The organism is Clostridium pasteurianum DSM 525 = ATCC 6013, from assembly GCF_000807255.1.
Lineage (GTDB): Bacteria > Bacillota > Clostridia > Clostridiales > Clostridiaceae > Clostridium_I > Clostridium_I pasteurianum.
The window spans coordinates 461,373-1,384,118 of the sequence record NZ_CP009268.1 but is presented as its reverse complement, the minus strand read 5'-3'; the positions used below and the strand labels follow the sequence as shown (position 1 = coordinate 1,384,118).

Annotated in this window: 850 protein-coding genes, 17 pseudogenes, 1 CRISPR repeat array and 3 riboswitches (2 of these 871 running past the window's edge); of the genes and pseudogenes, 204 read left to right on the top strand and 663 right to left on the bottom strand. The window is 30.4% G+C overall.

The annotated features are described in order from the left end of the window. On the top strand, positions 1–773 hold the 3' portion of the coding sequence (locus CLPA_RS06200) for a GerAB/ArcD/ProY family transporter (protein ID WP_003446172.1). It extends 319 nt beyond the left edge of the window; only the last 773 of its 1,092 coding nucleotides appear in the window; its start codon lies beyond the left edge, outside the window; its stop codon occupies positions 771–773. Between the two features lie 98 nt (positions 774–871). On the opposite strand, the gene yjbM is transcribed toward CLPA_RS06200, so the two are convergent. Continuing rightward, entirely contained in the window at positions 872–1,669 is a 798-nt protein-coding gene (gene yjbM / locus CLPA_RS06195; RefSeq protein ID WP_003446170.1) for a GTP diphosphokinase, read from the bottom strand. A gap of 325 nt (positions 1,670–1,994) precedes the next feature. Between yjbM and CLPA_RS06190 the strand changes: the two genes are divergently transcribed. After that, positions 1,995–2,876, top strand: a complete 882-nt coding sequence (locus CLPA_RS06190) for a DUF2225 domain-containing protein (protein ID WP_003446168.1) — start codon at positions 1,995–1,997, stop codon at positions 2,874–2,876. Between the two features lie 17 nt (positions 2,877–2,893). On the opposite strand, the gene CLPA_RS06185 is transcribed toward CLPA_RS06190, so the two are convergent. From CLPA_RS06185 to CLPA_RS06165, 5 genes are all read right to left on the bottom strand, one after another. Then, entirely contained in the window at positions 2,894–3,586 is a 693-nt protein-coding gene (locus CLPA_RS06185) for a metallophosphoesterase (RefSeq protein ID WP_003446166.1), read from the bottom strand. A 71-nt stretch (positions 3,587–3,657) separates the two neighbouring features. Beyond that, positions 3,658–3,939 (bottom strand): EscU/YscU/HrcU family type III secretion system export apparatus switch protein, encoded by a 282-nt coding sequence (locus CLPA_RS06180; protein WP_003446164.1) that lies wholly within the window; start codon positions 3,937–3,939, stop codon positions 3,658–3,660. Between the two features lie 29 nt (positions 3,940–3,968). Next, positions 3,969–5,357: a hypothetical protein gene (locus tag CLPA_RS06175; RefSeq protein WP_003446162.1), complete on the bottom strand. Its 1,389-nt coding sequence runs from the start codon at positions 5,355–5,357 to the stop codon at positions 3,969–3,971. Positions 5,358–5,595: 238 nt separating this feature from the next. Continuing rightward, positions 5,596–6,816 carry a tyrosine--tRNA ligase gene (gene tyrS, locus CLPA_RS06170; RefSeq protein WP_003446160.1) on the bottom strand — a complete coding sequence of 407 codons (1,221 nt, stop codon included), beginning with the start codon at positions 6,814–6,816 and terminating at the stop codon, positions 5,596–5,598. Between the two features lie 115 nt (positions 6,817–6,931). Further along, a complete protein-coding gene (locus CLPA_RS06165) occupies positions 6,932–8,017 on the bottom strand; it encodes a sensor domain-containing diguanylate cyclase (protein WP_003446159.1) in 1,086 nt (361 codons plus the stop codon). Positions 8,018–8,293: 276 nt separating this feature from the next. Between CLPA_RS06165 and CLPA_RS06160 the strand changes: the two genes are divergently transcribed. Next, positions 8,294–8,458 carry a zinc-ribbon domain-containing protein gene (locus CLPA_RS06160; RefSeq protein ID WP_003446158.1) on the top strand — a complete coding sequence of 55 codons (165 nt, stop codon included), beginning with the start codon at positions 8,294–8,296 and terminating at the stop codon, positions 8,456–8,458. A 37-nt stretch (positions 8,459–8,495) separates the two neighbouring features. Here CLPA_RS06160 and CLPA_RS06155 read toward each other — a convergent pair whose 3' ends face one another. Further along, a complete protein-coding gene (locus CLPA_RS06155; protein WP_003446157.1) occupies positions 8,496–9,065 on the bottom strand; it encodes an ECF transporter S component in 570 nt (189 codons plus the stop codon). 477 nt (positions 9,066–9,542) lie between these two features. Between CLPA_RS06155 and CLPA_RS21110 the strand changes: the two genes are divergently transcribed. Continuing rightward, positions 9,543–9,698, top strand: a complete 156-nt coding sequence (locus tag CLPA_RS21110) for a hypothetical protein (protein ID WP_155760361.1) — start codon at positions 9,543–9,545, stop codon at positions 9,696–9,698. Positions 9,699–9,737: 39 nt separating this feature from the next. Here the strand turns inward: CLPA_RS21110 and CLPA_RS06150 are convergent, their stop codons facing one another. The 27 genes from CLPA_RS06150 to CLPA_RS06030 form a co-directional block, all read right to left on the bottom strand. Beyond that, entirely contained in the window at positions 9,738–10,598 is an 861-nt protein-coding gene (locus tag CLPA_RS06150) for a GHMP family kinase ATP-binding protein (RefSeq protein ID WP_003446156.1), read from the bottom strand. 190 nt (positions 10,599–10,788) lie between these two features. Continuing rightward, positions 10,789–11,529, bottom strand: a complete 741-nt coding sequence (locus CLPA_RS06145) for an AIR synthase related protein (protein WP_003446155.1) — start codon at positions 11,527–11,529, stop codon at positions 10,789–10,791. Further along, positions 11,520–12,005 (bottom strand): ECF transporter S component, encoded by a 486-nt coding sequence (locus CLPA_RS06140; protein ID WP_003446153.1) that lies wholly within the window; start codon positions 12,003–12,005, stop codon positions 11,520–11,522. Before CLPA_RS06140 ends, CLPA_RS06145 begins: the two co-directional genes overlap by 10 nt. Before the next feature lie 21 nt (positions 12,006–12,026). After that, positions 12,027–12,362, bottom strand: a complete 336-nt coding sequence (locus CLPA_RS06135) for a YnfA family protein (RefSeq protein WP_003446151.1) — start codon at positions 12,360–12,362, stop codon at positions 12,027–12,029. A gap of 17 nt (positions 12,363–12,379) precedes the next feature. Further along, positions 12,380–13,153: a cobalt-precorrin-6A reductase gene (locus CLPA_RS06130; protein ID WP_003446149.1), complete on the bottom strand. Its 774-nt coding sequence runs from the start codon at positions 13,151–13,153 to the stop codon at positions 12,380–12,382. Continuing rightward, positions 13,150–13,866: a precorrin-3B C(17)-methyltransferase gene (cobJ, locus tag CLPA_RS06125; protein ID WP_003446147.1), complete on the bottom strand. Its 717-nt coding sequence runs from the start codon at positions 13,864–13,866 to the stop codon at positions 13,150–13,152. The genes CLPA_RS06130 and cobJ overlap by 4 nt, the downstream gene beginning before the upstream one ends. A gap of 259 nt (positions 13,867–14,125) precedes the next feature. After that, positions 14,126–15,178: a cobalt-precorrin 5A hydrolase gene (gene cbiG / locus CLPA_RS06120; protein WP_003446145.1), complete on the bottom strand. Its 1,053-nt coding sequence runs from the start codon at positions 15,176–15,178 to the stop codon at positions 14,126–14,128. Beyond that, positions 15,150–15,926, bottom strand: coding sequence for a precorrin-4 C(11)-methyltransferase (gene cobM / locus CLPA_RS06115; protein WP_003446143.1), 777 nt, complete (start codon positions 15,924–15,926; stop codon positions 15,150–15,152). Before cobM ends, cbiG begins: the two co-directional genes overlap by 29 nt. Positions 15,927–16,068: 142 nt before the next feature. Further along, complete coding sequence (locus CLPA_RS06110) at positions 16,069–16,734, bottom strand: cobalt-factor II C(20)-methyltransferase (RefSeq protein WP_003446141.1); 666 nt, start codon at positions 16,732–16,734, stop codon at positions 16,069–16,071. A gap of 256 nt (positions 16,735–16,990) precedes the next feature. Next, positions 16,991–17,557, bottom strand: coding sequence for a precorrin-6Y C5,15-methyltransferase (decarboxylating) subunit CbiT (gene cbiT, locus CLPA_RS06105; protein WP_003446139.1), 567 nt, complete (start codon positions 17,555–17,557; stop codon positions 16,991–16,993). Beyond that, a complete protein-coding gene (gene cbiE / locus CLPA_RS06100; RefSeq protein ID WP_003446137.1) occupies positions 17,538–18,155 on the bottom strand; it encodes a precorrin-6y C5,15-methyltransferase (decarboxylating) subunit CbiE in 618 nt (205 codons plus the stop codon). Before cbiE ends, cbiT begins: the two co-directional genes overlap by 20 nt. 84 nt (positions 18,156–18,239) lie before the next feature. Next, positions 18,240–18,380, bottom strand: coding sequence for a hypothetical protein (locus CLPA_RS21105; RefSeq protein ID WP_155760360.1), 141 nt, complete (start codon positions 18,378–18,380; stop codon positions 18,240–18,242). After that, positions 18,373–19,464 (bottom strand): cobalt-precorrin-5B (C(1))-methyltransferase CbiD, encoded by a 1,092-nt coding sequence (gene cbiD / locus CLPA_RS06095; RefSeq protein WP_003446135.1) that lies wholly within the window; start codon positions 19,462–19,464, stop codon positions 18,373–18,375. The genes CLPA_RS21105 and cbiD overlap by 8 nt, the downstream gene beginning before the upstream one ends. 14 nt (positions 19,465–19,478) lie before the next feature. Further along, on the bottom strand, positions 19,479–20,105 hold the full coding sequence (locus CLPA_RS06090; protein ID WP_003446133.1) for a precorrin-8X methylmutase: 627 nt from the start codon (positions 20,103–20,105) through the stop codon (positions 19,479–19,481). A gap of 61 nt (positions 20,106–20,166) precedes the next feature. Then, on the bottom strand, positions 20,167–20,874 hold the full coding sequence (locus CLPA_RS06085; protein WP_003446131.1) for a flavodoxin family protein: 708 nt from the start codon (positions 20,872–20,874) through the stop codon (positions 20,167–20,169). Positions 20,875–20,993: 119 nt separating this feature from the next. Further along, the gene (locus tag CLPA_RS06080; RefSeq protein ID WP_003446129.1) at positions 20,994–22,328 is read right to left on the bottom strand and encodes a cobyrinic acid a,c-diamide synthase CobB; all 1,335 of its coding nucleotides are present in this window, start codon (positions 22,326–22,328) and stop codon (positions 20,994–20,996) included. A 4-nt stretch (positions 22,329–22,332) separates the two neighbouring features. Further along, positions 22,333–22,872, bottom strand: a complete 540-nt coding sequence (locus tag CLPA_RS06075; protein WP_003446127.1) for a cob(I)yrinic acid a,c-diamide adenosyltransferase — start codon at positions 22,870–22,872, stop codon at positions 22,333–22,335. A gap of 172 nt (positions 22,873–23,044) precedes the next feature. Beyond that, a complete protein-coding gene (locus CLPA_RS06070) occupies positions 23,045–24,094 on the bottom strand; it encodes a pyridoxal phosphate-dependent aminotransferase (RefSeq protein WP_003446125.1) in 1,050 nt (349 codons plus the stop codon). Positions 24,095–24,168: 74 nt separating this feature from the next. Continuing rightward, positions 24,169–24,267 carry a DUF4829 domain-containing protein gene (locus tag CLPA_RS20390; RefSeq protein ID WP_236900413.1) on the bottom strand — a complete coding sequence of 33 codons (99 nt, stop codon included), beginning with the start codon at positions 24,265–24,267 and terminating at the stop codon, positions 24,169–24,171. 34 nt (positions 24,268–24,301) lie between these two features. Continuing rightward, the gene (cbiB, locus tag CLPA_RS06065) at positions 24,302–25,294 is read right to left on the bottom strand and encodes an adenosylcobinamide-phosphate synthase CbiB (RefSeq protein ID WP_003446123.1); all 993 of its coding nucleotides are present in this window, start codon (positions 25,292–25,294) and stop codon (positions 24,302–24,304) included. After that, positions 25,291–26,850: a cobyric acid synthase gene (locus tag CLPA_RS06060; RefSeq protein ID WP_003446118.1), complete on the bottom strand. Its 1,560-nt coding sequence runs from the start codon at positions 26,848–26,850 to the stop codon at positions 25,291–25,293. The genes cbiB and CLPA_RS06060 overlap by 4 nt, the downstream gene beginning before the upstream one ends. 3 nt (positions 26,851–26,853) lie before the next feature. Next, complete coding sequence (locus tag CLPA_RS06055; protein ID WP_003446116.1) at positions 26,854–27,699, bottom strand: sirohydrochlorin cobaltochelatase; 846 nt, start codon at positions 27,697–27,699, stop codon at positions 26,854–26,856. An 86-nt stretch (positions 27,700–27,785) separates the two neighbouring features. Continuing rightward, positions 27,786–28,754, bottom strand: coding sequence for a porphobilinogen synthase (gene hemB / locus CLPA_RS06050; protein WP_003446113.1), 969 nt, complete (start codon positions 28,752–28,754; stop codon positions 27,786–27,788). A 267-nt stretch (positions 28,755–29,021) separates the two neighbouring features. After that, the gene (locus CLPA_RS06045) at positions 29,022–29,852 is read right to left on the bottom strand and encodes an energy-coupling factor ABC transporter ATP-binding protein (protein ID WP_003446111.1); all 831 of its coding nucleotides are present in this window, start codon (positions 29,850–29,852) and stop codon (positions 29,022–29,024) included. Positions 29,853–30,016: 164 nt separating this feature from the next. Beyond that, positions 30,017–30,784 (bottom strand): cobalt ECF transporter T component CbiQ, encoded by a 768-nt coding sequence (gene cbiQ / locus CLPA_RS06040; RefSeq protein WP_003446110.1) that lies wholly within the window; start codon positions 30,782–30,784, stop codon positions 30,017–30,019. Next, positions 30,781–31,080, bottom strand: coding sequence for an energy-coupling factor ABC transporter substrate-binding protein (locus CLPA_RS06035; protein ID WP_034829638.1), 300 nt, complete (start codon positions 31,078–31,080; stop codon positions 30,781–30,783). Before CLPA_RS06035 ends, cbiQ begins: the two co-directional genes overlap by 4 nt. A 23-nt stretch (positions 31,081–31,103) precedes the next feature. Next, positions 31,104–31,850, bottom strand: coding sequence for an energy-coupling factor ABC transporter permease (locus CLPA_RS06030; RefSeq protein ID WP_003446104.1), 747 nt, complete (start codon positions 31,848–31,850; stop codon positions 31,104–31,106). Between the two features lie 328 nt (positions 31,851–32,178). Further along, a riboswitch (cobalamin riboswitch) is annotated at positions 32,179–32,417 on the bottom strand. A gap of 237 nt (positions 32,418–32,654) precedes the next feature. Here CLPA_RS06030 and CLPA_RS06025 point away from each other — a divergent pair. Next, positions 32,655–33,629 (top strand): phosphatase PAP2 family protein, encoded by a 975-nt coding sequence (locus CLPA_RS06025; RefSeq protein WP_003446103.1) that lies wholly within the window; start codon positions 32,655–32,657, stop codon positions 33,627–33,629. Between the two features lie 133 nt (positions 33,630–33,762). Here CLPA_RS06025 and CLPA_RS06020 read toward each other — a convergent pair whose 3' ends face one another. Together CLPA_RS06020 and CLPA_RS06015 are read right to left on the bottom strand one after the other, a co-directional pair. Further along, a complete protein-coding gene (locus tag CLPA_RS06020; protein WP_003446101.1) occupies positions 33,763–35,352 on the bottom strand; it encodes a peptide chain release factor 3 in 1,590 nt (529 codons plus the stop codon). A gap of 269 nt (positions 35,353–35,621) precedes the next feature. Continuing rightward, positions 35,622–36,032 (bottom strand): hemerythrin domain-containing protein, encoded by a 411-nt coding sequence (locus tag CLPA_RS06015; protein ID WP_003446099.1) that lies wholly within the window; start codon positions 36,030–36,032, stop codon positions 35,622–35,624. A 292-nt stretch (positions 36,033–36,324) separates the two neighbouring features. On the opposite strand from CLPA_RS06015, the gene yidA reads away from it, so the two are divergent. Together yidA and CLPA_RS06005 are read left to right on the top strand one after the other, a co-directional pair. Continuing rightward, positions 36,325–37,131 carry a sugar-phosphatase gene (yidA, locus tag CLPA_RS06010; protein ID WP_003446098.1) on the top strand — a complete coding sequence of 269 codons (807 nt, stop codon included), beginning with the start codon at positions 36,325–36,327 and terminating at the stop codon, positions 37,129–37,131. Positions 37,132–37,268: 137 nt separating this feature from the next. Next, positions 37,269–38,921, top strand: coding sequence for a sensor histidine kinase (locus CLPA_RS06005; protein ID WP_034829421.1), 1,653 nt, complete (start codon positions 37,269–37,271; stop codon positions 38,919–38,921). 187 nt (positions 38,922–39,108) lie between these two features. Here CLPA_RS06005 and trpS read toward each other — a convergent pair whose 3' ends face one another. Beyond that, positions 39,109–40,125 carry a tryptophan--tRNA ligase gene (gene trpS / locus CLPA_RS06000; RefSeq protein ID WP_003446090.1) on the bottom strand — a complete coding sequence of 339 codons (1,017 nt, stop codon included), beginning with the start codon at positions 40,123–40,125 and terminating at the stop codon, positions 39,109–39,111. Between the two features lie 224 nt (positions 40,126–40,349). Next, entirely contained in the window at positions 40,350–40,724 is a 375-nt protein-coding gene (locus CLPA_RS05995; protein ID WP_003446088.1) for a desulfoferrodoxin, read from the bottom strand. A gap of 227 nt (positions 40,725–40,951) precedes the next feature. Between CLPA_RS05995 and CLPA_RS05990 the strand changes: the two genes are divergently transcribed. Beyond that, complete coding sequence (locus tag CLPA_RS05990; protein WP_003446086.1) at positions 40,952–41,143, top strand: hypothetical protein; 192 nt, start codon at positions 40,952–40,954, stop codon at positions 41,141–41,143. Positions 41,144–41,266: 123 nt separating this feature from the next. Here the strand turns inward: CLPA_RS05990 and CLPA_RS05985 are convergent, their stop codons facing one another. The 11 genes from CLPA_RS05985 to CLPA_RS05940 form a co-directional block, all read right to left on the bottom strand. Continuing rightward, positions 41,267–49,903 (bottom strand): GH36-type glycosyl hydrolase domain-containing protein, encoded by an 8,637-nt coding sequence (locus CLPA_RS05985; RefSeq protein WP_003446083.1) that lies wholly within the window; start codon positions 49,901–49,903, stop codon positions 41,267–41,269. 256 nt (positions 49,904–50,159) lie between these two features. Beyond that, entirely contained in the window at positions 50,160–50,972 is an 813-nt protein-coding gene (locus CLPA_RS05980) for a Cof-type HAD-IIB family hydrolase (protein ID WP_003446082.1), read from the bottom strand. Between the two features lie 159 nt (positions 50,973–51,131). Continuing rightward, a complete protein-coding gene (locus CLPA_RS05975) occupies positions 51,132–51,887 on the bottom strand; it encodes a DeoR/GlpR family DNA-binding transcription regulator (protein WP_003446081.1) in 756 nt (251 codons plus the stop codon). Positions 51,888–52,275: 388 nt separating this feature from the next. After that, the gene (locus CLPA_RS05970; RefSeq protein ID WP_003446080.1) at positions 52,276–52,890 is read right to left on the bottom strand and encodes a DeoR/GlpR family DNA-binding transcription regulator; all 615 of its coding nucleotides are present in this window, start codon (positions 52,888–52,890) and stop codon (positions 52,276–52,278) included. Positions 52,891–53,082: 192 nt separating this feature from the next. Next, a complete protein-coding gene (locus tag CLPA_RS05965; RefSeq protein WP_003446079.1) occupies positions 53,083–53,856 on the bottom strand; it encodes an SDR family NAD(P)-dependent oxidoreductase in 774 nt (257 codons plus the stop codon). A gap of 18 nt (positions 53,857–53,874) precedes the next feature. After that, positions 53,875–55,176, bottom strand: coding sequence for a diaminopimelate decarboxylase (lysA, locus tag CLPA_RS05960; RefSeq protein WP_003446078.1), 1,302 nt, complete (start codon positions 55,174–55,176; stop codon positions 53,875–53,877). A 281-nt stretch (positions 55,177–55,457) separates the two neighbouring features. After that, positions 55,458–56,660, bottom strand: a complete 1,203-nt coding sequence (locus tag CLPA_RS05955) for an aspartate kinase (protein WP_003446077.1) — start codon at positions 56,658–56,660, stop codon at positions 55,458–55,460. A gap of 114 nt (positions 56,661–56,774) precedes the next feature. Continuing rightward, positions 56,775–56,921 (bottom strand): hypothetical protein, encoded by a 147-nt coding sequence (locus CLPA_RS21100; protein ID WP_155760554.1) that lies wholly within the window; start codon positions 56,919–56,921, stop codon positions 56,775–56,777. Further along, positions 56,899–58,077, bottom strand: coding sequence for an ABC transporter substrate-binding protein (locus CLPA_RS05950; protein WP_003446076.1), 1,179 nt, complete (start codon positions 58,075–58,077; stop codon positions 56,899–56,901). Before CLPA_RS05950 ends, CLPA_RS21100 begins: the two co-directional genes overlap by 23 nt. 27 nt (positions 58,078–58,104) lie before the next feature. Next, positions 58,105–58,902 carry an ABC transporter ATP-binding protein gene (locus tag CLPA_RS05945; RefSeq protein ID WP_003446073.1) on the bottom strand — a complete coding sequence of 266 codons (798 nt, stop codon included), beginning with the start codon at positions 58,900–58,902 and terminating at the stop codon, positions 58,105–58,107. A gap of 7 nt (positions 58,903–58,909) precedes the next feature. Then, complete coding sequence (locus CLPA_RS05940; protein ID WP_003446071.1) at positions 58,910–59,971, bottom strand: FecCD family ABC transporter permease; 1,062 nt, start codon at positions 59,969–59,971, stop codon at positions 58,910–58,912. A gap of 697 nt (positions 59,972–60,668) precedes the next feature. On the opposite strand from CLPA_RS05940, the gene CLPA_RS05935 reads away from it, so the two are divergent. Continuing rightward, positions 60,669–61,634: a hypothetical protein gene (locus tag CLPA_RS05935; protein WP_003446067.1), complete on the top strand. Its 966-nt coding sequence runs from the start codon at positions 60,669–60,671 to the stop codon at positions 61,632–61,634. Between the two features lie 284 nt (positions 61,635–61,918). Here CLPA_RS05935 and yyaC read toward each other — a convergent pair whose 3' ends face one another. Then, positions 61,919–62,419 carry a spore protease YyaC gene (gene yyaC / locus CLPA_RS05930; RefSeq protein ID WP_003446064.1) on the bottom strand — a complete coding sequence of 167 codons (501 nt, stop codon included), beginning with the start codon at positions 62,417–62,419 and terminating at the stop codon, positions 61,919–61,921. A gap of 41 nt (positions 62,420–62,460) precedes the next feature. Continuing rightward, positions 62,461–63,768: a M18 family aminopeptidase gene (locus CLPA_RS05925; RefSeq protein WP_003446055.1), complete on the bottom strand. Its 1,308-nt coding sequence runs from the start codon at positions 63,766–63,768 to the stop codon at positions 62,461–62,463. Positions 63,769–64,103: 335 nt separating this feature from the next. Here CLPA_RS05925 and CLPA_RS05920 point away from each other — a divergent pair, with 335 nt between their 5' ends. Beyond that, positions 64,104–65,285 (top strand): cation diffusion facilitator family transporter, encoded by a 1,182-nt coding sequence (locus tag CLPA_RS05920; protein WP_003446053.1) that lies wholly within the window; start codon positions 64,104–64,106, stop codon positions 65,283–65,285. Positions 65,286–65,557: 272 nt separating this feature from the next. Then, positions 65,558–65,701, top strand: a complete 144-nt coding sequence (locus tag CLPA_RS21095) for a hypothetical protein (RefSeq protein ID WP_158380939.1) — start codon at positions 65,558–65,560, stop codon at positions 65,699–65,701. A gap of 121 nt (positions 65,702–65,822) precedes the next feature. Here the strand turns inward: CLPA_RS21095 and map are convergent, their stop codons facing one another. Beyond that, complete coding sequence (map, locus tag CLPA_RS05915; RefSeq protein WP_003446049.1) at positions 65,823–66,572, bottom strand: type I methionyl aminopeptidase; 750 nt, start codon at positions 66,570–66,572, stop codon at positions 65,823–65,825. Between the two features lie 744 nt (positions 66,573–67,316). Between map and CLPA_RS05910 the strand changes: the two genes are divergently transcribed. Then, positions 67,317–67,502 (top strand): hypothetical protein, encoded by a 186-nt coding sequence (locus tag CLPA_RS05910; protein ID WP_003446048.1) that lies wholly within the window; start codon positions 67,317–67,319, stop codon positions 67,500–67,502. A gap of 113 nt (positions 67,503–67,615) precedes the next feature. Here CLPA_RS05910 and CLPA_RS05905 read toward each other — a convergent pair whose 3' ends face one another. The 28 genes from CLPA_RS05905 to ftsH all read right to left on the bottom strand — a co-directional run bounded on the left by CLPA_RS05905 (position 67,616) and on the right by ftsH (position 101,491). Next, on the bottom strand, positions 67,616–68,341 hold the full coding sequence (locus tag CLPA_RS05905; RefSeq protein ID WP_003446046.1) for a protein kinase domain-containing protein: 726 nt from the start codon (positions 68,339–68,341) through the stop codon (positions 67,616–67,618). Further along, positions 68,338–68,592, bottom strand: coding sequence for a hypothetical protein (locus CLPA_RS05900; protein WP_003446045.1), 255 nt, complete (start codon positions 68,590–68,592; stop codon positions 68,338–68,340). Before CLPA_RS05900 ends, CLPA_RS05905 begins: the two co-directional genes overlap by 4 nt. A gap of 489 nt (positions 68,593–69,081) precedes the next feature. Continuing rightward, positions 69,082–71,859: a cation-translocating P-type ATPase gene (locus CLPA_RS05895; RefSeq protein ID WP_003446044.1), complete on the bottom strand. Its 2,778-nt coding sequence runs from the start codon at positions 71,857–71,859 to the stop codon at positions 69,082–69,084. 445 nt (positions 71,860–72,304) lie between these two features. Further along, entirely contained in the window at positions 72,305–73,246 is a 942-nt protein-coding gene (locus tag CLPA_RS05890) for a DMT family transporter (RefSeq protein ID WP_003446043.1), read from the bottom strand. Positions 73,247–73,344: 98 nt separating this feature from the next. Then, a complete protein-coding gene (locus tag CLPA_RS05885; protein WP_003446042.1) occupies positions 73,345–74,049 on the bottom strand; it encodes an MIP/aquaporin family protein in 705 nt (234 codons plus the stop codon). Between the two features lie 187 nt (positions 74,050–74,236). Further along, complete coding sequence (gene dhaK / locus CLPA_RS20385; RefSeq protein ID WP_003446040.1) at positions 74,237–75,997, bottom strand: dihydroxyacetone kinase subunit DhaK; 1,761 nt, start codon at positions 75,995–75,997, stop codon at positions 74,237–74,239. Then, complete coding sequence (locus tag CLPA_RS05875) at positions 75,997–77,139, bottom strand: glycerol dehydrogenase (protein WP_003446038.1); 1,143 nt, start codon at positions 77,137–77,139, stop codon at positions 75,997–75,999. Before CLPA_RS05875 ends, dhaK begins: the two co-directional genes overlap by 1 nt. A gap of 367 nt (positions 77,140–77,506) precedes the next feature. Then, entirely contained in the window at positions 77,507–78,544 is a 1,038-nt protein-coding gene (locus tag CLPA_RS05870) for a PocR ligand-binding domain-containing protein (RefSeq protein WP_003446035.1), read from the bottom strand. Positions 78,545–79,042: 498 nt separating this feature from the next. Next, positions 79,043–79,417, bottom strand: coding sequence for a L,D-transpeptidase (locus CLPA_RS05865; protein WP_003446034.1), 375 nt, complete (start codon positions 79,415–79,417; stop codon positions 79,043–79,045). A 63-nt stretch (positions 79,418–79,480) separates the two neighbouring features. Then, positions 79,481–80,503 (bottom strand): metallophosphoesterase family protein, encoded by a 1,023-nt coding sequence (locus tag CLPA_RS05860; protein WP_003446028.1) that lies wholly within the window; start codon positions 80,501–80,503, stop codon positions 79,481–79,483. A 271-nt stretch (positions 80,504–80,774) separates the two neighbouring features. Beyond that, on the bottom strand, positions 80,775–80,981 hold the full coding sequence (locus tag CLPA_RS05855) for a DUF1657 domain-containing protein (RefSeq protein WP_003446026.1): 207 nt from the start codon (positions 80,979–80,981) through the stop codon (positions 80,775–80,777). Between the two features lie 181 nt (positions 80,982–81,162). After that, the gene (gene spoVAE, locus CLPA_RS05850) at positions 81,163–81,516 is read right to left on the bottom strand and encodes a stage V sporulation protein AE (RefSeq protein ID WP_003446025.1); all 354 of its coding nucleotides are present in this window, start codon (positions 81,514–81,516) and stop codon (positions 81,163–81,165) included. Between the two features lie 37 nt (positions 81,517–81,553). Further along, positions 81,554–82,555 (bottom strand): stage V sporulation protein AD, encoded by a 1,002-nt coding sequence (gene spoVAD / locus CLPA_RS05845; RefSeq protein ID WP_003446023.1) that lies wholly within the window; start codon positions 82,553–82,555, stop codon positions 81,554–81,556. Next, positions 82,556–83,035, bottom strand: a complete 480-nt coding sequence (gene spoVAC, locus CLPA_RS05840; protein ID WP_003446022.1) for a stage V sporulation protein AC — start codon at positions 83,033–83,035, stop codon at positions 82,556–82,558. A 17-nt stretch (positions 83,036–83,052) separates the two neighbouring features. Further along, positions 83,053–83,913, bottom strand: coding sequence for a DUF421 domain-containing protein (locus tag CLPA_RS05835; protein ID WP_003446020.1), 861 nt, complete (start codon positions 83,911–83,913; stop codon positions 83,053–83,055). A 71-nt stretch (positions 83,914–83,984) separates the two neighbouring features. Then, a complete protein-coding gene (locus CLPA_RS05830) occupies positions 83,985–84,191 on the bottom strand; it encodes a DUF1657 domain-containing protein (RefSeq protein WP_003446019.1) in 207 nt (68 codons plus the stop codon). A 502-nt stretch (positions 84,192–84,693) separates the two neighbouring features. After that, entirely contained in the window at positions 84,694–85,989 is a 1,296-nt protein-coding gene (locus tag CLPA_RS05825) for an IS110 family RNA-guided transposase (RefSeq protein WP_003440352.1), read from the bottom strand. Between the two features lie 382 nt (positions 85,990–86,371). Beyond that, entirely contained in the window at positions 86,372–86,572 is a 201-nt protein-coding gene (locus tag CLPA_RS05820; RefSeq protein WP_034829431.1) for a hypothetical protein, read from the bottom strand. Positions 86,573–86,587: 15 nt separating this feature from the next. Beyond that, complete coding sequence (locus tag CLPA_RS05815; protein ID WP_034829433.1) at positions 86,588–87,814, bottom strand: IS91 family transposase; 1,227 nt, start codon at positions 87,812–87,814, stop codon at positions 86,588–86,590. A gap of 250 nt (positions 87,815–88,064) precedes the next feature. Continuing rightward, positions 88,065–88,700: an HAD family hydrolase gene (locus CLPA_RS05810; protein ID WP_003448078.1), complete on the bottom strand. Its 636-nt coding sequence runs from the start codon at positions 88,698–88,700 to the stop codon at positions 88,065–88,067. 51 nt (positions 88,701–88,751) lie between these two features. After that, positions 88,752–89,798 (bottom strand): aldolase catalytic domain-containing protein, encoded by a 1,047-nt coding sequence (locus tag CLPA_RS05805; protein WP_003448080.1) that lies wholly within the window; start codon positions 89,796–89,798, stop codon positions 88,752–88,754. Positions 89,799–90,592: 794 nt separating this feature from the next. After that, a complete protein-coding gene (locus tag CLPA_RS05800) occupies positions 90,593–91,513 on the bottom strand; it encodes an aldo/keto reductase (RefSeq protein WP_003448082.1) in 921 nt (306 codons plus the stop codon). A gap of 517 nt (positions 91,514–92,030) precedes the next feature. Then, complete coding sequence (locus CLPA_RS05795) at positions 92,031–93,125, bottom strand: amidase domain-containing protein (RefSeq protein ID WP_003448084.1); 1,095 nt, start codon at positions 93,123–93,125, stop codon at positions 92,031–92,033. 272 nt (positions 93,126–93,397) lie between these two features. Continuing rightward, positions 93,398–94,321, bottom strand: a complete 924-nt coding sequence (locus tag CLPA_RS05790; protein WP_003448087.1) for a M15 family metallopeptidase — start codon at positions 94,319–94,321, stop codon at positions 93,398–93,400. Between the two features lie 262 nt (positions 94,322–94,583). Then, positions 94,584–95,510 (bottom strand): DUF2935 domain-containing protein, encoded by a 927-nt coding sequence (locus tag CLPA_RS05785; RefSeq protein ID WP_003448089.1) that lies wholly within the window; start codon positions 95,508–95,510, stop codon positions 94,584–94,586. 159 nt (positions 95,511–95,669) lie between these two features. Next, positions 95,670–97,238, bottom strand: coding sequence for an FAD-dependent oxidoreductase (locus tag CLPA_RS05780; RefSeq protein ID WP_003448091.1), 1,569 nt, complete (start codon positions 97,236–97,238; stop codon positions 95,670–95,672). Between the two features lie 312 nt (positions 97,239–97,550). After that, complete coding sequence (locus tag CLPA_RS05775; RefSeq protein ID WP_087946555.1) at positions 97,551–99,641, bottom strand: HelD family protein; 2,091 nt, start codon at positions 99,639–99,641, stop codon at positions 97,551–97,553. A gap of 14 nt (positions 99,642–99,655) precedes the next feature. After that, positions 99,656–101,491 carry an ATP-dependent zinc metalloprotease FtsH gene (gene ftsH / locus CLPA_RS05770; protein ID WP_003448095.1) on the bottom strand — a complete coding sequence of 612 codons (1,836 nt, stop codon included), beginning with the start codon at positions 101,489–101,491 and terminating at the stop codon, positions 99,656–99,658. 427 nt (positions 101,492–101,918) lie between these two features. Between ftsH and CLPA_RS05765 the strand changes: the two genes are divergently transcribed. Both CLPA_RS05765 and hydG read left to right on the top strand, forming a co-directional pair. Continuing rightward, on the top strand, positions 101,919–102,164 hold the full coding sequence (locus tag CLPA_RS05765; protein ID WP_003448097.1) for a TM1266 family iron-only hydrogenase system putative regulator: 246 nt from the start codon (positions 101,919–101,921) through the stop codon (positions 102,162–102,164). Positions 102,165–102,213: 49 nt separating this feature from the next. After that, positions 102,214–103,635, top strand: a complete 1,422-nt coding sequence (gene hydG, locus CLPA_RS05760; protein ID WP_003448099.1) for a [FeFe] hydrogenase H-cluster radical SAM maturase HydG — start codon at positions 102,214–102,216, stop codon at positions 103,633–103,635. Between the two features lie 196 nt (positions 103,636–103,831). Here hydG and CLPA_RS05755 read toward each other — a convergent pair whose 3' ends face one another. From CLPA_RS05755 to CLPA_RS05590, 34 genes are all read right to left on the bottom strand, one after another. Continuing rightward, positions 103,832–104,743, bottom strand: a complete 912-nt coding sequence (locus tag CLPA_RS05755; RefSeq protein ID WP_003448101.1) for a ketopantoate reductase family protein — start codon at positions 104,741–104,743, stop codon at positions 103,832–103,834. 344 nt (positions 104,744–105,087) lie between these two features. Then, complete coding sequence (locus CLPA_RS05750; protein ID WP_003448103.1) at positions 105,088–106,284, bottom strand: trans-sulfuration enzyme family protein; 1,197 nt, start codon at positions 106,282–106,284, stop codon at positions 105,088–105,090. Positions 106,285–106,420: 136 nt separating this feature from the next. Further along, the gene (locus CLPA_RS05745; RefSeq protein WP_003448105.1) at positions 106,421–107,143 is read right to left on the bottom strand and encodes an amino acid ABC transporter ATP-binding protein; all 723 of its coding nucleotides are present in this window, start codon (positions 107,141–107,143) and stop codon (positions 106,421–106,423) included. Further along, positions 107,140–107,796, bottom strand: coding sequence for an amino acid ABC transporter permease (locus CLPA_RS05740; RefSeq protein ID WP_003448107.1), 657 nt, complete (start codon positions 107,794–107,796; stop codon positions 107,140–107,142). The genes CLPA_RS05745 and CLPA_RS05740 overlap by 4 nt, the downstream gene beginning before the upstream one ends. A gap of 78 nt (positions 107,797–107,874) precedes the next feature. Further along, the gene (locus CLPA_RS05735) at positions 107,875–108,681 is read right to left on the bottom strand and encodes a basic amino acid ABC transporter substrate-binding protein (protein WP_003448109.1); all 807 of its coding nucleotides are present in this window, start codon (positions 108,679–108,681) and stop codon (positions 107,875–107,877) included. 248 nt (positions 108,682–108,929) lie between these two features. After that, a complete protein-coding gene (locus CLPA_RS05730; protein WP_003448111.1) occupies positions 108,930–109,826 on the bottom strand; it encodes a DMT family transporter in 897 nt (298 codons plus the stop codon). Between the two features lie 121 nt (positions 109,827–109,947). Next, a complete protein-coding gene (locus CLPA_RS05725; RefSeq protein WP_003448113.1) occupies positions 109,948–110,883 on the bottom strand; it encodes a 3-hydroxyacyl-CoA dehydrogenase family protein in 936 nt (311 codons plus the stop codon). Positions 110,884–110,897: 14 nt separating this feature from the next. After that, a complete protein-coding gene (locus tag CLPA_RS05720) occupies positions 110,898–112,271 on the bottom strand; it encodes an aspartate aminotransferase family protein (RefSeq protein WP_003448116.1) in 1,374 nt (457 codons plus the stop codon). Next, on the bottom strand, positions 112,261–113,034 hold the full coding sequence (locus CLPA_RS05715; protein ID WP_003448118.1) for a tetratricopeptide repeat protein: 774 nt from the start codon (positions 113,032–113,034) through the stop codon (positions 112,261–112,263). Before CLPA_RS05715 ends, CLPA_RS05720 begins: the two co-directional genes overlap by 11 nt. A 33-nt stretch (positions 113,035–113,067) precedes the next feature. Next, positions 113,068–113,808: an epoxyqueuosine reductase gene (locus CLPA_RS05710; protein WP_003448119.1), complete on the bottom strand. Its 741-nt coding sequence runs from the start codon at positions 113,806–113,808 to the stop codon at positions 113,068–113,070. A 155-nt stretch (positions 113,809–113,963) separates the two neighbouring features. Further along, positions 113,964–115,163 (bottom strand): trans-sulfuration enzyme family protein, encoded by a 1,200-nt coding sequence (locus CLPA_RS05705; protein WP_003448121.1) that lies wholly within the window; start codon positions 115,161–115,163, stop codon positions 113,964–113,966. A 161-nt stretch (positions 115,164–115,324) separates the two neighbouring features. Further along, positions 115,325–116,125, bottom strand: coding sequence for a MerR family transcriptional regulator (locus CLPA_RS05700; RefSeq protein ID WP_003448123.1), 801 nt, complete (start codon positions 116,123–116,125; stop codon positions 115,325–115,327). A gap of 349 nt (positions 116,126–116,474) precedes the next feature. Continuing rightward, positions 116,475–116,942 (bottom strand): hypothetical protein, encoded by a 468-nt coding sequence (locus CLPA_RS05695; RefSeq protein ID WP_003448125.1) that lies wholly within the window; start codon positions 116,940–116,942, stop codon positions 116,475–116,477. A 145-nt stretch (positions 116,943–117,087) separates the two neighbouring features. Further along, complete coding sequence (locus CLPA_RS05690) at positions 117,088–119,529, bottom strand: glutathionylspermidine synthase family protein (protein ID WP_003448127.1); 2,442 nt, start codon at positions 119,527–119,529, stop codon at positions 117,088–117,090. A gap of 20 nt (positions 119,530–119,549) precedes the next feature. Continuing rightward, entirely contained in the window at positions 119,550–119,918 is a 369-nt protein-coding gene (locus CLPA_RS05685; protein WP_003448129.1) for a hypothetical protein, read from the bottom strand. A gap of 30 nt (positions 119,919–119,948) precedes the next feature. Further along, on the bottom strand, positions 119,949–120,563 hold the full coding sequence (locus CLPA_RS05680; RefSeq protein ID WP_003448131.1) for a hypothetical protein: 615 nt from the start codon (positions 120,561–120,563) through the stop codon (positions 119,949–119,951). After that, positions 120,560–120,868 (bottom strand): hypothetical protein, encoded by a 309-nt coding sequence (locus CLPA_RS05675; protein WP_236900388.1) that lies wholly within the window; start codon positions 120,866–120,868, stop codon positions 120,560–120,562. Before CLPA_RS05675 ends, CLPA_RS05680 begins: the two co-directional genes overlap by 4 nt. 167 nt (positions 120,869–121,035) lie before the next feature. Continuing rightward, a complete protein-coding gene (locus tag CLPA_RS05670; RefSeq protein WP_003448136.1) occupies positions 121,036–122,520 on the bottom strand; it encodes a flotillin family protein in 1,485 nt (494 codons plus the stop codon). A 246-nt stretch (positions 122,521–122,766) separates the two neighbouring features. Continuing rightward, entirely contained in the window at positions 122,767–123,327 is a 561-nt protein-coding gene (locus CLPA_RS05665; protein ID WP_003448138.1) for an NfeD family membrane protein, read from the bottom strand. A gap of 373 nt (positions 123,328–123,700) precedes the next feature. Further along, complete coding sequence (locus CLPA_RS05660) at positions 123,701–124,816, bottom strand: ribose-phosphate pyrophosphokinase (RefSeq protein WP_003448140.1); 1,116 nt, start codon at positions 124,814–124,816, stop codon at positions 123,701–123,703. 370 nt (positions 124,817–125,186) lie between these two features. After that, complete coding sequence (locus tag CLPA_RS05655; protein WP_003448142.1) at positions 125,187–125,807, bottom strand: hypothetical protein; 621 nt, start codon at positions 125,805–125,807, stop codon at positions 125,187–125,189. 17 nt (positions 125,808–125,824) lie between these two features. Next, positions 125,825–126,256: an NUDIX hydrolase gene (locus tag CLPA_RS05650; RefSeq protein ID WP_003448144.1), complete on the bottom strand. Its 432-nt coding sequence runs from the start codon at positions 126,254–126,256 to the stop codon at positions 125,825–125,827. A 42-nt stretch (positions 126,257–126,298) separates the two neighbouring features. Further along, positions 126,299–126,718 (bottom strand): GNAT family N-acetyltransferase, encoded by a 420-nt coding sequence (locus CLPA_RS05645; RefSeq protein ID WP_003448146.1) that lies wholly within the window; start codon positions 126,716–126,718, stop codon positions 126,299–126,301. A gap of 443 nt (positions 126,719–127,161) precedes the next feature. Then, on the bottom strand, positions 127,162–127,680 hold the full coding sequence (locus CLPA_RS05640; RefSeq protein WP_003448148.1) for a GNAT family N-acetyltransferase: 519 nt from the start codon (positions 127,678–127,680) through the stop codon (positions 127,162–127,164). A gap of 71 nt (positions 127,681–127,751) precedes the next feature. After that, positions 127,752–128,465, bottom strand: a complete 714-nt coding sequence (locus CLPA_RS05635) for a methyltransferase domain-containing protein (protein ID WP_003448150.1) — start codon at positions 128,463–128,465, stop codon at positions 127,752–127,754. A 563-nt stretch (positions 128,466–129,028) separates the two neighbouring features. Beyond that, entirely contained in the window at positions 129,029–129,454 is a 426-nt protein-coding gene (locus CLPA_RS05630; RefSeq protein ID WP_003448151.1) for a GNAT family N-acetyltransferase, read from the bottom strand. A gap of 104 nt (positions 129,455–129,558) precedes the next feature. Next, on the bottom strand, positions 129,559–130,320 hold the full coding sequence (locus CLPA_RS05625; RefSeq protein ID WP_003448152.1) for a Cof-type HAD-IIB family hydrolase: 762 nt from the start codon (positions 130,318–130,320) through the stop codon (positions 129,559–129,561). A gap of 134 nt (positions 130,321–130,454) precedes the next feature. Beyond that, a complete protein-coding gene (locus tag CLPA_RS05620; RefSeq protein WP_003448153.1) occupies positions 130,455–130,952 on the bottom strand; it encodes a hypothetical protein in 498 nt (165 codons plus the stop codon). Positions 130,953–131,026: 74 nt separating this feature from the next. After that, positions 131,027–131,455, bottom strand: coding sequence for a hypothetical protein (locus CLPA_RS05615; RefSeq protein WP_003448154.1), 429 nt, complete (start codon positions 131,453–131,455; stop codon positions 131,027–131,029). Continuing rightward, positions 131,430–131,648, bottom strand: coding sequence for an isochorismatase family protein (locus tag CLPA_RS05610; protein WP_003448155.1), 219 nt, complete (start codon positions 131,646–131,648; stop codon positions 131,430–131,432). The genes CLPA_RS05615 and CLPA_RS05610 overlap by 26 nt, the downstream gene beginning before the upstream one ends. Before the next feature lie 56 nt (positions 131,649–131,704). Next, positions 131,705–132,394 (bottom strand): HAD family hydrolase, encoded by a 690-nt coding sequence (locus CLPA_RS05605; RefSeq protein WP_003448156.1) that lies wholly within the window; start codon positions 132,392–132,394, stop codon positions 131,705–131,707. Between the two features lies 1 nt (position 132,395). Continuing rightward, positions 132,396–132,887 (bottom strand): class I SAM-dependent methyltransferase, encoded by a 492-nt coding sequence (locus CLPA_RS05600; protein WP_003448157.1) that lies wholly within the window; start codon positions 132,885–132,887, stop codon positions 132,396–132,398. 136 nt (positions 132,888–133,023) lie between these two features. Then, positions 133,024–133,494: a GNAT family N-acetyltransferase gene (locus CLPA_RS05595; RefSeq protein WP_003448158.1), complete on the bottom strand. Its 471-nt coding sequence runs from the start codon at positions 133,492–133,494 to the stop codon at positions 133,024–133,026. A 49-nt stretch (positions 133,495–133,543) separates the two neighbouring features. Next, positions 133,544–134,053, bottom strand: coding sequence for an HD domain-containing protein (locus CLPA_RS05590; protein WP_003448159.1), 510 nt, complete (start codon positions 134,051–134,053; stop codon positions 133,544–133,546). Positions 134,054–134,524: 471 nt separating this feature from the next. Between CLPA_RS05590 and CLPA_RS22095 the strand changes: the two genes are divergently transcribed. The 3 genes from CLPA_RS22095 (at position 134,525) to CLPA_RS05575 (ending at position 137,380) form a co-directional block, all read left to right on the top strand. After that, positions 134,525–135,097 (top strand): DUF6431 domain-containing protein, encoded by a 573-nt coding sequence (locus CLPA_RS22095; protein WP_051803906.1) that lies wholly within the window; start codon positions 134,525–134,527, stop codon positions 135,095–135,097. A 198-nt stretch (positions 135,098–135,295) separates the two neighbouring features. Continuing rightward, a complete protein-coding gene (locus tag CLPA_RS05580; protein WP_243444608.1) occupies positions 135,296–136,558 on the top strand; it encodes a DDE-type integrase/transposase/recombinase in 1,263 nt (420 codons plus the stop codon). A gap of 15 nt (positions 136,559–136,573) precedes the next feature. Beyond that, positions 136,574–137,380, top strand: a complete 807-nt coding sequence (locus CLPA_RS05575) for an ExeA family protein (protein WP_003448320.1) — start codon at positions 136,574–136,576, stop codon at positions 137,378–137,380. 347 nt (positions 137,381–137,727) lie between these two features. Here CLPA_RS05575 and CLPA_RS21630 read toward each other — a convergent pair whose 3' ends face one another. The 7 genes from CLPA_RS21630 to CLPA_RS05550 form a co-directional block, all read right to left on the bottom strand. Next, entirely contained in the window at positions 137,728–137,883 is a 156-nt protein-coding gene (locus CLPA_RS21630; RefSeq protein ID WP_236900387.1) for a hypothetical protein, read from the bottom strand. A gap of 25 nt (positions 137,884–137,908) precedes the next feature. Then, the gene (locus CLPA_RS21625; protein ID WP_003444380.1) at positions 137,909–138,232 is read right to left on the bottom strand and encodes a hypothetical protein; all 324 of its coding nucleotides are present in this window, start codon (positions 138,230–138,232) and stop codon (positions 137,909–137,911) included. 210 nt (positions 138,233–138,442) lie between these two features. Next, positions 138,443–138,901, bottom strand: a complete 459-nt coding sequence (locus CLPA_RS05565) for a GNAT family N-acetyltransferase (RefSeq protein WP_003444382.1) — start codon at positions 138,899–138,901, stop codon at positions 138,443–138,445. Between the two features lie 27 nt (positions 138,902–138,928). Further along, positions 138,929–139,054, bottom strand: a complete 126-nt coding sequence (locus tag CLPA_RS21880; RefSeq protein WP_003444384.1) for a hypothetical protein — start codon at positions 139,052–139,054, stop codon at positions 138,929–138,931. Beyond that, positions 139,044–139,508 carry a GNAT family N-acetyltransferase gene (locus CLPA_RS05560; protein WP_003444385.1) on the bottom strand — a complete coding sequence of 155 codons (465 nt, stop codon included), beginning with the start codon at positions 139,506–139,508 and terminating at the stop codon, positions 139,044–139,046. The genes CLPA_RS21880 and CLPA_RS05560 overlap by 11 nt, the downstream gene beginning before the upstream one ends. Before the next feature lie 19 nt (positions 139,509–139,527). Further along, positions 139,528–140,574, bottom strand: coding sequence for an FMN-binding protein (locus tag CLPA_RS05555; protein WP_003444387.1), 1,047 nt, complete (start codon positions 140,572–140,574; stop codon positions 139,528–139,530). Positions 140,575–140,817: 243 nt separating this feature from the next. Beyond that, the gene (locus CLPA_RS05550) at positions 140,818–142,176 is read right to left on the bottom strand and encodes an MATE family efflux transporter (RefSeq protein ID WP_003444389.1); all 1,359 of its coding nucleotides are present in this window, start codon (positions 142,174–142,176) and stop codon (positions 140,818–140,820) included. 268 nt (positions 142,177–142,444) lie between these two features. Between CLPA_RS05550 and CLPA_RS05545 the strand changes: the two genes are divergently transcribed. After that, positions 142,445–142,831 (top strand): MerR family transcriptional regulator, encoded by a 387-nt coding sequence (locus CLPA_RS05545; RefSeq protein WP_003444391.1) that lies wholly within the window; start codon positions 142,445–142,447, stop codon positions 142,829–142,831. Between the two features lie 299 nt (positions 142,832–143,130). Here CLPA_RS05545 and CLPA_RS05540 read toward each other — a convergent pair whose 3' ends face one another. Both CLPA_RS05540 and CLPA_RS05535 read right to left on the bottom strand, forming a co-directional pair. Next, positions 143,131–143,673 carry a YdhK family protein gene (locus CLPA_RS05540; protein ID WP_236900386.1) on the bottom strand — a complete coding sequence of 181 codons (543 nt, stop codon included), beginning with the start codon at positions 143,671–143,673 and terminating at the stop codon, positions 143,131–143,133. Between the two features lie 667 nt (positions 143,674–144,340). Then, entirely contained in the window at positions 144,341–146,215 is a 1,875-nt protein-coding gene (locus CLPA_RS05535; RefSeq protein ID WP_003444396.1) for an APC family permease, read from the bottom strand. A 483-nt stretch (positions 146,216–146,698) separates the two neighbouring features. On the opposite strand from CLPA_RS05535, the gene CLPA_RS21090 reads away from it, so the two are divergent. After that, the gene (locus CLPA_RS21090) at positions 146,699–146,845 is read left to right on the top strand and encodes a hypothetical protein (protein WP_155760358.1); all 147 of its coding nucleotides are present in this window, start codon (positions 146,699–146,701) and stop codon (positions 146,843–146,845) included. 116 nt (positions 146,846–146,961) lie between these two features. On the opposite strand, the gene CLPA_RS05530 is transcribed toward CLPA_RS21090, so the two are convergent. The 4 genes from CLPA_RS05530 to CLPA_RS05515 all read right to left on the bottom strand — a co-directional run bounded on the left by CLPA_RS05530 (position 146,962) and on the right by CLPA_RS05515 (position 152,390). After that, positions 146,962–148,950, bottom strand: coding sequence for an ABC transporter ATP-binding protein (locus CLPA_RS05530; RefSeq protein WP_003444398.1), 1,989 nt, complete (start codon positions 148,948–148,950; stop codon positions 146,962–146,964). Further along, positions 148,947–150,677: an ABC transporter ATP-binding protein gene (locus CLPA_RS05525; protein WP_003444400.1), complete on the bottom strand. Its 1,731-nt coding sequence runs from the start codon at positions 150,675–150,677 to the stop codon at positions 148,947–148,949. Before CLPA_RS05525 ends, CLPA_RS05530 begins: the two co-directional genes overlap by 4 nt. 14 nt (positions 150,678–150,691) lie before the next feature. Next, a complete protein-coding gene (locus tag CLPA_RS05520) occupies positions 150,692–151,150 on the bottom strand; it encodes a MarR family winged helix-turn-helix transcriptional regulator (protein WP_003444402.1) in 459 nt (152 codons plus the stop codon). A 421-nt stretch (positions 151,151–151,571) separates the two neighbouring features. Further along, on the bottom strand, positions 151,572–152,390 hold the full coding sequence (locus CLPA_RS05515) for a nitroreductase family protein (RefSeq protein WP_003444405.1): 819 nt from the start codon (positions 152,388–152,390) through the stop codon (positions 151,572–151,574). A 282-nt stretch (positions 152,391–152,672) separates the two neighbouring features. Here CLPA_RS05515 and CLPA_RS05510 point away from each other — a divergent pair, with 282 nt between their 5' ends. Beyond that, positions 152,673–152,876 (top strand): hypothetical protein, encoded by a 204-nt coding sequence (locus CLPA_RS05510; RefSeq protein WP_003444406.1) that lies wholly within the window; start codon positions 152,673–152,675, stop codon positions 152,874–152,876. Between the two features lie 182 nt (positions 152,877–153,058). On the opposite strand, the gene CLPA_RS05505 is transcribed toward CLPA_RS05510, so the two are convergent. The 4 genes from CLPA_RS05505 to CLPA_RS05490 form a co-directional block, all read right to left on the bottom strand. Beyond that, positions 153,059–156,613 (bottom strand): FMN-binding protein, encoded by a 3,555-nt coding sequence (locus CLPA_RS05505; RefSeq protein ID WP_003444407.1) that lies wholly within the window; start codon positions 156,611–156,613, stop codon positions 153,059–153,061. A 342-nt stretch (positions 156,614–156,955) separates the two neighbouring features. Continuing rightward, complete coding sequence (locus tag CLPA_RS05500) at positions 156,956–157,915, bottom strand: FAD:protein FMN transferase (protein WP_003444408.1); 960 nt, start codon at positions 157,913–157,915, stop codon at positions 156,956–156,958. 277 nt (positions 157,916–158,192) lie between these two features. Beyond that, the gene (locus CLPA_RS05495; protein WP_236900411.1) at positions 158,193–158,582 is read right to left on the bottom strand and encodes a DUF4405 domain-containing protein; all 390 of its coding nucleotides are present in this window, start codon (positions 158,580–158,582) and stop codon (positions 158,193–158,195) included. A 184-nt stretch (positions 158,583–158,766) separates the two neighbouring features. Further along, positions 158,767–159,159 (bottom strand): FMN-binding protein, encoded by a 393-nt coding sequence (locus CLPA_RS05490; RefSeq protein ID WP_003444410.1) that lies wholly within the window; start codon positions 159,157–159,159, stop codon positions 158,767–158,769. A gap of 299 nt (positions 159,160–159,458) precedes the next feature. Between CLPA_RS05490 and CLPA_RS05485 the strand changes: the two genes are divergently transcribed. After that, a complete protein-coding gene (locus tag CLPA_RS05485) occupies positions 159,459–159,941 on the top strand; it encodes a spore coat protein (protein WP_003444411.1) in 483 nt (160 codons plus the stop codon). A 174-nt stretch (positions 159,942–160,115) separates the two neighbouring features. Here the strand turns inward: CLPA_RS05485 and mreB are convergent, their stop codons facing one another. Together mreB and CLPA_RS05475 are read right to left on the bottom strand one after the other, a co-directional pair. Continuing rightward, complete coding sequence (gene mreB / locus CLPA_RS05480; protein ID WP_003444412.1) at positions 160,116–161,129, bottom strand: rod shape-determining protein; 1,014 nt, start codon at positions 161,127–161,129, stop codon at positions 160,116–160,118. 390 nt (positions 161,130–161,519) lie between these two features. Continuing rightward, positions 161,520–161,870, bottom strand: coding sequence for a hypothetical protein (locus CLPA_RS05475; RefSeq protein ID WP_003444413.1), 351 nt, complete (start codon positions 161,868–161,870; stop codon positions 161,520–161,522). Positions 161,871–162,205: 335 nt separating this feature from the next. Here CLPA_RS05475 and CLPA_RS05470 point away from each other — a divergent pair, with 335 nt between their 5' ends. The 4 genes from CLPA_RS05470 to CLPA_RS05455 all read left to right on the top strand — a co-directional run bounded on the left by CLPA_RS05470 (position 162,206) and on the right by CLPA_RS05455 (position 165,677). Then, positions 162,206–163,189, top strand: coding sequence for a phosphodiester glycosidase family protein (locus tag CLPA_RS05470; protein WP_003444415.1), 984 nt, complete (start codon positions 162,206–162,208; stop codon positions 163,187–163,189). 14 nt (positions 163,190–163,203) lie between these two features. Then, entirely contained in the window at positions 163,204–163,749 is a 546-nt protein-coding gene (locus CLPA_RS05465; protein WP_003444416.1) for a hypothetical protein, read from the top strand. Between the two features lie 36 nt (positions 163,750–163,785). Further along, positions 163,786–164,238: a hypothetical protein gene (locus CLPA_RS05460; RefSeq protein WP_003444418.1), complete on the top strand. Its 453-nt coding sequence runs from the start codon at positions 163,786–163,788 to the stop codon at positions 164,236–164,238. A gap of 401 nt (positions 164,239–164,639) precedes the next feature. Further along, complete coding sequence (locus CLPA_RS05455; RefSeq protein WP_003444422.1) at positions 164,640–165,677, top strand: substrate-binding domain-containing protein; 1,038 nt, start codon at positions 164,640–164,642, stop codon at positions 165,675–165,677. A 5-nt stretch (positions 165,678–165,682) separates the two neighbouring features. On the opposite strand, the gene CLPA_RS05450 is transcribed toward CLPA_RS05455, so the two are convergent. Continuing rightward, a complete protein-coding gene (locus CLPA_RS05450; protein ID WP_003444426.1) occupies positions 165,683–166,618 on the bottom strand; it encodes a substrate-binding domain-containing protein in 936 nt (311 codons plus the stop codon). A gap of 574 nt (positions 166,619–167,192) precedes the next feature. Here CLPA_RS05450 and CLPA_RS05445 point away from each other — a divergent pair. Further along, positions 167,193–168,257 carry an AbrB family transcriptional regulator gene (locus CLPA_RS05445; RefSeq protein ID WP_236900385.1) on the top strand — a complete coding sequence of 355 codons (1,065 nt, stop codon included), beginning with the start codon at positions 167,193–167,195 and terminating at the stop codon, positions 168,255–168,257. Between the two features lie 40 nt (positions 168,258–168,297). Then, entirely contained in the window at positions 168,298–169,323 is a 1,026-nt protein-coding gene (locus CLPA_RS05440; RefSeq protein WP_003444429.1) for a type I glyceraldehyde-3-phosphate dehydrogenase, read from the top strand. A gap of 73 nt (positions 169,324–169,396) precedes the next feature. On the opposite strand, the gene CLPA_RS05435 is transcribed toward CLPA_RS05440, so the two are convergent. The 7 genes from CLPA_RS05435 to CLPA_RS20775 form a co-directional block, all read right to left on the bottom strand. Next, a complete protein-coding gene (locus tag CLPA_RS05435; RefSeq protein WP_236900384.1) occupies positions 169,397–169,636 on the bottom strand; it encodes a hypothetical protein in 240 nt (79 codons plus the stop codon). A 156-nt stretch (positions 169,637–169,792) separates the two neighbouring features. Then, positions 169,793–170,536 carry an AAA family ATPase gene (locus CLPA_RS05430; protein ID WP_003444433.1) on the bottom strand — a complete coding sequence of 248 codons (744 nt, stop codon included), beginning with the start codon at positions 170,534–170,536 and terminating at the stop codon, positions 169,793–169,795. Between the two features lie 217 nt (positions 170,537–170,753). Next, complete coding sequence (locus CLPA_RS21620; protein ID WP_003444435.1) at positions 170,754–170,930, bottom strand: hypothetical protein; 177 nt, start codon at positions 170,928–170,930, stop codon at positions 170,754–170,756. A 57-nt stretch (positions 170,931–170,987) separates the two neighbouring features. Continuing rightward, positions 170,988–171,533, bottom strand: coding sequence for a sugar phosphate isomerase/epimerase family protein (locus tag CLPA_RS05425; RefSeq protein WP_003444437.1), 546 nt, complete (start codon positions 171,531–171,533; stop codon positions 170,988–170,990). A 176-nt stretch (positions 171,534–171,709) separates the two neighbouring features. Beyond that, entirely contained in the window at positions 171,710–172,315 is a 606-nt protein-coding gene (locus CLPA_RS05420; protein ID WP_003444439.1) for a histidine phosphatase family protein, read from the bottom strand. A gap of 242 nt (positions 172,316–172,557) precedes the next feature. After that, on the bottom strand, positions 172,558–173,286 hold the full coding sequence (locus tag CLPA_RS05415; protein WP_003444441.1) for a sugar phosphate isomerase/epimerase family protein: 729 nt from the start codon (positions 173,284–173,286) through the stop codon (positions 172,558–172,560). 252 nt (positions 173,287–173,538) lie between these two features. Beyond that, positions 173,539–174,462 carry an IS3 family transposase gene (locus tag CLPA_RS20775; protein WP_257786246.1) on the bottom strand — a complete coding sequence of 308 codons (924 nt, stop codon included), beginning with the start codon at positions 174,460–174,462 and terminating at the stop codon, positions 173,539–173,541. 427 nt (positions 174,463–174,889) lie between these two features. Here CLPA_RS20775 and CLPA_RS21875 point away from each other — a divergent pair, with 427 nt between their 5' ends. Then, entirely contained in the window at positions 174,890–175,018 is a 129-nt protein-coding gene (locus CLPA_RS21875; RefSeq protein ID WP_257786232.1) for a hypothetical protein, read from the top strand. A 94-nt stretch (positions 175,019–175,112) separates the two neighbouring features. Here CLPA_RS21875 and nifH read toward each other — a convergent pair whose 3' ends face one another. Together nifH and CLPA_RS05400 are read right to left on the bottom strand one after the other, a co-directional pair. Beyond that, positions 175,113–175,934 carry a nitrogenase iron protein gene (gene nifH, locus CLPA_RS05405; RefSeq protein WP_003444445.1) on the bottom strand — a complete coding sequence of 274 codons (822 nt, stop codon included), beginning with the start codon at positions 175,932–175,934 and terminating at the stop codon, positions 175,113–175,115. A gap of 349 nt (positions 175,935–176,283) precedes the next feature. Further along, the gene (locus CLPA_RS05400) at positions 176,284–178,191 is read right to left on the bottom strand and encodes a sensor histidine kinase (protein ID WP_003444448.1); all 1,908 of its coding nucleotides are present in this window, start codon (positions 178,189–178,191) and stop codon (positions 176,284–176,286) included. A gap of 872 nt (positions 178,192–179,063) precedes the next feature. Here CLPA_RS05400 and CLPA_RS05395 point away from each other — a divergent pair. The 3 genes from CLPA_RS05395 to guaD all read left to right on the top strand — a co-directional run bounded on the left by CLPA_RS05395 (position 179,064) and on the right by guaD (position 182,928). Beyond that, positions 179,064–179,759, top strand: a complete 696-nt coding sequence (locus CLPA_RS05395) for an ABC transporter ATP-binding protein (RefSeq protein WP_003444451.1) — start codon at positions 179,064–179,066, stop codon at positions 179,757–179,759. A 3-nt stretch (positions 179,760–179,762) separates the two neighbouring features. Further along, positions 179,763–181,358: a putative ABC exporter domain-containing protein gene (locus CLPA_RS05390; protein ID WP_003444454.1), complete on the top strand. Its 1,596-nt coding sequence runs from the start codon at positions 179,763–179,765 to the stop codon at positions 181,356–181,358. 289 nt (positions 181,359–181,647) lie between these two features. Then, positions 181,648–182,928 carry a guanine deaminase gene (gene guaD, locus CLPA_RS05385; protein ID WP_003444459.1) on the top strand — a complete coding sequence of 427 codons (1,281 nt, stop codon included), beginning with the start codon at positions 181,648–181,650 and terminating at the stop codon, positions 182,926–182,928. Between the two features lie 145 nt (positions 182,929–183,073). Here the strand turns inward: guaD and preA are convergent, their stop codons facing one another. From preA to CLPA_RS05345, 8 genes are all read right to left on the bottom strand, one after another. Next, positions 183,074–184,273: an NAD-dependent dihydropyrimidine dehydrogenase subunit PreA gene (preA, locus tag CLPA_RS05380; protein WP_003444461.1), complete on the bottom strand. Its 1,200-nt coding sequence runs from the start codon at positions 184,271–184,273 to the stop codon at positions 183,074–183,076. Between the two features lies 1 nt (position 184,274). Next, complete coding sequence (locus CLPA_RS05375) at positions 184,275–184,601, bottom strand: hypothetical protein (RefSeq protein WP_003444468.1); 327 nt, start codon at positions 184,599–184,601, stop codon at positions 184,275–184,277. A gap of 801 nt (positions 184,602–185,402) precedes the next feature. After that, the gene (hydA, locus tag CLPA_RS05370) at positions 185,403–186,767 is read right to left on the bottom strand and encodes a dihydropyrimidinase (protein WP_003444475.1); all 1,365 of its coding nucleotides are present in this window, start codon (positions 186,765–186,767) and stop codon (positions 185,403–185,405) included. Between the two features lie 333 nt (positions 186,768–187,100). Then, the gene (locus CLPA_RS05365; RefSeq protein ID WP_003444477.1) at positions 187,101–188,579 is read right to left on the bottom strand and encodes an NCS1 family nucleobase:cation symporter-1; all 1,479 of its coding nucleotides are present in this window, start codon (positions 188,577–188,579) and stop codon (positions 187,101–187,103) included. A 484-nt stretch (positions 188,580–189,063) separates the two neighbouring features. Then, the gene (locus tag CLPA_RS05360) at positions 189,064–190,290 is read right to left on the bottom strand and encodes a Zn-dependent hydrolase (protein ID WP_003444479.1); all 1,227 of its coding nucleotides are present in this window, start codon (positions 190,288–190,290) and stop codon (positions 189,064–189,066) included. A gap of 322 nt (positions 190,291–190,612) precedes the next feature. Further along, positions 190,613–191,971 carry an aminotransferase class III-fold pyridoxal phosphate-dependent enzyme gene (locus CLPA_RS05355; RefSeq protein WP_003444481.1) on the bottom strand — a complete coding sequence of 453 codons (1,359 nt, stop codon included), beginning with the start codon at positions 191,969–191,971 and terminating at the stop codon, positions 190,613–190,615. Positions 191,972–191,994: 23 nt separating this feature from the next. Then, positions 191,995–193,143 carry an iron-containing alcohol dehydrogenase gene (locus tag CLPA_RS05350; protein ID WP_003444483.1) on the bottom strand — a complete coding sequence of 383 codons (1,149 nt, stop codon included), beginning with the start codon at positions 193,141–193,143 and terminating at the stop codon, positions 191,995–191,997. 149 nt (positions 193,144–193,292) lie between these two features. Next, the gene (locus tag CLPA_RS05345) at positions 193,293–194,516 is read right to left on the bottom strand and encodes a PucR family transcriptional regulator (protein ID WP_003444485.1); all 1,224 of its coding nucleotides are present in this window, start codon (positions 194,514–194,516) and stop codon (positions 193,293–193,295) included. A 180-nt stretch (positions 194,517–194,696) separates the two neighbouring features. On the opposite strand from CLPA_RS05345, the gene CLPA_RS05340 reads away from it, so the two are divergent. Both CLPA_RS05340 and CLPA_RS05335 read left to right on the top strand, forming a co-directional pair. Beyond that, complete coding sequence (locus CLPA_RS05340; RefSeq protein ID WP_003444487.1) at positions 194,697–195,224, top strand: PadR family transcriptional regulator; 528 nt, start codon at positions 194,697–194,699, stop codon at positions 195,222–195,224. Positions 195,225–195,322: 98 nt separating this feature from the next. Further along, complete coding sequence (locus CLPA_RS05335; protein ID WP_003444489.1) at positions 195,323–197,014, top strand: MFS transporter; 1,692 nt, start codon at positions 195,323–195,325, stop codon at positions 197,012–197,014. 357 nt (positions 197,015–197,371) lie between these two features. Here CLPA_RS05335 and CLPA_RS05330 read toward each other — a convergent pair whose 3' ends face one another. The 11 genes from CLPA_RS05330 to CLPA_RS05280 form a co-directional block, all read right to left on the bottom strand. Further along, on the bottom strand, positions 197,372–198,511 hold the full coding sequence (locus tag CLPA_RS05330; RefSeq protein WP_003444507.1) for an acyl-CoA dehydrogenase family protein: 1,140 nt from the start codon (positions 198,509–198,511) through the stop codon (positions 197,372–197,374). Positions 198,512–198,541: 30 nt separating this feature from the next. Further along, a complete protein-coding gene (locus CLPA_RS05325; RefSeq protein ID WP_003444508.1) occupies positions 198,542–200,098 on the bottom strand; it encodes an acyl CoA:acetate/3-ketoacid CoA transferase in 1,557 nt (518 codons plus the stop codon). Positions 200,099–200,367: 269 nt separating this feature from the next. Next, a complete protein-coding gene (locus CLPA_RS05320) occupies positions 200,368–201,144 on the bottom strand; it encodes an enoyl-CoA hydratase-related protein (RefSeq protein ID WP_003444509.1) in 777 nt (258 codons plus the stop codon). Positions 201,145–201,224: 80 nt separating this feature from the next. After that, positions 201,225–202,814, bottom strand: coding sequence for a solute:sodium symporter family transporter (locus CLPA_RS05315; protein ID WP_003444523.1), 1,590 nt, complete (start codon positions 202,812–202,814; stop codon positions 201,225–201,227). A gap of 111 nt (positions 202,815–202,925) precedes the next feature. After that, on the bottom strand, positions 202,926–203,822 hold the full coding sequence (gene iolE, locus CLPA_RS05310) for a myo-inosose-2 dehydratase (protein WP_003444525.1): 897 nt from the start codon (positions 203,820–203,822) through the stop codon (positions 202,926–202,928). A 29-nt stretch (positions 203,823–203,851) separates the two neighbouring features. Continuing rightward, on the bottom strand, positions 203,852–204,865 hold the full coding sequence (gene iolG / locus CLPA_RS05305) for an inositol 2-dehydrogenase (RefSeq protein ID WP_003444533.1): 1,014 nt from the start codon (positions 204,863–204,865) through the stop codon (positions 203,852–203,854). Between the two features lie 57 nt (positions 204,866–204,922). Further along, positions 204,923–206,857 carry a 3D-(3,5/4)-trihydroxycyclohexane-1,2-dione acylhydrolase (decyclizing) gene (gene iolD, locus CLPA_RS05300; protein WP_003444535.1) on the bottom strand — a complete coding sequence of 645 codons (1,935 nt, stop codon included), beginning with the start codon at positions 206,855–206,857 and terminating at the stop codon, positions 204,923–204,925. A 41-nt stretch (positions 206,858–206,898) separates the two neighbouring features. Next, on the bottom strand, positions 206,899–207,687 hold the full coding sequence (locus tag CLPA_RS05295; RefSeq protein ID WP_003444537.1) for a 5-deoxy-glucuronate isomerase: 789 nt from the start codon (positions 207,685–207,687) through the stop codon (positions 206,899–206,901). 68 nt (positions 207,688–207,755) lie between these two features. Next, positions 207,756–208,772 carry a 5-dehydro-2-deoxygluconokinase gene (gene iolC, locus CLPA_RS05290; RefSeq protein ID WP_003444539.1) on the bottom strand — a complete coding sequence of 339 codons (1,017 nt, stop codon included), beginning with the start codon at positions 208,770–208,772 and terminating at the stop codon, positions 207,756–207,758. A 13-nt stretch (positions 208,773–208,785) separates the two neighbouring features. Continuing rightward, entirely contained in the window at positions 208,786–209,631 is an 846-nt protein-coding gene (locus tag CLPA_RS05285) for a class II fructose-bisphosphate aldolase (RefSeq protein WP_003444541.1), read from the bottom strand. A gap of 173 nt (positions 209,632–209,804) precedes the next feature. Next, positions 209,805–210,959 carry an iron-containing alcohol dehydrogenase gene (locus CLPA_RS05280; protein ID WP_003444543.1) on the bottom strand — a complete coding sequence of 385 codons (1,155 nt, stop codon included), beginning with the start codon at positions 210,957–210,959 and terminating at the stop codon, positions 209,805–209,807. A 752-nt stretch (positions 210,960–211,711) separates the two neighbouring features. On the opposite strand from CLPA_RS05280, the gene CLPA_RS05275 reads away from it, so the two are divergent. Together CLPA_RS05275 and CLPA_RS21085 are read left to right on the top strand one after the other, a co-directional pair. Continuing rightward, positions 211,712–212,485: a DeoR/GlpR family DNA-binding transcription regulator gene (locus CLPA_RS05275; protein WP_003444547.1), complete on the top strand. Its 774-nt coding sequence runs from the start codon at positions 211,712–211,714 to the stop codon at positions 212,483–212,485. A gap of 228 nt (positions 212,486–212,713) precedes the next feature. After that, complete coding sequence (locus tag CLPA_RS21085; RefSeq protein ID WP_155760357.1) at positions 212,714–212,872, top strand: hypothetical protein; 159 nt, start codon at positions 212,714–212,716, stop codon at positions 212,870–212,872. A gap of 186 nt (positions 212,873–213,058) precedes the next feature. On the opposite strand, the gene CLPA_RS05270 is transcribed toward CLPA_RS21085, so the two are convergent. From CLPA_RS05270 to CLPA_RS05235, 9 genes are all read right to left on the bottom strand, one after another. Continuing rightward, positions 213,059–214,150 carry a GerAB/ArcD/ProY family transporter gene (locus CLPA_RS05270; protein ID WP_003444549.1) on the bottom strand — a complete coding sequence of 364 codons (1,092 nt, stop codon included), beginning with the start codon at positions 214,148–214,150 and terminating at the stop codon, positions 213,059–213,061. An 87-nt stretch (positions 214,151–214,237) separates the two neighbouring features. Then, the gene (locus CLPA_RS21080; protein ID WP_155760553.1) at positions 214,238–214,402 is read right to left on the bottom strand and encodes a hypothetical protein; all 165 of its coding nucleotides are present in this window, start codon (positions 214,400–214,402) and stop codon (positions 214,238–214,240) included. A 111-nt stretch (positions 214,403–214,513) separates the two neighbouring features. Continuing rightward, on the bottom strand, positions 214,514–215,692 hold the full coding sequence (locus CLPA_RS05265) for a Ger(x)C family spore germination protein (RefSeq protein WP_003444552.1): 1,179 nt from the start codon (positions 215,690–215,692) through the stop codon (positions 214,514–214,516). Between the two features lie 30 nt (positions 215,693–215,722). Next, positions 215,723–217,327, bottom strand: coding sequence for a spore germination protein (locus CLPA_RS05260; protein WP_003444553.1), 1,605 nt, complete (start codon positions 217,325–217,327; stop codon positions 215,723–215,725). A gap of 202 nt (positions 217,328–217,529) precedes the next feature. Further along, positions 217,530–217,748, bottom strand: coding sequence for a GyrI-like domain-containing protein (locus CLPA_RS05255; protein WP_003444555.1), 219 nt, complete (start codon positions 217,746–217,748; stop codon positions 217,530–217,532). After that, positions 217,726–219,879 (bottom strand): glycoside hydrolase family 68 protein, encoded by a 2,154-nt coding sequence (locus CLPA_RS20050; RefSeq protein WP_051803907.1) that lies wholly within the window; start codon positions 219,877–219,879, stop codon positions 217,726–217,728. Before CLPA_RS20050 ends, CLPA_RS05255 begins: the two co-directional genes overlap by 23 nt. Before the next feature lie 137 nt (positions 219,880–220,016). Next, on the bottom strand, positions 220,017–220,736 hold the full coding sequence (locus CLPA_RS05245) for a DUF554 domain-containing protein (RefSeq protein WP_003444558.1): 720 nt from the start codon (positions 220,734–220,736) through the stop codon (positions 220,017–220,019). Between the two features lie 255 nt (positions 220,737–220,991). Continuing rightward, positions 220,992–222,428, bottom strand: a complete 1,437-nt coding sequence (locus tag CLPA_RS05240; RefSeq protein ID WP_003444560.1) for an MDR family MFS transporter — start codon at positions 222,426–222,428, stop codon at positions 220,992–220,994. 12 nt (positions 222,429–222,440) lie between these two features. Then, entirely contained in the window at positions 222,441–223,307 is an 867-nt protein-coding gene (locus tag CLPA_RS05235) for a TetR/AcrR family transcriptional regulator (RefSeq protein ID WP_003444562.1), read from the bottom strand. A 384-nt stretch (positions 223,308–223,691) separates the two neighbouring features. Between CLPA_RS05235 and CLPA_RS05230 the strand changes: the two genes are divergently transcribed. After that, entirely contained in the window at positions 223,692–223,904 is a 213-nt protein-coding gene (locus CLPA_RS05230) for a hypothetical protein (protein ID WP_003444564.1), read from the top strand. Positions 223,905–223,924: 20 nt separating this feature from the next. Here the strand turns inward: CLPA_RS05230 and CLPA_RS05225 are convergent, their stop codons facing one another. From CLPA_RS05225 to CLPA_RS05210, 4 genes are all read right to left on the bottom strand, one after another. Further along, positions 223,925–225,067, bottom strand: a complete 1,143-nt coding sequence (locus tag CLPA_RS05225; protein WP_003444566.1) for a CheR family methyltransferase — start codon at positions 225,065–225,067, stop codon at positions 223,925–223,927. Between the two features lie 18 nt (positions 225,068–225,085). Then, positions 225,086–228,289, bottom strand: coding sequence for a response regulator (locus CLPA_RS05220; protein ID WP_003444568.1), 3,204 nt, complete (start codon positions 228,287–228,289; stop codon positions 225,086–225,088). Positions 228,290–228,321: 32 nt separating this feature from the next. Next, positions 228,322–229,281 (bottom strand): substrate-binding domain-containing protein, encoded by a 960-nt coding sequence (locus CLPA_RS05215; protein WP_003444570.1) that lies wholly within the window; start codon positions 229,279–229,281, stop codon positions 228,322–228,324. A gap of 84 nt (positions 229,282–229,365) precedes the next feature. Beyond that, positions 229,366–230,628, bottom strand: a complete 1,263-nt coding sequence (locus tag CLPA_RS05210; RefSeq protein WP_003444572.1) for a hybrid sensor histidine kinase/response regulator — start codon at positions 230,626–230,628, stop codon at positions 229,366–229,368. Positions 230,629–231,297: 669 nt separating this feature from the next. On the opposite strand from CLPA_RS05210, the gene CLPA_RS05205 reads away from it, so the two are divergent. Next, the gene (locus CLPA_RS05205; RefSeq protein ID WP_003444576.1) at positions 231,298–231,504 is read left to right on the top strand and encodes a TOBE domain-containing protein; all 207 of its coding nucleotides are present in this window, start codon (positions 231,298–231,300) and stop codon (positions 231,502–231,504) included. A 137-nt stretch (positions 231,505–231,641) separates the two neighbouring features. On the opposite strand, the gene CLPA_RS05200 is transcribed toward CLPA_RS05205, so the two are convergent. The 8 genes and pseudogenes from CLPA_RS05200 to CLPA_RS05175 all read right to left on the bottom strand — a co-directional run bounded on the left by CLPA_RS05200 (position 231,642) and on the right by CLPA_RS05175 (position 236,862). Beyond that, on the bottom strand, positions 231,642–232,628 hold the full coding sequence (locus CLPA_RS05200) for a serine hydrolase (RefSeq protein ID WP_003444578.1): 987 nt from the start codon (positions 232,626–232,628) through the stop codon (positions 231,642–231,644). A 353-nt stretch (positions 232,629–232,981) separates the two neighbouring features. After that, the gene (locus tag CLPA_RS05195) at positions 232,982–233,881 is read right to left on the bottom strand and encodes an aldo/keto reductase (protein WP_003444580.1); all 900 of its coding nucleotides are present in this window, start codon (positions 233,879–233,881) and stop codon (positions 232,982–232,984) included. Positions 233,882–233,899: 18 nt separating this feature from the next. Then, entirely contained in the window at positions 233,900–234,112 is a 213-nt protein-coding gene (locus tag CLPA_RS22090; protein WP_143756659.1) for a DUF2178 domain-containing protein, read from the bottom strand. Next, a complete protein-coding gene (locus CLPA_RS05190) occupies positions 234,109–234,288 on the bottom strand; it encodes a hypothetical protein (RefSeq protein WP_003444582.1) in 180 nt (59 codons plus the stop codon). The genes CLPA_RS22090 and CLPA_RS05190 overlap by 4 nt, the downstream gene beginning before the upstream one ends. A gap of 165 nt (positions 234,289–234,453) precedes the next feature. After that, positions 234,454–235,149, bottom strand: a complete 696-nt coding sequence (locus CLPA_RS05185; RefSeq protein WP_003444584.1) for an ABC transporter permease — start codon at positions 235,147–235,149, stop codon at positions 234,454–234,456. Positions 235,150–235,216: 67 nt separating this feature from the next. Next, positions 235,217–235,935 (bottom strand): annotated as a pseudogene (locus CLPA_RS05180) (LytR/AlgR family response regulator transcription factor). A 73-nt stretch (positions 235,936–236,008) separates the two neighbouring features. Beyond that, positions 236,009–236,104, bottom strand: a pseudogene (locus CLPA_RS21615) (helix-turn-helix transcriptional regulator); the annotation flags it as partial. Further along, complete coding sequence (locus CLPA_RS05175; RefSeq protein WP_003444586.1) at positions 236,104–236,862, bottom strand: Fic family protein; 759 nt, start codon at positions 236,860–236,862, stop codon at positions 236,104–236,106. The gene CLPA_RS05175 and the pseudogene CLPA_RS21615, both read right to left, overlap by 1 nt. Before the next feature lie 233 nt (positions 236,863–237,095). On the opposite strand from CLPA_RS05175, the gene CLPA_RS05170 reads away from it, so the two are divergent. Continuing rightward, on the top strand, positions 237,096–237,371 hold the full coding sequence (locus CLPA_RS05170; RefSeq protein WP_003444588.1) for an RNA polymerase sigma factor: 276 nt from the start codon (positions 237,096–237,098) through the stop codon (positions 237,369–237,371). Positions 237,372–237,485: 114 nt separating this feature from the next. Here CLPA_RS05170 and CLPA_RS05165 read toward each other — a convergent pair whose 3' ends face one another. The 4 genes from CLPA_RS05165 to CLPA_RS05150 all read right to left on the bottom strand — a co-directional run bounded on the left by CLPA_RS05165 (position 237,486) and on the right by CLPA_RS05150 (position 242,190). After that, positions 237,486–239,432 (bottom strand): molybdopterin-containing oxidoreductase family protein, encoded by a 1,947-nt coding sequence (locus CLPA_RS05165; RefSeq protein ID WP_003444590.1) that lies wholly within the window; start codon positions 239,430–239,432, stop codon positions 237,486–237,488. Between the two features lie 247 nt (positions 239,433–239,679). Further along, positions 239,680–240,075, bottom strand: coding sequence for a YkvA family protein (locus CLPA_RS05160; protein ID WP_003444591.1), 396 nt, complete (start codon positions 240,073–240,075; stop codon positions 239,680–239,682). Positions 240,076–240,301: 226 nt separating this feature from the next. Next, entirely contained in the window at positions 240,302–240,493 is a 192-nt protein-coding gene (locus CLPA_RS05155; protein WP_003444593.1) for a hypothetical protein, read from the bottom strand. A 419-nt stretch (positions 240,494–240,912) separates the two neighbouring features. Then, positions 240,913–242,190 (bottom strand): cation:dicarboxylate symporter family transporter, encoded by a 1,278-nt coding sequence (locus CLPA_RS05150; RefSeq protein ID WP_003444595.1) that lies wholly within the window; start codon positions 242,188–242,190, stop codon positions 240,913–240,915. A 488-nt stretch (positions 242,191–242,678) separates the two neighbouring features. On the opposite strand from CLPA_RS05150, the gene CLPA_RS05145 reads away from it, so the two are divergent. Together CLPA_RS05145 and CLPA_RS05140 are read left to right on the top strand one after the other, a co-directional pair. Beyond that, complete coding sequence (locus CLPA_RS05145) at positions 242,679–243,959, top strand: ATP-binding protein (RefSeq protein WP_003444598.1); 1,281 nt, start codon at positions 242,679–242,681, stop codon at positions 243,957–243,959. Between the two features lie 4 nt (positions 243,960–243,963). After that, a complete protein-coding gene (locus CLPA_RS05140) occupies positions 243,964–244,878 on the top strand; it encodes a response regulator (protein WP_003444600.1) in 915 nt (304 codons plus the stop codon). A gap of 152 nt (positions 244,879–245,030) precedes the next feature. Here the strand turns inward: CLPA_RS05140 and CLPA_RS05135 are convergent, their stop codons facing one another. Beyond that, positions 245,031–245,231, bottom strand: a complete 201-nt coding sequence (locus CLPA_RS05135; protein ID WP_003444602.1) for an alpha/beta-type small acid-soluble spore protein — start codon at positions 245,229–245,231, stop codon at positions 245,031–245,033. Positions 245,232–245,573: 342 nt separating this feature from the next. Between CLPA_RS05135 and CLPA_RS05130 the strand changes: the two genes are divergently transcribed. Together CLPA_RS05130 and CLPA_RS05125 are read left to right on the top strand one after the other, a co-directional pair. Then, the gene (locus CLPA_RS05130) at positions 245,574–245,987 is read left to right on the top strand and encodes a hypothetical protein (RefSeq protein ID WP_003444605.1); all 414 of its coding nucleotides are present in this window, start codon (positions 245,574–245,576) and stop codon (positions 245,985–245,987) included. A 377-nt stretch (positions 245,988–246,364) separates the two neighbouring features. Beyond that, positions 246,365–248,920, top strand: coding sequence for an FAD-dependent oxidoreductase (locus CLPA_RS05125; protein WP_003444607.1), 2,556 nt, complete (start codon positions 246,365–246,367; stop codon positions 248,918–248,920). Between the two features lie 268 nt (positions 248,921–249,188). On the opposite strand, the gene CLPA_RS05120 is transcribed toward CLPA_RS05125, so the two are convergent. From CLPA_RS05120 to CLPA_RS05085, 8 genes are all read right to left on the bottom strand, one after another. Beyond that, complete coding sequence (locus CLPA_RS05120) at positions 249,189–250,478, bottom strand: L-cysteine desulfidase family protein (protein WP_003444609.1); 1,290 nt, start codon at positions 250,476–250,478, stop codon at positions 249,189–249,191. Between the two features lie 293 nt (positions 250,479–250,771). After that, positions 250,772–251,494, bottom strand: a complete 723-nt coding sequence (locus tag CLPA_RS05115) for a gamma-glutamyl-gamma-aminobutyrate hydrolase family protein (protein ID WP_003444611.1) — start codon at positions 251,492–251,494, stop codon at positions 250,772–250,774. A 250-nt stretch (positions 251,495–251,744) separates the two neighbouring features. Then, positions 251,745–253,772, bottom strand: a complete 2,028-nt coding sequence (locus CLPA_RS05110) for a sigma 54-interacting transcriptional regulator (RefSeq protein WP_003444613.1) — start codon at positions 253,770–253,772, stop codon at positions 251,745–251,747. Between the two features lie 474 nt (positions 253,773–254,246). After that, positions 254,247–255,884: a peptide ABC transporter substrate-binding protein gene (locus tag CLPA_RS05105; RefSeq protein ID WP_003444614.1), complete on the bottom strand. Its 1,638-nt coding sequence runs from the start codon at positions 255,882–255,884 to the stop codon at positions 254,247–254,249. 34 nt (positions 255,885–255,918) lie between these two features. Beyond that, entirely contained in the window at positions 255,919–256,896 is a 978-nt protein-coding gene (locus CLPA_RS05100) for an ABC transporter ATP-binding protein (RefSeq protein ID WP_003444616.1), read from the bottom strand. A 4-nt stretch (positions 256,897–256,900) separates the two neighbouring features. Then, a complete protein-coding gene (locus CLPA_RS05095) occupies positions 256,901–257,884 on the bottom strand; it encodes an ABC transporter ATP-binding protein (protein WP_003444618.1) in 984 nt (327 codons plus the stop codon). A gap of 9 nt (positions 257,885–257,893) precedes the next feature. Next, positions 257,894–258,817, bottom strand: a complete 924-nt coding sequence (locus CLPA_RS05090) for an ABC transporter permease (RefSeq protein ID WP_003444620.1) — start codon at positions 258,815–258,817, stop codon at positions 257,894–257,896. Between the two features lie 13 nt (positions 258,818–258,830). Beyond that, positions 258,831–259,748 carry an ABC transporter permease gene (locus CLPA_RS05085; protein ID WP_003444621.1) on the bottom strand — a complete coding sequence of 306 codons (918 nt, stop codon included), beginning with the start codon at positions 259,746–259,748 and terminating at the stop codon, positions 258,831–258,833. A 1,401-nt stretch (positions 259,749–261,149) separates the two neighbouring features. On the opposite strand from CLPA_RS05085, the gene CLPA_RS05080 reads away from it, so the two are divergent. After that, entirely contained in the window at positions 261,150–262,523 is a 1,374-nt protein-coding gene (locus CLPA_RS05080; protein WP_158380938.1) for a glycosyltransferase family 39 protein, read from the top strand. Here CLPA_RS05080 and CLPA_RS05075 read toward each other — a convergent pair. The 6 genes from CLPA_RS05075 to CLPA_RS05055 all read right to left on the bottom strand — a co-directional run bounded on the left by CLPA_RS05075 (position 262,509) and on the right by CLPA_RS05055 (position 271,095). Further along, complete coding sequence (locus CLPA_RS05075) at positions 262,509–263,765, bottom strand: MFS transporter (RefSeq protein ID WP_003444623.1); 1,257 nt, start codon at positions 263,763–263,765, stop codon at positions 262,509–262,511. The two genes, CLPA_RS05080 and CLPA_RS05075, sit on opposite strands and share 15 nt — an antisense overlap. A gap of 519 nt (positions 263,766–264,284) precedes the next feature. Next, on the bottom strand, positions 264,285–264,407 hold the full coding sequence (locus CLPA_RS21870) for a hypothetical protein (protein ID WP_257786230.1): 123 nt from the start codon (positions 264,405–264,407) through the stop codon (positions 264,285–264,287). A gap of 301 nt (positions 264,408–264,708) precedes the next feature. Continuing rightward, on the bottom strand, positions 264,709–266,034 hold the full coding sequence (locus CLPA_RS05070) for a nitrogenase component 1 (protein ID WP_003444624.1): 1,326 nt from the start codon (positions 266,032–266,034) through the stop codon (positions 264,709–264,711). 52 nt (positions 266,035–266,086) lie between these two features. Then, the gene (locus tag CLPA_RS05065) at positions 266,087–267,592 is read right to left on the bottom strand and encodes a nitrogenase component 1 (RefSeq protein ID WP_003444626.1); all 1,506 of its coding nucleotides are present in this window, start codon (positions 267,590–267,592) and stop codon (positions 266,087–266,089) included. Positions 267,593–268,094: 502 nt separating this feature from the next. Continuing rightward, positions 268,095–269,483 (bottom strand): nitrogenase component 1, encoded by a 1,389-nt coding sequence (locus CLPA_RS05060; RefSeq protein WP_003444628.1) that lies wholly within the window; start codon positions 269,481–269,483, stop codon positions 268,095–268,097. 112 nt (positions 269,484–269,595) lie between these two features. Then, positions 269,596–271,095: a nitrogenase component 1 gene (locus CLPA_RS05055; RefSeq protein ID WP_003444630.1), complete on the bottom strand. Its 1,500-nt coding sequence runs from the start codon at positions 271,093–271,095 to the stop codon at positions 269,596–269,598. A gap of 608 nt (positions 271,096–271,703) precedes the next feature. On the opposite strand from CLPA_RS05055, the gene CLPA_RS05050 reads away from it, so the two are divergent. The 4 genes from CLPA_RS05050 to CLPA_RS05035 all read left to right on the top strand — a co-directional run bounded on the left by CLPA_RS05050 (position 271,704) and on the right by CLPA_RS05035 (position 275,171). Continuing rightward, positions 271,704–272,402 (top strand): response regulator transcription factor, encoded by a 699-nt coding sequence (locus CLPA_RS05050; protein ID WP_003444632.1) that lies wholly within the window; start codon positions 271,704–271,706, stop codon positions 272,400–272,402. 1 nt (position 272,403) lies between these two features. Next, positions 272,404–273,318: a sensor histidine kinase gene (locus CLPA_RS05045; RefSeq protein WP_003444633.1), complete on the top strand. Its 915-nt coding sequence runs from the start codon at positions 272,404–272,406 to the stop codon at positions 273,316–273,318. Positions 273,319–273,538: 220 nt separating this feature from the next. Continuing rightward, positions 273,539–274,453, top strand: coding sequence for an ATP-binding cassette domain-containing protein (locus tag CLPA_RS05040; RefSeq protein WP_003444635.1), 915 nt, complete (start codon positions 273,539–273,541; stop codon positions 274,451–274,453). Further along, complete coding sequence (locus tag CLPA_RS05035; RefSeq protein WP_003444637.1) at positions 274,446–275,171, top strand: ABC transporter permease; 726 nt, start codon at positions 274,446–274,448, stop codon at positions 275,169–275,171. Before CLPA_RS05040 ends, CLPA_RS05035 begins: the two co-directional genes overlap by 8 nt. Before the next feature lie 40 nt (positions 275,172–275,211). Here CLPA_RS05035 and CLPA_RS05030 read toward each other — a convergent pair whose 3' ends face one another. The 3 genes from CLPA_RS05030 to CLPA_RS05020 form a co-directional block, all read right to left on the bottom strand. Further along, positions 275,212–275,847, bottom strand: coding sequence for a hypothetical protein (locus CLPA_RS05030; protein WP_003444639.1), 636 nt, complete (start codon positions 275,845–275,847; stop codon positions 275,212–275,214). A gap of 165 nt (positions 275,848–276,012) precedes the next feature. Then, complete coding sequence (locus tag CLPA_RS05025; RefSeq protein ID WP_003444641.1) at positions 276,013–276,840, bottom strand: YihY/virulence factor BrkB family protein; 828 nt, start codon at positions 276,838–276,840, stop codon at positions 276,013–276,015. Positions 276,841–277,004: 164 nt separating this feature from the next. Then, positions 277,005–277,514, bottom strand: a complete 510-nt coding sequence (locus CLPA_RS05020; RefSeq protein WP_003444644.1) for a VanZ family protein — start codon at positions 277,512–277,514, stop codon at positions 277,005–277,007. A gap of 177 nt (positions 277,515–277,691) precedes the next feature. On the opposite strand from CLPA_RS05020, the gene CLPA_RS05015 reads away from it, so the two are divergent. Beyond that, positions 277,692–278,504, top strand: a complete 813-nt coding sequence (locus CLPA_RS05015; RefSeq protein WP_003444648.1) for a metallophosphoesterase — start codon at positions 277,692–277,694, stop codon at positions 278,502–278,504. Between the two features lie 104 nt (positions 278,505–278,608). On the opposite strand, the gene CLPA_RS05010 is transcribed toward CLPA_RS05015, so the two are convergent. The 8 genes from CLPA_RS05010 to fdhF all read right to left on the bottom strand — a co-directional run bounded on the left by CLPA_RS05010 (position 278,609) and on the right by fdhF (position 286,073). Beyond that, entirely contained in the window at positions 278,609–279,043 is a 435-nt protein-coding gene (locus tag CLPA_RS05010) for an MOSC domain-containing protein (protein WP_003444651.1), read from the bottom strand. 121 nt (positions 279,044–279,164) lie between these two features. Beyond that, entirely contained in the window at positions 279,165–280,121 is a 957-nt protein-coding gene (gene moaA, locus CLPA_RS05005; protein WP_034829467.1) for a GTP 3',8-cyclase MoaA, read from the bottom strand. 166 nt (positions 280,122–280,287) lie between these two features. Then, positions 280,288–280,923, bottom strand: a complete 636-nt coding sequence (gene mobA / locus CLPA_RS05000; RefSeq protein WP_003444660.1) for a molybdenum cofactor guanylyltransferase — start codon at positions 280,921–280,923, stop codon at positions 280,288–280,290. 3 nt (positions 280,924–280,926) lie between these two features. After that, complete coding sequence (locus tag CLPA_RS04995) at positions 280,927–281,499, bottom strand: 4Fe-4S dicluster domain-containing protein (protein WP_003444663.1); 573 nt, start codon at positions 281,497–281,499, stop codon at positions 280,927–280,929. A gap of 40 nt (positions 281,500–281,539) precedes the next feature. After that, entirely contained in the window at positions 281,540–282,115 is a 576-nt protein-coding gene (locus CLPA_RS04990; RefSeq protein WP_335617770.1) for a 4Fe-4S dicluster domain-containing protein, read from the bottom strand. Positions 282,116–282,126: 11 nt separating this feature from the next. Next, positions 282,127–282,654 (bottom strand): molybdopterin-guanine dinucleotide biosynthesis protein B, encoded by a 528-nt coding sequence (gene mobB / locus CLPA_RS04985; protein WP_003444669.1) that lies wholly within the window; start codon positions 282,652–282,654, stop codon positions 282,127–282,129. Continuing rightward, positions 282,632–283,840 carry a molybdopterin molybdotransferase MoeA gene (locus tag CLPA_RS04980; RefSeq protein ID WP_003444672.1) on the bottom strand — a complete coding sequence of 403 codons (1,209 nt, stop codon included), beginning with the start codon at positions 283,838–283,840 and terminating at the stop codon, positions 282,632–282,634. Before CLPA_RS04980 ends, mobB begins: the two co-directional genes overlap by 23 nt. 100 nt (positions 283,841–283,940) lie before the next feature. Continuing rightward, the gene (gene fdhF, locus CLPA_RS04975; protein ID WP_003444675.1) at positions 283,941–286,073 is read right to left on the bottom strand and encodes a formate dehydrogenase subunit alpha; all 2,133 of its coding nucleotides are present in this window, start codon (positions 286,071–286,073) and stop codon (positions 283,941–283,943) included. A gap of 572 nt (positions 286,074–286,645) precedes the next feature. Here fdhF and CLPA_RS04970 point away from each other — a divergent pair. Continuing rightward, positions 286,646–287,140 (top strand): MogA/MoaB family molybdenum cofactor biosynthesis protein, encoded by a 495-nt coding sequence (locus CLPA_RS04970; protein WP_003444677.1) that lies wholly within the window; start codon positions 286,646–286,648, stop codon positions 287,138–287,140. A 192-nt stretch (positions 287,141–287,332) separates the two neighbouring features. Here the strand turns inward: CLPA_RS04970 and CLPA_RS04965 are convergent, their stop codons facing one another. Further along, the gene (locus tag CLPA_RS04965) at positions 287,333–287,743 is read right to left on the bottom strand and encodes a hypothetical protein (RefSeq protein ID WP_003444680.1); all 411 of its coding nucleotides are present in this window, start codon (positions 287,741–287,743) and stop codon (positions 287,333–287,335) included. Between the two features lie 333 nt (positions 287,744–288,076). Continuing rightward, positions 288,077–288,676 (bottom strand): type II toxin-antitoxin system PemK/MazF family toxin, encoded by a 600-nt coding sequence (locus CLPA_RS04960; RefSeq protein ID WP_003444681.1) that lies wholly within the window; start codon positions 288,674–288,676, stop codon positions 288,077–288,079. Positions 288,677–288,824: 148 nt separating this feature from the next. On the opposite strand from CLPA_RS04960, the gene CLPA_RS20375 reads away from it, so the two are divergent. Next, positions 288,825–288,989, top strand: a complete 165-nt coding sequence (locus CLPA_RS20375) for a YvrJ family protein (protein WP_003444684.1) — start codon at positions 288,825–288,827, stop codon at positions 288,987–288,989. Between the two features lie 247 nt (positions 288,990–289,236). On the opposite strand, the gene CLPA_RS04950 is transcribed toward CLPA_RS20375, so the two are convergent. Next, positions 289,237–290,079, bottom strand: a complete 843-nt coding sequence (locus tag CLPA_RS04950) for an aldo/keto reductase (RefSeq protein WP_003444686.1) — start codon at positions 290,077–290,079, stop codon at positions 289,237–289,239. 459 nt (positions 290,080–290,538) lie between these two features. Between CLPA_RS04950 and CLPA_RS04945 the strand changes: the two genes are divergently transcribed. The 7 genes from CLPA_RS04945 (at position 290,539) to CLPA_RS04915 (ending at position 297,377) form a co-directional block, all read left to right on the top strand. Beyond that, the gene (locus CLPA_RS04945; protein WP_003444687.1) at positions 290,539–291,459 is read left to right on the top strand and encodes a zinc ribbon domain-containing protein; all 921 of its coding nucleotides are present in this window, start codon (positions 290,539–290,541) and stop codon (positions 291,457–291,459) included. Positions 291,460–291,624: 165 nt separating this feature from the next. Next, positions 291,625–293,031 carry a zinc ribbon domain-containing protein gene (locus CLPA_RS04940; RefSeq protein WP_003444690.1) on the top strand — a complete coding sequence of 469 codons (1,407 nt, stop codon included), beginning with the start codon at positions 291,625–291,627 and terminating at the stop codon, positions 293,029–293,031. A 158-nt stretch (positions 293,032–293,189) separates the two neighbouring features. Continuing rightward, the gene (locus CLPA_RS04935; RefSeq protein ID WP_003444692.1) at positions 293,190–293,885 is read left to right on the top strand and encodes a response regulator transcription factor; all 696 of its coding nucleotides are present in this window, start codon (positions 293,190–293,192) and stop codon (positions 293,883–293,885) included. An 88-nt stretch (positions 293,886–293,973) separates the two neighbouring features. Then, positions 293,974–294,897, top strand: a complete 924-nt coding sequence (locus CLPA_RS04930) for an ATP-binding cassette domain-containing protein (RefSeq protein ID WP_003444694.1) — start codon at positions 293,974–293,976, stop codon at positions 294,895–294,897. Then, positions 294,890–295,777 (top strand): ABC transporter permease, encoded by an 888-nt coding sequence (locus tag CLPA_RS04925; RefSeq protein ID WP_003444696.1) that lies wholly within the window; start codon positions 294,890–294,892, stop codon positions 295,775–295,777. The genes CLPA_RS04930 and CLPA_RS04925 overlap by 8 nt, the downstream gene beginning before the upstream one ends. A gap of 122 nt (positions 295,778–295,899) precedes the next feature. Beyond that, positions 295,900–296,412 carry a DUF1648 domain-containing protein gene (locus CLPA_RS04920; protein WP_003444698.1) on the top strand — a complete coding sequence of 171 codons (513 nt, stop codon included), beginning with the start codon at positions 295,900–295,902 and terminating at the stop codon, positions 296,410–296,412. Between the two features lie 62 nt (positions 296,413–296,474). After that, a complete protein-coding gene (locus tag CLPA_RS04915; RefSeq protein WP_003444701.1) occupies positions 296,475–297,377 on the top strand; it encodes a sensor histidine kinase in 903 nt (300 codons plus the stop codon). A gap of 181 nt (positions 297,378–297,558) precedes the next feature. Here the strand turns inward: CLPA_RS04915 and CLPA_RS04910 are convergent, their stop codons facing one another. The 7 genes and pseudogenes from CLPA_RS04910 to CLPA_RS04885 form a co-directional block, all read right to left on the bottom strand. Further along, the gene (locus CLPA_RS04910; RefSeq protein ID WP_003444703.1) at positions 297,559–298,167 is read right to left on the bottom strand and encodes an NUDIX hydrolase; all 609 of its coding nucleotides are present in this window, start codon (positions 298,165–298,167) and stop codon (positions 297,559–297,561) included. A gap of 454 nt (positions 298,168–298,621) precedes the next feature. Further along, on the bottom strand, positions 298,622–299,731 hold the full coding sequence (locus CLPA_RS04905) for a stage II sporulation protein P (RefSeq protein WP_034829684.1): 1,110 nt from the start codon (positions 299,729–299,731) through the stop codon (positions 298,622–298,624). Between the two features lie 161 nt (positions 299,732–299,892). Continuing rightward, positions 299,893–301,014: an RNA-guided endonuclease InsQ/TnpB family protein gene (locus tag CLPA_RS04900; protein ID WP_003444707.1), complete on the bottom strand. Its 1,122-nt coding sequence runs from the start codon at positions 301,012–301,014 to the stop codon at positions 299,893–299,895. Between the two features lie 24 nt (positions 301,015–301,038). Further along, positions 301,039–301,302: pseudogene (locus tag CLPA_RS20370) on the bottom strand (MerR family transcriptional regulator); the annotation flags it as partial. A 170-nt stretch (positions 301,303–301,472) separates the two neighbouring features. Beyond that, the gene (locus CLPA_RS04895; protein WP_003444709.1) at positions 301,473–302,282 is read right to left on the bottom strand and encodes a nitroreductase family protein; all 810 of its coding nucleotides are present in this window, start codon (positions 302,280–302,282) and stop codon (positions 301,473–301,475) included. Between the two features lie 32 nt (positions 302,283–302,314). Continuing rightward, a complete protein-coding gene (locus CLPA_RS04890) occupies positions 302,315–303,499 on the bottom strand; it encodes an MFS transporter (protein ID WP_003444711.1) in 1,185 nt (394 codons plus the stop codon). A gap of 16 nt (positions 303,500–303,515) precedes the next feature. After that, positions 303,516–304,151 carry a flavodoxin family protein gene (locus CLPA_RS04885; protein WP_003444713.1) on the bottom strand — a complete coding sequence of 212 codons (636 nt, stop codon included), beginning with the start codon at positions 304,149–304,151 and terminating at the stop codon, positions 303,516–303,518. Positions 304,152–304,339: 188 nt separating this feature from the next. Between CLPA_RS04885 and CLPA_RS04880 the strand changes: the two genes are divergently transcribed. Then, the gene (locus CLPA_RS04880) at positions 304,340–304,921 is read left to right on the top strand and encodes a TetR/AcrR family transcriptional regulator (protein WP_003444716.1); all 582 of its coding nucleotides are present in this window, start codon (positions 304,340–304,342) and stop codon (positions 304,919–304,921) included. Positions 304,922–305,297: 376 nt separating this feature from the next. Here CLPA_RS04880 and CLPA_RS04875 read toward each other — a convergent pair whose 3' ends face one another. Beyond that, entirely contained in the window at positions 305,298–307,586 is a 2,289-nt protein-coding gene (locus tag CLPA_RS04875; RefSeq protein WP_003444718.1) for a hydratase, read from the bottom strand. A 317-nt stretch (positions 307,587–307,903) separates the two neighbouring features. Here CLPA_RS04875 and CLPA_RS04870 point away from each other — a divergent pair, with 317 nt between their 5' ends. Next, positions 307,904–308,773, top strand: a complete 870-nt coding sequence (locus tag CLPA_RS04870; RefSeq protein ID WP_003444720.1) for a LysR family transcriptional regulator — start codon at positions 307,904–307,906, stop codon at positions 308,771–308,773. A 42-nt stretch (positions 308,774–308,815) separates the two neighbouring features. Here CLPA_RS04870 and CLPA_RS04865 read toward each other — a convergent pair whose 3' ends face one another. Next, the gene (locus CLPA_RS04865; protein WP_003444721.1) at positions 308,816–310,423 is read right to left on the bottom strand and encodes a putative polysaccharide biosynthesis protein; all 1,608 of its coding nucleotides are present in this window, start codon (positions 310,421–310,423) and stop codon (positions 308,816–308,818) included. 338 nt (positions 310,424–310,761) lie between these two features. Here CLPA_RS04865 and CLPA_RS04860 point away from each other — a divergent pair, with 338 nt between their 5' ends. Together CLPA_RS04860 and CLPA_RS04855 are read left to right on the top strand one after the other, a co-directional pair. Then, complete coding sequence (locus CLPA_RS04860; RefSeq protein WP_003444729.1) at positions 310,762–310,956, top strand: DUF3606 domain-containing protein; 195 nt, start codon at positions 310,762–310,764, stop codon at positions 310,954–310,956. Positions 310,957–311,025: 69 nt separating this feature from the next. Continuing rightward, complete coding sequence (locus tag CLPA_RS04855) at positions 311,026–311,253, top strand: hypothetical protein (protein ID WP_003444731.1); 228 nt, start codon at positions 311,026–311,028, stop codon at positions 311,251–311,253. Positions 311,254–311,380: 127 nt separating this feature from the next. On the opposite strand, the gene CLPA_RS04850 is transcribed toward CLPA_RS04855, so the two are convergent. The 6 genes from CLPA_RS04850 to CLPA_RS21865 all read right to left on the bottom strand — a co-directional run bounded on the left by CLPA_RS04850 (position 311,381) and on the right by CLPA_RS21865 (position 317,116). Beyond that, positions 311,381–312,211: a 4Fe-4S binding protein gene (locus tag CLPA_RS04850; RefSeq protein WP_003444732.1), complete on the bottom strand. Its 831-nt coding sequence runs from the start codon at positions 312,209–312,211 to the stop codon at positions 311,381–311,383. Positions 312,212–312,541: 330 nt separating this feature from the next. Next, complete coding sequence (locus tag CLPA_RS04845; protein WP_003444742.1) at positions 312,542–313,426, bottom strand: LysR family transcriptional regulator; 885 nt, start codon at positions 313,424–313,426, stop codon at positions 312,542–312,544. Between the two features lie 40 nt (positions 313,427–313,466). Then, the gene (locus tag CLPA_RS04840; RefSeq protein ID WP_003444746.1) at positions 313,467–314,306 is read right to left on the bottom strand and encodes a pentapeptide repeat-containing protein; all 840 of its coding nucleotides are present in this window, start codon (positions 314,304–314,306) and stop codon (positions 313,467–313,469) included. Between the two features lie 82 nt (positions 314,307–314,388). Beyond that, entirely contained in the window at positions 314,389–315,366 is a 978-nt protein-coding gene (locus tag CLPA_RS04835; RefSeq protein ID WP_003444748.1) for a magnesium transporter CorA family protein, read from the bottom strand. 152 nt (positions 315,367–315,518) lie between these two features. Further along, on the bottom strand, positions 315,519–316,811 hold the full coding sequence (locus CLPA_RS04830) for a B12-binding domain-containing radical SAM protein (RefSeq protein WP_003444750.1): 1,293 nt from the start codon (positions 316,809–316,811) through the stop codon (positions 315,519–315,521). A gap of 170 nt (positions 316,812–316,981) precedes the next feature. Beyond that, positions 316,982–317,116: a HepT-like ribonuclease domain-containing protein gene (locus CLPA_RS21865; RefSeq protein WP_335617779.1), complete on the bottom strand. Its 135-nt coding sequence runs from the start codon at positions 317,114–317,116 to the stop codon at positions 316,982–316,984. Between the two features lie 220 nt (positions 317,117–317,336). Here CLPA_RS21865 and CLPA_RS04825 point away from each other — a divergent pair, with 220 nt between their 5' ends. After that, positions 317,337–317,543, top strand: coding sequence for a hypothetical protein (locus CLPA_RS04825; RefSeq protein WP_003444753.1), 207 nt, complete (start codon positions 317,337–317,339; stop codon positions 317,541–317,543). A 123-nt stretch (positions 317,544–317,666) separates the two neighbouring features. Here the strand turns inward: CLPA_RS04825 and CLPA_RS04820 are convergent, their stop codons facing one another. After that, positions 317,667–318,752 (bottom strand): helix-turn-helix domain-containing protein, encoded by a 1,086-nt coding sequence (locus tag CLPA_RS04820; RefSeq protein WP_003444755.1) that lies wholly within the window; start codon positions 318,750–318,752, stop codon positions 317,667–317,669. A 322-nt stretch (positions 318,753–319,074) separates the two neighbouring features. Here CLPA_RS04820 and CLPA_RS04815 point away from each other — a divergent pair, with 322 nt between their 5' ends. Then, positions 319,075–320,424: an alkaline phosphatase family protein gene (locus CLPA_RS04815; RefSeq protein ID WP_003444757.1), complete on the top strand. Its 1,350-nt coding sequence runs from the start codon at positions 319,075–319,077 to the stop codon at positions 320,422–320,424. Then, on the top strand, positions 320,417–321,709 hold the full coding sequence (locus tag CLPA_RS04810; protein ID WP_003444759.1) for an MFS transporter: 1,293 nt from the start codon (positions 320,417–320,419) through the stop codon (positions 321,707–321,709). Before CLPA_RS04815 ends, CLPA_RS04810 begins: the two co-directional genes overlap by 8 nt. Positions 321,710–321,778: 69 nt before the next feature. Here the strand turns inward: CLPA_RS04810 and CLPA_RS04805 are convergent, their stop codons facing one another. The 24 genes from CLPA_RS04805 to CLPA_RS04690 all read right to left on the bottom strand — a co-directional run bounded on the left by CLPA_RS04805 (position 321,779) and on the right by CLPA_RS04690 (position 343,825). Beyond that, entirely contained in the window at positions 321,779–322,021 is a 243-nt protein-coding gene (locus CLPA_RS04805) for a DUF2164 domain-containing protein (RefSeq protein ID WP_003444771.1), read from the bottom strand. Positions 322,022–322,260: 239 nt separating this feature from the next. Further along, positions 322,261–324,753: an ABC transporter permease gene (locus CLPA_RS04800; protein ID WP_003444773.1), complete on the bottom strand. Its 2,493-nt coding sequence runs from the start codon at positions 324,751–324,753 to the stop codon at positions 322,261–322,263. 16 nt (positions 324,754–324,769) lie between these two features. Beyond that, entirely contained in the window at positions 324,770–325,414 is a 645-nt protein-coding gene (locus CLPA_RS04795; RefSeq protein ID WP_003444775.1) for a cysteine hydrolase family protein, read from the bottom strand. A gap of 111 nt (positions 325,415–325,525) precedes the next feature. After that, the gene (locus CLPA_RS04790) at positions 325,526–326,323 is read right to left on the bottom strand and encodes an EFR1 family ferrodoxin (RefSeq protein WP_003444776.1); all 798 of its coding nucleotides are present in this window, start codon (positions 326,321–326,323) and stop codon (positions 325,526–325,528) included. A 103-nt stretch (positions 326,324–326,426) separates the two neighbouring features. Further along, positions 326,427–327,308 carry an MBL fold metallo-hydrolase gene (locus tag CLPA_RS04785; RefSeq protein ID WP_003444777.1) on the bottom strand — a complete coding sequence of 294 codons (882 nt, stop codon included), beginning with the start codon at positions 327,306–327,308 and terminating at the stop codon, positions 326,427–326,429. Positions 327,309–327,331: 23 nt separating this feature from the next. After that, entirely contained in the window at positions 327,332–327,703 is a 372-nt protein-coding gene (locus CLPA_RS04780; RefSeq protein WP_003444779.1) for an MmcQ/YjbR family DNA-binding protein, read from the bottom strand. Positions 327,704–327,929: 226 nt separating this feature from the next. After that, complete coding sequence (locus CLPA_RS04775) at positions 327,930–329,093, bottom strand: acyltransferase family protein (protein WP_003444781.1); 1,164 nt, start codon at positions 329,091–329,093, stop codon at positions 327,930–327,932. Between the two features lie 102 nt (positions 329,094–329,195). After that, entirely contained in the window at positions 329,196–330,560 is a 1,365-nt protein-coding gene (locus tag CLPA_RS04770) for an AAA family ATPase (protein WP_003444784.1), read from the bottom strand. Between the two features lie 372 nt (positions 330,561–330,932). Next, the gene (locus tag CLPA_RS04765) at positions 330,933–331,439 is read right to left on the bottom strand and encodes an AAA family ATPase (protein WP_003444786.1); all 507 of its coding nucleotides are present in this window, start codon (positions 331,437–331,439) and stop codon (positions 330,933–330,935) included. 10 nt (positions 331,440–331,449) lie between these two features. Continuing rightward, a complete protein-coding gene (locus tag CLPA_RS21860) occupies positions 331,450–331,572 on the bottom strand; it encodes a hypothetical protein (protein ID WP_257786229.1) in 123 nt (40 codons plus the stop codon). A gap of 194 nt (positions 331,573–331,766) precedes the next feature. Continuing rightward, entirely contained in the window at positions 331,767–332,069 is a 303-nt protein-coding gene (locus CLPA_RS04760) for a hypothetical protein (protein WP_003444788.1), read from the bottom strand. Between the two features lie 312 nt (positions 332,070–332,381). After that, positions 332,382–334,235 carry an FtsX-like permease family protein gene (locus CLPA_RS04755; RefSeq protein ID WP_003444789.1) on the bottom strand — a complete coding sequence of 618 codons (1,854 nt, stop codon included), beginning with the start codon at positions 334,233–334,235 and terminating at the stop codon, positions 332,382–332,384. Continuing rightward, a complete protein-coding gene (locus tag CLPA_RS04750) occupies positions 334,225–334,980 on the bottom strand; it encodes an ABC transporter ATP-binding protein (RefSeq protein ID WP_003444791.1) in 756 nt (251 codons plus the stop codon). Before CLPA_RS04750 ends, CLPA_RS04755 begins: the two co-directional genes overlap by 11 nt. A gap of 15 nt (positions 334,981–334,995) precedes the next feature. Next, positions 334,996–335,847 carry an undecaprenyl-diphosphate phosphatase gene (locus tag CLPA_RS04745; RefSeq protein ID WP_003444797.1) on the bottom strand — a complete coding sequence of 284 codons (852 nt, stop codon included), beginning with the start codon at positions 335,845–335,847 and terminating at the stop codon, positions 334,996–334,998. 166 nt (positions 335,848–336,013) lie between these two features. Further along, positions 336,014–337,000 carry a sensor histidine kinase gene (locus tag CLPA_RS04740; RefSeq protein WP_003444798.1) on the bottom strand — a complete coding sequence of 329 codons (987 nt, stop codon included), beginning with the start codon at positions 336,998–337,000 and terminating at the stop codon, positions 336,014–336,016. Positions 337,001–337,011: 11 nt separating this feature from the next. Further along, positions 337,012–337,704, bottom strand: a complete 693-nt coding sequence (locus CLPA_RS04735; protein ID WP_003444799.1) for a response regulator transcription factor — start codon at positions 337,702–337,704, stop codon at positions 337,012–337,014. Between the two features lie 375 nt (positions 337,705–338,079). Next, the gene (locus CLPA_RS04725; RefSeq protein WP_003444801.1) at positions 338,080–338,616 is read right to left on the bottom strand and encodes a GNAT family N-acetyltransferase; all 537 of its coding nucleotides are present in this window, start codon (positions 338,614–338,616) and stop codon (positions 338,080–338,082) included. 120 nt (positions 338,617–338,736) lie between these two features. Next, on the bottom strand, positions 338,737–339,477 hold the full coding sequence (locus CLPA_RS04720) for an HAD-IA family hydrolase (RefSeq protein WP_003444802.1): 741 nt from the start codon (positions 339,475–339,477) through the stop codon (positions 338,737–338,739). Positions 339,478–339,617: 140 nt separating this feature from the next. Beyond that, complete coding sequence (locus CLPA_RS04715; protein ID WP_003444803.1) at positions 339,618–340,040, bottom strand: GNAT family N-acetyltransferase; 423 nt, start codon at positions 340,038–340,040, stop codon at positions 339,618–339,620. An 81-nt stretch (positions 340,041–340,121) separates the two neighbouring features. Next, entirely contained in the window at positions 340,122–340,703 is a 582-nt protein-coding gene (locus tag CLPA_RS04710) for a YdcF family protein (protein ID WP_003444805.1), read from the bottom strand. Between the two features lie 39 nt (positions 340,704–340,742). Further along, a complete protein-coding gene (locus CLPA_RS04705) occupies positions 340,743–341,108 on the bottom strand; it encodes a VOC family protein (RefSeq protein ID WP_003444807.1) in 366 nt (121 codons plus the stop codon). 317 nt (positions 341,109–341,425) lie between these two features. Further along, complete coding sequence (locus CLPA_RS04700; RefSeq protein ID WP_003444809.1) at positions 341,426–342,658, bottom strand: MFS transporter; 1,233 nt, start codon at positions 342,656–342,658, stop codon at positions 341,426–341,428. Positions 342,659–342,732: 74 nt separating this feature from the next. Next, positions 342,733–343,272, bottom strand: a complete 540-nt coding sequence (locus tag CLPA_RS04695; RefSeq protein WP_003444811.1) for a MerR family transcriptional regulator — start codon at positions 343,270–343,272, stop codon at positions 342,733–342,735. Positions 343,273–343,360: 88 nt separating this feature from the next. Further along, positions 343,361–343,825 carry a GNAT family N-acetyltransferase gene (locus CLPA_RS04690; RefSeq protein ID WP_003444812.1) on the bottom strand — a complete coding sequence of 155 codons (465 nt, stop codon included), beginning with the start codon at positions 343,823–343,825 and terminating at the stop codon, positions 343,361–343,363. Between the two features lie 513 nt (positions 343,826–344,338). On the opposite strand from CLPA_RS04690, the gene CLPA_RS04685 reads away from it, so the two are divergent. After that, positions 344,339–344,758 (top strand): MarR family winged helix-turn-helix transcriptional regulator, encoded by a 420-nt coding sequence (locus CLPA_RS04685; protein ID WP_003444813.1) that lies wholly within the window; start codon positions 344,339–344,341, stop codon positions 344,756–344,758. A gap of 63 nt (positions 344,759–344,821) precedes the next feature. Next, positions 344,822–346,009: an MFS transporter gene (locus tag CLPA_RS20355; RefSeq protein ID WP_003444814.1), complete on the top strand. Its 1,188-nt coding sequence runs from the start codon at positions 344,822–344,824 to the stop codon at positions 346,007–346,009. Here CLPA_RS20355 and CLPA_RS04680 read toward each other — a convergent pair. Then, the gene (locus CLPA_RS04680) at positions 345,989–346,570 is read right to left on the bottom strand and encodes a response regulator transcription factor (protein WP_003444815.1); all 582 of its coding nucleotides are present in this window, start codon (positions 346,568–346,570) and stop codon (positions 345,989–345,991) included. The genes CLPA_RS20355 and CLPA_RS04680 overlap by 21 nt on opposite strands. Positions 346,571–347,007: 437 nt before the next feature. On the opposite strand from CLPA_RS04680, the gene CLPA_RS04675 reads away from it, so the two are divergent. Together CLPA_RS04675 and CLPA_RS04670 are read left to right on the top strand one after the other, a co-directional pair. After that, positions 347,008–347,283, top strand: a complete 276-nt coding sequence (locus tag CLPA_RS04675; protein WP_003444816.1) for a CD3324 family protein — start codon at positions 347,008–347,010, stop codon at positions 347,281–347,283. A 302-nt stretch (positions 347,284–347,585) separates the two neighbouring features. Beyond that, complete coding sequence (locus CLPA_RS04670; RefSeq protein ID WP_236900381.1) at positions 347,586–348,044, top strand: DUF1062 domain-containing protein; 459 nt, start codon at positions 347,586–347,588, stop codon at positions 348,042–348,044. A gap of 34 nt (positions 348,045–348,078) precedes the next feature. Here the strand turns inward: CLPA_RS04670 and CLPA_RS04665 are convergent, their stop codons facing one another. From CLPA_RS04665 to CLPA_RS04635, 7 genes are all read right to left on the bottom strand, one after another. After that, positions 348,079–348,558, bottom strand: a complete 480-nt coding sequence (locus tag CLPA_RS04665; protein ID WP_003444820.1) for an isochorismatase family protein — start codon at positions 348,556–348,558, stop codon at positions 348,079–348,081. 54 nt (positions 348,559–348,612) lie between these two features. After that, positions 348,613–350,196, bottom strand: coding sequence for an AAA family ATPase (locus CLPA_RS04660; RefSeq protein WP_003444821.1), 1,584 nt, complete (start codon positions 350,194–350,196; stop codon positions 348,613–348,615). Positions 350,197–350,319: 123 nt separating this feature from the next. Then, complete coding sequence (locus CLPA_RS04655) at positions 350,320–350,844, bottom strand: hypothetical protein (RefSeq protein ID WP_003444824.1); 525 nt, start codon at positions 350,842–350,844, stop codon at positions 350,320–350,322. A gap of 108 nt (positions 350,845–350,952) precedes the next feature. After that, complete coding sequence (locus CLPA_RS04650) at positions 350,953–351,174, bottom strand: hypothetical protein (protein WP_003444826.1); 222 nt, start codon at positions 351,172–351,174, stop codon at positions 350,953–350,955. Then, positions 351,171–351,800, bottom strand: coding sequence for a CatB-related O-acetyltransferase (locus CLPA_RS04645; RefSeq protein WP_003444828.1), 630 nt, complete (start codon positions 351,798–351,800; stop codon positions 351,171–351,173). Before CLPA_RS04645 ends, CLPA_RS04650 begins: the two co-directional genes overlap by 4 nt. 106 nt (positions 351,801–351,906) lie before the next feature. Further along, positions 351,907–352,257, bottom strand: a complete 351-nt coding sequence (locus CLPA_RS04640) for a hypothetical protein (RefSeq protein ID WP_003444829.1) — start codon at positions 352,255–352,257, stop codon at positions 351,907–351,909. A gap of 78 nt (positions 352,258–352,335) precedes the next feature. Further along, positions 352,336–352,743: a GNAT family N-acetyltransferase gene (locus tag CLPA_RS04635; RefSeq protein WP_003444830.1), complete on the bottom strand. Its 408-nt coding sequence runs from the start codon at positions 352,741–352,743 to the stop codon at positions 352,336–352,338. Positions 352,744–353,569: 826 nt separating this feature from the next. On the opposite strand from CLPA_RS04635, the gene CLPA_RS04630 reads away from it, so the two are divergent. Next, positions 353,570–355,459: an endonuclease MutS2 gene (locus CLPA_RS04630; protein WP_003444832.1), complete on the top strand. Its 1,890-nt coding sequence runs from the start codon at positions 353,570–353,572 to the stop codon at positions 355,457–355,459. Between the two features lie 447 nt (positions 355,460–355,906). On the opposite strand, the gene CLPA_RS04625 is transcribed toward CLPA_RS04630, so the two are convergent. Beyond that, positions 355,907–357,202, bottom strand: a complete 1,296-nt coding sequence (locus tag CLPA_RS04625; RefSeq protein WP_003440352.1) for an IS110 family RNA-guided transposase — start codon at positions 357,200–357,202, stop codon at positions 355,907–355,909. A gap of 407 nt (positions 357,203–357,609) precedes the next feature. Between CLPA_RS04625 and CLPA_RS04620 the strand changes: the two genes are divergently transcribed. Beyond that, entirely contained in the window at positions 357,610–359,064 is a 1,455-nt protein-coding gene (locus CLPA_RS04620; RefSeq protein WP_003444833.1) for a Sapep family Mn(2+)-dependent dipeptidase, read from the top strand. A gap of 81 nt (positions 359,065–359,145) precedes the next feature. Here the strand turns inward: CLPA_RS04620 and CLPA_RS04615 are convergent, their stop codons facing one another. The 3 genes from CLPA_RS04615 to CLPA_RS21850 all read right to left on the bottom strand — a co-directional run bounded on the left by CLPA_RS04615 (position 359,146) and on the right by CLPA_RS21850 (position 360,144). Further along, on the bottom strand, positions 359,146–359,697 hold the full coding sequence (locus CLPA_RS04615) for a GNAT family N-acetyltransferase (RefSeq protein ID WP_003444834.1): 552 nt from the start codon (positions 359,695–359,697) through the stop codon (positions 359,146–359,148). A gap of 65 nt (positions 359,698–359,762) precedes the next feature. After that, a complete protein-coding gene (locus tag CLPA_RS21855) occupies positions 359,763–359,996 on the bottom strand; it encodes a DUF454 family protein (protein ID WP_169316248.1) in 234 nt (77 codons plus the stop codon). Next, complete coding sequence (locus tag CLPA_RS21850) at positions 359,962–360,144, bottom strand: DUF454 family protein (RefSeq protein WP_003444835.1); 183 nt, start codon at positions 360,142–360,144, stop codon at positions 359,962–359,964. The genes CLPA_RS21855 and CLPA_RS21850 overlap by 35 nt, the downstream gene beginning before the upstream one ends. Positions 360,145–360,509: 365 nt before the next feature. On the opposite strand from CLPA_RS21850, the gene CLPA_RS04605 reads away from it, so the two are divergent. Genes CLPA_RS04605 through CLPA_RS21075 form a run of 3 tightly spaced genes read left to right on the top strand, consistent with a single transcriptional unit; the run spans position 360,510 to position 362,438 of the window. Next, positions 360,510–361,181: a response regulator transcription factor gene (locus CLPA_RS04605; RefSeq protein ID WP_003444836.1), complete on the top strand. Its 672-nt coding sequence runs from the start codon at positions 360,510–360,512 to the stop codon at positions 361,179–361,181. Then, positions 361,178–362,260: a HAMP domain-containing sensor histidine kinase gene (locus CLPA_RS04600; RefSeq protein WP_003444839.1), complete on the top strand. Its 1,083-nt coding sequence runs from the start codon at positions 361,178–361,180 to the stop codon at positions 362,258–362,260. The genes CLPA_RS04605 and CLPA_RS04600 overlap by 4 nt, the downstream gene beginning before the upstream one ends. 34 nt (positions 362,261–362,294) lie before the next feature. Continuing rightward, on the top strand, positions 362,295–362,438 hold the full coding sequence (locus CLPA_RS21075; protein ID WP_155760356.1) for a hypothetical protein: 144 nt from the start codon (positions 362,295–362,297) through the stop codon (positions 362,436–362,438). 149 nt (positions 362,439–362,587) lie between these two features. Here CLPA_RS21075 and CLPA_RS04595 read toward each other — a convergent pair whose 3' ends face one another. Continuing rightward, a complete protein-coding gene (locus CLPA_RS04595) occupies positions 362,588–362,857 on the bottom strand; it encodes an SIR2 family protein (RefSeq protein ID WP_003444843.1) in 270 nt (89 codons plus the stop codon). Between the two features lie 15 nt (positions 362,858–362,872). Then, positions 362,873–364,099: an IS91 family transposase gene (locus tag CLPA_RS04590; protein WP_003444845.1), complete on the bottom strand. Its 1,227-nt coding sequence runs from the start codon at positions 364,097–364,099 to the stop codon at positions 362,873–362,875. Positions 364,100–364,472: 373 nt separating this feature from the next. Between CLPA_RS04590 and CLPA_RS04585 the strand changes: the two genes are divergently transcribed. The 10 genes from CLPA_RS04585 to CLPA_RS04545 all read left to right on the top strand — a co-directional run bounded on the left by CLPA_RS04585 (position 364,473) and on the right by CLPA_RS04545 (position 374,306). Beyond that, the gene (locus tag CLPA_RS04585) at positions 364,473–365,078 is read left to right on the top strand and encodes a hypothetical protein (protein ID WP_003444848.1); all 606 of its coding nucleotides are present in this window, start codon (positions 364,473–364,475) and stop codon (positions 365,076–365,078) included. 382 nt (positions 365,079–365,460) lie between these two features. Then, positions 365,461–366,786, top strand: a complete 1,326-nt coding sequence (locus CLPA_RS04580; RefSeq protein WP_003444851.1) for a hypothetical protein — start codon at positions 365,461–365,463, stop codon at positions 366,784–366,786. Between the two features lie 337 nt (positions 366,787–367,123). After that, positions 367,124–368,251 carry a tyrosine-type recombinase/integrase gene (locus tag CLPA_RS04575; RefSeq protein ID WP_003448282.1) on the top strand — a complete coding sequence of 376 codons (1,128 nt, stop codon included), beginning with the start codon at positions 367,124–367,126 and terminating at the stop codon, positions 368,249–368,251. A 1-nt stretch (position 368,252) separates the two neighbouring features. After that, positions 368,253–368,900 (top strand): hypothetical protein, encoded by a 648-nt coding sequence (locus CLPA_RS22010; RefSeq protein ID WP_340140107.1) that lies wholly within the window; start codon positions 368,253–368,255, stop codon positions 368,898–368,900. 185 nt (positions 368,901–369,085) lie between these two features. Beyond that, on the top strand, positions 369,086–370,204 hold the full coding sequence (locus tag CLPA_RS22005; protein WP_340140106.1) for a tyrosine-type recombinase/integrase: 1,119 nt from the start codon (positions 369,086–369,088) through the stop codon (positions 370,202–370,204). Further along, positions 370,204–370,578 (top strand): DUF6262 family protein, encoded by a 375-nt coding sequence (locus CLPA_RS04565; protein WP_003448280.1) that lies wholly within the window; start codon positions 370,204–370,206, stop codon positions 370,576–370,578. The genes CLPA_RS22005 and CLPA_RS04565 overlap by 1 nt, the downstream gene beginning before the upstream one ends. A 92-nt stretch (positions 370,579–370,670) precedes the next feature. Beyond that, positions 370,671–371,201 (top strand): hypothetical protein, encoded by a 531-nt coding sequence (locus CLPA_RS04560; protein WP_003448202.1) that lies wholly within the window; start codon positions 370,671–370,673, stop codon positions 371,199–371,201. A gap of 29 nt (positions 371,202–371,230) precedes the next feature. Next, entirely contained in the window at positions 371,231–372,595 is a 1,365-nt protein-coding gene (locus CLPA_RS04555; RefSeq protein ID WP_003448201.1) for a radical SAM/SPASM domain-containing protein, read from the top strand. A gap of 405 nt (positions 372,596–373,000) precedes the next feature. Beyond that, entirely contained in the window at positions 373,001–373,288 is a 288-nt protein-coding gene (locus CLPA_RS04550) for a putative quinol monooxygenase (protein WP_003448200.1), read from the top strand. 136 nt (positions 373,289–373,424) lie between these two features. Further along, entirely contained in the window at positions 373,425–374,306 is an 882-nt protein-coding gene (locus CLPA_RS04545; protein ID WP_003448199.1) for an SPL family radical SAM protein, read from the top strand. Between the two features lie 210 nt (positions 374,307–374,516). On the opposite strand, the gene CLPA_RS04540 is transcribed toward CLPA_RS04545, so the two are convergent. Both CLPA_RS04540 and CLPA_RS04535 read right to left on the bottom strand, forming a co-directional pair. Continuing rightward, the gene (locus CLPA_RS04540; protein ID WP_003448198.1) at positions 374,517–376,109 is read right to left on the bottom strand and encodes a P-loop NTPase family protein; all 1,593 of its coding nucleotides are present in this window, start codon (positions 376,107–376,109) and stop codon (positions 374,517–374,519) included. 648 nt (positions 376,110–376,757) lie between these two features. Next, positions 376,758–377,294 carry a flavin reductase family protein gene (locus CLPA_RS04535; RefSeq protein WP_003448197.1) on the bottom strand — a complete coding sequence of 179 codons (537 nt, stop codon included), beginning with the start codon at positions 377,292–377,294 and terminating at the stop codon, positions 376,758–376,760. A 104-nt stretch (positions 377,295–377,398) separates the two neighbouring features. Between CLPA_RS04535 and CLPA_RS04530 the strand changes: the two genes are divergently transcribed. After that, positions 377,399–377,719 (top strand): winged helix-turn-helix transcriptional regulator, encoded by a 321-nt coding sequence (locus CLPA_RS04530; RefSeq protein WP_003448196.1) that lies wholly within the window; start codon positions 377,399–377,401, stop codon positions 377,717–377,719. A gap of 95 nt (positions 377,720–377,814) precedes the next feature. Here CLPA_RS04530 and fabG read toward each other — a convergent pair whose 3' ends face one another. The 20 genes and pseudogenes from fabG to CLPA_RS04440 all read right to left on the bottom strand — a co-directional run bounded on the left by fabG (position 377,815) and on the right by CLPA_RS04440 (position 389,100). Continuing rightward, on the bottom strand, positions 377,815–378,570 hold the full coding sequence (gene fabG / locus CLPA_RS04525) for a 3-oxoacyl-[acyl-carrier-protein] reductase (RefSeq protein WP_003448194.1): 756 nt from the start codon (positions 378,568–378,570) through the stop codon (positions 377,815–377,817). 56 nt (positions 378,571–378,626) lie between these two features. Beyond that, positions 378,627–379,583: an amidohydrolase family protein gene (locus tag CLPA_RS04520; RefSeq protein WP_003448192.1), complete on the bottom strand. Its 957-nt coding sequence runs from the start codon at positions 379,581–379,583 to the stop codon at positions 378,627–378,629. A gap of 38 nt (positions 379,584–379,621) precedes the next feature. Continuing rightward, positions 379,622–380,032, bottom strand: a complete 411-nt coding sequence (locus tag CLPA_RS04515; RefSeq protein ID WP_003448191.1) for a cytidine deaminase family protein — start codon at positions 380,030–380,032, stop codon at positions 379,622–379,624. Between the two features lie 262 nt (positions 380,033–380,294). After that, positions 380,295–380,645, bottom strand: coding sequence for a GNAT family N-acetyltransferase (locus CLPA_RS21600; RefSeq protein ID WP_003448190.1), 351 nt, complete (start codon positions 380,643–380,645; stop codon positions 380,295–380,297). 106 nt (positions 380,646–380,751) lie between these two features. Continuing rightward, positions 380,752–381,219, bottom strand: coding sequence for a VOC family protein (locus CLPA_RS04505; RefSeq protein WP_003448189.1), 468 nt, complete (start codon positions 381,217–381,219; stop codon positions 380,752–380,754). A gap of 108 nt (positions 381,220–381,327) precedes the next feature. Next, the gene (locus tag CLPA_RS04500; RefSeq protein ID WP_152414189.1) at positions 381,328–381,687 is read right to left on the bottom strand and encodes a hypothetical protein; all 360 of its coding nucleotides are present in this window, start codon (positions 381,685–381,687) and stop codon (positions 381,328–381,330) included. Positions 381,688–381,829: 142 nt separating this feature from the next. Then, positions 381,830–382,006, bottom strand: a complete 177-nt coding sequence (locus CLPA_RS21070; protein WP_155760355.1) for a hypothetical protein — start codon at positions 382,004–382,006, stop codon at positions 381,830–381,832. Between the two features lie 202 nt (positions 382,007–382,208). Beyond that, entirely contained in the window at positions 382,209–382,424 is a 216-nt protein-coding gene (locus CLPA_RS04495) for a hypothetical protein (RefSeq protein WP_003448187.1), read from the bottom strand. Between the two features lie 210 nt (positions 382,425–382,634). Beyond that, entirely contained in the window at positions 382,635–382,817 is a 183-nt protein-coding gene (locus CLPA_RS04490; protein ID WP_003448186.1) for a hypothetical protein, read from the bottom strand. A 31-nt stretch (positions 382,818–382,848) separates the two neighbouring features. Beyond that, entirely contained in the window at positions 382,849–383,415 is a 567-nt protein-coding gene (locus tag CLPA_RS04485) for a flavodoxin family protein (protein ID WP_003448185.1), read from the bottom strand. Positions 383,416–383,451: 36 nt separating this feature from the next. Beyond that, positions 383,452–383,946 (bottom strand): hypothetical protein, encoded by a 495-nt coding sequence (locus CLPA_RS04480; protein WP_034829492.1) that lies wholly within the window; start codon positions 383,944–383,946, stop codon positions 383,452–383,454. A 95-nt stretch (positions 383,947–384,041) separates the two neighbouring features. Beyond that, positions 384,042–384,782 carry a class I SAM-dependent methyltransferase gene (locus CLPA_RS04475; RefSeq protein ID WP_003448182.1) on the bottom strand — a complete coding sequence of 247 codons (741 nt, stop codon included), beginning with the start codon at positions 384,780–384,782 and terminating at the stop codon, positions 384,042–384,044. A 464-nt stretch (positions 384,783–385,246) separates the two neighbouring features. Beyond that, entirely contained in the window at positions 385,247–385,711 is a 465-nt protein-coding gene (locus tag CLPA_RS04470) for a GNAT family N-acetyltransferase (protein ID WP_003448180.1), read from the bottom strand. 43 nt (positions 385,712–385,754) lie between these two features. Continuing rightward, positions 385,755–385,898 (bottom strand): annotated as a pseudogene (locus CLPA_RS04465) (VOC family protein); the annotation flags it as partial. A 140-nt stretch (positions 385,899–386,038) separates the two neighbouring features. Then, the gene (locus CLPA_RS04460; protein WP_003448176.1) at positions 386,039–386,422 is read right to left on the bottom strand and encodes a VOC family protein; all 384 of its coding nucleotides are present in this window, start codon (positions 386,420–386,422) and stop codon (positions 386,039–386,041) included. Positions 386,423–386,517: 95 nt separating this feature from the next. Beyond that, the gene (locus CLPA_RS04455; protein ID WP_003448174.1) at positions 386,518–387,177 is read right to left on the bottom strand and encodes a GyrI-like domain-containing protein; all 660 of its coding nucleotides are present in this window, start codon (positions 387,175–387,177) and stop codon (positions 386,518–386,520) included. Between the two features lie 46 nt (positions 387,178–387,223). Continuing rightward, positions 387,224–387,370: a DUF4177 domain-containing protein gene (locus tag CLPA_RS21340; RefSeq protein ID WP_003448173.1), complete on the bottom strand. Its 147-nt coding sequence runs from the start codon at positions 387,368–387,370 to the stop codon at positions 387,224–387,226. A gap of 28 nt (positions 387,371–387,398) precedes the next feature. Further along, entirely contained in the window at positions 387,399–387,917 is a 519-nt protein-coding gene (gene lepB, locus CLPA_RS04450) for a signal peptidase I (RefSeq protein WP_003448171.1), read from the bottom strand. 39 nt (positions 387,918–387,956) lie between these two features. Then, on the bottom strand, positions 387,957–388,136 hold the full coding sequence (locus CLPA_RS04445) for a hypothetical protein (protein ID WP_003448170.1): 180 nt from the start codon (positions 388,134–388,136) through the stop codon (positions 387,957–387,959). Between the two features lie 229 nt (positions 388,137–388,365). After that, positions 388,366–389,100, bottom strand: coding sequence for a class I SAM-dependent methyltransferase (locus CLPA_RS04440; protein WP_003448169.1), 735 nt, complete (start codon positions 389,098–389,100; stop codon positions 388,366–388,368). A gap of 581 nt (positions 389,101–389,681) precedes the next feature. Between CLPA_RS04440 and CLPA_RS04435 the strand changes: the two genes are divergently transcribed. Continuing rightward, a complete protein-coding gene (locus tag CLPA_RS04435; protein WP_003448168.1) occupies positions 389,682–390,173 on the top strand; it encodes a hypothetical protein in 492 nt (163 codons plus the stop codon). A 187-nt stretch (positions 390,174–390,360) separates the two neighbouring features. Here CLPA_RS04435 and CLPA_RS04430 read toward each other — a convergent pair whose 3' ends face one another. After that, positions 390,361–391,650, bottom strand: a complete 1,290-nt coding sequence (locus tag CLPA_RS04430) for an MFS transporter (RefSeq protein ID WP_003448167.1) — start codon at positions 391,648–391,650, stop codon at positions 390,361–390,363. Between the two features lie 468 nt (positions 391,651–392,118). On the opposite strand from CLPA_RS04430, the gene CLPA_RS04425 reads away from it, so the two are divergent. Continuing rightward, entirely contained in the window at positions 392,119–392,688 is a 570-nt protein-coding gene (locus tag CLPA_RS04425; RefSeq protein ID WP_003448166.1) for a Uma2 family endonuclease, read from the top strand. Positions 392,689–392,868: 180 nt separating this feature from the next. On the opposite strand, the gene CLPA_RS04420 is transcribed toward CLPA_RS04425, so the two are convergent. From CLPA_RS04420 to CLPA_RS04410, 3 genes are all read right to left on the bottom strand, one after another. Continuing rightward, positions 392,869–393,102 carry a DUF4351 domain-containing protein gene (locus CLPA_RS04420; protein WP_003448164.1) on the bottom strand — a complete coding sequence of 78 codons (234 nt, stop codon included), beginning with the start codon at positions 393,100–393,102 and terminating at the stop codon, positions 392,869–392,871. 74 nt (positions 393,103–393,176) lie between these two features. Next, on the bottom strand, positions 393,177–394,511 hold the full coding sequence (locus CLPA_RS04415) for a chloride channel protein (RefSeq protein WP_003448163.1): 1,335 nt from the start codon (positions 394,509–394,511) through the stop codon (positions 393,177–393,179). Between the two features lie 176 nt (positions 394,512–394,687). Beyond that, the gene (locus CLPA_RS04410) at positions 394,688–395,605 is read right to left on the bottom strand and encodes a DUF4351 domain-containing protein (RefSeq protein ID WP_003448162.1); all 918 of its coding nucleotides are present in this window, start codon (positions 395,603–395,605) and stop codon (positions 394,688–394,690) included. 428 nt (positions 395,606–396,033) lie between these two features. Here CLPA_RS04410 and CLPA_RS22085 point away from each other — a divergent pair, with 428 nt between their 5' ends. From CLPA_RS22085 to CLPA_RS04395, 3 genes are all read left to right on the top strand, one after another. Further along, complete coding sequence (locus tag CLPA_RS22085; protein ID WP_051803905.1) at positions 396,034–396,606, top strand: DUF6431 domain-containing protein; 573 nt, start codon at positions 396,034–396,036, stop codon at positions 396,604–396,606. 198 nt (positions 396,607–396,804) lie between these two features. Continuing rightward, on the top strand, positions 396,805–398,067 hold the full coding sequence (locus CLPA_RS04400) for a DDE-type integrase/transposase/recombinase (RefSeq protein ID WP_243444607.1): 1,263 nt from the start codon (positions 396,805–396,807) through the stop codon (positions 398,065–398,067). A gap of 15 nt (positions 398,068–398,082) precedes the next feature. After that, positions 398,083–398,889, top strand: coding sequence for an ExeA family protein (locus tag CLPA_RS04395; RefSeq protein ID WP_003448320.1), 807 nt, complete (start codon positions 398,083–398,085; stop codon positions 398,887–398,889). Between the two features lie 275 nt (positions 398,890–399,164). On the opposite strand, the gene CLPA_RS04390 is transcribed toward CLPA_RS04395, so the two are convergent. The 14 genes from CLPA_RS04390 to CLPA_RS04325 form a co-directional block, all read right to left on the bottom strand. After that, a complete protein-coding gene (locus tag CLPA_RS04390; RefSeq protein ID WP_003447114.1) occupies positions 399,165–399,764 on the bottom strand; it encodes an ABC transporter substrate-binding protein in 600 nt (199 codons plus the stop codon). Positions 399,765–399,920: 156 nt separating this feature from the next. Then, the gene (locus CLPA_RS04385) at positions 399,921–400,754 is read right to left on the bottom strand and encodes a class I SAM-dependent methyltransferase (protein ID WP_003447112.1); all 834 of its coding nucleotides are present in this window, start codon (positions 400,752–400,754) and stop codon (positions 399,921–399,923) included. A gap of 725 nt (positions 400,755–401,479) precedes the next feature. Further along, positions 401,480–402,253, bottom strand: a complete 774-nt coding sequence (locus CLPA_RS04375; RefSeq protein ID WP_003447110.1) for a GNAT family N-acetyltransferase — start codon at positions 402,251–402,253, stop codon at positions 401,480–401,482. Between the two features lie 121 nt (positions 402,254–402,374). Further along, positions 402,375–402,923, bottom strand: a complete 549-nt coding sequence (locus tag CLPA_RS04370) for a hypothetical protein (protein WP_003447109.1) — start codon at positions 402,921–402,923, stop codon at positions 402,375–402,377. A gap of 90 nt (positions 402,924–403,013) precedes the next feature. After that, a complete protein-coding gene (locus tag CLPA_RS21845) occupies positions 403,014–403,142 on the bottom strand; it encodes a hypothetical protein (protein ID WP_257786295.1) in 129 nt (42 codons plus the stop codon). 228 nt (positions 403,143–403,370) lie between these two features. Beyond that, on the bottom strand, positions 403,371–404,120 hold the full coding sequence (locus tag CLPA_RS04365) for an alpha/beta fold hydrolase (RefSeq protein ID WP_003447107.1): 750 nt from the start codon (positions 404,118–404,120) through the stop codon (positions 403,371–403,373). Positions 404,121–404,674: 554 nt separating this feature from the next. After that, a complete protein-coding gene (locus CLPA_RS04360) occupies positions 404,675–404,968 on the bottom strand; it encodes a hypothetical protein (protein ID WP_003447103.1) in 294 nt (97 codons plus the stop codon). Between the two features lie 84 nt (positions 404,969–405,052). Next, the gene (locus tag CLPA_RS04355; RefSeq protein WP_003447101.1) at positions 405,053–405,457 is read right to left on the bottom strand and encodes a hypothetical protein; all 405 of its coding nucleotides are present in this window, start codon (positions 405,455–405,457) and stop codon (positions 405,053–405,055) included. 45 nt (positions 405,458–405,502) lie between these two features. Beyond that, positions 405,503–405,949: a hypothetical protein gene (locus CLPA_RS04350; RefSeq protein ID WP_003447099.1), complete on the bottom strand. Its 447-nt coding sequence runs from the start codon at positions 405,947–405,949 to the stop codon at positions 405,503–405,505. A gap of 71 nt (positions 405,950–406,020) precedes the next feature. Further along, entirely contained in the window at positions 406,021–406,506 is a 486-nt protein-coding gene (locus tag CLPA_RS04345; RefSeq protein ID WP_003447097.1) for a ribosomal L7Ae/L30e/S12e/Gadd45 family protein, read from the bottom strand. 534 nt (positions 406,507–407,040) lie between these two features. After that, entirely contained in the window at positions 407,041–407,229 is a 189-nt protein-coding gene (locus tag CLPA_RS04340) for a hypothetical protein (protein ID WP_003447096.1), read from the bottom strand. Positions 407,230–407,411: 182 nt separating this feature from the next. Further along, positions 407,412–408,104, bottom strand: coding sequence for a reverse transcriptase domain-containing protein (locus tag CLPA_RS04335; RefSeq protein ID WP_003447095.1), 693 nt, complete (start codon positions 408,102–408,104; stop codon positions 407,412–407,414). 692 nt (positions 408,105–408,796) lie between these two features. Next, on the bottom strand, positions 408,797–409,468 hold the full coding sequence (locus CLPA_RS04330) for a flavodoxin family protein (protein WP_003447094.1): 672 nt from the start codon (positions 409,466–409,468) through the stop codon (positions 408,797–408,799). Continuing rightward, positions 409,461–410,042 carry a flavodoxin family protein gene (locus CLPA_RS04325; RefSeq protein ID WP_003447093.1) on the bottom strand — a complete coding sequence of 194 codons (582 nt, stop codon included), beginning with the start codon at positions 410,040–410,042 and terminating at the stop codon, positions 409,461–409,463. Before CLPA_RS04325 ends, CLPA_RS04330 begins: the two co-directional genes overlap by 8 nt. A 225-nt stretch (positions 410,043–410,267) precedes the next feature. On the opposite strand from CLPA_RS04325, the gene CLPA_RS04320 reads away from it, so the two are divergent. Further along, positions 410,268–410,864 carry a TetR/AcrR family transcriptional regulator gene (locus CLPA_RS04320; protein WP_003447092.1) on the top strand — a complete coding sequence of 199 codons (597 nt, stop codon included), beginning with the start codon at positions 410,268–410,270 and terminating at the stop codon, positions 410,862–410,864. Between the two features lie 33 nt (positions 410,865–410,897). Here the strand turns inward: CLPA_RS04320 and CLPA_RS04315 are convergent, their stop codons facing one another. After that, positions 410,898–411,245, bottom strand: coding sequence for a winged helix-turn-helix transcriptional regulator (locus CLPA_RS04315; RefSeq protein ID WP_003447091.1), 348 nt, complete (start codon positions 411,243–411,245; stop codon positions 410,898–410,900). A gap of 112 nt (positions 411,246–411,357) precedes the next feature. Between CLPA_RS04315 and CLPA_RS04310 the strand changes: the two genes are divergently transcribed. The 4 genes from CLPA_RS04310 to CLPA_RS04295 all read left to right on the top strand — a co-directional run bounded on the left by CLPA_RS04310 (position 411,358) and on the right by CLPA_RS04295 (position 415,014). Further along, positions 411,358–412,554: a Bcr/CflA family efflux MFS transporter gene (locus CLPA_RS04310; RefSeq protein WP_003447090.1), complete on the top strand. Its 1,197-nt coding sequence runs from the start codon at positions 411,358–411,360 to the stop codon at positions 412,552–412,554. A gap of 237 nt (positions 412,555–412,791) precedes the next feature. Then, the gene (locus tag CLPA_RS04305) at positions 412,792–413,178 is read left to right on the top strand and encodes a hypothetical protein (RefSeq protein WP_003447089.1); all 387 of its coding nucleotides are present in this window, start codon (positions 412,792–412,794) and stop codon (positions 413,176–413,178) included. Between the two features lie 453 nt (positions 413,179–413,631). Next, positions 413,632–414,345 (top strand): CoA transferase subunit A, encoded by a 714-nt coding sequence (locus CLPA_RS04300; RefSeq protein WP_003447087.1) that lies wholly within the window; start codon positions 413,632–413,634, stop codon positions 414,343–414,345. A gap of 15 nt (positions 414,346–414,360) precedes the next feature. Continuing rightward, positions 414,361–415,014 carry a 3-oxoacid CoA-transferase subunit B gene (locus tag CLPA_RS04295; protein ID WP_003447084.1) on the top strand — a complete coding sequence of 218 codons (654 nt, stop codon included), beginning with the start codon at positions 414,361–414,363 and terminating at the stop codon, positions 415,012–415,014. A 99-nt stretch (positions 415,015–415,113) separates the two neighbouring features. Here CLPA_RS04295 and CLPA_RS04290 read toward each other — a convergent pair whose 3' ends face one another. Then, on the bottom strand, positions 415,114–415,587 hold the full coding sequence (locus tag CLPA_RS04290; RefSeq protein ID WP_003447082.1) for an HPP family protein: 474 nt from the start codon (positions 415,585–415,587) through the stop codon (positions 415,114–415,116). A 166-nt stretch (positions 415,588–415,753) separates the two neighbouring features. Here CLPA_RS04290 and CLPA_RS04285 point away from each other — a divergent pair, with 166 nt between their 5' ends. Beyond that, positions 415,754–416,635: a LysR family transcriptional regulator gene (locus tag CLPA_RS04285; protein ID WP_003447080.1), complete on the top strand. Its 882-nt coding sequence runs from the start codon at positions 415,754–415,756 to the stop codon at positions 416,633–416,635. A 116-nt stretch (positions 416,636–416,751) separates the two neighbouring features. Here the strand turns inward: CLPA_RS04285 and dapA are convergent, their stop codons facing one another. After that, complete coding sequence (gene dapA / locus CLPA_RS04280) at positions 416,752–417,651, bottom strand: 4-hydroxy-tetrahydrodipicolinate synthase (RefSeq protein WP_003447077.1); 900 nt, start codon at positions 417,649–417,651, stop codon at positions 416,752–416,754. A 104-nt stretch (positions 417,652–417,755) separates the two neighbouring features. Further along, a riboswitch (Lysine riboswitch) is annotated at positions 417,756–417,925 on the bottom strand. A 270-nt stretch (positions 417,926–418,195) separates the two neighbouring features. Between dapA and CLPA_RS04275 the strand changes: the two genes are divergently transcribed. Further along, a complete protein-coding gene (locus CLPA_RS04275) occupies positions 418,196–418,921 on the top strand; it encodes a YoaK family protein (RefSeq protein ID WP_003447074.1) in 726 nt (241 codons plus the stop codon). 40 nt (positions 418,922–418,961) lie between these two features. Here the strand turns inward: CLPA_RS04275 and CLPA_RS20035 are convergent, their stop codons facing one another. The 7 genes from CLPA_RS20035 to CLPA_RS04240 all read right to left on the bottom strand — a co-directional run bounded on the left by CLPA_RS20035 (position 418,962) and on the right by CLPA_RS04240 (position 425,824). Next, the gene (locus CLPA_RS20035) at positions 418,962–420,125 is read right to left on the bottom strand and encodes an ABC transporter permease (RefSeq protein WP_003447072.1); all 1,164 of its coding nucleotides are present in this window, start codon (positions 420,123–420,125) and stop codon (positions 418,962–418,964) included. Positions 420,126–420,137: 12 nt separating this feature from the next. After that, positions 420,138–421,328, bottom strand: a complete 1,191-nt coding sequence (locus tag CLPA_RS04265) for an ABC transporter permease (RefSeq protein WP_003447070.1) — start codon at positions 421,326–421,328, stop codon at positions 420,138–420,140. A 10-nt stretch (positions 421,329–421,338) separates the two neighbouring features. Further along, positions 421,339–422,280, bottom strand: coding sequence for an ABC transporter ATP-binding protein (locus CLPA_RS04260; RefSeq protein WP_003447068.1), 942 nt, complete (start codon positions 422,278–422,280; stop codon positions 421,339–421,341). A gap of 150 nt (positions 422,281–422,430) precedes the next feature. Further along, entirely contained in the window at positions 422,431–423,090 is a 660-nt protein-coding gene (locus tag CLPA_RS04255) for a response regulator transcription factor (protein ID WP_003447066.1), read from the bottom strand. Then, positions 423,059–424,303: a sensor histidine kinase gene (locus CLPA_RS04250; protein WP_003447064.1), complete on the bottom strand. Its 1,245-nt coding sequence runs from the start codon at positions 424,301–424,303 to the stop codon at positions 423,059–423,061. Before CLPA_RS04250 ends, CLPA_RS04255 begins: the two co-directional genes overlap by 32 nt. Positions 424,304–424,408: 105 nt before the next feature. Then, positions 424,409–424,774, bottom strand: a complete 366-nt coding sequence (locus CLPA_RS04245) for a DUF4180 domain-containing protein (protein WP_003447062.1) — start codon at positions 424,772–424,774, stop codon at positions 424,409–424,411. Between the two features lie 72 nt (positions 424,775–424,846). Further along, positions 424,847–425,824, bottom strand: a complete 978-nt coding sequence (locus CLPA_RS04240) for an aromatic acid exporter family protein (RefSeq protein WP_003447060.1) — start codon at positions 425,822–425,824, stop codon at positions 424,847–424,849. Positions 425,825–426,700: 876 nt separating this feature from the next. On the opposite strand from CLPA_RS04240, the gene CLPA_RS04235 reads away from it, so the two are divergent. The 3 genes from CLPA_RS04235 to CLPA_RS04225 all read left to right on the top strand — a co-directional run bounded on the left by CLPA_RS04235 (position 426,701) and on the right by CLPA_RS04225 (position 430,895). Next, positions 426,701–428,938, top strand: coding sequence for a HelD family protein (locus CLPA_RS04235; RefSeq protein WP_003447057.1), 2,238 nt, complete (start codon positions 426,701–426,703; stop codon positions 428,936–428,938). 97 nt (positions 428,939–429,035) lie between these two features. Beyond that, positions 429,036–429,509 carry a MarR family transcriptional regulator gene (locus tag CLPA_RS04230; protein WP_003447055.1) on the top strand — a complete coding sequence of 158 codons (474 nt, stop codon included), beginning with the start codon at positions 429,036–429,038 and terminating at the stop codon, positions 429,507–429,509. Positions 429,510–429,659: 150 nt separating this feature from the next. Further along, positions 429,660–430,895: an MFS transporter gene (locus tag CLPA_RS04225; RefSeq protein ID WP_003447053.1), complete on the top strand. Its 1,236-nt coding sequence runs from the start codon at positions 429,660–429,662 to the stop codon at positions 430,893–430,895. Between the two features lie 163 nt (positions 430,896–431,058). Here CLPA_RS04225 and CLPA_RS21425 read toward each other — a convergent pair whose 3' ends face one another. From CLPA_RS21425 to CLPA_RS04175, 10 genes are all read right to left on the bottom strand, one after another. After that, positions 431,059–431,238 carry a GNAT family N-acetyltransferase gene (locus CLPA_RS21425; RefSeq protein WP_003447051.1) on the bottom strand — a complete coding sequence of 60 codons (180 nt, stop codon included), beginning with the start codon at positions 431,236–431,238 and terminating at the stop codon, positions 431,059–431,061. 172 nt (positions 431,239–431,410) lie between these two features. After that, positions 431,411–432,259 (bottom strand): dTDP-4-dehydrorhamnose reductase, encoded by an 849-nt coding sequence (rfbD, locus tag CLPA_RS04215; protein ID WP_003447047.1) that lies wholly within the window; start codon positions 432,257–432,259, stop codon positions 431,411–431,413. Between the two features lie 259 nt (positions 432,260–432,518). Continuing rightward, on the bottom strand, positions 432,519–432,965 hold the full coding sequence (locus CLPA_RS04210) for a GNAT family N-acetyltransferase (RefSeq protein ID WP_003447045.1): 447 nt from the start codon (positions 432,963–432,965) through the stop codon (positions 432,519–432,521). 94 nt (positions 432,966–433,059) lie between these two features. Beyond that, positions 433,060–433,632 (bottom strand): DJ-1/PfpI family protein, encoded by a 573-nt coding sequence (locus tag CLPA_RS04205; RefSeq protein ID WP_003447043.1) that lies wholly within the window; start codon positions 433,630–433,632, stop codon positions 433,060–433,062. A 117-nt stretch (positions 433,633–433,749) separates the two neighbouring features. Beyond that, positions 433,750–434,115: a VOC family protein gene (locus CLPA_RS04200; RefSeq protein ID WP_003447041.1), complete on the bottom strand. Its 366-nt coding sequence runs from the start codon at positions 434,113–434,115 to the stop codon at positions 433,750–433,752. Positions 434,116–434,185: 70 nt separating this feature from the next. Next, positions 434,186–434,563, bottom strand: coding sequence for an OsmC family protein (locus tag CLPA_RS04195; protein ID WP_003447039.1), 378 nt, complete (start codon positions 434,561–434,563; stop codon positions 434,186–434,188). A gap of 555 nt (positions 434,564–435,118) precedes the next feature. Then, on the bottom strand, positions 435,119–435,643 hold the full coding sequence (locus CLPA_RS04190) for a VanZ family protein (RefSeq protein WP_003447037.1): 525 nt from the start codon (positions 435,641–435,643) through the stop codon (positions 435,119–435,121). A gap of 395 nt (positions 435,644–436,038) precedes the next feature. Further along, a complete protein-coding gene (locus CLPA_RS04185) occupies positions 436,039–437,217 on the bottom strand; it encodes an acetyl-CoA C-acetyltransferase (RefSeq protein ID WP_003447036.1) in 1,179 nt (392 codons plus the stop codon). Positions 437,218–437,369: 152 nt separating this feature from the next. Next, on the bottom strand, positions 437,370–437,948 hold the full coding sequence (locus tag CLPA_RS04180) for a TetR/AcrR family transcriptional regulator (protein WP_003447033.1): 579 nt from the start codon (positions 437,946–437,948) through the stop codon (positions 437,370–437,372). A gap of 375 nt (positions 437,949–438,323) precedes the next feature. Further along, complete coding sequence (locus tag CLPA_RS04175; RefSeq protein ID WP_003447031.1) at positions 438,324–438,995, bottom strand: transaldolase family protein; 672 nt, start codon at positions 438,993–438,995, stop codon at positions 438,324–438,326. Between the two features lie 328 nt (positions 438,996–439,323). On the opposite strand from CLPA_RS04175, the gene CLPA_RS04170 reads away from it, so the two are divergent. After that, entirely contained in the window at positions 439,324–439,887 is a 564-nt protein-coding gene (locus CLPA_RS04170) for a DeoR/GlpR family DNA-binding transcription regulator (protein WP_003447029.1), read from the top strand. Between the two features lie 77 nt (positions 439,888–439,964). Here CLPA_RS04170 and CLPA_RS04165 read toward each other — a convergent pair whose 3' ends face one another. Then, the gene (locus tag CLPA_RS04165; RefSeq protein WP_003447028.1) at positions 439,965–441,173 is read right to left on the bottom strand and encodes a MerR family transcriptional regulator; all 1,209 of its coding nucleotides are present in this window, start codon (positions 441,171–441,173) and stop codon (positions 439,965–439,967) included. Between the two features lie 700 nt (positions 441,174–441,873). On the opposite strand from CLPA_RS04165, the gene CLPA_RS04160 reads away from it, so the two are divergent. From CLPA_RS04160 to CLPA_RS22195, 4 genes and pseudogenes are all read left to right on the top strand, one after another. Then, positions 441,874–442,683: a MerR family transcriptional regulator gene (locus CLPA_RS04160; protein WP_003447026.1), complete on the top strand. Its 810-nt coding sequence runs from the start codon at positions 441,874–441,876 to the stop codon at positions 442,681–442,683. Positions 442,684–442,776: 93 nt separating this feature from the next. Further along, on the top strand, positions 442,777–442,998 hold the full coding sequence (locus CLPA_RS04155; protein WP_003447024.1) for a hypothetical protein: 222 nt from the start codon (positions 442,777–442,779) through the stop codon (positions 442,996–442,998). A gap of 233 nt (positions 442,999–443,231) precedes the next feature. Next, a pseudogene (locus CLPA_RS22200) lies at positions 443,232–443,544 on the top strand (transposase); the annotation flags it as partial. A 27-nt stretch (positions 443,545–443,571) separates the two neighbouring features. Beyond that, entirely contained in the window at positions 443,572–443,979 is a 408-nt protein-coding gene (locus CLPA_RS22195) for an iron chelate uptake ABC transporter family permease subunit (protein WP_003447020.1), read from the top strand. Between the two features lie 17 nt (positions 443,980–443,996). Here CLPA_RS22195 and CLPA_RS21585 read toward each other — a convergent pair. Beyond that, a pseudogene (locus tag CLPA_RS21585) lies at positions 443,997–444,737 on the bottom strand (alpha/beta hydrolase); the annotation flags it as partial. Between the two features lie 765 nt (positions 444,738–445,502). Between CLPA_RS21585 and CLPA_RS04140 the strand changes: the two are divergent. After that, positions 445,503–446,123, top strand: a complete 621-nt coding sequence (locus CLPA_RS04140) for a nitroreductase family protein (protein WP_003447015.1) — start codon at positions 445,503–445,505, stop codon at positions 446,121–446,123. Between the two features lie 302 nt (positions 446,124–446,425). Here CLPA_RS04140 and lepB (CLPA_RS04135) read toward each other — a convergent pair whose 3' ends face one another. From lepB (CLPA_RS04135) to CLPA_RS03980, 32 genes are all read right to left on the bottom strand, one after another. Beyond that, complete coding sequence (gene lepB / locus CLPA_RS04135; protein WP_003447013.1) at positions 446,426–446,938, bottom strand: signal peptidase I; 513 nt, start codon at positions 446,936–446,938, stop codon at positions 446,426–446,428. 156 nt (positions 446,939–447,094) lie between these two features. Next, the gene (locus tag CLPA_RS04130; RefSeq protein WP_003447012.1) at positions 447,095–447,832 is read right to left on the bottom strand and encodes a DJ-1/PfpI family protein; all 738 of its coding nucleotides are present in this window, start codon (positions 447,830–447,832) and stop codon (positions 447,095–447,097) included. A gap of 106 nt (positions 447,833–447,938) precedes the next feature. Further along, on the bottom strand, positions 447,939–448,328 hold the full coding sequence (locus tag CLPA_RS04125; RefSeq protein ID WP_003447011.1) for a VOC family protein: 390 nt from the start codon (positions 448,326–448,328) through the stop codon (positions 447,939–447,941). Between the two features lie 51 nt (positions 448,329–448,379). After that, a complete protein-coding gene (locus CLPA_RS04120) occupies positions 448,380–449,570 on the bottom strand; it encodes an ABC transporter permease (protein WP_003447010.1) in 1,191 nt (396 codons plus the stop codon). Then, positions 449,563–450,291: an ABC transporter ATP-binding protein gene (locus CLPA_RS04115; RefSeq protein WP_003447008.1), complete on the bottom strand. Its 729-nt coding sequence runs from the start codon at positions 450,289–450,291 to the stop codon at positions 449,563–449,565. The genes CLPA_RS04120 and CLPA_RS04115 overlap by 8 nt, the downstream gene beginning before the upstream one ends. 394 nt (positions 450,292–450,685) lie before the next feature. Then, on the bottom strand, positions 450,686–451,216 hold the full coding sequence (locus tag CLPA_RS04110) for a CDP-alcohol phosphatidyltransferase family protein (RefSeq protein WP_003447006.1): 531 nt from the start codon (positions 451,214–451,216) through the stop codon (positions 450,686–450,688). A 575-nt stretch (positions 451,217–451,791) separates the two neighbouring features. Then, the gene (locus CLPA_RS04105; protein WP_003441259.1) at positions 451,792–452,061 is read right to left on the bottom strand and encodes an SIR2 family protein; all 270 of its coding nucleotides are present in this window, start codon (positions 452,059–452,061) and stop codon (positions 451,792–451,794) included. Between the two features lie 15 nt (positions 452,062–452,076). Next, on the bottom strand, positions 452,077–453,303 hold the full coding sequence (locus tag CLPA_RS04100; protein ID WP_003444845.1) for an IS91 family transposase: 1,227 nt from the start codon (positions 453,301–453,303) through the stop codon (positions 452,077–452,079). Positions 453,304–453,511: 208 nt separating this feature from the next. After that, positions 453,512–454,036, bottom strand: coding sequence for a hypothetical protein (locus tag CLPA_RS04095; protein ID WP_003447003.1), 525 nt, complete (start codon positions 454,034–454,036; stop codon positions 453,512–453,514). 384 nt (positions 454,037–454,420) lie between these two features. Next, entirely contained in the window at positions 454,421–454,909 is a 489-nt protein-coding gene (locus CLPA_RS04090; protein WP_003447002.1) for a GNAT family N-acetyltransferase, read from the bottom strand. A gap of 80 nt (positions 454,910–454,989) precedes the next feature. Further along, positions 454,990–455,394 (bottom strand): DUF6483 family protein, encoded by a 405-nt coding sequence (locus tag CLPA_RS04085; protein ID WP_335617769.1) that lies wholly within the window; start codon positions 455,392–455,394, stop codon positions 454,990–454,992. 16 nt (positions 455,395–455,410) lie between these two features. Then, on the bottom strand, positions 455,411–456,067 hold the full coding sequence (locus CLPA_RS04080; RefSeq protein WP_003447000.1) for a flavodoxin family protein: 657 nt from the start codon (positions 456,065–456,067) through the stop codon (positions 455,411–455,413). 138 nt (positions 456,068–456,205) lie between these two features. Beyond that, the gene (locus CLPA_RS04075; protein WP_003446999.1) at positions 456,206–456,460 is read right to left on the bottom strand and encodes a TfoX/Sxy family protein; all 255 of its coding nucleotides are present in this window, start codon (positions 456,458–456,460) and stop codon (positions 456,206–456,208) included. Positions 456,461–456,690: 230 nt separating this feature from the next. Beyond that, positions 456,691–457,740 (bottom strand): calcium/proton exchanger, encoded by a 1,050-nt coding sequence (cax, locus tag CLPA_RS04070; RefSeq protein WP_003446998.1) that lies wholly within the window; start codon positions 457,738–457,740, stop codon positions 456,691–456,693. A gap of 198 nt (positions 457,741–457,938) precedes the next feature. Beyond that, positions 457,939–458,352, bottom strand: a complete 414-nt coding sequence (locus CLPA_RS04065) for a CGGC domain-containing protein (protein ID WP_003446997.1) — start codon at positions 458,350–458,352, stop codon at positions 457,939–457,941. Between the two features lie 873 nt (positions 458,353–459,225). After that, a complete protein-coding gene (locus CLPA_RS21065) occupies positions 459,226–459,396 on the bottom strand; it encodes a hypothetical protein (RefSeq protein ID WP_155760353.1) in 171 nt (56 codons plus the stop codon). Positions 459,397–459,727: 331 nt separating this feature from the next. After that, the gene (locus CLPA_RS04055) at positions 459,728–460,174 is read right to left on the bottom strand and encodes an aminoacyl-tRNA deacylase (protein ID WP_003446995.1); all 447 of its coding nucleotides are present in this window, start codon (positions 460,172–460,174) and stop codon (positions 459,728–459,730) included. Between the two features lie 30 nt (positions 460,175–460,204). Then, entirely contained in the window at positions 460,205–460,492 is a 288-nt protein-coding gene (locus CLPA_RS04050; protein WP_003446994.1) for a chorismate mutase, read from the bottom strand. A 732-nt stretch (positions 460,493–461,224) separates the two neighbouring features. After that, complete coding sequence (locus CLPA_RS04045; protein ID WP_003446992.1) at positions 461,225–462,199, bottom strand: serine hydrolase domain-containing protein; 975 nt, start codon at positions 462,197–462,199, stop codon at positions 461,225–461,227. A gap of 21 nt (positions 462,200–462,220) precedes the next feature. Further along, complete coding sequence (locus tag CLPA_RS04040; protein WP_003446988.1) at positions 462,221–463,045, bottom strand: MerR family transcriptional regulator; 825 nt, start codon at positions 463,043–463,045, stop codon at positions 462,221–462,223. 293 nt (positions 463,046–463,338) lie between these two features. Next, entirely contained in the window at positions 463,339–463,575 is a 237-nt protein-coding gene (locus tag CLPA_RS04035; RefSeq protein WP_003446987.1) for a DUF2442 domain-containing protein, read from the bottom strand. An 11-nt stretch (positions 463,576–463,586) separates the two neighbouring features. Beyond that, positions 463,587–463,853 carry a DUF4160 domain-containing protein gene (locus CLPA_RS04030; protein ID WP_003446986.1) on the bottom strand — a complete coding sequence of 89 codons (267 nt, stop codon included), beginning with the start codon at positions 463,851–463,853 and terminating at the stop codon, positions 463,587–463,589. Between the two features lie 134 nt (positions 463,854–463,987). Beyond that, positions 463,988–464,761 carry a class I SAM-dependent methyltransferase gene (locus CLPA_RS04025; protein WP_003446984.1) on the bottom strand — a complete coding sequence of 258 codons (774 nt, stop codon included), beginning with the start codon at positions 464,759–464,761 and terminating at the stop codon, positions 463,988–463,990. A 396-nt stretch (positions 464,762–465,157) separates the two neighbouring features. Further along, positions 465,158–465,637 carry a recombinase family protein gene (locus tag CLPA_RS04020; RefSeq protein ID WP_003446982.1) on the bottom strand — a complete coding sequence of 160 codons (480 nt, stop codon included), beginning with the start codon at positions 465,635–465,637 and terminating at the stop codon, positions 465,158–465,160. A 677-nt stretch (positions 465,638–466,314) separates the two neighbouring features. Next, positions 466,315–468,033, bottom strand: a complete 1,719-nt coding sequence (locus tag CLPA_RS04015; RefSeq protein WP_003446980.1) for an acyl-CoA dehydrogenase family protein — start codon at positions 468,031–468,033, stop codon at positions 466,315–466,317. Positions 468,034–468,437: 404 nt separating this feature from the next. Continuing rightward, positions 468,438–469,082, bottom strand: a complete 645-nt coding sequence (fsa, locus tag CLPA_RS04010; protein ID WP_003446977.1) for a fructose-6-phosphate aldolase — start codon at positions 469,080–469,082, stop codon at positions 468,438–468,440. A gap of 149 nt (positions 469,083–469,231) precedes the next feature. Further along, positions 469,232–470,161, bottom strand: a complete 930-nt coding sequence (locus CLPA_RS04005) for a transketolase family protein (RefSeq protein ID WP_003446976.1) — start codon at positions 470,159–470,161, stop codon at positions 469,232–469,234. Between the two features lie 102 nt (positions 470,162–470,263). Beyond that, entirely contained in the window at positions 470,264–471,079 is an 816-nt protein-coding gene (locus tag CLPA_RS04000) for a transketolase (RefSeq protein ID WP_003446974.1), read from the bottom strand. Between the two features lie 153 nt (positions 471,080–471,232). Then, entirely contained in the window at positions 471,233–472,078 is an 846-nt protein-coding gene (locus CLPA_RS03995; RefSeq protein ID WP_003446972.1) for an L-ribulose-5-phosphate 3-epimerase, read from the bottom strand. 317 nt (positions 472,079–472,395) lie between these two features. Beyond that, positions 472,396–473,085, bottom strand: coding sequence for an L-ribulose-5-phosphate 4-epimerase (gene araD, locus CLPA_RS03990; RefSeq protein ID WP_003446969.1), 690 nt, complete (start codon positions 473,083–473,085; stop codon positions 472,396–472,398). 64 nt (positions 473,086–473,149) lie between these two features. Continuing rightward, the gene (locus tag CLPA_RS03985; protein ID WP_003446967.1) at positions 473,150–474,187 is read right to left on the bottom strand and encodes a hypothetical protein; all 1,038 of its coding nucleotides are present in this window, start codon (positions 474,185–474,187) and stop codon (positions 473,150–473,152) included. 87 nt (positions 474,188–474,274) lie between these two features. Continuing rightward, the gene (locus tag CLPA_RS03980; RefSeq protein WP_003446965.1) at positions 474,275–474,568 is read right to left on the bottom strand and encodes a PTS sugar transporter subunit IIB; all 294 of its coding nucleotides are present in this window, start codon (positions 474,566–474,568) and stop codon (positions 474,275–474,277) included. A gap of 407 nt (positions 474,569–474,975) precedes the next feature. Between CLPA_RS03980 and CLPA_RS03975 the strand changes: the two genes are divergently transcribed. Continuing rightward, on the top strand, positions 474,976–476,271 hold the full coding sequence (locus tag CLPA_RS03975) for an IS110 family RNA-guided transposase (protein WP_003440352.1): 1,296 nt from the start codon (positions 474,976–474,978) through the stop codon (positions 476,269–476,271). A gap of 150 nt (positions 476,272–476,421) precedes the next feature. Here the strand turns inward: CLPA_RS03975 and CLPA_RS03970 are convergent, their stop codons facing one another. From CLPA_RS03970 to ulaG, 3 genes are read right to left on the bottom strand one after another with little or no spacing between them, the layout of a single operon-like run. After that, positions 476,422–477,864, bottom strand: a complete 1,443-nt coding sequence (locus CLPA_RS03970) for a PTS ascorbate transporter subunit IIC (RefSeq protein WP_418219444.1) — start codon at positions 477,862–477,864, stop codon at positions 476,422–476,424. Between the two features lie 40 nt (positions 477,865–477,904). Continuing rightward, a complete protein-coding gene (locus tag CLPA_RS03965) occupies positions 477,905–478,366 on the bottom strand; it encodes a PTS sugar transporter subunit IIA (RefSeq protein ID WP_003446961.1) in 462 nt (153 codons plus the stop codon). A 54-nt stretch (positions 478,367–478,420) separates the two neighbouring features. Next, positions 478,421–479,485 (bottom strand): L-ascorbate 6-phosphate lactonase, encoded by a 1,065-nt coding sequence (gene ulaG / locus CLPA_RS03960; RefSeq protein ID WP_003446959.1) that lies wholly within the window; start codon positions 479,483–479,485, stop codon positions 478,421–478,423. Positions 479,486–479,847: 362 nt separating this feature from the next. Here ulaG and CLPA_RS03955 point away from each other — a divergent pair, with 362 nt between their 5' ends. Then, entirely contained in the window at positions 479,848–480,669 is an 822-nt protein-coding gene (locus tag CLPA_RS03955) for a DeoR/GlpR family DNA-binding transcription regulator (RefSeq protein WP_003446956.1), read from the top strand. 96 nt (positions 480,670–480,765) lie between these two features. Here CLPA_RS03955 and CLPA_RS03950 read toward each other — a convergent pair whose 3' ends face one another. The 5 genes from CLPA_RS03950 to CLPA_RS03925 form a co-directional block, all read right to left on the bottom strand. Further along, a complete protein-coding gene (locus tag CLPA_RS03950; protein ID WP_003446955.1) occupies positions 480,766–482,475 on the bottom strand; it encodes an HD-GYP domain-containing protein in 1,710 nt (569 codons plus the stop codon). A 242-nt stretch (positions 482,476–482,717) separates the two neighbouring features. Then, positions 482,718–482,805, bottom strand: a riboswitch (cyclic di-GMP riboswitch). Between the two features lie 420 nt (positions 482,806–483,225). Then, the gene (locus CLPA_RS03945; RefSeq protein ID WP_003446952.1) at positions 483,226–484,068 is read right to left on the bottom strand and encodes a [formate-C-acetyltransferase]-activating enzyme; all 843 of its coding nucleotides are present in this window, start codon (positions 484,066–484,068) and stop codon (positions 483,226–483,228) included. 81 nt (positions 484,069–484,149) lie between these two features. Further along, complete coding sequence (locus tag CLPA_RS03940) at positions 484,150–486,444, bottom strand: formate C-acetyltransferase (protein ID WP_249762090.1); 2,295 nt, start codon at positions 486,442–486,444, stop codon at positions 484,150–484,152. 216 nt (positions 486,445–486,660) lie between these two features. Beyond that, the gene (locus CLPA_RS03935) at positions 486,661–487,341 is read right to left on the bottom strand and encodes a fructose-6-phosphate aldolase (protein WP_003446950.1); all 681 of its coding nucleotides are present in this window, start codon (positions 487,339–487,341) and stop codon (positions 486,661–486,663) included. A gap of 278 nt (positions 487,342–487,619) precedes the next feature. Further along, positions 487,620–488,594, bottom strand: a complete 975-nt coding sequence (locus CLPA_RS03925; RefSeq protein ID WP_003446949.1) for a sugar-binding transcriptional regulator — start codon at positions 488,592–488,594, stop codon at positions 487,620–487,622. Between the two features lie 304 nt (positions 488,595–488,898). Between CLPA_RS03925 and CLPA_RS03920 the strand changes: the two genes are divergently transcribed. Further along, positions 488,899–489,801: a glycyl-radical enzyme activating protein gene (locus tag CLPA_RS03920; RefSeq protein ID WP_003446948.1), complete on the top strand. Its 903-nt coding sequence runs from the start codon at positions 488,899–488,901 to the stop codon at positions 489,799–489,801. Positions 489,802–490,099: 298 nt separating this feature from the next. On the opposite strand, the gene CLPA_RS03915 is transcribed toward CLPA_RS03920, so the two are convergent. The 3 genes from CLPA_RS03915 to rarD form a co-directional block, all read right to left on the bottom strand. Next, positions 490,100–492,535 (bottom strand): glycyl radical protein, encoded by a 2,436-nt coding sequence (locus CLPA_RS03915; protein WP_003446947.1) that lies wholly within the window; start codon positions 492,533–492,535, stop codon positions 490,100–490,102. A gap of 249 nt (positions 492,536–492,784) precedes the next feature. After that, positions 492,785–493,537 (bottom strand): DeoR/GlpR family DNA-binding transcription regulator, encoded by a 753-nt coding sequence (locus tag CLPA_RS03910; RefSeq protein ID WP_003446946.1) that lies wholly within the window; start codon positions 493,535–493,537, stop codon positions 492,785–492,787. Between the two features lie 89 nt (positions 493,538–493,626). After that, positions 493,627–494,529: an EamA family transporter RarD gene (gene rarD, locus CLPA_RS03905; protein WP_003446945.1), complete on the bottom strand. Its 903-nt coding sequence runs from the start codon at positions 494,527–494,529 to the stop codon at positions 493,627–493,629. Positions 494,530–494,867: 338 nt separating this feature from the next. On the opposite strand from rarD, the gene CLPA_RS03900 reads away from it, so the two are divergent. The 3 genes from CLPA_RS03900 (at position 494,868) to CLPA_RS03890 (ending at position 499,518) form a co-directional block, all read left to right on the top strand. Further along, entirely contained in the window at positions 494,868–497,561 is a 2,694-nt protein-coding gene (locus CLPA_RS03900; protein WP_003446943.1) for a YhgE/Pip domain-containing protein, read from the top strand. A 340-nt stretch (positions 497,562–497,901) separates the two neighbouring features. Next, positions 497,902–498,849 carry an AEC family transporter gene (locus CLPA_RS03895; protein ID WP_003446940.1) on the top strand — a complete coding sequence of 316 codons (948 nt, stop codon included), beginning with the start codon at positions 497,902–497,904 and terminating at the stop codon, positions 498,847–498,849. A 159-nt stretch (positions 498,850–499,008) separates the two neighbouring features. Next, positions 499,009–499,518 carry a flavin reductase gene (locus CLPA_RS03890; RefSeq protein WP_003446938.1) on the top strand — a complete coding sequence of 170 codons (510 nt, stop codon included), beginning with the start codon at positions 499,009–499,011 and terminating at the stop codon, positions 499,516–499,518. 228 nt (positions 499,519–499,746) lie between these two features. On the opposite strand, the gene CLPA_RS03885 is transcribed toward CLPA_RS03890, so the two are convergent. Then, positions 499,747–502,713, bottom strand: coding sequence for a cation-translocating P-type ATPase (locus tag CLPA_RS03885; RefSeq protein WP_003446935.1), 2,967 nt, complete (start codon positions 502,711–502,713; stop codon positions 499,747–499,749). 530 nt (positions 502,714–503,243) lie between these two features. Here CLPA_RS03885 and CLPA_RS03880 point away from each other — a divergent pair. The 4 genes from CLPA_RS03880 to CLPA_RS03865 all read left to right on the top strand — a co-directional run bounded on the left by CLPA_RS03880 (position 503,244) and on the right by CLPA_RS03865 (position 506,672). After that, positions 503,244–503,738, top strand: coding sequence for a hypothetical protein (locus tag CLPA_RS03880; RefSeq protein WP_003446934.1), 495 nt, complete (start codon positions 503,244–503,246; stop codon positions 503,736–503,738). A gap of 27 nt (positions 503,739–503,765) precedes the next feature. Then, positions 503,766–504,038 (top strand): hypothetical protein, encoded by a 273-nt coding sequence (locus tag CLPA_RS03875; RefSeq protein WP_003446933.1) that lies wholly within the window; start codon positions 503,766–503,768, stop codon positions 504,036–504,038. 160 nt (positions 504,039–504,198) lie between these two features. Beyond that, positions 504,199–504,432: a hypothetical protein gene (locus CLPA_RS03870; protein WP_003446932.1), complete on the top strand. Its 234-nt coding sequence runs from the start codon at positions 504,199–504,201 to the stop codon at positions 504,430–504,432. Between the two features lie 32 nt (positions 504,433–504,464). Then, positions 504,465–506,672 carry a heavy metal translocating P-type ATPase gene (locus tag CLPA_RS03865; protein ID WP_003446931.1) on the top strand — a complete coding sequence of 736 codons (2,208 nt, stop codon included), beginning with the start codon at positions 504,465–504,467 and terminating at the stop codon, positions 506,670–506,672. Positions 506,673–506,846: 174 nt separating this feature from the next. On the opposite strand, the gene CLPA_RS03860 is transcribed toward CLPA_RS03865, so the two are convergent. The 5 genes from CLPA_RS03860 to CLPA_RS03840 all read right to left on the bottom strand — a co-directional run bounded on the left by CLPA_RS03860 (position 506,847) and on the right by CLPA_RS03840 (position 512,457). Further along, positions 506,847–508,295 carry a fascin domain-containing protein gene (locus tag CLPA_RS03860; protein WP_003446929.1) on the bottom strand — a complete coding sequence of 483 codons (1,449 nt, stop codon included), beginning with the start codon at positions 508,293–508,295 and terminating at the stop codon, positions 506,847–506,849. Positions 508,296–508,342: 47 nt separating this feature from the next. Then, on the bottom strand, positions 508,343–508,549 hold the full coding sequence (locus CLPA_RS03855) for a hypothetical protein (RefSeq protein ID WP_003446927.1): 207 nt from the start codon (positions 508,547–508,549) through the stop codon (positions 508,343–508,345). Between the two features lie 70 nt (positions 508,550–508,619). Next, positions 508,620–509,561 (bottom strand): UTP--glucose-1-phosphate uridylyltransferase GalU, encoded by a 942-nt coding sequence (gene galU / locus CLPA_RS03850; RefSeq protein ID WP_003446925.1) that lies wholly within the window; start codon positions 509,559–509,561, stop codon positions 508,620–508,622. A gap of 238 nt (positions 509,562–509,799) precedes the next feature. Next, a complete protein-coding gene (locus tag CLPA_RS03845) occupies positions 509,800–511,095 on the bottom strand; it encodes an MFS transporter (RefSeq protein ID WP_003446923.1) in 1,296 nt (431 codons plus the stop codon). Between the two features lie 798 nt (positions 511,096–511,893). Then, entirely contained in the window at positions 511,894–512,457 is a 564-nt protein-coding gene (locus tag CLPA_RS03840) for a class I SAM-dependent methyltransferase (RefSeq protein WP_003446922.1), read from the bottom strand. A 378-nt stretch (positions 512,458–512,835) separates the two neighbouring features. On the opposite strand from CLPA_RS03840, the gene CLPA_RS03835 reads away from it, so the two are divergent. The 5 genes from CLPA_RS03835 (at position 512,836) to CLPA_RS03815 (ending at position 516,318) form a co-directional block, all read left to right on the top strand. After that, positions 512,836–513,225, top strand: a complete 390-nt coding sequence (locus CLPA_RS03835) for a phage holin family protein (protein WP_003446920.1) — start codon at positions 512,836–512,838, stop codon at positions 513,223–513,225. 149 nt (positions 513,226–513,374) lie between these two features. Further along, the gene (locus CLPA_RS03830; RefSeq protein ID WP_003446918.1) at positions 513,375–513,599 is read left to right on the top strand and encodes a DUF1659 domain-containing protein; all 225 of its coding nucleotides are present in this window, start codon (positions 513,375–513,377) and stop codon (positions 513,597–513,599) included. A 33-nt stretch (positions 513,600–513,632) separates the two neighbouring features. Continuing rightward, a complete protein-coding gene (locus tag CLPA_RS03825; RefSeq protein ID WP_003446916.1) occupies positions 513,633–513,872 on the top strand; it encodes a DUF2922 domain-containing protein in 240 nt (79 codons plus the stop codon). A 112-nt stretch (positions 513,873–513,984) separates the two neighbouring features. After that, positions 513,985–514,698 (top strand): peptidoglycan recognition protein family protein, encoded by a 714-nt coding sequence (locus CLPA_RS03820; RefSeq protein WP_003446914.1) that lies wholly within the window; start codon positions 513,985–513,987, stop codon positions 514,696–514,698. A 453-nt stretch (positions 514,699–515,151) separates the two neighbouring features. Next, positions 515,152–516,318: an aminotransferase class I/II-fold pyridoxal phosphate-dependent enzyme gene (locus CLPA_RS03815; RefSeq protein ID WP_003446912.1), complete on the top strand. Its 1,167-nt coding sequence runs from the start codon at positions 515,152–515,154 to the stop codon at positions 516,316–516,318. Positions 516,319–516,562: 244 nt separating this feature from the next. Here CLPA_RS03815 and CLPA_RS03810 read toward each other — a convergent pair whose 3' ends face one another. Then, on the bottom strand, positions 516,563–517,435 hold the full coding sequence (locus tag CLPA_RS03810) for a pirin family protein (protein ID WP_003446910.1): 873 nt from the start codon (positions 517,433–517,435) through the stop codon (positions 516,563–516,565). A gap of 506 nt (positions 517,436–517,941) precedes the next feature. Here CLPA_RS03810 and CLPA_RS03805 point away from each other — a divergent pair. Next, positions 517,942–519,213 carry a M14 family metallopeptidase gene (locus tag CLPA_RS03805; protein ID WP_003446908.1) on the top strand — a complete coding sequence of 424 codons (1,272 nt, stop codon included), beginning with the start codon at positions 517,942–517,944 and terminating at the stop codon, positions 519,211–519,213. A 180-nt stretch (positions 519,214–519,393) separates the two neighbouring features. Here the strand turns inward: CLPA_RS03805 and CLPA_RS03800 are convergent, their stop codons facing one another. Together CLPA_RS03800 and CLPA_RS22000 are read right to left on the bottom strand one after the other, a co-directional pair. Beyond that, on the bottom strand, positions 519,394–519,714 hold the full coding sequence (locus CLPA_RS03800; protein ID WP_003446907.1) for a hypothetical protein: 321 nt from the start codon (positions 519,712–519,714) through the stop codon (positions 519,394–519,396). 261 nt (positions 519,715–519,975) lie between these two features. Continuing rightward, a complete protein-coding gene (locus CLPA_RS22000; RefSeq protein ID WP_335617768.1) occupies positions 519,976–520,074 on the bottom strand; it encodes a DUF4130 domain-containing protein in 99 nt (32 codons plus the stop codon). A 169-nt stretch (positions 520,075–520,243) separates the two neighbouring features. Between CLPA_RS22000 and CLPA_RS03795 the strand changes: the two genes are divergently transcribed. Continuing rightward, on the top strand, positions 520,244–522,637 hold the full coding sequence (locus CLPA_RS03795; protein WP_003446905.1) for a PAS domain-containing sensor histidine kinase: 2,394 nt from the start codon (positions 520,244–520,246) through the stop codon (positions 522,635–522,637). Between the two features lie 50 nt (positions 522,638–522,687). Here the strand turns inward: CLPA_RS03795 and bioA are convergent, their stop codons facing one another. From bioA to CLPA_RS03755, 8 genes are all read right to left on the bottom strand, one after another. Next, a complete protein-coding gene (bioA, locus tag CLPA_RS03790) occupies positions 522,688–524,052 on the bottom strand; it encodes an adenosylmethionine--8-amino-7-oxononanoate transaminase (protein WP_003446903.1) in 1,365 nt (454 codons plus the stop codon). A 254-nt stretch (positions 524,053–524,306) separates the two neighbouring features. Continuing rightward, positions 524,307–525,026, bottom strand: a complete 720-nt coding sequence (gene bioD, locus CLPA_RS03785; protein ID WP_003446902.1) for a dethiobiotin synthase — start codon at positions 525,024–525,026, stop codon at positions 524,307–524,309. A 22-nt stretch (positions 525,027–525,048) separates the two neighbouring features. Continuing rightward, positions 525,049–525,594: a biotin transporter BioY gene (locus CLPA_RS03780; RefSeq protein ID WP_003446899.1), complete on the bottom strand. Its 546-nt coding sequence runs from the start codon at positions 525,592–525,594 to the stop codon at positions 525,049–525,051. 349 nt (positions 525,595–525,943) lie between these two features. Beyond that, positions 525,944–527,173, bottom strand: coding sequence for a GGDEF domain-containing protein (locus CLPA_RS20020; protein WP_003446896.1), 1,230 nt, complete (start codon positions 527,171–527,173; stop codon positions 525,944–525,946). A 42-nt stretch (positions 527,174–527,215) separates the two neighbouring features. Further along, positions 527,216–528,775 carry a hybrid sensor histidine kinase/response regulator gene (locus CLPA_RS03770; protein WP_003446894.1) on the bottom strand — a complete coding sequence of 520 codons (1,560 nt, stop codon included), beginning with the start codon at positions 528,773–528,775 and terminating at the stop codon, positions 527,216–527,218. Positions 528,776–529,460: 685 nt separating this feature from the next. Continuing rightward, a complete protein-coding gene (gene rfbG / locus CLPA_RS03765; RefSeq protein WP_003446891.1) occupies positions 529,461–530,531 on the bottom strand; it encodes a CDP-glucose 4,6-dehydratase in 1,071 nt (356 codons plus the stop codon). 27 nt (positions 530,532–530,558) lie between these two features. After that, on the bottom strand, positions 530,559–531,599 hold the full coding sequence (locus CLPA_RS03760; RefSeq protein ID WP_003446889.1) for an NAD-dependent epimerase/dehydratase family protein: 1,041 nt from the start codon (positions 531,597–531,599) through the stop codon (positions 530,559–530,561). A 266-nt stretch (positions 531,600–531,865) separates the two neighbouring features. Then, positions 531,866–532,606: a sugar phosphate nucleotidyltransferase gene (locus CLPA_RS03755; RefSeq protein ID WP_003446886.1), complete on the bottom strand. Its 741-nt coding sequence runs from the start codon at positions 532,604–532,606 to the stop codon at positions 531,866–531,868. Positions 532,607–533,012: 406 nt separating this feature from the next. Here CLPA_RS03755 and CLPA_RS03750 point away from each other — a divergent pair, with 406 nt between their 5' ends. Continuing rightward, complete coding sequence (locus CLPA_RS03750) at positions 533,013–535,307, top strand: hypothetical protein (protein WP_003446884.1); 2,295 nt, start codon at positions 533,013–533,015, stop codon at positions 535,305–535,307. A gap of 317 nt (positions 535,308–535,624) precedes the next feature. Here the strand turns inward: CLPA_RS03750 and CLPA_RS03745 are convergent, their stop codons facing one another. Beyond that, positions 535,625–536,089 carry a hypothetical protein gene (locus tag CLPA_RS03745; RefSeq protein WP_003446881.1) on the bottom strand — a complete coding sequence of 155 codons (465 nt, stop codon included), beginning with the start codon at positions 536,087–536,089 and terminating at the stop codon, positions 535,625–535,627. 408 nt (positions 536,090–536,497) lie between these two features. Here CLPA_RS03745 and CLPA_RS03740 point away from each other — a divergent pair, with 408 nt between their 5' ends. Further along, positions 536,498–537,793, top strand: coding sequence for an IS110 family RNA-guided transposase (locus CLPA_RS03740; protein WP_003440352.1), 1,296 nt, complete (start codon positions 536,498–536,500; stop codon positions 537,791–537,793). 606 nt (positions 537,794–538,399) lie between these two features. Here the strand turns inward: CLPA_RS03740 and CLPA_RS03735 are convergent. The 15 genes from CLPA_RS03735 to CLPA_RS21580 form a co-directional block, all read right to left on the bottom strand. Continuing rightward, positions 538,400–538,681, bottom strand: a complete 282-nt coding sequence (locus CLPA_RS03735; protein ID WP_003446334.1) for a hypothetical protein — start codon at positions 538,679–538,681, stop codon at positions 538,400–538,402. A 332-nt stretch (positions 538,682–539,013) separates the two neighbouring features. Continuing rightward, positions 539,014–539,832, bottom strand: a complete 819-nt coding sequence (locus tag CLPA_RS03730; protein WP_003446336.1) for an alpha/beta fold hydrolase — start codon at positions 539,830–539,832, stop codon at positions 539,014–539,016. A 217-nt stretch (positions 539,833–540,049) separates the two neighbouring features. After that, complete coding sequence (locus CLPA_RS21995) at positions 540,050–540,472, bottom strand: DUF4351 domain-containing protein (RefSeq protein ID WP_003446338.1); 423 nt, start codon at positions 540,470–540,472, stop codon at positions 540,050–540,052. A 159-nt stretch (positions 540,473–540,631) separates the two neighbouring features. Further along, positions 540,632–541,405: a hypothetical protein gene (locus tag CLPA_RS03720; RefSeq protein WP_003446340.1), complete on the bottom strand. Its 774-nt coding sequence runs from the start codon at positions 541,403–541,405 to the stop codon at positions 540,632–540,634. 96 nt (positions 541,406–541,501) lie between these two features. Beyond that, positions 541,502–542,356, bottom strand: a complete 855-nt coding sequence (locus tag CLPA_RS03715) for a hypothetical protein (RefSeq protein ID WP_003446342.1) — start codon at positions 542,354–542,356, stop codon at positions 541,502–541,504. Positions 542,357–542,703: 347 nt separating this feature from the next. Then, positions 542,704–543,351 carry a DUF2625 family protein gene (locus CLPA_RS03710; protein WP_003446344.1) on the bottom strand — a complete coding sequence of 216 codons (648 nt, stop codon included), beginning with the start codon at positions 543,349–543,351 and terminating at the stop codon, positions 542,704–542,706. Positions 543,352–543,377: 26 nt separating this feature from the next. Beyond that, a complete protein-coding gene (locus CLPA_RS21060) occupies positions 543,378–543,515 on the bottom strand; it encodes a hypothetical protein (RefSeq protein WP_155760351.1) in 138 nt (45 codons plus the stop codon). Between the two features lie 205 nt (positions 543,516–543,720). Further along, complete coding sequence (locus tag CLPA_RS03700) at positions 543,721–544,065, bottom strand: hypothetical protein (protein ID WP_003446346.1); 345 nt, start codon at positions 544,063–544,065, stop codon at positions 543,721–543,723. 159 nt (positions 544,066–544,224) lie between these two features. After that, positions 544,225–544,578 carry an immunity 53 family protein gene (locus CLPA_RS03695; protein WP_236900378.1) on the bottom strand — a complete coding sequence of 118 codons (354 nt, stop codon included), beginning with the start codon at positions 544,576–544,578 and terminating at the stop codon, positions 544,225–544,227. Positions 544,579–544,618: 40 nt separating this feature from the next. Next, a complete protein-coding gene (locus tag CLPA_RS20015; protein ID WP_472297988.1) occupies positions 544,619–545,563 on the bottom strand; it encodes an RHS repeat-associated core domain-containing protein in 945 nt (314 codons plus the stop codon). Between the two features lie 222 nt (positions 545,564–545,785). Then, on the bottom strand, positions 545,786–546,133 hold the full coding sequence (locus tag CLPA_RS03685; RefSeq protein WP_003446349.1) for a hypothetical protein: 348 nt from the start codon (positions 546,131–546,133) through the stop codon (positions 545,786–545,788). Continuing rightward, positions 546,102–546,548, bottom strand: a complete 447-nt coding sequence (locus tag CLPA_RS03680; protein WP_003446350.1) for a DUF2691 family protein — start codon at positions 546,546–546,548, stop codon at positions 546,102–546,104. The genes CLPA_RS03685 and CLPA_RS03680 overlap by 32 nt, the downstream gene beginning before the upstream one ends. Positions 546,549–546,660: 112 nt before the next feature. Further along, on the bottom strand, positions 546,661–547,542 hold the full coding sequence (locus tag CLPA_RS03675; protein WP_003441126.1) for an IS3 family transposase: 882 nt from the start codon (positions 547,540–547,542) through the stop codon (positions 546,661–546,663). Positions 547,543–547,586: 44 nt separating this feature from the next. Next, positions 547,587–547,916, bottom strand: a complete 330-nt coding sequence (locus tag CLPA_RS03670) for a transposase (protein WP_003441125.1) — start codon at positions 547,914–547,916, stop codon at positions 547,587–547,589. Positions 547,917–547,941: 25 nt separating this feature from the next. After that, positions 547,942–548,421, bottom strand: a complete 480-nt coding sequence (locus CLPA_RS21580; protein WP_257786242.1) for an RHS repeat-associated core domain-containing protein — start codon at positions 548,419–548,421, stop codon at positions 547,942–547,944. Here CLPA_RS21580 and CLPA_RS20325 point away from each other — a divergent pair. Next, positions 548,411–548,644 carry a transposase gene (locus tag CLPA_RS20325; protein WP_076719172.1) on the top strand — a complete coding sequence of 78 codons (234 nt, stop codon included), beginning with the start codon at positions 548,411–548,413 and terminating at the stop codon, positions 548,642–548,644. The two genes, CLPA_RS21580 and CLPA_RS20325, sit on opposite strands and share 11 nt — an antisense overlap. 189 nt (positions 548,645–548,833) lie before the next feature. Here the strand turns inward: CLPA_RS20325 and CLPA_RS03660 are convergent, their stop codons facing one another. From CLPA_RS03660 to CLPA_RS03560, 22 genes are all read right to left on the bottom strand, one after another. Further along, on the bottom strand, positions 548,834–549,175 hold the full coding sequence (locus CLPA_RS03660; RefSeq protein ID WP_003446352.1) for a hypothetical protein: 342 nt from the start codon (positions 549,173–549,175) through the stop codon (positions 548,834–548,836). Further along, on the bottom strand, positions 549,165–550,028 hold the full coding sequence (locus CLPA_RS21575) for an RHS repeat-associated core domain-containing protein (RefSeq protein WP_236900406.1): 864 nt from the start codon (positions 550,026–550,028) through the stop codon (positions 549,165–549,167). Before CLPA_RS21575 ends, CLPA_RS03660 begins: the two co-directional genes overlap by 11 nt. A 439-nt stretch (positions 550,029–550,467) precedes the next feature. Then, positions 550,468–551,151 (bottom strand): hypothetical protein, encoded by a 684-nt coding sequence (locus CLPA_RS03650; protein WP_003446354.1) that lies wholly within the window; start codon positions 551,149–551,151, stop codon positions 550,468–550,470. Between the two features lie 15 nt (positions 551,152–551,166). Next, a complete protein-coding gene (locus CLPA_RS03645; protein WP_003446355.1) occupies positions 551,167–552,237 on the bottom strand; it encodes an RHS repeat-associated core domain-containing protein in 1,071 nt (356 codons plus the stop codon). A gap of 308 nt (positions 552,238–552,545) precedes the next feature. Further along, complete coding sequence (locus CLPA_RS03640) at positions 552,546–552,905, bottom strand: hypothetical protein (RefSeq protein ID WP_143756614.1); 360 nt, start codon at positions 552,903–552,905, stop codon at positions 552,546–552,548. Continuing rightward, positions 552,905–553,357, bottom strand: a complete 453-nt coding sequence (locus CLPA_RS03635; RefSeq protein WP_003446357.1) for a hypothetical protein — start codon at positions 553,355–553,357, stop codon at positions 552,905–552,907. The genes CLPA_RS03640 and CLPA_RS03635 overlap by 1 nt, the downstream gene beginning before the upstream one ends. Before the next feature lie 35 nt (positions 553,358–553,392). Further along, the gene (locus CLPA_RS03630; RefSeq protein WP_003446358.1) at positions 553,393–553,713 is read right to left on the bottom strand and encodes a hypothetical protein; all 321 of its coding nucleotides are present in this window, start codon (positions 553,711–553,713) and stop codon (positions 553,393–553,395) included. Between the two features lie 3 nt (positions 553,714–553,716). Further along, entirely contained in the window at positions 553,717–554,976 is a 1,260-nt protein-coding gene (locus tag CLPA_RS03625) for an RHS repeat-associated core domain-containing protein (protein WP_003446359.1), read from the bottom strand. Between the two features lie 307 nt (positions 554,977–555,283). After that, entirely contained in the window at positions 555,284–555,595 is a 312-nt protein-coding gene (locus tag CLPA_RS03620) for a hypothetical protein (protein WP_003446360.1), read from the bottom strand. 449 nt (positions 555,596–556,044) lie between these two features. Continuing rightward, positions 556,045–556,398 (bottom strand): immunity 53 family protein, encoded by a 354-nt coding sequence (locus CLPA_RS03615; RefSeq protein ID WP_236900377.1) that lies wholly within the window; start codon positions 556,396–556,398, stop codon positions 556,045–556,047. A gap of 40 nt (positions 556,399–556,438) precedes the next feature. After that, positions 556,439–557,392, bottom strand: a complete 954-nt coding sequence (locus CLPA_RS20000; RefSeq protein WP_472297987.1) for an RHS repeat-associated core domain-containing protein — start codon at positions 557,390–557,392, stop codon at positions 556,439–556,441. Between the two features lie 297 nt (positions 557,393–557,689). Beyond that, positions 557,690–558,190, bottom strand: a complete 501-nt coding sequence (locus CLPA_RS03605; RefSeq protein ID WP_004455405.1) for a hypothetical protein — start codon at positions 558,188–558,190, stop codon at positions 557,690–557,692. A 39-nt stretch (positions 558,191–558,229) separates the two neighbouring features. Continuing rightward, positions 558,230–559,849 carry an RHS repeat-associated core domain-containing protein gene (locus CLPA_RS21570; RefSeq protein WP_080751510.1) on the bottom strand — a complete coding sequence of 540 codons (1,620 nt, stop codon included), beginning with the start codon at positions 559,847–559,849 and terminating at the stop codon, positions 558,230–558,232. Further along, on the bottom strand, positions 559,806–565,115 hold the full coding sequence (locus tag CLPA_RS19995) for a DNRLRE domain-containing protein (RefSeq protein WP_004455407.1): 5,310 nt from the start codon (positions 565,113–565,115) through the stop codon (positions 559,806–559,808). The genes CLPA_RS21570 and CLPA_RS19995 overlap by 44 nt, the downstream gene beginning before the upstream one ends. Positions 565,116–565,479: 364 nt before the next feature. Beyond that, positions 565,480–566,046: a Uma2 family endonuclease gene (locus tag CLPA_RS03590; RefSeq protein ID WP_034829544.1), complete on the bottom strand. Its 567-nt coding sequence runs from the start codon at positions 566,044–566,046 to the stop codon at positions 565,480–565,482. A gap of 253 nt (positions 566,047–566,299) precedes the next feature. Continuing rightward, a complete protein-coding gene (locus CLPA_RS03585) occupies positions 566,300–566,542 on the bottom strand; it encodes a hypothetical protein (RefSeq protein ID WP_004455410.1) in 243 nt (80 codons plus the stop codon). Between the two features lie 6 nt (positions 566,543–566,548). Next, positions 566,549–567,034: a DUF3990 domain-containing protein gene (locus CLPA_RS03580; RefSeq protein ID WP_004455412.1), complete on the bottom strand. Its 486-nt coding sequence runs from the start codon at positions 567,032–567,034 to the stop codon at positions 566,549–566,551. Continuing rightward, positions 567,031–567,258, bottom strand: a complete 228-nt coding sequence (locus tag CLPA_RS03575) for a DUF3791 domain-containing protein (RefSeq protein WP_004455414.1) — start codon at positions 567,256–567,258, stop codon at positions 567,031–567,033. The genes CLPA_RS03580 and CLPA_RS03575 overlap by 4 nt, the downstream gene beginning before the upstream one ends. Before the next feature lie 165 nt (positions 567,259–567,423). Beyond that, positions 567,424–571,248 carry an InlB B-repeat-containing protein gene (locus CLPA_RS03570; protein WP_004455415.1) on the bottom strand — a complete coding sequence of 1,275 codons (3,825 nt, stop codon included), beginning with the start codon at positions 571,246–571,248 and terminating at the stop codon, positions 567,424–567,426. Positions 571,249–571,634: 386 nt separating this feature from the next. After that, a complete protein-coding gene (locus CLPA_RS03565; RefSeq protein ID WP_196771755.1) occupies positions 571,635–573,620 on the bottom strand; it encodes a Tn3 family transposase in 1,986 nt (661 codons plus the stop codon). Then, on the bottom strand, positions 573,617–574,576 hold the full coding sequence (locus CLPA_RS21470; protein WP_196771754.1) for a DUF4158 domain-containing protein: 960 nt from the start codon (positions 574,574–574,576) through the stop codon (positions 573,617–573,619). Before CLPA_RS21470 ends, CLPA_RS03565 begins: the two co-directional genes overlap by 4 nt. Beyond that, positions 574,573–575,187, bottom strand: a complete 615-nt coding sequence (locus CLPA_RS03560) for a recombinase family protein (protein ID WP_004455416.1) — start codon at positions 575,185–575,187, stop codon at positions 574,573–574,575. Before CLPA_RS03560 ends, CLPA_RS21470 begins: the two co-directional genes overlap by 4 nt. Before the next feature lie 137 nt (positions 575,188–575,324). On the opposite strand from CLPA_RS03560, the pseudogene CLPA_RS22075 reads away from it, so the two are divergent. Beyond that, positions 575,325–575,537, top strand: a pseudogene (locus CLPA_RS22075) (group II intron reverse transcriptase/maturase); the annotation flags it as partial. Between the two features lie 169 nt (positions 575,538–575,706). Here CLPA_RS22075 and CLPA_RS03555 read toward each other — a convergent pair. The 5 genes from CLPA_RS03555 to CLPA_RS19990 form a co-directional block, all read right to left on the bottom strand. Next, positions 575,707–576,114, bottom strand: coding sequence for a type II toxin-antitoxin system RelE family toxin (locus tag CLPA_RS03555; protein WP_004455417.1), 408 nt, complete (start codon positions 576,112–576,114; stop codon positions 575,707–575,709). 5 nt (positions 576,115–576,119) lie between these two features. Beyond that, entirely contained in the window at positions 576,120–576,422 is a 303-nt protein-coding gene (locus CLPA_RS03550; protein ID WP_071167494.1) for a prevent-host-death family protein, read from the bottom strand. A 154-nt stretch (positions 576,423–576,576) separates the two neighbouring features. Then, entirely contained in the window at positions 576,577–577,155 is a 579-nt protein-coding gene (locus CLPA_RS03545; protein WP_004455424.1) for a site-specific integrase, read from the bottom strand. 291 nt (positions 577,156–577,446) lie between these two features. Beyond that, positions 577,447–577,926 (bottom strand): hypothetical protein, encoded by a 480-nt coding sequence (locus CLPA_RS03540; protein WP_004455426.1) that lies wholly within the window; start codon positions 577,924–577,926, stop codon positions 577,447–577,449. 382 nt (positions 577,927–578,308) lie between these two features. Next, positions 578,309–579,505, bottom strand: coding sequence for an amidase domain-containing protein (locus tag CLPA_RS19990; protein ID WP_004455428.1), 1,197 nt, complete (start codon positions 579,503–579,505; stop codon positions 578,309–578,311). 786 nt (positions 579,506–580,291) lie between these two features. Here CLPA_RS19990 and CLPA_RS03530 point away from each other — a divergent pair. The 3 genes from CLPA_RS03530 to CLPA_RS03520 all read left to right on the top strand — a co-directional run bounded on the left by CLPA_RS03530 (position 580,292) and on the right by CLPA_RS03520 (position 583,932). Continuing rightward, entirely contained in the window at positions 580,292–581,122 is an 831-nt protein-coding gene (locus CLPA_RS03530; protein WP_004455430.1) for a methyl-accepting chemotaxis protein, read from the top strand. A 125-nt stretch (positions 581,123–581,247) separates the two neighbouring features. Continuing rightward, positions 581,248–583,242, top strand: a complete 1,995-nt coding sequence (locus tag CLPA_RS03525; protein WP_004455431.1) for an oxidoreductase — start codon at positions 581,248–581,250, stop codon at positions 583,240–583,242. 306 nt (positions 583,243–583,548) lie between these two features. Next, the gene (locus CLPA_RS03520; protein WP_004455432.1) at positions 583,549–583,932 is read left to right on the top strand and encodes a DsrE family protein; all 384 of its coding nucleotides are present in this window, start codon (positions 583,549–583,551) and stop codon (positions 583,930–583,932) included. A gap of 203 nt (positions 583,933–584,135) precedes the next feature. On the opposite strand, the gene CLPA_RS03515 is transcribed toward CLPA_RS03520, so the two are convergent. Together CLPA_RS03515 and CLPA_RS19985 are read right to left on the bottom strand one after the other, a co-directional pair. Then, the gene (locus CLPA_RS03515) at positions 584,136–584,819 is read right to left on the bottom strand and encodes a hypothetical protein (RefSeq protein ID WP_004455433.1); all 684 of its coding nucleotides are present in this window, start codon (positions 584,817–584,819) and stop codon (positions 584,136–584,138) included. 412 nt (positions 584,820–585,231) lie between these two features. Next, entirely contained in the window at positions 585,232–585,954 is a 723-nt protein-coding gene (locus CLPA_RS19985) for a DUF6973 domain-containing protein (RefSeq protein WP_004455434.1), read from the bottom strand. A gap of 166 nt (positions 585,955–586,120) precedes the next feature. Here CLPA_RS19985 and CLPA_RS03505 point away from each other — a divergent pair, with 166 nt between their 5' ends. The 3 genes from CLPA_RS03505 (at position 586,121) to CLPA_RS03495 (ending at position 590,258) form a co-directional block, all read left to right on the top strand. Then, the gene (locus CLPA_RS03505) at positions 586,121–586,513 is read left to right on the top strand and encodes a hypothetical protein (RefSeq protein WP_004455435.1); all 393 of its coding nucleotides are present in this window, start codon (positions 586,121–586,123) and stop codon (positions 586,511–586,513) included. 194 nt (positions 586,514–586,707) lie between these two features. Then, a complete protein-coding gene (locus tag CLPA_RS03500) occupies positions 586,708–587,262 on the top strand; it encodes a recombinase family protein (RefSeq protein ID WP_004455436.1) in 555 nt (184 codons plus the stop codon). Positions 587,263–587,294: 32 nt separating this feature from the next. Next, positions 587,295–590,258 (top strand): Tn3 family transposase, encoded by a 2,964-nt coding sequence (locus CLPA_RS03495; protein ID WP_004455437.1) that lies wholly within the window; start codon positions 587,295–587,297, stop codon positions 590,256–590,258. A gap of 43 nt (positions 590,259–590,301) precedes the next feature. Here the strand turns inward: CLPA_RS03495 and CLPA_RS03490 are convergent, their stop codons facing one another. The 3 genes from CLPA_RS03490 to CLPA_RS03480 all read right to left on the bottom strand — a co-directional run bounded on the left by CLPA_RS03490 (position 590,302) and on the right by CLPA_RS03480 (position 592,595). Beyond that, complete coding sequence (locus CLPA_RS03490) at positions 590,302–590,637, bottom strand: glycosyltransferase (RefSeq protein WP_004455438.1); 336 nt, start codon at positions 590,635–590,637, stop codon at positions 590,302–590,304. Between the two features lie 136 nt (positions 590,638–590,773). Beyond that, positions 590,774–591,448 carry an ABC transporter ATP-binding protein gene (locus tag CLPA_RS03485; RefSeq protein ID WP_004455439.1) on the bottom strand — a complete coding sequence of 225 codons (675 nt, stop codon included), beginning with the start codon at positions 591,446–591,448 and terminating at the stop codon, positions 590,774–590,776. Next, positions 591,441–592,595, bottom strand: a complete 1,155-nt coding sequence (locus CLPA_RS03480) for an ABC transporter permease (protein ID WP_004455441.1) — start codon at positions 592,593–592,595, stop codon at positions 591,441–591,443. Before CLPA_RS03480 ends, CLPA_RS03485 begins: the two co-directional genes overlap by 8 nt. Positions 592,596–593,049: 454 nt before the next feature. Here CLPA_RS03480 and CLPA_RS03475 point away from each other — a divergent pair, with 454 nt between their 5' ends. Further along, positions 593,050–593,403, top strand: a complete 354-nt coding sequence (locus CLPA_RS03475; protein ID WP_004455443.1) for a DsrE family protein — start codon at positions 593,050–593,052, stop codon at positions 593,401–593,403. Positions 593,404–593,670: 267 nt separating this feature from the next. On the opposite strand, the gene CLPA_RS03470 is transcribed toward CLPA_RS03475, so the two are convergent. The 31 genes and pseudogenes from CLPA_RS03470 to CLPA_RS03320 form a co-directional block, all read right to left on the bottom strand. Continuing rightward, positions 593,671–594,948 carry an O-antigen ligase family protein gene (locus CLPA_RS03470; RefSeq protein ID WP_004455444.1) on the bottom strand — a complete coding sequence of 426 codons (1,278 nt, stop codon included), beginning with the start codon at positions 594,946–594,948 and terminating at the stop codon, positions 593,671–593,673. A gap of 150 nt (positions 594,949–595,098) precedes the next feature. Then, positions 595,099–595,488 (bottom strand): annotated as a pseudogene (locus tag CLPA_RS03465) (HoxN/HupN/NixA family nickel/cobalt transporter); the annotation flags it as partial. 195 nt (positions 595,489–595,683) lie between these two features. Continuing rightward, complete coding sequence (gene hypD, locus CLPA_RS03460) at positions 595,684–596,769, bottom strand: hydrogenase formation protein HypD (RefSeq protein ID WP_004455448.1); 1,086 nt, start codon at positions 596,767–596,769, stop codon at positions 595,684–595,686. 85 nt (positions 596,770–596,854) lie between these two features. Further along, complete coding sequence (gene hypF / locus CLPA_RS03455; protein ID WP_004455449.1) at positions 596,855–599,134, bottom strand: carbamoyltransferase HypF; 2,280 nt, start codon at positions 599,132–599,134, stop codon at positions 596,855–596,857. 10 nt (positions 599,135–599,144) lie between these two features. Next, positions 599,145–600,152, bottom strand: coding sequence for a hydrogenase expression/formation protein HypE (gene hypE, locus CLPA_RS03450; RefSeq protein WP_004455451.1), 1,008 nt, complete (start codon positions 600,150–600,152; stop codon positions 599,145–599,147). 146 nt (positions 600,153–600,298) lie between these two features. Continuing rightward, the gene (locus CLPA_RS03445; protein WP_004455453.1) at positions 600,299–600,523 is read right to left on the bottom strand and encodes a HypC/HybG/HupF family hydrogenase formation chaperone; all 225 of its coding nucleotides are present in this window, start codon (positions 600,521–600,523) and stop codon (positions 600,299–600,301) included. Positions 600,524–600,547: 24 nt separating this feature from the next. Further along, on the bottom strand, positions 600,548–601,291 hold the full coding sequence (gene tatC, locus CLPA_RS03440) for a twin-arginine translocase subunit TatC (RefSeq protein ID WP_004455455.1): 744 nt from the start codon (positions 601,289–601,291) through the stop codon (positions 600,548–600,550). Positions 601,292–601,314: 23 nt separating this feature from the next. Then, positions 601,315–602,067 carry a twin-arginine translocase subunit TatC gene (gene tatC / locus CLPA_RS03435; protein WP_004455457.1) on the bottom strand — a complete coding sequence of 251 codons (753 nt, stop codon included), beginning with the start codon at positions 602,065–602,067 and terminating at the stop codon, positions 601,315–601,317. Between the two features lie 13 nt (positions 602,068–602,080). Beyond that, complete coding sequence (gene tatA, locus CLPA_RS03430; RefSeq protein ID WP_004455459.1) at positions 602,081–602,287, bottom strand: twin-arginine translocase TatA/TatE family subunit; 207 nt, start codon at positions 602,285–602,287, stop codon at positions 602,081–602,083. A gap of 97 nt (positions 602,288–602,384) precedes the next feature. Continuing rightward, positions 602,385–603,050: a hydrogenase nickel incorporation protein HypB gene (gene hypB / locus CLPA_RS03425; protein WP_004455460.1), complete on the bottom strand. Its 666-nt coding sequence runs from the start codon at positions 603,048–603,050 to the stop codon at positions 602,385–602,387. 3 nt (positions 603,051–603,053) lie between these two features. Further along, entirely contained in the window at positions 603,054–603,395 is a 342-nt protein-coding gene (hypA, locus tag CLPA_RS03420; RefSeq protein WP_004455462.1) for a hydrogenase maturation nickel metallochaperone HypA, read from the bottom strand. Between the two features lie 9 nt (positions 603,396–603,404). Continuing rightward, positions 603,405–603,878, bottom strand: a complete 474-nt coding sequence (locus CLPA_RS03415; protein ID WP_004455464.1) for a HyaD/HybD family hydrogenase maturation endopeptidase — start codon at positions 603,876–603,878, stop codon at positions 603,405–603,407. 2 nt (positions 603,879–603,880) lie between these two features. Continuing rightward, positions 603,881–605,296: a nickel-dependent hydrogenase large subunit gene (locus CLPA_RS03410; protein ID WP_004455466.1), complete on the bottom strand. Its 1,416-nt coding sequence runs from the start codon at positions 605,294–605,296 to the stop codon at positions 603,881–603,883. A 39-nt stretch (positions 605,297–605,335) separates the two neighbouring features. Next, the gene (locus CLPA_RS03405) at positions 605,336–606,220 is read right to left on the bottom strand and encodes a hydrogenase small subunit (protein ID WP_004455468.1); all 885 of its coding nucleotides are present in this window, start codon (positions 606,218–606,220) and stop codon (positions 605,336–605,338) included. 78 nt (positions 606,221–606,298) lie between these two features. Beyond that, positions 606,299–610,459: a metallophosphoesterase gene (locus tag CLPA_RS03400; RefSeq protein ID WP_004455470.1), complete on the bottom strand. Its 4,161-nt coding sequence runs from the start codon at positions 610,457–610,459 to the stop codon at positions 606,299–606,301. A gap of 496 nt (positions 610,460–610,955) precedes the next feature. Continuing rightward, positions 610,956–611,183: a 4Fe-4S dicluster domain-containing protein gene (locus CLPA_RS03395; RefSeq protein WP_004455471.1), complete on the bottom strand. Its 228-nt coding sequence runs from the start codon at positions 611,181–611,183 to the stop codon at positions 610,956–610,958. Further along, a complete protein-coding gene (locus tag CLPA_RS03390) occupies positions 611,176–613,026 on the bottom strand; it encodes a fumarate reductase/succinate dehydrogenase flavoprotein subunit (RefSeq protein WP_004455472.1) in 1,851 nt (616 codons plus the stop codon). The genes CLPA_RS03395 and CLPA_RS03390 overlap by 8 nt, the downstream gene beginning before the upstream one ends. A 17-nt stretch (positions 613,027–613,043) precedes the next feature. Next, a complete protein-coding gene (locus CLPA_RS03385) occupies positions 613,044–613,826 on the bottom strand; it encodes an ABC transporter ATP-binding protein (RefSeq protein ID WP_236900376.1) in 783 nt (260 codons plus the stop codon). Between the two features lie 9 nt (positions 613,827–613,835). Then, on the bottom strand, positions 613,836–614,615 hold the full coding sequence (locus tag CLPA_RS03380) for an ABC transporter permease (protein WP_004455474.1): 780 nt from the start codon (positions 614,613–614,615) through the stop codon (positions 613,836–613,838). A gap of 14 nt (positions 614,616–614,629) precedes the next feature. After that, the gene (locus CLPA_RS03375; protein ID WP_004455475.1) at positions 614,630–615,736 is read right to left on the bottom strand and encodes an ABC transporter substrate-binding protein; all 1,107 of its coding nucleotides are present in this window, start codon (positions 615,734–615,736) and stop codon (positions 614,630–614,632) included. A 160-nt stretch (positions 615,737–615,896) separates the two neighbouring features. Beyond that, entirely contained in the window at positions 615,897–617,105 is a 1,209-nt protein-coding gene (locus tag CLPA_RS03370; protein ID WP_004455477.1) for an ROK family transcriptional regulator, read from the bottom strand. A gap of 461 nt (positions 617,106–617,566) precedes the next feature. Then, positions 617,567–618,577 (bottom strand): DUF7743 domain-containing protein, encoded by a 1,011-nt coding sequence (locus CLPA_RS03365; RefSeq protein WP_004455478.1) that lies wholly within the window; start codon positions 618,575–618,577, stop codon positions 617,567–617,569. A 127-nt stretch (positions 618,578–618,704) separates the two neighbouring features. After that, positions 618,705–619,709 (bottom strand): cohesin domain-containing protein, encoded by a 1,005-nt coding sequence (locus tag CLPA_RS03360; RefSeq protein WP_004455480.1) that lies wholly within the window; start codon positions 619,707–619,709, stop codon positions 618,705–618,707. Positions 619,710–620,114: 405 nt separating this feature from the next. Next, the gene (locus CLPA_RS03355; RefSeq protein WP_004455481.1) at positions 620,115–620,330 is read right to left on the bottom strand and encodes a hypothetical protein; all 216 of its coding nucleotides are present in this window, start codon (positions 620,328–620,330) and stop codon (positions 620,115–620,117) included. A gap of 12 nt (positions 620,331–620,342) precedes the next feature. Continuing rightward, positions 620,343–622,337, bottom strand: coding sequence for a serine/threonine-protein kinase (locus CLPA_RS03350; RefSeq protein WP_004455482.1), 1,995 nt, complete (start codon positions 622,335–622,337; stop codon positions 620,343–620,345). 31 nt (positions 622,338–622,368) lie between these two features. Next, a complete protein-coding gene (locus tag CLPA_RS03345) occupies positions 622,369–623,079 on the bottom strand; it encodes a hypothetical protein (RefSeq protein ID WP_004455483.1) in 711 nt (236 codons plus the stop codon). 93 nt (positions 623,080–623,172) lie between these two features. After that, the gene (locus tag CLPA_RS03340; protein WP_004455484.1) at positions 623,173–623,934 is read right to left on the bottom strand and encodes a PP2C family protein-serine/threonine phosphatase; all 762 of its coding nucleotides are present in this window, start codon (positions 623,932–623,934) and stop codon (positions 623,173–623,175) included. A gap of 14 nt (positions 623,935–623,948) precedes the next feature. Then, complete coding sequence (locus CLPA_RS03335) at positions 623,949–624,617, bottom strand: FHA domain-containing protein (RefSeq protein WP_004455485.1); 669 nt, start codon at positions 624,615–624,617, stop codon at positions 623,949–623,951. A gap of 54 nt (positions 624,618–624,671) precedes the next feature. Then, positions 624,672–627,002 (bottom strand): FHA domain-containing protein, encoded by a 2,331-nt coding sequence (locus tag CLPA_RS03330; RefSeq protein WP_004455486.1) that lies wholly within the window; start codon positions 627,000–627,002, stop codon positions 624,672–624,674. 36 nt (positions 627,003–627,038) lie between these two features. After that, positions 627,039–628,136 (bottom strand): leucine-rich repeat domain-containing protein, encoded by a 1,098-nt coding sequence (locus tag CLPA_RS03325; protein ID WP_004455487.1) that lies wholly within the window; start codon positions 628,134–628,136, stop codon positions 627,039–627,041. Positions 628,137–628,312: 176 nt separating this feature from the next. Next, complete coding sequence (locus CLPA_RS03320; RefSeq protein ID WP_144311756.1) at positions 628,313–631,642, bottom strand: InlB B-repeat-containing protein; 3,330 nt, start codon at positions 631,640–631,642, stop codon at positions 628,313–628,315. An 845-nt stretch (positions 631,643–632,487) separates the two neighbouring features. On the opposite strand from CLPA_RS03320, the gene CLPA_RS19980 reads away from it, so the two are divergent. From CLPA_RS19980 to CLPA_RS03300, 4 genes are all read left to right on the top strand, one after another. Beyond that, positions 632,488–633,333, top strand: coding sequence for a conserved phage C-terminal domain-containing protein (locus tag CLPA_RS19980; RefSeq protein WP_004455489.1), 846 nt, complete (start codon positions 632,488–632,490; stop codon positions 633,331–633,333). Then, a complete protein-coding gene (locus CLPA_RS03310; protein ID WP_236900375.1) occupies positions 633,245–634,117 on the top strand; it encodes an ATP-binding protein in 873 nt (290 codons plus the stop codon). The genes CLPA_RS19980 and CLPA_RS03310 overlap by 89 nt, the downstream gene beginning before the upstream one ends. 54 nt (positions 634,118–634,171) lie before the next feature. Further along, on the top strand, positions 634,172–634,738 hold the full coding sequence (locus CLPA_RS03305; protein WP_004455492.1) for a sigma-70 family RNA polymerase sigma factor: 567 nt from the start codon (positions 634,172–634,174) through the stop codon (positions 634,736–634,738). 132 nt (positions 634,739–634,870) lie between these two features. Next, a complete protein-coding gene (locus CLPA_RS03300) occupies positions 634,871–635,086 on the top strand; it encodes a helix-turn-helix transcriptional regulator (RefSeq protein ID WP_004455494.1) in 216 nt (71 codons plus the stop codon). Positions 635,087–635,255: 169 nt separating this feature from the next. On the opposite strand, the gene CLPA_RS03295 is transcribed toward CLPA_RS03300, so the two are convergent. The 7 genes and pseudogenes from CLPA_RS03295 to CLPA_RS03270 all read right to left on the bottom strand — a co-directional run bounded on the left by CLPA_RS03295 (position 635,256) and on the right by CLPA_RS03270 (position 641,663). Further along, positions 635,256–636,101 (bottom strand): RpnC/YadD family protein, encoded by an 846-nt coding sequence (locus CLPA_RS03295; protein WP_004455495.1) that lies wholly within the window; start codon positions 636,099–636,101, stop codon positions 635,256–635,258. Beyond that, positions 636,092–636,202: pseudogene (locus CLPA_RS20705) on the bottom strand (Rpn family recombination-promoting nuclease/putative transposase); the annotation flags it as partial. The pseudogene CLPA_RS20705 and the gene CLPA_RS03295, both read right to left, overlap by 10 nt. 289 nt (positions 636,203–636,491) lie before the next feature. Further along, on the bottom strand, positions 636,492–636,755 hold the full coding sequence (locus CLPA_RS03290; protein ID WP_004455497.1) for a DUF2442 domain-containing protein: 264 nt from the start codon (positions 636,753–636,755) through the stop codon (positions 636,492–636,494). Positions 636,756–636,859: 104 nt separating this feature from the next. Then, positions 636,860–637,045 (bottom strand): DUF4160 domain-containing protein, encoded by a 186-nt coding sequence (locus CLPA_RS03285; RefSeq protein WP_004455498.1) that lies wholly within the window; start codon positions 637,043–637,045, stop codon positions 636,860–636,862. A gap of 347 nt (positions 637,046–637,392) precedes the next feature. Beyond that, entirely contained in the window at positions 637,393–638,688 is a 1,296-nt protein-coding gene (locus CLPA_RS03280; protein ID WP_004455500.1) for a methyl-accepting chemotaxis protein, read from the bottom strand. A 229-nt stretch (positions 638,689–638,917) separates the two neighbouring features. Next, the gene (locus tag CLPA_RS21465; RefSeq protein ID WP_004455501.1) at positions 638,918–640,339 is read right to left on the bottom strand and encodes an N-acetylmuramoyl-L-alanine amidase; all 1,422 of its coding nucleotides are present in this window, start codon (positions 640,337–640,339) and stop codon (positions 638,918–638,920) included. A 550-nt stretch (positions 640,340–640,889) separates the two neighbouring features. Beyond that, the gene (locus CLPA_RS03270; RefSeq protein WP_004455503.1) at positions 640,890–641,663 is read right to left on the bottom strand and encodes an acetoin reductase; all 774 of its coding nucleotides are present in this window, start codon (positions 641,661–641,663) and stop codon (positions 640,890–640,892) included. A 706-nt stretch (positions 641,664–642,369) separates the two neighbouring features. Here CLPA_RS03270 and CLPA_RS03260 point away from each other — a divergent pair. Further along, the gene (locus CLPA_RS03260) at positions 642,370–644,358 is read left to right on the top strand and encodes a glycoside hydrolase family 68 protein (RefSeq protein ID WP_004455504.1); all 1,989 of its coding nucleotides are present in this window, start codon (positions 642,370–642,372) and stop codon (positions 644,356–644,358) included. 244 nt (positions 644,359–644,602) lie between these two features. On the opposite strand, the gene CLPA_RS03255 is transcribed toward CLPA_RS03260, so the two are convergent. Beyond that, positions 644,603–644,854 (bottom strand): hypothetical protein, encoded by a 252-nt coding sequence (locus CLPA_RS03255; RefSeq protein ID WP_004455506.1) that lies wholly within the window; start codon positions 644,852–644,854, stop codon positions 644,603–644,605. 494 nt (positions 644,855–645,348) lie between these two features. Between CLPA_RS03255 and CLPA_RS03250 the strand changes: the two genes are divergently transcribed. Further along, entirely contained in the window at positions 645,349–646,296 is a 948-nt protein-coding gene (locus CLPA_RS03250; RefSeq protein WP_004455508.1) for an Rpn family recombination-promoting nuclease/putative transposase, read from the top strand. A gap of 342 nt (positions 646,297–646,638) precedes the next feature. Here the strand turns inward: CLPA_RS03250 and CLPA_RS21055 are convergent, their stop codons facing one another. The 10 genes from CLPA_RS21055 to cps2T form a co-directional block, all read right to left on the bottom strand. After that, a complete protein-coding gene (locus CLPA_RS21055; RefSeq protein ID WP_004455510.1) occupies positions 646,639–648,912 on the bottom strand; it encodes an Ig-like domain-containing protein in 2,274 nt (757 codons plus the stop codon). A 318-nt stretch (positions 648,913–649,230) separates the two neighbouring features. After that, positions 649,231–650,004: a tyrosine-protein phosphatase gene (locus tag CLPA_RS03240; RefSeq protein ID WP_004455512.1), complete on the bottom strand. Its 774-nt coding sequence runs from the start codon at positions 650,002–650,004 to the stop codon at positions 649,231–649,233. A 178-nt stretch (positions 650,005–650,182) separates the two neighbouring features. Beyond that, complete coding sequence (locus CLPA_RS03235; protein WP_004455513.1) at positions 650,183–651,622, bottom strand: lipopolysaccharide biosynthesis protein; 1,440 nt, start codon at positions 651,620–651,622, stop codon at positions 650,183–650,185. Beyond that, entirely contained in the window at positions 651,619–652,818 is a 1,200-nt protein-coding gene (locus CLPA_RS03230; protein ID WP_004455514.1) for a glycosyltransferase family 4 protein, read from the bottom strand. The genes CLPA_RS03235 and CLPA_RS03230 overlap by 4 nt, the downstream gene beginning before the upstream one ends. Before the next feature lie 19 nt (positions 652,819–652,837). Further along, complete coding sequence (locus CLPA_RS03225) at positions 652,838–654,148, bottom strand: O-antigen ligase family protein (RefSeq protein ID WP_004455515.1); 1,311 nt, start codon at positions 654,146–654,148, stop codon at positions 652,838–652,840. A 79-nt stretch (positions 654,149–654,227) separates the two neighbouring features. Continuing rightward, complete coding sequence (locus CLPA_RS03220) at positions 654,228–655,088, bottom strand: beta-1,6-N-acetylglucosaminyltransferase (RefSeq protein ID WP_004455516.1); 861 nt, start codon at positions 655,086–655,088, stop codon at positions 654,228–654,230. Positions 655,089–655,109: 21 nt separating this feature from the next. Then, entirely contained in the window at positions 655,110–656,075 is a 966-nt protein-coding gene (locus CLPA_RS03215) for a glycosyltransferase family 2 protein (RefSeq protein ID WP_004455517.1), read from the bottom strand. Then, positions 656,065–657,063, bottom strand: coding sequence for a glycosyltransferase family 2 protein (locus CLPA_RS03210; RefSeq protein WP_004455518.1), 999 nt, complete (start codon positions 657,061–657,063; stop codon positions 656,065–656,067). Before CLPA_RS03210 ends, CLPA_RS03215 begins: the two co-directional genes overlap by 11 nt. A gap of 16 nt (positions 657,064–657,079) precedes the next feature. Further along, positions 657,080–658,426 (bottom strand): glycosyltransferase, encoded by a 1,347-nt coding sequence (locus CLPA_RS03205; protein ID WP_004455519.1) that lies wholly within the window; start codon positions 658,424–658,426, stop codon positions 657,080–657,082. Positions 658,427–658,526: 100 nt separating this feature from the next. Beyond that, the gene (gene cps2T, locus CLPA_RS03200; RefSeq protein ID WP_004455520.1) at positions 658,527–659,681 is read right to left on the bottom strand and encodes a beta 1-4 rhamnosyltransferase Cps2T; all 1,155 of its coding nucleotides are present in this window, start codon (positions 659,679–659,681) and stop codon (positions 658,527–658,529) included. A gap of 370 nt (positions 659,682–660,051) precedes the next feature. Here cps2T and CLPA_RS03195 point away from each other — a divergent pair, with 370 nt between their 5' ends. Beyond that, positions 660,052–662,100, top strand: coding sequence for a DUF4962 domain-containing protein (locus CLPA_RS03195; RefSeq protein WP_004455521.1), 2,049 nt, complete (start codon positions 660,052–660,054; stop codon positions 662,098–662,100). Between the two features lie 86 nt (positions 662,101–662,186). Here the strand turns inward: CLPA_RS03195 and CLPA_RS03190 are convergent, their stop codons facing one another. The 16 genes from CLPA_RS03190 to CLPA_RS03115 form a co-directional block, all read right to left on the bottom strand. Then, positions 662,187–662,891 (bottom strand): CpsD/CapB family tyrosine-protein kinase, encoded by a 705-nt coding sequence (locus CLPA_RS03190; protein ID WP_004455522.1) that lies wholly within the window; start codon positions 662,889–662,891, stop codon positions 662,187–662,189. Positions 662,892–662,905: 14 nt separating this feature from the next. Next, on the bottom strand, positions 662,906–663,586 hold the full coding sequence (locus CLPA_RS03185; RefSeq protein ID WP_004455523.1) for a YveK family protein: 681 nt from the start codon (positions 663,584–663,586) through the stop codon (positions 662,906–662,908). Between the two features lie 164 nt (positions 663,587–663,750). After that, positions 663,751–664,986 (bottom strand): glycoside hydrolase family protein, encoded by a 1,236-nt coding sequence (locus CLPA_RS03180; RefSeq protein ID WP_004455524.1) that lies wholly within the window; start codon positions 664,984–664,986, stop codon positions 663,751–663,753. Between the two features lie 549 nt (positions 664,987–665,535). Beyond that, positions 665,536–665,787, bottom strand: coding sequence for a hypothetical protein (locus CLPA_RS21050; protein ID WP_004455525.1), 252 nt, complete (start codon positions 665,785–665,787; stop codon positions 665,536–665,538). A 720-nt stretch (positions 665,788–666,507) separates the two neighbouring features. After that, positions 666,508–667,512: an acyltransferase gene (locus CLPA_RS03170; protein ID WP_158380936.1), complete on the bottom strand. Its 1,005-nt coding sequence runs from the start codon at positions 667,510–667,512 to the stop codon at positions 666,508–666,510. A gap of 14 nt (positions 667,513–667,526) precedes the next feature. Next, positions 667,527–668,963 (bottom strand): flippase, encoded by a 1,437-nt coding sequence (locus CLPA_RS03165; protein WP_004455528.1) that lies wholly within the window; start codon positions 668,961–668,963, stop codon positions 667,527–667,529. After that, positions 668,960–670,066, bottom strand: coding sequence for a UDP-galactopyranose mutase (glf, locus tag CLPA_RS03160; protein WP_004455529.1), 1,107 nt, complete (start codon positions 670,064–670,066; stop codon positions 668,960–668,962). The genes CLPA_RS03165 and glf overlap by 4 nt, the downstream gene beginning before the upstream one ends. A 475-nt stretch (positions 670,067–670,541) precedes the next feature. Next, positions 670,542–671,825 (bottom strand): O-antigen ligase family protein, encoded by a 1,284-nt coding sequence (locus CLPA_RS03155; protein ID WP_004455531.1) that lies wholly within the window; start codon positions 671,823–671,825, stop codon positions 670,542–670,544. A gap of 55 nt (positions 671,826–671,880) precedes the next feature. Further along, entirely contained in the window at positions 671,881–672,801 is a 921-nt protein-coding gene (locus tag CLPA_RS03150) for a glycosyltransferase (protein WP_004455533.1), read from the bottom strand. 169 nt (positions 672,802–672,970) lie between these two features. Continuing rightward, positions 672,971–673,978, bottom strand: coding sequence for a glycosyltransferase family protein (locus CLPA_RS03145; protein ID WP_004455535.1), 1,008 nt, complete (start codon positions 673,976–673,978; stop codon positions 672,971–672,973). A gap of 14 nt (positions 673,979–673,992) precedes the next feature. Continuing rightward, the gene (locus tag CLPA_RS03140) at positions 673,993–675,036 is read right to left on the bottom strand and encodes a glycosyltransferase (RefSeq protein ID WP_004455537.1); all 1,044 of its coding nucleotides are present in this window, start codon (positions 675,034–675,036) and stop codon (positions 673,993–673,995) included. A gap of 43 nt (positions 675,037–675,079) precedes the next feature. Continuing rightward, positions 675,080–676,288, bottom strand: a complete 1,209-nt coding sequence (locus tag CLPA_RS03135) for a glycosyltransferase family 4 protein (protein WP_004455539.1) — start codon at positions 676,286–676,288, stop codon at positions 675,080–675,082. 12 nt (positions 676,289–676,300) lie between these two features. Next, complete coding sequence (locus CLPA_RS03130; RefSeq protein ID WP_034829769.1) at positions 676,301–677,413, bottom strand: glycosyltransferase family 4 protein; 1,113 nt, start codon at positions 677,411–677,413, stop codon at positions 676,301–676,303. A gap of 14 nt (positions 677,414–677,427) precedes the next feature. Beyond that, entirely contained in the window at positions 677,428–678,477 is a 1,050-nt protein-coding gene (locus tag CLPA_RS03125; RefSeq protein ID WP_004455541.1) for a mannose-1-phosphate guanylyltransferase, read from the bottom strand. 25 nt (positions 678,478–678,502) lie between these two features. Continuing rightward, positions 678,503–679,810, bottom strand: a complete 1,308-nt coding sequence (locus tag CLPA_RS03120; RefSeq protein WP_004455542.1) for a UDP-glucose dehydrogenase family protein — start codon at positions 679,808–679,810, stop codon at positions 678,503–678,505. A 37-nt stretch (positions 679,811–679,847) separates the two neighbouring features. Then, positions 679,848–680,516 (bottom strand): sugar transferase, encoded by a 669-nt coding sequence (locus CLPA_RS03115; protein WP_004455543.1) that lies wholly within the window; start codon positions 680,514–680,516, stop codon positions 679,848–679,850. 594 nt (positions 680,517–681,110) lie between these two features. Between CLPA_RS03115 and CLPA_RS03110 the strand changes: the two genes are divergently transcribed. Then, entirely contained in the window at positions 681,111–682,091 is a 981-nt protein-coding gene (locus tag CLPA_RS03110; protein WP_004455544.1) for an LCP family protein, read from the top strand. 80 nt (positions 682,092–682,171) lie between these two features. On the opposite strand, the gene CLPA_RS03105 is transcribed toward CLPA_RS03110, so the two are convergent. Then, a complete protein-coding gene (locus CLPA_RS03105; RefSeq protein ID WP_004455545.1) occupies positions 682,172–683,344 on the bottom strand; it encodes a C40 family peptidase in 1,173 nt (390 codons plus the stop codon). A 236-nt stretch (positions 683,345–683,580) separates the two neighbouring features. Beyond that, positions 683,581–684,140: a CRISPR direct-repeat array (repeat unit 30 nt; unit sequence ATTTAAATACATCCTATGTTAAGGTTCAAC). Positions 684,141–684,344: 204 nt separating this feature from the next. Here CLPA_RS03105 and CLPA_RS22065 point away from each other — a divergent pair. The 5 genes and pseudogenes from CLPA_RS22065 to CLPA_RS20700 all read left to right on the top strand — a co-directional run. Further along, positions 684,345–684,917, top strand: a complete 573-nt coding sequence (locus tag CLPA_RS22065; protein WP_051803905.1) for a DUF6431 domain-containing protein — start codon at positions 684,345–684,347, stop codon at positions 684,915–684,917. Positions 684,918–685,116: 199 nt separating this feature from the next. Further along, positions 685,117–685,680, top strand: coding sequence for a helix-turn-helix domain-containing protein (locus tag CLPA_RS21555; RefSeq protein ID WP_243444606.1), 564 nt, complete (start codon positions 685,117–685,119; stop codon positions 685,678–685,680). Further along, entirely contained in the window at positions 685,640–686,380 is a 741-nt protein-coding gene (locus CLPA_RS21550; protein ID WP_340140108.1) for a DDE-type integrase/transposase/recombinase, read from the top strand. Before CLPA_RS21555 ends, CLPA_RS21550 begins: the two co-directional genes overlap by 41 nt. Positions 686,381–686,395: 15 nt before the next feature. Beyond that, entirely contained in the window at positions 686,396–687,202 is an 807-nt protein-coding gene (locus CLPA_RS03090; RefSeq protein WP_003448320.1) for an ExeA family protein, read from the top strand. A gap of 230 nt (positions 687,203–687,432) precedes the next feature. Further along, positions 687,433–687,591 (top strand): annotated as a pseudogene (locus tag CLPA_RS20700) (GntT/GntP/DsdX family permease); the annotation flags it as partial. 230 nt (positions 687,592–687,821) lie between these two features. Here the strand turns inward: CLPA_RS20700 and CLPA_RS03085 are convergent. From CLPA_RS03085 to CLPA_RS03070, 4 genes are read right to left on the bottom strand one after another with little or no spacing between them, the layout of a single operon-like run. Beyond that, complete coding sequence (locus CLPA_RS03085) at positions 687,822–688,127, bottom strand: STAS-like domain-containing protein (protein WP_004455390.1); 306 nt, start codon at positions 688,125–688,127, stop codon at positions 687,822–687,824. Then, a complete protein-coding gene (locus tag CLPA_RS03080; protein ID WP_143756617.1) occupies positions 688,128–689,399 on the bottom strand; it encodes a hypothetical protein in 1,272 nt (423 codons plus the stop codon). Positions 689,400–689,407: 8 nt separating this feature from the next. Continuing rightward, complete coding sequence (locus CLPA_RS03075) at positions 689,408–689,605, bottom strand: hypothetical protein (RefSeq protein WP_004455387.1); 198 nt, start codon at positions 689,603–689,605, stop codon at positions 689,408–689,410. Beyond that, positions 689,593–690,195 (bottom strand): hypothetical protein, encoded by a 603-nt coding sequence (locus CLPA_RS03070; protein ID WP_004455386.1) that lies wholly within the window; start codon positions 690,193–690,195, stop codon positions 689,593–689,595. Before CLPA_RS03070 ends, CLPA_RS03075 begins: the two co-directional genes overlap by 13 nt. A 267-nt stretch (positions 690,196–690,462) precedes the next feature. Between CLPA_RS03070 and CLPA_RS03065 the strand changes: the two genes are divergently transcribed. The 3 genes from CLPA_RS03065 to CLPA_RS03055 all read left to right on the top strand — a co-directional run bounded on the left by CLPA_RS03065 (position 690,463) and on the right by CLPA_RS03055 (position 692,857). Continuing rightward, on the top strand, positions 690,463–690,942 hold the full coding sequence (locus CLPA_RS03065) for a hypothetical protein (RefSeq protein WP_004455385.1): 480 nt from the start codon (positions 690,463–690,465) through the stop codon (positions 690,940–690,942). A 70-nt stretch (positions 690,943–691,012) separates the two neighbouring features. Beyond that, on the top strand, positions 691,013–691,720 hold the full coding sequence (locus tag CLPA_RS03060) for a hypothetical protein (RefSeq protein ID WP_004455384.1): 708 nt from the start codon (positions 691,013–691,015) through the stop codon (positions 691,718–691,720). Positions 691,721–691,831: 111 nt separating this feature from the next. Then, complete coding sequence (locus CLPA_RS03055; protein ID WP_004455383.1) at positions 691,832–692,857, top strand: LCP family protein; 1,026 nt, start codon at positions 691,832–691,834, stop codon at positions 692,855–692,857. Positions 692,858–693,183: 326 nt separating this feature from the next. On the opposite strand, the gene CLPA_RS03050 is transcribed toward CLPA_RS03055, so the two are convergent. The 3 genes from CLPA_RS03050 to CLPA_RS03040 form a co-directional block, all read right to left on the bottom strand. Further along, positions 693,184–693,543, bottom strand: a complete 360-nt coding sequence (locus CLPA_RS03050) for a hypothetical protein (RefSeq protein WP_004455382.1) — start codon at positions 693,541–693,543, stop codon at positions 693,184–693,186. Positions 693,544–694,144: 601 nt separating this feature from the next. Next, positions 694,145–695,857, bottom strand: coding sequence for a methyl-accepting chemotaxis protein (locus CLPA_RS03045; protein WP_004455380.1), 1,713 nt, complete (start codon positions 695,855–695,857; stop codon positions 694,145–694,147). Positions 695,858–696,392: 535 nt separating this feature from the next. Continuing rightward, positions 696,393–697,391 (bottom strand): aldo/keto reductase, encoded by a 999-nt coding sequence (locus CLPA_RS03040; protein ID WP_004455379.1) that lies wholly within the window; start codon positions 697,389–697,391, stop codon positions 696,393–696,395. A 207-nt stretch (positions 697,392–697,598) separates the two neighbouring features. Between CLPA_RS03040 and CLPA_RS03035 the strand changes: the two genes are divergently transcribed. Then, on the top strand, positions 697,599–698,594 hold the full coding sequence (locus tag CLPA_RS03035) for an LCP family protein (RefSeq protein WP_004455377.1): 996 nt from the start codon (positions 697,599–697,601) through the stop codon (positions 698,592–698,594). 21 nt (positions 698,595–698,615) lie between these two features. Here the strand turns inward: CLPA_RS03035 and CLPA_RS03030 are convergent, their stop codons facing one another. From CLPA_RS03030 to CLPA_RS03005, 6 genes are all read right to left on the bottom strand, one after another. Further along, positions 698,616–699,347, bottom strand: a complete 732-nt coding sequence (locus tag CLPA_RS03030; RefSeq protein WP_152414170.1) for an STAS-like domain-containing protein — start codon at positions 699,345–699,347, stop codon at positions 698,616–698,618. 283 nt (positions 699,348–699,630) lie between these two features. Next, positions 699,631–700,746: a 4-hydroxybutyrate dehydrogenase gene (locus CLPA_RS03025; protein WP_004455373.1), complete on the bottom strand. Its 1,116-nt coding sequence runs from the start codon at positions 700,744–700,746 to the stop codon at positions 699,631–699,633. A 257-nt stretch (positions 700,747–701,003) separates the two neighbouring features. Continuing rightward, positions 701,004–702,674, bottom strand: coding sequence for an acetolactate synthase large subunit (locus CLPA_RS03020; protein WP_004455371.1), 1,671 nt, complete (start codon positions 702,672–702,674; stop codon positions 701,004–701,006). Between the two features lie 57 nt (positions 702,675–702,731). Beyond that, positions 702,732–703,451, bottom strand: coding sequence for an amino acid ABC transporter ATP-binding protein (locus tag CLPA_RS03015; RefSeq protein ID WP_004455370.1), 720 nt, complete (start codon positions 703,449–703,451; stop codon positions 702,732–702,734). After that, positions 703,448–704,098 (bottom strand): amino acid ABC transporter permease, encoded by a 651-nt coding sequence (locus CLPA_RS03010; RefSeq protein WP_004455369.1) that lies wholly within the window; start codon positions 704,096–704,098, stop codon positions 703,448–703,450. Before CLPA_RS03010 ends, CLPA_RS03015 begins: the two co-directional genes overlap by 4 nt. 10 nt (positions 704,099–704,108) lie before the next feature. After that, positions 704,109–704,882 carry a transporter substrate-binding domain-containing protein gene (locus CLPA_RS03005; protein WP_004455368.1) on the bottom strand — a complete coding sequence of 258 codons (774 nt, stop codon included), beginning with the start codon at positions 704,880–704,882 and terminating at the stop codon, positions 704,109–704,111. 362 nt (positions 704,883–705,244) lie between these two features. Here CLPA_RS03005 and CLPA_RS03000 point away from each other — a divergent pair, with 362 nt between their 5' ends. Continuing rightward, complete coding sequence (locus CLPA_RS03000) at positions 705,245–706,354, top strand: GerAB/ArcD/ProY family transporter (protein ID WP_004455367.1); 1,110 nt, start codon at positions 705,245–705,247, stop codon at positions 706,352–706,354. A 9-nt stretch (positions 706,355–706,363) separates the two neighbouring features. Here CLPA_RS03000 and bioB read toward each other — a convergent pair whose 3' ends face one another. The 14 genes and pseudogenes from bioB to CLPA_RS02930 all read right to left on the bottom strand — a co-directional run bounded on the left by bioB (position 706,364) and on the right by CLPA_RS02930 (position 725,724). Further along, positions 706,364–707,329: a biotin synthase BioB gene (gene bioB, locus CLPA_RS02995; RefSeq protein ID WP_004455366.1), complete on the bottom strand. Its 966-nt coding sequence runs from the start codon at positions 707,327–707,329 to the stop codon at positions 706,364–706,366. 352 nt (positions 707,330–707,681) lie between these two features. Then, positions 707,682–709,394: a methyl-accepting chemotaxis protein gene (locus tag CLPA_RS02990; protein WP_004455365.1), complete on the bottom strand. Its 1,713-nt coding sequence runs from the start codon at positions 709,392–709,394 to the stop codon at positions 707,682–707,684. 617 nt (positions 709,395–710,011) lie between these two features. After that, positions 710,012–710,914 (bottom strand): glycerophosphodiester phosphodiesterase, encoded by a 903-nt coding sequence (locus CLPA_RS02985; RefSeq protein WP_004455363.1) that lies wholly within the window; start codon positions 710,912–710,914, stop codon positions 710,012–710,014. Positions 710,915–711,260: 346 nt separating this feature from the next. Further along, the gene (locus tag CLPA_RS02980) at positions 711,261–713,021 is read right to left on the bottom strand and encodes a methyl-accepting chemotaxis protein (RefSeq protein ID WP_004455362.1); all 1,761 of its coding nucleotides are present in this window, start codon (positions 713,019–713,021) and stop codon (positions 711,261–711,263) included. 296 nt (positions 713,022–713,317) lie between these two features. Then, positions 713,318–715,030: a methyl-accepting chemotaxis protein gene (locus CLPA_RS02975; protein WP_004455360.1), complete on the bottom strand. Its 1,713-nt coding sequence runs from the start codon at positions 715,028–715,030 to the stop codon at positions 713,318–713,320. A gap of 320 nt (positions 715,031–715,350) precedes the next feature. Further along, on the bottom strand, positions 715,351–716,598 hold the full coding sequence (locus CLPA_RS02970; protein WP_004455358.1) for an ArnT family glycosyltransferase: 1,248 nt from the start codon (positions 716,596–716,598) through the stop codon (positions 715,351–715,353). 190 nt (positions 716,599–716,788) lie between these two features. Continuing rightward, positions 716,789–717,286: a GerAB/ArcD/ProY family transporter gene (locus CLPA_RS21985; RefSeq protein WP_004455356.1), complete on the bottom strand. Its 498-nt coding sequence runs from the start codon at positions 717,284–717,286 to the stop codon at positions 716,789–716,791. A 10-nt stretch (positions 717,287–717,296) separates the two neighbouring features. Beyond that, positions 717,297–717,863, bottom strand: coding sequence for a GerAB/ArcD/ProY family transporter (locus tag CLPA_RS21980; RefSeq protein ID WP_004455355.1), 567 nt, complete (start codon positions 717,861–717,863; stop codon positions 717,297–717,299). 206 nt (positions 717,864–718,069) lie between these two features. After that, a pseudogene (locus tag CLPA_RS21975) lies at positions 718,070–718,647 on the bottom strand (MFS transporter). A gap of 187 nt (positions 718,648–718,834) precedes the next feature. Next, positions 718,835–720,547: a methyl-accepting chemotaxis protein gene (locus CLPA_RS02950; RefSeq protein WP_004455352.1), complete on the bottom strand. Its 1,713-nt coding sequence runs from the start codon at positions 720,545–720,547 to the stop codon at positions 718,835–718,837. 256 nt (positions 720,548–720,803) lie between these two features. Continuing rightward, a complete protein-coding gene (locus CLPA_RS02945; protein ID WP_143756643.1) occupies positions 720,804–721,814 on the bottom strand; it encodes a HoxN/HupN/NixA family nickel/cobalt transporter in 1,011 nt (336 codons plus the stop codon). Between the two features lie 206 nt (positions 721,815–722,020). Next, complete coding sequence (gene larB, locus CLPA_RS02940; RefSeq protein ID WP_004455344.1) at positions 722,021–722,767, bottom strand: nickel pincer cofactor biosynthesis protein LarB; 747 nt, start codon at positions 722,765–722,767, stop codon at positions 722,021–722,023. Between the two features lie 220 nt (positions 722,768–722,987). Continuing rightward, complete coding sequence (gene larC / locus CLPA_RS02935) at positions 722,988–724,388, bottom strand: nickel pincer cofactor biosynthesis protein LarC (RefSeq protein WP_004455340.1); 1,401 nt, start codon at positions 724,386–724,388, stop codon at positions 722,988–722,990. 190 nt (positions 724,389–724,578) lie between these two features. Continuing rightward, positions 724,579–725,724: an aldo/keto reductase gene (locus CLPA_RS02930; RefSeq protein WP_004455333.1), complete on the bottom strand. Its 1,146-nt coding sequence runs from the start codon at positions 725,722–725,724 to the stop codon at positions 724,579–724,581. A gap of 788 nt (positions 725,725–726,512) precedes the next feature. On the opposite strand from CLPA_RS02930, the gene CLPA_RS02925 reads away from it, so the two are divergent. The 3 genes from CLPA_RS02925 (at position 726,513) to CLPA_RS02915 (ending at position 729,627) form a co-directional block, all read left to right on the top strand. Then, complete coding sequence (locus CLPA_RS02925; RefSeq protein ID WP_004455332.1) at positions 726,513–727,508, top strand: acyltransferase family protein; 996 nt, start codon at positions 726,513–726,515, stop codon at positions 727,506–727,508. Positions 727,509–727,742: 234 nt separating this feature from the next. Continuing rightward, positions 727,743–728,987, top strand: coding sequence for an AAA family ATPase (locus CLPA_RS02920; protein ID WP_004455331.1), 1,245 nt, complete (start codon positions 727,743–727,745; stop codon positions 728,985–728,987). Next, a complete protein-coding gene (locus CLPA_RS02915) occupies positions 728,971–729,627 on the top strand; it encodes an RloB family protein (RefSeq protein WP_004455329.1) in 657 nt (218 codons plus the stop codon). Before CLPA_RS02920 ends, CLPA_RS02915 begins: the two co-directional genes overlap by 17 nt. A 113-nt stretch (positions 729,628–729,740) precedes the next feature. On the opposite strand, the gene CLPA_RS02910 is transcribed toward CLPA_RS02915, so the two are convergent. Next, positions 729,741–730,580 (bottom strand): YecA family protein, encoded by an 840-nt coding sequence (locus tag CLPA_RS02910; protein WP_004455327.1) that lies wholly within the window; start codon positions 730,578–730,580, stop codon positions 729,741–729,743. A gap of 185 nt (positions 730,581–730,765) precedes the next feature. Between CLPA_RS02910 and CLPA_RS02905 the strand changes: the two genes are divergently transcribed. Further along, positions 730,766–731,326 carry a nitroreductase family protein gene (locus CLPA_RS02905; RefSeq protein WP_004455326.1) on the top strand — a complete coding sequence of 187 codons (561 nt, stop codon included), beginning with the start codon at positions 730,766–730,768 and terminating at the stop codon, positions 731,324–731,326. 109 nt (positions 731,327–731,435) lie between these two features. Here CLPA_RS02905 and CLPA_RS02900 read toward each other — a convergent pair whose 3' ends face one another. From CLPA_RS02900 to CLPA_RS02890, 3 genes are all read right to left on the bottom strand, one after another. Further along, the gene (locus CLPA_RS02900) at positions 731,436–731,717 is read right to left on the bottom strand and encodes a YmaF family protein (RefSeq protein ID WP_004455325.1); all 282 of its coding nucleotides are present in this window, start codon (positions 731,715–731,717) and stop codon (positions 731,436–731,438) included. 139 nt (positions 731,718–731,856) lie between these two features. Next, on the bottom strand, positions 731,857–732,498 hold the full coding sequence (locus CLPA_RS02895; RefSeq protein ID WP_004455324.1) for a GTP-binding protein: 642 nt from the start codon (positions 732,496–732,498) through the stop codon (positions 731,857–731,859). Between the two features lie 96 nt (positions 732,499–732,594). Next, the gene (locus tag CLPA_RS02890; protein WP_004455323.1) at positions 732,595–733,566 is read right to left on the bottom strand and encodes a CobW family GTP-binding protein; all 972 of its coding nucleotides are present in this window, start codon (positions 733,564–733,566) and stop codon (positions 732,595–732,597) included. 570 nt (positions 733,567–734,136) lie between these two features. Here CLPA_RS02890 and galE point away from each other — a divergent pair. After that, positions 734,137–735,123 carry a UDP-glucose 4-epimerase GalE gene (gene galE / locus CLPA_RS02885; protein ID WP_004455322.1) on the top strand — a complete coding sequence of 329 codons (987 nt, stop codon included), beginning with the start codon at positions 734,137–734,139 and terminating at the stop codon, positions 735,121–735,123. 465 nt (positions 735,124–735,588) lie between these two features. Here galE and dgoD read toward each other — a convergent pair whose 3' ends face one another. The 7 genes from dgoD to CLPA_RS02850 all read right to left on the bottom strand — a co-directional run bounded on the left by dgoD (position 735,589) and on the right by CLPA_RS02850 (position 743,408). Beyond that, positions 735,589–736,734, bottom strand: coding sequence for a galactonate dehydratase (gene dgoD / locus CLPA_RS02880; protein WP_004455321.1), 1,146 nt, complete (start codon positions 736,732–736,734; stop codon positions 735,589–735,591). 171 nt (positions 736,735–736,905) lie between these two features. Beyond that, positions 736,906–738,156: a PTS galactitol transporter subunit IIC gene (locus CLPA_RS02875; protein ID WP_335617778.1), complete on the bottom strand. Its 1,251-nt coding sequence runs from the start codon at positions 738,154–738,156 to the stop codon at positions 736,906–736,908. A gap of 147 nt (positions 738,157–738,303) precedes the next feature. Beyond that, on the bottom strand, positions 738,304–738,582 hold the full coding sequence (locus tag CLPA_RS02870) for a PTS sugar transporter subunit IIB (RefSeq protein ID WP_004455312.1): 279 nt from the start codon (positions 738,580–738,582) through the stop codon (positions 738,304–738,306). 212 nt (positions 738,583–738,794) lie between these two features. Beyond that, complete coding sequence (locus tag CLPA_RS02865; RefSeq protein WP_004455311.1) at positions 738,795–739,265, bottom strand: PTS sugar transporter subunit IIA; 471 nt, start codon at positions 739,263–739,265, stop codon at positions 738,795–738,797. Beyond that, the gene (locus tag CLPA_RS02860; RefSeq protein WP_004455310.1) at positions 739,255–739,896 is read right to left on the bottom strand and encodes a bifunctional 4-hydroxy-2-oxoglutarate aldolase/2-dehydro-3-deoxy-phosphogluconate aldolase; all 642 of its coding nucleotides are present in this window, start codon (positions 739,894–739,896) and stop codon (positions 739,255–739,257) included. Before CLPA_RS02860 ends, CLPA_RS02865 begins: the two co-directional genes overlap by 11 nt. A gap of 50 nt (positions 739,897–739,946) precedes the next feature. Beyond that, positions 739,947–742,742 carry a sigma 54-interacting transcriptional regulator gene (locus CLPA_RS02855; RefSeq protein ID WP_004455309.1) on the bottom strand — a complete coding sequence of 932 codons (2,796 nt, stop codon included), beginning with the start codon at positions 742,740–742,742 and terminating at the stop codon, positions 739,947–739,949. Positions 742,743–743,243: 501 nt separating this feature from the next. Then, positions 743,244–743,408: an IS200/IS605 family transposase gene (locus tag CLPA_RS02850; RefSeq protein ID WP_004455307.1), complete on the bottom strand. Its 165-nt coding sequence runs from the start codon at positions 743,406–743,408 to the stop codon at positions 743,244–743,246. 202 nt (positions 743,409–743,610) lie between these two features. On the opposite strand from CLPA_RS02850, the gene CLPA_RS02845 reads away from it, so the two are divergent. Beyond that, the gene (locus CLPA_RS02845) at positions 743,611–744,501 is read left to right on the top strand and encodes a hypothetical protein (protein WP_004455306.1); all 891 of its coding nucleotides are present in this window, start codon (positions 743,611–743,613) and stop codon (positions 744,499–744,501) included. 17 nt (positions 744,502–744,518) lie between these two features. Here CLPA_RS02845 and CLPA_RS02840 read toward each other — a convergent pair whose 3' ends face one another. Together CLPA_RS02840 and CLPA_RS02835 are read right to left on the bottom strand one after the other, a co-directional pair. Continuing rightward, positions 744,519–745,649, bottom strand: coding sequence for a DNA cytosine methyltransferase (locus CLPA_RS02840; RefSeq protein ID WP_004455305.1), 1,131 nt, complete (start codon positions 745,647–745,649; stop codon positions 744,519–744,521). A gap of 596 nt (positions 745,650–746,245) precedes the next feature. Then, complete coding sequence (locus CLPA_RS02835; protein WP_004455304.1) at positions 746,246–746,854, bottom strand: LysE family translocator; 609 nt, start codon at positions 746,852–746,854, stop codon at positions 746,246–746,248. A gap of 261 nt (positions 746,855–747,115) precedes the next feature. On the opposite strand from CLPA_RS02835, the gene CLPA_RS21045 reads away from it, so the two are divergent. Then, positions 747,116–747,574, top strand: a complete 459-nt coding sequence (locus tag CLPA_RS21045) for a hypothetical protein (protein WP_004455303.1) — start codon at positions 747,116–747,118, stop codon at positions 747,572–747,574. A gap of 415 nt (positions 747,575–747,989) precedes the next feature. Here the strand turns inward: CLPA_RS21045 and CLPA_RS02825 are convergent, their stop codons facing one another. Both CLPA_RS02825 and CLPA_RS22060 read right to left on the bottom strand, forming a co-directional pair. Next, positions 747,990–748,259 carry an SIR2 family protein gene (locus tag CLPA_RS02825; RefSeq protein ID WP_003444843.1) on the bottom strand — a complete coding sequence of 90 codons (270 nt, stop codon included), beginning with the start codon at positions 748,257–748,259 and terminating at the stop codon, positions 747,990–747,992. A gap of 15 nt (positions 748,260–748,274) precedes the next feature. Then, a pseudogene (locus CLPA_RS22060) lies at positions 748,275–749,503 on the bottom strand (IS91 family transposase). A 218-nt stretch (positions 749,504–749,721) separates the two neighbouring features. On the opposite strand from CLPA_RS22060, the gene CLPA_RS02815 reads away from it, so the two are divergent. Continuing rightward, a complete protein-coding gene (locus CLPA_RS02815) occupies positions 749,722–750,186 on the top strand; it encodes a helix-turn-helix domain-containing protein (RefSeq protein WP_004455301.1) in 465 nt (154 codons plus the stop codon). A gap of 45 nt (positions 750,187–750,231) precedes the next feature. On the opposite strand, the gene CLPA_RS02810 is transcribed toward CLPA_RS02815, so the two are convergent. Beyond that, positions 750,232–752,004, bottom strand: a complete 1,773-nt coding sequence (locus CLPA_RS02810) for a DUF2207 domain-containing protein (protein WP_004455299.1) — start codon at positions 752,002–752,004, stop codon at positions 750,232–750,234. 388 nt (positions 752,005–752,392) lie between these two features. Here CLPA_RS02810 and istA point away from each other — a divergent pair, with 388 nt between their 5' ends. The 3 genes and pseudogenes from istA to CLPA_RS02795 form a co-directional block, all read left to right on the top strand. Further along, positions 752,393–753,946: an IS21 family transposase gene (gene istA / locus CLPA_RS02805; RefSeq protein ID WP_004455297.1), complete on the top strand. Its 1,554-nt coding sequence runs from the start codon at positions 752,393–752,395 to the stop codon at positions 753,944–753,946. Between the two features lie 80 nt (positions 753,947–754,026). Then, a complete protein-coding gene (locus CLPA_RS02800) occupies positions 754,027–754,215 on the top strand; it encodes a hypothetical protein (RefSeq protein WP_034830274.1) in 189 nt (62 codons plus the stop codon). A gap of 85 nt (positions 754,216–754,300) precedes the next feature. Beyond that, positions 754,301–754,966: pseudogene (locus CLPA_RS02795) on the top strand (ATP-binding protein); the annotation flags it as partial. Here CLPA_RS02795 and CLPA_RS21530 read toward each other — a convergent pair. Further along, positions 754,877–755,197 (bottom strand): tyrosine-type recombinase/integrase, encoded by a 321-nt coding sequence (locus CLPA_RS21530; protein WP_004455294.1) that lies wholly within the window; start codon positions 755,195–755,197, stop codon positions 754,877–754,879. The pseudogene CLPA_RS02795 and the gene CLPA_RS21530 sit on opposite strands and share 90 nt — an antisense overlap. Before the next feature lie 480 nt (positions 755,198–755,677). On the opposite strand from CLPA_RS21530, the gene CLPA_RS02790 reads away from it, so the two are divergent. Continuing rightward, complete coding sequence (locus CLPA_RS02790) at positions 755,678–756,013, top strand: PadR family transcriptional regulator (RefSeq protein WP_004455293.1); 336 nt, start codon at positions 755,678–755,680, stop codon at positions 756,011–756,013. After that, the gene (locus CLPA_RS02785) at positions 756,006–756,680 is read left to right on the top strand and encodes a hypothetical protein (protein ID WP_004455292.1); all 675 of its coding nucleotides are present in this window, start codon (positions 756,006–756,008) and stop codon (positions 756,678–756,680) included. Before CLPA_RS02790 ends, CLPA_RS02785 begins: the two co-directional genes overlap by 8 nt. A gap of 91 nt (positions 756,681–756,771) precedes the next feature. On the opposite strand, the gene CLPA_RS02780 is transcribed toward CLPA_RS02785, so the two are convergent. The 4 genes from CLPA_RS02780 to CLPA_RS02765 form a co-directional block, all read right to left on the bottom strand. Continuing rightward, entirely contained in the window at positions 756,772–757,617 is an 846-nt protein-coding gene (locus tag CLPA_RS02780) for a hypothetical protein (protein WP_004455291.1), read from the bottom strand. Between the two features lie 209 nt (positions 757,618–757,826). Beyond that, positions 757,827–758,582 carry a DUF4304 domain-containing protein gene (locus CLPA_RS02775; RefSeq protein ID WP_004455289.1) on the bottom strand — a complete coding sequence of 252 codons (756 nt, stop codon included), beginning with the start codon at positions 758,580–758,582 and terminating at the stop codon, positions 757,827–757,829. Between the two features lie 151 nt (positions 758,583–758,733). After that, a complete protein-coding gene (locus CLPA_RS21040) occupies positions 758,734–761,286 on the bottom strand; it encodes a peptidoglycan-binding protein (protein WP_004455287.1) in 2,553 nt (850 codons plus the stop codon). 94 nt (positions 761,287–761,380) lie between these two features. Further along, complete coding sequence (locus CLPA_RS02765; protein ID WP_034845862.1) at positions 761,381–762,124, bottom strand: GH25 family lysozyme; 744 nt, start codon at positions 762,122–762,124, stop codon at positions 761,381–761,383. On the opposite strand from CLPA_RS02765, the gene CLPA_RS02760 reads away from it, so the two are divergent. Continuing rightward, positions 762,123–762,623 carry a DDE-type integrase/transposase/recombinase gene (locus CLPA_RS02760; protein WP_004455282.1) on the top strand — a complete coding sequence of 167 codons (501 nt, stop codon included), beginning with the start codon at positions 762,123–762,125 and terminating at the stop codon, positions 762,621–762,623. The genes CLPA_RS02765 and CLPA_RS02760 overlap by 2 nt on opposite strands. Here CLPA_RS02760 and CLPA_RS02755 read toward each other — a convergent pair whose 3' ends face one another. From CLPA_RS02755 to CLPA_RS02740, 4 genes are all read right to left on the bottom strand, one after another. Then, positions 762,624–763,508, bottom strand: coding sequence for a hypothetical protein (locus CLPA_RS02755; RefSeq protein ID WP_004455280.1), 885 nt, complete (start codon positions 763,506–763,508; stop codon positions 762,624–762,626). A 376-nt stretch (positions 763,509–763,884) separates the two neighbouring features. After that, complete coding sequence (gene adhE, locus CLPA_RS02750; RefSeq protein WP_004455278.1) at positions 763,885–766,491, bottom strand: bifunctional acetaldehyde-CoA/alcohol dehydrogenase; 2,607 nt, start codon at positions 766,489–766,491, stop codon at positions 763,885–763,887. A gap of 701 nt (positions 766,492–767,192) precedes the next feature. Then, positions 767,193–767,522, bottom strand: a complete 330-nt coding sequence (locus tag CLPA_RS02745) for a DeoR/GlpR family DNA-binding transcription regulator (protein ID WP_257786240.1) — start codon at positions 767,520–767,522, stop codon at positions 767,193–767,195. Then, the gene (locus CLPA_RS02740; protein ID WP_004455274.1) at positions 767,522–768,307 is read right to left on the bottom strand and encodes a Cof-type HAD-IIB family hydrolase; all 786 of its coding nucleotides are present in this window, start codon (positions 768,305–768,307) and stop codon (positions 767,522–767,524) included. The genes CLPA_RS02745 and CLPA_RS02740 overlap by 1 nt, the downstream gene beginning before the upstream one ends. 166 nt (positions 768,308–768,473) lie before the next feature. On the opposite strand from CLPA_RS02740, the gene CLPA_RS02735 reads away from it, so the two are divergent. Next, entirely contained in the window at positions 768,474–769,238 is a 765-nt protein-coding gene (locus CLPA_RS02735) for a DeoR/GlpR family DNA-binding transcription regulator (protein WP_004455272.1), read from the top strand. A gap of 314 nt (positions 769,239–769,552) precedes the next feature. Then, entirely contained in the window at positions 769,553–771,025 is a 1,473-nt protein-coding gene (locus tag CLPA_RS02730) for a glycoside hydrolase family 68 protein (protein ID WP_004455271.1), read from the top strand. 113 nt (positions 771,026–771,138) lie between these two features. On the opposite strand, the gene CLPA_RS02725 is transcribed toward CLPA_RS02730, so the two are convergent. Next, on the bottom strand, positions 771,139–772,332 hold the full coding sequence (locus tag CLPA_RS02725) for a galactokinase (protein WP_004455270.1): 1,194 nt from the start codon (positions 772,330–772,332) through the stop codon (positions 771,139–771,141). Between the two features lie 584 nt (positions 772,333–772,916). Here CLPA_RS02725 and CLPA_RS02720 point away from each other — a divergent pair. Then, positions 772,917–774,326, top strand: coding sequence for a glycoside-pentoside-hexuronide (GPH):cation symporter (locus CLPA_RS02720; protein WP_004455269.1), 1,410 nt, complete (start codon positions 772,917–772,919; stop codon positions 774,324–774,326). Between the two features lie 285 nt (positions 774,327–774,611). Here CLPA_RS02720 and CLPA_RS02715 read toward each other — a convergent pair whose 3' ends face one another. Continuing rightward, positions 774,612–775,601, bottom strand: coding sequence for a LacI family DNA-binding transcriptional regulator (locus CLPA_RS02715; RefSeq protein ID WP_004455268.1), 990 nt, complete (start codon positions 775,599–775,601; stop codon positions 774,612–774,614). Positions 775,602–775,997: 396 nt separating this feature from the next. Further along, complete coding sequence (gene galT, locus CLPA_RS02710; RefSeq protein ID WP_004455267.1) at positions 775,998–777,488, bottom strand: UDP-glucose--hexose-1-phosphate uridylyltransferase; 1,491 nt, start codon at positions 777,486–777,488, stop codon at positions 775,998–776,000. A gap of 539 nt (positions 777,489–778,027) precedes the next feature. Here galT and CLPA_RS02705 point away from each other — a divergent pair. Next, complete coding sequence (locus CLPA_RS02705; protein ID WP_004455266.1) at positions 778,028–778,807, top strand: helix-turn-helix transcriptional regulator; 780 nt, start codon at positions 778,028–778,030, stop codon at positions 778,805–778,807. A gap of 289 nt (positions 778,808–779,096) precedes the next feature. Here CLPA_RS02705 and CLPA_RS02700 read toward each other — a convergent pair whose 3' ends face one another. Both CLPA_RS02700 and CLPA_RS02695 read right to left on the bottom strand, forming a co-directional pair. Further along, positions 779,097–780,434 carry a 6-phospho-alpha-glucosidase gene (locus CLPA_RS02700; RefSeq protein WP_004455265.1) on the bottom strand — a complete coding sequence of 446 codons (1,338 nt, stop codon included), beginning with the start codon at positions 780,432–780,434 and terminating at the stop codon, positions 779,097–779,099. A gap of 265 nt (positions 780,435–780,699) precedes the next feature. After that, complete coding sequence (locus CLPA_RS02695; RefSeq protein WP_004455264.1) at positions 780,700–781,425, bottom strand: MurR/RpiR family transcriptional regulator; 726 nt, start codon at positions 781,423–781,425, stop codon at positions 780,700–780,702. A 390-nt stretch (positions 781,426–781,815) separates the two neighbouring features. On the opposite strand from CLPA_RS02695, the gene licT reads away from it, so the two are divergent. From licT to CLPA_RS02680, 3 genes are all read left to right on the top strand, one after another. Next, positions 781,816–782,646 (top strand): BglG family transcription antiterminator LicT, encoded by an 831-nt coding sequence (gene licT / locus CLPA_RS02690; RefSeq protein ID WP_004455262.1) that lies wholly within the window; start codon positions 781,816–781,818, stop codon positions 782,644–782,646. A 290-nt stretch (positions 782,647–782,936) separates the two neighbouring features. Further along, positions 782,937–784,835, top strand: coding sequence for a beta-glucoside-specific PTS transporter subunit IIABC (locus CLPA_RS02685; RefSeq protein WP_004455261.1), 1,899 nt, complete (start codon positions 782,937–782,939; stop codon positions 784,833–784,835). A gap of 369 nt (positions 784,836–785,204) precedes the next feature. Then, positions 785,205–786,413 (top strand): FprA family A-type flavoprotein, encoded by a 1,209-nt coding sequence (locus tag CLPA_RS02680; protein WP_004455260.1) that lies wholly within the window; start codon positions 785,205–785,207, stop codon positions 786,411–786,413. A gap of 322 nt (positions 786,414–786,735) precedes the next feature. Here the strand turns inward: CLPA_RS02680 and CLPA_RS02675 are convergent, their stop codons facing one another. From CLPA_RS02675 to CLPA_RS02665, 3 genes are all read right to left on the bottom strand, one after another. Beyond that, positions 786,736–787,563: a carbohydrate ABC transporter permease gene (locus tag CLPA_RS02675; RefSeq protein WP_004455259.1), complete on the bottom strand. Its 828-nt coding sequence runs from the start codon at positions 787,561–787,563 to the stop codon at positions 786,736–786,738. A 19-nt stretch (positions 787,564–787,582) separates the two neighbouring features. Continuing rightward, complete coding sequence (locus tag CLPA_RS02670; protein WP_004455258.1) at positions 787,583–788,500, bottom strand: carbohydrate ABC transporter permease; 918 nt, start codon at positions 788,498–788,500, stop codon at positions 787,583–787,585. 173 nt (positions 788,501–788,673) lie between these two features. Further along, positions 788,674–789,951: an ABC transporter substrate-binding protein gene (locus CLPA_RS02665; RefSeq protein WP_004455256.1), complete on the bottom strand. Its 1,278-nt coding sequence runs from the start codon at positions 789,949–789,951 to the stop codon at positions 788,674–788,676. A gap of 743 nt (positions 789,952–790,694) precedes the next feature. On the opposite strand from CLPA_RS02665, the gene CLPA_RS02660 reads away from it, so the two are divergent. Then, entirely contained in the window at positions 790,695–791,636 is a 942-nt protein-coding gene (locus CLPA_RS02660) for a DUF5107 domain-containing protein (protein ID WP_004455255.1), read from the top strand. A 195-nt stretch (positions 791,637–791,831) separates the two neighbouring features. On the opposite strand, the gene CLPA_RS02655 is transcribed toward CLPA_RS02660, so the two are convergent. Further along, on the bottom strand, positions 791,832–792,116 hold the full coding sequence (locus CLPA_RS02655) for a hypothetical protein (RefSeq protein WP_004455253.1): 285 nt from the start codon (positions 792,114–792,116) through the stop codon (positions 791,832–791,834). Positions 792,117–792,306: 190 nt separating this feature from the next. Here CLPA_RS02655 and CLPA_RS02650 point away from each other — a divergent pair, with 190 nt between their 5' ends. Next, on the top strand, positions 792,307–793,023 hold the full coding sequence (locus CLPA_RS02650) for a ferric reductase-like transmembrane domain-containing protein (RefSeq protein WP_004455251.1): 717 nt from the start codon (positions 792,307–792,309) through the stop codon (positions 793,021–793,023). Between the two features lie 96 nt (positions 793,024–793,119). Here the strand turns inward: CLPA_RS02650 and CLPA_RS02645 are convergent, their stop codons facing one another. Beyond that, complete coding sequence (locus CLPA_RS02645) at positions 793,120–793,962, bottom strand: AraC family transcriptional regulator (protein ID WP_004455250.1); 843 nt, start codon at positions 793,960–793,962, stop codon at positions 793,120–793,122. A gap of 436 nt (positions 793,963–794,398) precedes the next feature. Between CLPA_RS02645 and CLPA_RS02640 the strand changes: the two genes are divergently transcribed. Then, entirely contained in the window at positions 794,399–796,591 is a 2,193-nt protein-coding gene (locus tag CLPA_RS02640; protein ID WP_004455248.1) for an alpha-galactosidase, read from the top strand. Between the two features lie 75 nt (positions 796,592–796,666). Here the strand turns inward: CLPA_RS02640 and CLPA_RS02635 are convergent, their stop codons facing one another. The 9 genes from CLPA_RS02635 to CLPA_RS02595 all read right to left on the bottom strand — a co-directional run bounded on the left by CLPA_RS02635 (position 796,667) and on the right by CLPA_RS02595 (position 806,727). Next, complete coding sequence (locus tag CLPA_RS02635; protein WP_004455246.1) at positions 796,667–797,929, bottom strand: multidrug efflux MFS transporter; 1,263 nt, start codon at positions 797,927–797,929, stop codon at positions 796,667–796,669. 206 nt (positions 797,930–798,135) lie between these two features. Continuing rightward, entirely contained in the window at positions 798,136–798,885 is a 750-nt protein-coding gene (locus CLPA_RS02630) for a glycerophosphodiester phosphodiesterase (protein WP_004455244.1), read from the bottom strand. 184 nt (positions 798,886–799,069) lie between these two features. Next, the gene (locus tag CLPA_RS02625) at positions 799,070–800,422 is read right to left on the bottom strand and encodes an ABC transporter substrate-binding protein (RefSeq protein ID WP_004455242.1); all 1,353 of its coding nucleotides are present in this window, start codon (positions 800,420–800,422) and stop codon (positions 799,070–799,072) included. 138 nt (positions 800,423–800,560) lie between these two features. Continuing rightward, a complete protein-coding gene (locus CLPA_RS02620; protein ID WP_004455241.1) occupies positions 800,561–801,382 on the bottom strand; it encodes a carbohydrate ABC transporter permease in 822 nt (273 codons plus the stop codon). Positions 801,383–801,408: 26 nt separating this feature from the next. Then, entirely contained in the window at positions 801,409–802,344 is a 936-nt protein-coding gene (locus CLPA_RS02615) for a carbohydrate ABC transporter permease (RefSeq protein ID WP_004455239.1), read from the bottom strand. Between the two features lie 173 nt (positions 802,345–802,517). Beyond that, entirely contained in the window at positions 802,518–803,078 is a 561-nt protein-coding gene (locus CLPA_RS02610; protein WP_004455238.1) for a nitroreductase family protein, read from the bottom strand. Between the two features lie 1,079 nt (positions 803,079–804,157). Next, positions 804,158–804,958 carry a TIGR03943 family putative permease subunit gene (locus tag CLPA_RS02605; RefSeq protein ID WP_004455236.1) on the bottom strand — a complete coding sequence of 267 codons (801 nt, stop codon included), beginning with the start codon at positions 804,956–804,958 and terminating at the stop codon, positions 804,158–804,160. A gap of 10 nt (positions 804,959–804,968) precedes the next feature. After that, complete coding sequence (locus CLPA_RS02600; protein ID WP_236900373.1) at positions 804,969–806,126, bottom strand: permease; 1,158 nt, start codon at positions 806,124–806,126, stop codon at positions 804,969–804,971. Between the two features lie 238 nt (positions 806,127–806,364). Next, complete coding sequence (locus tag CLPA_RS02595; protein ID WP_004455233.1) at positions 806,365–806,727, bottom strand: PilZ domain-containing protein; 363 nt, start codon at positions 806,725–806,727, stop codon at positions 806,365–806,367. A gap of 460 nt (positions 806,728–807,187) precedes the next feature. Here CLPA_RS02595 and CLPA_RS02590 point away from each other — a divergent pair, with 460 nt between their 5' ends. Further along, positions 807,188–808,246, top strand: a complete 1,059-nt coding sequence (locus CLPA_RS02590) for an HD-GYP domain-containing protein (protein ID WP_004455232.1) — start codon at positions 807,188–807,190, stop codon at positions 808,244–808,246. Positions 808,247–808,349: 103 nt separating this feature from the next. Here the strand turns inward: CLPA_RS02590 and CLPA_RS02585 are convergent, their stop codons facing one another. The 3 genes from CLPA_RS02585 to CLPA_RS02575 form a co-directional block, all read right to left on the bottom strand. Beyond that, positions 808,350–809,102: a 7-carboxy-7-deazaguanine synthase QueE gene (locus tag CLPA_RS02585; protein ID WP_004455231.1), complete on the bottom strand. Its 753-nt coding sequence runs from the start codon at positions 809,100–809,102 to the stop codon at positions 808,350–808,352. 172 nt (positions 809,103–809,274) lie between these two features. Further along, positions 809,275–809,646, bottom strand: coding sequence for a 6-carboxytetrahydropterin synthase QueD (queD, locus tag CLPA_RS02580; protein WP_004455230.1), 372 nt, complete (start codon positions 809,644–809,646; stop codon positions 809,275–809,277). A gap of 65 nt (positions 809,647–809,711) precedes the next feature. Continuing rightward, positions 809,712–810,056, bottom strand: a complete 345-nt coding sequence (locus CLPA_RS02575) for a hypothetical protein (protein WP_004455229.1) — start codon at positions 810,054–810,056, stop codon at positions 809,712–809,714. A gap of 604 nt (positions 810,057–810,660) precedes the next feature. Here CLPA_RS02575 and CLPA_RS02570 point away from each other — a divergent pair. Beyond that, a complete protein-coding gene (locus CLPA_RS02570; RefSeq protein ID WP_236906090.1) occupies positions 810,661–811,800 on the top strand; it encodes an AI-2E family transporter in 1,140 nt (379 codons plus the stop codon). Between the two features lie 267 nt (positions 811,801–812,067). On the opposite strand, the gene CLPA_RS02565 is transcribed toward CLPA_RS02570, so the two are convergent. The 5 genes from CLPA_RS02565 to CLPA_RS02550 all read right to left on the bottom strand — a co-directional run bounded on the left by CLPA_RS02565 (position 812,068) and on the right by CLPA_RS02550 (position 815,634). Further along, complete coding sequence (locus tag CLPA_RS02565) at positions 812,068–812,547, bottom strand: Fur family transcriptional regulator (RefSeq protein ID WP_004455226.1); 480 nt, start codon at positions 812,545–812,547, stop codon at positions 812,068–812,070. Between the two features lie 212 nt (positions 812,548–812,759). Then, on the bottom strand, positions 812,760–812,900 hold the full coding sequence (locus tag CLPA_RS20280) for a FeoB-associated Cys-rich membrane protein (protein ID WP_076719202.1): 141 nt from the start codon (positions 812,898–812,900) through the stop codon (positions 812,760–812,762). A gap of 1 nt (position 812,901) precedes the next feature. After that, on the bottom strand, positions 812,902–815,058 hold the full coding sequence (gene feoB, locus CLPA_RS02560) for a ferrous iron transport protein B (protein WP_004455224.1): 2,157 nt from the start codon (positions 815,056–815,058) through the stop codon (positions 812,902–812,904). A gap of 54 nt (positions 815,059–815,112) precedes the next feature. Then, on the bottom strand, positions 815,113–815,334 hold the full coding sequence (locus CLPA_RS02555) for a FeoA family protein (protein WP_004455223.1): 222 nt from the start codon (positions 815,332–815,334) through the stop codon (positions 815,113–815,115). 87 nt (positions 815,335–815,421) lie between these two features. Further along, a complete protein-coding gene (locus CLPA_RS02550; protein ID WP_034830278.1) occupies positions 815,422–815,634 on the bottom strand; it encodes a FeoA family protein in 213 nt (70 codons plus the stop codon). An 836-nt stretch (positions 815,635–816,470) separates the two neighbouring features. Between CLPA_RS02550 and CLPA_RS21835 the strand changes: the two genes are divergently transcribed. Next, the gene (locus tag CLPA_RS21835; RefSeq protein WP_004455220.1) at positions 816,471–817,427 is read left to right on the top strand and encodes a polysaccharide deacetylase family protein; all 957 of its coding nucleotides are present in this window, start codon (positions 816,471–816,473) and stop codon (positions 817,425–817,427) included. Positions 817,428–817,589: 162 nt separating this feature from the next. Here CLPA_RS21835 and CLPA_RS20275 read toward each other — a convergent pair. After that, positions 817,590–817,700: pseudogene (locus CLPA_RS20275) on the bottom strand (helix-turn-helix transcriptional regulator); the annotation flags it as partial. 180 nt (positions 817,701–817,880) lie between these two features. Between CLPA_RS20275 and CLPA_RS02540 the strand changes: the two are divergent. Together CLPA_RS02540 and CLPA_RS02535 are read left to right on the top strand one after the other, a co-directional pair. Further along, positions 817,881–818,165 carry an ArsR/SmtB family transcription factor gene (locus tag CLPA_RS02540; protein WP_004455219.1) on the top strand — a complete coding sequence of 95 codons (285 nt, stop codon included), beginning with the start codon at positions 817,881–817,883 and terminating at the stop codon, positions 818,163–818,165. A 152-nt stretch (positions 818,166–818,317) separates the two neighbouring features. Beyond that, positions 818,318–820,783, top strand: a complete 2,466-nt coding sequence (locus tag CLPA_RS02535; RefSeq protein WP_004455218.1) for a CoA-disulfide reductase — start codon at positions 818,318–818,320, stop codon at positions 820,781–820,783. A gap of 119 nt (positions 820,784–820,902) precedes the next feature. Here the strand turns inward: CLPA_RS02535 and CLPA_RS02530 are convergent, their stop codons facing one another. Then, the gene (locus tag CLPA_RS02530; protein ID WP_004455217.1) at positions 820,903–821,760 is read right to left on the bottom strand and encodes a YitT family protein; all 858 of its coding nucleotides are present in this window, start codon (positions 821,758–821,760) and stop codon (positions 820,903–820,905) included. Positions 821,761–822,004: 244 nt separating this feature from the next. Next, positions 822,005–822,430: a CBS domain-containing protein gene (locus CLPA_RS02525; protein ID WP_004455216.1), complete on the bottom strand. Its 426-nt coding sequence runs from the start codon at positions 822,428–822,430 to the stop codon at positions 822,005–822,007. 440 nt (positions 822,431–822,870) lie between these two features. On the opposite strand from CLPA_RS02525, the gene CLPA_RS02520 reads away from it, so the two are divergent. Then, on the top strand, positions 822,871–823,683 hold the full coding sequence (locus CLPA_RS02520; protein WP_004455215.1) for a PPK2 family polyphosphate kinase: 813 nt from the start codon (positions 822,871–822,873) through the stop codon (positions 823,681–823,683). 231 nt (positions 823,684–823,914) lie between these two features. On the opposite strand, the gene CLPA_RS02515 is transcribed toward CLPA_RS02520, so the two are convergent. Beyond that, entirely contained in the window at positions 823,915–825,132 is a 1,218-nt protein-coding gene (locus tag CLPA_RS02515) for an MFS transporter (protein ID WP_004455213.1), read from the bottom strand. Between the two features lie 476 nt (positions 825,133–825,608). Between CLPA_RS02515 and CLPA_RS02510 the strand changes: the two genes are divergently transcribed. The 6 genes from CLPA_RS02510 (at position 825,609) to CLPA_RS02480 (ending at position 832,393) form a co-directional block, all read left to right on the top strand. After that, positions 825,609–826,865 (top strand): hypothetical protein, encoded by a 1,257-nt coding sequence (locus CLPA_RS02510; RefSeq protein WP_004455212.1) that lies wholly within the window; start codon positions 825,609–825,611, stop codon positions 826,863–826,865. Positions 826,866–826,877: 12 nt separating this feature from the next. Further along, positions 826,878–828,146, top strand: coding sequence for a hypothetical protein (locus CLPA_RS02505; RefSeq protein WP_004455211.1), 1,269 nt, complete (start codon positions 826,878–826,880; stop codon positions 828,144–828,146). A gap of 431 nt (positions 828,147–828,577) precedes the next feature. Next, complete coding sequence (locus tag CLPA_RS02495) at positions 828,578–829,303, top strand: ABC transporter ATP-binding protein (RefSeq protein ID WP_004455210.1); 726 nt, start codon at positions 828,578–828,580, stop codon at positions 829,301–829,303. Next, positions 829,290–830,042: an ABC transporter permease gene (locus CLPA_RS02490; protein ID WP_004455209.1), complete on the top strand. Its 753-nt coding sequence runs from the start codon at positions 829,290–829,292 to the stop codon at positions 830,040–830,042. The genes CLPA_RS02495 and CLPA_RS02490 overlap by 14 nt, the downstream gene beginning before the upstream one ends. A 66-nt stretch (positions 830,043–830,108) precedes the next feature. Next, positions 830,109–831,539, top strand: a complete 1,431-nt coding sequence (locus CLPA_RS02485; protein WP_004455208.1) for a sensor histidine kinase — start codon at positions 830,109–830,111, stop codon at positions 831,537–831,539. Positions 831,540–831,697: 158 nt separating this feature from the next. Beyond that, positions 831,698–832,393, top strand: coding sequence for a response regulator transcription factor (locus CLPA_RS02480; protein ID WP_004455207.1), 696 nt, complete (start codon positions 831,698–831,700; stop codon positions 832,391–832,393). 373 nt (positions 832,394–832,766) lie between these two features. Here the strand turns inward: CLPA_RS02480 and CLPA_RS02475 are convergent, their stop codons facing one another. Then, the gene (locus CLPA_RS02475; protein ID WP_004455206.1) at positions 832,767–832,964 is read right to left on the bottom strand and encodes a cold-shock protein; all 198 of its coding nucleotides are present in this window, start codon (positions 832,962–832,964) and stop codon (positions 832,767–832,769) included. Positions 832,965–833,209: 245 nt separating this feature from the next. Beyond that, on the bottom strand, positions 833,210–833,887 hold the full coding sequence (locus CLPA_RS02470; RefSeq protein ID WP_004455205.1) for a manganese catalase family protein: 678 nt from the start codon (positions 833,885–833,887) through the stop codon (positions 833,210–833,212). Positions 833,888–834,364: 477 nt separating this feature from the next. Between CLPA_RS02470 and CLPA_RS02465 the strand changes: the two genes are divergently transcribed. Continuing rightward, the gene (locus CLPA_RS02465; RefSeq protein ID WP_004455203.1) at positions 834,365–834,928 is read left to right on the top strand and encodes a spore coat protein; all 564 of its coding nucleotides are present in this window, start codon (positions 834,365–834,367) and stop codon (positions 834,926–834,928) included. Positions 834,929–834,960: 32 nt separating this feature from the next. Beyond that, positions 834,961–835,128, top strand: a complete 168-nt coding sequence (locus tag CLPA_RS20270; protein ID WP_004455201.1) for a CDIF630_02480 family spore surface protein — start codon at positions 834,961–834,963, stop codon at positions 835,126–835,128. 188 nt (positions 835,129–835,316) lie between these two features. Here the strand turns inward: CLPA_RS20270 and nifJ are convergent, their stop codons facing one another. The 3 genes and pseudogenes from nifJ to wsfD form a co-directional block, all read right to left on the bottom strand. Further along, the gene (nifJ, locus tag CLPA_RS02460; protein WP_004455199.1) at positions 835,317–838,844 is read right to left on the bottom strand and encodes a pyruvate:ferredoxin (flavodoxin) oxidoreductase; all 3,528 of its coding nucleotides are present in this window, start codon (positions 838,842–838,844) and stop codon (positions 835,317–835,319) included. 129 nt (positions 838,845–838,973) lie between these two features. Continuing rightward, positions 838,974–839,321 (bottom strand): annotated as a pseudogene (locus tag CLPA_RS02455) (glutathione-dependent formaldehyde dehydrogenase); the annotation flags it as partial. Positions 839,322–839,449: 128 nt separating this feature from the next. Next, positions 839,450–840,937, bottom strand: coding sequence for a glycan biosynthesis hexose transferase WsfD (gene wsfD, locus CLPA_RS02450; RefSeq protein ID WP_004455195.1), 1,488 nt, complete (start codon positions 840,935–840,937; stop codon positions 839,450–839,452). Positions 840,938–841,587: 650 nt separating this feature from the next. On the opposite strand from wsfD, the gene CLPA_RS02445 reads away from it, so the two are divergent. Beyond that, complete coding sequence (locus CLPA_RS02445) at positions 841,588–841,983, top strand: metal-dependent transcriptional regulator (protein WP_004455194.1); 396 nt, start codon at positions 841,588–841,590, stop codon at positions 841,981–841,983. A 68-nt stretch (positions 841,984–842,051) separates the two neighbouring features. Here CLPA_RS02445 and CLPA_RS02440 read toward each other — a convergent pair whose 3' ends face one another. Together CLPA_RS02440 and mtlD are read right to left on the bottom strand one after the other, a co-directional pair. Next, positions 842,052–842,408 (bottom strand): hypothetical protein, encoded by a 357-nt coding sequence (locus CLPA_RS02440; protein WP_004455192.1) that lies wholly within the window; start codon positions 842,406–842,408, stop codon positions 842,052–842,054. Between the two features lie 328 nt (positions 842,409–842,736). Further along, positions 842,737–844,929, bottom strand: a complete 2,193-nt coding sequence (gene mtlD / locus CLPA_RS02435) for a bifunctional mannitol-1-phosphate dehydrogenase/phosphatase (RefSeq protein ID WP_004455191.1) — start codon at positions 844,927–844,929, stop codon at positions 842,737–842,739. Positions 844,930–845,820: 891 nt separating this feature from the next. Between mtlD and cooS the strand changes: the two genes are divergently transcribed. After that, the gene (cooS, locus tag CLPA_RS02430; RefSeq protein WP_004455190.1) at positions 845,821–847,704 is read left to right on the top strand and encodes an anaerobic carbon-monoxide dehydrogenase catalytic subunit; all 1,884 of its coding nucleotides are present in this window, start codon (positions 845,821–845,823) and stop codon (positions 847,702–847,704) included. After that, positions 847,700–847,897, top strand: a pseudogene (locus CLPA_RS22055) (NAD(P)/FAD-dependent oxidoreductase); the annotation flags it as partial. The gene cooS and the pseudogene CLPA_RS22055, both read left to right, overlap by 5 nt. A gap of 154 nt (positions 847,898–848,051) precedes the next feature. On the opposite strand, the gene CLPA_RS02425 reads toward CLPA_RS22055, so the two are convergent. From CLPA_RS02425 to CLPA_RS02415, 4 genes are all read right to left on the bottom strand, one after another. Next, positions 848,052–849,209 (bottom strand): DUF362 domain-containing protein, encoded by a 1,158-nt coding sequence (locus tag CLPA_RS02425; protein ID WP_004455189.1) that lies wholly within the window; start codon positions 849,207–849,209, stop codon positions 848,052–848,054. A 234-nt stretch (positions 849,210–849,443) separates the two neighbouring features. Beyond that, a complete protein-coding gene (locus CLPA_RS02420) occupies positions 849,444–849,632 on the bottom strand; it encodes a hypothetical protein (RefSeq protein ID WP_004455188.1) in 189 nt (62 codons plus the stop codon). After that, positions 849,629–849,763, bottom strand: coding sequence for a hypothetical protein (locus tag CLPA_RS21830; protein WP_257786228.1), 135 nt, complete (start codon positions 849,761–849,763; stop codon positions 849,629–849,631). The genes CLPA_RS02420 and CLPA_RS21830 overlap by 4 nt, the downstream gene beginning before the upstream one ends. Before the next feature lie 765 nt (positions 849,764–850,528). Then, positions 850,529–850,972 (bottom strand): Lrp/AsnC family transcriptional regulator, encoded by a 444-nt coding sequence (locus CLPA_RS02415; protein ID WP_004455187.1) that lies wholly within the window; start codon positions 850,970–850,972, stop codon positions 850,529–850,531. 372 nt (positions 850,973–851,344) lie between these two features. Here CLPA_RS02415 and CLPA_RS02410 point away from each other — a divergent pair, with 372 nt between their 5' ends. Beyond that, positions 851,345–852,049, top strand: a complete 705-nt coding sequence (locus CLPA_RS02410; RefSeq protein WP_004455186.1) for an LrgB family protein — start codon at positions 851,345–851,347, stop codon at positions 852,047–852,049. A gap of 927 nt (positions 852,050–852,976) precedes the next feature. On the opposite strand, the gene CLPA_RS02405 is transcribed toward CLPA_RS02410, so the two are convergent. From CLPA_RS02405 to CLPA_RS02385, 5 genes are all read right to left on the bottom strand, one after another. Continuing rightward, positions 852,977–853,516 (bottom strand): DUF2812 domain-containing protein, encoded by a 540-nt coding sequence (locus CLPA_RS02405; protein WP_004455185.1) that lies wholly within the window; start codon positions 853,514–853,516, stop codon positions 852,977–852,979. After that, the gene (locus CLPA_RS02400; protein WP_004455184.1) at positions 853,513–853,830 is read right to left on the bottom strand and encodes a PadR family transcriptional regulator; all 318 of its coding nucleotides are present in this window, start codon (positions 853,828–853,830) and stop codon (positions 853,513–853,515) included. Before CLPA_RS02400 ends, CLPA_RS02405 begins: the two co-directional genes overlap by 4 nt. Positions 853,831–854,011: 181 nt before the next feature. Beyond that, entirely contained in the window at positions 854,012–854,509 is a 498-nt protein-coding gene (locus CLPA_RS02395; RefSeq protein WP_004455183.1) for a GNAT family N-acetyltransferase, read from the bottom strand. A gap of 176 nt (positions 854,510–854,685) precedes the next feature. After that, positions 854,686–855,519 carry an arsenite methyltransferase gene (arsM, locus tag CLPA_RS02390; RefSeq protein ID WP_004455181.1) on the bottom strand — a complete coding sequence of 278 codons (834 nt, stop codon included), beginning with the start codon at positions 855,517–855,519 and terminating at the stop codon, positions 854,686–854,688. Between the two features lie 13 nt (positions 855,520–855,532). Then, positions 855,533–855,973 carry a MarR family winged helix-turn-helix transcriptional regulator gene (locus tag CLPA_RS02385; protein ID WP_004455179.1) on the bottom strand — a complete coding sequence of 147 codons (441 nt, stop codon included), beginning with the start codon at positions 855,971–855,973 and terminating at the stop codon, positions 855,533–855,535. Positions 855,974–856,490: 517 nt separating this feature from the next. Between CLPA_RS02385 and CLPA_RS02380 the strand changes: the two genes are divergently transcribed. Next, a complete protein-coding gene (locus CLPA_RS02380) occupies positions 856,491–857,696 on the top strand; it encodes an acetylornithine/succinylornithine family transaminase (protein WP_004455178.1) in 1,206 nt (401 codons plus the stop codon). 1,065 nt (positions 857,697–858,761) lie between these two features. On the opposite strand, the gene arsA is transcribed toward CLPA_RS02380, so the two are convergent. The 3 genes from arsA to CLPA_RS02365 are packed head-to-tail and all read right to left on the bottom strand — an operon-like array spanning position 858,762 to position 861,283. Beyond that, positions 858,762–860,507, bottom strand: a complete 1,746-nt coding sequence (arsA, locus tag CLPA_RS02375; RefSeq protein WP_004455177.1) for an arsenical pump-driving ATPase — start codon at positions 860,505–860,507, stop codon at positions 858,762–858,764. Between the two features lie 20 nt (positions 860,508–860,527). Further along, positions 860,528–860,902 (bottom strand): arsenite efflux transporter metallochaperone ArsD, encoded by a 375-nt coding sequence (gene arsD, locus CLPA_RS02370; RefSeq protein ID WP_004455176.1) that lies wholly within the window; start codon positions 860,900–860,902, stop codon positions 860,528–860,530. Positions 860,903–860,959: 57 nt separating this feature from the next. Continuing rightward, positions 860,960–861,283, bottom strand: a complete 324-nt coding sequence (locus CLPA_RS02365; protein ID WP_004455175.1) for an ArsR/SmtB family transcription factor — start codon at positions 861,281–861,283, stop codon at positions 860,960–860,962. A gap of 524 nt (positions 861,284–861,807) precedes the next feature. On the opposite strand from CLPA_RS02365, the gene CLPA_RS02360 reads away from it, so the two are divergent. Together CLPA_RS02360 and CLPA_RS02355 are read left to right on the top strand one after the other, a co-directional pair. Next, positions 861,808–863,097 carry a transposase gene (locus CLPA_RS02360; protein ID WP_004455633.1) on the top strand — a complete coding sequence of 430 codons (1,290 nt, stop codon included), beginning with the start codon at positions 861,808–861,810 and terminating at the stop codon, positions 863,095–863,097. Between the two features lie 619 nt (positions 863,098–863,716). Continuing rightward, positions 863,717–865,387 (top strand): ribonuclease J, encoded by a 1,671-nt coding sequence (locus CLPA_RS02355; protein ID WP_004455173.1) that lies wholly within the window; start codon positions 863,717–863,719, stop codon positions 865,385–865,387. Between the two features lie 256 nt (positions 865,388–865,643). Here the strand turns inward: CLPA_RS02355 and CLPA_RS02350 are convergent, their stop codons facing one another. The 12 genes from CLPA_RS02350 to CLPA_RS21030 form a co-directional block, all read right to left on the bottom strand. Further along, positions 865,644–868,346 carry a cation-transporting P-type ATPase gene (locus CLPA_RS02350; protein ID WP_004455172.1) on the bottom strand — a complete coding sequence of 901 codons (2,703 nt, stop codon included), beginning with the start codon at positions 868,344–868,346 and terminating at the stop codon, positions 865,644–865,646. 465 nt (positions 868,347–868,811) lie between these two features. Next, positions 868,812–869,948: a YibE/F family protein gene (locus tag CLPA_RS02345; RefSeq protein ID WP_004455171.1), complete on the bottom strand. Its 1,137-nt coding sequence runs from the start codon at positions 869,946–869,948 to the stop codon at positions 868,812–868,814. 117 nt (positions 869,949–870,065) lie between these two features. Beyond that, positions 870,066–871,637, bottom strand: a complete 1,572-nt coding sequence (locus tag CLPA_RS02340) for an alkaline phosphatase (RefSeq protein ID WP_004455170.1) — start codon at positions 871,635–871,637, stop codon at positions 870,066–870,068. A 252-nt stretch (positions 871,638–871,889) separates the two neighbouring features. Further along, the gene (locus tag CLPA_RS02335) at positions 871,890–873,542 is read right to left on the bottom strand and encodes an FAD-dependent oxidoreductase (protein ID WP_004455169.1); all 1,653 of its coding nucleotides are present in this window, start codon (positions 873,540–873,542) and stop codon (positions 871,890–871,892) included. Positions 873,543–873,762: 220 nt separating this feature from the next. Then, positions 873,763–874,818, bottom strand: coding sequence for an ACR3 family arsenite efflux transporter (gene arsB / locus CLPA_RS02330; RefSeq protein WP_004455168.1), 1,056 nt, complete (start codon positions 874,816–874,818; stop codon positions 873,763–873,765). 155 nt (positions 874,819–874,973) lie between these two features. Continuing rightward, positions 874,974–875,357, bottom strand: coding sequence for an ArsR/SmtB family transcription factor (locus CLPA_RS02325; protein ID WP_004455167.1), 384 nt, complete (start codon positions 875,355–875,357; stop codon positions 874,974–874,976). 421 nt (positions 875,358–875,778) lie between these two features. Next, the gene (locus CLPA_RS02320; protein WP_004455166.1) at positions 875,779–876,255 is read right to left on the bottom strand and encodes a hypothetical protein; all 477 of its coding nucleotides are present in this window, start codon (positions 876,253–876,255) and stop codon (positions 875,779–875,781) included. Between the two features lie 223 nt (positions 876,256–876,478). Continuing rightward, positions 876,479–877,960 carry an ISLre2 family transposase gene (locus tag CLPA_RS02315; RefSeq protein ID WP_004455165.1) on the bottom strand — a complete coding sequence of 494 codons (1,482 nt, stop codon included), beginning with the start codon at positions 877,958–877,960 and terminating at the stop codon, positions 876,479–876,481. A 368-nt stretch (positions 877,961–878,328) separates the two neighbouring features. Further along, complete coding sequence (locus tag CLPA_RS02310) at positions 878,329–879,153, bottom strand: hypothetical protein (RefSeq protein WP_004455164.1); 825 nt, start codon at positions 879,151–879,153, stop codon at positions 878,329–878,331. Between the two features lie 116 nt (positions 879,154–879,269). Continuing rightward, positions 879,270–880,310, bottom strand: a complete 1,041-nt coding sequence (fni, locus tag CLPA_RS02305; RefSeq protein WP_004455163.1) for a type 2 isopentenyl-diphosphate Delta-isomerase — start codon at positions 880,308–880,310, stop codon at positions 879,270–879,272. A gap of 66 nt (positions 880,311–880,376) precedes the next feature. Next, complete coding sequence (locus CLPA_RS21035) at positions 880,377–880,538, bottom strand: hypothetical protein (protein WP_155760350.1); 162 nt, start codon at positions 880,536–880,538, stop codon at positions 880,377–880,379. A 152-nt stretch (positions 880,539–880,690) separates the two neighbouring features. Continuing rightward, positions 880,691–880,858 (bottom strand): hypothetical protein, encoded by a 168-nt coding sequence (locus tag CLPA_RS21030; RefSeq protein ID WP_155760349.1) that lies wholly within the window; start codon positions 880,856–880,858, stop codon positions 880,691–880,693. Between the two features lie 633 nt (positions 880,859–881,491). Here CLPA_RS21030 and CLPA_RS21970 point away from each other — a divergent pair. Then, entirely contained in the window at positions 881,492–881,818 is a 327-nt protein-coding gene (locus CLPA_RS21970) for a hypothetical protein (RefSeq protein WP_004455162.1), read from the top strand. Between the two features lie 461 nt (positions 881,819–882,279). Here the strand turns inward: CLPA_RS21970 and CLPA_RS21025 are convergent, their stop codons facing one another. From CLPA_RS21025 to CLPA_RS21015, 6 genes are all read right to left on the bottom strand, one after another. Further along, a complete protein-coding gene (locus CLPA_RS21025) occupies positions 882,280–882,420 on the bottom strand; it encodes a hypothetical protein (protein WP_155760348.1) in 141 nt (46 codons plus the stop codon). A 75-nt stretch (positions 882,421–882,495) separates the two neighbouring features. After that, positions 882,496–882,636, bottom strand: a complete 141-nt coding sequence (locus tag CLPA_RS21020) for a hypothetical protein (protein ID WP_155760347.1) — start codon at positions 882,634–882,636, stop codon at positions 882,496–882,498. 214 nt (positions 882,637–882,850) lie between these two features. Next, positions 882,851–884,011 carry a zinc metalloprotease gene (locus CLPA_RS02295; protein ID WP_004455161.1) on the bottom strand — a complete coding sequence of 387 codons (1,161 nt, stop codon included), beginning with the start codon at positions 884,009–884,011 and terminating at the stop codon, positions 882,851–882,853. Continuing rightward, a complete protein-coding gene (locus CLPA_RS02290) occupies positions 884,011–885,375 on the bottom strand; it encodes a radical SAM/SPASM domain-containing protein (RefSeq protein ID WP_004455159.1) in 1,365 nt (454 codons plus the stop codon). Before CLPA_RS02290 ends, CLPA_RS02295 begins: the two co-directional genes overlap by 1 nt. Next, positions 885,365–886,198, bottom strand: a complete 834-nt coding sequence (locus CLPA_RS02285) for a class 1 isoprenoid biosynthesis enzyme (RefSeq protein ID WP_004455157.1) — start codon at positions 886,196–886,198, stop codon at positions 885,365–885,367. Before CLPA_RS02285 ends, CLPA_RS02290 begins: the two co-directional genes overlap by 11 nt. Positions 886,199–886,717: 519 nt before the next feature. Then, positions 886,718–886,900, bottom strand: coding sequence for a hypothetical protein (locus CLPA_RS21015; RefSeq protein ID WP_152414168.1), 183 nt, complete (start codon positions 886,898–886,900; stop codon positions 886,718–886,720). A 371-nt stretch (positions 886,901–887,271) separates the two neighbouring features. On the opposite strand from CLPA_RS21015, the gene CLPA_RS21010 reads away from it, so the two are divergent. After that, on the top strand, positions 887,272–887,784 hold the full coding sequence (locus CLPA_RS21010) for a hypothetical protein (RefSeq protein ID WP_004455154.1): 513 nt from the start codon (positions 887,272–887,274) through the stop codon (positions 887,782–887,784). Here CLPA_RS21010 and CLPA_RS22050 read toward each other — a convergent pair. From CLPA_RS22050 to CLPA_RS21825, 7 genes and pseudogenes are all read right to left on the bottom strand, one after another. Continuing rightward, entirely contained in the window at positions 887,749–887,994 is a 246-nt protein-coding gene (locus CLPA_RS22050; protein ID WP_418219442.1) for an accessory gene regulator B family protein, read from the bottom strand. The two genes, CLPA_RS21010 and CLPA_RS22050, sit on opposite strands and share 36 nt — an antisense overlap. A 13-nt stretch (positions 887,995–888,007) precedes the next feature. Continuing rightward, positions 888,008–888,193, bottom strand: a pseudogene (locus tag CLPA_RS22045) (transposase); the annotation flags it as partial. Positions 888,194–888,235: 42 nt separating this feature from the next. Then, a complete protein-coding gene (locus tag CLPA_RS20250; RefSeq protein WP_257786239.1) occupies positions 888,236–889,153 on the bottom strand; it encodes an IS3 family transposase in 918 nt (305 codons plus the stop codon). Then, a complete protein-coding gene (locus CLPA_RS02265; protein ID WP_003442347.1) occupies positions 889,126–889,419 on the bottom strand; it encodes a transposase in 294 nt (97 codons plus the stop codon). The genes CLPA_RS20250 and CLPA_RS02265 overlap by 28 nt, the downstream gene beginning before the upstream one ends. 61 nt (positions 889,420–889,480) lie before the next feature. Continuing rightward, the gene (locus CLPA_RS21005) at positions 889,481–889,633 is read right to left on the bottom strand and encodes a hypothetical protein (protein ID WP_155760346.1); all 153 of its coding nucleotides are present in this window, start codon (positions 889,631–889,633) and stop codon (positions 889,481–889,483) included. Positions 889,634–889,642: 9 nt separating this feature from the next. Further along, positions 889,643–889,882 (bottom strand): accessory gene regulator B family protein, encoded by a 240-nt coding sequence (locus tag CLPA_RS22040; RefSeq protein WP_076719208.1) that lies wholly within the window; start codon positions 889,880–889,882, stop codon positions 889,643–889,645. Between the two features lie 17 nt (positions 889,883–889,899). Then, entirely contained in the window at positions 889,900–890,034 is a 135-nt protein-coding gene (locus tag CLPA_RS21825) for a hypothetical protein (RefSeq protein WP_004455151.1), read from the bottom strand. A 144-nt stretch (positions 890,035–890,178) separates the two neighbouring features. On the opposite strand from CLPA_RS21825, the gene CLPA_RS20670 reads away from it, so the two are divergent. Then, the gene (locus tag CLPA_RS20670; protein WP_087946535.1) at positions 890,179–890,322 is read left to right on the top strand and encodes a cyclic lactone autoinducer peptide; all 144 of its coding nucleotides are present in this window, start codon (positions 890,179–890,181) and stop codon (positions 890,320–890,322) included. Here CLPA_RS20670 and CLPA_RS02260 read toward each other — a convergent pair. Next, on the bottom strand, positions 890,319–891,638 hold the full coding sequence (locus tag CLPA_RS02260; protein WP_236900371.1) for a sensor histidine kinase: 1,320 nt from the start codon (positions 891,636–891,638) through the stop codon (positions 890,319–890,321). The genes CLPA_RS20670 and CLPA_RS02260 overlap by 4 nt on opposite strands. 13 nt (positions 891,639–891,651) lie before the next feature. Next, positions 891,652–892,386, bottom strand: coding sequence for a LytR/AlgR family response regulator transcription factor (locus CLPA_RS02255; RefSeq protein WP_004455147.1), 735 nt, complete (start codon positions 892,384–892,386; stop codon positions 891,652–891,654). A 337-nt stretch (positions 892,387–892,723) separates the two neighbouring features. Between CLPA_RS02255 and CLPA_RS02250 the strand changes: the two genes are divergently transcribed. Beyond that, complete coding sequence (locus tag CLPA_RS02250) at positions 892,724–893,899, top strand: macrolide family glycosyltransferase (RefSeq protein WP_004455146.1); 1,176 nt, start codon at positions 892,724–892,726, stop codon at positions 893,897–893,899. Positions 893,900–894,783: 884 nt separating this feature from the next. Here CLPA_RS02250 and CLPA_RS21325 read toward each other — a convergent pair. The 7 genes from CLPA_RS21325 to CLPA_RS02215 all read right to left on the bottom strand — a co-directional run bounded on the left by CLPA_RS21325 (position 894,784) and on the right by CLPA_RS02215 (position 899,899). After that, positions 894,784–894,927 carry a hypothetical protein gene (locus CLPA_RS21325; RefSeq protein WP_004455145.1) on the bottom strand — a complete coding sequence of 48 codons (144 nt, stop codon included), beginning with the start codon at positions 894,925–894,927 and terminating at the stop codon, positions 894,784–894,786. A gap of 163 nt (positions 894,928–895,090) precedes the next feature. Further along, positions 895,091–895,855 (bottom strand): MerR family transcriptional regulator, encoded by a 765-nt coding sequence (locus CLPA_RS02245; protein ID WP_004455144.1) that lies wholly within the window; start codon positions 895,853–895,855, stop codon positions 895,091–895,093. A gap of 97 nt (positions 895,856–895,952) precedes the next feature. Then, a complete protein-coding gene (locus CLPA_RS02240; protein WP_004455143.1) occupies positions 895,953–897,245 on the bottom strand; it encodes an RNA-binding domain-containing protein in 1,293 nt (430 codons plus the stop codon). A gap of 209 nt (positions 897,246–897,454) precedes the next feature. Next, a complete protein-coding gene (locus CLPA_RS02235; protein ID WP_004455142.1) occupies positions 897,455–898,117 on the bottom strand; it encodes an ABC-2 transporter permease in 663 nt (220 codons plus the stop codon). Beyond that, on the bottom strand, positions 898,117–898,977 hold the full coding sequence (locus tag CLPA_RS02230) for an ABC transporter ATP-binding protein (protein ID WP_004455141.1): 861 nt from the start codon (positions 898,975–898,977) through the stop codon (positions 898,117–898,119). Before CLPA_RS02230 ends, CLPA_RS02235 begins: the two co-directional genes overlap by 1 nt. Positions 898,978–899,070: 93 nt before the next feature. After that, a complete protein-coding gene (locus CLPA_RS02225; protein ID WP_004455140.1) occupies positions 899,071–899,445 on the bottom strand; it encodes a GntR family transcriptional regulator in 375 nt (124 codons plus the stop codon). Positions 899,446–899,713: 268 nt separating this feature from the next. Next, positions 899,714–899,899, bottom strand: a complete 186-nt coding sequence (locus CLPA_RS02215; RefSeq protein WP_004455136.1) for a hypothetical protein — start codon at positions 899,897–899,899, stop codon at positions 899,714–899,716. A 145-nt stretch (positions 899,900–900,044) separates the two neighbouring features. Between CLPA_RS02215 and CLPA_RS02210 the strand changes: the two genes are divergently transcribed. Beyond that, entirely contained in the window at positions 900,045–900,221 is a 177-nt protein-coding gene (locus CLPA_RS02210) for an H-type small acid-soluble spore protein (protein ID WP_004455134.1), read from the top strand. 102 nt (positions 900,222–900,323) lie between these two features. Here CLPA_RS02210 and CLPA_RS02205 read toward each other — a convergent pair whose 3' ends face one another. Further along, positions 900,324–900,509, bottom strand: a complete 186-nt coding sequence (locus tag CLPA_RS02205; protein ID WP_004455132.1) for a hypothetical protein — start codon at positions 900,507–900,509, stop codon at positions 900,324–900,326. Positions 900,510–900,695: 186 nt separating this feature from the next. Between CLPA_RS02205 and dcd the strand changes: the two genes are divergently transcribed. Next, the gene (dcd, locus tag CLPA_RS02200; protein ID WP_004455130.1) at positions 900,696–901,214 is read left to right on the top strand and encodes a dCTP deaminase; all 519 of its coding nucleotides are present in this window, start codon (positions 900,696–900,698) and stop codon (positions 901,212–901,214) included. Positions 901,215–901,492: 278 nt separating this feature from the next. On the opposite strand, the gene CLPA_RS02195 is transcribed toward dcd, so the two are convergent. Next, entirely contained in the window at positions 901,493–902,122 is a 630-nt protein-coding gene (locus CLPA_RS02195; protein WP_004455128.1) for a DUF5105 domain-containing protein, read from the bottom strand. 296 nt (positions 902,123–902,418) lie between these two features. On the opposite strand from CLPA_RS02195, the gene CLPA_RS02190 reads away from it, so the two are divergent. After that, positions 902,419–903,357: a thermonuclease family protein gene (locus CLPA_RS02190; RefSeq protein ID WP_004455127.1), complete on the top strand. Its 939-nt coding sequence runs from the start codon at positions 902,419–902,421 to the stop codon at positions 903,355–903,357. A gap of 120 nt (positions 903,358–903,477) precedes the next feature. On the opposite strand, the gene CLPA_RS02185 is transcribed toward CLPA_RS02190, so the two are convergent. The 13 genes from CLPA_RS02185 to CLPA_RS02125 form a co-directional block, all read right to left on the bottom strand. Then, a complete protein-coding gene (locus CLPA_RS02185; RefSeq protein WP_004455126.1) occupies positions 903,478–904,287 on the bottom strand; it encodes a HesA/MoeB/ThiF family protein in 810 nt (269 codons plus the stop codon). Positions 904,288–904,655: 368 nt separating this feature from the next. Beyond that, positions 904,656–905,342, bottom strand: a complete 687-nt coding sequence (locus CLPA_RS02180; RefSeq protein ID WP_004455125.1) for a DNA alkylation repair protein — start codon at positions 905,340–905,342, stop codon at positions 904,656–904,658. Positions 905,343–905,361: 19 nt separating this feature from the next. Next, positions 905,362–906,195, bottom strand: coding sequence for a deoxyribonuclease IV (locus CLPA_RS02175; protein WP_004455124.1), 834 nt, complete (start codon positions 906,193–906,195; stop codon positions 905,362–905,364). Positions 906,196–906,388: 193 nt separating this feature from the next. Next, positions 906,389–906,850: a methylated-DNA--[protein]-cysteine S-methyltransferase gene (locus tag CLPA_RS02170; RefSeq protein ID WP_004455123.1), complete on the bottom strand. Its 462-nt coding sequence runs from the start codon at positions 906,848–906,850 to the stop codon at positions 906,389–906,391. A gap of 173 nt (positions 906,851–907,023) precedes the next feature. Next, positions 907,024–907,851 carry an alpha/beta fold hydrolase gene (locus tag CLPA_RS02165; RefSeq protein ID WP_004455122.1) on the bottom strand — a complete coding sequence of 276 codons (828 nt, stop codon included), beginning with the start codon at positions 907,849–907,851 and terminating at the stop codon, positions 907,024–907,026. Between the two features lie 96 nt (positions 907,852–907,947). Beyond that, positions 907,948–908,418, bottom strand: coding sequence for a siroheme decarboxylase subunit beta (gene ahbB, locus CLPA_RS02160; RefSeq protein WP_004455121.1), 471 nt, complete (start codon positions 908,416–908,418; stop codon positions 907,948–907,950). Positions 908,419–908,423: 5 nt separating this feature from the next. Next, a complete protein-coding gene (gene ahbA / locus CLPA_RS02155) occupies positions 908,424–908,876 on the bottom strand; it encodes a siroheme decarboxylase subunit alpha (RefSeq protein WP_004455120.1) in 453 nt (150 codons plus the stop codon). Further along, a complete protein-coding gene (gene nirJ2, locus CLPA_RS02150) occupies positions 908,876–909,877 on the bottom strand; it encodes a putative heme d1 biosynthesis radical SAM protein NirJ2 (RefSeq protein ID WP_004455118.1) in 1,002 nt (333 codons plus the stop codon). The genes ahbA and nirJ2 overlap by 1 nt, the downstream gene beginning before the upstream one ends. A gap of 55 nt (positions 909,878–909,932) precedes the next feature. Continuing rightward, a complete protein-coding gene (gene nirJ1, locus CLPA_RS02145; RefSeq protein WP_004455117.1) occupies positions 909,933–911,117 on the bottom strand; it encodes a putative heme d1 biosynthesis radical SAM protein NirJ1 in 1,185 nt (394 codons plus the stop codon). A gap of 211 nt (positions 911,118–911,328) precedes the next feature. Then, positions 911,329–912,777, bottom strand: a complete 1,449-nt coding sequence (locus CLPA_RS02140; protein WP_004455116.1) for an amino acid permease — start codon at positions 912,775–912,777, stop codon at positions 911,329–911,331. A gap of 288 nt (positions 912,778–913,065) precedes the next feature. After that, positions 913,066–913,248, bottom strand: a complete 183-nt coding sequence (locus tag CLPA_RS02135; RefSeq protein WP_004455115.1) for a hypothetical protein — start codon at positions 913,246–913,248, stop codon at positions 913,066–913,068. A 256-nt stretch (positions 913,249–913,504) separates the two neighbouring features. Then, positions 913,505–915,178 carry an alpha-keto acid decarboxylase family protein gene (locus CLPA_RS02130; RefSeq protein ID WP_004455113.1) on the bottom strand — a complete coding sequence of 558 codons (1,674 nt, stop codon included), beginning with the start codon at positions 915,176–915,178 and terminating at the stop codon, positions 913,505–913,507. A gap of 264 nt (positions 915,179–915,442) precedes the next feature. Continuing rightward, the gene (locus CLPA_RS02125) at positions 915,443–915,934 is read right to left on the bottom strand and encodes a hypothetical protein (protein ID WP_004455111.1); all 492 of its coding nucleotides are present in this window, start codon (positions 915,932–915,934) and stop codon (positions 915,443–915,445) included. 168 nt (positions 915,935–916,102) lie between these two features. On the opposite strand from CLPA_RS02125, the gene CLPA_RS02120 reads away from it, so the two are divergent. Further along, entirely contained in the window at positions 916,103–916,327 is a 225-nt protein-coding gene (locus tag CLPA_RS02120; RefSeq protein ID WP_004455110.1) for a cytochrome b5 domain-containing protein, read from the top strand. Between the two features lie 152 nt (positions 916,328–916,479). On the opposite strand, the gene CLPA_RS02115 is transcribed toward CLPA_RS02120, so the two are convergent. The 6 genes from CLPA_RS02115 to ilvD form a co-directional block, all read right to left on the bottom strand. Then, positions 916,480–917,643 carry an iron-containing alcohol dehydrogenase gene (locus CLPA_RS02115; RefSeq protein WP_004455109.1) on the bottom strand — a complete coding sequence of 388 codons (1,164 nt, stop codon included), beginning with the start codon at positions 917,641–917,643 and terminating at the stop codon, positions 916,480–916,482. A 450-nt stretch (positions 917,644–918,093) separates the two neighbouring features. Then, positions 918,094–919,152: a sulfate/molybdate ABC transporter ATP-binding protein gene (locus CLPA_RS02110; protein ID WP_004455108.1), complete on the bottom strand. Its 1,059-nt coding sequence runs from the start codon at positions 919,150–919,152 to the stop codon at positions 918,094–918,096. 1 nt (position 919,153) lies between these two features. Further along, positions 919,154–919,981, bottom strand: coding sequence for a sulfate ABC transporter permease subunit CysW (gene cysW / locus CLPA_RS02105; protein ID WP_004455106.1), 828 nt, complete (start codon positions 919,979–919,981; stop codon positions 919,154–919,156). Positions 919,982–919,993: 12 nt separating this feature from the next. Beyond that, positions 919,994–920,812 carry a sulfate ABC transporter permease subunit CysT gene (gene cysT, locus CLPA_RS02100; RefSeq protein ID WP_004455104.1) on the bottom strand — a complete coding sequence of 273 codons (819 nt, stop codon included), beginning with the start codon at positions 920,810–920,812 and terminating at the stop codon, positions 919,994–919,996. Positions 920,813–921,221: 409 nt separating this feature from the next. Next, positions 921,222–922,280 carry a sulfate ABC transporter substrate-binding protein gene (locus CLPA_RS02095; protein ID WP_004455103.1) on the bottom strand — a complete coding sequence of 353 codons (1,059 nt, stop codon included), beginning with the start codon at positions 922,278–922,280 and terminating at the stop codon, positions 921,222–921,224. Between the two features lie 446 nt (positions 922,281–922,726). Beyond that, positions 922,727–922,746, bottom strand: the 3' portion of a protein-coding gene (ilvD, locus tag CLPA_RS02090) for a dihydroxy-acid dehydratase (protein ID WP_004455101.1). 1,642 nt of this gene lie beyond the right edge of the window; 20 of the gene's 1,662 nt are visible here — the last part of the coding sequence; its start codon lies off the right edge, out of view; the stop codon is at positions 922,727–922,729.

Below are 922,746 nucleotides of genomic sequence, written 5' to 3'. Positions count from 1 at the left end.
TAAACATGTTAGCCAACACACCACCTTGGTTTTTCACTATATTTTTTGCAATTCCAGCCATCTATACATTCAGCAGAGGAAAGAACGCAATAGTAATTGTATCAATAATAGGCATGACCTTTGTAAGTATTTCAGGAACAAATTTGGCTATACTTACATCAAAATATAAAAATTTTAATTTTTTACTGCCTATCATGGAAAAAGGAGTGACCCCAAACTTCATTATGGCAATAGTAAAAAGTTTGGGATTTTTCAGCTTTTTTTCTATGATACTGCCATTTTTAACTGAAATCAAAAATAAAAATACACTGAAAAAAAGTATTTTCATAGCTCTATTATTTATTATTCAAATGGAAGTAGTTTCTACCATGGGTATTATAAGCACTTTTGGAGCATTAAGAGGAAATATAATATATTATCCAAAACTAATTCAGACTCAACTTATAAATTACTGGGGATTTCTTGAAAGTGGAGAATTGTATGTATTACTGCAAGTAATTGCTGGTTGGTATATAAAATATGTATTAACTCTTTTCTCCATGAAACTAATATTGAAGAAATTAAATATTGATAACAGATTTTATATTTATTGTGTAACTTTATTGGTTTTAATATCATCATTTTTCTTATCTAAAGATATTAAATTACTTTTTAAATCACTAAACATATTTATATATATAGCACTTGCTAATTTTATTATTATACCAACTATAGTATACATAACATTTCACATAAGAAACAAAAAAACTTTAGAAAAAATAAACCCAATGTAATTTTTCCATATACATGAATTTTTGTCCAATAAAAAAACACAGCATACTTGACTTATGCTGTGTTTTCCATATATTCAAATAAATAACTACGAATTTTTCTAATACTTCCTAAACTCATAAATGGATTTTTCTATAGAATCTAATAAATTACTTAGTTCAAATTCGTCTCCCTCTTCAAGAAGTTTATTTAATCGGCTTTTATAATAAGATACCTCAGATAATTTATTCATGGAAGACAATACAAGAATATTATTTACAATATCTGAAATTAAATTTGACTTAACTTCGAATAATTTTTGAGCATCTTTTATTTCATCTTTTATTTCAAGCATCTGTCCATCTAACTGAAATGCAGCATCTGCAGCATTTTTCAACTTGTTTCTTATCTCTATAGGTATATCATGCTTATATTTATAATTTAAAGAATGTTCTATAGTTGCCCAGAAATTCATTGCCAAAGTCCTTATCTGTATTTCTGCTAGTATTTCTTTTTTACCCTCTGCTAAATTAATAGGATATTTTATAATCATATGATAACTTCTATATCCACTTTCCTTTACATTATCTATATAATCTTTTTCATTTATTACAAGCATATCTTGCCTTTGTCTGATTAATTCTGCCACTCTTTCAATATCATCTACAAACTGACACATTATTCTTATTCCAGCTATATCTTCCATAAAGCTGTCTATTTCATCCAAAGTTAAATTTAATTTTTTGGCCTTTTCAAGAATACTTGAAATTTCCTTTACTCTTCCAGTAACAAACTCAATTGGGGAATACTCATTCTTTTTTCTATATTCTTTTCTTATATTTCTAATTTTTACTTTTAATTCATCTACCGCCTGACTATAGGGAATTAAAAATGTCTTCCATTTAATCATCATAGCCATAAAATCATCCTTTTCAATAAAAATTTGTTTAACAATTAATTGCCCTTTAGACTATAATAAAAAATAACAATCCAACTACTCCAATTAATTTATTTAGTATAGTTCTATTAAATACTTTAATATACGGAATTTTATCTCCAATAAGTTATTATAATATTATATGTTATATTTTTCAATTACATAAAATTTCTTTTATATATACTATTTAGACATATTTCACCAAAATCAAACAAATAAAATAAATTATTTTAAACTTTTTTATGTAATCACCTCATTTTTTTGATATAATAAAAATTAGTTATTTTACAGATTGGGGGGTAGCTTTATGGATAATAATATATTTTCAGATTTAGATGATCTAGGATTTAAAGATATTGACAAATTAAATATATACGAAAAAGAGGGCCAAAAGATTAAAAAAACAGCTGAAGATAATAATAAAATTTCTCATGCTGACCTCTTATATGACAGAACCATTACCTGCCCTGTATGCGGAAGTACTTTTAAGGCTAGATCTATTAAAACATCCTCCTATAGAATAATAAAAAAAGATAGTGATTTTTTTATAAACTACAATATAATTAATCCATACTTTTATGATGTATGGATTTGTAATGACTGTGGATATGCTTCTATGAAAACCGATTTTAATAAAATAAAAAACTCTCAAAAAGATATGGTAAAGAACAAAATCAGTACAAAATGGAAGGGGAAAATTTATCCCGCTGTATATGATGTAAATATAGCTATAGAAAGATATAAGCTCTCTCTTTTAAATTATACCATCATAGAATCCCCATCCAGTAAAAAGGCTATGAATTGTTTAAAATTATCTTGGATGTATAGAATACTTTCACAAAGTGAAAATGAAAATCTATTTATGAAGTACTCTCTTTTAGGTTTTAAGAAAGCCTACAATAATGAGGATTTTCCTATATATAGCATGGACAAATTTACTACCATGTATTTAATTGGAGAACTAAGCAGACGTATAGGTGATTCTGATGAAGCACTACTTTGGCTCGGAAATGTTATAACAAATCCGAAGGCCAATCAGAAAATTAAAGATAAAGCAAGAGATCAAAAGGATTTAATAACTCTCAGTAAAGAAAGTATAGAAGTTTCCTCTAATTCTAGCCTTGACAAAAATATAGAAATTAAAAAGCCAAAGAAAAAAGGCAAAGGTTTTTTTTCAAAATTCTTTTAAAATTACTCCAATAAAAATCATTCTAAAATTTTTATTGGAGTAAAATTTATATAATCACAGGATGTAATTATATATTCTAAATTATTTTTATTGATCTTATCTTTTATTCTTTGAAGCGAACTACCATGCAAATGTCCATAAATAACTTTTTCCACTGGATATTCTTCCAGTAAATTTGTCATATCATTTTCCTCCTCTTTCTCGGAAAAAGGAGGAAAATGAACCATTACTATTATTTTATTAAATCCATTTTTAACAGCAGTCTCTAAAGATAATCTTAACCTTATAAGTTCTCTCCTATATATTTTTTCATCATGCTCGGTAAAATTTTCAGATTTAGGATTATTCCATCCTCTAGTTCCACAAATAGCATAATCTCTATAGGTATAAAAATTATTTTGTATAAAATTCATATCTTCATAAAGTTCATTTAACTTAGTTATGGAAGTCCAAAAATAATCATGATTTCCTTTAATAAATATTTTTGTTCCAGGAAGACTATGAATCCATTCCAAGTCTTTTATCCCCTCTTCCATATGCATAGACCAAGATATATCTCCTGCAATGAGTACTGTATCTTTTTCTGAAATAATATTTATCCAATTATTTTTTATTTTTTCATCATGCCTATACCAATTATCACCAAATATATCCATTGGCTTATCTCCACTCAATGCCAAATGGAGATCTGATATAGCGTATAAAGCCATTAATTTCCCCCCTTTATAAAACATACAACTATAAAATAAATCATAAAATATTAACAGTATCCTTTTAGATGTTATTTCTTATTAGATTCTTTATTTATATTATCATCTATATCAATAACATAATTTATTACCTCTGCAACTACCTCATACAGCTCTTCTGGTATACTGCTGCCTATATCTACATTTAATAATAAATCTGCTAACTCCTTATTATACACTATAGGGACTTTATTTTCATCAGCTTTTTCTATAATTTTATCTGCCAAAGCCCCAACACCTGCAGCTGTAACTATTGGAGCTTCATATCCTGTATCATATTTTAATGCTGCTGCTTTTTTTCTTTTATAAGACATTTATACCTACCTCCAATAGATTAATTATCTTATACCCTCTTATCTAAATTATAAATATATTCATTATTAAAAAAGCTTCTGCTGTTTAATATATTAACTTCATTTTCTTTAGGCTTTACATAAACATTTACTGCATATCCCATTTGTTCTATTTTATTTAGCAGCCTATTTTTAGATACTTCCAAAATTCTAGTCCATTTTTCTTCTGATTTTATATCTATATTTAAATTTTTATTGTTTACAGTTATAAAAGCATCTATTGTTCCCATATTAACAGTTTTAACAGAAGCTATGAATTTAACATCTTTTGAATCCACTTTCTTTCCGCTCTTTCTGTCATCTTTAAGAATAAGTTTAAAATTATACTCACTATTTTTAAAATTCAAAGGTATATCAAGATAATAATATGCTTGTGATATATCATTGAATACTTTTATATCATTTATACTCTTACCTAATGTACTTAATATTTTATCCAAACTTTCTTTATTAAGATTATCACTAGAAATCATATTCCTAATAATATTTTTCATTTCATCAATTTTAGAATTTATTTCACTAATTATTACTTTATTTAAATTATTTTCTGATAATTTATTATCTATTTCTTTATGGTCAACTGAACTATTTAAAGATTTAGTAAGTATATTCTCTCCTGCTTGTCTTTTCAATGAATTTGTACTGTCATCAAAAATATTGGGATTATATATTTCCTCTTTTATATTTTCCAATAATTTATAAACTTCAGAATTCTGTTTAAAAATTTTATTAAAACTTTCTATGTTATCTCCATCAACACCTATTCCATTTTCCATAAAGAAAGCAATTTCTTCCTGACTTATATTCTTTAATTGTGTAAAAAGCTTTTCTAATAATTTTTTTACCTCCTTTCCCCTGACACTATTTACATCTATATTATTATTTTTCATGTAATGTAATATAAATTCATCCGCTTTATCCGGATTTTCAATTATACTGTCTTTAAATTTCATTAAGGATTTTACATTTAAGATATTCTCTTTAGTAAGTGGGATATTATGGTCCATCAAAGATTTTAATATATTATAATCTTCCTTAGTATAGGTATTATTTATATAATTTTTTAAAATACCCTCTTGAGAATTTATTACATTTTCACTATTACCTTTATCTGAAGAAAACATCTTTATTTTTATTTTACCATCTTCATATCCATCTACTATAAATTTATTGAGAACATTGGTATTGTAATTTATGCTGCTAACAAGCTTTGCGCTAAATTTCCATCCATTAGTTAATTTCAATACAACTTCATTCTTGCCTACATTTTCATCTACTATTCTAGCAGAAAATATTTCACCTATCTCAAAACTTAATTTACGAACTAATTTCCCAGTACCATATTGCATAGGATTATTAATATTTGATATTCCAGCCATATAATCCCCCCTTTTATAAGAGTAATTCTTATAGTTAGACAAGGTTTTTATTAAATCTTATACTATATATATTATCGTTAATTTACTATATTTTTTCAGTAAAGTCATGTAAATTCAATTTTTTAATATAAATTTATTATTTATTTTAAAGTTCATTACATAAAAATAATAAATTTTCTTTAAACTAATACTTAGCTAAAAAATACTGTACCAAATTCAGCTGGTACAGTATTTCTACTTATTCAATAACTATTTTATAGAATTTTTTCTTTCCCCTCTTTAAAAGTATACTTCCATCCTTAAAATCACTTTCACTGATAATCACATTTACATCCGTTACCTTCTCATCATTCAATACAATTCCACCCTGTTGTATAAGTCTTCTGCCCTCTGACTTTGAAGGTATTATCTTTGTATAAGCTAGTGCATCTAAAAGTGATCCTTCAAGCATTTCTCTAGTCATAGCTACTGTTGGTACATTGCTCATATCCTTACCGCCAGAGAAAAGAGCTTCAGCTGCTTTTTCTGCCTTTTTAGCTTCTTCTTCTCCATGTACAAGCTTTGTAACCTCAAAAGCCAATATTTTTTTTGCTTCATTTATGGCAGCATCTTTTAAACTTGCAAGCCTTTTAACTTCATCAATTGGAAGGAAGGTTAAAAGTGAAAGACATTTTTCTACATCTGAATCAGCTACATTTCTCCAATATTGATAGAAATCATAAGGAGTAGTCTTTTCGGGGTCCAGCCATATAGCTCCACTTTCAGTCTTACCCATTTTCTTACCTTCACTATTTGTAAGAAGAGTAGCTGTCATAGCGTAGGCAGGTTTCCCTTCCTTTCTCCTTATGAGTTCTACACCAGAAATCATGTTGGACCATTGGTCATCACCGCCAAGTTCCATAACGCAGTTGTATTTTTTATTAAGCTGCAGGAAGTCATATCCCTGCATAAGCATATAGTTAAACTCCAAAAAAGTAAGTCCTTTTTCCAGTCTTTGCTTATAACATTCCGCTGTAAGCATCCTATTTACAGAAAAATGCACTCCTACTTCTCTTAAAAAGTTTATATAATTTAGATCCATTAACCAATCAGCATTATTTGCTAAGATAGCCTTATTATCAGTAAAATCTATAAATCTGCTAACCTGTGCCTTTATACATTCTACATTGTGGTCTATATCCTCTTTTGTAAGCATCTTTCTCATATCTGTTTTTCCTGAAGGATCACCAATCATGGCAGTTCCCCCACCCATAAGTACTATAGGTCTGTGTCCTGCCCTTTGCATATGCGACATAAGCATAAGTGCAAGAAAATGACCTATATGTAAACTATCTGCTGTTGGATCAATACCTATGTAAAAAGTTATTTTTTCCTTTTCAAGAAGTTCTTTTATTTCCTCTTCATGTGTAAACTGTTTTATAAATCCACGTTCTATTAAAGTATCTACTACACTTGACAATTAAATCACTCCATAAAGCTAAATTTTTACCTATTTTATTAGTATATATGTAAATTTAACAATTATCAATAATAACCTCATATAAACTTATTTTTAAAATAAAATTTTATTGAATTTAGACAGTGATAACCCTATTTCTGCCTAAATTTTTGGCTTCATAAAGCATGGCATCTGCTACACTTAATACTTTTTGCACTGTATCTCCATTTTGAGGATAATAACTTATTCCAAAACTGGCAGATATGGATTTTCTATTACCATCATATTCAACAACATTTCCACAAATTTTCTTTCTTATTTCTTCTATTCTGTTAAAAACAAGCTGATGATTATAGGCTTTATTTATATAAATTACTATTTCTTCTCCACCATATCTTGCAACACAATCATTTTCTTCCAAGCCGTCTTTTAATATTTCACCTATAGAAATAAGTGCCTTATCCCCAAATTGATGTCCATAAGTGTCATTAAATTTTTTAAAATTGTCTATATCCATCATGACAATTGCAAATTCTTCTCTTGAATTTTCTAAAACCTTCTTCTCTAAAAATTCGAAAAAGTATCTTCTATTATATATACCCATAAGTGGATCTTTAATAGAAGCCTCCTTAATCTGATTATATAAAAAGTTATTTTCGAGAGCTATGGCTATTTGATTTGCAATAGATGATATAAATGTTATATGATCGTGACTAAAAAAATTCAAGAGCGTATGTTCTACTATTATATATCCTCTAAACTCATTTCTAAGATATATAGGTACACCTATTATAGAATGTATATTTACCTTTGTATCACATCCAAGTAGCATTGGATCTTTACAGTTCAATACAAAAGGCTGCTCATTATTGAGGTTCTTGAAAAATTCATCTTCCTCAAAATTTAATTTATTACTTTTAATATTTGTAGCCTTTACTATTAAATGATTTGTGTTTTTATCTATAAGACAGATAGAAGAATATGTAACTCCTAATATTCCAATAATCATATCATTAATCATAGTTATAAGATTGTCAGCACTTATGTTAGAATTAATATACTTACTTATCTCTATGATATTTGTCAATGAGTCTAACTTTTTCTCCAGTTGAGTATTTTTCTCATTCATCATTTGAATAGTGCTTTCAGCAAAATTTTGATAAGTTTCAAACTCCTCTTTAAGCTTTAAAAATTCTGATTGAATATCATCTTTTCTATCCATAAATCTACACTTTCCCTTTTATATGATATATATTTAACCATACTAATTATATTTCAAAATATGAAAAAAATAAATGCTAATATTGATTGTTAAAATAAATAAGCCAATAATATTGAATTTTACACTTCATATGATATAATAATCCTTAGAGTATACTTACTCATAATCAAGTAGGTTAATTATCAAGGTGATTTCAACTCCTCTTTTTTATCATAGGAGAAAGTTAATTATCAAGATACATTATTCCTATGATATTTTCAAGGAGGGTTTTTTATAATGGCCGATAAGACAATCGTATGCAAAGACTGTGGAAAGGAATTCATCTTTAGTGAAGGTGAACAAGCATTCTACAAAGAAAAAGGATTTGAAAATGATCCAGTTAGATGTCCTGAATGCAGAAAAGCTAGAAAAGCTAACAGAAATAATTTCCATAGAGATTAATAATAAAAGAGAGGTGTTTAACCTCTCTTTTATTATTCTATTTATTTATAATCTTTTTAATATTACTTCTTCTAAGCATTTCACTTATTGGTACCGCTATAAGTATTCCAACTATAACCTGTGCAATATCCCCTGGCATATGAGTAGATTGTATAATTATTGCCTGATTTAAGGGAACATTAGTATAAAAATGCTGTACAAATATCCCAGCAATAAAATAGCCTATATTCATCCATATTCCAGCAACTATAAATGCAAAAATATTGTTTACTATATTTTCACCCTTGTAATTTCCTCTGTAGGCAATCACTGCTGCGATATATGCCATAATGCCTTTTATAAAAAAAGTATAGGGTGCCCATATTGAATATGGAGATAGTAAATCAAATAAACTCATTCCTATAGCAGCTGCTAAAGCAGCTTTCTTTTTTCCAAGGAGTACTGCTGCAAGAAATACCATACTATCTCCTAAATGAACAACACCTTTATAACCAATTCCAACAGGTACATTAATCATAGCTGTGGCTACATATACTATTGCTGCCATAAAAGCTACCTGCACCATATCGATAGTACGAACCTTGTGTTTTGTTTGCTTAAGTTCCATTTCAATTCCTCCAAATATTAATAATTATAATTTCAAGACTTGCTTTTATATTAATATCAATTATAAATAAAATATATATTAATGCAAATGTACCCATACAATCATGTTGTGTATTTTATGATTATCTTTTCTCCTATAAGCAAAAATAAGTATCAATAAGGAAAAAATTAGAGATCAATATTTAGTTTAGTAATATATTAAAATGAATATTAACTGTTATTTTGGACATAATATAATAGGAATTTCACTACTACGCTGATTATTTGTGAGTTTTATTAATTAAAATATAATTAAGGCACATTCAAATAAATAACTAGTCAGTAGCTAGCCTATTTTGAATCCTACTACGTCAACAGAATCCTCAGATAGCTCACTATCCTGGTCACCTGTTTCCTTGTACGATTCAAAATATCCCTCGCATCTTTGACTTTCTATTTATTTTCATATGCCTAAGTTAGATTAATTTGGAGGAAATATATGAAATTTCTACGTTGGATAGTAAGTCTTTTTTTATTATTATTCATGACAAGTATAATATTTAAAGCTGGAAGTAATTTTATAAATTTAGTTTTAATTCTTTCTGGCCTTTTATTGGCGTTAGATCTATTTCTTCAAAGGAGAAGATCTATGTAAAACATTTTAAAATTATAAAAGAACTCTATCCCACACTTTTTAGAATAGAGTTCTATATCTAAAATCATCAATACCTTTTATAGTCCTAAGCAAATATGTACTGTAATTTTTTAAGCAACTATAATTTTTATATTTGTAATAATTAAACTTTTCTACATCCTCTAATATTATCCCCAAAAAGTTTCCACTATGAGCACCTAATATGCCAATTCCCTCAACTTTATCCATTATACTGAGAATGTCTTCTAAAAAATCGTATTTGAGCCTATGCTGATTTCTGATTATACTTTCCGTAGCACACCAGGCTAATTTTCTTAAATTTTTACTTCTTACTCCATCAATTAAATGTGGAATAAGATCTGATATATCTTTGTGTTCAGGAAGTTTTCTTCTATTAAATTCTACGGTATTAATTCTGGTTTTACCTTCAAATATCAATAGATGAAATTCAAGATACTCACCTATAGTTTTATTAAACGCCCCATTTTTATAGTCAAATAAGGTCATCTTATCAAATATTATACTATCTGTAGGTTCTATTTTTAAACATTCATCCATAAGCTCTTTTTCATCGAAATTTCTCCTGAAAAGTTTAGTTAATGCATTGTAAAGTGCGCATAAATCTGCAGTACTGCTGGCAAATCCTTTCCCTATGGGAATATAGGAATTTATATATATCTTAAGGGTACTTCCAAAGGATTCATAACCCCATCTTTTTAATATATTAAACATAAATTTATAAGTCTTAGAATTTCTGTAATAATTATTTATATTGCTGTTTTCAAATACTTTAACTTTAGTATATAAATTAATAGGACAGGATGTTAATACATCTATACCTTGGACATTGCCTTGTACTATTTCCCCTGCACTTCCTGGATAACAAGCTGAAGCTTCCATTTGTCCTCTCCTCTATAATTGTTCTAAATTAATTATACTATCATAATTATAAAAAAGCGACAAAATAACTTTTACTTAAATCTACAGTATGATAAATTATGGTAAAAAATTCATTGCAATATATAGCTAAAAAGCTGTATCACAATGAAAGCATACATATACATTCATTGTGACACAGCCACTCTTAATCTTATACCATTAATCCTATTACATTTACCTTTTTAAAATCTTTTTTTAAATCATTAATTTTTTCTTGATTTACAGCTGCGATAATACAGGTAGAAGGTCCTGCAGATTTATTTACGTCTACTAAAATATTATCTTTAAAATTCAATTTATGTCCATTATTTTTTGCAAGTTCTTTTGCCTCATAGGCGATTCCCTTGGAACCTACAGGTACTATTTCATAGACATCTTTGTGCTTTAAAAGTCTATATATAGTACTATAATCTACAATACTATTATCTTTAACAAAATCTATTTCAGCTCCAACCTTTGGAATACCAATACTTATTAGTGCCGCTTCACCTGCAGCGGAATTCACTTTCACTTCATCTTTAGAAACCATTCCTATAGCGGTTATTCCAATACCCGTAGAAATAGTCTTAAAATTTTCTTCAGTACTTCCCGTAAGCACTACAGAATCTATTTCTGCCATTTTTAATTCTTCTTTTATTCCCTTGATTACCTCTATACCTGTATTATTCATTTCATTACACACTGCATTGGTAATAGTAACAATTTCAGCTCCAGCACAGATCACTTCCATAATGGCAACCCTGACAGCAAACCTAGCCACATAAACTGTTGGAACTTTAAAAGTATCTCCTTCCTTCATTCCTATACCTCCACAGCTATCACAGGCTACAACCATAGTATACTCTTTATCTATATCAATCAAAGTCAAATCTCTAATCTTTTTTATTTCCATGACTTTTCATTCCTAGATAAAAATTTATATAATATGTATGCTATTAAAATATTAAAAAAGGCAGCTAAACATAATATAGGAATCATAGCAACCATGGCTTTTCCCATAATCGGTAAAAGTATTAGAATTGATATAGGTCCATTTATCAATATTCCAACAATTGAAGCTATAACTATACTTAAATATTTGTTTATCTTACAGAGATTATTATATATTATTCCAAATAAAAACATAGTCACTGCCATATCTGCCATAACAATGAGATGCACAGGAAGGCTGTAAGGAAAGCCACTGGTAGCAGCTGTTAAAAAATGGCCTAAAGCTCCTATGATAGCTCCATATACCGGTCCCAAAATTAAAGCCCCTAAAAATCCAGCCATGGAATCAAAAGCTATACTACCCATTATCTTTATATTGGCACCTAAAAAACTTATGGCAATAAAAAGTGCCATTATGACTAATTTTTTTGTCTTCATAAATTTACCTTCTTTCTACAACTATCCTCGTGGATAATACATAATTATAAGTACTCCAATAAGTGCAATAAATCCTCCAATTAAATCGAATTTGTCTGGGACAACTTTATCTATTTTCCACCCCCAAAGAATTGAAAGAACTATAAATATTCCACCATAGGCTGCATATACTCGTCCAAAACTAGAGTTTGGCGGCTGAAAAGTAGGAACTACTCCATATATTAGCAAGCTCAAGGCTCCTGCTAAACCATACCATATGCTTTTACCATCTCTAAGCCATAACCATACAAGATATCCTCCTCCTATTTCAAATATCCCAGCTAATACAAAGTAAAATATTGATTTGAGTATGCCCATGAGTAACACCTTCTTTCTTATATTAATGATAATTTATCAACTATAAAATCAACCGCTTCTTTTTCACTGCTAAAACTGTTCTGTGCCTTTATATTATGCCTTTCAATTACAAAAGCCTTTATTCCCATATCTACAGCGGCTTTCAGCTTTTCTCCTGTTCCCCCCTGAACTCCGCTATCTTTGAGAATCATTGCTTTTACATCATATTCTCTTATAAAACCGCAGTTAAGTTCATAGCCTATAGGGCCCTTTATAGCTATTATATTTTCTGTAGATACTCCCAGTTTAAAACATTTTTCCATGACTTTAGTGGAAGGCAGAACTCTATGTATTATTCTATTTTCTAATTTCATGTCTATAAATTTTTCAATGTTATTACTGCCTGTAGTATTTAAAATAGTTCCATTTATATGTGAAATTTTTTTCTTAAGTCCATTATAATTTCTAAGTGTAATTATATTATTATTTTCCTTAAAATTATCAAGAACAGATTTTCTTTCATATCTCATATAAGTTATGCCCAGTTTTTTACATGCTTTTATGGCATTTTCAGTGATTACTACAGCATAGGGATGAGATGCATCAAGCAAAAGTTTTACTCTATTTTTCTGTAAAATTTCTATAAGTTCCGTAAGTTCAAGAGGTCTAGTATTTATAGCCCTAAATTTAAATTTCTTTAATAACTCACCACCATAATCCGTAGCGGTACTTACAAAAATATCATCTGTATATTTATTGAGTTGTGAAAGTATATTTTTCCCTTCTGCAGTTCCAAGTATGAGTCCTATCATAGTTTATAGCCTCTTGGAGTTATAAATACTCCATTCTTTACAAAGCTTTGACTATTTCCAATCAAAACAACTGACAGCATATCAACATTACTGTCATCAAAGGAATCTAAAGTAAATATTTCATATTCCTGCCCTTCTCTTAGTGCATTTTTAACTACTGCCACTGGTGTATTGCCATTTCTATATTTTTTTATTGTTTCTATATTTTCTTTAAGATAATGAGGTCTGCCTTTGCTCTTTGGATTATAGAGAGTTATAACAAAATCTGCCTGTGCAGCAGCCTCAACCCTCTTCTTTATAAGTTCATAAGGTGTCATTAAATCACTAAGACTTATATTGCAGCTGTCATGCATAATTGGAGCACCTAAAATAGATGCAGCAGCTGAGGAAGCTGTAACTCCAGGGACTATTTCTACCTGTTCATTTTCTATCAGTTCCAAGACAAGCCCTGCCATGCCATAAATACCTGCATCTCCTGTACTAATGATAGATACTATCTTGTCCTTTGACAGTCTTAAAGCTTCCCTGCACCTTTCTTCTTCCTTCATCATTCCCGTAGAGAATACTTCTTTATTCTCAATCAGGGGAGCTATAAAATCAATATATTTTGTATATCCTACTATAACTTCACTTTCCTCTATAACTTGTCTTGCCCTTACAGTCATGTGCTGAAGTCCTCCAGGTCCTATACCCACTACATACAATTTTCCCATTAAAACTTCTCCTTTCAGATATTAAATTGAAGCAAGTTCTTAATTCAGGTGGGGATTTTTTTACCCCATCTGAATTTTAGAACTGCAATGCCTGGCTTACTTGGCGTAGAGCTTCCACTTGAAGAAAAGTAGAGAGCCCAAATTTTAATTTGGTGTCAGGACTGTACAGAGTGCGTGGGAGACTTACGCCAAGTTAGTCAGGTTGAAATGAAATTTCCCTTATATTTTTTAACTATAGATGTCAAATTAAAATGTAATTTCAAATTTTCCCCATGCATAAAGTCATTCCAGAAAGACTTATTTTTTCTGTAAAAATGTCAGCTCCGCTAAGCTCTACACAGGGTTCACAGACTGCTCTTATACCTATGCTTTTCTCCACAAAATCACTGCCCTTATATTGATGTTGTATTTCTCTTATATCATCTTTTGTAAAAATTTTTAATTCTGATTTCAAAAATTGATTTAATTCTAAAATAGCTCTTTCATTCTTTTTTATCTCCACAGTAGCTACATATTTTACTGCTCTTCTATCTATGTTTAATTCCTCTAAGCTTTCACAGACTTGCTTTATCATTATTTCAGGGAGATAATTTTTTTTACACCCTACACCAAGTACAACATCTTTTCTTATAAGCTTTAACTGCTTGAGTTCAGTGCAGGGATATTCTTTTAAACTAGATACATTGGATTTATTAGTTACATATACAATGCCCTTGAGCTTTTCTAATAAGCTGTAATTCTGTACTAATATTTTCTCAAATTCACAACACTTCTGAATATCTGCTAGATTAACATATGCTTCTGGCACAGAAATTCTATTTTTCTCATCTATAAAAGCTACTTTCTCACCATCCACCAGTAAAGCAGATATATTTTTAGCATCTTTTAAATTATCTATTATAAGATTATTTTCCGTTGCAATAATATCTGGTGCCTTAATTTTCAACATATCTGTAGCGGTAGTTATTACGGGAATTGCATCTATTATATTGGCAAGTTTTAGAGAAAGATAGTTAGCACCTCCCAGATGACCACTGAGAAGACTTATAACATGCTTTCCCAGTACATCTATAACTATCACAGCAGGATCTTTGTCTTTAGACTTTATGTATGGAGCAATAGCTCTTACGGCAATTCCTGTAGAAGATAAAAATACTAGAGCCTGATATTTTTGCATAAGTTCTTCAGTAATAGACTTAACATTAAACTCTGCAATTTTATTCTTAGAATATATATCTATATCAATATTATCAGCTATAGTACTAGCTATATTATCACCTTTCTCATTTAGACTTACTACTGCTATCCTCATCTATACCCTCTCTAAACATGTGGGTAAAGCTTTTATCATAAAGCTTACTTTTTTCATATTCACAATCTATAAAATCTCCCACTAGTATCTGTGCACATTTAGTTATATTTGCTTTTTTTACCTTCTCAGAAATATCATCTAAAGTACCAATAATAGTCCTTTCATCTTCCCAAGTGGCTCTTTCTACTATTGCAACTGCTACATTTCTGCCGTAGCCCTTTTTTAGTTTTTCTACTACTTTATCAATCATACTAACAGATAAAAAAATTGCCATAGAAGCTCCTATCTTTGCTAATTTTTCAAGGTCTTCTCCCTCTGGTACCGGCGTTCTGCCTTCTATTCTTGTAAGTATTACCGTTTGACTAACCTTTGGAAGAGTAAATTCCCTTTTAATTGCCGCAGCGGCTGCAGTAAATGAACTTACTCCAGGAACAACTTCATAACTTATATTAAACTCATCCAATATATCCATTTGCTCTTTTATAGCTCCATATATAGCCGGATCTCCTGTATGAAGTCTTACTATAATTTTATTTTCAGCACTGCCTTCTTTAATAACTTCAATTACCTCATCCAAATTCATAGATGCAGAATTATAAATTTTTACATCTTCTTTACAAAAATTCATATGCTCCTTACTTACTAGGGACCCTGCATAAATAACTATATCAGCTTTAGCTAAAGTATCTCGTCCCTTCACTGTTATAAGATCCACATCTCCCGGACCTGCTCCTATAAAATAAACCATATATTCACTTCCTCTAAAGTATTTTAGTATCTTTATGCATTTGATTAGCCATAACTAGTTTTAATTATAGCTAATTAAAAGTTATTTAACTGCATTATATCACTATAAGAATCTATACTCACACATAAACTTTATATTCTATCTATTTTCTATTTGCTATAATAAGAGACATATATTCTCTATTGTTTAATATGTCCTCTCTTCTCCTTAAAATTTCCTGACCTTCCCTGCCAGCTCTTTTTATGTATACATAGTTAAAATCTTTTTCTTCCAGAACATTTAGTATTTCTTCTTCCATTTTATATACTTTCATTATAACCACGTATTTTTCCTCTTTAATAGTATTTACTTTATCTCCTGGAACTATAAGAAGTGATTCATTACCAATTACCAAGGGTTCCTTTGCAAGACTGGCACAGGCACAAAAGGAAGTTATTCCAGGTACTGTTTCTGTTTCGTAGCCCCTCTCCTCTATATATTTTAAAAGATATATGTAAGTACTATATACAAAAGGATCCCCAATGGTTAGAAAAGCTACATCGCTGCCTTCTTTAAGCTTTTCCTCTATAGCCTTAAAAGCCTCATATATTTTTTCTTCCTGATCCTTACCTCCCATTGGAAAGTATTTTACTATTATCTCAGCATCTTTATCTATATAATCCTCTGCTATTTCAAGGGCTATACTTCTCCCTCCTGCCATACCGCTGGGTACCACTACCACAGGGCAGTTTTTCATCCTCCTAACTGCTTTAAGAGTAAGCAGTTCCTTGTCTCCTGGTCCAACCCCTATACCGTATAGTTTAGCCATATTTTTACCTCCTGTATTTTTATAATATTATTTAATTTATCTATGGAGAAAAGTGCGAAACACTTTTCTCAGTTGAAAGTTGATAGTAGAAAGTGGAGAGTTAAAAGAGTTCAGATATCAAAGTTCAAAGAACAGATTTATTTAATTAAGAGTTAAGAATTAAGAGTATTTGATATTTGTTCTTTGAACTTTATACTTTGCTTCTTAGTTAGTCCTTTTCCCCTAATAAGAATTTATTATATTACCTAAATTAAATCTAATATTTCTTTACCGCTGTTAATATGAAGATAGGATTATTTGCCACCAGCATACAGCTCTTTCCCTTACCTCTATTCACTGATACTTGAATTAAATCTACATCATATTCAAGATTTTTAAGTGTATGCATAGCCCTATATACATTATCAATAGTAATAAAATTCAGCACCATATTTTTTTGCAGTTTCAGCTTTTCTCCATACCTTTTTATTATACTCTCTATATCTCCACCACTGCCTCCAATAAATACCGCATCAAATTTTTCATTTATATTATTTTCTACCTCTAAAGCTTCTCCTTCTACAATACTAATATTATGAGCATTAAATTTCTCTTTATTTTTCTCTATTAAGTCTATTGCTTCAATATCTTTTTCAATAGCTGTAATATGGCCTTCATAACATACTTTACTCATCTGCACAGATACTGAACCAGTTCCAGCACCTACATCAAGCACCTTAAAATCCTTTTCCAAATTGAGCTTAGATATACTTAGTATTCGTATTTCTTCCTTCGTCATAGGAGCTTTACCCCTTATAAATTCTTCATCCCTTATGTATTTCATTTTCTATTACCACCACCGCTAAATCATAAAATTCTATATGCATAAATTCTTCTGGTTTTCCAATTAGAATTTTCTCATCACTGTAAGACAAGTTTTCTCCTACATAAACTTTAACTAAGAGACTTTCCTTAAATAAGCTTTTACAAATTTCCTTTGGAGAATTCACCTTATCCGTAAGCCATATGGAAATTTTATTTTTTTTAACCTTCTCTATAAAATCTTCTTCTCTGCCATGAAGACTTCCAAGGTAAGCTCCTTGCCAAGATTTATTAAGTTTCGCCATAAGATACTGAAAGGAACTTACACCTGGTATTGTAACTAAATCACCTTTGTAATTCCTATTTATGTAATCTGAAATTCCATAGAAACAGGGGTCTCCAGAAGCCACAATAGAAATACTCTTATCCGCATCATTATTTATTATATCCAGTATTTCTTTTAAATTTTTTACTACAACCTTATTTTCACCTTTAATAAAAGCAATACTCTCCATTGCTCTTTTAAAGCCTATAATAATATCTGAATTTTCTAAAACATCTATAGTTTTAACTAGCATATATTCTCTACTGCCTGGTCCAAGACCAACTATGTAAATCATATTTTAATCCTCACAATATTAAACATATTAAGTTGATTTGCTTTAAAGTATTCTTTCTAATTATTGGTCATATAAATCCTCCTACTAAGTTACTAAAACAAATTTGTATTCATCATATTTATTTTTACATCTTAGGAGAAAAGGACGAAGCTTTTCCACATTTGATATTTGTTCTTTGAACTTTATACTTTGCCTTGACCTTCGTCCTTTCCCACTACTACGCATTAATGTCACCTCTACTATCATAGATCACTCCCCTTCTCATAGAAAACATAATTAACTCTGTCTCTAATTGATTATAGGAAAACTGCTGAATTCTCTGCTTTATCTTCTCTCCTATTCTTTCATAAAGCTGCTGATAATTATCTCCTAAAAGATTAACTGCCCCTTCTGTGGTCTTCTGCTCATATACTTTTTGTACAATTTTCCTACTCTCCCCCATAAGTGCCAGTTCAAGGGCTATTACTTCAAGTCTTACATCACAAATTCTGCTATGTGTATTAAAACAGCCTGCTGCCACTTTGCAAATTTTCCCTATGTGACCTATAATCGTAATTTTTTTTATTCCCTTTTCAACGCAGCTATTTAATGCAAAGCCCACATAATTGGACATGGATACTATTTTTTTAGGGTCAATTCCTAGCTCTCTAGCTTTGTCCTCTCCCATATTTCCAAAAACTAAAACTAGTTCCTTATAACCCAATGCAGCTTTTTGGTTTATCTCCAGCTTTATAGATTCCTTTAGTGCTTCTTCAGACATAGGCACTACTATTCCCGTTGTACCTAGTATGGAAATGCCGCCTTCTATATTAAGCCTTGGATTAAAGGTCTTTTTAGCTATTTCTTCTCCCTTTGGTACAAATATAGTTATTTCTATTCCTTTATCCTTAGGTAAGACCTCTCTTACCTCTCTTTCTATCATATTTCTTGGCACTGGATTTATGGCTGGTTCGCCTTTTTTTACATATAATCCTTCACCTTTAACTACACCTACGCCTTTCCCAGCTTTTAAAGTATAACCATTACTCTTCTTCTCCGCTCTAGCCCATATTTCCAGTCCATGAGTTACATCCGGGTCATCTCCAGCATCTTTTACAATGCAGCACTCTACATAATTTTCACCTTTAATAACTTTCTCCACTTCTAATAAAAGCTCTATTCCCTTAGGGGTATCTATTCTTATTTCATCTAATTCCTTACCATAATAAAGCATGATAGCCGCCGCCTTAGCTGCAGCGGCTGCACAGGATCCTGTAGTATAGCCACATCTAAGCTTTTTTCCATCACAATTTATATATAAATCAAGCATTATTTATCTTCCTTTTAACTTCTTTCTATAAGCATATACATAAGAGAATTTACAATAGCAGCGGCTACTGAACTTCCACCTTTTCTTCCTCTTATAGTTATCATTGGTAAATCAAGCTTTTCTATTTCAATTTTCGAATCAGCAGCCCCTACAAAACCTATAGGTGCTCCCACTATAAATCTAGCATCAGCCTTTCCTTCAACTATAAGCTCTTTAAGTCTATACAAAGCCGTTGGTGCATTACCAAATACAAAGAACTGTACTCCTTCCTCCACAGCTTTTTCTACTGCTGCCATTGAACGAGTAACCTTTCTCTCCTTAGCCTCCTCAGCTACATCCTCTCTAGATACAAAACACTCTACTTTGCAGTTTAGCTCCTTAATTGCCTTCTTATTTATTCCTGATAGTGCCATATTTGTGTCAGTATAAATAGTGACACCTTCTTTTAATAATTCTAAGGCACTATTAATGGCATTTTCTCTTATATACATTAAATCCTTATATTCAAAATCAGCTGTAGTATGTATAACTCTTTTTACTATACTCAATTCTCTTTGGGAAAAATTATGCTCACCCATTTCTTCCCCTATTATTTCAAAGCTTCTCTTCTCTATATCCATAGGCATTTTTATATAATCCATAAACATTTTTAGTGAGTCACAATAAATATCAAAACTCACTAAGTCCTCACTTCCCTTCCTATTACAATCTCTTCCAAGGACGTTTGTGTCCGAGCCACCCCTGACTTTCCCAATATTCTTTATCTACAGCATTAATAGTAAATCTTTTTTGAACAAGTCTCATAATATAAAATAGTTTTTTTACTTTTAGGCTAGGTTTTATATTACCAAATCTTGATAAAATTTTGGCAGCTATTCTTTCCACATCTCTATTTATCTCTATCTTTTTCTTTTCACTTACACCTTCCCAATTTATAGCTGCAACAGCTTTGCCATAGGTAAATATTTTACCTACTCCCCAAAAGTTCATACTATCTTTAATATCTTTATTAGTAGATTTCATTCCGCCGCCAGCTGCTGTGGATATAATTAAAGCCATTTTTGAAAACATGGTTTTATTAGGACGATGTACCATCCATTGAAATCCAAAATGATCAAGAAAAGCTTTCATTTGACCGCTTGCATGAAACACATATACAGGACTTGTGAGAATCATTAAGTCTGCTTTTTCCATTGCTTCTTTTATGGGATTTATTCTGCTATAATGAGGACATAATTTTTCGCTTACAGTAAAACATTTTGCACATCCTACACAAAAATAGGGCATATCCTTTGGAAGAAAAAATTCTACAACTTCTTCTGGCTTAGATCTTAATTTTTCCAAAAATAATTGAGAGATATTATAAGTGCTGCCTCTATGCTCTGTGCCGTAAATCACCACAATTTTCATAAAATTGTCCTCCTAAAAATATGGTTAGTATAGAAATTTCAGCTATAAAATATACTTGAATTATAGCATATTTTTCAATGGAATTGAGTTATCTTCCCGTCATCTCTATTTAAATATTATTATATTGAAAATGGCTTAGATGATATTAAATATTTAAACATTTCTAGATTTCCAAAGAAATGTACATGAGCATAATTTGCCAAAGTATTGCCTTTTACATAACCACAATTCCATTTTTTTATGGAATCATCATAGTTAGCTTTATCAAACTCATATATATACCTTTTCTCTAAACTCACCTTGGATTTATGAAATTCATGGCAATTAAAACTTATCCCCACTGGCAATATGGAATTTTCATTAATTACCTTTGCCTGTGCATAGCCAAAATTCTGCAGCTTGTTAGTCATCTGAGATTCACCTTTAAAAAATCCTACTGTCTCTTTCCCATCTATTGCTTCCGTAAGATACATAAGTCCGCCGCACTCTGCATAACATCTTAAACCAGCATTTAATTCATCTCTTATACTTTTCAGCATAGTTTTATTTCTGCTTAGTTTATCTATGAATATCTCAGGATATCCTCCCCCTATGTATAAAAAATCTACGTCTTGTGGAATTTGTCTATCCTTGATGGGACTGAAAAACTGTACTTGTCCTGCTTCCTCAAGAAGTTCGATATTTTCCTTATAATAGAAACAAAAAGCTTTATCATAAGCTACTGCTGATTTTAATCCCATATTTTTTACGTGAAGATTATCAATATATTTATTACAATCTATATGAGAGTCTTCAAAACATTTCAGCAGTAAATCAATATCTATATACTTCTCCATTAATGCTGCACATAGTTCAACCTTTTCATTTAAATCTTCAATTTCGCTGCTTTGTATAAGCCCTAGATGCCTGCTTTTTAAAGAAAGTCTTTCATCACTTGGAACATATCCAAACACTTTAATATTGCAGTGTTTTTCCACAGCTGCTTTTAATAAATTATAGTAGCTTTCCTTTATATTATTAAATATTATTCCTGCTATTTTTACATTTTCAAAGTTCATCAATCCCTTTATCTCTGCACATAAAGTGGCTGCTTTAGCCTTTGGAGACAATACTAAAATCACAGGTAAATTAAGCAGTTTTGCCACATGAGCAGTGGAATATTTTGTACTTATACCCTTGCCATCATAAAGTCCCATAACCCCTTCTACTACTCCATAGTCACCACTGCCTCTGGAAAAACTAGCTTTAACTCCATCTTCTCCCATAAGGTACAAATCAAGATTTCTTGCTGGAACTTTTGTAATGTATTCATGAAAATCAGGATCTATATAATCCGGCCCTACCTTATAACTCTGCGGTTTGATCCCTCTATTTTTAAGTACTTTTAACAATCCCATAGTTATGGTGGTTTTGCCTCCAGTACTACCATTGGAGGATATAATAATATTTTTCATATAATTAATACTCTATCCCTTCTCTAGCAGGAACTCCTTTTTCAAAATAATGCTTTATTTCTCTCATTTCCGTAACCAAATCTGCCTTATTTACTATTTCTTCTGGTACATTTCTTCCCGTTAGTACGAGTTCCATATTATCTGGTTTAGCCTCTATAAGCTGTAAAACTTGTTCCTTTGAAACAAGTTCATTTGATATGGCTCCCATAATTTCATCCATAATTAGAACGTCACATTTATTATTTTCTAAAGCATCTAAGCAAAATCTATAGGCGGCTTGTATTTCCTTCTTTAATTCTGCTTTTTCGCTGTCATTTAAAGTCCAAAAAAACCCTCTTTTCTTTTCAAATCTAAAAATCCGAAAATCAGGTTCAAGCTTTTTTATGCTTTCAAGTTCTCCAGTGAAACCAGATTTTAAAAATTGTACCAGAAATACATTGTATCCATCTCCAGCTGCTCTCACACCTAGCCCTACAGCAGCAGTAGTTTTACCCTTGCCATTACCAGTGTATACTTGAATGTATCCTCTAGTTAGTTTACCCATAAAATACCTCTTTTCTTATATTTAATATGTCAATTATACCTTTCCACTTAACTATTTTCTCATAATAAATACTTTAATATATAATTAAATATTGCTAATTATAAATGTATTTTAAAGACTTTATTTTAAAATCATAAATTTATAATTAAACGTTTTAAAAACTATAAGCATTCTAAGAACTAACATCTCTTAGCACTTTAATTAATCTCTTATTAGAATTCCTATCCTTTACAGCAAATCTTACATAGCTATTGTCTAACCCTCTGAAATCACCTGCTTTTCTGATAATTATTCCATTTCCAAGGCAATATTTATATAATTTCTCTTCATCTATATTCTTTAGCTTGCAAAGCACAAAATTTGAAAAACTTTTAAAAGTTTTCTCTATGCAGCGAATCTCATTAAGTCCACTTATAAAAAATTTTCTCTCTTCCTCTATCCACTGAAGGGATCTTTTAATATACTCTTCATCTGCAAGTGAATACTTAACTGCTAATTCTGCAAAACAGTTTATATTCCAAGGATTTTGCTTCTTTCTTATATTGTTTAATAGTTCTTCATTACTGCTTATACCATAGCCAAACCTAACCCCCGGCATGGCAAAGAATTTAGTAATAGCTCTTATAATAAAGATAGATCTATTACCTTCTATTTTATCTATGAAGCTGTTTTTTATACTGCCTGTGAATTCTATAAAGGCTTCATCTATAATTATTATTTTACCTTTAGCTTCACAAATTTCTATAATAGTCTGAAATTTAGCCTTATCTATGATGTTACCATTAGGATTATTAGGATTGCCTATTATAAGCGCTTCAACGGCATCGAGCTTATTCTCAATATCTTCATAGTCAAAATTCATATTATCTTGTAACTTGGAATACTCTATGTGGCATCTCCACTTCTTAGCATTTATTTCATATTCCACAAAAGAAGGCACTACTATCAATATACTCTTAAAATTACTTATAACTAAATCTATAATTTCTGCTGCACCATTACCCATAACAAAATTTTTCTTTAAAATACCAGTATAATTTGAAAGACTTTTAAGAACTTCTCTATATTTAATATCAGGGTATCTGGTTACATTGTTTAATGCTTCATCTATGTTATTTTTAAACCCTTTTGGCACTCCAAGAGGATTTATGTTAGAGCTGAAATCCAGAAGTTCTTTTCCTTTAAAAATACCGTCTGTATATATGTCTCCGCCGTGAATCATAGATTAAGTCCTCCTTTACTTTCAACTATACAATTATTGATTATTGTTTCCCCTAGATAATATAATATTAATACTCAACCTTCTCCAAACTCATCAATTAACCAAGGTGAATTTTCATCTTTTCTAATAACTGTAAACCACCAAAGTTTCTTTCCACTATTCTGTGAACTAATCCTATCATTTTTATATTTAACTTCATATTCAACTCTATAAACTATTACAATTTATTAAGTATAAAAATAGATTCTTACTAATCAAATAAACTACAATAATATATACAATCACCAACAGTATTTCTGCCCCATACATGAGCCTGATAACTTCTTTTATATGTCTTTTATCTAAATCTTGCTTTCCATCCCCTAAGGTAGGCTTGTAGACAAGTTCTCCAAAATAGCTATTAGTTCCACCCAGCTGCACCTTCATTGCACCTGCAGCTGCAGCCTCGGGATATGCACAATTTGGACTCTTATGATTTTTCCTATCCCTAATCATTATTTTGAAACTCTCTAAAATATTTCCCTTCACCAAAGGAGAAATCAGTGCTATAAGTACACCTGTAATTCTGGCAGGTATTAAATTGAATAGATCATCTATCTTTGCTGGGAAAAAACCTATATAGTAATATCTCTTATTTTTGTACCCAAGCATAGAATCCATGGTATTAACAGCTTTATACAACATGGCTAAAGGTACTCCTCCTATCATGGCAAATATAAGCGGTGCTATGACTCCATCAGAAGTATTTTCAGCCACAGTTTCTACATCTGCCCTTATTATTTCTTCCTCTGAAAGTTCTTTTGTGTCTCTTCCTACAATATGGGAAAGCTTTATTCTGGCATCCTCTATATCATTATTTTCAAGAGAAGTATATACCTTCATTGCCGCTATATTCAAACTCTTCGCTGCTAGTGTAGTCCAGATTATAAGTATGTTGAGTATGTGATATACTACTGCAAAGGGCTTTACAATTTCTAATAAACAAAAGGGAATAATAAAACTAATAAATCCTGTAATTATCACAATTACGGCACCTGATAATCTTAACCTACTATCACTCTCCGCTAATTTTCTTGCCTTATTCTCCAAAAAACTTATTAATTTTCCAATGTATATTATAGGATGGGGCAGCCACCTAGGATCTCCTAATATAAAGTCTAAAATTACTGCTAAAAGTATATCTAGAGCTATATATATCATCTTTTCAATCCCATAATCTTATATATACTATCCATATCCAGAGCTCTTCTGACTATGTCTGCTAATCTATCCAATTCTCTTTCTCTGAGCTTTTCATATTCCTTGGATTTTTTAAGAGCAATACCTTTTTTACTTCTTAGCAGATTCACTATGTACTCTCTAAAGTAAATACTGTCAAATATTCCATGAATATAGGTACCCATAATATTTCCTCTTTTATTGATTGCTCCATCACTATAATTTACTTTAAGTCCATTTTTATCTACTATATTGAAAAGCGGCTTTGAGTTTTCTCCGTATTTGCATATGCCCATATGAATCTCATAACCATAGACAAATTTATCTCTGCTGATGATTTTTTCAACTTCTTTTGCTTTAACATTCTCATAATTTACTATATATTTATTAATATCATGAAGCAAATTCTCTGAAGATATAATTGCCTTTACCCTTGTTGTAACTTTTTCTTCTTCAAAAACAGTATCCATATCTAATAACTTCATTCCCTCGGTGTGCAGATTATCTGTTTCTACTCCATAGGGATCTTTAACAGAGTTACCTAACATCTGATATCCACCGCATATACCTATGACAATTCCAGTTTCACTATATTTCTTTATCTTTAATTCCAATCCATTTTCGCGAAGTTTTAATAAATCCTCTATGGTATTCTTGCTTCCAGGTATAATTATCATATCCGGATTGCCAAATTCTTCTGCACTAGTTATAAATCTTACAGATACATCTTCTTCAGCTTTAAGTGCATCAAGATCTGTAAAATTAGATATATGAGGCAATTTAATAACTGCTATATCTATAGACTCATGAGTTTTCTTTTCAAATTCTACTGCCCCATCCTCATCTTCCAGCTGTAAATTAAAATGAGGAACTACTCCCATAGAAGGTATTTTTATTATGCTCTGTAGCATATCAAGCCCTGGTTTTAGTATATCTATGTCTCCTCTGAATTTATTTATAATAGTTCCTTTAACTCTTTTTTTCTCTTCTTCTTTTAATAAAAGCATAGTACCTGCAATTGAGGCAAACACTCCTCCTTTATCGATATCTCCCACAAGTATTACCGAAGCATCTACCAGTTCTGCCATTCCCATATTTACTATATCTCTATCCCTTAGATTTATCTCAGCGGGGCTTCCTGCCCCTTCCATAACTACTATATCAAATTCCTGTTCCAGCTTTTCAAATTGTTTTCTTAACATATCTCTAAACACAGGTTTCATATTGTGATATTCCATAGCCGTATAGTTTCCATATACCTTTCCATTGACTATAACTTGAGATTTTTTATCTGAGGTTGGTTTAAGCAGTATGGGGTTCATATATACCTCTGGTTCCATGCCGCAGGCATAGGCCTGAAGCACCTGTGCTCTTCCCATTTCCTTTCCATCTAAAGTTATATAGGAATTTAAAGACATATTCTGAGACTTATAAGGCACCACTCTGTACCCATCCTGCTTAAAAATTCTGCATAAAGCCGTTACAAGAATACTTTTACCTACAGAAGAAGCTGTACCCTGTATCATTAACTTTGCCATCTTTTAATTCCCCTTTTTTGTTACTCCTATGTTTTTATATCTATCTGTAATGGCATCTTCCACATGCTTTACAAATATCTCTCTGAATAGGGGATTTTCTCCCAATCCATGCATATATAAATTAACCTTGAATCCCTCTTTTTCTAGAACTTTCTTCCAGGAATCTTCCTCCTCTGAAGCCATATCATTATTACAATGATCTCCAGCTACCACCATAAGAGGCATTAATGTAACTTCCTCTACACCATCTGTTTTTAGTGTATTCACTATATTATCTAAAGAAGGATAGCCTTCTACAGTTCCAACATATACATTATTTATCTGATGATCTCTAAAAACCATCTGAAGGCAAGCATAGCAGGAATTCGCAGGATGAGTGGTTCCATGTCCCATGAACACTGTAACCCCTTCCTTTGGAAGCTGACACTTCAATGCCTCTACCACTACAGAATAATCATCATAAAGCTCACTACCGTCTCCTTTAAAATATAGTATTGGTCTTCCAAGTTCAATTTTATCAAATATATCCTTTTGTCTATAACTTTCCACTACATTACATACATAATCATATTCTACTCCAGGAATTATGTGAAGAGACTGAACTATGACTTCCTTATAGCCTTCTTCTGCTATCTTGCTCAAAGCTTCTTCTGGAGTATCTACAATATAGCCATCTCTTTTTTTAAGCGATTTTATTATCATATGTGAAGTAAACGCTCTCTTTATATCGTAGTCTTTAAATCCATCCTCTATACATTTTTCAATGCTTTCTATAGTTAATTTTCTGGTTTTTTCATAGGTAGTTCCAAAACTTACCACAAGTATTACCTTATCCCTTTTTTTCTGCAAGGACCTCTCTCCTTTTCAAATCTTGTTTTTAAGTAATTTTTTCTTTATCAATAACCCTTTTGAACCTTGCAAAACGGCTTTTAAAACTACTGACCTCTAAGCCAGCGGCAGGCATCCAGTGCAAAGTAGGTAATTATTATGTCTGCTCCAGCTCTCTTTAAAGATATTAACACTTCTAAAGCAGTAGCCTTTTCATCTATAACACCCAGTTTTCCAGCAGCCTTAATCATGGCATATTCACCACTGACACTGTAAGCTGCCACAGGATAATTGTACTTATCTCTGGCCCATCTTATTATATCAAGGTAAGACATAGCAGGCTTTACCATTATTATATCTGCTCCTTCATTTATATCATCCTCAATTTCCAGCATAGCTTCTCTTATATTGGCAGGGTCCATCTGATAACCCTTTCTGTCACCAAATTGAGGAGCTGAATCAGCAGCTTCTCTAAAAGGTCCAAAAAAGGCAGAAGCATATTTTGCACTGTAGGCCATTATGGATACATGTTTATATCCATTTTCATCTAAAATATTTCTTATAGCTTCTACTCTCCCATCCATCATGTCTGAAGGTGCTACCATATCTGCACCTGCCTTAGCATGGGATAGAGCAATTTTTGCTATATATTTTATGGTTTCATCATTGTCTACTCTCTTATTCTTTAGTATTCCACAATGACCATGACTTGTATATTCACACATACATACGTCTGTAATTAGCAGTAAATCAGGGGCAAGTTCTTTAATTTCTCTTAATGCCTTTTGAACTATTCCATCTTCTTCAAAAGCAGAGGTTCCAACTTCATCCTTATGATCCGGAAGTCCAAATACCATTATTCCCTTTACTCCAGCTTTTTCTACCTGAGCAACTAATTCATGAAGTCTGTCTATTGACCAATGATAATTATCCGGCATGGATTCTATTTCCCTTTTTATATTTTCTCCTTCAGTTACAAATATAGGATAAATAAAGTCATTAGGAGTTAATACTGTTTCTCTTACTAATCCTCTTATAGTTGAATTTTCTCTAAGTCTTCTATGTCTTCTAAACATATCAATCCCGTTAGGCATTTTTAAGCTAAATAACAAAATACCTTATAACGGTTTTCACCATCCCTTCTCTATTAAACTTAATTATATTTAATTTCTTTCAATGTGAATTACTCATCTTAAGTCCTTCTTTAAGAATGTTTATCCGATAACAGCCACACATTCTTGAATAATTCATCTAAATTTTTTACTTTCATTGTGTTAAAAGATCAAATATTACAATTAATATTTTAAATAATTATATTATACCAGTAAATGGCTTTATTTATTTTAATTTATTATTTCTAAAAGTTCTTTTTTATTTCTTGGAATTTTAACAGAAGCTTCTAATTTTCCACTAGCAAGCATATTTTCATATACTTCTAAAATTAATGGTTTCTGAAGATAACAACTTTCCAATAATTTATCATCAGAAAAAATTTCATAGGGACTACCTTCTTTCTCTACTTTTCCATCCTTCATAACAAATATATAATCTGCCCAGGAATAGGCTAGTTCTACATCATGAGTAGAAATAATAACTGTCATTCCATCTCTATTTATATTATCAAATATATCTACAAGTTCTAAAGAATGTTTAGGATCAAGACTTGAAGTTGGTTCATCAAATACTATCACTTCTGGTTCCATTACCAATATATCTGCAATAGAAACCCTCTTCTTCTGTCCATAACTCAAAAAATGTACAGCTTTATCCTTATAAGAATATACATCTGTATCTTTAAGGGCTTTGTCTACTCTTCTTATAACTTCTTCTTTAGTCAGCTTTAGATTCATGGCTCCAAAAGATACCTCCTGATACACACTGGCAGAAAATATTTGATTTTCGGGATCCTGAAATACGATACCTATAGATTTTCTAATATTATTTAATTCTCTCTGATTGTATTTAATTTCTTTTCCCTTAAATATTACATTTCCCTCACTTGGTTTTAATACTCCATTTAAATTTAAAAACAAAGTAGATTTTCCCGAGCCATTAACTCCGATAAAAGCTATTTTCTTACCCTTTTTTATTTTTAGATTTACATTTTTTAATGCTTTTGTTCCATCTGAATATTCAAAACTTAAATTTCTTGTTTCAATTATATATTCAGCCATTAAGCAAAATCCTCCAATCAATTTTTTCTATATAAATATGTGCATACTGCCACTTAAGTAGATATCATACTATAGAATAATTAGCTTATAAAATTATTCATCTAAATTTATTGCATTACTAATAGCTTTAAATTTAAATGAATTAATCTTTAAGTTGATAAAAATTATAAAATAACTCCAACTACAATTAGAATTAATTCCAAAATTACAATCAAAACTATATTTTTATGTGAAATTTTATAATCATATTCAATTAAGTTTATTTCCCCATCATAACATCTTGCTTCCATACTGGTATACATATCTTGTGAACGCTTATAAGAACTCACAAATAGAGAAGTAATTAATGTACCAATAGACTTATATCCTATTTTAATATTTGAATATCCCAGTCTGCAGTTTTGAGATATAAAAATCATATTTGCCCTATCCATTAATATAAAAATAAATCTGTACATGAGACCCATGAGCTCTACAAATAGTTTAGGTATTTTACATCTTCTAAGCACTATTAAAATTTCAAACAGTGGAGTAGTCAATGTAAGAAAATATAAGCATGAAACAGAAGCTAATGCTTTAAAAAATATATTTCCTGCTGTTATCAAACTTTTTTCCGTAACTCCCAATTTAAAGCCCAATACTATAAAACTTAATATAACAGCATTATTGTTGTTGAGCACATTTATTGCTATTGTTAAAATCCCCATAATCAAAAAGGATACCGGCAGCAGTATTAATTTAAAATATATATTTAATGGTATTTTTCCTTTTACTACTATAAAAAAGGTCATAGTAGTGAATATTATAACTGATATGACTATTTTATTTAAAGCTATACAAAGAATCATTGTAATAATGGAAAATATAAACTTCTCCATAGGATTAGTCTTTCTAAGATCAGAAGTATAGGCTAATTTATCTATGGAAATCATGATTTTTTACTCTCATTTTTTCTACTGATTTTTCCCTTTTGATATCCAAAATAATATCCTATAACACCAGCTCCAAGAGCTGCCTGTGAGGAAAATAGAAGACTTTCTATTTCTCCACTTGGCGGTTCCCAGATAGATGAAAACCATGGCTTATAATTTTTATCTATGTTGGTAATTTCAGCTTCAGCTTTATCATCTGAGCCTCCAAATTCAGCTCCCTTCACAAATATCAGCGGAACTACCGCTATAAGTATTACAATCACACCTAATATTAAATTTTTTTTCAGTAAACTCATATGACTCTTTTTTACTTCCACAATTATTTCTCCTTTCCAGGTAAGATAACTTTTAGTTGTTTCAGATCATCTAAATTATAATTAGTAAGAAGATTGAAAACTATAACTGTAAGTATTCCTTCACTTATGGCAAGGGGAATTTGTGTTATGGCGAATATACCCATAAATTTCACTGCTGATACCATAAATCCACCTGTTGCATCAGGAAAAGCCATTGCAAGTTCAATAGAAGTAGTAACATAAGTCATTAAATCTCCAAGCATTGCTGCAGTAAATACAGCAATAGAAGTAGATACATTTTTCTTTACTAAAAGTTTGTAAACAACATAAGATACTATAGGTCCTACAATTGCCATAGAAAAAGTATTGGCACCTAAAGTAGTAAGCCCTCCATGAGCTAAAAGCAATGCTTGGAAAATAAGTACTATGAGACCTACAACACTCATAATAGTAGGTCCAAATAAAATTGCACCAAGTCCTACCCCTGTAGGATGAGAACAACTGCCGGTAACAGAAGGTATCTTTAAGGCAGATAAGACAAAAGCAAAGGCCCCTACCATAGCCAGCAGTAGTTTCATTCTTGGATTTAATTGTATTTTTTCCTTTATAGAAAAAAATCCCACCACCACAAAGGGTATACATATAACTCCCCAGGCAATAGCCCATTTAGGCGGAAGAAATCCCTCCATAATATGCATAGCATATACATTCTTAGGAATAAATATAAGCATCAGCAATACAGCTAATAAAATCTGCTTTCTTTTAGACATAATAAACTCTCACTTTCTAATAATTAAGATTTAACTTTTCACCTGACTAACTTGGCGTAAGTCTCCCCCTTCTTCAAGTGAGAGTTCAACGCCAAGTAAGCCATGCATTTGCAGTTCTAAATTTCAGATGGGATAGAAGAATTCCCACCTGAATTAAGAACTTGCTTCAAAACAGATATTTTATACACTATATGGAACTAAATATTCCATTAAATACAAAAAAATAAATCCTTTCAACATAAGTGTTAAAAGAATTTCTTACATGCTTAATTATTATAAAATTAACAAGAGCACTTTCATATTAACACCTCCCTATCGCTCGTAGAGACCATGGCGAAAAATACAGGCAGGTATCCTGACTAAAGATTCATCATTTAAATACACCTTCCCAGTTTCCCAGTGGTTTATATGGAGATAAATAAAGTACTAATAAAATTTGTACAACTATTTATTCTCTATATATTGTATTTAAACTCTTCTATTACAGTGGCGGGACCGTTCAGGATTTTAACCTGATTCCCTTTTAATTAATTACAAAATAATTAAACCTGTATCTTATTATTAAATTTTCAATTGATACAAATAAAATTTGACTTCATTACATTTACTTGTATACTTTTAATAAAATAGCTATTTACTTAAGTTTACGATTATAATTAAATTATGTCAATATAAAATTATTTAAACAAAATATATTTGGAAATTCTCTATATATTAAGAAAATATATACTATTAATTCCATATTAATTTTATGTAAAATTTATGTTATAATTTATGTCATAATTTAATTTGATGGAGGATTTTATGGAATTTATAAAAAATTTATATACAAAGGCCGTAATATCGAAATTTATAGACTTTTTAAATGAATATTACACTTTAATTATTGGCAGTATATTATTTATAATTGTAATACCTATTTATTTCAGCAACTATAGTATTAATTATAAAATAGTTGCTTCACTGTATTGGTTTGCAGCCATTACTGCTTTTCGTGATGCTAGAAAGGATGTAAAATGGCTTTCTTTCTTAATATTATGTGTGCCATTTTTTATTTTCTTAATTTACATTAATACTCATGGTTATGAAATCTGGGGCAAAATTTTAAAATGGCAGATTGCCAGAGGTATAGTAATAGATTTAAATCCAATATTCAGCAAGATACCTTTTAATAATTCATCTTTTGCAAGAATTTATAAAAATGAAACTCTCACTTGGTTTATGAGATTAGTTTATAACAATGGTTTCGTAATGACTGCCATAATTCCAATACTTAGATCTGGTATAGCAAAAGACTTTAAAAAAATGTGTAAATACCTCTGTTCTGCACACGTATTTCAAATATTTTTAATAAGTCCTTTCTATTTGATGTTTCACCTTCAAGAAGTATGGTTCGTACTAGGTCATCCTGATGGACTAGCTCGTAATTTTACTAAAATCCAAGCAGCAGGATGGACTATAAATTGTTTTCCATCTATGCATACCTCAATCTCCTTTGCCATGTTTCTGCTTGTGCTAAGGGAAAAGGACAAGATATTTAAATGGGTTTGGGGATTTTTCTGCCTTAGTGTAATATATTCTACAATGTATTTAGAAATACACTGGTTTATTGATGTAATTGCAGGGCTTCTTTTAGCCTATGGTACTGTAAAATTAGTAGATTTCTTATTTTCAAAATTAGAAATACCATTAAAAAAATATTTTAGCAGATTTTATTATAAAAGCAATTTTAAAAATGACAACTTAGTAGTAAAAGAAAATGATACTGTAAATATGTAAAAATATAAAAGTCTATCAAATCTTTAGTTAATGATTTGATAGACTTTTTTAGTTGAAAGCTGATAATAGTATACAACAAACCTTATTTCATAATTTCTCAATAGTATCCACTAAAACCAAATAAATACATCAACTATGATTTAGAAATATCTGATAATACCAATCCCTTATTGTGTTCCAGCACCCAACCGATGGACCACTCACTCTGGAATAGCAAAAGATTTCTATCATTTAGGTCTTTGACAAACTTTGAATCTGAAGTTATAACTAAACTTTTAGGATCTACATCCTCATTTTCTATCCATCTTATGCTCTTAAAGCCCAATCTATCCATCTTTATATCTACATTGTATTCATTTTTAAGTCTATACTCCAACACTTCAAATTGAAGTACACCTACTACTCCAACAATAAGCTCTTCTACACCAATATTCACTTCTTTGAATACCTGTATAGCACCTTCTTGAGAAATTTGAGTTATTCCCTTTATAAATTGTTTTCTTTTCATGGTATCTACAGTTCTTACTCTGGCAAAATGTTCTGGTGCAAAAGTTGGTATACCTTCAAATTTAAATTTATCTGTACTTTCACACAGAGTATCTCCTATGTTAAATATACCTGGATCAAATACTCCTATAATATCTCCGGCATAGGCCTTATCAATTATTTCCCTGTCCTGTGCAAGAAATTGCTGTGGCTGAGTTAATCTTACTTTATTTCCCTTTTGAACATGAAAGACTTCCATGCCTTTTTTAAATTCTCCAGAACATATTCTCATAAAAGCAATTCTATCTCTATGTGCTTTATTCATATTTGCCTGAATTTTAAATATAAAAGCCGAAAAATCCTTTCTGAAAACATCTATTTCACCTTGATCAGAATTTCTAGCCAAAGGTGGCGGTGTTAATTTTAAAAATGACTCCAAGAAAGGCTTAACTCCAAAGTTTGTAAGGGCGCTTCCGAAAAATACAGGAGTTAATTCACCCTTTCTTAATTTTTCAATATCAAACTCATCTCCAGCTATATCCAAAAGTTCAATATCTTCAATTAATTTATCATGAAGATCATCACCAAGCAAATCCCTAAAAACACTGTCATCTACATTTCCTTCTATGGTTTCTACTTCCGTTTGACCATGATTTCCACCATCAAAAACCTGTATAACCTTGTTATCTCTTTCATAGACTCCTTTAAAATTCTTTCCTGAACCTATAGGCCAATTTACAGGATAGGTTTTTATACCAAGTTCATCTTCCAATTGCTGCATTAATTCAAAAGGATCTTTACTTTCTCTATCCATTTTATTTATAAAGGTAAATATAGGTATACCTCTAAGACTGCAGACATTAAACAGCTTTCTTGTCTGAGCTTCTATACCTTTAGCGGCGTCTACTACCATTACTGCACTATCTGCCGCCATTAAAGTTCTATAAGTATCTTCACTAAAGTCTTGGTGTCCTGGTGTATCCAATATATTTATACAATAGCCCTCATAATTAAACTGCATTACAGAAGATGTTACAGAAATACCTCTTTGCTTTTCTATTTCCATCCAATCTGATACTGCATGTTTTGAAGCCTTTCTAGCTTTAACAGAACCTGCCATTCTTATAGCTCCACCATATAAAAGAAGCTTCTCTGTAAGTGTTGTCTTACCCGCATCTGGGTGAGATATTATAGCAAAGGTTCTTCTTTTTTCTATTTCATTTATAAAATCAGCCAATTAACTTCAAGTTACTTAAAATTTATAAAATCCATGAAAAAATTCTATTATTTTCTCATGATAATTTTAAGATCTTACAATGTTACCTATTTTAAGTAACTCTTCCCTCCTTTAGTTCCTTCATATTGTTGTAGTACTTAACGCTGTAACCTGCGTTATTTGTTAATTTTAATATTTAAAAGGTCTGCGAAACCACAGACCTAAAAAAAGCTAAACCCCTTTAATTATATCATCTATATAAAATTTTTCAACAAATACGCAGATTTAAACTACTTTATTAAAGGATATAATTTTTCATCCTCACTATTTAATCTGTTTTTTAATAATTTAAATATGTCATTTGTCTCTACAACAAATTTATCTATAGAGGCTTTAAACTTGTTTTCTGTATTGAATTTATCTTTATATTTTTGAAACCTTTCACTTATGTTTCCCATATCATTTATATATTTCTTGGCCAAATTTTTCATATTTGTATCTCCATTCTTTATAAGATAGGGATATAAAAATTTATCTTCTGACTGCAGATGTACTTTTAATTTTCCTGAAAGTAGATTTATAGATTTAGTTATATATTTTATATTCTTATTAAAATCTTTTTCTTTTATATAATTCTCTATTTTATTCATTTCATCAACTATACCTAAATGCTGTCTTTCTAAATTATTAATATAAAACATATTATAACCTCATTTCCAAATCAAAATACTTTACATTATTGAACATATGTAGTATTTTAATCTTATTATTATATGTTTTTATAATATATTATTATTGATAAATATTCAGTGATGTTAATCACTTTAAAATTTATAATATTACTTATATAAACAGAGTTATTAATATTAGTACTTTCGACTTAGAAATCATTATCCTTTAGAATAACAGATCTCATCCCCCATTTTGATATAATATAAGAGTATTATGGCTGATAGTCATTGGATAAAAATTATAAATAACAGGAGGACAATTATGTACAAGCTTATAGCACTGGATATGGATGGAACATTATTAAAAGACAATAAAACAATATCAAAAGAAAATTTTGATGCTCTAAAAAAAGCTCGTGAAAATAATATAAAAATAGTATTAGCCACAGGCAGACCAATCAAAGGAATTGAGAAATATCTTAAGGAACTTGATCTAATAGGTGAAGATGAGTATGCCGTTACTTTTAATGGTGCCATGGTTAAAACTACTAAAGGAGATCACATAGTTGCACAAACAGTTATGACCTTAGAAGATTTAGATTATCTTTATAAACTCAGCAAAAAATTAGAGGTAAATATACATGCTCATACCAATGAGGAATGTATTACCCCAAAGCCAAGTAAATACAGCATACTAGAAGCTGATCTCAATTCAATTCCATTAACCCAAGTGGATTTTGATAATATTGATAAAAACACAATAATAGTTAAAATAATGTTTATTGATGAACCAGAAATTCTAGATAGAGTGATACAAGCTTTACCAAAGGATTTATATGAAAAATATACTATACTTAGAAGTACTCCTTATTTTCTAGAATTTTTAAATAAAGAATCCAATAAAGGCACTGGAGTAAAATTACTAAGTGAAAAACTTGGAATAAAAAGAGAAGAAATTATATGTGCAGGTGATGCAGACAACGACAAGCACATGATTGAATATGCCGGATTAGGTGTTGCTATGGCCAATGCCGACGATGATGTAAAGAAAATAGCTAATTTTGTTACTAAATCCAATGAAGATAACGGTATAGCCTATGTAATAAATAAATTCGTATTCGATAAATAACTTAATGAAAAAGGTCAAAAGACCTTTTTTTTGTTTAAATTATATTGATTTTTAGAAGGATTTTTAAATAAAATGTAGAAAACATCAATTATATTAATAAATACATCTCTGTATTTATTGGAGAGGAGTGTGATTTTATGTGTGGATATATAACTTCAAACATTAGTAAAATTACTAACAAAAAGATTCAAACCACAAAATCAACAATTAAAGATATAAAAACAGTTTATGAATGTTATAACCTATTACCTCAACCTATTCTAATAACTAAAAAAGATATTATCATTTATGCAAACTCTGAAATTTATAGTATATTAGGTATTAAACATAGTAAATCTGTTATAGGTAAATCAATTTTCAAATTAATATACTTTATTGATAGCTCCGATGAGGACAAGTATATGAAAGAATTAAAAGAATATTGTAAAAATAGATTTAATTGCAAAATAAAATGTAACAACAATGGCTTTTTAAATATATATTTAAACGTAAACATAACAACTATTGATTCAGTAATTTATAATTTTATTACAATAGAAAATAAATCAAAAATACAACCTCCCTCAACGGAAACTGATGTGGGTAAAGAATTATATAAAAAATTAATAAATATTTCTCCAGATGCAATTTGCCTTCATGATGGAGATAATTTTTGTTTTTCTACTGATGCATTAGTAAATATGTTAAAATATAATAATCAGTTAGATATTATAGGGAAAAACATATTTGATATATTACCTTCTGAATATCATTATTCCTTTGCTCATAAAATGGAACAAGTTACAAGTTCAGATGAAATACTTCCAGAATCACAATATAAATTTATAACAAAGGAAAATAATTTAATTGACGTGGAATGTAAATCTGCAAGACTTTTTTACAATGGTAAATATTTAATTATAACTTCTATAAGAGACATAACAGAGAAAAACAAACTTAAAGAACTAAATTTAAAGGCAGAGGAAAATAAAAAATTATTGGAAAAGGCCATCGAATACGATCGATTGAAAACTGAATTTTTTTCCAATATATCTCACGAACTTAGAACACCTTTAAATATTCTTTTAAGTTCTCTGCAGGTATTAAATTTATACTTAAATAAGAAACCTTGTGATATAAAATCTTCTCAAAAATACACTAATATTATGAAACAAAACTGTTTTAGATTATTAAGGCTGATAAATAATCTTTTAGATATAACTAAAATAGATTCTGGTTTTTATCAATTAAACCTCTATAATCATGATATTGTAAGTATAGTAGAAGATATAACTCTTTCTGTTGCAGATTACTTAAAAGATAAAAAAATCAATATAATTTTTGATACTGATATTGAAGAGAAAATAATTGCCTGCGATGAAGAAAAAATAGAAAGAATAATACTAAATCTTCTTTCTAATTCTATAAAATTTACAGATGCTAATGGAACTATAAACATAAATATTTATGATGGCAAAGATTCCATAAAAATATGTGTAAAAGATGATGGTATAGGCATACCTAAAGAAAAGCTGGATACTATTTTTAATAGATTTATTCAAGTAGACAAATCACTTACAAGAAATAATAAAGGTACCGGTATAGGTTTAGCTCTAGTTAAATCCCTAGTAGAACTGCATAATGGAAAAATCTACGTACAAAGTGAATATGGAAAAGGAACCGAATTTACAATTTTACTACCTAATACTATAAAAAACAATTGCAATTTATATGACTCAAGCCAAAAAAATTGTCCTCAAAACGGCAAAATAGAAAAAATGGATATAGAATTTTCAGATATCTATTTTTAATATTTTTTATATATTTAAATATAATTTAATTTTATATATTTATATAAAATAAATCTTAACATTATTAAAGCTTATAAAATATCTCTATTCTATTTAATATAAAAACCTTAGCATATATATATCAATTCGATAAATACTAAGGTTTTTTTAAGATATTTCTATATTTAATTTTAATGCAAATCAATTTTTATTTAGATACAGGTATAAAACCAATCTTCTTCTGAGTTTTTCTTAGAGTCTTATTGGCTATGTAACTTGCCTTGTTGGCTCCAGCTTTATAGATTGATTCAAGATAAGTTTTATCATTTAAAATATTTTGAACTTTATCTTGAATAGGTTTGAGTTCATTTACAATAGCTTCTGCTACATCCTCCTTAAATTTAGCATAACCTTGACCTTCATATTTCTTTTCTATAGATTCTATACTTTTACCTGTCAATGTATTTAATATAGTCATAAGATTTTTAACTCCTGGCTGATTATCACTATACTTTACTATCCCTATACTATCAGTAACAGCTCTTGAAATTTTCTTTCTTATAATTTCAGGAGGGTCCATAATTAAAATAAAACTATTAGGGTTGTCAGAGGACTTAGACATCTTTTTTTCTGGTTCTTGAAGACTCATTATCTTTGCACCTTTTTTCGGTATATAAGGTTCTGGAATCTTAAATGTGGGACTATAAGTGTTATTAAATCTTTCTGCCAAATCTCTTGTCAATTCTAAATGCTGTTTTTGATCTATCCCTACAGGTACAAGATCTGTCTGATATAATAATATATCTGCTGCCATTAACACTGGGTAATTTAAAAGCCCTGCTGAAACACTAGTACCATACTTACTGGATTTATCTTTGAACTGAGTCATTCTATTAAGTTCGCCTACATAACTGTAGCAATTTAAAAGCCAAGCTAATTCAGTATGTTGAGGTACATGGGATTGAATAAAAATTGTACTTTTCTCAGAATCTATTCCAGCTGCTATGTAAATTGCCATAACTTCCAGTGTTCTTCTTCTTAAATCCTTTGGTTCCTGTCTTACAGTTATAGCATGGAGATCTACTACACAAAAATAGCATTCATATTCATGCTGAAGCTTAACCCAATTTTTTAAAGCTCCTAAATAATTTCCTAAAGTTAATTCTCCTGAAGGCTGAATTCCACTAAATATAACTTTTTTATTTTGTTGTAAATTTTCTACCATAAATTTTCACCTCATATTGGTTGCTAAAAGTTCTCAAGTCGTATTTTATAAAACAACTAATAACTAGATCTTAATATTTAATTCGTTATTTATTTTTAAATGCATGAAATTTTTTACATGATTATTATTATACTCTAAAATTCATTTATATTAAATAAAAAATCCTAAATAAAGCAAAAACTCTACCTCATTTAGGATAATATTATATACTATTAATATTTAATCTATTTTTTCCATAGACCGTGAATATTACAATATTCTCTTACTGATACTATAGCTTCATCGATTTTAAAGGTTGCTTCTGGTTTATCTCCTGGTTTTAGATACTTTCTATATAGTTTATTTTCAGTAATTACTTCAATCCATTGAATATAATGAGTATCAATCATTGGATGTTCAACTTCTCCAACTTTTACAAACACCTCTTCACCCTTTTGCTCAACTACAGGAACATGTTTTTCCAGTGCTGCGTCCTGAGTATTTTCAGTAATTAACTCCATAGGTTTTCCACAACAGACTAAAGTTCCACCTGCTTTGCTAACAACCTCTACGATATTTCCACATATAGGACATTTGTATACTTGTTTTAATTCAGTCATTTTATATCCCTCCCATGATTATTATAAATAAGTAAATTCAATATTATTATTTAGTTAATACTAAACATTATTATTAACTAACATTTATTTCAATTATAACATTAATGCTGTAATTAATAAATTGTTTTCAATAAATTTTACATAAAAATTCTAAGATTAATTTAAGTTTTTAAGAGCATACTACCTTATAAAGACTTTTCACAAAAGTTTTTAAAGGAGGTTTTATTATGTCAAAAAAAATACCTTATTTGCCAAGAGAAAGAGGATATTTAGATGCAGAACCCAAAGAAATAAGAGCTTATTCAGAAAGGGATTATACAAATCTTCCTGATCCTGTAACAGATCCCATAGTTACAAATAATATTTCTAATGTGGAATTTGATTACACCTATGATCCTATAGCTGATGACTTAGATTAAATTTTACTATAATTAATCAGACTATAATGTATTACAACAATATGTCACATTATCTATACAAATAATATTTAGTAAGTAAGCAGTCATTTTTATATGGCTACTTACTTATTATTTTGTTAAATATTATAATTTAATTTCCACCTTATGTGTCCCCTCTTCCATAAATGGAATTATTCCATCTTGTACTGCTTCTCCATTTACAGTTATGGACCTATTATCCTCAGATCTCTCAATTTTTATATTGTAAACACAATTTTTATGTCTATAATTTATTTCATACTCTTTCCATTCTCTTGGAACACAAGGATTTATTCTAAATCCTTTTCCTTCAACCAGTGATAATCCTAAAATTCCTTCTATACCAACTCTATACATCCATCCGGCAGTACCTGTGTACCAAGTCCATCCACCTCTTCCTGTATGAGGTTCTCCAGCATATACATCTGCAGCCATAACATAAGGTTCTACCTTATATATTTCACTTTCTTCCTTAGTTTTAGAATGATTAATTGGATTTATCATATTAAACAGCTTCCAAGCCTTATCTGTTTCACCAAGTTTGGCCATAGCTAGTATTACCCAGGTTGCTGCATGAGTATACTGTCCTCCATTTTCTCTTACACCAGGTACATATCCTTTTATATAACCTGGTTCTAGTTTTGAATTATTAAAAGGCGGAGTCAATAATAAAATCATTCTTTCATTTTCTTTAACTAAATATTTTTCCAGTGATTCCATAGCCATTTTTGCTCTATCAGGACTGGCTGCTCTTGAAATAACTGCCCAAGATTGAGATAATGAGTCAATTTTACATTCATCATTTTCAGAAGATCCCAGTGGTGTTCCATCGTCAAAATATGCTCTTCTATACCAATTTCCATCCCAAGCATTTTTTTCCATATTTTCCTTTACAAAATCACTTAATTCAGAATATCTTTGACTTCTATATTCATCCTGTTTATTTTTGCATATAATCTTAAAATCTCTTAAAATACTGTATACAAACCATCCAAGCCAAACACTTTCTCCTTTCCCTTGATTTCCAACAGTACTCATGCCATCATTCCAATCACCACTGCCCATAAGAGGTATATTGTGAATACCAAATTTGAGTCCCTTTTCCAAAGCCTTTATACAATGTTCATATATAGTTCCTCGCTGTTCAGACTTTTTAGATATGCTATATCTTTCATCTTCTCCTTCTTTTAAAGGTTCATCTTGAAGATATTCTACGGACTCCTCTAATATACTGTAATCTCCTGTATTTTTTATATAATCACTAGTCACATAAGGAAGCCATAGTAAATCGTCAGAGAATCTAGTTCTTATACCACTATCTACTACAGGATGCCACCAATGCTGTACATCTCCCTCAAGAAATTGTCTTGAGGCACTTATAATAATCTGCTTTCTTGTCATTTCAGGTTTTAAGAAACTTAAAGGCATAACATCCTGAAGCTGATCTCTAAACCCGTAAGCACCTCCAGATTGATAAAATGCAGTTCTAGACCATAATCTACAAGAAATAGCCTGATACATAAGCCAGCCATTAAGCATTATATTCATAGTTTTATCAGGAGTTTTAACAGTGATTTTAGTTAGCATATCCTTCCAGTAAGCTTTTGCATGATGAAATTCTCTAATTACATTATCATATATTGAATACTGCTTAACTATTTCTTTTACTTTTTCCAGACTTTCATCTTCTCCGAATATAATCCATACATTTTTTTCTTCTCCGGGCTCTAAAATTATTTTAGAGTTTTGAGCCATACAAGGATCGAGACCTGCTCCTACATTATTGGAAAGAGAGACCTTTTTAAGTGCTTCAGGTAAATTCAAACTTTCTCCTCTTCCAATAAATTCTTTTCTGTTTCCTGTAAAACTCTCTTCTCCTCCTCCAATAATTTTCAAATATGCATAATAACCTCCAAAATTTTGGCTGTATGGATTTCTAGCATATATGAAGTTATTATCTTTATCAATATCAGTAAATATGTGTATTCCTGTATGGCTAGGGACAACTCCCAGTACAATTTGGCTATAATAAGTTACTGATAGTTTTCTCTTAATATCAGATATATTTTTAAGTCCAATATTAATTATTTTAAAACTTTTCTCAATGGATGCGAACATTGTCATCTTTCCGTATATACCATTGACTGTGTGTTTAAAATTAGAATATCCAAAACCATGTTCTATAATATATTTTCCTGAATCTCGTATAGGTTTCGGAGATATACTCCATGCCTTCCCATCTTCTTCATCTCTTATATATATTGCTTCTCCTAATTTATCAGTAATATAATCATTAGACCAAGGTGTTATTTTATTTTCTCTACTGTTTTTAAACCAGGTATAAGCACTGCCGGATTCAGAAACATGAAAACCAAACTTATCATTAGATATAACATTTATCCAAGGTGCAGGAGTATTCTTATAATTATCCAAAGTTATGATATATTCATTTGTATCTTCATCGAATCCTCCATAACCATTGTCATAAATGAGTTTTCTATCAGGATAATTAAATTCTGATAAGTTGTAATTTAAATCCTTCACATGAATATATTTCGAGTTTTCCTCCAGTTTTATACTGCTCTTTATCTGACTTACTAAAAGTCCTTTATTAGAATCTATAACTAACCTGCTTATTCCAATTAAAAACTTTATATCTTCCTCACTCATAGTTGAATTATTGTATAAAAAAACTCCTGCAGGTTTATTTTGTTTATCACGAGAATGATTTGATTCAATTGCATCCTCCAAAGAGCTTTCCAATTGCTGCAAATACGAATTAGCTTTCATATTTATTATTACAAAATCAACTTTCAAACCCTTCATTGACCAGTATTCATGTGCATTTAACATCTGTTTTACCAAATCTACATCTGATTCATTCCTTACAATTAGTAAAACTATAGGTAAATCCCCGGATATACCATATGCCCATAGTGCACTTTGTGATTTAGAAACTTCTTTAATATAGTACTCTCTTTCCCTCACCATGGTATTTATGAATAAAATCTTTGAAGCCATAAGCTGATATAAATTTGCCTGATTTGGTTTAATGCCAAGATAATTTAATTCAAACTGACTTTGACTAAAAGAAAGTTCAAAAACTCTATCTATATTCTGCAATTGTCTATATTTCACAGCCATATTCAGTGCATCTTCTCTAGAATCACTAATAGAATTTACAAAAACTATAGTACAAGAAGTATGTGGCTTTATCTTTATTACTTTTTTAATACTTATTATAGGATCCAGTATATTTCCCACTGTATTCAGAAACTCCTTATTATCATTTATACTTATAGGATTTGTAAGATTTCTCCCTCTGCCTAAAAAGTTTAATCTGCTGGTTTCATATTGAATGTTGTCATTATCCCTTTCACCATCTATATAAATAGTCTGCATTAACCAAGGTTTATCTTGATTTTTAGCTCTAGGTCTTCTATTGGCTAAGATACACATAGGATCTTCTACAAATTCTGTTCTTATAAATAAATTGCTAAAAGCAGGATGTACTTCATCTGCATTTCGTGGAGCTAAAGTTATTTCTGAATAACTTATCAATTCTATAACCTTTTCGTTATTTCCATTATTTTTCAATGTAATTCTTCTTATTTCAGCATTATCTTCATTAGAAACAGCTATTTCAGTGCGAGTTTCTACATCCCCATCGCTTCTTTTAAACTCTACTTTATCTAAAGCAAAAATTGTCTCATAAGAATCACCTCGGGTTTTACTAGGCTCATAAGCTGCACTCCAAACTTTATTATCTGTAATATCTTTTATATAGAAAAACAATCCACTGTCATCGGTAGTTACATCTTCATTCCACCTATAAAGCATCATATCATTTTTCTTACTATATCCACTTCCACTATTTGATATCATCATGGAATAAACTCCATTTGATAATATATGAGTTTCAGGTATTTCGGTTTTGGGATTACTATAGGTCCTGACAATGAAATTACTTCTATCATTTTTCTTATTCTCTACAAATTCAAACACCTGATTTCTATCATAAACCACTCTCTTAGGCACTCTTTCCTGTAATAATAATTCTGTAGCCTTAACTCTTGGAAGAGCATGAAATCTCTTTTGGAGAACAAAACTATTTATTATATTATCTAACGCCATAAGACTCATGCCCTCATGATGTACCATGAAACACCTTATAATAGATTTTTTTGTTCCCTCCGGTAATCTATTTTTTGTATAGTCTACAGCCTCGTAAAAACCATATTTGCCTTCCATACCTTCTGATATAAGTCTCTTTATATTACTCAAAGCACTGCTTATATCTTGCTGCATAGCCAAAACTGTTGAATATGGAGATATTACCAATTCATCTGCTAATCCTCTCTTCAATCCTATACCAGGTACACCAAAAGCTTTATATTGATAATTAGAAGCTATGTCAAATTTATAAAAAGCTGATTCCGATATTCCCCAACAAGATAACTTTCTCTTTTTAATATACTTTTTCTGTCCTTCTACTACACTTTTATAGGTTTCCTTTAGGAGAGTATCATCATAATTTTTCATTATAAGCAAAGGCATAAAGTACTCAAACATAGTTCCACTCCAAGATACAAGACCTTTTCCTTTACCCATAAAAGTCATAGATCTTCCAAGCTTAAACCAATGGATTTGATCTATATCTCCTTTGGCTATTGCTACAAAACTGGCTTGCCTTGATTCCGAAGCCAATAGATCATAATAGCAGTTTGAAATAATATTTGTTTCCATATCATAACCAATAGAAAATAACTGCCTTTTTTCATCAAATAATATTTTAAAATCAGTTTCTTCTGCCATATTATTTAATCTTGTTCTGATATTTTCCACCCTGTTAATAAAATTTTGTATTTCAAATTTACTATTTTTAAGAATATTAATGAGCTTATCTATCCAATTCATGTCATTTCCAAAAGTATCGTCACTTACAGTAAAATTGCTCATTATATTATCTATTTCTTTTGGAATATCCTTAAAGGCTATCTTAGTTGATAAATTTTTTATTGATATAGCTTTATCATTTATCATTTCATCTCTTTTTGAAACTATATCTGTCCATGGGAAAATTTTGTCTATTTCATATAAATATTGTTCTATTTGATGTTTTGCTTTAGAATTCCAATATAAAGGTATTTTTTTATTATTCTTCTCAAATCTTTCACAATCACTTAAAATATCATATAAAATCTTTTTCCATGAAACCACTTCTATATTTGGATTTTCTAATTCAGCTATGACATTATTGTAGTGATTTTTAACTGAAAATGAATTCTCTATTTCCTCATTTGAAAGCCTCAAAATATCACAAAGTCCCCTTGTGTATCTTCTGCCAATTAAAGGTTGATTTATATATTCTTCTAATGCCTTTGATGTTAACCACAAATATCCAACTAAATTTCCGCTATCTACAGTAGAAATATATCTAGGATGCAATGGTAATTTTGACCTTGTGTCATACCAATTATAAAAATGCCCTTTGTATTTTTCCAATGATTCCATATTGGTAAGTATTTTATCCAATCTGTCTAAAAGTTCCTCTAAGGTTATATATCCTAAATCATACCCCACTAGATTAGATGTAATCCCCATTCCCATATTAGTGGGTGAGGTCCTGTGAGCTACTCCCTTTAAAGGATCCTCCTGGTAATTATCTGGAGCCAGCCAATTTTCCTCATCATTTACAAAGTCCTCAAAATAAGCAAAAGTTTTTCTACCTATTCTTCTTAGTAAATTCCTTTCTTCATCGGAAAGCTTCATACTAAATCTCTTTCTATACTTGCTAATAAGACAAGCTATAATAGGACTTATAAACCAAAGGACACAAGATGGAATGAGAACATACCCTACAGGATTATGTACTCTATAGGCCATAACCGCTATGACTGCCGCTATACCACTTGCCATCCACATACTAGATAAATATCCTGTAAATTTTTTATTTATATTTGATTCTATATAAGCTGCAGTCTGCCATTCCAATAATTTTTTTCTACTTATAGCAATCCTATATAAAGTTCTAAAAATTGCATCTAGAGATAAATATGCATTATAAGGAAGAAAAGTAAATATTAAAAATATTTGTTCAATAACATTCTTATTGCTGCTCATCTTTCCAGATATACTTATACCTCTCATAGGTGAAACTACAATTTCTGATACATCAAAAAGCCAAGGACATATTAATGATATAAAAATTAAGCTCATCCATTTATCAACACCATCAGGAACAATTGTAAGAGAAAATAGTAATAAAATAATAATTGATGGTGCTAAAATACTTCTTCTTAAATTATCTATCATTTTCCATCGTGATATAGCACTTAATGAAGAACTTTTAAAAATATATGGCAGCAGTTGCCAATCACCTCGTATCCACCTATGCAGTCTTTTACTAGCTGAGTTAAAATAAGCTGGATATCCATCCATAAATTCAACGTCAGTTACCAAAGCACATCTTGCATATTCTCCCTCTAACAAATCATGACTCAGCACTGAATTTTCCTTTATATTCCCTGTAATCGTATTTTGGAATATATCTACCTCATAAATCCCTTTACCTGTATATATTCCTTCTAAAAACAAGTCCTGATAGATATCCGAAACAGCCATACTATAAGTATCTATGCCAGTTTCTCCAGAGAATATCTTTGAATAAAAAGTTCTATTAGCACTTACTGTATCTATACTTATTCTAGGTTGCATAATGCCATAGCCTCTTTTAATTTCCTTGTTATCATCAATAACAGCTTTATTTAAAATATGAGTCATCGCCCCTATTAATTTTTTTGCTGTATCTCTTGGCAGTTGAGTATCTGAATCCAGTGTTATAACATATTTTACATCCTGAAGCTCCATTACAGAACCACTTGTAACATTATAACTTGTTTCACGGTTTCCTCTTAAGAGTTCATTAAACTCCATAAGTTTTCCACGTTTTCTCTCCCAACCAAGCCAAAGTCCTTGGTTTTTATTGTACATTCTAGATCTGTTAAAAAAATAAAAAATATCCTTTTTTCTTTTATACTTATCATTGAGAATTTTTGCATCCTTTAATCCAGCTTCATTGATCTTATTATCTTCTTCTTCATTTTCAGTACTACTATCTTTAAAATCTCCCAATAGAGCAAAATAAAGATTATCCTCTTCATTTGCCAAATAGTACACTTCAAGCTTATTCATAAGATTATGAACAGTTTCTTCATTGTTTAGTATTGCTGGTATAACTACAATTGACTTACAATCCCCTGGTATTCCCTCTGTAAGATCTATTTTAGGTACAAATTTGGGTGTAGTAAGATGATTTATACTCCAATTTAAAATAGAATTTATAATCTCGCTGCAAGGTATTACTATAGCTATTCCAGATACTATATACTTCCACAAAATAAAATTAGTATCATCTGCTAAGCTTCTAGCTATTATAAAAGCAACTAATCCAGCAGTACCAGCTAAATTTAATAATATGTACCAAAAAGCTTTATGCTTTTTTAAAAATGATACTGAAGACCTGTGTTTTATTTTTTTATTAATACAATTTACTCCATCATCTATTATGTAATAACCTACATGCTTTTCATATTCCTTCTCTTCTCCTCTATCTTCAGCATCCATTGCACATCGAACACATAATTTAGCTAAATAGGATTCAGGTAAATTCATCTTTTTAGCCATTTTTTCTAAATTGTGTCTATAATAATCTCTAGACTGAAAATCCATTTTTGAATAGATGCCACTAGGATCCTGTCTCAATATTTCTTCCATATAACTTAATTTTTCAAAAGATTGACTCCAATTTAAAGCCTCTACTTCTCTTATAGAATTAATACAATTTCCCATGGAAAGTTGAAATCTAATTTCCCTTTGATGCTCAACTATTACTATCTTTTCACTATTGCTTTCAATAGCTGCTAAATTATTTTCTATCCAATCATATATACTTTTATCTTCTATTCCATTATCTCTTAAGTCTTTTAAAAGTCTTCCTGCAAAATGTATTGTAAATTTGATTTTTTCCGAAGTTATGTTATTTAATTTTTCCTCTAATACTCCATTATTAACTGCATTTATTAGTTCATCTGATATTTTATCAGCTCTTGTTTTTTCTCTCTGAACAGTTACTATTTTGTTTGTAATGCTGCCTATGTTATGAAGCAATGCTATTCTAAGCATATTTGGAAGAGCCCATAACTCAGCATTAGTAAGCACAGTCTGTTTTTGATAGCTTTCTATAAAAGACACTATAGTGTTTTCATCAATTTTCCCATCAGCATGGGATACTATTTCCATTGCAATATGATATATTCTTGGATATCCTTTAAACAATCCTTTATTTATAGCAGGTAAGCTTTTATAGCAATATTCTGGTAAATTATGTTTTATATCCTTATATTCCTTTTCTATTAAATAAAGATTATCCATCAGCCATTCTGCTGCAGGTACAATATCTTTATTGCGTCTAATATCTCCATCTATATACTCATATCCCTTAATTATATCTCTATAATCTTTATCAATACTTTTCATTATCTTTCTCTTACCATTTGTAGTTTTTGCTCTCCCATGATAATCTGACACATAAGCAGCATGACTATTTACATCATCTCCTTTTAAATTAATTGGAGGCAATTGTTCTAAATAATCATACCTATGTCTTATTTCAAAAGCAACTACTATAAATATTGATAAAATTAAAATTACAATACTGACTTGCATGTATATATAAGGCATAAATGACCGTCCTTTCTTTAAAATGTTAATTTTTTATGTAAATTATTTTTTTAAATTTCATATTAAGTTCTAAAGTTTTATATTATTTATGATGCTTAATTTATTATTCCCATATTTTTAAAAATTTAATCAAATAATTAGAATTAATAGAAAAAAAGTCAGAAGGTATGATTAGTACCTGCTGACTTTTTTACTTGAAGATTTAACCTTAACTTTATTCATAAAAAATAATGATCTTATGATGTTAAAACTATTACTAATCATCGCCAAAAACAAACTCCCTAATAGCCTCTGCCACCCCATCTTCATCATTAGTTAAAGCTATTTTATTTGCACATTCTTTAACTTTATCTGGAGCATTTCCCATAGCAATACCAAGCCCTGCATATTCTATCATATCCATGTCATTATAATTATCTCCCATAGCAAGTATTTCTTCTTGTTTTATATTAAACTTTCTTCTAAGGACATCAATGGCAGAGGTCTTTGAAGCTTCCTTAGGCATAATCTCAAGATAGGTTGGTTTTGAAGGATATATGTTTAAATCATAATCTCCTATCTTTTCTTTTAATGAATTTATCCTACCAGCCTCTGACATACATAAAATCTTATTAGGACCTGTCCTTTCTTTCTTCCAAAGCTTAATAAGCTCACTAAAATCAACAATATTTGGAGTAATGTTTGTTATATCACTCTCCTGTTTAGCCCAGTAGTCCATGCCTTCTATATACCATTCATCATCCTTATACAAGCTCATGTGAACCTTTTCACACTGAACCAACTTATATAATTTTTCTAAGTCATAAACAGATATAATCTTTTTCGACAAAACATCTCTGCTTTCATCTAAAATCAAAGCTCCGCTATAACATATAATAGACTGTTTTATCTGCAACTCTTCCTGTAAAAACAATATCCCCTTAGGCATTCTTGCAGACACTAATATTACTGGAATTTTTTTATCATTTGAAACAGTTTTAATTACTTCTTTAGTTATCTTTGAAATCTGGTGTCTGGAATTTAAAAGTGTTCCATCGATATCAAGACATATCATTTTAATCTTACTCATTAATACAACCTCCTGCTAATTTATAATTTGGAAGAAAAATCTCCATCACTTTCAATTGTCAACTATGCACTTATTAAGTCAATTTACTACCATCACTTTCCCCATTTGATATTTGTTCTTTGAAAACTTTACACTTTAATTTTACTTCGTCTCTTCCCACTATTCAGCAATAATCAGCTGAATATTTTCTTTCTGAATAATATCCATAAAATTCTTAGGTGGTTTATCATCTGTAATTATAATATCTATCTGATTCCAATTTACTCCTTTATAATAACTAGAGTTCTTAAACTTTTTACAATCTGTAAGTATAATGACTTTATCAGATTTTTTTATAGCTGACTGCTTAATAAAAGCATCTTCCTCATCATCATAGTATATTCCATCTTCGCTCACAGACGCTGCCCCTATAAACGCTGTATCAAACCTCATACCTTTAATTAGATCTTCACATCCTGGTTTATAAAAGAATCTATTCTTATTATTAAGTAATCCTCCAACAGAATTTACATAAATATCTTTTTTTTCTGAAAGTATTTCAATATTATCTAGTGAATGGGTTACTATAGTAACTCTCTTATTTAAATATTCTGCTAAAAAGCTGATGGTTGTAGAAACATCAAAAAAATAATGTTCTTTTTCATTGATAAATTCCAAAGCCTTTTTTGCAATATACTTTTTTTCCTTTGAATAATATTTAAGTCTTTCTCTATAGGCCTCAATAGTATTTCTAAGCACTGGAAGAGTAATCCCTCCATGAGTACGAATTGCAGTTCCCTGCTCTATAAGTTTTATAATATCTCGTCTTGCAGTATCCCTTGAAACATTAAACATTGTACAAATATCATGAATAGACATTGTATTGTTCTCTTTTAAATAATGAAGTATTTTCAAAAGTCTTTCTTCTTGATACATTCAACCAATCCTATCTTTTAATTTTCAAACTATTTTACATTAATTGAAGTAAGTTCTTAATTCATGTGGGGATTCTTTTACCCCATCTGAATTTTAGAACTGCAAATGCACGGCTTACTTGGCGTCGAACTCCACTTGAAGAAAAGCAGAGAACCAAAATCTTCTTTTCGATTTTGTGTGAATCGCTTTCACAGAGTGCAAGCAGAGAACCAAAATCTTCTTTTCCATTTTGTGTGAATCGCTTTCGCAGAGTGCAAGCAGACAAAACAAAATTTATTTTGTATTTGGTGTGAATAGCTGTACAAAGTGCAAGCAGAGAGCCCAAATTTTAATTTGGTGTGAATCACTTGCACAGAGTGATTCGGAGACTTACGCCAAGTTAGTCAGGTTAAATTATAATTAAACTGTGGGGATCAATATTAATGTTTTGAGATACTATTATATCTACAAAAGAATTACTAGCTATTGGATCAACTATAATAATATCTATATTCTTTAAATCCAATCCTTTATAGTAAGAAATATTTTCATACTTTTCATGTTCTGCCAATAAAATAACTGTTTTGGACTTTTTAGCAGCCTCTCTTTTAATAACAGCATCTTCTTCATCGTCATAGTATATTCCATCTCTAGTTATAGCTGTAGCACCTAAAAAAGCTACATCAAATTCTATTCCTTTAAAATAATCTTCCTTATCATTTTTATAAAAAAATCTATTCTTTCTATTAAAATTTTCTCCAATAGAATACAATGAAACTTTCTCTTTATCTGAAAGAATATATAGATTATCTAAAGAATGTGTATATACCGTAATCTCCTTATCTACAGCCTTAGCTAGGAATTGAATACTTGTAGACACATCAAAGAAATAGGTTTTTCCATCTTTAATAAACATTGAAGCTTTTTCAACCATTTTCTTTTTTTCCTCAGAGTGCATACTAAGTCTCTCTTCATAAGAATGATTACAGTGTCTATAATATTCCATCTGATTATCTTTCACCATGTAATCCCCCCTAATTCCATTATAAGTATTTATAAGTATTTTTTCAACATTTTTAAGTAATTAATTTTTAAATTTTTATATGATAAAATACCTACAACTACTAAAAGTTTTCATTAATAAAAAAGAGACCTTACTATGCTGTAAAAAAACATTGTAAAAGATCTCTTAATTTTTAAATAATTCTATTAAATTTTATTTGCTTAACTTTGCTAACTTCTTTTGATATTTAAAAACCATATTGCTTATGAAATTTCTTGGAAGCATTACTAGAATTTTATTTGCAAGTCCAGGAATAATTAATTTCTTATTATTCTTTAATCCCTTATAAGCTATTCTTGCCACTTTATCCGGCATCATAGCTATGGATGAATTTTTTCTTCCTGCACTTTTTGCAAAATTTGTTCTAGTAGCTCCTGGACATAGAGTTGATACTGTTATATTATAAGGTTTTAATTCCCTATAAATAGCCTCAGAAAATGATAATACATAAGCTTTCGTAGCATAATAAACTGCTATAAAAGGACCTGGAGCAAAGGAACCAGTAGATGCCACATTTAAAATCTTACCATAACCTCTCTCTATCATTTTTTTAGAAAAAAGCTTTGTAATTTCAGTTAAAGTGACTATATTAAGCTGCAACATTTCTATATCTTTTTCCATTTTCATATGATGAAACAACCCTACGGCACCTATTCCCGCATTATTTACAAGAATATCCACTTGTAAATTTCTATCAATCACCTCATGAAACAACTCCTGTGCAGCACCTGTCTTTGATAAATCCTGTGCTATTACATGCACTTTTATTTTGTATTTATTCGTTAATTCTTTTGCCAATTTTTTCATTTTTTCAACACTTCTTGAAACTAGTACAATATTGTATGTATGGGAGGCAAATACCTTAGCCAGCTCAAAGCCTATACCACTGGAAGCTCCCGTTATTAACACTGTGTCTGAGGTTTTCATAGTATTACTCCCTTATTATTATAGCAATAGAAGCTCATTTCTTAATACATCCTCATAAGACTCTCTTCTGCAAATAAGTCTTGCATGGCCATCCTTCACCAGCACTACAGCTGCCTTTGGTATTTTATTATAATTATTAGCCATAGAATAACCATAAGCTCCAGTATTAGTAACAATCAATATATCTCCACTTTCAACCTTAGCTATATCCACGTCCGTTAAAAGTATATCTCCAGATTCACAACATTTTCCTGCAACTGTTACCTTTTCATTGGTTCCATTATTTAATTTATTTGCTATAGCACATTCATATTCTGCCTGATACAGTGAAGGTCTTATATTATCTGTCATTCCACCATCTACAGAAATATATTTTCTGATTTCGGGAATATCTTTAATGGAACCTACGGTGTATAAAGTAGTCCCAGCATTCCCTATAATAGATCTGCCTGGTTCTATTATTAATGTTGGTAAAGTTATATCTATTTCTTTTGCTTTACTTTCTGCCCTCTTTAATATAGCACTACAGAACTCCTCAGCTTCTCTTGGTTTATCTGCTTCTGTGTAGTATATACCAAAGCCTCCTCCAAGATCCAGCTCTTCTATTTCATAATTAAGTTCGTCTTTAATAGTTTTTATTATATCAAGCATTATATCTACTTCTTCTTCGTAAGGCTTTATCTCAAATATCTGAGATCCTATGTGACAATGAAGTCCCATCAATTTTATATTTGGAAGAGATATGGCTTTTTTAACTGCATTTATTGTTTCGCTGTTTAACAGAGTAAATCCAAATTTTGAATCTACCTGTCCTGTTTTTATATAATCATGAGTATGTGCTTCAATTCCTGGAGTTATTCGAAGTAGTATTTTCTGAATTTTGTCATCTTCTTTAGCTATTTCATTTATTTTTTCCAGTTCATAAAAATTGTCCACAACGAATCTTCCAACATTAAAATTTATACCCATTTTAATCTCATCTATAGTCTTATTGTTACCATGGAACAATACTTTTTCCATAGGGAAACCAGCTTTATGGGCAGTATAAAGTTCTCCTCCAGATACTACATCTAGGTTAAGCCCTTCTTCATCTATTATCTGGCACATTGCAGTTGGCAAGAAAGCTTTTCCTGCATAGGCAACTTTATTTTTTCCCTCTTTAACATTAAAATTTTCACAATAATCTCTACAATTTTTTCTAACTAACTCTTCATCTATAACATAAAGAGGAGTTCCAAATTCCTTACATAAATTTGTAGTGCTAATTCCTCCTATATATAATTCATTTTCCTTTGCTTCCATAGTACCAAACAGCTTCATCAAATTTCACCTCTAAATTTTTTAGTTAAAATATCTCACAAAATTATTATAAATATAATTAAAAAATATATACTCTTTTTGGCAAATACTTACTTTTATCTATAATAAAAGTATAATTAATATAATTAATTATACTAGATTACACGCCATAAGCAATACTTTATAAAAAACTATTAATTTTATTCTTTTTTGAATATTTTTAATCTTAATAATTCAAAAATCACCTCTTCTAAAATTTGTTATATCATAGAAATTAAATTAATATATCTATAAGAAACCATCTATTGATGCCTAAAATTCTTTATAACTAAATCCACTGCTTTCTGTTTGTCGCTTTGTTTAATAGCACAAGTTATCCTTATCTGAGAAGTAGTTATCATTTTTACTTCTATACCATTGTCACTAAATAATTTAAACATTCTAGCTGCAACTCCAGAGGTAGATTTCATTCCTATGCCTACCACTGAAAACTTATCTATATCTTTATCTACATATACATTTTCCCTTTCAGCAAAATCATCAATTATATTAAGACACGTTTCTATATTTTCCTTTGGAATGGTAAAAGATACATTAACCCTTCCATCTATAGGTGCTGTCTGACTTATCATGTCTACATTAATTTTTTTACTGGCTAAAGCTTCAAAAAGATTTGATATGATATTTATGTCACTATATATGTCTTTAATAGTAACCGCCACATCTTCATCACTGGTGGCAATGCCTGTTATAGGTTTACTCTCCATATTCATAGTATTTACCTCCTTAATAACTGTTCCTTTTACATCACTAAAGCTCAGTCTTACATGTATGGGAATTTTATATTTTTGTGCAAGTTCTATGGCTCTTAAATGCAGAAGCTGAGCCCCAAGGCTGGTAAGCTCAATCACTTCCTCATAATCAATTTCTTCTAACTTTCTAGCATATTTATACTCTCTAGGATCTATATCATATATACCATCTGCATAAGTGTATATTTCACAAATTGCATTTAATTTTACGGCTATAGCCACTGCAGTAGTGTCCGATCCCCCTCTTCCAAGAGTTGTTATATCTCCAAGCCAATTAATTCCTTGAAATCCAGCTATTATTACAACTTTGTCCTTTCTGAGACTCCTATTTATTGCCCTATCATCTAAATCCGCAATGAGAGAATTACCATAATCCCCTACAGTTCTCATTCCAATCTGATAGGCAGTATAACTTACGGCATCGCATCCCATTTCCTTTATAGTCATAGCCAGCAGTGAAGCCGAAGCCATTTCTCCTGTAGATAATAATACGTCCAATTCTCTTTTATCTGGCTCATCCGAAATTTTCTTCGCCAGATTTATAAGTCTATCTGTGGTATTATTCATTGCCGAAACTACCACTACAACTTTATTTCCCTCTTCTTTCTTATTAACAACAGCTTCTGCCACCTTCTTCATCTTATCTATAGTGGATAAAGAACTGCCACTATATTTCTGTACAATTACCGGCATGCCGTTACCTCCTATTTTTATTAAACATTATTACATTTCTTAAAAATCAATAATCCTGTAAAATACAAAAACGACAAAGGAATACCTTTGCCGCCTTATATCATTATAAACATCTTAATTATAGCATATAACCTTAAGCATTTCAATATTATTTCCATATAGCCTCAGGTCAAAAGCATAAATCAATCTCTTTCTAAAATTCTTTTTCATGAGTTTTTTTAAAAATTGAATATAACCATTACTTATCTTTCCAGTCTTCAAAAAATACTCCTGAATATTTAATAGGCATATATTCAGAAAAGAATTGTTTTAAATCTGCTTCTGGATCAACATCTTTAAATTGTTCTGGCCATAATTGCTTTGCAATATACTCAATCATTGCAAAGTCAAAAGGATACTTAGCATAGTTAAAATGAAATCCGTATAATCTGCCATTTTTGATAGCTGAAAGATCGCTCCAACCAGGTCGTTTTGTATATTCTTCTAGATGCTTTTTAGATTGTTCTTCAGTGATAAAATAACCAAATCTCATAATGTTGGAAGTTGGGTTCCAATTTGCTCCACCTATCATAATCATATCAGGATTTGAATTTAAAACTACTTCAGGATTTAGAGCATCCATTCCATGTCCTTCTCCTATATTTACAGCTCCTAATCTTTTAAGTAAAGCTCCAAGTCCGCCAGAAGTATCTCCTCTAGTAGCTCCAATTTCCTGAGGCGTTACATTCCCTAATTCAAAATAAACAGATGGTTTTTTTGAATTCTCTTTTATAGCTTTACTAGTAATTTTTAATACATTATCAATTTTATTTCTTGAATATTTCACCATTTTATCCGTCTTTTCTTTGTACCCTAACATATCACCTAACATAGACATACTATCAAGCATACTATATAATGAATCATTTTTAGGATTGGAGTCATCCGAATCAATAAAAACTACAGGCAATCCAACCTCAATCAATTTTTTAACACTACTCTTTTGTATAAAAGCATAATCTACAATAATAACGTCCGGATCAAGATCTAACAGTTTCTCACTGCTTACTGAATCATCATATACACTTCCACATTCCACCATTTTACCCATATCAAAAGTTTGTGAAAATTTATTGTACAAATCTATATCATTAGTTTTTAAATCTTGTCCTAAAGATATTACTTTCTTATCAAAATCTTTACCTAATATAGCACCCAACATGTTTGTTTCCATATATCTTAGCGTAACAATTTTCTTAATATTAGTTGATAATGTTACTTTCCTTCCTGCCATATCCGTATATATTTTTGTTTTAGCTGTAGTTGCAGCTGTAGCATTCACTGCTTCATTCTTTGCTGAAGTTGTACCACACCCCGAAATTGATACTAAAACAATGACAACCAGCAATAAACTTAAAACCACTTTCTTAATTCTCATTTTGATTCCTCCTATGTATATTAAATTTTAATTTTGGGATACTATTTCATATTTTTCTGCGTCATCTGCAATATTAACAAACTCAATAACCTGCTTACCTTGCTTATTTACATATATTTCACTATCAATTTTATATATTTCTCTTATCATTTCTTTTGTTAAGACTTCCTCAGGGGTTCCACTAGAATAAACGTTACCATCTTTCATAACAACAATATTGTCAGCATATCTTGAAGCTAGATTTATATCATGCATTACAATTATTACAATCATTTTCTTCTCATGTGCTAACTTTGATACTATATTAAGCAGCGAGAATTGACGATGTATATCCAGATTATTTAACGGCTCGTCCAATATTAAAATTTCTGGCTCTTTAATTATTGATTGAGCTAATAACACCATTTGGAGCTGACCGCCGCTTAATTCATTAATTTTACTTTTAGCTAAGTGCTGCAATTCAAAAGTATCTAAAATGTCATTAACCTTCTGTTCCTGATTTTTACTAATCTTAAGAGTTAGTGTGTTCATAAGACCCAAAAGCACTGCCTCAAAAACAGTAATTGAAGCATCATTTTGGGATGTTTGCGGCAAATAGCCTATTTTTTCTTTAATAAATTCTTTTTTCCTTTTAAGACTTTCACCATCATAATACATTTCACCATCACACTTATATATATTTACAATACATTTAATGAGTGTAGACTTTCCTGAACCATTGGGGCCTATGATTGCAGTTATATTATTTTTAAAAGTCAAACTAATATTATTTAATGAAAATTTAGAAGAATGTTTATAATTAATTTTATGTATTTTAAAATTCATTTTCTTATCACCTATCTTCTCTTAAAATAAGTATCAATAAAAATGGAATACCGATAATTGAAGTAATTATTCCTAATGGAATCTGCACTCCAGCTATAGCAACCTTGCTTAGTACTGATGAAACTGATAACATAAACGCTCCAGTCAACATAGATGCTGGAATAAAAAATCTTTGTTCTTCACCTACTAAAGACTTTGCTATATATGGTGCAACTAGTCCAATAAAACCTATAGTTCCAGCAAAGCAAACTGCAATGGATGTTATCAATGAAGACAATATCAAAATCTTTGTTCTTAACTTTTCTACATTAATTCCTAATGCTGTTGCAGTATTTTCTCCCATACATAATGATGTTAGTTTCCATGATTCTCTAAAGAGAATTGGTGTCACTATTACAAGTACTACAAAAACTATTGTATCTTGCTGCCATGAAGCTCCTAAGATAGATCCCTGTGACCAATTATTTATACCCCTTAAAATTTCATCAGGTACAAAATATGTAAGTATAGAATTTAATGCAGTAAACATAAAACTTATTGCAATACCAGCTAAAATTATGGTTCCCCTATCCTTTTTTATCTTTCCAATAGTATAAATGAAAAATGATGATATTAATGAAAAAGCAAAAGCAAATATAGGGGTAGCATAGTTACTCATGGATTTTGGTAAAAATGCATATCCAAAAATCAAAGATAATGATGCTCCAAAAGATGCTGCTGCTGATATTCCCAGTGTATATGGACTAGCGAGACTATTATTAAGTATAGTCTGCATTTCCATACCTGCAACAGCTAATCCAGCACCACTTAATAGTGCCATAATTGCTATTGGTAATCTAATTACTCTAACAATTATATTTACTTTTTTACTTAATGACTCAGGATTTGTTAATGAAGCAATTACATCGAAAATATTTAACATTGCTGGTCCAGTTGACAGATCAATTATAAAGCTACTTAATACAAGCAATAGTAAAATCGTCAAAGCTATTACTTTTCGCATAATAACTAACCTATAATTTTGAGACTTTTCCATGATAATTTTTTTAGAGTTTATATTTTTATCCATAGTTCCTCCCTTTTAAACTGATTTTCATTTAATAACTACCATCCATAATGCTGCTATCTTCTATTTCATAAAAACTTTTAGTGACCTCCATGGACAATGATGTTAGTATTTTATCAATAAAATTTCTACTACCCGTTATTCCCTATGGATAATTGACAGATATCCACGGAGTGCCAAATTTTCCCTCCAGCATTTCTCCAACAGACTCAAACCCAGATAACACAACATTTAGCATAGGCGGTGATATTTTCATAATATTCCGATAATTTTCACAAAGAAAAATTGCATTTTAAAATTTCATTACATTTTCCACTATTGCCTCCATTTCACCCTTCATATTAATACCATTAATAATAAAACTATATAAAATTATGTAAAATGTATTATTACGGTATATATATCATTGTGTAAAACTATACAAAATATGTTATAACTCATTATAATGAAATTTTATAACTATTACAATATTTTTTTGATATTTTATCAATAAATTATACAATTTTCTTAAAAATTATTTATTTTTGTTAGAAATTATTATTTGTTTATAAATTACAAAACTATTATCTATTTATCATATTTTAATAAAACCATATTTTATTATGAATATTGACATAAAATTTATTATTGGATACAATTAAATTAATTTTTAGAATTTATCAATAAATAATATTTATTATATTATTGGGAGGAATAAATTATGGAAAAATTAAGTACCAAATATGGTATTATTGAGGGCATATCTTCCCTAGATTATTATGGGAACGGTAATCCAAGAGATTGTATTATAACCAAAACAGTAAATGAGTTAAAAACTTCCTATGGAATCCTTATTCCACAATATGAAAGTGGCAGTGAAAGACGCAAACATGTAAAATCTCTTTCTTTTTATGATGATGGAAATCTACAAAGTATATATTTACAAAATCAAACTAAAATAAATACACCTGTAGGAACTTTACCTGCAGAATTAATTACATTCTATAAGAGCGGAAAAATCAAGCGAATTTTCCCTCTAAACGGACAGATTACAGCTTATTGGTCAGAACAAGATGAATATAATCTTGCAGAAGATATTTCTTTAGATCTATCTGTCGGAAAAATTGAAAAGAAAATTATATCTATAAATTTCTATGAAAATGGAGTAGTAAAAAGCGTTACCTTTTGGCCTACTAATCCTGTAGAAATAGATTCACCTATTGGAAAAGTTATGTCCCGTATAGGTTTTGCCTTTTATAACAGCGGCAAATTAAAATCCTTTGAACCATTAAGACCAACTAAAATAAAAACTCCAATAGGTGAAATAAATGCCTATGATGTAGATGCATTAGGTATTCACGCTGATTTAAATTCTGTAAATTTCTTTGAAGATGGAAATATAAAATCACTAACAACCTCTTCTGACAGCGTAGAAATAACTACAAATACTGGTGAAAAGAAAATATATAAACCAGGTCTAAAAATCAGTGTAATCAACGATGAAGTCAAAGATATAGTCCCACTAACTATAAATTTTGACAATGATAAAGTTTATTTTAATGGGGATATTAACAATAGCTATTCATTAAAAGCTTGTTCTTTTAATGTAAAATATATCCCCCTTCAAGTTAAGTCACCTTGTGCAGGCTGTTCCAGTGACTCCAGCTGTGATGGAGAATGCTGCTAATTTTGTATTCCCTTGAAGCAAGTTCTTAATTCAGGTTGGGATTCTTTTACCTCATCTGAATTTTAGAACTGCAAATGCATGGCTTACTTGGCGTTGGGCTCCCACTTGAAGAAGCTGGAGACTTACGCCAAGTTAGTCAGGTTAAAATTAATCTTGCTCTAATCAAATAAAATTTAATCATCACATAACTAATGGCTGTTATCTTTAAATTCATAGAGATAACAGCCACAGTTTTTGTATAATTTATTTAGACAACTCTTATATTTCAAGCAATTAGTCTCATTTTAAAGCGAAGCTGCAATTATAGACTTTGAAATAACCTGTGCCATATTATATACAGTATTTAATCTAGTATTTTGAAGTACCATAAACTCCTTATCATCAATCACATTTACCACCCCAATTATACTTAAATCACCTACCGCCTGCAATTTCTTATTTAATGCAACTCCTGGAACTATAGGACTATCTTTAACTATAATTTTACCCACATCTTTAGCATTTCCAAGACAAGCATCTATGACAATTATATAGGGGTTATCATAAATTAATTTTATATTTTTTATACTTTTAGACAAATTTTTAGCATGTATTGGATTTTCCAAAGTTCCATAAACATTGTCAATTCCCTTTAAAAAAGTGCCCACCAAAGGTCCAAGACTGTCACCCGTACTTCTATCTGTTCCAATACACAATATTACTATATTATTTTTATCTACTATTCTTTTATCAATTTCTTCACTTATCCTTTTATGAGCATCTTTCTCCCCGTAATAAATTTCCATATGCATATCCCCCATATTTTAGATATTCTCTATTCCTTAATTTATGAATTTTCGTTGTAAAATTCTTTTAAGGATCTTTTAACATAAATATGATCCTGAACACCACATAGCTCTCTTATAGAATGCATAGCCAAAAGTGGAGTTCCCATATCCACTGTTCTTATTCCAACATGAGTAGAGGATATTGGTCCTATTGTACTCCCACCTAATTCGTCAGATCTGTTGACAAATTTTTGTACAGGTACCTTTGCTTTTTTACATATAGCTTCATAGACTGAAATAGTATTGCTGTCAGAAGTATATTTTTGATTTGCACTTATTTTTATAACTGGCCCTTTGTTAATAATAGGTCTATTAGTAGGATCACTTTTTTCTCCTCTATTAGGATGAACAGCATGAGCAGCATCCGCTGAAATCATAAAGCTCTTGTAAAGCGCTCTGAAATAATCTTCCCTGTCTCCGCCAAAAGATATGACAATTCTCTCAAGAGTTCCTGCAAGAAATTCTGAATCAGCTCCCTGTTTCGTAGAGCTTCCAATTTCTTCATTATCAAAGCAAGCTAGAACATTAGTAGCATCTGTAATGTCAGCCTCTGTAAAAGCTGCAAGACTTGCATGAATCATTTCTAAATCATCTAATCTGCTGCTTGAAATAAATTCATTATTAAGTCCTATTATATTTCCTTTATTGTATTCATATAAAAAAAGATCAAAATCCAATATTTCCTCTGGTTCTATATTAAACTCCCTTGCTATAGTTTTAACCAAAAGATTATCCTTTTCTAAAGTATCATTTATAAGTCCTAATAAAGGAAGTACATCCAATTGTCTATTTAATTCTACCCCTTTATTAATTGACCTATTCATATGTATAGCTAAATTTGGAATAATCATTATAGGCCTTTTTATATTTACCAATGCTGCTTCTGGATAAAGTATGCCCTTACCTTTTACAGTAATTCTTCCAGCCACAGAAAGTGGTCTATCTAACCAAGTATTTAAAATAGGTCCTCCATATACCTCTGTATTTAATTTTATATAACTTTTTTCTACAGCCATTTCAGGAGATGGTTTAATTCTAAAACTTGGAGAATCTGTATGTGCTCCAATAATTTTAAATCCTTTTTTTGCTATAATTCCATTTCCAATATTAAAAGCTATAATAGCAGAATCATTTCTAATGACAAAATATTTTTCCCCCTTTTGTAATTCCCATCTTTCACCTTCATTAAGTTCAGTAAATCCCTTTTTAATAAGTATTTTTTTAATATTTTTTACTGTATGAAAAGAAGAAGGACTTTCATATATAAAATCTATAAGATCTTTAGCTAATTCTATTTCAGTATTCATATCTATAAAACCTCCAAGTTTGTATTGTTTAGACATATAAAGTATATCAAAAAATAGCTTTATTTTTCCATAATACCTGAAAAATAAATTGCATAAACTATAATTAATGTTTTTTACTTTATAATAGTGGAAAAAGACGAAACAAGCATCAAAGTGTAAAGTTGAAAGAACAAATATCAAATGGGGGAAAGCTTAGTCCTTTTTCCTATATTCAATTAAGAGATTAAGAGTATAATTACTATACTATTTAATCAAAATACCGTATAATAGAAGTTAAAATATTAAATACTTTTAGTAAATAATTGCTAAAAGATTTTATTTAAGGAGTGTTTTAAATGACTGGAAAATTTATAGTATCGCGTTTTATAAAAGACTACGATAATATAAATGACAAAAATGTAAGAGAAAAATATGGATTTTTAAGTGGGATAATAGGAATAATAATTAATTTAATATTATTTACAATTCAAATAGTACTAGGTTTAATTACTAACAGTATAGCTATAATTGCAAATGCCATTAATAATCTTACAGATGTAACCTCTTCTTTGGTAACTCTAATTAGTTTTAAAATGGCAAACAAACCTGCAGATAAAGAACATCCTTTCGGACATGGGAGAATAGAATATATTTCTGCTTTTATAGTTTCATTTTTAATACTAATGGTAGGTTTTGAATTTGTTAAAAGTTCCTTCGAAAGGATAATGCATCCAGAGCCTCTAAAATTCAGCATAATTACATTAATAATCATGCTGATCGCTATTCCTCTAAAACTTTGGTTAAGTCATTTTAATAAAGGTCTAGGTAAATTAATAAATTCTTCTACTATTAGTGCCACTGGTACCGATTCTTTAAATGATGCTATAATACTTATAGGCTTGGTATTCTCTATATTAATATCATATTTTCTCAACATATCAATAGACGGCTATGTTGGAATGATAATAGCCATATTTATATTACTGTCTGGTATTTCATTTTTAAAAGAAACTCTTAATCCATTGCTTGGTGAAGCCCCAGATCCAACTTTGATAAAAAAGCTTAAAAACGGCATATTAAGTTACGATAATATTTTAGGCGTACATGATATAATAATACACAATTATGGACCTGAGAAAATAATGGCATCACTTCATGCGGAAGTTCCCTGTAATATATCCATTATGAAAATTCACGATATAATTGATACCGCTGAAAAAGAACTTTCTGAAAAACTGGATATCTTTATAGTTATACATATGGATCCCATATGTAATAATTCTGCAGAAATAATCTCAACTAAAAATACAGTTACAGAACTATTAAAAAATTTCCCTATTATAAAATCAATTCATGATTTTCGAATAATCGGTGATGGCAAGTGTAGGAAGATATTATTTGATGCAGTTGTAAGTTTTGATGATAAAATATCTGAGAGGGAAAAAGAAAATCTAAAAAAAAGTGTAATTGAGTCTATTAAAAAAGCTTATCCATGTTATGATGCTATTATAACTATTGATCAAGACTATACTCAATAATGTCTCATAATAGTGGGAAAAGACGAAACAAACATCAAAGTATAAAGTTCAAAGAACAAATATCAGATTTAGAAAAGTGATAGTAGTAAATTCACCTAATAAGTGGATAGTTGACAGTAGAAAGTGAATAGTGGTGGGAGATAATCTTGTATAACGATTTCTAAGTATAGAAAATATCGATATTTAGATTCCTAGAAACTATACTTTAATGGCATATTAATGTTTAGACAATTATTTGAAAGCTAAGGGCTGCAGCTGTTATCTCCAACAAGATGGTGGTAGCAGTTGCAGCTTCCTCATATAATTCATCTAAAATAGCTCCAGTTTGGCCAGATTTATTAACAACAGGGTCTTGTTGGCAGGTTAACAAAATTGATGGATATAGTAATTATAGCTTGAAAATTTTATATTTTTAAGTTAGTTATCATAACCGACCTACTGGTCTAAAAACCCATATTGCCATTTAAAAAAGCTGTACCTGTTAATGAGCTGAAACATACGCTTATCACTACACTAACATAAGATTTACTTTGTCCTTTAATCCTGTTCTGTTAAAATTATTGGTCCATCTTCTGTTATTGCAAGTGTGTGTTCATATTGAGCAGAAAGGCTGCCATCAGCAGTACGTGCTGTCCATCCATTGCTGTCTTCTACAGTTTCATAAGTTCCTATATTTATCATAGGCTCTATTGTTATTACCATTCCCTCTCTAAGTTTTATCCCTCTTCCAGGCCTTCCATAGTGAGGTACAGCTATATCATCATGCATCTTTTTACCTATACCATGTCCTGTATAATCTCTTACTACAGAATATCCAAGGGATTCAGCATAAGTTTGTATTTCATAACCTATATCACCTATGTGATTTCCAGGAACAGCTTTTTTTATTCCTCTATAAAGACATTCTTTTGTAACTTTCATAAGATTTTCTGCTTCTTTTGATATTTTTCCTATAGCATAAGACCATGCAGAATCAGCTAGCCATCCATTTAAATTTACCACCATGTCTATAGTTACAATATCACCTTCTTTTAAAGGTTTCTTAGTCGGAAATCCATGGCAGATTTCATCATTTACTGAAGCACATGTAGCATAAGGATATCCCATATAACCTTTTTCTTCTGGAGTTGCATTGTACTTTTTTAAAAATTTTTCCACAAAAGCGTCTATTTCCATGGTAGTTATACCAGGCTTTATCATTTTTTTAATTTCTTTATGACATGCTGCCAGTATTTTACCTGCTTCTCTCATATATTCTATTTCTTGTTTTGTTTTTATTTCTATCACTATTTACCCCTTCTATTCTTAGCCTTAATTTTTTTATTATTATACTAATTATTTTACCTTAAATCAATTTATTATTTACAATTATATTATATTGACAATAAAAATTATTGATTATATGTAAATTAAAATTTATCATATAAAATTCTATAATTAATATAAATAACTTTTGATTAATTACTCCTAATTATACCATAAGCTATTAACTTATCAATCCGTATAACTATTAATATATTGTATAAAATATATATTGTTAATTAAAATTAAATGCAAAAATGATTTAATCATGGAATACAATCTTATGGATTGTTAGCATTATATTGAGAATAAAAAATAAAGCTGATAAATATTAAGAAAGGAGAGAGTTGACATCTCGTAAATTGAAGCAAGTTGTTAATTCAAGTGGGGATTCTTTTATCTCATCTGAATTTTAGAACTGCAAATGCATGGCTTACTTGGCCGAACTCTCACTTTCACAGCGTGCAAGCAGATAAAACAAAATTTATTTTGTATTTGGTATGAATCGCTGTACAGAGTGCAAGTAGAGAGCCCAAATTTTAATTTGGTGCGAGGACTGTACAGAGTGCAAGCAGAGAACCAAAATCTTTTTTTTGATTTTGTGTGAGAGCTGTACAGAGTGCGTGGAAGTCTTATGCCAAGTTAGTCATGTTAAAAACTATTAAGTATTTACGAGTATATAGGGAATAAATCTTATAAATCTATAAGATTTTGTCAACCACATATAAAATGGCAAATTTTAATTCACTAAACAGTTCAAAAGCTAATCAAAAGAGTGTAGAAGATCATAATGAAAATGCAGAAACAGCCATGGAAGGACAAATTAAAGAAGTAAAGCAGTTTTCAATGGATAAATATAATGTAAATGGTCAAACTCAGAGAGGTTATAATAGACATAAGGATGATAGACAATAATTTTAGGCATGAAAAAATTTAGGCGGGGGTATCCTGCCTAAATTTAAAAACTATAAAATATAATTATGTGTAATTAAAGCAACCATCTATACTTAATAATTTTCTATAACTAACTATACTTTATCGAGTTTTAAATTCAAAAATTCTCTTTCTAATTCATAAATATCTTGGTATTCTTTCTCTATTCCAAGTAGTCTTTTTAAAAATTTTAATTCATCAAAGGATAGCTGTAACTCCTCATACCAGGGTCTTGACTTTCTGTTGTTCTTTGTAAAAGATGAGTAATATAAATGAATTAATAAATGACCCAAATATAAAAAATCATCATAAATACTGTATTTTTTATTATCAATAAATCGTGCTAATCCAAAATCTATAAGATAAACATTTTCTTCATCAATAATTACATTTGGTATTCTTATATCTCTGTGAACAATATTTCTTTTCTGCAAGTATTTTATTATATCTATCAATTTAATCCCTATATTATAAATTTCAGAACTAGCAAATTTATGACCATACCCAAAAATCATATCCTCAATTGTCTTTCCATTTTTATATTCTAATATATAAGCATATATATTGTCTCTTTTTATAGTATGAATTAATTTAGGAACAGCAGGATTATCAATAGAAGAAAGTATCTGTTCTTCAAACATAACCTTTTCACCACTTTTTTTAAGGGATTTAGGTTTTATTTCTTTTAAAATATATAATTTATTATTTATCTCAACCAAGTAGCATTTACCAAAACGGCCTTCCCCTATTAAGCTTATAATTTTGTACCCATCAAGTAAATAACCTGATGGGTATTGTTTTTTAAAAAAACGTGAAATCATGACCAGGAACTTCTATACTTTTTTCTACGATAATTTCTATCATGATAATTATCTCTATAAGAATCATCTGAATAGTGATTATAATGTCTTCTCCTATCTGAATCATGATAACGATTATCGTATCTTCTTCCTGAATGAGAACCTGAGCCAACCATATTTAGTATACGATCAAAGAATCCCTGTCTCTTATAGTAGCCGCTGCCACGATGACTGCTATCTCCTCTTCCAAATAGTCTTGAAAAAAAACCCATAGTATCATCCTCCTATTCTTTTAATTTACAGAATGTAATAATTGTTGTAAAAGTAACTTATAAATTATAATTAATCTTTTATTGGTATAGCAATATTATCATATTTAAATTAGTTAAAAAATTTATATATAAAACTAGAGTTTAATTCCATTATATTTTTAATTATTAACAAATTGTAGAATAATAACCTTTACCATTGTATAATATCATATAATTGTGAACATATCAAATTTTCTAACTATTTAATGTGTTTTACTTTTTAATTTATTGAAACCACAATTAAGAAATACTATACCAATTAATCTAACTTAATGAATATTTTTATATTCTAAATGAGTTTAAATAAATTATCTATACAACACTATAATGTTATTTCCATTGTTAAAAATTAAATATTAAAAGCACTAATTACCAGATAAATTCATAATATAGTGTTGTAATAATTTATGTAAAAATTATTACAACATCTAAATTATTTAAATTATCTTTTTAGAAGGAAAAAGTTCTTCTTAAAAATCTTACTATCTCAGAAAATACCACAACAGAGAAAGTATATGCTATAACTTTTAACCACATTACAATAGACAATGGTGCTGTTCTAAAGACTTCTCCACCAAATTGAGTTATTATTATCTGCAATACAAAAGTCAAGCCTATCATCAATATCATAGTTTTATTTTTGAAAATATTTTTAAATATACTATCGTTCTCTAATTCTCTTGAGTTAAAAGCATTAAACAACTGGAACATTACAAAACTTGTAAAGACTATGCTGCTTTGCTGCTCTGTAGTTCCACCTAAAACATTGTTGTTTATGAGAAGCATCATCATAATTACTATGAATATACCATTTACTATTATACGTGAAAGCATAGTTTTAGTTATTATACTGGCATCTCTTTTAACTGGCTTCTTCTCCATAAGGTGGCTTCTTAAAGCTTCAAGTCCTAGTGATAATGCTGGCGGACCGTCCATTATAAGATTTACCCATAACAATTGTATAGTAGTAAAAGGAAGATCTTTCCCAATTATTTCACAGATAATTACTGTAAGTACGGCAATTAAATTTACTGTTAACTGGAACTGTATGAATCTTTGGAAGTTTTCATATATTCCTCTTCCCCACTCTACAGCTTCTACAATAGTTGAAAAAGAATCATCCAAAAGAATAATATCACTGGCTTCCTTTGAAACTTCTGTACCAGTTATACCCATAGCAATTCCTACATCCGCATTTTTTAAAGCTGGAGCATCATTGATACCATCTCCAGTAACGGCTACTACATTACCAGTCTTTTTCAAAAGATTTACTATTCTCATTTTAGTAAGAGGCTTACTTCTTGCAATTACAACAATTCTATGCAGTATTTTCAAAAGCTCATCATCGGACATTTCATCAATTTCCTGCGCTTCAATAACTATACTGTCTTCCTTAATCATATTTAATTGCTGTGCAATGGATTTAGCTGTTACAATATTATCTCCCGTTAACATCTTTATATCTATACCAGATTTCTTACATTTATCTATTGCATCATATACATCATCACGAAGAGGGTCTGCTATGGAAACAAATCCATCAAAAATCATCCCTTGCTCAAGATCACCTTGTATCTCATTCCATTCTCCACTTACTTCTTTCACATCCCTATGAGAGAATCCAAGAATCCTTTTTGCCTGCTTTTGCAGTTTTACAATTTCATCATTTACTTTTGATTTTATATCTTCAGTAAAATCTACTATTTTATCATTGATTATTATCTTATCACATAATGATATAACTTTCTCTGGACTACCTTTTGTATATACATTATATGATGTATTTCCCTTAACTACAGTAGTCATGGACTTCTTTTCTGAGCTGAACGGATACTGATACACCACATCAGCAGAATTTCTTATATCCGTATAATCCACTGCCACTTCATCGTCATCACCAGAAATATAATCACGACATTTTGCTTCACAAATAGTTCCTTTAGAAGAATAATTAGTACACTTCGCTGGTTCTCTTGAACAGTCTGTTTCTCCATAGGCCTTTAGCAGCGCACATTCTGTAGGATTACCTATAAATTTTACACTACCTTCTTGTACATTAATATCCGCTGTACTATTTATAGTAAAATTTTCAATCATAAATCTACTCTTTAAATCAGAAGGTTTTAATAGTTCACCATTATTCCATATATCTATAACTGTCATTTGATTTTTAGTAAGGGTTCCTGTCTTGTCAGAACAAATAACATTTATTCCTCCTATAGTTTCACAGGCCACCAGTTTTCTTACAAGAGCATTACTTTTTGCCATTTTAATTATGTTTAAAGCTAGTGTTATGGCAACTACTGTTGGTAATCCTTCTGGTACAGCTGCTACTATAAGAGCTATACTTGTCATAAATGCATTCTGTACTGTATCAAAAGATAATGTATTACTAGTATAGATTTTAAACAACTCATAGGTAAATATTACAACAGCTGAAATCATTCCTAAAACGCTTATGGACTTAGCAAGTTTATCTAGCTTTTCCTGAAGAGGTGTAGATTTAGTTTCAGTGCTTTTAAGTTCCGTGGCAATATTTCCCATTTCAGTTTTATCACCTATAGAAGTAACAACTATAGTTCCCTGACCATAGGTTACAAAAGTACCTGAAAATATCATATTTTTACGTTCTGATAAACTGGTTTTAGGATCTGTAATATTAATATCAGGATTTTTATCTACAGGAATACTTTCACCTGTAAGCATAGATTCATCAACTTTTAACTGTAAACTCTCAATCAATCTACCATCTGCTGGGACCTTATCTCCTGTATCAATTTTAATGATATCCCCTACTACCACATCTGTTTTTGATATATATTGGATATCTCCATTTCTTACTACTTTAACTTTTATATCATCATTTATATTATTTAAGGTGTCAAAAGCTTTTTGTGATCTTCCCTCCATAACAATATTAATTCCTACAGAAAGAGCTATAGCAACCAATATACCTATACTTTCAGTGAATTCAGCATGAAGCCCCTGAAAATACTTATATGAATTCATACCAATAGTTATAAAAGCCGCAACAAGAAGAATAAATACCATTGGTTCTTTAAGAGCTTCTAGTATCTTTCTTATAAGAGATACTTTTTCAGATGGTGAAAATTGATTTTTACCATGCTTTTTTTCACTTTCTAGTACTTGGTTATCATCTAACCCCCTAGAAGGATCCACTTTAAATCCATCTAGAATTTCCTTGATTGATTTTTGAAAAATCTCCATTTTTCCCCCTCCATCAAATATTAATAAATTTTTATTTATGATTTTTGTATTAAATATAACTTATTATTACTTTTTTCAAATTTAGAATTTATATACCTCCTGACATAATCTTTTGTAAAATTTTAAAAATATATCAGCCCTATTTAAATGTATTTGAAATTTAAATAGGCTAATAAAAAAAGACTTTTAACACAACCAGACACCTATAGTGCGTTGTGTTAAAAGTCTTACATTGACAAACGTCATGATAAAGCCAGGCTATAGAAACCAGGATGTTGACTTTATCTCCCTTACGGGTAGTTACTCCCCTTTAACAATTTCATTAACTAATTTATACTATTTTTTAATATGTTTAAAATTATAATAGCAAAATTATAAATTGTCAATATATAATATGAATTTTTATATTATATTGTAAAAAATACCTTATAATAAACAGAATTTTTCATTGTATCTTCGTTTGAATTTTATTATCTACTTCCACATCTTTATTATGAATAACACTTATTAATACACCCACAATAATTAGCCCTGCACCAATAACAAAGTTTATATTAATACTTTCTCCTAAAAACAACCACCCCAAGAAAACTGACATCATTGGTTGTATAGGATAAAATAGAGAACAGGAGCCTGCTTCTATCATGGACAAACTTTTATTCCATGTAAAATGAGCCAGAGCAGTACAGACTACACCTATATATATTAAAGAAATTACCACTGTCCAATCAATCTGAATATTAGGAGTTATTACAAATTCTCCAATTGAAAAAGGCAAAGTACTTATTGCTGCAATAATAATTCCATAAGTAGTGATTTGGATAGGATCATATTTTTGAGTAACTCTTCTAACTATAACAGATACAATAGACCAGGATATAACTGCAAATAATGAAATTAAAATCCCAATTAATTCTCCACTTTCATTTGAGCCACCAATAATAGTATGTACTCCTACAACGGCTAAAATAATGCAAATCACCTTTTTTAAAGTTAGCTTTTCCTTAAGTATAATTGCCGCAAATAGCATAATAGCAATGGGATTAACTGAATTAACCAAAGAGGCAAGAGAGGCATTAGAAAATTTTACACCTATTAGTTGTGCTACTGTGGCTATAAAATAGCCTACAAATCCTATTAAAAAAATATATTTATAATCCTGTTTTTCAATTTTCTTAGGTTTCATTTTTTTCATTATAAAAAATAGTATTATTCCTGCAATTATATATCGCACAGAGGAAATCATAAACACTGGAACTTTTCCCATTACAAATTTACCAACTACATAAAGACTACCCCAGGCACAAAAGGTTATAATTAGATATAAATAAGCCAATTTTTTATTTTTCATTTTATTCTTTAGTGAGAAACTATTATAATTACTCACTAAAATTAGCCACCTTTCCTTTAAATTATATTCTAATAATAGTTTATTAATACTATTTTATCACATAATTACAATAGCTTAGAATAGATGATATAAAATTAAAATATTAGTTTATACAATAACGCACCTACAATACCTCCACAAATAGGAGCTGCTACAGGAATCAATGCATATTTCCAATCTGAGCTTCCCTTGTCCTTTATGGGTAAAATATAATGTGCTATACGGGGGCCCAGATCTCTTACTGGATTAATAGCATAACCTGTCGTTCCACCTAATGTAAGACCAATTGCCCAAATAATACCTCCAACCACTATGGGAGACAAACCATTGATCATTTTAGTATTTCCTACACCTAATATAGCAAATACTAGTATGAAAGTACCAATAAATTCACAGATAAAATTTGAATATATATCCCTAATGGCCGGTTGTGTGCAAAATACAGCAAGTTTTGCCTCTTTATCCTCAGTAGCATTAAAATGGGGCCTATAATATATCCATACAATAATAGCACCAAGAAAAGCACCTATTAACTGAGCAGCTATATAGATACCTACATTACTCCATGGAAAACTTCCTATAAATGCCATTCCAATGGTTACTGCAGGATTGAAATGTGCTCCACTAATATTGCCAAATATAAAAACAGGTATGGTAACTGCTAATGCCCATCCTGTTGAAATAACCATCCATCCAGAGTTTTCTGCCTTTGTCTTTTTTAAAACCACATTGGCAACAACTCCATCACCTAAAATGATTAGAATCATTGTTCCCAGCATTTCACTTACAAATCCTTCCATATACTTCTTCCCTTCATGGTTTTTTATAAATAAACAATCCGTGTTTCAATCGTTTACAAATAATACTACTAGCTAAATAAATATTCCTATAAATTTTAAGATATATGTGCTTGATTAATGTGCAATCACATATATCTTAAAATTGTTTATTATTAATTTAATTATAATATTTCTTTAAACATTCTAACTACTTTATAACCTCTGAAATCTCTGTGAATATTACACCCAATCCATATGCCCCTGCATCTGGATATCCAATACTTCTGTCTCCGACTGTTCCTGCACGACCCATACGTGCTACAATTTTTTCTGTGTTCTTAGCACCTTCAACTGCTGCTTCTGCTGATAATTTAAAAGCTTCTTTAAAGTCAGCATTTAATTTTGCACAATCTGTCCAAGCATCGGCACAAGGCACTAAGGCATCTACTAATGTTTTATCTCCTACTACAGCCCCTCTTCCAAAAGAACGCTCTCCTGTAGCTTGAACTCCTTTAACTGCTGCTTGCATCATTTCTGCAAATTCAGAAATAGTGAGCTCTGTCTTTGCTCCTACTTGTCTTCCTGCAGCTCTAAAAGCCGATCCCCATATTGGTCCTGAAGCTCCGCCGCAATGCTCCATTATTACTAATGAACATGCATTTAAGAAAGCTCCAATATTTTTATATTGTTCTAAAAGAATCTGTTTCCATTCTCTTTTTAATTGCTTAAATCCTTTAGCTACACTCATTCCAAAGTCTCCATCTCCAGCATGAGAATCTAATTCACAAAATGGTATTTCATTTTTGATAATGACTTCACTCATCTTATCCACAATGTAAATTATATTATTTAAGTTTATTTTTTCATTATTAATGCGTGAAAATTTTTCATCAGTTTCTATTCCAAAAGAGACTTCCTTTTCTATATCCTTATTCTCTTCTAAACTTACATATTCACCCACTCCTGCAGGACCTGAAACCTTAAAGGCAGGAGTATCACTTTCTTTTGATAATAATGTCTTAAGTTCTTCATCCAATTTCATTATAGATACAGAAGCTCCTTGCATATCTATACTTGTCATATAGTTTCCAACGAAAATTCTAGATATTTTAATATTTTTCTTTACAAGCTCTGCTGTAACAGAATTATTAAACAAATATAACTCCTGTAGTGGAGTTCCTCCAAATCCATTAATTAATACTGCAACTTCTTCAGTATTTTTATCATCAATTTTTATATCCTCTAAAATAGAATCTACAATTCTCTCAGACAATTCATCTGCTATAGCTATTTTTTCTCTTTTAATTCCAGGCTCTCCATGAATTCCAACACCAAATTCCATTTCATCTTCTGCTATTTGAAAAGTAGGAGTACCTTTAGCTGGTACAGTACAAGAGGAAAATGCAAATCCTAAACTTCTAACATTTGAAACAGCTTTTTCAGCAACTTTCTTAACTTCTTCTAGAGATAGTCCCGATTCTGCTGCTGCACCTGCTATTTTATGCACTAAAACAGTTCCAGCAACTCCACGCCTTCCAACAGTATATAAACTGTCTTTAACTGCGATATCATCATCTACCTTGACATAATCAACTTTAATTCCATCTTCGCTTGCAAGATACGCTGCATTTTTAAAATTCATCATATCTCCACTATAATTTTTTATAATAAGCAGAGTTCCCTTTTTGCTGGCAGTAGCTCTTATTGCCTGATAGACTTGAATTTGAGAAGGTGAAGCAAATACATCTCCACACACTGCTGCATCTAACATTCCCCTTCCTATAAAGCCCGCGTGAGCTGGTTCATGACCACTTCCTCCTCCGCTTATTAAACTTACTTTTTCTTGATTTATATTTTTCTTTTTCATTATTTTATATTTTCTTATGAACTCTAGCTCCGGATGTGCAATGGCTATGCCATTACACATCTCCATTACTACAGTTTCTGGTTTATTTATTATCTTTTTCATTATTTACACATCCTCTTCTTTTCCTTATAATCTCTACCTATTTTATCTGCTGTTATAATTGCTGCTGCTACTGCTTCAACAGTTATTGGGAATGGCATAGAATAAATTGATTCTTCTTCAATACATGATTTTTTAGAAACTTCTATAAGTTCCTCTTCTGTAATACTATCTACCCCAATATCTGATAGGCAAACAGGTAATCCTACTTCCAAACAAAAATCTAACACTTCATTTAACTCTTCTGTAGGTGCATTTTCCAGTATTAACTGTATAATTGTACCAAAGGCAACCTTTTCACCATGAAAATATTTATGAGTTCCTTCCAGTATAGTTAATCCATCATGAATTGCATGAGCTGCAGCTAGGCCACCACTTTCAAAACCAATACCAGATAGAAGAATATTTGTTTCTATTATATTTTCTAATGCTGGTGTAACTAAATTACAATCTGAAGCAGCTTTTGCCTTAGCTCCATCTTTAATAAGAGTTTCATAACATAATTTTGCAAGTGCTAATGCAGTATTAGTTCCTTTTGCCTCACCACAGCTTCCTTCCCTATATCCGCAAGGTAAACCTGCATTTACTTTAGAATAAGAATTTGAAGTTGCTCTTGCTTCAAAATATGTTGATAATGCATCTCCCATTCCTGAAACCAAGAAACGAGTTGGTGCCTTTGCAACTACTGTAGTATCTATTAAAATTACACTTGGACTTTGTTTAAAGTAAGCATAGTCATCAAAAGCCCCTTCTGGTGTATAAAGTACAGCAGAATGACTTGTTGGTGCATCTGTAGCAGCTATAGTTGGAACTATAATTAAAGCCTCTCCTTCTGCAACACATTTAGAAGTATCAATGGCCTTACCTCCACCAAGGCCAATTGTACAAGCACATTTGTTTTCCTTGGAAACCTCTTGTAATCTAGCTACTTCTTGTCTAGAACATTCTCCTTTAAATCCACTTTCTACAAAAGTAATTCCAAATTTTTCAGCAGTTTTATCTAATTTATCTTTAACACGTGACACATCATCTTTATGGGCTATTAATAAAGCTGATTCTCCAAAAGTTTTAACAAAATATCCTAAATTTAAAATTTCATCTTCACCTTGTACATATTTAGTTGGACAAATAAATGCTTTTCTCATATTACTTTCCCCTTCTCTTATAAAATTTTTTTTATTTTTAACTTATTTTCATTATAATATCGTTTACATAAAAAATCATTGGACTACCATGACATAAAAATACAATCTAAAACCGTAATTTTTTGTCATGAAATCGATTTATTGTATTTTTTTATTGTATTTATTCTAATAAATGAATAAAACCTATCTCCACCTGTAAAAATGAATTAAATTAACTATTTAAAAATTAAAAACTTATGGTTAAAGAATTTTAGACGTCAAATTTCACAGAATAAATAAAATTTCCGTTCTTATCATAATCAAAAATATAAAAAAGCTGCTTAAAAATGAATCAATTCACTTTCAAGTAGCTTTAAATTTCTAATGATTATTCTTTCTTACAATACTTCATATACAAAAATGGCGTTACACCTTCATATTTTTTAAATATTTTTATAAAATATCCTGACTCACTGAATCCAAGCTCATCACTAATTTCATTAACTTGCATATCCGTTTCTTCAAGCAAACTCTTTGCCCATTCAATTTTTAATTTAGATACATAGTTTGAAAAATTTTCTCCAGTTTCTTTTTTAAATAATCTACTGAAATAACTTGGACTAATATGACAAATCTTAGCCATTTTCTCTAGTTTAACGTTTTCACTCTTATGATCATAAATGTACTCTATTGCCGGTTTTAGAATGTCAGTGACTTTAATATCTTGCCTATCACTGGAAATCTTATCTTCAACATAAGCATTTATCATAGTATTCGACATTTCCTTTTTTACATTTTCAATATTTTTCATTGTATAACCCGTCAATATATTTGAATCTATTCCTGTATGATTTTTTATAGTCTTTTTATATATATCCAAAATTAAATTTTTTTCTAATGCTTCTTCTACTAAATAGTTACACATTGCAAATAACATATTTGCAATTTTCTTTACTTGGTAATAAGATAAAACAGGTAATTCATCATAATAAGTTTTAAAATCATCTAAAGCTTTTTCAGCTATAGAATTTTTAGACAAAACTGCTATTTTCTCTAGCACATCTTCAACATTATTATCTGACAATTTTACTTGACCTGCCATAACTGCTCCAATATATTTACCATCAATCATTATGGGAATAGCTATATCTATTATATTGTAATGACATAAATATATATATGGTTCATTTAAACGAACTGCCTCAATACCACCTCTTGAATCACATTTTTGACAATACTTCACAAGATTGGGATTGCTTCTTACCTCTTTGCAAAATCTATTACAACCACTATGCTTAGTAACTGGATTTCCTTTGTAATCGACGATTATTATTGCTACCCTTGTAACTTCCGCAAGTGAATCCTGTAAATTGTCCCATTTTTTTAAATCTATAAGTTTATTTAAATTAAAATTATCTTGTGACAATTGCTTACTACTCCTTCCCTATATTCATATTTATATCTATACCTTATTTTATCATATTGTAAGTATCTATAGATGATAAAATTTTTATTAGCCTCATGGGCTTTTCTTCATTATTATGAATCATATGTAAAAAACAAATTTATTCTATAACTAATCACTGTAAAACTCCAACTAAGTAAGATATTTATAAGATTTAAAAAGATATTCCACAATGCATGGATATACATTATGAAACATCACTATATTTTTTTAACCTGACTAACTTGGCGTAAATCTCCCACGCACTCTGTACAGTCCTCACACCAAATTAAAATTTGGGCTCTCTACTTGCACGCTGTGAAAGCGATTCACACAAAATCAAAAACAAGATTTTGGTTCTCTGCTTTTCTTCAAGTGGGAGTTCGATGCAAAGTAAGCCATGCCTTTGCAGTTCTAAAATTCAGATGGAGTAAAAAAATCCCCATCTGAATTAAGAACTTGCTTCAATTGAGTCAACTACTAAATAATTTTCACTACAGTGCCAACAGGTACTAAATTGCTAAGTTCAATTACATCCTTATTGTACATACGTATACATCCATGAGAAACAGGACCTCCTATAGAGCCAGGTCTATTTGTTCCATGGATGCCAATCCCACGAGCACTGAGTCCCATCCATCTTGCACCATAGGGGCCTCCAGGGTTATTTTGTTTGTTTATTATCTTAAAAGTTCCTGCTGGAGTTGGAGTAGATCCTTTACCAACTGCAACTGGATAAATTTTATAAAATTTATTGTCTTTATATAAAATTAAACTTCGTGCATTTCTATTTATTGTAATTGTATATGTTGCTCTATAATATCCTTCACTATACCTAACTGGATAAAAAAACATCTTTTATCTCCTAAAAATTACTATATAAATCATTATATTAATATATATATTGGTAAGTGAATATTATTCTGATTTTACATAAGTTTTAAACTTTTCTGTATTATTTTCATTTATTATAAATATTCTTGCACCTCTTTTAAAATTTTTGTTTCCATAACCTCCATTGCCAGTGCATCTTCCATAACCTAGTGCAATATCTTTAATCGTTGCCAAATAATCGTTAGCATGATCATGACCTACAAACACTCCTTTAACATCTCCCATTTCTAGCAGTGAAGAAAATAACCCTTTATCAGAGTTTTGAGGACATTCTAACTCATTTCTATTTCCTGCAACTTTTCCATTTTTCCATGCTTCATAATGCTGCTGCAGTGGAATATGAAAAAACATAAGTGATGGAATTCTATAACCATATTCTTTCTTCAATTTATTTGACATTTCTCTATACCAATTTATCTGCTGCTTTTTTATATATCCATATCCTCCCAAACAGTAATAACCAGAATCAATCATATAAATATTAAATATGGGCTTTATATTTCTAGAATCTTTTATGAGAATATTATAATCTCCTGCTCTTCCCGCTACCGTTGAATAATCTTGACTTAAATTATATTCATAAGACATATATATTTTCATCTGCCCTTTTCTGCTTACCTTTGAAAATTCATTATCGTGATTTCCCAGTACCACTGCCCAAGGAATTTTTCTGTCTTCCATAGGTTTTGCAATATCATCAATAGCTTTTTTAACACTATTTTTAGACCAGCAATATTTACCTTCTATATTATCTCCTGTTAAAATCACAAAGTCTGGTTTTTCAGTATTTAATATATCTTCCATAAATCTTATATTTTTTTCATTTTTTAAATATGTTTCATGTATATCTGTAAATTGTATAATTTTAAAAGTTCCATTTGAATTGAATTTAAGATTGATTTTTTGCACTTTCCCTCTATAATCGGTTTGAAATATAATCATTATCATTAAACTGCTCAAGAATACCTTCAGTAATATTTTATTATGAATTATATATTTGAATATATTTATACTATATTCTTTTTCTTTAGATCTTTTAATTTTCATATCTTCCGCCACACCTATTAAATATTATTTAAAATATATTTTCAATATTAGGTTTTCCTCTGCAGTATTTATTATTCTTTAGTTTATAAGTATTACAATCATCTATAATATCCACCTAATTGTTATATGTAATTTAATATAAAACAAATAATTCGGCAGTTAATTTTATGATTAATCACATATGTATACTTTCTAATATAAGATAAGTATAATAATTATTATGAATAATCCAAATTAATTAACTGCCGAATCATAGATTAAAATTCAGATTTTATTGTTGTTTATATTGAGGCTCTTCTTCTTCAATATGCTTTAATCTTCCATTTAATAATTGTAATGCATCTTCAAAAGTTTTAGATAATTGCTGAAAATCTTTTTTAGCAGCTTGATTATCTGTATCTAATGCAAAAGTCTTCATTGTTGCTGCTGCTGTTTCAATACCAGCTATAGCTTGCTGCATTTTTGTTCCTACTGTCATAACACTCACCTCCCTTCAATATTTTATATAAAGCCCTAAAAATTATACCTGTTTAATTGTTCCAAAATTCAAATAAACTTTTCAAATTTATATAGATAAAGCTATATTAACAATATGACCACATATAATTTTACTTTTTGAAAACTAAAAATAATTATAAATATTCGCTGTTTTGCTAGTATTAACCTTTAGTTTTAAATATTAATGATGCCAAAAATCCAAAAATTATAGCAGAAGAAATGCCAGCACTGGTAATTTCAAATATTCCAGTGAGCACCCCTATAATCCCATATTCTTTATATTCCATCAAAGCACCTTTAACCAATGAATTTCCAAAACTGGATATAGGTATGGATGCACCTGCACCTGCAAATTTTACTATAGGGTCATATAATCCAAAACCTCCAAGTATAGCTCCTATTACTACAAATGTAGTCATAGTATGTGCAGGGGTAAGCTTAAACACATCCATCATTATTTGCCCTATAACACATATAGCTCCACCTATAATAAATGCCCAAATAAAAATACCCAATCTATTAACACCTCACTTTATATATAAAAGGGAATTTCTATATTTCTATGGATACTGCATGTGCAATACAAGGTATGCTTTCCTTTTGTTGATAGGAAAGAGGAGATAACAGTGCCCCAGTTGCTACAATAAGTACCTTCTTTAATTCTCCTTTTTTCATTCTCTTTAAAATATGACCATAAGTAACAGAAGCTGAACATCCGCAGCCACTTGCTCCAGCTATTACAGGCTGATCTTCTCTATAAATCAGCATTCCACAATCAGTAAATATACTTTGTGGAATTTTTAAATTGTGTTTAGCTAATAGATCACTGGCAATTCTATGACCAACTTTACCCAAATCTCCTGTAGCAATAAGATCATAATAAGATGGTTCTATATTCATATCTCTAAAATGTGCTTCTATTGTATCTACAGCTGCTGGAGCCATAGCAGATCCCATATTATAGGGATCAGTAATTCCCATATCTACAACTCTTCCCACAGTAGCACAGTTTATTCTTGGGCCTTCTCCTTCCCTGGCTAGTAAACAAGCCCCTGCAGCTGTTACTGTCCATTGAGCAGTTGGAGGTTTTTGTGCTCCATATTCTGTAGGATATCTAAATTGTTTTTCCACAGTAACATTGTGACTAGAAGCACCTGTTACAACATAATTTGCTGATTTACTGTCGACTAATAAGGAAGATAGTGCAAGACCTTCCATAGAACTGGAGCAAGCACCAAAGACACCAAGAAAGGGCATTCCAAGTGTACGTGCAGCAAAGCTGCTGGATATGATTTGATTCATTAAATCTCCACTTATAAAGAATTGTACATCTTCTTTTTCCATATTTCCTTTAGTAATTGCAGTTTCACAGGCTTCTTCTAGTAATTTCTTTTCTGCTTTTTCACAGCTGTCCTGTCCTAACCATATATCTTCATGTAGTATATCGAAATCATCAGCTAATGCTCCTTTACCTTCAAAGGGTCCTCCAACAGCAGCTGAAGACAATATTACTGGTTTAGAATCAAAAACCCATGTTTGATGTCCTTTAAGCATTTACATCCCACCTAACCATATAACAGTTATTTTTACTAATGCAACTAGAAAAGCCGAAAACACACCAAAGGCAATTACTGATCCAGAAAGTTTAAACATGTTTCCTCCTACACCAAGTACATAACCTTCTGTTCTATGTTCAATAGCAGCAGAAGCAATAGTATTTGCGAAACCTGTGATAGGTACTGCAGTTCCAGCACCAGCCCATTGTGCAAGATGATCATAAATTCCTAAACCTGTAAAAAGAGCAGAAGCTATTATCAAAATAGCAGCCGTAGGATTTCCTGCAGTTTTTTCAGTAAAATTAAAATAGGTTATAAAAAACCATTGAAGTCCCTGGCCTATTGTACATATGATACCTCCCACAATAAAAGCTCTTAAACAATTTTTCACTACAGGTCTTTTAGGCTCTCTTTCAGAAGCAAAATCCTGATATTCTTGTTCTATAGGAGTTAATTTTTTCTTTTTCTTATTAGACATACTATTACCACCTTCTTTTACCGCAGCAAATACGGCTCTAATTCATCCATCATTTTTTTAATTTTATCAGCATTATGTGAATACATCTTTTTTATTTGAGGATTATTTGTTTCCAAAGAAAAAGTAAATAAATCTGCCTGAACCTTTGAAATACTTGCATACAGTAATTCTTTAACCTGAGACTGCTGAATTTGTATACTATCATCAAAAGTATCTATAAAAATGTCTCCAGAAGAATCTACCTGAGCAATAAATACATTATCTAAAGATACTCCAAAATTTGATAGTTGAGCCTTTAACCATTCTCTGGTTAATCCTCTGTTCTTTAAAGATTCATCTAGGATATTACCATCTAATACTACAGTTTCCGGTTCATCTGCCGGTGCAACTTTTCTTTGAAGATCATGAGAAGTTATGGGTTGCTTTTCAGATTTTAATAATACATTTACTTCTCCTGTTGACTCCATTACTGCGAACTCAACATCGGCTAAATTGAATGCATTTTTAGATCTTAATTCTCTGAGTAATTCTTCACCTGTATATCTAACACCCATGAGATTATCTTCCATAACCTTTCCATCTTTCATCAATATAGTTTCTCTTCCATTTATAAAATCATGTATAAACTTACTTTTTATTGACAAGTAATCAATAGCCAAGGAAAGTAAAAACCAAACTGCCAAAGCTAAAATTCCAAATACTATATTGCCTATTAATCCCAAAGAAATAGCAGCAGAAATAATGGCAATTATCATATAAGTTACAAATTTAAATGGAGTCATTTTTGCCAAGTTTACTTTTCCAATAATTCTTACTATTACTAAATTTAAAAAAAATAAAATCATAGTTCTAAATACTACTATAATCCAATTCTGCATAATCTCTTCCCTTCCAACTATAATTAGTTATATTAATTGCAGATAGCAATTTTTATATTATCCGTAATTAACTAATTTCCTTTGTATTGAGGTTCCTCAAACTCTAGTCTTTTTATCCTATTTTCTATACTCTTTATAACTGATTCTGTAGTCTTTAAAGCTTCTTTATAAACTTTTATCTCTTCTTTATTTTTACTTTGAACAGAATAAATTCTTAAAGTGCTTTCAATTCCTTTTAATCCAGCTAAAGTTTGCTTTACTTTGCTTCCTACTGTCATAATAATCAACTCCTTGAACATGTTACTAAATCTATTATTATCAAAAATTCACAAAAATATTACGATTTTTATCTTTAATATACTTTTAATTAGAAATGATTCTATTACATATCTAAAGCCCGATAAATATTTAATTATATAATAAAAAAGCGGCCACAGCCGCGTTATTTCGCTTCGCTCAACTTCTTTTGGGCGAAGCCCTTTAATTAGACCCATTTCTTAGCATATCTATTTCATAATATTTTTATAAAGCTAAAACCTTTGCGAAGCATATTGATGCTCCGCATTTTAATACTCATAAGTTATACCATGAACTCCGTCATATTTTCTTGGTCTCATTATAGCTCCGCATTTCTCGCAACTAAATGTAGACCAGCTAGTAAAAGTCAATAAAAATTAAAAAAATAATTTATGAGTAAAAATTTGCATAGCAAATAATCCATTGAAAAAGCACGAACAATGGAATTAATTGTAAGATGATTAGTCTTTAAGTTTTTAGCCGTTAGGCTGCTGTAGTAGAACCATTATTAAGATACATTTTAATATGTATTTTAGGATCACGTATTTCATACTCTTTTTGGTTCCTTAGGACGGAGAATATGTAATTAACAAGTTTATGCATTATTGCCACTAAAGCAACCTTTTTGCTTTTACCATTTAGGTTTTCTTTATAGTAGGTAAGTAAAACTTTGTTTATAGGTTCACCGCTTCTACTGGTTCGTATGGATGCTAATGCCACAGCATATAAGGCTCTTCTGCCTATTCTGGTACCACGTTTAGACATAGTATTTTTATTACTGTTAAACTTACCAGATTGATTGACAGATGGGTCAATACCAAAGTAAGCAACTAAATGTTTAGCTTTTACAAAACCTTTAATATTGCCTATTTCACTCATTATTGTGATGGCAGTTAATTCACCAATACCTGGTATTGAGTAAATCAATTGAACATTTTTCTTAAATTGCTCTGAAATCCTATTGCTTTTCATCAATGAATGAATTTCATTTAATAAATTGTTAAGCTGATTTTCTAAAGTTTCTATTACAGAAATTGTGTTCATGATTTTTACAAACAGGCTAGGCGATTTAAGACCAATGTAAATAGCTTCTTCAGCAGCATCAATTAGCTTTTTATAGATTTTTTCACTATATGTTAGTCCTTTTCTTGAATGACTGCGAATAAGATCTATTAACTCATTTTTATCAGCATTTAAGATAGCTTTAGGACTTGAATATTCTTTTAAAATTGCTATTGATGTTTTGCAAGTAATGTTTGAAAAAACAGAGCTATAGCTAGGAAAAATAATTTTTAAGTCGGTAGAAAGCTTTTTCTTAAAAGTAGATTTACTATCAGTAAACTTATAGTAATCTCTACAGAGAGCTTTTAAGGTATAAATTTCAATATCAAATGCAGAAGTATATTTAACATTTTGAAATTTGCCTATTTTAGCAATGGTTAATGCATCTTTTTTATCATTTTTCACTTTTCTTATGTCTCCATTCTTGTTACAATTAGTAATGAGTGGATTTAAGATACATGTTTCAAATGTATCCCTAAGAAAGTGGAAAAGAGTAAGATGGTATACACCAGTAGATTCCATGAAAATTGCCGTTTTCATGTTAAACTCTTCTTCCGCTTTTTTTATTTGATCTACTAGGTAATCAAAACCATTTCTATTGTGCTTAATTTTAAAAGGCTTTCTATAAACTTCACCGTCAGGTGCTAGTATAGCAACTACTGAAAAGTCTGCTGATACATCGATTCCAACTATTGGTCTATAAAAAAATTTACTCATAAAATAATATCTCCTTTGCTTTGTGAGATAGAATAGATATTCCATTTCTATCAGTAATTCTATAACCTTGTTTGTGACACGGGTAATTCCCAAAGGGAAACCCAACCAGCTAAACATAGAACTCTCACTGATGGAATGATACGCTAATTTTCGGGTATCAATGACTCGTTAGAGTTACTTCCCAGGAGGAATACATCTATCTTCTATTCAGGAGATATTATACATCAATATTTACTAGTATGGATTCCCACTTGGGAAAAATAGAAAACTAAGTTAGATGAGATTAGTACACCCTATCGGGTAGAAAATCTTCGAATAAATTAAAAGAAATGAGTTGTAATGTTCGTTAGAATTCAAGATAGTTTTCTATTGAATGTTATGACTACATTATACAAGGAGGTTCAATTACATTTTCATCATCTATTTCATCAAACATCTCAACTACATCCCTTGGTATATATTCTTCCACTCCACATTCTGTACATATATATAAGACTCCGTCTTCTTCAATTAAATTTTCTTTCAATTTAGCTTTATATTTTGCCCTTTGTTTATCTTTTATTTTTTTATTCTTTTTAGCCATAATAACTACCTTCCTTTATACATATAATGGCTCTATTTTATCACGAATTATCCCCTTAATCACACCATAATTGTACATTATCTCTTCAATTTTTCTTTTGTTTTCACCTATTATTTTCTCTTTAAATTTTTCTCTTACACTTACATTTTTATAGTATATATCATGAAATTTCATCTGTATTCCACACTTTTCACATTTTAATGGATTCACTCCAAATGTAAGAAGTATTCTTGTTTGCCAATTATTAATTTTTCTTTTGAACTCAGCAACTTTTTCATTTACCAACTTAAAAAATTTATTTTTATGTCTTGTGTTTTTAGCATATATTCCATAATATCTTATCATCTTAAAATTCTTTTCTGGTATGTGTCTTATTACTCTACCTATAAAATCAATAACATCTATTTCCTCTACAACTTCTTCACCATCTTCATGTCTTTCATAACGAAAAGTTACTTTTTTACCATCATACTTTATTATTCTTGATTCAGCGATAGCTGGTCTTGCTGTATATCTTCCAACATACTTTCCTGCTTGCTTTGCTGTTTTTATTTCACCTTTTCCATATACATAAAATCCATTCTCTAACCTTTTATATAGCTTATTTTTTAATTTTTTAAATTCTTTTTTTCCACTTTTAAGATTAATTCCTATTTCGTCTAACAATATTTTTTGCCATCTTTTCCTTAGTGCTGTATAATTTATATGTTTTGTATTCCTCCAAATTGTAATTTCTCCAGCACCACCTTCGGTGACAATTAAGTGGACATGTGGATTCCATTTTAAGTCTCTTCCAAAAGTATGAATTACTGAGATTATTCCTGGTGTAAAACATTCTTTTTTATTTAAATCTCTAAACCAGCTCATAATTGCTTTTGCTGAACATTTAGGTAATAATGATAATAGTTTTCTATCCCTAGCAAAATATATTCTAAGTTCCTGTGGAATTGTAAATACCATATGTCTATGCTTTGAGTTAATAAGTCTTGCCACCATTTCATCAGACCATTCTTCAGATTTTTTCTTACCACATGAGGTACAAAATCTACTTTTACAGCTAAATCCAACTCTTTTTATATGACCACAATTTTCACACTTAAACTCAATAAATCCATTATCTAAGGATTTACAATTAATCATCTTATCAACTTCTCTACTTATGTTAGCTCTAATTTTCCCTTTATATATCTCACTGAATTTTTCCCAATTATCCACAAATATTTGTTTTATAACACCTTGCATAATCATCACCAATCACTAAATTTGCTAATAATTATATCAAAAATCCTATTCCAAAATATTACTTGTAATATTTTCCTCAAACTTCTAACATTAGATTTTTCAAGCCCTGCCGGGCAATATTTTTATACAAAAAATTTTTAAATTCCTAATATAAAATAAAATCAGCAATTAGCCTTCATAAGCTAATTGCTGATCAATTTATTAATATTTATTTTGTTCTATTATTCAATTATTATTGACTATTATAGTATTATCCCATGGTTACTAAAAATTTATCTACATAATTACAAGAAAATTCTTTTAATGATAGATTATTATAACCAATAAAATCTATTTCATTTACTTTAGCGGCCTCATAATCATTTATTGAATCTCCTATTAATACTACTTTTGACATATCATATTTATTATTTTTTAAGATATTCTTAACTATCTCGTTTTTATGAGTTGGAGAACCATAAATCTCAATAAAATAATCGCTTATACCCAATTCTTTGCATAGATAATTTAATTCCTTATTTTCCGAACCAGAGGCAATATACATCTTTTTTGTACCTTTATTGCTTTTTATAAAATCTACAGAATCTTTAATAATATACTGTGGATTAATTAATTCTCTTTTCATTATTTCTGTAAACTTTTCTGCATATTTATTTATCAACTCTTCCTCTATATTCAATTTTAATATTTCTTCGTAAAAATATTTAATTTTATGGAATCTAGATAAGCCACCATTTTTTCTATTATATCTAACAAGCTCTTCCACTGCCTCATTGTCAAATTCAGAAAAGATATTTCTAAATCCACTATCTCTTACTGACATGGAATCCACTATAACACCGTCAAAATCAAATATAATTACTTCATATTTATCAAAATTAATCATTTTGTCCCCCTGTTCTAAAAATTCAAAATTTATTATCTATTTACAATACTTTTATCCTTGAATAACTTTATTCAAAAGTTCATAATTGTAGTCCATATATTTTTGTGACATATACTGACTGTATAATCTTTCTATATAATTTTTGTCAAATTTGTGTTTCTTTTCTTCAAATATATTTTTTATTATATTCTCCATATCCTTTGCTGTAAGATCCTCTTTATTTGCCAAATAGGTAGAATAATTTGGGTGACAATTATAAATTGCAGATATATAATGAGCTGGTGAATACCCCCAATAATTTTCTTTATGAATTACATTTAAAGAAGTATCTATTATATCCAGTAAAGGCTGTATTTCATATTTTTTATCACAATTTCTTATTAGGTGATTGGCAAATAATTCTGTATTTAAATTTCCTGCTCCTCTTCCCATTCCAAGTACAGATGAATCGATTATCAAATCTCTGTTTTCAATAGTCTGAACTAAAGTTATAGCGTTTGAAAAGGCAAGTTGAAGATTGTTGTGAGCATGAAGACCTAATTTTACATTACTGTTTAAATTATTATCTACTAAAGAAGCCAATCTTAGAATGTCATGATTTTGCATGGAACCAAAACTATCCACTATATAAAAAGCATATATATCCAGTTTATTGAACTCATTTATAACTTCTAAAAGTTCTTCTTCTGTATAAGATAAAGCCACCATGGGCTGAACAAATACTTTAAATCCCTTATTTATTATCTTTTCAGCTTCTAATAAAGCTTTTCTCCAATCCTCTTTACGGAAAGCCAGTCTTATACCAAATATATTTGGATTATATTCTATATTATCTATGTTGAAATCTCCTAAATTCATCATTACAAGATAATTAGCACTATAATCAGTTATTATATTATCGATGCACTCAACATTGCTGAACATAGTAGTATCTCTGCACTTATCACTTTTTTCACTTATATAACCCAATTCTATAAATTCAATTTTAGCTTGTATTAAAGAATCAATGAGATTTGAAGCTGTATGGTCTGAAAATGACCAATTATTTACATAACCTCCGTCTCTAAGTGTGCAGTCCAAAATATTTATATTTCTCATTAAAATCACCTCTTATAAAATTTATTCTAATACCCATGAAAATTTATATATAGTATTTGATTTAATAGTTATCATAAGTTAATAAATTCAAAATTATTGTAGAATTTTTATTAAAGATTTATTATAATTTGTAAGGTACAACTTTCATATATTGTCAAGTTGTATGTTTATTATATTATATTATAACGCAAAATACAATATAAATTTTTAAATATTCAGTAAATTAAATAAAATTATTTATTTTCATATGCCTAAAACCACCAACTAGCTTGTGTACTAACTAATTGGTGGTTAAGCAACTCTATATCTTAATATATTTATTTTTTAACTGATAAGTACAATTAAAATAAGAGTTATTAATAGAAAAATCTAGCCTCTAGTATATCTAGTCAGCTGATTATATATTATATAATTACCATATTTATATTTTTTATACCTTTTAATTTTAGTATTTTTCTTTTAAAATTCATATTAATTATATCTATAACACTCATTTTAATGTCCATCTCCTTAATCATATTTTTTAATTAATCCTATTTTTAAAAACTTTAATTTGAATAACAGATAAGGAATAATTTATATAATTATTATTTTTACTTTTATATTTATATAGTATTATATAAATATAAATTTGTAAATAATTATTATTTAATAATTATTATTGATTTTTAAATATAATAAAAAGCACCATAAATTATTTATGGTACTTTTCTATTATTATTTACATGTAAAATGTAAAGTACAATTTTAGTTAGATAAATATTAATTATATATTCATAAATTCAACTAATATATTATGGCAATTTATTACCCGCTGCTCTGTATATTTCATACCATTCCTGTCTTGAAATTTCTACTCCAGAAGCCTTACATATATCTTTAAGACGCTGCATATTCATTGTACCAACTATAGGCTGCATCTTAGCAGGATGTCTTAAAAGCCACGCAATAGCTATTGCTGTATTAGATACCCCTTTAGCTTCTGCCAATTCATCTATTTTTTTATTTAGTTCTGGGAACTTATCATTGTCAAGAAATACCCCTTCAAAAAATCCATACTGAAAAGGAGACCAAGGCTGAATTGTTATATCATTTAAACGACAATAATCTAAAATACTTCCATCACGATCATTCGAAGAATCTATTTTCATATTTACATTAATCCCTGCATCAATCATACCCGTATGCATAATGCTTAGTTGAAGCTGATTAATGATGATTTCCTGATTCACATATTTTTTAAGTAGTTCTATCTGATAGGGATTTTGATTACTTACTCCAAAATACTTGACCTTTCCACTACTATGTAGTATATCAAAAGCTTCTGCAACCTCTTCCGGCTCTACAAGTGCATCAGGGCGATGCAATAGTAAAACATCCAAATAATCTGTTTTCAATCTTTTTAAACTTCCATCTACTGCATTTAAAATATGTTCTTTTGAAAAATCAAAATACCCTTTTCTAATGCCACATTTTGATTGTATTATAAATTTTTCTCTTACGCTGGGTTTCATATCAACTGCTTGTGCAAAGAGCTCTTCACATTTTCCATCACTATATTTATCCGCATGATCAAAAAAGTTAATTCCTTCTTCCAAAGCTGTATTTATAAGCTTAGAAGCATCACTTACACTAAGTTCAGTAAGTCTCATACATCCTAGAGAGACTTCAGAAGCCCCTGTAATTTTTCCATTCCCAATATTAATCTTTTTCATAACTACACCCCTTTTTTATGCAACCTTCAATTGAAGCAAGTTCTAAAATTCAGGTGTGGATTCTTTTACCCCATCTGAATTTTAGAACTGCAAATACATGGCTTACTTGGCGTCTAACTCCCACTTGAAGAAAAGTAGAGAGCCAAAATTTTAATTTGGTGCGAGGACTGTACAGCGTGCAAGCAGAGAACCAAAATCTTTTTTTGATTTTGTGTGAGGGCTGTACAGAGTGCGTTGGAGACTTACGCCAAGTTAGTCAGGTTAAAACCTTTACTGTAAATATTTTAACTCTAAGATGATGTAAATGTCTACATTGTTTTGTTAATTTTCTTTTAATAAATAATATTATATACAAGAAATAATTATATAAATGTTCTTAAAATTCGAAAAGTATAAATAATTATTTTGAATATCATAAAAGCTATATCACAATTTATAGATATAAAATAATACCCTGTAGAGCAGATAAATATTTTCTTATCTTACAGGGTATATTTTATTTATTAAAAAATATTCTTTAATGATTAACATGTACCAGCCAAAATTTTATTTTTTTATCACTCCAGCCTAAATCCCAAGGTACATTATTTCTATCTGCATTATGACAGGTTACCAGTGAATAGCCTTTTGAATCCACTCCTGTTACTACAGATATATGTGTTATATCTCCCTTTTTTTCATAGGCTACAAAATCACCTGGCAATAATTTATAAGAAGCTTTATATACTTTTTCATAACTTCCATGAGCTATTACAGAAGCTCTGCCACTGCCGACCCAATAATTTTTAAATTTATCTGCATTGAGCCATGGACCTGTAGCACCTTTTCCATCATAATTCCATGCTCCATTTTTTTTGAATTTAGCACCTTCAAATAGTATTTGTGATGCAAAGTTAGCACAATTTCCTCCTTGTGGATTATAATCTCTATATTTTTTATTATATTTAAATCCATACTTTTCTTCACTAGCTGCACCGCAATATTTATTAGCATATTCAATAGCATTTTTTCGTCTTTCCTCTATATTAGATAGATCTCTGGTTTCCTGGGAAATTATATACTGCTTTATATCATCTGCCTTTATATTGTCTAAATTTAGAGAATCTCCAAAGGGATCTTTATACCATTCTTTAGTAATTATCCACTGTCCATCCCTATTTTCAAGTTTTAAGGTATGATAAGTTCCTATACGTGATGTATTAATAACATCTTCTTCATTTTCATAAGAATATTTATATTCTGTAGAACATATTAAATTAGCAGAATATTTGCCATCACCGCCTCTAATTCTTCTGACAATGACCTTAGGCTTTATCTCTTTAAATTTTACCCCTTGCTTTTCTGCCCAATTGTGAATATATTTTGACTTTTTAACCTCATATTCATAAGCCCAGGTTCCATATTTAGTATTCATATCATATATAGATTGTATATATTCTAGATCCTTATCTATTAGTGCTTTATTTCTCTTGTTAAAAATTTCTTCTATAGCTTTTGTAACTTCTGCTTTTTCATCTTCCTCTAACTCCTCTATCACCGTTGCTCTAGCTAAATTAGAGGGTAAGAGTACCAAGCAAAGTAATAATATTAAAAGCTTTGATATACACTTCATAAGCTCTACTCCTTTTTCTCACTTTATACCTTAGGCATATTCAAATAAATAACTAGTCAGTATGCTAGCCTATTTTGAATCCTACTGCGTCGGCAGAACCCTCAGATAGCTCACTATCCTCGGAACCTGCTTCCTTGTATGATTCAAAATATTCGTCGCATCTTTGACTTATTATTTATTTTCACATGCCTTACTGAATTGAAATTTGCCTATTATAGTGTTTTTAGTATTACCAATAAATCATAATTTTTTTCTGTAAATTTAAACCAGAACTATTTTAGAGCATTTTCAATTTTTTCAATAGAATTTTTAATATTTTCTTCTTCTAAAGGCACACCAGCATACCAAGGTTTATCACTTTCTTGTTTATCCCCAAAATATTTAGCTTTTAGTATGATTTCAGGTCTGTACTCAAAGTGAAGTATATCAAAGTGACCCCATTTTCCACCCCAGACAAAATTATTCTTTTCAAATACCTCTACTACATCTTTTGAATAGGATAAAAGTCTTGTTTCTCCCTGTTCTCTAGTAGCCCATTTCCAGTAATCCCTTCTATCACTAGCCAAATCTATAGCTGTTCCAAAGGCATGAGGACTTAATCTTCCAGTTCCAGCAATTATTCTATAATTGAAAGTACCACTGCAAGGAGACAAAAATCCTGAAATTTTTCTATTTTCTTTAGCTCTTTCTGAAAGTTCCTTAAAGGCATTTCCTAAGGATTCTCCGGCGTTATTATTTTTATTAAATTGAAAAGATCCATAATTTGTATGCACCATCATAAGATTTTTTTCTATTTTTCCCCTTGAATTCCCATATACCTCTCCTGTAAGTGCATATACTCTTGAACGCCCTGGATCAAAATTTGTGTCCATTAGCTTTGTTACCGTTCCTAAGGGATAAATCTGCTCCAGCATATCTTGTAAATCTGGATTGTTTAATTTTTCTTCATGATTTTTTTCTCTCTTATCATCATAAATAATTTTTTTACCCGATTTCATTACAATACATACATTCTCATTTTCATCTTTAGCAATATTGTCTACGTACTCAGGATAAGACATCATTAACACTAAAAGATCCTGTTTCATAGTTCTGTTATAATTATCATCCTCTGAAATTTTATTTAAAGCTTTAGTATTACAGCCCATACTGAAAACAACCAAAATTGTTATTAAAATTATAATTATCTTTTTCATAGAATTCACCTTTCAAATATATTAAAAAATGTTTTATATATATTTTGGGCATTACTTACAAGAGTATGTGAAACAAATTTTAACATATATTTTTTGATGCAGCATTGAGCATAAAAGCACTATTAAAATCACTGGTGTGATTTTAATAGTGCTTTTATGAATTTTATTGTTTAAAAGTAAATCAAAATAATTATTTATATGATTTAAACTAATTGTTTAAATCTAATATAGAGATTTAAGATATGAATATAATGATAATGTATTATGCACTCTTTTGAAATATCTTTAATAAACGTAAATAGTGATTTGCTTCACGTAAAGTATGATCACCTAACAAAGGTATTATTATTGATCTAATTTTACATTCTACTAGTCCTTGTGTACCTTGTGCTTTAAATTTACTTATTTCTGTAGTGGCTTTAAGACTGTCATCTGTAACTTTTGAAATTGGTATTGTCTTATCCATAGCTGCTTTTGCCTCTTTTGTCAATTCATCAAACTCGTTTCCAAAGTTATTTGCAGTATTTATGAGCTGCTCCTCAGTTGGATCAAGAAGTCCACGAATAAATTTTGAATGTTCAGCCATAATTCTATTCCAGAATGTTTCTTGCTCATAAGCCTCTTGTTCCAAATTGATTTCTTCACGATTCTGCAATCTTTGAACTATGGAAAAATAAAACTTTGCTTCTCTCATAATATGGTCTATAAGCAGCGGATAATTAACTGTAAATATCCTACAGGATATAACGTCTGATAATATCCTAGCCTTAAACTGTATCAACGCTCTGATTAACTCCTGAGATCTTTCATTAAGTATATATACTCTTCTCTCCAGCACAGGATTATCTACAGCTAAGCTGTCACCCCTTAATCCCTTTTCTGCTTGTGTCAAACCAGTGGCAATATTTATGCCTGTAAAATAGGATGAAGCCATTTCAGCTTTTAATGTAAAAGGAGTTATTACTTCACCAGATTGTAAAACACTAGGACTAACGACACCATTAGAAAGTGATATAACATCTGCTAAAAATCTGTCAAAGGCCCTTCTAAAGTCATCTGCTTCATCTATAAATCTTGAATTCTTCGGTGTAAAACCTGCTTCCAAAAAAAATGAATGTTCTTTCATAATTCTTCCGAAAAAAAGATGCAGTTCAAGAGATTGTCGTATAAAATTAATACTTGATAACATAATTTACCTCTCTTAATATAATATCATTAACTGCTAATTAATATATTAATTAAATTTATAAAATGTTACCAATTATTTATTATCTATAATGTATAGTGATACTCAATTGATTTTTTACAACTGCATCTTTAATAATTACTTTATATTTATAACTTATATTCAAAGTATATTTGCATCTTTTTTGTTTGGCCATTCTCCTCTATGCTTAAGAGTATTAAATGCAGGTCCTTCCACATTGCTGCCATCATAGCTGAACCTTGAACCATGACAAGGACAATCCCAGGTTTTTTCCGCTTCATTCCATACTAACTCACAGCCTAAATGGGTACAGGTTATATCAACCATATGCAAATTACCCTTTTCATCCCGATAGGCTCCAACTCTTTCACCATCAACAGTAATTATTTTATCCTCTCCAATATTAATTTCTGCATCTTTAGGTGCTGGAGCAATTTTACCCTTTATAAGTTCTCCTGCCACATCCACATTTTCACATACTAACTTAGCACCTGAAGCAGCTATATCAAATCTAGATGGATTATATACAGGTGACCATGGACTTTCTCCCTTGGTAATCAAATCCATCAATATGTGTGCGGCGGCTGTACTATTTGTCATTCCCCACTTTCCAAAACCTGTAGCTACAAATATATTTGAAGTATTAGATGCACAATAGCCTACATAGGGAACATCATCTACAGTCATACAATCCTGTGTAGACCATCTATATAGTACTTCCTGTAAATCAAAAGATTTCCTTGCAAAATCACCTAAATTTTTATAATGTATATTAGTTTTACTCTCGCTGCCTGTTTTATGCTTTCCTCCGCCTACCAGAACAATTTCACCATCTCCATACTTTTGAGAGCGAAGAGAATGCACTGGATCCTCAGCTGTTATGAACATGCCTTCTGGAAATTTTTCTTTAATCTTAACGCCAAGTACATAGGATTTTTCTGCATATAGCCTTGCAAAATACATAGATCTTCCATCATAGCAGGGAAAATGAGAAGCTATAATAACTTTATTAGCAGTTACCCTTTTTCCACTTTCTGTTATCACCGTGCATTTTTCTCCATCTTTAATATCCACAACCTTAGTATTTTCAAAAATTTCACTTCCATCACCCGGTATTTCTTTAGCTATTGAAAGCAAGTATTTTAAAGGATGAAATTGAGCCTGATTATCAAATTTAATAGCAGCCCTTATATTAAAAGGAAGTGGGATATGGTCTTCATAGGATGCCTTTATTCCAAGACTTGAAGCCGCTTCCACCTCTTTTTCAATTTTTTCTATGTACTCTTCAGATTGAGTATATACATAGGCAGGACGCCAGCAAAAATCACAATCAATATTTTTTTCCTTTACAAGATCTGCAATAAAATGAATAGCTGATTCATTAGCTTCTGCATATTGCCTTGCTTTTTCTTCTCCAAATTTGGATATTATTTTATCATAAATCAAATTATGCTGTGAAGTTATTTTAGCAGTTGTATGCCCTGTAGTTCCATGCGCAATTTTGTCAGCTTCCAATACAGCTACCTTTAAGCCTTTATTTTTTAAGAGGAATGCTGAAGTTATTCCAACTAATCCTCCACCAACTATAGCAACATCAATCTTTGTATCCTCTTTTAAAGCAGGATACTCTCTTCTCTCTGTAGATGTAATCCAATATGGCTCATGAATACTAGAAAAAACATCTGAATTATACGATTCTATACCTTCCATTTGTATCCTCCACATTTAAAATTTTTCACTATATTGTCTGCTTAAATGTGATAGTTTATACTTCATAATTTCCATACTTATTATATAAATGTTTATCCTTGAAAACAGTTTTACTAAGCTATAAATACTTCTTACCCAATTCAATATAAAAGCACTATGAAAATCACTTATATGAATTTCATAGTGCTTCTATATAATAACTAATGAATAATATAATCACCTCAGTGAAAGTCTTTCTATCCTTAATTTATTACTTTTCTTAGTATGAAAAATTAATCATTAAAGTTGTTTATCTATAACAAAAATTTTACTTTAGTACATTGCATTTACTACTGCAAGTTCATGAAGGGCTCTTGTAGCCATTACATACATAAATTTATCTTTTTCGGTGTATTTTCCATCTTCTACAATTATAACCGCATCAAACTCAAGACCTTTGGCAAGATAGGAAGGAATTACAACTGTTCCACCCTGATAGATCATGTCCTCCCTATCTATAATCTTTAGAGAATTATTTTTACTCAAAAACTTTCCGTATCTATCGGTACTATTCAGATCCCTGCAAACTACAGCTATACTGTCAAATTCTTTTTTTGTGTAGTCTTTAACTGTATTATCTAAAGTCTCAATAAATTCTTCTTCTGATTTTGGATTAAGTATTTTAACAACTTCTCCATTTCTTACTAGTGGAACTATTGCATCTTCTCCTAAGAATTTATTTGCATACTCCATTATTTCCTTTGTAGATCTATAACTTTTATTAAGCTTAAAATGCTCTGTCTCTGTATTTTTTATTAAGTCATCAAGTTCATTAAAAGGCACTTCTCCTTCTAAAGGTATAAGTCTTTGGTTACCGTCTCCAACTATAGTCATACCATTACAGCCAGTTAATTCCCTTATAACTTTAAAGGCAAGCTTACTGTAGTCCTGAGCTTCATCTATAACTACATGTTTTATTTCCCGGTTAATAGTTAAACCTTCAAATTTTATGGATAGATAAAGAAGAGCAGTTAAATCATCTATAGTATAAGGTTTTTCACTAATTTCTTTTCTATACAATTCTTCTATAGAAGGTTCTCCAAGCCAAGTTAGTCCCTTTTTTACATCTATAAGAAGTTTTATAGTTTCCCTTATTTTTAGTTTTCTCTTGTAGTCCAGCGAAGTACCTTGAAGCTTTAACTCATCTTCACTCAATTTACTTATAGTTTCTCTATAATCCTGTTGTATCTTTCTTATTATATTGTCTCTTTCATCCTTAAGTTTTGAGAAAATTATCCTCTTAAGCTTTTTTACTCTTCTAAATAAAGGCATATTATTGTAGTATTTTGTATACATTTCTTCAATTTCTGATTTTTTAACTACAACTTTATTATTATAAATTACATCTTTAAATTGATAATTATTTTTTTCTACCTGTTCAATTAGCTTATGCAAATCCTCTATAAATTTATCACTATTTTTATAGGCAACACTTTCAATAAACTTATTATCACCTTTTAGAATTCTCTCCATATATTCCTTAGTGGTCATAATATCACGCTGTCTTATATCTAGAAGTTCTGTAGCAAAATCTCTATAAGTTTTTTGATTGACACCTACTTCACCAAGGCTTGGCAGTACAGAGGATATATATTCCATAAATATAGGATTTGGTCCTAAAATAAGAACTTTATTCTGTAGTATATCTCTATGATTATATAGAAGATAGGCTACTCTATGAAGAGCTATAGTAGTTTTACCACTGCCTGCTACTCCATTTACCACTACTATTTTATTTCTTGGCTGCCTTATTATATTATCCTGCTCCTGCTGTATGGACATTACAATATCCTTAAGCTTTTCTCCTGCATTTTTACTTAACACCAGCTGCAGTATATCATCCTTTACATCCATAGAGGAGTCAAATAAACCTATAAGCTTTTTCTTCTTAATTATATATTGCCTCTTTTTAATTATATCTGCCTCTACATTACCTAAAGGAGCAGTATATGTATTTTTACCAAGACTGCTGGTATAAAACAAGGCAGAAACAGGAGCTCTCCAGTCTACAATAAGTGGTTCATAGGCATCTTCTGGAGTAACTCCAAATCGTCCTATATATATCCTTTGGTCTTCATCCTCTTCTTTAAAATCAACTCTTCCAAAGTAAGGTGATAATTCCATTATTATAAGTTCTTTCAATCTCCTATCTATAGTTTTAAAAGCTTCTTCTTTTACAAATCTTTCATGATCAAAATATTCTATTATCTTATCTTCATCATCTTCAAATTCTTCTACATTCTTCTTTCTGCTGTCCAATATATATTTAGTTATATCTTTTCTCTTTTGTATATAGCTGAGTATTTCTCTATTTATTATATCTATCACTCCAGCAAGCTTTATCCTTTCCTCCTGGAGCTCCATTTCTTCATCTCTATTTAAATATTCTGTTCCTTCCAACTCGCACTCTCCTTTACAAGTTTCATAAATTCATCACCCATAAGTGTTTCTTTTTCAAGAAGTATGCCAGATATATTTCTAAGAAGTTCTATATTTTCTTTTAATAAATTTCTAGCCTTATTATGTGCTTCTTTTATAATGCTTAAAGTTTCTGTATCAATCAATGTAGATGTTTCAGCACTACAATTTTGCACTGGTCTTCCGTCTAAATATCTGTTTTCCACTGATTCTAGGGCCATCATATCAAACTTTTCCGTCATTCCATATATGGTTATCATGTTTCTAGCCATTTTAGTTGCTCTTTCAATGTCATTTGCAGCCCCAGTAGATATAGAATTAAACTCAACTTCTTCTGCCGATCTTCCTGCCAGCATGACAGTTATTTCATCCATCATTTCTTCTTTAGTCACTAAGTATTTCTCTTCCTCTGGCAGCTGCATGGTATATCCTAAAGCTCCCATAGTTCTTGGAACAATAGTAATTTTGTGTACTGGATCAGTATGCTTTAACAACGCCGCTGCCAAAGCATGACCTACTTCATGAAAGGCAACTTGTTTCTTTTCCTTGTCAGATAGAATTCTATCCTTTTTCTCCTTACCTGCTATTATAACCTCAACTGCCTCTTCTAAATCATTTTGTGCTATTTCTTTTCTTCTATTTTTAACAGCTAAAAGTGCAGCTTCATTAACTATATTGGCAAGATCTGCTCCCACTGCTCCTGGAGTTGCCTTTGCTATTGCTTCCATGTCAACTTCTTTAGAAATTTTTACATCTTTAGAATGTACTTTCAATATAGATTCCCTTCCCTTTAAATCAGGTCTATCTACAATTACTCGTCTGTCAAATCTTCCTGGCCTTAAAAGAGCCTTATCCAAAACCTCTGGTCTATTAGTAGCAGCTAAAATAACCACACCCTTTGAAGAGTCAAATCCATCCATTTCAGCCAAAAGCTGATTCAAAGTCTGTTCTCTCTCGTCATTTCCTCCACCTATGGCATTATCCCTGCTTTTACCTATGGCATCAACTTCATCTATAAAAACTATGCAGGGTGCCTTTTCCTGAGCCTGTTGAAATAAATCTCTTACTCTTGCTGCTCCCATACCTACAAACATTTCAACAAAATTTGAACCGGACATGGAGAAAAATGGCACTTTAGCTTCTCCTGCTACAGCCTTTGCCAAAAGTGTTTTACCAGTTCCCGGCGGTCCAACAAGCAATGCTCCCTTTGGAAGCTTTGCTCCTATTTCAGAATATTTTTCCGGATAATGAAGAAAGTCAACTATTTCAATTAAAGACTCTTTAGCTTCTTCTTGCCCAGCTACATCCTCAAAAGTTACTCCTGTTTCACTTTCTGCATAGAGCTTAGCATTATTCTTACCAAAAGACATAACCCCGCTGCCAAGTTTTTTATCCAATCTTCCAAATAAAAACCTGCCTACTGCTAAAAATATTATTACTGGAATAACCCAATTAATAATAAAATTTTTTATGGGATCATCCGTACCAGAAGGTGCTGTTATCTGTGCACCGGAATCTCTAAGTTCTTGTTTTAAATCAGGATCATCAATTCTTCCTGTATAGAGTATCTTTTTATTTATTCCACTATTTTCAGTAGGAATTATAGTTATTCTAGTAGGAGTAACCTGAACTTCAGATACTTTTTTTTGTGCTAGTAGATCCAAAAACTTGTTATAGGTTATCTGTTCTGTTTTTATACTTACCATTAAATAATTTAATATAAGTACTAAGATAATAGCTCCTATAGAATAATAGGCCGCATATTTAAATTTTTTATCTTTAAAGTTATTAAACATATTTAGACTTTCCTCCATTTCTTAATATTAAGTTTAACATTAAATGTCCATTTTTTCTATTATGGCTTTTAATATTTTTAATAATTCAATATATACTCTATTTTATAGTTATTCAATAGATTATTATAATATAATGTAACAAAATTTTATAGTTCTATTGATATATAAATTTATTTATGAGAAAATAAAATTGTATTCAATTTACGAGAGTATTCTTTTAAATTGGATGTTGTGATTAGCATGATTTTCTGATTGCAAAGTAATTCTGAGCAAAAGGAAGGATATAAAATTATTAACTTAGCCTTCCCATTTTTTGAGAGGGCTTTTTTATTTTATTAGTTTTTGTTTATCAACAAAGCATCTTAAAATTAGTGCCAATCTAACAAATCTTATATTTTGTATTAAAAATAGACTCGAGGTGAACTTTTTGGATAAAAGATTAGGCGTCATTGGAATTATAGTTGAAAACATAGAAAATGCACATATTGTTAATGAAATTCTCCATAATTTTAGTGATGTTATAGTGGGCCGTATGGGAATACCCTATAAGGAAAAACGTGTATCTGTTATTTCCATAATAGTGGATGGCTCTATGGATAGTATAAGTGCCATGACTGGAAAACTTGGAAATATAAATGGTGTAAGTGTCAAATCTGCAATATCCAGAAAATAAAAACTCAAAAAACTTAGCAATAATATAAAGATTATAGGAGGATAATTATATGAGTGCTGTAGAAACTGAAAAGGCGGATTTTATACAGGATAAAGTTATACGAGAACACCTAACCAAAGGAACTGAACTGGCTAAAGATAGAAATTATATTGAAAGCCTCATATCCAAAGCTTCTGAAGGCCACGGATTAAGCATCGATGAAGTCTCTGCCCTTTTACATGTAGAAGATGATGATCTTTTGGATAAAATATACCAGGCTTCAATAAAAATTAAACAAGAAATTTATGGTAATAGAATAGTAATGTTTGCACCATTATATGTAAGCAGCTATTGTGTAAATGGATGCAAATATTGCGGTTATAAATGTACAAATAAAGAAACCAGAAAAAAACTTTCAAAAGAAGAGCTTATGAGAGAAGTAGAACTTATTGAAGATCTTGGCCACAAGAGAATAGTAATTGAAGCTGGTGAAGATCCTGTTAACTGTCCTATCGATTATATAACTGATTGCATGAAAACCATATACAGCGTGAAAAAAGGAAATGGTTCTATAAGAAGAATTAATGTAAACATAGCAGCCACTACTGTAGAAAATTATAAAAAATTAAAAGAAGCAGGCATTGGTACTTACACTCTATTTCAGGAAACCTATCATAGAGAAACTTATGCAAAACTTCATCCTACAGGTCCAAAGCATGACTATGATTATCATACTACAGCTATGGATAGAGCTATAGAAGCTGGTATTGATGATGTGGGTATTGGTGTCTTATATGGTCTCTATGACTATAAATATGAAACTATAGGCATATTCCTTCATTCGAAACACTTAGAAGAAAAATTTAATGGAGTAGGTCCTCATACAATATCTGTTCCAAGGTTAAGACCGGCAGAAGGAGTAAACTATGAAAATTTCCCATACTTGGTTTCAGACCATGATTTTAAAAAGCTCGTTGCCATAATAAGATTGGCTGTGCCTTATACTGGAATGATTCTTTCCACAAGAGAGGAGCCTAATTTCAGAGAAGAAGTTATAGCTGTAGGTATTTCTCAAATAAGTGCTGGTTCTTGTACAGATGTAGGCGGCTATGAAGATGAATATGGTGAAGCTCCTACTCCAGCAGCTTCTCAGTTTGTAGTAAGTGATCATAGAACTCCTATTGAAATATTAAAACTTTTATGCAATAACGGCTATATTCCAAGTTATTGTACTGCCTGTTACAGACAAGGCAGAACTGGTGAAAGATTTATGAGCCTTGCAAAGACTGGTAATATTCACAACTGCTGCCTTCCAAATGCTATTATGACTTTTAAGGAATTTTTACTGGATTATGCCGATGATGAATTAAAGAAAATTGGTGAAAAAACCATAGAAAAGAATCTTCAGGATATAACCTCTGAAAAGGCTAAAGAAGAAACCATAAAAAGATTAAAGAGAATAGAAGCTGGAGAAAGAGATCTTTATTTTTAAAATAAGATTTAGTTATGAAGTTAAAATATATAAAGACAGGAATATAGTTTTTAGGCTATATGCTCTGTCTTTATATAAAAATTTAAATATATTGGCGAATTAAAATATACTTATTAATCTGGACTTAAGCTTCAATGTACAAGATTTTGTTTTAAATATCTTAACAATAAATTTTTTTTAATTAGCTACCAATATTTTAATAGTCAAAATGCTGTGCTATTTTTCTGTAACATGGAACTTCAATTCCATTTTTTTCGGCGATTCTCACTATATCAAATATGAGTTCATCTTTTTCACTTTGTCTGCCTCTTTTTATGTCCTTCTGCATAGAAGCTGTTATATTTGGATCAAGCCCATCTAAAATCTTCAGATTTTCTTCTACTAAATCCCATGTTAATTTAATATTTAAAATCTTAGCAATTTGCTCCAATTCTTTAAGAAGATCTATAAACATATCCCTATATTTTTTCTCCTTTTGGATTTTACCTACATTAATATCAAAATAGGCACCAATAGATGCAAGAGGGGAAGTAAAGGAAAACTTTTTAAAAGTATCCTTCTTTATGTTATCTGATACAATGGCATCGATTTGACATTCTTTTAGATCTTTTTCTATTTTCCTTAATAACTTTATATCTGATTCTCCGCTCTCCATAGGTCCAAATACAACTCTAAAGAGCATCTCTCCTTGAGTAATTTCCCCTGGTGCAGATACATATCCACTTACATAAATACAGCCATCTAATACATTTACCTTTGGTAAAGCCTTTTTTAGCTTTTGGCCTGCAGTTAATGTATTCAAAATTGGAATTACTACAGTTTTATCTTTAGAGGCCTTTTTCACTATTGGAATTATTTCATCTATGGAGTATCCTTTGACGCATACAAATATCACATCAAACGTTCCAATATCATCGCTGCCATTTGAACATTTAACATCTTTTAAATTTATTTTACCCTTTCGTGAAGAATGAATTATAAGACCATTTTGCTCCATGGCCTTTAAATGAGCACCTCTGGCAATAAATGTAACATCCTTTCCACAACTTGACATATATCCTCCAAGACACCCGCCAGTTCCCCCTGTTCCTACTATTAAGTACTTCATAGCCTATTCACTCCTTCTATATATAATCATCATAAATAGAGTAGTAAGTATACTTATTTTCGATACTTTCAACTCTCTATCCTAATAGCAACCTTTATCTCCCACTTTCACAGCGTAGAAGGGAGTATTAAGGTTGATAGTCATAAGATAAAATCTTAATTTAAGTATACACCTGTACAATATATTTCTCTATATAGATTATTTACTATAGTAAATCAACTTTAAGAGTAATCTCATTTATTAATTATTGTAATAATAAAAACTGCCTTACAACACAAAATATGCATTGCAAAGCAGTTTTATATATTGGAATATATTAAACTCTACAAATTAACAGTTTTATTTTATTCAGCAAAAGCCTCTAATGCCTGCAGAAAATCCTCCACTAAATCATCAGCATTTTCAATTCCTACAGATATTCTTAAAAGACCATAAGTTATGCCCATTTTAAGCCTCTCTTCTTCAGGTATATCATAATGGGAGGACATAACAGGATGAGAAATGGTAGTACGATATCCTCCTAAAGTCATGGCATAATGGGCCAAGTTCAATTTTCTCATAAATTTATTGATCTTTTCTTTGTTATCTGGAAGTACAAAGCTTAACATACCTCCGTATGTATCCTTAAACAAATTCTTTGCCAATTCATGCTGTGGATGACTTTCAAGACTTGGATGATTTACTTTTAATACATAAGGTGATTCTTCCAGTGCCTTTGCAAGCTTTGCAGCATTGGACATTTGTTTTTCAACACGAAGGGACATTGTACGCATTCCTCTTTGTACAAGCCATGAAGTAAAGGCATCTGCTGAAGTTCCAAGCAGCACTTGAAGATTATATGCCTTTTGAATTAAATCTGCTCTCCCAGTAAGAGCACCGCATACAGCATCACTATGACCATTTGCAAATTTGGTTAAACTATTAACAGTAAGATCTGCTCCATGCTCTATTGGCCTGAATGCCACTGGTGTCATAAATGTATTATCAACTATTAATACAGCATCATTGGCATGAGCAATATCTGCTACAGCATCAATATCCACTACTGTAATCATTGGATTGGATACTGTTTCCGTATACAATATTTTTGTATTTTCTTTTACCGCAGCTTTTACCTGATCCAAGTCCGTAAAATCTACATAAGTAACGTCAACTCCATATCCAGAAAGCACCTTACTGAATATATCAATAGTTTCCCCATAAAGGGTCTGATCTGAAAGAATATGATCTCCCTGCTTTACTATTGATAAAACTGCTGTAGATATAGCTGCCATACCTGAACTGCATATAATAGAATTTTCTCCCTTTTCAAGATAAGTCATTAGCTCAATTAATGTACTTCTATTTGGATTTCTATTTCTATTGTAGCAAAATCCTTTTACATCATATCTTGCCTGCAAATCATCAAGATCTTCTACATTAAATGCGGTTGTCAAATAAATTGGGGCAGTTTCAGGATTAGCGGCAAGTTCACGAATATATGCTCCCTGTTTTAATAATTCTGTCTCAAATGAAAATTCCTTTTCGCTTTCTTTAAACATGTAATATCTCCCTTCAAAGCTATACTTAAACTCTATATAAATATATGGATATATGTCCTTTTGACTATACATCTTCAATATAATATTAGCTATTTAAACTATCTAAGTAACTTCTCTAATTTATTAATATTAAAAACTACAATACTTTACTCAAAAATTCTTTTGTTCTGTCCATTTTAGGATTATTGAATAACTCATCTGGTGAACTTTCTTCAACTATATATCCACCATCCATAAATAAAATCTTATCTCCCACTTCTCTTGCAAATCCCATTTCATGGGTAACAACAACCATAGTCATTCCATCTTTAGCCAGCTGTTTCATAACATCCAGCACTTCACCAACCATCTCTGGATCTAATGCTGAAGTAGGTTCATCAAAAAGCATTATCTTAGGTTCCATAGCAAGAGCCCTTGCTATAGCTATTCTCTGTTTTTGTCCTCCTGATAGGGAATCAGGATATGCCTTTGCTTTTTCCTCAAGTCCTACCTTTTTTAGTAGTTCAATTGACTTATCATAGGCCTTTTCCCTCGAAATTTTTTTCACTTTTACAGGTGACAGCATAATATTTTCAATTACAGTTAAATGAGGAAATAAATTAAACTGCTGAAACACCATTCCAACTTCTTCCCTTATTTTATTAATGTTTGTCTTCTTATCCGTAATATCAACATTTTCAATGTATATATTACCATCTGTTATAGTTTCCAAAAGATTAATACATCTCAAAAATGTAGATTTTCCAGCTCCTGAAGGTCCAATAACAACTACTACTTCCTTCTGATTTATCTTAACGTTAATATCCCTTAAAATATGATTATCTCCAAAGGATTTTTTCAGATGCTCAACTCTAATCATTTTTTGTACATCCTCCTTTCAAGGCAGCCTAAAATATGTCCCATAGAAACAGTAAGTATAAGATAAATAAGCGCCGAGGTTAAATACGGCTCCCAAACACGATAATACTGTGCATTCATGGCTTGAGCCCAATACATAAGTTCTGGAGTAGCAATAGTGGATGCCAGTGAAGAATCCTTTATAAGACTTATAAATTCATTACCAAGGGGAGGTAATATTCTCTTAATGGCCTGAGGAAGAATTACATGTCTCATAGCCTGAACGTGAGTCATTCCAAGGGATCTTGCAGCCTCCATCTGGCCTTTATTTATTGATTGTATACCAGCTCTAAAAGTTTCCCCTATATATGCACCTGCATTTAATGACAGTGCCACTATAGCTGCAACGATTCCATTTGCCTCACCCAGTATTGCTGGAATAACACCAAAGTGAATAACTAAAAGTTGTACCAATAACGGTGTTCCCCTAAAGAAGCCTACATAACAGGCAAAAGGAAGAGCCACCCACTTATTTCTTATCATCTTGCCAAGACCCATTATTAAACCTATTATTGTACCAAAGAAAACTCCTGCGATTGATAGACCAATTGTCAGCAAAGTTCCCGTTAGAAAGAAGTTAGCGTATTCTTTTATGATATCAAATCGAAAATCCAATGAAGATTCCTCCTTTAGACCTGAATTTTATATAATGATAAATTTTAGGTCTTTTTTCATTGCACATGCCTTTTAATATTACTTTTCCTGTGCTTTTAATTCATTAATGTCTGGATCTACCTTAAACCATTTTTGATATATCTTAGTGTAAGTTCCATTGCTATATAATTTATCTAATGCCTTATCAAAATCTGCTTTTATTTTACTGCCTTTTGGATAAATAATACCAAAGTATTCAGGTGCAAATGAATCTTTATCTTGAATTATCTTCAAATCTTGATTTGAATTATTTTTAAGGAATTCCTTATTGCTTGTATCATCACCCACTACAGCATCAGCATCACCATGCATAAGTTCCATATAGGATAAACCGCTTTTCAATTTTTTAATATTAGGATTATCTTTTCCAATAAGTTTTTCTACAGCTTCTTGACCAGTTGATCCATTTTGAACAGCTATAGTTTTGTCCTTTAAATCTGCTCCTGACTTAACAGTGCTTGTATTTTTAACTACAATACTCTGTCTTGATATAAAATATGGAACTGAAAAATCATAAGTTTGTTTTCTTGCATCAGTAATTGTAACTCCAGATATACCCAAGTCAGCTTTATTACCTTTTATCTGATTAAACATTGCATCCCATCCGGAATTTTTAATATCATATTTATAACCTGCTTCATCTGCTAATGCTTTAATTAAATCAATATCAAAACCAACTAATTGTCCTTTATCTAAGTATTCAAATGGATTCCAGTTTGCATAAGTTAGTATAGTAAGTTTTTTCTTTTCGCTTGTATTGCTTTCACTAGCTGAACTCTTTCCACAGGATGAAAGTAACAGTATAATAACTAAAAGTATAGAAAAAAGAGATAGTTTTCTTTTCATTTCATTAACACTCGCTTTCCAATTTTATATTTTTTTTGATTAGTTTTTAATAATAGTCAATAATAAGCGCTTATTTATTATTAAAATTTTATAAATACGTCTTTAAATTTGTTTATATAATAAACTCTATACTTATTATAGAGTCAACCTGTTTTTTTTAATTTATCAAAAAAATCAGTTAAATTTTTTTAATTTAGAAAATTATACAATTAAAATTTCCTCAATTTCGTTATGCACTTTTGATCTTGTCAAACAGCTACATCATCATTTTTTGAAATTTTAGCTTGAGATAAAAGCATTCCAATAAGCATTAATGCACAACCTAAAATACCTTTAACACCTAAATGTTCCTTTAAAATTATAAATCCTCCAATGGTCCCAAAAAATGCTTCCATACTGAGAATTATAGCTGCATGTGATGGTTCCGCATGCTTTTGTGCCACAATTTGCAGTGTATAAGCAATACCAACAGAACAAATACCACCATATATAATAGGTATTGATGCTTGTAAAATTCCGTTTATTGTTATATTTTCAAAGGATATTGCTGTTATTAAGCTTAGAATTGAGCAGGTTGAAAATTGAAAAAAAGCTAGTTTTAATGTATCAACCCTTTGAGAAAGGTAATCTATTACTAAAATATGAATTGCAAAGAAAAAGGCACATAATAGTTCAAGAAAATCACTATAGGATATTGACAATTTTTCCGTTACACACAAGAAATATAATCCCATAATGGCAATGATGGCTCCAGCCCACGAATTAATACCTATGTATTGTTTTAAAAAAATCCCCATAATAGGTACAAACACTATATATAAACCTGTTACAAAAGCTGCCTTTCCAGCAGTAGTACCTAAAAGTCCTACTTGCTGCAGTGATGCAGCTATAAAAAGAAGAATTCCTGCTAAAACACCTGCTGTAAAGACATGCTTTAAATCCCCTTTTTTATTCTTTAAAGTATTTTTGTTATTATAAAAAAGTATTAGCGGAATAAGTGAAATGCTTCCTAATGCAAATCTCACAGCATTAAAGGTAAAGGCTCCTATATATTTCATTCCTACCCTCTGAGCTACAAAGGCAAATCCCCATATAGCTGCTGCAAGTAAAAGTAATAAATTAGCTTTAACTACCTGTTTTTTCATTCTTTTCTCCTTAAATAAATAATTGAGGAAATTACACAATTATAATTTCCTCAATTATAATTTTTAATTGTTTGCTTTATTAAAAAGTATAAGAAATTTAATCAATTTTCAAATATACTGCCTAAAATTCAAGGATTTTAATCATTTTTTTGTCTCTTTGTTCCTCTTCTTTCAATGCACTTTCTTCTGTATATTGGTAAAAACCCTGTCCATTGGATATTCCATTGTAATCTTTTTCAGCCATTTCATTTAATAATTTACATACTTCTGTTTCTTTACTTAAGACTGGAAACAGATACTTAGCTACATTATTGAATACTTCAATTCCGCCTAAATCCACAATTTTAAAGGGACCAGAACAAGCATATCTTATTCCATTACCATATTTCAAAGTATTATCTATATCTTCTGGAGTAGCTACATCATTTTCTACAAGATAGGCTGCCTCTCTTAGTAGTGCAAACTGTAATCTATTAGATAAAAATCCTTTTATATCCTTTTTAAGCACAACGGGTTTTTTATTGATGCTTTTCATTAGAGTTAACAGTGAATCAACTACCAATTCAGCGGTGTTATTGCTCTTTACAATCTCCACTAAAGGTATAATATGAGGTGGATTTAACCAATGGGTTCCACAAAATCTCTGAGGATTAGATATGTTTTCTGCTAGATCATTAATAGAAATTGCTGAAGTATTAGTGGCAACTATAGAATCTTCAGGTATTATATCTGAAATTTTTCTAAAGAAATCAACTTTGATTTCAAATACCTCTGGTATTGCTTCAATTATTAAATCAGCCTCTTTAAAAGCAGTTTCTAAGTCAGTAGTATAAATTATGCTTTTCTGAACTTCCTGTGAAAGTTTATCAGCTATAATATTGTTTTCAATCAGTGTATTTTGGCAGTTAGCTATAATCTCTTTTGCCCTTTGAAAATCCTGTTCTCTATTACTATATATGGTGGTTTCATATCCATATTGTGGAAATATTTGTGCTATGGAAGCACCCATAAGTCCCGCACCTGCTATAACAATTTTTTTAAATGTCTTTTCTTTCACACTATCACCTCTTTTTATAGATAATTTTCATCTTTTATTACACATCTGCATATACTTTGTTCTAGAATTTCAAGCCCTGCCCGAAGCTGTTCATCAGTCATCACAAGAGGTGCTAAAAATCGTACAACATTTCCATAAGTCCCTGCATTTTCAATTAAAAGGCCATGCCTTGCAGTATCTTGTATCAAATTTGAAACAAGTTCTGTATTAGGTGCTTTAGATTCTTTATCCTTTACAAATTCGATGCCTATCATTCCGCCCATACCACGTACATCACCTACAACTTCGTACTTATCTACCCATTTATTGAAAACTTCTCTGCATTTTTCACCTATTATTCTGGAACGTTCACATAGTCCATCCCTTTCTATAATTTCAATTACCTTTAGGGCTGCAGCACAGGAAACTGCATTTCCTCCAAAAGTTCCTCCAATTACACCCCTTGGAACAGCATCAAATATTTCACTTCTAGCTGTAACTGCACTTAAAGGCATTCCTCCAGCAATAGATTTTGCAGAAGTTATAATGTCAGGTAAAAATCCTGCTTCTTCCCAATAATTGCAGGCAAACATCTTCCCAGTTCTACCAAAGCCAGACTGAACTTCATCTGCTATTAATAATATGCCTTTTTCATCACATATTTCTCTTACTGCTTTTACCCATTCAATAGGTGCTGGTATAAATCCACCTTCCCCTTGTAAAGGTTCCAGTACAACAGCTGCCACAAATTCAGCTGGTGAAGATTCTTCAAACACTCTTCTTAATTTTGAAATATAATAATCTATGGCTTCACTATCACTCATATCGCTTGGTTTTCTATACATGTAAGGATATTCTGCACGATATACTCCATCAGGAAATGGTCCCATGCCAAAGGAATAAGCTTTTTTTGATGTCATGGCCATAGTCAGCATAGTTCTACCATGAAAAGCACCAGAAAAAACTATTATATTTGGTCTCTTTGTGTATGCTTTAGCTATTTTTACTGCATTTTCATCTGCCTCTGCGCCGCTATTTACAAACATTGTCTTCTTCTCTTTACCCTTTATCGGCACAATTTCATTCATTTTTTCTGCAAGTTTAACATAGCCTTCATGAGTTACTACATTAAACATACCATGAAGATACTTTTCACTTTGCTTCTGAATTGCTTCCACCACTTCTGGATGAGCATGTCCTACATTTAACACACCAACTCCACCTATCCAATCAAGGAATTTGTTGCCATCTACATCTTCTATAATTGCCCCCTGTGCTTTATTCATTACACAAGGATAGCCACAATGAATAGCATCTGGTGTAGCAATTCCACGTCTCTCTATTATCTCTTCTCCTTTAGGCCCTGGTAAATTTTCAGTTATTATTTTTGGTAATTCTCTATTTAACATTACTTATCCCTACCTTCTTATAATATTTTTGTGCTTTACTGCGAAATCTCTCCAATTTTTCTCCAGTATCTCCTGGATATCCCCTGTAATAAAAATCCGCCAAGCGAAGGATATATTCCCTGCAGGGGTTAAGTTCAGCTACTCTCATCAACTGTCCAAGTTTAAAACTATAGGCTTCCTTAATTTCTCTTATATATGGAAAATGAGAAAATTCACCTTTAAACATATAAAATAAAGCAAAAATAGCATCTTCGTAAAAACCATCATAAGCCTTACGAAGATATTGCCTTGCCTTCTCTTTATTTACTGCATAGCCAACTTTTCCATCTCTATATATAAGACCTAACTCGTACATGGCAGCTGCACTTTCATTTTCAATCTTTCTAAAATATGAAACTGCTTTTTTGTGATCTGATTCCACACCATAACCATAGTTATAGCACATACCAAGCCTGTAAATACTTTCTGTCTGTACATGCTTCTTATCTTCATTTATTACTTTTTTAAAAAGCTCATTTTCAATCTCATAATCAGAATAAATTCCCAAATTATTTCTCATACAATAGGCTAGTTTATACATAGCAGGAATATAAAACTCTTCTGCAGATTTTTTATACCATACTACAGCTTCAATATAATCCTTTAGATTATATTGATATTCTCCATAATAATACTTTTCTTCCTTTGTAATAGGCTCCTTACTCATCCAATATAAGGTCTCTTTCAGTTCCTTTTCATGTTCCCTATCTGTATAAGTGCTCAAAGAAATTCCTCCAATCCTTATATATAATTATTTCTATATGAATCCTTTTGCTGCACAAGGTCCGGAGCTACACATGCCGCATCCCTGCTGTAAATCATGGATGTTCTTTCCATCTAAATAGGCATTACATCGAAATCTATCAAAACCATCTGTAGATAAGGCTCCGGAGGGACATTTCTCAACACATACCTTACATTTTCCCGTTTTATAATAAAGACAATAAGAACTTTTATCATCTCGCTTAGTTGGCTCAATCTCCTCATTTATTATTAAGCTGTTTAAGCGTCCTGCTGTACCACTCTTGGTTATTAAAAGTCTATTCAATCCAAAAGTTCCAATTCCAGCAATAACTGCAGAAGACTTATGTGCCCATTTGGCATTTAATTGTATAGGGTCATAGTTATTAGTAGGAGGTTCTGTGGCAACGGAAATTCCTCTGTTGGTCAATTCATTTTTTAATATATCACTGATTCTGCCAAGTAGTATATTTGTACTTGTATAATTATCTGACCACTCCTGAACTATATTTTTCTGCCCTTGAATCTTTTTAATAATTTCCAGAGAAAATGGAATAAAGTATACAATTATTGTTTTTGCATCAGCCATTATATCTTTTGGATGCAGCTGCTTATTACCTATAATTTGACTTAATTGACTATACAAAGGATCTTCAGCACTGGCAAAACCCAAAATGGGTTCACGAAATCGAAAATTTTCTTTATGATTTTTAACTTCATCTTTAACAATTTTTTCAACAACTTCTGATAACTCCATTGATGAATCCTCCTCTAATCAACATATATTTCTAATCTTCTCATAATCAAAAGTAAAAATTCAAATATATATTGGTTATAAATATCTATATATTTATAGCTGCTCCCCCTGAAAGGCTCAGGGCTCAGCAGCTAGTTATAGAATAAAAATCTAAATTATTGGAATACCTCTAAAGCATAATTAAAGTCTGAAATTAAATCTTCTATATCCTCAATCCCCACAGAAATTCTCATAAGTCCATAGGAAATCCCCATTTTGTCTAGATCTTCCTTAGGCACATGATGATGAGAAGAATGTAATGGATGTGAAAGTGTAGTACGAATTCCTCCAAGTGTTGGTGCATAATGAGCTAGAGAAAGTCTATCCATAAATTCATTGATTTTCTGCCTGTCATCTGGCATTTCAAAGCTTAGCATGCCTGTCATGGTCTCTTTATTCTTGAACAATTTTTTAGCAAGTTCTGCCTGTGGATTGCTATCAAGAGATGGGTGATTTACTTTTAAAACAGCTGGATGATCCTCTAAGGATTTTGCAAGTAATGCAGCATTTTTCATCTGTTTTCTTACACGTAAATCCATTGTATGGATACCTCTATAAACTGTCCATGCACTAAAAGGACATCCAGAAGTTCCAGTAAGCATTCGTATAGTATGAATTTTATCAAATATTTCTTTATCATTAACTGTAATTGATCCAGCCAATGCATCGCTATGTCCATTTATAAATTTAGTCAAGCTGTTAATTACTATATCTGCTCCCAAAGTCATAGGCTTGATTGCAATTGGAGTTGTAAAGGTATTATCAACCATCAGCATTGCACCATTTGCATGAGCAATCTTTCCCAATTCCTCAATATCAGAAAGACGATCTGTAGGATTGCTTGCAACTTCTGTATATATCATTTTAGTATTTGGCTTTATTGCTGATTTTACTGCTTCTAAATTTGTAAAATCTACATAATCAACTGATACACCATAATTTACAAGCAATAAATTAATTGCATCAAAAGTTTCTCCATAGATATTTTCATTAGCAATAAAATGATCTCCTGGTTTTAATACTGAAAAATAGGTTGTTGTAATAGCACCCATTCCAGAAGAAAAGATAAGGCTATATTTACCTTTTTCAAGAAATGAAATTGCTTCTGCTAAAGAATTTCTATTAGGATTACGGGTACGAACATAAGTATATCCTTTTTCATCATAAGTATTTTGTACATTTTCTAAATTTCCCATAGTAAAAGCTGTAGTTAAAAATATAGGAGCAGACTCTGGTGTAAGGTCACAGCCATTTATCTTTTCCCCTTCATATAAAAGTTCTGTAGCTTCACTAAATTTAATATTTCTCTTTTTCATATTATTGCCTCCATAACATATAATAAAAATACTCTGAGTATTATTTTTAATTATTTTTATATATAAACAAAATATATAAATTCAACTTAAGCTGATTATATAGTCTATATTTATTACAGAGTCAATAATTTTTATGGGATGTTTTTATCTTTTTTATAATTTTATTCACTTTTTTTTATTAATGTTTGTATTTCATAAGGACACTCATGATATTCTGACAAATTGTCTTCATGCTCATTTGCTATAACATAGGTTGGTTTTTTATGATCTTTAAAATAAGCTGCTACCATAGACGGATTCCAGTCATCTGTACAAATTTTTCCGCGAAAACATAAATATTCACCTGCTGGCAGTTCCATAAACCAATCTGCTTCCTTTGTTGGTTTTTCTTTAAGGTAAATAAAATATTTTTGAGGAACAAATTTCTTTTTAATTAAATTATCAAAATCTGCAATGTAGCCATATTGCCTTCTATATTTTAAATCCTGTTTATTCTTAAGTCCTGCAAGCCTTGTTTCTACTGTTTCTACTGTATCATCTTCAAAATGATTTACATACATAATATATCTTGTGTCAAATTTAAGTACATAGGGAATATTATCAAAATGATATTCATTAAGATGTTCAAAATAACCTATATACCATTTTATATCCTCATAAGTTTCTCTAAGCTTGTTCAATTCTTCTGCAATTCTTTTCTCCTGTAATTCAAGATAAGATAACATTTTATCTGGTTTACCATCATCTAAAATTTCTTCTATTTCAGACAGTGAAAGACCTAATGATCTTAAATATTTAATTCTATCTATGTAGTGAAATTGTTTAAAAGAATAGTAACGATAACCTGTATAATCATCAATATATTGTGGTTTTAATAATTGTAAATTAGAATAGTTTCTAAGAGTTTGAACAGAAATGCCCATAAGTTTTGCTGTCTCACCAATTGAATATAATTCTTTCATATATACCTCCCAATATTATTGTAATATACAAAAATTAGTATGTATGTATTATATAAGGTATTAAATACATATATATTTAATGTAATTTTAATTTAATTATAATTTACCAACAAAATATAACACGATTTGATATCATCTGTCAATTACACATGATTTTATTATTATTTGTGATAATATTAATATATCATTATAGATATCCAAATTCATAATTAAATGTAGATACTCATAAATAGCCTGAGTAACTTGATATAAAAAATCTAAATTTATATTTCAAGTTATATATCTATAATGTAAAAATCTCCCGAAAATTGACAGGAGATTTTTGTAATGTGTTTATTATAAAATTTTATTAATCCTTATCAAAATCCTTTATCTTATCTTTCTTAACCATAATTTCATATTCATACTTAGTAAAAATCCCCCCATTATCATCTTTATAAGAAGCTGCGAAGACAGTTACTGTATTTTCATTTCCCAGAATATTTTTAAAAATATTCATAGATTCTTTCGATATGGACTTATTAGCTTGCTTTAATATATTTTCCTTTTCTTCTTTAGTATAATTATCCTTTATCTTAACTCCATCAGTAACATCTATATTATCCGATAATGTATCAGAGTTATCTATAGGTTCCGTCTGAAAAATATATTCCATTTTATCATCTTCATTAGTTCCCTTGCCTAGATAATATCCATCTACCTCATGTAATTTATAAGTTCCCACGTAAGATCTGCTCACCAATTTATCTCCACAGGCTGTAAATAATAATGAAAGTGATACTATTATTACAACAGCTAAATTTTTTATCTTTTTCATATCTATACCACCTTAAATAAAAAGAGAAAATTTACTATACGCCTTACCATAAATTTCATATTTAAATACTATATTTCCCTTAAATAGCTATTATTCAACTAGTATTCATTAAATAAACAACATTAATTACAATATCTACAAAGGTTTAGTCAATATAGAGAGGCATATATACACAATTTTCTTTAGTTATAAAATCACCTAGTCTGCAATAGACTCCCATAAACTCATTTTTACTATAGAAACATCCCAGTATAGGAAATAAATTCACTTTTTTCTGATTATAAGTTGAATTAGAGATGTATCTTAAAGGCCTTATATTTATCCTCTCCTGAAATATATAATTTTCCATATTTTCCAAATAAAAATCAGACAACTCGCAACTTCTGTATATGCCATTACCTTCTCTTTCAAGCAAAGGCTTACAAATGTAATCTACAGTTTTCATGGATCTATAACTTAAATCTGTATAAGGTATATATTTTAATATTATATTTTTTTCATTATCCATAAAGAAATCTGTCTTTATCATTTCATATATAACAGCAAATAATGCTTTGCTTTGTGCTATCATAGTAGCAGGCTGATTTATACAATTTCTATTATTTATCCATTTTCCAACTTCCTGAAGATTAAATTTATCAAACCAATTTAGAGGAAAGTACCTATAAATCATATCTATGTTTTCATTGAAATAATACAATTTATCTTTTTCAACTCTTAAATTATATATATTACCTTTTAATACTTTCGCATTATATTTACCAGCAATATTTTTTACCATATTAAAAATAATGTCTATATTATAATAATCCTCATAATAACAAGTGCTAAATACTCCTATAGTCTTTGGAGAATATTTTACTATGTACCTTTCTATGTTTCTAGGCAAAATATTATAAAAGTTCTCATTGGGATTTTCTACATCTCGTTTATACCTTTTTATAAGATAGTCATTCACTATGGATGCTTCATATAAACCTGCAGGAGTTTCATTATTAAGCTCCATTAACTTTAAATTATTATCTATATCCAAAGCCCAGTCCATTCTTCCTAAAATACTCAAATAATTAAAGTCCTTTTTAGAATATATACTTTTATCCATATTTTCTATACCTAAAATTTGGTCAAACCATCCTTTATTTTCATAGATAAATTCAGAGACTTTATTAAATATTTTCAAAATTTCTTCTGAGGCATACTTCAATTCTAAAAACTTATCTTTGCTCAAATGGAGCTCATCTAAAGCTATATACTCTCTTGCATTATTGTAAGCTCCTAAAAATCCAGACTTAACCAGTTCCAAATTTATAGTTTTGTACTCTTTATTCTTGTCTTTTATGTATTTATTATGTTTAATCTCCAAAGCATTATCCTTTATTCCAATGGGTGTAACAAAGGTAGTGCTGTTTTCTGTAATATAATCATAATTCCATCTTGAACAAATTCCCGTAACTTCATTGCAGCATAAATATACACCAAAATTACAGAAAGCATCTACATTGTATGGATATCCTCCTTTTATCTCAATGATGTTGTCCCTTCGTATGTTCCTAAATTCCTGTAAAATATAATGTTCTGTATTGTTTTCAATACTTTTTATTATATCTTCCCATTCCTCATGAGAGTATAACTTTCCTATAAATACCTCTTCACTATAACGCCCTAGTACAGGTTTTATTACGTATTTATCTTTATTTTCTCTGGCTTTACTTATAATTTCCCTAGATAATACTTCTGTATAGGGTATACACTCTTCTACTATATTTGCAGTATTCCTATCCAGCCTTTCTTCTTTTAGTAATTTATGAAAATAAGCAAAGATACTTTTACTTTGAAGAATTATCATTCTAGGATCATTTATTATAAGTACTTTATTTTCCTCATATAATTTTAATACAGTTTCTATATTATTAACTTCATATAGATTTTCAGCAGGAAATTGCCTCAATATAATGTGAATAGGCTTTTCAAAACAATATACTTTATCATCTCTTACATATATATTATTGCTTCCACCTAAAATTACATTTATATTACTATCTTCAAGCCATTCTCTGTACAGCATTGACAAATGTACTTCCTCGTAATGACAGGGATCTGCTAATATTAAAATATTGATTTTTTTATTACCATAGTATTTATCCACAATTAATTTAAATTTATATTTGAAATTTTCCACAAACTTCTTATTTACATTATTATCACAGTTAAAATATTCACCTATTGCAAGCTCTCTTTGAGCACAAGGTTTGTCGTAATTACCTTCACTGAAAAATACTTTATTATTATCCTCAATGAAACAATCGTATCTCACCCAAAAAACCTCAGAAACTTCTCCTGATAAATTTAAAATTTTATCCTTAAGAGGAAAGTCAGGAAGCATATCCTTATAATCCTCATATTTATTGTCTATATTATTCAATATATCTAAAGACAATTTGTGTATTCTCTCTGTAAAAAATTTAATTTTTCTATACTCTTCTCCTGAAAGATAAAAAGGATAAGGGGAATAAATATCCCCCTTTCGTCTGCAATGTATAGAATAATAATCAAAAAGTAATTTATCTACTACATTATTGTATTTCATTTTTTAAACAGCCCTCCTGTTTAGCCTGTAGCACTGCCTCCATGAACTCCACTATAATGGGAACTGCTGGTACTGCCGTCAATGGAGGTAACTCCTCCTTTAGTTCCTTTAATACTAGTACTTGAATTTGTGTAGGGACTATTTACTTCAGTACTAGAATTAGTCCAGCTGTGCCATCCAAAAAAATCCACATTTGACTTCACACCATTATTTACAGTATATCCTCTAAAAAAAGAATTGGGATAGTATGTAAATGGAGCACTGTAACCAGATTGCTGCTGCTCTGCTTCTTCCTTATCCTTATCCGTTATACCATTTTGACATCCATATAGGGGACTGGCAACCAACATGGAAACTACCAAACCTAATGCTATTTTCTTTTTGTCCATAACAAATTTAACTCCTATCCTCTTAATAGACTAAGATTTTGTGATTGAATCAACATATTTAATATCTACATTTATATTGTTGAATTTAAGATAATTCAAATATGCTGCTATATCCTCTTTAATCTTATGGGGACATATATACGAAACAGTTTTTATATCTAAAAATTTTATCATTTCAACTTCTGGTAAATCTTCTTCTGTAACCTCATATTGATTATTGTATTCATTTATATTTTTTATCTCAACATTTTTGTAGCGATTATAATCTAATACAATCATATACTTATCAGCAACTTTTAAATTTACATCCTTAAATAAAGTAAGTTTTTCCAGTATAGGCTTACTTTTCACTATTCCAAAATCATGACATACCATATTAAAATCAGGTATTATAGTATACTCACCTCTATATTTATATGCATAATTCAGCCCTTTTTCAGCTGATATATCCATTATAATTAAATCTTCTTTTATCAACTCCAGTTTTAAGGAAGATGATTTCTGTTTTATTTCTAGATTTAAATTTTGCATGTTTATTGCTGAAACAAAGGGAAGTGATTTAACAAAACATGACATTATACCTGCATTTAAATAAAATTTTTTATATAAATCATAATAATATTGTTTAATAATTCTATCTATCAATATCTGCTTCCCCCATAAGCTTCAACCACAAAAGAGAAGCATTTATCCACATTAATACGATGAATAATATTATTCTCGTCCTTTAGGTCTATAAAATTACCATCTATTTTTTCTAAAGTTACTCCTTCTAATATCACTTCAGCTTTTTCATTATTATAATCTTTAATATTAGTATAAATATATACTTTTACTTTAGAATATAAGTATTGTTCTAATCCATTCATTAGGTCCACCTCTATATTACAATTTATTAATGGCTGCACAGCACATACCATTCTGAATTCATTGTTTAACATTACTTGCATTGCAAACCATAATATTACAGTGCACTTCATTATACCATAACATTATTTTTGATTGCATAAACACAATATAAGATTAAAGATTAAAAATCCTCCAAACACTAGTAGAGGATTTTTATAGTATGTTTATTATAAAATTTTAACCCTATAAAATAATACTTGCACAACTGTTATTTTGAAGTTTCTTTTTCTTCTTTATCATCCTTAGAAACTTTCTTTGACAGAAAATCCAAAATATTCACTCCCGTTAGAGCTTCAACGGTTTCTGGGAGCTGAGATACAATATCATTCACATATCCAGTAACTTTTGCTGCTCCCTTACCATTTCCTTCTCTACTTCCATTATCCACAATTACAATTTTTTCTGTTTTTGATAGTGGTTCAGCTACTGCTTTTGCAATTTCAGGCAGTTTTTCTATTATCATTTGAGTCATAGCAGCATCATTGTACAATTTAAAAGCTTCTGCTTTTTTCATCATAGCTTCCGCCTCTGCTTTACCTTTTTCTCTTATTATATCAACCTCTGCCATACCTTGAAGTCTTAAGGCCTCTGATTTTGCTTTACCTTCCAGTTCAATGGATTTTGCTCTTGCTTCTGCATCTGCAATTTCTTTATATCTTACTGCATCAGCCGTTTGAAGCTGACTATACTTATCTGCTTCTGCCTGTTTCTTCACAGTAGCTTCTAATTCTCTTTCTTTTCTAAGTGCTTCTTTTTCAGCTAATTCTATTTCTCTATCTTTTTTGGTAAGCTCTACCTGAAGTGCTGCTTCTGCCAATTCTCTTTCTTTCTGTTTCTTAGTTATTTCAACTTGTACTTGTGTTTCTGTAACTTCTTTCTTTGCCTTATTGGCTTCTATTTCATAGGACAAATCAGATGCAGCTTTTGCTTTTTCCTGTTCACTTCTATAGGATTGTACTTTTAATTCCTTTTCTTTAGAGGATTCAGCAATTTGAGTTTCAGATAAAATTTTTGCAGCTTCCCCTAATCTATTTGCCTCAGCAGTTCTTATCTTTGTTTCCTTTGCAGCTTCTGCCTCTGCAATAAGTGCATCTCTCTTAACAGCGGCTATTCTTGGCTTACCAAGAGCTTCTAAATATCCATTTCTATCGGATATTTCTTTAATAGTCAATACCTTAAGTTCCAATCCCATTTGTGAGAGATCAATAGCCGCAACTTCCTGAACATGGGAAGCAAACTTTTCTCTGTCCTTGTAAATTTCCTCTATAGTCATCTTTGAAACAATTTCTCTAAGTTTACCTTCAAGAACATTTTTAGTGGTGTGTTCAATAACCTGAAGTGTATGTTGAAGTCCATTGGAAGTGTTAAATTGTTCTGCTGCGGATAAAATAGAATCTGTATCTGATTTTACCTTTACTACGGCAACTCCATCAGCCATTATTCCAACACCTTGTCCAGTTAATGCCCCGTCAATCCTTACTTCAATCTCCATATTTTCAAGAGAAATCTTATCTGTTCTTTCAAGAAGAGGTATTACAAATCCACCACCTCCGGTGATTACTCTCTTTTTCATACCTGTTACTACTAAAGCTTTGTCCTGAGGTACTCTTTTCCACATGGAAAAAACACCTGCTATTAATAATATAATTACAACTACAATTATGCCTGGAACAATCAATATACTGAAATCCATATCTTCCCTCCCACTCGTATTAATTATATAATACCTATTGCCTTTAACATACCATATATGAGCATATTTCTCAATAACTTTTCCAAATATGATTTATTTATACATTTCACCTGACTAACTTGGCGTAAGTTTCCCAGTTCGACGCCAAGTAAGCCATGCATTTGCAGTTCTAAAATTCAGATGGGGTAAAAGAATCCCTACCTGAATTAAGAACTTGCTTCAAACAAATAAAATACATTATATTTACTAAGAACCTTTTTTATAATCACTATTTAAGGGTTCTACATAAAATACATTGTTTTTTATTTCATAGATAAGTACTTCTTGTCCTTGTTTTATCTCTTCTTTTCCCACATGCTGTGCTGGTGCATTATATTTACTGCCGTTAACAACATAAGCTATGGTACCGAATCCATTCTTCAGTATTGGGGATATAACCGTCGCTGTCATACCGATAAGTTTCTCCTGATAAACTGCACTTGTATTTTGAGCTCTATACAGAGGAATTACTATAAATCTATATAATAACCACGAAACTATAAGCCCTAAAATTATTGCTATTATAAGTATGACTATCCAATTAAATTTATAATGAGTTCCAATAATACCTATTCCTCCAAATACAGTAATAAAGGAAACTATAGTTATAGGTTTTAATGGAAGTATAAAAGGACTGCTGCCATCTAAAGATGTATCAATATGTGCATCCAATCCAGCGTCAATAATACCTAAAAGACCTCCAAATAAAAAGGTAACCACTGTATAAATAACTCCCACAAAAAATATAATTGTGTATACTCGTTCCATAGGATTCCCCCTAAATTTCTTGTTTAGCATTACCTACATTACAGACCATAATATTACAGTATACTTAATTATATCATAATACTATTTTATATTGTATTGATATATTACAAAGCTGTAATTGATTATTAATCAATTTTCCATCTAACAGTGTAATTATATATACATTATAATTGAAAAAGTATTTTTAATATTGTAAAACTTTTAAACAAAAATAATAGGCTATTTAATACACCTATTGTATTAAATAACCTATTGTCAATATACTATATTTAAATTATTGTGACGCTTAGAATATATTTATCCTAATAGAATATATATTTTTCAAATAAAAATAGGATTTTCATTCACAAATTATATTAAGTAAAGCATACTACTAATTTTCATTTCTTATAAGTTCATGTATTACATAAGTAGCATCCATAAATTTAGCAATGGATTGTTCTCTGTTTAATCTATTTATTATTATTGCTAAAAGCTCTGACATATCAACTGGTCTAAACCATTCAGTTTTCTCAAGTTCAGGTGATATATAAGTCAAATTTGTAGAGTAAACTCTAGTTATTATATTATCATCATAATATTTTTGGAACTTTTCCAATCCTTCTGTAAAGAAGGCAAAAGTAGTAGCAACATAAACATTTTTAGCTTTCTTCAATTTTAATTCCTTTGCTATATCAAGTACAGATTCTCCTGAGGCAATCATATCATCAACTATTAAAACATCTTGATTTTCAACATCTCTGCCCATATATTCATGTTTAACTATAGGATTTTTACCATTTACGATTGTGGAATGATCTCTTCTCTTATAGAATAATCCAACATCCACACCAAGAACACTTGAATAATATATAGCTCTATCCATAGCGCCTGTATCAGGACTTATAACAAGCATATCTTTTTTAGGTATTTTTATACCCTTTTCTTCTTTAATAATAGTTTTAAGAATATCATATGTAGGGTATAAATTTTCAAAGGACAATAGTGGAATTGCATTTTGAACATTGGGGTCATGAGCATCGAAAGTCAATATCTCCTGCACTCCTAAACGTTCTAATTCCTGAAGAGCTAGTGCACAGTCTAAAGACTCTCTTCCCTTTCTTCTATGCTGTCTTGATTCGTAAAGTAGGGGCATTATAACAGTTATTCTTTTAGCCTTTCCCCTTATAGCAGATACAGTTCTCTTAATATCTTGAAAGTGCTCATCTGGTCCCTTGTGATTTTCTATACCAAACATGTTATATGTACAACTGTGGTTTCCTATATCGCAAAGTATATAAATATCTTTCCCTCTAACTGATTCTGAAAGTTTTACTTTACCTTCACCATTAGAAAAACGTATTTCATCTACAGGTAACAAAAAATTATCATCTACATTTCGTCTTTGTTGAATGTGTTCATTAATTTTTACTCCCAATTCTCTAAAACTCTCTAAAACAATTAGACCCAATTCTCCATTATTATGGGTGAAAACTTGATTGTTGCTCATTCTTCTCCTCCATACATCATTTTAAATTCATACAATAATAATAAATTTTTATACATTTTTCGAGTATTTACTTAATTAATTTTAGATATAGAAGGCGCTTATGTCAATGGTAATTTCATGATTATAAGGTTTCTGCTTGAAATTTATGTATTAAAAATAAGTTTTCACCTGACTAACTTGGCGTAAATCTCCAAAGCACTCTGTACAGCCCTCACACAAAATCAAAAAGAAGATTTTGGTTCTCTGCTTTTCTTCAGTTGGAATTCCAACGCCAAGTAAGCCATACATTTGCAGTTCTTAATTCAGATGGGGTAAAAGAATCCACACTGAATTAAGAACTTGCTTCAATGTAAGTTATGTATAAAATTCACTATAATGGAGATGGTCTTACTATATTTTTATTAAAATCATCAGCATTTTCTTTTTTAACATCAATATTAATTTCTCCAATTAGATTATTGTCTATATAAACACTTAATTTCCAAGTGCCTTCTGCTGAAAGCTTTATATTTAACTGCTCTACTGCAGTAGAAGTAGTATTTTCTCTAGCAGATGGCTCTGGGGCATGTCCTTCTTTTTTTATCTTAAATCCGTCAACAATATCTATAACATTTCCCTGACTATTTGAAGCAGTTATTTTTAAATTTTTGTTTAATATATTGTCTTCATCTCCCCAAAGGTAAAGATTTGTATAGCTAAAATTATTTGCATAATAATTATCCTCTGTAAAGCCAAATTTTCCTCTAACTCCAATTAATTTTATTATATTCATGTTATCTTTTTTAACATAAAAATAGAATTTATCATCATCATTAATGTTGGAGACATCTATATTTTTTTTAACTTTGATTTCATTTATATCTATAGCTGTTATGAATTTATCTCTCTTAGAATAATTTTTTTCATTTATATATTTAACAAAGAAAATACCGCTTAAAGCTATTAGAACTACTGACAATAGTATAAAACATAGTTTTATCTTGCTTTTCAAAATATTATTCATCTCCATTAGTTAAATATTTTCAATACTTTCTCATGTAAAAAGGGTTGGATTAAAGGATATGTTAAATTCTCCGGTATATTATCAAATAGTTTTATTTCATTTATCTCAAAATCAGGTAACTTATCTAATGTTTCTATTTCTGCATAAAATAGCTGTCCAAAAGATTCAGTGTAATCCTTAGCTCCATCTCTATCTACAGAATAAATACATATTGGAGTTATATTAAACTTTTTTGCTCCTGTTTCTTCAAATAATTCTCTTGAAGCTGTAGAATCTATAGTTTCATTTTTTTCTCTATGTCCACCAGGGATTTCCCAAGTATTTCTCTTTTTGTGTTTTACATAAATCCATTTTCCATTATATTTGGCCATTATCACAGCAAATAATAATTTACTATCTTCTATTGTATTCAATCTATAAAAGTTTACTTTTATCATATGATTTAGATACTCCCTTATTTAATTTATAATATAAGAAATTTATGCTTTAACCATCATGAACATTCCTGCACCATCACATTGGCAAGGTCTTTCTTCAAAGCCAAATTTACTATAGAATGGTTCTTTTCCCGTTGAACTAATAAGTTCAACACTTACTTTATATCCTTTAGGTAACTGTTGTTTTATAAATGAAATCATATGATTCATTAATGCTTTTCCTAATCCATTCCCTTGATAATCAGGTAGAATTACAAAATCTTTTACATAATAACTCATAGCACTGTCACCAAGGAGTCTTGCCATACCTACAAGATTATCTTCTTTATAAATAGCAAATGTACAAAGCGAATTTTTTAGTGCAGTTTGAGTTTGTTCTTTACTTGGTGAGTCCCACCCAACAGAATTAAAAAGCATATTAAACTGATTTGCTGTTAAAATATTCTCTCTGATTATTGTCATCTAAATTCCTCCACTAAGTTACTAAAACAATTTTTTTATTCATCATATTTTACTATTGAAAAATAAAATCAATATGAGTGAGTATGTTATACTGACAAATATGTGTAAGCTTATAATATACATAAATAGTATAATAGATTTTATAGATTATCAACTAATATTTAGTATAACATTGAAAATATATCCATTATACCTATTTTATCTGTAAAATTTTAACCTGACTAACTTGGCGTAAGTCTTCCACGCACTCTGTACAGTCCTCGCACCAAATTAAAATTGGGGCTCTCTGCTTGCACTCTGTACAGCCCTCACACAAAATCAAAAAAAAGATTTTGCTTCTCTGCTTTTCTTCAATTGGGAGTTCCACGTCAAGTGATCCATGCATTTGCAGTTCTAAAATTCAGATAGGGTAAAAGAATCCCCACCTGAATTAAGAACTTGCTTCAATTTATATCTATAGTTCCATTTATATTTTTCAGTGCTCCCACTGTTAATTCACGTACCATGCACCATTCTGCTTTCTTTGAGCGGTCATTGATATGAAATATATAAAATTCATAGGTTGGTCTAAAACCAATTTTGTGATAAAAATCTGGATTCCCACAAAGGAAAACAGCAGAATACCCCATTTTTAGGGCTATTTTGAATGCTTCTTCCATCATTGCACATGCAATACCTTGACGAAAAAAATCTGGGTGCACAGATATGGGAGATAAAAGTAATTCAGTGATTTTTCTATCCAATAAAGTAATAATTGTTTTATACAAAACAACTTGTCCAATCAGTTTTCCATCATGATTTTCTACAACCAAAGAAAGTTCAGGAATAAATGAATCTTTTTTGCGAATCTCATTCAAATAGTCTGGCTCCGTACCATCAGCATGAGAAGATGTTGCAAAGGATTTTTTTACAAGCTCATAAACTTCTAAATAATCATCTGGTTTTTCTTGTCGTATTTTCATAACAATCCCCCCTGTTATCTGAATAATTTTATATCAAATATTTTACTAGCATAAATTAGATATGAAAGTGTTTATTTCTTCTTACCAATAATTGAAATTAAATTCATGTATCTTCCCCCATCTGCTTTAAGCATAGCTCTATCACCAATTGCAAATTCATTTTCACATGCTAACCAATCATTCCAGGGTTCTTTAAATCCTATCATTTCTTTTATTGAACAAATATCTATATTTTCCGATTGTTCAAATATCTTTTTCCACCAATTGCAAGAATTCCATGTAGCTAAGGCTTCTTCTGGCCAATAGGGCTTCATTTCCTCCGGTACTTCACCAATAATCTCCTTTTTCATCCCTGGTATTCCAATTGCAATAGTTCCACCTTTTTTAATAAGAGGTGCTAGATAACTATCAAAATATTGATTATTACTTCCAAAATAATGATATGCATCAACACTAATCACTGCATCAAAATACTCATCTGCAAAAGGTAATTTAGTAGCATCTGAATGTATTGGAATTATTGAATTTTCTAATTCCAATTTTTTGAATCGATTATAATTGTCGGTTGCTGATATCCATAAATCAGCAGCAAAAACTTGAACTCCAAATTCCTTTGCTAAGAATATAGATGTTAAGCCCCTTCCACAGCCTAAGTCTAAAACTCTCATATCACTTTTTAGATTAACTTCATTCATTAATTCTTCTAAAATCTTTATAGAATTTGGTCCCATCATATTTTCTCTTATAAATTTAGTATCATATTTTTTACTTTTTAAATATTTCACTATTCTTTCCCTCCATATCAATCAATCTTACTTAGTTGAAGTTTGTACTCCAACTAAGTTTAGATGAATTACCCATGAACCTGTCGCTGTTATCTCCACCTTCTTATATAATGGTGGAGTGTTACAGCAGCTAGTTATCGGATAAATATTTTTAATAGCTGCCTTACAGAAGAAAAGAAAAGTAGGTATAGCAAAACCATACCTACTGATAATCCGTATAGGGTCAGTCTGATATCTTCTGCAAGGCATTTTAGGCACACAAAACAGAAGCAATTTTTGCTTTGTATATACCTATAAAAAATAAATGCTCATTACAGAATCACTATCAAACAGACACCACCTTTTCTAACAATTTAACATAATTATAGATGTATTAACAACGATTGTCAATGAAATTTGACATTATAAAGTAAAATTTAACTTTTTACTCCATTATCAAATAAGTCTATAGTTCTGATATTTACTCCTTGTATATCAGAACTATGACTATCGCCAAGCTTATTTAATAAATGGCTTATTGTCATTGTTTAAGAAATATAAGATTTATATTTCAACTTGAATATCTATATTTGTATGTTTATCATCATTCCGTTACCTTCTTTTTCATTGGGACGAATTCTAAATCCTAGCTTTTGGTAGAATCCTTCTTTACCTTTTGCTGCCATTAACCCGACTGTAACCCTTGAATTTGGTATACTATTATTTTTAATATAATCAAGTAACTTTTCAATAATCAACTTTCCAATTCCTTTTCTTTGAAACTCTGGCTTGACACAAACATCTTGTATATAAAATATCCTTGCACCATCTCCAACCAATCTACCCATTCCAATAACTTCTTCTTCTATATTTACAGAAATAGAATATATACTATTTTTAATAGCCTTCTCACTTTGCCTAATATTTTGTCTTCCAAAGCCTACCGCTTCCTCTAAATTACAAAATTGTTCCGCAGTTAATTTGTTTTCTAATAATACAATATTACCCATTCTATTATTTAAGCCTCCTTGAAAAGTATTGATTACCCTTATAGCTTAATGAAATTAATTCTATTTCTTGCGAATTTTAGGAAGAATGTAAATTATTTTTTATATTATAATCTATTTAAGAAAACTGCAATTCCATCTTCTTCATTGCTTGATGTTATATAATTTGCAGCATCTTTTACCTTTGCGACTGCATTTCCCATTGCTACTCCTATACCACTTTCTTTTATTAGTTCAATATCATTAATATCATCACCAAAAAACATTACTCTATCAATACTTGTACTGAGTTTATTAAGAATATATCTTAATGCATTTAATTTATTTACTCCATGAGCCATAATCTGCCCCAATTTCCCATTATCAGTTATAATTAGATTGCAATCTAAAGGTATTTTCAATCTAAAAGCATCAATATTATGTATATTGCTCATATCTATTAGAATTTTCGCAGGAGATTTCAACTGAAAAATATTTAAATTAATGGTTTCAAACTCAGTAGTTCCAAAAATACTATTATTTTTAAAATTAGTGTACAATTTATTATTAATTTCAAAGCCTATCTTACATTCGCTATAATCCTGTAATATTAAATCTTTGATATTTTTGGCCGAAGCTAAAGATATATTTTCGCTATATATCCTTTTATTATTATGGTAAATTTCTGCTCCATTATAAAATATCATGAATTCTCGTTGTAATTCCACTGGAAGTTTTATTGGTTCCAATCTGGGAGGTCTTGCTGTAACAATAACTATTTGCCTACCTAACTTTTCATGCTTTTTCAAAGTTCTTATTGTTTCTTCTGAAACTGTTTTATCATTTTTTAATAGCGTTCCATCTAAATCAAGAGCAATTACATCAAACATTAGTTATTTTCCTTTCTAATTCTTATTTAACAAGAGATTCTATATCATCCTCTTCCGTTGATTTCCTTATAATCATTTTACTCCCCCCAAAATAGTCTTATTAATATTAATATTTTCTTTAAGAATTTTGTGAGCTATTCAAAATACTTATTTCCAACATTCTTATTTAATAATCCATTAACTCTTGGCCATTTTCCCGTTTCACTAATTGCAGAGGAATTTATGATTCCAATATGACACATAAAATGACGATATTGCCCTAACACTAAGGCTAATCTGTTATATTCACATTTTTCAGGTTTTTCATATAACATATTATCTGTTAATCCGCTCAAATATTTATTAATCTTGATTTTTATGCCCTCAAAATATTCAATCAATTCTTCCTTAGTGAGACTTGTATCACTCTTAATATCAAGAGAATTTAGATTTTCCTTGTGAAAAGCAGGTTCATCATATATTCCCGGATTAATAAACCATTGATCAAGAGAATGAAGTGTATGATACAAGTGCTTCCAAATAGGCATTTCACAGATAATGGCATTTAAGTTACAGGTGTGTAATGTTATCGTCATATTAGAAAACATAATATCAGTTTGTTCAATAATGGTGTTAACTAATGCTCTTTTCATTTTTATCCTCCTATTTATTTCATTTTAATTTACTGTTTTACTATTGCATTCTTTTAAAAAGTTACAAATTAATTTTACTTTTTACACAGTAATAATCCATGATTACTCATTCCCAAAATACTTTTTTCTCTGCAACTATTTAAACTATAATGAAGCCATGTAGAATATTCCTCATCATTCATATTGTCTACAAAATCTTTTAAGAGTGGACTTAACCCATCAGTTCCCACATGATCAATGATTTCAGTATTAAATTTTTTAACAAATGATTCCATTTCCATTGGAGTTGTAAAAAAAGTATCTGTCCAAAAGCACTCTTTTTCTCCTTCTTTAATTACTCCTTTATTCAAAACTTTCTCAATAAAGTTATATGTAAGAAATTTTTTATCTCTTGTCATAATTGAATTCAATACAAAATGTTTGTTTATGTATGCAATTGCTAATATACCACCCTTTTTTAATACTCTTAAAGATTCCTTAATGCACTTTTCCCTTATCAACATTGGAAGCATCTTCTTTATAAATTCGAATAACATGTATAATTGGTACATTGTTTTCTCTACAGGTATTCAATATTTTAGCTATATTGGGTAAGACATCATATGCGGCAACTGCTCCAGGTAAACTAAAATCATTTTGAGTATCAATAGTTATAATCGCTGCTTTTTTCAGATTAGGTCTTATATATTTATCCATTATCCAACCTCCATTATAATTATGTGTACTTTAATTTTTTAAGCGTTAAATAGTTCTCAATAATTTACTATATCAATAATTTCTTTAAAATCTTCTATATAATAATCTGCAAATTTCTTTATTGCATTATGTTCTTTTTCTTCCTTTTTTAATAAGTATCCTGTTAATATAGTTTTTATTCCTAATTCTTTTGCACCTTTTAGTTCATCAGAACCACCATCTCCAACAAAAATACATTTTTGTGGAATAGCATTCATCCTTTTTAATGCAATATGGTATATTTCAGCTTGTGGTTTTAAATATCCTACTTTATATGAAAATATCGTATCATCAAACAAATTATTTAGAGGAGACTCTTTCCAATGCATTACATCAATTATGTCTGCATTACTAATCAAACATATCTTTTTCCCATTTTTCTTTAAATCTATAAGAACATTAAGAATTATAAAGTCTATATCTATTAAAGATTTTTTAAATCTCTCTTCTCTTAATTTTAAAATTTCTTGTTTTTCATTTTCGCTAACTTCTCTTTTCATTTTTTTGACAATACTTTCAATTATCTTCTGAGGATTTTTTTCCTTTCCAATTGCTCTATGTAAGTATAATTCATTATCTTCTGCATATTTTTCCCATTCCTTTTGTGTTATCTTTAATACATCATTTTCATTTCTAAAATCACTATATCTGGGTGTTATCAATGTGTGGAACAAGTCAAAGAATACAACATCTACATCATTTTTCATATTAACCTCGCTTTAAAAAATCATCTAATTTATATTTACCATAATTTTTATCATCTATTGAAACATAATCAATAACTACTACCCCATTAGGTTTTAATACTCTGTATATTTCATTTACATTTTTACGAGAATCCTCTAATGTGCCATGGCCTGTTGTCCATAAGCATAAAATGCCATCAAATAAATTATTATCAAAAGATATATTTCTCATATCATGTTGTTTAAATTCAATATTGTTCAAATTCAATTTTTCAGCCTTTGATTTAGTTATTTCTAATCCTGTTTCAGAAATATCTGTAGCATATACTTTGAAACCTTGATTGGCAAGATATATTGAATGTCTTCCTGTACCACATCCTAAATCCATTACACTCTTGCAATTGTTTTTCTTAAAAATATCCATAGCTACTTTTACAGTTGGCAGTACATCAGATTGAACTTCTCCCTGTTCTTTATATATTTTATCCCATTGCTGTTCCCACTTAATCTCCATTATTCTCACCCTTTTTATTCACATTTCTCACTGTAATTATAAATATTGTCTCCACTATAACAAAGTAATTTTACATTAATTTGAGAGATAAATTTTCAAAATAAATTTGATTGTGATAAATAAGTCCTATTTTACATTATGATATATTCATAGTCATCCATGTAATTTCATCTAATTTATCATTTTGAATACTGTCCTCAATAAATCCCATTTTTTTATAGAATTCAATTCCATTTCTACTGCTTGGCACATGCAAAAATTTTACTTTACTATCTCTTACAAGCTTCAATATATATTTAAAAAGGATTTCGCCTACGCCCTTATTTTGATTTTCAGGTTTTACAAAAAAATTTGATATATAATATTTAGGATAAGTATTATCCCCAAAATTAGCTAATGCACCTGTAGCGATAACTTTTCCATTATCCTCAACTACAAAAATTTGCTTCCATTTCATTTGCTTTTCCCAATCTTCAAAAGTATTGTGCTTTTTAAATCTGTCCAATACATCTTTTGAATGTACCCCTATCATTACCTCATCATAGTTTCTATTAATAATATCTATAACTTTATTAATATCACCTTTTACCATTTTTCTTGTATGCATTTTTCAATACCCCCATAGATTTGCAATATAAGAATATTATTAATCAAATTTATTCAATACCTTCTATTTCTGATTTTAATCTATTAAAATATTCTTTCATAAATTCAATCCTTTTTTGTCCAATTTCTTTTGCTTTTGCTGTGTAGAGTTTACTAGGAATTTTTTTAAACTTTATTTCATATTCAATAAAAGGTGTATGTTTTGAAACATCTTTTAATCTTCCATTTTCAACAGTATTATTTTCTAAATAATTATCAAGTGATTTTTCCCAATTTAATCTTTGACCAAATTGTCCTGCTAACATAAAAGTACGTGCAATGCCACTGGCGCCGATAACATCGAGTTTATCTGAATCAAAAAGTATTTTTGCTTCTATTGTTTTAGGTATATTACCAGTTCTAAATCTATGAGCTACAATACAATGCTTTATCTTCTCAATTTTGTCATTTTCATATTCTAATTTTCTTAATATACCTTCAGCAATTTTACTACCTAGAACAGCATGATCAATTTCGCCAGTTCTATCATTGCTTTCTTCTACTCTTGCGATATCATGCAATAAAGCAGCTGGAATTGAAGCAAGTTCTTAATTCAGGAGGGGATTCTTTTACCCCATCTGAATTTTAGAACTGCAAATGCATGGCTTACTTGGCGTCGGACTCCCACTTGAAGAAAAGCAGAGAACCAAAATCTTTTTTTTGATTTTGTGTGAATCGCTTTCACAGAGTGCAAGTAGAGAACCCAAATTTTAATTTGGTATGAATCGCTGTACAGAGTGCGTGAGAAACTTACGCCAAGTTAGTCAGGTGAAAATTTCTGAGTCTACATCTTTCTCATATTTTGAAATTAATAAACATAAATTATATGTTATTAGGCATTTTACTTAAGCTAAAAAACATTCAAAAAAGTCAAATTATTATAGACTTAATTTATAGGTCAAATTAAATAATCTGACTCAAAAAGAATAAGATTATTTAATCTGACAATAATTAGTAAGGAGAAAATTTTTTAATTATGAGAAGAAATAATAATGATAAATATAGTAAAAATGCCTTACGGCATAAAAAAATACAATAAACTTTGTAAGTTTAATCAATTTCCAAATAAATATGGATGCGAAGCATGTGGATTTGAAGGTAAGCTGTACAGACATGGATTTTATTATAGAAACTTAATTACCCTTAAAGGTGCATACAAGATAGTCATCCTGCGTTGTAAATGTCAATCCTGTGGTAAAACCTATTCTCTTATACCCAGCTTTATTATTCCTTATAGGCAATATGCTTATGAAGTTATTCTAACTTCCATTATTATGATGCTAAAACTAGGTTATTCCTTTAGTAAAATATTAACTCTTATAAAATCTCTTAATATTAACTACTCATCTCTTAATACAACAGATCTATCATTTTGGAAAAATAGGCTAGCAAGCTCATTATCGAGTATTCGTTTATTTTTTGCACAGTATAAATTCTATAATTCTAATATAAATAGCAAATTACCTATTGATATCATAAAAAAAATTATTATCTTTTGCCGTTTAAGGCACGATTTTAACTTGGATTATTTTTTACACATGCCTAAGTATTTCTTTTGTAAATGATAATTTAATAGGTACAAATTAGATTTGTCTTTTTTATCAAATTAAATACTTCACACTTTTTTAATGTCTTTTTATATCAATCTTGTCCTCATTTCTCTTGTTTTATCTAAAATTTTTGTATAATTCCACACAACCTTTAACGGTTTAAATATCGATTTTAAGTCATAATTATTAATAAAAATAGGAGGTTGATAATCAATGATATTAAAAGAATTTAATCAAAAGATAGCATTATTTCGTTATTCTCTGATTGCACCCATTATAACCAATACATTTACCCAGGCTTCTGTAAAAGATTATTTAGCAGAAATCGCAGCAAAGTCTTATACACTGCCTAACGGCAAGAAAAAAGAGTACTCTCCTGCAACAATCAAAGGATGGCTAGTTCAATATAGGAAATATGGTATTGATGGTTTATATCCAAAATCAAGAGCTGATAAAGGTACTTCCAGAAAAATTTCAAATGAAACCAAAGAATTTATTATAAACAGTAAATTAAATTCACCGAAAAAAACTGCCAAGTACATATATCATGAAGTTATAGCTAAAGGTTTTGAAAGTGAAACTAGTATTTCTCTGTCAACAGTAACTAGATTTATAAATAAGGCTAAGATAGGTTCTAAAAAGCTTGTACCTGATGATAGAAGAGCCTTTGAATTTGAGTTTTCCAATGAATGCTGGCAATCTGACGTATCTGTAGGTCCTTACCTTACTATAGAAGATAAAAAATTCAAGACTTATATTATAGCTTTTTTAGATGATTCCAGTAGAGTCATTGTAGGATGCAAAGCATTTTTTAAAGATGATCTTTTATCTCTTATGTCTGTATTTAAAGATGCGGTAGCATCAAAGGGAATTCCTAAAAAAGTTTTCGTTGATAATGGAAAGATATATAAAAGTGAGCAATTTCATTTGATTTGTGCAGCTCTTGGTAGTATTTTAAGTTTTGCAAGACCATATTCCCCTCAATCTAAGGGCAAAATTGAAAGATGGTTCCAAACTATGCAAAAACAATGGATGAATTCAATTAATTGGAATGATTTTAAATCTATAGACCTTTTAAATGAATCCCTGTCGGGTTATGTTAACAGTTATAACAACACTATACATTCCTCAATAAACAAAAAACCAATTGATAAGTACATGTCTAATGCTGAAAATATAAGATTTATTGATTCTAAAACTGAACTAGACTATTTATTTTTATATAAAGTACTCCGTACTGTAAAAAATGACTCCACAGTATCTATAGGTACAAAAATATTTGAAGTACCACTAAAATATGTTGGTGACAAAATAAATATACGCTATGATCCATCATCTATTGATAAAGCTTATATTTTTTCACAGGATGGTAAACTTGAAGATACTATTTTCCCTGTTAAAAAAATTGATAATTCAAAAATCAGAAGAACTAACAATACTAATTCTGTTGATTTTTCTGCCTTTGAAGCTAACTAACCGGAGGTTGATATTATGTATAAAGCTTTTTATGGCTTAACTTTTGATCCTTTTGATAAAAATCTTGACTTAAAATACAGTTTTAAATCTGAGGATTTCTCTAAAGCAATGAATAGATTAGAATTTTTAAAATCTGTTTTAGGGATTGGCGTTATTACTGGAGAGCCTGGAGTTGGTAAGTCTTTCTTGCTCCGCAATTTTGTAGATTCACTAAATCCAAATTTATATAAGTGCGTATACATTCCTATTTCCACTTTAACTGTTATGGACTTCTATAGAGCATTATGCGATGGTCTTGGAATAATTCATGCTCAGAAAAAAGTAACTATGTTTAAGCAAATACAAGAGTCTATATACACTTATAGCCACAGTAAAAATGTAATTCCAGTTATTATAATTGATGAATGTCAATTTTTAAGCAATTCCATTCTTGATGATTTAAGAATAATATTTAATTTTCATATGGACTCAAAGAATTATGCTATGTTAATTCTTTCAGGTCAACCTAATTTTTTACTTCAACTCAGCAGGCAGGTCCATGAAGCACTACGTCAACGAATCATAATGAATTATTGCTTAAAAGGGCTAACGCATGATGAATGTAAGCCCTACATAACTTCTATGCTAAAAGCCGCAGGCTGTTCAGAACCAATTTTTACTGATGATGCTTTTGAACTCATTTATTCAAGCACTAATGGAGCTATAAGACCACTAAATTCTCTAACGAGAATGTGCCTTATCTCTGGTGCTAATGAAAGACTTACTTCTATTAATTCAGATACAGTTTATAAATCTCAGAGTGAAATTGATCTTACAATTTAAAATTTTTTACACTGCTTATTCTGAGCAGTGTTTTTCTATGCCTATATTTATTGACCAATTTTAGAATTTTATACATTGTGGATATTGTGGAGAAAGGGTTATTTAATTTGATTTTTGAGACTTAATTTGCCATTAGTAAGATTATTTAAACTGATTTTTTACCACATTATTACTAATTTTAGGCTGAAATAATTTGACTTTTTAAGGATTAAATAATTTGACACGTAACAATTATAGACTCTAAATACATGGTCTAAATTATGGGCCGAACAAGTCAATTTATTTTTAACAACTTCTATAATTTTTTTGTGCTTTTCATCTATATTCATAAGTTCCGCTCCTCCTACTTACAAATCATATTCCCCACTGAATACTATGCCATTATTTTTTTCATATGATGATTTATGTTTCTCAGCTTCATTTAAAAAATCTTGATTACTAAAATTTTTATAGTAATATTCTTTCATCAGCTCCAAATCATTCTTATATTTTTCAACTTGCATAGCAATAACTCGCATAAATAACAATCTATCTAAATGAAACTACAAATGCAAATTCTACATCAATTGCATCCTTTTTATAAAAATTATAGTCCAAGAGTGCAATGCTTCTCCATATTTCAAAGGGGCCAATCACTACACCCAGATCCCCATATATATCCTTTCTCTTTTCAGGCATTGTATTTGCAAGTAGCTGATAATCTTCATTACAGATGACTAAATCAATATCTTTTCCTGATTTACGCATTCCGTAATATTCCATTGCCATTCCACCAATTAGTATCGGCTTCTTTGTAAATGTTAGATTATATTGTTTTAGTTTATCATCAAGCAAATCAATTATTTCACTCATAGAGTAGCTCCTCCCTGTACTATATAAATTATTAATATTTCCCAATACCTCATAATTGTCTATCAAATAAATTTTATTGAAGCAAGTTCTTAATTCAGGTGGGGATTCTTTTACCACATCTTAATTTTAGAACTGCAAATGCACGGCTTGCTTGGCGTAAGTCTCCCACTTTCACAGAGTGCGTGGGAGACTTACGCCAAGTTAGTCAGGTTAAATTTTTAAAATCATATCATTTTCTATGTCTCTAAATCCAAGCTTTACATATAATGATTTTCCTGCTTCAGAGGCATGAAGTCTAATAACTGTATATCCCTGTTCCTTTGATATTACTATCATCCTCTGAATGAGATTTGTTGCCAACCCTCTTTTTCGATAAGCTGGCACAGTATATATAGACGTAAGGTAAGCAATTTTTCCTGATGGATTACCGAAGGAAGGAGGTAATCGGAAAAAGCATAATCCACTTGTGGCAACTATTTTTTCTTCGGCAATTGCTATCCAAGAAATATAACGATCTGTTTTGATATTTTGTTGAAAATAACTTTTTATCTCATTAAAAATCATTTCCTTATTTTCATTTTTGAGAGAATATCCCTCATCAATAAGTTGTCTAATTCTTAATTTCACAAGAGATTCTGTATCAGCCTCTGTTGCTTTCCTTATAATCATTTTACTTCACTCCATTAAACATCAAATTTATTCAATACCCTCTACTTCTGATTTTAATCTATTAAAATATTCTTCCATAAATTCAATTCTCCTTTGTGCAATTTCTTTTGCTTTTACTGTATAGAGTTTATTAGGAATTTTTTCACTTTTCATAAAACACTAAAGTTAATTTATCATTTACTAATTGTGTTTTTCCAATTTTTTTATAGCCTAATTTTTCATATAAATAACAATTACTTTTTTCTTGTAAAATAGTTTCAAGTTTCCATCTGCTTGCGTTTTTATAGATAAATTCAATAGTTTTTAAGGTCTTCTGTGCTATTCCTTTATTTTGATATTCTGGCAACACAAATATTGGACTAACTCTATAGACATTATCTTTCAATGAGACAATTCTAATGGCTCCAACAATCTTATCTGCTAAATTTATATAATAGTAATCTGTATAAGGTTGATTTAGCCTTTCTATTATTTTATCAATACTTTCATTGGCAGGATTAGTTTCAAAGTCTTGATATTTTTTTAATAATGGAATAAATGCTTTCACTTGCATTTTGTGTATATTTTCAGCATCCTTTAAATTTGCCTTTGTAAGTGTAATATCCATTGCTATCCTCCTATAAATTCTACCAATCCTTTGCATTCCTCAATGCATCCTTAACTGCAATTATCAATTCATTACTGGACTTGGTTGCTCCTGATACTGCATCTACTTCTGCCAATTGTTTTTTTACAATTTCATCTGCTATACTGTTACCTGCCTTTTTTAGATATTCTGAATTTTCATCATTAATTTTTAAATCAAGCTTTTCTATTTTATTATTCTTTACAGTTACTTCAACTACGGGATTCCCTTCCTTATCTTTCCCCACATATTTTCCGTCCTTAAAAGGAGGTATAATCTGATCTTTTGATGGATATGTACTCACAGCCCCCAAGGTTTCTGCCTTTGATATACCATTGTACACTGCATTAATTATTCCATTACTTGCATAGGTTGCCCCAGTTACTGCATCTACCATTGTAGATTGACTTTTAATTATTTTATTGGTAACATTTGTCCATGCTTTATCAAATTCAGGTATTTCATCCTGAGATATTAAATCTAATTTATCTATTTTTCCTTTTTTAATTATTACATTGACATTTACAAATTTATTTGTGGTATATTCAATTCCTTTACCATTATAAGTTCCATCTTTATAAGTTGCCTTTAGCAGTGCATTCTTAACTGCTGCTTTAACTCCATTACTTGTAGTAGTAGCACCAGATACTGTATCTACATCAGTACTCTGGGCTGATATTATTTTGTCACTTATTGGTATAGCAGCTTGTTTTACATATTCTATTCCATCTTCGTAACTTATAATATTTATGTCAGTAACCTTATTATCTTTAACTGTTACATCTAGAATAAAATTATCTTTATAACCCGCTGATGTACCTGTGTATCTTCCATCTTTATATAGATTTTTTATAGACTCAGCTTTTAGTTTTTGAGAATTAATGCTGCTATTTGATTTTGCTTCTTCACCTTTAAATATAATTGTACTATTTGATCTAAGAGCTATTTTACCCTGGGATTTTATAAACTTACTTCCAAGTAATAAAAGTACAATTACTAAAGAAATAACTATAGCATAAAAATAACTTTTAAATTTTAATCTTTTCAATAGAGATACACTCCTTTACAGTTTATATTTAGCTATAGAATATATATAATATAAAAACAACTGGATATCTGTTGATAATCAATAGATATCCAGCCTCCAGTTTTCTGGTAAACCAGTAATATGTCTTAAATCGTTTTATAGTATTTAAATATAATTAATATGGTAATATTATTACATTCTTACAGTATTGTCAATATACTCTCATCAACTATCAGCTGTAATTATATTAAAATTTTCAACGAATTATTTCTCGGATACAAAGACAGTCTCACTAATTCTATTCAGTTTTTTCATAGTTACATAGTAAGCAATCATTAAAGGTACACAAGAACCAATCCAGGCCAGTGGATTAGCAAGACAAACACCAAAAAATTCTAAATTTTTTGATAAAATAATAGCAGCAAACATTCTCATCACAAGCTCCATAATGCCTGCTATTGTTGGTACAAAACTCTGTCCTAAGCCTTGAAGACTATACCTATAAACAAATAACATTGCCAGCAGAAAATAAGTGACGCCATTGACGTTTAAATATGTCTGTGCAAGAGAAACCACTTCATTCTGACCATTCCCTACAAATAACTTGATCAGCCATGATCCAGCTAAAATATTTGTTGCTCCAACAATAATACTGATAGTTATAGACATCATATTGCATTTTCTTATACCAATACGAATTCTATCAATATTATTGGCTCCATAGTTTTGTGCTACATAAGTTCCCATAGTAATTCCAAAACATAACATTGGCTGAACGGCAACAGCATCAATCTTTTGTGCTGCTGTATATGCAGCCACAGGCAAAGCACCTAAATCATTAAGAGCAAATTGAATAATAATAGCACCTATAGCGATAATAGAAGCCTGAAATCCCATAGGAAGACCTATTCTTAAATGTTCTAACAGCACCTCTTTTGTTATGTGCCAATCCTCTTTATGCAGCTTTAAAATTGGTACCTTTTTAGCAATATAAACGATACATAATACAGCGGATACTCCCTGAGATATTGTAGTAGCAAAAGCTGCTCCAGAAACCCCTAGAGAAAAATGTAAAATTAATACAAAGTCTAATACTATGTTTAAAATAGAAGTAATAATCAAAATTATTAAGGGTGTACGGCTATCACCTAATGCCCTTATAACATTAGAAAATAAGTTAAACATCATAGCTGTTATAATACCCCAATAAATTATAATAATAAAATCATAGGCTTCTTTTATAATTTCTTTTGGGGTATTCATTATATTTAAAATTGGTCGTGCTAATACAACACTTATAATTGTTAGCACTACTGTGATTAAGAGGCTTAGTATAATACTTGCTACATAACTTTGCCTAACTCCCTGTTCATCCTTAGCTCCAAAACGCTGAGCAGTAATTATAGAAAATCCTGCAGTAAGTCCCTGAGCAAATCCTATAATTAGAAACATAATACTTGCCGTACACCCTACCGCTGCCAGAGCATTTATTCCAAGTATACGTCCAACAATCAAAGTATCTGCTATACTGTAAAACTGTTGAAAAAGATTCCCAATAATCAATGGAATTGTAAAAAGAATAATGATTTTAGCTGGATTCCCAGTGGTTATATCTCTTGTCATAAAAAATTACCTTCCTTATACAAAAAATTCTTGCATTATAAAACATATGATTGATGATACCTATACAAAACTAAATTATGTATTGGCACACAAATCATATATTAATACTTAAAGCGGACTTTAAGTCAATAGCTTTTTTGAATTTTTGTAACCATTTACAATTCCATAGATATTTTTCTTATATTTAGTGTATTGACAATTTTCTTTTCACAAAGTAAGCTTTATATGAATCTACTTCATAGTATCTTTATTTTAGGAGATGAATCCAATGAATTACAGTATTTCAGAAGCCGCTAAAAAATTTGATTTAGAAACACATACACTTCGTTATTATGAAAAAGAAGGTATTATATCTCCACATAAAACAGAACGTGGAATTCGTTACTTTACAGACTCGGATTTAGAAGAACTTGGAATGGTATGTTGTCTAAGAAGTACTGGTATGCCTATAAAAGACATAAAAAAATACTTTGATCTCTGTTCAAAAGGAGATACAACATTAGAAAATCGTATGAAAATATTTACTTCTCATAGAGAACATATTCTGCAGGAAATTGAAGAACTTCAAAAACACCTTTTAAAAATTGAGGAAAAAATAAAGTGGTATAGCGGATATATAAAATGCAAAGAATATAAGGCATATTCAAATAAATAACTAGTCAGTATGCTAGTCTATTTTTAATCCTACTACGTCAACGGAACCCTCAGATAGCTCACTATCCTCGGAACCCGTTTCCTTGTAGGATTAAAAATATCCGTTGCATCTTTGACTTACTATTTATTTTCATATGCCTAAATAGATTCTGTACCTATGATAGACAAATTTATTTTAACTTTACATATTGTATAAAATTTTGAATAAAAATATAACCACCAATTAGCTTTATATACAAACTAATTGGTGATTACGCAATGCCTAATTCATTTGAATTCTTTGATTCTAGATCAACACTTTTATTTAGCAGCTTCTAATTCACTTTCAATTACCCATTGATGATTTTTAACCTCTTTACTACCATCTGTAGGTTTATAATCTACCATATATACTGGACCTTCAACTACTTGAACAATTTTCGCTTTTACACCTTTTCCTCCCATACTGCTCATGTGGCCATTTTTTAATGTAACTTCATCACCTACAACATAAGTTTTATTTTCACTATCCTCTAATTCCTCTTTTATTACCCATTTATGATCTTTTACTTCTTTACCACCGTCAGAAGGAGTATAATCCACAGCATAAACTGTTGTATCATATACACCAGAAACAGTTCCCTCTGCTCCTTTCATTCCCTCCATATGATCAGTAGTTATAGTTATATTTGTTCCAAGAGGATACTTAGGATTTTCGGCTTTTTTAAGATCCTCTACAGAAGTCATAGATTCTCCATGTCCTGAAGAATTATTAGTACTACTTTTAGTTGAACTGCAGGCACTTACTACAGCAATCATCATTAGTGACATGATTACTATTATTATTTTCTTCAAAGATATCATCCTTTCTTTTATAGTTATACCATAACTAGTATCTGTAACAAACTATCTTTTAAAATAAGTTAACATTACTAGCTGGCTAAATAAGTATTCAGAATTATAGAGAGTATAATATACTCTCAAAAGTAAAATCCATTTGTATACTTATTATTAAATAATAGTAATTATACAAAAAACTTATGTAGATATTATGAAGATTTCTAAATTTTTATCCGATGACCATCATCCGTAGTGGGAGATAACGGCTGTTACATCCCTAGATAACGAGTTCTAAGTATCTAAAATACAGATACTTAGAACTCCGTTTACAATACTATATAAATAAGAGGATATCTTACATACCCTTTAGGCATTATAAGATATCCTCTATTCATCAGCAATAGCAATTAATCTACTGACAATATTCTTTAAAGCAAGTTCTTAATTCAGGTGGGGATTCTTTTACCCCATCTGAATTTTAGAACTGCAAATGCATGGCTTACTTGGCGTCCAGCTCCCACTTGAAGAAAAGCAGAGAACCAAAATCTTTTTTTGATTTTGTGTGAATCGCTTTCACAGAGTGCAAGCAGACAAAACAAAATTTATTTTGTATTTGGTATGAATCGCTTTACAGAGTGCGTGGGAGACTTACGCCAAGTTAGTCAGGTTAAAGTATAAAAATCAAAACATTTTAATTCTTGTCCTTATAATCTTCATCATACTTATCATGAAAATGATATGGACAGGTTGATACTACAATATTTTCATTGTGGAGAATTGTCTCTCTAAGCAGGAAACTTGTATGGTTGTGAAGTAATCCTCCCCACCACTCTTTAACTATAAATTGAGATAACAATAACGTAATTTTCTCATCTTCTCCTGCTGACTTTGCTATAAGATCAATATATTTAAGCAACGGAGTAAGTATAGCCCTGTAAGGAGAATATCTAGTAACTAAGAGTATATCCGTATCAAGTTGTTTCCATTTATTCTGTAATGCTTTTAATTCATCTTCATTAGTATAAATACTCAGTGCTATTACATTAGGAGTAAGACTTCTTGCATATTGAAGAGCATTTAGTGTAGCTTTATTCAGACTTTGTAATGGTACTACAACAATATGGTTATATTCCTTACCTATATCAGCACTGCCCAATTCATCACAAGATGTACTTAAATGATCTGCTACGCTTTTATAATGTTTTCCTATTGCAAGCATTATAAATACAAGAATAGGTATAATTACAATAACTATCCATGCACCTTGAGTAAACTTTTCATATATTATTATCATTGCAGTTATTACAGAAACAAAAGCTCCGAATCCATTAATAGCTGCACGTTTTTTCCAACCTCTTTCTTTTTTGTTTTTCCAATGTATTACCATTCCAGTCTGTGCTAATGTAAAGGATAGAAAAACTCCTACGGCATACAAAGGTACTAAGTGATGAGTATTTGCATTAAAAATAACAACCAGTATACAGGCAACAAAAGATAAAGCTATTATACCATTTGAAAAGCTTAGTCTTTTACCCCTTACCGTAAATTGTCTTGGTGCAAAACGATTCTTTGCAATTACATACATGAGCATTGGGAATCCTGTAAATGCTGTATTGCAAGCCATTAAGAGTATAATCGCTGTAGTAATTTGAACCACATAAAACATAAATGTTCTACCAAAAACACCAAATGCAATTTGTGATACTACTGTTGGACTACCAGTTGAAACTGGATAAGCATGATAAAATCTTGCTAATATTGAAGTACCACCAAATATAAGAAAAATTAAAGCTGTCAATAAAATCATAACCAATGTTGCATTTTTTTGACTTGGCTCTTTAAAGTTTGGCACAGAATTACTTACAGCTTCAAGACCTGTTAAAGCTGAACATCCTGATGAAAATGCCTTTAAAACAAGATATAAACTTATATCACCCATTGCCTTTACTTGTACATTTAACATAGGAGTTGGTGCTCCATACAGGGAATATCTTATTAATCCATATACGATCATAAACAGCATACTAATTATGAATAAATAAGTAGGTATACTGAATATTTTAGATGATTCACCAACTCCCCTTAAATTAAGTATAGTAAGTACTATAATAAGAATCACTACCAGCTCTACTTCATGACTCTGAAGACTTGGAAATGCAGATACTATAGCTGCCATTCCTGCACTGGCACTAACAGCCACTGTAAGTACATAGTCAATAAGCAGTGAAGCTGCTGCTACTAGTCCCGGTTTGATTCCAAGATTTTCCTTTGCCACTACATAGGCTCCTCCACCATGAGGATAAGCTTTTATAATTTGCAGATACGAAATTGTAAGTATAAAAAGCAATCCTATAATCATAAGAGAAATCCATCCCAGCCATTGATAGGATGCCAAACCTATTGCTACTATTAGTACTCCTAAAATTTCTTCTGCTGCATAAGCCACAGAGGAGACTGCATCGCTGGCCATTACTGCAAGTCCAAAGGGCACATTGTATTTTTCATTACCACGCTGTTCATTGGCCAAGGGCTTACCGATTAATAAATCCAAAAATTTATTTAACATGGTCTTAACCTCCACTAACTTTAAATATAAAGTTTATTATATGTATTAAAAATTAATGTATACTTATATAAAATACGCCTATTAAGTAAATTTTTCAAGTATTACTTTAACTTAAATTTATAATGTAAAACTCATAAAAAATTCCCTATAAAAAATAAGTGTTTTCATTACTGATAAATCCATCATTTATTCAAAACTCTATGTTTATATAGTCTATAAGAAAAATTTATCCAGTAAAGGAAGTTGTTTTGAAATAATTATAATTGTATACGAATTAAATTTTATTATTTATCATAATCAGTACTATTTATAAACATTTTTTTAAAATATGGCAATTAGCTTTACAAATATTATAAATTTGTGTATAATTCATATTCGCAGATATAATTTACATATTGTTAATAATCATGGTTAAAAATTATCAATTTAAATTTAAACTTTCATTTTAAAATAAATATGAAATTACTTAGGAGTTGTAATAAGATGAACAATAAAAATACTGCTATGGATAATGTATTAGATGAAAACAATCAAAAGAAAGAATCAAAAAAAGATATGGCTTATAAAGTGGCCGCTGGAATTGCCAACGCCATATTAGTAATGCTTGGAATAGGACTTCTTAGATTTTAATGACTATTTTAGTACTAAAATATACGAAGAAGATGTCTTTCAATGGATATACACACATTGAAAGACATCTTCTTCATTTTTATAATCTCAATATAGAATAAATTTTCTTATTTTACTTAAACTACCTCTGAATCATTGTCACTAAATTGACTATTATAAAGATCTGCATAGAAACCATTTTTAGCAATAAGTTCTTCATGATTTCCCTGCTCTATAATACTTCCATTATTCATAACAAGTATCAAATCTGCATCACGTATTGTAGATAATCTATGGGCAATAACAAAACTTGTTCTGCCCTTCATAAGATTTTCCATAGCTTTTTGTATATGCACTTCTGTTCTCGTATCAACACTACTTGTAGCTTCATCTAAAATAAGAATTCTTGGATCAGCAAGTATAGCTCTTGCTATGGTTAAAAGCTGTTTCTGTCCTTGAGATATATTAGTTCCCTCTTCATTTAGTACTGTATCATAACCTTCTGGAAGAGTTCTTATAAAGTGATCCGCATTAGCTGCTTTCGATGCCTGAATAACTTCTTCCTCTGTGCATCCTTCCTTACCATAGGCAATATTGTCTCTTATAGTCCCATTGAATAGCCAAGTATCTTGAAGTACCATTCCAAACATTCCACGTAAATTTTCCCGGGTCATATCCCTAGTATCTACCCCATCAATAGTTATCTTTCCAGCATTTATTTCATAAAAACGCATAAGGAGATTTACAAGAGTGGTTTTACCCGCTCCAGTTGGTCCAACTATAGCCACTGTCTGCCCTGGTTTTGCTGTAACATTCATATCCTCTATAAGGGTAACACCTTCTTTATAACCAAAGTCTACATGTTCAAATCTAACTTCACCCTTAGGCATTTCTATAACCTTAGGCTCTGCTGCTTCAGCCACTTCATCTACCTCATCTAATAATTCAAATACACGTTCTGCTGATGCAATAGTTGATTGTACTATATTTACTATATTGGCAGTTTGGACTATTGGCATTGTAAACTGTCTTGTATATTGTATGAAAGCCTGAATATCTCCAATTTCAATTTTCTTTTTGGCTACATATATACCACCTACAACACAGACTACTACATATCCTACATTATTTATAAAATTCATTATAGGCATTACTACACCAGATATAAACTGTGCCTTCCAGCCTACGTCATATAATCTTTTATTTATTTTATCAAATTTTTCTATAGAGTCTTTTTCTTTTCCAAAAGCTTTAACGATTTTATGTCCGGTATACATCTCTTCTACATGTCCATTTAATTCACCAATTTCTTTCTGCTGTCCTGCAAAATACTGCTGAGATTTTTTTGCAAGTCCACTGGTCGCAATACCACATAGCGGCAATGTCACAACAGCTACAAGAGTAAGCACAGGACTAATGGTAAGCATCATTATTAATACACCAATAATAGTAACAACAGAGGTAATAAGCTGAGTTAAACTCTGCTGAAGAGTTGTAGATATATTATCCATATCATTGGTTACACGGCTTAATATTTCTCCATTAGTACGTGAATCATAAAATTTAATTGGCAGCTTATTGAGCTTATCACTTAAATCCTGACGCATTTTGTATACAACATTTTGACCTATACCTGCCATAATATATTGCTGAACAAAGGAAAATAGAGAACTTATAACATATAATCCTATAAGTAATAATATTATTTTCTCAATGTAAGGAAAATCTATTTTTCCTCCAGTTTTTTCTATAACTTCAGCTATTCCAGCTTTAACCGCTGCAAGACCCTTTAAAACCTCTGGAGTGGCAGTAGCCTGATTACCCGCCAGCTTTTCAAGGCCCGCCTGTTGAGCTGTTAATTTTGCCAAAGCTAATTTACCATAGATACCTTCAAATAATTTTGTAGTTGCATTTCCCAATATTTTAGGACTTACTATGTTAAAAATAGTACTTAATATGGCAAATACAAATACTATTATAAATTTTACAGTATGAGGTTTAAAATATGTTAAAAGTCTTTTGAAAGTTCCTTTAACATCTTTTGCTTTTTGAACTGGAGCTCCAAATCCAGCCATAGGGCCTCCCTTTGCTGTCCCATCATCTGCTTTTTTTCTATTTTCACTCATGCTAATTCCTCCTCTGACAACTGTGAATACACAATTTCACGGTATACATCACAGGTATTTAGAAGTTCTTTATGATTGCCAATGCCGCTAATCTTTCCTTCATCTAAAACTATAATTCTATCTGCATCCATTACTGTGCTAACTCTTTGAGCTATAATAATAACTGTAGATTCTTTGGTTTCATTTTTAAGAGCTGCTCTAAGTCTTGCATCAGTCTTAAAGTCCAGTGCTGAAAAACTATCATCAAATACATATATTTCCGGTCTTCTCACTAGTGCTCTGGCAATAGAAAGACGCTGCTTTTGACCCCCTGACACATTATTTCCACCTTGAGATATAACAGAATTAAATCCATCCTTCATATTTGATATAAATTCTGTTGCCTGGGCAATATCCGCTGCCTTTGAAATTTCCTCTTCTGTAGCATCATCTTTACCATATCTTATATTATCATTTATGCTGCCTGTAAATAATACAGCCTTTTGAGGTACAAAGCCTATTTTTGACCTCAAAGTTTCCTGAGACATATCTCTAACATCTACTCCATCTACTAGTATGCTTCCCTCTGTAACATCATAAAAACGAGGTATAAGATTCACCAAAGTAGATTTACCAGAACCAGTTCCCCCTATAATTGCAGTAATTTCTCCAGGTTTTGCACTAAAGGATATATTACTTATAGCTGGCTGCTCTGCACCAAAATAATTAAAGGTTACATCTTTAAATTCTATATATCCTCTCTTATCCCCCTGAACATTACTTACATTTTCTTTGTCCACAATTTCTGGTTCCATTCCAAGAACTTCATTTATTCTTACAGCAGAAGCCTGTGCACGTGGAATCATAACAAACATTATTGCCATCATAAGGAAGGAAAACATTATCTGCATAGCATATTGTATAAATGCCATCATATCTCCCACCTGCATGTGTCCACTGTCAATTCTAAGTCCACCAAACCATACTACTGCAATTTGTGTAGCACTTAGAGAGAACATCATAACCGGCATCATTCCTGCCATTAGCCTATTAACTTTAAGTCCAACGTCTCTTATTTCCATATTGGCCTTTTTAAACTTTTTCTTTTCGCTATTTATTCTGTTGAAAGCACGAATTACTCTTATTCCAGTTAATCCTTCTCTGGCAACAAGATTTAATTTATCAAGTTTTTCCTGCATAACTCTAAAATAAGGTAATCCTTTAAGTAAAAATACACCTATAAAAATCAGCAGAAGTGGTATTACCACTGCAAATATAATAGAAAGTTCTGCATCCTTATGAATGGCCATGATAATTCCACCTATACACATAAGTGGTGCACTAATCATCATACGCATTATCATTACAAGTACTTGTTGAACCTGAACAATATCATTAGTAGTTCTAGTTATCATGGAAGCTGTTCCAACCTTATCAAATTCATGAAGAGAAAATTTTTCTGCTTTTTTAAACAATATATCTCTAAGATTTCTTCCCAAAGCTACTGCAACTTTCGACCCTATAAAGTTAGCTACAACAACACAGACTGCATCTCCTAATGCTACTAATATCATAATCCTGCCTATATGAATAATATAATTTGTGTCATTTTTTACTATACCCTCATTAACTATATCAGACATCAGAGTTGGTAAATATAATTCTGCCAGAGACTGAATGAAAAATAGTAATATTACTACAATCACTGATACAGCAAAGGGCTTTAGGTGTTTAAATAGTTTTAGCATATATTCATCTCCTTTTAGTCATTTTCTCTATTTTTTTTGCTGAAATAATTATAAGTTTCTAATAAAAGTTCAGCTAACTGATTACTTTTTTCCTCACCTAAATAATTCACCAGTCCGCTAATAGAATCTCTCAATTCTTTGGAGGCCTTTTTTAAAAGTTTTTCACCTTTTTCTGTCAAGTTAATTCTAACGGCACGTCTATCTTTTTTATCTATATTTCTATCTACCAAGCCCTTAGCTTCAAGACTATTAATCTGCTGAGTAACAGTTGGTGAAGCTACATTGAGTTTATTGCTTAGTTCAGATGTTTTAATACCTTCTTTATATTCTTCTATATGATTTCTTATGTAAAATAAAACCATTATCTCACTATGAGTTAAACCACAATCATTGCTTTTATGTTTATTAAGCTTTCTAAACTCATTTAAGCATCTGATGATTTTTTGTGCTGTCAGGTTTATATCCTTGTCCATTTTTACACCTCCTTTTTATTAGGTAGCCTAATTATTTATTAGCCTACCTAATTATATTCCTTGAAATATTTAAAGTCAATTATTTTTAAAAATTATTAACATATATATTTTATCCGATAATTATCCTCCGTAATAAACAAAATTTAAAACCAAAAAATGCCCCACAACATGCATATGTATACATTGTGAGACATTTTTAACTCTTTTCCATTGAAGCAAGTTCTTAATTCAGGTAGGGATTCTTTTACTCCATCTGAATTTTAGAACTGCAAATGCATGGCTTACTTGGCGTCGAACTCCCACTTTCACAGCGTGCAAGAAGAGAACCAAAATATTCTTTTTGATTTTGTGTGAGAGCTGTACAGAGTGCATAGGAGACTTACGCCAAGTTAGTCAGGTGAAAGATAATAATTAATAAAATTTATTTCCAACTTATATCTACTTCTTTTCTTGGTACTGTTCTTAAATATTTTACATCAGGATATCCTAGTATCATACAGGTTACAATTTCCTTTCTTCTCTTAACTCCAAGGAAATCTACAATATCTTTATTCTCCTGTGCTGCCCTTACAAAGAATCCACTAAAAAAGGTCCCAAGACCTAGTGCATCTGCCATAAGTTCCATATTTGAAGATGCAAGAGCTCCATCTACTTGTGAATTAGCCGTAACAACTATTATAACAGGAGCATTAAAAAATATCTTATCATTTTTAGGATTCTTTTTGTATTCCTCATACATTTCTATCCACATTTTTCCGTATCTCCTGTAAATTCTTGTTTCTGGAGTTCTATTATTAAGCACATATTCTCCCATATTTTTTAAGGTTTCAAATGTTAAATTTTTAAGTTTCTCCAGTTCTTCTTTTACCACTATATAAGATACATCCTGCATATTGCTGCCTGTTTGGGTAAACCTTCCAGATTCTATAATTTTTATTATCTTTTCTTCCTCCACTTCTTTATTTTTAAATTGTCTTACTGTTCTTCTGAATTTTATAAAATTTAAAAGCGTATCTGGATTTATAGAAAAATTTTCCTTGTTATAATCTTTTACATCTTCCATATTGTATTCATCTGTCGAAACTGCATCTTTAGGACATACCGCAATGCAATGTCCACACTTAATACAGACCTTATTGTTAATTTTTGCTTTACCTTCTACAATCTCTATATCCATGGGAAAACAATCTTTAACACATTGTCCACAACCTATACATTTTTCAGTGTCTACTTTCATCATAATAAAATACTCCTTTACTGTTTAATAACATATGTATATTTTGATATGTTTTATACTTATAAATAAATAATTAATCCAATACATACAGATTTATAAATTGTTACAAAAAAATAATTTTTTATATTTACATTTATATATTTTACAAAACAATTATACTATATAAATCAAGAAAATATTGAAACTAAACATTTAATTTTTATAAGAATCCCTATAAATTTCGTTTACAGCTGTACCTCCTAACAAATTATCAGAATATACTATATTAATCAGAGGTGAGCTGCAATGTCATATTTTGATTCATTAACCCCTAAAGAATTTGTTATTCTAACAAACTTAGTTGCTTTTATACTTACAGAAGGTAGATCAGCAGATGATAATACTGTTCTTGGAACTTTTATCACTAATGTTGGAGCCTCAATGCTTGCTATTGCAACACAGCAAGAAAATATTAAAGACGCGAAAGATATACGAAGACCAGAATTATAATTTTTATTCTTTCAATAATATTTTAAAATACTGATATTAGTATATTGTAGTTTTATATAAAAAAGGCTATCTTATTTATTTTACTTCAATAAACAAGATAGTCCTAAGTAATATTTTTAATAATAAATTTCATTATCAATAGAAAAACACATTTATTTTCCTATTGTATAAAACAATAACTTCTAATAATTTAAGGTTGCATCATGAGCATCTCTAAGTGCATCATTTACTGCCCCAATTATTCCCTTGCTTGAATAAGTAGCTCCTGATACTACATCTACATTGACATTGTTTGTTTCAACAATTTTTTCTGGTATAGTTGTCCATGCTTTGTTAAACCAATCTTTATCATCCATATTTGAAATCATATCTACTTTTAATATTTTATTGTCCTTTACTTCAACCTTTACTTTCATAGGTCCTCTAAAACCTTCTGCTTCACCTTCATAGCTTCCATCTTTATAGGGTGCCTCTGCTGGGGCTGAAAGTGCAAGTTTTGAATTCCTCAAGGCATCTTTAACTGCATTGATTATTCCATTTGTGGACCTTGTTGCTCCAGATACTGCATCTACATCCGCTGATTGTTTTTCTATCATTTCATTTGGTATAATAGACCATACTTTTTCAAAATAAGATGGTGTTTCAGAATTATTTCCTAGCTCAATCTTTAATATCTTATTGTCTTTCACTGTTATATTAACAGTAATATCTCCAGCATATCCTTTTCCCTTTCCTGTATATACTCCATCTCTAAATGGTGCTGCTACATCTTCTTTACTTGGATAAGTACTTGTTTCTCCTACAGTTGTATCTGTTGCAAGGGCTGCCTTAACGGCATTCATTATTCCATTACTGGATCTTGTGGCTCCTGATACTGCATCTACTGCAACTGATTGAGTTTCAATTATTTTACTAGGTATAGTTGGCCATACCTTTTCAAAATATTCTGGTGTTTCAGCCTGAGATATTATATCAATATTACTCATTTTTCCGTCTTTTACTGTTACCTTAAGATTTATGCGATCTGTTCTGTTATAGCCTCTTCCAACTCCAGTAAAAGTTCCATCCTTATAAACTGCCTTTTCAAGAGCTTTGTTTACTGCATCTTTTATTCCATTACTTGTCTCAACTGCACCAGATACTACATCTACATCTGTAGATTGAGCTGCTATTATTCTTTCAGTCATTGGTGTCATAGCTTTTTTCATGTATTCTATGCCATCTTTATAAGTTATAAGGTTTATATCTGTAATTTTATTATCTTTTACTGTTACATCCACAGTAAGATCCTTTTTAAGTCCTTTTCCTACTCCTGTATATCTTCCATCCTTATATAAAGGTGCTGCTGTAGTAATAGGCTTTTCATTTCCAGGTTTCTCAGTATCGTTATTATTGTCTGATGAATTAGTTGGGGTTGTACTTCCACCTGTACCATCAAGTTTTGTATCCTTCAATGCATTTGCTACTGCATTCATTATACCTTTACTTGTATAAGTTGCTCCTGATACTACATCCACATCTGTAGACTGTTTTGATATTATTGCCTTTGGCACTGAATCAAATGGTTTTTCATAGAAGCCCTCGGACTCATTGTGCGCTGTTATTTTTATATCTGAAATCTTATTATCTTTTATCGTTACTGATACTGTAAGTCCTGGCTGGAATCCGTCTGCTGTTCCTGTATAAACTCCATCCTTATATTTAGTTCCCGCTGGTGTTGTTGGTGCAGCAGGTTGTTGTGGAGTAGGATTAGATGGTGTTGGAGTAACCGAATTTGGTATAACTGGCTTTGGCGTACTGTCATCTAATCTTGCATTCTTTAATGCATCATTAACAGCCGCTATTATACCTTCACTTGATCTTGTCGCTCCTGATACTGTATCTACATCAGTAGCCTGTTTGCTTATTATTTCCTTTGGTACTATAGAAAATGCTTTTTCATAAAATCCTGGTGTTTCATTGTGGGAAATTATTTTTATATCTGATATTTTTCTATCTTTTACTGTAACAGATACCTTAAGATTAGGCATAAAGCCCTTGCCAGTTCCTGTATAAACTCCATCTTTGTATAGTCCTTTACCAGTGTATACAGGCAATTTAGATACTATACTTGAAACATCAACATTGCTATTTAAAGTTGTATTTGTATCTTCTGTTGTAGAGGTATTATCCTCTGGTAATTCACCACTGATTAGTGCCTTTTCAAGTGCATTCTTAACCGCTGCCATTATACCTCTGCTGGAGAAAGTTGCTCCTGATACCACATCTACATCTGTAGATTGTGCTGCTATTATTTCTTTTGGTACTGTACTAAAAGCTTTTTCATAGAAACCTGGTGTTTCATTATGAGATATTATTTTTATGTCGGAAATTTTTCCGTCTTTTATAGTTACAGATACTGTAAGTCCCGAAGCATAACCCTTTGCTACTCCTGTATATGTACCATCTTTAAATTTTGCATTCTTGTCCATAGATACATCTGCACTGATGTTTTCAGCTTCTGTGGAAGCACTATCACTTTTCTGACTATCTACAACTTGATTTTTAGTCTTATCTTTTCTCGCTTTATTAAGAGCGTCGTTAACTGCCTGCTTTATACCATTACTGGATCTTGTCGCTCCTGATACTACATCTACATTTGTAGATTGTGACGCTATTATTTCCTTTGGAACTATGTCAAAAGCTTGTTCATAATATCCCTTAGTTTCTTCATGGCATATTATTTTTATGTCAGAAATTTTGCCTTTTGCTATTTTAACCTGTACTTTCAGGTTAGGTCTGTAACCATTTCCCACTCCAGTATATACACCATCACTAAAGACAGCCTCGTCAACTTTTGACATCTCAGCTGCACTAACTGATCCTATCTTGGCTTCTGGCTTTACAAATTTACTTCCCCAAAATATAAATCCAAAAACTAAAATAGCTGCTGCTGTAGAAGAATACCATTGCATATTTAACTTTTTAAACATAACAACCTTAGGATTACTCCTATAACATGCATCTACACATTTTAAACATGATATACATTCTCCGCTCTCTACAGCCTCTACCTGCGATAAATTTATGCCCATTGGACAGTTGCTTGTACACAATTGACATTTACCACATTTTTCACTGGGCTTACTTATATTAATAATTTTAAACTTAGAAAGGATAGCTTGTATAGCTCCTAAAGGACATAAATATCTGCAGAAAAATCTCTCAATAAATATTGCTCCAACAGTAATTAAAGCCAAAAATATAAAAGCTATAGGCATTTCAGATGCCATAGTTTTAATTTGAAATAATTGTGCAAAAGCATCCCATGGATTTATACTCTTTTCCGGTACTCGGTTCATGGACCATATAAAAATTATAATTTCCAATAAAATTATGTACTTTATGTATTTTAATTTTTCATCTACAGAAGGTGGTATTTTTACTTTTTTCTTAAATATCTTTGATGAAGTTAAGTATAAAAGATCATTAAAAGTTCCAAAAGCACACAACCACCCACAAAAAAATCTCCCTATTAATATAGATAGAACTACTACCCCTGTAAAGGCCGCTAAAAAAGTAAAAGAATTTGCAATACTGAAATTTTCTCTAGCTAGTCCTAAATATATACTTTTAAAACCGGTAAAAGCTAGAGTAAATAATCCTGAGAAAAAGTATAAAAATACAAGTTGAATTATAAATCTAGCTATTTTCAATATAGAGATTTTTTTCTTTAATACTGATAATTTTTTATTCAAGATCTACTCCCCCTTATAACATAGAACAATTATAAATATACAAAACAGCCCCCTTCCTTATGATAATGAATATCATTATCACTATTTATAAATAATATGTGAAAACTATTAATATGTCAATATATTCATTAAAATAATTTGGTTTTTAATACATTTTTTTATTTAAAATTATAATTATATTATAAAACCCATTATACTTATAAGATGTGGTGATATTTTATTGTTGTTTAAATTCATGTGCTAAATAATATGTACTATTTTTGTCATAAAAAGCAGCTGAATATCTATTAGTATTTAATAGGCATTCAGCCGCTAATTTTTCTAATAAGCTAATAATAATTTTTAGTAGGAAATTAAAAATTCTGTTCCTTCAAATAAAATAAAGTCTTTCTGTAATCCTTCTGTCACATAGATTTTTTTGTCTTTTGTAACAAATATGGCTTCCATGTCTTTAATGCTATTGATTAATTCCATTCCCTCCTGAAGACCTAATATAAAAATAGCAGTGGACAATGCATCTGCCCCAATGGATTTTTCTGATACAATTGTAGTACTCATTAATCCAGAATCTGCAGGATAACCTGTTCTAGGATCTAAAATATGATGATACTTTATATTGTCTTTCTCAAAGTATCTCACGTAATCTCCTGAAGTTACAATTGTCTTATCTACAGCGTTTACAACTCCTAAACACTGCCCTCTTTCATGTAACGGATTTTGTATACCTATCTTCCAAGGGGAACCATCTGGCTTGTTTCCTAATACCATTACATTTCCTCCAAGATTAATAAAAGCAGACTCTATTCCCTGCTGCTTGTATATTTCTATAGCTCTATCTGCTGTATATCCTTTTGCTATAGCACCTAAATCTACACTTTCTCCAGCCTTTTCAAGCTTTACCGTACCAAGCCCATTATCAATTGTAATATCTGTGTATCCAGTGAGACTTAATGCCTCATTAATTTCTTCCTCTGATGGTACTTTAGCATGATCCGTAAATATACCCCACAGCTTAGCTACAGGTCCTATAGTAATATCAAAAGTTCCTTTGCATATTTCTGAGAAATATTTAGCTCTGTTAAGTACATATAGTGATTCACAGCCAAGTTCTACTGCCTGCTTCCCTGCTGCTCTGTTTAATCTGCTTATTTCACTGGATTCAAGAAAAAAGCTCATAAGAGACTCTAGTCTCTTCATTTCCTCCTCCACTTTTATTGCAGCTATTTCTGATTTCTCTCCATAAATCCTTTGACTTATAACAGTCCCCATGCAAAAGGTTTCTAATTCGTAAAATTCACTCATATAATTCTCCCTTTAGTTTAGTTATATTTAAAATATAAAATTATTATTTACTTCTACCATCATAGATATCTATGTAAAGTTTTCTTTTCTAAACACCGATAAACACATTCATTTGAAATTAACATTCAATTGCATTTTATCATACATTATTTAAATAATCTATTCAATTATTAACTGATATTTGTTCTTTGAACTCTGAACTTTGATTTTTGTTTCATCCTATCCCACAAATCAAAACCAAATAACTTGATTATAAGTACAATTTCCACATATAAGCTTATCCCATAATAAAATGATAGAGTACTATATGCCATAATAAAGCAGTCACAAAAACTGCAGTCAATCCTATATGAATGAATCTCCATGCTTTTCTACTTGCTGGTGAAATTTTTTTAAACCATTTTATAGCTATACCTGATATACAGAGTAAAATCATTGAGAAAAAACATATAAAACCTGCAGATAATTGAATAAAAACTATATTTTTTCCTACATGAAAAATAGCTATTATAGTTCCAATAATACCTAAATAGCAGTGTAAATTAAGAACTTGTCTTAATTTAATCTTAATTTTAAAACCACTAATAACAAATCTTTTCAATATAAAATAACAAAAGCAAACAAAAAATAGAATGGCTGCAATCCATCCTAGCTTGTCAGTATACATTTCCACTCAAAAACACCTCTATTTATTTTTAGTAGTTAACTCATCTAAACTCAGAAAAATTTGTACTTGCAATCTAAGTTTTGGATGAGCTATCTGAATACTTCTCTTTTACATACAAATTTATTGCCATAAGGCAGGATTCCTTTATTTATTAGCTTCGATGCTTACATAATTCCTCAGTTTTTTATTGCAAGGCATTATCAATAGCCTTTAATATCACCTTACTGCTATTTGTTGCGCCTGAAACTGTATCTACTTGTAAAGATTGAGCCGCAATTACTCTCTCAGGAATTACTTCTGCTTTTTCTCCTCTTACATTTTTATGATTAACTATTTTTATATCTGTAATTTTATGATCATCTACTGTTACCTTTACTTCTGCCCCAACTTCTAGGGCATCAAAAGAACCTGAATAAGTACCATTTGCTACTTTAGATAAATCAATTTTTCTTATATTTATTTGCTTTATTATATTTTTATAATTCTGTATATATATTAGATACTTTACTCCAAAAACTAAAACTGCAACCACACATAAACCAATAATAGAAATAACTATATTTTTAACATTAACCATAACCCACCCCTAAATTAAATTTATATAATTATAATTGTTAAATAATCACTATCTCTACCATGATTTTATAATAAATATTTCATAAAAACAATCAAATTAACAAATATTTTACATATAAACTTCAACTTATTTATCACCGATTTTGGGATTAATAAAAGTATAAAATACTAAAAATTACACACAATAGTACTGGAGCATTGTACCAATTGAAGCAAGTGTAAGGATATACTTTACTAAATTTAACAACATTTTTTAAGGGTAATGTTCTAAAAAATATTGATAAAAAGGGTGTTTAAAAAATGCAAATAACTTTATCACAAAAAGAAAGAACTTTATTAGAAGATCAAAAATCTCATGAACAAATATGCATAGAAAAATATACCAACTATGCCAATAAAGCTACTGATCCACAATTAAAGGAGATATTTAACGCCAATAAGCAGCAAGAACAGACACATTTGGATAGTATTAATCAGCTATTAAGCGGTACTGTACCTCAAATGAATCAGCAGCAGAATCAAAATACTGCGCAACAAAACTCTGCACAAAGCACACCAACTTCAAATACTCCAACAACAGCTACTGATTTAAATGATGCTGATATGTGCTCCGATATACTTATGACAGAAAAATACGTATCAGGAAGTTATGATACTGCAATTTTTGAATGCAAAGATACAGAAGTACGTGATGCATTAAATCACATACAAAAAGAAGAACAAAAACATGGAGAAGCTGTATTTAAATATATGCAAAGCAAGGGAATGTACAATATTAAATAATTGATATAATTCTCTTACAATCAATCTGTCTAAATTTATAAGCTGATACTCAGTATATAAAAATATTATATACTACACAACTCTTTATATTATAAACTGTAAATAAAAATTTAGAAACTACCTAAGAACTAACATATTAATTCTTAGGTAGTTTTATATAAAACTTTATGACTATTATTTTATATTGCCAATTTTATTCATCATGCCCAGACACTTTCCAGTCCCCATAACAACACATTCAAGCGGAGATTCTGCAATATGTACCTCTATATGTATTTCCTTGAATATAAGTTTATCCAGATTTTTCAAAAGAGCTCCACCACCAGAAAGTACTATACCGTTGTCCATTATATCTGCTGCAAGCTCTGGTTCAGTTTTTTCAAGAGTAGTCTTAATAGCATCGATCATTAAAGCCACCTTATCTTTCAAAGCATTTCTTATTCCAGTTTCCGTGATAGTAACAATTTTGGGGAGCCCCGTGGTTAAGTCCCTTCCCTTTACTATAATCTTCTTTTCTTCTTCATTGTCATCTTTATAAGCAGAACCAATTTTTATTTTAATGTCTTCAGCTGTTCTTTCTCCTATCATTAAATTAAATTCTTTTCTCACATATTTAATTATTTTTTCATCCAATGCATCTCCTGCAACTCTCAAAGTTTTACTTGTAACAATCCCTCCAAGAGAAACTACAGCTACCTCTGTGGTGCCTCCTCCTATATCCACAATCATTCTTCCAACAGGTTCATCCACAGGCAATCCTGCTCCTATAGCAGCAACCACAGGGCCCTCAATCAACATAACTTTACGTGCTCCTGCTTGAATTATAGTCTCATTTATTGCTCTCTTTTCAACTTCAGTAATCCCTGAAGGATGGCAAATTACAATTCTAGAACTTATAAAATTACCTTTACCAATAACTTTCTCAATGAACTTTTTCAACATTTGTTGTGCCAAATCAAAGTCACCTATCACACCATTCTTTAATGGTTTTACAGTTATAATACCTTTAGGAGTCCTACCTATCATTTCTTTGGCCTCTAAACCTACAGCTAAGACTTTTTTATTCATAACATCTACACTTACCACTGAAGGTTCTCTTAATAATATACCTTTTTCTTTCATATACAATAGGGTATTGGATGTGCCTAAATCTATTCCTATATCTTTAGACATTACAAAAAATTTCATAAAAGTTTCCCCTTTCAAATTTTACAACATGTCTTTATTCAAACATTTGAAAATTTATCCGATAACAGTCTCTCATTTCCAAATAATCCCTCCACACTTAGTAAGAACAAAATCTCCTATTTATTTAAGTAAAATTCATTAATATTTTTTATAAAGTCATTTTCTAGATAAAGTTCACTTGGCACTAGTATATATTTCATTAGCAGATTTTTCAATATGAAAATAATTCCTCAGAATTAATTATATTACTTAAAAGTACTAATTTTGTATTTTAACTACAATTATACTCTAAATAGCTGATTCTAACATATTGCACAATGATCAAATGAAAGGTAAATTTATAAAAAAATAAACTTAGTGAAATTTATCTTTCCACTAAGTTTATTTTTATTATATTTCTTTATTTGGAATTTTTATAAATCTCAGTTCTTGTTTAAATTTTATAAGACCTACAATACTTCCAAATTCAACTCCATTATCTCCTGAAAAAGTAGGAACACCTTTATCGTAATAGATATCATCAAACTCAGTTATTTCATACTTTTTATATTGGTAATCCTTAAATTTTTCAATTGCATGTTCCCTATCTTCCTCATGGACAAAATAATATTGTATTTTTCCTCCTATAGAATTCTTCTCATTTACCTCTAAAACATACAGTACTTTTATATCATGCTTATCTAAGTAATCTGTTAAACTTTTTAATTTCTCTTTATAAATTTGTTCCAGTTCCTTTTCCATTTTTATCATCCTCCTGTTTACATTAAAACTTATCCATTGAAGTAAGTTCTTAATTCAGGTGGGGATTCTTTTACCCCATCTGAATTTTAGAACTACGAATGCATGGCTTACTTGGCGTTGAACTCTTACTTGAAGAAGTGGGAGACTTACGACAAGTTAGTCAGGTTAAATTATATAATCTTATAATACACTAATATTTAATTTATTACACCTTATTTTTCACATTTACAGCTATATTAAAAAATATATTTATTTTTGTAGATAAATATATTTTCTTGACATAAATATATTATAAATTTAATATATAAATCAGCAGATAAAAAGGAGGAAATGTTTTGTGTAAAAAAAATAAAATCAGAATAATTCTATGTTTTATAATATATGAAATTGCCTTTATTTTAATAACTTCACCTTTCTATATTTATAGAGGACCTTTTAACACTCTAAAAAAAATCACAGTTGCTACCATAATGGCTACAAGGCATCAATATTTTGTCACTTCATTTTTATCTCAAGATGAAATTAACAATATACTAAATAGCAGTGATACAAACAATACCCAAAACCAATCCATTGACGTTATGCAAACTGTAAAAAATCAAGATAATAAAATTGCTTGTTATGGAGTTAGTTCTGACTCTGGAAGATACACAGGATACTTACTTTCAATACCTTCTAAATATAAAATAAAAGTGGCTTGGACCAAAAATTTAGGCAAAGAGGGTCAACGAACCAGTGAGATGGCAAAAGATCATAATGCTCTAGCTGCAATAAATGGAGGAGCTTTTACAGATAATAAATCTGAAACTTATGGCGGATCAGCTGCCCTTCCAGGTGGTTTTGTAATATCCAATGGTAACCTGATATATCCCTATAGTAATGCTGACTTAAATAAAAAAGAAAGTGTAACTGCTTTTACAAAATCCGGTAAACTTATTGTTGGTAACCATAGTATAAATGATTTAAAAAATATGAATGTTTCAGAAGCGGTTTGTTTCATACCACCTGCTTTAGTTGTGAATGGTAAGGGACAGATATCTGACGGTATGTCTACAGGTCTTAATCCTCGTACTGCAGTAGGACAAACTGCTGACGGCACAGTTTTATTTTTAGTATTAGATGGAAGAAAAAACCTTATTAATGCAGGAGCCAGTCTAAAAGATGTTCAAGATTTAATGTTAAAATATGGTGCTGTCAATGCAACAAGTCTTGATGGAGGCTTTTCTTCCACTATGTACTATAATGGCAAAGTAATAAATGACACTCGCAGCTGGAATGGTGAAAGATATGTTGCCACTTCCTTATATGTAGAACCTTAGAGGAGATTAGTAACATGAAAATAATAAAAAGCATAATTATCTGGAGTATAATTGCTGTAATACTTCAAAGTGCAGTTTTTTTTACTGCGGATAAATATTATAAAAACTCTTTAATGAATACAAAAACCACAGAAGTAAAAATTGAAGACAAAAGTACTAATACTAAAAATATAGATATTAATATACCATCATCTGCAACTAAAGTGGAGTCTTCCTTTGATGGTGAATATTTATCCTATTATGAAAATAATATATTAAATGTAATTAATACAAGTAATGGTAAAAAAGAGATAGTGCCTGCTGAAAAAAACAATAGACAAATATATAGCAAATGGCTTCCCGATATAAATATAATAATTTTATGTGAAAAGTCTATTGAAAATCCTACAGAGGTAAGTATCTACACCTATAATGCGGAAAATAATAGTAAAAAAAGTCCAACAGATTCTGCTAATGTAAATATAAAATTTCATTTAAGCAGTTCCAAAGATAAAATATCTGATATAGAATTTTCTACAGCTATGAACACTTTTTATATTAAAACTTTAAAAACTAATTGAAACAGCGATATATTTTTCAATGATGTAAATGGCAATATGAATCATTTAATTACATCTACAGAGATTGGTACTATAAAAGCTTTCAAAAATATTCCAGGTCTTATATATGAGAACTTAAGTGATAATGTTATAACCTTTACTAATAATAAAAAAAGTATAGATAATGAAAATTATTGCATACTCAGTACAGATGATAATGAAAATATATATATAGGTGTCCTTAAAGATAGTACAGTGACTAAAATACTATATGGCTCTAGAGAAGCTGATATCTCAAAATGGTATTCAATAGATATTGAAACTCCTGTTAATAAAGATAATATTATAATGAGTAAAGAAAATTTATATATAAAATATCCTGAAAATTCCTATATACTTAATAAACAAAATAATAAGAAAACTATTTATAAAGGCAATTTCCTCGCTATAACCAGTAGTGAAGTATTATCTTTGGAAAATGGCAAGCTTCAAAGAACAAAACTGAACTAAAGTATCTGTATCATAGTGAATATCCGTGCATTGTGATACAGATATTTTACTATTCTTATGCTAAGAATACATAATATATAAATCAATCCTTTCTGTATAATATAGTTATAGATTGTAAAATTATTTTTATTTGTTATTGTTTATTATTTATAGCTATTATTAAAATTATATTATGTTTATAATTTATATTTTTATTATCTAATAATTAGTATTGATAATTTAAGCTAGTGTTAATTCACTGTCATATATTAATTTATAAAACAAATATTGTATTTTAAGAACACTTTTTTCATATAATAATTATACATTTTAAATTATTGTATTGTATTTAATCGGAAAAAAGCATTATAATTGTTATATTGACAATAAAAATTATATTTTAGAAAGGAAATCAAAACCTTATGAGTGAAAATTCTTCACTAACACCACAAGAAGTGGCAGATATTTTAAAAATTGCAAAAACCACTGTATATGAACTTATAAAGCGGGGAGAGCTCAATGCCTATAGAATTGGCAGAAGAGTAAGAGTAGAGCTAAGTGATGTAGAAGATTATAAAAATAGATCAAAAAATCTGAATAATCCTAAGAATAAAATTTCTAATACAAATAATAACACTGGAAATAACATCACAAAAAACATCATTACAGATAATAATTACAATAACAATATTGCAAGCTTATATAATTTAAATGAATTTCAGGAAATAAAAACAAATTACAATCCGCAATCCAGAACAAATACTTTGTTAATTGCCGGTGAAGATATAATTTTAGATACACTATCTCGTTATCTTTCAAAACATCCTAAAGGTTCACGTACTGCACTTTCCTGTGTAAGCAGCTATAGGAGTCTGGTAAATCTCTATGAAGGTGAAGCACAAATTGCCGCCTGTCATCTTTGGGATTCTGAAACAGATGAATACAATATATCCTACGTTAAAAAATTTCTTCCTGGTATTTCCGCCATAATAGTACATCTGGTATCTCGTGTTCAAGGATTTTATGTGCAAAAAGGTAACCCTAAAAAAATTACTGGCTGGGAAGATTTAAAACGAAAGGATATAACCTTTGCCAATAGAGAAAATGGTGCCGGTACAAGGGTACTTCTAGATCAGCACCTAAAACTACTTGGACTTTCCAGTAAAGATTTAAGAGGTTACAATGAAAAATATTTAACCCATGTAGCTGTAGCAAGTATTGTTTCCAGTGGTAAAGCTGACTTTGGTCTTGGAATAGAAAAAACAGCTTATCAAATACCAGATATAGAATTTATACCTTTGCAAAAAGAAAGGTATGAACTCATTCTAAAAAAAGAGTATTTACACAGTATACCTTTTGATGCATTAATAGATATACTTCATTCAGAAAATTTTAAGATGGAATTACAAGGTATTAAAGGGTACAATTTAAGTGAAATTGGAAAGATAACTGAAGTTTAGATCAATTATATTCTTTCAATAATTTTTCCCATATCACTTGTATCATATCCGCCTATATGTTCAAATTCATTCTTAAATGTATCTGAACGAATTATTTTCAATAGAGTTTCCATTTCAGCGGTGTGAAGATCTTCTTTTCTTATAACTAGGTCGTATCTTTCCTTCTGGAGTGGAATAAATTCTATATTATCCACCTGTCTTGCTATTTTTTCACTACCTACTGCTACATCTGCCTTACCACTGCTAACTGCACTGGCAACTGCCAGATGTGACTGAGTTTCATTACCATATCCTCTAATAAAACTTCCATATATCCCAAGAAGTTTTAAATTTTCATCAAGCAATACTCTTGAACCAGCACCCCGTTCTCTGTTAATCATAGTAATATCATCTCTTCCAAAATCCTTCCAATCATAAATACCCTTTGGATTGCCTTTTTGAACATACAATCCTTGAATTCGCCAAGTCAAATGAATGATAACAGTTGGAATTCCAGGAATAAGCCTCTTAACATAGGGAATATTATATGTACCAGTATCAATGTCCAGCAAATGCGCCGATGCTACATTCACCTTATTCTTATAAAGAGATATCAAGCTGTCATAGCTTCCTATATAAGCTCTTAATGCAGGAATACCATGAAGCCTCATATAATTAGAAAGCACATCTAGTATTAAATCCTGCCCACATATAATAAAACCCTCATTTTTCTTATTACTACCCATAAGATTAAAATCTTCACTAGCAGAAGCTGCTGCAATAGGCTGATTATTTCGTGAACGAGCAATATACTCTTTTACGTCTTTTTCCATAAAGCGCACTTTTCTACCTACTTTATAAGAATTTATTTCTCCCTTTTTTATCAAATCGTATATTTTACTTTTACTAACATGAAGCATATCTGCAACTTCCTGAGTAGATAAAGCATTTCTCTCTTCCATGTAAACCTGATTTCTAAATATTAGACAAACATACGTATCTAATATTTTCATTCTATCAACTAATAGAATGGTAGTATCACAGAATTCAACTACTAAGGTTAATACTGACCTATTAAAATTCCACAATGCCTTTATAATTTAACGATTTCCAATATCCTTATAAAGTTCAGTAGAATTGCTAGTGTTACTCAGCCCCTAAAATATATCTATCCACACAAGGCTTTCCTACTAGGTGTTCTTGTGGAAAATTCAATCTATTTTAAAGTTAATACTAACTTACTAATTTTTTTCTGTTTACTATCCAAAAATCAGGATTTTTCACCTCATCTTTCTTTTTAATATTTTTATCTGCCATTGACCACTTTTTCCATTCATTATAGTAATTAAATTTATCTTTATATTTTAAATCTACATATTTTTTATATTGATTATATGCACGAAATAATATAATATTATACTTAAAAACTTATTTATGTATATTAATATGTCATTTCATATTATATCACACATTTTTATTCACTACAAGTGTGAATCTATATGAATTTATATATAAAAAATTAAATAGGAGGAGCAAATGATGAACATTTTTTATCTATTTCTAACATTGTTTATTGGAAGTATTTTTGGACTTGCTGCAGTTAAAATTAAAATTCCAGGTGGCCTTCTGGCCGGTGCTATTGTAGGAGCTGCTATACTGAACATTTTTTTTGGAACTACATATGTACCTAACGAGACTAAATTATTTGTACAAATAGTTGCTGGAGCATTTATTGGATGTATTATGGAGAAAAGTGATGTAAAAAGAATTCCTATAATAGCTAAGCCTGCTGCTATTATGCTGATTAGTTTTCTTATACTAAATCTTTCGGCAGGTTTACTTATATACTTGGTAAGTCCCTTAGATCTTTTAACTTCACTTATGTCTGTTGTTCCCGGAGGCATCAGCGATACACCAATTATAGCAGCCGCTATGGGAGCTGATGCACCAAAGGTAGCTGTACTGCAAATAGTAAGACAAGTGTTAGGGATAGGTGTATTCCCTTCATTAATACTTGCCTATGATAGAAGTAAAAAGTCTACTGAAAAGTATAAAAAAAGAGAAGCTAATACTGAAAAACGTAAAAAATCTAAAACAAAATCTTGGCAATCTTTTGCTTGCACCTTCATAGTTGCTGCAATAGCAGGAATACTTGGTAGTATGACAAAGATTCCATCTGCTTCCTTTTCATTTCCCATTATTGCAGTACTTATTCTAAAACTAGTTTTTGATTTTGCTTACATACCACGCTGGGCAAAAAAATGTGCTCAAGTTCTAAGCGGCTGTTATCTTGGAAGTAATATAGTATTGCAGGATTTACTAGAGCTGAGATATCTTTTTATTCCACTGCTAATCATTATTATTGCCTATATGATAAACTGCTTCTTTACAGGCATAATAATCAGAAAAACCTGTGGATTTACAAGAAAAGAGTCCATGCTCATAACAACTCCTGCTGGTGCTTCTGATATGGCACTGATTTCCTCTGATATGGGTGTTGAAAATACAGATGTGATAATAATGCAAGTACTGCGGGCAGTTATTGTAATGACTTTCTTTCCACAGATTATACATATTGTAGTATATTTTATTGGTAAATAACAATTAAGCATAATACAAATAGATTTAGGAGGAAATACTTATGGGAACTAAAATAGCAATTAATGGATTTGGTCGTATAGGACGTCTTACATTTAGGCAGATATTCGATTCACATGAATTGGAAGTAACTGCAATCAATGATATAACTGATACAGATATGCTCTCTTATCTATTAAAATATGATACAACACAAGGTACATATCGTTATGCAAATTGCATTGAAGCCGGCAGTAACTACATAACGGTTAATAAAAAGAAAATAAACGTCTATAACGAAACTGATGCTGTAAACCTTCCATGGAAACAGCTTGGTATAGATGTTGTAATTGATTGTTCAGGTGCATACCTTTCAAAGGAAAAGGCACAGAGACACATAAAGGCAGGTGCCAAGATAGTACTGCTTTCAGCTCCTGCAGGGTCTGACATTCCTACCGTGGTGTACGGTGTAAACCACAACATCTTATTACCAGTGAGCAATATAATATCAGCCGCATCCTGTTCCACAAATGCACTTGCTCCTGTTGTGAAGACCTTGAATGCTTATGCACCTATTCAAAGTGGCATTATGACTGTAGTTCATGGCTTTACAGGCACTCAAATGTTGGTGGACGGACCACAAAGAAGAGGCAATTACAGACGTTCACGTGCGGCATCCTCAAACATTGTACCCACAACAGCAGAAGCTGCAAAGGCAGTGGGTATTGTAATCCCTGATTTAAGAGGCAAACTTATGGGCTCTGCAGTAAGAGTACCTGTACCCATAGGTTGTTACATAACCTTTACTGCAGTTGTATGTGGAAAGGATATTTCAGCAGACAATATTAATAAGACCATGAAAGGTGCATCATCAGAATTTTTCGGATATACTGAAGAAGAATATGTATCCTCTGATATTATTGGAAATACTTATGCCTCCATATTTGATGCCACCCAAACTCTGGTGATCCAAAGCCACCCAGATGAATATCAGGTTAGAGTATCAGCCTGGTTTGATAACGAAAACTCTTTTGTAAGCCAGATGGTGAGGATACTTAAGTATGCAGTTAGTCTAAAATCAGCCAATTAATCTTATAATTATTACCAAAAATGCGCAAGCAGTGGAATGTTATTTTATCCACTGCTTCTTGTTATATAAATAATTAACCTTCTCCATAGTCTTCTACAAAATATAAAAATCCAATTTTTTTAACTTTATAATTGGATATTACATCTCCTGTTACCCTGTCATATATGTGATAGCCAACCATAGTGTAAATCATAGAATTTCCTCTATGAAGAACATCCTTGTCCATATTATATTGGCCTTTATTAACCTGTATAGTTCCTTTAAATGCTCCAATTGGATATCCATTTATAAATATATGTGCCCTAATAGACATTGAAGGAGTGGTATGACTTATTATAAACCCTCCAATAATTATTAAAAAAAATGATACTATTATAATAGCTGTTCTGGAAAATTTCATTTTTTCTCCTTAATAATTTATACTTTATAGATGTTATTAAAACAGATTATCGTTGATAATTTATACAATTTAATTCATAAGAATTCTTATCATTTTATCTTTATTATTAATAAAACTTTTCATTATCTGATAATTCTCTGTGTATTCATATTTAACTTCATTTATTGTATCTTTTATTTCATATATAACAGCATCCGGATATGCCATTATAATTGGAGAATGAGTTACAATAATAAACTGAGATTTTTTATTTACCAGTTCATGAATTCTTGCTAACATGGACATCTGCCTTGATGGAGACAGTGCCGCTTCAGGCTCATCTAAAATATATAGTCCATTTCCAGAGAATCTATTCATGAACAATGAAAAAAAAGATTCTCCATGGGATTGCTTGTGTAATGACTTTCCACCATAATAATTCACAAGTCCTGGAATATCTCTATCAAGTTCATCAACATTGGTTGCAAGATTATAAAAACTTTCTGCTCTTAAAAAAAATCCATCCTTAGGCTTTCTTACTCCTTTTATTAATTTTATATAATTATGTAACTCTGAATGAGTATCCATAGATGAAAAGTTAAAGTTAATTGTTCCACCTTCAGGATTAAAACCATAGGCAACCGCAATTGATTCTAAAATTGTAGATTTACCTGAACCATTTTCTCCTACTATATAAGTAATCTTTGGATGGAATTTAAGACTATATAAATTTTTTATTGCATATAAACAATAAGGATACTTATCAAAGGATTCTATATCTTTTCTTTTCAGTTCCATGCTTCTCAAGTATTGGTTACATTCCAATAAATCCATAGACATACCTCCATATTGGTGACATTATGAAATTATCATCCAGTATTTTTTTCTTTCTCCTAGGCAATTTATCACATCCCGCAAACTTACATTTCACTATTATCTTTAATTATGTTCATCCTTTTTTTACTACCAATCCTGAAAATTGTAGTTAATAAATTACACTAGAAAGCTTAGTACTATTTTCTTTTGCACTAAATTTATTATTTTAATACATTTAAGTTAAATTAGAAGCTGAAATAAATGCTCTTCTTAAAAATTCTTCTGCTGACATATTTCTGTATTTCTCGTGTGTTCCTTGCTCAATTTCAAGAGAAATAGCTCCACTATAATGTGTATTATCAATTTGATTCTTAATTTTCTTCCATTCAATATTTCCATCATAAGGCAGCATATGTAAATCCTCTATTTCGTCATTGTCATGTAAATGCAGTGCAAACAGCTTATCTCCTTAATCCTTTAAAAAATCTCTTTCTGGAGTAAAACAATTATTATGTCCACTATCATAACAAAATCCGAGTTTAGGTGAGGATATTTCTTCAAAAATATAATCAATATATTCTGGCTTTCTTAAGTTTTCAAGTGCAATATTAACATTTAAGTTTTCAACTGTATCTACAATTCTCTTTATACGATTTAATCCAGTTTTACAAATTGAAGGAGGGTTGTCCCCTCTAGTTAAATGCATAACAACTGTTGGTATTTGAAAGTTATCACACTGTCTGATACTATTAATGATCATCTTTTCATAATGATCACCATTTATATTATCAATCCATAAATCATTTATACCACTAAAAGGCAAATGTATGTTCTCTATAAATAGATCATTTTTTAATACTAATTCCGGTTGCTTTTCTTTTGCTCCATCTGTATCAATATTTTCATCACTCCACCATAGAAGTACTCCATCAAAACCTGCTTGTTTAATTAATTTAAACCTTTCATTCATATTAATTAGATATCCGAACCATGAAAATATGCATGTTTTTCTCATCCTATTCACTCCTAGTCAATAAATGTTATATTCCACATAGTTATTATGGTAACATAAGATATTGATTATAAAAGCTATAAATATAATTTAATAATCTGTTACTGTTATGTCAAGCTTCCCAGTAATTCACTCAATATCATAAAACGTTTTTTTAATCTATTGTGATCTTTAATATTTTACTGTAAATGCTCTATATTATTAGATATAGTTATCTTCCAACCATCTACCGTATATTCAATTGCATGTATACCTGTAGTTGTCAATTTACATAATGGACTACATTTATTAGTCCATTTAATACTCTTTACAATATGATAAATAATATTTATTACTCCACCATGTGTAACAAGCATTACATTGGGACCAATTTCACCATTAAGGATCCTATTACAGAGTTTATTGTATGACTCTTTAATCCTGTTATAAAATTCTACAGGACTCTCTCCTCCAGGATATTGTTCATCCATTCTCAATGTATTGAAAAAAAGGTTAGGATATTTCTGAAGTGCTTCACTATTCAGCATACCGGATAATATACCATTATTATTTTCTCTCCACTTTGAAGAGAATTTTGCAGATATATTAAGTTTTTTCTCTATCTCTTGTGTTGTTTCAACAGCATGTCTTAAATCACTGCTAATCAATGTATCAATTTTATATTTTTCCTTATTTTTATATAATAACTTGGATTGATTTATTCCCTCTTCTACTAATCCCAAATCACTCCAGCCACCACGATAATTATCATTGTCTTTACCATGTCTTATCAAATATATAATCATATTCCAACCTCTTACGCTAGTTTGATATTTACTAATAGTATTTCTTCATTTACTATTTTACAAAATAACCATTCTTTTTTCTATACGGGTAGGCTTCTAATCTTTGATTTAATTTAATTCATTAGAAAAATCCGAATCAAACCTCAGTGTCATTTTAATAATGTAAAAATTATACAATTATATTTTCCAAATAATTTCGAGCTTGCCTCATAGATTGCACAGCTATGTTTGGATTGTTCCTATCAATATGGTATATTACATTCTAAAGTAATTGCATGAAGATTATCTAAATAAAGATTATTAAAAAAGCCTTTAAAATTCAGGTCACCTTCTCCAATGTATAAATGTGTTTTACCATACTTGAAATCACTTAAATGTATACTTTTCACGCAATCTTTCAATATATCGGCAGCTTGTACTATATCAATTCCAGCTTCAGCGTAATGTGTAGTATCAATATTTACAAATATCTCATTTTCTTTGGAAAAATCAATCATATCTGTAGGATTAATTAGTGCTACCTGATAACCATCAAAACAGGACATATTTTCAATACAAATTAGAGCTTTGCCTTTAAGTTCTTGTAAATCTGCTCCTGCTTTTTCCTTGTACTTTTCCCACCAACCTATATCATCAGTCTTTTTGTGTGGTGTATGGAATACAACGCAAGGAATATCATCTACTCCATACTCTAAATACTCGTATGTATCAAATGAAATCATAGAATCATTGTCGCTATAAACAACTCCACCAATATCATGAAGTGAGCTTATTTTAAGGCCACTTTCTTTAATCATTTTCAATACTTCTCGTGGTTTTAAATTCTTTAGATGCTGCCCAGCTTCCCAGTTATCTCCACCCTTCCAGTAAATATCAAGTTCAATATACTCAAATCCAGCCTTTTTAATAATTTCAAGAGTTTCTTTGAATGGCACATGATAAAATGTTGCTGTAGCAATAGATAAATTCATTTATTCACTTCCTTTAAATATAATTTTCTTATTGTTAAATAGTTTTTAATTCAATTTAATAATTATTAAAAGTTGAATCGCACTTATTTACCATTATTACATTAGTATAATAGTCATACTTAATTCAAACTAATAGATATTATAAATTACTGCAACTACAGAGTTTTGATTATTTTCTTCGTATTAAAATACCTTTCGGATTAACCCCTTGGTTTTGGACAAAACCTAATAAATTCTTCGATTTTCTTAGAATTAGACCCTTATTTCAATGCCAGTTAGATTCTCTCCAAAATGAAGGGTATAAAATTCATTTGGTGACATAAAACCTAAGCTTGAATGCATTCTCCTATTGTTATATCTTATCATGAATTCGTTTACTGACTCATATGCGTCTGCATAAGTTTGAAATTCATTAATTTTTAAACATTCATCCTCAAGGATTCGATGAAATGATTCTACATGAGCATTTTTATTTGGTGTTTTTACTGGTATTCTCTCATGTTCCACTTTAACTTTCTCACAGCACTCACTGAATTTATAGCTTACAAACTGAGGTCCGTTATCTGTTCTTATTACAGGTTTCTTAGCTCCATCTTCAAATAGATTTCTTCTCATTAAACATTTTCTTAATAATGCTGCCGCATCTTTAGCTTCACAGTGATATCCCATGTGGTAGTCAATAATACTTCTATCAAAAATATCAATTAGATTTAGCAGATAGAAAAATTTATCTTGACCTTGAATATAACCATATTTTATATCCATTTCCCAAAGCTGATTTGAACCTGTTACAATTCTGTTAGCTGCAATGGTTCTCTTTACTTTAGGTTTAATAACTCTTTGTTCTTTAAGTACATTGAGCTCCTTGCAAAGCCTATAAACTTTCTTAGGATTAATTATAAGATTGTAATATTTTCTTAGATGATAAGTTATTTTTCTATATCCATAATTAATGGCATCACCATCAATTGACTCTATAATAAACTCTTTAATAAGCTCATCACATATCTTTTTATTCTCTTTATTTAGGCTATATCCCCTAGGCTTACCGCCCTTAGATTTAGCTTTTTCTTTACCTTCAGCACTTAAGTTATAGTAATAAGTTGACCTAGAAATCTTAACTGTTTTCAGTACAAAAACTGCATTATATCCTTGAGTTATATATTTTTTAGCTATTTCTACTTTATCTTTAATTGAGGGTTTGCTTTTTTTATTAAATCTTCAAGAATTGCTATTTTTAAATCTTTTTCTCCTAATAACTTTTTAGAATTCCTTAAAGGTTTTACAAAGAAAGATTGGTCATATTTAACAAAAAAGGTAATTTAATTTTAACAGACAAAAAATTCATTCTTATTGAAAAAAATTTTAAAAATGTAGAAAAAAGAAGACTGAAACAAGGTATTGAAAAAGTAGCTACAAAATGCTAAAAAGCTTGGATATAAAAAAGATATCTGAACTAACTGAATTAACTACTGAAAATGAATTATTATTTAATTAAAATATTGATTTACCCTTTTCTTTTATTTTTGCAAATATTTTTTATTATATTTGTTAAAAATATAGCTGTTAAGTTTCTATATTTTTATGGAGGAGTGATAAAAAAATGAACAGAAACAAAAAGACTAAAAATGTAAAGCAAAATAAAGCCCTAAACAATATTACTGAAAAAACTATGGATACAGATGCTGCAAAAACAGCTTTTCATAATAGTTCTCCTGCTAAAAACAAGTAGTTATTTTTAACTAAAAGTATACTATTGAAAACTTAAAAAGATGTTTCACAATGTATAAACATACACTGTGAAACATCTCTTAAAATAATGAATCCTATAGATCCATTAAACCATATTCCATTAATATTTCTTCAAGTCTTTCTTGAGTCATTGGCTTTGGTATAACGAATAATTCATTTGCATCTACTTTTCTAGCTAATTCTCTGTATTCTTCAGCCTGTTCACAAGTAGGATCAAATTCAATAACAGTTTGCTTGTTGATTTCTGCCTTTGTAACCATTGGGCTTCTTGGTACGAAATGTATTAACTGACTTCCAAGTTCTTTAGCGAAAGCATCAAGCAATTCATATTCATTTGCAACTTTTCTACTGTTACAGATGATACCACCAAGTCTAACTCCACCACTCTTAGCATATTTTTGGATACCTTTTGATATGTTATTAGCAGCATATAGTGCCATCATTTCTCCACTTGCTACTATGTATATTTCCTGAGCTTTTCCTTCTCTGATTGGCATTGCGAATCCACCACAAACAACGTCTCCAAGTACATCGTAGAATACATAGTCTAAATCGTCTGTATAAGCTCCTAATTGTTCAAGCATATTTATTGAAGTGATTATTCCTCTTCCTGCACATCCAACTCCTGGTTCTGGACCGCCGGATTCAACACATCTGATTCCGCCATAACCTTCTTTTAATATGGAATCTAACTCAACATCTTCTCCTTCTTCTCTTAATGTATCAAGAACGGATTTTTGAGCTAATCCTCCTAATAACAATCTTGTTGAATCTGCTTTAGGATCACATCCTACTACCATTATAGTCTTACCCATTGCATGTAAACCTGATGTTAGGTTTTGTGTTGTAGTTGATTTACCTATTCCACCTTTTCCATAAATAGCTACCTGTCTCATTAAACATTCCTCCTATAAATTAAAAATAAATTAAATTTAAAACTTTACTATGAAATTAATATTTATTTAAATGCTATGTAAATTTGCGTTAATATGAGTATATTATTTTTTAGCAATAAAATCAATATATTTTTTAATTTTCTTTTTAATTATATATTAAATTATTAATGAAATGTAATTTACCTTATTATTTTATCAAATATAAATACGTTTACATTTGATAAAATAAAGATAAATTATTTCTAGAAAATTTTAAATATATTTTTTATATAGACACAAATATAAGTCATTTTTTATAACTAACTTATATCTATGCCTACATAAAAATGTTACCATAATATTTGAATTTTTAACTAGAATATATATCAGAGAATTCCATATTTATCATGTCCAAATTATCGCTTAAATGATTATTATTTTTATAATTATTTTTTAGTATTTTTGAAGGTAATTCCACTTTAAATTTACTTCCCTTGCCAAGCTTACTTTCTACACTTATTTTACCACTATGCATTTCTATAATTGATTTAGCAATATAAAGTCCCATACCGCTGCCCTCTGTATTTCTTGTAAAGGATTTATCAATCTGATTAAATTTATGAAATATAACATCATAATAATTTTTATCAATGCCCATTCCATTATCAGCTACAGATATTTCCACAGTTTTATTTTTATTTACTAATTCCACGTAGATTTCACTCTTGTTATGGGAAAATTTTATAGCATTGGAAATCAAATTTAAAATAGCTCGCGCTAATTCATAGGAATCACAGGCAATAATTTTTTCTTCAACATTTGTATTAAAAACTATGTTTACTCCTTTAAATTTTATATATTTGACTGAATATTTAACTATTTCCTTAATCAGATTTACTATATTTTCATTACATAAGTTTAATTTAAAATTCCCAGCTTCTATCTTAGCTAAGTCCACTATATTATTCACAAATCTTGATAATCTGTAGCAATTTTGCTTTACAGTATACAAATTATTTATTATTTTATTTTTATTTTCATTTAAATTATCCTTATTCAAATATAACTGAAATAATTGAATTGCACTAAATATTACATTCAATGGAGTTCTCAATTCATGAGATATGTTAGCAAAAACTTCCTGCTGTATTCTAAGGCTCTTTTCTACTTTATTGTTTGTTCTAATTTCCTCCGTTACATCCACAGCTATTTGAATAATTTCCAATACCTTTCCATCAATATCGATTAGTGGATAATGTACCATATTCATAAATGTTTCTTCTCCTGATACTACAAATCTTTTACGAATACCAAATTTATCTTTATTTTCTAAGATATTTTTAATATGACTTAAAAGACATTTTTCATCAAAGTTATCATATATATTAGCACATCTTATACCTTTAAGTTTCTCTAAATTTTCTATTTCAGGTTTTAATCTTTTTAATAAAATATATCCCTTATGATTTAAAGTTTTAATTTTAAAATCTGGATAAGATAGTCTAATTACAGGTAAATCAAGATTATTTATCATGGTATTAAAAAAATCATATTGAGTTTGTATTAATTTAATATTTTGTTCCTTTATAATTTTTTCCCGTAACACTTTTTCTGTTATATTTGAGCAGGTTTGAATTATATATTTAACTTTACCTTTAATAGTTATTGGAATCATATTAAAATTCCAATAGCTCTCTTCACTATTGAAAGTGTGTCTAGATTCCTTAATCATTTGAGCTTTACCTGTATCTATTGCTTTTTTTAAAACTTTACTTATATCACTTACTTTATTCTCAATCTCTTTTATATTTTTTCCTATATAATTTTCTTTTTTACTATGGGATAATCTAAAAAAACTTGAAAATCCTTCACTACATTGAAGCATAATTAAATTTTCACTTTCCCATATTGCAAATTCTCCCTGATCTTTTGTCCAAATTTTTTCCATAAAGGATACTTTATCTTCAATGAAAAAGCAATTCTTTTCGTCAAAATAATATTTTTTTCTTTCATCCTTTTCTAATAGACTGAATGAAATATTTACTTTTTTAACTTTGTCTAATTTTGTAACAAAATAATAACTATATTCCTCATTTAAATTTTGATTATAATTAAAACTACTTATTCTAAGAAGATCAATAATTTGCTCAATAGATTTCCCTAATAATTCTTCTTTAGAATATCCTGTAATGTCCATAAAATCATCATTAACTTCCACTGCAATATCATCTTTTGTATACAAAAATGCTTTCTTAGATTTTTTTAAAGTATATTTCATATCCATCCCTCTGTTTTCAAATTAAATAACCTATATTATCCCCATTGTAAATGTAAAATAATTTTGCTTTATATTTTTATAATTAATCTTACGCAGTAAGAATTTGTGTTCTCGCTAATTTTAGGTAAGTTATCCGATACACTGACTATTATCTAAATTTATTCATGTAGTTTTGCAGAAATTAATTATTGTACAATTACATAATTTCAATATTATATATAATTATACTATATTCTACAAATAACATTAGATAAAACGAATTCATTTTTTTGACATATTTTGCAATATACTTAAAACATAAAAACCCTTAATTATGTAATCTAATATTTATTTATATTGAACAATTTTAAGTATTCATCTAGTATTTTTCTCATTTTTATAGTAATATGTATGTGATTAGCCATAATTTTCTAATATCTTTATAGCTTTTTATATAATATGATCTTTAAAATATTCAACTAATTTTTTATCCTACGTGTATTACTTTATTATTAATCTAATTTATCCCTTGTAAATTAGATTATATAAGAGATTCTTATCTTGTATTAACGCTATGCTGCATAAGATAATTGAAGTTATGTATTCACTAATGATTAAATAAAATCAAATTGAAGCAAGTTCTTAATTCAGGTAGGGATTCTTTTACCCCATCTGAATTTTAGAACTGCAAATGCATGGCTTACTTGGCTTTGAGCTTCCACTTGAAGAAAAGCAGAGAACCAAAATCTTCTTTTCGATTTTGTGTGAGGGCTGTACAGAGTGCAAGTAGAGAGCCCAAATTTTAATTTGGTGCGAGGACTGTACAGAGTGCGTTGGAGACTTACGCCAAGTTAGTCATGTTAAAAATTATTTATAATGAAGGGAAGAGATATATGCTAGAAGTATCAAAATTAAGTAAAAACTATGGTAAAACACAAGCAGTAAAAAATGTCAATTTCACAGTAAATGCCGGTGAAGTAGCAGTACTGGCAGGTCCTAATGGTGCTGGTAAATCTACAATCATAAAATCTATCGCAGGTCTTTTAAAATATGAAGGTAAAATAGAAATTTGCGGCTACGATAATAAAAGTATTAAAGGCAAAAGTGCCTTGGGATATATACCTGAACTACCTTCTCTATTTCCTCTATTAACTATAAGCGAACATCTCACACTTATGGCTCACGCTTTTAATATAAAAAATCATGAGAAAAGAGCAGAAGAACTTCTTAAACTATTTGATCTTTGGGATAAAAAAGATAAGTATGGCAGTGATTTATCAAAGGGAATGCAGCAAAAAGCCAGTATCTGCTGTGCATTAATTACTGAACCAAAGGTTCTTCTTGTGGACGAGCCTATGCTTGGTCTTGATCCAAAGGCTATAAGAAATATGAAAGAACTATTGATTAAATTAAAAAATGAAGGAGTTGCAATAGTAGTAAGCACACATCTTCTTGATTCTGTTCAAGAACTTTGGGATAGAATCCTAATAATGAAAAATGGTGAATTTGTGTTGTCTAAAGCAAGAAGTGAATTCAATAATGAATTTAAATCCCTGGAAGAAATATTCTTCGAGTTTACGGAGGAATAGAATATGAAAGCCTTAATCTATTTATTAAAAACCAGTATCATAAATTATCTAAAGAGAATTAAAGAAAAACCACAGAGATCTATTGGAATAATTTTTACATTGATTTGGGTTGGAGTTTTACTTTTACCAAGAAAAAATTCTTCTGAAAATGATATTTCTTTAACAATTTGTGTAAGTATATTTGTAATTTTAACTTTAGTAACTTTTCTATTTTCACTATATAGTGGTACAAAAAAGGTAAAATCAAAATTTAGTATGAGTGATGTAAATCTTATATTTGTATCACCAATAAAACCGCAGACTATAATGCTTTACGGTATAGTAAAAAAAATAGCATTGGAATTTTTCACATCAATCTATATACTGCTTCAGATTACAAATGTTATAAAAAATTTAAAAATAACACCAATGGCACAAATTCTATTTTTTATATCCTATATTATCTTTCAATTAATTTTATGTAATTGTTTAAAATTATTTGTATTTGCCCTATGCAGTAAATATAAAAAAGTGGGTTTTATTATACGCAGCTTTATAAAGTCCTTTATATTGGTATTAGCAGCTCTGATTACTTTTATAGTAGTAAAAGGTGATATAAAAAGCTTTGCAGTAAAGTTTGGAGAAACTTTAACTTATAATTCATTGTTTAAATATATACCACTCTTTGGATGGATGAGAGAAATAGCTCTTCAGACTATCACTGGAGTTAAGTCTTCATACTTTGTATATATAATCTTAATCACAGCTTTAAGTTTACTCTTAATTTATATAACCTATTCTATGAAACTTGACTTTTATGAAGACATGCTAAGTTCGGCAGAATTCAATGAAGATATTAAGAATGTAAAAAACAGTAAAATATCTTCAAATAATAATAAAAAGGGATTTATACTGAGACCCTTTAAATTTAAAAATTCAGAATTAAATCTTAAAGAAAAATATGGAGCAAAAGTTTTACTATTTAAACATATGGATGAGTACTCAAAGAGAAGTTTTATATTTTTTGTAAATACCTATTCACTTATACTTTTATCAATTTCAATAGTTCTAGGTATTTTCGCTAAAAGTATGGACATAAAGATTATATTCATCATTGCTTCAGGTTTATTACTTTTTACTTCTGGATTTGGTGGTAAAATATATAATGAAATATACAATTATTTTATATTTCTTTTACCTGATAGCCCCCAAAAGAAGTTATTTTATGGTATAGCTTCTTCTCTGATAAAAATATTTTCTGATGCTGTAATACTGTTTGTACCTTTTGGAATACTGGGAAGAAAATCAATATTGGAAATATTACTTTGTATAATATGCTATATAGTTTGGGGAGGCATGCTCTCTTACAGCGGACTTTTGACCTTCAGAATTGCCCATGCCTTAGGTTTCACTGGACAATTTGCTACTGCCATACTATTTATGATTTTTCAATTACTACTAGCTATTCCAATGGTATTAATAATACTTATATTTACATTTTTACTTAAAGATTTTGCTGGATATGCTATATACTTTGCATTCTTATTATATGGAGTTGCTGCAGCAGCACTGATTTCCCTGGGCTGTATTGGTATATTTGATCACATGGAATTGGAATAAACTCACTATATATTTCTAAAAAAGCAAATAAAATTTAATAACTAATTATTAAGGAGAGCTGAATTTTAACTCTCCTTTTCTCTATGAAATAAAAGCCTCTGCCAATTTACTGAAACAATATAAATAGTCCTTTACTGCTGAATAATTTAGTAAAATTTAACCAAGCATAAAATTTTAACTAGTCAGTATGATTAATTGACAAAATATTTTCTAAAAGCTATAATTACCAAGGTTGTTTACAATTCATATAATAAAACAACTAGATATACTCCAGAAAGAAGGTATAATTATGGAAAATGTTTATGCTGTTAAAGGTAATATTATATTTACCCCTGATTTAGGTAAATACAGTATATTTGAAAATAGCTATATTATTATAGAAAATAAATCTGTTAAAGGCGTATATGAAAAGCTTCCTGAAAAGTTTAAAGATATAATTGTAAAAGACTATGGAAATTCTCTTATAATTCCAGGTTTTGTAGACTTACATCTTCATGCTCCACAATTTGCAAATTTAGGACTTGGACTAGATAAGGAATTAATGCCTTGGCTTGAAACTTATACCTTCCCTGAAGAAAAAAAGTATTCAGATTTAGTTTATGCTAAGAAGGTATATTCAAGTCTTATTAAGGAATTATGGAAATTTGGAACTACTCGATCTGTAATCTTTGCAACCCTCCATAAAGAATCCTCAAAAATGCTTATGGATATGTTTAATATATCAGGACTTTCAGCTTATGTAGGCAAAGTCAATATGGACAGGAACTCTCCGAATTTCTTAATTGAAACTACAGAAAACTCCTTAAAGGACACAGAGGAAATTCTAATAGAATACTCAAATAAATACGATTTAGTAAAGCCAATAATTACTCCAAGATTTGTACCTACTTGTACTGAAGAATTAATGTATGGTCTTGGAAAGCTTGCAGAAAAGTATAATACTAAAATACAATCACATCTATGTGAAAATAAAGACGAAATTGCCTTTGTAAAAGAACTTCATCCAAGAAGTAAAAACTATGCTAGAGTATATTATGAAACAGGACTTTTAAGACAATTTTCTACTTGCATGGCTCACTGTGTACATTTAAAGGAAGATGAAATTGCCTTAATGGCTAAAAAAAAGATTTTTGCCGTACATTGTGCTAATTCAAACAATAATCTATCCAGTGGTATAGCTCCCATAAGGAAGCTCATAGATAGAGGTATCCCCGTAGCCCTTGGAAGTGATATTTCCGGCGGACATAGTCTATCCATGATAAATACTATGGTATCTACAGCTCAAGTATCCAATTTAAACTATGCTGTGAAAAATAGAGCTGAAAAACCGTTAAACACTGCTGAAATATTCTATCTTGCTACAAAAGGCGGAGGCAAATTCTTTGGAAAAGTTGGAAGCTTTGAAGAAGGCTATGAATTTGATGCTTTAATAATTGACGATAGTACTCTTCCTATAGTAAAAGAATTAACTCTAGAAGAAAGACTTCAGAAATTCATCTACACTGGTGATGACAGAAATATAAAGATCAGGTATGTAGCGGGGAAGGAAGTTAGTGAACCTACATTTTAAGAAAAGGTCAAAATACCTTTTCTTAGATGTATTTATTTTTATCATTTTTTCTCCATTTGATATTTGTTTTTTGAACTTTATACTTTGCTTTGACCTTCGTCTTTTCTCACTAAAACTAATCAATCTTTATGAAACTATATATCAACTACTTATACTGAATTTTTCCAGAGGATATAGCCTTAACTGGACATACATTTGCACATAAATGACATCCTACACACTTATCCTCCATAAGTATTGGTCTGCGCAAATCACTTTCCCATTTTATTGCCTGATGTCCTCCATCATAACAGGAGATATAACATCTACCGCAGCCTACACAGGTATTTTCATCAAAAGAAGGATATAAAATAAAGTTTCTGTCAAGTTCTTCTGCTGGCACTATGTTTTCAAGAGCAAGTCCTACCATATCCTGAAGCTTATCAAACCCCTTATCTTCCATGTAATAAGATAATCCACTTATTAAATCTTCAATTATTCTGTATCCATACTGCATTACCGCAGTAGTAACTTGAAGATTTGTTGAACCAAGTAATATGAATTCAGCAGCATCTTCCCAGGTCTCTATTCCCCCCATGCCACTTATAGGTACTCCTTTAAGAGTTTCATTTTTTGCTAGATCATGTATAAATCTTAAGGCTATAGGCTTTACTGCTTTACCAGAATAACCAGATACAGAGGATTTGCCATTGACTATTGGGTAAGATAAAAAGCTATCTAAATCTATTTTAGTAATACTTTTAATAGTATTTATTGCTGCAAGACCTGTTGCTCCACCTTCCATAGCCGCAATAGCTGGAATCTCCATATTTCCTATATTAGGTGTCATCTTGGCAAGTATAGGTAAATTACTTCCCTTTCTTGTTGCCTCACAATATCTTTTAACTAATTCTGGATTTTGTCCTACATCTGATCCCATGGCATCACTTGCCATCTGAGGACAGGAAAAATTACACTCTATTATATCTGCTCCTATTTCAGTAACCAGCTTTGCAAGTTCTGTCCATTCCTGTTCATTCTGTCCCATTATAGAAGCTACTAAAATTTTATTGGGATACTTCTCCTTAAGCTGTCTCATCCATTCTAAATTTTCCTCTAAAGAATGTTCTGAGATCTGCTCTAAATTTTTAAAACCTATAAAAGGTGTTCCCTCTTTACCTATAGTATCAAATCTAGGTGAAACTTCCTTTGATACATAAAATCCAATAGTTTTAAAGACAACTCCTCCCCAACCCATTTCCAGAGCCTTTGCACACATTTCAAAATTATTTCCTACCACTGATGAGGAAAGAAAAAAAGGATTTTCACACTTTACACCACAAAATTCTATTGATAAATCTTTCATATTAGATATCCTCCTTATTTCCATTTTTACCTTCTGTTAAAAATTCATGTACCATATTTATCTGAATAGGCCTGTCTATCTTTCCTCGTATGCAACTTCTTTGACAAAACCTGACCTTATTACAAGCTTCACCACATTTTCCCGATACTTCACTAATTCTCTTTACTGATTCTGCAGATCCTCTAAAATTTTGAAACCTGACAGATCTAATATTCTTAGCTGGATCAAATTCAGCAGGACATGCCTTGCTGCAAGGCGCATCATAACACAAAAGACATCTTGCTGTTTCTTCTATAATCATAGTTTTTGTAACTTTCTTTTTAATCATAAATAAATCTCTCCATTTTCTATTTAATTTTAATTATTAAATATTTGTAATTGTAAATGTATATTAAAACTTATAATTTAAATCACATATCTATAATATATTCTCAATACTTATAATATTGAGAATATTCAATCAACAAAGTAATGACTTATTCTATCACAATAAATTACTACAATCTCATATTAATCTGACAATTAAATTTCATTACAGCAACTTAACTCCATTATTCTCATAAAAGCATAACCATTCTACTATATCTATTTATTCATCCAAAATACCCAATACATATTTCTTACACACATCCCCCTAACCACATTTCTCTCCTAAATACTTGGAACATTCAACTTTCATAACTAGATTTAAAATAAGTCTCATTGGTATGGCACATGTACGTTGAAGATATCTTCGAATGAATAATTAGAAAATCTTATCTTGCCGGCTTCAAAATTCGTTAGGAACCCTTTACTGTTTGAGCTTAAAGTGTTTAGAATTTTGAAGTCAATCACTTGAAGCACCCTAACTTTCATTGTAAGATTTTAAAATAGGTCTCATAATGGTATATTTGCATTGTGAATAACATTGAAGCGAATACTAGAAAATCTTAGTTTTGCGTGTTTGAAACACGTTAAGTGACTTTTACTGTCTGACCGAAGGGAGTTTAAAAGTCATAGTGTTTTAAACTAAGCAAAACTTTAGATTTTCTTTTGAAGCTGAACGTTATTATAAATGCAAATATACCATTAGCTTTGAGACTTATTTTAAAACATACATCAAAGTTCTATCCTCTCACTTCAAGTGACTCTACTTCCTTCTACGTTTTAGCATCTTGCCCCAGCCAGGTTCTCCTAAAAACTCTCCATCCTTAAACACAACACGGCCTCTTGAAAGAGTCATAACGGGATAACCCTTAAGCTCAGTACCCTCCCAGATAGTATGATCCACATCTGAATGCATATTATCCTTTGAAACTACAAAATCCTTATTTGGATCATATATTACTATATCTGCATCACTACCTGGCACTATAGTTCCCTTGGCAGGTGCACAGCCAAATATCTTGGCTGGATTACTTGAGCAAAGTTCTACAACCTTGTTAAAAGAAATTTTTCCCTTATTGGCTTCACTTAGCATATATGGATACATGTTCTCTATACCCATACATCCATTAGGGATTTTTGTAAAATCATCCTTTCCCCAATCCTTCTCATAACTTTGGAAGGGACAATGATCTGTAGCTATAGTTGCAATATCACCAGTTTTTATACCTTCCCATAGTGCATCCTGGCTTTCCTGGCCTTTCATTGGAGGTGAACATACAAAATTTCTTCCATCTTCTCTTTTGTACACATCACTAGTAAAATGAAGATATTGAGGGCAGGTCTCTGCATAGATTTCATAGCCTTCATCTCTAGCCTTTTTAACTTCTTCCATTCCTTCTTTGTTGGCAAGGTGAACTATATAAAGTGGAGCATTTAATGATTTTGCCCAATGAATAGCTCTCTTATCAGCCTCTGCTTCTACAAATTCAGGACGGCTTAAGTAATGATACCAAGCTGAAGTTTTTCCCTCTTTTAAAAATTGTTCTGTTCTCAAATCTATTAAATCTGGATTTTCTGCATGAACACTTATAAGAGCTCCTGTTTCCTTGGACTTTTTCAGTATCTTGCAGAGTACTCCATCATCTACCATAAGTCCTTCTTTTTTATAGACCATAAATACCTTGAAGCTAGGTATACCATAATCTACTGCTGTTTGGAATTCTTCAAGCACTTTTGGTGTTAAATCTGTAATTGCCACATGGAAAGCATAATCTACACAAGCTTGAGGTTCACAAATCTTATTTCTTCTCTGTGCGGTTTCAATAATTCCCTCACCTTTAGTCTGAAGAGCAAAGTCAAATACTGTAGTAACTCCCCCGCAGGCAGCAGCTCTTGTTCCTGCTTCATAATCATCTGAAGAAACTGTGCCGCCAAAAGGCATTGCCAAATGAGTATGGGCATCTATGGCACCAGGTAAAACTAATCTGCCCTCTGCATCAATTACTTTTGCATTACCTGGATCTATATTTACAGCTATAGTCTGAATTTTTCCATCTTTAATGGATATGTCACCTCTAAAAGTATCCGTAGCAGTTACTATTGTTCCATTCTTAATTACTGTATCCATAATTATCTTTAGTAAGAAACTGTATTACAAGTACAAAATCTCACTAAAGTCCACCTCCTTCTACATTTCCCTAATTTTATTGAATATATCTGTTTAAAATAATTTGTATCTTTAATAAAAATCTTAAACCATTAACATTAACAATTTCAAAATTAAATCTGCTAATATTAATGGTTTATAGATAATGCCTATGAAAGCTTAAAACAATAAATTTATAACTAATTGAAATGTAAACTTCCATTGGATAAGATTCATTCATATAATTTACATCCCAATTTAAAGGATTAATTTAATATAATCTCATTTTACATATCAATATTATATACACCTTTTTTATACAGCTGGAGTTTCTTCTGTTTCTGCACTCTCAGAATCTGCAGATTTATCTCTAGGATTCATAATTAGGTAAACTATAAAGGATACTCCAAAGCCAGCAAACCATGAATAATCAACTATTCCTGCCAAGGCTGGTACTACTTTACCTATAAGAGCTACAATAACTCCAATAACTAAGGCTATAATTGCACTTTTATTAAAACCATTTGAATAAGTATAAATTCCATTTTCCATGAAAAGATCTTTTATATTGAGTTTTTTATTTTTAGAAATCCAGTAATCACAAATTATAATTGCTGCAATTGGTCCTAGTATTCCTGAATAAGTTCCAAGCCAATTGAATATATACCCACTAGGGTCAGATAAAAGTCTCCAAGGCATAATAACTATACCTAAAATACCTGTAATAAGTCCTCCAGTTTTAAAATCGATACGTGTTGGCATCATGTTTGAAAAATCATTGGCTGGTGAAACAATGTTTGCTGCTATATTAACCGATAATGATGCAATAACTATTCCAGCAAAACCTATGAAAAGTACTATAGGATTTGTAAATTTTGAAACTATATCAACAGGATCCCACATTGCTTTTCCAAATATTATAACTGTCGCTGAAGTTACTATAATTCCCATAGCTGAGAATATTGTCATAGTTGGTGGTAATCCAATAGCCTGACCTATCATTTGTTCCCTTTGACTTCTTGCGAATCTAGTAAAATCAGGTATATTAAGTGATAAAGTTGCCCAGAACCCAATCATACCAGTTAGTGAAGGAATAAATACCTTGATAAATTCTCCTGTAGTTTTGAATTTGCTTGGCTCATTAAACAATGGTCCAAAACCTTTTGCAGTGTAAACTGCCCATATTACAAGAACAAGTGCAAGTATTAATACCACTGGAGCAGCCCAATTTTCAAATTTTCTAACTACATCCATACCTTTGTATATAATATATATCTGTAATCCCCAGAATATCATAAATGTTATGGCATTAGGCAGTGCTAATCCTAGTATGCTAAAACTTCCACCCATAGTTTTCCATCCTGGTATTATAGATGAAAATAATACATTTAGCGCACTTCCACCTATATAAGTATTTATACCAAACCATCCACAAGCAACTATAGCCCTCAGCACCGCCGGTATATTAGCACCCTTTGTTCCAAAAGAGGCTCTCGCTAAAACAGGAAAGGAAATTCCATATTTAGCACCCGGATGAGCATTTAATAGCATTGGTATTAAAACAATTATATTTCCAAGGGTAATAGTTATAAGAGCCTGTATCCAATTCATTCCTAGTGCAATAAGTCCGCCAGCCATCATGTAAGTAGGTATACAATGTGCCATACTTATCCATAATGCTGTATAATTATAAGTATTCCAATTTCTCTCCTTAATAGATGTAGGGGCAAGGTCTTTATTATACAATTTACTTTGGCTTACGTCTTCTTTTAATTCGTACATTTCTTCTTTCATAATAAGCTTCACTCCTCTTTAGGCACATTCAAGTAAATAATAAGTAAGTATGCTAGTATATTTTGCATTTTACTAAATTAATAAAACCATATAGCTGACTATATTGATGAACAATTTTATTTTTAGATTGAAACAAGTTCTTAATTCAGGTGGGGATTCTTTTAGCCCATCTCAATTTTAGAACTGCAAATGCATGGCTTACTTGGCGTCGAACTTCCACTTGAAGAAGCGAAGAGACTTACGCCAAGTTAGTCAGGTTAAAAATATACTCAGCAGCTTTGACTTAATACTTATTTTTATATTGCCTTAATTTAGTTTTTTAAAATTTTTTATCTTTACTAAGTTTAAATGAATTTAAAAAGATTATCAATATGTTAATATTATTTACTTTTAACTTTGAAAATATCAATTTATATACTGAATTGAGAAAAACTTTTATCAATATATATTGAAGCAAGTTCTTAATTTAAGTGAAAATATATTTCTATTTCTTATCTATATCCAATACCGTTTGAAGTAATACATTAGCTCCTTTTAGACAATTCTCCACAGGAGTCTTTTCTATTTCACAATGACTGTGTCCGCCGATACTTGGAACAAATATCATAGTTACAGGCAGCATATCGGCTACAAACTGAGCATCATGTCCAGGACCACTGTACATTCTCATATTGGAGTAGCCATAAGTCTCTGCATTTTTTTCAACAAAATCCACAAATTCTTTATTAAAGCTGACAGTTTTACGTGACCACAATTCTTTGTAGCTAACTTTACATTTTGCAAGTTCAGAAGGAATATTCTTAATAATTTCAACAACTTGTTTTATCACTTCAGGATCCTGATGTCTTGCATCCAAGGTAAACTTCACATCATCTGGTATAATTGTATGCACATTTGGTGAACAGATAATTCTACCAGTAGTATAAACTAATTTTTCATCCAACTTATCAAGTTCTCTATGAAGATATTGAATAGCCTCGGAAGCTGCTAAAAGGGCATCTTGTCTCATTTTCTGAGGAACAGTTCCAGCATGACCAGCCTGACCTATAAATTCAAATTCATAATTGACCATTCCCACAACGCCTTCTACAACTCCAATATCCACCTTTTCAGCTTCAAGCACTGGTCCCTGTTCAATATGCAGTTCTAGGAAAGCTTTGTAATCCTTGGGATTCATTCTATTCTTCTCGTCACCCTTATATCCACTGGCATCCAGTGCCTCACCAAAGGTTACACCTTCCATATCCTTTGACGCCAGCATCTTCGCCTTATCAAATTTACCAGTAATAACTCCTGATGACATCATAGCAGGGTCGAAACGAGCACCTTCCTCATTGGTCCAGATCATAACTGTAATTGGATGACGATGTGGAATATTCTCTTTAACTATAGTTTCTGCTACTTCCATTCCTGTAAGTACTCCTAGAATACCATCGTAGTTTCCACCTTGTACTACTGAATCACAATGTGACCCCATTGCAATATGCGGAAGATCTTCTGATCCTTTAAAGGTAGCATAAATATTTCCCATATCATCTGTTACAATCTCTGCTCCTAGTGCCTTCATCCTCTTGCAGAATTCTTCTCTTGCCTGAAAGTCTGCTTCTGATAAAGCCAATCTTGTTATACCACCTTTTCCAGTATCACCAAATTTACTAAATGTAACAATTTTATCTTCCATTCTTTTTATGTCACAACTAACATTTTCCATCTTAATTTACACCCCTTTTAAATTGTCTCTAAAAGCATAATTATATCAAAACTTCTTCACCTAAGCTAATATATTCAAATCTTTGTAATTTTCTATCATATATATAGTCTTTACATTATTTTTCTTTAAATACCGTTATCATTATACCAGTTTTAAAATAATCCTCCTTGATGTGATATTTACTATTAAAAGTGCTTTGAACGAGCACTAGTAAAACTTAGTTTTTAAATTAAGCGAAACTTAGATTTTCTTTCGCAGTGAAGGCACTAATAATCGTAAATATCACATCCTAACTTAGAACATTATTTTAAAACTCCCCTTATTAATGAGTTAAAGTATCTGCATAATCAAGAACTTCATCCAGTATTGCCATAGCTTCCTTAATTTCATTTTCTTTTATTATAAGCGGTGGTGCAACTAATATGCAGCTTTCATGAGAATAAGTTGAAAAACCTTTTTCTTTTAGCATTCCAACAAGTTTTGACATTACTTTTTCCGGATCCTTTCCATAAGGTACCATAGGTTCTCTTGTTTCTTTATTTCTAACAAGTTCTACTGCTGAGAACAATCCTATATATCTTACATCCCCTACAGAAGCATGTTTTGCTTTCAATTTTTCAAGTTCTGCTCCAAGTACTTTTCCCATTTCTCTTGAATTTTCAATAAGCTTTTCTTCTTTATATACATCTATAGTAGCGCAGCCGGCAGCACAGCCAATTGGATGAGCACTATAAGTTAGACCACACATAAGTACATTATCATCAAAATGCTTTGCAATTTCTTTGCTGACAATAACTCCGCCTAGAGGTACATATCCGCAGGTTACACCCTTTGCAAAAGTAATAATATCAGGCTTTACATTCCAGTTGTTGCAGGCAAACCATTCACCAGTTCTGCCCCATCCAGCCATAACTTCATCACAGATCATAATTATATTAAACTCATCACACAAAGCTCTAACCCCTTCAAGGTATCCCTTTGGAGGTATTATGACTCCATTACTTCCTGTTACAGTTTCCAATACTATTGCAGCTACAGTGTCAGCACCTTCATAAGTAATCTGTTCTCTAAGCTTATTTACATAATACTTTGATGCCTCTTCTTCACTTTTAAATTCTATTTTTTCCTGATATACATAAGGATCAAAGAATTTTACAAATCCAGGTATTCCAGGTTCACAGGTATATCTTCTAGGCTCCCCTGTAAGATTTGCTGCACCAAATGTTGAACCATGATAAGAACGATAACGTGAGAATATTTTATACTTTCCAGTAACCATTCTAGCCATCTTTATGGCATTTTCGTTAGAATCTGCTCCTCCTAATGTAAAAAATACTTTTCCCATATTGTCTGGTGCAATTTCTATCACCTTTTTAGCAAGTTCAGATCTTACATCTATAGCATTTCCAGGACCTGTAAAAGCTAATTTTTCTGCCTGGTCCTTTATAGCTTCTATTACTTTTTTATTTCCATAACCTATATTTAAATTTACAAGCTGTGATGACATATCATAATATCTTTTCCCCTTTTCATCCCAAAAGTAAATTCCCTCTGCCTTTGTAATTACCATAGGATTTAATTTAGATTGAGCACTCCAGGAATGCAAATTATATTGTTTATCATACTTCTTTATTTCATCCACTTTTAGCGTAGTTTCTTCTCTTTTTATTGTCTGTTCCATAATGAATTCCTCCTAAATATCAATTAATAAATACTTTTATAAATTTCTATCAAATCTTCTAAACTGGCTTTTCTTGGGTTAACCAGTGCACTACCGCTTTTAATAGCATCCTTTGCAAGATCCTCTATAATTTCTTCTTTAACCCCTACATCTCTTAACTTTGTAGGAAGTCCCGTTTCAGCATATAAATCTTTCACAGCCTTTACTGCCAAGTTACTTGCATCTCTTAAAGACAGTCCTTCTGTATTCTCTCCCATAGCCTCTGCAATATCTTTGAATTTTTCAGGACAAGCAGCTCTGTTGTATTCCATAACTCTTGGAAGAAGTATGGCATTTGCCAGTCCATGAGGCACCCCGAAGTATGCTCCAAGTGGTCTTGACATAGCATGAACTAATGCTACTGAAGCATTACTAAAAGCAAATCCTGCCTGCATTTGTGCAAATAACATATTACTTCTTGCCTCTATATTTTCCCCATTCTGTACTGCTTTAGCTAAATTTTTACTTATTATACTTATGGCAGAAACAGCTTGTACATTTGTAGCTGGCTGAGCCTTTTTTGATATGTAAGCTTCTATAGCATGGGTTAATGCATCCATTCCTGTAGCAGCGGTTACATCACTTGGTACCATTAATGTCAATTCACCATCTAAAATTGCAACCTCTGGCACTAATGCTTCTCCACCTATGAGCATTTTAATTTTTCTCTTAGTATCAGTTATTACTATAAATCTACTTACCTCACTTCCCGTTCCCGCAGTAGTTGGTACTGCTATAACTGGTACTCCATGAACCTGAGGTTCTTTATTTTCATAATCCACAATATTTCCAGGATTCTTTATCATAATGCCTATAGCCTTTGCTGCATCAAGAGGGCTTCCACCTCCAAGGGCTATAATTACATTTACATCCTCTTCTTTTGCTATTTTAGTTCCTAAATCCACTGTGTCCACACTTGGATCAGATTCTACTTTATCAAAGACTATATACTGTAAATTTTCTGACTTTAAACTATCTATAATTTTATCTAATGCACCAGTTTTCTTAGATGAACTTCTTCCTGTAATAATCATTACCTTGCTGCCGTACTTTTTAGTTTCTATACCAACTTGTTCTACAGAACCTTCTCCGTATATTATTTTCTTTGGTGATTGAAATACTGAGCTTATCATTGTTATGCCTCCAAATTGTAATTTATTGATATTTTATCAATTAACATATATTAATTTTAATAATTCAATAATTATCATGTAAATAATCTAACATATTTAAAATATTTTTTATATGTCCACTATACACAAATATATAAGCTCTCAGTTGTCTATGAAATATAGTTTAAAAATTTACCAATCTTTATAGCTTCCATAAATTCAAAGAGTATATTTATATCTTTTAAGTCACATTCAAGTATTTCTTCAATTCTATTCATTCTATATTTCATTGTATTTCTATGTATAAAAAGTTTTTCAGCTGCCTTCCCCAAATTAGCACCTTCTGATATGTAAGTTTCCAAAGTTTTTAACATATTACTTTCATTTTTATTGTCGTATTCAATTAGCTTCCCCAGCATTTCATAATAAATCTGTTTCATCTCTCTCTTATTATTGGTTTCAAAGAATATTCTATATATACCTAATTTTTTATATGTCCTTACAGTATTTTTTTCACCAAAAATTCTTATCATATTTAAAGCTTTTTGTGCTTGATCAACGCTTATGTGAAAATCTCTTAATTTATTGGTACTACTACCTATGCCTACACTTACAGTTAATTCTTTCATTTTTTCACTGACGGTTTTCACAATTTCATTGGCACTATCTAGATATCTGTCTTCATAAATATCCTTCTCATCCATTGGAAACATAATTATAATAGAATCTCTATGCATTACATTAAGAACTTTTTTACCTTTTTTATTCATTATAGATAATATAATAACTTCTACATTCTGTTTTATTTCCATAATATTTTCTTCACTTTTTACGCCCGTGCTGTCAGTAAGTTTTTCAAAGTTATCAATATCAACTATAATTGCACAATAATTTTTACTGGAATCATAACCATAAACAGAGGCTCTATTTAAAACTTTATCTGTAAAAATAGATTCTCCAAAAATAATTTCCTTCATAAAGCTATTCATAGAATCCCGTTCTATTTTATTCATAAAAATAGCTCTAGATATACTCTGAGTTACATCTATAAGCTTTACCTCAAAAGGTAATTCAAATATGGGAAAGTCAAATTTGTCTGCCAATTCTTTAACTTCCTCTGGAGTCTCTGTAATATAAGGCCCAGTATTTATCACAAGTCCTGACAGATTCTTGTCTATTAAGTCTTTTACAAATTTAGCCAAAGTATTTACATCATCTTTTATGACTACTCCCGTAATAAAAACTAATTCTCCACCTTTTAACCATTCCGAACCCTGTGGACTCTCTACTACATGAATCCATCTTATCACTCTATTTATGCCGCCTTTTCCAGCTACTAATTTCATTTCTTCAAGATGTTTTAATTTTAAAATAGTACTACATGTAATAAGCATATTTTACCTCCTTTTATTTTTCATATGATAACAATTTCCAATTTATAATTCCATATTATATTATTATATATTAATATCTACATTAATGAATATATCATACCTAAATAAATTCCCATTGACAATTATAGCGTATACTACTATATTATATAGTAGTATACGCTATAATTGGAGGTGAAAACTTTGTCATCAATTGATTTAATCATACTTGGATATCTACTTCATGGTGAAAAAAGTGCTTATGAAATGGTAAAGGAATTTGAAACTTGGAATTTAAGTTACTGGGTTAAAATAAGTAATGCTTCTATCTATAAAAAGATTATTAAACTTTCCAAGGATGGCTATCTTGATTCAAAAAACATTAAGGAAGGGGAAATGCCGGAAAAAACTGTATATTATATTAATGAAAAAGGTCATAATTATTTTCATGAACTTATGGAAAAATATTCTACAAACTTTTCTAATATATATTTTGATTTCAGCGGTTTTATTGTAAATTTAAATAATGTTGATGAAAACAAACGTCATAATCTACTTAAAAATTTCAATGCTGTATTAAAGTCAAAAAGTGAGTATATGAATGGCCCACATAAAGAAGAACATAAATATCTGGAGGAACATAACAAAAACGCCCTTGATCTCATAGAACTTTATGAAGATTTATATAATCTTTTAAATAAATGGTCTTCTAAATTATTAAAAAAACATTAATCTCTTTAATTTTTTCAATAAATTTCTGTAGAACAATAATATAAATACTTTAAAAATAACATTTCAATTCAATATATTAAATAATTAGGAGGTTCCTTATGAACAAAAAAAATAATGCCAATACCACTATTGCTTTTATTGCCATAGTATTAGGTTTTTTTATGGCTCTTTTAGATACTACTATAGTTAATATAACTTTACCTAATATGACAGAATACTTTAATACTACTGTAGAAAATATATCCTGGGTAGTAAATGGATACAATATAGCCTTTGCAGTGCTAATAATAACTGCTTCAAGACTTGCAGATCAATTTGGAAGAAAAAAGATATTTATAATGGGAATTATAGCTTTTACACTTTCTTCTCTTCTGTCTGGATTATCTAAATCGCCTGAAATGCTTATTTTTTTCAGAGTCATACAAGGATTATCTGCCGCTCTAGTGGTACCAGTAACCATCCCCTTGGCTCTTAATATATTTCCTCCGAAAAAACATGGAATGGTTATGGGGATGTGGGGAGCCTTTGCAGGTCTTGCAGCAGCCAGCGGTCCTTCCCTTGGAGGTATAATTACTCAATTTTTAAGCTGGAGATTTATATTTTTTATAAATATTCCCATCGGAATAATCTCAGTACTTTTAACTATTAAATACATTGGAGAATCTTATGATTCTTCTGCAGATAGACGTATAGATCTATTAGGAATACTTGCCATATCTATAGCTGTGTTTTCTCTTACCCTAGCTCTTATAGAGGCAAATGATAAGGGTTGGACTTCAACTTTTATAATATCACTTCTTATAATATCATTAATTTCATTTATACTATTTATAATAGCTGAATTAAAGGTAAAGAGCCCTATGCTTCCTCTAAGCCTTTTCAGGATAGCGCCTTTTACATGTGGAGCTATTGCACTATTTTTATTGGGACTTGGCATGATGGCTGGTGCTTTCTTCTTGGCATTTTTCCTGACACAAGTTAAGGGTTTAAGTGAATTGTCATCAGGACTTATAATATCCACTATGGCACTAGCTTCCATATTAAGCTCTAGTATCAGCGGACCTTTAACTCAAAAACTTGGGGGAAGAATATTTGGTACAGTGGGGCTTGCTCTTTTAGCACTTTCCAGCTATCTTTACAGTACTCTTACTCAATATTCTACTAATTTAGATATAATATTAAGACTAGTAGTAGCAGGTCTTGGTATGGGTCTTGCCATGTCTTCTATAATGGGATCTATGATAAGAAATGTACCTAAGGATAAGGTTGGAATGACCTCTGGTGTTAACAATATGACTAGAACTCTTGGTACTGTACTTGGTGTTGCCGTTCTATTGACATTATTCAATAGCAGCATGACTTCTGAAATGTCAAAAGCTAAAGATGATGCTATTAATATAATTAAAGCAGACACTATTTTTAATAATGAAGCTAAAACTGCTATGATAGGTTCTCTTAATTCATCAAAAACGACCTCCACTAACAGTAATAAGCCCAACATAGATGATATAATAAAAGAAATAAATTTTAAAGAAAATGAAACCCTAAAAACTGTCCCTCAAGCTATGCAGGATAAAGTTAAACAGGGCTTTGAAATTCAAAAGAAAGAGACAAAAATAATTTTTACACACATAGAAACAAAATTTACTGATCACACAGTAGCTGCCTTTAGTTCCACTTTCAAATATGGATTCTTTATATTAATACCTGGAATATTCTTTGCCTTCTTTAGTGATAAAAAGGTAGATAAAAATTTAGCTTATAAAGAAAAAGAAGCCTCTTTAGGATAAATCTTATACATTAAATTAAATATCAGACTAAAAAAATATCAATACAACCTGAATATAAATGCTAATAATTTAGCCTTTATATTCAGGTTGTATTGACATAACTTTATTTCCATTTTTAATCTCCACATTAAATAGATTAATATACAATATACATTAATCTATTTAATATAATTGGTGATTATATATTGTAATTTATATAAAAAATGACCAATAAAAATAATATGATTATCAGTTAAAAAGTAATTCAATAAAACTATCCCAAAAATTAAGTTAAGAAAGAAAGGTGTACTTATTTAAAAATATTTTTAAGGGTATATACTTTTATTGGTCACAGTTTAAACTTAATAAAATTTTGTTCTATCGGAATATTGCTCCGCTGATGATAAGCTTTTGAATTTCATTTGTTCCTTCATAAATTTGAGTTATTTTAGCATCTCTCATCATTCTTTCCACATTGTATTCTCTCATATATCCATTTCCACCAAGCATCTGTACAGCTTCTACAGTCACATGCATAGCTGCATCTGTACATGCAAGTTTTGCTTTAGCAGCAGATAACCCATAAGGCCTCTTATTTTGTTTATCTAAAGCAGCCTTATATAGAATATATTTGGCCTGCTCTATTTCAAGTTCTAGTTCTGCCATTTTAAAAGCCAAATATTGATTTTTAAATAGTGGTTTACCAAATTGTACTCTTTCAGTCATATACTTTTTAGCTACATTAAAAGCACCTTCAGCTATCCCAAGGCCTTGAGCTGCAACACCTATTCTTCCTCCATCAAGAGTACTAAGTGCCATTCCTAACCCCTTTCCTTCCTGCCCAACCAGATTTTCAACTGGAACTTTACAATCTTCAAAAACTAATTCTGAAACCTGAGCAGCTCTTATACCACATTTATTTTCAATTTTTCCTATAGAAAAGCCTGAAAAATCCTTTTCTACAATAAATGCAGAGAGTCCCTTAGCACCTTTACTTCTATCTGTAGAGGCAATTACGAAAAATGTTTCTGATAGAGGACCATTGGTGATAAAACATTTTGATCCATTTAATATATAATAATCTCCCTGCTTTACGGCGGTAGTCTGTACTCCTGAAGCATCAGAACCTGCATTTGGCTCTGTAAGTCCAAAAGAGCCAAATTTTTTCCCGCTAAGTACATCTGGAAGATATTTCTTCTTTTGTTCTTCAGAAGCATTATTAAATATACCCCCTGAACAGAGGGAGGTACTTACTGAATAGGAAATACCCACTGATCCATCTATTTTTGATATTTCTTCTACTGCTAATACATAGGATAAATAATCTCCTCCAAATCCACCATATTCTTTAGGATATGGCATTCCTATAAGCCCTAGTTCTCCCATCTTTTTATAAGTATCTACTTGGAATTTACTATTTTCATCATTTTCTATAACTCTAGGTTTAAGTTCATTTTCAGCAAAATCTCTTGCAGTTTTTTGTATCAATTGCTGTTGTTCTGTTAAATCAAAATTCATATTATATTCCTCCAAAAATTATATTTATTTTTAGTTATTATTTTTTAATCCCATAGGTTTATCATAAAAAATACGTTCATCCATAAGTTTTGGCTGTCCCTCCATTTTAGGAACAAATTCCATCAATTCAAGTATATCTTTCTTAAGATTCACTCCTGGCGCTATTTCAGTTAGATATAATCCATCTTCTTTTAGCTCAAATACTGCTCTCTCAGTTATATACATGACCTTCTGTTTTGTCTTTTGAGCATATCTCCCACTAAAGGTTATTTGCTCTACTTCCTTTAAGAACTTTATAAGCTTTCCTTCTTGCAGAATCTCAAGCTTTCCATCTCCAGTTGATACTTTAAGTCCTGAAGTAGTAAAGGTTCCACAGAATATTACCTGCTTTGCATTCTGTGATATATTTATAAATCCGCCACAGCCTACTATACGCGGTCCAAATTTGCTCACATTCAAATTACCACTTTGGTCTACCTGTGCTAAACCTAAAAAGGCAATATCAACTCCGCCGCCGTCATAAAAATCAAATTGATAAGGCTGGTCCAGTATTGCCTCTGGATTAATAGAAGCTCCAAATTTGCCGCCGCCTTCTGGTACTCCGCCTACTGGTCCTGCTTCTACCGTTAAAGTCATATACTTTCCAATTCCCTCTTCATTTGCCACCATGGATATAACTTCTGGTATGCCTATTCCAAGATTTACTACCGTGTTGGGTTTTAATTCCAAGGCAGCTCTCCTTGCAATTATCTTTCTTATATTTAATGGAGCTTTCTCGATACTTGTAATTGGTACTCTTATTTCCCCTGTTAAGGCTGGATTATAATCAGATCCGAAGGACTGTTCATGTTCCCTAGCATTTGAAACTACCACTATATCCACATAAATTCCCGGTATCTTAACAAGACGTGGATCAAGTGTTCCAGATGCCACAACCTTTTCTACCTGAACTACTACAATTCCTCCACTATTTTTACAAGCCTGGGCCATGGAAGTAGCTTCTAAACTAGCCACTTCCCTTTCCAAGGTTATATTTCCATTCTCATCTGCAAAACTTCCCCTTATAAAACACACATCTATTGGTAACGACTTATATAGAAGTCTTTCTTCACCCTCTACATTTATAAGCTTTACTACATCCTCTTTACTTATATCATTTAACTTTCCGCCCTCAATTCTAGGGTCTACAAAAGTATTTAATCCCACATGAGTTATGGTACCTATTCTTTTTCCTGCTATATCTCTAAATAATTCAGAAATGGTTCCCTGAGGTAAGTTATAAGCTTCTATTTTATTTTCTATAGCCAGCTTCCCTAGTTTTGGGGCTAAATTCCAGTGCCCTCCAATAACTCTCTTTGTCATTCCCTCATGTGCAAAATGATCTGCTCCCTTTCCAGTACAATCCCCCTGAGCTGCTGCATACAACAAAGTTAGATTTTTGGGATGTCCTGTTTCATTAAATCGCTTTTCCAAATAACCTGTAAGAGATTCCGGGCAACAACTTCCTACAAATCCACCAGTTGCAACAACATCTCCATCTTTAACCATCTCGGCAACTTCACAAGGTTTTAAAAAACTTACTGCCATTGAGATCATCCCCTTACAATTCTTAATTTGAAGCAAGTTCTTAATTCAGGTGGAGATTCTTTTACACCATCTGAATTTTAGAACTGCAAATGCATGGCTTACTTGGCGTTGAACTCCCACTTTCACAGAGTGCAAGCAGACAAAACAAAATTTATTTTGTATTTGGTACGAATCGCTGTACAGAGTGCAAGCAGAGAACCAAAATCTTTTTTTGATTTTGTGTGAGGGCTGTACAGAGTGCGAGGGATACTTACGCCAAGTTAGTCAGGTTAAAGTCCTTTGAAGTCTGCTTTTCTTTTTTCTAAAAATGCTTTCATACCTTCCTTTTGATCTTCCGTTGAAAAACACAGACCAAATGAATTTGCTTCATATTTAAGTCCTGCTTCCAAATCTACATCTAATCCATTATTTATACATGCTTTTGCTAATTTAACACCCCATGGAGATTTAGTCATTACCTTTTCAGCAAACTCCTGTGATTTTACTAATAATTCCTCAGGTTCATAGACTTTATTAGCAAGTCCTATACGATAAGCTTCATCGGCAGTAATCATATCTGTAGAAAATATCAATTCTTTTGCTATTCCCTTTCCAACCAATTTTGGAAGCCGTTGAGTTCCTCCGAAACTTGGCAATATTCCTAAATTAACTTCTGGTTGACCAAATTTAGCTTTTTTTGAAGCAAACCTTACATCACAAGCCATTGCAAGCTCACATCCTCCTCCAAGAGCAAAACCGTTAACTGCTGCTACTACTAATTTAGGTAGATTTTCTATTTGTGAAAATACATTTTGGGCAAGTCTTGAAAAATTTGTTGCCTCTATTGAATTTAGAGTACTCATTTCAGCTATATCTGCACCAGCTACAAAAGCTTTTGATCCCGAACCTGTTATTATTACAGCTTTTATTCCATCGTTTACAGATATGTCATTTATTACTGTACCAAGTTCTTTTAATGTTTCACTATTTAATGCATTAAGAGCTTTAGGTCTGTTAATTGTAACTTTTTCTATTCCATCTTCTTCTTCAAAGATAATATTTCCCATGATAAACTTCCTCCTCTAAACTATAAATAACTCTTATTTAAAATCCTTTAACATTAACAATATAATCGTTTTCATAAATTTTAACGAGCAATTCCTATTTTTGAGAACAGTACATATATGCAAAGCATTGCTATTATTAAGAATACAGAATATACTTTTCTATATTTCCATGGAGTTAAATCTACCTGTTTAGAATCTACCTGTACATAATCTGTCTCTCTAGGTTTTATTTTGCCTACAATTAACATAACTGCTACATTAACAAAGAACAATACACTTAATACATATAAGAAATTTACTTTTGAGAAGAAAATTATATAAAGTGCATATATTATAACGTGTATAATGGTAGCTACTCTCGTTGCAGTTGCTGAAACTCTCTTTGTACAAAAGGCTATTATTACTATAGCTATAATAGGTATATTGTAGAATCCAAACATCTGCTGCAGAAACAAATACAGACCTGATGGTGCTTTAGATACAAAAGGAGCTACTATAACAGATATTATAACTATTGCCAGTGCTAGCATTTTTCCTACCCAAACTACTTGTTTATCAGTAGCTTTAGGATTTATTGACGGCTTATATAAATCCATAGTAAATAGTGTAACTGAACTGTTTACTGCTCCATTGAAAGCACTCATTATAGCTCCAAATAGAATTGCTGCAAATAATCCAGCTAAAGGTTTAGGTAAAACACTTATAACTAATGCTGGATAAGCAAGGTCATTTTTAAGAACTGAATTTCCTAGTAAGCTAAAAGCAATTACGCCAGGTAAAACAAGAAAAAATGGTCCTATTAATTTAAAGGTAGCTGCAAATAAAGCACCCTTTTGACTCTCAATAAGATTTTTACCCCCTAAAGTTCTTTGAACTATGGCTTGATTTGTGCAAAAGTAAAATAAATTATTAAATAATAATCCAAAGAATATTGTTGGCCAAGGAACTGCAGAAGCACTACCACCTATGCCATTAAGTTTTTCTGGATGCATTGTAATTAAGTTATGAATTCCACCTGTAAAACTTCCATGTCCTAATGCTATAAGTGCTAAAATTGGTATTAATAGTCCGCCAGCTAAAAGTCCTACTGCATTTAATGTGTCAGACACTGCAATAGCTTTCATGCCTCCAAATACAACATATCCAAGACCTATAATACCTATAAAAACAGCGGTAATGGCAACTGCAGTCATTTGACTTACGCCAAGCATACCTGAAATATTAAAGATTTGATCTAGTACTAATGCTCCTGAATAGAGAACAGTAGGAAGATAAGTTGCTGCATACCCTAATAAGAACAATATGGATATCATTTGACGTGTTTTTCTATCATATCTTTCTTCAAGAAAATCCGGTATAGTGGTTATACCACTTTTTAAATAACGAGGTAAAAATATCAGTGCGAGGGCTATTAAAGCAATAGGAGCGGTCTCTTCAAAAGCCATAACTGCCATGGTACTTCCAAAACTGGTTCCGTTTTGACCTACTATCTGCTCAGTAGAGAGATTTGAAAGTATAATGGATCCCGCTATAAACACACCCGTTAAACTTCTTCCACCAAGATAGTATCCATCCGCACTTTCAAGATTAGTACTTCTTGTTTTCATGAATGCATACACCCCTACTAAACCCGTATACAGTAAAAAACTTATTATCGGCAATAAACTCATACTTTACGCCTCCTTCAATTTATATTAAAACTATGTTATATATTCTTTTTATAAGACATACTGATACTTCATAGGAAGTCAGTATGTCCTTTTAAATGAGGTTATAAATAATTATATATGAGCTTTTTCTTTTATATAATTTCTTCCTATCCTAGCATATTCAAGAGGATTAGCTATGGCCGGGTCTTGTTCTGCTTCAATCAGTAACCAGCCCTCATAGTCACTATCCTCTAATACTTTAAATATTGGTTCAAAATCTATGGCTCCATCTCCAGGTACGGTAAATGCACCAAGCCTTACTCCCTTTAAAAAACTTAATTTTTCTCTTTTAACTTTTTTAACAATTTCTGGTCTTACATCCTTTAGATGTACATGTTTAATTCTATTAATATATTTTTTTAATACAGCTATTGGATCTTCACCAGAATATACTAAATGACCTGTATCAAATAGCAAGTATACTAAATTTTCATCGGTAATACTCATAAGTTTATCAATTTCTTCTGTAGTTTGAACTCCTGTGCCCATATGGTGATGATAAACTATTTTCATCCCTTTATCTGCTGCAAGTTTACCAAGTTTATTAAGTCCATCTCCAAGAAGTTTCCATTCTTCTTCATTAAATTTATACTTGCCATCAAATATTGGGGTTTCCATTTGACCCTGAATACTATGCCCCTGTTCTGACACTACTATTACTTTAGCACCCATAGCATTTAAAAAATCTCTATGTGCTACAAATGCTTTCTCAGTTTCTTCATATGGTTTTGTAGTTAAAAATGAACTAAACCAAGCACTTGCTATTTGAAGTCCTCTAAGTTCTAAAGCTCTAGTTAAAACCTTTACATCCTTAGGATACTTATTTCCTATTTCAGTACCTTTAAATCCAGCCAAAGCCATTTCACTTACAGCCTGTTCAAAGGTATTTTGCTTACCTAAATCTGGCATATCATCATTTGTCCAGCCTATTGGACATATACCTACTTTTACTTTTTCGTTATTAAACATAGTAATTCCCCCCGAATCAAATTATTATTTTAATATTCTATTTCTGATATTTTAACAGGTCTGTTTGCCTTTAAAGATTTTGTGGCAGCCTCACCTATTAATACGGCTTTTAAACCGTCATCAGCATTTACAGGAACCTCTGTATCATTTACAATAGCATCAATAAATTCACTTATTTCTTGTGCATAAGCCTGCATATATCTTTCTAAGAAGAAGAATAATGGTTTTTCGCCAGTCACTCCATCTTTAGTTGATATCACAGCTGAAGAATTACTATCATTTTCTACAGATACCTGTCCTAGTGATCCGAATACTTCTGCTCTTTGATCATAACCGTAGGCAGCTTTTCTCGAGTTATCAATTACTGCCAGTGCTCCACTTTTCATTTTTAAAGTTACAATAGCTGTATCAATATCCCCGGCTTTTCCTATGGCATTGTCAATAAGTACATTTCCTGAAGCATAAACTTCCACTACTTCACTGTCTAAAAGATACCTTACCATATCAAAATCATGTATTGTCATGTCAAGGAATATGCCTCCTGAAACTTTAACATAATCTATTGATGGAGGTTCAGGGTCTCTTGAAGTTATTTTAAGTATATGAGGTTCTCCTATCTTACCTTTAGCAACTGCTGATCTCACTGCTTTAAAGTTATGATCAAATCTCCTATTAAATCCAACTTGATATTTAACTTTTGATTTTTTAAGTTCATCTATGACTTCCTTAATTCTTGACAAATCATGGTCAATAGGCTTTTCACAGAATACATTTTTTCCAGCCCTTATAGCTTCTATAGATATCTTTGAATGAGTATCAGTGGATGAACATATTAATACCGCATCTATTTCGTCATCTTCAAGTATTTTCTTATAATCTTTATAGGTATTCGGAATTCCCATATCCTTAGCCCATTCTTCTGTAGCTTCATTTAAAAATACATCTGCAATTGCCTTTACTTCTGCATTTTTTACATACTTTGTAATACTTTCTCCATGAACTTTTCCTATTCTTCCTGCACCTATAATTCCAATTTTCAACATAACAACATCCCCCATTCTAATAATTATAAATTTTATTTTTTTAATACTTAAACAAATTTAATACTGTCTTGCTTTTGAAAGGTTTTCTTTCATTGAGTCATATGCCTTTTGTATTGATTCTTTATTAGATACCTCAGCAACACCTACATGCCACCAAGATTCATAACCATTAGTCATTGTTTTTGGTAATATCTTTATATCAATAAGAGTAGATGCAGTTTGATTTTTAGCATCAGCTAACGCTTCTCTCAATTCTTTTATATTTTTAACACTATAGGTTTTAACACCATATCCTTCTGCTGATTTAGCAAAATCTATAGGTATATATTCCCCGTCTAAATGGCCGGTTTCCTCATTTCTTCTTCTAAATTCTGTCCCAAAACTTCCCATTCCATTACTCATTTGGAGGTTGTTAATACAGCCAAATCCACAATTATCAAATAACAGTACGTTTATTTTTTTATGTTCCTGAACAGAACTTATAAGTTCTGAGTGAAGCATCATATAACTGCCATCACCAGTCATAGCATAAACTTCCTTATCTGGCTCAGCCAATTTTACTCCCAAGGCTCCAGATACTTCATAACCCATACAGGAATATCCATATTCCATATGATAACTGTATTTTTCATTGGAACGCCACAGTCTTTGAAGATCTCCTGGAAGGCTTCCAGATGCACCCACTATGACATAATCCTTTTGAAGAAATTTATTTATTTCTCCAATTACTGTAGTCTGAGGCATTGCTTCATTATATAAATCATAAAGTTCTTTAGCACTATCATCATTATGTCCTGCAACTTCTGGTTTAAAATCCTTATCATTAAATTCAATAGCATAGAGTCTTTTTACTTCTTGTTCCCACCTATCTTTAGCCTCTTCTATTTCAGAGGTGTATCCACTTTTATATCCTTTTAAATGAAGATTTTCGTATAGTGCCTTCAAAGAAACTTTAGCATCACCCACAATCTTTACTGCATCCATTTTTTCTGCATTATATCTTGATGCGTTTATTGTTAAAAATTCAACTTCACTATTTCTAAACTGACCTTTTGATCCTGAAGTAAAGTCTGTAAATCTGGTACCTACTCCTATTATAAGATCTGCATCACTGGCAATGAGATTGGCGGCTAGATTTCCAGTAACTCCAACTCCTCCAAGATTCAATAAAAATGTACTTTCCAATGCACTTTTTCCTGCCTGAGTTTCACATATAGGTATGTTGAATTCCTGTGCAAATTTCTTTAATTCTTCTCCAGCTTCTGAATACTTTGCACCACCGCCGCAGATAATAAGAGGCTTTTTCTTTTTTAGAATAAGTTCAACGGCATCATTTATTTCCTCTTTTGTGCCACATCTTCTCTCTATTCTGTGAACCCTTTTTTGGAAAAAATATTCCGGGAAATCATAAGCTTCTCCCTGTACATCCTGAGGAAGAGCTATACAAACAGCTCCCGTATCCCCTTCATTAGTGAGCACTCTCATGGCATTTAGCATAGCACTCATAAGCTGTTCTGGTCTTACCACTCTGTCCCAATATTTACACACCGGTTTAAAAGCGTCATTAGTGGTTACTGCTGCACTATAAGTTTGCTCTATTTGCTGAAGTACAGGATCTGGCTGCCTTGTAGAAAAGGTATCTCCTGGAAGAAGCAATACTGGTATGTTATTAGCTGTGGCAGTAGCTGCTGCTGTTATCATATTTGCTGCTCCAGGTCCTACTGAAGAAGTGCAGGCATATATTTTTTTCCTTCTGCTTTGTTTTGCAAAAGCTATTGCTGCCTGAGCCATTCCCTGTTCATTTCTTCCTTGATGCACCTTTAAATTTCCTGGATTTTCCTCAAGAGCCTGACCAAGTCCAAGTACATTACCATGACCAAATATGGCGAAAACTCCTTCTACAAAAAAACTCTCTTTTCCATCAACACTAATATATTGGCTGTTCAAAAATTTAACTAAGGCTTGTGCTGTTGTCAATTTTACAGTACTCATAATTCTATCCTCCTAACTTTGTTAATGATCTATCTTATTAATTATTTTTCTGGCCATATTTTTACATCTTTCTCCCAAAGCCATTTATGTTCTGGTACATCTATTCTATCTACCCAAGGATTATTTTCAAGGTGTCTTATCATCCAGCAATAGTACATAGCATATCCTGGGGCAGAACTTTGTGGATGCACAAGTCCCCCTGGTATAGTTGCAAAACTATTATCTGATATTTTATAGGCATCATCTCCAATAAGGCATAATCCAAGTCCCTGTGGTTTATTAAACTTATAATAATAAACTTCTGGCTGTGGATGATGATGTGGAGGATAACTGGACCATTTACCTGGATAAGTTATAACTTCTCCCATTACCATGTTGGAATAAGGAGCATTTTTGTAATCAAATACTGTTCTTACCACTCTTCTGGCAGTACCATTCCAAGTTCCTTCTCCAAATATGTCACTTTGACAATCTTCTGGTGCATAAAATTTTGCAGTAAAACTTTCCTTATTACCAGTACACTGAATAATGAGTTCACTTTCTTCTTCTGCTTCTATAGTAACCTTTGTAGCCTTTGGTACATGAAGACACCAAGGATCTTCATCAAATACAGATTTTCTCTGCATTATTTCACTATTATTTAACCAAGTTATTTTAACCTTTCCAGTTAAAATAAGCACCGCTATCTCTTTATTTTTCTCATTATACTCTTTATGTTCACCCTGTTTTAATTTATCAATAGAAATATCCATAAGCATTTCTTTATTTTCGCCATTAATTTTACATAAAACGTTTTCACCATAATTTATCCCATCTAAATTATGAACCATTTTCATTACCTCCATAAATCTTAAGTTAGATCTAATAGTAACTATAAAGTGTACTTTTTATTTAATTGTTATAGTCTAGCTACCATTTGACCATATTTTTCCTTACTATCTTTTATAAATTTTTTTATATCTTCAGATTTAGGCATAGCATCTGAACAGCTGTGGCTTGCAACTAACATTGCTGCTGAAGCACTTCCAAATTCAAGAGCATCTATTACATCCCAGCCTTCTAATATTCCATATATAAAAGCAGAACCATAAGCATCTCCACCACCAAAAGATTTCAGTAGCTTAACGGGGAAAGGTTTTATATTAAAACTATTGCCGTCTTCTGTATAAGCTGTAGAGCCTTCTTTTCCATGTTTAATAACCACAATTTTATTTCCATAGCCAAGCCATCTATCTGCAGTTTCTCTATCAGTACTGCTGTCCACCATTAAACTCTCCATAAGATCAAATTCTTCTCTAGAGCCTATAATTAAATCACTATTCTTACCAACTATTGAATAATATATAGCTATCTCATCTTTATTCTTCCAATTATAAGCTCTATAATCTACATCAAAAATCACTACAGTGTTGTTCTTTTTAGCATAGGTCATAGCTTTTAATACAGCTTCTCTTGAGGGACTTTCTGCAAGGGCAGTTCCTGAAATTATAATTGACTTAGCACTTTTTATATACTCTTCATCTATTTCGCTAACATTTAAATTTAAATCAGCTACTCCAGTTCTATACATTAATATGCTGCTCTCCGTAGGGCTTAAAATTTCAGTAAAGGTAAGTCCCAGTGATTCTCCTTCTTTCCCTCTGCAAATCTGAGAAACATCAATTCCTTCATTTTTAAAATAATCTACAACAAAATCTCCAAATCTATCATCTGAAACCTTACCTATAAAACCAACTTTTTTACCAAGTCTTGCAAGTCCTACTGCAGTATTAGCAGGCGACCCCCCTACATATTTTTTAAAAGTAGTACTTTCAGCTAAAGTTCTGTTTATATCTACAGGATTAAAATCTATAGCCACTCTTCCTATAGGTATAACATCTAATTTTCTGCTGTTATCAAATTCGATATATTTCATAACTACACCCCCATTACATTTTATCATTGCTTCCAAATATTTCAATATGATTTTTTACATTATTGTAGGCTCCTTCAATTTCTGTATCATGCAATTCAAAATAGTTTACTTTTTTATTTAATTCATAAAGTCTTCTTACATTTTCCTCTACAGAATTAAAGGTTGCTGTAGCTACGTTTATTTTTCTTATGCCAAGAGTTATAGTCTTCTTAAAATCTTCTGCACTTATACCTGATCCACCATGAAGTACCAATGGCACATCTATAGCCCTGTTTACATTATCCAGTACCTGAAAGTTTAATTTAGGTTCTCCTACATATACTCCATGGGCATTCCCTATAGCTACTGCCAGTGCATCCACCTTAGTTTCTTCATAAAATTTTTTAGCTTCCTTTTCATCAGTATAAGCTACAGCAATATTTTCTGTATTATCCTCACTGCCTCCAACTCTTCCTATTTCTGCTTCTACAGATGCTCCATATTTATTTGCCTCTTTCACCACTTGCTGTGTAATACTTATATTACCTTCAATATTATTTTTAGAACCATCTATCATTACGGAAGTAAATCCAATTTTTAAAGCTTCTTCTATCTTCTCCAAAGTAATGCCATGATCAAAATGTACTGCTACGGGAACTTTTGCATTTTTAGCTGCTTCTATCATAAGAGGACCTATTAAATGCAATGGAGAATGATTTAGCCTAACCTCTGCAATCTGTAATATAGCTGGAGACTTTAATTCCTCTGCAGCTTTTATAGCTCCAATTATCATTTCCATATTTGCTATACTAAAAGCACCTACTGCATATCTGCCTTCTTTTGCTCGAAGTAATAATTCTCTTAATCTTACTAATGCCATATATCTCACCTGCCTCTTTTATTTTTGATATCGTTTTCAAATTCTTTTCTATTATACTACTTATGTCTAATTCAATAATAAGATATTGATAATACAAATATTTTATAGAGATACTTTAAAAAACATAAATTTATATTTAAACTTAGATATATTTATTTTAAATAACAGAATAGTTATTTCCATAAAGCTTTATATATGTCTTTTATATCCTCACTGCTTGGAATTCTCATAGTATTTTGTGGACTTCCACTAGCTAAGGCATCTTCCGTCATCTTATCTAAATTTTTGAAGAAGAGGCCTTTGTTTACTCCAAATTCTTCCAAGGTTTGTATATCAAGACTCTTACAAAGTTTCTCCACTTCACCTACAAAAACTTTTCCTGCCTGGATATAACTCATCCCCTCTTTATAACCCCCTATCTCACTAGCTAAATCACAAAATTTTTCTGGAGCACCTAAAAGTGCAAATTTTAAACATTCACTGAGCAGCATGGCATTAGACAATCCATGGGGTACATGATAAAGTGCTCCTATGGGTCTACTCATTCCATGTACTATTGTTACAGAAGCATTATTAAAAGCTATTCCAGCTTCTAAAGCTGCTATAGATAATTCCGTCCTTGCTGTCATGTCATCTCCATTTTTATAGGCTCTCAATAAATTTTTAAATATACGCTTTACTGCTGAAAGTGCAAAAATATTTGACATGGGCTGAGCTTTTCTTGAAGTATAAGACTCTATAGCATGAGTTAATGCATCAATACCTGTTGCCGCTGTTACTTTAGGTGGTGCTGTTGAAGTAAATACCGGATCTACAATTGCTATAGTTGACATTAGATTAGGTCCTTTTAGAAGCATTTTAATATTTTTTTCTGTATCCGCTATTATTGTAAACTGAGTTGCTTCAGAACCAGTTCCTGCAGTAGTTGGAATGGTAACTAATGGTGGTGGATCATTGGGTATCACCTTACCCAAATAATCAGTTATTTTTCCTGTATTCGTTATCATAGCACCTATAGCTTTCATAGTGTCAATAGGACTTCCTCCACCAACAGCTATTAAAAAATTACAATTATCATTTTTATAAATTTCAATTCCTTCACTAACCATTTTATCCGTTGGTTCACTATTTACCTTACTATAAATTTCGTAATTAACTGAAATTGAATCTAATAAATCTGTTAATCTTTTTACACTGCCAAGTTTCACCATCATATCATCTGTAACAATTAATGCTTTTTTACCAAGTTTTTTTATATTGTCTGAGGCAAGATTTAATGCATCTTTACCTGTAAATATATATTTAGGTATTACAAACAAATTAGCCATGAATTACCCCCCTTTATTTTTAAATCTTTATATTTTATTATGTCATGGTTATATTATATATATATGAAACCAATATTGTCAATACTTTCTCAAAATTTTATATATTTTTGAGTATGTTATGATTTTTATTAGTTATCAACTATTATTTATCAGTTTTATTATCACTTTATGGTTATATTATAATAACCTACTTTCCCTATTGTCAATATATTTTTGAATTTTTTACATATTTTTAAGTTCTTTAATACTTCTTATATAATGTATTAATATAAATTATAAAATATACTTATAAATTTATATTTAAGTAAAGAATTATAAAGCATATACAATAATTATTATTTAATATAGCTATAACCTCACACATTTATGAGTATATTCTGATTATATTTATATATTTTTATTAAATATATATCATTTTTAGATAATGTCATAATATAATATTATCATTATATGTAAAATTATTAGTTAACTATATACAATATATAAATTGTCTTTATAATAAAAATGCTTATTAATTTTAATACTTTTATATAATATTTAAAGTCATACGTGTAGTAAACGTTTTAATGAGTGAATTTACACTTTTCATCTGTATTAAAATTTTATAATTATTTATTAAATAGTTATAATTTTTAGATACTTTCTGACCTTATATATTATAATATTTATTTTTTTTATAATTTTATATATAATATTATTAATGAATAGTAAATAGTTTAGATACTTACTATAAGGAAAGGACCTTTGATAATATGAAATCTAATAGAATTAAAAATTTAGAAGAATATATATTAAAACATGAATCTGTTTCTCTAGATCATCTTTGTGAAGTATTTAGTATATCAAAAAATACTTTACGTCGTGATATAAATGAGCTTGCAAAAAAGGGAACTATAAAAAAAGTTTATGGTGGCGTTGAAGCAAGTGAAACTTCTAAGAAAAATCTTAATAATTTAATATCTTTTGAGGAAAGAAATATTAAAAATAATAATGAGAAAATAAGAATTGCCAAATTTGCTGCTTCTTTTGTAGAAGATGGAGATATAATTTTTATAGATTCCGGAACTACTACTCTTCACATAATTGAATTTCTTAAAGATAGAAAAGATGTAACTATACTTACAAATAATATAAATGCTATTGTAAATGCCTTACCATCTCCCAATTTAAATGTAATATGCCTTGGAGGAAATCTTATAAGAAAAACAAATTCCTTTGAAGGAATACACAACTTTACTACCTTTAAAGATTATAACATAAATAAAGCCTTTATGGCTGCAACAGGAGTCTCCATATTAAACGGTGCTACAAATTCTTCCCCTTTAGAATATGAAATAAAAAAAAGTATAGTTAATAAAAGTGATGAAGTATATCTGTTAGTTAATTCATCTAAATTTAACGTTTCAGCTCTTATGACTTATTGTTCCTTAAAAGAAATAGATCATTTTATAACAGATTCAGAGCCTCCAAAAGAATATGTGGAATATTTTAATGAAAATAATATAAAATTCACTGTAGCAGAATAATCTTTAGAAATAATTGCATTAATAATATATTTTATATAAATAAAAGAATTTTTAAATGTAAATGTTTATACAAACGTTACCTTAAAAAAAATTCTTTAAATACTACATTTTTTTGTATTTGATTATATGTTATTTAAGTATTATAAATAATATATAGATAGATAAACTAAATTGATAGGTAAATTTATTTATCTATAACAATTATAAATTTTAATGGGGGTAAAAATTATGTTTAAAAATATAATTAATAAATTAAAATTATGGAAATATGAAAGAGATGGAGAATTTTATATTAAAATAACTGGAAAACAATCTGAATATTATAATAATTTGATAAAAGAATTAAAAGCTAATATGTATAAAGCTAATTCTGGTAAAGTTGCTTAATATAATTAATGTTAATATCCTCTCTGCTTTAATTTAAAATAAATGATAAAAATTTTAATTTTAATTATAAAGACAGTAATGTCTTTTTTTGTATAATGAAACATTACTGATTTCACCATAACTAATCTCAGCCTAATTTCTTGCAATAGTTATGTAATATAATTAATATTTAGACATATATCCTATCTACATCACTTTATATTTTTTTGTACGTATAAAACTGACAATGAACAATATAAAGGGTAATGCTACAAATAAGGGCGTGGATAAATTATATGGAAAATATTTTACAGCAACTTCTATATGTTCTGATATATTGGGTGACATTATAATTCCCCAACATAGTGATATAATTGATACTGGTAAAATAAATATTATGCTGTTTTTAACAGGAGTTATCTGCTGAATGCCCCTAACAGCTGCAAACATATATAAAGACATTCTGAAAAACACATTAGTTAATAAATACAGTACTCCTATAGCATCTAGATTAGTGATAAATTGCCCCACACTTATTTGCTGAATTAAAGTATATAGAGGATAAAGACTATTTTTAAATATACTGCTGCCTAAAGCAGCTACTGCCAATACATCAAATATTGTAAGAAAAAATCCAAAGGTAAAAATCCCCATTAGTGTAGTCTTTAAAATTTTCTTTGGCTTTTCCACTAAAGGCCAAATCATAGCAAGCTCTATACCTTCACTAAAAGAAAGAATACCTGTTGGCCACACTCCCTTTGCAATTGTATGCCATCCCTCTCCTGCAATAGGCATTAATCTACTAAAATCCATAATTTTAGAACCATAGAGAAAAATCATTTCTATTATAACTAAGCTTACAAGAAGATAAAAGGCTATTTGTGCCACTCTTGCAATAACTTCTATACCCGAATATACAGAATATATTATTAAAAGCATAAATATACTTAAAAATACTAAACTAGAAGTCTTAGGTAATATGGTAATAGATATGAGAAACTTTAAATCTCCTACTTCTCGAGATATTTGATACACTATTAACACAATATACATCCACGAAATAATTGAACCTATACATTTTCCAAAATACTTGGGCCACCATTGTATTAAACTTAATCCAGGATTCATGTGCATTATTGATACATATAATAAAACAAGTAAAGCCCCTACACAAGTAGATATTAATGATGAAATCCAAGCATCTCTTCCTGCCACTGCTCCAAATCCAAATACAATATTAGTACCTGTCTGAAAAAAAACTGTCAATATGTAAAGTTGGTAATTAGAAATACGTTCCATAAACAATCCCTTCATTTCAGTAATTTTGTTATCAATTATTAATTTTCTATTTTCAAAATGTCAACTCTGCATTTTTTATTTAAATTACTAATGGTTATGACTTTTTTCTTTAATCCAAGTAATAATAGCTAGAACAATGCTTACTACAATGATAAATACAATTAATGCAAAAGGATATTTTTTTAAGACATGAATCTGCCAGGGGAATAAAAATTCTTTCATTTTTGTATCTCCATTCTTAATACTTACCAAATTTATTTTTCATTTTCAATATAGGGATAAAAAACCTACAGTATTTTATTTCATGATTACATCCCTTTGGCAATATATGTGGTTCACATTAGACAGCACTAACTCCTAACCTTATTCAGAATCGGGAATAAATCTTTTACCTTGAAGTCCCACGTTAGGTATTTCAACATTACATATAACTTTTACTTTTAACTTTGTGAACTCCTCATCCCACCTGCAACTATAATAATCATTCCACTGTTTAGGATATTTTCTATATACAGCTGTGCCAAATCCCAATACATCAGATTTTAAATCCTTCTGTAATTTTAAAAGAGCTACATTAATTGTTTCATTAAACTTTTGCTCCAATTTTTGTTGAAGTAAAGCCACTTCAGCAGCATCACTTAAATCTAACCCTGAGGAATTTTCATCCACATAGCCTTTGGCTTTGATTTTGGCTTCTATCTCTAATTGATCGCCTCTAATTATTGGAGTAATTTTAGTCTCTGAATTTATTATTTTCATACCTATTACCCCACCTTTTTTATCTTTAACATGGGCTATCATTCCAGGTTCAACCTCATTTCTAAGTACTAATGCTCCTCTGGCCTCTCTTTCATCTAAGCATCCAACCATTTTATATTTATGCATCACAGCAGCTCCATCTATACCTGAACTTTTAACGGTATTATTATCACTTACGTCTAAAGGCATAAGTGAAATTTTGGGTAATATAGCCTCCTGACCTTCTTCAGTAACCATATTTATCAACTCTCTAAAATCGATCTTAAACTCACTTCCAGTTTCCTGCTGTTTAACGAACTTTTCAACAATATCTCTTTCCAATTCTGATTGCATACTTAAAACTTTAACTGCTGGACTTTGTGTGACAAACACATAAAGTCCTAAATGAGATTCTGAGTTCCTGGAAATAAAGTCCATAACATTTAATATGCCATCTTTTGCAAGATTTTCTCCTATAAAAACAGCTCCCATTTGAGAGAAAAATAGTCTTCTGGATAATTTCTTTTCAATCTTTCTATAAGCATCCATTATGCCATAGCCTTTTTCCGATACTAAAGTAGTTGACTCTTGTCTAGGAGAACCTCCAGATAATAATCCACCAAAATTTGCAGCTCTAGTAACCGGAATAAGCACTGAAAGCATAATTTCATCATTTTCCGTTGTATCTAGTGCCATACCAGATATAATCGCTATATCAGATACTTCGGTACTATCAAACTTACAGCCAGTATTTGTTAACTGTATAATTATAATAATTATCAATAAAAATCTTTTCTTTTTCATAAAATCCCTTCTCCCTTCTTATAGTTAATTCTAATTATTGTATTTGGAAGAATTGGATCTTGAATTTTTCTTCATACGTTTGGAATTTTTATTTTCTACAAAATCCGGTCTAAAAGTCATAGTCCACCAAGGTGATCTTACAAAGGAATCTTTCAAATCACGTAATTTTAAAGGAGCTATTGGAGATAAAAATGGAATTCCAAAAGAACGAAGTTTTGCCATATGAATCAATGTAAAAAAAGTTCCAATAAATATTCCATATAGCCCTAAGACTGAAGCAAGAAACAGCATAGGAAATCTAAGTATACGAACACTTGCTACCAAACTCTGCCTAGGTATAACAAAAGTTGAAATTCCAGTAACAGTAACTACAACAACTGTTGAAGCTGACACAATACCGGCCTGTATAGCCGCCTGACCTATAGCTAAGCCTCCAACAATACTCACCGTCTGACCTGCTATTCTTGGAAGTCGGGTACTTGCTTCCTGAAGTCCCTCAAAAAAAATCTGCATAATAAAGAGTTCAACAAAGGATGGAAAAGGAACACCTTCCCTTGAAGCTGCAATGGTAAGCAGCAGTGGCCTTGGTATCATACCCTGATGAAAGGATACAAGTGCAATATAGAAACCTGGTAAAAATATACTCATAAATAAAAATATATAACGCATGATACTAAGAAGAGAAGATAAAATATATCTGTCATAATAATCTTCAGTAGCTTTCATGGTATCAATAAAAGTTCCTGGAGCCAATAATGCCATAGGCGTACCATCTACTATAATGCCCACATGTCCTTCACTAAGATTTGATGCAAATCTGTCAGGCCTTTCTGTAACTCCAAATTGAGAAAAAATAGAGAAACGATCATCTTCAATTATCTCTTCAATCATTGCACTGCCATGCATTACATCTACATCTATTTCGGATATTCTCTTTTTCACTTCTTGAATCAAAGTATCTTTGGCAACTCCCTCTATATAAAGTATTGAAACACTTGTTTTTGACAAACGTCCGTAACTTGAAGTATCTACTTTTAACTTAGGAGTTTTAAGTCTTCTTCTCACTAATATTATATTAGTACTTAAATTCTCAGTAAATCCTTCTCTTGGTCCCCTTACTATTGCTTCAACTCTCGGTTCTTCTACACTTCTTTTATCAAACTTTTTTAAATCAATAATTAGGGGATGTTTTTCTCCATCTATTAACAATGCACAGTTTCCTGAAACCACATTATCTACTGTATCCTGAATATTATTACTTGTATTTACACTTGATACTGTAATTATCTGACTTTGTATGAAGTTTGCCATTTCACTTATAAAGATATTTCTATCCCTTATAAGTTCACCTCTATAATTTATCAAGGGCTGTAATACATTTGTATCAATTGAATTAGTATCTACAAATCCATCTATAAAAATCAGTACAGCTTTTCTAATATTACCGAATTGAAATTCCCTATATATTATATCTGTAGAACCGCCAAGAATCTCCTTCAATTGCTGAAGATCACTGTCTATGTTCCCACTGAAATTTTGATTTTGTGAATATTTATTATCCGAGGAAATATTATTATTAACATTTTGGGATGATGCTGTGGATTTATCATAAAACTCGTCTATATTTGTTCCCATTTCATTTCCCTCCATGTATAAAACACATTATTCTTTATCATTTAATGTAATATAAATCTTCAGACTTAGTTTTCCTTATATGTTCATTTTTATTCTATAATAGTTCAATAAAAATTATTGAACTGTAATAAGGAAAGTATTATAAAAGCTGATAAGCAGGAGCTTGAATTTCAGTTAGATAATTTTTAGAATTTTTTTCGTACTACGGTCCCTTATGATAAATAGCTCTTGTAGGTCCATTCATTTCATATTTATTAGCTGCCATCCATACACCAAGTGCATGGTATGTTGAACCCATTTCATCAAAAGGTCCTTTATGAAAAATAACTGCTGACTTTGTCAGCAGCCTTAGGACATCTAAATAGAAAAGCTTTTTCTTAGCATAAAGATTCAAATCATTATTTGAAATTTTTGCAGCCACAGGGTTTATTACCGAGATTTGGATTTCTATAATTATTGCCGTTTCCACTGTATTGACTGTCATTGATAGGACCATCGTATTGATTGTTGACATATCTGTCATTCCGATTGTCGTCGTATCTGTCATCCTGATTACTATCATATCCATCATCTTGATTGCCATCATATCCATCGTCTCGATTGTCACCGTATCCATCATCTCGATTGTCATCATATCCATCATCTCGATTGTCATCATATCCATCATCTCGATTGTCATCATATCCATCATCTCGATTGTCATCATATCCATCATCTCGATTGTCATCATATCCATCATCTCGATTGTCACCATATCCATTATCTCGATTGTCACCGTATCCATTATCTCGATTGTCATCATATCTATTACCGTTATATCTATCATTTTGATAGCGTCGATTACAGTCATGATGGTTGTCATTGTGTCCATCTTGGTGCTTATTATTATCATCACATGAATCATGACGATTGTTACAACGACATGGATCATTTTTACAATGATCTTTTTTGCAAATTCTGCGTGGACGATTATCACAGTTTTGGCCAGTAACCTCATTGCGAGTTCTAATGCACTTTGGACTTTCAGTTTGAGATAACATAACCAAACCAAACTCCAATTCATTGACAATACTAGTCGTAGCCGGTCCGGTAACCTCCAACTGCAATGTAGGGGCAAGCGTACCTCCAAAGTGTGCAAATTGGAATTCAGATGGAAGAAGTCCAACATCCTGAATAGGAATACCCTGCAGGTTAAAGTTATCTATAAAGCTTATAACGGACAAATCAGGAAGAACAAACCAAGAATAAGCTTGGAAAGGCTCTTGCGGCGGGTTAGCTATGACAAGACCACTTTGATTCAGCGGAATATAGTTACCTCGAAGCGAACTTGCTACAAATCCATATAAACCATCCGGTCCTGGTCCTGTTTTTAATCCTGGAGCAAATGTGAACTCATGACTGTCCGTAAATAATAGGTAACGTCCGTTATGCACTATTAGATGAGGACGTTCTGTCTGTTGGTTTGTACAAGTTGCCTCAAGCAATGCAGGAAGAAGTGTCCATTCGGTAAAATCTCTGTTTCGAAGAAGTGCAATTCCAATATTACCGGTAAATGCTCTAGCTTCCGGAGGAACACCTGGACCACAATCAATGTCCTCCACGGTACCTGCAACATTACCTTCAAATAGCAAGTATTCACAACCAGTTGCCGGATCTTTAAAGAAATACGGATCACGGAAAGCGTAAATAATACCGCCAGCACCTTGGGATTGTTCCAAAGTCTGATACAAAACACCATCTGGTTCAAGGATAATTTGATGAGGTGACCAGTTGTCAAAAATAACTCCATTCAAATCGGAGAAAACTTCACCTGTAGTATAGGCAAGACGCTGCTCGAAGGTTATTGTATTTTCTCCCCTTCTTCCTACCGCTGTATAAAAGAAGTGAATTCTGTCATCCTCCACAAATGCGGAACCTGCCCACTCACGAGTACCTAAAGATGCACCCTCTGGGAATACAGCTCCTCCCTCAATCCAGTCAAGGCCATTTCTCGAATAGAAGTAATCTATTCTAGCAACGTCATGACGCTTTCCTGGCAATACGCTTCGTGGAGCAGTCAATGCAAAAATAACTCTCCATCCACCAGGAAGAACTGCTATAGAGCCGTCTCTTGTAGTCAAAGGCCACGTATCCCAAATCCATACGTCAGGAGAAGTTCGAACAAACGGGTCAGGAATTTCAATAACTGGGGCCGTATTGTTTGGTGTAAGTCTGATTAATTCTGCTTGTTCACGTGTCCAACTGGATGGAGTGGCATTCACATGCTCACGTAAGCAGCGTCTGTAATCTTTGCAAGGATCGTAGCAACAAAAATCTTCAATGTTTTTTTCACTAAAATTACGGAATGAAGTTATCTGTTGGCCTGCTCCCACAGCACTTGGGAAGTTTCGGTTAGGTCCTCCACCTACAATAATGGATTCCTGCTTTCCTTCTCCATTAGGACCTTGAACAGGGAAGCTTTGACGACAAGCTCTTGATTTAGCATAATTTCTATTGTTACCCTTGTTATCTCTTCTGCCACCTCTATTTGAAGAATTTTGATAATAAGACATTTATTGAACCCCTTCCAATTTTTATTTTGGACTTCTTGAAGCCCTCTAACATACTATGAAGGAAGTATATAATTGGTGTACAATAAATAGTCTGGGAATTTGAATTATTTTTTATCTATCTATTATAAAAAAATAGTTTATTTTACAAAGTTGGTCCACAAATGTGATATTGGCATCACTATTACAAGCGCAGGTAACATATTTGCAATTGGAAAGGCCTTTATACCACTTATGCGAAAACCTGTTGCAAGCATTATAATGCCGCCACAAGCAGTAAAATCTGCAACCATTGCTGGTGTAGTCATTGGCAGTATAAGTGCTGCACTTAAAAACAAACCTATCAATATAATAAACTGCGGAATGCAAATAGTTAAAACTATGTATCCAAGAGCTGTTGCAAAAATTGCTGCTGTGAAAAAATCAAGGAAGGATTTTGCTATTAATACCGAATGATCGCCAGTCATGCCTTCATTTAATGCACCAAAGATACCTGTCCCACTGGCACAAAATAAAACCACTATACCAACAAACTTTTCCATAAATTCTTTTTGATTATCTATATTTCCCTTACTAGAAAATATTCTTTCAACTGGTTTACGCACACGTTCTGCACACCACTCAATTCCCTTTTCAAGCTTAATTAGTTCACCTATGGCACTTCCAAGAATTAAGGCTAATATTACTGCAGGCATTGTATGCATTTTCATTATCAAATTTATTCCCATGGCCATTGATGCTGCTCCAAAAGTAAGGGGTAATGCTTTGCGTACTCGTTCTGGAATTTTATCTCCTAAAAATGCTCCAATTAGGCCTCCCAAAAGTACTGAAAGGGCATTAATTATAACTCCAATCGGCATTAATTTTTCCTCCAATCTATTTGTTTATCATAAGTATAACTGCATCGATATTTAGAACTACATTGCAAAAAATTTATTTATTATTATACTGGTATAATTATACTACACTTTAGAAAAACATAAAAAATTATATCAAATATCTATTTTAAAATATGGAAAAGCAGAGCGAATCGCCCTGCTCTATTTATTAACTTCATTTCCACACAAATAATCCATATTGAGAATTCACCTAAACTTGCTGTTACATTTCAATTACTATCCTACTTTTATTTCTTCTACTACCTCTTTAGCTTCTTTATTTTTATTCTCCTGCTTCAATGCAAAAATCAACACTAATCCTGCACAAGCTAAAATAGCAGCACCTAGAAATGCAGCATCCATTCCAGTTACCATAGCATTAAGGGGATTTTTAGAAGCACTATTTTTAGCTGCATTTGTCATTACAGTTATTAGGACAGCTGTACCAATTGAAGCAGCCACCTGACGGAAAGTATTATTTACAGCTGTAGCATGTGCTATTAGGTTACTTGGCAGAGCATTAATACCAGCAGTTATAAGCGGCATCATTACCATTGATATTCCAGCCATACGTATTGCATATACAATTATAATAAAAGTCAGTGATGTATTTAAATCTAAAAAGGCAAAGAAAAAAGTAGTGACAGTTAAAATTAAAAATCCTATAATCCCTATAAGTTTTGCACCAATCTTATCAAATATTACTCCAGTTATAGGTGACATAGCTCCCATTACAATAGCTCCCGGAAGAAGCATTAATCCAGAATGGAAAGCTGTTATATTACGCAAATTTTGTGTGTACATAGGCAATATGGTTTCTAATCCCATCATTGATGCAAATGAAATCATACCCAAAATAGTTGTTATAGTAAAAGTTCTGTTTTTAAATACTCTTAATTCAAGCAACGGACGCTCCTGCTTAAGCTGTCTAAGTACAAATAACAACATACTTATTAATCCAACTAAAATGGCTGCAATTACCCATTTATCAGACCAACCATTTGAACCAGCAGTACTGAAACCATATAATATTCCTCCAAAGCCTAAAGAAGATAATATAACTGATAAAATATCTAATTTAATTTTCCTTTGTTCAGTTACATTTTTAAGTATAAATATTGCTATAATTACATCGATTATAGCAATAGGCAAAATGATGTAAAATAAATAATGCCAAGAAAACCTATCTACAATCCATCCGCTTAAAGTAGGTCCTATAGCTGGTGCAAAAGCAATTACAAGCCCCATCATCCCCATAGCTGTCCCACGTTTTTCCTTTGGAAATATAACAAGAAATACAGTCTGCATAAGCGGCATAATACCTCCAGCACCAACAGCTTGCAATATACGTGCAATCAATAAAACTGAAAAATTTGGTGCTAAAGCTGCTACTAAAGTTCCTATAACAAAAATGCCCATAAATGACATAAATAATGTTCTGGTTGAATATTTTTCAATAAGAAAAGCTGTTACAGGAATAAATATACCATTTACCAGCATAAATGCTGTAGTGAGCCACTGAACTTTATCTGCTGTAATATTGAAACTTCTCATAATATGAGGTAAAGCCGTCACAAGTAAAGTCTGATTTAAAATTGTAACAAATGCTCCAATAATAAATACAATAACAATGGCATTACGATTAGTTACCTTTAAAGATGTTGTATTATCCATTAAAATTCTCCTTTATAATAATGTTCTTAATTTAATAACTATTGGTTTAAGACTATCCAACTGATTTAAGTATCCAAGCAAAGCATCTATCAGATAATTAGCTTTTGTCTCTTTTAAAATTTCTTCATTAAGATGGTAAAAGGCTGATAATAATTCACTTTTTTGGTTATCATTCCTTGAAATATTTTTCAATATACTCTCCATATCTGATAAACATTTTTCAATCAATCCTTCTCTTGAAATATTTTCACTCTCTGAATAATTAAATTTAATATTCATGTTCTCTTTGTTTAATAGAGCTGGTCTATTTTTCTTATCATTAATAATAATATCTAAAATTTTCTTTACTTCATCGACAATTTCTATAGAAGTTATTATAGCGGTACCATCTATTATTAATTGAGTAAAAGAACCTATAATACCAAGCAGCATAAAAGTTAAATCCAGTACAATATTTTCAATATCTTCTCCATAATATTGAAGTAAAATATTTTTATTCAGATTAATAAGTTTAAATCTAACAAATTCTATATGCTCCTTTATATCTTTACATTCATTAGAAGTTGAAGTAAACATAAGCATTTTAGAGAGTTCTTTGTTTTCTTTATAGGATTCAATTTCATATAGAATTTTTGCCCTGAACTTTTCTTCATCACTTATATTATTTTTTAAATCTATGCTAGAAGCTTGATAAATCATTTTATGGAGATTGTATTTAATGAGCTCTCTTAATAATTCATTTTTTGATACAAATAGTTTATAAATAGATGCCTTTGATATATTTCCAGCTTCAGCTATAGACTGCATAGATACATTGTTATATCCATATTGTGAAAAACGCTCCTTTGCTATTAAGAGAATCTTTATCCTTTTATCCATAGTACTCTCCTTTGTACAAAACCCTTTGGTTTTTTTAAAACCCATAAGTTTACCATATTATTATAAATCATATTTACTAATAATATCAATAGAATTTTTTATTTTTTAAAAACAAATATAAATTTTTTATAACTTGATACTTAATACAATTTATCTTAAAATTAATCCATAATTTTTTAAAGCTCTTATTTAATTATGCCTTTATTTTAAGACAATATTTAGTATTTGCAAACAATCTATTATCTGTACTGAAAGAGTATATTTCATCATCAATGAGCAATAAAATATTGTGAAACAATCTATAGAAAAAATTATCATAATTTTGTAATATTAAATATTATAAATAATATATACATTTATTTTTAACAGGTAAGGAATGATGAAATGAGTTCAGAAATACATTTTTGTGCAATATGTGGAAGTAGTTATGCAGTAGAGGATCATCATATAATGTTTAAAAGTGAAATAAAGCATTTAGAAAAATGTCCCTATAATCATATTTATCTATGTCCAAAACATCATAGAGATCCCAAAGAAGGGGTCCATTTTAATGCAGAGTTAGATAAAAAATTAAAAGAGAATTTTTTAAAATATTAAGATGGTGAGATATACTTGGTTTACTTATTACTTTTACGATATATTTTATTTTTTTCACTATACTTATAAAAATATCTATGTCCATTATTTTTTTGTATTCCTTCACTTTTACCCAATACTAAAAATCCATTATCATCTAAAGAATTATAAAAATTCTTTAAAACTTTTTCCTGTAGGCTATCATTAAAATAGATAAAAACATTCCTACACAGTATTAAGTTGAACTCATTTAGCCTTCCCTCACTTAATAAACTGTGCTGAAAAAACAATATATTTTTTTTCAAATTCTCTTTGATCTTAATATAGCTCTTATTGATATCAAAGTATTCAATAAAATTTTTCTCACCCTCAGCTTTTCTATAATTACTTATAGCTTTCTCTAAATTAGAAATAGAATATAGACCATTTCTTGCTTCTTCAATAACATAGGGATTGATATCTGTAGCATAAATTTGAGTTTTACTAAGCATATTTGCCTCTTTTAGTATTATAGCTAATGAATATACTTCTTTACCTATTGAACAGCCTGCACACCATATCTTAACATGACTATAGGAATTTAAATAGGGTAGTATTTTATTTTTAATCATGCTAAATACTTCATGATCTCTAAAGAATTCTGTAGTATTTATAGAAAGATCTAAAAACAAGTCATGAAAAATTTCTTGATTATTCAGTACTTGTTCTCTAAATGTATTAAAATCACTTATTCTGCCTCTAATCATAGATATATTTATTCTTCGCATAATACTGTCTATTTGATATTCTGTATAATCATAGCCATAAGCCTTGTTTATATTTCGTAAAAAGTCATAAACTTCTTCCTTGCTTGGCTTTTCTTTTTCACAGGATAAATTATAATCAGTTTTTTTAAAAGCTAAAGTTTCAGTTATATAACTACACTTTATCCCCAAACATTGTAAATATGAGAACAAATATCGTTTTAAAACAAAGATATTGCACTTATTATCTTCTTGTAAAATGGTAATTCTTTCTATAATATTTTTAGGAATTACATTAGCACCTAAAAAAGTTATGTGAAATTTTTTATTTTCTAATGTACTTATAACATCTTCTAACTCATCTATTTCATTATTATTTTCCAATTCTCCAATTACTGTTATGTATATTTTATTATTGTTACAATTAGTTCTAATAGTCAAATTTTCCTCCATAATTTATCAATCTTTGCTAATCCAAGCTTTTATTAATGTTATTAGCACATCATAATCAATAGGCTTGGAAATATAGTCATTTGCACCAGCAGCTATGCATTTTTCCTTGTCACCTTTTAGTGACTTTGCTGTTATGGCTATGATAGGTATATTTTTGAATTTGCTTGAACTTCGTATTTTTTTAATGGCTTCATATCCATTCATAATCGGCATCATTATGTCCATTAAAATTAAATCTGCAGACTGGCTTTCAAGTTCTCTTAGAGCTTCTTCTCCATTGTCAGCTTCAACAATTTCTGCACCAAAATCTTCTAATGCAGCTGCAAGTACAAATATATTACGCGGGTCATCATCTACAATGAGTATTTTTTTATTATCTAAATTTAGTGCCGTATTCTTATTAATTTTAGAGGTCATAATACTTCTATAATCTTCTTCATTATTAACTTTATGAAGTATTAAAGTCAGTTCATCTAGCAATCTTTCATCTGAGTTTGCAGTTTTAACAATTATTCTGTCCGTATATAATTTTATCTCTTTTTCCTGTTCAGGCGATATATCCATACCCGTATAGATAATAACAGGAACATATGTATTTTTTAATTTCAATAGTTCATTAATTTCTTTTAGCAAATCAATTCCATCTATATCAGGAAGTCCTAAATCCAATAAAATACCACTAATTTTATATTCTTCTATAAGTTTTAGTGCCTTTGCTCCACTGTCGGATACTAATGTGGCAAAACCTATACCTTCAGATATAGATTTTATTGACTGGATTAATTGCTTATCATCTTCCACTATAAGCAGCTTTTTCGTCTTTGTATTTTTTATTTGTTCTTCAATTATTTCTTCTTTATTTTTATCCTCTAGACTTGTAGTAACAGCTGCTTCCAATTTTGTGGAGGTCTCTTCTGAAAGTGTCAAAGGCAAATATAAATAAAAGGTGCTTCCCATCTCAGGTTCACTGGTTACTTTTATTTTACCCTTCATAAGTTCACAAAGTCTGCTGCTTATGGATAATCCAAGACCTGTTCCCCCATATTTTCTTGAGATAGAGCCATCCCCTTGATGAAATTCTTCGAAAATTATATCTAATTTTTCTTTAGATATACCTATTCCTGTATCAGATACAGAAAATATTAGATTATTCTCATCTCTATTATCCCGCACTATTTTTAGCTTTACAGTTCCCCTATCTGTAAATTTAAAAGCATTAGACAAAAAATTTCTAACTATTTGAGAAATTTTGTCTCTATCACCATAAAAATTGTTTTTAAATTGATCTTCCAATATAAACTGAATATTTTTCTCCTTGGCTGTTACCTCAAAAATATCTTTAAGTTCTTTTATAAGCTCTTCTGTATTGAAATAATCATAATTAAGATCTATTTTACCAGCTTCAATTTTTGATAGATCCAAAATATTATTTATTAAACGAAGAAGATGCTGTCCTGAGTTATATATAACTTTAAACTTTTCCTGTGTAGAATTTTCAAACTTCTCTTTTCCATTTCTAATTAAAAGATTAGATAATAATATAATTGAATTAAGAGGAGTCCTAAGTTCATGAGAAATATTCGCCAAAAATTGAGACTTATATTTATTTGCATTTTCTAAATCTTTAGTACGCATTAAAATCTCTTCTTTAGATTTTTCTAATTCCTCATTTTTCATGCTTAGAATTCTCGACTGCTCCTCTATTTGAAGTTGATGTTCCTCAAGCTGAGTATTAGTTTGCTGCAATTCCTCACTTTGCTGCTGAAGTATTTGCTGCTGTTCTTCCAGTTGTGAATTAGTTTGTTGAAGTTCTTCAGATTGAATCTGGAGCTGCCTTTGTTTTTCTTCCAATTCTACATTTGCATTTTTAAGTTCTCTTGATATTTTGTGAGCTTCTCTTTCTGACTTTTCACTCATTTCCAAAAGCTGTTTAATTCTTTCATTTTGAAGAGCAGAATGAAGATTCGCAGCAATAACGTTACATACTTCTTCTAAAAAATTCTTTTTTAAATCATCAAAATATTCAAAAGAAGACAATTCAATAACCCCATAGAGTTCATCTTCATGAATCAATGGGAAAGCATATACATTAAGAGGTGGCCCAAAGGTAGTTGATGTACAAACTGCCGCTTCTGACTCTTTAACTTTTTTTAAATGTATAGGTTTCCTCTCTAAAGCTACTTGCCCTATAATTCCTTCTCCAACTTCATATACATTAGACAGCCTGTCTCTTTCTGTGAAAGCAAAGGAAGACTTTAAAATAAGTTTATTATCTGAATCTTTATATATATAAAAAGTTCCATTTCCAGCATCTAAATGTCTGGACAAAAAATTAATAATATTCTGTGTTAATTCTTTTACAGAAAGGCTGCCAGTCATTTCATCCTTTAAAGCATTCTGGGTATTATTGATCCATAATTTAGTTTTTAACTTATGTATCAATAAATTATAATTTTTAGCCATTTCTGATATCTCATCATTTTGGTCCATTTCATATTCTTCAAAAGTCCCAGAATGTGAAATGTTAATCATATGGTCTTTCAAGCTGTTAATAGGAACTAAAATGCTTTTAATTATCAATATAAATAGTGCTAATAGTACACTTGTTAAAATTGCCAAAGTTAAGAATAAAGTTATCTTTTCAGAAGACTGCAGTGCATTTGATTGTTGAACTAAATTTCTTTGATCTATTAAAGAATTAGCATATATATTATCAAGATCCAGCTCAAGCTCGCTTACAAAATCTGAATGTATTCCCTTGGATATATTTATCGCATCCTGTTTCTTCCCTTCTTGAACATATTTTATAATTTTATCTCTCTGAGGCTTAGCCCATTTAGAAAGAACATTATTAGCATCTTGCAAATTTCTTTTAGTATCAGAATCATCAGAGTTTTCTCCTATAGTATCCAAATTTTTTTGAAGGTCATTTTCATATTGGCTAACTTTATTTATACCTTCTTGAATTTCATTACTATCTGATGCTAAAATAACATCATTTATGGCACTGTTAATTTTAACCAAATTTACTTTTGCATTTACGGTAGCATCGGAAACTTTTGATGATTGATTATAAAGCTTATTAGTTACTTTCACTAGATTATTAAATTCAATCAAAGCAAAAATACCGAATCCAATAAATGTCACAATACAAACAAAAAACAATATTAGAAATCTTTGCTTTATACTATAGTTTTTAAATATATTCATAAACTCCTCCTAAAAGTATATGTACTAAAGTTTTATTTATTTTTCCATTTAGCTATGTATCTATCTACATTTTCCGGAGTAACCAATTCATTTTTGATACTTATTGTCTTTTCTACATTTTCACCTTTAGCTGCTTTGATTGCAGTGTCTATGCTAGCTTTGCTTAGTTTTTCTGCATCCTGAAACACTGTAACAGCTAGTTTCCCACTTTTTACATATTGAAGTGAATCAGGAGTAGCGTCTATACCACCTACAGTTATCTTTCCCAGTTTACCTGCTGCTTCTATAGTATTTAATGCCCCTATGGCCATTTCATCGTTATTAACAGCTACACTATCAATCTTCTTGCCAGATTCAATCCAATTTTCCATTAATACCGTACCTCTAGCTCTATCCCATTCAGCTGACTGCTCTGCAACAATTTCCATATCAGGATATTTTGATATTACTTCATGGTAAGTTTCAGTCCTCACTCTCTGGGCTCTGTCCTCCCTTGGTCCCATCATGATTGCAACATTACCCTTATAATTCATCCTCTTTGCAAGATATTCCATCTCTAGTGTAGCCGCTTGTTTTGAATCTGGAGCTATATAACTTACTGCATCACTTTGATTTTCAAAGGGAGTCATAAGGCTTATAATTGGAATATTAGCAGCTTTAGCTTTATCAGTTATAGGCTTTGATGCATCTATATAAACAGGAGCAACAATTATTACATCTACCCTCTGTGATATAAAGTTTTCAACCTGTGACAACTGTGTATTGGAATTTTTCTTTGCATCAGCAAATATCACTTCAATATCCTTTAAAGATTTAGAGTAATTTTTCATTTCATCCAGTAAATAAGATGCATACTTATCATTAGCATTAGCTATAGCAACACCTATTCTAATCTTATTGCCGTCTTTTGCTGTATCTACTCCTATATTTATACATCCGCTAGATAGGCATACTGTCATAATAGCAAGTATTATTAATAAAAATTTTTTCATTAATTTTATCTCCTCTGTATAGTTTTGTCTAAAGTAATACGGCAGCTATGTATATTCTTACTATTAATATAAATTTTCAATAAATCAAAAATATATATCAGAAAATTCTACATCAATTTTTTTAATTATAGTACTGTTGCTATTTATAGCTCGGTTTTGTTCAGTTTCTTCAATATTTACTTCTATGATAGGAATTTTAATGGTAAATTCACTGCCCTTTTGATATTCACTCTTAACCTGTATACTTCCACCGTGCATTTCCACTAAAGATTTCACAAGACTAAGACCTATTCCACTACCCTCGCAGTTTCTTGTAAGAAGGTCGTCCACTTGTTTGAATCTTTGAAATATCACTTGCTGTTTATCCTGTGGAATTCCTATACCGGAATCTTTTACACTAATTTCAACAAAGTTATTTAAAACTTTTACATTGACAAATATATTTCCACCCTTAGGGGTAAATTTTATTGAATTAGATAAAAGATTAAGTATAATCCGCTCAATTGCATCTAAATCACAGGACAAATATAATTCTTCAACATCAGTATCAAATACTACTTGTATATTTTTTGAGGCGGCATAATTTACAACTGAAAGTACAACTGATTCTACTACTTCAACAATATTACAGGTTGAAAATTTAAGAGTAAAATTACCGGAATCCATTTTTGTAATATCTAATAAATTGTTAACCAGCCTTACAAGCCTATAACAATTTTGAATTTGAGTTTTTATATTTGATTCCATCTTTTCCTTATTTAAAACCTTATCATTTTCTATATAATATTTTATCATCTGAGATGATCCAAGGAGAATATTTAAAGGAGTCCTAAATTCATGAGATATATTTGCAAAAAAAATATTTTTAGCTTCATTGGCTGCCTCGGCCATTTCCTTTGCTCTTGTTAATTCTTTTGCTTGTTCCTGCAATATTATGTTTGTTTTTCTCTCCCTTTCAATTAGTTTTAAATATACATTTATTCTATTTATAAGTAAAAAATCATCAATGGGCTTGGTTAAATAATCTACGGCTCCTATTTCAAAACCCTTCTTCTTAAACTCTTCACTAATATAAGCACCCGTTAAAAATACAATTGGAATGTGTTCTGTTTTTTTTCTTCCCTTTATAATCTGTGCCAATTCAAACCCATCCATCTCTCTCTTCATATGTACATCTAAAATAATTAAATCTACAGAATTTTTTATAAGTTCCTGCAGGGCTTTTTTTGGAGTATCTGCAATTAACACATTGGCATCAATATATTCTTTTATAAGCGTTTTCAAAGTAAATAAATTATTTTGATTATCATCAACCACTAAAATTGTATACAAATTAGTTGTATCCATTCCATAAATCCCTTCCTTATACATCATAAGCTTTAATTTAAAATTAATAATAAAAGATTCCCTATTTTTTACTTTACTTATGAATTATAGCATAAAATTCTATGATTATACAGGCTTTTATACAGTTTTCTATAACATAATCATTTCATGGTATATATACATATATTTTTTACATAAGTTGCAATTTCATCGTAATTTTTTGCTTTTAAGTTAACTATTTTTGCTGCTTTATGTTGTAAACTATGAAAATTCTCAATACATTAATTTCTTCATTTATATAAATATTTATTGATTTTATAAACATAATAATAACAGTTGCTCATTACAAACTGATATATTCTGTAATGAAGTTACATGGAAAAATATCAGTTTAACATTTTATTAACAAATTATTAACTAAACATTTACATCATTACATAACTAATTAAAATTAACTTTAAAAACCACTTTTAATGGTATTCTACTTAAAAATGTATATTATGACACCCTATAAACTTATAAATTAGCACTTGAAATCATTAATAACTAATAATAATAAGCAATAATAAATATAAACCATAACTTGAATTAGCAGAATATTTTTGTATAATAATAACTATAAAGAACAAAACTAAAAAAAAGTAAAAAGCAAGTGGACTAAAATATAATAAAAATTAGGAGGAGTTAATTATGAGTATAAGTGCAAGAAATCAATTAAAGGGAAAAGTTGTAGGTTTAAAGAAAGGTGTCGTAACTGCTGAAGTAGTTCTTGAAATTGCTGGAGGAAATAAAATCACTTCAATTATATCTCTTGATTCAGTTGAAGAACTTGGTGTTAAAGAAGGTGCAGAATTAACTGCTGTTGTTAAATCAACTGATGTCATGATTTTAGCTTAATTATCACAGTATGAGTTGAATACTTTCTGTAAATATCTTTTTAATCTCATAAAAATTTAGTTTGTATAAAAAATAGTCCCTATGATATGATAATCACTATTACAGGGGACTATTTTCGTTAACAATTTCATTTAGTATTATTTTTCATTTTGATAATCATATATTAACTTAGATATATGTGCAATTACTTCATTTGTATTAGAAACTCCCTCTGTATATATGGATATTATATAGGGTTTATTTGTATATACTATTCCTACATCATTTACATAATTGCCATAGTTACCAACTTTATGTGCAACTATATTAGTATTTATATACTTATCCAGTCTATCATGAAAGTCTGTTTTTTTCATTATATCTATTATATGCAAATAATAAGAATTACTATCTTCGTTTTCATATAATTTTCTTAATATGCTTGTTTCCTGAGATGCTGTGATATAATTACCTGAATGATTTGTAGCAGTTCCTAATTTTTTATCTACTAAATTTCTAAAATTCTCATAGCCTATTCTTCTCATGATCATATTAGTAGCTATATTATCTGAATGAATTATAGAATAATCGGATAGAGTAGCTGTAACATAAGATTTGTTAGATAGATTTGTATCTTGAAGAATTCCTGTTCCCTCTTCATAGTCTGCCTGTGTATAAGTCAGCTGTTCGCTTTGAGATGCTTGTCCATTTGCAAACATATCTGCCAATATCATATTCAATTGTACTTTCACAGTACTTGCTGCTAAAAATGTCTTATCAGAATTTATATTTATAGATTCTCCGGATGTTACATCATAGTAACTTAGGCCTATATTATTAATATTATTTCCCAAATATTTTTTTATTTCATTCTCTAATTTCTCTTTTTTTGCCTTTAGCTGAGCTTCCTTAGCAGCTTGAAGTTCCTTTTCTTTTATCTCAAGCTGCTCTTCCTGTGTGCTTTCACTATTACTTGAATTATTGTCTTCAACTTTATTTTCTGATTGATTATTTTTTGACTTATCAGTAGCTGCATTAATTTCAACTGTATTAGTTTTTTCATAATCAGAATTGGCTAAAACCTGTTGTGGTATTACAATTGCCAGTATTATGAGTAAAAAACCACCTAGTTTTACAAACTTCATTTTATACCTCCACACATAAGCTATGATTTTATTAAATACAAAAGCAGTCGTTAAATTCACGTATTCATATTACTTTTATTTAAATAAAGTGCTTTGTAAAATTAATCATATTATTCTTTTGTAAATCTTAATATTTATAAATTTCATAACTATAATAATTATCACTTCATTATTTACAGTATAATTTCAATTTGCCTTAAAAATATCAAGATAATATGTGAAAAATATGTGAAAATATATTTATATTTTATATGATGCTCCTATCTTGGTAAATCATATCTAAAATCGGATATATTCTTGAATAAAGATCTCTAAATATCTAAGTCAAGGATACTTAAAAACCTATTTAGCTACTATACTATATCCAAACTTACTTTTCTAGTTGGTGCTGGAAAAGCTTTATCCAGTTCAAATAATTCATTTTCTGATAATACAATAGAAGCAGCTTCTGCATTTTTCAGTACATGCTCTACCTTGGCAGCCTTTGGAATGGCAATTATATCTTTTGATCTAAGACACCAAGCTAGTATTATCTGCAGAGGTTTTACATTATGAGCTTTAGCTATCCTATTTACTGATGAATTCTTTAGCAGTTGTGTTCTAAGTGATCCCCCCTGAGCAACAGGGCAATAAGCCATAATAGGCATTTTATGTATTCTTTGCCATGGCAATAAATCGAATTCAATTCCTCTGGAGCCTAAGTGATATAAAACCTGATTGGTAACGCAATTACTGCCATCCTCACACTCCCATAACTCTTTCATATCTTCTGTATCAAAATTTGAAACTCCCCATCTGAGTATTTTTCCTTGTTTTTTCAGTTTCTCCATACCCGTTATAGTTTCTTCTAAAGGTACATTTCCTCTCCAATGCAGTAAATACAAATCCAAATGATCTGTTCCAAGCCTTTTCAGACTATTTTCACAGGATTTAAATATATTGTTAAGTCCTGAATTATGAGGATAAACCTTGGATACCAAAAATATACTGTCCCTTATTCCCTTTATAGCTTCTCCTACTAAAGCTTCAGATCTTCCACTGCCATACATTTCTGCAGTATCTATAAGTGTCATTCCAAGTTCTATGCCTAGTCTTAGCGCAGCTATTTCTCTTTCTCTGTCATTTAATTTTTCACCTAAGTACCAGGTTCCTTGACCTATGACTGGAACCTTGGTCTTATCTGGCAATTCTACTAAAAGCTTTCTGTTTACATCTGCTATTTGCTCTATTTTATTTTTATCTATTTCAATCATAATTTTACAGTTCGATATTCAAAACTTACGTCTCAAATATATACTAAACCCAATTCGTAAAATACTACTAACTACTATATACCCGATAAATATATTACCATAGCTATTCATTCCCAAAGACGTAAACACAGTATATGCTAACAAACTACAAATCATCATCACATCCAGCGTAATACTGGATGATTTAGCAGCTATAAACTGATTTCTTTCATCAAAGGCCGCATTATTTATCCGCTGTAAAGCCTTACATTTTTCTCATTGCTCTGCACTTTAAATGTTATCAGAGAAAATAGTATTCCAACGCCTAGCATAGCAAAACCAAGTATATTCATTCGATGAAAAATCGCACAATTATTCTGAAATATAACTCCTAATATTAAAAATATTATTCCCAATAAAGCCATCATACTATAAAAAAAAGCCTTCTAAAATTACTATTCATATATTACTCTCCCTCATAATGGAAGAGGGAGAACCTCAATCATCTTGAGCTTCTCCTTTATTATTATTTATACATATTTTTTCTAAATACATGATTATATAACTGCTGACTTAATATGTTGATGTTCTAACTATAATACTATATCTTTTTTACTAATAATAACTACAATAAGCAATGAAAATATTAGAATATATATACAAGCTGTTATAGGAAAAGTTAAAATATTATGAGCACTTGATTTACCAATAAACTGATATGCATACATCCCTCCTGAAAATGTAAAATACATTATATTTTTTATACTCATATCCAGTATAACCATAATAAAATTAATTCCAATTCCTAACCCTATTACAGCTCCACTATTATTAATAAATAATGCAATGAAACTTATAACTGTAGAAAATGACAACAAAGGTAATATGATAATAGCATAACATTTCACATTATAAATAAAATTATTTATAATTTCTCCTTTATCCCCTAATCCAAATACAATTGTACCTACAATGTAACTTGCAATAAAACTTATAACCATAAATATTAATGCATATAAGGCTATAAATAAAAGTTTGCCAATTATGAAATCACTCTTTTTTATAGGTGTCATTAGAGCAAATTTCATAGTTCCATGAGTGTAATCTTCTGTAAGTGTTTCTGCTATAACTAGAACCATAAAGATTGGTACTATAGGTTTCATTACCATTCCAGAGAGAGTTTGAACTAAAAAGTTTTTTGCATTTATGCTGCTGTCATTAGCTCCAATAGTAGCCATAATAACTATACTTACAATTAAAATAGCTAGATATGTATTGATATGCAGCATAAGACACTCATTAATACAGATGGTATAACAAGATAAAAGAAAAATTTATTTATGAAAGTTAAAAATGTCATGATAAAAGCCCACCCTTATACCTAAAGGAAACATAACATTCTTCTCCATTTACCATAATAATTTTATTGTTTTTTATATCAATTTCTTCGATCTTATCTTTATTAACAATATATGATTTATGACACCTGTAAAAGTTTGAAGTAAGCTTTTTCTGTATATCCTTCAAATTTCCATAGAATTCAAATTGTCTATTTTCCTCATGGACCCTTATTCTATGCGCTACGCCAGTAGTTTCAATAAATAAAATATCACAGAGTTTAATATTTATTATTCTAGTATCTTCCTTTATGGAGATATATCCTTCTTTATGATTTCCTTTGTAGTAAGTATTGTAAGCCTTTAAAAGACAACTTTCTATCCTTTGTTTAAAATCATAATCTTCTTTAATCACGTAATCCATGGCTTCTACTTTATATTTAAATGCTAAATAACTCATTTCTAAATGTGTAGTAGTAAATATTATAAAGCCTAAGGAATCTAATTCTCTAATTTGTTCTCCTAGCCTTATACCATTCATATTATTCTTCAAATCTACATCCAAAAAATAAATTCCTGTAATATGTTTTTTTTCTATATAATTTATTACTTCCCAGGTTCTCCTGTACAAAGAGCTGCATCTAAATCCAGTTTTTCTCTCAAAATAGTATTTTCAACAAGTTGTTTCAGTTTAGTCCTGTGGACTGAGTTATCCTCACAGATTATTACTTTAAGCATATTGTTTCTCCTCAATTATGATTATGATTTTATTATACCATAACATAAGTTAAGTTAAATTATGTCCATAATTCTAATCAAAATAAAATAAATCTTCAAATTTTTTATCCAATGCAACACATAAAACAAGAGCAAGTTTTGCCGTTGGACAAAATTGACCTGTTTCTATTAATCCAAAAAGTCTTTCAAATTCTTTACTTTTAAATTATAATCCTTAATCCATGTTTTGTAAGCTTGACTATCTAAAAAATCAACCATTTTATTTATTTCCTGGGTTTCGTTGAAATATTCTAATGCTAAATAGTATTCTTCTCTATCATTCTCAAATAGAACAATTGGCGGAAGATTATTACCTATAAGCAGATAGTTAAGCAGCATTCTCCCTACTCTCCCATTGCCATCTGCAAAAGGATGTATGGTCTCAAACCAACAATGGAAATAACTAACTACTTTTAAAACATTATTATCATTTATCTGTATATCATTAATTTCTTGAATTAATGACTTTAAATTTTCTTCTACCTCTAATGGACTAACACCTACATCATGTAATCCAACTATGTAATCACCTTTTTTAAATTGTCCCGGTTTTTCACCTTTCTTTAACAAATTTTCTGTGAAACAATCTTTCATTAAAACATAGTGAAAATTTTTAATTAAGTCAATGGAAAGTTTTGAGCTATTTTCTTCACCTAATTTTATAATATTTCCGCAAAGTTTTTTATGGTTTTCAATCTCTTTAATTGTCTTCTTATTTCCTGTGAAATCTGTAACTTTCTCTCCTCTAAAAACAGTTTCAACGTCCCTAAGTCTTGTTTCATTGTTTTCTATCTTATTTGAAGAATATGTAAATTTCAAAAAGAATCTATTTAATAAATCCTTAGTTTTCCCTTTTCTCCACACCTTCACTGCCTCATCATACAACATCTTCTAGCCTCCTATTTAACTATTATTAGTTAAAATATAATATAGATTATATCACATATTTTAACCTACCTTCTTATAATAAATTACTTTTTCTGAGATAATTGTATTATAGATTTTTAAAATTTGATTTATAAATCATACAGGTGTATATCATCTATTTTTAGATTAATTATAAAAAAATGTGACTATTCTCCATTCCCGTTCGTGTTATGTATGAGAGGAGGTTTTATTTTATGCACAAACTACTACAGCAGACAGACAATAATTTTTCAGAGAAGTACAGTTTTTACGGTAATATGCTTTTTAGAATTTGTATGGTTTATCTTGGTAATAAAGAAGATGCAGAAAAAGCTATGCAAGAAACCTTTTTAAAACTTATGTATAAAAGTCCACAATTTGCTGATGATGAACATGAGAAAGCTTGGCTCATCAGAATAAGCACCAATATATGTAAGGATATGCTGCGAAGTGTTTGGCACAAACGGGTTGTAAAAATGGAAGATATTTAAATTTATCACCAGGGTTCTTCAGATATTCATATTATTAGAAACGTACATGGATTTATGTAAATCAAATCTGTGTGCGTTCTTTATATATATCTAGTAATAATTAGAAACAAATTTCTATCTACCATACATTTTTCGCACAATTACCCTTGTCTCATAATAAGGCGTACCAGCTCCTACTTTTGAAACCAATGGTCTTGTAAGCTCATTTACATTACGTTTAGCCTGACCCCAGCCGCCTCTTGGTATGACTACTAAATCTCTTCTCTGAGTTTTATCAAATTTAGCAATACATTCTATAGATCCAAACTGATTTTCCACAATACATTTGTCTCCATCTTTTAATCCAAGTTTTATTCCTTCCTCTTGGTTTATCTTCATAGGCAGCAGTTCTTTCTGTTCACTTAAGGTCACCTCAGAACACAGCCACTCTCTTGAAGCAATTGACATTAATTGATATGGATAGTCCTGATCCCTGCCCTTTGGCAGTTCAAATTCTTTCATAAGCTGAAACTTACCTGTAGGTGTAGGAAATTTTTTATCTTCATAGGGAACCTTTGGAGCTTCTGGATTATTAGTTCCCCCCTGGAATATTTCTTCTAAGGATATTCCCCTTTCTATAGTTGGCTTCATAATAATTTTCAGCCATTGATCTAAAGGCTTCACATATTCATTTGCAAAATCAAAACGCTTGCCAAGCTCCATAAAAATATGAAAATCTGATTTACATTCACCAACAGGTGATATTGCTTGGTTTAATGGTCCAATAAAATCATGACCATAAGCTGCTACTATGTCCTTTTCTTCCAAAAATGTAGTAACCGGCAGAAAAATATCAGCTAAAATTCCCGTATCATCTAAAAAATGTCCTGCCACTACTAAAAATGGAATTTGTGAAAGAGCTTTTTTTACAGCATTAGCATCAGGCAGCATTGAAACTGGATTTCCTGCAGTTATCATCGCTATTTCTATTTTAGGATCAGCTTTATTAAGTTCCTCTCCTAAGAGTTGCATATAAAATTTTCTTCTCTTTGGCTGAAGCTGATCTCCCCATATGTTCCAATCATAGGGTGCATATTCCTCAAAGCCCTGACTTACTCCTCCTCCAGATACTCCTATAGAACCTGCGGCTGCCCCCAGTGCATCAATTGCTCTCAGGGTTGTGTGGGCATATTCCCACCTATGTAATCCCCAACCAAGTACAAAAGCAGTTGGTTTCATATGCTTTATCACCTCTGCTGCCTCTAAAATCTGCTCCACAGGAACATCGCATAGTTCAGAATATTCATCTACGGTATGTGAATATACAATCTTCTTGTACTCTTCATAATTTATACAGTGTTCCTTCAAAAACTCCTTATCTTCCGCTCCCTCATCATGAAGAATTCTCGATAGTGCCAAAGCTAAATAGGAATCACTCCCCGCCTTTGGTTTGATGTGCATAGAACACAATGGAGCTGTTTCCGTGTTAACAGGATCAATTAATATTACTCTGCCTCCCCGCTTTTTTATATTTGTCATCCTTGACAATAGATTAATTCCCGTAGCCGCTGGATTTCTTCCCCACAAAATCATGGAATTACTATTGCCATAATCTCTTGGATCATGGGATATCCTATTCCCAAAATCCAAATCTTGAGAACCTTGGCCTGTCCCACCACAAATAGTTCCCTTTGTAATTGTAGTATTGCCTAATAAGTTAAAAAATCTTCTATTTACTAATTTAAGAGCTGTTCTGGCACCAAACCCCTGATAATAAAGTATGGATTCTGGCGTTTTCACTTTGCATATTTTTTTCATTTTATCAGCAATTTCATCTAAAGCTTCTTCCCAGGAGATACGCTTAAATTTCCCATTTACTTTTTTTAATGGATGCAGCACTCTCTCTTTATTATAAACCCTCTCCAGATAATGACTGCATTTTATACAGCTTCTTCCCTCATTAATAGGATGTTCTTTATTTCCAGTTAATTTTACTACTCTATTATTTTCAACTACAGCCAGCAATCCACAGGTATTTGGACAATCTCTTGTACAGGTTGTTTTAATTATCTTTTGTTTCATTTACATCAACCTTTCAAATTCAGTATATCCACTATAAATTATATTATAAATTATATTTTTATTCTCCTTTAGTACTGTTTTATAGCGTTATGAAAAGTTATACCCAATTATGAACTATTTTTATTGAAGCAAGTTCTTAATTCAGGTGAGGATTCTTTTATCCCATCTGAATTTTAGAATTGCAAATGCATGGCTTACTTGGCGTTGGGCTCCCACTTGAAAAAGTTGGAGACTTACGCCAAGTTAGTTAGGTTAAAATCCAGCTGATTATTATAATGAAAATAACTACTGCAATTGCTCTAACAATCCACCTTTTAAGCCTACCTGCTTTAAAAATATTTTCTGATTGCTGTTTACATTCATTCATAATCTTCTCTGGTATTAGTTTTATTGAAAGTGCAATACCAAGGGGAAATATAATAATGTCATCAATATATCCTGCAATAGGTATGAAATCAGCTATTAGGTCAATAGGGCTTAAAGTATAGACTAATGCTAATATTGAAATGAGTTTTGCATAAAAAGGTACATCTGGCCGTTTATAGGCTAAATATAATGCTGTAATGTCTTTTTTTATTTTCCATGTTCTTTTTAAAGCTGTCGTACCACCTATATTATATCTTTTTTTTAATTTATTTTTCATAGTACACCTCAAAAATTAACTAATTTTATTATATTGAAATTTAAAATAAAATTATGAAACATTACTCTCTCATGAAATTATACCATAAATTTATTTAACAACTTAACTTTATAATAATGAATTACATGGAATAATGTATTATAATTTCTACCTTTATTAAATTTTGGGCGAAAATCTATTTGATAAATATACAGATGTTTTTATTTTAATTAAGAGCAATTTCTTTTTATTTTTTTATCATAATTATACTATAGGTTATAGATACAATTAATACTATTATCATCAAATGTGGATTTTTACTTAAAATCTTTATAACTTTGTATATATTATTTCTGGAAACCGACATTATTAAAAATATTATGGATAATTGTATTATCAAATATATTATTCCAATAGTTTTCATTAACGGCCCGGCCATTAAAGCTCCCCCTTTTACATAATACTTAATATGCCTATACATAAAAATTTAATATCTTTATGTATAGAATAATATGAAAGTTCTTCCTTTTATATTTTTATATCTTAATATTAATTATTTACGATTATACATCAGTATAGTATAAAATAAAAATTATAGCTTATATTTATTTATAATTATTTTTATTGGTTTTTAATTGTTTTAATCATAATTTTACAGTTAAAATTATTCATTTAAAAGATATTTTTAGTTAAAACATAATTAAATAAACTACATATCTGTGTTTTATTTAGCTATACAAAAATATGTTAATATTTTTTTAACATTAAAAAAGGGGATAATTCACAATACATATACGTATATTGTGAATTATCCCCTTTTAAAGTTATTAATACTATTATTAAATTTAGAGAATCTTTCTAAGCAATCTTCTTAGCTCTATTTATGCTTTCAAAATATTCTTGTCCCTTTATGGAATTATATTTTCCTTCCCATTTTGATATAGCTACTGCTGCCAGAGAATTGCCTAATACATTCACTACAGTTCTAGCCATATCAAGAATACGATCGATTCCAGCTATAAATGCAACTCCTTCTATTGGAATACCTGCAGAACCCAATGTTGCAAGCAAAACTACAAAAGAAGCCCCTGGAACTCCTGCCATTCCCTTTGAAGCTATAAGCAGTACAATAATTAAATTGATTTGCTGAGGAAGTGACATATGAATTCCGTATATTTGTGCAATAAATAGTGCTGTTATGGATTGGTATAAAGTGGATCCATCTAGATTAAAAGAATATCCTGTAGGAATAACAAAAGCACTAATTGCCTTTGAACATCCGAACTTTTCCATCTTATCCATTATCTTTGGCAAAACTGCTTCTGAACTTGCTGTAGTATAGGCAAGAATTATTTCATCTTTTAGTATTCTAATCATCTTAAAGATGCTTGTCCCTGCTATTTTTGCCACAATTCCAAGTACAACTAGTATAAAGAATATCATTGTACCATAAGTAGTTATAACCAATTTCACCAATGGTATCAAAGATGCAAGTCCAAATTTAGATATTGTAACTCCAATGAGAGCAAATACACCAAAAGGTGCTGTTTTCATTACTTGATTAGTTACCCAAAACATAGCATCTGAAATACCTTGACAGAGGTTTAATACAGGTTTTCCCTTTTCTCCGATAGCAGCTACACCTAATCCAAACATAACTGAAAAGAATATAATTGGCAACAGATTTCCCGTAGAAAGTGCTTCGAAGAAATTACTTGGAACAATATTTACAAAAGTATCCGCAATACTATGGTGAGTTGTTTGAGCCGTATTAACATAGCTCTTTATGCTTACCTTTGAAAGTTCATGAATATTTACACCACTTCCTGGATGAAATATATTTGCAACCATAACTCCTAAAATAATAGCAATAGTAGTTATTAGTTCAAAATATATAATAGTCTTTCCACCAAGTCTGCCTAGTTTTTTAATATCTCCTACACCGGCAACTCCAACTACCAATGATGAAAAAACAATAGGTATAACTATCATCTTTATAAGGTTAAGAAATATAGTTCCTATAGGCTGCAGATAAGTTTCTACTCTCGGATTTCCATAAAAAATAGCTCCTACTGCAATACCCAGTACTAATCCAATAAGAATTTGTACTGCTAAACTAAATTTAAGCTTTTTCATTTTATTCACCTTTCTCGTATGTATTATATTCATTATTTAAAATATTTTTTTCTATTATTTATTAGACCGCTTTTTATTGTATAATGTGCACTACAAAATCCTACAAAAAATAACATTTTAATATAATAAATTAATAAAAAACATCTAATAAATTTTAATAATTATAAGTATTATATAAATTTATTTCACATATAAGAATTTATTTACATTAAATTAATTCTTATAATATGCCTGCTTTAGTCATAAATATTGACATTCCTTTTTCAATATAATTTTACTTACCATTTACTCTCTTCAGTGATTTTTTTCAACTTTGTAATAAACTTTACAATATTAATTATATAGATCCACAAAGACTAGAAATTGTTTTTATGAGAATTACAACAAAACCTGCATTTATCAAAAATATATTCAAGTTTTATTGCAATTTTATATTGTTTTATTTATTATAAATATATTAAATCCTATGATCAAGGAGTGACCTGTAGTTGAAAAAAAATTTTTACATATTTGTTATATTTGTATTATTGATCCCTTTAGCAGGTGAATTTAAATTTTTTCCCTTTCACGATAGCTTTCGTGTAAGTATTGGTACACCTATTTTCTTCTTCTTTTTGTTATGGACTCGAAAGATGCCTGTAATTCTGCCTACTGTAGTAGTTGGTGCTATGGTAGTTATTTTCAGACTATTTTTAGACTTTAATTCAGGCATCAATTTTGAATTTATATCTTCGTTTAGAATAATCTTTCCCTCATTCTTCTATTATTTTACTTACTCTATTTTATTTTATCTGCTAAAAGTAAAAAATTATCAGCATCGATTATCTATACTAATATTCTTAGCTACCTTCATAGAAATATGTTCAAACATTATAGAACTTATATTAAGATATTTTATTCTAGGCAATAATATAAATACAGTAATCATAAGTCAAATAATACTATTAGCCCTCATCAGAAGTGTTTTTGTACTTGGAATTTTCAGTATGCTTAAACTTCATGAAGCAGAACTAGAAGTAGAACATAAGCAAAGACAAAACAGTCATATTATATCACTGATATCTAATTTATATGAGGAATCTGTTGCACTGAAAAAATCTCTTCAAGATGCAGAAAATATAACGAGAAACTGTTATAATTTATACAGGGATATGCAAAGTGAAGATTTCAAATTGAGTAAAAAAGAACTATCAAAAAAAATATTAGTTATTGCCGGTGAAGTCCATGATATAAAAAAAGATAATCAAAGAATATACTCTGGTATATCGAAAATGATTTCCACTGAAAACCCTGCGGATTATATGACTATATCTGAAATAGGAGATATTATTATAAATGGGAACAGAAAATATGCCTATTCATTAGATAAGAGCATAAATTTTAATATTGATATAAAAGATGATATACCCATGCTTCATGTTTATACCACTCTTTCTCTTATTAACAATTTAGTATCAAATTCTGTAGAAGCAATTAAAGCTCATGGAATTATAAACATCACTGTTTCTAAAAATAAAGATTATATAGAATTTAAGGTACAGGATAATGCCGGTGGCATTCCAAAGAAAAAATTAGATTTAATTTTTAAACCAGGTTACACTACAAAATACGATGAATATGGCAATTCATCTACCGGTATGGGACTTCCCTATGTAAAAAATCTGGTAAAAAATCTGGGGGGATCTATAGAAATAGAAAGTAGCACAGAAATAAGAAGTACATCTTTTATGTTAAAGCTGCCCCTTGAGAGTTTAGTGAAGAAAGGATGATATAATGAATTTTTTTATTGTTGATGACGATGAGGCTATTCGTTCCATGATATCAGAAATTATCGAAGATTACGATCTTGGAAATGTAGTAGGTCAAGCTGAAGATGGAGCCCTCATAGATATTGGAATGCTTAATTTTAAAAAAGTAGATATCCTCATTATAGATCTGCTTATGCCCATTAAAGACGGAATACATACTGTAAAAGATTTTGGAAAGCCTCTAGCTTTTAAAATTATAATGCTTTCACAGGTAGAAGATAAAAAAATAATTGGTGAAGCTTATAATCTAGGTATAGAATACTATATAACAAAACCAATCAACCGATTGGAAGTAATAAAAGTTATAGAAAAAGTTATATCAAATATAAAACTTGAAAAATCTATAAGTGACATACAGAAAACTCTTAGTCTTCTAGGCCTCAATAAATCTAGATCTTCTGAAGAAAAACCTGTATTTAAAAATACTATCTTGGAATCTGCAGAATTTATATTAACTGATCTTGGCATGATCACAGAAAGCGGCAGCAAAGATATTCTTGACATGCTTCAATACATAATTGAATTAGACAAAAATAATTCTAACGAATATGAGTTTCCTTCATTAAAAAATCTATTTATAAACATATCAAAAAAAAGACTGGGAAAGTCTCATAAAGAAATAGATTTGAAGAAGGAAATCAAAGCTTCTGAACAGAGGGTACGCCGAGCCATATTGCAGGGACTAACCCACATTGCCTCTTTAGGTCTTACGGATTATTCCAATCCCAAATTTGAAGATTATGCTTCCAAATTTTTTGACTTTACAGAGGTTAGAAAGAAGATGATGGAACTGGAAAACGAAATACTCAACTCTCACATTCGAATAAATACGAAAAAATTTATAAAAGTACTTTATATGGAATCGAAAAAAAACCTATAGATCATTTATAGCTATACTTTGAAAAACCAAATATGGCACATAAGCTTAAGCTTATGTGCCAATAGGATTTTTATACTATGAATGTTAATTGCTCTCTACTTAATAGGTTAGAGAACTTTACACAGTAAGGTTAAAGGTTAAATACTATAAAACTATTTTATACGGTTTTCATAGTCTTCAACCATTTTCTTAACCATTTGACCACCAACAGAACCATTCTGTCTTGAAGTAAGGTCCCCATTATAGCCATTAGTTAATGGAGTTCCAACTTCCTTAGCAGCTTCCAATTTAAACTGGTTTAAAGCTTCTTTTGCTTCTGGAACTACAAGTCTATTACTACTTCTGCTTGCCATATATATCTCTCCTTTCCTTAGTAGTTGTTAGTATATTGTGTAATTTAGATAATACTATACAGGTACTTATAGTCTAATATGGAATTTAAAACAAAAGCATCTTAATATTAGTAAAATTTCTTCAAAGCATAGATTTTATTATATTTATAAAAATCTATGTTTTAAAGTCATAATTTACAAATATAATTAATATATTAAAAATGACGTTTCTTTTAATAAGATTAATTAATAAAAATCTGAAATTAGAAGGATTTTAAATTTTCATGTAGAATATTATATATGTAAAGGTTTTTACAATGTATCTGCGTTCTATAAAATATTTGTTGTAAGGAGTGTGTTGTGATGAAAAAATTGTTTATAAAACCTGTGCAAGGAAAAGAGTATCAATCCATTGAGGAAACGAGGAAACTTTTAGGAGTAATAGATAAATCTGATGAACACTATATTATTAATGGAATTATGAACATACTTCATAAGATGAATGAAACTTTTTATATAATAACAAAGAAAAAAGAACACTATGTATATGGTTATGCCAGTGATAATATTGGGGTAAAAATAATTTTCAATAATTATGATAATTCTGATACTGAGAAAAAACTTTTCAATTCCAATGTAGAAATGTCTTTATATCCTGCTTCAGATGATGGAAGCGATTTAATAATTTCTTTAGAATCCAATAATCCTGAAGGTATAAGCAAATTAGAGGAATTTAGAAACTTTTGCCTTCAAAAATTCTTCATTTATGAAGATTAATATATCTTCAAATAATTTTTAAAATATATTAAATTTAAATCTCTAACAAGTAAAAGTCAATTCATAGTCTATGAAAATTAAAAGGAGCTGTCTTACAATGTATATCTTATACACTGAAAGGCAGCTTTTAACTTTTATAAATTACAATTATAGTATAATTTTTGTGAAATATGCCTGTTAATGTTATACTATATATAATCATATTAATTAATTTACAATGTTATTTTTTATATTTTATTCTGAATACAGGAATAAAATATAAAATTAAACAAAAACTAATTTAATCTATTGAAAATTATGCATAAATATATTATGATGTAATCAATATTAATTATTATTTAATATATAATATTCTCATATGATTAAGGAGTGATATAATGAAGGCACTAGAAGTAAAAAAAAATATATATTGGGTAGGAGCATTGGACCCAGGTCTTAGAATATTTGATATTATAATGTATACACCCTTTGGAACAACTTACAATTCTTATGTAGTAAAAGGTAAAAATAAAACAGTAGTATTTGAAACCGTTAAAGAAAAATTTTTTGATCAATACCTAGAAAGATTACAATCTTTAAATATTGATATAACAAGCATAGATTATATTGTAGTGGACCATACAGAACCAGATCATGTAGGCTCTGTAGCAAAACTTCTTGATATATCTAAGGATGCAAAAGTAGTAGGTTCTTCTACTGCTATAAAATTTTTAAAGGGTATTGTAAATCATGATTTTGATTATATAGAAGTTAAAGATGGATCTACTCTCGATCTTGGAGATAAAACCCTTCAATTCATTTCAGCGCCTCTTCTCCATTGGCCTGATTCCATATATACTTATATTCCGGAAGACAATATGCTTATAACCTGTGATTCTTTTGGATGTCATTACTGCTCTGAAGAAATGTTTGATGATAAAATAGAGAATTACAATGATTATCTTGAAGCATTAAAATACTATTTTGATGGCATTATGGGACCTTTTAAACCTTACGTACTTAGAGCCTTAGAAAAAATCAAAGATCTTCCTATAGATACAATAGGTACAGGTCATGGACCAATTCTAAGAAAACATCATAAAGAAGTAATTGATATGTATAAAAAGTGGGCTTCTGAAAATATTTTAGATCCCAAAAGTATTGTTATTGCCTATGTTTCTGCTTATGGATATACAAAATCCTTAGCTGAAAAAATACGTGAAGGCATACAATCCATCGGTGATTACAATGTGGAATTACTGGATGTAATATATCATAAACAGGATGAAGTAATCAACAAATTAAATACTGCAGCTGGCATTCTGTTTGGTTCCCCTACTATTAACAGCGATGCTCTGAAACCAATTTTAGATCTTCTCAATATATTAAATCCTATAATCCATGGCGGAAAACCTGCTGCTGCTTTTGGTTCTTATGGTTGGAGCGGTGAAGCAGTCCCAAATATAGAAAGAAGACTTAAAGAATTAAGATTGGATGTAATAACTCCAGGACTAAAGGTAAATTTCAAGCCCTCTGAAGAAGATTTTATTTCTGCCTATAAGTTTGGTGAAAGTTTTGGTGAGAAAATTAAAGAACATCTTAATAAAAGTGCAAAAACTAAAAAGAAAAGCAGTACAAAGAAGTGGAAATGTCTTGTGTGCGGTGTAATATTCGACGGAAGTAAACCACCAGAAATCTGCCCAGTATGCGGTGCAGGTCAAGATCAATTTATTGAGGTAAAATCAGAAAATGTAACCTTTGCTTCAGATAACAGGGAAAAATTTCTTATTATAGGCAATGGTGCTGCTGGTTTCTATGCTGCTGAAGCTATAAGAAACAGAAATAAAGTCTCTGAAATTGAAATAATATCCTCTGAAAAATACAGAACCTACTATAGACCAGAACTTTCAGATTATTTAAGTGAAGATCTTCCAGACAATAAACTCTATGTAGCTCCAGAAAGCTGGTACACTGAAAACAATGTGACTCTTACTTTAGATAAAACTGTAAAAGAAATAAAGCCAGAAGATAAAAAGATTATTTTACAGGATGGCAGCGAAAAATCCTATGATAAACTAATACTTGCAAATGGAAGCAGAAACTTTGTACCTCCTTCTGTAGAAGGTACTGATAAAAAGGGTGTTTATACTCTAAAATCTCTGGATGATGCTTCAGAAATCAAAGAAAAACTCTCCAAAGTAAAAAATGCCGTAGTTGTGGGCGGAGGACTTCTTGGACTTGAAGCGGCCTGGGAAATGAAAAAACATGGCATAAAAGTATCTGTAATAGAATGTATCTCCAGACTCTTGCCTAAGCAACTGGACGAATCTGGTGGTAAAGTATTTAAAGACATTGCGGATAAATCAGGTATAGATATAATACTTGAGGAATGTGCCGTTAAAATACAGGGGGATAAAGAGGTTACTGGGGTTGAATTAAAAAGCGGAAAGATTATAGCCGCAGATTTAGTTCTCTTCTCTGTAGGAATAGTTCCAAATAAAGAGATTGCTGAAAATGCCGGTATTGATGTTAAAAGAGGGATCATCGTAAATGAAAGAATGGAGACAAATAAAAAAGATATTTATGCCTGCGGTGATGCAGCAGAATTTAATGGAATAGTTTATGGCAACTGGAATGCTGCTGTAGAAATGGGAAAAACAGCTGGAGGCAATGCTGCTGGCGATGAAGTTAAATTTGAAGACTTTGTTTCTTCTGTAATATTTAATGCATTAAATACTTCTGTACTTTCTCTTGGAGAAATTTCACCAAAAGACGGTAAGAAAATAGAGGTTTCAGATGATAACAGCGGCAAAATTAAGACTTTATTCTTTAAAAAAGATGTCTTCGTAGGCGGCTACCTTATAGGTGATACTACAGAAGGGGCTAAACTTATACTTGCTATGGAAGATGGTAAAACTCTTAATGAAGCTTTTTCTGAGGGACTTATAGTTTAACCTGACGCACCTATTTTGCCATTGCCCTAGAATAACTTTCAACGAAATATCTATCTCAAAAGAATAAATATTCATTAGATTCTATATCTATTTATTAAAACTGAATATTTAATAGTAAAATAACTAAAAAGCTGTGCCACAATGCATGTATACATTGTAGTACAGCCTTTTATATATAATATTATTATAATCATAATCTTATAGGTAAAATTAAATAATTTGCTCATAATCTACTGATATCAATCTCTTCTTCAATGAAAATAAAAACTTATTTTTTCTTATTAAGCATTATATCAAGAATCATGTTATTAGTTTCCTGCATAGCTATAGAACCAATATTGCAGGCATTTCTTATAGTATTATCTGCCTCAGATTCCACAATTCCCTCTTTATCTGTAATACTTATATCTTCCATAGCCAGCATTGCTCCTGTAATAGCTGCAAAAACACAGGTGGATATTTTTAGTGCACAACTATTTTTTGCACCATCACATACCATTCCTGTTATGTTTCCATAAACATTTTGAATAGCCTGTTTTATATGTTTTTCATTACCGCCTAGTAAAAATGTTATAGCAGCTGAAACAGATGCTCCTGCTAAAACAGCTCCACATAGTGCAGACAATCTTCCAAGATAACTGTGCATATATATGGACATTAAATTGCTCATAGTAAGAGCTCTTGTTATAGTTTCCTCATCTTTTTCAAGCTCATATCCCATTGAAATTATTGGTATAGAAAGTAATATCCCCTGATTTCCGCTTCCACAACTGCTTAGTACAGATAATGAGCATCCATCCATTCTAGCATCTGATGCAGCAGCTGTTCTAAGTATGGTATCTATCATTATATCCTTTTTAAGCAAATTATAATTTATATATTTCTTAAGTACTTTTCCTACCTTATGTCCATAATCATTTTCAAGACCTTCTTTGCTTATATTTTCATTAAGCCTAGCATTTTCTCTTATAAATTTTATTTTCTCATAGGGTACATTTAATATAAAATCATATATTTCTTCAATAGATAATATTTCTTTATCCTTTAAATAATCTTCAGAGTCATTTTTACCATCAGCTTTTTTAAATAAAACCTCTCCATTTAGCTCTATAAAAGTAATATTTAAGTGACTTTTTTCTATAATAACTCTTGAATAATTTTCTTTATTTCTAAGTAGAACTTCTATGTATATGTAAATTATGTTTTCTTTTAATTTAACCTGTACCTTATTATTATTTACCATATTTTTTGCTTTGAGAACTTGATCTTCAGTTAAATCCTTTAATACCTCAAGCTTATAGGATGATTTTCCACCTATACATCCTACAGCAGCGGCTATAGGAATACCAACCATGCCTGTACCAGGGACTCCCACTCCCATAGCATTTTTTAAAATACTATTACTTGCATATACTTCTATACTTTCAGGTTCTTCTCCTAAAATTTCACTGGCTTTTGAGGAAGCATAGGCTATTGCTATTGGCTCAGTGCATCCCATAGCTGGCACTGCTTCTCTTTTGATTATATCTATATATTCATCCCATTTTGTATTATACATGGACTTTTCCTTTCTATTTATTCAAATTTTCACCTGACTAACTTGGCGTAAGTCTCCCCCGCACTCTGTACAGCTCTCACACAAAATCAAAAACAAGATTTTGGTTCTCTGATTGCACTCTGTGAAAGCGATTCGCACCAAATTAAAATTTGGGCTCTCTGCTTTTCTTCAAGTGGGAGTTCAACGCCAAGTAAGCCATGCATTCGCAGTTCTAAAATTCAGATGGGGTAAAAGAATCCCCATCTGAATTAAGGACTTGCTTCAATCTAATCTTCAGCTAAAACAAATGCCTTCTATATATTTTTTATTAATTCTTTAAATATATTAAGCATCACATGAGAATTACTGCTCATCATTTCAGGATGCCATTGAATTCCAACTACGAATTCTTCACCTTCTTTTTCTATGGCTTCAACAGTTCCATCTTCTGCCCTTGCAGTAACTCTAAATCCTCCTGCTATTTTATTTAAAGTCTGATGATGAAAACTATTTGTAATTATCTTTGACCCCAATATATGGCTTAATCTGCTACCTTCTAAAATTTCTACCGTATGTCCTGCAGTAGATGGACTGGTCTCTTGAAAATGTTTTATGTAACAATTTTTATCATAAGATAAATCCTGGTTTAGGGTACCTCCAAAAACTGCATTAATAAGCTGTATCCCCCTGCATATTCCAAGTACAGGCTTATTTCTTTTACAAGCTTCTCTTAATAACCATAAATCAAATTTATCTCTCTCTGACAATATGGCCCCTAGCTTCTGTTTGGGCTCTTCTCCATAAATTAACGGATTTATATCCTGACCCCCAGATAGAATTAAAGCATCTACATTTGAAATTTGTTCTTTTGCCAAATCTTCATCACTTACAATTGGAATTATATAAGGTAATCCTCCTGCCATAGCTACAGATTTTACATAATCATTATTGACATAGGATCTCTTATACCCTGGAAACATTCCGCCCTTGTCAATTATAAAATTCCCTGATATACCTATAATAGGTTTCCTGCTCATCTTATTTCCTCCTATTATTTTAAGTTATTATTTTAATCGTATATTTGTTTTACAACAACCTTTTTCTAAATTTTATGCATATATGTTAGTAATAAAGCAATCTTTATGCCAATATATTTGCAAACTATTACTAAGTAAAATTAATAACTTAAATTTAGGTATATACAATATTTCACTAAAATCTATTAGAATTTAGGAATAAATAAATTTCTGATTTGCACATAATTATAAGTTTAGCGAGATATATAGGCTATCCATGCATCCCATTAATTATCCTATTTAATATTTTTTCACCCTTTTTACTAATCTTACTTCCACCTCTTCCAAGTTTTGAATCAATAATATTCATATCATTCATAAGCTTTAATGAATACCTGACTTGAGCCTCAGTAAAATTCAAATTTTCCTTTTTAAGTTCTTCAATTATATTACTTCTTCCCGCAGAAATATTTTCAGCATTAAGTTTTTTTATAGATTTCAATATATAAAAATATTTATCATATCCTAATTTTTTATCTAGAATATCTATCTCTTTTGAAAAATCATCACTATTATTAATTATGTAAAAAGGTAGTGACTTTTCTGTTACCTCTTTACCTGAACTCATTAGGTTGATATAAGAGGATATATTCATAAGTTCTCTTATATTTCCAGGCCAATTATACTCTTCAATTATTTTTTTAGCCTCAATAGAAAATTCATATTTATTCTTGAGAAAATGTTTTAGCAGCAGCATCACATCTTCTTTTCTCTCTCTCAAAGGTGGAATCAAAATTGGTAATACATTTATTCTATAATAGAGGTCTTCTCTAAAATCTCCCCCTTCAATTAAATTGTGCAAATTTTTATTTGTAGCAGCAACAACTCTTATATCTATATCAATTACCTTGTCTGAACCAATTCTCATAACCTGTTTTTCCTGAAGAATTCTGAGAAGTCTTGTTTGCAAATGCAGAGGCATATCTCCTATTTCATCTAAAAATATAGTTCCATTATTAGCAGCTTCAAATAAACCTTTTTTCCCTTCCTTGAGTGCTCCTGTAAAAGCCCCTCTGTCATAGCCAAAGAGTTCGCTTTCAAGTAAATTTTCCGGCATAGCCGCACAATTTACAGCAATAAAAGGTTGATTCTTTCTTTTCGATTCATTGTGAATAGATTGAGCCAGCAGTTCTTTTCCAGTACCACTTTCTCCAGTTATGAGCACTGTTAAATCCGAGTCAGCTATTTTCTTTGCTATTCTTATGCATTCTTTCATATTGGAAGACTGCGTAAGAATATCCTTAAAGCTATATCTTGCTATCTGACCACGTTCTCTTAGCTTACTGCTTAAATTCTGCTCCAGTTTTTTTATCTCAGTTATTTCTCTGATATTTATAAGTATACCGTTTTCCATTCCAAGATAATTGATTATTCTCTTGTTTATATTTAAATATCTATTTCCAAATCTAAATACTTCATCCTTTAATGTCTTCTTCTGAAGCACTATCTTAAAATCATCTCTAAATACATCATAGATATTTTTATTTAATATTCCTTCCATCATGTCAAACATTTTTAAAGCACTGTTATTACAAACAGTTATCTTTCCATCTTTATTAGCTAAAACAATTCCCTCACTCAACTGATTTAAAACAGTTTTCATCTCAAGATTTTTGCTGTATAATTCTCTGTACTGCTCTTTTATTCCGCTCGCTATGTTTATTATGGTATCAGAATATTTTATTAGTCTGTTCTGAATTATATCATTGTCTATTTCAAGTCTATTTATTATCTTCATAAAAGTTAAAAAATCTATACATCTATCACCAATATCTACTATTTTTTCTATATATTCAGGAACTTTATTTATTTCTCCTGGTGTAATCGCAACCTTTATATTAGGATATTCTCTCTTATCATAATAGGGTATAAAATTTAAATGGTTTATACCTATTTCATATAACAGAGATATAGTTTGTAAAGTAGTCTCTTTATTATCATTTACAACTAGAACATCCATGCCTTCAGGTATGGAAAATATTTTATATACATCTTTTTCTCTTATAGTTCTTTGAACCACCATTATTCTACTTATCTCTTTTACATAATTTCTTATATTTATAATCCTTTCTTCTATCATAACAAGTACTAAATCGTCTTCTATAACAAATCCTTCCTTCATTTCTGACAGATAATAATTATTTATATTCACAAAACCTTTAAAGATTTCTTCTAAATTATCTTTTAAAAAAAGTGCTAATTTTGAATTACTATCAGTAATAACTGCAATATTTTTCACTTACTTCACCTGCTTTAATAGTTTTCAAACGTAAAATGAACTTAACTTCTCTAATTATGCATTATATATTATATTTAGGCATATTCAAATAAATAACTAGTCAATATGCTAGCCTATTTTGAATCCTACTGCGTCAACAGAACCCTCAGATAGCTCACTATCATCAGAACCTGTTTCCTTGTATGATTGAAGCAAGTTCTTAATTCAGGTGGGAATTCTCTTACCCCATCTGAATTTTAGAACTGCAAATGCATGGCTTACTTGGCGTCGAACTCCCACTTGAAGAACTGGGAGACTTACGCCAAGTTAGTCAGGTGAAAAATATTCGTCGCATCTTTGACTTACTATTTATTTTCACATGCCTTATTCTAAAACACAAATTTAATATCCCCATTAAAAATAGGATTTAGTATGGAAATTCATTTTATTTCCAATACTAAATCCTTTATTATATATCTTTTATAACATATTTAATTACTCCACATGAGCACTTCTAAAGAACATCCATCCAAGTGGTGAGATATTTACACCTTTAACATTTGACTTCTGCATATATGGTATTGACATATAGTATACAGGTATTACAGGCATATCACTTAGCACTATATTTTCAGCATCATGAAGATACTCTGATCTCTTTTGTTTGTCATTCTCTTTTTGCGCCTTCTTTACAAGTTCATCGTATTTAGGGTTAGAATATTTAGCCCAGTTATTTGGTGAATCTGAAGCAAATATATCAAGCATTGAACCTGGATCAAAGAAATCTGAGAGCCATCCAAGATTAGCCATTTCATAATTACCTTGTTTTAATTGTGCTACAAATACCTTTGATTCTATTGGTTTAAGAGTTATATTTATACCTAGGTTCTGCTTCCACATATTCTGTAGAGCTTCTACATAGGATTGATCCACTGGACTTCCTGCTGAATAGCTATATTCAACTGTTGGAAATCCCTTTCCATCTGGGTATCCTGCTTCTGCTAAAGCCTTTTTAGCTTTCTCTACATCAGGCTTACTCTGTATGAATTTCCCTCCATTTGTTCTAAAATCTTTAGTTCCAACAGTATCAGGTGTTGTTGGCGGAATATACGCATCTGCAGCTTTTTGACCACCCTTTAATACTGTGTTAACTAGAGCATTTCTATCTAATGCTAAAGACAAAGCTTCTCTAACCTTTGGATTGTCAAATGGCTTTTTAGTCTCATTAAGAATTATAAATTTTGTTCCTATTTCCATTTTAGCTGCAGCTTGTTTTGATGATAAAAGTGTTGGCAGTTGTGAAGCTGGAACCAATGTGTGTACTAAATCTAATTTTCCAGACTTATATGCTGCTAAAGCAGTATTTTCATTACTTATCATAGTAAGTTTTAGTTTCTGGAGTTTAACATTTTTTGCATCCCAGTAATTTGGATTTTTTTCAAGCTGTATATAGTCATTATGTTTCCATTCTGTTACTTTAAATGGACCATCTACTACAAGATTCTTTACGTCAGTTGACCATCCACTAGGATTGCTTTCAACAATACTTTTCTTTACTGGAAGCATCAAGTGCCATGAAAGTATATCTAAGAAATATGGCACAGAATAGTCTAAGTCAATTTCAAGAGTATTTTTATCAATTGCTTTTATTCCTACATCTTCTGACTTAGCTTTTCCCTTATTAAAAGCTTCACCATTTTTTATGCTGTATCCATAATATGCATAAGAAGAACCTGTCTTAGGATCTAGAACTCTTAATATACCATATCTAAAGTCCTCTGCTGTAAGCTCGGAACCATCTGACCATTTTAATCCATCCCTTAAATGGAATATGTATTTAAGTCCATTGTTCTCAATATCCCAACTCTTTGCAAGACCTGGTTCAGTTTTATTGTTGTCACCTATTCTTGTTAGTCCTTCAAAAATATTATATATTATTGAAGAACCTCTTGCCTCATAGTTTACTGCTGGATCAATTGATTTTGGTTCTGCCCCTAAATTTGCAGTTATTGTTTGGGCTTTTGTATCACCACTTGATTTCTGTTTACTTGATCCACATCCTGCAAGTAAAGATGTAGCCATTACTGCAGCCAAAAGTAATACCATTGTCTTTTTCATTAAACTTCCCTTCATGTTGATCATCCCTTTCAATTTTATCTATTAATAATTATATTTTATTAATTAAATGGCATGCAACTCTATGGTTGTTACCACAATCTTTAAGCTCTGGAGCTATTTCACTACAGACTTTTTCAGCATACTTACATCTTGTATGAAATTTACATCCTGTAGGAGGATTAATTGGACTTGGTACTTCACCCTCAAGCATTATTCTCTTTCTCTCTTTTGCCTTTCTAGGATCTGGCAGCGGAATAGCTGACAAAAGTGTTTGAGTATATGGATGAACTGGATTTTTATATAATTCATCACTTCCTGCTGTCTCTACAATATTTCCAAGATACATAACTCCAATATTGTCACTTATATGTTTAACCATAGAAAGATCATGTGCTATAAACAAATAAGTAAGATTAAGTGTATTTTTTAAGTCCTCCAAGGTATTTATAATCTGAGCCTGTATGGAAACATCCAATGCAGAAATCGGCTCATCACATATAATAAATTCTGGTTCTACTGCAAGTGCTCTTGCTATTCCTACTCTTTGTCTTTGACCTCCGGACAATTCATGGGGATATCTGTTCCCATGCTCTGAGTTGAATCCAACTATATTTAAAAGTTCTTTAACTTTTTCTTTTCTTTCCTCTTTTGTATAGAGATTGTGTACATCCAGCGGAGTCCTTATAATCTCTGAAATTGTCATACGTGGATTTAAAGAAGCATAAGGATCCTGAAATATCATTTGCATACATTTTCTAATTGGCTTTATTTCCTTTTGAGATAGTTTTGCAATATCCTGGCCTCTAAATATTATGTTTCCAGCTGTTGGATCATATATCCTTGCAATAGTCCTGCCTGTAGTAGTTTTTCCACATCCGCTTTCACCTACAAGTCCAAGGGTTTCTCCTTTTTTTATTTTTAAATTTACATTGTCTACAGCCTTTACAACCTGCTGTTTTCCACCAAAGAACCCCACTTTTTTGGTGAAGTACTTATTAAGATTTTTTACCTCTAGCATCGTTTCCATCACATCACCCCTTCCTCATATCTTTATTCATCAACCAGCAGCTGTTTTGGTGATTTTCATTTACACAAACAGTTTCTGGTTTTTTAACAAGACATATCTTCATCGCATGTGGACATCTAGGACTAAATGGGCACCCTTTTGGTGGATTTAACAAATTAGGTGGCTGTCCATCAATTGGAATAAGCCTCTTTTTAATAATTTCATCTGGATTTGGCACTGAATTCAGCAGTCCCTTTGTATATGGATGCTTTGGATTATAAAAAATATCTTCTACTGGACCACGCTCCATTATACTTCCTGAATACATAACAATTATATTATCCGCTAAATCCGCAACTACTCCCAAATCATGGGTAATTAGTATTATTGATGTATTAAAATCTTTTTGAAACTTCTTCATAAGTTCCATTATCTGAGCTTGAATTGTTACATCAAGTGCTGTAGTGGGTTCATCTGCAATTATTAATTCAGGATTACAGGCAAGTGCCATAGCTATAATAACTCTTTGTCTCATGCCACCTGAAAATTCATGTGGAAAACAGTTCATCCTCTTCTCTGCATCAGGTATTCCTACAAGAGTGAGCATTTCTACTGCCTTTTTATTAGCTTCACTTTTAGAAAGTTTTAAATGTTTCATTATTGGTTCCCTTAACTGATAACCAATTTTAAAAACTGGATTTAATGAGGTCATTGGATCCTGAAATATCATTCCTATTTTAGAACCTCTAATAGTACTCATATATTTATTATCTTTATCTACAATATTTTCTCCGTCTAAAATGATCTCTCCATTAATTATCTTGCCTGTACCTCCAAGCAATTTAAGTATTGATAAGACTGTAATACTTTTACCACTGCCGGATTCTCCCACAATTCCAAGTACCTCTCCCTTTTTAAGCTTGAAAGATACACCATTTACTGCCTTTACTTCTCCTGCTGGTGTGAAAAAAGATGTTTTTAAATTATTTACTTCAATAATATTTTTCATATGAACTACCTACCTTTTAAGTCTTGGATCCAATGCATCTCTTAATCCATCTCCAAGAAAATTAAATGCTAAAATAGTTATTGTTATAGCAGCCGCTGGGAAAAACAACTGATAAGGATAAACTTCAAGTGAGCTTATTGCCTGATTTGTAAGGACTCCCCAGCTAGCCATAGGTGCTGAAACTCCAAGTCCCACAAAACTCAAAAAAGCTTCATTAAAAATAGCCCCGGGTATAGATAATGTTAAAGTTACGATTATTGGTCCCATAGCATTTGGTATTAGTTCTCTAAGCAAAATTCTCTTTTTTGAAGCTCCAATAACTTGTGCTGCTAAAACAAACTCCTCATGCTTTAGCTTAAGTATTTCTCCTCTTACTATACGAGCCATTCCAACCCAATAGGATATTCCTAGAGTTAAAAATATACTTTTAAGTCCCGGCCCAATTATTACCATAAGAAGTATTACATATATCATGCTTGGTATACTATAGAGAATATCTACTATTCTCATCATTATAATATCAGCCTTGCCTCCTAAAAGTCCGCTAATCCCACCATAAAGCACACCAATGGTAAGACTTATGAAACTTGCAACAAATCCTATACTTAGAGATATTCTAGCTCCGTACATAGTTCTTACAAAAAGATCTCTGCCAAGATTATCAGTTCCAAAAATATGCTGTGCACTAGGCCACTGATTTGCCTGACTTAAATCTTGAAAATCATAAGTATACTTGCAGAAAATCGGAGAAAATATAGCAAAAAGTAAAATAACTATAATTATTATAAGACCAGTTAGGGCCATCTTATCTTTTCTGATTCTATTCCAAGCATCATGCCAGTAGCTGACACTAGGTTTAAAAAATTCATTATTTCTTTTTTCTTCTTCCGTTGCTGGAGAGTACATTTCCTCTTCATTATAGAAACTATCCATATATTCTCCTCCTCTATTCCAAATTTATTCTTGAATCCAATGCAGCATATAGTATGTCTACTATTAGATTAAAGGTTATAAGTAAAAAACTATAAAATATTGTTACTCCAACAATAGTGGTGTAATCACGATCTTGAATGCTTGTTACAAAATATGTACCAATGCCGGGTATTGAAAATACTTGTTCCACTACAAAGCTCCCTGTAAGTATACCTGCTACAAGAGGTCCCATATAAGTAAGAACTGGCATCAACGCATTTCTAAGGGCGTGTACAAATATAACTTTATTTTCCAGCATTCCCTTTGCTCTAGCTGTTCTTATATAATCTTGCTGTATTACCTCAAGCATGCTTGATCTTACTATCCTTGAAATATAAGCCATTGGGAATCCTGCTAACGTTACTGCTGCAGGTATCATATCTGTAAAGGATGAAGTTACACCTACAGAAATAACTTTAAGCTTTAGAACTAAAATATAAATAAGTATTGTAGCTATTACGAAATTAGGTATTGTTACACCAACAATAGAAAATACAGATGTAATCTTATCCCATATTGTTCCTCTTTTAATTGCTGCTAATACCCCCAGTGGAATTCCTGCTGCAAGAGCAATCAGTATTGCCAATGCTCCTATTTTTGCTGAGATAGGGAAACTTTCAGCTATTATGTCATTTACCGTTCTCCCCTCATACTTTAGTGATGGTCCCAAATTAAGTCTTACTGCATCTGATACATAATCAATATATTGTTTATACAATGGATCATTAAGTTTATATTTTTCCATAACCGTCTGCATTACTTCCGGCGGTATATTTTTTTCCTCTGTAAATGGACCACCAGGTATAGCTCTAATTAAGAAAAACGTAATACTCATTACTACAAATAAAGTTAAAGCACTTGCAGCAATTCTTTTAATAATATATTTACCCACATTTAAACCTCCTTAATATCTTCTTTTATTTCACCTGAATTAAGAACTTGCTTCAATTCAAATATTTTAATCAACAAATTTTATAATACAACAATTAATGGCCTTTTATGAATTGTATAAAAAATAAAACTAATGTTTTATTCAGCAACTTTTATGCCAAGTTTTTAACAAAATTAATTATTTTTTATTTTATTTTAAATTATACATAACAGATTATAAATTTCAACAACTATAAAAGCCCATAAACTAAGCTTCCATTTACTATTCTTATATTTATACTATGTTTTAAAATGACTTAATTAATTATTAATTTAAAGTCTATTAAGTATAAATATTAATAAAAATATTATAATAAAGCTATTTTTTTTTATTTTTAATAGGATTAATAGGTTAAATAGTCCGCCTAATTTTTATCCAATTTTAAAAAACTGAATATAAAAATAACCTATATAAAATTTCATTTAAGAAACTTCATATAGGTTATTTAAAAATATTTGTTTTTAATACATTTAACTATTTTAATGCACATAGTTCTTTTAATATCACAGCTATCTCATAATTCAACTTTGTTTTTGTAATCTAACTTTCATCTTAACAGTATATGATAATCTATAAAAACACAGTTCTCTGTGATTCCTTTCTCCTAGAAAACATTCAATTTAACTTTTCCTTATTTTCCCCTACCCGCTAAATAAAATCTTCTCTTTATTGCTGATATTATTAAAAATATTATTGACATTTTTTACACCTCCTTTTAAATCACTGTAAAACTTTATACAATCCTGTTGTAAATTAATCATTGGTTTCAACTCCCTTATAATACAACTATAACAGCAGTTAATCTTTATATTTATTTACATTGTAATATAAAACTACAATCTATAATGAATTAATTGTGTCATTGTTAACTTAAATCACTCAAAGAATCAAACAAATATATTTTTATTTTTTCTGTTTTGTAAATTATATAAAATTGACTTGAAACATTGAAATTCACACTTTTCTACAGCTATATAATTGTTATAAAAAAGCCTAGAAACGATAAGATCTTAAATGTTATTCTAATGAAGAAAATCCTAGCGATATTTTGTTATATAAATATTATTATTCAATTATTTGCATATTGTGAATTTTCAGTTTATTTTCTTTATCTTCATATTATCAAATAATGTGTGCTTTGTCAATACGTTTACTTATAATTACTTTGGATTTTAAGTAAAATTTTAACTGTATTATAATTTTTAAAAGAATAGACTTGTACAATAGAAATATATATTGATATATGCTAAAATAATTATTAACCTATAGTAAATTAGAAGAATGGAGTAATTTATGCCAATATTTAAATTTATTAACCCCAAAAATTTCTTGTTATTTTTATCCTCCATTATAATTTTTATTATGATATATTCATCTTTCTCCGTAAAGGTAACCAATATAAATATATCAATTATTATTTTTGTAATAGCATTAAACATATTCACTACATTTTTGTCTATTAAGATAAACAGATACAGTAATAAAGCCTTTTTCCTTATATTAATATTGATATCAGCATCCATTTACTTTTTGTGGAATATCTATGCACTTACAAATCCTGTTAGTGACTACAGAATTCTTCTAGAGGGAGCAGATAAAATATCAAAAGGAATATTTTTCAAGGAAAGCTTTGATAAATCCAGTTATTTTTATTTCTATAATTATCAGATTGGATATACAGTATATCTGGCTGCTTTTATAAAGCTCCTTGGCTACAAACTTCTATATATAAAAATAGCAGAAGCCCTTTGTATGATAGCAACATCTATAACTATTTATAAACTTGTAGAAATTATATCTAATAAAGATGCAGCAGCTATTGCTTCAATTCTATACGCTATGTATATTCCAAATATTATGGGATCATCAGTTATAAACAATCAACATATAAGCACTCTACTATTATGTCTGTCTTTATATTTTATGATGAAATCAACCACAAAAGCTTTACTATTTGCTGGTATTCTATTAGGATTCACTCAAATATTAAGACCTATTGCAGCTATAATAATCATGGGGTTCTCCATAGTTTACATTCATAGGATGTTAAAAGAAAAAAGCTATTATAAATACTTTAAGAAATATATAATTTTTCTCATTGCTTTTATAATTATAGTAAAGGGCTTTGACATAGCTGTAATAAAAAGTGATATTTCTCCCTCTCCTATTAGTAAAAGTAATGCAAAATATTTTAAGTTTGTATTAGGATTAAAAGGCAGTGGCGTATACAATATTCCAACGGAAAACGCCAGAAAAACCCAAGTTTATTTTGATTTAAAAACTCTAAATTTTGACTATAATAGATATAATGAAGAGTGTATTGAAACGATAAAGAACTCTCTAGTAAATTATAAAACTACCGTACCTTTTTTGATAAATAAAATGTATCATTTTATGGGATATACAGATAATCAATATAATTTTGCCATTACCAAAGATAAAATAAATAATTATATTTTTACTCTGATTAAAGCAGGAAATGTACAATATATATTTTTGCTTATATGTGCCTTAATTTCACTTATACTAAAATTCAGAAATGAAAATAAAGACATAGACCTATTCTCTCTTTTGGTCCTAGGATTTATATTAATTCATATTTTAATTGAGACTCAGCCCAGATACAGATATGAAATATATGTCTTTATACATATGCTTACAGGTGAATTTATAGCCGCTGTAACTTCAAAATATTCATTGTCTTACTCCAATTTTTATAAGTCAAACTCTTTTTAAATAAAAAAACATAATAGACATTAAGACCAAGGTTATTATACCACAAGACAAAAAGCTCATATTAGCTCCTAAATATTGGCCTACTGTACCTGCAAATAGATTTCCAATGGGCGTAGTTCCAACAAGTACCAGACTATAAACACTTACTGCTCTTCCCCTATATTCATCACTGGAATTTATTTGTATTGTGGAATTCACTGATGCCATAAAAATTATATTGAAAAAACCATAGGCTGTTAATATTAATATAGAAATATAATATGTGTGAATAAAACCTTGGATTATCAAACACATTGATAAAATTAAAGCACTAGTGAATATTACATTTGATCTTCTTTTTTTATTTGAAGCAAATTTTACAGATCCAATTAATGCACCTATACCAGAAGCAGTTAGAAGAGTACTGTAAACCCCAGCAGATTTATGCAAAACTTCTTTTACATAAACAGGTATAATCACCTCATTGTTAAATGCAAAGGTCCCAACAATAAGCATTAATATTACTGATGTAAGTATTACCTTTTGTGACTTAATATATTTTAATCCATCTATAATATCTTTAATTATATTACAATTTTGTTTTCTTATATTTACCTGATAAGATTTAATACTCATTAATCCTATCATAACTGCTATAAAGCTGAAACCATTAATTGCAAAACAAAAAACAGGGCCCAATTTAAGCAATATAATTCCGGAAATTGCTGGTCCCAGTATTCTTGCTATATTCACAATAGTGGAATTCATCCCTATGGCACTTATTAAATCCTCTTTACCTACCAATTCTATAAAAAATGATTGCCTCGTTGGCATATCAAAGGTCTGAACAATGCCATAAATACCTGCTAATATTAAAACATGCCAATATTTAATATGTCCTGATAATATTAATATTGCAAACACAAAAGCCTGCAGCATCTGTAAAAACTGTGTTATTAGTAACAATTTTTTCTTTGGAAATCTATCCACAAAAACTCCTGCAAAGAGAGAAAATAAAAGCATGGGGGTAAACTGAAAAACTCCTAAAATTCCAAGCAGAAATGCTGATTTAGTAATACTATAAAAAACCCACTGCTGAGCTGTTCTCTGTATCCAAGTTCCCATAAGTGACACACATTGTCCTGCTAAAAAATATCTAAAATACTTATACTTTAAAGCTGGAAAATTTTCAATTAACTTATTGGACAATTTTTTAATTGGCAGCTTTCCTCCCAGCAATTCTGCTCCCCGTAACCCATTCACTTAAAATTCCTCCTAACAACACTATCAACTGCAAAATATCTCACATGAACAATATCAGCAAATCTAATAAACTACTAGCCCTGAATAAGTTTCCACTTCCAAACAAAAAAGGCTTAATATTCATGATAAATAAATATCAAGAAATATTAAGCCTCTTATTTATTAAGTGAGCTTTAAAAATAATTTACTAAACCTAAATCCCAAAATTAAAATTATTATTTTATAATATACATTTACCTTTTATTATATTAGCATAATTTATCAATGTCAATATTGTCTAATGAATGAATGAATTGCTGTTTAACTGAAGTTCAGCTAAATTTAAATATATTATATAGAGATTTGCAATCCTCATGTATTATGAAGCTGAAAAAATCCACTAGAATCTATAATGATTTTTAAAATACAATCTTCAAGATTCTAATGGATTTAATATTCTTTTCATTTTAATATACATAATTTTTCTATAATCTCACAGTTGTCATTTTTTTATTGTATCTATTTAGTTTCTATTTTAAATCATCCACTAAATAAAATCTTTTTCTTATTGATGATATAATCAAAAATAGTATGAACATTTTTACGTATACCTCCTTCCAAAATACTGTAAACTTTCATACAATCATCCTCTGAGTCAGTCATAATTTTCACCCCCTTTTATTTGCATATTCATTTCAATATATATATCCAACTTGCAATATAAATTTTTCAGATAATGCTATTCATGTTTATTAATATCTAATTAGGAAATTGGATATCTGTAATCACATTAATATATAATTAGAATAAAAATTTGTTATTAATTTAAATTCCTTTAAAATATATAGTGAAACTACATCTAAGCTTAAAATTAATAGATACAAATATAGTATTATCAAGGCTTATAAATTTTTTAGTTTTAGTTTGAAACTAGTTTCACTATATATAAATGTAATTTTATCTTCTAATAATGATTTAATATACTATTATATATATCTTCAACTAAGGCTAAGGCACCATTGTAACCTGCATAAGTCTTATTTAGTACAATACTGTTAAGTATAGGTATTGACAAATCTAAACCATAGCCTCCTAATTCAGAAACTATATCTTTATCCCAAAAGCTTCCTATAATTAGCGGCTTATGATTATTATGATCATAATTTCTTATGCCCTTATGAATTTTCCTGCCGTTGGTTTCAAATATTACTTCTGCAGAAATAGTTTTTGAGGAATTTTCAAGTTCCCTTTTTATAAAGTCTTCATATTCCTTAGGCGTATTTTCAGTTATATACTGCTGACCTGGTACAAGTCCAAGCTCCTTTATTAAAAATTTATTGATACCTAGAGCATAAAAGGAATCAGTAATAGTGAAAAATTTATGAATTAAATCATACCGGAATTCTACAAAAAAATCTGCAGATCTCTGTAAATAGTAATAATAAATTCTTTCTTTATCTCTTATGAACTCTTCTGCCTTATTTCTATCCAGATCTCCAAATTCCACTACTTTCCTCAAAAATTCTGTAGTTTGTTTAGCACCTATAGGAAATATGGGATGATATAAATATGGAGTTCCATATTTATCTTTTAACAGTTTTGCCGTTTTGAGTCCTACCCAGGGAGATAATACAATATTAAATTCAGCGTTAGGAATAGTTTTCCACTCTTCTACTCCCCCAGCTTCTGGTCCAAATAATATATTGACTCTAAGTCCTATTCCCTCTAACAATCGTTTAATTTCTGATAGATTTCCAGCCCAGAAAGGATCCTGATAGGGTACTACCGACCATACATTGACTAAACCTTTTTCAACTTTTGGCTGTACATCACCTACAAATTGATTTATAATTGCCTGAGTTACAAGCTCATGACCTAAGTAATTATTCCCTTTAAATCCTCCCGTTTCAGCATATACTATAGGTACTCCATTTTTCTGATATTCAGAAACTACTTGTCCCACATCATCTCCTATAATATCAGAAGTACAGCCTGTTAATACTACGAATAAATCTCCTTTTAAAATCTTAAGGGTACCATCTATTACTTCCCTTAGCCTATCTTCTCCTCCAAATACTACTTCTCTTTCTGAACTGTTTGTACAAGGTATGGTACTTCCCCCTGCATAGCCTGTTCCCTGATATCCAGAGTTAAAGCTTACAGCACTAAAGACTTTTTCACTGCAGCCTGGTCCTGAATTTAGAATTGGTATTGCTTTATCTATAGCTAAAACAGTCTGCTGTGCTCCTATAGCACATACATATCTTGGTTGTTCAATTATACCTGACACTTATTTTTCCCCCTTGAAAATTTATATTTTCACATGATGTTTTTCAAATAATTTATTCAGCAACCTTTTCTCTTTGTAATTCCTCTGTCTTTTTACCTTTAGTTCCAAGAAAAGAATATGGATTTTGATTCATCCACCAATCTGTATATGGAAGTTCTGAATGCTCCGCAATATTTTTTACAAATTCATCATTTTCCAGTAAATCTACTACCCTTTCTCCAAAATTAATTAATCCCTGATAACCAAAGCTTAAATTTTCATTGGCCCAAAGTAGTGTTGGTATCCCAAGTCTTATGCCCCATATGGCCATTCCTGGATGTCTTGTTACACATATATCAGGTCTTATTTTATTCATAGCATTTACAAATTCAAAGGACTGTTTATTGGATACATCATAATTAGGTATGTCTCCATAATTTTCAACCACAAAATTCAAAGTATCCGCATCGATATCTCCATTATCATAAACAGGATCATGATGATAAACGCAGGCTCCAATTACTTTTACATTTAATTCATTAAGTAATGTAGAAATTATGTGACCATAGGCAGCTCCTGCAGTGACATATCCCGTTTTCCCTTTTAATCTATTTCTTAACTCCTCAAGCTTAGGTGCTATTCTCTCCTTTTCTGATTTTATTAGCTCCTCTACCTCCTGTTCTTTCCCTATTATTTTTCCAATTTCTCTAAACCAAGCATCAGTACCTGTTATCCCATAAGGCTGGGAAGCTTTCACTTCAGGAATCCCATATTCCTGTTGTAATCCTGCTGCAAGATAAGTTCCAAGAGTGGAACATATTTGTGCTGTAGCTGCTGCTTCTGACAGTTTCGATAATTGCTCTACAGTTGAAAATGGAGCTATATAGTTTGGCTCTAAACCTATTTTTCGGAGTAAATATGAAAACTCATCACTTCCCCAAAAGCTTATTATATTGATGACATTCTTTTTCTTTTCCACTGGAGGTTTTACAATTTTTCTTAAAATGCCGTGGAAAGCAGCATCAAAGCCTGTAGTCCATACTCTGGACTTAAAGCCCTCACAGGAAATATACACTATTGGTATACCTATCTCTTTTTCTGCCTTGTCCGCTATGGCTTCAACATCATCTCCTATAATGCCTGAGGCGCAGGAAGTAGTTATAAATATTGCCTTTGGATTAAACTCCTGAAAGACCTCTTTTATAGTCTTTCGAAGTTTAGCTCCTCCACCATAAATAGTATCTTTCTCTTCCAAATTTGAACTTACTGCATTTATATTTTTTACAGTGAGATTTCTTTGTTTCTGTCCAACCTTGTTTACAAAACCAAACATAGAAAATTCTCCTGAACACCCTATAGGACCATGCTGTATTACTACTGCGTCCTGTATCATGGAAAGCTGACATAAAGCTTTACCTACACTGCAGCCAGCCCATTGACTGAAACTTCGATTTTCCTCTTTAAGTTTTCCGCATCTAGCTGTTTTAACTAAACCCTCTGCTGTTCCGCAAAAGCCCGTAATAGATCCAAGTCTTTTTTCTCTTATCGCTACCTCAGGTACTTCTAAATTAATTTTCATATTAATCCTCCCAACAATTTCAAATTATCTCCCAATAAAAGCTGCTGATTGCATTCCAAAGCAATCTTTTCCAAATATATTATATTAAGTAAATTTAATCCTTTTATTAAGATCTGAGTAAATTTAGATATACTATGTGAACTAAGTAGTTTTATATATAAAAATAAACTAGAAATTCAAATCCTTAAATTTAAGAATTTAAATCTCTAGTTTATCTAGTCGACTTATCTATAAACAGAATTCTTAGCATCATATGGAATTTCTTTATGATTCCTAATATTTAGAAGTCGTTATCCAGGGACGTAGCCACTCTTTACTCCCACTTGAAGAAAAGCAGAGAACCAAAATCTTTTTTTGATTTTGTGTGAATCGCTTTTGCTGTGTGCTACGAGAGTATTAGAGTGTATAGTCATAGGATAAATACATTTTTTCATAATCAGTATCTATTCTTCATAATAGACAATTCTAAAATATGCTATTTTACCTAGGATCAATCTCTGCACTACGCACTGGCACTTACTGTTGTGGTATAAATTTTTTCAAGAAGAGTAAGAGCTCCTCTGTACCCAACATAGGACTTTGATATAACCACCTCATAGGAAGCTGGAAAGCCTATTTCCACTATATGCCCTCTCAGCTCTTTTACCAGATCTCTCTCCCAGGTAGTACCAAAAATAATAGGCGGCTTATTTCCAAAATCCGTTTTCCTTATTTTTTCATGAATAATATAGCTATCCTCTTCAAACTCCACATCTACAGACACATCCTCTGCTATATTTTTATATTCTTCCACGATAAGTCTTCTGTATTTTTCAGGTGGATTATCTGTAATGATCTGTCTTGCAGGTATTACTCCCAACTGATTAACTAAAAATTTTGTTATTGCCAGGTTATAGTTACTATCTCCTATAACTGCAAATTTTGCTGGAAGTCCCCAAAAATACTCTGCATAAAAATCAGAAAATCCTTCCAAATAGTTATAGTATTCTTTTCTCTCCTGTTCAATAAATCTCTCCGCCTTCTCTTTATCGATCCCTGCGAAATCCACTACCTTTCTAAGAAAACTACTGGTTTCCTTAGCTCCTATGGGAATTACAGGAATATGCAGATAAGGCTGACCATACTTTTCTTTTAAGTGCTCTGCTGTCTGAAGCCCTAGCCAAGGAGACAGCACCAAATTGAATTGTGCTTTTTTTATGTTTTTCCACTCTGAAACCCCATCACTTTTATTTCCGAACAAAATATTGACCTTTAATCCTACACCCTCTAAAATTCTCTTTATTTCCGTAAGATCACCCTTCCAAAAGGTATTATGATAAGGAAGCAGTGACCATACATTTACAAGACCCATTTCTTTAGGTCCATCATAATCACCTACATACTGATCAATAATGGCCTTGGTAACAAGTTCATGACCAGTGAAATTATTACCTTTAAAACCTCCCGTTTCCGCATATACGATAGGAAGTCCTTTCTTTTGGAATTCTCCTACCACAGCTCCTACATCATCCCCCACTGTATCCGGAATACATCCTGTCATCACCACAAATAAATCTGCCTTTAAGACTTTAAAAGTGCCTTCAATTAATTCTTTTAACCTGTTTTCTCCCCCAAATACAACTTCTTTTTCATTTATGTTGCTGCTTGGAATAACGGCACCGCCCCCATAACCGCCACCTTGAAACCCATTGTTAAAGGATATGGCAGTAACCTGTTTTTGAGCACATCCCGGACCGCAATGGGTAATGGGAATTACTCTTGGAATGGCAAAAACACTGTGTATAGCTCCTAAGGCACAACCATATCTAATCTGTTCTATAGAATTTGTCTTCTTTAATTTTTCACATTCTCCCAAATCTCTTTTCCCATAATTTGCTTCTGAAATAGACATTATGCTAACTCCTTTTATGTTAAATAACTCTGACTTAAGTTTTTATTTACACTAAGCTTATATAAACTAATGATCATGCTACCGAATTTAATAAAACTAAATTTCATATATTTTACTTTGCAAGCACATAGGGATCCTTTTGGCTGAGCCACCAATCTGTATAAGGCAATTCTACATTTTCAGATAGATCCTGATGGAATTTCTTACGGGCCAGTATCTCAAGAATAGTCTCTCCCAAATTTATAATTCCCTGATAGCCTACTGCATGATGACCATCTCCAAGAGGTGCTGCTGGAATTCCCATTCTTGAAGCTAAAGGTGCAAGCCCATTATGTCTTATGATGATAAAATCAGGATTTATATTTTTAAGAAGTCCATAAAATTGATACTGCTGACCATTACTTACACTAAACTGCGAAACATCCCCATAGTTCTCCACTAAAAATTTTAGAGAATCCTTTTTATCCGCATCTTCACCATCAAATATTGGTTCATGGTGAAAGGTAAGAGATCCATCTATATCTACACCAAGATCCCGTAGCACTGCAATAATACCGTGAGCATAAGAAGATCCCGTAGCTACATAGCCGACTTTACCCTTAAGTAGTTTTCTAAGTTCCTGCAGTCTTTTTTCTATCCTCTTATGTTCCTTTTCTATATAAGCTTCTGCCTTTTCCTCTCTATGGGTAACTTTTCCCAGTTCTCTTATCCAAGCATCTGTAGCAAGAATCCCATAGGGCTGAGGAGCTTTAACATCTACAACTCCAAACTGTTTTTCTAGAGCAGCAGATAGATAGGAAGATAGTGTATAACAAAAGGAAACACTGGCAGCAGCTTCTGACATCTGCTCTAAATCCTCTACGCTGGCTAAATCCACCACATAATTAACCCTAAGTCCCAGTTCTCCAAGCATAGGTGTAAATATATCTTCACCCCAAAGGTCAATTACATTAACCAAATCTTCCTGCCTCTTAGGATTTTTACGGGCTACCTGCCTTATAATTCCATGGTAGGCTGCATCAAAACCTGTAGTCCAGTGTTTTGATCTGAATCCTTCACAGTAGGTAGGAATTACAGGTATTTTAAATTCCTGCTGCAATTTATTTGTTACACTTTCTATGTCCTCTCCAATAACTCCTGCAGCACAAGAGGTACCCACAAAAATAACTTTAGGATTGTGCCTGTTAAAGGCATCCCTTATAGACTGTTCTAACTTTTTTAATCCTCCAAAAACCACATCACTTTCATCCATATTTGTATTGATTATCCTGACATTTTCTACAGGCAATCCTCTTATGGCAAGACCATTACGATATAGTGAATTGGATAATACCTGACCTGCACCACATCCTACCGGAGAATGCTGAATAAAAACCGCATCTCTTACATTACTATGCTGACATGATACCATTTCTTCGCTGCACTTGGACCCTTGAGTAAAAGGTCCTCTGGGTTCGCAAAGTCTTTTCCCTCCATTATCCTTGCAGCCGCCGCAGGTATATTCAGAATCTCTTAAAATTTCTGATGCCTTGCCGGTTTTCCATGAAATGATGGTTCCAAGCCTCTCCTCACGAGTCTGCACCAAGGAATTATCTAAGTTTATCTTCTTCATTAAAAATCCCTCCCTTTGAAGCAAGCTCTTAATTCAGGTGGGGATTCTTTTACCCAATCTGAATTTTAGAACTGCAAATGCATGGCTTACTTGGCGTCGAACTCTCACTTGAAGAAAAGCAGAGAACCAAAATCTTCTTTTCGATTTTGTGTGAATCGCTTTCACAGAGTGCAAGCAGAGAACCAAAATCTTCTTTTCGATTTTGTGTGAATCGCTTTCACAGAGTGCAAGCAGAGAACCAAAATCTTCTTTTGGATTTTGTGTGAATCGCTGTACAGAGTGCGTGGAAAACTTACGCCAAATTAGTCATGTGAAAATAAAAAACACCAGCTACCTATTCCCCTATAAAATAACTTAGGAAACAAGTCTCTAGTGTTACTAGTCAACCTTAAATATTGATTTTATTGTTAATAAAAATGATATCAAGGTAATCATATTTTGTCAATAGGTATAGTATAAAATATATTTAAGCAGCGAGGCAAATTTTTTCACCTGAATTAAGAACTTGCTTCAATATTACGTAAATTTCATTGTATAAATCAAAGCCATGAAATATAATAAAAGAAATACTTATGTTAACCCAAAATATCTAAAAGAAAGGTCTCCCTATGAAATATGAAATTTTAATTATAGATGATGATATTGATTTGTGTATACTATTAAAAAAATATTTGAAACTAGAAGGATACACAGTTACCCTTTGTCACGATGGAAAAAGCGGATTAGATAAATTAGAGTATAATAATTATCACCTCATTATTCTAGATGTAATGCTGCCTCAAATAAATGGCTTTGAAGTTTTGACAAATATCCGTCAAAAAAATAATGTTCCAGTTTTAATGCTTACGGCAAAAGATTCCGAAGTAGATAAAGTTTCCGGTTTAAGATTAGGTGCAGATGATTATCTAACAAAACCATTCTTACAAAGTGAATTTGTTGCAAGAGTCCAGTCATTAATAAGACGCTACACTATTTTTAATCATCCTAATGATTTAGAGCAGCAATCCTTGAGTTTTAAAGGAATCATTATTAATCCAGTCCAGCGGAATGTAAAATTAAATGGTAATGACATCCAGTTAACTGCTAAGGAGTTTGATCTGCTATATTATTTAGCTTCTCATCAAGGACAGGTATTTACAAAAAAACAAATATATAATCATGTATGGCAAGATGAATATGCTTTTGACGATAACAATATAATGTCTTTAATTAGTAAATTAAGAAAGAAAATAGAGAATAAAAAATTTCATCTTATCTATATTCAAACTATACATGGCGTTGGTTATCGTTTTAACCAGGAGGTATAGAATGCTAAATGTACTAATTATTTTCTGTATCCTATTAAGTACTATAGTGATTATCCTTTTCTTTCATATAAGAAATACCAAAAGTCAAATAAAAAACATCTCAAAAATACTTGATGATATTTTAAAGGGAAATCTTGATAGACGCTTATTTGCTAATCAAAACGACATTATCAGTGATATATGTTACAAAATAAACGAGATTGTCATTGAAAGTAAGAATCAATTAATTCAGCAAAATAAATCTGAAAAATCCTATAAAGAACTGGTAACCAGTCTTTCACATGACATTCGCACTCCCCTTGCTTCTCTTGTAGGTTATCTTGATGCTATAGACAATAATTTGGTTACTGGCAAAGAAAAAGACAGCTATATTCAAACAGCCAAAAATAAAGCCTTTAGCCTAAATGAATATATTCAAACATTATTTGAATGGCTAAAACTGGAGTCTGGAGAGTGGATCTATACTTTTGATAAAGTTGATATTTGCGAAAAAACTAGAACATTAATCGCTGAATGGATTTCCCCCTTTGAACAGGCTCAGATTAATTATCATGTTGATATTCCAGCCCATTCAATTATTGTTAATCTGGATATTGCCGCATATGAAAGAATTATAGATAATCTTATTGCTAATGTTATAAATCACAGTCAGGCGACTGACATCAATATATCTATTTTACAAATTGATGATATAGTTGAAATTAACCTTATGGATAATGGTATAGGCATTTCTGAGAAAGATAGGCCTTATATCTTTACCAGACTATATAAATGTGATTCTTCTAGAGGTATTAGAGGAAATGGCTTAGGCTTAGCTATTGTTCAAGAGTTAATCAATGCACATAAAGGAACAATTATTTTAAATAGTAAAATAAATAAAGAAACAATATTTACAATCCACCTCCCCCGTATTTAGCGTGGGGAGTTTTTTCAAGAAAAAGATAAGAATCCCGCAAGGTTTTGGCAAGATTTATAGGTTATTATCAATATATAAACAGGATTCCAAGTTTCAGGTAAACTCTTCTCCATCTGAAACTTAGAACTCTTTATCCATGAACGTAGCAGGCGCTATCTCCTACTTTGATAGAAGTTGGGAGTAATACGGATGGTAGGGTAAACAAAAAAGGAGTGGTATAGTGATTCTCACAACTAATAATTTAACAAAAAAATATAATGATCAAACTGCTGTGAATAAGGTGAACCTTAACGTAAAAAAAGGCAGAATATATGGTCTGATTGGAAGAAATGGTGCAGGAAAGACAAGCATAATGAAAATGATTTTAGGATTAACTTCAATTACCTCTGGTGAAATAAAAATTTTTGGTGATACCTTACAAGGAAATCAAAAAACCATATATCCTCGAATAGGTTCAATTATCGAAACACCTGGTTTTTATTCCAACTTAACAGGAGCTGAAAATCTACAAGTCTTTGCAAGGTTAAGAGGAGAAATTAATTCTCATTCAATTGAACAAGCATTAGGTGTGGTTGGATTACCTTATAATGACAAGAAAACTTTTTCTTCATATTCTCTAGGTATGAAACAGCGTTTAGGAATCGCCAATGCTATATTAAATGACCCGGAATTATTAATACTTGATGAACCAACAAATGGATTAGATCCCATCGGAATATCAGAAATACGAATATTCTTAAAAAAACTATGTGAAGAACAGGGGAAAACAATTATAATCTCTAGTCATATTTTATCTGAAATTGCATTAATAGCTGATGATATAGGTATTATTCATAAGGGAGTATTAATAGAAGAATGTACAATAGAAGAATTTCATAAAAATACGGAACAGTATTTATCTATTCAAGTAATAAATATCCCTAAAGCTGTTCATGTTTTAGAGTCTAAATTGTGTATTCATAATTTTTCCGTAGAAGATAATAACTACCTTCGTATTTATGACTTAAATCATAAAATATCCACAATTAATGAAGTACTTGTAAAAGAAAAAATAGATATTACCCATTTAGAAGTTTGTACAGATAATTTAGAAGATTATTTTAAAAAGATAACTGGGGGTGAAGGCATTGCTTAATATTTTAGCTAATGAAAAAATGAAATTAAAAAGAAATAAACTAGTTATTACATGTACATTAATAGGAATCCTTCTCCCCTTAGTAATGATTTGGTCAGATATACGGAACAGTAATTCATTGCTAGAAGAATTTACTATTATGCAATGGCTCAGTCGCTTAATACTTCCCATTCAATTAATAGTTTATCCAGTTCTAAGTGGTTTTGTTATTACTTTTTTAATTCAAAAAGAGTATATGGAGCGAACAATTATTAATACATTAACGGCTCCTGCAAACAGAAATAAGTTTTTGTTAGGAAAATTTATTGTTTGGGTCATATGGTTTGTATTCATAACAGTGTTGTTTTTATTGATAACTTATGGTGGAATTTCATTGCTGTATGGCAATTCTCAATTACAAGTATTTCTCCCTGAAATTACTAAAACTTGTTTGAAAGCAGGTGTATTAAATCTATTGTCAATGACTCCAATTCTAGCTATTTGTATCTTCCAAAGAAATGCGTTTTATCCCAGTTTATTATTTAGCTGTATAGTAGCAGGCATTGATTTGGCAGGGTTATATTGGTCAGAAAATATTCGACGATTAATACCTTGGTCCGCAGTCAGCTCAATAAGTATACTTAATGATTCTAGTTCAATAGCATATTTATCTATATTCTGCTGCTCTTTATTGGGACTGGTAATAAGTCTATACTCATTTAATCATCAAGATTTGTGAGGAATTATCCAATATCAATTAAAATACAAACCTCCAAGCTCTAAAAAGAACTATTGGAGGTTTGCATTTCTATCATAGCTTTTTGACCTCTTAATATAAAAGCACTATTAATTTGATCAAACTTTTTGTTTTCACTTAGCATTTTTTGAATATCACTATCTTTTTCAAGAAATTGTTTTTCTTCTAGAATGGAAGCATTAAGCCACTCCATATCTTTATCTGAAACAGTTCCATAATCATTTATTATATACCAGGAACCATTTTTATTTACTAAAGATGCAATTTCTATATCTGGCCTAGGATTTTTTATTCCCTTAAAATATGTGTTAAAGGAACATATTATCACTGCATAATTTCCCTGTTTCTTTACATTAAATAATTTTATTACTTCCATTTTGTCCACTTTAAATGCATTTAGTTTCTTTTTAACAGACCCAGTTTCAGATATCACTGGGTTTACAAAGTATTCACTTAGAAATTCTGCATCTTTACTAATTTCACTTCTATAATAACTTTTTACAGTTTCTTCTGGAGTACTTCTATTTGTATTATTTGTTACTTTTGTATTTTGCGCTTTTGTATCCTTTGTTTTAACTTGTAAATTGCTATTACATCCAGTAAATAACAATGATGCTAAAATTACAATGAATATCTTCTTTAAAATAGTTCCTTTCAATTTGTTTACCTTCTATCTTTAAACTTAAAAAATCCAGCAATATATTTACTGTTTTCTAAATCTTTTTAGTCTAATTATTTAACCAACAAATTGAATTCTACATCAAAAAATCACCTATGTAAATAACTTAAAATAAATATTTTCAGGAAATAATTTCAATAAAAATCATTTACAATTTTTTAATAATACTGAATTTATTTCACCACCTAAAATAATGACAGCTGCAGTAATAAGCAGCCACAGCATCAGCACTATTACAGCTCCAATACTTCCATAAAGCTTTGAATAATTTCCAAAATTGTTTATGTAAAAGGAAAAACATAGGGAAGATATTATCCATCCAAAAGCAGCAAATAATGCACCAGGGATTACATCCCTTAAACTGTGATTTTTACAGGGAGCAAATTTATATATAATAGCAAATATACTTACCATAATTATAATACCAAGTATATACTTCATAAAGCTCCATATAATCTTAAATTTATCTGGAAGACCAAACCAATTAATTAAAAAATTACTGTTGGTCTCTCCAAAAATTAATAGAAATACAGAAAACATAACCACTATGGCCATAGCAAAAGTAAAAGCTATAGATATAAGCTGTACTTTTACTATACTTCTTGACTCTCTTTCATTATAAGCTTTATTTAATCCCTTTATTACAGCATTAAAACCTGAGGAAGCAGACCAAATAGTCAATATAAGACTTATAGATAAAAGTCCTCCTTTTTTACTGTTTATCACCTCTGAAATAGTCCTGTCTATTAAAAGATAGGCATCTCCAGGGATTATAACCTTTAAATTATTCATTATATCACTAGTCTTTATGTCACTATAACCTACTATTGTCATCAAAAATATTAAAAATGGAAAAAAAGCAAATAGGAGACTATAGGCAAGTTGAGAAGATAAAGCCAGTATATCGTCTTCCCATGCCTTTTTAATCATATTTATAATTCCACATTTAAGTTTGTTAATGCTAATGAACATTTACAGCAAGTTCTCCTCTCTATGAAATAACTAATTTAATTTTTTAATAGTTTTTTCAATAGAACAAATTACTATTCACTGTAAAACTATTAAACAAAAATTCAGCTTCACCTTAAGGTAAAGCTGAACAGCATTATACATGTTTATTTGAAATTAAGAGCCAACTACTGAGGAATATAATTTACTTTTTCATCCTCATATCTTTTTTTATTTATGAATTTATAGTAAACAAAATAATATAGTGTAATACCTATTACAGCACCTGTAAAATCTATCAATACATCTCTTACACTGGAAGTCCTGCCTGGTACATATATCTGATGAAACTCATCCAGCACAGCGTAAAATAGACAAATGAACATTATATATATTATAGTTCCTCTGCCTCTTAAATTGAATTGAAATAGCACAAATGAAATTATTATAGCTAGTACACAATATTCAAAAGCATGGGCATTTTTTCTTATAATAAGATTTAATTTCTCTTCTCTGGCGTTTTTAGGCAAACTATTATAATGGCGTTTTTCTTCACCCTCTAATTGATTGTATTGTGCTCTTATTTTATTTAAGATATTATAGCTTTTGACATTTGAAACATCTCCAGACTTTGTGGAATTATAAAATATAAATCCAAACCATAATAAACATATTATTAAAATTATTGCTTTTTTCATCGTCATTACCTCCTTATAAAAGTCTGTCTTAAAAATATAATAAATCTATTATACCTCAAAAGGAAATTTTTTGTATAATACACATGATATTTAATTAATTGTTCATAAGCTTAATTTGACATAAAACATCTAATTCATTTATAATTGAGCATACATAATTCTTAGGAGATGATGTACATGCTATTGCTGTATATAATAGTTTTCTTCTTAGCTCTAGGCCTATTATGGGCATTACTGGAAGCTCAAGCAATTAATATTACCAAGATAAAATTAAAAAGTACAAAATCCAATAATAAAATCAAGATAGTATTTATATCAGATCTGCACTATGGTGATTACTATTTTAAAGGTAGATTGAAAAATATAGTAAATAAGACAAATATGCTTCACCCAGACCTGGTAATACTAGGTGGTGATTACTTATTTGTAGAAGAGAATACAAAATTCAACAAAGATATTTTACACAAATTTTTAGATGAAATAAATAGAATAAAAGCTAAGCACGGCGTTATTGCAGTACTTGGCAATCATGAATACTACCTTAAAGAACACATGAAACCACTGCTAGAGGGTATGCAGAAAAACAATGTAAATATATTGATAAATAAAACTTATTCTATGGAATTTGAAAATACAAAAGTACTTTTCCATGGCTTAGATGATTTAAAAAGTGGACAACTTACCATTGACAATTTACAAATAAATGAAAAATATTTAAATATTACAATTTCTCATAATCCTGACTTTTTTGAAGAATATAATGTAAATTTTGATATAGGACTCAGCGGCCATACTCACGGAGGTCAGATAAATTTATTCGGTTTATATGCCCCTGTAACTGAATCTTCCTATGGACAAAAATTTATACAAACTATAAATAATAAAAATAATTCAGTAATAGTAACTTCAAAGGGACTTGGCTGTAGCAGAATTCCCATAAGATTTTTCGCAGCTCCAGAGATAGTTGAACTGAATATTGAACCTGAATAAATAAAGCTGTTTCACAATTCATGCATACATTGTGAAACAGCAGCTTTAAATTTTTTTCTATATTAACCGATCTAAGTTTAGAGCGACCACTAAAACATCTATTATTATTTTATTATTTCTATACTATCATCAGGTTTTATAACTCCACCTTTTAATACTCTTGTAAATATCCCCTCTGTTGGCATTATGCACTTTCCTACCTGCTGCTTTATGGCACAACCCTTATGGCATTCTTTGCCTATTTGAGTTACTTCCTGAATAGTATCACCTATTTTAAGTCTTGTACCTACAGGAAGCTTATAGAGATTTATACCTTCCGTAGTAATATTCTCAGCAAATTTTCCCGGTACCAACCCTGTAATCCCCATTGCTGTCATTTTATCTATACTTTCCTTAGCCAGAAGGCTTACCTGTCTGTGCCATTTTCCAGCATGAGCATCTCCCTTAAGACCATAGTCCTCTACAAAAACTCCTTCATCTATAGAAGTTTTTATAACACCTTTTTTATCACTAATGTTAATTGCTAAAACTTTAGCCATTCTCCAAAGCAACTCCTCTTAATATATGCTATATTGCTAATTATATTTATTATTACCTCTTAATCTTACATAAATTATACTATTAAAATAGTCTAGAATCGGCATATGGATTTACATATCATTAACCACCAATGTCCATCATATCTCTGCTTATATAATTTCCATCTTCAAGATTGTGTTCCTTAGGCTTATTTAAAATTACAGTTTCTATTATTTTTTTTATATTTTTTCCCTGCCTAAGGGGTGTTTTTAAATCTATCTCCTCATTAGAATGAAGACAAGGTTTTATTTTCCCATCTATGGTAAGTCTCATTCTATTGCAATTTTCACAAAATTTACAGGATATAGGATTAATAAGACCAACCTTTCCCTTTCCCTCTGGAAGTCTGTAATACTTAGCGGGAGAAGAAATATCTGAGGCTGAAACTTCTTGTAATTCTTCTACTTTTTTAAGAACTATATCATTAGAAATATAATTGTTAAGTGACCAATACCTGAGACTTCCTATAGGCATAAGTTCTATAAATCTTACATCTATATCTTCATATCTTGTTAAATTCACAAAACTTTCTATTTCATCCTCATTAAATCCCTTTATAAGCACCACATTAATTTTTATAGGGGTAAGTCCTGCCTTTTTAGCAGCTTCTATTCCCTTTAATACATCCTGAAGATCTCCCCTTCTGGTGATATCCCCATACTTTTTTCTATCTAAAGTGTCCATACTTATATTTACCCTTTTAAGTCCCGCTTTTTTTAAATCCTCAGCATACTTATAGAGCAGCGTAGCATTAGTAGTCATGGCAAAATCCTTAACTTTATCAAGCTTACCTATTCCCTCTATTAAATTAAGTATTCCCCTCTTTACCAAGGGCTCTCCACCAGTTATTCTTATTTTATCTGTACCTAGCTCTACAAAACTTTCAGCTATGCTCTGTATTTCTTCCAAAGTTAAAATCTCTTCATAGGGTATTTTTTTTATCCCCTTCTCAGGCATACAGTATTTACACCTTAAATTACATAAATCCGTAACTGATATTCTCAAATAATTTATCCTTCGTCCATATGAATCAAACATTTTACCCCACCAATCATAAAACACTTATTCTAAATTTAACCTGACTAACTTAGCGTAAGTCTCCCTCTTCCTAAAGTGGGAGTTCAACGCCAAGTAAGTCATGCATTCGCAGTTCTAAAATTCATTAAATATAATATATATTTGTAATACTAATTATAAGATTATATCATTTTTCGATATTTTTATCCATATTTTTGGGGTTGTATAGTTTTACTTGAAAATCTTTTAAATCTTCAGGGGTATTAAGATTAAAGAACATATTAAAATCTTTATTATATTTTTTAGCTGTATCTTCATCTATAAAATGAGTATTTATAATATTTATAAATGAGAACATAGATCTCTTGCCTTCTCTAAGGAGATCTTCTATCTTATAAAATACCTCTTTTGAATAAAAGGCATTAAAGGGCTGCATTCTACATCCAGCTTCAGTAACACAGGCATCTGCATCAGTTTTAATAAGTTCTTCTTTCATATATCTTATATATGGAATATTCACTTTTGGCATATCGCAGGCAATAAAATAGGCATATTTACTTTTACTTTCTTTAAGACCTATGTGTATTCCCGATAGAGGTCCCTGACTTTCTATTTCATCTGAAACAATTCTGCAGCTTTTATATAGGCTTTTATATTCTTTTGGCTTATTAGTCACAATTATTATGTCCTGAAATTCTTCTTTAATTTCATTTATAAGTATATCCATCAGTCTCTTTTCACCTATCTTTAAAAACTGCTTATCAAAGCCCATTCTAGAACTCTTTCCTCCAGCTAGAATCACTGCTGTTTTAAACCTGTCCATAATTTAACCTATCCTAGAAAGCCCTAAAGCAGCTGCTTCTCTTTTCTCTTTAATAGATTCTTCTATGTCTTCTCCACTAACCAATCTCAATGCCTCTGTTGGACATACTTCTACGCAGGCTGGCCCTTTATCTCTTTCTATACAGAGATCACATTTATTTGCAACTATTTTTTCCTTATGAATTATTTCTTTTCCATCTGTTTTCTTAAGCCCTGACTGAGTTATTGCCTTTCCTTCCCCGTCCTGCTGCACAATTAAATTTATAGCACCAAAAGGACAGGCAACCATACAGGATTTACAACCTATACAGGTATCTTGATTAATCAGAACAACTCCTTCCTTATTGGTTATGGAACCATTAGGACAGACACTGGCACAAGGTGAATTTTCACAGTGTCTGCACATTACAGGAGCTGTAACATCCCAAGTCTTTATAACTTTCAAACGAGGATTAAATTTTAATTCATCACTTTTTCTATTCAATATATTTTTTTCTGAATGAGCCATTGCACATCCAGCTTCACAGGTTTTACATCCTATACATTTCTTTGGATTTGCTATAACAAAACTATTCATAATAATTCTCTCCTCCCTTTGCCGATGAAAGTGACATAAGTTAGTCATCTATCAGATTGTTCACCGTATCTATATTACGTTGTTTCCTTTCTTTTACAGGATCAAATAATTTCAATGCCTTTTTAGAACATATTTCCACACAGGCCTTGGTATCTCTATTCCTGCACAAGTCACACTTATAGGCAACCTTTCGTACCTCTTCACTTTTTCTCTTAACTTCTATAGCCCCAAAAGGACAAGCCATTACACAGGCTTTACATCCGATGCATAATTCTTCCTCCACTACTAATACATGTTCCTTCTCTTTAATAGCTCCTACAGGACATGCATTGGCACAGGGTGCATCTTCACATTGTCTGCACTGCACTGGTACTGAAAACTTTTCATTTTTAACTACATGAATTCTGGTTATTATATCTCTTCTTTTCCCTTTTACAAAAATTGGTTTACTGGACTCTTCTCTATTGCTGTGTGCTTTAAAGCACGCTACTTCACAGGCCCTGCAGCCCACACATTTGCTGGCATCTCCTATAACAAAAGAATTAACTTCTCTACTCATAGCTTTGCCTACCTTTCCTGACAATCTATATAAAAATAACTTTATAAAATTTCTCATCTAATAAGAGTTTATTTTTTTATCACATTTTTTTCAATGAACTCTACAATTTCCCCTATATTATTGAGGTGAAGCTGTGGAAGTTTCAAATCCTTAAGAAGTTCATCCGTTATTACTGCTATAAAATTTGAAGTATCAAAACTGCTATCTCTATAGAGAAGCTTTGAGCTCCTCTCTTTTCTATGAATCTCTATTTGAGGATAATGATTACTTTTAAAACCTTCTACAATTATCAGATCCATATTTTCAAAATAATTTATAACATCTTCTATAGAATGATCTTCTTCTATATTTTTAACCATAGCCATTTTATTTTCAGAAGCAATTATCATAGTATCTGCTCCTGCTTTTGTAAACCTGTAGCTATCCTTACCTTCTCTATCCATTTCAAATTTTTTTACATCATATTTTAATACACCAACTTTATAGCCATTCTTTTTAAATATTGGAATAAGTCCTTCAATTAAAGTGGTTTTCCCCATATTTGATTTTGAAGCTACTATGGAGATTACTTTTTTACTTCCAGATAAAGTATCCATTGAGAATCTCCCCTGACTTTACATATTCCTTTCCTTCAGGTATTATTACAATTCCATTAGCCCTGCTTATGGGAACCAAACCGCTAGACCCTTGCCATTTTATCTTATGACCATAATATACTCCATTTACTTTTTGTATATTTACGTATATATATTTCTTTCTTCCTTTTTTACAAATATAATCATCAGATAAAATTACTGGAAAAATATCTACACTGGATTTTTTACCCATAAACTTCTTACCTGCTGGTACTATAAACTCCTGAAAAGTAGTTATTGCCGCCAGTGGATTCCCAGGAAGACTAAAAATCAATTTATCTTTGATAGTTGCAAAACTTATAGGTTTCCCAGGCTTTATTGCCACAGAATCAAATTTTATATCTGCCCCAAGTTCCACTAATATATCCTCTACAAAGTCATAGTCCCCCTTAGAAGCCCCTCCTGAAGTTACAACTATATCCGCTATTTCCATTGCCACCAAAATCTTTTGTTTTATAACTTCCTTGTTATCTTGTACTATTCCAAAGGATATAAATTCAAATCCCTCATTTTTCATAATTGCCTTTAGGAAGTATTCATTACTATTTCTTATTTTCCCAGTTTCAATTTTAGCTTCTATATTAACTAATTCATCTCCAGTTACTATAAGAGCAATTACTGGAGCTTTATAAACACTAATTTTATTATACCCAAGGGAAGCTAAAATCCCCACTTCCACAGGTCTTATAAGGGAACCACTAAAAATAGCAATATCCCCAGCTTTAACCTCTTCTCCCTTTTCGATTATATTTCTATAGGGTTTTACAGCTTCCTTTACAAAAACATGTTCTCCATCACTTTCTACATTTTCTATTTCTATAATGGTATCAGCACTTTCAGGTACAGGTGCTCCTGTCATTATTTTAACTGCTTCACCTGAGTGCAATACTTTTTCAAGTGACCCTCCAGCCTTAGCTGTACCTATAATATTAAACTCTATGGGCTTATCTACAGATGCTTCCAAGGTATCTTCACTTCTTAAAGCATAACCATCCATAGCAGCTTTATTAAAAGGAGGCAGACTATCCTTTGAATAAATATGTTCAGAAACTACTCTGTCTAAACTATCTAGTATATTTTTATCTTCGATGCCGCCTAAACATGTTTCATTTAAAATTATATCTAAAGCTTTTTCTGTACTAACCATATCACTTTTCTCCTTAATTAACTATCTTATTCCCATAGCTGCTTATAATCTTAAATTATTACATTAAATGACTCCCAATATTCTTTTAAATTTGTTTTACCTATTCTGCTTTCATCTGCTTCTTTAAACTACTATACCTTTCTTCTATCTCTTGCTCTGCCTTCTGTTGATCTTTGATTCTCTCCACTTTTACTGCACAATATTTAAACTCAGGTGTTTTTGAAATAGGATCAAGACTGTCAATAGTCAATTCATTACAAGCACCAACCCACCATTGATAAGTCATGTAAGTAGCACCTTTTTTTACTCTTTCAGCAACTGCTGCTCTGGTAATTATTTTGCCTCTTCTAGAACTTACAGTTACCAGTTCCTGATCCTTTATATTGAGTTCCTTTGCATCTTCCACACTTATTTCTATATATCCAGGTTCATCTGCCAACTTCTGAAGTGTACGACAATTTCCTGTCATAGTTCTTACTGAATAATGTCCTATTTCTCTTACAGTAGATAAAACCAAAGGATATTTTTCATCTGTTAATTCAAAAGGATGCCTCCACTCACAGGCAAACAGTTTCCCCCTGCCGTTTTCTGTCATGAATTTACCGTCATCGTATAGATAATCTGTCCCTGGATCTTCCTCCGAAGTACAAGGCCATGGCACTGCCCCTTGTTTTTCCATCTTTTCATAACTTGCTCCAGCAAATTTAGGACAAAGGCTCCTCATTTCATTCCAAATTTCCTCTGTATTATTGTAATGCATAGGATAGCCCATAGCAGTAGATATTTCACATATTATCTCCCAGTCATCCTTAGCCTCTCCCATAGGCTCTACAGCTTTTCTTATTCTCTGAAAAGATCTGTCTGCTGCACTATACACCCCATCATGTTCTCCCCAGGAAGTAGCTGGAAGAACTACATCTGCATGAAGAGCTGTTTTGTTCATGAATATATCCTGAACTATTACAAAGTCTATTTTATCCAGTGCTTCTCTAACTTCTGCTGCATTTGGATCACTTTGAGCAGGATCTTCACCAAAGATATAATAAGCCTTTATTTTATCCTCTTTAAGTACATGTTTTGGTACCTCTGTAAGAAAATATCCAACTCTATCTGATAACTTTACTCCCCAGGCCTTTTCAAATTTTTCACGGGCCTTTTCATCTGTAACAGACTGATAACCTGGAAATCTGTTAGGAAGTACTCCCATATCGCAAGTACCCTGTACATTATTTTGTCCACGCACAGGACCAATTCCCACATTAGGACGTCCAAGATTTCCCGTTAAAAGTGCCAGAGAAGCTAGTCCTTTTACTACATCTACTGCTTGAGAGAATTGACAGACTCCCATTCCATACAGAATTGTAGCCTTTTTAGCTTTAGCATAAATTCTCATAGCTTTTCTTATATATTCTGCACTTACCCCGGTTATCTTCTCTGCATATTCAGGAGTATATTTCTTTACTGCTTCTTTATATTCTTCAAAACCCTCTGTACAATTTTCTACAAATTTTTCATCATATAATTCTTCATTTATAAGTACATTACCAAGAGCATTAACCAGTGCCATATTAGTACCGCCTTTTAATTGAAGCCATAGATCTGATATTTTTACTGTTTCTATTTTTCTTGGATCCGCTACAATTATTTTTGCACCTTTTTCTCTTGCCTTAACTATTCTCCTTGCAACAATAGGATGAGTTTCAGATGGATTATATCCAAATACAAATACTACATCTGTATCTTCAATTTCAGGAATTGAATTGGACATAGCCGCTCCTCCTAATGAATAATCAAGCCCTGCTACTGAAGGTCCATGACATACCCTTGCACAATGATCTATATTATTAGTTCCTATAGCAGCTCTCATAAACTTCTGCATAATATAGTTTGGTTCATTTCCTGGACCTCTTGCAGAACCAGTTCCCATAATTGCATCTGGACCATATTGAGCTTTTATTTTCATAAGATTTTCTGCTGTAAATTTTATAGCCTCATCCCAAGAAACTTCCTCTAAAACTCCATTTTTTCTTATCATAGGTTTTTTTAACCTGGAAGTTAAAAGCTTAGGATCATTCAAAAAATCCCATCCATAATATCCCTTTAGACAAAGCTTTCCTTCATTGTTTCTTCCCTTTGCAGGTTCTGCCCTGACAACTTTTCCACCTTCCACCACCAAATATAAATTGCATCCGCTTCCACAATAAGGACATACTGTAAGAACTTTTTTTTCCATATTAACACTCCTTTGTATAAGACAAAACAAAAGACCAGTACAATGCATTTTAATCTTATACATCTGCACTGGTCTATTTAAAAGCTAAAATATTAACGATAAATATCTATCCTTTCAATGAAACCATTGAGTCTATTAACTTTATTGTTGTAACGCTCTATTACCCTTGCCAATAAAATCCATACATTCACTAAATCTCACTAATTATTCAATCACACCTATCATCAATATTACAATAAAATACCAATAAAAATACGATAAATCTATGTATATATTTTACTATCTTTAAATTTTATAGTCAAACTATAATAATCCTTATTTTTCACTTTTATGACATATAAAATAAAATATTTCAACTTAATATAATCATATACTACGTCATACTAAAAACTTAACTTTCTCCATTTCATATTTGTTCTTCGAACTTTATACTTTGCTTTCCCTTCATCTTTTCCCACAATTAAGTTTCACCTAAAAATAATTCTTTGACAAGAAGCTGTTAGTGAAGTATCATTTAAGAAATAATTGTGAAAAAGATTTGTATATAGAAAGTGAGGTGAAAACTCAGAATTATGGCAATAAGTACAGCAATCCTAACTATAAGCGATAAAGGCTCAAAGAATGAACGTAAAGATACTACTGGGCCTTCCATAGATAATACTCTGCCAAGGGATAAATATTCTATAGACTACTATAAAATAGTACCAGATGAACTGGATTTAATAAAAAAGGAGTTAATATATCTCTGTGACACTTTAAAAGTAAATCTCATATTGACAAATGGCGGTACAGGTTTTTCTAAAAGGGACGTTACTCCAGAAGCTACTTTAGCTGTCATAGAAAGGCAAGTACCTGGTATTCCTGAAGCCATGAGATCTCAATCTCTTAAAATAACTCCTAAAGCAATGCTTTCAAGAGCAGTAAGCGGTATACGAAAAAATACTCTTATAATAAATTTACCTGGAAGTCCTAAAGGAGCAGTAGAAAATCTAGAGGTAGTTTTACCAGCACTTCCCCACGGAATTGACATTTTAACAGGCAATGCCTCAGAATGCGGCAGAAAATAGAACTTTAAAATTTGAAATTTTAACCTGACTAACTTGGCGTAAGTCTCCCCCTTATTCAAGTGGGAGTTCAACGCCAAGTAAGCCATGCATTCGCAGTTCTAAAATTCAGATGGGGTAAAAGAATCCCCATCTGAATTAAGAACTTACTTCAATTATTTTATTTAATAGCTGTACTCATAGTGTATCGGTATGCTATGTACTATGAGCACAGCTCTGTAAGTATTCTATATATGTTAATTTTTTTATAAGATAAGCACTTTTCTTTTGTTTTTTTACTTCTTTCTTTATTACTGCAACATCTTTAGAGATTTCCGATGAACTTGAAAAATCATTAAAAATTCCATAGATACCTGCAATAGCTATGGAAGTCAACCCAAAGACATCAAAATCACCCTTTCTATCCAAAGCCATTAAATATCCATTACTCCTATCTTTTTCATTAAAAAAACTCAAAATTTCTTTGTCAAATATTTCAATAAATTTCTTACATATATCTACACAATTTTCATAAGAACTTTCAATAATACAGACAAAATCGTCTCCTCCTACATGTCCAACAAAACCGTTATAGGATATAGATGAGTCAATATGACTATGTAACAAACTTTAAGATGTGAGCTATCTCTTGAGGGTTTTTCAGGATAGCCAATGAGTTATCAGTAACTTTATATATTGTATTAGATAATATAAAAAAGCAATCTAAAAAGGACATTTCAAAAGATAGATGGTAGTAAATCCTTTAAAATATCCTTTTATATATATTATATAATCTCCCGACCCATGTCGAGTATGTTAGCAAAATGAGAATATGTGATAGAATCTCCTAGCCAAAACTAGGTATGTAAGCCGTACAAGAATTATAATATCACTAAATTTAAATATATGCAATAGTTTTTCTATAAATTTTTCTATAAATCCCATAGTTATTTTTATCACTTATACATCTATAGATAATTTTAGTTTCGGTTTTAAAATATTATTGAGGAAATCGTCTTCAAGGGTAGCCACATGCCTACCCAATCTAACCTTTGATATAACCTTAATCTGTTCACATAAAATGGTACCTGTAATTATATTTTTTTCACCAGGCACGAGAATATAATCATTTTTTCTAATTTCAATATGTGTTGCTATCTTTTTAGGTCTATTGGATATAGGAACAATTATTGTAGTGGGTCCTCTGTCATTTCCCGTATTATTTTGAACTATTATTGTAGGTCTTATTTTATTCTCTTCAGATCCAATATTTTTTCCTAGTTTACAGGTCCAAATCTCTCCACGCCTTGGCTTAATATTAAGGCTTGATTTCACATTGGCTAAAATACCCATTTTATCATTTGTCCACTGTGCATATTCATATAATTCTCTTATATTATATGCTCTTTTTCTCAAATCATGTATATCCTGGCTAATTAATATTTTTTCTTCATTTGCATCATTATATTCCTTTAACAGCTGCCTAATATGATCTTCTGTTTTTTTTATATATTTTTTTAGCTCACTGGTGCTCATATCATTAATTGCTGTATTGCCCACTTTATCGCCTCCCTATTGTTATTATTATATCATAAAATTAATATATTTACTTTTCTATGATAAAAAATATGGACAATAAATGATTATTCACTGAAAAATGCTTCAAACCAGCATATATATTATTATAACGGCAAGGGAGGTAAATACTATGCTTGATGAATTTGTAAAGCTCATAAATACCCTTGGATTCCCTATAACAGTTAGTCTATATCTTCTCTTTAAGATAAACGTACAAATTGTTTCCCTCACACAATCAATACAGGACTTAAAGAAAGAAATAGCTGCCGTTATAAAAAACCAAAACTGTGAATAAGGCCCTAGTAGGTCTTATTCCTTTTGTCTATATACAACATATCCTGCCAAAAGTATAAATATTTATTACTTTTATTTCAATTATCCTTACATATAAGTTTTTATTGCTAAATGTAATATAAAAAATGAGCTCATTTACAGAGTATCAATTTTTCTGCAAGACAGCTCATTCTTTTATATTAATTTTGTATATTTAAATTAATATTTATAAATATTTTAAGATACGTAAAGCAATTAAACACTTTAGCTTAAAAATCAAAATTATCAGGATCTGGTCCTACTCTAAGGTCTTGATTTAAACTATCTATTTTCTCTAATTCCTCTTTACTCAATTCAAAATCAAATATCTCAGAATTTTCTTTTATTCTTCCCTTGTTTGTAGATTTAGGAATAGTTACTACTTCATTCTGTAGATCCCATCTTAAAATAATTTGAGCAATAGATTTATTATGTGCATCTGCAATTTCCTTCAATACTTCATTGTCGAACAACTTACCTACCATCAGCGGAGACCATGCTTCCAATTGAATTCCTTTCTCCTTGCAAAATTTCTGAAGAGGTTTTTGTGTAAGCCTTGGATGATATTCCACTTGATTTACTGTTGGTGCAATTTCTGAATCTTTAAGTAAATCTTCTAAATGATGAATTTGAAAATTACTTACCCCTATAGCCTTTACTCGACCTTCTTTATATATAGTTTCAAGGGCTTTCCAAGCTTCTTTGTATTTTCCCTTTACAGGCCAGTGTATAAGATATAGATCTAAATAATCAAGTCCAAGCTTTTTAAGGCTCTCCTCATAAGCTTTAAGACCTGATTCATATCCCTGATCTGCATTCCAAAGCTTTGAAGTTATAAATAGGTCTTCTCTAGAGATTCCAGCTGCTTTTATTCCCTCTGCAATTCCCTTGCCCATAGTCTCTTCATTTCCATATATAGCAGCACCATCAATACTTCTATAGCCTTGAACTATAGCCTCTTTTACTGCATTAACTACCTCTGGGCCATTTTCCACCCTGAAAACTCCAAGACCGAGCCAAGGCATTTTCACTCCATTATTTAGAGTGGTTGTATCATTTATACTCTTTACCATAAATATTTCCTCCCAATTGTCAAATATAATTTGTTACATTCAGCACGTTAATATTGATTTTTATACTATGATTAATCTCTATAATACTCCAATATAGTATGCCCATAAGAAAAGTATAAATAAATACAATTTCTATAACAAGTAGGCACTTTTTTGTAAGTAGACTTACCGTTAGGTTAGTTTTGTATACTATTAAAGTTACTGGCTATCTATTAGAAATAAAACTCTTTAAATAAATATTTTACCTAAGAAATTAAATTCTAGAAATAATTTAATTTTCATATTATAATTATCTATGAATAATGTTACATATATTAAAATAATTTATTAACACATGTTATTAATCCTATTTTAATTATCTAAAGTTAATAACTTGTTTTTAATTATAAAAATTAGTGAGGGGTGAAAGTAAAACTGCATAATACATTATTTTTATAATTACTTGAGGAGGAATGAAAAATGGCCTATTGTTGTAAATGTGGCACTAAGCTAAATAACGAGGACTTATTTTGTCCTAATTGCGGTGAAAAAAATCCTGTTCTTTCACAGAAAGAAGAAAAAAATCATAAAAATTATACTGAGCTAAATAATTCAAATAGTACAATTACTTCAAATGTATCTAACTCAGTGAACTTTAAAGATGCTTTTAACGTAATCATAAATATGTTTTTAAGACCTGCCTCCACAGCAGAAAAATTTATAAATAATGCAGATAGAAGTATTGCAATTATAATAACTATATTTGTTTTAATTGTACAGGGGTTTTTAGGCATGTGGAAAGTAAGCCAAATAATTTCCAATATAAATAAACTTACCATAAATATAACTAACAGAATAATGGAATTTATAAGTTTACTTCAACCTGGAACTTCTTCTAATGCCTTAAGTTCTAACGACTTGGAATACTTTACAAGAGAAATAGAAAGAATCAGACCTTATGTAAAAATACCCTATGGGAAAGTTTTTATTCAGAACTGCACTTTAATTATATTAGCAGTATTAATTGTATTTATAATTTTATGTTTGGCAAATTCCATGTTCTCTAGAGGTAAAGTTGAAGTTTTTAAATTCTACAAAACAGCACTTATTATTACACTTCCAGCTTTATACTTTGAGTTTTTTTCAATTATGCTTTCCTATTTATCAATTAATTTAGGTTTAGCAATAGCTCTGTTAGGGCTTATAATTTCATTGGCATGTTTTTCAATAATTATAGGGACTGCTCTTTCCTTTACGAAAAACTTTTCAGTCTTTACAGCTTCAGCAGCAGCTATATTTACTGCAATTGCATTATCAGCTTGTCTAAAAAGTTTTATAGCTTCTGATGTAACTGATATAGCAGCTTCTATCATGAACGCCATAAAAAATTTCAATCTATGATTTCAAAAATATCAGCCAGAGTTCTAAGTATTATTATTTGTTTTAAACTTAGAACTCCTCATGTAAAAAAACTTTACTCTTTACCTTCTTTTTCATAATGTTTATAGAAGTTATAAGAGAATTTTTATAAGAATAAAATACAATAGGAACTTGGAGTGATTATGTATGAATTTTTGCACTAAATGTGGTACTAAATTAGAGGAAGGCAAACTGGTATGTCCCAATTGCAGCTATGATTTTCAATCAAAGGAATACAAAAATAATACTGTACCTATAGATAAAACTACAGTTGAAATTGAAAAAGATTATGATGAATATGAAAATTTTAATAAGACAAGCTTTATTCCTTCAAAAAAATTTAAGATAACTATAGCGGGACTTATAATATTGGCAATTATCATAGGTGTATACATTTTTATAGGTAAATCTGCTGCAGATCCCTATAAACTGGTATTGCGTTTTCAAAATGATATTGCATCCAATAATAAGTCTGATTTAAGTAAAATATTATATTGCAGCGATAGCAGATTAATCATTGATGATAAAACCAGTGATACTATACTTGCATACTTTAGGAATAATCCATCTTATTTGAACAACACCATCGGTAATTTAAATAATCAAATAAGTACTAATAATGTAAGATATGGAAATATGCTGTCTCAAAGTAATTTCAGTATAGTTAGCGCTGGAAATGCCCTACCTTTTTTTCCAAGATACAAAATATCTATAAAACCAACTTTTGTTAATATTAAAACCAGTATAAAGGATGTACAATTTTCTTTAAATAACAGTAAAATTGGTAAAAGTGATTCAGATAATTTTTCAAGAGAGTTCGGTCCCTTTGCCCCTGGAGAATATAAATTGTATGCAAGTTACAATGGTAAGTACACTTCTTTGAATAATACCTATAATGTGGATCTCATAAATTCAACTAGCGGCAGGGTTGACATAAATGCTCTTGAAGATCTTAACTATGTACGGATAAATGGTGATTATCCTGATGCAGAAATATTTGTAAACAATAGAAACAGTAATGTTAAAATCAGTGATGCCTCAAATTTTGGACCTGTAAGCAGTGACATGAAAATATATGCTGTAGCAAATAAAGATGGTAAAAAATTAAAAAGCAGTGAATATACAGTTTCCAGTGGTGATAAGACTATAAGCCTAAATTTCAGTTCTTCTGAATATGAACTGAGCAGCACAGAAGATCAGCTGAGAGACCTGATACATTGGTATACTAACTCCTTTTCAAATGCCGTTAATTATAACAACTTTTCAGAGGTACAGCCTTATATATACCCAGGAAGTGAATTATATAATGAACAGCAAAAATATATCCCAAGTACTTATAATAATGGAATAAAAGAATATATAATGTCCTATAATGTACTTTCTACTCAAATTTCAGATGATAACAATTCTGGTACCATAACTACAGAGGAAGTCTATGATATAACTAATGCTTCTGGCAAAACCTCTACAAAGACCTTTAGATATACTTACGGCTTCAAATATAATGAAAATACAGGTGGATATCAGCTTACAAGTATTATGGATAGTAAATAAATTTGGTTAATGTTTCAAAGTTGAAGTTTTTACTGAAATTTAAAATCAATATACCCTATGAAAAATTTACTTTCATAGGGTATATTGATTTTATTTTATTTTTCACCATATAAATAGTAAATTCAAAATATGCTATAATTCACAAAGAGGTGATTTTCATGAAATCAAATATCAATATATTAGTAAGTGAAGATGATACAGATATAAATGGACTATTATGCAGTATATTGACAAGAAAAGGTTATAATGTAAGGCCTACCTACTCTGGCTCTGAGGCTAAGATGTGTCTGGAACAATATGACTATGACATAGTACTGCTGGATTTAATGCTGCCAGGAGTCAGCGGTGAAGATTTGATATCAGAAATAAGGAAGCTAAAAATCATGCCTATTATAGTCATATCTGCAAAAGTGGCCCAGCAGGATAAGATAAATGTATTAAAGCTGGGTGCAGATGATTTTATAGGAAAGCCCTTTGATGTATATGAAGTGCTGGCAAGAGTTGAAGCTCAACTTAGAAGATACAAAGAATTTTCAAATTCCAATATAAAGGATAAAAAACTGAGATATAAAAATATTATTTTAGATACGGATGCAAAAGAAGTTTTTGTAAGGGATAAACCTATTATTTTAACTCTTACAGAATATAAAATACTTAATTTACTTATGAGTAATCCAAAAAAAGTGTTTACAAGAGCCAATCTATTTGAAGCTGCCCGTAACGATAAATTTATTGGTGATGATAATACAATAAATGTACATATAAGCAATCTTCGTACAAAACTTTCTCAAGCAGACAATAATACAAAATATATTCAAACAGTGTGGGGTATAGGTTTTAAGCTTCAGGAATAAATCTTAATGCTTTCTTAATATTTGATTTAATCCATCTTATAGATTGTATATGATAATAAATTGGAAAGATATAAGGAGGAAAGAAAATATGAAAAATATAGTATTAAGAACTCATAAACTCTGCAAAAAATATGGCGGTGAATTTGCTGTAAATAATGTCAGCATGACCATAAACAAAGGAGACATATATGGCTTTATAGGCAGAAATGGAGCGGGAAAGACCACATTGATCCGAATGATAACGGGTCTTATTCATAAAACTAGTGGCGAAATTGAACTTTTTGGCTGCTCAGGTATCTCTGCTTTGGATCAATCCAGAATAATGATGGGCTGCGTTATAGAAACCCCTACTTTTTACAATAATATGACTGCTAGAGAAAATCTTGAAGTATCAAGACTAGTTAGAAATATTCCCGGTAAGAAATGTATAGATGAGGTTTTAAATTTGGTGGGATTAAGAGATGTAAACAAAAAAAAGGTTAAAAACTTTTCCCTGGGAATGAAACAGCGCCTGGGTATTGCCAATGCACTTTTAGGAAATCCACGCTTTTTAATATTAGATGAACCCATAAACGGACTAGATCCAGTAAGCATGGTGGAAATAAGAGAACTTCTTAAAAAGATAAATAAGGAGAAAAATATAACCATGTTAATATCCAGTCACATATTAAGTGAACTTTCGGAACTAGCTACCTGCTATGGAATAATCAATAATGGCAAACTACTGGAAGAAATCACTTCAGAAGAACTAAATGAAAAGTGTAAAAGATATATAGAACTAAAAGTAAGTAACGCCAAGAAGGCAGTCGTGCTATTAGAAACTGAACTCAATATAAAAAACTATGTAGTACAGGAAAACAATATAATTAAAATATACAGCCATTTGGGCCAAATAGGAAATATCAATACACTCCTTTCTACTAACCAAGTAACTGTAGATAAAATTCTATCCAAAGGACAAAACCTTGAAGAGTACTTTTTGAACATCATAGGAGGTGAGGATAATGTGTAGAATGATTCATGCAGAGATATATAAGTTATTTAGAACTAGAACCTTTAAAGTATTATGTATAGTTGCTGTAATACTAGCCATTATTTCCATAGGTACATCTAAGATAATGTCCTCAGAAGATTTTTTTAGAAGTAGTTTAAAGGGAATGCCTAAAAATCAGCAGGATCAATATATAGAACAGCTTCAAAAAATTAACAACCCTTCTGATTCTAAAGTAGTAATTGGAAACATTGGTATGAGAAATCCTTCTAAAGATATATTTCACCCCACTGCACGCGAATTGTTTTATGGTTCCTTTGGTAGTGGAGTAATAGAAATCTTACTTTCAGTATTAATAGCTTCTATAGTAGCTGGTGAGTATTCTTCAGGTACTATAAAAAACATGCTGGCTTATGGTAAAAGGCGTGAATATTATTATATATCAAAATTAATTGCCATTTCTATAGGATTTGTTATAATACTAGGAATAATGGTTACTGTAACTACTGTTGGCAGTACAATCCTCTATGGTTGGGGAGTACCCTTTGATATAAATCAGGCACTACAACTGTTAAAAATCTTTATTGCGACATCAATAGTAGGCCTTGGAATAATATCTTTTATTATGCTATTGTCTACCCTCATAAAAAGCAATGGAATAACTATTATTCTAGGCGTAGTAATATTTTCTCTCTTGCCTACAATAATTTCATTCTTATATGGAAAATATACTTGGTTTGATAAGATATATGAATCTACTCTGCCTTACAATTGGGCCCTAGTAACCTCTGTTCATGCAGTAAATAGTGATATTTTAAAAGCTATAGCTGTAGGAATTATTACATTACTGTTAACATTATCAGCTGGTATATTTGTGCTTAAAAGTCAGGATATAAAATAGTTATAAAAACTGCACACTATTTTTTATCAAAAAGAGGTTTATGAGTATAGAAAAATCACATCCCAGAGGTGCAAAAATTGAAATTTTACATCCCCAGGTTATTCTTAAAGGAGGTCATTATTATGACTGAAAAAAGACCTATATTAAAATTAAAATATTCAATTACCGAAAAAATTATATTTATATTAACTGTAATAGTACTTATATTAAGCTTTGCATTTATTATAATATATTGGAAGTCAATGCCTTCTATAATACCAACACATTTTAATTTTTATGGTAAACCCGATGGCTGGGGAAGTAAAAAAAGTCTTTTAATTCTTCCAATTATAAATCTGATTATATTTATATTACTTGCAGTACTTAGTAAATTTCCTCACATTTATAATTATCCTGTAAACATTACTGAAAAAAATGCCAATTATCAATATACCAATGCAAGAAGATTAATGATTGTAATGAATCTAGAAATAGTATGTCTTTTTTTCTATATATCTTTAACAGAAGTATATTCTGGCTTAGGCAAAATTAATGGACCTGGTACTTTATTTTTACCTATATTTTTATTGATAATCTTTGGTACTACTGCATACTTCACAATTAAAATGTACAGGAATAAGCCTGTTATTAAATAATTTTTATCTATTAAATTGGGAAAACAGCACCCCAGGGGTGTAAAATTTAGGAGGTGAGCGAAATGTGGCTCTTAACTATATTGCTTATAGCAGTAATTTTAATTTTAACAACATCCTTCGTGAGATATAAAAAAGATGTTAGATACATTACCAGACAAATTATAAACAGTAATGGTGAATACCAAAACCTAAAAATGAATACTTTGAATAGGGATTTGGAACATTTGGTACTATCCATTAATAATCTATACGAAATAAACCAGCAAAATAATATTAAAATAAAGCATAGTGAAGAAGAGCTGCGATGCAGCATAGCAAATATGTGCCATGATCTCAGGACTCCTCTCACCTCTATAATGGGATATGTACAGCTTATAGATGAAAATCATCTTAATAAAGACAAGCGAGATAAATATATGGATATTGTGAAGAAAAGAACTACAAGACTGCAGAATTTAATTACTAATTTCTATGAACTATCAAGAATCGATGCTGGTGATTGTAAGTTTAATTTAAAGTCCATAAATTTAAAGGATATCCTATGTGAAACCATAGCACTGTCTTACAATGACTTTACCAAAAATAATATTGAACCTGCTATTAATATTGAAGAAGGTAATTACACTATAATATCCGATGAAAAAGCCGTAATGCGTATATTCTCAAATTTGATAAATAACATTATAAAACATGGAGAAAAAAATGTAACTATAACTTTAAAGCTTCAGGATAATTGTATATTAACGGAGTTTTCCAATAATGCTTCTAATCTAAAGATTGAAAATATTAATCACCTGTTTGACAGAACCTTTACAGCTGATATAACAAGAACCAATGAAAATACGGGACTTGGACTAAGCATTACTAAATCTCTTATAACACAACTTGGACATGAAATTACAGCAAATCTTTCCAATGAAACACTTAAAATTGTTATTGTTTGGAATAAGCTTTCTTCCAACTAATCATCCATAAATGCTGAAACACAACCAGGACTACAATACTATTTCACACAAAAAACTGTCTCACAATTTATACACATGCATGTATTGCGAGACAGTACTTTACTGTTAAAAGAGCTACTAAAATCTAATTTTTAATAATGAGATAAGTATCCCTTAACATTTTACCCTTATCTCTACACTGCTACTTAAACAGTTTTTCTCCTATTTCCATAAAGGTCTGGAATACCATGTAGGCTTTTATATCAATTTTTACATCTCTTTTAAGAAGTTCTTTTACTTCTTCCCTTGAAAGAAGTAGTACCTCTATATCCTCTTCTTCTTCAAGGTATGCATCGGAAATAGTACCAGTGCAGGTGCAGAACACCATAGCTGCAGATTCGTCTGTCATACCTGGAGATGCATATATTCTTGCTCTGGTTTTTTCATGATTTATGCTTATAAGCTTAAGTCCTGTTTCTTCTCTAAGCTCTCTTGCAGCAGATTCTTCAAATTTTTCTTCTCCATCTATAAGACCGGCTGGCAATTCGTATATGTAATCATTTAAAGGAACTCTAAACTGTTTTATGCATACTATTTTGTTTTCCTCTTCATGAAATGCAGCAATTATAGCAGCATCTGTTCTCTCTTCCTTGCCTTCAAAGCACTGAGCATTAAGAGTGGATATATCTTTTCTTGATGCTATGGACCAATTTCCTATCTTCCCATTTTTCTTTTCATATTCAGCATCATAAAGGCTTAAAAATTTTGTATTTGCTAAAATTGAAAGTTTTTTTATTCTATTTTTATTCATAATTTATTTTCGGTAAGATTATCAATGAATCTTACTTAGTTGGAGTTTGTACTCCAACTAAGTTTAGATGAATTATCCAGAAACGTGTCGCTGTTATCTCCACCCTATAGAAGGTGGAGTGTTACAGCAGCTAGTTACAGGATAGAATCTCACCAAAATTCTCCTTCCCTTTACTAATATATACTATCAATTAGTTGTTGAATTTTCCACTAAATTAGGATCAGAAATACTTCCAGATAAGTTTATTATACTATAAATACGAAAAAATGATAACATAATTTTACAACTGCCTGATTAAAGTCTATATTCAACATCAATTTAATCCAAATAACTAATGACTATAAATAATCTCACTTAGTTGGTATTTGCACTTCAGCTAAATTTAGATGAATTATTCAATAACTTGTCATTGTTATCAAATAAAAATTGGAATTTCAAAAACATTTTATCATATCTACTTATTTAAATATTCTGCAATCATTCTTGCAACATACTTTGATGTTCCCTTTGCTTCATCAAGTGTATTAGAAACAGCACCTATTTCTATCAAAATCGCATTATTACTCTTATCTTGATTAAATACACCGTTTGCATGATTGTAAGGTAATAATCCATCATTAATAACTAACTGCGGAAAATCCTTTTTAGCGGTATTCAATAAAGAATTTACTATAAGCATATTTTTATCAAAATGAGGATTATTTTTTGCCATAACAAACCAAAATTTACCTAAATTTTGTCCATTTATATTTTCAGTAACAAGATTTTTATTTTTAGTTGAATCTCTATGTATGTCAATTATCATTTTAAAGTCGCCATATTTATTTAAATATTTATCTAAAGTCTCTCTAGATCTTATATAACTGCTGTTATAAGCTGTAGCATTATGAATGGTCTTATCATGTATTACAGAAATACCATAATCATCTGAGAGGGTTTTAGCAAGTTCCGCCCCAACAGCACATACATTCTTTTCTGGATCGAAATTATCTTGTCCAAAAGATCCATAGCTTTCAGTGGTATGGGTATGATATATAAGTATTTGTGGATTTGAATTATCAAGAGTTTTTTTTAATTTTGGATTATATACCTGATAACCCCCATTGGGAACATTTTGTGCTGCATTATTATTTTGATTGCTGTCACCAGTATTTTTAGTTATATCACTATCTTTTAACTGAAAATCACTTACATTTATACTATTATCATTTAAATTATTATTGGCTACATAGTTATTACCCAATTTAAAATAAGATATTTCTCTTTTTAAAAATTCATCAGGTTTATTTAAATTAACTCCTATGTAGTTTAAAATTCCACTTTTTAAGGAAAAGGTACTTTCTGCCATATCCGATTCATCAAAGCTTGTAGTTTTTACTATGGGCATTGTATAATTCACCAGCTGCACATATAACATATTCCCTCTTCCACCACCAGTCAATGCATTTTGAATTTTTGACTGATTGAAAAAAGTAAAAAATACATATAAGGAGAATATAATTATAGTAATCCCTATAATCAGTGGTAAAGTACCTGCCTTCTTGTCCACCTTTTTATTAATCATTGGCATTCCGTTGCCAAACCCTTATAAAACTCTATAAAGCTTGTTTAATTCCCTATTCAACGTGTCCGATTTTGCCGAAGCTACTTTCGTTTGATATAACACTCCAAGGGCTTAAATTCCCATACAACGCATGGTACATATTAGCAGTATCGTTTAAGTGATTAAACTACTAATTCATATCTTGATAGATTAATACTTGCATTATAATCTCTATCTATAACGCAGCCACATTCTTCACAGATATATGTCCTTTCTGATAATGAAAGCTTTGGTTTTACATGACCACACTCACTACAAGTTTTACTTGATGGATACCATTTATCAGCTTCAACAAATTTAATTCCATTAAACTCACATTTATATCTAATTTGCCTTTTAAACTCATATAAACATTGTTGTGTAATAGCTTTTGATAAATGACGGTTTTTCATCATACCCTTGATATTAAGTGTTTCCATAACAACTCTTGATGGCTTGGTTTTCACTATCATGTTCGTTGCTTGGTGACTATGATTACTTCTTATATTTGCTAATTTTCTATGAAGTAATTTAATCTGCTTTTCGATTTTTATAATATTACTTGTTTTGACAAACTTACTCCCTTCTTTATTTTTTAGGTATTTGGAAGATACCCTACGTTGTAATCTACGTAGCCTTTTTTCAAGTTTCTTTACAGTTTTTGTTTTGTTAATGTTTTTGAACGTTATTCCGTTGGAGCATATAGCCAAATCTTTGATTCCTACATCAATACCTATGCTCTCATTTGTCAATTCAACTATTGGTTGTTCTTTCTCAATACCTACGGATATAAACCAATACTTTCCATCAAAACTTACTCTTGGATTGCAATATTTACAATTCATAGGAATAGCATTTCTTTTGATGTTAACCCAACCGACTTTTTCAATTAATACTGTATTATCCTTAACTTTTAGCTTTATGTTATCGTTGTAAAATGACGGCTTTGACTTTCTTCGGCTCTTAAATCTTGGCTTATCAGCTAATTTCTTAAAGAATTTCTTGTAAGCTTCACAACCATCTTTTACAGCTTGTTTCGCAACATTGTTAGATACTCCACTCAGCCAATTAAGTTCTGTTTTCTTTAAGATAGTTAATTCTTTTCTTAAATCATTATCAGATATAAACTTTCCACCATTTTTATAATTTTCTTCTTGCCTTGCAAGTGTCCAATTATAAATAAATCTTGCAGTTCCAACTGATTGCCATAATTTCTGCTCCTGTTCTTTAGTTGGAAATAATATAACTTTATTCCCCAGTATCATTTTCCAACAACTCCTTAATCATCTTCCTTTAGCAATCATATAAGTTTTAACATTTTCAACTTGTCTTACTAAATCGTCCTTTTGTTTATTACTTGACACTCTACAATATTCAATTACTTTTTTAGTTTTAGTTTCAATGCCTTTAATACCTAAAAAATGATTAAGTTGCTCTTGTGAATAATATCTGTACCCAGTATATTCAACTCTAATAGGTTTTAATGTACCTGATTTATCCTCATTTCTTAATGTCTTTGTTGTTTTTCCAATAGCTTTGGCAAAATTCCCTATTTAATAATATTTCAAAAGGGATCACCTCCTAAAGCTATTGTAATATATATTATAAATAAAGCACACAGTTTTCTATAGTTTTGTTACTGTTCTTCACCCTCCTCCCATATAGAAATATATGAAAGGAAATATAATTATATAACTTTAATTATAATTGCAGCAAGACAAATCTAAAAAAATCTGAAAAAACTATATTCTAATGGAGCTCTTTCTACTAATCTAGGGTAATTATATTTTGGATAGCCTACCATAACAGATCCAGTTATTTTTTTACCTTCAGGTATATTAAATAATTTGAGCATTGGAGAATTGTCTTTAAGAGCAATCCTTTCAAATACACCTGCCCAGCATGAGCCTAATCCAAGAGTTGGTGCATATAGCTCCATATATGTCAGTGAAAAAATGGAGTTTTCTCTTCCTCTCGGAAAATCTGCATCTGCAATTGCAAGGACAAGACTAGGTGCTCCTCTTAAAATAGTATCTATTCCCTTTTCAGTATATGCTTTAATAAAGTCCTCAAATTTTCCACTCAAAATCTTATCATTTTTTAATTCCTCAGCAGTAACTTGAACAGCTTTATCAAGTATTTTTCTATCATCTATGATAATATAGGATACACCTTGTAAATTATGACCACTAGGCGCAAAATGGGCAATATTGACAAGATCTACTAACTTTTCTCTTGGAACTGAAATTTCTTTATAAGATCGTATTGAACGTCTTGAACGAAGAAAATTTTCTGCTTCTTCAGGACTTAATTTGGGAAACTTTTTTGAACTTTTTTGATTGGCTAAGGGTGTTTTTACATTATCCATAGCTTCTTTGGGACAGACAGCTACACAATGCCCGCAGGCAATACACTTTTCGGGGCAAATATCTTCTGGGCCATTTTCCCCAATTGTCAATACCTGAACGGGGCACTCCTTTGCACAAATTCCGCATTTGATACATTTCTCTTGATCTACAGTTATTAAATTCATTTTCTTATTCCTCCCATTAATCTCTTATAAAATTATTTTGCAGTTTTATGCACAATAACTGCTATAATTTGAGTTGCTATTCCAAAAATACAAACTCCATACCATCCAAAGTGTGAGTAGCTATAGGAGCCAAGAAAAGAACCCAATGCTCCTCCTAGAAAAAAACTTACCATATATACAGTATTAATTCTGTTACGCATTTCTTCATTTAAAGAATGAACTCGGGTTTGATTGGAAACATTACCGGATTGAACTCCAAAATCAAGTAATATAACTCCTAGAACCAATCCAAATACTTTAAATCCAAATAGAAGAAAGAATATATAAGAAATTATTACAACACCTATACATATTCCTGTAACAAATCTAGGGCCTTTCTTGTCAGCTAATCTTCCCACCAAGGGAGCAGCCAAAGCACCGCTGATTCCGACTAATCCAAATAATCCCGCTGCTTGAGATCCCATGTTGTAATGAGAACTTTCAAGTAAAAATATAAGTGATGTCCAAAATGCACTGAAAGCTGCAAACATCATAGCTCCATTAATAGAAACTTCTCTTAAAATAGCTTCACTTTTTATTAATTGTATCATTGATTTTAATAACTCAATATATCTAATATTAGAAACAGGTTTACGTACTGGTATTAATTTTCTTAAAGCTATCATAAGAATTATCATCATAATTGCTGCAATAACATATACTATTCTCCATCCTAAGTATCCGCCCAAAATACCGCTAAATGTACGTGATACTAATATACCAATTAATAAACCACTCATTACTGTGCCTATTATTCTACCTCTCTCTTTTGGATCTGATAACTGAGCAGCCAAAGGTATAATAAGCTGAGGAATAATTGACGTAAATCCAACTGCAAAAGAAGAAATTATCACCATAAATATATTATGCGAAAAGAACATACTTGTAAGAGAGAGTATTGAAAATAAAAGCATTGCAGTTATCAAATTTCTTCTTTCTCTTATGTCCCCAAGGGGTAATATAAATATCATCCCAACTGCATATCCTATTTGTGTAAGCATTGCTGCAAAGCCCACACTAGTTTCACTGACATTAAATGTGTTAGCTATATCTGCAAGAAGGGGCTGTATATAATATAAATTTGCTACAGTAAGCCCGCAAGCTATAGCCATAACCATAATCAATAATTTACTTAATACTGGTTTATTTTCTACAAAATCATTATTTAAGCTTTCCATAATAATTCACTCCCTTTTAACGAATAAAATTAGTAAATATTTTTGTTTCCATTTCAGGTTTCTTTACAATTCCTTCACCGTTTTCTATCAGCTTCATAAGCCATGCCATATTTTTACCCAGTATTCTCATTATTTGAATACCTTCTTCATCCTGCATTGCCTCCCCTGGTACTGTCCCGTTAATAACATTCCAATAATTTGAAGTTGGTATAAGCATTTCAGAATGATTAATGTAGTTATTTAACTGATCGAAGGTTGGAATCCCACCTGCACGTCTTACTGCTACTACTGCTGCACCAACTTTATGTCTTAACATACTATCATTGGCTTCTGCCACACGAAAAGCTCTATCTAAAAATGATTTCATTGCTCCAGCAATTGCTGAATAGTGAACTGGTGACCCTAAAATTATTCCATCAGCTTCCTTCATCTTTTCAATCCATTCATTAACTGGATCAGTAGTAATAACACATTTTCCATTTTTATTTTTTGTACAATTTTTACAAGCGATACATCCTCTAATAGCCTTATTGCCTACGTGAATTATTTCTGTCTCTATACCTTCCTTCTCAAGTTCATCAACAACTATTTTTATTCCATGATAAGTGTTTCCTGCTTTAGCAGGACTTCCATTAAAAGCTACAACCTTCATTTAAAACTCCTCCTCGTTAAAAATTTAAATTTTTCATAATTATAATAATTGCAGTTTTACATATAAATACTGAACGTTTAGTTTATACTTATATAATATACTAAACGTTCAGTATTGTAAAGTATATTTTTAAAATTTTTTAATGTATAATATACGTATAGTTTTTAAAATATATAAGGAGGTTTACAATGGAAAAAAAATTAGGTCGCCCTCGTAGTGAAAAAACAAAATCAGATATTCTTAATGCATCGTATGATTTATTAATAGAAAATGGATTTTCATCAATAACTGTCGAAAAGATTGCTGAAAAAGCTGGAGTCAGCAAAGCTACCATTTATAAATGGTGGCCAAATAAAGCTGCTGTTGTTATGGATGGTTTCTTAAATGCTACTAATGTAAAGCTTCCAATACCTGATACAGGGTCAACTATTGAGGATATGTTTATTCAGGTAAATAATTTTGTAAAATTTTTAATGAGCAAAAAGGGAAGTGTAATTGCTGAAATAATAGCTGAAGGACAGTTTGATCCAAAACTGGCTGATATATACCGTAAGGCGTATTTTAAGCCACGTCGAAATATTTCAAGAGAAATTTTAAAGCGAGGAATCTTAAGAGGGGAATTGAGAAAGGATTTGAATATAGAGTTGACTATGGATTTAATTTGGTCTCCAATATTCTATAGACTCCTTATAACTGGAGATACACTTGATGATATTTTCGTAAGAGGATTAATAAATTATGCATTTGAAGGAATCAAGCTAAATTCTTAGTTTTTATTAATATATCTTAATAAAAACTACTTTTAAGGCATGTGAAAATAAATAGTAAGCCAAAGATGCAACGAATATTTTTCACCTGACTAACTTGGCGTAAGTCTCCCAGTTCTTCAAGTGGGAGTTCGACGCCAAGTAAGCCATGCATTTGCAGTTCTAAAATTCAGATGGGATAAAAGAATCCCCACCTGAATTAAGAACTTACTTCAATCATACAAGGAAACAGGTCCTGATGATAGTGGGCTATCTGAGGGTTCTGTTGACGTAGTAGGATTCAAAATAGTCTATCATACTGACTAGAATATGTTTAACTAAAAAGGCATTTAAAACTAGAATTTTATTTCTAATTTTAAATGCCTTCATAATATGTTGTTTATCTCTTATTATAGTTAATTAAACATCCAGATAATAAAATATCAGTTTCATCCTTAGATAATCTATCAATTTTCAAAGTAATTTTTTCAACTTTGTCTCTCACTACATAGGCATCCATTTCTGATAATTTGTCAGAAAGTGCTTTTCTTATATTAGGTACAAATATGAAATCATCACATTCAAACTTAGGATCTTCCTCCATGATAAATGGAAGTATACCCCAGTTAATCAAATTAGAACGATATCTCTTTGTAGCATATTCTTTTGCAATATTTGCATAACCGCCTAAAACCTTTTGACAGCTGGCAGCCTGCTCACGGGCAGAACCGTCTCCTGGTTTTATAGCATATATAACGCTTCCTATACCAGTGTTTTCTAAGTTTATATCTGCAAAGTTTTCCTTAATTGTATTAAATACCTTCTCTAAATCTTTATTTTCTTCAAAAGCATCCTTGCCGTTAATCCTTGCTTCTTCTGACTTATGAATCTGCTTAGCTTTTCCCACATATTCAGGATCCTTACGGGATAACGTAAACTCTGCAAGTCTTAATGGATTTGAACGATATGCAGAAGTATCTCCTGATGGTATAAGTTCATCTGTAGTAGTTACAGGGTCCTTTATTACAGAGGCTACCTTTAAAACAAGATTATCTGCCAGGGCTGGAACCACAGGCCAATCCTTTATATTAGGTCCAAATCTAAGTTCTTTTTCAGCATCTGGCTTTTCAAAGCCGCCGTATACACGGTCATCATATATTTTCTTGTTGAAATAATATTTAGGTATATCATATTTAACATCTTCTATATCTGTAGCTGCTGTCAAGAAACCCTTGTTAACTGCTGTAGCTGCAATAGAACGTGCATCCATTAGTGCTACATAGGAAAGCTGACCTTCATTTGGTTTTGAACCTTCACGGTTAGGGAAATTTCTTGTAGTATGTCTTATGCTAAGTGAATTATTTGCCGGAGTATCTCCACCTCCAAAACATGGTCCGCAGAAAGCAGTTTTAAGTACTGCACCAGAATTCATCAATTTACCTGCTAATCCATTTTGTACAAGTTCATAGTAAACCGGCTGACTTGATGGATAAACGCTAAGGGCAAATTCATCATTTCCAATAGAGTGTCCATCTAATATGCTGGCAGCTTCACAGACATTTTCATAATTACCACCGGCACAGCCTGCTATACATCCCTGTTCTACATATAATTTATTATCAACAATCTTGTCTCTTAAAGAGAATTTTAAATTTTTATTTCCTACTTGTTTTTGTCCTTCTTGTTCCACTTTTGCAAGAATATCATCAAGGTTTGCATTAAGCTCTTCAATAGTATATATATTGCTTGGGTGGAAAGGCATTGCAATCATTGGTTTTATTTCTGATAAATCTACACATATCAGTCCATCATAATAAGTAACTTCTCCAGGATTTAACTCTCCATATTCATTTTCTCTGCCGTGCAGCGTCAAATAGTCTTTTACCTTGCTGTCAGTTTTCCATACAGAACTTAGACAAGTAGTTTCAGTAGTCATAACGTCTACTCCTAATCTGTATTCTACGGATAGATTATCTACACCAGGTCCTACAAATTCCATTACTTTATTCTTGACGAAACCATTCTTAAACACTTTACCAATTATTGCAAGAGCAACGTCCTGAGGTCCTACACCCTTTTGTGGTTTTCCTGTTAGATAAACACCTACAACCTGTGGCAATTGTACATCATAAGTTTTTGAAAGAAGCTGTTTTACAAGCTCTCCGCCGCCTTCTCCAATTGCCATAGTACCTAGTGCACCATAACGAGTGTGGCTGTCAGAACCTAAAATCATTTTACCGCAGCCAGCCATCATTTCACGCATATATTGATGGATTACCGCAAAGTGAGCAGGTACATATATTCCGCCATATTTTTTTGCAGCAGAAAGTCCAAATAAATGGTCATCTTCATTTATAGTACCGCCAACAGCACAAAGACTGTTATGACAGTTAGTAAGTACATAAGGTATTGGGAACTTTTCCAGGCCGCTAGCACGAGCTGTTTGTACTATTCCCACAAAGGTAATATCATGAGAAGCCAGTGCATCAAATTTAAGTTTTAAACTTTTCTCATCTCCAGATGTATTGTGTTTCTGCATAATTGAGTATGCAATTGTATTCTTTTTAGCATCCTCTAGAGAATATCTATTTCCAAATCTCTCTTTAAGTTTTGCATCAGATTCACTATTGTTAAAATAAATTTCATTTCCATTTACTAAATATACACCTTCATTGTATAAAGTAATCATTAGTATTCCTCCTAAAAATCTTTAATTTTCTAATATACTAGAATCATATCTCATAAATAATATAGAATTATTGTTTACTATTCTTCTGCTAATTTAGATATTATATTTATAATTATAGACTTTAAATATCTGTAATTATCTTATATATCTTTTATAAAAACTATCTTTATATATTCTAAAACCTTTAAAAGCTTTCTAAAAAACTTTTCTTTAAATATACATACATGTTTATTATATATCTTGAATTCCATAATGTACAATAGTATTATTTTATTAAAGGTCATAACTAGAAGTAATGGATGAAAGGATAATTTGCTATGGACGAAAAAGATTATGAAATAATTCTATCGCTATACGATTTAAAAAACATGACTAAAACTTCAAAAAAGTTATTTATAACTCAACCTGCCCTTACAAAGCGAATTAAAAAGATAGAAAAGAGCCTTGGAATACAACTGCTGATTCGTTCCAAGCAAGGAGTCATATTTACTCCAGAGGGTGAAAGCATAGTTCCCTATATAAGAACTATCACAAATACTTTAAAACAAATGCGTCAACACATAGATTCTAATCAAGGCACTATAGGAGGAAGTTTAAGCATTGGAGTATCTTTAAATTATTCCCACTATCGTCTGCCTGAAACTCTGAAAAATTATATGCAGTCCTTTCCAAATGTTGATGTGAGCATAATTACTGATCAGAGTAAGAACCTGTACAATATGCTGGAAAATGATAATATCTCCATTGCAGTTCTAAGGGGAGAATATAAATGGAATCAGGGATTAATACACTTATGTACAGAGCCAATGTGTCTGGTATGCAGCAATGAAAACTCAAAACGCCCTCTTGATTCCTATCCCTACATAGGCAGACACACAGACAGTATCCTTCATGGAAAAATTCAAACCTGGCTTTTGGAAAACGGCTTATCCACAGATAACACAAAAATTTGGATTGATAATATTGACACCTGTGTAGAAATGGCAAAGCATGGGCTTGGCTGGTCAATACTTCCTAAAATCTGTCTTGAAAATTTTCATGGCTACGTTAAAAATCTCTATTTTCAAGACGGTACTCCCTTTACCCGCAGTACTTATATTCTATATAAAGATCTTTACTATTCATTACCTCAGGTTAAGTTGTTTATAGAATATCTGTTGAATAATGAGAGAAATTATGAAAAATAGAAAGCTAAGCCTTCTATTTTTCATAGTTTTAGCTCTATTTACTCACCTGCTAATAGACTTTAAAATCTTCTTTATTCTAGCTGGAAGAAAATTTAATTCTTCCTCAGTGATCCCCTTGCTTAATATCATGGCATATAGATATGTAATTACACCCACTACAATTGCTACAGATACAGAAATTGCATTATTGATATATCCCTTATTAATAATACCTATTGCAAAATTTAAAATATTATATACTATGTAAGTTGCTAATCCCATAGCTGTGCATGAAACTATACATTTATAAATATAAGTTGTAATTTGAATTTTCAATTTTAAATTTACTTTTACATATATGGAGTTTAGAATTACCGGCACTATAAATCCTAATAAACTTCCAATAATGGCTCCATAAATATTTATACTTGGAATGGCTATCAAAATGTAATTAACAGTATATTTTATGATTATACCTAAAATAGAGTAAAATGTTACTATATATATCCTTCCAATTCCCTGCAAAATACTAATTTGGATTTGAAATAATGCCATAAATATTACAATACAAGATCCAACTAACATTATATTATAGCCATCATTATATTTAAGGAGAATATATATAGGTTTGCTTAGTACTGATAATCCTACTGCTGCAGGTATGGATATTATAAAACTTATTTTATAGGCAAAATTCATTCTATTTTCTGTTAATTTTTTATTATTAAGGGTAACGGTAACAGCTTTAGATACTGCTGGCAAAACCGTAACAGCTAATGCTGATATTATAGTAATAGGTACTGCTGTAAGTATATTAAACTTATTATATAATCCAAAAAGACTTTGAGCATGATTTTGACTAATGCCACCTGCTATAAGTCTGGATGTCATGTTATAAATATCTATAAGTGACCCAAAACTGGGAACTCCAATACAGAATGTTATAGGAATACTATATTTTATAATTCTTTTAAAAATTTGTCTATTTGTATGAATTATACGCTTGTGATTATTTTTAAAACTAAATTCATCTAAGTTTTTACTCTTTCTATAGGTTATTATTAAAAACAAAGAAGAAACCGCTGCCCCTAAGGTTGTACCAATAGTAGAACCCACACACCCGTATTCAATTCCATATCCTATGAGTAAAGCTGCAAATAAAAGTGAAAATACGGTATTTACTACCTGCTCTAAAACCTGCGATATAGCTGTAGGCTTCATATTACTTCTACCTTGAAAATACCCCCTATAAGCAGAACCTACAGATGTAAATATTATAGCAGGGCTTAGGGCAATTACGGAATATTTGGCCTCAGGATAATGCATAAATTTAGTAACTGGAGCTGCTAATAAAAACATTATTATCGCCATAATTATACCAATGATGAATACCATAAATCTAGATATCCTGAAAGTTTTTATAGCACTTCCGTAGTTTTCAACGACTATAAATTCAGATACAAGTTTTGATATAGCACTTGGTATTCCTGAATTTGTGATTACATATATGAATGTATAAATCATATATGTAACACTGTAAATTCCAAAGGATCTATTTCCTCCAAGTATTTTAAATATAAACGGGGAATAAATAAGTGATAAAAGTTTTACTATAATCATAGCAGTTGATAGTATGGCAAAGCCTTTACTTGTAGATTGTTGTTCTTTCATAAAATTAACCTTTCCAAAATATTTTAAGATGTATTTTTATATGTAAAATTGAAATTTTTATTATTAAGTTTCTTGTTCATTATAAAGGACTATACATTTACTAAACATAAATATATAGTCCCTATTATAACATTTATAGTTTTATTTGTGAATTTTAGGTTAATACAGTATTATTCTACTGCATCTAATATCTATTAAACAAACATTTTAATAACAATCTCTATATGTTTAAAAATTTAATACACATGTAAGATATTAGATATAATCTTGAAAGAAATTTGTAATAATATCTTGTTATATTATACATATAGAAAATATTAAGGAAGGATGATGATACTATGTTAGGCTTTAAATTCAAAAGAAAAATTGAAAAGAAAGCACCAATAAATTATTCAGAAATAAACATATTTGAACAAAATGAAGTTAATTGGTGGTGCCAGGAACTGAAATGCACAGAGGAAGAGTTGACATATGCAGTTAATAAAGTTGGTGTATATACCACTAACATAAAGAGATATCTTGGAGCCTATTGATATAATTTGTCTATGTAAATATTACATAAATCTATGTTTATAGGAATATTAAATATAGAGGTGATTTATGTGGATAAGAAGGTAAAAAACTTTATTGATGAAATAATAAAAATGCTGTTTTTAATATCCATATTGTCTGTTACATATGTCTATAGTTCTTTGATATCCTATACTTCTTTGGAAAGAATGACACGTCTAAAATTACTTATAGTTATGTTCACTTTTACAATAGTAATATCAACAAAAATTTTTATGGAATGTTTAAAAAAATCTAAGATAAATAAAATAACTGAATAATTGATAAAACACTCTATTGTTTAATATAAACTGCTCTCTATGAAATAAACAATAGAAATAATAAAATGGCCGAAGCCAGCGGCTAAAGTCCAAGATTCCATCGAGCTAAAGCCGTTTCAAATTTCTTTTATTGTCTAGGTATCCTATTTTCACAAGGTACTCCCGTTTGGCATTTACCACATCCATACCTTGGTTTATATTTTTCAACTGTTTTAGCCACAAAATTCGAGCATATAATATGATTTTTTCCTTTCTCTATGGATATTGCTTTGGCCGGGCAGTTTTTTACACAGGCACCACACATAGAACAGTATTCATAAACATCTTTATATTCTCTACTATTCTTAGTTAAATATAATTCAGTGACTATACTTCCAAACCTTCCAGCTATACCTTTTTTAGTTATTAGACCTTTAGATAGTCCGAAAGTCCCAAGACCACATACAAAAGCTACATGTCTCTCAGACCAATTACTTGTAAAAGACGCCTCTGGATGTGCAAATGTACTATCAAATTTCTCTTTAGCCCAAAATCTTTTATCTAGTGAAGGCACCATACTATTGTATCCTTCCTCTATTAAGGCATTCTTTAAATATTTACACAACTCAACCAAAAAAGCTTGGCCTTCAATACGTCCATGCAGCCATTCTTCTGAAGGCCATATTTTATCTCTTTTATTTGATATCCTTACTCTTTCAGTAAAAGGTAAAAAGAATGATATAACTGTTTTGGCCCCAGGTAACCATTGTTCAGGCAGTAAAAAATGCTCTCCTATTATCTCAGGCCTCTTCAATAATTGAAAATATTCATCATTTGCATCACCAAAAGCAAAAATAGGATCATCAAAGATTTTCATTCCCACAACATTTTTTGAAAGTGCAATTTCTTCGTTTATAATATTTTCTTCTGAATTTTGTACAAAATAACATGCCTTTTTTATTAGATCCTGCTTATTCATATTATTTACTCTCCAATCATATTCATTAATGATTTTTACTAATAATACCATAGAGTATATCATTAGTAAAACTGATAATTTTAATAATATCATTCGAAAAATCCGATTGATTGAATTGAAGCAAGTTCTTAATTCAGGTGGGAATTCTTTTACTCCATCTGAATTTTAGAACTGCAAATGCATGGCTTACTTGGCGTCAAACTCCCACTTTCACAGCGTGTAAGCAGAGAACCAAAATCTTTTTTTTATTTTGTGTGAGGGCTGTACAGAGTGCGTGGGAGACTTACGCCAAGTTAGTCAGGTGAAAATAAATTAAATTTACATTTGAAATTACATCCCATTTGTCTGTATTAATTTAATAAATTCTTTTAATGCTGAGGAAATCCATTTATCTTTGTGGCAAACTACCTGTATCATTATATTAACCTCTACAGCATCCCAAGAAAGTTCTATTAAATTGTTATTTTTTAATTCTTCAACAACTGCAAATCGCGGCAAAAATGCTACTCCAAATCCAAACATAACTAGCTGCTTGATTGTCTGTACATTGCTAGTATCCAAAATTAATTTTGATGTTATATTTTCCTCTTTTAAAGTTTTTTCAAAAATATTTCTACATATGCAGCCCTGTTGTGTAAGTATCATTGAGTGTTCAGATAAGTCTCTGGCAGAAACATTATATTTTGAGGCTAATGGGTGCGTAGGTGCAACAAACAATGCTGCTTGTTCACTTTGTTGAAATTTAACATCAAATTCAGTGGAATCTATTTTTATATCTAACAAAATTGCCACATCAATTTCATTTTCTCTCAATAGACATTTAAGTTCATGGGATGTAGCAATTTTTAAAGTAATTTCTACATCAGGATATAATTTATTATACTCTTTTAAAAGTTTAGGTAATTTTACAGCGCATACAGATTCAGTTACTCCTATGATAAGGGCCCCTTTAGGAATTTCTGAAAAAGATAATGAATTTTTTGCATTTTCCCAGATATTTAATAATTTTTCAGCATGTAAAAGCATTTCTTCCCCTTCATAAGTGAGAGTTATATTTTTACCAATTCTTTCAAATAAGTGTGTTCCCAATTCCCTCTCTAATAACTTAATATGAGCAGTAATTGATGACTGTGCATATCCAAGCTTATTAGCTGCTTTAGTAAAACTATTTAATCTTGCAACAGTTATAAAGGTTTTTAATTGTTTTGTATCCATATTATTCACCATCTTTCTTCTAATGGCTGATGCCGATAAATCATTTTAACCAGTACTCTGGTGCAGTCAGTCTTTCAGGCAGCTTTGTATGAGAATTGCCCTTAGCTGTATTTATCTGAGCTTGAGTAAGAAATATACTATTTGAGAGATTAGCTCCACTTAAATCAGCATCTCTAAGATCTGCTCCTATAAAGTCTGCTCCATTTAAATCTACTCCTCTAAGATTTGCTGCAATAAGACAGGCTCCTCTAAAGTCCGCACCTTTAAGATTCTTTTTTCTAAGATCTGCACCAAAATAATCCAACGGCTTAGATTTGTTTGAAGAAATATTTTTTCCATGGCAAGCTTTAGCACGTACCCTATCACTGGTATCTTTAAGCAGTATATTAACCTTTGTTCGGTGAGACTCCATATCCAGCGCTAATAGAGATTCAACGTCACTAAGGGTAATCCTTTCAGTATCCTTCAGTAGTGAACTTATCTCTGCTTTCAGTTGCTTGTCTCTTTGAAGAGCAAAGGTTTCTGTCAGATACCACATTATTTCATGAAGCTGCCTCATAATTAAAAATACATCAAACATCTGTTTTGCGGTTTTAGGATTTTTTCTCCAATCCTGTCCACCATATGTAACTTGAGAAACCTTCTGCCCTGCTCCAAAGCAGTGATAAGCAGTACATCCTTTAAGTCCCATCTTCTCAAGCTCTTTATGAACAGAACATTTAAAGTCAGATTGTAAGTTTATACAGGGTTTACCGGCCTCTTTATTGATAGGGAATCCCTCTGAAGCTGAAAAATAAAGTGCTGTACAACATAGTCCAAAACATTTCTCACAGTTAATTTTCAATTCTTCATTATAATTATCTTCATATGTATCCATCATATTATTTACCTCACATTACAAAAATATAGAAAGAAATCTTAGCATAAGGGGCATTTTTGTTCTAAATTTATACTGCTAATAGTCAAAACCACTTTTTCCTGTTTATCACCATAGCCAAGGCAATAGCACTTGTTGGGACCATAATCATTCCAAAAACAATCCAAAAGGCATTGCCATAATCGTGCAGCGGAATTCCTGAAACATTCATTGAAAATAAACCACCTACTAATGTCATTGGCAAAATTACCACCTGAATAATTGTAAAAACAGTCATTAAATTATTGCTTTTATTATTTGTAAGGGACGTAAAGGTGGAATCTATTGACTCAATAACTTCTTTATCGTTTTCAAGCATATCCCATATCTTTTCAGCTTTATCTGTAATATCATCAAAATAAATATCCATATTTTCTGGAAGATACTTTACAATTATCTTTTCCAATGAAAGAATTACCGGTCTTACAGGCTTAACTATTCTCCTGAAATTAATTATCTGCATTTTAGCTATAGATATATTTTTAAGCATAGCTTTGGAAGTATTTTTGAATATGTCAACATTGATTTTATTCAATAATATCCCTATTTTATCAAGCATGGGCATACAATAATCAAATAGACGTTTGATTATTTCATATAAAAGCAGTGCTGAGCCTTCACTCATATATTCTACCTTTGCTTCCTCTTTTGCATCACAAAGACTTGCAAATACCATAAGAGGTTTCAATTCTCCCTCGTGCAGTGTAATTAAATAATTAGGGCCTATAAATATATCTACTTCAGCCGGTTCAATTATTTCCAGCATTTTTTTATATCTTGGCATATGAAGCACAATAAAACAATACTCATCATAATCATCAATTTTTGATCTCTGATGTTCTGTCATGCAGTCTTCAAGTAACAATTCATGGAAATCAAATTTCTCTTTAAGCATATCCATATGAACATTAGTTGGTCTCTCAATGTCAATCCAAGTCAAGTTTTTATATTTAATTTCTCGAACTGTTGATGTATTTAAATTTATATTACTAACAATTTTTTTAGCTTCATGTTTTTTAAACATTTATTCTCCTTTCAGTGGTGAAAATGCCTGTAAAAAGAGTTTTAGCATCAGTATTTTTTTATGCTTAGCTTCCTTATTCATGACATCAACCAACCCTTATCTCCCACTCTTATGATAAAAACCAGAAAATAATGAATACCATATATTAAGTTTTACTCTATAAATTTTGTTCCCTTTATAGACAGTTTATATCCCAAATTCACTATAAAATTATGTATAATATTTGTCCTTGAAACAGAGAGTCTCTTTATAATTGATTTTATAGAATAAAATTCCTTTCTAAACCACATATATCCCTGAAATAATTCCTGTGAAGTCATATTTTTAGGTACAAAGGCAACTCTGGTCTTTCCGTTGTAGTATTTCCAATCTGTTGTTATCAGCCTGTCCTCTTTTTGAAACTGCTCATATAGCGGTGTTTTAGGTAAAGGTGTCAATATGCTTACAGTAACACCATCTATTCCTAAATTATTGCAGGCATCCAGTGTCTTTTTAAATATATCCTTTGTATCCGTATCAAATCCGAATATTATACCTGCCTGAATAGAAATATCATTTTTATGGATTAAATCAATTAAACTCTTATACCTTTTAACATTATTAATTCCCTTATTGACACTGTTAAGGCTGTCCTCTGAAAAGGACTCAAGCCCCACAAAAAAGTATTCACAGCCTGCCTGTTTAGCCAGTTTTAGAAGTTCTTTATCCTGACACCTCTCTAAGGTAACCTGTGCCGCCCATTTCTTATTATATTTAGCTAGTTCCATCATTAACCTTTTTGCATACTCTATGTCTCCAAAAAAATTATCATCCCAAAACACAAAATATTTTGCATTAATACTGTTTATATCTTTAATAACTTCATCAACAGGTCTCATTCTAAAGGAATCAGAATATATCTGTTTTAGATTACAATAGCTGCAATGATAGGGACATCCTCTTGTGGCAAAAACAGCTCCCCTTGTAAAATATCTTCCCTTAATAAGATCTCTTCTTGGTATGGGAATCCCATTTAAGGAAGGTATATCATCACATACATATGTATCTTTTGCCCTGCCCTCATAAAAATCCTCCAGAAATTTTGGCCAAGTATTCTCTGCCTCTCCAATTATAATATAATCACAATGTTTAGAAGCCTCCTTCGGCATCAATGTAGCATGAGGCCCTCCAAATACTACCTTTGCCCCATTCTTTCTAAATTTAGCTGCAATTTCATAACAATGAGAAGCATTAGAAGTATTCACTGTTATCGCAGCTAAATCATATTTCTTATAAAAGGGTACGTCCTCATTGTACTCATCTACAAGAGATATATTATATTTTGACGAATCCACAAAAGCCGCTAAATAGGGCATGGTAATCTGAATAAAATTATTAAACTGCTTTTTTCTAAAATCATTTATTTCTCTATTCTCTGGAGTTATCATAAGTATATTTTTTCTCATAAAAATTTTTCTCCTTAAAAATAAAATGTTGACTTAATATAGATTTCGTCCTTCTTTTATAGTTTTAAATTGGAGTGTAATTGGTGCTTTTCTTAAGTTTATAGTATCAATATTTTCTATATTAAGCAAAATCAATCACCTCCTGCTTTAATTTTTCTAAGACATTATTCTTATGCGTCTATATTTTTAACTATATTATTAATAAAAACTTCAAAGTCCTCTAAATTATTCTGATTTATTTCATATATCATTTCATCACTAACATTAAAATACATATGGGCAATTCTGTTTCTAAATTTATCTATAGAAAAATAAGTATCTACATATTTTTCTTCAATTCGTAATAAATTTGTGTTTAAACTATATTTTCAACTTTAAATTTTCCAATAATTATATTTTACTATTATTTATATGTTATCACAATTAATAAATTATAATTAAATATAATTTGTATATACTCTTGACCTTTATACCTGTAAAGGTTTTATAATATAGATATAATAAATGAAAGGTGGATATACTTATATGAAAATGGCTATTCTTGGAGCTGGCTCTATAGCAAAATCTATGGCAGTAACTATAAACAAAATGTATGAAGTAAAAGCTTGTATTAAGGCAATACAAGAGGGCAAATTAGAATGTGACGAAATGCCTCATTCAGAAACTATAAGAGTTATGAAGATTATGGATAGTCTTAGAAAAGAGTGGGGGATTGTTTATCCTTGTGAGTAATTCACGAATTTCAGGTTAGTAACATAATTTCACTACATTATCAAAGAAAAAGATACATTGATTGAAGCAGGTTCTTAATTCAGGTGGGATTCTTTTACCCCATCTGAATTTTAGAACTGCAAGTTAGCCAGGTGAAATATTATCTCTTAGCATTTTGATAGCTTGTTGGTAATCTGTTAGTCCAGCTAATACTTTCAAATCTGGATCATCCATAAGTGATTGAAATAACTTTTTTCTGATGATTTTCTGCCCTTTTGAATCTACTTCCAATTTGACATTTTTAAAAAAATTATTATTACAATAATCATATTCTGATGATAACAAACCCTCCACATAAGTTTTAAACCATTTAGCCCCAAGATTTAATTTATTTGTCTTAATATACAATGCACATGTATTATAGTCTCCTGAATGTAATCCAATTTTAAATTTATTTTCAATTTTACAAATAGCATCTAAATACAATAATGCCTGCTCATATTTATCTGTTTCTATAGATATTTTTGTCAATGTGGAAAGCATACCTATACTATTATTTAAGTAGTGTAGCAGCATCTTTTCACAAAGAATTTCAGCCTCTTTATTTTTCCCCTGTTTATGTAATACAAAAGGTAAAATTGACATTGGGTCAATAAAAGAATTTGTTAATTTTTTTAGAGCTTTTTCACTTTTCCCATAGTTTTCTAACATCATTTGAATACCTGCTATTGAAAATAGTGCTGAAGGTACATATTTACTGTCTTTACTTTCTACAACTTGTTCAAATAATTCTAATGAATACTCCATTTTTGACTTTACAAGTTCTTCAGAATCTTTCCTATTCTTATCTATCAGCATTGAATACATTGATATTAGTCCAGCAATTATTAATTTCAAATTCACACTATTGGGATATTCTTTAAGATACTCTTTACACTTTGCTTCCCCTTCATCATATCCAATTTGTAAAAATACTTCTGTTAATTGCCTCTTAATCTTATCTACATCTTTATCTGATAGTTTTGGATTAAAAGATAACAAGGTATCTACCGACACCTCTAATGCTCTTGCCAAAGATGGTAACAATCCAATATCAGGCATTGACTTTCCAGTCTCCCATTTACAAACTGCTCCCGCTGAGACTCCAATCATAGATGATAATTGATTCTGTGTAATATTTTTTTCTTTTCTCAATTGTAATATTGTATCTCCGATGTTTAACTTATCCATAACTTACCTCTCTTTAAATTCAATAAATGTTTATATATTATCCATTGTGAACCTATTTCTTGTAACAAACAATGGAGGTAAAATCACAATATAGTAAATAAAAGTTGAGTAAGATTCAATTTATCCGATAACTAGTCGCTGTAACACTTCACCCGTACTCTGTACAGCGATTCGCACCAAATACCTCTTAAGCCTCTCGTCGTGGCTATTATAAGAATATAAAAAGCACCCATGTTGAGATATTTTTACATACATTTAATACTTACTCAACAGAAAGATGCTAACATGAAATTCAATTAAAAATATTGGAGATGTAATGTTTATGGAGAGAATAAGTAACCAACTCTATGTAGTATCTCTTGACGGATTGTCTACACTAGATTTTGATTATATAAGTAATCTTCCCAATTTTAAAAAATTTATAGAGAATTCATCTTATTGTAAGAATGTATACAGTGTTTATCCAACTCTTACTTATCCTGCTCATACCACTATTGTTACGGGAAAATATCCTAAAAATCACGGAATAATAAATAATACTCTATTACAATTAAACAAGAAATCCCCAGATTGGTACTGGTATAGAAAAAATATAAAGTGTGAGACAATTTATGATCTAGCTGTAAAAAATGGGTTGATCGTTGCTGCACTACTGTGGCCAGTAACTGCAAAGTCCAAAATTCAGTATAATATGCCTGAAATCTTTGCAAACAGGTTCTGGGAAAATCAGATAATGGTTTCCTTATTTAACGGCACACCACTATTTCAATACCAAATTAATAAGAAATTTGGACATTTACGTGATGGAGTAAAGCAGCCTAATCTTGATAATTTTACTCATCAATCTTTTTTGTATACCATCAAAAATAAAAATTTAGATTTAACTTTAGTTCACTACACTGATTTAGACAGTACAAGACATATATATGGATTTAATTCCGATGAAGCAAAACTAGCCTTGGTAAGACATGATAAAAGACTTGGTGAAATTATTGAAACACTGAAAGAAAAGGGCATTTATGAGGAAAGTACCATTATACTTCTTGGAGATCACAGTAGTCTTGATGAAAACAAGATAGTAAATCTGAACATTCTCTTAGCAGAGAAAGGATATATACAGCTTGACAAAAATGGTAAAATATCTAGCTACACAGCAATAGTGAAAAATTGTGATGGTTCAGCCTATGTATACACAAAATCTGATGAAGGTGAAAATGAATCTTTAAAAAAAATACTTAAAGAATTTAATGAAAAATATCAATGCATTGAAGCAATTTACTCTGGGGAAGAAGCCTCTTATATGGGAGCTGATCCTAATTGCTATCTAATGCTTGAGGCTAGAAAAGGCTATTATTTTCAAGACGGACTAAAGGGGAATATTATTAAAGAAGTAACTTCCTATAATACAGAAGATGGAGTAGAGCACACCCTTTCTACTCATGGGTATTCACCCTTCAAAGATGATTATACTACAGTATTTATGGCATCTGGTATGGGAATAAAGTCTGGAAATATTATTGAAAAAATGAATCTCATAGATGAAGGTCCCACTATGGCAAGACTCCTAGGATTAACTCTTAAGGATGCAGACGGAGAAATTATATACGATTTCATTGATGAAAATAATGTTTCACATAGTACGTACGAAGACAAGGAGAGTTCTTATGAATAAATACAGCAAAGCTGAAAAGAGCTGGATTTTGTACGATTGTAACATATCAACTTACAGCATGATAATTATAACTACCATACTTCCAATATATTTCAGAATGATATTTGAAAATTCAGGTGGCACCAGTACTATGGCAACAGCTCACTGGGGATATGCAAATTCCATAGCAAGACTGATTATAGCCATTGCAGCTCCTATATTAGGCACCATAGCTGATTACAGAGGTTACAAAATGGGCTTTTTTAAAATATTTTGTATTGCAGGAATAATTTTTACAGCACTTATGGCTGGAGTACCTGATACTGCCTGGATTCCCTTACTTATAGTTTTCATACTAAGCTCCATAGGAAACTCTGGCAGCAATATATTTTATGATGCCTTTCTTGTGGATGTAACCCCTAGAAAACGAATGGATATGGTTTCTTCTATTGGTTTTGCAGCTGGATATCTTGGAAATATACTTGCCTTTGCAATATGTATGAGCATAGTTATACTGGCGAGTATGAAGATAATACCCATTTCTGTATTAACCGCCTGTAAAATATCCTTTATCATAACTGCTATATGGTGTGCATTATTTTCTCTTCCTATGATAAAAAATGTAAAACAAATTTATGGGATTGAAAAGGAACATAAAGTAGTGGTTAAAAGCTTTAATAGGCTATTTTATACAATTAAAAATATAAGACAGCATAAAAATCTGCTTATCTTTTTAATAGCTTATTTCTTTTTTATAGATGGAGTAAATACTATTATAACTATGGCTACTTCCTTTGGTGCAGATCTTGGTATAAGTGACACCACAATGCTCATAGTACTGCTGTTTACTATGGTAGTAGCATTTCCCTGTGCAATTATCTTTGGAAAACTTTCTGAGAAATTTGGAGCTAAAACCATGCTATATGCAGGAATAATAGTGTATTCAATTATATGTATTTATGCAAACTTTGTTCATAATGCTGCAGGTTTTTGGATTTTAGCTATGCTGGTAGCAACTTCTCAAGGTGGTATACAGGCACTAAGCAGATCCTATTTTGGAAAGCTTGTACCTAAAGAAAAGAATAATGAATTCTTTGGTTTCTATAATATTTTCGGAAGATTTGCAGCAATACTAGGTCCCTTTATAGTTGCATTGGGAACCCAGATTACAGGAAATACAAGTAAGGGAATCTTCAGCGTCTTAATTCTCTTTGTTATTGGAGGACTTATTTTAACTAGAGTTTCAGATAAATCTGTTGAAAACAGTGAAGAGTATTTTGATGACAAGATTGCCCTGGAAAAATAATATTTTAGTGAATAAATTTCTAAGACCTGTGATGAAGTGTTTAGTTGACATCACAGGTCTTCTTTTTAATTAATATTTTTGAATAGATAAAAGATCCTCTATTCTATCGTTCATGTATTTGTAGGAATCAAAAACCCCTTGATTATAAAATTCTTGAGCTAATTCTTCTATAACAAAATTTAAAATAAGACCTGCAGCTAAATCACCTATTTCTTCCTCTCTTTCATTGAGAAAGTAGTTTTTTATTGCAGAAATCATCTCTTCTCTTTTTTCATTTGTCAGTTTTATTTTATTTTTATCTTCATTTCTCATAGAGTATCTCCAATCAAATTATTTTAACCTGACTAACTTGGCGTAAGCCATACATTTGCAGTTCTAAAATACTATAAGGCATATGAAAATAAATAATAAGTCAAAGATGCGACGGATATTTTGAATCCAACAAGGAAACAGGTTCCGCAGATAGTGAGCTATCTAAGGGTTCTGTTGACGTAGTAGGATTCAAAATATACTAGTATACTGACTAGTTATTTATTTGAATGTGCCTAACTCTATTCATATTTAATGGATTCAATAATGTTGAGCTTAGAGGATTTAAAAGCTGGAACTATTGATGCTGCTACATTAATAATTATTCCACCTAAAAAAGCATAGACAAATAAAGTCCATAGATAATTTATTTCCAGTGGAAGATTCATAGCTTCAGTAACTTTAGGGACAATTTGGATCATTAATATACCTGCAAAAACTCCTACAGTTCCACCTACAATTCCTCCACTTAGAGATTCTATAAATATAACTTTAATAATTTGTGATTTACTCATACCTACAGATCTAAATATTGCAAGAGATCTTTTTCTCTCCATGAAACTGATAAGGAGATTATTCAGCACTCCAAATATTCCTATAACTAATGCCATTATTGAAAAGGCATTGAGAACATTAAACATTTGATCATTGCTCTTTTTATTTTCAGTTTGCATTTCTTCTTTTGTCATAAGAGACAGTCTCATATTTGCCAGTTTGTCTTTAATATTATTTAATACAGTCTGGGGATCTTTATTTGTCTTTGCATATATTGCAGAATAATATCTAATTCCCATATCATTCTTTAAATATTTTTCTCCTATAAGCGCATAGTTTCCATTGTACATTACTGAATTAAATGTTCCAATAATCTTATACTGCCTTTTGTTTTTTCCCATCTCAAAATTAATATAATCTCCAACCTTTAAATCTATTCTTGAAAGCAGTGAATCCGTCACCAATATATTTCTATCCTCATTCAGTTCTTTAAAAATCTCCCCTGGATTATCTCCCAATTTCTGATCATAAAATTGCAGATACTTGTTTGAAGAAACACCCTCTACAGAATCAATGGTTCTACTGGAATCCGCAAGCTTTACACTGGAGCTGTAAACTCCATAAGTATCACTGACTCCATCTACATTCTGTACAAGCCTCTCTGTATTTTTATCCAGCATATTTCCCCACATTTCAATATCCACATTAAATTTTGAGTAGGCATCTAAAACTTCTACTCCTACACTGTAACTTACCGTATTTATCATCAAAAGTGCAGATATTCCTATAGCTAAAAGTGAAATATTATTCAAAAGACTTTTGTTTTCTCTTAAATTTTTAGCTGCTAGTAACCCTTCATTTCCCAGTATAAATACATAAATCTTTTCAAAAATTTTAATAAATATATTAGCTATAAAAGGTACAAGTAACACCACGGAAGCAACTGCCAGTACCATGCATATTCCATCTATGTACAAGGCATAATTTTTAGGTACAATATTGGGAACTCCAAAAGAAATGCACAGTAATAAAATACCTAGAATTAGCTTCCAAAGTTTATTTTTACTGTTTTCGCCTTCAATTTCATTTAATACAATATCTTTAACTGGAAGTTTTGATACTCTGATTATAGGAAGTATTGCACTTATAAAGGAAATAAGGACTGCTAAAATAAAGGCTGCTAAAAGCTGTGAAATGGAAAAATTGATTTGTGCTGAATTTCCCTTCATCCAATCTGGTGTAGTAACCCAGGTCATTATATACAATATTCCTATTCCCATAAAGCAGCCTATTATTCCTCCAATTACTCCATAGCAAAGACTTTCTAAAATCAATATAAAATCCGTCATTTTCTTAGTTGCACCAATGCTCCTAAAGGTTCCTATAACAGGTAGTTTTTCCATAGCTATTACCTTGAAAGCAGTATAAGTAATAAATATACTCATAAAAAGCACTACAATAGTCATCATCATAAAGGGAGTGGTAAAACCGCTTGCCTGCTGCTTTAAATCTTCATCATTTATGGTTCTTTTCACTTCATAATCTCTATATATAGACTTTAAATCCTCAATTACCTCTTCCTTATTAACTGAGTCTTTGGATTTTATGTATATAGCAGATACCATACCTTTAGTATCCATTATGGAATTCAAAGTTTCCAAAGGAACTATGGCAGATATAGTTTGTCCATCATTAGAAAAAAATCCTGTCTGAGCAGCTATTCCCCATACAGTAAATTTATATTTTGAATCATTTATTTTAAGTTCAATAGAATCTCCAATCTTCTTATTGTATTTATCTGATGCAAATTTACTTATTATGATTTTTTTACCTGTAAACATCTTATCATCACTGCTGTCCATAAAAGAAACTGGATTCATCAATTGTAATTCATTAAAATTAAAGCCACGCAAATTAAAAGTCATGGTTTCATCATTATTAATTTTGTATATTCCCGATTCACTAGTTGAGCCAATGGCATAATCTATATTGGAACTTTCTTTCTGAATTTTATTCATGGAAAAATATTTAGAAGGAGATTTATCTCCTGAATGAATTATAATATTTGAATTGCCATAAGAGCTGCTTAATTTATTTATATAAATTTTTTCTATAGTACCAGATATAGCATTTGAAGCAAAAAATAATGCCGAGGATACGGCTATTGCGAACAAGATAAGGAAAGTCCTAAACTTCTTTTCTTTAATACTTTTTAAAGAAAATTTAAAAATAATATTCACCTATTTTCCCCCTACATTATAATATTTCATCAACAATTTCAATTCCATTGGCTTTCATTTCCCATAGTGAAATAACTTTCATTAAATCCCCATCATGAGTTTCGAAATCAAAGGTTTCAACCCCATTTATAGGCACAACTATCCTTCTACTTAGATTTTTTTCATTAAAATAAGTCTTAAGTGTAGTAACCAAATGACTGACACATATATCAGCTTCACAGCCTACTACTATGTAATTTTCTATAATATCTTCATTCTTTTCAAGCCATTTCTTAAAATCTGGTGCATGAAATCCATTTGTACTGTTTTTAGAAATCATAGCCACCTCTTTTCCAATTACCTCCTCTGTATTTAGTTCATCTATAAGTTCACTTTCTTCTGTACCTTTTATGCAATGTTTTGCATAAGTAGTAAGTTCAGCAGAATTTTCTTCATGTTCATCTAGAAAAAATATCTTTTTATATCCCCCACTTCTTTTGTTTAAATCTACAATAGCATCTATAATAGAAATAATTCTATGGGAAGAAAGCATACCCTTTTTTACAAAGCCTTTTACCATGTCAACCGTTACTATTGCTGTATTCTCCTTTGGAAAATCCTTTAAGTATACTATTTTCCCTTTAATTTCTTTTTCCATACTAAAAATTTTATTAATATCCATAAAAGTTCACCTTCTTTTATATTTTATAGTACAAAAAAATCCCTCTGTTAACAGAGTAAAGTTATATTATATATTTGTCAATAAAATAAAAATGTGGTCTTTTTGCTTATTTTATATTAACTCCTTAACACCTACATTAGGATTTCTATATCTTCTCCTGTTTTCAGTTTTCTTACCCCATTGAATGGCCTCACTAGGACAATATTGAATGCAGGCTGTACACTGCTCACAATTATGCTTCCAAAGAGGCTTGTTTAAATGGAATTCTATGTTATTAACCGGACAAATTTTTTCACAAAGTCTACATCCATTACAGCTATTTGTAACCCAGAATTTTTTATCTTTTACGGGAATCTCATCCATTATTCTATCTGTAATTTTAATAAGAGCCTTGTCTATTATTCTATCAATCATCAATTTACTTACTTCACACTTGGAATCTTTTCTTTGCTTTATTACATCTGATATTTTTTTAATCTTTATCTTTTCTCTTTGAAAAACCTTATTATCCTTTTTTGCTGCACTAGGATTATAGGCAAAAATATTGTTTGCTGGCATATGAATTAAAAAGCCAGCATTAAGTGTCCCCCCAAAATTTTGTAATATATGCTCTAATTTAATTAACACCCCAGCTGCTGCTCCACCATAAGTTGCTACTCCAAAAATATAGGTTCTTTCATTAACTTTTAGTTTTTTTACAATTTTCTCTACCATCAACGGAAGTCGTGCATAGTACACTGGGAATACTATTCCAAGTATTCCTGCATTCACTTTTATTTCTTTTTCATCTATGAGTGAAGATATTCTACATAAATTAATTTCTCCAAGCTCACTTCCTATATTCTTTGCTACTTGCAGGCTATTGCCTGTTCCCGAGAAATACAGTATAGTATTTTTTTCTATTATCATAATAATACCACCTCATTTTTATATTTACTTTCCATTTTATGAAAAAACAAACTATCATCTTTGAATAGATTTATTATTCTATGTATTACATATACGTAACTTTTTATTTATACTCTATCTTAAATTCATCAGTCTCATGTCCAAAAACTACATTTACAGATGGATACTCTTTAATAAATTCCCTTATCGTAAAAAAGCTTTTCCTTCCCTCTTCTATATCCGAAGAGAATTTTCCTGTCTCCACATTGAGTTCAAAACCTTTTTTTGTAATACAAACATCACCGGTAATCAAAATCTTCCTTTTTATTCCATTTACTAAATAGGAAGTATGTCCTTTTGTATGCCCCGGTGTAGAAACTGCCCAGAATGAACCATCTCCAAAAATATCAGCACATTTTCCTAACATAGGCATATCCTGTGCTGATGAAAAATCTATTTTTTGCAGATTTGTTTTATTTTCAAAGAAATTAGAATAAACCAATGGGAAAAAGCTTGTTTCACATTCACCATCACCATATATATAAGGTATTCCACTCGGCAACGAAGGAACACCTGCTGCATGTTCGTGAATATGAGTTAGAAAAACACCTTTTAAATTTATTCCTCTTTTTTTAAGTTGAACTTCAATCCCTTCTTCACTTTTTTCCTGAATATAGCGATTTTTAAAATAAACTTTCTTTAATAAACCTTTAAAATTTCCACCAACTTCATTTGAAAAAGAGCTGTCAAATCCCGTATCAATTAAATAGTCTCCATATTTTTCATGCCTCACTATATGTGCTAGTACCGGTACTACAGCTGTACCGTCTTTTAGCTTTGAGGCATTTTTATTTTTAAGATTTAACAATCCAGAAATTTTACTTATAATTTCCCCTGTGTTTAAAGTTTCTATTTCTATTGCTGTAGGATGCTTAGATGCAGCTTCCCAATTCATAAATTTTGATTTATTTATCTTATAATAGCTGACATTATTCATACTTTTCATATAATACTCCTCGTCTTATAGAATTAATCATTTTTATCTACTTGAAGAATCTCTTTTTGCATTTTTTTACTAAAAGAGCTTAATGCCAGTTCATAGGACATATCTATCATTTGCTTTAAAACATCATCCGGCACATCTCCCTCCAAATATACTGAGTTCCAGTGCTGTTTATTCATATAATATCCCGGGATAATATGTTCATATTCATTTCGTAGTGCTTGTCCTAATTCAGGCTTACATTTTAAAGTAATAATTGATTTTTTATATTTATCTCCACCCTGCATTGCAAACATTTTACCCCCTATAAGATATCTCACCGCTTCCCAATCTATTTTAAAATCTTTTTCAGCACATTTTTTAGATAGGCAATACTGATCGAGCCATTCATACTTCATATAATATCATCTCCATAGATATTTTTTATTTGATTTGTTATCCTATATTTAAAATTATTTTTAATGCACAAAATTACATAAACTTTAATTAGTCATGTAATCCAGCTAAGTATTGATTATCCTTAATTTTCTGTTTTAAAAAATCTTATAAAGACCTTTAATAATACCAATACTAAAAACTACCTGCCAATATAGGTTAAATTTTTGTAATTTATAATTAATATTTTTATGAAAAAAGCTTCTTTAAAATAGGAACTTTTCTTATTATATAACTAAAAGTGAAGGTAATTGGCAATACAATTAATGCTGCAATAATAAATTTGATTACTGGGTATAAATGAATATTCTTTATTAGTAAGGATATTACTATTAGTATTGGAGCATGAAAAACATATACACCAAAAGCATTTTGTGAAAGAAAATTTACAACTTTGCCTTGATAGTTAAACTTATCTCTAAATATTACAATCAGCCCCAAACACATTCCTGCACAAACTAACTGCTCCCAAAATGCATAAACTGCAGACTGCCAATAAAATCCACCAAGTATTACATATTCTTTACCATCTAATGGACCTGTGAATAGCATTATTAATATCCATAATAATAATCCTAATACTAAGCCTATTTTCAACCAAAAAACTCCAAATTTATAGGGTAAGTTTGAAAACCAATTATTTTTACATGCTAAAATCCCAATAATAAAAAGCACTACGTATTGAGAGAAAAAACATAACTGCATATTCATAATTGAAGTCCCAATTGGTGCAAATATCCTTACTACGAAATTAAAAGAGGATATAAGGATTATTGTAAGGATTATAGAAAAATGGCTAGGATATTTTTTATATTTTATTAACTTAACAGGTTGCTTATAAGCCTCCCTCACAAAATCATAAAATAAAGTAAAAATTAATAATGCAAAAGCAAACCATAAAGGACCAGTATTCCCTAAGAATCCAACAGGCTTAATATAATTAATATAGTATTGATTGAATGCTTGTACTGGTTTATGAAGAAAAACTCCCATAATGAAATATTCAATAAATGGATGAATAACAAAGATATAAATTATTACTGGTATGCCAAGTCTTACAAGTCTGTTTTTAATAAATTTACCTGCACCTTTTTTATCATAAGCTTTAGGAATAAAATAACCTGCTATTAAAAATAAAAAACCCATAAAATAAGCCTGAGAAAAAGTATTAAATATTGCAAATATAACTTTTGATACTGTATCAACTGATTTATTTTCAACATAATACCAACTACCAATTCCACTATATGTAACACTGGTATGAACTAAAACTACTATAATAATCATAATCAATCTTATGTTATCAATAAAAAATATTCTATTCTTAGGAACATTAGTTTTTGCAGTATTCATAAAGACCCTCCGTATATATTTTAAAAATTTATTTATTCTATCTAAACACTCATGTTTAATAAAATCTAGATATTCATTTTTACAGCTTTAAATTTAAATAAATTAGAACGTAAATTTAAACCTTGGAAACAAAAATATTGGAATTGTATAGGTTTTATTGGCAATTCCACCTTGTGTTAAACCTTTAAGATAAACTGCAAAATCTATTTTCCCATTAGCTAATGATTTTACTATAGTCTTACCTGGATTTTTGCCTGACTTAACTTCTATCCCATAAATTTGACCATTTTCTCTATTTCTATATATAAAATCCAACTCACCATCACCATAAACTCCAAACATAGGAATTGTAGGTATTTTATCTAAAAGGCAATTATAAACAAAAGTTTCACTTAATAATCCATTAGATTCTGACATCAATATATTTGTCTTTTCCATAACAAAATTTGCCATACCTACATCAGATAAAAAATATCTTTGACGCTTCTTTATATTTGTAAAATCAAAGTCGATTAACTTATCACAATCTTTAACGAATTTAGATGTATAAAACCATTGAAGTACTCTATTACAATTTTCTTTTGTAATATTACTTGAATACTTTTTTGTTATAATTTGCTGTAATTCTTCTGTATAACTGCTTTCTTTAACACCTTTTTTGCTTCTAGCCAAAATTTCTATTATTGCACTTATGCAGTCTTCAAATACTCTAGTTGTAAGTATATCCCCATCAAAATATCTAGAAGACTCCTCACAAAATATTCGTAATAATTTTTCAAACAAATCATTAATATTCTTTTTATGATTTGTTAAATATTCGCATACAATCTCTGGATATCCTCCAACTTCTAAGTAATCTTTATATTTATCATAAATTAATTGATAATCTTTTTTATCACTATTTCCGTACAAATCTAATGCTTTATATAGATGTGTTAAATTGAGAGCCTCCATAAATTCTGTAAATGACAATGGTTTTATTTCAAAAAAATCTACATCTCCCATAGGTGACCAAAATTCTTTTTGCATTACAACTCTTCCTAAATAACTTCCCGTCATAATGAAATGAGTCTTAAATTTTCTTGCAAACTGTCTTATCATATTATAAATTTTATAAGATTCCTGTATTTCATCTATTATAATTATACATTCTTCACTATCTCTAAAATTATTAGAAAATCTTTTAAACATTTCTTTTAGAGAATTAGTTTTTTCCCTGTCTAGTTTTCCTGATAATCGTTCTTGTTTTATCACATTATAAATTGTAAGTAAGTCTTCTCCTGCTTCTTCTAATAGATTAATATAAATTACATACTTATAATTTTCCCTTGAAAATTTTTTCACTAAATAAGTTTTCCCTACTTGCCTTGCACCTTCTATTAGCAACACTTTATTATTGTGATTATTTTTCCATTCTAATAATTTTTCATAAGCATCCCTTTTAAGATCTATTATTTTATCTCCCATTTCATCACTTCCTTACAATTTTAACCTGACTAACTTGGCGTAAGTCTCCCACGCACTCTGTGAAAGTGATTCGCACAAAATTAAAATTTGGGCTCTCTACTTGCACTCTGTGAAAGTGATTCACACAAAATCAAAAAAAGATTTTGGTTCTCTACTTTTCTTCAAGTGGGAGTTCGACGCCAAGTAAGCCATGCATTTGCAGTTCTAAAATTCAGATGGGGTAAAAGAATCCCCACCTGAATTAAGAACTTGCTTCAACTATAGTCTTAGTATATCTTAATTCTATTATTTAATCTGATAATAAAATGACTACTTCCAATATATCACAATATATTTTTTCAGTAAATTAAACTATTCATCTTTTTTATTTTATTATTTATCAATAATCTTCATTATTGTATCTACAGTTTCTGATATTGAATTATCAGTTGTATCAATTTTTACTGTATCCATATTTTCATATAATTTGAGCCGTTCAATACTTGTACTAATAGCAGAGTCCTCTCTCAAATTGAGCTGAACATCCTTTAATATTCTCTTTTTAAGGATTTCTTCCGAACAAATAAGTGTTATCTTTATAAGATCAAATTCTAAATCATTCAATCTTTGCAGTATAAGCTTAAAAATTTCTTCGGTATGTATAACCCAATTAAATATAACGTACTTGCAGGATGAATTAACAAGAAAATTTCTTAACATATAGGTTATATTATCTATAACCATAGCTTTATTCTCATCATTAACAATAAAAGGATTCATCCTCCAGCACCAATCACCATCAAGCCATACTGAATTATAGAGTTTCTTATTTAATTCTTTACAGGTTGCAGTTTTACCTACCCCCATAGTGCCATTGATTATTATAAGTTTTTTATTCATAATAAATCTCCTAATTGAAAATGTGTACTATTCCAAGTATTACTGCATTCACTTTTATTTCTTTTTCATGTATAGGTGAACCTATATTACATAAATCAACTTCTCCAAGCTCACCTTTTATATCCTTTGCCACCCAAAACTGTTTGCTGTTCCAGAAAAATATAATATAGTATTTTTTTCTATTTTCATATAAGACTCTTTCTATTAAAACAAAAAGCTTAACATTGTAATATTAATTTTATTTTACAAAACATTGTTAACCGTTAGACTTAGTATAGTATAAAAAATACCGTAAAATTCAATTTTGAATAATACGGTATTTTTTAATTATACTCTTTCCATAATATCAGCAGGTATGCCTATACGCCAATTTAATTCTTTATTTATCTTTCTTACAAAAGGTTTTATTACCTCATCTAAATAATTCTGCGAAGTCACCACATTTCCAACATCAAACCAAGTAGACCTTAGTATATATATTTTACCCTTTAATTCTGGTGTTATATCTTGGATTATTTCATCAATAGCAGATTGTAATTCCATCTCTGTAAATACTGAATTTTTAGCGTCTAAAATAGCTTGCTTAGAATTTTTAAGATATTTTTTAGCTGTTTCAATATCAATTTTCATGTTCCTACATCTCCCTATTTACTATATTACTGATATTTTATTATTATACTGATATAGAAATTATAACATATATTTTACTATATTCTAGTATTTAACATAAAAAACCAATACATTTTTATAGTATTATAAAAATGGTCTCTCAATTAAATTAATAAGTTATTTATCTATATTAAAAAACCGTTCCTGAAATTCTATAAGTGCCTCAATCTATTCTTTATTATATTTATTAGGATCTCTTGCAACTACTAATTTATTTTCATTATCATTTTTCATATATGTAATTAGTTAACCGTAGACTTCAATTACTCAAAATTATAATAAACTTTTCTTAATCTCAATTAAATAGGTTTTTCTTATAATAATGAAATATATGATTTGAACAAACATCATACTTCCCATCACCACAAATGCTGCTACAGTTATCTCTATTGCATAAGCATATTTTAATGCAGAAAGAGCAAAGAAGGAATGTACCACAGCAATTATATAAGGAAATAAAAATAATATACCTATCTCAATAGTTAATACCTTCTTTATTTCTTTATAGGTTAGTCCTATTTTATTTAACTGCTTATATTTCTTTTTATCCTCTAAAATATCCATGTAGCATTTGTTATATAAGAAGCTTCCCGTTGTTACAAAAAAGATAAGTCCTATAAATATTGTACTAAATAGAATTACTCCATAGGCTATTTTAGTACTTTCTAATATATGGGCTTTTAGCAAACTAATATTTTGAGTGCCTTTTGAATCAATTTCAAAGTTATTATAATAACTTTTACATATACTTAATGTATCCTTATAATTCTTTACATTAAATGCCCAAAAGTAAATCTTACCCCCTTTTATCTTTTCATATACATTATCTTTAATTACATATATATCCCCATATAAGGTGGGAATTACTCTTTTATCACTTTTCCCAATAACATCTAGTTTTATATTGTCTAAAATAATTTTTCTTCTTTCATATCCAACTAAAGGTGCCGCTACTACAGTCTCATTTTTATTAAAAATAATAGTATCTAAAGATAGTGTTGATGCTAATTGTTTATAAACATTTTCTTTAATTACAATGACTTCATCTTTATCACCCTCTGGGATGACAATCTTCATTTCGTCCCTGACCTTGGTATAATCGACTCCTTCCTTTTTCAGTGATGATTCTATAAAATCAGCTCTGGTCTTATTATTCTCTCTATTAGAACAGAAAAATGCTTGAGGAAAATCTCTATTTATATGTATCTCTTTATCCCGCCAATAAGCATATACAGCTCCTATTGATGTAAGGGCAACTGTTGAAGTTATTGTAATCAAGAAAAACATTCTTGTATTATTTTTTATTCTATATAGCAAATTTGATACCCATAGTAATGTAGTTTTCTTCATATATAAATTTCTATTTTTTTTAAGTAACTTTATTACAAATACGCTTAATTGAGAAAATAAAAAGTATGTTGCTGCAATGACCATTATTGTCACAGGTATTATCCTATAGGTTATTGTCTTCATACTTGCTGTGATTGATAGATAATATCCTATTGTCAATAATCCAATACAAATAATCACAAGAATAACAGAGGATTTTGGTTCAGGTCTAGGTTTTTTAGTTCCCTTAAGTAAACTTAAAACTTTATCTTCTTTAATGATAAATGAACATAATGCTGAATTTACTATTCCTATCATTACAAAAGCAATAAAGGTAATTAGCATTGCTTTGATCGGAAGATAAAATCCTAGTACATTATATCCTAACAACTTCCCACTAGCGGCTAAAAGTATTTTTGAAAAAACTACTCCTATTATTATACCTACTATTGCCGATACTGAACTAATTATTATGTTTTCAATGCTTATCATCCTCTGTATTTGTTTTTTTGATGAACCCAGTGTATAAAGTATTCCAAATTCCTTATACCTGCTTTTAAGAAAGACACTTACCGAATAGAACACAAAGAAACATAAAAATAAGTAGGCAATGACTGTTGTCATATTAAATGTATTTTTTAAGTACTGAGGTAATTTAAGTACCACAAAATCAGGATGAAATATAATCATGGTAAAAGAAAATAATAACGCTGCTGATATACTACTACTTAAAAAATAGGCAAAATATGCTTTTGCATTTCTATGCACATTTTTAGTGGCAAACTCTCTAAAATTCATTAGTTTCCCCTCCCAATAATGCAAGCACATCGATAATTTCCTGATAAAACTTTTGTCGGCTATCTCCTCTATAAATTTCATTATATATTGCACCATCTTTTATAAATAAAATTCTGCTGCAATAGCTTGCTGACAAGGGATCATGAGTTACCATCATTGTAGTTACTTTTTCCTGTTGGTTTATTTTTTTTAATAATTCCATTACAGTTTTAGCTGCTTTTGAATCCAAATTACCAGTAGGCTCATCTGCCAAAAGTAAAGTAGGACTGTGTATTAACGCTCTCGCAATAGCTGTCCTTTGAGCCTCTCCTCCTGATATTTCAAAAGTTCTCTTGTTTATCAGCTCCTCAATTCCAAGTATTTTTGATATTCTATTAAGTTCTTCATCCTGATATTTTACTGATATTCCGTCTAGTGTAAGTGGAAGTACAATATTTTCGCCAACTGTTAACGTATCTAACAAGTTGAAATCTTGAAATACAAATCCTAATTCTCTCCTTCTAAACAGGGCCAGATTATCTCCCTTGAGCTTCAAAGGATTTTTATCTTTTATTCTTATTTCTCCTGATGTTGGTTTGTCTACTGTTGAAACCATATTTAATAGAGTTGTCTTTCCACTTCCAGATGGTCCCATTATACCTACAAAGTCTCCTCCTTCTATGGTGAAACTTATATTATCTAAGGCACTGAATACTATTTTATTGCCATATACCTTACTTAAGTTTTTTACCTCTAAAATCTCCATCTTCTTAAGCTCCCCCTATTCTGTTAAAGTTATAATCTTAATTAATACTAATACCCCAAGTAAAATGCCTACTACTATTCTATATACTGCAAATATCTTCATTGGCTTCTTCTTCAGATAATCAACAAACTTTTTCATAACAATCAAAGCTACTAGAAAAGCCACAATAAATCCAGCTATTAATGCAATCCATAATGTAGGTGTCATTATAGAATAATCAAATTCAAATAAATCCTTTCCTGATGACCCTATCATAGCTGGAATAGCTATGAAAAATGAAAACTCTGCTGCTATTGGTGTTGATAATCCTGCAATCCATCCACCCATTATTGTAGAAGCACTTCTTGACATTCCTGGCCATACAGCAAGCAGTTGTAACAAACCAATTGTAATTACTTGTACAGGAGTTATACTGTCTATACTTTCTACTTTATGAGCCTTATTTATATATACCTTTTCGATTATAATTAACAATACTCCTCCAACTATAAAACCTACTATAACAGCTTCTGGTATAAATTTTGATTTTATTTTATCGTAAAACAATGCTCCTGTAATTCCCATTGGAATAGATGCTGCGATAACATTTATTCCAAATCTAAAACCAGTCTTTCCTTTTCTTCCCCTTGTAAATATAAACTTAAAGAACTCTACTATACTCTCTTTAATCTTCTTCCAATACAGAACAACTACTGCCATTATTGCACCAAGTTGAATTACAACTTCAAACATCTTAGCAAATTCTCCTCTAAAATCGATTGCCCATCCAACTAATATCATGTGTCCTGTAGAAGATACCGGAATAAATTCAGTTAATCCCTCTACTATAGCAATTATAATTGCTTTTAATATAAATGTTGAATCCATATCTTATTCCCCCTCATACAAATAAATTATTACTCTGTACATAGTTTATAATTATAATGTATAAGGTGCTATCTCTAAAGCTTACAGTAATGTGACATCTATGTAAGCTTTTATGGCACAAATAAAAATAGCAAATAAACAGTTGAACTATCTCATTTGCTATTCATTATATTTGTCTTTTAAACTTTATTGTAACCCTTGTTCCTTCATTAACAACAGATTCAATCTCTAATACATGTCCTAAATTTTTGCATATTTCTTTAGTTATATATAATCCCATCCCCGTAGCTTCTCCATATTTACGTCCATTTTCTCCAGTAAAAAATGGATCAAATACTCTTTTAATATCTTTGCTAGGGATTCCTATTCCTTCATCAATAACCTTTAATTTAATTTCTTTTTGATTTTCCAAGGCTTTTATAATTAATTCTTTTCCCTTACCCGTTGAATACTTTACACCATTAATAATAAGCTGCCCTAATATAAACTTTAACCACTTAACATCACTATAAACCTCAATGCTTTCATCTATCTCAACTCTGGGAATTATTTTATTTTTTATAAAAATCTTTTTTTCTTCATTTATTGCGTCCCGAACTAGCTTCTTTAAAAAAATCTTTTCTACTAAAAAATCTTTTTTGAAAGAATCTAGTCTTGCAAAATGCATTGCCATATTTAGGCCTTCCTTTAGCTTATTCACCTCTTCCTGCATATTCTCATACTTTTCTTCTCCTTCATACGCTTGAAGTTGTAGTTGTATTACAGAAAGAGGTGTCTTCATTTGATGTACCCATTGATTGATAAAAGTTAAATGCTCATTATGAATTTTGTTACATTTTTGTATTTCAGCTTCATATAAATTATGCTGCTTCTTTAATATTTCAGAAATATTTTGACTTAAATCCGAACTGCCCAGTTCCAAGAAAGTATCATTTAAAGAAGTAAATCCATTTCTTAGCAACCTATATAATTGTATATTTTGATAATACCTAAAAGCTAGAAAGCATACTAGAATAAATGTATTAAACAGCAGTATGTAAATAATTTCATCAAGTTCTATAAATCTCATAATATTAGAATACATAATTGTAAGAGTTAAACTTAATAAATATATACAAATATAACCTCTATTATATTTTAAAAATAATTTCATATTATTCCACACTACCAGGTTTTATTTAGTTTATAACCTGCTCCTCTTATAGTTTCTATACCTTCATCTATTCCTAAAATCTTTAACCTTTTTCTTATTCTGCTAATGTTTACACTCAAGGTATTTTCCTCTACAAACTCAATATCATCCCATATCTTTTCTAAAAGAAAATCTCTACTAACTACTTTGGGATACTTTTCCATAAGACATTCTAAAAGTATACTTTCCCTTTTAGTAATAATTAATTTTTTACTATTAAACTCTAATTCTAACCTTTCTGGATAGAACTTAAGACTATTAATTTCAACTATTCTTTCTTCTACCTTGGAAGCATAATCTCCAAAAGCTCTTCTTATATGACTTTTTATTTTTGCAATAACAACATCAAAATAAAATGGTTTGGTTATATAATCATCTGCTCCACTTTCTAAAGCCATCACCTGATCCATTCCGCTATCTCTTGCAGATATAAATATTATAGGAATTTTTGATTGTTGTCTTATCTTTCTGCACCAATAGAATCCATCAAATCTAGGTAAATTAACATCTAACAATACTAAATCCGGATTATACTCATTAAAGCCTTCCATTATATCTTCAAAGTCCTCTGTTGCTCTTGACTCAAAATCATATTTGTTTATATATTCTTGTAATAAAGTACTGATTGATAAATCATCTTCTACAATATATATTTTATATTTCATAATTAATTTCTCCTTTTATACATATTCCCCTCCATTGCAAACATTTTGCTCACGATAAGATATCTCACCGCTTCCCATTCTATTTTAAAATCTTTTTCAGCACGTTTCTTCAATAAACAATACTGGTCAAGCCATTCATACTTCATATAATCTAATCTTCACTTTTCATTAAATTTCTTTGTTCTTATTATTTTATAATTCCTTTTTCTTTTAAAATATTTCCATTTTTCTAAAAAAGCTTCTCTTCTATCTGAATACTCATTTTTCATAAAATCTAGATATTCATTTTTCCAAATTTTATCATCCTTCTATAGTTCACATCCAATTACTCTTGCTCCATGACATAAAAAATTTATAAATTAATATAGATTAAATTTAGTCATTTGTTATCCACTCCGACTTTAAAATTCCGTACTCATAGGTATCTGCCCATAAGGGTTCTCCATTAATATCTTTCTTAAAATATATATTTTTAAGAAGAGTTCCTTCACGCCTCATGCCAATTCTTTCTAATAATTTCCACGAATGTTCATTTAAAGGATTACACATTGCCACAATACGTCTTGCATCTAATTGTGAAAAAGCTTTATTTATCAATGCTTTTACACTTTCTGTTGCATAACCTTTTCCCCAATAATTTAGATTAAATACATATCCTATTTCCCATGTGCTAAAATCTCCTTTAGCTAAATACAAGTTCCCTATGAGTTTATCAACTTCTTTTAAACATACAGCATAAAAAAATTCACTTTTTGCTCTATTTATTGCTTCTTTTCTAGCTTCTGACTCAGTATAAACATTATAAGGCTCATATTTTACTACCGTCTCATTTGATAAATATTCATATATATCTTTCCAATCTGCTTCATTAAATTTTATAATAATTAATCTATCTGTAACTATATTATTCAATTTAACTTCCTCCATATTATATTAATTCATTTCGTATAAGCGCATACATAATGCAGTCATTAAATTTGCCCTTATGAATTAAATATTACTGAAACGAGTTCACTTTTCCCAAGTATTTAACTAACCTAAAATCTTATCAATAGCATAGAAATTTTTAATTATACTATAATTTCTATAGGCAAATTTATTGTATATATACAATCTCCAATCTCTGCATAGTACAAAAGATTTAATACCAAGATTTATTGCTCCATCACAATTTTTTATGCTATCATCAATGAATATAGCTTCTTCAGGTGAAACATCTAATTCTTCAAGGGCTGTTTTATACATTAATTCATCAGGTTTAGTTACACCCTTTATTGAAGATATAACAAAAGAGGAGAAATACTCTCTTAGATTAGCATTTATAAATACATTCTCCAGTGATGGCCAAGCATCTGACACCACTGCCAACTTATACTTTTTACTTAGTTTAGGTATAAGTTCAATACCATCTTTGAAAAATGCATACTTGTTATAATTATATACTAAATCTCTGGCAATAGATTTCACATACTCCTCCTTTAAATTTAATTGTGGTAAGCTCTTTGAAAATATATTATAATATTCAAAAAAATGTGCATATTCTTCCTCTTCATTTACAATTAAATTCTGCTTACTGATGTATTCACCCGCTTTACTAAGTGCTTTTCTCCTTTGTGAAGCTGATATGGAATTAAACTTTTTTCTATCCACATAATTAAAGAAATTAGGGGTTATAAACCAACTGCCCGTAACCGGTCCATTTAATACTCTGCCAGAATCTATTAGAATAGCTTTGATTTTTTTATTATTAAATGCTAACGATTTTTTTGACATAGAACTTCCCTTCTTTATTTGATTATTTAAAATCCTCTAATTCAAAAACTGCTTTTACTTTCACCTCATTTTCAACACTTATCTCACAATATCTATAATTTGTCCATTTTCTAATTTTGACTTTGTTATACTATTCAGATTTAGTCATCTTTAATCATTAAAAACATTCCTGCACCATCATATTCTGATGGTCTTAGCTCAAATCCAAACTTTTTGTAAAATCCTTCTTTATTCTTTGAGCTAATTAGTTCAACACTTACTTTCCAATCTTTTGGAGTTCTTTGTTTTATAAAAGACAACATATTTTTTAAGATTAAATTTCCGATGCCTTTATGCTGGTATTTAGGTAAAACTGCAACATCCTTTATATAATAAAATAAGCTGTCATCACCACAAAGTCTACCCATCGCTATTATATTGTTATTATCAAAAGCGCATACTGTATATAATGAATTTTCAATTGCCTTTTTTAATTGATTAACAGGCACATAACCCCAACCAACTGAATCTGATAAAATATTAAAATATTCTGCAGTTAAAACTCCTTCTTTAAGCTGTACCATAATCACCATCTCCTTTTATACAACTATTTTGTCACCTTAATCCGGGCCTTTTAATAATCACTTCTGTATAAGTATCATCGTCTAATAAAAAATAATTTTATTTTTAGTCATAGTATAATTTTCAAAGAGATATATTACCATAATAAATAAAATAGAAAATTCTTTTGGATAAGCTGATTTTTTCATTGCATATGTTATATCAAATTTTGATAATAGGTAATTAGAACGTTTTAAATGCCAAGGTGATGTAACTACTATTGCTGATAACCACTTTCTTTTTTTCATTATTGCAATGGAATTAATTATGTTTCCATAGGTATTTATTGATTTATCCTCTTTTATAAGCGAACTCTCAGGAACTCCCAATGATTCCGCAAGGTTAATCATTATATCTGCTTCTCTATATTTATTATGAACACTTCCACCAGAACAAATAATGTATTTTGCATACCCTTTATTAAATAGTTCAACAGCTTTAATAACTCTTTCACGCATTATTGGTGATGGTCTTCCATCTTTTGTTGCAGGATATCCTAAAATAATAATACTATCAAATTTATCTTGTTTTAATTCAATTAAAGGTTTTTTATAAAACAACAAAGGAAATAAATTGATAAATACCAACAATATAAAAAATAAAATTACTATAACAATTATTAACACTTTTCTATCCTTTCACTATCATAAAAATTTTCAAGAAAATTATTCATTAATCTTTTTATGTTCAACATATTCAACTATAGTACCATCTAAATGTTTTACAGTTATATTCATTCCTGTTGGAACCTCTTTTAAGTCTCTAATAATTACGGCATTATTTTTTAATAAGAATTCTCTGAATTCTTTAACAGAATCCACTAAAAAAGTCACCTTTGTATCCTTAAATGGTTTTAAAGCTTCATCAGTACCCCCTAAGATCAAAATATTTCCTATTTGTGCTAATTCTAGATTCATCTCAGTATACTTAAATCTTAAATTGCAATCTTGATTTAACAATTTTTTATAAAATTCTATAGCTGGATTTATATCATTTACATATAAACGAGTTAATATCTTTTTTACTTTCATTTGTTCATCTCTCCATAGCATTATATACAAATCTACTTTTCAAAAATATACAGATATACATTTTTAGCTTTAGTAAAGCTTTGAGCATTAAATCCTTTAGATAAAAGTGCTTTTCTTAAATACCACATCAAAGCACCATGACTTACTATTTATCATTAATATCTAAATATCTTATACATTAAATAGTATAGTACCTTTCACAAATTATCAAATAATAATTAGAATACTATATAAATATATCCATTATCTTTATATAATATAAAGATAACTTTTATAATAATAACTTTCTTATTTTTATATAATATTCTTATACTTAATTATTTCAATATACTTTCTTTAATCTTATTTAGCCTAAGTCTAAAAATTAGAACACAGCACAATACTATTAAACAACATCCACTAAAAAGCATTAATTTCATAATTGAACTATAGTTTAACAAAACACCAAATGTACCATAGGCAATGGGAAGTGAGACATTACCTACAAGTGTAGAAACACTAAATACTCTACCTGTCATATTATCTGGGGTATTTAATTGTATTAATAATTGCCAAAAAACTACAGCACAAGCTACGCTTCCTCCAATCAATATTAAAGCAATCATATATGGTATTATTGTTTTAATCATAATAAACTGTTCAATACCAATTCCTAAGAAACATATTCCTACAAACATTATTAGATTGATAAGATAGTATTCACTTATTGTATCGTTTTTCTTTCCTCTTATATATATTGAACCTAAAAGTAAACCTAAACCCAATATTGCTTGCATATAACCTAAATTTTGAACTCCATTACCATTAAGATTTTTGGCTAAGAAAGGCAAAAGAACCATTAGGCTGCCTAAAAAGAAATGAGCAATAGCAATAATAATTATTACCCTTAAAATTTGTTGCTTATTTTTTAGAAAAAGTATACCTTCTTTCATATCTATCCATATGTTATTCGTTTCATCACTAATCCTATAATTAGATTTTAAAATTATCATATTTTCTAGGATGGCAGATATAAAATATGAAATTCCATTAAGCAAAAAAACATAAGTTAGCCCAAACCAGCTAATAGCAACTGCTCCGAACATTGGTCCAAGAACGGTACAAATTCCATTTACCATTTGGCTCATTGAATTTGCTTCATTTAATCTTTCTTTATCTACTATTTGCGGAACAATTGATTGTATTGCAGGATCGAAAAAAGAAGTTATAAAAGAAATGGACGCTCCAATAACAAATACATGCCATACTTGAAGCAATTTAAATATAGATAAACATACTATTAAAATAACCAGTAACCCTCTAATTATATCTGTTATAATTATTACATATTTTCGATTCCATCTGTCTACTAATGCACCGGCAAAAAATCCAAATATCAATCCAGGTAATACTGATATTAATAAAAATAAGCCCATTACTTTAGGTGAATTGGTTTTTTGTAAAATCCACCACGCTAATGCTATAGCATAGAATTTATCCCCTAATTGTGATATAACTTTTCCAAGCCACAGCGATAAAAAATTCCTATTGATAAAAATTTTACTGTCCATTTTTTCACGACCTTTCTATTTCTCTATAGAAAACAATAAACTATAAAGCTATAGTCAGGTCAATATATATGTTATTACAATAATTTATTAATTTCTGTTTTTGCTTTGCTTCTGATACACTTAATTTCCTCCTCATCAATACCTAGAAATTCCAGAAAAATTTGATGTTCATGTGGAGACATTCTTTCAAATTCAACATGTAAATTATGAAGTGACTCTTCCTTTATGCCAGAAGATTTCAATATTGAAACAAGATTTTTTTTATTCATCATTAGCACTTTACTATTAAAGCTTTTACTTTTTAGAATTTTTACAATAATTTTCTGCTGTAGTCTCAATATATGCAATTCATTATTTAGTTGAATTAATCGCTTTTTTAGTATATTTTCCTCACTTTTTTTCTTTGAATTAAGTAATTCTTTAATTTCCTCTAAAGACACTCCTGCTTCTCTATATAAACAAATTTGGCCTAATCTCTCCTTATCTTCTTCTGAGTATATTCTATAATTTGATTTTGTTCTCTCTGAAGCCTTCAGTATCCCAATTGAATCATAATATAAAAGAGTACTTCGTGAAAGATTGTATTCTTTACATAATTTACCGATACTATACATTAAACCCCTCATTTCTTTTTCAATAAATTGTAAATTATCACATTATTATCTCTATATCAAAAAATCGCTCTATAAATATCCTTACTTCTTATTTTACTAGACTCATCTTCTTTTCAAATAAAACTATTTTAACTGAACCATCCATATATTCTTTTACAATATTGTATCCCATTTTCTTATAGAAATAATGATTCCTTTTCTTATTAGCAGGTGTTTCCAAAGTCCAAATAGCTGCACTAGGAAATTGTTTTTCAATAAACTTCATAGCTTCTTGTCCTATTCCTTTATTCTCATAGTCCGGTATTACACAAAGCCCTCCAAGATAGTAGGTGTCGTCATGGTTATCTTTAATAATAATGTCACCTACTATTTGATTATCACAAATTATTTTATAGGTTATTCTATTTAAAATAATATTTGTCATGCTTTCTTTAGAATGATTATATCCAGGACATTCACCATATTTAATATAGTCAGCATAGAAACTTTGATTTTGTATATTAATAAGTTCATCAACATCATATATATCTGCTCTTTTAAATTCTATATTCATTGTATAACTCCTTTATGCGATAAGAATAATTCATCCTCTCTGTTCATGCCAAATATTAACAAGCCCTCTAATAATATTTACTAAGTTAACAATAATCAATATAACAAGTCCTATGGTTCTTACTGTGTTATTATCTTCCCATAAGAAGATAATTGCAACCACAAATAGGATAATTGACACTATTAAAATTAAATTTTTTCTCACAATTTCCGCCCCTATTTATTTAATAAAACTGTATAGTTACCATGCTATATCTGACAAATTTGTATTTATTATATATAAATGATACCATATTATTAATTAAATAGTAAATTATAATGATTGAAGTTAAAAGTATAAATTACACATAATAGCAGTTATGTTAAATTGGAAAAATTACTTAATATGAATCTTTATGTTAAGTGTTATTCTTAATATCTATACATATAAAAAATATAAATAGCAGTTGAATTTTCATATATGAAGTAATATAATTTAGTTATTACTTCATATATGAAATAATGGTGATTTAATATGGATAAAGAATTAGAAAGACAAATATTTAAAAAAATTAAATACTTAAACAATTTAGCAGTAGATAAATTTTCATGTATTTTTAATGAATGTATCGCTACAGGTATTCAGTTTTGTGTATTGAGAAATATTACAGAAGGTATAACTATGACTGAATTAAGAAAATCAGTAGATTGTGTAGCAAGCAACATGACTACCTTAATAAAAAGAATGGAAAGAGATAATTTAGTTTATACGGAAAAAAATCCAGATGACAGAAGGGAGACAAAAGTATATTTAACTGAACATGGAGAAAAAACACTGGATTTAATGGAACCTGAATATAAATCTTTCTTATCAAAATTATATTCTAAATTAACTGATGAAGAAAAAAACACATTAAATCATCTGTTAACAAAATTAATTGATAAAAATAAATAAAAATTTTTTTAATATATTATTTCATATATGAAATAATATATTAATACAAGGGGTGAATAAATTTTGGAAGAAAAAATAAACATTAAACCTATAGTATTCGTATTATTTATGACTATTTTTATAATCGGTGCAGATACATTTATAATATCACCTTTAGTTCCTACAATTAGCAAATACTTTAATGTCAATAATTCTGAAGCAGGTCTTTTAGTCACTGCATATTCTATAGGCTATGCTATTTTTGCATTTATTTTTGGTCCTATATCTGATAAAATCGGAAGAAGATTTTTACTAATAGTTGGATTGATATGTTTTTCAGTATTTGGCATATTATGTGGTTTTGCAAATAATTTTAAAGTACTGTTTTTACTCCGTATACTATCAGGTATATCAGCATCTGCTGCAGCTCCACAAGTTTGGGCTTCAATAGGTGATTTAATTCCTTTTGAGAAGAGAGGAAGAGTTATGGGAATTGTTTCTGCTGCATTAGCTGTAAGTCAATTATTAGGGGTTCCTATTGGAGCTTTTATTGCAAGCGCTGGTGGATGGAAGTCATCATTTTTTGCACTTGGAATTACTTCAATCATTGTGGTATTATTATCTATTCTATATTTCCCTAAAACTAAGACCAAAACTATTAATGGTAGTGCAATGTCATCTCAACTTCTAACTTCTTTAAAAAGTGTACTATTAAATAAGCATGCACTTTCAGGTTTATTTGTTACATTATTTTTAATGTTTGGGAGTTTTGGTATGTATTCATTTCTTGGTGTATGGCTTTCAGATTCATTTAAGTTAACAGTAAATGCCATAGGAAGTGTTATTATTTTTGTTGGTATTGGTAATTTAATTGGTAATTTGACTGGTGGATTTTTAGCTGATGCTTTTGGTAAAAAGAAAGTTGCTATCGTGAGTATGTGTAGTTTAAGTATACTTTTAATAATACTTCCTTATACAAGTCATAATTTTATATTAGCCATGGGTTGTATTTTATTATGGTTTATAAGTGCAGGAATATCCTTATCTTCTTTAAATTCTTTACTAGTTGGACTTGTACCTTCTTTAAGAGGAACCATGATGTCTTTAAATAGTTCTTTTATGTATATAGGTACAACTATTGGAGTTGCTTTTAATGCTATTATTTTAAATGATCTTGGATTTCATAGTGTTGGATTATCAAGTGGAATTTCTGTATTAATTTCTGTAATATTGATTTCCATACTTGTTTCATTAAAAAAAGACAAAGTTTAACCTGTAAATTAAAAAATATAAATTGATATTTGAAAAAACTCTGCCCAAATTGGAAGATAGTAACTTTAAAATTTCAAACTCCTTATGAGTCAAATTTAATTGCTTTCCTTTTTTAGTAACAGAATATTTATATATATTAATTTCCAAGTCTTTTACAGAAATCACTTCATTTCTATTAATCTCCTGTTCTTTTACGTACTTTGTTACACGCCTTATATTGGCTTTAATTCTTGCTGAAAGTTCAATTAAAGAAAATGGTTTTGTTAAATAATCGTCTGCCCCAAGGCCTAAGCCAATTGCTTTATCTGTATCATTATCCTTGGCTGTTATAATAATAATAGGTGTAACATCATGCTCTCTTATTTTCCTCATAACATTGATGCCATTAATTTTTGGAATCATTAAATCTAAAAGAACCAAATCATAAGGATGTGCTCTAAATTCATCAATTGCCGATTCTCCATCGTAAACTTGTGTAACTTCATATACATCATTTGTTAAGTATTCAGTAACCATTTCGCTTATGTTTTTATCATCTTCTATTAATAATACTTTAGTCAAAATACCCTCATCCCTTTCGCTTCTTATGAATTTTTATAATAAACTTTGAATTTGATATTTTTCCATTGAGTTTTATAATTTCCTGTGATTTTTTTCTTATAACAATTCTTTATTGTTACAAAATTTATATTTATTCAAACTTAACCAAAAATTCCATAGTTTAATTTTATCATAGAGTTTTAATTATTGTATAAAATTAGAATTTGTTGAGTTGAACCATATCATAAAAATTTAAATCTACGGATAATTTGTGGTAATATAAGTATGATATTATAATTTACAATATCATGTAAAAGGAGGATTGAAAGCATATGCTTAATCCAATCGTTATTGTTGCATAGCAAAGGCTATTGCAACGAGCAGTTAAAACACAAAAATAAGATGCAAATGTAGCCTTTGCTATTCCTAATAGAAAGAAAACCTTTAGGAGGGCAAAAATGAGCTATAAGAAAGTAATTTATATACTCCCTGATGATTTGCTTGAACAGGTGCAGAAATATGTAGATGGTGAGTTTATATATATTCCCAGAAAATTAGGTAATAAAAAGGAATGGGGAACCAGGACCTCTACCCGCCAAGAATTATATAAACGAAATACAAAGATTTATGAAGAGTATTTGGCGGGTCATAGTTCACAAGATTTATCTAGAAAATATTTTTTATCCTTGAAAAGTATACAAAGGATAATAAGGAAACAAAAAAATAGTGTTTAACTTTCAAAATGAGCCAATGCAGTTTTGTTACTGTATTGGCTCATTTTCTTTTATTAACTGTCTTTAAGGTTTAGCTTTGTATGCTCGGATGCTACAATTTAAGTAGAAAAAATACTAGATTAGGAGTGAGTATGATGAAAAAAGTTTGTGACAATCCACCTGTTATCCTTCCTATTAAGTTCTAATAGGAAGGAGTAATTTTCATGCAGAAGTTAACCTGGGATATACAGTATCTATCCCCACCATCTGCAATTAAATATTGTAAGAAGTGTGGTAAAAAGACAGAGCACCTTTGCTCCGGGTTGTTCCGGATAAATGCACAACGTAAGTATTTAGATATATGGTTAATCTATAAATGTTCAGATTGCGATTCTACTTGGAATATGACTATCTACTCCCGTATCAATCCTAAAAGTATTACCCATGAAATATTAGATGGGTTCAATAGCAACAATAGAGAACTTTCCAAAATATATGCTATGAATACAGAGTTAATACGCAAGAATGGAGCTGAAGTTGGACTTCCAAAGTATAAAATACTAGGGGACAATATTAACTTCAACACTCCTATAGAATTGCATATAAAAAGCTCTTATCCATCTCGGCTTAAAGTATCTTCTTTGCTGCGGGAAAAAATGAATTTATCTCAAAATGCTTTTGAACAGATGATAACCAGCGGATCAATTCGAAGCACTAGCGGACTTGATTTAAAAAAATGCAGATTGCAAGCAGATGTTATATTGATTATTGATAAAGAATAGATAAAACATACAGTGCAGTGATACACATCAACTATTAAATCCTTATTAATATATAGTTTGATTTAAGATTATAAATCAGCAGGGCATATACATCTTTCCCTGCTGTACATATGATGGTTATATTTGAAAAATATACTATTAAAGAGTTTTTTACGTTTTCTAAAAACTTATCTGTATGCATCACTTGTGCAAAAACACCATTAAGCGAAGCCATAAACGTATTGTGTACCATTTGAGCGGTGATGGCAGCGCCATTCCAAAGCAAATCTTTCGTGTTACATGCATCCTCAAGCACCGTCACCAAAAATCCCAAATCATGTGCTGCCCTGACCGTTGTATCAATGCACATGTGGCTCATCATTCCGCAGATTACAATATGGAGGATATTATTCCGAAGCAGTTCCTCTGACAAACCAGTCTTCAAAAATGCATTGAGGGAATGTTTAACAAAAACTTTTTCGCCAGCTTGTGGTAAAACACTTTGGTGTATTTTCACTCCTATGCTATTTGGCAAAAAGAAAGTTGCCCCTTGTAATATACAACTCTGATAAAAGGATGCTTTAAATTTCTAACAATATACCTCTAAAATTTTCTTTTCCTTTTCATGAATTCTAACAGTTACTTCTTCTGTCTTTCCTGATACTCCCTTAACTTTTCTAAAGTCAAATATTAAGAGGTACCCCTCCTCTAATCCATACTGCTCTAAATATTCTCCCAGTTGTACAAGTCCCTTTTCATGATACTTATCTCCCCGCCATATTTTAAATTCCAGTATATATATCCTTTTTGTATAAGTTATAACTATATCAAACCTTTTCTCCTCTCCACCCTTTACTTCCTTAAATGCAAAGCCTATGCCATTTATTATAGGGCTTAAAAAAGCAAGAAATAGTAGTCTCCCATCTTCTTCTAAAAAAGCTTCTCTTTTTTCCGAGTGCTCATGCTTCATAAATTCCTGAAATTTTAATAATATTTTTCTTACATTTAAGCTGCTATCTGCATTTATAAATTGTGATTTTTCATTATAAAAGCTTAAATTTCTAGAAGTTTCTATTAAGGAACTCATGTAATCATATAGCAGCTGTTCATAAATTCTATTATTCATTTTAAGATTAAAATCTTCATTCCTAAATACTCCATATATAATTCCTAAATTTATAACTGGATTATTAATATTATAAGTTATTTTATTTCCATCTATAATCAGATTTTTTACCATCTCTTTTAACTTACTGTTATTCTCAATATTTTTAATAAGACTTTGAAAGTTTGTATTATCTTCCTTTAGAAGTTCCTTTACAGCCAGATCTAGATATTCATTTTCCCACACCTTATGATTCTTATCCATAATCTTTTCATCTATTATCTTACACAATTTACTCACAAGAAAGGGATATCCTGAGGTATAAAAATGAAGTCTTTCTGAGAAATACTTCCTATCTAAATTTACATTTTTATCTTTTATGTAATCATCTAACATGGTTTCTATTTCTTCTTTTGAAAAACTCATATCCACATCAAAATCTGAAGCTATATTCCAAGGACTATTATATTTATGTTCCTCATCTGGCCTTATCTTTAACTTTAAACTCTTTACATCGTGTACTCCTGCTAATATTACGCTGTGAAAGGTTTTATCTTTTCCGGAATTTCTAAGCAAATACTTATTTCTGAGCATTCCCAAAAAGCTTAAAAACAGCTGATTATTACTGCTTTTATCCACTTCATCTATCATCAGTATTACTTTTTTATTTACTTTCATAATAAATCTTGCTATAGCCTTTGATAAATCATTAAAACTATTAACTTTGCTCTTTTGCTTTTCCAAAAAATCAGCTAGATCTTCATGCTGTAAAAACAAACTGTCAGCTAATATCTGTAAAAATTCTTTTACAAATCTCTGTTCTTCTTCAAAAATTAAATCTCCTACCCCTTCAAAACTTGTAGATATAGTTAGGTATTCACTATTTTTATCAAGTATTCTTTCCAGCATATATAAGGTAGTTGTCTTTCCATACTGTCTTGGTCTATTTATTATAAAATACTCCTCATCTTCTACGAGTTTCATTATATTCTTCAATTTCTCCGATATATCTACCATATAATGTTTTTCTGGTATACATATACCTGTAACATTAAATCTCTTGCCCATTATTCTCTCACCCCGCTTATTGTATATATTTTACCACATTATATAAACCTTTAAACAGAAAAAAAGCCGCAAAATATGCAGGCTTTATTTTACTTTCCTCAATGAAATATAGTATTCAATTTATTATCTAGCACCAACTGTAATTGCATATACTACATTGGGTTTATCATCTATTAAAATAAAATATAAGTAACCATTAGTATTCAGTTTGTAAAAGAACTTATACTTTTTATTTTTCTTTAAATCTTGGAGCAACAAAATATATTTTTCTTTATCCGACTGTTTCTGTTCTAAATTTGTATCAGACACATATTTTATAAAATCATCTATATAATATTCACTTTGATGACCTGCATCAATCCATTCAATAGAATTTTTAAATTCTTCATAATCTTTATTGGAAAACTCTAACTTTGACAATACGGATGTACCTGATTCTGATAAAACACCATTATTTTTTTGTGGATTTGGAATTTTAATATTCCAGTTATTATTTATATAAAAAGAATAAGAAAAGGGATTTTCAATAGTTTTGTTAATTTTATTATTCTTATCAATTGCACTATTTGTTGAAAATTTAATAAAGATAGCTATTAGTAGTATTATTATAACTATTACCACAAATACTAATATGTTCTTTTTATTCATTAATTTTAATCACTCCTTGTATTCATTATATCCTAGTTTTTAAAATTATTAAATAAATTGCTTTAAATTTAAGCTATAAAATAAGTAATCTAACATTAATACTATTTCCTATTTTGTTAGATTTAGATTCATTTTCTTTTCAAATAAAACTATTTTAACTGAACCGTCCATATATTCTTTTACAATATTGTATCCCATTTTCTTATAGAAATAATGATTTCTTTTCTTATCTGCAGGTGTCTCCAAAGTCCAAATAGCTGCACTAGGAAATTGTCTTTCAATAAACTTCATAGATTCTTCTTTATTTGATATTTTATATATTTTTATCAACTTAACTTCTCTATTTCTCCCGCTTGAATATATGAAATATTTCTTTGAATTTTTTCATAGGACCAGTTCCACCATTTAATTTCCATCAATTTAGAAATTATCTTATCCTCATATCTTTTTCTTATCACTTTTGCAGGTGTACCTCCAACAATAGCATAGGGTGGTATGTCCTTGGTTACTACTGCCCTAGTACCTATAATTGCACCATCTCCTATCTTTACTCCTGACATAATTACGGCTTCATATCCTATCCATACATCATTCCCAATTTCAATATTACCTTTGTTGTCCCACGCATCTTTAGGATTCAATGTTTCATCCCATTCTTCACCGAAGATAGGAAATGTATAAGTAGATAGTGATTTCATTGAATGATTGCCACTATTCATAATAAACTTTGCTCTACATGCAATAGAACAAAACTTCCCAATTATTAACTTGTCATTATTTACAGGATAGTGATACAATACATTATTATTTTCAAATTCTCGCGGATCGTCATAAAAATCATTATATATTGTATAATCTCCAACTTCTATATTATCCTTTGTAATTACATTTTTAAGATACACTATCTGATGATCATTATTTCTTGGATATATTTTATTTAAATCTGGAATAGTCATATTTAAATCTCCTCTCTAAATTTCATCTAACTTTAACTATTCCATTATTACAATGCATCTTTTCATTAACCTCACCCCTTTTACTAAATAAGGATACATTTTAGTATTATAAGCCTTTTATAGGAAAATCTAATTCTCCTTCTGGCAATCCAAGAGAACGTCCATATTTTAAGACTTTATCCCATGTACTTTTATTTTCATAATCAAACTCAAATATTTTGTCTTTGAAAATAGCAACAATATTTGTATTTTCCCAGAAATGCATATACCAATCTCCAATAATATGTTTAGATAATTCTCCTATTTCTTCTTTTGATACATTAACTTCATACATATGCCATCTATCTTTAGGATTATTATGATTTGTTATATGTATCTTTTTTATATCCAATCCATTTAATATTCTATTATCATTAAGGCTTTCTTCTACAATAATGCCAATGTACTCCTTGTTCATTATTATCCTCCACTTTCTTTGCATCTTAAATTATCCAGATAAATTTCTGCTTGATTTTAAAAGTTAACTAGCAAATTCTTAATATGGCTTGCGAATACACATAGCAGTAAACCCATTGCTCTCTACTTCAAATCCAAATTTCTTATAGTAATCTTTCTTATTAGGACCAGCAACTAAAGTAGGATAAAAATTATATTCTCTAAGCATATTTAACAGTTCTTTTGTTATGGATGAACCAATACCTTTTTTGCTATAATCAGGATGAACAATCAGACTGCATATATATGCATGTCTTATACCGTCAGACAGTATTCTTACATAGCCAATTAATTCTTCCTTATCATTTCTTGCACATATATTTCCCCAGGAAGTTTCTATACATTTCTCTAATTTCTCAATGGGATACACATCCCAAGAATTTGTAGCAAGAAGCTCGTTTAGTTCATTACAATTCAATAATTCATTTCTTTTTATCTTAATGCTCATTCAAAATCTCCTTAAATACTATAAAAAATATTTGTTTGCTATGCTTTTATTCTCTAAGTGTTCAATTAAATTTCATTTTAGAACAATATAGGCTTATTATTCCACATTATTACGTTATAGGTAAATAATATACTATTTATAAGCTAAAATCAATTATGCTTATTAAACCTACATGCTTTATTGGTTGATTTTCATATAAAAATTATATACCTCCTATTTTCTCTTTTCCTTTAGAATATTTATCCGACAACTAGTAGCTGTAAAACTCCACATTTGTATACAGTGGAGATAATAGCGACGCATTTTTTGATAATTCATCTAAACTTAGTTGGAGTAAAGACTCCAACTAAAATAAAGGATATTTAACACTTAACGGTATATTATTATAAAAGTTATATAGACTTTGTAGCATATAACGACATAACTATTATAAAAGTTTTAGGATTAGGAACAATGAATCATAACATAAATAAATGAGATTTTCAAAGAAAGTTGATAAAGTACATATTTTAGTATATACTACTTATAAATAGATAGATTTCAAAGAAGAGAGGTAATTTTGTGAGTGTTTAGTATCTAAAATAGGTAACTTAATATTAATTCTAAAATTAAGGGTGAAATGCCTTTAATTGTTATGGAATTGATTACTATTTATAGATACAAGTCCACGAAACTACTTTGGGGGTTTATTACCCTTTATTAAGAGAGCAATTAAAGCTGTGGAATATCTCCATAGCTTTTTTATTTTACAATGAACATTATGGCTTGAAACTGAAATCTATCTAGGTTTCGTTGACTTGAATAAAGTTGAGGAAGGAATTTTAAAATGGATAATACAACATTAGAAAAACTACATTACTATGAATTAAAGGAAATAGTAAAAGGTTATTGTGTAAGCGGCTTAGGCAAAGCCTTATTAGATAAATTAGAACCAAGTACAAATATAAAAGTAGTAAGTAGAAGATTGGATGAGACCTCTGAAGGAAGAGCACTTTTAGATGCTTCTTATCATATACCTTTTGATGGAATATTTAATGTGATCCCGCTTATAGAAAAAATGGAAAAAGGTGCATCATTAGCTCCAGAGGATTTAAGCATGATAGAAAATTTTTTAAGAGGTTGCAGAAAGCTTAAATTATTTATGAAGGATAAGGAAGGTTATGCCCCTACTTTGAGTGCATATAGCTTAAATATAACAGATTTAAGTTATATAGAAGAGGAAATAAATATATCAATATCAGGAAATAGAATAGATTCAAGTGCTTCAAAGGAACTTAAAAAAATAAGAAAACATATTGACATATGTGAAGGTCAAATAAAGGGAAAACTTGAAAAATTCCTAAAAAATCCTACAAATAAAGATTATATACAAGAATTTTTTATAAGCCAAAGAAATGGAAAATATACCATACCTATAAAAGCTGCCTTTAAAAATCAAGTGCAAGGTGAAGTTATTGAAACCTCGCTAAAGGGTAGTACCGTATTTATAGAACCAAATGTAATAGCCAAATATACTTCTGAGCTAGCAACCCTAAAAATTGAAGAGGCTATGGAAGAATATAAAATATTAGCTACTTTAACGGAGATGTTATATGAAAGAATAAAAGAAATTAAAATGAATATTGATGTAATATCTGAGTATGATATGATTTGGGCAAAAGCAAGGTACAGTAGTGATATAGAAGGAATAAAGCCTAAACTAAATGAGTATGGTTATATAAAAATAATTAAAGGCAGCTATCCTTTAATTAAAAATGGAGTACCATTAGATTTCGAAATAGGAAAAGATTATAGATCACTAATAATCACGGGACCTAATGCCGGAGGAAAAACAATAGTATTAAAAACCTTAGGAATGTTAACTCTTGCAACTCAATCAGGATTTCATATAAAGGCTAAAGAAGGTACAGAAATATCTATATTTAACAATATATTTGTAGATATAGGAGATAATCAAAGTATCGAAAATGCCTTAAGTACTTTTTCATCTCATGTGAAAAATCTAGCATATATAATAAAAGAAAGTACTAAATCAACATTATTATTGTTTGATGAAATTGGTAGTGGAACAGAGCCAAATGAAGGTGCAGCTTTAGCCATATCTATTTTAGAGGAATTGTACCATAAGGGATGCATAACAGTATCAACAACACATTATGGAGAGATTAAAAACTTCTCCGAGCAACATCCAGACTTTGAAAATGCAGCTATGGAATTTAGAAAAGACACCTTAGAGCCATTATATAAGCTTAATATAGGAAAAACAGGAGATAGTAATGCTCTTTATATATCAAAGAAAATGGGAATTTCAGATAATATAATTGAAAGAGCTAGAAGATATATAGAAAATAAGGATTATAATTATGAGCTAGTAAGGGATAGCAAGGTTAATAAGAAAAAAGATATTGAAGAAGATAAAGGTGAAATATATGAGTTTGTTATAGGAGATAAGGTCCTTTGGGTGGATAAGAACGAAAGTGCCATTGTTTACAAAGAAAAGGATATATATAATAATATAACTATTTTATTTAACAAAGAATTTGTTAATGTAAATTACACGAGATTAAAATTAGAAATTAAGGCCTCAGAGCTATATCCAGAGGGATATGACTTAAATCAATTATTTGTTAACTTTAAAGAAAGAAAGCTTGAAAGGGATATAGAAAGAGGGTCCAAAAAGGCTTTAAAGAAACTTAAAAAAAATCATTTAAAATAAATAGCATATAATATAGATAGATGCACGCAGAAATTTACTTATACTCCTTAATACTTTAGATCATTTTTCTTATTACTATAGTGCTCTACAACTTGTTAAAGTAAATAAAATTATTAAAACTAAAGCTTTTATATTCATTTTACTTTGATATAATAGAATTATAAGAAATATTTAGTAATGCCAACTGGAAATACTAGAGGCTATTGATTTTGTGAAGGCAAAATCAATAGCCTCTTTTGCTTTAATAAAATAATTATAAAATCATAAGGCAATGGATCTATTTCCAAAATCAAAAACAATTTAGTTAAATAATTAGACCAGCTAGTAAAAGTCAATAAAAATTAAAAAAATAATTTATGAGTAAAAATTTGCATAGCAAATAATCCATTGAAAAAGCACGAACAATGGAATTAATTGTAAGATGATTAGTCTTTAAGTTTTTAGCCGTTAGGCTGCTGTAGTAGAACCATTATTAAGATACATTTTAATATGTATTTTAGGATCACGTATTTCATACTCTTTTTGGTTCCTTAGGACGGAGAATATGTAATTAACAAGTTTATGCATTATTGCCACTAAAGCAACCTTTTTGCTTTTACCATTTAGGTTTTCTTTATAGTAGGTAAGTAAAACTTTGTTTATAGGTTCACCGCTTCTACTGGTTCGTATGGATGCTAATGCCACAGCATATAAGGCTCTTCTGCCTATTCTGGTACCACGTTTAGACATAGTATTTTTATTACTGTTAAACTTACCAGATTGATTGACAGATGGGTCAATACCAAAGTAAGCAACTAAATGTTTAGCTTTTACAAAACCTTTAATATTGCCTATTTCACTCATTATTGTGATGGCAGTTAATTCACCAATACCTGGTATTGAGTAAATCAATTGAACATTTTTCTTAAATTGCTCTGAAATCCTATTGCTTTTCATCAATGAATGAATTTCATTTAATAAATTGTTAAGCTGATTTTCTAAAGTTTCTATTACAGAAATTGTGTTCATGATTTTTACAAACAGGCTAGGCGATTTAAGACCAATGTAAATAGCTTCTTCAGCAGCATCAATTAGCTTTTTATAGATTTTTTCACTATATGTTAGTCCTTTTCTTGAATGACTGCGAATAAGATCTATTAACTCATTTTTATCAGCATTTAAGATAGCTTTAGGACTTGAATATTCTTTTAAAATTGCTATTGATGTTTTGCAAGTAATGTTTGAAAAAACAGAGCTATAGCTAGGAAAAATAATTTTTAAGTCGGTAGAAAGCTTTTTCTTAAAAGTAGATTTACTATCAGTAAACTTATAGTAATCTCTACAGAGAGCTTTTAAGGTATAAATTTCAATATCAAATGCAGAAGTATATTTAACATTTTGAAATTTGCCTATTTTAGCAATGGTTAATGCATCTTTTTTATCATTTTTCACTTTTCTTATGTCTCCATTCTTGTTACAATTAGTAATGAGTGGATTTAAGATACATGTTTCAAATGTATCCCTAAGAAAGTGGAAAAGAGTAAGATGGTATACACCAGTAGATTCCATGAAAATTGCCGTTTTCATGTTAAACTCTTCTTCCGCTTTTTTTATTTGATCTACTAGGTAATCAAAACCATTTCTATTGTGCTTAATTTTAAAAGGCTTTCTATAAACTTCACCGTCAGGTGCTAGTATAGCAACTACTGAAAAGTCTGCTGATACATCGATTCCAACTATTGGTCTATAAAAAAATTTACTCATAAAATAATATCTCCTTTGCTTTGTGAGATAGAATAGATATTCCATTTCTATCAGTAATTCTATAACCTTGTTTGTGACACGGGTAATTCCCAAAGGGAAACCCAACCAGCTAAACATAGAACTCTCACTGATGGAATGATACGCTAATTTTCGGGTATCAATGACTCGTTAGAGTTACTTCCCAGGAGGAATACATCTATCTTCTATTCAGGAGATATTATACATCAATATTTACTAGTATGGATTCCCACTTGGGAAAAATAGAAAACTAAGTTAGATGAGATTAGTACACCCTATCGGGTAGAAAATCTTCGAATAAATTAAAAGAAATGAGTTGTAATGTTCGTTAGAATTCAAGATAGTTTTCTATTGAATGTTATGACTACATTATACAAGGAGGAAAATATATGTCTATTGAATTAAATGATGGTGAAAGAGAATTATTAAAGAAAGTAGAAGTCTGGCTTAAGGCACATAAGGAAGAACTAGTACAGGATATTGAAACATGGGTTCGTATACCAAGTGTAAGTATAGCAGATGAAAATACTAAAGGCGCACCTTTTGGAAAAGAATGTGCAAAGGTATTAGACCTTGCACTTAAACGCGGCAAGGAATTTGGATTCAATACTAGTAATCATGAGGGATATGCAGGTTCTATTGTTTATGGTGATTATGAAAAAAGCATTGGACTTATAGGTCATTTGGATGTAGTACCTGAAGGGGATAATTGGATATATTCTCCCTATAAACCTGTTAGGAAGGGAGATTTTTTAATAGGAAGAGGAGTTTCTGACAATAAAGGTGCCTCTGTGGCGGCTTTGTATGTTGCTAGAATATTTAAAGATTTAAATATTCCCATTGAGCATGGTATACATATTATCTATGGGTGTGCAGAGGAAACTGGTATGGCGGATTTGGTATATTATGTGCAGCACAAACAAGTTCCATTGGTCTCCCTGGTTTTAGATGGTAATTTTCCAGTATGCCATGGACAGAAAGGCGGATTTAATGGCAGATTATTTATACCAACAGGAAAATATCTTCATAATCTAAAGGGAGGAACCGCAGAAAATAATGTACCTGATTATGCAGAAATCTTTATTAAAGATATTTCATTGCCAGAGGTTTTGTCATCTTTGGATAGAGTTTCAAAGAGTATTTCAGATTACGTAAAAGCTGAGGAACAATCTGATGGCATTTTAGTATATGCTAAAGGACGCTCAGGACATGCAGCCAATCCTGAAGGTTCTCTTAATGCAATTTGTATTTTAGCTGCTGCACTTAAGGAAAGCGGTTTGTTTAAAGATGAAGACCAGAAAGCAGTAGATTTTCTATCTTCATTTTTAGCAGACTACAATGGAGTTGGAGCAGGCATTGGATTTGAGGATGAAGTATCTGGTAAACTTACACTAAATGGCGGAATTATAAGATCCTTTAAAAATGGATTAGAATTATTTATTGATATTAGATATCCTATTACATCAAATGAAGAAGATATAACCAAGGCTCTTAAGCTAAAAATTGAACCTTATGGGGTGCGTATATTAGATGTTAGAAACAGAAAGCCTTATTTCATTGAAAAAGATAATGCTAAGGTAAAGGTGTTGACAGATACTTATAATAGTTTACGTGAAGAACATAAAGAACCTTATGTTATGGGTGGAGGAACTTATTCCAGAGTATTACCGGAAGGCATTACTTTTGGACCTGGTTTTCCAGATATTAAAAAGCAAGGTATAGATTTTTTACCAGATGGCCACGGAGGTGCACATGGACCGGATGAGGCATTGCATATACCTTCATTGTTAGAGGCAATAAAAATTTATGTACTTTCAATAGTTAGGTTAGATACATTAATATAATATATTTAGTAATGCCAACTGGAAATACTAGAGGCTATTGATTTTATTAAAACAAAATTAATAGCCTCTTTTTTTCAATAACTATCTAATATAATAATCTTCAAAAGGTATATTGCATTTAGCCTCCGCTTCTGCAAAGGACTTTTTATTTAAAACTTCTATACGAGCCTGTGCCTGTGGAATAGCTTTTGTCAGTAAAAAATCCACTTGAAAATCCTTATATAGATTACCAATTAATACAGTATATAGCTCTTCCATGAAATCTTTTGTTTCAAATAATGATTCTATATCAATTCTTAAAATTCCTATTTTTTCTTTTCCTTTAGAGTATTTATAAGATGGACATATCTCAACTGTTCCTATAGCCCTGCTGTTCTGCTTATTTATGATGCTAAAACGTACAAAATCCTGAATATCATATGATTTAATCCAATACTCAACACATTTTTTGAATTTATCGAAGTCAGTATAGAAAAAATCATCACCACAATTATCACCATTGAAAAATTTTGCAGCCAAAGGATCTGAATAGCAAGAAAATAATTCTTCACTATCCCCTATGTTTAATTTTCTAAGAATAAGGCTGTTAGCCTCATATTTTGGACAATTTATAAAAGGATTTACATTTCCCATATATCTTCCTCCCCATACTTAATAAAAGCATTATATAATTTAATTCTAAAACACTATTTTTTATATTATGAATCAGACCTCTCCTCCAAACCCTTAGTCTTCAATAGAAGTAGATGGATTGTAACAGCACTGCCAATTACTGCAAACATAATGCTTGACCAAAGTTTGTGCATTGCAATGGCTGATATTATAAGCAGTACCCACAGCATTATAATTCCTCTTGCCTTTGCTGCAACCGTTACTCCACTACCGTTCTTGTAATTTTCAATATAAGGTCCAAAAAAAGCGATTTTTAACAAGCAATCTGTAAGTTTTTTCAGAACTTGCAGAAAAACACATGGCTGCAAGAATAACAAAAGGTGTAGTTGGAAGAATTGGCAAAAATATTCCTATAGAAGCAATAACAATCAAAATACATCCAACTGCAAAAATTACATATTTTTTCATTACCATCACCCCCTCAATATCATTTGTTTTTATGACTTCCTTCTAGATATGTTATAATAATACATTACCCTAAGTATCATTATTTTGAAAGCTTAAATTTAATCAAATTAATCTATAACTTTTATTTATAGGTATAGATTATACATATTCTAATTTATCTGTGTGATATTAAATTGTTATATAAATTCAGTTGTCCAATGAGATACTATCTGATAGAAAAATTTTTGAAGTTATATAATATACTTTAACATTTTTTTAACATTAATATGATAGGATGGCACACAATATATGATGAAATAGATTTCTAGTGCTTTTACTTCGATTTATAGAAAAAGTGTTTTTAAATAGAAAGGTGTGAATATTTTATGGTAAATATACTTGTAGTAGAAGATGATGTAAAATTGAATCAAATTGTATGTGCATATTTAAATAATAATGGTTACCGTGCAACAGGCTGCTTAAATCCTCGTGAAGCTTATGATTATATGTATAATAGTCTATATGATTTAATTATTTCAGATATTATGATGCCTGAAATAGATGGCTTTGAGTTTGCTGAAACTGTCAGAAATATTAATCAAAAAATACCAATTTTATTTATGACTGCTCGTGATGATATTGCATCAAAGCAAAAAGGTTTTCGTGCAGGAATAGATGATTATATGGTTAAACCAATAAATATGGATGAACTTTTAATGCGTGTAGGTGCACTGCTTCGGCGTGCAAATATTGCCAACGAAAGAAAACTTGTTGTAGGAAGTCTTATTATGAATGCTGATGAAATGACAGCAACCGTTAATGATGAGGAAATTCCTGTTACATTAAGAGAATTTAATATTCTTTATAAAATGTTATCCTATCCAAAACATACCTTTGCACGAGCACAGCTTATGGATGAGTTTTGGGGAGTTGAAAGTAATACCAGCCTTAGAGCTGTAGACGTATATATAACAAAGCTGCGGGATAAATTCTCCTGCTGCAAGGATTTTAAAATTGTAACAGTTCATGGTCTTGGTTATAAGGCGGTATTGTCATGATTAAAAAAAGACGTAAAAATAAAGAAAAAGATAACAGGGTTAATACAAAACATATCTCTGTCATGGGATTTATATGGACATATTTTATATTGTCAGTGTTAACTGCCGGTCAAGCTATGATATACAACTCCTATGTACGTCCGGAAAGCATACCATGGAATTATATTTTTGGAATCATGGGATATTGGGCAATAGTTGCCCTGATATTTTGTCTTGTAACTTCAAGGCAGCGTTACATTGCCTATGATAAGCCCATGAATATCCTAAGCCAAGCAGCAAAACAAGTTGCAGAGGGTGATTATTCTGTATGGATTCCACCCCTTCGCAAAGATGGAAAAAAAGATTATGTTGAGGTAATGTTTGAAGACTTTAACAAAATGGTAGAAGAATTGGGAAGTACAGAAATCCTCAAAAATGATTTTATTGCCAATGTTTCTCATGAAATAAAAACACCTCTTTCTGTTATACAAAGTTATGCCATGGCATTACAGAAGGAAGATTTGAGCTCTGAAGTAAGAAAGGAATATACAGATACTATCATAAATGCATCTGAAAAGCTTACTGCTCTAGTAACAAACATATTGAAACTTAATAAATTAGAAAATCAGGAAATAGGTATATCAGCTAAATCCTATGATTTGTGTAGACAACTCTGTGAATGTGCACTGTCTTTTGAAGATCTATGGGAAGAAAAAAATATTACATTTCATGCAGATATTGAAGATCGTGCAATCATTTGTGCAGATGAAAGTATGCTGGAAATTGTCTGGAACAATTTAATTTCAAATGCTATAAAGTTTACAGAGCCTGGAGGCACTGTTAAGTTAACGCAGACTTCAGATTCTGATACCATAACAGTAACTGTAGAGGACAGCGGCTGCGGTATGGATGAAGAAACAGTTAATCATATCTTTGATAAATTTTACCAAGGAGATACCTCCCACTCTCAGGAAGGTAATGGGCTTGGACTTGCTCTTTCTTTGAAAGTAATAGAGTTAATTGACGGCAAAATATCAGTGAAGAGCAGTCTTGGGCAGGGTACAATATTTACCGTTGAATTAAATGTAAATATTAGTTAATTAATATGTTATCACTAAGTGCACACTGCTCACTATGGAGAAAACAGCTAATGCTACAGAATACAGTGCAATTACTGGAATAATATTCAGTGCATTTATTTTAGTTTCAGGAATCGTAATAGTTATCAAAAAATACTCATATGAAAATATTAAGATAATTATATTTTCATTTATATAGCATTAAAAAAGCGGCCACAGCCGCGTTATTTCGCTTCGCTCAACTTCTTTTGGGCGAAGCCCTTTAATTAGACCCATTTCTTAGCATATCTATTTCATAATATTTTTATAAAGCTAAAACCTTTGCGAAGCATATTGATGCTCCGCATTTTAATACTCATAAGTTATACCATGAACTCCGTCATATTTTCTTGGTCTCATTATAGCTCCGCATTTCTCGCAACTAAATGTAGGAGGTTCAATTACATTTTCATCATCTATTTCATCAAACATCTCAACTACATCCCTTGGTATATATTCTTCAACTCCACATTCTGTACATATATATAAGACTCCGTCTTCTTCAATTAAATTTTCTTTCAATTTAGCTTTATATTTTGCCCTTTGTTTATCTTTTATTTTTTTATTCTTTTTAGCCATAATAACTACCTTCCTTTATACATATAATGGCTCTATTTTATCACGAATTATTCCCTTAATCACACCATAATTGTACATTATCTCTTCAATTTTTATTTTGTTTTCACCTATTATTTTCTCTTTAAATTTTTCTCTTACACTTACATTTTTATAGTATATATCATGAAATTTCATCTGTGTTCCACACTTTTCACATTTTAATGGATTCACTCCAAATGTAAGAAGTATTCTTGTTTGCCAATTATTAATTTTTCTTTTGAACTCAGCAACTTTTTCATTTACCAACTTAAAAAATTTATTTTTATGTCTTGTGTTTTTAGCATATATTCCATAATATCTTATCATCTTAAAATTCTTTTCTGGTATGTGTCTTATTACTCTACCTATAAAATCAATAACATCTATTTCCTCTACAACTTCTTCACCATCTTCATGTCTTTCATAACGAAAAGTTACTTTTTTACCATCATACTTTATTATTCTTGATTCAGCGATAGCTGGTCTTGCTGTATATCTTCCAACATACTTTCCTGCTTGCTTTGCTGTTTTTATTTCACCTTTTCCATATACATAAAATCCATTCTCTAACCTTTTATATAGCTTATTTTTTAATTTTTTAAATTCTTTTTTTCCACTTTTAAGATTAATTCCTATTTCGTCTAACAATATTTTTTGCCATCTTTTCCTTAGTGCTGTATAATTTATATGTTTTGTATTCCTCCAAATTGTAATTTCTCCAGCACCACCTTCGGTGACAATTAAGTGAACATGTGGATTCCATTTTAAGTCTCTTCCAAAAGTATGAATTACTGAGATTATTCCTGGTGTAAAACATTCTTTTTTATTTAAATCTCTAAACCAGCTCATAATTGCTTTTGCTGAACATTTAGGTAATAATGATAATAGTTTTCTATCCCTAGCAAAATATATTCTAAGTTCCTGTGGAATTGTAAATACCATATGTCTATGCTTTGAGTTAATAAGTCTTGCCACCATTTCATCAGACCATTCTTCAGATTTTTTCTTACCACATGAGGTACAAAATCTACTTTTACAGCTAAATCCAACTCTTTTTATATGACCACAATTTTCACACTTAAACTCAATAAATCCATTATCTAAGGATTTACAATTAATCATCTTATCAACTTCTCTACTTATGTTAGCTCTAATTTTCCCTTTATATATCTCACTGAATTTTTCCCAATTATCCACAAATATTTGTTTTATAACACCTTGCATAATCATCACCAATCACTAAATTTGCTAATAATTATATCAAAAATCCTATTCCAAAATATTACTTGTAATATTTTCCTCAAACTTCTAACATTAGATTTTTCAAGCCCTGCCGGGCAATATTTTTATACAAAAAATTTTTAAATTCCTAATATATAAAAAAGCAGTTTTAAATTCTAAATAGATATGAATTTAAAACTGCTTTTTCATTTTTATACCACTTAATGTACTTTCATATTTTTTAACATTAACATTTTACAAACAATTCTTTGACAACTCTCAAACATTTTTAAATCATAATGTATACATCAAAGGAAAGCAATCAGAATTTACTTAAAATATGTAAAAATTTTATATTTGAGAGGAAAATTTAATCATGGAAAAAGAAAACAAATTTATAGGCTATGAGTATAAAAATGTAACCGTAAAAAGTGATATAGAATCTCTATGGACAGATGGGTATAAAAATTTTGGATGGAACCTGGAAAAAAGCCGTCCCACCATTGTAAAACATGCTTGGGGACCAATTAGGGTTATGGTTTCTCCACTTGCTATTTTCCCAGGCAGTCATTTTTCAAAGATGGTGCGTGACCATGAATCAGAAACTAAGGTAGATTTAATTTTCAAACGTGATAAGGATATACAGAGAAAAGGAGATCTTAACCGTTTACAGCTTCAGTTTGAAAACAGTGCAAAAGAAATTGATCGTTTGGAAAAATCTAAAAGTACAACAGCCAAAATTGTGGCATATTCAATAGGAATTGTCGGAACAGTATTTATGGCAGGTTCAACCTTCAGCTATCTTGCAGGAATGCTTCAACTCTGTATAATTTTGGCAGTACCTGGATTTGCCGCATGGATTTTATCTTATTTTCTTTATAAAACAATTAAAATAAATAAAACAAAAAAATTAGCTTCACCCATAGAAAAACAGTATGACAATGTATATGAAATTTGTAAAGAAGCAAATGATTTAATTTAGTAATAAAAATTTTTAACCTGACTAACTTGCCGCAAGTCTCCCCCTTCTTCAAGTAGGAGTTCAACGCCAAGTAAGCCATGCATTTGCAGTTCTAAAATTAAGATGGGGTAAAAGAATCCCCACCTGAATTAAGAACTTGCTTCAAAGGAGGTGAAATAAGATGGGTAAAGTAATTGCAGTTATCATTATTGTAGTAGTTGCATTTGGTGTTTTTAAGTATTTTAAAAAAAATAATTAATAATCACATAAAAATCAATAGAGGCGGTCATAAATTAACCCTTATAAGGTTTATGCTGCTTCTTTAATTTCTAGAATTAATAAGTTTATTAAAGAAAGATTTTACCCCATTGGACTTGCTTGTATGAAAGGATGTAACTAGACATTGATTAATAAAGATTTATTTAAAATTATTGGAAGAAAAATAATAAAGCAAAGGATAATAAAAAAAGAAGCTAGACTCATGAAAACTACTCCTAAGCTTTTAAAAGAAGTCAGAAAAACAATACCTCTTGAAATAATAATTATTTTAGTAACCTTAATTGCATGTGTTAGTGCAGATTCTTACTTTTTCATAGCCTGTTCCATATATCTTTCTATCAATGTACTTATCAGAGCAATAATGTTATTAAGATTTACAGACAAAAAAGGAAAAGAAGTAACATGGATTTCAGAAAAGAAAATGTATGTCAGATGCCTATGTGGAAATTTTATTTTATCAATTGCATCACTTGGCATTTTGGGATGTGGAATATTAATGTTTTTTTTAGAAAGTCAAATGATTAACATATCTGTGGCAATCATCGTTGTATTTTTGGCAGGAATCAACCTGTTATTCATGTTACGCTATTATATGATTATAAAAAATTATACCGATATATTGATAAAATCATATCGTATTATGAATTACGCCTACGCCTTAATAAATTTTGCTCTTCTGGTAAGTGTTACGTTATCTATTTCTGATACCGAGAACATAGAACAATTGATTGGAATTACGGGGATTGTATTTGGTGGCGGTACACTAAGTTTAACCGGTTATATATTGTGGTATGTATTACTAACAAATGAAAAAAATAGAAACTTGTACTACCATATACGTAATAATAGAATGATTATTTTTACAAGACTATCACTGAAAAAAGATGTTGCTCTCGTACTTGGAAAAGTTATCTTAAGTTGTATAACTCTGTCGGGCTTTGTTTTTGTTAATGCTTTATATAGTGCAGGAATGGGAATTGCTAAATATGGTGCAATCAGAGCACAGGAGAAAGAACAAAAGAAACAGATTCAGAGTTACTTTGAAATAGGAGCATCAATTTTAGGAGCCAGTCTGTGTTATGTAGTTTATTCACTCAGTATGTTCTCCAAAGAAAAACCCATGCAATATAATATGAATATTACATTAATTATTGCCGTGTATACTTTTACGGAACTATTTCTTATTATCAAAGATTACATTAAAGCGCGGAAGACAAAAAATCTCATATCTGAAGAGATTAAGCTTATAGGTCTTTCCTCAACTTTGATTTGCTTAGTATTGACACAGGTGGCTATTATGTCGATTTCACATAAAGGTGATGCCACATTTTTTAATGGACTTTCAGGCATTGTCTTTGGAAGTATGTCGGCACTGATTGGCATTTATATGATGTTAAGGTCAAAATTCTTAAAACAAAAATTCTATGAAATACAAGATAAAAATAATTAGTCATTTTATAAGAATCTCATTAAAATCTGATATTTTTAAGACATATAAGATTTTTTATTAATATTTCTCAAACATTTCTTTGACAATTCTCAAACACTCACTTGCCATAATAATTACATCAACTAAAGATATTGATACGAAATATGAATTAATTTAATAAATTATTATATTGAAAAGAAATATAGTGTAGGAAATTAAATAGTATTTACAGTGTTTTATGTACTACTTTTATATAAGAATATAACTTAAATTACTATATAAATAGTTAGAATAATTAAAGTAATTATAGTAAAGCCTATGGTTAGAATAAATAGACCATAGGAGTGAAGATAGAAATATGGAAGTAGTAAAAGTAAGAACTGAAGATGATAAAGAGAGATATTATGTAGCTGATAAAGAGGGGTTGCCTGTAGAATCAATATTAAAGTTCATTAGGTTTAGGGATAATACAAACTATGCAAGAAATACTTTGCGAATGTACTGTCAACATTTGAAGCTATATTTTGAATATTTAGAACAAAGGGAATTGAATTTTCAAAAGGTAACTATTGATGACTTAGCATTATTTGTGAATTGGTTACAAAATCCTTATAAGAGTCTAAAGGTTATTCCCACAGATAAAATAGATTCAGCAAGAAGTCCAAGAACTATCAATGTAATAGTAAATACAGTTTTAGCGTTCTATGACTATATTTTAAGACATGAAGAATATAGCAACAATATTTCAGATAGGTTAAAGAAATTTTTATCTGCTCCAAGTAGAAATTTTAAAGGATTTTTATATGGAATAGCTCATGAACAGAAGAAAGTTACAAGCAATATATTAAGGATCAAAGTTCCAAAATCCAAACCTAAAACTTTAAAAAAAGATGAAATAGAAATGCTCGTTAGAGCTTGTAATAATCTAAGAGATAAGTTTTTATTATTACTACTCTATGAAACAGGTATGAGAATAGGCGAAGCCTTGAGTTTATGGATAGAAGATTTTGATGTAAGTGATATGATTATTGACATCAAAGACCGAGGTGAACTTGAGAATAATGCAGAGATTAAGACAGTATCAAGTCCTCGTAGAATTGATATTTCACAAAATTTAGCTGATATGTTTATGGAATATATAGCTGAATACCATACTGATGAAGTTGAAACTAATCATGTATTTATAAAAATAAGTGGTAAACATCAATATAAGTCAATGAACTACATTGATATAGATAATTTATTCAGAAAATTGGTAAAGAAAACTAATATATATGCTACGCCACATATGTTTAGACACAGTTCATTAACAGTACTTAGAATGGCAGGATGGCAACCTGAATTACTTAGAATAAGAGCTGGTCATAAAAATATCTATACTACTTTAAACACATATATACATCCTTCGGATAAAGAAATAATGGAAGAGTTCAATAAAACTCAATCTAACTTAAAATTAGATATTTATAATGAAGGAGATAAATAGTGTGAAAATACAAGAAATTAGAAGTAATCAACAGAATAAATATGGTGAAATAATTGAGTATTTGAAACAAGACAATGAATATTGGATAAATAATGACAAATGGGATTTAACTGAAAAATTCTTTGTAGGGAAGAAAATCTATGCTGTAAGATATATTGATTTTGATAAGTTTAAAAATCAATATATTAAAAATGAAATTAAATATTATATTACTTACAACTTTAAAAATAACCTGTTGAAGAATACTTATATTGTAAAGTTAGGAAATACATTTAAACATTTTTCTGTCTTTATAAATAAATACTATAAGTTTCTTGAAACTTTTAATTCTATTGATAAAGAATCTTTTAGTCTAAAATTTAACAATTATTTGTTGATTAATAATGTAATGACTTCACAAGAAATGAAAGGTTTACCTTCTATTCTAGATTTCATCAAAGATTTCTATGATGACAGAGAAGAAACTGAAAAAGATATATGGTATTCAAAAAATATTAATGGTGCTAAAATTCCTGCAAGTGGAGCTAATAATGGAGTAAATAATCAACTTAATTTTAGTACTATTCCTATTTATTATAGAGAAACTATAAAAAAATATTTCAAAACTATTATTACAAAAAAAGTTGGAATCATTGTTGTCAGATTTTAAATAATTTAAATTACTTTTTAAATAAGTTTTATTCTAATGGATATATTGATGGATTTATAGAACATTTATCAAGAAAAGATATAGAGAATTATTTATATTGGTTAGGTAATGATTATAGATACAAAAATCCAACTTATAGATGTAAATTTGTATCTTATATAAGAACATTTTTAGAATATATACAAATGGCTCAATATGATAAAGCTCCTAAAAAGGAAGTAGCATTTTTAATATTTCAAGGTGATATTCCTAAAAGAGAACTAAATAAGGATGAAGTTAAGAAAGCTAAATTTGTTCCAGAACCTATATTAAAACAATTAGATAATAATATTATGGCTTTAGATAGACCACAATACATACCTATTTATATTTTACTTAGGGAAACAGGATGGCGTGGCACTGATATATTGAATCTTAGATATAACAATTGTTTAGAGAAAATATGGAATAACAAAGAAGAAAATTACAATTATTATCTTTGTGGAGAAATAACAAAGACGGGTATAGCACTCCTTAAAATCCCGATTAGGGATAAGGTGGCTGAGATGGTTCAAAAATGTATTAATAAGGCCAAAGAATTGAGTACGGAAGAAAACAACTTTAAAAAATATTTATTTAATACTTATGAAGGTAAATTAAAAGGAAACCCATTGGCGAAACATTCTTTATTGCTTACAATTAAAAGACTTATTGAACAAAAAGATATTAGAGATGTTAATGGTGAATTATATCATTTTAGACTTCATTCATTAAGACATACAAGAGCTAAAGAATATGTAGAACAAGGTATGGGTATAAGTATTATACAACAAATATTAGGACATCAAAGCTTGCAAATGACAGTATATTATGCAACTGTAAGTGAAAATACTCTCTACGAGAAATGGAAGAATACTGAGGACTTAGAATTATTTAAGGTTGATACTAAAACCAATAAACTTGAAAAAATAGAGTTATCGTCAGACAAAGGCGAAAGCCTTATACGATATGAATATGTTAAAAAAAATTTAGATGCTGTTAGAGTTCCTTTCGGAATATGTTTTAAGCCTACTAAATCTCCATGTAGGCAGCAAATGAATCATTGTTTAAACTGTGGCAGCTTTTGTACTACTACTGAAAATATTCCTGAATATGAGGAAGAGATACAGAAGGTAAGAACTCAAATAGAAGTAAGTAATAGATGTCGTAGAGAATTATGGGCTGAAAAGAATGAGCATTATTTAGATATACTGGAGAAAACATTAGAAAAAGTTAGAGAACATAAATTAGTTCATAAGAATGGTAAATCAAGGGAGGATTTATAATGGCAGATAATACTAAAGGGTTGAAAGAATACGCAAAACAAAAAACAGAAGTGACTTTAGAAAAAGTTGATAAAGCCATTAGAGAACTTTCATTAAAAGGAGAAAAAATTAATTTTAATAGTGTGTCTAATTTAAGTGGAGTATCTAAAACTTTTATGTATAAAAATGAAGAAGTTAAACAAAGAATCGAAAAGCTTAGAGATAAACAAACTGAAAAAGTTATAAAACAAAAACTTAAATATGATAAGACCGATAAGTCAAAAGATATTATTATAATGGCTAAAGATAAAAAAATTAAAGAATTAGAATTTGAAAATAAGAAACTAAAACAACAATTGGAAATATTAAGAGGAAATTTATATGAAAAAGTATAGAGTACATTATTTACATATAGTCTATGTATAAATTGCCATGACAAGGGGCTTTAAATACCTTGTACACGAGATATATTAAGGAGATAACAATTATGGAAGAATCAAATAAAAATAATTTTGTAGGTTATGAGTACAGGGATGTTACTGTAGCACGTGATATGGAATCTATATGGGCAGACAGCTATGCTAATTTTGGCTGGTTACTGGAAGGAACATCATCATCTGATATACCGGGAATCAATACTGTTAATCTTAAGTTTAAGAGAAATCGTAAAATAAGAAATAAGATAGAGCTAACTAGGCTTCAGAGACAGTTTGAAAGTTGTGCAAGGCAAATTGAAAATCTTGAAAAGTCTAAAAACATCGGTGCCTCAGCATTTGCTTATGGCTTTGGTATCTTGGGAACAGCATTTATGGCACTTTCTGTGTTCAGTCATATAGGAGGTATGCTCCCTCTTTCTATCATCTTTGCAATTCCTGGATTCTTAGGGTGGATTCTCCCTTATTTCTGCTATGTAAAAATCAGAAATAAGAAAATAGAAAAGGTAACTCCGCTTATTGACGAGCAATACGATATTATTTATAACACTTGCGAAAAGGCAAACAGATTATTAGAAAAATAAATAAAATATAATATTTGGAGGAAATTATCATGAACTTAAAAAAGAAAGCAAGTGCTTTTTTACTTGAAAAAGCTATGGAATATGTATCAGGAAATCCTGTAGAAAAACTTCCAAAATTACTTAAATGGGCAGATGAATTTGACAAAGCTGATAATTGGAAAGTGCAGCGTAACCTATTCCATAGAATTATAGATGATCCACAAAATATATGGTATCAGTATATAATGGGATTGTACAATGATATAGATGCTGGAGTATTGCAGACAACCTTCCGAAATTTTCTCATCAATGCAGTTATGGTGGGATATCCAATGCAGAGAAAAATAGAAGAAAAATACGACTGTAATATACCCTGGGCAATTTTAATGGATCCTACTTCTGCCTGCAATTTACATTGTACCGGCTGTTGGGCTGCTGAATATGGCAATAAATTAAATATGACCTATGATGAGCTTGACAGCATTATCAATCAAGCTAATGAACTTGGAACTCACTTCTTCCTTTTTTCAGGAGGAGAACCTTTGGTTAGAAAGTCAGATATTATCAAATTGTGTGAGGCTCACCCGGATTGCCAGTTTACTTCTTTTACAAACGGTACTCTTATTGATGAGGCTTTTGCTGATGAAATGCTCAGGGTGAAAAATTTTATTCCTACCATCAGCGTAGAAGGTTTTGAGAAAGATACAGATTTCAGACGCGGTGACGGTATCTTTAAAAAAGTAGAAAGAGCTATGGCACTGTTAAAGGAAAAGAAACTTCCCTTCGGAATTTCATGCTGTTATACAAGCAAAAATGTAGACATGATTGGTTCAGAAGAATATTTTGATCAGATGATTGCATGGGGTGCCAAATTCTGCTGGTTCTTTACCTATATGCCAGTTGGAAAGGAAGCTGTTCCTGAGCTGATGGTAACTGCTTCACAGCGTGAATTCATGTATAATCAAATTCGTAAATTCAGACATACTAAGCCTATCTTCACATTGGACTTTTGGAATGATGGTGAATATTCAGGTGGATGCCTTGCAGGGGGAAGACGATATCTTCACATAAATGCAAATGGTGATATGGAACCTTGTGCATTTGTTCATTATTCAGATTCAAATATTAGAGAAAAGACACTGCTGCAGGCTTTACAGTCACCGCTATTTAAAGCCTACAGAAAGGGACAACCCTTTAATGATAACCATCTGCGTCCATGTCCTCTTCTTGATAATCCTGGTGCATTGTCAAATATAATTGAAACCTCTGGTGCTCACTCAACGGATTTTCAGAATCCGGAAGATGTACATGATTTGTCCGGCAAATGTTTCAATGTTGCAAAGAATTGGGCTCCTGTGGCTGATGAACTGTGGAACTGTTCTTGTTCCTGCGATTCCTGCAAAATATCTGGATAGTAAACAATTTATTATAAATGAAATCACTTTATTTTCAAAGAATAGAGGAGGAAATAGAATGAAAAAATTAGCTGCAGTGGCAATGGTTATTGTTACTGGAATTGCACTAGGTACATTTGTATATAAAAAAGTAAGTATAAACACCCAAGGTTAAACATCAATGAATCTTACTTAATTGGAGTACAAACTTTAACTAAGTAAGATTCATTGATAGTCTAACAATATAGCAACCTATTAACTTGTAAGTTTATCATAATAAAATTACTATATGTAATTATAAATTTCTAGAATAATATGGTATAATTTTTTATAATATAATTGCTTAAGTATCTTATCTAAAAACTTGCCTATAGCACTAAATACTAAGTAAATTTATATATTATTATAATAAAGGAGAAATTAAAGATGATAGTTAAAAACGTTACTTTTTACATAAAATCAGAGAATATAAAAGAATTTATTGAGGCCACTATAGAAAATAGAGATAATTCAAGAAAGGAAGAAGGCATTGTGCACTTTGATTTCCTTCAATGCAAAGATGAACCAAATAAATTTTTACTGTATGAAGGCTATAAATCTGAAGAGGCTATGGAAGATCATCTTGAAACAGAACACTTTAAAAAGTGGATAGATACCGTTGAAAAGTATTTTTCAAGTCCACGCGATAAGATTGTTTACATACCTTTTAATTAATGTTTATTACAATTATGTATAATCTACATCTAATATTAAAATAGTAGATTAAAACTTTATTTAATTGAAAAATTAAGTTTTAAAAATTAGGAGCACATTTTAATGTACACTATGATCTAAGGGAAGGTGAATTTATTTGATAAAGGAAATAGAAGCTAAATCAATGTTATCCACTAGTAAAGATCCTTCTCGTTGGTTTGGAGTTAAATACACTTTCAATAGCTACCGGGGCTGCCAGCATCAGTGTATATACTGCGATTCCAGAAGTGAGTGTTATGGTATTGAAAATTTTGATGACCTTATAGTAAAAATAAATTCAGCAGAGCTATTAAGGAAGGAGTTATCATCTAAAAGAAAAAAAGGTACGATAGGTACAGGTGCCATGGGGGACCCTTATACACCAGCAGAAAAGAAGTATGAACTTACCCGTAAAGCACTTAAAGTTATTTCAGATTATAATTACCCAGTTCACCTGATAACTAAAAGTAATTTAGTGCTAAGAGATATTGATATTCTCCAGGAAATAAACAAAATTTATGCTTCTGTGGCTATAACTATAACTACCACCAATGATGATCTGGCAAGAAAGGTAGAGCCTTTTGCTTCTCCAGCCACAGATAGACTAAAAGCCTTAGGAGTACTTTCAAAAGCTGGTATTGTTACAAGTATAACCATGATGCCTATTTTGCCCTTTATAGAAGATAATGAAGAAAATATTATTAATATTGTAAATAGAGCTGCCCATTATGGTGTTAATCATATTGTTCCCTGGCTAGGCATGTCCCTTAGAGACAGGCAAAGAGCCTATTATTACAGCAAACTGGATTCCATGTTTCCTGGTATACGTAAAAAATATGAAAAAAGCTTTGGCTATAAATATAGCTGTTCCGTGAACAATTATAAGAAGCTTTCTAATATTCTTCAGGAGGCTTGTAATAAATATAATATATCTTTGAAAATGCCCAGCTACGAGCATAAATTATCCTCAGTACAGTTAAATCTATTTGATAAGTTGTAGGTAACCTACACAGCTTTGTTTAAAGTCAAGTATTTTTTAATTATTGTTTATTTTAATTGAATTACATGAAAATAATACTATGATAATCTGTAGTTGTAAATGAAAATATGGAAAATTATTATATAACTATTTTTTATATCTCATACGTAAACAGAAGATGAAATAAGTATTTAAATTATATGTGGTAAGTTTATACATTATTAATAATAATCAGCAATAAACCTCCATAATCTTCTTTTCCCTTTCATTAACCTTAACGGTTACTTCTTCTGTCTTTCCTGATACTCCCTTAACTTTTCTAAAGTCAAATATTAAGAGGTACCCCTCCTCTAATCCATACTGCTCTAGATATTCCCCCAGTTGTACAAGTCCCTTTTCATGATATTTGTCTCCACGCCATATTTTAAGCTCCAGTATATACATCTTTTTTTGATAGGTTATAACTATATCAAACCTTTTTTCCTCTCCACCCTTTAATTCTTTAAAAGCAAAGCCTGTGCCATTTATTATGGGACTTAAAAAGGCAAGAAACAGTAGTCTCCCATCCTCTTCTAAAAAAGCTACTCTTTTTTCTGAGTGCTCATGCTTCATAAATTCCTGAAATTTCAATAGTATTTTTCTTACATTTAAGCTGCCATCTTTTTCTATAAAATTTAATCGATAGTTGTAATTGGACATTTCAGCATATTTATTTTTTCTTATGACCTTCATCATCATATGATTATAAAGAAGCTGTTCATAAATTCTGTTGTTTATTTTACAATTGCCATTTTGTTCTTTTAGAATACCATATATGGTTCCAAGATTTACTATTTCATCTGTCTTTATATAAGTTATACTTTCTCCTTCTAAGATTATTCTGCTGATAAAATCATATAATTCTTTATTATTTTCAATATTTTTAATGAGACTTTGAAAGTTTGTGTTGTCTTCCTTTAGAAGTTCTTTTACAGCCAAGTCTAGATATTCATTTTTCCACACCTTATGATTCTTATCCATAATCTTTTCATCTATTATCTTACACAATTTGCTCACGAGAAATGGATATCCTGAAGTATAAAAATAAAGCTTCTCCGAGAAATATTCCCTATCTAATTTTACATTTTTATCCTTTATGTAGTCATCTAACATGGTTTCTATTTCTTCTTTTGAAAAACTCATATCCACATCAAAATCTGAAGCTATATTCCAAGGACTATTATATTTATGTTCCTCATCTGGTCTTATCTTTAATTTCAAAGTCTTTACATCATGTACTCCTGCTAATATTACGCTGTGAAAGGTTTTATCTTTCCCGGAATTTCTAAGTAGATATTTGTTTCTCAGCATACCTAAAAAGCTTAAAAACAGCTGATTGTTACTGCTTTTATCTACTTCATCTATCATCAGTATTACTTTTTTATTTACTTTTATAATAAATCTTGCTATAGCCTTTGATAAATCATTGAAACTATTAACTTTGCTCTTTTGTTCTTCCAAAAAATCAGCTAAATCTTCATGCTGTAAAAACAAACTGTCAGCTAATATCTGTAAAAACTCTTTTACAAATCTTTGTTCTTCTTCAAAAATTAAATCTCCTACCCCTTCAAAACTTGTGGATATAATTAGGTATTCGCTATTTTTATCAAGTATTCTTTCCAGCATATATAAAGTAGTGGTCTTTCCATACTGCCTTGGTCTATTTATTATAAAATATTTTGCTTTTTCAATTAATTTAATTATCTTTTCTAATTTATCAGATGTATTCACCATATAATGCATCTCTGGTATACAGGTTCCTGTAACATTAAACTCTTTTTCCATTATTCTCTCACCCCGCTTAGGCACATTCAAATAAATAACTAGTCAGTATGCTAGTCTATTTTTAATCCTACTGCGTCAACAGAACCCTCTGATAGCTCACTATCTTCGGAACCTGTTTCCTTGTATGATTGAAGCAAGTTCTTAATTTAGGTGGGGATTCTTTTACCCCATCTAAATTTTAGAACTGCAAATGCATGGCTTACTTGGCGTTGAACTCCCACTTTCACAGAGTGCAAGCAGAGTTTTTAATTTTGTATGAGGGCTGTACAGAATGCTTGGGAGACTTACGCCAAGTTAGTCAGGTGAAAAATATCCGTCCCATCTTTGACTTCCTATTTATTTTCATATGCCTTATTGTATATATTTTACCACATTATATAAATCTTTAAACAGAAAAAAGAAATCGCAAAATATAGATTACTATTATTTTCTATAATTAGCAATCTACGATTAAAATATGATATGCTTTTATATATGTTATTTCTTGTAGACAAAATAATCTCCAAAGCAGCCTCAAAAATACTTTAGAGATTTTGCTGGCATTTGAAGATCATCACCATTACCTCAAAAATTGACATTTTCACTATCACGTAACCAATTATTCATAATCTTACTTGTGAACTAAAGGAAAAGGAACTTCAATATATACTATTGGATGATATATGCACTGACAATCTCTCCATAATAAGCAGTATGAAAATCCTTGTTTGCACCGTGAAATGAGCTATCAACATCCTGTGGGTAAAATATTTTCTTGTTTTCCTCTGTAACTTCACACTCATCTTGTTTTTGCTTATATACAACTCTACACTCAAGCGTTAAAGGAAGTTCCTTAATAGCAGGAACAGAAACATTATTAGGTGTTTCAAGTGTCAAATTAAGTTCTTTGATTTTATCAATTTCACGCCCGGATTTTGTCCCGCAAATCCCCAATATCTTTTTGTCAAAAGCACCATATGGTATATTTATTGTGAATTCAGGATTTTTTTCAAGTTGATGTTTTGTAAAGCGATTTTCTCTAACGAAAACTGTAAAAATGGGTTTTGACCATTCAATTCCTAGTGTCCCCCAAGAAATAGTCATAGAGTTTATTTTGTCATCTACTTTTGTAGTCAACAAAACACCTGTTTTCACCGCTTTCATAATCTCATTAGCATAATTAAAGACTTCAATTTCTTTTTTCATGGCATTATCCTCCTTGAAATTTCATTGTCTCTATGATATACTGATGTGCAATCAATAACAAGTATGTACTTTTTTGTTAGATACTATCTAAAAGGAGAGTGTAAATGAATAATCAAGTAAACATTAAACCTTTCTCTTATGCAATGTCTTTAATCGACGGTAAATGGAAAATGCATATATTATTCTGGCTGTGGAAGGTTAATACGCTCCGCTATGGAGAGTTAAAAAAAGTTTTAGGAAATATTACTCACAAAATGTTAAGCAACCAATTAAAGGAACTAACAAATGATGGACTAATCCTTCGAAAGGAATATCCTCAGATTCCACCAAAAGTAGAATATAGTTTGTCAAAAAAAGGCCTATCTCTAATGCCTGTGATGCAGGCTCTTTGTGAGTGGGGAAATAATCATATTGAAGATATATAGCTTTTATAAACATCCATGTTCTCTGTTTTTATTTAAAATTTAAATATCTTACCTTTATATCCCACTCCACTTATTGCCTGTATCTATCTTTTAATCTAATACATAACCATTCCACCATCTACATTTATAACCTGACCTGTAATGTAATTTGACATATTTGAAGCAAGAAATAAAACTGCATTTGCTACAGCCTCTGGACTACCATATGCTTTCATCGGAATTTGGGATAATATTTCCCGGCTTACTTTATCAGGAAGTTTTGATGTCATATCCGTTGAAATATATCCCGGTGCAATGGCATTTACAGTTATTCCACGGTCTGCTAGTTCCCTAGCAACGGTCTTAGTGAAACCAATAAGACCAGCTTTAGAAGCAGAATAATTTGCTTGTCCAGCATTTCCTGTTATTCCTACTACACTTGTTATATTAACTATAGTTCCTGATTTTTGTTTTAACATATGTTTAGATACAAATTTAGTAGAATTAAATGCTCCTGTAAGATTTATATTGATTACTTTATCCCAGTTCTCTTTTTTCATCATCATCATTATGCCGTCACTTGTAATCCCTGCATTGTTTACTAAAATATCTATCCTTTTAAATTTATTAATTATACACTTTACAACTTCTTTTGTGGATTCTTCTGAACTTACATCCTGTTGTAATCCCAATGTTTCAACATTATAAGCTGATGAAATTTCACTGGCAGCTTCTTCTGCTCTCTCTTTATTGGTACCAGTTACAACTATTTTCACCTTTTGTTCTGCTAACTTCTCTGCAATAGCTCTTCCAAGCCCACGAGTTCCCCCTGTTATTAATGCTATTTTATTATTTAAATCTAGATCAATCATATTTATTCTCCTTTTTATTTTCAATTTATAAAAATATTATGATATAAATATAATATTTACAACCTTCGCAAACCATTAAGTCTTATATCATCAAGCTCTTCCGCAGTTAATGCTTCTGCATCATACAATTTTAGGTATTCCTTTGATATATCGCTATCAAAAATAAGTATATCATCAGAATTAATAGTTACATCAACTCCAGAATGATAAAGTTTCCTAATAGGATGTGTTTTTAATTCTTTAACTCTACCAAGTTTAACATTACTTGTAGGTGTAATATTTAATCTAATATGATTGTTTATTAAAAATCGAATCACTTCTACTGAATTAATTGCAGTAATTCCATGCTGAACTTCATCCAATTCCAATAACTCAACTCCCTTTTTCACATCCTCAGCGGTTCCCCATTCTCCAATATGTGCTTTAAGTTTCAATCCTTCATTTTTGGCTTTCTTATAAATTGGAATAAAGTTTTCAATGGGTTGTGCAAATTCATCACCATACAGATCAATGGAATAAAAAACTCCACTTCCCCAAAAAGGTTCTAAACACCTTGATAAATAATTTATGGAACAATGTCTTGACAATCCTATTTGCAACCGCAATTCAACCTCTGGTGCTATCCTTTCATTAGCTTCTTGAAATACATAAATTAATTCTTCTATGTTATTGTCAAAAAATTCTCCTAACGCCCAAACATCTTCACCAATCTCAAGAATTTTAATTCCATCTTCTTTAGCCTGAACAAAAGTTGCATCAATCAGCAATTTTCTCATTTCTCTGGTATTGAATCTTTCACCAATATATTTGTTATTCCAATCATGCATATCTTGCATGGTAGATAAAACTCCTTTAAAAAAGGGTATTTCTATTCCTGTTTGAAGTTGAATGTACTCCCTACTTCCACCTAGTACAAAATGATTGTGCAGATCTGATTTGGGAATCATTTTTAATTTATCTATATGATGTTTCTTTAATGCTTCAATAAATTTATCTGAATAGAAATCCTTCATTCTTTCCTCCGATTGCCCCCTTTATATTAATTCAACTCTTACTTATCAAAGCGATAAGTTCCCCACCAATCTGGAATTAAATCTTTTAATCTAACAGTTTTTCTGGTTTCATAATCTATTAATATTTCTATTTCAGAACTGTCTTTATCTAACTGCATCATATATTCTCTACAGGCTCCGCAAGGTGAACCTACCCTTCCATCTTCTACAATAGCAACAACTTTATCAATTTTACTTTCTCCATGGGTTATCATATTTGCAATTGCATTACGTTCTGCACACATTCCAAGAGTTGACGCGCTATCAATACAAACCCCAACATATATATTTCCACTTTTCGTCAGAATTGCACTTGATACACCACCTGCTTCAATGAAAGGTGAAATTATTCTTGGTTTTTGAACTTCTCTTGCTTTTTCATATAATACTTTCCATATATCTTGTTCCATTTTTTTATCTCCTAATTTGTAAATTAATTAATTCCTTAAAAACATTACATAATAAATATACTAATGTTTATACTAAATTCCTGTATTTTCTATAATAGAAATAACTATTACTTTCCATGTTCGATTGCTTATGTCCAATTGGTGTCCTTTTTTGAAATAATTCAAAACCACATTTTTCTGCAAAGTGACATGAAGGAATATTTGAACAATCAATAGTTAAAATAAGATATTTTATATCTGATACTTTAAAGCATCAATCCACTTAAGCATTTACGGCTTCTTTTGTATATCCTTTTCTTTGGTATTTTTCTGACATAAAATAGGCTACTTCAACTTCATTCAATGTATCTTCAAGCCCCATACCTACCATTCCAAACATTTTATCTGTAGCAGGTAATGCAATTACATATCTTTTATTCTCATAAATATCTATTGAATTTTTTTGAGTTTGATGCCAGTCAATATATTCAAAATATGATTGAGGTGAATCACCGTTTTCTGCCCAATGAGGCATAAAGCGAAAAACATTTTTCTCTCTAACAATCCTATAAAGATTTTCTGCATCTTTTCTCTCAAAATCTCGAATTACTATATGATTTGTTTTTAATCTCATGTTTTTTCTATCCTCCAATGGTTATTTTAAATATTGTTATTGTACTATTTTTTATTTCTCAATATATGATTTTCTGTTCATTAATTTTAATCACCAAAGCTGTAATCTACCCTAAACATGATTTCACATAATCAACTGGCACATCCATTCTAATAGCAGTTTCTTCAATTGATAGACCACTCTTTAAGAATCTCCTGACAACCATAATCATATTTTCTCCCACTTCAATAATATGATTATCAGGATCATAGAATCGAACAACACGTTGTCCCCAAGAATGTTCTAATATAGTATGTACATAGTTAATACCTGCAATATCATTTATCTTTTGAATAAAAACATCAAAATCATCTTCTTCAAAATATAATTCTGCTACATTTCCTCCAAAAACAATTTCATTATCATTTTTGTGAATAAAAGTAGACCAAGTATCTTTTGTTTGTAATGCAATACCTCCTGTTAAAGTTACATTTGCACCAAAATCAAGAACAATTTCTAAACCAAGCACTTCATAGTAAAATCGCTTTGATTTTTCCAAATCTGAAACAACTATCAATGGATTTAAGAATTTCATTGTATGCCCCCTAACAAAGATTATATAAATTACAAGTAATGATTGCTTAATCATATTTTTCTGTTATTAATATATATTTTTAAAACATTGTGAACTACCTATTTATATTTATTCTACATATCCATATCCCAGTAACTTATGATTATCTACTGATACATACACAATCATATTATTTGGTATTGATCTACTTTTAGTTGGAATATCAATAAGATATACTTCTTTTCCAATATAAGATTTGTCATTAATATTTCCCATATTTTCTTTTAAAGTTATCTTAGAAAGCTTACTATTTTTCCAAGTTCCAAACACTCTATTTTTATCTTTTGAATTTAATTGATTAAATGCGATTTCTCTGACATCCTTCTCTTCCGCAGATTGTTTAATATTTTGCTTATTTATATTTACACTTACAGATTCTTTTTTTATTGATGAACTCGTAATCAATAATACTGTAAAAAAAAGTAACATAATAATAAAAAAATTTATTTTTTTCAACCTTATCTCCTTCATAAATCATAAATATAACTTTTATTTTCTTCTATCTTTCTATTTCTTAGTTTATTCCTAACAAAATCAACCTATTGATCCCTGCGGCATACCTGTCCCAGCTTCACCAACGTTTTTCAACTGCAATACGTGTATCTGATAAAAATCCTATTATTGCCACTATACTCATAAAACATTTTTCAAATATTGTACCTAAAAATTGTTGAACAACACTAATTAATCCAAAGGGTAATGTAACCACCAAAAATACCGTTAAACATATTGACCAAAATTTATTCATCTTTAAAGGAATTATTTTGCTGGCTATAAGTGAAATAATGATATTGAAGCAAGTTCTTAATTCAGGTGAGGATTCTTTTACCCCATCTGAATTTTAGAACTGCAAATGCATGGCTTACTTGGCGTTGAACTCCCACTTGAAGAAAAGTAGAGAGCCCAAATTTTAATTTGGTGTAAATCACTGTACAGAGTGCGTTGGAAACTTACGCCAAGTTAGTCAGGTGAAAAATAGTCATATAGATGCTTGATAAGGATGTCTGTCTTGCCAATTCAAATGATCCTGACCTTCCTCCATTAACCCATGTATAGGGCATTATCTGTGTAATAATCAAAATATGAATGATAATATTTATTACTCCTATAGTAACAGAACATATTCCTGCTTTTTTTATATGCACTTTTCTAATTTTATCAAGCATTTCTTATTCTCCTTCAAATCACTGATTTTTTTGCTCTTATAAATAAAATTTCAAGTTTTGTAGTTAATCTGTCATATATTTTATGCTGCTTACTTTTGAATTGTTCTGTTGGCATGGGTTCTAATAGTTTTTCTATAATAAATACTGAATCAATTACAGATTTATATCACTCAACTTTAAATTGGAATTTGCATTAATGAATTAATGACGTTATTCTTTTTTTCTCCCATTCTTATCAGTACCAAGTGCGATAAAACCTGTCACAACAGCCAGTGCGAACATAATATCATGATCGCCTAACGGATTTGTTATAATAGAATACACTAAAAATGTTGTACAAATTAACAATACAGCCAATATAATACCACGTAAAATTTTTTTATTTTTAGACATCTGTATAACCTTCCCTCCAAATTACTATTTATTAATGAATTTTCTTTAATATCCACGCCATATTTTGTCCTAAATTATGCATATTCTTAATTCCTTCTTCATCTCCATATATGTCGCCTACATCTTTTCCATAAACCATATTCCAATATGTAGATCCAGCTATAATAACCTCTTTGTTTAATAAAAAATGATTCATTGTATCTACTGCTGTCATACCTCCACCTCTACGGACAGCAGATACAGAAGCACCAACCTTATATTTAAGTAATCCTGGATTTGTTGCAACAACAACTCCAGCTCTTTCTAAAAATGCTTTCATATTTGCAGTTACATCTGCAGAATAGACTGGAGAGCCTAAAAGGATACCATCTGCTAATTTCATTTTTTCAAAACATTCATAAAACATGTCTTTCCTAAAGACACAGTTATTCTTTCCTTTACATGCAAAACACCCTTTACATGGTTCGATTATATTTCCAGAGAATTGAACTATTTCTGTTTCAATTTCTCCCTTTTCTAATTCCTCAAACAAAATCTTAATAATTAACGCTGTATTTCCATCTTTTCTTGAACTTCCGTTAATTCCTAAAACCTTCATCTCTCCACCTCATTAAATTACTATTTATATTATTTATTAACCTAAGACACTTTCGAAAAGTCCAAATTTTTTTAGGCAGGAAATATACTCTGCAACACAAAAATAATTCTGAATGTCCTTTTCATCCAAACCTTGAAAAATATATAATTCATCCCAAAGCAGACTACTACCTTCAACGCAGAAAAATCCTGTTTCTAACTCAACTCCAACAAAGATATTGTTTCCCCTAAAAACCTCATCCTGATTTTGATAAAGAAATTTTCCATTATCTTGATTTTCTACGATAAAAGTAACTGCTGTAGACTCTGCTCCAATAGGTAATTTTTCCGCATATGGTTCATTACAAAGTACATTATCAATTACTAATCGCTTTGCATTACCATCATGTAGTTCCTTCAGAAGATACTTATTCTTTAAATATTCTACAACTTCTTTGCCTGACTTCCGATTTGGAACTAATTTATATTTATATTCATTCCAAACTTCTTTCCACCTCTCAACCATTTCTGGCGTTGCTCCTTGCATTAACATATGTATCACCTCAACAAAATTACTATTTATATTATTCACCCTTAAATTATAATATAATTTTTATTTTCTTCTATCTTTCTATTTCCTTAAATCACTTATTTTTTTGCTCTTATAAATAAAAACTGAGGTTTTTTAGTTAATCTATCATATATTTTAGGCTGCTTACTTTTGAATTGTTCTGTTGGCATGGGTTCTAATAGCTTTTCTATAACAAATCCTGAGTCAATTACAGATGTGATAATCTTACTTAAAGGTCTTCTATAAAATTGTACTTTTACTTTTCCATTGTTAGTATTCCATTCATCATTCAGTAATTCTGTCAAAAAGTAATTTTCTTTATTAAATACTGTAAAATCCATAAATGGATGATGAATAGAAAAAATAAGTTGTCCATTCTTCTTTAATATTCTATTAAATTCACTCATTACTATATCCCAATTTTTAATATAATGAAGGGTCAATGATGATAAAACAATGTCTATAGATTCATCTTTAATAAAGTCTAATGGATTATTCAAATCAGCTCTTATAATTTGTGCTCTATTTCCAACTCTTTTCTTAGTCATTTCTATCATATTAGGACTGAAATCCACCGCTGTTACATTAGCCCCTTTTTCTAAAAACCATTCAGTATACCATCCCGCTGCACAGGCGGCATCTAATACATTCCTACCTTTAACTGATGGGAGTAATGATATGGTAGCAGGTCTTTCATAGTAGGCATTGAATGGTTTTGTATCTACATATTTAAAATAATATTCTGCCATTTCCTCATAAGAATTAAGTGAAATGGAATTTTCATTTAAAGATTTTTGCTGATTTGGTATATTACTCAAGATAATCCCCTCCTTGTTATTTTTAATTGAACCTAGGAGAAAAGTTCCAAACACTTTTTCAGTTGAAAGTTGATAGTGGAAAGTGGACAGTTAAAAAAAGTTCAAAGAACAAATTTAGTTAAGAGTTAGGAAAGCTTTTTTCTCCGCTGTGCTGCGAAACAAGCTTACAAACTAATAATTTAATATTGGGAAAATTTGCACCCCAGGGGTGTGATTTTTTCCAATTACGGGCTAATCTCCCAAAAACCTTTATGAGTCAATTTTTCTTTTTTAAGTTTACATTTCTCAATTCTAAATTTTTCTGTAGTGTAACGGAAGAAAAATCTCCATCACTATCCACTCCCAACTGTCAACTATCCACTTATTAGATGAATTCACTACTAGCACTTTTCTAAATCTGATATTTGTTCTTTGAACTTTACACTTTGAAGTTTGTTTCGTATTTTCTTTTATGCTACTATATGTTATTCTCTTAATTTCATCATTAAATATTCAGTTACTCCTTCTCTATACAAACTAGGTATAGAACCTACTTCACTGTATCCAATTCTTTCATATAGCCTCTTTGATTCTGGATTAAAATCTGCTACAACTAAAAATATTTTTGTATAGTCTTTAAAGCAAACATCCTCAAAGAATTTTAATAGTTTTTTTCCTATTCCATGTTTACGATTTTCTTTCTTTACCGCAATAATATGTAAATACGGTAATGAATGAAATATACCGTCTAATATATACCATATAAATCCCATACAACGGAGATTACTATCTAAGGCAATATATATTTCTTCTTTATTAAATCCTTCTTTTAATGCCTTTCGAGCACTTCCTTTTTCTGAGAAATATCTTCTTCCTAGTTCAGAATTTAATAATGCATCCTCACACTCATTTATATAATTCATGTTTCCCTTTATAATTGTTACTTCCATAGTACACCTCTAATCTGAAATGTCATTTATTACAAAGAAGTATCATGAAAAACAAGGTTCCATCCTTTTCTAAATATACATTTGATGTATTTTCATCTTCTTTGATACCAAATCCTAACACATCCCTATAAAATCTAACCATAGTTGCCATATCTTTTACGAAAATTCCAAAACCATCTAATTTCATACAAAATCATTCTCCTTTTTAAATTACTATTTGTCCACAGATTATAATAATAACCTTTACTTCTAATTTTTTTACTTGTTGCGTCTTATAAGAACAATATGAAGTAAAACAACTTCTGATTATGCTTATTTTTGGAATTGTTATTTTTGCTTCATTCCAAACGCAATCCATCGTCCGTCTATATCTTCTAACACAAATTCCAAATTATTATAATCTGTTTTATGGAGTGGGCGAATAATTTTAGCACCTTTACTTATAAACTCATTTTGTAACTCTTCTTGATTATCCGTGATAAAATAAGCGTCTTCCCCATAACCATAAAGTTCTCTATTCGGGAAGACTTTTTTATTATTTGCCTGAGTCAGTACTACTTCTGTACTGTCACGGTAAAGACATATATGGGGTTCTTTTGCGTCCAAATACTTAACAATTCTAAATCCCATAATTTCATTATAATACTTAGCAGTTTCTTCGATATTCGGCGTAGGAAATACTGCAATCAATGAGTAAAGATGTTTTTCCATAAATAAATTCCCTCCTTATTAACAGATCATTATATAAATAATGTCTAATTCTATTTTTTTACAATACTGAGTTGATTCACATGATAACTACATATTCAATTACACCTAACAGGATGTCTCAAAACAGTTTTTAATTTTTCTGGTTTTGTCTTTCTTGGGTCAGATATGTAAATTTCATGATGTCTTCTTATAGTCCCATCTGGCTGAACAGATGAAATATCATCTTTTAAGTTATTATCTTCAATATAGGATTCAATTTGTGCAATTGTTCTAGGTTCATCATCATAGGGACCAATATGCATCATTTGTACACATAACCCTTCATTATATATACTTAGTCTTGCTTTTGAGATATCTAAATGGCTTTTCTTTTTAGCAACTTCAGAGCATGCCCATTGAAATACTTTATCTGTAACAAACTCAGGCTGCCTAATCATTGATGTCCATATAAATTTGTCTTTATTAGATAAATCTATTTTACAATCATTCATCCACCATAATCCCTCAAGAGGAGGAACTACATATTCAAAATATCCTTCTGGTTTAAAATCTCCCATTTTACTCATTTTAATTGTAAACGAAAGAGCATATAAAAGTTCTAAAGCTGATTGATATTCTCCATCTATTTCATTAGGATTTCCTTTACCATCTACCATGATAAAGTTTATAGGGGGTACTTCTATAAGAGTTGGCTTATTTTTAGGCATATATAGATCTTTGAATTCCTTTTTATAGTCTAATTTATTTTCAGGCATAGATTTCCTCTCCTTTAGCTATTTTTATTTTATTTAATAAATCAATTTAATTTTCTATCGCTCTCTTAAAATAATGCCAGCACCATTGTACAGATACTAATTCCCAGCCCTGTTGCCCATATTCATTCATTAGTCTTGTGGTTCTTTCACCTAATCCCCATATAAATACACACTTGTATTCATATTTTTTCATAAAAATATCCTCCTGTATATATTGCATATTATTTTAAAACTCCAAATCTATTGAAAGGATATACTGTAATTTGAGCTTTTCCCTCTATATCTGAACTATCAATATATGGATTGTTCCAATACCTAGAGTCTAAAGAATTTGTTCTATTATCGCCTAAGAAAAAATAATGTCCTGCTGGTACTTTGTAGATACCTGATTTCCCCCCATTATCAACTATATAATGCTCGTCCAATTTATTTCCATTAACATAAACTAAACCTTCATCTGTAATTTCTACAGTATCATTGGGAAGCCCTATAAGTCTTTTCACTAATTCCTCTTTTAATTCCTTTGAGTGAAAAACTATTATATCTCCTCGTTTTAAATTACTTTTATTATGTATTCTGGTTACAAAGATTTGATCATTAACTTTAATTGTGGGATACATTGATGGAGTAGGGACCTTAATCTTAAATAATATTAATTTATTAACTACCATTGTAAGAACTATAGCTACTACTATACATATTAAATAGCTGATTATTTCCCTCTTTATTTTTAATTTCATTTATTTCCTCCAAAATTGTTTTCAATAGAAGTGTAATAATCATCTATCTTCTTCATTCTCTAATTTATTTAAAACTACATCTAACTTTCTATCTATCTCTTTATTTCTGCTAATAAAATTTCTAAAAGCTTTTATTGCCTTATATATAGCTATTATAATTGCAAATAATACCATGAAATTAAAAATGGTAATTATAATCGTAAAATAGTTCATTGCCATGTAACTTCTCCCCTCAGTCAATAATATTTTTATTGTAATACGCAACTAATCTAAATCATCAATAGTCCAAACTTCTTATATATAAATAGTATACTAGCCCTTATAAATTATCAACTAATAATTAGAATGTTATATAAATATATCCATTATATTTATTGTTACTATTTCTTAAAACATAAATATATCACTGATAATAGCAACTTTGTAAGCTTTATAACAGGCTTTTAAATTACTTCTTTCTTGATGATACAAGCAGCATCATTGGCCTGCGTAGTTCATCCAGCATTCCAGGAACAGTGTAAAGCAAATCTTCTGCTGGCTTTGGTTCAACAAGACCTGTTATTTCAAATCCAGCTTTTATGAGATCATTTAAGTAGGTTGTCAATGTTTTATGATACTTTATAACTTCCTCTCCCAAAAAAACAGCCTTACGGGTACCCTCGGTAAAATATTTATCAACTGGCCAATGCAGTGGATTACCTTGATTATCATAATACCAGTCCTGTGTTCCCTGTGCTGTAAAAACTGGATGTTCCACAGAAAACACAAAGTCACCGCCACTTGAAAGGCATTTGTTGATTCTGTTTAAAATATCCTGAAAAGATTCAATATAATGAAAAGCCAAAGAACTGATAACCATATCAAAAGAATTATCTGGAAAATTAATATCTTCAATTGGCATGCAGATATACTGGATATCTTCAGATTTTGTTTTGTTTTTTGCTTCCTTTAACATCTTTTGTGAAATATCAACTCCCACAACTGACTTTGCACCATTCTCTATGGCAAATCGGCAATGCCACCCAAAGCCGCATCCTAAATCTAAAACTCTTTTATCTTTAAACTCAGGCAGCATTTTTTTTAGTTCATGCCACTCCCCCGCACCTTCAAGACCTTTTTTTGAACGTTCCATATTGCTGTACTTATCAAAAAATATGCTATCATCATATTTATTCTGCTTCACTTTTAATTCCCCCATTTCAGCTATATTGCTTATCTATAATTGATTTAAAATGAATATAAAAAATTATTAGACTAGACTTAACCTTCTAAATAAAACATTCAAATAGTTCTTATAAATGAAAAGACTAAAACTATATTCTAATTTCAGAATATAGTTTTAGTCTCCAGTTGACTGGTAAACTAAGTCTAGATTGAAGCAAGTTCTTAATTCAGGTGGGGATTCTTTTATCCCATCTGAATTTTAGAACTGCAAATGCATGTCTTACTTGGCGTTGAACTCCTACTTGAAAAGTAGGAGTTCAACGCCAAGTTAATCAGGTTAAAAGTAACAAATAATTCATTACTTATTGCTATTAAATCAAATCCCATTTTTAGGGCACCATTGCAGTTAAATTATTTATAATTGGATTATAGATAAATAGTATACTATTTATAATGCTAATTCAACTTGAAAAATAGAAAATATACAATAACATCTATGAATTTGATACATCAGTGTTAATGCTCAATATAACAGGTAACATAAATCTTAAAACTACATAAACTATAAGAATAGAATAAAAATAATATAGGAGAAATACAATGACAAACTTTCAATCTTTTTACGGCATTGTTACTATGATTGAGGACTTTTTAATAGATCAAACTGCAGGAAAAGATGGATGTTATAAGTTAATATCTGTAGAGGATGGAAATGGTTCTTTGGTAAATTTCGTTGTAGAACCTTGCACTTACTTTGTAAATCAGGAAATAGTTACGGCTGGAGATATGGTAACTGGTTTTTATGATGCTGATGCTCCTGTTCCACTTATTTTTCCTCCACAATTTAGAGCAATTGTCATAGCTAAAGATAGCAACTTTGCAAATGTAAAAGTGGCTCATTTTAACAATGAGCTAGTTAGTAGTGACAATACATTAAAACTAAATATTGCCCCCTATACCCAGATATTGCTTAGAAATGGTCAGCCCTTTACCAAAAACCCAGCAAATCGAAATCTTATAGTTATTTATGGTCCCACTACTAGAAGTATCCCAGCTCAGACTACCCCCTATAAAATTATAGTTTTATGCTAAACACTATTTTTTAACCAATATAGGCGAGAGAACTTCTACTCTCACCTATATTAACTAATATCATTAAAGTATTTTAAATAAATCTTCAATATATGTAAATATGTTCGTAAATTTATCTACTTTTATCAAAGATAAAATATAAAACTTTGGGTTGCCCACTTTGCTCCACATACCTCTTCTATAAAACTTATTTTTGTAATTTTCTTATTTGCTTATTACAGCACCATATCATACTTGTTACAGAGCCTAAGATACCAGTACACAGAAACATAACAGCCATCCCGCTTCCATCTCCTGTTCCCACTATTCTTTGTAAAATCAAAGCAAATATAGTTGTACTTTTCATATAAGGTTCAAATACATAGTCAGCGAGTGCTCCCCCTAACAATGTCCCAATAGGTATTGTAAAATATTGAATAGAATTTCTTACTGCAAATATACGGCCCTGCATTTTGCTTGGCACAGAGTTGTACAAAATAACGTTTTGTGATGCAATTATAAATGGAATTGGTATACTTGCAGCTAAAGCAGCTATTGACCATAAATATACATTTTCACCTATTCCCATAAGAAAATCACCAAATATAAATGAAAATGCGGCAGAATAATAAAGCAGCTTTATTTTATTCTTTGATATTTGTATTAAATAAATAATAACGCCTCCAATAATACCTCCAAGCCCTATAATTCCACTTACAATTCCCAGAATTGCAGTATTTCCGCTGCTTCTTGTTAAAATCATTGGTGACAGAATATTTTCATAGGTTAATCTTGAGAAAAAGTTCATCAGTGCGATGCTAAGTATAATATATAGCAAGCCTTTATGCTGAAACAAAAATAAAAAACCATCCTTACAACCATTGAAAATATTTTTATTTTCTAATGTTTCTCTATTTATTTCAGACTCATGAATATTAATAAAAAAGAGTAATGTAATAAATCCTATAATAAAAGAAATCAGATCTATAAACAATACACCTTTTAGACCAAAAATTGAACTAATAGACGCTGCTAACATGGGAGTTACACCTGTAATGAGTGAATTTGAAAAAGAATTTAATCCACTAATTTTTTCATAATTTTGCTTTGGTACCAATATTCCAACTACTACAGCTAAAGTTGGTGATTGGAAGGCATTCATGGTACCTATAATTCCGTTTACAATGTAAATAGACCATATTTCTAATCTTCCTAGGACAAACAAAATCAACACAACTATACAACAAATACATGAAACTGAATCTGTCCAAAGCATAATTGATTTCTTTCTATGAGTATCAACAAATGTACCTACAAATGCACTTATAAGTATATAAGGCAGATAAGTAAAAAAGATTAAGAGAGATACAGTCATAGCTGATTTTGTTTGAGTATATGCCCAAATAATCAGCGCAAAGCTTGTCATAGAACTTCCCAGTTGTGAAATTGATTGGCTAATCCAAAATAATATATAATCCTTTAACTTTTTACTTTTCATAGGTTTTCTCCTTAGGCATATGAAAATAAATAGTAAGTCAAAGATGCGACGAATATTTTGAATCATACAAGGAAACAGGTTCTGATGATAGTGGGCTATCTGAGGGTTCTGTTGACGTAGTAGGATTCAAAATAGACTAGCATACTGACTAGTTATTTATTTGAATGTGCCTTAATAGTTATATTTTCAAACTATAGAGTACAAAACCTAATGAGGACGATTATTTATACTCTGTACAGGCATCGTCCATCTATTAGACCTTGTACAGAGAAATACATTTAAATTGATTATTAAACAGCATAACATGTATACCACTCCTATTAATACTTTTTTATGTAACAATTATATCTTCCATTAAGCAATATTTCTATATTTATTTTTATATACCTAAGCAATGTATAGTTCACGAAAACTTGTCTATGATATATAATAAATATATCATATCAATATTAAAAAGAGGTGAGTTCTATGCCATTACCACATGAAGATAGAAAATACAACTATTCAGATTATCTGAATTACCCAGAAAATGAAAGATGGGAGTTAATTGAAGGAGTTCCCTATATGCAAGCAGCACCTTCCTGGCAGCACCAAGCAATTATTTTTGAATTAGCCAGACAATTTGGAAATTACTTAATAGATAAATCCTGCAGAGCCTTTACAGCACCCTTTGACTTAATAATACCAGAAAATGGGGTTAAAGAAGATAAATCACAAAATGTGGTACAGCCAGATCTTTTAGTTATATGTAATAAAAGCGGATTAAAAGGTACAGGATACTTCGGCGTTCCAGAATTAATTATTGAAGTGTGTTCACCATCTACTATAAGAAATGATAAAGTTCTAAAATTTAATAAATATGAAAAAGCCGGAGTAAAGGAATATTGGATAATAGAACCTGAAGGTAAGTTCCTAAGTGTATTTATATTACAAGGAAATAAACGGTATGGCAGACCTGAAATATATACGGAAATTGATAAAATAAAAATAAGTATTTTTGAAGATCTTATAATAGATTTAAAATCGGTTTTTATTTAATCATACTCTGCATCCCCCTGTATACGTACTCACATGGCTGCAATTCACGTAAAGGCTTAATACAACTGTAATACAATAGTTTTACCATAAAGAATCGCCACCGTAATGACGATTCTCTCTTTTTATTATCTTATCCTGATTTTATTCCATAACTACCAGCCATAATAATTTTTGATAATTCTAAAAATACTTTTCCAATTCTTCTACACTATTTATATCAAATATATCTATAGCAATAACTTCTAAGGCATTATTAGAAAGATTTTTTATTTTTTCGATATGCCCTTCTGGTAATTTCTTGAATTCCTTTATCAATAACTTAAGAATTATTTCAGATTTTCCTTTTTCTATACCCTCTTTTATACCTTCTTCTTTACCTTTGTCATAAGGTTCTTTATAAAGTACAGATGCCATGTATATCTGCTCCTTATATAATTTTCCACAAATTTATATTTATACAGTCAGATCTAAGTTCAACCTATCTTACTCTATTTCCTTAGAAAAAATCTTTTTATCACATGTTCCTTTTGAGATATTTTTTGTTCTTTTATATCATTTACTTCAACATTTTCATCAATTGAAAGTGAAGGTGTCTTAGAATATACAACAATTTGAGTTGGATAAATACTTTCATGTCCAACTATTATATAACTTATTCCAATAGCTATAGCTGCATATATTCCAACCTGATTTCCGAAAAGCTCCATAGCAATTATAATGGAAGAAATAGGAACATTAGAACAAGATGCTAAAAATGTTACCATACCTATTGCAGAATAAAAAGCTATATTTGAATCTGTAATTTGAGCCCAAGCATTTCCAAAAGAAGCCCCAATGAAAAGCATAGGCGTAAGAATTCCACCACTTCCACCAGAACCTAATGTGAGAGCTGTTGCTAAAGATTTATTTACAAATAAAAAGTTACTAAAGTTTCCACCTGAAACAATTTCATTTATAGTTTTATCGCCTATTCCAAGTGCTTCAAAGGAATTAAAGATATGAATTATAATTATTATTAAAATGCCGCCTATAATTCCTCTTAATGGAGTATATATTTTAATCTTTTTAAATCCCTTTTCAGCATATTTGACTAATTTTATAAATATTATAGCTAAAAATCCAATTGCTATGCCAAAGACAAATACTTCCAAAAATGCAGTTATATTATTATTTGGTATATATTTTATATTAAAAATCAAAGGTTTATTTCCCATATACAGTCCAATATAATAACTTACAAAGGAAGATATAAGAGAAGGAAGAAGAGCTATGTAAGAAAGCTTCCCTATGTATAAAACTTCACAAGCAAATATTGCGGCACCAACTGGAGCATTAAATACAGAGACAAATCCAGCGCTTATTCCACATACCACAAGACGGCGCTTGTCCATTGCATTCATTTTTGTTATACTGCCTATAAAAGATGAAATTGCGCCACCTATTTGAGTTGCTGGCCCTTCAAGTCCCACTGAGCCACCGAAAATTATGGTTATAAATGTAGTTAATAATTTTACAGGTACTACAGCTATTTTCATGTTACCATTATTTTTATTTACGCTTTCAATAGCTTTTTCTGTACCATGACCTTTTGCATCAGGAGCAAACTTATGTATTATAAAGCTGCTTAAAAAAAGTGCTATGGGAAGAAATAAATAATAAAATTTAAACTTTGATGTAAAATCAACACCAATTACTATAATTTTTATAAATACGGTTGTAAAAGATCCTACTAATAATCCTATTAATATAGATAAGAAAGTCCATTTTAGTGCACTTGCAATGAAAATTGATTCATCCACTGAAAGTTTTTTTAAAGATCTCATAAAAAAATCACCTCTTAATTTTATCTTATATCATGCTTTGTGTTCTTTCAATGATAATAATCTTTTTACTTAAACAATACCTTCAAATTCCTCCTTATCCCAAGTCCATTTCACGAATAAAAAAGCTGTAAGGAAATTTACAGCTTTTTTCATTCTACTCTTCCATTCTGATAATTCTAAAAATACTTCTCCAGTTCTTCTGCACTATTTATATCAAATATATCTATAGCAATAACTTCTAAGGTATCATTAGGAAGATTTTTTATTTTTTCAATATATCCTTCTGGTAATTTCTTAAATTTCTTTATCAATAACTTAAGAATTATTTCAGATTTTCCTTTTTCTATACCCTCTTTTATGCCTTCTTTTATGCCTTCCTTTATACCTTCTTCTTTACCTTTCTCATAAGGTTCTTTATAAAGTACAGATGCCATATATATCTCCTCCTTTATATAATTTTCCACAAATTCACATTTATACAGTCGTTTACTTAATTCCACTGTCAGATAATAATAATCTTTATCTTCAAGTTCTTCTACAACCTTAAGACATTCTTTAATGTGCTCTTCATCACTTTCATTCTCATGCTGCATAAATACTCTTAGTGGATACAGTACCAGTCTATCATTATTTAACACTTCATATTTATCTATTTCATACACTTTTACCACTTTGTAACTGTATTCTAATACTTTTTCATCTTGAACAATCATTTCAATTTTATTGTTAATACTTTTTATTGTTTTTGGCTGTTTCAATATTATTAACACCTGATATATGGGTAAATTGTCATACCAGTTTATATTGCTGAGATATCTGAGCATTCTTTTATTCATTGCCCTGTTGCTTTTATAATTTGATTCAAATTCCATATGAAGTATGAATCTTTCATCATTCATTTCAACCTTTGCCACATAGTCTGCTCTCTTCATATCTGACATTGATAGTTCACTAAACTCTAAGTTCAATTCTTCTGCATTCTCTATTTCAGGCATTCCTATTGTAGCTAAATTTTTGGCATCTTTTTTCTCTAGAGCCTTTATTGTCTCATCAAATATATGTTTCCTTGTATTATCCTTAGATTCATTACTCATGTTTTTTCCTTCCACTTGTATAATTGATATAGCATCCTATTAACTATATTATATACAATTTTTATGGTAACTTCATCATTTTATATTAATTTTATTATCCTAGTAAAAAATAAAATAATACATTTGACTAGTGGTTCCAACTATCAATTCTACAGCAGAATTCCGCTACCGAGTTGTCGTCCATGATGGGCACACGAATAAAAAAGCTGTAAGAAAATTTACAGCTTTTTTATTCTACTATTCCACTCTTTTATAAATATACCTGTTATTAGGCATTTTACTTAAGCTAAAAAACATTCAAAAAAGTCAAATTATTATAGACTTAATTTATAGGTCAGATTAAATAATCTGACTCAAAAAGAATAAGATTATTTAATCTGACGATAATTAGTAAGGAGAAAATTTTTTAATTATGAGAAGAAATAATAATGATAAATATAGTAAAAATGCCTTACGGAATAAAAAAATACAATAAACTTTGTAAGTTTAATCAATTTCCAAGTAAATATGGATGCGAAGCATGTGGATTTGAAGGTAAGCTGTACAGACATGGATTTTATTATAGAAACTTAATTACCCTTAAAGGTGCATACAAGATAGTCATCCTGCGTTGTAAATGTCAATCCTGTGGTAAAACCTATTCTCTTATACCCAGTTTTATTATTCCTTATAGGCAATATGCTTATGAAGTTATTCTAACTTCTATTATTATGATGCTAAAACTAGGTTATTCCTTTAGTAAAATATTAACTCTTATAAAATCTCTTAATATTAACTACTCATCTCTTAATACAACAGATCTATCATTTTGGAAAAATAGGCTAGTAAGCTCATTATCGAGTATTCGTTTATTTTTTGCACAGTATAAATTCTATAATTCTAACATAAATAGCAAATTACCTATTGATATCATAAAAAAAATTATTATCTTTTGCCGTTTAAGGCACGATTTTAACTTGGATTATTTTTTACACATGCCTAAGTATTTCTTTTGTAAATGATAATTTAATAGGTACAAATTAGATCTATCTTTTTTATCAAATTAAATACTTCACACTTTTTTAATGTCTTTTTATATCAATCTTGTCCTCATTTCTCTTGTTCTATCTAAAATTTTTGTATAATTCCACACAACCTTTAACGGTTTAAATATCGATTTTAAGTCATAATTATTAATAAAAATAGGAGGTTGATAATCAATGATATTAAAAGAATTTAATCAAAAGATAGCATTATTTCGTTATTCTCTGATTGCACCCATTATAACCAATACATTTACTCAGGCTTCTGTAAAAGATTATTTAGCAGAAATTGCAGCAAAGTCTTATACACTGCCTAACGGCAAGAAAAAAGAGTATTCTCCTGCAACAATCAAAGGATGGCTAGTTCAATATAGGAAATATGGTATTGATGGCTTATATCCAAAATCAAGAGCTGATAAAGGTACTTCCAGAAAAATTTCAAATGAAACCAAAGAATTTATTATAAACAGTAAATTAAATTCACCTAAAAAAACTGCCAAGTACATATATCATGAAGTTATAGCTAAAGGTTTTGAAAGTGAAACTAGTATTTCCCTGTCAACAGTAACTAGATTTATAAATAAGGCTAAGATAGGTTCTAAAAAGCTTGTACCTGATGATAGAAGAGCCTTTGAATTTGAGTTTTCCAATGAATGCTGGCAATCTGACGTATCTGTAGGTCCTTACCTTACTATAGAAGATAAAAAATTCAAGACTTATATTATAGCTTTTTTAGATGATTCCAGTAGAGTCATTGTAGGATGCAAAGCATTTTTTAAAGATGATCTTTTATCTCTTATGTCTGTATTTAAAGATGCGGTAGCATCAAAGGGAATTCCTAAAAAAGTTTTCGTTGATAATGGAAAGATATATAAAAGTGAGCAATTTCATTTGATTTGTGCAGCTCTTGGTAGTATTTTAAGTTTTGCAAGACCATATTCCCCTCAATCTAAGGGCAAAATTGAAAGATGGTTCCAAACTATGCAAAAACAATGGATGAATTCAATTAATTGGAATGATTTTAAATCTATAGACCTTTTAAATGAATCCCTGTCGGGTTATGTTAACAGTTATAACAACACTATACATTCCTCAATAAACAAAAAACCAATTGATAAGTACATGTCTAATGTTGAAAATATAAGATTTATTGATTCTAAAACTGAACTAGACTATTTATTTTTATATAAAGTACTCCGTACTGTAAAAAATGACTCCACAGTATCTATAGGTACAAAAATATTTGAAGTACCACTAAAATATGTTGGTGACAAAATAAATATACGCTATGATGCATCATCTATTGATAAAGCTTATATTTTTTCACAGGATGGTAAACTTGAAGATACTATTTTCCCTGTTAAAAAAATTGATAATTCAAAAATCAGAAGAACTAACAATACTAATTCTGTTGATTTTTCTGCCTTTGAAGCTAACTAACCGGAGGTTGATATTATGTATAAAGCTTTTTATGGCTTAACTTTTGATCCTTTTGATAAAAATCTTGACTTAAAATACAGTTTTAAATCTGAGGATTTCTCTAAAGCAATGAATAGATTAGAATTTTTAAAATCTGTTTTAGGGATTGGCGTTATTACTGGAGAGCCTGGAGTTGGTAAGTCTTTCTTGCTCCGCAATTTTGTAGATTCACTAAATCCAAATTTATATAAGTGCGTATACATTCCTATTTCCACTTTAACTGTTATGGACTTCTATAGAGCATTATGCGATGGTCTTGGAATAATTCATGCTCAGAAAAAAGTAACTATGTTTAAGCAAATACAAGAGTCTATATACACTTATAGCCACAGTAAAAATGTAATTCCAGTTATTATAATTGATGAATGTCAATTTTTAAGCAATTCCATTCTTGATGATTTAAGAATAATATTTAATTTTCATATGGACTCAAAGAATTATGCTATGTTAATTCTTTCAGGTCAACCTAATTTTTTACTTCAACTCAGCAGGCAGGTCCATGAAGCACTACGTCAACGAATCATAATGAATTATTGCTTAAAAGGGCTAACGCATGATGAATGTAAGCCCTACATAACTTCTATGCTAAAAGCCGCAGGCTGTTCAGAACCAATTTTTACTGATGATGCTTTTGAACTCATTTATTCAAGCACTAATGGAGCTATAAGACCACTAAATTCTCTAACGAGAATGTGCCTTATCTCTGGTGCTAATGAAAGACTTACTTCTATTAATTCAGATACAGTTTATAAATCTCAGAGTGAAATTGATCTTACAATTTAAAATTTTTTACACTGCTTATTCTGAGCAGTGTTTTTCTATGCCTATATTTATTGACCAATTTTAGAATTTTATACATTGTGGATATTGTGGAGAAAGGGTTATTTAATTTGATTTTTGAGACTTAATTTGCCATTAGTAAGATTATTTAAACTGATTTTTTACCACATTATTACTAATTTTAGGCTGAAATAATTTGACTTTTTAAGGATTAAATAATTTGACGCGTAACAATATACCATCTGTTATATTTTTTATATATTCCATATTATTTTCTCTTATATAATTCCACCCCAGCCATTTAAATCTTCACCATATTCCTTATAAATATAATATATAGTTGAATCACTTAACTCTCCTAATGTTCCTCCAAGGATTATATTATTTTTGTAAATGGGATTTAATAAATCACCCCAAGTTCTAGGCATTGGAAGATCCCCCAATTTATTTTTATCTACAAGCATTACAGTAGGAGAAACAGCATACACAGTATATACAGCTTTAGGATCAACACAACCTGCATCTAAGAACTCTCTATTTATATTATTATCTGCAGTAGCTTTAAAGTACCCCCTATTTGCAAGATTACTTATAAATTCTTTTTTAAATTCATCCTTGAAATCATTGGCAGCCACTACATCCGGAAAATCATCTATATTTTTTGCTTCCCATATACTGCTAAAATCCAGTTTGCAGGCACATCCCGAGGGTACATAAGCTTTTGAATTTATATTCTTTTTATCTCTATGCTTAATTAATGCTTTTTCAAGTTCTTCTTTAAATCCCTGCCTTACAGTACAGGCTATTATACCTAAAAAATTCAGATCGTTTAAATTACAATCATCATCCAATAAAATACTATTCTGAATTAGCCCCATAACATTCCCTAAAACTTCAACATATTTTGGTTAAATTATGATTCATAATTATACGTAGCACCAGATACCTAAAATATATATTATTTTATTTTTTCTCAATAGTGTTACGTGTATAGTAACAATATATAATTTGTAATTGAGAATGTTACATTATTCTCATTTTTCAGCTATAATACACATAGTTTTAGATTCTTCATCATAAAGCTTTCCTGATACATCTGAATATATTTCAAATTTTTCGAATCCCGCTTTTTTTAGTTCGTATATAATTGTATCCTTTGTATAACAATGATTCCATATTCTATAAACCTCTACATTTTCTTGTTTATCAATTACTACATATTGGTTCAACATTATTTTATTTTCATAAATATAATAAGACTCTATACAAAGATAAGTATCATCTTTCCAAAACCCACTTCCATCATTCAAATGCCACGTATTGCTTTCAGTCTTTCCTTCATAATTTTTAGGAGTAAACACATCAAATATAAACTTGGCACCCTTTTTCATAGCGTGGTATATCTTATCCAGCAATATTTCTCGCTGTTTATGTGAAAGTGCCGCAAAATCACAATAAATTAATGTAACTAAATGAAATTCATCTTCATAATCTATTTCAAGATAATTCTTACAAATATATTCTATATCAATATGTTTTTCCTCAGCTTTTTGTTTTGCATATTCTATTGATCTTCTTGAAAAATCTATACCAGTCACTAAATAGCCTCTTTCAGCTAATCTTTGTGTATAAAGTCCTGGCCCACAGCCCAAATCTAAAATCTTTTTATAACTTCCACATGGTGCTATTTTATTGATCCAATCTACAGAACTATCAATAAAATCATGTCTTCTACTTGCTGCTTCCAAGTTTGGATTTAAATGTGCCTTAATCATCCCCTTGGATATGTGCTCATCATCCCAAAATTTAGCACTACTTTCTTCATATAATTTTGGCCTTTTTAAATACTCAAATATTTTATTCAACATAACCCCATTCCCCTTCTCAATAAATATGTATTTTATAGAAAATAACATAATAATTTATGTAGCAATATGATTTCTGAAGCAAGTTCTTAATTCAGGTGGGGATTCTTTTACCCATCTGAATTTTAGAACTGCAAACGCATGGCTTGCTTGGCGTCGAACTCCAACTTGAAGAAAAGCAGACAAAACAAAATTTATTTTGTATTTGGTGTGAATCGCTGTACAGCGTGCAAGCATAGAACCAAAATCTTCTTTTTGATTTTGTGTGAGGACTGTACAGAGTGCGTTGGAGACTTACGCCAAGTTAGTCAGGTGAAAAATAAAAAGAGCCACAGATTATAACTCCATGGCTCTGATATAATTGAACACTACCGCCAAGAGAGCAGAATAAAGTCATAATTGATAACTAGGCATAACAAAAAAAGCTGTTATAATTAACAGTTTTTCTACCTATTCAATTAATGATTCTATCTTACATCTCCACGTTCAACTTATGTTATTCGATTTTTTAACATCAAGTGATCCGGATAGCATTCCACCCTTCAAAATCATATTACTATGTATAAATTTTATCAGAAGCATAATTATAATGTCAATATTATATCAATTTAAATATATTTAAATACTATTAGCTCCAATTATATACTTATTATTTCGATTACATTTATATTAGAATTTCTTTAAATCATCCTATAATAATAGCACTATCTAACTCAACACCCATAATCTTACCTAAAATTAGTTATGGCATATGTTACATATTCACTGTCAAAATGATAGCCTAATTTTTCAGCCAAAGATGCCGATTCTCTATTTGCAGCATCCCAGCTGGGATAAATATCTCTGTCCACACATTCAAGAATTAGTTTTGAAGCACATGCAAGTGCAAGACCTTTTCTACGATATTTCTCTTTTGTATCTATTTCAATTTCTATTCCATCATTATATACCGTATAAGAGGATGCACCACAAACAATATCAGTATTATGTGTTATAACAAAGCCAAGTCCCAATTTTTCATATTCATCATAACTTGAAAATTGAGAACATAAATCCTTTGACCATGGTTCACTTTTAACATTATTAAATATTTCTTCATCTATATTTTTTATTGTATATTCTTCCGAAAGTTTCTTAATATATGACTGTAATTTTTCCGTATTAAATATTTCAGATTCCTTTTTAAATGCATAACGCATAAATTTTTGGAAGTTGCCTTTATATTTCTGCTCAATCATAGTTCCCCATTTATCACTTCCAGGCACCATTAAAATATACGGTGTAGTATAATAATGAGGAATGTTTTTTACCAGATCTAAATTTGGAACGCCAGCGAAAAAGCAAAAATCACCTATTAGAATCTGTGCCGATTTTGGATTTTGAACATTATCAACCCAGCCCTTCCCCATATATCCCTGCAAACAGGACCATATCATGGTTTCGCTACATCTATCAAAAATCCGCTCAATCCTATACATATATTCTTCAGGTAAATAATGCATTAAGATTCCCTCCATATTCACAAAATATAAACATCTTTATTTTACAATATCTCACAATTATTACACTGCAAAAAATAACACAGCTCAACATTAATTGCCATAATCTTAGTAATCCTTATTTTCATATTAGCTTGCCTAATTTATTCAAATGATAAGTGTAGCCTTCAAAATCTGTTAATAATAATCTATCTCTTAAAATATTGATGGATGATTCTCCATTAGGTCTTACCCAAATATCTCTTCCACTGAAATTCCAAATCTTACTTCCTGATTTATCTACTTTAATGATATCAATTTCTCCGTTGACAATGTAACCATCATCAAATGGATATATTTCAATACCAGTTCCAAAATCTAATACTCTTATTTTCTTTTCTAATTTCTCATCAATTAAATCAAAGAAAACCACATAATTATCTATTAAAATAATTATAATATTATTTTCTAAAACTGCACAATTTTTAACGTTTCCATAGGCTCTTCCAATAATAGCAACGCTGTAATCAGCCGTTAAACTGTGGACAAAAATACAATAGACACAAACAAAATCATTTCTATTGTATTTTTCCATCTGAATAATATGATTATAAAATTTATTATCTGTGGAAAACAATGTATATTGAGTATCTTTAGTTATTTCAATCTGAAAATCTTTATTTGACAAAATCATTAAATCATCTTCTTTAATTTATTATTCCAATGTATGAAAATTTGTGAATTTAAAAAACTTTAATTATATTTATTATTTAAAGAATATCTGTTAAAATTTATGAAGCTGTCTTTTTATAGAAAGAATTCCCCATATGTTTATACCTATAGCCATAATGGTTAAATAAATTACAAATAGAAAATATGGCACAATATATTTATTAATATTTTCATCTTTCATATTAGTATCCTGACTCTAAAACTAATAACAAGCAATCTTTTCTTTACGATTATTTGCTATTTTAGAGTTATTTGCATATTTTGCAATGCATTCAGCATCACTATCTCTCCATTTTCTCAATTCAAATTGCATTTTTATTCTCCCTCCATCTATGTACATGTCTGTCATTTTCTTTAAGACATCTATATCTTTTACTTATTTAGAACCTCAAATGTATTAAAACCAGCATTATCTATCAACTTCAAATAGCTTTCTCATAATATTTATAATATCATTAGGAAGTTTTATACTTGCCCCATGACCACAACCTGGAATTGTTATCAAATTACTATCATAAGCACTTTTATGAATTAGCTGTGCTGATTTTTTTATAACACTATATTCCTTTTCTCCATATACAACAAGAATTTTACATTTATTATTTTTAAAACTCATAGGCAGAGTATATCTAGCATTATTAATAACCATATTAATTAAAGATTTCTTAGATATTTTTTTATTATCTCTATAATAATCTTCAAACATATCTTTAGGTATACATACTTTCTTTGCTTGCAGTTTTACAAACCATCTTCTTTTACTAAAAAAATAGGTGCTATTAATAAATAATCTCATAAATATTTCATAGAATTTTATAGGAATAACCATGGCACTTTCAATAATAGACTTTTCAGCAATATTATTTGATTGTGATAAAATTTCCACTGTTATCTGAGCTCCTAGGGATAATCCACAAATAGCAAGTACTTTCCCATTAAAATTATTATTAACATAATCTATAATTTTTGCTGCACAGTCTTTTATACTTTCAAAGTTTCTATCTGAACACTCTCCATTTCCATCAAGAATTGGAGTCACAATATAATATTTATTCTTAAATATTTCTATCTGAGGCTTCCACATCCAATAGGACAATTCCCCGCCATGAATTAATATTATTACTGGTTTATTTTTATCTCCAAAATGCTTAAATATCATAATAAATTACCTTTACCTCATTTATAAATTACTTCTAATTCTTAATAATTTGCTGTTCTATATAATTACTCTTTTTATGTAAAATAATAAGGGCTATTCTCTTCCAATCTATTGACCATCAGAGAATTGCGCCCTTTTATTAAATAAATTAATATCAATCTTTTTTATTTACTTTTTTACTATGTTTAGTTCCAGAATTATTTTCTTTCTTTTCCTTTTCCTGTTGACTTCCACAAGAAGGACAGTGTTTTTCACTCATATTATTACCTCCTTAAAATAATAAGAATTCAATTACAGTATTACCCCATTATTTTGTTCAATATGAATATTATAAATACTATGAAATTAATAGCAAAATTCTTCTACTTTCTAGAGATATTGTAACATATTGAAGCAAGTTCTTAATTCAGGTGGTGATTCTTTTACCCAATCCTGAATTTTAGAACTGCAAATGCATGGCTTACTTGGCGTTGAACTCCCACTTGAAGAAAAGCAAAGAACCAAAATCTTCTCTTCGATTTTATGTGAATCGCTGTACGGAGTGCGTGGGAGACTTACGCCAAGTTAGTCAGGTTAAATATAAAAGCCATAAAAATTCCTATAAGTATCCCAATATCTACAAATATATTCTTGTCTGTTTTCTTCTTTTTAATTAATGTAAGAATTTTTCCTGCCATGACAAAAGCAAATGCTGTATTTATAGATATTTTACTAAAAGTTGAACTAAAAGGAACGTCAGTAACAAAAACTATAGTTATTGGGATTAAAATGATTAATAAAGCCATTAAATATAACAGACTGCTAATATTGCCAGTCTTTATATATAATATTAAATCCAATTTATTCATTTTAATTTTATTTAACTCCTTTCCCAATTGTATATTAAATATCTATAAGAAGATAACAAATAATTTATATTGCTACTATATTCATTATTCAACTATAAATTTTATCGCATCCTCATAGCATTTAACTTTCCTCACTGTGAAATACTTCATAAATTCTTTTGTCCACATATCCATCTCTTCTTCTATTTCATTTACTTCGTTCATGATGAATACAACATTTTTACAATCTGTATTTGACATAGCTGGAAGCAATACAGAAAATCCCCATTCTGTATCTTCTTTTTCATCTTCAAATCCATTTCTTGCATCTACAACAAAATTACTATTCGGGTGTTTTCTAAGTAATTCCAAAGAAAAAGTTGTTGGATTTCTATAGTCATCATAACAGCAGTATTTTTTCCATGTAAGAAATACTATATTGTCTTCTGGCATATATTTCACATTACTAAATTCTGAATCAAATTCATTTTTCTCTATATCTATATTCATAATTTTTTCCTTTCTTATTTGGATTGATTTTTTATATTTAAATTATTAATTAGAAATTTTTACGTTTCTTTGTTTCAATATATAAATTATTATTAAAACAAGTAATGATATTATCAATATATGTAGAATTATATGATATAAATCTGGTATAAGTATATTATCAGATGCTGGAATAATATGATATGTATTTGCAAAGTACTCATTATATCCTTTTAATTTTATTTCCGTTGCCCCAAAGATTGTATAATTCCAATGTGAAGAATATTGAATTACAGCCCAAGCTGCAAGAAATATTGATAACACATATTTTCCTTGTTTTTCTTTTAATAAAAATAATATAGAGCAAGCTACAAAAATTATCCACCAAAAGGCATCAGCACTTAGTATACCGGGACTTTCAACTAAATGGAATTTTCCCAGGGAAAATCCTGTAATGTCTAGTGTAAACCAAAAAAGTAAAGCAATTAATAATATATTTATACTTTTCTTCATTAGATCCTCCATTTATATAAATAATTTTTTAGTATTAATCTCCATAATAAAATCTGTTCGTTCAAATCTTTTTAAAAACTTATTTTTTCAAATATACCTTTTTCTATATGCAATTCAATATCAATATCTGCTTTTCCGTAACCTACTACTTTTATACGATTGTCACCTTTTTTTATTGGCACAGTTAATGATGTTGTCCCATCTATAGTTGCCTTGTTTGTGTTTTCTACAAGATTAATAACTTTATTATCAGGGGATATTAAAACAATTTTTGCTTTTCCGTTTTTTACAGATAAGGTATACGGAACTTTCAAATCAATATCTTCATTACTTTCATATGTCCAAATAGTTCCACTTCCGCTTAATTTCAACTTTCCTTTATATACTCCCGATTCTATTGTTTCCTCACTTTCATCTAATGAAAAAGTATCAGCTTCACTTTTTATTCTATTATTATCATTATAAATGTTATTCACAGCACCATTGCCACAGCCAATAAATAAACTAACTATCATAATTATAATAGCAATAAATATTATCCTTTTTCTGAAAATCATCTCAACTCTCCTTTGTATTAAATTATAAAATCGCCTAACTACAATTTATATATTAATCCAAAAAAATTTATTATTATGGTTACTATAATTATCTAAAGTTCTTTCTATACTTCTAATATTGTTCAAGTTAATCACTCCTGCAAACACTTATTATATAATTTACTTAATAATAAAATTATTAATATCTTATGATTTCTACTTAATTCATATATAAAGTATATCATAATATTCTATACAATCCATTATTATACATAAAATATAGCCCATATACACCGTATGATCTAATCAAAATCTATCCTGAATTACAAAATTCAAATAATAAAAAAGCCCCTCTATACTAATCTCAGAAAGCCTTATTTTTATTGAATCTATAATCATTTAAACTCAAAACTAATTAATACTTTTATCTAAAATTATAAAAAATATGTTTAAAAATCATAATCCTATGTTATAATATAAATAGAAAAGCTGTTATGAGCTTATTGGATTTTAATTAATCAGGTTAAGTAAAAGGTGCTGTGCGAAAGCATCTTTTTACTTTTTTTGAGTATCTTCTATATCAATAGCCACTTCATTATTAACCAAAGTTTTAGCTTTAGTCTTTAATTTTAATGAGGCCTTGTCTTTTAAATAAGCAAGTATAGCAAATATGCCTACTACACCTAATACAAGAGCTACTAAAGTAACGCATACCATAGCAGTTATAGAAAGTTTATCACTCATTCAGCCACCTCCTCTGTTGTCAGTCCCATAACAGCTTTCCATTGTAAAAAGATAAATAATCTGGGAGGTGGCAACCTAAATACCATTTATCTCTTGAGTAAACAAGGGCGTTACCGCCCATGTTCCTCGACGGAACCGTACTTGCCCTATTAAGGCATACGGCTCTTCACATCATATTTTAATCATCTATAGAATAAGCTTACATTTGTTGTTGGTTCTAATAACGGAAAAGTTTTCAATAGTCCATTGTAAAATGCATCAAGTGTGTAACTTCTTCTTTGACTTCTTCTATTAAGCCATTTAAACATCAACCATTTGACCACATTCTGATAACTCTTCACACTTCGTGTATTATCGGTAACCCCATAATACTGGTAGTGTCCTCTAAGTTTTTGATTGATTTTCTTAATCAATTGACCTACTACAGGCATTATTCGATTATTCTTAATCCATTCCTTCATTGTCTTGATTTTACTTCGCAATTTCTTCTTACTAGTCTTAACCTTGCAACGAAAGAATTCTTTCTTATCATTTTCACTACAATAGAATGTAAATCCTAGAAAATCAAAAGTTTTGGGTTTACCTAACCCTCGATTTGCTCTATTTCGCCTGGAAAACCTCCCGAATTCCAATATCTTTGTTTTCTCCAAAGCCAATTCCAATCCAAATTTCTCAAATCTTTCTATTAGTCTTTGATAGAATTCTTCTGCTTCCCATTTGTTCTGAAAGCAACATACAAAATCGTCACAGTATCGAATTAAATATGCTTCACCATTACACTTTCGTTTGACCTTAACGTCAAACCAATTATCTAATACATAGTGTAAATATATATTTGCAAGTATCGGTGATGCTCCAGGAACTTTATCAGCCATTCATGGTTTACATTATTGAAGAATCCTTTTATGTCAGCTTCAACAATGTAATTCACCATGTTCTTCAGCTCTCCTGTCTGCAAGATTTCGTTTTACTTGAAGCTATGTTGTGCTAATCCCTTTCCTCCACCTACTTTCATAGGTTTCTACAGTAATATGAATTAGTCGGACTTCCTATAATGCTTTTGCTCATCTTACTAGTTCCCTCGCTTGATTTTGCATACTGATTTTTTTTTTCAGACATTATAGGATCTCAGCTGTTCTATTAACATACTTATCATCAAACTCGCCAAGCCCTCAGACCTCGGAAGAGTTTTACAAATCTCACCATAACGATTCATAAAATATTGTCTGCTACCACTAGAACAGTATCGACCTCTTCATTTAAATAATAATTTCGTGGCTCAATAGCTTCACTTTCGTTTCGGCTCGTTTGCTCCCCGCCCTACACTTAAACCTAATGTTACCATTTCGGCTCCAAGGAACTAGGTACAGGCTACTGGTTAAGTTCTACCTGGTAGGATTGCCCTACTATATGTTAATAGCTTACTAATGAAAACAGATTTAATTCCGTTATCAAGAGGAAACAACACACATTTGCGTGCTGTTTCACAGCTCGCACTCTGAATACATTATAGCATATTTAAGCAAGTTCTTAATTCAGATGGAGATTCTTTTACTCCATCTGAATTTTACAACTTTTTAACATATGGTTTAGCATAAATTCCCCTTATGCTCACTCTATTACTCTTTGCCTGCTTAATCCATCCTATATTACCAGCTAACTGAAATATAAATCTTGGCATTTTAGGAGAAGTATATATATTGTTTTTAATATCCAGACTATTATTTACTATATCTTTTTTAAGTTCCAATAGTGCATTAAAAGTATCTTCCTTTCCTTTACTCTTTAAAGGTATATTTTTAGATGGTCCCATAAATTCTCCTGCCCCTATTCCTATTCCAAATCTCCAAGTAAAACCAACTTTATGGCAAAAATTTCTCATTATGTCCAGGGCTATTCTATTTTGATATCCTTCGAAAAAACCACAATTAAATATAGCATATACTTTAGTAGAAATATCTTCTGAAGCTCTTGATTGTTTTATATATCTTTCTAATCCTATCATAAAGCTTAGTAAATGGGATGGTATGGAATCTACATATAGTGGAGCTGTAAAGATTATAATATCGCTTTCCATAAGTTTTGGATATATATCTTCATAGTAACCTCTACTGATAATAGTCTGTTCTATTTGTAAATTAGTGTCCTCTAATAACTTTAAAAATTCATCTATAAAATATTGAGAATTGTTATCTTTCTTAATTTTAGGACTACCGTTTATTATATAAACCTTACCCATTAAACTTCCCTCCCATATTTTCTATGTGTACAAATACAACCTTCATAATCGAATCTATCTCTTTTTCACTTCTGCAAATATATGTTTTTGCTTTCTTTTTCTGCAGATTCACAGCATTTGCATCAGCTAGTTGATTTAAAGTTTTTTCTTCCTCTATAGTTACATCTTCACCATATCCTAAAACTACAATTTCAGGATATTTATTATAGCGGGAAGAATGATGCATTTCTCCATTAACAATTTTTAAAAATGGAAGTATTGAGGGTATATGCCTATCTAGGATTCTTTTTATAGCGGGACTATAACAACCAAAAGCTATTTTTGAAACAATTATAAGTAAATCACAGTTTAAAATATCTCTACTGATATCTCTTCCAAGATCCTTTATTACACATAAACCTGGAGTCTTTAACCAACAGCTAAAACAGCCAATACAGGGTTTTAAGTCCTCTTCTTTCACAAGGTATGATTTAAAATCATTTTGTTTACTACTGAAAGCTTCAAATAATTTTTTATTTAAAATATCTCTCAATGGAATATCATTGTATTCATCACTTATCAATAGAATTTTCATAAAAACCTCCACTATAATTATGTTGACACTGCAAACTTTAGATAAATTATAAAATACAAAGTTTACGCTGTCAACATTTAGTGATATAATTTCTTATGATATAGTAAAAGCTATAGTTTTAAATAATTTATCTAAAACTAAATAAATATGAAAATTCTAAACAATTAAACATTATTGATAAAATAAAATTTGACTACACATTATTATACTCTAGGAGGACATACTATGGACAAAAAATCATATCATCATGGTGATTTAAAACAACAGCTTATAGAAAATGGATTATTACTTTTAAACCAAAAAGGACTTGAAGGCTTTTCTCTAAGAAAAGTTGCAAGTATGTGTGGAGTAAGTCACACTGCCCCCTATAAACATTTTAGGGATAAAGATGAACTTGTAAATGCAATAAATGAAGAAGTTTCAAAAAAGTTCTATTCAGCACTATCAGAAGTTGCCTCCTTGTACAAAAATGCCCCCAAACTACAGATTATTGAGATAGGAAAGGCCTATGTAAGATTTATGGTGGAAAATCCTGAGTATTTAAAATTTATGTTTTTGTCGGATAATCCCTACTCTATAAAAATTAAAGATAATATATTTTATGAGTGCAAAGAAAATAGCGCCTTTTCAGTTTTTATTCACAGCTCAAAAAAATATTTTGAAATAATAAACTTAGATAAAGATTTATACATAGATAAAATTTTAAGTATGTGGAGTTTAGTCCACGGAATGGCTATACTTATTTCTAAAAAAAGTATTGAGTACAGAGGGAACTATTTAAAACTTACTGAAAGAATTATAAGAAGCAGTTTAGAAATATAGTATACTTTTACATCGTATTAATTAATAATCTTGCTAATTGTGAATATTTGTAACTACATCAATTCTATTTTTTTCACCCCATTCCGACATAAGTGACAATATGGGAATTAAAGTTTCACCTTTTTCTGTTAAAGAATATTCTACTTTAGGTGGTATTTGATGATATTCTTTTCTATAAACTAATTTTTCAGCTTCCAATTCCTTTAGCTGCTGACTAAGCATTTTGTGGGTAATTGAAGGTATATGCCTTTTTATTTCACCATATCGCAGTATTTTATTTTGAAATAGTTTATATAATATAAGCCATTTCCATCTGCCTCCCACTACTGACAATGTATAAGATATTGGACATTTTCCTTCATCCGATGACCATTTTTTCATAATACTCTCCTTTTATATAGTATCTTACTATAAAGTGCATACTTACTTTTATTATAATAATTATATACAATTTAGAGTAAATAATCAAACTATAGAAAGAAGATGTATTTTAGTGAATATTTCATATTCAATATCACAAAAACGAAACATATATTTTTTAGCATTTATAGTTCCATTTCTCATAGGCCTTGGAGTAGATTTATATGTACCTTCCTTACCTATTATCACCAATTATTTTCATACCAGAACTAACTTGGTCCAATTTACTGTCAGCTTGTATTTACTAGGCTACGGAATTGGCCAGGTGATTCTTGGAATATTATCGGATAGCTTTGGCCGTAGGAAAATCTTACTTATAAGTGCATTATCCTTTATGTTGATAAGTTTTTCTTCAATTTTTTCACCTAATATATTTACACTGGAAGTACTTCGCCTATTACAGGGAATATGTGTTGCTGGATTAGCTGTGGTTACCAGAGCTATTTTAGTAGATGTTTTTTCTGGAATAGAACTGGCAAAGGCTACAAATTATTTTACACTCAGCTGGTCTTTAGGACCTATATTAGCTCCTTTTATTGGTGGGAATTTAGAGCATTACTTTGGATGGCAGGCTAATTTTTATCTTTTTACTCTGTATGGATTTTTTATTTTTGTTTATGCTTTTATTAATTTTCAGGAAACCAATTTAAACTTATTGGTTTTCAGTTTTCCAGAAAGTTATAACGGTCTGAAACATATTATTTCTCATTCCTTATTTATGCTTATTACAACAGTATCAGCTCTTGGTTATGGAATTATAGTTTTGTTTAATGTAGTGGGCCCTTATCTAATTGAAACAGTATTAAATTTTTCTGTAGTTCAATATGGAAATATTGCATTAATATTAGGATTTGCCTATTTTTTTGGGGCCGTATTAAATCGCTTTGCCATTAATTACTTTAATAGCACATCTCTTTTACTTTTTGGCTTAATCAGCTCTTTTATTGGAAGTATATTAATGATAATATTAGGTTTTATTTCAGTTATGAATTTATTCGTTGTTTTAATTCCCGTATTTCTAATTTTCTTTTTCATAGGCTTTATTGTTCCAAATGCCCTTGCTGAGACAATGCAGTTGTTTCCGAAGATTGCAGGAACTGCCAGTTCAGTTTTTGGAACTTTAACTGGAATTATTGTCTTTTTAGTAACCAGTTTTGGTACCAGTTTAAAGATATCTTCTCAAATTCCTCTATCCTTTACTTATCTGATATTAATAATTATATCAGTTATATTATTTTTAATATCAAGAAAATTTCATTCTAAATTATAAAAAACATCTCTAAAAATCATACTCCTATGTTGTAATAAAAACAAAAAGGATTTTCTTAGTGTATAATTTTTATAGGCAAAAGAGTTATCAAATACTGCAATAAATATAAAAGGAGATACGAAAGCATCCCCGATACATAAATTATACATTATAATGTTAATTGACTAGAAAAACACTAAGTTGGATAAATTATGTATCATATAAGTTTAAATGATAGGAGAATAACTTTCAAGGGACTTGAGAAAAAATATAAACATTCCAGAAGCACCCGGAGGGCTTGTGTATAGGCACTTAGGTACTATAGAACATAATATATGTGATGTACTGGCTCAACGAATGAAAGGCAGAAAAATGAGTTGGTCTGCTAGTGGAGCAGAAAGTATGGCTAAAATACAAGCAGAAAGATTTAGTAATAGGCTTTATAAGAGTTTAGATGAACCATGTACTAATGTTTTGATAGAAGAGAAATTTTGGAAAATAGAAGATATAGTTATATTATCTGCTGCCGAAGTGAATAAAAGTATAACTAAATCTAAAACTTATGCTGTACATAATGGTAGCATTCCATTTACAGGCTCCGCCATAACTAATGGAAGAAAAGCAATAAGAAAAATTTTTGAATAAGAAATTTGCCAATGTAAACTTGGCACAAGCAAGGATGTTATTGGCCTTGAATTTTTAAAAATTTCATCTCAACTTTTTACTCACAAACGTTTACATAACTATATTTTTATGTTATACTACACTCATAGTCAATAGATTTATAACTCATAATTTTACAATTAATCTACTATTTTGCAAACACACTGGATAAAACCACATTTTCAACTGAATCTAATTTTTCAATAACTTTCTGTTATTTTGTCTCAGCACCTAATAATCCCATTACGCTCTGTAAAAATGAAGGATGATTTTCTATAATTCTAAATTTGTACAAACATGAAATTCCAATTTCTAAAAATCTCTAGCCAAAATATTTAATAACAAATTCCCTGTTAAACTAATTAATTTAGGCTTGATGGTATTATTTTTAATTCTTAAGCCTAAAATAAGTAATTTATTGGAGGTGTGAATTCAATGGCTGTTATTAAATCAATAAGACAAACACTTGAACATATTGAAAACGGAAATTCAATTATGATAGGGGGATTCCTTGGAGTTGGAGCTCCTATAAGATTAATTGATGAAATTGCTGATAGTAATATAACTGATCTTACTATTATAAGTGCAGTAGCTTCTAATCCCTATGAGACTTTTGATATAGGTAAACTTACTAAAAAAAATAAAATAAAGAAATTTATCGGTGCTCATATAGGCACAGATCCTAATCTGGTAAAACAATATAATGAAGGCAAAGTAGAAGTTGAATTTAATCCTATGGGAACTTTGATTGAGAGAATAAGAGCAGCAGGCTCAGGCCTTGGAGGAATATTGACACCTACAGGTCTTGGCACAGAAATGGAGCAGGGCAGAGAAAAAATAATGGTAAATGGGAAACCATTTTTATTATATCCGCCATTAAAAGCAGATATAGCAATTGTGAAAGCTTATAGAGCTGATAAATTTGGAAATCTTCAATATAAAGGTGTTGCATTAAATTCAAATCCAATAATAGCAACTGCAGCCAATTTAGTTATTGCTGAGGTTGATGAAATAGTTGAAGTAGGTGAAATTAACCCTAATGATGTAGGCACTCCTGGAATTTTTGTGGACATTATCGTTAAAGGTAATGATTTACCTACCAGAAAGAAGGTCTATGAAGATTTATGGATAAATGCCCATAAACTTTAGAGGGAGGTGATACTTATGGATGCAAGAGAGATTATCGCAAGAAGAGTAGCCAAAGAATTTAAAGATGGTATGGTTATAAATTTAGGTTTTGGAATTCCTACTCTTTCTTCTAATTTTATACCAGAAGGGATAAATGTAATCTTACAGACGGAAAACGGCGGACTTCTATTTGGACCAAAGCCTGAAAGAGGCCATTCAGATCCCGATGTAGCAAATGCCGGCGGTGAACCTATTACCATGCTGCCTGGATCCTCTACCTTTGATTTAGCTGTATCCTTTGGAATAATTAGAGGCGGTCATGTAGATGCTACAGTTCTTGGAGCCTTAGAAGTAGATGAAAATGGTAATATAGCCAATTGGAAGATACCTGGAAAGTTTGTACCTGGTATGGGAGGAGGAATGGATTTATTAGTAGGAGCTAAAAGAGTAATTGTTGCAATGACCCATACGGATAAGAAGGGAAATCCAAAAATATTGAAGAATTGTACGCTGCCACTATCTGCCTCTGGTGTTGTGAATTTAATTATAACAGAGAAAGCCGTTATAGAGGTAACTCCTGAAGGTCTTTTATTAAAAGAAATATCTCCAAATGTTACATTGGAAGAAGTAATAAAATCCACAGAAGCAGAGTTAATTATTCCACAAAAATTACAAACCACACTAGTTTAAATGTTAACATATTATTCCCCTAATATGTTGATTATTCATAGATGCTTCCCCTGAGCAGAGAACTAAGCAATGCAGAAATTTTGCTCATCCCCTAAAAGCTTAGTTCTCTGCATTAACCTTTTGCAGCGGATTTAGTACTTTATTATAAATAAAAGTTGCTGCCACTAAAATTGTTAAGCCTAAAAGTATATTTATATATAGAAATTTCCAACTTGCAGCAGTAGAAATTATTAATATGGGATTTGCTCCAGCTGGCGGATGAAGTATATCCAGAAAAATCATTAAAAATATTGTAATCCCCACTGCAATAGAAATTACCAAATAGGAATTCCCGAAAAAATACAACATAAGTAGTCCTGTTAATGCACTAATAATGTGGCTTCCAATTAAATTTTTAGGTTTGGCTAAAGGGCTGTGCCTTAATCCAAATAATAAAACAGCACTTGCGCCAAAAGGTGCAATTAATATAGGATTATTTAGTATAATGCCCGCCATTGAAATAATAAAAATAGCCGAAGTCCCTGCCAAACCACTAACTAATGACTTTTTTAATTTATTTTTACTTAACTCCATTTTAAAACTAATACCTGCCCTTCTAAATAAAATTCATATTTATATGTAAAATTTACTGATAATTTATTGAATTCATCTTATATTTATATTAACATAAGATTATATATTAGTATAATTGAATTATTAGAATTTATAGTTCAAATTTATTGAAGTTTGGAGATTAACTATGGAACTTAGAAACCTAATAACCTTCTATAAAATTACAAAGGTAAAGAGTTTTATAAAAGCTGCAAAGGAACTTGGATATGCCCAATCTACTATTACGACTCAAATACAGCTTCTTGAACAGGAGCTTGGAGTAAAGCTCTTTGAAAGAGTTGGTAAGAACATGAATTTGACTTCCAACGGACTTGCTTTTCTTGAATATGCTGAAAAAATTATAAATCTTACTGAAGAAGCTAAAAAAGCAGTAAGTAACACAAATATACCTGAAGGCACTTTAAAGATTGGTGTGGTTGAATCCCTTTGCACAATAAAACTTCCAAAGATACTAAAAAACTATCATTTAAAATATCCTGAAGTAGAAATAATTATTAAAGTAGGCACTTGCCAGGATCTATACAATATGCTTAAAAATAATACAATTGACTTGGCTCTGGTTTTAGGTGAGCCCATTGAAGATTCAGATCTAAATTCATATATGTCCAGTAAGGAAGATATGCTGCTTTTAGCTTCTCCCTTAAATAGGTTGGCAAATAAAAAGAATCTAAGCATAAGAGATATTGCAAAAGAACCATTGATCCTTACAGAAAATGGCTGCAGTTATAGAAATGTATTTATTTCAATGTTCTATAAAGAAAATATTCAGCCCAAATTGTCCTTAGAAATAGGCAGTATAGAAACCATTAAAACCTTCGTTATGAGCAATCTTGGAATTACTTTTTTACCTGCCATGTCTGTAAACAATGAACTTCAGGGAAAAAAATTAGTGAAATTAGACTTGATTGATTATAAGTTTAATATAAGAACTCAACTGCTATATCATAAAAATAAATGGATATCCGCAGCTATGAAGGCTTTTATATCTGACCTATCACCAAAACAATGAGTGCTGTAAATAAAAGAATAAACTGTACTCTGTAATATATTCACAACAAAAGTCTGTGTAGATTACGAGGTACAGTTTACTTTTTAATAAAAAACAGATTATTATAATACTTTATCCTAAGATGGAATTTTATACATAATAGGTTTCTTTGGCATAACCTTGTCTATTTTTTCTGCTAGAACTTCTGATATCTCCATTAATGGAAGTCTTATTTCCTGAGATTTTATTAATCCAGCTTTGTATAGACAATATTTAATTGGTGCTGGATTAGGTTCTTCAAATAAAAGTGGAATAATATTAGCCACTTCTTTCCATATTTCAAAGGCTTTTAAGTGATTATTTTCTCTAACTCTTTTATAGACTTCAATATACTTCTCCGTATCCATATGAGCTGATGCCAGTATTCCACCATCTCCTCCCAGCATCAAAGTACTGTAGAAAAAGGCATCTTCCCCTGTAAGTATTGAAAAATCACTATCTTCAGGACGATTTAATAATAAATCAGTAGTCTGTTTAAAATCCCCACAGGCATCCTTTATACCCACTACATTTTTAAATTCTGCCAGTCTTCTGATTGTATCATTTTCAATATTTCTGCCAGTTCTGTAAGGTATATTGTAAAGTACTATATCAAGATCAGTGGATTGTGAAATTCTCCTGAAATGTTCATATATTCCCCTTTGATCTGGTCTATTATAATATGGACATACAGATAAAATCCCTTTAATATGGTACTTTTCAAACATTTTTATATCTTTTGCCATTTTTTCGGTATTATTACCACCAAAGCCTACGTATATAGGTAATTTTTTTTCATTGTATTCTACAGTTTTTTCTAACACAGATTCATATTCAGACTCGGATAGGGTAGGAGTTTCCCCTGTAGTTCCAAGAGGTATAAATCCAGCTATATCCATATTTGAATAATGCTCTATCATATTTTTATAGGATTCAAAATCAACTTGTCCATTTTGGAATGGAGTAATAATTGGTAATAAAACACCCTCAATTTTCATATTATACCTACTTTCCTCTTACCATGGCAAATTTAAAGTCACAAAAACTAACAGCAAAGGAACACCTTTGCTGTTAGTATTATAAATTCAATATTAACGCACGTGAACCTTGTAGCTCTCCACTATAAATAGTGACAGTTTTGCATATATTTTATACAAACCCAGAAAGTAGCCCTGCCAGACTTACTTCCTTCGGCTGTAACCCCTTTCTGCATCCTTCATCGCCTGCAAGCTATGGACACATACTAATAATCACAGCACCTCTACCCTAGGTAAGAATTCAATTTTTAATAATAGTATATCATATATTACTGAAAAATCAAGATATCATAGAAATTTATATTTCAAGTTGGATATCATAATAAAAATCATATTCACTCATTTCACAGAGTTTTATACTATTGATTATATAATATTGATGGTATTATAATATACATGAAGTAAAATATAACACCCTTGTTAATACCAATAAAAATAATGTTTTATAGGTTTTCCCAATAAAACTCAAATGACCTAAATACATTACATAAGGAGCTATTTAAAATTGATTAGTGAACAAGTAAATTCAGTTAAAAAACAAAAAATAAGGGCATACTTGCCTCATATTAAACCAGAATCCTTTTTTCTAGGAATACTTCTTGCCCTAGTTGGAGGTTTTCTAGATGCATATACCTATATTGGACGAGGAGGTATTTTCGCTAATGCTCAGACAGGTAATTTGGTCTTAGTTGCAGTAGAAGCTGTTAATAGAAATTACAAACTGGCTTTAATAAAATCCCTGCCTATTTTTGCATTTATAATAGGAGTACTGTTTTCAGAAACCCTTAATAAAAATTCTTCTAATTTTTTAACAAAAAACCACTATCGCACTATTTTAATTATTGAAATAATACTGCTTTTTATTGTAGGATTTATGCCCTATGGCAATTTAGATGTGGTAGTAACTACTGCTATTTCTTTTGTTGCTTCACTGCAATATTCTACCTTTAAAAAATTAGTGGATTCCCCCTATGCCTCTACCATGTGCACCGGTAACTTACGTTCTGCCTCACTGGCACTGCATACTGCTTTTACAAAAAAGGATCCTGCTGCATCAGTAAAATCCTTTCGTTATTTTACAATTGTAATATTCTTTATAATAGGAGCCTTTTTCGGTGGATTTGTAACTTCTCACTTAAAAGCTAAAGCAGTATGGGTCAGTATAATTTTACTGATATTTTGCCTTGTTTTTCTACACATAGAGAGGAATGATGCAGCTTCTAAAAGTTAGGAAAGTTTTCAATAAACTCATGGCCAGTATCCAATGATATTTACTCCGCTATCTCCCTTATAGTAGAAACTCCTGCAGTAAAAAAGGCTGCTGCAAATAGAAGCAGTATTCCTATATCAGGAAGAATTGAAATAAGACCTTTATTCTCTATAACTACATCTGTAAGGGCGGATACTGCCCAGCTTTGAGGGACAAAATAAGCTATACGCTTTAAAAAGTCAGGAAAATACTCAAGAGGCATATAGGAACCTCCTACCATACAACTTATCTGAACCACCATCTGACATACCATAGATGCATTACTGGCGGTTTTTACAATTCTGCACAGCAGTACTCCAAGACCAAGTACTACAAGTATAAGGGCTGTAAAAAATACAAATAATGAAAGGATAGAATTCCCCCAATTTACCTTAAACAATAGAGAAGTACTTCCAACCATAAGTATTACCTGAAGCCATCCTATTAATAAAAAAGCTACTACAAAAGAAGCCATTATGGCAAATTTACTATTAGGAGCAGTAAAACTTCTTTTTAAGGTTTTATCATCTCTTCTTGCTATTATTTCATTGACTATAAATAATACCGTAAACATCATAAAACTTACACAAAGATTAATGGTAATTTGATTTCCCAGGGGATTTTTATTATCCTTTACTACTGTTTTTGAGGAAGTCGTTACTTTATTTAGAGCTGTTTCCTTTGAAATTTCCATGGAGATATCCTTTGCTTCTGTAGTCTTTCCCTTTAAACTTGATGCTATTTCTTTTGAAATAATTCTTTCATTTATAAAATAATTTATCTTACTATCCGCAGTTAAGGTTACGTTTCCTATATTCAGCTTTAAAATACTTATATTAGGATCAGCTCCCTTTTCAATACTTTCAGAAAATTTTTCAGGTATTATTACTGCTTCAGAAGTAACATTATGGGAAACCCTATACTCTGCCTCTTCTTTACTGGTGGTATAAACACTAAAATTCCCAGAAGACTGAAATTCCTTTATGAGTTCTTGTCCAAGATTCCCTTTATCCTTATTCACGAAATCAATATAAATTTTATCACTACTACTAGTATTTTCACTTCCCCTATTAAAAAATGTAACTATGCACATAACCACCATAGGCATTAAAAGTGTAAGAAAAAGTACATTTTTGTTTGCTATCATTCTTTTTAAATTAAGTAAGGTCAATCTTAAAATCTGCATTGTGCTTTCCTCCTAATATTCATGTTTTATTTTTACAGCACCAAGTAAAATAACCATAGCCGATATAACTAACATTACAGCAATTATTTGAAATAGATAAGCAAAACTATCTCCCAGCATATTACTGGTATAAAGATTATTAATCCAATAATTAACAGTGAAATGAGATATTCTTCTCATGAATTCAGGATAATAGTCTGCCGGAGAAAAGCTTCCTGAAAATATTGACATTATAGCTGCCAGAAAACTAAACACTACAGATAGCACATTTACATTTCTAAACAGTACCATAAGCAAAGCTGTAATGGCTGATATGATAACTGCATGAGTTATCATTATAGGAATAAGATTTAAATAGTTGCCAAAATTTACTCCTATAAATAAAATTGAAACTGCTAAAAAGCAGATCATTTGAACTAAAGATATAGAAAAAACCGCCAAAAGCTTTCCAAAATAGAAGGATAACTTACTGGTAGCCGTTGAATATATACGGCTTACAGTGCCTTCTTCTCTTTCCTTTAATACAGTAATTGCCTGAGTTAATGCAATAAATAAGCTGAACATTATTAGCATATTGGGAGCAAACTGCTGTTTATAGTTCAAAAGCTTAGCCTTTGGGAGAGAAGTATAAGTAACATAAGTTTTACTTAAATTTGCTTCTATTAATGGTGTTATATCCTTAAACATCTTCTCAGTTGCGACTTCATCCTTTAAATTTTTCATAATTACACTATAAACACTTCTATTCATATTTAAATAAGAGCAGTATACCTTTACTATGTCATATACTATTTCACCTTTTACACCAGCAGAAGGTGACTGCAAAACCTGAATGGAAGCCTCTTTGTTATTACCAATATTGCTGGAGAAATCCTTTGGAATAACTATAGCCGCTGTATAGTTTCCTTTAATCAAATCACTATTTATATTATCTAAACTGGACAGATTATTTAAATTTACAATTTTACTGAGCTTATCTCCCCTTAGAATCTGCTCCAAGGGTTTTGATTCAGGACTTTTATCCATATCTATATACGCAACCTGAAATTTATCAATAGTTCTATCTGGATCTAATATCTTTTTATACATATTCCCATACATAAAAGAGAATATAAAAGGGGCAATGAGGAAAACAAAAATATACACCTTAATATTAACTAAAAATAATTTCAATGAATTCATAAATATACTTATAGTTTTCATGTTCATCCCCCTAATCCCTTAAATTTTTCCCAGTAAGATTTAAAAATACAGTTTCCAGATTTGGAACCTTTATATTTATATTTTGTATCTTGGCATCATTATGGATTAATATATCAATAATGTCCTGAATACCATTCTTCTCAGAGATCTTCATAACTACTGAAAGAACACCATTTTTGTAATTAACTCCACTTACAGCTCGAAGCTTATCTAATTTTAATCCAATATCATTAGTATAATTGGTAAGGCTTATTTCAATGTTCTCCTCATTTGAAACCATTCTCTTTATTTCCTCCTGAGTTCCACTGGCTATAACTTTTCCCTCATCCAGTATAACAAGGCTGCTGCACAGCATTTCAACTTCCTCCATATAATGACTTGTATACATTACTGTAGTACCATATTCCTCATTAAGACTTTTAGTAAATTCCAGAATATGATTTCTTGACTGAGGATCAATACCCACTGTAGGTTCATCCATTATAAGAAGCTTTGGATGGTGCATAAAAGCAGCAGCCATGTTGATTCTTCTTTTCATTCCTCCTGAGTAGCTCTTTATCTTACTTTTTGCTCTATCCTTTAATCCTGTAATCTCAAGAGCCTCTTCAATCCTTTCTCTTAAAAGATTGCCCTTTAATCCATATAGCGTCCCCCAGAACTTTAGGTTATCAATGGCATTTAAGTTTTCATAAAGAGCTATATCCTGAGGTACTATACCTATATTTTTTTTAGCTGCAATTGAATCCTTTGAAATAGAATGGCTATCTATAAATATATTGCCTTTGTCTGCCTTTACAAGACCGCATATCATAGAAATAATTGTAGACTTTCCTGCACCATTAGGTCCTAAAAGCCCAAAAGTCTCTCCTTCTCTTATAGAAAAACTCACATTATCTACTACTAATTTATCGTCATATCTTTTAGTTACATTTTTAAGTTCCAATATTGACATCATCAATCACCTCTTATGCTTATTATATAATCTGGATAAACTTTCAAGTAATGAGCTGAGTCATAAATTTAAAAAAATAAACCATGACTTAAGTCATGATTTTTATATATATTAGGCATATGAAAATAAGTAGACTACAATACTGACTAGTTATTTATTTGACGTAATGTTATTTTTAAAAGCAAATATTGCAATTTGAGTTCTATCCCTAAGACTGAGTTTTGATAAAATTTCTGTAATATAATTTTTTACAGTTCCCTCTGTTACAAAAAGCTTTTTAGAAATTTCTTTATTTGTCAGTCCCTCACTTATGCCCTTTATTACATCTATTTCTCTTGAAGTTAGAGAAAATTTACTCTTTATATCCTCTGCAGATATATTCCTCTCCCTTGATGTGTTTTCAATAACCCTTGAAGCCACTACAGGATTCATTATTACATTCCCAAGGTGAACCCCCTTTATGCTGTCTATTATAACCTCATGGGAGGTATCCTTTAAAAGATATCCGCTGGCACCAAATTTCATAGCATCAAAAATATATTCATCGTCATTAAAGGTAGTAAGGATCAAAACCTTTGTATCCGGAGAAACTTCTTTTATAAGCTTGGTACCATAAACTCCGTCCACCTTTGGCATCCTTATATCCATAAGAGCTACATCTACTTGATTATCCCTGCAAAAATTATACGCTTCTTCCCCGTCACCACAAAGACCTACAACTTTTATAGCAGGATCAGAACCTATTATTATATTTAAGCTGCTCCTTATAAGCTTTTCATCATCTGCTATAATTATCTTTATCTCCTCCATCACTATCCTCCTGTAATTTAGCTATGTTCTTATTTCTTGGAATACTTATATTTATTTCAAAGCCCTTATTTTCATGATTTATGTATGAAAATATACCACCTATAAAAACTATTCTCTTTTCCATGTTAGTTAGTCCAAAACCCTTTTTCATGTCCTTTTTACAGTTACCGTTATCTCTCATATGTACATATATTTCTTCTTCAGAAAAACTCATATTTATATTTATCTCAGTGGCTTGTCCATGTCTTAAGGAATTGCTGAAAGATTCCTGAAAAACTCTATATAAAACAAAGCTTTGATCTGAATTTAGATCATAATGAAGTTTATTGGATATATTAAATTTGATTTTAACCTTGGAATGTTTTTCAAAGTTTATCATAAGCTCTTTTAAAAGAAAAATACCACTGCTGTTGTCAAAAGCTAAAGGAGTTAATTCTCTTACAGCCCTTCTTACATCTTCAAGTCCATTTTTTGTATAGTCAACCATATCCTTTATCATATTCTCTGCTTCATCAGGATTTGATTTCCATAAATAAGGCACTGCCTGAAGCTGGATTATTAGTGTAGATAGCGTATGCCCAACGGTATCATGTATTTCTCTGGAAATCCTGTTTCTCTCTTTGAGAATAGTTATTTCTTCTACCGTAGAGGAGTAGCTTTCAAGCCTTCCATAGGCATCCTTAAGTCTGTCTTCCGATACCTTTATCTTATCATATAATTTCTGTGCCTCTATTTTTCTATCCCTTTGACTTTTTATATACCTTCCAAGAGAACTAAAGCCTGCAACTACCAAAGTATTAAAGATTACATTTATGTATACATACCTTTCTAGAGCTGAATAATCAGGCTTCAAACTTATTAAAAATACTGCAGCATATAAAATCAAACTTATCACTGCTGCTTCTATATTCTCCAGCATAATGGATGCATCTATTATAGATACAAAGAAATATATAAAGGTAAAGCCTCCAAAGCTGCTATATAATAAATATATTATAAGTATCTCAAATAATATGGATAATATAGTATAAATTCTGTATTTCATAAAAAAATACATTCTAAGCTGCGCATTTACAATATATATCAAAAGATATGCAACAAGCTTTAGCATATCTAAAGTCCCACTGGAATCAAGAGTTATCACTGATAAAGAAATGCAAAAAAATATAGAATATCTTATAAATAAAAACAGGTTGTCCTTTTCTTTTTTCATAGGTTTTACCTCAAATTTAAATTTTGTTCAGCTATATTCCCTATATTCCAGTAAACCTGCCGGCTGACACTGAAAGATTTGAAAGATCTAATTAATAATATAAAACTATACAGAAGATAATTTTTCAATTGCTTCATATTCATCTGAAATAAAAAATATATCTTTGCCTCTATTACTTTCATATATAAAATCTCTTAGTGCCTTGCTTGAATAACAAGAGAAATCCCCTATTACAGCAAACTTTAAATTATAATTTATAAACTTTTGCAATATTTCTCCAGCAATACATGTACTTAAATCGAAAAATTCCTCCTTTATAGCTTCTTTATTTAAAGCAATGCGGTCACATCCTGTTTTATATCTTACTGTTGACATAAAATCTAATGCAGACTGAACATCTGTTATTATAGGTTCAGTACTTTGCACAATTGCAATTGTGATATTATTTTTTTGTACAATTTTGGTATCCATGGTTTATTCACCCTTTCTTATATTAAACCTTCTACTTCATGTATTTCTGTTAATTTAAAAAATTGTGGTAATTCAGCTTTTCACGTCTAATATATTAACATAAGTCCAAAATTTTTTCTTTAATTCTAAGAGTGCTTCCAAGTCATTTAAAAACTGAAACAGCATAGCTCTATTTTCAAATTCATCTCTTGTCTTAGGAAGTTCCTGAGCCTTAAACATAACCACAATTTCATTTAATTCCTTTAAAAGTTCTTCTGCAGTATTATATTCTCCAAAATTTGATGCAATCTTTTCAGTAAAAGCTGCTACCACTTCGGTCTGCTCTAAGGTTAAGTAAAATTTCATAAAATGACTCCTCATATATTTTAATATTTCGTATTGTAAACTTCTCATTTCCATATAGTCAACATAATACTTAGCATCATTAATAATATAATTATTTAAATGTCTATATGCTCTATTTTTTCCTTGTTCTAATATTGATTCCAGCTCATTAAAGATCCTTTCTTCTTCAATATGCACTGACTGATTTCTTAAAGCCTCTGCCATATGAAATAAAATTATACGCATATGTTCTTCAATATTCCTTTGAGTTTCTTTGATCTCATTTTCTATTTTAGGCATATAAATATTTATAATTATTCCAATTCCTGCACCAACTGCCATAAGTAAAATTTCATTCCGTATCCAAAACATAGATGATGACTTTTGAGCTAATAAATGGGTAACTAAAACCGAGCTTACAACAATTCCATCGGTAATTTTCAGGAATACAGTAATGGGTATAAAAATAATTAAGTATATTCCAAATATAATAGGGCTGTATCCAAAGGTTAGAAACAATATGCTTGATATAAGCAAGGCTAAAACAGTAGATTCAATCCTCTGAAATGCCAGCTTTATAGATGTTTTCTTAGTATTTTGAATACTTAAAATAGTTATAATTCCAGCTGCTGCTGCATATTTTAACCCTAAGCCTTCAGCAATAAATATGGCAAGTGCTGAACCTATTGCTGTTTTCAATATTCTAAATCCAACAATTCTTTTCATATAATCATCCATCTTTCTTTTTATGTGTATATATTTAACTACCTACATTATAAAAAGTATACCATAATATTCTATATAATCTATTACTGCACATCAAAAAAGCCCTCTCTAAGAGTGCCTTTGTTATTTTTTATAAGTATTTACTATTATCAACATTCACTAATAAGGAATGTGAAAATAAATAGTAAGTCAAAGATGCGACGAATATTTTGAATCTAACAAGAAAGTAGGTTCCGAGGATAGTGGACTATCTGAGGGTTCTGCTGACGCAGTAAGATTCAAAATAGGCTAAGCATACTAACTTGTTATTTATTTGAATATGCCTAAGGTTAATATAAAGATTACTACTGAAATTATATACTTGAAAAGAAATTTATGAAATGTTAGTTAAAATAACATAATCAATTATATTTATTATTGACACAATATTATAAAAATGTTATCCTAAGTTTACTAATTTTTATCTTCAACGATATATATTAAATATCCTCAATTATATTATATATCATTTAAAAAACAATGTCAATATAATTTATAAAATCTTATTGAAGCAAGTTCTTAATTCAGGTGGGGATTCTTCTACCCCATCTGAATTTTAGAACTGCAAATGCATGGCTTACTTGGCGTTGAACTCTTACTTGAAGAAAAGCAGAGAACCAAAATCTTTTTTTTGATTTTGTGTGAATCGCTTTCACAGAGTGCAAGCAGAGAACCAAAATCTTTTTTTGATTTTGTGTGAATCGCTTTCGCAGAGTGCAAGCAGACAAAACAAAATTTATTTTGTATTTGGTGTGATTCGCTGTACAGAGTGCGTGGGAGACTTATGCCAAGTTAGTCAGGTTAAATTATTTCATTAATAAGGAGGAAATGAAAAATATGAATAACATTGAATTGAAATTGGAAAATGAATGGTTACAACAGGTTCTCAAAGAAATTGAAAAACAGCTTAATGAAAAAAGTAATTTTAAGAAAAAGTTTAGAGATGATGCCATTGAAACCCAAAGACAATTATGGAATGATATAGGTTCTGTTTCTATAACAAATGGACTGGATCAAATTGTAGATTTTATACAATTCATTAATACTATGAAAACACAAAAAAGAACCCATGAATTTACCAGAAAACTTGAAGAAAAATATAAGAAAATGCTTTTATCACCCTATTTTGGCAGAATTGATTTTCTTGAAAGTGGTGATGAAAAATCAGAAAAATATTATATTGGCATTTCCAATCTCATTAATGATAACTACGATTTCATGGTATATGACTGGAGATCACCTGTCTCCAGCATGTTTTATGACTATGAAATTGGAGACGCTGGCTATGAATGTCCCGAAGGAATCATTAACGGAAAAGTTACACTAAAAAGACAATACAAAATTTATAAAGATAAAATTGAATATATGTTTGATAGTAATCTTAAAATAGATGATGAAATACTTCAAAATATACTGAGTAAAAATACTGATAGTAAGATGAAAGCTATAGCAACCACCATTCAAAGAGAACAAAATAAAGTAATTCGTAATGAAGAGTACAAAAATTTAATTGTTCAGGGTCCTGCTGGAAGCGGAAAAACTTCTGTGGCTCTTCATAGAATTGCCTATTTATTATATAAGCATCGTGATAAGATAACACCTGAAAACATAATAATATTCTCTCCAAATGAAATTTTTAACGATTATATCTCTAATGTATTACCTGAACTAGGAGAAGATACTATGTACCAGACAACCTTTAATGAATATATGAATAACAGCTTATGCAATAACCTTATAAAAGAAACTTATTGCCAGATGATGGAGTATATTCTTGCATCTAAAAAGCATGATTATTATGAAACCAGGATAAACAGTATAAAGTTTAAATCTTCCTTAGAATTTATAAACATATTAAAGCAATATGTAGTTTATCTTGAAAAAAAGAACAGGAACTTTACAGATATAATTCTAAGAGATCATTTAATAATCTCTTCTAATGATATACAGGAGTTATTTTTTAAAGATTATTCCCAACTTCCACTAAAAAGGAGGCTGCATAAGATAAAAGAAAGAATTTTATTCCTCTTAGAGCCTTACAAAAAACGTATGATAGCGGAAGTGGCTAATGAACTCAGAAATTCAGGTGACTATGTAGATAAAATTGAAATTATGGAATTAAGCAAGACCTCTATAGACAATGAAATGAAAAGTGTATACCATGAAATTGATAAAATCACAGCGTTTGATTTGCTAAGTGCTTATAAAAAGCTTTTTGAGAACCTTGAGTTTTTCCTAAGGAAATCAAATACTGACTATGATGAAAAGATCATTGATGATATAAAAATCTATACTTTACAAAATATCAAAGCAGAAAAACTTAACTACGAAGACCAGCCCCCGCTTTTATATCTAAAAGGTGTACTTGAGGGACTTCCAAAAACTTTAGAAATAAAATATGTTATTATTGATGAGGCACAAGATTATACACCGCTTCAGTATGAAATCTTTCATCAGCTTTTTAATTCTGCCAATATAACCATGCTCGGTGATTTGAATCAATCTATTAACCCATTTATGAATGTAGGAAATTACAACAATATATCTAATATATTCCCTAAGGATAATACCTGTATAATAAATTTAACTAAAAGCTATAGATCCACTATGGAAATCACCAAGTTTTCAAGAAAACTTCTCAATAAAAACATTACTGATGAATATATAGAAAGAAGTGGAAATAAACCTTCAGTACTTGGCTTTTCAAATGAAGAAGCTATAAAAGAAAGACTTATTGATGATGTAAAAATATATAAGGAAAAAGGCTATAAATCTATAGGCATTATAACAAGAACTGTAAAGGAAGCGCAGGAAGTATACAGATTCTTAAAAGATAAAATTGAAATTAAAATAATAACCAAAGATGATGATGCATACGTAAGTGATAGTTTGATAATACCAGCTTATCTTGCTAAAGGATTAGAATTTGATGTAGCACTTATATATAATGCAGGAAATGAAAATTATAATTGTGAAGAAGAACGTCTTCTGCTTTACACTGCTTGCACCAGAGCACTTCATGTTCTATGCATATACTACTCAGGCCAAATTACACCCTTATTAGCAGAAAAGTAAATACACTCTACTTATAGGAGTTATTTCAATATTGTTGAAATAGAAACAAAAGTTTAATATAATATTGTTAATACACTAACAGGTGGGAGGACAGTCCATGGACAAAGAAGAACAGGTCATAATGAGTTTTAGAGAATTATTTAACAAAATGGCTTGGCTTAATAAGTTTAAAATGGAAGACAGTTTTAAGGGTTATAAGTCTTCTGAAGTACATTACATCGAATGCATTGGAAAAAATCCAGATTCCAACGTAACAAAACTAGCTGAGTCCCTTTATATGACTAGAGGCGCCACAAGCAAAATGACCAAGAAACTCATAAAAAAGGGGATCATTGAAAGCTATCAGAAGCCGGATAATAAGAAAGAAATCTATTTCAGGCTTACTGAACAAGGACAAGAAATCAACAAAATTCATGAGGCACTTCACAAAGAGTTTCAGGAAAGGGATAAAGCCGTATTTGAGCAGATAACTCAGGAACAATTTGACAGTATGCTCACCTTTATAGAAAAGTATAGTAGTCATTTGGATGCAGAAATAAAGAAGCTAGATATAGCTAGTAAGTCGGAATAAATTTGAATAATGAAACCACAGGCAGCTTAGCTCTATTGAGAACAGGCTGCATTTTTATTGTTATCATTTTGTTGACAAGGAAACAAAATGATGATAGGATAAATATGTTTCCAAGGAATCAAAACCATATCTTTTGAGAGGAGAATTTAAATGTTCAAATTTAGATTAAACAATAGACATAACATAGAACAAACCTTACATAAAAAGGCTTTAATATTCGGTCTTATGTCTGTGTTTCTTTGCGGCATAGGTTTTAGTATTATAACACCTGTGGTTCCATTCTTAGTGCAGCCTTATACAAGCAATCCAAGAGAACAAGCTATAGTTGTTACAATGCTGACGTCTGTTTATGCAGTCTGCGTGTTTTTTGCGGCCCCAGTGCTTGGAGCTTTGAGCGACAAATACGGCCGTCGTCCATTGCTCTTAGTATGCCTTTTTGGTTCTGCAATGGGGTACTTAGTTTTTGGTATAGGAGGAGCTCTATGGGTGCTATTTGCTGGACGCATAATAGAAGGTATAACAGGTGGGAGCATAAGCACCATCTTCGCATATTTTTCAGACATCATTCCTAGGGAACAGAGAACCAAATATTTTGGATGGATGAGTGCTGTTGTAGGTGTAGGCACCGTCATTGGCCCAACTCTAGGTGGATTACTTGCCAAGTTTGGTTATTCTGTCCCCATGTATTTTGGAGCAATAATAACTTTATTGAATGTTGTTTATGGATTCTTTTTTATGTCTGAGAGCCTTCACAAGAATAATAGACTGAAAGAGATTACCTTTGTAAGACTGAATCCATTTACACAGCTTGCCAGCATACTTTCCATGAAAAATTTAAAAAGGTTACTTGTCTCAGCGTTCCTACTTTGGATACCCAACGGATCTTTACAGGCAGTTTTTTCACAATTTACAATGGATACTTTCAGTTGGAAGCCTGCACTAATCGGACTTATGTTTTCAATTATGGGCTTCCAAGACATCATTTCACAAGGTTTCATAATGCCAAAGCTTTTGATAAAACTTAGTGATAAACAGATAGCAATTCTTGGAATGGTCTCGGAGATTATAGGTTACAGTCTTATTGCAGCATCGGCTTTGTTCTCATTCTATCCTCTTCTTATCGCTGGAATGTTTATATTTGCTTTTGGTGATTCCATCTTCTGGCCTTCATTCAATGGGATGCTCTCCAAGTCTGTGGATTCTAGTGAACAAGGAAGGATTCAAGGAGGCAGCCAATCTATTCAGGCTTTAGCAAGAATGATTGGGCCTATAATTGGAGGTGAAATATATGTATCACTTGGTCATGCTGCACCCGCCCTTATGGGTATGCTCCTTATATCAGCAGCAATACCAGTTTTGTATAAGAGTACTCATGTAAATATGTAAACTTCATACTTTATTTTAAAAAATATATCCCTTCATTTTAAATTACATATGTTTAAAATATGAAAATATCAGTCTCACTGTACCATACTTTTTATATGACAGTGAGATTTTAATGTTCTTATCATTTATATTCTTTTTCAGTATTTTTTTATGATGCTATCTGTTATTTTCTTGATTTCATCATTAAACATTCAGTTACTCCTAATTTATATAAATTAGGTATACATCCAACTTCAACATATCCAATTCTTTCATATAACATTTTGGATTCTGGATTAAAATCTGCTATAACTAAAAATAGTTTTGCATAATCTTTAAAGCAAACATCCTCAAAGAATTTCAATAGTTTTTTCCTACTCCATGCTTGCGATTTTCTTTCTTTACAGCAATAATGTGTAAATAAGGAAATGAATGAAATATATCATCTAATATATACCATATAAATCCCACTTAGATTCCTGTTTTTGTATTAACTTATAATTTATCATAGTAGATTAATGAAATTTTATAAAAATTTACCTAAAGCCATATTCTTTTAAAAATCTTTTTAAAGCATCTTCCCAACAAGGTAAATTATTGAATCCATTCTCCAATAATTTAGTCTTATCCATTCTGCTATTTGAAGGTCTTTCTGCTTTTGCCTCATATTCTTCACTAGATATTGGAATAATTTTGATTTTTTTATTTGTGCACACAAAAATTTCTTTTGCAAATTCATCCCACGAGCAAAAACCTTCATTTGAAATATTATATTTTCCATATTTATCTGTCTGAATCATATCAACCATGATTTTAGCAACATCCACAGTATATGTTGGAGAACCAATTTGATTAGAAACTACCTTTATTTCATTGTTAGTTTCAGAAAGATTCAGCATGGATTTAACAAAATTTTTCCCATTGATTCCAAATACCCATGAAATTCTAACTATAAAATATTTACTAAGTAAATTTTCAACTGCTAGCTCTCCTTGATATTTACTTTTTCCATACTGGCCAATTGGCTTTCTTTCATCATCTGGTTTCCATGGCTTTGTACCCTCACCACTAAAAACATAATCTGTACTTACATACAGTAGCTTTATATCATATTTCTTACAAACCAACGCAATATTCTTAGTTCCTTCTACATTAATCAAATTACATTTATCTATTTCAATTTCTGCTTTATCAACTGCAGTATAGCCAGCACAATGAATAATTGCATTAGGTCTCACATTTTCAATTGTCTGAAAGAGGTCATTTTTAACGGTTATATCACAATCTCTTGATCCAATACCAACTGCGTCTATATTTCTTTTTTTAAGTTCTTTTATAATATCATAACCTAACTGTCCTGTTGCACCTGTCACCAAAATTTTCATTTATCTTATATCCTTTCATATATTAACTATATGTACATATACTTTTAACCCAGTAATATAAATTCATAAATAATTAAATACTTGTCTATAATTTCCTTTCCATAAGATAAAATTTACCTTTTCACCAATTTGCCTCCCCTACCTTTATAATTTTAAGCGTCTCATTCATATAACTATCCCTCCATATTTATTTAGTGAACAATATTTTGTTTTTAAATATTATTCTAATTTTATTAAGTAAGACAAGTTTACAATTTCATTACTTCTCCATCACATAATTTATAAGAAAAACTCCTGCAAGCTCCACATTTTGCTCCTTCAAAACTTTATAACCTCTTTTTTCAAAAAAAGGCTTTGCTGTAATTGAAGCATGAACTGCGATTGTATCACCATTTGCTTGCTTCTCCAATTCATCACAAATTGCCGTTGCAACACCTCTGCCTTGAAAATCTTTGTGAACATAGAGTCGATCTAAATAATTTGTTTTATTAATATCTCCAAATCCAATAATCTTTTTTCCTTCAATTGCCACTATACTATAATTTTCCAAGAGTGATTTATTCCATTTATCTGAATCTAACTTTCCTGTTGCCCATGCATCTACTTGTTTCTGACTATAGTCTTTCAGGTTTACTGAATGTACAGTGCTATAAAATAACTCTGCTACCTCAGCAAAATCTATCTTTTCATATTTCCTAATCTCCATAATATATACTCCTGCACATTATTACTTTTAATAAAAATTTTTCCGGAATAATTACCAGTTACACATCAATAAACCATACATTATTAAAATAACGTTAATACTTACTCCATTTATATTCAATTTTATCTGATACTTGTTGCGCTATTGATTCATCAAACAGTTTACTTAATAAATATAATCCCACATCTATTCCAGAAGAAACTCCTGCTCCTGTGATTATTTTTCCATCTTGAACTACTTTTGATTCTTTAGCCATTACTCCCATCTCAGAAAGTTCATCAAAGGCAGTATGGTAAGTAGTAGCTTGTTTACCTTTCAAAAGTCCTGTAGAAGCAATTATCAATGAACCTGTACATACTGAAGATAAATATTTTAAATCTTTATACCTATCCCTTATAAAATTAAGAATTTTTATATTTTGCATAGCATTTTTTCTTCCCTGACCACCTGGTACTACTAATACATCTAGATGCGGACATTTATCAATAGTATAATTTGCAAAAAATCGTAAACCATTATATCCTTGAATTATTTGTTCTCCATCACTTATAAGCCAAACATTAGTACTTTCAGCATTTATTTTATTCACATACGATAAAACTTCAAAAGGTCCTATGAAATCCAGTTCTTCAATTTTATTAAAAATTAGTATTCCTACATTAACCATTAATTATTTACTCCTATCTACTTTGTTAAATTGAAGCAAGTTCTTAATTCAGGTGGAGATTCCTTTACCCCATCTGAATTTTAGAACTGCAAATGCATGTCTCTCTGAGCCTAGAAATTACAAATTAATACTTTTATACTCAACATATTCGATTACAGTACCATCTAAATGTTTTACAGTCAAATTCATTCCTGTTGGAACTTTCTTTAATTCTCTAACAATTACAGCTCCATTCTTCAATAAAAATTCTCTAAATTCTATAACAGAATCTACTAGGAAAGTTGCCTTTGTATCCTCAAATGGTTCTAAAGCTTCATTAGTACCACCTAAAATTAAAATATTACCTATTTGTGCTAATTCCAGATTCATTTCAGTATATTTAAAGCTTAAATCACAATCTTGATTTAATAGCTTTCTATAAAAATCTATGGCTGTATTTATATCATTTACATATAAACGAGTTAATATCTTTTTTATCTCCAATCATTATCATCTCCTTTATTTATTTGAATGTGCCTTATAAAATAAGAAGATTGTTATATCAATGTTTCTTTTATATTCTTTCAAACTCTATTTCCTTAGATAAAGTTTTTCTTACTGGACAATTTTTAAGCATATTGAATACAATCTGCTTAGCTTCATCTGAAATATCACCAATAATATCAACATGGTAAATAAACTTAGTCTTATTTTCATCACTTTTATCTAAATCTACTTTAACAATTACTTCTTCATACTCAATATTCTTTCGTTCTAATATCATTCTTGTTGTAATATTCAGGCATGAAGCAAATCCAGCACAAATCAAATCATGTGGTCTTAAATATTGTCCTTTTCCACCTTTATCTTCTGTTACATCTGAAAAGATATATTTATTTCCATTTGAAATCTCTGTACAATAATTTTCTTTCTTACTTTTAGAAACTATCATAATATTTATATTACCTCTCATTTATTAATTTTTATATATTGTTCTTGCATAATTTGAAGTATATCAAGTTTTATTATTAAAATAGCTATAATGATAAATCACAGTATTATAGTAAGAACTGATATGTTGTAATCTACAATTTTGACTTAAATTATACCATAATATTCTATATAATCCATTATTAAATACAAAATAAAGTAAGTATTTATTTTATAAATAAGCATTATTCAAGCTATAAAAATGTTCTGAATATTAATTAATACCCATCTAATTTTACCAAGCTCTTAAGCTGAAGGAACTATTTTAAGTAAACAAAATAGCTGTTTAAGATACATTCTTCATTAATCGCTAAAATTATTTAAATCAGCTGGTAAATTTTTTGTAGAATCCTTTATTTTCAATGGTTGAACCTTAACATAGGATGTATTAATTAATAAATAACATTCTTAAAGTACAAAACACCCTAAAATTCATCTTGAATAATACGGTGTTTGAATAAAATATTTTATTTTTATATTTACTACGTCTAAAAAGAAGCTTATGCAATAAAGATATTCAGAATCTCATTCTCACCATGAATAAATAATATAATATACAAGGTAATCCTATAGCAGATAGTATTGTGATTGCAGTATATACTTTTTTCTCATCTTGTAATATAAGCAATAAAAACTTATACCCTAAAATACCAATCAATCCACCCAAACAATTTAGAATTATATCATCGATGTCTGATGCTCCAATGCCTAAAATCCCCTGAATGATTTCAACAGATAAACTCACTATAAGTATAAACAACAGATTGGCTATTACCCTTTTATCATTTTTGAATAATGGCAAATATATACCAAAGGGAATAAAAATAACTATATTGCCAACCACATTACCAAAAGCAAATGTTTTTATATTCCTAGAGCTGCCAGATATATATTCCATTATACTGTGAAAAGGAATGAGATTAATTGACCTAAACTGGGAATGCGAAATTCTTGATAACAACAATATTTTAATTAACAAAAGTATGTAACAAATGGAAACACCATATAAAAAGACTGTTTTAATTCTCTCTCGTTTATTCATAATACCTCCATCTTTTATTTCATTACTACTTATTCCCTGAAGCTCAATCTATAAATAATCTTCAGTTCACACTTTTTTACCACTTCAACTTTAATATCGATAATTATATCATGTATAGCTAATTGATTCTAGGCAAATCATAAATGAAGGAAAATCTTTAAATAATTTTTTCACTGCATTATTCAATTTTCAAATTACAATTTTGTCTATCTACTTAGTTCCCTATAATCACTTTACGAAATAAAACCAGCAAATTATCGCTGGTCTTATTTCGTAATTTTTTTAAATTAATTCTTTATAAATAGTTCTTTATAAATAATTTTTCATAAATTATATAAAATTACACTTAAAAAATAAGGGTTAATTTTCTATAGATTCTATACTTAGTAACTATTTTAGTCTCTTTCAACTATTAATGCAGTTCCCTGTCCTCCACCTATGCACAATGTAGCTAGTCCTCTCTTTACATCTCTTTTCTGCATAGCATGCAATAATGTAGCTAAAATTCTTGCTCCAGAACCTCCTATAGGATGTCCTAATGCTGTTGCTCCTCCATTTACATTTACTTTATTCAAATCAATTTTTAAATCTCTTGTTACCGCTATACTTTGAGCTGCAAAAGCTTCATTGGCTTCAATTAGGTCTAATTCTTCAGCTTTTAAGTCTATTTTATCTAAAGCAGCTTTTGTAGCATAAAAAGCACCGTAACCCATTATCTTTGGGTCTAATCCAGATGATGCATAAGAAACAATCTTAGCTAGCGGCTTTATGCTTAATTCTTTTGCTTTCTCTGCACTCATTATAACTAATGCAGCTGCTCCATCATTTAGTCCAGATGCATTTCCCGCAGTAACCGTTCCATCTTTTTTAAAAGATGGCCTTAATTTTGATAATGACTCCACATTGCTTCCAAATCTTGGTTGTTCATCTGTATCAAATACAAATTCACCTTTTCTTGTTTTTACTGTTATAGGTACTATTTCATCTTTAAACTCTCCACTCTTTATAGCCTTTTCAGCTTTATTCTGGGATTTAACTGAAAATTCATCTTGCTCTTCTCTTGTTATTTCCCACTTTTCTGCTATGTTTTCAGCAGTTATTCCCATATGATAGTCATTAAAGGCGTCCCATAAACCATCCTTGATCATTTCGTCAATAAACTGTCCATTACCCATTTTATAACCAAATCCAGCATTATCAACTAAATAAGGCGCTCTTGACATATTCTCCATACCACCTGCTACAATTATATCTGCATCCCCAGCTTTGATTATTTGAGCTGCTAAGCTAACAGTTCTTAAGCCTGACCCACATACTTTATTAAGAGTAAAAGCTGGAATTTCTGTAGGCAATCCTGCTTTTATTGCTGCTTGTCTTGCTGGATTCTGACCTAACCCTGCCTGGAGAACATTCCCTAAAATAACTTCATTGATTTCCTCTGGTTTTATTCCTGCCCTTTTAACTGCTTCTTTTATTACTACAGCTCCTAAATCCACTGCCGGTATATCCTTAAGGCTTTTTCCAAAGGCTCCTATGGCTGTTCTGACTGCACTAACTATTACAGGTTCTTTCATTTTAATCTCCTCCTAATTTTTAATTCTATTTGATTAATAAATGTTTATAGATACCTATTTTAATTTATATTTCGCATTTTAAAATAGACTGGTTGGTTTTTTAATTTCATATGTTAGTTAAAAATTTAACATTGAATTGCATAATAATATTCTTATATATTGTTATGCAATTCAATTTCCAATAAATCTTTTAACATAAAATCAAATGCACTTTCATCTTTAGTTATTCTATAATAAACTATATGACCTTCATATAAAGCAAAAGCTTTTCGAGCTATACTATCCAATTCGTCTTCTGGTACCTTTGAAATTTTTAATGAATTTTTAAAAATCCCAATAAGTTCATTTGTTGAATATGCATACATTTTAGATAAATCCGCTTCTATAAATGCTATTTCTAGCCCTAATATAACTATTGGACATCCAAAGAATTTACCTAGTGATGTAAAATTTTTTAAATCTGATACTAATTTATTTATAAATATATCCCAATTATTATTTGATAACGGCTTAAGCCAATTCTGTACTATAATTTTATAATAATGTTTAGATACTTCAACTGCAAGATCTTTCTTACTAGAAAAGTGAAAATAAAAAGACCCTTTTGATACTCCAGCTTCAGTTAATATATCATTTATACCTGTATTTGAGTATCCATTTTGTAAAAATAATTTAGCAGCTATTTCTATTAAATATTTTTTTGCATTTTCACCCTTTGTTCCTTTAGCCAAAATATTCCCTCCATAAAAATTAATAATTATTATTAACTATGATTTAATAATAAACCGTTCGGTATGTTTTGTCAAGATCATTTTCATTTTTTATTTTCTAATCTGTATTCTTTTGTAATTATTTATCAATTTCTATAATATATTTCTGAGCATTATTATTTTTAATAAAAATTCTTCAATAACAATTCCCAGTCACAAGTATAAACTATACATTAAAACTAAGACTAAAACCATGTATCTATTACACCATAATATTCTATCCATTATTACATACAAAGTGCATATATAAAAAATCTCACTAACCATAACCTTTACATAGCAGTGAGATTTTAATGTTTTTTATCATTAATATTATTTTAGGAATATGAAAATAAATTAGTTATTTATTTCAATGTGACTTACATCATAAGTATATTTACCTTTTCCATATACACTTTCCCAATCTGATATAAATTGTTCTACGCTTGAGTCCGTTAATGGATGGCTTAACAGTTTATCCATTACTTCAGCATTTACTGTTACTGATTGTCCTCCAGCAAGTGCAACCTGATGTACCTGCTGTACATTTTTAAAAGATACTGCCAGCACCTTTGCAGAAATATTATGAGCTTTAAATAATTGAATTATTTGCACTACCACATCCACGCCATTTCCTGATATATTATCTATTCTGTTCACATATGGTGCAACAAACTGTGCACCTGCAATGGCTGCCATAAGAGCCTGTTCTGCTGTAAATATATCTGTAGCGGTTATATTTATTCCCTTTTTCTTTAAAATTTTTATTGCTTTTATTCCTTCAGGAATCACAGAAATTTTTATATAAATATTGCCACCGATGAGTTCTTTCAGATATTCAGCTTCCTTAACTATTTCTTCTGCCTTTTGACTTATAACCTGAACGTGAAGCATTTTATCCTCATCTATTTCATTTCTTATTTCTTTCAATATATCTATAAAATTTCTCTTCTCCTTTGAAATTATAGTTGGATTTGTAGTAACTCCACTCATTGGATATAAATCGAAAGCTTTCTTAATTTCTTGCAAGTTTAATGTACACTTCTGTAATATTTATAATATTATTGGTTTCTACGATCAGGCTTTAACCTTCAATTTACAGCCTATAATTTATTTATTGTATATTATTACTTTTTATTATTTTATATTTATGATATAAAATAACTTATATAAGGCACATTCAAATAAATAACTAGTCAGTATGCTAGTCTATTTTGAATCCTACTTCGTCAACAGAACCCTCAGATAGCCACTATCCTGGTCACCTGTTTCCTTGCATAATTAAAATATACGTCGCATCTTTGACTTTCTATTTATTTTCATATGTCTAAATTAACTTTTAGTAGAGTGGATAAAATTGTTTGCACAAGAAAGATATGATAAAATAATGGAAATCTTACATAAAGAAGGTAAATTGATAGCAAAAGATTTAAGTAATAAATCTAATGTTACAGAAGATTGTATAAGAAAAAACCTGAAACTATTAGAAAAAAATGGGTTCCTTCAAAGAACCTATGGCGGTGCTGTTCCATTAACAAAGTCTGCACCAAATGAAGCTATTGAACTACGAAGATCCATTAACATTCCCTCAAAACAAATTATAGCAAAAAAAGTAGTAGACATAATTAATGAAAATGAAACTATTTTTTTAGACATATCTTCCACAAACATACTGCTGGCAGAAGAACTTGCAAAGAGTAAGAAAAAACTTACGGTATTAACTAACATGGTGGACATTGTTTCAGTACTGGTCAAACCAGGAAACAATATCAATGTCATATGCACAGGAGGAGTACTAAATAAAGACCTGGATGGATTTACAGGATCAATGACTATTGAAATCATATGTAACTACAAACCAACTAAATGCTTTATAGGCAGCTGTGGAGTTAATATACTTGATTGGCACAATAATTACTGAAGCTGCTCCCCCTGAGGAAGTGCTAAACCTGCTGTGTAAAACTAATACGAAAATTATCTAGCAGGAGTTTAAATTCATTACTTATTATTTTCAGCATAAAATTTTAGGGCTTCCCCAATAAACTTAGATGTACCATCTCCATATCTTTTATCTGTTGCTTTAATGAATTCAGGCTTCGATAAATAAAACTCTGCCATATACCCCAAATGATTTTCTCCTTCATCTACTTTTAAAGCTTCATGTATTTTTCGGTTCTCATTATCTATTTCAGAAACAATTTGCTGAATCTCTTTTGAAGTAGGATCTTTACTTAAGTTAGATCTAAGCTTTTTATATAGAGTTTCTATTTTAGGCTCATAATCCCCCAAATAAATTTTTAAAGCTTTTCCAATAAATTTAGACGCACCATTCCCATATTTTTTATCAATTTCTTCTATCCACGATACACCACTTCCACCATATTTCTTATCTAATTTGTCTAGTCCTTTAGGAAATACTAAGTAAAATTCCACCATAGCATACCAATAATAGTCTCCCATATTAGTTTTAAAAGCTTCATAATCTTTTTTAGCTATATTAGTTATTTCACCAGCAATTTGTTGAATTTCCTGTGACGAAGGGTCTTTAGTTAAATCAGCTGTAAGTTTCTTATATAACTCTTTTAATTTGGGATGCTTATCATAAAGACAATCTTTTTTAAACTTGTCCATTTGTTCTGCCTTAGTTATTGCTAGGCTATTATTTAAATTTTTCTTCAAAGCTTCAGTAAATTTTTTTATACTTCCATAATGCTTTATAGCATCTTTAGCGATTTCAGCTTCCTTAGATTTACATTTTTCAATGAATTCATTATAGTTATCTACACTTCCCCAATTCTTAATTACTCTATCCTTATTTTCTTTTTTAAATTCTTCTAGTACGTTATAATATTCAGTCATATCAAATTCTTTAAAACTCATACTATTGACCCCTTTTAAAGTTTTATTTATAAGCTCTATCAAAGCATTTAATCTATCTCTTTTTAAAATGATCAGCTTCTTATGGTCTTCCAGTGCTTTCATTTTATCGAAACAAGGACTGGTTATGATTTCTTTAATTTCCTTTAGTGGTAAATCAAGTTCCTTAAAAAATAAAATCTGCTGTAAGGTTTCAAGAGCTTCATCATCATAAAGCCTGTAGCCTGCTTCCGTTAACTTAGTTGGTTTTAATAATCCAATTTTATGGTAATAATGCAGCATACGCACACTTATTCCAGTTAAATCTGAAACTTGTTTTACTGTTTTCATCATAACTTCACCTGCCACTTCGATTTTAGAGCTTTAATACCACCTAATATTCTGCCGGCATGAGTTTTGTTAGCATTATCAGCCTCTAACTTTATATTACACTATGACATAATGTTAGAGTCAACACTTTACTTTTTATTTAAAAAGATTTAATTCTAAAAATCATTAGTCTTATGTAATTCTTTCTATATAAAACAAAAAATAACAACTACTATTTCAGCAACGTCTTACAGGATTAAAAACTGTATTTATCTAAAAGCATTGTTATAGCTCCACTAATTAACCCTTAGTTAAATTTAAAATATTAATTTTTTATAATGTAATATGACTATAAATTGAAGCAAGTTCTTAATTCAGGTGAGGATTCTTTTACCCCCCATCTTGAATTAAGAACTGCAAATTCATAGCTTACTTGGCATCGAACTCACACTTGAGGAAGTGGGAAGACTTACGCCAAGTTAGTCAGGTTAAACTAGGTAGATAAAAGAATTTATACTTTTATAATTGAATACTACAGTGCTTTGATAAAATAAATCTATAATGTGATTTATTTGGAATGATAGATTATATGGAATGATATGGTATAATTTCATATATTAAAGGTAAATTAAATATTAAAATTTATATTGACTCTCACATGATGTTAAGTATTATTCTAAGGATGTCATTCGAATGGCAACAATTTATAGGAGTTGATTTTATGTTTAAGATTGGGGATTTTTCTAAATTTACTAAAGTATCTGTACGTATGCTGAGGTATTATGATGAAGTTGGACTATTTAAGCCTGCTCAAATTGATGACTTCACAGGTTATAGATACTATTCGGCAAAACAGATTTCAGATATTAGCCTAATAGTGTCATTGAGAGACATGGGGTTTAATATATCAGATATAGCAATATTTATGAAAGAAAAATCAAATGAGAATTTAGAACAATTTTTAAAGGTGAAGAGAGAAGAAATTACAAATAATATTAAAGCCGAGGAAATACGACTTAGAAAAATCAACTCTATAATCAAGAATATAAATAAGGAGAGAGTTAATATGAAGTATAATGTTACACTAAAATCACTACCTAGCTATAAGGTTATATCTTTAAGAGATACTATACCAGCTTACGATGCAGAAGGCACACTTTGGGCAAGATTAAACGAATACCTAATGTCAAAAAATATTTCTTGTACAGGTATTGCCTATGCCACTTATCATGATGATGGTTATAAAGAAGGTGAAGTTGACGTTGAGGTAGTAATGGTCATTGATAAGCTAATGAATGACGAGAATGGATTTGTATTTAAAGAAACTGAAGCTGTAGGAAATGCAGCTAGTATATTAGTTCCAGGAAATTATTCTAATATAGCAGGTGCATATACTTTTCTAGCTAATTGGATTGAGGAAAATGGATATAATATATCTGGAAATCCACGTCAAGTTGGTATAAAAGGACCATGGAATGAAAGAAATACAGAGGATTACTTAAGTGAAATACAGATACCAGTAAAAAAATAATTATAAATTTGTTGTACATGATGATTTTATTCAATAAATATTACTTGAGGAAGTGTATAATTAATTTATAAATTTAGTAAAGGTGGTAATTCTATGTCAAAGAAAATAGTACTGAATATCGAAAACCGTTGCTATAATAACAATGACTTTAGAAATGCTGTTATAAAACAATTGGAAGAAAAAGGCCATGTATGCCAGAGTATTGATTCCACAACATTATTAATTGATCATAAAAAATATTCTCTTAGTGAATGGAATCTTTCTACAGGTGCAGCCCCACTACAACAAGCAATACTGAAAGAATTAGAATCATAACTTTCCAATGATTAAATCAAATATTTTGCAAAACACCGCATTCATGCTGGAGGCCACTGAAAAACTAATAATATTGAACCGTTATCACGAAAGTGATGGCGGTTTTACTTTTTCTATCAATAAAAGATATTTCTTTAGGATTAATTTATCTAGGCAAAAAGGATTTTGAGTTGTTGTGTCGAATTAATATAATTAAGAAGGTATCCATATATTGATTGGAAAGGAGGAAGCATATGCTAAAGGGACAACAGAAATTTGTGATGAGTAAATATCAAGGCTTATATGACATGATTATTCCAAAAGATCACTTTCTAAGACAACTCAATGATTTGGTTGATTTTTCGTTCATCTACGATGAACTACTTAATAGTTACAGTATTGATATGGGTCGAGGAGCCAAGGATCCTGTTATGCTATTTAAGTACCATATATAAAAAACTATCTGATGAGGATGTAGTCGCACGAACACTTTATGACATGTCGTTTAAATATTTTTTGAATCTGTCACCAGCAGAAGTTGATTTGATTCATCCTAGTACATTAACCAAATTCAGAAAGCTACGCTTGAAAGACATGAGTTTACTTGACTTATTAATAAAGAAAACAGTGGAAATTGCAATTGATAAGGGAGTTTTAGTGAGCAAAACCCTTATAGTTGATGCCACACATACCAATGCAAGGTATAACCAGAAATCTGCACGAGAAGTATTATTGGAACGAGCAAAGTCCTTAAGAAAGGAAGTTTCTTCTGCAAATATGAATCAAGTTATTTTTCTGCTGCCTGTTATAATTATAGAAACTATCATAATATCAATGTTTTCAAGAGATTTAAACATTATCCTTACAGGAGATGATACAGCAAAAAGTTTAGGAATAGAAGTGGAAACAGTTAGAAAAACACTACTGATCACTTGCTCTATAATTACAGCAGCCTGTGTATCTGTAATATGTATAATTTCTTTTATTTTTCTAACTATATAATCAGTATTACTCCAATGAATATAGTGGCCAGAATTATGAAGTGTTTCTTGAAAACTATGATTTGACCAGCTTAACAACTCCTTTTGAGTTTTTGTCCAACTATCATTACTATCGGAAGATACTATAGTTAAAGGAATATTTTTAATATGCCCATTCTTTATAACTTCTTTAGCATTTTCATTTATATTTTTAATATACTGCAAATTATTTGTATTCCCTAAATATTTATAATACATAGCTATATCTATTTTCTTTATATCACTCGGCAGCCTATTATATCGTAAATTCTCACCAACAAAAGGAAGTTTAACACCTAAATTTTGAAATGCCCTTGCAATTCCTGTTACTCTTAAAACAGCACTAACACGATTTAATATATATGATTTTGATTCAGAATCATTTGCATAAAATTCTGGACTTCCTCCATCTAACAGAACAATTCCTTTAACTTCAGTAGGATATTTTTGTGCAAAATGAATTACTTCTAAAGAAGCCAACGAATGACCGACTAATATATAAGGTGGTGTTTGTCCTGATTTTTCAAGTAATTCATGTAACTCTTCTGATAATATATTAATAGTTCTAGGTATATCAGTTTTTTCACTCCATCCAAATCCAGCTCTATCGAAACTTACTGTTTTTGCATACGACTGCAATTCCATTTGTATTGTGTAAAAATCAGTAAATGAACTTGGTGTACCAGATCCTGGTATCAAAATAACAGTGTCTCTACCAATTCCTGTAGAATATATACTCATATTGTGCTTGTTAATATTAAATATTTCTCCTTTAGCTAATAATATATTTCTTTCTTTTTCGACCATTACCCATTGCCAAACAATCCCGAACAAAAGTATTATTATAATAATTAAAATTATATCTTGGGGTATTTTAAATTTTCTTTTATTTTTTTCTAGTACATTCATATGATTCTCCTCTAGTTTAATCATGGTATAGTTTATAACTAACTATGTAAGGATTATACCATACCGTCACATATTTTAAGTAATTTGATTTATATAAATATTTTAGATCTTAAAATTAAAAAGGAAAGGTAAAGTCAAATAGATTACTACTAAGATAATAATATGTATTAATTCAATAAGAATAATAAATAATAGCTCTCGCTTTTATTTTCTCCTTAAGTAAAGATGTAAATTGCTTTTTATTAAAAATATTACCATCGCCTTTTATTAAACACTCGCTTCTATACGTGGCAGATAATACCAAATTATATTGATTCAGAACTTAGTAGAAATAGGTGCAAAATTTCTACTAAAATCCATATATTATCATTTTACATAAATGTATTGAAATAAGATTTATATTTATTATATATTTAAGTTGTTGCTAGTTAAAAATCACCTCAGTTACATTTTATAATATTCACTTGACAATAGTAAATAATTTTTTGTACAATACTAACTATAAGTATATTACTAACAAAAATATAGTATAATTCCAAAAGCTTATTACTCAGAGCTAATGTAAATGATAACCAATTTTTAGAAGAGGTGATTTTTGTGGATTTTAATGAAGTTATAAAATCAAGAAGAAGTATTAGAAAATTTAAAACACAACCTATACCTGATAAATACATTCAGGAAATTATTGAAGCAGGTAGGCTTGCTCCATCTGTATCAAACATACAGTCTACCAGATATGTAATAATTAAAAGTTCCGAAGTAAAAGAAAAGCTAAATGAATACACTGTACCTTTTGTAAAAAATGCACCAGTTGTAATCGTATGCTGTGCATATAAAAAAGCATGGCTGGAACAAGAGGAAAAATTCTTAGAATTAAAAAATATGGGAGCATTCAAAGATTTCTATCAAGAAACAGAGCAACAAATAAATAACTTTGCAAAAGATGGTAAATTGGAAATAATGGCTAATCCAGAAATAAATAAATACTATACATGGCAGCATGCTGCAATTGCAATTGATCATATGACACTAAAAGCAGTTGATTTAGGGCTTGGAAGTTGTTGGGTTGGTTTTGTCGATCGTGAAAAGGTTAGAAAATTAATAAATCTTAATGAAGATTATGAAGTTATTGCACTATTACCAATTGGTTATCCAAGTTATAACCCGTTACCAAGACCTAGGCTATCTATTAATGATATATTATTGAAAGAATTATAAGTTATAATACTCAACTTTTCCATAAAAAACAAACTAGCAAGGGGCATAGGCACTATATAGCTTGAATAATTGTATGCTTTATATATATCCTATTTGCCCCTAGTGACACGTTCGTTGGTATTGAACTAACTTGTGCTATGAAAGATTACTCTATAATTACAAGAAAGTCATGCATTAAATCTCTGTATATATAGAATTAAGATCTTTTTTTAAAGATAATATTATTAAATAGAATAATTTAATCTTATTTTACTGTAACAGCATCAATATAATAAAAACCTAAAATTATAATTATAGAAATATTATTTTAAAAATCCAAATCTATTAAAAGGATACACTATAATTTGGGCCTTTCCTTCTATATCTGAACTATCAATATATGGATTATTCCAATATCTAGAGTCTCTTGAATTCATTCTATTATCACCTAAGAAAAAATAGTGTCCTTCAGGTACTTTATAAATTCCTGATTTTCCTCCATTATTAATTACATAAGGTTCGTCCAATTGTTTTCCATTAACATATACAATACCCTTATCCGTAATTTCTACAGTATCATTAGGGATGCCTATTAATCTTTTAACAAGCTCTTCTTTTAATTCTTTTGATTTAAAAACTACTATATCTCCTGTTTTTAAGTTGTCTTTATTATATATTCTAGTTACAAAAATTTGATCATTAATTTTAATTGTAGGGTACATTGATGCAGTGGGAACTTTAATTTTAAATAGTATTAATTTATTAACTAGAATTGCAAGAATTACAGCTGCCATTATACATAATGTATAACTTAATATTTCTTTAATTATTTTCATTTATTACCTCCCAAATATTATAAGCTGATAAACTATATAATATTTGTTTCCTATTCAGTATAAAATCTCTTAATTTTTGATAATTTATATTTTCATTAAAAAATCATCTAAAATAATTAACCAATAGTTAACATCACTAGAATGATATATTACCAATCAACCTTTTAATGTCTTTAAAAATTGTTCTTTTTCATCTTTATTTTTAAATAATTTAAACCAATCACATATTTCACATGCAAAATCAATAAAGGCAACTCCTTGAGCCGTTATTAAATTTTCGTTCACTACAACTCTTTCATTAACAAAATTTTCTCTTGGGAAAGGATCAAATTCTTCATATTGCTGTTTATAATTTTCTGTCCATTCAATCATAGAAGTTGTATACTTTCTACTTTGTAAAATATTAGCTTTAGCTAAAAAGTATGGTCCACCGCAAATAGCACCTAATAGTTTACCTTGTGAGTTAATATTTTCAATTAATTCAACCAATTCTGATTTAAGTTCCCCATTCCATCCACCAGGAATTATTAATCCATCTGCGATTTCTGCCAGAACATCCTTAACTAACATTTTTGGCTTATATTCTAGTCCAGATAAGCTTTTTATAATATGATTTTCATATGCAATAGTTACTATTTCTTTACCTAAGTCTGTCCCTAAAATATGAGTAATAAGAGTAATTTCAAAGTCAGCCATTCCATCATAAATAAATATAAATATCTTATTATTTTGTTTTATATCTTCACTTTTTACAAATGTATGACAAGAAGAACAGTAAAAATTATTAGTCTTGATTTTCACTATATTTCCATTAAAATCAGTTTGCTCATTTTCATTTACAATTACATCAAGTTCCTTAAGTGCTCCACACTTAGGACATATTTCATTAGCCATATTCTACACCTCTTTCAATTCTTTTATCTATATTTACAATATGCTAACCTATTCTAAAGTCCATTCATATATGTACTCTTGTCATTCACCTGCTTGATACCACTAATTATTTAGTAAATGATCCAATCTCAATTAAATTCCCCTCTGGATCAGCTATATAGCAAGTACGCTGTCCCCATGGCTCAGTTGTTGGCTCTAAAATAGGTATTGCTCCTTTTGAAATAACTTCTTTGAATTTCAAGTCAACTGCATCATAATTTTCAACACTTAATGCTATTTCATAATGTCCATTTATTGTATCTGTATATCCAAATGACCTATTTGTCATCTTTTCAAAATCTGTTCTTCTGTATAATAAAAATAAGGTTGTATCCTTTTCTAAATATACATTTGATGTGTTTTCATCTTCTTTAATCTCAAATCCTAATACATCTCTATAAAATCTAATCATAATGGCCATATCCTTTACAAAAATTCCAAAACCATCTAACTTCAAATTATAAACACCTCCATTTCTATTATTTAATATATTTAAAACTATAAACTACTAACTTCTAAATATAACTTCCTCCTTGCTGAACATAAATCTTGCGAATAAAATACAAATTACAACATATACCAGTATCCATCCCAATGTAATAAATATATGATTGTAATTATATATGCCGGCGATAAGTTCTTTTAGTACACACACTACATTTGCAAGAGGTATATTAAAATAGACTAAAGATATATTCTTCGCATCTAACATATAAGTTGCATAGGTAGGTACCAAAGCTATTACAATTAAAGGAGAAGTGTAAGTAGAAGCTTCTTTAAAAGATCTTGCATATATACTTATAGCCAGCTCTAATGCACCAAAGGCCATGGTTAAAAATACTATTAATATACCGATTATAACAAATGAAGACCCGTCAAGTTCCATACCAGATATTCCACTACTGCTTCCAAACGCAGCACTGCTTTGCTTTATTGCAATTAGAATACCTGCTATTGAAGCAATAGTTGCCATTAGCCCCACTACAGTTATGGCAAGAAATTTACCCCATAATAAAGACATTCTTCCCGCTCTTGTTGTAAGTAATGGCTCTAATGTACCTCTTTCTTTTTCACCGACTCCAAGATCAATTGCAGCTGACAGCGGACCGGTAACACTATATAGTACTAAAATTAGTGGCAAAAGCATTGATAATATTAGCTTAGATGTACCTTCATCTTCATTTACAACTGTAGTTTTATTTATTTTTATGGGGTTTAATACACTGGTATCAATATGTCTTTTTTGTAATCTTGCTGTTACTACTTCCTTAGAATAAGCATCAATAATTGAATTTATTATTGTATTAGCTGTTTCTGAATTAGTACTGGAATTATCATATGTAATATTTACAGAGCTTGTCCTTTCATCTCCTATACTTTCATTAAAATTTTCCGGTATCTCTACAGCTATATATATCTTTCCATTCTTAATATCAGAATTAAGATTATCAGATTGCTCCACTTTCACATTTTTTTGAGATTTAATAAAATTTCCCAAGGAACTGTTTCCCTTGTCAATTAAAGCAATTTTAAGATTGTTTTCAACTGTGTTTTTAGAACTTGATAATCCTTTACCTAGAACTCCAAAGATAATTGGAAAAATTATCAATGGTATGAGAACGCTTAAAAGTATTGTTTTTTTATCTCTAAACAGATCTATAATTTCCTTTTTAAAAACAGTTATTGTGGTATTATTCATTTCTATCACCTACCAGACTCATAAATATTTGTTCCATATCATCATTATTATACTTAGATTTTATTTCATCTATAGTTCCCTGCTCTAAAATTTTTCCTTTATGTATTATTATTATTCTGTCACATAATTTTTCTACTTCATCCATTGAGTGACTGGAAAATACAATAGCCTTATTTTCACCTTTACAATCTTCAATAAAATTATGAATCAGCTTAGATGCAGATATATCTAGACCTGCTGTTGGCTCATCCAAAAGAATAACATTGGGTTTATGTACTATGGAACGTGCAATAGCTACTTTTTGCTTCATACCACGTGAAAATTTCCCAACCCTTCTATCCATATATTCTTTCATCTGAAATTTATCACTAAGCATTTCAATACTTTTATCTGCTTCACTTTTCTCCATTCCATTCAGCTCTGCAAAATACCTTATATTTTCTCGTGCTGTAAGTCTGTCATAAAGTCCCACTTCCCCTCCAAAAAGTATTCCGATTTCATTTCTAACTTTACCAGGTTCCTTATTAATGTCAAAACCATTTACCTTTACAGTACCGTTGGTACATTTGATCATGGTAGATATTATTCTCAGTGTAGTTGTTTTACCAGCTCCATTTTCCCCTAATAATCCTACAATTTCTCCCTCCTTTATTTGAAAGTTCAGATTGTCCAGTGCCTTTGTTTTTTTGAAACTTTTTGATAAGTTAGTAACTTCTATCATTTTATCCCTCCATTAATCTTATTGAAGCAAGTTCTTAATTCAGGTGTGGATTTTTTTATCCGATCTGAATTTTAGAACTGCAAATGCATGGCTTACTTGGCGTGGAACTCATACTTGAAGAAAAGCAGAGAACCAAAATCTTGGATTTTATGTGAATCGCTTTCGCTGTGTGCAAGTAGAGAACCCAAATTTTAATTTGGTGCGAATCACTTTCACAGAGTGCGTGGAAAACTTACACCAAGTTAGTCAGGTTAAATAAAAGAATTTTTTCGTAACAGCTAAAATATTATTCCACCTACAATTATATTACTACAAAACTGCTGAATTTAGTTAAATATGTCATAAAACACTGTTTTTCAATCATAAAAAGAGATATAAAATGATTATTCACCCTTTATTTTATAAATATACTTTTCCTATTTACTTTCAGCTCACTTGATGTGAGCTGAATAATTAATTCTTCAATTGCGGATATACTTGCCATAACACAGATTATATATATTAACACATTTGTATTGGCATATGGAATTAACATTGGAAACATGAATAAAGCTACACCTGTGATTTTATTCCCATAAGTATGAATACTCGCAAAGGTTTTATATTTCTTAAAGGCCACACTCATAGATACCAATCTCACAACAGCAATTAAAATAATCCAAATAATAATTTCTACTGAAGGACTTACAATTGGGTAAAGTATAAATATTAATATACAATCCATTATCATATCAGCCATAGAATCGAGCCTTGCACCAAAGTTGCTGGCTCTTCCTGTTTTTCTGGCAATGTATCCATCAATAATATCACTTAATCCGCAAATAACATATACTGCATAAAAAGCTGTACTTAATGGCTTAAGAAAAATCAAAGTTAAAGAAAAAATAATTCTACTAAAGGATATAAAATTTGGTATTGATTTCATCTCATCACCGCCTAAATGTCAAAAGTATGTTTATTATTTTCGCCAATTAAAATATCTAGTTGGAAATATACATTTTTATATAAATTCAACTGTCTTTTTATGATATACATTAATAAAAGCTGCAATTGTAAATAAAATTAGACTCGATACTATTAATATAATTCCAAAAATATTTATAATATTATTAAGTCCATAATCCCCTTTTAAATTTTTACATATTGAATTAACACATTCATAATATGATGTTTAATAAACTATTTTTACTAAATTTAATGAAAGTAAAGTTACTGTTGAGCTGTTAATGATACTATTTCAAGTATAAAAAGTACTATTATCATAAAAATAATGAAATATAATATCAGTGTAATTTCCACTTCCACAATAATTTTAACGGTAATGTATTTATTATTCAACTACCTATTATTTAAATAAAAAAGCGGCCACAGCCGCGTTATTTCGCTTCGCTCAACTTCTTTTGGGCGAAGCCCTTTAATTAGACCCATTTCTTAGCATATCTATTTCATAATATTTTTATAAAGCTAAAACCTTTGCGAAGCATATTGATGCTCCGCATTTTAATACTCATAAGTTATACCATGAACTCCGTCATATTTTCTTGGTTTCATTATAGCTCCGCATTTCTCGCAACTAAATGTAGGAGGTTCAATTACATTTTCATCATCTATTTCATCAAACATCTCAACTACATCCCTTGGTATATATTCTTCCACTCCACATTCTGTACATATATATAAGACTCCGTCTTCTTCAATTAAATTTTCTTTCAATTTAGCTTTATATTTTGCCCTTTGTTTATCTTTTATTTTTTTATTCTTTTTAGCCATAATAACTACCTTCCTTTATACATATAATGGCTCTATTTTATCACGAATTATTCCCTTAATCACACCATAATTGTACATTATCTCTTCAATTTTTATTTTGTTTTCACCTATTATTTTCTCTTTAAATTTTTCTCTTACACTTACATTTTTATAGTATATATCATGAAATTTCATCTGTGTTCCACACTTTTCACATTTTAATGGATTCACTCCAAATGTAAGAAGTATTCTTGTTTGCCAATTATTAATTTTTCTTTTGAACTCAGCAACTTTTTCATTTACCAACTTAAAAAATTTATTTTTATGTCTTGTGTTTTTAGCATATATTCCATAATATCTTATCATCTTAAAATTCTTTTCTGGTATGTGTCTTATTACTCTACCTATAAAATCAATAACATCTATTTCCTCTACAACTTCTTCACCATCTTCATGTCTTTCATAACGAAAAGTTACTTTTTTACCATCATACTTTATTATTCTTGATTCAGCGATAGCTGGTCTTGCTGTATATCTTCCAACATACTTTCCTGCTTGCTTTGCTGTTTTTATTTCACCTTTTCCATATACATAAAATCCATTCTCTAACCTTTTATATAGCTTATTTTTTAATTTTTTAAATTCTTTTTTTCCACTTTTAAGATTAATTCCTATTTCGTCTAACAATATTTTTTGCCATCTTTTCCTTAGTGCTGTATAATTTATATGTTTTGTATTCCTCCAAATTGTAATTTCTCCAGCACCACCTTCGGTGACAATTAAGTGAACATGTGGATTCCATTTTAAGTCTCTTCCAAAAGTATGAATTACTGAGATTATTCCTGGTGTAAAACATTCTTTTTTATTTAAATCTCTAAACCAGCTCATAATTGCTTTTGCTGAACATTTAGGTAATAATGATAATAGTTTTCTATCCCTAGCAAAATATATTCTAAGTTCCTGTGGAATTGTAAATACCATATGTCTATGCTTTGAGTTAATAAGTCTTGCCACCATTTCATCAGACCATTCTTCAGATTTTTTCTTACCACATGAGGTACAAAATCTACTTTTACAGCTAAATCCAACTCTTTTTATATGACCACAATTTTCACACTTAAACTCAATAAATCCATTATCTAAGGATTTACAATTAATCATCTTATCAACTTCTCTACTTATGTTAGCTCTAATTTTCCCTTTATATATCTCACTGAATTTTTCCCAATTATCCACAAATATTTGTTTTATAACACCTTGCATAATCATCACCAATCACTAAATTTGCTAATAATTATATCAAAAATCCTATTCCAAAATATTACTTGTAATATTTTCCTCAAACTTCTAACATTAGATTTTTCAAGCCCTGCCGGGCAATATTTTTATACAAAAAATTTTTAAATTCCTAATATATAAAAAAGCACAGGCCGAGTACCTGTGCATTGAATATAAATTTTTATTTAATCTATTATTTTTTTATTGAAATCTCCAAAATGTTGGCAGTTGTATCAAGATTATCTCTATTTACTTTTATAAGTTCTGCAATCTTTGCAGTATCTTTACTCTTAACAGCATCCTGTAACTCATGATACTTACTATGAATATCTTCTGCATAGTCTTTTCCTTTTTTATCTGCTAAAGCCGGTACAATTTCCATGTGGAATTTTTCATGAAGCTGCTGCGCAAGTTTTTCAGCATCTGTAAAATCATTTTTCTTAACATCCTGTTCAATAGTAGCTAATCCAGTTAATTCATCAGTGAAAGCTTTATTAAGTGCATCCTTTGAAGATGTTTCAGAATTACTAGCTTGGTTGTGAGAAGTATTTTCAGAAGCATGATTAGTACTTTCAGAATTATGTTCAGTATTCTTAGCAGCTGCATGAGCAGTTTGTGTAGTGTTCTGAGCAGCTTGCTTTGAAGGGTTAGAACAACCCGCAAATAAATATATGGAAGTTAAAGAGGCTATTAGTACACCTATAATTTTTTTATTCATTGTATTCATGTCCTTTCATCTTTTAATCTTCTTATGTTAAAGTTAATAATAAAAATATAAAGGCTAAAATTATTTCCATAAAGCTTGAGAAAATAATTTTAGCCTCCAGTTTACTGGTTAACTAAGATAGAAAACATTAAAACCTATTATTTAAATTTGATTAATATGAATCATATTATTGAATATATATTATTACAATGATATAAGCTTGTCAAGAATAATTTATAAATTTCATGTAGTTATTATGTTGAATTTGTAAACAAAATATTAAATATAATTTCTAACATAAGTTATAAAAGAATAAAATAGCTTGATTGCTTTCTTTAGCCTTAACTTTATATTATTGTTTTAAGTTAATATAAATTATATATGTATACTGACTTATTATTTCAATGAAATATAATATAAAATAATATCAGTGTAACTCCCACTTCCAAGTAAAAATCCATTAGGAATAACACCAAGACGACTAAATCCTATTTTTTCATATAAATAAATTGCTGTTTTATTTGTACTTACCACAGCATTAAACTGCATGAGAGAAAAATTTAGTTCACGACCCTTGTCCAATGAATGTCTTACTAATTTTTCTCCAATATTGTGACCTCTGAAATTTTTATTCACAGCATAGGAAGCATTTGCAATATGCCCGCATCGGCCTATATTATTGGGATGTAAAATATATAATCCTAAAATTTCATTTTCACCCACTGCCACTGCTGTATAGGTCTGATGTGAAAAAAATTTTATTGCCTCTTCTTCACTTAGTTTTTCTGTTTGAGGGAATGCATTAGCTTCCTCAATTACATCATTCCAAATTTTCATCATAGCTGGAATATCTATATCTCTATATTTTCTTATTTCCATTTTCAAAATATGTTCATCCCTTTCTTGTGGAAGTGAAAAATCAATTTAAAAATTCCAAAACAAATAAACCTACCGCAAAGTAGGTTTTAAACAGTTTTATTTTCTACAATCATATTTTTTAAATCATTTAAACCTTGAAGTATTTCTTCCTTTGAAAAATTTCCTTTAAGAAGTTCCTCATCACTTTTTACAAGTAATTTATTATAAAATTCTATTCCAATATTAAAAATATCTCTAGAAGGTGTTTTTTCCATTTGTTCAAATAAAATATTCTCTGCCTCATCATATTTACACTCCATTACAAGCCTGTTTAACACTATTTTCAATATATCTTTTTCATCCATGGCTTCAATACTTATGGTATCAATGTCATCATTTTCCTTATTAAATATCAATTTGCCAGCATTTTTTACAGCTGATTCTATCATTCTCAATATATAGTCATCATTCATAAATCTCCCAGCTCCTTGTATTTCATTGTGAATATCCATATCATGTACTTAAATTTTATTTATTACAAATCCCTGTCAGTCTTTCACCCATTTGAAAAGCTCTTTCGCAGTCTAAAGGAAATTGTTCTGCTTTTATTTGTGCTTTATGCTTCTCATTAAATTTGGAAGCATTATATTTATCATAATCCTCAAATTGATATGTATCTGTAACAATTAAAGACTCACTTTCTCCATTTAATAGCTTCATATATCTTTCATTTGTATCAAATATATATTTATAACCTAACTTATCTAAAGCATCCTGTGTTATATTCATAGTATATATAAGGCCTGTATTTATTTTGCCATAAAAATTATTAAGCTTTCCTTCATCATAAGAGAGGTTCATAAATATAAGACGTTCAAAAAAGGAACGCATCTGACCTGTAACATTCCCAAGATAGATAGGTGATCCCATAATAAGTACATCACTGGAAACTACTTTTTCTAAAACTTCTGTTAAATCATCTTTCATGGCACAATGACCTACAAATTTATCGCTATCCTTTCGTTTACAGGCAAAGCAGCTGATGCATCCCCTGTAATTCAAATCATAGAGATTTATCAGTTCTGTCTCTGCTCCTCTAGATTTTGCTCCTTCTAATGCCTTTTTTAAAAGAGTTGCTGTATTCCAAGTCTTTCGTGGACTTCCGTTAATTGCTATTGCCTTCATAAAAATTCTCCCCTTATCATTTACTTTCTTTTATAATTTTTAAAATCAGTATATCATAAAAGGACAAAATATAAAGTACGCACTTTTTTGTTAGTAACGATGTAACTTAGACTTAGTTATTTAGTGAACTCATTTTGTTTACTTCACCAAATTATAAAACTCCTTTAGTTCATCCTTCACTTCACTTGGCAGGCTATGCCATCTAATTCCTCGTATTGCTCCTTCAAGAGCACATAATCTATTAATACAAGCTGAACTATCTATAGCTTTAATGGATAACCATGCCTCTTTGCTTCCTACTTTTTTTAACTGTTCCACTGTTTCTATTCCAACTTCATTGAGCTGCGCTTCTACTTTATTACCTATGTTAGGCAGCTTACTTAATTCTCCCATTAGTTTTTCTCCTTTAACTCCTGAAATATATTTTATTATAATAGCATAATACCATAATCTGATTCAAATGGTAAATTATAATTAAAGCTAATAAGATAAAACATTCTGTATTAACGTTAAATTGTGAAACAAAAACACCATATAATTATCTTGAATAATACGGTGCTTTAATAAAATATTTAATTTTCATTGTTACTACATAATGGTCATGTAAACTATACATCATCTATTTAAATTATGAAAAATGCTATTGCAATTATAAGGTACACAGACATCAATTGTACCCCTTCAAGCCAATTGCATTCACCATCGCTGGCAACTTTACTTACTATAAATATTGAACTAATAAGAGCTATGAGTTCAAATTCATTAAATACTATACTCATGGGCCTAAATAATAAGCTTATAAATATTAATATAGGTGCCACAAACAAAATTATCTGCAGACTGGAACCTATGGATATCTCTACAGCCACATCCATTTTATTTTTTAAGGCCATAATAATGGCAGTACTGTGTTCAGCAGCATTTCCTACAATAGGTATTAAAATAATTCCCACAAAGAACTCACTTAATCCAATAGCTTTTGACATTGGTTCCACTGAACCCACTAAAAATTCTGATTCTACAGCTATTAAAACAGTTGCTATAACCAAAACTAAGATAGAAAATTTTAAAGACCATTTAGTTTCTTTATCGGAACCATCATGTTCAGTACCATAGATATCTTTATGTGTATAGAAAGAAAATACAAGTCCTAATATGTATACTATGAGTAATATTACAGCAACAGCAACGCTAAGACTTTCGTACCTAGTAGATATTAATTTACTGTCTATTGAATGCATAAATATTGCTGGGATACAAAGACCTATAACCGCAAGAAGCAACATGTTTGTAGACATACCAATGGCCTTTTTATTGAATTTTTGAGATTTGTATTTTAATCCTCCTACAAACATACTGGCGCCCAGCACTAACAGAGTATTACCAAGCACCGAACCTGCTATTGAAGCTTTTACTACATCAAATAATCCGGCCCTAATAGCCAATATGGATATTATCAATTCAGTTGCATTACCAAAAGTGGCATTTAAAAATCCCCCTACTCTTGAGCCTGCATAAACAGAAATTTCTTCTGTTGCCTCCCCCATAAGTCCTGCTAGAGGTATTATAGACAAACAGGATACTATAAATAATACTAGAGGATTATGAAATCCTGACACTTCCAAAACAATGCTAATTGGAATAAAAATAAATAAAAATTTTAACCATTTCACTTTTAACAACCCTTTCAACTATTTACTCTCTATGAATTATGTAGATATATAGCTTGTCCTATTATGTAATTTATAGATATCCAATGTATAATTAAATATTAATAATCATAAATAATCTGAATAGCCTAATCTAAAAATTTAAATTTATATTTCAAGTTGGATATCTGCTGTTTTTCAAATTAACGTAATATTAGTAATTTAATCATAACAGTTATATATACCTTCTTCTCTTTTTCTTTCCGCTCCTACACTTATATAAGATCCCTCAACTACATTTTTATACCCCTTCTTTATAACTATGCTCTTTATATAATCTGCATGTGGGCATCTGTCATAGTGATAATTATCAGTTACCATGCATGAGGATAAGTGAACCACCACTTCATCTTTCTTAAGATTATTTTTCTTATAGGCTTTCTTCGCGAAATGTTCCAGCTTAGAAGCAACTCCCTTTCCGCAGCATCCCCCGCAAGTAAAAGAGATATATCTTGTATTATCGTCATAATCTTTAAAAACTTCATCTCTATTGTAAAAAGCATTTGTACACGCAAATCCACTGCACCTTCTATGGGCAATATCACATTGGATGATAACAACATATTTTGTATTCATATTTGTCCCCCTTTAAAATTATTAACTCTATTAATAGTATAACATTCTACAACTTACATCAATCATACTAAATACTATAATATTGAGATTAATTTATCAACTGCAAAAAAATAAAACCACTAATTAGTCATATATTATATATAAACTAATTAGTGGTTAAGCAACACCTAATTCATTTAAATTTTCTGATATTATTTGAATACTTATCACCTTTTTTTGATTTTTATATGCTTTCTACACCATAAAATCTATTATTTTTATTGATTAACTTCTTGTTGGACACATATAATTTAATAATTAAAATTTGATAAATTATATTTATACAGCTTGTGAACTGCTCCGATATATAGAAGTAAAAGTTTTCTACTTCCAAGCGTTCGTACTCTAAGACTCTTTATAGGCTTGAAATCCCTTTGCATCTAGGATACTGTACTATAATCATCTGTACATAAGCCTTGAATGAAATATAATTTTCAAGATAAAATTCACTAAATTTTGTGTTCCAATACAACTTAGCTTTTAGTATATCTAGCAAGCTAAGTACATCCTATATTCTCAACCTTTTAAACTGTAATAACATTATTATATAGTCATACTTTGAATCAAATACTTAATATCTGTATTCGCTATATACTAATGCCTTTAAAATTTTTTACTTACTCTTTTTATGAATTAGGGTTGCTAGAAGAAGTTTTTAATATCTTCTTCATGCTTTCATTATAGTGTAAACGTTTATACTTGTCAACTCTTTTTTAGTATTCTCATCCGTATAAACCAATTCACATGTTAAACCTCCTGCATCCTGTAAAAATTCCACTTATTTTTTTATATCTCTGTTATTTACCTTTTCACTTATAGCTCTGGAATATCCTATTATTCTACTGATTGTGCAAAGGCTTTATATCCTCTTGAAATAATAAAATCAGCAGTCCATTCTGCAAGTTCATCAACTTTATGTTGTTTTTCCGAAAACTCAGAATAATCCAATATATTTTCCTTTGATAGACGAAAAATATAACTGGGACCTAGAACTATTTCTATCAAATTTTGTATTTTCTCCCCAATTCTTTTTATTACATTCCTTTCTTGGAATTATATATACTCACCATCTATATAATTCTGAATTATTTCTAAAAGCTCTTGTGGCAATATATCATCAGCTTTAATATAGCTCATTATGCTCCTCCTAACTTAAATTTTCTTAGGATTGAGCAAAGGCTATTTTATAAATTTTATTATTTTATGCAATAGCCTTTGCTAAGCATAAATAATATATTTTTTCATAATAGCTTTCCACCTTTCTCATTTAGCATATAATTCATATTATCTCATAATTACACATTAATTTAAATATATTATAAATATTTACTTTTACTCAATTTAATACTCCAACAACCTTATTTAATTTAAATAAGGCATTAGGATCAACCTTTAAAGTTGTATTCTCCTTTCCACAACCACCATAGACAAAAGAAAATTCAAGAAGTCTTTTATCCAATATATATGGAAGTGGTATTCCAAGCATAGGTACATTTCCTACTGGAAAGCCAGTTAAATCTTTTACTTCATCTTTAGTTGCCATTCTAACATTTTTACATTTTAGCAGTTGTTTTACTTCTTTAAAATTTACATGTCCTCTTTCACCTGAAACAACTAATACATGAAAACCTGCATCAGTGTATATTATCAGCGTTGGTGATATTTGAGCAATATCAATTTTAAAATAATCAGCACCTTCTTTTGCTGTATGAATAGGTATATCATTATGAATTAATTCAAAGGAAAAATTATTTTTCTCTAATATCTCTTTTATATTTTCCATATAGATTTTCCATCCTTTACTGTATATTTACTATTTTGTTTTACTATGTGTTTCTAATTCAAGGGTAATAAAAGAATTTATCATATTGCGATAAATTATCTCTATTATATGTGGATTTAAATTATTATCTTCTGCCAGTTTACAAACTTTTTCAATAATCATTTCTACCCGTTTTGGTGCCTCTACATCTTGACTATCTTTTTTAAAGCTAGCTGCTTGCTTCACATAATAACTTCTTTCAGCAATCAATTTAACTATTTCATTATCAATTCTATCTATATTTTCTCTCACTTCATTTAGATTTTTACAATTATTCATCTTTTATCCTTAGTGAAAGAGTATACTATAAGTTAATCTAAGTACAGACTCTTCACTAAAACTAATCCCCTTTCTTTTTATAATATTTTGATGTATAAATACAAAAAAGCCACTTCATCCTAAAATGGGACGAAGTGACCGTGGTGCCACCCATATTAATTTATATTTTTATATAAGTAACATACTTTTAAGAGTGCATTACAATTATCAAATAAGGAAATTATAGACTATCCAATATTAGATTTCCTGAAATTTATAAATGTAATAAATAAAAAACACCTCATCCTTTAAAGGACGAAGTGTTAAACTCCGCTATGCCACCTAAATATAAACATCTCTTTATCAGGTACAGATTCAACTCGATACCCTGTCTTTTTAACGGTAGACCACCGTTTACTGCTACTATCATTTCGCATCACATCTCAGAGATCCATTCAATACAAGCTACAGTATTTGGCTCACACTATTCCAAACTCGCTTTAACTAAATTCTCATATCTACTACTTCTCATCATCGACTTTTTCTATTATTTAGATAATATACTTAATTTTATAAGTTGTCAATAAAGAAGCATAAAAATACTAAAATACTTATATCTTTCTTTATTAATACTTAAATATTACCGATTCATTCAATACTGTTATATATAAATAATACACTACATATTATATAAAATCAAGAAAAATAAGTAAATTTATACAATTAATAAGATTTATAGAGTAAAGATAATGCTCATATACTTTTCTCTCTATCTAACAATGGAAGTATATAATCTTTTACTAATTTCATTCTATCCTTTGGTCTCATCATAAATTTAGAAGCAATAGCAACTACCATATTTCTTTCTGGTAAGCAACAAATCACGTTACCTCCATCCCCCATAGCACAATACGCAAATTCATCTTCTTTAAACAGCCACCAGAGATATCCATAATGATTTGAATTATCCCGCAGAGATTCCTCAATCCATTCTCTTGAAATTATCTGTTTACCATTCCAATTTCCATAATTCAAATAAAGTTGTCCAAATCGAGCCATATCAACTGCTGATAAAGTAACTCCCCAACCGCCGGTACTATTTCCCTTAGGATCAGATACCCATCCACAAACATATTTACCTTTAATAAAATTCATATAGGTTTCAGTAGTCATTTCATAATTGGGCAGTTGTTTCATTCCAATTGGTTCAAATAAGTATTCATTTGCAAATTCTCTTGCTGTTTTTCCGGTTGCTTTTGTAAGTATCACAGATAATAAATGTGCTCCGGCTGTAGAGTATTTGAAAGTACCACACTCATCTTTTCCACCTAATAAATCAAGTGCATATTTTGCCCAATCTGAACTACTGCATAATTCTTTAAATGGTTCACGCTTATAAATATATGGTGCAGTCATTGTAAGAAGATGTTTTATTCTTACTTCTTGCTTTTTGCTATCTGCCAGCATACTATCATACTCTGGGAAGAAATCCAGCACCTTTTGATTTACACTTTCTATAAAACCTTTATCAATGGCAATGCCTATAAGCGCTGATAAAATACTTTTCGTTACCGAAGCAACATGAAGTGTATCCTCCTTTCCATACCCATTGAAATAATTTTCATAAACTGTATTTCCATCTTTCACAACAGCAATACCCGCTATATTTTTATATTTCTTTGATACTACTCTTTCTAAATCATCATGAAAATATTCTTTTTTAATCATATTATTTCCTCCTCACAGCAATCAAATTTTCTTCACAGGTAAATACACATCTGTGATAAAATCTTTCGATCTTCCAGTTTCCCTAGGATTTGTTATATAAACATCAAACGGAGGTTTCGTCACACAATATTTTTCTTGTTCTAACCATTCATGTTGCTTTGCATATACTGAAGTAATTTCTGAATAAGCTCCCTTAAGTCGGGTTTTAATACACAATCCCGGATTAAAATCTTTTGTACCAGTAACATATTCTTTGACTGGAATTGCAAATTCAATATCGTACCCTTCAAATAAATATTCCTCACTATGATATATTGTCATTGGCGGGCCTATCATTGTAAGACCATCTTCTGATATTCTTTTATGCAATTGGTTAAACAACACTTCATATCCTAAATTGCATTCTTCTATACTTACTAATTTACGAATTGATAAAATATATATGGCCGGTACTTCTACAAGCATAATATCTAAATCTTTTAAATTGCTAAATACCGATTCACCTTTTTGAAGATTTTGCATATCATTACTTAGTTGTTGCAGCATCATATCATAGACTGTTAACTTTGCTTGAATCTCATATTTCTTTTTATTCAACAACACTATTAATTTTTCTTCAAACTGATCTTTTTCTAATTGTAAAAGGGCTTTTATTTCTTCCAATGAAATTTCATAGGCTTTTAAACGATTAATAAGAAGCATTGTTTCTAACTGTTTTATGGAGTAATAGCGATATCCATTCTCTGGGTTAATTTCTTCTGGATTAATTAGGCCAATCTCTGCATAATACCTAAGTGTCTTAGTGGATACTTGACATATCTTTGAAAACTCTCCAATTGAAAGCATAAATCCAATTCATTCTCCTTTCATATTCATTTATCCTCAAATACAAGAATAAACCTTCCCCTAAGGTTAAAGTCAATTACACTTATAAAAAATAAATATTTTCTGATACTATGAATACAGCCAGATTGTTAAATAATCTGACTGTTCCTAATCTCTCTACTCTTTTAAATGGTTTGCTCATATTTCCCTCAATAAATTGGATTTTTTGTTTTTTATAACAAAAAATAGAAAAACAAGATTGATTCTTATTTTTTTATACAATCTTGTTTCACTCGTTTAAATTTTCACATATATTATACAGGAATACTTTCTTCGTATAGCATTTCTGGGTCCATATCTGCTTCGTTTTCCCACTCTATAGTATCAAAACATATTTTAACAGAATTAAATTTAGACTTATCCTTTAATTCCTTAAATATTCCCTTTTCCAAATATGGATTCATATCAAATAGCCTAACTTCATCATTTTCAAAAGTTAATAATAATTTATATTCATCTACTGGTTTGACTTTTTTAACAGATAAATACATACTATCCCCTCCTATTTTAACGGTTCTATTTTAAAAGGAAGTTCACTTTCCATAGCTAATCTCCAATTTGCAGCAAGTTCTTCTTTATGAAGTTCTGCCCAGGCCATTACTAATCTTAATTGCTTTTTAGGTAATTCTCCTTCAATAAGTTCACAATTATTAATATCTATAACAGCCTTATAATCACCATAATATGCATGAAAATGTGATGGTGCATGTTCTTTAGGTGCACAATACATTCTTATAATTATTCCATAAAACATACTAATCGTTGGCATATAATCCCTCCCTCATCTGCAACTTTTACTATATTAAAATTATATCCTATTATTGTATTGATATAAATAATTATTATTTTAATCTTACTTACAAATTTACTATTTATATTACTCAACCTTAATCTAAAATTTAACTATGCTTTTCTCCCATATATCAGATACCAATCACACTCTTTATGGAATGTATCTTTTATAATATCTAAACCTAATTTTTTCATTATATCTAATAAACTCATATGTGTGAATGGTGTAAAACTTAGTGAATTTTCATAAAGTTCAACATGATTATCTTTCCAAATTTCTTGAAACAAAATCTCTACCTCTGATTCTTGTTCAATACCATTAAATTTCCAATGATACATTGGTATATACTCTTTATCAAGGTAGGATATTTTATCATATACAGTAAATCTTTTATTTTCAGCCAGTATTTTTTCCCAATTACGAGTTTCTATAACAAGTGTCCCTTTCCTTTTAAGCACTTGGACCAAGGAAGAAATATCATTTTCTCTAGTTACTGCATTTGGTGAATGAACAATTGAGTTACCTATATTAAACACAATATCAAATTGTGGCTCAAAAACACTTGGTAGTTCTGACCATGACTTAACATCTGTGGATATTGATACATTATACTTTTTGGAAAATTCATTTGCAAATTTCACCATTTCACTACTTATGTCAGTTGCTGTAACATTATATCCATTTAATGCTAATGCAATAGCTTTAACTCCATTACCACAGGCAGAATCCAATATATATACTTCTTTATCTGTATATGATTGTAACAAATTCTTATGATTTTCTATAAATTCTAATTGCTGTAGTTGTTCAGTCTCCATATCTCCATAGAAAGCATTATATAACCAGTTCATTTTATCATAATCTTGTTTTTCATCATTATTCATATACTAAAATTCCTTTCCTTTGAATTTACTATTTATCTGAATATTACATAGGGCTCTTTACTTCACAATTTCTATTTACATTAACTTTCAACTGTCAATTATCCACTTATTAGATGAATTTCTCCTATCACTTTTCTATATTTAAGTAGGTGAGTTTATTTTCACAATATGTGTAGACCTTTTGACCATTTGCGTAATTCTTTTTTTCTAACATAGTTATTCTCCTTGTCTCCCAAATTTATTAAAGCGCAAGTATTTTTATCTTGCTCATTAACATTCTTATTGTATATATTTTACCATATTGCATAAATCTTTAAACACAAAAAAACCATCAAAATATAACTGTATCTTGATAGTTTTTACTGTCTTTCTATTTGGTTAAATTATATGTAATTGCTATTCTATCTGATTTTTAAAAGTATACATTATTTTTCTGTAAAAATATTCTGTATCACTTACTTTAAATACTTTATTTGTTTCTTCTTCTATTACCCAGTAAACACCATTTCCAAGCCTTTTATATCTACATCCCTTAAATTCAAAATCATATACATAGGATTTAGGCTTTATATCGTCGTTACCAGGGCACCATACAGATGCCCCCAAATTATCAATAGTTTTTCTTATTTCCATGTAATCTTCATAATTACAGGATAGCCTGTACAATTCATCTATACAGACAATATCCCCCTCTTTAATTTCATTTAACATCTTTTGAAGTACAGGACGATTCATGTCATCATCAGTATTTTCATCCATATATACCAGTTCACATTTTAAATCTCCTGCATCCTGTAGAAATTCTACTTGCTTTTTTATATCTCTGTTATTCACCTTTTCACTTATAGCTCTTGCATATCCAATCATTCTACTCATTTACTCATTCTCCTAATACTTATTTAAATTCATATTTATCCCATAACCAGCATTCGTAATACTCCCAAGGTATTCTTTACAAACACCATTTTAAATTAAAAACTTTGAGTTCTCTGCTTTTTTATATCAACAGGAGATAACGTATACTGCATCCTAGATAATATTTACTCTAAAGGCCAAGATTATTAAGTATCCAAACAAATGTACTTAATAATCTGCCAGTAAATTTTAGGTAAAGAAAAAGACTTCACCCAAATCAAAAAACTCTGTTTATCTTTTAGATACTTAATATTTTATCATCATTTTTCTATGCTTCAAGATTTGATTTGAAATATTATCATAGTAATTGTGTCCATGCACCCCTATTTATGTAAATCCAATATGAATATAGTGCTGTTATACAAATTATTACTGTAAAAACAGTATAAAAGTTGTTATTATCTTAGTAAATGTTAATTCTTAATATGGGTATTTTCCATACTTACATATTTGCACATAAAAAAGATGCAGCCTCTAAGGAACTGCATCTCTTATGAAAGTGGTTGAATTATGAAAAATTTAAACTCATTTATGATTATTGACTTCTACAATAATTTTATTCATCTAAACTTGAATAAAATTGTTAATACAGTAATTTTCACAGAAAATATAAATAATTTTCAAACCGTTCCAATATATTAATCCTTTATTTCCAACAGCATTTTATTGAGAACTGGTACTATCTCATATAAATCTCCTACAACTCCGTAATCCGCCTGTGCAAATATAGGAGCCTTTTCATCTATATTAATGGCTGCAATTATTTTAGCATCGCGAATGCCAATTAGATGCTGAACTTGCCCAGATATACCAATGGCCATATAAAATTCTCCTCTGAATTTCTGCCCGGATACCCCTACATATCTATCAAGAGGCATCCATTTATTTTCCTCTGCAATAGGTCTTGAACATCCCATTTCAGCCCCAAAAGTTTTAGCAAGAGACTGTATTATAGGTAAATCCTCTTTAGCTGTTAGCCCTTTACCTATACTGCATACCCTATTTGCATCACCTATACTTCCCTCTAAAGGCTCAATTGTACTTTTTTCAATTTTTATGTTTTCATCTTTTAGATAAGATAATAATTTCTTTACTTTTTCTTCAGCAGAGCCTTCACTTATGATAATTTTTTTACGATTACCTGTTATTGGTTTAGGTTCAGATTTTTCTGAATTATTGGAAGCAGTATTATTTTTCTCAGATTGAGTTTTTTTAGGTCTTGGCAGAATTGCATTTGAAACAACCAGTCTTTGAATTTCATTAGTTCCCTCATATATTGTACATATTTTGGCATCTCGGTACATTCGCTCTACTGCATAGCCTTTTATATAACCTGACCCTCCATAGATCTGTACAGCATCGTTTACAACTTCAAGACAGATATCTGATGCATACATCTTTGCCATAGCAGATTCTGTACCATAGGGTTCATGTTGCTGTTTTAATTCGGCAGAACTGTATACCATAAGTCTGGCTGCACGAATTTTAGTAGCCATATCTGCAAGTTTGAATGCAATAGACTGTTGTCTTGCAATTGGTTTTCCAAACTGAACTCTCTCCTGAGCGTAGCCTAATGCTTTTTCATAGGCTCCCTGAGCAATTCCAAGAGCTTGTGCTGCAATACCTATACGACCGCCTTCCAAGGTTTTCATTGCTATTTTAAACCCTTCTCCTTCTTTTCCAAGAAGATTTTCCTTAGGTACTTTTACATCTTTGAATACCAGTTCAGCTGTAGCCGAAGAACGAATACCCATTTTATTATAATGGGTTCCAAAGGTAAATCCTTCCCATCCTTTTTCTACAATAAAGGCACTGATTCCCTTAGTACCTGTTCCAGGAGTTGTAACGGCAAATACTACATAAGTTTCCGCATAATCAGCATTAGTTATAAATATTTTAGACCCATTTAATATATAATAATCACCCTTTAACACAGCTGTGGTTTCTGTTTTTCCAGCATCACTGCCCGCATTAGTTTCCGTAAGCCCAAAAGCACCCAGTTTTTTTCCGGAAGCTAGCGGAGTAAGATATTTTTGCTTTTGCTCTTCTGTTCCAAATTCCATAATTGGCCAAGATCCCAATGATACATGGGCTGATAAAATAACACCAACTCCCGCATCTATTCTGGATAGCTCCTCTACGGCAATAATATAGCTTAGTACATCTTTACCGGCACCACCGTATTTTTCCGGATATGGAATACCCAGAATTGATAACTGCCCCATTTCTTCTACAATTTTTTCAGGGAACATATTTTTTTCATCCAGTTGAAAAGATATAGGCTCAATTTTTGTCTCTGCAAATTTTCTAACAGTATTTTTAATTGCTGCCTGGTCTTCGGTCAGTTTGAAATTCATAAAACCATCCCCAATCCTAATATTATTTTTAACTTAGATAATCAACTTAATATAACTTCATGTTTTAGAGGAATATTTGAATATAAAGTTGAATACCTAAAAACAGAATTGTAAGCATTAGTATTTTTCATACTTAATATAAAGATTTGAAATCAATAATTCCTCCTACTTAAAAGTATATTCTTATAGAATATGTTTATCAAGGAAAAATAAAGCATTATTAATTTTTCAATCTAAAAAACAACAGTAAGTTTTACTTTGCAATATATTTTGTATTATCATCACTAATGTTTTTAGCAGTAAAATATATAAATAATAAAAAACCAGGTTTAGTATTATAATAACTTCACCTAGTTTCCTATTATAGACAGCCAAATTTATATTTCAAATTATATATTTATGAATTATCTATTTGTGCTTTCATAATCCTTTAAAAATTTCTCTATTCCAGCATCAGTTAGTGGATGTTTTATCATCTGAACTATTACTTTATAAGGTATTGTAGCTATATTGGAACCAGCCTTAGCACATTCCAATACATGAATGGGATGTCTTATACTAGCTGAAATAATTTCCGTATCTATATTATGAATTTTAAATATTTCTGAAATATCTTGGATTAACTGTATACCTTTATTACCTATATCGTCTAATCTGCCTAAAAACGGACTAACATAACTAGCTCCAGCTCTTGCTGCAAGTAATGCCTGCAATGCAGAAAAAATAAGTGTTACATTTGTTTTTATTCCTTCCCTATGCAAAATATTGACAGCTTTTAATCCCTCTTCGCACATAGGGATCTTTATCACCATATTCTTGTGAATTTTAGCTATTTCACGAGCTTCCTTTACCATATCATCACAGTTCATGGAAATAACCTCTCCACTTATAGGACCATCAACAATTTCAGTTATTTCCTCTATTACTTCTTTAAAATCTCTTCCTTCCTTGGCTATAAGTGAAGGATTAGTTGTCACCCCGCATATAACCCCTAGAGCACTTGCTTTTCTTATCTCATCAACATTTGCCGTATCCAAAAATATTTTCATTACACATTTCTCCTTATAATCAATCTAAATTTAATATTAGTATAAACTCCATCAAAGTTACCAGCAACAGCAAATAACTTATCTAACAGCCATTAAAACTTCCCATAAGATATAATTAACCTTTCTATATAAATTTATATTAATCCTTCTTAATTGTTTAGTATCAATTTGGCTTCTTCTCGAATTGCTTCACTGGTAAGTTTATATTTTTCCATCAATTCTTTTGGAGTACCGGATTCGCCAAACACATCCTTTATTCCAACTCTCCTAACAATTATAGGACATTGACTGCATACTACTTCTGACACCATAGCTCCAAGTCCACCTATAATTGAATGTTCTTCTGCTGTAACTATTCCTTTTGTTTCCATTGCTGCCTTCAATATAATTTCCCTGTCTATAGGTTTAATTGTTGAAATATTTATTACCCTTGCTCCAATCCCCTGACTTTCAAGTTCTTTTGAAGCTTCTATAGCTTTCGATACCATCATCCCAGTTGCTATAATAGAAATATCATTACCCCTTCTTAATTCTACACCTTTTCCTATTTTAAATTCATAATTTTCATCAAATATATCCTCTGTACCACATCTTCCAAACCTTAAGTAAACTGGCCCTTGAAATTCTGCTGCTGCTTTTGTTGCTGCCATAGCCTCCTTGTGGTCTGCTGGAACTATTACAGTCATATTGGGAAGTGATGACATAAGTGCTATATCTTCCACAGATTGATGGGAACCTCCATCTTCCCCTACAGTTATTCCTGCATGAGTAGCAGCTATTTTTACATTCATCTTTGGATAACATATAGAATTTCTTACTACTTCAAAAGCTCTTCCTGCAGCAAAAACCGCAAAAGTACTGGCAAAAGGTATATTACCTACATTTGCAAATCCTGCAGCCATCCCCATTAAATTCTGCTCTGCTATTCCTACATTAAAAAATCTATCTTTGAATTCCTTTTTAAAGCCATTTGTCTTGGTAGATTTGGATAAGTCCGCATCAAGTACCACAATTTTTTGATTTTCGCGTCCAAGCTCTACCAGCGCCATACCATAAGATTCTCTTGTCGCCTTGCCCATTTTCAATCCTCCTATATAACAAATCTAAACATCTATTATAGTTTTTACAAAATATAAAAACTATAATTTTAATTGTTAAATAATATTACTATAATAAGCTCCCTAACCACTTATATCCATTAATGCTTTTTCTTTTTCTTCTTCATTAGGTGCCTGACCATGCCAGCATGCTTCATTTTCCATAAAGCTTACACATTTTCCTTTTATAGTTTTTGCAATTATTACAGTGGGTTTTCCTTTAGATTCTCCAAGCTTTAAAAATGCCTCATGGAGCTTGTCATAATCATTTCCATCATCACAATTTATAACATTCCATCCAAAGCTATGAAATTTTTCATCTATAGGACTAACAGTCATCACTTCTTCATTTTTCCCATCTATTTGAAGTCCATTGTTATCAACAATTGCAACTAAGTTATCTAATTTGTAATGAGCTGCAGCCATAGAAGCTTCCCAAACTAATCCTTCCTGAAGTTCTCCATCACCTAAAACTACATATACTTTTGCTTTATTCCCCTGAGCTTTTAGACCAAGGGCCATTCCCACTGCATTTGATATGCCCTGACCTAAAGATCCTGTAGAAACATCTACCCCTGGAATATGTTTACAATCTGGATGTCCTTGAAGAAGCGCTCCAATTTTTCTTAAATGCTTTAATTCTGACTTATCAAAATATCCTTTTTCTGCCAGTACAGCATATAAAGCCGGTGCTGCATGCCCTTTACTTAAAACAAATCTATCTCTATAGAGATCTTTTGGCTTCTTTACATTCACATTCATTTTCTCATAATATAAATAAGTGATTATATCTGCACAAGATAAAGAACCTCCTGGATGTCCTGATTTTGCATCACAAATCATACATATAATATCTTTTCTTATTACTTTTGATATAGAAATAAGCTCTTCTTTATTCATACTTTCACCTTCCAATCATAATTCTTTTTATCTAATTACTACCATATCCACTAATACTCCCATCTCATATCAAAGCAGAGATAACATCTGCTACGTACTTTACAATAATTTCCAATTATAACTGTGGCCTCCATTCAAAAGATAGTATGTTACTTATCTTAAAGCTTTATTAAATTTATCATCTATAAAACTTTTTGAATTCTTAATTACCTCTTTCCAGTTATCATTTCCAACATACCAAAACTCTAATGTAAATCTTCTTACCCCTAACTCCCAGGATTTTTTTATTATCTCTTGAAAGTTTACATGACCTGTACCAAAGGCAATTTCTCTGAACTTTCCTGGAACAGTTTCTTTTAAATGTACCGCTGCAATATGACCTCTGCCTGTTTCAAAATCATCTACTGCATTTGTACCATATTCTACCGTTGCATTAGTAACATTTCCACTGTCTGGATAAACTTGAAGGTAGGGTGAATCCACCAGTTTAACAAATTCCATAGCTTTTTCCACTGTATTCATAAATTCTGTTTCCATAGTTTCAAAGGCAAGTATTACTCCCTTTTTTGCCGCCATTTCTGCAGATATTTTTAAATTTTCTTCAAAATACTTTTTAGTCTCAGCATTTCCCTTTTCATAATACACATCGTATCCAGCTATTTGAATTATTCGTATTCCAAGATCACTGGCAAGGTCAATAGCTTTTTTCATCATTTTCATTCCCTTATTTCTAGTATCTTCATCCATATTTCCTAAAGAAAATTTTCTATGACCGCTAAGGCACATTGTTCTTATTTTTATATCATATTGAAACATTGTATCTACAAGTTCTTTTCGCTCTACTTTACTCATATCTAATCTTTTTAACTTTTCCTCAGTTTCATCTATGCTCATCTCTACTGTATCAAAGCCATATTCTTTTGCTATTGTAAGTTTTTCTTTCCATGATAGAAAATTGGGCATCGATTTTTCATATAATCCTAATGTATATTGTTTCATATATATCCAAACCTACTTTCTATGAAAAAGATTCTTTAAATTTAAAGAATCTTTTTACTAATAATCACCATTAAATCCAATGTACAGTTTTCTACAACTTCTACAGATTAGAAAAGGTTAACTAACTAATTTGAAGCAAGTTCTTAATTCAGATGGGGATTCTTTTACCCCATCTGAATTTTAGAACTGCAAATGCATGGCTTACTTGGCGTCAAACTCCCACTTTCACAGAGTGCAGGCAGATTTTTTTGATTTTGTGTGAGGGCTGTACAGAGTGCGTTGGAGACTTACGCCAAGTTAGTCAGGTTAAAACTTTACTACTGTCCATAGTATGCATTAGCACCATGTTTTCTCATAAAATGTTTTTCCATTAGTTCTTGAGGCATTGATTTAACACTATGTTCTGTTAAAACCTCTGTATTCCATGCCATCATAGCCACCTCTTCCAAAACCACAGCATTATGAACTGCCTCTCCAGCATCTTTACCCCAAGTAAAGGGTCCATGATTTTTTACTATAACCGCTGGTACATATACTGGATTCAAATTTTGAAATGCTTCTATTATAACGTTTCCAGTATTATATTCATAATCAGATTTTATCTCCGCTTCAGTCATATCTCTAGTACAAGGTATTTCATTATAAAAATAATCAGCTTGTGTAGTACCATATGCTTTTACACTTCTTCCCGCCTGTGCAAATACAGTAGCCCACCTTGAGTGAGTATGAACAATTCCACCTATTTCACTGAAATTTTTGTATAAATTAACATGAGTTGGAGTATCTGAAGATGGTTTATATCTTCCCTCTACCACCTTTCCATCTAAATCAACTACCACCATGTCTTCTGGCGACATTTTTTCATAATCAACACCAGAGGGCTTTATTACTACTAATCCTTTATCTCTATCTATAGCTGAAACATTTCCCCAAGTAAAAGTTACTAAATTGTATTTAGGCAGACACATATTTGCTTCATAGATTTCTTTTTTTAAATCTTCCAACACTTCTTATTCTCCTCCTTTTAAGAATTGTTTTTTCCGTTAATTCATATTTGAATAAATCTTTATTTCAATCCCTTACAAAATATAATGCTCCTTCGCCAATTTCTCTATTTGCAGCAATTATAATATCTCGGTCCTCACCGTTCAGCACAGCCACATTACTTGGTCCTGTTCCCGCTTCTATGACTTCTGTCTTAAAAGTAAGTTTTTTCTTATCATCACACTGAATTACAAATAATTCTTTTTCGACTCTTCTATATCCCCCTATTATACTTGGAACACCTCTTAATTTTCCTCCCCAAACTACATGTCCAAAATCCATTTCCTTTGGATATCTATATATAACTTTATATTCTCCATTAATCTTTTTATTGATTAAAAAATTACTGCCATGAAACTCTTCTATTGTAACTAATTCATCTTCTCCATCCTCATCTATATCTACTACTGCAATATCACTGATGGGTTTATCTAGAATCTGTTCTACAGTCCAATCTCCATTTTCACTCTGAGGAGGCGTAATAACAAAAGCTCCTTCTTGTGAAGTAACTATTCCAGACATTTTTCCCTTCCAGGTTGTCCTGCAGTATCCATGATTTTTAGTTAATCCTTCTTTTATAACTTTAAGTTCTATTGGTTTACTTAAATCTTCTGGAAGAATTCCTACATAAACCTTCCCTGGATCTGACCAGTCATCTTTAAATTTCTTTGAATTGCATAAAACTGAACCTAGAAAATAATTAACTCCATTAGCAGTTAATATATCAAATCTGTGTACATAGGGTAAATCAAGTATTGTTTTTACAGTCCACTTATTGTCTTTCTCCGGCTTTGCCCATACAATTGTTGCCTTCTCAGATTGAAAAGTTGGAAAAAAGTTTTGTACTGCTAGAAAGTCTCCATTTTTTCCAGGTACCGCTATCATTGACATAGTACCTCCTGGTCCATCCCACACTGTAGACTGATTAAAATCCTTTTCATCATAGCTATAACAAGCACCTTCTCCTTCTGTTGCCAATAATATTTTTCTTTTCCCATCTACAATGGTGCTGCTGGTTGCATAACATCTGTGAAGCTTTGTAAGAACCTTTTTTTCAAATTTCATTTTTTTAATTCCCCCATCCTGCTATCTCTTAAACTAACTGCTTAAAATATAATGCCATCTCATATTTTCCCTTTATAACTTTTTCAATTAATTCTTATTAACTATCTTCTCTATAACTTTTTCTTCAATTTCTTTTTCTGATAAAATATTTTTTAATCCTATAATTATAGTTCCTGAATCTTCTGCTCTTTTAAAATTTGATTTAAGTACTTCTGAACAAAATACCACATCAAAATTGGATGCCTGACTTTTAGCTTCCCCTACACTATTGTGCTGAACTGTAACAGGAATATTTAATTTTTTAAAGACCTTATTTATTTTCATCTTAATTATTTGACTTGAACCCATTCCACTTCCGCAAGCTGCTATTACTCTTAACATATTAACTCCTCCTTGTATAATGTAGTCATAACATTCAATAGAAAACTATCTTGAATTCTAACGAACATTACAACTCATTTCTTTTAATTTATTCGAAGATTTTCTACCCGATAGGGTGTACTAATCTCATCTAACTTAGTTTTCTATTTTTCCCAAGTGGGAATCCATACTAGTAAATATTGATGTATAATATCTCCTGAATAGAAGATAGATGTATTCCTCCTGGGAAGTAACTCTAACGAGTCATTGATACCCGAAAATTAGCGTATCATTCCATCAGTGAGAGTTCTATGTTTAGCTGGTTGGGTTTCCCTTTGGGAATTACCCGTGTCACAAACAAGGTTATAGAATTACTGATAGAAATGGAATATCTATTCTATCTCACAAAGCAAAGGAGATATTATTTTATGAGTAAATTTTTTTATAGACCAATAGTTGGAATCGATGTATCAGCAGACTTTTCAGTAGTTGCTATACTAGCACCTGACGGTGAAGTTTATAGAAAGCCTTTTAAAATTAAGCACAATAGAAATGGTTTTGATTACCTAGTAGATCAAATAAAAAAAGCGGAAGAAGAGTTTAACATGAAAACGGCAATTTTCATGGAATCTACTGGTGTATACCATCTTACTCTTTTCCACTTTCTTAGGGATACATTTGAAACATGTATCTTAAATCCACTCATTACTAATTGTAACAAGAATGGAGACATAAGAAAAGTGAAAAATGATAAAAAAGATGCATTAACCATTGCTAAAATAGGCAAATTTCAAAATGTTAAATATACTTCTGCATTTGATATTGAAATTTATACCTTAAAAGCTCTCTGTAGAGATTACTATAAGTTTACTGATAGTAAATCTACTTTTAAGAAAAAGCTTTCTACCGACTTAAAAATTATTTTTCCTAGCTATAGCTCTGTTTTTTCAAACATTACTTGCAAAACATCAATAGCAATTTTAAAAGAATATTCAAGTCCTAAAGCTATCTTAAATGCTGATAAAAATGAGTTAATAGATCTTATTCGCAGTCATTCAAGAAAAGGACTAACATATAGTGAAAAAATCTATAAAAAGCTAATTGATGCTGCTGAAGAAGCTATTTACATTGGTCTTAAATCGCCTAGCCTGTTTGTAAAAATCATGAACACAATTTCTGTAATAGAAACTTTAGAAAATCAGCTTAACAATTTATTAAATGAAATTCATTCATTGATGAAAAGCAATAGGATTTCAGAGCAATTTAAGAAAAATGTTCAATTGATTTACTCAATACCAGGTATTGGTGAATTAACTGCCATCACAATAATGAGTGAAATAGGCAATATTAAAGGTTTTGTAAAAGCTAAACATTTAGTTGCTTACTTTGGTATTGACCCATCTGTCAATCAATCTGGTAAGTTTAACAGTAATAAAAATACTATGTCTAAACGTGGTACCAGAATAGGCAGAAGAGCCTTATATGCTGTGGCATTAGCATCCATACGAACCAGTAGAAGCGGTGAACCTATAAACAAAGTTTTACTTACCTACTATAAAGAAAACCTAAATGGTAAAAGCAAAAAGGTTGCTTTAGTGGCAATAATGCATAAACTTGTTAATTACATATTCTCCGTCCTAAGGAACCAAAAAGAGTATGAAATACGTGATCCTAAAATACATATTAAAATGTATCTTAATAATGGTTCTACTACAGCAGCCTAACGGCTAAAAACTTAAAGACTAATCATCTTACAATTAATTCCATTGTTCGTGCTTTTTCAATGGATTATTTGCTATGCAAATTTTTACTCATAAATTATTTTTTTAATTTTTATTGACTTTTACTAGCTGGTCTAAAATTTTATTTTTTATTTACCCATTTTCTGTTTCACTAACATATTCTTCATAGTCTTCTGCTATTTTAAAATAACCCTTTTTATTTTTCATATATTGAATTTGAGGTATAGCTAATAATACTATAATTACAATAGCAAAACCTACATATTGAAGATTCTTCATTAGTACTCCAATTACAGGCCATACTGTATCAAAGTCAAAATTTCCATGCCATCCACCATATTTTGATAACTGAAAATAATATGCTGCAAATGCTCCTCCTAATACCTGAATTATTCCTGATACAAAAGGTATTATCATAGCTGCCCTTAATCCGCCTTTTTTGTTCGCAAATATTGCAAAGGTAGCATTATCAAAGAATACTGGTACGAAACCTGTAATTATTAATACTGGACTTTTAAATACTACTAAACCTATAATTGATATAAACTGTCCTAAAGCTCCAAATAAAAATCCAATAGTTACAGCATTGGCATGACCAAAACCATAAGTTGCTGCACAATCAACAGCTGGCATTGATCCAGGTAAAAGCTTATTTGAAATACCTTGAAACGACTCTGTAAGCTCTGAAACGAACATCTTGACACCTAGTTGTAATATACTCAGATACACTGCAAAATTAAACGATTTTTCAATTATATAAAACATAAAGTTTCTGTCTGCAGTAAAACTTGTATCTATTTTGTGTAATAAACCCTGACCTAATATTCCCATTATAGCTCCAAAGAAAATTGTCATTAATATACCTGTGGCAACCACATTGTCATTAAAAATTGATAGAAAACCCGGTAATTTTAAATGTTCTATTGATTTTTCCTTATTTCCAATTTTTCCTGCAATTTTATCTGTAATCCAAATACCAAACATCTGTTGATGGGCTACTGCAAATCCACCACCTTCTGTTAGTTCTTGAGTAGGTTCTACCGTAAGATTTGATGATACTGCCCAGTAGGTTCCAAGAAGTAATCCAAGCATTATTACTGCCTGTGTATCAATTAAATTTGGAAAACAGAATAATACCATCCATAAAGCCGTTGAAGATTGCTGAACCATTATATGTCCTGTAATAAATACCGTTCTTATCTTTGTTCCCTTTCTAAACAATACTAAAACTATATTAAAAATAAATGCTATTAAAAGTACTACCATCATAAGCGAGAATGATTTTCCAATACCTTCTATTGCCGCTTGAGCTGCCGTTTGACCAAAATAAGGATCAATAACTGCTGCTGTTAAGTTAAAACGATCTTTTAATCCTGCCAATATTGGACGGAAATTACTTACTAGTCCCGCAGCTGCTACATTTAAAATTAAATAACCAACTGTAGCTTTTATAAAGCCTGCTATTGCTTCATAAATTGGTCTTCTTAATAGTAAATATCCTATCAATACGATAAAGCCTATAAAAAATGCTGGATTAGTCAAAATATTTATCTGGAAAAACTTCCATACACCCATTAATATACTCACAGCTACTCCCCCTATTTAATAAAATAATTTATACAATTTTTTCTTTGGTAAATTGGATAATTTCCTCTAAATCTTCTTTTTCTTCGGCATCCAATAGTTTTTGTACTACCCTTTCATCTTCAATTAACCTCACCATATTTGATAAATTTTGAATATGCACATTGCTGTCTGTCGAAGCCAATACAAAGAATAATCTTGCATCTTGCTCTGGATCATTACTGAAATGTACGGGTTTCTTTGTTCTCATAAAACATATTGCCGTTTCATTAACACCTTTAACATTTTCCTGAGCATGAGGTATACAAATATTAGGTGCTATAACTATATATGGTCCATATTTTTTAACATTTGCTATTATGGCATCTACATAAGCTTGTTCAATTGCTCCTCCGTCTAGTAAAGGTTTACAAGATGCTTGCACTGCATCTTCCCATTTTTCAAATCCTTCATGAAAAGAATATCTTTTTTTCTCAATTAATTCTTGTAACATTATAATTCCCCCTATTTATACATGAGGGTCAAATATTAACCCTCATGTTCAATATTATAAAAATGATGTAAATGGTACATTTATATCAGTAGAGAAACAATCATCAAATCCTCTTGGATAGTGATATTCTCTATTTTCACTATCATCTGGAAATGTAAATTTACCTCCTACCTGCCATATAAATGGATTAAATTTATATTGTAATCTATTCTTTCTCATATCAAATAACTCTAATATTTCTTTTGTATCAGCCTGAAAATTTGACCATATATCATGATGGAAAGGGATAACCACTTTAGTCTTTAATGCTTCAGCCATTCTTAAAATATCTACAGATGTCATCTTATCTGTAATTCCTCTTGGATTTTCTCCATAAGAACCTAATGCAACATCTATGCGGTAATCGTTTCCATGCTTTGCATAATAATTAGAATAATGTGAATCTCCACTATGATAAAGATTACCACCAGGTGTTTTTATTAAATAATTAACAGCTTTAATATCCATATCAGGAGGTAGTTTTCCTCTTATATCTCCAGTAGGCGGCTCAGTTATCAGTGCTGTTCTATCAAAGGATTCCAATGCTACTATTTCTATATCTTTAACTTTTACTATATCTCCAGGTTTAACAACTACACATCTTTCTTCTGGGACTCCCCATCCAATCCATTTATCTACACAGGCTTTTGGACCAATAAACGGAATACTTGAATCACAATTTTGAATAACTGCTGCTGCAACGTTTACATCAATATGATCATTGTGATCATGTGTTGCCAAAATTGCATCTACTTTTTTAATTCCAAATGGATCTAATACAAAAGGTGCTACTCTTAAGTTTGGTTGAAGCTTTTTACCTCCACACATTCTAGCCATTTGATGTTGTGGTTTGATATACGGATTGGATTTTGTCTTTTTTCCACTTCCACACCAAAAATCTATACATATGTTCGTACTTCCCTCTGTTTTAAGCCAAATACCTGTACATCCTAACCACCACATCGAAAAAGTTCCTGGCTTTACTTTCTCCTGTTCTATCTCCTCATTTAGCCATGTTCCCCATTCTGGAAAAGTACTAAGTATCCATGATTCTCTTGTAATATCCTGTATTTGTGACATTTTAAATTCCCCCTATAATTTTATTTAATTGTATAATTTAATGTATACATTATCTTTTTGAACTATTGTATGAATTTATTGTTTGTTTATGATTCTATAATACACCAATAGTTCATATTATTCAATAGTTTTTTAATATTTTTTATTTTATTTTTATATATTTGATCGTTTAAATTATTTATTTGAACTTTTTGTTCATTTCAGTTATAATTATATTACATAGTATTTGATAGTATCCAATACTCAATGTTTTTGTAATATTAACTATTTAACTTAAATTAGTAATTTTTAATTAAATGGTATAAACTATCATAGCAACTAATTAATTCTTTATATTAATTTAAAATAGAGGGGGTATTTTTATGGGAAAAACAAATAGTATTGTTTCTAAAAGAAGAGAGAAAATTCTAGAATATTTAAGAGTACATGAAGAACTATCCAATAATGATTTATCTGAAAAATTAAAGATTTCACCACTTACATTAAGAAGAGATCTTCAAGCTTTAGATGATGAAGGCTTAATAACTAGATTTTATGGAGGTGCAAAATTAATAGATGCTAAAGATACCTTAAATCATAAAAGAACACATAATGATATTAATCTTCAATTAAAACTAAATTCCATAGCGAAATATGCAGCTGATTTGGTACAAGACGGTGATACAATATTTATGAATTCTAGTTCAACAGTACTTTTAATGTTAAAATATCTAAAAAATAAAAGGGTTAATGTAGTTACTAATAACGGCAAAGCTCTTAATGAAAACATTGATTCCAATGTTGAACTTGTTTTAACAGGAGGGCAGGTATATGAAAGAAAACAGTCCTTAGTTGGTGATTTTGCTACTTATATACTTTCAAAAATAACAGCTGATAAATGTTTTCTAGGAGTTAGTGGTATATCTTACGAATCAGGTATAAGTACTTCAGTTCTTCAAGAAACTTTAGTAAACCATGAAATGATTAAACGCTGTGGCGGTCCAGTTTATATTTTAGCAGATAGTTCAAAAGTAGGAAGACATCACAATTTTTCAAGTGGAGACATAAATGAAATTAGTGATCTAATTACAGATTCAGATATTGATAAAAATGAAATAGAAAATTTTCAATCTAAAAATGTTAATGTCATAACAATAAATTATAGAGAAAATTCATATGAAAAATTTAGCAACAAAATCACTTAATCATTATAATTTTTTACAAAACTTTCAAAGAAGCTGTCTCGCAATGCATATTATGCACTGCGGAATAGCTTTTTAGTTAGTATATTAATATTAAAATCATATTACCTTAGTAATAAACCTCCTTAACTCCATCTGCTTGCTGAATATATTTTTAAACAGATGGTCTATTACCGTATCAAGTACATTCACATATAGAAATTCATAATGAATTTTATTACTTACATTAAAACTATTGACTATTTTTCCTGTGAGATTTATATTTTTTGCACCTTTAAAATAGACTTCCATGTTTAGAATTTTATCTAAAATGCCCTCTGCTGCCTGCTCTTTGTCTATATAAAACATCAGTCTGCTTCCACCAATTTTATATATATTAATATGCATATATTCAAAGGAGTTTAAATGAACAATTCCATCCAGATCCCATAAAATATTGAAAGAATCTACAAAGGGAATATATTCAAGGGATGAAATATGCAATGTATTATTTTCACAATAATCTTCTTTTATCTTATAACAATACATATTGTTGTTTTTATTTACATATAGATGAATGCTTCTTATATCCTCTTTTTCAATTTCATTGGAGAAATTAAATTTATTTGCCTTAAAATAGTATCCAAAATCATACTTTCCAAAAGTTCCTTCAATAGAGTATACCTTTTCCGTTGTATAGATTGTCAAGGTACTCCATATTATATCATCAGATAATATATCTGTAGTCTCCTCATTTGCCTTTAAAAGCATATTTATCATAATATCTACTAATTCAGCATCAAATTGCTTCCCCCTATTTTTTAGTAGTTCACTTATAACAAATTCTACATTTCTTGGTTCTTTATAACTTCTAGGAGAAAGCATAGCATCTACAGAATCAGCTAAACATATTATTCTGCTGCCAAGAGGGATGTCCTCGCCTTTTATCCCTTTTGGATATCCTGTACCGTCATATCTTTCATGATGACATTTTATAAGCTTTGATATGTCCTCCAATCCAAAAACATCTTTTGCAATGTTAGCTCCATATTCAGGATGCTCTTTTATAATACTAAAATCCTCTTCCGTAAGCTTTCCTTTTTTATTTAGAATATCATTACCTATATAAAGCTTACCTATATCATGCAAAAGTCCTGCTACATATATTTTTTTCAATGTATCATAATCAAGATTGAGAGCTTTTCCTATTTCTTCTGATATATTTGCCACATGATAAGGATGTAAAATTCCCGTGGAATCATTGTCATTTATCATTTCAGAAAATATATTCAATAAATTTATAAACATTTTCTGCTTCTGATCCTTTAAATAAATTGCCTGATACAAATTTTGTATCTTACATATTCTTCTAAATACTTCTTTATCCTTAATATCATCAATTGTCAATTTCATATTTACATCAAAAGTGCCTATATAAATACTGGCTATAAGGTCAGTAGAAGTACCATTATTACCTATGTAATTATCAAATATAGGAATAATAATTTCTGATGAACTGATACCGGCTACAGGTGAGTATTTCTTTTCATGATTATTTTGATAAACCACAATTTTTTTATCCTCTTTCACCAAATTCAGTATGCTTTTAGAATCAATTTTAATAACCCTTAGCCTTTTTTTGTCCAATTTTACATATTCATTTTTCTTTTTGATTACAGCATTTTTTAATACAGTAAAATTGTTATCATCATCAAACAATATTATTCCAATAATATCACAGTTTAGCAATACGGCTATTCTTCTTATATTATAATTTAAATAATCCTCTAAATTTAATTCCTTTTCCATCACATCATACATTTCGACCATTTGAATTCCTCCTCTTACCCTTATATGTTTTTATTCAATTGCTGCTATCTTTTCTCTATTTAATTCTAAATTACTGAAAACTGTATTGTACTATCTCTAAATTTTATGAATTATCTAAATAATAGTTGCTTTATGTCCAGTTTTTAAACATATATTACTTATTTAATAAATAAAAAGACACCTGCCGTGCATAGGTATCTTAATATAGCAATGAATTTTAAATTTATATTCTTAATCATATACTTGACAACCTGGCAATCCTAGAAAGAGATTTTCTTTAGACCCATAGCTTTGCGACGCTACCTTTCGATAGTTGTGCCTTTACATAGAATGATAATTTTATATATAAACCTTATTTATTGTTTTTCAAGAATTGTCAAATTTATATCATTCCTTATTATTACCTTTCCTAATTTATCCAAAACACTCCATAATCTTAAGCTTTATGTGATAAAACAATATACAATAATATGTTATGTTAACGTAATAATAACTTTTTTCACGAAATAACAATTCTTTTATTATATTTTCTACAATTATATCACTTTATAGAAATTCATTCAAATATGCCTATTTTATAGAAATTGGCCTTCTGTAGTGATACAATCGATTAAATATCAACATTGTTATGTATTACTTAAAAGTACTACTGTTTATCTTGAAGATTAATTTACCATAAATGTCTTCCTAGTCTATAATAATTCTTTACTATAAGTATAAGAAAAGGCCGTCAGGTGGATACATATCATATTAGTAACCACCCACTACAGCCTTTATGGATTTACTTTCAATAAAATCTTTTATTTCTAATATTTCTTCATCACTAAGAGTCCTCAGATCCAATAGTTTACATTCTTTTCCTAGGGCTCTGTATTTTGATCTGCCATATTGGTGAAAAGGTAATATATGAACCTCCTTTATACCAAAGGGACTTATAAAATCAATTACCTTTTGTATATTATCTCTATCAGCAGTATACTCTGGTATTAAAGGCAATCTTGGAATCATTCTTGCACCTGACTTCATCACAAGTTGAAAATTTTTCTTCATTAGCTGCATATCTTGCTTTACTATAGTTTTAGCTTTGTCACTATCCATAATCTTAAAATCCCACAGAAATGTATCAATGTATTTTGCCATTTGCAATAATATTTTGGTATCTCCAATTCCCGTAGTTTCTATAGCAGTATTTATACCCAATTTCTTTAATTCCTTTAAAAGCTTCAATGCAAATGCTCCCTGAGAAAGAGGTTCTCCACCGGAAAGGGTTACTCCACCTCCTGTGGTTTCATAGAATACAGTATCTTTCTTTACTTCTTCTAAAACTTCCTTAACAGTGTATTCCTTTCCCACAAGATCTAAAGCAGCTGTAGGGCAGTCTTCTGGTTTCATGCTGCATTGAAAACAGCTATTGCTGCTGCACTTTATACATAGACCTTCTTTTCTCATTATATCCTGCTTAAAATCTTGAGATTCCGGGTTTGAGCACCAGGGGCATTTAAGAGGACAGCCTTTAAAAAATACAACTGTTCTTATTCCACCCCCATCATGAAGACTATATCTTTGTATATTAAAAATCAAAGCTTTTTTCACATGATCACATCCTTAATGCCTCTTTAAATAAATAACAATCAGTAGGCTAGTATATTTGACTTGTTATTTATTTTCAGATGCCTAAAATACATGTTCAGTTCTATTTATGATATCATTTTGTATTGACTCGTCTAATTCTACAAACATAGCACTATACCCTGCAACTCTAACCACCAAACTTTGATACTTCTCTGGATGCTTTTGTGCCTCTCTTAAAGTGTCTGCGGAAACAACATTAAATTGAATATGCTGTATCTTAAGTCTGCTAAAAGCCTGTATATATCCAACTAATTTATTTAAGCCTTCATCTCTCTCTAGAGCATCTGGTGAAAATTTAACATTCAGCAGACTTCCATTTGAAGTTAGATAATTATCCAGTTTACTTATACTCTTTAAACTTGCAGTAGGTCCTTTTTTGTCTCTGCCAACCATAGGAGATAGTCCACCATCTGCCAACTGATCTCCATCCTTTCTGCCCTCCGGTGTAGCTCCTACTGCCTCACCTAATGGAATGTGAGCAGAAACTGTATAAGAACCTGGCTGAAATATTCCCCCTCTTGAATTTTTATATTTTTCAACTTCCTTACAATAATAAGATAAAATATCTGCACCTAATTTATCTACTTCATCTATGTCATTACCATATTTATAATATCTGTTGATAAACTTTTGTCTTAACACTTCATTTCCTTCCCAATTTTTATCTAATATATCAACTAACTCCTCTAGAGAAATCTGTTTCTCATCAAATACAAATTTCTTTATTACATATAAGGAATCGCTTAAATTTGGCGTTCCAATACCTTGAACCCCTGAGAAGTTATACAATGCTCCACCCTCAGTTACATCTTTCCCCTTTTCTACGCAGTTTTCAATGAAATTTGATAAAAACGGTGTTGGTGCACACTTTCTATGGGCAGTATCTACAAAATTAGATCCTTCCACCATATATTTAACATACTTAGAAATATTAATTTTTATTGCCTTTAATAAATCTTCAAAGTTTTTGAAAGCCTTTGGATTTTCTTTTAAAGTAACTTCCATAGTTTTTAATAAATTAAACATAGCTATATCATGAAGGCCGTAAGTTTTCCCCGGGATAGAAAGCTCAACACAACCCACTACAGCATAGTCTCTTGCGTCTTCTAGGCTTACTCCTCTATTTACGTATGCCAATATGTTAGCTTCATCATTAAATACTTGAGGCATACCAGTTCCAAGTCTAATAATTTCTGCAGCTTTCCTAAGAAAATCTCTAGGTGATTTTTCACCTACACGTATACTTAAATTTGGCTGAGGAAGTCTTATATCACCTAAAATATCAAGCATTATATAGGACAATTCATTTGTAGCATCTTTTCCCCTTTCATCTTCTCCTCCCAAGACAATGGTATACCCTATAGGGAAACCTGCAAAATATTTTGCACTTTCCCTGCTTCTTAAAGCCACAATTGTATTAAATTTTATATAAAGTGCTCTGAGTAATTCCTTAATAAATTCTATATCTATCCCATCCTGTAAAGATTTCTTAAAATATGGATACATATATTGATCAAAACGTCCTGGGGATATAGAACTGGCATTGGATTCATGCTGAAAAATTACACTTATATACCAGAATAGTTGTACTGCTTCATAAAAGCTTTCTGGTTTTTCATAGGCTACCTTATAAGAAATTTTTGAGATTTCTTCAATCTCTGCTTTTCGCTTTAAATCCCTCTCCCTTTCAGCCATAGTCTTAGTTATTTCTGCATGACGAAGTATATAGTTTTTTGAAGCTTCTAAAGAAATTAGCGACGCCTTGTAAAAATCGTTCTCAGTATTTTCATTAACCTTTACCTTCATATCTTCTATCATGTTTTGTAAACCTTTTCTAAAGATAAAATTGTAGTTAGGTATAATATGACCCTGCCCCTTATCTGTTTGATTTAAAGAAACTATCTTAGTTTTTGCTGCTTCCTTTATATATTCAGGGATTATCTGCTGACAATAGTCCTTTAAAGATTTACCTTTCCAATAAGGATATAATTCTTCCTTAAAATATATTTTATCTTCTTCAGATATATCAAATCTGTCTTGAGGTCTTACTAAGAACTCATCTAATTCTTCCAAAATCCAGTATGGTGACATCTCTGGAGAGATAACACCGGCACGGGGCTTTATCGTTCTATCTCCCACAATGAGTTCACCAAGCTTAATATCTATCTCTACTTTATCCAGTATATTTGCTAAGGCCTTTGCTCTTCGAATTATTACAGGTTCTCCCTCTGTCTGCTTCCAGCTTTCAGTGTAAAGCTTAGCTCTCTCAAGAGATATTTGTCTCTTTTCTTTAAAAAGTCCTTCTTTTAATTTTTCAATTCTCTTACTTATCATCATTAATTACCTCCAAAACCTTTTCTCTATGTGCAATAGAAAAATCATTTTGTCTATCCTTCTAGAGCTTCCTGCTATAATTCTTTATTTTAGAGATTTTATAATATATTTTAGTTATAAATATAATGAGCACTGTCTGAACCTAAAATTATCGCCATCATTTCAGAGTGCTCACTATAAAATATAATAGATCAATTATTTTAACTAAGTTTAGATGAATTATAAATTATATATTTTTACGTCTTTTCCGAAAATAGCTTCCCAATCTGATGTAAAATCCTTTACAGCTTTTGCGATAGAAGGCATTAGGAAAGCTTCCTTAACAATACTTGGACCTATAGTTGCAGCTTGAGCACCAGACTCATAAGCTGCATTAACTTGACCTACATTTTTAAAGCTGGCAGCTAAAATTTTTGTTTTGCTATTTGATCTTTCAATTTCCTTTGCAAATTCATTAATAACTGCTTTAGGATCAATGTTAAGGTTTTCCATACGATTAAAATATGGAGCAATATAGTCAGCTCCAGCTGTAATTGCTAAGAAGCCTTGAAATTTTGTATAGATAGCAGTTGCAGTTACATTAACTCCTTGACTTTTTAGCTTTTTAATTACCTTTAACCCCTCTTCATTTACAGGAACTTTAATAAAAACATCTTTATCTATTTTTTCTAAAATAGTTTCTGCATCCTTTATCATTCCTTCGTAGTCTCTAGCAACTACTTGAACATGTAAAGAAGCATCCCCGCCAATAATATTTCTTATTTCTTTTATATGATTAAAAAAATCTATTTTACCTTCCTTTTTTACAATAGAAGGATTAGAAGTTACACCAGCCAAAGGTAAAATTTCAGTATATTTTTTAATTTCCTCTAAATTTGCAGTATCCAATAAGAATTCCATTTCTATTCCCCACTTTCATTTTTGCTTTTACTTTCATAATTAATATTACCATCATGGAGATAATCACTGTATATCACTTCAATAGAAAATTTTGAAATGCCTTTATATAGGCATTTCAAGGAATAATTTAATAGAAAAGGACACATATGTGCATATATTTTTAAAATTGCAAAAATCCACAAATTTGTTTAATCTCTACCCTTCTTTTCAATTCTCTACAGCTAACATCTTTCTTCAAAAATAAAATAAAGAAGCCTGAAATTTTTCCTCATGCTTCTTTATTTTATATCTTTATAATATGGATCTTTTGATATCTTTAACATCTTAACTATAGTTTCTTCATCAGTGACAAGAACATTTATATATTTCCTTTTCAGCATAGCTAAAATTGATCTGACTTTTTTCTCTCCCCTGGCTATTCCTATGGCATAGGGTACCTTTTGAAGTCTCTCTAAGGGAATACTAACTGTTCTATTATATAGATTGCCTTTTAATATTTTTCCTTCTTCATCAAAAAATTGGCAGCAGCAATCCCCAACAGCTTCTCTGAGCTTTAAATCTTCTCTATCCTCTTCCGTTAATAAATCCCTCCATTTACTGGTTTGTTCAGATAGATGACCACCAATACCAACCAGTGCAATATCAATTTTCTCCCAGTAAGCTTTAATTTCATCAAAGTATCTTGAGTTTATAATACCATCTCTCAATTCTTCAGATTCCTGCACCACAGTGGCATTTACAAAAATACTTTTGCCGCCAAAACATCTTGCCATATCATAGGCAATAGTATTAACATGGTATTTTGAATTTATGTGACTAGGTCCGCCAACTAGAGGCACAAAAATAGAATTTGTCATTCTAAAATTTTCAATTTTCGCTGCCATATTAGCTAGAGATGAACCCCAAGCTAATCCTACCACATCATTTTTTTTAATAATTCTTCTCACATAGGCTGCAGACTCCTTTGCTAAAAGATTATCTTTTTCCTTTTCATCCTGATCTACATGATTTGTTACAATAATAATGTCCTTTAATTTGTATTTCTTTTTTAAATGCCTCTCTAGAAGAAACAAATCTGTATCAAAATTGTTTATGGTAATATCGACAATTCCTTCATCTCTGGCCTGTTTCAGCATACGACTTATGGTTGTACGATAAATATTTAATTCTTCAGCAATTTCATTCTGAGTTTTATTTTCTATATAATAGAGATAAGCAGTTTTTGACAGCAGCTTTTTTTTATCATCTTTCATACGAAACTTCTCCTGAAAATATATTTAATAAATTATCTTTAAAAAATTCACCAATTAACAATTCTTTAATGTATAATAGTATACCACAAATACAGCAGTATAATATAATATTAATGTCAAATATTTTTCTTTCATTCATAAATAATATGTTTACGTATGAATTTATTTATGTTACTCTAATAGTATAGATAAAATTAAAAGTACCAAATAGCTTATTATATATTAGAGAGTGTCTATGTTAAAAGGAGGTGAACTTTAGTGGGGAGTTAGTGCTTACAATACACTATGCCACTAAAGATGATTTATGAAAGATATGACAGCATCTATTTTTAATATACAGAGATATAGCGTTAATGATGGTCCAGGAATCAGAACAGTGGTATTTTTTAAGGGGTGTCCTCTGCAATGTGGCTGGTGCTCTAACCCAGAATCTCAAAATAGTACAGCTCAAATTACCTGGGACAGGTCTAAATGTGTGAAATGTCTCCGTTGTGTTAATAGTTGTCCACATAAGGCTGTTTCTTTAGATAATGATAGAATAGTAATTAATTCTTATAAATGTACAGCCTGTTTTGATTGTGTAAAATATTGCCCTGCAAAGGCACTAAAAATAGAGGGAAAATCTTTAACTCTCTCTAAGGTTCTTGAAGAAGTTTTAAAAGACAAGGTATTTTATGAAGAGTCTAAGGGTGGTGTTACACTGTCCGGTGGTGAGGTATTACAACAGCATGTATTTGCTGATGAACTTTTAAAACTTTTGAAGAGAGAAAATATTCACACTGCTATTGAAACTACAGGTTATATATCAAAGGAAATTTTCTCTGAATTTATAGAAAATGTAGATTTATTATTATTTGATATAAAACACTATGATAGAGAAAAGCATTTTCAGGCTGCTAAAGTATACAATGATATAATTATTGATAATCTTAAAACTGCAATAGACATGGAAAAAGACGTAATAATACGTATACCTGTCATACCAACTGTTAATTCAAGTTTAGAGGATGCAAAAGAGTTTTGCAAATTATTAAAGTCCCTTGGTGCCAATAAGGTTAATCTTTTACCTTTTCATCAATTTGGTGAAAAAAAATATGAACTTTTAAATAAAGACTATAAATTTAAACATGTAAAACAACTACACGAAGAGAATTTGTCAGACTATAAAAATATATTTATTGAGAATGGATTTGATTGTTATTTTTAGTGATAATACCTGAGAGTATGTGGTTTCAAATTCGTTGATACTTCGCTTATTTGAAATTCTGCCATGGAAACACCTCCCTTATATAAAAACATATCAATTAAAGTATACTTTAAGTCAAGTTATAATTTAAAATTAATTAAAAATTATAAAAATCAAATTACTGTATCACCAAATGCTGCAAAAAATACTAAGTATAAATAAATTCCACTCTAATCTTTAAAATTTATTAGAGTGGAATTTATTTTATATGTTACTATATTGTATATAATATACCATTTACTTTTCAGTACATGGCATATTATAAGGCCTGTTCTGTTCTCTCAATTATATCGTCTTGAGTCTGCTTAGATAATACATTGAAAAACGCACTATATCCTGCAACTCTCACAATTAAATCTCTATATTCCTCTGGATGATTTTGTGCATCAATTAAAGTATCTTTGGATACTACATTATATTGCACATGGAAACCCTCCAGACGGTTAAAGAAAGTCCTAATCAATAAAATCAGCTTTTGCCTGTTTTCTTCTTTAGATAATATTTGAGGAGTAACCTTCTGATTTAATAATACTCCTCCAGTAATCTCATGGGTTGGTAATTTTGAAACTGACTTAAATACTGCAGTAGGACCATTTTGATCCATTCCATGAGATGGTGAACAACCTTCTGCCAAAGGTTCTCCCGCTTTTCTTCCATCTGGAGTTGCCAAAGTTCCAGCTCCTTGAGGCACATTTGCAGAAATTGAAGAGGTACCTGCATAGTAGACACCACCAATAGGGCCACGGCCAAATCTGGTATTCTTATACTTGCTTATCTCGTCAATATAGATATCATAAGCTTTTCTGAGCAGTAAATCCACATAATCCTCATCATTTCCATACTTAGGTGCATCATTAATCAAAATGTCTTGAATTCTTTTGCCCTCTTCTCCCTGAAAATTATTGGTTAAAGCATTCCACAGCTGTTCTGGAGTGAATTTCTTATCTTCAAATACACATTTTTTGATGGATGCAAGAGAGTCACCTAAGTTTGCAATACCTACCTGGAGATCACTTATAAAGTCATATACCGCTCCACCCTCTTTTAAGTTCAATCCTCTTTCAATACAATCATCTGTTAAAGCTGAACAGAGTACATCTGCTGTAACTTCTTCTATTGCCGTATCAGCACAGTTATCTATTATTACACTGTGTCTTGTAAATTCACGAATAATCTTATCCCAAGCTTTCATAACTTCATCAAAAGAAGTCATATTCCTAAAGTGACCTACCCCTTCACAGAGCTTAGTTCCTGATTCCGGATCAACCCCATTATTTAATGCAATCAATAGAGATTTAGGGAAGTTCAAGAAACTCATACCTGTACATCTATAGCCCCATTTACCTGGAACTGCAACTTCAACACAGCCAATTGCACTATAGTTATAGGCATCTTCTTCAGTTACACCTTTTTCTATGAAGGAGGGGATAATAGCCTCATCACTATTAAAGGCTGGCATTCCAAAACCTAATCTTACCACTTCAATACATTCTTTCATAAAATCATCAGATAATCCCCTATGATAACGTACTGTTAAATTAGGTTGTGGTAATTTAGTCTGGGCAACGCTCTTTAAAATCAAATAACTTAGTGGATTTACTGCATCTTTTTTATCAACAGTCTGCCCCCCTACCGTAACATTTTGATATAATGGACTGCCTGCACTAAAACGTGTATGAGACCAGCTTCTTATTTTGTTTATTGTAAAGGTCTTAAGCCATAAATTTGTCAATAATTCAGTAGCAGCAGCTTCAGTAATTTTTCCAAATTCTAAATCCCTTTTATAAAAAGGATATAAATATTGATCCATTCTTCCATAGGAAAGTGAATGTCCATTTGATTCAATTTGTAAAATTAAGTGAATCATCCACAAAGATTGTAAAGCTTCCTTAAAGCTTTCTGCCGGATAATAGGGAACTTTATTTAATATTCTTGACATTTCAAGCAACTCTGCTTTTCTAGAAGAATCAGATTCTCTTTCCGCTGATTCTGAGGCTAAATCTGAATAACGTTTTGCAAAGGCTGCAACTGCATCAAGTACAATTAAAATTGCTCTATAAAAATAAGATTTATTTAAATTTCTGTAATCCGTAAGATCTAATTCCTTTAACTTCTTTTCTGTTCTTTCTCTATAGTTAATTAATCCAAGCTTTAATACCTTTTCATAATTTACTGCCAGATGAGCATCCCCAGAAGTAATGTTACCTTCTGCCTTTATGATTCCAAGATCGTAAAAAAGCTTACTTTCTGCAGGCATTCCTGCAAGGCCTCTGTCTTTTAGCGTTTTATGATGCCAAAAGGGTGCAATTTCTCTTAAAGTCTTTTTACTCTCTTCAGTAATGTAAAATATATCACCATCACGTTTTTCAAATTCATCCAGTTCATCAATAACCCAATCCATGGCATACTCTGGAAATATGGGTGCCGAACGGTTAGAGGAAGCCTGATTACCTGCAATTAAGGTTTCTGGTTCAATAAAAATACTCATATTCTTTAATATATTTTCTAAACATAATGCCCTGCGTAAAATCATTGGCTTATCAGCATGTTCTCTATAACTTTCTGTAGTAAGTTTAGCTCTTTCTACGCAAACTCTTGGTTTTGCATTCAATAATTTTTCTCGGAAATTATGCATCCTTTCTGTCAGCTCTCCAAAATGGTTTGTATTTTTTTTCAATTCTTTTACATTACCCATAAATATCCCCCTCTATTTCCATCATTTACTCTAAAGCTTTTATTTGAAAATATTTTATTTTCTCTTATAACTTAATTATATACTTTATTTACTAACTGTCAATATATTAGTTTCATTTGAAAATATTTTATTGATGATATGAAACTACCCTGCTGATAATTTAAATATAGTCTATATAAAAATACAGACCCTAATATTCACTTAAAATAAGTAAACATTAAGGTCTGTATTTTATAATCTATATTAATATCAATCTGCACTTATCATCTTAACTTCTATATTTTTATTCTTTAAATTTTCTAAAGCTTCCTCTGGAATATTAGTATCTGTTAATACATAATCTACTTCTTCCGTTTTAAACTGAGATACTACTCCCCGCTCCGAAAATTTTGATGCTTCTGTTAATATGAGAATTTTATTAGCACTTTCAGCCATAGCTTTCACTGTTTCTGTACGCATTAAATTTTTTCCCGTAAATCCTATTTTAAAATCATAGCCGTCTGTTCCCACAAATAATTTATCTACAAAAAAATCTTTTACGCATTTTCTTGTAAGGGGTCCCACTAAAACCTGAGATTCCGGCTGGTAATCTCCTCCAAGTAATACTAATTTTGCATTGCCTTCTCGAATATAGGAAGCAATAAATATGGAATTAGTAATTATAGTTATATCTTTTTTATTATAGGCAAGTTCCTCTGCCAGTAAAGTGCAGCAGGAACCTGATTCAATCATAACTGTTTCTCCATCACTAACCAGTTCAGAGGCCAAACGTGCTATTTTACGTTTTATATCATAATTTAAAGCTAGTCTGCTATTAATATCATCGCTTGAAGTTATAACGGCATAACCATGACCACGCTTTAATAATCCTTTTGCTTCCAATGCATCAAGATCTTTACGTACAGTCACTTGCGATACACTTAAAAGTTCTGCTAATTTGCTAACTTCTATACGCTTGTTCTTATTCATAATTTCAAGAAGCTTTGTGTACCTGTCTGTCATATTGATCAATTCCTCCTAGTTTCTATGTTGTAATAATTATAACATAAACTACTTACAAACTAAACTAATTATGTTTCAAGTAAAACCCATTAGCTAGCCTGCTTCACATTCTTCGGGCTTTTAACCAAACTTATCTGTGAAAAAGAATACATAGCTAGTGCCGCCCATATAAAACAAAAGCCAATCATATCAACAACTGTAAAACTTTCATGATACACAAAAATTCCTATAATAAGACTTATGGTTGGTGAAATATACTGTGTGAAACCAAGCAATGATAGAGGAAGTCTTCTTGCCCCGCTGGCAAAAAGCAGCAGTGGAACAGCTGTAGCTACACCAGCTCCTATAAGCAGAAGAATTACTAATGTACCTTTTGTCTCAAAAGCACCAATTCCATTAACATGCCTTGATACTATATATGCTGCAGCAATTGGAGTAACAATAGCTGTTTCAAGAGTCATCCCAACTATAGAATTAGCTTTAACTGATTTCTTAATTGCACTGTATAATCCAAAGGAAACAGCCAGTGCTAAAGAAATCCACGGAATCTTACCATATTGCAGAGTTTTTATTATGACACCAATGGTGGCAATAATAAGAGCAGACCCAGTCCACCAATTTAGCTTTTCCTTGAAAATCAACATCCCTAGTACCACGGCTAATAATGGGTTAATATAATATCCAAGGCTTGCATCTAAAATTCTATTTGAATTCACCGCCCAAATATACAATCCCCAATTAATAGTGATCAAAATTGATGCCATAAAAATATAAAACATTTGTTTCTTGTTCCTAACTATAGCTTTTAATTCATGCCATTGTTTGGTCACTGCAATAATTATAATTGTAAATACAAAAGCCCACACAATTCTATTAGCTAAGATTTCTATTGGAAATACGCTGTCTACTAACTTCCAGTATAAAGGCAGAATGCCCCATAATCCATAGGAAGCAACTGCATAGATTACACCAGCAGTCTTTTTATTATTCATATTTAAATTCCTCCATTTCTATATTTTTTTAATGTACTTGTACTATTTTCTAATAATTATTAATCTAAACCATGCCATATTAAATAGTACGATATTGTCCTTGAATTATCAACCGATAATTAGTACATTATATCAAAGTATCTATTATTAACAAATTATTAAAAGAAACAGCTCCATGGCGGTGAATATCATGATAAGTAATACAGAATATATTTATTTTTCATAATCACGTTTTCACACATTGACATTAAATCAAAAAAGAGTTATAACTATATCTGACCAGTCAGTACAAATTTATATCCATCTAACAATTTGCAATCTTAAAGGGGGTATATGATTTGAATTTTTTAAAAGTTACAGCTCAAGATATAAAAAGAATACTGAAAAACAGATTTATTACTGTTTCTGTAATTGCCATAATAATTACTCCCATATTCTATAGTCTCTTTTATCTGTCTTCATTTTGGGATCCTTATGGCAACATACAGGATTTACCTGTAGCTGTAGTAAATTTAGATAAAGGTACTAATAATGATAGTAAATCTGTAAACTATGGTAGGGATTTAGTAGATGAATTAAAGACCAACAAAGATGTGGGCTGGAGATTTGTCTCCGAACAAGAAGCTGATAGTGGATTAACGGGTAAAAAATATTATGGAGAAGTAATAATTCCAGAAGACTTTTCACAAAAAGCTCTTAGTGCTAAAAATGGAACTCCACAAAAACCAGATATCATATTTAAAGATAATCCAAAGAAAAACTATATAGCTGTAAAAATTGCTTCAAGTATAAAGACAAATCTTGATGAAAAGATTACCAAAAGTCTCGTAAAGGAATATACAAAAGTTACTTTTGATAATTTGTATGATGTTAAAGATGGTATGACACAAGCTTCTGATGGAAGCGGTAAAATAACTGACGGTATTGCAAATTTAAAAGATGGAAGTGGAAAACTTGTAAGCGCTGTTCCAGCTTTACAGAATGGCAGTAATCAAATTAAAACTGGTCTAGCCAGTGCTAGGGATGGAAATGCTCTTATTAGGGATAAATTAGCTAGTGCTAAAGATGGAACTAATCAGCTTAAAGACGGCTCATGGAAATTAAATGATAAAATTCTCCAGGTTCAATCTGGAGTAGACACATTATCTAAAGGTTCCAATAAATTAAGCAGTGGTTTAGCTAATGCGAAATCAGGAACAGATCAATTAAAAAATGGACTAAGTGATGCTAAAAATGGAAGTGGTCAGCTTAAAGACGGGCTAAATACATTAAATAGCAATACTCCGGATTTACAAAAGAATATTAAAAAGTTAGCAGATGGATCACAGCAAGAGTTAGACAGCCTAACAAAAGTTGCCAAAGGAGTAGAACAGGTTAACAACGCAGTAAATGTGGGCAGTGAAAATGCGCCTAGCTTAGTTTCTGCTCTTGGTGGTATAAGCTCTGGTTCAAAAACTTTGGGAAAAAATTTAAGTGCTATAAACAATGCAGTATCTCAAGGTGATTCCAGCCTTTCTGCTTCTGTAAATAATATGTCCACAGGAACAGAAACTCTAAACAGCTTACTTAAAAAATATAATTCACCAGATACCAGTGCTGAAGAAAAACAGCAATTAATGGAGCAAATAACTACTGTAAGTAATGTTCTTAATTCTGGAGCCAAATCACTTAATACTGCGGTAAACTCAAACGCAGGTTTAAAAACCTCATTATCCGCTCTTAATTCAGCTGTTAATGGAGACTCAGGTTTAGCTGCAAATGCAGAAAAAATTTATAAAAATGTTTCATCTGGAGAAAATAATCTTTCCTCAGGTCTAAAAACTATTAATTATGCTTTAAATAATGAAAATAGTGACAACCTTTTAACGGGCATGAAACAAATATCTGAAGGTACTAATACTTTAAACACAAAAGTTGTTCCTGAATTGTCTACTGCAATTTCTAATCTTTATAATGGATCTGCCAAATTAGACTCTGGAAACACTCAGCTTTATAATGGTGCCGTAAATTTAAATGCTGGAACTGATGCTCTTTACAATGGTTCTATAGGTATAAATAATGGATTAAACACCTTAGTTTCTGGTACACCAGCTCTTGCATCTGGTGCAGGAAAACTTTATGATGGCATAAGTAATTTAGATGACGGAAATAATAAACTTTACAATGGTGCCAGTGCCCTAAGTGACGGAGCTAACAAGCTTTACACCGCTATGGTGAAATTGAATGATGGAAACAATCAGGTTTATAATGGTGTTATGAAAATAAATGATGGAAACAACAAAGTTTATGATGGCTCTAAAGAACTTACTGATGAACTTTCAGATGGCTCAAATAAACTTAATAATAATCTTAAAAATTCCAGCACAGCTATGGGTAATTTTGTATCTCAGCCTGTAAATGTAGAAACACAACATCTATTTGCAGATGAAACCTATGGTACTGCATTAGCACCTTATTTTATACCTATATCCATATGGGTAGGTGCACTGCTGATGTTCTTTGTAATACCTGATACTGTAGAAAAGTCCATAAAAGCAAGAGGGAAATCCATTGTACTTGGAAAATACATTGTTTATATTTTAGTAGGAACACTTCAGGCAGTTTGTGTAAGCACAGTGGTAATGATAATAGGCATAAGACCAAGCAATGTACTCGCCCTCTATCTATTTAACATCTTTACCTCCTGGGTATTTATAGCCTTAATGCAGTGTCTCATATTCTTACTAAAGGATGTAGGAAGGTTAATTGCAATAATAATCCTTGTACTTCAGTTAGCTTCCTCTGCAGGTACTTTTCCAATAGAGCTTTCACCTAAGTTCTATAGAGTTATATCTCCATTTATGCCTTTTACTTATGTGGTATCCGCACTTAGAGAAATCATAAATGGAATAAACTACAATGTACTAGGTAAAGATATTTTATTTTTACTAGCTGTATTTATAGTATTCTTTACACTATCCATGATATTTAAGGATAAGGTATCAAAACTCCATGAAGTTATGGAGTCCAATAAGAATAAATCAGTAGCATAAAATAATGTTCAATAATTAAATATAGATATCCAACTTGAAACATAAATTTTATATTTTTGAAACAAAGTCTACAAATTATTTTATTTAAGAATATTTATTTAGAAAATTAGATATCTGTATACTCAATAAAGGTATATACCTAGTGTATGTAAAACAACACTAGGTATATACCTTATTTTTTATAGTAACTACAAATAAAAATTACATGGAAAATATTTTCTCACAGCATTGTCTGTGAAAAAATGATTATCAATTAAAACAAATGATAATTTGTATATTCTAGAGTTTCTATTATAATGTAATTAAAATAATTTACATTTAAGAAAGGTGAAATTTTAAAATGGATAGTTTAATATACAGTTTAAATGCAACTATGCCCATATTTTTTGTAATTGTAGTAGGATATGTACTAAAGCGAATAGGCATGCTTAATGACAATTTCGTAGAAGTGGCAAATAAATTTAACTTTAAGGTTACTTTACCCTTGCTATTATGTACCGACATAGGAGCAACCAATATAATTAAGAACTTTGATGGAAAATACATATTGTTCTGTGCCATAGTTACATCAATTTGTTTTTGGTCAATCTGGTTCTTTACTAAGAAATTTATGAAAGATTCCTATATGAAAGGAGCTTTTGTACAAGCATCCTTTCGCGGAAGTGCCGCCATTCTCGGTATCGCCTTCGTTCAAAACATCTATGGCACTGCTGGCATGGCACCTATGATGATTATTGGAGCCGTTCCCCTTTATAACATATATTCTGTTATTGTACTTACCTTTGAAGGTAAAAATTCTACTGAGGGAAATGCTAACATAAAAAATGCCTTTATAAATATTATAAAGAATCCAATCATTATTGGAATTTTACTGGGTATGTTAATATCCTTGTTAAGTATTAACTTTCCTCCAATGATTGATAAAACCTTAAAAAGCTTTTCAGTGATGGCATCCCCTTTGGCACTGGTTACCATTGGAGCTGGCTTTCAAGGAAGAAAGGCCCTGGCAAAAATAAAGCCTACTCTAGTGGCTTCCTGCCTGAAACTGGAGCTTCAAGCTGCTATATTTCTGCCTATAGCGGTGTATTTAGGCTTTAGAGATCAAAAACTTGTTGCTCTAATTATTATGCTTGGTTCTCCAACTACAGTAAGCTGCTACATTATGGCAAAGAATATGAACAATGATGGAATTTTAACCTCCAGTATTATTGTAATGACAACTTTATTATCCGCCTTTACCCTTACCTTCTTTATATTTATACTAAGAAGCTTTGAGCTTATTATATAGATAGATTACAGAAAAAATATATTATTCACATTGGTATTATATATTATTATAATAGATACTAGATTTTATCAGTGTTTTTGTGTTAATATTTTCATATAGCCTAAAAAACTTAATTTAACATCTAAATATAAAACTTGAAATATAAAGGAGGTTTTTATAATGAGTAAATTTGTAGAAATTAAACCTGAAGAATTAAACAAAAATACCTTTCAAATTATAGGTAAGGATTGGACTCTTATTACTGCACAAAAGGATAACAAAGTAAATACCATGACTGCATCCTGGGGTGGTTTTGGTGTTATGTGGGGCAAAAATGTAGCTCACATAGTTCTAAGACCTCAACGTTATACTAAAGAATTTGTAGATAACTCCAGTACTTTTTCTCTATCCTTTCTAGACAAAAGTTTTAAAGATAAGCTTACTTATCTTGGAACTGTATCCGGAAGAGATGAAGACAAGGTGACAAAATCCAATTTAACTGTTGAACATTCAGATGCTACACCATATTTTGAAGAAGCTAATCTGGTAGTTATATGCAAAAAATTATATGCTCAAGAATTTAAACCTGAATTCTTCGTTGAAACTGATTTAGATGAAAAATGGTATCCTGATAAAGACTATCATACATTATATATAGCTGAAATTCAAAAGGTACTTATAAAAGAATAATCTGCATATTGCAGTAAATTCTATATTTTAATCATTCTTTATCTACATATATAGTAGATGCTTTTTAGCTAAATAAAGACTGTATAACAATCCATATATATAAATTGTTATACAGTCTTTTAGTTATTATAATATTAAAATTTAATTAATATCTATTTTCTTTGAAATACACCTTATCTTTATTGCATGCTGATCAAAACTAAGAACATTTATTCAATTAATAACCTATCAAATTCTACTGGCTGAAACAGAAGTTGCCAGTATTCCTGCATCCACAATTCCAAGAGGCACTGTTTTAAAAATAGAAGCAAAAAATGGCACATATATTATAGCTCCAAGTAATGCTACAGAGCTAGCTGTAGCATAGGTCATATATATATTATCCGTTATCTTTTTATTATTTTTACAATCATATACATTTACCACCTGGGTCAAAATCAAATTGCTGAAAGCCATAGTTCTTGCCTTTTGAACTCCCAGTCCAAGCATATTATATCCTTTGAAAAGTGCTACACTGGTAACACCTATTCCCATACCCCTTTTTATAATTTTTGAACTTAAATTTCTGTCAATGAGCTCTGTACTCTTTTTAGCAGGAGGACATTTCATTTCCTCTCCAGTAGCTGCTTCAATGGCAAGAGAGACTCCAAGTATACTTTCAGAGACTATATTGGTCCAAAGTACCTGAATTGCTATTAAGGGAAGTATTCCTCCTGTAAATGAGCAAACGCCTATGGCTATTAATTCTCCCACACTGCCTGCTAGAAGATATCTAGTAGTATTTCTAACATTATTGGATACTGCTCTTCCCTCTTCAATTGCCCTTACTATACTAGAAAAATTATCATCTATTAAAGTTATATCTGCCACATCCTTTGCCACATCGCTTCCATTATTGCCCATAGCAATGCCTATGTTGGCCTCCTTTATGGCAGGCGCATCATTTACTCCATCTCCTGTCATGGCCACCACATAGCCGCATCTTTTAAAGGATTTTACAATTCTAAATTTCTGCTCCGGAGATGTTCTTGCAAATATTTCTATATTCCCAACCTTAGAATCCAGTTCTTTATCACTCATATCTTCAAGTTCATTTCCAGTAATAACCAATCCTCCATTTAATAGTCCAAGCTGTTCTCCTATTGAAGAAGCTGTATCCTTATTATCTCCAGTTATCATCACAACTTTTATACCTGCCTTATGGCATTTTTCTATAGAATTTTTTACTTCAAGTCTAGGAGAATCCTCCATGGCAACTAAGCCCATAAAGGTAAAATTGCCATTGATATCATCTCTTTCGCTTTTTAAATTTTTATATGCAAAGGAAAGTACTCTTAAACCTTCTCCAGTCATATCCTTTTGAATTGATGACAGCTTTTCTCTGTCAGCTTTTGTAAATAATCTCATTTCTCCATCTTCATATATCATACTGCATTTATCCATGATTTTGCTAAAGGCACCTTTACAGTAGGCTTTTATTTGACTTTTATTTTTAACTACAACCGTCATATATCGTCTGCAGCTGTCAAAGGGAATTTCCCTTATTCTTTCAAATTCACTTTTCACAATCTCCTCTTTAATATTGCATTTTTCAGCAGCTGTTAAAAGAGCTCCCTCCGTAGGATCGCCTTGAACCTGCCATTGATTGTCCCTTTGTACAAGTTTTGTATTACTGCATAGTATTCCTGCTCTTAGCAATTCATCTCTAGAAACATTTTTATTGGGTTCTCCTTCTAGAAGTTCTATTTCTCCCTTTGGCTCATATCCTATACCTGTCATTTTATATAAGGCTTTATCACAGTACATCTTTTTTATAGTCATTTCATTTAATGTAAGAGTTCCAGTTTTATCACAGCATATTACATTGGCAGACCCCAAAGCCTCTACTGCATTCATTTTTCTCACTACTGTATTTTTAATTGAAAGTCTTTGAACACTTAATCCCATAGCAATAGTAACTAGAGCTGGCAGACTTTCCGGCAGAGCACCTACAGCTAAACTAACAGATAAATTTAAAATCTGAGCTAAACTTCTCCCTAATAAAAGCCCCATTGCACTTGCCCCAATACAGACTATGATACATATTTTAGTTAATTTTCGAGTAAAATTTTTCATCTTTATCTGCATGGGACTTTCATCTATTCCTATACTTTGCAGCATAGCAGCAATATTTCCTATTTCTGTTTTCATTCCAGTTTCTACAATTACTGCAACAGCATTTCCTGAAACTATATTTGTTCCCATATACAACATGTTATTTCTGCTTCCCAGCTCCGTATTTTTCTCACAAATACCTATTCCTTTAGATATTGCTGCCGATTCTCCAGTAAGAGAAGCTTCGTTTACTCTCAAAAAATTACACTTAATTATTCTGGCATCTGCCGGAACTTTATCTCCAGCTTCTAGACATATAATATCTCCAGGGACTAATTTTTTTGTTTCAACCTGCATTTCACTTCCATTTCTAATAACTGAAGCTCTATGTACAATCATATTTTTTAGAGAACCTATGGATTTTTCCGCTTTGTTCTGATGTGCCATTCCAATTAAAGTTTCTAAAAATACCATACCAAATATTACCGCTCCATCTATGATCTGACCCAGAAAAAATGAAATTGTACCTACTCCCAATAGAAGCTTAACAGAGGTATCATTTAAGTCGCTTATAAATCTTTTAAATAGAGACTCCTTCTTTTTTTCTGAAATAACATTGAATCCATAACTTCTGAGTCTTGATTTTGCAGATTTATCGGATATTCCCCTTTCATAATCTGTCTTTAAAAGAATTTTTATATTTTTCATATCCATAGCATACCATCTGTGCTTGTCATCTTCATCATCCTGAAATTCTGGTGCTATGGCAAGAGCTACTTCTTCATTGTAATTATCAGTTGATTTCCTATTAAATTTATCTTTTTTTAATTTTAATTCTTCTACAATCCTTTTCAATAAATTTATTATACTATCTTCATCCATTATCCACTCATCATAAACCACCAGTACTTTTGAATTTATTGGATTTGCCCTTACAAGCTGAATTCCATGTTTTCTGCTCAATAATATTTCTATCTGCTGAGCATTTTGTCTGTTTTTATAGATATAAGTTAGCGGTACTCTTATCCTTTTATAGAGTCTATTCTCTCTCCTTCTCACTTTGTTTTTATAGTCAATTCTAACCGCAGTGCTTTGACTCATCCTCATCATCCTTTTAATTTTAAAATAATATATCCCACTTAAGTATTTCCTTTTAGCTTATCAAAATTTATAAAAAATATTCTTATTGTAATTAAATATTATTTTTTGATTCTATGTATTAAATTTATATTTACGGTAAATACTATTTTCTAATACTATTGAAGCAAGTTCTTAATTCAGGTGGGAATTCTTTTACCCTATCTGAATTTTAGAACTGCAAATGCATTGCTTACTTGGCGTTGAACTCCTACTTGAAGAAAAGCAGAGAACCCAAATCTTCTTTTTGATTTTGTGTGAATCGCTTTCGCAGAGTGCAAGTAGAGAGCCCAAATTTCAATTTGGTGCGAATCACTTTCACAGCGTGCAAGCAGACAAAACAAAATTTATTTTGTATTTGGTGTGATTCGCTGTACAGCGTGCAAGCAGAGAACCCAAATTTCAATTTGGTGCGAGAGCTGTGCAGAGTGCGTGGGAGACTTACGCCAAGTTAGTCAAGTTAAATTTTAATTATACTTAAATGGAGGATATATATGGATACCTTTAATGAAAACAAACAGGATAAAAATATTACTAGTAAAAATACAATAGAAGAAAATAGCACAATAAAAAATGCATCTCAATACGAAGACAGCTTAAGATCCCTTGAAGAAAAATATGAGAACTTAAATAGAGAAATAAAATCACTGGAAGGTATTAAAGTCAATATGGAAGAAAGCATAAAAACTATGCATTCAGACTTTGAAAATATCAACAAAAATATTGGAAGCATACTTGAAAAACTGGATAATACAAATTTTAATTCAGAGGATGGAAGACGCGATCACTCTAGAAGAAGTCATTCCTTAAAATCTTTAATAGGAAGCCCTCTTAGAAAATTAGCAGTAGGAACTCTGACTGGAATTTATACTGTAGCTGACAAGACAATAGAAGGTGTATACGATATAAAGGAAAATACCGAAGACATTTTTGCAGAAGCACAATATAAAAGCAAAAAGAGAAAAGTTAATGCTGCAGAGCAACACTAAAAATCTATTAAATGAAAGGAGCTGCCTATGAAAACTAAAGTTCTAGAGGAAAATTCTTCTGCTAAAACAGAAAATTTTAAAATGCTAGAAGAAAAATTAGATGGTGCAGAAAACACCATAAGAGACTGTATAAAACTCACTTTAGAGGATATAAACTCAAACCCAGACTGCGAAAAGGAATACATTGAATCCTGGGCCTCTTACCTTAAAGGTATAAGTGATTATTTTTTTCAGGCTAGTGAAAATAGCGGTAACAAAAATATATACAAAAAAGTTTTTAGACGTATGATATTTAAATAGTATGATTTCATAATTAGTATTACCTGAGGAGTTTGTTGTATGTATCGAATTTAAAATAAGGTTTATATGTAAAATTCAACCTCTTGTTATTAGAATATGAAAATTAGTCAATAATTAAATTGAATCTAATTTTAAAGTACTTTAATATGGAGGCACATATATGAACAGAAATATTAATAAATTCCTTTTAGGAACAGCAGCAGGAATAATAGTATGTAAAATTCTATCAAAAAACAAAAAACATCTTAAATCCGCTGCTGTAAATATTTTAAGTAAAACTGTAGATATAAAAGATGAAGTTAGCGGCTTTTGCAGTGGAGTCAGTGAGGAAGCTCTTAAAAATTCCAGAAAAAACCACATCACAAATATTGAAAATACATCTGAAGATGAATAATGAGAATTCTAAAATCGCAGGCGGTGATAATTTTGCATGAGTTACATGTTTTACCTGGGCGTGTAAGATTTAAAACTAAAAGCATTTATAAAGACAAATCTCTTGCTAAATACATAGGTATCTATATTGATAATCTCTATGGAGTAAAATACAACAAAATAAATATACATGCTTCTACAATACTTGTTATATATGATGAAAAGAAATCAGATTATAAAATTATAAAAGACAATATAAAGAATGCTCTTTCTTCCATAATACAAAATGGCAGAAGAGATTTAAAAAATTATAACAGATATTTTGAAACAGTTGAAAGAAGAGATAAAGTAAAATTAAAACTTATTGCCTCTGGAATTGTCTACATCACTTTTAAAATAAAACAGATTTTCCAGGGTAATTTTTCATTGCATACTAATCTTAAGGTATTAGAGGCAGCCTCTATAGTTACTATTGTAGGAGGATATCCTATTTTAAAAAGCTTTTATAAAAGATTTACAAAACATATTCCCACAGATGCGGATATATTATTGAAATTATCTGCGCTAGCTCTCATAATTATGCGTGAAAGTTCAGAAGGCATACTTTTATTGTTTCTAAAATACTTAAGTGAATACATAAAATTGTCTGCTGAAGTAAATTGTATGAGACAATTAGATCAAAGTACAAGAAAAAATTCCGATATGAGCTGGCTCATTAGAGAGGATAACAGTGAAATTTTAATACCAGCAGAGTCTTTAAATATTGGTAGTACAATAGCTGTACATAAAGGTGAAATAGTTCCCGCAAAAATAGTTATTGAAGAAGGCTCCTGCCTTATTAACAATTTATATTACAGTGGTCAGCCAATAGTAAGTCAACTAAAAAGTGGAAATACTGCCTATGAAGGAATGACTTTGCTTTCAGGGAACATAAAGGCTAAAGTCTTGGAAATTCCAAGGCCTTCTGTTAAAGCTGAATCCATATTTGAAAATATGTATATAAATAAAAGGCTTATAGGTTATCAAAATAATGCTTCCCCTGTGGCTATGGGTATAGCCGCTTTTAACTACTTATTTACTGGAAGCCTTTTAAATGCTATGTCAATACTTTTAGTTTTATGTCCTGAAGCCTCTAGTACTGCTCTTATCAGTGGCATGAGAAATTATTTTTCACTTTTACATAGGCATAAAATATACTATAAAAATCCAAATTCTTTAGAAAAACTAATAAATGTAAATAGTATAGCCTTTGATAAAACTGGTACTTTAACAGAGGGAATAATGAGCATAAAAGATGTAAAACTCTATAGCGACTTCTATTCAAGGGATGAGATAATAAATATATGTGCAGCCTGTGAACTTGATAATTATCATCCCATTGCTGTAACCCTAAAGCGTGAGGCTAAAAATTATGATATCAGCAAGATAAATAACGCTGCCTTTATACCCACCACTGGAGTTGAAGCAAACTTTAAAAATCATAAAATACTCATAGGAAGCATAAAGCTTATGCAATCCAATAATATAAACACAAGAATAGCTGAAACAGACTATTATAATTTTGAAAAAAATCTTTGCACTCCTATATTAGTAAGTATTGATGGAAAACTTTGTGCTCTTTTAGCTTTAAAGGATGTTATACGAGATGGATCTAAAGAATTGATTGAGATGTTAAATGCTTCAGGAATTAAAGATATATCACTTCTAACAGGAGATTTAGAGGAAAAAGCCAATAGTACTGCTAAATTACTAGGAATAAATAACATCTACAGTGAATGTACCGATTTAGACAAAGAAACAGTTATAAATTCCATGAAGAAAAGAAGAACTTTAATGATGGTGGGAGACGGTATAAACGACTCTAAAGCAATGAAAGCAGCTGATATAAGTGTATCCTTTTGTAATTCTGCCTGCAATAAAGTAAAACTTCATTCAGATTGTATTGTACTTGATGATAATGTAGAAAGCCTTGGGGATTTTATAACACTATCTAAAAGATCTTACGGAATGATCAAACAGACTATAACCTTTTCTAAATTGTATAATATAGCCCTGGGAACACTGGCCTTTTGGGGATATTTTAACCCCTTTACTGCTAAATCCTTAAATACTATAAATTCAATACTGGTATTAATTCTCAATGAGAGAATTAAATTTGTTTCTCCTAAATGCTATAGATCCTACGAAAAACATTATACTAGTAAATCCAATGTAGAATTGTCATTAAGTGAAGTTTCACAGAGTAAAACAGTGGAAATTTAAAATATCAAAGTTCAAAGAACTAACAAGCTAAAATCTACTACTGTTAACAATAGTAGATTTTAGCTTGTTTAATTATAAATATAACAAATTATTTTAATAGTACTTTTAAATTATTAGTTATATTTATATTTTGAAAGTTCATTAATAAAATTATTAAAAAAATCACACTGCCAATTAGTGTTTCCATATATAAAATCTTTCCGCAGCACCAATATAATCATGATTTGCCATTAGTGTTCCCTCAGCATTAATATCCGCACTAACTACCTTATTATTTGCTAAAGCTATTATGACATAAGCCCCCTGCTCCTGCCATATAAAAATAAACTTTTCAGCATTATTTATTTCAAAGCTGTTAGCTGAAAGCTTACCTTTTTCACTTAAATTAACTCCAACATATGCAGTATTCTTAAGAGATTTTAATGACACAGTTCCATCCTTACTACCTACCACTAAAAATCTCTCCTCTTTACCCATAGCATTTGAATTTTCCATAAGTGCTTGACCATTAGTACCATTCACAGTTACTATTTTACTGCTGTATTCATTATCTCCATAGACATAAGAGCTAAGTGAAATAACCTCTCCATCCCTTAATATGGGAGAAGCTTCATAAATACTGCACTCCGCCAAAAAAAGTGCATCATTCTGTTGAATGATTTCAAAGTTCATCTGTTTTATACTTTTTATCTTGTAGCTTCTATTGCTTCCTATATAGAAAAACATTACAGGATTTGTTTCTCCTTCTACAGTAAATTTAAATAATTCCTCACCTAAAGTTATTTTGTCTCCTTCTTTTACAAGCATTTCAATGGATTTTATATATTTCATGGATATAAACAGTCTGATTCCAAAAGCTGTTTTTATCTCTATGCTATTCTCATCTTCTTTCAAGGAGGATATAATACCCTCTACCGGTGAAATCACTGGATCCTTGAAATTTTCCTTATTTATGTATATAAGATGTCTTCTAAGAACTTTTATACGGGAAATAAAAGGTGAAAGATAATTATAAAGTTTACATAGGTAGAGAAAAAATACTGCTGCAGGTATTATACTTAAAAGCTTAAAGGGAAATTTAAGTTCTGAAGTAAAAAGCACTGTAAAAATCAGAGTAATTACCAATACTAAAAGCAAATTCATAAACACATAATTGTAATAAGAATTATAAATTTTACCATTAATAGGTGAATATATTATTCTATTATAATATTTTCTCTTTTCCCTATTTATATTTTTAGTATCTGAAATAATTTTCTTTTTCTTAAGCTGCTTTATGTAAATTCCCTCTACATACTCACATATCCCAATTAACTTGTCAATTAAAGGAGAATATACCGCTTCTTCCTGTTCTTCTGTAGAATTATTATAACGATTATTATCTGCTTCACTATAATCTTTATAAAAAATTCCAGTATTTTTTTCTCTATCACTAATTATAGTGTCCTCTCTGTGAGAAACTATAGTATCTTCTTCATCAAAGTCCGGTCCATTGTATGCCTTCTGCTGCTCTTTATTACTCTTCCTTGTATCCTTAAACATTATACGAAGGGAAAAGAAAAGTATAAGATATACAACAGCTATAAAAATAATTTTAATTATTAAACTAAATTTGCTAATCAATTATTCCACCATCTTTAACTAAATTATACTAATTGAAATTTATATATTTATAAACAATTATAGCTTTTCCTTATAAATATTTCTATGCTTATGAGATAAAATTCATCTTGAAAAATAAATTTATGTATTTTCTGCGGGTGCTTTAAATCAAAATTCCCATCAATAATAGGCTTCCTCAATAAATGAGCAAGCCTAAATCCAGAAAGTATACCTTCACTTTCCAAAAGATCTTCATTGTTTTTTATTCCAATCATATACCATAGCACATTTAAAGGAAAAATTATATAATGAAATAAAGGCCTTTTACTCTGAAGGTGAACTACATTATTTTTTTACTTCTACCTTACCAGCTGCAATTTCGGCATATTCTTTACTCTTCTTATCTTTTCTCCAGCCTTCTTTATCTGATAGATCAATTAGATATCTCATAAAAGGTTCTCTTAAGTCCTCTCTCTTTAATGCCATTTCTACAGTGGCCTGTAAATATCCGAATTTATCTCCTACATCATATCTTCTTCCCTGGAATTCATAAGCATATATAGCCTGGTTTCCCAAAAGATTCTTAAGCGCATCTGTAAGCTGTATCTCATCGCCTTTTCCCGGTTTAGTTCTTTCTAAAACTTCAAATATATCAGGCATTAATATATATCTTCCAAGGATAGCTATATTTGATGGTGCTTCTTCTATTGTTGGTTTTTCCACTAAATCCTTTACTTTGTAAACACCTTTTTCTATATTTAAATTTTTTACTATTCCGTACTTTGACACCTGATCCTTTTCTACCTGCTGTACTCCAAGGATTGATGTTTTATATTCATTAAAGCAATTTATAAGTTGTTTTAAACATGGTACCTTTGCATCTACCACATCATCTCCAAGCATTACTGCAAAGGGTTCATCCCCTACAAAACTCTTTGCACAATGGATAGCATGACCAAGTCCTCTAGGCTCTTTTTGTCTTATGAAATGAATATTTGCTAAATTAGTTATTTCTTTTACCTGTGCTAATAGCTCCAGCTTATTATGAGTTTCCAGCTCTAATTCAAGCTCTACAGATTTATCAAAATGATCTTCTATAGATCTTTTATTTCTTCCTGTAATTACAAGTATTTCTTCTATACCTGAAGCTACAGCCTCTTCTATTATGTACTGTATAGTAGGCTTATCTACTATTGGAAGCATCTCCTTTGGCTGTGCCTTTGTAGCTGGTAGAAATCTTGTTCCAAGGCCTGCTGCCGGTATTACTGCCTTTCTTATTTTATTCATGGTCATTTCTCCCCCTCTAAAATAGTTATATACTTATGTTATTACAATATATGTTATTTTTCAACATATAAATATAATAAACTAAGAGGTTAATCCATAAATTATTAAAAATTATATAAATAATCACTTTATGGAATATAAATTTTAATATTGAAAACTTAAAATTCCAGAATTAACTTTATCTAATTCTGGAATTCTATTGCTATAAACTTTTTATTTTATATATCTTTAAAAATTGTTATGTCGTCTGATTAAAAGTTTTTGTATTTTCAGAATTGTGTATATTCTTAACGTTTTCAGAAACAGATATTTTTAATCCAAGAATTATAATGCCAGAAAGTATCCACATACTTGCTGCAAATATAAGTCCGGACATTGTATTGCCGGTAATTGAAACTATAACTCCTATTATAGTAGCTCCAAAAAAACCTCCTAAATTTCCTATACCATTTATAAAACCTATTGATGGTCCAAGGGCCTTCTCACTTATCAGTAGTTGAGGAAATGTCCAAAATATAGGAGTGAATCCTGCTACAAAATTGTAGAATAGTACAAACCCTATGGATACAGCAATATAGTTTTGAGTAGCTACTGATAGTAAGAGCATTACCGCTCCTCCTATTATTGATAAGGCTGCATGCCATTTCTTTTCTCCTGTTTTATCAGAATGACGACTAACTAAATACATTACTATAATACCAACAATAGTCTGAAAGGAAGTCAATAATCCAACAAATCCAAAACCACCTTGTGTAGCATTCTTTAAAATAGTAGGCATCCACATAGTCACACCATAGCCCCCTACATTTAATGCAAAATAGGATACTATCAGTGCCCATGTTTTTCCATTCAAAAGCACTTCCTTCCAATTTTTTGATGCAGGTTTAATATTTCTAGCATCTTCTTCAAACTCTTTTTTGAGATACTCTCTCTCTTCATTGGAAAGAAATTTAGCTTTTTTAGGATTATCTACCAAAAATATCAGACAAACAACAGCCCAAATTATTGCTGGAAATCCTTCTATAATAAATAATCCACGCCATGAAGCATAAGTCATAATCAATCCTGATACCGGTCCCACAATAAGACCTGCAAAATTAGCTCCCATTTGCCAAAATCCATTAGCCCTAGCCCTTTCACTAGATGGAAACCATTCAGTTACTAAAATAAGAACCGCTGGGAATAATGCACTTTCTGCTAACCCTAGACAAAATCTTATAATTAATAAGTGTTTTGCATCTTGAACAAATCCTGTACTAACTGCTAATATACCCCATATTAACTGCGTAATAAATAGAAGTTTTCTAGTACCATATTTTTTTGCTATATATCCGGCAGGAACCTGTAATATGAGATATCCAAGAAAAAATATACCTCCAGCCATTCCTATTATAGTAGGAGAAATATTTAATGATTTCTGCATTCCACTAAAACCAACATTATTTCTATCTATATACGCAATCGTATACATAACAAGTATAAATGGCAAAATTCGTGTAAATCTTTTATTGTTACTTCCTATATTTTTCAGCACTATTCATCTCTCCTTAAATTCTCTATGATATAAAATTTTAATAATACAATAAACTTTATACCTCCCTTATTAAGTATTTATAAATTTAAATTTTTCATATCTAATTTTAAATCTTCTATCACCTCAACCTTTCATTAGTTGTATTACAAATATATTCAACTTAAATAGGAGTATTTGTAATAGCTTATGTTAGAAATCGTTTTCTACAGTACTAAATATAACCTTATTTACAATTATAACGTCTCATTTATTTCCAGTCAACATATTTTTACCATAATAAGCAATTAGGTTTCATCATACAAAACGATATTGTTATACCTTTTTTATCATTTATTAAATTTAATATATATCCAATTTGAAATAAAAATTTTAATATTTTCAAAAAATTAAAACCGCCAATTAGTTATCTTCAATAAACTAATTGGCAGTTAAGCAACTACTACTTCATGAAAATCTATTATTTTTCTTTGAATACTTATCACCCTTTTAGATTATTTTATAATGTTTATCCATTATAAAATTTAATTCTTTTGTCTAATGTACTTTTTTAAATAAACATAGCAATTTAAAATTTAATTTACAGGCAGACTTTTAATTTGACAAACCGCTAAAAAATTTACAACTTCACAAAACACTATCACACAATTCTCATTAACACATTATTAATTATTATAAGACTTTTAATTCATGAACCAGTATTGCCCTAAGAAGTTTTAACTTCTCATTGATTTCATTATAATGTAAACGTTTATAAAAGTCAAGGATATTTCAAAATTTTGTTTCATCTATTTTGCCAAATTATTTACAATTAATACAATTAAATACATAGGCTGGTGGTATATTTCTAAATTCTCTCTTTATATTAATTTTTTTGAAATATTGTTTTATGAACTCCTTTTTAAATAAAGTATATTGAAAAGTAATAAAATTTCCATCTTCTTTTAATACTTCCCTAGTCTTATTAAGTATATTTCTGGATATTTTTTCTGGTAAACTGGCAAAAGGTAATCCTGATACTATGTAATCTACAGATTTAATATTATATTTATTAAGATAAATATCAATGTTCTCAGAAGAATCATTTATAACAAATAAATTTTTTTCATTTTTAAATTTAGCTTTAAGCATATTATAAAATTTATCGTTTAATTCCATTAATAAAATAATAGTATTGGCTCTTCTTCTCGAAAGTAATTTTTCAGTAAACACTCCAGTTCCGGGACCATATTCAATAATACAGCTGGCATTTTTGAAATCTATTCCCTCTACCATCTTATTTGCTAGATATTTAGAGCTGGGTAATATTGCTCCTACACTTTTAGGATGTCTTAAATACTGTTTAATAAATGATATTTTTTTCATCTTTATATTCCTCTCCTCGTAAATATGTACTATAAAATACTAAAAAATCAAAATTTTTATTTATCAATGGAATTTTTATGTAATATATGTATTTTCTATTATACAATTATAAATTTTAAATAGTATTAACAATATATTAATTATATATAAAATTAATATTTATTTAACATTTTTTTATTAGTAATATCAACGATATAAACCTATATTTATTTCTCTAATAAATTTATTTAATCTTCATACCTTATTTGCAGATAAAAATATAAAATTAATATTTTTTATTAAACTGAGCATACTAGATACATGTTCATAAAAACTTTTACTTAAGTGCTTATGAAATCAAATAAAATTTTGTAATAACTTTAGAAGGAGGTATTATTCATGGCACATAATGAAGAACATAGAAATGGAAATGGAAATGAAAGACATTCAAATGGTAGTGGTATAATTCATTGGTTATGGAGATTAGTATTTGTTGCAATTGTGTTGGCTGTAACATCTTTCTTAACACCTGGTTTTTCCATTAGAGGATTATGGTCATTCTTACTAGCTGCCGTTATAATAGTTGTGGTTGATTATTTAGTAGAATCCTTTATGGGTGTAGATGCATCACCTTTTGGTAAAGGTCTAAAGGGTTTTATTATATCTGCTGTAATAATATATTTGACACAGTTTTTAGTTCCAAATATGCGTGCATCAATAATAGGTGCTATATTGGCAGCTTTAGTTATTGGAGTAATAGATGCTATAGTTCCTGGCAGAGCGATGTAATTTTTTAAAATAATTTATTAAAAAGAATCTTTTCTAATGAAAAAATTAGAGAAGATTCTTTTGCTTTTCTAAAAAATTTTTCAAATTATCCTGTAATAAATTTTTCTATGTCATATATATAGTCAGAAGCACAGAAAGGAGGTGATAATATGGCAGCAGCATTAACTAAAATTTCTTCTTCGCTAGTTATAGTATTGAATACTGGTAAAGACGAAAATGGAAAAGACACCAGTAAAAAATTAAATCTTGGGGCTATAACAACTATCGCTTTAGATCAGGATATATACGATGTAGCTTCAGCTATAGGCAATATCCTTAACTACCCAGTATCAACAGTACAAAAAGTGGACAACAGTTTACTTACTAATGAGTAATATAAAAAATGTTATTAAAAAGGAGGAATTACAATGGCTCACAGACTTACTTTGAGATTTACTACTGAAGAAGATGGCAAATACTTCTCACTATCCATTGACAATGTAAAACAAGATGAGAATGGACAAGCTACTGTGACAGAAGCAGAAGTGAATAATCTTATGGATCTTATAATTCAGAAAAAAGTCTTTTCCACAAAAACTGGAGAATTAACAGGTAAAAAGGATGCCAAGATAATAACCACATCTTCTACAGATTTTGACATAAGTTAATAATTGTTCTAACTTATAGCCCTGCTGCAATGCAGGGCTGTTGTATTTAACCCTTAGCTTTAATTCAGTAAACAGTCTAGTGAAAATAATTTTCTATAAGGAGGCCCTCAATTTGAATATATTAAATGGGAATTTAAAATTTAAAAATCTCTCTCTCTACGCTAATAATCCTAAATCCATATTGATTCATCATGCTGCTGCAAAACATTGCAGTATACAGGACATCCACCATTGGCATCTTGAAAAGGGCTGGGCAGGTTGTGGATATCACTACTTAGTAAGAAAAGATGGCAGCATATATTCAGGAAGACCAGAAACTAGCATGGGTGCCCATTGTATAAATTATAACAGCACATCTATCAGTATATGCAGTGAAGGAAATTTCAACAATGAATCCATGGAAAACAAGCAGTACAGTGCACTTTTAGAACTTACAGCTTTTTTAATAAAAAAATATAATATAGATAAAATATACGGCCATAGTGAATTAAATCTAACCGATTGTCCCGGTAGAAACTTTCCTCTAAAAAATATGAAAACTGATTTGGCTGTCAAAAAATCTTCACAAAATGCAGCTAACAGCCAAATTCAACCTATTCCCTATCCTGGATACCTTATGAAGATGAATCCAAAACTTATTGATGAAAATGTAAGACTTTTTCAGAAAAAGCTCATATATAAGAACTACAATTTAGGTAAATGGGGAGCTGATGGATACTTTGGGAAATACACCTTTGAGGCGGTTATAGCTTTTCAAAGAAATAATGAATTGCTTGCAGATGGAATTGTAGGCATAAATACCTGGAACAGGCTATTTTCAAATTGATAATAAGAATAAAAGTGCTGTTTCACAATGTATACATATGCATGCATTGTGAAACGTCTTTTTAGTTATTATAGATTCTACTATATAAGACCAGACGTTAAAATCTAATTTTTCATAACTAAATGAAGTCATTTACAAGTCCAATGAATAATTTATTTCCTTTGAGACATATCCCTATTTTAAAAGGAAAATCGAGGATTATTGAGAAGATAAGTTCTAACTGAAGATATTCATTAATTCTCAGCTTAACATTTATTGATAAAGATTATATAATAAACTTATCAATAAAATCCAGCATGTAATTACATATATTGTAATTTATGATAGTAATATCCTATGTAATTTATTTATAATTCATAGTAATATCAATTAACCTTCTTTGTTGTGGATTTATTATGCACAAATGAATTTGTAGTAATGAATATATAAAAAATAAACTTGTGGAGGTATATAATGATTTTTTCTAAAAAAATGGAACAACTTACCTCAGCTATATTTTCTCAGCTTCTAGAAAGAAAAAATAAACTTATAGCTGAAGGACGAGAAGTAATTGATTTTAGCGTTGGTACTCCGGATATCCCGCCAGCTCATCATATAATAAATACAATAGTAGAAGAATCCAGTAAACCTGAAAACTACATATATTCCATAAATGATACGGAAGAATTAAAAACTTCAGTTAAGAAATGGTACAATAAACGCTATGGAGTAAAGCTAAAGCAAGATGAAATAATATCCCTTATAGGTTCTCAAAGTGGTTTTGCTGAATTGTCTCTGTGCCTTGTGGACAAAGGTGACATAGTACTGACCCCGGATCCTGGTTATCCTATTTTTAGTGTTGGTCCTTATCTTGCTGGTGCAGAAATAGTTAAAATGCCTCTGCTAAAAGAAAATAATTATCTCATTGACTTTAATTCCATAGATAAAGAGGTAGCTAAAAAAGCAAAATTAATGATAGTATCCTATCCTAACAATCCAACTGCTTCTACTGCTCCCAGAGCTTTTTATATAAAACTTGTGGAATTTGCAAAGAAATATAATATAGCTGTACTCCACGACAATGCCTATAGCGAACTGGTATTTGACCATACAGAAGGTGGAAGTTTCTTATCTATCCCCGGTGCTAAGGATATTGGAATTGAATTCAATTCTCTATCAAAGACTTACAGCATACCTGGCTGCAGAATTGCATTTGCTGTAGGAAATAGGGATATTATAAAGCAGCTAAAAATGTTAAAATCCCATGTAGACTACGGAATGTTCCTTCCCTTTCAAAAGGCCGCCATTGCAGCTTTAGAGGGTCCAAGGGATTGTGTACAATCAGTAAAAAATACCTACAAAAAAAGAAGAGATATTCTCATAAAAGGTCTTAACAAAATTGGATGGCATATTGACAACACTGGAGGCAGTATGTTCCTATGGGCAGCTATTCCTCCAAAATATAAATCTTCTTTGAAATTCACCTTTGATCTTATGGATAAAACAGGAGTTATAGTAGTTCCTGGCAGCAGCTTTGGAGCGTACGGAGAAGGCTTTGTACGTTTTGCCCTTGTACAAAATCAAGAAAAGATACTTAATGCGATTCAAAATATTGAACTTAGCGGTATTTTTGAGAATTAGGATTAAATTATTATGCATTTTTAGTGTAAACAGGAGAAAAGGACGAAACAATCCTTTTCTCAGTTGATAGTTGATAGTTGATAGTGGAAAGTTAAAAACCAGTTAAGAGTTAAAAATTAAGAATTAATAGTTATTGTTGCTTTTTCTCCGCTGTGCTGCGAAAAAAGCTTAAAAACTCATAAATTAATAAAGTTTATTTCTATTAGTTCTAAATTTTTCTGTAGTGCAACGGGAAAAAAATATCCTACAAATTCAGATTATACCTACTCTCACCTATATTTTTTATAAAAGTTCCCTTTTTAATCTCCTCAAAAGCAGTGTCAAGTTCTTCTTGTGTATTCATAACAATTGGACCACCCCAAGCCACAGGTTCCTTAAGAGCTTTTCCCATGAATACAGCAAATCTCATACTGCTGTTTCCAGAATAAACCTCCAATTTTTCACCACTGCTGAATAAGACAGCATTCTTTTCCTTTACATAATTCTGCTGTTTATCATCAAAACTCCCCTCACCTTCAAAGATGTATATAAATACAGTAAGATCCTCCTCAGTTTCAACAGACCACTTTGCATTTTTCTCCATACTTACATCGAAAATCTGAGCCTTTACATATTCTCCCTGAATTGCTCCTGCAGTGCCTTTATAATGTCCTGATATTATTCCAGTTACAGAGCCTTCTTCCTTTATTGTTGGTATCATATTCGCTCTTATATCGTTATACTTTGGAGTACACATCTTATTTTCCCTTGGTAAATTGATCCAAAGCTGAAAACCATACATTCTCTCTGAAGGCTTTGGCATTTCCTGATGGATTATTCCGCTGCCTGCAGTCATCCATTGACAGCAGCCATTGTCAATAGTTCCCTTGTTCCCTATATTGTCACCATGTTCTATTTCTCCCTGTATAAGATAAGTTACAGTTTCAATTCCCCTATGTGGGTGCCATGGAAAGCCCTTAACATAATCCTCAGGATCCTTAGAATCAAATACATCCAACATTAAAAATGGATCAAATTCCTTAACAGTTCTATTAGCTATAACACGTACAAGCTTCACTCCTGCACCATCATATCCTACATTACCATCTACAATTTTGTTTATCACTCTTTTACCCATAATTAAACCCTCCTTTTATTTCTTAATGGATTTTTAATCACATTTTTTAGCTCTTCTTGCATTTCCTGTTTTTTATATTTGTTCAAAATAAACTTAATTACCTATATTTTAACCCATATTCTTTATATAATCTATATACCATTTTCTATTACACTCTACAGCTATCAGCATATTATATTAATTTTCTTATTTGAAGCAAGTTCTTAATTCAGGTGGGGATTCTTTTACCTCATCTGAATTTTAGAACTGCAAATGCATGGCTTACTTGGCGTTGAACTCCCACTTGAAGAAAAGTAGAGAGCCCAAATTTTAATTTGGTGCGAATCACTTTCACAGAGTGCAAGTAGAGAACCAAAATCTTCTTTTCGATTTTGTGTGAGGGCTGTACAGCGTGCGGGGGAGACTTACGCCAAGTTAGTCAGGTTAAATTCATCTGAAATATTCTGTAACAATTTCATATCTAAAGTATAAAATAATAGTGATAATTAATGTTAAGGTGGTAAAATATGCCTATATATAGATTAGGTTCCCGTGGAACTGAAGTAATGAAACTACAGGCGGTACTAAAAAAGATAGGATATGACCCAGGCCCCATTGACGGAATATTTGGAAGCCAAACAAAGTCAGCTGTAAGTACCTTTCAAAGAAATAATGGACTCACTCCAGATGGTATTATAGGTGCTGTTACTTATGGAGTCCTTGAAAAATTTATACTGGGATATGATACTTATACCATAAGACCAGGAGATACGCTCTATAATATAGCAAGGAATCATTATACTCAGGTAAATAAAATTATAGCTGCCAATCCAGGTATAAATCCAAATAATTTAACTCCTGGAACTACTATAACAGTACCCTATGGAATTAATGTAGTTGACACAAACATAGATTACACTTATGACATTTTAGAAAAAGATCTTAGAGGTCTAAAAGCCAGATATCCCTTTATAACCATAGGAAGTGCAGGTACAAGTGTTCTTGGTGGTCAGCTATACTATGTAAGACTTGGTACAGGACCAAACCAGGTTTTCTATAATGGATCTCATCACTCCTTAGAATGGATTACTACTCCTGTACTCACAAAATTTATAGAAAACTTTTCCAAAGCCTATGTGGATGGAACAAATATAAGAGGATATGACGTAAGAGATATATGGAATAGAAGCAGCATATATATAATGCCCATGGTAAATCCTGACGGAATAGATTTAGTCCTTAATGGTTTATCGAGAACTAACCCCTATTACAATGACTTGATAAGATGGAACAATGGCAGCACAAATTTCTCAACAAACTGGCAGGCTAACAACCACGGAGTTGATCTAAACCATAATTACAATGCACTGTGGAATTTATCAAAGGAAGCCGAAGCACAATATGGCGTATTTGGTCCGGGACCTACCAGATACTCGGGCCCATCCCCAGAATCAGAACCTGAAACAAAGGCAGTAGTAAACTTTACAAGATCTCACAACTTTAGACTTGTTCTTGCTTACCACAGTCAAGGTGAAGTTATATTCTGGCAATTTTCCAATCTTACTCCACCAGAATCTTTAGCCATAGGTAATCAATTTTCAAACGTAAGTGGCTATGACCTTGCTGAAACTACTGGAATAACTTCCTATTCAGGCTATAAGGATTGGTTTATTCAGGATTTTGGAAGACCGGGCTTTACCATAGAAGTAGGCAGAGGAACAAATCCCCTTCCCATAAGTCAGTTTGATGAAATATATAATGATAATGAGGAATTGCTGCTGTTAGCTTCTATTATTTAGTGTGGAAAGTTAGGAGAAAAGGACGAACTAAAACTTGAAAACTTTTCTGTAGTGTAGCGGAAGAAAAATATCCTTATTTGATATTTGTTCTTTGAACTTTACACTTTAATGCTTGTTTCGTCTTTTCCCACAATGCTGAATAAAAATTTAAATCTCCGGAGCAGGGATATTGATAAGTAGTTAATCTTCAAACATTTTACTTATTTCCAATAATTGTGATTCATCTGCATAGATCATAAATTTCCCATTTTTTCCAATAAAACTCTTACCACACTTGCTCACGCTGTCTGGTATGGCATATCTGAATTCAGTCTCTTTAAACTTTCTTATATAAAAGGATTGTAAATGATAACAGTAAAATCTATAACCAATGTAGGATGTAAAATTCTTTTCCTTTTTTAACTCTATATCTGCTAATTCCAAATCTTTAACTGGTCGATGTATTTTAAATAATAATTTTATTATGGATCTATTTAATTCCTTTAGTTCTGCATCGGTCATTATTTTTCACCCCCAAAAATTTATCCGATAACTACCAGACCTAATACGTCATTGCTCTCTGTACAGTACTGGCACAAAATTAAAATTCTAGCCCTCTACTACAAAGTGGCAGATAATGTCTGCTACGTCCCTGCATAACGATTTCTAAGTATCTAAAAATACAGATACTAAGAACTCTGTTTATAAAAATGCAGTATAACAATATATATTATATCTAATTTTACCATAAAGTTCATCCTAAAATTTTAGCTGAACATAAAACTATATATCCTTAAACTCCGTCATATACTTCCAGTAACGCTTTGGCATATGGCCGCTTCGGCATTTTAGATTTCTCCATCCTTCTACTTCAATAAGCATTTATTTTAAAATAATTAAATTTTCTTACACTTTCTAACATAAAAAGGAGGACTTTTAAATTTTATGTAGAATATATGTGAGTTGACTATAGAAATCTGATTATTTATGTGTAATTTTAAGAAAAACAAACAGATTTTAACTTCTATATTTATAGCGGAGGTATATAATATTGAAAATTTTTAAATATATGAAAATCTATATATTGTTAGTAACCTTTATCCTGTTTATTAACCTGTTACAAATTCCTGTTTACTCAAAAGATCTGAATGAAAAAAAAATACTAGTTATAGTATCTAGTGAAAACTACATACAGTTAACAGATGGAAATAAACTTATATCTTGGCAAAACTCTATGTTATCTTCCATAAGTGATGTTTTTATAAAAAATAAAGAAAATATACATATAGATTTTCAATATTTAGACTGTAAACATAATTCAAAAGAATTTTTAGATGAAGTTTATAATTTATTTAAAATAAAATATGCCAATATCAAATACGACGCCATAATTACTATAGATGATTTAAATAATGTTGCCTTCAATTTTATGATGGATTACGGAGAAAATCTATTTCCAAATACACCAGTTGTATTTTCAGGAATATCTAAATTTGATAGTTCCCTGCAAAAGCAGCATCCTCAATTTACTGGAATAGCAAAAAATACTGATATAAAAAGCACTCTTGATGCGGCTTTAAAACTTCATCCTCAAACTAAGCAAATATTTGTAATTACAGATAAGGATACCTATGGCATTGCCAATAGAAAAATTATAGAAGATTTAATACCCCATTATAAAAATAAGGTTAAATTTTTGTTTTCTGAAGAAAATAATATATACAAATTGAAAACACAAATTGATAACCTTCCCAAGGATACAATAATCTATTTTTCTCCTGGTATTAAAGACAATAATAATGATAATTCAATTTCTTATAAGGGAGCTTCAGATATACTTTTTAAAGATGCCAAAGTCCCCATATATTCCAGAGAAGGCCTAAAAAGTAACAAGTATATCGTAGGTGGTATGGTAACCTACGCCGATACCTACGGTACTGAAGTGGGAAATTTAACTTTGAAAGTATTAAATGGTAAAAAGCCCTCTGATATAGATATTACACGAGATAATGCGCATAAATATGAATTTAACTATCCACAGTTAAAAAAGTTTAATATTGATACAAATTCCTTACCTAAGAATTCAGTAATATTAAATGCACCCATAAAAAATAACTACTTATATAAGAATATTATTATTAAAATTTCTATAATGATTATTATATTTATAATAATTATGGAAACCTTTGTAATAATTATTAGCATATATAGACGTAAACTGGCAGAAAAATCACTATCTGATAATGAAAATCTTTTAAGGACTTTTATAAATTCTACTCCAGATATAATTTACCTAAAAGATTTTAGAAACAACTTTTTGGAAATAAATGATGCTGCTTTAAAAATATTAAGTATAAACAGAAAGAATTGTAAGAATATTAATTCACATAAATCAAATAATTTATCAGACTATACTAGAAATCTACTTACAAAATTTAATATAAATGATAAAAGGGCTTGGGATACAGAAAATATCTATAGATATGAAGAGATCATTCCTGATACTGTGAATAGAGCAAATAAAATCTATGATACTTTGAGAGTACCTTTATTTGATGAAGATGGAAATCCTAAATTCATGATGCTGATAGGTCGTGATATAACTGAGCACAAGCAAAATGAAAAAAATGAAAAACTCATTAAGGAATTGAAATATTATGACGAGCTGAGAAGTAACTTTTTCTCAAATATTTCTCATGAACTTAAAACTCCTCTTAATTTAATCTTCAGTGCTCTTCAATTTATAGAATTAAAGAATAACAAAGATAAAAATACGGCATTAGAAAAATACACTGGAATAATGAAACAGAATTGCTATAGACTGCTTAGGATTATAGACAACCTTATAGATATAAGTAAAATTGATTCAGGTAATTTTTTTACACATTTTGAAAATAAAGATATAGTATACATAGTAGAAAGTATAGTAATGTCCGTGGTAGATTATGTAGAATCTAAAGGTATTGATATAGTCTTTGATACAGATGTAGAAGAAAAGATCATGGCCTTTGATCTGGATGCAATGGAGAGAATTATTCTTAATCTATTATCCAATGCAATAAAATTTACACCCAGCGGTGGCAACATAGAAGTCAATTTACATGATAGAGGAGAAAGTATTGTTATTTCCATAAAGGACACCGGTATAGGTATTCCTAAAGATAAACAATGTTCCATATTTAAGAAATTTATTCAGGTAGATAAATCCCTATCAAGAAATAGAGAAGGCAGTGGTATAGGTCTTTCTCTGGTAAGTGAATTAGTACTTTTACATAGAGGAACCATTGAAGTTGAAAGTGCTCCAAATAAAGGCAGTGAATTCAAAATAACTCTTCCTGTAGGAGTTCTACCAGAGAAGGAAAATGTAAAAAAACATAATGAATTGGATAAGGATTATAATATACAGAGAATTAAAATAGAGTTTTCAGATATATATGATTATTGATTCAAACTTGTGGGAAAAGACGAAACAAGCATCATGTATTCAACTTTCAACTAAAAAAAGTGTTTCATCCTTTTCCCCAAGTATTCATCAATACTTTCAAAACATTTATCTACCATATACTGCATATCTTTTTTCTCAATTACATAGGGAGGCATAAAATACAGTACATCTCCAATAGGTCTTAAAAGGAGTCCTTTTCTCAGGGCTATCTTATATATCTCATAGCCTATGCGCTGTTTCCAGTTAAATTTCTCCTTTGTATTTTTATCTTTGACAAGTTCCAGTGCAGTAATCATTCCCAGCTGACGTACATCTCCTACAAAAGAATTACTCCGTGCCCTCTCTTCTGTCAATTCTCCAATAAACTTGCTCTTTATTTTATTATTTTCAATAATATTTTCTTCTTTAAATATATTAAGGCTCTCACAGGCTATAGCACAGGCCATGGCATTGCCAGCATAGGTATGACTATGTACAAAAGCCTTTAAAGTTGAGAATTCATCATAGAAGGCATTATATATATTCTCTTTGGTCATAACTACAGACATTGGCATATATCCTGCACTGATACCTTTAGATAAACACATTATATCTGGAGTTATATCTGCATGATTACAGGCAAACATTTCTCCTGTTCTGCCAAAGCCCACTGCTATTTCATCCGCAATAAGATGAACATCATAAAAATCACAGGCCTTTCTAAGCTTTTTTAAATACACAGGAGAATATATTTTCATACCTGCTGCTCCTTGAACCATAGGCTCAACAATTATGGCACTAAGTTCTTCATGATGCTTTTCCAAAGCCTCTTCCATAGCTTCAAAACATTCCGCATTGCAGTTTGATCTTTTTCTACCATATTTACATCTATAGCAATCCGGTGATTCAACTCTTAAAGTATTAAGTAGCAGCGGCTTATATATATTACTGTAAAGATCCAAATCTCCTACAGACAGAGCCCCCAAAGTTTCTCCGTGATAAGCATCTTCTAAAGCTGCAAATCTTACTTTCTTAGTTTTACCCGTCTGCTGATGGTATTGGAAACTCATCTTTAAAGCTATTTCTACTGCTGAAGAACCATTATCTGAGAAAAACACCTTTTTTAATCCCTCTGGTACAATACTTGTTAACCTTTCAGCCAGCTCAACAGCAGGTTTATTGGAAAAGTGAGCAAAAATAACATGTTCAATTTCCTCCAGCTGTTTCTTTACTGCCCTATTTATCCTGTCATTGCTATGTCCAAAAATGTTTGTCCACCAGGAACTTATGCAATCTAGATAGGAATTCCCTTCTACATCATATAAATAGCATCCTTTCCCTCTATCTATTACTATGGGAGGAAGCTCCTCATAATCTTTCATTTGAGAACAGGGATGCCATATGTATTTTAAATCTTTAATCTGAAATTCATTCATTAGTCTATCTCCTTCTATAAGCAATTTTTTTATTTCAAACAAAACCTTTTGCTTACAACCTGTTATCCATTGAAGTCATTGAAGCAAGTTCTTAATTCAAGTGGGGATTCTTTTACCCCATCTGAATTTTACAACTGCAAATGCATGGCTTACTTGGCGTCGAACTCCAACTTTCACAGAGTGCGTGGGAGACTTACGCCAAGTTAGTCAGGTGAAATTTGCTTAATTTTTACTATCAATACTTCAATATAATATTACTTCATGCAGCTGATTATTTTTCTCTCATCAAATACTTCTTCAGATAACTGCTTTAATTTTTCATGAAATCCATCTTCTTTTTCCTGAATAACGGGCATAACTCCTAAGATATCAATACCAGTCATAGCTTTTATCATATTAATATTGTCATTACATAACTGGGTATTTTCATATTTATTAATTATTATGCCTTTTATATCTATACCCGCATTTTTCAAATATTCAACAGTTAGAACAGTATGATTTATAGTACCCAATTCAGCACTGGCAACTAAAATTACATCCATATTCATATCTTTTATCAAATCATCTAAATTATAAATCCTGTCTTTTAAAGTAGTAATTGGACAAATTATACCACCACTTCCCTCACAGATTATATAATCATATCTTTCTTTTAATTTCTCATATTTTTCTTTTATTACCTCAATATCAATAGGATTGTTTTCAATCTTTGAAGCTAAAAGAGGTGATACAGCAGTTTTATAAATATAACCTGTTAAATCCTCATACTTTCCCTTGATTCCACTGAGTTCACAGACAAACCTTGTATCTCCTGGAATTAAATTTTCTCCCTGAACTTCAGCACCGCTTAGTGCTGCTTTATAATAACAGGTATTATATCCTTTTTTCCGTAAGAGATATATTATTGAAGCCGTAATTAATGTCTTACCTATATCTGTATCTGTTCCAACTATGTATATACTTTTAGTCATTTGAGAGCCCTCCATCAATATATTATTCTTGTCCAAATTTTGCTATGGGCTTTAATTTTAGTGACAATGCGGACGCTGCCATACTTACTAAAATATCGCCTCCTACACAGATAATAAAGCCATAAAATATAGCCCACTTAAGAGTTTTTGCTTCACCAATATATAGATTATAAATTATGTATAAATGCACGACTCCAAATAAATATACAAAAAATAATCCACTTAAAATACACAATAATGTCTTTACAAAAGTTAAATTTTCAACTTTTCTTGATAACATTCCAATTATATAGGCAGCAATTATAAATCCTATTAAATATCCAAAAGTTGGCTTAAATATGTAGTATAATCCTCCCCCTTCAGTAAAAACGGGAATTCCTATAAGTCCAATAAGTACATATAGAGCTTGAGATAGTGCTCCAAGTTTAGGTCCAAGTACTATACCTGCCATAGCACAAAATAGAAATTGAAGTGTAAAAGGTACGTAAGGTATTGGTATTTTTATAAATGCTCCCAAGGCTGTTAAAGCAGAAAATACTGATACCATTACAAGATCATGTGTTTTCAAAATATTTCCCCCTTAGAATTTACAGATATTCAACTTAAAATATAAACTTATGATTTCAAAGTATACTTATAGTCGCAAATATTTCATTATGAAGTCAGATATATGAATCTGATATCAAGGATATTTGTTAACTGCTTTTTATTATCAAGTTGACAATATTAATTTACACTAGCTTCTAACTTTTGTCAACGATCTATCTAAAAAAGAGTTAACGAATTAAAAGTTAAAATATATATGGCTCTTAACTTTTAATTCTTAACTCTCCACTTATTAGGTACATTTACTCCTAGCACTTTTCCCTATTTGATATTTGTTTTTTGAACTTTATACTTTAATTACCCTGCCATTTTTACCCTATATCATCAAAAAATTCTATACCATTTTTCCCCTTTTCTTTTACCCGATATAGAGCTTTATCTGCTAATTTAAGCAATTCAATGGCATCTTCTGCATCCTTTGGAAAAATAGATACACCAAAACTTGCACTGGATTTAAATTTATAGCTTTCCAATGAAAAGCTATCTCCAAAGCTATTCTTAAGGCTTTCAATATACTTAAATAATGTATTTTTATCTGAGTATCTTCTAACAATCATTGCAAATTCATCTCCGCTGAGTCTTCCTAAAATGTCTCTCTCATTAATTAATGCTGTAAATCTTTTAGAAATTTCACAAAGGTATAAATCCCCAATATAATGTCCCATAGTATCATTTATTCTTTTAAAATTATCTAAATCAATAAAAACTACTGCAAATTCAGATTTACTTTTTTTACTTTTCTTAATTATCAATGTCAGTTCATCCATAAACATCTTTCGATTTGGAAGTCCCGTTAAATTATCGTGATTTACCATGTAGTTCAAATTCATTCTATCTTTTTTAATCTGTTCATTACATTTTATCAAGATATCATTTTGCTGCCTTAACTTTTTTTCAGAGTAGACCAGTTCTTTGTATAAAGTTGAAATTTTCTCCTTTTGCCCCCTTATCTCTTCAATTTGTCTTAGATTATTTATTATCAAGTTATGGTGTATTTTATTTACTATAAGAGCTATACCTATAACTGTAAATATAAAAATAGCCTGAATTATGTTATATTTAATTCCTCTGTTATAGGAATTATTTAGAATAAAAATATATATCCCAATGGTTTCAGCAATAATATAATACAGCATAACCTTTTCAATTCTTACGGAAACAATTAGAATAATTATAAACAATATGCAACATATCATATTGTCAATTATTCTATAATATTGAAATATGTAAATACTGGATATAAATACGCAAAGTACACTCATAATATGTAATTTTATTTTTTCATTCCAGGATCTACTAGGTACAATATATAATATTATGCTGATAATAATTGTGAGAATCGGCCAGATACTATTTGCAATATTCTTTTCCATATATGCAATAATAAGATTAATTAAACCAGCTATTTGTGCTGCAAAGGATATAAGGGTTGCAACCATTATATTTTCATGTCTAATTAATTCACTTATATCTTCTGAATTATAAATCCCTTTTAAAATCCTAAATGTAAACTTTTTATTGTGTCCCTTTCCCTTTAGCATAGTTATATACCACCTTATATAATAAATAAAATCAATTCCCCATCAGTTATTATTCATAGAGTCATAGGGAAGCCCAAAGATAAATGTTGTTCCCTTCTCTTCATCTGAAGTAAATTTAATGTATCCTTTAAGATAAAATTCTCCTATAAGCTTCATGCTGTAAGTACCCAAGCCTCGGCCTTCTCCCTTTGTAGAAAAATGACGTTTAAATATTTGAAGCTGCACCTTCCGTGGAATATATTTTTTATTATCTACAGATATTTCTATAAAATTCTTAACTTCTTTTATTGTAACTTTTATCATTTCATTTTCTGAAGCTTCCAGAGCATTTTTCAGCATATTATTTATTACCCTAAGCAGCAGCACTTTATCAGTTTTAACTGTAAACTCCTCTTCACACCTTAAATCAACTTTACAATCAAATATACTTTCATAGTGCCTAATAAACCTTGATATAATTGCCTTCAATGGAAAAGTTGATGAATTCAATTTAAGCTCACCTTTTTCAGCATACATTAAATCCATTTGAGTTTTAATTTCATCTATCATTATATCTGCGGCCTCACTAGCATGATCGATGATTTCTCTCGACTTATGCTCTTTAGATAGAGATTTTTCTACACAATTAATAAGTCCTTTTACTGCCCAGGAACTATTTAATATATCATGAAAGAATATCTTTTCAACAGCTTGTCTTCTTTTTTCCTGACTTATATCCTTTACAACCAAAATTGTATAATCCTCATCTATCATTCCCGCTGGTGCGGCATAAATTAAAAGTTCCATACTGGACATTGTATCATTTTTTTCCAGTGTCATTAAGCACTCCCGACTCACAGGCATCCTTGTATCCTGGCTCTCAAGTATTGCATCAACTGCCCCGCAGACACTGCAATGTTCTGTAGTTCCACAGCCAGTGCTTCTCTCCTTGGAGTGTACACATTTGAGTATTTCACCAGGCCTTAGCCCATGGACCTGCTCTTCTAAATTTATTCCTATAAATTTAAAAAAATGATAATTAGAATATACAATCTGACGCTGGCTATTTAATATAAGAATACTGTAGGGAATCATTTCAAAGAGATTGGTAACTGTATTCTGTTTAATTATCTCTTCTGCCTGTCTTGAAATAACATCATCTGGCATTCTTTCAGCAGCAGCATACTCAGTATCAATACTGAAATCCAAAGTATTATCAACTATTCTCTGTCCTGCACTGCTCCCAAAAATATATTCTCCCTTTATTTTTTTTTCTATATCACCTATGAATTTTTTAAATCTATTCGTAGTAAAGGGTTTTTGAATATAATCTATAGCACCATTATTAATGCATTCAAGGGCATTTTTTACTGTAGCATAGGCTGTAATCATGATCACCTTTGTATCTATATTATTCTCCTTAATCCATTTTAGAAGCTGTGTTCCGCTTATAAAAGGCATTTTTACATCCAAAACTACAAATCTATAAGTTTCCTTCAAAAGAAGCTTCATAGCCTCTTTTCCACTACCTACAGCCTTTGCTTCATAACCTTCCCCATGAAAACATTCAGTTATAAAAATTCTATTTGCCTTTGTATCATCAACAATCAAAACATTTTTCATTTTATTATCACCTCTGTCTATACTATATTATTAGTTTTTATTTTACCTGTTGTTTCATATCCCATCTCTAAGTACATAATCTATTCAATAGCCAATCATAAACAGAGTTTTTATCATCCTATGAAATGTTTACTTATAACTTCTTATATTTACTAATAAAACTTTTAAGTATATATATTTTCCTCGCTTAACATAATTATTCTTTAAAATAAATTATTTTATAATCATATTTTTCTATATTTTTTTAATTTTATGTAAATACTTTTACAAATATAAAACATAAGAAAATCCAACTTTTTAATTTGTATAAATCGCCTTTATAAGTGCGATATGCCTATTAGACTGGACAATCCTTAGACAAAATCTGTTATTGCGGATATAACATAAATGGAATTTTAAGTCATATTAATTATATAATTAATCTAAATCATTTAAAAATTTACTGTAATTTATTATCTTGTTATTATAAATCTTATTTTTTGAATTTATATGCTATTTTCTTATTAATACTTAAAAAATCTATATATACCTCTAGTTATACATTTTTTACCATAGGTATAAATATAAATACTTATATAGTTTTCATTTAATAAACAGATTTCTAAGTATCCAAGATACCGATACTTAGAAATCTGTTATCCTTTAGGGTAAGCAGAGCTTATCTCCCACTTTGGTGGAAGATTAATTACTTGCTACAGTATTCATTGATCTGATTTACACATAATTTATACACATCTGTACTATTATAGTTTTTATACCACTCTACAGTTTTTTCAACGGCTTTATCTACATTCCACCTTGGTTTCCAGTTTAAATTAAACTTAGCTTTACTTATATCAAGATTTAACAGGTTAGCCTCATGAAAATCACTAGAAGACTTTAAAGCTTTATAACTTCCAGTGCCCCAGTATTTAATAACCTTTGCTGTAATCTCTTCTACGCTTACAATACTCTCCTCCATAGGTCCAAAGTTCCAGGCACCAGAAAATTTAGTATTGTTTCTAAGGATTTCAGCTCCCAGCATAAGATATCCCCCTAAGGGTTCAAGCACATGCTGCCAAGGGCGAACTGCTTTAGGATTTCTAAGTACTATTTCCCTATTATCTTTTAAAGCATTTATGCAGTCTGGAATTATTCTATCCTTTGACCAGTCACCGCCTCCTATTACGTTACCTGCTCTAACGGAAGCTATGACCTTATTGTGTTTTACATATTCTTTTGGATTAAAAAAAGAGTTTCTATAGGAGGAAACCAACAGCTCTACACAGCCTTTACTGGAACTATAGGGATCATACCCACCCATAGGATCATTCTCTCTATAACCCCATATCCATTCCTGATTTTCATAACATTTATCACTGGTTATTATAATTGCAGCCTTTGTGGCCTTGCAGCTTTTTACGGCTTCCAAAAGGTTCAAAGTTCCTATTACATTCACTTCATAAGTATACTTTGGATGCTCATAAGAATATCTTACCAGGGGCTGCGCTGCTAGATGAAAAACTATTTCAGGATTATATTTCTTAAAAACCTTATTTAGCAGACTACTATCCCTTATATCTCCTCTTATATCCACCATATTATCTTTCAAACCAGCTCTTGAGAAGTTATCCTCCTGATTAACAGGATCTAAAGCATAGCCTATTACATTTGCACCCAGCTGCCTTAACCAAATAGAAAGCCAGGAGCCTTTAAAACCTGTATGTCCAGTGACTAAAACATTTTTATTTTTAAATATGTTTAAAGGTAAGCTCATTTAAACACCATCTCCTAATCATAAATCTTACTCAGCATGAGATTCTCTCTCGTTATTTTTAAGGGACCTGTCTTCATCTTCAGAAACTTTATCCCCTGAAGTATTGTGATTATCCGTATCAAGATAAAATTTCTTATTCTTCTCATACCACTCTATAGTTTTAACAATCCCTTCTTCAAGGCTTACTTTTGGTGTCCAATGAAGTAAAGATTTGATTTTGTTAATATCTGCCTTTGGAGCCCACATTTCATTTTTTCTGTAGGGTATAGCCCCATATAAAGGTTTTTTGTCTGTATCAATATTTTCAAATATCAGATTTACATAGTACTTAAGCTGATGTATATTACCACTGGCAATATTGAAAATTTCATTTTTCACAGAATTATTCTTTGCAGCTAAAACCATTCCATCTATTATATTCTCTACATAACAATAATCTCTGTACTGCTCACAGTCTGTAAGTGCTACATCCTCACCTTTTATAAGTGATAATATTATATGACAAAATATCTTATGAGGTGCTTCTCCTTCTCCAAAAATTCCAAAGGGTCTTAAAGTAACTATATTTATATTGTTTAACCTTGCAATTTGATGTGCCAGTATAGTAGAACAGGCTTTAGTGCTGCCATATATACTTACGGGATCAAGATACATTTTTTCCTCCATCAATCCTTTTTTATTGCCATATTCAGCACAGCTGCCCATGTTTATAAACTTTTTACACTGAGTATCTTTTATAGAATTTAATACATTTACAGTTCCTATTATATTGGTATTTATGGCATCGCTATATTCTTTTTTAGAAGAATCTACTCCATAGGCCGCCAGATGAAATACATAGTCTGGATTTATACTTTTTATTAGTTTATTTATATCTTCAAATTTTGATATGTCTCCCTCAATAATATTAACCTTCTTTATAACTTCACCTATTCTCCAGGGATTGGAACCTTTTCTTTCCAGAATAAATACCTTTCCTCCCTCTTTTAAAATACGCTTTACCAGATGAGAACCAATGAAACCCAATCCTCCAGTTATCAAAACTTTACTATCTTTGAACTCCTCCATCCTTATCCTCCTAAAAGCATTTAAAAATATATTAAATATATATGCATCTTTTATAATGCCAATGAAAAACTGTATTCAGGTTGTTATTTGCAAATTTAAATTATCTATTAAGCTTAAGGGAATAACCTTTGGTATCAATACATTAAAAATGTATATCATTAAGAACAATATATAAAAAATACACCTTATCTCTAAAAAGCTATTTTTATTCTTCACCCTGCTCATTTAAAATTTCAATAAGGTGTACTTTTCTTTATAAATTTCCTCTAAATTTTCCATGTCTTATTAGCAGATATTAAATCCTTATAAGTGTCTATAGATGCCCAATATCCCCTATGAAGATATACAGAAAGCTCACCCTGTTTTGCCAGGGCCTTTAAAGGCTTTTGTTCAAAGATGCAGCCTGCATCATCTTCTATATAGTCAAATACTTTAGTGCTAAGCACAAAAAAGCCTCCATTTATTATGCCATCTAATTTACTCTTTTCATCAAAGGATTTAGCAATACCATTTTCTACAGTTAGAATACCATATTGACTTTTTCTCTCTACACCTGTTACCGTTGCAATTTTACCTTTATGATAATGGTAGTCTATCAGATTTTTAATATTTATATCTGATAATCCATCACCATAAGTCATCATAAATGCATCACCATCGATGTATTTTTGTACTTTTTTTACTCTTCCGCCGGTCATGGTATCAACACCGGTATCCACAAAGGTTATCTTCCAATTTTCTGGTTTATCCAAAAATTTTATAGTGTTATTACTATAATCTTTAATAAAATTTTTATTTTTCCATTCGTAATTCCAAAAGTATTCCTTTATCTTTTCCCCTCCAAAGCCTAAAGGCAGAATAAAATCATTAAGGCCATATTTCATATATATCTTCATTATATGCCATATGATAGGTTTACCATTAACCATAGCCAAGGGCTTTGGCTTATGCTCAGTAGGGGACGCTAATCTAGAGCCTTTTCCTCCACATAATATAACAACCTTCATACATATCTCCCCTGAATTTTCTTATAGATTTTAATTGTTTTCTCAACAATATAGTATGATTATAGAAACCATTGTGTTAATTGGTTAAGTAAATTATTTTATCCTTCAAAACCTGTCTAAGATGTCACTATAATAAGCCTTTTAACATATAGTAACAGTGACAAGATTGCACACTAACTGAATTAATAAAAATTTCATATTGACAATATACTTGAATTCTCCTTGGTGGAAATACTTTTCCACTGAGTTTAAATATATCATCCGGTGATACAGCCTTTTTTACTACTTACCTTTAACTATTGAAGCTGGCAGTCACAGGATAAATAAAAGGTATGCAAATAAGTTTGTGAAATTCTATTAAAAACTTTTCAGTGTACAAAATACCATATGAGAGGTGGATAGTAAGATGCCTAGGAAAAGAATTATTTTCAATGATGAATATTTACTGGAATGCATTGAATCTCCTCATATAAAGAAAAAAGTTAAAAGAAAAAAAGTTAATAAAAAACCTAATCAATCTCCTGAAATAAATGAAAATAAATATGGGAATGTTAATGAAGCAAAACAAGCTGATAGACCGGGAGAATCTCATGTTCAAGAGGTTCCAAGGATCGAGGCTCCAAAGGCTGAAAATACTCCATGGACTCCTCCTGCTGAAGCTCAAAAGCCTGAGAACACCCCATGGACTCCTCCTTCCGAAACCCAAAAGCCTGAGAATACTCCATGGACTCCTCCTGCTGAAGCTTCAAGACCTGAGAATACCGCATGGTTTCCTCCAGTAAATTATGCTGTGAATAGTTCTTGTAATTTTTGTACTGTAGCAGGTAAGGATTATACTTTCAAAGTACTGGCACTGTATAAATCACTAAAAAATACCTCAAATAATTTTAATTTATGGGTATGCTGTATGGATCCTATAGCCTGTTATATATTATCTAAATTAAACTTGTATAATCTGCATGTTTTTAGAGTTGAAGATTTAGAAGACGCTGCCCTTCTATCTATTAAATCTTCCAGAAAAACTAACGAATACTGCTGGACACTGAAGGCTCCTTTAATCAGATATGTATTGGATACTTATAAAGTACCCGATGTAATATATTGTGATTCGGATTTATACTTTTTCTCTGATCCTAAGGCAATATATGATGAATGGGGCAGCAATGATGTATTCTTATGCCTTCAAAGAGATCTTCAGTGGGTTGAAGCTATGTATGGAAAATATCAGGCAGGCCTTATTGGTTTCAAAAATACCCCTAATGCACTTAGTTGTCTTGATTATTGGCGCAGTAAATGTATTGAGTGGTGTTCTGCAAATCCAGAACCTAATATGGATAGATTTGGTGACCAAAAATATCTGGATAAAGTACCTGAGATGTATTCTGGTGTAAAAGTATCTGATAACTACGGTATAAATGCAGCTCCTTGGAACTGTGTTTATAACAATGATTACAATATATATAAAAAGGATGACTATGTATATATAGAAAAAGAGAAGCTTGTTGTCTTCCACTTTGCAACCATAGCCATTTTTAATTCTGATGAATTTGATTTATGGTCTTTTAATTATATCCATATAAGAAGGACTATAAAAGATTATATATATATACCTTATTTAAGTACTATAAGAGAATGCATTAATAGAGTAAAACATTTTGACAACAGCGTATTAGATAAGCTCTTCGCAACAAAGCCTTTAAGCGATGCACAGACCTATTATAGGTATCTTCCTTCAGAGTATAGAATTAAAGCAGATGATGATACTAAATACTTCTGTACCCTTATGAGCAAAGACTATTTAATAAAGGGACTTACTTTCTATAGATCTTTGAAAACAAACGGCAACAATTTCCATCTGTGGATATGCTGCATAGATGAACTTATTTACTCCATATTAAAAGACATGGAACTTGAAAATGTAACCCTTGTACCTTTGCCAAAATTAGAAGATGAGGAAATTAGAAGATGTAAAAAGACCAGAACTGCAACTGAACTCTGCTGGACTCTGAAAGCTCCATTAGTAGAATACGTACTTGATAATTATGATGTAGATTATGTCATATACTGTGATGCTGACCTGTTCTTCTTCTCAAATCCTTCCCGTATCATCAAAGATTGGGTAGGATATTACTTCTATATATGTACCCAAAGAGACAACTATGATTATGAAAGAATACACGGAAGATTTCAAGCGGGTTTCATAGGATTTAAAAAGCTCAAAGAAACTCGTAGAATATTAACATGGTGGAAAAAGAAATGTATAGAATGGTGTTTTGACAATCCTCAGCCTGAACATGAAAGATGGGGAGATCAAAAATATCTTGATCAGGTTCCTCTAAAATTCGTGGGAATTAAAATTGAAAATAGCCTTGGAATAAATGCAGCTCCTTGGAATGTAGTATATAACAATCACTACGATGTTCATAATATTAATGGGAAAGTATATATAGGTAATGATATGCTGGTATTCTATCATTTTGGAAGTATGCATTTTTATAACGAAAATGAATATGACCTATGGAAACTAAAACATTTAAACTTTGACCAATCAGTACTGGATAATATCTATATACCTTACCTTAAAGCTGTTAGAGATACTATTAATGAATATATGCCTTATATAGAGGATCATTGGAGTGAACTCTTTGCAGATAAGGAAGCTAAACTCCCTGTAAATTATATAAATATAAGCAACTATTGAAGCAAGTTCTTAATTCAGGTGGGGATTCTTTTACCCCATCTTGAATTTTAGAACTGCAAATGCATGGCTTACTTGGCGTCAAACTCTCACTTGAAGAAGGGGGAGACTTACGCCAAGTTAGTCAGGTTGAAATCAACTTTATTTAATAAGATAATATCAGCTTATGATAAAAATAAAAATTCAAATTATATAAAAATATATCACAATGAACCTAGGGCTCATTGTGATATATCCTATAAATCATATATGTTTACCAGGACTTTTTCCCATTTTAGAAAAAAGTGTATATAACATATTTGTGTACTAAGAATGGAACCCTAGCAGCAACAAACTGGAGTATTGTTCATACACATCATAGCAGTACATCCACATTCCATCATGCTCATCATACATTCACAACATCGCTGAATCATAGAACACATCATTTCATCACCACTAGTCCAAGTCATGCACATTCCATCCATAGTCATTTCACATTTACACATTCCCATCATCATGTTGCATTCCATCATTTTCATTCCGTTCATCATCATGGACATACTTGTCATTCCGCCCTTTAGCATTGAGCAAAGATTCTGCATCATTGCAACTGCTGTTTCATCTTTTGACATACACATCATTTTCATTCCATTTTCGCATTTTTCCATTTTCATTTCCATACGTGGAATCATCATCATGTTCATTTGTGTCATTGGCATATCCATCATGCCCATACCGTTATTCATCATCATTCCTTTACCCATCATCATATTCATACCTGTACCCATCATTTTTGTTTCCATTTTTATATCCTCCTTGTATAATGTAGTCATAACATTCAATAGAAAACTATCTTGAATTCTAACGAACATTACAACTCATTTCTTTTAATTTATTCGAAGATTTTCTACCCGATAGGGTGTACTAATCTCATCTAACTTAGTTTTCTATTTTTCCCAAGTGGGAATCCATACTAGTAAATATTGATGTATAATATCTCCTGAATAGAAGATAGATGTATTCCTCCTGGGAAGTAACTCTAACGAGTCATTGATACCCGAAAATTAGCGTATCATTCCATCAGTGAGAGTTCTATGTTTAGCTGGTTGGGTTTCCCTTTGGGAATTACCCGTGTCACAAACAAGGTTATAGAATTACTGATAGAAATGGAATATCTATTCTATCTCACAAAGCAAAGGAGATATTATTTTATGAGTAAATTTTTTTATAGACCAATAGTTGGAATCGATGTATCAGCAGACTTTTCAGTAGTTGCTATACTAGCACCTGACGGTGAAGTTTATAGAAAGCCTTTTAAAATTAAGCACAATAGAAATGGTTTTGATTACCTAGTAGATCAAATAAAAAAAGCGGAAGAAGAGTTTAACATGAAAACGGCAATTTTCATGGAATCTACTGGTGTATACCATCTTACTCTTTTCCACTTTCTTAGGGATACATTTGAAACATGTATCTTAAATCCACTCATTACTAATTGTAACAAGAATGGAGACATAAGAAAAGTGAAAAATGATAAAAAAGATGCATTAACCATTGCTAAAATAGGCAAATTTCAAAATGTTAAATATACTTCTGCATTTGATATTGAAATTTATACCTTAAAAGCTCTCTGTAGAGATTACTATAAGTTTACTGATAGTAAATCTACTTTTAAGAAAAAGCTTTCTACCGACTTAAAAATTATTTTTCCTAGCTATAGCTCTGTTTTTTCAAACATTACTTGCAAAACATCAATAGCAATTTTAAAAGAATATTCAAGTCCTAAAGCTATCTTAAATGCTGATAAAAATGAGTTAATAGATCTTATTCGCAGTCATTCAAGAAAAGGACTAACATATAGTGAAAAAATCTATAAAAAGCTAATTGATGCTGCTGAAGAAGCTATTTACATTGGTCTTAAATCGCCTAGCCTGTTTGTAAAAATCATGAACACAATTTCTGTAATAGAAACTTTAGAAAATCAGCTTAACAATTTATTAAATGAAATTCATTCATTGATGAAAAGCAATAGGATTTCAGAGCAATTTAAGAAAAATGTTCAATTGATTTACTCAATACCAGGTATTGGTGAATTAACTGCCATCACAATAATGAGTGAAATAGGCAATATTAAAGGTTTTGTAAAAGCTAAACATTTAGTTGCTTACTTTGGTATTGACCCATCTGTCAATCAATCTGGTAAGTTTAACAGTAATAAAAATACTATGTCTAAACGTGGTACCAGAATAGGCAGAAGAGCCTTATATGCTGTGGCATTAGCATCCATACGAACCAGTAGAAGCGGTGAACCTATAAACAAAGTTTTACTTACCTACTATAAAGAAAACCTAAATGGTAAAAGCAAAAAGGTTGCTTTAGTGGCAATAATGCATAAACTTGTTAATTACATATTCTCCGTCCTAAGGAACCAAAAAGAGTATGAAATACGTGATCCTAAAATACATATTAAAATGTATCTTAATAATGGTTCTACTACAGCAGCCTAACGGCTAAAAACTTAAAGACTAATCATCTTACAATTAATTCCATTGTTCGTGCTTTTTCAATGGATTATTTGCTATGCAAATTTTTACTCATAAATTATTTTTTTAATTTTTATTGACTTTTACTAGCTGGTCTAAAAATTTTAATAATAATTTGCCTCTAGTTTTCTAGTTAGCTAAAGTTCAGATTTGTTTACATAAGTTATACCTCTGGTCTCTCCAGTAAGTTATTCTTTACTCTAAGCTATGCCTCTGGTTTTCCAGTGAGTTATTCCTTACTCTAAGCCATACCTCTGGTTTTTCCAGTGAGTTATTCCTTACTCCAAGTCATTCCTCTGGTTTTTCCAGTGGGTTATTCCTTACTTTAAGCTATACCTCTGGTTTTCCAGTGAGTTATTCTTTACTCTAAGCCATACCTCTGGTTTCTCCAGTGGGTTATTCCTTACTCCAAGTCATTCCTCTGGTTTTTCCAGTGGGTTATTCCTTACTTTAAGCTATACCTCTGGTTTTCCAGTGGGTTATTTTTTACTCCAAGTAATACCTCTTAGCAACCTAGTAGTTAGTGGTTCCCCCTGCCTCCAGTTTTTCTGGTCAGCAGCATTGAAATTTTTAGGCAATAGAAAAAACTACAGTACTGCCCATGAAATTTCTCATAAAATATTTCATAAATAACGCTGTAGTTTTATATTTAATCCATTTTAAATTTTCACTTACTATTTTACATACCATATCCTTTGTATTTATTACACAACAACAGCAACATACCATAACAAGCATACAGCATGTACAACAACACATAACATTCATACATTTATTCATAATTATAGAAGGGAATACTTTATTATTAACTATTAAATTTTGATTTGATAAATTTAATTTTAATGATTTCATGTTTATACCCCTCCTTTAAATTAACATCTTTAACTTATAATAACATAGTATACAATATAATAAAAAATGTCAAGTACCATATGTAAAATTTTATAGCATTTTATTTTTTTTGGTAATTACTACATTTCCTATTTGATTATATGTTTTTAAATAAAAGAGGCCGTATTTCATATATATATGAAATACGGCCTCCAGTTTTTCCGGTCAGCAGTAATTTTATATTTAATTTATATACTTTGTTTTCCTTAATTATAAACTTTATTTATTTTATTGTCAATATCTTTTTACTTTCATTAACTAAAATTAATACTAGAGAAGTAATATTATATTGTTTATACAGTTTCTAAAAAGCCATCAAGCAATCTATTGAATTTATGAGGATACTCCCAAAACATCATATGATGCCCTAAAATAAATATGTGAGTATTAGGGAAATTTTTCTTCATAAATGGAACCCCAATGCTTGCCCTAGGTTCTGAAATAAACATACAGGAAGGTATTGAGTCATCTACTAATTTTGCTGCTTTAATTTTATTTGAAAACATACCGCTGGCATAGAGCTCACGGGCTATATAATGGGGTGTACGTATTGAATATTTTATTATTTTATCCACTTCCTCTTCAGAAAGCTTACGTTCCACCATAAATTCAGTTGTAAAGGGAATCATAAAATTTTTTAGGCTTCTGTCAGAATTCATATTATAAGTATAATTGTTTGATATTTCGTCAATTTCTCCACCAACCCAATCCTCTTTATTAATGGATAATTGTTTTGGTGTAACATCAATATTTACTAATGCTTTTACATTTGATAGACCTAATTTTTCAACATACCCCCAGGTGACAAGTCCTCCAAAAGACCATCCCACCAAAATCACATTCTTTAACTTGAGATAATCTAAAAGCTTTACAAGATCATTTATATGAGTGCTATAATTATTACCATGCAAAGTTATTGTTGATCTGCCATAACTTCTTGGATCAATAGCAATAACCCTATAATTTTTAGAATAATAATCAATTTGATACTCAAAAGCATCGGAAGTAAATGTCCATCCTGGTACAAAAACCAAAGGTACTCCTTCACCCTTATCTACATAGTACAGATCTACATTAGGTTCAACTTCAAAATAATTCCCCTCTTCTAACAACTGCTCTCATCTCCATTTAATATATTATTTTTTATAATTTTAAACAATATAAAAGAGGCTAATTTTCCTCAAATTTTCTCAAGAAAAATTAGCCTCTAGCTTTCTAGTCAACTACAACTTTCATATTTCACAATATAATATATTGCTGCTGCTTTTTTATTATAATTATATTATAGTTATATTTATATATAATATCAATATGATATATTTTTATATTTTAAATCACCCTATTACATAAACATAAGAATATATTAAAATATTTTTCCAATTCCTCTATCTTATCCATATCAAATATATCTATAGCGATAACTTCTAAAGTTTCATTAGAAAGTTTTTTTATTTTTTCAACGTATTCCTCAGGCAGTTTTTTAAATTTTTTTATCAAGAGTTTAAGGATTATTTCGGACTTGCCTTCTTCTCTAATCTTTTTATCAAGTTCAAGCTTCCTCATCATATCAAGCAGAAACTCTCTGTTATTTTCATTTACATTTACTTTCCTCATATCCTTATACACCTCCAATACTTCATCAAAGTTTGCCTCTGTAAGTACGTTCATTATTACTGCATATAAAGGATCTTTGATGTTATTTATGTATTCAGCTATCCAATCATTTATTAATCTTTTATTTTCATGCTGCACCTGCAGTAATTTTAAATACCTAGCCTTATTATCATCTAGTTCCTTTGATACTATAAGCTGCGTTGCTATATCTGTATTCTTTAGTATATTTAGTTTCTACATTATAATAGGAGTAACCTAAATATGAAGTTACTCCTATTTATTTTAATTCTATATTTCTTATTTTATCATTTTAATATTTTCCATAACACAAGCAGTACCTTCGGGAATGTTTAAATGACCATTCTCATCTAGTTTATATTCTTTTCCATCAACTATAAAACTAGAATTTTCTGTATACCCATCCTTAAACCAATTTCTTTGGTTAAAACCACCTCTTTGATCCTCTACTTGATATTCTGGATATATTATTCCATTATCTAGCATATAAAATTTATTGGATTTTCCATCATTTTTAATTTCAAACCATCCTGGTTTAATTCCAACATTACCTAACATTTGCTTGATTTCTGTTTTGCTATAATTTGAATAAGCGCAATAACCTGTCTTATCCGTTGAAAGATAAGTAAAGAGTTTTTCTACTTTTCCAATCTCCCTATAATCTGAAGGTGCTAAAGAAAAGTCTTCACCAAGATTAAGCTTATCATAGGGCATATAAACCGTTCCATCAACACCACTTGTAAGTATAGCTGTTATACCAGAACCAGTTTGTACTTTATAATAATCACCTTCAACAAAATCAAGAACATTGTTATCAGCAATCAATGGTTTTACATCTTGCTCTTTTACTTTAGTAATAGAGGCAAGTAGCTGACTATTTGCAATTAACTGTTTCCCTGAATCAAAAGATATATCATTTATTATATTTGTAGATAGCCTTTTATTCAAATTTTTATTTATTGCCTTCACACTTGATTGTATTAATGATTGTCTTTTATAATTTAAATCCATATTTGCATTTAATAACGAATACATATAATTACCTAATCTCATTCATTCACCTCCATTCATTACATTAATCTTATCATTTCTTACTTTAAAAGTGTATAGTATAAAAATAAGCTTTATTTAAAATAATAAATTTTGTAATTACTGTGGTAACACAGGATACACATAGGAAAATCTAATTTCTGGAATTAAGCTAAAAGTACCATAACTTTGAGATACGCTTCCATCAAGCTTGAATCTCCATTGGTTCTTTAAAATTTTATTGCTGGCAACAGGTACATCTGCAACATATGTGTACATAGATGTAGTAATCCATGAAGAATCCCCATCGATTTTTATACTTCTGTATTGATTACTTGCATAATTAGTTTTTGTACCATCTATAGAAAGATAATAAACAATTGCATTATTAGGTATTGTTGATATATTCCTAAGATCATAAGTAGCTTGAACTGAGCTTATTGTTGTAGTTAAAGTACATGGATTTAAAGCTTTGTACGTATATGAGCCTACATTATATGTAGGTTTACCTATTGAAAATCTATATTCACCTGTAGTTAAAGAACTAGATACTTTAACATAATAGTTACCTGATGTTGGAATACCTATACGATATGCTTTAAATCCCATAACACTATAATCTTTCTGGTATAAAACTGTAGAAATGAGATTTAGATTTTCATCATAAACATCAAAAATACCTGTTCCACTGAGTGCTGAACTATTAATAGATAAAATAGTATTCTCATCTGCTGGTAAATAAACCTTATACCAATCTTCGTCAGAAGTATCTGTAACATTTCCAATTACTGTATTCTGATTTTCATAATTTCCACTAATAACCTTAGCAGGGTCTACATTACATCTTTCTATAAGCTGCGCTTCACTAGCTGAACTATTTGGTTCTACTTCATTTACAGAAGTAGCAGCTAAGGCTATACTTCCAAATAAAAAAGTAAAACAAAAACTCATTGCAATAATTATAATTTTTTTCATTTAAAATCCCCCCCTAATATTGCTTAATAATATAACTATACACTCTATTTCTATTATCGTATTAATTTTAATAAACTAAAACATTTTTGGAATATAGTAACTAAATTTGCATATTAAAGCGGTTAATATTATGTACCTGTTTTTACATAGGATACTACCTGAGTTCCTGCCTTATCAAACAGTCCTATAATATCTCCTTGGGCGTTTCTTATATAATGGCAAAAAGATGACTAAATAAGTCATCTCCCATATAATAGGAACTTACTCCCCATTCATAATATTGATAAAAACTATTCTTTTATTAATTGTATCATTGTATTTCCATATATCTATAACAAGTAAATTTATTATAATCCTAGTCTTTTTTTATTTTCATTTGTTATTCCCCATAACTCCTCGATTGGTACAACTTTTCTTGATCGCTTCTCTATTTCTTCACTTTCTGCCCACAAGAAAGGATAATTTAATATCCCCATATCACCTGTCACTTTACTAGTTTCTTTTTCCCATTCTGCCCATCGAAATATTTCGTAAAATTTACTTATATCTCCTGTAAAAGTCCAATAAACAAAATCTGAAAACTTCAATTCCAAGTCTTCCCACTCCAATGTATCTGGGGCAAGATAGAATATATTACCTACTTCACCTTCAAAATATCCTCCATTTATTGCAAAAAAACCTCCAATTACATCATCTGCTACTAATAATGCTCCATCTAATTTTAACTTATTCCATATGGAAATATCCCTATTAAAATTATCTGCACCACTTCCCAATATTCTAACCCATCCATTTGCCACCAATATACCACCTGTATAGTACGATATAGCTCCCAATATAGATTTAGCTGTTACTTGTAAATCATATAATACTTTTTCAGCATTATTTTTATTTGCTGGCAAAAATTCAACTTTATTAGTAGATTCTCTTTTCCACTCTTGTAAAATATTCCAGGTTTCTTGAGATTTATCTATTAATTCATATATTGATTTCATATGTAAAACCACCTTCTATTATTTACTTAATCACCAATTTTAATTCTTACTCTTGTTCCATCTGGGAATGCTCTTAATTTATGACCTAATGCAGAACCAGCTCCTCTATTATCAGAAGGTGAAAATGGTCTTACACTCGCTCCCATTCCACCTTTTCTAAACATTGCTGAAGGATATTTATGTCTTGAAATAACAATTTTATTGATGAACTACTTCTATACAAATTCCTTAAAAAAGGTTTTAATTACAAAGAAACCAATAGATATATTTTAACCCATTAGTTTTCTTTGTAATTTGTATAATCTATTATTAAAAATTATATTGTGTATTCCTAACAATCTTATATAACATGACTCTAAATAATAATATTTACTTTCCTATTTTACCAGGTGATTTATCACCTGGTGCACTCCAATATTTCAAATCTTCCATGGCACGTTCTAAATCATCCATATCATCATCACCTAAAGTATCATCAAATTTTCCTGATAATATAGATCTTAACATTGCCAATCTATGAGTAACTCTCCATTCATCAATGAAACGAGTTGTCTCCTTTTCATATTCTCTATTGTCAAGATCTTTACCTTCTTCATGCATTATTCCATAATAAGATCCCATTTTATGTAATGATATTAAAATAAGTTCTATTTCTCTTAATGCTTTAATAAGGACATCTCCAGAAAATGTTATTTGTTCATTTGATTTTAACATTATATTACCTCCTAAGATAAAATTTAGGATTTATTATGTACAGTATTATCTTCTTTTACTTTATTTAGTTACAAATTACTAAAGTAAAAGTCAGCAAGTATTGGTCCAGTACCTGCTGACTTTTACTTAAATATAGAACTTATTATTATTAATAATTAATTATTTTTTATCAGTTTTAGTATTTAAATTTACCCATTCTCTAAATATATTCAATATTTCCCCTAAATTGTTCACTCCTCCATTTCCTTGAAAAACTTCATCAATGACATTACAATATACCCAATCAGTATCACTTCTAGATATATCAATAGTATCAAACTCTAAATTTTCTAATTTAGTATTAGTTAAATCTATATTTACCATCCATCCTGGGTTATCAAGATTAGAGATATTAACTCCATAAGAATGTTCCCAATCACCATCACAATTTTCTGCATACCAATTTTCTATCCATTTAAGTATGTTCATTACAACCATCTCCATTTGTAAAATTATATTATGCTTTTTACTCATTTATAGAATTTAAAAGTTATTTTTCTATTTTTTATAAATGTTATTTAGGTATTTCCCATGGTATTGGTTTTCTTATATCTCCAGGTGCCGTTTTATCATGAACATGTGGTAACATTCTTTCTTTAGTTACTTTATTAAAATGCGGTTCACCTATACCATCATAACGTTTCTCACTCTCAAAACCTGTTGTAGGATTTTTAGGGTTAGGTTTCCATGTTTCATAATTAGTTACTTTCCCAGTATCAGGACTTCTTTTAAATGTTGTATGAGGCCCCTCTGCTCTCGAATCTGGTTTAAGCTTATTTTTAGATCTTTTACCACCTGTAGGCTTTGATTTATTTTGTACACCTTTTTGTTGAGATACAGAGTTAGCAGTGTTGGAATTAGATTTAATAGTTTTATTCCCTCTACTAGAAGAAGATGAACTACTACTATCCGAATACGAAATATGACTATTTCTATAAGTTGCTACAGCCACAGACACCACTGCTACAACTATTAGGTCTACTGCTACTGCTAATATTACTGTTACTGCCACAGCAGCTAAGGGTGAAATAACAAAAGCCGCTGCTAATAATCCCCAAAACTCTCCATTTGGATCATCTCTATTTACAGGATTGTTACCACAATATGCAAACATATTGCATGACAACAATTCTCCAGGAGTTCCTATATAACTATCAGCATTTATAAATCTTCCCAATTCAGCGTTATAATAACGGGTCTGTAAGTAGTACAACCCTGTCTCACCATCATACCTATAACCCCTATACCTGTATGGATTTTTAGCTCCTACAGTTGAAGCCAGAGTTCCTGTGGTGGATATTAGTTTTCCCCAAGTATCATAAGTATAAGCTACTACCTGAGTTCCTGCTTTATCAAACAGTCCTATGATATCTCCTTGGGCATTTCTTATATAGTAGTACTCTGTTCCATTTAGGTTCATACTTATAAGATCGCCTTCACTGTCATAGGTATAGTAGATTTTGTCTGTACCATTGCTCTCATAGGTTACCTTGTCACCTTCAAGATGGTAATTTGTTGTAACTCCATTTACTACCTTTTGAGTCCTTATGCCTGCATCATTGTACTTTCCTGATGACTAGTGTCTGTAACCTCCACCTTTTCTGGGTGGAGCTAACATTCACACGTCCCTAGATAATTCATCTAAAACTTAGTGGAAGTAAAGATTTCCACTAAGTAAGATTCATTGATATCTTATGCTCTTTCCATTACCTGATATGGTCTTTACCTGTCTTCCCTCTTCCCAGGTATAGCTGTAGGTTCCATCGTTAAGTGGATTTCCTATGGCATCATAGCTTATGTTTTTACCATTATAGCTGGTTAATTTATCCTTCCAGTTGGAATCTCCATAGCCGTAGTTTACTGTCTTTGTAGCCGCTCCTAGAGTTCCTGCAGTATATGCATATTCTACTTTGCTTCTTATATTTCCTCCTGCATTATAGGTATATACTATAGTTTTATTTAGTACAGCATTATCTTCTCTGGTTACTTCGTATGGCTTAGAAAATATTGAAATATTTTCTACTATCATTTTCTTTTGTTAATATATTTATATCCTTGAATGAAAAAAGTTTACAATTTTTCATCATAACATTTATTATACTTATATCTTTACAGTATACTTCACAGTAAATTGAATCCACGATAAATAATACAATTTCACAAGAGCTATTTAAAAAATCCTCATAATTATCAATATTTCTTATTTGGGATTTACATTTAAAAGCTTTAATATCAGCATATACAATATAATATTTCTCTTTATTAATATTATTAAGAAATTTCTGCCCACTGATGATTCTATTGTTAAATTCTTTTGTATCATCTTCATATAAAATCTCACTATCACATATATCCCAAACAAAACTATCTAAGTTAATATCCATAAATAATTTATATAGATAGTCATTATATTCATTAGATATTTTAAAAGAAATACCTCTCATAGAAACCTCCTTATACAACTCATATAATTATTTAAAGTTTATCTTAGTTTGACGGCCGGATTAACCCCTTCATTTTGGACAAAACATAATAAATTCTTTGATTTTCTTAGAATTAGACCCTTATTTCAATACCAGTTAGATTTTCTCTAAAATGAAGGGTATAAAATTCATTTGGTGACATAAAACCTAAGCTTGAATGTATTCTTCTGTCATTATATCGAACCATAAAATCGTTTACTGCCTCATAGGCTTGTGCATAAGTTTCAAATTCATTATTTTTAAAACATTCATCCTCAAGTATTCGGTGAAATGATTCTATATGAGCATTTTTATTTGGTGTTTTTACTGGTATTCTCTCGTGTTCTACCTTGATTTCCTCACAGCATTCACTAAATTTATAACTTACAAACTGTGGTCCGTTATCTGTTCTTATTACAGGCTTGTTAACTCCTTCCTCAAATAGATTTCTTCTTATTAAACATTTTCTTAATAATGCTGACGCATCTTTAGCTTCACAGTGAAATCCCATGTGATAATCAATAATACTTCTATCAAAAATATCAATTAGGTTTAACAAGTAGAAGAATTTATCTTGACCATGAATATAACCATACTTTATATCCATTTCCCAAAGCTGATTGGAACCTGTTATAATTCTGTTAGCTGCAATAGTTTTTTTCACTTTAGGTTTGATAACTCTTTGATCTTTAAGTATGCCAAGCTCCTTGCAAAGCCTGTAAACCTTCTTAGGATTAATTATAAGATTATAATATTTTCGCAGATGATAAGTTATTTTTCTATAACCATAATTAATGGCATCACCATCAATTGACTCAATAATAAACTCTTTAATAAGGTCATCACATACCTTTTGATTCTTTTTATTTAGGCTGTATCCTCTAGGCTTACCGCCTTTAGGTTTTGATTTTTGTTTGCCTTCAACACTTAAATTATAGTAATATGTTGATCTAAGAAGCCTAACTGTTTTAAGCACAAAAACTGCGTTATATCCTTGATGTATATATTTTTTAGCTATTGCTACTTTATCTTTAATTGAGGGTTTGCTTTTTTTATTAAATCTTTAAGGATAGCTATTTCTAAATCTTTTTCACCTAAAATCTTTTTAAGATGATCATTCTCTTTTGTTACTTCTGTAATTTCACTTTCAAACTCTTTTTGTCCCTCAACTAAAGCCTTTCTTCCTGGCTTAACCTTAATCTCATCCTTATTCTCAGATTTCTTTATCCAAGTAAATATGGTTGATTTTGATATACCATGTCTTCTTGATACTAAAGAAACATTTCCTACATCCTTTACTTCTCTCAATATTTCTTCTTTTAATTCTTTTGTATAACTTTTGCCTTTCATAACTTTCCTCCAATCACTTTCTACATTATATTAAATGTATAGGCAATTGTCCAAGATTATTTCGGGGCTTAAGAGATAAAACTGCTTCTGCTTTATCTGCTACCCACGCAGTGACTTTAGACAATGCATTAGACACTCCTCTTTTAATTTTAGACAATCCACTTTTTATATCGTTCCATGTAGGCCAATTACCACTAGGATCAGACATATTAACTTGATTATTCATGCAGTAAGCAAATACATTATGAGATAGCAAATTCCCTACATTTCCACCATAGGCATCCGCATTTATAAACCTTCCCCATTCAGCATTATAATATCTTGCATTTAAGTAGTACAACCCTGTCTCACCATCATACCTATAGCCCCTATACCTGTATGGATTCTTAGCGCCTACAGTTGAAGCTAGAGTTCCTGTGGTTGATATGAGCTTACCCCAAGTATCGTAAGTATAGGCTACTGCCTGAGTTCTTGTAGTATCTGCATATTCTACTTTGCTTCTTATATTTCCTCCTGCATCGTGTATATACTATAGTTTAATATGGGACAATTACAGAATCCACAAAGCAAAAAATATCGAAGAATTCGCACAGTTACATAATAAAGAATTGTTTCTGATTAATTTACCAACATATTCCCCTATGCTAAACCCACAAGAAAATGTATGGGAATGCCTTAAAGATACATGCTTTCAGTGTAAAGCTCGAAAAACTATTTCTCGATTGTAATTCAGATAAAATGCATTCTGTTATGAAACCTCTTGTTAATGCCAAAAGTTACTATAAACAATTTAGTATTGAACTTGGATATCTATAGTTACACATTATTAAAGTAAAGGTCAGCAAGTATTGTTCTAATACTTGCTGACCTTATTGCTAATATTTTAAGTTCTTATATGTTTCCTCTATATTTATTTCTTACTTTGGTATATATTTAGATGCTATTTTTATTATTGCAATTCCTACAATAAAGAATCCTACTAAACCACCTATTATCATGTACATATTTCCTATATATGTACCTACTATTCCTATAAAAACAGGCAACATAGGAAGAAATAGAATTAAAGCTCCTAAATAATGCTTTTTGTATATAAGATACATTATAATACTTAAAAAAATCACTATACATATAGCAATAACTATAAGACTTGATTTATGTTCACTAATACCTAAATATTTATATAAAAAACCGCTAATTGTAAATCCTACAAATACTCCTGCAAAAGATAACCTTTGTAAAAGTTTTTTATGATCCATTTTTTTCTTTCCTCCTGTAATACCAATCCGTTATTGCATTTGCTCCCTTATCTATAAATACACCTACTACTACTCCAGCTACAAATACTCCTGCTCCAACTGCAAGTACTGGTAATCCAAAAGATATAGCAATTCCTCCTACTGCACCTAATATCATCCCTGCACCAACTCCAATGGCTCCAGCAAGAAAATTAATACCAGCACCAACATATTTTTTATCACTTGCACTTTCATACATATCAATACCAGTAAATATTACACTTCCTACCCCAACCTTTTTTGCAGTAAATTTTGCCGCTCTGGCGGCAGCACCTGGTGTAGTTACATATTTCTGGATAGTCAGCTTTCCAGTGGACACAAATCCCCTAGTAGTTTTAGATATATATTTTTTTGCTGCATGTTCTCCAGCTTTATCTATTCCTCCAGATGTACTTCCCTTCAAATATGGATTATTCATTATTCTTGAAACAGTGGATTTAACACTCTTAACAACAGCAGTTGATGCTTTGACAACTACGGTAACAACTGTCTTAACAATATTTTTAACAACACTTTTTGCTGCTTTGATTATACCACTAAAGCTAGGCCAATTACCACTAAAGCTAGGCCAATTACCACTAAAGCTAGGCCAATTACCACTAGGATCAGACATATTAACTGGATTATTCATGCAATAAGCAAACATATTATGAGATAGCAAATCTCCTACATTTCCACCATAAGCATCAGCATTAATAAACCTGCCCCACTCAGCATTATAATACCTTGCATTTAAGTAGTACAACCCTGTCTCACCATCATACCTATAGCCCCTATACCTGTATGGATTCTTAGCCCCTACAGTTGAAGCCAGAGTTCCTGTGGTGGATATTAGTTTTCCCCAAGTATCGTAAGTATAAGCTACTACCTGAGTTCCTGCCTTATCAAACAGTCCATATCTCCTTGGGCATTTCTTATATAGTAGTACTCTGTTCCATTTAGGTTCATACTTATAAGATCGCCTTCACTGTCATAGGTGTAGTAGATTTTGTCTGTGCCATTGCTCTCAAAAGAAAAGAGAAGAACACTTTCTCTACTGTCCTTCTCTAACTTTAACTTTGTTTTACATTGAAATTTTTCTTTAACTATATTTACAATCCTCTTAAGTTATTCTTTTAATTTTAACTTATTACAACAAATTCCTGTATCAATATATTATACTTTATCACTGTAAATTTAATTCTAAAAAGTTTACTTAATAATTCATTCATAAACTTATATTCCTTACAAAAAGATTGTTAATATATTTTACATTAATTTTCCCATTGTATCCCTATTTCTTCAAAAGAAATTTTGCTTTCATATAATCCTTCTTTATCCTCTGTACCTATTTTATCTATTTCTTTCTCAGATAAAGTTATTATTTCATTAGGAGAATTTTCTTTTCTCTTATATATACTTATTAATAAATCAACCTGCTTCTGTGTCATCTCGTAATATTCTTTCCATTCATTAATGGCTTTATCTATTTCCATCATTTGTACTTCTAATAAAAACCCCCCATTTTCTTTAAAATCATTAATTTTATCATTTGAAAAGCCATCATTTTCATCCCCCCAAAATGCTGTTGTTATAACAGGAATAGTTTTTCCATTAATATCTTCAAGCAGATATTGTAATGCTTCTTCTTCTGATAATTTTATAATATCTTGTGGAACCCCATTAAAATATTGAATATATTTTAATACTCCATCTTTATTATTTAATCTCTCACTATTATCATTTCTAAAAGCACCCACATAATATTTATCACTAAAAGTTATAGTTCCTCTAGTTCCAGAACTATCCTGAGTACTATAATTCATTCCATCCCATGAATGTTCATTTGACATTTCTGGATAATGTGCAACCATTATAGCATGAGCAATAGATGCCAATATACATCCTTGCCAAAGTTGTTCTTTTTTACATGGAATCTTATAAAAATTACTATTCACATTTTTCACTCCTCTTTATTTATCCCATTTCAATCTATTCAAATGACGTGAGATTACTCTAGCATTATCATAACCATTTGTACCACCTTTAGATTTAGGTATTATATGATCAATTTGCCACTCATTTGCTGGAGGTGTTACACCTTTTTTGCTTTTTTCAGGTTTTACAAGATTAGGATAAAAATCCGAACTATCATCTGATTTAACTTTTCCTCCATTTCTTTTTTTATTTTCTTCAATTACTTTCTTCTTTTGAGTTGGTGTAAAATCTTTTCCACTAGAAACTCCCTTTGGATTCTCCAAATGAGAATACGGTCCTGGCTTTACATTATTGGATTTTGTTGACGAACTACTTCTTCCTTTAGATGATCCAGAGCTTTTAGAAGAAGATGAACTACTACTATCCGAATAAGAAATATGACTATTTCTATAAGTTGCTACAGCCACAGATACCACAGCTACAACTATTAGAGCTACTGCTACTGCTAATATTACTGTTACTGCCACAGCAGCTAACGGTGAAATAACAAAAGCCGCTGCTAATAATCCCCAAAACTCTCCATTTGGATCATCTCTATTTACAGGATTATTACTACAATATGCAAACATATTGCATGATAACAATTCTCCGGGAGTTCCTATATAACTATCCGCATTTATAAATCTTCCCCATTCAGCGTTGTAGTAACGGGTCTGTAAATAGTACAATCCTGTCTCACCATCATACCTATAGCCCCTATACCTGTATGGATTCTTAGCTCCTACAGTTGAAGCGAGAGTTCCTGTCATAGATGCTAGTTTTCCCCAAGTATCATAAACACAAGCTACTACCTGAGTTCCTGCTTTATCAAACAGTCCTATGATATCTCCTTGGGCATTTCTTATATAGTAGTACTCTGTTCCATTTAGGTTCATACTTATAAGATCGCCTTCACTGTCATAGGTATAGTAGATTTTGTCTGTACCATTGCTCTCATAGGTTACCTTGTCACCTTCAAGATGATAATTAGTGGTAACTCCATTTACTACCTTTTGAGTCCTTATGCCTGCATCATTGTATTTGTAGCTTTTGTTCTGTCTATTCAATTTGTTTTATATATCTTTTAACAAATTTAAAATTAACTATTTCATATTACAAGCAACATACAATTCTTTTAGTCTAATATTTAAAATAGAAGACAGCTTTTATATAAATTAATAAAAGCTGTCTTCATACTTGTTATATTTTTACTATTATTTATCAATCTTTATATCATATTCATAACTTACCTGTTAATTGATTAAATCCCACTAGAACCTAATCTCAAATCTTCCAATATTCACTTTTATAAAATTCAATGTTTTTTCTTCCTTTAGATAGTTCTAATCTTATTTATTTAATATAATTTATTATACTATTTATGTCTATTCTTATTATAATTATTAATAAATTTAGTAATTATAGGTAGTGCAATAAATATTGATATAAATCCAATTGTAGATACTATATCATTATGAAAATACTCACCTATTACCATAACTATAAAAGGTAACATAGCCAAAAGTGTTACTAATCCTACCACATATTCTTTTTTATACAATATGCCTAATGTAGCAACTACTGCAATTAACACACCTAATCCCATGATTATTATTGTTGCATCTCTACCATATCTAGAAACTATAAATCTATTAAAAGCCATTGATATAAAAATTAAAGATATGGAAAGAGGTATCATACTCTTTTTTAACTTTTCTCCTATTTTTCTCATCATTAACTCCCGTATATTTCTTCTCTTTTTCTACTTATTCTATTATCTATATAAGCACCTACTGCAACAGTTGCACCAAAAGCAATTGCAGAACCTAGTATTACTGGTAGTCCTATAGTTGCTGCAACGGACGTTACTAATGCTCCTATTACAATTCCTGCTGCAACTCCAGCAATTCCACCAACTAAATCAAGTGCTGCACCCTTATACTGCTTATTACTTACGCTTGTAAGAATATCTTTAGCAGTAAACGCAATTGTTGCTGCACCAACATGTTTTGCTGCACCTTTTGAAACCCTGGCAGCGGCACCTGGCGTAGTTACATACTTCTGGAGAGTAAGTTTTCCAGTAGACACAAATCCTCTTGTAGTTTTAGGTATATATTTCTCTGCCTTTTTTTCTACATACTTATCTATTCCTCCAGACACTGTTCCCTTTAAATATGGATTATTCATTACTGATGAAACAGCCGATTTAACAGTAAATCTTACTATTTTATATCATTTCCAAAATCGGTTAATACTTTTCCTTGTGCAACTTGAGCTGGTCCGTCATATATAATAAACTTTTTTCCACTTTTTAAAAGGTATCTCGGTGCTTGCTCGAATAGATATCTTAATTTTCCAAAATATAAGTATTTGTTAACACTTTCTGTAATTATTATCTCAGCAGTCCATTGAGGCAATTTTTCGCCTTCTTCATCAAATTTAATTTGAGTACAAAATCGTATACCATCTCTTGGTATGCGTTTTAATTGATATTTTTCTCTAAACCATTTTATCTCCACTTTTACATATTCGATATTAGCCATTTTCTATTTCACCGTCCCATAATCTATAATAATTGCATTCATATATGGAACAGTTCCATTATATGCTGGACCAATTCCATCTAAATATGGATTGTAGTACATACCATTCAATGCTTTTGTTGGTATAGTTATTTGAATAATCTTATATCCATTAGGATTTAAAGCTTTTCCCCATTTTTCAGCATTAATTGAATTCGTAGCAAACCATTTTGTATCCATAACATTTGGCCTTTCTGGAGCATAATTTGAAAATTTCCCACCAGACTTTGTAAATCTATTATATTCAACATAATCCATTGCCCTATATAATTTTGTTGTGGGTTGTTCTTTTTTATTTGTATTAGTAATAGTCTTTGCTTTAGTTTTAGCTTTACTTTTTGAAGATGACGATTTTGGTGATATCGCTTTAGCAAGTTGCACTCCTTCATATACTAAAGCAGCAGTAGCTACTACTGCTATTCCAACAACAGCTATTAAAGGTAACTCCACTATTGTTGCCACAGTTGCTATTACTGTAGCAACAACTCTCGCAGCAACACTAAGTAAAGCGGGAATTCCCCATTGCCCACTAGGATCAGACATATTTACTGGATTGTTCATGCAGTAAGCAAATACATTATGAGATAGCAAATTCCCTACATTTCCACCATAGGCATCCGCATTAATAAACCTTCCCCACTCAGCATTGTAATACCTTGCATTTAAGTAGTACAACCCTGTTTCACCATCATACCTATAGCCCCTATACCTGTATGGATTCTTAGCTCCTACAGTTGAAGCTAGAGTTCCTGTGGTGGATATTAATTTTCCCCAAGTATCATAAGTATAACTTACAACTTGAGTTCCATTCTTATCAAACAGTCCTATGATATCTCCCTGGACATTTCTTATATAGTAGTACTCTGTTCCACTCAGGTTCATACTTATAAGATCGCCTTCACTGTCATAGGTATAGTAGATTTTGTCTGTGCCATTGCTCTCATAGGTTACCTTGTCACCTTCAAGATGGTAATTTGTTGTAACTCCATTTACTACCTTTTGGGTTCTTATGCCTGCATCATTGTATTTATAGCTTATGCTCTTTCCACTACCTGATATGGTCTTTAGCTGTCTTCCTTCTTCCCAGGTATAGCTGTAGGTTCCATCGTTAAGTGGATTTCCTATGGCATCATAGCTTATGTTTTTGCCGTTATAGCTGGTTAATTTATCCTTCCAGTTGGAATCCCCATAACCGTAGTTTACTGTCTTTGTAGCTGCTGCCAAAGTTCCGTAGTATATGCATATTCTACTTTGCTTCTTATATTTCCTCCTGCATCGTAGGTATTATTCAATACAGCATTATCTTCTTTTATTTTATTGGGTTACAAATTATAAAAGTAAAAATCAGCAAGTATTATTCCAATACCTGCTGACTTATCACTAATATTTTAAGTTTTTATATATTTTCTCCATATTTATTTGTTATTTCAGTATATATTTGAATAATATTTTCATTATTACAATTAATATAATAAAGAATTCTACTATATACCCCCAAAATACTATGTTTACAATAATGAATTGTTATAAATCATCCACGTTGCTTCTTCCATGCAGAGCCTTTTTGCTCTCTCCATGCAGAGCCTTTTTGCTCTCTCCATGCTACCCATCCTAGTGGAAGATTTGAAACCTCTTCAACAGAATTATCAATATCAACTATTTTTTCCAAACTCACTATCATTGCATCTTCTTCGTTAACATCTGTTCCATCAAGAAATTGCCACATCCTATCTTCCTCATCATGCCAAACCGATAATATAGGATTTATATTGTTAATAATATTTCTTGTAGTTATTACCATTACATTGGGTTCATCTGAAAACACCCAGTTACTTATTGCCATTATTTAAACCTCCTTCACCATAGGTATATATACTATAGTTTTATTTAATACAGCATTATCTTCTCTGATTATTTCATTCAGTTCGTTGTAAGTATCATTTCAGTTTTTACAGGTGGCGTATTGGACTTTGTTACTTTAGTTATACACTCCAATATTTCAAATCTTCCATAGCACGTTCTAAATCATCCATGTCATCATTACCTAAAGTATCATCAAACTTTCCTGATAATATAGATCTTACCATTGCCAATCTATGAGTAACTCTCCATTCATCAATGAAACGAGTTGTCTCCTCTATATTACCTCCTCGGATAGAATTTGGGATTTATTATCAATGCGGCATTATCTTCTTTTACTTAATTTAGCTACAAATTATTAGTAAAAGTCAGCAAATATCGCTCCAATACCTGCTGACTTATTACTTAAATATAGAACTTATTAATAATTAATTATTTTTTATCAATTTCAGTATTTAAATTTACCCATTCTCTAAATATATTCAATATTTCTTCTAAATTGTTGGCTCCTCCATTTCCTTGAAAAACTTCATCAATGACATTACAATATACCCAATCAGTATCACTTCTAGATATATCAATAGTATCAAACTTTAAATTTTCTAATTTAGTATTAGTTAAATCTATATTTACCATCCATCCTGGGTTATCAAGATTAGAAATATTAACTCCATAAGAATGTTCCCAATCACCATCACAATTTTCTGCATACCAATTTCCTATCCATTTAAGTATGTTCATTACAATCATCTCCATTTGTAAAATTATATTATGCTTTTTACTCATTTATAGAATTTAAAAGTTATTTTTCTATTTTTTATAAATGTTATTTAGGTATTTCCCATGGTATTGGTTTTCTTATATCTCCAGGTGCCGTTTTATCATGAACATGTGGTAACATTCTTTCTTTAGTTACTTTATTAAAATGCGGTTCACCTATACCATCATAACGTTTCTCACTCTCAAAACCTGTTGTAGGATTTTTAGGGTTAGGTTTCCATGTTTCATAATTAGTTACTTTCCCAGTATCAGGACTTCTTTTAAAGGTTGTATGAGGTCCTTCTGCCCTCGAATCTGGTTTAAGCTTATTTTTAGATCTTTTACCACCTGTGGGCTTCGATTTATTTTGTACACCTTTTTGCTGTGATCCAGAATTGGCAGTATTAGAGTTAGATTTAATAGTTTTATTTCCACTACTAGAAGACGATGAACCACTGGAACTACTACTATCCGAATAAGAAATATGACTATTTCTATAAGTTGCTACAGCCACAGATACTACAGCTACAACTATTAGAGCTACTGCTACTGCTAATATTACTGTTACTGCCACAGCAGCTAAGGGTGAAATAGCCAAACCTGCTACTAATAAACCCCAAAACTCTCCATTTGGATCATCTCTATTTACAGGATTATTACCACAATATGCAAACATATTGCATGATAACAATTCTCCAGGAGTTCCTATATAACTATCAGCATTAATAAATCTTCCCCATTCAGCGTTGTAGTAACGAGTCTGTAAATAGTACAAACCACTCTCACCATCATACCTATAGCCCCTATACCTGTATGGATTCTTAGCTCCTACAGTTGAAGCGAGGGTTCCTGTTGTTGATATTAGTTTTCCCCAAGTATCGTAAATATAGGCTACTACCTGAGTTCCTGCCTTATCAAACAGTCCTATGATATCTCCCTGGGCATTTCTTATATAGTAGTATTCAGTACCATTTAGGTTCATACTTATGAGGTAGCCTTCGCTGTCATAGGTATAGTAGATTTTATCTGTGCCGTTGCTCTCATAGGTTACCTTGTCACCTTCAAGATGATAATTTGTTGTAACTCCATTTACTACCTTTTGGGTTCTTATAATAAGGCACTACTTCCAGTCATCTTCTAGCATATCTATGATCATAACATAAATTGGCAGTTTCTATTCTCTACAATTGCCTTCAGTAAAATAAAAATCAACAGTATGTTCGCACCTGTTGACTTTTATTTTACTATTCTAGACTTTTATATGTTTTTCATTTGTATTCATTATTCTTAGATATAGATACAAATTTTAATGCACTAACTAATTTTTTATTTCAACTATAGAAATTTTTTCGAAATGTACCAAAATGGTAGCTCCTGATGCAAAAAGTATCTCATGGGACAACGTTTTTTCATCTATTTGAAAAAATTCATCATATCCATAATCATCAAATCCTCTATATTTTCTTCTTTTTCTTTCATATATATCAAACTCTTGCTCATAATTAATAGCGATTTTTTTTATTTTATTGTATATGATGTTCCATGTGTGTTCCTTATTACTAATAACTATACTAACAGATACTGGATCTTTATATCCATTTTCTCCATGAATTATTTCAAAATTTTTAAGATTATAATCATGAAATCCTTCTTGATCCATATATATTTTTAAAAACTTTTTTGGCAACAATTTTTTTACATTTTCAAATATGTTACAATATTCTTCAAGATTAATTTCCCACTTATCACTTGCACTTTCTCTTTCTTTTTCTGATTCACTATTTATTCCACACCACAATTCATCCGTAAAATATTTCATACTGTTTTCTCCTCATAATTCTTCATATAGTTATTTATATTATGGAGCTACCGCATTAGCGGGTATTGTCCACCATAATGGCGGTGCAAGTGAAGGTGCCATTCTAATACCCCTATACACTAAATAAGTAGCTCCACCTGCTACTACTTTATTTAAATTACGTTTTAACTCGTTTGCATCCCAATCCCAACCTTCTTTTTCTTTTAAAAGATCTCTTATTTTTCTTGGTGGACTAGGTAATCCATAAGGATTTTCTAATTTTCTTCTACCACCATCAACATCTTGTTGATACTTTTTCCCACCACCTTCTACATGTACGTGTTCTTTCTCTCTCGTTGCCACTCCTCCCTTATCACGTCGATAACTCCATCCTTTCTTTAACTCCCTCATTTTAGCATTTACAATAGGTTTTTGCACTGAATTATTTACACCAATTATAGTTGAAACTACAGTAGCTACTGCTACTACCACTGTTGCCACTGCTACAATCCTAGTAATTACATTTACAAAAGTATTTATAACTTTCTTAGCAGCCTTAATTATATTACTAAAACTAGGCCAATTACCACTAGGATCCGACATATTAACTGGATTATTTAAACAATATACAAACATATTGTGTGATATTAATTCACCAATACTCCCTACAGCTGCATCAGCATTAATAAACCTGCCCCACTCAGCATTATAATACCTTGCATTTAAGTAGTACAACCCTGTCTCACCATCATACCTATAGCCCCTATACCTGTATGGATTCTTAACTCCTACAGTTGAAGCTAGAGTTCCTGTGGTTGATATGAGCTTTCCCCAGGTATCGTAGGTATAGGCTACTACCTGAGTTCCTGCCTTATCAAACAGTCCTATTATATCTCCTTGGGCATTTCTTATATAGTAGTACTCTGTTCCATTTAGGTTCATACTTATAAGATCGCCTTCGCTGTCATAGGTGTAGTAGATTTTGTCTGTGCCATTGCTCTCATAGGTTACCTTGTCACCTTCAAGATGATAATTGGTGGTAACTCCATTTACTACCTTTTGGGTTCTTATTCCTGCATCATTGTATTTGTAGCTTATGCTCTTTCCACCACCTGATATGGTCTTTAGCTGTCTTCCTTCTTCCCAGGTATAGCTGTAGGTTCCATCGTTAAGTGGATTTCCTATGGCATCATAGCTTATGTTTTTGCCGTTATAGCTGGTTAACTTATCCTTCCAGTTGGAATCTCCATAGCCGTAGTTTATTGTCTTTGTAGCCGCTCCCAGAGTTCCTGTAGTATATGCATATTCTACTTTGGTTCTTATATTTCCTCCTGCATCGTAGGTATATACTATAGTTTTATTCAGTACAGCATTATCTTCTCTGGTTACTTCATTCAATTCATTATAAGTGTATTTTATGGTCTTTCCATTTTCAGTTATAGTCTGTATGTTTCCGTTGGCGTCATAAGTATAGGATATCTGTTTTCCATTATTGTTTATTGTTCCTATCTTTGCTGAGTTCTTTGAATCTGCTCCTGGCTTTATTATGAATATTCTCAGTGCTTCAAGTCTTAAGCCTTGCCCTGTGGTTCCTGCAATCTGACCATCCTGCACTGGTGCCTGCCAGCCTAAATTTTCAATCTGTGCCTGATACCATACGTGATAACCTGCCGTGTGCATTCACTAGATTTATCTTTATTGCCTGAATTTCATTACTTGGTCCTATTGTTCCTGCTGTAGTTCCTCCATACACAGGGTTTTGCCAGCCTATATTGGAAACATGAGTCTGATATTGTATTTTTATTTTTGACAAAGGGTTATTAGTATCTGTAGGTACATTGGTTAAGCTTATATTCGTCTGCTGATATTTTGCTCCCTGACCTACAGTTCCTGAAATTTCTCCATCGGTTTTTGCTGCCTGCCAGCCTGAATTTTCTATATAGCCCTTATAGCTGACACCAATTTTTGAAGCCATAGCCCCCGGCAGATATCCATAGTTTATATTATACTGGGCAGTACCTGTTTTTACTATACTGCTTGTCAATCTTCCTAGACCATCATAATTATTATTATATTCACTGCTGCCATATTTTACGGCTGTAGGTCTGTCATCCTTGTCATAGCTGTAATTAGTAGTATGATTTACATTGTCCACCTTATCATTTACAGAACTTATATTATTGTTTGCATCATAGTTATAGCTAAGCTCATTTCCCTTTGAATCCGATACCTTTACCAATCGGTCAGATATATCATAAATGTATCTATAATCTGTGTTGTTTACCAAATCCTTATGGTAAGCAAGATTCCCCGATGCATCATACTGATAGGTATATCTTGGTTTTTCCACAACTATTTTTATTGCCTCTATTCTAAGATTCCGTCCTACTGTTCCAGCTATATCTCCATCCTTTACAGGATCCATCCATCCCATTCCCTGTACATGAACCTGATATCGTACACTATAGCCTGCAGGTGCACCCTCCAGCTGTATTTTTATTGCCTCTAATCTCAGTCCTTGTCCTATAGTTCCTGCTTCACCGCCATCATAAACCCAGTTCTGCCAGCCTACATTTTGTACATGAGCCTGATACTTTATTTTCATTCCAGATACAGGTGTAGTAAGCTTTACTTTTAGTGCTTCAAGCCTTAAGCCTTGACCTGTAGTTCCAGCAGTATTAAAATCACTAACCCAAGGCTGCCAGCCTATATTTTGCACCTGTGCATCATAGGTTACTCCAACAGAACTGTCTCCACTAACCATCTTAGCTGTGACTCTGTCAAGATTATCGTAAGCACTGCTAACTGATTGTCCATTACCATAAGTGGACTTCATAAGGATGCTTGTCCTTGGCTCATAGGTATTTGTTATAAGATTTTGATTCCCCACAGAAACACTAGTATTATTTCCCAAGGAATCATAGGCAAAGTTGTAGCTAAAGCCATTATGAGTAATCTGTTTTATTTTATCATTTTCGTAACTGTAGTTATTTGTTATCTGCTGTCCTCCCACTGTTTTACTTACCCCAGTAAGTCTATCCATGCCATCGTAACTATTATTTGTAGTACTTCCTTTTGCATCTGTTGAGCTAGTTAACAATCCCTTTGTTTCATCATAATTGTAACTTACTTTATTTCCAAGACTATCTGTTAAGGATTTAATGTAATTTCCGCTGGGAGTATACTCTGCTTTTGTCTGAATATAATTTGCACCATCTCCTATTCTTGTACTTACAGGATTTCCATAGTTATCATAGTTAAAGCTGTAATTGGTTCCAGCCGCTGATATTGCCCTTGTTACATTATGCTTACCATCATATTCATATTTAAAGGAATTTCCCTTAGGATCTAAAGATTTCACTAAATTATTGTTACCATTGTACTCAAAAGTTGAATTCTGCTTTGCAAGACTTGAAGTAGAAATCACATTACCTTTAGAGTCATACTGATAGCTTTGTCCAAATTCTTCCTTATACAATTGTGCACCATCAAAATATGCTGTGTTTGCATTGTTTCCATAGAGGTAATATATATCTATTCTTGAGTAATCCGACTTTGCAATACACTTTCCTGAAGCATACTGCCATGCATCTGAAGCCTTATTAAACTCAAAGGTAACCCACTGAGCAGTACTTCCATTAATAAAAGCTGCCTGTATCTGAAAGTTTCCTCCTGGTACAGAATAACCCTTTGCAAAGGCTCCAAGAGAATATACATCCCCAGCTTTTCCCTTTACTTTAATAGATTGTCCAATACGCTTTTCTACTCCTCTGGCCCCATTAACCCTAAATACATCATTATTTAAATTGCTAGGATGATCTGCATCTGTAGATACCATCATTCCATCTCCAGCAGAGCTATTTGTTCCAGAAGTACCCCATCTATTTGGTGCCGTTCCCGTTCCAGATATATCTCCTAGATCAATGAGATTATACCTGTTTGCAATACTGCCTTCTTCAAGCTGTAAACTATCAAAGTAGGCTGTTCCAGTTTCCTGAAGCATACTTATTCTGGTTAATACCTTTGTATCTGAAGCATCATTAGGAAGTGTAAAACTAAGTTCTACTCTCTTCCAATCAGTATTCCCATTTATATACTTTGAATCAATGGATTTATATGCACCAGTTTTATCCTTATAATAAAAGCTTAAAGTTGTACCTTTTCCGTTAGTATTGGATACTCCTACAGTTTTTACATAAGCTGAAAAGGTATAGGTTTTTCCCTTAGTTAAGTTGTTCCATTGGTCATAAAACTGTCTGCTTACATTATCTGTCTTTGTAATTTTTATACTTTGACTGCCCAGATAACTGGCTTCTGTACTAAAGCTGCTGCTGCCATTACCTCCATCTTTACTGGCTGACCAAGAGTCTGTACCTTCAAGTTCATGATTAGATAATAAATTTATTACAGTTTTTTCAAGCTTAGATTGTGATGTAAGTTTTGTATTATTTGTGGCATCCCCATATTGATAATATTCTGCACTGTCATCACTATCCTTTATGGAAATAGTCTTTCCATTGTTGTCAAACTGATATATGTTTTTTCTTCCTTTAACATCTGTAAAGGTCGTACTATTATTTCCATAGGATATACTCAGTTCATCACCCAATGTTCCATTGTTATTAGCTTCTATGACTTTGCTTACCCTATAAGGAGCTATTCCATAGTATTCATAGGACATTTTATACCCATCATAATTTACTGCCTTATTCATATTATGATTTCCATCATAGCTATAAGTTGAATTCTTTCCATCTGAATAGGTTATTAGTGTTAAATTACCATTTCCATCATAATTATATCCTGTGGTTCTGCCGGAAGGTTCTACAATAGTTGTAAGTATACCCGAGGATACATAAGTTAAAGTAGTGGATCTTCCTGCTCCATCTGTAATTTTAGTTACATTTCTTACACCATTATGAGAAGTACTTCCATAGGTAAAGGTCATGGTATTTCCATTGGCATCCTTCATATATTTTAAATCATTGGTACCTGAATTGAAATTTGCCCTATTGTCATCTTTATCTTTTATAGTAATAGTTCCATCTGATTCCTTTATAAGCGTCAAACCCAAATTCAATTCATCACTGATTTGTGATGCACTGGAGTTTTTAAAATAATGCCTTGTACCATCTTCATCGGTGTATCTATAGTATTGAACTCCGCTTATAGTCTGAAGTTCCACTCTTTGACTTACGTTAAGTCTCCATCCATTTCCATAACCAATATTTGAATTTCTGTCATTACTGTTGAAAACATGATTTATGGATACGGGCATTCTGCTGCCACTCATACTCACATCATTATGTGTAAATATGAAATTCCCATTGTAGTCATTCACATAGGAAGTTCCAGCCCTGCCTGCACTCTGGGAATGATAGCTCCAGTAATTTTCTATACCCGTATTATTCACATAAAAAAATGAAGCTTGAGGTCTTGCTCCTGAATAGGCATCCCCTACATCTGAGGACCAAAAGGCACTATAGCCTCCACCAGAATCCTGCTCTAGCATTAATCCATAGTTATTTCCATTTGTAAACCATTGCTTGGCAATAGAAGTTATATTCCAAGATTTCCATGTGTCCTGTCCAGGATTATTCACTAGTGCAAAATCCTCTATACGGGAATCATAGCTTGGCTGACTTCCCCAATTTATATTTTTAGGATCAAAATTTGTATTAACCTTATGTACATTAACTTGATTTCCAGGATTACTGCTGTAATTGTAAGCATAAGCTAAATTAAGCTGTGCATTTGTTATCATATCTCCAGTAGAAAGCTGAGGAAGATCAAATTTAATATAGGTTTTTGTAAGTCCCACATTTCCAGGTGTTTGTCCTGTTCTTACAAAGATATTATTCCATTTGTTGCTGGAATCAATAGAAGCAACAAAGGTATCATGTATGCTGTTTACATTAAGTGAAGTCTGCATAGAAGGATCTATAGTTACAGGATATACCCTTTCACTGCTGTGAAGCCAGGACTTGTCCGGTATTACAGTTAACGCATAGCCTTCCTTTGTTTCTTTCAGTGTAATATCTATAGACTCGCTGGTATTTCCCACTTTATCATACATAAAAGGTGTATCTATTTTAAATACTGCCTTTGATTTATCCTTTGAATCATAGAATATTATAGATTTGTCCTCTTGAAGCACAGGTACAACATTACTTACCTTCAAATTAAAATTAAATACTGCATTATCTATCTTCTTATTAAGCAAAATATTTTCTTTAACATTATTTCCACTGATCACATACTGCAAATCTACATCTTTATATATGCTGGAAAATTTTACTGAAGAAGTGACACTTTTTAAAGTTTTAGTTTTTTCATTGCTAACTAAAGTCTTTTTAGCTTCATCTTTGTCTTTTACTTCAGCTTCTTTTAATTCCGTATCCTTTTTAACTTCCTCTTCCACAGTTTTATCTATTTCACTATTAAGTTTATTCTCATCTACTTTAGCTATATCTGCCTCTGCAGTACCAGCATCAGATAAATTCCAGGATACATTATATTTATCCTTTTGAATTTCCATAAGCTTTTCTGTTGAAGAATTTTTAGAGATTTTTACTTTAAAATCATTTTGTTTATTTTGTAAATATTTATTAGACTTTCCCTTTTGATCTTTTTCACTTTTCTCTTCTAAAGTGTTGTCTATATCTTTCCATGTACCATTATCTAAATAATGTACAGGAGTTTTATAAAGTGCAATTTCATAACTTCCATCATCCTTTTGAAAACTTTTGGAATCCTTAGTCCTTTTTTCTGATAATTCCTTAATAATCTTACCTATTTTTTTCTTTTTAATTTTCCCATTATTCTGAATATTATTTGCATTAATCTTTTTATTTACTTCATTTTCTCCATATACCTTCTCCGGTAATATTGAAAACAGTAAAAAGATAATCAGAATCACAGAAATGACTTTTTTATCTTTTCTCATATTTTTCCTCCGATTGTTAATAATTTGTTTTCTTTTTGTTCATTTTTGAATTATAACATGGAGTTTGTGTAGAAAAAAGTAACAACTTGTATTAAATTTAAAGTTTTTTTATATATATTTCGATATATATTTACACTTTTTTAACAAATATTAAATACAATTAAAATACTATTAATATTTATTCCAAATTAGATTGTTATTAAAAATGTAATATATTACATTTGAATTAAAGTAATTATATTCCTAATTACTTATTGTCATATTATATAAAAACCTACACAAATTTAATTTCCATAAATTTGTGTAGGTTTACTATTTTAAAAACTCATCAAGCATTCTGTTAATCAAATGAATTTAGTATTTATTATTGTCCAATCCCTTTATGAAATATATTTTCAAGTTCAATTTTTAAATCTTTATAAACTGTACTTGTATATATATCTTTAGAAGAAAATACTTTTGGAGTTCCATAAGCTCCATTGACTAAAGTGTATTGAGTTATTGCTCCACTTGGTTCTACTATATTATATTCTAGTACCCCAAATTTCTGATATATACGTGCCTTAATAAAATAATCATTATCAGAATATTTTTCAGATACCACTTCAAAAATCACTTTGGGTGATGAAATAAAGCTTTCACCTAAGGTTTTAGCATCCTTACACATAACAAAAATATCAGGTAAAAAATTATATTGTTCATTTTCATTTTTAAATATAACTTCTATTTGCTCTGAAAAAGGTTCACATTCACTTCCATCAAAATAAGCATCTAACTTTGATAATATCTTTCTTACTATTCTATTATGTCTTTGAGATGTCCTTGAGCTAAATAATATCTCCCCATTTAGATATTCACAAATACCATCATATTTACTTTGAATTTCTTCAAATTGTTTTGGTGTAATAAACACATTCCTAATAGGTTCCATATTCTCATCTCCCATTATCAAGTATTCTCATAATTCAATTATATATATATTCTTTCCACTTAGCAATTTTTAACCTGACTAACTTGGCGTAAGTCTCCCACTTATTCAAGTAGGAGTTCAACGCCAAGTAAGCCATGCATTTGTAGTTCTAAAATTCAGATGGGGTAAAAGAATCCCCACCTGAATTAAGAACTTACTTCAATAATGAAAATCTACAAAATACTGAAATGGAAATGGTGGAGAAAACAAGAATCTAAATATCTAATTTCTCCCCATTTTTTTCCATTTCTAATCCCATATATAAATAATTAACACCTTCATACCACAATTTTGTATCTTCTTGTTCTAAAATATCATATACCTTTGAGTTATAAAAATCCAACAGAGCTTGTTTTTTAGATATACCATGACTTTTAGCAAACCTTTCTGTCACTTTGGCTGCTTTTAAGGGAATAAATATATGCACATTTTCTTGTGTTACTTTAGGCAAACTCATAGCTAACTACACTTCCTCATAATTAATAAATTTTAGGTATTTTAAAGCTTCCCCTGTATGAAAAGAAACTTGATCATCTAACTTATAAGTTCTAAGTTCTTTAATTGCCGTTTCGAAATCCATAAATTTGTTTTCAAAGGCATTTAAACACGCATATACCCTATCATCTGCTACACACCCCTTTACTATATCAAATTGATGTGTATATCCTTCTTTCATTCTATTATCTAATACAAATTTAAGCCAACTCTTACTAGCTCCTCTAAATATTCTGACATTAAGACTAATCTTTTTTAACAAATCGTCTTCTAATTGATATATACTTATAAAACCTTTATCTGAATTCTCTCTTCTACTTTTAATTTTTGCCCATTTATATGCCTGTTCTTTACTTGTTGTGGTATAAAATCCATGTCCAAAATCTAATGTTCTATTGGCTCTTATAAAGATAGGTTTTTCTACTAATACATTACTACCATGATAGAGTATCATAGTTTATAACCCCTATTCTCTAAAAATAATTGAATTTCAGATAAAATATAATCTGCTCCCTGTGTATGAAGTAAATCATAACTTTCCATCAAGAAATCAATAACTCCACTTTCACTAAATAAATTAGCTACATCTTTACCTTTCATATTATATTTAATTTTAAAATTCTCTATGCAAAACGATACAAACTCTATTATTTTTTCATCCTTATTTAAATGTGCCATAAACTCACCTACATTATCTAATTAACTCATAGTAAATTCTAACTACTTTATATTAATATTATATACTACCATAAGCCTTTCTAAAACAAAAACTTCTGAAACATGGATAAATCAGGTGAGGAATCTCCCCCACCTGATTGAAAGGTTTAGCTATTAATGAAAATTCTAGAAAATGCTTATTATCCATGTCCAAATATTTCTGTAGAACACTCCAGACCATGCATTAACTTTATGGTAAGTTGCTTTTACTTCCAAGTCTCCTTTAACATTATTGAAATTCTTGTCCCATCCAGTAAATACATATCCTGGTCTCCTTGGAGCTTTTGGTGCCTTTGCAGATTTTCCATATTCTACAGTCTGGGGTTTTCCTATAATCTCTCCATTATAATCCTTAAAAACTACTGTATAACTGTTTATCTTATACTCAGCTTTTACCTCCAAGTTTTTCTTAACATTACTAAAGTCCTTATTCCAGCCTGTAAAGGTATAGCCTTCTCTTGCTGGAGCCTCTGGTGCTTTTGCTGCACTTCCATACTCTACAGTTTGAGCCTTTCCTATAGTTTTTCCCTTATAATCTTTAAAAATCACTGTATAGGTTTTTACTTTGTATACAGCTGTTACTACTAAGTCTTCTGTAACCTTGTGAAAGGATTTATCCCAGCCTGTAAAGTCATAACCCTCTCTAACTGGCTTCTTTGGGGCCTTTGCAGACTTTCCGCTTTTTACTTCCTGCTCACTTAACACAGTTCCATCATAATCTTTAAATACCACTTTGTAAGCTTCCTTTTCAGGGTTTGCTGCCTTAACAAAATTTACATCTACACTCTGGTTACCTTTTGTTAAATCTATCTTCTGACTAAAGCTTTCCTCCAGATTATATGCCTTTGGTGCCTTCACCTGTTTTAAGACATACTCTGCTGGTGCTAGATTATTTATAGAAACTTGTCCTTTTGAGTCAGTTTTAATATTATCAGTTCCTATAGCATTTCCATTAGCATCATATAGCTTAAATTCTGCATCTTTTAATAATTTATTGTTGTTAGCAGAATCCACAGCTTTTACTGATAATGAAGAACTGCTGCTTTTCCAAATACTATCCATAGGATATAGAGTGATATTTGCTTTTGAATCTTCTCCCTTTGAATAGGTTTCCATAGCTGTACTGCTGCTGTCTGGGAATATAAGTGAAGCTCCTGTCACTTCTCCCTCATTTCCAAATACCTCTATAGAAGCCCAATCAAGATAGATTTTAAGCTTGATTTTTCCATCAGAAGTCATGGACATATCTCCTGTTTCCACTGCCTTAAACAGATCACTTTCATAGTATCTGTTGCCATTTTCAGTAGGTATCTTTCCAGATTTGCTTCTATCTATGGATACCTTTTTAGTTGCTATATTATAGTTTACAACGGTTTCCTGATTGTTACCCACTCTCAGCTTAAAGCCTACATCTGTAGTAGCCGCCCCTGGAGTAAATTCAGCAACAATTTCAGTCTGTTTTCCTGTAATTCCTTGAAGTACATTACCTGTACTGCCCACTGTAGCATTTTCTATTACTGTAGGTGCTAAACGCAGGCTGTCATATTCTTTTATAGGCTCCTGAATCAATTTTATCTGTCCTTGAAGATTTTTCTTTAACTTTAACTCAAGCTGCAGATTGAAATTACCGTTGAAAGGCTCTGTAATAGCTGATACTGCCTTGCAATAATTGTCCCAGGTATTCATCCAGTTAATCATAATTACCCTGCCATCAGGAGTATTGTTATAAGTTTGTCCTGCATAGGAATCCCTTCCGAAATTCATTGAAATTTTATCTGCTTCAGGTACAAAAGTTAATTTACCATTTACCTCCTTGAAGTCACCAATCATGTAGAATCTTCCGCCTCCACTGAGTACCCATTTATATTCATTGGTTCCCTCTACCTTCATTCTTAGAAAATCAGGACATTCTGTTTCGATTTCCGGCTGCATTGCTTCTGCCTTCCAGTTTTTAAGATCTGAAGAGGAGAAAAATCTTAAGGGTCCTCCCGCAACTACCATAATCCACTTCTTGGCGTCTTCATCCCAGAATACCTTAGGATCTCTGAAAGCGCCATTATTAAGAGGATCATCACTGGTCTTCAAAACAGGATTTCCAGTATATTTTATCCAGGTTCTACCCTTATCTGTACTGTAGGCAACATTCTGCTGCTGAATACCGCTGTTATCTGTAGTATAAATTGCCACTAGTCCCTTTTTCTCTGAAGTATTGGTAAAGAACCCGGTAGTATTGTTTTCATCTACCACTGCGGAACCGGAAAATATAGCCCCAATATCATCTGGATATAGGGCAATAGGAAGCTCCGTCCAGTGAATTAAATCCTTAGTTACAGCATGTCCCCAATGCATAGGTCCCCATTCTTTACCATAGGGATAATATTGATAGAATAGATGATATTCTCCCTCATAATACACCATGCCATTTGGATCATTCAGCCAGTTTTCCTTTGGTGAATAGTGAAATTGTGGTCTGAATTCTTCTGAATAATATGAAGTTGGATCTAATGCTCTCTTAAGATTTATTAAATAGGTTCTTTCATTGTCTTCATTATCCTTAGCCGTTACATAGACCTTATTTAATCCTACAGGAATAGCTATTTCATTAAAAGTATTGTTCTGCAGGTCTTTATTAAAAACTTCAATTCCCTTGCTGTCTAAGACTCTTACCTTTACAGAAGAAGCATTAACCGCAGAAAGCTTTAATTTTATCTTATCCACAGTATATTCTGTATTAGCATTATAATTAAATACATTTTCACTAAAGCTTGGGGATAAATTTACCCCTTCAATCTTAAGATCTGTCAATTTAGGATAAGTGGCTGCATTTATATCAGTTTTGTTTAGATTTTGATATATCTCAGAGGCACTGTAATTCAAAAGTCCAAATTTACCTGAGCTAAAGGAACTGTCATCAAAACTTCCCACAAGGTTATTGTCAATATAGTAATCCACATGAGACCCTATGGCTTTAACCTTTAGATTATAAGTACTTTTTGAAGGTATTTTGAATTCCTTAAAAACCGTAGCTGAACCATTTTGGAACTTAAACAGTTTTCCCATACCGGCACCACTGTCCACATTTGCCACATAGGAATCGGAACCGTTATCATTGGACCTGAATACTATTGAAGCTGCTCCTACAGAAGGTAAAGTTACATCCGTCTGATAGATAAAATCTGATCCAGTGGTATCAGATATAGCAAAACTATCCCCTCTTCCCTGAGAAAAAAGTCCTTCATTAGTCTTAATCCAGGTACCCTTAAGTCCAGTTATATTTGTAAGATTAGTTGAAAATCCATTTTCATCATTATCTACTGGGCTGTCACTAAATTTTATATTACTGAAAGTTGCTTTAGTGTTAAAGGTTAAAAGTCCTGCATTTCCTCCAGTCCAGGAAGGATCATTCTTCACAAATACAAGATTTCCATCCAAATAGAACTTTATATTCTTATTACTATCCACAGTTACTTTGTAGTGAAAAGTATTCTTTGCCTTTTGAGCTTCTGTAAGAGGTACTGCTTCATTAATTCCAAGGTCTTGTCCAGGTACCACCTTAAACATCCTTATTACACCAGTAACCTTATCATTTTCAGCATAGGAATATCCCTCTGTTTTATTTATATTTACACCATACCAAACTCCACTAGAAGGGTTGTCCTTATTTGCCACTCCGAATATTAAAGCAGCTGAAGGTCCATCTTCAAGATTCACATCTGCTTCATAGCTGAATTTTTCAGAGTATGTACTAGTAATGGCAGCATTGTCTCCATCTTTTTTCAAAAGTTCCAGTCCATTATCTGTATTTCCAAATTCACCATTTATAAAATCTTCCCTTGTAAAGGTAGAAATTGTCTCCGCCTTGGTGATCACAGGCGAAGTGCTAATAAAAGTAGTTAAAAATAAAGCTGAGCACATGAAGAAACTAAATATGCTTTTAAAGCCTTTTTTCATGAAAAAATCCCCCTTATTTTATAAGTTTATTTTTTTAATTTCATCCTACAAATTTTATCCAGTCATTCTAGCTTATAAAGCCTTTACAAACGTTTACAAATACAATAAATTATCACCTCAATTTTTATTTTTAATCATATAAATCAGCAATTTATATGCCAAACTTCTGTATTAAAATTATTCCAAGTAAAATAGATGATTTTCAGAATGTTGTCAATATTAGTAATACACTTTGGATAATTTTTGATACAAATTTTTATGATTTTAATACAATGTTCAAGTATATTTTTTATTTTTGATACATAAACTCTAGGGATACAGCCGACATACGTGTAAAAACCGGCCACATCATGGTTTTGACTTCCAATTTGTGACTGGTTCTTATTTTATGGTATGGAAATACCCATATCTATAGACTCAGGTATATTCCCTAAATCAATCACATAATCACCAAATCGTTTTATATGCTTTGTTATGTATGGACTAAGAGCAGCCACATCTGACTTTGTAAACTTAACTCCATTAGCTAATAGTTGTTTTAATATATATGTTATATCTGCAACATTTTGAAGTATTACTGCATTAGATACAAGGTTATTATATTTAATTCTTTTTTCTTGTTCATCAGGATCATTTTCTGTTATAACACCTTCGCCACCAAATGCAAAAAATTTAGAAAATCCATTATACGATTCTACTTTATTTGTAGTTGAAGTGATTTGTGTACGCATTTCAATATTAGAGATATATTCTAAAAGAAATATGGTTCTGATTACTCTCCCTAACTCTCTAAATGATTGATATAGCTTATTTTTATGACTATAATTATTTAACTTTCTTAAAAGTGTAGAAGAGACTATTTTCCCTGCCTTAATCGACAAAACTACTTGGAGCATATCTTTCCAATGAGTTTCGATTAACTTCCAATCTATAACATCACTAAATAAAGAATCTATATTTTTATATTTATGATTTTTATCAACACGATAAAATTTTAAATCCTTCCAGTTTCTAATACGTGGCATTAGCTTTATTCCCAATAAATAAGTTAATGCAAAAACAGGCGTTGACTGTGCCTGGGTATCTCCATGGATTGTATCTGGCTGAATATCAGATTTATTATTCATTAATCCATCTATAATATAAACTGCTTCCCATACGCCACATGGGACAAAATGACTAAATAGAGCAATATATGTATCTGAAATGTGATTATATGAAATACCGCCATTTCCACCATAACGGATGTGGTATTCAGATACTAAATTTTCTTTATAAAGTTCACGCATTGTGCCATCAACAGCAGCAACCTTATTATTCCCCCATAATTTAGGAATATAGCATTTATTATATAAATTTATTATATCTTTAATGGCCTCATCCAACTTATTTACTGTAACATGCCTTCGATTTACAAAAGATAACATATGCGGAGTTACTGAACTTTTCATATGTCTTGATGTTTCTGTAGGACCTAGATTACAACCATATCCAAAAACTAAGGTGACATATCTTTCAACTGCATTTTCAAGCTTTGGATCGGAGCCAGATAATGGTCCAAAATGGCGTGTCCAATTTAACCAATGCTCTACGTTGCAAAGAATTTCAATAACATCTCGTTCAGGTAGGCATTCATAAATATCATTTTGCAAATCAACAGCACTTTTGGAGATACCTTTTGCTTTTGTACGATTAAGAACAACCTCACCTTTTTCATTAATTGAAATACTTCCATTGTTATGATAATTTTTATCTACTTCTAGAGCCTTTTCTTTTAGTAATGACTTTAAGTTTGATACAAATTCAACTGGATTGTCTTTGAAATTCATCTCTTGGCAAAAATCAGAAACTAAAGGTTCACATTCTTCCCAAGATAAAAGCTGATTTCTGTAATCAGCAAAATTTTCAGAAGTATTAATACATAAGTCTCCAGTTTTAAGTCCCAATGCCAAGTGATAGAAAATACATATTTCAAGGTGTCTTCTAACTAAAAATGTATTTTCACCTTCTTTTGCTGTAACAGTATTTTGCCATTGAGCGTTTACAAAATCTAAATCTAGTGCAAAAGGCAATAGTTCAATGCGCTTGTCTTTATTAGTAATTAGGAATTTTAGAGCATTAATTAAAGATTGATCTTGTGTAGCTGGTTGAATTTCAAGAAGTTTTATTAATCTAAATAGTGCCTTCCTATAGCTTTTATAAAATTTCCATAACAACGGCAAATAATTATTTCCATTGTAAGAAGAAACATTATCACATTCTGTAAGAAGTACTTCCGTACCACCATTTTCATTTATTATTTCTCTAATTTGTTTTCCAAGCATTGAATTGCTCTTAGAGCTATCATTTGTTTTTACAAGTACTAAAATCAAATTTTCTGTTTTTGCACGATTTTTTCTTGAATTTTTTTTAGTTCGTCTTTACCTTTATTTTGAATTTTACGAATACACTTTAAAAACATTTCTACCAAGTTATCTCGGGTCTTAACCTTTGACATATATATTAAACTTAAAATCAAAGTATATCTCTTACTATCAGATAGCTTATTCATTTCAGCAGCATCAAGAGCTTTAGCTTCAGATGCAAAGTGTTTAATTTTAGCCAATGGGATATCTTGAATTAAATTTTCAACATCACCCATAGATAAAATTAACTGATATGTATCTTCCAACGATTTAAGATGATTAATTTTTGGAGCTTTTGGAAGCTCTTTCAAATAATTAAACATAGAATAATTTTTTGAGCTTTCAATAATTAATAATCTATCTAATTGAGCTGTTTTATCATCATTTAACTGGCTCAATATATTTTCATAAATTTTTGAATTAACCAATGCACGAATATGACGAACTAAGCGATTCAATGTACTAAATGCAGGAAGCTCAAACCTCTCTTTAATTAAAGTTTCAATTGCCACATTTATAAGATCAGCTGGATTATTCATAACTTGTGCAGCTTTATATGTTGCTTCTGTAACCACATTTCTTGCAGTTGCTCCAAATTCAGTTACATTCAAATATTTCCTAATAGAAATTTTATATCTATAACGTGTTCTCTCTGGCAAATCAAATTCTGTATTTAATGGTATCTTTAATTGTGATGAAATATATTTTATAATCTCTACTGGCACATCATCGGCTTTAGGAAAATACCCTAATCGTTGAAATGATTTAAGCATAACAATAAAATTAAGAATTTGACCTTGACCTTTTGCTATTCTATGAGCTAATTCAAACTCTTCATGATTTGGAGTATATATTTTTATAATTCCTTTTGAATTAATATTCTTATCAAATCGAGGATAAGCAGTACGTTCAATAGTTGTCAAGGTGTGTTCCTCCTTAATTCATATTCCTTTGCTCTTCTATAAAAAGTATTACTTTTCATTCCAGATAGTTTCATGGCTTCTACTGCAGTTATCTTCTTTTGTTTCCAATTATCAAATATTGATTCAAAATTATCATTAATGTTTATTTTTTTTCTACCAAATTTGACTCCATTGCTAATTGCAGCTGCAATACCTTCTTTTTGTCTTTCCTTTATTCTTTTACGTTCATCTTCAGCCATATAACTTAATAGTTGAAGTATTAATTCCGAAATTAAATTTTCTAATCCATTCATATCTTTATATTTTCTTGTATCTAATAAAGGCATATCTAAAACCACGATATTTATTTTCTTTATTTGTATAAGCTCTCGCCATTCATCTAATATCATTTGTTTATTTCTACCTAATCTATCTAAAGATTTAATATACAAAATATCATCTTCTCGAAACATACGTTTCATCAATTGATATTCAGGTCTTTTAAAGTCTTTTCCACTAGCTTTTTCAATAAATATATATTCATTTTCTATTCCCAATTCTCTAGCTGCGAAAATTTGTCTTTCTAGAGATTGATCTTTACTGCTTACTCTTGCGTAGAAAAAACTTCTCATTTTAGTTAACTCCCTTAATTTATAATAGGGGTGTCACCAACATTTCCGACAAAACCCCCTCTAAGGGATTAGTTGAATAAAATATGGCGATTTCACCCCCTTTAAGAACACATTTCTAAATACCTAAATTTAAAGGTCTTCGACTATGCTATTGGAAACAATGGAAGAAAATCAAAACAAAACATGATAATCTTAAAAAGCTTGGTATTGATGAATATAAAGCTTGGGAGTATGCAAATACAAGAAAAGGCTACTGGAGGATATCCAACAGCCCTATTTTATCCAGAACACTATCTAATAAATATCTTAAAAAGCAAGGCTTTATAACATTAACCGAAAGGTATCTATAATTAGGTGATTCTTATTGAACCGCTGTGTACCGAACGGTACGCACAGTGGTGTGAGAGGTCGCTGAATAAAATAATTATTCAGCTCCTACTCGATTTAGCGTGGGTTTTGTCGGAAATGTTGGCGACACCCCAAATTTAACGTATAAAAAATAGAGAAATTCATATCTCTCTATTTTTTATTAAAATCATTCCATGATTTGCATGATTCTAAATATTTACTTAGTTTTTGTTTGGGAATTTTTTTAGCCGTAATATTTCTTTTATGAGCAACTTTAAATACAAAATCTCTACTTCTTTTTTCAATGGTTAAAATATACACTATACGAAGAATATCTACTTTCTCATCAGTAACCCTAAAAACTATTCTTATACCTGCAGTTCTAAGCTTTTTTTCTTTGCATCCAGCTAATTTGGTAGATTGATTATTTCTTAGTGGAGTACCAACTTCATCTGCTCTTAATTCTAAATCGTCAATTGCATTATTAACAATTCCTATTACTGAATTGTCTAAAGCTTGGTACTCCTTAGCAGCATCAGGATGAAATCTTATCTCAAATCTTTTATTATATAAATTCACTTAAACTAACGTCTTATATCTTTCCAAGAAACTGCTTTAGATGGGTTAATATTAAGACTTTCTATTCTTTGAGATAATATTTTTTCTTCTTCTTTTGCTTCTAGTTCTGCTAACCTTTTGTACATATTTTCATAATAGTCATATGAAAGTAAAACTGTATCTATAGATCCATTATCAGAAATATATACTGGATTTTCTTTTGCCTTTTCCTTATACTGACCTAATCTCTTAGAAATTATAGATGACTTTACTATTTGATCTTTAGTAATAACAGGCTTGGTATCCATCATTGCAACACCCACTTTCATTCCTCCTTACATAATATGCTCACTTTCATTTTTTATATACTCCATATATTACGTAATATATGGAGTATATAATTCCGTAATATAATTATAAAATTTTTACAAGTAAAAATCAATGCTTTATTACATGAATTATACGGTACTAAAGTTTAGCACTTTATAATTCGACGAGACGGTAAACATCATCAATATCATCCTGGGATATACCAAGATACAATTTAGTTATGGCCTGAGTAGAATGATTGAACAGCTCCATCAGCACCGGCACAGGTACTCCCTTCTTCCAGGAATGATATCCAAAGGTCTTTCTTAGTGAATGGCAGCCTACATGTTCTTTTATTCCTACTGCTGCACAGCTATCCTTTATTATCTTTATGGCCATGTACCTGGTTATGGCTTTATTTACACCGTTGCGGCTGCTGAAAATATAGTCTGATGGATTTATATGACTAAGTTTTCTTTTATGCTTTAAAAGGCCTTCTATTGCATTTTTATTCAAAAGAAACTTCTTATCCTTACCTGTCTTCTGCTCTTTTATATATACATGAGTTTTAAAGGTCTTTTCTTCAAAGTCATATACATCCTCCCAGGTCAGCTGCAGTATATCTGAAATCCTTAGTGCTGTATTAAGTCCAAGTACAATTAAAGCATAATTTCTCATGCTTCCTGATCCAAGAAGGTACTTTTTCAGATCATTAATCTTTTTTTCTGATCTTATGGGTTCAACTCTTTCCATAATTTAACTCCTTTTTTTGTTTCTAAAGGGCAAAAAGTTTTACCCTTTATTACCAATTATATTTTTTGTAAAGTCAGTATTTTAGGGTAGTCCCACGTGTTTATTTAATTCAACATAATATATTATTTTATTATAATATGTTGAATTTATTTTTGCAAATTTGTATTTTCAAAGAGAAAAAACAAGCGTGAAGCCTTAATTTATAAGACTTCACGCTATTTTACCCAATTCAACACAATTGTAATTGTGTTGAGCTCGCTAAATAACGGAACGTTAAACTATTTAATATTTTTATCTATATATTTGAGGAACTTGTTTTTCATATTCAAATTCCTGACTTTTTTCAATATATAAATGATCTTTATTTTGAGTAACAGTATATATAACTGGTGTATCTAAAGCCGAACAAATTAATTTACCAGTAGAATCATATATATTAAGATCCTTTATCATATATATATATATTTTCCCATTGATTTTATGTTGATTAATTTCATTTAATTTCAATGAAATTTTTATAGGTCTTTTTATATTTGGACTAGTATAAAAACCAGAAGAAAGGGAATTTGCAGCATAAACTTGTTTGGATACAAATTTTTCCAAATAAGAATCATATCCATTTGGATATTGGTATACTTCAGTTATTAAGTTTTTTATTTCTACATAATGATACTTTTCATTATTACTATTATTATATGACATATTACATAAAAGATAAGTACTAAAAATAAAAAAAGCTAAAAACAGTATTATTAATATTTTTTTCTTCATAGTAATTTATAACTTCTCTCCATTTTATAATTTAAATATACATTATATTATCATAAAATCTATCTATAATACAAGTTGAGTATTTAATTAGAGCTATAGTGTTTTGAATACTACCACCCACTTGCAAAAGGCTGAGGTCTTTTAAACAAGAATATACTTTTAATAAAAGTTTGCTCAAACATATAGTTGCATTATAATAAGACATATTAATCTGCTTGGAGAGTACAATTTTTATTCTAAAAATATTCCTGAATTTCATTAGTTAATATCATTGAATATAAAATAAATCGGAATTGTTGATATTACACTTATTGAGCCACATAACAGATATTGGTTCTATTATGTGGCTCAATAAGTATTAAAAAATAAATTAATTATAGTATTATTTCCAAATAGTATTATATCCAAATATGTGAGCTGTTCTTGTTTTGGAAGGATCGTAAGACCCACTTGCATATGCCATAGATAATGGATAATCTAATCTAGGTGATGTATGTCCAGAATAACATACGCCATCTCCTTCCCAATCTATCTTTGTTACAATAACAGCATGACTATAATCTTTTTCATAATAGCTCCAGAATTCAATAGGATCACCATAATCCATATCTAAATAATGAGTATTATCCATTGCTACAGGTCCTTCAGAAGTATTATTTATTAAAAAATTCCAAAGACCTTTCACATTAACCCAAGCATTCGATGACATTATATAACTTCCATACCAAAGCGGATTTGTTTGCGGTGCTCCTGCAAAAATACATTGAGAAACAAAATTAGTACAATCATTACTATATTGCCAATACTCAGGATTATATGAATTTGCCCATTTATGAGCATAATTAACAGCAGCTGTTCGATTATAATCCACTTGCCATTTATGTCCTCCAAAAGAACCCATTGGTGTTATAAGATTTGATGATTTAATTAAATTATTTTTTTCTTTGGATTCTTTAATTTTTTTTATAAATTGTTTATATTCATTAATATCAGTATCAATATTACTTGTTTTTAAAGAAGCAATTTTTTTATCAATAATAGTGTCACTATTATCATTATTTGTCAAAGTTTTTTTATTTGAAATATCATCAGTATTAGTATCACTTTTATCTATATCTTCATCTATAAACCATTTATTATTTATTTTCTTTAATGTAAGTACATGGTTACCCCATTCTTTAGAAACTGTATCAGGAATATTACTAAATGAGAATTCAGTATATTTAGAAATGTTAATTATACAACTATTTTCATTAAAATCTATTGAATTATAATCTATATTAATAGAGTATTTTGTTAATTGATTATTAATTTTTTTAAACCATAATGCCTCTCTAGAATATTTTAAATCTATAAATTCTTTAAGTTTATTATTAGAAATAGTATCATCCTGACTAATTGCTTGTCCTTTTTTTATAGATTCAAATTCATCATTAAAATATTTACTAACAATCCCCTTAATTTCATTTACATCATTAATATTTTCTTCTGCGTGAGCTTTACTAATAGGTGAAAATATTAGTAAAAATGATATTACAACTAATCCTAATTTTTTAATAGTTTTTTCAAAATTATTCATTTCCTTCTATTATTATTATCAACATTTATAAATTATACATAAATGTAATTATTATGTCAATAATGGCATAATAATTTCAGTAATTCTATATTTAAGGAAATTAATAATAGTTATTTTTCAGTAAATAATACGTATTTTCCTATTTTTCTATGTAGTATACTATACATTATAATTTTTTATGTAAATATGTAAATAATAGTTGTTATATTCATGTAAATAACAACTATTATTTTGTTGAATTTATAAATGAATTGTTATTAAATAATAAAACAACAACTACAGTTGTTGTTTTATTTGTTTTATAATATTGTTTTATTTGTTTTACGGGTACAGCCATAGTACAAGTAAAAATGAGCCACTTCATTTAAGTAGCTTATTTAGATATTAACAGTATATTTCAGCAAGTGTACCCTAATGACATAGCATAGAAGTATTTCATTAAGATTGAAAAATGATATTTTGAACTATTTCAAAAATATTTAGACTTGGTGAAAAACAGATTTTACTTACATTTTAGTTGAATTGGATAAAACTGTGATCATGTGGCCCATTTTTACACGTATGTCGGCTGTACCCGCTCTAGCAATATTTTATCTTGTTCCTTGGCACACAAACTCTTCCACAGTGAAGACTTGCCAGAACTTTCTGATATAGTATAAAAATTTTACATTATTCTACGATAAATACTAATAAGAAATATTTTTTACTTTTTTGAGTGAAATATAATATTTATTTACCAAAGTGGAAATGATTAATGAACAAATCAGCTATATAAGGAGAACTATTATGCAAGATGAAAACAATAAAATACTAGAAGCCTTTTCTACAGTAATGCCCTATCTAAAAATAATTTTTGACAATGAAGCTGCCTTTTCAATAACTGATACTGAAAAGTACATAGATGTACTTGTAAATAAGGATCTACCTATCAATGCATCTGTAGGAGATCCAGTTTCTAAAAAGGGCGCAATTTATGATGCTATTAAAACAGGTAAAACTATAATTAAAGATGTTCCAAAAGATGCCTATGGAGTAGCCTTTAAATCTTATGCTATACCAATAAAGGATGAAAATGAAAAAGTTATTGGTGCAATTGTAACTGGAAAAAGTATAGAAAAGAGATTAAAGGTAAACGAATTTTCACAAGAGTTAGCAAATTCACTAAGTGAAATATCTAAGGCAATACAGGATATAGCAAAAAAATCTGAAGATTTACTATACTCAAATCAGGTCATACTGGAAGAAGTTAAGAAAGCAACTAAAACCACAGAAAATACAGACGAAATAGTGGACTTTGTAAAACAAGTTTCCAATCAAACAAATTTACTTGGATTAAATGCATCAATTGAAGCTGCAAGAGCTGGTGAATCAGGAAGAGGTTTTAGTGTTGTTGCACAGGAAATACGAAAACTATCTAATTCCAGCAGTGAATCAATAAAAAAGATTGATTTAGTGTTAAAAGAAATAGGAAGTGGAGTTTCAAACATAGCAGCTGGAGTTGAAAAATCCAATTCCTTCTTTGAAGAACAATCAACATCCTTTCAGGAAATTACAGCAGCAATAGAGGAAATTAATGCCCATGCACACGTTTTAAGTGAAATGGCGAAAAAATTATAGATTTAAAATACAACTGGATGTTTTGCACTAATTTAAATTATTAAGCAACTAAAAATTAATTATAAATATATCCCCTTCCTAAGGGGAGAGCGAGCAAATATAAAGAATATGAGGAGGTATTGGGATTGAAAAAAGAGCATGAAATCTTATTTGAAACTGTAAAAATTGGAAAATTGGAAATTAAGAATAGATTTGCCATGGCACCAATGGGACCTATGGGTTTAGGTGATTCTCAGGGAGGATTTAACAAACGAGGCATAGACTATTATACTGAGCGTGCAAAAGGTGGAACAGGTCTTATTATTACAGGGGTTACCCAGGTCGATAATTTAGTTGAAAATCATATTGGTACAGGTTTTCCCTGTGCAACAGAAAATCACACACAATTTTTAAGAACTTCAAGAGAGATGATAGAGCGTATTCATGCCTATGATTCAAAAATATTTATACAATTAGGCGGCGGATTTGGAAGAGTACTTTATACTCCTAATAAAATTGAAACTATAGCACCATCACCTATAAAAAATGTTTGGACTGATGTAACTTGTCGTGAAGTAACGGTAGATGAGATTAAACATATTGTTAAAATGTTTGGGAAAGCTGCCCTTAATGCAAAAAACGCAGGCTTTGATGGTGTACAAATACATGCAGTACATGAAGGTTATCTAATGGATCAATTTGCCACTGCCTTTTATAATCATAGAACTGATGAATATGGTGGATCTCTTGAAAATAGACTACGCTACGCCCGTGAAGTAGTTGAAGAAATAAGAAAAACCTGTGGACCAGATTTTCCTGTCACTTTGCGTTATACACTAAAAAGTTTTATAAAGGATTGGAAAAATGGTGCATTACCAGGTGAAGAATTTGAAGAAAAGGGTCGTGATATTGAAGAAGGTATCAAAGCCGCTAAGCTTCTTGTAAGTTACGGTTATGATGCTCTTGATGTGGATGTTGGAACTTATGACTCATGGTGGTGGAATCATCCTCCAATGTATCAGAAAAAAGGCTTATATATACCTTATGCTAAAATACTTAAGGAAAACGTAGATGTACCAATTCTTTGTGCTGGAAGAATGGATAATCCTGACATGGCAGCTAAAGCAGTAAAAGATGGTGCCTGCGATATTGTAAGTCTTGGACGTCCTCTTTTAGCAGATGCCCACTACGTTAATAAATTAAGAGCTGAACACTTACAATCTATCCGACCTTGTCTTTCATGCCATGAGGGATGCCTTGGACGTATGTTTACCTATGTGGCTCTTAATTGTGCAGTAAATCCAGAGGCTTGTCGTGAAAGTGTAACCCGACTTGCACCTGTACTAAAGAAAAAGAAAATTTTAATTATAGGTGGAGGAGTTGCAGGCTGTGAAGCGGCAAGAGTACTTGCAATTAGAGGACATGAACCTGTTATTTATGAGAAAAGCAGCAGACTTGGTGGAAATTTGATTCCTGGTGGAATGCCAGACTTTAAAGAAGATGACCATGCATTAGCTAGATGGTATGAGCATGAGCTTGATTCACTTCATGTTGAAATACATTTAAATAAAGAACTAACTTCTGAAGAAGTTAAAAAGTATAATTCTGATGCAGTAATAGTTGCCACTGGGTCCACACCAAAGATATTTGATCTTGGTAATAATAAAAATATTCTTACTGCGGTAGATGTACTTAATGGCAAAGTTGACCCAGGAAAGAAAACTGTCGTTATAGGTGGCGGACTTGTTGGCTGTGAAATTTCCCTTTGGCTAGCTAAAAAAGGTGTCAGTGTTACTATTGTAGAAACGTTAAATAAGCTTCTTTCAGTAAATGCACCATCTTGCCCCGCTAATAGTAAAATGCTTGAGAAACTTGTTCCTTTTAATGGTGTTCATGTTTTAACATCCTCTACTGTAACTGAAGCTACAGAAAAAGGAGTAATAATAAATGAAAATGGAAGGAATTCCAAACTTATTGAATGTGATAGTGTTATCTTAGCAGTGGGGTATAATTCCGAAAGATCCATATATGATGATTTAAAGAACGAAATACCAGAAATATATGTACTTGGTGATTCACGAAAGGTTTCAAATATCATGTATGCTATTTGGGATGCTTATGAGATTGCTTCAGGTATTTAAAGGAATATTAAATATAATTACCTAGTATGTTATTCCAACAAATAGGATAGGTTCTAAGGTTCTTACACACATATTCATAATAAATTGGGTGCTATTCAGGCTGTTAACAAATCTAATTTGTCAACAGCTTTTTGACATTTTTTAACAAAATATAATACTACTTTATATATAGATGCCATGATAAATAATTTCATAATATATTTATAAATTTATAATGAAATTCATAAATATGTATGGTATAATACTTATAACTTCATAAAATTCACATTAATACATTATTATTTTATTACAAGGGAGGTTTTTTTCATGCAAGAACACAAAATTATATTTCATATTGATCAGATGGACAAATGGGATATACTGTTAAAAGATGTAGATATATTATTGAAGGCTTTAAGTAATAAAAAATTTCATATTGAAGTTTTAGCTACTTCAGAAGCTTTTAAATTCTACGATGTTAATGAGAACACTAATGCAAATATAAGTTTGATGAGAAATTTAAACAAAAAAGGCGTAAAATTTATTGTTGGCAAAAATCACCTGATAAATAACAACCTAGATATGAAAAGATTGCTTAATTTTGTAGATACGGTTCCCGTTGGATCTTTAGAACTTATAAATAAACAAAATGATGGTTACATTTGTCTGGAAGCTTGGGACCCATTTAACACTATCAATAAAGCTTGTTAGTTACGTTCATTTACTTTTGTAAATTCTACATTTCAAATATATGCTTATCTTTAGCTCACTAAAATGAATTTGTAATATTTTTATTATCACTAAAAAGAGAGTCCTTTATAAGGAAAGTTCTTTACTTAGTGATAATTTCTTAAGTCCTCTCTTGTTATATAATTAACATTCCATTTATTATTTTTTAATTTTAATTATTGGCTTTATCTAAATATATTCTTAATATAATCAGTTACTTCCTTTGGCATTTTGTTAGAAAATAAATTTGTTATATCTGTAATTGATTTAATTGAATAATTTAAATTAACCCTAAGTTTACTATCTTCTATGTTAAAACTGCTGATTTTAAAAGGCTCTACCACCTCATTATTAATGCTAATAGAATTATCATCATTAACTGATATATAATTAGAGCTATTTTCTTTTAATTTGTTTAAAACATATTTTTTAGGAATTCCTATTCTTCCTATTTTTACATTCTTTAAATTGAGGATTAAAGTACTATCCTTCAAACTTGGAATTAATTCCACCATGTACTGAGTTGGAAGTACTTTTAATAGATAGGAATTTATATATATTTTTATACTATTACTATTTATATCACTTTCAAGCCCATCTATTGCTATTCTATTTTTCATGGATTCATATAATATATTGTTTAGCTCCTCTTCCGTTACTGCAAAACTGATATTTAAATTACCGCTTTCCTTATTATATTCTACATTTTCTATATTTTTTATAATATCACTATTTGCATTAGCTGAACTAGATTTACTATAAGAGGATATCTGCTTTACTGGACTTATACAAAATACTGCAGCAAGTATAATTACCAATAACATTAATATAGCAGTTCCCAAATATATAGGTATTTTTTTACTACGCATATAACCTTCACCTTCTTTATTATGTAAATTTAAAATTTCATCTTTTGATGTGTATTTTATTCTATTGTAGCATATATTCTCAACTTCTGTTTATTTCAACTGATTCATTCTCCTAAGCACTGATAAAATTGCTATTTCCCTTTTTCATAAGTATTTCTTCATAATTACCTATAAGGGGTGTCACCAACATTTCCGACAAAACCCACGCTAAGACAAAAAGTGGGTAAAAATATTAATTTCTACCCACTTTAATCCATTTTTAAAAGTTATTTATTATTATATTTTCTCAATTTTTTAGAAATGCATATATACATAAAAATGTTGATATTACTATCTTTTAAATTTTATACTTGGTGAGAGTTATACTGAAATTAGTTCTAATAGAAAAATAAATTTTTAATAAAATCTTATATTATAGTTTACCACTTGAATCCGTAACAGTAAGAACACCATTTACAACCCTATTTAACCATCCATTATCACAGTATCTTATAACTTCTGATTTTAAATTTGATCTACTGGTATAGCGAGCTAATCGTCTACCAACATCATTATTATTTAAATCCATAGTTTTATCTGGTCCACTAGGTGTTTGAGCTTCATGAGCATTAGCAAAATAACTAGCATAAGTCTCGCCTATATCTTTGGCCATTAATCCATTCCAATATGTATGCCTAAATGCATCACCGTTACCTAAATATAAAGTACTACTTTGATACAATGATTGTGCAGTTGATAAAGCTGTATTAGCATCAGCATAAACAAATACAGCTTGGGAAGGATATGCTGCTACAAGTGCTAATTCAGCACTGTTTAAATTTTTTCCCCATATAGTATATGATGGTGTAACGATAGTAGAGTTTACTTTTTCATTAATTTTGTCCACAATTAACTTTTTAGCATAATCATTAGTTAGCTCTTTATTATTGTTTTTTACTTCATTTAAAATATTAGTAAAATCATCGTATGATAGAACTTCACCCTTTTCTTTTATAATATCATCATAACTTTTATGTAATACATTTACTTGTTCTGTGTTATTTAAGGTTGTACTAGTTTTAGCAAATACAATGGAACTTGATAAAGTAGTCACCAAGAGTGTTGCAACTAAAAAACTTATATACTTTTTTTTCATTTTATATTCCCCCATTTCATTGTTATATTTGTATAGTATCATGAAATGTAATAATTGTAAATAAGCTTAAATATTGGTTCATAATATATTATCTTGAACATTGTTCTAAAGTATGGTATATTCAATATAATTTTAGATTACACTACTAAAAGAAAGGGGAATTAATGTGTTTAAAAATAAATCAACCTATATTTTTATAGCAATAATATTGGTTATTATTTGCATTATAATAAGTATTAAACTGTTTTCAAGCAATATTACAATATCTATTAAAAATAATACAGATAAAACCGTAGCAGGTTTAAAAATTAAATATTCTCATTTAAATAATGATATTGAAGTACCACAAATACCGAAAAATCAAATATATAAAACAAAAATAATACTTCCAGAAAATTTTACTGAAGGATCAATTAAAATTTATTATATAGATAAACAAGGAGAAAATCATGAAGAATATTTAGAAGGATATATTGAGAAAGGTTACAAAGGAAATATCACTACTACTATAGATTCAGTTGATAATAATGGAATTTTATCTATAAAGGTTCATAAATAGAACGCTCTAAAAAAATAAATAATTTTATATGTTTTTATTAATGTACTAAAAACGGTCGTTTTCGGAACTAAAAAGTTAGATGCTTTTTTAGTTCTTATTTTTATACTTTTTAGCACCAAAACTATTACCGAAAACAAAGTTTCAAAATTGACTACCATCTAACATTTTTGGTACTATTAATGTGAGGTGATAGCGTGAATATAGGTTATGCTAGAGTAAGTACTGAAGAACAAAACTTAGATAGGCAAATAGATATACTAAAACAGGCTGGTTGCAATAGAATTTATGAAGAAAAAGTATCAGGTATAAAAAAAGAACGTACTGAACTTAATAAGATATTAGATCAAATTCGTACTGGTGATGTAATAATAATAGCAGATCTTACAAGATTGAGTAGAAGTGTTAAAGATCTTTTTAGCATTGTAGAGCAGATTGAAGAAAAAGGAGCTAACATTAAATCCATTAAGGAATCTTGGGTTGATACTACAACAGCACAAGGGAAACTTATGTTTACTATTTTTGCAGGTATTAGTCAGTTTGAACGAGACCTCATATCGCAAAGAACAATAGAAGGACTTAATGCAGCACGTGCAAGAGGAAAAAAAGGTGGACGTCCAAAGACAAATGATAAAGATATTAAGTTAGCACTTAAGATGTATAATAGCAAAAATTACAGCATTACTGAAATTAGAAAAGCAACTGGTGTCAGTAAAACTACTCTTTATCGATATATCAATAGCAATAAATAGTTCTAGTATTTAAACAAAGGAGTTGATAGGTAGTGGCATCACCAGAAATTTTACTTACAGAAGATCAAAGGCTTGAATTTACCCAGATACCTCAAAATATAAGCGAATGGGAGATTGCAAGATATTATACCCTAACTGAGAATGATATTGAAATTGTTAATCGCCACAGAAGAAATTATAATCGTCTAGGATTTGCTGTACAATTATGTGTTCTTCGTAACCCTGGATGGTCTTTAGGTAATACACAAGAAATACCTGAATCAATATTGTGTTATATTTCAGAGCAACTTAATATAAATCCAAAAGAATTTGATCTGTATTTTAAAAGAGAAAATACAAGGATGGAACATTTTCAAGAAATACGTGAGATCTATGGATATAGAACATATTCAGATAAAGATTACAATTATCTAATTGATTATCTTGTGCCTCTTGCTATGGATAATGATAATGTATTTCGTCTTATGAAAGCTGCAATTGCTGAATTAAGAAATAAAATGATTATTCTTCCTGGTATCACTACAATTGAGAGAGTTGTAAATGAAGTTATAACAAAAGCTGATAATTTAGTTATTGATATTATAAATAATTCATTGACTGAATCCCAAAAGAAATCTTTAGATTTTATTATAGAATCACCAAATGAAGATACTAAAACAACACTTGCATGGTTAAAAGAAGATCCAGGACAATCAACACCAAACGCATTTCTTGAAGTGATAAAAAGACTTGATAGAATAAGAGATTTAAAGCTTGATTTAAATATTGAAAGTGTTCATCCCAATAGAATTAGACAACTATCAAGACTTGGATCTAAATATGAACCATATTCATTTAGGCGATTTGAGGATAATAAACGATATGCTATGCTTGCTTTATATTTATATGATCTGAGCCAAACGCTTGTTGATCTTGCTATAGATATTCATGATAGACAAATTAATATATTCCTTTCAAAAGGTCGTAAAGAGCAGGAATCAATTCAAAAGCAAAACGGAAAATTCCTTAATGAAAAGGTTATTCAATTCGTAGATATTGGCGCAGCCTTAATCAAAGCTAAAAATGAAAGTCTTGATCCATTTGAAACAATTGAAGCCGTAATGCCTTGGGATAAAATAATTAAATCTGTAGAAGAAGCAAAAAATTTAGCAAGACCAATAAATTATGACTATATAGACTTGTTGGACAAAAGATATTCCCAGTTACGAAAGTACACACCTGCTTTATTAAAACATCTTCAGTTTAGTTCAACAAATAAATCATTAGAGTCTTTAATAGATGCACTGGACGTTATCAATAAGGTGAATGAAACAGGTAAAAGAAAACTTCCTGAGGATGTACCATCGGATTTTATTTCTAACCGTTGGAACAAGTATGTATTTGAACCTGATGGTAATATTAATCGTCACTATTATGAGATAGCAGCGTATACAGAACTGAAAAATAGAATACGTTCTGGCGATATTGCAGTGAATGGCAGTAGGAATTATAAAAATTTTGATGAATACTTATTATCTAAAAATGATTGGAATGATAAGAAATTACTTACACCTAAGATAGCTGTAAGTCTTGATTTTGAACATTATATCACTGAAAGGATGGATTCTTTGAATAAACGTCTTCAATGGGTTTCCAAGAATGCTGATAAATTAGATGGTGTAAGCATCGGTACTGATAGAATCCATGTTGAGAAGCTTGAAAAAGAAACTCCTGAAGAAGCAAAATTATTAAGTGAAAGACTATATAAGCTACTCCCTAGAGTGAAGCTTACAGATCTTCTTATTGAAGTATCCAAGTGGACAGGTTTTGATAAAAATTTTGTTCATGCTTCCACAGGTAATGCTTGTAATAGTCAAGAAAAAACAATTTTAATGGCTACATTAATGGCAATGGGAACAAACATTGGATTAGTAAAAATGTCAGATGCTACTCCTGGTATAACATATCGCCAAATGGCTAATACAGCCCAATGGCGTATGTATGATGATGCTATGAAAAGGTCACAAGCAACTTTGGTTAATTATCAATATAAACAATTTTTATCATCATATTGGGGTGATGGAAGCACATCATCTTCAGATGGAATGAGGGTACAGGTTGGAGTATCAGCATTAAATTCAGAGCATAATCCACATTATGGATCAGAAAAGGGTGCTACAATTTATAGGCACGTTAGCGACCAATACTCAAGCTTTTACACTAAAGTTATAAATACTAATGCAAGAGATGCAGTTCATGTAATTGATGGTCTACTTTACCATGAAACAGAACTCAGTATTGATGAACACTATACTGATACTGCTGGTTATACTGATCAAATATTTGGGTTAAGTCATTTACTAGGATTTCATTTTGCTCCAAGAATAAGAGATATATCTGAGCTCATGCTTTATTCCTTTAACAAACCAAGTAACTACTCTAAGATAGAAAAAATAATCAAAGGAAATATTAATTTAAAAATAATTAGAGAAAATTATGATGATGTTTTAAGGTTAACCCAATCAATAAGTGAAGGTAAGGTATCAGCTTCCCTTATTATGGGTAAATTAGGTTCCTATGCTAGACAAAATAGTCTTGCTACTGCCCTTCGAGAAATTGGAAGAATAGAGAAAACTATATTTTTACTTGATTATATTTCAAATAAGCCCTTGCGTAGACGCATACAAAGAGGCTTAAATAAAGGGGAATTTATGAATGCTTTAGCTAGAGCAATATTTTTTGGTAAACGTGGAGAACTTAGAGAACGTGAACTACAGGATCAGCTACAAAGGGCTAGTGCATTAAATATCATTATAAACGCTATAAGTGTTTGGAATACTGCATACTTACAGAAAGCAATTGAACACCTTAAACATACAAGCAGCATTGATGAAAGTTTATTAGAGCATATAGCACCACTTGGATGGGAACATATAAATTTTCTTGGAGAATACAAATTTGAACTTAGAGGCGTTCATGAAAGTGATGATTTAAGACCTTTAAATTTAGGTATTTAGAAATGTGTTCTTAAAGGGGGTGAAATCGCCATATTTTATTCAACTAATCCCTTAGAGGGGGTTTTGTCGGAAATGTTGGCGACACCCCTATAAGGCCATTAAATACTCTATCCCAGGACCTATTGGCAACGCTTTGAGTTCCTGCAGCCTTTAATCTATCTCTCATTTCTCTGTTTTCAATTAACTGCTGTGAATCTTTGGGCTTAAATTTAAGTCCATTTACTCTGTGTTTTATAATATTCCTAACTCCTCCTGCATCTGCCCCTATAACGGGAACACCAGAAGCCATAGCTTCCAAAACTACATTGCCAAAGGTTTCCGTTGAGGAAGGTAATACAAATATATCACTGAAAGCAATATTTCTGAAAAATTTAAACAAAAAAACAGCTGCCTCACATTATATCCTGGGCAGCCTTCCTATCTATTCTATTTATTGAACATTTCTTTCAAATTACTAAGTACACTCTAGATTTAGCCCTATCAGCTTTATAATGTACAGTGAATCTCAGCGTAATTTACCACGTAACTACCCCGTCCTTTATACTAATTCTTCTGTCCGTTTTCTCAGCTATTCTCTCATCGTGGGTTATTATGACAAAAGTAGTGTTAAAATTTCTGTTTATATCTCTGAATACATTATAGATATTCTCTGCTGAGCTGGAATCCAGATTGCCTGTAGGCTCATCTGCCAAAATTATCTTAGTATCATTCATAAGGGCTCTTGCAATGGCAACCCTTTGCTGCTGTCCTCCAGATAAATCATAAACCTTGCTCTTTTTAACTGCAGAAAGTCCCACTAAATCCAAAAGCATCTCTGCTCTTTCACGACTTTTTCTTCCATAAAAAAATCTATTTATTCTATAAGGCATAAGTACATTTTCAAGGGTATTAAACTCCGGTAAAAGATAATGAAATTGAAAAATAAATCCTATCTCCTTATTTCTAAGTGATGCCAAAGACCTTCTACTCATTTTATCAGTTCTTTTATTCTCAATATAGACTTGTCCAGTAGTAGGCTTATCTAATGTTCCCATTATATTTAAAAGGGTACTTTTACCACTGCCGGAAGCTCCTACAATTGAAATAAAATCTCCTTCCCCAATGGATAAATTAACGTTATGAAGCACTTCTGTTTTAACCCTTTTACCGTGTACCTTGCTTATATTTTTCAGCTCTATAATATTACCCATTTTTAATTACCTCCACTGGATTTAATTTAAAGGACTTTAAGGCAGGCAGACTTGCTGCTAAAGTAGATGCTGCCACAGCAATTAGAGAAGATATACCAATAAATCTAACATTTATTATTATGTCCACAAGAGGTCTTCCATCCGCCGCAACTATATATCTGTTAAAACCTTTTATATATAAAAATGTAAGCAAAATTCCCATAATAGTTCCTATGATTCCTAAGATAAAAGCCTGTAATATGAATACAAGAGCCGCAGAACTGTCCTTTATTCCCATGGCCTTTAGAATACCAATTTGCTTATATTTCTGTACCACACTTATATTAAGTATACTTATTATACTCAAAGCTGCAGCTAAAAGTACGAAAAATTGAATTATAATAGAACATATTCTCTGTCCAATTATTGCACTTGCTATAAGTTTATTTTCTTCTTTCCAGTTTTTAATATTTAAATCTTCATTCTTAAGAGAATTGATTATTTCATTCTCAATGATATCTGCACTATAGGGATCTTTAACGGAAATTTCCATAAAGGTCACCTTATCACCAATTTCAGATATATCCTGTACAGTTTTTAAATTAGTTATAATCCAGGCACTGTTTATTTTAACTGCCCCTAAATCATAGAAACCTGCTACTGTAAGCTTGGTCTTTTTTCCATCAAAATTTACTATGTCTATTGTATCTCCTATATTTACCTTGAGTTTATCTCTTAAATCCTTACCAATAAGAGCTTCACCATCTCTATTAATCATATTTCCTTCATAAACTTTATGTTTCATATCATATAATTTTTCTGCATCCTCAGGTGATAAACCTCTAATTTGTATGTTTTCTTTTTTACTGCTAGTCATTATAAAGGCATTGTGCTGGACTCCCGGAGCCACTGTAGCTATTCCTTCATCTGTATTTTTAATCTCAGACTTTATATTCTGCCAGGACTCTATACCCTCTTGTTTTGAAGTTACACTGATGTGGACCAAACTTCCTATAACCTTAGTCAAAAGACTTTTTTCAATACCTTGACTTAATAAACCTACAAAAATCTGCACTGATATTCCTATAGCAATACCAAAAACTATAATAAAGGTCTGTAGCTTACTGCTTCTTAAAAATCTTATTGCTATTCTTAAAGACGTGAGCATAAAATTCCTCCATAAAACCAATAAAAAAGTGATATATTGTTATATTTTAATAATTTTTTTAATATTATTATAACATAAATTAAAATAATATAATTAACGTAGACCTATTATTTATCATTATTTACATTTTTATAACAATCATTCACATTTTTATAACAATTAATTGCATATTTTTACATTGACTATAAATTTATCCATACAATATTTATAAAAATTATTTTGTGAAATAGAGCAAAAACCCATCATCACTGGCTTCTTGAAAAAATCTCTTACATATTTTACAATAGGTTTATACAGTTTTCGTTGTAATTGTTTTCACAAAGTTATATATTTTTACTTGAAGATATTCATGTACAATTGAATAATTATAAATGCACTTTAAAGACTGTGTTTTATATAGCTTGATATAACTGTTACATTTATTAATGCATAGACAAAAGTGAGGAGAGATATTATGCAGCAAAAAAAGATCTTATTTCATATTGATGAACTGAATAAATGGGACTTACTATTAAAAGATGTGAGTATTTCAATAAATTTTTATAGAGATATTGACTTTCATATTTACGTTTTGGCTACTTCAGAGGCAGTTAAATTCTATAATTCCAAGGATATTTCCTATACCCATCTGGATTTTATGGAATACCTGGCTAATAACAATGTTGAATTTGCTGCTGGTAAAGAGGACATGGATTATTACGATATAGATTTAAAAAATCTAGTTCAATTTGTACAAGTAGTACCTAGTGGTTCCCTGGAACTTGTTAATAGGCAAAAGGAAGGATATACTTACTTAAAGGCCTGGTAAGAGAGCATTCTTGGAAGCAGTATAGGCCGCAAATAACGGCAGTATGCTGCTCCAGGTAATCAAAACATTGAGTGAATATGAGATAAATAATATTAAATTCAAATCCAGAGTAACTGCCAATGCCATAATGGAATATGTGTTTTTTAGGTATTTGGAGAAATATCAATAACAAAATGATAAAAAGCTCAAATTCCTATAGTTAATTAGAATCTGAGCTTTTCACTATTGTTGTACCGCCGATTACCTCTGCATCAGCGTCATCTTTAATCATGTCACTTCGTTGCATCCTTCCCCATACCTGGCTGCAATCCCTAGTACAGCCCAATATATAACGGCAGTAGATATAAAACTTATATTAAAAAATGCCTGTATCAAGTAGCCTGCTATGCAGCAAAATAAAATCCAAATATGTATTCCCTTTTTTCTGTTTTTATAAAGTCTGAAAAGTATAATAGATACAAGGGAAAGATATACTGCTAAAGCTGGATAACCTTCTGTTATGGCCATTTGCAGATATTCATTATGGGCCTTGAAATATAGTGCTCTTCTTTTGGACTCCTCATCATTTAGCACCAAGTTATAAGTATCCGGTCCAGAACCAAGCAAAGGATTTTTAAATAAAACCGGTATTGCCTTTTTCCATATAAATATTCTACTGGAACCTGAATCGTTATTGTCAATGTCCTTTGCATCCACATAGACAGTTTTAGCTCTGCTTGTAAGCATACCCTTAGTTTTATAGTTCATAAAGCTGAAAATCAATATTATCGTAGCTATAAGCAGAGATAATCTTATAATAAGGCTTTTATTGCTCTTTATATTGATAGCGCAATAAATAATTAAAATTATAAAATAAAAAATAAATGCAATCCAGGCACTTCTGGTGGTAGAACTCAATACCAAGCCAAGCATAAGCATAGTTACTATAAAATATCTCTTTTTACCACTATGTATAAACAATCCAAGCACTAGGGGAGTAAAAAGTGTACAATAGGTTCCCACAAAATTTCGCTGGCCTATGGTTGAAGTAACCGAACCTCTGAACTCATTATTTGCTATATTAAGTATGGGATCAATTTTGAAATATTGCAAAATTCCATATAGGGCAATTACTACAGCACTGAATAAGATTATATTAAGGCTTTTTTTAGAAAAGTGAAAGTTTTTATAGAATATAGTGAAGATTATTAAATAGGTTAAAAGAGAAAATATACCCTCTCTGCATCTGGGTAATCCAAATAAACTCAATTTCATTTCTTCAGAAAATACAGTTGAAAGTATCAGTAGTGCTGCATATAAAAGCAGCAGTTTGTCCAAAAGTTTAATTTCATATTGTCTTCTGTAATAAAAAGTAATAATAAATACTATTGCACTGACCACCACCACTGAAATTATCCTGTAATCATTGAAAATATCTTTTCTCCAAGGAGTAATAAACAATGGTATAAATGCCATTATAAAAACAGCATATGAGCTAAAAATGTAGTTTAGAATTTTTATTTCAGCTTCTTTTCTTTTAATTATCCTGCTTGTCTTTATTCTCATTTATTCACCTTCTTTCTCTAGGTTCATTATACCTTATTTACAATTTTGTTTTCAAATATTACCTGATTTTTAAGGCAATAAAAAAGGCCCTATAAAATTTTCCAGAACCTTTTTCACATTATTTATCTTTTAAAATAGTCTAAGAAAAAACTATGCATTTTCAAAACGAAACATTTTCCAAATCATATAGGACACTGCCCAAGATATAATAAATAATCCTACTAATAAATATCCAATTACACCGAACTGAATATTTTGTATCCATTTCCAAATACCACTATTTAGTCCCAATTTAGGCGTTAATATCTGAGCTAATTCAATAAATCCTATGCATAATGCTGCTGCAATAGACAATCCAGTGACTGATAAATTATAGTAAATTTTCCTTAAGGGTGTGGAGAATGCCCAATTATATGCAGTAGTCATAAATACTCCATCAGCAGTATCCATTAAACTCATTCCAGCAGCAAAAAGAATAGGTAAAGCTATTATCATGGAGAATGGAATAGCTTGGCTAGCTGCATTTGCTGAAATAGCTAAAGGAAGCCATTTAGGTTGTTTTTTAAATAGGAAGTTCATTTGAACTCCTCCTCTCGCATTAATTTATCCTATGATTAGTCACTATGATACTCCACCATCTAAACTCAGTTGGAATACAAACTCTCCCTGAGTAATATTCATTGATTGTAACAGACTACGCCAACTCTTCAATTACCTACTGAATAGATTTTACAATTAAAAGCTGTTATATCTATAATAAGCTGCACAAGTACCTTCAGAAGATACCATGCAGGATCCTACAGGATTTTCTGGTGTACAGGCCTTTTTAAATAATGGACACTGAAGTGGAGTTATTTTTCCTTTAAGTATGTCACCACACCTGCAGCCTGGACTGCCATCATATTCCTTATAATCTATATGAAAATGCTTTATCGCATCAAATTCTTCATATTCTCTGTTGAATGTATACCCGCTGTTTGGAATATTACCTATTCCCCTCCAGGCACTATCGCTGATTTCAAAAACTTTCTCTAAATACTCTATGGCCTCGGGATTTCCATCATTTCGTACTATTCTTTTATATTCATTTATTATATTATAATCTCTGTCAATTATCATATTTATAAGTGTATTTAAGCCCTTAAGTATATCTAAAGGTTCAAAGCCTGTTATTACTCCGGGTATACTGTATTCACTGCTTAAAAATTCATAGGGTTTTCTACCTATAACGGCACTAACATGACCTGGAAGTAAAAATCCACTGATGTTAAGTTCCTCATCATCTACAAGAGCTCTCATAGCCGGTGGTACAATCTTATGAGCAGTGAGAAAAAATAGATTTTTAACTCCTTTCCCTCTTGCCTCCATAGCCGTTATAGCGGTCATAGGTGTTGTAGTTTCGAATCCCACAGAAAGGAAAACTACTTTTTTTAATGGATTATTCTGTGCCAATGTCAATGCATCCATTGGTGAATATACAATTTTAATATCAGCACCCTCTGCTTTCCTCTTCATTAAAGAAGTTTTTTTCCCAGGTACTCTTATCATGTCTCCAAAAGTTGCAATAATAACCTCATTATTTAGTGTGAGCTCCAGTGCGGTATCAATATAACTCTGTGGAGTAACACAAACTGGGCATCCCGGTCCGGAAATAAGATTTATATTCTCTGGAAGTATATCTCTAATGCCATATCTAAATATAGCCATAGTATGAGTACCACATACCTCCATTATATTTATCTTTTTATCAGTAATATTCTGTATTAATTTTACCAGGCTTTTAGAATACTCTTCATTTCTAAATTCATCAACATATTTCATTCTCTTGTATCCCCTTTATTATTCCAAAACTTTGTTCTTCTTTAACATAAATCATTTAAATTGTATATTCCCATATAAAATATGATTATATATCACTTAAAACTTCATTTGCTATAACAATTTGTCCTAAGGATACTCCACCATCATTGGCAGGTATTAATTTATTTGTATAGACAACAAAATTTTCATTTTCTAATTCATCCCTTAGGTTCTTTAATAAATAAGAATTCTGAAATACTCCGCCGCTCAACGCCACTTCATCAATACCTGTATCCTCTCTAATTAGTCTGCATATATCCTTTGAAAACTTGATTATTGTGTTATGGAATTTATCTGAAATAATACCCTTCTGTTCACCAGACAATTTATCTTTTATAATTTCCATAATAATTTTTTTCGTATCTACAATATATCCATTCTCTTGAACTATATCATAGTGGTAAAAATCTAAGCTCTCCTCAGCAGCGGCAGCTTCAAGTTCTATAGCTGCCTGTCCTTCATAGGTAACACTATTTCTAAGCCCAATCAAGCTTGCAGCAGCATCAAAAAAACGTCCCATACTCGATGTCTCTGGGCAGTTAATATCAGCTTCCATCATAGCCATGAGATTCATTGCCTTATTTCCATACAGCTTAATCAGTACCTCTTTTAACTGTTCAGTACTATGTTCATTTCCATTATTTGATTTAAATGCCTTATATGTATGTGAAACCGCCATTCTCCAGGGTTCCTTAACTGCCCTTTCACCACCAGGCATTTTTACATAATTTAAATGTCCCATCCTGGTAAATTCCCTATTGTCGCATATAAGGAACTCTCCTCCCCATAATTTTCCGTCAATACCGTAACCTGTTCCATCATAGGCAATTCCAATAACCTTTCCATTTACATTGTTTTCCGCTAAACAGCTTACTATATGTGCATGATGATGCTGTACTTCAATCCTAGGAAGACATGACCTATAGGCATATTCACTTGATATATAGTTTGGATGCATATCGCAGGCTATATACTTTGGAGTAAAATTAAATATACTTTTAAAATGCTCAATATTATTTTCATAGTATTCAATAGTCTCTAAATTATCCAAATTTCCATTGTGCTGGCTTAAGAATATAAAATTCTCCTTTGCTATACAAAAGGTATTTTTCATATTTGATCCATAGGCAAGTATTTCTCTTATATTATCTTTTTTTATAGGTTCCGGTACATATCCTCTGGCCCTTCTTATCATACGGATCTCACCATCTACTACTTTTACAACGGAGTCATCTATAGGTACATGAATATCTCTATTGTGGTGTAAAAAATAGTCTGCAACATCCCCTAATTTTTCAACTGCACTTTCATTTCTATATTCCAAGGGCATCCCATAACTATTTCCACTAGTCATAATTAATGCTTCTATGCCCTCATGAAATAGCAGATGATGCAAAGGCGTGTAGGGAAGTACAACCCCTAGAGTTTTCTGATACGGTGCTATAGATTTTGGTAAATCACATTGGCTTTTTTGATCTAGTATTACTATGGGCTTTATACATCCCTTTAATATCTTATCTTCCTGTTCATTTACATTACAATACTTTTTTACAATTCCTATATCTCTCAGCATAACAGCAAAAGGTTTATCAGGTCTCTTTTTTCTAATCCTCAGCAAATTCACTGCATCTTCCTTTGCAGCATCGCAGACTAGATTAAATCCCCCAAGACCTTTAATTGCAAAAATTTTACCTTGCTTCAGCTTCTGTATTGTCCAATGGATTACATCCTCTACTTCCATCTTCTTTTCAGTAGAATCTTCAATCCAAATATGTGGTCCACACTCTTTACATAAGTTAGTTTGAGCATGAAATCTTCTGTCAGCTGGATCATTATATTCTTCATTGCAATCTTTACACATATTAAATTTTTTCACTGTGGTGCCTTCTCTATCATAGGGAGTAGACTTTATTATGGAAAATCTCGGGCCGCAATTTGTACAGCTGTTAAAAGGATACCTATATCTTTTATCTGATGGATTTGAAATTTCCTCAATACACTCCTTGCACACAGCCCTGTCTGGAGAAATAAGAGTAACTTTACTATTTTCTCTCTCACTTTCTCTTATTTCAAACCTATCATACTTTACGACCTTTCTTTCCTCTACAACTACTTTTCCCACTGAAGCTAAAGGAGGAGACTTATATCTTATTCTATCTATAAGAATATTCAGTTTTTCTTCTTCACCTTCCACATCAATAGTAACTCCCTGGGAATTATTGTTGATCCATCCCTTTAGATTAAGGGAAAGGGCCTGATTATAGACAAAAGGTCTAAAACCTACCCCCTGTACTATACCTTCTACCTTTAAAAACAATCTTTTCACACTAACACCTCTAGCATATTCTAGGAAGCTGCTGCCCTGATGGCATATCTACTATCCTTCTTCCTCCAATAATAGTTTTCAGATAAACTCTTTGTGATACCTCTGCTACAACCTTACCGATTATTTCAGCCTTAGTTCCCAAAGGATGATTTCTCATCTGCTCTAACACCTTATGGGCATATTTTTCTGGTACAAAGCAGCACAGCTTTCCTTCGTTGGCAATATATAAAGGATCTAATCCCAGAAGTTCACAGGCACCCTTTACTTCTTCACTTATAGGAATAGAATCCTCCTCCAATTCAATAGATACTCTGCTAGTCTCAGCAATTTCGTTTAGAACCGCTGCAACCCCACCTCTAGTGGCATCCCTAAGTACATGAACATCCTTACATATATCTAATATTGAATCCACCAGAGAATTTAAAGGAGCACAATCACTTTTTAATTCTCCCTGTATATCTATTCCGCTTCTTTCACACATAATAGTCATTCCATGGTCTCCAAGAGTTCCATTTACTATAACTACATCTCCAGCTTCAGCTTTATTTGCTTCAATATTAATTCCTTCATAAATGGTACCTATTCCAGAAGTATTAATAAACAGCCCGTCTACTCCGCCTTTTTCCACTACTTTTGTATCACCCGCTACAATTTTAACTCCTGCTCTCTCTGCCATTTCAGCCATGGATTTTACAATTGTCTCAAGATTTTCAATTGGATAGCCCTCTTCTATAATAAATGCACTGGTTAGATAAAGGGGCTTTGCACCACTCATTGCCAAATCATTTACCGTTCCGCATACAGCGAGCTTACCAATATCTCCACCTTTAAAAAATGCCGGCGTTACTACAAAGGAATCTGTAGTAAAGGCAATTCTATTGTTATTCAAATAAAGCTGCGCAGAATCATTCATTTGCCTTATAATTTCATTATCAAAATATTTTATAAATAAATTACTTATTAAATCATTAGTTTGTTTACCGCCACTTCCATGACTTAATGATATCTTATCCTCCATTTTATCCCCCTGTAATATTTCTGATTTTACACATTACTTCTCTCATACTAATAACTAGTTGTTATTACATATATTCAAGCTTTGTAATTATAATATTTTGTATTGATTTCAACAGATTTTTAGGACAATATCCCTTTCAGAACTCATCAACATATTTCATTCTCTGATAGTTCCTTTATTATTTCCAAAGTTTTTTCTGCTTCTTCTTCATCAATTGTTTCAATTGCACAGCCTGCATGAACTAAAACATATTGTCCCACTTTTATATCTGGAATAAGGTGCATAAATACTTCTCTTTTCATATTTCCTATTTCTACAACACCTTTATAATTATCTACTTTTAAAACTCTGCCTGGAACCGCTAAACACATATCAATTCCTCCAATATTAATGCATTAATTTTTTCTCTTTTTCTTCTCTAACCTTTTTTCTTTAAAATAAACAATCCATATACTAGCCTCATACAATATCAGTACAGGAGCTGCAACCAGTATGCAAGTAATTAAACCTGCATTGGAAATAAATAATCCTTCAAGGGCAATCACAGCTATAATGATATATTTTCTCCACTTCCGAAGAGTATTTGAATTTATCAATGACAATTTGCCCAAAAGTACAATTACATAGGGAATTAAAAATATAACTCCCGTAAAAAAACAGAAAATACCTATAAAATTAAAATATGTACTGCCGGAAAAAAGAGGATTCATGTAAGTTTCTCCATAATATATCAAAAAGCTAAGAGCCTGGGGCAGTACTAATATATAGCCAAAGACCATGCCTAAGACCAGCAGAACAGCCATAAAAAACAGATTTTTATATAAGAATCTTTTCTCCTTTTTAGACAATCCTGGATTAATAAAAGCAGCTGCCTCATATAATATAATGGGACTTACGATTACAGTTCCAGCAAACAGTGCTATTCCAACTCTTGTGGTAAAGCCCTCTGTCAAAGAAAAATATACAAGCTCTATTCTAAATTTAGCTATAGGCATCATTAAAAATCTAATTAAGTAATCAACTTTATCGTAAACAAAACCAGTGACTATAACTAAAGATGCTATAACAATTATCAATCTCTTTCTAAGCTCATTTAAGTGCTCTACTACAGTCATATCCTTTATATTTTCATTAGTCATATATTCACCTCTAATGCTAGTATCTAAGCACTTTTCTCCAATTTAGATGACTGATTCCTCTCATCCTTCTTTTCCAATAAATATACACACCAAATACTGATTTCATATAGTCCTGTTATTGGCAGAGCCACTAAAATAAAAGTCATTGCATCCACTGAAGGTGTTATAAGTGCTACAGCTATAAGAGAAACCATTAAAGCAATCTTTCGTTTTTCCTTCAGCATTTTTGAATTAATAATATTTATTCTGGACAAAGCTATTAAAAACAATGGAAGTTCAAAAATTAAGCCTGTAGTCAAAAGCATGGTAATTACAAATGAAAAATAATTATCTCCAGACAAATTTGCCTTCATAAACTCATTTCCACAATCTAATAGAAAATCAATTGTTGAAGGTAATAATAATTTATATCCAAATAAAACTCCCATAATAAAAAGTAATATTGCAACTGGAGTCACAAAGAAATATAGAATTCTTCTGACTTTTACAGTTAACCTAGAACCTGTTTCATGAATTAGCAAATATGCTATAAAGGGAAATGAAATTATTATGCCTCCTAAAAAGGCTATTTTCATTTTCACCATCATTCCCTCCGCCGGCCTCATAAAGTACAAATCAACTCCATGAACAGGCTTTGACAAAATACCTATTATATAATCAGCTTCAAAATACATAAATGATGAGACAATAATAACAATGACAAACATTGTTATTATTGTCTTTCTAAACTTCTCCAGCAGCTTTACAAAGCCAACAATTTGTTCACTTTTCACCATATCTGTACTCCCACTATGATTCTTTCTTCTCTTCTTCTGCCTTTGTTTCAGTAGCAGCGACTTCAGCAGTACTTCCCTTAGCAATTTCGCTTGAAGCTTTTTTAAATTCCTTAATGGATTCTCCTATAGACTTCCCTACTGAAGGCAATTTCCCTGGTCCAAAAATCACCAATGCAATTACTAATATTATAATTAACTCTGGAAATCCTATTCTTGGCATAAAGTTCTTCCTCCCGCTTATAATTTTTTATATTAATTTAATTTTCTCATTATCCAATGATTTTACTTTTAGATATTCTTATATACATCCATGAATTTCAGTGCTTTTGATTTTTTTCAACAATTTTTTCTTTCAACCACACACATAATTCTTCCAATCCTTCATCCTTTACACAGCTTGTTTCAAAGGTGACAGCATTGGCATTTAAAGATTCTACATCTCTATAAAATTCTTCTCTATCAAAATTAGTAAAGGGCATTAGATCTATTTTATTCAAAATAACTGCACTGCTTTTTTCAAACATTAAAGGATACTTAAGGGGCTTATCATTTCCTTCAGCAGTGCTTAGGACACATATCTTTATGTCCTCACCGATTTCAAATTCAGCAGGGCACACAAGATTACCTACATTTTCTATAACCAGCAGATTAATCTCATCTAAATTTAATGAATTAAGTGAATTTTTAATCATATCTCCATCTAAATGGCAAGCTCCCCCTGTATTAATCTGTACCACCGGTACTCCCTGGGCTTCAATTCTCTCTGCATCCTTTGTGGTATAGATATCTCCTTCTATAACTGCAATTTTTATACCATCTTTAAATTTTGAAATTACTTTTTCAAGTATTGAAGTTTTACCTGAACCCGGGGAACTCATTAAATTCACTACATATATACCTTTTTCATCTAATATTTTTTTATTCTCTGAAGTTATTTCATCATTAGTTTGAAGTATATTTGTTACTACCTTAATTTCACTCATTATCTATTCTCCTTCAATTGTATTAACATATAGTTCATATCCACTTAAAATGTTAGCTGAAAACTTATTGCACTTTGGACATAATTTATTAAAATGATCTATTTCAAATATAATACCGCATTCATCACACATAGCCGTGGCATCTACTCTTTCTATTAAAAACTCTGCACCTTCTGCTATAGTTCCTCTAGATAAACTGTTAAATGCAAAGGTCAGTGCATCAGGCATTACCCCAGAAAGTTCTCCAATTTTTATGGTAATTTTAGATATGACCTTTAAATCATTTTCTCTAGCTTTTTCTGAAATAATATTCATTGTACTTTCCATAATTGAAACTTCATGCATATTTCTCACCTAGCCTGCATTTTCTTGCTTTTCTTTAATATACAATTCCAGCTTTAAAATTTTTATGACTTCAGATATTTTATTCTTCATAGTTTCTGTCATTTCCGTATCTAAACATATTTTTTCAGGCTCTATTCCAAAGATTATAACCTCTGGAAACTTCCCTAACATATTCGCCATTTTAACCACATCCAATATTTGGATATCATGTATGGATAGATTTTCACTTTTATAGCTTTTTATTTCTTCTGGCTTGATCTTATATATGGTGCCAGGATCATATCCAGCTTTTAGACAATCTATCACTACCACTTTTTTATATTCTAGAAAATAACCTAATGTGTCCAGTGTAGAAGTACCTCCATCCACTAATTCTATAGTAGATGGAAGTTTTTCATTTTCTAAAGCTCTTATTATATGGACTCCTACACCATCATCTTTTAAAAGTATATTACCTATTCCAAGGACGACAGTATCTTTCATAATTAAACTCCTGGTTGTACTATAAATTTGGACATTTCTAATCCCTCTGGTGACATCACATGTACTGAACATCCTGTACAGGGATCGAAGGAGTGCACTATTCTCAGTAATTCTACTGGCTGAGCTGTATCTGCCACATGAGTCCCTATTAGTGCCTTTTCTATTGGACCAACATTTCCGCTGTCATCCATTGGTGAAGCATTCCAGCAAGTTGGTGTAATAATCTGATATTTTGATATTTTAGAACTTGATACTGATATCCAATGTCCAAGAGCTCCTCTTGGTGCTTCTGTTAAACCTACTCCGCTTCCGGAAGCTGGAGTTCCTATATTGGTATACCCGCTTGTACCAGTTACTATTTGATTTATCCAGGTATTCATATTACTTGCTATCTTAGCTGTTTCAGTATATCTTGCCATATGTCTGTCCATAACTGATACGCCCCGTCTATAATCTCCGCTTACCCAAGTTCTTGCCAATGAACCTGCTTCATAAGGTTGTCCATTATATCTTGGTGCTTTAAGCCACGTATAGGCTCCTGATTTCCCGTAACTTGGCGTTGTGGTTTCGCTGGCAGGGTTTTGCCCAGATGGTGAAGAATACCAGGAATGTCCTACATATTCTTTTACATTAGACTGACTAAAGCCTCCCACTGTTCCATTAGTTACTGTACCTGCTGGGAATAACTTACTTCCAGTAGTATTTGTATCAAACACACCATAGGCTATTAAATTACCATAGCCATCACCTACACTATAGTAATCACTATAGGTTGAAGCTAACTTGTTAACATCCCCTTGATATGTATTTGTAATAAAGGATGTTATTGCAGTTAAATAGTTCTTGAATTTACTTATATCTGTTGAGGATGGTATTGCAGTTACACCACCTGGTACAACATTAGCAACGTGTGGAAGCTTTCCACCAAATATTGCTCCCATTTCGTGAGCTTGTCTTCTTATAGATAATGCAGTTACATAATTGTCAACAAGATTTTGATTGTCCGTTGAATTAAATCTATAATCCTGACTGTATCCTGGTGTCCATGGGTGCATCTGCGGTCCTTGAACATAGTCCATTAACGCTAAATGATAAAAGTGCAATATATTACTTGATATAAAATTTGAAGACTGAATAAGATTTCTTAGAAGAAGGCCCTGCAATGTAGGTGTAAATCCCACTGCCTGTTCTATTGCCTTTGATGAAGATATGGCATGAGAAACTGGACATAGTCCGCATATTCTCTGTGTTAAAAATGCTGCATCCTTTGGCACTCTATTTAAAAGCATATTTTCAAAATCTCTGTAAAGACCTCCTGAAGCCTGTGCTGCAGTTACATTGTTATTTGTATCAAGTGTCACATTAATTTTTAAATGTCCTTCTAATCTCGTAATTGGATCTAATACTATTGTACTCATTATCCTACCTCATTCCTTTTATCCTATATTATTTTTAGCTTACACTGTTAATGGATTTGTAGGGAAACTTGGGTTTGCGCACCCTATGCAAGGATGATTAGAGGTAACGCAGAAGTTAACTCCGTTATTCCACTTCATGCTTGGGCATACATTACTGCAACCTGGTCCTTTACAACCTATAGGCTTGTAACATCCAAATATACCTGGCTGCTTTACTTGGGTCTTACCCCTTCTTGGACAATTACTGTGAATACTATTACTGTAATATTCTCTAGGTCTGCTATTACTATCTAAAGATGGTATACCTGTTAATATTAAATTTAATAAAGTTTGTATAATAACTGTAGGATGAGCAGGGCAACCTGAAAGATTTATTACAGGATTTACAGTTTTACCAGATAATATAGTTTTTACTGGTTGACAAGCTGTATTATTAGGTCCAGCTGCTGACACTCCCCCAAAGGAAGCGCAAGTTCCCACTGCTACCACATATTTAGCCATTGGACCATACTTTAGTACAGCTTGTTGCATAGTAAGTGGGGCTCCATTTTCTTCCCCTATAATGCAGTAGTTTCCACTGGCACCTGTTGGTATTGAACCTTCAACTACAAGTATAAATTGTCCAGTGTAAGTATTAGCACATTGTTCCAGTGTCTGCATTGCAAGATCCCCTGAAGCTGTCATAAGAGTACTATTGTACTTGATACTTATTTTGTTTAAAAGTACATCATCAATAGTTGCTGGATTAGTAACATTTAAAGTTGATATAGTACATCCTGAACATCCAGACCCATTTAACCAGATAATTGGGGGATCTGTTTCTGCTGCAAGTACAGTATTAAATTTGTCCATATCAAATTGAATATTTAGAGCTATAGCTGTAGCGGCAGACCACTTCAAAAAGTCTCTTCTACTGATTTTCATGATAACACTCCTCGCATAATAATTTGTTCAATTAAATTGTAATTATTGAATATTAAGTAAATATTACTTACAAGTAAACTATTTTTTACCTTCATCTACAGTTATTGTAATCTTATTTGATTTAACTGTTACTCCCTCTAAAGTAACCTCTGCTGTTATATCTGCACTTCCTGCTTTTTTAGCTGTTACCAAAGCTTTATCATTCACAGATGCCACAGCTGGATTGCTGCTTACATACTTTATTGATGCCTTTGAAAGCTTTGCATTTTCATCATTGCTCAGCTTACCCTTTACAGTTAATTTGGCAGTCTTTGCAATGTCCAAATTTGTTTTATTAGACTTTAGGGACACACTGGATAGTGCTGCCTTCATGGTAAATTCATTAACTCCCCCAGTAATTTTACCGGAGCTTGAATTACTTTCTACATACCATGCATATTCCCTGCCTTCCTTGAGGTTTTCCCAGTTCACGCTGCCTGTCTGTCCGCTGTCAACACTGGCAGTTCCAATAACCTTATCCGTATATACGTTAACATCAAAGCTGTCCGTGGAAAGTTTCTTTTCATCAGGAGTCAAATTTACATTAAGCTCATAGGCATCATGATCCTGAGTTCCATTTTCATAAGTTCCTCTATCGTCAAAATAATTGTAGTCATTTAAAAATGGTGAATAGGAATTCATATAGATTTTATTATTTTTCATATCAAAGTAAAGATATTTAATATACTCATCTCCACCTTCGTGGGCACTTTGATAGTCTGTACAAATTTGATAAACCGGTCTTTCAGCTGTACCATCTCCATTGTCATCAAAGTGATCAATTTTTATAGCTGCACCGTGATAGTGACCATCCAGTACTGCAAATACATTAGGATTTTTAGCTACAACTTCTCTTTGCACCAAATCCCCTGTATAATCAATTGCACCCTTATCGTTAATATATCTGTGAAAGGCAAGTATTGCCTTACGATTAGGATATTTAGCCAGCACCTGATTCATCCATTGAATCTCAGGAGTATAGATATCCCAACTCATATAAAGTACAATGAAATCATTGCCCCCTTCGCTGATTAAATCATAGTGGCCTTTGTTGTTCATATAGGAACCACCATAATAATCACCTCCGAAAAATCTCTTCTCTCCAAAATTTTTGCCATAGTTTTCATAATCTGCTCTGCCATGGCCCGTATCATGATTACCTCCAAGCACTCCATAAGGAAGGCCTGAATTGTCAATGATTTTCATAGCATTGTCTGCATTTACCCACTGATAAGGCTTGTCCCATTCATCTACTATATCACCGGTATGAATCAAATACTTGGTGTTCAGCTCATCCTTATGATCTACAATCCATTTATTCATATTATTAAAATGCTGTGGATAGGATTCTGAATAGTACTGAGTATCAGATATCCATGCAAAGGTGAAATCATACTGACCAGGACGTGTTGAAGGATCCCAGGTTTCAGGATTCCAGGAGTCAGAAGAGACACCTTTTGGAGCTGTCACTGAAGTTTGCGGTGCTAGGCCTTCCAATCTATCCTGCACAAGTATTTGAGCTTTTCCATCCTTTAAATGCTTGTCTGCTACAAAGGAAGCTTTTAGCTGTGATTGTCCGCCTTTTACACTAGCCCCTATAAGTTCCCATTTGTTAGTATCTATATTTAATACATACATCCTTGCCTGTCGGTTATCGTTAACCCTCCCCTTCCACACTGTCTCAATTCTGTCAGTGGACTTTACCTTTCCAACCTTTATATCAAATCTCTGATAAGGCAGTTCTTTTGACAGGGTATCATGAGTTCTTCCATCGTCAGCACTCATAGCTTTAAGTGCATCTCCCGTTATCTTTGAAGATTCTGCAAGAGGATAATCTCCCTTCCCCTCATAGGCTTTAATTTCATTATCAGCAGCATTAAAGTGATATGCCTCTTTAAAAGTTAAATCCGTCTTAGCACCACTAGGATCTGTAACCTTAGCTGACAGCTGTCCATTATTGCTGTTGTTAACACTCGCTACTGAGTTTTCATCAATAGTTGAAAAACGGGTTACACTCTCTGCCTTATTTCCTATTGCATCAAAAGCAGTTATTTTTAACTCATGATTACCTGGAGTAAGTGCGGAAGAAGTTGTTTTATAAGGTAACTCCACTGCTATTCCATCCACCTCTGCCTGAGTCTTTGAAGTATCTACACCATTAGCATCTGTTACAGATGGATCAATTGTAATATTTCCAAAGAGCTTAGCCCCTTCAGCCACCCTTGATTTGATAAGTGGTGCTGTATTATCCACCTTAATCTTAGCCTCTTTGCTAATCTCACCAGATACAACCTTTATTGTATGTTCTCCATCATTAACGGTTTTTGTATCCCAATTGTAGCTGCTTGCAGTTAATTTATCCTTTGGAATGGTGAAATGTATATCCAGATATTCCTTCATACCTTTACCGTCACCAATATTATATTCTTTTGAAGAATCTATTCCGTTATCTGGGTAAATCACAGTACCATCAGTAAGAACAAGGTTGAAGCCTGTAGCTTTAAAATCATCATTGTTAGCTGCAGTACCCACCTCAAAAGGACTGCCATCAGTACCTGCCCTTACTGTTACGGTAATACCTGCAGTTCCATCTGCATTTCTCTTAAATCTGTTCTTATCAAGATATACTGTTCTAGAAGGTGCATCACCTTTTACTATTAAAGATAAAATTTCATCTTCAATGGTAACAGCATCCTTGTAATATCCATCTACACCGCTGTAGCTTAAGGAAAAATATGCACCGCTTTCAAGATCTTTTGTAGTATCCACTGCTTTACCATCAATAGAAATTGTGGATTCATTAGTTATTAAATTTGTACCAGAGGTTATAAGACTATTTCCAGATAGTACTTGTCCATCTGTTACATTGAGACGTAAATCTCCATTACTATCAAGGCGGTTTATATTTACTTTATAGGTTTCAGTTTTAACCTCATGATAAAGGTCAGAAGCCTCCACATAATATTCCACATAATCCTTTGAAACCAATTTATCTGATGGTATAGTGGCATAGTAGTGACCATCACTTGCCTTGCCGCTTAGAGGAATTCTTGTAAAACTTGTTTCACCGGATATTTTGTAGTAAAGGCTAAAATCCACTAAACCAACGTCATCACTGCCATCAAAGGCAAGTTTAAGTTCTTTACCCTCATCAATGCTGCTTACATTGCTAGATACTGATTTTATTTCAGGCGGAGTACTATCTACAATATCATCATAGCCGGTATGAGAAGTAGGAGCAGAGGGAATCTGCCAGTCATATACTTTACCTGGGGTGGGTGCAAGTTCCTTAGTGCTGACCTTCAATTCATCAGTTTGTCCATTCTTTGGATAACGATAATTTACAGTAGTTTCAGGCTCTGGAGTAGTTTCAGCTTTATTATCTGTATTAAAATCCACCTGAGCTATTGGCTTGTCAATGGAGTGACCTATAACAAGTTTTCTGTAAGCCGTTTCATGTAAGCCTGAATAATTTACCTTAACTATGTCCTCGTTTTCCTTAAGATTAGTGCCATAGTATTTATTAAAATCTTCCACAGACAGACCATTTGCCTCGTCATTAATCCAGAATATAACGGATTTACCTGGCTGCACTATAATATCCGGTTTTGATGGTGTCCAAGTTTTCGGAGCAGTAGTTGTTCCTGGATAGAGATAAAATAACTTATAATATCCAAAATTAACTGGCTTACTTGAATTGTTGTACAGCTCCACAAAATCCATTCCATCTGCACCACCATTGCTCATTTTGTATTTAGTATAAGCCATTACTTCAGTCATAATCAGCGGCGGTTGATTATCCGTATCAACATCCTGCTGAACCTCCGCATTTAAATCGGCAGTTTTAGCTGCATTAGTTCCATCGCTGGCTTCAATATGCCAGGATATAACTCTGGACCAGGCTGCATCATGATCAAGAACAGCAGTATATGTATTGGAAGACCCATCTTTTATCATGTCAGCTGTTCTATAGGGAAGTTCTGGAGCAAGCTTATAATAGAGCTTCACTGAATTCACAGCAGTATCGTCAGTAACCGGTGCACTTATCACTACCTTTTCATTGGCAGAATAGCTTGTCTTGGCATTTACCTGGCCAATAGTTGGCGCTGTAGTATCAACGGCAGCAAGTGTTCTAGCTGATGGTGCAATCAAGCTAACTAATACCATTGACGCAATAATTCTTTTGATTTTAGAATGCATAAATTTACCCCCTGATTATATTAAATTTATATATCCTTTCACTGCCATAAGTATAGTTAATTTCGCAATATATTTAATGCAGTAAAGAGAAAAAGCAAGCTATAATCTAAGATTTGTATTTAATTTAAATAAAAACCTAAATTTTATTTAAATTTAAATTAAAATGTCAACAGTATGAATTATACAATTGTAGTGTAATGTAATCATTAACAAATAGTTAAGCATTTTTAACCTAAATAATTGAAATTAATAGTAAAAATACCTTTGAAATAGAGAATTATATATTTTTCTTGTTTTATATCCAATATAGTAAATAAAACTTTCTGAGAAAAATTAAAAGGAATTTTTAAATTTTACGTAAATATGATATTGTATATCTATATAGTTATTAAAAACTATATTTTAATACGTATTTTTAGTAGTAAAAAAGTCAAAAAGCTACCTGGTAATGCATATATATATATGCATTACCAGGTAGCACAAAGTTTAAAAGCCTTTATTTTATTAGATATGGAACTTCTTCTAATATAACTGCATTTTTAGGACAAATATAAGAACATACGTCACAATACCAACAATCATCTTTATATTTCATAAATGGAACTCCATGTTCTCCAAGCCTTAAAACATCTCTAGGACAATAATCAACACATTTTTTACAGGATATACATTTATCTTTATCAAAACTTATCCATTGATAATTTCTTTTTGTATTTTTACTCATGTCCTTCACCTCCAGGTATAATTCTTTTAGGAATAGTAAATCCTTCTCTCTTAACCTTTTCCTCTATCCAAGGATCTCTATCTTTATTTTTAGGTGGAACATATCCCTTTCCTATATTCAAATTAAAAGTTGGATATTCATATTCTAATCTCTCTGGGAATTTCCACTTGTGTTCTGGAACTGTTTCTCTAGAAGTTGTCATTTCACCAGTATTTTCATTCTTTTGTATAACCGCCCACTTATTATCCCATTCACTATCTCTTTTAGGGTATGCTAAACGGTAATGCCCAAGCCCCCATCTGCTTTCTGTTCTATATAATGAAGCTTTAGCCGCCATTTCTGCACAATCTAAAATACTTTTAACTTCAGTAACTTTAATAAGATCATGATAATCCTCTACTTTAATTCTTGGTATATCTTCCCTTTTTATTCTATCAACCCACCATAGTAATTTAGTCATAAGAGGATCACTTTTCGGTGGTGTTAAATATTGACTTATTCTTGACCTGATTTTATATTCAACCTCTTGCACCGACAATCCCTCTTCTAATTTTAGAGGACGTTCTATTTCTTCAGTAATCTTTTCTAAGTCTGCTTCTATTGGTTTTGCTTTATGCGTCTTTGAATACTCTACTGCACGTTCACCAGCTATACTACCAAATACAAAAGCTCCAGTAAGATATTGGTGAGGAACTGCTGCACAATCCCCAGCTGCATAGAGTCCAGGCACACTGGTTTCAGTATATTTATTAACCTTTATCCCCGACATGCTGTGTCCACTGCATAAGGTTATTTCCTCCATTCCCTGTTCCACTGAATCCCATCGTCTATAGTCCTCTTTTCTTTGTTCATGGAATAAACCTCTAGTTGTCCTCTCTGTCCCCCAAAGAATTTTTTCCAATCCTTCTATAGTTGGTTCTGGTAAATGATCCATTTTAAGATAAACAGGCCCTCTGCCTTCTGTAAATTCACGCCAAACAGCTAAGAACATATCTCCTGACCAATAACCATGAGTCCAATACTTTTCACCTAATGCATTTACTCCATATCCACCTCTTGGTATTACTACATACCCGCAGGCTGGACCATTGTAGTCTTTCATTAAAAGATTAGTTTGAAAGCATTCTAAATTAATCAATTTGGCTCCAGCATGATATGCCAGAGAAAAACCTTCTCCTGTATTTCCTGGGAATTCATACACTCCACTTAAATATCCATCTCTGGGTAATCCAAATTTACCTACTGCACCCGCTGTAAGTATTGCTGTTGGAGTGTTTATTAAATAGCCCTGTCCAGTACGAATATTAAATGCAAATACACCTGAAATTTCTCCCTCTGTTGTAAATAATTTTACCCCCGGGGTAAAATCAAGAACTTTAACGCCCAAATCTCTAACCCTTTTTGCCAATCCTCTTTTTATATCCTCTCCATCCATGGCAAGATACAATGGATGTTCTACTGGATGAAGATAGTTTACCTTATAATTTCCATTCTCATCAATTGGAAATAGATCTCCAGGTTCTCTCTGTGTATAATCTTCTAAATCCTTTATAACCTGAAAACTTTTTTCTCCAAGTGTATAAGCGGTTTCCTGATCTAAAACTCCTTCAGTAACTTTAGTCAGAGCTTCTACTACATCTTCTGGAGTAGAATAACCTGGTGAAGCAACTATATTAAGTGCATCCATTCCTCTTCCTATAGCCCCTGAAGTTTCTATGGGACCTTTATCAAGAACTATTACTGTAGCCTGCGGATTTTTTTCCTTTGCCTTAATAGCGGCAATTGTACCAGCACTACCGCCACCTAAAATAACTACATCTGCATTTATAACTTCCAAATTCATTGTAATATACCTCCCATTTAAATATTGTATTCCGGTTGAATTTCTTTTACTAATGAAAATTCTTTATAAATATGATTTCTATAACTGATAAAATCATAATCTGTGCGATTTCTTGGTTTAGATAATGAAATCTCTTCCAACGAATTTATTTTTCCAGGATTAGACTTCATAATTGCAATTTTATCTCCTAAGTAAACTGCCTCTTCGATGTCATGTGTGACAAATACTACACTTAATTCTCTGCTTTTACATATATTAATTAACTCATCCTGTAATTGAATTCTAGTAAAGGTATCCAATGCACCAAAAGGTTCATCCATCAAAAGAATTTTAGGCTCCAGTACTAAAGCCCTGGCTATAGCCACTCTTTGTTTCATTCCACCAGATAATTGATGTATAAAAGCATTTTGAAATTTGTCCATATTAACAATTCGTAAATATTTTAAAGCTTTTTCTATTCTTTCTTTTCTTGATACATGTCTTAATTTAAGTCCAAGTTCTACATTTTCTATAACGGTCCTCCAGGGAAATAAAGCATATTCCTGAAAAACTACAGAACTATCCTTACTTGGCTTATCTATAGCTTGTCCATTTATTTCAACAATGCCCTTGGTAGCTAAATCAAGCCCTGCAATTATTCTAAGTAAAGTACTTTTTCCACAACCTGAAGGTCCTAAAATACACACAAACTCATTATTATTAACTGTTAAATTAATATCTTTTAGTACTACAATCTCTTTCTTTTCTTTGGATCCATATACTTTAGAAACATTATTGACTTTAATTGTCAATATACTCACCTCCTTACCTTAACGCCAATCCAATATTATTTTTTCTAGTATTCTTACTAAAAAGAAGCATATTGATCCTATAATTCCAATAGTGATCATTCCTACTATTGTCTCTGGATACTGCATTAAAGTATAGGATGTCCATGTAAAATATCCAATTCCAAACTTACCTGAAATCATCTCTGCTGCTATAACACTCATCCATGAATTGCCTATACCTAAAGTTAATCCAGTAAAAATATTGGGAACAATACTTGGAAAAGATACATATCTTATTAATTGCCATTTAGTAGCATTCATGCTTTTTGCTGCATCTAAAAGTAATTTATTTACTGACTTTGTTCCAGCAATTGTATTTATCAATATAGGGAAAAATGCACCTAAGAAAGTTATAAATACAATACTGCCCTCTACAGAAGAAAATATTAGTATTGAAATTGGAATCCATGCAATTTGTGGAATAGGCCTTAACATATCAAAAATAGGCATTATAAAATTTTCTCCAAAATCATACAATCCAATTAATAATCCAAATCCCACAGCTATAGGAAGTGCAATAATGCATCCTATAAAAATTCTCAAAGAACTATATAAAATATGTTGATAAAATACTTTTTCATGTAAAACAGCTTTAATAGATCCTAAAACCTCTAATGGAGATGGTAAATTACCAAACATTAATGGTTTTTTAATATTGAAATAAACTAGTAATTGCCAGACAATAATAAATATAAGAGTAGAAACTATACTGCATAATATTTTTTTAATCTTATAATAACGAGTAGAATTTTTTTCCACAGATTCTCATCTCCCTATTTAAGAGGCTTCCAATTACCCTTTAAATCGTTAGCAGTTGGATATTGATTGCCAGATTCTTTATATGCTTCTTTTATATACTGATCATCAATAAATTTATTTAAATTCAAACTCTTAAGCTTTCCTAATTTTTTAAGAAAATCCTCACTTCCTTCTAAAGTTACTTTATCTTTATCATATATAACTGAATCAAATCTTATATTTTTAGTAATTTTCTTTGTTACATCCAATGGGTATTCACTTTCTTTTGCAAATATTGAAGCTGCATCATCAGGATTCTCCAATATAAATTTATGAGCTTCCAATAATGCTTGTAACAAAGCTATTGCGTAACCTTTATTATTTTCTACCCAAGTTCTATCTGCAACAATACCATCTAAATAATCTACATTTGTATCACTGCCATCTACCAATACTTTCCCAATTCCTTTACTTTCAATCAAACTTGGAAACGGTTCCCAGGTAGCGTGTGCATCTATTTTATTTTGTTCTATATTACTCATTCCAACAGTTACATCTTGATTTAAAATATTAACTTTATCTGTTATACCATATTTATCTAAAACATTAAGTAACATACGATGTGCACTGGAGCCTAATGGAACAGATACATTTTTTCCTGCCAAATCCTTAACAGAAGTAATTTTACTATCTTTTGGTATTAAAATTGCCTGATTGGCTCCTTTTTCTCCTTTCCCATCAAAAGCTAAAAATACAGATTTGTAATTGGCAGAAGTTTGTCCTTTTTCACCATTGATAAGTATTGGCATATCTCCCATAAATGCAAATTGAAGTTTGCCTGCAATCATATTATTAGTTAATGGCGGTCCTGATTGTGCATTAAACCAGTTAATCTTAAACTCATTATTCGGATATTTTTTCTCCAAATACTTTTCATAAATCTTTTTATTTTTTATTATCAAAGCTCCCCAAGTTTGAGATGTAACTGTTTGATATCCTATGGTGATATTCACCGTTTCCTTTGCAGAGGTATTACTAGATTCCTTAGAACTACTTGTACTGGAGCAACCTACAAAAAGAAAAACTCCAACCAACACTAAAATCAACATCTTTGATACTGTCACTTTAAAATTCTTTGACATATTATCTTCCTCCTAACAAATTTAGAACTAGCGTTCTATTATATATATTTCAAAGGAATTTTTTACTTTTCCAAAGAAATAGCATTAAATAAAATATTTTTAATAGGTGATATTGAAAATTAATTGTAATTTTATTTGAAAATTTATTCTTATTAAATAGCTATATTCCACTATCTATACATCTCTCTATTACCATAGATGCGGCTCCTACTGATATAGCATCCTTTTTAAAATAACCACATCTGTTAAAAATAATATTTTTTCCTTTCATATGATTTAATTTTTCTAAAGCACTTTTAATGGATAAATCATAAAAAAGTTCTGATTTCATAATTAAAGGACCGCTCAAGATCACTAATTTAGGATTTAACAATCTAATATAGTTAGCTAATCCAATACCTAAAATTGATGCTGCCTCTGTAATTATTTCTATGGATAATTCATCTTTTTCTTCAACCGCCCTGCAAATATCGTCAAAATCAATATTTTCTAATGATTTATTTATAATAGTTTGTCTACCATCTCTAATTTTTTCACAAAGTTTTTTTATCATAGATTTAATGGATGAATAATTCTCTATGCATTCAAATTTTCTACACCTATATTGATCAATATTTACTTCAATAATCATATGACTAAAAGCCTCTTCTTCATCATTTATTGATCGTATAAGATTTCCTGAAGAGATTGTTCCCGTCCTTATTCCTATACCACAGTTAAAAAAAGCAATATTTTCAATCCCTTTTCCCACACCATAAAAATACTCTGCTATGGCTGCTGCATTTACACCATTCTCAATAGTTACTGGACAATTTAATTTTTTTTCAAGCATTTGTTTTATAGGTACGTTTTCCCACTCCGAAGAATAAAAATCTAAAGGATTCTTTATAATGCCATTTTTTATATCTAGAGGTCCAACTGACCCCAATCCTATACCCAAAAGCTTCATATCTTGTAAATTTAAATTCACGTAGCATTTATCAATTATTTCTACTATTTTATCCACAGTTTTTTCAGGATCAAAGGATGAATCCATATAAAAAGAATCTTTATATAAAATATTCATTTTTAAATCTGTGATGCTAACCTGTGTATACATTATTGAAATATCAATTCCTATAATATAAAAGTCACTTAGATTTACATCATACAAAACCGGTTTTCTTCCTCCTGTAGATTCGCCTAATCTGCTTTCAACTATAAGCTTGAATTTCTCCAAAGGTTCCATTATATACTTCAATGTAGTTAATTTAATATTTGTACTTTTAGAAATTTCATTTTTAGTCATATGTCCTTTTTTCTGGACTAAATTAAATATTCTCTTTTGTTCATAGCTTAAATTTTTTAATATATTAGAACTATCTTTCATATTTTCTCTCCTCATAATAAACTTAAAACATACTTATTTTATTTTTTGAAATAAGTATATCTAAAGTTAAATAATTTAAGACTTTTTTCATTTTTTGCAATAAGTATATTAAAAAATATACAATAGATTAATTTATCTATGTGCTTACAATAATATAATTTTTAATTATAAAATAGCTCGGAACTTTTTTCATTTTTTGAAATAAGTATAGAAAAAAATTTATTTTATCAAAACTATTAAATACAAAGAACTAAAAAAAGCTGAATTTTATCCTTAAATTAAAGAATAAAATTCAGCCTCTAGTTTTTCTAGTGAGCTAATATATAAAATACATTTTCAATTTATATTAATAACCGACTATTAATATTTGTTTAATATGAGTATAGCCATATTTTTATAAAATGTCAATATATTTTTTTATTTTTATATTAAACTTTATGTAATATGTATGAAAAAATCCCCTACTGTACCTTCTTAAAAAGTACAGTAATATCAAATATATCGATTATTCCATCATTATTATAATCAAATTCTGGTTTCCATAGATCATCGGATTTCTTTGTATTATAGTCCTTGGCAACAGCAGCTAAATCCTTTATATCAATATCATTATCTTCATTGATATCGAACTGCTTACCCGCAGCTTGTCTACCATATATTTGAAAATCTCCAGGGCTTAAATTTTTTAATATACCATATTCCTTAACTTCCGAATTATTTATGCAAACAGTATTTCCCACTCTATCGATTAACAAAACACTATCTACTTTCCATATACCATCCTCATCTCCTAAATCTGTAGGTATGGTACATTGAAGCTTTCCATCAGTATTTGGCCATAGAACTAAGTATTTAGAATTCTTACCTGAAGGAGATACATAATGTATACTGGCACTGTATATACCAGATAAGTCATCACTGGCATCCACTGTTACCTTTAAACTTTTACCCTGAGTAATTTTAGTTTTATTCAAAGTTATGCTGTTTAATACGGGCGGCATGGTATCCAGTAATTTATTTACAACTTCAAAATTACCAACACTTAAATCCTTAACTGTATTATTAGAATTTAATATACCATAACCATTTACATATTCCGTATTACCAGCCTTGTCCTTTAAAGAAATACTATCTAGTTTCCATTTACCCTTTTCATCATATTTATTTATGGGTATCGTACATATTAGCTTTCCACTGTCATCAGGAGTCAATGAATAGGACTTTGAATTTTTTCCTGAAGGAGATACATAATATATACTGGCACCAGCTATACCGGATATATCATCACTGGCATCTATGGATACATTGACGCTGTCTCCTTCTGTAACCTTACTTTTATCAATATTTATATTATTAAGAATTGGTGCTGTAGTATCCACCACTTCTGCATTTGCAAAGGTTTTTGCCGAAAATATATTTCCAACAATTAATAAAGAACTTAAAAAAATAGCTAAACTCTTCTTATGAAGCATAATTTTTCCTCCACCACTTTTTATGAATACATAATTATAATTCCTATACATTTATTATATAAATTTAATAAACTGTTTACAATACCTTTATTTTTGCAAATACAGACATTTATCAGTTATTTTTGTGTTAATTCTTGTTTTTTAACATATATTTATATATTTTTAGACCTAAAATTATAACTATGATCATAAAAATAATTAAAATTAAATACTTGATTTTATCTAAATTAGGATTATTTTTTGAGGCAGCTATATTTTTTGAGCTGCTATTTTTATTGGAATTATTAATGTTTTCTTCATATAAATTCTCTTTATTCACTGTATTATCTGAGATATTTTTATTTTTATCCTTTAAAATACTATCGCTATTATCCTTTATTTCTTTGCTGTCATTATTATCAGCCGCTTCATTTTTATCTTTAACTATAGCTTTAATTTCACTTCTATCGCTATTTTTACTTACTTTATTGGAAACTTCATTGGAAGGTTTTACAACAGAGTTTTTATTCTCTGTATTATTTTGTGAATTTTTTACACTAGTATCCTTATTTTCAGTTTTGCTGCTAACTGGAGCTTTACTGTTGGGGTCAGCAGGCACAGAAAATTTAAAATTATATCCTTTAAAGTTATAATCCATATCCTCTAAATTATTATCTACAAGCTGAATCTTTAAATTATTTTCATCATTAGGTTCTTCCTGTAATGGTATACTTTTTATATGAAAATCTGCCTTTTTTAAAATCTGTGCATCAATTACTATAAAAGTTCCACTGCCTGAAAACCCCTTAACCTGTCCAAGGCAGGAAAATCCCTTAAATCTAGCTATTCCCCTATCATTATCTATTTCATTTCCAACCTCAAATATATTCATATCCTTTTTATCTATAAGGTCTCCCTTTCGAATATCTGTGACCTTTAAAATATTTTTGTCATATTTAAACTTTACCGCACCAGCATATAGATTTTTTATGTTCTGTACATTTACAAAAATTTGTATATCTTGTCCAGTTTCTATATTTCCCTTTACCTGAATATTCACATCAGGTTTAGTTTCCTCCACAGTTTCTGCAGATACATTTGTATTATAAAAAATTAAAAGGAATATAAAAATTGCAGCGAAAATCTTTTTCAAAATATCTGATCCTCCTCAATTAATACATATACTAGATAAAATTTAACAGTAATTCATATTCTCACATAATATCAGTAAAATTCAATTATATCTCATACAATTATATCGTTTTAAAACAAAAAAACTTTTACTTTAAATTCTATATTTTAAAAAAATTTATATCAAATTGTTTATATATAATGATTACCGAGTACATTATACACCTAGCAACAATACTAAATCATGTAATTATAACATTTATATACTTTTTCTATTTATATATTATAAACAATTCATAATATATTCACTTTTTTACTACACATAAGCCACATTTTACCAATGAAAATGAGCCTACATAGATTTAATTTAAACAATCTCTACAGGCTCATTTTTTTCTAAACATATTATAGGTACTATTCTTCAAATTTACTTTTCTTTATTCCTCATATTTTCAGTCATTATCATCTCAGTTTTGGATTTTCCATTAAAATTCAACTGGTTTTCCAAGTTCACTATATTTTCCATACTCTCTTTTTCATATTTCATCTTACTATCTCTATATAAAATTATTCCTCCAATAATAAGAGAAAAAACCATACCCACTATACCAACTACAAACATTATCATACCAGTGGTTATCATAATATTTCCTCCTTACTTTAAATTTTTCATCAAAACTGATAATTGTAAAATTTCAGGATCATTGGCACCCTTAGGGTTATGTTGAATTATATAGTTGTAATTTGTTTTAGCTTTTTGATAATTTTCACTGCTATCTATTCCCTTATTGGCCATTTCAATATACAGTACAGTAAGCCTTATATAACTATGCATATCTTCAGGAGACAATTCCTTCATCTTTAAATAGGAAGCTTCACTTTTTTCGTACTGTTCAAGATATTGATATATTATACCTAAATTACTATATACCTGAGCATTATTTACACCACTTGATACAAGCATATTAAATTTTCCAAGGGACTTTTCCAAATTATCTTTGTACTCTTTATCCACTTCTTTATAGTTATTTGCCTTATTAAAATAAGCTTGTCCTAGCATCTCCTGTATAAGTAAATTGTTTTTTTCAGTGAGCTGTGAATTTGCCTGTTCCAATATTTCTACTTCTTTTGTAGCAGAATCCTTGATTTTATCCGAATTATCTCTATATATTTCTGCAATGGAAATAAATGTCTTCTTCTTTGCATCTTCATCTTTAGTTTCATTTATGCACTTCTTATACATAGTAATGGCATTGTCAAAATCATTTTTCTTACTATATATTTCACCACTAATATAAGATGTCACACTATCATCTAATCCTTTTGATTTAATATCCTTTATTATGGTCTGGGCTAAATCCAGCTTATTACTTCTAGCATAGCTTACAGCCAGATCCCTGTAGTAATTTATCTCTTCTTCATTTATCTCTTTAGCCTTTTCAAAACTTATTGCTGCATTTTCATAATCCTTCTTTTCAAATTGAGCTGTTCCCAATATATACAGCATTTCATCATCATTTTGAAAATCATCCAACTTTGAAAATACTTCATTATTAATATAATTTATACACTTATCGTAGTCCATAGATTTTAAATATAACTTTGCAATTTCCTTGTATCCATCAATTCTACTGGAAACTTTATTATTGGCAGTACTAAAGGCAGCTATAGCCTCATTGTTCTTATTTTCACTTTCATATTTTTTACCTTCAGCTAATATTGAATTGTATTCAGTAAGTTTTTCATTCTCTAGTTTTAAATATCCTATATAAGTCAACAACGCAAACATTAAAAATACTGCTGTAAGAGTTCCTGTTTTAATAAAACTTCTTCTCTTAATTCTCTTATACTCAGAATTAAATTTGTATATATTATTTAAATCACTTAATAATTCATTAACTGACTGATATCTTTGAAGAGGATCCTGTTTAGTACACTTATTTATTATGTACTCAATACCTTCAGATAGATTTTTATCAAATTCTCTCACAGGCTTAATTTCATAAGGAGGTTCCAAAGGACTTTTACCTGTTATTAAATGATATAATGTTATACCTAGACTGTATATATCAGTTCTGGCATCCGATTGAGCCTTACCATATTGTTCTGGTGCCGCATATCCTTTTGTTCCAATATAGGTAGTATCTCCTTCTGACTCCTCTTTATATTCTCTTGCTATTCCAAAATCTATAAGCTTAATGTGCTTATTTTTTGAAAGTATAATATTGCTGGGTTTCATATCCCTGTATATAATTGGATTGGGCTTTTGTTTGTGAAGATATTCCAGCACATTACAAATTTGTTTTGCCCATTCTACTACAATTTTTTCTGAAAATTTCTCTTGATTTTTAAGTTCCACATTAAGTGGCGTTCCCTCAATATAATCTTCAACTATATAAATTCTGTTATCATTGCTTATAATATCAATTATCCTTGGCAGAGCTTCATGCTTTAAATTTTTTAATATATTGGGTTCAGCAAGCAAATCCACTTTTTCTCCCATATCTTTTCGTGCAACTTTAATAGCCCACTTTGTACCCAGTCTAATATTTTCAGCAAGGTATACAATACTCATACCGCCTTTTCCAATTTGTTTTATTATCTTATATTTTTCATCAAATAACTGGCCTTCTTTTAAAAATTCACTCAAATATATGCACCTCACTATTTAAATAGATCTGTTAAAACTTTAAAATCATCATCAGACTGACTATTAAACATTTTTTTACATAATTAGTTATGCCCTCCGGCATATTATTTGAAAGCAATCCTGTTATATCTGTAATTGATTTAATCTGATAGTTTAAGTTTAATCTAAGTTTACCCTCATCCATATTAAAGCTGGTAATTTTAAAAGGTGCTACTGCCTTTTTATCTATACTAATAGAACTATTATCCTTATTTACTGATATATAATCTGAGGCATTTTCCTTTAAATTATTTAAAACAGCTCCTTTGGGCATTGAAATTCTGCCCATTTTTGCAGATTTTAAATTTAATGTAAGTGTATTATTCTTTATATCTGGAGTAAAATCCAGTATATATTGAGTTGGAATCGCCTGAAGTACATAAGAATTAATATACACTTTTACATCACTTTGGCTTATATCTGTTTCTACTCCATCTACAGATATACTATCTTTCATAGAATTATACAGTATATCATTTAAATCTTTTTCTACTAATATAAAGCTAACATTTAAATTACCACTTGCCTTATCAAACTCTACAGTTTCTGGTGTTTTTATAAGACTACTATTGGAATTATTGGAACTAGATTTATTATAGGATGATATCTTTTTTACCGGACTTACGCAAAATACTGCAATAAGAAGCAGCAATGCAATTACCATGGTAGTTCCAGAATATATTAACATCTTTTTATTATGCATATTAACTTCTACCTTCCTTTTTTCTTTCCACCTGTCAGATGTAAAATTTCATGTATTTTTACAGCACTAGGGGAGTCTTTGCTCTTGGAGTTTTTATATTTGTACTGCAATAATGCTTAAATTATCATTACTCTTACTTTCTAAACAGGTTTCAGCTATTTCGAAACACAATTTATCTAAATCTTCATTACTTATCTTCATATCTACTGAAAATTTATCTTTAATTTCTTTATCACCTATGTAATTGTGAATACCATCACTGCAAATAATAAATATATCATTTTCACGTAGCTTGTCTATATTATAGTAGGGTTTCACTGTACTACCTCCTCCAAGAGCTCTTGTCAATACATTTTTATTTTTGTGATTTTTATACTGCTCATAATCTATTTCATTATTTTCATAGAGTTCCCAAGCCACATTATGCACCTGTGAAATCAAAGTTATTTCACCATCTCTTACAATAAATATTTTTGTATCACCTACATTACTAACTATATAATTATCCTCTACAATATTTAACATAGCTACAGTAGATGCCATTCTACTGTCCATTTCCCTTTCAAGCTTAAAGATATGTGAATTTATCTGCTGATACTTTTTATCTATTAACAGCTTGATATAATTAACGTTACCTGAATGTATATCTCTAAACTCACTTTCTATGGCATCCACTGTAATTTTGCTTATCTGTTTACCATAGCTATACCCACCCGCTCCATCGGCAATAACAAAAGCAAGTACTTCACTTTCATTTATAATAAGCATAGAATCCTGGTTTTCATCTCTTATGCCCTTAGTTGTATAAGAACCATATCTAATTTTAGGCAATGATAAATATGCCGTATCCTCCATGGAACTATTCACCTTTATTCACCTACTTTAATAAAAATATCTGTATTCCCAAGCTTAACTTTTGTATCCTCTGTAATTTCCTTTTGTCCAAATAGTCTCTTTTCCTCTATAAATGATCCATTTCTGCTATTTAAATCTACAAAATATAGACTAGAATTCTTATAATATAAAAGTGCATGTTGTCTCCCTACAAATTTGTCATCATTTATAACTAAGTCACAGCTGTCATTATCCCTTCCAATACAAATTATATTCTCTGTCATAATGAACTCTTTCTCATATCCGTTTTCACTATATTCTACAACTGCATATTTTTTTATTATTTCTTCTTCCTTAGAATAAAGTGTTTCTGTCTCTCCTCCTGTAATTTCCTCTGATGCATATTCCACACTAGCTGCCAGCATTTCTGTTTTATCTTCATCTTCTAAATTTGGAACACCGGGTAATCTTATATCATTATTCATATTGGTATTTGCTTTATGCTTTACAGGAACATCTCCCAAAGCTTCAGTTTTACCAAACTGCTCCTCATTATAAGTGGCTAAAGGTTTAATATTTTCATTTCCTTCCTTATGGTTTCCCTCTGGAATTTCTCTTTTCTTTACTTTAAGGCTATAAATAAAAAACACAAAATTGATAAATATTATAAAAATAAGCAGAATGTATATATACATTGTCTTCATAAAACTTCCTCCTTTAATATTTAAACACTATTTCACCTGAATTAAAAACTTGCTTCAATCATTTCTTTCTAAAAGTACTAAATTTAAAATCAAACAAATTAATATGATTACTCCCAATACAATCCAATTTTGATATAACATATTGATGTCATGATTGTAAAATGACGGTAAATCCCTTGGAGGCGTTGGAAGTTTCGGATACTCTACCTGAGATTTTAGTGGACGACCATTCAAATCAAAACTTACTGCCAAAGCTCTTGAGGCCCACTTACTTATTGCCAAATCTGCTATTTTATCCGAAAAGCCTTTTAGCTGAAATACAAGTCCTGTAAATAAAAGCTGTGGAATAAGTATTATGGGAGCAAGTCCCATTGCTCTATCTGTATTTGACACTAAAGTTGAAACACAAAGACCCATAGTAGTAGATGTAAAAATAGTTATAAATACAGTTATGAAAATTTCTAAATTCAATGTTGCTAGAAGATGTATTTTAGGTTGATTTATAAGTGCCGAAAAAACTACTACTAATAATCCTGCCTGCACTAAACATATAAAACCAAGTATGGTGAGCTTAGAAAATATATAGGGTATAAGCTTCAAATTAACCGCTCTTTCACGTTTATATATTGGCCTCTCCTTACAAATTTCCTGAATGGAATTCAATACTCCTATCCATACTGCAGAACAAGCAAGTGTAAATATAATCTGCTGTGAGGATTCAAAATACTTAAAAGAATCCTTATCCGCTACCATTGATAGGAGAAATGCAATCAGTGGAGCCTGCAATATTATAAATGCAAATCTTTGCTTATCTAAAACAGTGAGCTTTAAATACCTTTGAGCTAATATAAAAAATTGTTTAATGGAACTTCTTTTAACTTTTTCTCTATTCTTTGTTTTAGACCTTTTAATTTCTTTTTCTACAAGAGGTTTATAATACATAAAGTACTTGGAATTTCTAAATCTCTCTTGCCATACTTTTGATTCCTTGTTTATAAGATCATAAATATCTGCATATTCCTCTACATTGAAAAATTCCAGAGCACCTTTTGGAGGTCCAAAGTAGCATAACTTTCCTCCATATCCCAGTATTACTGCCTTATCACAAAGATGAAGATTTGCAGTAGCATGGGTTATAAGTATTATTGTCTTTCCCGTATCTGCAAGTTTTCTCAAAAGCTTCATAAGATTTCTCTCCATACCAGGATCAAGACCAGAGGTAGGTTCATCAAGAAAAAACAACTTTGGATCAGCCAGCAGCTCTACTGCAATACTTGCTCTTTTTTTCTGTCCTCCGCTAAGCTGCTTTATATAGACATCCTCTCTTCCATCCAGTTCTACATCTGTAAGCACTTGATTTACTCTCTCTTCAATTTCTGACTTAGTAGAATCCTCCGGCATCCTAAGTCTTGCAGCATAGGTAAGCATATCTCTTACAGTAAGGGTATCATATACAATGTCCTGCTGAGGAACATATCCTATAATATTTTTATAACTATAATAATTCCTGTAAAAATCATCATCATTTACAAAAACTGAGCCTTCTGTAGGTAATCTAAATCCATTTAAACTATCCATAAAAGTGGACTTTCCGGCACCACTTCCCCCTATAAGCGCAACTAATTCTCCAGCTTTTATACTTATGCTGATATCATCAAGTATTTTCTTTTTCCCTGAACCATTGGAATCACTAATAACCTTACTTATATGTATTGCATCCAGCTTCAATCCCTTTGACAGTGTATTATATATAAGTTTGTTATCCTGATAAATTATCTTTGTGTTTCCTATAATTATATTATCGAATTCTTTTAAAATTTGGCTTTTTATCAGTAAATTACCATTTACATAAGTTCCATTAGTACTATTGAGATCCTCAATTGTAACTCTATTGCTGTAAACTTTTATCTTTGCATGCTGCTTTGAAACCAAACTGTGGAAAATAACTAAATCATTATCGCTTTTTCTTCCTATAGCAACTTCCTCTAAATTATTTAAGTCAATTTCATTCCACTTCTCATCACAATCATTTTCAACAAGGGAATACATAATTAAAATACCATTTTCATTTGGATTATTTATATTGTCAATTCTAATGATATCTCCATTCATCAACACTGCACTATTAGTCTTATTTCCATTCACATAGATTCCATTAGTACTGTTAAGATCTCTTATTACAAAAAATCCATCAGAAATTTCAAGTTCAGCGTGCTTAACAGAAACTATAGGTGAATTAATAACTATATCATTTTCTGGAGATCTCCCTATAGTATATTTTGTCTTTGAAGTTCCATGATCTATATCTATAGTGCTTACAATCTGATTTTGAAAATAAACTGTGAATACACTTTTTATCCCACAATATTCTATATCACTTTTCATATAATTTTATCCCTCCTCTTTAGTAATTTTAAACTATTAATACCCAATAATTTTTTTCTTCTTTAGCAGATAGGCAATTACAGCTGTTTGGGCTATAACAAGTGCTACTAAGATAAACATTATACCTCTGCTTGATGAGTCAGAAACATCTGAATCTGAATTTTCATCTTCTGAGTTTTTAGGATTGCTCTTAGAGTCCAAATCAAAATCTCTGTACTGAAGATTATGATAATAAGCTTCTGTAGGACTATAATCCTTTATTGTATTATCTTTAAGAGTAAGCTGTTTTAAGCTTTTAAGATCTTTTAGTGAATAGATATCTGAAATATTATTTTTCTCCAAAGTTAATGCTGTTAATTTGTTCAATGCCTTCAGTGGAGTTACATCACTTATCTGGCAATGATTTGCCATAAGTGCTTCTAATTCTGTAAGTCCGCTTAAAGGTGAAATATTACTTATTCCATTAGCATATATTCTTAAAACTTTTAATTTGGTAAGTTTGCTTAAAGTAGATATGTCTGCTAATACATTATTATTTAATCTCAGCACTTCCAGGTTAGTTAAATTTTTTAAGCTGTCAATCTCATTTATCTGATTATTTCCAAGCCATAGAGTATTTAATTTAGTTAAATCCTTTATAGGAGTTATATCTTTAATGTTATTGCCATCCAATTGAAGAATTGTTAAGCTAGTTATATTTCTTAAGGATTTTATGTTATCGATTTGATTATTATTTATGTATAGCCTTTCAAGATTTGTTAACTTTTCTATAGGTGAAATATCTTGAATCTGATTATCATTTAATGTAAGTACCTGTAAACTTGTTAAATTCTTAAGTAAATCTATTTTTTCTATGCTGTTTCCTGCCAGATTCAAATTCTTTAAAGCCGTTAAATTTTCCAATCCATCTAAATCTGATATCTTCTTACTGGAAGCATCAAGATTTGTAATACCTGAAACATCGCCTTCCATTATATCTCCTGAATTTTTATCTATAGCTGATCTAACCACATTTTCAAGATTTTTATCTTTAAAGGTTACTTTGTCATCTGCATAAACTTTAGTCGTAAAAGAAAAAATAAATATAAGACTTAATATTGCAAATAAAATTACTGAATATTTTTTGTTTATCATTTTTTCACTTCCATTCTTCATAATATATTTTTGTTTAAGAAAAATAGGATTTCCATGAATTCCATAAAAAATATATAACTTTTATTATAGATAGGAAATCCTATTTAATTATTAGTTTGATTATTATACATTAAATGCTCATAATAGCAGTCATATTCAATAAGTATTAATGCATACTAATCTTCTAAAAATACTGCTTTTACAGTCTTATCACTATCCATAGTCAATGACAATGTACTGTCAGTTCCTATTTGTTCTCCTGATGCATCTTCCCAGTGATCAAAATGCCAGCCTGTATCTGGTGCTGCTGTCAAAGTCACTGTACTGCCAATTGTGTACTCATTACTCTGTACATATGAATTTTCATTAACAGTTCCCTGTCCTTCTACTTCAGTAGTCAATGAATACTTATTTGAATCTGCAATACTGTTAATAGATGTTATTGTGTCGCCATCTATACTGAATACATTCCAGTACCTGCCAGTTCCTTCCGCATCAGATATATTAAATGTGTTTATAAGTGTATTCCCTCTATAAACTTTAATACCTGCATTTGATGTCTTTATTTCTGGTGAACCAGAGTAATTATAAATACTGTATAAGTAACTTCCTGGCTGCTGATTGTAAATTGTAATAGTTTCAGGACCGTTTCCATCTGTTACATCTTGATTTAATTTAGCGGATTCTCCATCATCTTCGTTACTATACTTAACTTCAACTTGTTTTGGAGTAACTAAGTGAGTATCTAAATCACTCACTGAATCATTCCAGGTAAGTATACTTCTTATGCTATCATCATTTATTACTGGAAGTAATTCACTTTTAGTTTCTATAGTTTGTCCTGTAGTAGCTATTACATTATAGTATCTTGTATTATAACCTGGTGCTGAAAGCTGCAATGTGTAGTTACCTGCTGACAGATTGTTAATAGTATACTTTCCATTAGCATCAGTAGTTATGGTTTCTAGTATCTTTCCCTCATGAACATCATTTCCACTTCTAACATTCACAGTAACACTTTCAATTGGATGGTCATTAGTCTCATCTGTAACTTTTCCATTAATTATTGTATCTTGTACAAATACTGCTTTCACAGTCTTGGACTTGTCCATTGTTACTTGTACTGAATTTGTAGTCCCTGTTACATCGCCTTCCCAGTGATCAAAGTGCCATCCTTCTTCTGCTGTTGCTGTTAAGGTTACTTCACTACCACTTAGATATTTATCCTGTTCAGGAGATATTGTAACAGTTCCCTGTCCTTCAGTACTTGTGGTCAATTCATATTCATCTTGTACAAACACTGCTTTCACAGTCTTTGATTTGTCCATTGTTACCTGTACTGGATTCGCTGTTCCTGTTACATCGCCTTCCCAGTGATCAAAGTGCCATCCTTCTTCTGCTGTTGCTGTTAAGGTTACTTCACTACCACTTAGATATTTATCCTGTTCAGGAGATATTGTAACAGTTCCCTGTCCTTCAGTACTTGTGGTCAATTCATATTCATCTTGTACAAACACTGCTTTCACAGTCTTTGATTTGTCCATTGTTACTTGTACTGAATTTGTAGTTCCTGTTACATCGCCTTCCCAGTGATCAAAATACCAGCCTTCTTCTGCTGTTGCTGTTAAGGTTACTTCACTACCACTTAGATATTTATCCTGTTCAGGAGATATTGTAACAGTTCCCTGTCCTTCAGTACTTGTGGTCAATTCATATTCATCTTGTACAAACACTGCTTTCACAGTCTTTGATTTGTCCATTGTTACTTGTACTGAATTTGTAGTCCCTGTTACATCACCTTCCCAGTGATCAAAATACCAGCCTTCTTCTGCTGTTGCTGTTAAGGTTACTATACTGTCACTTTGATATTTATCACCTGATACATCTCTCGTAACTGTTCCCTGCCCACTGCTATCTGTCTTCAATTCATAAGTAGGTGCCGGAGTTGGCTTTGATAAAGGCTCTGGCTTCGGTTCAGGTTTTGGTGCCGGTTCCTGAACTGACTCTGGCTTCGGTATTGGAGCAGGTTTTGGCTCTGGTTTTATTTCAGGCTTTTGCTCAGGCTTTGGTGCTGACAATATCGGCTGAGATTTAACTGGTGCTTGTGGAACTTGTACAAATACTGCTGTTACGTTTTTATTACTATTCATAAGTACTTTAATTGACCTTGAATTTCCAGCAGCATCACCAGTCCAATGATCAAACTTCCACCCACTTGGTGCTGATGTTGTAAGTGTTACCACACTGCTATTCGTATATGAAGATCTATTTACATCTCTCCTTACAGTACCTTGTCCTCTAACATTTGTATTAAGAGTAAATTGTTTTTGAACAAATACTGCCTTTACTGTTTTATTTGCATTGATATTCACTGTTATTGGATTTGCAGACCCACTGACGCTTCCCTGCCATCCTTTAAACACCCAGCCATTCTGTGGCACTGCAGTATATTTCACATTTGTACCTTCATCATATTTATCTGCATTATGTGAAGCTGTAATGCTTCCTCTGCCAGATACACTAGTAGCAACACTATACTTCTTCTTATTTACTGTAATTGTTTTACTTCCTTTTACCTTATCCTGTGATACATTCACTCCTACTTTTCCATTTTTATTGAGCTTTAAAGTATTTGTTGTCCCCTGTGGATTAGCTAAACTTCCAGTGTCATTATTAACACTCCAAGTTGGATTAATATCCATTTCCTTTCCACTCTGATCTTTACCAACAGCCTTTAAATTTATACTTTCACCTACTACAGGATTTTCCTTATCTGCTACAATATCAATAGACTGTAAAATATGTTGTTTAACATTAATGGTTATTCTCTTTGTAATTGATCCTATTTTGACTATTATTACTTCACTACCTACAGAGTTAGCATTAAATCCAACATTAAATCCTTTTGAAGATGTCAACGCACCCAAAGAAGAATTTTGAAGCATCCAATTTCCAGTAAGTTCTAAAAGTTTACCATCACTATCAGTAGCATATAACTTTAGAGATAAGCTTTTCCCCACCTGCACATCTATACTTTCTGATTGTATAGTAATTCTTGAACTAATATCATTCAGTTGTTCCTTAATACCCTTATCGTGAGTAGCACTATAACCCTCATCAAGTATTTTAATTGCATCCTGTACTTTATCCTGTTTTAAATACACATCTGCAAGGGCACTATAAAGCCTTGAATCAGGTTTCTTTTCCATTATTCTAATACCTTCTGATAAAACTTTTTCAGCAGATTTAAACCTTTTAAGAGCTACATAAGCCTTTGATAATCCCACTCTAGCTTCTACATTGGAAGGTTCAATAGAAATAACTTTTTCAAAAGCCAGTATAGCTTGTTCATATTTACCATCAGATAAGTACTTATTACCTAAATCAAGATTCTGTTTCACATTATAACTATTATAGGCTTTAACAGATATAACTCCGCCAAGGCTTAAAAAAAACAGTACAATTATGGCAATCATTATAGCCTTTTTTCTTTTTATCTTTCTCACCTCCTTTCGCAGCTTTTAAATAAAAATTGGATAATAACATAATTAATTATTTTATTATCCAATTTCACTATAATATACAATATAAATTAAATAAGTATATGTTTATTCCTATTTTGTAATATCTACAATATACTGCATACTGCTTTAACGGTTGATTTAATATTTTCATAAGTATACGTCAAGTAAAATATATAATTGTTTTATTAAATTATCGTAACAATTCCATAATGCTTTAGTAATATTTTGTATATATTATTTATAATTTGTTATTTAATTATATTATATTTTGCCAAAAATATAATGGTAATTTCCAATATATGTATTAATTTTGTCGTAAAATGTAATACTAAATAAATATTAAATTTAAAAATAATCATATGTAAGATGACAAAATGTCTTTATAGATTAATAGATAATTATAGATTTTATGTAATCATATTCATCGTTAATATTATTAAATTTACATATATTTTTTATCCATATATATATAGATATATGTGTCTCTTATAATTGAGAATAACTAAGCTTGAATAATTTATATTTACAAAAACTCACATCAACATCGAGATTTCTGTACTGTAAATATTTGAAATAAATAATCGTATCTATATTTATAGTACTTATTATTTTTTAATATAATTATATAATTCATTAAAATAAATTTATTTAATACAAAACTACATAAAATATGTCAATTGATATAGAAATAAATGTCATCTAAGGATATAATGAGAAAATAAAAAATAATCAGTTAATTTCAAGCTTTTTAGAACAAATATGCACTTGTCAATTTATCCCATAAAATATTATAGTATCATCAATACAATTTAACGGAGAGTGATAAAATGCAATTTACCGTCTATGGCTATAATCAAATTAAATTAGTTGAACTGGGCCTCGACACCATAGATATTGTACTTTTAAGATATGTTGAAAAGTTCATAAACAGCGGCAACATGGTAGAGAAAAACTTTAAGGGTGAAATTTATTACTGGCTTAACTATAAAAACATAGTAGAAGATCTGCCTATTCTTAATCTTAAAAAAGATGCTATTTACAGAAGGCTTAGATATATGACAAGTCTCAACCTGTTGAAGCACATTACAGTAAAAGATAAAGGTGTATATTCCTATTACAAACTAGGTACTGAATATAAAAATTTAGTTTCCAAAGCAGCAGCTAAAAGGGGTAAAAATCTAAGAATTTTTTATGATGATTTATCTGAAGACTCTGTAGAAAAAACCGCAGTGCCTAAGGATGGAAATCCTTATCCTTCCGGTTCAGTATCCACAGCCCCTAAGATTTTACATACTGAACAAAAGACTCCCTTACTAGAATATCCCTTTACTAAAGATTTAAAAAATATAAAAAAGGATATCCAAATTGCTGCTGTGGAATACTTGAACTCAAAATGTGGTACAAGCTATAAAGCCAGCAGTAAAAAAATACAACATCTCATAAAAAAGAGAGAAAGTGAGGGTTTTACACTAAAAGATTTCTACAAAGTCATAGACAATAAATCTAAACAATGGTTAGACACAGATATGGAACAGTACCTAAGACCAGAAACACTATTTGGTACAAAATTTGAAAGCTATTTAAATGAAAATAGCAGAAGGGAGAATAAAAATGCTGCTTACAAAGAAAGTTCTGGGGAAATCAGAAAATGTGAAGTTGGATTCAGTATATGAAACTGCTGCAATCCACAAATGCCCTATTTGCAAAGAACCTATAGGCACTATTATAACCACCTGGTTTGGAACAAGACTCTATCCAAGAGCCTGTCGCTGCAGAAGAGAAGCTCTAAAGGCACAGAGAATAAGAGATAAAAACCTGGAAAAACAGATAAGGCTCAATCAGGTAATCTCCAACAGCCTCATGAATAACAAATCTAGAAAATTCACTCTTGATAATTGGGATCACAGTATAGCCAACGAAAATCTATTTAAGGTTGCAAAGAATTATATAGATAAATTTCCAAAGATGAAGGAAGACAATAACGGTATTCTTCTCCACGGTAGTGCTGGCAATGGTAAAACCTATTTTTCCGCCTGCATAGCCAATGCCCTTATGGAAAAATTAGTTCCCGTTATATGTGTTGGAGCCATAGGACTTACAGAGAGAATATCCCAGGGTAAAAGAAACTGGGGAAATGATAGCATATTCACTGTACTGAACACCCTTGAAAATGCAGATCTTTTAATAATAGATGACCTGGGTACAGAAGAAGATACAAAATGGACAAGGTCTATGATATATCAAATCATAGAAAAGAGAAATTCAATGAACCTGCCACTTATTGTAACCACCAATATATCTCTTGAAGAACTGCAAAGCCGATATGATGACAGAACCTACAGCAGACTGCTAGGTATGTGCAATTTTCTAAAAAATAACTGGCAGGATATAAGAAGACTTAAAGGTGAGGAAAAGAGCAATAGATTTTTAGAGGAACTTTTTCAAGGTGGTTATTGATGGGAAATATCCATTTACCACTACACCAACATCAAATTAAAAAGGGGTGTCAAAATGAATAAAGACAATACTTCTAAAGCCACTATAGAAGCTCTAGTAGAATCCGCTAAAGCTGGTGACACAGAGTCCATGGAGCTAATTCTTGAGAAATTCAAATATTTTATAATGAAACATGGGAAAAAATACATAATTCCCTCTCATGATTTTGAAGATCTCATCCAGCATGGCTTTTTATCTGCAATAAGGGCAGTACAGCTCTATAGGCTGGGAAGCAATAATTTTATCACTTACTGCAATAACTCCATTATAAATAATTTCAAGGCGCTTTTAAAAGGTCATATAAAACACTATAGAGAAGTTCAGGATGAAGGCATATTAAGCATACAGGTATATGACTTTACCCTTGAGGATGAAGTTATTGCCCATGAGGAAACTCAAAGACTTCTAAAGGATGTAAAAGAAAAACTGTCTATAGATGAAAAGCATATAATCACCGGAGTATACCTTCAAGGTAGAACTTTAAAGGAAGTAGCCGCCACCTGCAATATAAACTACAGGAGAGCAGTGGAAATAAAGAGACAGGCTTTAAACAAGCTAAGGCCCCCTGCTTATAGAAAATAAATCATTTAACTTTACTATTAGATTTAAATTTAAAAATATCTTTAGGCTTTTTCATAGTTACTAAATATGTTTAATAATAAATGTAAATTTGAATATTTATATTTTCAAACAAAGAAAGGATGATAGTGAATTATGTTTAATAAAATATTTAAAGAAGCACATTGGAGTGAAAGATTGAGACTTTTGAGACTAAATAACAAATTAACTCAGCAACAGGTAGCAGACAAATGCATTATTACTCATAAAATGTACTGGAACTGGGAAAAAGGAAGACATTACCCAAGAAAGCGTTTCAGAATTTGTCTAGCTAAGATATTTGGAGTTGAAGAGGATTATATATTTTCCTAAAACATCTCAAAGATATGACCAGAATCAGAAATTAGCTTTATATTAATTTAAGGTGGGTATAACCCCACCTTAAATTAATCTTCATCATTCTATATTTAATATACACAAAAAGAAACTGCCAAAACCTTAGTCTGGCAGTTTCCAAAATTTACACCACTGGGATGTCTTTCTACATATTTTTAACTTTTCGTAGTAAATTTTTAAAATCATCTATTGTATCTACTTTAATTATTTTTTTAACAAGACCATCAAGTACTTCTATATCATCCATTGATTGAACATCTTCTCTAATGTCTTTTGGTACAAAATCAAATTTTTCTAAAAGTAAATCAAGTATATTCTTCTTTGTTGTATCTTTTTGTGCTTTTTCCGTTGCCTCTTTAGCTGCTTCTTTTCTTTCTTCTTCTACCCATTCATGAAATAAAGGTGAGTCCATAAGCATTTCCCTCCTTATATATTTTTTTACTAAATCACTAGTAAATCTTTCACTTGCTAGTATTGAAGTAACAGCAAGTAAGTCAGCTTGTAATGACTCATTATCTACAGTTTTAATAACTGAAATAGTATCTTTTAATATATTTTCATCTGTTTCATCTTCATTTTTCTCCATAAGCGGAAGTATTGGATATAAACCTACTAACTTCTTTTCTATAACAGGGCATTTCTTCATTTTCCATACTTTAATAGATCTATATGAAAATTTTAAAGTTTCTTCTAAGCCCCATCTATCTGATAAATCATATCGCTTGTTGTCATGTTCTTTAAAGAAATAAATTACTGCCTGTTTTATAGAAGGTGTTCCCATATGTTTTTGAATGGTATATTCCCATATGTCTGATCTATATCTTAACATTCTTGCTGGCATTGTATAATCAAGGTAGCCTTGTGGCTCTATGTTTAATATATATCTTTCATTGGGTGCTTCTATTAGAATAAGTTTATCAAGTCTTGATTCCTTCTTTGCTGGCACTTTTTCAGCATCCATTTCTATAATCCAATCTTTATTGCAGTCCATCTATTTTTGCCATTATAAAGTACCATAGGTACTATTGCTGGAAGTCTAAAATCTTTTTTTCGTCTGTCTTCCTTTTTGGTATTCTTTAGTATTTCTCTCCATGGTATTTCTTTTCCTAATCCATCAATGACTTATTCATAACTAACTATACTATTTTCCATTTTTATCTTACTTATCTTTACCTTGCAGCATATTCCTACTTGTATATATTGTCCGATTTAAAATCACTCCCCTATCATTATTCACTACTATATAAGCACTTTTAAAACGAGATAAATAATTGTAAATTTCCATCTGTAAATATTCTTCTAATGAATTACATTTGTACTGTGCAATGCCAAATATAAAATCTGATGATACGACATATGCTCGGATGCACCATACTGTTCATCACATTTCCTTTAATTCTTCTTTATTAAATTTCTTACTACCTAAATAAAAAGTATCAATACTTAACTCTGCACCACAATTCCATTCTATAGTACCATCAATAATGGAAAACATCTTAAATTCATTTTCATTATTTAATGGTTTAAAAATAGGATATTTTAAATATGGTTTCATGTTAAATATTTTTATTTCTCCATTTGTAAAAGTTAATATCAAACTATATTCTTTTAAAATCTCTACACTCTTTATATCCGGGCTTTGCATAAACCTTCCTCCCCTTATATTTGTTTTGGTTCAATTTTTTCAATAAATTCTCCTGATACGGCTTTATTCCATCTATCCCAAAGTTCTTCCTTATGAATTAACATCTAAGCTTTTATGAAATCCCTCTGTCTTTTATTTAATTTACCCTCAAGTAGTTTTCCATTTGCAATAGAAATTGAAGCTTTTTTACCATCAGTTAATATAACATGAAAATGTGGTTCCTTGTGTTTTTGAGTATCCATAGGATACATTTTAATTCTAATATCTTCAAATCCGGAAAGTTCTTCCATTCTATTTTCCTTTCAAATTAAAATCATATAAAAATCTCTTACTATCTATATTTTAACGTATATTTTATTTATAATCTATATACTATTTTATTATTCTCAACATTTAAAAAGTCCCATTAATTAACTATAGTATAACCATTCTTCATAAAATTTCATCACATATTTAAATGAATTTTGTCAAATGTTTATCTAAGGCATTAAAAAACAGAGCTATTGATATGTTCTATGTATCAAACTCATTTCCATTTTTTAACTGATGGCTTGCCCGAACTTGCTATAAGCACAAAAAGAAACTGCCGAAACCTTAGTCTGGCAGTTTTCAAGATTTACACCCCTAGGGTATAAATTTAGCTTATCTTAAACTTCTGGAACAGCTCATTTAATGTCTGAGCCATTTCCGCCTGATTTTGAGAGGTCTCTGCCACCTGTTTAGCTGCATTTGTACTCTCATCCACCACATTTACTACTGAATCGGCATTTTCAGAGGATCTCTGCTCATTTAAAGCTACATCCTGAATAGCTTTACTTATCTGATCTATAGTTGCAGAAAACTGTTCAAGAGTAGAGGCTATATCTTCAGATAATTTGTCCATATCCGCAGCATCACTGTAGTAGGCATTTCCACCTTCTACAAGGCTATTGAATTCCGGTATTATCTTTTCATTCATAAAGGTCATAATATCATTGCTGCTGTCGGAAAGATTCATAAAGGCCTTATCTACCTTTACTATATTTTCATTAATTTCATTTACCGCATCCTTTGACTGTTCCGCCAGTTTTCTAACCTCATCCGCTACCACTGCAAAACCTTTACCCTGTTCACCAGCTCTTGCAGCCTCTATAGCTGCATTAAGGGCAAGTAAATTGGTCTGATCTGCTATACTTTCAATAATTGCCGCCATATCCTTTATCTTTGCAACTATTTTTCCATCCTCAATGGCCTTTAATATGGACTCTCTCTTTTCTTCGTAGAGCTCACCAGTACTATCTACAGCTTTTTGTCCCTTTTCTCTAACACCTTCAGCGTTTTCCTTGGCTTTGTTTGCCACATTTCTGGTATCCAGAGCCTGCTGAGATAGTTGATTTACTCCAGAATTTATTTCCTCTATAGATGCTGTTATCTCCTCTGAAGAAGCACTATTGTCCTCTACACTTCTCTCTATATTCTTATAGGAATTATTCATCTCCTCCATTTTAGTCATGAGTTCTTCTGAAATGGCAGCCAGTTCTTCACTATCTGCACTCATATTTTCTGAGCTGCCGGCTATATTTTTAAGTAATGCAACTATATTGCTACGTGACTGATTCAACCTATCTGCCGTTTCACCAAATTCATCTTTTCTGTCCACCTCTATAGGCAGTGAAAAATCAAAATTTGAAATTCTCTCAGCAAACTTCTTAATTTTAATCAATGAACCGTTAATATTTTTTATTAGTATATAGGCAGAAATCAAGCTCACTAATATGGCAATGATCATAAACCCACTACTAATAATAGCTACATTTTTATGCTGTAAATCACCGTAAACTTCTCTCATTTCCAAATAATTTATGACACCAGCTATAATAATACATGCATCCAGTATGCTAAAGCAAAAAATCAACTTGTTAGCTACTTTCAAATTTCTAAATAATTTTATCATATTTACAACTCCTTTATTATACCATTTCACAACACTATAAATGCCCTGTAATGGTATATTCATGAATAACATACATATAAATACATCAAATATCTTCCCTATATCTTATTTATCGTCATAATAATATTATAATTTACTAGAATTATATAAAAAAATAAAGAACCGCCATCTAAATGACGATTCTCTCTAAAATATGAGGGTCTAAAATATGAGGGTCTGACCCCACTCCTTACAAAGTACTTACAATTCCATTTACAACAGCATTGGCAATAGCCTCTGGATTGTATCTGTTCATATCTGATTGGGAATCAAGGAAGAAAGTCTCCACTAGCACTGCCGGCATCACTGTGTTATTTAGTACATATAGATGTTGTCCATCTACTCCCTGTACTTTAACACCCCTATTTCTATATCCCAGTGCTACCATATTATTTAGAATATTATGGGCAAGATCTATGGACTTTTGGCTTCCGCCAGCCCAAACTTCCGTTCCCTGTCCGCCGCCTATATTTGCATGGATACTTACAAATAGCTCTGCATTGCCATTATTGGCTGCATCTACTCTTTGCTGAAGAGAATCCACAGTACTATCAGCAGTAGCTGGCTTTGTAGCTATTACATTATACCCTTTAGCCTGAAGTTTACTTATAACCTTTTGTCCAACTTCCATAGTTATTTCATCTTCCTGTCTGATTCCAGTAGCTCCAGAATCATAAGGAGCATTATGCCCTATATCTATGGCTACAGCAATAGTTTTAGTACTGGATCTATTTACTTTTATTATTACAGACCCATAGATACTGCTTCCATCATTTCCTACAGATTTTATAGTTACAGTATGATTTCCATTAGACAATTTGCTTACATCAAGATTGTAACTGTATCCGCTATTGGCTGCCCCAGCATATCCTGGGTATACATTTTTTACATCTGCTCTTGGTTGACCTATACTGGCATTACCTTTCTGATTTCCATCAACAGATATAGTTACCTGTTTTACCCCAGAAGTATTACTGTTTAAAGTCCATCCTCTCACTACTATAGAACTACCGCTTACAGTTTCATTATTTCGTGGAGTATCTATAGCCATTCTAGGATTCAGCTTTTGTACTGAATTTTGCTGCTGAGAAGTATTAGGCTTTACAATCCTTATTCTTATGGCCTCAACTCTAAGTGCTCTTCCTGTAGTTCCGGCAATTTGTCCATCTTGAACCCAGCTAGTCCATCCTATATTCTGCACATGTACCTGATACTGCACATGATAATTACTTGGTGCATTATTTAATTTAATCTTTATAGCCTCAAGTCTTAGTGCCCTGCCTGTAGTTCCTGCTGCTTGGCCCTGACTTGTCCAATTCATCCAGCCTATATTCTGAACGTGGGCCTGATAACTAACACTCATTCCCTTTGCATCACCTGACAAATTCAGTTTCAAAGCTTCCAGTCTCAAAGCTCTTCCAGTAGTTCCAGATGTATTACCATCGCTGACAGCATTCTGCCAACCTACATTTTGAACATGACTTTGATAGCTTATATGTACATCACTATTAGTATCCGCTTTTACTGTATCGTGAAAACCAAATACTAAAAATAAAAAACTCATTATAAGAAATATAGCAGCTTTTAATTTTGTATTTTTTGTTAAATCCACTTTTTCACCCCCTTTACTTTATTATTCGTATTTTTTATTAAAAGTTTTATAGCATATCCATACTATAGTATTTATGTTATTACAGTATAGGAGGTTTTTCAACATAATAATTGTAAAATAGCATATATTTAGGTAAATACTTTAGACTTCTATTTACAGCATAATTTAATATATAAAGTAAAGGCTTAATTATATATAATAATATTATATATAAATAATAGTTTTATATAGTCTCTCGAAAAATGCAGGAAAAGTTTCTAAGGATAACGATAATTTGTTTCAAAGGATCCTCATCTTAAATATCAGACATAAGAATGTTCTGATTCTGCTACGCATCTTTAGGGAATGGTGCTCTTTGAATTGTGGAATTAAATGATTACTATACTATGGAAAAGACTATGCTGAAACTGCAGTTAATAAAGTGGATTGTATAGTAATAATAAAAAATCAAATAGACATATTTTAAACTGTAACACTGTGAATTTCATACTATTATGTTGATCTTCACAGTGTTTCTTATTGCTATATACTTGAATTGTTAGAATATATTTTAATTAAAAATAATTCCACCATCCATACAAATAGCTTGTCCTGTCATATAATCTGAATTTGGTGAAGCTAAAAATGATACCAAATTTCCAATATCTTCTGGCTCTTCACTACGGCCTAATGCAATACCTTCAACAGCTTTTTTAAAGGCATCACCTTTTTTACCACCCTGATGCTTAACTATGGCTTCATCAATACGTGTCCACATATCAGTTGCAACGATTCCAGGGCAATACGCATTTACTGTAATATTATCTTTTGCTAATTCTTTAGCAGCAGCTTGAGTAAAAGCCCTAACACTGAATTTTGTAGAGGAATATAGGCCCATCATTGGAAAGCTTTCATGTCCAGCTATACTGCATGCATTTATAATTTTTCCACTTTTTTGCTTTTTCATTTGTTCAGCAGCTGCCTGAATGCCGTAAACAACTCCAAAAACATTGATTTTAAATAAAAATTCTAGCTTTTCAGGAGTGATTTCTAATACTGGTCCAACATGTTCTACCCCTGCATTATTGATAAAAACGTCTAAACTTCCAAAGGTATTTACAGCTTCTGAAACTAGTGATTTTTGATCTTGTGGATTAGTTACATCACCAACAAATGAAGAAACTTTATAATCAGAATTTTTAAATTCTGTAACAGTTTCATTCAAGACTTTTTCATTCAAGTCGCTTAAAACAACAGCAAATCCATCATCAGCTAATCGTTTTGCAATACTTTTACCAATTCCTTGTCCAGCTCCTGTAATTGCGGCCACTTTGATTTTTGACATAATGTACTTCCCCTTTCATGTACACAAAATATTTTTTGTAAGTATTTATATAAAACGTCCTACATATAAATAATATACCAATTTAACCAAAAAGTTAAGTATCTCTCATAAATTAACAAAATCAATAATGCTATAAATGATCAAAAATGATTCAATAAATTTCTAATAAACAAAAAAAGAAAAACATTTATGTAATCCCCTGTTATAATTAAGTTATCAGACAAAACATAACTAAGGCGAAAAACATAAATATTTAACAACTCAATTGTAGTAAAATCATCGCCAATATACAAATTTTTAATTGAATTAAAGATAACTCTTTATCTTACAATGTCACAAATTCACCATTTGATTCTATTTATGAATTCTATTGTGACTAAAGGATACTGTGAATTAGAAGTAATCAATGGGATCTTAAATTTTATATAAAAAAATTTGTTATTAAATTTGCTTGTTTATACTTTGATCATAATTTAATAACTAATATAAGGCCTAAATTCTCCAGTATAAAGTTGCATAAAAAATAATAATTTTATGTTATATATGAAAAAATGTAAATATATATCTAAAATATACATAAAAATTCAGTTTTTTATGTGCATCTATATTGACATAGACATAAAATTAAGTAAATATAGTAAAGTGAACATAAAATGTTCACATAAGTAATTCTTTTTTAAATTAATTCATAAAAGGAGGTGAAATTATGTCAATAAAAAAGACATTACTAACATTGCTATTAATAACTGCTGCTGTAAGTTTTATGTCAATTTTAACAACTTCATTAGTAAAAGCTGAAACTATTAAGCAGATTGGAGTACAATATCAAGTACACGTGCAAAATATTGGCTGGCAAAAAACTGTTTCAAATGGAGCTGAAGCCGGAACCCATGGTAAATCTTTAAGGGTGGAATCATTAAAGCTTAACTTAGTAAATGCTCCTAGTGGTGCTGAAATAGACTATCAAGCTCATGTACAAAATATTGGCTGGATGAACTGGGTATCTGATGGACAAATGGCGGGCACAGAAGGTAAATCTTTAAGGCTTGAAGCCATTGAAATAAGAATAGTTAAAACTGCTGATGGAAGCACACCATCCCAAGAAAAATTCAAAGTATCCTCAGTAAGTTTAAATAAATCTGAAGATATGCTGACAGTAGGAAATACAGATACTTTAAAGGCAACAGTTCTGCCAGAAAATGCTGAAAGCAAAGTAAAATGGACATCCTCCAACAATGCCGTAGCAACAGTGGATGATAAAGGAAAGATAACTGCAAAAGCTGCAGGATCAGCAAAAATTACAGCAACTACATACGATGGAAATAAAACTGCAAGTTGTAATATAACTGTAGTAGTTGATAATGACTTTGGTATTTCTCACATAACACGTTATGATATGCAAAAAGTAGCAAAAGAACAAAACAGTTCACAATTTAAGGTGCCTGGATTTGATGCATCAAAAGTAAAAAATATTCCTTCCGCAAAAGGCCTTGATGTCTGGGACAGCTGGCCGCTGCAAAATGCCGATGGAACAGTAGCAAACTATAAGGGCTATAATATTGTTTTTGCTTTAGCAGGTAACCCTGAAAATGGTGAAACCTTTATTTATTTGTTCTATCAAAAAACAGGACAAACTTCCATAAACAGCTGGAAAAATGCAGGAAGAGTTTTTAAGAATAGCGATAAATTTGTTCGAAAAAATGATTCTTACCTTAAACATCAGACAGAAGAATGGTCTGGTTCTGCTACTTTAACTTCAGATGGTAAAATCCGATTATTTTATACAGATTTCTCTGGTTCTACCCAGGCAGGAGGAACTGGCGACAGCAATCAAACATTGACAACTGCCCAAGTTAACCTGTCTCAGCCTGATACCAAAACTCTTAAGATTAATGGTGTATCAGATCATAAATCCATCTTTGATGGAGGAAATGGTACAATCTATCAAAACATTCAGCAATTCAGAGATCAGGGGTTGTGGAGCTCTGGTGATAATCATACTTTAAGAGATCCCCACTATGTGGAAAACAATGGTCATAAGTATATTGTATTTGAATCCAATACGGGAACAACAAATGGTTATCAAGGAGATGATTCTTTATACAATAAAGCATACTATGGTGGAAGTGATGACTTTTTCAGAGAAGAACAGGCTAAACTGTTGAAGAGTTCTAAAAAACACCTAGCATCTTTAGCCAATGGTGCTCTTGGAATTGTGGAATTAAATAATGACTACACTGTGAAAAATACCATGCAGCCATTGATTACATCTAACACAGTAACAGATGAGATTGAACGTGCCAATATATTTAAACTAAAAGATAAATGGTACCTATTCACAGATTCAAGAGGATCTAAAATGACCATTGATGGAATAAGCGATAAAGATATATACATGCTGGGATATGTTTCTGATTCCATAACAGGACCTTATAAGCCACTAAACGGCAACGGCCTTGTACTCTATATGAATCTTGACCCTTATGATATCACCTTTACTTACTCTCATTTTGCCATACCACAGGCTGATAGTAATAATGTAATTATCACAAGCTATATGACAAATAGAAGCTTTTTTAATGATCATCATTCTACCTTTGCACCAAGCTTTTTAGTTAACATTCAGGGTTCTAAGACTTCTGTTGTAAAAAATAGTACTATTGAACAGGGGCAAGTTAGAATTGATGAAAAATAATTATTAGTGAGACTTCAAAATAGACATTTTATTATAAGCCACCTTCTAAGACATTCATTAGAATGACCTAAAAGGTGGCTCTAATTATTATTTAATAACTTTATTCATTTCAATTGCTATAATTTCTTCACTCACTAAAGTACTTTGATTAACAGCTTCAATAAATGAATCAAATTTGTCTATAATATTTTCTCTGTTAAAGAAGCTATATTGGCATTAAAATTCACTACATTTTTAGTTTCCTCTATATATTTTTCCAGAACTTTCTTGCATCCTCTATTAGCTCAGAATTACTAGCACCTTTCGCTATCTTCCCACTATCACTAACCTTATCCACCAGCTTAACTCCTTTGTTCCTTCCAAGACTTGAAGTAGTAAATACTCCTGCGGTAGAGCTTTCAGTAAATAGGGTATAAAGGAAAGGAGTGCTGTAATAATAAAGAGAGCTATCACTATGTTTTTCAATACGCTTTTCATAGTTGCAGCCCTTTCCCATAGTCCTCTTTACTAAATTAGAGGAATCATAGCCTAAATCAAATTGAAAGTCCCTTCCGCCATTTACCTTTAAGGCTGTAGTATCTATTTTATGGGACCCGGTAGAGGTCTCTACAGGATCATAAGAGGGTGTTACTGGTGGGGTGGTATCTGGCTTTGGCTGTACTGGTGGTGCAGTTACATATCCTTACCTCTTTTCCTATAGTCTTTTATTTAATATTTTATTTATTTTCCAAATGGAATTCTAAAGATTTTTCTACAGATTTGTTCATACATAATTATGCTATAAATTGAAGAATTAAAACAATTGTATTTACTTTGACTAATTTATATATTTTTACAGTAAAAACATCAATTGGTTATCCTAAAAATAAACTATAGATAATCCTTGTTTTCTCTTTAAGTTTTAATTCAATATATTTATCCTTCAATCCTCTATAGCATCGCCACCTTTTTCTATGATATAATTAGACTATAAAAGGCTGGTGAAAACCCATGAATAAACGCATAAAAGATGAGCATGATTTAGGATATAAACATATACTGTCCAGTAAAAAGAACTTTTTGCAATTCCTTAAAGGTTTTGTAAAGAAAGATTGGGTAGCCTTAATAAAAGAAGATAATCTAATTTTAATAGACAAAGAATTTATCCTTAAGGATTTTAAAGAGGAAGAAGCGGATATAGTCTACAGAGTAAATATAGATGGAAATGACATTATATTCTATGTACTTCTTGAATTTCAGTCAAAAGTAGATTTTTCAATGCCTATTAGGCTTCTCATGTATATGACTGAAATCTGGAGAGATGAACTTAAAAATACAGATGATAAAACCAAAAAGAAAAAAGATTACAGACTGCCAGCCATAGTTCCTATGGTGGTATACAACGGAAAGCATAACTGGACTGCAGTGAGAAATTTTAAACATATACTTAAAGGTCAGGAACTCTTTGAAGACAATGTAGTTGATTTCAGATACTTGTTATTTGACGTTAATAGAATGGAAAAAGAAGAACTATTAGAAATAGCTAATATAGTAAGTGCAGTATTTTTATTGGATCAAAATGTAAATGATATAGAAATAGTAGATAGACTTAAACTGGTAGGAAGAATACTTAGAAAAGATTCCTCTAAAGAACAGCAGAAAATATTTAAAGCTTGGCTTGTAAATATACTAAGAAATAGATTTAAAGACAATATAGATACAAACATAAACAAACTTTTAAAAGAAACATCCGAACTGGAGGTGGAAGATATGGTAAGTAATTTAGGTAAAACCATTGAGAGAGGCTTTAAGACTTCTGAACAAAGAGGCATTGAAAAAGGAAAAGAAGAAACTGCTGTAAATCTTTTAAAACTTGGAATAGCTGAAGAAATTATTGCTAAAGGCACTGGGTTAAGTTTAGAAAAGATACTTAAACTTAAGAAAAAATTTGCCAACTAGAATTGTATCCCATATAATATATGACTTGAAGTCATATACTTACTAAGTATATATATGTTTAATCCATCAAAAAAAGAGAATCGCCACAAAAATGACGATTCTCTTTTTTTGTTATCTTATCCTATAAATATCACAATGCATTAATTCCACCTGCCGCTGTTCCAACTATAGTTGGTGGTTTTTTCAGTGCTGTCAGTACTTTTCAGCATTCTGCTTAGACTGCCCATAGTGTCATAGACATATTTGTATTTTTTAATTTAATTATGTCTAATACTTGTTTTAACTTTCCATAAAAATGTATATATGATTTTACAGCTTACATCAAAATTATTACTATTTTTCCTAATCCAAACTGCTGATTATACCATTTACAATGGCATTGGCAATGGCATCTGGGTTATACCTGTTTACATCTTCCTGTGAATCAAGGAAGAAGGTTTCCACTAACACTGCAGGCATTACTGTATTCTTCAGTACATACAGATGATCTCCATCTATACCTTGTACTTTTACACCTCTATTTCTGTATCCCAGTGCTACCATATTATCCTCAATGTTCTGCCCAAGTTCTATGGACTTAGCACTTCCACCAGCCCAAACTTCTGTTCCAACACCACCTCCGACATTGGCATGGATACTGATGAACAAATCTGCCTTGGCATTATTGGCTGCGGCCACCCTCTGTTGTAATGAATCTGACTCATTGGTTGCCGTAACTGGTTTTGTCTGTACCACAGTATATCCTAGGCTCTCCAGCTTACTGATGACTCTTTGTCCAACTGCCAAATTTACTGGTCCTTCTTTCATAATGGCCTCAGCTCCTACATCTACTGGTGCTACATTATGTCCTATGTCTATGGCAATCACCTTATTATTTATAGATACTTTTCTATCCTGTTTGATAACACTTCCATCATTTCCTATGGACTCTACTGTTATAGTATGCTGTACCCCACTAAGATTACTTGTATCTAAATTATAAGTAAACCCACTGGTTATTCCCCCTGTGTATCCTGGAAATGCAAAATTTACATCAGTTCTTGCCTGTCCTATATTGGCATTGCCCACTTTGCTTCCATCTATATATACAATTACCTGTTTTACACCTGAATCGTTTAAGGACCAGCCCTTTATCTGTGCAGTTTTTCCGCTTACAGTTGAATTGTTAATAGGAGTCTCTACCCACATTTTTGCCGGCAGTCTGTTTATGCTTATTTTTCTATCCTGTTTAATACTGCTGCCATCATTTCCTATGGATTCTATTGTTACAGTATGGTTCCCAGCGCTTAATTTACTTATATCAAGCTTATAACTAAAGCCGCTGTTTAACCCATCAGTATAACCTGGAAATATGCGATTCACATCTGGTCTTACCTGACCCGCACTGGCATTTGCCACCTTATTACCATCTACATATACTACTACCTGCTTTACTCCTGTGTCATTTAAAGACCAGCCTACTATATTGGTAGAAATTCCATTGACAACTGCATTATTTGCAGGAGTTTCTACCCACATTTTTGATGCTTTTCTAGTAACATTTATCTTTCTTTCCTGCTTAATGCTACTGACATCATTTCCTGTAGATTCTATGGTTATAGTATGCTTTCCTCCACTTAATTTGCTTATGTCAAGATTATAGGTAAAACCGCTGTTTACTCCTCCAGTGTAACCTGGGAAATTGTGATCTACATCTGGTCTTGCCTGTCCTATATTGGCATTGCCAATTTTATTTCCATCTACATATACTGCTACCTGTTTTACTCCTGTGTCATTTAAGGACCAGCCCTTTATATTAATAGCTGTTCCATTGACAGTGGTATTATCACTAGGAGTCTCTACCCACATCTTCGGTGCTAACTTATTTATATTTATCCTTCTATCCTGCTTAAGACTGCCGCCATCATTTCCTATGGATTCTATGGTTATAGTATGCTTTCCTCCACTTAATTTACTTATGTCAAGATTATAGGTAAAACCGCTGTTTACTCCTCCAGTGTAACCTGGGAAATTGTGATCTACATCTGGTCTTGCTTGTCCTATATTGGCATTGCCTGCTTTATTTCCATCTATGTATACTGCTACCTGCTTTACTCCTGCATCATTTAAGGACCAGCCCTTTATATTAATAGTTGTTCCACTGACAGTGGCATTATCACTAGGAGTCTCTACCCACATCTTTGGTGCTAATTTATTTATATTTATCTTTCTATCTTGCTTAAGACTGCTGCCATCATTTCCTACGGATTCTGCTGTTATAGTATGCTGACCACCGTTTAACTTACTTACATCAAGCTTATAGCTAAAGCCGCTGTTTACTCCTCCAGTATAATCTGGGAAGTTGTGATCTACATCTGGTCTTGCCTGTCCTATATCAGCATTACCTGCCTTATTTCCGTCTACATATATGGCTACTTGTTTTACCCCAGAGGGATTTAAAGACCAGCCTTTTATGTCAATAGAATTTTCCTTTAAGCTCACATTATTCTGAGGTGTTTCTATCCACATTCGTGGTGAAAGTTTATTTTCTGCTGCTTTTACTTTAGTACCATTAGTAAAAATACTAATGCAGATAATTGCAAAAAACAGCAATGCAAATTTCCATAAATTTTTCATTTATACCACCTTTCAACATATTATTTTATATTACTTGTTTATTGTAACATATTTTTCATAACTTTACCATTTAACTTAATGACTCTTGCTTAATAAAAATTTATATTTTTATTATAGATATACACTTTAACGTATAAATATTACCAATTATAAATTTATACTTCCGATTGCATATCTAAAAAACTTATAGGAATTTTCATGAATTTACAGCCTTTATTCTCCTATAATAATGGTAATAGGGGTACAGACATATTGTGAATATCTGTACCCCTGTATTTATTAGTATTACAGTATTTTTCAATAAATTAAAAAATACAACTATTTCTTATTAAAGAAAAAGGAAAACAATCCTTTTTTCTTTTCTATCTTTTTTAAATCCACATCTATTTCTTCATTATCTAAAATACACTGGGCATTTTTCTGAACCGAATTATAAATTTTCTCATAATCTTTCTTTATATCTCCCATAAGTAAGCCGAGATTTGGACATCTTCTTTCCGTAGAATGAGCATCAGAGGCAATAAAGTGACAAAGGCCATTATCCATTAAACTATAGGCTGCTTCCTTCACTCTTTTTCCCATAAGTCCCATTATGCTGGTGGTATTAAGCTGAAACAAACAACCTTCCTCAATGAACTTATTTATATTAGTTAAGTCCCCATTTATATAAAGATATCGTTCTGGATGGGCAACTATGGGTTTTACACCTAGAATCTTCAGCTCATAGATTATATCTATGGCATTATCCGGCAGCACGTCCATAGGAAATTCAATGAGCATATACTTTGAAGCATTTAAAGGATGTATAATTCCACTTTTATAAGCTTCCAAGGTATATCTGTCTACAAAAACTTCTTGCCCGGGAAATATTTCTACATTTATTCCCTTTGTTTTAAGTTGAGCATTTAAATTTTCTACATGCCCCAGTACATCTTCAAATTCATTTTCATAGCTTCCTCTGTAATAATGAGGAGTAGCTATCATCTTTTTGGTACCATTTTCTTCTGCAATACGAAGCATTTCAACACTCATATCAATATTTCTAGAACCATCATCAATGCCCGGCAGTACATGGCAATGTATATCTATCATTTTATTCTCCTCCTCCCCTTGCATTCTTTTCTTTGATTCATCCTATATATGAAATAGTAATATCATATTTTTTATTATATATTATACATTGTGTAACAGCATATTCCAACACAATTTTTATATTTTTGATCTGATCTTCATAAATAATTTGTTCTTTGAACTTTATACTTTATTCAAATCATCTTTTAAAAAGAGCAGTTCTTATAAAATTATATTCTCTAGTAATAACTAAACCTATTACATAAAACACTATTCCTATTATAAATTTTACTGCGGCACTGATAATTGTATTAGGTATATTTAATTTAATAACCCTGTAAATCACTATATAAGCTGCTGCCATTAGAGACATAATTATAATAGTACTGACAAATTCCTTTAAAAAGCTGAAATAATTCTGCTGAAATACTTTTTTTATGAGAATATAATATCCCTGTATGAAGTTCAGTAAAAATCCCAATACTAAAAGACCTACCAGATATTCTATTTTACCAAGCCTTAAACCTATTATTATAAACAGAATCATTGTACAGGCACTTATGACTCCAGTTTGAAACAATTCCTTAGTATGACCTGTAGCCTGGAAGATAGATCCTGAGCTAGATAAGACCATTTGAATAACTATGCTTATGGATAATATACGAAAACTGTTAATACTTCCAATCCATCTTTCACCATACATTATAAGTATAATTTCTCTGGCGGAGAAAAAGCAGAATACCGTTATAAAAGCCCCCATCAGTGCTAAAATTTTTGCTATTTTTTTATAGTGCATAAGTATTATGTCTTTTCTATGCTGAAATTCTGAAAGCACCGGCTGCAGCACTGGAGTTATGACGAAGGTCAGATTTTGCACGGGATACAGCATAAGTTTATAGGATTTATCATAATAACCCAGGGCATCCATACCCATATATTTTCCTATAAGTAGGTTGTCCAAATTTCTTGAAAAGTAATTTATCATGTTGAATAAAAATTGATATATGGAGAAACTTCTTATCTCCTTAATGGGTTCCATACTGAATTTTTTAAAATTCACTTTAATCCTGCTGCATCTAAAACAAATAAGAAAATTAATCAATGCCTGCATTATAGAATTAAATACTAGGGCATAATAGCTAAATCCCATATATGCTAATATAATTGTTAAAATACCTGCCAGAACATTGGAGTATAAACTGGACAGAGCCACAATCTTAAATCTCTTGTACTTTAAAAGTATATTGCTTGGCACTATATTAAGCAAATTGAATACGATGCTGAAGCATAATAAATGTCCTATATTTATATAGACACTATTGTTGTAAAAGTAGGCAATCACATAGGAAAATCCAAAGAATATGACACTTAGGATTATTGAAATTAAAAAGGTGAATATGAATATACTTGACATATCGTCTCTTTTTAAATTCTTATATTGAATTATTGCAGGTCCAATTCCCATATCTCCAAGCATATTAAAAAATACTATAAATATAAGTACAACAGATATTACTCCGTATTCCTCAGGAGTGAGGAGTCTTGCTAAAATTGAAGTCAATAAGAGCTGTATTAAAACATTACTATACTTTGCAACAAAATTTATTAAAATTCCTTTTTTTAATCCTATATCACTCACGTTTTTTCCTCCAGGCTTGGACTAATTAATCTATCAAATAACTTCTGCCATTCTTTAGCAACTATACTGACGTTAAAATGCTGTGCTCTAATGATGGCATTTTGAGACATTTTCAATCGTTTTTCTTCATTATGCATTAACTGTAAAATAGCCTGTGCCAAAGCTTCAATATCCTCACAGGGCACTAAAATACCATTAACATTATCATTAATTATCTCTTTCGGTCCGGCATTTTCAAAGGCAGCTACCGGCAGGCCACATTCCATAGCTTCAGTTATTACAAGACCAAAGCCTTCCCATCTTGAGGAGGATACATAAATTGAAGATTTTAAATAGTAACTTTTTATATTATCAGTAAAATTCACAATATCCACTCTGCCAGAAACACCTAATTCTTGTATAAGACTTTCTAAAAGTCCTCTGTCTGAGCCTTCCCCCACAATAGTGAGCTTCCACTGATTATCTTCTCTGACAATCTTCTCAAAAGCTCTTATGAGCAGATCAAATCCCTTTTGCCTATCCAGTCTCCCTACAGATAGTATATTTTTATGCAGACAATTTGATTTTTCACTGCTGAAAAAACTAAGGGGATTATATATTCTTTTACAGTGTAAATTCATCTTTTCCCTGTACTTATGTTTATCATCTTCTGTAAGCACTACTACTGCATCAAGTTTAGGATACAGTTTTTCTACTGACTTCTCTCTTCCCCACAAATATTTTTCTCTGGTATTAAAATATGCCTCATAGGAATTATGCTGCCAGCTGATGGTCTTTGCCTTCAATTTATCTGCTATAGCTGCAAGTAAGAGACCTATTTCCCCTTCTGAACCTATAACTATATCGTAGTCTTTACTATTTAGATAATTGATATATACATTTCTTAAAGGCTTTGGAAAGATGGCGGCTTCCAGCAATCCGTACAGAAATTTATTATGAAAAATCCCCAATTTATTATTTAAAACTGTAACAATTTTTCTAATTTTTCTTTCCAAAAAACTCAATTTAAGAGGCTTTATTTCAATATTTATTCTATCCTCATTCAGACCATAGAGTCCATCCTTGGAATATTTTTCATTGCCTACATATAGTATATCTATTTGATTATTTAGTGAAAGTTCATTGAATAGTGTACTGGTTACCCTTTGAACTCCACCGTGGGAAAAAAATGAATAGGTGATGACACATATTTTCATGATATATACCTCAGATCTTTTAATTTTCTATCCTCTTGAATCCTTTTGATTTATTACTTACCATATAAAAATTGAACATCAAAAGATAATATACTACATTATTCACATAGTAATACTGGTTAGGATTGAAATTGGAACAGATTAAATTTACGGCAAACAAACTTATGGCAAAAGCTTTTTTTACCGCAGTATCTGAAGCCTTCAGTGCTTTTACAAGTATGTAGATATTAAAAGCTGTAAATAGAATAAATATAAGCCAGCCCTGCTCTATAAGTACATTTAAATACTGGGTATGTAAATCAATGTCGCTGACCTTGTAGTAATAATATATGTAATTTCTGTATTGACCAAGGCCTACGCCCTTAAGTGCCTCTACATGAGGTAAAATATACTTAGTCACATTGCCATACTGTATGAATCTATAGCCTTGGGTATTTCCCCTGTTTACAAATAGAGTTTCATATATTCTGTGCCAGGATAGAGCTAAAAGTATGACAGCTGCCAGTGCTCCAGACAGGATAGCAGCTAATTTTTTAGTGGTTAAACGCACACTTTTCCAGTTATAACTGAATATATAAATTACCACTGACAAAAATATAGCTACATAGGCTATACGGGTTAAAGTTAAAATTGAAAATACTACTGTTAAAACTACAGCTGCCAAATCTCTCTTTCTTCTGTTAACTATATAATTATAGAAAACCACTGTAAATAAAATTGCTGACAGATTACCGCCGGCATTATTGGTCATGGCTATTCCCACAGCTCTTTTTACTTTAACTAATCCCTCTGTATATATTATATTTTCGTTAAATCTGCCATAAATCAGCTTTTTATTCGTAATATACTGAACTATTCCAAATATGCCATTAAATATAGCCAGATATGTGAAATAATTAAATATTTTCTGTCCATAACCTTCATAGACTTTACTAAAACTTTTATATATGAGATAAATAAGATATATACTTATATAAGTAATACTTAAATTAATAAAATTCACATGATTAAGTATCCACACATTGAAGACCATAAATACAATGTCCGCCATTAATAAAATAAAAAATATGTGTTCTAAGGTAAATTCCAAAACAGATTTACTTATATTTATAATAAAAATAGCAGCTATTACAATTAATGTAGAAGATATATATAAATAAGTATGAGAAACACTGTCCTCATAACTGGTCATTATTGAAAAGGGTACACATAGAGTAAGCAATATAAGCCCCATGTTATAATAGGGTTTATAGTAAAAAAATTTTTGTCTTTTCAAAGCAAATAAGCCCAATAGTACAACTACAATAAACACTAATAATTTTACAGTCATATTTTCCTCCTATTCTAATACTATTATCTTATATTTTTGATAAAAACATAAGTCATTTAAATTTTCATACCAATATAAGCTACACAATTTCATTTAATTTTTCAAACAGATTACTGTCCATATTATAATCCAGCTTTCTGGCATACAGCTTATGAGAGTTTTGTAATTTTTGAAAATCCTCCTCCAGTAATACCTTAGGAGAGGCCCCTCCATTACTCCAGTCAATATACCTCATATTATCATTAAACAAATGCTGTCTATATTTTGAATTAACTAAAATTGTCTGAAAAAATATCTCATCTCCACAGTGAGTATTCTGAAAAAACTTTATGTAGTCAGGATTTTTGTGGAGAAATTCCAAAATATATTTCATACAATCCCCAGTTATTGAAAACCAGCAGGAGCCTCCATATAATTGAGGTAAACTTTCAATATTCCTTTGAAAAGCAGTAATTTTCATCACAAGCTTTTCATACTTATACATAATTTTTCTTGTAAATTCATTGGCAAATAGAAAATGGGGATAATGGACTAAAACTCTGCTCATGCCATTGTAGGGCCAGTCGTTAGGTAAAGGCCTGTATTGTATAAATTGTTTTCCATAGTTCTCTTTAAAAAAGCTTTTTATTTCATCCCTGCACTTTATGGGGTAATCCTGTCCGCTGATAAAATGAATGTAGTCATAAGAACCTGTTTTATGAATCTTTTTTAACAATTCCACAGTGGCAAAAAACTGACTGCTGTGTCCCCATTTAACCTTAAACCTCTTATCTGTAAAATAGATATTATCCTTTTTCTCTATAAAATTTATTATACTGGACTTTTTATCCACATGTATGAATATATCTACATCTTTATCACTGATCTTATCCACAAGATTATTTAATTGTTCAGGATTTTTATGGCACTGAATGGCATAGGCCATTCTAAAATTGTCCATAGACAGCCTCCTCAATAATTATTATTTCTTTTTAATACCATGTTTTGCAGTAATCAAATTATCATAAAATTTCTTTCCTCCAAGGGATAAAATAAGCAGTAAATCATTTTTTATGTCCCTTGGATTGCAGCATACTGATTTAAATCTATATTTTACAGAGTCTTTCATAAGTCTGAATTTTAAATATATATCTGCTCTTTTTCTGTAATGATAGTATAGCATATTTCTCTTTGATAATTGCACTTCACAATTTTTAATTAATTGTAAAACTCTCTCCAGCACAATAATATGCCCTTCAATTGCCCTATTACAATTTCCAGTAATGCTGTTACCATGGATATAGTACCTTAGCAGTGGCTCACCTATATAATCTATGTGGTATCTACTGGCAATTCTTATATAAAGCTCCCAATCCTGACAGCTTGGAAGACTTTCATCAAACATCCCCACGTCCATGAGTGCATCTTTTGTACATAGTATTGAAGAAGTTGATCCAATAAAATTTTCACACAATAATTTTTCAAAGGGCTTTTGTCCAGGTTCATTTCCGAAATAAGAAATAATCTCATTAGTATTCAAGTCTACATTTGCACAATAAGTATATATTAATCCACAATTTTTATTTTTAACCATCTTGTTTATCTGTTTTTCAATTTTAGTACTGAGCCATTCATCATCACTATCCAGAAAAGCTATGTATTTACCTTTTGAATTCTCAATACCAGTATTTCTTGCTGCATTTCCACCTTTATTCTTTTCATGTTTTATATATTTTAAATTTTCTATATGGGAAAATTTTTCATTGATAATCTGTTCAGTATTATCCCTTGAACAATCGTCAACTATCACTATTTCAATACTCCTATAGGTCTGATTTAAAATGCTATTTATGGTTTTCTCTATGGTTTCAGCTCTATTATAGGTTGGTATTACCACACTTACCAAAGGAGATAACTTATCCATCAATTCACATCCTTTAAGTTTCATATTTTCCCCCACGGACTACATAGAATTTGTATAAATTCAAGTCTATTAAAATTGCCTTTAAAAGAATCTTTTTATTGACTCTTAGACTAAATATATATTTAAGCAGATTTATACTTCTGCATCTTTTTATTATAAGGCTTTCCTGTTCATCTTCAATTTTGTCTCTATTTAAAGTAAAAAGATAATATCTTATAAGCAATTTGTAGTTATAAGATAACTCATTTACAATAAACTCCTTTAGATAAAATTTTGTGTTTTTATCTAAATCAAGCTTTTTTATATAATTGTCTACAAATTCAATAACGGCAAAATGATCCTTCACTGCTTTATAGGAAATCTTTTTGGTTATGGCATTTTCCCTCTGCCTGTAATAGTAAAATGAGTCCTCCGTTAAGACAATTTTTTTACCCATAGCTATTAACTGCAATGTAGTTGGAATATCTTCATATAAAAGTCCCTCTGGATATTTTATATGTCCTATATGAAACAATTCCCTTCTATACAATTTGTTCCAGGCATGTCCGGTTATATTTGTCTTTAAAAACTCACTAATGGCCTCTTCCCGGTTCAATATATTTTTAGTATACTGAGCCTTAGGTATAATGCTTGTAACTTTAGATCCCTCATACAATTTTATTTTGGAAACCACCATATCAGCCTCATGTTTTTTGGCTAAATTATATAAATCTTCAAGCATATTTTCTTCTATAAAATCATCACTATCTACAAAGGATATAAATTCTCCCTTTGCATGCTCCATTCCAAAATTTCTTGCAGAGCTGAGTCCCCCATTTTCCTTATCCAATAGCACTAAGTTAGAGTACTTACCTGCAAACTCCTTTATTATGTTTAAGCTGTTATCTGTAGACCCATCGTTTACAGCTATTATTTCGATATCCTTCATAGTTTGATTTACTATGGATGTTAGACACTGCTCCAAATATTGTTCCACATTATATACCGGTACTATGACACTTATCTTTACCATAATCCATAAACATCCTTTATAATAAATTAATATACATTTCTTTAATCTCTCTAATATGTGTATCCATAGTGTAGGGAAAATCTGAAGACAATATATTTCTTCTTATATCCGCTAAAATATTTTTATCTTCTATTAACTTTTCCAATAATTCCGATAAATTCTCCGGAGTTGTTATCAGTCCAAATTTCTCTTTTTCAATTATATCCTTACTCCCCACATTATCTGTAACTATACAGGGTACACCATGGGATAGTGCCTCTAAGACTATAAAACCAAAGGTCTCTCTCCACATACTTGGAATAATCAGTACATCCATATCCCCATAAATTTCTTTCAAATCATTATAATCAAAGCTTCCATAATAAGTTATATTTGGATTTTCAGGACCATTGTCTTTATTGCCGTAAACTTTTAATTTCCAATTATCAATACCCTCTTTATGCAGATCTTCTAAAGCCTCATAGAGCTTAAAAAAACCTTTATTGTAACTAATGGGTCCTACATATCCAAAATTCACATAATCTCTATTAAATAACTTCTCTTTCCTGTTATCTTTTATATCATTATGAGTTATATTTATGATCTTCCCATTATTTTTATTTAAGTATTTTTTATAAACTTGCTCCGCTGTGGTGCTGTTATAATGTATAAAGTCAATATTATCTAAAATATTTAAATAATACTGTCTAAGTAAAACATATTTATTGGATTTATGCAAATCTATACTGCTGTAATCCTGCTTTAGTGGAGCAGACTGTATTTGGACATTTTTACGTTTTCTCAAGTGTTTCACGAAGTTATGATTTTTTAATCTTCGATATATTTTAGACTGCATAAGAGTTATCAGTGGCAGTGAATAGGAGTTTAAGTTGCACTTAACACATTCTCTGCCATCACAATAATTTTCGCATAAGACATTTTCTGAATTGACTAAATTGACTTTTGGACACAATCCATAGTAATCATGGGTAGTAAAAATTGTCTTTATATCTAATGCCTTAGCTGATTCTACAAGCTCAAAGGGCAATCCCATTAATGTGTGTATATGGACAATATCCGGCTTCTCCCGAAGTAGAAAATTATAGATATATTTTTCATTAACTCTTCTTATGAATTTATCCGGCTCTCCCACTCCCCCAAGCAGAGAGACAGGCAGTGGATTTACAAGTTCATAGACCTTTATCCCAAAGTATTTTTTATCAAAATCAATATACGTTTTATTCATGAAATTATAATGACCTGGATATAATACTATAACTTCCATTCCCTGCTGCTTTTCGGTTTTAATTAAATCTACAGAATACTTTGTGAGCCCGCCAGTTCTATAGGGAGGCATACCCAGTGTATAGTGCAGTACCTTCATATTTATCCCCCTCTATTAGTAGTAAATAATTATTTCTGCTATTTATCTACGGCTGAGTTATCAGCAGCACAGATATTAAACTAAGGATATGTATTGGCTTTTAATGACTTATAAATAAATTTTCATACTTATCCACTATTTTATCCCAGGAATACTTATTAATAATTCTATCCTTTGCCTTTATGGAAAGCTGATTTATTCTCTCCTCTGTAAACTTATCTACATCTTCAATTAGATCTGCTAAAGACATGTTTTCCTTGCTGAAATAAAGTGCTCCCTCTTTGCCAACTTCCACATTAAAATTTACATCCAAAAGTAAATTTATCTTTGTACTGGCAAGGGCCTCCAGCAACGAAGGATTTGTACCACCTACTTCATGACCGTGAATATAGCCATAGGCATTTTCTCTTATTCTCTTTATAAGTTCTCCATTATAAACGGTACCTACAAATTTAATTCTCTTATCCTTATTGAAATTCGTCTTTTCAACTAAATCCCAGTAAAATTTATTTTCTTCTACATTGGTAACTATAACTAGATCCTTTTTTGAATTGGAATTTATAAATTCACTTATCATCACTTCGTAGTTATTTTCCGGAACAAATCTTCCTACAATGAGATAATATTGATTTTTCTTGATATTGAATTTATCATACCACTGAGTTAATTCTTCATCCGTATCCTTTACAGTGGATTTCTCTATATCTGCACCGTAGGCAATAAAAGTAGTTTTAGGATTATAGAAGCTGTATTCTTCCTGTATATAACTTTCTATTCCCTTTGAATCACATATAAGCAGATCAGCATGTTTTACCATGAGCCTTTCAGAAATCTTCCAATAGGCCTTGACAAATCTGTTCCATTTACTTCTCTTCCACTCATGTCCATCTGGATTAACATAAATCTTAATACCCTGCTTTTCAAATCTATTTTTATAAAAGGCCAAAAAAGGACCTATTCTACAAGCCAGAATATATATAATACAATTTTTTAAATTATTCTTTTTTATATAATTTTCACACATTTTAAGAGCCTTTAAATCATATATAATAGCCTTTGCATTTCCTATATTTGTTACTTTAACATTAAAGCAGCGAGCTCCTCTATAGGAGAATTCCCTTTCATTGTCAGCAATACATGCAACATGATATTTAATATCATCATTTTTCCTATAGCTTACTAATTTATCTACGAAAGTCTCAAATCCGCCATATTTAGCAGGAATACCCTTTGACCCAATTATAAAAACATTCATTGACATTTTCCACTCCAGACGACTTTTGCTTAAATTTTGTTCATCATATCCTTTTTATCTATCTATATATTTATTGACAAATCTATAAATTACTATCTGTAATCAATTTAAATTTTTGTAAATTATAATAACATACTTTAAATATTATACTATTCCTAAAGTCAAAACACAAGGAAATATGGTATATAGTGTCATATTACATATTATCCATATTTTATAAATATAGTTAAATATATTTTAATTATTTCCCTAGCAATAGAAAATAAGTTATTATAAGTTTATAATAATTAAAAATTATATTAAGGCATATTCAAAATATCCGTCACATCTTTGACTTATTATTTATTTTCATATGCCTAAGGAGACCAATGTGAAAAATATCTATAAAAAGTTTTTTTTAATTATACTGTTAATGATTATGTCAATTTATTTTATATATAATTTTGCGCCAAAATTATATAAAGCCTATTCAAATACTAAAACACCAAAAAAGGCTGATGAGCCTGCTGATAAAGTAATTACTGATAGATCAGAGTCCACTGGCACAGTTAATAATAAATCCTCTGCTGACCCTGAAATATATCTGCCTAAAGGAGAGAATATTATAAGATCACTAAAGCAGCATAATGAAAATGGACAGCATCCAAGGCTGATGGCCAGGGAAGAGGATTTTAGAAATATAAAATTGAATATATCCAAGGATACCGCAATGAAAAAGAAATTTAATTATCTGCAAAGCAAGGCAGATATGCTTTTAGAAAGGGAACCGGTTAAATATGAACTAGCTGATAAAGTTAGACTTTTGCCTGTAAGCAGAGATGTTCTGGATAGGATACAAACCTTAGCCTTTGTATATAAGATAACAGGAGATAAAAAATATGCGGAGGCTGCCCTCCTTGAACTGGAAACTATTTCAAGTGATGAAAAATTTCCCAGCTGGCATCCAGAGCATTTTCTTGATACCGCTGAAATGACTGCAGCAGCTGCTATAGGCTACGATTGGCTCTATAATTACCTAACAGATTCTCAAAAATCACTTATAAGAAATGCCCTTTTAAATAAGGGACTTAAACCTGCTTTAGAATTTTCCATGGTAAAAAATTCTTCTATGGCTGGTGCTACAAACTGGAACAGTGTATGCAATGGCGGGATAGGTCTAGGCGCCCTGGCTCTAGGTGATGAAGGAGAAGAGTTTGAAAGAGTTTCAGCACAGCTTATTGAAAATGGAGTAAAATATCTTCCGGAAATGCTGAGTAATTATGCTCCGGATGGTGCCTGGTATGAAGGGCCATCCTACTGGGATTACGGCACTACCTATGCTGCTTATTTTATATCTTCACTGGATTCTACACTGGGGACGGATTATGATCTGTCAAAATCACCAGGACTTGCTTCTACGGGTTACTTCTCCATATATATGAATGGCCCCAGCGGCCTGTTTAATTTTTCTGATGCCGATTCCTATAAACTAAAATCACCTATATTACTGTGGCTGTCCAATAAATTTAAAAATGGAGAATACTCCTGGTATTACAATAGCGTTACTAATGAAAAAGATACCACTCCTATGAGCCTTATATGGGGAAATAAAAAAGTTAAAGAGATACCCATAAAAATACAGGATAAATATTTCAACAAATTAGAACTTGTTACACTACACAATAATGTAGGTAAAAATTCAGATTCCTTTGTGGGCTTTAAAGCTGGTAAAAATGGACTGTCTCACAGCGATCTTGATATTGGAAGCTTTGTGTATGACACCTTAGGTCTTCGCTGGTTTTGTGAGCTGGGAACAGAAAACTACAATCTTCCTGGATACTGGGATACAGGAGAAAAGGGCAAACGATGGGAATATTATAGAAAAAGAGCAGAAGGTCAAAATACCCTGGTTATAAACCCCAGTGCAAAACCGGATCAAAATGTACTGGCAAATACTAAAATAGATAGCTTTAAAGAAGGCTCAAAAAAATCCTTTGCCATTGCAGATATAACTGATGCCTATAAGACTGATGCTGTCTCCGTAAAAAGAGGAGCAGCTCTCTATAAAGATACTGGAACTATGCTGATACAAGACGAGATTACCACCTATAGGCCTTCAGATATATGGTGGTTTGCCCATACTATAGCAAAAATTGAAATAAGTAAGGATAAAAAAACAGCTCTGTTGTCAAAAAATAATAAAAAGGTCTTAGTTTCCATTGTATCTCCAGCGGAGGGGCATTTTGATAAAATGAAAGCAGAACCATTACCTCAGTCTCCTAATCCGCCTAACCAATCACCTAATAATTTAGAGAAATTATCCATACATCTGAGCAATGTAAAAAATACAACTATTACTGTTACGGTATCCCCGGTAGTAAATAAGAATATACTCCCACCTGAATTGGTAAAATTACAAGATTGGAATATAGATAATTAAGCTAAAAATAGTTAAGAGGATAATCTATCGGTAAACTGTACTGATAGATTATCCTCTATTATATTCACTATGTATTTCTAAAAACATTACTTACTACTTTTACTTCTATGTTTTTTATTCTTACCATCGCCTTCGCCATAGTAATAATACTGATAATATTTATATCCTCTTCTAAAAGATTTGACCTTGTTAGCTACAATACCTATGATATTGGCTTTAACGTATTGTAACAGCTCAATAGCCTTATGCACCTCCGGTATCTGAGCATGTCCCGAAGAAACTACTAAAAGTACACCATCTACAATGGTAGAAAGAGCCTGTGCATCTGTTACAGAAACTACCGGCGGTGTGTCCAGAATTATAAAGTCAAAATTCTTCTCCGCTTCCTTTAAGAAAAGCTCCATTTTCTTTGAAGAGAGCATCTCTGAAGGATTAGGTGGTATAGTACCAGAAGTCAATACACACAGATTACTTGTAATTTCCTGAGCAATTTCATTAAAACTATGTTGTCCTATCAATAAATTTGAAAGTCCCTTTTCGTTGGACAATCCAAATTTTTTATGTATGGATGGTCTTCTCAAATCACAGTCAATGAGTAAAACCTTCTTATTAGTCTCCGCCATAGCCAATGCCAAATTAGAAGATACTGTAGATTTTCCCTCTGAAGGCGTGGAACTGGTTACTAATATAGTACTCATATTGTCATCAAAACTGGAAAACTGTATATTGGTCCTAAGAGTTCTATAGGATTCTGATATAGGTGACTTAGGATTATCCTTAACTATTAACATATCTGCATTCTCCCCTAATTCTCTTGTTCTAGTGGTATGGTTCCTATTATAGGCAAATCAAAATTCCTCTTAATATCCTCTATACTTTCAACGGTATTATCCATATAATCCATTGCAAAAGCTAATCCCACTGAAATCATTAACCCTAAAAAGAATCCAATGGCAATATTAAGTTTTTTGTTAGGCTTTGCAGGTGCCTTAGGAAGTTTTCCCTTATTTACAGTTCTTATATCTCCTGCAGGATAAACAGTATTTGATACTTCCATAAAGGAATCTGTCACTGCTGTAACTGAATCCAGTGCCTCCTTAGCACTGCCTCCAGTAGCCGTAACTGTAAGCAGCTGAGTATTAGTAACAGGAGTAATGGTAATCCTTTTAGCAAGCTCATCAGAAGATATACCGTTATTCAACTTCTGTGCCGCTTTAATGTATACATCATCGGACTCACCTATGCTTGCATAGGTCTTAACAAGATTCTGATACATAAGCACATCATTATTATTATATTGAGTATTGGTACCATTTTTTTTATCTACAATTACACTACTTTCCGATTGATAAGTTGGAGATATTATAAAAAAACTGACGACTGCAGAAATTAAAGTACATACTAAAGTTATGACTATTATCATCATCTTTTTCTTAGCAAGAACGTAAAAAATATCGCTCAATTCCATTTCCTTGGTTTCTTCCATAAAGTTTATCCCTCAATTCTATTATATAATTAATAAAAGTTTCAATTTAATTAAAAATATCCAAGCAATAACATTTTTATTATAAACTAAGTTTACTTATATTTCAAATATTTGTTTTTAATATTCAGTAAAAGTTTAAAAGATTTCTATTTGTTACTTTCTAACTAATTTAAAATATATTTAACATTTTCATCTAAATTAATTTTATACTTTTTTTTAGCTCCTTTATCATTATAATTCTTACCCATAAGCTCAATAACTTGAACTTTATTATTCTTTAAATCTATATTTATATCATGACTTTTACCAGTAGTCCAAACAGCATAAACAACTTTATCACCTTTTTGAAACATAAGTACATAATCATCTTTTGATTGCGTATCTATTCTCTTTACATACCTATATCCATTAAGTGCTGTATTCATAGTCTGAATTGCATAGTAAGTTGGTTTAGGTGTTAAGTCATTATATACTGTTCCAAAATTATGCTCTTGATTGCTTTTATTAGTACCATCATCCTTCCAATCATACCAAATGCTCACATTAACTCCACACATAATATTAGTTAAATATTCACGAATGCAATATTGAGCTTGTTTCATATCATTCATATTTTTCCATGAAGTAGAATATCCCCATTCACCAGAGAAAATTTCAATATTTTCATTATGAGGATACTTTTGTATTAACTGTCTTAATTTTTTATAATCTTCTATAACTGTTTCGGGATTTTTTTGTCTATAAGGATGAATGCTCACAGCATCTATATATTTAAATATTTGATTTCTACCTAATTGATTTAAAAAATTGTAATCAACTCCTGCCAATGCTGGTGCTATTATAAATGCATTTTTATCTTTTGATCTAATAGCATTTATAGTATCTATAGCTAATCTAGAGTAATCAGCAGCATTTGGCTTTGGTTTCCAAAACCCTATATTAGGTTCATTCCATATTTCCCAAACAATACCTTTATCTTTGTAATGTTCTGCAGCATTTTTAGCAAAATTAGCAAAAGCTTTTCGACCTTCATCTGTATGAGGTGAAATACCATTATCATATAGGGGATTAGAATAATTTAAAATGAACAGAATTTTTATATTACTTTCATTCATATTTCTTACTAATGTATCATAATCAGTAAAATTATATATACCTTTTACTCTTTCAATACTTGCCCATGATAAATCCATCCTTACAATTTTAAATCCAGCTTTATGTAATTTACTAACTTCTTCAATATTTGGCTTTACAAAATGTATATTCACACCTATTGAAAATTGTGATTTTTCAGTTAAATTATTAGAATTAGTTTTATTATATATGATAAATTTAAATATAATAAAACTAACTATTATAATAAAAGTTATTACTAATATCCAAATTACTTTTTTATACATTTTTTCCTCTTTAATTCTTAAATTATTTTAATACTTATTAATAATTATAAAATTTAATTATATACATATTTCACAAATTAATCAGCTAAAATTCGTACAAATATAGAACTTATATTTTTATATGTTTGACCATTAATATTTTCTATAATATTCCTTAGTTTTTTATTTATTAAGACGCAGCCTATTCGCATAATATGGTAATATTAAAAATGAAAATACTAAAAACACTTTAAAATAAGTTTCTAACTTTATCATATTTATTTAACTTTAGTCTCAAATATTAAAACTAATCTGTATATATCTAGCATCACGTAGTGCATCATCAATAAAGCGCAAGATTTATATTAATTTCATTGGCATTTATTTTAATAAATGCTTTTCACATCTAACTAGAACTCTTACATCCGTATTATCAAATTTTGCGCAAATAATCGTGGACTTAAAAGAACTTATAAGGTTGTGAATATAAATACTAATCATAAGAAATGATAAATGCCATAGAATTTAGATATTCTAAGATTCTTTATACAATATACATTTTTAACCATTTTAAAAAAACTCTATAGTCTGATGTTTATTATAAAAATGGAATATTTCAATCGCATTCATTTCCTTATCACTAATATCTGTGATAATCAGAGAGTATTTTAAATTTCCTTTTTCAGATAATATCTGTACTATAATATATCTAACTTTATCGATTTGAAGAAGTTCATAATCCCAAAAAGCTTTATCATATTCTGAGTAAGGTATATATTTTGATAAAATTCTAGCTTTAACAGTAGAATAATCTTTAGTCACAAATTTTAGATTAAGAACTGAAAGTAGTTTCCAAATATTTTCTGTTGGACCAAAGCCACTGTTCTTAATATTAAATTACCGTTACAAACTTTATCATTACTTAAATAGTATAGATCTTAATAAATCACTATAATCATCAGTACAATGCGCACTCTCTGGAATCCAAAACCATTGCTACTATTTCAGAGTAGTCACCAGTAATGTAACAAATAGTTAATAACAATATTGGTTTTTCTTTTTAAGAGAAACAAACTTTTTCAGCTAATTCAAAAGTTTTACTATTTGTAATTAGCTCTGTTTGATCACAATCCACGATTATACTATTATTGGTAAAAATCCAACTACTATTATTTATAAAAAAGTTTCCCATTTATATCTTTAGTAATTTCACAGCTAATAATTATAAACATCATAGTAGTTATACGTTTCTGATATACAAAATATTTTATTTCTTTCATCCTAGGCTTAAAAGGTCTAAAAAGTTTTAAAGAAATTCATTTTTAGACCGAATTACATAACAGCAACTAACCAAATCGTAATAATTTCTCCTTTACAATTATATCGAGTAAATCTAATATTATACACTATTTATTTTTTGCAAACTATTTTACTGTATAAATTTTTTAATAATTAAAATTTGATTTATATTTTAGGAATTTTCATACTTATTTGTTTTTCGTATAGTAGAATATTACTTTGTAAAATCATCTGAAATTAATACTAAATTTTAGTTAATATATTAATTAACGGAAATCTATTAATAAAAAATGATACTATAAAAGATGCCATAAAAACTAATATAATTAATAATATATTTTCAAGTGATGATTCAAATTTATAAAAATGAGTAAATATTTTAATTATCGTTACATGTATAATATAAATTCCCATTATATTATTACTTATAGTATTTATAATATTATTTTTTAACTTTAAATAATCTAATCTATATAATAGTAAAAACAAACTAATTAACCATACAAAGGTAAAAATATTATCATAAAAATATTCTGCGTATTGTATTTTATAAACATATTTAGCCATATTGTATTGATATATAATAACAATTATTGTCATAAATATAAACATAAACATATTTATATATTTATTTATATATTTTTTTAATAAATCTTTTATCTTATTTTTTCCTATTAATCCTCCAAGCAAAAAATAAGATAGCCATGTCCAAAGTCTAAATGTTTGTATTATATGAATTTGTATTATTGAATTTCCTGTAATTGATCTAAAAATACTTGTGAAATCTATCAATAATGAAATTATAATAAAAAATACTGTAATAAAAATAGAATTTTTATTATCCTTAAAATATTTATATATAATAGGTAGTATGAAATATATAAGTAACAGTGATCCAAAAAACCAAAATTGCCAAAAATAATTTTTCTGAATAAAATTTTCTGCTGTTAAAAATAAAGGGTTATTAAATTTATGTTTCCATATTAATTTAACTATACATAAAAGTATATTCCATGAAAACACTAAAAGTAAAATATTTAATATTTTCTTAATAACATATTTATATTCTAAACTATTTCTATTTAATAATAAATTACCATTTACCATAAAAAACATGGGAACTGCAAAACTTGAAGCATAATATAGAGTTGAATTAAGTAGATATCCACTTCTACCAGCAACATGCAATACAACAACCGCAAAACATCCTAAAATTTTCAACAAATCCAATCCAATATTTCTTATCATATACATACATTTCTTTATCCTTTCTTAAACTTTGAAACTATAAATCTAATTATAGTTAAATTTGTTTCTTCTTTTAATAAGCTTAATAGTATTAAATATGTAATCGAACCCACTATCCCTTGTATTATTGTTGTTATAATTTTAGATTCCATATAAATTCCTATAATTCTAACTAATATAAACATAATCATTGATGAAACTGTATATTTTACTATACTTTTAAATAAATTTTTCTTTTTAATATTTTTTCTTAAATATGTATATTGAATTAAAGTAACAATAAATTCAGCAACTACTGTGGCTATACATGTTCCTATCGCTTTATATTGTGGTATTAATATAAAATTTAATATTACGTTTATTACAGCACCTATAGTTACAGAAATTGTAAATTCTTTTGTTCTACTTGATGGTAATAAATATTGAATACCTAGTACATTACTTATAGCTATAAAAAACAAAATTGGAGTTAATATAATCATTAAATATGAAACTGGACTAAAATCTTTTCCAAAAAACCATGATACAAATTCATTTGATACTGCCGCTAATCCTACTGCCATTGGAATAGATACATAGGATACTGCTTGTAAACTCTTATTTAAATATTCATTCATCTTTTTACCATCACCATTTGCAAAAGTATTACTCATTCTGGGTAACATTACTACTCCAAGTGAAGTTACTAATCCTAATGCTAACATAATTATTTTTTGAGATTGTTCATAAAGCCCAACTTCTCCAGCATCAACTAAAGTTCCTAACATTGTTTTATCTAACACTGCATATATTTGAATAGCAATTTGAGGTATAAACAATTGAACTGTTGGAACAATATGTTTTACTATATCAGTAAGCTTTATCTTTATATTTGAAACTGTACTTGGAATATATATCCACATTACTAAGTTTCCAATAAAAGTCATAAGCACATTTATAATTATATATTTATTTAAATCCTGATAATCTTTCACAAATATAAAAATACACACTACACCTAGTATCTTTACAAATAAATTTCTTGTAACAGTTTTTTTAAAATCTTCTAATCCCATATACAACCAAGATATATCAATCATAGCCGCTATAATATTTATAGCCTGAATTAAATAAATATATCCATAAGTTTTATTAAATCCAAATAGTAATATGTATGCTAATAAAGAAATACTTGTTGTAATTATTTTAAGAAAGGTTATAGACCAGAACGTCTTAGACATTTCTTGCTTATTATCTCTTACATAAGCAATTTGTCTATTTCCATACATAGAAACCCCAAGTGTACCCAATATTACAAAATATTGAACGATAGAAAGAGTATAACTATAAATTCCTATTCCTTCTTTGCCTAATATTCTAGATACATATGGGACTGTTATTAATGGCATAAACAAAGTTACTATTTGAAGTAAAAGATTATAAATAAAATTTTTTGCTATACTTTTACTCATTTTTGAAGTTCCTTTTCAGTACATTTTAGAGCTTGTTCTATTACATTATGCATATCATAATACTTGTACTCAGCTAGTCTTCCCCCAAAGATTACATCAGTTTCTTTGTTAGACAAATTTTTATATTTACTATATATTATATTATTTCTTTCGTTATTTATAGGATAATATGGTTCATCTCCTTTATTCCATCTAGCTGGATACTCCTTAGTTATTACCGTTTTAGGTTGAGTTCCATATTCAAAATGTTTATGTTCTATTATCCTTGTATATGGTACTTCATATTCAGTATAATTAATAACAGCATTTCCCTGATAATTCTCTTGATTCAAAATTTCATTTTCAAATCTCAAGCTTCTGTATTCTAAAGTTCCAAATTTATAGTTATAAAATTCATCTATCATCCCAGTAAAAACTATTTTTTCAGTTAGATTTTCAAATTCTTTTCTACTTTTAAAAAAATCTGTATTAAGTCTTACTTCGATTCCTTTAAGCATTTTTTCAATTATTTTAGTATATCCACCAATAGGAATACCTTGATATTTATCATTAAAATAATTATTATCATATGTAAATCTTACTGGAAGTCTTTTTATAATAAAAGCTGGAAGTTCCGTTGCTTTTGTTCCCCATTGCTTTTCTGTATATCCTTTAATTAATTTTTCATAAATATCTTTTCCTACAAGTTTTATTGCTTGTTCTTCTAAATTTTGTGGCTTCATTATATTGCTTTCTAATATTTGTTCTGCTATTTTTGCCTTAGCTTCACTTGGAGTTCTTACTCCCCATAGCCTATTAAAAGTGTTCATATTAAATGGCATATTATAAAGCTCATCCTTATAAATCGCAATTGGTGAATTTGTATATCTATTAAATTCAGCAAAACTATTTATATAATCCCAAACTTTCTTATTACTCGTATGGAATATATGAGCGCCATATTTATGAACATTAATACCTTCTATGTCTTCACAATATATATTCCCTCCAATGTGACTTCTTTTATCTATAACTAAACATTTTTTCCCTATTTTATTTGCTTCATAAGCAAAAATGGCCCCAAAAATACCAGATCCTACTATTATATAATTATATTTTTTCATAGACTTTTATCCCCCTGTTAAATTATACTACAAAAAACTTAGTGAATAACTTATTTATTTTAATTGTAAAATAAATAAACTTATATTTTATTATTGTTATGTTGTTGAACAATAATAATGTATTAGCATAAAAATTATTATTATAAATTACAAGAATATTTTCTTGATTTTATACTTTTTTGATTTTTATCAAACTCTTCAATTAGATATAATAAAACAATCCACTTTATGTCCATTTCATAGATTTTATTACTGATTTATACTATATAGGCAAGAATACACAAAACATAAAATTTCAATTAATTTGTCTAAAACTATATTTTTGAAACATTTCATTTATAAAATTACCCCTAAAAATAATCTTAATTATCTATAATTGAATCTATATCACATTGTTTTATTTATATATACTATCTTTTGTAATTGATACAATCAATATATACTATTTTAGAAAGTTTTTAAGTAAATTTTAACTTTACTTTATTTTAAAGCCACCATTTATCTTAGATTTCTCTATACCTTTAGATATAAAATTACATATTATGCCATTGCCCACAAAATAAACAACAATATAATTATATGGTATAGCATTTGCACAAAGTAAAATTACTATTGTTAAATAAATATATATATTATTAAAATTCTTTCTTTTTATAGAATAAGCAATAGCTAAAGAAAAAGATATAATATAAATACTTAACAAATATATTCCTCCCTGTGATAATATCAGCATAGTACCATTGCTTCCGCCTGTATCAACTCCTCTTATGCTAAGATCCATATAATTTTGTATTGATACTTTGTCATTATAACCATTACCTAAAAATTTGTGATCTTTCCATGCCTCAATTCCAACTCTAATATCATCCATTCTTACTGAATATGATCCTCTAGAATTATATTTACTTTGAATTAATTTATCATTTATAAAAAAAACTATAACATATATTGAACAAAACACTAAAATTGGCATTAATAAAATCTTAATAGAATTTTTAATTCTATATGTTCTTCTAAAAAATAAGCTAATACAAGTCAATAATAGTCCTACAATTATTCCAGTAGTTGAAAATGTTGTTACTAAAGTAAATAATATAATTCCTATTTTAATCTTATTTTTTTTGGCATTTAAAAATAATTGTGGTATTAAAGCTAAACATAAACAAGCAGCGTATATAGCTGGTTCATTAAATATTCCACTATTTCTTATTACTCTAAAGTTAGATATAAAGGTTATTTGAGTTTCATAATATAAATTATAATAACTTGGAATAAAATGTTCTCCTCCCCAATCGATTAGAACTTGTTTATTAGGTGATACTAAATTCATATTACTTCCAAATATATAAAAAACAAGTGATATAACAGAAAGTATTATAATTACATTCGATATATTTGTTAATATTACATTATTTTTATTTATTTTTATATTATAAATTGAATAAATTATAAATTCTAATAATATAACTAAAAATACCAAAATAAAATTTTTAGTATTTATTTGATTAAAAGATATAAATATAATATTATATATTACTATACTTGTTATAATAATTAATAATACAGTAAACTCTTTTTTATTTCTTATAATATATTTGATTACTATTAATCCCAAAATAGCTAGTGTTACAAATAATACAAGTGAATTTATTGTTTTTAAATCGGAATTAACCCGTGTCCATACTGAATGAAAATCTAAGATCATACAAATAGCAACTATATATTCTAAAAAATTGATACATTTGTCAGTTATTTTCATAATAATATCCTCTCAAATTATCATATATCCATATTTACCCTTAAGATTATCGTATCTATGGTTTCCATCCCGGTTTATATTTGCTATGTAATCCTAAAACATTTTGCCTACTATCCTTAAGTGCGTCTCTTATTTGCACATTTTCAATTAAAGAAGATTTAATTATATCCCTTATGGCACATTTAATTATTTGTGTTACATATGAATATATATAATATCTTATGTTAAAATGTTTTTTTAAAAATAAAAGTCTATTTCTCATTCCATAATATTTCTTCCAGTCTACATCACAGCTAGTTCTTGAATCAACATCATGTATAATTTTTACACTTGGAAGACATATTATTTTTCCTTTTTTACTTAATCTATATGAATGCTCTGTATCATCATAATAAATAAAATAATCTTTTTCTGGCAATCCAGCCTGTTTTAAATATCTCTTATTTATTGCAGAACCAACATAAGAAAATAGTTCTAATTCAAAACTTTCCTTATCGTACTCATTTTTATTAACTGGAATAAAATCTATTTTTAAAAAACTTTTTTTTAGTCTTTTCCTATGTGATTCATCTATTTTATTATTATTAATCACTTGTCCACAAATAGTAGAAATTTTATGAATTGTTTTTTCATCATTTGACTTTACATACTTATATATGTTTTCTAATGCATCTTTTTCAGGATATGCATCATCATCTGATACCCAAATCCAATCAGCATCAAGTTCCAATCCTTTTTTTAGTCCAGTATAAAATCCTCCACTGCCACCAATGTTATTATTTAAATTTATAACATACTTTTTAAAATGTTTTTCATCATTTTTCCAATCATTTAACACTTTTTCTGTTCCATCATTACTATTATTATTTACAACTAATATATATGATGGTAGCTTACTCTGTTGTTCATATAATTTTAGTGATTTTAATAAGCATTCTTTTCTATTGTATGTAACTATTATAATTCCAATTTTCATTGTACCTCTTCCTTTTAATAAATAATGATGTTACTTAATAATTTTTTAATAATAGCTTTAAAATAACTTATAGCTACTTATAAATTTTTAATTCTATCTTATTAACAGTTAACTTCCACTTTCTATTAATACAGTAATATGACTTTCTATAAAATAAAAAAATTTTATTTTATAAATTAATTTTTTTCATAAATTTATTTTGAAAATAATGATATATATTTAACTTAAAAATATAAAAATTAAATAATACTTTTGTTATAAAAATTATTTTATTATTTACTTTTTTATATCTACTATAGTAATACATTTCAGAATTAAATCTAAGCTTTATTTTATTAATATTATTTAAAACTTTCTTAGTTGTTCCTCCTTGTTCATGAATTAAAATTTGAGAATTGCAATAATATGTCTTATAATCTAATTGCTTTAACTTTTCTGCTATTATAAGTTCTTCTGCATATAAAAATGTATTTTCATCGAACATGTTTATTTCTAAAAACTTTTTAAAATCAAATAACATAAATGCCCCTAATATTCTATAAGGTATATAATTCTCGTTTATATGTATAACATCATCAGAAGTATTTAAAAATTTTATTTTAAAAATTCTATTTAATGGCCATACAATTGATAGTAAATTCCATCTTTCCATTATAGTCTTTTCTTCACATGGAGTCTGAGCTTCATTATCTAGGCCTATAATTTTCGGACCAACTAAAGCTATTTGCGAATCTGATTTTAACTTTTCAATTAATTTTTTCAAATTAAAGCTTTCATTGAACCTAATATCGCTATTACTAAAAATTATATGATCTACTTTATATATTTTTTCAGCTATACTAACTCCTATGTTATTTCCTATGGCAAATCCATAATTTTCTTTTGCTTTTATTAGAACAATATCTACTATATATATATCTTTTATTTTAACAATAATTTTAATTGCCTTTTTTATTCGCTTATCATTATTTTCTAGTATATTTAATTCATATTTGCTTTCAAATTTATTTTTAATTTCTTTTTTTATAGAATTATAATTATTATCACTATCTCCATTATCAACTATAATAAAACTAACTTTTTCATATATAACACTATCGAGAAAATCATATATATATTTTATTGTTCTAGCATAACTATTGAACTCAATAATTACTATAGGTACTACCTTTTTCATTTACGAATTCCTTTCTATAAGTTGTTATATAGTTCTTCATACTTTTCTGCAATAAGTTCTTTACTATTATGTTCTTTTACGTAGTCAAAACATCTTTCTCCCATATTTCGAATTTCAACTCTAGATTTTTTAGTAACATTTATAATTGCTTCTTTTAACTTTTTTTTATGTTCCTCTTGAGATGAATATTCATATGTAAAATATAAATTTTCATTTTTTATGTCTTTAAGTGTTCCTATTAGTGGACTTATCACAGTTTTTTTATTTGAAAAAGCTAACATAATTGTTCCAGAATTTAAACTACTTTGGATATCATATGGTAAAATAATTGCGTCACTCATTTTTATTAATGAAATCATTTCCTCATCTTCTATAAAAGAAAACTTCGTTTTTATATTTTTATTTTTGATACTTTTTTTCAACATTTCACCATATTCACTTGTATTAGGTTTACCTGCTATAATAAAATTTACATTTTTATTGTAAAATGAATTCGAAACATCTATTAGCAACTCTATATTTTTATATGGCTGTACCCTTCCAATAAATAGTAAATTCAAATAATTATTATTACTAATATCATCTACTTTACTATTTTTATATGAACCTAAATAGTTTGGATGTGCAATTAGCTTAACTTTTTTTTCAATCTCTTCCTCACTAATAAATTTTTTTAAAGTTACCTTACTTTCATTAGATAGTACAACTATTTTTTGTGAATTTACAGCCATAAACTTTATCATAAATTGTGCTAGTAAATTATTTTTGGAATTGTGCGGTTCCTTATTATGCATAGTCCAAATTATTTTTTTCTTTTTTATTCTTAAGTATTTTATAAATAATATCTTACAGATTATTTTTGGTATCATCTTAATCTTACTTTTATCTACATTTTCAAACCAATTAAAATTGTAAATAGATACTTCTTTAAATAATTTTCTATTACTTAGAACACTCTTAATACTATATACTTCTATATTTTTTAATTTTAGACAATCCTGTATTATCTCAACATATTTATTTAATTTTGATTCATATGGACAAAAACAAGTTTTCATTAGATTTCTCCTTGATATTGTATAAATTCTTTATGATTTAATCTTAATCCTCTAAACAAATTTTATAAATATTTTCAAAATGCTCCACTTGCTTTTGTATAGAATATTCGGCTAATTCATCCATACAATTTTTTAACATTTGTTTTATGATACTTCTATTAGTAAAATATTCTATTGTTTTTATAAATTCATTTTTATTATTTGGCTCTATAAGTTTTCCTGTAAAATCATTTTTTACTATTTCTTTAAGTCCTCCATAATTACCTGCTATTACCGGCATACAATTTTTATATGCGTCTATTACAACTCTTCCAAACGGTTCATTCCATACTGATGGTGCTACTAAAACATGACTTTCCCTAAGAATTGCATTAATTTTTTCTTCTCTTAGGAAACCTTTATAGTGTATACGCTTGTCCATATTACAGTATTCGTTGACCATTTGTTCTAATGGACCTTTGCCTGCAATTATTAATTCGATTTCTTTATTTCTAACTTCTGAGAATGCTTTTAATAACAAGTCAATACCTTTATTTTTATTTAAACTCCCCATAAAAACAAATTTTATTATCTTATCATTGCTAATATTAAAATTTTTTGAAAAGTATATTTCTCTAACCATTTTCTGATCAAAATCTATTGCATTAAATACTTTTTCTTTTTTAGATAAATTAAAAAATCCGTCATTAATAAATGTATCTAATGTATACTGTGAAGGTGCTGTAACAAAATCCACCTTATTAGATATATTTCTATTTATATTGCAGAATACTTTACATACAATATTCTTTTTATTACATATTTTATTTTCTTTTAACATACTTATTTTAGGGCACATCAAATAGTAATCTCTTATAGTGTGCACTAATTTTATTTCCATATCTTTAGCCAAATTCCATATTGCAGGACTAATACCATATATATTGTTAACATGCATTATATCTGGTGAAATTTCTAATATCGCTTCTTTAAGTTTTTTTCTATTAAACATATTATATATATCATTAATTCTTCCAATCATTTTCTTTAAAATATTCTTATTTCTTAATTCTATAGGCTGATATATATTACTAAGCTTTATTCTGTGAACATTCACCCCGTTAATAATTTCATTATCATCTTTTACATCTGTACATATAATGTGGACTTCATGTCCATTAGCTACTAATCCTTCTGCTAACTTTTTTACACTTATTTCTGCTCCACCAATTATATTAGGAAAATAATAAGTATTAACTATTAATATATTCATTTCAGACTCCATTCACAGCACATTAAAACTTTTTTTAAAATTAACATATGAATTTTCTATAAAACTTTTAATTTTTTCTTTAAATATCTCCTCATCAAATTCTTCAGCATGCTTTCTAATAGCTTGCTTATCAAATTTAACACCTTCAAATCTTTTAACTGCATCTTTTAAACTATCCACCGTCTGTTCTCTAAAAAAAACTCCAGTTTGATTTTCTACTACAGTCTCAAGTGCTCCACCTTTTCCAAAGGCAATTACAGGTCGTCCACTTGCTTGAGCTTCCAGTGGTGTTATACCAAAATCCTCATCACCAGGAAATAAAAAAGCCCTACATTTTGAATAATACTCTTTTATTACACTATCTGGTTGTCTGCCTAAAAACTTAATATTATCTTTAGCTATAGATTCTAATTTTTGTCTTTCTACTCCATCACCTATTACAACTAGAGGTAGTCCCAATTCATTAAATGCTTTAACCGCTAAATCTACTTTTTTATATGGAACTAATCTAGAAAGTATTAAGAAATAATCCTCATCTATATCACTAATATTAAATAACTTACATCTAACAGGAGGATGAATAACAACGCTTTCTCTTCTATAGTGTTTCCAAATCCTTCTTGCTACATTTTGAGAATTAGCAATAAAATAATCTACTCTATTAGATGACACATTATCCCATACTCTTATATAGTTAATAAAATATTTAAGCATATTCCTTTTTATTTTTTTCATGTCCCAGTTATTAGCATACTCATAGTAAAACTCCCAACCATACCTCATTGGAGTATGACAATAACATACATGCATAGAGTTTGGATTTGTTACTACTCCCTTGGCACAGGAGGAACTACTACTGAGTATAATATCATATTCATTTAAATCAAAGCTTTCAAAAGCCATAGGCATAAAAGGCAAAAGACTTTGATGCCCTTTTTTCAGATTTTTTTCATTCTGTAAAAATGATGTTCTCACATCAATATTTTTAAGTTCTTCATCTAATTTTTCTGGATTATAAAGTGTTGTGTATATAGGTGAGTCCTTATATATCTCTTTAAAATTTATCACAACTCTTTCCGCCCCACCCATATTAGTCAACCAATCATGTACTAAAGCTACCTTCACATTTCCAACTCCAATCATAGGACCGTCTTTTTAATATCTTTTATATCCTTAATATCATCTTTTTTACCAATCAAAATAACATCATCACTCTCCACCACAAATATATCATCTAATCCAGATATTATAACTGGCTTATTGTTTCCTACAATAATGTTATTTTTACTATTTATATTGATGATATTTCCTACACACACATTGTTATTTTCATCTTTATCTCTGTATCTCTCTACAGAATACCAGGTTCCTACATCATCCCAGCCAAATTCACTGGGTATCACATAGATACTTTCTGCTTTCTCCATTATGGCATAATCTATAGATACACTATCTACTAAGTTGTAGTTAGTTTTTAACTTTTCCTCATATTCTTCCTCTAGACTGCAAGTTATTTCCTTAAGTACATCATAGGTGTTTTTAAGATATTTCTCTGTAAGTGTTAGAACATTTTTTGCCTTCCAGACAAACATACCACCATTCCATAGGAAGTTTCCGTCTCTTAGGTATTCCTCTGCAGTTTCCTCATCTGGTTTTTCTACGAACATTTCCACATTTCTTATTTTTAATCCCTTTACAATGGAATCTGTTTTATCACATTTTATGTATCCATAACCCGTTTCTGCTCTATCCGGTTTCATTCCTAAAGTTACGATAGAATCCTCATGTTTCTCTATAAATGAATCTGCAGTTGCTATAACATTTCTAAACTCCTCTTCATTTCTAATGAGATGATCTGAGGGCAGTACTGCTATAGTAGCATTTTCATAGTACTTTTCAATGTGGAAAGCAGATAATGCTATACAAGGTGCTGTATTTTTTCCCATAGGTTCTACTATAATATTTCTCTGTGGAAGTTCAGGTAATTGTTCCTTTACTAACTTAGTGTATCTCTCCCCTGTAACTACAAATATTCTCTCCACAGGGATCAAATCCTTAAGTCTGTTTACTGTCATCTGTATCATGGTTTCTTCACCTAAAAGCTTTAAAAACTGCTTTGGTTTTTCATCTGTGGAAAGAGGCCAAAATCTTTCTCCTTTACCTCCGGCCATTATCAGTGCACATAACATTCTCAATCCCCCTTATAATTATACTTTAGCTTTTAACTGCGGGCCTTCCAATGGAATAGTACTCTACACCAGCCTTCTCTGCTTCTTCTAAGTCGTAACAATTACGTCCATCAAATATAACAGGCTTTTTCATGAGTTCTTTATATTTATCTAAACTTATTCCAGTAATCTCTTTCCATTCAGTGAAAAGGAAAGCTAAATCTGCATCCTTTAGGGCTTCTTCTGGATTCTGTACATAGGTTATCTCTGTAGGGAATAATTTTTTAAAATTATCCTCTCCTACTGGATCGTAAGCAATAACCTCTGCTCCTTCTTCTAAAAGCATCTTAACATTAGGGATAGATGGCGCTTCTCTTAAATCATCTGTACCTGGTTTAAAGGTAAGACCCAGTACTGCTACCTTTAAGCCTTTAAGTATTTTACATTTCTGCTTTGCTTTTCGTATAAGTCTGAATTTTTGATTTTCATTAACATCGATAGTGGCTTTAACAGTTTTTATTTCATATCCCCAGCCGTCAGCTAACCAGTGAAGAGCCTTTGTGTCTTTAGGAAAACAAGAACCACCGTATCCTATTCCAGCTTTTAGGAATTTGTCTCCTATACGGGTGTCATAAGACATACCTTCTGTTACATGCTCTATATTAGCACCTACCAATTCACATAGATTTGCTATTTCATTTACAAAGGAAATCTTTAGTGCCAAGAAATCATTTGAGGCATATTTTATCATTTCTGCACTTCTTCTATCTGTAACCACAATAGGCTGATTGAATCTATTGTAGATTTCTGTCATTATATTCTTTGCATTTTCAGATTCTACTCCTACTACAATACGTTTAGCATGAAGGGTATCCTTAACTGCTGTACCCTGAGCTAAGAACTCCGGATTTGATGCCACTTCTATATTAACATCCTTAACCAAGTTATCCTTTAAGAATTCCTCTACTTCGTCATTAGTTCCTATAGGTACTGTGGATTTAACTACTACTAAACAATCTCTGGTGATGTTTTGTGCAATTTGTCTTGCCACTATATAGACGTAGTCAAGATTTGCTGAACCATCAGATTTCTCTGGAGTACCAACTCCTATGAATATTACATCCGCATCACTATAGGCAGCTTTATAATCTGTAGTAAAATTAAGTCTTCCCTGTTCATGATTTTTCTTTAATAATTCATCCAGTCCCGGTTCATATATAGGTGAAATACCATCTTTCATAAGTTGAACCTTTTTTTCGTCAATATCTACACAGGTTACACTATGTCCTACCTCGGATAAGCAGGCTCCTGTTACAAGACCTACATATCCAGTTCCAGCTACAACTATTTTCATCTCATTGTTCCCCCTTAAGTTTTCTGTCTCTATATATTTAATGAGCATTCTTATCTCCAAACAGCATAAAAAATGTCCTTATTATGAGCTTTATATCTACCCATAGATTTCTCTCTTCTATGTACTTTATGTCTAATTTCATCCACTCTTCAAAGCCTATGGTGTTTCTACCCATAACCTGCCAATAACAGGTAAGTCCAGGCTTTGCCAGTAATTTTAGCTTATGATAATCACTGAATTTTGCCACTTCTCTTGGTAAATTCGGTCTTGGTCCCACTAAGGACATATCCCCTTTTAACACATTCAGCAGCTGTGGAAGTTCATCAATACTTGTCCTTCTTATAAACTTACCAACCTTTGTTATTCGGGGATCTTCCTTCATTTTAAACATGGGACCGGACATTTCATTTTTATCTTTTAATTTTATCAGCAGTTCTTCTGCATTTACTACCATAGACCTAAATTTATACATTTTAAATTTCCTGCCATTTTTACCAACTCTCTCTTGAGAAAATATTACAGGTCCTTTGGAATCCAGTTTAATTGCTATTATTATTACTAAAAGAAAGGGACTTAAAAGGATTAATCCAATAGATGAACCGCATATGTCAATTAATCTCTTTCCAGCGTAATATAAAAAAGATTTTGAATATCTGTCCCTGTATAAATCCACATCCACCTCTTTATCTAATTCCAAATTCTGCAATTAAAATCTCCCCCTCTTACATCTTAGAATTTTAGCTTTAAAATCTTTTATAAAAATGAACATATTTAATATAATCAATATTATTATTTTTAAATTTATGTAAACTTTACATATCACATGCATCATTATACTATGTTTTTAGGTGGAATACAAGAAAAGCTGGTATATTGTGTCATATGTTACATAAAATCTGATTAAAACCTCTAAAGTTCCACTCCATATTCACGATAATGCATTTTTTCTAAAATATAATAATATTATCTAAAAACATAATATTATTATATTAATATTATTGATATTTGTCTAATTTATTATATTAATTTCTTTGATCTCATATATATTATTTCGTGATTATATTCCTTATTTAAGTCATATTAGGTTAAAATTTCTAAAGTTTTATATTTTTTTAATTACAAATTTCAGTATATTTCTGAGCTTTATTGACATATCATCTGTCAAAATATATCATATATTATGATATATTTAAAAAATATTGTAATTTAAAACTATATATTAATATTTACAAAATATTAAAAATAAATTTGAGTATCTATATATAGGTAAAACTATTAGGATGCCCTTTAGGAGGAAAAAATGAAAAAGAAGGTAATTATTATTCCCATATTTATAATTCTGGCATTTATAATAGCCTTTGGTGCCGGAACCTATTTCACTATTAACAGCAAGCTATCCAAACTAAAAACCACAAATATCTCTAAAAACGCCACAGATCTTGGTATAGACACCAAACAGTTTAACAATACTGTGGAAGACAATTATGTGAACATACTGCTTCTAGGTGTAGATACCAGAGATGCTAACACTGATACTGGTCGTTCTGATTCCATTATGATACTGACCCTTGACAAAGCTCATAAGAAGATAAAATTAACTTCTCTAATGAGAGACTTATTGGTAACAAATGTAGGCAGTAAATCTCAAGACAAGCTTACCCATGCCTATGCCTATGGGGGACCTCAGTTATCCTTAAAAGTAGTAAATGAGAATTTCAATATGAATATAAAGGATTATGTAAAAGTAGACTTTACTCATTTTGATAAAATTGTAGATGCTGTAGGCGGAGTAGATATAAATGTATCTGATGCAGAAGTAAAAGTACTAAATGGCTATATAACAGAATTAGCAAAACTTGAGAAGGTAACTCCTCAGTATCTAACTTCAGGAGGAATGCAGCACTTAAATGGAATGCAGGCTTTAGCCTATGCCAGAATAAGATACGTAGGAGATGGGGATTATCAGAGAACAGAAAGACAGAGAACTGTTTTAACTCAAGTTTTCAGTAAGATATCTTCCATGGGTTTAACAGAAGCTTCCAGTATGCTGGATACTATACTTCCAAATGTAGAAACTTCCTTAACAAAATCAGATATTCTTTCCAATACTTCTTATGTACTTATGAATAAGATAAATACAGTTAATCAATACAGAGTTCCCAATGATAAACCTGGTTATGCTACCAATAGAATGATCAACGGTGTGTTCTATCTTGATTGGAACAGAGAAGGTAATATTGCTGATCTACATCAGTTTATATTTGAAGGAGATTTGAAGTAAATAATTTATATTATCCTAATAGATAAAACCAGTTCATATAGAATGATTTTCAATATGAGCTGGTTTTATTTATTATATTTTTATTGGCTTATTAATCTCTTTGCTCCATAATAATCCGGCATATAGCGAAGTACTGTTATTTTTACTTTATCTCCTGGTTTAGGTTCGTTTATATAATTACCACTGCCTATATATATACCTACGTGATATATGCTGCCAGCTGTTTTTCCAAAGAAGACTAAATCTCCTGGCTTAAGGCTGTTCTTACTTACGTATTTGCCGTATTTATATTGCTGTGCTGCATTGTGAGGAAGTTTTATATTAAAATAATTATATACATATTTTGTATATCCTGAGCAATCAAAACCTTTTGGAGTTTCCCCGCCCCAAACATATTTTATACCTTTAAATTTTTCAGCATAGTTTACAACTGCTTGTCCTTTGTTTGCAGAGCTTTTAGTTGAAACAGGAGCTGCTTTTTTTATTTTAACAGACTTACTGGTTATAACGCCATCATTACCCTTTACTTTAACTGTTATGGTATGATTGCCTGAAGGAATTTTGTCTTTAGATATAGTCAATGAATATCCACTGTTTCTATTATTATACTTTGGAAATACTCTGGCAACATCTGGTCTATATTTTCTAATGACAGCATTTCCAATTAATCTATTATCCACATAGACTTGCACCTGTTTTACTCCAGAGCCATTGAGCGCCCAACCTGCAACATTAAAATTCTTATTTATATTTGTGCCTGAAGTTGGAGTGTCTATCCAAACTATAGGTGCTAACTTGTTTACATTGACTTTTATCGAATTTGTATTTGAGGTATTGTTCTTACCTATGGCCTTAACTGTAATAGTATGAGTACCTTGACCTATACTCCTGTAATCTAAAATATAGTTATATCCACTATTTTTATTTTTATAGGCAGGATAAACCCTTGCTACATCCTGCCGACTTATTCCAATTTTAGCTCTTCCCTTGAACTTGCCGTCAACTAAAATTTGAACCTCTTTCACTCCAGATTTATTCAGCGCCCATCCGCCTATTAAAGTATTTTTATTTAAAAAGCTTCCTGATCTTGGCGTATCTATACAAGTCATGGACTTTAGATTTGGTGACGGCTTAGACTTTGATTTAGAAATTACAGTTTTATGGCTAGTGGCTGCATAAGTATATTTTGCTGGCAATATCAATCCAATTGAAACTGCTACTGCCAATAGCAGAATAATAGGTTTTTTATTCATTTTTATCTTCAGTGAGAAAATATAATAATTGCATTTCTCTCACTAAAATCCACCTCTTTTCGATTTATAGGTTAATGGTTTATATATTTCTATGGAAAATGAAAAAATCCTTTTTATTATAATAAAAAAATCATCACCTAAAAAAGTCAGCTTATATACAGATTTTTGTCTGTAAGCTGACTTTTTCATGCATAACTCAACAGTGGAGAAGGGCAGTGGTACTTATGGTACTATGCGTTTAAATACATCCTATGTTAAGGTTCAACCATATCTTATTATTCTCTCCTTAATTCATTTAACCAAGTAGATTTAAATACATCCTATGTTAAGGTTCAACGTACTGTAGCAGTTGCATTATTTGCAACTGCTGTATTTAAATACATCCTATGTTAAGGTTCAACTGCACTATCCTCTTTTCATATAGGTTTTCCAAATTAATTTAAATACATCCTATGTTAAGGTTCAACTCAAAAAAATTATGAATTTGCAGGAAGGTATTATTAATTTAAATACATCCTATGTTAAGGTTCAACAAATCTTCAAAAGTAAGTTGTGTATTAACTATTCCAATTTAAATACATCCTATGTTAAGGTTCAACCTAAACACTAGCAGATTAGATGACTGTCCTGATATATTTAAATACATCCTATGTTAAGGTTCAACGAAATATGGAATTTGGTTAGGAGAAAATAATGATTAATTTAAATACATCCTATGTTAAGGTTCAACCTTGTGTTATAGCCCCTCTCCATGTAGCATTATCTGATTTAAATACATCCTATGTTAAGGTTCAACACTAAGAAATCCATAGTTTTTCTAATCTTACCTGTAATTTGTTATTAGGCATTTTACTTAAGCTAAAAAACATTCAAAAAAGTCAAATTATTATAGACTTAATTTATAGGTCAGATTAAATAATCTGACTCAAAAAGAATAAGATTATTTAATCTGACGATAATTAGTAAGGAGAAAATTTTTTAATTATGAGAAGAAATAATAATGATAAATATAGTAAAAATGCCTTACGGAATAAAAAAATACAATAAACTTTGTAAGTTTAATCAATTTCCAAGTAAATATGGATGCGAAGCATGTGGATTTGAAGGTAAGCTGTACAGACATGGATTTTATTATAGAAACTTAATTACCCTTAAAGGTGCATACAAGATAGTCATCCTGCGTTGTAAATGTCAATCCTGTGGTAAAACCTATTCTCTTATACCCAGTTTTATTATTCCTTATAGGCAATATGCTTATGAAGTTATTCTAACTTCTATTATTATGATGCTAAAACTAGGTTATTCCTTTAGTAAAATATTAACTCTTATAAAATCTCTTAATATTAACTACTCATCTCTTAATACAACAGATCTATCATTTTGGAAAAATAGGCTAGTAAGCTCATTATCGAGTATTCGTTTATTTTTTGCACAGTATAAATTCTATAATTCTAACATAAATAGCAAATTACCTATTGATATCATAAAAAAAATTATTATCTTTTGCCGTTTAAGGCACGATTTTAACTTGGATTATTTTTTACACATGCCTAAGTATTTCTTTTGTAAATGATAATTTAATAGGTACAAATTAGATCTATCTTTTTTATCAAATTAAATACTTCACACTTTTTTTAATGTCTTTTTATATCAATCTTGTCCTCATTTCTCTTGTTCTATCTAAAATTTTTGTATAATTCCACACAACCTTTAACGGTTTAAATATCGATTTTAAGTCATAATTATTAATAAAAATAGGAGGTTGATAATCAATGATATTAAAAGAATTTAATCAAAAGATAGCATTATTTCGTTATTCTCTGATTGCACCCATTATAACCAATACATTTACTCAGACTTCTGTAAAAGATTATTTAGCAGAAATTGCAGCAAAGTCTTATACACTGCCTAACGGCAAGAAAAAAGAGTATTCTCCTGCAACAATCAAAGGATGGCTAGTTCAATATAGGAAATATGGTATTGATGGCTTATATCCAAAATCAAGAGCTGATAAAGGTACTTCCAGAAAAATTTCAAATGAAACCAAAGAATTTATTATAAACAGTAAATTAAATTCACCTAAAAAAACTGCCAAGTACATATATCATGAAGTTATAGCTAAAGGTTTTGAAAGTGAAACTAGTATTTCCCTGTCAACAGTAACTAGATTTATAAATAAGGCTAAGATAGGTTCTAAAAAGCTTGTACCTGATGATAGAAGAGCCTTTGAATTTGAGTTTTCCAATGAATGCTGGCAATCTGACGTATCTGTAGGTCCTTACCTTACTATAGAAGATAAAAAAATTCAAGACTTATATTATAGCTTTTTTAGATGATTCCAGTAGAGTCATTGTAGGATGCAAAGCATTTTTTAAAGATGATCTTTTATCTCTTATGTCTGTATTTAAAGATGCGGTAGCATCAAAGGGAATTCCTAAAAAAGTTTTCGTTGATAATGGAAAGATATATAAAAGTGAGCAATTTCATTTGATTTGTGCAGCTCTTGGTAGTATTTTAAGTTTTGCAAGACCATATTCCCCTCAATCTAAGGGCAAAATTGAAAGATGGTTCCAAACTATGCAAAAACAATGGATGAATTCAATTAATTGGAATGATTTTAAATCTATAGATCTTTTAAATGAATCCCTGTCGGGTTATGTTAACAGTTATAACAACACTATACATTCCTCAATAAACAAAAAACCAATTGATAAGTACATGTCTAATGTTGAAAATATAAGATTTATTGATTCTAAAACTGAACTAGACTATTTATTTTTATATAAAGTACTCCGTACTGTAAAAAATGACTCCACAGTATCTATAGGTACAAAAATATTTGAAGTACCACTAAAATATGTTGGTGACAAAATAAATATACGCTATGATCCATCATCTATTGATAAAGCTTATATTTTTTCACAGGATGGTAAACTTGAAGATACTATTTTCCCTGTTAAAAAAATTGATAATTCAAAAATCAGAAGAACTAACAATACTAATTCTGTTGATTTTTCTGCCTTTGAAGCTAACTAACCGGAGGTTGATATTATGTATAAAGCTTTTTATGGCTTAACTTTTGATCCTTTTGATAAAAATCTTGACTTAAAATACAGTTTTAAATCTGAGGATTTCTCTAAAGCAATGAATAGATTAGAATTTTTAAAATCTGTTTTAGGGATTGGCGTTATTACTGGAGAGCCTGGAGTTGGTAAGTCTTTCTTGCTCCGCAATTTTGTAGATTCACTAAATCCAAATTTATATAAGTGCGTATACATTCCTATTTCCACTTTAACTGTTATGGACTTCTATAGAGCATTATGCGATGGTCTTGGAATAATTCATGCTCAGAAAAAAGTAACTATGTTTAAGCAAATACAAGAGTCTATATACACTTATAGCCACAGTAAAAATGTAATTCCAGTTATTATAATTGATGAATGTCAATTTTTAAGCAATTCCATTCTTGATGATTTAAGAATAATATTTAATTTTCATATGGACTCAAAGAATTATGCTATGTTAATTCTTTCAGGTCAACCTAATTTTTTACTTCAACTCAGCAGGCAGGTCCATGAAGCACTACGTCAACGAATCATAATGAATTATTGCTTAAAAGGGCTAACGCATGATGAATGTAAGCCCTACATAACTTCTATGCTAAAAGCCGCAGGCTGTTCAGAACCAATTTTTACTGATGATGCTTTTGAACTCATTTATTCAAGCACTAATGGAGCTATAAGACCACTAAATTCTCTAACGAGAATGTGCCTTATCTCTGGTGCTAATGAAAGACTTACTTCTATTAATTCAGATACAGTTTATAAATCTCAGAGTGAAATTGATCTTACAATTTAAAATTTTTTACACTGCTTATTCTGAGCAGTGTTTTTCTATGCCTATATTTATTGACCAATTTTAGAATTTTATACATTGTGGATATTGTGGAGAAAGGGTTATTTAATTTGATTTTTGAGACTTAATTTGCCATTAGTAAGATTATTTAAACTGATTTTTTACCACATTATTACTAATTTTAGGCTGAAATAATTTGACTTTTTAAGGATTAAATAATTTGACACGTAACAATTTTCTCCTATTTTAATGACTCCTATTTTTGGGTTATCAATGAATCCATTGGTATAAAAGACGTTAAAGAACAGATGAAGGTCCGGTCTGTAACTTCAACCCTTGCCTGCTTTACAGGACTTATTGCCCTGCTTATTCTTAATTTTTTCTTTGGATAATATACTGCTTTAGATTTCATGAGTATTGAAGCAAGTTCTTAATTCAGGTGGGGATTCTTTTACCCCATCTGAATTTTAGAACTGCAAATGTATGGCTTACTTGGCGTTGAACTCCCACTTGAAAAAGGTGGGAGGCTTACCTCTTACGCCAAGTTAGTCAGGTTAAACTTATAGCTGTAAGTATACATTTAAAATTTTATGCTTACAGCTTATCAGTATCTTGGACCATATTATTTTGAATATTTTTCACTAGCAGTTTTTAACACTTCCCTTAAAAGTTCAATTGCTTCTTTTGGAAAGTTGGCCACCTTTACATTCACTTTCCCACTTTCAAATTCTTCTAATCCACATATCTTTCCCATAGCATTATTAAGAAAAGCTGTATTAATTAAACTTATACCTTCAAAGTTTAATATTATATTATCGTATTTTTCATTTGCACTATTAACGATACTATTGAATACTTTATTTCCCTTTTCATCATCATCTGCTGATATAGAATTTAGTAAATCAATGACCTTTATAACTTTCTCCATTTACTTCACCTCTTCATTACACTGAGTTAAAATTCTATTAAAAATACTATACAAATGATATATATGCAGCTGACCTATATTTGTTTCGCGATATTTTTTCTCATTTATACAACATTGTGAAAATTCTCTATCAAATTTAGATAATAATGTTTCACAAATTGAAATCATATCTTGCTTCTTAGTTTGATTAATTTCAGCTTGAATATTTTTCAAATCATCGATTTTTATAGTGTTTAATTTTGCAATATCTATTGGAGTACTTATAGTAAGTTTCTCATATAAGTTTCTATCATATACATGCTCATCGTTGAAATGAGTAAACAATGCAACATTTTCTTTATATTTTGTTCTTTTTATGTATTGTATCCAACTATCTTCTTCAGATGAAATTTCAAAGTTTATATTATTAAACTTTTTTGTGGAATGATATATTATACCATGAAATAATTCATTTTTTAATGTTTGAGCTAACACCTGTGGAAGTACATATTCTTCACAGAAGGAAAAATTTCTATGTTCTTTTCTTTTTTGAAAACTACATATTGATGATAGTATGTTTTTAAAAAATTTACCTTCATTTATTATTTCCTTACTATCATTACCTAATATTCTACTTTCTATTTTTGCATTTATAACGTCATTATATATATCATTTCTTAAATCATATACCCTCAAGTTTTCTTTTATTTCAAAAGTTGAAACTTTTAACAATGATAATTGTTCTTGACTTACTTCCAACTCTTCTACAACATCAATAACTGATTTACCCAAATAAATTAACGGTTGTCCAGTTAAACTATATCTTTGATTGCTAATAAGATAACGTTTATTAAACGGTATGTGAAACATCTGCCATGTTGTTAATATTTGTTCACTTAGCCTTCCTTTAAAAAATAATTCTTTTGTAATATCTTCTGCCTTAAAATCAATCATTTTAAAATTATGTAACAAAGTCTTTAATTCATTTAGCGAATCACTTGTCTTTGCATCTATCCAATTTATATATATTTTCTTTATTGTATCAAAAAAATCCTGTATTTTATTAACATCTATATTCTTAATTATTTCTTTTAGATTACTACATTCATTATTACAACCAAACTTGCAAGACTCAAAGTTGCATTTTTTATTTTTTACATAATTCAAATGTGAGATAAATATTTTTTTATATTTATCTAAGACCTCTTCATATGAATCAGCTTGAGTCTGAGCTAAACTTCTTAAGCTTTTTTGATAATAATCAGTTAAAAAATATATAATACAATTCATCATTTTTCCTCTTATTCTTTAATGTTAAATATTTGAAACAAATCAAATTCTTTTACAAAATAATTTTCATAAGCACCTTCATTTTTATCATAGTCAATACTAATAGTTATTAATGTTCCAGGGAAAAAACTATTTATTATTAAACTATCCGAAATATCTATTTCGTTTACATTCTTTTCATTATAAAACCATTTATTTAATTCAGCCAAAGAATTGCATCTAAATCATTATCAAAATTATAATTAACTTTTTCTTCAATATTCTGCTTTATAGTCTTTCCTATATTACATACACTTACAACTAACTCATCTTTTTTTATATCTATGAATGCTGATATAGAACCTTGTTTTGAAGATGCATGCATTTTTATGTTTGCAATAAGCTCACTAAGTATTATTTTTACTTTCTCAAATTCTTTTAATCTTAGTTCTTTTAAATCTTCATTTAGATATTTATCTATTTCATTATTTACAATAGAAAAATTTATATATTTATATTGCAATGCCTTAAATTTAAATTCAGAGTACTTCATAAATAATTCTTCAATTATATTGCTAGAAATAGTTCTCAATATTCCTTTATTATCTCTTAATTCTATAAAAATTTTGTTACCTTTTTTCATAAGTTTATCTATAATTATTCCTAATACAGATAAAAGATTTGTTTCAATATTTGAAGTAAACCTTAAATTCCAGAAAATCTTATATGAATATATTTTTTTACACTTACCCCAAACATATGAAATAAATTCAATTCCTTTTTTATCTGACTTTAAACTTTTAGGAAAATATATATTCACAATTATCACCGCACTTATTCTTAATAATATATTATCATACTAGCACCAACTGGAAGCAAAAATATAAACCGTTTCTTAATATACACATCTTTTATTTTACTTAAATTATATCGTTGTTATAAATATTTATAAACTTAAATCTTAATTTTATTTAACAGTAAGTCCAGTTTCTTATCATTATAAAAAGCATTTAAATCTATCCTACTTTATGTCATAATATATTTAAATTGGAATAAAAATTATAAACCAATATTAAGGAGTGATTTTATGGAATCTAAATCTTATTATTCAAAGAGAGTGAACTGCATTATTCTATCAATACTCTGCTGGGTGCTAATATTTTTAATCTGTACAAAAGTTTTAAATGATCCAGATATGATAACAGATACCGCTGTAATTATACTTAGAATTGTAATAGTTGTTTTGGTAGTAGTTGGGCTAACCACCTTTATAAAGGCAGTGGATAAAAGACCTATAGTTACAATTTCTAAGGAAGGCATTGAGATTCAAAGTTTTATATTCTCTAACATATTCATAAAGTGGGATGAACTGAAAGGTATTAACCGGGAAAAATATACTCAGCTGGTAGCAAGCTCCTCCTTGGTAGGCTTTTCTACAAACTATATGCTGAGATTTCATAGAAAACAGGGCCGCTCTGTGGCAGTAAATCTATCTTTACTTGATACTCAGAATAATGACTTTTTTAAGACTTTAGGTGATTATATAAAGATGTACAAGAATGCTTGATTAGCATTTTGAAAAGTTATAATATATATTATTTTAAAAACTTGTATAATATCATATTGGGGGAATATTAATGAAAACTTACAAATTATCACCAGAAGGACTTAATAAATCTATATCTAAAATATTACTACGAATAATACCATTATCTTTGTTAGTTTTAGTTGCTGTGTTATATATGAATTCGGCAAACAATTCAACCAGTATAACAACTTTTTTTATTATAGTTATTTTAATAGCTGTAGTATTAACTATATCAATACAAAGAGGATTAAAAAATCAAAAAGAATCTCTTTTATCTTATGAATTAGTAATTTCAGATAATTCAATAGTAAAAAAGCAATTATCTCTTCCAACTATAGAAATTGAATACAGTGATATTATTACTATAGAGGAAATAACTTATAAAGGCTTAATTATAAAAACCAAAGATAAATATAAAGTAATTGGAATACCCTATTATCTAATTGGCTATGAGGAGGTAAAAAATACTTTATCACAGTATGCGGATATAAAAAAAAGTACTACTCCATCTTTAATTAAAACTTCACAGTATGTTTTGCCTATACTTGTTGTTTTAGCTCTCATTATAATAATTAAATCTAACAATAAATATTTAGTACTTCCTTTCGGCACCGCTTATATTTTACTCTCTTTATGGTTTATAATTGAAATTTTTAGAAATACACAACTAAATTCTAAGTTAAAACAAAAATATTTATTTTTAATATTTCCTCTATTGGCTGTAATACTAAAAATGATTATTATATTTTCTGCTTAAAAACATATAAACAAAAAGATGCAGTCTCACAAAGCAATTTAAATTTAAATTGCTTTGTGAGATAATATATTTTAGCAAAGATTATATAAAATAAAATTTGGAGGACAACCAATGAAAAAGAAAAAAATATTTGTTCCTATTATAGTTGTTTTGCTAATTATAGCTATTATAGGCGGAGGTGCTTATCTATACATAGACAGCAAGCTATCCAAAATGAAAACTACAGAGATATCAAAGAAACCCTCTGATCTTGGTATAGATACCAAGCAATTTGATCAGAACACCAGCAAAGATATTGATAAAAATTATGTTAATATACTTCTTATGGGCTCAGACAGCCGTGATCCCGATACAGATCCCGGTCTTGTAGATTCTATAATGATTTTAACTATTGATAAAGCTCATAACAAATTAAAACTTACCTCCCTTATGAGAGATATGCTCATAGACAATGTGGTAGGGGAAGGTGTTACCGAAGGCACTACCCTTGACAGAATCAACGTCATCTATAAGCAGGGAGGAGGAAAAAATGGAGGTGGTCAGTACTCTATCAAAGCCATAAACAGCAATTTTGATATGAATATTAAAGATTACGTAAAGGTAGACTTTACTCACTTTGACAGAATTATAGACGCAGTAGGTGGTATAGATATGTATGTATCCTCTTCTGAGGTGGATGTTGCCAATAACTACATAAGAGAAGTGGCAAAGATAAATGGAGTAACTCCTAAGCTTTTAACTACGGGAGGAATGCAGCATCTAAATGGTATACAAGCCCTTGGATATTCCAGAATAAGATATGTAGGCAGACAGGATTTTCAGAGAACTGAAAGACAAAGAGCAGTACTGACTCAGGTATTCAGTAGACTTGCTTCCATGAATCCTGCTGAGGCTTCTACTGCCCTTGATACAATTTTTCCCGATGTAGAAACCTCATTGTCAAAGACAGATATTCTTTCATATATAACCTATGTAATCACCAATAAGATTACGACTATTAACCAGTTCAGACTTCCAGAGGATAAAGCTGGTTACAGCTTCAGTAAATACATCAAAGGTACCTACTTTCTCGGCTGGGATAAGGATAAAAATGTAGCGGATCTTCATCAGTTCATATTTGAGGGAGATTTGAAATAATATTTCACCTGATTAAAAGAGTAAATAAATTATTATAATTGAAGCAAGTTCTTAATTCAGCTGGGGATTCTTTTACCCCATCTGAATTTTAGAACTGCGAATGCATGGCTTACTTGGCGTTGAACTCCCACTTTAGGAAAAGCAGAGAACCAAAATCTTCTTTTTGATTTTGTGTGAGGGCTGTACAGAGTGCCAGGGAGACTTACGCCAAGTTAGTCAGGTGAAAAATAGCCCCAACTTATATAACTGATTTCACATATAAGCTGAGGTTATTTTTTATGCTGTAGATATCAAAATTAAATATGGTGTAATAGCTTTTTTCCCTATTATTCCATAAATTTACATAGCTTTTTATCCCATTCTGAAATAGCACTGTAATCAAGTGGATTCTCATAAAAAAACCACTTAAATGCCACACGCTTGGAATGAAAGCTTCTATTATGTTTTTCCAGCATTCCATTGAATTTATCATCAGCATGTAAATAAGGATCGTTTTCGTCCAGCTTTACAATATATCTATACTTAAAAAAGTTATCTCCATTGTCATTTTCATAAAACATATTGGGGTTAGTAGTTAAAATTGTTATCTTTTCTTTTGTTGTATTTCCCTCAGTTAGCTGTCTTTTTGATGATAAATTGGGAATCAATCTGTCACACTTCCCATTTGAGAAATGATATAATATCATTTTTTACACCTCATTTCACTTATAATTTTATCACTAATCATTATAAAAGTATATTATAACCTAGTTTTCCATAAATATTTAAAAATCTCCTAATTTTCTCAAGATCTGATTTTCTCATAGTATTTACTATAATTTAAAAATTATTTAATAGCCTATACATTAATTGTCTTTATAATTTTTCTATAACAAAATAGACTAATCTATTCACTGTTATTTATTCTCATATATTTTGATTTTTTAGTTATAAGATGTAATTATTATGTCTATACTGAAAATAAGGAGTGGTTTATTATGGCTATTTTATTTCGTCTATTTATAGGTTCTTTTGTAAGTATAATATATATGCTGATATTTGCTCTATGCAAGGCTGCCGGCAAAGATAGAGATTTATAGATTTGTATAAAAAACTTTGTTCTGATTTTATATGAGTACAGAGCATATTGATAAAGTTTTAGAATTATAAAAACCCCCTGATTTTTTAGGGGGTTTTATCCATTGTATAAACTTCTCACAGAATTCAGCACTGTAAATAATTCTTCGTGAACTGCTTATATTTATATTATTCAAAGCTCTCTGAAAAAATTTTGTCCTTTAATACATTCTACAGTTTAAATTTTTTAACCATACCAGTTATATCCTGAGAAAGCCTAGCCAGATCCTGAGAAGAAGTAGTTATATCATTTACTGCCTTTGTAACTTCTTCTACACTGCTCTGTATTTCCTGACATTCCTCTGCAGAATCCTGAGCTGTGGAAGCTGCACTTTCTATGGCACCACTGACTTCACTTACCATTTGTTTCATTTCATCTGATGAGTAATCCACTTCCTTTGCCAAGGTGTTTATAAATTCCGCATCCTTTTCGTACTGCATTCCCGTATCCATAAGAAGCTGATAAGTTGGCTGTACACTTCTTGAAATATAATCCAGTATTCCTCTACTGCTTTCCGATAGACTCTTGAAGGCATTTTCTACAGACATTACCATGTTATTTATACTAACCACTGAATTTGAAGACTGCTCTGCCAGCTTTTTAACCTGTTCTGCCACTACTTCAAAACCCTTTCCCGCTTCACCTGCTCTTGCGGCCTCAATAGCTGCATTTAATGCCAAAAGGTTTGTCTGTTTTGCTATATTTCCAATGGATTCTGCCATAACCTTAACCTCTGATACTACTTCTCCTGCTTTTATGGCCTCTACAATAGACTGTTCCTTTTCACTGTAGACGGATTTTCCCTCTTCTATGCTCAGAGAAGCCTTTTCCTTTATTCCTAAGGCACGTTCCTTTATTTCTAAAGAGGATTTATTGGTTTCATCTGCTTTAGTTGTAAGTCTTTCCGTATTGTTATCCATTTCTCCAGAGGAAGCACTGATTTCCTCTGTGACACTACTTAGATTCTCTGAGCCCTCTGCAATACGATTGGCAGCTTCATTTACCACATTCATCATAGTAGATATCTCCTCAGTGGTGGCAGATAGTTCTTCACTGGAAGCAGTCATATTTTCAACGCTGTCATTTATTTCCTTTACCAGTGTTCTAATATTGTCATTAGCCTTGTTTAATCTTCTTCCAATACTGCCTATTTCGTCTGATCCCAAATCTTCAAGGGATTTACTCAAATCACCTCTACTCATAGAATCCGTAAAGGAAAGTATTTTGTTAATTTTACCTACAAGGAAAGAAGATATTCTATTTCCCATAATGATTGCAACAGCTATTCCAGCTAAAGTTACTATTGCTATAATATATATAGAAACATTAAATATGGAAATATTGTTGTCATATTGAGCTTTAGCCTGTTTATCTGTAAGTACAATCAGTTCATCTACAGTTTTTGTTATTTCACTTCTATATTCCGCTGACTCTTTGCTTAAATTCATGGCCTCATCATATCTGCCATCACTCATAAGATTTATGGTATTATTACACATTGCTCTCCAGTTGCTCATTTTGCTGTCAAGTTCATCTAAGAGAGCCTTTTCTTCCTGGGTAAGAGTGGAACTCTTATAGTCAGATAATATTTTATTGTTTTCGCTCACTAAGGCAGCCCCGGTACTTTTAGTATTTTCAATTCCATCTTTATTTCTGCTTTCTACCAAATTTATTATTTCTAATCTGAATTTCATGGTATTAGCATCAAATTTATTTAGATTGTTTATGTTCTGTAAATTTACAGTGTACAGCTCTTTAGCCCCTTCATTAAGCCTGTACATATTAACAGCTCCCACAGCTCCCACGATTACGATGTATATGGTCATTACAAGGAAAGCCATAACAAGTCTTTTACCCAATTTTAAGTTCTTTAGCCAATTCATATTTTTCCTCCCAGTTTATATATTAGTTTTAATATCACATGACTAACAGCCGCAGTACCCCACATAACAGCTGCAGCTCCATTAATAGTCCATCTCTAACCTAACAGAATAAAATAAATTCCTACAATTAAATATTAACTTATAAATTATATTATATATGTAATCTATTTGTGCTTAATTTATTGCATATTATTTTACAGGTCAATAAATTTGATATAACCTCCATAAAATTATACCTCACTTATAATGCTGCTAAAATTAAATACATATATATTCTATACTAACCGGTATAAAAATAATACAACTTTTTTGTTAAAACACTAATGATTTTTTATTATTTAATAATTATTATTTGATCTTTAATTTTATTATAAATCATTGCAATTTATTCGAAAAAATTTTCATAAATAAACCATGTTATCCCTCATATTGGCAATTTACAAAATTACTTGTAAAAAAACAAATTTAAAATTTCACACAAAAAAAGGACAAAACAAAAGTTTTATCCTTCTTTTCTCTAAATACTATTATAAAGCTATATATCACGTACAGGAGGAGCCATAAATTCAGGTCCTACAGATTCCTTTACATAAGTATTTACAATTGATTCGATAGTTTCAAAGTCTTCCTCTTTTAACTTCCATCCTTCAATAGTTTTAATTGCATCTAGTTGATCTGGTTTTCGTGCTCCCCACAATGCAATACCTGAAATAGGCTGATCTATTAACCAGCGGATAGCAAGGCTGATAACAGGTTTACCATAATTGTCTTTTGACCATTTGTCTAAGGCCTCTACTGCCTTTATATAACCTGGGAAACGATCTGATTTAAACTTAGGATCTGTATTACGAAGATCATCTCCATTGAATTTACGATTAAGAGTCATCTTTCCGCTAAGCAGTCCACGGCAGATACTTCCATAATATAAGGCTGTAATGTTCTGCTTTTTTGCGTAAGGCAATAACTCCTTTTTAAAATCCTGTTCAAAAATATTATAAGGAGGCTGAACGGTATGAATGGGTGCAAATTTTTTAAAGGTCTCCATCTGTTCTACACTAAAATTACTTACACCTATGGCACGAATTTTTCCTGCATCCAAAAGGCTTTTCATTGCCAGAGCAGTTTCTTCAATAGGTGTAAGAGGATCTGGCCAGTGTACCTGGTAGATGTCTATGTAATCTGTTTGAAGACGCTTTAGAGAATCCTCTACTTCCTTTAATATATTCTCTTTGGTATCATTACGATATACCTTTCCATCTCCCTTGGACCAATCCAAACCCACTTTTGTAGCTATATAAAAAGAATCACGAGGTATATTTTTAACTGCCTCTCCCACAATGGTCTCTGATTCCCCTCTTCCATAAGCTGGAGCAGTATCTATTACATTGATGCCTAAATCCAAGGCATGATGTATGGTTTCAATAGATTTTTTTACATCTGTTCCTCCCCAGTCAGATCCACCAATAGCCCAGGTACCAATAGCAACTTTTGATAATTTATTAAGATTTGTTTTGTTGATTTCTGTGTATTCCATGTATATTCATCTCCTCAACATATCTAATATAAAATTAATTTTTATATTAACTATTATATACTGAATAAACTTTCATTTCAAACAATCTGTGGCAACAGCACCTTTACATAATTTACTACCTATATATTGATAAATACAAGGCAGACTATTAAATAGAGGAAGATGGCGAGTTTTAAATAAAGTTAAAACAATTGGAGGAAACAACTTATGAAGAAAAAAAAGAAAAATTTTATTTCCTTATTAATAGTACTTGCTGTTATTATTTCCATTGCTGCTTTTGGATATTCAGCCATTGACAGTAAACTTTCAAAACTCAATACCACGAAGATATCAAAAGATCCCTCCAATCTTGGTATAGACACAGAAAAATTCCACAGTGACAATGCCAGCACAATTAAGGAAAACTATGTGAATATACTGCTGCTGGGTGTAGATTCCATAGATAAATCTAATGGTACCGCCAGAGCTGATTCCAATATAATACTCACTCTTGACAGATCACATAAAAAAATAAAACTTACATCCCTAATGCGTGATATGCTCATGAATAATGTAGGTAAAAAATCTCAGGATAAACTCACCCATGCCTATGCTTATGGTGGACCGGAATTATCTTTAAAGGTCATAAATGAAAATCTCAATATGAATATGCAAAATTTTATAAAGGTGGACTTTAGAAGCTTTTATAAAATTATAGATACCTTAGGCGGCGTCAATGTAAATGTAAAGAGTAATGAAATAGCTTCCCTTAACAAATACATTAAAGAAGTAGCTGTATCAGAAAAAAAGACTCCTACCTATTTAACCAAAGCCGGTATGCAAAAATTAAACGGTATACAGGCTCTAGCCTACTGCAGAATACGCTATGTGGGCAATGGTGACTTTGAGAGAACTGAAAGACAAAGGGAAGTTCTAACTGCAATATTTAGCAAAATGTCTTCCATGAATATATCTGAGGCCTCCAATTTACTTGATACAATTCTCCCAAATGTGGAAACCTCTCTCTCCAAAAGAGATATACTATCCTATGCTTCCTATGTATTCATAAATAATATAAGAACTATAGAACAGTTCAGACTGCCGGAAAGTAAGCCCGGTTACAGTACTGACAAAATGATTAATGGTGTGTTTTATCTGGATTGGGATAGGGAAGGAAATATTAAGGATTTGCATCAGTTTATATTTGAGGGGGAACTAAACTAAGCAGGGAATATATTTTTATCCCTACTTAGTATTACAAACATGTTTAATCATTCCCTCTACATTTTCATTAGCATTAATGTATTGAATATGTACATTAGGGTGATTATTCTTAAATATTCTAAATAGTTCATCTGCAAAAGACTGACCAATAATAGAAATACCATCAAAATTTAATATTACCTCTTCAAACCTATCAAATCTTGTGATTAATCTCTTTGCTTGAGAACGGGATACTAATTCCATTCCTTCATATTGTAACAATTTAACTGGTACAATGGTTTTAGAAAAACCAAAATTATCATTACTATACTGATTGAATACTTCACTAATATTTCTATTTGAATTCAAGCTTATTTTCATCTCTACACAAGTACCTGTATTTTCTGGTTTACCATTATAATCCATAATCCAGTCAGAATCATGTTTACTAGTAAAAAATAATCCTTGAGAAAGAATTCTAAACTCATCAAACATTCTTGATGAAAAAAATATTCCCTCTCCAGAATGTCTATCTGGATCAGAAGTAAGCTTCCCCTTAGATAATTCCAGTATCGATTGCTTAGGATCTGATAAATTAAAATGCTCTTGTATTTTATTAAATATACCAATACCTTTATCTATTATCATCATTGATATCCACTGAGCAGTATATTTTATAGAAACAATTGCAGTATCTGACTCTGAGTGATCAATAACATTATTAAACATCTCTGTAAAACCATATTCACAGATTGACTTTATATTGTTTCTCAATTCAGGTAAAAAATGCTATAATATATAACTTATACCAATAATATGACAATATATAATCTATGTCAATATAAAAACTTGTTTTGTAAATTTACCTTAATTACAATTATAATTATGCAAACATATAATTATATATTTGTCCATATATACATTTTTTATTCATATATAAAGCTCAATATACTTATAGTTATAACAAGATATCCATTTATTAGATACATTTACTACCAGCACTTTTCCCATTTGATATTTGATATTTGATATTTGTTCTTTGAACTTTACACTTTAATTAATAAAGCCCCTCATATATCCCATATACAGTTTCTCTTGTAAGCTCTGTATAGTTATTTGCCATAAGACGTCCCTGCTTTGTCATGACACTTTCAGTAAAGTCCTTTAATTCTTCCTTAGGAATTCCGTACTCTCTAAGCTGTTTCTTTGGAATAAGTACATTTAACAGTTCTTCTATTTCAGAGTAGACGGCTTCTTCACTGCATCCCAATATCTGTGCAAGAAAAGCATTTAATTTTTTTATATTTCCCTCCGGTTTAAGGGCTTCATAGGTTTTAAATACTCCTGTAAACATCTGATAATTGGCTTCTCCATGAGGAACATGATAATTGGCTCCTAGAGGATAACTCATGGCATGTACTGCACCGCAGCCTGCATTTCCAAAGGCAATTCCTGCATAATTACTTGCCAGTAGAAAATCTTTAAGAATAGGTATTCTAGCTTCTGGTCCATTGTCTCTTACCCTTTGATAACCTTTTAATATCATTTCCATTGCCTTATAGGAAAACATCTCTGTATAAGCTGTAGCCTTTGGTGAAACACTGGATTCAATGGCATGTATCAGTGCATCTATAGAACTTGTAGCAAAGAATTCAAAAGGAAGCTCTTTTAAAAGCTCTGGAATCATAACTGCGTAATCTGCATATATCTCATCTACTGCAAGTCCTAATTTTGTGTGCTTTGCCTTTAATTCTAGAATAGAAATGTTTGTTACTTCACTGCCAGTGCCGCAGGTAGTTGGAATCAATATAAGTTCCTTATCCTTTATGAATTCAAGCTTGTGTTCAAATAAATCCACTACAGGGGAAATATTTTTTAGTGCAAACAATTTTGAAACATCCAAAACACTTCCCCCGCCAATACCTATTACTCTCTTATAGGGAATATCCTTTACGTCTTCATACAGTGATTCTACCATTTCATCACTGGGTTCACCCTTGCCATATTTTCTTAGAAAAATAATATTGGACTTCAGATTAAAATTTTTAAAATAACTATTATAAGTGTGTTCACTGGTAATAATTAAATCTTCTTTTCTAAGATTAAAACTATTTATAAATTCTTCACAGCTGTCAAAAGTGTGAATTTCCGGCTTGATAGATAATTCTTTCATGATAATCCCCTCCAATTATTAATGCAATTTGTGAAATATTCCCTATTCGCCTCATTGAAGCAAGTTCTTATTCAGGTGGGGATTCTTTTACCCCATCTGAATTTTAGAACTGCGAATGCATGGCTTACTTGGCGTTGAACTCCAACTTTAGGAAGAGGGAGACTTACGCCAAGTTAGTCAGGTTAAAATTGAGATATCTATAATTATAGCTAAAATTTAAGCTCAGTGAAAGTTATCCTTTCGCTAAGCTTAAATAATTAACAAAAACTCTTACATACTTCCTGTAAATGTTTTGTAAGTTTTACATTTTCACCATAGTCCACTCTACAGTCAATTATTACTGGCACAGTCTGTTTAAAAGCCTCTTCAAGAGTAGGAATTAGCTCCTCTGCCTTTTCTATGCGATAGCCTTTTCCATACATACTTTCAGCCATCTTTACAAAGTCAGGATTTGTAAAATCTACACTGCAGGTCTTTCCATATTGATCCTGCTGTTTCCATTTTATAAGACCGTAGCTGCTGTCATTGAATATTAAAACTACAATTGCAGTTCCTATACGAAGGGCTGTCTCCAATTCCTGATTGTTCATCATGAAACCGCCGTCTCCCACTATAGCTAGTACCTTTTTATCTGGATTTATAAGCTTTGCTGCAATTGCACCAGGAACCCCTATCCCCATGGTAGCAAAACCATTTGAAATTATACAAGTGTTTGGTTTATAGCAATTGTAGTGTCTTGCTATCCACATCTTGTGAGCCCCTACATCAGAGATTACAATATCATCCTCTCCCATTACTTTTCTCACATCATTTAAAATCTTCTGAGGCTTCATTGGGAAAGAATTATCCTCTGCATAGCTTTCATGTTCTGCAAACATTTTTTCTTTGATTTCAATAGCCCTTACCGGTTCTACTTTTCTTGAAGTTCTTCTCATTATGTCATAAAGAGAATCTGAAATCTCTCCTACAATCTCCACTGCTGGTTGATAAAGTTTGTTAATATGAGCTGGTCTTGTATCAATATGAATAATTTTACTTTTACCATTTTTATTCCATTTAGCAGGAGCATATTCTACAATGTCATAACCAATGGCAATTACAAGATCTGATTCTTCAATAATTTCATTTACATAGTCCTTTTGTGGAATACCAATTGTCCACATGGAATATTTATTGTCAAAAGGAATAATCCCCTTTGCCATCATTGTATTTATTACAGGTATTTTAAGTTTATTTGCAAAATCTGTAACCGCATGAGCAGCTTTGTTACGAATAGCACTGCAGCCTGCTAGTATTACAGGATTTTCTGCCTGAAAAATTTCTCCAGCTGCTTCTTCAATGCTTGTAAGGTTTGCAAGTTCTACTGGCTGAGTCTTTTTTTCAAGAGGTTTTTCGCAGGCACTTACAGGCATCTTTGCAATATTTACAGGAAGATCAATATGACAAGCTCCCGGCTTTTCACTTTCAGCATACTTAAAAGCAATTCTAACAATTTCACTTACAGTATCTGGGCGCACAATCTGCTTGCTTCTCTTTGTTATAGGCTCAAACATTTTGCAAAGATCAAGGAACTGATGAGATGTAATATGCATTCTCTCGGTACCTACCTGTCCTGTAATGGCAACTACAGGAGCACCATCACTGTCTGCATCTGCTACCCCTGTTACCAGGTTAGTAGCACCAGGCCCCAAGGTTGACAGGCACACCCCTGCATTTCCTGTAAGTCTTCCATAGACATCTGCCATAAAGGCAGCCCCCTGTTCATGACGGGTAGTAATAAATTCAATACTTGAATCTGCAATAGCATTCATTACTTCCAGATTTTCTTCTCCTGGAATACCAAAAATATATTTTACACCTTCTGCTTCAAGGCATTTTACTAGCATCTGTGCTGTATTTAAATTTACTTCCTTTTTATTTTCTCCCATAATAACAAACTTCCTTTTACTTATATTTTTTTTGGGTTTTTATATTTTTTTACATTTTTATATTTTTCTCAAGAAATCTTGAGTTCTTGAATTTTTAGGATTTGAGAATATATCCTCGGGTTTACCTTCTTCTACTATATTTCCATCTGCCATAAAGATGACTCTGTCTGATACTTCTCTCGCAAAGCCCATTTCATGAGTAACCACTACCATAGTCATACCCTCTTTTGCAAGGTCCTTCATAACCTTTAAAACTTCCCCTACCATCTCAGGGTCTAGTGCAGAAGTAGGTTCGTCAAATAGCATTATTTCAGGATTCATAGCCAGTGCCCTTGCAATAGCTACTCTTTGTTTTTGTCCTCCAGAGAGTTTTTCTGGATACACCTGGGCTTTCTCCTTAAGTCCTACTTTATCAAGAAGACTTAATGCCTTTTCCTTAGCTTCAACTTTACTCAATTTCTTAAGTAAAACTGGTGCCAGTGTTATATTTTCAAGTACAGTTAAGTGAGGAAACAAGTTAAAGGATTGGAATACCATACCAATATTTTCTCTCAATTTATTTATATTTATCTTATTGTCAACTAGACTCTGATCTTTTACCAGCACATCTCCTTCAGTAATTTCCTCCAGCCCATTAAGGCATCTTAAAAGTGTACTTTTACCAGAACCTGAGGGTCCTATAAGACATAATACTTCACTTTTATCTATAGTTAAATTAATTCCATCTAATACAAGCAAATCCCCATATTTCTTTTTAAGCTTCTTAATCTTTATCATACTTTAAGCCTCCTTTCAATGTTTCTGGATAAGACAGTCAATATCATAATCAAAATGAAATACATTATTCCTACTACAGACCATATCTGAAAAGATTTGAAAGTAGAGGCTATAATAATCTCACCGCTTTGAGTCAATTCCTGTATACCTATTACAGATAAAATAGATGTATCCTTTAAGGATATTATAAATTGATTTATAAGGGCAGGAACCATTCTCCTCACTGCCTGAGGTAAAATTATCTTCGTCATGGATTTTCCGTAAGGTAAACCAAGACTTCTAGCTGCCTCCATCTGTCCCTTATCTATAGATAGAATACCAGCTCTGAATATTTCAGCCATATAAGCCCCTGCATTAAAGCTTATGGCTATTATACCAGCTGTCAATGCATTGATTTTAAAGTCCAGTACTGCAGGCAATCCAAAATATATAAAAAATGCTTGTACTATAAGAGGAGTTCCCCTTACTATATCTATATATATAATCGCTATTATTTTTAAAACTTTATTGCGGCTTATATTCATAAGTCCTATTATTAGCCCTATTATAATGGCAATAATTAAGGATATTACTGTAATTTCAATAGTAACCCTTAAGCCATCAAAAAGAGTGGGCAAACTTTGCTTTATAAGTAATTCTGTGTTCAAAAAATCACTCCTATTTCTTAATATATTTAGCTATAATTTCATCATACTGTCCACTTGTTTGTATTTTCTTTAATCCTTCATTAAATTTATCTAAAAGCTCTTTGTTTTTCCCCTTATTAACTGCAAATCCATAATGTTCTGTAGTCAATTTATCTCCCACAAGTTTTAAGCCTTGATCTGGATTTTCACTTATGCTATAAGCCATTACAGGGTAATCTTCAAAGTCTGCTGCAGCATTGCCGTTTTTTACCTCTTGAAGTACAGAGGGAGTATCATCAAAATATCTTATAGTAAAGTTATACTTTCCCCTATTTTTTTCAGCAAAGATTGCACCAGAAGTACCTTTTTTAGCTGCAATGGTTTTTCCCTTTAAATCCTCCATAGTTTTTATAGAAGTTTCACTTTCCCTAACTACCATTCCAACACCGGAATCATAATATGGGTCACTAAAATCCATTATTTTCTTTCTTTCATCAGTTATAGTCATACCTGTAATAGCACCATCTACCTGATTTGAAGCTAATGCAAGCAGTATACCTTTAAAGTTCATAGGTTTTAATTCAACGTCAAAATTTTCCTCTTTTGCAATAGCATTTAATATATCTATATCTATCCCTATGTATTTGTCATCCTTTTTAAATTCAAAAGGTGGAAATGTAATATCAGTTGCTATAATATACTTCTTCTTTCCATTAGCCTGTACTGATGAACTGCCGCAGCCAGTTAAAAGTGCTGTAGTGAAGATGGCAAGGGCAGTTACTGCTGCCATAATTTTTTTCTTCATAATAGTTTTTTCCTCCAATTTTATTAGTAACAAACTAAAACATTAGAAAGCACATTTCTAATGTTCTATAGTTTAATTATAAATACCAACCACAGTATTCTATAAAAATCTACATATTAATTTATTAATTCCATAAAAATATTTATAAAATTTATAGAATAATTAATTTAGCTGGTTTTTTATTGTAAAACCAGAAATGTTTTAGTGTTCTATATTTTGAGCTTCAATATCATTTTTAAAATATCAATTTAAAAATTAATAAACTTCATCCTTTTGTGGAATAATAATCTTGAATTTACATTAATGAGATTAATAACAACAATGTTGATAATAAATAAGGGATACAAGGAGGAAATGATGCCATGAAGGAAAAAATAACTTCCTATGAATTTTTAATATTGATGTTTTTAGTTCCCTATGGAACTGCAAGCTTATTTTTTATGGCATCAGATACAAAAAATGATGTGTGGATTGCATTGATATTTTATTCTTTGGTTTCCATACCCATTCAGATGATCTACATAAGTCTGTTTAACAAATATCCCAATGATTCTCCAGTAACTTATTTGCCAAAAATATTTGGAAAATACATAGGATTCATTTTAAGCATATTGTATATATGGTTTTTTGCCTATGATGCCTCAAGAGATTTAAGGGATTTCATAGAACTTACAGCCTCTTTTTCTCTCATAAGACTGCCTATGTATATAACTGGAGCAGTTTTTGTCACAGCAATTATATATAATGTCTACAAGGGGATTGAAAACATAGGAAATATGGCACAGATAGCTTTTCTAATTGTTGCATTTTCCTCTTTTTGCATTTTGTTACTTGCTTATATTACAGACCCCAATATTAGAATACAAAGTATATTACCAATTATACACAGTGGCTTTGTATCCCTAGTTACAAGTGGCTGGAAACTCAGTATGTTTCCCTATGGAGAATTTGTAGTCATGACTATGTTCTATCCCTTTGTACTCCAAAGGAGCAAATTGAGAAAAGCTGTAATTTTCTCCTCAATTCTAGAGGGACTATTTTTAGCTGTAAACAATATTTTATTTATAGTAACTTTAGGCTTCGAATTTGCCAACACCAATGACTATCCTCTTCTTGAAACCCTTAGATGGATACACATTGGAGATTTTTTAAATAGATTGGACATAATATTTCTGGTGGTTTTAACGCTGGGAGGATTTTTTAAGATATCCATACTCATATATGCAGCAGCTCTTGGAATTGAACAGCTGTTCAATTTTAAGCATTGGGGAATACTCTGCAGTATACTAGGAGTCCTGATACTAATTACTTCACTTATAATGGCAAGAGATAATCCAGAACATTTAAATATAGGATGGAATATAGGCTTAAAATATATTTTTCCCCAGTTTGTAATACTAATTCCCCTGGCAGCCCTTATAACCCATTATATAAAGTTATTCTTACAGAAAAAAAATCGTAACTATGAATGACATGGAAGTTTAGACTACTTCCATGCCAACTTCCTTTATCATCTTTATATCGTCTTCAATTTTATTTCCCACAGTAGTAAGATAGTTTCCTGAAATAGTGGCATTGGCTCCTGCTCTAAGGCAGTCTTGTCCCTCTTTAGCTATAAGACTTCTTCCTCCTGCCAGTCTTATTTGACTTTTTGGATTTATAAATCTAAATACTGCTATGGTTCTAAGTATCTCTTCATCTGTAAGGGACTTTGCATCTTCAAGAGGAGTACCCTTTACTGGATTCAATACATTTACTGGAATGGAGTATACCTGAAGTTTTTGAAGCTCCATAGCCATTTTTATTCTATCCTCTATAGTTTCTCCCATACCTATAATTCCACCGGAGCACACCCTAAGGCCCGCTTTTTTTGCCGCTTCTATAGTTTCTATTCTCTCCTCATAGCTGTGAGTTGTGCATATTTTACCGTAGTAATCCCGACTGGTTTCCAGATTGTGATGATACATAGTTATGCCCGTTCCCTTTAATTCTTCCAGCTGTTCTTCAGTTATGATTCCAAGAGAAGCACAGAGATCCATCTTTACTTCATCTCTCAGGGTACTGTATATTTTTATTGCTCTTTTAAACTCCTCTCCTGTGAGAGCTCTTCCACTGGTAACCAGTGAAAATCTGTTTACACCACAGCTTTCATTTTCTTTTGCAAGCTTAACAGCCTCTTCTTCCCCTACCAGATCATATTCCTGTACATTTGTCTTGTAGTGAGCAGATTGAGCACAGTACTTACAGTCCTCAGTACACTTACCAGATTTAGCATTCATTATGGAACATATATCTACAACTTTACCATTGAATTTATCCCTTATTCTATCTGCCGCAGTTATGAGCTCTTTAAAATCTTCAGTTTTTGCCAGTTCCAAAGCCTCTTCATAGTTTATCAGTTGTCCTTCATTTATCTTTTTCTCCAATTTTGAAATTATATTATCCATATATTCCCCTCCGCCTGATTATATTTTAAAATAAATTTTAACCTGACTAACTTGGCGTAAGTCTCCAACTCTTCAAGTGGGAGTTCGACGCCAAGTAAGCCATGCATTTGCAGTTCTAAAATTCAGATAGCGTAAAAGAATCCCTACCTGAATTAAGAACTTGCTTCAATTATCAAATTAAATGTATGCACTGCTTTTCGTAAACCATATATATAAATACAGTTAACAATTAATATAATAATATATAAATTATTAATTTTTGTCAAATAAAAAAACTCTATATCAATATCTTATAAGCTTAATAACTTCTAAAAGCTTTTCCCACGATATCTAATATAGAGTGAATTATAGTTTATATTCTAAACTTCTGTACTATTTCATTGAGTTTTTGTGCCAGTTCCGCCTGATTCTCAGAAGTTTTAGCCACTTGTTCTACTCCTTGAGTTGCATCATTCATATTGGACTTAATGGTTTCCATACTTCCAGAGGATTTTTCAGCTATGACAGCTGTATTCTGTATGGCCTCAGCCACTTGTCCCACTGTAGCAGTTATTTCCTCTGTCATAGCTGCTATTTCTTCATTAATAGAACTTATAAAGTTTGAATCGTTATAGTATTCATTTGCCATATTTAAAAACTCTTCAAATTGGGAATTTACATCTTCATTTATAAATTTAAGTACATCATTGCCATTGTCTGAAAGGTTTTTACAGGCTGTCTGAACTTTTGAAGTGGTATCCTTTATCCCTGCTACTGCCTGAGAAGACTGCTCTGCCAGCTTTCTTACTTCTTCAGCCACTACGGCAAATCCCTTTCCATGTTCCCCAGCTCTTGCTGCTTCAATAGCTGCATTAAGAGCTAATAGATTTATCTGCTCAGCTATATCCGCTATAGTATCAGAAGTTACTTCTATATTCTCTACTACCTTTGCATCTTCAATGGCCCTCAATATATTAATTCTTTTTTCTTCATATATCTTTCTTACAGCTTGCACTGATTGATTTCCTTTAATTTGTACCTGCTGGGATTTTTCCTTGGCCTGTGCTACATTATTACTGCCTTCCATACATTTTTCCGATAACTGATTAATGCTTGCATCTACTTCCTGAATGGATGCACTTATTTCTTCTGAAGCAGCACTGGTTTCCTGAACTGATCCCGTTACTTCTTTAGTAGCCGCATCTATATTTTCAAAACTTGCAATAACCTCTTGTGTCATGGCAGAAAGTTCTTCACTGGCCGCAGACATATCCTGGGAGTTGTCCATTATGTGTTTTACAAGCTCTTTTACATTTTTCTGTGCTGTATTAAGGGCTATTCCAGTCTGTGAAAACTCATCTCTACCAGTTATAGGTATGGCCTCTGAAAAATCATACTGTGAAAGTCTTTCAGCCAAACCTCTTATTTTTATAAGGGGAGTTAGTATTTCTTTAGTTAAGATTACAGCTAAAACCGTTGCTATAATGGCTCCTGCTATAATACTTATTATAACTTTCAAATTTGCAGCACTATAGGTCTGATGGTTATCCTCATTAGTTTGTTTTGCCCAATTTACATTTAATTTTACTATTTTGTCTATATTATTAAACATAGGTTTCCATTTATCATAAAAATTTTCATATTGTATTATAGCTTCATCATAATTTTTATTATTAATTAAAGCTATAAGTTTTTCTTCCTCTTCAGTAAAGACCTTCATTTGAGTTTCATATTCAGAAAATAATGCTTTATCCTCTTTATTATATATAAGTTTACTATATGTATTAATATATCCTTTGCTTATGTCCATGTTTTCCTGAGTATTTTTTAATATGTCTTCTTTTTTACTGTCATCTCTCACATATATTAATTGTAATATATTGCTGTTTATTGCCGCCAGATTTTCCTGGGTATCCAGCATCATCTGAATACTCTGTAATCTCTGAGTATACATATTCTCTGAATTCAAATTTGATCTTCTCAGATAAGTATTACCTATAATGCCCACCAGTACAATTAATAATAACATAATTAAAAAAGCCCCGCCTAGCTTTTTTCCCACCTTAACTTTTCTCAATGCTTTCATTATTGTCCTCCAATTTACAATATTTTTAGTAAAATAAATATTTTTTAGTAATTATTATAACATATAATGCTTTTCAATTTAGGTAAAAAGATTAGTCCTTTACAGCTAACTCTATAATTATTATAACATATAATGCTTTTCAATCCAATTTCTTATATATTATATTGAATGATTTGTAACATACATATTAAATTTTCTTAAACAAAAAAGTTATTGTAAAACTCATCCCATAACTATCTTAAATTAAATACCCACAAAATATTTATTTTAACCTGACTAACTTGGCGTAAGCCTCCAACGCACTTTGTACAGTCCTCGCACCAAATTAAAATTTGGGCTCTCTACTTGCACGCTGTACAGCCCTCACACAAAATCAAAAAGAAGATTTTGGTTCTCTGCTTGCACTCTGTGAAAGCGATTCACACAAAATCAAAAAGAAGATTTTGGTTCTCTGCTTTTCTTCAAGTGGGAGCTCAACGCCAAGTAAGCCATGCATTTGCAGTTCTAAAATTCAGATGAGGTAAAAGAATCCCCACCTGAATTAAGAACTTGCTTCAATATAAAAAAAATTTAATACCAAGAATAACCGTTGGTATTAAATCCTTTTAAATTATATACTATATACTTCGAATTTTAGCTTTTTTGATATCTAATAATATAGTGGATTTATCTGTAATTATGCCATCTACATTTAAACCTATCATCTTATCCATATTTATTACATCATTTACAGTCCATACATATACATTTTTATTCATTGCATGAATGTTCTTTACCAAATTCTCTGTTACAGACTTCTCATTTAAACTATAGAAATCCACATCCACCGTAGGCAGTCTCTCATATCTTCTTGAAGCTATATAACCTGTAATTATTTTTGGGTTTTCCTCCTTCACCTGCTTAAGCACACTGTAACTTGTGGACTGAATCATACATTGATTTACAAAATTATTTTGCTCTATCATATTTACTACTTTTGTAGTTAACTCTTCAGTATTGTGATAATCCTTAATCTCTATCATGAGTTTTCTTCTATTGTTTGTGAGCTTCATAACCTCCTGCAGTGTTGGAATCCTTTCCGCCTTGTAATGAGCTTTAAAGGGCTCTCGTATTCTTAAAGTTTGAAGTTGATCATAAGTCAATCTATCTACAGTGGTGTTTATTCCCGTAAGTCTTCTTAGATTCCTATCGTGCATTAAAACTACCACACCGTCTTTAGTGAGCTGAACATCAATTTCTGCATAATCTACAGGATATTTTATAGAGCTTCTGATGGCTGTAATGGTGTTTTCAGGTTCATCCTTAGAAATACCTCTATGAGCTATTATCTTTAAATGACCTAGGCTGATTTTACTATTGAAATTCTGTAATTTTCCCTCTCTATTAAGCCTGCTTACTATATAATTTTTTTCCTGATAAATATAGGATTTTGATATAAAAACTGCTGAAAATATTATAAAAATAATTACAGTTAATACTGTTATTAGTAAATTTTTGCTTTTTAAATTGATTTTTCCCATAGACTCATCACCTCTTTTGTATAGAACAGTCGGGCATTTTTATTATAACATAGGAAAAAAGTACGAAGCTTTTCTAAATCTGATATTTGTTCTTTGAACTTTATACTTTGCTTTCCCTTCATCTTTTCCCACTAGTAAGAAATTTTAGTTGTCGTACTTATAATTATATGTATTATAATAAATTATAATCCTATTTACAATAAACTTTAATTTTATTTCAAATATTAATATTTGTATTTGTCTGATAAATTTTTTAATGAATTTCATTACAATTTTTTAATTTAGATTCAGTAATAAAAAACACTGGAAATTTTAAAAATACATTATAATTTTCCAGTGTTTTTATCTATATAGTGAATTTCTGAATTATATCATTTAATTTTTCTACAAGCTGTGCCTGATTTTGTGATGTTTCTGCTACCCGGTCCACTCCATGAGTTGCTTCATCTATACTCAATTGTATTGCATTTACTTCATCTGAGGTCTTTTGTGCAATTCCCGTCATATCTATAACTGCATCACCTACCTGACCTACAGTAGCTGTAATTTCATCTGTCATAGCTGCTATCTTTTCTGACATAGAACTTACAAAATTTGAGTCATCATAGTATTGATTTCCCATAGTACTAAAAGTTTCAAATTGTAAATGTATATCGTCATTTATAAATTTTAATATATCACTACTGTTATGAGAGATATTTTTAAAGGCTTCCTGCACCTGTAAAATAGTATCCTTTATCCCTGTTACTGCCTCTGAAGATTGCTCTGCCAGCTTTCTTACTTCATCTGCCACTACTGCAAAGCCTCTTCCATGTTCTCCTGCCCTTGCTGCCTCAATGGCTGCATTAAGAGCTAATAAATTTATCTGATCTGCTATAGATCCTATAGTATCTGACATACCATTTATATTTTCTACTACCTTTCCCGCCTCAATTGCCTTTACAATTTTCTCTTTCTTCTCAATATATATTTTTTCTACTTCTTCTATGGATTCTTTACCTTTATTTTGAACCTCACTTGCCCTTTTTTTAGATTTACTTGCATTATTACTTCCCTCCATGGCCTTTCCTGAAAGCTCCGTTATTCTAGAATCTACTTCCTCTACAGAAGCACTGATTTGTTTCGATGAGGTGCTGGTTTCTTCAATTCCACTTGTTATACCTTTTGTGGATAAAACTATATTTTCAAAATTGGCATTCAACTCCTCCACTATAGCGGAAAGTTCTTCACTGGCAGCATTCATATCCTGAGATTTATCTATAATGGTTTTAATGAGCTTTTTTACATTTTCCTGAGCTGTATTAAGGGCAGCACCTGTCTGTGAAAACTCATCTGTACCCTTTATAACTATTGGTGTAGAAAAATTATATTTAGCTAATCGTTCTGCGAAGGATCTTATTCTTGTAAGTGGTCTCGTTATTTCTCTTATGAGAATTAACGACAAAATCACTGCAGAAATAATTCCTATTATAATAAATATAAGCATAATATTGCTAGCAGTGGTTTGGACATTTTTATTATTTTCATTTTCTAATTTTGCTTCATTTACATTCAAGTCTACAAGCTTACCAATAGTATTAAACATTGGTTCCCATTCAGTATAAAGCTGTTCATATTGAGTTGAGGCTTCATCAATATTATTATTCCTGACAGCTTCTACTATATTTGTTACTATTCCTTCTCTTTTTGTATTAAAATCATTAAACTGTGATTTATATTCATTGAATAAGTTTTGCTCCTCATTGCCTTTTCTGAGCTTTTCATATTCTGCTATGTAAGAATTATTTATATCAATATCATTTTCAATGCTTTTTAAAAGGCTTGCCTTCATACCAAAATCTTTTACATATATTAATCGCAATATATTGCTGTTAATAGTTGCTAGAGTTTCCTGAGAATCTGACAGTGTATATACACTTCTTAGATTATCACTATACATATTTTCAGAATTTGAATTTGCTATTCTCAAAGAGTTCATACCTATAGTTCCTATTATTCCAACTATTAAAACTAAAATAAGAAATCCCATGGCTATTTTTGTTTTTACCTTTAATTTTAATCTTGTTTTTAATTTTATCTTTTCTTTTATCCTTTTCAGTAAATTCATTATCTTTTCTCCTTTTAAATTATTTCTTTAATACAAATATGTTTAATAGGTATTTATTTTAATTTATCGTTTGTTCATTTGTAAACTTTATGGTATTTTATAGATAAACAATTTAAATATTAAATTTTGGCTCTCTACTTTTCTATAAATTTGTATATAAGCTCTGCTGCTTTACTGAATAACGACTTACAAAAAAATAACGAGTTCTAAGTATAGAAAATATCCATGCTTAGAACTCTGCCTACAAGTTTCAACGGTAGTAAACAAAAAACTCCACCTGAAACAAAGAAATCTGTTTATATTTTAAATTTATGTACTACTTCATTTAATTTTTCTGCAAGCTGCGCCTGACTCTGGGAAGTTGTGGCTACCTGCTTTACACCTTGCACTGCTTCATTCATGCTCTGTTCTATAGATTCTATATTACTAGAAGATTTTTCTGCAATAACTGCGGTATTCTGCACTGCTTCTGTTACTTGTCCTACAGTTGCTGTAATTTCTTCTGTCATTGAAGCTATTTCGTCAGTCATAGCACTTATGAAATTAGAATCATTATAATACTGGTTTCCCATATCTCCAAAAGTTTTAAAATATCCACTTATATCTTCATTGATAAAATTCAATACATCATTACTATTATCCGAAATATTTTTGAAGGCTTCCTGTACCTTTAAAATAGTATCCTTTATACCTGAAACTGCCTCTGAGGATTGTTCAGCCAATTTTCTCACTTCCTCTGCAACTACTGCAAAGCCCCTTCCGTGTTCTCCTGCTCTTGCAGCTTCAATGGCTGCATTAAGGGCAAGAAGATTTATCTGGTCTGCTATACCTGCTATAGTATCTGACATTACTCCTATATTTTCTACTACTTTTCCATCTTCAATAGCTTTTACTATATTATTTCTCTTTTCATTATATATACCTTGTATGGTTTCTCCAGATTTTCTACCTTTATCCTGAACTTCAATTGCCTTTTCCTTGGCCTTTGATGTAATATTATTGCCCTCCATAGCTTTTTCTGACAGCTGATTGATACTGGCATCTACTTCTTCAATGGAAGCACTAATTTCTTCAGAAGAGGCACTGGTTTCTTGGACAGCACTGGTTATTTCCTTTGTAGATGAATTTATATTTTCAAAATTTGCATTCAGTTCCTGAACCATAGCAGAAAGTTCTTCACTGGAAGCATTCATATCCTGAGAATTACCCATTATACTCTTAATAAGCTCTCTTACATTGCTTTGAGCCCTGTTAAGTGAAGCAGCAGTTTTTGCAAATTCATCTTTACCTTTTATATTTATTGATGTTGAAAAATCATACTGGGCTAACTCCTCTGCAAATCCCCCTATTCTTCCCAGTGATACAATTATTGTCCTTGTAATTACAAAGCCTAAAACTACAGCAAGAACAATTCCAACTACAATAAGTATAAGCATGGTATTGCTGGCGCCTTTATAAATATTATAATTATCTGAATTGGTGTTTTTTGCATGATTATTAGCCAAATTCACTAATTTATCAATGGAATTAAACATAGGTGTCCATTTGCTTTCCATTTCCCTGTACTGGTTTGCTGCACCTTGCATATCTCCATAGTTTACAAGCTTTAATAACTTTTCCTTTTCCACTCTAAAGTCTTGAAGCTCAGAATTAAACTGATTAAACTCATTCTTTTCCTTATCAATTAAACGCATTCCAGAATACTCTTTTATGTATCCATCATTTATCTCAGTAAGGTCATTAATATTCTGTAATAATGCAGTTTTTTCACTACCACTGCTTGTACCAATCAATTCAAGCACATCTGATTTTACTTGGGTTAAATTTTGCTGCATATCTGTAAGTATATATACACTTCTAAGAGTATTACTATACATATCCTGGGAATTTCTGCTTGACACAGCTAAAGAACTCATCCCTATAATCCCTATAAGAGCAATTAATAATACTGAAACAGCAAAAGCTGCAATTATCTTGGTTCCAACTTTTATCCTTCTAAATAATTCCATATACTACCTCCTATAATTTTTTATATCTGTTATAAATAGAGTTCTTTGTTTCAGGTGGAGTTTTTTACCACCGCTGAAACCTGGAAATCGTTATCCAGGGACGTACCAGCCGTTATCTCCCACTTTGTAGAAAAGCAGAGAACAAAAATCTTTGATTTTCTGTGAATCGCTTTCGCTGTGTGCAAGCAGAGAACAAGAATCTTTGATTTTGTGTGAGGGCTGTACAGAGTGCGATGGGATTATTACATCTGGTAGTCATCGGATAAAATCCTGTACGAAAGAACTTACATTAATCTTCAGATAAATACCTATATAAATTTCTACTTACTAATAAAATTTAAATTTCTAACTTTAAACCATATTTTCGCCAACAATCCTGTTAAGAAATACAGTGCTATAAATATAACCGGAAAAGAATATCTTCCCTGTCCCTCTGTAATGAAATATACTGATGCAAACATATAAAAACATATGATTCCATAAAGAGTAAAGGATTCTATAGGATTTTTTCTAATGAGATTTAAAATTATTTTTACACTGCTTATGATTATTAAAATTATAGCAGGAATAAATAGTATATTTCTTGCAATATTAGCATAACTTATAAAAACATACTCTAACCCTTTACTAAGACCGGCCCCGTTAAGAGCATATATTACATCATCTCCTACAAAATATGTGTTGAATAATCTCTTAAAGCCTAGTTCTATAAACTTACCTGGATTATTCTTTATCCATTTTTTAGCTGCATTGCTGAGCATTTTATTTTTTTCTGTAGCATTTGCCTTTTTATATTCATCAGTATTTACAACAGAATTTTCCACATCAGCAGCAGCCATCCATCTCCCATAATCATTCTGTGAATTATTGTTTATGTATAAAACTATACCGCCATTATTGGATATAAAGGTGAATTGTCCCATTAGTTTTGTATTTCTATATATCCAAGGTGAAATAGCTATAAAGCTTACGATAAATATTACAGCAGTGTGTTTTACTACCTTTGAAAATTTTACCTTTGATAAGAGTTCTACTAGAAATATGGCTAGAAAAAATACCATAAAAAAGGGTTTTATCATAGAATTTACTGCTACCAAAGCACCTATAAGTACATATTTATAGTTAATATTGCTATAATATATCAATGTAATTAAAAGAAAAAGTGTTGTAAATAATATTTCTGTACAGAGTATACTATTATAAAAAATATTGCTTGGGAATAGTACAAACAACAAGTATACAATCTTACGTACTTCATCCTTTAAAGGCAATTTCATTATTAATTTATAAAATATAAGGTAACTTAATGCAGTTAAAATTACATTAAAAATCTTGGCGGTAATAATACTGCTTCCAAATATTTTGTATATAAATCCTAAAATTATTGAATATCCTACTGAGGTATAGGTATCTCCCCACTGACCTCCTGCGGCTATTTGCTTTGCCAATTCATTATAATATTTAAAATCTGAAAAGGGTTCCGTCTTTATAAATACGATCCAAAGAACTGAAAGTATTATTCCAATCAGAGCCACTATAGTATAATAATTATGCTTAAACTTTCTCATTTTTTTCTCCTTGCCATTTTTTCCTTTAGAAATGTATAATCTAGAATACATTTCTTTTGCATAATTTATATTTTATCACAAACTATAGATAAAAAACTACAATTATAAGTATTACATTAAATAAGCAATATGAAAAGTCTAAAAACAAGTAATATAATATTTTCCTGCTTGTATAAATTTATTTTTAAAATTATTTTTTTATCAATCCTTTTACATGATAAATTATAAGAGATAATAGTGGAATAATAATATAAAGAGGTATAGATATATATATCACCATAAAATTCCAACCAATATTTAAATGTTCTGGATTATTTCTTGCCATTATCAATGATGTAATTATTATAAATACTCCTAATATGATACACAAAAGTCCCCAATTTTTAAACTTAAACATCTGTGAAATTCCTAGTGCTGATGCATACATAAGTATAGATATTTTAAAAAATCCTCCTAACGTTAAAATTATTACAAATATTGTATCAAGCCTGTTTAAAAAATCACCAATATGCACTAGTCTAAGAGCTTCAAGCAAAGGATAATCAGTGGAAATGGCAAATTCATATCCCAAAGTTACTATAAACAAAATACTATTCAATATAAGAAATATTACTTCCAAAATTACTGTAGAAATAACAATTTTTTTTAATTTAGTTCTTTGTATTAGAAAAGGATATAACATAGTCATAGTTATATATTCACCATAAGGAAACATAGAAAAGCAATGCTATAAAGTCCATATGTAAAATAGGCAGCAAGTTATAAAATTTTAAAGTATGTCCAGTTATATATAATAATATAAAAATAATACTACTGGAAAATGTCATAATTATAAGACACATCTGTGCCATACTTCCTATATTCTCAATTCCTTTATAAACACTATAGGTAATGACAATTGTAAAAACTGATGCTGTTACATATGTAGGCATCCTCATAAGTGAAAAAGATGATATAAGCTCAGTAAAGTCTCTCAAATCTCTGGCAGCATCATAGGCGAAAAACCATATATATATAATACTTAAAATAAAACCAATATATTGGCCATATATTTTGGGTAAATATGTTACTATAGAATCCTCAGGGTATTTATTAAAAAGATTTACATAGATCATTTGAAGAATTATAGAAACCAATGCATAAAACAATAATGCAACCCAAATGTCATTTTTAGCATCTGGAGTTAGGAAAAACAAGCTTGCAGTTCCATAGGACACAAAAAACATTATTGATAAAAATTGATATGATGTTAATTTTTCTTTCATATGCTAATCTCCTAACTTAAACTCTCATTTATAAAATTATATATATATAATTTTTCCAAAGATACATAAATTATTTATTACAATATCAAAAAGTAAATTCACCCCAATGTATTTAATATATTAAGTACAAACAAAAACATATTAAACATAAAAAAATTCTTCCTCAATATCACTAAATGTGAATCATGAGGAAGCAATTTATATTATTATCTTAACTTAATATTTTCTCTAACCAATTTATTCTTTTGTTGTTTCACTTTAGGGAAAAGAGTAATCATTGAAATAATGAAAGCTCCTATTATAATTCCCCCTGCCACAAGAAAAGTATAATGTATTCCAGAAACAATACTTGCGGGATCTGACTTGCTTATGGATTTAGTATTGGTAAAAAAATAAAATAAAGCTCCCATTAGTGCCGCTCCAGTAGTTTGTCCTATAGTACGTGACAAATTAAGCAGTGCTGAAGCAAGGCCTCTCTCTTCCGATTTTGCAGAGGATATTATAGATGCATTATTGGGTGTTTGAAAAAATGCCAGACATCCATTAAATACAAAGATGTAGATAGTCCACACATTAAAGATGCCAAGGTAAAGATTATAACCCCCAATATAAAAATAGTTTTCTTTCCAAATACATCCCCAATACGTCCTATTCCAACAATGAGGGAAGTTACTGCCAAAAGATAACTGAGAGCTATCCACTGAACACTGGCAAAATTTGCCTTGAGAGACTTTGCAACAGTAGGCAAGGCAATATTAACTATATTAGTATCTATTGCCGCCATCAGCGTTGTAAGGGCAAGTACTATTACAATGAGATAGTAATTTGATTTACCAGAACTTTTATTAGCCATTTCCGTCATACAAATCATCCTTCCAATAAAACATATTAGTTTAATTATACTCCAAAGGAAAGTGGCTGTCGCACTAATTTTTTTAGTGTAACAGCCACTTTCTTATTTTTTTCTCTGCTTAAATTTTAAATTTATGGATTACTTCATTTAGATTCTGTGCCATCTGTGACTGATTTTCTGAAGTAACTGCTACCTGCTCTACTCCACTAGTAACTTCAACCATTTTGTGTTCTATTTTTTCTACATTTTCAGAAGAAGTTTCCATACTTAAAACCATATTCTGTACTGCTATACTTACTTGTGTCACTGTAGCTGTTATCTCCTCCGTCATAGATGCTGCTTCCTCTGTTATTCCACTTACAAAATTTGAATCCTTATAATAGGATTCCACCATCTTTGTAAATTCCTTAAATTGATTATCTATATCTTCATTTATAAATCTCAATACCTCACTGCTGTTGTCAGAAAGATTTTTAAAAGCCTTCTGAACACCTACAATAGTGTCCTTTATACTATTTACGGAATTTGAAGACTCCTCTGCCAGTTTTCTTACCTCTTCTGCTACCACTGCAAAACCCCTTCCATGTTCTCCTGCTCTAGCGGCTTCAATAGCTGCATTAAGAGCTAAAAGATTTATCTGTTCTGCTATGGAAGCTATACTATCTGACATTTTGCCTATATCTTCCACTACTTTCCCCTCTTCAATGGCCTTTAATATTTTTTCATTTTTCTCTCTATGAAGATCAGTTATGGATTTTGATGATTCTTCACACCGGATTTTCATTTCAGTAGCTCTATTCTTAGCCTCATTGGCATTATTACTACCCTCCATAACTTTTTCTGATAACTGATTTATACTTGCATCTACTTCTTCTATAGAAGACATAATTTCTTCCGATGTAGCACTGCTCTCCTGAACTCCATTGTTTATTTCTATTGAGGAGTCATTTATGTTTTCAAAACTTGCATTTAATTCCTGTACCATGGCAGTAAGCTGCTCACTGGAGGCACTCATAGTCTGGGAATCTTCTATTATGGTATTTACAAGATTTTTTACATTTTTCTGTGCTATATTCAAATCCTGAGATAGTTCTGCAAATTCATTCTTACCGGATATAATTATCGGAGTTGAAAAGTCATACCCAGCAATTCTTTTGGCATATCCTCTTAATTTATTTATACATATAGAGAAATATCTTGTAATAAGTGTTCCTAAAATTCCGGCTATAAGTATATCTACAATAATAAATATAGTCATTGCATTTCTTGCAGAACTAAATACTTGTTTATTTTCTTCGTTGGCACTTTTTGCCTTGTTTGTATTTATATTAATAAGATTATCTATATTGTCAACTATAGGCTGCCACAACTGATCCATATCCTTATAATATCCATCGGCTTCTTCATAATTATTATTTTTAACCGCATTTGTAAGTTTATCCCTTGCTATTCTATAATCCTGAACACTCTTTATAAAATTGTCAAAATATTTTTTTTCATCACTATCCATAGACATGGAACTATATATTTTTATATCCTTATTGTTTGCTTCTGTACTATTTTCAATATCTTTAAATAAATCTTCTTTCTTATTTTCATCTTTTAAATAAACTAATTGAAGCATATTGCTTTGAGCCTTCATGGTCTGTTGTTTCATATCCATAAGTGCATGTACACCTTGAAGATTATTACTGTACATTTTTTCTGAATTTGAATTTACTTTTCCCAAAGAATATACGCTGTAAGATCCAACCCCAGTAATTACTACTATTATGCATAAAAATGTCAGAAACATTCTTCTCCCCGTATTCATATCCTTAAAAAATGTCATTTAAATTTCCTCCTTATGTATTTAATCTTATTAATTGAATTTCATTATCAACTCAATCTTATAAAATCTATTTTATATGTACACCTGCAATACTAAAAAGCTAAAATTCGCTGATAATAAATTCCATTTGATATTATTATCGTATAAATTTTTATATACTTTATAAACATCTAATTTGGAAACCTATTATTTTAATAGGGCAACGAAAAAACAGTCTCGCAATGGATACATGTATTGCGAGACTGTTCCTTTTAATTTACACCGTTGGCCCTGTAGTAGATTCCAGGTCCAGTTTCTTCCATATAAAATAAGATAATCCCCAAGAAAGTACAAACAGTGCCACCAGCAAATAACCAACACTTCCAAAATCCAAATCAGTTATCCACTTCCAGATACCACTAGTCAATCCAAGCTTAGGTGCAAGTATCTGAGTCAGCTCAATAAAACCTATACACAGTGCTGCCACTACAGATATACCTGTAACGGACAGATTATAATATATTTTACGTAGAGGCGTTGAAAAGGCCCAGCTATAGGCATTAGTCATAAATATACCATCTGCTGTATCCATAAGACTCATTCCTGCAGCAAAAAGTATTGGCAGTGCAATTAAAAGTGTTCCTGGTACTGCTTGACTGGCAGCATTTACAGAAATGGCCAAAAGGGCTACTTCTGAGGCAGTATCAAATCCTAATCCAAAGAGAAATCCAAGAGGATAAATATGCCAGCTCTTATTTATAATTTTATAAAGAGGTCCTCCAAAACGTGATATTAACCCCCTATTTAAAAGAAGCTTATCTAGTTCTTCTTCATTGTATTTGCCTTTTCTAGTGGTTACAAAAATTTTATAGATGTCAAACCATATATATAAATTCAATATTCCTATGAGTAGAAGGAATCCACCGGATACAGAAGTACCAATTACACTTCCAATCTCTTTTATCTGTGGAATATTTCCCCGAGCCCATTTCATGGAAAAAGTGGTTATCAGCACCATAACAAATACAACAGTAGAGTGCCCTAGAGAAAAGAAAAATCCAACACCATTAGATTCCTCTTTTTGCTGAGCTAATTTACGTACAGTATTATCAATGGCAGCTATATGATCTGCATCAAAAGCGTGCCTAAGTCCCAAGGTATATACTAGGAATCCAAAACCAAGCATCTCTGGATACTCACGGGCATAAACGGCTAGTATTGCTATACCAATTATATGCAGTACTGCCACTGCTACTGCGTAATAAATCCATTTAACATTTTTAATCAAACTAATTTTCGTTGCCAAAACTTTATAACACTTGCTAAAATTACTGAATTTAATAACTTTACTATAAGTTGCAAGTCTTATAATGTTGCCAGTTTTGACCAACTTCTCCTTTCCTATTTATTTCCTGTATTAATTCACTGGAAGAATATTTAACGCTGCAACCAGCATAATTTACAATACCCAATTATACACTGAATATATAAAATTTATAACTTATTTATAATACTGGCATTGTAGGCTGCACCAAAACCATTGTCTATGTTTACTACCGTAACTCCGCTGGCACAGCTGTTCAGCATTGATAAAAGTGCTGAAAGTCCCTTGAAGTTTGCTCCATATCCAATACTGGTGGGAACTGCTATAACAGGTTTATCTACAAGGCCCCCCACTACACTGGCAAGAGCCCCTTCCATGCCTGCCACAACAATTACAACCTTTGCCCCTCTTATAATATCTAGCTTTGAAAACAGCCTGTGAATACCTGCCACACCTACATCAACAATTTTTTCTACCCTGTTTCCAAATATCATGGCAGTTTCTGCAGCTTCTTCTACCACCGGTAAATCAGAAGTTCCTGCAGAAACTATGACAATATAGCTGTCCGTAAGCTTTTCTTCTCTTTTCTTAATAGTCATCGTTCTAGCAAGCTTATTGTAGCTGACCTCTTTGCATATTTCCCTTACAGCCTTATACATATCTTCAGTTACTCTGGTGGCTAAAATATTATTTTCCTTAGTAAGCATAAATTCAATAATACTTTTTACCTGCTCTATTGTCTTTCCAGCACAATATATAACTTCAGGATATCCCACTCTTATCTCTCTATGGTTATCAATCTTTGCAAAACCCAGATCTTTAAAGGGCAGGTCTTCAATTGTCTTCATAGCTTCATCTATTGGAATTTTATTATCTTTAACGGCTTTCAATAGATTTTTTATGTCTTCCTTATTCATGATCTCAATTTTAGTCAGAATTCCCACTCATAACTGCAATTATTGATTTAAATTTATAATATTAAATTGGTTATATAATAGCAGTTAAATATTGATATATGGGGTTTCTGATAAAATTACCTCCCTTCTCTCTTTATTTTAAATTCTACCTTTGTGATTTTTATTAGTTGAAACTATACACTTATTTTGATATTTGTTCTTTGAACTTTGTACTTTTATTCTAACCTTCATCTATAACCTTATCAATAGACCTATAGATTTCTCTAATAGGTACATTATTTTCCTCTGCCAGTCTCTTGCAATCTTCATATTCTGCCTTGTATTTTACAAGTTTACCTTCATAATAGGAATTTTTAATTGTCACTTCTCCATAACGGGTTTTAAGCTTTGAAAATTCTCTATTGAGCATTGTTTTTTCTACTTTAAATTTTCTGATTCCAATAGAAGTAGTTTCTTTAAACACCACATCCAGCACCTGATTTTCTCTCTTCTGGCTTACCAATACACTGAGCTTTATGGCCGGTCTTCCTTTTTTCATGATAATAGGAGTTTTAAATACATCCAATGCTCCCGAGTTAAAGAGTTTCCCCTCCACATATTCATATAACTCTGGATTCATGTCATCTATATTTGTCTCCAGTAAATACTGTTCTTCTATATCTTCATCTTTCCCTTTAAGATTCCCAAGATATACTCTTAAAACATTTGGAATGTCCAGTTCCCTGGTTCCCAGTCCATAGCCTGTTTTTTCTATGACAAAATCCATATTATCTGTAAACTCTTTAACATTTGCAGCTAATATAGCTGCTCCTGTAGGAGTGGTGGTTTCAAAGGGAACTATACCGGTTTTCATTGGTATATGCTTTAATATATTTACCGTTGCCGGTGCAGGCACTGGCATGACTCCATGAGCACATTTTACAAATCCTCCGCCTACTTGAACGGTAGAAGCCATTATCTTATCCACCTTCAGATAATCCAGTGCTATAGCTGCTCCCACTATATCTACAATGGAATCCGTAGCTCCTACCTCGTGAAAATGAACTTCCTGCAGTGACTTGCCATGCACCAGTGCCTCTGCCTCTGCCACTTTTATAAACATATGAAGACTCATCTCTTTTACATTTTCATTTAAAGTGCTTCCCTTTATTATATTTTCAATATCCTTTAGATTTCTATGCTGATGGTGATGTGATTTATGGTGAGTTTCTCCATGGTTGTGCTCTAAGTTATCAGCATGACTATATGATAATGCCGCTTCACCATCAGGACCAATTTTATCCTCATGATTATGGTGATGGTGCTCCTCTAATTTCTGATTAGAGTATGCAGCATCTTCACTATGATTATGTACTAAAGCTTCACCATGAGTATGCCCATGATGATGAGTTTCTTCAATATTATTATGATGATCCTGCTGATTTTTTAAAATTACATCTACCTTAGTTCCCGTTATGCCCTTTTTAATACCCTTTTTAACCTCTATCTCATATTCAGAAGACAAATTGAGCTTTAAAAGCTCTTTTATGATATAATTCTTGTCTACTCCTAAATCAATTAATGCTCCTAAATTCATATCTCCACTTATTCCACAAAAACAATCGTAATATAATACCCTCATACTTTACCTCTCAATATGTTTTTTTGTTTCACTTGACTTTATTCTATATGCCACCAAATACTAAATAAATTTTAGTCTTCTTGCACTATGGGAAAGCGATTCGCACAAAATTGAAATTTTGGCTCTCTGCTTTTCTAAACATGAAGGGATTATGACAAAATCCCTTCAAAATAAGATTTATTACTAAATTCTATGCAAATACTTCATTTACCTTTTCTAGTTCCTTACGTATGGAAATTCCCTGTGGACAATGAGTTTCACATTTTCCGCATTTTACACAATTAGACGCCTCTTGATTTCTTCGTCTGATCATAATATTATAGGTTTCATCTTTTCCAAACATGCCATAATTATTATAAGCACTAAAACAACCTGGAATATTCACTCCAGCTGGACAAGGCATGCAGTATCCACAGGCAGTACAATTGACTTTCACTTTACCTTTAATGATATTATTGACTTTATCAATAAGTTTTAATTCTCCCTCTGTTAGAGAATCGGCTTCCGTTTCACTGGCTATCTTTATATTTTCTTCTACCTGATCCATGGAATTCATACCACTTAAAATAACTGATACTTCCGGATGATTCCATACCCACTTCAATGCCCACTCTGCAGGAGTTCTCTTTATATCTGCTTCATTAAAGGCCTCCTTAGCTTCTCTAGGAAGATTATTAACAAGCTTTCCTCCTCTAAGAGGTTCCATTATTGTAATTCCTAGACCTCTTTCAGCTGCATACTTAAGTCCTTCTGTTCCTGCCTGAAATTCTTCATCTAAATAGTTATATTGTATCTGACAAAAAGACCAATCATAGTAATCTACAATTTCCTTGAAAAGATCTAATTTATCATGGAAGGAAAACCCTGCATATTTTATTCTACCATCTTTTAATGCAGAATCCAAAAATTCATCAATACCATTTTTCTTTAATCTGTCCCAGTCTTTACGATTAAGGGAGTGTACAAGATAAAAATCTATATGATCTGTTTGAAGCCTTTCCAGCTGCTCATTCAAATATTTATCCATATCACTTCTTGAATTTATAAGCCAGCTTGGAAGTTTAGTAGCTAATTTAACTTTTTCTCTATAACCATCCTTTAAGGCTCTTCCCACAAAGGGTTCACTGGCACCCCCATGACCCATACCTGTTCCATGATAAGGATAGGCAGTATCTATGTAGTTTACCCCCTTATCAATGGCACTGCGAATTAATTTTATAGATTTTTCTTCATCAATATTAGTAGCATCTCCCCCTGGAATAAGTGGAAGTCTCATACACCCAAATCCAAGTGTTGAAACCTTTTCATTAGTTTTACCGAAGTTTCTGTATAACATTTATAAATTCCCCCTTTAATATTGTGTACGTATTTAATAGCAGTAAAGCAACCATTAAGTAAAAACCATTGATATTTCACAAGTTGGTGATTAATGTGTTTATCAATATAATACATCTTAAAGTTAACTCTAAGTCAAGAGTTATTTTCCATTTATAAAAGGGCATTTCTTATAACATAACTTCACTAATATAATAAAATTCATAAGAAACATTCCTCTTTTGCAAGTTTATTATATCAAAAAGAACGTTTCCCCAGAATATACCTTTGTCCTAATTCTTCATAATTTGATATACATAAATACAAACAAAAATACAGCTAGATATATAATAGCTACATAGCTACTTTCTAACTATTAATGATGATGATGCTTTTTAGTTTTACTTATTCCTTTAGCTAAATCACATAAAGTTTTTATAATTAATCCATAATTGTTAATTATAATTTGAAATATAAAGATACTTTAATATGCTAATTGAAGCAAGTTCTTAATTCAGGTGGGGATTCTTTTACCCCATCTGAATTTTAGAACTGCAAATGCATGGCTTACTTGGCGTTTAGCTTCCACTTGAAGAAAAGCAGAGAACCAAAATCTTCTTTTTGATTTTGTGTGAGGGCTGTACAGCGTGCAAGTAGAGAGCCCAAATTTTAATTTGGTGTGAATCACTTTCACAGAGTGCAAGCAGAGAACCAAAATCTTTTTTTGATTTTGTGTGAGGGCTGTACAGAGTGCGTGGGAGACTTACGCCAAGTTAGTCAGGTTAAATAATAATATATGGGGAGATTATTATGATTTATGAAAAACAAAGAGATTATTATTTTGACAACTTAAAACTTATTCTAATTACTCTAGTTGTAATGGGACATGTTGTGGAACCTCTAATAGGCAATTATCCAAAGGCTAAATTATTGTATTCTTTTATATACTCTTTTCACATGCCACTTTTTGCTTTTATATCAGGATATTTTTCAAAAAATAATGGCAGTCATAAAAATATCATCTATAAAATAAATACTATTCTCATACCCTACATAATTTTTCAACTTCTGTATTCCCTATTTAATATTTATATACTTAAAGCTGAAAATTTTCCCATAACCCTTGTTTATCCCTACTGGATTACCTGGTATCTTCTTTCACTATTACTATGGAATATAGTTCTGCCATACTTTTCAAAGCTTAGATTTTCAATTATAATAGCAGTTATTATTTCTCTCATGGCAGGCTATGATAACAATATTGGATACTACTTAAGTTTATCTAGGACCATAACATTTTTTCCTTATTTTCTAATGGGATACTTTTTTAAAAGAGAATACATTATTGTTCTTAAGCATTATATTTCAAAACCTCTATCACTAGTTATTTTACTTATGAGTATGCTGCCAATAAGTTTTATTTTATACAGAATTGATTATAGATGGTTTTATGGAAGCTTTTCCTATGCTCAGATAAATAGTACAGGTTTACCAGGTTTCTTAATGAAAATTTTTACTTATATTCTTGCCATATTCATATGTACATTCATACTAGTATTAATCCCTAACTCAAATTTATTCTTTACTAATTTGGGTTCAAGAACTATGGCTGTATATCTATTTCATGGTTTTATCGTAAAATTATTTGTGAAGTATAATATTCTGCGTATGCTTATTAAAGATAATGCCTTTATAAACGAAACACTGATTATATCTCTTTCTTTAATTATAGTCTTTGTGCTTTCTTCTAAAATCATCACCAAAATAACTAAATCTATAGTCATGACAAAGTTATTGAGATATTAATATAAAAATTTCCAACATTGCCAGTATGTCAATTACACTTATACTGAAAAAAAATGATATATATATTCCAATATTATCTCCACCATTAGCCATAGTTACACTAGCTACCTTAAAAATATTTAGGATAATGTATATATAAAATATATATGTCAAAAATACTATATGAGAAAATTTCTCACAAGTGTTCATTGTCTTAGATAAATATAGTATTATAATAATAAGGATGTGAGAAAAATGTTAATACAATTTAATTTTAAAAATTTTAAAAGTTTTAGAGATATGACTACATTGGATATGTCAGCCACTTCTATTACAGAACACCCTTACAATCTCATAAACATTAAGAATGAAAAATATATTAAGATTGCAGCCATTTATGGCGCAAATGCTAGTGGTAAAAGTTCTGTAATAAAGGCCTTTAGTTTTATGAAAGCCTGGATAAGAGAATCTTTTAAAAATTCATCTGATAATGATGAAATTCCAGTTAAAAGATTTGCTTTTGATACTGAAAGTAAAAATATTCCCGCAGAGTTTGAAGTGTTCTTTATATATAAAGGCAATGAATATCAATATGGTTTTTCTTTAGATAATTATAAAATTCATGAAGAATGGTTGTATATAAAAAAAACTGACAGCAAGGATAAATATACTCCTCTATTTGAAAGATCAGGTTCTGACATTGAATGTAATTTAAAGTTATTAAAAGGTTCCAATAATTTTATTAATATGGTTGAAGACAAAACTTTGTTTCTTTCTATAATATCAAACGCTAAAATTGATTATGCTAAAGATGTCTTTGAATGGTTTTTAGTACTTGCTGTTATAGATTATGGTGATTTAGGATTTGAAACTGCATTGACTCAAGTATATGCACCTAATATTGAAGATAAAAATTATCAAAGGGATTTGACTACATTTTTAAAAGCTATAGATATTAATATAGATGGCATTATCATAGAAAAATACAAAAATGAAAATACTCTTAAATCTGAGTATAAGATTTATACAAAACATTTAATAGAAGACGGAAAAAACTACTATAAAATGCCTCTTTTTGAAGAATCTAGTGGAACTCAAAAGATGTTTTCTCTTTTTTATTTTTTAAAGATGTCAATTCAATTAGGTATACCTATATTTATTGACGAGCTTGATTCAAAACTTCATCCATTACTTTTGAGGTATATCCTAATTATGTTTCATAACGAATCTATAAATAAAAATAATGCTCAGCTTATTTATACAACTCATGATAATTATACACTAACTAAAGATATATTTAGAAGAGATCAAATATGGTTTGCAGAAAAAGATGAAAATGCTACTTCACATCTTTATTCTTTAATTGAGTATAAATTTGATGACAAAAAAGTTAGAAAAGATGCATCCTTTAATAAAGATTATCTTTTAGGTAAGTATGGTGCTGTTCCTATATTAAGAGGTTACGATATGTGGAGGACAGAAAATGGTAAAGCTAAATAGAGGCGGACGTAAACGCCCTAGAAATGAATATACTAAAATAACTGGTCCTGGAAACTATTTAATTGTAACTGAAGGTACTGAAACTGAGGTCAATTATTTTAAAAATATAAAACAAATAATTGAAAATTTATTTAGAAATAAAATCATTGTTGATAAAATATCATTAAATATAGAAGGTACAGGTAGATCTACTAAAGTTCTTGTAAATGAAGCTATAAAAAAACGTAGTTTAGGAAGTTACAGTGAGGTTTGGGTTGTTTTTGATAAAGATGATAATTCAGATTTTGACGAAGCTATAGAAATGGCTAAAAAAGAAGGATTAAATATTGCATGGTCAAATGAATGCTTTGAGCTATGGTTATTACTTCATTTTCAATATTTAGAATCATCTATTTCTAGAGCAGACTATTATTCCAAGTTAACTTCTCATTTTAAAGAAAATAACATTAATAGAGGAATCTATAATAAAAGCATAAATAAAATATTTGATATTACTTATCCTTTTGTGGAAACAGCTATACAGAGAAGTGAATCTCTTTTATTACATCATAAACAAAATGGTGTTTTTTGTCCATCTAAAATGAATCCTTCTACTACAGTACAAGACTTAGTTAAAGATTTAATCAAATACACAAAATAAAAATCAAAAAATCAGAAAACTGTATATAAATTATAATCTTCTATGATTTAGTTACTAAAGCACTTTAAAAGGGAATGAATAATTTAGCTTATTCATTCCCTTTTAATAAGTTCTTATATGCAATCAACAGTCAATGCTTCCTCTAACTTCAAGGATTTTATCATATTATGAAAAATACTTTCCACTTTTTCAGTTGTACTGCATCCTACCTCTTCCACAAACTTCAATATAGTTTTTGAAAATGGTACAAGTCCCTCAAAATTTTCCTTTATCCATTTATTGAATTCTATCTCTTCATCACTTATATCAGGATAAATATTTCTGTATTGCAAAGTCTTCTTAACATATAGAGTAGTAATAAATACTACCTGATGAGGTCGAAGACTTTCAATAGGTTGAATTACTATGCTCTCTTTATGGTCCTCATCTTCCCGCTTGTAATATTTATTTAAATCAAAACCATATTTAATGAGATGACTGTCTATCATAGGATCATATATCATATCATTTATGGCCTTAACAGGAACTTTTCTATAGTTACCTGCTGCTTCTTCTTTAAATTTGACGATTTTAAATCCCTCTTCAAAAGAGATAATACGCTTAATTTCACGAGCAGCCTGAAAATCTTCTTTTAACAATATTGGTACGTCTTTTACAGCAAGGCAGTATGGTTCACCTTCTACAAAAGGCAAGGTTCCGTAGGACATATTTGCCCCAGAGTTTATGATTTTCTTTAACCAGAACAATCCTCTTTTTATTTTCTGTCTTTCATTTTCATAAAATATATTGAAACATTGGCTTTCTCTTTTTATTTTGCTAAGTATGTAATTCTCATCATAATATTTTAAATTCTGCTTTTCCAATTCTTCTATGTAGTTCTTGTCCATACAGCAACTCTTGTACTTCTTGCCACTCATACATGGACAAGGATCATTTCTGCCTATTTTACTCATAATATGACACCTCACTCAGTAAGTATTATATCATAAAAAATACTCTATTTAGGTTATTTTACATATTATTATAACTAACTTTTAGGTAAGTATGTTACATAAAAGTGCATACTTTATTTTAATAAGTGAATTACTATATAATAGTACAAACAGGATAATATTAATCTATTTAAGGAGTGAAATTTATGAGTGAAACTTTGCAAACTATAAAAGAAAGAAGAAGTATAAGAAATTTTAAAGATGAACAGGTTAAAGAGCAAGATTTGCAGGCAGTTTTAGAGGCTGGATTGTATGCCCCAAGTGCAATGAATGAACAATCCTGGCATTTTACTGTCATACAAAACACTGAGTTACTAAAAAAATTTACCCAAATTGCAAAAAATACTTTTGCTAAATCTGATGTTGAACACCTTAAATCTTTATCAAAAAATGACAATTATAAAGTATTTTATAACGCACCTACAGCTATAGTTATATCTGGAAATGTTAATGCTCTTAATACAGAAGCCGATACTGCAGCTGCTACTGAGAACATGCTACTGGCAGCAAAAGCTCTTGGTTTGGGATCTTGCTGGATAGGAAGCATGCCCCTTATATTTGAAAATGCACAGAATGAGTACTTTAAAAAGGAACTGGGAATTCCTGAAGGTTATAATCCAATAAACTCTATTGCTCTAGGCTACGCTGCTAATGAAAATACCAAAGCTCCTGCAAGAAGAGAAAATACAATAAACATAATTAAATAAATTTTATTTAATTATTTTGTATAAAAACTTAATATAAATTGATATCTTTTAAATAACAATAATAGCTGTCATATAATGATGGCAGCTATAAAAATTAAAATAATATAATTTAATCAGCGCTAGTATAACCAGCTATACAATGAATATGCCCATCAGCAACTTTTACTCTGGTTTTAAAATAATGGTAATGGAGACCATTAGGCAACAATATTGCTGGGCCTGTTTCAGTACAATATTCATGTTCATGATCATCATTATAAGTGGTAAAGCCTTCCATATAATGACAATGAGGCACTCCACTTTTAGCTTTAGCAGTAACTCCACCATAATGATGAATATGTCCATCATTATAAGTTGTGAGACCTGAGTAAGCATGCGAATGTTTTTTCATTAAAATTCCTCCCAATTGTTTTCTCAGTAATTATATATGTTTATTTCTACCTAATGTGCAGAATTCTCATATTCTATACAAGTAAGAGAAAATTAGAGCTTACTGAATTTTGGAGCAATTTTAAATCTGTAAAATTTTTCTATTTTTTGATGAAATTTTTTACCAGCACATTAAATTCTTTAAGATAGCCATTAAACAAAATATTTTCTTTCATAAGAACGAAAGAAATATTTTTTATATTGTCTACTCCTAAAATATAAGCTTCATAATTATACTTTTTTAACAAATTTACTACTTCATTTATCTGTGATGCCAGTAATTTATTTACATTAGACAATACTATTAAATCACTATTTTCTATACCGCTCAATAACAGACTTCCCATATTCTCAATATATACTTTAAAGGTAGATACATCAATAATGTTAAAAATATCTGTAACCTTACACCTGTACTTCAACTTTTTATTATGAATTATATTTAACACCCCCTCCAACTTTTTACTGCCATTGTGCTCTATTATTATTCTGTGAGGCTTATTGACATCAATTATTTCCTTTATAAAATTAGTACTTATTATATTAGATGTGCCAAGTTTCTTTATCAATATCTCTTTTTTATTTCTAAATTTCTCATCTATAAAAGTTTGTCCTTCCTCACATTGAACTACTATGACCAATTCATTGTGAACTAAAGTATTATCCAGCAGTGCATTGATAAATGTAGTTTTACCACAGCCTAAAAATCCAGTTACAATTTCAATGTTTGTCCTTAAAATCATACTATCCCACCTTTAGGGAGCTTCCCCTGAATTCTTATTTTTTACCTGCTTCTATTCATTGTCATGTAATAAAAATCATAATAAAATTTTCCTATATTATCTTAAAAATAATTCTTTAATATCTTTTTTATTCAAATTACTACCAATTATGCACAATCTTCCAGTGTAATCTGGAGTAGTAGTGACAACTTTAAATTCATCTGGCACATAGTCAAACTGTATCCATTGATTTTTATCCACCTGTACTATTCCTTTGGCTCTTAAAACTATTCCATAATTTTTATTTTTATTTATATGATGCAGATTCTCTATTAAATTTTTTTTGTTAAATACTTTTGCAGTTTCGATTCCCCAAGTAGAAAAAATTTCATCTGCATGGTGATCATGATGATTATCTTTTTTCTCTCTTAAAAATGTCATTTTTTCTGGCATTTTTATCAAATTTACTTGTTCCTCTACAGGTATTTTTCTATTCATCTGTGATACTTCTACAATTTTACTGGAAGATATTTTGTCCCAAGGAGTAGTTATTATAACTGCTTTGGAATTTATTTTAGTTATATCTCTCATAACCTCTTCTATCTGGCTAGTTTTTGCAGCCTGTGTACGACTTAATATTATTGTATTTGAATTTACTATTTGATTTTTGTAGAACTCATCGAAATTTGATATATATATTTTATATTTTAATGCATCCACCACAGCTATAATCATATTCAATTTAATCTTGCTTTTTAGATCAGCACTATTAAGGGATTTTAATATTTCTGATAATTTTCCTACCCCGGAAGGCTCTATTATAATTCTACTTGGATTAAATTTATCTATGACTTCACCAACTGCCTCTTTAAAATCCTGATTTATAGTACAGCATATGCACCCGGCATTTATTTCTTTTACCTGCATATTTGATTTTCTAAGTATACTTCCATCAATGCCCACCTCACCAAATTCATTCTCAATAATCGCAACTTTTTCTTTAATAAAGTTTTCATCAATTAACTTTTTTATAAGTGTAGTTTTACCTGCTCCCAGAAATCCAGAAAAAATATCTACCAATATACTCATAAATTCAATCTCTCCTTTAATTTTAAAACTCTCTAGTAATATATTATCATTAATGCATAATAATGTAAATGCAAACCATTTGCAAATTCCTTTATAATGAACTTTTTAATATAGATATATAATTTTACAATTAAATACTATAATTATAAATGTATTTTAAATACTGCATTTTAAAATCATAAATTTATATTTAAAGTTGGATATGAGTATCTATATGAATGAATCTTGTTTAAAGAGAGTTTATTATACTATTTCTAAATTTAATTCAATTATTTCAAATTTATTTATTGATTATTAGCAAGAATATGTTAAAATTATATATAGAAAAGGTTTTCTTTAATATTAATTACTCCATTAAAATTATGTTTTACCAATTAGAAACAGGACATAATTTTTATCCCATGACTAGTGGCTGTAATATTAATTCATAAATTTAGTATATCAGCCACCAATCATTTGATAATTCATTTAAACTTTTATTGGTTGCCCTTCTCTTTAGTGAACTGGCAACTCTTAAAAATTAATTTTATCCCATAAAAATATATATAAATTTTAGGAGGTTTTTTATTTATGGCTATTTTAGTTTGTGGTGGAGCTGGATATATAGGCAGTCATATGGTGGCTCATTTATTAGAAAATAACGAAGAGGTTATTGTAGCAGATAATCTTCAGAAGGGTCATAAAGATTCACTTTTAGGCGGTAAATTATATGTAGGTGATTTAAGAGACACAGAATTTCTTGATAAGGTGTTTAGCGAAAATAATATTGAAGCAGTTATTGACTTTGCAGCAGATTCTTTGGTAGGTGAAAGTGTGGAAAATCCATTAAAGTATTTTAACAATAATGTAGGTTCTACAATAAATCTTCTTCAGATTATGCAGAAACATGGTGTAAAATACATTGTATTCTCCTCTACTGCTGCCACTTATGGTGAACCAGAGAATGTACCAATACAAGAGGATGACAAGACTTTCCCTACTAATCCTTATGGTGAGTCCAAGCTTGCAGTGGAAAAAATATTAAAATGGTGTGATAAGGCCTATGGAATAAAGTATACAGCTCTTAGATATTTTAATGCAGCTGGTGCTCATATAAATGGTAAAATAGGAGAAGACCACAGACCTGAAAGCCATCTTATCCCATTAATTTTGCAGGTAGCTCTAAAGAAGAGAGAAAAGATCATGATATTCGGTGATGACTACAATACTGCTGACGGCTCTTGTGTAAGAGATTATATACATGTATCTGATCTTGCTGCTGCCCATCTTCTAGCTCTAAAGAGGCTTAAGAACGGCGGAGAAAGCAGAATCTACAATCTTGGAAATGGTAAAGGTTTCTCTGTTAAAGAAATGATTGAAGTTACAAGAAAGGTTACTGGTATAGACATAAAAGCAGAAGTAGCACCAAGACGTGCTGGTGATCCAGCAACATTAATCGCTTCTTCTGAAAAGGCTATTGAAGAACTAGGTTGGAAACCTAAATATAATTCAGTAGAAACTATAATTGAAACTGCCTGGAACTGGCACAAAAATCACATAAATGGATATGAAAAATAAGTCTTTACTAAAAGTAACTGCATTTTTACAGCTGCAGTTACTTTTAATTTTATCTTAAAACTAACAAGCATTTTATTAACACTTATAAACTATATCATTTATGTTTAAAAATCAGGTCTTTAATCAGTAATTTATTTACATTTTTTTAAAATTGAAATATTATCTGATTAATAAATATCATAAATTGCATAATCTTAAAATTATTATACTAAACTTGTTTCTCAAGGTATACCTACATATAGTATTCTACTTTATAAAAATATACTGCATAGTGTATTTCACCTATAAATTCTCACGATACAATTTTTTTCATTTTTTTTATAAAATAATTAATATTACTATTGAAATATTATTATAAAAGTATTATTATAAAGACATAAGGTATTCCCCCTATATACCTAAATCAAATTAATAATCAGTTTAATTGAAAACAGATGTATGAGCGCATACATCTGTTTTTTACAATTACCATTCAGCTATAGTCCCATCATAATTTTTCCACTTAGGATTTGTCCATACCAGTCCTTCCAGTGCAATCTTTTCTACAAATTGTTCATCTATCTCGATCCCCAATCCTGGCTTTTTAGGTATATCCACATAGCCATCTTTATATTGGAATATCTCTTTATTTTTCACAAAATCTAAAAGATCAAAATCCTTGTTATAGTGTATTCCAAGACTCTGCTCCTGTATGAATACATTTGGTGTACATACATCCATCTGCAGTGTGGCTGCCAGCGCTACTGGTCCATAAGGTGCATGTGGTGCTACAGCTATATCAAAGGATTCAGCCATAGCTGATATCTTTCTTCCTTCAAGTATTCCTCCTGTTAAAGCTAAATCCGGCTGAATAATGTCTATGACTCCATTTTTAAGGATATTTTTGAATTCCCATCTAGTACATAATCTTTCACCAGTAGCTAGTGGTGTAGAAGTGTATTTTGCCACTTCAGCAAAGGCTTCCTCATTCTCTGGAAGTACAACCTCCTCAAGAAACATCAATTTATAGGGGTCCAATTCCTTTGCTAATACCTTTGCCATAGGCTTGTGAACTCTTCCATGGAAGTCTACTCCTATGTTAAGATCATAACCTACTGCCTCCCTTATAGATGCCACTCTATCCACCACAGCCTGCACTTTTTTAAAGGAATCTATATAATGCAGTTCTTCTGTAGCGTTCATCTTTACTGCCTGGAAACCCCTTTCTTTTCTATCCAGTGCTTCCTTTACCACTTCTGAGGGTCTGTCTCCTCCTATCCAGGAATATACCATAAGTCTATCCCTAGCTGCTCCTCCTAAAAATTCATATACAGGTATATTGTAAAATTTACCTTTGATATCCCATAGCGCCATTTCTATTCCCGATATAACAGTCATGTTAATAGGCCCTCCTCTAAAGAAGGATCTATACAATTCCTGCCACAATCTCTCTATTTCAAAGGGATTTTTACCTATAAGATATTCCCCCATTTCTTTAGCTCCAGCTACTACAGTCTCAGTTTTTGTACCTGAAATGAGTTCTCCCCAGCCGTCAATACCCTCGTCTGTACTTATCTTTATAAATATCCATCTTGGCTTTATTTTATATACTTTCACTCCTGTGATTTTCATTTATATACCTCCAGAACAACTCAAAATTATATTATTTATATAGGTTTTAACAACTACATTTCATTGTAAAAAATCATTTTAGTTTCATATTTGCTGTAAATAAAATTCTATTATTTTATAAACATTTTTATCTACAACTTTGCCTGCAATCTATACATCAAAAACTAATTTCTACTGTAAAACAGGACTTTTTTCTTCACTGGTTTCTACTTTCTCACCCTTCTTCCTTTTTTTGATTACCTCAATATAGAACCATATAGCCATAAAGGATGCAATAAAAATAGGTACCGTTATCATTATATTTCCTGTGAACACTTCAAACACTATAAAGCTAACAGTTAAACTTGTTGCTGCAAAGGAAGATATAAGTGCCCCTCCTGCCATGGATAAATCTATACCAGTAGATTTTGCCAATTCTGTCATTACTGGAGCTGTCTTAGTTCCTGCCAAAAGTATTGCTCCGGTACATGCAAGACCCATAATAATATTTTTTATAAAATTACCTCTTGTAAGTGCTACTACCAAAGCTACCCTAAAGGGAACAACTGCCAAATCCGCAAAGGGAAGTACTCTGTTTCCCGGTAAAACTACTGCTAATGCTATAGTAAGTGGTATTACTATAAGAGAAGTAGTTATAACTTCTGTATTTCCCACAACAACTGCTGCATCCAAACCTATAAGGAACTTTCTTCCCTTGAATTTAGTCTTAGTAAATTTCTTTGCTGCCTCTGAAATTGGCATCAATCCTTCCATAAATAGAGAAGTCATCTTAGGTATAAGTACCATTACTGCAGCCATGTTAACAGCTATACCAAGAACTTTAGTTATATCATATTTTGCAAGAGCACCTATAACTCCACCAAGGATAAGCCCCATTATCATTGGTTCACCGAAGAAACCAAGATATTTTTTAGCATCTTTTATATCAAAATTGATTTTATTGATTCCCGGGATTCTGTCTAAAAGCATATTAAGAGGTACTGCCACTACTAATGAAGATAATGCTGATACGGTTGGTAGAGATACTCCAGGCAGCCCAAAGTAATCCTTTACAAGATGTTCCGTCCAATCTGACATCTTAAAAGTGATAACTGCCATAGATATAGTTGCAGCTACCCCCAGTGCAACATTTTTTGTAACAAAGTAAGTCATTATTCCAACTATAGCCATATGATGATAATTCCATATATCTACATCTAATGTATTGGTCTTTTTAAGAATCAGTAGAACTATATTGCTAAGCAGTATTACAAATATCAAAATAGCAATTATAGGAGAAGACCAGGTTACTGCTGCTATAGCACCCCAGTCCACATCCAAGGCATCGAGCTTTATTCCAAAATTCTTTACCATATCCTGGGCCGCTGGTCCAAGATTTGATGCAAGAAGATTTATTACAAGTTTGATTCCAGCAAAACCTATACCTACCGTCAGTCCAGACCTAAAGGCCTTAGCAGGTTTTACTCTGAATATGAAATAAGAGGCAGCATCACCGTAGGACCTGCATCCAGCAGTGTATTGAATATTTTCAGTATCATTTTAGAATCCCCCCTATCCTATGAATGTGCTTTATTTTAGTGCATTCACAATTTCTTCAATAGTTTCCTCTTCTCCAAAGCCTGTTAATAATGACATGGCACCTATAACTGGAACGTTTACATCTTCTCCCTCAAATTTTCCTGTAGTAACTAAAAGATCATAGTCTGAAACCTTTGAGGCTACTTCTAATAATTTACATTGAGTTACCCCTATATCCACACCCTGATCTTCACAAGCCTCTCTTATTTTAGTTGCCACCACTGTTGATGTTGCTATTCCATTTCCACATGCTACTAATACTCTTTTCATTTTAATTCCCCCTTGCATAATATTTTTTTATTTACATAACAATTGATAGTCTGCTGATACTTATATTTTTGTAATATATTTAACTTAAAATGCTGTAAGAAAATATAAACTTCTCTTAAATAGCTACAATCAAACTATTATTTTAATTGCATCTTTCATATTTCATCTATTTTTCATAATTTTATTGATTAAATTCACAATATTAATCAAAACTAATTTGCCATAAGATACGGCGTTAATTCATCAATAATTTCTTCATCGGAAGAAGCTTTAACAATTTGTTTTAACAGTTCTGAATTCTGTATAAGCTTTACTATTTTCTGAAGCATTTCAATGTGACCATGAGGCTCACTAAGTGCAAGCATAATTATAATACTCACATTTAATTTTTTATTTGGGTCATCCATGGCTCTGAATTCTACTGGATTTTTTAATACTCCTACTGCAAGACTAGCCTTATTTACCAGTTTGTGGTCTGCATGAGGTATTGCTATTTTAACATCTATAGATGGCAGTGCTGTTGGATATTCCTCTTCTCTGTCTAAAATAGCCTTTTCATATTCTTTTTTTACAAAGCCCTTTTCCCAGAGCTTCTTAGCTAAAAACTTTAAAGCTTCTATGTTATTTTTAAACTCTAAATTCTTAAATACAAGCTCCTTTGAAAAATAAACTTCACCACTCATTTTTTACACCCTCTAACCCTATCTTTTCTTCAAATTCATTTAAAGAATTCATTAATCCTGCCATATTTTCATTTAATATATCCTCTTTATTGAACACTCCTGAACCTATACCTAAAAAATCTGCTCCATTACTTAAAAATTCTCTTGAATTCTCCTTATTAATACCACCTACAGCCATTAAAGGCAATTCTCCAAGAGGTGCCTTAACGTCTTTAAAAAATTTACTGCCACATTCTACTGCTGGAAACACTTTAACTATGTCAGCACCATCTTCAAAGGATTTATATATCTCTGTAGGACTCATAGCTCCCGGTATAGTTATTACTGAATTCTCTTTGCAAAAATTTATTATTTCTCTTGATAAAAGTACTGGTGAAAGAATAAATTCAGCCCCTGCATTGACTGCTCTTTTGACATTTTCTAAATTAGTAACAGTACCAGCTCCTATATGAATTCTATCTCCATATTTTCTATGAAAATCACTAATCATATCTATGGAACCTTTAGTATTCATTGTAATTTCCACTGAATTTATGCTGCTGCCTATTAATGCATTTATAACTGTTTCTGTCTGATTATAATTGTATCCTCTTAAAATAATAGTTACTTTTGGAAAGTTTTTTATATCCATCTATTACACCTCCTTGATTACACTAATATATACAGCAACTATGATGCCAACTATCTGGTCAATAATGTATTTTCAAATAAAATATCCATTATTTCTTTTCTTCCCTTAGAAGATCGTATCTTTAAAAGGGCTTCATTACTTGATATTACCCTGTATAATTGTTCAAAATAATCTTTTGAATCTTCTTTTAAAGCAATCATAAAAATTAAATCCACATTATTTACACCATCCCAATTTATAGGTGTGGCTAATTTAGTAACCGCTATGGCAGGTTTTGTAACAAAGCGGCTATCACCGTGAGGAATTGCTATTCCACCCTTTAAATAAGTAGCTCCAAGAGCCTCTCTCTTATATAAACTGAGCAAAAAACCCTCTTCTACACAATCTGCCTCAATAAGTCTTTTAGCCATATTATCCAAAAGCTCATCCTTATACTTATAATTCTCCTCTGGGAAAATGAACTCCTCAGGAATTACCTTCGCCAATCTGTTTTTTAATATATTTTTCTTATTGATAAGGTTTTCCAAAGCATTTAAAGCTCTACCTGTTACTATATTTTCTACAGATATAAAAGGTATGTCCTTAATTTCGGGATTTATAGTTCCTACTACAGCTAGAATCTCTTTATTTCTGCTCACTCTCTCTATGGTACTAATTACATTTTCACCATTCATATACCCTAAAGGTATAATATCTATATCTTTAATGGTCTCTCCTAAATAATTTTTAATGTATTCCTTTACCCTTTCTGCCGCTCCTTCTCCTGTTATACACAGAGTTATTATTGCTTTAGTCATATTATCCGCATCTATATTAATACCACTACTGATATAATTTTTGTTGTCTATTTCATCAGCTATGCTATCAAGGGTATCTTCTGGCAAAAGAGCTCTTCTTACACATTCCAGCACCATAAGCGTATCAACCCTCCCTATTACCCTTGTTGGAATTCCAGTTTTTGCAGTTATTATATCTCCAAAGGTTGTAAGTGACCCCATATCCACCAGCAAAATACAACCTTTACCCTCATCCACCTGCTTCACAAGTTTTATAGTTTTCTCCAACATTATATTTGGCGAATCACTAAGTTCCATTTCAAGACCTACAGCATGTTTTACTCCCAGTAACCTGTTAGCAACCTCTGCCATACCAGAAGCTACCCTGCCATGAGATAATACTATTACTCCCACTCTTCCAGATATTTGCAGCTTATTTTTGTGCTGAAAATGTTTTAAGTACATAGCAATAAAGGCTACTTCATCTTCCGGAAAATTTATATTAAGCTTGTTTTTTATCAATTCTGCAATTTTCCTAGATACACTATATTCTCTTCTATATTCCTTTTTAACCATATGAAGATTTGGATTAACTATTTTATGTGCATTAAGTATCCTATCATAGGCAGATTTCAAATGTATTGCTAAAGAGCATATTACTTTTCTCTGTATTTCAGGTATATTTTCTTTAATCAGATTAAAAATATCTTCTATAATGGACAGTATTTCGTTACCTACAATGTCCACAAGCTCCTGTATGTTATCAGAAGATAAATTTACTGCTGAAGCAAATCTTACAAGTTCCTCCTCTACCTGACTGCCTATTATTTTATTAATATCCCTATCACTATAGCCATCATTTTTTAATTTCTTGTACTTTTCCTCTATAAACATGTAAATATTATCTTTGTCCACAGAATTGTATTGTTCCTTGCGAAGTATCTCTATTCCCTTTGAAGAAACTATTATATCCTCACAGGTGTATTTTTCTAATTCCTTATCCTTTGCATTAAAACTTAAAACCTGCTCTTTAACATAGTCCGGCACATCTTTAAAACTGACTTTCACCTTATCTACACTATTGAGGGTGGATTGCAGAAATCCCTTTGCACAGCATACCTGAATATCGCTTTTAAGTTGTCCTATATTTCCAGGGCAGTCATATACCATAAAAGATTTTATAACATCCCTTGCTACAAATATGTCTTTTCCCAGTCTTATGCTTTCATTCAAAAAGAAATTTTTTATTATTTCAAACCTTTCTCTATAGGATCTATCATTAATAGAAGGTATTTCAATTATCATAGGTATTCTTCTTCTAAAAGTCAAAAGTAAAGATCCCTCAGGACTTTCAGTAGTAGCAGCAATAATCATCAATTTACTTTCTCTTGTAAGTTCCGTTTCTCCAAGTCTTCTGAATTTACCTCTATCTATCAGATAAAAAAGTATTTCCTGTCCTTCAGATGGAAGTCTATGTATCTCATCCAAAAATAATATTCCACCATTACAGAGCTCTACCATACCTTTTTTACCGTCTGCCGCACCGGTAAAGGCACCTTTTACATGTCCAAATAGCTGTGATAGCAGCAATTGAGGATTATCCGCATAATCAGCACAGTTAAACACCATAAAAGGAGCATTAGGCAAAAAATTTTTTGTAGTTCTTGCAAAATTATACATAACCTCAGCCATATAGCTTTTACCTACTCCAGAGGGTCCTAAAAGCAGGGTATGAAGTCCATTAGGGGGATACAAAATTGCTGCCTTAGCCTGATTTATCTGAAGCTTCAGACTATCCTCATGGCCTATAATGCAATCAAAAGGATCATCAGCTTTTCCCATATTGTTCTTCTTTAAGGTAACGTTTTCTTTAACTTCAATTTTATTTTCTTTCTTATTATTGTTTTCACCTGCAGCATCACCAGACTCTACCAAAAATTTAACAGCCTCCTTTTTTATTTCCACTGCTGTATATCTGGATAATTTATAGCCTCTAGCATTTAAATCTCTTGTAAATGCTCTATCTGATATATTTCTATCCTCTGTTATAATTTCCAGTGCATCCTTCAATATGACTTCTCTTCTTCTCTGTCTTGAATCCGGAATTTTATTAATTTTTCTGTATTGAGTTACTATCTCTCACTACACCAATCTGTTTTGCTATTTCCTCATCAGTATAAGGATTTTTCTTATCCTCTGAATCTATTATTTCTTTAATTTCAGCTTCCACAATATATCACCTTCATATTCTATTTAATTAGGTATATTCAAATAATAACTAGTCAGTATGCTAACATCTGTACTTACTATTTATTTTCACATGCCTTACTTACATCTCATCATTGTAATAATTTACATTTTAATTATATTTTACATTTAAAGGTTGATTATAGTAAATAAGTTTTAACATTAATTTACTCCAATATAAATCATATAGTAACTTCCTTTAAGTTAGCAACCACCATTTCAAATGGTGGTTTAATTTTGGTCCCTCCAGGACACGTTACTGGCACGCCTAAAGGCGGTTTCGCAAAGCCATTTTTACTGGTTGCCTCTCATGCGAGGCCTTTGCTATTTTCTTCCGTCTTCTAGTTTATCACTCTCTTCTTGTTGCCTTATATACTCTATTATTGTATCTTCATTTACATTTCCTACCGTTGCTACATAATAACCTCTTGCCCAGAAATGTCTTTCTCCCCATCTACTTCTATACTCTGGATGCCTATCGAACAACATTCTATTCGCCCCATCTCAGATGGGGGATTAATATACTATGTCATTAAAACCACCCCTGGGGTGTACTTTAATTATTCATTTTGGTGATGATTTCTAGTACTATAATATATATTTGAAAGTTTCATATGATACTAAATTATGTACAAGCTTAGATATATTTGTTAATATATTACTATATGACTACAAGGGGAGATTTAAAAAAATGATTTTTTATGATTTTAATGATACAGTCAATTGCTTTATGTTTGCATACATGTATGAATTAGAGTTATCACTTAATGACTCAAAAACATCTTTACTTGATGTTAGTTTTCAATCTGATGAAGCTAATACAGATAGGCCATTAAAGGTATTCATAAAAGAATTTATAGAGAATAGTTTTAACAAATTACCACAATCTAAATTAGAAACTCAGTTAAATCTAAATTTATCTAGTTATAAGGAGAATTTCCACTATAAATATTTTAGTAACATATCCATAACTAAAGTTTTTTTACCAGATGAATTGTCAATTGAGCATAAAGAACAAATTGCAGAAAATAAGTCTTCTGTATATACTAATCCTGATTTATTTTTCAAAATTTCAGATGGTACTAATACTACTTATCGTTCTATAGAATTAAAATCAACTAAAAATAATGCAATTCCAGGCTCAAGTATTCAACAGATTGATGCTGATGAATGGGTTATATTTGTAAAGCATAATAAAAATTCTATTGAACTAACGACAGGTCAATATATACATAGTATTAATTCAAAGTTACAATTTCCAGATAGAAGTCCTAGACCTCAAGTAGCATTTAACGAATTAACATCATGGAATAATACTAATAGAATATCTAATGATAATTTGTTAGTATACTCTATTAATTCAGATGATGAAAAATTAAAGTATGATTTAATTTCTGATTGGCAGTATTACTTAGCAGACAGATGGATTGAAGTTTTATTTTCATCTTCAATTAAAAATAATGAACCATGGTATAATAACAACTTACGTAAATTTATAATTAAATTCCTAGAAAAATATGAACTATTAAGTGAAGATGAAAAAGGTAATTTAAAAGCAACAATAAACTCTCTTATAAAATGAAAGTAGGCTTCTCTAGCCTACTTAATTCTTATTAATGATAAAAATAGTGCTCTTGCTATATTCCATGCTAAAACTGGTGGTACAGCATTACCAACTTGCTTATATGCTGATGATGCCGCAGATTGAAAAATGAAATCATCAGGAAATGTTTGTATCCTAGCACATTCTCTTACTGATAACCTTCTCCAATTTGATAAGTCTGATTCATCACCATATGTCCTATAATGCCCTTCAATATTTCCATGATGCTCTGCTCTTATAGTTGGTGCTACCTTATCACTTTGTATCCTTATGTTCCCTTGAGTTCTTTTTCCTTCATAAAACTTTGCTTTTGAATAATCTCGCCTTGAATGATTTGGAATATTAGTATCTAGTTTATCCCATAAATCATCTATAGCTTCACTTGCCGTCACCCAATTATATAAAGAATGAGTCTCTAATGGTATAAATGGTATATTATTAAGGTCTTCTCTTATACCATAAATAATTACCCTTTCTCTATTTTGAGGTACTCCATAATTTGCTGCATTATATAAATGAAAATAAACATTATATCCACTTTGTTTAAAATCATCTATTATTGTCTTTAGAACAACTCCATTTCCCATCACCATTAAATTTCTAACATTTTCAGCTATAAATGCCACTGGTTTAACAGCATCTATTGCTCTTTTCATTTGTAAATATAGTCTTCCTCTTTCTACATTAAGACCTTGCTTCTTACCAGCTAAGCTAAAATCTTGACAAGGGAATCCACCTATTATAATATCTGCTTGTGGGAATTCATCATCTCTAATATTATTTATATCTTCACAAACAATATGATTTCCAAAGTAACTCCTATATGTCTCAACAGCTTGACTATTTATCTCATTAGCCCAAATAATATCAAAGTTATTTCTTTCATAATTCCCATGTAAATATGTAAATCCACCCTTGAAACCTAAGTCCAAACCGCCACAACCTGAAAATAGAGATAAAATTGTAAATCTTCTTTTTGAAGCATTCTCAGTGTTTATAATATCAATTCTTTCGGTAAGTTTGTGTTCATTAATAAATTTATTAATTTCTTCTATGCTTAATTCCCTATCATCAGTTTGTTGTTCTTGGAAGTCATCTACTTTATTAAAAATTGATAATTGTTCCAACTATACACAACCTCCATTGCTTTCTTAATAATATCCTTTTACTAGTATACTATTAACTATTAAAATTATCCACTCAAGTTAAAATTATACCTTATATTTTTTATCAAAAAAGTCCTCGTCATTTATTGTACGGTTCACCTTATCACATTCTAATTCTTATTAAGTGCAAATATAAAATTAATATTATTCTCAAAATTTAATAATTTAGAAGTAAAAGTTATTTCCCCATTTCCTGTACAATTACGCAAAACTCTAAAGCTTTACACAAATATCTTCTAAGTTTAATTCCGAGGGTCACCCTCTGAATTAAAAATCCCCACAGTACCCTTTGTCAAGGACAATTTAAAAAAGGGGCAAAATGCCCCAATCCTTTGATATCAGCCTATTCCTTCACTGTCTTCACTACACACTCGAGGTGTGTTGTGAGAGAAAAATGATACTAATACGCATTAATATTGATTTTGCGTAAAGATGTACCCCCATAAATTTAAGAAAAATCTTAAATTTTTATTTGTTTATAATTTTACGAAATTTAATTGAACTAATCCAAATTCTTCTCAAAGTATATTAGCTATATTATCCTCTTCAATTATCATTTATACTTTTTTTAGACACATTTTAACACTAAAATACATCAATAAAAACCCTACTAATGTATTTAAAATCTGTATTATAGTATTTGGTAAAAATATATTAACACAACTTCCCAAAAAACTAATTAATGTTAGAAAAAACAATGTAGATATCAATGCTCCAAAAGCAAATAGATAAATATCTTTTGTTTTCATATTTTCTTCTGCAATCTTAGATGAGAATACACCTGTCCAAAAAAGTATTGTAAGTGGGTTTGAAGCTGCTAAAATGATGGCATGTATAAATGTATTATTTGAATTTGAAATGTTTTGTATACTTAGGCTGGGTATAAAATTAATATTAAATTGATTTAAAAATGTACTAAATCCAAAAATAAATAAAATTATTGAACCAAATATTTTTAAGCAAATTTTTATGTTTTTTTTATTTATTACTGCTGATATTCCGAGTATAGCAACAGTAATAAATAAACTGTCTATTATTGCAATACCCAATACACCTATTTCTGCAATGTAAAATCCTTTTAGTGAAGCTATTTGAAATATAAAAATACAACCAGGACCCACTGCAAGTTGTAATAGCATTCCAAATTTAAAACCTTTAAAAATCATATAAACACCTTTTCCTCCATTAGTTAATTGAGTACTCTCGAAAACTCTACAATGTCCGAGTTTACTCGTTTTTTATTTTAATATTCCTTGTAGTTTCCTACAAAATTTATGCATACTTTATAATTTTTTGTATAAAACACTTGACAAGTTAATAGAAATTTGCGAAAAATCTCTTTATAAAAAATACATTTTTCAGGAGGTACTTCACATAAGGAATATATTGACTTTCTTTCTAATTCCGCTGCAACTTTAAATGCTTCTTTGCGTAAAAAACTTGATTTTTATTCTAATTCAATAAAAAAACTTACTTCACTTAATCTTGATCCACTAAAATCTGTTTTAGAACCATACTACTCTAAAACTGGCAGGCCTGCATTAAATCAATCTGAAATTTTTCGTTCCATTATTCTCATGCTTGATATGGGCGAAACCAGTCTTAAAAACTGTGTAAATACTTTATTTTCTGATTATCTTTTAGCTATGCTAATAGGTTTTTCTCCTAATTCATTTCCTCCTCTGGGTTCTTACTACGTTTTCCCTCTTATTGCTATAATTCCATCTATTCAATTAGGCTTGGTTTCTACTGAAAAACTCTCTGTTGCTGGGGATGGGACAGCGATCTTAATACTTGGTTCTATGGACATACTCTGTATACAATATCTACTCATGATGCAATTACTAAGTCTAATCTCCCATCATCATTTCGTTACACTCAAGTAAAACAACATGATAGTATTTCAGGAATTGTTACATTAGAAGAGCTTAGAGAAGTTTCTCCAGAACTTCCCATAAGCAATATCTGTTTTGATTCTGATAATGTAAATTCAACGCTTATACAATATGAAATTTACTTAATTAAATCCGTAATTATATAGCTTAAATATTTTTTCATTAAATTTTATAAATGGCATTATACATGGACCTACAATACATATAAAACTTAAAGTACCAATTCCAACTGGACCGCCTAGAATATACCCTGATAATAATAAAAAAGCGGCCACAGCCGCGTTATTTCGCTTCGCTCAACTTCTTTTGGGCGAAGCCCTTTAATTAGACCCATTTCTTAGCATATCTATTTCATAATATTTTTATAAAGCTAAAACCTTTGCGAAGCATATTGATGCTCCGCATTTTAATACTCATAAGTTATACCATGAACTCCGTCATATTTTCTTGGTCTCATTATAGCTCCGCATTTCTCGCAACTAAATGTAGGAGGTTCAATTACATTTTCATCATCTATTTCATCAAACATCTCAACTACATCCCTTGGTATATATTCTTCCACTCCACATTCTGTACATATATATAAGACTCCGTCTTCTTCAATTAAATTTTCTTTCAATTTAGCTTTATATTTTGCCCTTTGTTTATCTTTTATTTTTTTATTCTTTTTAGCCATAATAACTACCTTCCTTTATACATATAATGGCTCTATTTTATCACGAATTATCCCCTTAATCACACCATAATTGTACATTATCTCTTCAATTTTTCTTTTGTTTTCACCTATTATTTTCTCTTTAAATTTTTCTCTTACACTTACATTTTTATAGTATATATCATGAAATTTCATCTGTATTCCACACTTTTCACATTTTAATGGATTCACTCCAAATGTAAGAAGTATTCTTGTTTGCCAATTATTAATTTTTCTTTTGAACTCAGCAACTTTTTCATTTACCAACTTAAAAAATTTATTTTTATGTCTTGTGTTTTTAGCATATATTCCATAATATCTTATCATCTTAAAATTCTTTTCTGGTATGTGTCTTATTACTCTACCTATAAAATCAATAACATCTATTTCCTCTACAACTTCTTCACCATCTTCATGTCTTTCATAACGAAAAGTTACTTTTTTACCATCATACTTTATTATTCTTGATTCAGCGATAGCTGGTCTTGCTGTATATCTTCCAACATACTTTCCTGCTTGCTTTGCTGTTTTTATTTCACCTTTTCCATATACATAAAATCCATTCTCTAACCTTTTATATAGCTTATTTTTTAATTTTTTAAAAATTCTTTTTTTCCACTTTTAAGATTAATTCCTATTTCGTCTAACAATATTTTTTGCCATCTTTTCCTTAGTGCTGTATAATTTATATGTTTTGTATTCCTCCAAATTGTAATTTCTCCAGCACCACCTTCGGTGACAATTAAGTGGACATGTGGATTCCATTTTAAGTCTCTTCCAAAAGTATGAATTACTGAGATTATTCCTGGTGTAAAACATTCTTTTTTATTTAAATCTCTAAACCAGCTCATAATTGCTTTTGCTGAACATTTAGGTAATAATGATAATAGTTTTCTATCCCTAGCAAAATATATTCTAAGTTCCTGTGGAATTGTAAATACCATATGTCTATGCTTTGAGTTAATAAGTCTTGCCACCATTTCATCAGACCATTCTTCAGATTTTTTCTTACCACATGAGGTACAAAATCTACTTTTACAGCTAAATCCAACTCTTTTTATATGACCACAATTTTCACACTTAAACTCAATAAATCCATTATCTAAGGATTTACAATTAATCATCTTATCAACTTCTCTACTTATGTTAGCTCTAATTTTCCCTTTATATATCTCACTGAATTTTTCCCAATTATCCACAAATATTTGTTTTATAACACCTTGCATAATCATCACCAATCACTAAATTTGCTAATAATTATATCAAAAATCCTATTCCAAAATATTACTTGTAATATTTTCCTCAAACTTCTAACATTAGATTTTTCAAGCCCTGCCGGGCAATATTTTTATACAAAAAATTTTTAAATTCCTAATATAGAACAAAATTATCTATTGATAATCCAATTTTCAGCTTTGATGAAGATAAAAAACTATGGAATTGTATGAATTCTATTATTACTTCATCAAAAATGACTTTAAATAAAGATTTATTATTAATTTCTAAACTGTATAAATTCTTATACTTACTTTGTGAAATTTATCCAAATAATGAAATTAACAATACACAAAACCAACAGAAATATATAGAAGATGCCCTTATGTTTATAGAACAAAATTACTCTGATAATATAACAATAAATGAAATATCAAAATACATTTCCATTGATCGCTCATATTTACATAGATTATTTAAAAAGTATATTAATAAATCTCCGCAAAAATTTTTATTGGATTTAAGAATGGAAAAAGCCTCTTCTCTTTTAGAAAATTCAACACTTAGGATCAGTGATATTGCACGTTCAGTAGGATATAAAGATGCTCTTTTGTTTTCAAAGACCTTTAAAAAATTAAAAAATTGTACTCCCACAGAGTATAGAAATGGAAAAAATCATACCCCTATGGTCTAATTTTTTCCATTCAATCTATATTCTACACCCCTGGGGTTTCTATTATTAAAAACCGCCAGCACCACCGCCACCGGCACTGCTACCGCCGCCTCCTGAGGAAGCATCTGAACTTCCGTAAGAACCAGTTCCAAAGGAATTGTATATATAGTAGTTGAACTGTTCATTTCTCTTTAAATTTATATTGTCAAAGAGCAGATAGTAGTATATCCATCCCATATCCTGTGAAGGATTATCAAATACATTTTTGAGTTTTATCATGCTATTCTTATTCATATTTAAAGCTTCAGCATAGGGAATATATTTTTCTACATAATCTCTATTCATATTATCATTGTAGTTAAAATCTACATCTTTAATATATTTTTTAAATTTTATCCAATCATTATATTTACTCTGTCCATAGGGAGTTTTTTTAACACAACAGGCAATTCCATAAATCAGCATAAAAACTGAAATAGTCAAGCTAAAAGCTCCAAAATAAGCATGAAAAACAAGAGATATAATTGAAATCACTATAAATACACTTGCAGCTATAATCAAAGCAATTCCCTTACTGGTAGCTTTTTTATCATAATAATTTCTTGCCTTAATTTCTTCTCTTATAAGCTTTACCCACTCTTGAAAGGCATAATAAAAAGAAGATTTTTTCACCTGTGCTGTACTGACACTGTTTCCATCTCCTAGTGTTTTAAATATCCAATCCATAAAGTATTTTTCATGCTTTAATAGTGATTTATCCAGCCTTTTTATTTTTTTTAGTAGAAAATTGGACTTATCTTTACTATTCTCAGTATCTATTTTTTCAATATTTAAATATCCTTTTCTCCATAAATCCAGTATTGTGGCATATATAGTCCTTCCATTTGCAATTCTATTTACCAGATAAGCTGCTACTGCTGGAGTACATTCCTCAGGAATTTCCGGCGGAGAATAAATACTGTATACCTCCTGAGAATTGTTCTTAAAACCTCTCCATATAATAAGCATTGCTATAATTGAAATCGCACCTAAAATTATATCTATATAATCAAATACCTTTTTCATAAGAGCAGCCTTTGCAATTTTTTGCTGCTGTTCTTCTCTATAATCTGCTTCTTCACCTAAAATTCTATTTAGTCCATTTTCATCTCTTGTATTTGTAGACAGTGAGATTAATTCAGCTGGAAAAAGTACTCTTGTTTCTACAAGTTCTTTTGAATTAACATGTGGAAAAGTGTAATACACACTTCCATTTTCAATTGACATATTACCCGCTGAAATACCATGATAATAAGCTTTAATATTTTCATTTTCCGTATTACTTGCAATATTAATGTGTATTTTAAAATTATCTATTTCTGTTTCATTGTAATCTGACCAATAGGTATAGAAAAACTCACCTGTATCCTTGTATTTTACTGCCACATTCTTCATGGTATAGGTTATTTTAAAAGTCTTTTCCTCGTTATTTGAAGGAGAGTAAATTTTAATCCTGTAAAGAGTTGAATTCTCTTTCAATACTTCAAATACATTATTGTCCCCATTTTTTGCATTGCTTACTTCTCTTAAGGGTATTTCTTCTCCATCTTTAGATAGAAACCATACTTTAATATTGTATATTCCATCAGTATTTTTGGTAGATATTTCTCTGTAAGCTCCATTATATTTATCTTTGAAATTGTAGGTTAGTAATTCTTCCATATCAATAGAACCATCTTCTTTCAAAGTGGTTTCTACATTGAATTGTGACAAAGATATTCCATCTGCAGCTAAAACCTTCAGTGAATGAATAGAAAATGTAAGTACTAGTACGCAAAAGCACAATAAAAACTTTTTCAACCTTCCACCCCCTTATTTTAATTGAGAATTTTTTTTATAATCTCTTTTTAATATTTTGCTTTTAATTTAATGAGATCAATCCATAAATATTTGCACTCTCATTATCTAACATTTTACCATATTTATCTATCATTATACTATTTAATCTTTTAGGTAACAAAAATATAATAAGGCTGTGATAACGTTTAACGAAAATTTAAATTTGGAATTTTACATTACGCTTACTTAAATTTCAATTTATTTATATAAAATTACTATGTAATAATTGTATTGTATAAACTATAACTGTGCCAAATAATAATTAAAAATCTGTCCACTAGTATTTTCCAAACCTTTTATACAAACAATATTTAGGTAATAATATTTTGTATAAGAGGAAGTGCAGAGGGTGATAGATTTGAATCAAAAACAGGATATTATATTAAAACATATTAGAGAAGGTAAATCTCAAAGACAAATAAGTAAAGAAACAGGAATATGTAGAGAGACCATAAGAAAATATGTTAGAGACTACGAAAATAAGCTTATTGAAGTAAATGATGACTTAGGTGAAATAGACAAAATTAATATTATTAATGATATAACATCTAAACCTAAATATATTTCATCTCCAAGAGTTAAAAAGGCTTTAACCGATGAGGTTATAGAAAGGCTTAAACAATTTTTAAGAGAGAATGAACAGAAACGATTAAGTGGATTATCTAAACAGCAGAAGAAAAAAATTGATATGTATGAGGTTTTGCTTGAAGAAGGCTATAATATCAGCTATCCATCTGTGGTAAATGCTGTAAACAGCATAGAAAGGAAAAAACGCGAAGCGTATATACGTCAGGAATACTCTCCAGGAGATATAGTAGAATTTGATTTTGGAGTAGTGAAATTACAAATGAATGATGGCACTATAAAGGAATTTCAATTGGCAGTATTTACGGCAGCTTACAGCAATTATAGATGGGCTAGATTATTTCCAAAACAGAATACAGGATGCTTTTTAGAAGCCCATGCTTCATTCTTTAAACATATTAAAGGTAACCACAGAACAGTTGTTTATGATAATACTAGAGTTGCCGTAGGTAAGTTTGTAGGGCATACAGAAAAAGAACCAACAGATGCTCTTCTAAAGCTGTCGCTATATTATAAATTCAGATTTAGATTTTGCAATGCTTACAGTGGTAATGAAAAAGGGCATGTAGAGAGAAGTGTAGAATTTATACGAAGGAAAGCATTTTCAAGAGAGCATACATTTATATCATTAAATGAAGCTAACGCTTATCTTGATGAAGTGCTAAATAAATTAAATTCAAGAACCTTATCTAATTCAAATAAGTCACCGTTTCAACTATTAGATGATGAACGAGAGTACTTATTACCGGATATGCCTCTATATGAAACAGCTTCTATTTCAGATCTAAGAGTAAATAAATATTCAACGATTATGGTAGATTCCTGTTATTACTCTGTACCAGATGATTATGTAGGCACAATGGTACGATGTAAGATATATACCACTAAAATTTTAGTTTTTTATAATAAAAAAGAAATAGCTGCACACGATAAAGTTTATGGTATGAACCTGTGGCATATAGATATTATGCATTATGCTAAAACGCTTTTTAGAAAGCCGAAGGCACTGATTAATAGTACAGCTTTTAATCAAATGGATAATATGCTAAAAGAGATTTATTCTAAATATTTTAACAGTAATGAGCGAGATTTTGTGAAACTTATTGAATTAGTTGGTAACTATGGTCTTGTAACTGTTAATAATGCCATCAAAAATCTACAGGAAGTATGCCCAACTAATATAAGTATTGATAAAATTGAATTTATCTGTTCTAGGAAGGACGATCCTAAAATCATATATCTAGAAGATAATGATGATGAAATTATGAATAATTCACTTAATATTTTAAATGAATTTAACAGTCTTCTAAAACAGTAAAAGATGTTTATTTTGTTTTGGGTATCTTAAAATCCGTTAGGATGGAGTCTACAAAATTATATGTGTATAAGGAGAAAAGTATGATTGTTACTAAAAAATATATAAATGACTTAAGAGAACATTCATTTTTAAATATATCGAAAGATATGGAAATTCTTATTCTTGAGAAGTTTGGCAAAGAGCCAGAACCAACAAAAGAAGGATATGTTTATGAATATACGGAACAAGATATTTATGAACAGATAAGGAAAATACTTAGAGCTAAGTAAGTACTTAATTTTAATCTACTACTTGAAAATATCTTTTTTAACCATATATATTGTGCTTCAAAAAAACATTCAAGGGAGTGATTTTATGGATGCTAAGAATTCATTTATCAGTGATATAAAAACATATGCTGAAATAATGAAGCTGGGAGTTATAAAAAGTGATATTGAACAATCAATTGAAGATGCTAACACTAATAACCTTAGTTATGAGGAATTCCTATATGGACTTCTTCAAAAGAAATGTGACATAAGAAAGTACAATTTGACTCAAAGCAGAATTAGAACAGCCAGTTTCCCTTACAAAAAATATTTAGAAGATTTATCCATTGAAGATTTACCAGCTGACGCTCAATTGAAGTTAAAGCACCTTAGCGGCTTAAAATTCATAAAGGACGGGCAGAACGTAATTCTTTCTGGAAACTGTGGAACAGGGAAAACACACATTGCTATCGCATTAGGAATAAAGGCATGTTTAGAAGGATATAAAGTATTATTTACAACTGTACCTCTTTTTATTACACAATTAAAAGAATTAAAATCTACTAAAAGTTTAAGAGGATATCAAAATAAACTTTCTAAATATGATTTAGTTATATTAGATGAATTTGGATATATATCTTCTGACAAAGAGGGGGCGGAGCTCCTGTTTACTAATATCTCTTTAAGAGCAGGCCAAAAATCCACAATAATTACAACTAATCTTTCTTTTGACAGGTGGGGTGAAATATTTGGCGATCCTGTGATGACTGCTGCAATGACCGATAATATGTCCAAGTTTCCTTTTATGCTTCAAAAGCCCCTCTGTAGCATTTTTATTAAGCAAAAATTTTTTATCTTTGCCGGTCTTTTTTTCCTTTATGTATACGTGTGTTTTGAAAGTCTTTTCTTCAAAATCATATACATCATTCCAGGTCAGCAAAAGTATATCTGAAATTCTTAGAACTGTATTAAGTCCAAGTACAATTAAAGCATAATTTCTCATGCTCCCTGATCCAAGAAGGTACTTTTTCAGATCATTAATCTTTTTTTCTGAATCTTATGGGTTCAACTCTTTCCATAATTTAACTCTTTTTTTGTTTTTAAAGGGCGGGGGTTTTTACCGTTTATTACCAATTATATTTTTTGTAAAGTCAGTATTTTAGGGTGATCCCTGGTGTTTATTTAATTCAACATAATATATGTCTTTATTATAATATGTTGAATTTATTTTTGCAAATTTGCCTTTTTAAAAAGGACAAAGAAGCGCAAAGCCTTATTTCATAAGACTTCACGCTTCTTTGTCCAATTTAACACAATATAGATTGTGTGGAATTGAATCTTGATAATTTAAACAGCTGATCTTAATTTTTATTATTAAATGTTTTTGTTTAATTTATTATATTGTTTAAATAAATACCTTGTATATCAAGGTATTACATGATACAATATAAGTAATATATATCATATAAAGGTAGGTGATTTTATGGATAAAGAGATATTAAAAGGATCCTTAGATATAATTCTTCTGTTATTATTATCACCTAATTCTATGTATGGTTATGCCATTGCAAAACAAATAAAAAAATTGGCTAATAACTCTTTAGAAATAGGAGAAGGCACTTTATATCCAGCACTTAAAAGACTTGAAGAAAAAAAGTATTTAGATTCATATTGGGGGGTGAAAAATAGAAAATATTATAAAACTACAGAGAAAGGAAAAATCGAATTAAAAAATAAATTGGATAATTGGAATATTGTTAACAATTTAATTCAAGAAATAAACTTATATACTAATTCAAAGGAGGATGCATATGAATAAAGAAGATGCCTATATAAAAAATATATTGAAAAGCCTAAATTTAGATAGAAAGGAAAGTGAAGAATTAAAAATTCAATTTAAAGATCATATAAGTTCATTAAAAAAAGAATATATAGACAAAGGTTGTAATGATGAAAAAGCTACTGAACTAGCATTAAACGATTTTGGTAATGAGAATAACATTACAGAAATGTTCAATAGTGGAGTATCTTCTGATATAAGTAATAAGAAACAAATATCAATTGTAATTCTTTGTTTATATTTGTTTCCTTTCTTTGCATTTTTAATTCGTGTGGCACAGTTTGAAATGCCATATTATAGATTTAGCATTATAAATATAATACCTTTGGCTACATTAATTCCGATATTAAAGTCTATATTTTACTATGGGACTAATATAAACACACTTATTATTCCACTATCATTTCTTGCATTTATACCAATAGGAATATTAATTCCATTAATTAATGTTAAATCCAATATATTTAGAAATAATCTTAAACTATATATTATAGTTATTTTATCTATACAAGCTATTAAATTTATAATTGGAATTGGACGAGCCAATATAGATTTTGCAATAATTCAATTGTTAGGTTGTATAATTGGATACAGTATACACAAAATTCTTATAAAATCTAAAAATATAAAGAAAATAGTAAATTAGAATTAGTATAATATGTATATTAAAATCAATATTTCTTTTTAAAATAATAAGAATGAGTTATTTGAAAAAACAACTCATTCTTATTATTTTATTAATTATATACTTCTCCATAACTATGTGCTGTATATTGTGGATTTAAGTGTTTTACTCTAAGGCATACGCCACTTACACTTGGGACTGATAAATATATTTGATCACCGTAGCCCTCATTATTTTCATATACGCTTCCGGATGAATAAACTGTATCAGAAAATAATCCCCATTTTACTATTGCATATTCTATATTAGCAGTGCCATAATCTTGCCATTGTCTAAAATTAACCATAACACTTCCGCTCGCACTAAAATTTGATGAATATTGCTGATCAGGACCATATGGATCTACACTACTTAAAAGAAAGTTAAATGTAGCTCTTTGACTGCTTGTAGTATAAGTTGAATTAGGTGTTATTTCAGTATTTTTTATTTCAGTGCCTTGTTTTAGTAATTTGTATTCACTTGGTAATGGCAAATCAGAACCTATTTTTACCAACCAACTTTCATTAGAATTTTGAAGTTTAAAAGGTATCTGACTAACTTGTCCATTTTTAAATTCTATTGTAGCAAGTAATATTAAAGAATCTGATTGTTCTATCGTTGTATCCAATATATTAAACGATTTTATTTGATTATTTGGATCACTTAGAACTTGTTTAAGAATTGTTGATTTTGTAGCATCATTTGCAGCTCTGGAATCAGTATAAAGAGACAAAGCCTTATCATAATTTAAGGATTGTAAAGCAGTAAGATATTCACTCAAAGTATTTTGCGGAGCACCACTAGCAACTAAAGTATTTTGCGAAGAAGTAATTGGAGCAGCAATTACAACTGATTGAGGTATAATCAAGGCTATCAGTGCAATTATAAGACTCGTGATTCTAAATTTAAATTTTTTCATATATTATTCCTCCTAAATTAATTATTTGCAATTATCTTATCATAAGTTGTTTGTTATATTATGTAAATCAAAGCAATGTAAATAATAGAATCATTCTACTTGAAACGGGATATATGGTAAATAATTCAATATAATAAAAAGTTAAGATGTAAAATCGGAGGTTTTAATTTATGCTATATATTACTACAATTTATATGTAGTAATATAATTTATTCTATATAACTATGAATACCTTTATCATATAAATACTGATCAATTTTATCTTTAAGGAACTTATTATTGCATATACTTTTAGCAACTTGTATACCCTGATCGACTTTTCCTTTCTCTATTAAATATACTGAGAGAAAAAATTGTTGAATATCTATTTTAATTTTACTATTACTTATTAATTTTGCTAAATCGTCCACATCTTGTATCATATTAAAAAATTTTAATACAATACTATCTATATCTTCAAGAACTGTATTTGTAATCTGTTCAATATTCATCCAATCATATCGATTTTCTAATAGATTTAAATATTTTCCTCTAGCTCTTTCATCTGGATTAGCTATTGTTTCCATGTGCCCACCTAAAGCATTAAATACAAAAAATTTTTCATGATCTCTTTTTCCATATCCAGGATATCCAATTTTATACCAATAATCTGTTTTAAATGTATTATTAATAATTCCCATAACAGTTCCTAATCTATAATCTACAATACAACAATCTAATTTTTTATCACGATAAATACCAACTTTATCAAAAAACGAAGGGATAACTACTTTAATATTATAAGTAAAATATGCATAATCTTTTGAATTTGATCTACCAAATTGTACATTAACTACATCAATAAATTCTTCTCTTAATCTATAAAATGTATTTCCTGTTTTTTTAAATCCTTCATTTTTAAGTTTGGGTGTGATGTGATTTTTAAATATTGATTTAGATGCCTCAACGCAATTAAATTTCTCCATTATAATTTACACCTCATTAATTAAATTTAATTTACTTATTAAATTATAACATCTAAATATAATTTATAAAAAATAAACTTCTTATCATTATTTTATCTTTATTGGATAATACCAGCACTAAAAATGCTGGTATTAAAAATCTTCAATACTTTTAAAGAGCCAATACTAATGGAATTAAAGCTGTTCCTCCACTAATTGCAACGGCTACTAATACAGCAGTTCCAATTAAACAAACTCCTGCAACTACACCCCAATTAATTGATAAATTGTTTTGAAAAGCAATACTAGTTTCTGGTTCTGTTTCTATTGCTGGACTTACTACAACTCCAGGATCTGAATTCGGACGTACTTCATATAATATAAGCCCTGTTTCAGGAGATGGACCTACACCTCCACGAATATGAATACATTCATCTGGTGAATAATAAATAAATTCTTCTTGTACTGTATCTCCTGCTACAAGTGGCCCTTCAAATTGATTAGTTATCATACTAGCATTTATATATCTAGTTAATTGTTTTGTTCCAATTCCATTAGGTCCATAGTACTTTTCTTTATCTGGTTTGACTTCCCAAACTTGTTTTGTATCTATCTTAACTATATCAGCATAACCAACATTTATTCCATTTTTAGATCCTTTTTGTATTGTGACTTCTGTATCAGCATGCAATTTCTCTGCTTCATGATCTCTAACTAAGTGATGTTGTCCTCTCCACATATTTAATAACTGAAGCCAGTAAGGTGTTCGTTGATCTTGATTTGATTCACTAAATAAAGTAGCCATTGCTACTGTTCCAACTCTACCGTCCACTGTAATACCATTATCCTCCTGATAACTTGTTACTGCATCCTCAGTAGCCGGACCATATATTCCATAGAATTGACCATCTGGTATATCAAAATATCCATATAACTCCAATACTCTTTGTATAAGAATTACATCAAGACCAGACAACTGAGAACTACTTTGTGTATTATAGAGTTCTCTGTTTAACGGATTTCCAGATTCTTTACTTCCTCCTAATACACCATAAGCATAATCAGAATATGGATTTGATACAATATAATCAGCTCTTGCTATATCTGCTTCATTTCTAACACTATTTTGAATAGTTGTTTTTTGATCATATGTCAACACACCATTATTAAAATTAATTTCTGCTTGATCATATAAATAATCACTATTATTTATCTTTTTAATTATGTCTGAATCATCTATTAAAGCATCCCAGTTATCCACGCCACTAGCAATTGTTACATGATCCACACCCATATCCTTATTTGAGCAGATATTATTATCAATTTCAATTAAACCTGTTCCTGTTCCTATAGAAATAGTAGAAATTTGATCGAATGCCCAACCAACTGGAAGTTTATATCCAATATTTCCACTAAATCCACTAGACATATCACTAACAAAACTACTATAAGAATATCCAGCTGCTGCAACACGACTGCAAATATTTCTAGGCCCATAAATACCAATTTTATACTTATTAGAACTTAATCTGTTAAATTCTTCTTTAATTGATTGAAAATATGGAATAATGCTATTTGTAACTTCATAATCCATAGCATCATAATCAACTGCAAAATATATTATTGTTCCTGCGTCAAACCCTAAATTTCCTGCTGATAATATAGCTGTGTTGGCATCTGCTATTCCTTGAGATTCAGTAAAATAAGCTGTATTAGTTCCTGCTGTTTCAAATATTGGAAAAACTCTAAGGCCATTTGTAAAAATAGTTTGTAATTCAGATGATGTCATTCTAAATTTTCCAGTAAGATATCTTCCAACTACTTTATACCCATTAGCTTTCAAGGTTGCTGCTTTTTCAGATGTTATAGTTGTTGAACAATCACATGCTGTCCCTTTTCTGTTTGGATCACCATAACTTACTAAGAGTGATGCCCATACTTGAGGTCCTGCATAACCATCTGCTGTTAAACCTACAAAAGTTTGAAAATTTGTTACTGCTGTTTTAACCCCATTACCATATAAACCATCAAAACCATTTGGATTATATCCATTGCAGTATAAAGAATACTGAAGTAATAATATAAATTTTGTGGTAGCTTTACTCCCAGGAATCGTTGGACATGCAGCCTGTGTAGCTGGTCCCCAAATTCCATCTGCACTATTTCCCTCTTCATGTTGCAGTGCTTTTATTAATGCTACATTAGTTGATTTTGAGTATACTCCATTAGAAGGTATTAACCCAATTATACTGTTATAATCGCGATTAAGATTTTGTTGTATAGTTCTAATGTTTGAATCTCCACCAGAAATTAATACAAATGCATCAGTATTTAACAATGCTTTAAAAATCATAGGAGTTGTAATCCCATCCTGCGTTGTTAATCCTGCATCCGATTGGAATTTCTTTATGGCAGTTACAACACCATTGCCATATCCACCATCAAGTCCATTGGGATTATAGCCTTTACAGTATAATGCTCCCTGAAGGATATAAACTTCATTTTTGGCAGTACTACCACTAGCTAAGGTTGGGCATGCAGCTTGTGTTGCCGGACCAAAGACTCCATCTGCTGGTGAAATATTTAATTCAATTTGAAGAGCTGTTATTAAAGCTGCTACTGTTCCTCCACCTGTTATTCCATCTTCAGGTACTAGTGTATAATTTGTATTATTACTATAAGTAGTATTTAACCACTGTTGAACTTGTAAAACCATTTGATCCATTTTTTATAACCTCATTTCTTAAATTATTTTATATTCATATATAAAAAAGAGTTTAAGAAATGATTTGTAACCATGTATTAAAATTAATTTATAACTATGGTTGTTTTAGTATTTCCATTAATGTTTCGATTCCAACTTTACCATCTACAATCAATCTTTTAGATTTTTGAAATGTCTTTATAATATTATCCATAGATATTTCAAAAAAATGATCTGGCTTTTGATTAAATTGTATTTCTAACCAATCTGTATACGCATCATTATGATATCCAACAATTTGTGCTATAGGTAATTTCATTGCTGCTTGCTCCGTTAGTATTCCAAAAATACCATCTACAATTAGAACATTATCCGCAGTATCTTTTAATCCTAACCCATTTAAAAGAGTTTGCATACTTTTAACTCTATATGAATTATATCCATTTATAAATTGATTTGATGATTGAATATTACAACTGCTTAAAGTAAAATTACTTGTTATACCTAATAAAATTGATTCACTAAACTCATCCAAATCAACTTTTCCATTTATTCCTAGTACAGTTCCGTTTTCACTATATTGAAAACCTATATACTGAGCACTAATATTAGGCTTTTTTACCCCGTATTCAGCTATCCACAATTCAAAACTATCATTAATACTCTGTAGATATTCTTTTAGAAAACTTGTATACGTGTATATAACTACGTCTTTTCCGTTGCTTTTTAAATAATTAGCAAACTGTATTACATTGTCTTTAATCCTTTCAGAAGTTTGAGTAAATATCATCTCTACGTCTATAGCGTACCTACAATCTCTCTGACCCCATAATAACCTTCGACAAAATCTAACGAGCATGGATGTAAAAGCTATAAATAAATTATGGCAAATTGATATAAAGTATGTAAAAGCTTTAAATGGACAGTTTATAATGCTTACTGATATTATTGACGTTTATTCTAGAAAATTAGTTGGTAGAGAAATTACACCAACTGCTACCACAGAAGATGCAAAAACAGCTGTAAAAAGAGCACTTATAGAGAATAATGTTACTTCAAATATAGTTTTAAGAAGCGATAATGGTCCCCAGTTTACATCTGTAAAATTTGAACAATTCTGCAAAACAAATAATATATATCATGAGCTTATCCCAACAAGCTCACCTAACTATAATGCACATATAGAGTCCTTTCATTCCTTACTTTCTAAGGAGTGCATTAGTTGGAATGAGATTAGGAACTTTACTCACGGGTATATGCTTATTGATGAGTATATAGAGTTCTATAATGAAGAAAGAATTCATGGAAGCTTAAATTATTTAAGTCCAAATGAGTTTATAAGAAAATCTATAATATAGTTAGCATTCGTTAGCTTTTGTTGAAAATAAAGGGGTCAATCCGGGATCAACTGTTAAATCGCAATCTTCTTCCTTAAAATAAAGCTTAAGCCATACATAACGAGTATAAAGGGTCACCACAATATTGACATACAAACGATGTATCAACCGACTTGCACTGGCATCGTCTATGTCTGTTGTATTTAATATGTTTTGCGCACAACTCATAAATAGGTAAGGAATCTGGCTGCATGAAGCGCCACTGTGGATAGCTGACAAAATATTTTTCTCTTCAGCTTGCGGATAGCTTGGAAAATTAGCCAAAAATAAAGAAGAAGATGCTTCGGCAACCATACGAAATACCATTTCAATATTTGTTTCTCCGTTGATTACTTCTTGGGGCGTCCCAATGTGCAGTTCCTTGTACTTGTTCATATGTATAGTTTCCAGTTTGCGAGAAACATAATCTGTAATTATTTTTTTTATTAATGGCGGATATCCAAACCTAGGCTGCTGATCAACATCTAAAACCAATTTTATTTCACAATTTCGATTGTATGATTTTTGAATTTCTTCAAAAGCATCCCTAAACATTTCGCGAACGTCGATTACTTCATCGTATGTTATTTCATTGATTGTTCGTGTAACGTCTAACAATTTATTGGATATCCTCATAATCCCATTGAGGATATCCTGCATGTATGTCAATTCCTGCATCTCGCTATCCACTTCGCATATCCGTTTTTCTAAAGACTGCATATACTTTTCAATGGAACGTACTGACATTTTAATGGAAAAAGCAACAGCACAATGGATGGCGGTTATATCATAATTTAGAATAGAATTTTCCGCATTCGCAGATATCTCCTTGTTTTTATCATCTGCAACATCGGGTTTAGTAGACAATTCAATCACTCCTCACACTTATAAGTTAAAGAAAATAGAAATGTGCCGCATCGTTACTTCTCTGCTGTTCGAAAACATATCAAATAGATATGAGTTGTATGTTTTCAAACATATCATATAATCTCATAAAAGTCAAGCGCTTAATTTTAAGTCAAAACCTAAAGGCGGTAAGCCTAATGGATACAGCCTAAATAGACAGAATAAGAAAATATGTGATGATCTTATTAAAGCATTTTAGTTGCTTGTGAAATACCGCAAGCAACTAAAACCTTATAAAAAAATAGAGTCATCAATGAAAATCATACTCTCTTTTCATTAACAACTCTATTTTTTTTATTGTTTACTTTTAAAGTTACTACATAAATATTTTATGCGCTTACTTTATTTCTGTATCTATCTCAGCTTTATCAAAAGCATTAATAAACATCTGTTTAATTTCACTTATTAATGGATACCTAGGATTAGCTCCTGTACACTGGTCATCAAAAGCAAGCTCACACATCTTATCAAGCGTAGCATAAAATTTCTTTTCTGAAACTCCTGCCTCTTTAATTGTCATTGGAAGATTTACTTTTTCTTTTAATTCATGGATTGCCTTAATTAATAATTCAACCTTTTCTTCATCTGTGCTGCCTCCTAGTTTAAGATAGTCTGCAATCTTTCCGTATCTCCATTTTGCATTTGGATATTTATATTGTGGAAATGCTGCCTGCTTAACTGGATTATCTACTGCATTAAATCTTATGACTTCTTCAATTAACAGTGCATTGGCAGTTCCATGGGCTATATGGTGTTCTGCTCCTAATTTATGTGCCATGGAATGACATACTCCAAGGAAAGCGTTGGCAAAGGCCATTCCTGCTATAGTTGATGCATGGGCCATTTTTTCTCTTGCCTTTTCATTAGTAATACCTTCTGAATATGCCTCAGGTAAATATTTAAATATCAATCTTATAGCTTCCAGTGCTAGTCCATTGGTATATTCTGATGCAAGTACTGATGTATAGGCTTCTATACCGTGAATTAGTGCATCTATACCGGAGGCAGCTGTTAATCCTTTTGGCATATTCATCATAAGCTCCGCATCTACTATGGCCATGTCCGGAGTTAATTCATAGTCTGCCAGAGGATACTTAACTCCTGTCTTTTCATCTGTTATTACTGCAAAAGGTGTAACTTCTGAACCTGTTCCTGCTGATGTTGCTACAGCAATCATCATAGCTTTTTCGCCAAGCTTTGGAAAATTATATATTCTCTTTCTTATATCCATAAATCTCATGGCAAGGTCTTCAAATTTTACTTCAGGATGTTCATACAGCACCCACATAATTTTAGCTGCATCCATGGCGGACCCTCCACCAAGAGATATTATGGTATCCGGTTTAAAGTCCATCATTTCTTCAGTTCCCTTTCTAGCTGTAGCCAGTGTTGGATCTGGTTCTACTTCAGTAAATACTTTAAAATCAACGCCTATCTCTTCAAGAACTTTTGTTATAGTATCAGCATATCCTAAATCATAAAGAACTTTGTCCGTTACTATAAATGCTCTCTTTTTATTTAAGTCCTTCAATTCTCTTAATGCAAATTGAAGGCATCCAAACTTGAAGTAAACCTTTTCTGGCACTCTAAACCAAAGCATATTTTCTCTCCTCTCAGCTACTCTTTTTATATTTAAGAGATGTTTAGGCCCTACATTTTCTGATACTGAATTTCCTCCCCAGGAGCCGCAGCCTAAAGTAAAAGAAGGTGCTATTTTAAAATTATATAAGTCTCCGCTTGCACCTTGAGCTGTAGGTATATTTATAAATGTCCTGACAGTTTTCATGGCACTGCTGAATTTATCTATCCTATCTTTTGCCTTTACAACATCTGCATAGATTCCCGAAGTGTGTCCAAGTCCTCCCAGATTAACAAGAGTCACAGCTTTTTCAAGGGCATCCTCAAAGTTTTCTGCTCTGTACATAGCTAAAACTGTAGACAATTTTTCATGAGCAAATGCTTCTTCTTCTGTTAAAGAGGTAACCTCTCCTATAAGAATTCTTGCTGTTTCTAGTACCTTTATTCCTGCCATTTCAGCTATTTTAGGAGCTGACTGTCCTACTATTTTTGCATTTATGCTGCCATTTATAAAAATTGTATTTCTTACTTTATCCATTTCATCTGGTTTAATTATATAGGCTCCTCTTTCTGCAAATTCTTTTCTAACCTTATCGTATATAGAATCCAAGACTATTACTGACTGCTCTGAAGCACATATGACACCGTTATCAAAAGTCTTTGAAAGAATTATTGAACTTACTGCCATCTTTATGTGTGCACTTTCATCAATTATAATAGGAGTATTTCCCGGTCCAACACCTATTGCTGGCTTACCCGAAGAATAAGCTGATTTAACCATGGATGGTCCACCTGTAGCTAAAGTTATATCTGCTTCCTGCATCAATATCTGTGTAAGTTCAATTGACGGTTCATCTATCCATCCTATTATTCCTTCTGGTGCACCAGCTTTAACTGCCGCATCAAGTATTATTTTAGCTGCTGCTATGGTTGAGTTTTTTGCTCTTGGATGTGGAGATAACATTATGGCATTTCTAGTTTTTAGTGCTATCAATGTTTTAAATATTGCTGTTGATGTTGGATTAGTTGTTGGTATTACAGCTGCCACAATACCTATAGGCTCTGCTATTTTAGTTATGCCATAGGATTCATCTGTCTCTATTACCCCACAGGTTTTCTCATCTTTATATTGATTGTATATATACTCAGCTGCAAAGTGATTTTTTATAACCTTATCTTCAACAAGTCCCATGCCCGTCTCTTCTACTGTCATTTTTGCCAGTGGTATTCTTGCATCTAATGCTGCCATAGCTGCCTGCCTAAAGATTTCATCAACTTGTTCCTGCGTATAAGCTGCAAATTTTTCTTGGGCTGTTCTCATTTCCTGTAACCTTAAATTTAATTCGTCAACGTTACTAACTTTCATATCCCATGCACTCCTTTTTTTATGTTGATATTTTTGATTGTTATTTATTTAACAATCATTTGTAAAAAATAAATCTTCTAATAATTTCATAGTGAATCCTTATTATATGATTTATTTTCTATTTTGCCTTTACATTATAGTATACAAAGCAAATACTGTGCCAATTTTAAAATACTTTTTATACAAATCTTTATTCATTACTATTACTGGGTTTACATCTAATAAAAAAGCTTTTTAGCAATATATATCACAAGTAATAGCAGCTTCATTACTTGCAAATGATTATAGGTAATATTATCTGTTATATATTTTGTGAGATTATCCACGTATAAAAATTCATCTCAATCCATGCTATATAGTATTTATTTTATAACATGGAGAAATGAAAATAAAAGTGCTATATATCACATATATCTACAATGAATATAATTGTATATTATCAAGATCAAATCTGATTGTTCTTTGGAGGATTCGCACTCCATTTTCAACGTAGACATATTGCCCATAAGCACAGCAGACTGAGTAGTGAATAGAACATATAGCAAAGTTCTAATTATATCAAGCAATTCTCCTGCTAAATTTTTCATATAAGCTGATTAACATAATCATAATGATTTAAGCATACGGACATTTTAGATAAAAATCTGGAACTTTTCTTATTATTTAAAATGAAACCATTATACAATACTAACTTCAATATTTTATGGAAGTAATTCACGTTGCGACTCTTTAATATTTGTGTCAGTTATTAAATAATTAATCTGATTAAAAGTTGCAAATTTATATAGACCATCTATACTAAATTTTGAGCTATCAGTTACCAAAACAACTTCTTTAGAATTCTCTAAAATCCTCTTTTTAACCTCTAATTCTCTGTATGATCTAGTACAAGGACCATCTGGATGAAATCCATCACAACCTATAAATGCTATATCTGCATGTACACTTTCAATAGCATTGGCTGCCCACTGTCCAACAAAAGACATACTCTTTTTCCGTAATTCTCCTCCAGTTACAAGAAGCTGGTTTATTATAAAATAAACTTTTCTATTTCTAAGGCTACCCCATCATTTTGTACTGTATCTGTAACCCTTCTAGCATAACTTTTGACATAATCATCAGCATTTCCCATAGCTATTCCACAGCCTACTGTAGATAACATTTCTATGTCATTTTTTCCATCCCCAAAGGCATAACTATTTTCTAGTGGAATATTCAAAAAATCCAGTACTTTTAATATTCCTGAAGCTTTTGAATTTGTTTTTGAATATAAATCAAAATGATCTCCTTCTGTTGAATAAATCTCATAATCACTATTTCTTCCTAAAGATAGACAATAATCTATTCCCTGTTTATCATAACATGACATTTCGATTTTATATGTGTCTATTTCTTCAATATTATAATTACCTTGTAAATATTTTTTAGATATACTATAGGAATCATAGAATGAATGTAATTTTTTATATTCATCTTTAATATATGAATAGGTTTCTCCCTGTAATATATATTGAATATTATGCTGTTCAACATTATATACCAGCTCTTTTATAAAATCCTTATTAATAGATTCTTTATATATACATTTTTCTTTAACTTTTACATATGATCCATTGGTAAGTACAAAACCATCAAATCCAAAATTACACGTAGCTTCATTTAGAAAGGCATATGGTCTGCCGGTTGCAATAAAAACATAATTTCCTTTTGCTTGCACTGCACGTATGGCCTTCTTTACTCTAGGAGTAATATCTGTTATTCCATTTAAACAATCCATTAAAGTCCCATCAATATCAAAGAATACTGCTTTTTTCATACATTTCACTCCCCCTACTAATAATTTATTCTCATTTTATATAATCAATTACTATTTAATATCATTTTATTTTGTTTATTCCCATTTGTCAATTAACTTAATTGCATTTTAATATTATAGTTGTTAAAATAGAAGTAAGTGAGAATAAATTGGAGGAAACTATGTTATGTTTATCGAAGAAAGACACCAACATATCTTAGATCTATTAGAAAGAGACGGAAAAGTATTAGTAAAAAATTTAAGTGCACAATTCCAAGTTAGTGAAAGTATGATTAGAAAAGACCTTCAGGTTTTAGAGAAAAATAACTTATTACAACGTACTTACGGTGGCGCTATTAACATAAAACGTACTATAGTAAATGCTGAAAGTTTCTTCAAGCGAGTTGAAAAGAATACAGATTTAAAAGAGATCATTGCTAAAAAAGCATGTGAGCTAATTAAAGATGGTGATACAATCTTTTTAGATGCATCAAGTATTTCCTATCTCCTTGCAAAACTGATTGTACAAAGCAGTAAAAATATTACTTTTATAACAAATATGGTTGAAATATCATCCCTGCTTCATCGAGATTTAAAAATGAATATTATTTTTATAGGCGGAGATTACAACCCTTTTGTGGGTGGAAATATAGGTTCTCATTCTAATGAGCAGATTAAACTTTATCGTTGTAATAAATCATTTATAGGATGTAGTGGAATAGATCTTAGAGATGGAAGTATTAGTACCGGTTTATCTGAAGATGCAGGTACTAAAAAAGCAATTATGAGTATATCTAAAGAATTATATCTAATGGCACCAAATGAGAGATTCAATCTAGATGGAATCTTCAATTTTTCAAATATAACAGACTTCCATAGCATTATTACAGAAACTGAACCCAATAATACTATAATGACTTTGCTCGAACAGTATGATATAAATTTAATTTAAAGCTACGTATACTTAAAAGATTCTAATCATTGAAACGTTTTGTTCCTACATGTAACTCTCCCATAATAGGAAATGACCATTTACCACCGAAGACATCCATGATTTGCTTAATGGATTTTACACATAATAGCTAAAGAAGCTGCAAACAATTTTCCAGATGATTATACGGAAAATTGTTTACGATTACAAATTGACAATTTAATTGCAACAAAAATAATTTTAATTTAAATTTTAATTCACCTCAAAAAAATCCAAAAAATATACGTATATATATTCTGCAACAAATAAAAAGATTATTTTAGGGGGATTAAATAATGATCAAGTCAAAAATTAGCAAATTTCTTTTTAGTACTACTCTAATTAGCTGCCTAATAGGGAGTGGATCTCTTGCTTTTGCAAAAGAAAGTAATAGTACAAATTACAAAGAAACTTATGGTATTTCTCACATCACACGTGAGGATATGCTGAAAATACCTGCACAGCAAAATAATGCACAATTTAAAGTACCTCAATTCGATGCATCTACACTAAAAAATATTCCTTCTGCAAAAGGTTATGATGAAGCTGGCAATTTAATTGATTTAGATGTATGGGACAGCTGGCCGCTTCAAAATGGTGATGGAACAGTTTCGAATTATCATGGATATAATATCGTTTTTGCTTTAGCAGGAGATCCTAAAAGAGGATGGGACACTCATATTTACTTGTTCTATCAAAAAATAGGTGATACATCTATTGACAGCTGGAAATGTGCTGGAAGAGTATTTAAAGATAGCGATAAATTTCTTTCAGACGATCCTATTTTACATAATCAAGCAGAAGAATGGTCAGGTTCTGCAACTTTAACGCAAGACGGAAAAGTACGTTTATTTTATACAAACAGAGATAGCTGGTCAATAGAAACTGGACATTATGGAAAGCAAACATTAACAACAGCTCAAATAAACTTATCTAAACCAGATTCCAGCACTCTTAAAATTGAAGGGGTAGAGGATTTAAAATCAATCTTTGATGGCGGAGATGGTACAATATATCAAAATGTTGCACAATTTGTCCAAGCATCTGATCCTAGCACTAATACTTGGGATAACCATACTTTAAGAGATCCTCACTATATTGAAGATAATGGTCGTAAATATCTTGTATTTGAAGCTAATACAGGAACAACAGATGGTTATCAAGGAGATCAATCTCTATATAATAGAGCTTATTATGGTGGAAGCGCAGCCTTCTTCAAATCAGAAAGAGATAAACTACTGCAAAGCCCTAAAAAGCAACTTGCATCTTTTGCAAATGGCGCATTAGGCATTATTGAATTGAACAATGACTATACTCTAAAAAAAGTCATGAAACCTTTGATTACTTCAAATACAATAACAGATGAAATTGAAAGAGCCAATATATTTAAAATGAATGGTAAATGGTATTTATTCACAGATTCAAGAGGATCTAAAATGACTATTGATGGAATAGATGATAAACAGGTATACATGTTAGGTTTTGTTGCTGATTCCTTAACTGGATCATACAAACCATTAAACGGAAGTGGACTTGTATTAAACATGAATCTTGATCCAGCTGATCTTACATTTACTTATTCTCACTTTGCTGTACCACAGCGTAAAGGTAATAATGTGGTAATAACAAGTTATATTACAAACAGAGGCTTGTTTAGTGATCATCATTCTACTTTTGCACCAAGCTTTTTACTTAAGATTCAAGGACAAAAAACATCAGTTGTACCAAATAGTATCCTTCCACAAGGACAACTTACAATTGATAAATAATGTCCATCAGCTGTAAATCTATAAAATGAGCTTAAACATTTAAATTTAAAACTTGTAGAAAAGAGCTGTCTTCCATAACATATTATGTAAGACAGCTCTTTAGCTATTATTTATTATACTGTTTTTTCTAATGACACCTTATTTGTTTCAAAGATCTGATGGGTTCCTTCCCCTATTCCACTGAAATAAAAGCTTGGTTCATAACCTATTCTACCTGCATAGGTCTTCTTAACTTTTTCTGTAAATTCCTCTATCTTGTCCTTTTTAACAAGTGCTATAGCACAACCTCCAAAACCAGCACCAGTCATTCTAGCTCCAATACATCCTTCAACTTTTAATGCTTCTTCCACCAAAGTATCCAACTCTTTACCTGTAACTTCATATAGATTTTTCAATGAATCATGGGATTCTATTAAAAGTCTTCCAAACTCCTCTAATTGACCTTTATTGAGACTGTCAAAAGCACTTATAACTCTATCATTCTCATATACTGAATGTTTTGCCCTGTTTTTAATTTTTTCATCCTTAAACAGATATTCTAATTTATCAAATTCTACTGGTGTCAGCTTACATAAATTATCTACCTGTTTTTCCTTTTGTATAATCTTTAGTGCCTCTTCACATTCGGTTCTTCTTTCGTTATATTTGGATTCATTTAACGCCCTTCTCTTATTAGTATTCATTATTACTATATCATAATCTAATAGTTTTACATCTGCATATTTATAGCTAAGACTATTGCAATCTAAAAGAATGGCTTTATCCTTTTTGCCCATTCCCACTGCAAATTGGTCCATTACACCGCAGTTGACTCCAACAAATTCATTTTCAGCCTGTTGTGCTATTTTTACCAATTCAACTCTGTCTATTTTTCCTTCATTAAATAGATTATTTACAATTACACCAATTAAGACTTCTAAAGATGCTGACGAAGAAAGTCCTGCCCCATTAGGTATATTACCACTTATAAGTATATCCATTCCCTTTGCCTTATAATTCTTGTCAAGCATTATTTTAATAACACCTTTAGGGTAATTTGCCCAATCATCTTCCTCTTTGTATACTAAATTATCTAAATCACAGCTAACCTTTAAATCAAAATTAGTAGATGCAAAATTCAATTGGTTATCATCTCTTACTTTCACAAGAGCATAAGTTCCAAAATCTAAAGCACATGGAAATACAAGTCCTCCATTATAATCTATATGCTCTCCTATAAGATTAATTCTGCCTGGTGAAAGAAAACTAAATTCATTTTCTACTCCATATATCTCTGTAAATTTTTCCTTTAAATTATTTATTTCCATAATTGACTCCCCCTAAAAACTTATGAAATACTTATTTTTAAATATAACGCCTTAAAATTTTAGTAAAATTTATTATTATAGTTTTATTAATATTAGTCTTATTAATATTAGAAAACCTTTTCTTTCTATACAATAATATTATCAAATAAAAATCATATTTGCAATAGTTTTAAGAAACGTTTTCATAAATATTTTTTACTAAAATATTTATGTTTTTTACTAAAAAATACTTTTAACTTTATTGCATTATTTGATAATATTAAGCTACATAATTATTAAATTACACATATATGTTTATATGTGTGTGAATTCTATGGATAAAAATTATTTAGAAAACGTTTTATGAAAACTATTGCAATATTATAAAATGTTTGATAGAATAATATTATAGGCAATAGAAAACCTTTTCTTGAATTTGCAAAAGATTACATGGAATAAATCTAGTTTTTGTAATTTACTCTAGTAAATATTTACTAAACATTTGAAACGTGAACTTTCTAGTGGAAGGATTATGTAAAGTTAACTAAAAAAATTAGCAAAAATATAAAATTCACAGCAAAAAAATATAGAGGGGGAAAACAAAAATGAAACAAAAAATTTCATATGCACTAGGTGCATTTGGACATGATATTTATTATGGAACATTATCCACATACTTCATGATTTTCGTTACAAAATCTATGTTTGAAGGAGCTCCAAAGGCCACTCAAGCTAAAATGATAGCTTTAGTTACTACATTAGTAGTAGGTATTCGACTAGTTGAAATTGTCTTTGACCCAATTATTGGTGGTATTATCGATAACACTAAAACTAAATGGGGAAAATTCCGTCCATGGCTTTGTGTTGGTGGGACAATCAGTGCAATTTGCCTAGTAATGCTATTTACTAATTTCTTTGGATTAGCTACAAGTAATGAAACTTTATTTACAATTGTATTTATTTTTGTATTTATCATTTTAGACTCTACGTATTCATTTAAAGATATAGCATTTTGGTCAATGATTCCCGCACTTACTGAAGATTCAAGAGAACGTGGAAAAATAGCAACAATCGCTCGTTTCGCTTCATCATTAGGATCAAATGGAACAACATTAGCAGTGGTTCCTATAGTTTCATTCTTCACTTTAGTGTTTACAGGTCACTCAGGGCAAGCAGCTAGCGGATGGTTTGCTTTTGGCGTAATAGCCGCAGTAATCTACGGTGTTACAAGTTGGATTGCCGCTCTTGGCACAAAAGAAAATAATAGTATTTTACGTCAACAAAAAGAAAAAATTTCAGTTAAAGATACCTTTAATGCGCTTGCTAAAAATGACCAATTAATGTGGGTGTCATTATCATACCTCTTGTTTGCTATTGGCTATATAGCTACAACAGCTGTATTAATGCTTTACTTCCAATACGTAATCGGTAATATTGCAGCTTTCTCCATTGTAGGTGTGGTATCTTCAATTTGTGGTATTATATCTGTTCCACTATTTCCAGTTGTTACTAAATTTATTTCAAGAAAATACATCTATACACTTGGTATTGTGGCAATGTTAATTTCCTATTTATTATTTAGCACAGCATCATCAAATTTAGTATTAGTTATTATCGGCCTAGTATTCTTCTATTTTCCATATCAATTAATTTTCTTATCAGTGTTGATGACAATCAGTGACTCAATAGAATACGGGCAATGGAAAAATGGAGTTCGCAACGAAGCAGTAACTTTATCTCTTCGTCCATTGTTAGATAAAATTGCAGGTGCTTTATCAAATGGTATTGTAGGTTTCATATCGGTAGCATGTGGTATGATGGGAAATGCACAGGCAAGTGATATAACAGCTCAAGGTATTTCAACATTTAAACTATATTCTTTTTACTTACCAGGAGCGTTAATGATTGTCTCAGCTGTTATCTTCTTATTTAAAATTAAATTAACAGAGAAGAGACACGCTGAAATAGTAAAAGATTTAGAGGTGGCATTAGAAAAAACAACTAATTTGTCGTAGCAGCACAATCTTGTGTTATGTATGAAATCAGATATATTAATTAAAGTAAAAAATAAATCTATGGATAAACATTATAATAAGAATTCTTGGTATCAAGTGGAATAAAAACTCCGCCTGATGCCAAGAATTCTGTTTATATATAGAGTAGTTGTCTTAACAAAATCGAGTCAAAGCCAAGATTAAATGTTTAACCTTGACGCTATGCGGCAATCTTTCGTTTTTTCATTGCATTAGCAATACGAAAATCTTTCACCAGTTAGTGAACTAACCTCATCAACAATTCACCTAAAAGCTGCTCTGTCTTATTTTTAATTTAGTAGCCATTACTATCTTTTTACTTATAGTTCTTCCATCAAATCTTTCCATTAACAAATCTACTGCAGTCTGCCCCATAAGCTCTGTGTATATTTTTATAGTGCTTAGGGAAGGTGAAAAATAACTAGAAATACTGATATCGTTTACTCCTATTATATTTACCCTTTCAGGTACAGAAATACCTGCTTCTCCTAGAGCCTTTAAACATCCAAGAGCCATGGAATCACTTCCAACAAAGATAGCTGTAGGCAAATTATCCCCCTTTTCAGCAATAGCTTTTTTCATCAGTGTATACCCATCATCTACTGAAAATCTACCTATATATATATTTTCTTCTTTAAGCATTTTCTTATCATTTAAATAAGATCTGAAAGTTGTCTCTCTGCAGTCCTCAATGATATTTCTGTCATCTTTAAAACTTTCTCTTCCACCAATGTATCCAATATTTTCATGTCCCTTTTTTATAAAATAATCAATAACTTTTTTTGTTACATTTTCAAAATTAACTACTACAGCATCAAAATTATCTTCATCCGGTGAATAATCTACAAATACAATATTCTTTGTTATTCCCTTAAACATGTTTACTTCACTTTTACTAAATTTACCTACTGCAATAATCCCTTGAATATTTTCCCTACTTAATTTATCTGAATTATTCTGAAAGAACTCCACTATACCCAAATTGTTATGTTTACAGTGCTTTTCTATACCCATTCGAATAGACATATAGTATAGATCATCTAATTCCTCTTCTCTTGTATACCAATGTACTAAAGCCACCTTTGTAGTAGCTGAATTACGATTTGAACGTTTCTCATAGGAAAGTTTTTCTGCTATCTCAAAAACTTTCTTTTTAGTATTATCACTTACAGATAAAGTCTCATCATAATTTAATACTCTGGATACTGTAGAAATAGACACTCCTGCTTTTTCTGCTATATCTCTGATAGTAGCCATGCATAATCACTTCCTTATTTATTATGGTATATCAACCAACTTTCTTAAAGTAAATTTAATTTCAACTATAATTATAATACTATTTTATTAAAGTTATTATCTTCAATAACTTTTAACCTGCCTAAAGATATTTAAATTTGGAACATACCTACATTGAAATTCAAATAATCACTTCAAATTACATTCATTATAAATAATATATACTATACACAGTACCCTTTTCAATAACTAGTTAAGTTTTATATTTATTTTCGTAATATTTTACTATATACTAATCCCAAAAATATATTATATGCTAAAAATATATTTTTCAATAAAAAAGAAAAAATATGAGTAAAAAATTTCAAATCCATTAAATTTACTCATATTTTTTCTTAAACACACCAAAATTTTTAATTAAGAAATACTGTATACAAATCTTTTAAAGGCCTCAAAGCCTTCCACATTGCGTTTAAATACCCCAGCATCTTCCAGTACCCTTAAGAACTTAGCAGCAGTTTCTTTTCTCACAATTTCTTCTGCATTGTCTTTATCTATTTTACCTTTATACTTATCTTTAAGTAAGTCTGCCCAAGGTTTATGCGGTGCTGCTATATTATTATCTACGTCTAAAATATATTTCTCAACTTCCTTTAATTCCGTCTTAAGTCTTGCAGGCAGTACTGCCAGTCCCATAACCTCAATAAGTCCAATATTCTCCTTTTTAATATGCTGTACATCTTCATGAGGATGAAAAATACCTAGAGGATGTTCTTTACTGGTACGATTATTTCTCAGAACTATATCCAATTCAAATACACCTCTTCTCTTTCTTGCAATGGGGGTTACTGTATTATGAGGTGTTTTATCTGTATAAGCATAAATATCTACTTTTGGATCGCTGTATTCTCTCCAAGAATTCAGTATATAATCTGCTGCATCAATTATAGAGGATGTATTTTCAGCCTTTATTCTAATTACAGACATAGGCCATTTTACAATACCAAAGCTTACATCTTTAAACTGCTCCAGTTTAAATTCATACTCCTCTTCTGCCTTTGCCATGGCAAATTCATATCTTCCACCCTGATAGTGATCATGGGATAAAATTGACCCTCCAACAATAGGCAAATCTGCATTGGATCCTACAAAATAGTGTGGAAATTTTTCTACAAATTGAAGCAGTCTTGAGAAGGTGTTTTTATCAATTTTCATGTCCCTATGTTCACTTGCCAGCACAATACAGTGTTCATTATAATAAGCATAAGGTGAATATTGAAAATTCCACTGTTCTCCCTCTAAATTCATACGAATTATACGATGATTGCTTCTAGCAGGATGTCCTGCCTTGCCTGCATAACCTTCATTTTCAACGCAAAGTAAACATTTAGGATAATTGGTACTCTTAACAAGCTTTTCTCTGGCTATATCTTTTGGATTTTTTTCGGGCTTGGATAGATTTATAGTTATATCCAAATCTCCATATTCAGTAGGAGCCTTATAGGTTATGTTCTTTGCAATCTGCTTTGTCTGTATATAATTATTGTTCTTACTTAATTCAAAGAAATAATTTGTAGCAGTCTCTGGGCTGTCTTCATATTTATCATAGAAAATCTTATTTACAGTAGAAGGTTTAGACATAAAGCAGTCCATTATTTTACTTGATAGTATTTCTTTTTCATAAAATACATCTTCAATTATATTATTCTTTACGGCATAATCTATAAGTTTTTCAAGAAGATCTGGTATAGAATACTCTTCTGCCTTTATAGATTCTTTTATCACAAAGTCATTTATTTCCAAAAGATCAATAACTTTATTTCTAACATATATCTCATCTTCTTTTTCAATAAGCTTAAGTTCTATTTCTCTGTTTATTAAATTTTGAATAGTTTCATATATGTCCATTGATATCTCCCCTTATCTTGTATAAATTTTTTACTAAATTATATATAGAAAGCGTTTTCTATATCTTGAAAAAAATTAATAATTCCTATTTATTTAATCGATTCTAAAGGTATTCAAGGATATGTAAATTATTTATAATAATTTAGAAAATAGATTATACCCTAGTCAGTAGATAAATAAAATACTGTGTAATCCTTTACTTTAATTTTACTACATTTTTATTAAGAAAGTCAACTTTAATATTTAAATAATTTAACTTATATTTTAAAATTTAATTACCTCTGATCAATTGAATTTTCAAGTTATAACAACGTCATCCTATTAAAATTTAAAGATTACGACTATCCATTGCTATTTATATTTCAAAAATTTATTTTACTAAAATTTTATAATAGTAGCTTGATATTTTAGTAAAATTAGATTATGATATAATCAATTATGTAATCGTTTTATAAAAACTTTTTTATTGAATATTTATCTGAATAAAATAACAGAGAATCCTAGCAAGTAAGATTCATTGATATGGATGGTGATTGTTAATGATTAGCCTATTAATTATAGGTAACTCTCAGTGGGATCTACAAAAATTCGAAAACTTAACTAAAAATTCTACCAATTCAAACATAAAGCTAATTGATTTAAATGAAATTCAGCACAATATAAATATATTACTTGAATCTAATAATCCTTCGGACATAAAAGAGTACATTAATAATATATTTAAATCCTATATGTCCATTTTAGACAGTATAAATGTACGAATCTTGTGCTTGTCTATAATTCTAATTATAATATCTTCACTAAAAGAAAAAAATAAAAATTTCAATATTTCACTATATAATGATGAATTATTTGGCAAATCACTATTTGATCTTGAAACATCAGAAAATAACTGTAATTTAATAGATAATTTACTTAGTTTTATTGATCAATATTTTTTAAATAAAACTGATAATAAATGTTCCATGATTGGTAATCAAATAAAAAAATTCATTGAAGAAAATTATTTAAATAATATAACTGTGAACATAATTGCAGATAAATTTAATTATAGTCCTAATTATATCAGTTATATATTTAAAAATATTTTTCAAAAAAACATCTCCGATTATATAATGGAGCTAAAAATATTGAAGTCAAAAGAAATGCTTATGGATATAAACAATAAAATATACGATATATCTCAAAGATTAGGCTTTAGCAGTACTTCTTATTTTTGCAATGTATTTAAAAAATATACTTCTCTTACTCCTAAGGAGTATAGATTGAAACAAGTTCTTAATTCAGGTGGGGATTCTTTTAACCCATCTGAATTTTAGAACTGCAAATGCATGGCTTACTTGGCGTTGAACTCCCACTTGAAGAAGGGGGAGACTTACACCAAGTTAGTCAGGTTAAAAAATAATTTGTATTGATTATCAAACTATAAACAGACTTCTTTATTTTAAGTAGAATTTCTGCTTTATCTGAAATTTACTAGCAATAGACTGTCTTGCAATGTATACCTATACATTGCAAGACAGCTTTATGGCTATTATAATGTTAAAAATGCTTATAAAAATTTAATTTGTATAACTAAAGGGGTATATTTTCAAGTTTAATAAATATCTATTTCAACTCATTCCAGTATTCTTTATTTGCCTCTATCAAATCATCAAGTAATGGTTTTGCTACATCAGTATTTACAACTGTACGATTTAATACAAGAGCCTGTAATGCCTTTATATAACTTCCTTCAAGGCAAGCATCAACTGTAAGTTTTTCGTAAGCATATTGATTTTCTATAAGTCCTTTATAGAAAGTTTTTATAGGTCCTACTGTCAAAGTTTCAACTCCATTGCTTCCTATACGACAAGGTACCTCTACCATAACTTCAGGGTCAAGATTTTCAATGGCTCCCTTATTTTCAGCTATAGTTAAAAATATTTCCTTTGTATTATTTGCTAAAGCAGTAGCCAAATCTACTATATATTCTGCATGACATCCTACATCACTGGTAAGCTCAAATTCAGTTCCACGTATCTTTCCTAAGGAAATAATTTTCTCCATTTTCTCATAGGTTTCCTTTTCATTTCCGTCCATAACTTCATTAGCTCTTGTATAATTTGGATCCTCTTTTTCAAACATTTTTCTTGGATATAAATAATATTGAAGATAAGTGTTAGGAAGGTATTCATCATAATCATTGATCATCTTACTCATAAAATGGAAAGTTGCCTTCCATGAAGGTTCCTGGAAAAGTGGTTCTGTTTGAACATCTACAGGCTTTTTCAAAATTTCTCTTAATTTTGGAAGATAATCTGCTCCTGTTTTTTTGTCAAGAATATGAGTAAACCAACCGAAGTGATTTAATCCAAAGTATTTAGGTTCAAGATCTCTTCTCTTCATTCCAAGTACACTGGCATACATATCCATAATAGCAATTGGCATATCACAGATATTTATAATTCTATAGTCATCTGGAAATACTCTTTTAGTTGCCTCTGCTACGATGGCAGCTGGATTCGAATAGTTTAATATCCAACACTCTGGCGAATACTGACGAATTAATTTTATTATATCTATTACAGCTGGAACACTTCTCATTCCATAGGCAAATCCGCCTGCACCACAGGTTTCCTGACCAAGGCATCCATGCTTTATGGATATTTTTTCATCTTTTTCACGCATCTTCATTCTTCCTGCACGAATCTGCATCAGTGCAAAATCAATGTCTGTAAATGCTTCCTTAGGATCAGTTGTATAGATAATTTCTTCTAATTCAGGATAGTATTCTTTAAATAAAATCTCTGAATACTTTCCAACAATTTCTTGACGTTCCCTTTCATTATCGTATAACACAATCTTTTTAAGTGGAAATCTTTCCTGGTGATTACATAACATAGCTAACATATCTGGTGTATAACGACTTCCTCCACCTACAATACAAATTGAATATCTTTTCATTTTAATCCCCCCAAAATAATTTGTTAATTCTTCATATATATAATTAATACTGATATTTGATAAACTCTAATATTATAGAACCGTTAATTACCTGTTGATCATAAATACATTAGTAACTATTCAGATTCTATTTAAATGTCCCTATGCCTTTATTATATTTTTTTTAACTTATTCTTCAATAGATTTTAGAGCTTAATGAAATTGTTTACCTATAATGAAAATTTTCACTCTTATAAATAAAGAAATGATACAAAATTTCTCTGCATCATTTCTTACAATCAATATTCTCTTCCATTTTCAAGTATTTTTTGGAATACTCACTTAAAACCAGTTCAAATAGGATAATTAAATTGGCTGTAAATAAGTTGGGCTGATAGTTCTCTCTTTCTGATCTGTTTCCAGACACCACAACAGTATAATTGGCTAAATTTTTAAGCAGTGAATTTTCATTGGCTGTTAGAGCAATAACATGAAAACCATTGTTAATAGCAACTTTAACCTTATCTATAATAGTTGAATTATTTCCAGAATAAGAAAAAAATAAATATAATCCTGGGTTTGGCACATGAAATGCTTCAAAATGATAGCTGTTGAAAGCATTAAATCCAAAGATAAGCAACTTCTGTAAATAGTAATCTCGTGCACTATCACATATTCCAAGAGAATCTAAGTATATTTTTGAATCACGATAACACCAAAGCAAATTACAGAGCTCATTAACATAATTCTCTGAGGAATTATCTTTAAAGATTCCATTCATGTTAGAAAAATCAACAGAAAGTGAATTTTTCCTTGATGCTAAAGTTACATAAAACATCTCACTATATCCGCTAAAGCCCAATTTTTTTGCCAGTTTTACAATGGTTCCCTTGGAAACAAAACAATCCTTTGCTATGGTTTCTATATTTACTCTTTTATTTTCATTTATGTAATAATTAATTCTATTTAAAATATTATTCTCTAGATCTGTGAGATTTATATCGTTATACATGAAACTCACCTTTCTATTTAGTTTTATACAGATTTTAACTAATTGTAAGACATTATTATTCTGTAAATCTAAACTCTTTTTAAAAGTGCTTCAATTATTATTTTAGACATTAACAAAAAAAATAACAAGTAAATGCAAGTAAAATATCCAAATATATTTCCTTTAAAATAAAGTTTAAATTCATAGATCTTATAAAAAATAATTGACAAATTATTAAAATAGTTATATCATGTAACTATAATTTAAACGGTTACAACAGAATATTGTGATTGTTACTGATTCGATCAGGCGAGACCTTAATTGATGAGAAAAGAAAACTTTATTTCTTCTCTTATTAGTTGGGGTTTTTATTTCCTAAAAATCAATAATATCTATTGATGAGGTGATACAATGATAATAAAAAAGATATTTAACAATAATGCTATAGTTGCTAAAGATTCAGATAAACATGAATATGTAATTATGGGCTGCGGAATTGCCTTTAAAAAAAATGCGGGAGAAAAAGTAGATGAAAATCTAATAGAAAAAACTTTTATTCTTAAACAAAAGGATGCTTCTGAAAAGTTTAAACTCCTATTAGAAGACATCCCCTCAGAACATGTCTCTCTATGTTACGATATTATTGAATATGCAAAAAATATATTAAAAGTTGAATTTAATGATTACATATATATTACTCTTACGGATCATATCAGCAATGCAATAAAATTATTTGACAGTGGAATAGATAATCCAAATGCACTAATTTGGGAAATAAAAAAATTCTATCCTAAGGAATTTCAAATAGGATTAAAAGCATTGCAATTCATTAAAGATGAACTTGATAAAGAACTTCCGGAAGATGAAGCTGCCAATATTGCACTTCACTTAATAAACGTACAGGGTAATATATCAAATGACAAAACAGGTAATGTTTCAAAACATACAAAAATGATTAAAGACATTTTAAACATAGTTAAATACACTTACAACATTACTCTAGATGAAAAATCCATTAATTATGAAAGATTTGTCACTCATTTAAGATTTTTTTTTCAAAGGCTGGGCCAAAAGAAAGATACAGCTTTAGAGGATGACTTTTTATTAAACCATATTAAAACAAAATATAGTAAAGCTTATAACTGTATGCTGAAAATAGAAAAATATTTGGAAACAAAATTATCCAATGAAGAGCAGCTGTATTTGACTGTTCATATTCAGAGGGTAACTCAAAGAAATTAAAAATTATAATATAAATAACTTATTTATAAATTCATAAAAATCACTGTATATTACCTACAATATTAAACCTTTACAATTCAATATGAGGATTGTTACTGATTCGATCAGGCGAGACCTTAATTAATGAGAAGAAATCCTTTGTATTTCTTTTGATTAATTAAGGTCTTTATTGTTTAATTTTACAAAAATATTATTTGGGTTATTACTGTTAAATCAATAAAAATCAATAATTAACTGCGTCTATGGACTTTGTTCTTTTTATAAATATTACAGAAAAGGAGATATAAAAAATGAAATATGAAAATTTAGCTAAAGATATTATTAAAAATGTAGGTGGAAAAGAAAATATAAATGATTTATTTCATTGTATTACACGTCTGCGTTTTAAATTAAAAGATGAGAGTAAAGCCAATACTGAAGTGTTAAAAGACATGGATGGTGTTGTGACAGTAGTTAAAAGCAGTGGCCAATATCAGGTAGTTATTGGAAACAACGTAGCAGACGTGTTTGATGCTATTATTAAAGTCAGCGGCCTTCAAACAAATTCAGAGGAAGAACCTGCTGAAAAATCAGGAATATTTAATAAATTTATTGATGTGGTTTCAGGAATATTTGCACCAATTCTTGGAATGCTCTGTGCATCAGGTATTATCAAAGGCTTTACCTCCCTTCTTGCAGCTTTAAATATAATTGAAAATACCTCTGGAACTTATTATATTTTGTATGGAATAGGTGATGCTCTATTTTACTTTTTCCCAATTGTATTAGGATATACCTCTGCAAAAAAATTCAAACTCAATGAATTTGTTGGTATGCTTATAGGTGCAGTTCTTATATATCCTTCTATAGTAAATTTGACAGCAGGCAAACCGCTGTACACTATATTTAATGGTACTGTAATTGAATCCCCTGTATATATAACTTTTCTAGGAATTCCTGTTATACTTATGAGTTATTCCTCAAGTGTTATACCCATTATATTGTCAACTTATGTAGGATCTAAAATAGAAAAAATATTTAAGAAAATAATTCCAGACGTGGTTAAATCTTTTATAGTTCCAGTTTGTACTCTATTAATTATAGTTCCTTTAACTTTTATAGTTATTGGTCCAGTGGCAACCTGGGCTGGAAAACTAATTGGTGCTGGAACCTTGGCCATATATAACTTGAGTCCAATTATTGAAGGATTGGTTTTAGGGGCTACCTGGCAGCTATTTGTAATATTCGGAGTACATTGGGGATTACTGTCAATATTATTTAACAATTTATCAGTAATCAAGTATGATGCAGTTATAGCTCCATTCTTTGCAGCTTCCTTTGCACAAATAGGTGTTGTACTGGCAATTATTCTTAGAACAAAAAATGTGAAACTGAAATCCTTAGCAATACCTGCATTTATTTCAGGACTTTTTGGTATTACTGAGCCAGCTATTTATGGTGTTACTTTACCACGTAAAAAACCCTTTATTATAAGCTGTGTAGGTGCTGGTCTAGGTGGTGCTATAATGGGCTTCATGGGAAGCAAAGCTTATATGCTTCCTGTGGGAATCCTTGGAATACCAAGCTATATCGGCCCCAAAGGATTTAACAGAGATTTTTATGGAGCTATTATAGCTATTATAATAAGTTTTGTATCAAGTTTCTTAATAATGCTTATTTTAGGAGTCGTCAACGAAAATAATGAAGAAAAGGCAGCTAAGATAAGTAGTACAGATAAAGAAAATTTGTTATCAAAACAACAGATAATAAACAGCCCCTTAAAAGGTGAAATTAAATCTCTTTCAGAAGTTAAAGATGAAGCTTTTTCAAAGGGTATTTTAGGAAAAGGTATTGCTATAGAACCAACAGAAGGTAAAGTAGTTTCCCCTGTAGATGGAGTTGTAACCACCTTGTTTCCTACTGGTCATGCCATAGGAATAACAAGTAATAATGGAGTAGAAATACTTATTCACGTAGGTATGGATACTGTTCAACTGGAAGGTAAATATTTTAGTCCTAAAATAAAACAAGGAGATACTGTAAAATCAGGTGAAGAATTATTGGAATTTGACATAAAAGCTATAGAAAGAGAGGGATACTCCATTGTAACTCCAGTGATAATAACAAATTCCAATGACTACCTGGATGTCATTGAAACAGGAAAAGACAATGTAAATTATAAAGAGGATCTATTGACGGTAATGATATAATTCTTTAGTTATATAAGCTTTAATTGTAACATCCATTGTAAACAGTCTGTATTTTAGATACTAATTCTATAATGCAGACTGTTTTAAAATTATACAGGCTATATGATTATTGGTAAACATCTACATATATCCCAACACTCAACTTTACATATAATTAAAAATTTTTACTGTCAATTGTATAATTTTTATGAGTATACTTTGTTTTTAAGTGTAATAGTGTTAAAATTATATTATATAAAATAATTATTTCACAAAATATTTTATATAATATAATAAATTACAAATTTCATATAATAATTAATCTTTATTAAAATTTATTTGTGTTTTAATCTTAAAAAATACTTTAATTAATGAAAGGAGGCACTTGCTTTGCATAGTGTACAAGAAATTTCTCCAGAAATATTTTGGGTTGGAGGAAATGATAGAAGACTGGAACGTTTTGAAAATATGTTCCCTCTACCAAACGGAGTATCCTATAATTCCTATGTAATATTAGATGATAAGACAGTACTTCTTGATACAGTTGATTCATCAATTACCGATCTATTTATAGAAAATGTAACGCATGTTCTTGGAAACAGACCATTAGACTACCTTGTAATTAACCATATGGAACCAGATCATGGTGCCAATCTTGAAAGAATAGTAAAACTTTATCCAGAGGTAAAAGTAGTAGGAACTAAAAAGACCTTTGAATTCTTCCGTCAATATTTTAATACTGATATATCTGCTAACAGTATAGTAATAGAAAAAGAGGGTACAGAAATATCCACAGGAAAGCATACTTTAAGCTTTTACTTTACTCCTATGGTACATTGGCCAGAAGTCATGGTAACTTATGAAAAATCCAAAGGAATTTTATTCTCTGCAGATGCTTTTGGAACCTTTGGTGCTCTAGCAGGAAATCTTTTTGCAGATGAAGTAGATTTTGAACATGTGTACTTAGAAGATGCTAGACGTTATTATACTAACATTGTAGGTCGTTATGGCATGCAGGTTCAGAGTGCTTTGAAAAAACTTTCATCTCTTGAAATCAATATGATCTGTCCTCTTCATGGACCTATATGGCGTGAAAATATTTCTTACTTCTTGGATAAATACAATCACTGGAGTCTGTACAAACCTGAAAAGAAAGGTGTAGTTCTATTTTATGGTTCCATGTATGGAAATACAGAAAATGTAGTGAATGCTCTAGCTAACAAGCTTGCACAGAAAGGTGTTAAGGATATGCGTATTTATGATGTATCCAAAACTCACCCTTCTTATATAATATCTGATATATGGAAATTCAGTAATATGGTAATTGCTTCACCAACTTATAATTTAAATCTTTATTTCCCTATGCATACAATATTACATGAACTTTCTGTATTAGGCTTTAAAAATCGCAAAGTTACAATTTTAGGCAATCATACCTGGGCAAGTGTGGCAGTAAAAGAAATGAAAGCCATGATTGAAGGCATGAAGGATATGGAAATTATAGGTGAACCATTAGATACAAGATCTTCACTTAAATCAGAACAGGAAGCTAAGCTTGATGAACTGGCAGATAAAATTTATAAATCTTTAGATGAATAATAATATATTATATTTATAAACTTTCACCAATGACATTTTCACTTTTTAGATAATTATTTAAATTTATGCATATAAAAAGTCTGTGTAACAATATGCACCTATGTTACACAGATTTTTAGCCTTTTTACTTTCACCTGACTAACTTGGCGTAAGTCTCCCACGCACGCTGTGAAAGTGATTCGCACCAAATTAAAATTTTGGTTCCCTACTTTTCTTCAAGTGGGAGTTCGACGCCAAGTAAGCCATGCATTTGCAGTTCTAAAATTCAGATGGGGTAAAAGAATCCCCACCTGAATTAAGAACTTGCTTCAAAGTTTTTAGATTAATTCTTTGAACCTGTGCTTGCTATACCTTGGATGAATTGTTTCTGGAATATTATAAATAGTATAAGCATAGGCCATATAGCTATCATTGAACCTGCCATAAGCTGTGGGAAGTTTGTAGCATACTGACCTTGAAGTGATGCTAGTCCTGATGCTAAAGGCATTTTTTCTATGGATGTATTTACAATTAAAGGCCACATCAAGTCCTTCCATGCAAATAATGCAGTAAATATTCCAATGGCAACTAGTCCTGATTTGGTTAATGGTAACATTATTTTATAAAATATTTGCCACCTGTTACATCCATCAAGTACTGCTGCTTCTTCCAATTCTACAGGTATTCCTATAAAGAACTGTCTTAAGAGGAATGTACCAAAGGCACTTACAATTCCCGGTACCACTAAAGCTCCTACAGAGTTTAATAAGCCGAGCTTTGAAACTATAAGATATTGTGGAATTATGAATATTTGTCCTGGAATCATCATCTGTATAAGTATTATCATAAAGAAAGCATTCTTCCCTGGAAATTCTATTCTGGCAAAAGCGTAGGCTGCCATAGCACTAAAGAAAACTGAGAATATAATTCTAAAGAGCATCATAAGAAATGTATTTACATAAAAACTAGCAAAGGGCAGTTGATTCCAAACATCACTATAATTTCCAATATTAAAAATTTTAGGAATAAACGTAGGTGGAACCTGTGTTGATTCCGTAAGAGTTTTCAATGAAGTTATTATCATCCATAAAAATGGAAGTAACATTGCAAAAGCTCCTATTATCAATATAATATGAACAATAATATTTGATTTTGAATTATTATTTTCCATAATTTACACCTCCATAAAATTAATCGTAGTGAACCCATTTTTTCTGTAATTTAAATTGTATTACAGTTATTATCAATATTATTGCCAATAAGAGTGTTACTATGGTTGAACCATATCCTTTATCATTTATAACAAAAGAATATTTATAAAACAGATATACCAAAGATTGAGTAGATTGCAATGCCGCATTTGTCCTGTCAACCATCATAAATATCAAATCGAATATCTGAAGTCCTCCGATTATAGATGTAATAACTACAAAGAACATAGTAGGTGATACCAATGGAAAAGTTATACTGAAAAATCTTCTAATTGGACCTGCCCCATCTATCTCTGCCGCTTCATAAAAAGTCTTAGGAATCTCCTGAAGCCCTGCAAGTAAAATTATCATATTATATCCTAAAACACTCCATATACCTACTATAATTACAGATAAAAGAGATAGTTTAGGATCAGAAAGCCAGCTTGGGCCTTTTATGCCTACTAAAGATAATAAATAATTAAATAGTCCATATTCTGAATTGTAAAGCCATTTCCAAACCATAGCTATAGCAGCCGGTGCCGAAACTACTGGTAGAAAATAAATTACACGATATATAGTTTTTCCTTTAATATTTGCATTTAAAAGTACAGCAACAACTAAAGAAAGAATTACACCAATTGGAACAGAAATTATAGTGTATTTAAGTGTATTTAAAGTTGCTTGCCATACTTCAGGGTCAGCAAATAATTTCTTATAATTGCTTAATCCACTCCACTGCATCTGACTAAAACCATCTACTGTATTGAAACTCAATATAACTGTCTGAATTAGAGGCCATATATTTAAAATAATAAGTCCTATTATTGTAGGTGCAATCATAATATACGCCCAGGTATAATCCTGAAATTTTCTTGAAGTCTGCTTTTTTTCTGAAATTTTACCTACAGCTTTCATTTTTACTCCTCCTTCTATCATAACTAATTAATAAATCGTATTATATATATGATCCAACTTATGTCTTACTTTAACATAAGATAAAATATCATAAACCACTAGTATCTTTCGATAAATTTATTAACATTTGGGTTGTAGTAATTGGTGCAATTTGCGCCAATTACTACATTAAATTATTTCTTTTCTGTAGCTAACAAATCATTCATTTGTTTAGTAACCTGGCTAGTTCCCTGATCTACAGTAAGTTGACCACTAAAAACTTTTGTCATTGTTTCATTTTGAATTGGATACCATTTTGCTTTTGTTTCTGAATTAGGGAACACAACTCCATATTCAAGCATTTCTGGATATACTTTTACATTAAAACCTTTGAAAGCATTTACCCAGGATTCTTCTGTCCCTTTATAAGCTGATATTGCTGCGCCTTTTTCTCCGTGAATAGTATTAGCTTCTTTACTTCCTAAGTATTCTAGGAACTTCCATGCTTCTTCTGGATGTTTAGTCTTTGCAGAAACAGAATTTGCCAATCCATTATATATAGTTGCTCTTACTTTTCCTTTTGGCATAACAGCTACATCACAATTTTTCGCAACATACTCATTTGCTTGAAATTCACTTAACATCCATGATCCGAATAATCCCATAGCAGCTTTTCCTGATTCAAAATATTGTGTAAAAGTTGTATCTGCAAATTGCTGCTGAGTTGGAGAAACTTTATATTTTCTGCTTAAATCTACATCCCATTGTATAGCTTCCTTTGTAGCTGGTAAATCAAATCCTGATTTTGTCTTATCTGGTGAAAGAATATATCCCTGATTTTGATAAACAAAATTATAATAGCCTTGCTCGTCATCTGCTGGAGCTATAAACCCATATACTCCCTTTGAAGGATCCGTTAATTTTTGTGCAGCTTCTAAAAGTTTATTCCAATCCCAGGTATCATCTGGATAAGGTATACCCTTTTCATCAAACATAGTCTTATTGTACCATAATCCTATAGTTGCATAATCTTTTGGCATTGCATAATATTTTCCTTTAACAGTATAAGTATCTACAAGGCCTTTAGGGAAGTTACTCATAGAGGCCTCTTTACTATCCTTTATTCTATCAGTTATATCCATCAACATATTTCCACTAGCATATTTTAGATATTGATTTGAATGCATCCAGAATACATCTGGCATAGTTCCACTGGAGGCTCCTGCATCAAGCTTCGTCCAATATTGATCCCAAGGTGTTACTTCTACTTTTACAGTAATGTTAGGATTTTTCTTATGAAATTCATCTGCTATAGCCTGCATTCCCGGTTGTTGATTTTTATCCCAAATGGAATAAGTAAGTGTTACATTTCCCCCTGAAGAACTTTTTGAACCTCCACAGCCCGCAAATACAGACATTGTTGTTAAAAGCCCTAAAGCAATGGCAGCAATCTTCTTTAAATTTTTCCTCATTTTAAGATCCCCTCTCTTATCTTAATAATTTAATATGATGACTCGGCTCTATTTTAGTTAACGCATTTATGTATTTCTCCATAAATGTTGAGCTTTTAATACTTATCAAAAGTAAAACTCAATGATATTTTACTATTTATTTTACTTTTGTTTACGTTTTCATTATATCAGATAACGTTTTCAAATAACATATTAATTTTCTACGATAAATTATAATCTGCTACAATAAATTAGTAATAATGTCTATAATAATTGGAGTTTTTCAATAGATTAAATTAAAAATATAACTTTTTACTTAAAAATAAGCAACAATATCATTTAGTAAAATTTTATTAAATACCCTTATAGAAATAAATTCTATTTAAATAAATTTTTCTATTATTATACTTAGACTTAAAAAATACAAAAAAAGAATTTATATTCCAAGTTCATATGTCTATATTTTCAATTTAACTTTTAATTATATATAAAATATGATAAAATCAAATATAGAAAACCTTTTCTAAATTATTTATATGTAAGTTAAACTTTTAAAGATTTTATTATAATCTCTGTTGATTTTATAAGTTTATTTACTAAAATTACATATATAAAAATTATATATACAATTTTCTGTAAATTTATCATAAAAATTTTTGAAGTAAATATACTTTATTACACTGCCATACATAAAACAATTCATAATCATCTTATGTTTTTACTGCAATTTAAAAAATAACAAATTAAAAGGAGATTTTTATTTTATGATTTATAAAAGCAATTTTAAAAATATGAATTCTATAACATTAGAAAACGATTTATTAAAAGTTATTATTATTCCAGACTTAGGCGGTAAGCTTGTTTCTATTTATAATAAATCATCAAATTTTGAATTACTATTTCAAAACAAAGAAGATAGTTATAAAAAGCCAGAGTTGAACTCTGATTTTGGTTCTTTCGATGCTTCAGGTTTTGATGATGCTTTTCCTACTATAGATATCTCTAAAATAAACTATCAAGGTCAAGAGATTTTATATCCAGATCACGGTGAAATATGGAGCTCACCTTTTGATTATAGATTTATAGATGATTATCTTGAATTAACTTTTTCAAGCCGCATACTTCCCTATAACTATAAAAAAGTTATCCATCTTGAAGAAGATACAGTTAAAATAAAATATACCATAGCAAATAAGGGGACATCCCCTTTCCCTTGCATTTGGGCCATGCACTGCCTTGTAAATTGCAGTGAAGATATGGAAATATACTTTCCAAAGGATACTACCGAAATTATAAATGTTCATGACAGCACAGTACTAGGCAAAAAGAATTCAATTCACAGCTACCCTGTAACCAAAGATATAAATGGCAAAGACTACAATTTGAACAGAGTTGGCAGCAAAGACTTAAATAAAACTGAAAAATACTATATAAATGGCATCGTAAATGAAGGAGAATGTTCTATATATTATCCAGAAAATTCATCACTGTTTATGATAAATTTTGATAAGAATAAACTTCCCTATGTTGGATTTTGGGTAACTGAAGGTGGCTTTAGGGGTGACTATAACTGTGCCCTTGAACCTACAAACAGCTTCTATGATGATATAGACACTGCCTTTAATAATAATAAATTGTACTATTTGACCCCAAAGGAGCCTCTACAATTCGAAATTTCACTAGCACTTAGAAAAGTGGAAAAATAACCATAGAATTAAAGTATAAATTTTAAAGAACAAATATCAAATATGAAAAAGTTCCAGTAATAAATACACTTAATAAGTGGATAGCGGGTAGTTGACAGTTGGTTAAACTTTTTACACTTTTAACCACCCACTGTCCACTATCAACTAAGAAGAGTTTCATTCTTTCAACGCCAAATAATCCATGCATTTGCAGTTCTAAAATTCAGATGGGATAAAAGAATCTCCACTTGAATTAAGAACTTGCTTCAATTTATTATTTGCAATATAACATAGAGAAATCATACTAATAATATTGATTACAGGTAATGCCATAGAAACAATATATATAATACGGACATTTCTATTTTGTGCCAATACAGAAATTATGCGAATGGTTCCATTTATAGATGTTATAAAAATAGTAACTATTAAAATTAATATAGCTATTATGGAAATTCCTGCAATTGCAATTAAAAATCCCATAATAAAGAAATCTTTCATATTTTATGTAATTCTCCATTCCTTTCTAAATTAGAGTTAATCTAATATATATTATATCATTTAAAATTATTTGATTGAGTGATTAATATAAAAATATACTTGAAATTTAAAATCATATTGACATTAATACCACATTAATTTAAAATTGATACTGATATTCATTATCATTATTTGCAAAGGAGATACATATATGATTTTTATTTACTCATTAGCTATAATCACTATTTTATCTTTAGGCTTTACTTCCAGTATCAAAACCCGTTATAGTATTTATTATTCTTTAGCTGCATTTATCTCCATATTAATAAGTATATATGAGATATTGAGGCTTCTTTCAAATGCTAAACTAAGTGGATTAATTCTGAGTGTAGAAAAGGCCTTTATGCATGGAAATGTTGCTGTATCCTTTTTTATTCTAGTAATGTTTGCAGGAGCACTAAACACAAAGTGGAACATAACAAGAAAGTTATTCAGTATTAGAGCTCAATTAGCAATTTTAGGTTCCATATTTATATTGCCTCACGGAATTTTATATTTAGTTAGATTCTTCGTATTAAAACTTCCCAATATACTCAGCGGCAAAACAAATTCAACATTATATTTAATTTATATGGCAGTTGGATTAACAGCCTTTGTTATATTAATTCCACTTTTTATTACATCCTTTAAAAAAGTAAGAACTAAAATGAATGCTTTACAGTGGAAAAAACTTCAGAGATGGGCCTATCCATTTTATTTTCTCTCATATATACATATATTAATTGTATTATTAAACGATGAAAAAATTGATTTAATAAGATTAATTGGTTACTCTTTTATCTTTGCTTCATATTCACTATTAAAGCTTCTAAAGCAGTTAAAAATCAACAAAATTAGAGTTAAAAACTCTTCAAGCTATAGTAGGTAAAAATATACGAATAAAATTTATTATATAACATAATAATCAAAAAGAAAGTCAAGAACTTCTGATCATTTTCGGATTAAAAGTTCCTGACTTTTACTATTATATTTTTCCTAAATAACTCTTCCTATAATCCTTTGGTGATACCCCCATAGTCTTCTTGAATATCTTTGAAAATCCAAGAGGATCATTATAGCCAACGGACCTTGCTATATCACTTATGGTAAGACTAGCATTATTCATGAGTTCACGAGCTCTATTCATCCTGAACTTTATTAGGTATTGTTGTGGAGACATACCCATATTTTCTCTAAAAAAGGCACTAAAATAGTTTTTATTTAAACCTATATTCTGTGCTAATTTTGATACAGTTACACTTCTTGAAAAATTAGTTTCAATAAAATTTAAAGTTTTTTTAATGTAAAGCTCTTTATAATTATTGTCTATAGCTTCATCTACATGAGATTTTTCAATTAACTCTGAAAGAAAGATTGCCAGTAATCCTTGAAGCCTCAATTCTTTTCCCTTTTTAAGCTCTGATGCCTTTCTCATTTCCTCAAAGCATTTTTTAACTAAATCCCCTTCCTCATAGGAAAATATAGGGTTGCTTTCCTCTAAATTAGCCAGTTTAAGATAGTTTTCAGCTTTAATTCCCTTAAATCCAACCCAGGTATATATCCAAGGCTCCTTCTTATCCGCTTCGTAATAGGTAATAGTATTGGGACATATTAAAAATCCCTGATTTTTTTCCAGCTTATACAATTTATCCTTAACGCAAAATTTACCTTTTCCTTCTAATATAAAATGAATTAAATAGTGATCTCTTACTGCTGGTCCAAAGGCATAGGAAGAATTACATTTTTCCATGCCGCACTGATACACTATAAGATCAGAACTCTCTTTATTAACTGTAGAAAAGAATGTTATTTCCCTTTTAGATTCCATATAAAAATCTCCCATCTATGAATCTCTACTTACTTATACATCTTGTATTTACAGTAATTTTACACAAATTATAAAAAGACATTTTCGTTTAATATTTAATTTTAATGAATAGATTTAATTCAGTTTATAATAATTCCATAAGTATAATAATAAATACTATATCTTAGATTATACCATATTTATCTTATATTTATCCATTTCATTTACTTATAATAATTTCTATAATTATTATAGCAAACGTTTTCTTTTACTTTTATTTTACTACAAATTTTTACTTACTGTATTGTATTAAAATATTAATTTAAATACAATACAGTAAATTAACATTACTTATTGAAAGTTTGCACTTACTAAGTTTTAAAGAAAACTAAATTTTTAAATAAATGTAATAGTATCAATAAAATTATTCTATTACATATTCTAAGGAGGTTATTATATGAGTATTATTTATGATGAAAATACAAAATCTTTTCACCTTACAGCTGGTGACAGCAGTTATATAATAGGAATAAATGATTACAATTACCTAACTCATCTATATTGGGGAAGAAAACTAAAAAGCTTTAATGTAAATGAACTTTCATACACTAAACGAAGAGGATCTTTTTCACCAAATACAGATCCAGATAATGAATCACTATCCCTGGACACATTACCTCAGGAATATCCAGGCTATGGTACCAGCGACTTTAGAGTGCCTGCTTATGAAGTACAGCTGGAAAATGGATCAACTATAACCGATTTAAGATATGACTCCCATAAGATTACAAAAGGTAAATCAAAACTTCAGGGGCTGCCTGCTACTTATGTAGAAAGTGATGATGAAGCTGAAACTTTAGAAATAACATTAAAGGACTCATTAATAGGGCTAGATGTAATATTATCCTATACAGCTTATAAAGACTATGATGCTATTACTAGAAATGTACGTTTTGTAAATAGCGGCAATACAAAATTAAAACTGCTTAGTGCCTTGAGTACAAGTATTGATTTTAACCATTGTAATTACGATTTTATGCACCTTCATGGTTCTTGGGCAAGAGAAAGATTAATCGAAAGAACTCCTCTTATAAATGGAAATCAATCCGTTGAAAGCAGACGTGGTGCAAGCAGTCATCAACATAATCCTTTCATAGCAATTCTAAGTAAAGATGCTACAGAAGACCATGGAGAGGTTTATGGCTTTAACTTAATTTACAGTGGAAATTTCATAGCCCAGGCAGAGGTAGATCAATATAAAACTACCAGAGTATCTATTGGTATAAATCCATTTGATTTTTCATGGCTTTTAGAATCTGGTGAGGCTTTCCAATCACCTGAAGCTGTACTGGTATATTCTTCAAAGGGTCTAGGTGAAATGTCAAGAACTTATCATAAACTCTATCGCAGTAGACTATGCAGAGGCAACTTCAGAGATAAAACAAGACCTGTCCTTGTAAATAACTGGGAGGCAACTTATTTTAACTTTAATGCAGAAAAAATAGAAAACATTGCTTCCGTTGCTAAGGAGCTTGGTATTGAGCTCTTTGTACTGGATGATGGCTGGTTTGGTAAAAGAGACAATGATGATTGCTCTTTAGGAGATTGGGTTGTAGATGAAAAAAAACTCCCTAATGGCCTAGACGATTTGGCAAATAGAATAAATAATCTGGATTTAAAATTTGGTTTATGGTTTGAGCCTGAAATGGTATCTCCTGACAGTGACTTATATAGAGCTCATCCAGACTGGTGCCTTCACGTACCTGACAGAAGACGTACTCAGGCAAGAAAACAACTAATTCTGGATCTTTCAAGAGAAGATGTGTGTGATTATATAATAAAATCAGTATCAGATATTTTAAGTACTGTTCATATAGAATACGTTAAATGGGACATGAATAGAAATATGACAGAAATAGGTTCCCAGTATCTACCAGTAGAGAGACAGAGAGAAACTGCTCACAGATATATACTTGGACTATATAAAATTTACGAAAAACTTACTGCTGATTTTCCAAATGTGTTATTTGAGGGATGCTCTGGCGGCGGCGGACGTTTTGATGGCGGTATACTATACTACATGCCTCAAATCTGGACCAGTGATGATACAGATGCAGTGGAAAGATTAAAAATACAATATGGTACCAGCATAGTTTATCCTATAAGTACTATGGGATCTCATGTTTCAGCTGTTCCAAATCATCAGGTACACAGAAACACTTCTCTAAAGACCAGAGGAGACGTAGCAATGTCTGGTAACTTTGGCTATGAACTTGATCTTACAAAGTTTTCTGAAGAAGAAAAGGAAATTGTAAAAGACCAGGTTAAACAATATAAATCTCTCAGGGAGCTTATTCAGTTCGGAAACATGTATAGACTTCTAAATCCTTTTGAAGGTACTGAAGCAGCTTGGATAGTAGTTTCAGAAGATAAGACAAAAGCCTTTGCAGCTTATTTCAGAGTACTGGCTACTCCAAATGAGCCAATAAGTAGAATAAAGTTTAAAGGACTTGATCCAGACAAGGACTACTCTATTACAGGAAAGGAAGGTACATTCTCTGGAGATGAATTGATGTATTCAGGTCTTGTTATTCCTGACTTAGAAGGTGACTATCAGAGCCTTACCTGGGTGCTGAGAAGCAATGATTAATTTAACCTGTTAAATTTTTTACACATACAAAAACCATGCAGTTATCTATCCTGCATGGTTTTTAATTACACTTTATTAAGCAGTCCTATGAGCGGACTTACGATCTGTGTCTACATCCATAGCAATATCCGCTTCAGATATTTTATCATGATCTTTAAGCTTTTTATACACTCCTCTATATACCCATATAGCATTAAAAAAAAGTAATGAACTAGTTATAAAAAAAACATATTTTATTCCCAGATGAGCTGCTATCTGTCCTCCAATTACAGATCCAGTAAAAGTCCCCATATAATATGCGGATATATTGAAGCCAAATATCCTTCCTGTAAACTTTTCTGGAGTTATCTTCTTTAAAAGAGTATTAATTGATGGTGATAAGCCAGCTGTAGCAATTCCAAGTCCAAAACGCAGAGCCATAAGCTGCCATGGATTTTTTACAAAGGCTTGAGGTATAAATACTATACCAGCTAAAATAAGTGCTCCTAAAACTACCTTTTGAGGTCCTATTCTATCAGAAAGCTTTCCAAGTCTAGGCGCAGCTATAATATTGGCAAGACCAGAAGCAGAAAATGCCATACCAGCAATTAAAGCAACATGATTCAAACTTCCAGCTAACTGACCTATATAGATGGTTATTATAGGTTCCACTGAATAATAGGCAAATTGTAATATAAAAGAACTTACAAACAAAGTTACTATAATATTAGAGTTTGGCAGCTGCTTCCACAGTTCCTTTGCACTTTCTACCTTTTTCTTCTCGGAAGGAACAAAATCCTCTTTAACAAAAAATAAAGTGGTAAAAAATGCTATAAGCATAAGTCCCCCAGTAAGAAAGAATGTAAATTTGAGACCTAGGAATTCATCTAAGTATCCTCCAACTAAAGGTCCGAGTAAGGAACCAGATACAAAAGCTGTAGACAGTACTCCCAGAGCCCATCCAGCATGTTTTTTTTCCGTCTGAGTTGCCACTAATGTAGTACAGGCTGTACTATATCCCGTTATAACTCCTTGAAGTATTCTAAGTCCAATAAGCTGATAAACGTTTTGTGCAAGTCCCATACTTCCAACCACAACAGCCATACCTAAACTGGCACGTAACAGCATGGGCTTACGTCCAAATCTATCTGCCACATACCCCCAAATAGGCGAAAAAATAGCGGATACAACAAATGTTGCTCCAAAAGCTATACCCGATATCTGTGAAATAGCAGATACATTATGAATTCCCAGCTGTTTTATGTAAAGAGGCATTATTGGTGCTATCTGACTCATTCCTATAAGAGTTACAAAGGTTCCAAACCAGCATACTATTAAATTTCTTTTCCAGATTTTCAATTAATATACATTCCCTTCGTGTTTATCATCTATATTTGTTCAAAATTTAACTATTATATATTAATTATACCCTCAAAAAAGCATTATTGCTATGTAATATTTTAATTTTCATGAACATTTTTAATATAAAAATTTAAGCTGACTTACAATGCGTATATCCGCATAATGTAAGTCAGCCTTATGTTTACCCCCATATATTCCCAATATTAAACAACTATTCTTTCAGATTCATCAATTATTCTTTTAAGTACATCAGGATAATTGGTTATAATTCCATCTATCCCAAGTTCCATAAGCCTTCTCATATATTTTTCCTCGTTCACCGTGTAAGTATTTATAGCTATATTGCTATCTTTAATTTCCTTTACTATATCTTCATTCATAACGGATGGAAAATAAGGATGAAGGGCATCTGCAGAAACTTTTTGTGCGTATTCATGAACCTTGTAAATATTTGCAGCATATAAGAGCCCTGTCTTTATGCTGCTGTCTATTTCTTTAACCTTTACCATGGAATAATGATTAAAGGAAGATAATATTACATTGTCCTTTAATCCATATTCATATATTTTTTCTATAATTCTCTTTTCCAAATTTTTATAGTTAATTATTCCATTTTTAAGTTCAATATTTACAAGTAAATTTTTATCTTTTACATAATCCATAAATTCATCTATATCAGGTATAGAGGTATTTTTAAATTCTTCTCCAAATTTTATCCCTGCATCTAATTTCTTTATTTCATCATAGGTAAGATCCTTAATGGACCCCTGGCCATTTGTGGTTCTATATACCATTTCATCGTGACATACTACAATTGCTCCATCCTTTGTAATATGTACATCTGTTTCTATACCGTCGCAGCCTGCTTCTACAGCTTTTCTAAAAGCTATCATAGTATTTTCAGGATATTTTCCACTAAAACCTCTATGAGCTATATTTAAACTTTTAACCATATCTCCATCTCCTTAAAATTAACCCAAATTATAATTGATTATTCAATCATTAGAATACTATAAAAGTATACTATTTGTAAGATGCTTTTATCAATTTAAATTCAGTTCTACCAATGGATTATAGTGGAAACTATTCAAATATAGTTTCCACTATAACTCAAGTAAAGAGCATTTGAAGTATAACTTATTTTTTATTATCTTCATTATATTTCTTTATAGCTGCATTTATAGTGTCTGCTGAAGATTTTAAAGTATCCTCAGGACTCTTCTTATTTTGAAGCATTTCTTCTATATTTGATTCAATTGTCTTTCTTGCCTCTGGGAATACTGACATAAGTGCTCCATTAGCAGTTGCTGGTGATGCGTGAAGCTGATCTATAGCAGTTTGGAATTGAGGTTTTTTAGCTAAATTATCCTTCATTACCTGTTCATCATAAGCTTTTGTTGTTACAGAGAAATATCCTGTTTGAGATGACCAGTAAGCTTGTTCTTTAGAAGATGCCATGAATTTCATAAATTCCCAAGTAGCCTTTTGTCTATCTTTATCTTTGCTGTCAATAGCCCATAGAGAAGCTCCACCTATAGAAACACCGCCATCTTTTACTCCATCAAAACTAGGGAAATAAGCTGTACCAACTTCAAATTTGTTTCCAACACCGCTTAAAGTTGAAGCAAGCACTGCTGTTGAATCCACATACATTGCAGTCTTACCAGCTATAAATGCATTTTTTGTATTATCCGTATCTCTACCAAAGTTTCCTGCATTACCGGAAGCCACAAGTTTTTTCCATTCATTTAATACTTTAAGTCCTGTTCCATTCTTATCAAATTCTACAGCAGTTGGTGCAGCACTTCTACCATTGTCATTATTTGCATAGTTTTCACCTTGTTTAGTTATAAACTGTTCAAAAAACCATCCATATACAGCCATAGAATAACCATATTGAGTTGTATTACCCGAAGCATCCTTCTTAGTCAATTTTGCCGCAGCCTGTTCTAGTTCAGCAAAGGTCTTTGGCGGCTTTTCAGGATCTAATCCTGCAGCCTTGAAAGCATCTTTATTGTAATACATTATAGGTGTAGATGAATTAAAAGGCATGGAATAGAGCTTTTTATTTACTGTATAATAGCTTGCTATATTTGGCTCTAGATCAGACACATCATACTTTTCCTCATCTATAAAATTCTGTACTGGTACAACCCATCCGCTATCTATCATAAATCTTGTACCTATATCGTATAACTGCATTACGTCAGGTCCCTGTTTTACTTTCTGAGCACTTTTTAATTTGTTTATTGCCTCATCATATTTACCTTGGAACTGTGCTTTAACCTTTATATCCTTATGAGAACTGTTAAAGTCATTTACCATTTTTGTAATAGCTTCTCCATTTTTACCTGACATGGAATGCCAGAATGTTATCTCTACCGGTTTCCCATCGGAAGCCTTTGCTCTACTGTTACTACCACTGCAGCCTGTAAAAATGCTTCCTAAAAGAAGTGAAGCGGTTAATAAGCCTATAATTTTCCTTTTCATTGTATTTCTCTCCTTAAAATTTATTATTCTACCTGATTACTATGAATACTTCAACATCTGAAGATCTCTGGATAATTTATTTAAACTTAGTGAAAGTAGAAACTTACATAAAATAATATTTATTGATTTTTTTATCTTTTAGCCCTTTACTGCACCAGAGGTCATTCCCTCTATAAGCTGTTTTTGTCCAAATACAAATATTAAAATAGAAGGTATCAGTATCATTATTATGCCTGCCATTATAGGACCAAAGGATTGATTGTCCACAGATTGAAGCATACTTATACCAATTTGTACTGTTCTTGATTCATCCTTGCTGGTAACAAGCAGAGGCCACATGTAGTGATTCCAGCTGGATAGGAAAGTATATACTCCAAAGGACCCTACTACAGTTTTTGACATAGGTAAAACTATTCTTAAAAAAAACTGAAAATTATTACATCCATCTATTTTAGCGGCTTCGTAAATCTCTCTAGGCAAAATCAAATAGTACTGCCTTATCATAAATATTCCCATAGCTGAACCTAAAAATGGAATAACCAAAGCCCTGTAGGTATCTAGAAGTCCCATCTCTCCGAAGGTAAGATAGTTTGATATAATAGTTGATTCACCTGGAATCATCATAGTTGCCAAAATAAGTATAAAAATTATTTTCTTTCCCTTAAATTCAAAGAATGAAAAGGCAAAAGCTGCTGCACAGGAAATTAAGATCTGCCCGGCAGTTATCAATGTAGACACAACAAAAGTGTTCAATATAAATCTTGGTATAGGTGCCATATTGAGCACATCGAGATAATTTTGAAAATGCAGTTCTCTAGGTATTAATTTCAGTGGATAGGAAAATGCCTGATCTCCTGACATAATACTTATATCTAGGGCATATAGAATAGGTAATATTGTAATTAATCCCAGTATTATGTTTACACCATAAAGTGCTACTTTACTTATATTCTTACTCATGTTTTCACCTCTCCCCCTGTAGATTTTTATTGATAAAATACCTTTTTCTTTTCATATCTGAATTGTACTAGAGTTATTATAAGAATTATGAAAAATAGAACTATTGACTGGGCACTTGCCAGTCCCAATTTATTATTAAAAAATGCATCTTTATATATGGAATGCACCAACACATTAGTAGCTTCTCCTGGTCCACCTTTGGTCATTATGTTTATTTCTCCAAAGGTCTGAAAGGATGTTATAAAATTTATTACCAGTACAAAGAAAAGTGTTGGAGACAGACAAGGTAATATTATATTCTTTAAACGCTGAAAATAATTTGCTCCATCTATAGCTGCACTTTCATTTAACTCTTTTGGTATATTCTTAAGTCCTGCAGTTATAAATATGAAATTCATACAGCTTCTAAGCCAAATACACACTATAGATACTGCAATGAATCCCCAAAATGGACTTGTAAGCCATTCTATATTTCTCTTTAATAAGAAATTTATAAAACCAATACTTGGATTAAATAAAAGCAGCCATATTACTGCCGCTGATGAAGACGATACTGCCAGAGGCATAGCATATAAAGTATTAAAAATCCCCTTTAGTTTCAGCTTATTATCAGCTAAAAGCGCCAGAATAAGTCCTATAAAAATAGATGGTACGGTAGTTACTACTACAAATTTCAAAGTAACCAGTATACTGTTTATAAAACTTGGTGATTTGAATAGCTCCAAGTAATTGGACATACCTGCAAAAGAACTTATATCTCCCTGGGCATTTGTATTAAATAAACTTATATATATAGTTTTAAAAAAAGGAAAATAAGTAAATCCTATAAAAACTATAAGGCAGGGAAGCAAGTACATATAGGGTTCCAGAAAACTTAACTTTTTTTTCTTCTCTGCAACTTGAGTTCCAGTAAAGTAATCCGATTTGGATACTTCTTCTAACTGCTCTGCTGCTTTTTCCATTTTAATACCTCCATAAAAAAATAATTGTATTAGTTACAACAGTTTTAAATTATAAATATACTTAGTTAATTTTGATTTACGCATAGGTTAAAATTTTTTTACTTATAATAACTATTTTTTACAAAGCAAAAAAACTTCACTAAATACTATTAGCATTCAGTGAAGTTTTCTCATTACCACTCGGTAATCTCTCTCCAATCCTTCCTTGGTCTTTTATGGGGATGCTGATTTCCATAACCTATAGCAACTGCTGCTACAAGTTCTTCTTTTTTGTCCAGCCAATCACATATGTCTTTATCAGAATAAAATATGTCACAAATCCAAAGTGTAGCCAGGCCCATATCCTCTGCCCCTAAAATCATATTTTCAATTGCAGCTCCTATGGATTGAGTATCTACAAGTAATTTATGCCTATTATAATCTTTTTCAGTATTGGAAAAAGCATTAAATACAAGAATTATGGTAGAGGACTCATTAATTGAATTAGTACTTAGCTCAAGGCTACCAATTTCCAATCCTTTTTCCCTGTGATCTTTAGCTGTGTTAGTCATAATTTCTACTAATTTATCTTTTTTGTTTCCCTGCAGTACAACAAATCTCCAAGGCTGACGATTTTTTGCAGAAGGAGATTTAGTGGCTATCTCCAGAAGTTTTTCTATACTTTCTGCGGGGATTAAATTACTTTTAAAACTTCTTATACTTCTTCTCTCATTTATTGCTCTTATAGTATCCATAATTATCACTCCTTAAACTGAGTTTAATTTTCAACTACCTTTTTACTGCCCTTATAAATTATCTACAAAATATAGATACTCAACTTGAAATATAAATTTATTTTTAAGTTTAATATCTATGTAGTTAATCTTGTTAATATAATTATTTTAGCACAATATTCAGAATTATCCAACTATATATCAAAAATACCCAAACTTTCACCTGACTAACTTGGCGTAAGACTCCAACGCACTCTGTACAGTCCTCGCACCAAATTAAAATTTGGGCTCTCTACTTTTCTTCAAGTGGGAGTTCGACGCCAAGTAAGCCATGCATTTGCAGTTCTAAAATTCAGACGGGGTAAAAGAATCCCCGCCTGAATTAAGAACTTGCTTGAATCTTTTATAAATTGTTTAATAACATTAAAAGCATATTGTTATTTATATAACAAAAACCAGGATACAATATCCTGGCTAATATATAAAGAATTATGTTTAAATGAGATAGTAACTAATTATAGTATACTATTTTTTCCTTTAATTGTATATAGAGCACCAAAACTTTGTTAACAAATCTACTTAATCTATTGTCATTAAAATTATTTATATTAAATCTATACAAAATTACAGATGCCCTGGACCATATGTCCAGAGCTAAAAAAGTATTAATTTTCACCTGACTAACTTGGCGTAAGTCTCCCAAACACTCTGTACAGCGATTCGCACAAAATTAAAATTTGGGTTCTCTGCTTGCACTCTGTACAGCCCTCACACAAAATCAAAAAGAAGATTTTGGTTCTCTGCTTTTCTTCAAGTGGGAGTTCAACGCCAAGTAAGTCATGCATTTGCAGTTCTAAAATTCAGATGGGGTAAAAGAATCCCCACCTGAATTAAGAATTTGCTTCAATTAATAAGTTTATCTAATAACTAACTGCCGTATATTAAGCTTATCTATAAAAATTTTCTTCTGTATATTAATTTACATTAACCCTAACCCATATATAATATATGCAAAAAACCTTTTAATTGACTATGCTTTAAATTACATGAGAGTAAATAATTATATAAATATTTTATTCCTGAACTGGTATCTGTATAATTTAATTACCAGAAGCTTTTAGATATACATAGGGGTTACTTGGCTTCTGAATTGGTTTCACAGCAGTAACCTTAATAAAGGGTATAGTCCTATTATCTGTATCTTCCTTATCAAAGTTAGCCATAGTATCCAGTACCCCGGTAATCTCTACCCACTGATCCTTTTGAATTACAGGTTTATCCATTTTAAAGGCGAGTCCCACCATTTCTGCATCTGCTGCACAGCATATTATAAGCATTCGTCCAATTACAAAAGTATTCTTTGGGAAAGTATTATCTGTATATACAAAACCATTGATTTTTATAGTTCTTCCTTTATATTTATTCATATTATAGGTTATTTCATTTACTACATCGGAATAATTCTGCTCATTTATATTTATATTTCCTCCTTGCATTGTATCATCACTGACTTGTAAATCAACATCAGCATTAGCTTTAGTTTTCACAGCAGAAGTTTTATTGGCTTCTAAATTTCCTGTCAAAGATGCATTGGTAGAAAATCCCTTTTGTGATACCATCTGAGCATTTATTCCCTGAGGATTTACCAGATATATTAAAATCAAAGGAAGTAAAAATATGCTGGAAGCTGCCTTCATATTTTCGTTTTTCACCTTAAATATCTTTTTTATCTGAAGCAGAGTCAATATTATAAAGATAAATAATGAAAAATACATATAAATAGTAAGTCTTGGATGAATAAAAAGATATATCTTTTTACTGGAAATAAGATAATATAGGCAGTAAGAGAAACCAAATAATATTATAAACCACTTCAATTCTTTAATATTTATTTTAAACATGAAACTCCCCCTATATTTTAACCCCTGCCATATTTACAATAATTCCTCCAGCAAAAGCTGCTATAAATATCAATATTGTCAGCTTCATAATAAATTTTGCCTTAAAGGCTTGGCTTAGCATGATGGTATTTTTTATATCCATCATTGGACCAAAGACTAAAAATGCTATTATGGAACCGCTGCTGAATTGTGCTGCAAAGCTTCTTGCAATAAAGGCATCTGTTTCTGAACAAACAGATAACAAATATGCCAAAGCTATCATAATTACAATTGAAATAATAGTATTATGACCTATGGATAACATATATTTTCTAGGGAGTACCACCTGCATTATTGAAGATAAAAAAGCTCCTGCTATAACAAATTTCCCCACACTGCGAAGTTCGCTGCTAGTATGTTCCAGTATATCCACAACGGAATCTGCAATACTCATATTTTTTCCAGATTTACTGTGATCATGACCACAGCTGCATTCTCCTCCATGCTCATGATGATGAATTGCATCATGTATGTGGAAATCTACTTTATTTTTAGTTTTATCCGTATTTAAATTATATATCCAGCGATTACATAGATTCTGTCTGGTAACAACTTGTCTATTTTCTTGGATCTTATTTTCAGGTTCAATTTTACTTATTATAAATCCAATAAGCATAGCACTAGTGCACCCTATACCTGCCCTCAATAAAACCATATATGGATTTCCAAGAAAGGCATAATAAGTTGATACCAGTACTACAGGATTTATTATTGGAACTGATAGCATGAAGGTGATTCCTATGTATAAAGGCATTCCCTTTTTTAATAATCTTCTAACTATGGGAACTATGGCACATTCACATACTGGAAATACTATTCCTATGATTCCCGCCAAAAAAATTCCTACAAATTTATTTTTAGGCAGTATTTTAGATATAGTTTCTTCAGATACAAAAATCTGAATTAACGAAGATATGAAAACTCCAATTATTATAAATGGAATGGCCTCTAGAATTATACTTAAGAATATAGTTGTAAAGCTTTGGACTATTGTGTTCTGTATTATTAAACTGAATTGATTTTTAAGTGATGCCATAATTAAAAGTAAAAGCATACCTATTGGCAATAAAATAATTAATATGGCTGGACTTGTTCCTCTGCTGGCTCTTTTCTCTAACAAATTTTTCACCTCATTTTAAATTGCTAACTATAGACATTCAATGTATTAAAACATTATTTTAAAAAATAAAACTTTTGAGTCTTAATTTTAAAATCCAACTTTATATAAAGTTGCTTGTCTATATCAATTTTTATTCTTATATACTATCTATATAGCACATTGAGATGAAATATTACCTAAAATAGTTTAAATTACATATAGGATTTTATTTTATAGTATCTTCACTATAATCTCTTATTTCATAAAACTAAGATAGTTCCTGTTTTAGAATTTCTATATAAGTATTATGCAACGCAACAAACTGACCACCTATAAAGTATCCATTGTCATATATACTTATATGCATTACCTGCACTATTGCTGGTATAGTTATTTTATCATATTTAAATATTACCTCAAGCACATCATTTATTTCAAATTTGCTTCTAGATACAAAGCCTATTCCTGAAATGGATAGGTTTATTCCCTGCAGCTTTAAATTAGTTTTTTCACCGTTTATACTGGTTATAATTATAGTATCATTATACTTAAGTCTTTTATAAATTCTTTTATTTTTTTTAAATATACTGTTTCTGTTAAATTGATAGTTATTATTATAATTATTTTTCATGAAGCTGGTCACCTCTTCTTATTGATTGTTATCAATGAATGTTAACCTTGGAGGATTAACTTTACTACTCTATATTTAAATTCAGATAATTTATCCCATTACTATCAGACCTAGTGTTCTATGGTAATCTATATAGTAATTCGCATAAAATTAAAATTCTTAATTTTATACTTGAAGATATATTGGCTCATATATTATTAAAATAATTATATAATCAGTTATATGAAATCATTATACTTTAATCAATAATGATTATCAACCTATTATACATTTTTATACTAATTAGTAAAAGTATACATATATTTTTTCTAGATAAAATATATTATTTTATAACTATTAAATCCTAGTTATTCAATGTTTAATGTAATAATAATTTCCAAAATATTCTTGATAATGGATTTCAATTAAGGTAAAATAAACTTAATTACTGTAATTAAGTTACAAGGAGTGCTGCTTATATATGGAAAATAATAAAAAAACTATAAAAGTTAAAGATTTAAAAGAAGGCATGATACTTGTTAATCCCATAAAATATGATAACATTGTACTTGTAGAAAAGGGAATACCTTTAACAAACAAATTAATAGAAAAATTAAGAGAAAAATATATTTACAGTCATATTGAAATATATTATGAACTAGAAGAATATACTCAAAAGGATTTAATCAAAATAGAAGAAGATTTTATTAAACTTACTTTTAATTTGGAAAAATTATTTTCTAAAGCCAATAAATTAGATTCAATAGACATGGAAGACATTAGAAGTTTTTCTGCTAAAATAAAAGAATCCCTATACTTTACAGATTCTATTATAAAAAATATTGTGCTTTATGGCAGCGGTAAAGACAGCATTTACAGGCATGGGGTTAATGTGGCAGCCCTAAGTTTAATACTTGGAAAATGGATTGGACTAGATGATAAACAATTAAATTTACTTACTTATGCATCCATATTGCATGATTTTGGAAAAACTAAAATAGATAATTCTATTATAAATAAAGTAGATAAATTGACCCTTAATGAAATAAATAAATTAAGGACTCATCCTATAATAGGCTATCAACTCATAAACAAAATAAACTTTTTGGACAAATCAGTAGCTAATTCCATACTTATGCATCATGAAAGAGAAGATGGATCAGGATATCCTTTGAGATTAAAAGCTGATAAAATTCATCCTTTTGCAAAAATAATTGCTATTGCTGATACCTTTGATGCAATTAATTCCAATAGAGCCTATAGATCAAGAAAGAAGCCTTTTGAAGCATTGCAGATAATTAAAGAAGACAGTATAGGAAAGCTTGATTACAATTACTGTACAATATTTTTGAATCACATGATTAATTATTATATGGGTGAGAATGTATTACTCAGTGATGATAGAGTATGTAAAATAATACAAATACATAAAAATGATTTTTTAAGGCCTTTATTATTATCAGAAGACGGTTTCATAGATTTAAAAGATAATAAAGACTTATACGTAAAACAGTTATTTCTAGATACTAAATACTTATAGGGCAAAAGAAGTACAAACTATACTTTTTCATAGTCTTGTACTTCTCCATACTTTATATATAAAATTAAAGTTATCTATCCAAGTATAAGCAAATACAATGCTATTAATTTAAAGATAGCATCTTATGTATTTGAGGTATTATCCTTGGAACCAATCCCTTACTTTTACAAAGTTCAAAGGCAGCTCTTAATTTTTCTGAATTTACAAGCATCTTATCCCCCTGCATCATAGGTTGAATATATACCTTTATATTGTTCCTGTAGGGCTCCACTAATGCCAAATAATTATTTAACTCTTCCTGATTGAAATTATTATCTATAACTACTTTTACATAAGTTGCTATATTATTTTCCACGCACTGCTTTAAGAATAATCTATGTTCATTCATTAAATTCTTCTTATCTTCTAGATAACTTGCCAGCTTTAAATCCATGGATACAATATCTACATATTCAGCTATGCCGCTAAGCTCCTCTGCTAAAGTCCCATTAGTTTCTAAAAATATTTTAGTATCCCTGGCTCTTTTAAATTTAGGTAAAAATTCTTTTAAAAAATCTATGTTAATTAAAGGCTCTCCTCCAGTAAGACTGATAGAGTGAACACTGTTTTCAGGATCTAATTTTTCTATGAGCTTTATGAGTTCCTCTGGACTTACTGGATTTTTAACTGACTCATAATTATTCAAATCCCAATTTTTATAAAACTTTAAATGTTCAGATTTATTTATGTCTGTATCACAATAATTGCATTTTATATTGCAGCCTATAAATCTTACAAATATCTGTTCATAACCTACATATTCAGCTTCACCCTGTATTGATTTAAATATTTCCTTTATATAGGCTCTTTGCGGCATAGACTATTCCTCCTAATCTTGTTGTAGTTCTAATTAACTTATATGTTATATTATGTATGACAATCCTATCTATAATTCAGCTGCTTATAAACAGATTGCTTTGTTCCAAATGAACTTTTCTGTTTACAGCCTCTGAAAATTTAAAATACTTTCTTTTAATCTAATAATTTTATTAATCCTTAGTTACAGTAACCCAAGAATCAGGATTTTCAAAAACTTTTATAAAGCTGAGTTCTAAGCCCTTATCAAGCTTATCTTCAATTTTTTCATATATAACTCTTCCTATATTTTCTGCCGTTGGAGCAAGCTCTTTAAATTCTTCTAATTCATTTAAAAATTTATGATCGAATTCATCACAAATGCTCTTCAATTCTTTCTTTAGAATTGTAAAATCAAATAGCATTCCATTTTCTAATTTATTGCCCTTTACCCCTGCTTCTACAAACCAAGTATGTCCATGGATATTTCTACACTTACCCTTATATTCAGGAATAAAATGTGCTGCATCAAATTTCACCTTTTTAATCACTTCATAAGTAAACATAATTTCTACTCCTTTTCCTATACGTTATGACAATAAAATAACTAGGGGATATTTGCTTACCCTAGTTATTTTATTGCTTTTAATTTTGCTATATCTGCGTAATTATTTGCCGTTACTATCTCCACTGTTGATAGGTCTTTTCTAAGCCCTTCTACATTACCTTTTATGTGCACTATATCATTGTTCATTTTATCATGCTCAGCTTTGCTTACTTCTGCTGAATGTTCAAGAGTTCTTACTATTTCATAAGTCTCATTAAGCCTTACTTCTAACCTACTCTGTCCCCGTTCCAAACTTGCGTAGTTTTCCTTTAACTCTTTCTGTCCTAGTTCTAGACTTGCGTAGTTTTTCTTTAACTCATTTTGTCCCAGCTCTAATCTCTTTAATATTTCCAAAATCTCTTTATCCACTATTTCACCACCTAATTATAAGTTTATACTCTTTTTCATGATTTTGACCACTTTTCTATATATTAATACAACTATTTCAATAAATTCTATAAACAAAGTTCTTTACTTCAGATGTTTTTTTCATCTGAAGTTTAGAAATTGTTATCCAGGGACATAGCAGCCGTTGTCTCCCACTGTACAAAGTGCACTGGGAGTATTACGGCTGGTAGTCATCGGATAAATAATTATTTCACTATTAATATGGGCAGCAAATACCTAAGATTTAATTTTACTGATATTAATATTATATACTGATTCACTGAAATATACCATTATAAATTTTTTTAAAAATCCCCTTCATTTTAAGCTATCTATTTATTATTTTAACCTGCTGTCAATTTCAATTATCAATTGTTTTCACCTCATCTTTTTTCATTAGATTGACAATTATCATATCAATTGATATATTAAACTCAAGCTTATTGCACTTGAGTTTAATATTTTTATAGATTAAATACTCAAAACAGAAATGGTTACTAAATAAATGTATATTCACTATAATTTATATGCTAATTACACATGGGGAATGGGAGGAGAAATTGACTTGGAACTTAATCGCAGAAATATGCAAAAAATTATTTCAATTATAGTAATAGCTGTTTTACTATATTGGGGATTACAAAATCTTTCAACTGTGTCGAGTTTTTTTAGCAGAACTTTTCAAATACTAACTCCCTTTTTACTAGGTATGTGTATGGCCTTTGTCCTTAACGTACCCATGAGAATAATTGAGAAAAAACTATTTTCTTATAATTTAAAAAGTAAAAAGAACATAAATGATAAAATCAAACGTCCTATAAGTATTTTATTGACAATTATATTTATACTGGCCATTATAATACTCGTTACTGGTATCGTTATTCCAGAATTAATTGATACCATTAGCACCCTTAGTACAAATGTATCAAATTCTATTTTAAAACTTCAAGGGTTATATAATAGACTGATGTTAAAACTGCCTGAAATAATTCCCATAAACACCATAAACAATATCAACTGGGATGAAATCAATAAAACAGCTCTTGATTTTCTAAAAATTGGTACTACTAATATTTTAGGCTTAACTGTAAGTATAGCTAGCTCTATATTCAGTGGTATTCTCAATTTTATTTTAGGCCTTGTGTTTGCAATTTATATTTTAATTCAAAAAGAAAAACTTTCAAAGCAATTTAAGAAAATTATGTATGCCTATTTACCAGAAGGAAAAGTAGATAGAATTCTATATATACTAAGACTTTCAAGTAAAATTTTTTCAAACTTTATATCTGGTCAATGTCTTGAGGCAGTAATTTTAGGGGCTATGTTCTTTATAAGTATGACTATATTGGGCTTACCTTATGCCTTAATAATAGGAGTATTAATATCTTTTACGGCATTAATTCCTCTAGTAGGAGGTTTTATAGGATTATTTGTAGGAACCTTTCTAATTTTGGTATCGGATCCTGTAAAGGCCCTATGGTTTATAATCTTATTTTTCATACTGCAGCAAATAGAAGGTAATCTAATATATCCAAGAGTAGTAGGAAATTCTGTAGGTCTGCCTGCTATTTGGGTATTGGCTGCAATAACACTGCTTGGAAGCACTTTTGGTATTGTGGGAATGCTGGTAAGTGTACCCGTATTTTCAGTAATATATACTCTTTTAAGAGAAGATGTTTATCCGAGACTAAAAGCAAAAAAAATTTCACCTGAAAAGTTAAAATAGCCAAAAAACTGTCTTACAATGTATGCATATACGTTGTAAGACAGTTTTTTTAAAACTCTCATTAACATTCTACAACACTCCCTTTTAATATCCTTTCAGTATAAATAAAAAGAATTGAGTTTACTACTAACTTTATAATAAAACTCAATTAATTGAGTTTGTTCTGAACTAAGTTTAGATAACTCCTTTACAGAATAAGACTCTTATATATCTAAAATAAGATTTATAACATAAAATATTACTAATTAAATAAAAATTTATGTAAAATTACTTATTTATAATCTGATCTTGCCAAGTATCACTAGAATCACTGCATTTATTGCATACACTAGATACCACCATACTTATACTATCTACTGTGATATTGTAATTCTGTTCCATTTTTCCCATAATTATTTCCCAATTTTTAAATAATTTGCTTTCATCTATATCTATTAACTTATTACACTCTGTACACTGTGCATGTACATGGACTTTATGTTCTCCAGTACATTCTATCTCATAGTAATTGGAATTAGATATATTTATGCACTTTAATATTCCAACTTTTTCAAGTATAATAACATTTCTGTAAACAGTGCTAAGACCTATATTTTTTCTTTTAACTTTACTGTATATCTCATCAATACTCATGTGTTTTTTATTTTTATTAATAACATTTATTATCTGAAACCTCTGCCTTGTAAGCTTATATCCATTATTTTTTAATTTTGATCTTATATAATCAATATCATCTATGGTATACATAATTAACAACACCCTTTTATATGATACTTTTTTATTTATTAAATTTTATATTTTTTATATTTAACTATGTAAAGTATCGTTAAAATTATTTAACCCCATTAATAAAAATATGAAATTCAATTGAATTCCATATTTCTTAAAATTAGTTATCATATATACAGTCTGCAGACTGCATATATGTAACAGCTTATAAAAAGTAATAAATACTAAATTTAATGTTTACAACAATCACTAGAACCATCACAACCACCAGAGCAGCCGCAGCCACCTCCATTTTTGTGAGATTTATATACCTTATATCCTGAAAATCCTATAAGTCCAATAACAATTACGCCAACTATAAATGTAGACATATTACATCACCGCTTCCTTTTCACTATCTATAGAATTACCAATTTCATTATGAGAAGTTTTACTTGGCTTTCTAAATAATAAATAAATCAATACAAGAATTAAAGCAAAAGCTACTACTGTTCCAAATCCAAAACTACCGCCTGTAACCAACGAACCTACCTGATTTATAATCAATGCTACTGCATAGGCAAATACAGTTTGATATCCAATAGCGAACCAAGTCCATTTTGCTGAACCCATTTCATTACGAACTGCACCAATAGCAGCAAAACAAGGTGCACATAACAAATTGAATACAAGGAAACTATAAGCAGCTACCTGGGTGAAAGATGCATGGAGGGTTCCCCAAACCTCTGCTCCATCTTCAGCAACTTCAGCAAAACCATAGAGAATACCAAAAGTTCCAACTACATTTTCTTTAGCAATAAGTCCTGTTATAGTAGCCACTGCTGCTCTCCAGTTCCCCCATCCAAGTGGTGCAAATATAACTGCAATTACACGTCCTATAGAAGCAAGTATGGAGTCTTCTGCATCTACCATTGCAAGATTCCAGCTGAAAGTACTTAAGAACCACACACCAACTGTAGCAAGTAATATTACAGTTCCTGCTTTTTGTACAAAGTGCTTTGAACGATCCCACATGTGAATAAGAACATTTTTAATTCCTGGAATATGATATGTTGGAAGTTCCATTACAAAAGGAGCAGGAGTTCCTGAGAAAAGCTTTGTTTTTTTCAGCATAATACCTGATATAATAATTGCTGCGATCCCAACAAAGTAAGCTGAAGGAGCTACCCATACAGATCCAGGGAATAAAGCACCTGCAATAAGAGCTATAATAGGAAGTTTTGCACCACAAGGAATAAAAGTAGTAACGATAATAGTCATTCTTCTATCATGTTGATTTTCAATTGTACGTGTTGACATAATACCAGGAACACCACATCCTGTACCAATTAATATTGGAATAAACGACTTACCTGACAATCCAAATTTTCTAAATATACGATCCATGATAAATGCGATACGAGCCATATATCCACAATCCTCTAATATGGAAAGGCAGAAAAATAGCACAAGCATTTGAGGTAAGAATCCAAGTACAGCACCCACACCAGCTACAATACCATCTAAGATAAGAGAATTAAGCCACTCAGCAGTACCTATTGCTGTTAAGAAATTTCCTACAGCATTTGGAACAATTTCACCAAACAACACATCATTTACCCAATCAGTTCCTATGGATCCAATGGATGAAACTGCAAGATAATATACAAGGAACATTACTCCTGCAAAAATAGGAAGTCCAAGCCATCTGTTTGTAACAATCCCGTCTATTTTATCGGAAGTTGTGTGCTTACCTCTGTACTTCTTATGTACAGCTTGTTTTATAACCTTACTGATATACAAATAACGTTCATTAGTTATAATACTTTCGCCATCATCATCAAGTTTTTCTTCATAAACTTCAATAATGCTGTTGATTTTTTCTTTTAAATCAGAAGAAAGGGATAGTTGTTCGTGAATTTTCTCATCTCGCTCAAATAACTTTATAGCCACCCAACGAAGATTTAAATTATTTATATGGTTTTGAATAACGTCTTGAATTTTTGTAAGAGCATCCTCTACGTCTTTTGAAAAAGTATGAATTGAAGAAAAAATATTTTTAGCTTTTGCAAGTTCTATTGCCTTTTGGGCTACTTCCTTAGAACCAATGCCCTTTAATGCGGATGTTTCAACAACTTCACAGCCAAGGGTTTCCTTTAATTTTTTTAAATCTATAGTATCTCCATTTTTACGGACAACATCAATCATGTTTACAGCCATGACAACTGGTATACCAATTTCTACAAGTTGTGTGCTTAAATATAGATTTCTTTCTATGTTAGTACCATCAATAATATTAATAATAGCATCTGGTTTTTCGTTGATTAGATAATTTCTTGAAACCACTTCCTCCAAAGTATATGGAGAAAGGGAATATATTCCTGGTAAATCCTGAATAATAACATCTTTGTGTCCTTTAAGTTTACCTTCTTTTTTTTCTACAGTTACCCCTGGCCAGTTACCTACGTACTGTGAGCTTCCAGTCAAATCATTGAACATAGTTGTCTTACCACTGTTTGGATTACCTGCAAGAGCAATTTTAATTGACAATTTTATCCCTCCTAATTTAATATAAATTATTTATAATTTGATATATGTAATCTTTTAGCCTACTTCAATCATGCTTGCATCTTCTTTACGAAGACTAAGCTCATAACCTCTTACATTTACTTCTACAGGATCTCCAAGAGGAGCTACCTTCCTTACATAAACTTCAGTTCCTTTAGTTAAGCCCATATCCATAAATCTTCTTTTTACTGGTCCTTGTCCATGAACTTTAATTATAGTAACTGTTTCACCACATTTAGTACTTTTTAGAGTTTTCATATATAATATCTCCTTTCTTATATATACAAATAGTAGATTATGTTAGGCATATTCAAATAAATAACTAGTCAGTATGTTTCATATGCCTCATACCATAATCCTATTTGCCATTGACTTGCTTAAGGCAATACGAGAATTTTTAACACCTACAATCAGATTGCCAGCTATCTCAGATACCACTGTTACGTTTTCTCCAATAATAAATCCAAGATGTTCTAGATGTCGGCGAGTTTTATCATTACCAGTAATATTTTTAATATTGTTCGTTTCTCCTACTTTTAACATTGTAATCGGCATCATATTTTTCTCCTTTATTAATATTAATAAATTTCACCCATTCAAATATTTATCCACATTGTATTTACATGAGACAAATATTCATTCTCAATTACACTATATAATCATTATCAATAGATAAATAAAGTCAAATTATGTTAATCATGTCTTTTGCATTAAATTATGCATAAATAAACACACCACCGATAGTAATTTATATAAAGTCCGTTTGTAATTGACATTGATTATCACTATCGATGTTAATTATATCCCCCTCTTATTTATATGTCAATAGCAATATAAAAATATGGATACTTTTTTATTAAAGCACCTTAATTATTTTTAGTTTTATAAATTACTATAATATAATTAAATTTTTTATTAAAATTTATAATAATATGTACTTTAAAATATTGATTTATCATCAATATTGATTTTAGATTTTTATGTTAATTCTTAAATAAATTTAGATTTTATCATTGTTGAAACATAGTTTATACTGTATAATAATAGTATATTAATTATATTAATGTAAATTAGAGAAATTTTGCGTAGGTTACAACGTAAATTTAAATAAAGAAGGGAGTAAGTTGTCCAAAACCAGTAACATTATAAAACTATAAAAGCAGAGTTTTACATTTAATCATATTATTATAATTACAACTATATTAATAAAATACATAATAATATTCTATAATTGAGTCAGCGCATTCCATATTATGTTATAATAACTAATAATTATAATAGTTTGTAGTATGTACCTATCTTATTATTTTATCCGAATTGATTATTTAGCATGAAATAAATTAATTAAATAAGCTTTATAGATTTTTATAAGGTTTTAACGACTATGCAACAAAATGAAAAAAAGCAGACTAAATAGAAGAAAATATCAAAGACGAAATAAATTTATTATCATTACAAGTTTATTTATTGTCTGTATATTATTTGCTGGAATTGGAATTAAATTTACTCTGAGAGCAAAAGCTAGTTCAGAAAATCAAAATACCTTACAAAAAGTACCTGTTTCCACAACTAATAATCAAAGCATTCAACATAATAATACTGCCAAAAATAAAGCTGACAAACCACCCGCTGTTCAAAACACAGTTAGTAGTAATAATTCAGCTGGAAATAATGCACCTTCATCAAAAAATGCAGGAAATAATCCAGTACCGCCAGCTAATACTTCATCAACTGACAAAGGAAGTGAGGCACCAACACCAGATAATGAAGAAGTTCCCAATAAGGTGGCATATTTAACCTTTGATGATGGCCCAAGTGTTAATGTTACTCCAAAAGTTTTAGATATATTAAAGCAAGAAAATGTACAAGCTACTTTCTTTGTAATAGGAAGCATGTGTGAAGAAAATCCTGAGCTTTTAAAACGTGAGAAGGCAGAAGGTCATTCCATTGGTAACCATACTTATTCTCATGAGTATAACATAGTATATTCATCCCCTGAAAATTTCATCAAAGATATTAAAAAATCCCAAGATGTAATAACTAAAATAATTGGTACTCATGATACAAGCCTTATAAGATTTCCAGGTGGTTCTTTTGGCAGACATTCTTATAAAGATGCTGTAAGTAAAGCCGGTTATCGCTACATTGATTGGAATTGTCTTACAGGAGATGCGGAAGTATCAAGGGCTTCTGTAGATAGATTGCTGCTTAGATTCAATGAAACCATGGGAAATCAAGATAAGCTTATAATTTTAATGCACGATGCACCTTATAAAACTACTACACCGGAAGCATTGCCTCAAATTATAAAAATTCTAAAGGATAAAGGCTATACTTTTAAAGGGCTTTAGATATCATATCGTAAAATAATTAATACCACATTTAAACATTTTAAACATATAATACAATAAAAATATAAATCATAATCAAAAGTACTTCAACTAAAATAGGATAAAAAAGTCCTGCAATAAGTTCTGCTGCATATAATATAATCAAACAATACAAGGCAAACAATTATATCTCCCATTCTCAAGAGATATAATTGTTTGCCTTGTGACATTTACAGCGTCAGCCAGTTCACTTTGTGTGACTTTTCTTATTGTGCAGCTAGCTTTACATTTAATGTCAAGTTTATTTTATATTAAAACATAAAATTTATACCAAATTATTGCATAAACATCACAATAGTAAGTTTTCAATATATTATTTTTTCACATATAGTGATAAAAAAATTGACAGACTATATTTATATATCGTAATATATAAATATAGTGATATATTAATATTAATGAGGTCGTGATTTAATGAATAAGGATTTATCTCAATTTAACGATGCAGCTGAAATACTAAAAATACTTGCCCATCCGGTAAGACTTTGTATAGTCAAGGGTTTAATAGAAAATGGAGGCTGCAATGTAAGCCATATGCAAGAATGTTTGGGAATTCCCCAGTCCACAGTATCTCAACATTTACAAAAGCTTAAAAGTGCCGGAATCATAAGAGGAATGAGAAATGGATTAGAAATACGCTATAAAGTATCTAATAAAAAAATAGCCGCTTTATTGAATACATTGTTTAGTGAAGATTGAAACAAGTTCTTAATTCAGGTTGGGATTCTTTTACTCCATCTGAATTTTAGAACTGCAAATGCATAGCTTACTTGGCGTTGAACTCCCACTTAAATAAAGTGGAGACTTACGCCAAGTTAGTCAGGTGAAATATCTTTTGGAGGTGGATTGTTATGAAAAAGAAAATTTTAATTATAGGTGGCGTTGCTGGTGGTGCATCCGCAGCTGCAAGACTTAGAAGATTAGATGAGGATGCAGAAATAATAATGTTTGAAAAAGGTGAATATATCTCTTTTGCAAATTGTGGTTTACCTTACTATATAGGTGAAACCATTAAGGATAGAAAAAAACTTATTGTTCAGACTCCTGAAAATATGGTAAAAAGATTTAATGTGGACGTAAAACCTAATAGTGAAGTAATAGGCGTTGACACCAATAGAAAATTTGTAAAGGTAAATAGTAAAGATAAAGGAATTTATGAAGAAAACTATGATTACTTAATACTTTCTCCAGGTGCAAAACCAATGAAACCAAATATAGAAGGCATAGACAGCAAAAAAATTATAACCCTCAGAAACATTCCAGATACAGATAAAATAAAAAACTATGTGGATAATAATGATATAAAGAATACTGTAGTTATAGGCGGCGGTTTTATCGGTGTTGAAATGGCTGAAAACTTAGTGCAGCGAGGAATAAATGTAACTTTAGTGGAAGCAGCCCCCCATATATTGGCTCCTTTTGATACTGATATGACAGTTATAGCTGAAAAGGAGTTGGAAAGTAATGGGGTTAATTTAATACTTGGAGATGGTGTTAAAAGTTTTAAAGATACTGAAAACAGCCTTGAAATTTTATTGTCAAGTAACACAAAACTAACTACTGATCTAGTAATTTTAGCTATTGGTGTTGTTCCTGATACAGATTTTATAAAAGGAAGCCAGATTAAACTTGGAAAAAGGGGTCATATATTAGTTGATAAGAATATGAAGACAAATATAGAAAATATATATGCTGTAGGTGATGCTGTGGAGATAAAAGACTTCGTAAATGGGCAAAGTACAGCTATACCCCTTGCTGGACCAGCTAATAAACAAGGAAGAATTGCAGCAGATAATATAGCCGGTCTAAACAAAAGCTTTAATGGTTCCCAAGGCACTGCTATCATTAAGATATTTGGCTTAACTGCCGCAAACACAGGAAATAATGAAAGGACTTTAAAAAGATTAGATATACCTTATAAAGTTATATACGTTCATCCAGTATCACACGCTTCTTATTACCCTGGTGCATCCCCTATTTCAATAAAACTTATTTTCAATGAAAAGGGAACAATACTTGGTGCCCAAGCTATGGGTTATGAAGGTGTTGATAAAAGAATAGACGTTATAGCTTCAGTTATGAGACTTCACGGAACCATATATGACTTAACAGAACTTGAACTTAATTATGCTCCTCCTTTTTCCTCTGCAAAAGATCCTGTTAACATGGCAGGCTTTACTGCTGAAAATGTACTTACTGGAAAAAGTGAAGTTATTACTCCTACAGAACTATATTACTATGACTTGTCAAATTCTATATTAGTTGATGTACGTTCTAAACTGGAATTTAACAATGGTCATATAGATGGAGCCATAAATATCCCTGTAGATAATTTAAGAGAAAGATTATCAGAGCTGGATAAAAACAAGGAAATTATTGTCTATTGTCAGGTAGGTCTTAGAGGCTATGTAGCTGAAAGGATACTTAAACAAAAAGGTTTCAAGGTTAAAAATTTAACTGGTGGATACAAAACTGCATCCATGCTAAATTATAAACCAAAGGAAATTAACTTTACTGAACAAAAAGAATTAGATTCTGAATCAATGAAAGAAGTAGCGGCAACTGATGGTAACTATAACTGCAATAAGGTTTTGGATACTTGCGGCTTATGCTGCCCAGGACCTTTAATGGAAGTAAAAAAATCTGTAGATGAATTAAAGAATGGAGAAACGTTAAAAGTTACTGCTTCCGATCCAGGCTTTTATGAAGATATAAAATCTTGGTGTAATACTACTAATAATACTCTTATAAATTTAACTAAGGATAATGCCAATATTACGGCTTTGATTAAAAAGAATTGTGAAACCTTAGAAAAAACTTCCTCCAACATTTCTGTTCCCCCTGCTAATACTAATAAAACCATGGTAGTATTCAGCGGAGATTTAGACAAAGCCATAGCTTCCTTTATAATTGCTAATGGTGCTGCCAGTATGGGTAAAAAAGTAACTATGTTTTTCACCTTCTGGGGACTTAATGTTTTAAGGAAAAGTGAAAAAGTGTCAGTTAAAAAAAGCTTTATTGAAAAGATGTTTGGAATAATGATGCCAAGAGGAAGTAAAAAATTAAAACTGTCAAATATGAATATGCTTGGTATGGGTGCTAAGATGATACGTGGTATTATGAAAAATAAAAATGTATCTTCTCTTGAAGATCTGATGGAGACTGCTATAGCTAATGGTGTTGAAATAGTTGCCTGCCAAATGTCCATGGATGTAATGGGAATACAAAAGGAAGAACTTATTGATGATATTAAAATAGGCGGCGTAGGTTACTATCTGGGAGAAGCAGAAAACTCAAATGTAAATCTATTTATATAACTGCAAAATATTTAGGTTAAGAAGATAATATAAATTTTTAGTAGAGTTCTTAATATATTAATATTTATAGAAATGCAAGAAGCACAAGCACTTTATTAGCAAATTAAAAAGACTATCTATTAATGGATAGCCTTCTTCTTGTATTTCTTTCCTGCTACTTCTACACTGCTTACGGTTATCAATGCACTTTGGTCAAAATTGTATACTATAGATTTGAGCTTGGCTACTTCAAGACGAGATACAACTACATACAATACACTTGTTGGAATTCCCTTGTAGGCACCCTTTCCATCAAGAAGAGTTAGCCCTCTACCAAGTCTTGCCATTATGGCTTCTGATATTTCCTGATATTCTGATGAAACAATAGTGACAGCCTTTGATTCATCCAAACCTTCTACCACAATATCAATAACTTTAAAGGCTATAAAATAAGCTATAAGTGAATACATAGCCCTGTCCCATCCGAACATAAATCCTGAAATTCCTAAGATGAATAAGTTGAAAAACATAACAATTTCTCCAATTGAAAAACTTATTCTCTTATCAAGTATTATGGCCACTATTTCTGTTCCATCAAGAGATCCTCCATTTCTTATGATTAAACCTACTCCAAGCCCTTGAATAATACCTCCAAAGATAGCTGCAAGAAATACATCATGTGTAACTTCACGAAAAGGTGTAAAAAATGAAACTCCCATAGATAGGCAGAATACCGCAAATAGCGTACATAAAGTAAAAGTCTTACCTATTTGCTTATATCCCAATATAAAAAATGGTACATTAAGCGCAAATGTGAAAACACCTAAAGGTATTTTTGTTATATGACTAACCATAATGGATATACCTACTATACCTCCATCTATCATGTTATTTGGAATTAAAAATGTTTCCAATGCTATAGATGATAAAAGAGCTCCTATGATTATAAATAATACCCTGCTAATATTACGATAGACATCTATTAACTTTTTTTTCATCTACATCCCCCCTATAAAATTGAATTTTCAAGAATCCCCTTACTTATTATTATACATAAAGAACTATATTTATACAAACTAAATAGTTGACTAGTCAATAAATATAAAATAAAAAAACTACTGATAAATTATATCTTAATCAGTAGTTCTGTCCTTATAGTGAACTACACTTCACTTATAGAAGTGAGTGCTTCCCTTAATCCTGCTCAACCATAATTGGAGAATTCCATACTTTTGGTTAAAACTAAGCTTCTTTTTTCATGTTATTATGAAATAGCTTTTCATAACAATAGGTTATTATATCACTCCTCTTAATTATTCCTATAAATATGTTATTGTCATCTACTACTGGAACAAAATTTTGGTTTACCGCTGTTGAAATTAAATCCTCTATATTGGAATTTATATGGACTGGCTTATTTACAATATGCCTTGGTATATCATATACATGAACTTTACTGGTATCTTTAAATTTAAGATTTGGACTATTTTTCATCTTCCAAAGTAAATCCCCTTCTGTTAAAGTCCCTACATATTTTCCTTCATCATCTATTATTGGAATTGCACTATATCTGTGATATTCCATTCTCTCTAATACCTGCCTCATTGTAGAAGTTATCTTCTCACATATAACTTCTGTTTTCGGTGTTAAAAAAAATGCTACATTCATACTACTTAACCCCTCTTTGTATTATTTAAACGATTTCATCTCTATCGTTTATAATAAATTCTATAAGATTAAACTAACCCTAATAAAAATATTATTTATTTATCTCTCTAAGAATTATTATATCTCTATAATTAATAAATTCAATAAAGTGTTATTTAACTTTATGTAAAAATTTAATAACCAATGCAGTATAATAATACCATTTTGTTCCATAGAAATCAAATTATTTTTTAATCTTATAATCTATTGTATATTAATTTTTCAAATAAAACAGCTTTTTTTTGAAAACATCAATCAATATATGTCTATTTCATGCAAAATTATTAATTATAATTCTTTCACTTATTAATAAAATCCATTAATATAGAATTATAAATATGAATATTTTTATACTTACTTGTAAAACTAAGTAAACTATAATAACAGAAAGGATGTATATTATGGAAAATTTCACTATAGTTAAAAATAATAAAATTAGTTTAAAAGATTTCTCCCCTGAGGATACTGAAAATCTCTCAAAAGATAATATCAATGATGAATATTTATGTTTACAAGAAAAATTTTCAGAATTTCAAAACATCCTCTATGCTTCAAAAAAATTTTCTCTACTGATTATCCTGCAGGGAATGGACTGCAGTGGCAAAGATGGTACTGCAAAAAAGATACTCTCAGGAATAAATCCCAATGGCTTCAATGTAAAAAGTTTTAAGGAACCAACCCAGGAAGAACTAAGTCATGATTATCTTTGGAGAGTTCATAAATACTGCCCCTCAATGGGAAACATAACCATATTCAATAGATCTTACTATGAAGACGTACTAATAACAAGGGTTCATAGACAAATAAATGATACAATAGCTTTTAAAAGATTTAAAGAAATAAATAAATTTGAAAAATACTTAATAAATAATAACATACTAGTATTAAAATTTTTTTTACATATATCAAAGGATTTTCAAAGAGAAAAAATTGAAGAAAGACTTAAAAATCCTAAAAAGCACTGGAAATTTTCTCTATCAGATCTTAAAGAAAGAAATTTTTGGGATAAATATCAACAATGCTATGAAGACATAATTTGTAATTGCAGTACAAAAAAGGCCCCTTGGCATATAATACCTTCAAATAATAGATGGTTTAGGGACTATATAATACTTAAAATTATAGTAAATAATCTACAAAGTTTAAAATTAGAATACCCTAAAACCAATGATAACATACAGGCTCTGATAAATGAACTTAATAACAGTCGTTAACATATAAAAAATTGTTATAAATGACTATCTCCAAAGGAATAAATATTAATTCAACTTGAGAATCTTCCCATTTAATTGTTAGAATTTAAGCTTTAATAACCATTTTTAATAATGAAATAACTAAAAATTAAACTGTACCCTATAAGTTACACAACTCTTTTCTGTGTATATCTTACAAGGTACAATTTTCCCATTTTCTAACACACTATTCTATAACTTTTTTGAAATTTATTACTTACAGGGCAAATTTTCCTGTTTTAAATTGATCTTCTTTGTGATGAAAGCTACTGTAACGGAAAGCAATACCGCCAATATCAAAAAACAGCTTATCATTCCAATTACTCCCTTCCATCCATACAACGACCAAAAAGTTCCTCCTGAAGTCCCACCAATACTTGAGCCTATGTAATAAAAGAACAGATAAAGTGCAGAAGCCTGTGATTTATCATGAGTAGACAGTTTTCCTATCCAGCTGCTGGCGATAGAATGGGCCCCAAAAAATCCAAAGGTAAAAATTGCAATTCCTATAATTTTTATAATTAAACTTATTTTTAAAGTTATAACTGCACCTATAGCCATCACCAATATTACAATCCAAAGTACTTTAGATTGTCCATATCTATCTGCCATACGTCCCATCCAGGTAGAACTAAAGGTACCTATTATATAAATAAGAAAAATGAACCCAACTAAAACCTGACTAAGTGAATAAGGAGGTTCTAGCAACTGATATCCGATAAAATTATATAAGGAAACAAAACTTCCCATAATTAAAAATCCTATAGCATATAAACAGAGCAATCTAGGATTCTTAATATGATTTATCATAGACTTCAATAATTTACTCACTTCAAATTTACGAGGAGTAAAATTTTTTGACTCCGGCAGCTTAATCAAGAATAAAATACTAAACATAAGCCCCAAAATTCCTATACAGGCAAGTGCAGCTCTCCAATTAAAGAAATCCGTGATAGTACCTATTATTATACGTCCTGCCATACCCCCTATAGAGTTTCCACTAATATATAGTCCCATAGCCATACCAAGACTTTTTGCTTCAATTTCTTCACCTATATATGCCATAGCAACAGCTGGCAACCCTGCTAAAACAAGTCCTTGCAGCACTCTGAATATTAAAAGATAGTGAAATCCAGGAACAAAGGCAGTAAGTAATACTAATATTGAAGCTGAAACAATTGAAAATGACATAACTATTTTTCGTCCCAAAACTTCTGATAATGAACCAAATAATAACATACTAAAAGCCAATGTAATAGTTGTAACTGAAAGTGACAAACTTGCAATGGTTGGTGAAATTTTAAATTCTCTAGAAAGTTCTGGCATTAAAGGCTGTGTACAGTATAAAATAGCAAAAGTATTAAATCCCCCTGCAAACAAGGCGATATTAGTATTTTTAAATTCCTTGGTTCCCTTTTGAATATAACTCATAATACATCACTCCAAGTCAATATTGGAGAAAAGTACGAAGCTTTTCTAAATCTGATATTTGTTCTTTGAACTTTATACTTTGCCTTTTCCTTCGTCTTTTCCCTCTATTACGAAAGTATCTTTTTTAATACTATACTTCCAAATTAATAATGTCAAACTGATAAAAAAACAGGAATATATATGAAAATTTTTCATCTCTGCAAAGTTTAGATTTTGTTTATAATTAGTTTAGATAAAATAGAGGTATCTACTTTAGAATATAATCAGGAAGTACTTCCTAGACAAACTTTCGAGTTTCTGTAAGAGTTCCCCCTCTGGAATTCGAAAGTTTTTGTAAAAAGTAAACTATTAAATTAGCTAAAGAACTATATAGTAATTTTCACTTATTATCTAGCGAGCAAAACATACATTTGGCAATTTACTGTCATCAGTTCGTCCTTTTCCATATTAACAATTAAAACAAGGAGATGAAAAAAATGAAATTTAGAAAAAAAACTGTTATGTCCATAAGCTTTGCCTTAGGTACACTTATGTTTGCCAGCACTGCCATGGCAGAAGTAACTACTAAAAGTGGTTACGATCAGCTTAAAGACTCAGCTAAATACACAGCAAAACAAACTACCTCTGGGCTTTCCAATTATACTTTAGATACATCTATGAGTATAAAGACTGGCGACACGGTGATTTATCAGTCAAACAATACAACTAAATATGATCTAAAAAATAAATCCATGGAAAATACAACTGGATATTATGATGGAAAAGATAAATATACTTCCTATAATTACTCAGATGAAAACACAATAATATCAACGAATATAAAAGGATCACAGGATTCTTATCTTGTGACAAATTACACAAATGGCAATAAAAATATAAGCTTACCAAAAAATCCTTTTGAAGAGGACAAGACTGCGGATATTGAGAAAATAGCCGATGCCCTTGTGGGAAATCTAAAGGATGCAATAGTAGTTAATGTAAAACAGGATGGAAGCAAAGAATTATCCAGCACCATAAACAATACACAAATTCCCTCTATAGTAAATGCTCTGGCATCCTTCCAGTTTAAAAATTCCTATGGTAATCAACAGGGCACTAGATTTACCAAGATGCCTAAGCTTACAAAAGATATATTTATAAAAGATGCAAAAGGTAATGTAATCACTGATAAAAACGGATTAATTAAAACTGTTGTTACTTCCGGAGTACTTTCTGGTAAAGACAAAAATAATACTATTCACAACTTAACTTTTCAGGTATCACTTGGTATATCCAATATAAATTCAACCAAAGTAAGTAAACCAGATTTAACAGGAAAGAAGGTACAGGAAAGCACCCAGACCTCCTATGATTATAACAAATTGACAAATCCTGAAAAATATATAGGAAAATATATATCTAACATAGTAGAAGAAAAAGATGGTAAATTCGTTAAAATAGGTGAAGCTACTATAAACATTGAAAAAATAAATGCTGAAACTGTTACTGGAAGCTATGAAACAAAATATATACCTGAATATGAAAAGCGTAATGAAAAGTTTAGCTTTACAGGTAAGTTTCATAAAGAAAAAAATTACTCTCCTTTTGACGCAGAGTTATCTTTAAATAATAGTAATAAAAAAGATCTGGAAGCACATTTATACCTAAATCCAGAAAGTCCTTCAATAAACTTCTATATAAATAATCAGAATTCAACAGGATTTGATCCTATTTATAATAAAATTTTTGACTAAGGAGATGAAAAAATGAAATTTAAGAAAAAGACCCTTATGGCCATAAGCTTCGCCTTGGGAACACTGATGTTTGCCAGCACTGCCATGGCAGAAGCAGCTACCAAAAGTGGTTATGAACAGATGAAGGATTCACTTAAATATACAGGAAAGCAGACTTCTACAGGGCTTTCCAGCTATACTATGGAAGGATCTATGATTATAAAAGATGGTAGTACTATTGTATCCTATGAAAATTCCATAAATAAGTATAATTTAACTAATAAGACAAAAGAAACTATCGGCGAAACTTATAACGGAAAAAGTAAAAAAGGCAGCTATATGTATCTTGATAAGAATACTGCTATATCAAAATATACAGGTCAAGAGTCATCAGACGGTTATAAAAACGATTCTTATTATGTCACAAACTACAAAAGTCATGATAATACTGAACCAAATATACTCCCTCACAACCCCTTTGAACAAGCTGGAGCTGAAGATCTAGAAAAAATAGCAGATGCTCTAGTAGGAAATCTTAAAGATATTGTGGCGGTAAATGTGAAACAGGATGGAAGCAAAGAATTATCAGGTACTGTAAACAATACACAGATTCCTTCCATTGCAAATGCATTACTATCCTATAAATTTAAAGATATGTTTAACAGCAATGACCCTAACTACAGTAAAATGCCAAAACTTATAGAGGATATATCCATAAAAAATGTAAAAGGAAACATGACCATAGATAAAAGCGACTTAATTAAAACGGGGCTGGTATCTGGAATAATTTCCGGTAAGGATAAAAATAACACCTTTCATGATTTAACCTTTGAAATGATGTTAAAGATATATGATGTTAATTCTACTAAAATAAATAAACCCGATCTTTCTGGTAAAAATGTAATAGAAGAAACTAAGACTTCAAATTATGACAAACTAACTAATCCAGAAAAATATATAGGAAAATATACTTCCACTATAGCAATTGAAAAGGATGGTAAATTCATTAAAATAGGCGAAAGTACTGTAAATATTGAAAAAATAGACACAGAAAATATAAGTGGAACTTATGAGGAAAAATATTTACCAGGTTATGAAAAATCCAACAGTAAGAAATTCAGTTTTACAGGTAAATTTTATAAAGATAAAAATCATTCTCCTTATGCCGCAAAAATAACAAGCGATTCTGAAAAAAATTTAGATGGAGAGATATATTTAAATTCTGATGCAGCAACTATAGATATTTCTTCCCCAAACTTAAATGCTTCAGGACACGGTTCATACACTAAAGTATTTAAATAATAAAATTCATATTTAACCTAACTAACTTGGCGTAAGTCTCCCCCGCACGCTGTACAGCCCTCACACAAAATCGAAAAGAAGATTTTGGTTCTCTGCTTGCACTCTGTGAAAGCGATTCGCACCAAATTAAAATTTGGGCTCTCTGCTTTTCTTCAAGTGGGAGTTCAACGCCAAGTAAGCCATGCATTCGCAGTTCTAAAATTCAGATAGGGTAAAAGAATCCCCACCTGAATTAAGAACTTGCTTCAATTACAGACTTTAGATATCTATAGTTAAAATTTCAGTTTTTCAGTTAAAGTATTTGCATAGACTATACAAAAATATATTTTACTGAATTTCATCTAAAAAATGACTACAACAGTGAACTGCTGCTTATTCTGTCCTTTAGCAGCAGTTTACAGTTTATCACTATAAATTCGGAGGTGTACTTATTGAAAAAAGTTATAGAAATAACCAACCTATCTAAAACCTATAAAAATAACAGAGGTGTTCAGGATCTTAATCTTGACATATACGAAGGAGACATATTCGGCTTTCTTGGTCCCAATGGTGCTGGTAAAACCACTGCCATGAAAATAATGACAGGACTTGTAAAACCCGATAGAGGAGAAGTAAAAATATTAGGTCACAGTGTTCAGGAAGAATTTGAAAAGGCCATGGCCAGTGTGGGCTGCATCATTGAAACCGCTGAAGTATTTCACTATCTTACAGCCTTTGAAAATCTTAAACAATTCTCAAGATTCTATGAAAATGTAGATAACAATAGAATTAATGAAGTTTTAGATATGGTAGGTCTCTCCAAATTCAAAGATGAAAAACCTACTAAATTTTCTCTTGGAATGAAACAAAGATTGGGTATTGCAGCAGTATTATTATCAAATCCAAAGATTATAATTTTAGATGAGCCTCTAAACGGTATGGATGTAGAAGGAATGATCAGCATGAGAAATATAATAAAAAATCTAGCGAAAAAAGAAAAGACAACTTTCTTTATTTCCAGTCATCTTATACACGATATAGAATTGACTTGCACAACTATTGGAGTTTTATATAATGGAAGACTTATCAATGTAGATAACACTAAAAATATATTGAATAATTATGCTTCATTAGAAAATTATTTTATCAGCGAGGTAGAGAGAAATGGTAGAATTTAAAGCAGCTTTAATAAACGAATTAGAAAAATTATATAAAAAGAAAAAAGCTTTAGTTGGAATTATACTTGCACTATTTTTTATAATAATAGGTCAGATTTTTATATCCCTAGTGAGAAGTAATTTTGGAGTTCAAGGAGTTTCCAGTAATGAGTTCCCCTTTCTTATTTTATCCATAATAATAAACACTCTGCTGCCTTTATTTGTGGCATTGGTAACTATCGACAGTTTTTCTGGTGAATTTTCCAAAAACACTATGAAAATTGTCCTTACAAGACCTGTATCAAGACTGAAGCTTTTTTCAGCAAAAATAGCTTCCATAGTAATATTTATATTTTCAATTTTAATGCTTACAATGATATTTTCCATAATTTCGGGACTTATATTTAATGCAAATTCCTTTAGTTTTATAGGAATTTTAGAGATAATACTCTCCTATGTAGTTACCCTGTTTCCAATGATAGTATTATGTCTTATGATTGCACTATTCACAAATATAATAAAAAGCGAAGTAGGTGTGTTTTTCTTTTCTATACTGGTATTTATCGGTCTCAAAGCCCTTGGAATTTTCTTTTCAGCCTATTCAGGATTGATTTTTACCTCTATGCTAAGCTGGTACAATCTATGGATTATGGACACTATACCTGTTTTTAAAATTTTCCGCCAGTTCATGATGCTCTTAAGTTATGCTATAATACTATTTACAGGAGGATATCTCTTATTTGACAGAAAAGACTTTTAAATAAAATATTTTTTTCAGGAAACACTGTCTATTATATATAAAAATACAATGAGGATTAAATAGAAAATGGATATTAAAAGACGTCTTATTATTTATAATACTTTAACTATAATAATTCCCCTTATAATTACTGCCATAACCGCTTTTATACTAACATTTGTATCTTCAGAATTTTTAGGAAAAACCATAGGTTACAACAACTTTAAAAAAGTTACCTTCATAAATTCAGAACTTTTAAATATGACTAAAGATATAGCCAAATCTGATAATAAAAGTATTGAAGATGAACATTTTAAAAGTTATCTAGAAAGTAAACTGGCAATTACTCAAGGTAAAATTATAATAAATAAAAATGGTATTGTGTTATATTCCTCCAAGGATATAAATAATATAAGCCTTGAAAATACACTGCAGCAGTCCAGGGACAAATCAAGGGATCCTATATTTATAAATGACACTTATTATTCTATTAGTTCCTTTCCCATAGAGTTTAAAGATAAAAGCACTGGTAATGTGATATTTTTAACTCCTATTGGAAAGGATTCTGGCTTTTTCAAAAGATTCATCATATACGTATTAATTGCATTTTTTGCATCTTATACATTAGTCAGTATTATTGTATCCTATGCTCTTTCAAAGAAGATATTATTACCTATATCCCTTTTAAAAAAAGCTGCTGATGAAATAAAAAATGGTAATTTGGATTCAGAAATAGTGGAAAGCGGCGATAAGGAAATAAGAGAACTATGCAGTAATTTTGAAGAAATGCGTATAAAACTTAAAGATTCCATACATATGAAAACAAAATATGATGACAATAGAAAAATGCTGGTATCCAGTATCTCTCACGATTTAAAAACCCCCCTTACCTCCATTGAAGGCTATGTGCAGGGTATACTAGATGGAGTGGCAAATAGCCCTGAGAAGCTGGAACACTACTTAAAAACCATAAATGTAAAGACAAAACAGATGGATTCCATGATTAACGATTTACTTCTATATTCAAAACTGGACTTAGGTCAAATTCCCTTTAATTTTGAGAAAACTGATATAGATGAATATTTCAGTTACTGCGTTGAAGAGAGTTATGTCATACTCAAACATTCAAACATAGATATAAAACTTGAAAATCACCTTGATAATTCAAAGTACTTTTTGATAGATAGAGAGCGTTTCAGAAGAGTTATTCTCAACATTCTTGATAATTCAAGAAAATACATGAATAAAGATAGAGGTGAAATAACTATATTTATCAGGGAAAACAATTTAAGTATTATAATAGAAATAAGAGATAATGGTTCTGGAATAGACGAAGAAAATACAAATAAAATATTTGATAGATTCTACAGATCAGATTCTGCAAGAAGCAATGCTAAAGGCAGTGGTCTTGGCCTTGCCATAGCAAAACAGATTGTAGAAGGCCATAAGGGAAAAATATGGGCAAATTCTCATAAAGACCAAGGTACAAGTATAATAATATCTCTTGCTAAAATATAATTACTCTCTAATAATATCTTTTAAATGTAATTGATACTGGAATTCAATAATAATGATTTATCCAAAATCCAGTGGATGTTATTATAGATTATGGCCTCACTGTTACAGTGTCTAGTTGAAATAAACTATAAATATAAATATGTAATGAGGAGCGAACTATGAGAAAAATTTTAATAATTGAAGATGATTTAAGTATAGCAGAACTTCAGAAGGATTATCTTGAACTTAACAATTTTGAAGTTTCTATTTGCAAAGACGGTGTAGATGGATTAAACGTATTAAAAAATGGTGATTTTGACCTATTAATCCTGGATTTAATGCTTCCAGGTCTTGATGGATACAGTATTCTGAGGAGCATAGAGCAGGAAAAAGATATTCCTGTACTTTTAGTTTCTGCTAAAAAAGAAGAAATTGATAAAATTAAAGGTCTCACCTTAGGTGCAGATGATTACATAACAAAACCCTTTAATCCAAGTGAACTGGTGGCCAGGGTTAAATCTCACATAACCAACTATGAAAGAATAAAAAACAAATTTAATAAGCCTGAAAAATCAAATAGGATTGTTATAAGAGGTCTTGAGCTGGATAAGGATTCAAGACAGGTATTCATAAATGGAAATGAAGTGACTCTAGCTCAAAAAGAATTTGACCTGCTTTTGTACATGGCAGAAAATCCAAACAAAGTCTTCAGCAGAGAAGATCTCTTTGAGGCCATATGGGGACTTGATTCTCTTGGAGACAACGCTACCGTTACAGTTCATGTAAGAAGGATAAGAGAAAAAATAGAATCTTCTCCTTCGGACCCTCAATATATAGAGACAGTATGGGGTGCGGGTTACAGACTTAGAGTGTAAGTTAAGTTAAATTGGATTAAAATTGACATTAATCCATAAAAACATTTTACCTATTTTTTTATCCTACTACATTGAAAATTTATTGTTGTTATGTTATACTATCTTATAGTACGTTATGATTATTGTTAACAGATTTAACCTTGAGATGTGCCTTTTGGTACATCTATTTTTTTCATTATACAAAAATGAGAGATAACTGCTGCTACATCTCTTGATAACTTATTTACCCTAAAAAACTTTGTTTATTTTGTTTTTTATTGCTATATAAAGTGCAACGGAGTGTTACAGTAACCAGTTATAGTTATTAAATAAAATTTAAAATAAGCCTAGAGCATATGCCCTAGGCTTCACTTACACTATTAAGTAATTACAATTAAAGAATAGTTATTTCTTCTGCTTGTAATCCTCTTTGACCTTTTACTTCGTTGTAAGAAACTTTTTGTCCTTCTTCAAGTGATTTATAACCATCTGATTGTATTTGTGAAAAATGTGCAAATGCATCATTTCCATTTTCTCCTGTTATAAATCCAAATCCTTTTTGTCCATTAAACCATTTAACTGTACCTGTCATAATAAGTACCTCCAAAATTTTATTTATCTTAAACTCGTTGCAATAACTACCCAAATAAAATTTCGTTACAAACATACTTATTATATGAGTTACTGAAATATATTGGTTTTAAATTAATTACGATTCATTTAAGGTATGAATTCATTATAACACATAAAATTATAGATAGCAAGTAATTTTTCATTTTTTTATAAATTAAACATTTTTAGTAAATACTAAAAACCTATTTATTTCATATTTATATTTTATCTTCTTGTTCCAGCAAAACTTGGTGGTGTAGGATTAGGTGCATCAAAATACTTGCCTGGTGTTGATAAGTCAAAATATAATTTAGAGTCTTCTGTTACTCCAAAGTCTTTATTTGATCCTTCATCTCTCATTTTGTTTAACGCCTCTCTAAATAGCGTATTGTGTGCTTCTTCGCGATTTAAAAGAAAATCTATTGTATTTCTTACTTCCTTATCATTTATTTGACGATATAGATATTCATACACAACTTTAGCTCTTTGCTCTGAAGCTATATTAGAAAGTATATCTGCTACAATATCACCCGTAACCGTTACATAATCAGCAGTCCATGGAGCTCCTGAAGAATTTATTAAAACCGGAGATAATCCAGAAAGTATATGAGTTTCAATTTCCCCGCTTCCTACAGCTTCATGATTAACTTCATGTCCATTTAATAAATTTATAGTTTCTGCAACTATTTCCATATGACTAAGTTCTTCTGTACCTATGTCAAGAAATAAATCCTTTATTGCTGGATCTTTTATTCTAAAACTTTGGGAAATATACTGCATCGCTGCTTTTAATTCTCCATTTCCACCACCTAGCTGTTCCTGCATAAGTACTGCATATTGTGGATTAGGTCTTTCTACTTTTACTTGTAAATTATTCAATAACTGCTTTTCATGTTTAAACAAATTACACACCTCCAAAATTTAAATACAAGTTTATTATTTGCAGCAGCCTTATATCTATTCATAAATCCTTTATAATTTATCTGTACGTTATGGCTTTAATATAACTTTTATGCAATTATCTAATTTTCTACCAAATAATTTGTAAAATTTTTCACCATCCATATCCACACAATAAACTACTGCATCTGATCCATCATGTATGAAATTTTAAAAATAAACATAACAAGAATTGACTTCTCTATTGGTTTTTAGAACATTTTCATATAAATAATGCCTTTTTTATACAACCATTGATTAATAAAGAAATTTTACTTAAAACCAAAAATTAATTAAATTTATTAATTGAAGCGTAAATGACATACTAAATAGAAAAATATAAGGAAGTAGTACTATAGAATTGCATAAAAAATATAAAATGAAGTATATTAACAATGTTGTACTATTAAAAAATAATAACCATTATAGGAGGATATTTTTATGCAATTAGCATCACATGAATTATATGATTTACATGAATTGATTGTTAGCTGTGTCAATTCTATAACTAATATGGCCATGTTTAAAAATATGGTTCAAGATCAAGAACTGAAAAATATGCTTGAGGCCCATTTTCCGGCTCACATTCAAGATTATAATATGAAGGTTGAATTTATAAAAAATGCTAGTGCTCCTAATGAAAAACTAAATGTACCAGAGTTAAATGTTAAGCTTAATGATTTTACAAAGTCACCAGTAAGCAGTTTTGAGTCAGTCACACCTAATACCAATGTACAAAAAATGAATGATAGAGAAATAGCTACTGCCTATCTTTTAACATTAAAAAGAGCAGGTAGAGAATATGCTTGGAGTGCTATGGAAACTGGTAATCCTGAAATAAGACAATTTCTAAAAGATGCATTTACAATGAGTTGTAATCATGCTTACGACGTATGGCAGTGGATGGTACAAAAGGGATATTATCCTCTATCACCAGCGGCTGAGAATGAGATGAATACTATATCTTCTATATATAATGAAGTTAGACAACTTCAACATGTATAAATTTTAATATATAATAAAGAGGAGTGTGTAACATGGCTAAGAATAATTTCAAAGAAAAATTTCAAGGCATTCCCATTGAAAAACATGATACTGCTGCTTGGGCCAATATTTCAAAGGTAAAACCTGTTACAAATGTATCTATTCCCAATGAACAGGAAACCAGAAATGCAAAGGATTGGGTAGACGCTAATCAAAAATAAATTTTAATACCATAATCTATAATAATAAAGAAGAATCTGTCTCACATGTATTTATCCATGGTGAGACAGATTTTTAACCATCTTACTATTAATAACAATTATCAAAATTCTATTTTAATAATAAGTAAGGCTATTTCTAAATTTAATAAATATTCATTCCTCTTCAAACACAGCTCCTTCTTTTATTTTTAACTAAATTGTTGATTTGCTAATCTCTTGTAACTCTCATATCTTTCCTTAGCATTTTTCTCTGCCAAATCAAACATTTTATCAGCAACTTCTGGGAACATGGTTCTTAGTGCTGTATATCTTACTTCACCATTTATAAAATTCTTAAATTCTCCAGTTGGTTCTTTAGATTCAAGCACAAATGGATTCTTTCCCTCTTCTTTTAATAAAGGACTAAATCTGTATAGATGCCAATATCCAGTATTAACTGCCTTTTTCTGCTCCATTATACTTGTTCCCATACCAGATCTTATACCATGACTTATACAAGGTGCATATGCGATTATAAGTGATGGTCCATCATAGCTTTCAGCCTCAGTTATTGCTTTAATTGTCTGATTCATATTGGCTCCCATTGCAATTTGTGCCACATATACATACCCATAGCTCATAGCCATCATACCTAAGTCTTTTTTCCTCGTCTTTTTCCCGGCAGCAGCAAATTTAGCTGTGGCACCAGTTGGAGTTGATTTAGATGACTGTCCACCGGTATTTGAATATATTTCAGTATCCAATACAAATATATTCACATCATCACCTGTTGAAATTACTTGATCTAATCCACCAAAGCCTATATCATATGCCCAGCCATCTCCGCCTATTATCCACTGTGATTTTTTAATTAGAAAGTCCTTCTTTTCCAATATTTCATCAACTATTTTATTTTTTCCGATGCCTATAGAATTTATAACCTGCAACAACTTTCCACTGGCCTCTTTAGAGCCTTCACCAGAGTTAAAATTATCAAGCCACTCTTTAAAGGAATCTTTTACTTCATCACTAAGATCTGATTGCATTCCCTGTTTCATAAGATCGGCAAGTTTTTCTCTAATTGCTCTTACTCCAAGATACATGCCATAGCCGTATTCTGCATTGTCTTCAAACAGTGAATTTCCCCAGGAAGGTCCTTTTCCATCTGTGTTTGCAGTATATGGTATAGATGGTGCACTAGCTCCCCAAATGGATGAGCAACCTGTGGCATTAGCTATCATCATTCTATCTCCATAAAGCTGAGTAAGAAGTCTAATATATGGAGTTTCACCGCATCCTGGGCAGGCTCCATTGAATTCAAGTAGAGGCCTTCTAAATTGACTTCCCTTAACTGTTTTAGGATCCATAACATCCTTTTTCTCTTGAACGCTCATAGCAAATTCCCAGTTTTCGCTTTCCATTTCAATTTCATGATCGGCAGGTTTCATTATTAAAGCTTTTCCCGGTGCAGGACAAACATCTGCACAATTTCCGCATCCAGTACAATCCAGGGGACTTATCTGAATTTTAAAATGCATTTCCTCTAATCCCTTACCAACGGGTTTTTTAGTCTTAAAGGTGTCCGGTGCCTTGCTTAGTTCCTCATCATTCAATAAAAATGATCTTACTGTTGCATGTGGACAAATATATGCACATTGATTACATTGAATGCATTTATCAATCTGCCATTCAGGTACCATTACAGCAATACCTCTCTTTTCATAGGAAGCAGTTCCAAGAGGGAATCTACCATCTTCCATACCATTAAATGCACTTACTGGTAGTTCGTCACCTTTATGTCTAGCCATAGGCAGTTGTATTCTCTTAATAAAGTCAGGTAATTCTTTAGCAGGCAGCTTTTCTTCTTCCGCATTTGCCCAGGAAGCTGGAACATTAACCTTTACCAAAGCGCCTACACCTTGATCTATTGCTGCCTTATTCATATCTACAATCTTTTGACCTTTTTTTCCATAAGTTTTTTCTACTGATGTCTTTAGAAGACTTAAAGCTTCCTCTACTGGTATTACATTAGCAAGTTTAAAGAAGGCGGCCTGCATAATCATATTTATTCTTCCACCAAGACCTATTTTCGAAGCAATTGAAATAGCATCTATTGTATAGAAATTTATATTGTTTTCAGCAATATATCTTCTGATTGGTGCAGGTATTTTATCTGTAAGCTCCTCTTCACTCCATGGACAGTTTAATACAAATGTACTATTTTTCTTTAATCCAAGCAGTAAATCATAGTTATAAATAAAGGATTTATTATGACATGCAATATAATCTGCATTGTAAACTAAGTATGGAGATTTTATTGGCTTCTTACCAAATCTTAAATGTGAAATTGTAGTACCACCAGATTTTTTACTGTCATAGGAAAAATATGCCTGAGCATAGAGGCCAGTATTATCTCCTATTATTTTAATGGCAGTTTTATTAGCACCAACTGTGCCATCTGATCCAAGTCCCCAAAATTTACAGTTTATTGTTCCTTCTGGAGTTGTGTCTATTATCTCTCCTTCTGGTAAAGATGTGTTAGTAACATCATCTACGATGCCTATTGTAAATTTATCCTTTGGATTATCACTTTTTAAATTATTGAATACGGATAGAATTTGAGAAGGACGAGTATCCTTTGAACCAAGTCCATATCTTCCGCCAATTATTATTGGTTTTTCAGCACTATTGTTGAATAGATGAACAACATCTAAGTATAGAGGTTCTGCAAGGGAACCTGGTTCCTTTGTTCTATCAAGAACTGCAATTTTTTTAACTGTCTTTGGAAACACATTGAAGAAATACTTGCTGGAAAAAGGTCTGTAAAGATGTACTTTTATTACTCCTACCTTTTCTCCCTTATTTCTCAAATAGTCTATAGATTCATCTATAGTATCACAAACTGAACCCATAGCTATTATTATATTTTCCGCATCAGGTGCACCATAATAATCAAATGGATGATATTCTCTTCCAGTTATACTTTTTATTTCCTTCATATAGTTTTCTACTATATCTGGAACTGCATCATAAAACTTATTTGAAGCTTCTCTTCCCTGAAAATATATATCAGGATTTTGTGCTGTACCTCTAACAACTGGATGCTCAGGATTTAATGCCTTATCTCTAAATTCTTTAATAGAATTATAATCCACTAAATTTTTTAAATCTTCATAATCAATTATTTCTATTTTTTGATATTCATGAGATGTTCTGAATCCATCAAAGAAATGTAAAAATGGTACTTTTGATTTTATAGTGCTCAAATGTGAAATACATCCAAGGTCCATAGCCTCCTGGACACTGCTGGAAGCCAGTAGTGCAAAACCGGTTTGCCTGCAAGCCATAACATCCTGATGATCTCCAAAAATTGATAATGCATGTGTGGCAATTGCTCTTGCACTTACATGAAATACTGTTGGAAGCTGCTCACCAGCTATTTTATACATGTTTGGTATCATCAGAAGTAATCCCTGTGATGCCGTATATGTAGTAGTTAAAGCTCCAGCTGCTAATGATCCATGTACGGAACCTGCTGCTCCTGCTTCAGATTGCATCTCTACAACATTAACAGCCTGATCAAAAATATTCTTTTTATCATGAGCAGACCATTCATCAACACTCTCTGCCATTGGTGTAGATGGTGTTATGGGATATATTGCTGCCACTTCTGTAAATGCATAAGAAGCATAAGCAGCAGCCTCATTCCCATCCATAGTTTTCATAATCTTTGCCATAAAAATAATCTCCTTTTCCTATAATAAATAGATGAAATAGTATTGTTACTTATTTATTATTTTCCTTTGGAGGATTATCATACATAAAACGAGATTATAGATATAATTATTTAAAATTTAACCTGTACACTATGGTTTTAATACAATTTTTATATAATTATCCAGTTTTTGATCAAATAATTTGTAAGCTTTCTCACCATCTGAAAGGGACATTCTGTGGGTTATTATATCTATGGCATCAAATTTATTCTTTTTTATTAGATCTAAAATAGTATCTATATAAGAATCTGCAGGACATTGACCCATTTTTAATGTTATATTTCTTGAGAAAAAATCTCCAAACGGAAAATTATTATACCTAGCACCGTAAACTCCTACCACAGATACTGTTCCGCCTTTACGAACAGCTTGAGATGCAATTTCAATGGCAGACTTTGAACCTCCCTGTAGTTTGAGGATAGTTTCTAAAGTTTCTATTTCAAATACAACAAAACCCAAAATTAGCTATGTATCACATAAACTATTTTGGATTAAGTTGTTTTAATAAAAAAGAAACTATTTGCTTTTTTCTAATAACAATGCACTATTATAATTCTATTGAAATATTATTTTAATCTAATTATGTTTTTGAAATACTTCAAGGAACATTTGTATATTATATGGGCAATCCATAATACAGCAATTCCTGCCATTATATCATAGGATAGATTCAATAAAAATAAATGTTTTCCAAAATCCCCATGTCCTGAGCCTAGAACCGGTAATACTAATTGTGAAGCACCTGATGCTAGTATAAATAAAAGCATAAGTACTAAAAGTCTTGTGGTCCTATCCTTATATTTTATAAAATAAAATATTGATATTAACAAATACAATATTGAAAATCCAATGAATACATAGATATTACGATGAAGCTTTGGAAATTTTTCTATGAGATAAACTCTTATACCATTTACAACCTTATTGGAATCATATTGATTTTTAATAAAGCTTCCCTTTTTTATATTTGAAAAGGCATAGGCATTATTAGCTGAATCAACAATCTTTTCCCACAACCTATCCGGATGATTAATATAAAATACCAATATTTTCCCAAAGGATATATTAGGATAAAAATCGTCTATCATTTCCTTTCCCAAAGGATCCTGTTCCCCTTTTCTATCATAGAAGGAATGTCCGTAGAATACCATAAATTTTTTATCTATACCAATCTCCTGTAAATCCCTTTCAGGTGTAGGAGAATCCCTAAGCACTCCTAAAAAAACAGATTGATATAAATTATTTCTATTCATGGTATCAGATAGAGAGAAATATCCTATGCCGCATATTGAAATAACTATTAAAGTGCCTATAATAATACTTATCCTTATTTTCTTTTGTTTATAATAAACAAATAATCCAGCATATATGATCAGCATAAATACGAGCAAAGGTATATTCTGAGATTTTGCAGTTAAAAATCCACAGGAAGCTAAGAAGAAATATATAAAATGTCTTATCTCTGGCTTTTCTCTTGTTATGAGATACAAGTACGTACCTATGTTCAAAAATAAAAATATAATTGTCCCCGCTTCTCCAAAGAAAGAATTGAAATAAGTTATGTAACAGGTACTGGTAAAAAATACAATAAAAAAGGCACCACAGATAATTTTAAGTATGGAATTAAATCTTTTAAAGCTCACTATAAGAAATATCCCAATTAAAAATATTACACAATATACAAAAGCTAAATATCTTATATCAAAAAGATTGCTGCTAAAACCATGGATTACTAAAAAAATAAAAACCGATATTTTAAGCAATATAGTACTTGAAACCCAGTTGATATACACAGGCACAAACAGCAATGGATTTGGATTTGATATTAAAAATTTATTATGGAAATATCCATCATAAATCTTTTTATATTCATTATGTATATTCTTTAGTCCTCCATACCTCATAAATCTTTCAAAATCACCATTATCACATTTTCCCACTATAGGATAAACAAATAGAGTGTTTATTAGTATAATTGCTATAATCACCAATATAATAGTTTCTATTAGATAATTATCTTTAATGTATTTAATCTTTTCTAGTATTCTTAACATAAAAAATTCTCCTGATATTATTATATTTAATTATATGGATAAGTTAAATAATTAACTTTTATATATTATATTTTCTTTATTTTCAAAACATCTTTATTATAATATTCCAAGTATAAAATTACTCATATTATTTTATTATGATAATTTTACTATATAACCCCTATACTTTTCTATGGAAAATATCAATAAATTGTTAAGTGTTGTTAACAATTTAACAACACTTTATTGTTAAATTTTAAACTAATACATTAAAAATAATTATTTTTAATGTATAATATATTTATATAATGATACATTATTACCAAATTAAGTATAAATATCACTTGTATTTCTAATCAGCATATGTTAAACTTAATATGTTATTAGTTAGAAATTTCTAACCAATAACATATTAACTATTTTACAATAGGTCTATCTATAATAGATTTAACCTGACTAACTTGGCGTAAGTCTCCCACGCACTCTGTACAGCCCTCACACAAAATCGAAGATTTTGGTTCTCTGCTTTTCTTCAAGTGGAAGCTCTACACCAAGTAAGCCATGCATTTGAAGTTCTAAAATTCAGATGGGGTAAAAGAATCACCACCTGAATTAAGAACTTGCTTCAATTGAAGATCTACATATTACATATATTGTAGGAGGATTATTTTATGGACAAACTTACTTTTACTATGGAAAATTATCTTGAAGCTGTATATGAATTATCCAATGGGAATCAAGGCACTAGATTAACAGACATTGCCATTAAAATGGATGTGACCAAAGCTACGGCTAATACAGCCATGTCAGTACTTTCTGAAAAAAAACTTATTACTAATGAAAAGTATCATAAAATTTACCTTACTGAAGAAGGTCTAAAACTGGCAAAAATCATTTCAGAAAAACATCAAGTTATTCAAAAATTTTTTACTGAAGTTCTAAACATCGATAATACTATTGCGAACACTGATGCCTGTGCTATTGAACACGTAATCAGTAATTATTCCATTACTGCTATGAATAATTTTTTAAATAATGTTTGGATAAAAAATTCTTTGAACAAATAACATTTTACCACTAATTTAGTGGTAATTTGATTTTAACTTATATAATTACTCATCAAATAATTTATATACTATCTTTTTACACTAATTTTATAATTACCTATAAAATTGTTATAGACCACCAAAATCATATATTCTCCTGCCCTATTTAATAATATCTGTTTTGAATCATTTTTATTTGGCTGAAAATCCTCTACTATATTTCCATCTTTATCAATTAACTGTAATTTTAAAATCCCCTCTTTAACAGAAGACTCGTAGGTAAGATTAACCTTCTCATCATTCTTTCCATTAAAAAACACCTGTGATTTATTGCTTTCCTTAGTGGTAATGTTATTCTTTATAGATGCTAAAGGAGAATAACCTGTTATAAATAAGCTAAGTATACATATTATAATTGCAATGTTTATGGCCCTATTATTTTTCATCAATTACCTCCAGACTATGTAATTTATCTGTTTTTATCCATTGTTTCCCTCTAATGTATTATAATTTTATTTTATACCATTATTATTAAAAATTGCGAAATTAATTATTAAGATTTCCTTAAGAAAATATATAAAATAGAAATCCATTTAGCACTATAAAACATTATTGTCATAGTTAAATAATACACTCTTTTTTTAATAAAATCAACTATATTGGAAAAATTACATTTTAATAGCTATTTATCCGATAACTAGTTGCTGTATAATATATAAAAAAATTGTCCTGCAATAAATTATATCCTGCAGGACAGCCATATCTTCAATACTCCTAGCTGGTCATGAGTAAATCTTTTCTCTCAATACTTCCAGCTAGAACTTCAAATTGTCTTTCTATTCTCTTAATCAAATCTTTGTCCTTCTCCTCATCAAGGCACTTATACGGTTTCCCATTATAGTTTCCTTCATAAGTAAGCACGGCTTTTATGGACTTCTCTTTTTCGTATACCTTTCTGATAACTTCACATTCTTTGTCCTTTGGATTAACAGCTAAAATAGAATAAAGTAATCCTGCCGCAACACCAAACTCAAGCATAGGAGTAGACACGCCATTTTTGTGGGCTAAGTCAATAGTTCCCATTACACGCTCACCACTTTTCAATTTTCTAAGAGGATCACGACCAACACGTACACAAGGATCTTTAAAAGAATATCTGCATCTCTTAATAAATTTAGCTATGAAGCTGTCTACATATTCTGTTAATTCTTTATTGTTTTTTACAATAGCTGGTTTTATTTCTTTGCTCATAACCTTTTTAACTAGAGAAATTACCTGTTCATCTCCCATTCCCTGACCAATAGTCTTATATCCTAAAAGACTTGAATACCAAGCAATAATAGCATGAGTTCCATTAGATAACTTATTTTTTACATCCTGCATTTCAGCTATATTATCCACAGTTTTAATCTGCCTCATTCTCTCTAAAATAAGACTTCCCTTACTTGCATACAGCAGCATATCAGCTTCACTATTAAATACAGTAATATTCAGCTTGGATAATTCATGAGCAATTTCAGATACATTATACAGTTTTTTAGAAATATTACTTATTAAGGAGTCGCTTGTATTTACATCTGCTGCTTTTTTATTTCTGTTTCTATCCATATTCTCATTTGAAGGAATACCTAAAATAGAACTAATATCAATATCCTTTTTCAAAATGTTTCCTTCAACAGTTTTTAAATTCATTTTTACTTGTTTTAGTATAGTTTGTTCCTTTATCTTAGATACCATCCTATTTACAACTGTTTCTGTAAATAAAGCTTTTTCTATAATCTCTTTAGCTTTTTCTTCTCCAATAAACTTTTTCAATGACTTCTCTACATTATCTTTTACATATAATCCTCCACCTATTTTATTTAGTATTACGAGGATTGTTATATATTTACCATTGTTGTTGTATCTTTCTATAAGTCCCTTTGCAATAATATCTGCTTCTTTTTTGATAGCTCCTTCTGGAAGACTAAGCCCGATTATTTCCGACTGAGAATACATCTTCTTCATGGCTTCTTCATCTGAGGTATTTATCAACCTCACATTAGTAATTGTCTGATCAAAGGCCAAACTTTCATAATGAACATTAAATTTTCCAAAGGCATTTATAAGTTCTATGAGATTTGAATTTCTTGTAGCTCCAATTATTTCAGCTGGTCTTGTATATCCATCCCAATGTGAAAAAATTTGTGTCAAATACCCTCCTCCAATAGCACCAAAACCATGAATTCCAACTTTCATATGGTTTAATCTTTTTGGGAAATGCTCATTTAATTTTGGCGGTGTAGGCATTTTAGCAGTATATTTTATCAAATCTTCTAAAAATTCCAACATATTGTCATAAGCTTTAAATGCACGAGCTTTAATTTCTTCTTTTGGTTCTTTCATGTCCTTTATAAATATAGGCATTGAAGCAGAATCTGCTGCTGCAAGAAGTCCATTTTGAGAATCCTCAAATATTAAACAATTTGAAGGTTCACAATTTAATTCACCAGCTGCCTTCAAGAATATTTCAGGATTAGGTTTACCCTTTTCAACCTCATCTCCACATACAATAATATCAAAATAACCTATTATATTAGCACGCATAAGATATTCTTCTGTTATAACTCTTCTGCTTGAAGTAGCTACTGCCAGCAATACGCCATTTCTCTTCAGCCTCTCTAAAACATCTATGAGACCTTCCTTAATGGGGACTCCATTTTTTCTAACATATTGCAGTTCAAGCTCGTCTGCTTTTTTACGAATTTCCTTATAGGGATAATCTTTCCCATATCTCTCTTTAGCAAGAGCTTCTGAAGACTTTGCACTAAGTCCTAGGGAATCTATTAATATCTGATCATCAATGCTTTCCCCATAAAGCATTTTAGATGCATCTTTTAACATTTTCATTCTAAGTCTTTCTGTATCAAACATAGTTCCATCCATATCAAAAATAGCCGCATTTACTTTTTTATTTTCAAAAATCATACTTTCCCCTCCAATTATATTTTATATTTATCAATTTTCATCTGTTATTTTCTATTTTTTTATTTATATTTTGTCTTTGAATTCTTAAATGATTTTGTACAATGATCTTCTATTAAAAAAACTATTTGTACAAACTAGAAAATGTATTTATAAGATCAGGTCAATTATTGATTACATATTTAATTGAAAACTTATAGCCAACTAAATAGTATAAATATATTATGGTGCTTTCAACTGACAACCCTATTATATTATGCAAGTTGTTAGTTGTCAAATGGATACTTAAAATGTAAATGTATTCAAAATGAAAAAATTAAAAAAATTTTCAGACTTTTATTTACAAATTTCCTCTTAACTCTATGCAATATTTTTTATTTATTCTTGACCTATTTTCATATGTATAAACCATTGACAGCTCTTATATTTCAAAGATTACTGAGGATGAAAATCTTTTAAAAACTTTTTCGTAAAATTTTCATCTGCAAATTCTTTTATTATTTAAATAAATTTTTTTATTTAAATAAGCCTATTTCTTATTAATTTTTATTCATATACAAGATATTAATTAAATAATAAGAAATATTATTACAAATACAAACATACAATAGCATCAATGAAACTTAATGCACTATTATAAAATATAAAAAATTATAAAATAAATATAACTTTTTAATAATAATTACTTGACATCATCATCAAAAAGTTATATATTGAATGTATACTAAATTTGTATACATTAATAAAATAAATTTAATAATAGTTAATTCACTAATCATTTTGTCATATACGTAATCTATCGCAGCAAACATAATTAAAAATTATTTATTTAAATGAATTTTTTATAATTTAAAGTATACCAAAATGGTATATTATCAAAAGGGGGATTTTATTATGTCAATATGTGAAAATTGCACAACATGCCAATCAGCAGATAAAGTACTAGAGGGTTTTATAGGCTCTATGAATATGGAGACTTCTCATCACAGAGTAGAAAGCCAAAAGACAAAATGTGGGTTTGGTACCCAGGGCGTCTGCTGCAAATTATGTGCCAATGGTCCTTGCAGAATAACTCCAAAATCACCAAGAGGTGTCTGCGGAGCTAATGCAGATACAATAGTAGCAAGAAACTTTTTAAGAGCTGTGGCTTCCGGTTCTGCTTGCTACCTTCACGTTATTGAAAACACTGCTTTAAATTTAAAATCTATAGGAGAAACCAAAGGCACTATAAAAGGAGTTAATGCTCTAAACAGAGTAGCTTCAATTTTAAATATAGAAGAAAATGACATACATAAGAAGGCCGTATTAGTAGCTGAATCAGTTCTAAAAGATATATACAAACCTAGATATGAAAAAATGGAAATTGTAGAAAAGATGGCGTATAAGCCAAGAGTTGAAAACTGGAAAAAACTAAATATAATGCCTGGTGGAGCTAAATCAGAAGTGTTTGATGCTATAGTTAAAACTTCTACCAACTTAAACAGTGATCCAGTAGACATGCTACTAAACTGCTTAAATCTTGGAATATCTACAGGACTTTATGGTCTTACATTAACAAACCTGCTTAACGATGTTATGCTTGGAGAACCTGTAATAAGGCCGGCTAAAGTAGGTTTTAAAGTAGTAGATACTGATTATATAAATATAATGGTTACAGGACATCAGCACTCCACTATATCCCATTTACAAGATATATTAAATAATGAAGAAGTAGCAGCAAAGGCTAAAGTAGCTGGTGCAAAAGGCTTTAAACTTGTAGGATGTACCTGTGTAGGTCAAGATCTTCAATTAAGAGGAGAACACTATAAGGATGTATTCTCAGGCCATGCTGGAAATAACTTTACCAGTGAAGCATTAATTGCCACTGGCGGAGTAGATATAATAGTTTCAGAATTTAACTGCACACTTCCAGGTATCGAACCTATTGTAGATGAATTTATGGTTAAAATGATTTGTCTTGATGATGTGGCAAAGAAGGCAAATGCTGAATATAAGCCATATTCCTTTGAAAATAGAGAAGAAATAAGTGATTATATTATAGATGAAGCTGTTAAGAGCTACAGCGCTAGAAGAGATAAAGTCACTATTAATATACCAATGGATCATGGCTATGATGATGTAATAACTGGTGTCAGTGAAGAATCTCTTAAAAATTTCCTTGGAGGAACTTGGAAACCTCTTGTAGATTTAATTGCTTCAGGCAAAATTAAAGGTGTAGCTGGCGTGGTTGGATGCTCAAACCTTACTGCTAAAGGTCACGATATATTCACTGTGGAACTTACAAAAGAACTCATAAAAAGAGATATAATAGTTCTTTCAGCCGGATGCTCCAGCGGCGGACTTGAAAATGTAGGCTTAATGTCACCATCTGCTGCAGAACTGGCAGGAGAAAATTTAAAAGAAGTATGCAAAAGCCTCGGAATACCTCCTGTATTAAATTTTGGACCATGTCTTGCTATAGGAAGGCTTGAATTAGTGGCGACAGAGCTTGCTGCATACCTTGGAATAGATATTCCACAGCTGCCGCTAGTACTATCTGCACCACAATGGCTTGAAGAACAAGCTTTAGCTGATGGAGCTTTCGGTCTGGCCCTTGGACTGCCTCTTCACCTTGCAATACCACCATTTATAACAGGAAGTAAAGTAGTAACCAAAGTTCTTACAGAAGATCTTGAAGGCTTAACTGGCGGAAAACTTATACTTGAAGATGATGTAGTAAAAGCAGCTGATAAGCTTGAAGAGATTGTACTAAACAGAAGAAAATCATTAGGACTATAAAAAGATAATCCATAAAGATGGAATAATATATGGAGCAATTCTCCTTGGAGATATCTCCTACTGCGGAGTACTGCAGCAAATTATAAAGAATAAGAGAAATATATCTAATATAAACAAAAATATCTTCAAAATAGATTATTCTGATTTTTTCAGTATACAGCCAGATGGTAGTTTTCAATATAAGGCCGTATAACTTTGAAAGGCTGCCCTAAAATTTTAGGGCAGTTTTTTTATTTATATCCTTCAAAAAATCAAAACAGCAACTACCTATATATTAATATAAACTAATTGCTGATTAAGTAACTCCTAATTCATTAGAACAATTTCATTCTAATTATTTTTTATATCTATTTTAACCCTAACATCCTGCTTAACAACTTATCTTTTGTGACTATGGCTCCTTTTGGACAAAGTTCTTGACAGCAGAAGCAGCGTATACAATTGCTATATTTCCATTTTGGTATTACCTTATTATTATGTTTTACAAAGGATATTACTTTAGATTTTTCTGGACAGACCTCACCGCATCTCTTACAGCCTATACATTTTTCTTCTATTAGAACTGGATTAGGTGCAGTAAGTGAAGCAACAAAATTATTTAGTGACGGACTTATAAAATTAATTACCTTAGCACTTCGTGAGAGCTTAAAGTCTTTACATTTCATGTGCTGAACTTTTTCTCCCAGAATCTCTATTTCTTCTGGAATTACAGTTCCCCATTTTGTATCATGAGCAACTTTTAAAACGGGTATAGCTGATACATTATCATAACCAATTAGACTTACCGCTGTAGAATCAACGGCTGTAAGAGATTTACCCATAATTATGGTATCCATTTTTTTAGGTGTTCCATTCCTTGGACCATTCCCCTCCATAGCAATTATACCATCAAGAATTGCAAAGCTGGTTTTCACAACAGAATTTAGGTCTAAAAGCATTTTACTAAAGTTAACTGCATCTGGTAGTTTTGTATGCCATGCTGCCTTTTGAGAACCAGGTATACATCCAAATTGATTCTTAACTGCTCCAGTATAATACATCATGGCATGAGTTTTAAGCTTAGGCAGAGTTATAACCACATCTGCTTCATAAGGTGCTCTAGCAATATTCCAAAACTTATACATTAACGGATTTTCCAGTTCCACATGTACTTTATCATTAAAATCAACAAACTTAACTCCATATCTTTTGGCGACCTCAATCAACCCTGATTTCTCAGCAGCTTTTCTCGTATCTGCTGAACCTGGAGAGTCCCCGAATATTATATTATTGCTGTATTCCTTAACTATCCTGACAACAGCTTCAAACATTGCATAATGTGTTATAACGGCAGAACCTTTTTTAACTATACTGAGTAGATTAGGTTTTAGCAATACAGTACTATTTTCAGGTATAAGACTTTTCAAAAAAGAATTTCCTCCCAAAAGTTCAAAGCCTTCTCTAAGTTTTTTTTCAATATTATCAACATCATAATCTGTACATTTTAACAAAGCAACCTTTTCCATAACGTACTTGCTCCTTACTTAGTCCTTTTTCCATATCTTCTATGACATAATTTATTAGAATAAAGCTATATTCTAATATAAAATTTAAAATTATAATTGAAATCTATACATTTGTAATCATACTATGTTTTAAAATCAAATATTTGTGATATAATATAAATAGAAAAGCTGTTATGGCTTTAAAAGTTATTGATTATTTGGGTTAAGTAAAAGGTGCTCTCGCAAAGCGCCCTTTTACTTTTTTTGAGTATCTTCTATGTCAATAATCACTTCATTATCAACTAAAGTTTTAGCTCTAGTCTTTAATTTAAGTGATGCTTTATCTTTTAAATAGGCAAGTATAGCAAATATACCTGTTACACCTAAAACTAAAGCAACTATAGTAATACATACTATAGCAGTGATAACAATTTCATCACTCATTCAGCCACCTCCTCTGTTGTCTTTCCATAACAGCTTTTCTTTGGAGAGATAAATAATCTAGAAGGTGGCAACCTAAATACATATTTATCTTCTGGAAATATTATAGCATATAAAAATATACATATATACATATCTTTTCACCTGACTAACTTGGCGTAAGTCTTCTACGCACTCTATACAGCGATTCACACAAAATCAAAAAAAGATTTTGGTTCTCTGCTTTTATTCAAGTGGGAGTTCGACGCCAAGTAAGCCATGTATTTGCAGTTCTAAAATTCAGATGGGGTAAAAGAATCTCCACCTGAATCAAGAACTTGCTTCAATTTATCTTTTTAAACATATTACAATATGATTTTCATAACAAAAAATAAAACCAGCAATTAGCTATATTATTAATATAAACTAATTGCTGGTTAAGCAACTCCTAATTCATTAAAATAATCTGATTCTATTTGAATATTCATCACCCTATTTCCCGTTATTTTTATAATGTGTATTACACTATAAATTTTAACTTCTGTAAATATTTAATCATATCTATTTACCTTTGCTATTCACAAGATTTCTACTATTAGATTTTTTAAAATTCACTAATACTCTAACACCATCTTATTAAAGTTTTAGTTTTTCTTTATGAATTAGGGTTGCTCTATACAATATAAAGAAGTTTTTCTCTAACAATAAGCTTTATGCCTTAATTAAAGTTTTTAAGCTTTAATCTACACTGCTCATTTTTAGATTAAGATTTTTAAATTTCATTAGAATTAACATCCTTCTGTTATTTAAAATCTTTTTGTATCTTCTTTATGTCTTCATTATAATGTAGACGTTTACATTTGTCAATAGTTTTTATAACTTTAATTTTCAACTTATGAAAATGTATTAGTGATAAATGACTAATCTTCTGTATAAGGAACAATATGACGATAAGGTACAGGAGATTTAAGTACTACAGATGTGTTAACATTACCATAGGGCAATAATCTATCTATAAGTAAACTCATACTCTCCATATTATTTACAGCAGCCTTAATAAAATAATTAATATGTCCAGTTACTCTGTGGCACTCTAAAATATCCTGATCTTCTCTAATCATATCCTCAAATATTTCCGGAGATACCTTTAAAGAACTTAATTCAATAAATAGTATAGTATTTCTTCCAATTGCCTTTAAAGATATTCTCGTAGTAAATTCTTCAATTATTCCCCTCTCCTGCAGCCTTATAATTCTTTCCGCAATACTTGGCCTGCTAAGTGCTAACCTCTTTGATAGCTCACTTATGGTTATTCGTGAATTTTCCTGTAAAATTTTTATCAAATCAATATCTAATTTATCCATTTAACCTCCTCTTTCAAAATGAAGTTATTTAAAACTATATTTATTCAAAATGTAGATATATACAATATAATTTATTCATTATTTAATGTAAATTAATTTATATATATTATATCATTAATTTATCTAAAACAAAGATCTCTGTTTATCTACATATTAATGAGTAAGCAAATTGTGTTATTAACATTAAGGCATATTCAAATAAATAACAAGTCAGTATGCTAGCCTATTTTGAATCTTACTGCGTCAGCAGAACCCTCAGATAGCCTACTATCCTCGGAACCTGCTTCCTTGTTAGATTCAAAATATTCGTGGCATCTTTGACTTACTATTTATTTTCACATGCCTAATTATACTAGAGGGAGATGATTTTAAGTGAGTGCCATAATTAGCTCTCCTATTTTTTCTGTTATGATTTCATTAATGGCTTTTGAAATAGGCTGTATTGTATACAAAAAGACTAAATTTCCATTATTTAATCCTATAATTATTGCGATAGTATTGGTAATAATTATAATCAAATTACTAAATATAAGCCTTGATACGTATAATAAAGGTGGAAATTTAATTAGCTTCTTTTTGACTCCAGCTACAGTTATATTAGCCGTACCACTATATAAAAAATTGCAGCTCCTAAAGAAGAATTTAGTCCCAATAATAGTAGGAATAGCTGCAGGATCTTTAAGTGGAATGTGCAGTATAATATTATTATGTCACCTATTCCTTCTTCCAAAACAATTAACTCTATCTATTATACCAAAATCCGTAACGGTACCAATAGCTGTAGATGTTTCAAAGCAAATCGGAGGAATATCTACAATAACAATTGCCGCTATTATAGTCAGTGGAACTATTACCATTGTGGTATATCCACTAGTGTTTAAGATTTTAAAAATTAAAGATCCTATAGCAAAGGGAGTTGCCCTTGGTACAACTGCCAATGCAGTTGGAACTTCAAAAGCCATAGAAATGGGTGAAGTAGAAGGTGCCATGAGTGGTTTATCTATCGGCCTTGCAGGTATGTTTATTGTAATATTTGCACCTATAGTAACAAAAATATTTAGTGTTCTTATAAAATAGTTACTAATAAACAGAATTCTTGCACCAGATAAAATTTTTGCTTATAATACACAATGCTTAAAAGTCATGGTATAAATAATACTATTATATGATTGCAATATAATGCTATTATCGCCAATATTGATCTATCAATCTACAGTGCAAAAAATCAAACCACCAATTAGCTATATATTAAATATAAACTAATTGGTGGTTAAGCAACTCCTAACTCATTGAAACAATCCGATTCTATTTGAATATCCATCACCCTTTTTTAGTTATTTTTTTATAATGTGTATTACACTATAAAAATCTACTATTTTTAAATTTCTCTAAATACAATCTTCTTCAATATACTATATTGATTAATAACTAGCCAATATACATATCTTTACAATTATATTTACTTCTTTTTTAACATTTGTAAATATAATTTTATAGTACACATGAAATCAGATTCTCAGTATCTGTATTCTGTGTTTTCTATAAATTAATACTACTAAATGTTTTTAGTTTTTCTGAACATTCTCTTAAATCGAACGTTCATGGCATTTTCAGTAATCCTCTTACAGTTTACATCTGCAAATATTTAACAATATCCACTTTTGTTTACTTAAGGTATATTCAAATAAATAAATCGTCATCATACTACTTCACATTCTGTATCATACTTCACCAATAGAACCCTTTGATAACTCACTATCTATTTTCTATTTCCCTATATGATCCAAAATAACACAGTATATTTTGACTTAATATCCATTTTTCCATACCTGATAAGTTTTTTACTGTTAATGCTTTTAACCTTATTACTAAATCTTTGCAATTCTTTGTTACCTTCAATACCCTTACTTTATGAGTTAGGGTTGCTATAAAGAAGTTTTTAATCTTCTTTATGTCTTTATTATAATGTAAACGTTTGTATTTGTCAATATTTTTTAATAATTTTTATTTAAATCTATTTTTATATATTTTTCTCATAACATAACCAAGATATACTGTAAAAGCTGATAACAGAACTATACCTAAAGTAAATTGTAATATACCACTTGTAGATAGATTTGAAAATTTCATTATAAAAGCTGTAATTAATACTATAGAAATTATTAAAAACATTATAAAAGATACTGAAACAGCATAAACTACCTGTTTGTTTCTTCTTTCTAAATTTTCAATATTTGTAAAAGACTCAGGCCTTTTATCAGTATATTCCTTTCTCCATATAAAACAACTTGCCATTTGCCCAACAAGTTCCCATCCAAACTGTTCATATGTGGATTTATACTCTTTTTTAGGAAATGCTTGCAAATCGTAAACATAACGATATTTTTTAGGCTCTGAACGATGAAAAGTCATAGCTACTGAACTCCACTGACTTATATGATCGATATTCCACCCCTGAAGAGCTAATTGCTCAAGCCAATTTTCATAGTCAGCAGGAACAACATTTATAAATACAGATAACCAGACTGTCTTTGTATTCTTCATAATAATCCCTCCACAGTATGATATATTTCTTCAATACGGCGTACTTCTTCTAAGAGGATTTGTTTGCCGATATCAGTTATTACATAAATCTTTTTTCTGTCTATTTCTTTTACTTGTATAATTAATGCATCACTTTCAAGCTTTCCTAAGCTTTGATAAATTGTACCTGCACCTAAAGTAATACGTTCTTTTGTCAATTTCTTTACATGCTGCATAATTGCATATCCGTGTCGTTCTTCTTGTAAAGAAAAAAGAATATAAAACATGGTTTCACTCATAGGAATATAACGCTTGCGTATTTTTTCAATATTCACATATCCACCTCCATATATCACAGGAAACTATATCACAATATGATATAGTTATAATACATCACATTGTGATATATGTCAATAATTTTGGATAAAAAATAGGGCAGTTTAAATACTGTCCTAAATACACGATTATAGGTAAAATACATATATTGATTTTACCTATAACTCTAAAATAAAGTGCTTATCTTATAATATTACTTCTACGCTCCATAAAGGCAACATCATGCCATACACCATTACTCATTTTGGCAATTTTTTCTCTTATGCCAACCAGCTTAAATCCACATTTCTTATGCAGCTCTATACTTGCAGTGTTTTCTCTTATAATACCTGATTGCAATGTCCAAAATCCATTTTCTTCTGATTTTTTAATCAAATTATTAAGGAGGCCTTTCCCTATTCCTAATCCTCTATAATTTTCTCCAATATATATACTAACCTCTGCAACTCCTGCATAGACACATCTACTTGATGTGGGGCTTAATGCAACCCAACCCAATACATTCTTTTCTACTGAGAGTGCTACTAATCTACAGGAAGTAATATGTCCATTATTCCAATTTTCAAAGGTTGGAACTTCTGTCTGAAATGTTGCCTTACCTGTATTAATGCCCTCTAGATATATCTTTGCTACTTGTTCCCAGTCCGATTCCTTCATTTCATCAATTTTATAATCCATCTTTCTCTCCCCCAACTACTTACCCGATGACTACCCGCTCTAATACTCCTATCACACTCTGTGAAAGCCATTCACACAAAATTTCTGAAATTTTCGTTTTACCTAAAGTTGGAGTAAAGAGCGGCTACGTCCCTGGATAACGATCTCTAAGCATCATGTGGAATAAAACCCTCCACCTAATGCCAAGAGCTCTGTTTATATGCCTTAACATGTGCTCCTGCAAAAGCTCCATCAAGAAGCTCTGAATCTATCTTACTATATACATCTTCCAAATTCTTCTGTTTTGCAATATCCTCTATTATTTCTTTGGTGTATATATTAACTGGAGTAATTTCAATATCCTTAAATCCAACATTTTCAAGTATTTTTTTATACTCATTAACTTCCAAAGCACCAGCAATGCATCCAACCCACATTTCAACACTTTTCTTTATATCCTCAGGAATATCTTTAAGAACCACAACATCAGCGATTGCTAACCTTCCGCCATTTTTCAATACTCTATATGCTTCTTTTAATGCATCTTCTTTACTCTCACAAAGATTTATTACACAATTTGATGTAATAACATCTACACTTTCATTTTTAAGAGGAATGTCTTCAATATATCCCTTAATAAACTCTACATTTTTCACTTCCATTTTATCTTTATTTTTATTTGCCAATTCAAGCATTTCATCTGTCATATCAAGACCGTATACTTTTCCACTTTCACCTACATACTTTGATGAAATAAATACATCTATTCCGCCGCCGCTTCCTAAGTCCAATACCACCTCTCCCTTTTGAGGATTTGCAAGTACAATAGGGTTTGCACATCCTAGTGATGCATTAATAGCTTCCTCTGGTAATCCTTCTATATAATCTTTTGTATAAAGATTTGAGTTAATTGCAGCATCATCTCCACAGCATGAGCTGCCGCACCCACAAGTAACTTTAGTTTCAGCATTTACTTTTTTAGCTATACCTCCGTAATAGGCTTTAACTTGTCCCTTAATATTATTTTTCATAATTAAATTCCCCCTAACAACATTTATTTTCACTTACAGCTTTAATTAGAAGCTTTAAGCTATCAAGCACTTGATCCCTTTTATTTTCTGGAATAGAATTAAAAATGGCATTAAAATACTGTTTCATTCCTTCTTCAATATTTTTAAATATCTTTATTCCTTCATCAGTTAGCTTTATGGTTACATACCGTCTATCTTCTGGATGTAATTTTCTAACCACTAAAGCATTTTCTACAAGATTATTTATGGTTCTGCTCATTGTACTTTTATCTAAGGTTAATATTTCAGCAAGCTCATTTAAAGAAATTTCTTGTGCTCTTCCAATCTCCACAATAGCATGACATTGTGAAATTGTTACACCACAGCAGGTTGCATCCCCTTTCTCCAATATTCCCAGGTTTCTTACCAATATTCTAATCAGTTCACGCAAATAACTACTTTCCTGGCTTTCCATTTAATCACCTCGATTTAATTGTAATGCAAAACTGTTGTATATTACAACTGTTTTTTTAATTTACTTAATAGATTTTTTCTATGTATTAGAAAAGCACTAAATATTTATGCATAAATATTTATATTAATTCTATATAAAACTACAACAATTTTTAAATATATAAGCTGCAATAAATTATATTCATTATCAATGAATCTTACTTGAAGGGAGTTTGTTGTACTCCCTTCAAGTTTAGATTAATTATCCAGCGACTAGTCATCGGATAAAATATCTATTCTATTCAAATTACTTCTATACCACTACTACCTGTCATTAATTAAATCTACAATTTTAATTGCAGCTTGTTTAAGATAATTTTATCCCATGAACCAATTTAAATTAAAATTTAAAATGATTTATTGCATATTTATAAATTTAATTGTATAATAATGCATATAATATATTATAAATTTATCCAATAACAGGAATACAAACTCCCACTAAATAAAATTCATTGATGAAAGGTGTTGATATATTTATGAAACAAATAAACATAAATTATACTAATAATCTTATAAGCCAAAATAAGAATTCAATATTGTTTACTACAAATCGTCCAAACATCGTAATGGAACATGGAAAAGGTATGTACCTATTGGACACTGAAGGAAAATGTTATCTTGACTTTATAGGGGGCTGGGCTGTGAATTGTCTTGGACATTGTCCTGATATTATTAATGATGCTATTATAAAACAGGCTAAAACACTAATAAATGCCAGTCCTTCTTTTTATAATAAACCCATGCTTCAATTTGCAAAGCTGCTTACTGATAATTCCTGCTTTGACAGAGTATTTTTTTCCAATAGTGGCTCTGAAGCAAACGAAGGTGCTATTAAGCTTGCAAGAAAATATGGTGAAAAATTTCTTGACGGTGCCTATGAAATAATTACTATGATTAACAGTTTTCATGGAAGAACACTTGCTACAATGTCTGCAACAGGGAAAAAAGTCTGGGAGAATTTATATGAACCAAAGGTTCCAGGCTTTAAACACGTACCACTAAATGATATTGATGCACTAAAAGCTTCTATAACTTCAAAAACCTGTGCAATTATGCTGGAGCCTATTCAAGGTGAAGGTGGAGTTAATAAAGCAGATAAAGTTTATATTGAAACCATAAGCAATATATGCAAAGAACATGGAATACTACTTATTTTTGATGAAGTTCAAACAGGCATCGGCAGAACTGGTAAATTATTTGCTTATGAGCACTATGGAATTGAACCTGACATAATGACACTTGCTAAAGGTATAGGTGGAGGCTATCCACTATCGGCATTATTGACTAAAGAAAAGTTAAATATATTTGAACCTGGTGATCAAGGTGGAACTTATTCAGCTCAACCCTTAGGAATGGCTGTAGGAATGGCTGTGGTAGAAGAAGTTATTAACAAAAAACTATTCATTAATGCCGAAATACAAGGAAATTATATATTAAAAAAATTACGTGAATTAAAAGATAAGTATAAATTGAAAAATATACGTGGTAATGGACTTCTCATTGCATTCGATCTTCCATGTGACAAGGGTACTGAAATTGTAGATAAATGTTTGCATGAAGGCTTAATTTTAAATTCACCAAGACCTTCAATTATTCGTTTAATGCCCCCTCTAATAGTAACTGAAAAAGATACTGATAATATGATTAATATTTTAACTAAAGTTTTAGATTTAACTCTTTAAGTATATTACTAATTAAATGATTTTTTACATTTAAAAATAAAACCACCAATTAGCTATATATATATAAACTAATTGGTGGTTAAGCAACTCCTAACTCATTTGAACAATCTGATTCTATTTGAATATCCATCACCCTTTTTTAGTTATTTTTTTATAATGTGCATTACACTATAAAAATTTACTATTTTTACTTTCTTTAAATACAATCTTCTTCGATATATTATATATTGATTAATAAAATAATTAAGTTAATATAGTGTACTAATCTATACATATGTCTTTACAATTATATTTACCTGTTTTCTTTAACATTTATAAATATTATTCTATACTCCTGCATTAAGGTATCTTAAATAAATAACTAATATTATGCTAGGCTGTTTCATATTCTACCTTTCAATAGAATCTTCTGATAAGATTATTATCAGCGTTTCTATTTTATTGTATTATACTAAAAATATCCTTTACATCTTTTATTACGTATTTACTTTTAGATTCCTCAATCAGATTCTCTATATCTGACTTCTGCATTTACTATAGTCAAACATTGCTAAATGTTTTTCTAGTTTTTCTGAACATTTTCTTAAATCAAACGTTCATAGCATTTTCCAGTAATCTTCTCACAGTTTACATCTATAGATATTTAATTATATCTACTTTTGTTTTACTTATAAGCTTCCTACTATTAAGTGCTTTTAGATTTACTAACTCTTTAAACTATCTTATTACTTTTTAGTTTTCTTTATGAGTTAGGGTTGCTATAAAGAAGTTTTTAATCTTCTTTATACTTTTATTGTAATGTAAACGTTTATATTTGTCAACTGCTTTTTACACTAATTTTTAAATATCATCCACATGAACAATAAATTTATCCAGTTTATAGCTAGAATACTCTAATCTTTTCCATTTATAATCATTTCAGCAAATTTTTGTGGCAGCCCACTTTCTTCAATGGACTCTGCAACTATTTGAAAATCATAAGGAACATTTACAATCTCAACTTCTACATTAGCTTAAAGTCACTACAAAAACTTTTTAATTCAGTTTTGTAGTGACTTTATGGCTTTAGTTAATTAATTCTAATAACTCTTTACCTTTTACTTCTTTAGCTTTCCATTTAACCACTGCAAAATTACCCTTAGAAATTTGATTTACTTTATTTATCCAAGTTATCTCATTGTTTGCTTTCACCTTGAGAATGTCATTAGTAGTATCAGTTGCAAAAAGACTAGAATTAATAATCCACCACTTATTGTTGATTCCAGCTCTCTTTAAATCCGCTTCCAATCTCATAGCTTCATATACCGGGGTGGCTTCAGCTAAAGTTACAATAATAACCTCTGTTTCATTGGCATTTTTAAGCTTTGGTAAAAGCTTTTTAACTGATTCTGGTGTATCTCCTTGTGAACGTTGTATTTCTTTATTATAGCTTTGTGTAGAGTCCAGCAATAATAGTGTATGACCAGTTGGTGCAGTATCTATAACCACAACTTCATTTTCAGATCTTTCAACTATTTCTGCAAAAGCTCTAAATACAGCAATTTCCTGAGTACAAGGCGATCTTAAATCTTCCTCTATATAAGCTATATCTTCTTTACTCATAGTTTCCTTTGCTTTTGTCAAAACTTCCTCTTTATACTTCTCCAGCTCCTTCTTTTCATCCACATGACTTAAAGTAATACCATAGCTGTCATCTAAAACAAATTTCAAGTGTGCTGCTGGATCTGTAGTAGTTAAATGTACCTTTTTACCTTTTTCAGCAAGACCTAAAGCAATAGCTGCTGCTATGGTGGTTTTACCAACGCCGCCTTTTCCCATGGTGAAAATCACTTTTTTCTCTGAAGCATATAAATCATCAATAACCTCTTTGAGCTTTAGAACCTTATCAGTACCAAGAGTATCTTTACTATATTTAATATTGTCATTCTTTAAAAAAGCTCTTACATTTTCAAGCCCTGTTATATTATAAGGTCTTAATGGAATTTCATAAATTTGTAATTTACTTAAATGTGCTGGAATATCCTTTAAAGCTTTTTGTTGTTTTATAAAAATTGCCTTTGAAAGATGGTCATCATAATTTTTAAGTACTCCATTAATAACTAATATCTGATTATTTACACCTATATCCTGAAGTTCTTTAGATGCCCTTTCAGCTTCCTTTAAAGGTGATGATTCAGGACGAGATACCAGTATAAGTGTAGTTTTTTCTTTATCTGATAAATTACTAACAGCATTTTTATAAACTTCTTTTTTATCTTCAAGGCCTGAAAGCTGCCCTAAACAGGATGCCCCGTGTGTACTCTCACTAATAAAATTACTCCAGGCAGAAGGAAGCTGAAGCATTCTTAAGGTATGGCCTGTTGGCGCTGTATCAAATATAATATGATCATACTCCTCAGCTGCTTTTTCATCGGTTATAAAAGTTGAGAATTCATTAAATGCAGCAATCTCAACGGTACATGAACCAGAAAGCTGTTCCTCCATATTTTTCAAGACTACTTCTGGCAGTTTTCCACGATAAGGCCCTATTACACTTTCTCTGTACTCAGCGGCAGCTTTTTCCGGCTCAAAATTTGCAACTACTAAATTGGGAACCTCTTTTATAGATATCCCTTTATTGTTTAGCTCAGTGTTAAAAACATCTTGCAGATTGGAAGCTGGATCAGTACTTATAAGCATGATTTTCTTACCTTCATCCGCCAAAGCTACTGCTGTTGCACAAGCTGTTGAAGTCTTACCGACTCCGCCTTTTCCAGTAAAAAACAAGTATTTTGTTAAATTAATATTATCTATATCAAAGCTTTTAGACATTTAAACACCTCTTTTCCCTTTTAGCAGCATCCATCATTACATCCACAATCATTTGGTTTTTTAATCTTTATCTTAGCTTTTAAATAATCCTCTGTAATTTCAAGGAATTCACAGAACTCTTCATTAGTAGGATAAGCTTTAGTTTTTACTACTGCACCGTCAACCATGGTAACTGGAAGTACATCTACTCCATCACTATTTAATATTTCATTTATGATTTTATTATCAACAAATATTTGTGCATTATTAGTAAGATTATATCTTTCTATAAATATACCTTTATTTTTTAAATTGTTTATCACAGTAGAAATTCTCAGTAACTCTGGATTCACAGATGGTCCGCATACTCCTGTTGAACAACACATAGCCGGTTCAAAAATAATCATTTTTTTCATAATCATTCACTCCTTGTCTTTTAGGCATCTGAAAATAAATAACAAGTCAAAGATGCCTTATTTGCATTCGCATTTAGTTTTATCTTTACAGATACATTCATCTGTATCCGTTATAAGATTCATAAGAAACAGCATTAATTTATTACAGTAAGCAACATTTAATGAATAATAACTCCATAAACCATCTTTTCTACAATTAACAATCCCACATTCCATTAAAACCTTCATATGGTGGGAAAGTGTAGGCTGAGTAAAGTCAAAATATTCCAATATATCACAGGCACACTTTTCACCACAGGACAGTATATCAATTATTTGTAATCTATTAGAATCAGCTAATGCTTTAATAACTTTAGAGTTTTCTGCATAATTTAATCGCATTCAATCACCTCTTACATAGATAATTATCTATACACATAATATAGACCAATATCTATGTATTGTCAATATAATCTATTTATATTGACAATACTTAATTATTATATTTATTATTCTCTATATATATTATAGTATTCATATTTTTCTTTTATTGCCATTAATTATTTATCTATAATCCGTAATTTGAAACTCATAAAAAAATTACAGCAGTTATAGGTAATTAAGTTTGATTATTTATAATTTATATTATATAATTAATATGGATTATTATGGTATCATCAATAGATTCTTACAGGATCATAAGGTTAAATTATAAGATTGGAAAGTTTATGGGAAAATTTAAACACATGGAGAAACTATAGGCTTTTTTTCATTTAATTAATCTTTTCTAATTACCTAAGTTTCGTACAAACGAAACATTAGCAATTTCCATAAAATAGTTTCCAAAAAATAAATAGTGGATAATACCGAGCCTTAAAGTATAATTTTCTTACCAACAAAAATCAAGAAAGGCAGGTATCATCCACATGAATAATATTAGCTTTAATCGAGATAATTGTAAAGAAGAAACTACTTCCATTTGGTTAGTTGCAGTTATGCAATTTGGCTTAAAAATGAACTTTTTCAAGCCCTTTGAAGACTTTAAACTTAAGATGAAGAAAGTAAAATATTCCGTGTATCAAAAGCTTATAACTACTATGATGTCCATAGTCATTGGCTGTGAAACCACTAAAGACATAAATGAAAAACTTTCTGTAGAAAAGCTTTCTGCCAATATGTTTGGTATGGATACAATTCCAGATCAATCGCAGATTAATTTGTTACTTACACGTTTTGATTCTGATAGTATAATTCAGCTTCAAGATATACATCATAAGATTTTTATGAATAACAGCAGTTCAATTTTTACCCATACTAGTATAGTCGTAGACTGTGATCAAACAGGTCTAATTGCAAATGGTAAAACTTTTGAATTAGCTCAAAAAGGGTATTTCCCTAAAAAGAAAAACCAAAGTGGCTATCAACTAGCTGCCGCATTTACTGGTGAGCACTCCGAAACAGTAGCAATGATCCTAGATTCAGGGAGTGCCCATTGTACTGATCACTATGATGATTTATTAAAATCTATACTATCTAAGTACAATGAGAAAGTTCATAATGGTAATTTAATATTAAGAACTGATAGTGGTTTTGGTTCAGCAGAAAATATTGAGAAACTACGTTCAATTCCTAATTTAAAATTTGTTACCAAAGGATATTCTACTGTTAAAGCTAAAAATTTGGCAAAAGATATACCTTTCTCAGAATATGATAAAGCCGATGAGGCTGTCTGGGTTTATGAACTTCCTCAAATCAATAAAGTTAGGTATATTATAGTTCAGACATTATCTAAAAAAGGGAAATTGAAATACTCTCTACTTATCACAAATATCAGTGCTAAAGAAATGAGTGCAGTTGAAATATTCCATTTTTATAATAAACGTCAAACTATAGAAGCTTTCTTTAAAATAGTTAAAAATGTATACCACATAAAGAATCTTAGAACATCAAAGTTCTATGGTATTTATGGTTTCTTATGGCTAGTATTTATAACACACAACATTATAAGTTCTTTTAAGTCAACGATTCTTCGGGAAACGAAACTTGAGCGTGTAGGTGTAAGAGTTCTAGTCAAAAGTATTGGTAACATAAAAGCATTTGTTAAAAGAACTAGCAATGGAATTAATGTAAATATTCCATCAATGACAAGGCTATCACAGCTTATTGCTGACGCAATCTGTGGTCCTAGATATACACAACTTAGTTTTAATATTTAAGCTCAAAGTAAAATAATGTAATAAAAATTGGAAACTTATTTTAAAGTATTTTTAGTATTGCCATTTTTAAACTTTCTATATTATTCCAACAGGCTACGCCTTAATAAATAGAAAACTAAGGAATATTATACAAAATAATAACAGGCAAATATATGAAAATATAAGTCTTATATTTGTACGAAATCTAGGTAATTAATAATTAAGTTACTATTAAATGATATTTATGAAAGAAGATGAATGAACATAAATGTACTGATTTCAATCATTAAAAGCAGGTTGTTATATCTATTCAAGTTTTTTCATATACAGTAAGTAAACGACGAAAATATATGTTGGCTATTCCAGGTATTTTTAATATAAAGATACACATACTGTTAAAGAAAAAAATCAAATTTACCCTTCAAGAATATTAATATTTAATAACATAATTTTTGTATAAAATAAACTATATAAAATTTAAAGCTGATTTGATTATTCTTCATAATCATTGTTAAAAAACTTTAATTTTATAAAACCATATTTAAGGATATACTAAAAAAGTATTAATAAATACCAAATTTTAAATAATAATGGTAAAGAATTTTTAAATAATGAAATTTCTTACCAGATAGGAGATTGAATGATAAAAAAAAATAAGAGTAAAATAAAAGTAATCCCACTAGGAGGATTAGGAGAAATCGGAAAGAATATTACAGCTATAGAATATGCTGATGAAATAATTGTCATTGACTGTGGTTTAGCTTTCCCTGATACAGAGATGTATGGTATTGATTTAGTTATACCAGATATAACATACTTGTTAAATAATAGTGAGAAAGTAAAAGGTTTTGTTTTAACCCATGGACATGAAGATCATATTGGTGCACTCCCCTATATCTTAAAACAACTTAATGTACCAGTTTATGGAACAAAATTGACCTTAGGTCTAGTAAAAAGTAAACTGGAAGAACATAATATGCTTTCTGATTGTACTCTTGTTGAAGTTAAACCAAGAGAAGAAGTGAAAACTGAAAACTTCAGAGTTGAATTTATACGAACATGCCACAGTATATCAGATGCCTGTGCACTAGCTATACATACACCTGAAGGTATTATAGTTCATACTGGAGATTTTAAAATAGATTATACTCCTATAGATGGTGAATTAATAGATCTTCAGCGTTTTTCAAGGTTTGTAAAGCAAAAAGTACTGCTGTTAATGGCAGACAGTACAAATGTTGAACGCCCAGGTTATACCGTTTCAGAGAAGATTATAGGAGAAAACTTAACAAGAATTTTTGGAACTGCAAAGGGCAGAGTAATTGTTGCTTCCTTCGCATCAAATATTAATAGAGTTCAACAGATTATTAACTCCTCTTTATCTTATGGAAGAAAAATTGCCTTTAGTGGAAGAAGTATGGAGAAAATTTCTAATATCGCTATAGAGTTAGGTTATATGCATTTACCTGAAGATCAACTTATAAGTGTAGATGATATCAATAAATATCCTTCTGACAAAGTAACTATTATAACTACGGGAAGTCAAGGAGAACCAATGGCTGCACTTTCAAGAATTGCATACTCAAGCCATAAAAAAATCACTATTGAAAAAGGTGATTTAATAATTATTTCTGCTTCACCAATTCCAGGGAATCAAAGACTTATATCCAAAGTTATAGATGAACTTTTTAAGAAGGGAGCAGAAGTAATTTATAATGCTCTAGAAGAAGTTCATGTTTCAGGTCATGCTTGTCAGGAAGAACTAAAAATAATGCATACCTTAGTTAAGCCTAAATTTTTCATGCCTGTTCATGGTGAATATAGACACCTGAAGCAACATGAATTGTTAGCTAAAAAACTTGGTATGGATTCAAAAAATATATTTGTTTTAGAAACTGGTCAGGTATTAGAATTAAGCAGAAACAGTGCTAAAAAATCAGGGACAGTCACTTCAGGATCAATTATGGTAGATGGTCTTGGAATAGGCGATGTAGGCAATATAGTCCTTCGAGATAGAAAACATTTGTCACAGGATGGTATATTAACAGTGGTAGTTACAATAGATAAAGCGTCATCTAGTATAATTTCAGGACCTGAAATCATTACAAGAGGCTTTGTTTATGTAAAAGAATCTGGGAATTTATTAAATGAAGCAACCGCACTAGTAAAATCTGAGTTAGATACATGTATGGAGAAAAAAATTACAGAATGGTCAATAATAAAATCTAATATAAAACGCACCTTAGGGATATTCTTATATAATAAAACAGGAAGAAAGCCTATAATTTTACCAATAATTATGGAAATATAAATATATAAAACTATATTTTGTGTTAGGCGCATTCAAATAAATAACTAGTCAGTATGCTAGTCTATTTTGAATCCTACTGTGTCAACAGAACTCCCAGATAGCTCACTATCCTGATCACCTGTTTCCTTGCATGATTAAAAATATCCGTCGCATCTTTGACTTACTATTTATTTTCATATGCCTTATTCACTCATATTAGGCCAAATCTGGCAGTCTCTACAATTTTGTTGTAGAAACTGCCAGCTATAATTAACATTTAAAATTTTTCTATCAATTTATCAATTCTTCTCATTATAAACTTTTCAATTTCAACAATGATAAATATTCCAATTCCTATTAGTACAGGCAAAATCCATTGATATGGTTTTATAGGCACTGTACCGAAAATTTTATTCATAAAAGGTACATATGTTATTAAAAGCTGTAGTAATATAAGAACTCCAGATACTATAAACGCAGCTTTATTAGAAAAGAAATCTTTATTAAATGCAAAATTTCTTATATTTCTACTGTTGAATAAATGAAACATTTGGCTAATAACAATTATATGCAGTGTTACTGTTCGTACTTGCATTAATTCATAACCTCTATTTATAAGATTAACATTAATGAGTAAGGTTACTCCACCAATAAGTATGGATACAAACACAATCCTCCATACAAAATATCTATCAAGTAGTGGGGCTTTAGAATTTCTTGGTGGTCTTTTCATAGCTCCCTTTTCCATTTTTTCAAAAGCTAATGCCATAGATACGGTTATAGAAATAACCATGTTTAACCAAAGTACTTGAACTGGAGTAAGCGGTATAAGAGTTCCAAATAAAATGCTTGCAATTATCAAGAAAGCTTGTGCTCCATTTGTAGGCAATATAAAGAGAATTGTCTTTTTAAGGTTATCATATACTCTTCTTCCCTCTTCTACAGCATTGACAATAGTTCTAAAGTTATCATCTACAAGAACCACTTCTGAAGCATCTTTTGTAACTTCAGTCCCCTTTATACCCATGGCTATTCCTACATCTGCCCTTTTAAGAGCAGGAGCATCATTAACACCATCACCGGTCATGGCACAAATTTGTCCATGACTTTGAATTGCTTCCACCAATCTTAACTTATGCTTAGGGCTTGTTCTTCCAAATATGTTGTACTTGACAGCAGCTTCTTTCAATTCATTATCAGTCATAGCTTCAATTTCTTTTCCCTCTAAAGCCATATCAGCGTTCTTGATTCCCATTTGCTTACCAATAGCTTTAGCTGTATCAACATGATCTCCAGTGATCATTTTTACTGTTATACCAGCTTCACTACATTTTTCTATGGCTTCTATGGCTTCTTCTCTAGGTGGATCAATTATTCCTGCCAGACCTAAAAATATTATTTCTCCATTTAAATCATCGTGATCTATAGAAGTTACGTCCTTTGATACTTTTTTATAAGCAGCACCTATAACTCTCTTTCCTGTGCTGGCAAATTTCTTCATTTGTTTTTCCCAATATTCTCTGTTAAAACCTTTTTCTCCATTTTTACTAGCTTCTTTTTCAGCTATATCAAACAACCTATCTGGAGCTCCTTTTATATAGACTATATTTTTGCCGTTATCTTTAACTAATGTTGCCATATATTTATATTCTGAATCAAAAGGTATAGTGGCTTCTCTAGAAAGATTTTCTAATTTTTCATTAGACTTTTCTGCTAATGTAAGTAAGGCTCCTTCTGTAGGATCTCCATTAATAATCCATTCACCCTTATTGTCTTTCCCTAAATGTGAATCATTACAGCTTTTAAAACATAAAAGAGTATCTTTTAATGTAATATCATTTCCTATATTTATTTCTTTATTATTTTCAGTTATCTCTCCCTTTGGTGAATAGCCGCTGCCAGAAACCTCATAATAACCATCACTAGTAACCACTGCCTTTACTGTCATTTCATTTTTTGTAAGTGTTCCAGTCTTATCAGAACATATTGCGGAAACAGAACCTAAAGTTTCAACTGACGGTAAATTACGTATTATAGCTTTTCTCTTTGCCATATTTTCTACGCCAATAGCTAAAATAATGGATAGAATTGCTGGCAGTCCTTCTGGTATAGCCGCAACTGCAAGTCCTATAACTGAAAGTAGAAGTTCACTTGTTCCATAATCTCTAAAAAATGCTCCAAAGAAATATACTACTATGGCGATAATTACAATAGAAACTGATATAGTTTTACCAAATTTTGAAGTCTGTCTAATAAGTGGTGTAGTTATCTTTTTTACATCACACAGCATTTTATTTATTTTACCAATTTCAGTATCTTTACCCGTTGCTATTACTACACCAAGTCCTGTACCTGCACTAACTGCAGTACCAGAAAAGACCATATTAGTTCTATCTCCAAGCACTGAATTTTCATCAATGACATCAACGCTCTTTTCTACTGCTGTAGATTCGCCTGTTAATGCTGATTCTTCTACTTTTAAGTTAACTGTTTTAATAAGTCTCATATCTGCTGGTATTTTATCTCCAGGATTTAATATAACAATATCACCAACTACTAAATCTGCTGAATCTATTTCTATTCTTTTACCGTCTCTCATTACATGTGCTCTAAGAGATAACATATTTTTTATTCCTTCAAGAGCTCTTTCTGCTTTATTCTCTTGTAAAAAACCTATAACTCCATTTATAACAACAACTCCAATTATTACTCCTGTATCAACAAAATGCCTTAAAGCAGCTGCTATTACAGCACATCCTAGAAGTACAAAAATAAGTACATCATTAAACTGCTTTAGAAACTTTATAAAAGGACTTTCCTTTTTACCTTCTGGAAGTAGATTCTTACCAAATTCTTCAATCCTATTTTGAGCTTCTTTTTCTGTTATTCCCTTCAAGTCATTAGTTTCTAAACAACCTATTACTTCGTCAGAAGTCATACTATGCCAATTTTTATTTGCTAATCCATATCTATTTTTCATAAAACATCCTCCTTATTTTTCTATAAAATCTCCTTTCACTTTTAATATAAATTATCTGCATTAATTATATTTAAAATACCTAATTTACTATGTTTTTTAATAAATATATAAGTAAATAATGTATTTTATATAGTGTATTTATAAATGAATCTTACTTAGTGGTAGTTTGTGCTCCTGCTAAGTTTAGATTAATTATCCAATGACATAATGTTATCTCTATCTTGTAAAAGAGGGAGCATTACAGCAACTAGTTACTGGATAAAATATTAATATTTCAAATAAGTTTTTATATACTATTTTATGTAGTTTATATTATTAATATAACAATTTTCTTTTACTATATCAAGTTATTCTTATACTTTCATTAAAGAAGTTATTATTTGAATTATCGTTATTGCCAATAATATAGAAAAAGAGCTATTGATAGCTATTTAAAAAATTGCTAATACAACAGCTCCATAATTTTTAAGAATTATAAGTTACTTTTTTTGATTTCCTTGTAAACATTAATCCTGATAGTATCGATGTTGCTGGTGCAACTAGCACCAGTCCAAAGCTTCCAACTAATGTATGAAGTATTTCCGCTGAAACATAGGTCATATTTAAAATATTTATAACTGGAGTTCCTTGAGCCATAAATACCATCAACATAGCAGTATATCCTCCTGAATATGCCAAGAGGAGCGTTGTAGCCATTGTTCCAATTACCGCTCTTGACACTGAAAAACCTGACTTTATAGCTTTAGACATATGTATTTTAGGATTAATTGATACAATCTCATATACTGCAGCTGATATATCCATTGCTACATCCATTAATGCACCTGAAGATGCAATAAATATTCCTGCTAAAAAAATCCTGGTTATATTAAGATTACCATATCCTGAATAGAGTAATGTTTCTGAAAAAGGAACTACTGCACCATGTAAATTAAACTCTTTACCGAAAAAAAGTGACAGTATACATGTAGCAACCATGCCTATAAAAGCTCCTAAAAAAGCAACCAATGATTTTTTATTTAACCCACCAACTAGATAAATAGTTACTGCCATTATTATTGTAGTTATAATTAAAGATATAACTATAGGATCATATCCCTTTAAAAAGGATGGTATTAAAATCTTCCATATAGCAAGAATAGTAAATATAAAAGATATAACTGTCTTAACTCCAGTTATTCCAGCAAATGCAATAAGAATCAGAATGAAAATAAAAAAAAGAATAGCTTCAATATTAATCCTGTAATGATCAATTATATTAACAAAAACAACTTCATCTCCTTGATGATCTATAACAACCAGTGCTTTATCACCTACACTGAACATTTTATCAAGTTCAAGCTGTCCTTTTAAATTATTAGTAGAATTAAACTCTTTCCCCTTAAATTCACCTTGAAGAATTCTAACTTTGACCTGTTGAACTCCAGTTTTAACTATCCCTCTTTGCTCAAGCTGAGAATTATCTACTGAAATTACAAGTGCCTTACTCCTTATACTTTTATTATAATTATCCTCAAAACCAGTTGGTATAAAGAATAATATTACAGTAACAACTATCATTATTAAAATAATTGTTATATCTTGGTTTAACCTAATCTTCATTATATATCCCTTTCCTTAGCCATTTTCATATATGTAGCAACTTTTACCCTTTATGTATTTTTGAGATTCCTTAAAAATATGCGGGTCAACCTTATGTTGCTCCCGCATAGAAAAATATTATTCTGTTTTTAAATCTAAAATTGATGTCATTTTCTTAAATATATCAGTATTATCATAATATCCATTGAAAATTTCTTGTCCTTTTCCAATTGCAAAAACTGGCACCGGAACTCCAGTATGTGCATAGGAAGTAAAACCTACTCCTGCTTTATGGGCCATAATATGAGTTAATGTCATAGTCAAAGGATCATATCCACCATATAAAAGCTTTGCTTGTTCATCTTTTGATCTTTCTGAAGACTCAAGCATACTTTGACTTAAAGCTGTCTTTAAATCATCCATATCTTTTGGACTTAGTGCCATACCTATCTTGCTGGCTGCATCTTTATCTGGAGACTTACTGTCCGTAGCTTTCTTATATAAGTCATTATAAGTTGCCGCATCCATTGCTTCAAGGCCATAGTATTGTTTTATAATTGGAAGTAAATCTTCGATTTTGGCATTTTCAGGAGTATGACCATTTTTTCTATAATCTTCAACCTTTTTTGTAAACTCATCATAAGATATTGATTGTTTACTTAATTTATCAAAGAAGGTTGAATAATCTGTACCAGCAAAACCTATACCAAGACCTCCCGTTTCATGGTCTCCAGTAACAATTATTAAAGTTTCATCCTTATGTTTATTATAAAAGTCTTTAGCCTTTTGTATTGATTCATCATAAGAAATTACTTCCTTAATTGATGTAGCAGCATCATTGGCATGACCTGCCCAGTCGACTTTTCCACCTTCAATCATCATAAAGAATCCCTTGTCATTATCAAGAACTTCTATACCTTTTTGTGTAAACTCAGCTAAAGAAATTCCCTCAGTGTTTTTATTTATTGCATAGGGCAATGCCTTCTCATTATCTAAAACAGGACTTACAGCTATAACTTTATCTGATTTTGAATTTAATTTTGTAAACTCACTTTTACTATTAATAACCCTGTATCCGTTTTTCTTTGCCTCTTCAAATGCATCTGATTTATCTTTATTTTTTCCAGTTGATGCTAAAAATCCACCGCCTGCAAAGTAATTAAAATCACTTTTTCCTAATTCCAATTCTATATCATAATAATTACTTCTTGTTGGCTGATGTGCATAAAAACTTGCTGGTGTAGCATGATCAAGAGAAACAGAAGATACAATACCAATTTTCATACCTTCTTTTTTTGCCATTTCTGCAATTGAAGTGAATTTTTTTGTTTTATCTTTATCCATATTAATGACGCCAGTTAGAGTTTTATTACCTGATGCTATCGCTGTACCAGCAGAAGCTGAATCTGTGATAAAACTTCCAGCATCATAGGTAGTAGCCATTCCCTGAGATGGAAACTGAGTAAAAGTAAGTTTTGAATTTTCAGGAGTGTTTGTATTTTTTAATTTTCCTAAATAGTTCTCTGCAGCCGTTATCTGAGGCATTGCCATTCCATCACCTATAAATAGGAATACATACTTTGGTTTTTTACCCGAGTAAGTATTTGTATTTGCTGCTTTTGATTTTTGTGTATCACAACCTGTGAATAAACTTGTAATCATCATTAATACACACATTGTAACAATAATCCATATTTTTTTATTTTTCATTTTGTTCCCCCCTAATATATGTACCACGTAATAATATCTCTTCTATATTAATTTCGTATTATCCTTACGTTAATATATATTAACACTTACTTAACATTTTGTTAGAAAAGTTCATTACAATTACACAATCCATATAAATCCAATTAATGAAAATATATTAAAGCACCATAAAAATTTATTAACTATCAATAAATTTTTATGGTGCTTTGTTTATTACCTATTTATTAATTCAGTATGCTAGTCTTTCACTTGTTATTTATTTTCAAATGCCTTGTAATTTTTGTGTCCTCCAGAAAGATTGTAAACTTTCTTAAAGCCACTATTTATTAATATATTTTGTGCTGCATTTCCCGTTACTCCCTTATTACAGTAAGTAACACAAATCTTATCCTTATTTAAATTTTTAACATTATCTCTAAATTCTCCGTGAGGTATACTTATGGCATTTTCCACATGAGCCTCTTCGTATTGTCTCTTTACTCTGGCATCTATTACTGTTACATCCTCTCCAGATTTCCTCAGTTCATTGAGTTCTTTTGGCGTTATCAATTTTCTGCCTCTATTCATTGCATTATCCAAAATCATGCCAGTATACATTACAGGGTCTTTTGTGGTAGAAAAAGGAGGTGCATAGGCCAAGTCCAGATGAAATAGATCTTCTGCCTTTGCTCCGAAGGTTATGGCTGTAACAAACACATCAATTCTCTTATCTACTCCAGTGTATCCAACAATTTGAGCTCCCAAAATTTTTCCTGTATTCTTATCAGCCACAGCCTTAATAACCATCTCTTTTCCATGATAGTATGCTGGTTTATCAGGCTTAATATTATGGCAAACTACTGTATCAAAGCCTTCACTTTGTGCCTCTTTTTCTGTAAATCCCGTCTGTGCAACTGTCATATCAAACACCTTAAATATTCCAGTACCAAGAATACCTCTAAACTCAAGGCTTCCTCCCGTAAGCTGATCTCCCGATATTCTACCCATTTTATTTGCAGTTGATCCCAGCGGCCTGTATAGAGACTTTTCATTTATAACAGAAAAGCTCTCAGTACAATCACCACAGGCATATATATCTTTTATATTGGTCATCATTTTTGTATTTACTCTTATTGAGCCTTTAGCCCCAAGCTCTATTCCAGCATTCTTAGCAAGCTCTGTATTAGGTTTTACTCCAATAGACATTATAACAAAATCTGTATCTAACACTTTACCACTTTCTAAAACTACTTCACTGATAAAAGGTTCTCCCTTTAACTCAGCTACGGAATCCCCTAAAATCAAATTAATATCCTTACTTTTTAAATATTTTTCAACATATACAGCCATATCACTATCAAGTCCTGGAGTAACCTGATCTAGTCTCTCTATAAGAGTAACCTGAATTCCAAGTCTCTTTAAATTCTCTGTCATTTCAAGACCAATAAATCCCGTCCCTACTATCACTGCTGACTTAGGCTTGTGACTTAAAATATATTCCTTTATCTTATCTGCTTGCATAACATTTCTCAGATAGAATACATTGCTCTTTTCTGCGCCTTTTATATCAGGTACTATAGGCTTTGCTCCCGTAGCGATAACTAATTTATCATACCTTTCATCAAACACATTATTAGTATCTAAGTTTTTTATAGTCAAAATCTTCTGATCAGTATTTATTTTTAAAACTTCATGTCTTCTAAATACATCTACATTGTATTTTTTCTTGAAAAATTCTGCATTTCTTGGAGTTAATTCATCTCTATCCTGTATTTCTTCACCTATATAGTAAGGCAAGCCACAGCCAGAATAGGATATGTCATAATCCATATCGTATATTTTTATTTCTGCCTTTTCATCATTTCTTCTTGCCTTTGCAGCAGCAGAAGTTCCTGCCGCTACAGCACCTATTATAAGAATGTTCATCAATCTTTCCTCCCTGTTAGGTCTACATTTTACTTTTTTGCTCCCCATTCAAAACATTGCTTAAAGTAATCTTTAAAATAATTGCATAATTAACTTATTTCTATAGATATCGAATTTCATAATTGAATATTACTAATTATACGCATATGTTGCATACTGTATTTTAAAAACATAAATTTATATTTCAAGTTGGATATCTATAATCATATACCTATATATTTTAATTTTCCTTTTTTAAACCAAAGTATTTCCTTCCCCACATCAATGCTACATGTACAAGTCCAATCATTACAGGCACTTCAATTAATGGTCCTATAACTGCAGTAAAGGCTTCTTTAGACTCAATACCAAACACCGCCACAGCTACTGCTATGGCAAGTTCAAAATTGTTACTTGCAGCAGTAAAAGATAAACTTACTGTTTTGTGATAATCTATTTTTGATCTATAGCTTATATAGAAGGAAACAGCAAACATAATAACAAAATATATAATCAATGGAATTGCAATTCTTACAACATCCATTGGCAGCTCTATAATATACTTTCCCTTAAAAGTAAACATTATAACTATGGTAAATAGTAATGCTATTAGTGCTAGAGGACTTATCTTAGGTATAAATTTTTTAGTATACCATTCTGTTCCTTTCATAGGTTCTAAAAGTAATCTGGTAAGCATACCTCCAATAAATGGAATACCAAGATAAATTATTACTGAATGAGCTACTTCACCCATAGAAATATGCACCTGCATCCCCTGAAGTCCTATAGCTTTTGGTAATACCGTAATGAATATATAAGCAAATATCGAATAAAATACTACCTGAAATATGGAGTTAACTGCCACTAGTGCCGCTGCATATTCATTATCTCCATCTGCTAAGCTGTTCCACACAATAACCATAGCAATACATCTGGCAAGACCTATAAGAATTAGGCCCACCATAAAAGGCGGATAATTTCTAAGAAAGACAACAGCTAAAACAAACATTAGTACTGGTCCTATAAGCCAATTCTGTATTAATGAAAGGCCTAATACTTTTGGATTACGAAAAACCTTTCCTAGTTCCCTATAATTGACTTTAGCAAGAGGCGGATACATCATAACTATAAGACCTATAGCTATGGGAATAGAAGTTGTACCCACGGATAAACTTGACAATAAATTAGACATACCAGGTAAAGCCCAACCTAAAAATATGCCTACTGCCATGGCAATAAAAATCCATAAGGTTAAATAACGATCGAGACATGATAATTTTAATGATTTAGTACTCATAATGATACCTACCTTTCTTTATTAAATTGAAAAAGCTTGTTATATTCATATGATTATATTCAATTTTAATCATATGAGAGACTATATTAATTAGCAATAATTATATTAAATATTTAGCATATATTTAACATAGGTTAAATTCCTTTTCTTCTACTCTATTTTGCAGGATCATTACAAAAGCATACTTTCCCAGCTTTTAAATCATCGCAATTTAAACCACTGCACTTATATTTTTTCAATCTTTCATAATCAATTTGACATTGCTGAAGTTTAATAGTTTCCTTTTCTATAATTTCTTTTATAAACGGATATTCTGCTATAATATTTTCATTTATCCTATAATATACATATTTAGTTACTTTATAATAGTCAAGTATTTTAGCATTAGTCAGCTTTGTTAAATGCCTTGACACATTTGACTGTGTAATATTAAGTATTTCTTCAAGTTCACAAACACACAGTTCACCACTCTTAAGTATATTTAATATTCTTAAACGGGTTTCATCTGATAATGCCTTCATCACTTGTATTAAATTCAACTGTTGTTTCCTCCTTCAATAAACTTTGATTTTCTTCAATATACTTCACTGATTCTTTTCATCAAATTTAGAACATATCATATTCATATATTCAATTATAATCATATAATGATTATTTGTAAATTAGAAGGGCTAAAAAACCATTAAGTTAGTTTTTCAGCCTGATGGCATATTTATTCATACTGCCTTATTAATTTTTTATTTGGCGTAAGACGTTCAATTATTTCATCACATCTATATTTAAATCACTTTCCTTATTACTTTTTTCTAAAATATCTACCAATATTTCTACTGCACCACTAACAAATTGTTCGCAGTTTTTATGTGCTCTGGTTTACTCCATTTTATTAATTTAATTCGTTGTGCTACATTAGTATAATTTCTATAAATATACATTAAGGATATATCTCTTTATTTTTTCCTACTGTGTCAATATAGTAACCTTACTGTACTCAGTTATCTTAAATCTATACTCTCCTTTTGCATCTTTTCCCACTATTCTAATTTTAGTTGTTCCTTTCTTCAATTCTATTTTTTCACCTTTATCAGACTTAGTATCTTGAATTTCTTTGACGTTATTATCTGGGGTAACTAATACTAATTTAAATTTACCATTGATAATATTTGACGAATAATTTATAATTACATATCCATCATCCCCAGAAGATGTAATATTGGCAAGAGTACGTATACCATAAAAATCGCCGAAATTTTCTTCTATTTTGCCATTTGAATTACTTTTTTTAGCATCTGTTTCATTAAAGCTATCAGAACTAGTAACAATTTTACTATTATCATCATATATACTTTTCTGCTGATTATCTAGTTTCCCCTCACAACCTATTAAAGTAACAAATACAATAATTAAAGTTAAAATTATATTTACTTTTTTAATCATTTTTATCCCCCTAACTCAATAATTTAATATTCTCTTTTTATTATATCTCATATTTCTAAGAATATATAAAAACGTAATAAAAAGTTTGTGTCAAGTTTACGTTGGCACTTTTCTTATCTAAATTTTACCATTATAATTTAATCAAATTTTTTATATTAAAAGGGTTTTGTTTTTTAGCCCGAAAGGGCGTATTTTCCCCTTGTATTTTATTACCATTTCTTTCTTACCTATAAACTAATTCACTAAAACATCTATCTTCAAAAATTCTTCTTATTGCTTTTCTTCCGTTAGTTATGGCGGAGCCTGTAAATGGGACCTTACCCTTGTGTACAGCATATGTTTTAGATTTAGAAATATTTTTATTTACTTCAGCAGCTGATAAAACTATTATTTCTTCAATTTTATCAAATTTTTCTTTGGTCAAAACACTATTGCATAGTTCATCTAAGCTCTTATAAAGTCTATTACTAAATCTCTCTGCTTGTATTTTAGCCATATTTTCTGCACCACTAATTGACCAGCTCATTTTTCTGCCTTTCATTCGTTGAGCCAATACATCACATATATTATGTTCCATAGTACCCAAATGTCTATATTCAAGCCCTTCGGGCGGTTCTGGCAGCTTTATGTCTTCCCTAAGATGATATGGTATTAATCCTTCTTTATTATTTACAAAGTAATTGTACAAATTAGATAATTTCTTCATTTCTTTTTCATCAGCATTATTTTTTATCATTAATTGTTCTATACTATTCAAGCTTTCAGATACTTTCCCTTTGTGTAATAAATCTATAAGTTTTTTTGCTTCTTGTTTATCATTTACTGCTCTCAAAACGGCTTGACTCTTGTGAAAAGGATCAAGTTGATAATATATACCTTCGTCTTCAATACTTGCCTTTATCCAGGCTGCGCCATCACCATTTATTATACGAGTATCTATTTCATCCACGTTATACACTTCTTCAACTGTAGCTTTTGATAACTCTTTAAAAGTCTTAGCATCTCCAAAACTTGCACAGACTAATTTATTTTCTACAACATATTCATTTTTACTAGAATGACGCTTTTTCCAGCCTTCATAACTTATACCTAACTTCAATTCTTTTTTCTTGTTTTTACCCTTTACAGGCTTATTTTTACCTTGAATATTCAGCCATATTCCATCCTGTTCTTGAAAAAGCACCTTGACTTCTTTTGCTCCAGAAAGTTTTCCTTGTTTGCTAAGCTCAACCTTTCTTGCATCTCTTTCTTTAAGCTTTTCTCCAAAACCTTGCACAACATTCCACACTGCCGTGTGACTGACATCTTGATTACACATGAGCTTTATATTATTAGCTGTCTTTCTATATGAAATTTCAGTAACATTACTCAAAATATTTTCAACAAGGTTCATAGACATATGTCCTATAGTATCCATTTCTAAATACTCATCTAAGAGGTATTTATACGCTTTTTTACCGCCATCAACTCTATATTCATAAATTCGTCTGTCAATTTCTACATTGCCCATAATAGTCTTTATGCAAGTATGCCTTTTTCCTTTATCCCGTAGGGAACTGGTATCTCTTTCATCCATCAATCTTTTATCAATCTGATCTAAAGTTTCTCTCATGATACTACAAGCTAAATTACACACATATTCATATATTTTCTTCTCTAGTCCCTTGAAAGTTATGTTCTCATCATTTAAACTTATCTTATACATAATTTATCCCACCTAATGTTTTTCTTGTCAATTAACATTATAATGGATAATTTATGTATTGGGGATGCTTTCGCATCTCCTTTTATATTTTTCGTAGTATTTAATAACTCTTTTGCCTACAAAAATTATACACTAAGTGACAGTTATAAAATCTTTTAAATCTTCTATAATTGTGATAGAATCATTGTTATAAATCTCTAGCATATATGTTTCCTACTTCATTGAATTGGTTGTGCTTTTCAATGATAGGTTAACACATCATGCTGGAGGTTTTCTATTTGTAAATCTTGCTAGTGATTTAACTATCACAACAGGTTAAGTTAATTATAAAATACATATCAATGTAATTTTCATTCGTTATTAAAATGTTATAACCGGAACGAATGATTAATTATCTTAATAATTTTAAATTGTTCATCAATCATCCCTTGGAAATAAGGAATTTTAGTTTTATACTTCATATATATATCATTACATTTATTTAAACTAGTTGCCATATCTTTAACATGCTCATAAAAAAAACTTTCTAAATAGCATTTTAATATTTCATTATTATCATTACTTTTAATATGTTGGAGAGCAGCGTATGTATAATAATTAAATTGGTTACTATCTAAATCTTCTTTTATATCTTTAAAATCATCAAGTAATTGTATATAAATATTAAAATAATCAAGCATTTTATTTATTTCTCTAAAATCCTCAATATTATTATTTTCAATAGCCATTGATAGAACAAATAATTTTGATAATGATGCTTTACCAGCACAAATATCAAAATACATTTTTTTTGTAAAAACTTTATTATGATTGTTTTTTATATTATTTTCGTTTAGTATAGCATGAAAATATTCTTTGTTAAAATTTTCAAAATAATTCCAAAAATCACTTTTCTTATTGTACCCATAGCTTAATTCTTTAATTAAGTAATTACCTAATAAATATTTCTCTATAATATACTCTGTATTTAACTTAGTATTTTCTAAAATTTTATCAATAAATACTATATGATCAACATAAATATTAGACAGCGCTGATAACTTATAACATAGTTTTTTATTAATTGGAAAAAGACTATTAAATATATACGGATATCTATAATAAATATCACTATATGTAATAATAGAATTTTCAATATTATATTTACATCTAAGTGTTTTATAATAATTATTTAGCAAGTATTCATTATTCACATATATCACCCTATTATATTAGCATAATCCATATAAACTTTATGAAGCATTTATTTATACTTAAATATGTATGTATATTACTTGAAAACTATGCCTAAAAATTTGACTTATATTTTTTAATAATTAGCTTTTATAAACTCTTTAATATATTTTTCTTTCCCATAAATATATTTTATTTCTTTTAATTGCCTAATCTTGTTACATCCTAATAACATCATAAGAACTTTTATATTTTCTTTCATGTTAATCAGATAATCTTCAGCATTTTTGTATCCACCTGTTACTAATCTTCTTAAGATTTCGCCACTAATTCCAACGCAGCTTGCCCCAAGTATTAACGATTTTATTACGTGAATTGGTTTTCTTACCCCTCCACTTGAAAATATTGTCAGATTGCTATCTGCTTCGTTACATAAAATTATTGAATCTAGAGTTGGAATACCCCATGATTCTAAAGTATCATAACTATAATTGACATTTCTTTTATTTTCTATTTTTATAAAATTAGTACCACCTCTACCTCCAACATCAATATATTTAACTCCAATACTTGATAATCTTTTCGCTACATCATAGCTTATACCTGTTCCTATTTCTTTAATAATTATTGGTCTATTACATTTACTAATTATTTTTTCTATATTATAAATTGTGCCTTTAAAATTCTTTTCTCCCTCATTCATAAGTATTTCTTGTGAAGCATTTAGATGCAATTGAATAGCATCAGCGTTAATCATTTCTATAGCTTTTGACACATCATTATAATCAGAATTAGCACTTAAGTTTGAAATAACAATTCCATTACCTATTATTTTTCTTACTTTTGTAAATGACTCAATATATTCTTTATCATTAAGACAAATTTTTTGCGATCCTACAGCCATAGGAATATTAAATTTTTGAGACAATAAAGCCAATTTTTCATTAATTTCTAATGATTCTTTAGTACCACCAGTAATAGCATTTATCATTATTGGCAAATCACAACTTTTTTCAAATAAATTAATTTTCATATTTATATCATTATAATCTATCTCTGGAAGAGAATTATTAAAAAGTATCATTTCTTTAAAAAAATCATTATTAGTTTTTAAATCTAAAAAACAATCCAAATGTTCCTTTTTTCTTATTTTCCTCATTTCGTCATTTTTCATCATTATATAATTCTCCTTAAGCTATAAAATAAGTTTTATTATTTAAAACTTATTTTATAGCAATAAATCTTACCCCATATTATCTACTTGGCAATTAACTATACCACAACTAGGATTACCTGGGTTACTAGCTGAATTTTGTGTACAAGTATTCCATGCACAAGAGAATTCAACTTTCTCTTCTAATTTTTCCAATATATCGTAATAATCTTTGCCTTCTTTAATTTGCATAATACTACTCTCCCTCAATTAAATTATGAACTATATTGATTAAATAAAGATTTACTAAACATTAGCAATATAAAGATTGATAAGACTTTGTCTGATATTAAAACAATTCAAGTTTTGTCAAAATCTAAATTATTCCTTAAATTCTAATTCATTTAAAATGTAGGCATATGACCACAAATATTAACATAGCATGTGATAAAGTTTATTGAACACAAATTTAATGCACATGAAAATTCTTCTTTAACTTCTAATTCTTCTATTATTTCTGATATATCTAATTTATCATCCGTATAATATGATGTACACTTTATTTCTTTCATTATTTATATCCATTCCTTTCGCTTCGCTCAAGGCACAAAACGTTATGAAAAATGAAAAACGTTGGCTATATGCGAACTTTTTATTTTATAATTAAGTCATAGGGATACCAGTCAGCTACAAATTACGGAGAGGTAGGTTGGCTACTCTTATTGAAGAGTAACCATATAATTATATGTGTAGACTGCCTTTTCAAACACAAATAAGTGTTCTCCAGACGCGTAACCTTATCTTTGTTTAAACAATTCTCGTTTAAATGCTAGGCATTATTCCTATTGAACCTGTTCGTTCAGAAAGTAGTAACCTATTGATTAAAAATCATGTATCAAATTTGTTGTGGCATTAATATCCACAAAACTTTTGTGGTTACTTGTTAATAATTGCAGAGATATCTGAATGGAATCTACCAGTAAATACCGGATTCCTGTGTACAACATCTTAAAAAAAGATTGTTCCATTGTACTTGCACATCCTAAATATGTTAAATCTATCCGTGGTAAAAAACTGACAAGAAAGATGCTAAATGGATTGCTGACCTGTTTAAGAATAACCTTGTTGCCGGAAGCTTTATGCCCTTTGCTAACATCCGTCAGCTTCGTAACCTTATATGTTACCGTTTTAAACTGACCTGCTTTATGGCTAGTGGAAGGAACAGTTTTCAAAACTATCTCACATTTTCTAACATTCAGTTGGAAAATGTTGTCTCAGGTACTTTTGGTAAAATTTTCCACAAGATTATTGATAAGATTCTCCAAAATCATATTGATATTTCCTTTAATATTAAGTCTCTAATTTATGGTTCCATGAAAAAGAAACTTTCTGAATTGGAACTTGCTGTTCAAAGCTACATTACACCTGAACAGGCTGGTAAATTAAAGATTATCAAAGCATTTGGAAACACGAAAAGCCGAGTTAGAAAAGCTTATTCTTGCTCTAGCTGCAACCTATCACCAAAAACTTGATCTAATTCTAACTGCTCCATCTTTTAAAAACATTTTCTCCGCCATCACTATAATTTCAGAGATTGGTATCAACATGGAGGTTTTTCCTTCAGCGAAACACTTATGCTCATAGGTTGGTTTTACACCAACCAACAAAAAAGTGCAGGCAAGAAAAGTCTGTCCGGATTTCCAAGGCGGAATGCTATATCAAGCCACTTTTAGTGCAATGTGCTAATTCTGTGGTAAAATCTAAAAAACATTGCGAAATTCGCAAACAGAATAAAGTCAGCAGTCTAATAACCTTAACTTTGTCTACATATTCAATTTTTTGAAACTACCAAAAGATGGTTTATTTGCTATTCTCCTAAGTGCTCGGATAATCTCTACTCTTTTTCCTAATTTTTCTATATTCGACTTTTTTTAATATAGACTAAAGTAATACAGTTAAGATTATTATTTAATTTTAACACTTGTTTATAATCTTAGTTTGTACTATTAATATAACATGCATTAGCACCACAACCCCAGAATTCTTCTTTTTCTTCCAATTTTTCTAGGATATCTTCATACTTATTGATTTTAGTAGTTTCCTCATTTTTTGACTTAACATTTACTTCTTTCATTATTATTAATCTCCTTTCAACATAAATAATAAATTCATGCAATTAAAATTATTGTTTAATTTTATGTTTATAATCTCAGTTTGTACTATTAATATAACATGCATTAGCACCACAACCCCAGAATTCTTCTTTCTCTTCTAATTTTTCTAGGATATCTTCATACTTATTGATTTCAGTAATTTCCTTATTTTTTGACTTAACATTTACTTTTTTCATTATCTCACCCCCTTTCAATTTAAGTTGCAACCTTGTATATAATTTGAAATTCTAACTACTTTGTGAAAATTATATTATATATTAGTTCTTCTTTATTGTAACTTAATCTAATGTCGCTACCTAAATGTTTCAAATGAAAAATATTATAACATATCTTTTAATTAAAATTTTCAATCAATAGTTTTATTAAATTCTATAATTTACACAATCTATATTAATTATTGAATAATTCTATTATTGAATATCTAATCATATTGTAAAGAGATGTTATTGACTTAAATGCAAAAAATCCATAAATAATAGTAGAAATCATAATTATTATATTAAATCTAGTTATAAGTGCATATATATTATTTTTACATAACATAATTATACTTATAGTGAAATAAAAATAGAAAATAAGTGATATAATACCATAAGCTGAAACACTATAAATAATCTTATTACTCCACTTTGTTCTTAACTCTTTTAAATAATTATTTACACCAAATATTCGACAAATAACTGCCTTTATCATTATTGAAAACTGCTTATTTAAGTTATATACACCTAAATAATCAGATAAAATCCAGTATCCATCATACTTAAGAAAAGGATTTAAATTAAATAGAATAGACGATGCCAATAATACAGATAAATAAATAAATATTTTTTCATATGTTACTAAGTATAAGATTGTTATAAATACTGTATAAATAGCTTGAAAATACACCCCTGCAACATCAATTAGAATACGTTGCTTTTTACTTAAAAGCCAAGTATCATCTACATCTACAAAAAAAACTGGTGACATAAAATACATACCAATTCCTAGTCCCTTAGGACATATACCGTACTTTAATGAAGCAGATATATGTCCCATTTCATGGAATAATATGCCCCCTATTGCAAAAAGTACAAAGAAAATATATTCTTTATAATTAAAATTTATTTTTTGAGAGTATATTGATATAAAATTAAGTTTTATTAGCACTATTATATTAATAAAAATACTTAATACTGTTATAATACTAATATATCTATTAAATATATTTGAAATTATTTTAAACTTTTTAAGCATTTCTGATCTTAAAATTATCTTTTTAAGCCAAAATCCTGATTTTGATTTTTTTAATATGTTATCTTCTTTATCAAAACAACCAATATTATCCAGTCCTTTTAAAATGTACAAATCTTTATCATTTAAATTTTGTAAAACACTCTTATTTAGTTTAATAGATTCATATCTTTTAATAAATATAACCACGTCTCTATTAACAATATATTTTTTTTGATTTAAATTAAGTATCCATTTTTGTTGATATCCTGAGTAATCTAACTTTGATATTTTAATATTATTTAAACTTTTACCATTTATTTTATCTAATATTTCCATTAATTCCCACCATATCTACTTGCCACTTCTCTAACAACTCTTTCATAAGTTTTCTTAATATCAGCACAATAAGAAGTATATATATCTTTATTTGAGATTTTCGCATGTTCTGGACAATTTCCACCGCAAGTTAGGGAATAACCACATCTTGAACATCTATCAATATTTTGTATTTGTCTATTTTGCCATAAATCCCAAAGAGAATTATACAAAAATTTTTTTTGCTCAAAATCAATTGTGCCAACTCGATTATTTTCATTGTCAACTTCTTCAAGACAAGTATATATATTGCCAAATGCATCAATAACTTTCATTCCTTTTGTTGCTCCACAAGTACTTGTTTTGAAATTAGGTACTAATTGTTTAGAATCAAATATTGCTTCAACATCCCTAAACATAACTTTATATTGTGCATTATAACACATGTTAACAATTTTATTATCATCTAACTTAACATTTTCAATAACATCACTATCATATATTTTTTCTTTATTAGAAAGGTAACAAGCATGTACACTTTTAGTATAAAATGAAAATTTATTATTAGTATACCATCCACTATTTTTAATAAAATCATGTAACTTTTTTACACTATGATAATTGTCTTTATCAACATTAACTCGTATAGATATATGAGGACCTTTATCAAATTTCAAAACATTATCAATATTTTTGGCAATTACTTGAAAAGTTGCTTCACCATTTTTTAAGAATCTCCTACTATCATGCATACACTCATCACCATCTAAAGTTATTTGCAATTTGGAAAAAGCACCTATCTCAAAAAATTTATTATAATATTGCATTTCATAACCATTTGTTATTGCATCAATTTTAATTTTTCTATCATTAGATTTTTTTAAAATATATTTGATTATTTCATAATTTTCTTTTAGAAAAGGTTCTCCTCCAAATAAACTTATACTTATTTTCTTATCATTATAAGTATCTTTGTCAATTTCATTGTAAATAATATCAACTAAACTTTTATCCATTATCTTATTATTAGATTCATTTTTTACAGTTTTTAATTCAAAACAATATGGGCATCTAAAGTTACACTTATATGATGGAATAAATACATAAGATGATACTTTTGATTTACTTATTTCTAAAACTTTATTAGCTAATTTAATAAATCGATTTCGATCTTCCTCTTTATCTTTTATTAAATAACCTTTTTTATGTAATTCATTAAAAATATTTTTTTCAATATTTTTCACTTCATCACCTGAATTTTTTGCTTTAATTAGATTTATTGCTATATTTTTTTCAACAATATCAATATTATTAAGATAAGAGTGAATTAATATATATTCTTTTTCATTAATTTTAGAAATAGTAATATAATTACTAACAAACATATTCTTTCATCCCTTCTTTAATCATATTTATAACACTAAATTGCTCATCAATAATATCTCCAAAGGAAGATATTTTAGTATTATATATTTTAAAGAGCTCATAACATTTGTTTAAATTTATAATCATATCTTCAATATGATTATTTAAGTATTTTTTTAAGTAAAATTTAAATATATCATTTTTATTATTGGTATTACATTGGAATTTAGAAATATATGTATAATAATTAAATTGATTTTTATTTAGATCCTCTTTTATATCCTTAAAATCATCTAATAATTGTGTGTAAATATTTAGGTAATTTAACATATTATTTATTGTAGAAAATTCTAAAACATTTTTACTTTTAATCGCCATTCCTGCAACTAATAGTTTAGATAATGCTGGCTTTCCTAAGCACATTTTTAAATATTCCTTTTTTGTAAATTTTATCATATAATTATTACTTAATCTATTTTCTATAAGTATTGCATTAAAATATTCTTTATAAAATTGTTCAAAGTAATTCCAAAAAATGCTATTTTGTTCATATACATATGAATACTCTCTAATAAGATCATTTCCTACGATATACTTCTCAATAATATAATTCACATCAAATTTATTGCCTTCAAGAAGTCTATCAACAAAAATAATATGATCAACAATTCTTTGATAAAACATTGAAAACTTATCCAACAGTTCATTTTTTATCGGAAATAATTCAGCAAATATATATGGATATTTATAGTACATACCTTTATCTATTATAGTTGAATTGTTAAGCTCATATTTATTTCTTAATTTTTCATAATAAATATTTAATTCACTTTTATTATACATACATCATCCATCCTTACTCTTATTTTTTAATTCTCTACACGAAACTTAGTATAGTATTAGTGTAAATTATATATATTTCAATGTAAATTTATATAATTTAACTTCTTGTCTTAGTCAAATTACTTAAAGTTTACTTAAAATATCCTAATGATAAGCATAAAATAAAATATCATGATTGATTATTACATCAAAATCTAAAATATTCTTTTATTAACCAATTCACTTATTTAAATACTCAACTTTTACAGGAGAAAAGCGATAGCTTTTGTTTTATATAAAAAGGCAAAGCATTAATAAAACTATCGGTTATTATGTCAATAATCTCTTTTGAAAGTAAAATTTTTTCTTTTAATATATCCTTTAGAGTAGTTATAATAACCTGTAATGCTTAACAGAATTTAATATGTTGAAGTTCATTACATAAATGATATAAAAATCCACCTACTGTACATAAATCTTTGCTATTACGATTCTCTAAAGATAGCATGATATCCCTTGGAAATACTATAGTAGTATGTGCTACCATGAAATCATAAGAACGACCTTGAAATTCTTTACCAAGTTTTCAAAATAACTTATTGATTTTGAAAAAAATTCAATGTCCCAACGTTTTCCGTAAATTCTTATGATTTCATCATCGAATAGAAATATATCAGTAGATGTAATGGCAAACCATTGTCTAATTCTATTTCTATCACGCACAAAAACTATTTTGAATTCTATTTTTTTTACCATCTTCATCAGTACCTATACCAACAACTATTGAAGATAAAATTTTAGCTTTTCTTCTTTTTAATAGAAGCATATAGAGATTTAAATTTTAAAATTTCCATTGAAGTTTTGGAATAAGTAAACTAACTGTCAAAAAGAACATAAGAAGCTGAAATACCAATTCCTATGACACTTTTGATTAACTTAAGCATTGCATCAGGCGACTTTAGAACATACTCCTTACGTAGTTTGGAACCATTGGTTCCTTTGTCTAAAGTCTGATTTTCAGGTTATAGTCTATTTTACTCTTTTGCAGATTCGCAACTGTTAGGAGTTTATATCTTCCTTTACTGAAACATAGTATGTTATACTTAATAGCACAAGATATCAATGGAAAGCTTTTAGCATATTTTTTTAAAGATTATAATCTTATGTGCTACAATTTGATTTTATACATTCATTCACCTCATGTAAACCCAATTGCTGTAAAATATTGTTTTTATACCTCAAATAGTAAATATTCTATATTTTTATACATTTATGATAAAAATATAATATTTTACGATAATTTTTATAGTATGGATTTTTATATGAAAAATTTAATTAAAGTATTGGTTCGTAGGAATTCTTCAAAATCGAAAAAACATAAAATTACAAAACTCAGAATGTACGAAAAATTGGAACCTGAAAAGTTTTCTATGCAAGTGGATTTTGCTGAAATGATTGTAATGAATAAAGGTGTACCTAAAAAAGTAATTGTCTTCTGTGCTAAACTTTCCTATGGTAAAGGGAAATTTATAAAGGTATATCCAATTATAAATAATGCTTTTATAAATCTATTATATATTCTTATAATTTTTATAGGATTTCCCTAATAAAATGTATATTATTGGAGTAATCAACACAGCCTCTTCTAATATAGAATAAATAATTATATTCACATAAACTGAATGAGGTAACATTATACTTATTATAATTAATAATACTACTACAACTATAGATTTAATCTTTAAACTTCTCCTAAGCTTTTTACTTATAAGTGGACGTTCAGCGGTATCTGCAGGAGCATATACACTAATTAAAATAAAGCTTACTATATGGTACTGGCGAACCTTCTAAAAGATACATAAAGTTCACATCTCTTTTGCATGATTTCTCCATTGTTCTTGATGAATAGTTGTGATTCATGTAAGAGTAAAGTACAATCTTCAGCATCTGACGTGGTGTTGCTTGATTCTCCCTTATACGGGAGTAAGTCGAATACAAATCTGTTAAATCCATCTCGGATTGACCCCTTTATTTTCAACAAAAGCTAACGAATGCTAACTATATTATAGATTTTCTTATAAACTCATTTGGACTTAAATAATTTAAGCTTCCATGAATTCTTTCTTCATTATAGAACTCTATATACTCATCAATAAGCATATACCCGTGAGTAAAGTTCCTAATCTCATTCCAACTAATGCACTCCTTAGAAAGTAAGGAATGAAAGGACTCTATATGTGCATTATAGTTAGGTGAGCTTGTTGGGATAAGCTCATGATATATATTATTTGTTTTGCAGAATTGTTCAAATTTTACAGATGTAAACTGGGGACCATTATCGCTTCTTAAAACTATATTTGAAGTAACATTATTCTCTATAAGTGCTCTTTTTACAGCTGTTTTTGCATCTTCTGTGGTAGCAGTTGGTGTAATTTCTCTACCAACTAATTTTCTAGAATAAACGTCAATAATATCAGTAAGCATTATAAACTGTCCATTTAAAGCTTTTACATACTTTATATCAATTTGCCATAATTTATTTATAGCTTTTACATCTCTTGCGATAGCAAGATGTCCTTGCTTAGTGTGTTTTACATATGGAAGAAGCAATCCTAGCTTTTTAGCTAATCTATATACTTTTTTGGCATTAAGTTGAAGTCCATGACTCCTACGGAGTATACAAGTTACTTTTTTATAGCCATAGAATGGATATTTTTCACATGCCTCATGTAAAAGAGTTTCAATAACAGAGTCATCAACAATGCAGTTGTTTATTCCATATGAAAAACCAGGTATTGGTCTACCGACATTTCTTATTGATGATTTTTTATCCACAACAAGTTTTTTCCTTGGGTAAAATGATGTTCTTGATATTTGTAATAGCCTACATGCTCTAGAGATCTTAAGTCCCTTTCCAGTATATTTTATTCCAAGAGTCTTTTTATCTTCTAACGTAGGTAATTCTTTTTTTTTAATAATTCTTGAAGCATATCAAGTTCTAGCTCTTTTTTGCCAATAAGCTCTTTAAGTTTACGGTTTTCTTCTTCTAGAGCTTTTTCTTTAGGCGTAGCCTTTTTATCCTTTGGCTCTGTTGCATTAATTACATTAAGTTGCTTCTTAAATGTAGATAATGTTGATGATGTAATTTCATATTTTTTGCATATTTGTGCATTAGTTAACCCTTTATTTAATTCTTCAACTATTTTAATTTTTTCCTCTAAAGTATACTTTCTTCTTCCCATAGTTCTAACCTCCACTGTGTATTTTTATACTACCATGCTCGTTAGATTTTGTCGAAGGTTATTATGGGGTCAGAGAGATCTCCTCTACAAACTGACTTAGCAAACGCACCGAATCATTATCTAGAATCATGTAATCAATATTTAATGGAAGTTTTAATTGATAATTTCCACGATTTGAAGTATAATTTTTATGTAAATTAATGTGTTTGGTCATATATTAATTTTACAATAGATCTTTCACTCTTCCGAGTGGGAGATTTATTTTTTTATGCAAAAAAACTGTCGCACTAATTTTTTTAGTGCGACAGCCCCTTAATGAAAACCTCAAACTTAAAAATATATTTCCTAAAAATATTATATAATTCATAAGAATACATTTTATATTTGATCCAGTATGAACTCCACTAGCAAAGGTTCTAAGTATACCAAAAGATACCACTGCTACTATACAATAATTAAGCATACCTAAAAAATATGCAGTTAAAAATAAGATAATAAATTTATTATTATGACTTGAATTCCATATTGAATTTTTTCAAATTCCTCTTCTGACTTGTCTACATTGTTTTTTATTATTTCTATACATTTTTTACTTATCTTTTCATCTAAATTCATTAAAATACTCCTCTAAGTTTAATTAATATTGACCTTTTAAGGCAAAAAACTAATATTTTACGATATTTTATAGAAATATGTATATTTAGTGCCATATAATTAATTACGGAAAACATTATCTTTATTAAATGGAGTGATAATATTATGAAAAGTTCTAAAATTGCACACAAATTATCTCTATTAGTTTGTACAATAGCTATAGGAATAGCTTCTACTTCATCTTCTATGTGTATTTTATGGTCCTTTAGTGAGTGTAAAATGCCTAAATCCTTATATAAAATAGACTAAGCATTCTTAAAATTACAAATTATAAGTTCTTGCTTAAAAACACAATTTTCCATACTGGTATTTAAAGATATATTACTATAATTTGTATTTATAATACTCATAGCAGATTTTAAACCAACTCCCCTGTTTATTCCTTTAGTTGAGAAGTTCTTTTTATATAATTTATACACAGGTGGAGTATTTTCCAGACAAGAATTATTTATTATAAAAGTAATATTAGTATCATCCTTTATGATTGCTAATTCAATAAATTTATTTTCACATAATTCTGCTGCTTCAATAGCATTGTCAAATAGTATACCAAGAATTCTACATAAATCTATTATACCTATATATATCTCATTTATAGCTTCTTCAACTTCAATATTAACCTTTATATTTCTTTTCTCAGCAATATTAATTTTAGATGATATAAACACTTTTATTGGATTTATTTTTATATAGTGAAGTTTTGTAAAGGAGATGTCTTTAACCATAATTTCTTCACTTTCAGGCAGTAATTCCTCTCTATAAAAATTTTTCAGTTTATTTATATCATCCAGTTCAATGTAATAACCTATTATCTTTATTATATTTGTATAATCATGCTTAAATTTTCTCAAATCATCAGATTGATTTTCAATCATATATGTATATTCATTAAGACTCTTTAGTTCCTCATCTTTATATTTATTTTCTAATTTATACCTATAATTTCTTGCACTCAAATAATTAATTATAATTACTAATATAATAAAAATACTAATAATAGAAAAATTTACTATAGCAACTAATCTAGTATAAGTTTGAAATAAATATCTAAACAAAATTAGTGATAAATATATGGATGTTAAAACCATAATTAATGATAGTACTAAAAGAAATAAATTTTTATTGTTTTTGTTAAAAAAATTATTATATTTTATTTTTCTAAAAAATATATTTAATAATTTACTTATAATAGTTGACATTAGAAGAATACTGACTGCAGCAAATAAATATATAATCTTATTACTTAATATTTCTGAGTAATCAAATTTAAAAATATCCATAAAAATCATTCCAGTAAATGCATCACTTAAAGCGATTATTATCTGGGTAACAACAGAAACAAATATTGAATAAATCAAACTTCTAATAATTATATACAAATATATTATTAGAACAATTGTCAAAACTGGTGTTGAAAATTCATCTTCTTTATAAATAAGTAGTAAATAAAGTGTACTAAAGCTAAATGCAATCACACCTACAATATGTTTTAAATCAAATTTAGAAATTATAATATTATTTATAATAATCCCAATATTTATAGATACAACAAGTACATATGCCATATTAAAAATTATATTATACATATGCTTTCAACCCTTTTAAATAACGTTTTGAAACAAGACAGCTATCTCCATTTATCATATATATAATACATTCTCTTGCATCTACCGATCTAATTTTACTTGTATTTACCAAATATGATCTATGACTTCTATAATAATTTGAAGGCATCTCATCTTCTATATCTTTTAATTTACCATAGAATTCAAAAATACCCTTTTCAGTATGCATTTTAAGCTTATGATCTATTTCCATGGTCTCAAAGAATAATATTTCATCCATGTAAAAATTGGTAACTTTATTATTATATTTTATTGCTATGGTCTTTCTTTCCTCAGAAGTAATTCTTTTATAGTTATTATAAGCTTGAAATAAGCATTCTGATATATCTTTTCTAAGAATATCATCATCCATTTTTAAAATATAATCAAAGGCTTGTACCTTATACTTGAAGGTTAAAAATGAGGATTCTACATGAGAGGTTACAAATACTATATATCCTCTAAGGTCATATTTTCTGATATTCTTTGCAAGTTCTATACCATTCATGTCAGCCTTTAAATCTACATCTAAAAAATAAATGAAACACTTTTCTTTATTTTTCCTTAAATAATCAATTACATCTTTAGGATTACTCGTAGCTAAATCAATAGAAGAATCTATTTTCAGATTTGTTAACTCATATTCTATAATGTCTTGAATTTGTCTTAGTTGAACCTTATTATCTTCACAAATTATAATATTAAGCATTTTTCACCACCTAGTAAATTTAAAAATTTGTTAACAAACATTATTATAGTAAATTATACAAATTATTGCAACTTTTTAGTCGAATTATATTAAATATAAGCTAAAGCTGGTTAAACAGTGCTTCCTATTGCATTAAAACAACCTAATTCTATTTTAATATCCATCACTCTTATTCTACGTTGTTTTAATAAAATGTATTATATTATTAAATTTTTATAAAGAAATATTCACTCTGTTGACTTCTACCTTTAACTAGAGGATAATTTCTCGATGATATAACTTTAAAATATAAGCTATATTTAACAAGAACTATTTTCATCAGAAAGGAGTTTGTAAAATGTCAAAAATTTTAATTCTCAACATCCCAATGCATGGTCATATAAATCCTACTATTGCTCTTACTAAAGAATTGGTAAAGAGAGGACATGATGTTACCTACCTCATTAATGAAGAATTTCGAGAAAAAATAGCTTCTACAGGAGCAAAAATTATAACTTATGAAGTACAAAATGACAAAAAACTCTTCAAAAGAATTTTCACTGTTATGTCAACCATCTACTACAAAGCCTTGGAAATTGGGAAGAACTTTGACTGCATTATTTATGAAATGGGCTTTTTCTTTGGTGCCAAGCTAGGCGAAGAATTAGGCATCAAAACGGTTTGTCTTACCTCTACCTTTGCTTTAAATAATAAAATTACAGATGATTTTGCCAAAGGCAAAAGCTTCTTGCATAAAATCATGGAAATCAAATTATTGAGAAAATTACTTTCAATAGTTTTAATTAAAGATAAAAAATTGAGACATACTGATTTGATGTATGAATTAATTGATCACAATCCTGATTTAAATATTGTTTATACCTCTAGACAATTTCAAATCCATAATGAAGATTTTGATGAAAAGCACTTTGTGTTCATAGGACCTTCCGTGGGAGGCCGTATACAAGATAGTGATATTCCCTTTGATAAAATGAAATCAAAAATTATCTATATATCCTTGGGAACTGTATCTACAAATTCTCTTAAATTCTTTAAAACTTGCATAGGAGCCTTTAAAAACACTGATGTTTCCGTAATTATGTCCATTGGTAAACAAATAGACATTGAAGATTTGGGTACAATCCCCAATAATTTCTATGTATATCCTTTTGTTCCACAGGTGGCAGTATTAGAACATGCAGATTTATTTGTTACCCACTGCGGTATGAACAGTGCCAATGAAGCTATGTATTATGCTGTTCCAATCATTGGAATTCCACAAAGGGCTGATCAGCCAATTGTAGCAAATCGCATGGTACAACTTGGCTTAGGTGAAATGATTGATAAAAAACATGTTACTGCTGACAATTTAAAGGAAAGGACAATGAGGGTTTTAAAGGACTCCACCTATAAAACCAATATGACCAAAATGCGTGAAGAAATGCTATCATCAGGCGGATATATGAAAGCAGCAGATGAAATAGAAAAATATATTTATGAAGATCAATTTGCTTACAAAGCCGCTTCCTCTTAGAATTTTAGTCTAATTTAGACAATTATATATATTCATTATAAATAATGTAAAAAATAATAAGAAGGAAAAGTTATACAATATACTGTTTTACAAAAAAATCAAACCACCAATTAGTTATGCATTAAATATAAACTAATTGGTGGCTAAACAACTCCTGACTCATTAGAACAATCTGATTCTATTTGAATATCCATCACCCTTCTTCTCATTGTTTTTATAATGTGTATTACACTATAAAAAATTTTAACTTTTGATTTCCTTTAAATACAATCTTCCTCGATACATATATATTGATCAATAAAATAATTAATTAATATAGTGTACTAATCTATATACATATCTTTACAATTATATTTAACTCTAATACTTTTAACATTAGTAAATATTATTCTATTTTATATTTACTATAGTTTAATATTACTAAATGTTTTTGGTTTCTTGAACATTCTATTAAATCAAACGTTCAATACCTCTATTACCAGTATACTTATAACTTACCTTTATAAATATTTAATTATTTACTTTTGCTATTTATAAGTTTTCTGTTAGTAGATTTTTGGATTTACTAATTCTCTAATATTACTACCTTATTATTGTTTTAGTTTTTATGAGTCAGGATTGCTTTATAAAGAAGTTTTTGCTCTACTAATAAGTTTATCTCTCCTTCTTAAAGTTTTTAAGCTTTAAGCTAGATTACTTATTTTTAGATTAAGATTTTTAAATAAATAATAGGATTAACATCCTTCTGTTATTTAAAATCTTTTTATATCTTCTTTATGTCTTCATTATAATGTAAACGTTTATAATTGTCAACTGTTTATTTAAAATAAATATAGCTATGGCTTTTATGTTTAAATTAAAGTGTTATCAAAATTTCATAACCTCTAGGGTCTTGTATACTTTTTAATGGATTCATACTTAGATTTATTTTTTTCAGAAGGATCAATATATTCAAAATCTCCATTAATATTTTTCCTTATACCCAATCTTTCATACTGATTATTCTTTACCTTATGCTTATTCACCAAAATTATCACCTCTAATAGCTAGTATGCAAAATAATTAATTGAATTATACCTACATTTTAGTATAACCACCTTTAGTTGAAATTCACTAATTCCAATATAAACTTTATAAGTATTAAAACTTTAAAAACTGAAAATAACTTTATTGAATTTAAAAGAAATTTAATTATTTTTTCATACCCGTATAAATGAAAATAGCATCCCTTAAAAATTCTGCTGCTCCTGGCTGCTCTTTATCATAGTAGGCTGTAAATCTCTTATCATCCACGTACATTTGAGCAAGTCCTACATGGGCTTCTTTATTGTAGCTTCCCCAGGCAAAAGTTATCCATTTGCGATGAAGCTCTGCGGTTTTTTGTGCCAATTCTCCTGATGGATTACCAGTAGTAAAAGCTTCTTTTAAAGTTCTTAATATATCCTCTCCAAGTTTCTCAAACTCATCATATTGCTGTTTTGTCATATTCTTGAATACATTATTTGACTCATCAACTCTTTTATCACCATACTTTTCTCTAATTTCTTTACCATATTTTTTCTCATTATCTTCAATCAGCTTATCTTTAAAACCTTCAAATTTTTCTTTATCAGACATTGTAATGCCCTCCTCTGCTGCGGCTATGGTTTTATCAACATTTGCAATTAAAAGATCCAATTGCTCTCTTTTTGCCAGAAGTCTTTCTCTATGCTCTCTTAGAGCTGTATTTGCATCAAAGGAGGGTGAAGTCACAATATTTTTAATGTCTGAAAGACTTACTCCAAGTTCCCTGTAAAAGAGTATCTGCTGAAGTCTGTCTACTTGTTCTTTCCCATAAATACGATACCCTGAGGAATTGATTCTTGCCGGCTTAAGAATTCCAAACTCATCATAATATCGTAATGTCCTTGAGCTTACTCCCGCTATTTTAGCAAACTTTTGTACCGTATATTCCATACCAGCACCTCCTGACAACATAAATATATACCTTTACGCAGCGTCAATGTCAATGGGTTTTTATTAAAATTTTTAGGCTAGATCTTTACTATGAAGATTATAATTTATTTTTTATATGATACTTTATATTTCTTGCTTTACCTTCCTGCTGAATTTTTCCTTCTTTTATTAATCTGTTAAGTATTAAAGTTGTGGTAGATTTACTTAGTTTAAGTTCAATCTCTATATCTTTTCGGCTAGCCTTACCTCTATTTGTGATTATTTTTAATACCTCTTCATCATTGTCTTCTAAGTTCGTTTTATAATTAACATTCGGTAAAATTACAACAAAAGCATTTTGAGATATTTTAAATTCTGGCTCTACCTTATATTTTGAATAGCTCTCATATATTCTTTGAATGCCAGTTCCATAACTTTCTATAAGTTTTAATCTATAAAAACAAGCTGCAAGATTTTTGTTTCTACTTTCTGATATTCCAAGCATTATATCCTCTAATGTAAGTCCTGCTACAAGTCCACCAACAGAAACAAACTCAATTCTGTCTTCAAAGATATGAATTAAAGTACTTCCACTAAATCCATAATCTCGATGAACTACTGCATTTATCAATGCTTCTCTTATTGCATAATATGGATAATCCTCTCTATCAACTCTATTAAGGCCTTTAAAGTCGCTTTCAACCTTATTTTGAAGACTTATATATTCATAAGCCTCATCTAATTGATTAAGTATAGAACCTGCAAATTCCTTTCTATCCCTAAATTCCAATTTTGTATCTCCATCATAAAGAGCACATTTTATTGAATGTTGACATTGATCTGAAAATAAAAGTCCTAAATTTGTATAATATCCATCTTCATTAATTATACCTAGAGTCCTTTGATTAGATTTTTCAAACCCAATTTGTTTTTCGTTAAAAACCTTTCTTGCATAATCAAAAGTTAATTCTTGATTTATACATCTAGTATTTTCGAAAATAACTCCATCACTTTCAATTATCATTTGTCGTATTGAATCTTCAGTAGCTGGTGCGGATGTAATACCATGCCTTACAAATACTCCTGACGGTTTTAGCCCCTTTGATATCAAATGATAAGGCCGCTTAGTTCCTTTTAAAACTTCTATCTTAATAATTTCCTTAGCTTCAATTATCACTATTTTCACTGATGTAATAAGTGCCAAATCTGGTTTTATTGAATCTCTTATGATGTTACTTACTGCTTCTAAATCTTGTTTTGCATTATCCAATCCTATAATTTTTCCATCATCATCTATACCAATATAAATTTCACCACCATAAGTGTTAGCAAATGCAATTAATTCTTTTTTTATTGATTCATTTAATTCCCTTTTAAATTCAACGTTTTCAGTTTCCTTTAATTCAAACATACCATCACCTTCTCTATTTGATTATATAGATTAATCGATCTATTTTCAACATGAATTTTAATCTATTAATCGATATTATTCGATTAATTAATCTATTATCTTTTAAGAATCATTGTAGAAAATACAGTAGTGAATTATTATAGATGGTCGTCATCAGAATACTTACACCTTTACGCAGCGTCAATGTCAACGGGTTTTTATTAAAATTTTTAGGCTAAATCTTTATTTTTATATAGAAAGTAGGATATAAAAAAAGATACTATCATTACTATAGCTAATATGCAAATAACAAATGAGACAATCTGCCAATTGGGAGCATTATTTATATAGACAATAAATTCTGGAGTAACTTTTACTTTATCTCCTATTAGTTTTTCAATAGCTAATGGTATAAAAAATATACACATGTACAAGCTCATAAGTATATATCTTGAATTTGTATATCCCAATTTAAAATTTATTGGAAAATACAAAGAGCTTATAAATATTGTTATTATTGCACATATCTCTACATCCTTAAAATTCATCAATCTTTCAAGATGAATAATTCCCATAAAATTCATTGCAGAGGAACTAACAAAAATTATAATGGAAGCTATGAATATAAATATAAATACAGACAAATACTTAGCCAAAATTATATCAATTCTCTTTACAGGAAGACTGTTTATCATATTTTCAGCTTTCTCATCTTTTATACTCATATTAGTTACACAGCCTATGATAATCATAACTGGCAACATAATAAATATTACATTTACATAGGAAGCATCCATATGTGAATATAAGGAGTTCATTATTACAGCAAATACTATAAAGAATACAAAAGGTTTCTTTTGAACTAATATGTCCTTTAAAATAAGATTTACCATTACTCATTCCCCCTGACTGTATAAACCATAATATCATCTAGACTTGCTCTTTCAATTAACACCTTATCCTTCAATAATTTTCTAATATCCTCAGTATTATTAGTTAATCCCTCAAATCCAAAGGCATTTTCATCTATTCCTATAAATTTATCTCTTATAGCTTTATCTAAAATTCCATTATTGCCCTTAATAATACTATAATTTTCAATAATACTGTCCTTATCATCTGAAAATACTACCTTACCTGAATTTAAAAATGTAATATAATCCGCTGCCTTTTGTAAATCTGTTGTAATATGTGTAGAAAATAATATTCCCTTATTTTCATCCTGAATTACCGAATACAGTATATCAATCATTTCACTTCTAAAAACAGGGTCCAGTCCTGAGGTAGGCTCATCCATTATTATAAATTCTGCATTATGAGAAAGTGCAATGGCCAGTGAATACTTCATTCTCATTCCCTTAGAAAGCTGTTTTATCTTTTTATTTTTAGGAAGTTCAAATTTAGATATATATTTATCAAAAACTTTATTATCCCACTGTTTATAAAAGGGGGCAATCACTCTCTTCATTTCCATTACAGTCAAATCCTCATAAAAACAGTTTTCATCATATACGAAACCTATTCTCTGTTTTATTTCCCTTTCATTTTCTATATTGTCCATTCCGAAAATCTTTATGTCTCCAGAGTTTTTTCTTATGAGATTCATTATAAGTTTTATGGTTGTACTCTTTCCTGCACCATTAGGCCCTATAAGTCCCATAATATAACCTTTTGAAAGTTTGAAGCTTACTTTATCCAATTTAAATCCCTTATAAATCTTAGTCAAATCTTTAATTTCTAAAATAGTATCCATAACTTACCTCCATTAGCTTTGTGAATAAATATTACTTGGTTAGAATTTATGTTTTCACTTATAAAGCTGAAATCTGTTATTTATCATATAGGTTCAAATATTATCGTATAGAATGTCCAGCATTTCCTTTAGTTCTTCTTTAGTAAGACCTATAAGACGGCTGTCTTCTATGGCTTGAGACAATTTTTCTTCAATAGATTTAATCTTTTTTTCCTTTAAAAATTCTTTGTTTTGTGCGGAAACATAAGAACCCTTTCCTGGTACAGTTTCTATAAAACCTTCTCTCTCTAATTCTTCATAAGCTCTCTTAGTAGTTATTACACTTATTTTAAGCTCCTTAGCAAGACTCCTTATAGACGGAAGAAGTTCACCTTGATAAAGAATTCCGTTTATTATATTGTCCTTTATCTGTCTTGTAATTTGTTCATATATGGGTTCTTTAGATGCATTAGAAATAATTATATTCATAAGTACTGCTCCCTTTGCAAAGTTTATACTGTATATATACGTTTATATACAGTATAAACACATTAATTATTCTTGTCAATGATATATAACTATATATTATTGAATTTAATTTCATTTTATTATTATAGCTTCCATTTACAACTATATATGCATTCAGAATATAGGACTTGAAAATAAGAGTTAAAATCAAAAAAGAAGGAACTTCCATTAGAAATCCCTTCTTATTGAGCATTTTTTTAAAATTTAACATTTTAACTTTGTATAAAGATTATATTCTATTTTTTCCAGAGTTTTTGATTATTTCAACTGAATTTTTTTGTTCAGGAGTAACATTCTCTTTATTATTTCCACTAACTGGAATGCCCACTCCTTCAGCAGCTTCCAGTTTGAATTTAGCAGAAGCTTCTCTTCCCTCTGATACAGAAAATTTATTTTTACTTTTCTTATTTACCATCTTTAAAATCCCCTTTTCTTAAATAGTATTATTATATTTATGTAATTTTCACAAAGCTATTACAGGAAATTGAAGGCAGTAATTTTTTTATATTTTCAGGGCAAAATAAATATATTAAAGCCATCATTGAGAGGAGAAAAAATACATGGATATAAAAAAAGCTAATGAAATAGTTGAATCCTTAGGAGTAATTGATGTAAATTATAAAGGTAATCCTGTTTGGATAGAAAGTATCAATGAAGGAACTAATGAAATCCAAATTAAAGATTTAAATACAGATAAGCATTTTACAGTAAATGCTGCTGAATTAAGTGAAAATTAAATATCTTCTAAAAAACACCGTATTATTCAAAAAATCTGAATTTTACGGTGTTTTTATTTTTATATTAATTTATACTATAGATTTATTGACATTGTATAAAAATCATTTTCTATTTTTACCGGGATTTTTAATTTTGCCAACTGGATTTTTCTGTTCTGAAGTAACATCCTCTTTACGTCTTCCTTTAGTTGAAATTCCCACTCCTTCTGCAGCTTCCAGGTTAAATTTAGCTGCTGCTTCTCGTCCCTCTGATACAGAGAATTTACCTTTACTTTTTTTATTTGCCATATTATAAAATCTCCTCTTTTCTTTAAGTGATATTATTATTTTTATGTAATTTTGAAAAAGCTATTACAGGGAATTGGAGGCTACTATGGAATTCACATATAATTTATAATTTTATATATGCAAATACTTGTATAATAAATATTAATGAAGTAACAATTTAAGCTTTAAGGAAAGAAGGAAATTAAAATGATACTATCTGGAAAAGAAATAAAAAATAAATTAGGCAAAGAAATTATAATAGAACCTTTTGACGAAAAAAGGATTAATCCTAATAGTTATAATTTGAGATTAAATAATGAATTACTTGTATATGACGAGTCAATTTTAGATATGAAGAAGGAAAATAAAGTCAAAAAAATTGTCATTCCACCAGAAGGTATAGTATTGGAACCCAACAAACTTTATTTAGGAAGAACAGTGGAATATACAAAAACAGATAAGTATGTTCCCATGCTGGAAGGCAGATCTTCAGTAGGAAGACTAGGATTATTTATACATGTAACAGCAGGGTTTGGAGATGTGGGATTTAATGGATACTGGACATTAGAAATACATTGTATTCAACCTATAAGGATATATGCAAATGTTGATATATGTCAGATATATTATCATTCTATAGAGGGAGAATATGATAAATACTCTAGTAATAAATATCAATGCAACAAAGATATACAACCTAGTTTGCTCTATAAAGATTTTGAGTAAAAATATGATAGAAGAAGAGTAAAGACATATGAATATTGTAGATGAAAATAATAATAAAGAAGATATATTCATAAAAAACTCTTATATAAGGGAAAAGCACTGGTATTTCTACCATTACTTTTCCCAGTAGGTAATTTTGTACTCTATCATAATAATTTATAATTATTAAAAATCTTTTTCATTTTTATGAAGTTTGTAATATAATATGGTGAACTATTAATAAACAATTTTTGAATAAACATAATTATTATGAAAAATTTTATTTTTCATAATAATATCTATTCAGACATAATTGCAGATAACATATCATCTGAATAATTTGTCTCTGATTCTGGAAGCCAAACATTGTCTTTTTTAGTTAAGGTTAGTTTCACAGATTTTGGTTCTTGCACTAGTGTACCCTTTGCAATATCTTCTCCAATCATCTTGAATGCAGATTGGTATATTTGTTTTTCTGTCATTGATGGATTCTTATTAACTTCTTCTTTCATTTTTGCCATGGAATTATCAATTATTTTTTTCATATCAAAACCTCTTACTTTAACTTCAACTTCTGCTGTATCTTTATCTGTTGATATAGTATTTACTTTATAATCTATTTTGCTAAATCCTTTGATAAAATCAGCTTTTAAATTATTTTTAATTTCATCAGTTATAATACTGCTATCAGTATTTCCTTCGGCTATACCTTGCATAATTCCATCTTCTATTTCTTTTCTAAAGGAAGCGTAATCCTTTTCTGTCAATCCTATTTTGTCAATATTAGTTTTATCATTTTTAAAGGTAACATCTAAAAATATCTTAGCACTTTCTTGTGGAGTTGCTTTTTCCTTTTCACATGAAATCAACATTAATGATGATAATGCTATAAGCAGCAATATCACACTAAACTTTTTAATTTTTTGCATTATATTTCCCCCTCATATAATATAATTTAAGCTAATTATATTAAAATATATTTATAGTTTTCTACATTTACATATATAAACACTTATTTATAAATGCAATATAATTGTATATTGAATATATAGATTGATTTTTATTTTAATAGTTACTACAAGTGCTTATATTTACTTTTTTAAATCTATATTTTAAAATAAATATAAAACAACTATATAGAACATCCAAATTTTATTAATATTCATATATTATACCATATATTTAACAATTATATAAAATTTGAAATAAACTTAGGAGGAAAACAATGAATTTTAAAAGTAAAATTAACAACACTGCACTTGTAGTAATTTTATTAATATGTTTCTTGTTCATCAGTGGATGTTCTGGTGAAAAGGTTAGTGCCAATGCACCTGAAAACAGCAGTTCTAATCTTTCAACACAAAATATCGAAAACAATTCAGCTTCCAAAAATGCTTTAAGTTCACAGGAAAAGTCAGCTTCTATATCAAAACTCAACCTTAAAGAAGCTAAGATATCAAGAGTAGTTGATGGAGATACGGTGGAACTTTCAGAAGGTACTAAGATAAGATTAATAGGAGTAAACAGCCCTGAATCCACCACACGAACAGAACCCTATGGAAAAGAAGCAAGCAATTATACTAAAAGCAGTCTTACAGGTAAAACAGTATACCTTGAAAAAGATGTTTCCGAAACAGATCAGTATGGGAGACTACTTAGATATGTATGGATTGATGTGCCAAAAGAAATAACTGATTCAGAGATAAAAACTAAAATGTTCAATGCCATATTAGTTGAAAATGGATACGCTCAAGTTTCTACCTATCCTCCAGATGTAAAATACAGAGATTATTTTACTAAATACAATATGGATGCAAGAAATGCAAAAAAGGGATTATGGACTATAGACCCTAATGGAACTACTAAGGGAGATGCTCTTTCCAATTCTAATAATAATTTAAGCAGTTCCAGCAATAAATCAAATAGTACAAGCTCCTTCAGCACTAGCTCAAAGAATGAAGACTCCTCAATTAATACTTCTTACCCTAGCAGCTCCAATGAAACTAAAAGTTCAAAGGGACTTATAAAGGGAAATATTAATTCCAAGGGTGAAAAAATCTATCATGTACCTGGAGGACAATTCTATGATAAGACAAATGCTGAGCAATGGTTCAACACAGAACAGGAAGCACAAGCTGCCGGATATAGAAAATCTAAGAGATAGATAACCCCCAAAAATCCCTATTATTATGTACTATCACTGATAATAGAGTTCTAGATATCCCTATCTTAGATATCTAGAACTCTATATTTACAGCATTCTCTGTGTACAATATAAACTCACTTACAGATTACAATAGCTTCTTTCATAATCTATAAGATCTTTTATTTCAGGCTTATCACCACAGACACCACATTTGCTGTTTTTACCTATCTGTATTTTCCTGAATTCCATAGTTATGCCATCAAAGGTCAAAAGATATCCTGCCAGGTTTTCTTCTATCTCAAGCAGATACTTTAAAGCTTCTAACGCCTGGAGATTTCCTATTACTCCAACTACTGCTCCCAGGACACCTGCCTCACAGCAGGTAGGAATTGTACCTGCAGGAGGTGGTGATTGAAATATACACCTAAAACAAGGTGTATCATTATCCGGTATATAGGTAGTAAGCTGTCCATGGAACTCTATTACCCCAGCAGAACAAAGAGGTTTTTTAGCTAAAACACAGGCGTCATTAATCAAAAATTTAGTTGGAAAATTATCTGTAGCATCAATTATAAAATCATAATCCTGATCCTCTATAATCTGCATTATGTTCTCTGAAGATAAAATTGTATTGTATGTAATTACATTAATATCAGGATTCACCTTATTAATACTTTCTTTTGCAGATTGAACCTTTGCCCTGCCTACATCTTCTGCAGAATGTATAATCTGCCTTTGAAGATTGGAAAGATCTACCACGTCTCCATCTACTAATCCTATAGTACCAACTCCTGCTGATGCAAGATACATGGCTACAGGAGAACCAAGTCCTCCAGCTCCCATTATAAGTACTTTTGAGTTTAACAATTTTTCCTGCCCTTCGGCACCTACCTGAGATAAAATAATATTTCTGGAATATCTCTGTATCTGCTCTTCACTAAACTCCAAAAATCACACCCCCTAATCAGTAAGACCTTATTTTAAATTTATCTTCAAAATAAACTTTCACCTGACTAACTTGGCGTAAGTCTCCAACGCACTCTGTACAGCCCTCACACAAAATCGAAAAGAAGATTTTGGTTCTCTGCTTTTCTTCAAGTGGGAGTTCGACGCCAAGTAAGCCATGCATTTGCAGTTCTAAAACTCAGATGGGATAAAAAAATCCTCACCTGAATTAAGAGAACTTGCTTCAATGGTTTACATTTATTCTTTAACAATTTCCTACTATACATACTTTTATTATATTATATTTTCTATCCATGTCAACTTTTTATTCCCAAAATTTCATACAGCTTCATTTACAGCATTTCTTCCCTTTATAATTTGCGTTTCATACTTCTTATAAGAATTTTAGTCTCTCTATCAACTCTTAAAGATTCTGTAATTTTCTGCAGTGCTTTATTATATGTGAAATCATCCAGGCTGTTATTTTTAAGATACTTCATAGTCTTTTCTGGAAATTTTATATAACATATGGATATAGCCCAAGCCACAGCCATTTTCACATAATATCCTTCATGTTTTACTTCATCCAATAATAATAACACTTTGTCTATATAACTATCTTCTATGTAAAATTCAAGAAGCATTACAACCCCGAATCTAACTTCAAATTCCTTTTCTGCAGACAAATAAGATTTAATATACTTTAAAACCCTCTCTTTATTCTTCTTTGTAAATTTCAATCCTGTGCAAAAACTGTCACATACAGCCCAGTTATCAATTTTAGGAATAAAATCCATAGCAAGATTTAAAATTTCTTCAATATCAGCCTTTACATATCCAATAACTAACCCTTGAAGCATAACTTCCTCATAATATTCATCTTTTGCTTCCTTCATATAGACTTTCCAGTCACTTTTGGCTATCTGTTTAGCCAAATTTCTTAGCAAGGGCAATCTTACCCCTAAAATGTTGTCTTTCCCCGGACACAATCTCTTTTGAAATTCTCTATATTTTTCATCTGCCAATTGAAATAGATGTTCTCTTATTGTATTTTCCAATGTTTTATCTCCATTTTCACTAGTATTCATAAGCTTCTCTAAGCATTTTTATTTCTTCAGCATAGCCTGACAGCTCATTTGGTGTTTCAAGAAAAAAAGGCAGATTACACAATTTAGGATGATTTGTAACTCTAATTATAGCTTCTTTTCCAAGAGAGCCTTGTCCAATTTTCTCATGACGATCTTTATGACTTTCAAAGGGATTTTTGCTGTCATTTAAATGAATTGCACGAAGTTTATCCAGTCCAATAATTTTATGAAACTCCTCTAGTACACCATCTAAATTATTCACAATATCATAGCCTGCATCATATACATGACAGGTATCAAGACAAACTCCCATCTTTTCTGAAAGCTCAACTCCATCAAGAATCTGCTTTAACTCCTGAAAACTACGACCTATTTCTGTGCCTTTACCTGCCATTGTTTCAAGTAGTACTGTAGTAGTTTGATCTGGTTTTATGATGGAGTTTAAAGTATCCGTAATATATTTTATTCCTATCTCTACACCCTGTTTTACATGGCTTCCTGGATGAAAATTATAGAGATTATTAGGAAGATACTCCATTCTCTCCAAATCATCTTTCATAGTCTCCAATGCAAATTCTCTTACACTTTCCTCTGCAGAACAAGGGTTTACAGTATAAGGAGCATGGGCCAGCAGCGCAGCGAATTCATTTTCCTTTGCCATTTCCAGCAGAGCTTTTATATCCTCTGGATCAATTTTTTTAGCCTTTCCTCCTCTAGGATTGCGTGTAAAAAACTGAAAGGTATTTGCGCCTATTTTAAGAGCATTTTTTCCCATAGCTTTATATCCCTTTGAAGCTGATAAATGGCATCCTATGTTTAACATCATTGCTACCTCCAATATTTTTATTAATAACTTCACTATTTTAAATAAAGGTTTAATATTAACTTCAACCAGTAACTATTATATGTAATAACGCATTTTACATAAATTACATCACTAGGTAATTCATATAGACTTAGCAACATATATTCCCTTATTTGTAACATTCATTAATTCTCACTATTCAAATTTTATTTTAGTCTTTATTTTCAATTTTTAGAAGCATTTCTTTTATTTTAAGTCCACCGCCATAGCCTACCAGCTTGCCATTAGTTCCAATAACACGATGGCAGGGTATAATAATTGGAATTGGATTTCTGTTATTTGCCATACCCACAGCACGGCAGGCATTTATATTTCCTATCTTTATAGCTACATCTTTATAACTGCAGGTACTGCCATAGGGAATTTTCCTTAATGCCTCCCATACTTTTTGCTGAAAATCTGTACCTTTAGGTGCAAGTGGCAATTGAAATGTCTTTCTCTTTCCATGGAAGTATTCCTGAAGCTGTTTATAAGCTTCTTTTAACAGTGGTGTTTCAATTAAATTTATATCTTTAGAAGGACTCTCCCCAAAATATATATTAGTAATAGCTTTTCCATCCTCCGTAATACCTATTTTCCCTATTTTAGTTTCATAATAAAAAGTTTTATTCATCTCTCATAATGTCTCCTTTCTTTCCTATCATTTACTCTTTAGTATCTAAATAATTTGCTTTATATTTTTATACTGAAATTCTCTATTATTCCTTTAAGTTATTATACACTAAAAATATCGTGAAGTTCTTTTGTGAACTACACGATATTTTGATATTTTAACATTTTAAAACTTCATTTAGTTGAGGTCCTATTTTCTACAAATTTCATTAATTCTTTATTAAACTTATCCTTCTCATCATAAAACAGTCCATGGCCGCTTAAATTAAAAGGTATAAGCTTGGAATCTCTAATACTTTGATTCTGCACCTGACCTAATTCAAAGGGAACTACTTTATCATGAATACCATGAAGTATTAATGTAGGCACATTTATAGATGCTAAATCAGAAAATAATTCTTCCTGTATCCATGTATTTGCTATAGCTGCTGTAGCCCATCCTGCTGCTTGTAAACCTAATTGCAGAAACCACTGTGCAAAAGGTTCAGTTATATGCTGAAAGAAAAATATATCTCCAAAATCACTTAACATTTTAGGTCTATCTGCATAGGTTTCTTGAATAATATTTGTTACAACACTTTCATCTATGCCATAAGGGAAATTAGGACGTTTAATTAGACTAGGAGCCGCTGCTGCAAAAAGAGCAAGTTTTGATACACCTTCACCTTTATGTCTGCCCATGTATTTAACTGCAATTGCTCCCCCAGTAGAGTGTCCAGATAAAGTAAAATTTTTTAATCCCAGTGCCTTAACCACGCACCAAACATCATCTGACAATCTATTATAATCATATCCTGTAAAGGGCTTATCTGATTCTCCAAATCCTCTCTGATCTATGCCAATACATCTGTATCCCCTTTTAGGCAGTTCATCAAATTGATACTCAAATAAATTATGATTACCAGGCCAACCATGTAAAAATACAATTGTCTTATCCCCTTCTGGATTAATATCTTCTACAAAAACTTTTACTCCTGATTCCACTTTAACATAATAACCCACTAAAAATACCTCCAAAATATATCTATCTAAATAATATATATATTTACATTAGAGTATTATTCCTGTCTGCTGGTTATTAATCGGTAAAATTTTCCTTCAATCCTGAAAGTATTTCATACTGCTCTTCTTAAATTCATAAATACTGTACAATATATTATAATCCTTTATATTACTCAACTCAGATATTTTCTGTACTATATCTTCGCATATATTTTTCGTTTGTCCATGAATCATAGTAAAAATATTGTAAGGCCAATCATCACATACAGGCCTCCTATAACAATGGCTTATCTCTCTAAATTCTATCATAATATCTGTTATTTCTTTAATACTCTCTTCCGGCACCTTCCATACTACCATGGCATTTGCATTAAAACCTGCATTTCTATGGTTTAAAATAGCACCAAATCTTCGTATAATACCCTTATTAGAAAATTCAATTATTTTATTTAACAAATCTTCCTGAGAAATGCCCAGCTCTTCTGCTATCTTTTTATAAGGTTCTGGCACAATGGGAATATCCTCTTGAACTTTACGAATAATACTTATATCTAAAGAACTTAGCACAGGTATCACTCCTTCATGGCAAAAACAGCATTGATTTTAAATACGTCTATTGCAGGTAATTCCAATATATCTTCAATCCCCGTATTAACTTTGATATCCTGCAAAAATCTTTTGATTTTCTCTTCCGATTCTTCCGTAACTGTAAACCAAATATTATACTTATTATTTCTTTGATAGTTATGAGTTACCCCCTTATAGCTGCTTATGAACTCTGCCACTTCATAAATTCTATCCTCTGGCACCCTTGCAGCGCATAAAAGACTTGTATATCCCAGTTTACTAGAATTAAATATACCGCCTATTCTCCGTATATATCCCTGCTTCTTAAGCTCGTTAATTGTATTGATAACCTTTTGTTCAGTTATATTGAGTTTATTGGCAATTTTTAAGAATGGTCTTGCGTCCAGTGGAAATTCTGTCTGTATTAAATTGAGTATTTCCTTACTTTCTCTGTCCATTAAACATATACTCCCTTCCCAACAGAATGTAAGCACCAGGAATCTTCTGACATTAGGTCCCCATTATTATAAAAAGCTGCACGAGCTCGGCAGCCTCCACAGTCTATTTTATAGCTGCAAACTCCACATTTTCCTTTATAATCTGAAGCCCTTAGCTGATTTAACAGAGAACTATTTCTCCATATTTCACTAAAAGGAGTTTCTCTTACATTTCCCATAGAAGAATTCAAATAGGCACAGGGCTGAACGTTTCCTACAGGGCTTATAATGCAATAGGCAGTGCCAGCTAGGCACCCCTTTCTGAATCTTGTTCTTACATTATTTTCTGAAGCAATTCTCATAAATTGAGGTGCACAGGTAGGTTTTAATTCTATAGATACTTCTCTCTGTTTTAGCATTATATCTTTTAGAGTTTTCTCATAATCCTCCCTATTTAGCGCTTCCTTTTCTATATTTATTCCCCGACCTGTAGGTACCAAAAAAAATATATGATGAGCCACTGCTCCCATATCAACAGCAAAATCTGTAATGTCCAATATTTCATTTTTATTCCAATTCATTACAGTAGTATGTATCTGAAAGGGTAAATTTACTTTGCTGCAATTTTCCATGCCTTCAACGGCTTTTTTCCATCCACCATTATAATTTCTAAAATTATCATGACTGTTAGAATTTAAACTATCTAAACTGATTCCCACTCCCATAACCCCAGATTCTTTTAATTTTTTAGCTACATCTAAAGTTATAAGTGTACCATTAGTTCCAAGTACTGGTCTAAGTCCAATTTGCCGTGCATACTCTGTCAGTTCATAGATATCTTCCCTCATAAGCGGCTCCCCGCCAGAAAAAATCATTATTTTAAAACCAGCCTTTACTATTTCATCCAGCAATTCCTTTGCCTCTTTAGTATTTAGCTCTTCTTTAGCCTTATTTCCAGAATCTCTATAACAATGTTTGCAGTACATATTGCATTTATTGGTAGTATTCCAGGATATAATCATTAGATATTGCCTCCCCAAATTTATTTTTTAATTAGCACTAGGAGAAAAGGACGAATCAAATCAACCCAGCAGACTCACTAACTCCTATCTCTTCATTGGTCAAGTAGCAAGCTGGATCTGATGCCCAGAAGTCTCCGGTTACTGCTTCCGCCCTTGCTCTAAAATTTCCATTACAAACCTCAAGCCATTTACAGATGCCACATCTTCCCTTTAACAAATTTTTTCTATTCTTTAATCCATCAATAATAGAATTTGAAGTATCTGACCAGATATCACCAAAACTTCTCTCCTTCACATTTCCAAAAGTATATTGAGTTGTAAACTGATCTGGATGAACATTTCCTTTGTAATCCACATTTGCAATGGCTATGCCTGAACGATTTCCACCATTCAGCTTCATCAATTTAAGAATATTTTGTGACAGATTCTTGCATTTTTTCTCCGCTTCCAAATAGAGATAAACTGAGTCTGCATGGTTATCTACTGTAAGTATTTCTACTTTATCTCCCATTTCCATAGTCTTTTCAATAATCAAATTCATGGCTTCTCTAGCCTCATCATGAGTTATATCTTCATTCATCATAGAGCTTCCTCTGCCAGAATAGACTAGGTGATAAAAGCACACACGATTAATTTTTTCTTCTTCAATAAGCCTAAATATATCCTTTAACTGCCCATAATTATGCTTATTTATGGTAAATCTTAATCCCACTTTCTGGCCAGCTTCTCTGCAGTTTCTAATACCCCTAAGTGCATTGTCAAAAGAGCCTTTAGTTCCTCTGAACTCATCGTGACTTTTTCCTATTCCATCTAAACTTATTCCCACATAGCCTACACCACACTGTTTAAGCTTAATTGCCGCATCTTTATCTATCAAGGTACCATTAGTAGAAATTGTACTTCTTATATTACGCTGTGTTGAATACTCAATCAATTCAAATAAATCTTTCCTTAGAAAAGGTTCTCCTCCTGAAAACAATATTACAGGTACTTTAAATCCATGTAAATCATCAATAAATTTTTTTGCCTCCTCAGTGCTGAGTTCTTCTTCATATATTCTGCTGTCAGAATCCGCGTAACAGTGTTTACATTTTAAATTACAAGTTCTGGTGCAATTCCATACCACTACAGGACCATACCCCTTGTTTACTCCATTTTTCTGGGTACTAGCTCCATGAATATATCTTAATTTATCTCCGAAGCTTTCCTTTCCACATAATAATTTTGATATTCCTATCATACAACAGCTTTCCTTTCTTATATGGTTTTTCAACTGTATATTTTCCAACTAAAAACATGAAGTGTAGAAATTATATAATTTATAATGAATTTTATCTATTATATCATACATAAATAAATAAAATAATACATTTTACTACATTATCATTTATTTTAATAACATATTTTTAATAATAACATTACATAAACATATATTAATATATTTATGGAACTCATCTCTTTTTAACATCTTTATTAATTCTCTTATGTTCTTTAGTTAGTTCCTCTGAGAATTCTGTAGATAATCTAAGCTTATTTGCCTTTGCTCTTATAGCACTGTTAGTTTTTAATTTTTCACTCTTTTTATAGACTTTCATTAACATATAGGCAAATGTGTAAAAAGCAATTATTATAAGTCCTGATACAAGTCCTGATGTCTGCCCAGAAATAAATGGCATACTGATAATTATAATAATAAGGCTTATCAAAGTAATCCAAGAACTATAAGGATATCCTATTATATGATATTGCCCTTTTTTTGGAGATCCATACCTTTGTCTTAATCGAATCTGAGTAGCAACAATCACTGCATAAGTAAATAACAAGGCAAAACCACCAGAACTTATGAGGAACATATAAATTTTAGGAATTATAATACCCATTATTAGAGCTAAAAACATTGCAAAACCCGAAAATACTATTCCTCTATGAGGTACTTTACTTTTATCCTTCAGCCATTTAGGTGCATGCCCTTCATCTACCAGAGAACGGAGCATCCTGCCCATTCCAAACATAGCTGCCAGCATGGTGGAGAGAATAGCTGTAATCATAACTATATTTATTGCATTTCCAGCCCATCCCATTCCCCACCTGTTAAGTGCTGCTACCATTGGGCTTATTTCTTCATTAAGATCAGCAGTTGGAATAAGGATTAATAAAACTATAATAGATACTATATAAAGTCCTGCAAGGGCTAAAATTGTATAAAAAATAGCTTTTGGAATTGTCTTCTCAGGATTGTCTGTTTCTGAAGCAGCTAATCCTATTATTTCAAAACCTGCATAGGCAAATATGACAACAAGCATACTGCCAGTAATACTTTTTATTCCTCCTGGAATAAAGCTCTCTTTTCTGATTACATTAGTACCAATAGTTGGTGCACCCTTTATGAAACCCATAACTAAAGATATTCCAATAATTATAAAGGATAATATAGCTAGCAGCTTGACAGCTGCTAGACTACTTTCTAATTTACTTAATCTATCAGCTCCTAAAAAATTAAGTACAGTAACCACAGTGATAACAATACTTCCGAGAAGAAATACAGAAAGACTTGGAAACCATCTGCGAAATAATATGGATACAGCCGCCGCTTCGCTGGACATAGCTAAAATCATCCCCGTCCAATAAACCCATCCCACTACAAATGCAGCTCCAGATCCAAAAGCTTTACTGGCAAAAGCCCTAAAAGAACCTGGTGATGGATCTGCTACAGTCATTTCAGAAAGAGCCGAAAGAATAAAATATACTAGTACTCCTCCTAATACATATGAAATTAAAACCGCAGGGCCTGCTGCGTGAATAGATACAGATGATCCAAGAAAAAAGGAGCCTCCAATTATAGTTCCCAGTGCCATCATTGTAAGCTGCCCTGCAGATAGACCTTTATGCTTTTTCTCCATTATATATACCTCCGAACTCCCTATAATCTTAAGAATAGTATTCCTAAAATTAATAAAAACATTCCATAAGGATACATAGAATGTTAAACTTTGAACTTTTTAGATTTATTCAGAGATAATATATAATTATAGAAAGAAGTTTTTTAATTAAAGAAGTATACAATAGGACTGTTTATTAACTGCTGTAAAATTCAAAATAGCAACTGATTTTTTTAGATAGGATAGTTATAGAAAATATAAAAATGAGGAATTTTAATCCCTCATTTCTTAATTCACAGTAAATTCTTACTATTCTACTTCTTCTAAAATAATATGATAAATCCATGTATTAAATTTCTCAACACTTACAAATTTATACTTTTTACCCTTTTTAGTGTAGGTTGTATCATCTACTTGTTCATATCCATTATCCTCTAATGCTTCAATTTCATCTTCATAGTGCTCATTGATATCTAATTTTATTGTTTCCATGTTTTCAATACACTCCTTTTTAATTTTAGTAATCTAATTTTACTATATAAACGACATTTTTTCTACTATAAATTTTACATCTGTAAACGTTATTTTATGTTTTTTTTATAAATATTTTGTGTTTGTATTAATAATTATGAAAAAATATGTTATAAATATAACAATATGTCATCTAATCTTTAAAAAGAAGTGTTATCAAATCAAAAATTCATCTCAAAATTTATAATTTTTAGTAATAAGCAATTATAAATATTTTTCAATTCATCTTTTGCTTTTCCATTTCTTCTATCATAGTATGAACATTATGAACAATTTCCGGTACATCCATCTTATCCGCATTTATTTCAATAAAACACATTTTATCTTTACCCTGAATTTCAATTTCCTCTATAGCTTTATCTAATTCTTCATTAGTATTTACTCTGGCAGTATATGCATTCCCACCAAAGGCTTCAATGAGTTTTTGGAAATCCCAAACTGGTATATTATTATATTCAGTTGTTTTAGGTGCATTCAGATAGGCTTCAATAGTATAATATTTATTATTTATTAAAAATATCACAGGCTTACAACCGTTATATATAATTGAACTTAATTCCTGAGCTGTTAAATGTATAGATCCATCTCCAGTAAATAAAACTATACGACGATTTCTATCTGCAACGCAGGCACCAAAGGCAGCAGGAGTCGCATAGCCTATAGATCCCCAATTATACTGACATATATAAGTAACACTTTTAGGCAGCCTAACCTCTGCCATACCAAGAGGAAGTGATCCTGATTCTACAATTACTATGTCATTTTCTTTAATAAAATTCTGTAACTTGGGATAATAATATACAGATGTAATCTGATCATTTCCATTGATGTTATTATTCTCATTGTATATTCTTTTAATATTTGGAATTGGAACTGATTTTTTCTCTACAATTTTAACTAATTCATTTAATAAATCTTCCATTAATACATTTTCATATAGGCTCATTCCTACCTTTACATAATTAGGTTGGATTTCTATAATGTTTACAGGATTCAATTGTGCACTGAAGGAACCTGTATTGTAATCGGACCAAATAGGGCCAACGGCTAAAATGCAATCGCAGCCCTCAACAAAATCTTTAACCTCTAGACTTCCCCATCTGCCTGCATATAATCCTATATAGTTTTTATGGCTCTCATTAAAGGATCCTTTACCTGCCATCATAGTAGCTACAGGTATATCCATTTTATCTGCTAAACTTTCAACTACAGATTGAAGATTATATCTTGATACCATGATATCCGGAAGAAGTACTGGCTTTTGTGCCCTATTAATAACCTGTTTAATATTATCAAGTGCTAACTGTAAAGAATTCTGATTAGTCTGAGGTTTTAATAGATTTATTTCTCTTTTAGTAACAGGCTGATCAACTACATCAATGGCTATTACTAAATATACTGGTCTCTTCATTTCCTTAGCTATTTTAATAGCAGTGGGAATTTCAATTTGTGCATTATCCTTAGTAATTACAGCTGTATATGCAGTTATATTTTTATAGATATTTTCATATACAGAATAATCGCCATTCATTAGGGTATGGTGCATCTTTCTATGCTCCATCTGAACCATAGTTTTTGGAGCTCCAACTATATGAACAATGGGAACATATTCAGAATAGGCACCGGCAATTGCATTGCAAGCATTTAATTCGCCTACTCCAAAAGTAGTTATCATAACTGAAAGTCCTTTAATTCTAGCGTAGGCATCAGCAGCATAGCCTGCATTTAATTCATTTCTGCAACCTACAAAATTTATTCTCTCATCTTTCTCTAGATTATCTAAAAGAGTAAAATTATAATCTCCAGGGACACCAAAAATCTCACTTATTCCCTCACTATTTAAACAATTAAAAAGATATCGTCCTACAGTTAGTTGATTTTTTTCAAACATATAATATATTTAGTGAAACAACTTATTAAAAATGTGTTATTTCACTAAACACTCACTTCCTTTCCATATTTCTTTTTGCAGTATTTTATCTATAAAAATAAAATAATAAATTTTAGTTATAATATAAAACTTATTCTAACCTGTACGCATAAGCTTATGCATAAATGGAATTAGTAAAAATCAACAGTAAATAAAGTTTAAAATAAAAAAACACCTAAATCTTTGACGACCTAGGTATTTCTATAATATTACTTTATTACAAATCTAATTCTTTTTATAGCCTAAACTATAAAGATATTCTATGTAGTCCACATCATAAAAGTGTTCTAGCTCTATTCTCTTACTTACTCTTTTCATTATTTCTAAAACTTTATAAGAACCTTTTACTTCATCTTTTAAATTCCAGTAAAAATGGCATAATTGCTCTACTATATTCGCCAACATTCTTGTCTTAGATAAATTATTGATTGTCCATCTATGTATAGGATATATGCAAAAGTTTATAGTACAGGAATCTTCATTGGGTTCAAGTATAAAAGTAAATTCATCAGAATCCATAAGAATACACTTACAGACTGAAATATCTTGTTTATTTTCATATTCAAATTGATCTGCTAGTTTAGTGGAAATTAAATAAAATAATTCTTTTATATTCTCATCAGGTTCAGTGACTCCAAATAATTTTATTTTTGAACTAATTCTTTCATCAAGCTCCATCGACAATTCTTTTAAGGATGAATTTTTTAATTTAACCATATATCCAGCTCCTCTATATATATTTCTTAAATATGATTATATACTATACAGTACATTTTACAATATAATCTTATATATACACTATATTTTTATTCAATTTATATTAAATTGTATTATAATATATACTATATAACTTTTTTATAAATAAAAAAAGGATGGTGGTATCTTATGAGCGAAAAAATATTTACAAAAGAAGAGTTAAGTAAATTTAATGGTAAAGATGGTAATCCCGCATACATAGCAATTAAAGGTATTGTCTATGATATAAGTAAAGTACTTGTTTGGAAAAATGGTATACATCATGATAAAACTGCCGGCAATGATTTTACCCAAGAATTTCCTCACAAAGCAGAATGGTTGGATAGATTACCCATAGTAGGAAGGTTGCAATAACTAAATAACAATATTTATATATAAATTGTAATATAAAAAATAATTATATTAAATAACTTTGTCCAGATAAAAAGAAATATTACTAACTTCTTTTTATCTGGACATTTTCCCATTATACTATCCACTTTCGTAAGTATAATGAATTCGTTCATCTATAATGCTTCCTTGAAGATATTAAGTACACCCTCATAACCTATGGGCTTTAGACTACCTATGTTACCTTTTCTCACAGATTGTCTTGCCATCTCTTCAAGTTTATCTTCTTTAATTCCCACCTCACTTAACTTAGATGGAATTTCCAGTAGATTAAAATATTCTCTGGTCTTGTCTATGGCAGCATTAGCTATATCATATTTGTCTTTACTGGCATCTATATTCCAAACGTTTATTCCAAACTCTGCGAATTTATCTACAGTGCTGTCGTCTAAAATATACTTCATCCAGTAAGGAGTTAAAATAGCAAGACCAACTCCATGAGTTATATCATAATAGGCACTGAGTTCATGTTCCATAGGATGCACAACCCAATTTCTATGTTTCCCATAGCTTAAAAGTCCATTTATAGCGAGACTGGAAGCCCACATCAAATTTGCCCTTGCTTCATAATTTTCCGGTTCATCCATGGCTTTTCTACCATAATTTATACAGGTTTTCAGAAGTGCTTCTGCCATCCTATCCTGTAAAAAAGCTTCTTTTGTACTGCTGAAATAGGCCTCCATAATATGGCTCATAATATCTGCAGTACCTGCTGCTGTTTGACTTCTTGGCACAGTAAAGGTATAGGTAGGATCCAGCACTGAAAATCTTGGTATCATATCTGGGTGCCCCACTCCTATTTTTTCATTGGTATCCATATTAGTAATAACCCCAAAAATATCCATTTCTGAGCCCGTTGCAGCTAATGTCAATACACTGGCCACAGGCAGTACTTTTGAAATTTTCCTGGCATCTTTAACAATATCCCAGGCATCACCTTCATAATAATACCCTGCTGCTATAACTTTGGCACAGTCAATAGAGCTTCCTCCACCTATGGCCAATACAAGATCTATATTATTTTTCCTGCAGATTTCAATTCCCTTTCTAACAGTAGTTATTCTAGGATTTGGCTCTACACCAGAAAGCTCCCAAAAGTCAATGGAATTGTCTTTTAACCCTTTTGTTATATCCTCATAGATTCCATTTCTCTTTATACTTCCTCCTCCATATACAAGAAGTATTTTTGAACCATACTTTTTTATTTCAGCAGGTAATACTCCTATCTTTCCCTTTCCAAAAAATATTTTAGTAGGAATAGAGTAATCAAAATTCAACATATAAACACCCCTCGTTTACTTCTTTCTCTGCACATTAATATAATTAATCAGTTACATATTAAATATTATAATACTTAAAGTTAACTTTAAGTCAACAAAATTACTGAAAAATTTTACATTCTCAATACATTTTTACCTTATACAATGTTAAAGTTGAAGCAAGTTCTTAATTCAGGTGGGGATTCTTTTACCCTATCTGAATTTTAGAACTGCAAATGCATGGCTTACTTGGCGTTGAACTGCCACTTGAAGAAAAGCAGACAAAACAAAATTTATTTTGTATTTGGTATGAATCGCTGTACAGAGTGCAAGCAGAGAACCAAAATCTTTTTTTGATTTTGTGTGAGGGCTGTACAGAGTGCATGGTAGACTTACACCTACGCCAAGTTAGTCAGGTGAAAATAAAAAAACACCCTAATATCAATTTAAATATCATGGTGTTTCAAGTGTTTATATATATACTGGCATTGGATCAATTTTTAATTTATTTTCAACAATTTCCACTTTATTTTCATGGAATACATATAATCTGTGTATGAGAACTAATACTTCATCTCCCACTTTAAAATGACTTTGCTCAAGAGAACGGATTCCTGTAACTTCTATATCACCTATTTTAGCAGTGATTATCCAATTGGAACCAGCAAAAGATATGTCTGTCACTACTCCTCTATCAGAAGCAGATACATACTGTACCTCACCTTCCTTGCCAATCTGAACAAACTCCGGTCTTATAATTGCCTTAGATCCTTTTTGTATATCTTTAAATGCCTTAAGCTTATCAAATTTTTCAATAATATTTGATTCACCAATAAATTTTGCTACAAAAGCAGTTTCAGGCTTTTTATATATTTCTACAGGCTCTCCCTTTTGTTCTACAGTTCCCAAATTAGTTATTATAATCTCGTCTGCTACTTCTACCGCTTCTTCTTGGTCATGAGTTACAAAAATACTTGTTATACCAAGCTTGTGTATAGTTTGTTTCAACCAAGTTCTAAGCTCTTTTCTAACCTTAGCATCAATGGCCGCAAAAGGTTCATCCAAAAGAAGCAGCTGTGGATTTGGTGCAAGAGCTCTTGCAAAGGCAACCCTCTGCTTTTGTCCTCCCGATAATTGACTTGGATATCTCTTTTCTAGTCCTTTAAGTCCAACAAGCTCTATTAATTCTAGTACTCTCTTTTTTATTTCATTTTTATTTACCTTTTTAATGGAAAGTCCAAAAGCTACATTTTGATAAACTGTCATATTTCTAAAAAGTGCATAATTTTGAAAAACAAAGCCTATACCTCTTTTACCAGCTGGTATATCATTAACTAGTTTACCGTCAATATATACCTCACCACTATCAGCAGATTCAAGACCTGCAATAATACGAAGTATTGTAGTTTTACCGCTGCCACTTGGTCCAAGTAGACCTATTAATTTTCCACGCTCTATTCCAAAGGATACATTCTTAGATGCCTTATAATCTCCAAAAATTTTATTAAGATTTTTAACTTCAACATACATTTTATCTCACCTCTTTTTTAACTTTCCATTCAATAATATTTCTCAGAATTAAAATAATAATAGCTATAAACACCAAAAGAGAAGATACTGCAAAGGATGCAGAAAATTGATATTCATTATACAGTATTTCTACATGCAGCGGCAGTGTATTAGTCTCTCCTCTTATATGTCCTGACACTACAGAAACCGCTCCAAATTCACCTATAGCACGGGCACTGCAAAGTACAATTCCATATAAAAGTCCCCATTTTATATTTGGAAGTGTTATCCTGGTAAATATAGTCCATATATTGGCTCCCATAGATGCAGCCGCTTCTTCCTCTTCACTTCCCTGAGCTATCATCAAAGGTATTATTTCCCTAGATACAAAGGGAAAAGTTACAAATATTGTTGCCAGTACTATACCTGGAAGAGCAAAAATTATTTTTATATCATTGTTAAATAGGAAGTCATAGAATAGTCCGCCTCTACCAAAGGTAAGCACATATATTAGGCCGGCTATAACCGGTGAAATGGCAAAGGGAAGATCTATTAGAGTAATTAAAAAGTTCCTTCCAGGAAATTCAAACTTTGTTACAGCAAAAGCAGTTATAGTTCCAAATATAGTATTTAAAACAACAGCTACTCCAGAAGCTATTAATGTAAGTTTTACAGCAGCAAGAGTGTTTGGATCTGTAATAGCAGCTATGTAAGCCTCTTTACCTTTTCTAAAGGCCTCGGTAAATATTAATATCAATGGCATTCCAAGCATTATAAATAGAAATAATACAGTTATACCTATAAGTAAAAACTTAATCACTTTGGATTTTGTATAATATTCTTTTTCCAATTTTATCACTCCCTATCTATACTTATTGGCTCTCCATTGAATTAAATTTATAACAAACAACATGAAAAATGAAAATATAAGCATTACTAATGCTATGGATGTAGCCCCTGGATAGTCAAACTGTTCAAGCTTGGTCATTATTAAAAGTGGTGCTATTTCTGTTTTCATAGGCTTATTTCCTGCAATAAACACTACAGATCCATACTCACCTATCCCCCTTGCAAATGCAAGTGAAAATCCTGTCAATAGAGGTGCAATAAGCTGAGGAAATATTACTTTAATAAAGGTCTGAATTCTGGAAGCCCCTAAAATAGAAGCTGCTTCTTCTATACTTTCATCTAAATCTTCTAAAACCGGCTGCACCGTACGTACAATAAAAGGTATACCTATAAACATCAATGCTATAGTAATTCCAAAGGTTGAAAAAGAGCCCTGTATACCAAACTTAGCTAATATAGACCCAAGCCATCCCTTTGTTGAATAAAGTGTTGTAAGTGAAATACCTGCAACTGCAGTAGGCAATGCAAAAGGTAAATCTATACATCCATCTAAAAGTCTCTTAAATGGAAACTTATATCTTACTAGAACCCAAGCAATAATTAACCCAAATACTGAATCTATGGCAGCTGCTAACAGTGCGCAACCAAAACTGACCTTATAGGATGCTATTGTCCTTGGATTTGTCACCACTTTAAGGAATTCTCCAAAACCCATTTCAGTGGTTTGAATTACTACCGTACTAAGTGGAATTAAAACTATTAAACTCAAATATAAAATAGCTAAACCCATGGATATACCAAACCCAGGAATAACCTTTGTCTTCTTAGCCACTTATTGTACCCCCCTATCTTTTTTGCCTTATATCTTATATTTACTCCCCAAACAGCCGCTTAAGTATTTTACTTCCAAAATCCAAAAGGTAAAATATTCACTACAGCACTCTCTATAATAATTTATATAATACTCAATAACTGTAGAATTTCTAATGAATTCTTAAAATAAATTTATATTTAAATCTCTCCCATAAAATAAACCCAATAAAAATGTATAAATAAGTTATAACTAATAAACCCATAAATTAAAGATATATGCATACTATAATAGTGTGTATTTAATCTTATAAATTCATATCTTATATAATTTCTATAATTATATAATAAAACTTTTAGAAATTATACAATGAATTCTTAGATTTAGTAAAATCAATTACTAAATCTAAGAATTCTATCTATTAATCTAATTATTTTTTAGGCTGATATATCTGATCAAAAGTACCGCCATCAGCAAAGTGAGTTTTCTGAGCCTTAGTCCATCCACCAAATACATCATCTATTGTAAATAAATCTACTTTAGCAAAATTATCTTTATATTTTTCAGCTATTTCCTTATCTCTTGGACGATAGTAGTTCTTTGCAGCTATTTCCTGTCCTTCTTTAGAATATAAATATTTCAAATATTCCTCTGAAACTTCTCTTGTACCTTTTTTGTCAACTACTTTATCAACTACAGCTACTGGTGGTTCTGCAAGTATACTTATAGATGGTACAACTATATCAAATTTGTCTGCACCTAATTCCTTTACAGATAGATATGCCTCATTTTCCCAAGCTATAAGCACATCGCCTACTCCTCTTTCAACGAAAGTTGTAGTAGCTCCTCTTGCTCCTGAATCCAATACTGATACATTTGCATAAACCTGTTTAACGAAATCTTTAGCCTTATTTTCATCATTGTTATTTTTCTTTAAGGCATATCCCCAAGCAGCAAGATAATTCCATCTAGCTCCACCAGAAGTCTTAGGATTTGGAGTTACAATTGAAACACCTGGTTTAGTTAAATCATTCCAATCTTTTATGTTCTTAGGATTTCCCTTTCTTACAAGAAATACTATAGTTGATGTATACGGTGCACTATTATCTGGAAGTTTTTTCTGCCATCCTTCTTTTATTAACCCAGCCTGCTGAATTGCATCTATGTCATAGGCTAAAGCCAAAGTGGCAACATCTGCATCCTGTCCTTGAATTATAGACCTTCCCTGTGAACCGGAACCACCATGAGATTGCTTTATAGTAACATCCTGACCAGTTTTTTCTTTCCAGTGCTTTGCAAAAGCCTTATTATATTCCTCATATAATTCTCTTGTTGGATCATAAGAAACGTTTAAAAGACTTACTGCTTTTTTATTATCATTTTTTGCTGCTGTTCCGTTTTCAGAATTCTTATTACCACATGCGGCAAAAGTTGACAATGTTAGTACACTGATTAATGAGATTAAAATACCGAATTTAATTTTTTTCATGAAGAGTCCCCCTAATTTTCATTTAAAAATAATTATACAATTACTTTGATTTTGCTTTCGTCAAAATGCTAACCTGTAAGCATTCTGACTTAATACATAACTCCTTCATAATTTATTACCCCCAAACATATAATTCCTATTACATATAAAACTTATAAGATTACTATGGTATTTATTATAATACAATTATAGCTGATGTCAATACAAAAATAGAGATTAAAAAAATTTTTATTACAATATCCTTTAACTATAAGTTTAATTTAACAATAACCCTTCTCTAGTACAGGATAAATATTCATTAAGATTACAAATTCTTTATCGATTTATTAAAAACAAAGTTTTAAAAATTATTTTTAATATCAGAAAAATTAAAAGAGTGTCTTACAATATATTTTATACACTGTAAGGCACTCTTTTAAAATAACTTAAACTCTTGAAATATATAATTAAAATTTAAAAGTTTCTA

Coding starts and splice junctions, on each gene's coding strand:
- CLPA_RS05905 (WP_003446046.1), bottom strand. CDS start 68,341: ATGATTTCACGTTTTTTTAAAAAACAATACCCATCAGGTTATTTACTT.
- CLPA_RS04815 (WP_003444757.1), top strand. CDS start 319,075: ATGGAGAGAATAAGTAACCAACTCTATGTAGTATCTCTTGACGGATTG.
- CLPA_RS02520 (WP_004455215.1), top strand. CDS start 822,871: ATGGAAAATTTCACTATAGTTAAAAATAATAAAATTAGTTTAAAAGAT.
- CLPA_RS04660 (WP_003444821.1), bottom strand. CDS start 350,196: ATGGGCAAGAGATTTAATGTTACAGGTATATGTATACCAGAAAAACAT.
- CLPA_RS06175 (WP_003446162.1), bottom strand. CDS start 5,357: ATGGCTGGAATATCAAATATTAATAATCCTATGCAATATGGTACTGGG.
- CLPA_RS03145 (WP_004455535.1), bottom strand. CDS start 673,978: ATGAAAAAGGTAGTACCTATAGTAATTATTGAGTTCAATAGTTATGCT.
- CLPA_RS04600 (WP_003444839.1), top strand. CDS start 361,178: ATGATTAAAAAAAGACGTAAAAATAAAGAAAAAGATAACAGGGTTAAT.
- CLPA_RS04555 (WP_003448201.1), top strand. CDS start 371,231: ATGAACTTAAAAAAGAAAGCAAGTGCTTTTTTACTTGAAAAAGCTATG.
- CLPA_RS03060 (WP_004455384.1), top strand. CDS start 691,013: ATGAAAACTTACAAATTATCACCAGAAGGACTTAATAAATCTATATCT.
- CLPA_RS05210 (WP_003444572.1), bottom strand. CDS start 230,628: ATGGATACAACTAATTTGTATACAATTTTAGTGGTTGATGATAATCAA.
- CLPA_RS03825 (WP_003446916.1), top strand. CDS start 513,633: ATGGCTCACAGACTTACTTTGAGATTTACTACTGAAGAAGATGGCAAA.
- galE (WP_004455322.1), top strand. CDS start 734,137: ATGGCTATTTTAGTTTGTGGTGGAGCTGGATATATAGGCAGTCATATG.
- CLPA_RS02670 (WP_004455258.1), bottom strand. CDS start 788,500: ATGAAAGCTGTAGGTAAAATTTCAGAAAAAAAGCAGACTTCAAGAAAA.
- CLPA_RS03875 (WP_003446933.1), top strand. CDS start 503,766: ATGAAAACTAAAGTTCTAGAGGAAAATTCTTCTGCTAAAACAGAAAAT.
- CLPA_RS05020 (WP_003444644.1), bottom strand. CDS start 277,514: ATGAAAAAAGCAATAATTTTAATAATATGTTTATTATGGTTTGGATTT.
- CLPA_RS02675 (WP_004455259.1), bottom strand. CDS start 787,563: ATGGAAAATAATAATTCAAAATCAAATATTATTGTTCATATTATATTG.
- CLPA_RS02250 (WP_004455146.1), top strand. CDS start 892,724: ATGTCAAAAATTTTAATTCTCAACATCCCAATGCATGGTCATATAAAT.
- CLPA_RS05335 (WP_003444489.1), top strand. CDS start 195,323: ATGAACAAAAAAAATAATGCCAATACCACTATTGCTTTTATTGCCATA.
- CLPA_RS05025 (WP_003444641.1), bottom strand. CDS start 276,840: ATGTTCATTAGCATTAACAAACTTAAATGTGGAATTATAAATATGATT.
- CLPA_RS02775 (WP_004455289.1), bottom strand. CDS start 758,582: ATGGAGAAATTTAATTGCGTTGAGGCATCTAAATCAATATTTAAAAAT.
- CLPA_RS04705 (WP_003444807.1), bottom strand. CDS start 341,108: ATGAAAGTAAAAAAGATATTAACTCGTTTATATGTAAATGATATAAAT.
- CLPA_RS02905 (WP_004455326.1), top strand. CDS start 730,766: ATGAGTGAAACTTTGCAAACTATAAAAGAAAGAAGAAGTATAAGAAAT.
- CLPA_RS02870 (WP_004455312.1), bottom strand. CDS start 738,582: ATGAAAAGAGTATTAGTAGCATGTGGAAATGGAATAGCAACATCAACA.
- CLPA_RS02320 (WP_004455166.1), bottom strand. CDS start 876,255: ATGATTAAAAAAGTAAATATAATTTTAACTTTAATTATTGTATTTGTT.
- tatA (WP_004455459.1), bottom strand. CDS start 602,287: ATGCCAAGAATAGGATTTCCAGAGTTAATTATAATATTAGTAATTGCA.
- CLPA_RS02715 (WP_004455268.1), bottom strand. CDS start 775,601: ATGGCTACTATCAGAGATATAGCAGAAAAAGCAGGAGTGTCTATTTCT.
- CLPA_RS05055 (WP_003444630.1), bottom strand. CDS start 271,095: ATGAAGAAGATAAACTTAGATAATTCCTTGGTGCAGACTCGTGAGGAG.
- hypE (WP_004455451.1), bottom strand. CDS start 600,152: ATGGAGGATAAGATATCATTAAGTCATGGAAGTGGCGGTAAACAAACT.
- CLPA_RS03185 (WP_004455523.1), bottom strand. CDS start 663,586: ATGGAAGAAACCAAGGAAATGGAATTGAGCGATATTTTTTACGTTCTT.
- CLPA_RS04345 (WP_003447097.1), bottom strand. CDS start 406,506: ATGATTTTCAGAAAAAGGATAATATTTATTGCTATTATAATTATGATA.
- CLPA_RS05690 (WP_003448127.1), bottom strand. CDS start 119,529: ATGAAATACAATAATGTAGTAGATAAATTACTTTTTGATTATTATTCT.
- CLPA_RS05705 (WP_003448121.1), bottom strand. CDS start 115,163: ATGAAAAAGAGAAATATTAAATTTAGTGAAGCTACAGAACTTTTATAT.
- CLPA_RS06075 (WP_003446127.1), bottom strand. CDS start 22,872: ATGGGTAAACTAACTAGAGGATACATTCAAGTATACACTGGTAATGGC.
- CLPA_RS05425 (WP_003444437.1), bottom strand. CDS start 171,533: ATGAGAAAAACATGCATATTTTCATGGTTCGGATATCTAATTAATATG.
- CLPA_RS03630 (WP_003446358.1), bottom strand. CDS start 553,713: ATGGCTAATATCGAATATGTAAAAGTGGAGATAAAATGGTTTAGAGAA.
- preA (WP_003444461.1), bottom strand. CDS start 184,273: ATGAAAGATTTATCAATAGAATTTTGTGGTGTAAAGTGTGAAAATCCT.
- CLPA_RS02570 (WP_236906090.1), top strand. CDS start 810,661: ATGCAAAAAATTATTTCAATTATAGTAATAGCTGTTTTACTATATTGG.
- CLPA_RS05160 (WP_003444591.1), bottom strand. CDS start 240,075: ATGAAAAATAAATTAAAAAAAAGATATAATATAGGTGGTACGACAGCT.
- CLPA_RS05185 (WP_003444584.1), bottom strand. CDS start 235,149: ATGCTGCATATCAATACATATCTAGCTATTTTAATTGTAAGTATAGTT.
- CLPA_RS06130 (WP_003446149.1), bottom strand. CDS start 13,153: ATGATAGGACTCATACTTGGAACTGCAGAAGGGAAAAATATACTTTCA.
- CLPA_RS02350 (WP_004455172.1), bottom strand. CDS start 868,346: ATGAAAAATAGATATGGATTAGCAAATAAAAATTGGCATAGTATGACT.
- queD (WP_004455230.1), bottom strand. CDS start 809,646: ATGTTTACTTATGAAGTGATTAAAAAGGTGAAATTTGATGCAGCACAT.
- CLPA_RS05460 (WP_003444418.1), top strand. CDS start 163,786: ATGAATCATTTAATTACATCTACAGAGATTGGTACTATAAAAGCTTTC.
- CLPA_RS05445 (WP_236900385.1), top strand. CDS start 167,193: ATGATGAACATTTTTTATCTATTTCTAACATTGTTTATTGGAAGTATT.
- CLPA_RS04035 (WP_003446987.1), bottom strand. CDS start 463,575: ATGTATTTATCTGTTAAAAAAGTCAAACCAGTAGATGAATATAAATTA.
- CLPA_RS02585 (WP_004455231.1), bottom strand. CDS start 809,102: ATGCCGCAAAGAGCCTATATAAAGGAAATATTTAAATCAATACAGGGT.
- CLPA_RS02215 (WP_004455136.1), bottom strand. CDS start 899,899: ATGGTAAATAAGAAAAGTAAAAATAAATTTTCTGTATCAGAGGGAAGA.
- cbiG (WP_003446145.1), bottom strand. CDS start 15,178: ATGAGGATAGCAGTAGTAAGTCTAAATGAGAAAGGTGATAATATAGCT.
- CLPA_RS06150 (WP_003446156.1), bottom strand. CDS start 10,598: ATGGAAGCTTCAGCTTGTTATCCAGGAAGTGCAGGGGAAATAGTACAA.
- trpS (WP_003446090.1), bottom strand. CDS start 40,125: ATGGTAGAAAATTTACAACAAAATAAAAAAGTTATATTTAGTGGAATT.
- CLPA_RS03560 (WP_004455416.1), bottom strand. CDS start 575,187: ATGAGAAGTTTTTTCTACGCAAGAGTAAGCAGTAAAGATCAATCTCTA.
- CLPA_RS04355 (WP_003447101.1), bottom strand. CDS start 405,457: ATGAATATAGATATAGAGAAAAATGAATTTGATTCAGAATTTAGTAAT.
- CLPA_RS04425 (WP_003448166.1), top strand. CDS start 392,119: ATGCCATTACCACATGAAGATAGAAAATACAACTATTCAGATTATCTG.
- CLPA_RS02630 (WP_004455244.1), bottom strand. CDS start 798,885: ATGGTTAAAAGTTTAAATATAGCTCATAGAGGTTTTAGTGGAAAATAT.
- CLPA_RS04325 (WP_003447093.1), bottom strand. CDS start 410,042: ATGAAAATTCTATTGATAAGTGATGAATACAATGATATTCCATTGAGA.
- CLPA_RS04410 (WP_003448162.1), bottom strand. CDS start 395,605: ATGAGTAATGAATCTAAGGATAATACAAGGAAACATATATTTGATGAG.
- CLPA_RS21985 (WP_004455356.1), bottom strand. CDS start 717,286: ATGACTATGTTATATCCTTTTCTAATACAAAGAACTAAATTAAAAAAA.
- CLPA_RS06030 (WP_003446104.1), bottom strand. CDS start 31,850: ATGTCTAAAAGAAAGCAGATTTTATTAGCTGTATTGCTGATGCTTATA.
- CLPA_RS04775 (WP_003444781.1), bottom strand. CDS start 329,093: ATGAATACTGCAAAAACTAATGTTCCTAAGAATAGAATATTTTTTATT.
- CLPA_RS21620 (WP_003444435.1), bottom strand. CDS start 170,930: ATGCTGCCTTATGATGGAAATATTGAATGGAAGAAAATTAAGAATCAA.
- CLPA_RS02225 (WP_004455140.1), bottom strand. CDS start 899,445: ATGAATATAATTATTTCTAATGCATCTAAAGAACCCATATATGAACAA.
- CLPA_RS19980 (WP_004455489.1), top strand. CDS start 632,488: ATGCAATTTACCGTCTATGGCTATAATCAAATTAAATTAGTTGAACTG.
- CLPA_RS03290 (WP_004455497.1), bottom strand. CDS start 636,755: ATGCAAAGCCCGGATATAAAGAGTGTAGAGATTTTAAAAGAATATAGT.
- CLPA_RS02845 (WP_004455306.1), top strand. CDS start 743,611: ATGATTTTTTATGATTTTAATGATACAGTCAATTGCTTTATGTTTGCA.
- nirJ2 (WP_004455118.1), bottom strand. CDS start 909,877: ATGATTATATCCTGGAATACTACCAATAAATGCAATATGTACTGCAAA.
- CLPA_RS05575 (WP_003448320.1), top strand. CDS start 136,574: ATGTATAAAGCTTTTTATGGCTTAACTTTTGATCCTTTTGATAAAAAT.
- CLPA_RS04760 (WP_003444788.1), bottom strand. CDS start 332,069: ATGAAAATTGATATTGAAACAGCTAAAAAATATCTTAAAAATTCTAAG.
- CLPA_RS02340 (WP_004455170.1), bottom strand. CDS start 871,637: ATGAAAAATAAAAAAATATGGATTATTGTTACAATGTGTGTATTAATG.
- CLPA_RS21105 (WP_155760360.1), bottom strand. CDS start 18,380: ATGCGTAGTAGTGGGAAAGGACGAAGGTCAAGGCAAAGTATAAAGTTC.
- CLPA_RS02515 (WP_004455213.1), bottom strand. CDS start 825,132: ATGAGTTATATTCAAAAGGGAACCAAGGAATTTAAAAATACTAATATC.
- CLPA_RS04550 (WP_003448200.1), top strand. CDS start 373,001: ATGATAGTTAAAAACGTTACTTTTTACATAAAATCAGAGAATATAAAA.
- CLPA_RS03530 (WP_004455430.1), top strand. CDS start 580,292: ATGCAAGATGAAAACAATAAAATACTAGAAGCCTTTTCTACAGTAATG.
- CLPA_RS06185 (WP_003446166.1), bottom strand. CDS start 3,586: ATGGCTTTATACGCTATATCAGATCTCCATTTGGCATTGAGTGGAGAT.
- CLPA_RS21095 (WP_158380939.1), top strand. CDS start 65,558: ATGGTGGTAGCAGTTGCAGCTTCCTCATATAATTCATCTAAAATAGCT.
- CLPA_RS04755 (WP_003444789.1), bottom strand. CDS start 334,235: ATGAATTTTAGAGAGTTTGCCACTAAAAATGTGCATAGAAATGCAAAA.
- CLPA_RS05700 (WP_003448123.1), bottom strand. CDS start 116,125: ATGAAAGAATTATATTCAATTGGTGAGACAGCAAAACTTATGGGCATT.
- CLPA_RS02980 (WP_004455362.1), bottom strand. CDS start 713,021: ATGAATTTACTGAAAAGGATAAAAGAAAAGATAAAATTAAAAACAAGA.
- CLPA_RS02735 (WP_004455272.1), top strand. CDS start 768,474: ATGTTTATCGAAGAAAGACACCAACATATCTTAGATCTATTAGAAAGA.
- CLPA_RS04925 (WP_003444696.1), top strand. CDS start 294,890: ATGTGTAGAATGATTCATGCAGAGATATATAAGTTATTTAGAACTAGA.
- CLPA_RS02110 (WP_004455108.1), bottom strand. CDS start 919,152: ATGTATGTTGAAGTTAAAAATCTTAATAAAATTTTTGGAGATTATAAG.
- CLPA_RS05515 (WP_003444405.1), bottom strand. CDS start 152,390: ATGATGAAAGTAGACACTGAAAAATGTATAGGTTGTGGACAATGTGTT.
- CLPA_RS04715 (WP_003444803.1), bottom strand. CDS start 340,040: ATGGTACAGCTTAAAGAAGGAGTTTTAACTGCAGAATATTTTAATATT.
- CLPA_RS04850 (WP_003444732.1), bottom strand. CDS start 312,211: ATGAATAAGCAGGATCTAATAAAAAAGGCATGTTATTTTGTACAAAAT.
- CLPA_RS05500 (WP_003444408.1), bottom strand. CDS start 157,915: ATGAGTGAATTTTACGAATTAGAAACCTTTTGCATGGGGACTGTTATA.
- CLPA_RS04445 (WP_003448170.1), bottom strand. CDS start 388,136: ATGGCAATGAACTATTTTACGATTATAATTACCATTTTTAATTTCATG.
- CLPA_RS02860 (WP_004455310.1), bottom strand. CDS start 739,896: ATGGATATAAAAAACTTTCCAAAAGTAACTATTATTTTAAGAGGATAC.
- CLPA_RS03810 (WP_003446910.1), bottom strand. CDS start 517,435: ATGGGTAAAAGAGTGATAAACAAAATTGTAGATGGTAATGTAGGATAT.
- hypB (WP_004455460.1), bottom strand. CDS start 603,050: ATGAGTGAAATTAAGGTAGTAACAAATATACTTCAAACTAATGATGAA.
- CLPA_RS03120 (WP_004455542.1), bottom strand. CDS start 679,810: ATGAAAATAGTTGTAGCTGGAACTGGATATGTAGGTCTTGTAACAGGA.
- galU (WP_003446925.1), bottom strand. CDS start 509,561: ATGAATAAAATAAGAAAGGCAGTAATACCGGCAGCAGGCCTTGGAACA.
- CLPA_RS03230 (WP_004455514.1), bottom strand. CDS start 652,818: ATGAAAATATGTGTCATCACCTATTCATTTTTTTCCCACGGTGGAGTT.
- CLPA_RS02490 (WP_004455209.1), top strand. CDS start 829,290: ATGGTAGAATTTAAAGCAGCTTTAATAAACGAATTAGAAAAATTATAT.
- CLPA_RS04825 (WP_003444753.1), top strand. CDS start 317,337: ATGAAAATGGCTATTCTTGGAGCTGGCTCTATAGCAAAATCTATGGCA.
- CLPA_RS02195 (WP_004455128.1), bottom strand. CDS start 902,122: ATGCAAAAAATTAAAAAGTTTAGTGTGATATTGCTGCTTATAGCATTA.
- CLPA_RS03580 (WP_004455412.1), bottom strand. CDS start 567,034: ATGATACTCTATCATGGTAGTAATGTATTAGTAGAAAAACCTATCTTT.
- CLPA_RS04205 (WP_003447043.1), bottom strand. CDS start 433,632: ATGGTTAATGTAGGAATACTAATTTTTAATAAAATTGAAGAACTGGAT.
- CLPA_RS03000 (WP_004455367.1), top strand. CDS start 705,245: ATGAAGGAAAAAATAACTTCCTATGAATTTTTAATATTGATGTTTTTA.
- rfbD (WP_003447047.1), bottom strand. CDS start 432,259: ATGAAAATTTTGGTGACAGGTGCAACAGGACAGTTAGGTTATGATATT.
- CLPA_RS06180 (WP_003446164.1), bottom strand. CDS start 3,939: ATGTCTTATAAAAGAAAAAAAGCAGCAGCATTAAAATATGATACAGGA.
- CLPA_RS03485 (WP_004455439.1), bottom strand. CDS start 591,448: ATGGGTAATATTATAGAGCTGAAAAATATAAGCAAGGTACACGGTAAA.
- bioA (WP_003446903.1), bottom strand. CDS start 524,052: ATGAATGAATTTCAGATTAAAGATTTAAAATACATATGGCATCCCTGT.
- CLPA_RS05345 (WP_003444485.1), bottom strand. CDS start 194,516: ATGCTTATTACATGTAGTACTATTTTAAAATTAAAACATCTTGAAGAA.
- CLPA_RS03480 (WP_004455441.1), bottom strand. CDS start 592,595: ATGCTCACGTCTTTAAGAATAGCAATAAGATTTTTAAGAAGCAGTAAG.
- CLPA_RS02725 (WP_004455270.1), bottom strand. CDS start 772,332: ATGGAAATAAATAATTTAAAGGAAAAATTTACAGAGATATATGGAGTA.
- CLPA_RS02285 (WP_004455157.1), bottom strand. CDS start 886,198: ATGTATAATAAAAGTGAATTAAATATTTATTATGAAAAATTAAGAAAT.
- mobA (WP_003444660.1), bottom strand. CDS start 280,923: ATGGACAGGTTTAAAACAGCAGTGATTCTAGCTGGAGGAAAGAGTTCT.
- CLPA_RS21830 (WP_257786228.1), bottom strand. CDS start 849,763: ATGTATATATGTATATTTTTATATGCTATAATATTTCCAGAAGATAAA.
- CLPA_RS03925 (WP_003446949.1), bottom strand. CDS start 488,594: ATGAAAGATGATAAAAAAAAGCTGCTGTCAAAAACTGCTTATCTCTAT.
- CLPA_RS04195 (WP_003447039.1), bottom strand. CDS start 434,563: ATGATAGTTTCTAAAAGTAAGAAAGAAAATTATTGTACAGAGATTTCA.
- CLPA_RS05640 (WP_003448148.1), bottom strand. CDS start 127,680: ATGAAAATACGACAAGAAAAACCAGATGATTATTTAGAAGTTTATGAG.
- CLPA_RS21020 (WP_155760347.1), bottom strand. CDS start 882,636: ATGAAAAAAGTAAATGTTAAGTCAAAAAATAAGGAAATTACTGAAATC.
- CLPA_RS05175 (WP_003444586.1), bottom strand. CDS start 236,862: ATGTTGTATGATGAGGCAGTGAAGGTGTGGAGAAAAGGGAAAACTAAG.
- CLPA_RS05560 (WP_003444385.1), bottom strand. CDS start 139,508: ATGGATATTACACTTACAAAGGCAAATTTAAAGGATGCTGAAAATATA.
- CLPA_RS02825 (WP_003444843.1), bottom strand. CDS start 748,259: ATGGCTAAAAAGAATAAAAAAATAAAAGATAAACAAAGGGCAAAATAT.
- CLPA_RS21625 (WP_003444380.1), bottom strand. CDS start 138,232: ATGAGTGAAATAATTGATTTGCTTGATGATAAACTAAAACAATATAAT.
- CLPA_RS05545 (WP_003444391.1), top strand. CDS start 142,445: ATGAATTACAGTATTTCAGAAGCCGCTAAAAAATTTGATTTAGAAACA.
- cooS (WP_004455190.1), top strand. CDS start 845,821: ATGTCAATATGTGAAAATTGCACAACATGCCAATCAGCAGATAAAGTA.
- CLPA_RS06090 (WP_003446133.1), bottom strand. CDS start 20,105: ATGGATTATATAAAAATGCCTATGGATATAGAGAAGAGAAGCTTTGAA.
- CLPA_RS02655 (WP_004455253.1), bottom strand. CDS start 792,116: ATGAAAGATTTCTTTATTATGGGATTTTTAATTGCAATTGCAGGAATT.
- CLPA_RS03415 (WP_004455464.1), bottom strand. CDS start 603,878: ATGAAAGATACTGTCGTCCTTGGAATAGGTAATATACTTTTAAAAGAT.
- CLPA_RS21085 (WP_155760357.1), top strand. CDS start 212,714: ATGTTTAAAAATATAATTAATAAATTAAAATTATGGAAATATGAAAGA.
- CLPA_RS04415 (WP_003448163.1), bottom strand. CDS start 394,511: ATGAGATCTTTAAAAAAACTTTCAGTGGATGAATCAATTTTCATTGCA.
- cbiQ (WP_003446110.1), bottom strand. CDS start 30,784: ATGATTTCCATAGATAAATTAGCCTATACTTCTGATCTTAGAAAGACT.
- CLPA_RS04865 (WP_003444721.1), bottom strand. CDS start 310,423: ATGAAAGAACAACAATCTACAAGTAAAGGCTTTGCCATACTATCAACT.
- CLPA_RS04935 (WP_003444692.1), top strand. CDS start 293,190: ATGAAATCAAATATCAATATATTAGTAAGTGAAGATGATACAGATATA.
- CLPA_RS04020 (WP_003446982.1), bottom strand. CDS start 465,637: ATGAGTAGAATGATTGGATATGCAAGAGCTATAAGTGAAAAGGTGAAT.
- CLPA_RS04940 (WP_003444690.1), top strand. CDS start 291,625: ATGAATTTTTGCACTAAATGTGGTACTAAATTAGAGGAAGGCAAACTG.
- CLPA_RS20280 (WP_076719202.1), bottom strand. CDS start 812,900: ATGTCTACATTTATAGTTGGCGTAATTGTTATTGGACTTATAGGATTT.
- CLPA_RS03025 (WP_004455373.1), bottom strand. CDS start 700,746: ATGAAAGAATTATCTATCAAGCCGGAAATTCACACTTTTGACAGCTGT.
- CLPA_RS21035 (WP_155760350.1), bottom strand. CDS start 880,538: ATGCAAATTAAAGAAGGCAAAGATTATTACGATATATTGGAAAAATTA.
- CLPA_RS05525 (WP_003444400.1), bottom strand. CDS start 150,677: ATGCTAAAACTATTTAAACACCTAAAGCCCTTTGCTGTATCAGTGATT.
- CLPA_RS02990 (WP_004455365.1), bottom strand. CDS start 709,394: ATGAAAGCATTGAGAAAAGTTAAGGTGGGAAAAAAGCTAGGCGGGGCT.
- CLPA_RS04455 (WP_003448174.1), bottom strand. CDS start 387,177: ATGCCTGAAAATAAATTAGACTATAAAAAGGAATTCAAAGATCTATAT.
- yyaC (WP_003446064.1), bottom strand. CDS start 62,419: ATGGAAATTTATTACGGGGAGAAAGATGCTCATAAAAGGATAAGTGAA.
- hypD (WP_004455448.1), bottom strand. CDS start 596,769: ATGAAATATGTTGATGAATTTAGAAATGAAGAGTATTCTAAAAGCCTG.
- CLPA_RS05465 (WP_003444416.1), top strand. CDS start 163,204: ATGAAAATAATAAAAAGCATAATTATCTGGAGTATAATTGCTGTAATA.
- CLPA_RS05790 (WP_003448087.1), bottom strand. CDS start 94,321: ATGAAAAAGATAATTATAATTTTAATAACAATTTTGGTTGTTTTCAGT.
- CLPA_RS02970 (WP_004455358.1), bottom strand. CDS start 716,598: ATGAGAAAGTTTAAGCATAATTATTATACTATAGTGGCTCTGATTGGA.
- CLPA_RS05775 (WP_087946555.1), bottom strand. CDS start 99,641: ATGGAGCTCCAGGAGGAAAGGATAAAGCTTGCTGGAGTGATAGATATA.
- CLPA_RS03995 (WP_003446972.1), bottom strand. CDS start 472,078: ATGAAACAATATACATTAGGATTATATGAAAAATCGATGCCCAATTTT.
- CLPA_RS03695 (WP_236900378.1), bottom strand. CDS start 544,578: ATGAGTAAAAAGCATAATATAATTTTACAAATGGAGATGGTTGTAATG.
- CLPA_RS06070 (WP_003446125.1), bottom strand. CDS start 24,094: ATGATTCACGGCGGAGACATATATACAGACGGTATTTTTAAAGGAAAA.
- CLPA_RS04895 (WP_003444709.1), bottom strand. CDS start 302,282: ATGAATTTAATAACTGTAGATCAAGAGAAATGTATCAAATGCGGAATT.
- CLPA_RS03620 (WP_003446360.1), bottom strand. CDS start 555,595: ATGGCAATAAGTAACTGGGTGTTTTCAGATGAACCCAATGTAATGGTA.
- CLPA_RS02290 (WP_004455159.1), bottom strand. CDS start 885,375: ATGTTTGTTAGTAATTATATTACTATTTCTAAAATTAATGAAAAAGAA.
- CLPA_RS04575 (WP_003448282.1), top strand. CDS start 367,124: ATGGAAGTAGTAAAAGTAAGAACTGAAGATGATAAAGAGAGATATTAT.
- CLPA_RS03390 (WP_004455472.1), bottom strand. CDS start 613,026: ATGAATTTGGAAGTTATAAATGCAGATGTAGTTATTTTAGGTGGCGGT.
- CLPA_RS22085 (WP_051803905.1), top strand. CDS start 396,034: ATGATAAATATAGTAAAAATGCCTTACGGAATAAAAAAATACAATAAA.
- cbiB (WP_003446123.1), bottom strand. CDS start 25,294: ATGATATATATAGCTCTAGATATACTTTTAGCAGTAATTTTAGACTTT.
- dapA (WP_003447077.1), bottom strand. CDS start 417,651: ATGAAAATTGAGGGTGTTTTATTACCAATTATTACTCCATTCCAAAAT.
- CLPA_RS03680 (WP_003446350.1), bottom strand. CDS start 546,548: ATGAGAGGTATTTCTTTTAAAATATCTAATGAATATAATGACTATCTA.
- CLPA_RS03040 (WP_004455379.1), bottom strand. CDS start 697,391: ATGGAATACACAGAAATCAACAAAACAAATCTTAATAAATTATCAAAA.
- CLPA_RS05630 (WP_003448151.1), bottom strand. CDS start 129,454: ATGGGTAATATTGTATTATTAGAAAACAAATTAACTGCGGAACAATTT.
- CLPA_RS05600 (WP_003448157.1), bottom strand. CDS start 132,887: ATGGAGATTAAGTGGGAACAGCAATGGGATAAAATATATAAAGAACAG.
- CLPA_RS21825 (WP_004455151.1), bottom strand. CDS start 890,034: ATGAATTTAGATGAAAAGATAAGTAAAAAATGTATAGAAATAATAAAA.
- CLPA_RS03815 (WP_003446912.1), top strand. CDS start 515,152: ATGATTTTTTCTAAAAAAATGGAACAACTTACCTCAGCTATATTTTCT.
- fdhF (WP_003444675.1), bottom strand. CDS start 286,073: ATGGAAAAAAAAGTTCTTACAGTATGTCCTTATTGTGGAAGCGGATGC.
- hydA (WP_003444475.1), bottom strand. CDS start 186,767: ATGGATACAGTAATTAAGAATGGAACAATAGTAACTGCTACGGATACT.
- CLPA_RS05115 (WP_003444611.1), bottom strand. CDS start 251,494: ATGAGCAGGAAACCTATTATAGGTATATCAGGGAATTTTATAATTGAC.
- CLPA_RS02395 (WP_004455183.1), bottom strand. CDS start 854,509: ATGGATTATAAAATTGATGAAATGAAGGAATCGGACTGGGAACAAGTA.
- CLPA_RS03020 (WP_004455371.1), bottom strand. CDS start 702,674: ATGGGAGAAAATAAAAAGGAAGTAAATTTAAATACAGCACAGATGCTA.
- tatC (WP_004455457.1), bottom strand. CDS start 602,067: ATGGTGAAAAGTGAACAAATTGTTGGCTTTGTAAAGCTGCTGGAGAAG.
- CLPA_RS05710 (WP_003448119.1), bottom strand. CDS start 113,808: ATGGAGTTATCAGAAGTTGTTGAAAAAATTGTTAAAGATGAAGTTAAA.
- CLPA_RS20670 (WP_087946535.1), top strand. CDS start 890,179: ATGAAAAGTTCTAAAATTGCACACAAATTATCTCTATTAGTTTGTACA.
- CLPA_RS04285 (WP_003447080.1), top strand. CDS start 415,754: ATGGAACTTAGAAACCTAATAACCTTCTATAAAATTACAAAGGTAAAG.
- CLPA_RS04030 (WP_003446986.1), bottom strand. CDS start 463,853: ATGCCAACGATTAGTATGTTTTATGGAATAATTATAAGAATGTATTGT.
- CLPA_RS05605 (WP_003448156.1), bottom strand. CDS start 132,394: ATGAAAAATGATGTAGATGTTGTATTCTTTGACTTGTTCCACACATTG.
- CLPA_RS02380 (WP_004455178.1), top strand. CDS start 856,491: ATGAAACAAATAAACATAAATTATACTAATAATCTTATAAGCCAAAAT.
- CLPA_RS06155 (WP_003446157.1), bottom strand. CDS start 9,065: ATGGAACTTAAGCAAACAAAACACAAGGTTCGTACTATCGATATGGTG.
- CLPA_RS04675 (WP_003444816.1), top strand. CDS start 347,008: ATGAGCTATAAGAAAGTAATTTATATACTCCCTGATGATTTGCTTGAA.
- CLPA_RS21090 (WP_155760358.1), top strand. CDS start 146,699: ATGAACAATAAAAATACTGCTATGGATAATGTATTAGATGAAAACAAT.
- CLPA_RS03950 (WP_003446955.1), bottom strand. CDS start 482,475: ATGGTCGAAATGTATGATGTGATGGAAAAGGAATTAAATTTAGAGGAT.
- ftsH (WP_003448095.1), bottom strand. CDS start 101,491: ATGTTTAATAACTTTAAAGATAAAAAATTTAAATATGCGGCCTATTAT.
- CLPA_RS05920 (WP_003446053.1), top strand. CDS start 64,104: ATGACTGGAAAATTTATAGTATCGCGTTTTATAAAAGACTACGATAAT.
- CLPA_RS05865 (WP_003446034.1), bottom strand. CDS start 79,417: ATGTTTTTTTATCCAGTTAGGTATAGTGAAGGATATTATAGAGCAACA.
- CLPA_RS04980 (WP_003444672.1), bottom strand. CDS start 283,840: ATGGTTAGTACAGAAAAAGCTTTAGATATAATTTTAAATGAAACATGT.
- CLPA_RS04995 (WP_003444663.1), bottom strand. CDS start 281,499: ATGAATAGTTTTGTTATAGCAAATCCAAAGAAATGTATAGGATGTAAA.
- CLPA_RS04765 (WP_003444786.1), bottom strand. CDS start 331,439: ATGAATAAAAAACTTATAATAATCAATGGCACTATGGGGGTAGGTAAA.
- CLPA_RS05860 (WP_003446028.1), bottom strand. CDS start 80,503: ATGAAAATTAAAAGATCTAAAGAAAAAGAATATAGTATAAATATATTC.
- CLPA_RS05475 (WP_003444413.1), bottom strand. CDS start 161,870: ATGGAAAAGGAACTGGAACAAATTTATAAAGAGAAATTAAAAAGTTTA.
- CLPA_RS04485 (WP_003448185.1), bottom strand. CDS start 383,415: ATGAAGGTTTTAGGAATTAACGGAAGTTCAAGAAAAGATGGAAATACA.
- CLPA_RS03585 (WP_004455410.1), bottom strand. CDS start 566,542: ATGAGTTTGCCTAAAGTAACACAAGAAAATGTGCATATATTTATTCCC.
- CLPA_RS04320 (WP_003447092.1), top strand. CDS start 410,268: ATGGACAAAAAATCATATCATCATGGTGATTTAAAACAACAGCTTATA.
- CLPA_RS04605 (WP_003444836.1), top strand. CDS start 360,510: ATGGTAAATATACTTGTAGTAGAAGATGATGTAAAATTGAATCAAATT.
- CLPA_RS03975 (WP_003440352.1), top strand. CDS start 474,976: ATGAGTAAATTTTTTTATAGACCAATAGTTGGAATCGATGTATCAGCA.
- ulaG (WP_003446959.1), bottom strand. CDS start 479,485: ATGTCACAAATACAGGATATTACAAGAGAATCATGGATACTTAGTACT.
- CLPA_RS04630 (WP_003444832.1), top strand. CDS start 353,570: ATGGATAATACAACATTAGAAAAACTACATTACTATGAATTAAAGGAA.
- CLPA_RS04870 (WP_003444720.1), top strand. CDS start 307,904: ATGGACGAAAAAGATTATGAAATAATTCTATCGCTATACGATTTAAAA.
- CLPA_RS03590 (WP_034829544.1), bottom strand. CDS start 566,046: ATGGAACCTATTAGGAATGTGTTTATTACACCAAAACAATTTGAAGAA.
- CLPA_RS02665 (WP_004455256.1), bottom strand. CDS start 789,951: ATGAGGAAAAATTTAAAGAAGATTGCTGCCATTGCTTTAGGGCTTTTA.
- CLPA_RS05735 (WP_003448109.1), bottom strand. CDS start 108,681: ATGAAAAGAAAACTATCTCTTTTTTCTATACTTTTAGTTATTATACTG.
- CLPA_RS04395 (WP_003448320.1), top strand. CDS start 398,083: ATGTATAAAGCTTTTTATGGCTTAACTTTTGATCCTTTTGATAAAAAT.
- nifJ (WP_004455199.1), bottom strand. CDS start 838,844: ATGGCAAAGATTATGAAAACTATGGATGGGAATGAGGCTGCTGCTTAT.
- CLPA_RS04165 (WP_003447028.1), bottom strand. CDS start 441,173: ATGAAAACAGTAAAACAAGTTTCAGATTTAACTGGAATAAGTGTGCGT.
- CLPA_RS03225 (WP_004455515.1), bottom strand. CDS start 654,148: ATGACTGTAAAATTATTAGTGTTTATTGTAGTTGTACTATTGGGCTTA.
- guaD (WP_003444459.1), top strand. CDS start 181,648: ATGGAAAATGTTTATGCTGTTAAAGGTAATATTATATTTACCCCTGAT.
- CLPA_RS02260 (WP_236900371.1), bottom strand. CDS start 891,638: ATGGCATATGTACTTGTTGTATCTATAAATATTGGGATTATTATAAAT.
- bioB (WP_004455366.1), bottom strand. CDS start 707,329: ATGGATAATATAATTTCAAAATTGGAGAAAAAGATAAATGAAGGACAA.
- CLPA_RS05620 (WP_003448153.1), bottom strand. CDS start 130,952: ATGAAAAGAGCATTAGTTAACACCATTATTGAACAAACTGATATTATG.
- CLPA_RS04250 (WP_003447064.1), bottom strand. CDS start 424,303: ATGAAAAAAGAAAAGGACAACCTGTTTTTATTTATAAGATATTCTATA.
- CLPA_RS02255 (WP_004455147.1), bottom strand. CDS start 892,386: ATGCTTAATATTATAATTTGTGAAGATAATAAGGTTCAACTAAGACAA.
- CLPA_RS05430 (WP_003444433.1), bottom strand. CDS start 170,536: ATGGATTTATTGGAATGTAACCAATACTTGAGAAGCATGGAACTGAAA.
- CLPA_RS05100 (WP_003444616.1), bottom strand. CDS start 256,896: ATGGAAACGATGCTAGAGGTAAAAAATCTTAATAAGTACTTCACCAAA.
- CLPA_RS05650 (WP_003448144.1), bottom strand. CDS start 126,256: ATGATAAAAGTAAACTTTTATAGATTGAATACAATAGAAGATAGTAAA.
- CLPA_RS04130 (WP_003447012.1), bottom strand. CDS start 447,832: ATGGCTAATGAAATATGTCCTAAGTGTGGAGCACTTAAGGAACTTGAT.
- CLPA_RS03330 (WP_004455486.1), bottom strand. CDS start 627,002: ATGAAAAGTGATATAGAATATTGTGGGATAAAAAGTGTATTCACAGTT.
- iolG (WP_003444533.1), bottom strand. CDS start 204,865: ATGTTGAAAATTGGAATTATAGGTGCAGGAAGAATAGGAAAAGTTCAT.
- CLPA_RS05375 (WP_003444468.1), bottom strand. CDS start 184,601: ATGATTAAAAAGAAAGTTACAAAAACTATGATTATAGAAGAAACAGCA.
- CLPA_RS03980 (WP_003446965.1), bottom strand. CDS start 474,568: ATGTTAAGAGTAATAGCAGCTTGCGGAAGTGGAATGGGTTCAAGTCAA.
- CLPA_RS04365 (WP_003447107.1), bottom strand. CDS start 404,120: ATGATATTTAAGCATTTTGGAGATAAAAATAAACCAGTAATAATATTA.
- CLPA_RS03605 (WP_004455405.1), bottom strand. CDS start 558,190: ATGAAATATTTTACGGATGAATTGTGGTGTGGAATAAATAGTGAATCA.
- mobB (WP_003444669.1), bottom strand. CDS start 282,654: ATGGATACTTTATCTGGAAGTAAAAAAGTAATCTCCATAGTAGCTTCA.
- CLPA_RS05400 (WP_003444448.1), bottom strand. CDS start 178,191: ATGAAATATACTTTAAAAAAATCTAAGAAAGCATTTTTGTATACAAAA.
- CLPA_RS02620 (WP_004455241.1), bottom strand. CDS start 801,382: ATGAGTAAGAATATAAGTAAAGTAGCACTTTATGGTGTAAACATAATA.
- CLPA_RS05935 (WP_003446067.1), top strand. CDS start 60,669: ATGGAAAAATTAAGTACCAAATATGGTATTATTGAGGGCATATCTTCC.
- CLPA_RS02295 (WP_004455161.1), bottom strand. CDS start 884,011: ATGGAAATATTAGATAAAATAAATGGTAAAAGTTTAAATAATATTAAA.
- CLPA_RS21530 (WP_004455294.1), bottom strand. CDS start 755,197: ATGAGAAATTATGCTTTAATTGTACTTGGACTTAATACAGTTCTAAGA.
- CLPA_RS02785 (WP_004455292.1), top strand. CDS start 756,006: ATGAATAAAGAAGATGCCTATATAAAAAATATATTGAAAAGCCTAAAT.
- CLPA_RS05900 (WP_003446045.1), bottom strand. CDS start 68,592: ATGGGTTTTTTTTCAAGACTATTTGGAAGAGGAGATAGCAGTCATCGT.
- CLPA_RS21010 (WP_004455154.1), top strand. CDS start 887,272: ATGTTATACTTAATAGCACAAGATATCAATGGAAAGCTTTTAGCATAT.
- CLPA_RS03710 (WP_003446344.1), bottom strand. CDS start 543,351: ATGAAATCAATATATGAATTAATAGATAAATCTCAAGAAACCTGGAAT.
- lysA (WP_003446078.1), bottom strand. CDS start 55,176: ATGAAGCTGTTTGGTACTATGGAAGCAAAGGAAAATGAATTATATATA.
- CLPA_RS05095 (WP_003444618.1), bottom strand. CDS start 257,884: ATGAAAAATATTATTGAAGTAAATAATTTAAAAACATCTTTTTTCACA.
- CLPA_RS05995 (WP_003446088.1), bottom strand. CDS start 40,724: ATGACTGAATTAAAACAAGTATACAAATGTCCTATATGTGGAAATATC.
- CLPA_RS04340 (WP_003447096.1), bottom strand. CDS start 407,229: ATGAGTGATAAACTTTCTATAACTGCTATGGTATGCGTTACTTTAGTA.
- CLPA_RS02640 (WP_004455248.1), top strand. CDS start 794,399: ATGAGTATTATTTATGATGAAAATACAAAATCTTTTCACCTTACAGCT.
- wsfD (WP_004455195.1), bottom strand. CDS start 840,937: ATGTTAAGAATACTAGAAAAGATTAAATACATTAAAGATAATTATCTA.
- CLPA_RS02205 (WP_004455132.1), bottom strand. CDS start 900,509: ATGGCAAATAAAAAAAGTAAAGGTAAATTCTCTGTATCAGAGGGACGA.
- CLPA_RS21570 (WP_080751510.1), bottom strand. CDS start 559,849: ATGCACACGGCAGGTTATCACGTATGGTATCAGGCACAGATTGAAAAT.
- CLPA_RS03640 (WP_143756614.1), bottom strand. CDS start 552,905: ATGATGAGAAAAATAGGAGAAAAGTTAAAAAAGAGTATGATACCTCTT.
- CLPA_RS03575 (WP_004455414.1), bottom strand. CDS start 567,258: ATGGCACATTTAAATAAGGATGAAAAAATAATAGAGTTTGTATCGTTT.
- CLPA_RS05105 (WP_003444614.1), bottom strand. CDS start 255,884: ATGAAGGGAAGTTTAATGAAAAAGACAATGGTATTACTTTTGGCTGCA.
- licT (WP_004455262.1), top strand. CDS start 781,816: ATGATAATAAAAAAGATATTTAACAATAATGCTATAGTTGCTAAAGAT.
- arsB (WP_004455168.1), bottom strand. CDS start 874,818: ATGAGTACTAAATCATTAAAATTATCATGTCTCGATCGTTATTTAACC.
- CLPA_RS06060 (WP_003446118.1), bottom strand. CDS start 26,850: ATGGCAAAGTTAATGATACAGGGTACAGCTTCTTCTGTAGGTAAAAGT.
- CLPA_RS03370 (WP_004455477.1), bottom strand. CDS start 617,105: ATGAAAGATAGTTCTAATATATTAAAAAATTTAAGCTATGAACAAAAG.
- CLPA_RS03135 (WP_004455539.1), bottom strand. CDS start 676,288: ATGAATATATTAATAGTTAATACTTATTATTTTCCTAATATAATTGGT.
- CLPA_RS05215 (WP_003444570.1), bottom strand. CDS start 229,281: ATGAAAAAATTTTTATTAATAATACTTGCTATTATGACAGTATGCCTA.
- CLPA_RS04025 (WP_003446984.1), bottom strand. CDS start 464,761: ATGAATAATGATGAAAAACAAGATTATGATAAAATGAACTGGTTATAT.
- lepB (WP_003448171.1), bottom strand. CDS start 387,917: ATGAAATTAAAAATAAAGAGGGAAATAATCAGCTATTTAATATGTATA.
- CLPA_RS05200 (WP_003444578.1), bottom strand. CDS start 232,628: ATGAAGTTTGTAAAACTAGGTGGTTTTTTACTCATAATACTGGCAATT.
- CLPA_RS05395 (WP_003444451.1), top strand. CDS start 179,064: ATGCTAGAAGTATCAAAATTAAGTAAAAACTATGGTAAAACACAAGCA.
- CLPA_RS05275 (WP_003444547.1), top strand. CDS start 211,712: ATGAAATCTAATAGAATTAAAAATTTAGAAGAATATATATTAAAACAT.
- CLPA_RS05820 (WP_034829431.1), bottom strand. CDS start 86,572: ATGGCTAAAAAGAATAAAAAAATAAAAGATAAACAAAGGGCAAAATAT.
- CLPA_RS03965 (WP_003446961.1), bottom strand. CDS start 478,366: ATGTTACAAGAATTAATTGAGAAAAAAAGATATTCTTTTCATGAAGGA.
- CLPA_RS02900 (WP_004455325.1), bottom strand. CDS start 731,717: ATGAAAAAACATTCGCATGCTTACTCAGGTCTCACAACTTATAATGAT.
- CLPA_RS04615 (WP_003444834.1), bottom strand. CDS start 359,697: ATGGGAAATGTAAATCCTTTTATAAATTGTCCAAAATATGAGGCTAAC.
- CLPA_RS05320 (WP_003444509.1), bottom strand. CDS start 201,144: ATGGGAAATATTATCTTTGAAGAAGAAGATGGAATAGAAAAAGTTACA.
- iolC (WP_003444539.1), bottom strand. CDS start 208,772: ATGAAATATATCGAATTTGATAACAGCAGAAAATTAGATGTTATACCT.
- CLPA_RS03140 (WP_004455537.1), bottom strand. CDS start 675,036: ATGAAAACTTGTTTTTGTCCATATGAATCAAAATTAAATAAATATGTT.
- CLPA_RS02415 (WP_004455187.1), bottom strand. CDS start 850,972: ATGGATAAATTAGATATTGATTTGATAAAAATTTTACAGGAAAATTCA.
- CLPA_RS20270 (WP_004455201.1), top strand. CDS start 834,961: ATGGCTAAGAATAATTTCAAAGAAAAATTTCAAGGCATTCCCATTGAA.
- CLPA_RS04790 (WP_003444776.1), bottom strand. CDS start 326,323: ATGATAATAGAAAAAAATACTATACTGTATTTCTCGGGAACAGGCAAT.
- CLPA_RS04255 (WP_003447066.1), bottom strand. CDS start 423,090: ATGGAGGAGATAAAGATAATTATAGCAGATGATGAAAAGCTTATAAGG.
- arsD (WP_004455176.1), bottom strand. CDS start 860,902: ATGAAAAAAATGATTATTTTTGAACCGGCTATGTGTTGTTCAACAGGA.
- dhaK (WP_003446040.1), bottom strand. CDS start 75,997: ATGAAAAAGATAATAAATAAACCAGAAACTGTAGTAATGGAGATGTGT.
- CLPA_RS03215 (WP_004455517.1), bottom strand. CDS start 656,075: ATGAAACTTAAAGGATGTGAATTGATGGATAAGTTATCTCCTTTGGTA.
- CLPA_RS21970 (WP_004455162.1), top strand. CDS start 881,492: ATGGCTAGTGGAAGGAACAGTTTTCAAAACTATCTCACATTTTCTAAC.
- CLPA_RS02660 (WP_004455255.1), top strand. CDS start 790,695: ATGATTTATAAAAGCAATTTTAAAAATATGAATTCTATAACATTAGAA.
- CLPA_RS03080 (WP_143756617.1), bottom strand. CDS start 689,399: ATGATGAATTGTATTATATATTTTTTAACTGATTATTATCAAAAAAGC.
- CLPA_RS05270 (WP_003444549.1), bottom strand. CDS start 214,150: ATGGAACGTATTTCTAATTACCAACTTTACATATTGACAGTTTTTTTT.
- CLPA_RS05965 (WP_003446079.1), bottom strand. CDS start 53,856: ATGAAAACCTCAGACACAGTGTTAATAACGGGAGCTTCCAGTGGTATA.
- CLPA_RS04505 (WP_003448189.1), bottom strand. CDS start 381,219: ATGAAATTCTTAAATCCATTGATAGTTGTTTCAGATTTGGAAAAATCA.
- CLPA_RS06140 (WP_003446153.1), bottom strand. CDS start 12,005: ATGAAGACAAAAAAATTAGTCATAATGGCACTTTTTATTGCCATAAGT.
- CLPA_RS02705 (WP_004455266.1), top strand. CDS start 778,028: ATGATTAGCCTATTAATTATAGGTAACTCTCAGTGGGATCTACAAAAA.
- moaA (WP_034829467.1), bottom strand. CDS start 280,121: ATGTTTGATTCATATGGACGAAGGATAAATTATTTGAGAATATCAGTT.
- CLPA_RS03550 (WP_071167494.1), bottom strand. CDS start 576,422: ATGAAAGTGGGTGTTGCAATGATGGATACCAAGCCTGTTATTACTAAA.
- CLPA_RS20375 (WP_003444684.1), top strand. CDS start 288,825: ATGCTTGATGAATTTGTAAAGCTCATAAATACCCTTGGATTCCCTATA.
- CLPA_RS05010 (WP_003444651.1), bottom strand. CDS start 279,043: ATGGCTAAAGTTTTAGCAATTAACATTAGTGATAAAAAAGGTGTTATA.
- CLPA_RS21025 (WP_155760348.1), bottom strand. CDS start 882,420: ATGAAAGAAGTAAATGTTAAGTCAAAAAATGAGGAAACTACTAAAATC.
- CLPA_RS05955 (WP_003446077.1), bottom strand. CDS start 56,660: ATGCCGGTAATTGTACAGAAATATAGTGGCAGTTCTTTATCCACTATA.
- CLPA_RS06025 (WP_003446103.1), top strand. CDS start 32,655: ATGGAATTTATAAAAAATTTATATACAAAGGCCGTAATATCGAAATTT.
- cbiD (WP_003446135.1), bottom strand. CDS start 19,464: ATGCTTGATTTATATATAAATTGTGATGGAAAAAAGCTTAGATGTGGC.
- CLPA_RS05495 (WP_236900411.1), bottom strand. CDS start 158,582: ATGTATACTGACAAGCTAGGATGGATTGCAGCCATTCTATTTTTTGTT.
- CLPA_RS04045 (WP_003446992.1), bottom strand. CDS start 462,199: ATGATTAAAAAAGAATATTTTCATGATGATTTAGAAAGAGTAGTATCA.
- CLPA_RS05595 (WP_003448158.1), bottom strand. CDS start 133,494: ATGCATACAAGAAAAATGGTAAAAGGTGATATTAATAAAGTTATAGAT.
- CLPA_RS03190 (WP_004455522.1), bottom strand. CDS start 662,891: ATGTTAATAGTTAAGGATAATCCTAAGTCACCTATATCAGAATCCTAT.
- CLPA_RS05685 (WP_003448129.1), bottom strand. CDS start 119,918: ATGGACAAAAAGAAAATAGCATTAGGTTTGGTAGTTTCCATGTTGGTT.
- CLPA_RS05945 (WP_003446073.1), bottom strand. CDS start 58,902: ATGAATTTTAAAATACATAAAATTAATTATAAACATTCTTCTAAATTT.
- CLPA_RS03250 (WP_004455508.1), top strand. CDS start 645,349: ATGAATAAACGCATAAAAGATGAGCATGATTTAGGATATAAACATATA.
- CLPA_RS04235 (WP_003447057.1), top strand. CDS start 426,701: ATGAATAACATTGAATTGAAATTGGAAAATGAATGGTTACAACAGGTT.
- CLPA_RS02535 (WP_004455218.1), top strand. CDS start 818,318: ATGAAAAAGAAAATTTTAATTATAGGTGGCGTTGCTGGTGGTGCATCC.
- CLPA_RS05360 (WP_003444479.1), bottom strand. CDS start 190,290: ATGGAAAATGTTAGTTGTGACATAAAAAGAATGGAAGATAAAATTGTT.
- CLPA_RS03410 (WP_004455466.1), bottom strand. CDS start 605,296: ATGAGTACAATAGTATTAGATCCAATTACGAGATTAGAAGGACATTTA.
- CLPA_RS04115 (WP_003447008.1), bottom strand. CDS start 450,291: ATGATAGAAGTTACTAACTTATCAAAAAGTTTCAAAAAAACAAAGGCA.
- CLPA_RS04885 (WP_003444713.1), bottom strand. CDS start 304,151: ATGAAGGTTGTAGCTTTTAATGGAAGTCCTGCTAAAGCAGGAAACACT.
- CLPA_RS05260 (WP_003444553.1), bottom strand. CDS start 217,327: ATGGGAACAAATATAGACGAGTTTTATGATAAATCCACAGCATCATCC.
- CLPA_RS02765 (WP_034845862.1), bottom strand. CDS start 762,124: ATGCTCGTTAGATTTTGTCGAAGGTTATTATGGGGTCAGAGAGATTGT.
- CLPA_RS05315 (WP_003444523.1), bottom strand. CDS start 202,814: ATGAGTTTATTGCCGATAATAAGTTTTTTACTGTATACGGGTTTAGTA.
- CLPA_RS02210 (WP_004455134.1), top strand. CDS start 900,045: ATGGATATAAAAAAAGCTAATGAAATAGTTGAATCCTTAGGAGTAATT.
- CLPA_RS05080 (WP_158380938.1), top strand. CDS start 261,150: ATGATATATTCATCTTTCTCCGTAAAGGTAACCAATATAAATATATCA.
- CLPA_RS02790 (WP_004455293.1), top strand. CDS start 755,678: ATGGATAAAGAGATATTAAAAGGATCCTTAGATATAATTCTTCTGTTA.
- hemB (WP_003446113.1), bottom strand. CDS start 28,754: ATGTTTAGAAGACATAGAAGACTTAGAGAAAATTCAACTATAAGAGGA.
- CLPA_RS04095 (WP_003447003.1), bottom strand. CDS start 454,036: ATGAATAAAAAAATTATAGGTGTACTAATAGCCTCTTTAACTTCCATA.
- CLPA_RS05745 (WP_003448105.1), bottom strand. CDS start 107,143: ATGATTAGAGTTGAGCATCTGAAAAAATCCTTTGGAGATAATCATATT.
- CLPA_RS21870 (WP_257786230.1), bottom strand. CDS start 264,407: ATGACTGACTCAGAGGATGATTGTATGAAAGTTTACAGTATTTTGGAA.
- CLPA_RS02720 (WP_004455269.1), top strand. CDS start 772,917: ATGAAACAAAAAATTTCATATGCACTAGGTGCATTTGGACATGATATT.
- CLPA_RS04560 (WP_003448202.1), top strand. CDS start 370,671: ATGGAAGAATCAAATAAAAATAATTTTGTAGGTTATGAGTACAGGGAT.
- CLPA_RS03325 (WP_004455487.1), bottom strand. CDS start 628,136: ATGATAAACAAAAAATATTCAGTAATTTTATTTGCAATATTAAGTCTT.
- CLPA_RS02170 (WP_004455123.1), bottom strand. CDS start 906,850: ATGAATAAAACTTTTTATTATGAAACTAAAATAGGGAAAATAGGTATT.
- CLPA_RS05485 (WP_003444411.1), top strand. CDS start 159,459: ATGCAAATAACTTTATCACAAAAAGAAAGAACTTTATTAGAAGATCAA.
- CLPA_RS02475 (WP_004455206.1), bottom strand. CDS start 832,964: ATGACAGGTACAGTTAAATGGTTTAATGGACAAAAAGGATTTGGATTT.
- CLPA_RS03635 (WP_003446357.1), bottom strand. CDS start 553,357: ATGAATAATCCATATTTAAAGGGAACAGTGTCTGGAGGAATAGATAAG.
- CLPA_RS04770 (WP_003444784.1), bottom strand. CDS start 330,560: ATGGGAGATAAAATAATAGATCTTAAAAGGGATGCTTATGAAAAATTA.
- CLPA_RS04970 (WP_003444677.1), top strand. CDS start 286,646: ATGGCAATAAGTACAGCAATCCTAACTATAAGCGATAAAGGCTCAAAG.
- CLPA_RS03840 (WP_003446922.1), bottom strand. CDS start 512,457: ATGAAAAAAATATCATTTATTAAACAGTATTTAAGACATCCTAAAAGT.
- CLPA_RS04910 (WP_003444703.1), bottom strand. CDS start 298,167: ATGAATAAAAATAGAATAAAAAAACTTTCAATTTTAGCAAATACAAAA.
- CLPA_RS05355 (WP_003444481.1), bottom strand. CDS start 191,971: ATGGAACAGACAATAAAAAGAGAAGAAACTACGCTAAAAGTGGATGAA.
- CLPA_RS03955 (WP_003446956.1), top strand. CDS start 479,848: ATGGGAAAAACAAATAGTATTGTTTCTAAAAGAAGAGAGAAAATTCTA.
- CLPA_RS04375 (WP_003447110.1), bottom strand. CDS start 402,253: ATGCATTATTTACCTGAAGAATATATGTATAGGATTGAGCGGATTTTT.
- CLPA_RS03670 (WP_003441125.1), bottom strand. CDS start 547,916: ATGAAAGGCAAAAGTTATACAAAAGAATTAAAAGAAGAAATATTGAGA.
- CLPA_RS05895 (WP_003446044.1), bottom strand. CDS start 71,859: ATGGAGATTTTTCAAAAATCAATCAAGGAAATTCTAGATGGATTTAAA.
- CLPA_RS04000 (WP_003446974.1), bottom strand. CDS start 471,079: ATGAATAAAGAAGAGCTTATTTCTATATCAAAAGTAATAAGAAAAGAT.
- CLPA_RS04490 (WP_003448186.1), bottom strand. CDS start 382,817: ATGTCTAAAAATAAAAAAATTTTACGTGGTATTATATTGGCTGTATTG.
- CLPA_RS22095 (WP_051803906.1), top strand. CDS start 134,525: ATGATAAATATAGTAAAAATGCCTTACGGCATAAAAAAATACAATAAA.
- CLPA_RS05875 (WP_003446038.1), bottom strand. CDS start 77,139: ATGAGAAAAGCATTTATTTGTCCAACTAAATATGTACAAGGTGAAGAT.
- CLPA_RS03445 (WP_004455453.1), bottom strand. CDS start 600,523: ATGTGTTTAGCGGTTCCAGGCAGAGTTTTAAAAGTAGATAATTATAAA.
- CLPA_RS03005 (WP_004455368.1), bottom strand. CDS start 704,882: ATGAAGAAAAAAATTATGGCAGCAGTAACTGCCCTTGCCATCTTCACT.
- CLPA_RS04830 (WP_003444750.1), bottom strand. CDS start 316,811: ATGAGAAAAAATATACTTATGATAACTCCAGAGAATAGAGAAATAAAT.
- CLPA_RS06160 (WP_003446158.1), top strand. CDS start 8,294: ATGGCCGATAAGACAATCGTATGCAAAGACTGTGGAAAGGAATTCATC.
- CLPA_RS02355 (WP_004455173.1), top strand. CDS start 863,717: ATGATAAAAAAAAATAAGAGTAAAATAAAAGTAATCCCACTAGGAGGA.
- CLPA_RS04845 (WP_003444742.1), bottom strand. CDS start 313,426: ATGGATACAAAACAATTAAAAACCTTTATAACTGTTGCAAGATTAAAT.
- CLPA_RS03805 (WP_003446908.1), top strand. CDS start 517,942: ATGCCTATATATAGATTAGGTTCCCGTGGAACTGAAGTAATGAAACTA.
- CLPA_RS05240 (WP_003444560.1), bottom strand. CDS start 222,428: ATGGATAATACAACATCTTTAAAGGTAACTAATCGTAATGCCATTGTT.
- galT (WP_004455267.1), bottom strand. CDS start 777,488: ATGGACATATATGAAACTATTCAAAATTTAATAAACAGAGAAATAGAA.
- CLPA_RS21055 (WP_004455510.1), bottom strand. CDS start 648,912: ATGAAAAATTTATGGAAATTTGCATTGCTGTTTTTTGCAATTATCTGC.
- CLPA_RS04370 (WP_003447109.1), bottom strand. CDS start 402,923: ATGATTTTGTCAAATAAAGATTTTCAGATTGAAATAACTAAAGATACT.
- CLPA_RS03515 (WP_004455433.1), bottom strand. CDS start 584,819: ATGCGTAGTAAAAAAATACCTATATATTTGGGAACTGCTATATTAATG.
- CLPA_RS05390 (WP_003444454.1), top strand. CDS start 179,763: ATGAAAGCCTTAATCTATTTATTAAAAACCAGTATCATAAATTATCTA.
- CLPA_RS05190 (WP_003444582.1), bottom strand. CDS start 234,288: ATGATGGCTTTATTGGGAATAATATTTTTAATATTAGGAGTTATATTT.
- CLPA_RS03855 (WP_003446927.1), bottom strand. CDS start 508,549: ATGATTGGAATAAAAAACAATGAAGATCTTTTGGAAAGTGAAGGTATA.
- CLPA_RS06145 (WP_003446155.1), bottom strand. CDS start 11,529: ATGGAAATAAAAAAGATTAGAGATTTGACTTTGATTGATATAGATAAA.
- CLPA_RS02605 (WP_004455236.1), bottom strand. CDS start 804,958: ATGTTTAAAATAAATATTAAAGAATTGAAGTGGTTTATAATATTATTT.
- CLPA_RS06005 (WP_034829421.1), top strand. CDS start 37,269: ATGTGTGGATATATAACTTCAAACATTAGTAAAATTACTAACAAAAAG.
- CLPA_RS21030 (WP_155760349.1), bottom strand. CDS start 880,858: ATGAAAGAAATAAAGTGTACATCATATTATACGGATGATAAATTAGAT.
- CLPA_RS03615 (WP_236900377.1), bottom strand. CDS start 556,398: ATGAGTAAAAAGCATAATATAATTTTACAAATGGAGATGATTGTAATG.
- CLPA_RS02590 (WP_004455232.1), top strand. CDS start 807,188: ATGGAAAATAATAAAAAAACTATAAAAGTTAAAGATTTAAAAGAAGGC.
- CLPA_RS04160 (WP_003447026.1), top strand. CDS start 441,874: ATGTTTAAGATTGGGGATTTTTCTAAATTTACTAAAGTATCTGTACGT.
- CLPA_RS04495 (WP_003448187.1), bottom strand. CDS start 382,424: ATGCTTGATAAAATTAGAAAAGTGCATATAAAAAAAGCAGGAATATGT.
- CLPA_RS03375 (WP_004455475.1), bottom strand. CDS start 615,736: ATGTCAAAGAATTTTAAAGTGACAGTATCAAAGATGTTGATTTTAGTG.
- CLPA_RS04645 (WP_003444828.1), bottom strand. CDS start 351,800: ATGACTATTCCAGATTTAAATAAAATATATCCAAGAAATAATGATCAT.
- CLPA_RS04240 (WP_003447060.1), bottom strand. CDS start 425,824: ATGAAAAGAATTGTTGGATTTAGAATATTGAAAACAGCAATAGGTTCA.
- CLPA_RS04840 (WP_003444746.1), bottom strand. CDS start 314,306: ATGATGGATACATATGAAGATAATTATAATGAAGAATTGAAAATTAAC.
- CLPA_RS04360 (WP_003447103.1), bottom strand. CDS start 404,968: ATGAATAAATTGGATTTAATATTATATATAAAGACTGGCAATATTAGC.
- CLPA_RS03155 (WP_004455531.1), bottom strand. CDS start 671,825: ATGAAAATAACTGACAAATGTATCAATTTTTTAGAATATATAGTTGCT.
- CLPA_RS03835 (WP_003446920.1), top strand. CDS start 512,836: ATGGCACATAATGAAGAACATAGAAATGGAAATGGAAATGAAAGACAT.
- CLPA_RS04920 (WP_003444698.1), top strand. CDS start 295,900: ATGACTGAAAAAAGACCTATATTAAAATTAAAATATTCAATTACCGAA.
- CLPA_RS21875 (WP_257786232.1), top strand. CDS start 174,890: ATGAACAGAAACAAAAAGACTAAAAATGTAAAGCAAAATAAAGCCCTA.
- CLPA_RS03050 (WP_004455382.1), bottom strand. CDS start 693,543: ATGATATTATATCATTTCTCAAATGGGAAGTGTGACAGATTGATTCCC.
- CLPA_RS02440 (WP_004455192.1), bottom strand. CDS start 842,408: ATGAAAAATAATAGGGCCATAAACATTGCAATTATAATATGTATACTT.
- CLPA_RS03660 (WP_003446352.1), bottom strand. CDS start 549,175: ATGGATCATAAAAAACTTTTACAAAGGTTATCTTTTGCAGGAGTATTT.
- CLPA_RS20035 (WP_003447072.1), bottom strand. CDS start 420,125: ATGCAGATTTTAAGATTGACCTTACTTAATTTAAAAAGAATGATAGCA.
- yidA (WP_003446098.1), top strand. CDS start 36,325: ATGTACAAGCTTATAGCACTGGATATGGATGGAACATTATTAAAAGAC.
- cbiT (WP_003446139.1), bottom strand. CDS start 17,557: ATGAAATACATAAGGGATGAAGAATTTATAAGGGGTAAAGCTCCTATG.
- CLPA_RS02730 (WP_004455271.1), top strand. CDS start 769,553: ATGATCAAGTCAAAAATTAGCAAATTTCTTTTTAGTACTACTCTAATT.
- adhE (WP_004455278.1), bottom strand. CDS start 766,491: ATGAAAGTTAGTAACGTTGACGAATTAAATTTAAGGTTACAGGAAATG.
- CLPA_RS03205 (WP_004455519.1), bottom strand. CDS start 658,426: ATGAAGGTACTGCACTATACACTGGGTATGCCTCCCTATAGAACTGGC.
- CLPA_RS05940 (WP_003446071.1), bottom strand. CDS start 59,971: ATGGATAAAAATATAAACTCTAAAAAAATTATCATGGAAAAGTCTCAA.
- CLPA_RS04750 (WP_003444791.1), bottom strand. CDS start 334,980: ATGGAGATTTTAGAGGTAAAAAACTTAAGTAAGGTATATGGCAATAAA.
- ahbA (WP_004455120.1), bottom strand. CDS start 908,876: ATGGACAGAGAAAGTAAGGAAATACTCAATTTAATACAGACAGAATTT.
- arsA (WP_004455177.1), bottom strand. CDS start 860,507: ATGTCTAAAAGCTTTGATATAGATAATATTAATTTAACAAAATACTTG.
- CLPA_RS05550 (WP_003444389.1), bottom strand. CDS start 142,176: ATGACAAGAGATATAACCACTGGGAATCCAGCTAAAATCATTATTCTT.
- CLPA_RS21850 (WP_003444835.1), bottom strand. CDS start 360,144: ATGAAAAAATATGTAATTTTTGCAGTTGGATGTATTTTGATTGTTATT.
- CLPA_RS04740 (WP_003444798.1), bottom strand. CDS start 337,000: ATGAAATTATTTTTAAAATATAATAGAGGTTATATTTGTATATATTTA.
- CLPA_RS03295 (WP_004455495.1), bottom strand. CDS start 636,101: ATGGACTGCAATAAAGATTGGATTATAGAAATGGATGCTGAAAAAGTG.
- CLPA_RS03570 (WP_004455415.1), bottom strand. CDS start 571,248: ATGAAAAAAGGCTTTAAAAGCATATTTAGTTTCTTCATGTGCTCAGCT.
- CLPA_RS02175 (WP_004455124.1), bottom strand. CDS start 906,195: ATGTTAAACATAGGATGCCATTTATCAGCTTCAAAGGGATATAAAGCT.
- CLPA_RS05985 (WP_003446083.1), bottom strand. CDS start 49,903: ATGCCTTATATATACATGCAAGTCAGTATTGTAATTTTAATTTTATCA.
- CLPA_RS04290 (WP_003447082.1), bottom strand. CDS start 415,587: ATGGAGTTAAGTAAAAATAAATTAAAAAAGTCATTAGTTAGTGGTTTG.
- CLPA_RS04385 (WP_003447112.1), bottom strand. CDS start 400,754: ATGTTGAATAAAATATTTGAGTATTTAAAAAGGCCAAAATTATATGAA.
- CLPA_RS05520 (WP_003444402.1), bottom strand. CDS start 151,150: ATGGACAAGGATATAAACCTGACAGCACAAAAAATCATCAGATGCTTA.
- CLPA_RS02930 (WP_004455333.1), bottom strand. CDS start 725,724: ATGTTATACAGAAACTTCGGTAAAACTAATGAAAAGGTTTCAACACTT.
- CLPA_RS04990 (WP_335617770.1), bottom strand. CDS start 282,115: ATGAGAAATTTTATAAAGTTATTTTTATATAGATTGTCAGGAAAGGTA.
- CLPA_RS05625 (WP_003448152.1), bottom strand. CDS start 130,320: ATGTTTGATGTAATTGCTCTTGATTTAGATGGAACGCTATTAAAAAAT.
- CLPA_RS03240 (WP_004455512.1), bottom strand. CDS start 650,004: ATGATAGATATACATTGCCATGTACTGCCGGGCATTGATGATGGTTCT.
- CLPA_RS02230 (WP_004455141.1), bottom strand. CDS start 898,977: ATGGATACTATTTTAGAAATTAAAGATTTGACTAAGATTTATAAGGGA.
- yjbM (WP_003446170.1), bottom strand. CDS start 1,669: ATGGCTATGATGATTAAATGGAAGACATTTTTAATTCCCTATAGTCAG.
- CLPA_RS02895 (WP_004455324.1), bottom strand. CDS start 732,498: ATGATTTTAAGGACAAACATTGAAATTGTAACTGGATTTTTAGGCTGT.
- CLPA_RS05670 (WP_003448136.1), bottom strand. CDS start 122,520: ATGGATTTCAGTATATTGATTGTTCCAGGCATAATTGTAGTTGTAATT.
- mtlD (WP_004455191.1), bottom strand. CDS start 844,929: ATGATTTTTGAAAATAAAAAAGTAAATGCGGCTATTTTTGATATGGAT.
- CLPA_RS05950 (WP_003446076.1), bottom strand. CDS start 58,077: ATGAGAATTAAGAAAGTGGTTTTAAGTTTATTGCTGGTTGTCATTGTT.
- CLPA_RS22000 (WP_335617768.1), bottom strand. CDS start 520,074: ATGCTTATTGAAGTAGAAGGATGGAGAAATCTAAAATGCCGAAGCGGC.
- CLPA_RS04565 (WP_003448280.1), top strand. CDS start 370,204: ATGGCAGATAATACTAAAGGGTTGAAAGAATACGCAAAACAAAAAACA.
- CLPA_RS05120 (WP_003444609.1), bottom strand. CDS start 250,478: ATGTATAATACAAAATGGGATGAATATATAGATATAATCAAAAGAGAA.
- CLPA_RS04110 (WP_003447006.1), bottom strand. CDS start 451,216: ATGAAATCAATACCAAATTTTATATCCTTTAGTAGAATTATTTTTTCT.
- CLPA_RS04105 (WP_003441259.1), bottom strand. CDS start 452,061: ATGGCTAAAAAGAATAAAAAAATAAAAGATAAACAAAGGGCAAAATAT.
- CLPA_RS04690 (WP_003444812.1), bottom strand. CDS start 343,825: ATGAATATAGAATTTAAAAGAGCAGATATATATGATGTTGATGAACTT.
- CLPA_RS02465 (WP_004455203.1), top strand. CDS start 834,365: ATGCAATTAGCATCACATGAATTATATGATTTACATGAATTGATTGTT.
- CLPA_RS04065 (WP_003446997.1), bottom strand. CDS start 458,352: ATGAATACAAAATATGTTGTTATCATCCAATGTGATATTGCCCATAGA.
- CLPA_RS03720 (WP_003446340.1), bottom strand. CDS start 541,405: ATGAGATTAGGTAATTATATGTATTCGTTATTAAATGCAAATATGGAT.
- CLPA_RS05195 (WP_003444580.1), bottom strand. CDS start 233,881: ATGATTGAAATAGATAAAAATAAAATAGAGCAAATAGCAGATGTAAAC.
- larC (WP_004455340.1), bottom strand. CDS start 724,388: ATGAGGGTATTATATTACGATTGTTTTTGTGGAATAAGTGGAGATATG.
- CLPA_RS05450 (WP_003444426.1), bottom strand. CDS start 166,618: ATGGAAGAGAGAAATGCTTTATCTACTCAGGAAGTTGCAGATATGCTT.
- CLPA_RS04075 (WP_003446999.1), bottom strand. CDS start 456,460: ATGGGAGAATTAAGTAAGCTGCCTAACATAGGTAATAAAGTAGAAGCG.
- CLPA_RS02315 (WP_004455165.1), bottom strand. CDS start 877,960: ATGTATAAGATAAGTTTAAATGATGAGAACATAACTTTCAAGGGACTA.
- cobJ (WP_003446147.1), bottom strand. CDS start 13,866: ATGGGAAAATTGTATGTAGTGGGTATAGGACCTGGAGGACTTCAGCAC.
- CLPA_RS05330 (WP_003444507.1), bottom strand. CDS start 198,511: ATGAATTTTGATTTAACAGAACAACAGCAATTGATACAAAAAACTGCA.
- CLPA_RS05800 (WP_003448082.1), bottom strand. CDS start 91,513: ATGAAAAAGATTAATATTGGGAATGGAAAAATTACAGGGGCTTCTGAA.
- rarD (WP_003446945.1), bottom strand. CDS start 494,529: ATGAATAATAAAAAGACTGCTGGTGTAATCTATGCAGTTGCTTCCTAT.
- CLPA_RS02265 (WP_003442347.1), bottom strand. CDS start 889,419: ATGGGAAGAAGAAAGTATACTTTAGAGGAAAAAATTAAAATAGTTGAA.
- CLPA_RS03520 (WP_004455432.1), top strand. CDS start 583,549: ATGCAAGAACACAAAATTATATTTCATATTGATCAGATGGACAAATGG.
- CLPA_RS04900 (WP_003444707.1), bottom strand. CDS start 301,014: ATGATACTGGGGAATAAAGTTATATTATTTCCAACTAAAGAACAGGAG.
- CLPA_RS04190 (WP_003447037.1), bottom strand. CDS start 435,643: ATGAATAAACGAGAGAGAATTAAAACAGTCTTTTTATATGGTGTTTCC.
- CLPA_RS02365 (WP_004455175.1), bottom strand. CDS start 861,283: ATGCGATTAAATTATGCAGAAAACTCTAAAGTTATTAAAGCATTAGCT.
- hypA (WP_004455462.1), bottom strand. CDS start 603,395: ATGCATGAAGTTTCAATTATGGAAAGTACAATGAATATTATTTCAGAA.
- CLPA_RS03365 (WP_004455478.1), bottom strand. CDS start 618,577: ATGCTTCATAAGAAGAGTTTAGCTATTTTTTTAAGTTCTTTATTAATT.
- CLPA_RS03830 (WP_003446918.1), top strand. CDS start 513,375: ATGGCAGCAGCATTAACTAAAATTTCTTCTTCGCTAGTTATAGTATTG.
- CLPA_RS06045 (WP_003446111.1), bottom strand. CDS start 29,852: ATGGCTGAATATATAATTGAAACAAGAAATTTAAGTTTTGAATATTCA.
- CLPA_RS05980 (WP_003446082.1), bottom strand. CDS start 50,972: ATGAGTAAGATTAAAATGATATGTCTTGATATCGATGGAACACTTTTA.
- fsa (WP_003446977.1), bottom strand. CDS start 469,082: ATGAAAATATTTTTGGATACGGCAAATGTTGATGAGATAAGAAAAGCA.
- CLPA_RS05835 (WP_003446020.1), bottom strand. CDS start 83,913: ATGCAGAATTGGATTATAGTAGTATTTAGAACTATGATTTTATTTTTT.
- CLPA_RS04400 (WP_243444607.1), top strand. CDS start 396,805: ATGATATTAAAAGAATTTAATCAAAAGATAGCATTATTTCGTTATTCT.
- CLPA_RS04820 (WP_003444755.1), bottom strand. CDS start 318,752: ATGGATAAGTTAAACATCGGAGATACAATATTACAATTGAGAAAAGAA.
- CLPA_RS05135 (WP_003444602.1), bottom strand. CDS start 245,231: ATGGCAAGCAGAAGTAGTAATAGACTTGTAGTTCCAGAAGCAAAAGAA.
- iolE (WP_003444525.1), bottom strand. CDS start 203,822: ATGTTTAATAACGAAAAAGTAAAAGTAGGTATATGTCCAATAGGCTGG.
- CLPA_RS04050 (WP_003446994.1), bottom strand. CDS start 460,492: ATGAATAATTGTAAAAATCTAAATGAAGTGAGAGAAAATATAGATAGA.
- CLPA_RS04350 (WP_003447099.1), bottom strand. CDS start 405,949: ATGAAGAAAAGTATAAATATATTATTAATTGCTTTACTTTTTTGGTTT.
- CLPA_RS05415 (WP_003444441.1), bottom strand. CDS start 173,286: ATGAATTTATCTATTGCTACAGCAACATTTTATCATGTGCCATTCAAA.
- CLPA_RS21835 (WP_004455220.1), top strand. CDS start 816,471: ATGAAAAAAAGCAGACTAAATAGAAGAAAATATCAAAGACGAAATAAA.
- CLPA_RS04890 (WP_003444711.1), bottom strand. CDS start 303,499: ATGGAAAGCTTAAATAATGATTTTGTAGAAAATAAACCAGTATTAAGT.
- CLPA_RS03065 (WP_004455385.1), top strand. CDS start 690,463: ATGGAATCTAAATCTTATTATTCAAAGAGAGTGAACTGCATTATTCTA.
- CLPA_RS04875 (WP_003444718.1), bottom strand. CDS start 307,586: ATGATTACTTTATACAATGAAGGTGTATATTTAGTAAATGGAAATGAA.
- CLPA_RS03740 (WP_003440352.1), top strand. CDS start 536,498: ATGAGTAAATTTTTTTATAGACCAATAGTTGGAATCGATGTATCAGCA.
- cps2T (WP_004455520.1), bottom strand. CDS start 659,681: ATGAATGTTTTTATAATTGGGTCAAAGGGTATTCCTGCTAAATATGGC.
- CLPA_RS04735 (WP_003444799.1), bottom strand. CDS start 337,704: ATGAAATATAAAATATATATTGTAGAAGATGATTTATCAATCAGTACT.
- CLPA_RS05295 (WP_003444537.1), bottom strand. CDS start 207,687: ATGGTTCATAATTTAGATGGGATAAATTATGGTGAAAACGTTTTATGT.
- CLPA_RS05140 (WP_003444600.1), top strand. CDS start 243,964: ATGAATTTTTTTATTGTTGATGACGATGAGGCTATTCGTTCCATGATA.
- CLPA_RS04185 (WP_003447036.1), bottom strand. CDS start 437,217: ATGAAAGAACCTGTAATAGTTAGTGCAGTCAGAACAGCCATAGGAGCC.
- CLPA_RS02335 (WP_004455169.1), bottom strand. CDS start 873,542: ATGAACATTCTTATAATAGGTGCTGTAGCGGCAGGAACTTCTGCTGCT.
- CLPA_RS04230 (WP_003447055.1), top strand. CDS start 429,036: ATGGACAAAGAAGAACAGGTCATAATGAGTTTTAGAGAATTATTTAAC.
- CLPA_RS21555 (WP_243444606.1), top strand. CDS start 685,117: ATGATATTAAAAGAATTTAATCAAAAGATAGCATTATTTCGTTATTCT.
- CLPA_RS03715 (WP_003446342.1), bottom strand. CDS start 542,356: ATGAAAAAAATTATAATTATTGCAATGAGTTTTTGTTTTACTTTTTTA.
- CLPA_RS02925 (WP_004455332.1), top strand. CDS start 726,513: ATGATTTATGAAAAACAAAGAGATTATTATTTTGACAACTTAAAACTT.
- CLPA_RS03405 (WP_004455468.1), bottom strand. CDS start 606,220: ATGAAAATCAGTAGAAGAGACTTTTTGAAGTGGTCTGCCGCTACAGCT.
- CLPA_RS04330 (WP_003447094.1), bottom strand. CDS start 409,468: ATGGGTAAGGTTTATATAATAAACGGTAGTCCTAAAATTAAGAAAGAT.
- CLPA_RS02865 (WP_004455311.1), bottom strand. CDS start 739,265: ATGAGTGGTGAAGTTTATTTTTCAAAGGAGCTTGTATTTAAGAATTTA.
- arsM (WP_004455181.1), bottom strand. CDS start 855,519: ATGAAAAATAATATTAAGGGACAAGTTAAAGCCTATTACGGAGGTATA.
- CLPA_RS04785 (WP_003444777.1), bottom strand. CDS start 327,308: ATGAAAAGTATGAATAATGTCAGCTATTATAAGATAAATAAATCAAAA.
- CLPA_RS03110 (WP_004455544.1), top strand. CDS start 681,111: ATGAAAAAGAAGGTAATTATTATTCCCATATTTATAATTCTGGCATTT.
- CLPA_RS05925 (WP_003446055.1), bottom strand. CDS start 63,768: ATGAATACTGAAATAGAATTAGCTAAAGATCTTATAGATTTTATATAT.
- CLPA_RS05325 (WP_003444508.1), bottom strand. CDS start 200,098: ATGGCAGTAAGTTTTTTAAAACCTTGTGAAGTTGCCGAGATGGTTAAA.
- CLPA_RS22005 (WP_340140106.1), top strand. CDS start 369,086: ATGGCTCAATATGATAAAGCTCCTAAAAAGGAAGTAGCATTTTTAATA.
- CLPA_RS04520 (WP_003448192.1), bottom strand. CDS start 379,583: ATGAAGGATTTCTATTCAGATAAATTTATTGAAGCATTAAAGAAACAT.
- CLPA_RS02695 (WP_004455264.1), bottom strand. CDS start 781,425: ATGTATAACGATATAAATCTCACAGATCTAGAGAATAATATTTTAAAT.
- CLPA_RS04860 (WP_003444729.1), top strand. CDS start 310,762: ATGTTAGGCTTTAAATTCAAAAGAAAAATTGAAAAGAAAGCACCAATA.
- CLPA_RS04260 (WP_003447068.1), bottom strand. CDS start 422,280: ATGTCAATATTGGAACTTAAAAATGTAACTAAAAGATATGACGATAAA.
- CLPA_RS03125 (WP_004455541.1), bottom strand. CDS start 678,477: ATGTTATGTGCACTGATAATGGCCGGAGGTAAAGGAGAAAGATTTTGG.
- CLPA_RS04535 (WP_003448197.1), bottom strand. CDS start 377,294: ATGAAAAAAGAAATTGAAGTCTTTAATTATGCTAATGAGATTATGAAA.
- CLPA_RS05830 (WP_003446019.1), bottom strand. CDS start 84,191: ATGACAGTAGGAAGCAAAGTAAAGCAAACTTTAGCTGGATTAAAAGGA.
- CLPA_RS02615 (WP_004455239.1), bottom strand. CDS start 802,344: ATGGAAAAAGCAGCAGAGCAGTTAGAAGAAGTATCCAAATCGGATTAC.
- CLPA_RS04040 (WP_003446988.1), bottom strand. CDS start 463,045: ATGCTTTCAATTGGAGAGTTTTCAAAGATATGTCAAGTATCCACTAAG.
- CLPA_RS02950 (WP_004455352.1), bottom strand. CDS start 720,547: ATGACATTTTTTAAGGATATGAATACGGGGAGAAGAATGTTTCTGACA.
- CLPA_RS03745 (WP_003446881.1), bottom strand. CDS start 536,089: ATGGAAACAAAAATGATGGGTACAGGTATGAATATGATGATGGGTAAA.
- CLPA_RS03770 (WP_003446894.1), bottom strand. CDS start 528,775: ATGAAAAATGTTTTGATTGTTGATGATACAAAGGCAAATAGAATTTTT.
- CLPA_RS05970 (WP_003446080.1), bottom strand. CDS start 52,890: ATGGTGAAAGATAATCAGATGGAATATTATAGACACTGTAATCATTCT.
- CLPA_RS03345 (WP_004455483.1), bottom strand. CDS start 623,079: ATGCATAATAAAAAGATGTTAATATATTCTGGAACTACCATGGTAATT.
- CLPA_RS05795 (WP_003448084.1), bottom strand. CDS start 93,125: ATGAAGTGTATATCAAAGCTTTTAATATTATTACTTTGCTTGGTACTC.
- CLPA_RS04915 (WP_003444701.1), top strand. CDS start 296,475: ATGTGGCTCTTAACTATATTGCTTATAGCAGTAATTTTAATTTTAACA.
- CLPA_RS06085 (WP_003446131.1), bottom strand. CDS start 20,874: ATGAAAATTGTGGTGATTTACGGCACAGAGCATAGAGGCAGCACTTAT.
- CLPA_RS02565 (WP_004455226.1), bottom strand. CDS start 812,547: ATGTATACCATAGATGATATTGATTATATAAGATCAAAATTAAAAAAT.
- CLPA_RS05165 (WP_003444590.1), bottom strand. CDS start 239,432: ATGAAACAAAAGATAATTAAAACAACCTGTACAAGAGATTGTCCAAAT.
- CLPA_RS03910 (WP_003446946.1), bottom strand. CDS start 493,537: ATGACAGACAGGTACACAAAGCTTCTTGAAATTATGAATAAGAACAAG.
- CLPA_RS03055 (WP_004455383.1), top strand. CDS start 691,832: ATGAAAAAGAAAAAAATATTTGTTCCTATTATAGTTGTTTTGCTAATT.
- CLPA_RS05170 (WP_003444588.1), top strand. CDS start 237,096: ATGCACAAACTACTACAGCAGACAGACAATAATTTTTCAGAGAAGTAC.
- CLPA_RS03935 (WP_003446950.1), bottom strand. CDS start 487,341: ATGGAATTCTTATTGGATACTGCAAATTTAGAGGAAATTAAAAAATAT.
- lepB (WP_003447013.1), bottom strand. CDS start 446,938: ATGAAAATAATTAAAGAAATATTAAGTTATACATTATGTATAATGGCA.
- CLPA_RS05580 (WP_243444608.1), top strand. CDS start 135,296: ATGATATTAAAAGAATTTAATCAAAAGATAGCATTATTTCGTTATTCT.
- CLPA_RS03915 (WP_003446947.1), bottom strand. CDS start 492,535: ATGGGTAATGTAAAAGAATTGAAAAAAAATACAAACCATTTTGGAGAG.
- CLPA_RS02850 (WP_004455307.1), bottom strand. CDS start 743,408: ATGTTGTTCGATAGGCATCCAGAGTATAGAAGTAGATGGGGAGAAAGA.
- CLPA_RS05750 (WP_003448103.1), bottom strand. CDS start 106,284: ATGTTTAAAGAAAGCGAAAAGGAATTTTCATTTGAGACAGAATTATTA.
- CLPA_RS05050 (WP_003444632.1), top strand. CDS start 271,704: ATGAAATATGAAATTTTAATTATAGATGATGATATTGATTTGTGTATA.
- CLPA_RS04210 (WP_003447045.1), bottom strand. CDS start 432,965: ATGGAGATTAGGAAATATGAAAAGATAGATTTTGCTGAGGTAGCAGAG.
- bioD (WP_003446902.1), bottom strand. CDS start 525,026: ATGACTAAAAGTATATACATAGTTGGAACAGATACAGATATAGGTAAG.
- CLPA_RS02345 (WP_004455171.1), bottom strand. CDS start 869,948: ATGAAGATTAGGTTAAACCAAGATATAACAATTATTTTAATAATGATA.
- CLPA_RS02610 (WP_004455238.1), bottom strand. CDS start 803,078: ATGGATACTATAAGAGCAATAAATGAGAGAAGAAGTATAAGAAGTTTT.
- CLPA_RS05645 (WP_003448146.1), bottom strand. CDS start 126,718: ATGACAATAATCAGAGAGAATATTTTAACAGCAAATCAGTTTAATATG.
- CLPA_RS02425 (WP_004455189.1), bottom strand. CDS start 849,209: ATGGAAAAGGTTGCTTTGTTAAAATGTACAGATTATGATGTTGATAAT.
- CLPA_RS05365 (WP_003444477.1), bottom strand. CDS start 188,579: ATGAAAGAAGAAATGTACGAATTAAAAGAAGACGTAAGCCAAAGTAAA.
- CLPA_RS03210 (WP_004455518.1), bottom strand. CDS start 657,063: ATGGTAAAGATAAGTGTCATAGTACCGGTATATAATGTGGAACAATAT.
- CLPA_RS04005 (WP_003446976.1), bottom strand. CDS start 470,161: ATGGGCAAGGCGACAAGAGAATCTTATGGTATGGCGCTGGTAGAGCTT.
- CLPA_RS22040 (WP_076719208.1), bottom strand. CDS start 889,882: ATGCTTAATTATTGTATAGTAGCAGTGGTATCTTTTGGTATACTTAGA.
- CLPA_RS03800 (WP_003446907.1), bottom strand. CDS start 519,714: ATGACCGATGCAGAACTAAAGGAATTAAATAGATCCATAATAAAATTA.
- CLPA_RS06165 (WP_003446159.1), bottom strand. CDS start 8,017: ATGGATAGAAAAGATGATATTCAATCAGAATTTTTAAAGCTTAAAGAG.
- rfbG (WP_003446891.1), bottom strand. CDS start 530,531: ATGAGCTTACCTTTAAACATATTTAAAAATAAAAATGTTTTAGTCACT.
- CLPA_RS21340 (WP_003448173.1), bottom strand. CDS start 387,370: ATGAAAAAATATGAATACAAGTGTGTATTTATATGGGGATTAGGTGAA.
- CLPA_RS02780 (WP_004455291.1), bottom strand. CDS start 757,617: ATGAAAAAATTTAAATTTAGAATCACGAGTCTTATAATTGCACTGATA.
- CLPA_RS21630 (WP_236900387.1), bottom strand. CDS start 137,883: ATGCAAGTTGAAAAATATAAGAATGATTTGGAGCTGATGAAAGAATAT.
- CLPA_RS21075 (WP_155760356.1), top strand. CDS start 362,295: ATGGAGAAAACAGCTAATGCTACAGAATACAGTGCAATTACTGGAATA.
- CLPA_RS03085 (WP_004455390.1), bottom strand. CDS start 688,127: ATGGAGAAAGTTATAAAGGTCATTGATTTACTAAATTCTATATCAGCA.
- CLPA_RS03285 (WP_004455498.1), bottom strand. CDS start 637,045: ATGGAAGAACTTTCCGGATTTGAAGATATTAGAATTAAAATGTATCCT.
- CLPA_RS02485 (WP_004455208.1), top strand. CDS start 830,109: ATGGATATTAAAAGACGTCTTATTATTTATAATACTTTAACTATAATA.
- CLPA_RS05535 (WP_003444396.1), bottom strand. CDS start 146,215: ATGTTAAATAAATTTTTGGATTTATTAATCGGTAAGCCCTTGGCCAAT.
- CLPA_RS05815 (WP_034829433.1), bottom strand. CDS start 87,814: ATGCAAGGTGTTATAAAACAAATATTTGTGGATAATTGGGAAAAATTC.
- CLPA_RS06015 (WP_003446099.1), bottom strand. CDS start 36,032: ATGTTTTATATTAATAATTTAGAAAGACAGCATTTAGGTATAGTTGAT.
- CLPA_RS04720 (WP_003444802.1), bottom strand. CDS start 339,477: ATGTCAAAAAAATCGTTAGCATTTAATAATAAAAAAATCAAAGCTATT.
- CLPA_RS03180 (WP_004455524.1), bottom strand. CDS start 664,986: ATGTATAAAAAAGTAATTTGGATATTAGTAATAACTTTTATTATAATA.
- CLPA_RS04795 (WP_003444775.1), bottom strand. CDS start 325,414: ATGGATATTAATAAAATTTTTAGTATGGAAAAAGAAATTAAAGGGAAA.
- spoVAD (WP_003446023.1), bottom strand. CDS start 82,555: ATGCTTAAAGGACATCAAACATGGGTTTTTGATTCTAAACCAGTAATA.
- CLPA_RS03880 (WP_003446934.1), top strand. CDS start 503,244: ATGGATACCTTTAATGAAAACAAACAGGATAAAAATATTACTAGTAAA.
- CLPA_RS02385 (WP_004455179.1), bottom strand. CDS start 855,973: ATGGAAAGCCAGGAAAGTAGTTATTTGCGTGAACTGATTAGAATATTG.
- CLPA_RS04265 (WP_003447070.1), bottom strand. CDS start 421,328: ATGAAAACTATAAGTATATTTATGAATTCATTGAAATTATTTTTAGTT.
- CLPA_RS05060 (WP_003444628.1), bottom strand. CDS start 269,483: ATGTCTATTTCAGAAGCAAATTATGGGAAAAGAGATTTGGGAGAATGT.
- CLPA_RS02540 (WP_004455219.1), top strand. CDS start 817,881: ATGAATAAGGATTTATCTCAATTTAACGATGCAGCTGAAATACTAAAA.
- CLPA_RS04945 (WP_003444687.1), top strand. CDS start 290,539: ATGGCCTATTGTTGTAAATGTGGCACTAAGCTAAATAACGAGGACTTA.
- dcd (WP_004455130.1), top strand. CDS start 900,696: ATGATACTATCTGGAAAAGAAATAAAAAATAAATTAGGCAAAGAAATT.
- CLPA_RS03970 (WP_418219444.1), bottom strand. CDS start 477,864: ATGGGTGTATGGAAGTTTTTCCAGATAAATATTTTGACTAATCCAGCA.
- CLPA_RS03870 (WP_003446932.1), top strand. CDS start 504,199: ATGAACAGAAATATTAATAAATTCCTTTTAGGAACAGCAGCAGGAATA.
- CLPA_RS05675 (WP_236900388.1), bottom strand. CDS start 120,868: ATGCAAGTAATGTTAAACAATGAATTCAGAATGGTATGTGCTGTGCAG.
- CLPA_RS02800 (WP_034830274.1), top strand. CDS start 754,027: ATGATTGTTACTAAAAAATATATAAATGACTTAAGAGAACATTCATTT.
- CLPA_RS04835 (WP_003444748.1), bottom strand. CDS start 315,366: ATGTTTAAAAAACATGAAGCTAAAAAAATTGTTAGTAATATAAATTTA.
- CLPA_RS02115 (WP_004455109.1), bottom strand. CDS start 917,643: ATGTTGAATTTTGATTACTCTATTCCTACTAAAATATTTTTTGGAAAG.
- CLPA_RS03760 (WP_003446889.1), bottom strand. CDS start 531,599: ATGGAGGAGTTCAAAGATAGTAAAGTTTTGATAACTGGAGGATTGGGT.
- CLPA_RS02245 (WP_004455144.1), bottom strand. CDS start 895,855: ATGGAATATACGGTACAAAAGTTTGCTAAAATAGCGGGAGTAAGCTCA.
- CLPA_RS02240 (WP_004455143.1), bottom strand. CDS start 897,245: ATGTTTGAATTAAAGGAAACTGAAAACGTTGAATTTAAAAGGGAATTA.
- CLPA_RS03260 (WP_004455504.1), top strand. CDS start 642,370: ATGTCAATAAAAAAGACATTACTAACATTGCTATTAATAACTGCTGCT.
- CLPA_RS04435 (WP_003448168.1), top strand. CDS start 389,682: ATGACAAACTTTCAATCTTTTTACGGCATTGTTACTATGATTGAGGAC.
- CLPA_RS03940 (WP_249762090.1), bottom strand. CDS start 486,444: ATGATGATAAGTAAGAGAATTGAAAAATTAAAAGAAGGACTTTTTAAA.
- CLPA_RS06110 (WP_003446141.1), bottom strand. CDS start 16,734: ATGGCTAAACTATACGGTATAGGGGTTGGACCAGGAGACAAGGAACTG.
- CLPA_RS05125 (WP_003444607.1), top strand. CDS start 246,365: ATGAAGGCACTAGAAGTAAAAAAAAATATATATTGGGTAGGAGCATTG.
- CLPA_RS03220 (WP_004455516.1), bottom strand. CDS start 655,088: ATGGACAATTTTAGAATGGCCTATGCCATTCAGTGCCATAAAAATCCT.
- larB (WP_004455344.1), bottom strand. CDS start 722,767: ATGAATAAGGAAGACATAAAAAATCTATTGAAAGCCGTTAAAGATAAT.
- CLPA_RS02095 (WP_004455103.1), bottom strand. CDS start 922,280: ATGAAAAAAATTAAATTCGGTATTTTAATCTCATTAATCAGTGTACTA.
- CLPA_RS03470 (WP_004455444.1), bottom strand. CDS start 594,948: ATGAGAATAAAGACAAGCAGGATAATTAAAAGAAAAGAAGCTGAAATA.
- CLPA_RS05610 (WP_003448155.1), bottom strand. CDS start 131,648: ATGGATAAATATATAAGACCTAATCTGAAAAAAGCAGCGATTATAACT.
- CLPA_RS02650 (WP_004455251.1), top strand. CDS start 792,307: ATGATTTTTATTTACTCATTAGCTATAATCACTATTTTATCTTTAGGC.
- CLPA_RS04635 (WP_003444830.1), bottom strand. CDS start 352,743: ATGAGCATTAAGATAAAAAGAAATGAATTATTGAATTGTAATGAACTA.
- CLPA_RS04745 (WP_003444797.1), bottom strand. CDS start 335,847: ATGGATTCAACATTTATATTAAAAGCAATTATAATTGCTATAGTAGAG.
- CLPA_RS21110 (WP_155760361.1), top strand. CDS start 9,543: ATGAAATTTCTACGTTGGATAGTAAGTCTTTTTTTATTATTATTCATG.
- CLPA_RS04620 (WP_003444833.1), top strand. CDS start 357,610: ATGTCTATTGAATTAAATGATGGTGAAAGAGAATTATTAAAGAAAGTA.
- CLPA_RS05540 (WP_236900386.1), bottom strand. CDS start 143,673: ATGATATCTTTGAAGAAAATAATAATAGTAATCATGTCACTAATGATG.
- CLPA_RS04245 (WP_003447062.1), bottom strand. CDS start 424,774: ATGGATACCAAAATTGTACAAAAAAATAATATCACAATTGCAATTGTG.
- CLPA_RS02140 (WP_004455116.1), bottom strand. CDS start 912,777: ATGGAGAAAAAGCATAAAGGTCTATCTGCAGGGCAGCTTACAATGATG.
- CLPA_RS04530 (WP_003448196.1), top strand. CDS start 377,399: ATGAATAATCAAGTAAACATTAAACCTTTCTCTTATGCAATGTCTTTA.
- CLPA_RS21880 (WP_003444384.1), bottom strand. CDS start 139,054: ATGAAAAGTGAAAAAATTCCTAATAAACTCTATACAGTAAAAGCAAAA.
- CLPA_RS04055 (WP_003446995.1), bottom strand. CDS start 460,174: ATGGAAAATATAAAAGAGATATTAGAGAAAAATAATTTTTCCTTTGAA.
- CLPA_RS04905 (WP_034829684.1), bottom strand. CDS start 299,731: ATGATTAATAAAAAGGTGGACAAGAAGGCAGGTACTTTACCACTGATT.
- tatC (WP_004455455.1), bottom strand. CDS start 601,291: ATGACTAATGAAAATATAAAGGATATGACTGTAGTAGAGCACTTAAAT.
- CLPA_RS05910 (WP_003446048.1), top strand. CDS start 67,317: ATGGCAAATTTTAATTCACTAAACAGTTCAAAAGCTAATCAAAAGAGT.
- nifH (WP_003444445.1), bottom strand. CDS start 175,934: ATGAGACAGGTAGCTATTTATGGAAAAGGTGGAATAGGTAAATCAACT.
- CLPA_RS05205 (WP_003444576.1), top strand. CDS start 231,298: ATGAGTATAAGTGCAAGAAATCAATTAAAGGGAAAAGTTGTAGGTTTA.
- CLPA_RS03395 (WP_004455471.1), bottom strand. CDS start 611,183: ATGAGTAAAAATACAAAAAGAAATTATCAATGGATAAGTTTTGATAAA.
- CLPA_RS04810 (WP_003444759.1), top strand. CDS start 320,417: ATGAATAAATACAGCAAAGCTGAAAAGAGCTGGATTTTGTACGATTGT.
- iolD (WP_003444535.1), bottom strand. CDS start 206,857: ATGAGTACTGTAAAATTGACAACAGCACAAGCCTTAGTTAAATTTTTG.
- CLPA_RS05720 (WP_003448116.1), bottom strand. CDS start 112,271: ATGTTAAATAGAGAATTACCAAAAATAATAACTGAAAATTTACCAGGG.
- CLPA_RS02835 (WP_004455304.1), bottom strand. CDS start 746,854: ATGATTTTTAAAGGTTTTAAATTTGGAATGCTATTACAACTTGCAGTG.
- CLPA_RS06190 (WP_003446168.1), top strand. CDS start 1,995: ATGGATAATAATATATTTTCAGATTTAGATGATCTAGGATTTAAAGAT.
- CLPA_RS21070 (WP_155760355.1), bottom strand. CDS start 382,006: ATGAATAAATTTTGGTCAATATGTTTAACGGTATTTTTGGTGGTTACA.
- CLPA_RS02645 (WP_004455250.1), bottom strand. CDS start 793,962: ATGGAATCTAAAAGGGAAATAACATTCTTTTCTACAGTTAATAAAGAG.
- CLPA_RS21060 (WP_155760351.1), bottom strand. CDS start 543,515: ATGTTTAGAAAAGGTGGAATGGGAGCGAGTGTAAGACCATTTTCACCT.
- CLPA_RS02910 (WP_004455327.1), bottom strand. CDS start 730,580: ATGAGTAAAATAGGCAGAAATGATCCTTGTCCATGTATGAGTGGCAAG.
- CLPA_RS04300 (WP_003447087.1), top strand. CDS start 413,632: ATGGCTGTTATTAAATCAATAAGACAAACACTTGAACATATTGAAAAC.
- CLPA_RS05420 (WP_003444439.1), bottom strand. CDS start 172,315: ATGATTATATATTTGATAAGACATGGTAAAGACAATGATAATTATCGT.
- CLPA_RS02530 (WP_004455217.1), bottom strand. CDS start 821,760: ATGAAAAAAAAGTTAATAGATGTCTATCGTAATATTAGCAGGGTATTA.
- CLPA_RS03355 (WP_004455481.1), bottom strand. CDS start 620,330: ATGATAACCACTGGTATGATAATGTTTGTAGTTGGTATAGTGGGTATG.
- CLPA_RS02890 (WP_004455323.1), bottom strand. CDS start 733,566: ATGAGTATATTGGTAGATATTTTTTCTGGATTTCTGGGAGCAGGTAAA.
- CLPA_RS04805 (WP_003444771.1), bottom strand. CDS start 322,021: ATGAGAAATGAAGATAAAAATAAAATAAAACTGACAAATGAAAAAAGA.
- CLPA_RS02125 (WP_004455111.1), bottom strand. CDS start 915,934: ATGGTTAAATTAAAAAATTCATCCTTAAAAGAATTGTCGATGGAGCTT.
- CLPA_RS22065 (WP_051803905.1), top strand. CDS start 684,345: ATGATAAATATAGTAAAAATGCCTTACGGAATAAAAAAATACAATAAA.
- CLPA_RS06080 (WP_003446129.1), bottom strand. CDS start 22,328: ATGAAAAATATTATTATATCCTCCAATGGTAGTACTGGAGGCAAAACC.
- CLPA_RS04085 (WP_335617769.1), bottom strand. CDS start 455,394: ATGGATATTCACAATGAAATACAAGGAGCTGGGAGATTTATGAATGAT.
- nirJ1 (WP_004455117.1), bottom strand. CDS start 911,117: ATGATAGGAATATCAAAATTATTATGTGGAAAGGAAAGCTTCGGAGAT.
- CLPA_RS04315 (WP_003447091.1), bottom strand. CDS start 411,245: ATGAAAAAATGGTCATCGGATGAAGGAAAATGTCCAATATCTTATACA.
- CLPA_RS02130 (WP_004455113.1), bottom strand. CDS start 915,178: ATGTTTGAAAAAAATCAACTAACTGTAGGACGATATCTTTTTAATTGT.
- CLPA_RS04120 (WP_003447010.1), bottom strand. CDS start 449,570: ATGAATAATACCACAATAACTGTTTTTAAAAAGGAAATTATAGATCTG.
- CLPA_RS05090 (WP_003444620.1), bottom strand. CDS start 258,817: ATGGATAGTTTCTATAATGAAGAGGAAATGTACTCTCCAGCAACGGAA.
- CLPA_RS04155 (WP_003447024.1), top strand. CDS start 442,777: ATGTCAAAGAAAATAGTACTGAATATCGAAAACCGTTGCTATAATAAC.
- CLPA_RS02510 (WP_004455212.1), top strand. CDS start 825,609: ATGAAATTTAGAAAAAAAACTGTTATGTCCATAAGCTTTGCCTTAGGT.
- CLPA_RS03045 (WP_004455380.1), bottom strand. CDS start 695,857: ATGAATTGGCTAAAGAACTTAAAATTGGGTAAAAGACTTGTTATGGCT.
- CLPA_RS03150 (WP_004455533.1), bottom strand. CDS start 672,801: ATGAAAATTGGAATTATAATAGTTACATACAATAGAAAAGAATGCTTA.
- CLPA_RS05825 (WP_003440352.1), bottom strand. CDS start 85,989: ATGAGTAAATTTTTTTATAGACCAATAGTTGGAATCGATGTATCAGCA.
- CLPA_RS02920 (WP_004455331.1), top strand. CDS start 727,743: ATGTTAATACAATTTAATTTTAAAAATTTTAAAAGTTTTAGAGATATG.
- cobM (WP_003446143.1), bottom strand. CDS start 15,926: ATGGTTTATTTTATAGGAGCAGGTCCGGGAGATGTGGATCTTATAACA.
- CLPA_RS05455 (WP_003444422.1), top strand. CDS start 164,640: ATGAGTGAAAATTCTTCACTAACACCACAAGAAGTGGCAGATATTTTA.
- CLPA_RS04515 (WP_003448191.1), bottom strand. CDS start 380,032: ATGGAACAAGATATATGGAAAGTATTATATGAAAAAGCAAGAGAAGTT.
- CLPA_RS05565 (WP_003444382.1), bottom strand. CDS start 138,901: ATGATTATAAGGAAAGCAACAGAGGCTGATACAGAATCTCTTGTGAAA.
- cbiE (WP_003446137.1), bottom strand. CDS start 18,155: ATGATTTACATAGTTGGTCTTGGACCAGGCAGTAGAGAATATATGCTA.
- CLPA_RS04540 (WP_003448198.1), bottom strand. CDS start 376,109: ATGGAAAAAGAGTTTAATGTTACAGGAACCTGTATACCAGAGATGCAT.
- CLPA_RS05510 (WP_003444406.1), top strand. CDS start 152,673: ATGTCATATTTTGATTCATTAACCCCTAAAGAATTTGTTATTCTAACA.
- CLPA_RS04595 (WP_003444843.1), bottom strand. CDS start 362,857: ATGGCTAAAAAGAATAAAAAAATAAAAGATAAACAAAGGGCAAAATAT.
- CLPA_RS05855 (WP_003446026.1), bottom strand. CDS start 80,981: ATGACAGTAGGAACAAAAATGCAGCAAGCTATAGCTGGTATTGAAACA.
- CLPA_RS05045 (WP_003444633.1), top strand. CDS start 272,404: ATGCTAAATGTACTAATTATTTTCTGTATCCTATTAAGTACTATAGTG.
- CLPA_RS03270 (WP_004455503.1), bottom strand. CDS start 641,663: ATGTCAAAAATCAAAGTGGCCGCAATTACAGGAGCTGGACAAGGAATT.
- CLPA_RS05150 (WP_003444595.1), bottom strand. CDS start 242,190: ATGAAAAAGCTTAAATTTAGTTTAGCAGTACAAATTCTTATTGGATTA.
- CLPA_RS05285 (WP_003444541.1), bottom strand. CDS start 209,631: ATGGCATTAGTAAGATTAAGAGAATTATTACTTCGAGCAAAAGAAGGC.
- CLPA_RS06135 (WP_003446151.1), bottom strand. CDS start 12,362: ATGGGCATACTCAAATCAATATTTTACTTTGTATTAGCTGGGATATTT.
- CLPA_RS05615 (WP_003448154.1), bottom strand. CDS start 131,455: ATGTTGATAAGGGAAAAGTGCATTAAGGAATCTTTAAGAGTATTAAAA.
- CLPA_RS03735 (WP_003446334.1), bottom strand. CDS start 538,681: ATGAAATCATTAAAATTAAATTTATCAAATCAAAATTTAATAGTTAAT.
- CLPA_RS05220 (WP_003444568.1), bottom strand. CDS start 228,289: ATGAATATATTTAAAAACTATAGTATAAAGCAAAGATTTCTAATATTG.
- CLPA_RS04780 (WP_003444779.1), bottom strand. CDS start 327,703: ATGAAGTATGAATGGCTCGATCAGTATTGCCTATCTAAAAAATGTGCT.
- CLPA_RS05885 (WP_003446042.1), bottom strand. CDS start 74,049: ATGGAAGGATTTGTAAGTGAAATGCTGGGAACAATGATTCTAATCATT.
- CLPA_RS02625 (WP_004455242.1), bottom strand. CDS start 800,422: ATGAAAAGGAAAATTATAGGCTTATTAACCGCTTCACTTCTTTTAGGA.
- CLPA_RS02985 (WP_004455363.1), bottom strand. CDS start 710,914: ATGGGAAAAATCAATTTAAAAAGCAAAAATTTACTAATAACAGTATTA.
- CLPA_RS03015 (WP_004455370.1), bottom strand. CDS start 703,451: ATGATAAAGATTAAGAAGCTTAAAAAGAAATATGGGGATTTGCTTGTA.
- CLPA_RS02420 (WP_004455188.1), bottom strand. CDS start 849,632: ATGAGTGATGAAATTGTTATCACTGCTATAGTATGTATTACTATAGTT.
- CLPA_RS03310 (WP_236900375.1), top strand. CDS start 633,245: ATGAAAATAGCAGAAGGGAGAATAAAAATGCTGCTTACAAAGAAAGTT.
- CLPA_RS21040 (WP_004455287.1), bottom strand. CDS start 761,286: ATGGATCAAATGGTTTTACAAGTTCAACAGTGGTTAAATACTACTTAT.
- CLPA_RS04100 (WP_003444845.1), bottom strand. CDS start 453,303: ATGCAAGGTGTTATAAAACAAATATTTGTGGATAATTGGGAAAAATTC.
- CLPA_RS05990 (WP_003446086.1), top strand. CDS start 40,952: ATGTCAAAAAAAATACCTTATTTGCCAAGAGAAAGAGGATATTTAGAT.
- CLPA_RS02975 (WP_004455360.1), bottom strand. CDS start 715,030: ATGGAATTATTTAGAAGGATAAAAGTTGGAACCAAGATAATTGCAGCT.
- CLPA_RS05695 (WP_003448125.1), bottom strand. CDS start 116,942: ATGAAAAAGATAAAAAATTTAGCTGTTGTAATAATAGTATCACTTTCA.
- CLPA_RS02685 (WP_004455261.1), top strand. CDS start 782,937: ATGAAATATGAAAATTTAGCTAAAGATATTATTAAAAATGTAGGTGGA.
- dgoD (WP_004455321.1), bottom strand. CDS start 736,734: ATGAAAATCACAGGAGTGAAAGTATATAAAATAAAGCCAAGATGGATA.
- CLPA_RS03475 (WP_004455443.1), top strand. CDS start 593,050: ATGCAGCAAAAAAAGATCTTATTTCATATTGATGAACTGAATAAATGG.
- hydG (WP_003448099.1), top strand. CDS start 102,214: ATGAGTGCTGTAGAAACTGAAAAGGCGGATTTTATACAGGATAAAGTT.
- CLPA_RS03890 (WP_003446938.1), top strand. CDS start 499,009: ATGAGTAAATTTGTAGAAATTAAACCTGAAGAATTAAACAAAAATACC.
- CLPA_RS04585 (WP_003444848.1), top strand. CDS start 364,473: ATGGAAAAAGAAAACAAATTTATAGGCTATGAGTATAAAAATGTAACC.
- CLPA_RS05440 (WP_003444429.1), top strand. CDS start 168,298: ATGGGAACTAAAATAGCAATTAATGGATTTGGTCGTATAGGACGTCTT.
- CLPA_RS04700 (WP_003444809.1), bottom strand. CDS start 342,658: ATGGACAGTAAAATTTTTATCAATAGGAATTTTTTATCGCTGTGGCTT.
- CLPA_RS02135 (WP_004455115.1), bottom strand. CDS start 913,248: ATGGAAACAATAAAATTAGATATCAATGAGCACTATGAAGATGAAATT.
- CLPA_RS03755 (WP_003446886.1), bottom strand. CDS start 532,606: ATGAAGGTTGTTATATTATGTGGAGGAAAAGGCTCTAGATTAGCGTCC.
- CLPA_RS06035 (WP_034829638.1), bottom strand. CDS start 31,080: ATGAGTTTACTGAAAAAAAATTTAATATTAGGTGTGATTGTAATACTT.
- CLPA_RS21980 (WP_004455355.1), bottom strand. CDS start 717,863: ATGAAAGAAAAATTAACATCATATCAATTTTTATCAATAATGTTTTTT.
- CLPA_RS03685 (WP_003446349.1), bottom strand. CDS start 546,133: ATGATAGTAGAAAATATTTCAATATTTTCTAAGCCATACGAAGTAACC.
- CLPA_RS05665 (WP_003448138.1), bottom strand. CDS start 123,327: ATGGAACGAGTATACACAATTATATTTTTTGTGGGAGTTATTTATACA.
- mreB (WP_003444412.1), bottom strand. CDS start 161,129: ATGAAATTTTTTGTAATGTCTAAAGATATAGGAATAGATTTAGGCACA.
- CLPA_RS02555 (WP_004455223.1), bottom strand. CDS start 815,334: ATGAAAACTCTAAAAAGTACTAAATGTGGTGAAACAGTTACTATAATT.
- CLPA_RS03335 (WP_004455485.1), bottom strand. CDS start 624,617: ATGAAGACAATGTATATATACATTCTGCTTATTTTTATAATATTTATC.
- CLPA_RS02525 (WP_004455216.1), bottom strand. CDS start 822,430: ATGAATGTAGCATTTTTTTTAACACCGAAAACAGAAGTTATATGTGAG.
- CLPA_RS02700 (WP_004455265.1), bottom strand. CDS start 780,434: ATGAAAAGATATTCAATTTGTATTGTAGGTGGAGGAAGTCGTTATACA.
- CLPA_RS04295 (WP_003447084.1), top strand. CDS start 414,361: ATGGATGCAAGAGAGATTATCGCAAGAAGAGTAGCCAAAGAATTTAAA.
- CLPA_RS04225 (WP_003447053.1), top strand. CDS start 429,660: ATGTTCAAATTTAGATTAAACAATAGACATAACATAGAACAAACCTTA.
- CLPA_RS03750 (WP_003446884.1), top strand. CDS start 533,013: ATGCCTAGGAAAAGAATTATTTTCAATGATGAATATTTACTGGAATGC.
- CLPA_RS22195 (WP_003447020.1), top strand. CDS start 443,572: ATGAGTTTACTTGACTTATTAATAAAGAAAACAGTGGAAATTGCAATT.
- CLPA_RS20020 (WP_003446896.1), bottom strand. CDS start 527,173: ATGCTAAAGGGAAAGGGACACAATAAAAAGTTTACATTTAGGATTTTA.
- CLPA_RS05245 (WP_003444558.1), bottom strand. CDS start 220,736: ATGCCGATTGGAGTTATAATTAATGCCCTTTCAGTACTTTTGGGAGGC.
- fabG (WP_003448194.1), bottom strand. CDS start 378,570: ATGATTGATCTAGATTTAAATAATAAAATAGCATTAATAACAGGGGGA.
- CLPA_RS19995 (WP_004455407.1), bottom strand. CDS start 565,115: ATGAGAAAAGATAAAAAAGTCATTTCTGTGATTCTGATTATCTTTTTA.
- CLPA_RS02480 (WP_004455207.1), top strand. CDS start 831,698: ATGAGAAAAATTTTAATAATTGAAGATGATTTAAGTATAGCAGAACTT.
- CLPA_RS04080 (WP_003447000.1), bottom strand. CDS start 456,067: ATGAAGGCAATAGCAATTAACGGAAGTCCACGAAAGACTTGGAATACA.
- CLPA_RS03300 (WP_004455494.1), top strand. CDS start 634,871: ATGTTTAATAAAATATTTAAAGAAGCACATTGGAGTGAAAGATTGAGA.
- CLPA_RS04625 (WP_003440352.1), bottom strand. CDS start 357,202: ATGAGTAAATTTTTTTATAGACCAATAGTTGGAATCGATGTATCAGCA.
- CLPA_RS05755 (WP_003448101.1), bottom strand. CDS start 104,743: ATGAAGTACTTAATAGTAGGAACAGGGGGAACTGGCGGGTGTCTTGGA.
- CLPA_RS03105 (WP_004455545.1), bottom strand. CDS start 683,344: ATGAATAAAAAACCTATTATTCTGCTATTGGCAGTAGCAGTTTCAATT.
- CLPA_RS02405 (WP_004455185.1), bottom strand. CDS start 853,516: ATGAAGAATACAAAGACAGTCTGGTTATCTGTATTTATAAATGTTGTT.
- CLPA_RS02915 (WP_004455329.1), top strand. CDS start 728,971: ATGGTAAAGCTAAATAGAGGCGGACGTAAACGCCCTAGAAATGAATAT.
- CLPA_RS03170 (WP_158380936.1), bottom strand. CDS start 667,512: ATGATAAGAAATATTGGATTGGATTTGTTGAAAATTTTAGGATGTTTT.
- CLPA_RS03305 (WP_004455492.1), top strand. CDS start 634,172: ATGAATAAAGACAATACTTCTAAAGCCACTATAGAAGCTCTAGTAGAA.
- CLPA_RS05265 (WP_003444552.1), bottom strand. CDS start 215,692: ATGAAAAAGAAAAGATTTTTATTGATAATTATTATAATTATACAGTTA.
- glf (WP_004455529.1), bottom strand. CDS start 670,066: ATGAAAAAATATAATTATATAATAGTAGGATCTGGTATTTTTGGGGCC.
- CLPA_RS02505 (WP_004455211.1), top strand. CDS start 826,878: ATGAAATTTAAGAAAAAGACCCTTATGGCCATAAGCTTCGCCTTGGGA.
- CLPA_RS04655 (WP_003444824.1), bottom strand. CDS start 350,844: ATGAATAAAAAGAACATATTAGTATTTGTGGTAATAGTTATAATAATA.
- CLPA_RS02120 (WP_004455110.1), top strand. CDS start 916,103: ATGAGCGAAAAAATATTTACAAAAGAAGAGTTAAGTAAATTTAATGGT.
- CLPA_RS04430 (WP_003448167.1), bottom strand. CDS start 391,650: ATGAAAAGTAAAAAGTTAAAGGATTATATATTATTTTGGATTAGCCAA.
- CLPA_RS19985 (WP_004455434.1), bottom strand. CDS start 585,954: ATGAAAAAAAAGTATATAAGTTTTTTAGTTGCAACACTCTTGGTGACT.
- CLPA_RS02190 (WP_004455127.1), top strand. CDS start 902,419: ATGAATTTTAAAAGTAAAATTAACAACACTGCACTTGTAGTAATTTTA.
- CLPA_RS05065 (WP_003444626.1), bottom strand. CDS start 267,592: ATGAAAATTAATTTAGAAGTACCTGAGGTAGCGATAAGAGAAAAAAGA.
- CLPA_RS21845 (WP_257786295.1), bottom strand. CDS start 403,142: ATGAAAGATGAAAATATTAATAAATATATTGTGCCATATTTTCTATTT.
- CLPA_RS05785 (WP_003448089.1), bottom strand. CDS start 95,510: ATGTTATCAAGTATTAATTTTATACGACAATCTCTTGAACTGCATCTT.
- spoVAC (WP_003446022.1), bottom strand. CDS start 83,035: ATGTCTAATAAGAAAAAGAAAAAATTAACTCCTATAGAACAAGAATAT.
- CLPA_RS21005 (WP_155760346.1), bottom strand. CDS start 889,633: ATGACCAAACACATTAATTTACATAAAAATTATACTTCAAATCGTGGA.
- CLPA_RS05805 (WP_003448080.1), bottom strand. CDS start 89,798: ATGAGAAATATAAATATTTTGGACTGCACACTTAGAGACGGAGGTTAT.
- CLPA_RS04590 (WP_003444845.1), bottom strand. CDS start 364,099: ATGCAAGGTGTTATAAAACAAATATTTGTGGATAATTGGGAAAAATTC.
- CLPA_RS03895 (WP_003446940.1), top strand. CDS start 497,902: ATGGATAGTTTAATATACAGTTTAAATGCAACTATGCCCATATTTTTT.
- CLPA_RS03920 (WP_003446948.1), top strand. CDS start 488,899: ATGAAAGATATGACAGCATCTATTTTTAATATACAGAGATATAGCGTT.
- CLPA_RS04335 (WP_003447095.1), bottom strand. CDS start 408,104: ATGGCTGATAAAGTTCCTGGAGCATCACCGATACTTGCAAATATATAT.
- CLPA_RS03985 (WP_003446967.1), bottom strand. CDS start 474,187: ATGAAATTTGAAAAAAAGGTTCTTACAAAGCTTCACAGATGTTATGCA.
- CLPA_RS05280 (WP_003444543.1), bottom strand. CDS start 210,959: ATGGCTAATTTGTTTGTAATACCTAAATATATATTTACAGGTAAAGAT.
- CLPA_RS04950 (WP_003444686.1), bottom strand. CDS start 290,079: ATGGTAAAGAGTATAAATGATACAACCACTCTAAATAATGGAGTGAAA.
- CLPA_RS05975 (WP_003446081.1), bottom strand. CDS start 51,887: ATGTATCAAGAAGAAAGACTTTTGAAAATACTTCATTATTTAAAAGAG.
- fni (WP_004455163.1), bottom strand. CDS start 880,310: ATGATGAAAAATGACGAAATGAGGAAAATAAGAAAAAAGGAACATTTG.
- CLPA_RS02550 (WP_034830278.1), bottom strand. CDS start 815,634: ATGATGCCGATTACAATGTTAAAAGTAGGAGAAACGAACAATATTAAA.
- CLPA_RS21600 (WP_003448190.1), bottom strand. CDS start 380,645: ATGAGATTAAAAACAAATCATATAGTAATTCGAGATTTTGAGAGAAAA.
- CLPA_RS04420 (WP_003448164.1), bottom strand. CDS start 393,102: ATGGCATCTGTACTTTATAAAGAACCTTATGACAAAGGTAAAGAAGAA.
- CLPA_RS03400 (WP_004455470.1), bottom strand. CDS start 610,459: ATGCATTCTAAAATCAAAAGAATTATTGCGTCAATGGTATTAGTTAGC.
- CLPA_RS05490 (WP_003444410.1), bottom strand. CDS start 159,159: ATGGTTAATGTTAAAAATATAGTTATTTCTATTATTGGTTTATGTGTG.
- CLPA_RS04470 (WP_003448180.1), bottom strand. CDS start 385,711: ATGGAAGTAACAATTATAAAGGGAAACATGAATTATATAAATGAGTGT.
- CLPA_RS05235 (WP_003444562.1), bottom strand. CDS start 223,307: ATGGATAAAAGGATAAAGATTCTCTTAATAGCAAAGGAGCGTTTTTCA.
- CLPA_RS03035 (WP_004455377.1), top strand. CDS start 697,599: ATGAAGAAAAAAAAGAAAAATTTTATTTCCTTATTAATAGTACTTGCT.
- CLPA_RS04880 (WP_003444716.1), top strand. CDS start 304,340: ATGGAAAAAAAATTAGGTCGCCCTCGTAGTGAAAAAACAAAATCAGAT.
- CLPA_RS05810 (WP_003448078.1), bottom strand. CDS start 88,700: ATGATTAATTTTGATAAATATGAAGTAATTATATTTGATTTTGACGGT.
- CLPA_RS03700 (WP_003446346.1), bottom strand. CDS start 544,065: ATGTTAAAATCAAATGAACAAATAACATTTTCTGGAGATGTCCTTATT.
- CLPA_RS05780 (WP_003448091.1), bottom strand. CDS start 97,238: ATGGAAGGTATAGAATCGTATAATTCAGATGTTTTTTCTAGTATTCAT.
- CLPA_RS04930 (WP_003444694.1), top strand. CDS start 293,974: ATGAAAAATATAGTATTAAGAACTCATAAACTCTGCAAAAAATATGGC.
- CLPA_RS05155 (WP_003444593.1), bottom strand. CDS start 240,493: ATGGCCGGGCCGTTAATGAAAACTATTGGAATAATATATTTGATAATA.
- CLPA_RS19990 (WP_004455428.1), bottom strand. CDS start 579,505: ATGAATAATTTTGAAAAAACTATTAAAAAATTAGGATTAGTTGTAATA.
- CLPA_RS04685 (WP_003444813.1), top strand. CDS start 344,339: ATGGATAAAGAATTAGAAAGACAAATATTTAAAAAAATTAAATACTTA.
- CLPA_RS03165 (WP_004455528.1), bottom strand. CDS start 668,963: ATGAGTAAAAGTATAGCAAAAAATTTTATTTATAATCTTTTACTTCAA.
- CLPA_RS05730 (WP_003448111.1), bottom strand. CDS start 109,826: ATGAAAAAACAGGTAGTTAAAGCTAATTTATTACTTTTACTTGCAGCA.
- CLPA_RS03545 (WP_004455424.1), bottom strand. CDS start 577,155: ATGGAAAGAGTTGAACCCATAAGATCAGAAAAAAAGATTAATGATCTG.
- CLPA_RS20050 (WP_051803907.1), bottom strand. CDS start 219,879: ATGTCTTATTATCAAAATTCTTCAAATAGAGGTGGCAGAAGAGATAAC.
- CLPA_RS05230 (WP_003444564.1), top strand. CDS start 223,692: ATGAGTTCAGAAATACATTTTTGTGCAATATGTGGAAGTAGTTATGCA.
- CLPA_RS02815 (WP_004455301.1), top strand. CDS start 749,722: ATGAATTCTATTATTACTTCATCAAAAATGACTTTAAATAAAGATTTA.
- CLPA_RS04640 (WP_003444829.1), bottom strand. CDS start 352,257: ATGAACAAGGAGTACATTGGCATTATTGTAGAAGAAAGCCTTAATGAT.
- CLPA_RS04480 (WP_034829492.1), bottom strand. CDS start 383,946: ATGTTAATGCAAGGAGCAACGCCAGAAATGGTTGAGAGGTGGAAAGAA.
- CLPA_RS02235 (WP_004455142.1), bottom strand. CDS start 898,117: ATGGTAAATCTTATTTTAAAGGACATATTAGTTCAAAAGAAACCTTTT.
- CLPA_RS02595 (WP_004455233.1), bottom strand. CDS start 806,727: ATGAAAAATAATTATAATAATAACTATCAATTTAACAGAAACAGTATA.
- CLPA_RS04390 (WP_003447114.1), bottom strand. CDS start 399,764: ATGGGGCTAATTCAGAATAGTATTTTATTGGATGATGATTGTAATTTA.
- CLPA_RS05350 (WP_003444483.1), bottom strand. CDS start 193,143: ATGATAAGCTCAGTATTTCAATCACCAAAGAAAATAATATACGGAGAA.
- CLPA_RS05435 (WP_236900384.1), bottom strand. CDS start 169,636: ATGTCTATTAGGGCACATATATTTATAAATGGATATCCAATTGGAGCA.
- CLPA_RS02360 (WP_004455633.1), top strand. CDS start 861,808: ATGAATAATATTAGCTTTAATCGAGATAATTGTAAAGAAGAAACTACT.
- CLPA_RS04460 (WP_003448176.1), bottom strand. CDS start 386,422: ATGGAAAAACATCTTTACTCATTGATTGCAGTATTTCCTACGCCGAAT.
- CLPA_RS03540 (WP_004455426.1), bottom strand. CDS start 577,926: ATGAAGAAAAAAATATTAATAATACTGTTTTTAGCTTTTTTTATTTTT.
- CLPA_RS05015 (WP_003444648.1), top strand. CDS start 277,692: ATGCTATTGCTGTATATAATAGTTTTCTTCTTAGCTCTAGGCCTATTA.
- CLPA_RS02445 (WP_004455194.1), top strand. CDS start 841,588: ATGGACAAACTTACTTTTACTATGGAAAATTATCTTGAAGCTGTATAT.
- CLPA_RS03280 (WP_004455500.1), bottom strand. CDS start 638,688: ATGATAAAATTATTTAGAAATTTGAAAGTAGCTAACAAGTTGATTTTT.
- CLPA_RS04500 (WP_152414189.1), bottom strand. CDS start 381,687: ATGTTACTTTTTTTTACAGTATTATTGATTACGAGTTCATCAATAAAA.
- CLPA_RS04695 (WP_003444811.1), bottom strand. CDS start 343,272: ATGTATAGTATCGGTAAATTATGTAAAGAATACAATCTTTCACGAAGT.
- CLPA_RS03255 (WP_004455506.1), bottom strand. CDS start 644,854: ATGGGAAAGGGCTGCAACTATGAAAAGCGTATTGAAAAACATAGTGAT.
- CLPA_RS05660 (WP_003448140.1), bottom strand. CDS start 124,816: ATGAGCAACAATCAAGTTTTCACCCATAATAATGGAGAATTGGGTCTA.
- CLPA_RS02740 (WP_004455274.1), bottom strand. CDS start 768,307: ATGAAAAAAGCAGTATTCTTTGATATTGATGGGACTTTAATGGATTGT.
- CLPA_RS03090 (WP_003448320.1), top strand. CDS start 686,396: ATGTATAAAGCTTTTTATGGCTTAACTTTTGATCCTTTTGATAAAAAT.
- CLPA_RS05530 (WP_003444398.1), bottom strand. CDS start 148,950: ATGAGTGAAAATAGAAAAAAAGCAGATGATGGGACAGCAAAGGGAGGC.
- CLPA_RS03340 (WP_004455484.1), bottom strand. CDS start 623,934: ATGGAGGATACGGCATATTTATCATTGCCTAAAATTAGATATGGTTCT.
- CLPA_RS05130 (WP_003444605.1), top strand. CDS start 245,574: ATGAAAAAATTGTTTATAAAACCTGTGCAAGGAAAAGAGTATCAATCC.
- CLPA_RS03885 (WP_003446935.1), bottom strand. CDS start 502,713: ATGAGTCAAAGCACTGCGGTTAGAATTGACTATAAAAACAAAGTGAGA.
- CLPA_RS04015 (WP_003446980.1), bottom strand. CDS start 468,033: ATGAATTTCAAACTGACCGAAGACCAGGCAGCAATTAAAAATACTGTT.
- CLPA_RS02760 (WP_004455282.1), top strand. CDS start 762,123: ATGGATGTAAAAGCTATAAATAAATTATGGCAAATTGATATAAAGTAT.